At 68.9% G+C, this 914,420-nt stretch carries 865 protein-coding genes, 9 tRNA genes, 5 pseudogenes and 4 riboswitches (2 of these 883 only partly in view); of the genes and pseudogenes, 471 read left to right on the top strand and 408 right to left on the bottom strand.

Going from position 1 to position 914,420, the window contains the following annotated elements:
• The 3 genes in view from J4E04_RS17300 to J4E04_RS17290 are tightly spaced (at most 25 nt apart) and all read right to left on the bottom strand, a layout consistent with a single transcriptional unit that may run on beyond the window.
• On the bottom strand, positions 1-866 hold the 5' portion of the coding sequence (locus J4E04_RS17300; protein WP_490149107.1) for an FAD-dependent monooxygenase. 916 nt of this gene lie to the left of the window's left edge; only the first 866 of its 1,782 coding nucleotides appear in the window; the start codon lies at positions 864-866; its stop codon lies off the left edge, out of view.
• Positions 863-1,789 (bottom strand): fumarylacetoacetate hydrolase family protein, encoded by a 927-nt coding sequence (locus J4E04_RS17295; RefSeq protein ID WP_490149106.1) that lies wholly within the window; start codon positions 1,787-1,789, stop codon positions 863-865. Before J4E04_RS17295 ends, J4E04_RS17300 begins: the two co-directional genes overlap by 4 nt.
• Before the next feature lie 25 nt (positions 1,790-1,814).
• Complete coding sequence (locus J4E04_RS17290; RefSeq protein ID WP_051613004.1) at positions 1,815-2,453, bottom strand: VOC family protein; 639 nt, start codon at positions 2,451-2,453, stop codon at positions 1,815-1,817.
• Between the two features lie 111 nt (positions 2,454-2,564).
• On the opposite strand from J4E04_RS17290, the gene J4E04_RS17285 reads away from it, so the two are divergent.
• The 6 genes from J4E04_RS17285 (at position 2,565) to J4E04_RS17260 (ending at position 9,116) form a co-directional block, all read left to right on the top strand.
• Positions 2,565-3,152 carry a TetR/AcrR family transcriptional regulator gene (locus J4E04_RS17285; protein WP_490149105.1) on the top strand — a complete coding sequence of 196 codons (588 nt, stop codon included), beginning with the start codon at positions 2,565-2,567 and terminating at the stop codon, positions 3,150-3,152.
• 140 nt (positions 3,153-3,292) lie between these two features.
• Positions 3,293-3,817: a thioesterase family protein gene (locus J4E04_RS17280; protein ID WP_307097579.1), complete on the top strand. Its 525-nt coding sequence runs from the start codon at positions 3,293-3,295 to the stop codon at positions 3,815-3,817.
• The gene (locus J4E04_RS17275; RefSeq protein ID WP_490149104.1) at positions 3,817-5,307 is read left to right on the top strand and encodes a flavin-containing monooxygenase; all 1,491 of its coding nucleotides are present in this window, start codon (positions 3,817-3,819) and stop codon (positions 5,305-5,307) included. Before J4E04_RS17280 ends, J4E04_RS17275 begins: the two co-directional genes overlap by 1 nt.
• The gene (locus tag J4E04_RS17270) at positions 5,304-7,070 is read left to right on the top strand and encodes an alpha/beta fold hydrolase (protein ID WP_490149103.1); all 1,767 of its coding nucleotides are present in this window, start codon (positions 5,304-5,306) and stop codon (positions 7,068-7,070) included. The genes J4E04_RS17275 and J4E04_RS17270 overlap by 4 nt, the downstream gene beginning before the upstream one ends.
• On the top strand, positions 7,064-7,897 hold the full coding sequence (locus J4E04_RS17265; protein ID WP_222627996.1) for an SDR family NAD(P)-dependent oxidoreductase: 834 nt from the start codon (positions 7,064-7,066) through the stop codon (positions 7,895-7,897). Before J4E04_RS17270 ends, J4E04_RS17265 begins: the two co-directional genes overlap by 7 nt.
• 34 nt (positions 7,898-7,931) lie before the next feature.
• Positions 7,932-9,116, top strand: coding sequence for a PucR family transcriptional regulator (locus J4E04_RS17260; protein WP_490149102.1), 1,185 nt, complete (start codon positions 7,932-7,934; stop codon positions 9,114-9,116).
• Here the strand turns inward: J4E04_RS17260 and J4E04_RS17255 are convergent.
• A complete protein-coding gene (locus J4E04_RS17255; protein ID WP_490149101.1) occupies positions 9,060-9,926 on the bottom strand; it encodes a short-chain dehydrogenase/reductase in 867 nt (288 codons plus the stop codon). The genes J4E04_RS17260 and J4E04_RS17255 overlap by 57 nt on opposite strands.
• Positions 9,927-10,112: 186 nt before the next feature.
• Between J4E04_RS17255 and J4E04_RS17250 the strand changes: the two genes are divergently transcribed.
• The 3 genes from J4E04_RS17250 to J4E04_RS17240 all read left to right on the top strand — a co-directional run bounded on the left by J4E04_RS17250 (position 10,113) and on the right by J4E04_RS17240 (position 12,501).
• Complete coding sequence (locus J4E04_RS17250; protein ID WP_490149100.1) at positions 10,113-11,078, top strand: acyl-CoA dehydrogenase; 966 nt, start codon at positions 10,113-10,115, stop codon at positions 11,076-11,078.
• Positions 11,075-11,827: a PIG-L deacetylase family protein gene (locus J4E04_RS17245; protein ID WP_490149099.1), complete on the top strand. Its 753-nt coding sequence runs from the start codon at positions 11,075-11,077 to the stop codon at positions 11,825-11,827. The genes J4E04_RS17250 and J4E04_RS17245 overlap by 4 nt, the downstream gene beginning before the upstream one ends.
• 131 nt (positions 11,828-11,958) lie before the next feature.
• Positions 11,959-12,501, top strand: a complete 543-nt coding sequence (locus J4E04_RS17240) for a class I SAM-dependent methyltransferase (RefSeq protein WP_222646667.1) — start codon at positions 11,959-11,961, stop codon at positions 12,499-12,501.
• Here the strand turns inward: J4E04_RS17240 and J4E04_RS17235 are convergent, their stop codons facing one another.
• From J4E04_RS17235 to J4E04_RS17225, 3 genes are read right to left on the bottom strand one after another with little or no spacing between them, the layout of a single operon-like run.
• The gene (locus tag J4E04_RS17235; RefSeq protein ID WP_490149098.1) at positions 12,502-13,218 is read right to left on the bottom strand and encodes a glycosyltransferase family 2 protein; all 717 of its coding nucleotides are present in this window, start codon (positions 13,216-13,218) and stop codon (positions 12,502-12,504) included.
• 37 nt (positions 13,219-13,255) lie between these two features.
• A complete protein-coding gene (locus tag J4E04_RS17230) occupies positions 13,256-15,643 on the bottom strand; it encodes an HAD-IC family P-type ATPase (protein WP_490149097.1) in 2,388 nt (795 codons plus the stop codon).
• A gap of 36 nt (positions 15,644-15,679) precedes the next feature.
• Positions 15,680-16,402, bottom strand: coding sequence for an ANTAR domain-containing protein (locus tag J4E04_RS17225; protein WP_307095682.1), 723 nt, complete (start codon positions 16,400-16,402; stop codon positions 15,680-15,682).
• Positions 16,403-16,716: 314 nt separating this feature from the next.
• On the opposite strand from J4E04_RS17225, the gene J4E04_RS17220 reads away from it, so the two are divergent.
• Entirely contained in the window at positions 16,717-19,071 is a 2,355-nt protein-coding gene (locus J4E04_RS17220) for a transketolase-like TK C-terminal-containing protein (protein ID WP_490149096.1), read from the top strand.
• 13 nt (positions 19,072-19,084) lie between these two features.
• Here J4E04_RS17220 and J4E04_RS17215 read toward each other — a convergent pair whose 3' ends face one another.
• The 3 genes from J4E04_RS17215 to J4E04_RS17205 are packed head-to-tail and all read right to left on the bottom strand — an operon-like array spanning position 19,085 to position 20,061.
• Positions 19,085-19,411, bottom strand: coding sequence for a DMT family transporter (locus J4E04_RS17215; RefSeq protein ID WP_027504356.1), 327 nt, complete (start codon positions 19,409-19,411; stop codon positions 19,085-19,087).
• Positions 19,411-19,743, bottom strand: a complete 333-nt coding sequence (locus J4E04_RS17210; RefSeq protein ID WP_490149095.1) for a DMT family transporter — start codon at positions 19,741-19,743, stop codon at positions 19,411-19,413. The genes J4E04_RS17215 and J4E04_RS17210 overlap by 1 nt, the downstream gene beginning before the upstream one ends.
• 24 nt (positions 19,744-19,767) lie before the next feature.
• Positions 19,768-20,061, bottom strand: a complete 294-nt coding sequence (locus J4E04_RS17205) for a chorismate mutase (RefSeq protein WP_222627980.1) — start codon at positions 20,059-20,061, stop codon at positions 19,768-19,770.
• A gap of 175 nt (positions 20,062-20,236) precedes the next feature.
• Between J4E04_RS17205 and J4E04_RS17200 the strand changes: the two genes are divergently transcribed.
• The 4 genes from J4E04_RS17200 (at position 20,237) to J4E04_RS17185 (ending at position 24,215) form a co-directional block, all read left to right on the top strand.
• A complete protein-coding gene (locus J4E04_RS17200) occupies positions 20,237-21,217 on the top strand; it encodes an iron-siderophore ABC transporter substrate-binding protein (RefSeq protein WP_490149094.1) in 981 nt (326 codons plus the stop codon).
• 283 nt (positions 21,218-21,500) lie between these two features.
• Positions 21,501-22,022 (top strand): MarR family winged helix-turn-helix transcriptional regulator, encoded by a 522-nt coding sequence (locus J4E04_RS17195; protein ID WP_056446583.1) that lies wholly within the window; start codon positions 21,501-21,503, stop codon positions 22,020-22,022.
• Positions 22,023-22,035: 13 nt separating this feature from the next.
• On the top strand, positions 22,036-23,232 hold the full coding sequence (locus tag J4E04_RS17190; RefSeq protein ID WP_222639630.1) for a CaiB/BaiF CoA transferase family protein: 1,197 nt from the start codon (positions 22,036-22,038) through the stop codon (positions 23,230-23,232).
• Positions 23,229-24,215, top strand: coding sequence for a 2-hydroxyacid dehydrogenase (locus tag J4E04_RS17185; RefSeq protein ID WP_490149093.1), 987 nt, complete (start codon positions 23,229-23,231; stop codon positions 24,213-24,215). The genes J4E04_RS17190 and J4E04_RS17185 overlap by 4 nt, the downstream gene beginning before the upstream one ends.
• A 3-nt stretch (positions 24,216-24,218) precedes the next feature.
• Here the strand turns inward: J4E04_RS17185 and J4E04_RS17180 are convergent, their stop codons facing one another.
• The 6 genes from J4E04_RS17180 to J4E04_RS17155 form a co-directional block, all read right to left on the bottom strand.
• A complete protein-coding gene (locus J4E04_RS17180) occupies positions 24,219-24,572 on the bottom strand; it encodes a hypothetical protein (RefSeq protein ID WP_056446591.1) in 354 nt (117 codons plus the stop codon).
• Positions 24,569-24,922: a TetR/AcrR family transcriptional regulator gene (locus J4E04_RS17175; protein WP_490149092.1), complete on the bottom strand. Its 354-nt coding sequence runs from the start codon at positions 24,920-24,922 to the stop codon at positions 24,569-24,571. The genes J4E04_RS17180 and J4E04_RS17175 overlap by 4 nt, the downstream gene beginning before the upstream one ends.
• An 18-nt stretch (positions 24,923-24,940) precedes the next feature.
• Complete coding sequence (locus J4E04_RS17170) at positions 24,941-26,002, bottom strand: threonine aldolase family protein (protein WP_056446597.1); 1,062 nt, start codon at positions 26,000-26,002, stop codon at positions 24,941-24,943.
• A gap of 28 nt (positions 26,003-26,030) precedes the next feature.
• A complete protein-coding gene (locus J4E04_RS17165) occupies positions 26,031-27,101 on the bottom strand; it encodes an amidohydrolase family protein (protein WP_490149091.1) in 1,071 nt (356 codons plus the stop codon).
• A gap of 99 nt (positions 27,102-27,200) precedes the next feature.
• Positions 27,201-28,262, bottom strand: a complete 1,062-nt coding sequence (locus J4E04_RS17160) for a hypothetical protein (RefSeq protein WP_490149090.1) — start codon at positions 28,260-28,262, stop codon at positions 27,201-27,203.
• Between the two features lie 92 nt (positions 28,263-28,354).
• Positions 28,355-29,050 (bottom strand): FadR/GntR family transcriptional regulator, encoded by a 696-nt coding sequence (locus J4E04_RS17155; protein WP_222627962.1) that lies wholly within the window; start codon positions 29,048-29,050, stop codon positions 28,355-28,357.
• Between the two features lie 208 nt (positions 29,051-29,258).
• On the opposite strand from J4E04_RS17155, the gene J4E04_RS17150 reads away from it, so the two are divergent.
• From J4E04_RS17150 to J4E04_RS17140, 3 genes are all read left to right on the top strand, one after another.
• Positions 29,259-30,632 carry an SLC13 family permease gene (locus J4E04_RS17150; RefSeq protein WP_222627960.1) on the top strand — a complete coding sequence of 458 codons (1,374 nt, stop codon included), beginning with the start codon at positions 29,259-29,261 and terminating at the stop codon, positions 30,630-30,632.
• A gap of 112 nt (positions 30,633-30,744) precedes the next feature.
• Positions 30,745-31,953, top strand: a complete 1,209-nt coding sequence (locus J4E04_RS17145; RefSeq protein ID WP_222627958.1) for a CaiB/BaiF CoA transferase family protein — start codon at positions 30,745-30,747, stop codon at positions 31,951-31,953.
• Positions 31,953-33,455, top strand: coding sequence for a carboxyl transferase domain-containing protein (locus tag J4E04_RS17140; protein ID WP_490150566.1), 1,503 nt, complete (start codon positions 31,953-31,955; stop codon positions 33,453-33,455). The genes J4E04_RS17145 and J4E04_RS17140 overlap by 1 nt, the downstream gene beginning before the upstream one ends.
• 12 nt (positions 33,456-33,467) lie before the next feature.
• Here J4E04_RS17140 and J4E04_RS17135 read toward each other — a convergent pair whose 3' ends face one another.
• The 8 genes from J4E04_RS17135 to J4E04_RS17100 form a co-directional block, all read right to left on the bottom strand.
• On the bottom strand, positions 33,468-34,028 hold the full coding sequence (locus J4E04_RS17135) for a hypothetical protein (RefSeq protein WP_490149089.1): 561 nt from the start codon (positions 34,026-34,028) through the stop codon (positions 33,468-33,470).
• Positions 34,029-34,039: 11 nt separating this feature from the next.
• Complete coding sequence (locus J4E04_RS17130) at positions 34,040-35,188, bottom strand: zinc-dependent alcohol dehydrogenase (RefSeq protein WP_222627954.1); 1,149 nt, start codon at positions 35,186-35,188, stop codon at positions 34,040-34,042.
• Positions 35,189-35,266: 78 nt separating this feature from the next.
• A complete protein-coding gene (locus J4E04_RS17125) occupies positions 35,267-35,476 on the bottom strand; it encodes a dodecin (protein ID WP_027504346.1) in 210 nt (69 codons plus the stop codon).
• Positions 35,477-35,765: 289 nt separating this feature from the next.
• Positions 35,766-36,326 (bottom strand): pentapeptide repeat-containing protein, encoded by a 561-nt coding sequence (locus J4E04_RS17120; RefSeq protein WP_231476201.1) that lies wholly within the window; start codon positions 36,324-36,326, stop codon positions 35,766-35,768.
• A 158-nt stretch (positions 36,327-36,484) separates the two neighbouring features.
• Complete coding sequence (locus tag J4E04_RS17115; RefSeq protein WP_051612996.1) at positions 36,485-37,099, bottom strand: FAS1-like dehydratase domain-containing protein; 615 nt, start codon at positions 37,097-37,099, stop codon at positions 36,485-36,487.
• Positions 37,100-37,351: 252 nt separating this feature from the next.
• Positions 37,352-38,029: a phosphodiesterase gene (locus J4E04_RS17110; RefSeq protein ID WP_490149088.1), complete on the bottom strand. Its 678-nt coding sequence runs from the start codon at positions 38,027-38,029 to the stop codon at positions 37,352-37,354.
• Between the two features lie 43 nt (positions 38,030-38,072).
• The gene (locus J4E04_RS17105; RefSeq protein ID WP_027504343.1) at positions 38,073-38,549 is read right to left on the bottom strand and encodes a VOC family protein; all 477 of its coding nucleotides are present in this window, start codon (positions 38,547-38,549) and stop codon (positions 38,073-38,075) included.
• 75 nt (positions 38,550-38,624) lie between these two features.
• Positions 38,625-39,197 carry a TetR/AcrR family transcriptional regulator gene (locus J4E04_RS17100; RefSeq protein ID WP_056447480.1) on the bottom strand — a complete coding sequence of 191 codons (573 nt, stop codon included), beginning with the start codon at positions 39,195-39,197 and terminating at the stop codon, positions 38,625-38,627.
• 106 nt (positions 39,198-39,303) lie between these two features.
• Between J4E04_RS17100 and J4E04_RS17095 the strand changes: the two genes are divergently transcribed.
• Together J4E04_RS17095 and J4E04_RS17090 are read left to right on the top strand one after the other, a co-directional pair.
• The gene (locus J4E04_RS17095) at positions 39,304-40,440 is read left to right on the top strand and encodes an acyl-CoA dehydrogenase family protein (RefSeq protein WP_222646569.1); all 1,137 of its coding nucleotides are present in this window, start codon (positions 39,304-39,306) and stop codon (positions 40,438-40,440) included.
• Between the two features lie 64 nt (positions 40,441-40,504).
• Positions 40,505-41,137 carry a DUF2461 domain-containing protein gene (locus J4E04_RS17090; protein ID WP_056446613.1) on the top strand — a complete coding sequence of 211 codons (633 nt, stop codon included), beginning with the start codon at positions 40,505-40,507 and terminating at the stop codon, positions 41,135-41,137.
• Here the strand turns inward: J4E04_RS17090 and J4E04_RS17085 are convergent.
• Positions 41,122-42,804 carry a PucR family transcriptional regulator gene (locus tag J4E04_RS17085; protein WP_037184496.1) on the bottom strand — a complete coding sequence of 561 codons (1,683 nt, stop codon included), beginning with the start codon at positions 42,802-42,804 and terminating at the stop codon, positions 41,122-41,124. The genes J4E04_RS17090 and J4E04_RS17085 overlap by 16 nt on opposite strands.
• A gap of 140 nt (positions 42,805-42,944) precedes the next feature.
• Between J4E04_RS17085 and pruA the strand changes: the two genes are divergently transcribed.
• Together pruA and J4E04_RS17075 are read left to right on the top strand one after the other, a co-directional pair.
• The gene (gene pruA / locus J4E04_RS17080) at positions 42,945-44,582 is read left to right on the top strand and encodes an L-glutamate gamma-semialdehyde dehydrogenase (RefSeq protein ID WP_490149087.1); all 1,638 of its coding nucleotides are present in this window, start codon (positions 42,945-42,947) and stop codon (positions 44,580-44,582) included.
• A 3-nt stretch (positions 44,583-44,585) separates the two neighbouring features.
• Positions 44,586-45,659: a proline dehydrogenase family protein gene (locus J4E04_RS17075; RefSeq protein WP_490149086.1), complete on the top strand. Its 1,074-nt coding sequence runs from the start codon at positions 44,586-44,588 to the stop codon at positions 45,657-45,659.
• 378 nt (positions 45,660-46,037) lie between these two features.
• On the opposite strand, the gene J4E04_RS17070 is transcribed toward J4E04_RS17075, so the two are convergent.
• The gene (locus tag J4E04_RS17070; RefSeq protein ID WP_051612994.1) at positions 46,038-46,772 is read right to left on the bottom strand and encodes an anti-sigma factor; all 735 of its coding nucleotides are present in this window, start codon (positions 46,770-46,772) and stop codon (positions 46,038-46,040) included.
• Positions 46,773-46,910: 138 nt separating this feature from the next.
• Complete coding sequence (locus J4E04_RS17065) at positions 46,911-47,441, bottom strand: Lrp/AsnC family transcriptional regulator (RefSeq protein ID WP_027504334.1); 531 nt, start codon at positions 47,439-47,441, stop codon at positions 46,911-46,913.
• A gap of 104 nt (positions 47,442-47,545) precedes the next feature.
• On the opposite strand from J4E04_RS17065, the gene ald reads away from it, so the two are divergent.
• Together ald and J4E04_RS17055 are read left to right on the top strand one after the other, a co-directional pair.
• Positions 47,546-48,631, top strand: a complete 1,086-nt coding sequence (gene ald, locus J4E04_RS17060; protein WP_027504333.1) for an alanine dehydrogenase — start codon at positions 47,546-47,548, stop codon at positions 48,629-48,631.
• Positions 48,632-48,642: 11 nt separating this feature from the next.
• Complete coding sequence (locus J4E04_RS17055) at positions 48,643-49,347, top strand: dienelactone hydrolase family protein (RefSeq protein WP_307095650.1); 705 nt, start codon at positions 48,643-48,645, stop codon at positions 49,345-49,347.
• Positions 49,348-49,359: 12 nt separating this feature from the next.
• Here J4E04_RS17055 and J4E04_RS17050 read toward each other — a convergent pair whose 3' ends face one another.
• Both J4E04_RS17050 and J4E04_RS17045 read right to left on the bottom strand, forming a co-directional pair.
• Entirely contained in the window at positions 49,360-50,232 is an 873-nt protein-coding gene (locus J4E04_RS17050) for a hypothetical protein (protein ID WP_051612993.1), read from the bottom strand.
• Positions 50,233-50,305: 73 nt separating this feature from the next.
• On the bottom strand, positions 50,306-50,620 hold the full coding sequence (locus J4E04_RS17045) for a DMT family transporter (RefSeq protein WP_222650942.1): 315 nt from the start codon (positions 50,618-50,620) through the stop codon (positions 50,306-50,308).
• Positions 50,621-50,635: 15 nt separating this feature from the next.
• Positions 50,636-50,699, bottom strand: a riboswitch (guanidine-III (ykkC-III) riboswitch).
• 118 nt (positions 50,700-50,817) lie between these two features.
• Between J4E04_RS17045 and J4E04_RS17040 the strand changes: the two genes are divergently transcribed.
• Positions 50,818-51,534, top strand: a complete 717-nt coding sequence (locus tag J4E04_RS17040) for a response regulator transcription factor (protein ID WP_027504330.1) — start codon at positions 50,818-50,820, stop codon at positions 51,532-51,534.
• Positions 51,531-53,171 carry a sensor histidine kinase gene (locus J4E04_RS17035; RefSeq protein WP_328813344.1) on the top strand — a complete coding sequence of 547 codons (1,641 nt, stop codon included), beginning with the start codon at positions 51,531-51,533 and terminating at the stop codon, positions 53,169-53,171. Before J4E04_RS17040 ends, J4E04_RS17035 begins: the two co-directional genes overlap by 4 nt.
• Here the strand turns inward: J4E04_RS17035 and J4E04_RS17030 are convergent.
• Positions 53,061-53,594, bottom strand: a pseudogene (locus J4E04_RS17030) (LysE/ArgO family amino acid transporter); the annotation flags it as partial. The gene J4E04_RS17035 and the pseudogene J4E04_RS17030 overlap by 111 nt on opposite strands.
• Positions 53,595-53,670: 76 nt before the next feature.
• Between J4E04_RS17030 and J4E04_RS17025 the strand changes: the two are divergent.
• Complete coding sequence (locus tag J4E04_RS17025) at positions 53,671-54,570, top strand: LysR family transcriptional regulator ArgP (protein WP_027504328.1); 900 nt, start codon at positions 53,671-53,673, stop codon at positions 54,568-54,570.
• On the opposite strand, the gene J4E04_RS17020 is transcribed toward J4E04_RS17025, so the two are convergent.
• Positions 54,530-54,958, bottom strand: coding sequence for an HIT family protein (locus J4E04_RS17020; protein ID WP_490149085.1), 429 nt, complete (start codon positions 54,956-54,958; stop codon positions 54,530-54,532). The two genes, J4E04_RS17025 and J4E04_RS17020, sit on opposite strands and share 41 nt — an antisense overlap.
• A gap of 94 nt (positions 54,959-55,052) precedes the next feature.
• Between J4E04_RS17020 and J4E04_RS17015 the strand changes: the two genes are divergently transcribed.
• Together J4E04_RS17015 and J4E04_RS17010 are read left to right on the top strand one after the other, a co-directional pair.
• Entirely contained in the window at positions 55,053-56,426 is a 1,374-nt protein-coding gene (locus J4E04_RS17015) for a bifunctional glycosyltransferase family 2/GtrA family protein (RefSeq protein WP_490149084.1), read from the top strand.
• Positions 56,423-58,408: a glycosyltransferase family 39 protein gene (locus tag J4E04_RS17010; RefSeq protein WP_490149083.1), complete on the top strand. Its 1,986-nt coding sequence runs from the start codon at positions 56,423-56,425 to the stop codon at positions 58,406-58,408. Before J4E04_RS17015 ends, J4E04_RS17010 begins: the two co-directional genes overlap by 4 nt.
• Before the next feature lie 56 nt (positions 58,409-58,464).
• Here J4E04_RS17010 and J4E04_RS17005 read toward each other — a convergent pair whose 3' ends face one another.
• Positions 58,465-58,920, bottom strand: coding sequence for an ArsR/SmtB family transcription factor (locus J4E04_RS17005; RefSeq protein ID WP_056446646.1), 456 nt, complete (start codon positions 58,918-58,920; stop codon positions 58,465-58,467).
• Complete coding sequence (locus J4E04_RS17000; protein WP_490149082.1) at positions 58,917-60,014, bottom strand: serine hydrolase; 1,098 nt, start codon at positions 60,012-60,014, stop codon at positions 58,917-58,919. Before J4E04_RS17000 ends, J4E04_RS17005 begins: the two co-directional genes overlap by 4 nt.
• 103 nt (positions 60,015-60,117) lie before the next feature.
• On the opposite strand from J4E04_RS17000, the gene purD reads away from it, so the two are divergent.
• From purD to J4E04_RS16950, 10 genes are all read left to right on the top strand, one after another.
• Entirely contained in the window at positions 60,118-61,377 is a 1,260-nt protein-coding gene (purD, locus tag J4E04_RS16995; protein WP_490149081.1) for a phosphoribosylamine--glycine ligase, read from the top strand.
• A 2-nt stretch (positions 61,378-61,379) separates the two neighbouring features.
• A complete protein-coding gene (locus tag J4E04_RS16990) occupies positions 61,380-62,534 on the top strand; it encodes a pyridoxal phosphate-dependent aminotransferase (RefSeq protein ID WP_490149080.1) in 1,155 nt (384 codons plus the stop codon).
• An 87-nt stretch (positions 62,535-62,621) separates the two neighbouring features.
• A complete protein-coding gene (locus J4E04_RS16985; RefSeq protein WP_307095636.1) occupies positions 62,622-63,266 on the top strand; it encodes a TetR/AcrR family transcriptional regulator in 645 nt (214 codons plus the stop codon).
• A gap of 53 nt (positions 63,267-63,319) precedes the next feature.
• Entirely contained in the window at positions 63,320-64,741 is a 1,422-nt protein-coding gene (gene purB, locus J4E04_RS16980) for an adenylosuccinate lyase (RefSeq protein ID WP_027504320.1), read from the top strand.
• Between the two features lie 67 nt (positions 64,742-64,808).
• Positions 64,809-66,131: a UDP-glucose dehydrogenase family protein gene (locus J4E04_RS16975; protein WP_490149079.1), complete on the top strand. Its 1,323-nt coding sequence runs from the start codon at positions 64,809-64,811 to the stop codon at positions 66,129-66,131.
• 565 nt (positions 66,132-66,696) lie between these two features.
• Positions 66,697-68,013 carry a DUF4012 domain-containing protein gene (locus tag J4E04_RS16970; RefSeq protein ID WP_490149078.1) on the top strand — a complete coding sequence of 439 codons (1,317 nt, stop codon included), beginning with the start codon at positions 66,697-66,699 and terminating at the stop codon, positions 68,011-68,013.
• 16 nt (positions 68,014-68,029) lie between these two features.
• A complete protein-coding gene (locus J4E04_RS16965) occupies positions 68,030-69,064 on the top strand; it encodes a glycosyltransferase (RefSeq protein WP_307109302.1) in 1,035 nt (344 codons plus the stop codon).
• Positions 69,061-70,242: a glycosyltransferase gene (locus tag J4E04_RS16960; RefSeq protein WP_490149077.1), complete on the top strand. Its 1,182-nt coding sequence runs from the start codon at positions 69,061-69,063 to the stop codon at positions 70,240-70,242. The genes J4E04_RS16965 and J4E04_RS16960 overlap by 4 nt, the downstream gene beginning before the upstream one ends.
• Positions 70,239-71,612 (top strand): O-antigen ligase family protein, encoded by a 1,374-nt coding sequence (locus J4E04_RS16955; protein ID WP_490149076.1) that lies wholly within the window; start codon positions 70,239-70,241, stop codon positions 71,610-71,612. The genes J4E04_RS16960 and J4E04_RS16955 overlap by 4 nt, the downstream gene beginning before the upstream one ends.
• Positions 71,609-73,090 carry a lipopolysaccharide biosynthesis protein gene (locus J4E04_RS16950; protein ID WP_490149075.1) on the top strand — a complete coding sequence of 494 codons (1,482 nt, stop codon included), beginning with the start codon at positions 71,609-71,611 and terminating at the stop codon, positions 73,088-73,090. The genes J4E04_RS16955 and J4E04_RS16950 overlap by 4 nt, the downstream gene beginning before the upstream one ends.
• Before the next feature lie 28 nt (positions 73,091-73,118).
• On the opposite strand, the gene J4E04_RS16945 is transcribed toward J4E04_RS16950, so the two are convergent.
• Positions 73,119-73,904, bottom strand: a complete 786-nt coding sequence (locus J4E04_RS16945; protein WP_307109298.1) for a WecB/TagA/CpsF family glycosyltransferase — start codon at positions 73,902-73,904, stop codon at positions 73,119-73,121.
• A 614-nt stretch (positions 73,905-74,518) separates the two neighbouring features.
• Here J4E04_RS16945 and J4E04_RS16940 point away from each other — a divergent pair.
• Complete coding sequence (locus tag J4E04_RS16940; protein WP_056446669.1) at positions 74,519-75,436, top strand: siderophore-interacting protein; 918 nt, start codon at positions 74,519-74,521, stop codon at positions 75,434-75,436.
• Here the strand turns inward: J4E04_RS16940 and J4E04_RS16935 are convergent.
• Positions 75,433-76,848, bottom strand: a complete 1,416-nt coding sequence (locus J4E04_RS16935) for an MDR family MFS transporter (protein WP_027504317.1) — start codon at positions 76,846-76,848, stop codon at positions 75,433-75,435. The two genes, J4E04_RS16940 and J4E04_RS16935, sit on opposite strands and share 4 nt — an antisense overlap.
• A gap of 99 nt (positions 76,849-76,947) precedes the next feature.
• Here J4E04_RS16935 and J4E04_RS16930 point away from each other — a divergent pair, with 99 nt between their 5' ends.
• The 3 genes from J4E04_RS16930 to J4E04_RS16920 are packed head-to-tail and all read left to right on the top strand — an operon-like array spanning position 76,948 to position 80,946.
• A complete protein-coding gene (locus J4E04_RS16930) occupies positions 76,948-77,832 on the top strand; it encodes a phosphoribosylaminoimidazolesuccinocarboxamide synthase (RefSeq protein WP_490149074.1) in 885 nt (294 codons plus the stop codon).
• Between the two features lie 5 nt (positions 77,833-77,837).
• Complete coding sequence (locus J4E04_RS16925) at positions 77,838-80,003, top strand: S9 family peptidase (RefSeq protein ID WP_056447493.1); 2,166 nt, start codon at positions 77,838-77,840, stop codon at positions 80,001-80,003.
• Between the two features lie 49 nt (positions 80,004-80,052).
• Positions 80,053-80,946 (top strand): alpha/beta hydrolase, encoded by an 894-nt coding sequence (locus J4E04_RS16920; protein WP_490149073.1) that lies wholly within the window; start codon positions 80,053-80,055, stop codon positions 80,944-80,946.
• Between the two features lies 1 nt (position 80,947).
• Here the strand turns inward: J4E04_RS16920 and J4E04_RS16915 are convergent, their stop codons facing one another.
• Both J4E04_RS16915 and J4E04_RS16910 read right to left on the bottom strand, forming a co-directional pair.
• The gene (locus J4E04_RS16915; protein ID WP_037184018.1) at positions 80,948-81,667 is read right to left on the bottom strand and encodes a response regulator; all 720 of its coding nucleotides are present in this window, start codon (positions 81,665-81,667) and stop codon (positions 80,948-80,950) included.
• The gene (locus tag J4E04_RS16910; RefSeq protein ID WP_027504311.1) at positions 81,660-83,213 is read right to left on the bottom strand and encodes a sensor histidine kinase; all 1,554 of its coding nucleotides are present in this window, start codon (positions 83,211-83,213) and stop codon (positions 81,660-81,662) included. Before J4E04_RS16910 ends, J4E04_RS16915 begins: the two co-directional genes overlap by 8 nt.
• A gap of 157 nt (positions 83,214-83,370) precedes the next feature.
• Between J4E04_RS16910 and J4E04_RS16905 the strand changes: the two genes are divergently transcribed.
• From J4E04_RS16905 to J4E04_RS16895, 3 genes are all read left to right on the top strand, one after another.
• Entirely contained in the window at positions 83,371-84,756 is a 1,386-nt protein-coding gene (locus tag J4E04_RS16905; RefSeq protein WP_222627095.1) for a cation:dicarboxylate symporter family transporter, read from the top strand.
• Positions 84,757-84,851: 95 nt separating this feature from the next.
• On the top strand, positions 84,852-85,352 hold the full coding sequence (locus J4E04_RS16900; protein ID WP_027504309.1) for a glutathione peroxidase: 501 nt from the start codon (positions 84,852-84,854) through the stop codon (positions 85,350-85,352).
• A gap of 61 nt (positions 85,353-85,413) precedes the next feature.
• A complete protein-coding gene (locus J4E04_RS16895; protein ID WP_027504308.1) occupies positions 85,414-86,151 on the top strand; it encodes a DUF2334 domain-containing protein in 738 nt (245 codons plus the stop codon).
• On the opposite strand, the gene hglS is transcribed toward J4E04_RS16895, so the two are convergent.
• Positions 86,131-87,399 (bottom strand): 2-oxoadipate dioxygenase/decarboxylase, encoded by a 1,269-nt coding sequence (gene hglS / locus J4E04_RS16890; protein WP_490149072.1) that lies wholly within the window; start codon positions 87,397-87,399, stop codon positions 86,131-86,133. The genes J4E04_RS16895 and hglS overlap by 21 nt on opposite strands.
• Positions 87,400-87,408: 9 nt before the next feature.
• Positions 87,409-88,971, bottom strand: coding sequence for an FAD-dependent oxidoreductase (locus J4E04_RS16885; protein WP_490149071.1), 1,563 nt, complete (start codon positions 88,969-88,971; stop codon positions 87,409-87,411).
• Between the two features lie 65 nt (positions 88,972-89,036).
• On the opposite strand from J4E04_RS16885, the gene J4E04_RS16880 reads away from it, so the two are divergent.
• Positions 89,037-89,618 carry a helix-turn-helix domain-containing protein gene (locus tag J4E04_RS16880; RefSeq protein ID WP_222627893.1) on the top strand — a complete coding sequence of 194 codons (582 nt, stop codon included), beginning with the start codon at positions 89,037-89,039 and terminating at the stop codon, positions 89,616-89,618.
• Between the two features lie 12 nt (positions 89,619-89,630).
• On the opposite strand, the gene J4E04_RS16875 is transcribed toward J4E04_RS16880, so the two are convergent.
• On the bottom strand, positions 89,631-90,236 hold the full coding sequence (locus tag J4E04_RS16875; protein WP_222641095.1) for a TetR/AcrR family transcriptional regulator: 606 nt from the start codon (positions 90,234-90,236) through the stop codon (positions 89,631-89,633).
• Between J4E04_RS16875 and J4E04_RS16870 the strand changes: the two genes are divergently transcribed.
• Positions 90,229-91,959, top strand: a complete 1,731-nt coding sequence (locus J4E04_RS16870; protein WP_490149070.1) for an FAD-binding dehydrogenase — start codon at positions 90,229-90,231, stop codon at positions 91,957-91,959. The two genes, J4E04_RS16875 and J4E04_RS16870, sit on opposite strands and share 8 nt — an antisense overlap.
• Positions 91,960-91,978: 19 nt before the next feature.
• Here the strand turns inward: J4E04_RS16870 and J4E04_RS16865 are convergent, their stop codons facing one another.
• Both J4E04_RS16865 and J4E04_RS16860 read right to left on the bottom strand, forming a co-directional pair.
• Positions 91,979-92,713 (bottom strand): SIMPL domain-containing protein, encoded by a 735-nt coding sequence (locus J4E04_RS16865; RefSeq protein ID WP_490149069.1) that lies wholly within the window; start codon positions 92,711-92,713, stop codon positions 91,979-91,981.
• Positions 92,714-92,744: 31 nt separating this feature from the next.
• A complete protein-coding gene (locus tag J4E04_RS16860) occupies positions 92,745-93,389 on the bottom strand; it encodes an MBL fold metallo-hydrolase (RefSeq protein ID WP_490149068.1) in 645 nt (214 codons plus the stop codon).
• An 89-nt stretch (positions 93,390-93,478) separates the two neighbouring features.
• On the opposite strand from J4E04_RS16860, the gene purS reads away from it, so the two are divergent.
• Positions 93,479-93,712: a phosphoribosylformylglycinamidine synthase subunit PurS gene (gene purS, locus J4E04_RS16855; protein WP_027504302.1), complete on the top strand. Its 234-nt coding sequence runs from the start codon at positions 93,479-93,481 to the stop codon at positions 93,710-93,712.
• A complete protein-coding gene (purQ, locus tag J4E04_RS16850) occupies positions 93,709-94,386 on the top strand; it encodes a phosphoribosylformylglycinamidine synthase subunit PurQ (RefSeq protein WP_490149067.1) in 678 nt (225 codons plus the stop codon). The genes purS and purQ overlap by 4 nt, the downstream gene beginning before the upstream one ends.
• On the opposite strand, the gene J4E04_RS16845 is transcribed toward purQ, so the two are convergent.
• Positions 94,376-95,638 carry an alpha-amylase family protein gene (locus J4E04_RS16845; RefSeq protein ID WP_222646592.1) on the bottom strand — a complete coding sequence of 421 codons (1,263 nt, stop codon included), beginning with the start codon at positions 95,636-95,638 and terminating at the stop codon, positions 94,376-94,378. The two genes, purQ and J4E04_RS16845, sit on opposite strands and share 11 nt — an antisense overlap.
• A 729-nt stretch (positions 95,639-96,367) precedes the next feature.
• Between J4E04_RS16845 and J4E04_RS16840 the strand changes: the two genes are divergently transcribed.
• The 6 genes from J4E04_RS16840 (at position 96,368) to J4E04_RS16815 (ending at position 103,340) form a co-directional block, all read left to right on the top strand.
• Entirely contained in the window at positions 96,368-97,642 is a 1,275-nt protein-coding gene (locus J4E04_RS16840; protein WP_328813326.1) for a M18 family aminopeptidase, read from the top strand.
• A 216-nt stretch (positions 97,643-97,858) separates the two neighbouring features.
• Positions 97,859-98,080 carry a hypothetical protein gene (locus J4E04_RS16835; protein WP_490149066.1) on the top strand — a complete coding sequence of 74 codons (222 nt, stop codon included), beginning with the start codon at positions 97,859-97,861 and terminating at the stop codon, positions 98,078-98,080.
• An 85-nt stretch (positions 98,081-98,165) separates the two neighbouring features.
• Complete coding sequence (locus J4E04_RS16830; protein ID WP_490149065.1) at positions 98,166-98,708, top strand: dihydrofolate reductase family protein; 543 nt, start codon at positions 98,166-98,168, stop codon at positions 98,706-98,708.
• A 153-nt stretch (positions 98,709-98,861) separates the two neighbouring features.
• Complete coding sequence (gene purL / locus J4E04_RS16825) at positions 98,862-101,171, top strand: phosphoribosylformylglycinamidine synthase subunit PurL (RefSeq protein ID WP_222627879.1); 2,310 nt, start codon at positions 98,862-98,864, stop codon at positions 101,169-101,171.
• Positions 101,172-101,199: 28 nt separating this feature from the next.
• Positions 101,200-102,993, top strand: coding sequence for an alpha/beta hydrolase (locus J4E04_RS16820; RefSeq protein WP_222641131.1), 1,794 nt, complete (start codon positions 101,200-101,202; stop codon positions 102,991-102,993).
• Positions 102,990-103,340, top strand: a complete 351-nt coding sequence (locus tag J4E04_RS16815) for a CPBP family intramembrane glutamic endopeptidase (RefSeq protein WP_051612986.1) — start codon at positions 102,990-102,992, stop codon at positions 103,338-103,340. The genes J4E04_RS16820 and J4E04_RS16815 overlap by 4 nt, the downstream gene beginning before the upstream one ends.
• A 93-nt stretch (positions 103,341-103,433) precedes the next feature.
• On the opposite strand, the gene J4E04_RS16810 is transcribed toward J4E04_RS16815, so the two are convergent.
• The 6 genes from J4E04_RS16810 to J4E04_RS16785 are packed head-to-tail and all read right to left on the bottom strand — an operon-like array spanning position 103,434 to position 110,138.
• The gene (locus tag J4E04_RS16810) at positions 103,434-104,555 is read right to left on the bottom strand and encodes an NADH:flavin oxidoreductase/NADH oxidase (protein ID WP_490149064.1); all 1,122 of its coding nucleotides are present in this window, start codon (positions 104,553-104,555) and stop codon (positions 103,434-103,436) included.
• Positions 104,552-105,562 (bottom strand): amidohydrolase family protein, encoded by a 1,011-nt coding sequence (locus J4E04_RS16805; protein ID WP_490149063.1) that lies wholly within the window; start codon positions 105,560-105,562, stop codon positions 104,552-104,554. Before J4E04_RS16805 ends, J4E04_RS16810 begins: the two co-directional genes overlap by 4 nt.
• Entirely contained in the window at positions 105,559-105,993 is a 435-nt protein-coding gene (locus tag J4E04_RS16800; protein ID WP_490149062.1) for a cupin domain-containing protein, read from the bottom strand. Before J4E04_RS16800 ends, J4E04_RS16805 begins: the two co-directional genes overlap by 4 nt.
• Before the next feature lie 31 nt (positions 105,994-106,024).
• A complete protein-coding gene (locus J4E04_RS16795; RefSeq protein ID WP_490149061.1) occupies positions 106,025-107,215 on the bottom strand; it encodes an FAD binding domain-containing protein in 1,191 nt (396 codons plus the stop codon).
• Positions 107,212-108,597, bottom strand: coding sequence for an MFS transporter (locus tag J4E04_RS16790; protein WP_308014264.1), 1,386 nt, complete (start codon positions 108,595-108,597; stop codon positions 107,212-107,214). The genes J4E04_RS16795 and J4E04_RS16790 overlap by 4 nt, the downstream gene beginning before the upstream one ends.
• Before the next feature lie 47 nt (positions 108,598-108,644).
• Positions 108,645-110,138, bottom strand: coding sequence for an aldehyde dehydrogenase (locus J4E04_RS16785; protein WP_222646600.1), 1,494 nt, complete (start codon positions 110,136-110,138; stop codon positions 108,645-108,647).
• 127 nt (positions 110,139-110,265) lie between these two features.
• Between J4E04_RS16785 and J4E04_RS16780 the strand changes: the two genes are divergently transcribed.
• A complete protein-coding gene (locus J4E04_RS16780; RefSeq protein WP_490149060.1) occupies positions 110,266-111,972 on the top strand; it encodes a helix-turn-helix domain-containing protein in 1,707 nt (568 codons plus the stop codon).
• Between the two features lie 50 nt (positions 111,973-112,022).
• Positions 112,023-112,409: a sterol carrier family protein gene (locus J4E04_RS16775; RefSeq protein WP_027504295.1), complete on the top strand. Its 387-nt coding sequence runs from the start codon at positions 112,023-112,025 to the stop codon at positions 112,407-112,409.
• A gap of 3 nt (positions 112,410-112,412) precedes the next feature.
• Here the strand turns inward: J4E04_RS16775 and J4E04_RS16770 are convergent, their stop codons facing one another.
• Both J4E04_RS16770 and J4E04_RS16765 read right to left on the bottom strand, forming a co-directional pair.
• The gene (locus J4E04_RS16770; protein ID WP_056446715.1) at positions 112,413-112,736 is read right to left on the bottom strand and encodes a hypothetical protein; all 324 of its coding nucleotides are present in this window, start codon (positions 112,734-112,736) and stop codon (positions 112,413-112,415) included.
• On the bottom strand, positions 112,736-113,251 hold the full coding sequence (locus J4E04_RS16765) for a DUF427 domain-containing protein (protein WP_490149059.1): 516 nt from the start codon (positions 113,249-113,251) through the stop codon (positions 112,736-112,738). Before J4E04_RS16765 ends, J4E04_RS16770 begins: the two co-directional genes overlap by 1 nt.
• A 160-nt stretch (positions 113,252-113,411) precedes the next feature.
• Between J4E04_RS16765 and purF the strand changes: the two genes are divergently transcribed.
• The 8 genes from purF (at position 113,412) to J4E04_RS16725 (ending at position 123,774) form a co-directional block, all read left to right on the top strand.
• Positions 113,412-114,983: an amidophosphoribosyltransferase gene (gene purF / locus J4E04_RS16760; protein ID WP_056446723.1), complete on the top strand. Its 1,572-nt coding sequence runs from the start codon at positions 113,412-113,414 to the stop codon at positions 114,981-114,983.
• Positions 114,984-114,990: 7 nt separating this feature from the next.
• Positions 114,991-115,635, top strand: coding sequence for an ASCH domain-containing protein (locus tag J4E04_RS16755; RefSeq protein ID WP_490149058.1), 645 nt, complete (start codon positions 114,991-114,993; stop codon positions 115,633-115,635).
• A gap of 158 nt (positions 115,636-115,793) precedes the next feature.
• Entirely contained in the window at positions 115,794-117,422 is a 1,629-nt protein-coding gene (locus J4E04_RS16750) for an ABC transporter substrate-binding protein (RefSeq protein WP_056447497.1), read from the top strand.
• A gap of 3 nt (positions 117,423-117,425) precedes the next feature.
• Complete coding sequence (locus tag J4E04_RS16745) at positions 117,426-118,514, top strand: ABC transporter permease (RefSeq protein ID WP_081821062.1); 1,089 nt, start codon at positions 117,426-117,428, stop codon at positions 118,512-118,514.
• Positions 118,515-118,525: 11 nt separating this feature from the next.
• On the top strand, positions 118,526-119,473 hold the full coding sequence (locus tag J4E04_RS16740; protein ID WP_490150565.1) for an ABC transporter permease: 948 nt from the start codon (positions 118,526-118,528) through the stop codon (positions 119,471-119,473).
• Complete coding sequence (locus tag J4E04_RS16735) at positions 119,470-121,113, top strand: ABC transporter ATP-binding protein (RefSeq protein WP_490149057.1); 1,644 nt, start codon at positions 119,470-119,472, stop codon at positions 121,111-121,113. Before J4E04_RS16740 ends, J4E04_RS16735 begins: the two co-directional genes overlap by 4 nt.
• A 74-nt stretch (positions 121,114-121,187) precedes the next feature.
• Positions 121,188-122,273 (top strand): phosphoribosylformylglycinamidine cyclo-ligase, encoded by a 1,086-nt coding sequence (purM, locus tag J4E04_RS16730; RefSeq protein WP_027504286.1) that lies wholly within the window; start codon positions 121,188-121,190, stop codon positions 122,271-122,273.
• 40 nt (positions 122,274-122,313) lie between these two features.
• Positions 122,314-123,774 (top strand): aldehyde dehydrogenase family protein, encoded by a 1,461-nt coding sequence (locus tag J4E04_RS16725; protein WP_490149056.1) that lies wholly within the window; start codon positions 122,314-122,316, stop codon positions 123,772-123,774.
• A 111-nt stretch (positions 123,775-123,885) separates the two neighbouring features.
• Here J4E04_RS16725 and J4E04_RS16720 read toward each other — a convergent pair whose 3' ends face one another.
• The 3 genes from J4E04_RS16720 to ygfZ form a co-directional block, all read right to left on the bottom strand.
• Positions 123,886-124,074: a DUF3073 domain-containing protein gene (locus tag J4E04_RS16720; protein WP_081821107.1), complete on the bottom strand. Its 189-nt coding sequence runs from the start codon at positions 124,072-124,074 to the stop codon at positions 123,886-123,888.
• A gap of 122 nt (positions 124,075-124,196) precedes the next feature.
• On the bottom strand, positions 124,197-124,862 hold the full coding sequence (locus J4E04_RS16715) for an MOSC domain-containing protein (protein WP_490149055.1): 666 nt from the start codon (positions 124,860-124,862) through the stop codon (positions 124,197-124,199).
• Entirely contained in the window at positions 124,859-125,995 is a 1,137-nt protein-coding gene (ygfZ, locus tag J4E04_RS16710) for a CAF17-like 4Fe-4S cluster assembly/insertion protein YgfZ (RefSeq protein WP_490149054.1), read from the bottom strand. The genes J4E04_RS16715 and ygfZ overlap by 4 nt, the downstream gene beginning before the upstream one ends.
• Before the next feature lie 55 nt (positions 125,996-126,050).
• On the opposite strand from ygfZ, the gene J4E04_RS16705 reads away from it, so the two are divergent.
• The 6 genes from J4E04_RS16705 (at position 126,051) to J4E04_RS16680 (ending at position 133,565) form a co-directional block, all read left to right on the top strand.
• Positions 126,051-126,908, top strand: coding sequence for an aminodeoxychorismate lyase (locus tag J4E04_RS16705; RefSeq protein WP_222646610.1), 858 nt, complete (start codon positions 126,051-126,053; stop codon positions 126,906-126,908).
• Between the two features lie 112 nt (positions 126,909-127,020).
• Positions 127,021-128,487, top strand: a complete 1,467-nt coding sequence (locus J4E04_RS16700) for a cytochrome ubiquinol oxidase subunit I (RefSeq protein ID WP_490149053.1) — start codon at positions 127,021-127,023, stop codon at positions 128,485-128,487.
• 18 nt (positions 128,488-128,505) lie between these two features.
• The gene (cydB, locus tag J4E04_RS16695) at positions 128,506-129,540 is read left to right on the top strand and encodes a cytochrome d ubiquinol oxidase subunit II (protein ID WP_490149052.1); all 1,035 of its coding nucleotides are present in this window, start codon (positions 128,506-128,508) and stop codon (positions 129,538-129,540) included.
• A complete protein-coding gene (gene cydD, locus J4E04_RS16690) occupies positions 129,537-131,219 on the top strand; it encodes a thiol reductant ABC exporter subunit CydD (RefSeq protein ID WP_490149051.1) in 1,683 nt (560 codons plus the stop codon). The genes cydB and cydD overlap by 4 nt, the downstream gene beginning before the upstream one ends.
• The gene (gene cydC, locus J4E04_RS16685) at positions 131,216-133,006 is read left to right on the top strand and encodes a thiol reductant ABC exporter subunit CydC (protein WP_490149050.1); all 1,791 of its coding nucleotides are present in this window, start codon (positions 131,216-131,218) and stop codon (positions 133,004-133,006) included. Before cydD ends, cydC begins: the two co-directional genes overlap by 4 nt.
• Before the next feature lie 220 nt (positions 133,007-133,226).
• Complete coding sequence (locus J4E04_RS16680) at positions 133,227-133,565, top strand: hypothetical protein (RefSeq protein WP_490149049.1); 339 nt, start codon at positions 133,227-133,229, stop codon at positions 133,563-133,565.
• On the opposite strand, the gene J4E04_RS16675 is transcribed toward J4E04_RS16680, so the two are convergent.
• On the bottom strand, positions 133,553-134,215 hold the full coding sequence (locus J4E04_RS16675) for a heme-binding beta-barrel domain-containing protein (RefSeq protein WP_027504278.1): 663 nt from the start codon (positions 134,213-134,215) through the stop codon (positions 133,553-133,555). The two genes, J4E04_RS16680 and J4E04_RS16675, sit on opposite strands and share 13 nt — an antisense overlap.
• 269 nt (positions 134,216-134,484) lie before the next feature.
• On the opposite strand from J4E04_RS16675, the gene J4E04_RS16670 reads away from it, so the two are divergent.
• On the top strand, positions 134,485-135,987 hold the full coding sequence (locus tag J4E04_RS16670; protein WP_490149048.1) for a cutinase family protein: 1,503 nt from the start codon (positions 134,485-134,487) through the stop codon (positions 135,985-135,987).
• A gap of 90 nt (positions 135,988-136,077) precedes the next feature.
• Here J4E04_RS16670 and J4E04_RS16665 read toward each other — a convergent pair whose 3' ends face one another.
• From J4E04_RS16665 to J4E04_RS16645, 5 genes are all read right to left on the bottom strand, one after another.
• Positions 136,078-136,386 (bottom strand): DUF1416 domain-containing protein, encoded by a 309-nt coding sequence (locus J4E04_RS16665; RefSeq protein WP_027504276.1) that lies wholly within the window; start codon positions 136,384-136,386, stop codon positions 136,078-136,080.
• Between the two features lie 2 nt (positions 136,387-136,388).
• A complete protein-coding gene (locus J4E04_RS16660; RefSeq protein ID WP_027504275.1) occupies positions 136,389-137,222 on the bottom strand; it encodes a sulfurtransferase in 834 nt (277 codons plus the stop codon).
• Positions 137,223-137,262: 40 nt separating this feature from the next.
• Positions 137,263-137,721, bottom strand: a complete 459-nt coding sequence (locus J4E04_RS16655; protein WP_222627838.1) for a DUF4395 domain-containing protein — start codon at positions 137,719-137,721, stop codon at positions 137,263-137,265.
• Positions 137,722-137,991: 270 nt separating this feature from the next.
• A complete protein-coding gene (locus J4E04_RS16650; protein WP_056446758.1) occupies positions 137,992-138,441 on the bottom strand; it encodes a TlpA family protein disulfide reductase in 450 nt (149 codons plus the stop codon).
• Complete coding sequence (locus tag J4E04_RS16645; RefSeq protein WP_027504272.1) at positions 138,438-139,217, bottom strand: LmeA family phospholipid-binding protein; 780 nt, start codon at positions 139,215-139,217, stop codon at positions 138,438-138,440. Before J4E04_RS16645 ends, J4E04_RS16650 begins: the two co-directional genes overlap by 4 nt.
• A gap of 180 nt (positions 139,218-139,397) precedes the next feature.
• On the opposite strand from J4E04_RS16645, the gene J4E04_RS16640 reads away from it, so the two are divergent.
• The 6 genes from J4E04_RS16640 to pstB all read left to right on the top strand — a co-directional run bounded on the left by J4E04_RS16640 (position 139,398) and on the right by pstB (position 145,270).
• A complete protein-coding gene (locus tag J4E04_RS16640) occupies positions 139,398-140,186 on the top strand; it encodes a winged helix-turn-helix transcriptional regulator (RefSeq protein WP_056446762.1) in 789 nt (262 codons plus the stop codon).
• A 1-nt stretch (position 140,187) separates the two neighbouring features.
• Positions 140,188-141,099, top strand: a complete 912-nt coding sequence (mshD, locus tag J4E04_RS16635; protein WP_373425240.1) for a mycothiol synthase — start codon at positions 140,188-140,190, stop codon at positions 141,097-141,099.
• Positions 141,100-141,319: 220 nt separating this feature from the next.
• Complete coding sequence (pstS, locus tag J4E04_RS16630) at positions 141,320-142,417, top strand: phosphate ABC transporter substrate-binding protein PstS (RefSeq protein WP_027504269.1); 1,098 nt, start codon at positions 141,320-141,322, stop codon at positions 142,415-142,417.
• A 90-nt stretch (positions 142,418-142,507) separates the two neighbouring features.
• Positions 142,508-143,545: a phosphate ABC transporter permease subunit PstC gene (gene pstC, locus J4E04_RS16625; RefSeq protein WP_027504268.1), complete on the top strand. Its 1,038-nt coding sequence runs from the start codon at positions 142,508-142,510 to the stop codon at positions 143,543-143,545.
• A gap of 3 nt (positions 143,546-143,548) precedes the next feature.
• The gene (pstA, locus tag J4E04_RS16620) at positions 143,549-144,478 is read left to right on the top strand and encodes a phosphate ABC transporter permease PstA (protein ID WP_027504267.1); all 930 of its coding nucleotides are present in this window, start codon (positions 143,549-143,551) and stop codon (positions 144,476-144,478) included.
• 15 nt (positions 144,479-144,493) lie between these two features.
• Positions 144,494-145,270, top strand: coding sequence for a phosphate ABC transporter ATP-binding protein PstB (pstB, locus tag J4E04_RS16615; RefSeq protein ID WP_027504266.1), 777 nt, complete (start codon positions 144,494-144,496; stop codon positions 145,268-145,270).
• Positions 145,271-145,357: 87 nt separating this feature from the next.
• On the opposite strand, the gene phoU is transcribed toward pstB, so the two are convergent.
• The 4 genes from phoU to J4E04_RS16595 form a co-directional block, all read right to left on the bottom strand.
• Positions 145,358-146,035 (bottom strand): phosphate signaling complex protein PhoU, encoded by a 678-nt coding sequence (phoU, locus tag J4E04_RS16610; RefSeq protein ID WP_027504265.1) that lies wholly within the window; start codon positions 146,033-146,035, stop codon positions 145,358-145,360.
• A gap of 75 nt (positions 146,036-146,110) precedes the next feature.
• Positions 146,111-148,093: an LCP family glycopolymer transferase gene (locus tag J4E04_RS16605; protein WP_490149047.1), complete on the bottom strand. Its 1,983-nt coding sequence runs from the start codon at positions 148,091-148,093 to the stop codon at positions 146,111-146,113.
• Positions 148,094-148,156: 63 nt separating this feature from the next.
• Positions 148,157-149,296 (bottom strand): tRNA dihydrouridine synthase DusB, encoded by a 1,140-nt coding sequence (gene dusB / locus J4E04_RS16600; RefSeq protein ID WP_056446780.1) that lies wholly within the window; start codon positions 149,294-149,296, stop codon positions 148,157-148,159.
• A 127-nt stretch (positions 149,297-149,423) separates the two neighbouring features.
• On the bottom strand, positions 149,424-150,392 hold the full coding sequence (locus tag J4E04_RS16595) for an acyl-ACP desaturase (protein WP_027504262.1): 969 nt from the start codon (positions 150,390-150,392) through the stop codon (positions 149,424-149,426).
• A 353-nt stretch (positions 150,393-150,745) separates the two neighbouring features.
• Between J4E04_RS16595 and J4E04_RS16590 the strand changes: the two genes are divergently transcribed.
• The 3 genes from J4E04_RS16590 to J4E04_RS16580 are packed head-to-tail and all read left to right on the top strand — an operon-like array spanning position 150,746 to position 152,801.
• Positions 150,746-151,360 (top strand): AIM24 family protein, encoded by a 615-nt coding sequence (locus J4E04_RS16590; RefSeq protein WP_373428398.1) that lies wholly within the window; start codon positions 150,746-150,748, stop codon positions 151,358-151,360.
• Position 151,361: 1 nt separating this feature from the next.
• Positions 151,362-152,033 carry an AIM24 family protein gene (locus tag J4E04_RS16585; RefSeq protein WP_490149046.1) on the top strand — a complete coding sequence of 224 codons (672 nt, stop codon included), beginning with the start codon at positions 151,362-151,364 and terminating at the stop codon, positions 152,031-152,033.
• Between the two features lie 15 nt (positions 152,034-152,048).
• Positions 152,049-152,801: an AIM24 family protein gene (locus J4E04_RS16580; RefSeq protein ID WP_328810266.1), complete on the top strand. Its 753-nt coding sequence runs from the start codon at positions 152,049-152,051 to the stop codon at positions 152,799-152,801.
• 28 nt (positions 152,802-152,829) lie between these two features.
• Here the strand turns inward: J4E04_RS16580 and J4E04_RS16575 are convergent.
• Positions 152,830-152,902 (bottom strand) — tRNA-Lys (locus J4E04_RS16575).
• A gap of 320 nt (positions 152,903-153,222) precedes the next feature.
• Between J4E04_RS16575 and J4E04_RS16570 the strand changes: the two genes are divergently transcribed.
• The 8 genes from J4E04_RS16570 (at position 153,223) to J4E04_RS16535 (ending at position 159,004) form a co-directional block, all read left to right on the top strand.
• Positions 153,223-153,873, top strand: a complete 651-nt coding sequence (locus J4E04_RS16570) for a ScbR family autoregulator-binding transcription factor (protein WP_027504258.1) — start codon at positions 153,223-153,225, stop codon at positions 153,871-153,873.
• Between the two features lie 96 nt (positions 153,874-153,969).
• Positions 153,970-154,042, top strand: a tRNA-Glu gene (locus J4E04_RS16565).
• 92 nt (positions 154,043-154,134) lie between these two features.
• A tRNA-Asp gene (locus tag J4E04_RS16560) sits at positions 154,135-154,208 on the top strand.
• 89 nt (positions 154,209-154,297) lie between these two features.
• Positions 154,298-154,371: transfer RNA gene (locus J4E04_RS16555), tRNA-Phe, on the top strand.
• 104 nt (positions 154,372-154,475) lie between these two features.
• Positions 154,476-155,726 carry an FAD-dependent oxidoreductase gene (locus J4E04_RS16550; protein WP_490149045.1) on the top strand — a complete coding sequence of 417 codons (1,251 nt, stop codon included), beginning with the start codon at positions 154,476-154,478 and terminating at the stop codon, positions 155,724-155,726.
• Between the two features lie 92 nt (positions 155,727-155,818).
• On the top strand, positions 155,819-156,520 hold the full coding sequence (locus tag J4E04_RS16545) for a response regulator transcription factor (RefSeq protein WP_490149044.1): 702 nt from the start codon (positions 155,819-155,821) through the stop codon (positions 156,518-156,520).
• Entirely contained in the window at positions 156,517-157,479 is a 963-nt protein-coding gene (locus J4E04_RS16540; protein WP_027504255.1) for a HAMP domain-containing sensor histidine kinase, read from the top strand. Before J4E04_RS16545 ends, J4E04_RS16540 begins: the two co-directional genes overlap by 4 nt.
• A 76-nt stretch (positions 157,480-157,555) precedes the next feature.
• Positions 157,556-159,004: a DUF4153 domain-containing protein gene (locus J4E04_RS16535; RefSeq protein ID WP_490149043.1), complete on the top strand. Its 1,449-nt coding sequence runs from the start codon at positions 157,556-157,558 to the stop codon at positions 159,002-159,004.
• Here J4E04_RS16535 and J4E04_RS16530 read toward each other — a convergent pair.
• The 3 genes from J4E04_RS16530 to J4E04_RS16520 form a co-directional block, all read right to left on the bottom strand.
• Positions 158,943-159,227, bottom strand: a complete 285-nt coding sequence (locus tag J4E04_RS16530) for a protealysin inhibitor emfourin (protein ID WP_027504254.1) — start codon at positions 159,225-159,227, stop codon at positions 158,943-158,945. The two genes, J4E04_RS16535 and J4E04_RS16530, sit on opposite strands and share 62 nt — an antisense overlap.
• Position 159,228: 1 nt before the next feature.
• Complete coding sequence (locus J4E04_RS16525; protein WP_490149042.1) at positions 159,229-160,368, bottom strand: M4 family metallopeptidase; 1,140 nt, start codon at positions 160,366-160,368, stop codon at positions 159,229-159,231.
• A gap of 81 nt (positions 160,369-160,449) precedes the next feature.
• On the bottom strand, positions 160,450-160,911 hold the full coding sequence (locus J4E04_RS16520; protein ID WP_222627818.1) for a hypothetical protein: 462 nt from the start codon (positions 160,909-160,911) through the stop codon (positions 160,450-160,452).
• Between the two features lie 70 nt (positions 160,912-160,981).
• On the opposite strand from J4E04_RS16520, the gene J4E04_RS16515 reads away from it, so the two are divergent.
• Entirely contained in the window at positions 160,982-162,076 is a 1,095-nt protein-coding gene (locus J4E04_RS16515; RefSeq protein WP_490149041.1) for a hypothetical protein, read from the top strand.
• Here J4E04_RS16515 and J4E04_RS16510 read toward each other — a convergent pair.
• Complete coding sequence (locus J4E04_RS16510) at positions 162,018-162,866, bottom strand: pseudouridine synthase (RefSeq protein WP_197027734.1); 849 nt, start codon at positions 162,864-162,866, stop codon at positions 162,018-162,020. The genes J4E04_RS16515 and J4E04_RS16510 overlap by 59 nt on opposite strands.
• Before the next feature lie 132 nt (positions 162,867-162,998).
• Here J4E04_RS16510 and J4E04_RS16505 point away from each other — a divergent pair, with 132 nt between their 5' ends.
• A complete protein-coding gene (locus J4E04_RS16505) occupies positions 162,999-163,886 on the top strand; it encodes an oxidoreductase (RefSeq protein ID WP_056446802.1) in 888 nt (295 codons plus the stop codon).
• 4 nt (positions 163,887-163,890) lie between these two features.
• On the opposite strand, the gene J4E04_RS16500 is transcribed toward J4E04_RS16505, so the two are convergent.
• The 3 genes from J4E04_RS16500 to J4E04_RS16490 form a co-directional block, all read right to left on the bottom strand.
• Positions 163,891-164,313, bottom strand: a complete 423-nt coding sequence (locus tag J4E04_RS16500; RefSeq protein WP_027504250.1) for an organic hydroperoxide resistance protein — start codon at positions 164,311-164,313, stop codon at positions 163,891-163,893.
• 31 nt (positions 164,314-164,344) lie between these two features.
• A complete protein-coding gene (locus tag J4E04_RS16495) occupies positions 164,345-164,776 on the bottom strand; it encodes a MarR family winged helix-turn-helix transcriptional regulator (protein ID WP_056446805.1) in 432 nt (143 codons plus the stop codon).
• Between the two features lie 325 nt (positions 164,777-165,101).
• Positions 165,102-165,896, bottom strand: coding sequence for a DUF1206 domain-containing protein (locus J4E04_RS16490; protein ID WP_056446809.1), 795 nt, complete (start codon positions 165,894-165,896; stop codon positions 165,102-165,104).
• Positions 165,897-166,140: 244 nt separating this feature from the next.
• Between J4E04_RS16490 and J4E04_RS16485 the strand changes: the two genes are divergently transcribed.
• Entirely contained in the window at positions 166,141-167,217 is a 1,077-nt protein-coding gene (locus J4E04_RS16485) for a 3-deoxy-7-phosphoheptulonate synthase (RefSeq protein WP_037183986.1), read from the top strand.
• Here J4E04_RS16485 and J4E04_RS16480 read toward each other — a convergent pair.
• Both J4E04_RS16480 and J4E04_RS16475 read right to left on the bottom strand, forming a co-directional pair.
• On the bottom strand, positions 167,183-167,812 hold the full coding sequence (locus J4E04_RS16480) for an alpha-ketoglutarate-dependent dioxygenase AlkB (RefSeq protein ID WP_222627809.1): 630 nt from the start codon (positions 167,810-167,812) through the stop codon (positions 167,183-167,185). The two genes, J4E04_RS16485 and J4E04_RS16480, sit on opposite strands and share 35 nt — an antisense overlap.
• Before the next feature lie 50 nt (positions 167,813-167,862).
• On the bottom strand, positions 167,863-169,080 hold the full coding sequence (locus J4E04_RS16475) for a PucR family transcriptional regulator (protein ID WP_490149040.1): 1,218 nt from the start codon (positions 169,078-169,080) through the stop codon (positions 167,863-167,865).
• Positions 169,081-169,206: 126 nt separating this feature from the next.
• Here J4E04_RS16475 and J4E04_RS16470 point away from each other — a divergent pair, with 126 nt between their 5' ends.
• Both J4E04_RS16470 and J4E04_RS16465 read left to right on the top strand, forming a co-directional pair.
• Positions 169,207-170,943, top strand: a complete 1,737-nt coding sequence (locus J4E04_RS16470) for an aldehyde dehydrogenase family protein (protein ID WP_490149039.1) — start codon at positions 169,207-169,209, stop codon at positions 170,941-170,943.
• Position 170,944: 1 nt separating this feature from the next.
• Positions 170,945-172,534 carry a GMC family oxidoreductase gene (locus J4E04_RS16465; RefSeq protein WP_490149038.1) on the top strand — a complete coding sequence of 530 codons (1,590 nt, stop codon included), beginning with the start codon at positions 170,945-170,947 and terminating at the stop codon, positions 172,532-172,534.
• Here J4E04_RS16465 and J4E04_RS16460 read toward each other — a convergent pair.
• The 5 genes from J4E04_RS16460 to J4E04_RS16440 form a co-directional block, all read right to left on the bottom strand.
• Positions 172,523-173,572, bottom strand: coding sequence for an AraC family transcriptional regulator (locus J4E04_RS16460; protein WP_056446817.1), 1,050 nt, complete (start codon positions 173,570-173,572; stop codon positions 172,523-172,525). The two genes, J4E04_RS16465 and J4E04_RS16460, sit on opposite strands and share 12 nt — an antisense overlap.
• Complete coding sequence (locus J4E04_RS16455) at positions 173,569-174,852, bottom strand: pyridoxal phosphate-dependent aminotransferase (protein WP_490149037.1); 1,284 nt, start codon at positions 174,850-174,852, stop codon at positions 173,569-173,571. Before J4E04_RS16455 ends, J4E04_RS16460 begins: the two co-directional genes overlap by 4 nt.
• Positions 174,853-174,893: 41 nt before the next feature.
• Positions 174,894-175,577 (bottom strand): DUF3239 domain-containing protein, encoded by a 684-nt coding sequence (locus J4E04_RS16450; RefSeq protein ID WP_222640926.1) that lies wholly within the window; start codon positions 175,575-175,577, stop codon positions 174,894-174,896.
• A gap of 1 nt (position 175,578) precedes the next feature.
• Complete coding sequence (locus J4E04_RS16445) at positions 175,579-177,234, bottom strand: DNA repair helicase XPB (protein ID WP_222627798.1); 1,656 nt, start codon at positions 177,232-177,234, stop codon at positions 175,579-175,581.
• A 76-nt stretch (positions 177,235-177,310) separates the two neighbouring features.
• Positions 177,311-179,596, bottom strand: a complete 2,286-nt coding sequence (locus J4E04_RS16440; RefSeq protein WP_490149036.1) for a helicase-associated domain-containing protein — start codon at positions 179,594-179,596, stop codon at positions 177,311-177,313.
• A gap of 72 nt (positions 179,597-179,668) precedes the next feature.
• Between J4E04_RS16440 and J4E04_RS16435 the strand changes: the two genes are divergently transcribed.
• Positions 179,669-179,860 carry a hypothetical protein gene (locus J4E04_RS16435; protein WP_027504238.1) on the top strand — a complete coding sequence of 64 codons (192 nt, stop codon included), beginning with the start codon at positions 179,669-179,671 and terminating at the stop codon, positions 179,858-179,860.
• Positions 179,861-179,918: 58 nt separating this feature from the next.
• Here the strand turns inward: J4E04_RS16435 and J4E04_RS16430 are convergent, their stop codons facing one another.
• The 4 genes from J4E04_RS16430 to J4E04_RS16415 form a co-directional block, all read right to left on the bottom strand.
• Complete coding sequence (locus J4E04_RS16430; RefSeq protein WP_027504237.1) at positions 179,919-180,506, bottom strand: transglycosylase family protein; 588 nt, start codon at positions 180,504-180,506, stop codon at positions 179,919-179,921.
• Positions 180,507-180,514: 8 nt separating this feature from the next.
• Positions 180,515-180,721, bottom strand: a riboswitch (cyclic di-AMP (ydaO/yuaA leader).
• Between the two features lie 166 nt (positions 180,722-180,887).
• Positions 180,888-182,174, bottom strand: a complete 1,287-nt coding sequence (locus J4E04_RS16425; protein WP_490149035.1) for a glycosyltransferase 87 family protein — start codon at positions 182,172-182,174, stop codon at positions 180,888-180,890.
• An 89-nt stretch (positions 182,175-182,263) separates the two neighbouring features.
• Positions 182,264-182,662: a YccF domain-containing protein gene (locus tag J4E04_RS16420; protein WP_222650989.1), complete on the bottom strand. Its 399-nt coding sequence runs from the start codon at positions 182,660-182,662 to the stop codon at positions 182,264-182,266.
• 27 nt (positions 182,663-182,689) lie between these two features.
• Positions 182,690-182,908 (bottom strand): hypothetical protein, encoded by a 219-nt coding sequence (locus J4E04_RS16415; protein WP_490149034.1) that lies wholly within the window; start codon positions 182,906-182,908, stop codon positions 182,690-182,692.
• A gap of 205 nt (positions 182,909-183,113) precedes the next feature.
• Here J4E04_RS16415 and J4E04_RS16410 point away from each other — a divergent pair, with 205 nt between their 5' ends.
• Positions 183,114-183,533 (top strand): cold-shock protein, encoded by a 420-nt coding sequence (locus J4E04_RS16410; protein ID WP_027504234.1) that lies wholly within the window; start codon positions 183,114-183,116, stop codon positions 183,531-183,533.
• Between the two features lie 9 nt (positions 183,534-183,542).
• On the opposite strand, the gene J4E04_RS16405 is transcribed toward J4E04_RS16410, so the two are convergent.
• The 4 genes from J4E04_RS16405 to J4E04_RS16390 all read right to left on the bottom strand — a co-directional run bounded on the left by J4E04_RS16405 (position 183,543) and on the right by J4E04_RS16390 (position 187,146).
• The gene (locus J4E04_RS16405) at positions 183,543-184,010 is read right to left on the bottom strand and encodes a hypothetical protein (RefSeq protein WP_222640920.1); all 468 of its coding nucleotides are present in this window, start codon (positions 184,008-184,010) and stop codon (positions 183,543-183,545) included.
• Positions 184,011-184,057: 47 nt separating this feature from the next.
• Complete coding sequence (locus tag J4E04_RS16400) at positions 184,058-184,567, bottom strand: DUF2771 domain-containing protein (RefSeq protein ID WP_490149033.1); 510 nt, start codon at positions 184,565-184,567, stop codon at positions 184,058-184,060.
• A complete protein-coding gene (locus J4E04_RS16395; RefSeq protein WP_285187861.1) occupies positions 184,564-186,243 on the bottom strand; it encodes an MFS transporter in 1,680 nt (559 codons plus the stop codon). Before J4E04_RS16395 ends, J4E04_RS16400 begins: the two co-directional genes overlap by 4 nt.
• 69 nt (positions 186,244-186,312) lie before the next feature.
• Positions 186,313-187,146 (bottom strand): glutaminyl-peptide cyclotransferase, encoded by an 834-nt coding sequence (locus J4E04_RS16390; RefSeq protein WP_056446841.1) that lies wholly within the window; start codon positions 187,144-187,146, stop codon positions 186,313-186,315.
• Between the two features lie 52 nt (positions 187,147-187,198).
• On the opposite strand from J4E04_RS16390, the gene J4E04_RS16385 reads away from it, so the two are divergent.
• From J4E04_RS16385 to J4E04_RS16375, 3 genes are all read left to right on the top strand, one after another.
• Positions 187,199-188,026: a DUF3027 domain-containing protein gene (locus tag J4E04_RS16385; RefSeq protein ID WP_490150564.1), complete on the top strand. Its 828-nt coding sequence runs from the start codon at positions 187,199-187,201 to the stop codon at positions 188,024-188,026.
• Positions 188,027-188,151: 125 nt separating this feature from the next.
• Positions 188,152-190,743: a sacsin N-terminal ATP-binding-like domain-containing protein gene (locus J4E04_RS16380; RefSeq protein WP_490149032.1), complete on the top strand. Its 2,592-nt coding sequence runs from the start codon at positions 188,152-188,154 to the stop codon at positions 190,741-190,743.
• A complete protein-coding gene (locus J4E04_RS16375; RefSeq protein WP_490149031.1) occupies positions 190,740-191,291 on the top strand; it encodes a phosphatase PAP2 family protein in 552 nt (183 codons plus the stop codon). The genes J4E04_RS16380 and J4E04_RS16375 overlap by 4 nt, the downstream gene beginning before the upstream one ends.
• Here the strand turns inward: J4E04_RS16375 and J4E04_RS16370 are convergent.
• On the bottom strand, positions 191,269-191,403 hold the full coding sequence (locus tag J4E04_RS16370) for a hypothetical protein (RefSeq protein ID WP_261769702.1): 135 nt from the start codon (positions 191,401-191,403) through the stop codon (positions 191,269-191,271). The two genes, J4E04_RS16375 and J4E04_RS16370, sit on opposite strands and share 23 nt — an antisense overlap.
• A 139-nt stretch (positions 191,404-191,542) precedes the next feature.
• Positions 191,543-191,806, bottom strand: coding sequence for a DUF2530 domain-containing protein (locus tag J4E04_RS16365; protein WP_307095482.1), 264 nt, complete (start codon positions 191,804-191,806; stop codon positions 191,543-191,545).
• Between the two features lie 52 nt (positions 191,807-191,858).
• On the opposite strand from J4E04_RS16365, the gene J4E04_RS16360 reads away from it, so the two are divergent.
• The 3 genes from J4E04_RS16360 to J4E04_RS16350 all read left to right on the top strand — a co-directional run bounded on the left by J4E04_RS16360 (position 191,859) and on the right by J4E04_RS16350 (position 195,150).
• Entirely contained in the window at positions 191,859-193,313 is a 1,455-nt protein-coding gene (locus J4E04_RS16360; RefSeq protein ID WP_027504226.1) for an NCS2 family permease, read from the top strand.
• A gap of 62 nt (positions 193,314-193,375) precedes the next feature.
• Entirely contained in the window at positions 193,376-193,804 is a 429-nt protein-coding gene (locus J4E04_RS16355; RefSeq protein WP_056447507.1) for a MarR family winged helix-turn-helix transcriptional regulator, read from the top strand.
• 104 nt (positions 193,805-193,908) lie between these two features.
• Positions 193,909-195,150 (top strand): MFS transporter, encoded by a 1,242-nt coding sequence (locus J4E04_RS16350; protein ID WP_490150563.1) that lies wholly within the window; start codon positions 193,909-193,911, stop codon positions 195,148-195,150.
• Here J4E04_RS16350 and J4E04_RS16345 read toward each other — a convergent pair.
• Positions 195,147-196,361 (bottom strand): GNAT family N-acetyltransferase, encoded by a 1,215-nt coding sequence (locus J4E04_RS16345; RefSeq protein WP_490149030.1) that lies wholly within the window; start codon positions 196,359-196,361, stop codon positions 195,147-195,149. The two genes, J4E04_RS16350 and J4E04_RS16345, sit on opposite strands and share 4 nt — an antisense overlap.
• 62 nt (positions 196,362-196,423) lie before the next feature.
• On the opposite strand from J4E04_RS16345, the gene J4E04_RS16340 reads away from it, so the two are divergent.
• Positions 196,424-197,227, top strand: a complete 804-nt coding sequence (locus J4E04_RS16340; RefSeq protein ID WP_027504223.1) for a TrmH family RNA methyltransferase — start codon at positions 196,424-196,426, stop codon at positions 197,225-197,227.
• On the top strand, positions 197,224-197,499 hold the full coding sequence (locus J4E04_RS16335; RefSeq protein ID WP_222627779.1) for a DUF2537 domain-containing protein: 276 nt from the start codon (positions 197,224-197,226) through the stop codon (positions 197,497-197,499). Before J4E04_RS16340 ends, J4E04_RS16335 begins: the two co-directional genes overlap by 4 nt.
• On the opposite strand, the gene J4E04_RS16330 is transcribed toward J4E04_RS16335, so the two are convergent.
• From J4E04_RS16330 to J4E04_RS16310, 5 genes are all read right to left on the bottom strand, one after another.
• Positions 197,496-198,212: a DUF6928 family protein gene (locus J4E04_RS16330; RefSeq protein WP_056446855.1), complete on the bottom strand. Its 717-nt coding sequence runs from the start codon at positions 198,210-198,212 to the stop codon at positions 197,496-197,498. The genes J4E04_RS16335 and J4E04_RS16330 overlap by 4 nt on opposite strands.
• Positions 198,213-198,294: 82 nt before the next feature.
• Complete coding sequence (sepH, locus tag J4E04_RS16325; protein ID WP_222640911.1) at positions 198,295-199,155, bottom strand: septation protein SepH; 861 nt, start codon at positions 199,153-199,155, stop codon at positions 198,295-198,297.
• Between the two features lie 129 nt (positions 199,156-199,284).
• The gene (gene serC, locus J4E04_RS16320) at positions 199,285-200,406 is read right to left on the bottom strand and encodes a phosphoserine transaminase (RefSeq protein ID WP_490149029.1); all 1,122 of its coding nucleotides are present in this window, start codon (positions 200,404-200,406) and stop codon (positions 199,285-199,287) included.
• Positions 200,407-200,604: 198 nt separating this feature from the next.
• Entirely contained in the window at positions 200,605-201,555 is a 951-nt protein-coding gene (locus J4E04_RS16315) for a hypothetical protein (protein ID WP_490149028.1), read from the bottom strand.
• Positions 201,556-201,749: 194 nt separating this feature from the next.
• Positions 201,750-202,871: a citrate synthase 2 gene (locus tag J4E04_RS16310; RefSeq protein ID WP_490149027.1), complete on the bottom strand. Its 1,122-nt coding sequence runs from the start codon at positions 202,869-202,871 to the stop codon at positions 201,750-201,752.
• A 141-nt stretch (positions 202,872-203,012) separates the two neighbouring features.
• On the opposite strand from J4E04_RS16310, the gene pdxH reads away from it, so the two are divergent.
• Entirely contained in the window at positions 203,013-203,624 is a 612-nt protein-coding gene (gene pdxH, locus J4E04_RS16305) for a pyridoxamine 5'-phosphate oxidase (protein ID WP_490150562.1), read from the top strand.
• Complete coding sequence (locus J4E04_RS16300; RefSeq protein WP_490149026.1) at positions 203,621-204,883, top strand: MFS transporter; 1,263 nt, start codon at positions 203,621-203,623, stop codon at positions 204,881-204,883. The genes pdxH and J4E04_RS16300 overlap by 4 nt, the downstream gene beginning before the upstream one ends.
• On the opposite strand, the gene J4E04_RS16295 is transcribed toward J4E04_RS16300, so the two are convergent.
• A complete protein-coding gene (locus J4E04_RS16295; RefSeq protein WP_490149025.1) occupies positions 204,874-205,791 on the bottom strand; it encodes an NAD-dependent epimerase/dehydratase family protein in 918 nt (305 codons plus the stop codon). The two genes, J4E04_RS16300 and J4E04_RS16295, sit on opposite strands and share 10 nt — an antisense overlap.
• 98 nt (positions 205,792-205,889) lie before the next feature.
• On the opposite strand from J4E04_RS16295, the gene J4E04_RS16290 reads away from it, so the two are divergent.
• Positions 205,890-206,588: a TetR/AcrR family transcriptional regulator gene (locus tag J4E04_RS16290; RefSeq protein WP_490149024.1), complete on the top strand. Its 699-nt coding sequence runs from the start codon at positions 205,890-205,892 to the stop codon at positions 206,586-206,588.
• On the opposite strand, the gene J4E04_RS16285 is transcribed toward J4E04_RS16290, so the two are convergent.
• Entirely contained in the window at positions 206,575-207,321 is a 747-nt protein-coding gene (locus tag J4E04_RS16285; RefSeq protein ID WP_490149023.1) for a CPBP family intramembrane glutamic endopeptidase, read from the bottom strand. The genes J4E04_RS16290 and J4E04_RS16285 overlap by 14 nt on opposite strands.
• A gap of 53 nt (positions 207,322-207,374) precedes the next feature.
• Here J4E04_RS16285 and J4E04_RS16280 point away from each other — a divergent pair, with 53 nt between their 5' ends.
• The 3 genes from J4E04_RS16280 to J4E04_RS16270 are packed head-to-tail and all read left to right on the top strand — an operon-like array spanning position 207,375 to position 210,632.
• On the top strand, positions 207,375-208,349 hold the full coding sequence (locus J4E04_RS16280; protein ID WP_490149022.1) for an aldose 1-epimerase family protein: 975 nt from the start codon (positions 207,375-207,377) through the stop codon (positions 208,347-208,349).
• The gene (locus J4E04_RS16275; protein WP_490149021.1) at positions 208,346-209,272 is read left to right on the top strand and encodes a carbohydrate kinase family protein; all 927 of its coding nucleotides are present in this window, start codon (positions 208,346-208,348) and stop codon (positions 209,270-209,272) included. Before J4E04_RS16280 ends, J4E04_RS16275 begins: the two co-directional genes overlap by 4 nt.
• Before the next feature lie 52 nt (positions 209,273-209,324).
• On the top strand, positions 209,325-210,632 hold the full coding sequence (locus J4E04_RS16270; protein WP_037183979.1) for a citrate synthase: 1,308 nt from the start codon (positions 209,325-209,327) through the stop codon (positions 210,630-210,632).
• Positions 210,633-210,669: 37 nt separating this feature from the next.
• Here J4E04_RS16270 and J4E04_RS16265 read toward each other — a convergent pair whose 3' ends face one another.
• Positions 210,670-211,467 carry a carbon-nitrogen hydrolase family protein gene (locus J4E04_RS16265; RefSeq protein WP_027504210.1) on the bottom strand — a complete coding sequence of 266 codons (798 nt, stop codon included), beginning with the start codon at positions 211,465-211,467 and terminating at the stop codon, positions 210,670-210,672.
• 59 nt (positions 211,468-211,526) lie between these two features.
• Between J4E04_RS16265 and J4E04_RS16260 the strand changes: the two genes are divergently transcribed.
• A complete protein-coding gene (locus J4E04_RS16260) occupies positions 211,527-212,168 on the top strand; it encodes a GntR family transcriptional regulator (RefSeq protein WP_027504209.1) in 642 nt (213 codons plus the stop codon).
• Here J4E04_RS16260 and J4E04_RS16255 read toward each other — a convergent pair.
• Positions 212,165-213,526, bottom strand: a complete 1,362-nt coding sequence (locus J4E04_RS16255) for an MFS transporter (RefSeq protein ID WP_328813276.1) — start codon at positions 213,524-213,526, stop codon at positions 212,165-212,167. The genes J4E04_RS16260 and J4E04_RS16255 overlap by 4 nt on opposite strands.
• A gap of 101 nt (positions 213,527-213,627) precedes the next feature.
• On the opposite strand from J4E04_RS16255, the gene J4E04_RS16250 reads away from it, so the two are divergent.
• Entirely contained in the window at positions 213,628-214,314 is a 687-nt protein-coding gene (locus J4E04_RS16250; RefSeq protein WP_056447514.1) for a DUF2848 domain-containing protein, read from the top strand.
• Between the two features lie 70 nt (positions 214,315-214,384).
• A complete protein-coding gene (locus J4E04_RS16245) occupies positions 214,385-214,741 on the top strand; it encodes an FKBP-type peptidyl-prolyl cis-trans isomerase (RefSeq protein WP_027504206.1) in 357 nt (118 codons plus the stop codon).
• Between the two features lie 25 nt (positions 214,742-214,766).
• Here J4E04_RS16245 and J4E04_RS16240 read toward each other — a convergent pair whose 3' ends face one another.
• Entirely contained in the window at positions 214,767-216,086 is a 1,320-nt protein-coding gene (locus J4E04_RS16240) for a sensor histidine kinase (RefSeq protein ID WP_490149020.1), read from the bottom strand.
• A gap of 53 nt (positions 216,087-216,139) precedes the next feature.
• Positions 216,140-216,847 (bottom strand): response regulator transcription factor, encoded by a 708-nt coding sequence (locus tag J4E04_RS16235; protein ID WP_027504204.1) that lies wholly within the window; start codon positions 216,845-216,847, stop codon positions 216,140-216,142.
• Positions 216,848-217,079: 232 nt separating this feature from the next.
• Here J4E04_RS16235 and J4E04_RS16230 point away from each other — a divergent pair, with 232 nt between their 5' ends.
• The 3 genes from J4E04_RS16230 (at position 217,080) to J4E04_RS16220 (ending at position 221,738) form a co-directional block, all read left to right on the top strand.
• Positions 217,080-219,257, top strand: a complete 2,178-nt coding sequence (locus J4E04_RS16230; protein WP_490149019.1) for a glutamine synthetase III family protein — start codon at positions 217,080-217,082, stop codon at positions 219,255-219,257.
• Between the two features lie 151 nt (positions 219,258-219,408).
• Positions 219,409-220,344: an esterase/lipase family protein gene (locus J4E04_RS16225; protein WP_285187914.1), complete on the top strand. Its 936-nt coding sequence runs from the start codon at positions 219,409-219,411 to the stop codon at positions 220,342-220,344.
• Between the two features lie 38 nt (positions 220,345-220,382).
• Positions 220,383-221,738: a cryptochrome/photolyase family protein gene (locus J4E04_RS16220; protein WP_027504202.1), complete on the top strand. Its 1,356-nt coding sequence runs from the start codon at positions 220,383-220,385 to the stop codon at positions 221,736-221,738.
• A 13-nt stretch (positions 221,739-221,751) separates the two neighbouring features.
• On the opposite strand, the gene J4E04_RS16215 is transcribed toward J4E04_RS16220, so the two are convergent.
• The gene (locus tag J4E04_RS16215) at positions 221,752-223,635 is read right to left on the bottom strand and encodes a propionyl-CoA synthetase (RefSeq protein ID WP_490149018.1); all 1,884 of its coding nucleotides are present in this window, start codon (positions 223,633-223,635) and stop codon (positions 221,752-221,754) included.
• A gap of 42 nt (positions 223,636-223,677) precedes the next feature.
• Between J4E04_RS16215 and J4E04_RS16210 the strand changes: the two genes are divergently transcribed.
• Positions 223,678-224,358 (top strand): GOLPH3/VPS74 family protein, encoded by a 681-nt coding sequence (locus tag J4E04_RS16210; protein WP_307109213.1) that lies wholly within the window; start codon positions 223,678-223,680, stop codon positions 224,356-224,358.
• Positions 224,359-224,523: 165 nt separating this feature from the next.
• A complete protein-coding gene (locus tag J4E04_RS16205; RefSeq protein ID WP_027504199.1) occupies positions 224,524-225,054 on the top strand; it encodes a CGNR zinc finger domain-containing protein in 531 nt (176 codons plus the stop codon).
• Here J4E04_RS16205 and J4E04_RS16200 read toward each other — a convergent pair.
• From J4E04_RS16200 to J4E04_RS16170, 7 genes are all read right to left on the bottom strand, one after another.
• Positions 225,035-226,522, bottom strand: coding sequence for a carboxyl transferase domain-containing protein (locus J4E04_RS16200; RefSeq protein ID WP_490149017.1), 1,488 nt, complete (start codon positions 226,520-226,522; stop codon positions 225,035-225,037). The two genes, J4E04_RS16205 and J4E04_RS16200, sit on opposite strands and share 20 nt — an antisense overlap.
• A gap of 20 nt (positions 226,523-226,542) precedes the next feature.
• On the bottom strand, positions 226,543-227,763 hold the full coding sequence (locus tag J4E04_RS16195) for an ABC transporter permease (RefSeq protein WP_490149016.1): 1,221 nt from the start codon (positions 227,761-227,763) through the stop codon (positions 226,543-226,545).
• Entirely contained in the window at positions 227,760-228,656 is an 897-nt protein-coding gene (locus J4E04_RS16190; RefSeq protein WP_027504196.1) for an ABC transporter ATP-binding protein, read from the bottom strand. Before J4E04_RS16190 ends, J4E04_RS16195 begins: the two co-directional genes overlap by 4 nt.
• Positions 228,653-229,219: a hypothetical protein gene (locus tag J4E04_RS16185; protein WP_037183974.1), complete on the bottom strand. Its 567-nt coding sequence runs from the start codon at positions 229,217-229,219 to the stop codon at positions 228,653-228,655. The genes J4E04_RS16190 and J4E04_RS16185 overlap by 4 nt, the downstream gene beginning before the upstream one ends.
• Complete coding sequence (locus J4E04_RS16180) at positions 229,216-229,503, bottom strand: helix-turn-helix transcriptional regulator (RefSeq protein WP_027504195.1); 288 nt, start codon at positions 229,501-229,503, stop codon at positions 229,216-229,218. The genes J4E04_RS16185 and J4E04_RS16180 overlap by 4 nt, the downstream gene beginning before the upstream one ends.
• A gap of 136 nt (positions 229,504-229,639) precedes the next feature.
• On the bottom strand, positions 229,640-231,280 hold the full coding sequence (locus tag J4E04_RS16175; protein WP_490149015.1) for an ABC-F family ATP-binding cassette domain-containing protein: 1,641 nt from the start codon (positions 231,278-231,280) through the stop codon (positions 229,640-229,642).
• Entirely contained in the window at positions 231,277-232,362 is a 1,086-nt protein-coding gene (locus J4E04_RS16170; protein WP_307109210.1) for an NAD(P)-binding domain-containing protein, read from the bottom strand. Before J4E04_RS16170 ends, J4E04_RS16175 begins: the two co-directional genes overlap by 4 nt.
• A 93-nt stretch (positions 232,363-232,455) precedes the next feature.
• Between J4E04_RS16170 and J4E04_RS16165 the strand changes: the two genes are divergently transcribed.
• The 13 genes from J4E04_RS16165 (at position 232,456) to J4E04_RS16105 (ending at position 246,124) form a co-directional block, all read left to right on the top strand.
• The gene (locus J4E04_RS16165; protein ID WP_027504192.1) at positions 232,456-233,190 is read left to right on the top strand and encodes an enoyl-CoA hydratase; all 735 of its coding nucleotides are present in this window, start codon (positions 232,456-232,458) and stop codon (positions 233,188-233,190) included.
• Positions 233,191-233,350: 160 nt separating this feature from the next.
• A complete protein-coding gene (locus J4E04_RS16160) occupies positions 233,351-235,033 on the top strand; it encodes a purine-cytosine permease family protein (RefSeq protein ID WP_051612977.1) in 1,683 nt (560 codons plus the stop codon).
• Positions 235,034-235,084: 51 nt separating this feature from the next.
• Entirely contained in the window at positions 235,085-236,206 is a 1,122-nt protein-coding gene (locus tag J4E04_RS16155; protein ID WP_235578801.1) for an MBL fold metallo-hydrolase, read from the top strand.
• A 5-nt stretch (positions 236,207-236,211) separates the two neighbouring features.
• Positions 236,212-236,400, top strand: coding sequence for an antitoxin (locus J4E04_RS16150; RefSeq protein WP_042575922.1), 189 nt, complete (start codon positions 236,212-236,214; stop codon positions 236,398-236,400).
• 24 nt (positions 236,401-236,424) lie between these two features.
• Positions 236,425-238,056 carry a Na+/H+ antiporter gene (locus tag J4E04_RS16145; RefSeq protein ID WP_490149014.1) on the top strand — a complete coding sequence of 544 codons (1,632 nt, stop codon included), beginning with the start codon at positions 236,425-236,427 and terminating at the stop codon, positions 238,054-238,056.
• Between the two features lie 77 nt (positions 238,057-238,133).
• Positions 238,134-239,312 (top strand): lipase family protein, encoded by a 1,179-nt coding sequence (locus tag J4E04_RS16140; protein WP_490150561.1) that lies wholly within the window; start codon positions 238,134-238,136, stop codon positions 239,310-239,312.
• A gap of 29 nt (positions 239,313-239,341) precedes the next feature.
• Positions 239,342-240,481 carry a sensor histidine kinase gene (locus J4E04_RS16135; RefSeq protein ID WP_037184426.1) on the top strand — a complete coding sequence of 380 codons (1,140 nt, stop codon included), beginning with the start codon at positions 239,342-239,344 and terminating at the stop codon, positions 240,479-240,481.
• 33 nt (positions 240,482-240,514) lie between these two features.
• A complete protein-coding gene (locus J4E04_RS16130) occupies positions 240,515-241,339 on the top strand; it encodes a LytR/AlgR family response regulator transcription factor (RefSeq protein WP_222627733.1) in 825 nt (274 codons plus the stop codon).
• A 1-nt stretch (position 241,340) separates the two neighbouring features.
• Entirely contained in the window at positions 241,341-241,697 is a 357-nt protein-coding gene (locus J4E04_RS16125; RefSeq protein ID WP_222627731.1) for a hypothetical protein, read from the top strand.
• 31 nt (positions 241,698-241,728) lie between these two features.
• Positions 241,729-243,462, top strand: a complete 1,734-nt coding sequence (locus J4E04_RS16120) for a sodium/solute symporter (RefSeq protein WP_056446914.1) — start codon at positions 241,729-241,731, stop codon at positions 243,460-243,462.
• A 141-nt stretch (positions 243,463-243,603) separates the two neighbouring features.
• Positions 243,604-243,966 (top strand): DUF485 domain-containing protein, encoded by a 363-nt coding sequence (locus J4E04_RS16115; protein WP_027504182.1) that lies wholly within the window; start codon positions 243,604-243,606, stop codon positions 243,964-243,966.
• Positions 243,963-245,624, top strand: a complete 1,662-nt coding sequence (locus J4E04_RS16110; RefSeq protein ID WP_231476145.1) for a solute symporter family protein — start codon at positions 243,963-243,965, stop codon at positions 245,622-245,624. The genes J4E04_RS16115 and J4E04_RS16110 overlap by 4 nt, the downstream gene beginning before the upstream one ends.
• A gap of 68 nt (positions 245,625-245,692) precedes the next feature.
• Positions 245,693-246,124, top strand: a complete 432-nt coding sequence (locus tag J4E04_RS16105; RefSeq protein WP_027504180.1) for a type II toxin-antitoxin system Rv0910 family toxin — start codon at positions 245,693-245,695, stop codon at positions 246,122-246,124.
• A gap of 3 nt (positions 246,125-246,127) precedes the next feature.
• Here the strand turns inward: J4E04_RS16105 and J4E04_RS16100 are convergent, their stop codons facing one another.
• Together J4E04_RS16100 and J4E04_RS16095 are read right to left on the bottom strand one after the other, a co-directional pair.
• Entirely contained in the window at positions 246,128-246,859 is a 732-nt protein-coding gene (locus J4E04_RS16100; RefSeq protein ID WP_490149013.1) for an energy-coupling factor transporter transmembrane component T family protein, read from the bottom strand.
• Positions 246,856-248,844 carry an ATP-binding cassette domain-containing protein gene (locus tag J4E04_RS16095; protein WP_490149012.1) on the bottom strand — a complete coding sequence of 663 codons (1,989 nt, stop codon included), beginning with the start codon at positions 248,842-248,844 and terminating at the stop codon, positions 246,856-246,858. Before J4E04_RS16095 ends, J4E04_RS16100 begins: the two co-directional genes overlap by 4 nt.
• Before the next feature lie 141 nt (positions 248,845-248,985).
• On the opposite strand from J4E04_RS16095, the gene J4E04_RS16090 reads away from it, so the two are divergent.
• On the top strand, positions 248,986-250,269 hold the full coding sequence (locus J4E04_RS16090; protein WP_490149011.1) for an MFS transporter: 1,284 nt from the start codon (positions 248,986-248,988) through the stop codon (positions 250,267-250,269).
• Here the strand turns inward: J4E04_RS16090 and J4E04_RS16085 are convergent.
• From J4E04_RS16085 to J4E04_RS16070, 4 genes are all read right to left on the bottom strand, one after another.
• Positions 250,249-251,586, bottom strand: a complete 1,338-nt coding sequence (locus tag J4E04_RS16085; protein WP_222627727.1) for a DEAD/DEAH box helicase — start codon at positions 251,584-251,586, stop codon at positions 250,249-250,251. The two genes, J4E04_RS16090 and J4E04_RS16085, sit on opposite strands and share 21 nt — an antisense overlap.
• A gap of 507 nt (positions 251,587-252,093) precedes the next feature.
• Entirely contained in the window at positions 252,094-252,990 is an 897-nt protein-coding gene (locus J4E04_RS16080; protein ID WP_490149010.1) for a DUF3089 domain-containing protein, read from the bottom strand.
• Positions 252,991-253,015: 25 nt separating this feature from the next.
• Positions 253,016-253,088: transfer RNA gene (locus tag J4E04_RS16075), tRNA-Arg, on the bottom strand.
• Between the two features lie 54 nt (positions 253,089-253,142).
• Positions 253,143-254,384 (bottom strand): PucR family transcriptional regulator, encoded by a 1,242-nt coding sequence (locus tag J4E04_RS16070; protein ID WP_307095423.1) that lies wholly within the window; start codon positions 254,382-254,384, stop codon positions 253,143-253,145.
• Positions 254,385-254,705: 321 nt separating this feature from the next.
• On the opposite strand from J4E04_RS16070, the gene J4E04_RS16065 reads away from it, so the two are divergent.
• Positions 254,706-255,659, top strand: a complete 954-nt coding sequence (locus J4E04_RS16065) for an acyl-ACP desaturase (protein ID WP_027504174.1) — start codon at positions 254,706-254,708, stop codon at positions 255,657-255,659.
• A gap of 54 nt (positions 255,660-255,713) precedes the next feature.
• Here the strand turns inward: J4E04_RS16065 and J4E04_RS16060 are convergent, their stop codons facing one another.
• The 3 genes from J4E04_RS16060 to J4E04_RS16050 are packed head-to-tail and all read right to left on the bottom strand — an operon-like array spanning position 255,714 to position 257,354.
• Positions 255,714-256,040, bottom strand: coding sequence for a cupin domain-containing protein (locus tag J4E04_RS16060; protein WP_027504173.1), 327 nt, complete (start codon positions 256,038-256,040; stop codon positions 255,714-255,716).
• A gap of 40 nt (positions 256,041-256,080) precedes the next feature.
• Positions 256,081-256,560, bottom strand: a complete 480-nt coding sequence (locus J4E04_RS16055; RefSeq protein WP_027504172.1) for a dihydrofolate reductase — start codon at positions 256,558-256,560, stop codon at positions 256,081-256,083.
• Complete coding sequence (locus tag J4E04_RS16050) at positions 256,557-257,354, bottom strand: thymidylate synthase (protein WP_490149009.1); 798 nt, start codon at positions 257,352-257,354, stop codon at positions 256,557-256,559. The genes J4E04_RS16055 and J4E04_RS16050 overlap by 4 nt, the downstream gene beginning before the upstream one ends.
• Before the next feature lie 23 nt (positions 257,355-257,377).
• On the opposite strand from J4E04_RS16050, the gene cobF reads away from it, so the two are divergent.
• Positions 257,378-258,124, top strand: a complete 747-nt coding sequence (cobF, locus tag J4E04_RS16045) for a precorrin-6A synthase (deacetylating) (RefSeq protein ID WP_027504170.1) — start codon at positions 257,378-257,380, stop codon at positions 258,122-258,124.
• Between the two features lie 20 nt (positions 258,125-258,144).
• Positions 258,145-259,011 carry an Fpg/Nei family DNA glycosylase gene (locus J4E04_RS16040; protein WP_222641579.1) on the top strand — a complete coding sequence of 289 codons (867 nt, stop codon included), beginning with the start codon at positions 258,145-258,147 and terminating at the stop codon, positions 259,009-259,011.
• Between the two features lie 4 nt (positions 259,012-259,015).
• Here J4E04_RS16040 and J4E04_RS16035 read toward each other — a convergent pair whose 3' ends face one another.
• Positions 259,016-260,584 (bottom strand): carboxylesterase/lipase family protein, encoded by a 1,569-nt coding sequence (locus J4E04_RS16035; protein WP_490149008.1) that lies wholly within the window; start codon positions 260,582-260,584, stop codon positions 259,016-259,018.
• A 41-nt stretch (positions 260,585-260,625) separates the two neighbouring features.
• Here J4E04_RS16035 and J4E04_RS16030 point away from each other — a divergent pair, with 41 nt between their 5' ends.
• The gene (locus J4E04_RS16030) at positions 260,626-261,219 is read left to right on the top strand and encodes a hypothetical protein (RefSeq protein WP_027504168.1); all 594 of its coding nucleotides are present in this window, start codon (positions 260,626-260,628) and stop codon (positions 261,217-261,219) included.
• On the opposite strand, the gene J4E04_RS16025 is transcribed toward J4E04_RS16030, so the two are convergent.
• Positions 261,216-262,655, bottom strand: coding sequence for a dihydrolipoyl dehydrogenase family protein (locus J4E04_RS16025; RefSeq protein WP_490149007.1), 1,440 nt, complete (start codon positions 262,653-262,655; stop codon positions 261,216-261,218). The two genes, J4E04_RS16030 and J4E04_RS16025, sit on opposite strands and share 4 nt — an antisense overlap.
• 47 nt (positions 262,656-262,702) lie before the next feature.
• Here J4E04_RS16025 and J4E04_RS16020 point away from each other — a divergent pair, with 47 nt between their 5' ends.
• Positions 262,703-263,455, top strand: a complete 753-nt coding sequence (locus J4E04_RS16020) for an SDR family oxidoreductase (protein ID WP_222641571.1) — start codon at positions 262,703-262,705, stop codon at positions 263,453-263,455.
• On the opposite strand, the gene J4E04_RS16015 is transcribed toward J4E04_RS16020, so the two are convergent.
• The 4 genes from J4E04_RS16015 to pgi form a co-directional block, all read right to left on the bottom strand.
• Positions 263,456-263,701: a DUF2630 family protein gene (locus tag J4E04_RS16015; RefSeq protein WP_222641569.1), complete on the bottom strand. Its 246-nt coding sequence runs from the start codon at positions 263,699-263,701 to the stop codon at positions 263,456-263,458.
• Between the two features lie 41 nt (positions 263,702-263,742).
• Positions 263,743-265,023 carry a hypothetical protein gene (locus J4E04_RS16010; RefSeq protein WP_490149006.1) on the bottom strand — a complete coding sequence of 427 codons (1,281 nt, stop codon included), beginning with the start codon at positions 265,021-265,023 and terminating at the stop codon, positions 263,743-263,745.
• Positions 265,020-265,781: a crotonase/enoyl-CoA hydratase family protein gene (locus J4E04_RS16005; protein WP_222641565.1), complete on the bottom strand. Its 762-nt coding sequence runs from the start codon at positions 265,779-265,781 to the stop codon at positions 265,020-265,022. Before J4E04_RS16005 ends, J4E04_RS16010 begins: the two co-directional genes overlap by 4 nt.
• 165 nt (positions 265,782-265,946) lie before the next feature.
• Entirely contained in the window at positions 265,947-267,590 is a 1,644-nt protein-coding gene (gene pgi / locus J4E04_RS16000) for a glucose-6-phosphate isomerase (protein ID WP_056446956.1), read from the bottom strand.
• A 143-nt stretch (positions 267,591-267,733) separates the two neighbouring features.
• Here pgi and J4E04_RS15995 point away from each other — a divergent pair, with 143 nt between their 5' ends.
• On the top strand, positions 267,734-269,215 hold the full coding sequence (locus J4E04_RS15995) for an NAD-dependent succinate-semialdehyde dehydrogenase (RefSeq protein ID WP_222647891.1): 1,482 nt from the start codon (positions 267,734-267,736) through the stop codon (positions 269,213-269,215).
• Between the two features lie 66 nt (positions 269,216-269,281).
• Here the strand turns inward: J4E04_RS15995 and J4E04_RS15990 are convergent, their stop codons facing one another.
• On the bottom strand, positions 269,282-269,608 hold the full coding sequence (locus J4E04_RS15990; RefSeq protein ID WP_027504161.1) for a chorismate mutase: 327 nt from the start codon (positions 269,606-269,608) through the stop codon (positions 269,282-269,284).
• A gap of 299 nt (positions 269,609-269,907) precedes the next feature.
• On the opposite strand from J4E04_RS15990, the gene pcrA reads away from it, so the two are divergent.
• The gene (gene pcrA, locus J4E04_RS15985; protein ID WP_490149005.1) at positions 269,908-272,367 is read left to right on the top strand and encodes a DNA helicase PcrA; all 2,460 of its coding nucleotides are present in this window, start codon (positions 269,908-269,910) and stop codon (positions 272,365-272,367) included.
• A gap of 79 nt (positions 272,368-272,446) precedes the next feature.
• Here the strand turns inward: pcrA and J4E04_RS15980 are convergent, their stop codons facing one another.
• A complete protein-coding gene (locus tag J4E04_RS15980) occupies positions 272,447-273,655 on the bottom strand; it encodes a M23 family metallopeptidase (RefSeq protein ID WP_490149004.1) in 1,209 nt (402 codons plus the stop codon).
• 245 nt (positions 273,656-273,900) lie between these two features.
• Between J4E04_RS15980 and J4E04_RS15975 the strand changes: the two genes are divergently transcribed.
• The 5 genes from J4E04_RS15975 (at position 273,901) to J4E04_RS15955 (ending at position 280,476) form a co-directional block, all read left to right on the top strand.
• Positions 273,901-275,622 (top strand): hypothetical protein, encoded by a 1,722-nt coding sequence (locus J4E04_RS15975; protein WP_490149003.1) that lies wholly within the window; start codon positions 273,901-273,903, stop codon positions 275,620-275,622.
• Positions 275,623-275,759: 137 nt separating this feature from the next.
• Entirely contained in the window at positions 275,760-276,923 is a 1,164-nt protein-coding gene (sucC, locus tag J4E04_RS15970) for an ADP-forming succinate--CoA ligase subunit beta (protein WP_056446972.1), read from the top strand.
• A gap of 14 nt (positions 276,924-276,937) precedes the next feature.
• Complete coding sequence (gene sucD, locus J4E04_RS15965; protein WP_027504157.1) at positions 276,938-277,840, top strand: succinate--CoA ligase subunit alpha; 903 nt, start codon at positions 276,938-276,940, stop codon at positions 277,838-277,840.
• 90 nt (positions 277,841-277,930) lie between these two features.
• Positions 277,931-278,923: a zinc-binding alcohol dehydrogenase family protein gene (locus J4E04_RS15960; protein ID WP_490149002.1), complete on the top strand. Its 993-nt coding sequence runs from the start codon at positions 277,931-277,933 to the stop codon at positions 278,921-278,923.
• Positions 278,924-279,018: 95 nt separating this feature from the next.
• Positions 279,019-280,476, top strand: coding sequence for an HNH endonuclease signature motif containing protein (locus J4E04_RS15955; protein WP_490149001.1), 1,458 nt, complete (start codon positions 279,019-279,021; stop codon positions 280,474-280,476).
• Positions 280,477-280,489: 13 nt separating this feature from the next.
• Here the strand turns inward: J4E04_RS15955 and J4E04_RS15950 are convergent, their stop codons facing one another.
• Complete coding sequence (locus J4E04_RS15950; protein ID WP_490149000.1) at positions 280,490-280,666, bottom strand: hypothetical protein; 177 nt, start codon at positions 280,664-280,666, stop codon at positions 280,490-280,492.
• On the opposite strand from J4E04_RS15950, the gene J4E04_RS15945 reads away from it, so the two are divergent.
• Complete coding sequence (locus J4E04_RS15945; protein ID WP_490148999.1) at positions 280,665-280,922, top strand: hypothetical protein; 258 nt, start codon at positions 280,665-280,667, stop codon at positions 280,920-280,922. The genes J4E04_RS15950 and J4E04_RS15945 overlap by 2 nt on opposite strands.
• A 465-nt stretch (positions 280,923-281,387) precedes the next feature.
• Here J4E04_RS15945 and J4E04_RS15940 read toward each other — a convergent pair whose 3' ends face one another.
• Both J4E04_RS15940 and J4E04_RS15935 read right to left on the bottom strand, forming a co-directional pair.
• The gene (locus J4E04_RS15940) at positions 281,388-282,410 is read right to left on the bottom strand and encodes a hypothetical protein (protein WP_490148998.1); all 1,023 of its coding nucleotides are present in this window, start codon (positions 282,408-282,410) and stop codon (positions 281,388-281,390) included.
• Positions 282,403-282,924 carry a WxL domain-containing protein gene (locus J4E04_RS15935; protein WP_490148997.1) on the bottom strand — a complete coding sequence of 174 codons (522 nt, stop codon included), beginning with the start codon at positions 282,922-282,924 and terminating at the stop codon, positions 282,403-282,405. Before J4E04_RS15935 ends, J4E04_RS15940 begins: the two co-directional genes overlap by 8 nt.
• Positions 282,925-283,131: 207 nt before the next feature.
• On the opposite strand from J4E04_RS15935, the gene J4E04_RS15930 reads away from it, so the two are divergent.
• From J4E04_RS15930 to purH, 6 genes are all read left to right on the top strand, one after another.
• Complete coding sequence (locus J4E04_RS15930; protein ID WP_490148996.1) at positions 283,132-284,367, top strand: acyl-CoA dehydrogenase family protein; 1,236 nt, start codon at positions 283,132-283,134, stop codon at positions 284,365-284,367.
• A 38-nt stretch (positions 284,368-284,405) separates the two neighbouring features.
• Positions 284,406-285,530 carry a dimethylsulfone monooxygenase SfnG gene (gene sfnG, locus J4E04_RS15925; protein ID WP_490148995.1) on the top strand — a complete coding sequence of 375 codons (1,125 nt, stop codon included), beginning with the start codon at positions 284,406-284,408 and terminating at the stop codon, positions 285,528-285,530.
• A gap of 99 nt (positions 285,531-285,629) precedes the next feature.
• Positions 285,630-286,883, top strand: coding sequence for a DUF5336 domain-containing protein (locus tag J4E04_RS15920; protein ID WP_490148994.1), 1,254 nt, complete (start codon positions 285,630-285,632; stop codon positions 286,881-286,883).
• 59 nt (positions 286,884-286,942) lie between these two features.
• Positions 286,943-288,391 (top strand): cell division protein PerM, encoded by a 1,449-nt coding sequence (locus J4E04_RS15915; RefSeq protein ID WP_490148993.1) that lies wholly within the window; start codon positions 286,943-286,945, stop codon positions 288,389-288,391.
• Positions 288,392-288,497: 106 nt separating this feature from the next.
• On the top strand, positions 288,498-289,142 hold the full coding sequence (gene purN, locus J4E04_RS15910; RefSeq protein ID WP_222629067.1) for a phosphoribosylglycinamide formyltransferase: 645 nt from the start codon (positions 288,498-288,500) through the stop codon (positions 289,140-289,142).
• Positions 289,111-290,712, top strand: coding sequence for a bifunctional phosphoribosylaminoimidazolecarboxamide formyltransferase/IMP cyclohydrolase (gene purH, locus J4E04_RS15905; protein WP_222627691.1), 1,602 nt, complete (start codon positions 289,111-289,113; stop codon positions 290,710-290,712). Before purN ends, purH begins: the two co-directional genes overlap by 32 nt.
• Positions 290,713-290,770: 58 nt before the next feature.
• Here the strand turns inward: purH and J4E04_RS15900 are convergent, their stop codons facing one another.
• Positions 290,771-291,262 carry a glutathione peroxidase gene (locus tag J4E04_RS15900; protein WP_204866400.1) on the bottom strand — a complete coding sequence of 164 codons (492 nt, stop codon included), beginning with the start codon at positions 291,260-291,262 and terminating at the stop codon, positions 290,771-290,773.
• Between the two features lie 67 nt (positions 291,263-291,329).
• Between J4E04_RS15900 and J4E04_RS15895 the strand changes: the two genes are divergently transcribed.
• Genes J4E04_RS15895 through J4E04_RS15885 form a run of 3 tightly spaced genes read left to right on the top strand, consistent with a single transcriptional unit; the run spans position 291,330 to position 295,081 of the window.
• Positions 291,330-291,665, top strand: a complete 336-nt coding sequence (locus tag J4E04_RS15895; protein ID WP_081821049.1) for a hypothetical protein — start codon at positions 291,330-291,332, stop codon at positions 291,663-291,665.
• A 48-nt stretch (positions 291,666-291,713) separates the two neighbouring features.
• A complete protein-coding gene (locus J4E04_RS15890) occupies positions 291,714-293,117 on the top strand; it encodes a sigma 54-interacting transcriptional regulator (RefSeq protein WP_222627689.1) in 1,404 nt (467 codons plus the stop codon).
• A complete protein-coding gene (locus tag J4E04_RS15885) occupies positions 293,117-295,081 on the top strand; it encodes a hypothetical protein (RefSeq protein WP_490148992.1) in 1,965 nt (654 codons plus the stop codon). Before J4E04_RS15890 ends, J4E04_RS15885 begins: the two co-directional genes overlap by 1 nt.
• 6 nt (positions 295,082-295,087) lie before the next feature.
• On the opposite strand, the gene J4E04_RS15880 is transcribed toward J4E04_RS15885, so the two are convergent.
• Genes J4E04_RS15880 through rpmB form a run of 6 tightly spaced genes read right to left on the bottom strand, consistent with a single transcriptional unit; the run spans position 295,088 to position 297,541 of the window.
• Positions 295,088-295,549: a hypothetical protein gene (locus J4E04_RS15880; protein ID WP_027504144.1), complete on the bottom strand. Its 462-nt coding sequence runs from the start codon at positions 295,547-295,549 to the stop codon at positions 295,088-295,090.
• Between the two features lie 53 nt (positions 295,550-295,602).
• Entirely contained in the window at positions 295,603-296,529 is a 927-nt protein-coding gene (locus tag J4E04_RS15875; protein WP_490148991.1) for an AEC family transporter, read from the bottom strand.
• 31 nt (positions 296,530-296,560) lie between these two features.
• Positions 296,561-296,815, bottom strand: a complete 255-nt coding sequence (gene rpsR / locus J4E04_RS15870; protein WP_027504142.1) for a 30S ribosomal protein S18 — start codon at positions 296,813-296,815, stop codon at positions 296,561-296,563.
• A gap of 12 nt (positions 296,816-296,827) precedes the next feature.
• Positions 296,828-297,133, bottom strand: a complete 306-nt coding sequence (gene rpsN, locus J4E04_RS15865; protein WP_027504141.1) for a 30S ribosomal protein S14 — start codon at positions 297,131-297,133, stop codon at positions 296,828-296,830.
• Positions 297,133-297,303, bottom strand: a complete 171-nt coding sequence (gene rpmG, locus J4E04_RS15860; RefSeq protein ID WP_027504140.1) for a 50S ribosomal protein L33 — start codon at positions 297,301-297,303, stop codon at positions 297,133-297,135. Before rpmG ends, rpsN begins: the two co-directional genes overlap by 1 nt.
• A 1-nt stretch (position 297,304) precedes the next feature.
• Entirely contained in the window at positions 297,305-297,541 is a 237-nt protein-coding gene (gene rpmB, locus J4E04_RS15855) for a 50S ribosomal protein L28 (RefSeq protein ID WP_027504139.1), read from the bottom strand.
• 148 nt (positions 297,542-297,689) lie between these two features.
• On the opposite strand from rpmB, the gene mrf reads away from it, so the two are divergent.
• Genes mrf through J4E04_RS15830 form a run of 5 tightly spaced genes read left to right on the top strand, consistent with a single transcriptional unit; the run spans position 297,690 to position 301,098 of the window.
• The gene (gene mrf / locus J4E04_RS15850; protein WP_027504138.1) at positions 297,690-298,988 is read left to right on the top strand and encodes a ribosome hibernation factor-recruiting GTPase MRF; all 1,299 of its coding nucleotides are present in this window, start codon (positions 297,690-297,692) and stop codon (positions 298,986-298,988) included.
• Positions 298,985-299,242 carry a type B 50S ribosomal protein L31 gene (locus J4E04_RS15845; protein ID WP_027504137.1) on the top strand — a complete coding sequence of 86 codons (258 nt, stop codon included), beginning with the start codon at positions 298,985-298,987 and terminating at the stop codon, positions 299,240-299,242. Before mrf ends, J4E04_RS15845 begins: the two co-directional genes overlap by 4 nt.
• A gap of 3 nt (positions 299,243-299,245) precedes the next feature.
• Entirely contained in the window at positions 299,246-299,422 is a 177-nt protein-coding gene (rpmF, locus tag J4E04_RS15840; RefSeq protein ID WP_056447007.1) for a 50S ribosomal protein L32, read from the top strand.
• 17 nt (positions 299,423-299,439) lie between these two features.
• Positions 299,440-299,919 carry a cation:proton antiporter regulatory subunit gene (locus J4E04_RS15835; RefSeq protein WP_027504135.1) on the top strand — a complete coding sequence of 160 codons (480 nt, stop codon included), beginning with the start codon at positions 299,440-299,442 and terminating at the stop codon, positions 299,917-299,919.
• A gap of 3 nt (positions 299,920-299,922) precedes the next feature.
• Positions 299,923-301,098: a cation:proton antiporter gene (locus J4E04_RS15830; RefSeq protein WP_027504134.1), complete on the top strand. Its 1,176-nt coding sequence runs from the start codon at positions 299,923-299,925 to the stop codon at positions 301,096-301,098.
• On the opposite strand, the gene J4E04_RS15825 is transcribed toward J4E04_RS15830, so the two are convergent.
• The 3 genes from J4E04_RS15825 to J4E04_RS15815 form a co-directional block, all read right to left on the bottom strand.
• The gene (locus J4E04_RS15825; RefSeq protein WP_027504133.1) at positions 301,013-301,546 is read right to left on the bottom strand and encodes a DnaJ family domain-containing protein; all 534 of its coding nucleotides are present in this window, start codon (positions 301,544-301,546) and stop codon (positions 301,013-301,015) included. The genes J4E04_RS15830 and J4E04_RS15825 overlap by 86 nt on opposite strands.
• 27 nt (positions 301,547-301,573) lie before the next feature.
• Positions 301,574-303,958 (bottom strand): ATP-binding protein, encoded by a 2,385-nt coding sequence (locus tag J4E04_RS15820; protein ID WP_490148990.1) that lies wholly within the window; start codon positions 303,956-303,958, stop codon positions 301,574-301,576.
• Between the two features lie 136 nt (positions 303,959-304,094).
• The gene (locus J4E04_RS15815; RefSeq protein ID WP_027504131.1) at positions 304,095-305,345 is read right to left on the bottom strand and encodes a L,D-transpeptidase; all 1,251 of its coding nucleotides are present in this window, start codon (positions 305,343-305,345) and stop codon (positions 304,095-304,097) included.
• 124 nt (positions 305,346-305,469) lie between these two features.
• Here J4E04_RS15815 and zwf point away from each other — a divergent pair, with 124 nt between their 5' ends.
• Entirely contained in the window at positions 305,470-306,927 is a 1,458-nt protein-coding gene (gene zwf, locus J4E04_RS15810; RefSeq protein ID WP_056447015.1) for a glucose-6-phosphate dehydrogenase, read from the top strand.
• Between the two features lies 1 nt (position 306,928).
• Here zwf and J4E04_RS15805 read toward each other — a convergent pair whose 3' ends face one another.
• The 10 genes from J4E04_RS15805 to J4E04_RS15760 form a co-directional block, all read right to left on the bottom strand.
• A complete protein-coding gene (locus tag J4E04_RS15805) occupies positions 306,929-308,137 on the bottom strand; it encodes a lipase family protein (RefSeq protein ID WP_490148989.1) in 1,209 nt (402 codons plus the stop codon).
• A 6-nt stretch (positions 308,138-308,143) separates the two neighbouring features.
• Positions 308,144-309,436 (bottom strand): hypothetical protein, encoded by a 1,293-nt coding sequence (locus tag J4E04_RS15800; RefSeq protein WP_490148988.1) that lies wholly within the window; start codon positions 309,434-309,436, stop codon positions 308,144-308,146.
• Positions 309,423-310,535 (bottom strand): glycosyltransferase, encoded by a 1,113-nt coding sequence (locus J4E04_RS15795; RefSeq protein WP_490148987.1) that lies wholly within the window; start codon positions 310,533-310,535, stop codon positions 309,423-309,425. The genes J4E04_RS15800 and J4E04_RS15795 overlap by 14 nt, the downstream gene beginning before the upstream one ends.
• Positions 310,522-311,787 (bottom strand): YveK family protein, encoded by a 1,266-nt coding sequence (locus J4E04_RS15790; RefSeq protein ID WP_490148986.1) that lies wholly within the window; start codon positions 311,785-311,787, stop codon positions 310,522-310,524. The genes J4E04_RS15795 and J4E04_RS15790 overlap by 14 nt, the downstream gene beginning before the upstream one ends.
• A 277-nt stretch (positions 311,788-312,064) precedes the next feature.
• Positions 312,065-313,150 carry a glycosyltransferase family 4 protein gene (locus tag J4E04_RS15785; RefSeq protein ID WP_490148985.1) on the bottom strand — a complete coding sequence of 362 codons (1,086 nt, stop codon included), beginning with the start codon at positions 313,148-313,150 and terminating at the stop codon, positions 312,065-312,067.
• Positions 313,147-314,682 carry a flippase gene (locus J4E04_RS15780; RefSeq protein ID WP_490148984.1) on the bottom strand — a complete coding sequence of 512 codons (1,536 nt, stop codon included), beginning with the start codon at positions 314,680-314,682 and terminating at the stop codon, positions 313,147-313,149. Before J4E04_RS15780 ends, J4E04_RS15785 begins: the two co-directional genes overlap by 4 nt.
• On the bottom strand, positions 314,682-315,734 hold the full coding sequence (locus J4E04_RS15775) for a glycosyltransferase family 4 protein (protein ID WP_056447022.1): 1,053 nt from the start codon (positions 315,732-315,734) through the stop codon (positions 314,682-314,684). Before J4E04_RS15775 ends, J4E04_RS15780 begins: the two co-directional genes overlap by 1 nt.
• A complete protein-coding gene (locus tag J4E04_RS15770; protein ID WP_285188042.1) occupies positions 315,644-317,017 on the bottom strand; it encodes an O-antigen ligase family protein in 1,374 nt (457 codons plus the stop codon). Before J4E04_RS15770 ends, J4E04_RS15775 begins: the two co-directional genes overlap by 91 nt.
• A gap of 19 nt (positions 317,018-317,036) precedes the next feature.
• A complete protein-coding gene (locus J4E04_RS15765) occupies positions 317,037-318,407 on the bottom strand; it encodes a sugar transferase (protein WP_081821047.1) in 1,371 nt (456 codons plus the stop codon).
• Between the two features lie 271 nt (positions 318,408-318,678).
• On the bottom strand, positions 318,679-319,398 hold the full coding sequence (locus tag J4E04_RS15760) for a GAF domain-containing protein (RefSeq protein ID WP_490148983.1): 720 nt from the start codon (positions 319,396-319,398) through the stop codon (positions 318,679-318,681).
• Between the two features lie 202 nt (positions 319,399-319,600).
• Between J4E04_RS15760 and J4E04_RS15755 the strand changes: the two genes are divergently transcribed.
• Positions 319,601-320,668 (top strand): cellulase family glycosylhydrolase, encoded by a 1,068-nt coding sequence (locus J4E04_RS15755; protein WP_328810203.1) that lies wholly within the window; start codon positions 319,601-319,603, stop codon positions 320,666-320,668.
• A gap of 62 nt (positions 320,669-320,730) precedes the next feature.
• Here J4E04_RS15755 and J4E04_RS15750 read toward each other — a convergent pair whose 3' ends face one another.
• On the bottom strand, positions 320,731-322,284 hold the full coding sequence (locus J4E04_RS15750) for an HNH endonuclease signature motif containing protein (RefSeq protein WP_490148982.1): 1,554 nt from the start codon (positions 322,282-322,284) through the stop codon (positions 320,731-320,733).
• 407 nt (positions 322,285-322,691) lie between these two features.
• The gene (locus J4E04_RS15745) at positions 322,692-322,931 is read right to left on the bottom strand and encodes a hypothetical protein (protein WP_027504121.1); all 240 of its coding nucleotides are present in this window, start codon (positions 322,929-322,931) and stop codon (positions 322,692-322,694) included.
• 73 nt (positions 322,932-323,004) lie between these two features.
• On the opposite strand from J4E04_RS15745, the gene J4E04_RS15740 reads away from it, so the two are divergent.
• From J4E04_RS15740 to J4E04_RS15710, 7 genes are all read left to right on the top strand, one after another.
• A complete protein-coding gene (locus tag J4E04_RS15740) occupies positions 323,005-324,150 on the top strand; it encodes a lipase family protein (protein ID WP_490148981.1) in 1,146 nt (381 codons plus the stop codon).
• Between the two features lie 59 nt (positions 324,151-324,209).
• Entirely contained in the window at positions 324,210-324,896 is a 687-nt protein-coding gene (locus tag J4E04_RS15735) for a response regulator transcription factor (protein ID WP_027504120.1), read from the top strand.
• Between the two features lie 71 nt (positions 324,897-324,967).
• Complete coding sequence (locus J4E04_RS15730; protein WP_231476140.1) at positions 324,968-326,440, top strand: HAMP domain-containing sensor histidine kinase; 1,473 nt, start codon at positions 324,968-324,970, stop codon at positions 326,438-326,440.
• 41 nt (positions 326,441-326,481) lie between these two features.
• Entirely contained in the window at positions 326,482-327,858 is a 1,377-nt protein-coding gene (locus J4E04_RS15725; RefSeq protein ID WP_490148980.1) for a S1C family serine protease, read from the top strand.
• 95 nt (positions 327,859-327,953) lie between these two features.
• Positions 327,954-328,448: a MogA/MoaB family molybdenum cofactor biosynthesis protein gene (locus tag J4E04_RS15720; protein WP_197027709.1), complete on the top strand. Its 495-nt coding sequence runs from the start codon at positions 327,954-327,956 to the stop codon at positions 328,446-328,448.
• An 803-nt stretch (positions 328,449-329,251) separates the two neighbouring features.
• Positions 329,252-329,893: an MspA family porin gene (locus J4E04_RS15715; protein WP_490148979.1), complete on the top strand. Its 642-nt coding sequence runs from the start codon at positions 329,252-329,254 to the stop codon at positions 329,891-329,893.
• Between the two features lie 247 nt (positions 329,894-330,140).
• A complete protein-coding gene (locus J4E04_RS15710) occupies positions 330,141-330,563 on the top strand; it encodes a hypothetical protein (RefSeq protein ID WP_056447534.1) in 423 nt (140 codons plus the stop codon).
• An 80-nt stretch (positions 330,564-330,643) separates the two neighbouring features.
• On the opposite strand, the gene mscL is transcribed toward J4E04_RS15710, so the two are convergent.
• From mscL to J4E04_RS15690, 4 genes are all read right to left on the bottom strand, one after another.
• Positions 330,644-331,090, bottom strand: a complete 447-nt coding sequence (gene mscL / locus J4E04_RS15705; RefSeq protein WP_037183963.1) for a large-conductance mechanosensitive channel protein MscL — start codon at positions 331,088-331,090, stop codon at positions 330,644-330,646.
• A gap of 101 nt (positions 331,091-331,191) precedes the next feature.
• Complete coding sequence (locus tag J4E04_RS15700) at positions 331,192-331,848, bottom strand: SAF domain-containing protein (RefSeq protein ID WP_490148978.1); 657 nt, start codon at positions 331,846-331,848, stop codon at positions 331,192-331,194.
• Positions 331,849-331,937: 89 nt separating this feature from the next.
• The gene (locus J4E04_RS15695) at positions 331,938-332,273 is read right to left on the bottom strand and encodes an FmdB family zinc ribbon protein (protein ID WP_490148977.1); all 336 of its coding nucleotides are present in this window, start codon (positions 332,271-332,273) and stop codon (positions 331,938-331,940) included.
• Positions 332,274-332,366: 93 nt separating this feature from the next.
• A complete protein-coding gene (locus J4E04_RS15690; protein ID WP_373428394.1) occupies positions 332,367-332,966 on the bottom strand; it encodes a 5-formyltetrahydrofolate cyclo-ligase in 600 nt (199 codons plus the stop codon).
• A gap of 63 nt (positions 332,967-333,029) precedes the next feature.
• Here J4E04_RS15690 and J4E04_RS15685 point away from each other — a divergent pair, with 63 nt between their 5' ends.
• The 5 genes from J4E04_RS15685 to J4E04_RS15665 all read left to right on the top strand — a co-directional run bounded on the left by J4E04_RS15685 (position 333,030) and on the right by J4E04_RS15665 (position 337,068).
• Positions 333,030-333,986 carry a UTP--glucose-1-phosphate uridylyltransferase gene (locus J4E04_RS15685; RefSeq protein WP_051612960.1) on the top strand — a complete coding sequence of 319 codons (957 nt, stop codon included), beginning with the start codon at positions 333,030-333,032 and terminating at the stop codon, positions 333,984-333,986.
• A gap of 32 nt (positions 333,987-334,018) precedes the next feature.
• Complete coding sequence (gene glp / locus J4E04_RS15680; RefSeq protein ID WP_490148976.1) at positions 334,019-335,275, top strand: molybdotransferase-like divisome protein Glp; 1,257 nt, start codon at positions 334,019-334,021, stop codon at positions 335,273-335,275.
• A 31-nt stretch (positions 335,276-335,306) separates the two neighbouring features.
• Positions 335,307-335,957: a GNAT family N-acetyltransferase gene (locus J4E04_RS15675; RefSeq protein WP_027504111.1), complete on the top strand. Its 651-nt coding sequence runs from the start codon at positions 335,307-335,309 to the stop codon at positions 335,955-335,957.
• Positions 335,958-336,165: 208 nt separating this feature from the next.
• On the top strand, positions 336,166-336,930 hold the full coding sequence (gene sepX / locus J4E04_RS15670; RefSeq protein ID WP_204866441.1) for a divisome protein SepX/GlpR: 765 nt from the start codon (positions 336,166-336,168) through the stop codon (positions 336,928-336,930).
• A gap of 62 nt (positions 336,931-336,992) precedes the next feature.
• Positions 336,993-337,068 (top strand) — tRNA-Ala (locus tag J4E04_RS15665).
• 13 nt (positions 337,069-337,081) lie between these two features.
• On the opposite strand, the gene J4E04_RS15660 is transcribed toward J4E04_RS15665, so the two are convergent.
• Positions 337,082-337,831 carry an 8-oxoguanine DNA glycosylase OGG fold protein gene (locus J4E04_RS15660; protein ID WP_156380407.1) on the bottom strand — a complete coding sequence of 250 codons (750 nt, stop codon included), beginning with the start codon at positions 337,829-337,831 and terminating at the stop codon, positions 337,082-337,084.
• Between the two features lie 149 nt (positions 337,832-337,980).
• Here J4E04_RS15660 and J4E04_RS15655 point away from each other — a divergent pair, with 149 nt between their 5' ends.
• From J4E04_RS15655 to J4E04_RS15645, 3 genes are read left to right on the top strand one after another with little or no spacing between them, the layout of a single operon-like run.
• Complete coding sequence (locus tag J4E04_RS15655) at positions 337,981-339,312, top strand: MFS transporter (protein WP_222627659.1); 1,332 nt, start codon at positions 337,981-337,983, stop codon at positions 339,310-339,312.
• A gap of 44 nt (positions 339,313-339,356) precedes the next feature.
• A complete protein-coding gene (locus J4E04_RS15650; protein ID WP_490148975.1) occupies positions 339,357-340,031 on the top strand; it encodes a response regulator transcription factor in 675 nt (224 codons plus the stop codon).
• Positions 340,028-341,413: a sensor histidine kinase gene (locus tag J4E04_RS15645; protein WP_490148974.1), complete on the top strand. Its 1,386-nt coding sequence runs from the start codon at positions 340,028-340,030 to the stop codon at positions 341,411-341,413. The genes J4E04_RS15650 and J4E04_RS15645 overlap by 4 nt, the downstream gene beginning before the upstream one ends.
• Here the strand turns inward: J4E04_RS15645 and J4E04_RS15640 are convergent.
• The 5 genes from J4E04_RS15640 to J4E04_RS15620 form a co-directional block, all read right to left on the bottom strand.
• Entirely contained in the window at positions 341,340-342,314 is a 975-nt protein-coding gene (locus J4E04_RS15640) for a TAXI family TRAP transporter solute-binding subunit (RefSeq protein WP_490148973.1), read from the bottom strand. The two genes, J4E04_RS15645 and J4E04_RS15640, sit on opposite strands and share 74 nt — an antisense overlap.
• 28 nt (positions 342,315-342,342) lie before the next feature.
• Positions 342,343-342,837 (bottom strand): type II toxin-antitoxin system RatA family toxin, encoded by a 495-nt coding sequence (locus tag J4E04_RS15635; protein ID WP_051612957.1) that lies wholly within the window; start codon positions 342,835-342,837, stop codon positions 342,343-342,345.
• 26 nt (positions 342,838-342,863) lie between these two features.
• On the bottom strand, positions 342,864-343,898 hold the full coding sequence (locus tag J4E04_RS15630) for an SDR family oxidoreductase (RefSeq protein WP_490148972.1): 1,035 nt from the start codon (positions 343,896-343,898) through the stop codon (positions 342,864-342,866).
• Positions 343,895-345,139, bottom strand: a complete 1,245-nt coding sequence (locus J4E04_RS15625) for an aspartate aminotransferase family protein (protein ID WP_307095328.1) — start codon at positions 345,137-345,139, stop codon at positions 343,895-343,897. The genes J4E04_RS15630 and J4E04_RS15625 overlap by 4 nt, the downstream gene beginning before the upstream one ends.
• Before the next feature lie 248 nt (positions 345,140-345,387).
• On the bottom strand, positions 345,388-345,930 hold the full coding sequence (locus J4E04_RS15620; RefSeq protein WP_027504105.1) for a CGNR zinc finger domain-containing protein: 543 nt from the start codon (positions 345,928-345,930) through the stop codon (positions 345,388-345,390).
• 59 nt (positions 345,931-345,989) lie between these two features.
• Between J4E04_RS15620 and J4E04_RS15615 the strand changes: the two genes are divergently transcribed.
• The 5 genes from J4E04_RS15615 (at position 345,990) to J4E04_RS15595 (ending at position 349,279) form a co-directional block, all read left to right on the top strand.
• Positions 345,990-347,012 carry an EamA family transporter gene (locus tag J4E04_RS15615; RefSeq protein ID WP_082544602.1) on the top strand — a complete coding sequence of 341 codons (1,023 nt, stop codon included), beginning with the start codon at positions 345,990-345,992 and terminating at the stop codon, positions 347,010-347,012.
• Positions 347,013-347,147: 135 nt separating this feature from the next.
• Positions 347,148-347,615, top strand: a complete 468-nt coding sequence (locus tag J4E04_RS15610) for an effector binding domain-containing protein (protein ID WP_027504104.1) — start codon at positions 347,148-347,150, stop codon at positions 347,613-347,615.
• Positions 347,612-348,049: an effector binding domain-containing protein gene (locus J4E04_RS15605; protein WP_027504103.1), complete on the top strand. Its 438-nt coding sequence runs from the start codon at positions 347,612-347,614 to the stop codon at positions 348,047-348,049. The genes J4E04_RS15610 and J4E04_RS15605 overlap by 4 nt, the downstream gene beginning before the upstream one ends.
• 267 nt (positions 348,050-348,316) lie before the next feature.
• A complete protein-coding gene (locus tag J4E04_RS15600) occupies positions 348,317-349,012 on the top strand; it encodes a TetR/AcrR family transcriptional regulator (RefSeq protein WP_051612955.1) in 696 nt (231 codons plus the stop codon).
• An 84-nt stretch (positions 349,013-349,096) separates the two neighbouring features.
• Positions 349,097-349,279 carry a hypothetical protein gene (locus J4E04_RS15595; protein ID WP_056447066.1) on the top strand — a complete coding sequence of 61 codons (183 nt, stop codon included), beginning with the start codon at positions 349,097-349,099 and terminating at the stop codon, positions 349,277-349,279.
• 23 nt (positions 349,280-349,302) lie between these two features.
• Here J4E04_RS15595 and J4E04_RS15590 read toward each other — a convergent pair whose 3' ends face one another.
• Together J4E04_RS15590 and J4E04_RS15585 are read right to left on the bottom strand one after the other, a co-directional pair.
• Positions 349,303-350,073, bottom strand: coding sequence for a ferredoxin reductase (locus J4E04_RS15590; RefSeq protein WP_056447069.1), 771 nt, complete (start codon positions 350,071-350,073; stop codon positions 349,303-349,305).
• 1 nt (position 350,074) lies between these two features.
• Positions 350,075-350,674 carry a sulfite oxidase-like oxidoreductase gene (locus tag J4E04_RS15585; protein ID WP_056447072.1) on the bottom strand — a complete coding sequence of 200 codons (600 nt, stop codon included), beginning with the start codon at positions 350,672-350,674 and terminating at the stop codon, positions 350,075-350,077.
• Between the two features lie 108 nt (positions 350,675-350,782).
• Here J4E04_RS15585 and J4E04_RS15580 point away from each other — a divergent pair, with 108 nt between their 5' ends.
• Entirely contained in the window at positions 350,783-351,661 is an 879-nt protein-coding gene (locus tag J4E04_RS15580) for an SDR family oxidoreductase (protein WP_490148971.1), read from the top strand.
• A gap of 62 nt (positions 351,662-351,723) precedes the next feature.
• A complete protein-coding gene (gene arcA, locus J4E04_RS15575) occupies positions 351,724-352,938 on the top strand; it encodes an arginine deiminase (RefSeq protein ID WP_027504489.1) in 1,215 nt (404 codons plus the stop codon).
• 60 nt (positions 352,939-352,998) lie between these two features.
• Here arcA and arsC read toward each other — a convergent pair whose 3' ends face one another.
• Positions 352,999-353,340 (bottom strand): arsenate reductase (glutaredoxin), encoded by a 342-nt coding sequence (arsC, locus tag J4E04_RS15570; protein ID WP_027504100.1) that lies wholly within the window; start codon positions 353,338-353,340, stop codon positions 352,999-353,001.
• A gap of 27 nt (positions 353,341-353,367) precedes the next feature.
• Here arsC and J4E04_RS15565 point away from each other — a divergent pair, with 27 nt between their 5' ends.
• The 3 genes from J4E04_RS15565 to J4E04_RS15555 all read left to right on the top strand — a co-directional run bounded on the left by J4E04_RS15565 (position 353,368) and on the right by J4E04_RS15555 (position 355,986).
• The gene (locus tag J4E04_RS15565; RefSeq protein ID WP_222627638.1) at positions 353,368-353,727 is read left to right on the top strand and encodes a GntR family transcriptional regulator; all 360 of its coding nucleotides are present in this window, start codon (positions 353,368-353,370) and stop codon (positions 353,725-353,727) included.
• A gap of 76 nt (positions 353,728-353,803) precedes the next feature.
• On the top strand, positions 353,804-354,238 hold the full coding sequence (locus J4E04_RS15560; protein WP_490148970.1) for a DoxX family protein: 435 nt from the start codon (positions 353,804-353,806) through the stop codon (positions 354,236-354,238).
• A gap of 59 nt (positions 354,239-354,297) precedes the next feature.
• Positions 354,298-355,986, top strand: a complete 1,689-nt coding sequence (locus J4E04_RS15555; RefSeq protein ID WP_490148969.1) for a BCCT family transporter — start codon at positions 354,298-354,300, stop codon at positions 355,984-355,986.
• 4 nt (positions 355,987-355,990) lie between these two features.
• On the opposite strand, the gene J4E04_RS15550 is transcribed toward J4E04_RS15555, so the two are convergent.
• A complete protein-coding gene (locus J4E04_RS15550; protein ID WP_490150560.1) occupies positions 355,991-357,457 on the bottom strand; it encodes a dolichyl-phosphate-mannose--protein mannosyltransferase in 1,467 nt (488 codons plus the stop codon).
• A gap of 176 nt (positions 357,458-357,633) precedes the next feature.
• On the opposite strand from J4E04_RS15550, the gene rsmI reads away from it, so the two are divergent.
• On the top strand, positions 357,634-358,461 hold the full coding sequence (gene rsmI / locus J4E04_RS15545) for a 16S rRNA (cytidine(1402)-2'-O)-methyltransferase (RefSeq protein ID WP_027504096.1): 828 nt from the start codon (positions 357,634-357,636) through the stop codon (positions 358,459-358,461).
• Between the two features lie 16 nt (positions 358,462-358,477).
• Here rsmI and J4E04_RS15540 read toward each other — a convergent pair whose 3' ends face one another.
• Positions 358,478-358,906, bottom strand: coding sequence for an SRPBCC family protein (locus tag J4E04_RS15540; RefSeq protein WP_027504095.1), 429 nt, complete (start codon positions 358,904-358,906; stop codon positions 358,478-358,480).
• Positions 358,907-358,962: 56 nt separating this feature from the next.
• On the bottom strand, positions 358,963-359,958 hold the full coding sequence (locus J4E04_RS15535) for an alpha/beta hydrolase (RefSeq protein WP_155956926.1): 996 nt from the start codon (positions 359,956-359,958) through the stop codon (positions 358,963-358,965).
• 336 nt (positions 359,959-360,294) lie between these two features.
• Here J4E04_RS15535 and J4E04_RS15530 point away from each other — a divergent pair, with 336 nt between their 5' ends.
• On the top strand, positions 360,295-361,686 hold the full coding sequence (locus J4E04_RS15530; RefSeq protein WP_490148968.1) for a WS/DGAT/MGAT family O-acyltransferase: 1,392 nt from the start codon (positions 360,295-360,297) through the stop codon (positions 361,684-361,686).
• Positions 361,683-362,852, top strand: coding sequence for a low temperature requirement protein A (locus J4E04_RS15525; protein WP_490148967.1), 1,170 nt, complete (start codon positions 361,683-361,685; stop codon positions 362,850-362,852). The genes J4E04_RS15530 and J4E04_RS15525 overlap by 4 nt, the downstream gene beginning before the upstream one ends.
• Here the strand turns inward: J4E04_RS15525 and metG are convergent.
• Positions 362,831-364,384: a methionine--tRNA ligase gene (gene metG / locus J4E04_RS15520; protein WP_490148966.1), complete on the bottom strand. Its 1,554-nt coding sequence runs from the start codon at positions 364,382-364,384 to the stop codon at positions 362,831-362,833. The genes J4E04_RS15525 and metG overlap by 22 nt on opposite strands.
• Before the next feature lie 21 nt (positions 364,385-364,405).
• On the opposite strand from metG, the gene J4E04_RS15515 reads away from it, so the two are divergent.
• Positions 364,406-365,233, top strand: coding sequence for a TatD family hydrolase (locus J4E04_RS15515; protein ID WP_490148965.1), 828 nt, complete (start codon positions 364,406-364,408; stop codon positions 365,231-365,233).
• Here J4E04_RS15515 and J4E04_RS15510 read toward each other — a convergent pair.
• The 4 genes from J4E04_RS15510 to J4E04_RS15495 all read right to left on the bottom strand — a co-directional run bounded on the left by J4E04_RS15510 (position 365,230) and on the right by J4E04_RS15495 (position 368,444).
• Positions 365,230-365,868 carry an LppP/LprE family lipoprotein gene (locus tag J4E04_RS15510; RefSeq protein ID WP_490148964.1) on the bottom strand — a complete coding sequence of 213 codons (639 nt, stop codon included), beginning with the start codon at positions 365,866-365,868 and terminating at the stop codon, positions 365,230-365,232. The two genes, J4E04_RS15515 and J4E04_RS15510, sit on opposite strands and share 4 nt — an antisense overlap.
• A 113-nt stretch (positions 365,869-365,981) precedes the next feature.
• Positions 365,982-366,242 carry a hypothetical protein gene (locus J4E04_RS15505; protein ID WP_027504090.1) on the bottom strand — a complete coding sequence of 87 codons (261 nt, stop codon included), beginning with the start codon at positions 366,240-366,242 and terminating at the stop codon, positions 365,982-365,984.
• A gap of 49 nt (positions 366,243-366,291) precedes the next feature.
• Entirely contained in the window at positions 366,292-367,059 is a 768-nt protein-coding gene (locus tag J4E04_RS15500; RefSeq protein ID WP_081821039.1) for an amino acid ABC transporter ATP-binding protein, read from the bottom strand.
• Entirely contained in the window at positions 367,056-368,444 is a 1,389-nt protein-coding gene (locus J4E04_RS15495; protein ID WP_373425295.1) for an amino acid ABC transporter substrate-binding protein/permease, read from the bottom strand. Before J4E04_RS15495 ends, J4E04_RS15500 begins: the two co-directional genes overlap by 4 nt.
• A 379-nt stretch (positions 368,445-368,823) precedes the next feature.
• Here J4E04_RS15495 and J4E04_RS15490 point away from each other — a divergent pair, with 379 nt between their 5' ends.
• Positions 368,824-369,951, top strand: a complete 1,128-nt coding sequence (locus J4E04_RS15490; protein ID WP_222629006.1) for a resuscitation-promoting factor — start codon at positions 368,824-368,826, stop codon at positions 369,949-369,951.
• A gap of 107 nt (positions 369,952-370,058) precedes the next feature.
• The gene (gene rsmA, locus J4E04_RS15485) at positions 370,059-370,916 is read left to right on the top strand and encodes a 16S rRNA (adenine(1518)-N(6)/adenine(1519)-N(6))-dimethyltransferase RsmA (protein ID WP_261782163.1); all 858 of its coding nucleotides are present in this window, start codon (positions 370,059-370,061) and stop codon (positions 370,914-370,916) included.
• On the opposite strand, the gene J4E04_RS15480 is transcribed toward rsmA, so the two are convergent.
• On the bottom strand, positions 370,904-371,902 hold the full coding sequence (locus J4E04_RS15480; RefSeq protein WP_490148963.1) for a helix-turn-helix transcriptional regulator: 999 nt from the start codon (positions 371,900-371,902) through the stop codon (positions 370,904-370,906). The two genes, rsmA and J4E04_RS15480, sit on opposite strands and share 13 nt — an antisense overlap.
• A gap of 85 nt (positions 371,903-371,987) precedes the next feature.
• Here J4E04_RS15480 and J4E04_RS15475 point away from each other — a divergent pair, with 85 nt between their 5' ends.
• The 4 genes from J4E04_RS15475 to J4E04_RS15460 all read left to right on the top strand — a co-directional run bounded on the left by J4E04_RS15475 (position 371,988) and on the right by J4E04_RS15460 (position 376,302).
• Positions 371,988-372,938: a 4-(cytidine 5'-diphospho)-2-C-methyl-D-erythritol kinase gene (locus tag J4E04_RS15475; protein WP_490148962.1), complete on the top strand. Its 951-nt coding sequence runs from the start codon at positions 371,988-371,990 to the stop codon at positions 372,936-372,938.
• A complete protein-coding gene (locus J4E04_RS15470; protein WP_490148961.1) occupies positions 372,938-374,722 on the top strand; it encodes an ABC-F family ATP-binding cassette domain-containing protein in 1,785 nt (594 codons plus the stop codon). The genes J4E04_RS15475 and J4E04_RS15470 overlap by 1 nt, the downstream gene beginning before the upstream one ends.
• Positions 374,723-374,783: 61 nt before the next feature.
• The gene (locus J4E04_RS15465; protein WP_027504082.1) at positions 374,784-375,458 is read left to right on the top strand and encodes a DUF4166 domain-containing protein; all 675 of its coding nucleotides are present in this window, start codon (positions 374,784-374,786) and stop codon (positions 375,456-375,458) included.
• Positions 375,459-375,621: 163 nt separating this feature from the next.
• Positions 375,622-376,302, top strand: coding sequence for a fasciclin domain-containing protein (locus J4E04_RS15460; RefSeq protein WP_027504081.1), 681 nt, complete (start codon positions 375,622-375,624; stop codon positions 376,300-376,302).
• 194 nt (positions 376,303-376,496) lie between these two features.
• Here the strand turns inward: J4E04_RS15460 and J4E04_RS15455 are convergent, their stop codons facing one another.
• Both J4E04_RS15455 and J4E04_RS15450 read right to left on the bottom strand, forming a co-directional pair.
• Positions 376,497-376,841: a hypothetical protein gene (locus J4E04_RS15455; protein WP_231476131.1), complete on the bottom strand. Its 345-nt coding sequence runs from the start codon at positions 376,839-376,841 to the stop codon at positions 376,497-376,499.
• 290 nt (positions 376,842-377,131) lie between these two features.
• The gene (locus J4E04_RS15450; RefSeq protein WP_490148960.1) at positions 377,132-378,772 is read right to left on the bottom strand and encodes a peptide chain release factor 3; all 1,641 of its coding nucleotides are present in this window, start codon (positions 378,770-378,772) and stop codon (positions 377,132-377,134) included.
• A 164-nt stretch (positions 378,773-378,936) separates the two neighbouring features.
• Here J4E04_RS15450 and J4E04_RS15445 point away from each other — a divergent pair, with 164 nt between their 5' ends.
• Positions 378,937-380,571: a fatty acyl-AMP ligase gene (locus J4E04_RS15445; RefSeq protein WP_222627617.1), complete on the top strand. Its 1,635-nt coding sequence runs from the start codon at positions 378,937-378,939 to the stop codon at positions 380,569-380,571.
• A gap of 10 nt (positions 380,572-380,581) precedes the next feature.
• On the opposite strand, the gene pth is transcribed toward J4E04_RS15445, so the two are convergent.
• The 3 genes from pth to J4E04_RS15430 form a co-directional block, all read right to left on the bottom strand.
• On the bottom strand, positions 380,582-381,160 hold the full coding sequence (pth, locus tag J4E04_RS15440) for an aminoacyl-tRNA hydrolase (RefSeq protein ID WP_285188140.1): 579 nt from the start codon (positions 381,158-381,160) through the stop codon (positions 380,582-380,584).
• Positions 381,161-381,266: 106 nt separating this feature from the next.
• Positions 381,267-381,926, bottom strand: coding sequence for a 50S ribosomal protein L25/general stress protein Ctc (locus J4E04_RS15435; RefSeq protein WP_056447089.1), 660 nt, complete (start codon positions 381,924-381,926; stop codon positions 381,267-381,269).
• A 246-nt stretch (positions 381,927-382,172) separates the two neighbouring features.
• Positions 382,173-383,378 (bottom strand): aminotransferase class V-fold PLP-dependent enzyme, encoded by a 1,206-nt coding sequence (locus J4E04_RS15430; protein ID WP_328813215.1) that lies wholly within the window; start codon positions 383,376-383,378, stop codon positions 382,173-382,175.
• Positions 383,379-383,530: 152 nt separating this feature from the next.
• Here J4E04_RS15430 and egtA point away from each other — a divergent pair, with 152 nt between their 5' ends.
• Genes egtA through egtD form a run of 4 tightly spaced genes read left to right on the top strand, consistent with a single transcriptional unit; the run spans position 383,531 to position 387,880 of the window.
• Positions 383,531-384,784: an ergothioneine biosynthesis glutamate--cysteine ligase EgtA gene (gene egtA, locus J4E04_RS15425; protein ID WP_490148959.1), complete on the top strand. Its 1,254-nt coding sequence runs from the start codon at positions 383,531-383,533 to the stop codon at positions 384,782-384,784.
• Positions 384,781-386,109 carry an ergothioneine biosynthesis protein EgtB gene (egtB, locus tag J4E04_RS15420; RefSeq protein WP_490148958.1) on the top strand — a complete coding sequence of 443 codons (1,329 nt, stop codon included), beginning with the start codon at positions 384,781-384,783 and terminating at the stop codon, positions 386,107-386,109. Before egtA ends, egtB begins: the two co-directional genes overlap by 4 nt.
• A 3-nt stretch (positions 386,110-386,112) precedes the next feature.
• Positions 386,113-386,844, top strand: coding sequence for an ergothioneine biosynthesis protein EgtC (gene egtC / locus J4E04_RS15415; RefSeq protein ID WP_490148957.1), 732 nt, complete (start codon positions 386,113-386,115; stop codon positions 386,842-386,844).
• Between the two features lie 49 nt (positions 386,845-386,893).
• On the top strand, positions 386,894-387,880 hold the full coding sequence (gene egtD, locus J4E04_RS15410) for an L-histidine N(alpha)-methyltransferase (protein ID WP_490148956.1): 987 nt from the start codon (positions 386,894-386,896) through the stop codon (positions 387,878-387,880).
• 66 nt (positions 387,881-387,946) lie between these two features.
• Here the strand turns inward: egtD and J4E04_RS15405 are convergent, their stop codons facing one another.
• The 3 genes from J4E04_RS15405 to J4E04_RS15395 form a co-directional block, all read right to left on the bottom strand.
• On the bottom strand, positions 387,947-388,930 hold the full coding sequence (locus J4E04_RS15405) for a ribose-phosphate diphosphokinase (protein WP_490148955.1): 984 nt from the start codon (positions 388,928-388,930) through the stop codon (positions 387,947-387,949).
• A gap of 4 nt (positions 388,931-388,934) precedes the next feature.
• Entirely contained in the window at positions 388,935-390,413 is a 1,479-nt protein-coding gene (gene glmU, locus J4E04_RS15400) for a bifunctional UDP-N-acetylglucosamine diphosphorylase/glucosamine-1-phosphate N-acetyltransferase GlmU (RefSeq protein ID WP_027504069.1), read from the bottom strand.
• A gap of 107 nt (positions 390,414-390,520) precedes the next feature.
• Positions 390,521-390,591 (bottom strand) — tRNA-Gln (locus J4E04_RS15395).
• 206 nt (positions 390,592-390,797) lie between these two features.
• Here J4E04_RS15395 and J4E04_RS15390 point away from each other — a divergent pair.
• The 4 genes from J4E04_RS15390 (at position 390,798) to J4E04_RS15375 (ending at position 397,066) form a co-directional block, all read left to right on the top strand.
• Positions 390,798-391,388 (top strand): TetR/AcrR family transcriptional regulator, encoded by a 591-nt coding sequence (locus J4E04_RS15390; RefSeq protein WP_027504068.1) that lies wholly within the window; start codon positions 390,798-390,800, stop codon positions 391,386-391,388.
• Positions 391,389-391,550: 162 nt separating this feature from the next.
• Positions 391,551-392,195: a ScbR family autoregulator-binding transcription factor gene (locus J4E04_RS15385; protein WP_490148954.1), complete on the top strand. Its 645-nt coding sequence runs from the start codon at positions 391,551-391,553 to the stop codon at positions 392,193-392,195.
• Positions 392,196-392,361: 166 nt separating this feature from the next.
• A complete protein-coding gene (gene mfd / locus J4E04_RS15380) occupies positions 392,362-396,051 on the top strand; it encodes a transcription-repair coupling factor (protein WP_490148953.1) in 3,690 nt (1,229 codons plus the stop codon).
• Positions 396,052-396,058: 7 nt separating this feature from the next.
• Positions 396,059-397,066: a nucleoside triphosphate pyrophosphohydrolase gene (locus tag J4E04_RS15375; RefSeq protein WP_490148952.1), complete on the top strand. Its 1,008-nt coding sequence runs from the start codon at positions 396,059-396,061 to the stop codon at positions 397,064-397,066.
• 4 nt (positions 397,067-397,070) lie between these two features.
• On the opposite strand, the gene efeB is transcribed toward J4E04_RS15375, so the two are convergent.
• From efeB to efeU, 3 genes are all read right to left on the bottom strand, one after another.
• Positions 397,071-398,351: an iron uptake transporter deferrochelatase/peroxidase subunit gene (gene efeB / locus J4E04_RS15370; RefSeq protein ID WP_490148951.1), complete on the bottom strand. Its 1,281-nt coding sequence runs from the start codon at positions 398,349-398,351 to the stop codon at positions 397,071-397,073.
• Complete coding sequence (efeO, locus tag J4E04_RS15365) at positions 398,332-399,471, bottom strand: iron uptake system protein EfeO (protein WP_222646147.1); 1,140 nt, start codon at positions 399,469-399,471, stop codon at positions 398,332-398,334. The genes efeB and efeO overlap by 20 nt, the downstream gene beginning before the upstream one ends.
• Positions 399,472-399,559: 88 nt before the next feature.
• Complete coding sequence (gene efeU, locus J4E04_RS15360) at positions 399,560-400,402, bottom strand: iron uptake transporter permease EfeU (protein WP_222638355.1); 843 nt, start codon at positions 400,400-400,402, stop codon at positions 399,560-399,562.
• A gap of 207 nt (positions 400,403-400,609) precedes the next feature.
• On the opposite strand from efeU, the gene J4E04_RS15355 reads away from it, so the two are divergent.
• From J4E04_RS15355 to J4E04_RS15335, 5 genes are all read left to right on the top strand, one after another.
• Entirely contained in the window at positions 400,610-401,365 is a 756-nt protein-coding gene (locus tag J4E04_RS15355; protein WP_222646146.1) for a lytic transglycosylase domain-containing protein, read from the top strand.
• Positions 401,366-401,551: 186 nt separating this feature from the next.
• Complete coding sequence (eno, locus tag J4E04_RS15350; RefSeq protein WP_027504061.1) at positions 401,552-402,847, top strand: phosphopyruvate hydratase; 1,296 nt, start codon at positions 401,552-401,554, stop codon at positions 402,845-402,847.
• A gap of 8 nt (positions 402,848-402,855) precedes the next feature.
• A complete protein-coding gene (locus J4E04_RS15345) occupies positions 402,856-403,437 on the top strand; it encodes an FtsB family cell division protein (protein ID WP_328810176.1) in 582 nt (193 codons plus the stop codon).
• 48 nt (positions 403,438-403,485) lie between these two features.
• Positions 403,486-404,001 (top strand): DUF501 domain-containing protein, encoded by a 516-nt coding sequence (locus tag J4E04_RS15340; protein ID WP_027504060.1) that lies wholly within the window; start codon positions 403,486-403,488, stop codon positions 403,999-404,001.
• Positions 403,998-404,945 (top strand): Ppx/GppA phosphatase family protein, encoded by a 948-nt coding sequence (locus J4E04_RS15335; protein ID WP_490148950.1) that lies wholly within the window; start codon positions 403,998-404,000, stop codon positions 404,943-404,945. Before J4E04_RS15340 ends, J4E04_RS15335 begins: the two co-directional genes overlap by 4 nt.
• On the opposite strand, the gene J4E04_RS15330 is transcribed toward J4E04_RS15335, so the two are convergent.
• Positions 404,946-405,290 (bottom strand): MmcQ/YjbR family DNA-binding protein, encoded by a 345-nt coding sequence (locus J4E04_RS15330; protein ID WP_222638284.1) that lies wholly within the window; start codon positions 405,288-405,290, stop codon positions 404,946-404,948.
• A gap of 146 nt (positions 405,291-405,436) precedes the next feature.
• On the opposite strand from J4E04_RS15330, the gene J4E04_RS15325 reads away from it, so the two are divergent.
• The 7 genes from J4E04_RS15325 to J4E04_RS15295 all read left to right on the top strand — a co-directional run bounded on the left by J4E04_RS15325 (position 405,437) and on the right by J4E04_RS15295 (position 410,086).
• Positions 405,437-406,870, top strand: coding sequence for a short-chain fatty acid transporter (locus tag J4E04_RS15325; RefSeq protein ID WP_490148949.1), 1,434 nt, complete (start codon positions 405,437-405,439; stop codon positions 406,868-406,870).
• Positions 406,871-406,912: 42 nt separating this feature from the next.
• Entirely contained in the window at positions 406,913-407,752 is an 840-nt protein-coding gene (locus tag J4E04_RS15320) for a sulfurtransferase (RefSeq protein ID WP_490148948.1), read from the top strand.
• Positions 407,753-407,781: 29 nt separating this feature from the next.
• A tRNA-Leu gene (locus tag J4E04_RS15315) sits at positions 407,782-407,855 on the top strand.
• Between the two features lie 199 nt (positions 407,856-408,054).
• Entirely contained in the window at positions 408,055-408,252 is a 198-nt protein-coding gene (locus J4E04_RS15310) for a hypothetical protein (protein ID WP_222627594.1), read from the top strand.
• Entirely contained in the window at positions 408,249-408,500 is a 252-nt protein-coding gene (locus J4E04_RS15305) for a hypothetical protein (RefSeq protein WP_222627592.1), read from the top strand. The genes J4E04_RS15310 and J4E04_RS15305 overlap by 4 nt, the downstream gene beginning before the upstream one ends.
• A 50-nt stretch (positions 408,501-408,550) precedes the next feature.
• Entirely contained in the window at positions 408,551-409,345 is a 795-nt protein-coding gene (locus J4E04_RS15300) for a GAF and ANTAR domain-containing protein (protein WP_490148947.1), read from the top strand.
• 60 nt (positions 409,346-409,405) lie between these two features.
• Positions 409,406-410,086, top strand: a complete 681-nt coding sequence (locus J4E04_RS15295) for a haloacid dehalogenase type II (RefSeq protein ID WP_222638282.1) — start codon at positions 409,406-409,408, stop codon at positions 410,084-410,086.
• A gap of 139 nt (positions 410,087-410,225) precedes the next feature.
• On the opposite strand, the gene J4E04_RS15290 is transcribed toward J4E04_RS15295, so the two are convergent.
• From J4E04_RS15290 to J4E04_RS15280, 3 genes are all read right to left on the bottom strand, one after another.
• Positions 410,226-410,894, bottom strand: coding sequence for a VOC family protein (locus J4E04_RS15290; RefSeq protein ID WP_490148946.1), 669 nt, complete (start codon positions 410,892-410,894; stop codon positions 410,226-410,228).
• Between the two features lie 100 nt (positions 410,895-410,994).
• Positions 410,995-411,921: an aldo/keto reductase gene (locus tag J4E04_RS15285; protein WP_490148945.1), complete on the bottom strand. Its 927-nt coding sequence runs from the start codon at positions 411,919-411,921 to the stop codon at positions 410,995-410,997.
• 48 nt (positions 411,922-411,969) lie between these two features.
• Positions 411,970-413,199, bottom strand: a complete 1,230-nt coding sequence (locus tag J4E04_RS15280) for a DUF3500 domain-containing protein (protein WP_490148944.1) — start codon at positions 413,197-413,199, stop codon at positions 411,970-411,972.
• 176 nt (positions 413,200-413,375) lie between these two features.
• On the opposite strand from J4E04_RS15280, the gene J4E04_RS15275 reads away from it, so the two are divergent.
• Both J4E04_RS15275 and J4E04_RS15270 read left to right on the top strand, forming a co-directional pair.
• Positions 413,376-414,305 (top strand): glycoside hydrolase family 43 protein, encoded by a 930-nt coding sequence (locus J4E04_RS15275; RefSeq protein WP_490150559.1) that lies wholly within the window; start codon positions 413,376-413,378, stop codon positions 414,303-414,305.
• 24 nt (positions 414,306-414,329) lie between these two features.
• Entirely contained in the window at positions 414,330-414,746 is a 417-nt protein-coding gene (locus tag J4E04_RS15270; RefSeq protein ID WP_490148943.1) for a hypothetical protein, read from the top strand.
• A 22-nt stretch (positions 414,747-414,768) separates the two neighbouring features.
• Here the strand turns inward: J4E04_RS15270 and J4E04_RS15265 are convergent, their stop codons facing one another.
• Positions 414,769-415,107: a DUF8129 domain-containing protein gene (locus tag J4E04_RS15265; RefSeq protein WP_490148942.1), complete on the bottom strand. Its 339-nt coding sequence runs from the start codon at positions 415,105-415,107 to the stop codon at positions 414,769-414,771.
• Between the two features lie 46 nt (positions 415,108-415,153).
• On the bottom strand, positions 415,154-416,434 hold the full coding sequence (locus J4E04_RS15260; RefSeq protein ID WP_490148941.1) for a serine/threonine-protein kinase: 1,281 nt from the start codon (positions 416,432-416,434) through the stop codon (positions 415,154-415,156).
• Between the two features lie 158 nt (positions 416,435-416,592).
• On the opposite strand from J4E04_RS15260, the gene J4E04_RS15255 reads away from it, so the two are divergent.
• Complete coding sequence (locus tag J4E04_RS15255; RefSeq protein ID WP_490148940.1) at positions 416,593-417,807, top strand: EAL domain-containing protein; 1,215 nt, start codon at positions 416,593-416,595, stop codon at positions 417,805-417,807.
• Between the two features lie 12 nt (positions 417,808-417,819).
• On the opposite strand, the gene J4E04_RS15250 is transcribed toward J4E04_RS15255, so the two are convergent.
• From J4E04_RS15250 to J4E04_RS15240, 3 genes are read right to left on the bottom strand one after another with little or no spacing between them, the layout of a single operon-like run.
• On the bottom strand, positions 417,820-419,412 hold the full coding sequence (locus J4E04_RS15250) for an ABC-F family ATP-binding cassette domain-containing protein (RefSeq protein WP_027504048.1): 1,593 nt from the start codon (positions 419,410-419,412) through the stop codon (positions 417,820-417,822).
• Between the two features lie 30 nt (positions 419,413-419,442).
• Positions 419,443-420,441: an NADP-dependent oxidoreductase gene (locus tag J4E04_RS15245; protein WP_490148939.1), complete on the bottom strand. Its 999-nt coding sequence runs from the start codon at positions 420,439-420,441 to the stop codon at positions 419,443-419,445.
• A 34-nt stretch (positions 420,442-420,475) separates the two neighbouring features.
• Entirely contained in the window at positions 420,476-421,189 is a 714-nt protein-coding gene (locus J4E04_RS15240; RefSeq protein WP_490148938.1) for an SDR family oxidoreductase, read from the bottom strand.
• Positions 421,190-421,342: 153 nt separating this feature from the next.
• On the opposite strand from J4E04_RS15240, the gene J4E04_RS15235 reads away from it, so the two are divergent.
• Complete coding sequence (locus tag J4E04_RS15235) at positions 421,343-421,576, top strand: hypothetical protein (protein WP_155956902.1); 234 nt, start codon at positions 421,343-421,345, stop codon at positions 421,574-421,576.
• A gap of 10 nt (positions 421,577-421,586) precedes the next feature.
• Here the strand turns inward: J4E04_RS15235 and J4E04_RS15230 are convergent, their stop codons facing one another.
• The gene (locus J4E04_RS15230; RefSeq protein WP_027504044.1) at positions 421,587-422,483 is read right to left on the bottom strand and encodes an alpha/beta hydrolase fold domain-containing protein; all 897 of its coding nucleotides are present in this window, start codon (positions 422,481-422,483) and stop codon (positions 421,587-421,589) included.
• A 58-nt stretch (positions 422,484-422,541) separates the two neighbouring features.
• Between J4E04_RS15230 and J4E04_RS15225 the strand changes: the two genes are divergently transcribed.
• The 4 genes from J4E04_RS15225 to J4E04_RS15210 all read left to right on the top strand — a co-directional run bounded on the left by J4E04_RS15225 (position 422,542) and on the right by J4E04_RS15210 (position 426,298).
• Positions 422,542-423,390 carry an SDR family oxidoreductase gene (locus J4E04_RS15225; RefSeq protein ID WP_490148937.1) on the top strand — a complete coding sequence of 283 codons (849 nt, stop codon included), beginning with the start codon at positions 422,542-422,544 and terminating at the stop codon, positions 423,388-423,390.
• A 48-nt stretch (positions 423,391-423,438) separates the two neighbouring features.
• A complete protein-coding gene (locus tag J4E04_RS15220) occupies positions 423,439-424,023 on the top strand; it encodes a TetR/AcrR family transcriptional regulator (RefSeq protein WP_027504042.1) in 585 nt (194 codons plus the stop codon).
• Between the two features lie 40 nt (positions 424,024-424,063).
• Entirely contained in the window at positions 424,064-425,605 is a 1,542-nt protein-coding gene (locus tag J4E04_RS15215; RefSeq protein WP_490148936.1) for an AMP-binding protein, read from the top strand.
• Positions 425,606-425,686: 81 nt separating this feature from the next.
• The gene (locus tag J4E04_RS15210; protein WP_082544607.1) at positions 425,687-426,298 is read left to right on the top strand and encodes a vitamin K epoxide reductase family protein; all 612 of its coding nucleotides are present in this window, start codon (positions 425,687-425,689) and stop codon (positions 426,296-426,298) included.
• A 37-nt stretch (positions 426,299-426,335) separates the two neighbouring features.
• Here J4E04_RS15210 and J4E04_RS15205 read toward each other — a convergent pair whose 3' ends face one another.
• Together J4E04_RS15205 and J4E04_RS15200 are read right to left on the bottom strand one after the other, a co-directional pair.
• Positions 426,336-427,088, bottom strand: coding sequence for a GAF and ANTAR domain-containing protein (locus J4E04_RS15205; RefSeq protein WP_056447162.1), 753 nt, complete (start codon positions 427,086-427,088; stop codon positions 426,336-426,338).
• 48 nt (positions 427,089-427,136) lie between these two features.
• A complete protein-coding gene (locus tag J4E04_RS15200; protein WP_222638272.1) occupies positions 427,137-428,591 on the bottom strand; it encodes an MDR family MFS transporter in 1,455 nt (484 codons plus the stop codon).
• Between the two features lie 112 nt (positions 428,592-428,703).
• Between J4E04_RS15200 and J4E04_RS15195 the strand changes: the two genes are divergently transcribed.
• On the top strand, positions 428,704-429,360 hold the full coding sequence (locus J4E04_RS15195; RefSeq protein WP_235578814.1) for a TetR/AcrR family transcriptional regulator: 657 nt from the start codon (positions 428,704-428,706) through the stop codon (positions 429,358-429,360).
• Here J4E04_RS15195 and J4E04_RS15190 read toward each other — a convergent pair.
• Positions 429,350-430,327 carry a LacI family DNA-binding transcriptional regulator gene (locus J4E04_RS15190; protein WP_056447165.1) on the bottom strand — a complete coding sequence of 326 codons (978 nt, stop codon included), beginning with the start codon at positions 430,325-430,327 and terminating at the stop codon, positions 429,350-429,352. The genes J4E04_RS15195 and J4E04_RS15190 overlap by 11 nt on opposite strands.
• 126 nt (positions 430,328-430,453) lie before the next feature.
• On the opposite strand from J4E04_RS15190, the gene J4E04_RS15185 reads away from it, so the two are divergent.
• Both J4E04_RS15185 and J4E04_RS15180 read left to right on the top strand, forming a co-directional pair.
• Positions 430,454-431,500 (top strand): Gfo/Idh/MocA family oxidoreductase, encoded by a 1,047-nt coding sequence (locus J4E04_RS15185; RefSeq protein WP_222638271.1) that lies wholly within the window; start codon positions 430,454-430,456, stop codon positions 431,498-431,500.
• A complete protein-coding gene (locus tag J4E04_RS15180; RefSeq protein ID WP_490148935.1) occupies positions 431,497-432,276 on the top strand; it encodes a TIM barrel protein in 780 nt (259 codons plus the stop codon). The genes J4E04_RS15185 and J4E04_RS15180 overlap by 4 nt, the downstream gene beginning before the upstream one ends.
• A 7-nt stretch (positions 432,277-432,283) precedes the next feature.
• Here the strand turns inward: J4E04_RS15180 and J4E04_RS15175 are convergent, their stop codons facing one another.
• Both J4E04_RS15175 and J4E04_RS15170 read right to left on the bottom strand, forming a co-directional pair.
• Positions 432,284-433,051 (bottom strand): ANTAR domain-containing protein, encoded by a 768-nt coding sequence (locus J4E04_RS15175; RefSeq protein ID WP_490148934.1) that lies wholly within the window; start codon positions 433,049-433,051, stop codon positions 432,284-432,286.
• A gap of 59 nt (positions 433,052-433,110) precedes the next feature.
• Positions 433,111-434,574, bottom strand: a complete 1,464-nt coding sequence (locus tag J4E04_RS15170) for a helix-turn-helix domain-containing protein (protein WP_307095238.1) — start codon at positions 434,572-434,574, stop codon at positions 433,111-433,113.
• A 168-nt stretch (positions 434,575-434,742) separates the two neighbouring features.
• On the opposite strand from J4E04_RS15170, the gene J4E04_RS15165 reads away from it, so the two are divergent.
• From J4E04_RS15165 to J4E04_RS15155, 3 genes are read left to right on the top strand one after another with little or no spacing between them, the layout of a single operon-like run.
• Positions 434,743-435,795, top strand: coding sequence for an amidohydrolase family protein (locus J4E04_RS15165; RefSeq protein WP_056447174.1), 1,053 nt, complete (start codon positions 434,743-434,745; stop codon positions 435,793-435,795).
• A 1-nt stretch (position 435,796) separates the two neighbouring features.
• Entirely contained in the window at positions 435,797-436,501 is a 705-nt protein-coding gene (locus J4E04_RS15160) for an iron-sulfur cluster assembly protein (RefSeq protein ID WP_490148933.1), read from the top strand.
• A 37-nt stretch (positions 436,502-436,538) separates the two neighbouring features.
• A complete protein-coding gene (locus J4E04_RS15155) occupies positions 436,539-437,564 on the top strand; it encodes an NAD(P)-dependent alcohol dehydrogenase (RefSeq protein WP_204870263.1) in 1,026 nt (341 codons plus the stop codon).
• Positions 437,565-437,581: 17 nt separating this feature from the next.
• Here the strand turns inward: J4E04_RS15155 and J4E04_RS15150 are convergent, their stop codons facing one another.
• Both J4E04_RS15150 and J4E04_RS15145 read right to left on the bottom strand, forming a co-directional pair.
• Positions 437,582-438,247, bottom strand: coding sequence for a 3-oxoacid CoA-transferase subunit B (locus J4E04_RS15150; protein ID WP_027504030.1), 666 nt, complete (start codon positions 438,245-438,247; stop codon positions 437,582-437,584).
• Positions 438,244-439,008: a CoA transferase subunit A gene (locus tag J4E04_RS15145; RefSeq protein ID WP_056447180.1), complete on the bottom strand. Its 765-nt coding sequence runs from the start codon at positions 439,006-439,008 to the stop codon at positions 438,244-438,246. The genes J4E04_RS15150 and J4E04_RS15145 overlap by 4 nt, the downstream gene beginning before the upstream one ends.
• A gap of 193 nt (positions 439,009-439,201) precedes the next feature.
• Here J4E04_RS15145 and J4E04_RS15140 point away from each other — a divergent pair, with 193 nt between their 5' ends.
• The 3 genes from J4E04_RS15140 to J4E04_RS15130 all read left to right on the top strand — a co-directional run bounded on the left by J4E04_RS15140 (position 439,202) and on the right by J4E04_RS15130 (position 442,296).
• Entirely contained in the window at positions 439,202-439,954 is a 753-nt protein-coding gene (locus J4E04_RS15140) for an IclR family transcriptional regulator (RefSeq protein WP_490148932.1), read from the top strand.
• A 445-nt stretch (positions 439,955-440,399) separates the two neighbouring features.
• The gene (locus J4E04_RS15135; protein ID WP_490148931.1) at positions 440,400-441,665 is read left to right on the top strand and encodes an ice-binding family protein; all 1,266 of its coding nucleotides are present in this window, start codon (positions 440,400-440,402) and stop codon (positions 441,663-441,665) included.
• Position 441,666: 1 nt separating this feature from the next.
• Positions 441,667-442,296, top strand: a complete 630-nt coding sequence (locus J4E04_RS15130) for a class F sortase (RefSeq protein WP_490148930.1) — start codon at positions 441,667-441,669, stop codon at positions 442,294-442,296.
• Here J4E04_RS15130 and J4E04_RS15125 read toward each other — a convergent pair.
• Positions 442,289-443,299: a Gfo/Idh/MocA family protein gene (locus tag J4E04_RS15125; protein ID WP_490148929.1), complete on the bottom strand. Its 1,011-nt coding sequence runs from the start codon at positions 443,297-443,299 to the stop codon at positions 442,289-442,291. The two genes, J4E04_RS15130 and J4E04_RS15125, sit on opposite strands and share 8 nt — an antisense overlap.
• Positions 443,300-443,361: 62 nt before the next feature.
• On the opposite strand from J4E04_RS15125, the gene J4E04_RS15120 reads away from it, so the two are divergent.
• Both J4E04_RS15120 and J4E04_RS15115 read left to right on the top strand, forming a co-directional pair.
• On the top strand, positions 443,362-444,339 hold the full coding sequence (locus tag J4E04_RS15120) for a Gfo/Idh/MocA family oxidoreductase (RefSeq protein WP_056447194.1): 978 nt from the start codon (positions 443,362-443,364) through the stop codon (positions 444,337-444,339).
• Between the two features lie 45 nt (positions 444,340-444,384).
• The gene (locus J4E04_RS15115) at positions 444,385-445,026 is read left to right on the top strand and encodes an ANTAR domain-containing protein (protein ID WP_490148928.1); all 642 of its coding nucleotides are present in this window, start codon (positions 444,385-444,387) and stop codon (positions 445,024-445,026) included.
• Positions 445,027-445,044: 18 nt separating this feature from the next.
• On the opposite strand, the gene J4E04_RS15110 is transcribed toward J4E04_RS15115, so the two are convergent.
• Positions 445,045-446,643, bottom strand: a complete 1,599-nt coding sequence (locus J4E04_RS15110; protein WP_328810149.1) for a GMC oxidoreductase — start codon at positions 446,641-446,643, stop codon at positions 445,045-445,047.
• Between the two features lie 142 nt (positions 446,644-446,785).
• Between J4E04_RS15110 and J4E04_RS15105 the strand changes: the two genes are divergently transcribed.
• Complete coding sequence (locus J4E04_RS15105) at positions 446,786-447,868, top strand: tartrate dehydrogenase (RefSeq protein ID WP_056447200.1); 1,083 nt, start codon at positions 446,786-446,788, stop codon at positions 447,866-447,868.
• A 310-nt stretch (positions 447,869-448,178) separates the two neighbouring features.
• Here J4E04_RS15105 and J4E04_RS15100 read toward each other — a convergent pair whose 3' ends face one another.
• Positions 448,179-449,258 (bottom strand): SDR family oxidoreductase, encoded by a 1,080-nt coding sequence (locus tag J4E04_RS15100; RefSeq protein WP_490148927.1) that lies wholly within the window; start codon positions 449,256-449,258, stop codon positions 448,179-448,181.
• 350 nt (positions 449,259-449,608) lie between these two features.
• On the opposite strand from J4E04_RS15100, the gene J4E04_RS15095 reads away from it, so the two are divergent.
• Positions 449,609-451,231, top strand: a complete 1,623-nt coding sequence (locus tag J4E04_RS15095) for a GMC oxidoreductase (protein WP_490148926.1) — start codon at positions 449,609-449,611, stop codon at positions 451,229-451,231.
• Positions 451,232-451,239: 8 nt separating this feature from the next.
• On the opposite strand, the gene J4E04_RS15090 is transcribed toward J4E04_RS15095, so the two are convergent.
• Together J4E04_RS15090 and J4E04_RS15085 are read right to left on the bottom strand one after the other, a co-directional pair.
• Positions 451,240-451,310 (bottom strand) — tRNA-Cys (locus tag J4E04_RS15090).
• Between the two features lie 38 nt (positions 451,311-451,348).
• Positions 451,349-452,902, bottom strand: a complete 1,554-nt coding sequence (locus J4E04_RS15085; RefSeq protein WP_490148925.1) for a GGDEF domain-containing protein — start codon at positions 452,900-452,902, stop codon at positions 451,349-451,351.
• A gap of 254 nt (positions 452,903-453,156) precedes the next feature.
• A riboswitch (SAM riboswitch) is annotated at positions 453,157-453,253 on the top strand.
• Positions 453,254-453,422: 169 nt separating this feature from the next.
• Here J4E04_RS15085 and J4E04_RS15080 point away from each other — a divergent pair.
• The 8 genes and pseudogenes from J4E04_RS15080 (at position 453,423) to J4E04_RS15045 (ending at position 461,839) form a co-directional block, all read left to right on the top strand.
• Positions 453,423-454,379, top strand: coding sequence for an amino acid ABC transporter permease (locus tag J4E04_RS15080; RefSeq protein ID WP_490148924.1), 957 nt, complete (start codon positions 453,423-453,425; stop codon positions 454,377-454,379).
• Positions 454,376-455,158: an amino acid ABC transporter ATP-binding protein gene (locus J4E04_RS15075; RefSeq protein ID WP_490148923.1), complete on the top strand. Its 783-nt coding sequence runs from the start codon at positions 454,376-454,378 to the stop codon at positions 455,156-455,158. Before J4E04_RS15080 ends, J4E04_RS15075 begins: the two co-directional genes overlap by 4 nt.
• A 36-nt stretch (positions 455,159-455,194) precedes the next feature.
• Positions 455,195-456,163 (top strand): ABC transporter substrate-binding protein, encoded by a 969-nt coding sequence (locus J4E04_RS15070; RefSeq protein ID WP_027504017.1) that lies wholly within the window; start codon positions 455,195-455,197, stop codon positions 456,161-456,163.
• Between the two features lie 149 nt (positions 456,164-456,312).
• Positions 456,313-456,600: pseudogene (locus J4E04_RS15065) on the top strand (GNAT family N-acetyltransferase); the annotation flags it as partial.
• A 138-nt stretch (positions 456,601-456,738) separates the two neighbouring features.
• Positions 456,739-458,364 carry an ABC transporter substrate-binding protein gene (locus J4E04_RS15060; protein WP_490150558.1) on the top strand — a complete coding sequence of 542 codons (1,626 nt, stop codon included), beginning with the start codon at positions 456,739-456,741 and terminating at the stop codon, positions 458,362-458,364.
• Position 458,365: 1 nt separating this feature from the next.
• Positions 458,366-459,337, top strand: a complete 972-nt coding sequence (locus tag J4E04_RS15055) for an ABC transporter permease (RefSeq protein WP_222638255.1) — start codon at positions 458,366-458,368, stop codon at positions 459,335-459,337.
• On the top strand, positions 459,330-460,214 hold the full coding sequence (locus J4E04_RS15050) for an ABC transporter permease (RefSeq protein WP_056447219.1): 885 nt from the start codon (positions 459,330-459,332) through the stop codon (positions 460,212-460,214). Before J4E04_RS15055 ends, J4E04_RS15050 begins: the two co-directional genes overlap by 8 nt.
• Positions 460,211-461,839: a dipeptide ABC transporter ATP-binding protein gene (locus J4E04_RS15045; protein WP_490148922.1), complete on the top strand. Its 1,629-nt coding sequence runs from the start codon at positions 460,211-460,213 to the stop codon at positions 461,837-461,839. Before J4E04_RS15050 ends, J4E04_RS15045 begins: the two co-directional genes overlap by 4 nt.
• Positions 461,840-462,024: 185 nt before the next feature.
• Here the strand turns inward: J4E04_RS15045 and J4E04_RS15040 are convergent, their stop codons facing one another.
• Positions 462,025-463,398, bottom strand: a complete 1,374-nt coding sequence (locus J4E04_RS15040) for an MFS transporter (RefSeq protein ID WP_490148921.1) — start codon at positions 463,396-463,398, stop codon at positions 462,025-462,027.
• Between the two features lie 80 nt (positions 463,399-463,478).
• On the opposite strand from J4E04_RS15040, the gene J4E04_RS15035 reads away from it, so the two are divergent.
• From J4E04_RS15035 to msrA, 3 genes are all read left to right on the top strand, one after another.
• Positions 463,479-463,994, top strand: coding sequence for a winged helix-turn-helix transcriptional regulator (locus J4E04_RS15035; RefSeq protein ID WP_490148920.1), 516 nt, complete (start codon positions 463,479-463,481; stop codon positions 463,992-463,994).
• Between the two features lie 108 nt (positions 463,995-464,102).
• Positions 464,103-464,903 carry a GAF and ANTAR domain-containing protein gene (locus tag J4E04_RS15030; protein ID WP_261775855.1) on the top strand — a complete coding sequence of 267 codons (801 nt, stop codon included), beginning with the start codon at positions 464,103-464,105 and terminating at the stop codon, positions 464,901-464,903.
• Positions 464,904-464,988: 85 nt separating this feature from the next.
• A complete protein-coding gene (gene msrA / locus J4E04_RS15025; protein WP_056447231.1) occupies positions 464,989-465,525 on the top strand; it encodes a peptide-methionine (S)-S-oxide reductase MsrA in 537 nt (178 codons plus the stop codon).
• Positions 465,526-465,555: 30 nt separating this feature from the next.
• Here msrA and J4E04_RS15020 read toward each other — a convergent pair whose 3' ends face one another.
• Together J4E04_RS15020 and J4E04_RS15015 are read right to left on the bottom strand one after the other, a co-directional pair.
• Entirely contained in the window at positions 465,556-466,356 is an 801-nt protein-coding gene (locus tag J4E04_RS15020; RefSeq protein ID WP_222646116.1) for a HugZ family pyridoxamine 5'-phosphate oxidase, read from the bottom strand.
• Between the two features lie 220 nt (positions 466,357-466,576).
• Complete coding sequence (locus tag J4E04_RS15015; RefSeq protein ID WP_027504008.1) at positions 466,577-467,305, bottom strand: pirin family protein; 729 nt, start codon at positions 467,303-467,305, stop codon at positions 466,577-466,579.
• 85 nt (positions 467,306-467,390) lie between these two features.
• Here J4E04_RS15015 and J4E04_RS15010 point away from each other — a divergent pair, with 85 nt between their 5' ends.
• On the top strand, positions 467,391-468,197 hold the full coding sequence (locus tag J4E04_RS15010) for an SDR family NAD(P)-dependent oxidoreductase (protein WP_490148919.1): 807 nt from the start codon (positions 467,391-467,393) through the stop codon (positions 468,195-468,197).
• Here J4E04_RS15010 and J4E04_RS15005 read toward each other — a convergent pair.
• Entirely contained in the window at positions 468,185-469,411 is a 1,227-nt protein-coding gene (locus tag J4E04_RS15005) for an MFS transporter (protein ID WP_222638250.1), read from the bottom strand. The genes J4E04_RS15010 and J4E04_RS15005 overlap by 13 nt on opposite strands.
• Positions 469,412-469,496: 85 nt before the next feature.
• Between J4E04_RS15005 and J4E04_RS15000 the strand changes: the two are divergent.
• Positions 469,497-470,276, top strand: a pseudogene (locus J4E04_RS15000) (LysR family transcriptional regulator); the annotation flags it as partial.
• A gap of 137 nt (positions 470,277-470,413) precedes the next feature.
• Here the strand turns inward: J4E04_RS15000 and J4E04_RS14995 are convergent.
• From J4E04_RS14995 to J4E04_RS14970, 6 genes are all read right to left on the bottom strand, one after another.
• A complete protein-coding gene (locus J4E04_RS14995) occupies positions 470,414-471,196 on the bottom strand; it encodes a TauD/TfdA dioxygenase family protein (protein ID WP_490148918.1) in 783 nt (260 codons plus the stop codon).
• Positions 471,193-472,278: an ATP-binding protein gene (locus J4E04_RS14990; protein ID WP_308123844.1), complete on the bottom strand. Its 1,086-nt coding sequence runs from the start codon at positions 472,276-472,278 to the stop codon at positions 471,193-471,195. Before J4E04_RS14990 ends, J4E04_RS14995 begins: the two co-directional genes overlap by 4 nt.
• Positions 472,271-473,563, bottom strand: a complete 1,293-nt coding sequence (locus tag J4E04_RS14985) for an ATP-grasp domain-containing protein (RefSeq protein WP_490148917.1) — start codon at positions 473,561-473,563, stop codon at positions 472,271-472,273. The genes J4E04_RS14990 and J4E04_RS14985 overlap by 8 nt, the downstream gene beginning before the upstream one ends.
• On the bottom strand, positions 473,560-474,354 hold the full coding sequence (locus tag J4E04_RS14980) for an O-methyltransferase (RefSeq protein WP_490148916.1): 795 nt from the start codon (positions 474,352-474,354) through the stop codon (positions 473,560-473,562). Before J4E04_RS14980 ends, J4E04_RS14985 begins: the two co-directional genes overlap by 4 nt.
• Positions 474,347-475,588: a sedoheptulose 7-phosphate cyclase gene (locus J4E04_RS14975; protein ID WP_490148915.1), complete on the bottom strand. Its 1,242-nt coding sequence runs from the start codon at positions 475,586-475,588 to the stop codon at positions 474,347-474,349. Before J4E04_RS14975 ends, J4E04_RS14980 begins: the two co-directional genes overlap by 8 nt.
• A gap of 103 nt (positions 475,589-475,691) precedes the next feature.
• On the bottom strand, positions 475,692-476,363 hold the full coding sequence (locus J4E04_RS14970; protein ID WP_027504000.1) for an HAD-IA family hydrolase: 672 nt from the start codon (positions 476,361-476,363) through the stop codon (positions 475,692-475,694).
• Between the two features lie 253 nt (positions 476,364-476,616).
• Between J4E04_RS14970 and J4E04_RS14965 the strand changes: the two genes are divergently transcribed.
• A complete protein-coding gene (locus J4E04_RS14965) occupies positions 476,617-477,228 on the top strand; it encodes a TetR/AcrR family transcriptional regulator (RefSeq protein ID WP_222646112.1) in 612 nt (203 codons plus the stop codon).
• A 1-nt stretch (position 477,229) separates the two neighbouring features.
• Here the strand turns inward: J4E04_RS14965 and J4E04_RS14960 are convergent, their stop codons facing one another.
• From J4E04_RS14960 to J4E04_RS14940, 5 genes are all read right to left on the bottom strand, one after another.
• On the bottom strand, positions 477,230-477,448 hold the full coding sequence (locus J4E04_RS14960; RefSeq protein WP_027503999.1) for a hypothetical protein: 219 nt from the start codon (positions 477,446-477,448) through the stop codon (positions 477,230-477,232).
• Between the two features lie 68 nt (positions 477,449-477,516).
• Complete coding sequence (locus tag J4E04_RS14955) at positions 477,517-478,155, bottom strand: TetR/AcrR family transcriptional regulator (protein ID WP_051612942.1); 639 nt, start codon at positions 478,153-478,155, stop codon at positions 477,517-477,519.
• Positions 478,156-478,163: 8 nt separating this feature from the next.
• On the bottom strand, positions 478,164-479,315 hold the full coding sequence (locus J4E04_RS14950; protein WP_222638245.1) for a GGDEF domain-containing protein: 1,152 nt from the start codon (positions 479,313-479,315) through the stop codon (positions 478,164-478,166).
• Between the two features lie 81 nt (positions 479,316-479,396).
• Positions 479,397-480,275 carry an SDR family NAD(P)-dependent oxidoreductase gene (locus J4E04_RS14945; RefSeq protein ID WP_490148914.1) on the bottom strand — a complete coding sequence of 293 codons (879 nt, stop codon included), beginning with the start codon at positions 480,273-480,275 and terminating at the stop codon, positions 479,397-479,399.
• The gene (locus tag J4E04_RS14940) at positions 480,272-481,756 is read right to left on the bottom strand and encodes a flavin-containing monooxygenase (protein WP_490148913.1); all 1,485 of its coding nucleotides are present in this window, start codon (positions 481,754-481,756) and stop codon (positions 480,272-480,274) included. The genes J4E04_RS14945 and J4E04_RS14940 overlap by 4 nt, the downstream gene beginning before the upstream one ends.
• A gap of 126 nt (positions 481,757-481,882) precedes the next feature.
• On the opposite strand from J4E04_RS14940, the gene J4E04_RS14935 reads away from it, so the two are divergent.
• Complete coding sequence (locus tag J4E04_RS14935; RefSeq protein WP_222638243.1) at positions 481,883-483,238, top strand: NADH:flavin oxidoreductase/NADH oxidase family protein; 1,356 nt, start codon at positions 481,883-481,885, stop codon at positions 483,236-483,238.
• Between the two features lie 7 nt (positions 483,239-483,245).
• Here the strand turns inward: J4E04_RS14935 and car are convergent, their stop codons facing one another.
• Positions 483,246-486,797, bottom strand: a complete 3,552-nt coding sequence (car, locus tag J4E04_RS14930) for a carboxylic acid reductase (protein ID WP_490148912.1) — start codon at positions 486,795-486,797, stop codon at positions 483,246-483,248.
• 200 nt (positions 486,798-486,997) lie between these two features.
• Between car and J4E04_RS14925 the strand changes: the two genes are divergently transcribed.
• The 9 genes from J4E04_RS14925 (at position 486,998) to J4E04_RS14885 (ending at position 497,429) form a co-directional block, all read left to right on the top strand.
• Positions 486,998-488,374, top strand: a complete 1,377-nt coding sequence (locus J4E04_RS14925) for an ABC1 kinase family protein (protein WP_027503994.1) — start codon at positions 486,998-487,000, stop codon at positions 488,372-488,374.
• Complete coding sequence (locus J4E04_RS14920) at positions 488,353-488,922, top strand: TetR/AcrR family transcriptional regulator (protein WP_056447269.1); 570 nt, start codon at positions 488,353-488,355, stop codon at positions 488,920-488,922. The genes J4E04_RS14925 and J4E04_RS14920 overlap by 22 nt, the downstream gene beginning before the upstream one ends.
• A gap of 152 nt (positions 488,923-489,074) precedes the next feature.
• Entirely contained in the window at positions 489,075-490,802 is a 1,728-nt protein-coding gene (locus J4E04_RS14915; RefSeq protein WP_490148911.1) for a cholesterol oxidase substrate-binding domain-containing protein, read from the top strand.
• A 104-nt stretch (positions 490,803-490,906) separates the two neighbouring features.
• A complete protein-coding gene (locus J4E04_RS14910) occupies positions 490,907-492,382 on the top strand; it encodes an MFS transporter (protein WP_490148910.1) in 1,476 nt (491 codons plus the stop codon).
• The gene (locus J4E04_RS14905) at positions 492,379-493,032 is read left to right on the top strand and encodes a TetR/AcrR family transcriptional regulator (RefSeq protein ID WP_222638239.1); all 654 of its coding nucleotides are present in this window, start codon (positions 492,379-492,381) and stop codon (positions 493,030-493,032) included. Before J4E04_RS14910 ends, J4E04_RS14905 begins: the two co-directional genes overlap by 4 nt.
• Before the next feature lie 68 nt (positions 493,033-493,100).
• Positions 493,101-493,733, top strand: coding sequence for a TetR/AcrR family transcriptional regulator (locus tag J4E04_RS14900; RefSeq protein ID WP_056447278.1), 633 nt, complete (start codon positions 493,101-493,103; stop codon positions 493,731-493,733).
• 109 nt (positions 493,734-493,842) lie between these two features.
• Positions 493,843-494,751 carry an AurF N-oxygenase family protein gene (locus J4E04_RS14895; RefSeq protein ID WP_027503990.1) on the top strand — a complete coding sequence of 303 codons (909 nt, stop codon included), beginning with the start codon at positions 493,843-493,845 and terminating at the stop codon, positions 494,749-494,751.
• A gap of 7 nt (positions 494,752-494,758) precedes the next feature.
• Complete coding sequence (locus tag J4E04_RS14890) at positions 494,759-496,243, top strand: 4Fe-4S binding protein (protein ID WP_490148909.1); 1,485 nt, start codon at positions 494,759-494,761, stop codon at positions 496,241-496,243.
• Positions 496,244-496,799: 556 nt separating this feature from the next.
• On the top strand, positions 496,800-497,429 hold the full coding sequence (locus J4E04_RS14885) for a hypothetical protein (protein ID WP_037183902.1): 630 nt from the start codon (positions 496,800-496,802) through the stop codon (positions 497,427-497,429).
• Here J4E04_RS14885 and J4E04_RS14880 read toward each other — a convergent pair.
• From J4E04_RS14880 to J4E04_RS14860, 5 genes are read right to left on the bottom strand one after another with little or no spacing between them, the layout of a single operon-like run.
• The gene (locus J4E04_RS14880) at positions 497,377-498,630 is read right to left on the bottom strand and encodes an MFS transporter (RefSeq protein ID WP_490148908.1); all 1,254 of its coding nucleotides are present in this window, start codon (positions 498,628-498,630) and stop codon (positions 497,377-497,379) included. The two genes, J4E04_RS14885 and J4E04_RS14880, sit on opposite strands and share 53 nt — an antisense overlap.
• 59 nt (positions 498,631-498,689) lie before the next feature.
• A complete protein-coding gene (locus tag J4E04_RS14875; RefSeq protein ID WP_490148907.1) occupies positions 498,690-500,468 on the bottom strand; it encodes an ABC transporter permease subunit in 1,779 nt (592 codons plus the stop codon).
• A complete protein-coding gene (locus J4E04_RS14870; protein ID WP_490148906.1) occupies positions 500,465-501,958 on the bottom strand; it encodes an ABC transporter substrate-binding protein in 1,494 nt (497 codons plus the stop codon). The genes J4E04_RS14875 and J4E04_RS14870 overlap by 4 nt, the downstream gene beginning before the upstream one ends.
• A 35-nt stretch (positions 501,959-501,993) precedes the next feature.
• Positions 501,994-502,770: an ABC transporter ATP-binding protein gene (locus J4E04_RS14865; RefSeq protein WP_490148905.1), complete on the bottom strand. Its 777-nt coding sequence runs from the start codon at positions 502,768-502,770 to the stop codon at positions 501,994-501,996.
• The gene (locus J4E04_RS14860; protein ID WP_490148904.1) at positions 502,767-503,552 is read right to left on the bottom strand and encodes an ATP-binding cassette domain-containing protein; all 786 of its coding nucleotides are present in this window, start codon (positions 503,550-503,552) and stop codon (positions 502,767-502,769) included. The genes J4E04_RS14865 and J4E04_RS14860 overlap by 4 nt, the downstream gene beginning before the upstream one ends.
• A gap of 210 nt (positions 503,553-503,762) precedes the next feature.
• Between J4E04_RS14860 and J4E04_RS14855 the strand changes: the two genes are divergently transcribed.
• The 3 genes from J4E04_RS14855 (at position 503,763) to J4E04_RS14845 (ending at position 507,464) form a co-directional block, all read left to right on the top strand.
• The gene (locus J4E04_RS14855; RefSeq protein WP_056447595.1) at positions 503,763-504,044 is read left to right on the top strand and encodes a DUF1490 family protein; all 282 of its coding nucleotides are present in this window, start codon (positions 503,763-503,765) and stop codon (positions 504,042-504,044) included.
• A gap of 101 nt (positions 504,045-504,145) precedes the next feature.
• Positions 504,146-506,260 (top strand): heavy metal translocating P-type ATPase, encoded by a 2,115-nt coding sequence (locus J4E04_RS14850; RefSeq protein ID WP_490150557.1) that lies wholly within the window; start codon positions 504,146-504,148, stop codon positions 506,258-506,260.
• Positions 506,261-506,270: 10 nt separating this feature from the next.
• Positions 506,271-507,464: an acyl-CoA dehydrogenase family protein gene (locus J4E04_RS14845; protein ID WP_027503983.1), complete on the top strand. Its 1,194-nt coding sequence runs from the start codon at positions 506,271-506,273 to the stop codon at positions 507,462-507,464.
• A 4-nt stretch (positions 507,465-507,468) separates the two neighbouring features.
• Here the strand turns inward: J4E04_RS14845 and J4E04_RS14840 are convergent, their stop codons facing one another.
• The 10 genes from J4E04_RS14840 to J4E04_RS14795 all read right to left on the bottom strand — a co-directional run bounded on the left by J4E04_RS14840 (position 507,469) and on the right by J4E04_RS14795 (position 517,978).
• On the bottom strand, positions 507,469-507,888 hold the full coding sequence (locus J4E04_RS14840) for a ChaB family protein (protein ID WP_222638235.1): 420 nt from the start codon (positions 507,886-507,888) through the stop codon (positions 507,469-507,471).
• Positions 507,889-507,974: 86 nt separating this feature from the next.
• A complete protein-coding gene (locus J4E04_RS14835; protein ID WP_490148903.1) occupies positions 507,975-508,802 on the bottom strand; it encodes an MBL fold metallo-hydrolase in 828 nt (275 codons plus the stop codon).
• Positions 508,803-508,844: 42 nt separating this feature from the next.
• Positions 508,845-509,705: a cyclopropane mycolic acid synthase family methyltransferase gene (locus tag J4E04_RS14830; protein WP_027503980.1), complete on the bottom strand. Its 861-nt coding sequence runs from the start codon at positions 509,703-509,705 to the stop codon at positions 508,845-508,847.
• A gap of 221 nt (positions 509,706-509,926) precedes the next feature.
• A complete protein-coding gene (locus J4E04_RS14825) occupies positions 509,927-511,720 on the bottom strand; it encodes a RecQ family ATP-dependent DNA helicase (RefSeq protein ID WP_490148902.1) in 1,794 nt (597 codons plus the stop codon).
• A 51-nt stretch (positions 511,721-511,771) separates the two neighbouring features.
• Positions 511,772-513,430 carry a phospholipase D family protein gene (locus tag J4E04_RS14820; protein ID WP_490150556.1) on the bottom strand — a complete coding sequence of 553 codons (1,659 nt, stop codon included), beginning with the start codon at positions 513,428-513,430 and terminating at the stop codon, positions 511,772-511,774.
• A gap of 59 nt (positions 513,431-513,489) precedes the next feature.
• A complete protein-coding gene (idi, locus tag J4E04_RS14815; protein WP_027503978.1) occupies positions 513,490-514,071 on the bottom strand; it encodes an isopentenyl-diphosphate Delta-isomerase in 582 nt (193 codons plus the stop codon).
• Between the two features lie 51 nt (positions 514,072-514,122).
• Positions 514,123-515,025, bottom strand: a complete 903-nt coding sequence (locus J4E04_RS14810; RefSeq protein ID WP_222627494.1) for a ferredoxin family protein — start codon at positions 515,023-515,025, stop codon at positions 514,123-514,125.
• A gap of 8 nt (positions 515,026-515,033) precedes the next feature.
• On the bottom strand, positions 515,034-516,293 hold the full coding sequence (locus J4E04_RS14805) for a cupin domain-containing protein (RefSeq protein ID WP_490148901.1): 1,260 nt from the start codon (positions 516,291-516,293) through the stop codon (positions 515,034-515,036).
• Positions 516,290-516,547, bottom strand: coding sequence for a hypothetical protein (locus J4E04_RS14800; RefSeq protein WP_027503975.1), 258 nt, complete (start codon positions 516,545-516,547; stop codon positions 516,290-516,292). The genes J4E04_RS14805 and J4E04_RS14800 overlap by 4 nt, the downstream gene beginning before the upstream one ends.
• An 84-nt stretch (positions 516,548-516,631) precedes the next feature.
• Positions 516,632-517,978 carry an APC family permease gene (locus J4E04_RS14795; protein ID WP_222638229.1) on the bottom strand — a complete coding sequence of 449 codons (1,347 nt, stop codon included), beginning with the start codon at positions 517,976-517,978 and terminating at the stop codon, positions 516,632-516,634.
• Positions 517,979-518,109: 131 nt separating this feature from the next.
• Here J4E04_RS14795 and J4E04_RS14790 point away from each other — a divergent pair, with 131 nt between their 5' ends.
• Positions 518,110-519,021 (top strand): manganese catalase, encoded by a 912-nt coding sequence (locus J4E04_RS14790; RefSeq protein WP_027503974.1) that lies wholly within the window; start codon positions 518,110-518,112, stop codon positions 519,019-519,021.
• Between the two features lie 253 nt (positions 519,022-519,274).
• Here the strand turns inward: J4E04_RS14790 and J4E04_RS14785 are convergent, their stop codons facing one another.
• On the bottom strand, positions 519,275-520,933 hold the full coding sequence (locus tag J4E04_RS14785; protein ID WP_490148900.1) for a catalase: 1,659 nt from the start codon (positions 520,931-520,933) through the stop codon (positions 519,275-519,277).
• A gap of 98 nt (positions 520,934-521,031) precedes the next feature.
• On the opposite strand from J4E04_RS14785, the gene J4E04_RS14780 reads away from it, so the two are divergent.
• Positions 521,032-521,499 (top strand): NUDIX hydrolase, encoded by a 468-nt coding sequence (locus J4E04_RS14780; RefSeq protein ID WP_490148899.1) that lies wholly within the window; start codon positions 521,032-521,034, stop codon positions 521,497-521,499.
• Between the two features lie 130 nt (positions 521,500-521,629).
• Here J4E04_RS14780 and J4E04_RS14775 read toward each other — a convergent pair whose 3' ends face one another.
• Positions 521,630-521,884, bottom strand: a complete 255-nt coding sequence (locus J4E04_RS14775; RefSeq protein ID WP_490148898.1) for a hypothetical protein — start codon at positions 521,882-521,884, stop codon at positions 521,630-521,632.
• A 154-nt stretch (positions 521,885-522,038) separates the two neighbouring features.
• On the opposite strand from J4E04_RS14775, the gene J4E04_RS14770 reads away from it, so the two are divergent.
• A complete protein-coding gene (locus tag J4E04_RS14770; RefSeq protein ID WP_490148897.1) occupies positions 522,039-523,013 on the top strand; it encodes a ferritin-like domain-containing protein in 975 nt (324 codons plus the stop codon).
• A gap of 342 nt (positions 523,014-523,355) precedes the next feature.
• Here J4E04_RS14770 and nadE read toward each other — a convergent pair whose 3' ends face one another.
• Positions 523,356-524,180, bottom strand: coding sequence for an NAD(+) synthase (nadE, locus tag J4E04_RS14765; protein ID WP_027503969.1), 825 nt, complete (start codon positions 524,178-524,180; stop codon positions 523,356-523,358).
• Between the two features lie 108 nt (positions 524,181-524,288).
• Between nadE and J4E04_RS14760 the strand changes: the two genes are divergently transcribed.
• On the top strand, positions 524,289-524,840 hold the full coding sequence (locus J4E04_RS14760) for a CinA family protein (protein WP_490148896.1): 552 nt from the start codon (positions 524,289-524,291) through the stop codon (positions 524,838-524,840).
• Here J4E04_RS14760 and J4E04_RS14755 read toward each other — a convergent pair.
• The 3 genes from J4E04_RS14755 to J4E04_RS14745 all read right to left on the bottom strand — a co-directional run bounded on the left by J4E04_RS14755 (position 524,820) and on the right by J4E04_RS14745 (position 527,157).
• Positions 524,820-526,169: a PP2C family protein-serine/threonine phosphatase gene (locus J4E04_RS14755; protein ID WP_307109085.1), complete on the bottom strand. Its 1,350-nt coding sequence runs from the start codon at positions 526,167-526,169 to the stop codon at positions 524,820-524,822. The genes J4E04_RS14760 and J4E04_RS14755 overlap by 21 nt on opposite strands.
• Before the next feature lie 89 nt (positions 526,170-526,258).
• Positions 526,259-526,768 carry an ATP-binding protein gene (locus J4E04_RS14750; RefSeq protein WP_204866650.1) on the bottom strand — a complete coding sequence of 170 codons (510 nt, stop codon included), beginning with the start codon at positions 526,766-526,768 and terminating at the stop codon, positions 526,259-526,261.
• Positions 526,765-527,157, bottom strand: coding sequence for an STAS domain-containing protein (locus J4E04_RS14745; protein ID WP_051612937.1), 393 nt, complete (start codon positions 527,155-527,157; stop codon positions 526,765-526,767). The genes J4E04_RS14750 and J4E04_RS14745 overlap by 4 nt, the downstream gene beginning before the upstream one ends.
• A 127-nt stretch (positions 527,158-527,284) precedes the next feature.
• On the opposite strand from J4E04_RS14745, the gene J4E04_RS14740 reads away from it, so the two are divergent.
• The gene (locus J4E04_RS14740) at positions 527,285-528,244 is read left to right on the top strand and encodes a polysaccharide pyruvyl transferase family protein (RefSeq protein ID WP_490148895.1); all 960 of its coding nucleotides are present in this window, start codon (positions 527,285-527,287) and stop codon (positions 528,242-528,244) included.
• Between the two features lie 28 nt (positions 528,245-528,272).
• Complete coding sequence (locus J4E04_RS14735) at positions 528,273-529,091, top strand: SDR family NAD(P)-dependent oxidoreductase (RefSeq protein ID WP_490148894.1); 819 nt, start codon at positions 528,273-528,275, stop codon at positions 529,089-529,091.
• Positions 529,092-529,103: 12 nt separating this feature from the next.
• Here J4E04_RS14735 and J4E04_RS14730 read toward each other — a convergent pair whose 3' ends face one another.
• The 8 genes from J4E04_RS14730 to J4E04_RS14695 are packed head-to-tail and all read right to left on the bottom strand — an operon-like array spanning position 529,104 to position 538,042.
• Complete coding sequence (locus J4E04_RS14730; protein WP_490148893.1) at positions 529,104-529,976, bottom strand: glycosyltransferase family 9 protein; 873 nt, start codon at positions 529,974-529,976, stop codon at positions 529,104-529,106.
• 56 nt (positions 529,977-530,032) lie between these two features.
• Entirely contained in the window at positions 530,033-530,722 is a 690-nt protein-coding gene (locus tag J4E04_RS14725; protein ID WP_490148892.1) for an SDR family oxidoreductase, read from the bottom strand.
• Positions 530,723-530,756: 34 nt separating this feature from the next.
• Positions 530,757-532,151 carry a PfkB family carbohydrate kinase gene (locus tag J4E04_RS14720; RefSeq protein ID WP_490148891.1) on the bottom strand — a complete coding sequence of 465 codons (1,395 nt, stop codon included), beginning with the start codon at positions 532,149-532,151 and terminating at the stop codon, positions 530,757-530,759.
• On the bottom strand, positions 532,148-532,711 hold the full coding sequence (locus J4E04_RS14715) for a D-sedoheptulose-7-phosphate isomerase (protein ID WP_490148890.1): 564 nt from the start codon (positions 532,709-532,711) through the stop codon (positions 532,148-532,150). Before J4E04_RS14715 ends, J4E04_RS14720 begins: the two co-directional genes overlap by 4 nt.
• On the bottom strand, positions 532,708-533,748 hold the full coding sequence (locus J4E04_RS14710; protein WP_490148889.1) for a glycosyltransferase family 9 protein: 1,041 nt from the start codon (positions 533,746-533,748) through the stop codon (positions 532,708-532,710). The genes J4E04_RS14715 and J4E04_RS14710 overlap by 4 nt, the downstream gene beginning before the upstream one ends.
• Positions 533,749-533,780: 32 nt before the next feature.
• Positions 533,781-535,313, bottom strand: a complete 1,533-nt coding sequence (locus J4E04_RS14705; protein ID WP_490148888.1) for an HAD-IIIA family hydrolase — start codon at positions 535,311-535,313, stop codon at positions 533,781-533,783.
• Positions 535,310-536,956 carry a carbamoyltransferase family protein gene (locus tag J4E04_RS14700; protein WP_490148887.1) on the bottom strand — a complete coding sequence of 549 codons (1,647 nt, stop codon included), beginning with the start codon at positions 536,954-536,956 and terminating at the stop codon, positions 535,310-535,312. Before J4E04_RS14700 ends, J4E04_RS14705 begins: the two co-directional genes overlap by 4 nt.
• Before the next feature lie 54 nt (positions 536,957-537,010).
• Positions 537,011-538,042 (bottom strand): GDP-mannose 4,6-dehydratase, encoded by a 1,032-nt coding sequence (locus J4E04_RS14695; protein ID WP_222638218.1) that lies wholly within the window; start codon positions 538,040-538,042, stop codon positions 537,011-537,013.
• Positions 538,043-538,113: 71 nt separating this feature from the next.
• Between J4E04_RS14695 and J4E04_RS14690 the strand changes: the two genes are divergently transcribed.
• Together J4E04_RS14690 and J4E04_RS14685 are read left to right on the top strand one after the other, a co-directional pair.
• On the top strand, positions 538,114-539,064 hold the full coding sequence (locus J4E04_RS14690; protein WP_490148886.1) for a glycosyltransferase family 2 protein: 951 nt from the start codon (positions 538,114-538,116) through the stop codon (positions 539,062-539,064).
• Positions 539,061-539,963: a glycosyltransferase family 2 protein gene (locus J4E04_RS14685; RefSeq protein ID WP_490148885.1), complete on the top strand. Its 903-nt coding sequence runs from the start codon at positions 539,061-539,063 to the stop codon at positions 539,961-539,963. Before J4E04_RS14690 ends, J4E04_RS14685 begins: the two co-directional genes overlap by 4 nt.
• Positions 539,964-540,048: 85 nt before the next feature.
• Here the strand turns inward: J4E04_RS14685 and J4E04_RS14680 are convergent, their stop codons facing one another.
• The 3 genes from J4E04_RS14680 to J4E04_RS14670 all read right to left on the bottom strand — a co-directional run bounded on the left by J4E04_RS14680 (position 540,049) and on the right by J4E04_RS14670 (position 542,786).
• Positions 540,049-541,287, bottom strand: a complete 1,239-nt coding sequence (locus tag J4E04_RS14680; RefSeq protein WP_490148884.1) for a glycosyltransferase — start codon at positions 541,285-541,287, stop codon at positions 540,049-540,051.
• Between the two features lie 116 nt (positions 541,288-541,403).
• Positions 541,404-542,366, bottom strand: a complete 963-nt coding sequence (locus tag J4E04_RS14675) for a glycosyltransferase (protein WP_490148883.1) — start codon at positions 542,364-542,366, stop codon at positions 541,404-541,406.
• A gap of 84 nt (positions 542,367-542,450) precedes the next feature.
• Positions 542,451-542,786, bottom strand: coding sequence for a DUF3140 domain-containing protein (locus J4E04_RS14670; protein ID WP_222627801.1), 336 nt, complete (start codon positions 542,784-542,786; stop codon positions 542,451-542,453).
• Between the two features lie 119 nt (positions 542,787-542,905).
• On the opposite strand from J4E04_RS14670, the gene J4E04_RS14665 reads away from it, so the two are divergent.
• Genes J4E04_RS14665 through J4E04_RS14645 form a run of 5 tightly spaced genes read left to right on the top strand, consistent with a single transcriptional unit; the run spans position 542,906 to position 548,572 of the window.
• Positions 542,906-544,003: an Rv2629 family ribosome hibernation factor gene (locus tag J4E04_RS14665; protein ID WP_222638213.1), complete on the top strand. Its 1,098-nt coding sequence runs from the start codon at positions 542,906-542,908 to the stop codon at positions 544,001-544,003.
• A 57-nt stretch (positions 544,004-544,060) separates the two neighbouring features.
• On the top strand, positions 544,061-544,858 hold the full coding sequence (locus tag J4E04_RS14660) for a PIG-L family deacetylase (protein ID WP_222638212.1): 798 nt from the start codon (positions 544,061-544,063) through the stop codon (positions 544,856-544,858).
• Positions 544,859-544,908: 50 nt separating this feature from the next.
• Entirely contained in the window at positions 544,909-545,466 is a 558-nt protein-coding gene (locus J4E04_RS14655) for a 2Fe-2S iron-sulfur cluster-binding protein (RefSeq protein ID WP_328810094.1), read from the top strand.
• Positions 545,463-546,482 carry an FAD binding domain-containing protein gene (locus J4E04_RS14650; protein WP_490148882.1) on the top strand — a complete coding sequence of 340 codons (1,020 nt, stop codon included), beginning with the start codon at positions 545,463-545,465 and terminating at the stop codon, positions 546,480-546,482. Before J4E04_RS14655 ends, J4E04_RS14650 begins: the two co-directional genes overlap by 4 nt.
• Positions 546,479-548,572 carry a xanthine dehydrogenase family protein molybdopterin-binding subunit gene (locus tag J4E04_RS14645; RefSeq protein WP_490148881.1) on the top strand — a complete coding sequence of 698 codons (2,094 nt, stop codon included), beginning with the start codon at positions 546,479-546,481 and terminating at the stop codon, positions 548,570-548,572. The genes J4E04_RS14650 and J4E04_RS14645 overlap by 4 nt, the downstream gene beginning before the upstream one ends.
• Positions 548,573-548,580: 8 nt before the next feature.
• On the opposite strand, the gene J4E04_RS14640 is transcribed toward J4E04_RS14645, so the two are convergent.
• Positions 548,581-549,060 (bottom strand): SRPBCC family protein, encoded by a 480-nt coding sequence (locus J4E04_RS14640; protein WP_285188370.1) that lies wholly within the window; start codon positions 549,058-549,060, stop codon positions 548,581-548,583.
• 173 nt (positions 549,061-549,233) lie between these two features.
• On the opposite strand from J4E04_RS14640, the gene J4E04_RS14635 reads away from it, so the two are divergent.
• From J4E04_RS14635 to J4E04_RS14625, 3 genes are read left to right on the top strand one after another with little or no spacing between them, the layout of a single operon-like run.
• Positions 549,234-550,481 carry a glycosyltransferase family 4 protein gene (locus J4E04_RS14635; RefSeq protein WP_056447340.1) on the top strand — a complete coding sequence of 416 codons (1,248 nt, stop codon included), beginning with the start codon at positions 549,234-549,236 and terminating at the stop codon, positions 550,479-550,481.
• Positions 550,475-551,227: a class I SAM-dependent methyltransferase gene (locus J4E04_RS14630; RefSeq protein WP_490148880.1), complete on the top strand. Its 753-nt coding sequence runs from the start codon at positions 550,475-550,477 to the stop codon at positions 551,225-551,227. Before J4E04_RS14635 ends, J4E04_RS14630 begins: the two co-directional genes overlap by 7 nt.
• A gap of 4 nt (positions 551,228-551,231) precedes the next feature.
• Positions 551,232-552,311 (top strand): prenyltransferase, encoded by a 1,080-nt coding sequence (locus tag J4E04_RS14625; protein ID WP_490148879.1) that lies wholly within the window; start codon positions 551,232-551,234, stop codon positions 552,309-552,311.
• Here J4E04_RS14625 and J4E04_RS14620 read toward each other — a convergent pair.
• Positions 552,287-552,931, bottom strand: coding sequence for a class I SAM-dependent methyltransferase (locus J4E04_RS14620; protein WP_222628841.1), 645 nt, complete (start codon positions 552,929-552,931; stop codon positions 552,287-552,289). The genes J4E04_RS14625 and J4E04_RS14620 overlap by 25 nt on opposite strands.
• Positions 552,932-552,954: 23 nt before the next feature.
• Complete coding sequence (locus tag J4E04_RS14615) at positions 552,955-554,340, bottom strand: FAD-binding oxidoreductase (protein WP_490148878.1); 1,386 nt, start codon at positions 554,338-554,340, stop codon at positions 552,955-552,957.
• A 138-nt stretch (positions 554,341-554,478) separates the two neighbouring features.
• On the opposite strand from J4E04_RS14615, the gene J4E04_RS14610 reads away from it, so the two are divergent.
• Positions 554,479-555,831 (top strand): MFS transporter, encoded by a 1,353-nt coding sequence (locus tag J4E04_RS14610; RefSeq protein ID WP_490148877.1) that lies wholly within the window; start codon positions 554,479-554,481, stop codon positions 555,829-555,831.
• Positions 555,832-555,911: 80 nt separating this feature from the next.
• On the opposite strand, the gene J4E04_RS14605 is transcribed toward J4E04_RS14610, so the two are convergent.
• From J4E04_RS14605 to J4E04_RS14575, 7 genes are all read right to left on the bottom strand, one after another.
• The gene (locus J4E04_RS14605; RefSeq protein ID WP_027503955.1) at positions 555,912-556,919 is read right to left on the bottom strand and encodes a substrate-binding domain-containing protein; all 1,008 of its coding nucleotides are present in this window, start codon (positions 556,917-556,919) and stop codon (positions 555,912-555,914) included.
• Between the two features lie 170 nt (positions 556,920-557,089).
• Positions 557,090-558,499, bottom strand: a complete 1,410-nt coding sequence (locus tag J4E04_RS14600; protein WP_490148876.1) for a class I adenylate-forming enzyme family protein — start codon at positions 558,497-558,499, stop codon at positions 557,090-557,092.
• A complete protein-coding gene (locus tag J4E04_RS14595; protein WP_222627477.1) occupies positions 558,496-559,113 on the bottom strand; it encodes an energy-coupling factor transporter transmembrane component T family protein in 618 nt (205 codons plus the stop codon). Before J4E04_RS14595 ends, J4E04_RS14600 begins: the two co-directional genes overlap by 4 nt.
• The gene (locus J4E04_RS14590; protein WP_027503952.1) at positions 559,110-559,790 is read right to left on the bottom strand and encodes an energy-coupling factor ABC transporter ATP-binding protein; all 681 of its coding nucleotides are present in this window, start codon (positions 559,788-559,790) and stop codon (positions 559,110-559,112) included. The genes J4E04_RS14595 and J4E04_RS14590 overlap by 4 nt, the downstream gene beginning before the upstream one ends.
• Positions 559,787-560,917, bottom strand: a complete 1,131-nt coding sequence (locus J4E04_RS14585; RefSeq protein ID WP_490148875.1) for a thiolase family protein — start codon at positions 560,915-560,917, stop codon at positions 559,787-559,789. The genes J4E04_RS14590 and J4E04_RS14585 overlap by 4 nt, the downstream gene beginning before the upstream one ends.
• 1 nt (position 560,918) lies before the next feature.
• Complete coding sequence (locus J4E04_RS14580) at positions 560,919-561,506, bottom strand: biotin transporter BioY (protein WP_037183888.1); 588 nt, start codon at positions 561,504-561,506, stop codon at positions 560,919-560,921.
• A 106-nt stretch (positions 561,507-561,612) separates the two neighbouring features.
• Positions 561,613-562,596, bottom strand: coding sequence for an NAD-dependent epimerase/dehydratase family protein (locus tag J4E04_RS14575; protein ID WP_222627471.1), 984 nt, complete (start codon positions 562,594-562,596; stop codon positions 561,613-561,615).
• Positions 562,597-562,661: 65 nt separating this feature from the next.
• On the opposite strand from J4E04_RS14575, the gene J4E04_RS14570 reads away from it, so the two are divergent.
• A complete protein-coding gene (locus tag J4E04_RS14570; RefSeq protein ID WP_490148874.1) occupies positions 562,662-563,783 on the top strand; it encodes a class I SAM-dependent methyltransferase in 1,122 nt (373 codons plus the stop codon).
• Positions 563,784-563,822: 39 nt separating this feature from the next.
• Here the strand turns inward: J4E04_RS14570 and J4E04_RS14565 are convergent, their stop codons facing one another.
• Positions 563,823-564,278 carry a hypothetical protein gene (locus tag J4E04_RS14565; protein WP_056447352.1) on the bottom strand — a complete coding sequence of 152 codons (456 nt, stop codon included), beginning with the start codon at positions 564,276-564,278 and terminating at the stop codon, positions 563,823-563,825.
• A 200-nt stretch (positions 564,279-564,478) separates the two neighbouring features.
• On the opposite strand from J4E04_RS14565, the gene J4E04_RS14560 reads away from it, so the two are divergent.
• Entirely contained in the window at positions 564,479-565,327 is an 849-nt protein-coding gene (locus J4E04_RS14560; RefSeq protein WP_490148873.1) for a Bax inhibitor-1/YccA family protein, read from the top strand.
• 79 nt (positions 565,328-565,406) lie between these two features.
• Here the strand turns inward: J4E04_RS14560 and J4E04_RS14555 are convergent, their stop codons facing one another.
• The gene (locus J4E04_RS14555; RefSeq protein ID WP_490148872.1) at positions 565,407-566,624 is read right to left on the bottom strand and encodes an acetyl-CoA C-acetyltransferase; all 1,218 of its coding nucleotides are present in this window, start codon (positions 566,622-566,624) and stop codon (positions 565,407-565,409) included.
• A 64-nt stretch (positions 566,625-566,688) separates the two neighbouring features.
• Positions 566,689-567,663 (bottom strand): SGNH/GDSL hydrolase family protein, encoded by a 975-nt coding sequence (locus tag J4E04_RS14550; RefSeq protein ID WP_051613045.1) that lies wholly within the window; start codon positions 567,661-567,663, stop codon positions 566,689-566,691.
• Between the two features lie 118 nt (positions 567,664-567,781).
• On the opposite strand from J4E04_RS14550, the gene J4E04_RS14545 reads away from it, so the two are divergent.
• From J4E04_RS14545 to ilvA, 3 genes are all read left to right on the top strand, one after another.
• Entirely contained in the window at positions 567,782-569,167 is a 1,386-nt protein-coding gene (locus J4E04_RS14545) for a cystathionine beta-synthase (RefSeq protein ID WP_027503945.1), read from the top strand.
• Positions 569,168-569,230: 63 nt separating this feature from the next.
• The gene (locus tag J4E04_RS14540) at positions 569,231-570,403 is read left to right on the top strand and encodes a cystathionine gamma-synthase (protein WP_056447615.1); all 1,173 of its coding nucleotides are present in this window, start codon (positions 569,231-569,233) and stop codon (positions 570,401-570,403) included.
• 37 nt (positions 570,404-570,440) lie between these two features.
• On the top strand, positions 570,441-571,658 hold the full coding sequence (ilvA, locus tag J4E04_RS14535) for a threonine ammonia-lyase (RefSeq protein WP_027503943.1): 1,218 nt from the start codon (positions 570,441-570,443) through the stop codon (positions 571,656-571,658).
• 19 nt (positions 571,659-571,677) lie between these two features.
• On the opposite strand, the gene J4E04_RS14530 is transcribed toward ilvA, so the two are convergent.
• The 3 genes from J4E04_RS14530 to J4E04_RS14520 form a co-directional block, all read right to left on the bottom strand.
• Positions 571,678-572,400 carry an FAD:protein FMN transferase gene (locus J4E04_RS14530; RefSeq protein WP_222638199.1) on the bottom strand — a complete coding sequence of 241 codons (723 nt, stop codon included), beginning with the start codon at positions 572,398-572,400 and terminating at the stop codon, positions 571,678-571,680.
• 144 nt (positions 572,401-572,544) lie between these two features.
• Positions 572,545-573,039: a transcription elongation factor GreA gene (greA, locus tag J4E04_RS14525; protein WP_027503942.1), complete on the bottom strand. Its 495-nt coding sequence runs from the start codon at positions 573,037-573,039 to the stop codon at positions 572,545-572,547.
• A 288-nt stretch (positions 573,040-573,327) separates the two neighbouring features.
• Positions 573,328-573,759, bottom strand: a complete 432-nt coding sequence (locus J4E04_RS14520) for a DUF4307 domain-containing protein (RefSeq protein WP_027503941.1) — start codon at positions 573,757-573,759, stop codon at positions 573,328-573,330.
• 136 nt (positions 573,760-573,895) lie between these two features.
• On the opposite strand from J4E04_RS14520, the gene mca reads away from it, so the two are divergent.
• The 3 genes from mca to J4E04_RS14505 are packed head-to-tail and all read left to right on the top strand — an operon-like array spanning position 573,896 to position 577,049.
• Complete coding sequence (gene mca, locus J4E04_RS14515; protein ID WP_037184227.1) at positions 573,896-574,744, top strand: mycothiol conjugate amidase Mca; 849 nt, start codon at positions 573,896-573,898, stop codon at positions 574,742-574,744.
• A complete protein-coding gene (locus J4E04_RS14510; RefSeq protein WP_027503939.1) occupies positions 574,745-574,984 on the top strand; it encodes a hypothetical protein in 240 nt (79 codons plus the stop codon).
• Between the two features lie 55 nt (positions 574,985-575,039).
• A complete protein-coding gene (locus tag J4E04_RS14505; RefSeq protein WP_490148871.1) occupies positions 575,040-577,049 on the top strand; it encodes a thioredoxin domain-containing protein in 2,010 nt (669 codons plus the stop codon).
• A 7-nt stretch (positions 577,050-577,056) separates the two neighbouring features.
• On the opposite strand, the gene trhA is transcribed toward J4E04_RS14505, so the two are convergent.
• From trhA to J4E04_RS14490, 3 genes are read right to left on the bottom strand one after another with little or no spacing between them, the layout of a single operon-like run.
• On the bottom strand, positions 577,057-577,725 hold the full coding sequence (gene trhA, locus J4E04_RS14500) for a PAQR family membrane homeostasis protein TrhA (protein WP_490148870.1): 669 nt from the start codon (positions 577,723-577,725) through the stop codon (positions 577,057-577,059).
• A 42-nt stretch (positions 577,726-577,767) separates the two neighbouring features.
• Positions 577,768-579,369 (bottom strand): phytoene desaturase family protein, encoded by a 1,602-nt coding sequence (locus tag J4E04_RS14495; protein WP_490148869.1) that lies wholly within the window; start codon positions 579,367-579,369, stop codon positions 577,768-577,770.
• Positions 579,366-579,806 (bottom strand): SRPBCC family protein, encoded by a 441-nt coding sequence (locus J4E04_RS14490; RefSeq protein WP_307109075.1) that lies wholly within the window; start codon positions 579,804-579,806, stop codon positions 579,366-579,368. Before J4E04_RS14490 ends, J4E04_RS14495 begins: the two co-directional genes overlap by 4 nt.
• A gap of 156 nt (positions 579,807-579,962) precedes the next feature.
• Between J4E04_RS14490 and J4E04_RS14485 the strand changes: the two genes are divergently transcribed.
• Positions 579,963-580,730 carry an isoprenyl transferase gene (locus J4E04_RS14485; RefSeq protein WP_027503934.1) on the top strand — a complete coding sequence of 256 codons (768 nt, stop codon included), beginning with the start codon at positions 579,963-579,965 and terminating at the stop codon, positions 580,728-580,730.
• 30 nt (positions 580,731-580,760) lie between these two features.
• On the opposite strand, the gene coaA is transcribed toward J4E04_RS14485, so the two are convergent.
• Positions 580,761-581,693 (bottom strand): type I pantothenate kinase, encoded by a 933-nt coding sequence (coaA, locus tag J4E04_RS14480; protein ID WP_027503933.1) that lies wholly within the window; start codon positions 581,691-581,693, stop codon positions 580,761-580,763.
• Between the two features lie 78 nt (positions 581,694-581,771).
• Here coaA and J4E04_RS14475 point away from each other — a divergent pair, with 78 nt between their 5' ends.
• Genes J4E04_RS14475 through J4E04_RS14465 form a run of 3 tightly spaced genes read left to right on the top strand, consistent with a single transcriptional unit; the run spans position 581,772 to position 585,103 of the window.
• Positions 581,772-582,965 (top strand): DUF885 domain-containing protein, encoded by a 1,194-nt coding sequence (locus J4E04_RS14475; protein WP_222646078.1) that lies wholly within the window; start codon positions 581,772-581,774, stop codon positions 582,963-582,965.
• Positions 582,966-582,988: 23 nt separating this feature from the next.
• On the top strand, positions 582,989-584,293 hold the full coding sequence (gene glyA / locus J4E04_RS14470) for a serine hydroxymethyltransferase (RefSeq protein ID WP_027503931.1): 1,305 nt from the start codon (positions 582,989-582,991) through the stop codon (positions 584,291-584,293).
• Between the two features lie 6 nt (positions 584,294-584,299).
• Complete coding sequence (locus J4E04_RS14465; protein WP_490148868.1) at positions 584,300-585,103, top strand: carbon-nitrogen hydrolase family protein; 804 nt, start codon at positions 584,300-584,302, stop codon at positions 585,101-585,103.
• Here the strand turns inward: J4E04_RS14465 and J4E04_RS14460 are convergent.
• Complete coding sequence (locus J4E04_RS14460) at positions 585,090-585,914, bottom strand: alpha/beta hydrolase (RefSeq protein ID WP_328813122.1); 825 nt, start codon at positions 585,912-585,914, stop codon at positions 585,090-585,092. The genes J4E04_RS14465 and J4E04_RS14460 overlap by 14 nt on opposite strands.
• A 304-nt stretch (positions 585,915-586,218) precedes the next feature.
• Between J4E04_RS14460 and phoH2 the strand changes: the two genes are divergently transcribed.
• Together phoH2 and J4E04_RS14450 are read left to right on the top strand one after the other, a co-directional pair.
• The gene (gene phoH2 / locus J4E04_RS14455; protein WP_490148867.1) at positions 586,219-587,535 is read left to right on the top strand and encodes an RNA 5'-3' helicase PhoH2; all 1,317 of its coding nucleotides are present in this window, start codon (positions 586,219-586,221) and stop codon (positions 587,533-587,535) included.
• Between the two features lie 146 nt (positions 587,536-587,681).
• On the top strand, positions 587,682-588,548 hold the full coding sequence (locus tag J4E04_RS14450; RefSeq protein ID WP_027503927.1) for an acyl-ACP desaturase: 867 nt from the start codon (positions 587,682-587,684) through the stop codon (positions 588,546-588,548).
• Here the strand turns inward: J4E04_RS14450 and J4E04_RS14445 are convergent, their stop codons facing one another.
• The 3 genes from J4E04_RS14445 to glpX all read right to left on the bottom strand — a co-directional run bounded on the left by J4E04_RS14445 (position 588,549) and on the right by glpX (position 591,516).
• Positions 588,549-588,959, bottom strand: a complete 411-nt coding sequence (locus tag J4E04_RS14445) for a hypothetical protein (protein ID WP_222638193.1) — start codon at positions 588,957-588,959, stop codon at positions 588,549-588,551.
• Between the two features lie 71 nt (positions 588,960-589,030).
• Complete coding sequence (locus J4E04_RS14440; RefSeq protein WP_490148866.1) at positions 589,031-590,431, bottom strand: class II fumarate hydratase; 1,401 nt, start codon at positions 590,429-590,431, stop codon at positions 589,031-589,033.
• A 44-nt stretch (positions 590,432-590,475) separates the two neighbouring features.
• Positions 590,476-591,516: a class II fructose-bisphosphatase gene (gene glpX / locus J4E04_RS14435; RefSeq protein ID WP_027503924.1), complete on the bottom strand. Its 1,041-nt coding sequence runs from the start codon at positions 591,514-591,516 to the stop codon at positions 590,476-590,478.
• A 193-nt stretch (positions 591,517-591,709) separates the two neighbouring features.
• Here glpX and J4E04_RS14430 point away from each other — a divergent pair, with 193 nt between their 5' ends.
• Positions 591,710-592,282 carry a DUF4245 domain-containing protein gene (locus tag J4E04_RS14430; RefSeq protein ID WP_027503923.1) on the top strand — a complete coding sequence of 191 codons (573 nt, stop codon included), beginning with the start codon at positions 591,710-591,712 and terminating at the stop codon, positions 592,280-592,282.
• A gap of 9 nt (positions 592,283-592,291) precedes the next feature.
• Here J4E04_RS14430 and J4E04_RS14425 read toward each other — a convergent pair whose 3' ends face one another.
• Genes J4E04_RS14425 through J4E04_RS14415 form a run of 3 tightly spaced genes read right to left on the bottom strand, consistent with a single transcriptional unit; the run spans position 592,292 to position 594,419 of the window.
• A complete protein-coding gene (locus J4E04_RS14425) occupies positions 592,292-592,501 on the bottom strand; it encodes an exodeoxyribonuclease VII small subunit (RefSeq protein WP_027503922.1) in 210 nt (69 codons plus the stop codon).
• Positions 592,502-592,540: 39 nt separating this feature from the next.
• Positions 592,541-593,782 carry an exodeoxyribonuclease VII large subunit gene (xseA, locus tag J4E04_RS14420; protein ID WP_490148865.1) on the bottom strand — a complete coding sequence of 414 codons (1,242 nt, stop codon included), beginning with the start codon at positions 593,780-593,782 and terminating at the stop codon, positions 592,541-592,543.
• Between the two features lie 13 nt (positions 593,783-593,795).
• The gene (locus J4E04_RS14415) at positions 593,796-594,419 is read right to left on the bottom strand and encodes a lipid droplet-associated protein (RefSeq protein WP_222638191.1); all 624 of its coding nucleotides are present in this window, start codon (positions 594,417-594,419) and stop codon (positions 593,796-593,798) included.
• Positions 594,420-594,506: 87 nt separating this feature from the next.
• Here J4E04_RS14415 and J4E04_RS14410 point away from each other — a divergent pair, with 87 nt between their 5' ends.
• Positions 594,507-595,553, top strand: coding sequence for a 4-hydroxy-3-methylbut-2-enyl diphosphate reductase (locus J4E04_RS14410; protein ID WP_490148864.1), 1,047 nt, complete (start codon positions 594,507-594,509; stop codon positions 595,551-595,553).
• Between the two features lie 19 nt (positions 595,554-595,572).
• On the opposite strand, the gene J4E04_RS14405 is transcribed toward J4E04_RS14410, so the two are convergent.
• On the bottom strand, positions 595,573-596,436 hold the full coding sequence (locus tag J4E04_RS14405; protein WP_490148863.1) for a DUF6542 domain-containing protein: 864 nt from the start codon (positions 596,434-596,436) through the stop codon (positions 595,573-595,575).
• Positions 596,437-596,456: 20 nt separating this feature from the next.
• Positions 596,457-597,635, bottom strand: a complete 1,179-nt coding sequence (locus J4E04_RS14400) for a DNA recombination protein RmuC (RefSeq protein WP_027503918.1) — start codon at positions 597,633-597,635, stop codon at positions 596,457-596,459.
• Between the two features lie 79 nt (positions 597,636-597,714).
• Between J4E04_RS14400 and J4E04_RS14395 the strand changes: the two genes are divergently transcribed.
• Both J4E04_RS14395 and J4E04_RS14390 read left to right on the top strand, forming a co-directional pair.
• The gene (locus J4E04_RS14395) at positions 597,715-598,899 is read left to right on the top strand and encodes an exonuclease SbcCD subunit D (protein ID WP_051612932.1); all 1,185 of its coding nucleotides are present in this window, start codon (positions 597,715-597,717) and stop codon (positions 598,897-598,899) included.
• Positions 598,896-601,877, top strand: coding sequence for an AAA family ATPase (locus J4E04_RS14390; protein WP_490148862.1), 2,982 nt, complete (start codon positions 598,896-598,898; stop codon positions 601,875-601,877). Before J4E04_RS14395 ends, J4E04_RS14390 begins: the two co-directional genes overlap by 4 nt.
• A gap of 4 nt (positions 601,878-601,881) precedes the next feature.
• Here the strand turns inward: J4E04_RS14390 and J4E04_RS14385 are convergent, their stop codons facing one another.
• The 4 genes from J4E04_RS14385 to J4E04_RS14370 form a co-directional block, all read right to left on the bottom strand.
• Positions 601,882-603,177, bottom strand: coding sequence for an AI-2E family transporter (locus tag J4E04_RS14385; RefSeq protein ID WP_082544615.1), 1,296 nt, complete (start codon positions 603,175-603,177; stop codon positions 601,882-601,884).
• Positions 603,178-603,275: 98 nt separating this feature from the next.
• Positions 603,276-604,187 carry a DNA-3-methyladenine glycosylase family protein gene (locus tag J4E04_RS14380; protein WP_490148861.1) on the bottom strand — a complete coding sequence of 304 codons (912 nt, stop codon included), beginning with the start codon at positions 604,185-604,187 and terminating at the stop codon, positions 603,276-603,278.
• Positions 604,188-604,199: 12 nt separating this feature from the next.
• Positions 604,200-604,391, bottom strand: coding sequence for a YbdD/YjiX family protein (locus J4E04_RS14375; RefSeq protein ID WP_051612930.1), 192 nt, complete (start codon positions 604,389-604,391; stop codon positions 604,200-604,202).
• A gap of 1 nt (position 604,392) precedes the next feature.
• A complete protein-coding gene (locus tag J4E04_RS14370) occupies positions 604,393-606,666 on the bottom strand; it encodes a carbon starvation CstA family protein (protein ID WP_490148860.1) in 2,274 nt (757 codons plus the stop codon).
• 199 nt (positions 606,667-606,865) lie between these two features.
• On the opposite strand from J4E04_RS14370, the gene J4E04_RS14365 reads away from it, so the two are divergent.
• Together J4E04_RS14365 and ychF are read left to right on the top strand one after the other, a co-directional pair.
• Positions 606,866-607,294, top strand: a complete 429-nt coding sequence (locus tag J4E04_RS14365) for a CD225/dispanin family protein (protein WP_490148859.1) — start codon at positions 606,866-606,868, stop codon at positions 607,292-607,294.
• A 37-nt stretch (positions 607,295-607,331) separates the two neighbouring features.
• Positions 607,332-608,411 carry a redox-regulated ATPase YchF gene (ychF, locus tag J4E04_RS14360; protein ID WP_056447386.1) on the top strand — a complete coding sequence of 360 codons (1,080 nt, stop codon included), beginning with the start codon at positions 607,332-607,334 and terminating at the stop codon, positions 608,409-608,411.
• Between the two features lie 7 nt (positions 608,412-608,418).
• On the opposite strand, the gene J4E04_RS14355 is transcribed toward ychF, so the two are convergent.
• On the bottom strand, positions 608,419-609,438 hold the full coding sequence (locus J4E04_RS14355; RefSeq protein WP_222646067.1) for an LLM class flavin-dependent oxidoreductase: 1,020 nt from the start codon (positions 609,436-609,438) through the stop codon (positions 608,419-608,421).
• Between the two features lie 71 nt (positions 609,439-609,509).
• On the opposite strand from J4E04_RS14355, the gene J4E04_RS14350 reads away from it, so the two are divergent.
• Positions 609,510-609,944, top strand: a complete 435-nt coding sequence (locus tag J4E04_RS14350; protein ID WP_490148858.1) for a VOC family protein — start codon at positions 609,510-609,512, stop codon at positions 609,942-609,944.
• Between the two features lie 7 nt (positions 609,945-609,951).
• Here the strand turns inward: J4E04_RS14350 and J4E04_RS14345 are convergent, their stop codons facing one another.
• Entirely contained in the window at positions 609,952-611,454 is a 1,503-nt protein-coding gene (locus J4E04_RS14345; RefSeq protein ID WP_490148857.1) for a DUF222 domain-containing protein, read from the bottom strand.
• A 60-nt stretch (positions 611,455-611,514) separates the two neighbouring features.
• On the opposite strand from J4E04_RS14345, the gene J4E04_RS14340 reads away from it, so the two are divergent.
• A complete protein-coding gene (locus tag J4E04_RS14340) occupies positions 611,515-611,868 on the top strand; it encodes a VOC family protein (RefSeq protein ID WP_222638182.1) in 354 nt (117 codons plus the stop codon).
• Between the two features lie 182 nt (positions 611,869-612,050).
• On the opposite strand, the gene J4E04_RS14335 is transcribed toward J4E04_RS14340, so the two are convergent.
• Complete coding sequence (locus J4E04_RS14335; protein WP_490148856.1) at positions 612,051-613,016, bottom strand: SDR family NAD(P)-dependent oxidoreductase; 966 nt, start codon at positions 613,014-613,016, stop codon at positions 612,051-612,053.
• Positions 613,017-613,024: 8 nt separating this feature from the next.
• Positions 613,025-613,219, bottom strand: coding sequence for an antitoxin (locus J4E04_RS14330; RefSeq protein WP_037183861.1), 195 nt, complete (start codon positions 613,217-613,219; stop codon positions 613,025-613,027).
• 73 nt (positions 613,220-613,292) lie between these two features.
• On the opposite strand from J4E04_RS14330, the gene J4E04_RS14325 reads away from it, so the two are divergent.
• A complete protein-coding gene (locus J4E04_RS14325) occupies positions 613,293-615,203 on the top strand; it encodes an alpha-amylase family protein (RefSeq protein ID WP_490148855.1) in 1,911 nt (636 codons plus the stop codon).
• Here J4E04_RS14325 and J4E04_RS14320 read toward each other — a convergent pair.
• Positions 615,200-616,366 (bottom strand): lipase family protein, encoded by a 1,167-nt coding sequence (locus J4E04_RS14320; protein WP_082544616.1) that lies wholly within the window; start codon positions 616,364-616,366, stop codon positions 615,200-615,202. The genes J4E04_RS14325 and J4E04_RS14320 overlap by 4 nt on opposite strands.
• A 108-nt stretch (positions 616,367-616,474) precedes the next feature.
• On the opposite strand from J4E04_RS14320, the gene J4E04_RS14315 reads away from it, so the two are divergent.
• The 8 genes from J4E04_RS14315 (at position 616,475) to J4E04_RS14280 (ending at position 622,509) form a co-directional block, all read left to right on the top strand.
• A complete protein-coding gene (locus J4E04_RS14315; RefSeq protein ID WP_490148854.1) occupies positions 616,475-617,713 on the top strand; it encodes an acyl-CoA dehydrogenase family protein in 1,239 nt (412 codons plus the stop codon).
• A gap of 10 nt (positions 617,714-617,723) precedes the next feature.
• Positions 617,724-618,014, top strand: a complete 291-nt coding sequence (locus J4E04_RS14310; RefSeq protein ID WP_204866744.1) for a hypothetical protein — start codon at positions 617,724-617,726, stop codon at positions 618,012-618,014.
• Positions 618,011-618,625 (top strand): class I SAM-dependent methyltransferase, encoded by a 615-nt coding sequence (locus J4E04_RS14305; protein ID WP_285188406.1) that lies wholly within the window; start codon positions 618,011-618,013, stop codon positions 618,623-618,625. The genes J4E04_RS14310 and J4E04_RS14305 overlap by 4 nt, the downstream gene beginning before the upstream one ends.
• 9 nt (positions 618,626-618,634) lie before the next feature.
• Entirely contained in the window at positions 618,635-619,000 is a 366-nt protein-coding gene (locus tag J4E04_RS14300; protein ID WP_490148853.1) for a VOC family protein, read from the top strand.
• A gap of 23 nt (positions 619,001-619,023) precedes the next feature.
• Positions 619,024-619,503 carry an SRPBCC family protein gene (locus tag J4E04_RS14295; RefSeq protein ID WP_490148852.1) on the top strand — a complete coding sequence of 160 codons (480 nt, stop codon included), beginning with the start codon at positions 619,024-619,026 and terminating at the stop codon, positions 619,501-619,503.
• A gap of 1 nt (position 619,504) precedes the next feature.
• Complete coding sequence (locus J4E04_RS14290) at positions 619,505-620,839, top strand: wax ester/triacylglycerol synthase domain-containing protein (protein WP_490148851.1); 1,335 nt, start codon at positions 619,505-619,507, stop codon at positions 620,837-620,839.
• An 18-nt stretch (positions 620,840-620,857) separates the two neighbouring features.
• Complete coding sequence (locus J4E04_RS14285) at positions 620,858-621,631, top strand: site-2 protease family protein (RefSeq protein WP_490148850.1); 774 nt, start codon at positions 620,858-620,860, stop codon at positions 621,629-621,631.
• Positions 621,632-621,771: 140 nt separating this feature from the next.
• Positions 621,772-622,509, top strand: coding sequence for a DUF1906 domain-containing protein (locus tag J4E04_RS14280; protein ID WP_222627421.1), 738 nt, complete (start codon positions 621,772-621,774; stop codon positions 622,507-622,509).
• A 158-nt stretch (positions 622,510-622,667) separates the two neighbouring features.
• On the opposite strand, the gene J4E04_RS14275 is transcribed toward J4E04_RS14280, so the two are convergent.
• The gene (locus J4E04_RS14275) at positions 622,668-623,435 is read right to left on the bottom strand and encodes an Rv1157c family protein (protein WP_490148849.1); all 768 of its coding nucleotides are present in this window, start codon (positions 623,433-623,435) and stop codon (positions 622,668-622,670) included.
• 350 nt (positions 623,436-623,785) lie between these two features.
• Between J4E04_RS14275 and J4E04_RS14270 the strand changes: the two genes are divergently transcribed.
• Positions 623,786-625,015 (top strand): mannosyltransferase, encoded by a 1,230-nt coding sequence (locus J4E04_RS14270; protein WP_051612927.1) that lies wholly within the window; start codon positions 623,786-623,788, stop codon positions 625,013-625,015.
• Here the strand turns inward: J4E04_RS14270 and J4E04_RS14265 are convergent.
• Positions 624,963-625,247, bottom strand: a complete 285-nt coding sequence (locus J4E04_RS14265) for a 4a-hydroxytetrahydrobiopterin dehydratase (protein ID WP_490148848.1) — start codon at positions 625,245-625,247, stop codon at positions 624,963-624,965. The two genes, J4E04_RS14270 and J4E04_RS14265, sit on opposite strands and share 53 nt — an antisense overlap.
• Positions 625,248-625,253: 6 nt before the next feature.
• On the opposite strand from J4E04_RS14265, the gene J4E04_RS14260 reads away from it, so the two are divergent.
• Positions 625,254-625,649 carry a (deoxy)nucleoside triphosphate pyrophosphohydrolase gene (locus J4E04_RS14260; protein ID WP_027503887.1) on the top strand — a complete coding sequence of 132 codons (396 nt, stop codon included), beginning with the start codon at positions 625,254-625,256 and terminating at the stop codon, positions 625,647-625,649.
• On the opposite strand, the gene J4E04_RS14255 is transcribed toward J4E04_RS14260, so the two are convergent.
• On the bottom strand, positions 625,650-625,820 hold the full coding sequence (locus J4E04_RS14255; RefSeq protein ID WP_204866762.1) for a hypothetical protein: 171 nt from the start codon (positions 625,818-625,820) through the stop codon (positions 625,650-625,652).
• A gap of 178 nt (positions 625,821-625,998) precedes the next feature.
• Between J4E04_RS14255 and typA the strand changes: the two genes are divergently transcribed.
• From typA to J4E04_RS14230, 5 genes are all read left to right on the top strand, one after another.
• Positions 625,999-627,930, top strand: a complete 1,932-nt coding sequence (gene typA / locus J4E04_RS14250; RefSeq protein WP_037183854.1) for a translational GTPase TypA — start codon at positions 625,999-626,001, stop codon at positions 627,928-627,930.
• Positions 627,931-627,932: 2 nt separating this feature from the next.
• The gene (locus tag J4E04_RS14245) at positions 627,933-629,687 is read left to right on the top strand and encodes an ABC transporter family substrate-binding protein (RefSeq protein ID WP_490148847.1); all 1,755 of its coding nucleotides are present in this window, start codon (positions 627,933-627,935) and stop codon (positions 629,685-629,687) included.
• A complete protein-coding gene (gene mshB / locus J4E04_RS14240; protein WP_490148846.1) occupies positions 629,684-630,565 on the top strand; it encodes an N-acetyl-1-D-myo-inositol-2-amino-2-deoxy-alpha-D-glucopyranoside deacetylase in 882 nt (293 codons plus the stop codon). The genes J4E04_RS14245 and mshB overlap by 4 nt, the downstream gene beginning before the upstream one ends.
• Before the next feature lie 129 nt (positions 630,566-630,694).
• Positions 630,695-630,847, top strand: a complete 153-nt coding sequence (locus J4E04_RS14235; protein WP_162246780.1) for a glycoside hydrolase family 6 protein — start codon at positions 630,695-630,697, stop codon at positions 630,845-630,847.
• A 28-nt stretch (positions 630,848-630,875) separates the two neighbouring features.
• Positions 630,876-631,277 (top strand): hypothetical protein, encoded by a 402-nt coding sequence (locus J4E04_RS14230; RefSeq protein WP_490148845.1) that lies wholly within the window; start codon positions 630,876-630,878, stop codon positions 631,275-631,277.
• Here J4E04_RS14230 and J4E04_RS14225 read toward each other — a convergent pair.
• Genes J4E04_RS14225 through J4E04_RS14215 form a run of 3 tightly spaced genes read right to left on the bottom strand, consistent with a single transcriptional unit; the run spans position 631,250 to position 634,034 of the window.
• Complete coding sequence (locus tag J4E04_RS14225) at positions 631,250-632,008, bottom strand: uracil-DNA glycosylase (protein ID WP_056447629.1); 759 nt, start codon at positions 632,006-632,008, stop codon at positions 631,250-631,252. The genes J4E04_RS14230 and J4E04_RS14225 overlap by 28 nt on opposite strands.
• On the bottom strand, positions 632,005-633,519 hold the full coding sequence (locus J4E04_RS14220) for a PH domain-containing protein (protein ID WP_490148844.1): 1,515 nt from the start codon (positions 633,517-633,519) through the stop codon (positions 632,005-632,007). Before J4E04_RS14220 ends, J4E04_RS14225 begins: the two co-directional genes overlap by 4 nt.
• Positions 633,516-634,034 carry a PH domain-containing protein gene (locus J4E04_RS14215; RefSeq protein WP_027503881.1) on the bottom strand — a complete coding sequence of 173 codons (519 nt, stop codon included), beginning with the start codon at positions 634,032-634,034 and terminating at the stop codon, positions 633,516-633,518. Before J4E04_RS14215 ends, J4E04_RS14220 begins: the two co-directional genes overlap by 4 nt.
• 60 nt (positions 634,035-634,094) lie before the next feature.
• Here J4E04_RS14215 and J4E04_RS14210 point away from each other — a divergent pair, with 60 nt between their 5' ends.
• From J4E04_RS14210 to J4E04_RS14170, 9 genes are read left to right on the top strand one after another with little or no spacing between them, the layout of a single operon-like run.
• A complete protein-coding gene (locus tag J4E04_RS14210; RefSeq protein ID WP_222638331.1) occupies positions 634,095-636,662 on the top strand; it encodes a bifunctional FO biosynthesis protein CofGH in 2,568 nt (855 codons plus the stop codon).
• On the top strand, positions 636,659-637,486 hold the full coding sequence (locus tag J4E04_RS14205; RefSeq protein ID WP_155956891.1) for a hypothetical protein: 828 nt from the start codon (positions 636,659-636,661) through the stop codon (positions 637,484-637,486). Before J4E04_RS14210 ends, J4E04_RS14205 begins: the two co-directional genes overlap by 4 nt.
• An 11-nt stretch (positions 637,487-637,497) precedes the next feature.
• On the top strand, positions 637,498-637,821 hold the full coding sequence (fdxA, locus tag J4E04_RS14200; protein ID WP_027503879.1) for a ferredoxin: 324 nt from the start codon (positions 637,498-637,500) through the stop codon (positions 637,819-637,821).
• Between the two features lie 53 nt (positions 637,822-637,874).
• Positions 637,875-638,963: a succinyldiaminopimelate transaminase gene (dapC, locus tag J4E04_RS14195; protein ID WP_490150555.1), complete on the top strand. Its 1,089-nt coding sequence runs from the start codon at positions 637,875-637,877 to the stop codon at positions 638,961-638,963.
• Between the two features lie 8 nt (positions 638,964-638,971).
• Positions 638,972-639,511: a DUF6584 family protein gene (locus J4E04_RS14190; protein ID WP_056447428.1), complete on the top strand. Its 540-nt coding sequence runs from the start codon at positions 638,972-638,974 to the stop codon at positions 639,509-639,511.
• 56 nt (positions 639,512-639,567) lie between these two features.
• Positions 639,568-639,780, top strand: coding sequence for a hypothetical protein (locus J4E04_RS14185; RefSeq protein ID WP_056447430.1), 213 nt, complete (start codon positions 639,568-639,570; stop codon positions 639,778-639,780).
• 13 nt (positions 639,781-639,793) lie between these two features.
• Complete coding sequence (locus tag J4E04_RS14180; RefSeq protein WP_056447432.1) at positions 639,794-641,191, top strand: acyl-CoA synthetase; 1,398 nt, start codon at positions 639,794-639,796, stop codon at positions 641,189-641,191.
• Between the two features lie 11 nt (positions 641,192-641,202).
• Positions 641,203-642,219, top strand: coding sequence for an NADP-dependent oxidoreductase (locus tag J4E04_RS14175; RefSeq protein WP_027503874.1), 1,017 nt, complete (start codon positions 641,203-641,205; stop codon positions 642,217-642,219).
• A 16-nt stretch (positions 642,220-642,235) separates the two neighbouring features.
• Positions 642,236-643,420, top strand: coding sequence for a lipase family alpha/beta hydrolase (locus tag J4E04_RS14170; RefSeq protein ID WP_056447435.1), 1,185 nt, complete (start codon positions 642,236-642,238; stop codon positions 643,418-643,420).
• Between the two features lie 15 nt (positions 643,421-643,435).
• On the opposite strand, the gene J4E04_RS14165 is transcribed toward J4E04_RS14170, so the two are convergent.
• The 7 genes from J4E04_RS14165 to dapD all read right to left on the bottom strand — a co-directional run bounded on the left by J4E04_RS14165 (position 643,436) and on the right by dapD (position 651,992).
• The gene (locus J4E04_RS14165) at positions 643,436-645,247 is read right to left on the bottom strand and encodes an ABC transporter ATP-binding protein (protein WP_056447436.1); all 1,812 of its coding nucleotides are present in this window, start codon (positions 645,245-645,247) and stop codon (positions 643,436-643,438) included.
• Positions 645,240-647,045 carry an ABC transporter ATP-binding protein gene (locus tag J4E04_RS14160; protein WP_222638165.1) on the bottom strand — a complete coding sequence of 602 codons (1,806 nt, stop codon included), beginning with the start codon at positions 647,043-647,045 and terminating at the stop codon, positions 645,240-645,242. Before J4E04_RS14160 ends, J4E04_RS14165 begins: the two co-directional genes overlap by 8 nt.
• 91 nt (positions 647,046-647,136) lie before the next feature.
• Entirely contained in the window at positions 647,137-648,123 is a 987-nt protein-coding gene (locus J4E04_RS14155; RefSeq protein ID WP_308115386.1) for a crotonase/enoyl-CoA hydratase family protein, read from the bottom strand.
• Positions 648,120-649,757, bottom strand: coding sequence for an acyl-CoA dehydrogenase family protein (locus J4E04_RS14150; protein WP_490148843.1), 1,638 nt, complete (start codon positions 649,755-649,757; stop codon positions 648,120-648,122). Before J4E04_RS14150 ends, J4E04_RS14155 begins: the two co-directional genes overlap by 4 nt.
• Positions 649,754-650,377 (bottom strand): TetR/AcrR family transcriptional regulator, encoded by a 624-nt coding sequence (locus J4E04_RS14145; protein ID WP_222646052.1) that lies wholly within the window; start codon positions 650,375-650,377, stop codon positions 649,754-649,756. Before J4E04_RS14145 ends, J4E04_RS14150 begins: the two co-directional genes overlap by 4 nt.
• A 73-nt stretch (positions 650,378-650,450) precedes the next feature.
• Complete coding sequence (locus J4E04_RS14140) at positions 650,451-651,008, bottom strand: GNAT family N-acetyltransferase (protein WP_051612925.1); 558 nt, start codon at positions 651,006-651,008, stop codon at positions 650,451-650,453.
• Between the two features lie 33 nt (positions 651,009-651,041).
• Positions 651,042-651,992, bottom strand: coding sequence for a 2,3,4,5-tetrahydropyridine-2,6-dicarboxylate N-succinyltransferase (gene dapD, locus J4E04_RS14135; protein ID WP_082544618.1), 951 nt, complete (start codon positions 651,990-651,992; stop codon positions 651,042-651,044).
• Between the two features lie 54 nt (positions 651,993-652,046).
• Here dapD and dapE point away from each other — a divergent pair, with 54 nt between their 5' ends.
• The 10 genes from dapE (at position 652,047) to J4E04_RS14085 (ending at position 660,518) form a co-directional block, all read left to right on the top strand.
• The gene (gene dapE, locus J4E04_RS14130; protein WP_222638161.1) at positions 652,047-653,159 is read left to right on the top strand and encodes a succinyl-diaminopimelate desuccinylase; all 1,113 of its coding nucleotides are present in this window, start codon (positions 652,047-652,049) and stop codon (positions 653,157-653,159) included.
• Positions 653,160-653,169: 10 nt separating this feature from the next.
• On the top strand, positions 653,170-653,967 hold the full coding sequence (locus J4E04_RS14125; protein WP_490148842.1) for an LOG family protein: 798 nt from the start codon (positions 653,170-653,172) through the stop codon (positions 653,965-653,967).
• On the top strand, positions 653,964-654,542 hold the full coding sequence (locus J4E04_RS14120) for an LOG family protein (RefSeq protein ID WP_056447448.1): 579 nt from the start codon (positions 653,964-653,966) through the stop codon (positions 654,540-654,542). The genes J4E04_RS14125 and J4E04_RS14120 overlap by 4 nt, the downstream gene beginning before the upstream one ends.
• Before the next feature lie 57 nt (positions 654,543-654,599).
• Positions 654,600-656,372: a long-chain-acyl-CoA synthetase gene (locus J4E04_RS14115; RefSeq protein ID WP_027503865.1), complete on the top strand. Its 1,773-nt coding sequence runs from the start codon at positions 654,600-654,602 to the stop codon at positions 656,370-656,372.
• A 106-nt stretch (positions 656,373-656,478) separates the two neighbouring features.
• The gene (folP, locus tag J4E04_RS14110) at positions 656,479-657,291 is read left to right on the top strand and encodes a dihydropteroate synthase (protein WP_222646202.1); all 813 of its coding nucleotides are present in this window, start codon (positions 656,479-656,481) and stop codon (positions 657,289-657,291) included.
• An 11-nt stretch (positions 657,292-657,302) separates the two neighbouring features.
• The gene (locus J4E04_RS14105) at positions 657,303-658,250 is read left to right on the top strand and encodes a glucosyl-3-phosphoglycerate synthase (RefSeq protein WP_222628707.1); all 948 of its coding nucleotides are present in this window, start codon (positions 657,303-657,305) and stop codon (positions 658,248-658,250) included.
• 85 nt (positions 658,251-658,335) lie between these two features.
• A complete protein-coding gene (locus J4E04_RS14100) occupies positions 658,336-658,659 on the top strand; it encodes a DivIVA domain-containing protein (protein ID WP_222638160.1) in 324 nt (107 codons plus the stop codon).
• Between the two features lie 13 nt (positions 658,660-658,672).
• Positions 658,673-659,236, top strand: a complete 564-nt coding sequence (locus J4E04_RS14095; RefSeq protein ID WP_027503863.1) for a DNA-3-methyladenine glycosylase I — start codon at positions 658,673-658,675, stop codon at positions 659,234-659,236.
• A 157-nt stretch (positions 659,237-659,393) separates the two neighbouring features.
• Positions 659,394-659,561, top strand: coding sequence for a DUF3117 domain-containing protein (locus tag J4E04_RS14090; protein ID WP_003406247.1), 168 nt, complete (start codon positions 659,394-659,396; stop codon positions 659,559-659,561).
• 108 nt (positions 659,562-659,669) lie between these two features.
• Positions 659,670-660,518, top strand: a complete 849-nt coding sequence (locus tag J4E04_RS14085; protein ID WP_328813096.1) for a methyltransferase domain-containing protein — start codon at positions 659,670-659,672, stop codon at positions 660,516-660,518.
• On the opposite strand, the gene glgA is transcribed toward J4E04_RS14085, so the two are convergent.
• Positions 660,497-661,663: a glycogen synthase gene (gene glgA / locus J4E04_RS14080; RefSeq protein WP_056442603.1), complete on the bottom strand. Its 1,167-nt coding sequence runs from the start codon at positions 661,661-661,663 to the stop codon at positions 660,497-660,499. The genes J4E04_RS14085 and glgA overlap by 22 nt on opposite strands.
• A 77-nt stretch (positions 661,664-661,740) precedes the next feature.
• Between glgA and glgC the strand changes: the two genes are divergently transcribed.
• Complete coding sequence (glgC, locus tag J4E04_RS14075) at positions 661,741-662,955, top strand: glucose-1-phosphate adenylyltransferase (RefSeq protein ID WP_027503860.1); 1,215 nt, start codon at positions 661,741-661,743, stop codon at positions 662,953-662,955.
• Position 662,956: 1 nt separating this feature from the next.
• On the opposite strand, the gene J4E04_RS14070 is transcribed toward glgC, so the two are convergent.
• Positions 662,957-663,574, bottom strand: a complete 618-nt coding sequence (locus J4E04_RS14070) for an O-methyltransferase (protein ID WP_027503859.1) — start codon at positions 663,572-663,574, stop codon at positions 662,957-662,959.
• A gap of 239 nt (positions 663,575-663,813) precedes the next feature.
• Between J4E04_RS14070 and sigE the strand changes: the two genes are divergently transcribed.
• The 4 genes from sigE to tatB all read left to right on the top strand — a co-directional run bounded on the left by sigE (position 663,814) and on the right by tatB (position 666,873).
• Positions 663,814-664,476, top strand: coding sequence for an RNA polymerase sigma factor SigE (gene sigE / locus J4E04_RS14065; protein ID WP_204866810.1), 663 nt, complete (start codon positions 663,814-663,816; stop codon positions 664,474-664,476).
• Between the two features lie 117 nt (positions 664,477-664,593).
• Entirely contained in the window at positions 664,594-664,938 is a 345-nt protein-coding gene (locus J4E04_RS14060; RefSeq protein ID WP_056442598.1) for an anti-sigma factor, read from the top strand.
• A gap of 9 nt (positions 664,939-664,947) precedes the next feature.
• Positions 664,948-666,444: a S1C family serine protease gene (locus tag J4E04_RS14055; RefSeq protein ID WP_490148841.1), complete on the top strand. Its 1,497-nt coding sequence runs from the start codon at positions 664,948-664,950 to the stop codon at positions 666,442-666,444.
• Positions 666,445-666,453: 9 nt separating this feature from the next.
• Positions 666,454-666,873: a Sec-independent protein translocase protein TatB gene (gene tatB, locus J4E04_RS14050; protein ID WP_490148840.1), complete on the top strand. Its 420-nt coding sequence runs from the start codon at positions 666,454-666,456 to the stop codon at positions 666,871-666,873.
• A 13-nt stretch (positions 666,874-666,886) separates the two neighbouring features.
• Here the strand turns inward: tatB and J4E04_RS14045 are convergent, their stop codons facing one another.
• The 5 genes from J4E04_RS14045 to J4E04_RS14025 all read right to left on the bottom strand — a co-directional run bounded on the left by J4E04_RS14045 (position 666,887) and on the right by J4E04_RS14025 (position 672,121).
• Positions 666,887-668,023, bottom strand: coding sequence for an Mrp/NBP35 family ATP-binding protein (locus J4E04_RS14045; protein WP_027503855.1), 1,137 nt, complete (start codon positions 668,021-668,023; stop codon positions 666,887-666,889).
• Positions 668,024-668,047: 24 nt separating this feature from the next.
• Positions 668,048-668,896 carry a lytic transglycosylase domain-containing protein gene (locus J4E04_RS14040; RefSeq protein WP_490148839.1) on the bottom strand — a complete coding sequence of 283 codons (849 nt, stop codon included), beginning with the start codon at positions 668,894-668,896 and terminating at the stop codon, positions 668,048-668,050.
• Between the two features lie 150 nt (positions 668,897-669,046).
• Positions 669,047-670,168 (bottom strand): lytic transglycosylase domain-containing protein, encoded by a 1,122-nt coding sequence (locus J4E04_RS14035; protein ID WP_490148838.1) that lies wholly within the window; start codon positions 670,166-670,168, stop codon positions 669,047-669,049.
• A gap of 65 nt (positions 670,169-670,233) precedes the next feature.
• Positions 670,234-670,851: a DUF1003 domain-containing protein gene (locus J4E04_RS14030; protein ID WP_081821023.1), complete on the bottom strand. Its 618-nt coding sequence runs from the start codon at positions 670,849-670,851 to the stop codon at positions 670,234-670,236.
• A complete protein-coding gene (locus J4E04_RS14025; protein ID WP_027503853.1) occupies positions 670,844-672,121 on the bottom strand; it encodes a magnesium transporter MgtE N-terminal domain-containing protein in 1,278 nt (425 codons plus the stop codon). The genes J4E04_RS14030 and J4E04_RS14025 overlap by 8 nt, the downstream gene beginning before the upstream one ends.
• A gap of 55 nt (positions 672,122-672,176) precedes the next feature.
• Between J4E04_RS14025 and J4E04_RS14020 the strand changes: the two genes are divergently transcribed.
• The 6 genes from J4E04_RS14020 (at position 672,177) to J4E04_RS13995 (ending at position 678,146) form a co-directional block, all read left to right on the top strand.
• Positions 672,177-673,178: an HpcH/HpaI aldolase/citrate lyase family protein gene (locus J4E04_RS14020; protein WP_307109044.1), complete on the top strand. Its 1,002-nt coding sequence runs from the start codon at positions 672,177-672,179 to the stop codon at positions 673,176-673,178.
• Positions 673,175-673,666, top strand: coding sequence for a YflT domain-containing protein (locus J4E04_RS14015; RefSeq protein ID WP_027503852.1), 492 nt, complete (start codon positions 673,175-673,177; stop codon positions 673,664-673,666). Before J4E04_RS14020 ends, J4E04_RS14015 begins: the two co-directional genes overlap by 4 nt.
• Before the next feature lie 172 nt (positions 673,667-673,838).
• Positions 673,839-675,212 carry an extracellular solute-binding protein gene (locus J4E04_RS14010; protein ID WP_231476097.1) on the top strand — a complete coding sequence of 458 codons (1,374 nt, stop codon included), beginning with the start codon at positions 673,839-673,841 and terminating at the stop codon, positions 675,210-675,212.
• Positions 675,209-676,147, top strand: a complete 939-nt coding sequence (locus tag J4E04_RS14005) for a carbohydrate ABC transporter permease (RefSeq protein WP_027503850.1) — start codon at positions 675,209-675,211, stop codon at positions 676,145-676,147. The genes J4E04_RS14010 and J4E04_RS14005 overlap by 4 nt, the downstream gene beginning before the upstream one ends.
• A gap of 3 nt (positions 676,148-676,150) precedes the next feature.
• Entirely contained in the window at positions 676,151-676,981 is an 831-nt protein-coding gene (locus tag J4E04_RS14000; protein WP_027503849.1) for a carbohydrate ABC transporter permease, read from the top strand.
• A gap of 4 nt (positions 676,982-676,985) precedes the next feature.
• Positions 676,986-678,146 (top strand): ABC transporter ATP-binding protein, encoded by a 1,161-nt coding sequence (locus J4E04_RS13995; protein ID WP_056442586.1) that lies wholly within the window; start codon positions 676,986-676,988, stop codon positions 678,144-678,146.
• A 67-nt stretch (positions 678,147-678,213) separates the two neighbouring features.
• Here J4E04_RS13995 and J4E04_RS13990 read toward each other — a convergent pair whose 3' ends face one another.
• Positions 678,214-679,062 carry a hypothetical protein gene (locus J4E04_RS13990; RefSeq protein WP_027503847.1) on the bottom strand — a complete coding sequence of 283 codons (849 nt, stop codon included), beginning with the start codon at positions 679,060-679,062 and terminating at the stop codon, positions 678,214-678,216.
• A complete protein-coding gene (locus J4E04_RS13985) occupies positions 679,052-679,762 on the bottom strand; it encodes a metallophosphoesterase family protein (protein ID WP_027503846.1) in 711 nt (236 codons plus the stop codon). The genes J4E04_RS13990 and J4E04_RS13985 overlap by 11 nt, the downstream gene beginning before the upstream one ends.
• Positions 679,763-679,822: 60 nt before the next feature.
• Here J4E04_RS13985 and J4E04_RS13980 point away from each other — a divergent pair, with 60 nt between their 5' ends.
• The 4 genes from J4E04_RS13980 (at position 679,823) to J4E04_RS13965 (ending at position 683,094) form a co-directional block, all read left to right on the top strand.
• On the top strand, positions 679,823-680,437 hold the full coding sequence (locus J4E04_RS13980; protein ID WP_222627377.1) for a suppressor of fused domain protein: 615 nt from the start codon (positions 679,823-679,825) through the stop codon (positions 680,435-680,437).
• Between the two features lie 28 nt (positions 680,438-680,465).
• Positions 680,466-681,344: a PHP domain-containing protein gene (locus tag J4E04_RS13975; protein ID WP_222646045.1), complete on the top strand. Its 879-nt coding sequence runs from the start codon at positions 680,466-680,468 to the stop codon at positions 681,342-681,344.
• Positions 681,341-681,598, top strand: coding sequence for a hypothetical protein (locus tag J4E04_RS13970; RefSeq protein WP_027503843.1), 258 nt, complete (start codon positions 681,341-681,343; stop codon positions 681,596-681,598). The genes J4E04_RS13975 and J4E04_RS13970 overlap by 4 nt, the downstream gene beginning before the upstream one ends.
• A 263-nt stretch (positions 681,599-681,861) precedes the next feature.
• The gene (locus J4E04_RS13965) at positions 681,862-683,094 is read left to right on the top strand and encodes an NAD(P)-dependent malic enzyme (RefSeq protein ID WP_081821089.1); all 1,233 of its coding nucleotides are present in this window, start codon (positions 681,862-681,864) and stop codon (positions 683,092-683,094) included.
• A 6-nt stretch (positions 683,095-683,100) separates the two neighbouring features.
• On the opposite strand, the gene J4E04_RS13960 is transcribed toward J4E04_RS13965, so the two are convergent.
• From J4E04_RS13960 to J4E04_RS13945, 4 genes are read right to left on the bottom strand one after another with little or no spacing between them, the layout of a single operon-like run.
• Positions 683,101-683,781, bottom strand: a complete 681-nt coding sequence (locus J4E04_RS13960) for an ABC transporter permease (RefSeq protein ID WP_027503841.1) — start codon at positions 683,779-683,781, stop codon at positions 683,101-683,103.
• The gene (locus tag J4E04_RS13955; RefSeq protein ID WP_056442575.1) at positions 683,778-684,455 is read right to left on the bottom strand and encodes an ABC transporter permease; all 678 of its coding nucleotides are present in this window, start codon (positions 684,453-684,455) and stop codon (positions 683,778-683,780) included. Before J4E04_RS13955 ends, J4E04_RS13960 begins: the two co-directional genes overlap by 4 nt.
• Positions 684,455-685,591 carry an ABC transporter ATP-binding protein gene (locus tag J4E04_RS13950; RefSeq protein WP_222650287.1) on the bottom strand — a complete coding sequence of 379 codons (1,137 nt, stop codon included), beginning with the start codon at positions 685,589-685,591 and terminating at the stop codon, positions 684,455-684,457. Before J4E04_RS13950 ends, J4E04_RS13955 begins: the two co-directional genes overlap by 1 nt.
• Positions 685,588-686,559: an ABC transporter substrate-binding protein gene (locus J4E04_RS13945; RefSeq protein ID WP_027503838.1), complete on the bottom strand. Its 972-nt coding sequence runs from the start codon at positions 686,557-686,559 to the stop codon at positions 685,588-685,590. The genes J4E04_RS13950 and J4E04_RS13945 overlap by 4 nt, the downstream gene beginning before the upstream one ends.
• An 80-nt stretch (positions 686,560-686,639) precedes the next feature.
• Here J4E04_RS13945 and J4E04_RS13940 point away from each other — a divergent pair, with 80 nt between their 5' ends.
• Entirely contained in the window at positions 686,640-687,479 is an 840-nt protein-coding gene (locus tag J4E04_RS13940; protein ID WP_490148837.1) for a type 2 periplasmic-binding domain-containing protein, read from the top strand.
• Here J4E04_RS13940 and J4E04_RS13935 read toward each other — a convergent pair.
• Genes J4E04_RS13935 through J4E04_RS13925 form a run of 3 tightly spaced genes read right to left on the bottom strand, consistent with a single transcriptional unit; the run spans position 687,459 to position 690,811 of the window.
• Positions 687,459-688,370 (bottom strand): alpha/beta hydrolase, encoded by a 912-nt coding sequence (locus J4E04_RS13935; RefSeq protein ID WP_490148836.1) that lies wholly within the window; start codon positions 688,368-688,370, stop codon positions 687,459-687,461. The two genes, J4E04_RS13940 and J4E04_RS13935, sit on opposite strands and share 21 nt — an antisense overlap.
• 21 nt (positions 688,371-688,391) lie before the next feature.
• A complete protein-coding gene (locus J4E04_RS13930; protein WP_056442564.1) occupies positions 688,392-689,231 on the bottom strand; it encodes an SDR family NAD(P)-dependent oxidoreductase in 840 nt (279 codons plus the stop codon).
• Positions 689,228-690,811, bottom strand: a complete 1,584-nt coding sequence (locus J4E04_RS13925; protein ID WP_490148835.1) for a flavin-containing monooxygenase — start codon at positions 690,809-690,811, stop codon at positions 689,228-689,230. The genes J4E04_RS13930 and J4E04_RS13925 overlap by 4 nt, the downstream gene beginning before the upstream one ends.
• 69 nt (positions 690,812-690,880) lie before the next feature.
• On the opposite strand from J4E04_RS13925, the gene J4E04_RS13920 reads away from it, so the two are divergent.
• The gene (locus J4E04_RS13920; protein ID WP_307109038.1) at positions 690,881-691,507 is read left to right on the top strand and encodes a TetR/AcrR family transcriptional regulator; all 627 of its coding nucleotides are present in this window, start codon (positions 690,881-690,883) and stop codon (positions 691,505-691,507) included.
• Positions 691,508-691,610: 103 nt separating this feature from the next.
• Entirely contained in the window at positions 691,611-692,642 is a 1,032-nt protein-coding gene (locus J4E04_RS13915; protein ID WP_027503832.1) for a beta-ketoacyl-ACP synthase III, read from the top strand.
• A gap of 5 nt (positions 692,643-692,647) precedes the next feature.
• On the opposite strand, the gene J4E04_RS13910 is transcribed toward J4E04_RS13915, so the two are convergent.
• From J4E04_RS13910 to J4E04_RS13885, 6 genes are read right to left on the bottom strand one after another with little or no spacing between them, the layout of a single operon-like run.
• Entirely contained in the window at positions 692,648-693,358 is a 711-nt protein-coding gene (locus J4E04_RS13910; protein WP_490148834.1) for an AAA family ATPase, read from the bottom strand.
• Between the two features lie 10 nt (positions 693,359-693,368).
• Positions 693,369-697,163 carry a multifunctional oxoglutarate decarboxylase/oxoglutarate dehydrogenase thiamine pyrophosphate-binding subunit/dihydrolipoyllysine-residue succinyltransferase subunit gene (locus J4E04_RS13905; RefSeq protein ID WP_490148833.1) on the bottom strand — a complete coding sequence of 1,265 codons (3,795 nt, stop codon included), beginning with the start codon at positions 697,161-697,163 and terminating at the stop codon, positions 693,369-693,371.
• Positions 697,164-697,199: 36 nt separating this feature from the next.
• Positions 697,200-701,060: an ABC transporter ATP-binding protein gene (locus J4E04_RS13900; RefSeq protein WP_490148832.1), complete on the bottom strand. Its 3,861-nt coding sequence runs from the start codon at positions 701,058-701,060 to the stop codon at positions 697,200-697,202.
• Positions 701,057-701,836, bottom strand: a complete 780-nt coding sequence (locus J4E04_RS13895) for an ABC transporter permease (protein WP_037183839.1) — start codon at positions 701,834-701,836, stop codon at positions 701,057-701,059. Before J4E04_RS13895 ends, J4E04_RS13900 begins: the two co-directional genes overlap by 4 nt.
• The gene (locus J4E04_RS13890) at positions 701,833-702,783 is read right to left on the bottom strand and encodes an ATP-binding cassette domain-containing protein (protein ID WP_490148831.1); all 951 of its coding nucleotides are present in this window, start codon (positions 702,781-702,783) and stop codon (positions 701,833-701,835) included. Before J4E04_RS13890 ends, J4E04_RS13895 begins: the two co-directional genes overlap by 4 nt.
• 3 nt (positions 702,784-702,786) lie before the next feature.
• Positions 702,787-703,473, bottom strand: a complete 687-nt coding sequence (locus J4E04_RS13885) for a hypothetical protein (RefSeq protein WP_056442559.1) — start codon at positions 703,471-703,473, stop codon at positions 702,787-702,789.
• A gap of 74 nt (positions 703,474-703,547) precedes the next feature.
• On the opposite strand from J4E04_RS13885, the gene J4E04_RS13880 reads away from it, so the two are divergent.
• The 11 genes from J4E04_RS13880 to J4E04_RS13830 all read left to right on the top strand — a co-directional run bounded on the left by J4E04_RS13880 (position 703,548) and on the right by J4E04_RS13830 (position 710,234).
• Positions 703,548-704,396 (top strand): helix-turn-helix domain-containing protein, encoded by an 849-nt coding sequence (locus J4E04_RS13880; protein WP_490148830.1) that lies wholly within the window; start codon positions 703,548-703,550, stop codon positions 704,394-704,396.
• Positions 704,393-704,812 (top strand): VOC family protein, encoded by a 420-nt coding sequence (locus tag J4E04_RS13875; protein ID WP_490148829.1) that lies wholly within the window; start codon positions 704,393-704,395, stop codon positions 704,810-704,812. The genes J4E04_RS13880 and J4E04_RS13875 overlap by 4 nt, the downstream gene beginning before the upstream one ends.
• A 141-nt stretch (positions 704,813-704,953) precedes the next feature.
• Positions 704,954-705,175 (top strand): translation initiation factor IF-1, encoded by a 222-nt coding sequence (infA, locus tag J4E04_RS13870; protein ID WP_005140011.1) that lies wholly within the window; start codon positions 704,954-704,956, stop codon positions 705,173-705,175.
• 99 nt (positions 705,176-705,274) lie between these two features.
• Positions 705,275-705,388: a 50S ribosomal protein L36 gene (gene rpmJ, locus J4E04_RS13865; RefSeq protein ID WP_009679193.1), complete on the top strand. Its 114-nt coding sequence runs from the start codon at positions 705,275-705,277 to the stop codon at positions 705,386-705,388.
• A gap of 173 nt (positions 705,389-705,561) precedes the next feature.
• Entirely contained in the window at positions 705,562-705,936 is a 375-nt protein-coding gene (rpsM, locus tag J4E04_RS13860; protein WP_027503825.1) for a 30S ribosomal protein S13, read from the top strand.
• Complete coding sequence (rpsK, locus tag J4E04_RS13855; RefSeq protein WP_027503824.1) at positions 705,936-706,349, top strand: 30S ribosomal protein S11; 414 nt, start codon at positions 705,936-705,938, stop codon at positions 706,347-706,349. The genes rpsM and rpsK overlap by 1 nt, the downstream gene beginning before the upstream one ends.
• A gap of 20 nt (positions 706,350-706,369) precedes the next feature.
• The gene (gene rpsD / locus J4E04_RS13850; protein ID WP_027503823.1) at positions 706,370-706,975 is read left to right on the top strand and encodes a 30S ribosomal protein S4; all 606 of its coding nucleotides are present in this window, start codon (positions 706,370-706,372) and stop codon (positions 706,973-706,975) included.
• Between the two features lie 114 nt (positions 706,976-707,089).
• Complete coding sequence (locus tag J4E04_RS13845) at positions 707,090-708,151, top strand: DNA-directed RNA polymerase subunit alpha (protein ID WP_027503822.1); 1,062 nt, start codon at positions 707,090-707,092, stop codon at positions 708,149-708,151.
• 39 nt (positions 708,152-708,190) lie between these two features.
• A complete protein-coding gene (rplQ, locus tag J4E04_RS13840) occupies positions 708,191-708,778 on the top strand; it encodes a 50S ribosomal protein L17 (protein WP_027503821.1) in 588 nt (195 codons plus the stop codon).
• Between the two features lie 62 nt (positions 708,779-708,840).
• A complete protein-coding gene (truA, locus tag J4E04_RS13835; protein ID WP_222628666.1) occupies positions 708,841-709,680 on the top strand; it encodes a tRNA pseudouridine(38-40) synthase TruA in 840 nt (279 codons plus the stop codon).
• Between the two features lie 11 nt (positions 709,681-709,691).
• Positions 709,692-710,234, top strand: coding sequence for an NADPH-dependent FMN reductase (locus J4E04_RS13830; protein ID WP_222650297.1), 543 nt, complete (start codon positions 709,692-709,694; stop codon positions 710,232-710,234).
• Here J4E04_RS13830 and J4E04_RS13825 read toward each other — a convergent pair.
• On the bottom strand, positions 710,199-711,839 hold the full coding sequence (locus J4E04_RS13825) for a type VII secretion protein EccE (RefSeq protein WP_490148828.1): 1,641 nt from the start codon (positions 711,837-711,839) through the stop codon (positions 710,199-710,201). The genes J4E04_RS13830 and J4E04_RS13825 overlap by 36 nt on opposite strands.
• A gap of 116 nt (positions 711,840-711,955) precedes the next feature.
• On the opposite strand from J4E04_RS13825, the gene eccB reads away from it, so the two are divergent.
• Positions 711,956-713,344, top strand: coding sequence for a type VII secretion protein EccB (gene eccB, locus J4E04_RS13820; protein ID WP_490148827.1), 1,389 nt, complete (start codon positions 711,956-711,958; stop codon positions 713,342-713,344).
• Here eccB and mycP read toward each other — a convergent pair.
• Together mycP and eccD are read right to left on the bottom strand one after the other, a co-directional pair.
• Positions 713,329-714,648 carry a type VII secretion-associated serine protease mycosin gene (gene mycP / locus J4E04_RS13815; RefSeq protein ID WP_490148826.1) on the bottom strand — a complete coding sequence of 440 codons (1,320 nt, stop codon included), beginning with the start codon at positions 714,646-714,648 and terminating at the stop codon, positions 713,329-713,331. The two genes, eccB and mycP, sit on opposite strands and share 16 nt — an antisense overlap.
• A gap of 44 nt (positions 714,649-714,692) precedes the next feature.
• Positions 714,693-716,171 carry a type VII secretion integral membrane protein EccD gene (gene eccD / locus J4E04_RS13810; protein WP_490148825.1) on the bottom strand — a complete coding sequence of 493 codons (1,479 nt, stop codon included), beginning with the start codon at positions 716,169-716,171 and terminating at the stop codon, positions 714,693-714,695.
• Positions 716,172-716,484: 313 nt separating this feature from the next.
• On the opposite strand from eccD, the gene eccCa reads away from it, so the two are divergent.
• The 8 genes from eccCa (at position 716,485) to glmM (ending at position 725,683) form a co-directional block, all read left to right on the top strand.
• Complete coding sequence (eccCa, locus tag J4E04_RS13805; RefSeq protein WP_490150554.1) at positions 716,485-720,399, top strand: type VII secretion protein EccCa; 3,915 nt, start codon at positions 716,485-716,487, stop codon at positions 720,397-720,399.
• Positions 720,396-721,832 carry a type VII secretion-associated protein gene (locus J4E04_RS13800; protein ID WP_490148824.1) on the top strand — a complete coding sequence of 479 codons (1,437 nt, stop codon included), beginning with the start codon at positions 720,396-720,398 and terminating at the stop codon, positions 721,830-721,832. Before eccCa ends, J4E04_RS13800 begins: the two co-directional genes overlap by 4 nt.
• Positions 721,833-721,946: 114 nt before the next feature.
• Positions 721,947-722,249 (top strand): WXG100 family type VII secretion target, encoded by a 303-nt coding sequence (locus J4E04_RS13795; RefSeq protein ID WP_162246747.1) that lies wholly within the window; start codon positions 721,947-721,949, stop codon positions 722,247-722,249.
• Between the two features lie 51 nt (positions 722,250-722,300).
• Positions 722,301-722,579 carry a WXG100 family type VII secretion target gene (locus J4E04_RS13790; RefSeq protein WP_490148823.1) on the top strand — a complete coding sequence of 93 codons (279 nt, stop codon included), beginning with the start codon at positions 722,301-722,303 and terminating at the stop codon, positions 722,577-722,579.
• Positions 722,580-722,681: 102 nt separating this feature from the next.
• On the top strand, positions 722,682-723,080 hold the full coding sequence (locus J4E04_RS13785; protein WP_222650302.1) for a TraR/DksA family transcriptional regulator: 399 nt from the start codon (positions 722,682-722,684) through the stop codon (positions 723,078-723,080).
• Positions 723,081-723,252: 172 nt separating this feature from the next.
• On the top strand, positions 723,253-723,696 hold the full coding sequence (gene rplM, locus J4E04_RS13780; protein WP_027503810.1) for a 50S ribosomal protein L13: 444 nt from the start codon (positions 723,253-723,255) through the stop codon (positions 723,694-723,696).
• Between the two features lie 50 nt (positions 723,697-723,746).
• Positions 723,747-724,232: a 30S ribosomal protein S9 gene (rpsI, locus tag J4E04_RS13775; protein ID WP_371831715.1), complete on the top strand. Its 486-nt coding sequence runs from the start codon at positions 723,747-723,749 to the stop codon at positions 724,230-724,232.
• Between the two features lie 113 nt (positions 724,233-724,345).
• The gene (gene glmM, locus J4E04_RS13770) at positions 724,346-725,683 is read left to right on the top strand and encodes a phosphoglucosamine mutase (protein WP_328812690.1); all 1,338 of its coding nucleotides are present in this window, start codon (positions 724,346-724,348) and stop codon (positions 725,681-725,683) included.
• A 12-nt stretch (positions 725,684-725,695) separates the two neighbouring features.
• On the opposite strand, the gene J4E04_RS13765 is transcribed toward glmM, so the two are convergent.
• A complete protein-coding gene (locus J4E04_RS13765; protein WP_056442530.1) occupies positions 725,696-726,736 on the bottom strand; it encodes an LLM class F420-dependent oxidoreductase in 1,041 nt (346 codons plus the stop codon).
• A gap of 168 nt (positions 726,737-726,904) precedes the next feature.
• Between J4E04_RS13765 and J4E04_RS13760 the strand changes: the two genes are divergently transcribed.
• From J4E04_RS13760 to J4E04_RS13750, 3 genes are read left to right on the top strand one after another with little or no spacing between them, the layout of a single operon-like run.
• Positions 726,905-727,249 carry a hypothetical protein gene (locus J4E04_RS13760; RefSeq protein ID WP_490148822.1) on the top strand — a complete coding sequence of 115 codons (345 nt, stop codon included), beginning with the start codon at positions 726,905-726,907 and terminating at the stop codon, positions 727,247-727,249.
• Positions 727,246-728,826, top strand: coding sequence for a hypothetical protein (locus J4E04_RS13755; protein ID WP_490148821.1), 1,581 nt, complete (start codon positions 727,246-727,248; stop codon positions 728,824-728,826). Before J4E04_RS13760 ends, J4E04_RS13755 begins: the two co-directional genes overlap by 4 nt.
• Entirely contained in the window at positions 728,823-729,059 is a 237-nt protein-coding gene (locus tag J4E04_RS13750; protein WP_056442520.1) for a hypothetical protein, read from the top strand. The genes J4E04_RS13755 and J4E04_RS13750 overlap by 4 nt, the downstream gene beginning before the upstream one ends.
• Here the strand turns inward: J4E04_RS13750 and J4E04_RS13745 are convergent.
• The gene (locus J4E04_RS13745; protein WP_490148820.1) at positions 729,032-729,898 is read right to left on the bottom strand and encodes a dienelactone hydrolase family protein; all 867 of its coding nucleotides are present in this window, start codon (positions 729,896-729,898) and stop codon (positions 729,032-729,034) included. The genes J4E04_RS13750 and J4E04_RS13745 overlap by 28 nt on opposite strands.
• A gap of 90 nt (positions 729,899-729,988) precedes the next feature.
• Between J4E04_RS13745 and glmS the strand changes: the two genes are divergently transcribed.
• Positions 729,989-731,851 (top strand): glutamine--fructose-6-phosphate transaminase (isomerizing), encoded by a 1,863-nt coding sequence (gene glmS / locus J4E04_RS13740; RefSeq protein WP_490148819.1) that lies wholly within the window; start codon positions 729,989-729,991, stop codon positions 731,849-731,851.
• On the opposite strand, the gene J4E04_RS13735 is transcribed toward glmS, so the two are convergent.
• Positions 731,852-732,220, bottom strand: coding sequence for a plastocyanin/azurin family copper-binding protein (locus J4E04_RS13735; RefSeq protein ID WP_490148818.1), 369 nt, complete (start codon positions 732,218-732,220; stop codon positions 731,852-731,854). It lies immediately after the preceding gene.
• Positions 732,221-732,276: 56 nt separating this feature from the next.
• Here J4E04_RS13735 and J4E04_RS13730 point away from each other — a divergent pair, with 56 nt between their 5' ends.
• From J4E04_RS13730 to tsaD, 7 genes are read left to right on the top strand one after another with little or no spacing between them, the layout of a single operon-like run.
• Entirely contained in the window at positions 732,277-733,707 is a 1,431-nt protein-coding gene (locus tag J4E04_RS13730) for a bifunctional ADP-dependent NAD(P)H-hydrate dehydratase/NAD(P)H-hydrate epimerase (protein ID WP_056442627.1), read from the top strand.
• 40 nt (positions 733,708-733,747) lie between these two features.
• Positions 733,748-734,938 carry an alanine racemase gene (alr, locus tag J4E04_RS13725; RefSeq protein WP_056442515.1) on the top strand — a complete coding sequence of 397 codons (1,191 nt, stop codon included), beginning with the start codon at positions 733,748-733,750 and terminating at the stop codon, positions 734,936-734,938.
• Between the two features lie 20 nt (positions 734,939-734,958).
• Entirely contained in the window at positions 734,959-736,008 is a 1,050-nt protein-coding gene (locus J4E04_RS13720; protein WP_027503799.1) for an alpha/beta fold hydrolase, read from the top strand.
• Between the two features lie 4 nt (positions 736,009-736,012).
• Positions 736,013-736,471 (top strand): tRNA (adenosine(37)-N6)-threonylcarbamoyltransferase complex ATPase subunit type 1 TsaE, encoded by a 459-nt coding sequence (gene tsaE / locus J4E04_RS13715; protein ID WP_027503798.1) that lies wholly within the window; start codon positions 736,013-736,015, stop codon positions 736,469-736,471.
• Positions 736,472-736,492: 21 nt separating this feature from the next.
• The gene (gene tsaB / locus J4E04_RS13710; protein ID WP_285188593.1) at positions 736,493-737,149 is read left to right on the top strand and encodes a tRNA (adenosine(37)-N6)-threonylcarbamoyltransferase complex dimerization subunit type 1 TsaB; all 657 of its coding nucleotides are present in this window, start codon (positions 736,493-736,495) and stop codon (positions 737,147-737,149) included.
• Positions 737,146-737,628, top strand: coding sequence for a ribosomal protein S18-alanine N-acetyltransferase (gene rimI, locus J4E04_RS13705; RefSeq protein WP_027503796.1), 483 nt, complete (start codon positions 737,146-737,148; stop codon positions 737,626-737,628). Before tsaB ends, rimI begins: the two co-directional genes overlap by 4 nt.
• Complete coding sequence (gene tsaD, locus J4E04_RS13700) at positions 737,625-738,671, top strand: tRNA (adenosine(37)-N6)-threonylcarbamoyltransferase complex transferase subunit TsaD (RefSeq protein ID WP_056442507.1); 1,047 nt, start codon at positions 737,625-737,627, stop codon at positions 738,669-738,671. The genes rimI and tsaD overlap by 4 nt, the downstream gene beginning before the upstream one ends.
• Positions 738,672-738,678: 7 nt before the next feature.
• On the opposite strand, the gene J4E04_RS13695 is transcribed toward tsaD, so the two are convergent.
• Entirely contained in the window at positions 738,679-740,244 is a 1,566-nt protein-coding gene (locus J4E04_RS13695) for an Hsp70 family protein (protein ID WP_222627316.1), read from the bottom strand.
• Between the two features lie 242 nt (positions 740,245-740,486).
• On the opposite strand from J4E04_RS13695, the pseudogene J4E04_RS13690 reads away from it, so the two are divergent.
• The 3 genes and pseudogenes from J4E04_RS13690 to groL all read left to right on the top strand — a co-directional run.
• Positions 740,487-740,660, top strand: a pseudogene (locus J4E04_RS13690) (LLM class flavin-dependent oxidoreductase); the annotation flags it as partial.
• A gap of 316 nt (positions 740,661-740,976) precedes the next feature.
• A complete protein-coding gene (gene groES, locus J4E04_RS13685) occupies positions 740,977-741,276 on the top strand; it encodes a co-chaperone GroES (RefSeq protein ID WP_027503792.1) in 300 nt (99 codons plus the stop codon).
• A gap of 87 nt (positions 741,277-741,363) precedes the next feature.
• Positions 741,364-742,980 (top strand): chaperonin GroEL, encoded by a 1,617-nt coding sequence (gene groL / locus J4E04_RS13680; protein ID WP_027503791.1) that lies wholly within the window; start codon positions 741,364-741,366, stop codon positions 742,978-742,980.
• A 64-nt stretch (positions 742,981-743,044) separates the two neighbouring features.
• On the opposite strand, the gene J4E04_RS13675 is transcribed toward groL, so the two are convergent.
• Positions 743,045-743,338: a WhiB family transcriptional regulator gene (locus tag J4E04_RS13675; RefSeq protein WP_037183820.1), complete on the bottom strand. Its 294-nt coding sequence runs from the start codon at positions 743,336-743,338 to the stop codon at positions 743,045-743,047.
• Positions 743,339-743,636: 298 nt separating this feature from the next.
• Here J4E04_RS13675 and J4E04_RS13670 point away from each other — a divergent pair, with 298 nt between their 5' ends.
• The 3 genes from J4E04_RS13670 to J4E04_RS13660 all read left to right on the top strand — a co-directional run bounded on the left by J4E04_RS13670 (position 743,637) and on the right by J4E04_RS13660 (position 746,122).
• Positions 743,637-744,392, top strand: coding sequence for a hypothetical protein (locus J4E04_RS13670; RefSeq protein WP_490148817.1), 756 nt, complete (start codon positions 743,637-743,639; stop codon positions 744,390-744,392).
• Between the two features lie 136 nt (positions 744,393-744,528).
• The gene (locus tag J4E04_RS13665; protein ID WP_490148816.1) at positions 744,529-745,107 is read left to right on the top strand and encodes a sigma-70 family RNA polymerase sigma factor; all 579 of its coding nucleotides are present in this window, start codon (positions 744,529-744,531) and stop codon (positions 745,105-745,107) included.
• Positions 745,100-746,122 (top strand): anti-sigma-D factor RsdA, encoded by a 1,023-nt coding sequence (locus J4E04_RS13660; RefSeq protein ID WP_051612918.1) that lies wholly within the window; start codon positions 745,100-745,102, stop codon positions 746,120-746,122. Before J4E04_RS13665 ends, J4E04_RS13660 begins: the two co-directional genes overlap by 8 nt.
• Positions 746,123-746,209: 87 nt before the next feature.
• On the opposite strand, the gene J4E04_RS13655 is transcribed toward J4E04_RS13660, so the two are convergent.
• Positions 746,210-746,614, bottom strand: a complete 405-nt coding sequence (locus J4E04_RS13655) for a DUF5319 domain-containing protein (protein WP_027503788.1) — start codon at positions 746,612-746,614, stop codon at positions 746,210-746,212.
• Between the two features lie 287 nt (positions 746,615-746,901).
• Between J4E04_RS13655 and guaB the strand changes: the two genes are divergently transcribed.
• The 4 genes from guaB to guaA all read left to right on the top strand — a co-directional run bounded on the left by guaB (position 746,902) and on the right by guaA (position 753,078).
• Positions 746,902-748,368: an IMP dehydrogenase gene (gene guaB / locus J4E04_RS13650; RefSeq protein WP_027503787.1), complete on the top strand. Its 1,467-nt coding sequence runs from the start codon at positions 746,902-746,904 to the stop codon at positions 748,366-748,368.
• A 69-nt stretch (positions 748,369-748,437) separates the two neighbouring features.
• Positions 748,438-749,580: a GuaB3 family IMP dehydrogenase-related protein gene (locus J4E04_RS13645; RefSeq protein ID WP_490148815.1), complete on the top strand. Its 1,143-nt coding sequence runs from the start codon at positions 748,438-748,440 to the stop codon at positions 749,578-749,580.
• A gap of 80 nt (positions 749,581-749,660) precedes the next feature.
• The gene (locus J4E04_RS13640) at positions 749,661-751,451 is read left to right on the top strand and encodes an FAD-dependent oxidoreductase (RefSeq protein WP_285188612.1); all 1,791 of its coding nucleotides are present in this window, start codon (positions 749,661-749,663) and stop codon (positions 751,449-751,451) included.
• Positions 751,452-751,479: 28 nt separating this feature from the next.
• Positions 751,480-753,078, top strand: a complete 1,599-nt coding sequence (gene guaA / locus J4E04_RS13635; RefSeq protein WP_056442621.1) for a glutamine-hydrolyzing GMP synthase — start codon at positions 751,480-751,482, stop codon at positions 753,076-753,078.
• Between the two features lie 39 nt (positions 753,079-753,117).
• Here the strand turns inward: guaA and J4E04_RS13630 are convergent, their stop codons facing one another.
• Positions 753,118-753,354, bottom strand: coding sequence for a hypothetical protein (locus J4E04_RS13630; protein ID WP_056442488.1), 237 nt, complete (start codon positions 753,352-753,354; stop codon positions 753,118-753,120).
• Positions 753,344-754,615, bottom strand: coding sequence for a PspC domain-containing protein (locus J4E04_RS13625; RefSeq protein ID WP_490148814.1), 1,272 nt, complete (start codon positions 754,613-754,615; stop codon positions 753,344-753,346). Before J4E04_RS13625 ends, J4E04_RS13630 begins: the two co-directional genes overlap by 11 nt.
• A 140-nt stretch (positions 754,616-754,755) precedes the next feature.
• Here J4E04_RS13625 and J4E04_RS13620 point away from each other — a divergent pair, with 140 nt between their 5' ends.
• The 3 genes from J4E04_RS13620 to J4E04_RS13610 are packed head-to-tail and all read left to right on the top strand — an operon-like array spanning position 754,756 to position 757,663.
• The gene (locus J4E04_RS13620) at positions 754,756-756,072 is read left to right on the top strand and encodes a sensor histidine kinase (protein WP_442973075.1); all 1,317 of its coding nucleotides are present in this window, start codon (positions 754,756-754,758) and stop codon (positions 756,070-756,072) included.
• A 2-nt stretch (positions 756,073-756,074) separates the two neighbouring features.
• Entirely contained in the window at positions 756,075-756,710 is a 636-nt protein-coding gene (locus tag J4E04_RS13615) for a response regulator (RefSeq protein WP_037184132.1), read from the top strand.
• Positions 756,707-757,663 carry an endonuclease/exonuclease/phosphatase family protein gene (locus tag J4E04_RS13610; RefSeq protein ID WP_490148813.1) on the top strand — a complete coding sequence of 319 codons (957 nt, stop codon included), beginning with the start codon at positions 756,707-756,709 and terminating at the stop codon, positions 757,661-757,663. Before J4E04_RS13615 ends, J4E04_RS13610 begins: the two co-directional genes overlap by 4 nt.
• 118 nt (positions 757,664-757,781) lie before the next feature.
• On the opposite strand, the gene J4E04_RS13605 is transcribed toward J4E04_RS13610, so the two are convergent.
• Positions 757,782-759,032 (bottom strand): serine/threonine-protein kinase, encoded by a 1,251-nt coding sequence (locus tag J4E04_RS13605; RefSeq protein WP_231476091.1) that lies wholly within the window; start codon positions 759,030-759,032, stop codon positions 757,782-757,784.
• A 186-nt stretch (positions 759,033-759,218) separates the two neighbouring features.
• On the opposite strand from J4E04_RS13605, the gene J4E04_RS13600 reads away from it, so the two are divergent.
• From J4E04_RS13600 to J4E04_RS13575, 6 genes are all read left to right on the top strand, one after another.
• The gene (locus tag J4E04_RS13600; RefSeq protein WP_222638771.1) at positions 759,219-760,025 is read left to right on the top strand and encodes a hypothetical protein; all 807 of its coding nucleotides are present in this window, start codon (positions 759,219-759,221) and stop codon (positions 760,023-760,025) included.
• Positions 760,022-761,599, top strand: coding sequence for a DNA polymerase Y family protein (locus tag J4E04_RS13595; protein ID WP_027503778.1), 1,578 nt, complete (start codon positions 760,022-760,024; stop codon positions 761,597-761,599). The genes J4E04_RS13600 and J4E04_RS13595 overlap by 4 nt, the downstream gene beginning before the upstream one ends.
• Positions 761,596-762,831 carry a DNA polymerase IV gene (dinB, locus tag J4E04_RS13590; RefSeq protein WP_490148812.1) on the top strand — a complete coding sequence of 412 codons (1,236 nt, stop codon included), beginning with the start codon at positions 761,596-761,598 and terminating at the stop codon, positions 762,829-762,831. The genes J4E04_RS13595 and dinB overlap by 4 nt, the downstream gene beginning before the upstream one ends.
• A gap of 28 nt (positions 762,832-762,859) precedes the next feature.
• Entirely contained in the window at positions 762,860-763,639 is a 780-nt protein-coding gene (locus tag J4E04_RS13585; protein ID WP_027503776.1) for an alpha/beta fold hydrolase, read from the top strand.
• Positions 763,640-763,700: 61 nt separating this feature from the next.
• A complete protein-coding gene (locus J4E04_RS13580) occupies positions 763,701-764,249 on the top strand; it encodes a hypothetical protein (protein ID WP_051612916.1) in 549 nt (182 codons plus the stop codon).
• A gap of 42 nt (positions 764,250-764,291) precedes the next feature.
• On the top strand, positions 764,292-765,248 hold the full coding sequence (locus J4E04_RS13575; protein WP_027503775.1) for a sensor histidine kinase: 957 nt from the start codon (positions 764,292-764,294) through the stop codon (positions 765,246-765,248).
• Between the two features lies 1 nt (position 765,249).
• Here J4E04_RS13575 and J4E04_RS13570 read toward each other — a convergent pair whose 3' ends face one another.
• Positions 765,250-766,074, bottom strand: a complete 825-nt coding sequence (locus tag J4E04_RS13570) for a DUF6597 domain-containing transcriptional factor (protein WP_308115703.1) — start codon at positions 766,072-766,074, stop codon at positions 765,250-765,252.
• Positions 766,075-766,146: 72 nt separating this feature from the next.
• Between J4E04_RS13570 and J4E04_RS13565 the strand changes: the two genes are divergently transcribed.
• From J4E04_RS13565 to J4E04_RS13555, 3 genes are read left to right on the top strand one after another with little or no spacing between them, the layout of a single operon-like run.
• Positions 766,147-766,524 carry a VOC family protein gene (locus tag J4E04_RS13565; RefSeq protein WP_222638768.1) on the top strand — a complete coding sequence of 126 codons (378 nt, stop codon included), beginning with the start codon at positions 766,147-766,149 and terminating at the stop codon, positions 766,522-766,524.
• A gap of 54 nt (positions 766,525-766,578) precedes the next feature.
• Positions 766,579-766,869, top strand: coding sequence for a putative quinol monooxygenase (locus tag J4E04_RS13560; protein WP_027503772.1), 291 nt, complete (start codon positions 766,579-766,581; stop codon positions 766,867-766,869).
• Entirely contained in the window at positions 766,866-767,306 is a 441-nt protein-coding gene (locus J4E04_RS13555) for a 6,7-dimethyl-8-ribityllumazine synthase (protein ID WP_027503771.1), read from the top strand. The genes J4E04_RS13560 and J4E04_RS13555 overlap by 4 nt, the downstream gene beginning before the upstream one ends.
• On the opposite strand, the gene sigJ is transcribed toward J4E04_RS13555, so the two are convergent.
• The 6 genes from sigJ to J4E04_RS13525 all read right to left on the bottom strand — a co-directional run bounded on the left by sigJ (position 767,303) and on the right by J4E04_RS13525 (position 775,094).
• A complete protein-coding gene (gene sigJ, locus J4E04_RS13550; protein WP_490148811.1) occupies positions 767,303-768,196 on the bottom strand; it encodes an RNA polymerase sigma factor SigJ in 894 nt (297 codons plus the stop codon). The genes J4E04_RS13555 and sigJ overlap by 4 nt on opposite strands.
• Positions 768,193-768,948 (bottom strand): SDR family oxidoreductase, encoded by a 756-nt coding sequence (locus J4E04_RS13545; RefSeq protein WP_490148810.1) that lies wholly within the window; start codon positions 768,946-768,948, stop codon positions 768,193-768,195. Before J4E04_RS13545 ends, sigJ begins: the two co-directional genes overlap by 4 nt.
• Positions 768,949-769,026: 78 nt before the next feature.
• Positions 769,027-771,033, bottom strand: a complete 2,007-nt coding sequence (locus J4E04_RS13540) for an SDR family oxidoreductase (protein WP_490148809.1) — start codon at positions 771,031-771,033, stop codon at positions 769,027-769,029.
• 36 nt (positions 771,034-771,069) lie between these two features.
• On the bottom strand, positions 771,070-773,184 hold the full coding sequence (locus tag J4E04_RS13535) for an MMPL family transporter (protein WP_490148808.1): 2,115 nt from the start codon (positions 773,182-773,184) through the stop codon (positions 771,070-771,072).
• A 132-nt stretch (positions 773,185-773,316) separates the two neighbouring features.
• Entirely contained in the window at positions 773,317-774,123 is an 807-nt protein-coding gene (gene surE, locus J4E04_RS13530) for a 5'/3'-nucleotidase SurE (RefSeq protein WP_222627282.1), read from the bottom strand.
• Between the two features lie 29 nt (positions 774,124-774,152).
• Entirely contained in the window at positions 774,153-775,094 is a 942-nt protein-coding gene (locus tag J4E04_RS13525; protein WP_490148807.1) for a 1-phosphofructokinase family hexose kinase, read from the bottom strand.
• 235 nt (positions 775,095-775,329) lie between these two features.
• Here J4E04_RS13525 and J4E04_RS13520 point away from each other — a divergent pair, with 235 nt between their 5' ends.
• From J4E04_RS13520 to J4E04_RS13500, 5 genes are read left to right on the top strand one after another with little or no spacing between them, the layout of a single operon-like run.
• Complete coding sequence (locus J4E04_RS13520) at positions 775,330-776,463, top strand: ATP/GTP-binding protein (protein ID WP_490148806.1); 1,134 nt, start codon at positions 775,330-775,332, stop codon at positions 776,461-776,463.
• A complete protein-coding gene (locus J4E04_RS13515; protein ID WP_490148805.1) occupies positions 776,460-776,768 on the top strand; it encodes a transposase in 309 nt (102 codons plus the stop codon). The genes J4E04_RS13520 and J4E04_RS13515 overlap by 4 nt, the downstream gene beginning before the upstream one ends.
• A complete protein-coding gene (locus tag J4E04_RS13510; RefSeq protein ID WP_490148804.1) occupies positions 776,765-778,765 on the top strand; it encodes a type IV secretory system conjugative DNA transfer family protein in 2,001 nt (666 codons plus the stop codon). Before J4E04_RS13515 ends, J4E04_RS13510 begins: the two co-directional genes overlap by 4 nt.
• The gene (locus J4E04_RS13505; protein WP_490148803.1) at positions 778,762-779,274 is read left to right on the top strand and encodes a DUF4913 domain-containing protein; all 513 of its coding nucleotides are present in this window, start codon (positions 778,762-778,764) and stop codon (positions 779,272-779,274) included. The genes J4E04_RS13510 and J4E04_RS13505 overlap by 4 nt, the downstream gene beginning before the upstream one ends.
• 53 nt (positions 779,275-779,327) lie before the next feature.
• Complete coding sequence (locus J4E04_RS13500; protein ID WP_490148802.1) at positions 779,328-780,080, top strand: hypothetical protein; 753 nt, start codon at positions 779,328-779,330, stop codon at positions 780,078-780,080.
• Between the two features lie 209 nt (positions 780,081-780,289).
• On the opposite strand, the gene J4E04_RS13495 is transcribed toward J4E04_RS13500, so the two are convergent.
• Both J4E04_RS13495 and J4E04_RS13490 read right to left on the bottom strand, forming a co-directional pair.
• On the bottom strand, positions 780,290-780,571 hold the full coding sequence (locus J4E04_RS13495; RefSeq protein WP_490148801.1) for a hypothetical protein: 282 nt from the start codon (positions 780,569-780,571) through the stop codon (positions 780,290-780,292).
• A gap of 517 nt (positions 780,572-781,088) precedes the next feature.
• The gene (locus J4E04_RS13490; RefSeq protein WP_490148800.1) at positions 781,089-782,030 is read right to left on the bottom strand and encodes a hypothetical protein; all 942 of its coding nucleotides are present in this window, start codon (positions 782,028-782,030) and stop codon (positions 781,089-781,091) included.
• Between the two features lie 424 nt (positions 782,031-782,454).
• Here J4E04_RS13490 and J4E04_RS13485 point away from each other — a divergent pair, with 424 nt between their 5' ends.
• The 6 genes from J4E04_RS13485 to J4E04_RS13460 all read left to right on the top strand — a co-directional run bounded on the left by J4E04_RS13485 (position 782,455) and on the right by J4E04_RS13460 (position 787,958).
• Positions 782,455-783,195 (top strand): hypothetical protein, encoded by a 741-nt coding sequence (locus tag J4E04_RS13485; protein WP_490148799.1) that lies wholly within the window; start codon positions 782,455-782,457, stop codon positions 783,193-783,195.
• A gap of 475 nt (positions 783,196-783,670) precedes the next feature.
• Positions 783,671-784,399: a hypothetical protein gene (locus J4E04_RS13480; protein WP_490148798.1), complete on the top strand. Its 729-nt coding sequence runs from the start codon at positions 783,671-783,673 to the stop codon at positions 784,397-784,399.
• On the top strand, positions 784,396-785,544 hold the full coding sequence (locus J4E04_RS13475) for a hypothetical protein (protein ID WP_490148797.1): 1,149 nt from the start codon (positions 784,396-784,398) through the stop codon (positions 785,542-785,544). The genes J4E04_RS13480 and J4E04_RS13475 overlap by 4 nt, the downstream gene beginning before the upstream one ends.
• A gap of 82 nt (positions 785,545-785,626) precedes the next feature.
• Positions 785,627-786,805 (top strand): hypothetical protein, encoded by a 1,179-nt coding sequence (locus tag J4E04_RS13470; RefSeq protein WP_490148796.1) that lies wholly within the window; start codon positions 785,627-785,629, stop codon positions 786,803-786,805.
• Between the two features lie 457 nt (positions 786,806-787,262).
• The gene (locus J4E04_RS13465) at positions 787,263-787,511 is read left to right on the top strand and encodes a DUF3892 domain-containing protein (RefSeq protein WP_490150553.1); all 249 of its coding nucleotides are present in this window, start codon (positions 787,263-787,265) and stop codon (positions 787,509-787,511) included.
• A 270-nt stretch (positions 787,512-787,781) separates the two neighbouring features.
• Positions 787,782-787,958 (top strand): hypothetical protein, encoded by a 177-nt coding sequence (locus J4E04_RS13460; RefSeq protein WP_490148795.1) that lies wholly within the window; start codon positions 787,782-787,784, stop codon positions 787,956-787,958.
• Positions 787,959-788,000: 42 nt separating this feature from the next.
• Here J4E04_RS13460 and J4E04_RS13455 read toward each other — a convergent pair whose 3' ends face one another.
• Together J4E04_RS13455 and J4E04_RS13450 are read right to left on the bottom strand one after the other, a co-directional pair.
• Positions 788,001-788,534, bottom strand: coding sequence for a hypothetical protein (locus tag J4E04_RS13455; RefSeq protein WP_490148794.1), 534 nt, complete (start codon positions 788,532-788,534; stop codon positions 788,001-788,003).
• Between the two features lie 39 nt (positions 788,535-788,573).
• On the bottom strand, positions 788,574-788,927 hold the full coding sequence (locus J4E04_RS13450; RefSeq protein WP_490148793.1) for an LGFP repeat-containing protein: 354 nt from the start codon (positions 788,925-788,927) through the stop codon (positions 788,574-788,576).
• Positions 788,928-789,323: 396 nt separating this feature from the next.
• Here J4E04_RS13450 and J4E04_RS13445 point away from each other — a divergent pair, with 396 nt between their 5' ends.
• The 3 genes from J4E04_RS13445 to J4E04_RS13435 all read left to right on the top strand — a co-directional run bounded on the left by J4E04_RS13445 (position 789,324) and on the right by J4E04_RS13435 (position 792,305).
• A complete protein-coding gene (locus tag J4E04_RS13445; protein WP_490148792.1) occupies positions 789,324-790,682 on the top strand; it encodes an LGFP repeat-containing protein in 1,359 nt (452 codons plus the stop codon).
• Between the two features lie 260 nt (positions 790,683-790,942).
• Positions 790,943-791,884 (top strand): NucA/NucB deoxyribonuclease domain-containing protein, encoded by a 942-nt coding sequence (locus J4E04_RS13440; RefSeq protein ID WP_490148791.1) that lies wholly within the window; start codon positions 790,943-790,945, stop codon positions 791,882-791,884.
• Between the two features lie 28 nt (positions 791,885-791,912).
• Entirely contained in the window at positions 791,913-792,305 is a 393-nt protein-coding gene (locus J4E04_RS13435; RefSeq protein ID WP_490148790.1) for a hypothetical protein, read from the top strand.
• A gap of 23 nt (positions 792,306-792,328) precedes the next feature.
• Here the strand turns inward: J4E04_RS13435 and J4E04_RS13430 are convergent, their stop codons facing one another.
• The 4 genes from J4E04_RS13430 to J4E04_RS13415 all read right to left on the bottom strand — a co-directional run bounded on the left by J4E04_RS13430 (position 792,329) and on the right by J4E04_RS13415 (position 795,278).
• Complete coding sequence (locus J4E04_RS13430) at positions 792,329-792,940, bottom strand: hypothetical protein (protein WP_490148789.1); 612 nt, start codon at positions 792,938-792,940, stop codon at positions 792,329-792,331.
• Between the two features lie 474 nt (positions 792,941-793,414).
• On the bottom strand, positions 793,415-794,038 hold the full coding sequence (locus J4E04_RS13425; RefSeq protein ID WP_490148788.1) for a S1 family peptidase: 624 nt from the start codon (positions 794,036-794,038) through the stop codon (positions 793,415-793,417).
• Positions 794,039-794,139: 101 nt separating this feature from the next.
• Positions 794,140-794,406, bottom strand: coding sequence for a hypothetical protein (locus tag J4E04_RS13420; protein WP_490148787.1), 267 nt, complete (start codon positions 794,404-794,406; stop codon positions 794,140-794,142).
• A gap of 26 nt (positions 794,407-794,432) precedes the next feature.
• Positions 794,433-795,278: a hypothetical protein gene (locus J4E04_RS13415; protein ID WP_490148786.1), complete on the bottom strand. Its 846-nt coding sequence runs from the start codon at positions 795,276-795,278 to the stop codon at positions 794,433-794,435.
• Between the two features lie 426 nt (positions 795,279-795,704).
• Between J4E04_RS13415 and J4E04_RS13410 the strand changes: the two genes are divergently transcribed.
• The 3 genes from J4E04_RS13410 to J4E04_RS13400 all read left to right on the top strand — a co-directional run bounded on the left by J4E04_RS13410 (position 795,705) and on the right by J4E04_RS13400 (position 797,033).
• Positions 795,705-796,025, top strand: coding sequence for a hypothetical protein (locus tag J4E04_RS13410; protein ID WP_490148785.1), 321 nt, complete (start codon positions 795,705-795,707; stop codon positions 796,023-796,025).
• Positions 796,022-796,267: a hypothetical protein gene (locus J4E04_RS13405; RefSeq protein WP_490148784.1), complete on the top strand. Its 246-nt coding sequence runs from the start codon at positions 796,022-796,024 to the stop codon at positions 796,265-796,267. Before J4E04_RS13410 ends, J4E04_RS13405 begins: the two co-directional genes overlap by 4 nt.
• Before the next feature lie 289 nt (positions 796,268-796,556).
• Positions 796,557-797,033: a hypothetical protein gene (locus J4E04_RS13400; protein WP_490148783.1), complete on the top strand. Its 477-nt coding sequence runs from the start codon at positions 796,557-796,559 to the stop codon at positions 797,031-797,033.
• Positions 797,034-797,272: 239 nt separating this feature from the next.
• Here J4E04_RS13400 and J4E04_RS13395 read toward each other — a convergent pair whose 3' ends face one another.
• Complete coding sequence (locus J4E04_RS13395; protein WP_490148782.1) at positions 797,273-797,752, bottom strand: hypothetical protein; 480 nt, start codon at positions 797,750-797,752, stop codon at positions 797,273-797,275.
• A gap of 200 nt (positions 797,753-797,952) precedes the next feature.
• Here J4E04_RS13395 and J4E04_RS13390 point away from each other — a divergent pair, with 200 nt between their 5' ends.
• Together J4E04_RS13390 and J4E04_RS13385 are read left to right on the top strand one after the other, a co-directional pair.
• Positions 797,953-798,858: a hypothetical protein gene (locus tag J4E04_RS13390; protein ID WP_490148781.1), complete on the top strand. Its 906-nt coding sequence runs from the start codon at positions 797,953-797,955 to the stop codon at positions 798,856-798,858.
• 212 nt (positions 798,859-799,070) lie between these two features.
• Entirely contained in the window at positions 799,071-801,233 is a 2,163-nt protein-coding gene (locus J4E04_RS13385) for an LGFP repeat-containing protein (protein ID WP_490148780.1), read from the top strand.
• Positions 801,234-802,308: 1,075 nt separating this feature from the next.
• Here the strand turns inward: J4E04_RS13385 and J4E04_RS13380 are convergent.
• Positions 802,309-802,443 (bottom strand): hypothetical protein, encoded by a 135-nt coding sequence (locus tag J4E04_RS13380; RefSeq protein ID WP_490148779.1) that lies wholly within the window; start codon positions 802,441-802,443, stop codon positions 802,309-802,311.
• 211 nt (positions 802,444-802,654) lie between these two features.
• On the opposite strand from J4E04_RS13380, the gene J4E04_RS13375 reads away from it, so the two are divergent.
• On the top strand, positions 802,655-805,966 hold the full coding sequence (locus tag J4E04_RS13375) for an error-prone DNA polymerase (RefSeq protein ID WP_490148778.1): 3,312 nt from the start codon (positions 802,655-802,657) through the stop codon (positions 805,964-805,966).
• Between the two features lie 21 nt (positions 805,967-805,987).
• On the opposite strand, the gene J4E04_RS13370 is transcribed toward J4E04_RS13375, so the two are convergent.
• On the bottom strand, positions 805,988-806,452 hold the full coding sequence (locus J4E04_RS13370; protein WP_222646008.1) for a tRNA (cytidine(34)-2'-O)-methyltransferase: 465 nt from the start codon (positions 806,450-806,452) through the stop codon (positions 805,988-805,990).
• A 54-nt stretch (positions 806,453-806,506) separates the two neighbouring features.
• Between J4E04_RS13370 and J4E04_RS13365 the strand changes: the two genes are divergently transcribed.
• Both J4E04_RS13365 and J4E04_RS13360 read left to right on the top strand, forming a co-directional pair.
• Positions 806,507-807,379 carry a bifunctional methylenetetrahydrofolate dehydrogenase/methenyltetrahydrofolate cyclohydrolase gene (locus J4E04_RS13365; protein ID WP_490148777.1) on the top strand — a complete coding sequence of 291 codons (873 nt, stop codon included), beginning with the start codon at positions 806,507-806,509 and terminating at the stop codon, positions 807,377-807,379.
• Between the two features lie 62 nt (positions 807,380-807,441).
• Positions 807,442-807,708 carry a DUF3017 domain-containing protein gene (locus J4E04_RS13360; protein WP_027503762.1) on the top strand — a complete coding sequence of 89 codons (267 nt, stop codon included), beginning with the start codon at positions 807,442-807,444 and terminating at the stop codon, positions 807,706-807,708.
• Here the strand turns inward: J4E04_RS13360 and J4E04_RS13355 are convergent.
• The 5 genes from J4E04_RS13355 to J4E04_RS13335 form a co-directional block, all read right to left on the bottom strand.
• On the bottom strand, positions 807,705-808,544 hold the full coding sequence (locus tag J4E04_RS13355) for an ABC transporter permease (protein ID WP_056447645.1): 840 nt from the start codon (positions 808,542-808,544) through the stop codon (positions 807,705-807,707). The genes J4E04_RS13360 and J4E04_RS13355 overlap by 4 nt on opposite strands.
• Positions 808,541-809,545: an ATP-binding cassette domain-containing protein gene (locus tag J4E04_RS13350; protein WP_056447647.1), complete on the bottom strand. Its 1,005-nt coding sequence runs from the start codon at positions 809,543-809,545 to the stop codon at positions 808,541-808,543. The genes J4E04_RS13355 and J4E04_RS13350 overlap by 4 nt, the downstream gene beginning before the upstream one ends.
• The gene (locus J4E04_RS13345) at positions 809,542-820,047 is read right to left on the bottom strand and encodes an amino acid adenylation domain-containing protein (protein WP_490148776.1); all 10,506 of its coding nucleotides are present in this window, start codon (positions 820,045-820,047) and stop codon (positions 809,542-809,544) included. The genes J4E04_RS13350 and J4E04_RS13345 overlap by 4 nt, the downstream gene beginning before the upstream one ends.
• Before the next feature lie 177 nt (positions 820,048-820,224).
• Positions 820,225-821,376, bottom strand: coding sequence for a homoserine O-acetyltransferase MetX (gene metX / locus J4E04_RS13340; RefSeq protein WP_261769652.1), 1,152 nt, complete (start codon positions 821,374-821,376; stop codon positions 820,225-820,227).
• Positions 821,373-822,728, bottom strand: a complete 1,356-nt coding sequence (locus tag J4E04_RS13335; protein WP_490148775.1) for a bifunctional o-acetylhomoserine/o-acetylserine sulfhydrylase — start codon at positions 822,726-822,728, stop codon at positions 821,373-821,375. Before J4E04_RS13335 ends, metX begins: the two co-directional genes overlap by 4 nt.
• Positions 822,729-822,955: 227 nt before the next feature.
• A riboswitch (SAM riboswitch) is annotated at positions 822,956-823,074 on the bottom strand.
• Between the two features lie 296 nt (positions 823,075-823,370).
• Here J4E04_RS13335 and J4E04_RS13330 point away from each other — a divergent pair.
• Together J4E04_RS13330 and J4E04_RS13325 are read left to right on the top strand one after the other, a co-directional pair.
• A complete protein-coding gene (locus tag J4E04_RS13330; RefSeq protein WP_490150552.1) occupies positions 823,371-824,522 on the top strand; it encodes an MFS transporter in 1,152 nt (383 codons plus the stop codon).
• 94 nt (positions 824,523-824,616) lie between these two features.
• Positions 824,617-825,369 (top strand): exodeoxyribonuclease III, encoded by a 753-nt coding sequence (locus tag J4E04_RS13325; RefSeq protein WP_261782277.1) that lies wholly within the window; start codon positions 824,617-824,619, stop codon positions 825,367-825,369.
• Positions 825,370-825,378: 9 nt separating this feature from the next.
• Here the strand turns inward: J4E04_RS13325 and araA are convergent, their stop codons facing one another.
• The 9 genes from araA to J4E04_RS13280 form a co-directional block, all read right to left on the bottom strand.
• A complete protein-coding gene (araA, locus tag J4E04_RS13320; RefSeq protein ID WP_222646005.1) occupies positions 825,379-826,923 on the bottom strand; it encodes an L-arabinose isomerase in 1,545 nt (514 codons plus the stop codon).
• Positions 826,924-827,002: 79 nt separating this feature from the next.
• The gene (locus tag J4E04_RS13315; protein ID WP_222627238.1) at positions 827,003-827,680 is read right to left on the bottom strand and encodes an L-ribulose-5-phosphate 4-epimerase; all 678 of its coding nucleotides are present in this window, start codon (positions 827,678-827,680) and stop codon (positions 827,003-827,005) included.
• Positions 827,677-829,359, bottom strand: coding sequence for a ribulokinase (araB, locus tag J4E04_RS13310; RefSeq protein ID WP_490148774.1), 1,683 nt, complete (start codon positions 829,357-829,359; stop codon positions 827,677-827,679). The genes J4E04_RS13315 and araB overlap by 4 nt, the downstream gene beginning before the upstream one ends.
• Positions 829,356-830,384: a LacI family DNA-binding transcriptional regulator gene (locus tag J4E04_RS13305; protein WP_027503751.1), complete on the bottom strand. Its 1,029-nt coding sequence runs from the start codon at positions 830,382-830,384 to the stop codon at positions 829,356-829,358. Before J4E04_RS13305 ends, araB begins: the two co-directional genes overlap by 4 nt.
• Positions 830,381-831,424: a galactofuranose ABC transporter, permease protein YjfF gene (gene yjfF, locus J4E04_RS13300; RefSeq protein ID WP_037183810.1), complete on the bottom strand. Its 1,044-nt coding sequence runs from the start codon at positions 831,422-831,424 to the stop codon at positions 830,381-830,383. Before yjfF ends, J4E04_RS13305 begins: the two co-directional genes overlap by 4 nt.
• Positions 831,421-832,527, bottom strand: a complete 1,107-nt coding sequence (locus J4E04_RS13295) for an ABC transporter permease (RefSeq protein ID WP_285188664.1) — start codon at positions 832,525-832,527, stop codon at positions 831,421-831,423. Before J4E04_RS13295 ends, yjfF begins: the two co-directional genes overlap by 4 nt.
• A complete protein-coding gene (locus tag J4E04_RS13290) occupies positions 832,524-834,149 on the bottom strand; it encodes a sugar ABC transporter ATP-binding protein (RefSeq protein WP_490148773.1) in 1,626 nt (541 codons plus the stop codon). Before J4E04_RS13290 ends, J4E04_RS13295 begins: the two co-directional genes overlap by 4 nt.
• 1 nt (position 834,150) lies before the next feature.
• Positions 834,151-835,140: an ABC transporter substrate-binding protein gene (locus J4E04_RS13285; protein WP_056447659.1), complete on the bottom strand. Its 990-nt coding sequence runs from the start codon at positions 835,138-835,140 to the stop codon at positions 834,151-834,153.
• Positions 835,141-835,331: 191 nt separating this feature from the next.
• The gene (locus J4E04_RS13280) at positions 835,332-836,348 is read right to left on the bottom strand and encodes an aldose epimerase family protein (protein WP_490148772.1); all 1,017 of its coding nucleotides are present in this window, start codon (positions 836,346-836,348) and stop codon (positions 835,332-835,334) included.
• Positions 836,349-836,435: 87 nt separating this feature from the next.
• Between J4E04_RS13280 and trpS the strand changes: the two genes are divergently transcribed.
• Entirely contained in the window at positions 836,436-837,479 is a 1,044-nt protein-coding gene (trpS, locus tag J4E04_RS13275) for a tryptophan--tRNA ligase (RefSeq protein ID WP_056447663.1), read from the top strand.
• 5 nt (positions 837,480-837,484) lie between these two features.
• Positions 837,485-838,507, top strand: coding sequence for an inner membrane protein YhjD (gene yhjD, locus J4E04_RS13270; RefSeq protein ID WP_490148771.1), 1,023 nt, complete (start codon positions 837,485-837,487; stop codon positions 838,505-838,507).
• 12 nt (positions 838,508-838,519) lie between these two features.
• Here the strand turns inward: yhjD and J4E04_RS13265 are convergent, their stop codons facing one another.
• From J4E04_RS13265 to iolC, 5 genes are all read right to left on the bottom strand, one after another.
• On the bottom strand, positions 838,520-839,896 hold the full coding sequence (locus J4E04_RS13265; RefSeq protein WP_490148770.1) for a D-alanyl-D-alanine carboxypeptidase family protein: 1,377 nt from the start codon (positions 839,894-839,896) through the stop codon (positions 838,520-838,522).
• A 69-nt stretch (positions 839,897-839,965) separates the two neighbouring features.
• The gene (iolD, locus tag J4E04_RS13260; protein WP_222638737.1) at positions 839,966-841,918 is read right to left on the bottom strand and encodes a 3D-(3,5/4)-trihydroxycyclohexane-1,2-dione acylhydrolase (decyclizing); all 1,953 of its coding nucleotides are present in this window, start codon (positions 841,916-841,918) and stop codon (positions 839,966-839,968) included.
• Positions 841,919-841,920: 2 nt separating this feature from the next.
• Positions 841,921-842,814, bottom strand: a complete 894-nt coding sequence (iolB, locus tag J4E04_RS13255; protein WP_222645999.1) for a 5-deoxy-glucuronate isomerase — start codon at positions 842,812-842,814, stop codon at positions 841,921-841,923.
• Entirely contained in the window at positions 842,811-843,719 is a 909-nt protein-coding gene (locus tag J4E04_RS13250) for a Cgl0159 family (beta/alpha)8-fold protein (protein WP_490148769.1), read from the bottom strand. Before J4E04_RS13250 ends, iolB begins: the two co-directional genes overlap by 4 nt.
• Positions 843,712-844,746: a 5-dehydro-2-deoxygluconokinase gene (iolC, locus tag J4E04_RS13245; RefSeq protein WP_051612912.1), complete on the bottom strand. Its 1,035-nt coding sequence runs from the start codon at positions 844,744-844,746 to the stop codon at positions 843,712-843,714. Before iolC ends, J4E04_RS13250 begins: the two co-directional genes overlap by 8 nt.
• A 173-nt stretch (positions 844,747-844,919) precedes the next feature.
• On the opposite strand from iolC, the gene J4E04_RS13240 reads away from it, so the two are divergent.
• Positions 844,920-845,657, top strand: a complete 738-nt coding sequence (locus J4E04_RS13240; RefSeq protein WP_027503738.1) for a GntR family transcriptional regulator — start codon at positions 844,920-844,922, stop codon at positions 845,655-845,657.
• A gap of 10 nt (positions 845,658-845,667) precedes the next feature.
• Here the strand turns inward: J4E04_RS13240 and J4E04_RS13235 are convergent, their stop codons facing one another.
• Positions 845,668-846,666, bottom strand: a complete 999-nt coding sequence (locus J4E04_RS13235; RefSeq protein WP_490148768.1) for an ABC transporter substrate-binding protein — start codon at positions 846,664-846,666, stop codon at positions 845,668-845,670.
• An 82-nt stretch (positions 846,667-846,748) separates the two neighbouring features.
• Positions 846,749-847,768: a LacI family DNA-binding transcriptional regulator gene (locus J4E04_RS13230; RefSeq protein WP_490148767.1), complete on the bottom strand. Its 1,020-nt coding sequence runs from the start codon at positions 847,766-847,768 to the stop codon at positions 846,749-846,751.
• 172 nt (positions 847,769-847,940) lie between these two features.
• Here J4E04_RS13230 and J4E04_RS13225 point away from each other — a divergent pair, with 172 nt between their 5' ends.
• The 3 genes from J4E04_RS13225 to J4E04_RS13215 all read left to right on the top strand — a co-directional run bounded on the left by J4E04_RS13225 (position 847,941) and on the right by J4E04_RS13215 (position 851,171).
• Positions 847,941-849,122: a Gfo/Idh/MocA family protein gene (locus J4E04_RS13225; protein WP_490148766.1), complete on the top strand. Its 1,182-nt coding sequence runs from the start codon at positions 847,941-847,943 to the stop codon at positions 849,120-849,122.
• Positions 849,123-849,291: 169 nt separating this feature from the next.
• Positions 849,292-850,350 carry an ABC transporter permease gene (locus J4E04_RS13220; RefSeq protein WP_027503734.1) on the top strand — a complete coding sequence of 353 codons (1,059 nt, stop codon included), beginning with the start codon at positions 849,292-849,294 and terminating at the stop codon, positions 850,348-850,350.
• Positions 850,351-850,358: 8 nt separating this feature from the next.
• Positions 850,359-851,171 (top strand): ATP-binding cassette domain-containing protein, encoded by an 813-nt coding sequence (locus J4E04_RS13215; RefSeq protein WP_027503733.1) that lies wholly within the window; start codon positions 850,359-850,361, stop codon positions 851,169-851,171.
• 161 nt (positions 851,172-851,332) lie between these two features.
• On the opposite strand, the gene J4E04_RS13210 is transcribed toward J4E04_RS13215, so the two are convergent.
• Genes J4E04_RS13210 through J4E04_RS13195 form a run of 4 tightly spaced genes read right to left on the bottom strand, consistent with a single transcriptional unit; the run spans position 851,333 to position 855,025 of the window.
• Positions 851,333-852,316 (bottom strand): Gfo/Idh/MocA family protein, encoded by a 984-nt coding sequence (locus tag J4E04_RS13210; protein ID WP_490148765.1) that lies wholly within the window; start codon positions 852,314-852,316, stop codon positions 851,333-851,335.
• Positions 852,313-853,209: a sugar phosphate isomerase/epimerase family protein gene (locus J4E04_RS13205; RefSeq protein WP_490148764.1), complete on the bottom strand. Its 897-nt coding sequence runs from the start codon at positions 853,207-853,209 to the stop codon at positions 852,313-852,315. Before J4E04_RS13205 ends, J4E04_RS13210 begins: the two co-directional genes overlap by 4 nt.
• A complete protein-coding gene (locus J4E04_RS13200) occupies positions 853,206-854,246 on the bottom strand; it encodes a Gfo/Idh/MocA family protein (protein ID WP_307108999.1) in 1,041 nt (346 codons plus the stop codon). The genes J4E04_RS13205 and J4E04_RS13200 overlap by 4 nt, the downstream gene beginning before the upstream one ends.
• Entirely contained in the window at positions 854,246-855,025 is a 780-nt protein-coding gene (locus J4E04_RS13195) for an SDR family oxidoreductase (RefSeq protein WP_490148763.1), read from the bottom strand. Before J4E04_RS13195 ends, J4E04_RS13200 begins: the two co-directional genes overlap by 1 nt.
• A gap of 76 nt (positions 855,026-855,101) precedes the next feature.
• Between J4E04_RS13195 and J4E04_RS13190 the strand changes: the two genes are divergently transcribed.
• Positions 855,102-856,124: a LacI family DNA-binding transcriptional regulator gene (locus tag J4E04_RS13190; protein WP_027503728.1), complete on the top strand. Its 1,023-nt coding sequence runs from the start codon at positions 855,102-855,104 to the stop codon at positions 856,122-856,124.
• On the opposite strand, the gene J4E04_RS13185 is transcribed toward J4E04_RS13190, so the two are convergent.
• Positions 856,083-857,324, bottom strand: a complete 1,242-nt coding sequence (locus J4E04_RS13185; RefSeq protein WP_307108998.1) for an MFS transporter — start codon at positions 857,322-857,324, stop codon at positions 856,083-856,085. The genes J4E04_RS13190 and J4E04_RS13185 overlap by 42 nt on opposite strands.
• 182 nt (positions 857,325-857,506) lie before the next feature.
• Between J4E04_RS13185 and J4E04_RS13180 the strand changes: the two genes are divergently transcribed.
• On the top strand, positions 857,507-858,724 hold the full coding sequence (locus J4E04_RS13180) for an acyl-CoA dehydrogenase family protein (RefSeq protein WP_222638730.1): 1,218 nt from the start codon (positions 857,507-857,509) through the stop codon (positions 858,722-858,724).
• A gap of 72 nt (positions 858,725-858,796) precedes the next feature.
• Here the strand turns inward: J4E04_RS13180 and J4E04_RS13175 are convergent, their stop codons facing one another.
• From J4E04_RS13175 to sdhC, 4 genes are read right to left on the bottom strand one after another with little or no spacing between them, the layout of a single operon-like run.
• Positions 858,797-859,579, bottom strand: a complete 783-nt coding sequence (locus J4E04_RS13175) for a succinate dehydrogenase iron-sulfur subunit (RefSeq protein WP_027503726.1) — start codon at positions 859,577-859,579, stop codon at positions 858,797-858,799.
• Entirely contained in the window at positions 859,579-861,330 is a 1,752-nt protein-coding gene (sdhA, locus tag J4E04_RS13170; RefSeq protein ID WP_027503725.1) for a succinate dehydrogenase flavoprotein subunit, read from the bottom strand. The genes J4E04_RS13175 and sdhA overlap by 1 nt, the downstream gene beginning before the upstream one ends.
• A gap of 12 nt (positions 861,331-861,342) precedes the next feature.
• A complete protein-coding gene (locus tag J4E04_RS13165; RefSeq protein ID WP_027503724.1) occupies positions 861,343-861,804 on the bottom strand; it encodes a succinate dehydrogenase hydrophobic membrane anchor subunit in 462 nt (153 codons plus the stop codon).
• 3 nt (positions 861,805-861,807) lie between these two features.
• On the bottom strand, positions 861,808-862,215 hold the full coding sequence (gene sdhC, locus J4E04_RS13160) for a succinate dehydrogenase, cytochrome b556 subunit (protein WP_081821085.1): 408 nt from the start codon (positions 862,213-862,215) through the stop codon (positions 861,808-861,810).
• 252 nt (positions 862,216-862,467) lie between these two features.
• On the opposite strand from sdhC, the gene J4E04_RS13155 reads away from it, so the two are divergent.
• The 10 genes and pseudogenes from J4E04_RS13155 to J4E04_RS13110 all read left to right on the top strand — a co-directional run bounded on the left by J4E04_RS13155 (position 862,468) and on the right by J4E04_RS13110 (position 871,251).
• Positions 862,468-862,902, top strand: coding sequence for a cytidine deaminase (locus J4E04_RS13155; protein ID WP_490148762.1), 435 nt, complete (start codon positions 862,468-862,470; stop codon positions 862,900-862,902).
• Positions 862,895-864,178, top strand: a complete 1,284-nt coding sequence (locus J4E04_RS13150; protein WP_490148761.1) for a thymidine phosphorylase — start codon at positions 862,895-862,897, stop codon at positions 864,176-864,178. Before J4E04_RS13155 ends, J4E04_RS13150 begins: the two co-directional genes overlap by 8 nt.
• A 43-nt stretch (positions 864,179-864,221) precedes the next feature.
• Positions 864,222-865,679 (top strand): ABC transporter permease subunit, encoded by a 1,458-nt coding sequence (locus J4E04_RS13145; protein ID WP_222628573.1) that lies wholly within the window; start codon positions 864,222-864,224, stop codon positions 865,677-865,679.
• Entirely contained in the window at positions 865,676-866,452 is a 777-nt protein-coding gene (locus J4E04_RS13140; protein ID WP_056447689.1) for an amino acid ABC transporter ATP-binding protein, read from the top strand. Before J4E04_RS13145 ends, J4E04_RS13140 begins: the two co-directional genes overlap by 4 nt.
• Positions 866,453-866,560: 108 nt before the next feature.
• Positions 866,561-867,631, top strand: a complete 1,071-nt coding sequence (locus J4E04_RS13135; RefSeq protein ID WP_037184105.1) for an adenosine deaminase — start codon at positions 866,561-866,563, stop codon at positions 867,629-867,631.
• A gap of 122 nt (positions 867,632-867,753) precedes the next feature.
• Positions 867,754-868,151: pseudogene (locus J4E04_RS13130) on the top strand (tyrosine-type recombinase/integrase); the annotation flags it as partial.
• A gap of 239 nt (positions 868,152-868,390) precedes the next feature.
• Complete coding sequence (locus J4E04_RS13125; RefSeq protein WP_490148760.1) at positions 868,391-869,065, top strand: hypothetical protein; 675 nt, start codon at positions 868,391-868,393, stop codon at positions 869,063-869,065.
• Positions 869,062-870,162, top strand: a complete 1,101-nt coding sequence (locus tag J4E04_RS13120) for a helix-turn-helix domain-containing protein (protein ID WP_490148759.1) — start codon at positions 869,062-869,064, stop codon at positions 870,160-870,162. The genes J4E04_RS13125 and J4E04_RS13120 overlap by 4 nt, the downstream gene beginning before the upstream one ends.
• Before the next feature lie 312 nt (positions 870,163-870,474).
• The gene (locus J4E04_RS13115; protein ID WP_490148758.1) at positions 870,475-870,663 is read left to right on the top strand and encodes a helix-turn-helix domain-containing protein; all 189 of its coding nucleotides are present in this window, start codon (positions 870,475-870,477) and stop codon (positions 870,661-870,663) included.
• Positions 870,664-870,909: 246 nt separating this feature from the next.
• Positions 870,910-871,251 (top strand): DUF2200 domain-containing protein, encoded by a 342-nt coding sequence (locus J4E04_RS13110; RefSeq protein ID WP_490148757.1) that lies wholly within the window; start codon positions 870,910-870,912, stop codon positions 871,249-871,251.
• 15 nt (positions 871,252-871,266) lie between these two features.
• On the opposite strand, the gene J4E04_RS13105 is transcribed toward J4E04_RS13110, so the two are convergent.
• From J4E04_RS13105 to J4E04_RS13090, 4 genes are read right to left on the bottom strand one after another with little or no spacing between them, the layout of a single operon-like run.
• On the bottom strand, positions 871,267-872,544 hold the full coding sequence (locus J4E04_RS13105; protein WP_490148756.1) for a primosomal protein: 1,278 nt from the start codon (positions 872,542-872,544) through the stop codon (positions 871,267-871,269).
• 10 nt (positions 872,545-872,554) lie between these two features.
• Complete coding sequence (locus tag J4E04_RS13100; protein WP_222647906.1) at positions 872,555-873,070, bottom strand: hypothetical protein; 516 nt, start codon at positions 873,068-873,070, stop codon at positions 872,555-872,557.
• Positions 873,067-874,062, bottom strand: a complete 996-nt coding sequence (locus J4E04_RS13095) for a C40 family peptidase (RefSeq protein WP_490148755.1) — start codon at positions 874,060-874,062, stop codon at positions 873,067-873,069. The genes J4E04_RS13100 and J4E04_RS13095 overlap by 4 nt, the downstream gene beginning before the upstream one ends.
• Entirely contained in the window at positions 874,059-874,382 is a 324-nt protein-coding gene (locus J4E04_RS13090; protein WP_490148754.1) for a hypothetical protein, read from the bottom strand. Before J4E04_RS13090 ends, J4E04_RS13095 begins: the two co-directional genes overlap by 4 nt.
• Positions 874,383-874,530: 148 nt before the next feature.
• Between J4E04_RS13090 and upp the strand changes: the two genes are divergently transcribed.
• The gene (gene upp / locus J4E04_RS13085) at positions 874,531-875,154 is read left to right on the top strand and encodes a uracil phosphoribosyltransferase (RefSeq protein ID WP_490150551.1); all 624 of its coding nucleotides are present in this window, start codon (positions 874,531-874,533) and stop codon (positions 875,152-875,154) included.
• On the opposite strand, the gene J4E04_RS13080 is transcribed toward upp, so the two are convergent.
• The 3 genes from J4E04_RS13080 to J4E04_RS13070 are packed head-to-tail and all read right to left on the bottom strand — an operon-like array spanning position 875,151 to position 877,808.
• Positions 875,151-876,755, bottom strand: coding sequence for a phospho-sugar mutase (locus J4E04_RS13080; RefSeq protein ID WP_490148753.1), 1,605 nt, complete (start codon positions 876,753-876,755; stop codon positions 875,151-875,153). The genes upp and J4E04_RS13080 overlap by 4 nt on opposite strands.
• Positions 876,752-877,639 carry a purine-nucleoside phosphorylase gene (locus J4E04_RS13075; protein WP_373428392.1) on the bottom strand — a complete coding sequence of 296 codons (888 nt, stop codon included), beginning with the start codon at positions 877,637-877,639 and terminating at the stop codon, positions 876,752-876,754. Before J4E04_RS13075 ends, J4E04_RS13080 begins: the two co-directional genes overlap by 4 nt.
• 16 nt (positions 877,640-877,655) lie before the next feature.
• A complete protein-coding gene (locus J4E04_RS13070; RefSeq protein ID WP_490148752.1) occupies positions 877,656-877,808 on the bottom strand; it encodes a hypothetical protein in 153 nt (50 codons plus the stop codon).
• An 89-nt stretch (positions 877,809-877,897) separates the two neighbouring features.
• On the opposite strand from J4E04_RS13070, the gene J4E04_RS13065 reads away from it, so the two are divergent.
• From J4E04_RS13065 to J4E04_RS13055, 3 genes are read left to right on the top strand one after another with little or no spacing between them, the layout of a single operon-like run.
• Positions 877,898-878,599: an enoyl-CoA hydratase/isomerase family protein gene (locus J4E04_RS13065; protein WP_222627188.1), complete on the top strand. Its 702-nt coding sequence runs from the start codon at positions 877,898-877,900 to the stop codon at positions 878,597-878,599.
• 13 nt (positions 878,600-878,612) lie between these two features.
• Entirely contained in the window at positions 878,613-879,785 is a 1,173-nt protein-coding gene (locus J4E04_RS13060; protein WP_222627186.1) for a M20 family metallopeptidase, read from the top strand.
• Positions 879,782-880,948, top strand: coding sequence for a M20 family metallopeptidase (locus tag J4E04_RS13055; protein WP_490148751.1), 1,167 nt, complete (start codon positions 879,782-879,784; stop codon positions 880,946-880,948). Before J4E04_RS13060 ends, J4E04_RS13055 begins: the two co-directional genes overlap by 4 nt.
• A 37-nt stretch (positions 880,949-880,985) precedes the next feature.
• Here the strand turns inward: J4E04_RS13055 and J4E04_RS13050 are convergent, their stop codons facing one another.
• A complete protein-coding gene (locus tag J4E04_RS13050) occupies positions 880,986-881,453 on the bottom strand; it encodes a gamma-glutamylcyclotransferase family protein (protein ID WP_027503702.1) in 468 nt (155 codons plus the stop codon).
• Positions 881,454-881,614: 161 nt separating this feature from the next.
• Between J4E04_RS13050 and J4E04_RS13045 the strand changes: the two genes are divergently transcribed.
• From J4E04_RS13045 to J4E04_RS13035, 3 genes are all read left to right on the top strand, one after another.
• Complete coding sequence (locus J4E04_RS13045) at positions 881,615-883,018, top strand: NAD(P)H-quinone dehydrogenase (RefSeq protein WP_027503701.1); 1,404 nt, start codon at positions 881,615-881,617, stop codon at positions 883,016-883,018.
• 175 nt (positions 883,019-883,193) lie between these two features.
• Positions 883,194-884,381 (top strand): aminotransferase-like domain-containing protein, encoded by a 1,188-nt coding sequence (locus tag J4E04_RS13040; protein ID WP_490148750.1) that lies wholly within the window; start codon positions 883,194-883,196, stop codon positions 884,379-884,381.
• Between the two features lie 46 nt (positions 884,382-884,427).
• Positions 884,428-885,396 carry a GGDEF domain-containing protein gene (locus tag J4E04_RS13035; protein WP_490148749.1) on the top strand — a complete coding sequence of 323 codons (969 nt, stop codon included), beginning with the start codon at positions 884,428-884,430 and terminating at the stop codon, positions 885,394-885,396.
• 5 nt (positions 885,397-885,401) lie between these two features.
• Here J4E04_RS13035 and J4E04_RS13030 read toward each other — a convergent pair whose 3' ends face one another.
• Complete coding sequence (locus J4E04_RS13030) at positions 885,402-885,617, bottom strand: hypervirulence associated TUDOR domain-containing protein (RefSeq protein ID WP_222627182.1); 216 nt, start codon at positions 885,615-885,617, stop codon at positions 885,402-885,404.
• 184 nt (positions 885,618-885,801) lie between these two features.
• Here J4E04_RS13030 and J4E04_RS13025 point away from each other — a divergent pair, with 184 nt between their 5' ends.
• Genes J4E04_RS13025 through J4E04_RS13005 form a run of 5 tightly spaced genes read left to right on the top strand, consistent with a single transcriptional unit; the run spans position 885,802 to position 892,225 of the window.
• Positions 885,802-887,385 (top strand): serine hydrolase, encoded by a 1,584-nt coding sequence (locus J4E04_RS13025; RefSeq protein ID WP_490148748.1) that lies wholly within the window; start codon positions 885,802-885,804, stop codon positions 887,383-887,385.
• Positions 887,382-888,689: a serine hydrolase domain-containing protein gene (locus J4E04_RS13020; protein WP_490148747.1), complete on the top strand. Its 1,308-nt coding sequence runs from the start codon at positions 887,382-887,384 to the stop codon at positions 888,687-888,689. Before J4E04_RS13025 ends, J4E04_RS13020 begins: the two co-directional genes overlap by 4 nt.
• A gap of 36 nt (positions 888,690-888,725) precedes the next feature.
• Positions 888,726-889,379: a PadR family transcriptional regulator gene (locus tag J4E04_RS13015; protein ID WP_490148746.1), complete on the top strand. Its 654-nt coding sequence runs from the start codon at positions 888,726-888,728 to the stop codon at positions 889,377-889,379.
• Between the two features lie 54 nt (positions 889,380-889,433).
• Positions 889,434-891,761 carry a molybdopterin oxidoreductase family protein gene (locus J4E04_RS13010; protein WP_490148745.1) on the top strand — a complete coding sequence of 776 codons (2,328 nt, stop codon included), beginning with the start codon at positions 889,434-889,436 and terminating at the stop codon, positions 891,759-891,761.
• Entirely contained in the window at positions 891,758-892,225 is a 468-nt protein-coding gene (locus tag J4E04_RS13005) for a hypothetical protein (RefSeq protein ID WP_490148744.1), read from the top strand. Before J4E04_RS13010 ends, J4E04_RS13005 begins: the two co-directional genes overlap by 4 nt.
• Here J4E04_RS13005 and J4E04_RS13000 read toward each other — a convergent pair.
• From J4E04_RS13000 to J4E04_RS12990, 3 genes are all read right to left on the bottom strand, one after another.
• On the bottom strand, positions 892,214-893,008 hold the full coding sequence (locus J4E04_RS13000) for a DNA-formamidopyrimidine glycosylase family protein (RefSeq protein WP_490148743.1): 795 nt from the start codon (positions 893,006-893,008) through the stop codon (positions 892,214-892,216). The genes J4E04_RS13005 and J4E04_RS13000 overlap by 12 nt on opposite strands.
• A 3-nt stretch (positions 893,009-893,011) precedes the next feature.
• Positions 893,012-897,571 carry an ATP-dependent helicase gene (locus J4E04_RS12995; RefSeq protein ID WP_490148742.1) on the bottom strand — a complete coding sequence of 1,520 codons (4,560 nt, stop codon included), beginning with the start codon at positions 897,569-897,571 and terminating at the stop codon, positions 893,012-893,014.
• 136 nt (positions 897,572-897,707) lie between these two features.
• Positions 897,708-898,310: a hypothetical protein gene (locus J4E04_RS12990; RefSeq protein WP_082544656.1), complete on the bottom strand. Its 603-nt coding sequence runs from the start codon at positions 898,308-898,310 to the stop codon at positions 897,708-897,710.
• Between the two features lie 71 nt (positions 898,311-898,381).
• Between J4E04_RS12990 and J4E04_RS12985 the strand changes: the two genes are divergently transcribed.
• From J4E04_RS12985 to J4E04_RS12975, 3 genes are all read left to right on the top strand, one after another.
• Positions 898,382-899,536, top strand: a complete 1,155-nt coding sequence (locus tag J4E04_RS12985; RefSeq protein ID WP_490148741.1) for an NAD(P)H-binding protein — start codon at positions 898,382-898,384, stop codon at positions 899,534-899,536.
• Between the two features lie 69 nt (positions 899,537-899,605).
• Positions 899,606-900,316 (top strand): CPBP family intramembrane glutamic endopeptidase, encoded by a 711-nt coding sequence (locus tag J4E04_RS12980; protein ID WP_056447710.1) that lies wholly within the window; start codon positions 899,606-899,608, stop codon positions 900,314-900,316.
• A 34-nt stretch (positions 900,317-900,350) separates the two neighbouring features.
• Positions 900,351-900,815 carry an Lrp/AsnC family transcriptional regulator gene (locus tag J4E04_RS12975; RefSeq protein ID WP_027503691.1) on the top strand — a complete coding sequence of 155 codons (465 nt, stop codon included), beginning with the start codon at positions 900,351-900,353 and terminating at the stop codon, positions 900,813-900,815.
• On the opposite strand, the gene J4E04_RS12970 is transcribed toward J4E04_RS12975, so the two are convergent.
• Genes J4E04_RS12970 through J4E04_RS12960 form a run of 3 tightly spaced genes read right to left on the bottom strand, consistent with a single transcriptional unit; the run spans position 900,803 to position 905,716 of the window.
• The gene (locus J4E04_RS12970) at positions 900,803-903,505 is read right to left on the bottom strand and encodes a molybdopterin-dependent oxidoreductase (RefSeq protein ID WP_490148740.1); all 2,703 of its coding nucleotides are present in this window, start codon (positions 903,503-903,505) and stop codon (positions 900,803-900,805) included. The genes J4E04_RS12975 and J4E04_RS12970 overlap by 13 nt on opposite strands.
• On the bottom strand, positions 903,502-904,314 hold the full coding sequence (locus J4E04_RS12965) for an FAD binding domain-containing protein (RefSeq protein ID WP_490148739.1): 813 nt from the start codon (positions 904,312-904,314) through the stop codon (positions 903,502-903,504). The genes J4E04_RS12970 and J4E04_RS12965 overlap by 4 nt, the downstream gene beginning before the upstream one ends.
• A gap of 4 nt (positions 904,315-904,318) precedes the next feature.
• Positions 904,319-905,716, bottom strand: a complete 1,398-nt coding sequence (locus J4E04_RS12960; RefSeq protein WP_231476080.1) for an 8-oxoguanine deaminase — start codon at positions 905,714-905,716, stop codon at positions 904,319-904,321.
• 113 nt (positions 905,717-905,829) lie between these two features.
• Between J4E04_RS12960 and J4E04_RS12955 the strand changes: the two genes are divergently transcribed.
• On the top strand, positions 905,830-907,383 hold the full coding sequence (locus J4E04_RS12955; RefSeq protein WP_490148738.1) for a PucR family transcriptional regulator: 1,554 nt from the start codon (positions 905,830-905,832) through the stop codon (positions 907,381-907,383).
• Here J4E04_RS12955 and pucL read toward each other — a convergent pair.
• From pucL to J4E04_RS12935, 4 genes are read right to left on the bottom strand one after another with little or no spacing between them, the layout of a single operon-like run.
• Positions 907,365-908,285, bottom strand: coding sequence for a factor-independent urate hydroxylase (gene pucL / locus J4E04_RS12950; RefSeq protein WP_490148737.1), 921 nt, complete (start codon positions 908,283-908,285; stop codon positions 907,365-907,367). The genes J4E04_RS12955 and pucL overlap by 19 nt on opposite strands.
• Before the next feature lie 4 nt (positions 908,286-908,289).
• Positions 908,290-908,613, bottom strand: coding sequence for a hydroxyisourate hydrolase (gene uraH, locus J4E04_RS12945; protein ID WP_027503685.1), 324 nt, complete (start codon positions 908,611-908,613; stop codon positions 908,290-908,292).
• Complete coding sequence (gene uraD, locus J4E04_RS12940; protein WP_222638783.1) at positions 908,610-909,119, bottom strand: 2-oxo-4-hydroxy-4-carboxy-5-ureidoimidazoline decarboxylase; 510 nt, start codon at positions 909,117-909,119, stop codon at positions 908,610-908,612. The genes uraH and uraD overlap by 4 nt, the downstream gene beginning before the upstream one ends.
• Before the next feature lie 30 nt (positions 909,120-909,149).
• Positions 909,150-911,054, bottom strand: coding sequence for a solute carrier family 23 protein (locus tag J4E04_RS12935; RefSeq protein WP_490148736.1), 1,905 nt, complete (start codon positions 911,052-911,054; stop codon positions 909,150-909,152).
• 202 nt (positions 911,055-911,256) lie between these two features.
• Between J4E04_RS12935 and J4E04_RS12930 the strand changes: the two genes are divergently transcribed.
• From J4E04_RS12930 to J4E04_RS12920, 3 genes are all read left to right on the top strand, one after another.
• Positions 911,257-911,898 (top strand): pyridoxamine 5'-phosphate oxidase family protein, encoded by a 642-nt coding sequence (locus J4E04_RS12930; RefSeq protein WP_490148735.1) that lies wholly within the window; start codon positions 911,257-911,259, stop codon positions 911,896-911,898.
• A 294-nt stretch (positions 911,899-912,192) separates the two neighbouring features.
• Positions 912,193-912,732 carry a nucleotidyltransferase family protein gene (locus tag J4E04_RS12925; protein ID WP_490148734.1) on the top strand — a complete coding sequence of 180 codons (540 nt, stop codon included), beginning with the start codon at positions 912,193-912,195 and terminating at the stop codon, positions 912,730-912,732.
• Between the two features lie 42 nt (positions 912,733-912,774).
• Positions 912,775-913,287, top strand: coding sequence for a class I SAM-dependent methyltransferase (locus J4E04_RS12920; RefSeq protein WP_285188776.1), 513 nt, complete (start codon positions 912,775-912,777; stop codon positions 913,285-913,287).
• On the opposite strand, the gene J4E04_RS12915 is transcribed toward J4E04_RS12920, so the two are convergent.
• On the bottom strand, positions 913,266-913,991 hold the full coding sequence (locus tag J4E04_RS12915) for a haloacid dehalogenase type II (RefSeq protein WP_490148733.1): 726 nt from the start codon (positions 913,989-913,991) through the stop codon (positions 913,266-913,268). The two genes, J4E04_RS12920 and J4E04_RS12915, sit on opposite strands and share 22 nt — an antisense overlap.
• A gap of 115 nt (positions 913,992-914,106) precedes the next feature.
• On the bottom strand, positions 914,107-914,420 hold the 3' portion of the coding sequence (locus tag J4E04_RS12910; RefSeq protein WP_490148732.1) for an acetyl/propionyl/methylcrotonyl-CoA carboxylase subunit alpha. Its footprint extends 1,480 nt past the window's final position; only the last 314 of its 1,794 coding nucleotides appear in the window; its start codon lies off the right edge, out of view; the stop codon is at positions 914,107-914,109.

Raw genomic sequence — 914,420 nt, 5'->3', positions numbered from 1 at the left:
CGGCGGAACGAGTCCGCGGTCTGCGAGGTCATCACCCAGGTGCCGGTCGACTCCAGCTCGAAGTCTTTGTCACCGAGCACCTTCGGCAACATGTCGGCCCAGAACTGGCGGCTGTTCGCGGCGATCTCCTGGGCCGGGTGCAGGTAGGCCGTCATGAGGATGTACCGGTGATCGGCGTGCGAGATCAGGACGCCGCACAGATCCGGCGTGTAGATCCAGCTCAGAAGTGGACGAGCGTCCTCCGGGAACAGCGTGTGCGAGGTGAAGAACGCGCTGCCCATGTTTGCCAGGACCGGCCCGTCGAGGTCGATTCCACTGGCATCGCGAACAGGGCTGTTGGCCCCGTCGCACCCCAACACGTATCGAGCGGTCAGCTCTCCGTCGTCATCTCCACTGCGCGTCCGCAGTCGGGCGACCTCGGGTGTGGACTCGACATCCAGAACCGTGACGCCGCGGCGGAAGTCGATGAGCGGGTCCTCGTCCAGCGCGTTCCACAGCACGGGCATGAGCAGGTGCTGTCCGATGTGCGAGACCATGTACGGGCTCTGGCTCTCGACGACTGCTTTCCGCTCGGGATCGGACAGCAGGTCGATGGACCCGATGGGGCCGTCGCCGATGCCGCCGAACCAACTGATGAGGTTCACCTCGTCGTGCGGAGGCGACATCGACGCGATGGCCGACGCGAGATCGGGGCTGTACTCGTGCCAGATCTCGAGCGTGCGGGCATTGATCACGTGTGCGGCCGGATGGAAGAGCGGCGTGGCTCGACGCTCCAGGACAACGGTGCGGATACCCCTGCGAGCCAACAGCAGTGCGGCTGTGGCGCCTGCCGGACCCGCGCCGACGATCACCACCGGAGTCGTCATCGGACGACGGTCCGCTGAGTGCCGAGATCGATGGTGCCGTCGGCCGTGCGGATGGTGGCGGTCACGACGTCGTCGACGGAGAGATAATGGGGATTTCGCGCCTGTCGAGCGAAGAAGATCTTCCACTTGACCGCCGGCGGAAGGAGTTCGCCGATCTTCTGCACGATCTTCGGTGGGGCGGAGATGGCGGTTCCGACGGGCGTGCCCGTCAGGAGAACGTCTCCCGCGGAGAGGGATTGGAAACGAGACAGGCGGGTGAGTGCCTCGGCGGGTGGCGTGATCAGGTCATCGCCGATGGTCTGATCCTGACGGACGTCGCCGTTGACGGACAGGGTCATGTGCAACTCGGGGAGCCGCGCCCAGTCCGCTGCGTCGAACAGGACGAGTCGCGGGCCGAGTGGCGTGAAGGTGGGATAGGACTTGCTCTCGTAGACCTGGACGCGGGTCAGCTGGATCTCCCGTGCCGACACGTCGTCGGCCACGACCACCCCCGCGGCGTAGTGCGGCAGGGTGTCCTGCGTGACCGTGGTCCCGACAGGGACGTCCGCCCCGATGACGATGCCCAGCTCGATCTCGTGATCCAGCAGGGCGACCTCGGCGGGTTGGCGGATCGGATCGTTGGGGCCGCTGATGGAGGCCGACGATTTCCGGAAGAACGTGGGGTGCAGCGTTGCCGGGTCGGCTCCGATGTCCAGCGCGTGCGACCGGTAGTTGAGCAACTGAGCCACGACGCGGCACGGTGCGGTGATCGGCGAGAGGACGTCGAGATCCGCCACGACGGCGTCCTCGCCGTGTGCGCTCTCGACGGCCGCACGATCGGCGAGCAGATCACGGGTGGTGTCGGCCGTGGTGTCGATCCGGGCCGCGGTCTCACCGTGCAGGCGCCACCATCCCTCGGCAGTGCGAACAATGTTCACGGGCATGGTGATTCGCTTTCTCGAGAAGGGATCACAAGGTACGGAACGAGATGGTCTTCTTGTTCGCCACGACCGGCCGGCCCGGCCTGGTCCCGGCCTCCCGCCGCCGCAGCTCCTTCGGCGACTCGCCGTTGCGCAGTCGGCTCAGCAGGTAGTCGGGATCGACGTTCACGCCGATCGGATTGCGGGCGAACTCGTCGCTGTAGAAGAACGCCGCGGTGTGATCCGGGTCGAAGTTCTCCACCTGGAACTCGAGTCGGATGCCGTCGGGATCCTCGTAGTAGAGGGAGATGGTCGGGCCGTGGTTGATGGACCAGACCGGGCGGATGCCCTGGCGCTTCAACCGCACGTAGTTCTCGAGCAGCCGTTCGAGGGACGTGAAGGTCAGCGCGATGTGGTCGATGCCGTAGACCTTGCGCTTGAGCCTCGCGAGCGGGAAGAGAAGCCGCAGAACCGGGGGCACGGCGATGATCGCCAGGCGGTGCGACTCGTCGTCCCAGGTCAGGAACGTGATCTCGTCGTCCTGATACGCGACCTGCGCCCCGAAGACGGTGCCGTACCACCGCACCATCTCGTCGGTGCGAGTCGATTTCACCACCCAGTGGGCGATGCGATCCGGTCCGTGCCTGCCGAGACCGGCCGAGCCGGTGTGGTCACCCGTCGCGTTCATCGTCGCCTCTCGTCGTGGGGAAGTGACCGCGACGCTACGAGCACTTTGACTGTCAGTCAAGAAGTTGACTCGTGCTCGAGGTGCGGGGCGGGGTGCACTACCCTCGGTGCCATGTCCGCGAACCCTTCCGACGGCGCGCGTCGTCCGCGACGGGATCGTCGACAGGCACTCATCGATGCGGCCATCGCCCTCATGAGCGAGGGCGGCGACGCGGACATCAGCGCGGCCGCCATCTCCCGGCGGGCCGATGTGGCCCACGGGTTGCTGTTCTACTACTTCACCGACAAGCAGGGCCTGGTGGCCGCGGCGCTCGCAGACGTGTTGTCGCGCTTGGTGCATCACCAGAGCCCGAGGGTGGACGAGCAGACTCCGGAGCAACGCCTCGACGGTTTCGTCCGACGGCACATCGAGTTCCTGGAGAACCATCGGACGCTGTACGTCCGCGTCGTCGTCGAGGGCGTGCTGGGCGATCCGGCCGTCGAACGGGCGCTCCGCGAGGCACGTGCGGCAGGCGCGCGTCAGGTGGCGGACATCGTCGGACTGGGGCAGCCCCTGACTCCGGTGATGCAGACGGCGGTCGTCGCCTGGACGGGATTCCTCGACCGGGCGGCCGACGAGTACGTCGAGCGCGACGACCTGTCGCTCGACGACGTCGTGGACCTCGTGGTGAGAGCCTTCGGCGTGGTCACCGGGCACTGACGCCGCGCATCCCTCGTGGCGGTGGGCACGTGCACAACGCATCGTGCGGCGCCGTGTCGCGACAGCCATCGTGCGCGACGCTCCCGAAGGCCACACTCGAGTGATCGATACCGTCGTCCGGCGAGGAGTGGCCCGTGATCATGATGCTGCGCTGGGTCCTCCGCATGCACTCGTTCGGACGGACGGCGCGAGTGGGTGATCCTCTCGAGACACGGTTCCGCGTACTCCCGGCGGATCTCGACATCCTGATGCACATGACCAACGGCCGGTACCTGTCCGTTCTGGACGCGGCCCGCATCGCGTACTACGCGAGAACCGGTCTGTGGCACCAATTCCGCGTGCGGGGCTGGAGTCCCGTCGTCACGGCGCAGAGCATCACCTACCGGCGCTCGCTGACCTTCCCGCGTGCGTATCGCGTGCGGACCCGTCTGATCGGTACCGATGCCAAGAACCTGTACTTCGAGCAGGTCTTCCACATTCGCGACGTCGACCATGCCACCGCGGTGGTGTCCGTCCGACTGACCGATCGGGGCGGCGGGTCGGTGCCGCCGGCGCGGATCCTCGCTCTCGACGGCACGTTCGTGCTGCCCGACCGCATCCCGACAGCAATCGCGGAATGGTCGGAGTTCGCCCGTCACCACCACGCAGGGAAAGAGGGTCAGTGATGACATCGTCCGGGACCACCACGAGTTCCGACCACCACACGCTGGCGGTCATCGGCTCGGGTTTCGCGGGAGTCGGAGCAGCGATCGGGCTGGCACCGTTGCACCAGGGGAGCGTCGTCATCTTCGAGCGCGCGGCGACGCTCGGCGGGGTGTGGCGCGACAACGACTATCCGGGTGCTGCGTGCGACGTCCAGAGCCTCCTCTATTCGTTCTCGTTCGCTCCCAGCCACCGGTGGCGTCACACCTACGCACGGCAGCCCGAGATCCGCGAGTACCTCGACCGGGTGGCGCGGGACCACGGGTTGCTCCCGCGACTCCGGACGCAGTGCCCGGTCACGTCCCTCACCTGGGACGCGAGCGCGGCGCGATGGACTCTCGAGACGCCGCGCGGGACGTCGACCGCGGATCACGTCGTTCTCGCCACGGGGTCCCTCGCCGACCCCTCTCTCCCCGCCGTCGACGGCATCGAGTCCTTCGCGGGTCCGATGTTCCACTCGTCGCAGTGGGACCACGACACGGATCTGACGGGTATGCGCGTCGCCGTCGTCGGTACCGGTGCCTCCGCGATCCAGTTCGTCCCGAGAATCCAACCGCTGGTGGAGTCCCTGACCCTGTTCCAGCGCACGGCACCGTGGGTGATGCCGCGCGACGACAAGCCCATCTCCGCACGCACGCGGACCCTGCTGAAGTCGGTTCCCGGATACCAGCGTGCTGCGCGCGCGGCCATCTACCTCGAGCGGGAGGTGAAGCTCCTGGCCTTCCGGCACCCTGCGTTGATGGCGATCGGGGAGCGCGAGGGTCGTGCGCACCTCGCACATGCCGTGAGCGATCCTGTTCTGCGGCAGAAACTCACACCGGACTATCGGATGGGCTGCAAGCGGATCCTGTTGTCCGACGAGTACTACCCGGCCCTGGCGCAACCCAACGTGTCCGTCGAGACGGCGGGCGTGGCGACGGTGACTCCCACCGGAGTGATCGACACGAACGGCACCGCGCACGAGGTGGACGCCGTCATCTTCGGCACCGGGTTCGACACCAGTCGACTTCCGCTGACGGACAGTGTCTTCGACGGGTCGGGTCGATCGATGGCGGACACGTGGGGCGACAGTCCGCGGGCCTACCTGGGAACGACCGTCGCGGGATTCCCGAATCTCTATCTGATGCACGGACCGAACATCGCACTCGGCCACACGTCGGTGATCCTGATGTTCGAGTCTCAGATCGCATACATCGAGAAGGCGATGCGTCGTGCGATGACCGCACGCGGTTCCATCGAGCCGACCGCCCGGGCGCAGGCCGAGTACTCGACCGACATCGACGACCTCACCGACGGGACGGTGTGGACGAGCGGTGGGTGCTCGAGTTGGTACCTCGACCCCGCCGGCCGCAACAGCAACCTCTGGCCGGGCAGCATCCTCGGGTATCGACGCCGTGCCGCGCGATTCGACGAGAAGCACCACGCGGTCCACACGAACGCGGTGCCGCGATGAGCGAGCCCGTCGTCCTCCTGCACGGACTCGGCGGGTCGCCTGCGATCTGGAATCGCGTTCGACCGCTGCTCACCGGTACGGTGCTCGCGCCCGAGATCGCGGGTACCGCGTCGATCGAGCAGGACGCCCTCGACATCGCCCGGGCGGTTCGGGCCGCCGGCATCGGTCCCGCTGTCGTGGTGGGGCACTCGCGCGGCGGACTCGTCGCCACGTCCCTGGCGGAGCAGTTCCCGGGCCTCGTGACCCGTCTGGTGCTGGTCGCGACTCCGCCGACCACGGCGAGTCGGCTGACGGCCAGAGGTGTCTCCGAGATGGTTCTCGGTGTGCCGGTCCTCGGCGCCGCGGTGTGGACGATGCTGCCCGAGCGCAGGCTCCGGTCCGGTCTCGCGTCGGCGTTCGCTCCCGGTGGTCCGGTTCCCGAGTTCGCGGTGCGGGACCTCGTCGCGACGGGACTGCGTCGGTTCCGCGCGTCCTCGACGGCGATCGACCACTACGTGACCGAAGCGCCGCTGAGAGAACGACTGTCGAGACTGTCCGTCCCGGTCTCACTGGTGTACGGCCTGAACGACCGACGTGTGGATCCGGCCGCGATGGCCGACAGTGCAGGCGGCCCGCGCACCACCGCGTATCCGCTGCGGCGCGAGGGGCACGGTGCCCCGTGGAGTTCGGCCGGTGCCGTGGCCGCCGTGATCGCCGGCGACGCGCACCCGAGCGAGGCCGTTCGACCCACTTCCACGGTGGCTCCGCGACTACGCCCGGTCCGGTGGACTCCACCGAGCGCGCCGGCCCGAGCACGGCAGGTGACGAGCAGGGAGCCGGTGGCGTCGATCCGGCGTCTCGAACTACCGGGCCGCGGGCCGGAGGACGTCAGGCTGGACTCGCGGGGGCGGGTACTCACCGGCCTGGAGGACGGGCGCATCGTCCGGGTCACCATCGACGACACCGGTCACGGCGTCGAGACTCTCGCGCACACGGGAGGTCGACCGCTCGGCATCACCGTCGTCGACGACGCCACGTTGCTGGTGTGCGATGCCGAACGAGGTGTTCTCCGCGTGGATCTCGGCACCGGGGTGGTCGACGTCCTTCTCGACCGACTCGACGGCGAACCGATCACCTTCGCGTCGAACATCGTCCAGGGGCGGTCGGGAAACATCTACTTCACGGTGTCCACCCGGCGGTTCGGGTTCCACGACTTCCTCGCCGATCTCCTCGAGCACTCCGGCACGGGCCGGCTGGCGGTGGTGTCGCCCGACGGCGCCGCGCGCACGCTCGTCGACGGTGTCCAGTTCGCCAACGGGCTGGCGGTCTCGCACGACGAGGATTCCGTCACCGTGATCTCGACAGGCGACTTCGCCGTACTGCGGTACCCCCTCGTCGACGGTCACGCCGGACCGCCGCATGTCGTCGCCGACAACCTGCCCGCCTTCCCCGACAACGTCTCGGTCGACGGTGACCTTCTGTGGGTGGCCCTGGCGACGCCGCGCAGCACACTGCACGATCGGGTCGCGCAGCTCCCCGGCATCGTCCGGAGGTTCGCGTACCGCCTCCCCGAGAGTGTGCGACAGGGCGAGTCCACGACGTGGGTGATCGCTCTCGACTCCGGCGGCACGGTCGTGCACGACCTGCAGTCGGCATCTCCCGAGTACTCGATGGTGACCAGCGTGGTCCGACGCGGCACGCAGCTGATTCTCGGAAGCATCACCGAATCCGCGCTGGCGGTCGTCGACCTCCCGCCCACGTCACAGGGGAGAGTCGAATGGTGAGCAGCCTCGACGGCCAGGTCCTCGTCGTCACGGGCGCGGCCGGAGGCATCGGTTCCGCAACGGCGCGGCGGTGCTCGGACCTCGGTGCGATCGTCGTCCTGCTCGACGTGGACGAGGGCGGTCTGACCCGCACCGCGCGGTCGCTGACGGGCCCGTGCGACACCCACGTGCTCGACGTCCGGGACGCCGATGCCTGCCGCCGTGTGATCGACACCGTCGTCGCCGAGCGGGGGCGGGTCGACATCGTGTGGGCCAATGCCGGTGTGTCGGAGTACGGTCCGCTCGACCTTCTGCCCGACGGAGCGTGGAAGCGCATGATCGACATCAACCTGGTCGGTGCCCACAACATCGTGCGGGCCGCGCTCCCGGCTGTCCTGGTCTCGCGCGGCCACATCGCCTTCACGTGTTCCTGGGCGTCCTTCGCTCATCAGCCCGGCCACTCGGGCTACGCCGCGGCGAAGGCCGGGCTGGAAGCGTTCGCGAACGCCCTGCGACTGGAACTCAGCGGCACCGGAGTGCGCGTCGGATCCCTGCACCCGGGATGGATCGACACGTCGATGGTCACGGGAAAGATGGCGCAGCCCGCGTTCGCGGCCCTGCTCGCCGCCCTTCCCGGCCCGTTCGGTGCGGTCAGCCCCGTCGACGACATCGTTCCGCACATCGTCCGCGCGCTGGAGCGGCGGTCGTCGCGCATGGTGTACCCGAGAGCCGGCCGCGTCCTCCTCGTTCTCCGTGCCGCGCTCCCGACGGCACCGTTCACTGCCCGGAGTCGAGCAGCAGCTCCGCGGATTCGTGCGCTCGCTGCTCGGGATGTGCGACGCTCGTGAACCGGACAGGCAGGGTGGTGGAAGAGGAGGCGCGATGAGCGACCGGACGGGTACTCCGCGGGAGCGGGAGATCGCCGCGCGCATCGCCTCCCTCGTCACCGACGCCGAGCAGGAACTCGATGCCGTCGCGTCGGACCTGACGTCGTTGTACCGCAGAAGCATTCCGGTGTACGACTCGGTGGCGCACGAGGAGGTGCAGCGCAACACGCGTGCCGTCCTGGACATCGTTCTGTGGCGAGTGCGTAGCGATGCACCTGCCGTGAACGAGCGGGACGTCGCCGACCTGGTCCGGCGGTGGGCCGATCAGCGGATCCCCCTCGAACTCGTCGCACACAGCATCCAGCTCGGTGCCCGCGAGCTGTTCAAGATGATTCGGCGCAACGCCGTCGAGCAGCAGTTGTCGACCGATGTCATCGACGACATGCAGGACATGATGTGGGAGTGGGCCACGTCGTACTCGGCCGCCGTGAACACGGTGATGCAGGAACAAGCGGTCACGGGTGCCACCCGGCGTGCAGATCTCATCCGGCAGCTCGTCGACGGGTCGTACGTGCCCGCGTCCGTCGAGCGGGACGCCCGTGAGCACGGTATCGCCCTCGATCATCACTACAGCGTCGCCTGTGTGACCTGGAACGACTCGTCGATCGTGTCGGACATCCGGTCGATGCTGCGACTACGTTGCGGCACCGACGATCTCGGCGTGGTGGACGCTGTCATCGACGGCTGTCTCGTCGCCCTGCTGCCCGTGGTTCCGGACCGCCTCGCGGCCTCGGTGGCGGTCGGTCTGGGCAACGCTCGACCGGCCGCGGACGCGCGCGCGTCGTACGGGCAGGCCCGGCAGGCACTCGACCTCGCCACCCGCTTCGCGAGGACGGGAATGGTCGACCTGGCCGCACTCGGACCGCTGCCACTCCTCGCGATGGGGGAGGAGGCCGCGGATCGACTCGCGTCCGCGCATCTGACCACGGTGGCCGAACGCGGCGAGGCGGGTCGCGAGATCCTGGACACCGTCGCGGCGTACCTCGACCACGATCGGCGCGTCGACGACACCGCCGCCGCCCTCTTCGTGCATCGCAACACCGTGCGCAACAGGGTGGCACGTTTCGGTGATCTGACGGGCCTCGACATCGACCGGACAGCCGATCTCGTCCTCGCCTGGTGGCTACTGACGCGTGAGCGCAGCGCGCGCTCGGCTCTCCAGGATCCCCCGCTCCAGTAGCGGAACCGTCTTCCGCATCTTCGGACGGAGAATCGCGTCCCACAACGAGCCGGTGAACACACCGCGGATCTTGTCGACGCCGCGCAGAGCGCCCGGCACGTACACCTTCCGGCGGCGCCGGACGATGGCGTCGACGAACGCGTCGGCGCAGTCCTCGACGTCGGTGACGACATCGAACGGCCAGGGCAGTTCCTCGATGCTCGCCCGCACCGACTCGATGCTGTGCTGCGACTCGAACATCGGAGTCCGGACGAATGCGGGATGCGCGACCCCGACGCCGACGCCCTTGTGTGCTACCTCGAGGCGCAGTCCGCCGCCGAATGCCTCGACACCCGTCTTGGCGGCCGCGTAGGCGGACTGGCCCGGCACGGTCTTCAGGGCGGCCGCGGACGAGACCAACAGATAGAAGCCGCGCTGTGCGGTCACGGCGGGCAACGTGGCGTGCACGGTGCGGATGACGCCGTTCAGATTGATGTCGACGATGCGGGTCAGTGTCTCGACGTCGCTGATGGCGACGGTGCCGGCCTCCGCGATGCCCGCATTGGCCACCACCACGTCGAGGCACCCGTACTCCGAGAGAATTTGTGCGACAGCTGATTCGAGCGACGCGGTGTGCGTGACGTCGGCAGTCACGGCCAGGTGCCGGCCGTGAGCGCTGGTGTCCAGGCTCCCGATCACCGATGCGGGTATGTCGGATCGGTCCACGAGCACCACGTGCGCGCCCCGCGACGCGAGTCGGCGTCCGGTTTCCAGACCGATCCCGGACGCACCGCCGGTGATGAGTACGACCCTGCCTGCCATCGATGCCATGCGCTGTCCTTCACGGGTCGTCGTTCGCGGTCCCCTCAGCGTCGCCCGGCGAGCAGCCCCGCGACAGGTGCGTGACTCCACGTCGGGTCGGCCTGCGCTGTGCAGCCGCACAGCGAGCGATCGACTGGTCTGCGTAGGTCTGACGCCGATCGGGTACCCCGCGGAACGACGACAGGAGCAACTCACGTGAGTACGGACGATCTCGACCCCGGTGTCGCCGCGGCCGTACGGTCCCGCATCGCGTCCGCTGGTGAGATCCCGCTGCCGGGGTCCGGTGCGACCAGGCGACGCTGGGATCTGCTGACCGCGTGGTGCCGCAACGACGCGGTGGTCGGCCGGTTGCTCGAAGCCCACTTCGACGCCGTCGCCATCTGCGCGGAGCTGGGTGGTCCCGCGACCTCGTCCGAGCAGATGTGGGGAGTGTGGGCCGCAGAGACGCCGCCGCCGGTGGACGCGGTCTCCGACGCGCACGGTTCCTGGTCGCTGACCGGCCGGAAGATGTGGTGCTCGGGCGCCCACAGTTGCTCGCACGCGCTGGTGACCGCACGGGCGGGGGAGGACTCCGCCTTGTTCGCCGTGGCGCTGGACAGCGGCACCGTGACCCCTGAGCCGAACACGTGGCACGCGACGGGAATGCGCGAGAGCGATTCCGGCGCAGTGTCTCTCGCGGGAACGTCCGCGGTCGCGGTGGGGCAACCGGGTGACTACACCGCGCGTGCCGGATTCTGGCACGGTGCGATCGGGGTGGCCGCCTGCTGGTTCGGGGTGGCACTCGCCGTCGCCGACCCGCTCTACCGCCGGGCCGCTGCGGACCGGGCCGGACCGCATGCGCTCGCGCACCTCGGAGCAGTGGACGCGGCACTGACGGCCTGTGTCAACACCTTCGACGTCGCTGCCGACGAGGTGGACCGAGACCCACTGGCTCTGGACGAGGCGAGAGTCCGCGCCATGCGGGTTCGCGCCATCGTGGAGCGGGCTTGCACCGAAGTTCTCGACCGGGTCGGCCGCGCGCTGGGTGCGGCACCCCTCGGTCTGGACGCGGAGCACTCCCGCCGGGTGGCAGACCTGACGACGTATCTTCGCCAGAGCCACGCCGAGGTCGATCTGGAGAACCTGGGCCGGGCGGTCGCGGCGTCGGGTTCTGCATCGTGAGTGTGGACAGGTTCGCGGAACGCCCGGTGGCACAGCGTGGAACGCCGGAGTCCGTGTGGCGCGAGAATGGTCCGACGTACCCCGACCTGGTCCACGACGGGCTGGCGCATCTGGTCCTCGTCGCTCCGCACCCTGACGACGAAGTCCTCGGTCTGGGCGGCTGGGCATCGATGCTGGCCGCATCCGGTGTTCCGGTGACGGTGGTCGCCGTCACCGACGGGGGCGCGTCTCACACCCCCACGCCCGCGCGGTCGCGCGCCGACCTGGAAGCGGTGCGCAGAGCCGAGAGTGCCTCGGCGCTGGTGGATCTCGGTATCGTCGACATCCGTCGGCTGAGCTTGCCCGACGGACAGGTGGCCGAGTACGAGCGCGCCCTCGTCGCTGCTCTCGTCGACGTGCTCGACACCGTGGGGCGCGGTACGACGGTGTGGTGCGCGACGACGCTGCGCGGCGACGGCCACCCCGATCACGAAGCGGTCGGGCGCGCGTCGGCCGCGGCGGCGCGCCGGAACGGGTGCACGCTCGTCGAGTACCCGGTGTGGATGTGGCACTGGGCAGAACCGGGGGACGAGGCCGTGGACTGGGAGTCGGCCCGCACGATCACGCTCGACGCGGACGCGATCGCGCGCAAGGAGGTAGCGGTGAGCAGATTCGTCAGCCAGACGACTCGGGACGGGAACGAGGACGAGATCCTCCCGCCGTGGGTTCTTGAGCGGCTTCTGCGTTCTCACGAGACGGTGTTCGTGTGAGCGGGCAGGCCGGAGGCCGGTCGGGATCGGGCGGGCAGGCCGGAGGCCGGTCGGAATCGGGCGGGCAGGCCGGAGGCCGGTCGGAAACGGGCGGGCAGGCCGGAGGTGTCCCGGCGAGTTATTTCGAGCGCATGTACGAGGCCGATCCGGACCCGTGGGGGTTCGAGAGCCGGTGGTACGAGCGACGCAAGTACGCCCTCACGATGGCAATGCTTCCGAACGAGCGGTACCGGTCGGCCTTCGAGCCGGGGTGTTCCGTCGGAGTTCTGTCCGAACTCATCGCGGGCCGAGCCGATCGCCTGCTCTCCACGGACATCGCGGAGGCACCGTTGCGTCGCGCGCGGGAGCGTGGGATTCCGAACGTGGAGTTCCGCCGAGAGTCGCTGCACGACGGGTGGCCGGACGAGCAGTTCGATCTCGTCGTGCTGAGCGAGATGTGTTACTACGTCCATCCGACGGAGCTCGACGCTCTGGTGTCGAAGGCGGTCGACGCGGCAGAGCCCGGCGGAACCGTGTGCGTCGCACACTGGCGCCACGACGTTCCGGAGTACCCGAGCACTGCGGCCGAGGTGCACACCGCGTTCCGCGCGTCTCCGCACCTGCTCCTCCGGGCGGAGTACCGCGACGACGACGTTCTCGTCGACGTCTTCACGCGGGGTACCGGCGCACTCTGATCAGGCGGTGACGGGAATCGCCATCTCGTCGAGGAACGTGGCGAAACCACCTGTGGTGCGCGTACTGGTGCGGGCCGACGTGGTCACGCACGGAGCGCCGGTGCGGCGTATGCGGTACCCCCGGCGTCCGAGTCGCTCGACCAGATCGACGTCCTCGTGGACGGCGAGCGCGCGGAAGCCGCCGACCGCACGGTAGGCGTCGGCGCGCACCGCGAGGTTGGCTCCGTGGACCTGCAGGAGACCGCGTCGTTCACGGTCCGCGTAGTCGCGCCGGAATCGCCGGAGCACGACGGGATCGCGCAGGCCCTCGTCGACGCGCACCGGTCCGGGGACGACGTGTGCCTGCGCAGCGCACGCCACGATCGATCGGAAGTGGCCGGGGTCGACGAGTGAATCGGCGTCGGTGTTGACGTACCAGGTGGACGATCCGGCGCTCGACGTCTCGGACCGGAACCCCAGGGCCCGTGCAGCTCCCACGTTCGCGACGTCCGTCGTGACGCACCGGACGCCCCCACCCACCACCTCCGCGGTGCGGTCACTGCAGGCGTCCAGCACCACCACCAGTCGGACGGGGACCGGCGACAGCGTGCGAGCGGTGCGCAGGGCATCGAGGCACGCAGACAGCGACGCGTCCTCGTTGTGGGCGGGCACCACTGCGACGATGCGCTCGACCCGGGCCGGCGTGAAATGCACACCTGTGAAATGCCCGATTCCCATCGTCGCCAATCATGCGCGGCGCGCGGTGCTGTGCGCGCTACGCCGTGCGGTGCGCGCGGCGCCGCATGGCGGGGCGTACCGCCTCCAGGACCGCGATACCCACTGCCGCGGAGACGAAGGCGAGCACGGTGTACGACACGTTGCCCGCATCGAGCTCGAAGAAGCGGGCGAGCGGCGGCACGGTGAAGATGACCGCGTAGGCCGCCACGGACACGGTCAGCAGCGTCACCTTCCACCACTGCATGGGCCGGGCCACCGTCCCGAGGACCCACATCGCGACGACGATCAGCGTGATGAGCGCCGAGGTGCTCGACTGGATCCGGTCCGCCCGCGAGGCATCGGGTCCGTCGTAGGTGGCGAGGTAGGTCGCGAACGTGGCGACACCCACCACCAGTCCGGCGGGGACCGCCTTGCGCAGCACCCGAGGGACGAAGCCGGAGCGGGCCCGTTCGTTGTTCGGCGCCAGCGACAGCAGGAACGCGGGAATGCCGATGGTGAACCACGCCGCGATGGTGACGTGGCGGGGAAGAAACGGGTAGGGCAGCGGGTCGACGTTCACGACCAGGGACAGCAGACCGGACAGCCCGACGAGGACCGCGAGCACCACCGAGTAGACCGTCTTGGTGAGGAACAGCGTGGAGACCCGTTCGATGTTGCCGATGACTCGTCGACCCTCGGCCACCACGTGGGGCAGCGTCGAGAAGGCGTTGTCCAGCAACACGATCTGCGCCACGGACCGCGCCGCGGGACTTCCCGCGCCCATGGCGACACCGATGTCGGCCTTCTTCAGTGCGAGAACGTCGTTGACGCCGTCACCCGTCATGGCCACCGTGTGACCACGGCTCTGCAAGGCGGTGACCATGTCCCGCTTCTGTTCCGGGCGTACCCGTCCGAACACGGCATGACGCTCCATGGTGTCCGCGAGATCGTCCGTGTTCGACGGGAGACTGCGAGCGTCGACCGCATCGCCCGACGGCAGCGCGTCGAGCGACCCGGCCACCGCGCCCACGGACACCGCGTTGTCGCCGGAGATGATCTTGACCTGGACGGCCTGATCCGCGAAGTAGTTCAGTGTGTCGCCGGCGTCCGCCCGGATCTTCTGCTCGAGCACGACGAGGGCTCGGGGCGTCACGACACCCGGCGCGTCGGCGTGATCCATCGGGAGGTCGCTGGTGGCGAAGAGCAGCACCCTCTTTCCGGCCGCACCCAGCTCGGTGGCGCGTGCGGAGGCCTCCGATACCGGATCCAGCAGCACGTCCGGAGCACCGATCAGGAAGTTGCCCGCGTCGGGGAAGGAGACTCCGCTCCACTTCTTCTCCGACGAGAACGGAGCCCGCGCGGACGCCGTCCGGGCAGGCGCGGTCGGAAGCGCGTCGGCGACGGCGATCATGCTGGCGTTCGGTCGATCGTCGTCGGCGACGACGGCGGACAGGTCGCGCCGGACGTCCTCGTCGGACTCGGCCGACAGCACGAGGAGGTCCGACATGACCATCGCGTTCTCGGTCAGCGTTCCGGTCTTGTCGGCGCACACCACGTCGATACGGGCCAGCCCCTCGACCGCCGGAAGCTCCTGCACGAGGCACTGTCGACGTCCGAGGCGGACCACGCCGACGGCGAGGGCCAGTGAGGTGAGCAGGACCAGTCCTTCCGGCACCATCGGGACCAGCGCCGCCACCATGCCGTTGAGCGCGTGGCCGAGCGGCTGGCCCGTGACGACGAGCTGGTTGACGACGATGACGATGCCGGCCGGGACCATCACCCGGGTGATGTGGCGGAGGATGCGGTCGATACCTGACCGGAGTTCGGAGTCGATGAGCGTGAACTTGCCTGCCTCCTCGGCCAACTGGGCCGCGTACGCTTCCCTCCCCACCTTGGTGACGCGGTAGGCTCCGCGGCCGGCGACGACGAACGACCCGGAGAACACGGAGTCGCTCGGGGTCTTGGTCATCGAGTCGGACTCACCCGTCAGCAGTGATTCGTCGACGTCGAGCGAGTCCGCCTCGATCACGTCGCCGTCGACGATGATCTGATCGCCCGGACCGAGTTCCACGACGTCGCCGAGCACCACCTCGTGGGGAGCGAGGTCCCGTGCACGGCCGTCTCGTCGCACGAGGGGCCGACTCTGGCCCACGATGGCGAGCGCGTCGAGGGTGCGCTTCGCGCGCAGTTCCTGGATGACGCCGATCCCGCTGTTGGCGACGATGAGCAGACCGAACATCGCGTCGATGATCGATCCGGTCGACAGCACGATGACGAGAAGTACCGCCAGAATCGCGTTGATGCGCGTGAAGATGTTGCCGCGCAGGATGTCTGCGACCGACCTCGAGGAGCGGGCCGGCACGTCGTTGGACCGACCCTGCGATGCGAGGGTCTCCGCTTCCGCTGTGGTGAGTCCGACTGCGGTGGGGACGTCGCTCGACAGCATGAAGGGGAGCCTAGTGGGTGTCGGCGACGACGGTCGTCAGCCTCGTTGGTCGTCCAGCACCTGTCGAGCCTGCTCGGTGACCGTGGTCCCAGCGCTGTAGGCCTGTGCTCGCAGCAGTGCCGACGCGGCCTGGACGCCGAGGTGGTGCCGAGCGACCACCACGCCGATCGCCAGGTGCACGGTCGACAGGTCGAAGCCGTGGTCGGGCCCGCCGTCGACGGCCGTGAGGACAGTGTCTCCGTCCAGGTCGTCGCACAGGGGAACTCGCGGCGCCAGCAACTCCGGGCGACGTTCCACGAGCGCTGCGATGGCGGCGTCGGAGTGCGTGCTGCTGCGGCGTCGACCACGCCAGTACATCTGGAGCGTTCCCAGGGGGGTGGCGGGTGTACCGATGGGGAACGTCGCGACCTCGACGACTCCGAGGGTCGCCAATTCGTCGACGAGAGTGGTCCAGCGGACGCCGTGGTCAGGGTCCTCGACATCGAGTCGGCTGTGTCCCGCTCCCGCCATCGACTCGGTGTGCGGTCCGCAGCCGAGCAGGTACTGGAGGTCGGCCAGCCGCTCCGCCAGGTCGTCCGTCGCGTACGTGACGAGCCGGACGTCGGCATCGGCCGCCGATTCCGCCACCACGGCGGCTCCGTCCGCCCGGCACCACTGCACGCATGCGGCCAGCCATGTCTCCGCAGTGCGTCCGGACCGCAGGGCGCCCGTGACGCGTTCGTCGGGTGGATGGGGCTCGCGGGCCGAGTTCGATGCCATGGGGCGTCCTTCGCTGCGTTCGTGTAACCGGTTCGTGGACCGCAGCTGAGGGTGTGTCTCGCCGTTCACCGTGTACCCGTCCGTCGGCTCCGCACACCACATCCGGCCGGTGTCCTCGAACACGGGCGCCCACTCACCGGGTGTCGGCGGTCACCCGAGTGGTCGACACGCTCGGAAGACCCACGACGACATGCGGTGCTGTGCGCAGAATGCTCGGTCGCGGAGCCGGATCTTGCGCAGTCGGCAAGACCGTGGTCACCTGGGGATCTCCGCGAAGCATCGAGCCGGAGATGACGTCCTGAGGGGGCAGCGCCATGACCAGCAACGAGCATGTCGACGATCGAGCGCCACAGACGGTGGAGACCCTGGAGGAGATCGCACAGCGTGTGTTGTGGCTGTCGACCTCGATGATCCACCACGCCAATCGAATTCGGCCCAACCCCAGCGGACTCAAAGTCGGAGGCCATCAAGCCTCGTGCGCGTCGATGGTGTCGATCATGACCTCCCTGTGGTTCGAACAGTTGCAGCCCGGGGACCGGGTGTCGGTCAAGCCGCACGCGTCTCCGGTGCTGCACGCGATCAACTACCTCCTCGGTGAGTTGGACGAGAAGTACCTGACGACGCTGCGGTCCTACGGCGGTCTGCAGTCCTACCCCTCGCGTGCCAAGGACCCCGACACCGTCGACTACTCCACCGGGTCCGTGGGAATCGGAGCGACCGCACCGATCTGGGGTGCGATGTCGCGCCGCTACGTCGACGCCGCCTTCGGTGACGCGCACGACGACGCCCGGACAGCGACCGGATTCCGGGGGCGGCAGTACTCGCTCGTCGGCGACGCCGAACTGGACGAGGGCGCGGTGTGGGAAGCGGTGATCGACCCGGGAATCGCCGACCTCGGCGAGATCGTGTGGATCGTCGACCTGAACCGCCAATCGCTGGATCGAGTGGTGCCGAACTTCGCTGCGCGGCGGCTGGAGAAGATGTTCGACGCCGCCGGCTGGCAGGTCGTCACGGTCTCGTTCGGCACCCTTCTCGACGCATTGTTCGCCCGTCCCGGCGGCGAGGCCCTGCGCGAACGCATCGTCGACATGCCGAACCCGGAGTACCAACGCCTCCTGCGCTGCACGGCGGACGAACTGCGCACCCGACTGCCCGGCGCCGGGCCCGGTGCCGAACGGATTCGTGCCCTCGTCGCCGATCTGGACGATGCCGCTCTGACGGAGGCCGTCCGCAACCTGGGCGGACACGACCTCGCCGCACTGCGCGCCGCGTTCGCCCGTATCGACGACACCCGTCCCACCGTGATCATCGCGTACACCGTCAAGGGCTTCGGGTTGCCGACGCAGGGTCATCCGCAGAATCACTCGTCGTTGCTGACGGTCGAGGAGTACGCCGCACTCGCCGGCACGCTGGGCACCGACCCCGACGCGCCCTGGGCACGATTCTCGGACGACAGTCCGGCCGGGCGGGTGTGCGCGGACACCGCGGACCGGCTGCGCCGGGAACCGATACACACGGCCGAGCCTCCCTCGGTGCCCACCGACATCGGGCGCACGCCCAAGGGAACGGCGACGACGCAGGCCGCGCTCGGTCGCGTCCTGCTCGACCTGACCAGAGCGGCGCCGGACGCCGCCCGACGTGTGGTGACCGTCAGCCCGGACGTCAGCTCCACCACCAACCTGGGCGGCTGGGTGAACAAGGTCGGAGTGTGGTCGTCCTCGGAGCGCCACGACTGGTTCGGTGACGACGCCGAGACGATCATGCACTGGCGCGAGAGCCCCACGGGGCAACACATGGAACTGGGCATCGCCGAGACCAACCTCGTCGGACTGATGGGCGAGCTCGGTGCGACGTGGAGCCGGTGGGGAGAGCCGCTGTTCCCGATCGGAGTCATGTACGACCCGTTCGTCGAGCGCGCGCTCGAGCCGTGGTCGTACGGCATCTACGCAGGCGGACAGTCCATCCTCGTCGGCACCCCCTCGGGAGTGACCCTGGCGGCGGAAGGTGGTGCGCACCAGTCGATCAAGACCCCGTCGATCGGTCTGGAGCAGCCCGGGTGCGTGAGCTGGGAACCGGCGTTCGCGATCGACGTCGAGTGGACGCTGCTGGCGGCGATCGGACGGTTGGGGCGCCCGGGCGGCACGTCGGCGTATCTGCGCCTGTCGACCAGGCCGGTCGATCAGTCGCTGGCGAACGTTCCGGCGGATCCGGCGGCGCGGGAGCGCCGACGGCGGCAGGTGGTCGCCGGGGGATACCCGCTGGTGCGGCGGGACGGTGCGGTGGTGACCATCGCGGCGATGGGCGCGATGGTCACCGAGGCCCTCGACGCGGCGGAGCGGCTCGAACAGATCGGGCTCGCTGCCGACGTCCTGTGCGTCACGAGTCCGGGGGAGCTGTATCGGGCGGTGCAGGCACGGCAGGGGCATCTCGAGGCGGAGTCGTGGATTCTCGATCATCTGCTGCCGGCAGAGCGGGCGACGCCGATGGTGACGGTCCTCGACGGTCATCCCCACACGCTCGCGTTCCTGGCGACGGTGAATCGGGTACCGTCCACGTCTCTCGGGGTGAGTGAGTTCGGTCAGGTCGGCGCACTCGACGAGGTGTACCGCCACCATCAGATCGACACCGACTCGATCGTCCGGGCCGCACTCGACGTCACCGGTCACTGACTGCTCGGCAGGTTCATCGAGCGGCCGCGGCACCGAGTTCGATGAGCAGGACGCCGACGACGATGCATGCGATCCCGCCGAGCATGCGGCGGGTCAGGGGTTCTCGAAAGAGGTACCGGGAGGCCACGGCGGTGAGGGCGACTCCGCACGCGGCCCAGATGCCGTAGGCCACTCCCAGGGCCAGACCCGAACGGAGCGCACCGAGCAGGGCGACGAACGCGAGGAGATAGCCGAGAGCGACGACCCCGTAGAACGCGGGGCGTCCGGTGGCCGCCACGCGGAGCGACAGCGTGGCCGACACCTCGAGGAGGATGGCGCCGAGGAGGAAGAGGTACTGCATCACGGTTCCCGCTCTGCGGGGTGGGACCCGGTCTCGACGAGGAGTACACCGACGATGACCAGTCCGACTCCGAGACCCATCACGATGGTCAGCGGTTCACCGAAGAGCGCTGACGCGAGAAGGGCGGTGAGAGCGACACCGCTTGCTCCCCAGATACCGTAGGCGACACCGAGGGCCATACCGCGGCGCAGTACGGACGCGAGTCCGACGAAGGCCAGCAGATAACCGATGATCACCACGACGTAGAGGACGGGACGGGTCTCGGAACCCTTGAGCGACAGGGTGGCGGACACTTCGGCCACCACGGCCGCCGCCAGAACGAACCACACCATGCGGTAGTTCTACCGCGGGCGGGACTAGCGAGCGATCTGTCCGCGGCCCATGCGCAGGAGGAGCATGCCGAGGGTGCGGCCCTCGCGGCCGAGATCACCGAAGTGCTGGAGCACCGACATCTCGCGTGCGGACGATGCGGCCGAGCGGGGCTCCATCATGCCGACAGTGCGAGTGAGCTCGGTGCGTCGTGCCACTGCGGTCAGGATCTGGGCGTCGAGACGCTCGATCTCGTCGTGCATGGAGTCGATGTCGTGGGCGGTGTCGGCACCGTGGTTGCGCGTGACGTCTGCGGTGGCGAAGTCGGTTGCAATGCTCATGTCTACTGAATCGCGCCCATCCCGAATTTCATTACCGATCTGCCGAGATATTTTTCGGCGACCAGTCGAGAACGGGTCTCACCTGCGGTGATGCAGATTGTGAGCTGGATCGCAGTGCGCCCGTGAGCCTCAGGTGAGGTTAGGCTACGCAATGTTTCTCACCGTGTGTGCGCCCGTGAGGCGACTGATCCCTGTACTCGTCGCGACGGTGGCCCTCACCGTGTCGTGCTCGTCGGCCGCCACCGAGGACGGCCGCGACGCGGCGCAGACAGCGGCCGGCGGCGTCTATCCCGCGACGGTCGACACCGCGTTCGGCGCCGTCGACCTCGAATCGGCGCCGACGCGCGTCGTGGCGCTGGGGTGGGGGGACGCGGAGACGGCATTGGCCCTCGGGGTCCAGCCGGTCGGTGCCAGCGACTGGCTCGACTTCGGCGGAGAGGGCGTCGGTCCGTGGGCGGAGGGTCTCTACGACACACCACCCGAGATCATCGGAACCCTGGAACCGTCCTACGAAGCAGTGGCGGCACTCGAGCCGGATCTGATCCTCGACACCAAGAGCTCGGGCGACGTCGGCCGGCACGACCGGCTGGCGGCCATCGCCCCGACCGTCGGCATCCCGGAGGGTGCGGAGAACTACACGACGTCCTACGAGGATCAGGTCACCATGGTGGCCGCGGCGCTCGGTGTGCCCGAGAAGGGCGCCGAGCTGATCGCCGGGCTGGACGACGGCTTCCGCACGGCCGCCGCGGACCATCCGGAGTTCGCAGAGAAGACCGTGACGGTGGGCGCCCTCAGCGGAACCGGCTACGGCGCCTACATAGAGGACAGCGAGCGGGTGCAGTTCCTGATGCGGCTCGGGTTCCGGCAGAACCCGACCATCGCATCGATGACCCCGGTGCGGTTCTCCGTACCGATCGCGGACGAGCAGCTGGGTCTGCTCGACGCGGATCTCGTCGTCATGTTTCCGATCGGCAAGACTGCGCAGGGCATCGAGCAGAACCCGCTGTTCCGCAGCATCCCGGCCGTGGCGCAGGGGCATGCGATCGTGTTCGACGACCCGGCGGTGGCGAAGTCCTACTCCACCAACTCGGCGCTCTCGCTGCAGTACGCACTCGACACCGTGGTGCCCATGCTGGCGGAGGCGCTCCGGTCGTGATGCCCGGAGGCGATCGCTCACGCGTGCCTTCACCAGCGGCGCGACCTCGGTGCCGAGCAACTCGATGCCCCGCAGCATGGTCCGTCCAAGAGATGCGCCACCCGCTCGCGAGCGGTGACGCGGTGGCCGGTGTCGTACTCGACGACGGCCGACACGAAGTTGCCGATCCCGATGTGCATTGGTGCCGTTCTGCCGATGTAGTGAAGTGTCAACACTCTGTGGTGTCGTCGAGTTGAACCTTCAAGTGAGGGTAGCGAAGGTTCACGACACCTAGGCTGGGTGCGTGAACGACGACGTCGAGTGGCTGCGACCCGACGAGGTACGCGCGTGGCTCGCGGTCGCAGGCCTCCTCGAGGCGCTCCCCGCAGTACTGAACTCGCAATTGAAGAACGACGCGGGGGTCAACCACTTCGAATACATGCTTCTGGCCGGTCTGTCCGAGTCGCCTGGTCGGAGTTCGCCGACGAGTGAGATCGCTGCCTTCGCCGCAGGATCACTTTCTCGGGTCTCCCACGCACTCACGCGTATGGAGTCGCGGGGGTGGGTCGAACGGGGGCCACGCGGAGGCCCCGGTGGGCAGACCGCGGTGACGTTGACCGACGAGGGCATGGAGATCGTTCGTCGCGCGGCTCCCGGTCACGTCGCGCAGGTGCGAGAACTGGTTGTCGACCGCCTCGGTCGTGAGGACGCACTCGAGCTCGGGCGACTCGCGGGCCGGGTGCTCGAGGGTGCGAACCCGGCGGTCCACAGGATGCTGATGGACCGGTATCCCGAGCAGGACGTGCGCCCGGACGACCGGGACTGACGGAGAGGACCCCATGTCGCTACCGCTGACCGGCATTCGAGTGCTGGAGCTCGGCAACTACATCGCCGCGCCGACCGCGGGACGCATGCTCGCGGACTTCGGCGCGGAGGTGATCAAGGTCGAGCGACCCGGCACCGGCGACGAGATCCGGAACTGGCGTCTCTATTCCGGTACCACGTCGATGTTGTACCGGACGATCAACCGCAACAAGAAGTCGATCGTGCTCGATCTGCGCACCGAGCAGGGGCGGCAGGACGTGCTGGATCTCGCCGCGCAGTGCGACATCGTGCTCGAGAACTTTCGGCCCGGCACTCTCGAGAAATGGGGACTCTCGCCGGAGCGGTTGAGCGAGAGGAACCCCGATCTCATCATCACCCGCATCTCCGCTTTCGGGCAGACCGGTCCGATGGCCGAGCGTCCGGGCTTCGCCGCCGTCGCCGAGGCCTACGGGGGATTTCGCAACCTCGTCGGCGACCCCGACCGACCACCGGTTCGCGTCGGAGTGTCGATCGGTGACTCCATCGCCGGCCTCTACGCCGCCTTCGGTTGTGTCATGGCTCTGTTCCGACGCCAGACCGCGTCGAGCGAGCTCTCGCTCGAGCAACGCTCGATCGACGTCGCGCTCAACGAGTCGATTCTGTCGATGATGGAATCGCTGGTACCCGACTACCTCGCCTACGGAGTGGAACGCGAGCGCACCGGTGGGCGGATGGAAGGCATCGCGCCCTCGAATGCGTACCCGTGCAATGACGGTCACTCGATCATCATCGCCGGCAACGGCGACGCCATCTTCCAGCGCTACATGGAGACGATCGGTCGGCCGGATCTCGGCGCGGATCCCGAGCTGTCCGCCAACGCCGGCCGCTGGCGACGTCGGGACGAACTGGACGCGGCCATCTCCGCCTGGACCATGCTGCACTCCCGCGACGAGGCGTTGGCGGTGCTCGATCGGGCCGGTGTGCCGTCGGGGCCCATCTACACGGCCGCCGACATCGTGCGGGATCCACAGTACCGAGCGCGCAACATGATTCAGACGTTCCCCGTGGACGTCGGTGGTGAGACTCCGGTGGACGTGGGTTTCGTCGGTGTGGTGCCCGTCATCGGCGACGCGTCCGTTCCCATCCGATCGCTCGGACCGGACCTCGGCGAGCACACCGCCGAAGTACTGCGGGAACTGTTGGGACGCACCGAGAGCGAGCACGACGCATGACACGGATTCTGGTCACCCTGCCGATTCCCGAACCAGGTATGGAGATTCTGCGCCGCGCCGCCGACGTCGACGTGATCGCGCTCGATCACGTCGCGCTGGCGGAGCGATGCGCCTCCGGCGACTACGACGTGGTGGTGGCCCAGCTCCGGGACCGGTTCGACAGCGCACTGCTCGCCGGTGCGCGGCTGCGTGGGATCTCCAACTACGCGGTGGGTGTCGACAACATCGACGTCGGCGCCGCCACCGTCCGAGGCATCGTCGTCGGGAACACTCCGGGCGTCCTGACGGACTCCACGGCGGACATCGCTCTCCTGCTGATGCTGGCCACCGCGCGTCGGGCGCTCGAGGCGGACCGGACGGTACGCGCCGGTGAGTTCACCGGATGGGCACCGGACCTGATGCTCGGCACGGACGTGTCCGGACGGGTGCTGGGACTGGCCGGATTCGGGCGCATCGCTCGCGCGACGGCGCGGCGCGCTCTCGGATTCGGTATGACGGTGCGGTTCTGCCCACGGCCCCCGTCCGACAGGCCCGTCGACGATGCGGAGCTCGACGAGTTCGGCGGTCGCGTCGAGCACGTCTCGTGGGACGAGTTGGTGGCGACGAGCGACTTCCTGTCCCTGCACGTTCCGCTGACCGAGACGACGTACCACCTCGTCGATGCTCGGGTTCTCGGCGCGATGAAGACCTCCGCGATTCTGGTGAACACCGCGCGCGGGCCGGTGGTCGACGAGTCCGCTCTGGTGGAGGCGTTGCGGGACGGCGTGATCGCCGGTGCGGGGCTCGACGTCTACGAGGACGAACCGGCCACGGCACCCGGCCTGTCGGAGCTGGCCAACACCGTGCTGCTGCCGCACGTCGGGAGCGCGACGGTGTCGGTGCGGAGCGAGATGGCGCGTCTGTGCGCGGAGAACGCCGTCGCGATGGCCGCCGGCACGATGCCGCCCCACGCCGTCAATCCGGAGGCATGGGCGGACCTGTGAGAACTAGGTCGCGAGTGCGGCGTTGACCGCGTTCTCCGTTCGGGTCGGATCGTCCACCGTCAGGACGAGTCGATCGAACCGTCCGGTGCCGTCGAGCTCGATCACAATGTTGCGCACCGGGTCCCCGACGTTCCAGAACACTTTCTCGCCGTCACGATGGAAGGTGCCGGCGTACTTTCCCGGTATCGAGAGGCCCGGAGCCCTGATGCCCCTGGGCTCACGCCGTACACCGGTGTCGACGGTGGCGCCCTTCACCTCGGACAGCGGAATGTCGAGTCGGCGCGTGAAGCTCCAGAGCTTGTCGAGGCCGCGTGGTTCGACGACCAGTCGGCCGTCGACGATGGTCACGGTGTTCATGCTGTGCCCTTTCTCTCGATGCAGGCGCGCGTGAGTATCGCGTCGCCCAGTGCCCGTGCGTCGATGTTCTCGGCAACCAACTTCTCGCGGATCTCCTGCCTCACCGAGGGATCGGAGGGGGCCAGATCCATGAGAGCGACGAGAAGCAGAGGCATCGTGGAGTGCGTCGAGCGCAGTGCGGTGAGGAACAGTCCGCGCTTGCTTCCGAACGCGTTGTAGAGGCTCGCCCGTCGGATGCCGACGGCGTCGAGGATCTGATCGACGGACGCGCCGGTGTAACCGTGACGGGCGAACGTCTCGACCGCGGCCGCGAGCACAGTGTCCGTGTCGAACTCGCGCGGTCTCGGCATGCACCCATTCTAGACTGATCAGTCAATAATGGCGAGTGCCCGCACGGCATCGACGAACGCGTCCACGTCGCGCGCAGTGTGCGCGAACGACGTCACGAGACGCACGACCCCCGGCTCCCACCGGTCGTCGTAGAACGTGAATCCGCGGTCGTGCAGTGCCTGTGTCAGAGCAGCGGGGAAGCGGAAGTAGGACATGTTCGCCGACGCGTCGCCCACGACCTCGATGCCCCCGATCTGTCGGAGCCCGTCTCGGAGCCGCGCGGCCATCGCGTTGGCGTTCCGCGCATGACGCATCCAGAGGTCGTTCTCCAGGTACGCGACCAGTTGCGCGCTCTGGAACCGCATCTTGGACGTCAGCTGGCCACCGCGCTTGTGTCGGAATGCCAGTTCGGTGGACAACGACGGATCGAACGACACGATGGCCTCGGCGGTCATCGTGCCGTTCTTCGTCGCGCCGAAGGACAGGATGTCCACGCCTGCTCGCCAGGTCATCTCGGCCGGCGTGCACTCGAGGGCCACGAGCGCGTTGGCGAACCGGGCGCCGTCCATGTGCACGCGGAGTCCGGCATCGTGCGCGATGGTCGACACCTCACGCACCTCGTCGAGGGTGTGGACACTGCCCGTCTCGGTGACCTGCGTGAGGCTCACCACCGACGGCTGGACACTGTGGACGTCGCCGCGTCGTCGCACGACCGCGGCGCGCAGTGCGGTGGGATCCATCGTCGAACGGGGGCCGTCCACGAGGACGATCTTGGCGCCGTCGGTGAAGAACTCCGGAGCGCCGGCCTCGTCGTTGGTGATGTGGCCGTCGGGATGAGTGAGGATGCTGCCCCACGGCGGTGTACACGCGGCCAGCGCCAGTCCGTTGGCCGCCGAACCGGTTCCGACGACGAACACGTCGACGGGACGCTCGAAGACGTCGGCCATCAGCGTCGTGAGACGAGCGGACGTCGGATCGTTGCCGTACGGGGCCGCGAGCCCGGTCGATGCCTCCGCCATGGCCGCGAGGATCTCCGGGGCGGTGCCCGCAGCGTTGTCGCTGAGATATCCGGTGAGTGGGGCAGTGGTGCTCGTGGCCATACCCCCATGGTGGCAGAACCTCGACCGGCTACCGCAGCTCCGCCGCCAGCCGAGGGAGCAGCGCGAGGGGATTGGTGCGTTCCACCCGTGCCCGGCCGTCGCCGTCGAACACGTCGGACAGGCCGGGGGCCGGGTCGTCCGTGTCCGAGGCGGAGTAGGTGAGTCCGCTGAAGGGCCAGTCGGTTCCGAAGACGATGTGGTCGACGTCGGTCACTTCGAGCACCGATCGCAGCGACGACGCCGAGGCGGACAGTGCGGTGTCGTAATGGAAGCGTCGCAGTGCACCCTCGAGGCCGAGCAGCGACACGGACGGGATCTGATCCGGTGCGACGGCGCGGGGCGCGTTCAGCCGCGTGGCGAGGTACGGCAGGCAACCACCCGCGTGAGCGAGGACGAAGCGGATGTTCGGATACCGGTCGAGGGTGCCGGCCGCGATCATCTCGACCGCGGTCCGTGTGGTCTCGAAGGGGAACTCCAGGAGGAAGCTCGGAAGCGGCAGTGGGGGAGCCGAACCCGCGGGGAGCTCGCCGGGGTGCACGAAGACGAGGGCGGACCGCGCGTCGAGCAACGCCATGATCGGCTCGAAGCGTGGGTCACCGAGGTAGATGCCGTCGTACGACGACAGCAGTGCCACCCCGTCCATTCCCAGCACGTCCAGGCCGTACGCGATCTCGGCGAGGGACGCCGGCACGTCCGGAAGTGGCAGGGTGACCAGGGAGCCGAAACGAGTGGGATGCAGTCGAACCTGGTCGGCCGCGTAGTCGTTGCAGGAGCGCGCGAGGCGCACCGCCTCGAGGCCGCGCACGAACCGCACTCCGGGGTCGGAGATCGAGAGCACCTGGGCCGCGATGCCGAATTCGTCCATGAACGCGAGAGCCGACTCCGGCGACCACGCGGGCAGCGGTAGGCCGCCCGGAACGAGAAGCCCGGCGCGCAGCACGGCCTCCCGATACATCGGCGGGATCATGTGCGCGTGCAGGTCCACTCGATACGCACCCACGGGCGCGGCCGAGGCCGTCGGTCCCGTGGCCGCGAGCAGGCCCGCGCCGAGCATGCCTCCGCCGATCAGTGTCTGCAGAGCTTGTCGTCGTGTCGCCATCGTCGTTCCCCCGTGTCTGGACGCCGTCCCCCCGGCTCTGCGGCAACATAACAGGGTCGGATGCCAGTGCTGATGATTCGATCGGAACTTCGGGACGGGTCACGAGTCGACGTGGTCCCGCGTGTCGTCCAGTCGGCCGGCCGCCGCGCGTCGACGCAGGACCTCGCGGTGTCCGAACGTCGCCCCGAGAATCTGCTCCTGGTCGGCCACGGTGCTGCCGACAGCGCCCGCCACGGTGCCCAGCGATGCCGAGAGCCACGCCAGGCGCACGTAGTCGGAGACGTTCGCCGAACGCCCGATCTGTTCGGACAGGAACGACGGAGAGATCACCACTGCGGCCGCTGCGCCGACCACCAGGAACAGGACCGCGTACATGGTGACGACTCCGGCGGTGACCGTGCCGAGGGTGGCGAGGTTGTACATCGTGCGGTCGATCGCTCGCGCTCGCCGAGTGTGCCTCTCCCACAATCCGTTCGGAAAGATGAGCCAGGCCGTCACGGCCAACAGGGCGGTGGCGGACACCGCCGTCAGGCGCATGATCGACATCGACGCCGCCATCTGCCAGATGCTCGAGTAGAAGAGGCCGAACGCCGAGGTCGCGGTCGCCGCGGCCAGTGCGCCCGACAGTGTCGGTATCAACCGCCACGGTCGGTTGGTGCGGATCATGCCCGCGACCACCCGCGCACGCCCCAGCAGGGCGGGCGCCACCAGGGCGTCGTGGCCGGACACGGTGGACCAGTGCGCCAGACCGGTGGCGGGATCGGGTCGGTCGACACCGGTGGTGTCGCGCAGCGCGTGCAGAGCGGCCAGCGTGACGGCGCGCGCACGTCGCGCGACCCGGTGGGTGCCGAACGACGGGACGTAGACGACCACCATCGACGGCCGGACCATCTCGGCGAGGACGGGGCGCGACCGCACACGGCGCGGTATCTCGGACACGCACACGGTGAGCGTGTCCTCGCTGCCTCCGGTGTTGCTGAGCAGGGACGCCCACGTGTCGAGATCGGGGCTGCCGCTCTGCACCGGTGGCAGCGGGATCGTGATTCTCTCGACGCCGAGCACGTCCCCGTCGCGCGTGGCCGACCCGTCGAGGCCCACGACCACGGAATCGGCGACGGTGGCGGCGAAGCCGGGATCGGACGCGACTCTGACGACGGGCATCCTGGTCGGCTACCCGTGTCGGTCGTTCGGAAACGGCGCGGCGGCGACTCCAGCCCTTGCGTCGCGGCCTCTCTCGCGCGAGACCGCGCTCGCTAGCGTTCGGCCCGAAGTAGTTCCACGTCGGAGACCAGGCGGATGTGATCGGCCATCGCACGTCCGGCTTCCACGGTGTCCTCGCGCCGGATGGCCTCGGCGATACGCCGATGACCTTCGAGAGACGATCGTGGGCGATCCGATTGCGACAGCGACTCGATGCGGGTCTCGCGAATCAGTTCGGCGATCTCGCCCATCAACCGGGCGAGGAGCGGGGAATGCGCCGCGGCCGTCACGGCCCGGTGGAACAGTTCGTCCCCCGACACTCCTCGCTCACCGCCGGAGATCTCCGCCTCCATGACGTCCAGGGCGTGGTCGATGGCGCGCATCTCGTCGTCACTGCGCCGGGCCGCGGCCAGTTCGGCCAGTTTGACCTCGAGTGCCTCACGCGCCTCGATGACCTCGGGAAGGCGATCGGCGTGCTCGCGGAGCGCCCGAATGGCCATGTCGCCCACCGGTCTACGAACCAGTACTGCTCCGTCGCCGTGCCGCACGGACAGGATGCCCTGCACCTCGAGTGCCACCAGGGCCTGGCTGAGGGACGCGCGACTGACGCCGAGCTGGCCGGCGAGTTCGCGCTCGGCCGGCAATCGTTCGCCGACCTGCATGTCGCGCGCCGCGATGTGGTCGCACAACTGCTCGACGATCACCTCGTACAACCGCGGGCGGTTCACCGGACGGATCTGGTCGGCCACTGGGTCACCCGTTCTCTGCGTCACTCGTGCTCTGCTCCACTCACCCACAGAGTAGCGCCACCACGGCGTCGTTACTCCGCCCACAGTGAGGGTTGACAGTGACTCAGTTCACTGCCAGAGTCATCGGTGTCTCAGTGGCTAGTCCACTTCGCCACTGACGCTCTCGGGCAGACGCCCGCGAGACACTCACACGGACCGGAGACCATCGATGTCGACCGAGTTGATACCCATTCTCGCGCTGGTCGTCATGTTCCTCGCAGCCACGGTGCTGCCGGTGAACATGGGCGCCCTGGGCTTCGTCGCAGCGTTCCTCGTCGGCACGCTCGCCGTCGGCATGGACACGGACCAGATCATCGGGGGATTCCCGAGCAGTCTCTTCCTCACCCTCGTCGGCATCACGTATCTCTTCGCGATCGCCCAGAACAACGGCACCGTCGACCTCCTGGTCCGTGGCGCCGTACGACTCGTCGGGGGGAGGGTCGCGCTCATTCCGTGGGTGATGTTCGGTATCACCGGCGTTCTCACGGCGATCGGGGCACTGGGCCCCGCCGCTGTGGCGATCGTGGCACCCATCGCCCTCGGCTTCGCGGCGCGCTACAAGATCAATGCGCTGCTCATGGGCATGATGGTCATCCACGGTGCCCAGGCGGGCGGGTTCTCGCCGATCAGCATCTACGGCGTCACCGTCAACCGCATCGCGGCCGACGCCGGGCTCACCAACAGTCCGCTGACTCTGTTCCTCGGAAGTCTGCTGTTCAACGCGGCCATCGGCGCACTGCTCTTCACGTTCCTGGGCGGACGGTCGCTCATCGGGCGCAGCGTCCACGACGACGACGGTCTCAGGCCGGACGGCGATCCGGGTTCCGTGGGCGGCGGCACCACGCGGACGACCGTGATGCGCGGTTTCGGTGCGACGACGACCAAGCGTCCGTCCCAGACTGTCACCGTGGAGAACGCGCCTCCGCTGGCCACGGCGGTCAAGGCGATCACGCCCGATCAGATTCTCACCCTCGTGGGACTCGTGTCGCTGGCAGTCCTGTCGCTGATCCTCGATCTCGACGTGGGCTTCGTGTCCATGACGGTCGCGGTGGTGCTGGCACTGGCGTCGCCGAAGGCGCAGAAGGGTGCGATCAACCAGATCAGTTGGTCCACCGTCCTTCTGATCGGAGGAATTCTGACCTTCGTCGGGGTGCTGCAGGAAGCGGGCACGGTCGAGTACGTCGGTAACGCCGTCGCCGGCATCGGCATCCCGCTGCTCGTCGCCGTCCTGCTCTGCTACATCGGTGCGATCGTGTCCGCCTTCGCATCCTCCACCGCGATCCTGGGCGTCACCATTCCGCTGGCAGTGCCGTTCTTGCTGGCAGGTGAGGTGGGTGCCGTCGGCGTGATCGTCGCGCTCGCCATCTCGTCCACCATCGTCGACGTCAGCCCGTTCTCGACGAACGGCGCGTTGGTGCTCGCCAACGCGCAGGGCGTCGATCGCGACGTCTTCTACCGGCAGATTCTGAAGTACAGCGCGCTGGTCGTGGCCATCGGACCACTGGTGGCCTGGGCCGTGCTCGTCGTCCCCGGCTGGATGTAACCGCTCCGCCGACGCTCCGTTGACATCACGTGGGCGTCGTGGTCTCCTTAATTGGCTAGGCCACTAGGTCACCGAACCAAAGCCACGCTCTCCGACAGGATCGAGAAACGCCATGCCTCTCAACACCACGGGCAGGACCGGCCCCCTCGACGGCACCGTCGTCGTCGATCTCACCCGCGCCCTCGCAGGACCGCACGCCGCGATGATGCTCGGCGATCTCGGTGCGGACGTCATCAAGATCGAATCGCCCAAGGGTGGTGACGACACCCGCGTGTGGGGCCCGCCCTTCGTCACACCGGAGCCGGGTGACGGTCACGCCGACCGCGAATCGACCTACTTCCTCTCCGCCAATCGGAACAAGCGGTCGATCGCCCTCGACCTCAAGACGGACGACGGTCGCGACGCCCTCGAGGCGATGATCGCCAAGGCCGACGTCCTGCTCGAGAACTTCCGCACCGGTGTTCTCGACCGGTTGGGATTCACGACCGAGCGACTGGCCGAGCTCAATCCCGGCCTGGTCGTGTTGTCCATCAGCGGTTTCGGCCACGACGGTCCGGAGGGCGGCCGCTCCGGCTACGACCAGATCGCACAGGGGGAGGCCGGCCTCATGTCCTTCACGGGCTCCGGGCCGGACGACGTCCAACGCGTGGGCGTTCCCATCGCCGACCTCCTGGCGGGCATGTACGGAGCTTTCGGAGTGCTCGCCGCACTTCGGGAACGAGATCGCACGGGGCGCGGAAAGGTGGTGCGCACCTCGCTTCTCGCGAGCGTCGTGGGAGTGCACGCCTTCCAGGGCACGAAGTGGACCGTCGCGGGGGAGATCGGACAGGCGCAGGGCAATCACCACCCCTCCATCTGCCCGTACGGGCTGTTCCCGACCTCCGACGGCGCGGTGCAGATCTCGGTGGGCAGCGAGGGTCTGTGGCATCGCTTCTGCGACGGCTTCGGCATCGATCCGGATCTCGAGGGCATGGCCACCAACCCGCAGCGCGTCGGTAGCCGGGACGACGTCGTCGAGCTGGTGTCGAAGATCTTCCGCACGTACGAGACCGAGCCGCTGCTCGCTCTTCTCGACGAGATCGGCGTCCCGGCCGGCAAGGTGCGCAACGTCCAGGAAGTCTACGAATGGGAGCAGACCCGGTCGCAGGGTCTTCTCGTCGATGTCGAGCACGAGACGCTCGGGAAGGTGACACTCCCCGGACCGCCGTTGCGCTTCTTCGACGCCGACGGAGCGGAGACCACCGAGACCCGGCACCTCGCTCCGCCCGTTCTGGGCGCCGACGAGGATCTGGTCCGCGCATGGTTGGCGGAGAGCGTCTGATGGCCGGCATCGGTGCGCTCGCTCTGCTCGACATCGTGGTCGACGCGGGAAGTTTCGAGTCGTGGGACTCCACCCCGCACGATCATCCGGTCGACGAGGCGTACACCGCGGAACTCGCGGCGGCGCGGGAGAAGACCGGACTCGACGAGTCGGTGATCACCGGTGTCGCCACCATCTCCGGTCGGCGGGTGGCGATCCTGTTGTGCGAGTTCCGTTTCCTCGGCGGTTCCATCGGGGTCGCGGCCGGGGAACGTCTGACGACGGCAGTACGCCGGGCGACCGCCGAGCGCCTTCCGCTGTTGGCGCTCCCGACGTCGGGCGGCACGCGAATGCAGGAGGGCACGGTGGCGTTCCTGCAGATGGTCAAGATCACGGCTGCGGTCACCGACCACAAAGCGGCACATCTTCCGTACATCGTCTATCTCCGGCACCCCACCACGGGCGGAGTGTTCGCGTCCTGGGGATCGCTCGGTCACGTCACCATCGCCGAACCCGGTGCGCTCGTGGGGTTCCTCGGCCCGCGGGTGTACGAGGCACTCTACGACACGCCGTTCCCGACGGGGGTGCAGACATCGGAGAACCTGCAGGCGCACGGACTCGTGGACGCGGTGAAGCGACCGGATCAACTCGGCGAGGTGGTGGATCGCGCTCTGCGCATCATGACGCTTCCGGCGGGGACACGCCCGCGGCCGGCGCCGGCGCCGGAGTGGTCGATCGACGACGTCCCGGCCTGGGACTCCATCGTGGCGTCCCGGCGGGCCGACCGCCCGGGTGTCCGCGAGCTGCTCTACAACGCGGCCTCGGACGTGCTGCCGCTCAACGGGACCGGGCAGGGTGAGACGGACCCCGGACTGATTCTCGCGCTGGTGCGTTTCGGCGACATGCCCTGTGTGCTGCTGGGGCAGGATCGCCGGGGCCAGACGCCGTTGACCCCGCTGGGTCCGGCAGCACTGCGTGAGGCGAGGCGGGGAATGCGCCTGGCTGCGGAACTACGACTGCCGTTGGTGACCGTGATCGACACCGCGGGCGCCGCGCTGTCGAAGGAGGCCGAGGAAGGTGGGCTCGGCGCGGAGATCGCGCGCTCCATCGCGGACATGGTCGATCTGGACACGCCGACCATCTCGGTACTGCTCGGCCAGGGCACCGGTGGTGGCGCCCTCGCGCTGGTTCCGGCGGACCGCGTCCTGGCTGCACAGCACGCGTGGCTCTCTCCGTTGCCACCCGAAGGTGCGAGCGCCATCGTGCATCGCGACACCGCTCATGCCCCCGACATGGCTGTGCGCCAGGGTGTCCGGTCGCTCGACCTCCGTGGCGCCGGCATCGTGGATCTGATCGTGCCGGAGTACCCCGACGCCGCCGACGAGGTCCAGCCGTTCTGCGATCGCGTGGGTTCGGTGCTGCACCGGGAGCTGGCCGATCTGCTGGCAGAAGATCCGGACATGCGCAGGATCGCCCGGGAGAAGCGCTTCGACCGGATCGGTTCCGCCATGACGGCGGTGTGACGAGGAACCCTGTCAGCGCCTCCGGAGGGAGCGCACGATCGTGGTGGCCGCCACGCCCGCCAGAACCCACGGACCGCCGACGATGATCGGATCGATCCACGCGTGGTGCATGTCGACGCGGGTGGTTCCCCGCCTCGACCGCACCCCGTGGTGGGTGATCTCGGTGCGGATCCCGGTCTGCGTGATCGGGTTGTCGGGGTGCACGGTGGTCAGCGAACGCAGGTGGGATTCGACGGCGTCCACGCGGTCGCCCGCCAGGAGTAGCAGCCAGTGCGCCGCCCGGCCCTCGCTGTAGCGATAAGCGAACCGGCGCACGGCGCCGGACACCCCGCGCAGAGGTGCCGTCGTGCCGAAGACCGGCGGAAGAGTTCCGTGTTCGATGGATCGTTCGCGGGGACGCAGTTCGGGTTGACGCTCCGGGAAGTCCCAGTGCGCACCGGTCGCGCCGGGGTCGAATCGTTCTCGCGGCACGGACGGACGGTCTGCGGGATCGAGGTCGACACCCCATCCGGGAATTCGTGAGCGCAAGTCGTCGTGGTCGGGTACGGGTGGGTGATCGGCACGGTAGACCATGGGTGGTCCTCTCAGCTCGCGTTCGGCAGCACGATCGGCTTGATGCAGCCGTCGAGCTTGGACGAGAAGATGTGGTAACCGTCGGCGATGTGCTCCAACGGAATTCGATGGGTGATGATCTCGCTGGGCTTGATGTAGCCGTTACGAATGTGCGAGAACAAGCGTGGCCATTGGCGCTTGACGGGGCACTGGTTCATGCGCAGGGTCAGCCCCTTGTTCATCGCGTCGCCGAACTTGACCGCACTGAACATGGGCCCGTACGCGCCCACGACCGAGACCGTCCCGCCCTTGCGGACACTGTCGATGGCCCAATTGAGGGCGATGGGGGACCCGCCCTGGAGTGTGAACTTCGCGGCGGTGACGTGCTGGAGGAAGTTCCCGTCGGCTTCGGCGCCCACCGCGTCGATCACGCGGTCCGCACCGAGATGGTCGGTGGCCCTCTTCATGGTCACCACGAGGTCGTCGTGCTCCGCGAAGTTGATCGTCTCGGCGTGGGCGAAGGTGCGGGCCTTGGCGAGACGGTTCTCGAGGTGGTCGACGACGATCACCCTGCCGGCGCCCATCAGCCACGCAGACGTGGCGGCGAACAGCCCGACGGGACCGGCTCCGAACACCGCCACGGTGTCACCCTCGACGATGTCCGCGAGCTGCGCGCCGAAGTATCCGGTGGCGAGGGCATCGGTGCACAGGAGCGCGTCCTCGTCGTCCATCCAGTCCGGGATGATCGAGGGCCCGACGTCGGCGAACGGTACCCGGACGTACTGTGCCTGACCTCCGTCGTACCCGCCGCACGTGTGGGAGTACCCGTAGATGCCGCCGACGGCCGTCGCATTCGGATTGACGTTGTGGCAGTTGGAGTACAGGCCGCGTGCGCAGAAGAAACACGACCCGCAGTACACGTTGAACGGCACCATGACCCGATCGCCCGGTGTCAGGTTCCGGACCGACGGCCCGACCTCCTCGACCACGCCGATGAACTCGTGACCGAACGTCGTCCCGACCCTGGTGTCCGGCATCATGCCGTGATACAGGTGGAGATCGGATCCACAGATGGCCGCCATCTCGACCCGGACGACGGCGTCGTTCGGATGCTCGATGGTCGGCATGTCCTTGTTCTGCACTCGGACCTTGTACGGGCCTCGATAAGTCATGGCTTTCACGCGGTGCGATCTACCCGGCCCGCGTGCGGGGAAACACCGAACAGGTGGGTGAATCTCGATTCGGTGCCCGCCGATCACTCAGTCGTCGAGTTTGAAGCCGACCTTCAGCGTCACCTGGAAGTGCGCGACCGCGCCGTTCTCGATGTGTCCGCGGGTCTCGGTGACCTCGAACCAGTCGAGCTCCCGCAGTGTGCTGCTCGCGCGGGAGATGGCCTTGCGGATGGCGTCGTCGACACCCTCCGTCGAGGTTCCGACGATCTCGGTGACGCGGTAGACGTTGTCGCTCATGGTGTGCCCTTCACTCGGTGACAGTTCCCCGTCATCGTGCGTCCTCGGGTGTCGTCCGGTCCAGGGTTCCGATCATCGCGGTTCGACGCGGTCGAGCACCTGTGTCCGTTTCGGAAGTGGGTGGCTCGGGTAGAAGACGTGCGGCGGCAGCGGCGGCGCGTGCGTCGGCGTGGACGCCCGGTGAGGTTGAGACCACAGCCTGCCGATGGAACGGCCTTCCCGCACGGACCACGCGGGCGGGGAGGCCGTGTCCGTCTTCTATTCGGAGTCGGGCGGAGGTCGGATCTACTCAGTCCGAGACGGTGAGACCGTGCGCGTGCACGTAGGCGAGTGCCTGGACCGTGTCGATGCGGGCTCCGTCGAGCACGGCCGACGTCCAGAACGTGGCATCGGCGATGCTGCCCCGCAGATCCGCATCGTTCAACCGGAGCCCGGAGGTGCGGGCACCGCCGAAGTCGACACCGCGCAGAGTGGCCTTGCGGAGATCGGTCCCGACGAGGTTGGCGTCACGCAGGCGCGCCCCGGTGAGGTCGAGTCCGCGGAGGTCGAGACCGCCGAGCGAGGTGAGCATGAGGTCGACCTCGTCGAAGACCGCGGGCGTGATGCGCGAGTCCGCGATGGCGGAACCGAGAAACGATGTGCTGCGAAAAGTGCTGTGCCACAATCGGCTCCGCCGGAACTCGCAGTTGCGGAAGGCCGACCCGATGTGCGTCGAGTCCGTCAGATCCACGCCGGAGAAGTCGCAGTCGGTGAAGACGACACCGTGGGTGGTCAGACCGCCGAGGTCCGCGTCGATGAAGCTGCAGGACGTGTACGAACGCCTGTCCCACCGCTGGCCGTGTGCGTCGATCTCGTTGTAGTTCTCGTCCTCGAACGACCGGTCGGCGAATTCGTCCTCCACACGGGGGACTCTAGCGGGAAGGCCGGAGGCCGGTCGGGGTGTGGCGGGAAGGCCGGAGGCCGGTCGGGGTGTGGCGGGAAGGCCGGGGTCGGTCGGAATGCAGGCGGTCAGGCGGTCGGGCGGGCGGTGGGGCCCATCCGCGGCACGCTGGCGGGGAGCACGGCGTCGACGAGAGCCGCCGCTCGCGGGTCCACGTCGGCATCGGTCCGCGCGATGAACGTCGTGGTGCTGGTGCACACGTCCTCGCCGTGCGACGTCAGATGGTTCTGGACCACCAGGATGTCGTTGCCCGCGAACTGGCGGATCGACAGCACCTGGAGAGTGGACACCAGCTGATCTCCCTGCATGACCGGGCGATGCAGAACGAAGCTCTGATCGGTCTGCATGACTGCCGTGATCTCGTACTCCACGAGGATGTGCGCGAAGAGATAGTCGATGGCGATGGATCCGACGACGCTCACGAAGGTCGCGGGCGCGACGAGTCCCTCGTATCCCAACTCGGCCGCAGCGGCCTCCTTGTGGTGCGCCGGATGTTCGTTCTGGATGGCGCGGGAGAGTTCGCGGATCTTCTCGCGGCCGACCTCGTAGTAGTCGGGGATGACGTAGGCGTGTCCGACCAGGCGGGAGCTGCGTTCGAACCGGTGATCGGGCTCGTGCGGAACGAGCGGGCGAGTCTCGTGAGCACCTGTCACGGAGTCGTCGGTCACCGAATTGCTGGTCACGTGGAGCCTTCCCCTGGGACGCGCCCACCCCCATCGGCACACGCGTATGTGAACAAATCCTACTTCGCGTGTGAATATCCACAAATGCGGCAGTCGAACCCCGTCGGTCGGGTGCGCGGGTGCGTGGTCGCCGCCGGCGTGCACGGGTTTCGTGAGGGGCACACCCTGTGCCGCGTGTCGACAGGGGTGTGGCGCGCTGAGTGGGGTGTGGGCGCGAGATCGGTCAGGGAACCTGAGTCGGTCGCATTCCGGTCAGGTGTCGGACCGGCCGCGTCGACTGTCGAGGTAGGCCCTCGCCCTGAGGGACCGCAGCCATTCCGGACCGGGCCGGACACTGTCGGGAGTGCGCCGGATCGGGTCGAACGACAGGTCGCCACCGGACTGGTCGACCGAGCCGAGCGTCAGTTCGGCCAGCGGGACGTACGCCCCGGTGCCCTCGGCCTGCTCGAACTCGAAGACCAGCGGCCTCGCACGTACAGCGTCGACGATGGAGTCCAGGGTGGGCAGCGGCGGCGCGGCGACGGCCCGCGCGCGGACCCACCACTGACCACCCTCGAACTGCAGCGGCATCAGCGTCGAGAAGGAGGCCGTCTCGAACGCGAGCACCGGGAGCGGAACGCACCGCGTCACGACGTCCCGCCCGGCGCTGGCAAGGAGGATGTCCCAGGCACCGTCGGCCCGGTCGGTCTGCGGAAGACGCAACGCGAGACCCGCGACGTCGGGAACTCGTCGGGGCAGCCCGAGCGCGGTGGACAGGCGCACCGTCACCTCGCACGTGCCCACGGGCAGTCCGGCGTCGCCCTCGGCGGTACGGCGCAGTGTGCCCGTCAGAACCTTCCCGTTGGGATGGAACAGCTTGGCGTGGCGCAGCGCCGACCCCAGCCCGAACGGCAGGGCGAGCACGCGCACGGGCATCGACGTCTCGTTCACGCTCGGGGATTGCCCGGTGTGTGACGTGAGGAAACGTCGCCGCTCAGGCTCCGTCGTGGGCCTTCTGCAGGTCGGCGACCACGATCTTCGACATCGACAGCATGGCCTGCACGACGCGCTGGGACGCCGCCGGATCCGGGGTGCTCATCAGCTGCATCAGCTGAACCGGGACGATCTGCCAGGAGACCCCGAACTTGTCCTTGCACCAGGCGCACCGGCCCTCGGATCCACCGTCGGACGTGAGCGCGTTCCAGTAGCGGTCGACCTCTTCCTGCCCGTCGCAGCTGACAGCCATGGAGATGGCCTCGGTGAACGGGAACTGTGGTCCCCCGTTCAGGGCGTTGAATCGCTGACCGAAGAGCTCGAAGTCGACCATCATCGCGCGGCCCGGGGCGCCGGGTCCACCGTCGCCGTAGCGGCTGACGTTCAGTATCGCTCCCGTGCCGAACGTCGAGAGGTAGAACTCCGCGGCCTCCTCGGCCCGGTCGTCGAACCACAGTGTGGGGGTGATCTTCTGCATCGTGAGGTCCTTCGTCTTCGGATGGCGGAGCGAACTCGACCCGTCAGCCGTGTCGACTCCGGCCGACGGCGAAAGTCATCGCGCGATGCCGGCAGTCAGCAGTGTGGCCAGCTCCCGGTAGGCGGCGGCGTCGTCCAGACCCGTGCGACGGGCGAGGGCACGGCTCTGGATCGAGACCATCACCGACGCGGCGACGTCGGCGACGAACGCGGCGTGGACGTCCCGCACGTCGCCGGCGCGGACCCCGTCGTCGATGATGCCGCGGACTCGCTCGGCCGCGATGGCGGTGTTGCGTTCGTAGACGAGCCTCGACGGCTCGAAGTCGGCGAGGTCGGTCATGAACCGTTCCGACGCCGGCGCGAGTGCTTCACCGACCGCGCCCAGATACGCCGCGAGGCGCTCGCGGGTGCCCGTCGCGGCGTCGGAGGCCGCGTCCACGCGGACCGCTGCCGAGGTGAAGAAGTGCACCGCGGCGGAGCGGACGAGGTCGTCCTTGCTCGCGGCGAGGGTGTACAGCGTGCTCTTCGAGCACCGAAGGCGGGCGGCGATGTCGTCGAGAGTGAGGTGCGCGAAGCCTTCGGCCAGGAACAGGGCCACCACGGAATCGAAGAGCTGCGCGCGCCGCGCCGTCGCGTGAGCTGCTGTCATGGTGAGCGACAGTACTGCAGAACGCCATGCAGTACTGTCGTAGTACTGAGGGGCCCGCTGCAGTACTGGTGCCGCCTCATCCGATCCGCGACCGAGACGAGGACCCATGGCTGTCGAACGACTGCTGCCGAACGACGACGCACGTGACCTTCTCCAGTTGACCCGCGACATCGCGGACAAGGTCCTCGACCCCATCGTCGACGAACACGAGAAGGCCGAGACCTATCCCGACGGCGTCTTCGCCACGCTCGGCGAGGCGGGGCTGCTCAGCCTGCCGTATCCGGAGGAGTGGGGCGGCGGCGGTCAGTCCTACGAGGTCTATCTGCAGGTGCTCGAGGAACTGGCGTCGCGCTGGGCCGCGGTGGCCGTCGCCGTGAGCGTGCACGGGCTCTCGTGCCACCCGCTGATGTCCTTCGGGTCGGAGGACCAGAAGTCGCGGTGGCTGCCGGACATGCTCGGTGGGCGCACGATCGGCGCCTACAGCCTCTCGGAGCCACAGGCCGGCAGCGACGCGGCCGCCCTCTCCTGCAAGGCCGTGGCCGGTCCGGAGGGGTACACCGTCACCGGGTCGAAGGCCTGGATCACGCACGGCGGCAAGGCGGACTTCTACACGCTCTTCGCGCGCACCGGCGAGGGCTCGCGGGGCATCTCCTGCTTCCTCGTGCCCGCCGACCTCGAGGGGCTCTCCTTCGGAGCTCCGGAGGAGAAGATGGGGCTGCACGCGATACCCACGACGGCCGCCCACTACGACGGCGCGGTGCTGTCGGCCGATCGCCGCATCGGCGAGGAGGGGCAGGGGCTCGGCATCGCGTTCAGTGCCCTCGACGCCGGGAGGCTGGGCATCGCCGCCGTCGCCGTCGGCATCGCCCAGGCCGCGCTCGACGATGCCGTGGCCTATGCGCAGGAGCGGACGACGTTCGGCCGCAAGATCATCGATCATCAAGGGCTCGGGTTCGTGCTGGCCGACATGGCAGCGGCGGTGGACTCGGCCCGGGCGACGTACATCGACGCGGCACGCCGCAAGGATGCCGGACTGCCGTTCTCACGTCAGGCCTCCGTGGCCAAGCTCGTGGCGACGGACGCGGCGATGAAGGTGACGACCGACGGCGTGCAGGTGTTCGGAGGCTACGGGTACACCCGAGACTTCCGGGTCGAGCGGTACATGCGCGACGCCAAGATCACGCAGATCTTCGAGGGCACCAACCAGATCCAGCGTCTGGTGATCAGCCGGTCGCTGGCCTGACCCCCGTACGCACTATGCGCATCCAGCGGTACGCACAGGGCGCACGGGGCGATAGCCTCCCGCTATGAGCTCGTTCACCGGAATCCCGGAGGCCGCCCTCGATTTCTACGAGGATCTCGAGGTCGACAACAGCAAGACCTGGTGGGCCGAACACAAGCACGTCTACGACGAATCGGTCCGCGCGCCCATGACCGCGCTCACGGAGTTACTGGCCGAGGAGTTCGGGACGGCCAAGCTCTTCCGGCCGCACCGCGACGTCCGCTTCTCCAAGGACAAGGTGCCGTACAAGACGCACCAGGGTGCCTACGTGCAGGTGGCCCCGTCCACGGGGTGGTACGTGCAGGTCGACGCCTCCGGCCTCATGGTCGCCGGCGGGTTCTACGCGTCCACGTCCGACTCCATCGCCCAGTTCCGCGCCGTCGTCGACGACGAGGTCCGCGGGTCGGAGCTCGCGCGAATCGTGGCCGATCTCGAGAGCCGCGGCTACGACCGCGGCGGTGACCGGCTGAAGACCTCGCCGCGCGGCTACGACGCGGATCATCCCCGCATCGATCTGCTGCGCCACAAGTCCCTGACGGCAGGACGGTCCTTCGGCTGCCCGCCGTGGCTCGACACAGCAGAGTGCGCCGATCACATCCGTGGCGCCTGGCGTGATCTCACACCACTTCTCGAATGGTGCCGTCAGGTACTGGCCTGACGTGCCAGCACGGCCAACTGGAGTTCCATCAGCAGTCGCGCGGCGGGATCCGACAGGTCCGTCCCGGTGATCTCCTCGGCCCGTCGGACCCGATAGCGCAACGTGTTCGGGTGCACGTGCAGGTCGGCCGCGGCCCGGCGCACGTCGGACGGGTGCCGCAGATACGTCGCGATGCTCTCGCGTAGCGACGAGGACGTGCGTGCGTCGTACTCGACGAGCGCCGCCATGCGCGGATCGTGCAGCGAGGGGTGCGCGAGGAGCAGATCGACGATCTCACCGAGCAGCACGGACGTCCGCGAATCGGCGAGTGTGGTCACCCTGTCGTCTGCTCCGGCGGTCCCGTCCAGGACGCGATCGACCTCGCGGCGAGCGGCGGCGACCTCGGACAGGGCGGCCACCGGCGATGCCACCGCGGCCCGCAACCGGATCCCCGTGCGTGCCTCGATGCCCTCGAGCAACCGGCGAGTCCACGACGGCACCGAGGTCTCCGCGCGGGTCCGTGGGACGAGGACGTAGATGCGGTCGCCGAGAGTGGTGACCAGGGACAGTCGGTGAAAGGAACTGGCGTGCAGTCGGATCGCGCCGGACAGATCGGCCATCGTGGCCGACGAGGGGGCATCGGGCGCGGCGCCGTCCAGCGCGGCGAGACCGATCACCGCCGCCGGCCCGTCCGTCGGGATGGACAGCGCCGCGGCGAGTGAGGGCACATCGACCCCACCGCCACGAGCGCCGAGCAGTCGCTGGATCTGCACCGCCTCGTTGGTGGGTGCCTCGAGGATGCGCGTGATCAACCGTGCCGCCACCGCGGCCGCCCCCTGCAGCACGCTCGGAGCATCGTCGGTGAGCGGGCGACGACCTTCCTGGATCCACAGCGTGCCGACCAGTCGTGGTGTGCCCGAACCATCTTGCGTGGCAGTCGTTCTGATACCGGCGACCAGTCGCCGTCGGATACCCAGATCGGAGTGCGCCGGCACCTCGACGACCTCGTCGGAACGGCGGACCGCGTCGTACACACCCCACTGCTCGAGTCGCCGGAGATACTCCGCGGGGCCTTCTCGTCCGAGAATGGACAGGGTCCGCAGCTCGTCCGCCTGATCGTCCGACGCCGAGTACGCCAACACGTGCGACCGCTGGTCCTCGATGCTCACCATCCCGCGCGTGAGCACCGCGACGGTGTGCGCCAGCCCGAAGAGATCGGTGTCCGCGCCCACCAGTCCCGCCAGTTCGGACGGTTCCGCGGACGACGGTGGAGGTGTGGTGATCGACGGCGAGGAATGGTCGAGCACGCCGCGCACCATCGACAGGAGGCGGTCCCAGCGGGTCTGCGTGTGCACCGCGACGAGAGCGACGCCGGCCGTGCGAGCCGCGTGCTGCATCAGCGTGGACGAGGCGGCGATCTTCGACATCACCGCGGTGGGTCGAAGGTCGCTGCTCCGCGTCGCCAGGTCGTCGAACCACGCCACGGCGTCCGCTTCCCGCACACCCGCCAGCAGATAGAGGTCCGCCGCGGCGGCGGTCGTGTAGAGCTCGGCGGCCAGATCGTCGGCGTCGACGAGCGTCACCGACCCGATCGGCACGTCCGACCCTGCCGGTGCCACGAGCACCTCGACGAAGGCGGAGTGCAGCGCACGCACGATCGAGTCGAGGGTCGACGAGGTGCGGGTCATGCCGTGCACTCTAAATGTCCTTCGTCCGATCGGACAGGGGTCGGTGTGTTTCTTTGGACGCTGGGCCGAATATCGAGGATGCCGCGTCCGCTTGGCTGAACCCACCGACCCGGCACGAAGACCCGACACCGAGGACCGACATGGACGCCGTCACCGCAGTACCCACCCCCCTGAACGAGCCGGTGCACACGTACGCACCCGGCAGCGCCGAGCGAGCGCGGCTCACGCACCATCTGGACCGACTCGCCGCCACGCCCACCGAGATCACCCAGGTCATCGGCGGAAACCACCGCGACGCGACGGGCTCACGCGAGAACGTCGTGCAACCGCACCGGCACGCGTCCGTCATCGGATCGTTCGCGAATGCCACCCACCAGGACGTGCGCGACGCCATCGACGCGGCGACCGCCGCCGCACCTGCGTGGCGATCGCTGCCCTTCGACGAGCGCGCCGCAGTCTTCCTCCGCGCCGCCGATCTCCTCGCCGGGCCGTGGCGCGAGACCATCGCGGCTGCCACCATGCTGGGGCAGTCGAAGAGCGCGTACCAGGCCGAGATCGACGCACCCTGCGAGCTGATCGACTTCTGGCGCTTCAACGTCTCGTTCGCCCGACAGATCATGGCCGAACAACCGATCTCCGCGCCCGGCGTCTGGAACCGCGTCGAATACCGCCCCCTCGAGGGCTTCGTCTACGCCATCACCCCGTTCAACTTCACCGCCATCGCGGGAAACCTCCCCACGGCGCCGGCACTCATGGGCAACACCGTGCTGTGGAAGCCGTCGCCCACCCAGGCCGTCGCCGCGTACCTGACGATGCAGCTTCTCGAGGCCGCCGGACTGCCCCCCGGCGTCATCAACCTCGTGCTCGGTGACGGACCCCTCGTCTCCGAGGTCGCCCTCGCCGATCGTCGTCTCGCCGGCATCCACTTCACCGGCTCCACACCGACGTTCCAGCGGCTGTGGCGCGAGGTGGGCGAGAACATCGCCGGCTACGACACCTACCCGCGACTGGTCGGTGAGACCGGTGGCAAGGACTTCGTCGTCGCCCACAGTTCCGCCGACCCGGACGTGCTCACCACGGCGCTGATCCGCGGTGCCTTCGACTTCCAGGGTCAGAAGTGCTCCGCGGCGTCGAGGGCCTTCGTGCCGTCGTCGGTGTGGAAGAGGATGGGGGACACGCTCGTCGACACCGCGTCGTCGCTGCGTTACGGCGACGTCACCGATCTGTCGAACTTCGGTGGGGCGGTCATCGACCGGAAGGCCTTCGACCGCAACGCGGCTGCACTCGAGCGCGCGAAGTCCACCCCGGGCATCACCATCGCCGCCGGCGGCACCTGCGACGATTCCGTCGGCTACTTCGTGGACCCGACGATCCTGCTCGGTGACGACGCGGGCGACGAGGCGTTCCACACCGAGTACTTCGGCCCGATCCTCGCCGTGCACGTCTACGACGACTCGAAGCCCGGTGCGTTCGAGAACACGCTCGCCATGGTCGACAGCGGGTCGAAGTACGCCCTGACCGGATCGATCATCGCCGACGATCGCGCCGCCGTCACGCAGGCCACCGAGGCCCTGCGCTTCGCCGCCGGCAACTTCTACGTCAACGACAAACCGACCGGCGCCGTCGTCGGGCAGCAGCCGTTCGGCGGTGCTCGCGCGTCGGGCACCAACGACAAGGCCGGATCACCGCAGAACCTGCTCCGGTGGGCCTCCGCGCGCACCATCAAGGAGACCTTCGTGCCGGCCGTGGACCACACCTACCCTCACCAGGAAGTCTGACCGATGGCCACCAACCCGCTCCGCCCCGTCCTGCTCGCCGCCGGGCGATCGCGCCACCTCGAACGCGTCGTCGCGCGGTCCGTCCTGACCAGGTCGCTCGTCGAACGCTTCATCGCCGGGAGCACCGAACCGGAGGTGGTCGGTGCCGTCGCCGACCTGCTCGGGTCCGGCCGCGTCGTCAGCGTCGATCACCTGGGTGAGGACACCACCGACGCGGCGCAGGCCACCGCGACCGTCGACGCGTATCTGTCCCTACTGCAGGCATACTCACGCCTCCACACCCCACAGCCTCCGGCTTCCCCGTCCAATTCCGGCCGGCCTCCGGCCTTCCCGCCCACCTCCGGCCGGCCTCCGGCCTTCCCGTCCAATTCCGGCCGGCCTCCGGCCTTCCCGCCCACCTCCGGCCGGCCTCCGGCCTTCCCGCTGGAGATCTCGCTGAAGCTCTCGGCGCTCGGACAGTCGCTCCCCGACGACGGCCACGCCGTGGCCCTCGCCAACGCCCACAAGGTGTGCGCCGCCGCGGACGCCGCGGGAGTGTGGGTCACCGTCGACGCCGAGGACCACACCACCACCGACTCGACTCTCGCGATCGTGCGGGAGCTCCGCAAGGACTTCCCGACTCTCGGCACCGTCCTGCAGGCGTACCTGCACCGCACCGAACAGGACTGCCGCGAGCTCTCCGGTCCCGGATCACGAATCCGGTTGTGCAAGGGCGCATATCGCGAACCGGCCAGTGTGGCCTTCCAGAAGAAGGCGGACGTGGACGCCTCGTACGAGCGGTGCCTGCGGGTGCTCATGGAGGGGGAGGGCTACCCCATGGTGGCGTCCCACGATCCCCGCATGATCGAGGCGGCGCGACGAGACGCGGCCGAACTGGGACGTGGACCGGACGACATGGAGTACCAGATGCTCTACGGCATCCGCGACGGTGAGCAGACACGCCTGGTGTCGGAGGGGTACCGCGTCCGCGTGTACGTGCCCTTCGGTACGCAGTGGTACGGGTACTTCATGCGGCGGTTGGCGGAGCGTCCGGCGAACCTGACGTTCTTCCTCCGGTCACTGCTGACCCGCTCCTGACCCCTCGCCGCGCGCGCGATTCGCGCGTCCGTCGAAGCTCCCGTCCCGGCACCCCTCGCCGAGGGCGGGAGTGAAGACGGTGTCACCGCAGGTGCGGCAGTGGTGCGTGCGATGGTGACCGATGCCGCACGAGCACGACCTGGCTCCCACGAGAACCGAACGCGCTTGCAGCACATGACCATTGCCGCAGGTGGCCGGCGCCTCCTCGTGCCAGACACCGTTCATCAGGTGCAGTCGGCGCCGACGGTTCATCACGGACGTCTCCTCGGGAATCACACGTCACGAGGGAAGGTCTGACGTCGGGTGGTGCAGTGTCACCCACCCTACACGGTTGTCGAACACATGTTCGACTCCGGGTGGATCCGATCCGGAACGGAATCAGACGAGCGCGACGCGCGCCACGGCGCCCGAGGTGGGGAACGGTGATCCGCCCGCGGGTTCCACGGTCACTGACAGTGCGGTGGCGCCGTCGACGGGCACGGATGCCGGCTGGGAGAGGTCGTCGGCATCCATCGTCCCGACGGACACGGGCGAGCCCTCGATGAGCCAGACCTGGTAGACCGATCCGGCGGGAGGCGCTGCGACATCCGTCATGCGGAGCACGGCGCGCTCGTCACCGGGGGTGTACTGCACGCTCATGGTGCCGCCTCCGGCCACCGGGGATTCGAGCGGTGCCGCGACGGTCGCGGTGGGAGCCGACGGAGTCGCGTTCTGCTGCACGGCCACCGCCCCGCCCACACCGACGACCACCGCAGCGGCGGCCGCCATCGCGGCGATGCGCCATCCGCGTCGGCGGCTGGGACGAAGGGGGAGGACTGTCGCGCCGTCGGGGTCGACCTGCGCCGTGTCCTCCACGGCCCCCAGGATGCGGACCCGGAGATCGGCGGGGGCGGGAGTGCGTGTCGCGTCCGACGTCACGGCCATCGTCTCGCGGACGTCACGCACGATCGCGTCGAACCTCCGCCTGGTGTGGGCGTCCGTGTCGTCGAGGCGAGTCATGGTCTCGTACTGCTCCGAGGCTGCCATGGCGTCGAGGGCACACAGGTACGCGAGCTCGAGAAGGTCCCGATCCGGCAGCTGCACGGGTCGTTCGGGCGAACCGTGATCGCTCATCTCGGGCTGCCTCCATGCGTGTGGTCGGTGGGTCAGTAAGAGTGGGCGAAAAGTACCCCCGTCACATCCACGGCCGTGCTCTCCTGGCTGATACACCGGGTATTCGGTGCGCTCGCCGCACCGGATGGGCGGAGGGCGTCAGCTCGGTCCGCCCTCGTCGACCAGTCGCGGCCGCAGGTGCTCGAAGATCAGTGTGGTCTCGGTCGCGGCCACCGACGGATGAGCACTGAGGTTCTGGACGACGAAGTCCCTCAGGTGCGCAGAGTCCGTCATCGCGACGTGGATCAGGTAGTCGTCGGCACCGGCGATGAAGTAGACGTCGAGCACCTCGGGGAACGTCGTGAAGGACTCCGCGAACTCGCCCAGGTGGCGCCGGGCACCCGCCAGCAGCCGCACCGCGATCATGGCCTGCAGGCCCTGCCCCAGTGCCGCCGGATCGATGTCGGCGTGGAAACCGCGGACGACCCCGCGCTCGACCAGTGAACGGACGCGTCCCAGACACGTCGACGGGGCGATCCCGGCGCGGGCGGCCAGGGTGTTGTTGGGGATGCGGGCGTCGTTCGCCAGTTCACGCAGGATGACGCGATCGATGCGGTCCAGAGATGCCGCCCGAAGATTGTTCGGTCGCACCGGGGCGGACAGACCTGTGTTCGACGATTCGATGTCCATGAGGCCAGTCTACGAAATTATCGTCACTTCGATTGCGGCTCGGTCGAACGAAGTTCACGATTATCGGACATGACGAGTCATCCGGTAGAGGCGAAGGGCGCACCATGAGAATCGGCATACCTCGGGAACTGAAGAATCACGAGTACCGGGTGGCGGCGAGCCCGGCGGGAGTGCACGACATGGTCGTGCACGGTCATCGCGTCGTCGTCGAGACCGAGGCGGGCGCGGGATCGTCGTTCTCGGACAACGACTTCAAGGCTGCCGGCGCGGAGATCTCGAACTCGGCCGACGAGGTGTGGGCGCGGGCCGAGTTGCTGCTCAAGGTGAAGGAGCCGATCGAGGCCGAATACCACCGGCTGCGGTCGGGCCAGGTCCTGTTCACCTATCTCCATCTCGCCGCGTCGGCCGCATGCACCGATGCCCTCGTCGCGTCCGGCACCACGGCGATCGCCTACGAGACGGTGACCGGCGCGGGCGGCAGTCTGCCGTTGCTCGCACCGATGAGCGAGGTCGCCGGCCGGCTCGCGACCCAGGCCGGGGCGTATCACCTGATGGCGCAGACGGGCGGCCGCGGCGTGCTGATGGGCGGCGTTCCGGGAGTGAGTCCGGCCAAGGTGGTGGTGATCGGCGGTGGGGTGTCGGGATCCAACGCCGTGGCGATGGCACACGGGCTCGGTGCGGACGTGACGGTGTTCGACCTCGACATCGCCAAGCTGCGAACCATCGACGCGCAGTACCGCGGCCAGGTCAAGACCGTGGTGTCGAACAGGTGGGAGCTCGAGCAGGCCGTCGTGGCCGCCGACCTCGTCATCGGGGCGGTCCTCGTCCCGGGTGCCAAGGCCCCGACGGTGGTGTCCAACGCACTGGTCGCACGGATGAAGGCGGGGTCCGTGCTCGTCGACATCGCCATCGATCAGGGCGGGTGTTTCGAGGACTCGCGTCCCACCACGCACGACGATCCCACCTTCCCGGTGCACGATTCGATCTTCTACTGCGTGGCCAACATGCCGGGCTCGGTTCCCCGCACGTCGACGCAGGCGCTGACCAACGCGACGCTCCCGTTCGTTCTCGCTCTCGCCGACCAGGGCTGGGAGCAGGCGTGCGCCACCGTTCCCGGGCTCGCAGACGGTCTCAGCGTGCACGCCGGCAACCTGCTGTCGGACACCGTGAGAACGGCGCTGGGTCGCTAGAGTCGGCCGGTATGACTGTCATCGAGGTCGACACCGGAACAGATCGCATCGAGGCGACACTCGAGATCCCCTCAGGGGAGGGGCCCTGGCCCGCCGTCGTGATCGTGCACGACGTGTTCGGCATGACCGACGACATCAGGTCCATCGCCCGGCGCTTCGCCGACCAGGGCTACGTCGCGTTGGTGCCGGATCTCTACGCCCGCGGTGGTCGCGCCAAGTGTGTGACAGGAGTGTTCCGGTCGCTTCTCGCGCGCTCGGGCCGGGCGGTGGACGACCTGCTGGCGTGCCGCGACACCCTCACCGCGCGCGCCGACACCACCGGCGCGGTGGGCATCGTCGGGTTCTGCATGGGTGGAGGTTTCGCTCTGGCGCTGGCGCCCCGGGGGTTCGAGGCGAGCGCGCCGTTCTACGGCATCCTGCCCCGTCACATCGAGTCGGCCCTCGAGGGCACGTGCCCGATGGTCGCGAGTTTCGGCAAGCGCGATCCGATGCTGCCGGGCGCGGGCCCGAAGCTCGAGAAGGTGTTGCAGGACAAGGGCGTTGCCCACGACGTCGTGACCTATCCCGGTGCCGGCCACAGTTTCGCGAACGACTTCGGATCGGGTCCGGGTGCACTGGTCATGCGCGTCACCGGATTCGGCTATCAGCACGAGCAGGCCGAGGACGCCTTCGCTCGGGTCTTCACCTTCTTCGGCGAGCACGTCCGGTCGCGCTGACGCCCACGAGGCTCAACGGCCGACGGCCGGACCCTGCAGCGCCCCGCGCACCTCGCCCGTCTTGGGCTCGACCGCGCCGCGACTCTTGACCCAGCGGCTCGGCAGCTTGCCCACCAGCTCGCCGAGCGGGTTCACCGCAGCGGCGAGGACGTCCACGGTGTCCTGCAGAATCTCCACGCTGACGCTCATGCGCTCGAGGTTGGGCGCCAGCGAACTCAGCGACTCGGCGACGGTCACAAGCTGATCCAGCGGACCGTTGCGTGCCGTCAGCCGCTGGATCGCGCCTTCCTCACCGAGCAGCGTCTCGACGAGCCCGCCCTTGGCGAGGGCGTTGTCGATGACCCCGTTCTCACGGGTCAGCGCCTCGATCACGCCGCCCTCCTTGGTCAGGAGTTCGACAGGGCCGTCCTTCGCGGTGAGGCGCTCGATGGGTCCGTCGACGGCCGTGAGTCGATCGAGCAGACCGCCCTCGGCGAGGAGGCGATCCAGCGCACCGTCCTCCGCGAGGACTCGGGTGAGGGGGCCGTCGTCCGCCAGGATGCGTTCGAGAGGACCGCCGGGCTCGAGCAGTCGATCGAGGGTGCCGCCCTTGCTCGTCAACCTGTCGACGGCGCCACCGGGCTCGAGCAGTCGGTCCAGCGGGCCACCGGGCCGCAGCGCGTGACCCAGTGCGCGGTCGTCGGAGGTGAGCTCGGCCAACTGTCCGAGAAGCTGCAGCGGGCCGCTCCGAGGATTGGCCAGGGTGATGGCGTCGAGTGACCCGGAAGCGCCTGCGGCCAGCGCCATCCGGGTGGTCGCGACGGCCGACTCGGCCACCCCGACCGCCGACTCGGCGACAGCCAATCCGACACGCACCGGCAGTGTGACCGCGGACACCCAGTTCATGGGGTCACTCTAACCCGCGGCGGGAAGGCCGGAGGCCGGTCGGGATGGGACGGCGGGACGGCCGGGGGCGCGGTCAGTGGGCGAGCTTGAGTCCGATGACGCACCCGACGAGCCCTGCGATGAGGGCGACGCGGATCGGCGTCGCGGACTCGGTGCCGGACACCATCGCGTAGACGACGGTGAGCGAGGCGCCGATGCCCACCCACACCGCGTAGGCGGTGCCGGTCGGGATGGTCCGCATGGCGAAGGCGAGACCGCCCATGCTGACGACGAGCGCCGTACCGAAGACGATGGTGGCGACGGGCTTCGTGAAGCCCTCGGACTTGCCGAGTGCGGTGGCCCAGACGGCCTCGAACACGCCCGACAACACCAGAATGATCCATGCCATGAGTAGTCGACTCTCCCGGCACCGTCTTGTCGCTGGCCGGGTACGGTGCGCTCGTCCGGGTCTGTGTCGCAGTCTGTCCTCCACGGTAGCAAAGCGGACACGACGCCGGATCGGGGCTCACAGGAACCTCACAGCGACACCCCGGGCAGGAACCAGCAACGCCGGACACCATGGCACTCGTGAGCGAGAATTCCGTCATGACGACTCCCCGACCGCAGACCACCGCCGAGGCGAAGGTACTGGTGGTCGACGACGAGCCGACCATCGTCGAACTGCTGTCGGTCAGTCTGAAGTTCCAGGGTTTCGAGGTCCGCACGGCGCTGGGTGGGCCCGCGGCTCTGGACGTCGCCCGGACCTTCCGGCCGGACGCGTTGATCCTGGACGTGATGATGCCCGACATGGACGGCTTCGGGCTGCTCCGCCGACTGCGCGCCGACGGTATCGACGCGCCCGCACTGTTCCTCACGGCACGGGACTCGGTGGAGGACAAGGTGACCGGTCTGACCATGGGTGCGGACGACTACGTCACCAAGCCGTTCAGCCTCGAGGAGGTGGTGGCGCGCCTGCGCGTGATCCTGCGCCGGTCGGTGCGCGGTCCGGAGGCGCAGCCGTCACGCCTGACGTTCGCCGACATCGAGCTCGACGACGACACCCACGAGGTGTGGAAGGCGGGCGAACCCGTCTCGTTGTCCCCGACGGAGTTCACGCTCCTGCGCTACCTCATGGTCAATTCCGGGACGGTGCTGTCCAAGCCCCGGATCCTGGACCACGTGTGGCACTACGACTTCGGGGGTGAGGTCGGTGTCGTGGAGTCCTACGTGTCGTACCTGCGCAGGAAGGTCGACACGACGGAACCCCGGCTGATCCACACACTGCGAGGCGTCGGCTACGTCCTGCGGGAACCGCGACGGTGAAGCGGCACCTACGTGCCGTCCCGCTCCGCGTCACCCTGGTGTCGGTGCTGCTGCTTCTCGTCGCCCTCGGTCTCGTCGGTTCGGGTGTGGCCGTGACCTCGGCACTGCAGAACACGCTGACCCAACGTGTCGACGAACAGCTCATGGAGGCGGCGTCCGGCTGGGCCAGGCCTCGTGGGGAGCGGTTCCTCGGACCGCCCCCGGAGGAGGCGAACCCGCAGCGTCCGCCCACGGCGTTCTACGTCCGCTCGGTGGCGGCGGACGGCACCGTGCGTACTCCCGTGAACGATGTCGGGGACGATCAGCCCGATCTGACCGGCGTCCTGACCGCCACGCCGACCACTGTCGGATCGGTCGGCGATCCCGACGAGTCGTGGCGCACGGTGACCGTCTCGAACGAGGACGGCCAGACGACGGTCGCGATTCCGCTGGCGGGCAACGAGGCCATCGTCTCCAGGCTCGTGACTCTGCAACTGTCCATCGGTCTCGCAGTGCTGGTGGTGCTGGGTGTCGCCGCGTACTTCCTGGTGCGCCGGAGCCTGCGGCCGCTGCAGGAAGTGGAGGTGACGGCCGCGGCCATCGCGTCCGGGGATCTGCATCGACGCGTTCCCGAGTGGAACGAACGCACCGAGGTGGGGCGACTGTCCGCGGCACTCAACGGAATGCTCGCCCAGATCCAGCACGCCTTCGCTGCGACGGAGGCGTCCGAGAACGCGGCGCGCGAGTCCGAGAACGCGGCACGTGCGTCGGAGGACCGGATGCGCCGTTTCGTGGCCGACGCCTCCCACGAGCTCCGGACCCCGCTGACGACGATCCGCGGCTTCGCCGAGCTCTACCGGCAGGGGGCCATGACCGACACCGAGTTGCTGATGACCCGTATCGGGGGAGAGTCGGCGCGGATGGGTCTGCTCGTCGAAGATCTGCTGATGTTGGCGCGGCTGGACGCCCAGCGTCCGCTCGATCGGAGCCCCGTGGACCTCCTCGTGATCGCAGCGGACGCGGTGCACGATGCGGCCGCCACGGCTCCGGAACGAGCCGTGAGTCTGCAGGTGCTCGAGGGCAGCGGCGTGCCGGAGGTGCTGGGGGACGATGCGCGTCTGCGCCAGGTTCTCGGCAACCTGGTGGGCAACGCGCTCCGGCACACCCCGCCGACGGCGTCGATCACCGTGGCGGTCGGAACCGTCCGTGAGACAGCTGTTCTGGAGGTTCGTGACACCGGGCCGGGACTCACCGAGGACGATGCCGAGCGCGTCTTCGAGCGGTTCTATCGGGCGGATCGTTCGCGCACGAGAGAGAGCGGCGGGAGTGGTCTGGGTCTGTCGATCGTGTCCGCGCTGGTCGCGGCCCACAGCGGTCGGGTCTCGGTGGCGAGCGCGCCCGGCCGGGGTGCGACGTTCCGCGTGGAGCTGCCCCTGGCGGGCCGGCGTCCGGGTGGACGGGTGGAGTCAGCCGGAGACGAGCCCCTCGACCAGGACGACGGCGATGAGGAGCATGACCACACCGATCAGGACGTCGAGCACACGCCACGCGACGGGTCTGGCGAAGATCGGCGTCATGAATCGCGCGCCGAATCCGAGGGCCGTGAACCAGACGATGCTGCCCAGCGTCGCGCCGAGGGCGAACCACCAGCGCGCTGACCCGGTCTCGCGATTGGCGACGGAGCCGAGGAAGACGACGGTGTCCAGATAGACGTGCGGGTTGAGCCACGTCAGTGCCAGGCAGGTGAGGACCGCGGACCGCAGCGACACACTCGCTCCGTTCCCGCCGACGGTCAGACTCGTCGGGCGCAGTGCCCGTCGGAAGGCCATGAGTCCGTACACGGTGAGGAAGACGGCGCCGGCGACCGTGACGACGGTGACAGCCGTGGGGTAGGTCTCGACGACCACGCCGATGCCCGAGACTCCCGCGAGGATGAGGACCGCGTCGGACAGAGCGCACACCAGGACGACGGCGAGCACGTGCTGTCGTGCTATGCCCTGACGGAGAACGAAGGCGTTCTGTGCGCCGATCGCGACGATGAGGGAGAGGCCGACACCGAAGCCGACGAACAGGGAGGACATGACCGGAACGCTAGGTCGAACCCGACGATGTAGTCCAGCTCATGTTTTTCAGGACTGATGAGCGTAGCTTCACATCATGCAGTCGGACCAGCTCGAGGCCCTGCGTGCCGTCGTCGACGACGGCACGTTCGAAGCGGCTGCGCGGTCGCTGCACATCACACCGTCGGCGGTGAGTCAGCGCATCAAAGCGCTGGAACTGCGGGTCGGTGCCGTTCTCGTCTCGCGCACGAAGCCCGTGATGCCGACCGAGTCCGGCGTCGTGCTGCTCCGGCTCGCCCGGCAGATCCAGACTCTGACCGACGGCGCCGTGCGGGAGTTGCGCGCCGCGGACGACGTCGCTCGGGTGTCGCTGGCCGTCAACTCGGATTCCCTGGCCACGTGGGTGTTGCCGGCGCTCGCGCCACTGGCGGGCTCCGTGATCCTCGACATCCATCGAGAGGATCAGGACCACACCGCCGAACTGCTCCGCGGTGGAACGGTGACGGCGGCGATCACGTCCGTGGACACACCTGTCCGCGGCTGTACCTCGACCAGGCTCGGCTCGATGCGGTACCGCCCCTGCGCGTCTCCGTCGTTCGTGACTCGATTCCTGGACGACGGCGTCACTCCGGACGCCCTGGCCCGAGCCCACGTCGTGGTGTTCGACGAGAAGGACGCGCTGCAGGATCGCTACCTCTCGCGACACGGCGTGTCCGCGTCGGTGCCGCCGCGACACCTGGTGCCGTCGTCCACCGAGTACGCGCGTGCCGTGCATCTGGGCTTCGGCTGGGGCATGCTGCCGGACCAGCAGCGCGGCGGACTCGACGTCGTCGAACTCGACGACACCGTGATCGACGTGGCGCTTCACTGGCAGCAATGGACGCTGTCGTCGCCGGCGCTCGACACGGTGGCCGCGGCGATCGTCGGAGCCGCGCGGGCGGTTCTCGGACGACCGATCAGCGACGGGGGACGTGCTGCCCGTGGCCGAGTGCCGTGAGCGCTGCGGTGATCTTCTCCTGCGCCTCGTCCAGCGACTCGGGCGACGGGGAGGTGTCGGCGCCGGAGATGTCGAAGTCCGCCATGTCGAAGGCCGGGAACACGTGCAGATGCAGGTGCGGCACCTCGAGACCGGCGATCAGCAGACCCGCCCGAGGGGCGTCGAACGCCGACAGGACGGCCTTGCCGACGGTCTGAGCGACAGACGTGAGCGAGCCAAAGGTCGTGGGATCGACGTCCTGCCACTGATCGATCTCGGCTCGCGGGACGATCAGGGTGTGACCCTGCGTGACCGGGGCGATGGTGAGGAACCCGACGACGTCGTCGTCCTCCCACACGAAGCGGCCCGGGATGTCGCCGGCGATGATTGCGCTGAACACGGATGCCATGGGCCGACTCTATTCGTCGGCTCCGCATCGGCTCCCGGGTACTTCCCGGGTTCGCCCCGGGTCGGTCCCGGGGCGGCGCACGAGTGTTCGGTGCATGACAACCAACTCAGTGGTGGAGCGGGAAGGCCGGAGGCCGGCCGGTGACGGGCGGGAAGGCCGGAGGCCGGCCGGTGACGGGCGGGAAGGCCGTGGGCCCGGGCGCGGGCGGGAGCCGGGGCCGGGTGGGGGTGCGGCGCGGACGGTGACCGTCGAGCTCGTGGTGCCCGTGTACAACGAGGAGGCCGCGCTCGAAGCCTGTGTCCGCAGGCTGCACGCCTTCCTGCGGGCCGACGTTCCCTGGTCGACGGTGATCACCGTCGCCGACAACGCGAGCACGGACGCGACACGGTCGATCGCCGAGCGCCTCGCCCGGGAGCTCGACGGTGTTTCGGTGCGACATCTGGACGACAAGGGTCGCGGCCGCGCGCTCAAGGCGGTGTGGACGGAGTCGGAGGCCGACATCGTCGCGTACATGGACGTCGACCTGTCGACGGATCTCGGTGCACTCGTGCCCCTCCTGGCTCCGCTGGCATCGGGCCATTCCGATCTCGCGATCGGGTCCCGGCTCGCCTCGTCCTCGCGGGTGGTGCGAGGGGCGAGGCGAGAGTTCATCTCCCGCACCTACAACGTCCTCCTTCGCACGGGTCTGCGGACCAGATTCTCCGACGCTCAGTGCGGGTTCAAGGCCGCGCGCACCGAGATCGTCCGGGAACTGCTTCCGCTGATCGAGGACACCGGGTGGTTCTTCGACACCGAACTGCTCGTCCTCGCGGAGCGGGTCGGTCTCCGCATTCACGAGGTGCCCGTCGACTGGGTCGACGATCCCGACTCGAGCGTGGACATCGTCGACACCGCACTGGCCGATCTGAAGGGCTGCTGGCGCGTCGGGCGTGCGCTCGCGACCGGCGCCCTCCCGATCGCGGACCTGCGTCTCAGCCTGGGTCGTGGACCCCTGTCGTCCACCGCCTCCACCACCGAGGTCTCCGAACTGAGGGGAGTGCCCGTCGGCATGATCGGTCAACTGGTGCGGTTCGCGCTCGTCGGCGTCGCCAGCACTGTCGCCTACGCGGTGCTGTACCTGATCCTGCACACGATCCTCGGCGCGCAGGGCGCCAACTTCGTCGCGCTCCTCGTCACCGCAGTGCTGAACACCGCCGCCAACAGAGCCTTCACATTCGGGGTCCGAGGCTCCGACGGGGCTGCGGCGCATCATCTTCAGGGTCTCGCGGTGTTCGCCTTCGGGTGGCTCGTCACCGCCGGTTCTCTCGTCGCCCTGCACGAGTGGGCTCCGGGTGCGTCCAAGCACGTCGAGCTCCTCGTTCTCGTTCTCGCCAACCTGGTCGCCACCGTGACGCGCTTTGTCGCGCTGCGCTGGGTCTTCCGGGCCGCATCCTCCGCCCGCACTCGTCAGATGGAGTCCACCTCGTGACCACCCTCCTCACCGCCCCGGAAGATCGCATGCACGACGGGGCTCCGCGCCCGGTCCGTACTCGTTGGGAACCATGGGCCGCTGCGGCCCTGATCCTGGGAACTGCTGTCGCCTACCTCGTGAACCTGAGCAGCAACGGATGGGCCAACTCCTTCTACTCCGCTGCGGTGCAGGCGGGTTCGCAGTCCTGGGAGGCGTTCTTCTTCGGCTCCTCCGATGCCGCGAACTCCATCACCGTCGACAAGCCGCCGATGTCGCTGTGGCTCATGGAACTGTCCGTCCGGGTGTTCGGGCTGAACTCGTGGGCGATCCTCGTGCCTCAGGTCCTGCTGGGTGTCGCCTCCGTGACGCTGCTGTGGCGCACCGTACGGCGACAGTGGGGACCGGCCACCGGACTGCTCGCAGGACTGGTTCTCGCGCTGACTCCCGTGGCGGCACTGATGTTCCGTTTCAACAACCCCGATGCGCTGCTGGTGCTGCTCATGATCGCGGCGGTGTGGGCGATGATGCGGGCTGTCGAGACCGGTCGCACCCGGTGGCTCGTGGTCGTCGGCACGATGGTCGGACTCGGCTTCCTGACCAAGCAGCTGCAGGTCATGCTGGTGGTTCCCCCTCTGGCGCTGACGTACCTCCTGGCCGGGCCTGTGTCGCTGCGACGGCGCATCCTGCAGTTGTGTGCCGCGCTGGGCGCGATGATCGTGTCGGCCGGATGGTGGATCGCCGTCGTGGAACTCTGGCCGGCGTCGTCGCGGCCGTGGATCGGTGGGTCGCAGAACAACTCGATCCTCGAACTGACGCTGGGATACAACGGTCTCGGTCGGCTCAACGGTGAGGAGACCGGTTCGGTCACGCCCGGCGGCGGCGGTGGTGGCGGCGGAATGTGGGGGGAGACGGGCATCCTGCGGATGTTCGACGCCTCGCAGGGCGGTCAGATCGCCTGGCTCGTTCCCGCTGCGCTGATTCTGGGAATCGCGGCGATCGTGCTGCGCGGCAGGGCTCCTCGTACCGACCAGCGGCGCGCTGCGCTGATCGTCTGGGGACTGTGGCTCCTGGTCACCGGGCTGACGTTCAGCTTCATGGCCGGCATCTTCCACTCGTACTACACCGTGGCGCTGGCGCCGGCGGTCGCGGCGCTGGTGGGCATGGGCAGCGTGGCGCTCTGGCGGGCCCGCGAGCGCCTCGTCGCACGCATCGTTCTCGCCGCGACGGTGGTCGCGACCGTGGTGACGTCCTGGATCCTGTTGTCCCGCAGCGCATCCTTCGTTCCGTGGCTGAAGGTCGTCGTCGTGCTGGTCGGTGTGCTCGCGGTCGTGGGGCTGCTCGTTCCGCGGCTGACTCGCGGTAGGCTCGCCGCGGTCACGGTTCTGGCGGCGGTGATCGCGGGTCTCGCAGGACCGACCGCCTACGCCGCGAACACCATCGCGACACCGCATCAGGGCTCCATCGTCACGGCCGGGCCGAACACCGGTGGCGGCTTCGGGCGTGGCGGCATGGACGGCGGGCGCGGCATGCGCGACGGCGGTGCCGGCCGGATGCCCGCCGGGGGACAGGCGCCGACGGGTGCGCCCGGTCAGCTCCCGGGTGGCGCCGCGCAGATGCCGGGTGGCGCGGACGGTGGCGGCGGCATGGGCGGGTTGCTCGATGGCAGTAGTCCGAGCGCCGAGATGGTCGCCCTGCTCGAGGAGAACTCGGACTCGTACACCTGGGTCGCCGCGGCGATCGGGTCCAATGCCGCGTCGGGCTACCAGTTGGCGACCGAGGACCCGGTCATGCCGATCGGTGGTTTCAACGGCAGCGATCCCTCCCCGACGCTGGCCGAGTTCCAGCAGCACGTCGCCGACGGTGAGATCCACTGGTTCATCGCGGGCGGCGGTATGGGAGGCGGTGCGTCCGGTACCTCGGCGGAGATCAGCGAGTGGGTCACCGCGACCTTCACCGCCCAGACCGTGGACGGCGTGACGCTGTACGACCTCACCGCCTGACCCGGATCCGGTGCAGTGAACCGTGCTGACCACGGTTCACTGCACCGGATCTCACATCAGCGAAGTTCTCCGGCGATGTCGGCTGAGGCGAGCATCAGCACCAGCGCGGGCACGACGGTGCGTGCGGCGAGCCGGTAGTCGCCCCGGCCGTGCTGCTCGACGATCCGCGCCGACGTGAGGGTCTTCAGATGGTGATAGAGCTGACCGACGGACGACAGTCCCACCGCCGCCTGGAGATCGGCGGCGACTGCTGGACCGCGCAACAGTGCGCGGACCACGGCGAGCCTCACGGGGTGGCCGAGCGCCGCCAGCACCTCGACCGCCCGGTCGGGGGGAAGATCGAGCACGGCGTCGGGCACGTACTCGATGGACCAGGTGACGTCGCCGGCCAGATGGACGTCACCCGAGTAGGACACGAGGCCCCCGGTGGACGCCGCCGTCTGTCGGGGGTCCCCCTCGAGCGCCGCGACCCGAGCCTCCAGGGCTGCGACGCGTGCCTCCAGCTCGCTCACGAGATGCAGGCTAGCCGCCCCACTGTCGCCGGATCCGCCGCGGCCTCGAGGAGCAGCGTCTGATGCTGGGTCAGGTTCGTCGTCGCGGACTCGTACTCGGCTGCGGTCAGACCATGGTTCAGCCACACCACCACGGCGGGGGCGCCGTCCGCGCGGCGGAACTCGAAGCCGTGCGTGAGAACTCCGGGCAGATTTCCGCCCTTGAACCCCATGGCCACGAACCCGGCGTCCGCAGGCGGGTCCTGCCATTCGAGGTGGCGCCTGACGGTGTCGACCCCCGAGCCGTAGGAACCGTCGGCGACGGCGGTGTGGAATCGCGCGAGCTCGGCGGCCGTCCCGGTCGGGCCGAACCGATCGAGGTACGTGAGGAGTTCCGTCTCGTCGCGCGGTCGCGCGGTCGTTCCGTACGTCGCGCGGAAGTCGGCGTCGAAGGCGAACCGCTGTGCGAGCGACCACAGATCGTCCGTGTCGACGGTCGCGTCGAGGGCGCCGAGCGTGACGCCGACGAGGGTGGGTGGTGTGAAGTCGCTCCACCCGCCCGCTGCGGCGGCGTCCCGCAACGCGTCGTCGCCCAGGCGGTACCGGAGGTAGTCGGGCACTCCGTTGTCGCTCTCACGCACCATCGCGGTGACCATGTCGTCGAGCCGCACCGTCGCGGCCGGATCCGTCGGCGATGTTCCGTCGTTCGCGATGCCGAGGCGATTCAGAGCAGCGATGTGGGCACCGCCGTCCGTGCCGGGTGCGTACCACCGCTGCCAGTCGGCGACAGGGATGCGTTCGTCCGGGTCCAGCGTGCCGTCGGCCACGGCGCGGGCGTAGGCACCGAGGTGTACGACCTTCACGGCGGAGGCGAGGGGGTGCGGCGTGTCCGCGTCGTGCTCGGCGGTGTGTCCGAGCCCGTCGTCCACCGCGAAGGACACCGATTCGGGGTGCTCGGCGGCGAAGCTGATCCAGCCGTCGGGTGTGGTCATGTCCGCAACGGGGGCCGGTGCGCACGTCGTGGTGGACGTCGGCTCGGCCGTGCTCGGCGGTGCGGACGAGCACCCGGCCAGCAGAATCGACGCCGCGGTCACGGCGGTGAGAGTGCGCATCATCGGTTCTCCTCGAGTCGCATCGTTCGGCTATTCCGTAATTCCGGAATTACCATAGCGCGAACGGGTGCGCTGGTCTAGAGGTCGTGGCCAGTACGCTGCTCTCGTGCGAGTACTCGTCATCGGTTCCGGAGCCCGTGAACATGCCCTGCTGATCGCCCTGGCGGCGGACCCCGAGGTGAGCGCGGTGATGTGCGCACCCGGCAACGCCGGCATCGAGACCGTCGCCCAGACGTACCCCGTCGACGTCGCCTCCGGGGAGGCCGTCGTGTCGCTCGCTCGCGAGCGCGGCGCCGATCTGGTCGTCATCGGCCCCGAGGTACCGCTGGTGCTCGGCGTCGCCGACGCGGTGCGCGAGGCCGGGATCGCCTGCTTCGGTCCGTCCGCCGCCGCCGCCCGGATCGAGGGTTCCAAGGCGTTCGCGAAGGACGTCATGGCGTCGGCCGGGGTCCGCACCGCGACCAGCGAGGTGGTGGACACGCCGGCACTGCTCGATGCCGCCCTCAACCGCTTCGGGCCGACGTGGGTGGTGAAGGACGACGGACTGGCCGCGGGCAAGGGAGTCGTCGTCACGCAGGACCGCCTCACCGCGCGCGCTCACGCCGCCGAGCTCCTCGAACTCGGCCATCCCGTGTTGCTCGAATCGTTCCTGTCCGGCCCGGAGGTGTCGCTGTTCTGTCTCGTCGACGGCGAGACCGTGGTGCCGCTGCTGCCCGCTCAGGACCACAAGCGCGTCGGAGACGGCGACACCGGGCCCAACACCGGCGGGATGGGCGCCTACACACCGTTGCCATGGTTGCCCGACTCGATGGTCCAGCGCATCGTCGACGAGGTGGTCGCGCCCGTGGCAGCGGAGATGGTGGCACGGGGTTGCCCGTTCACCGGCCTGCTCTATGCGGGCCTCGCGGTGGACGGTGAGGGCCCCGCGGTCATCGAATTCAACTGTCGCTTCGGTGATCCCGAGACCCAGGCCGTGCTCGCACTGCTCGACTCACCGCTCGGTGCGGCGCTGTACGCGGCATCCACCGGAACATTGGCGGACCTGCCGCCGCTGCAGTGGAAGCAGGGTTCGGCGGTCACCGTCGTGCTCGCCGCCGAGAACTATCCCGGCCGACCGCGCACCGGAGACGCCATCACCGGCGCCGAGAACCCCGGCGTGCTGCACGCGGGGACGGCGCACGGCAGGAACGGTGGCCTCGTGTCGGCCGGGGGCCGCGTGCTCAGCGTCGTCGGCACCGGGGCGGATCTCGCCGCCGCCCGCACCGAGGCGTACGACGTCATGGCGCGAGTGTCGTTGACCGGCGGCCACTTCCGCACCGACATCGGACTCTCGGCCGTCGAGGGCCGGATCTCGATCCCCTCCTGACGATGGTCGAGGAATCCGCACGCTCGCGCATCGAGCCGTTCCGCGTCATGGACGTGTTCGCCGCTGCGGCGCGCCGCCAGGAGACTCACGGCGACGTCGTGTCCCTCGCGGCCGGACAGCCGTCCACGCGCGCGCCCGGGCCGGTCCTCGCTGCCATGCGCACGGCGCTCGACGACGACGTGATCGGCTACTCCGAGACGTTGGGTACCGCGCGGCTGAGGGCGACGATCGCCGCCTACCTGTCGAGGCGATCGAAGGTCGTCATCGAGGCCGAGGACGTCGTGGTGACCACCGGGTCGTCGGGTGCGTTCACGTTGCTGTTCCTCGCGGCGTTCGACGCCGGCGACACCGTGGTGATGGCGCGACCCGGTTATCCCGCGTATCGCAACACGTTGTCCGCGTTGGGGTGTCGCGTGATCGAGCTGGACTGCGGCGAGGACGCTCGCTTCCAGCCGACGGTCGCGATGCTCGATGCGCTCCCCGAACCTCCGAAGGGACTGATCATCGCCAGTCCGGCCAATCCGACCGGCACGATCATCGATCCCGACGAGTTGGCCGCGCTCGCGCGATGGTGCGACGAGCACGGCACGCTGCTGATCTCCGACGAGATCTACCACGGCATCTCCTACGGCGACGTCGAGTGCCGGAGCGCTCGGGAGTTCTCGGACGGCGCCGTCTCGATCGGGTCGGTCTCGAAGTACTTCTCCATGACCGGCTGGCGTCTCGGCTGGATGGTGCTCCCGCGTTCGCTCACCCGAGCGGTCCAGCGGCTGGCCTCGAACATGACGGTGTGTCCGCCGACCGTCTCGCAGCTCGCCGCGGTCGCCGCCTTCACGGACGAGTCCCTCGCCGAGTTGGACGGTCACGTGCGGCGGTACGCCCGCAACCGCGAGGAACTGCTCGGCGGTCTCCGTGATGCCGGCGTCACCCGGCTCGCTCCCGCGGACGGCGCCTTCTACGCGTACGCCGACATCGGGCACCTGACGGACGATTCGTTCCGATGGTGCGCCGACACCCTGAACGAGACCGGCGTGGCCGTCGTCCCGGGTGCGGACTTCGACACGGTGCACGGTCACCACACGGTGCGCTTCTCCTTCGCCGGTGCGACCGAGGACATCACCGAGGCGCTGTGTCGGCTCACCCCGCGACTGCGGTAGTGGGCTGCGCCCCCGTGCGCCCTTTGCGCATCCAGGGATACGCAAAAGGCGCACGGGGGAGAAGCGCCGGTGGCAGCATGTGTACGCATGTCGACCGGCTCCGCTCCCCGCTCGACGCCCAAGGGTCGGCGTCGGCGCGAGGCCCTCATCTCGGCCGCAGCTGACCTTCTGCTGGCCGGGGGGTACGACGCCGTGCGGCACCGGAGCGTCGCGGCGAGGGCCAGGCTTCCGCTGGCGTCGACGACCTACTACTTCGACTCCCTGGACGACCTCGTCACGCACGCCGCGGAACTGAACGGGGTCCGCGAGATCGCGATGATCCGCGACCGGATGACCGCATTCGCGCCGGTTGCGTTGGACACCGCGGACACGGTGGACCTGGTGGTGGACCTGCTCGTGGGTCCGGACGACGGCGATGAGGTCCGGCGGGACCTGATGGTGGCGCGCTACGAGCGGGTGCTGGCCGCGGCGCGGCATCCGCAGCTGCAGGAACTGCACTGCCGGCTGCGTGGTGAGCTGGAGGACATGCTGTCCGACGTGCTGTCCGCCGCGGGTCGGCCCACCGACCGTGACCACGTCCGCCCGCTCCTGGCCCTCGTCGACGGTGTCGTGATGGGCGCGTTGGGTGAGAATGGGGCGGACCTGCGGTCACGCGTGCGGGACGTCCTGCTGGATGCGGTGGACCGTCACGCGCCGTTGTCGCGGGAAGTCCGGAGGACGGTCGCGCAGTAGAGGCGCAGTCCGGAGGACGGTCGCGCAGTGGAGGGACCGTAAACTGGCCGCTCGTGAGCCGTATCCCGAATGTCCTCGCCCACCGTTACGCCAGTCCCGACATGGCCCGTCTGTGGTCACCCGAGCACAAGATCGTGCTCGAGCGTCAGCTGTGGATCGCCGTGCTGCGAGCGCAGGCCGATCTCGGTGTCGACGTCCCGGCGGAGGCCATCGCGGACTACGAGCGCGTGGCCGACCGGGTCGATCTCGAGTCGATCGCGGATCGCGAGCGGGTCACTCGTCACGACGTGAAGGCGCGGATCGAGGAGTTCAACGCCCTCGCCGGCCACGAGCACGTGCACAAGGGTCTGACCAGCCGCGATCTGACGGAGAACGTCGAGCAGCTGCAGATCCTGCGGTCGATGGAACACGTGTACGGGCACGGCGTGGCTGTCGCGGCGCGTCTGGCCGAGCGCGCGGCCGAGTACACCGAGGTGGTCATGGCCGGCCGCAGCCACAACGTCGCGGCGCAGGCCACGACGCTGGGCAAGCGGTTCGCGTCGGCTGCCGACGAGCTGATGGTGGCGTTGACCCGGCTCCGGGAGCTGATCGACCGGTACCCGCTGCGCGGCATCAAGGGTCCGATGGGGACGGCCCAGGACATGCTCGATCTGCTCGGCGGCGATGCCGACAAGCTCGAGACCCTCGAACGCGCAGTGGCGCAGCATCTCGGTTTCGCCCACGTCTTCACGAGTGTCGGCCAGGTCTACCCTCGTTCCCTCGACCACGACGTGGTGTCGGCGCTGGTGCAGGTGGGTGCGGCGCAGTCCTCCTTCGCCCACACGGTGCGCCTGATGGCCGGACACGAGCTGGTGACCGAGGGTTTCCAGCCGGGTCAGGTGGGCTCGTCGGCCATGCCGCACAAGATGAACACCCGGTCCTGCGAACGCGTCAACGGCCTGCAGGTGATTCTGCGCGGCTACGGGTCCATGGCCGCGGAGCTGGCCGGCGCACAGTGGAACGAGGGCGACGTCTTCTGTTCCGTCGTGCGTCGTGTCGCGCTGCCGGACGCATTCTTCGCCATCGACGGGATGATGGAGACCTTCCTGACCGTGCTCGCAGAGTTCGGTGCCTATCCCGCAGTGATCGCCCGCGAGCTCGATCGCTATCTGCCCTTCCTGGCGACGACCAAGGTGCTCATGGCCGCCGTCCGCGCAGGCGTCGGTCGGGAGACCGCCCACGAAGCCATCAAGGAGCATGCCGTGGCCGTCGCTCTCGCGATGCGGGAGCAGGGGAGGGAACCGGACCTCCTCGACCGACTCGCGGCCGACGAGCGGTTGCCGCTCGACCGCGCGGCACTCGACACGGCGCTGGCGGATCGGTCGGCGTTCATCGGCGCCGCGCACGCGCAGGTCGCTGCGGTCGTCGCCGCGGTGCAGACACTGGTCGACGCGAACCCGGAGGCGGCTCGGTACACACCGGCTCCCATTCTGTGATGTGAACCGTGACGACGGGGCGGTCTCCCGGTGGAAGTGACGGCCGTCAGACCCTACGGTTCGTCATGTGAGCAAAGTTGTCGTCATCGGAACGGGTTACCTGGGCGCCACGCACGCTGCGTGCATGGCCGAGATCGGACACGACGTCCTCGGGGTCGATGTCGACCCGAGCAAGCTGGCCAAGCTCGAGGCGGGGGAGGTGCCCTTCTGGGAGCCCGGGCTCGAGGACGTGTTGCAGCGCAACATCGCAGCGGGCCGCCTGCGCTTCACCGCGTCGTACGCGGACGCTGCAGCGTTCGGCGACATCTTCTTCCTCGCGGTGGGCACGCCGCAGAAGAAGGGCGAGTACGCCGCTGACGTGACGTACGTGAACTCGGTGGTGGAGAACCTCGCACCGCTGATCACCGGACCCGCTGTCCTCTTCGGCAAGTCCACGGTCCCCGTGGGCACGGCGGAGCGACTCGGCACGATGGCCCACGCGCTCTCGCCGGCAGGCGAGGACCTCGAGGTGGCCTGGAACCCGGAGTTCCTGCGCGAGGGTCACGCCGTGGAGGACACGCTGCACCCGGACCGGCTGGTGCTCGGGGTCGACCGGAACCGTCCTCGGCGCGCGGAGGAGGTCGCCCGCGAGGTCTACGCGCCCCTGCTCGCCGAGGGGATCCCCTTCATCGTGACCGATCTGGCCACCGCCGAATTGGTCAAGACCTCGGCCAACGCATTTCTCGCGACGAAGATCTCTTTCATCAATGCTATTTCCGAGGTCTGTGACGCGGCAGGCGCCGATATCACCGTTCTGGCCGACGCAATCGGTCACGACGATCGAATCGGGCGCAAGTTTCTGAACGCCGGGATCGGTTTCGGCGGCGGTTGCCTACCGAAGGACATCCGCGCATTCATGGCTCGTGCCGGTGAGCTGGGAGCCGATCAGGCGCTGACGTTCCTGCGCGAGGTCGACAACATCAACATGCGTCGCCGCACCGGCATGGTCGAGGTCGTGCGCGACACCGTGGGAACTCTGCTGGGAGCTCAGGTCGCGGTGCTGGGTGCAGCCTTCAAGCCCGACTCCGACGACGTCCGCGATTCACCGGCACTCAATGTCGCTGGCCAACTGCAACTTCAGGGTGCCGGTGTGACCGTGTACGACCCGAAGGCCAACGACAACTCACGCGCGCTGTTCCCCACGCTGGGGTACGCGAGCTCTGCGCTGGAGGCGTGCGCGAAGGCCGACGTGGTACTCGTGCTCACCGAATGGCGTGAATTCCGCGAGCTGGTTCCCGCCGATCTGGAGGGCGTGGTGCGAGAACGCAGAATCATCGACGGACGCAATTGCCTCGACGTGAATGTGTGGCGATCCGCGGGATGGCTGTATCGGGGACTCGGCAGGCCGTGACTTGGTGAATGCGCGACGCCACGCGTGCCCGTAAAACGATTGATACACTTCTGCCCGAATCCCGATCCATGAACGAGCAGAGGAATTTCGTGTGTCGACTGAGCTCGAGGGAACCACGGCAGTGCGAAGACGGCGACGTGTACCGATCTGGGTATGGGTTGTCGTCATCGTGCTACTCGGGCTCGTCGCATGGTTCGGATGGACCGTCTTCACTGCGTACAAGGGACTGAGCTCGGCGCGCGACGACGCGCTCGCGGCGCGGTCGGCGATCCTGGCCGGCAACGCGGACGAAGGCCGCGAGCACGTCGCGGACGCCACCGCGGCGTCGTCGGATGCGCTGGACGCCACCAAGTCGCCCATCTGGAAAGCCGTCGCTGCTATCCCTGGCGTCGGCTCCCCACTCGAAGTCGTGGGGCCCCTCACCGGGCTCGTCCACGACCTCACGACCGAGGTCCTGCAGCCCGCCGTCGAAGTCGGTGCCGTCCTGAACCCGAGTGAACTGCGCGCGGACGACGGCACGATCGACCTGGGTGCCCTCCGCGATGCATCGCCGACGCTGGAGCAGGTGTCGGTGTCGGCCGGCGAGTTGAACGATCGTGCCGAGTCCATCGACACCGAGAGCTACCTGCCCCAGGTCACCGAGGCCGGCGACTCGTTGAAAGCACAGCTGGACGACCTGTCAGGACTCCTGACCAATACCAGTCTCGCATCGAAGATCCTCCCGGACATGCTCGGCGAGAATGCGCCCAAGAGTTACTTCTTGGCCTTTCAGACGAACGCGGAATCGCGCGGCACCGGCGGACTGATGGGTGGGTTCGCCATCATCGACGCCGATCGGGGAAAGATCGGGCTGGACGAATTGGCGAAGAACAATGAATTGCGTCGCGATTACGACCCCATCGATCTCGGTCCCGATTTCGCCCGGAATTACGACAATCAATACAACGCGACGTCGAATTGGCAAAACGCCAATGTCAGCCCGCATTTTCCGTACACCGGTGAAATACTCCGATCCATCTGGCAGCAGGAATCCGGCCAGTCCGTGGACGGTGTGTTGGCCACCGACCCCGTCGCGCTCAGCTACATCCTCGGTGTGGTCGGCCCCGTGACACTCGCGGACGGCGAGCAGATCACCGCAGACAACGTCGTGAATCTGACTCAGTCCGAGGCGTACTTCCGCTTCGCCGAAGACAACACGGCGCGTAAGGACTATCTCCAGCAGATCGCCGCTCGCGTGTTCTCGAAGGTGGAGGGGAAGATCAGCGACCCAGCGAAGCTGCTGGATGCGATCGGTCGAGGCGTGAGCGAAGGGCACACCGCCGTGTGGAGCGCAGATCCCGAAATCCAGAGTGTGCTGTCGGGCACCAAGATCGCGCACGAGGTTCCCGACGACGCAGCCCCGTTCGCGTCGGCGATAGTCAACAACGGCGCAGGCGGAAAGTTGGATTACTACCTGAGGCGCGACATCGCCTACACGGCCTCGGCATGCGAGGGAGACACGAGGACCTCGCAGATCACTGTGTCGGTGACGAACACTGCGCCCGCACAGGATTACCCGAAGTACATCGCCGGCAGGCAGAACGAGACCACGGCATACGAGGGGCCGCCGGGGACGAATCGCTCGGTGGTGTCGGTGTTCACCACCACGGGATCTGCACTCTCGAAGGCGACCATCGACGGACAGCAAGTGTTCTTGCTGACGACCCAGGAGCGAAATCACCCGGTCTTCTACACCCCGCTGGTGGTGGAACCGGGTCAGACGAAGACAATCGTCCTCGACCTGGTGGAGCCGACGGTAGCCGGTGCACCGCGGACTCCGATTCAGCCGGCAACCCTCGCCGGTACCGCGACGGTCGACGTGCCCGAGTGTGCAGGATCGTGAGCCGGCGGCTACACGAATGACTGAGCTCACGGTCCTGCATGCTCTCAGCAGGTCGGGCGGCACGACCGGTTTCTACGAACTGTTGGAAGAGTCGACAGCGCCCGGCGTCCGCATTCACCCGTTCTCGTGGCGTCACGCCTTGATCGGTTCGTACGACATTCTTCACGTCCACTGGCCCGAGAATTTCGTCCGAGGCAGCACGCGGGGTCGCACTCTTCTCAAATTCGTCGCGACGACGCTGCTTCTCTTTCGGCTCGAACTGTTCCGCACGCCGGTGGTCAGAACAGTGCACAACGTGAGGCCACACGAAGGGGCGACTCGCCTCGAAAGAGTGATCCTGTCCGGTCTGGACAGGCGAACGAGAGCGGCAGTCGTTCTGAACCCGGTGACACCCGTGCCTCCCGACCGCCCGACTTCGCTCATTCCCCACGGGCATTACTGCGACGTTCGATCGTTCCAGTGCCTCGAACCGCGTCCGAAGACACCGAACTCGCTTCTCTACTTCGGACAGATACGCCTCTACAAGGGCTTGGACGACCTGATGACGGCCTACGGCGAACTGGACAGCGCATCAGTCTCGTTGCAGATCGTCGGTGAGCCACAGAACGCCGATCTCGTCGCGCGTCTGACTTCCTTCGCAGAGGGTCGTCGACGCGTACGCCTGTGTCTACGTCACGTTGCTGACATCACGCTGTCTCGAGCGATCACCGAATCATCCGTGGTCGTCCTTCCCTATCGTCAGATGCACAATTCAGGTGCCCTCATTCTGGCGCTGAGTTTGGGTGCCGTCGTACTGGCGCCACAGACACCTACGACGCTCCTCGTGCAGGAAGAAGTGGGGGCAGAGTGGGTTCAGTTGTTCTCAGGGGAGCACATCACGGCAGCTGACCTCGTGGATGCTCTCGAAGCGGCCGCGACCGTCGATGTCGCCCGCAGACCGCGCTTTCGTGATCGCGATCCATCGGTAGTCGCCGAGCGGCACCTCCAGGTCTATCGGTCCGTACTCGGAACGCAGGATCTTCCTGCCGTCGGAAAGGACTGCATCACATGATCGACTATCTGGTCGGCGGCGTACGAATCTCGCTGGATGCGTCGTCGCACACGCCCGGCCCGCGCACGCACATCACCAAGTTCGTCGACGCCGCTCGAACGTGCGGGCATCAGACCGACGTGCACCTCGCATCCGACATGCCGCTCATGGGACGGTTCGCCAGGGTGAGCGACGCCGGCTACAAAGACCTCGGCACGTCGCGGATCCTTGCCGTCGACCTGCTGCGCGTGGCCATCATGGTGTGGTGTGGGTTCTGGGTCGCGGTCCGGTCGTTCCGACGTCCGGCGCCGGAGATCATCTACGAGCGGTCCGCGGTGTTCCAATCCCTGACTTCGTTCCATCGGTACAAGAAGCGCGCGATCCGCGTGGTCGAGGCAAACGGCATCTTCTCCCGTGAAACGGCACGCGACCGCAACATATCGAGGGCGGTGTGGCTTTCCGCCCTCGTCGAGCGACACGTTCTCCGTCGCGCGGATCTCGTTGTAGTGGTGAGCGACGCATTGGCGCGCGAAATCGAGCACTTCGCGGGAGTGGACAGAACTCGCATGTTGGTGGTTCCGAATGGAATCGACCCCGCTCTTCTGGAGGTCGAAAGAACGAAATCGGACAAGTTCACTTTCGGCTTCGTCGGTGCGGTCGTGGAGTGGCAGGACCTCGGCTCCATCATTCCTGCTGTGTGTCGCCGGTTGGGGGAACCGGGTGTACTCGTGGATGGACGAGCTGTCGCGATCGACATCGTCGGTGACGGCTCGGCGCTCGACGGCCTTCGGGATGTGGTGACGCGACATTCGTGGGGGCGGTACGTCACCTTCCACGGTCAGGTTCCATCGGACCGAGCCCGGTCATTGATGTCGACCTGGGACGTCGGAATTGCGGGTCATCGAGCGACATCCAGCATGTCGATGTACCACAGCCCGTTGAAATTGTACGAGTATGCCGGAATGGGTCTCGACATCCTGTGCACACCGTCCGAGGACGCGCGTCGTCTAGCCGAATCGGGCGCTGCCGTTCATGTTTTCGACAGTCTGGATCAACTCGACACAATCCTTTCACAACCTGACCTCCTCGTTCGCGACAGTGGAGCAGTGGAGAAAGCGCGACGATCGGTCATCGACGATCATTCGTGGGACAGCAGAGTTCGAGAGATAGTCGAGACTGCGAGAGGAGTGCGCGTGTGAGGAACTTCCCGGCCGCGGTCGGTGTGGCACTCGGGGTCGCTTCTGCGGTCGTCGGCATTCCAGAGGTGCTACCTTTCCTCCCACTGCGCCCCTGGCATGTGGCGATGGGTGCAGCCCTTGTCATAGCGCTGGCGGCAGTTCGAGCCCGCCGAGCGGTCTGGCCGCGACCACTCGTGATGGATTGGCTCTTTCTCGCTTTCATCGCATTGTCGATCGTGGTCGGATTCTTCAACAGCAGGGATCTCGGCGAACCCTTCGGGTTGTCGGCGGCGGTGTTCCCCGTCTACCCGTTGGTCGGTTACGTCGCGGTCAGAATGACGATCCGGCACCGGACCGATGCGCTCGTACTTCTGAAATGGTTCACCGTTCCTGTGATCCCGAGCGCTGCTGTGGCACTCGTGCAGCAGGTCTCGAGCGGTGCGAGCCTGACGATCCTGTCCATTTCGCCGTCCGAAGATCTATCGAGACGGATTGCCGACGGCGAGACGAGTCGAGCAACTGCACTCGTCGGTAACTGGATCGGCGCCGGAATGTACTTCAATGCCGTTCTGGCGGCCGCATGTTGCATTGTGATCGGTACTTCTCGGAATCGGCGTATCGGTCGGTTGACGTGGGTGTCGGCCGGACTGGCGATCGCAGGAGCCGCAGCTACCGCGACCATCTCGGTGATCGCCACGTCTGCAGTGCTCGTTGCGGTCACGGTGGCGGTCGAGCGTAGAAGATCCCTCCCGTACCTGGGAAGCGCCACAGTCGTGGCGGGCGTGGTCACTGTGCTGTTCAGCAGAGGCGCTCTCCAGTCGAGAGTCGAGCAGCAGAGAACACCGAACGTTCCCGCCGCAGGAGTGGCCGACGGCGCAGTGGGAGGAGCAGCCGACGGCGCAGTGGGAGGAGCAGCCGATCCGGGTGTTCCGGCGCTCGCGGAATCCAGCAAGTTGCCCAGTACCCTGGCGTATCGGATCGAAGTGTGGTCGGAGCAGACTTTCCCCGCGATACGCGAACGACCCTGGACGGGGTGGGGTGCTGATGTCGTCAACTCGGCAAACAGGCCGACGACGTTGATCTGGGACTCTGCCGAGTCGCAGTGGTTCGGCGTCGCATTGTGGTTCGGTATCCCGATCGCGATCTTTTACTGTGCAGTCATCGCAGTCATCGGCATCACGATGTGGTGCGCGCGAACAAAGATGACGTCGCCGATCGTGGCGTTCTTCGCGTTGAGCGTGGTCAATGCCTTCATCGTTCCTGCCTTCAGCAATCGCGGTCTCCCGGTGCCGCTGTGGGCACTGATGGGGATCGTCGTGGCACTGGCGCATCACCGTTCCGCGACATCGTCGAGGCGAGCCGACCAGACGAGCGTTCGGTCGTCTCCGTGACAGACAGCCTTTCGGCGAAGGGACCTCTGGGACGCATCGCCGCTCGCGGTGCAGCCTTCTCTTTTGCCGGTCAGGCTGCGAAGATCGTTGTGCAGCTTCTGGGTCTGGTGATCCTCTCGAGGCTTCTGGGGCCGGAGGAATACGGCCTGCTGGCGATGGTGGTGGCGGTCGTCGGAATAGGTGAGTTACTCCGGGACTTCGGCCTGTCGGCCGCCGCCGTGCAGACCAAAACGTTGTCTGAGGGTCAACAATCGAATTTGTTCTGGATCAACACCAGTATCGGGTTCGCGTTCTGTCTCCTCGTGATCGCCACCTCGTCACTTCTTGCCGACTTCTACGATCGGCCGGCGCTGAAACTGATCGCCATATGCTTGTCGGTGACGTTCCTCGCGAGCGGCTTTTCCACACAGTTCAGAGTCAAGCTGAACAGGGATCTACGTTTCGGTGCACTGGCAGTGATCGATGTGGGCGCTCATGTCCTGGGAATTGCGGCCGCTGCCATCGCTGCAATTGCAGGATTGGGGGTTCAGGCGCTGGTGCTGCAACTCATCGTTCAGACAGTGTCCGTGTCGGTGCTCATTCCATTCGTTGCACGCTGGTGGCCGGGCAGACCGCGACGCGGTGAGCACATGAGCGATCTGCTCAAGTTCGGGGCAAACGTTGCAGCCACGCAGCTCGTGGCGTACTTGAGTCGAAACGTCGATTCGGTAGTCATCGGAGTGCGGTTCGGATCTGTGAGTCTGGGGCTGTACGACCGTGCGTTTCAGGTCTTCACGTCGCCGCTCAATCAGATCCAGGCACCGGCCACGAATGTCGCCCTGCCTGTGCTGGCGCGAACGGAAGACGACGACGAGCGATACTCCGCTTTCCTGCTGCGTGGCCAGCTCGTGCTCATGCACGTGTTGTTGGCCGCATTCGCGGTCGCGTGGGCGAATGCCTTGTGGTTGATGAATCTGGTTTTCGGCGAGCAGTGGACACCGGCTGTGCCGTACCTTCAAATTCTGCTCATCGCGGGTGCAGCACAAGTGGCCTCGTATGCGACGTACTGGGTGTTCTTGTCCAAGGGGCTTCCCGGCGCGAACCTCAGGTTCACGATCGTGAGCAGGCTTCTCACCGTGGCGCTGATTCTGGTCGGCTCACTGTGGTCGCCGATCGCCGTGGCCTGGGGGTTCGCCTTGGGAACCCTGATCTCTTGGCCACTCGGACTGTGGTGGATCTCCCGCCTGACAACTGCCCCTGTACGGGCGATGTTCTGGTCTGGTGTCCGCGCGTGCTGCGTTTACGGAACATCGGCAGCGATCGCATACCTGGTCCCCGTGGAGAATGTCGTCGGCGATGGCATCATGGCGTTCTTCGCCCGAGTTTCGCTCATGGCGGTAGGAATTGCCGTGTGGTTCATCGCGGTGAGCAGGGTACGGACGGATCTGACGACACTGGTCCACACCGCCGGCCTGTTGCGCCGGAGAAAGGCAGACTGAGGACGAGTGTGATCAGGTCACGACAGGGTCAGTCAGCAGTGCCAGAAGCGGATCGCAACGCTCGTCTCACCACGTGACGTGACAGCAACACGGGTTCGGCGACATATCGGTAGCAGAGCCGCCGTGGCGCTTGAACGAGGCGGTACAGCCACTCCAGCCCGTAGCGTCCCAACCAGCGGGGAGCTTCTCGTTGCACACCCGACAAATAGTCGAGACACCCTCCGACATTGGCAACGACCTTGCCCCGCAGCATGTCCGCATTCTCTGTGATCCAACGCTCCTGATGCGGCATACCCATTCCGACCAGTACGATGTCCGCCTCGGCCACGGCACGGCGGAGTGTCATTCTTTCTCGTGAATCATCGCGCTGAGCGAAGTGGTAGCCGTCGTAAGCATTCCATGTCACGTCGGCATCACCGGCGGCGATGACCTCGGCGCCACGCCTACTCGACTCAGGAGTGGCGCCGACCGCGACGATGCGCAGCCCCGACGAACGTGCGAGAAGCAGCCGTAGCCAGTCCGAGCTTCCCACTCGGTATTCTGCGCCGAACCGCCGGCGGCAGACCAGTGACGTGGCGGCGAGGACCGGCCACCCGTCGATCACGTTGATGTGTGCCGCGTTCACGGCGTCGCGATAATCCGGGTCGATTTGATAGAGATAGACCCCGTGCAGATTGAAGTTCGACAGCCACAGGGTTTCTCGTGACTCGACCGTGTCGAGGACGAGGCGAACGATGTCCTCGCTGTCTAGGGGATGGACAGTGATGTCGAACCACGGAAGGTACCGTGCTGCTTTTTCCGCGACCCGTTGCACCTGCCGAGTATGACGCGTGGAAACCGAACTGCCCGAGGCGACAGCGGGGCGACGAGACATCAGCAGCCCTGTCCTGATTGCTCGCAACGAGGGGTCGACGACCCGCTCTCACCCGCAGAACGAGGGTGGCGGTTCGAACTCACGGAGACAGTCACGGGGTTTCACTCCTCGAAACGCGCGGAATTGGCCTGACAGCCGCGCCCCGACACACGGATAAAATGGTCGTATCCGCAGCATGCATTCCCCGAAATCGCTGCTCGACTCGAATCGAAGATAGGCGAGGGGCGACATGCCTGACAAGTCGCTCGAGTGCAGCAGGATTGCGCGGTGTGTCTGTCTGGGTGTTTTCGACGGACCGCAACTGCTCTGGTCAAAGCTTTCGCCTTTCATTCGGTTTGTTTGACGAGGCAATGGCGTACGGGGGGTCGGCCCGTGGCGGCGCATGGGGCTTAAAGACGGCGAAGGAGGCGAAACGAAACGACAAGTCTTTTCCCGTGCGGGGGTGTGAAGTGCAACGAGAACGCCCGGCCCCATTGCACTCCGCCGCCAGGCATGGTTAGGCTCGCCTTACAGTCGCTCGATTTCCCCGAGCGTGCCGCAGGCGAGGAGGTCCGATGTCGACAGCGTTCGAACTCGACGCCGCGACGCTCGATGCGGAACCCGGCTTCTATCCGGCGTCGGTGCTGTCCACGACGGCGATCTCACCCAGCATGGTGCGCATCGTTCTCGGCGGCCCGTGGGTGGAACGGTACGTCGGCGTCGAGGCACCGGACGAGTGCGTGACCGTGTACTTCCCGCCCGCCGTCGACGACGTCCTGCCGCCGATGACCTGCTGTAAGGGCGTGTGGGGCTACCACGACGCGGCGACGCGGCCGGAGTGCCGCAACTACACCGTCCGCATGCGCGACGACGACACGCTGACCATCGACTTCGTCCTGCACGAGAGCGGCGTCGCGTCTGACTGGGCGCGGCTGGCGCGCCCGGGCCACAGCGTCGTCCTCTCGCGCCCCCGCTCCTGGTACCGGTGTCCCGAGGACGCCGCGTGGCAACTGCTCGTGGCGGACCAGACGGGTCTGCCGGCCATCGCCCGAGCACTCGAGCAGGCACCTGCCGGGCTGCGGACCCACGTCGTGCTCGAGGTCCTCGACCCCGCCGACATCCAGTCGTTCGACACGGCGGCGGACGTCACCGTCGACTGGCGCGTGGGTACCGGCAACGGTGTGATGCCGAGCGTTCTCCCCGATGCGGTCGCGTCGTACGAGCGTCCCGCGGGCTCCGGATACGTGTGGTTCGCCGGTGAGGCGGGCGCGTCCCGCGCGGTGCGCTCCCACGTGCGCAAGCAGTGGGGCATGAGCACCCGTGAGTGCTCGGTCATCGGATACTGGCGCGAGCGCGCCGAGGAGTGGCTGGCCTCCTACAAGCGGTACGAGGCGATGGCGCTCGCGGGCTACAAGCGCGCTCTGCGCGAGGGCAAGTCGGAAGCGCAGGCGCAGGACGAGTTCGAGGCACTCCTCGAGCGCGTCGGCCTCTAGCTCTTCTCGGGATCGGCGATACGGCCACCGGGCATCGCGAGCGCGGCGATCAGCAGCAGGACCGCTCCGCCGATCACCGTGTAGAACACGATGTGCAGACCGTCGCCGAGTTCGGTCGGCGATGCGTCGTCTCCGACGGTGGCATTGACGATGGCCCCGCACACCGCGATGCCGACGGCGCTGCCGAGGTTGCGGGCGAACGTGTTGGTGGAGGTGACCACTCCGCGCTCGGACCAGTCGACACTCGACTGCGCCGCGATGAGCGCGGGGCCCGCGATCAGCCCCATCCCGGCTCCGATCACGAGGCACCCGACGCAGATCTCCCACACCGACGACGTCGTGGTCCATCCCAGTGTGAGCAGCGAACCGGCCGTGACGATCGACCCACCGATGACCGCGGTGCGCCGGAACCCGATGCGCAGATACACCCGACCCGACTGTGACGACATCAGCGGCCACGACAGCAGGAGCGGTGCGAGGGTGAAGCCGCCCGCCAGTGCGCTCAGCCCCAGTACGCCCTGGACGAACGTCGGGACGTACGTGGTGAGCGTGAGCACGACGGCGCCGATGACGGCGCCCACGGCGCTCGTGGCGACCAGGACGCGACGCGTCAGCACCCACAGTGGCAGCACGGGGGACGCGACGCGTCTCTCGACGAGCACGAAGGCGGCGAGCCCGGCCACTCCGACGGCGAATACCGCGACACTCGCTCCCGACGTCCACGCCCACGATTGACCACCCTCGAGCAGCCCGAGGATGAGGGCGCCCGCGCCGACGGTGAGCAGCGCGGCGCCGACGTAGTCGATGCTCTGCCGCGTCGACGGCCTCGCCGTCTCGTCGAACTTGCGGATCAGCATCACCGCCGCGACCAGGCACAGCGGGATGTTGACGAAGAAGATCCAGCGCCACGAGAGGAACTCGGAGAAGATGCCGCCGAGACTGGGACCCACGATGGACGACATCGCCCACACGCTGGCCAGATAGCCCTGCGCCTTCGCGCGCTCGCGCACGGTGTAGATGTCGCCGGCGATCGTCTGCACCATCGGTTGGATCGCGCCCGCGCCGATGCCCTGGATCGCCCGGGCGACGATGAGGGCGGGCATGCTCCAGGCGATCCCGCACAGCACCGAGCCGATCGCGAAGACGGCGATGCCGAACAGGACGAGACGCTTGCGGCCGAAGAGATCCGCCAGCTTGCCGTAGACCGGCACGGTGACGGCCTGTGCGAGCAGGTAGATCGAGAAGAGCCACGGGAACTGGGAGAAGCCGCCCAAATCGTCGACGATGGTGAGGACGGACGTGGCGATGATCGTCGAGTCGAGGGCGACGAGCGAGTTGCAGAGCATCAGCGCCGCCAGGATCGGGCCTCGTTCGGACCGGAATCCGACCTGCACCCTGTCCGTCGTCGTCACCCGCCACGCTCCTTCGTTCGCCTCGGTACCGAGGGTCCCTCCGAACACTGCCAGACACCGCCACCACCGCGATGCGCGGCACGACTACGCTCGAACGTCGTGCGCCCCTCTCTCTCGCAGTATCCCCATCTGGCGGCCGGCAAGGTCCGCGACCTGTATCGCATCGACGACGACCATCTGCTACTGGTGGCGAGCGACCGCATCTCCGCGTACGACCACGTGCTGTCGACGCCCATTCCTGACAAGGGTCGCGTGCTCACCGCGATGAGCGTGTTCTTCTTCGACACTCTCGGCGTGCGAGATCACCTCGCCGGAGACGCGGAGGATCCGCGGATCCCGCAGGAGGTGCTCGGCCGCGCGCTGGTGGTGCGCGCGCTGCGCATGGCACCGGTCGAGTGTGTCGCCCGTGGCTACCTCACCGGGTCCGGGCTGCTCGACTATCGGGAGACGGGTGCGGTGTGCGGCGTTCCGCTCCCGGACGGTCTCACCGAGGCGAGCAAGCTCCCGGAGCCGATCTTCACCCCCGCCAGCAAGGCGGCGATCGGCGATCACGACGAGAACATCGACTTCGATTCCGTGGTCGCCCTGGTCGGAGCCGACACGGCGGACAAGCTGCGCTCGGCCACGCTCGACATCTACGCGCGCGCCGCGGAGTTCGCCGCCAGACGCGGAATCATCCTCGCCGACACCAAGTTCGAGTTCGGTGTCGACGACGACGGCGAGGTGGTCCTCGCCGACGAGGTGCTGACTCCCGACTCGTCCCGGTACTGGCCGCTCGACGGCTACACCGAGGGGCAGGCGCAGCCGAGTTTCGACAAGCAGTTCGTCCGGGACTGGCTGACCGGTGAGTCCGGATGGGACCGCCACGGCGACGCACCGCCCCCGCCGCTGCCCGACGACATCGCCGACCGCACCCGGTCGCGTTACGTCGAGGCGTACGAACGACTCTCGGGTCTCTCCTTCGACGATTGGGTACGACCGTGACCGACATGCAGACGCACGACGCACAGCAGACGACACCACCGATCGCCAAGACCGTTCCGCACACGCGCACCCACCACGGTGACGTCGTCGTCGACCCGTACGAGTGGTTGCGGGAGAAGTCGGATCCCGAGGTCGTCGCGTACCTCGAGGCGGAGAACGCCTACACCGAGGCACAGACGGCCCACCTGGAGCCGCTGCGCACGGCGATCTTCGACGAGATCAAGTCGCGCACACAGGAGACCGATCTGTCGGTGCCCACGCGCCGCGGACTCTGGTGGTACTACGGGCGCACGCTGGAGGGCAAGAGTTACGGCATGCAGTGCCGCTGCCCGGTCGCCTCGGTGGACGACTGGACGCCGCCCGCGCTCGAACCGGGTGTCGAGGTCCCCGGCGAGGAGATCGTCCTCGACGCCAACGTGCTGGCAGAAGGACACGATTTCTTCTCGCTCGGCGCATTCTCCCTGAGCGACGACGGACACCTGCTCGCGTACTCCGTCGACACCGCCGGCGACGAGCGGTACACCTTGCGCATCAAGGATCTTCGTACCGGAGAGCTGTTCCCGGACGAGATCGAGCAGACCGCTCCCGGAGCGACCTGGTCCGCCGATCAGCAGTACCTCTTCTATCAGACCGTGGACGACTCGTGGCGTCCGGACAAGGTGTGGCGACACCGGATCGGGTCGCCCACGTCCGAGGACGTGGTGGTCTTCCACGAGCCGGACGAGTCCTACTGGGTCAGTTTCGGATCCACGCGCAGCGAGAAGTACCTCGTGATCTGGGTGGGGTCGAAGGTCACCACCGAGGGCTGGTACCTCGACGCGCAGGATCCGACGGGCGAGTTCCACGTGATCCTGCCGCGCAGGGACGGCGTCGAGTACAGCGCGGAGCACGCCGTGGTCGCGGGCCGCGACCGGTTCCTGATCCTGCACAACGACGTCGTCGACGGAGTGAAGGCGGAGAACTTCGTCCTGGCCGACGCGCCGGTGGAGGACCCGTCGGACATGACGATTCTCCTGGAGCACGCCGACGACGTGCGGCTCGAGGACGTCGACGCGTTCGCGCACCACCTGGTGCTGTCGTACCGCCGGGAAGCCGTGCCGCGCATGGCCTTGTGGCCACTGCTCGACAGCGGCTACGGCGAGCGTCACGAGCTCGAGTTCGACGAGGAACTGTTCTCGGTGGGTCTCGGCTCAAATCCGGAGTGGGACGCACCGCTGCTGCGTTTCGGTTACACCTCGTTCATCACGCCCTCGCGTGTCTACGACTATGACCTGGCGTCCGGCGAGCGCATCCTGCGCAAGTCGCAGCCGGTGCTCGGCGATTTCGACCCGACGCGGTACACCCAGACCAGGGAGTGGGCGACGGCGGAGGACGGCACCCGGGTACCGCTCTCGGTGATCAAGCGCGTCGACGTCGAGGTGTCCGAGGGCGGCGCGCCGACGCTGCTGTACGGGTACGGCTCGTACGAGGCGAGCATGGACCCGGGCTTCTCGGTGTCGAGACTGTCCCTGCTCGATCGGGGCATCGTGTTCGTCATCGCGCACGTGCGCGGCGGCGGGGAGATGGGTCGCCTCTGGTACGAGGACGGCAAGATGCTGCACAAGAAGAACACGTTCACCGACTTCGTCTCGTGCGCACGGCATCTGATCGACACCGGGGTGACGTCTCCCGATCGTCTGGTGGCCGACGGCGGCAGCGCGGGCGGCCTCCTCATGGGAGCGGTGGCCAACCTCGCACCCGAACTGTTCGCGGGCATCCTCGCCAACGTGCCGTTCGTGGATCCGCTCACGTCCATTCTCGACCCGTCGCTGCCGCTCACGGTGATCGAGTGGGACGAATGGGGAAACCCGTTGGAGGACAAGGACGTCTACGACTACATGAAGTCGTACAGCCCGTACGAGAACGTGGCGGAGAAGGACTACCCGGCCGTCCTGGCCATCACCTCGATCAACGACACGCGCGTGCTCTACGTCGAACCCGCGAAGTGGATCGCCGCTCTGCGGGTGAAGAACACCGGCAGCGAGCCGATTCTGCTGAAGACCGAGATGAGTGCCGGGCACGGCGGGGTCAGCGGGCGATACGAGAAGTGGAAGGAGATCGCCTTCGAGTACGCGTGGGTGATCGAACGCACGGGTGCGATTGCCACGGGTGGCCGCGATACGGCAAGCTGACGGCGTTCGCCGGGGGGTGGACTGCAGCGAATGACGGTCGGGGGCCGCAGTGAGTGAACGTCGTGATGTCGAGTTCGTGTCCGGGGACGCCACCTGCGCGGCGTGGCTCTACCGTCCGGACACACCGAGTGAGCGGCAACCGATCATCGTCCTGGCCCACGGTCTGGGCGGTGTCCGCGAGATGCGGCTCGACGCGTACGCCGAGCGGTTCACCGCTGCCGGCTACGCGTGCCTGGTGTTCGACTACCGCCATTTCGGTGCCAGCGGCGGCGAGCCACGTCAACTTCTCGACATCGGGCGCCAGCTCGAGGACTGGGCGGCGGCCATCGCGCACGCCCGCAACGACGACGGTGTCGACCCCACTCGAGTGGTGGTGTGGGGATCCTCGTTCGGTGGGGGCCATGTTCTCGAGGCCGCAGCTCGGGACGGTCGGGTCGCCGCGGTGATCTCCCAGTGCCCGTTCACCGACGGGCTCGCGTCGGCCCTGGCCACGCCGCTGAGCACGACGCTCAGGATCACCCCGCTCGCCGTCCGGGACATCGTCGGATCGCTCCGGGGCAAGTCTCCCGTGATGGTGCCGCTCGCCGCGGAACACCGTGGTGTCGCACTGATGGCCAGCACCGATGCGCTCGACGGATACCTCGGTCTGCAGCCGCCCGGTTCCGCCTTCTCCAACGAGGTGGCGGCTCGCTTCGCACTCGCCATCACCCGGTACTTCCCTGGCCGGGCGGCGAAGAAGATCACCGCGCCGGTGCTGTTCTGCGTGTGCGATCCGGACACCGTCGCACCGACGAAGGCGACCCTGCGCCATGCGGCGAAGGCGCCTCGCGGTCAGATCGAGGTGTACCCGTACGGCCATTTCGAGATCTATGTCGGCGACCCGTTCGAGCACGTGGTGGCCGATCAGATCGCGTTCCTGGAGCGCACGGTCCCGCTGGGCTGACTCACCGCCAGCGGTACCGCACCTGGGGTCGTCCGGCCCTGCCGTACTCGGTGTGCCGCTCGACGAGCCCGTCGTCGGCGAGCCGTTCGAGATAGCGCCACGCCGTCACCCGGGAGACGCCGACGGCCTTGGCTGCCTCGGAGGCCCCGAGTCCCTCGGGCTGTGCCCGCACGCTGTTCGAGATCTCGGTGAGTGTCGCCGGAGCGATGCCCTTGGGGGAGGCGGCGCGCTCGTCCGCGGTGCGCAGAGAGGCCATGGCGCGGTCGATGTCGCGTTGACTCACCGCCGACTCGCCGTCGCGCAGGGCGCTGCGAAACTCGCCGTACCGTTCCAGCTTGTCCCGGAACGCCGCGAAGGTGAAGGGCTTGAGCAGGTACAGCACCACCCCGTGCGCGACGGCGTTGCGCACGACGGCGAGGTCGCGCTCGGAGGTGATGGCGATGACGTCGGGTCCGGGGCGCAGTCCACCGAGTGCGGCGGCGACGTCGATGCCGTTGGCGTCCGGCAGCCCGATGTCGAGCAGGACCAGATCGAACGGCGACCCGTCGGCGATGGCCTTGGACGCCGCGCGCATGGCGCCCGACGCGGTGTGCACCATCGCACCCACGGTGAAGCCGGGGACACGACCGACGTAGCTCGAATGGGCTTCCGCGATCAGGGGTTCGTCCTCGACGATCAGCACGCGGATGGTGGTGTCGTCGGGACCGGGTGCCTCACTCATGCGGGATGCTCGCGGTGACGACCGATCCGTAGGTCGTCTCCGACGTCAGGGTCCCGTGATGGCGTTCGACCACCTGGGTGACCAGCGCGAGACCGAGGCCCCGCGAGCCGGACTTGGTGGAGTAACCGCGGGTCCGTGCTCTCGCCAGGGCGTCCGCGTCCATTCCCGGTCCACTGTCCGCCACCTGGATCACGAGGTCCGTCTCGCTCTCGCGCACGGTCACCTCCACCCACGGCTCGTCCGACTGCTTCGCTGCATCGATCGCATTGTCTATCAAATTTCCGGCGAGAGTGACCAATTCGCGTCGGTCGAAGGACTCGGTGTCGGTGAGGGCGGTGTCCTCGGTGACCGTGAGCTCGACGCCCTGCTCGGCGGCCTGGCTCACCTTGCCCAGCAACAGTGCTGCGACCGCGGGTTCCTGCACCGTGCTCATGAGCCGGTCGATGAGGTTCTGCGACAGCTCGAGTTCCTGGGTGGCGAACTCGACCGCCTGCTCGGTGCGGCCGAGTTCGACCATCGTGATGACGGTGTGGAGACGGTTCGCCGACTCGTGCGCTTGCGAGCGCAGCGACTCGGCGAAGGACGTCATCGAGTCGAGTTCGCCCATGACACGCTGCAATTCGGTGTGATCGCGCAGCACGGTCACCGTGCCGAGCCGGCGGGACCCGTGCAGGACGGGGTCCTGGGTCACCACGAGGACACGCGTCGTCGTCAGGTGCATCTCGTCGCGAACGGCGGTGTCGCCCAGTCCGCGCAGCGATTCCGGAAGGCGCTCGCGCGTCACGGGACCCTCGGGCAGGTCCAGCAGCCGCCGCGCCTCGTCGTTGACCAGCTCCGCCTCCGAGTCGTCGCCCCACACCACCAGCCCCTCGCCGATGGAGTGCAGGACGGCGTCGTGGTGCTCGTACATGCTGCGCAGCTCGTCGGGCGCGAGCCCGAGGGTCTGACGACTGAGCCGCCGATTGAGTAGATACGACGCCGCGAGGGCCACGCCGAGTGCCGCCGCGATGATGCCGAGGACTGCCGGGAGCCCGGCGACGAACTGACTGGAGATCTTCTGGCGGGTGACCCCGGCGGAGACGAGCCCCACGACGCGGCCGTCGTCGAGCACGGGCGTGACGGCGCGGATCGACGGTCCCAGAGATCCGCGGTACGTCTCGGTGAACGTCTCGCCGGCGAGCGCCCGGTCGATCGTGCCCGTGAACTGCCCGCCGATCAGCTCGGTGGTGGTGTGGGTGAAACGCGTGCGGTCGGGCGACATGACGACGATGAAGTCCATCCCCGTCGCGATGCGCACGCGCTCGGTCACCGGTTGCAGCGCGGCTGTGGGATCCGCACTCGCGAGTGCGGTCACCGTGGACGGGGCAGTCGCGATCGAGACGGCGATGTCGACGACCTCCCGGCGGATGCTCTCGTCGCTGTCCCGGCGGGCGTCGACGAGGGCGAGAGCGCCGCCGAGCGTCACGAGGAGCACCACGACCGCGAGCTGGCCGACGAGGAGCTGCCGCGCCACACTGCGGCGACGCCGGGTGTTCGTGCTGCTCACGGGGTTCCTCCGGGTTCGACTGTTCTGCTCACGACGTGCGCGTGACCGCTGTACACATGAACGAAATGAACTCATTGGTGACTCGGGTCACGCTCATGGACCACCATTCCATTCAGACAAGCGTGATCCACCTCACGCCACGATCGTAAGGACAACCATGACCGCCAGCATCGACGCCGAACCGTACGACGCGACCCCGCCGCCCAAGAAGAAGCGGGACAAGACCCACTGGCTCTACATCGCCGTGATCATCGCCGTGATCGGCGGTGTCATCGTCGGTCTCGTCGCACCCGAGGTCGGGTCGAGCCTCGGCGTGCTGGGCACCATGTTCGTCGATCTGATCAAGATGATGATCAGCCCGGTCATCTTCTGCACCATCGTGCTCGGCATCGGGTCGGTCAAGGCCGCGGCCAGCGTCGGCAAGGTCGGCGGCCTCGCCCTCGGTTACTTCATCACGATGTCCACCTTCGCCCTCGCCATCGGCATGGTGGTCGGCAACCTGATCCAGCCGGGAACCGGCCTGAACATCGAGCCGAACTCCGGCGCTGTCGGCAAGCTCGTCGAGACCGCGGAAGGTGCCGGCGGCACGCTCGACTTCATCCAGGGAATCATCCCGACGTCGCTGCTGTCGTCGCTCACCGAGGGCAGCGTGCTGCAGACCCTCTTCGTCGCGCTGCTCGTCGGCTTCGGCCTGCAGGCCATGGGCAAGCAGGGTGAGGGCATCCTCCGCGGCATCGGCTCGATCCAGAAGCTCGTCTTCCGCATCCTGGCCGGCATCCTGTGGCTCGCCCCGATCGGTGCCTTCGGCGCCATCGCCAAGGTCGTCGGTGACACCGGCTTCGAGGCCGTGGTCCAGCTGGCCACCCTCATGCTGGCCTTCTACCTGACCTGCACCATCTTCGTCTTCGGCATCCTCGGCACGATCCTGCGCTTCGTCTCCGGCGTCTCGATCTTCAAGCTGGTCAAGTACCTGGCCCGTGAGTACCTGCTCATCGTCGCCACCTCGTCCTCCGAGTCGGCCCTGCCGCGCCTCATCGCCAAGATGGAGCACGTCGGAGTGCAGCGCACCACGGTCGGCGTCGTCGTCCCCACCGGCTACTCCTTCAACCTCGACGGCACCGCGATCTACCTGACGATGGCCTCGATCTTCATCGCCGACGCCATGGGCAACCCGCTCGGACTCGGCGAGCAGATCTCGCTGCTCGTCTTCATGATCATCGCCAGCAAGGGCGCGGCCGGCGTCTCCGGCGCCGGACTCGCCACGCTCGCCGGTGGTCTGCAGAGCCACCGCCCCGAGCTGCTCGACGGCATCGGCCTCATCGTCGGCATCGACCGGTTCATGTCCGAGGCTCGCGCCGTCACCAACTTCTCGGGTAACGCCGTCGCCACGATGCTGGTCGGCACCTGGACGAAGACCATCGACAACGAGCGCGTCAAGGACGTCCTCGGTGGCAAGCTCCCGTTCGACGAGACCACGATGGTGGACGACGGACACGGAGAGGCCCGCGATCCGGAAGCCAAGCCCGACCTCGTGAAGAACTAGCACCGCACGCACCGACCGAGAGCGGGCGCATCCTCCACACAGGGAGGGTGCGCCCGCTCTCGTGCTCACGGGTTACCGGCCGGTACTGTGAGCCCATGACAGAACTGCAGAACGTCGGCATCAGCACTCTCGGCGGCGCTCCCACCTCGCTCGAGGAGTACAGCGGCCGCGCGGTGCTCGTGGTCAACGTCGCCTCGAAGTGTGGCCTGACCCCGCAGTACACGACGCTGGAGAAGCTGGCCCGCGAGTACGCGGACCGCGGACTCTCGGTCGTGGGCGTTCCCTGCAACCAGTTCGGTGGCCAGGAGCCCGGCTCGGCCGAGGAGATCGAGACGTTCTGCTCCACGACGTACGACGTCACCTTCCCGCTGATGGAGAAGGTCGACGTCAACGGCGAGAACAGGCACCCGCTCTACGAGATCCTGACGCAGACCGCGGACTCCGAGGGGAACGCGGGAGACGTGCAGTGGAACTTCGAGAAGTTCCTCGTCTCGCCGGACGGCGAGGTCGTGGGCCGATTCCGCCCCCGCACCGAACCGGACGCCCCCGAGGTTCTCGCGGCGATCGACAAGGTGCTGCCCGTTCCGACTCTCTGACGTCGCCCGGCGTTCACGCGGGACGAGACCGTCGTACACCTCGGTGTGCGACGGTTTCTTCATGAGTGCACGTCTGATCGTGTCCGTGTCCGGTATCCGCGACGAGACCCGCGACGCCGCCGCCGAGTTCGCCGCGGAGATGGATCGCCGCGACATCGAGTTGTCGCTTCTCGTGGCCCCGCGGTTGAAGGACAAGTACCGCCTCACGCGCGACACCGAGACGCAGGACTGGCTGCGCATGCGCCGCGATCACGGAGACGCACTGGTCTTGCACGGATACGACCAGGCGGCCACCAAGCGGCGTCGCGCCGAGTTCGCGACCCTCCCCGCTCACGAGGCGCAGCTGCGGTTGCGCGCCGCGGACCGGGTCATGGAGGAGATCGGCATGCGCACCCGCGTGTTCGCACCGCCCCGCTGGGTCGCCTCACCGGGTGCGGTGTCCGCCCTTCCCACGGTCGGGTTCCGCGTCTTCGCCGGGCTCGCCGGCATCCAGGACCTCGAGCGGGGAACCACGGTGCGCGGTCGGGTCCACGGTATCGGTGAGGGCTTCGGCACCGGATCCGGTGGCTACGTCTGGGAGCCCGGGTCCACGGAACCGTGGTGGTGCCGCGCGCTCGTCATGGGTGCCGGCCGTACGGCTCGCCGCGGCGGCGTGGTGCGACTGTCGGTGAGCGCCAAGCAGCTCGGCCGTCCGGGCCCCCGTGCCGCCATGCTCGACGCGGTGGACCTGGCGCGCTTCCACGGTGCGACGTCGGCCCGCTACGAGTGGGTTCCGCGCTCACGCACCGCTGTCGCCTGACCCGGCCGCGACCTGCGCGTCGTACAGGTCGTAGGGATCCGCGATCGGCATCCCGAGGGCCTCGGACAGGGACTCCGCCGACCAGCTCGTTCCCTCGGCATCGGTGTCCACGGCGCCGTCCGAGGTGAGGTTCGACCGGAAGATGCCCGCGGCGGACGCGGGCAGGAAGTCCTCGTAGACAACGGGTTCGAGCCCGTCCGGCGTGCGAAGGTAGTAGGCCAGTCCGCGCTCCGCCATCTCCTGATCGGTGCCGGGGAAGTGCTGCGCCCACTCCCGGGCAGCGGCCTCGTCGGAGAGGCCGTCCACCCGCGCCATAGCGGTGTCGTACACCTCCCGGCCGCGGCGGGTGAGGGCGACGCCCCGTGCCTCCACCTCACCGAAGCGCACGCGGAGCCGATCGGAGAACGTGGCACCGGACGCGTCGCGAAAGAGTCGAGGTTCGGCGAGAGCTCGGAACGACGTCTGGCGCAACAGCACCGGCGGTCCGGCCCACCGAGGGGGTCCCTGGATCCTGTCGATCATCTCGATACCGCGCTCGGCCATGCGGCGGTACAGGTCGTCGATGTCGAGCACCCGCGGCGTCAGGTGGTTGATGTGCGTCGACGACACCCCGCCGATGTCCGCGGCCACCGACGACACGGCTTCGAGCTCGTCGTACCAGGCGCGATCGACGGGCTCCGTGCCGAGTTCGAAAACGGCGACGGCGCCGTCGACGAGCGTGGTGGCCTCCGGTTCCGGTAACCCGCCGTCCTCGGCGGCACGGACCGCGAGGCGCACCAGGTCGGGCGGGACGAGCGTGCGCGCCTCGAGTGCGGTCGAGAGTCGCTGCTCCAGATCGGCGGTGAAGAATCTGCGGTCGTCGACGACGAGCATGGAGCAGAACACCCGGAACGGGTTGCGGGCCAGCTCGATCGAGTCCACGGGCCGGAACGCCGTGGACACCACCGGTATCGGGGTGGCGGCGTCACGCAGATCGTAGAAGCCGACGGGGTGCATGCCGAACCCCCCGAACAGTCGTGCCACGTCGCGCAACTCGGCAACGGTCCCCACCCGGACGGCTCCGTGCCGTTCCGCCGTGACGCGGTGGAGGGTGCCGAGGCGCTCGGCCTCGGCACCCTCGCGAGCCACCACGTCCGCGTTCACCGCGGTCGCCACCTCCACCAGCGTCGTGTACGCCGGGACCTCACGGCCGTACATCGCCGAGAGGGCGACTGCGAAACGAGCGCGGAGATCGGACGCCGGGATCATGCGACGACGCTATCGCTGTCCGACCCGTTCCGGCACCCGGACGGCCACCAGGATGTCGTCGGAGACGTGGGGGGTTCCGGGTGCTGCCTCCACCAGTCGTGGACGTGTCTCGTCGACCGTGACGGTCCACTCGGCGGGGTCGAGGGACTCGGCGACGGAGCGGGGGCTGTGGAAGTCCGACGGATGGAATCCGGCCCATCGATGGCCCGGCGACGGGGTGTGGCCGACCATGAGCAGCGTCCCGCCGGGAGCGACGGTGTCGACGAGGCGCGCGAGCCCGTCCGCCGGCCCGGACCGCAGGATGCCGAAGTAGTGCAGCGTCAGCAGATCCGTGGAGTGCGGCGGCAGCGGGTCGGTCAGCAGGTCCCTGGCCAGCCACGTCACACCGTCGTGCAGTCCGCGTGCCCGCTCGACGGCCACCTCGGAGATGTCGACGCCGGTGACGGTCCAGCCGCGTTCCGCCAGCCACACGGCGTCGGCGCCCTCACCCGATCCGACGTCGACGGCGCGCCCGGGGGAGAGGTGCTCCGCGTACTGGACCAGTGTCGGGTTGGGATTGCCGCTCCACCGCTTGTCCGACTCCCGGTACAACTCGTCCCAGAAGTGCCCGTCCAGTGTCGGCCGGGGGCGCCCTGCCTGGACCGCCTGGTCGAACTCCTCGGCGACGAGGTTCGCGTTGACGTGAGCGCCGGCGAGGGCTCCCTGCGCGGTGGAGGCGATGACCGTGGCCGACGGGTCGGTGACGTTGCCCGCCGCCCACACTCCCGCCACGGTGGTGGCTCCGAAGGAATCGACCTCGACGACGTCGCCGAGTCCGGTCGCGTGCGGCACTGTGGTGAGGCCGAGCGATCCGAGAAGTTCACTGCGAGCGGTGAAGCGCAGTCCCACGGCGAGAGCGTCGACCGCGACCTCGGTCCCGTCGGCCAGCCCGACAGCACGGAGGCGATCCTCCCCGGTGAGCACCGAGGTGACCTTCTGCTCGACGATCTCGATGCCGCGCGCGGTGAATTTCTCGCGATCATCGTCCGCCAGAGGTCCGCCGTCGGTGAAGAAGGTCAGGTTCTCAGTCCACTGCCGCCACATCGAGGCGTGATGGATGCTGAACGGCCCGGTGCTCAGGACGCCGATGCGGTGATCCTGGATCTCCCACCCGTCGCAGTAGGGGCACTGCACGACGTCCCGACCCCAGCGTTCCGCCAGACCGTCGACGGGCGGGAGCAGATCGGTGAGTCCGGTCGTCACCACGATGCGCCGCGCCGAGAAGGCGCGTCCGTCGTCCGTGGTCGCGGAGAAGTGCCCGACGTGACCGCCGAGTGCGGTGACCGTGGCGTCGACGATCGTGACGTCGTATCGCTCGAGGTCGGCTCGGCCGTTCTTCAGGTAGTCGAGCGGCGAGGTGTGGTCCCGACCCAGCACGCCGTGCATGTGCGAGGCAGGTGCGTTGCGAGGAGTTCCGTTGTCCAGAACCAGGACTCGCCTACGGGCACGGCCGAGCATGAGTGCGGCGGACAGTCCGGCGGACCCGCCGCCGAGGACGATGACGTCGGCGTCGACGTGGTGGTGTGAGGTCATGCGGACACTGTGCGCCCGAGTCTGCGGATTTGACAAACATATTTGCCGAAACTGCAATATGGGGTATGGACGACTTCGACGGTGTGATCAGTGCGATCGGTCCGCGCCTGCGCGCTCTCCGCGTCGCGGCGGACGTGACCCTGGCCGCGGTGTCCGAACGCACGGGCATCCCGGTGAGCACGCTCTCCCGGCTCGAATCGGGGCAACGCAAGCCCAGCCTCGAGCTGTTGCTGCCGTTGGCCAAGGTGTACGACGTTCCCCTGGACGACATCGTCGACGCCCCCGAGACCGGAGATCCGCGGGTGCAGTTCACGCCGGTCACGACGAACGGCGTCACCGTCGTCCCGCTGACGCGCCGGGCGGGCGGGTTGCAGGCGTTCAAGCAGATCGTCCCCGGAGATCGCTACGAGGAGAACCCGCGGTTGGGGTCTCACGAGGGTTATCACTGGATCTACGTGCTGAACGGGAAGCTACGACTCATTCTGGGCGACAAGGACCTGGTGCTGGGTCCGGGTGAGGTGGCCGAATTCGACACTCACCTTCCGCACTGGTTCGGCAGCGCCGACCGCCGGCCCGTCGAGTACCTGGGAATCTTCGGACCGCAGGGCGAACGGATGCATGTGAAGGCGACGTATTCGGGGCGCTGAGGACCTTCTTGGTCAGGGGATGTGCAGGAGGCGCCCGACGACCTCGCCCATCAGTTGCGGGGGCACGATGCCCGGCTGGGCGAGTTCCTCGACGGCCAGACCGTTGCTGAGCGCCAGGATGACGAACGTGACCCACTCCGCGGGAACGTGCAACGTCGCTCCGGAGCTCTCGGTGACGCTGACGACGGCGTCGGTGACCGCCGCCCGGAGCTGCGCCCTGTGCTCGGCGAAGCGGGCACCCACCTCGGGGTCGCGCAGGGCCCTCGACCAGTAGTCCATGAACAGCAGATGCCAGTCGCGATTGTTCGAGATCGCCTCCGTGAGACGGGTACTCAGCACCCGCTGGGCTTCCCGCAGGTCGGAGGGGAGCTCGGCGAGCAGGTCGACCGACATCCGCGCCCGACCGAGCACCTGCCGGTCCATCAGCTCGTAGAACAGCCCCTCCTTGGAACCGAAATTCGAGTAGACCGCGCCCTTGGTGAACCCGGCCTGCTCGGCGATGGCATCGAGGGTGGCGTCGGCGTACCCGCGTCGACCGAACTCTGTCATCGCGGACGCGATGATCCGCTCGCGAACCTCGCTGCGAGGGGGGCGCGTGGTCGGCTCGGTGATGTTCACTCGGGAAGAGTACCGCTCGATACCGACGGTATCGAAAACTCGGATCGCCGTATACGGTGAGGTCATGGGGATACGAGAGTGCGATGTCGTCGTGGTCGGTGCGGGTCTCGCAGGACTGGTCGCGACAGCGGAACTGGTCGAGGCGGGCAAGCGCGTGATCCTGCTCGATCAGGAGAACGAGGCGAACCTCGGCGGCCAGGCGTTCTGGTCGTTCGGCGGGCTGTTCCTCGTGGACAGCCCGGAGCAGCGTCGTCTCGGCGTCAAGGACTCCTACGAACTCGCCCTGCAGGACTGGATGGGATCAGCCGGCTTCGACCGTCCCGAGGACGAGTGGCCTCGCCAGTGGGCCGAGGCCTACGTCGCGTTCGCGGCGGGGGAGAAGCGCTCCTGGTTGCGCGAGCGCGGCTGGAAGATCTTCCCGGTCGTCGGGTGGGCCGAACGCGGCGGCTACGGCCCCACCGGCCACGGCAACTCCGTGCCGCGGTTCCATCTCACCTGGGGTACCGGGCCGGGACTGGTGGAGATCTTCGAACGCATCGTGCGAGACGGTATCGACCGCGGCAGCGTGATCCCCGCCTTCCGGCACCGGGTCGACGAGGTGGTGGTGACCGACGGTGTCGCGACCGGTGTACGCGGCGCCGTCCTGGAGCCGACCGGCGTCGCCCGCGGCGTGACGTCGTCCCGCACCGTGGTGGGGGACTTCGAGATCCGGGCCGGCGCGGTGCTGGTGACCTCCGGCGGCATCGGCGGCAACTGGGATCTGGTGCAGAAGAACTGGCCGAAGCGCATAGGCCGCACCCCTTCTCACATGCTCTCGGGCGTACCGGCGCACGTCGACGGTCGGATGCTGGAGATCTCGCGTGCCGCGGGCGGGAACATCATCAACGAGGACCGCATGTGGCACTACACGGAGGGCATCACCAACTGGGACTCCGTGTGGCCGAACCACGGCATCCGCATCCTGCCGGGTCCGTCGTCGCTGTGGCTCGACGCGTCGGGTCAGCAGCTACCGGCGCCGCTGTTCCCCGGCTTCGACACGCTCGGCACTCTCGAACACATCGTGTCGACGGGACACGACTACACGTGGTTCCTCCTCGATCAGAAGATCATCGAGAAGGAGTTCGGACTCTCCGGTCAGGAGCAGAATCCGGATCTCACCGGCCGCGATCTGCGCAAGCTTCTCGAGCGAGTCCGTCCCGGCGCACCCGGCCCCGTCGAGGCCTTCAAACAGAAGGGCGTCGACTTCGTCGTCGCCGACACGGTGGCCGAACTGGTCGCCGGTATGAACAAGATCGGTGACGTCACGCTCGACGCCGCCGACGTGGAGAAGTTGGTCGTCGCGCGAGATCGTGAGATGGACAACGACTTCAGCAAGGACCTCTCGGTCTCGGCGATCCACGCGGCGCGCAACTACCGAGGCGATCGCCTGGCGCGCATCGCCACACCGCACAAGCTGCTCGACGAGACCGGGCGTGCCGCAGCGGGTCCGCTGATCGCCGTCAAGCTGCACCTTCTGACGCGAAAGTCGCTGGGCGGGTTGCAGACCGACCTGAACTCCCGGGTGCTCCGAGCTGACGGCACGCCGTTCCCGGGGCTCTACGCGGCCGGCGAGGTCGCCGGCTTCGGTGGCGGCGGTGTGCACGGGTACCGCTCGCTCGAAGGCACATTCCTCGGGGGGTGCATCTTCTCCGGACGTGCCGCGGGACGCGCCCTGCGGCGCTAGGTGTACTGCAGCCGGGGAGTCATCCCAGCGCCCACTGCACGTTCACCGAGACGCTGACGGTCTGCTGCCCCGGCTCGATCGGCACCGCGGACGAGGCCGAGCTTCTGTCGAAGCTGGGCGCCGACTCCTGGCCGGTGATGTTCTCGGTGATCGACAGGACCTTGCCGAGATCGCTTCCCGCCAGGGACGCGTACTGCTCGGCTCGGTCGCGAGCGTCCGCGAATGCCCGTGACCGAGCGTCGGCGATGAGGTCGGAATCGTCGTCGATGCGGAAGGACACGCCGGACACTCGTGTGGCGTTCCCACCTGCGCGGGTGGCGTCGCCCAGCACCGCCGACGCTCGCGACAGGTCGCGCACGGTCACACCGAGGATGTTCGACGCCCGGTAGCCGGAGATCGTGGAGGTTCCGCCCCCGAACCCGTCGGCATACTGCGGGTCGATGGACACCTGGCGGGTCTGGATGTCCGCGCGGTCCACTGCGGCAGCGGCGATCGCCTCGGTCACCGCAGTCACCGCGGTGTTCGCCTCGTCGATCGCCGTCGTCACGTCGTCCGCCGTCGTCTCGACACCGATCTGAGCGGTGAGAGTGTCCGGGGTGCCCTGGATCTCGCCGACCCCGGACACGGAGATCCCCGGCGGTGTGTCGGTGGCCGACGCACCGGACTCCCCGGTCCCGCATGCCGCGGTCGCCGCCACGACGGCCAGCAGGGCGGCAGATCCGATGACCTTCGAGGTACTCCTGGTCCACGTCATCGGGTCAGTGTCCACGACGGTCCGGGAATGTCTAGAGCGACGTGCCCGTCTCCTCCTCCAGGGCGCGGAACTCCGTCCCCTCGCCCGCGAGGCCCGACAGCATGCCGTAGTAGATGCCGCGCGCGTCCGGCGCGACGATGGCCTGGTGGATGGGAACGGCCAGTCGCGGAGAGACGGCGCGGAGGAAGTCGATGCCCTCGCCGATCTTCATCCACGGGGCCGCTGCCGGAAGTGCCAGCACGTCGATCTCCACGTCGGGAACGAACAGTGAGTCGCCGGGATGCATCAGCTGCCCGGGCTGATCCGGCGTGCCGAGGAGATACGCGATGTTGTCGATCAGCGGGATGTCCGGGTGGATCGTCGCGTGCGTGCCGCCCGCACCCGTCACCTGCACGCCCCCGATGGAGAAGACGTCTCCCGCGTTCACGGCGGTCCACCGATCTCCGAGCTGGTCGGCCGTCTGCGGGTCCGCGTACAGCGCCGCGTCGGGGTTGGCCTCGAGGAGCGCCGGCAACCGATCGGTGTCGACGTGGTCAGCATGCTGGTGCGTGATCAGGATGGCGTCGAGACCGGTGATGCCCTCGAACCCGTGAGAGAAGGCGCCGGGGTCGAACAGTACCGTCGATCCCGCCATCGACACCTGAATGCACGAATGTCCGAAGTGAGTCAGCTCCATGGTTCCCCAGTATGCGCCGGATTCGTGGAGTGGTTCGGGACTGGGTAAAGTGCCTGCTGGATCTGCCCTCTTAGCTCAGGAGCTCTCACGTGGCCCGTGTGGTTGTCGACGTCATGCCCAAAGCAGAAATTCTCGACCCCCAGGGACAGGCCATCGTCGGGGCGCTGCCGCGACTCGGTTTCGCCGGTGTCTCCGACGTCCGTCAGGGCAAGCGGTTCGAGCTCGAGGTCGGCGACGACGTCGACGATGCGACTCTCGACCAGATCGCCGAGACCTTCCTGGCCAACACCGTCATCGAGGAATGGAAAGTGACCCGGCTGTGAGCGCGAGAATCGGAGTCATCACCTTTCCCGGCACGCTCGACGACATCGATGCGTCGCGTGCTGTCACGCTCGCCGGCGCGGAAGCCGTCGCCCTGTGGCACGGCGATGCCGACCTGAAGGGTGTCGACGCGATCGTCGTTCCCGGTGGGTTCTCCTACGGCGACTACCTGCGCGCCGGCGCCATCGCACGATTCGCGCCCGTGATGGGCGAAGTCATCGATGCTGCCAAGGGTGGAATGCCGGTACTGGGCATCTGCAACGGCTTCCAGGTGCTGTGCGAGGCGGGACTTCTTCCCGGTGCGCTCACTCGGAATGCCAACCTGCACTTCACCTGTCGGGACCAGTGGCTGAAGGTCGAGAGCACCTCGTCCGCATGGTCGTCCCGCTACGAGGCCGGTGCCGAGATCCTCGTGCCGCTCAAGTCCGGCGAAGGTCGCTTCCAGGCGTCCGAGGCCGTGCTCGACGAGCTCGAGGGCGAAGGCCGAGTCGTGTTCCGCTACTCGGGTGACAACCCGAACGGTTCGCAGCGGTCCATCGCGGGCATCTCGTCCGCCGACGGGCGCATCGTGGGACTCATGCCGCACCCCGAGCATGCCACCGAGGCCCTCACGGGCCCCAGCGACGACGGCCTCGGCATCTTCTACTCTGCGCTGGACGCGATCGTCACGGCCTGACGGTCACCGCCCAGGAGTGCGGCCGCAGGTCGTTCTCCACTCCGTCGGCTGCTGCCACGATGTCTCCGGCCGGTCGAGGCACGGGTGCGTCGCCGATGTTCGCCGACAGCACCAGCGTCGTCGTGCCGTCCGTCGCGGTGAGGGTGACCGCGGTGTTCTCCAGTCCGGACACCTCGGCGTGCGCTCGGTGCAGCCACGGGAACCGTCGCCGCATCGCGATCAGGGCCTGGTGGCGCCGGTAGTGCGGCCATCCGTACGGCGCCAGATCGTCGGGTGTCGCCGGGAACTCGGGTCGGATGGCGTCGTCGCCACCCACCCGCTCCTCCTTGATCCCGCGGAATCCCTGCTCGTCGCCGTAGTACACCGTCGGCGTTCCCGCCACGAAGAACAGCAGTGCGGCGGCGATGTCGGCATCGTCGTCGTCGAGGGTGGACGCGATCCGGGTGACGTCGTGGTTGCCGACGAACGTCGCCGGAACGAACGTGGGCAGCAACTCGTCGTGGCGCCCCAGCGCGTGGGCGAACTCGAAGAAGTTCGCGTCCTTCAGGGCGCTCCACGTCGCCTTCCACAGCTCGTACTGCGTGATCGAGTCGAGTCCGGACTCCCGCACGTACGACGCGTAGTCCCCGTGGATCATCTCGCCGACGATCCAGGCGTCGGGATGTGCCTCTCGCACACGGGGGAGCACCGCCGCCCAGAAGGCCGGTGAGACCGCGTACGCCGCGTCGAGCCGCCATCCGTCGACACCGCGGTCGAGCCAGTGCGTCATGACCTGTGCGACGTGCTCCTGCACCGCCGGCTCGTCGTGGTTCAACTCGACCAGCAGATCGTGGCCCTCGAACGTGCGCGGCCGACCGTCCTTCCAGCGGAACCACCGCCCCGCGTCCGAGTCGGGCCCGTCCTGCTCCGCACGAACGAACTGCGGGTGGCTCCTGCCCACGTGGTTGAAGACGCCGTCGAGCAGAACTCGGATGCCCTTGGCGCGTGCCGCACCGATGAGCGCGTCCATGTCGCTGTCGGTTCCCAGACGGGAATCGATGCGGAGATGGTCGACGGTGTCGTAGCCGTGGGTCTCCGACGCGAACACCGGGCCGAGTGCGAGGCCGTTGCACCCGAGCTCGAGGAGGTAGTCGAACCAGCCCTCGATCCGGTCGAGTCGGTGTTCGGTGCGGTCCACTGCCTCGGCCTCGGCGCCGACGAACCCGAGGGGGTACACCTGCCACCAGATGACGTGATCGACCCAGTCCTGCATCGCATTTCCCCCTTTTTCCCGGTCTCGGCGAGGGTTCGCCGAGCGACGGTCTGCTTGTCGGATCGCACAATTCGATTCCGGTTGTGTAGTGACTGTCACTATGAGTAACTGACGTCGGCGGACGACCGTTCGTCACCACCGTGCCAAGGGAGTCACCATGTCCTCCGACCTCACCGATCTGCTCGAACTCTTCCAGAACCTGTCCGGGATCGTCGACGCGCTCGGATCGATTCTCGACGGACTGTCCTTCTTCAGCTGACCCGATCATCCCTGTGGGGCGAACTCGGCCGAGTCCGCCCCACAGGTGTGCCCGGCGTGGAATGGCAGGAGTCGGCGTCGGATCGGGTCGGAGTCCACGCGTGGTGACAACGCTGGTGACAATGGCTCACCCGTGGCACGGCGTTGCAGGTGGTGCACAGATCGACCCGTGAGTCGATTCTCGTCACCGAATCGCGACAATTTTCGGGTTGCGAGCCATTCTTTTGTGTGGATTACTTAGCAAGCGGGCAACAAGCCCACCAACCTCACAAAGGGAGCTCCTCATGACCGACCTCGCCAGCTTCGTCGACCTTCTCGGTGCACTGTCCGACATCTTCGGTGGCGCCGGAAGCTTCCTCGACGGCCTGAGCTTCTTCAGCTGAACCCTTCTCGACTCGTGATGCCGGGTCCACCCTTGTGGTGGGCCCGGCATCGCTGTCTCCGCACCCCGTCTCTCTACGATCGGTGACCATGGCGTCCCTCACCTCCGCGACCGCGGCCGGCCTCTGTTCCTTCGTCGACGCGTCACCGTCGCCGTTCCACGTCGTCGAGACGGTGGCATCGGAACTGGCGGCGCACGGGTTCACCGCCGTGGCCGAGACGGACGCGTGGCCCTCCGAGCCCGGCCGGTACCTCGTCGTCCGCGGTGGTTCGATCATCGCTTGGTCCACCGAACGCGCGCCCGACGCGGCGTTCCGCATCGTGGGCGGGCACACCGACAGTCCGAACCTCCGCGTCAAGCAGAACCCCGATCTCGACGTCGCCGGGTGGCAGATGGTCGCCCTGGAGCCGTACGGCGGCGCGTGGCTCAACTCCTGGCTCGACCGCGATCTCGGCATCTCCGGCCGTCTCGGTGTGCGTGACGGCGGCTCGGTGCGAGACGTCCTCGTGCGCGTCGACCGTCCCATCCTGCGGGTGCCCCAGCTGGCGATCCACCTGTCGGAGGATCGCAAGGGAGTGCACCTCGATCCGCAGAACGACGTGAACGCGATCTGGGGCGTCGGGCGATCACCCCACTCGTTCATCGGGTTCCTCGCCGACGAGGTCGGGGTGGATCCCGGCGACGTGCTCGGGTGGGAACTGATGACCCACGACCTCAATCCTGCTGCAGTGGTGGGACTCTCGGACGACCTCGTCAGTTCGCCGCGACTGGACAACCAGGGCACCTGCTACGCCGGAACCGAGGCGCTGGTCGTCGCGGCCGCGCAAGCCGACGACTGCATCCCCGTCCTCGCACTCTTCGATCACGAGGAAGTGGGCAGCATGTCGGACCGTGGCGCGTTCTCGGATCTGATGAACACCGTCCTCGAGCGCATCGTGCTCTCGCGTGGCGGCGGCCGCGAGGAATTCCTGCGCGCGATGGCCGGGTCGATCCACGCCTCGGGCGACATGGCGCACGCGACCCACCCCAACTACGTCTCGCGGCACGAGCCCGCGCACCGCATCGAGGTCAACGGTGGCCCGGTGCTCAAGGTCAACCAGAATCTGCGCTACGCCACCGACGCCGCCGGTGCCGCGGCCTTCGCCTTGGCGTGCGAGCGAGCCGACGTCCCACTGCAGCGGTACGTCCACCGGGCCGATCTGCCGTGCGGCTCCACCATCGGCCCCATCACCGCCTCCCGCACCGGTCTGTCCACCGTCGACGTGGGTGCCGCGCAGCTCGCCATGCACTCCGCGCGCGAGGTGATGGGCGCACATGACGTCGACATGTACGCCGACGCCTTGGCTGCGTTCCTGGGGGCGTAGCGCTGGGTCGGGCTGCGCTGAGTGCCGGTTGCTTCCTGCTGTTGGGCCGCCTGGCGATCCGATGCCGCCGGGCGGTGCGCGCCGTGGTCAGCGCACGCTACGGGATGCTTGCTGCGCCGGGCGGTGCGCACGGGCCGCGCGGTGGGTACGGGAACCCTGTCGACGCGGCCGACGAATCCTGCTGCCGTACAGGGCCCGGCGGGGGAGACTGGCGGGATGGAGATCGCGCAGTGGTGGCCGGCCGTGACGGCGGAGACTCGGGACTGGCTGGTCGAGCACAACGGTGAGCCGCTCCCGTCCGCCGTGAGGGACGACGTGCTGCGCGTGAACGGCGGTCTCACCGACCCGTCGTGGTGGGCCGGTGAGTCCGTCGACGGGTCGTCCGAGCTGACGGACGCGGCGACGGACTGGATCGAGTCCGCGGCGAACGACGGGTGATGAGTTCCGGCGTCCGGCATGGTCTGTCCCGCAGTGATCGGCGATCGGCGCCGGTTCTTCACGAGGGCGGTACACGATGCGTGCGGTGACGGCAGGGCTCTTCCACTCGGTGGACGGTGTGGTCGAGGCCCCCGACCAGTGGCAGTTCGACAGTTTCGACGACGAACTCGGCCAGTCCATGGGCGGGTTCATGAGCAGGACCACCACCGCCGTCATGGGTCGGGTCGCCTACGAGTCGTGGTCGGATCACTTCGGCAACGCGGGGGCGGACGACCCCTTCGCCGGCTTCATCAATCCGGTGGAGAAGTTCGTCGCCTCACGCACGCTCACCGGAGATCTCGCGTGGCAGAACTCGACGCTCATCGACGGCGATCCGGTGGAGTTCGTGCGTCGACTCAAGCAGACCGACGGTGGCGACATCGCGCTGGTGGGCGGAGTCTCTCTGGTCCGCCAGCTCTTCCTGGCCGGTGTGCTCGACACCCTGACCCTGATGACGCACCCCGTCGTCGTGGGCAAGGGCCAGCACCTGTTCGAGCCGGGGGATCCGCTCACTCGTCTCGTCCTGACCGACTCCCTCGTCACGAGCAAGGGCAACGTGGTCGTCGACTACGCCGTCAAGGGGGACTAGCGGGCAGGCCGGAGGCCGGTCGGGGCTGACGAGCGGGCAGGCCGGAGGCCGTCCTGAGCCGACGAACGGGCAGGCCGGAGGCCGGTCGGACGGTGTCGGGTCCTGCACATAGAATGACCTCGACATTCTGCCGAGGGAAGGACCCCATCCACCGTGTCTGTCGAGTCCACTCCTCAGGTCGACGCCCTCCCCACCCCTCCGGTCGACACCGTCTCCGCTGCGGCCGGGTCGCCCGACGTCGCTCAGCCGTGGGCGGAGTTGGGTCTGAAGGAGGACGAGTACGCCCGCATCCGGGAGATCCTCGGCCGCCGTCCGACGGACGCCGAGTTGGCGATGTACTCGGTGATGTGGAGCGAGCACTGCTCGTACAAGTCGTCGAAGGTGCACCTCAAGTACTTCGGCGAGACGACGACGGACGAGATGCGGTCGGGAATGCTCGCCGGAATCGGTGAGAACGCGGGCGTGGTCGACGTCGGCGACGGGTGGGCTGTCACCTTCAAGGTGGAGAGCCACAACCATCCGTCGTACATCGAGCCGTACCAGGGTGCGGCCACCGGCGTCGGCGGCATCGTGCGCGACATCATGGCCATGGGTGCTCGTCCGATCGCGGTGATGGACCAGTTGCGTTTCGGTGCGGCTGATGCTCCGGACACGCGCCGGGTGCTCGAGGGCATCGTGCGCGGCGTCGGCGGTTACGGAAACTCACTCGGGCTCCCGAACGTGGGCGGCGAGACGGTGTTCGACGCGTCCTACGCCGGCAACCCGTTGCTCAACGCGCTGTGCGCCGGAGTGATGCGTACCGAGGATCTGCACCTGGCGTTCGCGTCGGGCTCGGGCAACAAGATCATCCTGTTCGGTGCGCGCACGGGCCTCGACGGGATCGGCGGCGTGTCGGTGCTGGCGTCCGAGACGTTCGACGAGAAGCAGGGCCGACGCAAGCTCCCCGCGGTGCAGGTGGGCGACCCGTTCACCGAGAAGGTGCTCATCGAGTGCTGCCTCGAGCTCTACCAGCAGAAGCTCGTGGTCGGTATCCAGGACCTCGGCGGTGCCGGATTGTCCTGTGCCACCTCCGAGCTCGCTTCGGCGGGTGACGGCGGTATGCACATCGCCCTGGATCGGGTTCCGCTGCGTGCGACCGGAATGACGCCGGCGGAGGTGCTGTCCAGCGAGTCGCAGGAACGCATGTGCGCCGTGGTGGCACCGGAGAACGTCGACGCCTTCATGGCGGTGTGCGCCAAGTGGGACGTGCTGGCGACCGATATCGGCGAGGTCACGGACGGTGAGCATCTCGAGATCACCTGGCACGGCGACGTCGTCGTCGACGTGCCGCCCAAGACGGTGGCCCACGACGGTCCCGTCTACGAGCGTCCCGTGCAGCGGCCCGCGAGCCAGGATGCCCTGGTGGCGAACACCACCGAGGGTCTGCCCCGTCCGGCCACAGGTGTGGAACTGCGCGAGACCCTGCTGCAGATGATCTCCTCCCCCCAGCTCTGCAGTCGGCGGCTCATCACCGAGCAGTACGACCGGTACGTCCGCGGCAACACCGTGCTCGCCGAGCACGCCGATGCCGGTGTGGTGCGCATCGACGAGAAGACCGGCCGCGGAATCGCTCTCGCGACCGATGCGTCCGGCCGGTACACCGCGCTGGATCCGTACCGTGGTGCGCAGCTGGCGCTGGCCGAGGCGTTCCGCAACGTCGCGACGACGGGCGCCACGCCGAAAGCCGTCACCAACTGCCTGAACTTCGGGTCGCCCGAGGATCCGGGTGTCATGTGGCAGTTCCAGCAGGCGGTACGCGGCCTGGCGGACGGCTGTGTGCAACTGGGCATTCCGGTCACCGGCGGAAACGTCAGTTTCTACAACCAGACCGGGTCGACGCCGATCCTGCCGACCCCGGTGGTGGGTGTGCTGGGTGTCCTCGACGACGTCCACCGCCGCATCCCCACGGGCATCGGCCTGGAGCCGGGCGAGACCCTGATCCTGTTGGGTGACACGCACGACGAACTGGACGGCTCGATCTGGGCCCAGGTCGTCCACGACCATCTCGGTGGTGTTCCGCCGCAGGTGGATCTGGCTCGCGAGCAGTTGCTGGCCGACATCCTCACGGCGTCGAGCCGCGACGGTCTGGTCACCGCAGCGCACGACCTCTCCGAGGGCGGGCTCGCGCAGACCGTCGTCGAGGTCGCGCTCGCCGGCGAGACCGGGTGCCGCATTCTGCCGCCCGAAGGAACAGATCCTTTCGTCACCTTGTTCTCGGAATCGTCCGGGCGGGTACTCGTTGCTGTCCCTCGGACCGAGGAGACCAGGTTCACGGGGATGTGCAGCGCGAGGGGGATGCCATGGACGCGTATCGGGGTGGCCGACGAAGGGTCGGACGAGGTGGAGTTCCAGGGACTGTTCAGTGTCCCGTTGACCGAACTCCGCGAGGCGTACGAGGGGACGCTTCCGGCGCTCTTCGGCTGACCGACCTTCCCGGCACCGGCACCGTCCGATGACCGACACCGATACTCGGTCGTCGGACGAACTGCAGCGCCCCCACAGTTTCGAGGAACTGCCGGCGTACGTCCTGAGCTCGGCGACCCGCACGGTGCGCAAGCACCCCGCGTGGATCTGGGCGTGGGGTCTGCTGCGGCTCGACGTCACCGGCATCGCGTTCGGCGCCCTGTTCTTCTGCTGGTCGCTGACGCCGTCACTGCTGCCACGCGGCTGGCTGTTCCAGGGCATCGTCAGCGGCATCACCGCGGCCATCGGGTACGGGGTGGGCGTCGCTGTCGGCTGGATTCTCCTGCGCACGGTGCTTCGTCAGCAGCCGTGGTGGCCGCTGCCGATCCGCGTGGAGCGCGCACTCCTGGTCGCTGTCCCGGTGATCGCGACCGTCGCCGGAGCGGTCATGCTCTACGCCTCTGCGGACTGGCAGCGTCAGCTCGCCGCGCTCATGGGCGCCGAGGGGCTCACGTCCACGGGGTTCATCCGCACCGGCATCATCAGTTTCGCGGTGTGCGCCGCGCTCATCGGACTGTGGCGGGTCATCCGGGACATCCGCCGCTTCGTCGTGCGCTCGATCCTGCGTCTGATCCGACTCCCGCAGTGGGTTGCCAACCTCGTGGGGTTCCTCCTCGTCGTGACGGTGCTCGTCACACTGGTGCAGGGTGTGCTGTTGCGCGGCACCATGACCGTCGCCAACTCGGTCTTCAGCACTCAGAACAGCAACACGCGTGAGGGTGCCGAACAGCCGACGGTGCCCGAGCGTTCCGGTGGTACCGGTTCGCTCGTGGACTGGGACACACTGGGATTCGAGGGCCGGAACTTCGTCTCGGGTGGGTTGTCGGCCGACGAGATGACCCGAGCGACCGGCCGCACGGGCATGGAGGCGATCCGCGCGTACGTGGGACTCGAGAGCGCGGAGACGGACGAGGAGCGCATGAATCTCCTGGTACGCGAACTCGATCGAACCGATGCGTTCTCCCGCAAGGCCATCGTCGTCATCCCGACCACGGGAACCGGGTGGGTCAATCCCACCGCAGCTCGGGCCGTGGAACTGATGTACGACGGGGACGTCGCGCTCGTGGCGTCCCAGTACTCGTACCTTCCGAGTTGGATCTCCTTCCTCGCCGATCGCGAGAAGGCGGCGGCCGCGGGGAAGTTGCTCATCGACACCGTGCACCAGCGATGGGAGCAGGAGCCCGAGGCGACCAGGCCCAAGTTCTACGTCTACGGAGAGAGTCTCGGAACCCAGGCCGGCGAAGGCGCGTTCGCGGACATCGCCGACATCCGGGACACCGTCGACGGAGTGCTGTGGGTGGGCCCGCCGAACTCCAATCGCATCTGGGACACCTACGTCAGCCGACGCGATCCGGGAACCACCGAGGTGGAACCCGTCTACGCCGGCGGACTGCTGATGCGGTTCGCCGACAGCACCCGTGACGTCGAGGCACTGAGCGGGGACTGGCCCTACCCGCGCGTGCTGTACATCCAGCACCCGTCCGACCCCATCGTGTGGTGGACGCCGGATCTGATCTTCCAGCGTCCGGATTGGCTCGCCGAGCCGCCCGGGTATGACCGACTGCCCAGCATGCGGTGGTTCCCGTTCGTCACCTTCTGGCAGGTGAGTGCCGACCTCACGAACGCGGCCGGCGTGCCGGACGGGCACGGCCACAACTACGGGACGACGGTGCTCGACGGCTTCGCCGCTGTGGCCGCCCCCGACGGGTGGACGCAGGCCGACACCGAACGCATCCGCGTCGTCATGAACGAGTACGCCGACGCCGACGGTCCCGAGAAGTGACCGGACTGGCCCGATGGGTGCTGTTCGACATCCCCATCGGGACAGTGCTACCCGAGGAATTCCTGTTCCGCGGCGTCGTCGACACCGTGGCCACCGCCGTGGTGGGTCCGCGTGCCGCACTCGTGGTCGGCTCCACGGCATTCGGGGTCTGGCACTGGTACGACTCGGGTAGGTCGGTGCCCGTGGTCCTGTTCACCGGGGCGGCCGGCGCACTGTTCGTCGAGTCGAAGCGGCGAACCGGAACCATTCTCACGCCCATGGCACTGCACTGGGCCGCCAACTCGGTCGGTGCGATCGCATCGACGTGGTGGCGCTCTACTCGAGGTGACAGACCACCTCGAGGTTGAGGCCGTGCCTCAGTATCCACAACTCTCACGAATCGACGGGATCCCGTCGATCAGAGCGTCCTGTGGACGGTGAGGCACGGCCTGCGGGCCGTATCAGCGACGCACTGCCGACCGCCCGGTGAACGCGCGCGTGTACTGAGGCGGGTAGGGCACGGGATCGCCGAGTTCGGCCGCCGCGCGCTGCGCCCACACCGGATTGCGCAGCAACTCCCGTGCGAGGAACACCGCGTCGGCGCGACCCGACGACACCAGGAGATCGGCGTCGGCGGGATCGGTCACGAGCCCGACCGTCGCCGTCGGGATGCCGGTCTCGCGCACTCGCTGCGAGAACGGCACCTGGTAGCCGGGGCCCACGGGGATCGGTGCGTCGGCGGCGATGCCGCCGGTCGACACGTCGATCAGGTCCACGCCCCGATCTCGGAGCAGCGGGGCGAGCCGCACGCTGTCCTCGAGCGTCCAGCCGGGTCGGGGGTCGTCCGTGTCGCCGGCGAGCCAGTCCGTCGCCGAGAGCCGGAAGAACAGCGGCCGGTCCTCCGGCCACGCGGCGCGCACCGCGTCCACCACCTCGAGGGCGAAGCGAGCTCGCGCGTCGAAGTCTCCGCCGTACTCGTCGGTCCGCGTGTTGGCGTGCGGGGACAGGAACTGGTGGATCAGATAGCCGTGTGCACCGTGCAGTTCGAGGACGTCCACACCCGCTCGTGCAGCGCGTGCGGCGGCTGCCGCGAAGTCCGCGACCACCTCGGCGATCTCCGTGGTGCTCAGCGACGAGGGGAGAGGGAGGGTTCCGAACGATTTCGGACTGGGACCGACTCGATCCCACAGGGTCTCGACGTGGTGGGTGCCGTCCCACGACGGCCCCGACCACGGCCTGCCGGTGGCGGCCTTGCGTCCGGCATGCACCAGTTGGACACCCAGTGCGGCGCCGTTGCCGCGGGCGAACCGCACGATGCGCTCGAGCGCGTGCTCCTGCGCCGACGTCCACAGGCCCAGATCGAACTCGCTGCTCCGCCCGTCGGGAGAGACGGCGGTGGCCTCCATCATGGCCAGACCCACGCCACCGACGATGCGGGCGGCGAGGTGCTGGAAGTGCCAATCGGTGGCCGCGCCGACGGCGGGACCGGACGGTTCGGCGGCGAACTGCATCATCGGCGACATCCAGATCCGGTTGCGCATCGTTCTCCCGCGCAGGGTCAGCGGCTCGAACAGTGCGCTCACGACGACACCGCAACCGAGGCTGCAGCCGGCTGGTCGGTGCTGCGACGCGATCCGCCCAGGAACGCGAGTCCGTTGTCGTGCAGCGCGCGACGGTCCACACCGGCCGACTCGAGGAAGGCCGAGGGCGCCGACTCCGCCATGTCGAACGGGTAGTCGGTACCGCACAGGACGTGATCGCTCGACGCGTGTTCTCGCAGCAGCGTCAAGGCGGCCACGTCGTGAGTCACGGTGTCGAACCAGCACTGACGGAACGCGTCCCGAGGGTGCGTGTCCGTGTGGTGGACGTCCGGCCGCGCTCCCCACGCATGACTCCAGCGTCCCAGGAGCGCCGGCGCGCACCCGCCGCCGTGCACGAAACACACTCGCAGCGACGGCAGTTCGTCCAGGACACCACCCAGCACGGCACCGGCGACGGCGGTCGCCGTCTCGACGGGGTTGCCGATGAGGTTGGCCAGGTAGAGCGAACTCCATTCGGGGCGGGGCAGCTGCATCGGGTGCACCAGAACAGCAAGGTCGAGTCGCGCCGCGGAGCGCAGGATGTCGCGCAGGACACCGATGTCGAGCGAGGTGCTGCCCACCAGCGGCGGGATCGCGACCCCGGATACCACGCCCTCGGAGGCGAGGCGTGTCATCTCCTTCGTCGCCGCGTCCGCATCGTCGAGACGCACGAGGCCCAGGCCGGCGAGTCGCCCACCGGAGTTCGCGACCAAGCCCGCGAGTTCGACGTTGAAGCTGCCGATGTAGTCGTCCGCACCCGAGTCGGACGTCGTCGGGAAGGCGAACGGCGGGGGTGACAACGCGCGGACCCCGATGCCCTGCGCATCCATGTCGGCGTACACGGCATCGACGTCGCTCATGGCCTCGGTGGCGATCGACAGCGGGAGATCTCCGAGATGCAGACGCCCCTCCCGATCCTGCATCGGTGCGAACGGCGATCCGGGCGGTAGGCCGAAGTGCGAGGCGGGCAGCCAGTGCGCGTGGACGTCCACGAGGTCGACGCCGGTCACGAGGTCACCGGCAGAGCGTCGTTAGCGGAGTCGAGGTGCTCGACCGTGGTGAAGACGAGCGGTGTGTCGCCGACGTTCTCGATGTCGTGCAGCAGGTATTCGCCCGGTCCGAAGGTGAAGTGGCGCGTCTCGCCGGCGTCGTAGGAGACGTCCCGAGTGGTTCCGTCGAACGTGTGTTGGCGAGAGGTGCCAGCGTTCACGGCCGTCCAGAAGTAGTCGAGAACGTGGCGGTGCGCGTGCCACCGCTCACCCGGTGCGAGCCTGATCTCCCAGACCCGCACGCGGTCGGTGCTGCTCAGCAGGCGCGACCCCACGGCGCCGTCGAAGGCGTGAGACTCGAACTCCGCGCGGAGTTCCGGAGACCAGCCGTCGAAGTCGGTGCCGACGACGGTGCCGGCGAGAGGGAGGTCCTGGAGGAACGTGTCGGACATGACCGTGCCTTTCGTGTCGTGTGGGAGGGGACTAGCGGCCGGGGCCGTACAGGCCGAAGCGGAGGTCCGGATCCCCGGGCGTCCACGTGTTGCTGAACTGGGAACGTTCGCCCATCGACTGGACTCGTGCGAGCAGGGCGCTGCTCAGTTCGAGCTGCCCCGGTTCCCACTTCTCCAGTGCCTCCGCGATGTTGCCGGCCGCGGAGGTGAGTGCGTCGGCGAGCGCCCACGAATCGGCAGCGGCCTTGGCGGTTCCGGCGGCGGCGTGGGGGCGTGCGGCACAGGCCGCGTCGCCGATGAGGGCGACGCGTCCGGACGCCATCCGGTTCACCCGCGAGTCCCACACCACCTGGATGAACGGCTCCTCGGTCGCGGTGACGACCTCGGCGGCGGCCGGCGACAGACTGCGCCGCGCGGTCTCGCGCATCTCGTCGACGTAGCGGTCCTGCACCTGGCCGGGATGCACGGACACCTTGCCGACGAATCCGCGCTTGTCGGTGAGCATCTCGGTGAGATCCGGGCCCTCCGCCACGTTGCGGTACCAGACATAGTTCATGAGGCGGTCGCCCACCTGAGAGCCCCGCGCGCTCGGGATCGGATACATCGTGATCTGCGAGTGCGGGATCACGTCGTACGTGATCGCGTCGTGGAGCAGGTCCGCGGTGCGGCTGGACAGCACCCGCTCGTCGACGGTGCCGCGCCACCCGATGTACCCCGAGTACTCCATCGTCACGTCGGGGTCGATCCGCAGACGGTTCGCCGAGGTGACTCCGTCGGCGATGACGACGAGGTCGGCTCGTTCGCGCCGGCCGCTGACGAACCGCACGTCGACATGATCGTCGGTCTGGTCGAAGCCACAGGCGAATTCACCGAGATGGTAGTGCTCGCGGCCGAAGTCCGAGAGCAGTGCGCGGTAGAACGTGCCCCACGAGGTGTGGGACCACGTTCGCTCGTCCCGGTGCACGATCTCGTCGTCGGATCCGAGGTACTGGACCCAGCGAGTTGTGGTGCTGACGTCCTCGGGGCGCTGGGTGCTGCGCTCGCGGAACCACCGCAGGGTGTCGGGCTGGAGGACGATGCCACCGCCGCGCCCGTCGAGGTCCGAGGGGGTGCGCTCGAAGACGTCGACCTCGAACCCGAGGTCGCGCAACAGGAGTGCGGAGGTGAGGCCCCCGATGGAGCCGCCGATGACGACGGCGCGGGCTCCCTGGTAGTGGTTCATGCGGACGTTCCCTTCATGATCGGTGCGGAGGTCGCCTCGGGGGCGGACTCGGTCGGTGTGTCGGTGGGGAGTGCGGCGCCACGGGTCTCGGGTGCGAACCACAGGCCGACGAGGGCGATGACACCCGTCGCGGCGAGGACGGCCGTTGCTGTTCCGAGGTCTCCGCCGAACCAGGAGGTGGCGATGACGCCGGCCACGAGTGGGCCGGCCGCGGTGATGTAGCGACCGATGCTGTTGGCCAACGCGATTCCCGATGCACGCATGCTGGGCGAGAACATCTCGGGTCCGTAGACGAAGTTGCCGGAGAGGGCTCCGAACAGTCCGAATCCGACGAGGGGGATGACGAGCAGGTAGGTCGTGTAGCTGTGCTCGAACGGGAAGAGGTAGGCGATGCTCACGGCGGAGCACACGAAGCTCACCATGAATGCCTTGCGACGGCCGATGGCGTCCGCCAGGAATCCCCAGGTCGCGTAGCCGATGATGCCGCCGGCGTTGAACAGCATGGAGGTGATGGCGACTCGGTGGTTGGCGACGTCGGCCGACAGCGACTCGGCGGTGGCCATCGTGCGGATGATCTGCGGGTACCACGTCGAGACGCTCCAGAAGGCGAGCAGCGACCCGGTGGCCAGCGCGGTGCAGATGAGCGTGGCGCGCAGGTGCGGCGGGGAGAGGAGCCGCTTCAGCACGAACTGGTCCTCCGGGCGGGTGGACGATTGCCGCTTGCGCTCCTTGCGGGTGGCGATGACGGTGGTGATCTCCTCGGGTTCCGGGACGTAGCGACGCAGGAACCACACGAGGAAGGCGGGGACGACGGCCAGAACGAGCATGAACCGCCAGCCGTGGGTGCCGAGAAGTCCGTACGCGAGTGCCGCGATGAAGAACCCGCCGGCGTAGCCGGACATCATCACGCCGCAGGCGCGAGCCCGGTACTTGTTCCGCCACACTTCCGCGACCAGCGCGGCACCCACGGGAGCTTCGACGCCCGATCCGAGGCCGGCGATGAAGCGCAGGACGCCGAGTTGCCACCACGTGTCGGCGAAGGCTGCCAGGGCGGTGAAGACGGCGTAGGTGACGATGCCGATGGACAGCACCCGCACCCGGCCGAAGTAGTCGGCCAGGACGCCGAACAGGATGCCGCCGGTGGCCCATCCCGCCAGGAAGAGTGCGACGGTGAGACCGCCGTAGAGTCCGATGTGATCGGCGTCGACCGTCAGTCCCGAGTTCGGGAGCAGTTCGGTCATCGCCGGTCCGAGCACCAACGCGTAGAGGCTGCCGGCGAAGCCGTCCAGCGCCCATCCCATCGTGGTGCCCAGCAGTACGAGCCACTGGACACGCGTGATCTGCGTTCTCCAGCCCGGCTCCGTGGCAGTGGTGTCGTGCACGGTGTGTTCTCCTCTGTGCGTGGGGTTGTGGTCGACCGGCGGGGTACTCAATTGAGACGTCCGGGGGTGTCGGAGCCGTACCAGTCGACGTCGGACTCGGCGATGCGGACCACGACGGTCTTGATCCAGGTGAAGTCGTCGAAGGACTCGGTGCCGGCGTCCTTGCCGGTGCCCGACTCCTTGGTGCCGCCCCAGGGCAGGGACGGCTCGAGGCGGTGGTGGTCGTTGATCCAGACCATGCCCGATTCGAGTGCGTCCGCGACGCGGTGCGCGCGGGCGAGGTCGCGGGTCCAGACGGCTGCTCCGAGCCCGAACCTGTTGTCGTTCGCCATCTCCACGGCCTGCGCCTCGGTGTCGAAGGGCACCACCACCGCCACCGGCCCGAAGATCTCCTCCTGCGAGACCCGCATGGAGTTGGTCGCGTCGGCGAAGACGGTGGGGCGAAGGAAAAACCCGCCCTGCAGTGCGTCCGGCAGCTCCGGCACGCCGCCTCCCGCGACCAGTCGGGCGCCGTCCTGGTGTCCGATGTCGATGTAGGACAACACCTTCTGACGCTGCACGGCGCTGATCAGGGGACCCATCTGGGTGCTGGTGTCAGCCGGATCGCCCAGCCGGATCGCGTCGGCGCGAGCCGCGAGTGCCTCGACGAACCGGTCGTACACTCCTCGCTGGACGAGGAACCGGGCGCCGGCGACGCACGACTGACCGGATGCGACGAAGGCGGCGAACGCTGCGCCCTCCGCGGCGACGACGGGGTCCTGGTCGTCGAACACGACGACGGGGGTCTTGCCACCCAGTTCCGCTGTGATGCGGGCGAATCGGCCCGCTGTCGCGACGGCCGCGGACCGGCCGGCCTCCGTGCCACCGGTCAGGGTGATCTTCGCGACGTCGGGATGCTGGGTGAGCCGGATGCCGGCCTCGCGTCCGCCGGTGACGACATTGACGACGCCGTCCGGCACGCCGGCCTCGGAGACGATCCGCGCGATGGCGAGCGTGGTGAGCGGAGTGAGTTCCGACGGCTTGATCACGACGGTGTTGCCGGTGGCGAGAGCCGCCGAGAGGCTACGCGCGAGGATGAGCGCCGGGTGGTTGAAGGGAGTGATGATGCCGCACACGCCGAGCGGAGTGCGTCGCTGATAGGTGAGATAGGGGCCGTCGCTCGGCAGCACTCCGTCGCGCTGGGCGGCGAGCAGGCCCGCGTTGTAGCGGAACCACTCCGGCACGCGGGACAGCTGGGCGCGCGTCTCGGTGATGGGCCGGCCGTTGTTGCGGGTCTCGAGCGTGAACAGCTCTTCGGACGCGGCCTCGATGGCATCCGCGGCGCGCAGCAGGATGCGAGCGCGCTCCGTGCGGGTGGTCCGCCGCCAGGGACCGTTCTCGAACGCGGTGCGCGCCGCGGCGACCGCGCGATCCACGTCGACCGCGTCGCCGTCGGGAACCTCGGCGAAGGACGCGCCGGTGGCCGGATCGACCACGGCGAGAGTGTCGCCGGACTCGGACGGCATCGACTTGCCGTCGATGAACATCAGATGCTCTGTCATGTCTTCTCGCTTCTCGTCGTGATGCAGTGCCTCGATGGAAGAAGTCTGCGATCTGCGTCACGTTCGCGATATGTTCGTGAAGACACAAAGGGCGCCGCGCGCTGTGGCGCGGGACATGGAGGGCCGCATGACCGAGCTGTCGGAGCTTCGACGGTGGATGGCCGGCATCCACGACGTCACCGCGGCCGTCGCGTCCGACGACCCACCGTCCGTCGTGCTGGACACCATCGCCGGGATCGCGGTCGCCCTGATGGACTACGACTTCTGCGGCGTCTTCCTGTCCGACGACGTCGGCAGCATGTTGACCATCGAGGGATCGCACGGGTTGTCTGCCGAGTACATCGCCCGGATCAACGCGGACCGTCCGGTGCGACTCGATCTGGACCCCTCCGTCGAGGCGCCGTCGAGCAGGGCGTTCCGGACGGGTGAGCCCGTCGCGATCGACGACATCGTCGCCGCACCGAACTTCGGGCCGTGGGGCGGCGTGGCGCGGGAGCAGGGATACCGCTCGATGGTGTCGGTCCCGCTCCTCGGATCGACGGGAGCGGCGATCGGAACCCTGAACTGCTACCGGCGCGGCGTACACGTGTTCGACGACAACGAGATTCAGCTCCTCAGTATGCTCGCGACCCAGGCATCCATCTCCGTCACGATCACGCGCCTGCGCGCCGAGGAGGCGCAGCGCACCTCCGACCTGAGGACGCTCAACGCCGAACTGCAGCGTCGGCGGACCCTGCTCGAGAAGTCCGAGGAGATCCACCGGCGCCTGACCACCATCGCGTCACGAGGTGGTGGGGTCGACGGCATCGCGACGGCACTCTCGCTGCTGGTCGGCCGATCGGTCACCATCGAGGACGTGCACGGCGGGGTGCTCGCACAATCCTCGCGCGGGCCGACGTCGACGTCAGCGCATCGGGAGGACGTTCTGTTGTCGGGGGAGCGGGTGGCATGCCTCGTCGTGCAGGGGGATCCGGCCACCCTGTCGACGCTCGATCGCCGCGCCGTCGAGCACACCGCCGTCGTCGCCGCACTGGAGTTGCTCCGTGCGCGGACCGCCGAGGACGTGCAGTGGCGACTGCAGGGCGAGGTGGTCGGTGACCTGCTCGGTGACGACCCGGTGGCGGCCGCGGCCGCCGTCGAGCGTGCGGACCGGCTGGGCCACGACCTGACGGCGCCGCACGTCGTCGCGGTGATCGACCTGCCGTCGACCGGTGACGTCGACGCGTCGCTGTCGCGCGCGGTGCGATCGATCGCGGCCCGCGCGGGAACCGGTCCGCTGGTGGCCGCGCATCAGCATCGCGCTGTCGTGCTGTGGCCGGTGAGTGCGGGAACGCCGATGGACGCGGTGGTCGCCGAGATCGACCGCGTGCGCGCCGGCACGGTCGCCGAGGGCCCGGTCACCGCAGTGGTGGGGTCACCGTGCACGGACGTCGCCGACTACCGGGCGGCCCACCGCGCGGTGCGAGGAGCCGTGCGGCTGATGATCCTGTGGGACCGTACCGGCGCCACCGTGTCACTCGACCAGCTCGGCGTTCCGGGGTTGCTGCTGCAGTTGAACGACCCCGACCAGGTGGCGCGCTACGCGGACCGCACGCTGGGTCCGGTGCGCGAGCACGACGCGTCGCGCGGCACCGACCTCGTCGGAACGCTCCGCGCGTATCTCGGCCATCGGCAGCACGTCGGGGACACCGCGGCGGCCCTACACGTGCACCCCAACACTGTCGGCCAGCGCCTCCGTCGCGTCCAGGCGCTGACGGGGCTCGACCTGGCGAGACCGGACCACGCCATGGACGTCGCCATGGCGCTGACCCTCCGCGACATCGCCGCGCCGTGACCGTGAGGCACGGCTCGGGGCCCGCCGCGCTCGGTGGGACACTGAACGGCGTGGCACCCTCGAAACCCGTCGACCCGGCCGAGCTACGGAGCGCACTGCAGACCGTGTCTCCGTGGCTCGACGATCCCGACCTCCCGAAGCCGCCGCGCGCCGATCTCGCCGCCGCGGTGCGGCTCAGTGCGCGCACCATCGAGCAGACGGCACCGGGCTCGAGTGTCGAGGTGCGCGTGCCGCCGTTCGTCGCGGTGCAATGCATCGTCGGGCCCCGCCACACCCGGGGTACGCCCCCCAACGTCGTCGAATGCGACCCGCGGACATGGCTGTTGATGGTGACGGGGCGCGTGGCGTTCGAGGACGCCGTCCGTGGTGCGGGCGTCACGGCCTCGGGTGGCCGCGCCGGCGAGGTGGCGCATTGGCTCCCACTCGTCCGGATCTGACCCTCACCGCCAGGGCTGTACCGGCGGCTTCACCCACAGAATCTTCTCGTCGGCGTGTGCCCGGCGGACCGCGTCGTGATCGGGGTGATCGAGCGCCCACTCGGCCTTCTCGCGCAGGAGAGTCGACACCACCGTCCACGTCTCGTCGGAACTGGGTGGATTGATGTCCGCGGCGCGGGCCACCTTGCGTCGGACGTCCGCAGCCATCGCCGCGAGGTCGTCCGCGGAGATGTCGCGATCCCACAGGTACCGAGCGAGAGCGACGGCCTTGTCGCGGCGGGACTTCTCGGCCGCGTCGGAGTGGCTGTAGAAGTTCTTCTCGGCCACTACCAGCCCCAACTCCCGGCGATGCCCTTGAAGGGTCCGACGACGTCGCGGGTGATCCAGCCGGCGTAGAAGCCGCCCTCCTGCGCACGTGCGACCTCGCCGTCGAGCTCGCACGTCAGGGAGACGGGGGAGAAGGAGAGCGCGCCGGAGATGGGGACGAACGACGGAGTGGGGTTCTCGTAGCTCCATCCGCCCGCCTCCAGAACGGCGCCGTCCTCGCCGAGGATGTCCCAGTACGTCGCCGAGCCCTTCCATTCGCACATGGTGGATCGGGCGCCGGATCGGCGGAGTCGGCTCTCGTCGATGTCGGCGCGAGGGATGTACCAGGTGGGCGGGTGGCTGGTCTCGAGCACCCGGTACGCGGACGTGCTGTCGGCGACGACCACGTCTCCGAACCGGACGACGAGTCGCTTGTCCGACGCTTCGAGCGCGGGCGGACGCGGGTAGTCCCACACCGATTCCTGCCCCTCGCCGGGCTGTTCGGGGGTGACGCCGTACGGAAGTCTGCTGACCATGTCTCCATCATGGCACCGCGCCGCGAGTCGTGGATCACAGCTCACCGCGGTATCGGTGCCTGCCGACGGCTTGTTGATCGCGGGGTTGCCCGTAGACTCCCCGAGTGTGCGTGCAGCGTGGCCTGCACCCCACCCCTCCCGGCTTCTAGGAGAGCGCGTCGTGACTCGTGACCCCTCGGTCCACAGCCCGAATCTGCTCGATGACACATCCGGTCCGGAACTGGACATCAACGAGAACGAGCCGCGGGAGGAATGCGGCGTCTTCGGTGTGTGGGCCCCCGGCGAGGACGTCGCGAAGATGACGTACTACGGCCTCTACGCGCTGCAGCACCGCGGTCAGGAGGCCGCCGGCATCGCCGTGGCCGACGGGTCCCAGGTGCTGGTGTTCAAGGACCTCGGTCTGGTGAGCCAGGTGTTCGACGAGCAGACTCTCGGCGCCATGAGCGGCCACATCGCCATCGGGCACTGCCGGTACTCCACCACCGGATCGACGACGTGGGAGAACGCGCAGCCCATCTTCCGCACCACCGCGGCCGGCAGCGGCATCGCCCTGGGCCACAACGGCAACCTCGTGAACACGGCCGAGTTGTCGGAGCGGGCGCGCGACGCCGGCATCATGGGCCGCCCGCGCGGGACCGGTGCCACCTCCGACTCGGACATCGTGGGCGCACTGCTGGCGCACGGCGCCGCGGACAGCACCATCGAGCAGGCGGCCATGGAACTGCTGCCGACGCTGAAGGGTGCCTTCTGCCTCACGTTCATGGACGAGCACACCCTCTACGCGGCGCGTGACCCCCACGGTGTGCGTCCGTTGTCCCTGGGCCGTCTCGACCGCGGCTGGGTCGTGGCCTCGGAGACCGCCGCCCTCGACATCGTCGGCGCCTCGTTCGTCCGCGACATCGAGCCGGGCGAGCTGCTCGCCATCGACGCGGACGGTGTGCGATCCTCCCGCTTCGCCGCGCCCGAGCCCAAGGGCTGCATCTTCGAGTACGTCTATCTCGCGCGCCCCGACAGCGTCATCGGTGGCCGGTCGGTCCACTCGACCCGCGTCGAGATCGGCCGCCGCCTGGCCGAGGAGCACCCCGCCGAGGGCGATCTGGTGATCCCTGTCCCGGAATCGGGAACGCCCGCCGCCGTCGGCTACGCGCAGGGTTCCGGCATCCCGTACGGCCAGGGCCTGATGAAGAACGCGTACGTCGGACGCACGTTCATCCAGCCGTCGCAGACCATCCGTCAGCTGGGCATCCGGCTGAAGCTCAACCCTCTCCGCGAGGTCATCCGGGGCAAGCGCCTCATCGTGGTGGACGACTCGATCGTCCGCGGCAACACCCAGCGGGCCCTGGTACGCATGCTGCGCGAGGCGGGCGCGCTCGAGATCCACGTGCGCATCGCGTCGCCGCCGGTCCGCTGGCCCTGCTTCTACGGCATCGACTTCGCCTCGCCCGCGGAACTGATCGCCAACGGCATGGACTCCGAGGACGGCATGCTCGAGGGTGTGCGGCAGGCCATCGGCGCCGATTCGCTGGGCTACATCTCGATCGAGGGCATGATCGCCGCCTCGGAGCAGCCCGCGACGCGGCTGTGCTCCGCCTGCTTCGACGGCAAGTACCCCATCGAGCTCCCCAAGGAGACCGCCATGGGCAAGAACGTCCTCGAGGGCATGTTGGCGACCGCAGCGGGCATCGCGATGCCCGCTGCCGTCGACAACGTGAGCGCTCTCTCGCGCCCCTGACACCCAGATGCTGATCCGGCTCGCGATCGCCGAGGCGATCGCGACGGGAACGATTCGGGTGCAGTACCGGCGCTGGGCGAAGCGGCGCGTCAAGGCGGGTACGTGGATCCACACGCCGGCCGGTGTCGTCGTCGTGGACTCGATCACCGAGTGCGACCCCGAGTCGCTCACGGACGACGATGCCCGCGCGGCGGGGGAGCCCTCGATCTCGGCCTTGCGCAAGGGGTTTCGGGGCGCTGACGGTGATCCCGTCTGGCGGGTCGAGGTGTCGTTCGGTGGCGGGGAGGCCGGAGGCCGGCCGGATCGGGGCGGGAAGGCCGGAGGCCGGCCGGATGGGGGCGAGGACCCGCGAGTGGGGCTGCGTGCGGACGACGATCTGTCCGACGACGACGTCGCCATGGTGACCACGAAGCTCGATCGCATGGACGAGCGTGCCGACGCGCCGTGGGCCTGGCGCACCCTCGAGCTGATCCGGGAGCGCCCGGCGGTGCTGGCGGCGGACCTCGGCGCCGTGCTGGGACTCGAACGCGACGTGTTCAAGCCGAGGGTGCGCCGGCTGAAGGCGCTGGGTCTGACCGAGAGTCTGAAGGTGGGATATCGGCTGTCTCCGCGAGGCGAAAAGCTGTTGGACATCAGGCGGTCGGACAGGTAAGTACCGGTCATGTTAAAAATTTCGTGTGGTTCGACACATGAACGACATGCGCACTCGGTAACGTGCCGTTCACCGAACCACCGGAACGACCCGGCCGGACGGGACGCGACGCGCGCTTCCGACACCGCGGGCCCAGACTCACGAAGGACATCCACACCATGAGCGTGCCCTCCCGAGGACGCACGGCGCGGCGCACCGCAGCCGTGTCCATCCTGTCCGTCGCGGCTCTCACCGCGGCAGCGTGCGGCTCCGGCCGCACCGACGACGGCGGCGGCGCAGGCGGTGAGGGCGGCGGCGAGGCGCTCGTCGTCGGCACCACCGACCAGGTCTACTCGCTCGATCCTGCCGCCTCGTACGACAACGGCTCGTTCACGATCATGAACCAGGTCTATCCGTTCCTGATGAACTACGCCCCCGGCAGCGACGAACTGCAGCCCGACGCCGCCGAGAGCTGCGAGTTCAGTCAGCCGACGGTCTACACCTGCACGCTGAAGGACGACCTGACCTTCGCCAACGGCCACGCGCTGACCAGCGAGGACGTCAAGTTCTCGTTCGATCGCATCGTGTCCATCAACGATCCCAACGGCCCGTCCTCGCTGCTGGCCAACCTGGACTCGGTGGCCGCGCCGGACGACAAGACCGTCGAGTTCACGCTGAAGGCCGCGAACGACCAGACCTTCCCCCAGGTTCTCGCCACCAACACCGGGCCCATCATCGACTCCGAGGTCTTCCCGGCCGACTCGATCATGGACGACAACGCGGTCGTGGCGGCCAAGCCCTTCGCCGGCCCCTACTCGATCGACAGCTACGAGAAGAACTCCCTCGTCAGCTTCTCCGCCGCGGCGGACTACAAGGGCGTGCTGGGCGAGCCCAAGACCGGATCGGTCACCCTGCGCACCTACACCAGCGCGGACAACCTCAAGCTCGACATGCAGAACAAGTCCATCGATGTCGCGTGGCGTTCGCTGACCCCGACCGACATCGAGTCGCTCGACCAGGTGGACGGCCTCACCGTCCACGAGGGCCCCGGCGGCGAGCTCCGCTACATCGTCTTCAACCAGAACACGATGCCCGGCGGCACACCCGAGCAGAAGCTCGCGATCCGCAAGGCCATGGCCGCCTCGGTGGACCGTGACGCACTGTCGGAGAACGTCTACAAGGGCACGTTCACGCCCGCGTGGTCCGTGGTGCCCAGTGGCCTCGAGGGCGCGAACACCGCGTTCAAGGACGTCTACGGCGAGGCCCCGAACAAGGACGAGGCAGCGAAGTTCCTGTCCGACGCCGGTGTGCAGACCCCGGTCGCGGTCAATCTGCAGTACAACCCCGATCACTACGGTTCCTCGTCGTCGGAGGAGTACGCGGCGGTCAAGGCGCAGCTCGAGAGCTCGGGCCTGTTCACGGTGAACCTGCAGTCCACCGAGTGGAACACCTACAACAAGGAACGCGTCGCGGACACGTACCCCGTCTATCAGCTCGGCTGGTTCCCGGACTTCCCGGATGCGGACAACTACCTGACGCCGTTCTTCGCACCGGACAACTTCCTGCAGAACCACTTCGAGAACCCCGAGATCACGGCGCTGATCGACTCCGAGCGGACCGAGACCGACCCGGCTCGCCGCTCCGAGATCATCGGTGAGATCCAGACGCGGATGGCGCAGGACTTCGTGTCCACGCTGCCGCTCCTCGAGGGCAAGCAGATCGCGATCTCGACGGACGAGGTCCAGGGTGTCGACGAGACTCTCGACGCCTCGTTCAAGTTCCGCTTCACCCCGCTCACGAAGGGCTGATCCATGGTCACCACCACGCCCGACGAGGCGTCGGTGGGGAAGCAGTCACGGGCGAGCGCGTCGTCACGCTACGGCGCGCTCGCCCGTTATCTCGTGATCCGGTTCCTGCTGATCATTCCCACGGCATGGATCCTGGTCACGGTCGTCTTCTTCCTCATGCGCGTTCTCGGCGATCCCATCAGTGCTGCCCTCGGTGGACGACTGCCCGCCGACCAGATCGCCGAACGACGCGCCGCGGCCGGCTACGACCGGCCGATCCTGGTGCAGTACTGGGAGTACCTTTCCGGACTGCTGCGGGGAGACTTCGGTCGCTCCGCGACCAGCAACCAGGAGATCAGCGGTGTGCTGATCACCAACGGCGCGGCGACGCTGGAACTCGCGTTCTGGGCGTTGCTCGTCGCGTTCGCCGTCGGCATCCCCCTCGGCTTCTACGCCGCGACCCGCCGCGACTCGATCTCCGACGGCACCCTGCGCATCCTGGCGATCCTGTTCTACGCGGCGCCGGTGTTCTTCGTCGGCATGCTGCTCAAGCTGGTCTTCGCCGTGAAGCTCGGGTGGCTGCCGGTGGCGGGCCGGGCGAGCACCAACGTCGAACTGGCACTGCAGAACGTGTCACCGAAGACCAACATCCTGCTGATCGACTCGATTCTCTACGGGGAGCCGAGCTACACCGTCGACGTGCTGAAGCACGCCGTGCTCCCCGCGGTCGCGCTCGGACTTCTCACCGCCGGCGTGTTCCTGCGCCTGGTGCGGGTGAACCTTCTGCAGACCCTGCAGTCCGGCTACGTGGAAGCTGCGCGCGCACGCGGACTCTCGGCGCGCGTCGTCGCCCGGCGGCACGCCTTCCGCAACGCGCTCATCCCGGTCGTCACCGTGATGGGGCTGCAGATCGCCATGCTGCTGGGCGGCGCGGTGCTCACCGAGACGACGTTCGAGTGGCAGGGACTGGGCTATCAGCTCGCTCGCTACCTGCAGGCGCGCGACTTCATCGCCGTCCAGGGCATCGTCACGTTCCTGGCTATCGTCGTCGCGGTCGTCAGCTTCCTCACCGACGCCATCGTGGCGATCGTCGATCCACGAGTGAGGTTCTGATGAGTATCGAGATGAGCGTCGGCTCGATCGAGGCGCCGAAGCGACGTCGGGGTGTACCCGGCCTGTCGATCATCCGCTCGAGTGCCGGACTGCAGAAGGCCACCATCGTCATCGGGCTCGTGCTGGTGGTGCTGTTCGTGATCATGGCGGTCTTCGCTCCGCTCATCGCGCCGTACACCTTCTCCCAGACGTCCGCCGACGGCGTGGAGTTCGCGCGCCAGGCGGCGCCGAGTGCGGACCACATCTTCGGGACGTCGGTGCGCGGAGAGGACGTGTTCTCCCGCGTCGTCTACGGCGCACGGACCGCCCTGCTCGTCATCGTCACGTCGCTGGTGCTGTCGATCGTGGTCGGCGTTCCCCTCGGACTGCTCTCCGGCTACGTCGGCCGGTGGGTGGACCGGGTGTTGGTCCTCTTCATGGACGCGATGTACGCGTTCCCGAGTCTGCTTCTCGCCGTGGTGGTCTCGATCGTCGTCGCCGGAGGCCAGTCCAGCAGTTTCGGTGGTGTCCTCTCGGCCGCGATCGCCATCACCGCCGTCTTCGTGCCGCAGTACTTCCGCGTGGTGCGCAACGCGACGGTCTCGGTGAAGACCGAGCCCTACGTGGACGCGGCGCGGGTCACCGGCGCCGGCCCGGTGCGGATCATGTTCCGCCACATCCTCGCCAACGTCACGCAGACACTGCCGGTGATCCTCACGCTCAACGGCGCCGAGGCCATCCTGACTCTGGCGGGTCTCGGCTTCCTCGGGTTCGGCATCGAGCCGACGTCCGCGTCCGAGTGGGGATACGACCTCAACAAGGCGCTGCCGGACATCTCCAACGGCATCTGGTGGACGTCGATCTTCCCCGGCACGGCCATCGTCCTGGTCGTGCTCGGTATGACCATGGTGGGCGAATCCGTCAGCGAGACACTCAATCCCGTTCTGAGAACCAGACGCAAGCAGAAAGATCCCTCATGACGGCCTCAGCGTCCACCCCGCAGGCGGCTCTGACCCTCGAGGCACTGTCGGTCAGCTTCGCCACCGACGCGGGGCCCGTCGACGCCGTCAAGAAGGTGAGTTTCGAGGTCTTCCCGGGCGAGGTCCTGGCCGTCGTCGGCGAATCGGGCTCCGGGAAGTCGGTCAGCGTCCGCTCCGCCATCGGGCTGCTCCCGGACACCGCCCGCGTACGCGGAACCGTCACCGTGGGGTCCCGCGAGGTGACGTCGCTGTCGGACAAGCAGTGGGCCGATCTCCGCGGCAACGCCGTGGCGATGGTGTTCCAGGAACCCGGCAGCGCCCTCGACCCGCTGTTCACCGTCGGTTTCCAGATCGTCGAGGCCCTGCGAGCTCACGCCGGACCGGACGGGAAGGTGCTGGACAAGAAGTCCGCCCGCGTCCGGGCGATCGAGTTGCTCACCATGGTGGGTCTGCCCGACCCGGAGCGGCGATTCGGCTACTTCCCGCACGAGTTGTCCGGTGGCCAGAAGCAGCGTGTGATGATCGCGATCGCCATCTCGTGCGAGGCGAAGGTGATCATCGCGGACGAGCCGACGACGGCACTCGACGTGACCGTGCAGGCCGAGATCCTCGACCTGCTGCGCGACCTCAAGGACCGTCTGGGTTGCGCGATCGTGCTGATCACGCACAGCATGGGCGTGGTGGCGGACATCGCCGATCGGGTCGTCGTCATGAAGGACGGCGAGGTGGTCGAGGAGGCACTCGTCCACGATCTCTTCGCTGCGCCGAAGGCCGACTACACGAAGACGTTGCTGGCGGCGGTCCCGACGCTCGATCCCGTGGTCACCGATCGCACCGTCTCGGACGAGGTGGTGCTGTCGGTGCGCGATCTCGTCGTGCAGTTCCCCGGCGGCATCGGTCAGCCCGTCTTCCGGGCCGTCGACTCGGTGACCTTCGATCTGCACCGCGGCGAGACCCTCGGTCTGGTGGGGGAGTCCGGTTCGGGCAAGTCCACCATCGGCCGTTGCGTGGCCGCACTGCAGAAGCCGACGTCCGGCTCGGTGGACGTCCTCGGTCAGGACGTGGGCAGGCTGCGGGGGTCCGCGCTGAAGAGTCTGCGCAAGCGTTTCGGATTCGTGTTCCAGGATCCGTCCACGTCGCTCAACCCCCGACTGACCGTCGGCCAGTGCATCGCCGAGCCGATGATCGTGCACAAGGCCGGGTCGAAGGCGGACATCGCGCGCACGGTCGTGGAGTGGCTCGATGCGGTCCAGCTCCCGAAGGGCACGGAGAAGCGGTACCCGCACGAGCTGTCGGGGGGTCAGCGTCAGCGGGCATCGCTGGCGCGGGCACTCGTCCTGAAGCCGGATCTGCTGGTCGCCGACGAACCGACCAGCGCGCTGGACGTCTCGGTGCAGGCCGCGGTTCTCGACCTCTTCGAGGAACTGCAGACCGAACTGCACTTCGCGTGCCTGTTCATCAGTCACGACCTCGCCGTGGTCGACCGCCTCGCGCATCGGGTGGCGGTGCTGCGGGGCGGCGCCGTCGTCGAGCTCGGGACGCCCGGACGGATCCTCCGGGATCCGGCGGAGGAGTACACCAAGCGCCTGATCGCGGCCATTCCCAGGCCCGAGGTGACACGAGACCGGAAGGACCGATAGGCCTCCGGTACCGTTAGGGCCGCATCCGACCCTCCCGGGTACTCACACACAGATCAGGCTGGAGCAGTACACCCATGACCGATGACACCCACCAGCCCGGCGCAGGAGCCTCGTACGCAGCGGCAGGAGTGGACATCGAAGCCGGTGATCGTGCCGTCGAGCTGTTCGCGCCCCTCGCCAAGCGGGCGTCGCGACCGGAGGTCATGGGCGGTCTCGGTGGGTTCGCCGGCCTGTTCGCGCTGAAGGGCGGATACCGCGAGCCGCTGCTCGCCGCGTCCACCGACGGTGTGGGCACCAAGATCGCGGTAGCGCAGGCTCTGGACAAGCACGACACGGTGGGACTCGACCTGGTCGCGATGGTCGTGGACGACCTCGTCGTCTGCGGCGCCGAGCCGTTGTTCCTGCAGGACTACATCGCGGTGGGGCGCGTGGTGCCCGAGCACGTCGCGCAGTTGGTCAAGGGCATCGCCGACGGCTGCATCCTGGCCGGATGCGCACTGCTGGGCGGCGAGACCGCCGAGCACCCCGGCATGATGGCGGACGGCGAGTACGACCTGTCCGCGACGGGTGTCGGCGTCGTCGAGGCCGACCAGGTACTGGGCCCGGACCGGGTGCGTCCCGGCGACGTGGTCCTCGCGATGGGGTCCTCGGGACTGCACTCCAACGGCTACTCCCTCGCTCGCAAGGTTCTGCTCGACATCAGCCGCATGTCGCTCACCGGTCATGTCGAGGAGTTCGGCCGCACGCTCGGCGAGGAGATGCTCGAACCCACCCGCATCTACGCCAAGGACTGCCTCGCCCTCGCGGCGGAGACGGACGTGCGGACGTTCTGCCACGTCACCGGTGGTGGCCTGGCTGCCAACCTCGCTCGCGTCATGCCGAAGGGCCTCGTCGCCGAGCTCGATCGCGGAACGTGGAGCCCGGCTCCGATCTTCGCGATGATCGCGCAGCGCGGACGCGTGGAGCGCGAGGAGATGGACCGCACGTTCAACATGGGCGTCGGCATGGTCGCGATCGTGGCACCCGAGGACGTCGACCGCGCCCTCGCCGTGCTCACTGCTCGCCACATCGACTGCTGGACGCTGGGGACGGTCAAGAAGTCCGCCGACAGCGGAACCGACGAGCGCGCCGTGCTGACGGGTAATCACCCGCGTTTCTAGGTTCTCGTTTGTCGCAGGACTGGTCGGGCACCCGACCGGCATGACGACGTACGACGGATTCGACACCCTCCCGATCGCCGGTCAGTGGCGAGTGGGCCGAGACGGCCGCACCGCCGACGACGTGAACCCGTACTCGGGCGACGTCCTGACCACCCTCCCGCTGGCCGATGCGGCCGACGTCGACGCAGCGTTCACGGCGGCGAGCATCGCGCAGCGGGACTGGGAGTCCACGCTCCCGACCGAGCGTGCGGACGTGTTCCACCGCGCAGCGCGCATCATGGAGGAGCGCAAGGACGAGATCGTGGACTGGCTCGTCGCGGAGGTCGGCGCCATCCGCCCCCGCGCCGAGTGGGAATGGCTGGCCGTCCGCGCGGTGATGCTCGAATCGGCGAGCTACCCCACTCGATCGGCCGGGCGCATCCTCTCTGCCGCCCTGATCGACGGCAAGGAGAACCGCGTGTACCGGCGGCCCCTCGGCGTGGTCACGGTGATCAGTCCGTGGAATTTCCCGATGCAACTGTCCGCCCGCTCGGTGGCGCCCGCGCTGGCGCTCGGCAACGCAGTGGTGCTGAAGCCCGCGAGCGACACCCCCGTCACCGGCGGACTCCTGCTGGCCAGAATCCTCGAGGATGCCGGGTTGCCCGCCGGCCTGCTGTCCGTCGTCGTCGGCAAGAGCAGCGAGATCGGTGACGCCGTGACCTCGCATCCCCTCACACGGCTCGTGTCGTTCACGGGTTCGACGCCCGTGGGGTCGGGCATCGCGGCGTCGGCGCCGCTCACCAGGATGTCCCTCGAACTCGGGGGCAACGGGCCTCTGGTCGTGCTGGAGGACGCGGACGTCGAGGCAGCCGTGAACGCGGCGGTCTTCGGGTCGTTCTTCCACCAGGGTCAGGTGTGTATGGCGACCAACCGGGTGATCGCGGTCGATGCGGTGCACGACGAGGTGGTGGACCGGCTCACCGAGCGGGTCCGGTCACTGCGCACCGGCGACCCCGCCGATCCCGACACACAGATCGGCCCGATCATCAACGACGCGCAGGTGGAGTCAATTCTCGACCGGATCTCTCGCGCGGAGTCGGACGGCGCGGAGATTCGCGTGCGCGGAGAGCGTTCGGGACCGGCCGGGCGGGTGCTGGGCCCACATCTCGTGCTGGGAACGAACGGCGTCGCGACCGCCGCCGAGGAGGTGTTCGGACCCGTCGCCACGGTGATCCGCGCAGACGGGGAGGACGACGCCGTCCGGATCGCGAACGACACCGAGTACGGGCTCTCCAGCGCGGTGTTCTCGCGAGACGTCGAGCGTGCGGCCCGGGTGGCGACGAGACTCGACGCCGGAATGACACACGTGAACGACACCACGATCAACGACGAGCCCAACACCGCGTTCGGCGGCGAGAAGAACTCGGGCATCGGTCGTTTCGGCGGCGAGTGGGCCATCGACGAGTTCACCACCGACCACTGGATCAGCGTCCAGCACACGCCGCGACAGTATGCGATCTGACCTGCGCGTGAAGAACCTCGCACACACGACCGTGCGGGGCGTCCCTGAGTCGGAACGCCCCGCACGGTCGTGTGTGCGATGTGAGAATTCCCCCCGTGTCAGGGGATGCGGTCAGCGCCGCCAGTCGTCGTAGTCGTCATCGTCGTGTCGGGACGGCTCCCGATCGGCGATGCCGTTGCGGTGCGAGTCGGGGGAACCTGTGAGCTCTCGTTGGAGACTCTCGAAGTCCGTGGACGGTGAGCTGTACTTGAGCTCACGTGCAACTTTGGTCTGCTTTGCCTTAGCCCGGCCGCGGCCCATGGCTAACCCCCTCGCGAGTAGCGGGGCGGCCTGGGATTTTTTGGCGGCCCCGTCTGATTGTGTGTTCTTCCTGCCCACACTCTAGCGTGCGAATCGGGTCTGCGCTTCCACCGGCGCCGGTGTCACACCGACGGTGCGCGCCGCGCCGCCCGGGCCGCCATGTCGCGGGCCTCGCGGTAGACCTTGGGCGCCAGATCGGGGGTGTTCAGAAGGATCTGCATCGCCTCCGCCGACACCCCGGTGAAGAGGTCCCGCACGGTGACTCCGTGGTCGGGAACGGACACGATCTCGATGTCGTCGCCCGCCGAGAGCGCGCCGACTCGCACGACGCGCATGTACGCCCCGACATCGCCCCGCGCGGTGAAACGCTTGACCCAGGTCTTCTCGCCCGTCCACCGCGCGAAGGCGGCACACGGGCGCCGCGGAATGGTCACCTCGAGCTCGGCGGTGCCCACCGACCAGCGCGTTCCGACGACCGCATCGGTGACGGGCAGTCCGCTCACGCGCAGGTTCTCACCGAACCACCCCGCGGGAACCTCCCGGCCGAGTTCCTCGGCCCACCTGTCGGCCTCGGCCTCGTCGTACGCGTAGACCGCCTGGTCCGCGCCGCCGTGGAAGGTGACGTCGCAGGAGCGATCACCGTGCAGACCGAGCTCGGTGACGTCGACCGGTCCGGACACCGCTCGCTTGTCGATGGCGGAGTCGACCACCGCCGGCCGAGAGATGGGGTGGATGGTGTGCACGACGCACACCGACAGCACGCGTCCCGACGGGGCCGGCTGCGTCACCGGCCGCGCAGCCGATCCACCGCGGCGCGGCCCGCCTGGACCGCGGTGTCCAGGACGTAGGAGTCGGGATCGATCGAGGCGGCACACGGCCCGGCGTCGAGCGTGGTCTCCACCGGCACCGCGCGCTTGATCTGTGCGAGCGCGATCGGTCCGAGCTCGAAGTGATCGACGACGGTGCCGATGCGGCCCACGGATCGGCCGCCGACGGTGACGTCGTCGCCCGTCTCCGGTCGACCGTCCGCGGAGCCGTCGAGGTGCAGCAGGACCAGTCGGCGCGGAGGCTTGCCCAGATTGTGGACGCGCGCCACCGTCTCCTGTCCGCGGTAGCACCCCTTCTCGAGGTGGACGGCCCCGAACTCGGTGACCCCGCCGATCCAGCCGACCTCGTGGGGAATCGTGCGGTCGTCGGTGTCGAGACCGAGGCGTGGTCGACCGGACTCGACGCGCAGCGCCTCGAACGCCCAGCTGCCCGCCTCACGCGCACCCGCGACGACGAACTTCGCCCACCACTCGTCGAGACGGTCGGCGGGGACCAGGACGTCGAAGGAATCGGTGCGGGTCGGCCACGGCATCCGGCGGACGAGACCGGCGTCGGGGTTCGCGGCGTCGAGCGGAAGGGCGTCGTACGGCATCGCGGGCACCTCGGCGCCCACCGCTCGCAGGATGGAGCCTGCCTTCGGGCCGAGCAACGACACGACGACCCGTTCGCTGCCGCGACGCGGCGCGGCCTTCGACCAGAACACCATCTTCGACAGGAAGGCGAGAAGGTCCGGTCCGCGGTCCGCCTCGGTGTCGATCCAGGTGGTGCCGCCCAGGTCGGTCATGACCATGTGGTGTTCGACGCGCCCGTTGACGTCCAGGCTCAGGTTCTCCGCGGAGGCTCCGTCGGCAAGCGTCGCGACGTGCTGGCTGGAGATGGTGTGCAACCAGGTCAGTCGCTCCTCGCCGGTGATCGCGATGACGAACCGGTTCGACCGATCGACGACCGCGGCGGTCGTGACGGCGGCGCGCTGCTCACCCAACGGATCCCCGTAGTGCCAGGCGGTTCCACGATCGGGACCGTCCTGGGGTGCGGCCACCGCGCCGGGGCGGGCCAGAACGGGGGAGGAGTACAGGCCAGGGGTCTCGGACACCCCACCAGTCTAGGAGCGGACTGCCCGGTCCGGCCACGGCACTACCCTCGGGGCCATGACTTCACGCGTGGTGGTGACCCTGGACGGTGCCGTGCTCGATCCGACCGAGCCTGTTCTGCATGCCGACGACCTGGCGGCGGTGCGCGGGGACGGCATCTTCGAGACCGTGCTGATCCGCGAGGGTCGGGCGTGCCGACTCGACGCTCACCTCGCCCGCCTCACCCGGTCGGCGGCCATGCTCGACCTCGCGGAACCGGACGTCGACGCATGGCGGCGCGCGGTGGACGTGGCACTCGCGCAGTGGGAGAAGACCGGTGGCGGCGAGGGTGCGATGCGGCTGCTGCTGAGCCGGGGGCGCGAGGGCGCGGACGGTGCCGAGACGGCGCTCGTCATGGTCTCCGCCGTCGCCGATCGCGTCACCCAGGCGCGCGCGGAGGGCGTGTCGGCCCTGACCCTGAACCGGGGTTTCTCCATCGACGCGACACAGCAGTCGCCCTGGGCCCTGCTCGGTGCGAAGACTCTGTCCTACGCCACCAACATGGCGGCCCTGCGCCACGCGGCACGAGAGGGCTTCGACGAGGTCGTGTTCCGCAGTATCGAGGGGCAGGTGCTCGAGGGTCCACGGTCGAGCGTGCTGGCCGTGGTGGATCGCCGCATGGTCACGCCTCCGGTGGAGCACGGGGTGCTGCGCGGCACCACGGTGGACGCTCTCTTCGAGGTCGCGGGCGACGCCGGCTTCGACTGTGCGCACGAGCCGTTGCGGGTGGCCGATCTGATCCTGGCCGACAGTGTCTGGCTGATCTCCTCCGTCACGCTGGCCGCGCGCGTGCACACGCTCGACACCACGCACCTCAAGGAGATGCCGTCGGACCGCGTCGTGCGCGAACTGGTGGACACCGCCGTCGCGCGTTGACGCGCGCCACAGGTAACGGTGGACACAGTCCATCGCCTACTACTACGCGTAGTAGTAGCGTCGGCCCCGTAGGCAGGATCCCCGCCTCGCAGCCGACGACAAGAAGCTGGTCATGGACGCACTCGATGTCTCACGATGGCAGTTCGGAATCACCACCGTCTATCACTTCCTGCTCGTCCCGCTGACCATCGGACTCGCTCCGATCGTCGCCGCGATGCAGACCATGTGGGTGATCACCGGCAAGGACTCCTGGTACCGGCTCACCAAGTTCTTCGGCAAGCTCTTCCTCGTCAACTTCGCACTCGGCGTCGCCACCGGCATCGTCCAGGAGTTCCAGTTCGGCATGAACTGGTCCGAGTACTCGCGGTTCGTGGGCGACGTCTTCGGTGCGCCGCTCGCGCTCGAGGGCCTCGTCGCGTTCTTCCTCGAGTCCACGTTCCTCGGGCTGTGGATCTTCGGGTGGCAACGGCTGCCGAAAGTCGTTCACCTGGCGACGATTTGGCTGGTGGCCATCGGGGTCAACGCCTCCGCCTACTTCATCATCGCCGCGAACTCGTGGATGCAGCATCCGGTGGGGGCCGTCTACGACCCGGACACGGGGCGTGCCGAGCTCGTCGACTTCTGGGCCATGCTCACCAACAACACGGCGCTCGCGGCGTTCCCGCACGCGGTGGCCGGATCCTTCCTCACCGCAGCGACATTCGTCGCCGGCATCGCCGGGTGGTGGATGGTGCGCAGCGCACGTCGCGGCGACGTCGGCCCCTCGTCGGAGGCCCGCTCCATGTTCCGCCCCGCGGCCCGGCTGGCATTCGTCGTCATGATCGCCTCCGGCGCTGCACTCGCGATCACCGGAGACGTGCAGGGCAAGCTGATGTTCGAGCAGCAGCCCATGAAGATGGCATCGGCAGAGTCGCTGTGTCACACCGAGACCGGCGCCTCGTTCTCGATCCTCACCATCGGCACCCACAACAACTGCGACAGCGTCCAGCACATCGTCGCGATCCCCGGCCTGACGTCGTTCCTCGCGAAGAGCGACGTCGACGCGACCGTCCAGGGGGTCACCGAGCTGCAGCAGCAGTACGAGGAGCAGTACGGACCGGGTAACTATCGGCCCAACCTCTTCGTGACCTACTGGGCCTTCCGGATGATGATCGGCCTCGCCGCCGGGTCCGCCGTGCTCGCGCTCGCCGGCCTGTGGGTCACTCGAGGTGGCCGAGTTCCGGACCAGCGCTGGTTCTCCCGGCTCTCACTGCTCGCGATCCCGACACCCTTCCTGGCGAACAGTGCGGGCTGGATCTTCACCGAGATGGGCCGCCAACCCTGGATCGTCGCGCCCAACCCCAGCGGAGTCGACATGATCCGCCTGACGGTCGACCAGGGCGTGTCCGACCACCCCGTCGCTCTGGTGGCGGCGTCCCTCGCGACGTTCACCGTCCTCTATGCCGGGCTCGCTGCCGTCTGGTTCCTGCTCATGCGTCGCTACGTGCAGGCAGGTCCGCTCGAGCACGACAGGCACCCCCACGACGACGACGGTGGCGACACCGACGCCGACGCCCGCCCGCTCTCGTTCGCCTACTGACCCGCCGGAGACATGATCATGGGAACGCCCGAATTCTGGTTCGCCGTCGTCACCGCATTGTTCGTCGGATACTTCGTTCTCGAGGGGTTCGACTTCGGGGTCGGCATGCTCATGCCCGTGCTCGGTCGATCCGGCCGGGACGACGCCGAGACCCGACGTCGCGTCGTGCTCAACACGATCGGTCCGGTGTGGGACGGCAACGAGGTGTGGCTCATCACGGCGGGAGGAGTGCTCTTCGCGGCCTTCCCCGAGTGGTACGCGACGCTCTTCTCCGGCTTCTATCTGCCGCTGCTGCTGATCCTCGTGGCGCTCATCCTGCGTATCTGTGCCATCGAGTACCGCGGCAAGATCGACGACCCCGTGTGGCGGCGTCGGTGCGACCTCGGTATCGGGATCGGTTCCTGGGTGCCCGCGGTGCTGTGGGGCGTCGCCTTCGCGAACATCGTGCGCGGTGTCGCCATCGACGCGGACAAGAAGGTCACCTCGGGACTGCTCGACCTTCTCACTCCCTATGCGCTGCTGGGTGGTGCGACCACGGCGATGCTCTTCGCGTTCCACGGTGCCGTGTTCATCGCCCTCAAGACGGCCGGCGAGGTTCGAGCGGACGCATCGAGACTCGCTGCGGCACTGATCGTTCCGACCGTGGTGGGCGCCGGGGTGTTCGCGCTGTGGACTCAGCTCGCGCACGGGAAGGGCTGGACCTGGTGGATCGTCGCCGCTGCCGTGGCAGGGCTGGCGACGGCAGCGCTGGCCGTGCTGCGCGGGCGAGACGGATGGGCCTTCGTCGGCACCACCGTGACCATCGGCGGAGCCGTGCTGTTGCTCTTCTGCTCACTGTTCCCGGACGTGATGCCCTCGACCATCGACGCCGCGTTCTCGCTGACCGTCGACAACGCGTCGTCCTCCGCGTACACGTTGCGCATCATGGCGTGGCTGTCGGCGATCGTGGCACCTGTGGTCCTGGCCTACCAGGGCTGGACCTACTGGGTCTTCCGTCGGCGCATCTCGACGACGCAGATCCCGGCGTCCATCGGCCTGGCGAGCACCCGATGACCGCGACGAGGCGGCCCCGGGGACCGATCGACCCCCGGTTGTGGCACCGGTCGGTGCCCGTCCGTCGTCACCTCGTGGGGTCGGTGGCGCTCTCCCTGGTGACGACCGCGTGCGTCGTCGTCATCGCCGTCGTCGTCGGGACCGTGCTGGGCGGCGCGGTCACCGACCCGACCCGTCGGACGGTCGGAGCCTGGACCACCGAGCTGACGGTCCTGGCTGCCGCCGTACTGGTCCGCGTCCTCGCGTCGTGGGCGCGGTCGAGGTATGCGCACCGCTCGGCGGTCCGAGTCGTGCGCGGGTTGCGCGCGGACATGCTGGACGCGGCCACGACGACGCGCTCGCGCGGCGGGGAGGATCGGGGCGAGTGGTCGACGGTGGTCACGCGTGGTCTCGACGGACTGGCGCCCTACCTCACCGACTACGTCCCGGCCCTCGTCCTGGCGGCGACCGTCACGCCGATCGTGACCCTGGTGATCGCGTTCGTCGATCCGCTCTCCGCGGTGATCGTGGCGGTCACACTCCCGACGATCCCGGTGTTCATGATGCTGATCGGTCTGATGACCCGCGGGCGGTCCCGACGAACCCTCGACGCGATGACGCGACTGTCCTCTCAGCTGATGGACCTGCTCGCCGGAATCCCGACACTGCGCGCACTCGGCCGGCAGGACGGGCCGGCCGCGCGGGTCGGCGAACTCGGGGACGAGCACCGCCGCCGGACGATGGCCGCACTGCGCGTCGCCTTCCTCTCGTCCATGGTGCTCGAACTGCTGGCCACGCTCGGCGTCGCACTCGTCGCGGTGTCGATCGGTCTACGCCTCGTGTACGGCGACATGGAACTGGCACCCGGCATCACCGCGCTCATTCTGGCGCCCGAGGTCTACCTGCCGCTGCGCGCACTCGGTGCCGCCTTCCACGCGTCCGAGGACGGTGCGGAGGCCGCGGGACGTGCCTTCGCTCTGCTTGAGAGCGCCGAGTCGCAGGCGCCGCGTGACCAGCGGACGGCCGCACCGCCCACCGGTCCGGTCACCGTCGTCCTGACGAACCTGTCGGTCCGCGGGCGGGACGGGTGGGCACCCCGCCACCTCGACGCGACGTTCCGGGCGGGACGGGTGACGGTGCTGACCGGCGCCAACGGGACCGGGAAGTCGACGGTCCTGGCGTCCGTTCTCGGGCTCGTCGATCCCGACGAGGGGTCCGTCTCCCTCGTGGGCTCCGACGGGGTTCGGGTCGACCTGTCGACCGTCGACCTCGACCGGTGGTGGCGCCGTGTGACCTGGCAGCCGCAGCGTCCGGCCGTCGTCGCCGGATCCGTCGCCGACAACCTCGACCTCGGGGCGCGTGGTGACGTGGCCGAAGCTGCTCGCGCCACGGGGTTCTCGTCCGTCCTGGCGTCCCTGCCCCGCGGAGCCGCGACGATGCTCGGCGCCGGGGGAGTGGGACTGTCCGTCGGAGAAGCCCAGCGGTTGGCCCTGACGCGCACTCTCGCCGCGACGGAATCCGTCGTGCTCCTGGACGAACCGACCGCCCACCTCGACCCGGAATCGGCGCGTCGGGTGCTCGGGTCCCTGCGGGCCGCGGCCGACGGCGGCCGCACCGTCGTCATCGTGGGGCACACGCCCGAGGTGCTCGCCGCCGCGGACACTGTCGTGCACGTGGACCGAGCGGCGGTGTCGGCATGAGCGATCTGACGCGGGCACTGCGGCTGCTCGACCTGCCGCCGGGGCGCGTCGCGCAAGCCGTGGCGGCGGGAGTCGCGACGCTGGGCAGTGCACTCGCGCTGTCCGCGCTCTCGGCCTGGCTCATCACGCGGGCATGGCAGATGCCGCCGGTGTTGCACCTCTCGGTGGCCGTGGTCGCGGTGCGCGCGCTCGGCATCACGCGCGGCGTGTGTCGGTATCTGGAACGACTGGCCACTCACGACGTCGCACTGCGCGGGACCGTCCGTGCGCGGTCCACCCTGTACCGCGAACTTTCGCAGGGTGATTCGGCCACGGCGGTGACGACGCGGCGAGGGGATCTCCTCGTGCGGACCGGCGCCGACGTGGACGCCGTCGGCGACGTGGTGGTGCGCGCCCTCGTTCCCGTCGCCGTCGCCGCGGTGGTCTCGGCCCTCGCGGTCGGACTCGTCGCCGTGTGGTCCCCTGCCGCGGCAATCGTCCTGGCGGTCGCGCTGCTCGTCTCCGGGGTCGTGGCGCCCTGGTCGAGCGCCAGGGCCGAGCGGGCCGTCGCCGAGGATCTCGTCGCTGCGCGAGCCGACTTCGCCGCCCATGCCGTCACCGCGATCGACCACGCCGCCGAACTCCGGGTGTCCGGGCGACTGGCAGACGTGCGACGCCGCGCCGACGAGGCCGACCGCGCCGTCGGTGCCGCGCAGGACCGCGCCGCCGGGTGGTCCGCCCTGTCCGCCGCGGCGACCCCGCTGTCGATGGGAGTCGCGGTGCTGGGCGCCCTCGCCGTCGGCATCTCGGCGTACGGCACCGCATCGGGGTTCGCGGGCGGCACCGACCCCACCGGGCTCGCCGTCGTGGTGCTGGTTCCGCTCGCCGCGTTCGAGGCGACGGGTGCGATACCCGCCGCCGCGGTGGCGTGGGTGCGCGGATCCGCGGCGGCTCGGCGGATCATGGCTCTCGTGGACGAGGCCCGCTCCGGGCCGGCGGTGACGCCGAAGGACGACCAGTCGCCGTCGCCGTCGGTGCGCCTCGAGGTGTGCGACGTCGTCGCAGGCCGCGGCGGATCGCGGACCGCGCCGGTATCTCTGGTGGTGGAACCCGGTGCGCGCCTGGCGATCAGCGGACCCAGCGGCGTCGGCAAGTCCACGCTCGCCATGACGATCGCGGGGCTCGTCGCCCCCGCCGCGGGCGCCGTGCTCGTCGACGGCAGGTCCGTCGGCGAACTGTCCGAGGACGCGGTGCGCCGGACGGTGTCCTACGTCGCCGAGGACGCCCATGTCTTCCGGACCACCGTTCTGGAGAACCTCCGTGTGGTGCGCGGTGACGTGACCGAGACGGAGGCGACGGCGGCACTCGACCGGGTCGGGCTCGGCGACTGGGTGCGCGCACTGCCCGACGGTGTGCACACGGACCTCGATGGCGGCGCGGAGGTGCTGTCCGGCGGACAGCGTCGCCGACTGCTGCTGGCCCGCGCGACGCTCTCGCGGGCGGCGGTGATCATCGTCGACGAGCCCACCGAACACGTGGACGACGTGTCCTCCGCCGCGTTGCTCGCCGCGATGCTCGATCCCGACGGTGGACTGTTCGATCGGGCGACGACCGTTCTGGTCGTGACGCATCGACCGGTGCCGACGGGCGTTCGAGTGGTGACCGTGAGCGGTGAACGTCAGGTGTGTTCGCTCACGGAAAAAGACGTTGCCGACCGGGCTGATCCACGCGTAGCGTCGTCTGTACACGAGAGAGGAGGTGGTCTGGAATTGTATGACTCTTGGACGCGTGAGGTGGCTGCCCGCTAGCCGCAACCGCTGACGGTTCTTCTCTCACCGCGCGAGCGGCGGGCGAATACCAGGCAGCTACCCGACCCCCGAGCCCTCGGTCCGTCCAGACCGAGACCCGTACTCCTGCAACGGTGTACCGGTAGGGCTCGGGGGTCGTCCCATGTCCGGACCAGGCCCGCGCGCCTGGTCTTTCCCGTTCTGCCGAGCAGACCCCCTCGCCTGTGTCACTGTGGGGGACATGACGAGTGACGAGCAGCCCGACACGACGAACACCGACGACACGTCCTCCGACACCGGTTTGGCGAACGAGGAGACCGTGGGCCCCGAGCTGACGCAGGAGGACCTCGATCGCGCCGGCGAGAAGATGGACGGCCTCAATGCGCGGTACGAGACCGGTGCGCGCGAGACTGTGACGCTGCCCGGCACCGGCGGCACAGTGTCCGGTACCGCGTTCGCGGACTTCGACGAGGACGGTGCCTCCGAAAAATCCGACACCGAGAAATCCGACACCGACAAGGCCGACACCGGTTCCGGGAAGGATGCGGAGAGCGAGAAGGGCGAGCGTCAGCCCACGTAGCGTTCGAGGCGGGCGGACAGCCGGGGCTCGAGATCGCCGTCCGGTCCGACCCGCTCCTCGACGTACGCGAGATCGCCACCCTCGACGATGCCGTAGAGACGCTTCGCGCCCCCGACCAGCGCCGCCGACGTGCTTCTGATGACCACGTCGGTGGCCAGCTCCCAGGACGACTGCGTCAGTGCGCGGCCGTAGTACAGCTCGATGAGCCCGCTCGCGTGGGTCAGTAGGAGCTCGAGAGTCTCCTCGCCGTCGTCACCGGGCTCACCGGTTCCGCTCACCCGCCAGAAGCCGGACTCGCGCAGGTCGCGACCGGCGTAGGCGCCGTTCTCGTCGACGCGCCAGGTGCGGGACTCCCACGACAGGTAGGGACCGCCGTCGTGGCTCACGACGATCTGCTGTCCCAGTGTGTAGTCGCCCTCGGCGTCGTGTCCCTCACCGGTGCCGCGCCACACGCCGACCAGCGGCAGCAGTGCCAGCATGGAGTGCGAGATGTCGGGACCCTGCCGCAGATTGGCGGTGTCACCGTCACCGGGCAGATCGGGGAGCAGCGGGATGTTGCGCCCGGCCGTCTCCTTGGCCCGTTCCTCCGCACGCGCGACCGCGGCGTCACCGCTCAGGCGGGGCGCCGGGGTGCCGAACTCGTCGGTCACGACTCGTCGGTGACCAGGCGATAGACGACGTACAGCGAGAACCAGGCGATGAGGATCGACGCCAGGATTAGGAGTGCTTCGAAGAATAGGACCACGCACCGATTGTAGACCGGCGGTGTCGTGGATCTGCCACGGGCCGCCGTCGCGATCGGTCGACGCAGGCGGTCCGCAGACTGTGTGACGGATGACAACCTGTGCCGGGTCCGGTGACGCGATTCATTGTTTAAGGTCGTGAGGTTCTGGAACCGAGAGACGAGGGTGATCCATCCATGCTTCGTGTGACCGGGCTCGACCCGACCGACCGTCGGCGGACCGGGCCGACGAGGATCGTGCTGCGCGCGGCGACCGCTGCCCTCGCGACACTGCTGTTGTGCGCGATCCCTGGAGGACTGGCGGGGGCGGCACCGATCACCCCCTCCGATCCGCTCGGTCTGGGCGACGACCCCGTCGAGTCGGTGCTCGACACGTTCGGGCTGGGCACGAAGGTCGATCAGGATCCGAACAACTACGCGTACGACTGCCCCGACGTACTCATCGTCGCCATCACGGGCGCGACGGACTCGGAGTCGGACCGGAACCCCGTCGACGAGGTGGACCGGCTGCCGTGGTCCAACTGGGTCGGCAACGTGACCGTGCCCGCGGGGGAGGCCTCGGCGTCCACGCCCGGACGAGTCGGTTGGGTGTACGTGCCGTACGCGTCGGAGTACGGCGTGGCCGTGGCCGAGCCGGTGCCCACCTATCAGGAATCCGTCGCCGAGGGCCTCGCGACCATGGGCCGGATGATCGACGCCAACAAGACCGCGTGCGGCACGTCGACGAAGTACGTGCTGCTCGGCTACAGCGTGGGTGCCGAGGTGGTCGAGCGCCTCGCCGTCGACATCGGGTCCCGACCGTCCACGGCGCACGTGACGTCCGACGACATCGCCGGGGTCGCCCTCGTCGGAGATCCGTACCGCCCTGCCGGCACTGCGTCTCTGGACAAGCCCGGTCCGCCGGGTGGTGGCTTCATGTCGTCCGAGCCGAAGGACTACGGAACCCTCACGAACAAGATCCGGTGGGCGTGCCGTCCGATGGACATCGCCTGTGACGCACCGGAGAACCTCGGCGTCCTGCCGTTGGCGCTCAACGTCTTCGGGCGGATGCACTTCACCCTGCTCGATCCGGGCCGCACCGTCACCGAGTTCGTCGCGGTCTCGTCCGACGTCGCGGCTCGCACCATCGCGCACGTCTTCAGCGACCCGGACTTCGCCACGTCGGACGAGTCGCTGCTCGACGTGATGCTCCGGGTGTCGGACCGCACCCAGCCACTGCCGGACGAGAGGTCGCCGACGCCGCGCGAGATGTTCGACGCAGTGACGTGGGCGCTCGGTCCCGGCCGCCCCGTCGTCGAGGCCAAGCTGCAGGCGGAGGCCGTGGGGTTCGGCGAGGACAACGCCGACATCCCGCAGCTGTTCGAGAAGCCCTACGTCGAACTGGGGTTTCTGCAGCACCTCTACTACTGGGACAACTTCCCGGACAACGGCCGCGACTGGGAGAGCGAGAAGATGATCCGCTGGATCACCGACCTCGCTCGCGAGCAGAGCGAGGCCCGTCCGGTCGACGAGCCGGCCGCTCCTCCTGCGGGAGACACGACGGCGCCCGCCGAGCCCCGCGTGATTCCCCCGGTGAATCCCGGCTATCTCGCGCCGCCGGCGCAGCCCGTGGAGGCGGTGCCGTCGACGTGGGAGGAAGTGCTGAAGTCCCTCGGCCTCCCGCCGGAGCCCGGCAAGTAGTTCCCGCGGTCGGATCGCACACCCTCCACGACGCGAACACCCTCCCCAGCACGCTGGGGAGGGTGTTCGGCTGAAACGAGAGGTGTTCGGTCAGGCGCCGATCGAGATCTCGGCCTCGTGGAGGCCGGCGGACTCGGGCGAGATGGTCACGTCGCCGTTGCCGGACGCGGACAGCGCGCGCAGCGTCCAGGTGCCGGGGGCCGCGAAGAAGCGGAAGTCGCCGGTTCCGGACGCGACGACCTCGGCGGTGAACTCACCCGTGCTGTCGAGCAGGCGCACGTACGCACCGCCGACGGGCTGACCGTCCGACGCGGCCAGGACACGGCCCGTGATGACCGTCTCCTTCTCCACGTCGACGCCGGCGGGAAGGGTCTGTCCCTGAGCAGGTGCTCCACACATGATTACGCTCCCAACTCGATAGGTGCTCCCACGAGGGAGCCGTACTCGGTCCAGCTGCCGTCGTAGTTCTTGACGTTCTCGTAGCCCAGCAGCTGCGTCAGTGCGAACCAGCTGTGCGACGAGCGCTCGCCGATGCGGCAGTACGCGATCGTGCCCTTGCTCGGATCGATGCCGACACCGTCGTAGAGCTCCTTCAGTTCCTCGTCGGACTTGAAGGTGCCGTCCTCGTTCGCTGCCTTGCTCCACGGCACGTTGACGGCGCCGGGGATGTGGCCGGGACGCTGGCTCTGCTCCTGCGGGAGGTGCGCCGGCGCCAGGATCTTGCCCGAGTACTCGTCGGGGGAGCGGATGTCGAGGAGGTTCTTGGTGCCGATGGCGGCGATGACCTCGTCGCGGAACGCGCGGATCGACAGGTCGGGAGCCTCGGCCCTGTAGGACGTTCCCTCGCGGGAGACGGCGTCGGTGCTCAGCGGACGACCGTCCAGTTCCCACTTCTTGCGGCCGCCGTCGAGCAGACGGACGTCCTTGTGGCCGTACAGCTTGAAGTACCAGTAGGCGTAGGCCGCGAACCAGTTGTTGTTGCCGCCGTAGAGGATCACCGTGTCGTCGTTGGCGATGCCGCGCGTCGACAGCAGGTCCGAGAACTGCTCCTGGTTCAGGAAGTCACGAAGGACCGGATCCTGGAGGTCGGACTTCCAGTCGAGCTTGACGGCACCCTCGATGTGGCCGGTGTCGTAGGCGCTGGTGTCCTCGTCGACCTCGACGAACACGGTCTTGGGAGCATGCAGGTTCTGCTCGGCCCAGTCGGCAGTGACCAGGACGTCGGAGCGAGCCATGTGGTTCCTTTCGATTCTTCTCTGACAGGTGGTGGGTGGTTCAGGTGGTGGCATGTCGAGCCGGCAGGAGCCGACTCGCGAGTGGGTAGATCTTGCAGCCCAGGCAGATTCCGAACGCCGCGTTCAGCACCGCGGCGAACAGGGCCAGACCCGTGGCGACGGTGCCGACGGTCGTCGAGGACAGCGCGAACCCGAGGGTTCCCACGATCGAGAAGGCGAATCCCAGTCCCTGCGCGAACCGCAGGGGGGTCGTCGGTTCGGTCTCCGACACCGGGCCCAGGCGCGGTGCGACGACGGCGCGGAACACGCGTCCGTAAGGATGCGCTGCAGGCCCGGCAGCAGCGCCGTACGCGAAGACCAGCGTCTGCAGGCCCAGGAGCACCGCTGCAGCGGTGAGCGACACCGTCGACACGAGCAGCGTCACGACGAGGACGCCGGTGGTCACCCAGGCGACGAAGCGGGGACCACGAACGTCGACCTGCGGGGGAATGGATGACATCGAGATGCTCCTGGAGTGGAGGAAGGGGGACCGAGCGGATGCGCGTGGTCTCCGGCGATCGTCGAGCGGTCCGAGGTCGGTACAGCACGGCTGTACCCGGGCGGACGGATCGACGAGGGGAGGACCGTCGTCAGCGGCAACGGCAGCAACAGCCACCGAGGCGGCACAGGTCCACTGTGCGGCGTCGGGTGAGCAGAAGCTCGTGGCTGGCGGTCACGTCGGCCATGGTACCCACGCCGGTCCCGATCCAGAAGTTCCGGGTGTCGCTCGTCACTCCGACGAGGGTGAATCGGACGCCGAGAGCACGGCGGCCCGCAGGTCCTTCGACGACGGCACACCCGACGCGCGCGATCGTTCCCGCATCGCCCCGTCGAGCACGAAGGTGGTCGGGAGAGACATCACGCCGAAGTCGCGGGCGAGCTGCGGGTTCTCGTCCATGTCCACCTCGACGTCGGACACGCGGTGCCCCGCCGACTCGAGGTCGGTCACCACGGCGGACACGACGCGTCGCACCGCCGCGCACGGGCCGCACCAGGTGGCGGAGAAGTGGAGCACGGTCACCGCGCCGTCGGTGGCGCCGGCGGCGCGCAGAGCGTGAGCTCGCGAGCCCGACGCGCCGCCGCGATCCGACGTGCGGACGGCGCCCTCGCGGCGGCGGACCCACAGGCCCACCACGGCGGCGAGCGCCAGGGCGACGAGAAGGACGACGACGGCGCTCACGGCGTACGGATCTCGTCGAGTTCGATGGTGACGTCCTCGGCGCTGCCCTCGATGACGATCTGCCCGCCCTCCGCGTAGACCGACGTGGGGAGGATGCCGAACGGCAGCTGCTGCTCGTCGATCGTGCGGGTGAACAGGCCCAGGACCGCGGGCTTCAGGAAGTCGGGGATGGTGAAGTCGGCCTGGCCCTCGGGCCCGAAGTAGAGGTCCGACGCGACGATGGACACGGTTCCACCGTCGAGCCGGAGCTCGGCGGTGACGCTGACCGCGGTGTCCAGGGGACCGACGGGCACGGTGCCCGTGAGGACCACGGCCCCGGCGGTGGTCTCGCCGGAACCGCCCGAACCGCCCGTGCCGTCGGAGCGGTCGGCGGGGGGAGTGGAGACCTGGAGGTCGGGGATCTCGAGGAACCGGCCGAGGTCGGTGGCGTCGATACGGACGCGCGCGTCGAGTTGATCCATGGGCACCGTGCGCACCGATCCGTCGAGCAGGTCGGATGCCGGAATACGCACGCCGCGCAACGTCGCCTCGATGGTCGTCTTCTCGACGTAGTCGGTGGGGACGTCCTGCGCTCGGATCTCCACGCGGCCGTACCTGCCGTCGGCCGCCTGGGTCAGGAACGGGAAGCCGTGGATGGTCACCTGCGGATCGGACACCAGATCTCCGCCGTCCCGCAGTGCCCGCGAGACGCGGTACTCCGAGTAGGCGGCGGTGCCGAAATCGGCGGCCAGAGCGAGCGCCAGGACGAAGACGAGCCCGACGATCAGTTTTCGCACGGAGTTCCTCTCGGGCGGTTCGGTGTCCTGCGGGCGGGTCCCGAGGCGGGCGGTGGCGGCTCGCAGCCGACTGTCCTGCCTTCCGACAGGTTAGTCTGTGACCGAAGAACAACCGGAAGTGCCGGTCGCGGACCCGCTGGTGGGCTCGTCCGGCCGGAGAAGAGTGGACGAGGAGGCCCTGTGGAGTTGCTGCTGCTGACCTCCGATCCGGATCCGGAGTCCGTGCTCCCGTCCCTCGCGCTCCTGGCGCACACGGTGCGTCCCGCACCGACCGAGGTCTCGTCGTTGCTCGAGGCCGGGAGCGCGGACATCGCGCTCGTCGACGCCCGCACCGATCTGGCCGCCGCGCGCGGACTGTGTCGACTGCTCGGCAGCGCCGGCTCGTCGGTACCCGTGGTGGCGGTGCTCACCGAGGGCGGTCTGGTCGCCGTCAACGCGGAGTGGGGCCTCGACGACATCCTGTTGCCCACCACCGGACCCGCGGAGCTCGATGCCCGGTTGCGTCTGCTCGTGGGCCGCCACGGAGGCGTCAGCAGTCCCGAGGCCTCGGGGAAGATCACTCTCGGCGAGCTCGTCATCGACGAGGGCACCTACACCGCCCGTCTGCGCGGGCGACCGCTCGACCTCACCTACAAGGAGTTCGAACTCCTCAAGTACCTCGCCCAGCACGCGGGCCGCGTCTTCACCCGGGCGCAGCTGCTGCAGGAGGTGTGGGGGTACGACTTCTTCGGCGGTACCCGCACTGTGGACGTGCACGTCCGGCGTCTGCGCGCGAAGCTCGGAACGGAGTACGAGTCGCTCATCGGCACCGTGCGCAACGTGGGATACAAGGCCGTGAGACCGAGCCGGGCAGGTAAGGGCGCGGCGGGCAGCGACGACGCGGTCGACCTGCCGTCGGACGGCGACCTGGACATCGAGAACGACACGGCGACACCCTCGTTCGCCCCAGCTGATCGGACGGCCTTCTGACGTGAGCGACGCGATTCGACTCGAGGCACGGCGACCGGTCGGCGACGAGGCCCGACGCGTCCGCGACGCGATCGAAGCCGCCACGACCGCCGACGGGACACCGCCGCTGTCGGAGCAGGCCGAGCGCGCCGTGGACTCTCCGCGGGACGACGAGCATCTGCTGGCACTGGACGGCGAACACCTCGTGGGGTACGCGACGCTCTCGTCCGCGCGCGGTGACGCGCCGGTCATGGTGGAGGCCGTCGTGCACCCCGATCACCGGGGCCGCGGCGTCGGCACCGCGCTGGTCGACCGCGCTCTCGCAGCACCGGGGGCGCGCGTGTGGGCCCACGGGCGGCTGCCCGCCGCCGATCGCGTCGCCGAGAAAGTCGGTCTCGAGGTGGTCCGCGAACTGCTGCAGATGCGCCGCCCGCTCGGTGGCCCCGACGCGGCGCCCCTGCCCGAACTCACCGTCCCGGACGGCATCACCGTGCGGACCTACCGGGAGTCCGACGACGCCGAGATCCTGCGGGTGAACAACGCCGCGTTCTCCTGGCACCCCGAGCAGGGTGGCTGGACGCAGGCGGAGATCGACGAGCGCCGCGCGGAGTCCTGGTTCGACCCCGCGGGGCTGTTCGTGGCGACGTCGACGGACGACCCGGACACGGTGCTGGGGTTCCACTGGACCAAGGTGCACCCGCCGACCGGAGACGATCCCGAACTGGGTGAGGTCTACGTCGTCGGCATCGATCCGGCGGCCCAGGGCAGGGGGCTCGGCCGGACCCTCACGCTCGCCGGCCTGCGGTATCTGGCCGATCGCGGCCTCGCCGGCGTGCTGCTGTACGTCGAGTCGGACAACACGGCCGCCGTGCACACGTACGACCGGCTCGGCTTCGCCACCTTCCACGTCGACGCGGCGTTCGCGCGCGTCTGACGCGGGACCGGTGCGGTCCCTGAGACGCGCATCGCATCCCGATCCGGGTTTTCGGTCTGTCTGTTCACCCTCCGTTCACAAAGGCGCGGTGAACCGTCCACCACCGGCGCTTACGTTCTCCCACGGGTAGCGCACGCTGCCCGTTGCGGTACGACGTCACCGCATCTTTTCTCGCCCGCCGACCGATCGGTCGCCGACGGGCTGTTTCTGGAGGAGACAGGTGAAGCTCGAGCGCAGCATTGCCCTCATGGGTGTACTGGCTGTCGGCGGATTGACGCTGGCTGCATGTGGTTCCGACGCGAACGTCGAGGCCACCGGCAGTGGTGACTCCGCCGCGACGTGCGAGGGCAAGAGCCCCATCACCGGCGAAGGATCGTCGGCGCAGCAGAACGCGATGTCCAACTTCACGTCCGTCTACTCGGGTGTGTGCTCCGGCAAGGCCGTGGAGTACACCGTGAGCGGTTCCGGCAACGGCCGGACCCAGTTCGTCGCCGGTCTCGTGGACTTCGCGGGCTCGGACTCGTCCATCAAGGAAGAGCAGGCCGACGCGGCCGCCACGCGCTGCGCAGGCAACCCGGCGTGGAACCTTCCCCTCGTGTTCGGTCCGGTCGCCGTGGCCTACACGCTCGACGGTGTCGACGACCTGGTCCTGACGCCCGACGTCATCGCCCAGATCTTCACCGGCAAGATCACCACCTGGAACGATCCGGCCATCGCCGCGCTGAACGAGGGCGCGTCGCTCCCGACCACCGCCATCACGCCGATCTACCGCTCGGATTCCTCGGGCACCAGCGACAACTTCCAGCGCTTCCTGTCCGACGCCGCACCGCAGTCCTGGACGCTGGACCACAGCTCCGACTGGGCCGGTGGAGTGGGCGAGGGCGCCAACGGTTCGTCGGGCGTCGCTCAGGCCGCTGCCGCCACCCCGGGCGCCATCACGTACGTCGAGAAGGGCTTCGCCGATCAGGAGAACCTGACCGCGGCGCAGATCGACTTCGGCGCTGGTGCCGTCGAGCTCACCACCGAGACCGCCGCCAAGGCGATCGACACGGTCACCTTCTCCGGTGACGGAAACGACCTCGCGCTCGATACCGACGCACTGTTCGCCAGCAAGGAAGCCGATTCCTACCCGCTGGTGCTGTCGACCTACGAGATCGTCTGCTCCAAGGGCTACGACGCGGAGACCGCCGCGGGCGTCAAGTCGTTCCTGCTCAGCGCTGCCAACGAGGGCCAGGAAGGCCTCGAGGCTGCCGGTTACGTGCCGCTCCCGGACAGCTTCAAGGAGCGTCTGGTGACGGCGATCAACGCCATTTCCTGACACACTGGTTCTCGCCTGCATCACCCCCGAAGACCATTCACCGGGTGATGCAGGCGATGCCGTACCACCCCACACGAGACAGTGAGCGGTATGAGCGACACCCATTCGATCAGCGACGTCACGCCGGCCACCACATCGGCCGTGAGCGCCGCTCGCAAGACGGAAGCGCCGACACCAGTGCCCGACAAGAAAGCCTCAGGTACGGTCACCCGCCCGGGTGACCGCATCTTCTCGACGCTCGCCACCGGTTCCGGTGTCTTCGTCATCGTCCTGATCGCGGCGATCGGTGGGTTCCTCCTGTGGCGGGCGATCCCCGCGCTGCAGAACAACACCGTGAACTTCTTCACGTACAACGGGCAGTGGAGCACGTCGGACACGTCCGCCATGCTCTTCGGTGTCCGTGACCTGTTCCTGGTCACGGCCACGGTGTCGGTGGTGGCTCTGCTGATCGCCATGCCGGTGGCACTGGGCATCGCGATCTACCTGACGAACTACGCCCCGAAGCGTCTGGCGGGCCCGCTGGGCTACGTCATCGACCTGCTGGCCGCCGTGCCGTCCATCGTCTTCGGACTCTGGGGCCTGTACGTTCTCGCGCCGGTCATCTCGCCCGTCGCCGAGTGGCTCAACACGAACCTCGCGTGGTTCCCGCTCTTCGCCACCGGTTCCGTCTCCATCGCCGGCGGCGGCACCATCTTCACCGGTGCGATCGTGCTCGCCGTCATGATCCTGCCGATCATCGCCGCGGTCACCCGCGAGGTGTTCGTCCAGACGCCCCGTGGCCAGATCGAGGCTGCTCTCGCCCTCGGCGCCACTCGGTGGGAGGTCGTGCGCACCACGGTCATCCCGTTCGGCAAGTCCGGCTTCGTCAGCGGCTCGATGCTGGGCCTTGGCCGCGCGCTCGGCGAGACCATCGCGCTCTACATCATCATCCGCAGCACCCAGGAGACGTTCGGCTGGACGCTGTTCGACGGCGGCAACACCTTCGCGACGAAGATCGCACTGGCCGCGGGTGAGTTCAACAACCAGCTGCAGGCCGGTGCCTACATCGCCGCGGGCCTGGTGCTGTTCGTCCTCACCTTCGTCGTCAACGCCGGCGCCCGCGCCGCCATCGCTGGAAAGAAGGACTGACCCATGGCCGACACCACGTCCGGTGGAACCGCCACCATGGATCGCCCCGTCAAGGAGCCGACCTTCCAGGGTGTCAGTGCCCGTCGCAAGGCCTCCGACTCGATCGCGACGGTCCTCGTGTCCCTCGCGGTGCTCATTGCGCTCGTCCCACTGATCTGGGTTCTCTACACCGTCGTATCCCGCGGTATCGGCGCCGTCGCGTCGGCCGACTGGTGGCAGTACTCGCAGGCGGGTGTCACCCCCTTCAAGGAAGGCGGCGGCGCGTACCACGCGATCGTCGGAACGCTGCTCCAGGGACTCTTCTGCGCGGTCATCTCCATCCCGATCGGCATCTTCGTCGCCATCTACCTCGTCGAGTACGGCGTGGGCACGCGGCTCGCGAAGGCCACGACGTTCATGGTCGACATCCTCACCGGTGTCCCGTCCATCGTCGCGGCGCTGTTCATCTACTCGCTGTGGATCGCGACGTTCGGCTTCGACCGGTCGGGTCTGGCTGTCTCGCTCGCCCTGGTCCTGCTCATGATCCCCGTGATCGTGCGCTCGGCGGAGGAGATGCTGCGCATCGTTCCCCAGGACCTGCGCGAGGCGTCGTACGCGCTGGGTGTGCCGAAGTGGAAGACCATCGCCAAGATCGTCGTCCCGACGGCGCTCTCGGGCATCGTCACGGGCATCATGCTCGCTCTCGCCCGCGTCATGGGTGAGACGGCGCCGGTGCTGATCCTGGTCGGGTCCGCGACGGCCATCAACTTCAACCTGTTCGCCGGTCCGCAGACGTCGCTGCCGCTCATGATGGTCGACCTCCAGAAGGCCGGAACCGCTGCCCTCACCAGCGAGCGGATGTGGGGTGCCGCCCTCACCCTCATCCTCATCGTTGCGGTGCTGAACATCGGCGCGAAGCTGGTCTCCCGCTTCTTCGCTCCCAAGAACTTCTGACAGAAGGATCTCGACATGGCAAAACGACTCGATCTCAAGGACGTCAACATCTTCTACGGCAAGTTCCACGCCGTGTCGAACGTGACGCTCTCCGTTCCTCCTCGTAGCGTCACGGCCTTCATCGGACCGTCCGGCTGCGGCAAGTCCACGGTGCTCCGCTCGCTGAACCGCATGCACGAGGTCACCCCGGGTGCCCGCGTCGAGGGCTCGGTGCTGCTCGACGGCGAGGACATCTACGGTTCCGGCGTCGACCCGGTCGGCGTTCGCCGCACCATCGGCATGGTCTTCCAGCGTCCGAACCCGTTCCCCACCATGTCCATCCGTGACAACGTCGTGGCCGGCCTGAAGCTGCAGGGTGGCCGCAGCAAGAAGCAGCTGGACGAGGTCGCGGAGGAGTCGCTCAAGGGCGCGAACCTGTGGAACGAGGTCAAGGACCGCCTCGACAAGCCGGGCGGCGGTCTGTCCGGTGGTCAGCAGCAGCGTCTGTGCATCGCCCGTGCGATCGCGGTGCAGCCCGACGTCCTGCTCATGGACGAGCCCTGCTCGGCTCTCGACCCGATCTCGACGCTGGCGATCGAGGACCTGATCGGTGAGCTGAAGAAGGACTTCACCATCGTCATCGTCACGCACAACATGCAGCAGGCTGCACGTGTGAGCGACCAGACCGGCTTCTTCAACCTCGAGGCCACCGGCAAGCCCGGCAACCTGATCGAGATCGACGACACCGAGAAGATCTTCTCCAACCCGTCGCAGAAGGCCACCGAGGACTACATCTCCGGTCGCTTCGGCTAGACCGCAGCTCGCGCGTCCACACACGGAAAGGGCGCCCTCCCCGCGGGGAGGGCGCCCTTTCGTGCGTCCGGGTACCGAGTGGAAGAACTAGGACACGTGCTGCGCGGGAGGCGTCGGCAGGTCGCTGGGCAAGCTGCCGGTGACCAGGAAGATGACTCGGCGGCCCACCTCGACGGCGTGGTCGGCGAAGCGCTCGTAGAAGCGACCCAGCAGGGTCACGTCGACGGCTGCGGCGACGCCGTGCTTCCACTCCTTGTCCATGAGGACGCTGAACAGGTGGCGGTGCAGGTCGTCCATCGCCTCGTCCTCCTCACGGAGCTTCGCGGCGCGCTCGGGGTCGCGGGTCTCGAGCACCTCACGTGCGGAGGAGCCGAGAGCGACGGCGATGCGTCCCATCTCGGCGAAGTAACCGTTGACCTCCTCCGGCAGTGCGTGCTGGGGGTGGCGACGACGCGCGATCTTGGCGACGTGCAGGGCGAGAGCGCCCATCCGGTCGATGTCGGCGACGATCTGGATGCCGGAGACCACCGAGCGGAGGTCGCCGGCGACGGGTGCCTGGAGAGCCAGCAACGCGAAGGCGCGCTCCTCTGCCTGGGCACTGAGGTCGGTGATCTTGTCGTGCTCGCCGATCACCTGCTCGGCGATCCGGAGATCCGCCTGCAGCAGGGACTGCGTGGCGCGCTCCATCGCACTACCGGCCAGGGCGGCCATCTCGCCGAGCAGGTCGGCGAGTTCTGTCATCTGTTCGTTGTAAGCCACGCGCATGGCCCGATTTTACTCGGCCGTACGTGGGTACAGGGCATGCAGGCGGTGAACGGGCGGTGAATGCGGAGCAGCGATTCACACACAGGACTCGTCGGCCCCGTTCGTGACCGTCAGATCGCTGGGGAGAGCGACCTCCGTGGACGCTCCGGAGACCCCCGTCGCGAAGGTCGGAAGCAGGTCTCCGACGACGGTCGGCGGCGTCAGGAAGCCCTGGAAATCAGTCCCCAGGACGACCTCGACGATGCCGCCCAGAGTCGGCGTCTCCTCGAGAACCGCTCCCGGAATGGTGCTGGCCACCGTCGACGCGTCCGCGATCGACCCGGCGCCGTACCGCACGACGGTCGCCGCGGCACCGGTGGTCTCGGCGTTGCCGGTCCCGACGACCTGGAAGCCGTAGGCCGCCAGTTCGTCCGCGGTGGTGGCGGCCAGTCCGCTGGTCTCCGAGGCGTTGGAGATCTGGACCGACACCAGCGAGGGGTCGACCGCGACCTGCGGTTCGGTGGTGACCGGCGGCGCGACCTCGGGGGTGGTCTCGGGTGCGCGTTCCTCACCGGGGAGCGGCTGGTCGTCGATGATCGCCTGGAAGATCGCCTTGATGTCGTCGGTGCGCGGGATCTCGTTGCCGTAGTCGGTGGTACCCGCGGTGGGGACGGTGAGGAACGTGACCGCGCCCGCCTCGACGCCGCGCAGCGACTTGCCGAGCGTCAGCAGATCCGACGTCTTCACGTTCTCGACGAACGTGTCGCGGGTGAACGCCGTGACGAAACCGTTGAGGGCGCCCGGGTCGAACAGCACGCGGTTGCTCAGCACGGAGCGCAGGAGCGAGGACAGGAAGAGTTGCTGACGTTTGATGCGTCCGTAGTCACCGGTGCCCTCGGCGTCCACCTTGCGGGCGCGCACGTAGTTGAGCGCGGTGCGTCCGTCGATGCGCTGTTCGCCCGCGGTGGCCAGGACCGTTCCCAGCTCCTCGTCGACCAGCGGAACCGGGGAACACACGTCCACCCCGCCGACCTCGTCGACCATCGACTCGAAGCCGGCGAAGTCGATACCCACGAAGTGGCCGATCCGCAGTCCGGAGATCTTCTGAATGATCTTGACCAGGCACTTGGGTCCACCGAGCGCGTAGGTCGCGTTGAGCTTGTCGCCGTCCGCGGCGGGATACATCTCGCCCGTGTAGTCACCGGTGGTGCTGTCCCAGCCCTCGCACTCGGGGCGTTCGACGTCGAGGTCGCGGGGGAACGACACGGCGACCACGCGACTGCGGTCGGCCGGGATGTTGATGAGCATGACGGTGTCGGACCGTGCACCCTCGGCATCGGCCACCGTGCCGGCGCCGATCTCACCACTGGCTCCGGCTCGGGTGTCCGTCCCGACGATGAGGTAGGTCTCGTCGCCGTACTGGCCGGGCGCGTCGACCACGTCGGTGGACTCGGTGTCCAGGGCCGCGACCTGCTCGAACCCGCGGTCGGTCGCCCGGAGATATCCCCACACGACACCGGTGATGACCAGGGCCAGGATCGAGACCATCGAGACGCCGACACGGCCGGCGACCCGCATCCGCTTGCGCTTGCGTGCCCTGCTGAGGGCGAGCCGCGTGAGCGTCGGGGGTGCGACGGGGCCGACCGCCTCGGGCGCCGGACGCTCTGCGGTGCGTCGCTCGTCCACGACGGGGGCGATCACCTCGGTGGGCGGCTCGGGATCCTCGCGAGGTGGAACCGGCGGGGACGGTGGAGGGCTCGACGTGACCGCTCGATCGTCCGCGCCGGAGGTCGGCGAGTCGTCGCGACCCGCTGCGCGTCCCCGGTTGGAACCGATGCGGGAGATCCGATCCACGACCTCGGCCACCGAGAGCCGTCGATCCTGGTCGTCGGACGAGGACGGCGGGGTCTGCTCGGGCTCGGGTCGATCCGCTGGCGGGCGCTGTTCCGGCGCGGGCTGCTCGGACGGGGGAGACGGTGTCTCGGGGTCGCGATCGGAGCGCGGCACTCGCGAGATGGGACGCTCCCAGGGGGCGCGTCGTCCGGGTGTGGGCGACCCCGGTTCGTTCTCGTCACCCACTGGTCGTTCCGTCTTTCTCTCGGGCGTCGAACAGTGGTCGACGGATCGACGCCATAGTACTGATCATCCGCCCGAGTGCATCAGATCGGCGCCCGCCGGCACCGCACAGTCGTCGGGATCGTCGAGCCAGCCGTCGGGCAGCGACACGGCGCCGGGGGAACCCTGGCGACCGCGGGGGCCCTCGGCGTCGGCCGGGAAGGGAACGGTCGGATCCAGGCGAGCCAGCAGCTCGTCGAGCTCCGCGAGTGTCGAGACGGTGGCCATGCGTACCCGCAGGTCCGAGCCTGCCGGGAAGCCGCGCATGTACCAGGCGACGTGCTTGCGCATCTCCCGGAGCCCGCGGCCCTCGCCGTGGTGGTCGGACAGCAGTTCCGCGTGCCGACGCATGATGACGGCGACCTCGCCCAGCGTGGGCGGCGTCGGCGCAGTGGTGCCGCGCAGAGCGGCGGACAGTTCGGCGAACAGCCAGGGGCGTCCCAGGCAGCCGCGGCCGACGACCACGCCGTCGCAGCCGGTCTCGGCCATCATGCGGGCGGCGTCGGACGCGTCGAAGATGTCGCCGTTGCCCAGGACGGGGACGTCGCGAACGTGATCCTTGAGGCGCGCGATCTCGGACCAGTCGGCCGTACCGGAGTAACGCTGCGCCGCGGTGCGCGCATGGAGCGCGACGGCCGCAGCACCCTCGCCGGCGGCGATCCGTCCTGCGTCGAGGTGCGTGTGATGCTCGTCGTCGATGCCGATCCGAAACTTGACGGTCACCGGGATGTCCGTCCCCTCGGTGGCCTTCACCGCCGCGGCGACGATGCGTCCGAAGAGCGATCGCTTGTACGGCAGGGCGGCGCCGCCGCCCTTGCGCGTCACCTTGGGCACGGGGCAGCCGAAGTTCATGTCGATGTGGTCGGCCATGTTCTCGTCGACGATCATCTTCGCGGCGTCGTACGTCGTGTCCGGGTCCACGGTGTAGAGCTGCAACGAGCGAGGCGTCTCGGTCGGGCCGAACGTGGTCATGTGCAACGTGGCGGGCTGCCGCTCGACGAGGGCACGCGCGGTGACCATCTCGCAGACGTAGAGCCCGGAGGTGCTGCCCGTCAGCGTCTCCTCGAGCTCCCGACACAGCGTGCGGAACGCCACGTTGGTGACACCGGCCATCGGCGCGAGGACGACGGGACTACGCAGGGCGAGGGAACCGATCTGCAGAGTCATGGTTGATCACACACCAGACATGGTCGACGGGAAACAGCGATGTGCCCGGCATCCGCGGAACGGGTGCCGGGCACATCGAGGGTATCCGTCGGAACTGGCACTCGGCCACTCCGTGGTGCGGTGCGGGTCAGGATGCCTGCGCGGCCTGCCGCTTGGCAGCCTCGCGGGACAGCATGCGGTCGCGCTGCTCCTCGAACTTGAGAACGTCCTTCTCCAGCTTCTCGAGGAAGGCGGCGAGCTCCTCACGCGTCTGCTCGCCCTCGGCGGTGAAGTCGGTGCGATCGAAGATGTTCCACTTGCGCAGCACCGGCATGACGACGTCCTCGAGGTGCTGACGCAGATCGTAGATCCCGTGCTTGGCCATCAGCACGCCGTTGCGGCGGAAGTTGGGCATGCCGGCGCCGGGCATCTGGAAGTTCTGCACGATGTCGGCGATGGCACGCAGCGCCTGGTCGGGCGAGATGTCGAGCGCCGCACCGCACAGGTTGCGGTAGAAGATCATGTGCAGGTTCTCGTCGGCCGCGATGCGCTGGAGCATGCGGTCGGCGATGGGGTCGTTGCAGACCTTGCCCGTGTTGCGGTGGCTGACTCGCGTGGCCAGCTCCTGGAACGTCACGTACGAGACGGAGTGCAGGAAGCCCATCTGATCGTGGCCACCGGCAGCGGCCGAGGAGAAGCCGTTGGTCATGTGCTCGATGCGGGCCTGCTCGAGGGCGACGGGATCCACTCCGCGCGTGACCACCAGGTAGTCGCGCATGACGATGCCGTGGCGGTTCTCCTCGGCGGTCCACCGGCCCACCCAGGTGCCCCAGGCGCCGTCCTGCGAGAAGTTCTCCGCGATCTCGCGGTGGTACGACGGCAGGTTGTCCTCGGTGAGGAGGTTGGTGATCATGGCGGCCTTGGCCACCTCGTCGAGCCGAGACTGCTCGGGCGACCAGTCCTCGCCACCGAGCGCGGCGAAGTTACGCCCCTCGTCCCAGGGGACGTAGTCGTGGGGGTGCCACTCCTTCGCCATGGAGAGATGCCGGTTCAGATTCTCTTCCGCAACCGGCTGCAGCTCTCCGAGCAGCTCCAGTTGGGTCAGATCCCGTGCCATGCGTGTCCTCCAGAATGGTGTTCGGCTCACTGCTTCCGCGCGATGACCGCGCTGCCTCGTACTGTGAGGGCAGCCTACGGCACCGTAACTTCGATGTGAATTGCTTCGACGAGCCGCCGCGAGGGGTGCGTACCGTCCGGTAGACGTTCATCGAGCGGGGCGACAGTTCGTTACGCCCGCCCGCCGTCGACCTCGTCCAGTATATGCCGCGGGGTACGGGGTACAGGTGTTGTGACTTCTGCGAGAAACGAACTCGATGTACTGTGCGTCACTCGGAGTCGCTGGCAGGGGACAGATCACCGGAGCCACTGTGGCGACGACCGTTGTCTGCCATTCTGTCTGCCGTGGCGCAACTGAGAACCGAGGGACACCGCGTTCTGGTCGTCGACCTGCACGGGGACAGCGTGCGGGCGGTCACCGGATCGATGATCGCGTACGAGGGCCAGGTGACCTTCCGGAACGCCGGGATGGGCGGTGGCGGTGGACTGCGCGCCGCTCTCAAGCAGAAGGTCACCGGCGAGTCGCTGTCCCTGATGGAGATGGCGGGGCAGGGAACGGTGCGGCTCGCGGTCGACGCGCAGCACGTCGTCGTCGTGCCGTTGGCGGGTGACGCACTCCACGTCGAATCGTCGCAGTTGCTCGCTCTGTCCGGCGGGCTGCGGTCCGATGTGGCCTTCGCCGGGCTCCGCGGCGCCTCGTCCGGGCAGGGCCTGTTCACGACGGTCGTCAGTGGACAGGGCGAGGTGGGGCTGCTGTCCGCGGGCGGACCGCTCATCGCGCTCGAGGTGTCACCGCAGTACCCGTTGGTGGTCGATCCGGACGCCTTCGTCGCGCACCGAGGTCAGGTGACACAGAGCTTCGTCACCGACGTCACGTGGCGGTCGGCCGTCGGCGGCGGGAGCGGCGAGGCCTTCTCCCTCCGCTTCGACGGCACCGGTGTCGTCTACATCCAGCCGCAGGAGCGCTGACATGTTGGAACTCGTCAACAGCAAGGTCGTGAAGTCGACCGTCGCCCCGGGCTCGCCCACGCTCGCGCGCCGTGGATCCATGTTGTTCCACCAGGGCGACGTCCGCTTCGTCCCGCACACGATCGGCGGCGCGGGCGGCATGCCGGGGATGGGTGCAGTCGCGGGTATGGCCGGCCGGATGATGTCGGGCGAGCACGTCGCCATGATGGCCGCCGAGGGGTCCGGCACCGTGCACTACGGCCACGCCGGGCTGCACGTGTCCGTCATCGATCTCGACGGGACCGGTGTCCTCTCGGTCGAGGCGTCACGGTTGCTCGCACACAGTGGCGCACTCTCGACATCGGTCCTACCCCTGACGCAGCAGGGAGGGGTCCGCGGCGCGGTGCGCGGGGCGATGACTGGGCAGGGCATGTTCACGACACAGGTCGCCGGACGTGGGCAGGTGGCCGTGCTGTCCCACGGTGGGACGGTCGAGATCGAGGTGGGTCCGCACCGGCCGCAGGTGGTGGTCGATCCGCAGGCGTACGTGTGCCACCGCGGCACTCTCACCGTCGACATCTCGACGAACGTCGGGTGGCGTGACGCCGTCGGCCGCGGTTCGGGTGAAGCCGTGCAACTCGCGATCGGCGGCGCAGGGACCGTGTGGGTCCAGGCGTCCGAGCAGAAGTTCTGACGAGAGGGATCGGACATGACCGACGTCGTGCACAACCCCCACACCCTGCCGGTGAACGACAACGTGCCGGGAAACGACTACGCCTTCTGCATCGAACTCGCGGGACAGCCGTGGTTCACGGCGAAGGGCGCGATGATCGCCTACTACGGGTCGGTGCAGTTCGAGCCTCTCGGGCGGACGTCGATGGTGGCCGTCGTGGCCTCACGCTTCTCGTCGCCGCTGTACGCGAACGACTGGGTGCTCGCGAGCGGACACGGCAAGGTGCTGCTCGGCGATCGCGGCTTCGACATCAACTCGTTCGATCTCGACGACGGCAACCTGACCATCCGGGCGTCGAACCTGCTGGCCTTCGAACCCGGCCTCGAGCTGAAGCAGTCCATCGTGCCCGGTTTTCTCACGCTGCTCGGCACCGGGAAGTTCCTCGCCTCGTCCAACGGTGCGGTCGTGTTCGCCGAACCGCCCGTTCGAGTGGATCCGCAGGCACTCGTCGGCTGGGCCGACTGCCCCGCTCCGTCCCACCACTTCGACGCGCAGTGGATGCAGAGCTTCCTGGGGGCGGCGCAGGGGATGCTCCTCGGAGCACAGACGGGGGAGGAGCGGCAGTTCGACTTCACCGGTGCGGGAACGGTTCTGATCCAGTCGTCCGAGAAGGTGGTGAGCGACGCTCATCTGCTCCGCCACATCGAGTCGGAGACCGTGGCGCTGGGTCAGAACGCGTTGCGCTCACTCCATCAGAGCATCGGGGCCCGGCTGAGCCAGAATTCCTGAGCGTCGACGGGTGTGGGGAAAGACGTTGTGCCCCCAGTAGGGCTCGAACCTACGACCTGCGGATTAAAAGTCCGTAGCTCTACCAACTGAGCTATAGGGGCAGTGCTCGACGAGTGTAATGGACCCCGGGCGGTCGCTCTCGACCTGGCCTCGCGTCGGGAGTGACGCATTCACCATTCACCTATTCGCTATGAATCATCACCATTCTCGCCGGTCGACATTCGGACGCGGGCCGGGCATATATCCGACAAACCGGTCATCGGAACGCACGACACGCTGGTGGGGCCGTCCGAACACGCCGGACGAACCCGCTCGAGCTCGATGTTTGCGGCCACGTCCGAGGGGATTCTCAGGTTTGTCGGCTACCCTTCACTCAGTATCAGGGCCCTTCAGGGTGTTCAATTTCGGAGGCAGCAGCGCAATGGCACAGCAGGAACGTGCTCGACGCACCCGGGCCGCGATCGTCGAGGCAGCCGCGTACGAGTTCAGCAAGCGTGGGTACACCGCGGCGTCGGTCAACACGATTCTCGAGGGATCACGCGCCACCAAGGGTGCGATGTACTTCCACTTCAGCTCCAAGGAAGAACTGGCTCGCGCCGTTCTGCAGACCGCGATGGAGAAGTACGTCGCGATCATGGACGTGGAGCGCCCGGACGGCGTCGACGCCCTCGAGTGGCTGCACAACCTCATCTTCCAGCTCGCCCGGTCCTTCGACGAGAACGTCGTCGTGCGTGCGGAGTTCCGTCTCGTGGTCGAGCCCGAGTTCCACGCGAGCATCCGCGAGGGAGCGGGCGCCGTGTGGGGTCGCACCGCCCACAAGCTCGCGGCCGAGGCGCACGAGACCGGTCTGCTGCGCCCCGACATCGATCCGCGCATGTTCACCCGCGTGCTGGTGACCTCGCTCGCCGGCCAGCGGTACATGGCCGATCTGACCGCCGAGGACACCGACCTGGTGGTGCTGTTCGAGGAGTCCCTCGAGGTTCTCCTGATGGCGATGGCGTCGCGGGAATGGCTCGACAAGTGGCGCGTCAACGGGTGGCCCCGAGTCGACGCCGTGAGCGTCGAAACGTAGCCTCACCTGCGGATTTGTGAAATTCCGAAGCGGTGTCCTAAGCTATCCAAGCTCCCAACGGAACGCCGTTGGGGTACGGTCGGAGCGATTCGACGGGCCCCCTTCGTTTAGCGGCCTAGGACGCCGCCCTTTCAAGGCGGTAGCGCGGGTTCGAATCCCGTAGGGGGTACGTTTCAGCGAGTGACAACGCTGGAGCGGGAGTGGTGAGAAGTAGGACGAAGATGCAGTAGGGTCTTCCACGCAGTACATGCTTCACAGCATGGCCCTGTGGCGCAGTTGGTTAGCGCGCCGCCCTGTCACGGCGGAGGTCGCGGGTTCGAGTCCCGTCAGGGTCGCAACACCTCAGAGGTCGCAATACCTCAGTGATGCGATGATCGTCAGCACCGAGTAGTACAGCATCACCGGTACCCGCGAGGGTGCCCACGGCCAGGTAGCTCAGTCGGTACGAGCGTCCGCCTGAAAAGCGGAAGGTCGCCGGTTCGATCCCGGCTCTGGCCACCGAGAATGAACACAGACTGGAACCACCTGCCCGCGCAGGTGGTTCTTCTCGTTTCCGGACCCGTCGTCCGAGGTCGCCGAGGCCCGGGTGGTATCGATAGGGCATGACTGACATCGATGCTGACGTGATCGTGGTGGGGGCGGGTATCGCCGGTCTACGGTGCGCCGGAGCGCTGCGCCGGCGTGGATTCACGGTGCGGGTCGTGGAGGCGGGCGACGCCCCTGGGGGACGGATCCGCACCGACGTCGTGGACGGCTTCCGCTGTGATCGAGGCTTCCAGCTCCTCAACCCCTCCTACCCGGCCGTGAAGCGTCATGTCGACGTGTCCGCGCTCGATCTGCGGGTCGCCGGTCGCGGTGTGCGGATCGTCGACGACTCGGGGCGAGCGCACACGATCGCCGACCCGACACGGCACCCGGGCCTGCTGCTCGGGACGGTGCGGTCCGCGGCTCGCCTCGGCCTGCTGCACCCGGGCGCCGTCGTCGGTGCCGCGCGGTGGGCGTTGCCCGCTGTCGGACCGGTGCGCCGCCTGGCCGCGTCCCCCGACGCTGCACTCGCCGACGACTGGGACCGCGTCGGCCTCCGCGGTCCGCTGCGCTCCGCACTGCTGGCTCCGTTTCTCAGCGGGGTCCTCGCCGACGGCGTGGGAGACACGTCGGACCGCTACGTCCGGCTCGTGCTCCGCAGCTTTCTTCTCGCGACACCCGGTGTGCCGAACCGCGGAATGCAGGCGTTCCCCGAGCAGCTCGCCCGCGATGCCGGGGTCGACATCGCGTATTCCTCGCGCGTCGAGCAGGTCACCGACGGCGCGGCACCCGCCGTGCGGATCGCCGACGGGTCGGTGCTGCAGGCCCGCGCGGTGGTGGTGGCGACGGACGCGCGAGGCGCGACCGAGCTGACGGACACCCGGACCTCTCCCATGCGCGGGTTGTCGACGTGGTGGTTCGAGGCCGACGCCGCGGAATCCGACGAGTTCCTCCGCATCTCGGGGACGGGCGGCGTGGTGGTCAACACCGCCGAGATGAGCTCCATCGCACCGGGATACGCGCCGACCGGGAAGACCCTGGTGCAGGCGACCACGCTGCTGGACGACGCCGGTCCCGCCGAGTCGTCCGTCGTGCGCGCCGTTCTCGATCGGCTGTGGGGTCGGTCCACCGCGTCGTGGCGGGTGATCGTGCGTCACGACGTGCGGCGTGCGCTCCCGGTCCAGGCACCCGGGACGTCGCTCCGGCGATCGCTGCAGGTCGGTGACCGCGTGCTGCTCGCCGGCGACCATCGCGACACCCCGTCGATCCAGGGTGCTCTGGTGTCGGGTGGTCGCGCGGCCGCCGAGGTGGCGCGGCTGCTCGGCTGACGCGGCGTCCGTTTCGTGGGCCGGAGCGATCTCCACGGAATCTTCACAACGTGTCCCCGAGACCCGCACATGATGCCGTTACGGTCTGTTTCATGGATCGACGACGAATTCTGGTGGTCGAGGACGAACGGGCTCTGGCCGACGCGATCGCGGCACGGCTGCGGTCCGAGGGCTTCGACGTCGACCTCGCGTCTACCGGACCGGCCGCCGTGGAGACGGTGGCCCGCACGAACCCCGACCTGGTGGTCCTCGACGTGATGCTGCCCGGGTTCGACGGTCTCGAGGTGTGCCGACGCATCCAGTCCCGCCCCGAGGGCGCCGTCGCCGTCCTCATGCTCACGGCGCGGTCGGACGAGACGGACCAGCTGGTGGGCCTCGGGGTGGGTGCGGACGACTACATGTCCAAGCCGTTCTCGATGCGCACCCTGGTGGCCCGCGTGCACGCACTGCTGCGCCGGGTGGAACGCCATCCCGCGCCGTCGCCGACCGTCGTGCACGAGTTCGACGACGTCCGGGTCGACGAGCGCGCGCGGCGGGTCTTCCGTGACGGCGACGAGGTCCACCTGACACGCACGGAGTTCGATCTCCTGCTGTTCCTCGCTCGGCGGCCGGGCGCGGCCTACGCGCGAGATCGACTGCTGTCGGACGTGTGGGGGTGGTCGCGCGACGACTCCATGACGTTTGTGCCGTCCCGCACGGTCGACAGCCACGTCAAGGCGTTGCGGCGCAAGCTGGGGTCCGACGTCGTGCGCACCGTCCACGGCGTCGGGTACGCGTTCCGGGCACGCGGATGATCCGCCCTCTCGACTCGCTGCGCTCGTTCAAGGTCAAGACCGGCCTGGTGGTGGTGATCGCGCTGTTCGCGGCGTCGGGCACCTTCTGGCTCGCGGCGCAGCAGCCGTTCCGGTACGCGCTGCTGCTCGCACTCGTCGTGGCTCTGGTGGTCACGCAGATCGTCGCGCACGGGATGACCTCGCCGCTGCGCGAGATGACCGCAGCGTCGCGAGCGATGGCGAACGGGGACTACACGCACCGGGTTCGTGCCACGTCGCGGGACGAGATCGGCCAGTTGGCCGTCGCGTTCAACACGATGTCGGCAGACCTCGCAGAGGCCGACCGCTACCGTCGGGAGCTGATCGGCAACGTCTCGCACGAACTCCGGACACCGATCGCGTCGCTGCAGGCCGTGCTCGAGAACATCGCCGACGGGGTGCAGGAGGCGACCCCGGCGACGGTGGGAGTCGCCCTCGAGCAGACCGAACGTCTGGCTCGGCTCGTCGACGACCTCCTGGATCTCTCGAAGCTCGAGGGTGGCGCACTCGGTCTGTCGCGCAGCACGTTCGACCTCCGTCAGTTCCTGACCAGCGTGGTCACCCAGAGCACGGCGACCCGGTTCTCGGTGTCGGTCGAGCCTCCCGGTGCGACGGTGACCGCCGACGAGGAACGCGTACGGCAGGTGATGGCCAATCTGGTCGAGAACGCCGTGCGCCATGGTCCGCCCGACGGTGCAGTGGCCGTGTCGGCCGTGGTGGGTGACGACACGGTGCGCATCGACGTGGTCGACGAGGGCGACGGGATCGCGCCGGCCGATCGCGCTCGGGTGTTCGACCGGTTCGTCCGCGGCGGGTCGACCGACGGCGGCACCGGCATCGGGCTCGCCATCGCTCGATGGGCCGCCGAGTTGCACGGCGGCACACTCGATGTGGTCGACGTCGGCGCCGGGTGTTGCTTCCGGCTCACTCTTCCCGTCTGACCCCCACCGTCCGCACTCGGCACGTGACACCGCATCCGGTGCTCGCGCGATCACCCCTGCCCGAAAGAGGTTCACGATGACCACCGACCTTCTTCCCGATCCGGCGGCGCAGTCGCCGGTCCGCACCGTCACCGAGTCTCCGCGTCGCTGGGCCGTGGGTTCCGCCGCAGCGGTCGGGGTGGTCGCCGGCGCGATACTGACCGACCGGCCGTCGGTGGCCTACCTCGCCGTCGGCGTCGCTGCCGTCCTCGCCGCTCGACTGCCGGACCGGTCGCGCTGGTCCGTGGCATGGATCGGCGCCGCGTTCACGCTGCTGGTGGTCCCGTTCGTCCGCGATTCGGAATGGCTCGCAGCGTCGTCCGTCGGACTGGCCGTGTGGTGTGTGGCTCTGTCGACCACGAGATCGACGACGTTCACCGCCACGGTGCTCGCGCCGATCGTGCCCGTCGTGGTGCAGGGAGCCGTGCTCCGCTCGCTCGGAACCGGTGCCGCACAGGTGACGCTCCCGTCTCGGGGGTCCGCGGTACGCACGCTGCGCGTCGTGGTGAGCACGGCCCTGCTGGTCACCGTGTTCACGCTGCTGTTCGCGGGTGCCGACGATCGCTTCGCCTCGCTCGTCGACGCGGTGATCCCGACCGTGTCCGTCGACGTCGACCCGCTGGGGCCGGTCGTGGCTCTGTGCGTCGCGCTGTGGATTCTGGGTGTCGCCCACGCGAAGCGTCACGCGATGGCACTCGATGCGCTCGCTCCCGGCGCTGGTCGACGACGACCGGTGTGGGAGTGGGCGGTGCCGGTCTGCGCGCTCGTCGTCGTGTTCGCTGCGTTCGTGGTGGTGCAGGCAGCCACGTTGTTCGGCGGACACGACCACGTGATGACGACGGACGACCTGACGTTCGCGGACCACGCCCGATCGGGATTCTGGCAGCTGATCACGGTGACAGTCGGCGTGCTCGTCGTGGTCGCCGTGCAGGTACGCAAGGTCGACGCCGAGGTGCGGCGCGACCGGGTGCTCGCGCGCATCGCCTTCGGGTCGCTGTGTGTGCTGACGCTGGTGGTCGTCTGGTCGGCGGTGTACCGAATGTCGTTGTACGAGCAGCAGTTCGGTCTCACTCGGCTGCGAGTCGGGGTCATGGTCGTCGAGGTGTGGTTGGGCGTCGTCGTGCTCGCCGTCATCGTCGCCGGTGCGCGCTGGTCCGCGCGCCTACTGCCCGCGGTGATCGTCGGCACGGCGGCGCTGGGCGTGCTGGTGATGGCGGTGGTGAACGTCGATGCGCTGGTCGCGGAGCGGGCAGTCGAGCGCTACGAGCGGACCGGACTGATCGACGTCGACTATCTCGGCACGCTGTCGGCGGACGCGGTGCCCGCCGTGTCGACCCTGCCGCCCACGCTGCGCGACTGCATCGTCGACGAGCCCGGGAGCGACCCGTGGTGGAACGCGAACCTCGCACGCCGTGAGGCCGCCGTCATCGCGGCGAGCGACCCTCTCGCAGAGTGCGCTCTGCCAGCTCGCGAAGCGGGCCGGTGAGTGCCGAATCGCCGGTCTCGCACGAGTGCTCGCCGATCTCGAGTCGCCACCGGAAGGTGTCGCGAGCGAGGGACGACGACTCGGGCAGGCCGTTCAACAGGGGGAGCGCGCGAGTGACCAGCTGCTCCCACTCGGGTGCCGTGTCGCCGAGGGCCGTGGTGTCGACGCTGCCGCGGCGGGTCATCCCGGCCACGCCGCCGCTGCGTACCACCACGATGACCATGTCACGTCCTCTTGCTCGCCTCGTCCGCCGCATCGGACGCGGATCCCGTCCCGGCCGGCTCGAGGCCCACGGTAGTCCACCCGCCGACCACGGCGCGGTGAACGTCGGACCCGGTTCCGTACCGCGCCGATGCGGCCGCGACCGTCGCCGCGGAGAAGGCGGCGAAATCGGCGGTCGGCGTCAGGCTGCCGGACGTGAGAGCGTCGAACCAGACCTGTCCGAGACGATCCCAGGCCGGCCCGCCGAGCGCGACGGCGGCCTCGGCGAACGCGCGGTTGGGGATGCCGGAGTTTATGTGCACCCCGCCGTTGTCCTCGGTGGTCTCGACGTATCCCGCCATGTCGGCGGGCTGGGGGTCCTTACCCAGGACGTCGTCGTCGTACGCGGTACCGGGTGCCAGCATCGAGCGGAGGGCGCTGCCCTGCACGTCGGGGAGGAAGAGCCCCTCTCCGACGAGCCAGGACGCGTCCTCGGCGTTCTGCCCACGCGAGCGCTGTTCTGCGAGGACGCCGAACACGTCGGACACCGACTCGTTGAGGGCGCCGGACTGTCCGGCGTACTCGAGCTGTGAGGTGTACTGCGTGAAACCGTGAGCCAACTCGTGCGCGATGACGGACAGCGACACGGTGAAGCGGGTGAACACCTCGCCGTCACCGTCGCCGAACACCATGCGGGTGCCGTCCCAGAACGCGTTGTCGTACTGCTCGCCGTAGTGCACCGTGGCGTCGAGCTGCAGCCCCTGCCCATCGAGGCTGGACCATCCGTAGACCTCGGCGAACAGGGCGTGGGTGACGCCGAGGCCGTCGTAGCTCTCGTCCGCCGCCGGATCGCCGACAGGTTCGCCGCCCTCGGTACGCACGACGTCGCCGGGCAGAGTCTGCGTGTTCTTCGCGTCGGCGATGGTGCGCTGCAGCCGATCCGCGACGGCGCCGCGGGGAGCGGTGGGCGACACGGTGGACCGCGTCGAGTCGCGTCGGCGCCGCATCTCGTCGTCGAGTTCCAGCGTGCGGCTCGCGACGGACGGGGCGGTGTCCAGGCGGGCACTGCGTTCCGCGGGGGCCGACGCGAGGCGCTGCAGAAGGTAGGGAGGAACGACGCCCTGGCAGCAGGGCGTGGTGCGCGAGAGGTCGGGGGTGGCCACGATGAGATCCTTCCGAAGGGGAACGATCGCCACGCTAACCCCGATCACCGACAGCCCGCGCACCTCGCGGAGCTCGTGCGGTCAGGGGCAGGCGACCTTCGCCTGGTCGTAGATGCGACCGGCCTCGTCGACACCGGGCTCGTTGCCGTTGTTGGTGGCCTGCGACCGGATGTCGGTGACCACGGCGTCCTTTTCCTTGCCGTCGGTGATCTGCTGGCAGATGCTGCCGAGCAGCGATTCGATGTCCTCGTCGGACTTTCCCTCGGAGAGCGCGGAGAACTGCGCCTTGTAGGCGGCGACGAAGGTCGCGCGCTTGGCGTCGTCGAACACGTTGCCGGCATCGTCGGCCAGGCTGCCGGCGCTCGACTGGATGCCGGGTGCGGCCGACTGTGCAGAGCTGAGTGCGCCCTGAGCTGCGTCGCCCACCGATTCCGCGGCGTTGTTCGCGGTGTCCTGTGCGGACTGCTGATCCTCGGAGCTGCATCCACCCAGGATCAGGGCGAGGGTGGCGGCAGCGGCGAGCGTGGCGGGAAGGAGTCTCATCGGACGAACTTTACCGGGCGTACCGTCGCATTCCACCGCGAAAGAGGCCTGTGAATGACCATGATCGACGATGGCCATCATGCAGCGGGGTGCGGGTGCGCGGCGGGTGCGGACGCCGATCGTGCGCAGTGCCGACGGGACGTCGTCCGTGGAGTCGTTCGTCATCGCCGCGGTCGCGACCATCCTGCTCACCCGCGCCTACCTCGAACTCACCGACTATCCGCAGGTGGGCGGTGGAAGCCTGCACATCGCCCACGCACTGTGGGGCGGTGCGCTGATGATGACGGCGCTCGTCGTCGGATGGCTGTTCCTCGGCTTCGGAGCGCGCTCGTCGGCCGTGCTGCTGGGCGGCGTCGGCTTCGGTCTGTTCCTGGACGAGGTCGGGAAGTTCGTGACGAAGGACAACGACTACTTCTACGGCCCGTCCGCCGAGATCATGTACGTGACGGTGGTTCTGGTCCTGGTGGTCGGACGAACCGTCCGCGACGTCCGCGAACCGACGCCACGGGAATGCCTCGCGAACGCTGCCGCCATCGCGTCGGAAGGACTCGTCGGTGGGGTACCGGGATCGCGCCGGGAGCTGGCCCGCGAACTGCTCGACCGAGCGCGGACGACGGGAGCCGATCCCGAGCTCGTCGCGAGCATCGACACCCTGCTGAGTCGGTGCGTTCCGGCACCGTCCCGGCCGACGAGTCGGCGGGCGTGGTTCTCGCGCGCCGTCCCGTCGTTCGTGACCAGTACGCGCTGGGCGATCGCGTTGTCCTGGCTCATGGTGGTCACCGCGTCCGCGACGGTCGTGGCGGGCATCGCGCAACTGGCCACGGGCGGTCTGGTCATCGAGCGCGACGACCTCGATGTCACCCTCGACCGGATGACCATCTCGGGCGGCATCCTGTGGGTGACGGCGTGCGTCACGGTCGCCCTCGGGCTCCCGTCGCTGATCGCACGGCGGCGCACCGCGTCCCTCTGGCCTCTGCACCGACTCCGGTCGGCGGCCCTGATCTACGCGTTGCTCGGTGCGCTCGTCGACTTCGCCGAGACGGGCTTCGCCGCCCTGACCAACCTCGCGATCGGACTGTTGACGCTCGCCGCGATCTCGCACCGGATCACGGTGGAGACAGCGCGAGGGTCCGCTGCGACGCGAAGTGCCGCGGTGCGCCTGTGAGCGGGTCGGTGAACTCGATGCTCCGCGCCAGCAGTCGCAGTGGATCCCGGTAGTCGTCGACGGCGACCTCGCGCGGCACGGGATACAGCGAGTCGCCGACTATGGGCAGGCCGAGAGAGGCCATGTGCACGCGTAGTTGATGGGTCTTGCCCGTGCGCGGATGCAGGCGGTAGAGCGCCAGGTCGCCCACCGTGCGCACCTTCTCGATCACGGTCTCGCTGTTCGGCTCACCCGGCACCTCGGTCGCCTGCAGTGATCCACGGTCCTTGACGATGCGGCTGATCACGGTGTGCGGGAACGAGATCGGCGAGTCGGGGGCCACCGCTTCGTAGACCTTGACCATGCTGCGCTCCCGGAACATCTCCTGATATGCGCGGCGGACGTCCTGTCGTGCGGTGAAGACGAGCACGCCCGCGGTGAGGCGATCGAGGCGGTGCGCCGGGGACAGTGCGTCGTTTCCCAGTTCGCGTCGCAGCCGGGTCAGGGCGGTCTGCACGACGAAGCGCCCCCGTGGTGTCGTAGCCAGGAAGTGCGGCTTGTCCACCACCACGATCGCATCGTCTCGGTACAGGATCGGGGCGGTGAACGGCACCTCGGGTTCCACGGGCGGATCCCGGTACAGGTAGACGTCGGCGCGGGGGACCAGGGGAGTGTCGACCAGCACGGGCCGTCCTGCGGCATCGACGACCTCGCCGTCCGTCACCTTCGCGCGCAGGGCCTCCGCATCGCGCGGAAAGCGTGCGACGAGGTACTCGACTATGGTCCTGTGCTCTGCCGGCGCGTCCGGCATGCGGATCCGCGTCGGATTGAGACCGTCTCGGATCGGCAGCGGTGCGGGCACCGGATCGAGCGTAGTGCGCCGGTACCCTCGAACGCGGTCGGCCGCGGCGAGCGGCCGAGAGAAGTCTCAGGGGGGAAGCGCATGGCACAGAAGTCTGCACACAAGTGGGTCGAGACCGACGTACCGGATCAGTCCGGCCGGACCTTCGTGGTCACGGGAGCCAACAGCGGGCTCGGCGCCGAGGCCGCGAAGGCACTCGGTCGCGCGGGCGCGACGGTGGTGCTGGCCTGCCGGACCGTGGAGAAGGCGAAGCCGATCGCGGACGAGATCGGTGAGCGCGCCGAGGTGCGTCGACTCGACCTCGCGGATCTGAGCTCGGTGCGGGAGTTCGCCGACGACACGCCCACCGTGGACGTACTGATCAACAACGCCGGCGTCATGGCACTGCCGCTGAAGCGGACCGCCGACGGATTCGAGATGCAGTTCGGCACGAACCATCTCGGGCATTTCGCGCTGACCGGCCTCCTGCTGGACAGGATCACCGACCGCGTGGTCACCATGTCGAGTTTCATGCACCAGGTACCGGGACTGAAGCTGTCGGATCTCAACTACGAGAAGCGTCGCTACAGCCGGTGGGGTGCCTACGGGCAGTCGAAGCTGTCGAACCTGCTGTTCGCGTACGAGCTGGATCGCCGACTGCGTGCGGCGGGGTCACCCGTGCTCTCGCTGGCGGCGCATCCCGGTTACTCGAGTACCGAGTTGATGGGGCGGACGGAGAGTGTGCAGGACGCGTTCATGTCACTCGGCCGGGTCTTCGCCCAGTCGGCCTACATGGGAAGCCTGCCGGAGCTCTACGCCGCGACGGCACCGGGGCTGCAGTCCGGCGGCTACTTCGGACCGGACGGGTTCCAGGAGCTGAGCGGGCACCCGAAGAAGGTCGGATCGAACAAGGCCTCGCGTGACGAGGCGAAAGCCCGTGAGCTCTGGACCAGGTCGGTCGAGCTCACGGGCGTCACCTACCCGATCTGAACGGTCAGTCGTCGCTGACGGTGATCTGCACGTCGATGTTGCCGCGGGTCGCGTTGCTGTAGGGGCAGACCTCGTGGGCCTTGTCCGCGAGGGCCTGCGCCGTGTCGTGATCGAGGTTGGGGAGGGTCACCTCGAGGACCACGGCGAGCTCGAAGCCGCCGGCGTCGTTCGGGCCGATGCTGACCTTCGCGCCGACGGAGGAGTCGGTGACGTCGGCCTTCTGCTGGCCGGCGACGAGGCGCAGAGCGGAGTGGTAGCACGCGGCGTAGCCGACGGCGAAGAGCTGCTCCGGGTTGGTTCCGTTGCCGCTGCCGCCCATCTCGGTGGGGGCGGCGAGGTCGACGTCGACCTTGCCGTCGGTGGTGCGGCCGTGGCCGTTGCGTCCGTCGCCGGTGGCCAGTGCCTCTGCGGTGTACAGCGTCTTCATGGGTGAACCTCTCGTGGTGGGGATGGACGGGTCAGGCGGAACGAAGCGACGCGGTGGTCTTGCGGACGAGCGCGATCAGCGTGGTCGCCTCGTCTTCGGTGAGGCCGGTCGCGGTGAAGATGCACTCGGGAACGTGCGCGGCCGCGGAACGCAGGGCGCGGCCCGTGTCCGTCAGCCGGATCTCGACGCGTCGTTCGTCCTCCGCTGACCGTTCGCGGGTGACGAGCGACAGTGTCTCGATGCGCTTGAGCAGGGGGGACAGTGTTCCGGAATCCAGGCCGAGTCGATCGCCCAGTTCCGAGACGCTGAGTCCGTCCCGCTCCCACAGCACGAGCATCACCAGGTACTGCGGGTAGGTGATGCCCAGGTCGTCCAGCAGGGGCCGGTAGACCGCGGTGGTGGCCCGCGACGCCGAGTACAGGGCGAAGCAGAGTTGCTTGTCCAGTGTCGGCGCGTCGTTCACAAGACCGAACGTAGCGCACAATTGAATTGTGCACAACCTTTTGCTCCAGACAAAAGTCCATCGCAGCGATCGAGGCGGACGTCAGCGTGCGAACAGGAACATCGCGAGGGTGCGGAGAACGCCGGGGTAGGCGTCGTCACGCGGCTGCGAGGCGGCGGGCGCGGGTCGGAGCGGCGTCATGGGCACCGATGGGTACTGACCGTCGGTAACGGGTGCAATGGTGGTTTCGGCGGAATGGTCCAGACTCATACCCCGTATTGTGCACCACCCGTCTGCGAAAAGGCTGTGAACAGCCCGTGCGGTTCGTGGCGTGTCCGACGGGACGTCACATCCGGGCGTGCCGGGCCATCACGACGGCGTAGACGCCGTAGAGGGCGATGCCGACTCCGGCGAGGACGAGCAGGATCTGTCCGAACGGCTGCGCCCCCAGGGTCTTGACGGCTCCGTCGAGACCCGTCGCCTTGCCGGGATCCGCGGTCAGCACGGCGGCGGCCACCAGGACACCGACACCGACGAGGGCGAGGCCCTTGGCGGTGTATCCGACCACGCCGATGACCCGGACCGGACGCCCGACGTGACCCTCGAGGTCCTTCTCGAACTTCGTGGAGATGCCCTTGTACACGTGATAAGCGCCGACGCCGATGATGACGGCCGCGGCCACGACGAGAACGACCTTGCCGATCGTCGACTCCATGAGGCGGGCGGTGAGCCCGGCGTTCTGCTGACCCGTCGACTGCCCGGCACCGCGAGCGAAGTTCAGCGCGGACCAGGCGAATGCGAGGTACACGACGGCGAGTGCACCGGCCTTGAGTCGATCGGTCGCACTGCCGGAATCGGCCTCGGTCTTCTTGCCCACCACCGCCTCGAGAATGCGCCACGCGGCGAGGGCCAGGAAGGCGACGACGGCGATCCACAGCATGACGGCACCGCCGGGCTTGGAGGCCAGCTCGCCCAGCGCGCCGGACTGGTCGGCGTTGCCGCCCTGTCCGAAGGCGAGCCGCACCGCGATGTATCCGATCAGGAGGTGCAGCACTCCGCTCACGAGATGCCCTGCGCGGGCGGCTCTCTCGAACGCCGTGCTGTTCTGGATGCGGTCCCCGCGAGAGGTGTCGATCGCCATCGGACCATGGTCCCACGTCAAGGGAGAAGAATGTCCGCTTCCGCCGCCCGGGTGCGTCGGTACGGCCGTGCGCTACAGTGCCTGTGTGCAGCGAGCATATTTTTGGTTCAGCAGGCCGGCCCTCGGTGGTCCGGTCAGCGGAACCATGCGCTGACCCACTCCACCCGACGAGCCGGCAGGACCGGCTCGCGTGGAATGCGTGTCCCGGTCGTGACGTCTCACCCGACCGCCCCGAGGACTCATCGTGACTCTCGCACTCGACACTCTTCCCGACCTGTCGCGGACAGGTCCGCTCGTCTCGCCGCGTGCGCTGCGGGACGCGGAACCCGCATCCGCCGACGCGGCTCTCCGCGTCGCCGACAGCCGTGACGCCCTGCGCGCCATCCTGACCGGAGCCGACGACCGCGTGGCCGTCGTGGTGGGCCCGTGCTCCGTGCACGACCCGATCGCGGCACTGGACTACGCCCGCCGGCTGGCCGTCCTGGCCGACGAGGTGGGGGATCGACTCCAGGTGATCATGCGGGTCTACTTCGAGAAGCCGCGGACATCGGTGGGCTGGAAGGGTCTGCTCAGCGACCCCGGCCTCGACGGCTCGGACGATCTCGACGCCGGGCTCCGGGCGGCGCGGCGCATTCTGGCCGCCATCGTCGACGGCGGCCTGCCCACGGCGACGGAGTTCCTCGATCCTGCTCTGTCCGGCCATCTCTCGGACCTGGTGACGTACGGGGCGATCGGTGCCCGCACCGCGTCGTCGCAGGTTCACCGCCAGATGGTCAGCGGTCTGCCGATGCCGGTGGGCATCAAGAACGGAACGGACGGCGACGTGCAGGTGGCCGTCGACGGGGTGCGCTCGGCGAGGTCGCCGCACGTGTACGCCGGGGTCGACGACGACGGCCGACTGGCCGCCGTGCGCACGACGGGCAACGAGGACGCCCACGTCATCCTCCGGGGTGGGTCCTCCGGCCCGAACTACGACGCGGCTTCGGTGACCGACGCTGGGGAGCGGCTCCGGCGCTCGGGCGCGGACCCGCGGGTGGTGGTGGACGTCAGCCACGGCAACAGTGCCAAGAACCACCGACGCCAGCTCGACGTGCTGGGCGACCTCGCCGACCGGATCGCCGGCGGCGACCGCGGCGTCGTGGGGGTGATGGTGGAGAGCTTCCTCGTCGAGGGCCGTCAGGACCTCGGCACGTTGGGGGAGCCGCTCACCTACGGCCAGTCGATCACCGATGCCTGCCTCGGGTGGGCCGACACCGAACGCGCCGTGCGTGCGCTGGCCGACGCCGTCAGCGCACGCCGTGCGGTCGGAACTGGACGCTGATCCGGGGCCCCGTGGCGCGCGTGCTCTTGGGCACGCAGTGCTCCCAGGTCCGCTGACAGGACCCGCCCATGACGATCAGATCACCGTGTCCCAGAGTGTGTCTCACCGAGGGACCGCCGCCGCGCGGTCGCAGCAACAGCGGCCGTGCGGCGCCGAGGGACACGATGGCGACCATGGTGTCCTCGCGCGCTCCGCGTCCGAGGTCGTCGCCGTGCCAGGCGACGCTGTCCTTGCCGTCGCGGTAGAAGCAGAGTCCGGCCGTGGCGAAGTCCTCGCCCAGTTCGGCTCGGTAGTGCTCGCTCAGCTGTCGACCGGCATCGACCAGGACGGGGGCGGGCAGCCGCTCGGGATCGGGGAAGAAGGAGACCAGGCGCGGGACGTCGACGACGCGGTCGTACATCGGTCGGCGTTCCGACCGCCACGGAACCTCCTCCACCAGCCGGTCGAAGACGGAGTCCGAGCCGCTCACCCAGTTCGGCAGCACGTCGATCCACGCGCCGTCGGTCAACACCGTCCGGCGGACGGACGTGAGGGAGCCGAGCGACGGTCCGTCCGCGCCGTCGTCGAACAGGGACGCCTGGAGTGCGTAGGTCACGGGGCCATCGTAGCGCGGTCGTTCGAACGTATGTTCCTACACGGCTGTCGTCACCGAACGCGGGCCAGCTCCGCTGCGCGCAGACCGACGTACAGTTCGGCGGCGTCCGCCGGGTTCGTGTGATCACGGCCCGTGAGGTCGTGGATACGGCGGAGCCGGTAGAGCACGGTGTTGCGGTGGTAGTGCAAGCGGTCGGCCGCCGCGGTGGTGGAACCGGCGGCCGCGAACCACGCGTCGAGCGTCTCGAGCAGGCTGTCCCGGTCCGCGAGGCGGTGCGAGCCCTCGGCCACGGCGAGCGGACCCAGGATCTGTCGGGCGGCCCGCGCGGCGGCGTCGGGAGTCGAGACCAGCAGCAGCGGAACCGGACACGCGTCGTAGCGACTGATGCGCGCGCTCCCCGGCGGTGCGCAGCGACGAGCCGTCCGGGCCTGCGCCACCGCCGTCGGGGTGGACAGCGACCGCTCGTAGTACGTGCCGACACCCAGTCGGGTGCCGTAGAGCCGGCCCAGGGTGTCCACCGCGTCGTCGAGCACCGCCGGCGCCGAGGCGACCAGCAGTCCCAGGTGACCGTCCGCATCGGTGTCCCACACCGACTCGACACCGAGCGGCAGGATGCTCTCGCGCGCGCTGCCCGGAGTGGCACCCCGGTCGACGGTGGTCTCGGCGGACACGACGGCGAAGTGGCCCGCGTCCGGGATGCGGAAGGCTCGCAGGGCGTCCTGCACGGCAGCGGGGTCAGAGGCGGTCTCGTCGAACAGAGCGCGGAGCACCATGCGGCGCGCATCGGCGTCGTCGAGGGCGAGCCGGTCCGCGGCGTCGCGATACGCCTCCGCGGCCGCGTCGGAGTAGGTGTCCACCAGTGCCCACACCTCGGTGGCCATCGCGAGCAGCACCTCCGGAGCCCGGCCCGCGGCCGCCGCGGTGAGCTCGGCCCAGATCAGACGACCACCGAGGCGGAATGCGTGCAGCAACGCCGCCAGCGGCACCGCGTTCTCGGCCTTGATCCGGCCGGCCGCGCGTGCGGGTTCCAGGTCGCCGCTCGCGCCCGTGGTCAGAGCGTCGAGCATGGACCGAAGATTGCCGGTGCACACCGTGGCGAGCTCGTCCCGCGTGAGCGACGTGGCCTCGAGGTACGACTGTTCGGCGACCAGGATGTCGAGGACGAGTCGCTCGCTGAGCTCGCCGACGTGCTCTCCCAGCAGCGCGGCGAGACCCTGCGAGGTGAGCGGTTCCGGTGCGGAGCGGCGGACGGCCACGGGCGTCGACATCACTCCACCGTACGGCTGTCCGGTGACGGACGCCACAGGGCGGCTGTGCCTCGGCACAAACCGGGCGCGTGAGCTGCCGACGTCCGCCTATGGCCACCCGATGTAGTACAGGTCACAATCAACGGTATGACCACAGGCGAACTCACCCCGAGTACCACCGGCGCATCCGCCTTTCCCGAGGTCGACGCGGCTCTCCGCGACCTCGAACAGGGCGAGGCCGCATGGGCACGTGCCTCGCTCGGCGACCGCGCGGACCTTCTCGACCGGGTCGCGGCCCTCACGGCGTCGAAGGCGCAGGAGTGGGTCGACGCGGCCGCTCGATTCAAGAAGCTGCCCGCGGCCTCCGCACTCCTCGGTGAGGAATGGCTCTCCGGGCCGTACTCCGTCGTCACCGCGTGCCACGTGCTCGCGCAGAGTCTGCGGCAGCTCGCCGTCGGGAATAGCCCGCTCGCGGACGCCCGGATCGGCTCGGGTCCGGGCGGGCGCACCACCGTGCAGGTGCTGCCGTCGAACATCTTCGACACGCTGCTGCTCAACGGGTTCTCCGCCGAGGTGTGGCTCGAACCGGGTGTCGACGCGGACACCGCGCGCCGTGACGCCGGACTCGCGCAACGGAACCCGACCGAGACCGGGGGCATCGGTGCGGTGCTCGGCGCCGGCAACATCACGTCCATCGCCCCGCTCGACACGCTCTACGAACTGGTCGCGCACAACCGCGTCGTCGCGCTGAAGCTCAACCCGGTGACGGATCCGATGGAACCGGTGCTCCGCGCCGTCTTCGCTCCCTTGGTCGAGCTGGGCGCGGTGCGCATCCTCACCGGTGGCCCGGACGTCGGCTCGTACCTCGTGCACCACGACGCCGTGGCGCACGTGCACATGACGGGCAGCTCGATCACGCACGACGCCATCGTCTTCGGCACCGGCGAGGAGGGTGCCGAGCGCAGGAAGGCCAACACCCCGTTGCTCGACGTGCCCATCTCGAGCGAACTCGGCGGCGTCTCGCCGGTCATCGTGATCCCGGGTGAGTGGTCCGACGCGGACATCCGGTTCCAGGCCGAGCACGTGGTGACCCAGCGGCTGCACAACGGCGGCTACAACTGCGTCGCCGCGCAGGTCGTGGTGATCTCCTCCGAGTGGCCGCAGCGCGACGCGTTCCTGGCGGCACTGCGCACGGCACTCCACGAGGCGCCGGACCGCGAGCCGTACTACCCCGGCAGCGCCACCCGCGTCGCCGGTGCCCGAGCGGACTACCCGGGCGCGGAGTCGCTCGGCCCGTCCGGCGGCCGCACCCTCGTGAGCGACCTCGATCCGGACAGCTACCGCGCTCTGCTCACCACCGAGTACTTCGCACCGGTGCTCGGTGTCATCGAAATCCCCTACACCGGGCAACGTTTCGTGGACGAGGCCGTCCGCATGTCGAACGAGGAGTTCGTCGGCACGCTCGGCGTCAACGTGATCGCGCATCCCGACACGCTGTCGTCGCTCGGCACCGCCGTCGACGAGATGCTCGAGGACCTGCGCTACGGCACCATCGCGCTCAACGCGTGGACCGGCGTCGGCTTCCTCACGGCGGCGGCGACCTGGGGTGCGTTCCCGGGCCACACGCTCGACGACGTCCAGAGCGGAATCGGCGTCGTGCACAATGCACTGCTGATCGACCGACCCGAGCGCACCATCGTCCGCGGGCCCTTCCGACCCGCGCCGCGCTCGATCCTGAAGGGCGAGTTCACCCTGTCGCCGAAGCCGCCGTGGTTCGTCACCAACCGCACCGCGGCCACCACCGCGAAGCGGTTCACCGCGTTCGCCGCGGCTCCGTCCTGGAAAGCCCTGCCCGCCATCTTCGCGTCCGCTCTGAGAGGTTGACATGACCGAGACTTCCACCGACTACGTCGTCGTCGGCGCAGGATCCGCAGGATGCGTCGTCGCGAATCGGCTCAGTGCCGCGTCGAACACCGACGTCGTCGTCCTCGAGGCGGGCCCGGAGGACAAGGACAAGTTCGTCCACATTCCCGCCGGGTTCTCGAAGCTCTTCCGTTCGGAACTGGACTGGGACTATGACACCGAGCCGCAGGCCGAACTCGCCGGCCGACGGATCTTCTGGCCCCGTGGGCGCATGCTCGGCGGCTCCTCGTCGATGAACGCCATGATGTGGGTGCGCGGGTTCGCAGCCGACTACGACGACTGGGCGGAGGCAGCGGGACCCGGGTGGTCGTTCGACAGCGTGGTGGACACCTTCCGCCGTATCGAGAACATCGAGGGTGCCACCGAGTCCGACGAGGGCAGCGGCGGACCGCTGCACGTGTCGAAGCAGCGCAGTCCCCGGTCGATCACCGGCGCGTACCTCGACTCGGCCGCGGCACTGGGCTTGTCGACGGAGCGCGCCAATCTCCCCACGCCCAAGGGCATGACCGAGACGATGGTCAACCAGAAGCGCGGCGCCCGGTGGAGCTGCGCCGACGCGTACCTGCGGCCGGCCATGTCACGGCCCAACCTCACCGTGGTGACGGAGGCGCAGGCCACGCGCGTGCTCTTCGAGGGAACCCGCGCAGTGGGTGTCGAGTACTCGAAGGACGGTGCGCTGCACACGGTTCGGGCCTCGAAGGAGGTCATCCTGTCCGGCGGTGCCATCAACACTCCGCAGTTGCTGATGCTGTCGGGGATCGGTGCGCCGGAGCATCTCGCCGAGCACGGCATCGACGTGGTGCACGCCGCCCCCGAGGTGGGCGAGAACCTCATGGACCACCTGGTGTCCGCCCTCGGATACGGGGTGCAGTCCGACACGCTGTTCACCGCGGAGAAGATTCCGGAGCTGATCAACTACCTCGCGCGTCGACGCGGCATGCTGACCTCCAACGTCGCGGAGGCGTACGGCTTCGTCCGCAGCCGCGACTCGCTCGACCTCCCGGACATCGAACTGCTCTTCGCGCCGGCGCCCTTCTTCGACGAGGGTCTCATCCCGGCGGACTCGCATGCGGCCATCCTGGCCTCGATCCTGCTCAAGCCGGAGAGCCGCGGACGCATCTCGTTGCGGTCGTCCGCACCGTTGGACAAGGCGATCGTGGATCCGCGCTACCTGTCCGACCCGGGCGGTGTGGACCGCGCGGCGATGCTCAGCGGGCTGCGCTACTGCGCCGACATCGCGCAGACGGAGCCGCTGAAATCGCGACTGGGGGAGATGGTGCGCCCGGTACTGCGCAACAGCGAGGCACTCGACGAAGCGCTGAGCGAGTCGCTGGAGACCATGTCTCACACCCTCTACCACCCGGTGGGCACCGCCCGGATGGGCTCGGACGCGGTATCGGTGGTGGATCCGGAGCTGCGGGTGCGCGGGGTGGAGGGGCTGCGCGTGGCCGACGCGTCCGTGATGCCGACGATCATCCGCGGCCACACTCACGCACCGTCGGTGCTCATCGGGGAGAAGCTGTCGGAGTTCGTGCTCGCCTCACGCGTGTGAGCGGTACGACCCCGGCGTCATCCCGGTCCACCGTTTGAAGGCGCGGCGGAAGGCGCTGGGTTCGGAGAAGCCGAGACGCGAGGAGATCTCCTCGGCCGTCTCGCCTCGTTCGAGCCCGGCGACCGCCGCGTCGCGCAGCACCTCGTCGCGCAGCTGACCCAGTGACGTGCCCTCCTGGCGCAGCAACCGGCGCAGGTGCGGCACGCTGATGGACAACATCGTCGCGATGTCGGTGGTGGTCGAGGCGCGGCCCATCGCGCCCAGTGCGAGGGCGCGCCGCACCACACTCGCCGCGCTGGAGCCGTAGTCCCGCTCCGAGAACAGGCGATTGGGCGACTCGCGGAGGTACTCCTCGAGGCTCTCCTCCGTCTGCACGAGCGGTGACGCCATGATCGCGTCGTCGAATTCCAGTGCCGCGACGTCGGATCCGAACGTCACGTGCACCCCGAAGATGTCGTCGTACACCCGCGGCGACGGATGCTGCGGTTCGGGGAAGGGCACCTGGACGGACAGCAGTTTCACGCGCCGCCCGATGAGCCACGCCGAGAAGCGGTGCCAGAGGATGAGCAGGAACTCGATGCGGATGCGCTGCGCCGCCTCGGCCGCCTCCGGGGAGAGCTGATCGGCGATCATCGTCGGGGAGTCGACGAGTTCGAGCCGGGCGCGTCCCCCGCCGCGCATCAGCACACCGCGCGGGACGCCGGGAAAGGCGCGACCGACGTCCACCATCCGCTCGAGCGCGCTCCCCAGATCGGGGCGGTGGATCATCGTCAGACTGAGTGCCCGAAAGGTGCCGCGGCGCACCGGAGCCGATCCGAGACCCATCAGCTCGTCGCCCGTCATCTGCCACAGCGCGCGAGTGAGGCGCGTGACCTGGTCGGTGGTGAGGCGGGCGCCGGGTCGAGTGAGGACGTGCGGGTCGATGTCGGCCTCGCGCAGGCAGGCGGACAGGTCCACACCCGTCTCCCGCGCGAGGGTCACCGCCGTGCGGACGAACTCCACCGAGATGGTCGGCGGCGCCGCAGTGTCGATCGTCATGGGGTGGCGGACAATCGGGCCAAGCGCGACGCCGCGTCGGCGAGCACGTGATCCTGTTTGCAGAAGGCGAAGCGCACCAGGGTGTCCCAGCCCTCGCGGTGATCGACGAACGCGTCCACCGGTACGCCGACGACGCCGATGCGTTCGGGCAACGCACGGCAGAAACTGTCGGCGTCGGACTCGCCCAGTGGAGCGATGTCGGCGCAGACGAAGTACGTGCCCTCACTGCGCTTGACGTCCAGCCCGGCATGCGACAGCGCGGCGGACAGCGTGTCCCGCTTGGCCTGCAGTCCCGTTCGCAGGGCGTCCACCCAGGCGCTCTCGTGGTCGAGGGCGTGGGCCACCGCCGGCTGGAAGGGGGCGCCGCCGACGAAGGTCATGAACTGCTTGGCCGCCTTCACCGCGGCGATGAGGTCGGCGGGTCCGCAGGCCCACCCCGTCTTCCACCCGGTGGCGTTGAACGTCTTCGCCGCGCTCGACACCGTGATGGTGCGCTCGGCCATGCCGGGGAGCGTGGCGATGGGGGTGTGGACGGCGTCGTCGAACACCAGTCGCTCGTAGACCTCGTCGGTGAGGACCAGGAGGTCGTGCTCGCACGCGACCTCGGCGATCGCGGCCAGCTCCGATGCGGTGAACACGGTTCCGGTGGGATTGTGCGGGGAGTTGACGACGATCATGCGGGTGCGCGGGCCGACGGCGGAGCGCAGGGCATCGACGTCGAGGGCGAACCGATCGCCGTCGACGACGAGGGGGACCGTGCGCCGCTGCGCACCCGCGAGCGCGACGGCGGCCGCGTAGGAGTCGTAGTACGGCTCGACGAGCAGCACCTCGTCACCGCTCTCGACGAGGCCGAGCATCGCGGCGCTGATCGCCTCGGTGGCCCCGACGGTGACCAGGATCTCCGCGTCCGGGTCGTACTCGGTGCCGTAGCGGCCGGCCCGGTCCCGAGCGACGGCGTCGCGCAACACCGCCATGCCCGGCCCGGGCGGGTACTGGTTGAGGCCGGACGCGATGGCCTCGCGCGCCACCTCCAGCATGCGCGCGGGGCCGTCGGTGTCCGGGAAACCCTGTCCGAGATTGACGGCGTCGTGCGTGGCCGCCAGCGCGGTCATCTCCGCGAAGATGGTGGACGCGAAGGGGCGCAGCCGGGCGACGGTGCGGGAAGGCCGGAGGCCGGCCGGATTCGATTCGCGGGAGGAAGGCCGGAGGCCGGCCGGTTCGGAGTCGGAAGGCCGGAGGCCGGCCGGACTCGATGCGCGGTCGTTCGACGTCACAGCCATGAGGGGGAGCCTAGCGTTCGAGTCACGAGTCCCTCGACGCGTCAGTCCGCGCGCTTCTGCAGCAGTTCCTCGGGCAGGTCGTGGGGGTCGATGAGGAGCTGATCGTTCTCGGCCTGCCGCACGGTCTCCGACACGGACAGGTTCTTGCGCAGCAGCTTCCACTCGACCGGATCGATGGCCTCGATGGCCGTCCGCAGCACGGTCCGGTCCCGCGTACCCCAGGCGACGGGCATGGGGCTGACCATCTGCCACGTCTCCGAGATGGATTTGGCGCTCCGGTCGGACAGCACGGCCACGGAGGGGACGCGCTCGCCCTCGGTCATCGTGTGTCCTGGCAGCGCCCGCACGTTCCGGACGACGAGTGCGTAGTGCGGGACGGTGGTCTCCGGCTTGGCGATGTCGATCAGCGCGAGGATCGTGGCTCCACGCGGTCGCGTCTCCGACACCATGGCCGGCACCAACGCGCTCGAGGCGTACAGCTCGTCGATGGACCCGACCTTGCGGGGCGCCCACACGGATACCCACAGCGACATCAGGGCGGCCACGGCCAGCACCGCACACAGGATGTAGGACCACGCGTGGTCGAGGACGTACAGCCAGGCCGCGCCGCCCGCGAGGAGCACGGCGAAGACGACGGACGAGATGCGCAACCGCCGCACGTCGCCGAGGGTCTCGTTCACCGACCGGGCGTGCGCGCGGTCCACGGGGAAGTCGAAGGTGCGCACGTCAGATCGCCGGTCCCAGGAGGTCGTCGGCGTCGGTGATGCGATACGCGTAGCCCTGCTCGGCGAGGAAGCGCTGGCGGTGAGCCGCGTACTCCGCGTCGAGGGTGTCGCGCGAGACGACCGAGTAGAAGTGCGCCTGCCCACCGTCGTGCTTGGGGCGCAGCAGTCGGCCCAGTCGCTGGGCCTCCTCCTGCCGGGATCCGAAGGTGCCCGAGACCTGCACGGCCACCGAGGCTTCGGGGAGGTCGATGGAGAAGTTGGCGACCTTGCTCACCACGAGGGTCTTGATCTCGCCGCGGCGGAACGCGTCGAAGAGCAGTTCGCGTTCCTTGTTCTTGGTCGAGCCCTGGATCACGGGAGCATCCAGGGCCGCACCCAGCTCGTCGAGCTGGTCGAGGTACGCGCCGATGACGAGCGTCGGTGAGTCCTCGTGCCGCGCCAGGATCGACTTCACCACGGCGATCTTCGTGTGCGCCGTGGAGCACAGCTTGTAACGCTCCTCCGGCTCCGCCACGGCGTACGACATGCGTTCCGCGTCGGTCAGAGTGACGCGCACCTCGATGCACTCGGCCGGCGCGATCCAGCCCTGTGCCTCGATGTCCTTCCACGGTGCGTCGTAACGCTTGGGGCCGATGAGCGAGAACACGTCGCCCTCGCGGCCGTCCTCGCGCACCAGCGTCGCGGTGAGTCCGAGTCGGCGTCGCGACTGCAGGTCGGCTGTCATGCGGAACACGGGAGCGGGGAGGAGGTGCACCTCGTCGTAGATCACCAGGCCCCAGTCGCGGGAGTCGAAGAGCTCGAGGTGCTTGTACTCACCCTTGGTGCGGCGCGTGATCACCTGGTAGGTCGCGATGGTGACCGGGCGGATCTCCTTGCGCTCGCCGGAGTACTCGCCGATCTCCTCCTCGGTCAGAGAGGTTCGGGCGATGAGCTCGCGCTTCCACTGCCGACCGGCGACGGTGTTGGTGACGAGGATCAGTGTGGTCGCGCGGGCCTTGGCCATGGCCGCGGCGCCCACCATCGTCTTGCCGGCACCACAGGGGAGGACGACCACACCGGATCCGCCGGCCCAGAACGAGTCGGTCGCCATCTGCTGGTAGTCGCGTAGCTCCCAGTGGCCACCGGAGAAGTCCAGATCGATGGGATGCGCCTCGCCGTCGACGTATCCGGCCAGATCCTCGGCCGGCCAGCCGACCTTGAGGAGCATCTGCTTGAGGCGCCCGCGCTCACTGGGGTGGACGAGCACGGTGTCGTCGTCGACCTGCGCGCCGAGCATCGGGGCGATCTTCTTGTGCCGCATGATCTCGGTGAGCACGGCGCGGTCGAGGCTCACCAGGGACAGCCCGTGCACGGGCGACTTGACCAGCTGGAGCCGGCCGTAGCGGGCCATGGTGTCGACGATGTCGACGAGCAGGGGCTGCGGAACCGCGTAGCGGGAGAAGGTCACGAGGGCGTCGACCACCTGCTCGGCATCGTGGCCCGCGGCGCGCGCGTTCCACAGCGCGAGCGGGGTGATGCGGTAGGTGTGGACGTGCTCGGGTGCGCGTTCCAGCTCGGCGAACGGAGCGATGGCCGAGCGGGCCTGCCCGGCGAGCTCGTGGTCGACCTCGAGCAACAGGGTCTTGTCGGACTGGACGATCAACGGTCCGTCGGTCACGGTCTCTCCTTCACGCGCCCCGCATGGACGAACCGGGGCGCAACCAGTCCATTGTGCCTTGCACCGGCGCGGCAGTTCAGGCGAGCAGGGCCACCGACGTGATGCGGTGCAACGTGAAGTGACGCATGACACCGGCGTCGGGGTCCCACGCGTCGAGTTGGCCGCCGCCGACGGTCACCGGTTCGACGACACGGTTGCTCGAGACACCGGCAGCGTCCACGTAACCGATGCTGATCGGTGAGCGGGACAACGCGGCGCGCTGGAGAAGCGCGATCGTCGCGGCGCCGGACGCACGGGTGCCGTCGGACCGCACCCGTTCACGCTCGGTCCGGCGCACCTCTCCGGCTCGGGTGCCGGCCCGCATCTCCGAGACGAGGCGCCCCAGTTGCTCGTCCGTGGGGACGGCGGGCGTGCGGTAGGGCGAGCGACCGCGACGGGGGACGACGCGCGCACCGCGATCGCGGACGTCGACGATGGTGCCGGAGGAGTCCTCGCCCGCGGGTGCGAACCCGGCGGCGCGCAGCCCGGCCAGCACGTCGGCCAGCGGCGCCTGCGAGATCGCGACGGTCGGGGCCAGTGCCCGCAACGCGAGGGCCTCGGCGGCGGGGGAGGAGAGCACCTCCGCGAGCAGTGCGGGGTCCTCGCAGCGGACGAAGGACGACGCCATCCCGGCACGCAGGCGTCCGTGGCGCCGGGCGACGTCGTCGATGAGGTAGGTCAGCGACTGCGGGACGGGCGTCCGAGAGTGGGTGGCGAAGAGGGCATGGAGCTCCGCGGCGGTGGTGCCGCCGTCCAGAGCACGTCGAAGCGTCCGCTCGTCGATGCGGTACATCGTCGCGGCGCCCGCCGACTCGATGTCCGCGACCGTCGCCATCCGCTGCGCGAGCTCGGGAGTCAACGGCCCGGGGGCGACGACGGTCAGGTCGGCCTGGACCAGAACGTGGTCGATGGGGTCGGGCAGGACGCGGTGCATCGCCGCCGCGGCCGAGGACGGATCACCGATCAGTGCGCGTCCGGGGGTGGACAGTGCTCCGCGGCCGACGACCCCGAGAGCGCCGGCCTCGGCCAGGTAGCGGGAGACCGGGCCGACGCCCAGGCGAGCGGCGAGGCGTGGCCTGCGCCAGGTGGCGATGCGGACGACGTCCTCGGTGGCGAGGGCCTTTCCCGAGGCGAGATCGGCGATCACGCCCAGCACGATCCGCCGGTCTCGGGGCGCGGCGGCCGAGCGGGCCTCGTCGGACAGTGCGGCGATCGGCTTGTCGTTGGCGTCGCGCATGCCGATCAACCACGGCACCCTGGGCAGATCCAGCCAGGCTCCGGCCAGGGTGGCCCAGCGCTGTGCCGGCGATGCGGTGACCCACGCGTCGACCGCGGGGGTGGGCGTCCACATGTCGTCGATGTCGGTGAGCGGTCCCGGATCGGGCAGCCCCACCGCGATGAGTCCGGCGCCCGCCAGGACCTCGACCAGCAGGCCGACCCGCGCCTCGTCGAGATCGGCTGCCTTTGCGATGCGTCGGATCTCCCGGACGCCGAGTCCCCCCGCCTTGAGTGCGGGCGCGGGCGTGCGGGAGAGCGAGTCGACGATGTCCTCGCAGTGCCGCAGCAGCTCGAGGGCCTCCCCGGCGGCGGCCGCGTCGACGTCCGCCACCCCGACAGCGGTGGTCGACGCCGCCGGTGGGGCCAGCGACACCGGATCGGTGACGGGCTCGCCGCGGAGTACCTGCGAGACCTGCGGCGGCAGTTCGACCGTGTTGTCGTCGAGCCAGGTGAGCAGCCCGGCGGCGAGCAGGCGCTGGACGGGCCGATCCGCGGGCGTACCGGGTGCGGCGTCGCGCGTCCGGCCGATCGACGACGAGCGGGTCAGCGTGGTGAGCAGCTCACGGCTGCGGTCGTCGATCTCCGCGAGCTTCGCACCGACCACCTCGGCGGTGAGCGAGGCGTCGACGTCGAAGAACCGTCCGACCCGCCACGGCACGGCGTCGCGTGCGGCCGCGACCAGGGTGAGCGACGTCGTGCCGCGCACCAGCGCACGCGCACGCAGCACCGACAGTGCCGCGTCGACCGCCTTCTTCGTCGCTCGGCGGCCGACGATCTCGTCGAGTCGGGCGCGGGCGACCGGGGCGGTGTCGGCGCCCTCGTGCGCGAGCAGCTCCACGACGGTCAGGCACGTGGTGTCCAGGTCCTCGGCCGCGCGCAGTACCGAGGCGCGTTGCTCGGACCGGCCCGCCAGAACCTCGAGTGTGGGCGGCGGCGGGATGGTCAGGTCGGGGCGGAGCCGCAGCAGTTCGGCCAGTTCGTCGTCGCTGCGCGCGGACAACCACTCGGTGAGTGTGTCCGCCGGCGTGCCCTCGTTGTCGGTCATCGAGGTCAAGCGTAGAGACCGGTCCAGGGACCTGGACTGGCAGAGGCGCTACTCCGAATGGTGAAATGAACCATGGCGAACTCAGAGAAGAAGCGATATGTCGACCCGGGCTGGCCGCACAGTGCAGACGACGACGATCATCCCGTCACCGAACTGATGTCGGCGCGCGCCGGAAACCTGTCCCCGTTCGGTGAGGAGACGGAGTTCCCGCTGCCGGTGGACTCGCTGCCCTACGCGCATCCCCACACGGTCATCAACCGCTGACGCGCGAGACACGAGAAAGGCCCCCACCAGTCGGTGGGGGCCTTTCTCGTGGAGTGGGTCAGCGGGGCAGGAGATCCTGGTTCGCTGCGATGAAGCTCGCCACCTGCGGATCCGCGGTGGCGGCCTGGACGAAGCCCAGGATCGCCGGATCGTTGGTGAAGTTCTGGACGACCTGGGTGAGTCCCTGCACGGCCTGCTCGGTCGACGGGATGCTCGTCAGATCGGGGAGTGCCGGTGCGGTGGGCGCCGTGGTCGCCGGTGCGTCGCGCTGCGTCGGGCCGCTGCTCAGTCCGAGCTGCGAGGAGCAGGACGGCCAGGCGCCCCAGCCCTGCGACTCGAGCACGCGCTCGGCGACGACGATCTGCTCTTCACGGCTGGCCTGGTTCGCGGTGGCCGCGAACTCTCCGCCGCCGTGTCCGGTCCAGGTGCTCGGCGAGAACTGCAGGCCGCCCTGGAAACCGTTGCCGGTGTTGATGCCCCAGTTGCCGCCGGCCTCGCACTGCGAGAGACGGTCCCAGTCGGAATCGGGGGCTGCGTTGGCCGTGCCGCTGAATGCGAGACCTGCGGTGCCGACCAGTGCGCCGGTGACGGCGACCTTGGCGACGGTCTTGCCCGTGGTGCTCGGCTTGCGATGACGTCCGCTCATAAGGGTAGAAATCCTCTCCACACGCGCCTGCGAGGTCAGCTGTCGGATTCGGGCTGAGAGGTAGCCCGGCCTCGGTGCGCTCCTGGCTGGAGCGGAGAGGCTTCACCCCTAGGTCGACTGCTCGGTGCCCGGTGGGGCGCCGCGAGGGCCGGCCGGATATCTACGAAGGACGTGTGGGTCCCCCGCCCTCGTCCCTGATCATGTCTGTGAGGGATGTCCGGTACCCGCGGGACGAGGTTTGGCGCGGCGGGCCGGACGTCGGCCGAACTTCCGGCCGTGATGGACAGTATTACGAAACGGGCACACATGTCACTGTTCGATAACTTCCCCTGGTGCGCGCGTCGCGCCGCCGTTGTGAGGTGTTCGAACGGGTCGTCGCAGCTAGGACGGCGAAGACGTGCTGACCACCGTCTCGTCACCCGTTCGTGACCGCTTCGTTATGTGTCCGACGTCACATGTGCGCAGGATCACAGCCACGACGACGAGCACCAGGACACCCGTGGTCGGGTAGACGGTCTGCAGCGCCACACCCTCGAGTCGGTTCGACGGCGGGAGCATGAAGGTGCCGATCGCGTAGACGTCACCGGGCGCCACCCAGAACCAGGCGATCTGAGGCAGGCTCGCGACGAGCGGCAGGATCCAGGCGAGCGGGCTCGAGGCACGCAGTGCGACGTCCATGCAGACGATGACCAGCGGCAGGAGCCATACCCAGTGGTGACCCCAGGAGAACGGGGACACCAGAGGCGCTGTCAGGCCGATGACGATCAGGCCGAGGAGCGGCAACCCCCGGCGGTGCGCCGCGGCGCCCACGAGAAGGCCGGCCACGCAGACGGCTCCGGCGATGACGATCCAGAGCAGCGTCGGCGCCTCGGTCATGCCGAACCACCTCGGTATCGACGCGCGTAGCGACTGGTTCGCGCCGGACGAGATGTCGCCGATGCGGGACGAGTCGGAGATGGCGCCGAACCAGTAGGTGACCGCGTCGGAGAAGAGCACGACGAAGCCGAGCACCACGGTCGCCGCGGCGGTGACGACGCCGACGACCAGTGCCCGCCACTGCCGTGTCAGCGCTAGGTGGACGAGGAACAGTCCGGGAGTCATCTTGATGCCGGTGGCGATGCCGACCCCGATGCCGCGGAGCCGGCTGCCCTCGGGCCGCGACAGGTCCCACAGCACCAGCGCCAGGAGAACGAGATTGATCTGACCGAGCCAGATGGTCATGCGCACCGGTTCGAGCCACGTGAAGACGATGGACAGTGCGGCGCTGACGATGCGGAGACTGCGGTCGTCGCGGAAGCCCAGGACCATCCAGCAGGACCGGACGATCAGATAGAGCAGCGCGATGTTCCCGAGCCAGAAGACGATGTTGGTCGTCGCGGTGGACATCGCCCCGAGAGGTGCGAACACCAGCGCGGCGAACGGGGGATACGTGAAGGGGAGTTCGCCGACCAGATCGTGGGCGTACAGCGGGGACGAGTCGAGCACCGTCGCTCCGCCGGCGCGGTACACGAGAGCGTCGATGCCGAACCGGAACAACCCGAACTTGGGGACGTCGAACGGGATGAGCCGATCGTGCGCGACGAGCGCCACGGCGGCACCGATCACGGTGAGGGCGACGAAGATCCTGTGTGATCCGAAGGTGCGGTCATCGGATTTCTTCAGTATCACGCACAGGATGGTAGACCGATCCGACGTGTATCACCCCTCGGGCCACGCCGATAAGGAACCGTTCGTTCTGTTGAGTGCGCGCCCCGACGTCAGTAGCGCGTGGCCACGAACGGTGCGTCCGAGTCGACGATGTCCTTGCCCAGCGGCATGAGCGACACCGGGATCAGCTTGAGGTTCGCCAACGCCAGCGGGATCCCGATGATGGTGATCGCCATGGCGATCGCGGTGAGGACGTGCCCGATGGCCAGCCAGATCCCTGCCACGACGATCCAGATCACGTTGCCGATCACCGAGGCGACACCAGCCGTGGGCTTGTCCACCACGGTCCGGCCGAAGGGCCACAGGGCGTACACCCCGATGCGGAAGGCCGCGATACCGAACGGGATGGTGACGATGAGAATGCAGCAGACGATGCCGGCCACGAAGTAGCCGAGAGCGAGCCACAGGCCGCCGAAGATCAACCAGATGACGTTCAGCAGCAGGCGCATGCGACCAGTATGCCCGGTTCCGCCGTGTCAGCGACGGGCTCGGCGGCCCGACCGCAGCGCGTGGATCATACCGAGCAGGAACCCCAGCGGGCACAGCATCGCCGAGAGATAGATCCACAGTCCGGGCGGATCGTCCCAGACGATCAGCGTCACAAACATGACGACGATCGCCAGCAGGCCCAGCCCGAAACAGACGAGGGCGGCGACCAGGAGCGCCGGGGTTCCGGTACGGGGGGAGTCGGTCACGAGACAGCACACTATCCCGCCGTCCTGACGACCCGACCGGCCTCCGGCCTACCCGGCGCCTGCCCCGCGATATCGAGGTGCTCGTCGTTCGCGCAGCGGAGTACCATCGACTCATCGCGTCCCGAGCGCCAGGGCCCGTCATGGGCGGCGGCAACGGGCGCGATTATTCATGTGACGCGATCAACGAGACGAATGGGTGAGATCGGTGCCGACCGGCAAGGTGAAGTGGTACGACGTCGACAAGGGTTTCGGCTTCCTCTCGCAGGACGAGGGTGAGGACGTGTACGTCCGGTCGTCCGCGCTCCCGCAGGGAGTCGAGGGCCTGAAGGCCGGCCAGCGCGTCGAGTTCGGCATGGCCGCCGGACGCCGCGGACCCCAGGCGTTGTCGCTGAAGGTTCTCGACCCGGCGCCCTCACTGCGTCAGGCGGGTGCCGCCGCCCGCCGCGATCAGCCGACCGCTCGCAAGCACACGCCCGACGAGTTGCACGGCATGGTCGAGGACATGATCACGCTTCTCGAGGCCACCGTGCAGCCAGAGTTGCGCAAGGGCAAGTACCCCGACCGCAAGACCGCCCAGAAGATCTCCGAGGTGGTCCGGGCCGTCGCCCGCGAACTGGACAGCTGACCCGGGCGGTCACTCCCAGCGGCCGTGCGTGCGCCAGTGCTCGAACTGCGCGACGAGAGCGTCCACCTCGCGTCGATGTGCGTCGGACAAGTACTTCCTGACGCCGTCTCGCCATCGCTTCTGCACGGCATGCCCGGTTCCCTCGAGCATCGTCCGTCGTCCGTACACATCGACCACGCCGACGACGGGTCCTCCCTCGTCGTCGGGCTTCCCGCGGAACGACTCGATCGCGTCCCGGGGAATCACGGACGTGACGCCCTTGCGCCGATGAACCTCGAGTCGGTCCGGGTACACGACGGTCCGTCGGTGCGGGGCGTCCCGCCCCGTCCACACGAACACCGCGGCGAACGCGAGGACAGCCGGAGTCCACCACACCGACGTCCAGTTCCACGCCGTGTTGGTGACGACGAATATCACCGTTGCCACGACGACGACCATGGAGACGTCCCGTTGCTTCAGGGAGTCCAGGGGGGTCATGACGAACTCGGTCAGTGCTTCCTCCACCACCACCCGAGCCCCGAGTCCTAGAGGGCCGTCGTGGTGGCGATCGACCAGATGGCGTGGCTGACGATCTCCTCCTGGTCGGTGTCGACGTCGATGACACCGGACGGCAGGCGCACCTCGACGCCGATGAGCACGAGTCCGTCCTCGTTCACCGGCGGCACGGTGAGCGTGTTCCGCGTCCCGGGGGCGAAGTACTCGTCTGCTTCCACGACGTCGCCGGAGTCCGGGTCTCCGTAGACGCTGGCGAAGCCCCACGGGTTCTCCGAGATGGCGCCCGGCAGGGACAACTGCAGCGGATGGCCCTCGCGCACGGGCATCGTCGCGGTCGTGCCCTCGTAGTCGCAGAGCGGCTCCTGCACCGGGCAGTACCGGAACGGTTTCACTTCCTCGTACCGGCCGTCGGCGTACGCGGACACCCGCGGGGACTCCTCGGGGGCGTCGAGGATCGCCTTGCCGACCACCAGCACGAAGGCGACGCCGACGACGGCGACCAGTGCGGACAGTCCGTACAGGATCTTGCGTGTCGTCATCGGGGAGCGTCCTCGCCCGCGGGTGCGCGGCCCGCGTCCTGATCCACTCGGGGGATTCGGCCGGTGGCGTGGCGCAGTTCGCTGCCCGCCACCTCCTGGTCCGCTCGTACCGGTCTCTTACCGCCGAAGCCGGGAAGCAGCGAGCCGCCCCGGTGGGTCACGAATGTCTGCACCAGGCCGATCGTAAGGACCACCGACACCACGGTGAAACCCAGCCAGTACTCGGTGGGGAGCAGCACGCCGAACGTGCCGCCGATGACCCAGCTCAGCTGAAGCACCGTCTCGCTGCGCCCGAAGCCGGACGCGATCGACTCGGGAGGCAGGTCGTTCTGCAACGACGCGTCGAGCGACACCTTCGCCAGCGCGCTCGCGCCCGAGGCGACGAGAGCCGCGAGCGCGGCAGTCAGCAGGCTGTTCGTCAGAGCCGCGACGATCGCGACCGCAGTGACGGCCGCGGTGCAGCGCACCACCAGCACCGACGGGCGACCGAGCTTCACCCGGGCGCCGGCGGCGTTGCCGCCGAAGTTGCCGAGTCCGGCCGCCGCGCCCACCAACGCCAACATGAGTGCCTGCTGGAGTGGCTCGTGCTCGGTGCGGGACTTCGCCACGAACGCGACGTACAGCGTGAGGAAGCCGGTGAGCACACGAATGGTGCCGTTGCCCCACAGTCCGGTGAGGACGTCGCGGCCGAGGGGCTGCCTGCGTTTGCTGGGCGCCGGGACGATGCCGATCGCGCCGGTGGTCGCCTCGGCGTGGTACCCGAGCGTCGCGGGCACCTCACCCTCGGTGACCTCCACCCAGGACGGGATGCGCATGGAGAGATACGCGCCGAACACCGTCACGGCGAACGTGAACCACAGTGCCCCGGCGGAACCCAGTGCGAACGCGATGGCACCCGCGACCGCTCCCGCCGAGATGGTGCCGCCCAGCAACCCGAACACGGTCAGGCGGGAGTTCACCCGGACGAGGTCGATGTCCGGTGGCAGCACCCGAGGGGTGACGGCCGACTTGAGCACCGAGAACGACTTGCTCAGCACCATCATCCCGAGCGCGGCGGGATAGAGGAGCCAGGTGTCGAAATTGAAGACCAGCACCACGGCGAGGACGGCGCGCAGGACGAACGAGGTGGCCAGCGCGATGCGGCGACCCTGCTGCAGGCGGTCGAGCATGGGGCCGATCAGGGGCGCGATGATCGCGAACGGGGCGATGGTGATGAGCAGATACAGGGCGACCTTGGTCTTGTCCTCGCCCGTCGCGGCGGAGAAGAACAGCGTGTTGGCCAGCGCCACCGCCATCGCCGCGTCCGAGGCGAAGTTGGCCATCGTCGCGTAGGTGAGCGCCGTGAGACCGGACTTGTCGGCTCCGTCGGCGGTGGCGGCGCGTCGGAACGTCGCGATGCCCTTGCCCGTGATCTCGCGACCACGCATCGCCGCGACGCGGGTGACCGTCAGTTTGCGCGGTACGCGGGGACGGCGGGGACCGGTGTCCTGGTTCGGCATGCGTGTCGTCGGGTCGGGCGCCGTGGTCGGGTCGCCCGGGATCGTCTCGCCCGGTCCGGCCGTCGGTGGATGCAGCGGAGGCAGCGGCGATCGACGGGGTGGGAGTCGCTCGGACGGCGAGTAGTTGTCCCATCCCGGATGTCGCGAACCGGGGCGCGGATCGTCGGGACCTGTCACCCCGTCATTGTCCCCCACCTCGGGTCGGGGAGTGTGGGCGACTCGCTCGGCGGGGGCGGCGTCCCTCGGTCACCGTGGTCGGAACTCGACCTCGAACAGAGTGGGCCACAATTTGCCGGTCACGAGGAAGCGGGACGTGCCGGGGACGGCCGCGATGCCGTTGAGGACGTCGATTCCGGACGTGTCCTCGAGTGCGGCACGCAACGGCGAGGCGTCGACGATCGCCGTCACGGCGCCGGTCGACGGATCGATCCGCACGATGTCGTCGGTCTTCCAGATGTTGGCGTAGATCCCGTCCGCGGTGCACTCCAGCTCGTTGATCGACGTCACCGGCCGCTCGCCCCGAGTCACGCGCACGCTGCCGGTGGGCTCGAAGGTGACCGGATCTCGGAAGGTGAGGGTGTCGGTGCCGTCGCTCATCACGAGGCGGCCGCTCGATCCCGCACTCGACTCGTCGAGGCACAGACCCCAGCCCTCGCCGTCGTAGTCGACGCGTCGCCGCTCCAGCAGAGTCTCGCGATCTCGGGCCACCGCGATCCCGTCCTGCCAGGTCAGCTGCCACACCGTGTCGCCGGCGACAGTGAGGCCCTCGCCGAACAGCGGTGCGGGAAGGTCCACCTCCGCGAGCACGTCGCCGGTCTCCCGATCGGACGCCGTGACGCGGGAGCGGCCCTCGCGGCCCGTCCCCTCGAGCAATCGGTCACCGTCGATCTCGAGACCCTGGGTGAAGGCGTCGGTGTCGTGCGGCGACGTGCCGACGATCTCGACGCCGAAGCGGGGCACGTCCGCGGCCGGCGGTGCGGGGTCCGGCGCGCATCCACCGAGCACCACCGCGGCGGCGACGGTTCCGGACCCGATCGCGCGGCCGACTCCCGAACCTGAACGCAAGAGACCCGAACGCATACGGCCATCCTGTCAGGCCCGGTGGGCGCACGACGCGAGCCGATGCTGCAAAATAGGGGGTGTGAGTGCCCCTGTCGTGACCGAGATCCCCCCGCTCCTCGCCGACGCCGTGTCCGTGGCGCAGGCCGCCGTCGTGGAGTCGGGCGAAGGCCCGGTCGGAGCCCACCTCGGGGTCGAGGCCGTCGATCAGGCCTCTGCGATCCACCGCTTCGCGGCCGACCTGCCCGGATACGGCGGCTGGCAGTGGGCGGTCGTCGTCGCAGCGCCCCCCGGCTCCGAGACCGTCACCGTCAGCGAACTCGCCCTGCTTCCCGGTCCGGACGCCCTGGTGGCGCCGACGTGGGTTCCGTGGGACGAGCGCATCCGTCCCGGCGATCTGGCTCCGGGTGACCTGCTGCCGCCGCGCCACGAGGACGTCCGACTGGTGCCGGGGTACCTGGCCACCGGCGATCCCGCCGTCGACGACGTCGCCCTCGAACTCGGTCTCGGTCGCAAGCAGGTCATGAGCCGCGAGGGTCGGCTCGAGGCCGCCGAGCGGTGGGCCGACAGCGACTTCGGTCCCGATTCCCCGATGGCCAAGGCGGCGCCGGGCACGTGCGTCACGTGCGGTTTCTATCTCGCTCTGCAGGGTTCGCTGAGCGCTGCGTTCGGCGTGTGCGGAAACGAGTTGGCCGCGGACGGACACGTAGTGCACGCGGCATACGGCTGCGGTGCGCACTCGGACACCGAGGGACCGACCGGCGCCGGATCGCCCGCGTACGCGGCCTACGACGACGGTGCCCTGGAGACCACGCCGACCGAGAACACCGAGCCCCGGAACACCGAGCCCCGGGACACCGAGGCGGTCACCGACATCACGGAGTCGTCGTCGACCCTCTGACCGACCCCTTCGGGACGGAGGCACTGCGCGAGTCCGTTCTCGCGGCCTGGTCGTCGTCGCCCACCCGACTGCGGGAGGATGCGGCCACGGAGGCCGATCTGGTGGTGGGGGGCTACCGCGATCGCGTGATCACGGAGCTGGCGCAGAACGCCGCCGACGCCGCCTCCCGCGCCGACGTTCCCGGTCGCCTGGCGGTGTGGTCCGTCGGCGACGCGCTGCACGTCGCGAATGTCGGTGTGCCGCTGTCGATCACCGGGGTGCAGGCGCTGTCCGCGCTGCGAGCGTCCGACAAGACTTCCGAGCACGCCACGTCCGTCGGGCGATACGGAGTCGGGTTCACCGCCGTCCGTGCGGTGTCCCAGCGTATCGAGATCCGATCCACGTCGGGCTCGATCGTGTTCGACGGATCGAGGACGCGCCGAGCGATCGCCGCGCGTGGGCTCAGTGAGCCGGAGCAGGGCGTTCCCGTCCTCCGGTTGCCGTGGGCGTCGGACGACGTGCCGACCCCGGGTTGGGACACCGAGGTCGTGCTGCACGGCGTCGTGGACGTCGCCGAAGTGCTGACCGCGGCCGCCCGTGAGTCGATCGATCTGATGCTCGAACTCGATGCGCTGCAGTCGATCTCCGTTGACGGGACCGAACTCGTGCGTGAGGTGTCGTCGGGCCCGGGAGCGTGGACGGACGTGCGGGTCGGCGGCCGACGATGGTGGCGCGGCGACGCGGCGGCCGCACGCTGGTTTCTGCCGCTCGAGGACGACGGTCTCACGCCGGACTCGCCCGCGCCACTGACGCGGGACGTGCTGCGTGCGCCCACCAGATCCGATGAGGTGCTGACTATTCCGCTGCTCCTGATCGCGGACGTCCCCCTCCAGCCCGACCGTCGACGGGTCCTTCCGGGCGCCGACCTCTCGGTCGTGGCGACCGGATACGCGGCACTGGTCGCCGACCTGCCGGCGTCTCATCGGGCCGCCGCGGTACCGCGTCCGGGACTGCCGGCGTCCGAGGTCGACGAGGCGGTCCGCGCGGCGCTCGTCCGCGACCTGGAGTCGACCGCGTGGGTCCCGACGGCGGCGGGCCGGGCGGTACGTCCCGCGAATGCCGCGGTGGTGGACTCGATCTCGGCCGAATTGGCCGAACTCCTCGTGGACGTCGTGCCGGGTCTGGTGGCACCCAAGGCATCGGATCGCGCGTCGGCGACGGCTCTGGCGGCGGTCGGTGTGCGTCGGCTCGGGCTCGCGGGCATCGTCGAGAGCCTGTCGGGGGTGTCGCGACCGCCGATCTGGTGGCACCGCCTGTACGACGCACTGACCGACATCGTGCACGACTCGGCGGACGTCGACGAGTGTGCGGCGCTGCCGGTTCCGCTGACGGACGGCCGCACCGTCACGGGTCCCCGCACGGTGGTGCTGGTGGACGGCGACCGTCTCGGCTCGGTCGGGTGGGCTCGTGTGGTGCACCCGGACGCCGCCCATCCGTTGCTCCGCCGCGCGGGAGCGCAGACCGCTCGCCCGGCCGACCTGCTCGCCGACCCCGCGTTGGCAGCGATGCTCGAGGATCCGGACGACGTGCCGGAGGAACTGGTGCACGACGTGCTGACCCTCGCGGCAGCCGTCGGCGGCGAGACGAGGATCGGCTCCGTCGGGTCGTTGCCGTTGCTCTCGTCGGATGGCGAGATGCGGGCGGCGGACGAACTGCTGTTGCCGGACTCGCCGTTACGGCGAGTGTTGCAGCGGGACAGCCCGTTCGGCGTGGTGGATCGGTCCGTCGTCGACCGGTACGGCGTGGACGCCCTGCGGGTGGTGGGCGTGGGTCACGGCTTCGGCGTCGTGGTGGACGAGACCCCCGCGGGTCCCGATCACGATCTCGACGACGAGGAGGCGTGGTGGGACAGTCTCTCCGGTGAGCCCGGCACCCTGGTCGCCGTGCGTGATCTCGATCTGGTGGACGAGGCGCGCTGGGCGGACGCGCTCACCCAGATCGTCGACGATCCGGTGACGGCCGCGGCGGTGCGGGACCGGACCGGCTACACCGCCTGGTGGCTGCGTCGTCACGCGCGGGTGAACGAGACACCGCTGGGGTTGCTCCGTCTGCTCGGCGACGACTCCCTGCGTGGACTGCTGGACCCCGTCGACCATCCCCGCGCCGCCGAGTTCGCCGCGGCGCTGGCGGGTCCCGCGATCGACGACGCCGACACGGCGGCCGATCTGCTCGCCGCGGCGGCCGATCCCGATCGTGTGGTGTCTCCCGCGGTGGCGATCCGGGTCCACACGCTCCTCGCCGAGGCGGTGGACGCCGGGCGGGTGGATCTACGCGACATCGATCCGCCCGTGGCGGTACGCACTCTCGCCGGCAGCGTGGCCGATCCCGCCGCGGTGGTCGTCCTCGATCACCCGCGGTGGATCGCCCTGCTACCCGCCGACCGAGTCGTGCTCGGGTCGACGGCGTCCGCCGACACCCTCGCGGATCTCCTCGACGTGGAGACGGCGTCGACGGCGCTGAGCGTCGAGATCGTGTCGGTGGGGGAGCGGGCGACGGTGGACACCCATCCCGCCCTCGCGGCCGCACGCGCGATCTCGTCGTGGCCGGTCCCGGACGTCGTCGTCCTGCACGACGACCTGGTGGTGCGGTGTCGCGGCACCGTGCGAGTGGAGCGAGCGGTGCCCTTCTGGGTCACCGACGACGGCGAGACGCACGTGTCACGGACGGTGCTGCCGTGAGCGCGGACCGTGATGTCCTCGACTGGATGGTGGATCACCGGAGCGCGGCCCTGACGGACGCCATGACCGTGATCACCACGGTGGGCAACACCGCGGGCGTCGCACTCGTGACGGTGGTGGTCGCGCTGATCCTGGTGCGCCGGGGGCACCGCCATCTCGGGCCGGGCCTCGTGGCCACGGCGTTCACCGGATGGCTCGTCATGAACGCTCTCAAGTACGCGATCCGCCGGACCCGGCCGCCGGTGCCCGAGCGCCTCGTCGACATCTCGACCTACTCGTTCCCGTCCGGTCACGCCATGGTGTCGGCGACCTTCGCGGCGGCGGTGATCACGCTGCTGGTCGCGCTCGGCGCGTTCGACAGTGCCCGGAAACGAACGAGAGCAGCGGCCGCCGTGGTCACGGCGGCAACGCTGCTCATCGGGTTCTCCCGCGTCTACCTCGGGGCGCACTGGCTCAGCGACGTCGTCGTCGGCTGGCTCCTGGGGGCCCTGGTCGGTGTCGCGGGTATCGCGGTGGTGTCGCGACTCAGCGGTCGCGCTGGGCGATGACGAGAAGCTCGTCACGCATCGCGGGGCTGCCCACGTTGTTCGCGCGTGCGTAGAGATCACGCAGTGCCCGAACGTGGCGGCGGCGGTTGAGGAAACTTTCGACGTACTTCACTTCTATCTCTCCGGACGTTGCTCGAGTAGCTGAACTGACATAACCGATTGTCCACGTTACGTCCGTGTTACTCAACCTCGACGAGGGTGAGTTCCAGCACGTCAGAGGGGGTTTTCGCGCCCGGAACCTGTCGCCCGGGTCACACCTCGGGCGGGTGCACGAGCCCCTTCTGGGCCGTGCGTCGGCCGCGGCGAGCAGCTCGGCGTTGCAGTGCGAACAGTCCGAACCCCAACGCGCCCAGAGCGGTTCCCGTCCAGCAGACCGCGACTGCGCCCGAGAAGGAGTCGACCACCGAGCACACGACGGCGGCGACGAGGAACAGCAGCGTCCCGGCAGCGAGCACCGGAGCGGGATCGGTCACGCGCGGTGGCAGTCCGGGCGGGGTGGCGGGGGTGGGGCGCACGGCGCCGACGCTACCCGCGCCCCTCACCGGGTCATGGCCTAGTCTCCACTTCATGTCTCGCGCGACGTCTCTCCTCGACTCGTACTTCAAGATCACCGATCGCGGATCGACCATGTCCGCCGAGGTGCGGGGAGGCGTCGTCACGTTCGTCGCCATGGCCTACATCGTGGTGCTGAATCCGCTGATCCTCGGCAGCTTCTCGCCCGACGACGCGGCGGCCAAGACCGACGTGCTGGGCGACATCCTCCCGGTGCCCCAGGTCGCCGCCGTCACGGCGCTCGTGGCCGGCGTCATGAGCATTCTCTTCGGTGTCATCGCAAATTACCCGTTCGCCATCGCGGCGGGACTCGGCATCAACACGCTGCTCGCCGTCACCATCGCCCCGCAGGTCACCTGGGCCGAGGCCATGGGGCTGGTCGTCATCGACGGCATCATCATCGTGGTGTTGGCGCTCACCGGATTCCGCACCGCCGTGTTCGAGGCCATCCCCAGCGAACTCAAGGCCGCCATCGCGGCGGGCATCGGCGCCTTCATCGCGCTCATCGGTCTCGTCGACGCAGGCTTCGTGCGTCGTGTGCCGGACATCGCCGGCACCACCGTTCCGGTCGGCCTGGGCATCGACGGGTCCATCGCGTCGTGGCCGACGGTGACCTTCGTCTTCGGTCTGCTTCTCATGGGCATCCTCGTGGCGCGAAAGGTGCGGGGCGGGTTGCTGATCGGCATCGTCGTCACCACCGTGGTGGCCGCGATCATCGAGGCGATCACCGACACCGGTGCCTCCGCGGGAGTGAACCCGAAGGGCTGGAACCTCAGCGTGCCGGCGCTGCCCGACGTCGTCGTCGACCTCCCCGACCTGTCACTCGTGGGCAACGTCGATCTGTTCGGCGCCTTCACCCGCATCGGCGTCCTGGCGGCCAGCCTGCTGGTGTTCACGCTGGTGCTGGCCAACTTCTTCGACGCCATGGGCACCATGACCGGGCTCGGCAAGGAGGCCGGGCTCGCGAGCAAGGACGGCACGCTGCCGGGCGTCGGCAAGGCGCTCGTCGTCGAGGGTGTCGGCGCGGTCGCGGGCGGCGCGGGTTCGGCGTCGTCGAACACGGTCTTCGTCGAGTCGGCGTCGGGAATCGCCGAGGGTGCGCGCACCGGCCTCGCCAACGTGGTGACGGGCGTGCTGTTCCTCGCCGCGATGTTCCTGACACCGCTGTACTCGGTGGTCCCCATCGAGGCGGCCGCACCGGCCCTCGTCGTGGTGGGGGCGTTGATGATCGGGCAGGTCGCCGACATCGACTTCACCAAATTCCATGTGGCGCTGCCCGCGTTCCTCACCATCGTGGTCATGCCGTTCACCTACTCCATCGCGAACGGCATCGGCGTCGGATTCATCACCTGGGTCGTCCTCGCCGTCGGTCGCGGCAAGATCCGCAGCGTCCACCCACTTCTCGGCATCGTGGCCCTGCTCTTCGTCGCGTACTTCGCCCTCGGGCCCATCACGGACGCGCTCACGTAGTCGGCGCAGATCCGCTGCTCGCGCGGGTCGTTCAGCACCCGCACGTGCCGTATCCTGTGGCGATGCCTCAGGAACTGCGTGCGTTGGCCGGCGACCTCTCCCTCGCTGTCGTCCGTATGACGCGGCACCTGCGAGGCCGCCGCACCAGCCAGGTGACGCTCACGCAGCTCTCCGCTCTCGCGACCCTCGCACGCGAAGGCGCGATGACTCCGGGCACCCTGGCAGCGCGCGAGCGCGTACAGCCGCCGTCCATGACGCGCGTCGTCGCGTCCCTGGGCGATCTCGGGTACGTGGACCGGATGCCCCACCCCACCGACGGCCGTCAGATCATCGTGTCGCTGTCCGACGCGGGCCGTCAGGTCATCGAGGACGAGGTCAACGCCCGCGAGGCGTGGTTGACCGAACAGTTGCGCGGGCTCGACGCGGACCAGCTCGTGGCGATGCGTACCGCGGTCGACATCATGTCGGCCATCGTCAACGAGTCGGAGTGACGCTCCCCGCCTGACCTCGGGCCGAGGTCTCCGCCACCGGAGTAGATTGGTACTTCGTGCAACTACTTCATCGGCGGACGGACGGGTCCGCGGCCCGGCCCTCTCTGTTCGACGCGTTGCACTCGCGCAACTACAGACTGTGGGCGTCGGGTCAGATCGTCTCGCTCATCGGCACCTGGATGCAGCGCATCGCCCAGGACTGGCTGGTTCTCGAACTGTCCGGGGGCAACGGGCTCGCCGTCGGCATCGTCATGGCACTGCAGTTCGGTCCCACGCTGGTGCTGTCCGTGTGGGGCGGGGTGCTCGCGGATCGGTACGACAAGAGACGTCTCCTCATGGCCACTCAGGCCGCTGCCGCCGTGTTCGGGCTCGTGCTCGGGCTGCTCGACGTCGGCGGTGTCGTGGCGCTGTGGCACGTCTACGTCCTGGCGCTGCTCCTCGGCTGTTCGTCGGCGATCGACGCGCCCGTCCGGCAGTCGTTCACCATCGAGATGGTCGGTCCCGCACGGCTTCCCAACGCCATCGGCCTCAACTCGATGACGTTCAACCTCGCCCGCATCGTCGGCCCCGCGATCGCCGGCGTGGGCATCACGCTGGTCGGCACCGGCTGGGTCTTCCTCGTCAACGCAGCCTCGTTCGCCGCGGTGTTCGGCGCCCTCGCCGCCATGCGGCCCGCCGAACTGTTCACCGTCGAGCGTGCACCGCGTCGGAAAGGGCAGGTGCGGGAGGGATTCCGCTACGTCGCGGGGCGGCCGGATCTCTGCGTGCTCCTGGCGACCGTGTTCGTCGTGTCGACGTTCGGCATCAACTTCCCGCTGAGCCTGTCGGTGATCGCGCGCAACACCTTCGACGAGGGTGCGGACGCGTACGGATTCCTGTCCACGGTGCTCGCGGTGGGCACCTTGATCGGCGCGACTCTCGCCGCCCGGAGACGCGGCACCCCCGGGATCCGTCTCTTCGTGCTGTCCGCGGTGGTGTTCGGCATCTTCGAGACTCTGGCCGGAGTGATGCCCGCGTTCTGGGCCGTCGCAGTCATGCTGATCCCGGCCGGCGCAGTCCAGCTCACGTTCAGCACCATCGCGATGAACATCCTGCAGGCGTCGGTCCCGTCGGACATGCGCGGCCGGGTCATGGGCATCTACATGCTGTGCTTCCTCGGCGGAACCCCGCTGGGCAGCCCGTTGCTCGGCTGGGTGGCCGACGTCGTCGATCCTCGCGCACCGCTGGTGCTCGGCGGGATCGTCTCCCTGATCGCGGGCCTGGGCGCGGCGCTGGTCGTGCGCCGCACCCATGTCGCCGACATCGCGATGCCCGACGTCGGGGTCGACGAACCCCGACCCGCCTAGAAGAACCAGCCGATCTGGGGCTGGCTCGGGGTGCCGAAAGCCAGATCGAACTCGTGCAACGCCTTCTCCGACGTCGACGCCACTCGGCCGGCGGCCGCGAACTGGCGAGCGCGGTGCGCGCCGAGGTAGAGGCTGCCGAGGACGGACGAGGACACCGTCACGTCGGGGTCGTCGTCACTGCGGGTGACCTCGGCGTGCCCGTCGCGGGTGACGAAGCGATAGGCGCCGCCGGCATGCAGGAACGGATCCGCCACGCCGATCACGAGATCGGTGTCGATGGCGTACGTCCGCGCCGACAGCGCGGCCGGGACGTCCATCAACCGCACCCACAGGCCGTCCTTGACGCCGGTGACCTGCGGAACACGACGATCGGTCAGCAGTGTCAGCAGCGGATCCCCGACGGGAAGCGTCACCTCGATCGTCTCCACGAGATCGATGCCGCACATCACCTGCCAGAGATCGGAGCGTGCCTCGTCCGTCGCGGCGATGATGTCGACGATGCGCGCCTCCTGCGCCCCCGCTGTCCCGACGCGGTAGCCGCGGCGGAACGCGATGTATCCGTCGGGGTGGACGATGAAGAAGAGCTTGGAGAAACCACCGCGGGAGTTCTTGCGATCGGCGAAGAAGCGATGCCACCGGGTCTGGGGCATCGGCTGGGCGCCGGCGGTCTGTCGCTGCCACCGTCCGTAAATCTCCGGCAGCAGTTCACGAGCCTCCGCGGACGTCACCAGACGGGCGCCCCGGGGCGGCGGCAGATCCTTGCGGAACGCGGTGAAGCGCCGGTCGATGGTGTAGTTGACACCCTGCGTGGCGGCGCCGTACCCGAACCGCTCGTAGATGGTCGCCTCGCTCGCCGTGAGCACCGACAGGGGCTTGCCCGCCTCCTCGAAGCGCTCGTGCTGCGCGGTGAACATCCGGCGCAGGATGCCGCGTCGGCGATGCGTGGGAGCGACCGACACCCACGACACCCCCGTCGCGGGCAGGGTGCGGCCACCGGGGACGGTGACGTCCATCGGGAAGTGCATCGTGACACCGACCGGCAGGTCACCGTCGCACGCCAGGAAGATCTCGGACGAGGCCGTGAGGATCTTGGTCTCCTCCATGTCCTCGCTGTTCTGGTGCTCACCGAAAGCGTGGGCGTCGAGGAGCGCGATGGCGTCCCAGTCGTCCTCGGTGGCGGTACGGATGGTGATCGTGTCGTCGGTAGTCATCGCAGACGACCTTATCGGCCGCGCCGATGCACCGCCGGAACACGTCCTGAGAAGATGGGTCCGTGGTACACGTCGTCGACATCACCGACCCAGCCGATCCTCGCCTCGACGACTTCCGGGACCTCAACTCCTCGGACCGCCGCCCCGACCTGCCCGAGGGCAAGGGGCTGGTGATCGCGGAGGGTGTTCTGGTGGTCCAGCGCCTCGTCGCGTCACGTTTCGAGCCCCTCTCGCTGCTGGGCGTCGAGCGGCGGCTCGGTGAGCTCGCGGACGATCTCGTGGACGTCGACGTGCCGTTCTACCGCACCACGGCGGACGTCATGGCGGAGGCCGTCGGGTTCCACCTCAACCGCGGTGTGCTCGCGGCCGCCCGGCGCCCCGCACCGCTGGACCTCGCGGACGTCGTCGCCGACGCGCGGACCGTGGCGATTCTCGAAGGCGTCAACGACCACGAGAACCTCGGCTCCATGTTCCGCAATGCCGCCGGCCTCGGTGCCGACGCCGTCCTCTTCGGCGGCGCCTGCGCCGACCCGCTGTACCGACGGTCGGTGCGTGTCTCGATGGGCCACGTGCTGCGCGTGCCGTTCGCCACTGTCCCCGACTGGCCGCGCGGGCTGTCCGTGCTGCGCGACAACGGGTTCCAGCTCGTCTCGCTGACTCCGAATCCGACCGCCGTTCCGCTGGCCGAGGCGATGACGGGGGAGAAGGTCGCGCTGCTGCTCGGCGCCGAGGGGCCCGGACTCACCGAACACGCGATGCGCGCCACCGACGTCCGGGCGCGGATCCCGATGGCACCGGGCACCGACTCGCTCAACGTCGCCACCGCGGCCGCCATGGCGTTCTACGAGCGGGTGCGCACGGGATGAGGGATCCGGACGAACCGACACCGTGGGGCCCGGGAATTGCGTGCGCCGTCGCCGCGGCACTCGTCACCGCCGCCGCGGTGATCTCGCTGGGCCTCACCCTGCTCCGGGTCAGCAGCCTCTTCGCTGTCCTGGTGATGGCCGTGATGGTGGGCGGCGCTGCGCCGTCGGTCGCCCGCCGGCGTGCAGATCCGGTGTGGCGCTTCGTCGTTCCGGGCATCGCCGCCGGCGCGGCCGTGGGTGTGCTGGCGTTCGCCGTCGACGCGTCGGTCTAGCGGCGCCGGAACAGGCCGCGCTTGCGCTGCGGCTCCGGAGTCTCCGGTCGCGGCGGTTCGGGCGGAGGGGTCGCCGCCGGATCGCGCATCGCGAAGTCGCACAACAGCACCGACCCGGGGTCGGTGTCCCCGTCGCGGGCACCGCCGATCATGCGAACGCCGAGCCAGTGGGCGCTCGCCGCGTCGGCGAACTCTTGGGGGTGGAACGGCAGCGCCTGGGGATCGGGAAACTTCTCGCCGTCGAACTGCAGCGGATGGTCGCCCGACCAGAAGGGCCGTTCCCACGGGAAGGGAAGACCCTCGTCCTCGTGGATGTAGGTGGGGCCGGCGCTGAACGAGCGCTTCAGGGTGCCGGAGTCCCATTGCGCGAAGGCGCCCCACGCGTGCTCGCGTTCGGAGGCGACGAGAAAGGTGTGCGTGGACGGCAGCAACGACGTCCACGACTCCTCGAGAGTCGACGGACGCACCGCGGCGGGCTCGGACGCGCAGACGACGGTGATGCCCGGGTAGCAGCCGACCAGCACGCGGTTCGGCTCCGACGCCACGGCGAACGCCGTCAGGGGAGCCATGCCGACGAGGGTGGGCTCGAGACCGGGGTGGAGCTTCCGTGCGACGGCCGCGGCCGCATCGGTGTCGGACTGCACTCCGGACCGCAGTACCGCGATCGGATCAGGTGCGTCGACGAACCACAACGCTGCTGTTCCCAGCCCCACCGGGCGCCCCCTTGTCGTCGTCCGGTCTCAGACGGTCACTTTCTCGGCCGTGAAGATCGCTCTGCCGTGAACACTGCTCGGCTCAGCGGCCGTTGCTGCGCACTCCCAGCAAGACATCCTCCCACGACGGCATGGCCGGCTTTCCCCGTTTGTCCTTCGCGTTCGCATGGCCCGGCGCCGGCTTGGGTTGCGTCGGTTCGGGCTCGGGCTCGGCCTGCACTGCGGGTGTCTCCGCGGGTTCGGGCTGCTCCGCCGTGGTCTCCGTGTCCGAGTCCGCGTCGACCCCGTAGTAGTCGTCGAGGGTCTGCTGCGACGGCGAGTCCTCCTCGGCGGCGACGACGGGGGCCAGCCCTCGGAGCTGGCGGCCGAAATCGGGGTCGATCAGCTCGGACGCCGCGTCGTCGAGGGGCGTGACACTGCCGCCGTGGGCATCCGGCTGGAAACGCCAGTGCGCGGTGTTGGTGGTGCGTCCCGCGGGCCACGTCAGCTGAGCGATCCAGTGATTGTCCTCGTCGCGCCACGCGTCCCACTCGGCCTGGTCCATCGAATGCCCGCGGCCGCGGAACGCGAGTCCCACGATCTCCACGAGGGTGAGCACGGCGGGCCCGTCGGCACGCAGGGGGTGGCCCAGCTGGGCGAGTTCGGCAGCGCGGGAGCGTTCCAGCAGAACGGGGTGCGCGTAGCGCTCCACCTTGCTCGCCGGCATACCCGACTCCTTGGCCACCTGCTCGATGGAGGCGCCGGACCGGATGCGCGCCTGGATCTCGCGCGGTCGCATCAGAGAATCCATCTCGATCTCGATCTGTCCGAGTCGCGCGGCGTCACCACGGGCGGCGGCACGCAACTTCTCGTCGGCCGGCAGACGGAACTTCTCACCGGAGGAATCGGCACAGACGATGTGCTTGCCGTCCGACGCCAGGCCGATCACGTGGATCTCTCGCACGATCACTCCTTTGCGTCGCGACGGCCCCTGCCCCTCGGCTGCTCGCTGTCCGAGCACGGGGCCGGGTTCGGTGCCTCCCCCGACTGTAATGCACCACAGTGCAGCAGTCGGGGGGACACGCAGTGCGGGTCAGGCGAGGTGTTCGACCACATGGTCGATGCATGCCGTCAGTGCCGTGACGTCGTCGGGCTCCACGGCGGGGAACATGCCGACGCGCAGCTGGTTGCGGCCCAGCTTGCGGTACGGCTCGGTGTCGACGATGCCGTTGGCGCGCAACGTCTTCGCGACGGCCGCAGCGTCGACCTTCTCGTCGAAGTCGATGGTGCCGACCACCTGCGAGCGGTGCTTCGGATCGGTGACGAACGGCGTCGCAAACTCCGACTTCTCGGCCCAGTCGTACAGCCGCGACGAGGAGTCGGCGGTCCGTGACGTCGCCCAGTCCAGGCCGCCCTTGCCGTTCAGCCACTCGATCTGGTCGGCGAACAGGAGCAGCGTCGCCACCGCGGGGGTGTTGTACGTCTGGTTCTTGGTGCTGTTGTCGATGGCGATGGGCAGCGACAGGAAGTCGGGGACCCAGCGCTTGCTCGCCGCGATCTCGTCGACGCGGGCCAGTGCCGCGGGGCTCATCAGCGCAACCCACAGTCCGCCGTCGGCAGCGAAGTTCTTCTGCGGAGCGAAGTAGTAGACATCCGAATCGGCCACGTTCACGGGCAGTCCGCCGGCGCCCGAGGTCGCGTCGATCGCGATGAGGGCGTCTTCCGAGTCCGCGGGACGCGACACGGGAATGGCCACACCGGTCGAGGTCTCGTTGTGCGCCCACCCGATCAGGTCGACCGACGGGTCCGACGTGGGCTCCGGAGCACTGCCCGGCTCCGCGGAGACGACGATCGGGTCACCGATGAACGGGTTGGCCTTGGCCACCGAGGCGAACTTCGAGCTGAACTCACCGTTGGTGAGGTGCAGCGACTTCTCCTTGATCAGGCCGAACGCCGCGGCGTCCCAGAACGCGGTGGTGCCGCCGTTGCCCAGCACGACCTCGTAGCCCTCGGGGATCGAGAACAGCTCGCGCAGACCGTCGCGCACCCGACCCACCACGTCCTTCACCGGCTTCTGGCGGTGGCTGGTGCCGAACACCGATGCGCCCACGTCCACCAGGGACTGGAGCTGCTCGGGCCGGACCTTCGACGGACCGCACCCGAAGCGTCCGTCGCCGGGCTTGAGGTCGGAAGGAATGGTCAGGTTCTCGGCCATACGGGGTTCGCGTCCTTAGTTTCGGTGTGGGCGGTACCGGCGAGATCAGGGTAGTGCAGCCGTGACAGGGGTCGTGCACCCCGCTGGGCGTCTCGGTGCTGGTTGCCCGGTGCTGGTGGGCCGGCGGGCGCACCGCGCGGTGCCCTGCGCAGGATGCGGCGTGCGCTCGTCGACGGGCGCTGCGCGTGGAGGGCGCGGTCACCCCACCCGAGTGGTGCGCGGCCGTGCGCCCCCGCACCCTGCGGCCAACACCCGACACAGTTCGCGGCCGAGTTGCGGCGACGTCAGATCAGCCCACGTCCAGCGCACCACCGTCCATCCGTGTGCGCGGAGCAGGTCCTCGCGACGCTTCTCCCGCACCAGGACGTCGGCGGGTGACTCGCCGGGGCGTGCGAGAGCCGAGTACTTCGAGACACCGTCGAACTCGCCGATCACACCCTCGTCCTCCCACAAGAAATCGGGGCGGAAGGTGGTGCGGCGGTCCGAGAGCATCAGCGTGACCTGCAGTTCCGGGCACGGAACGCCGAGATGGTGCAGATACACGCGGCTCCGCGACTCCCCGACGCTCTCGCTTCGCCCGTCCAGGAAGCCGAGTACACACTCGGCGGCGGTGCGTCTGCGATGGGACGGCGTACGGCTCAGCGACTCGCCCACCGACTCCGGCGTCACGAGATGTCGGTTCAGTGCGGAGTCACCGGCGCAGACCGCATCCTCGAACGGGAGGGTCCGCGCGAGGTCGGCGACGGTGCGCGCAGCGGACGTGCAGCGCAGGCCGTCGATGACGTCGACGTCCCGCTCGGTCAGACCGTCGGCATGCACGTGGCGATGCCGACCGACGTGGCCACCCGACGATCGCGGGATGCCGAGATGCACCCGTTCCGGGACTCGCCACAACGACATCCCGTGCACCAAGGCTGCGGAACCGTGTGCGGCGGCCGCCGCGGGGGCGCTCGCCAGCAGCGTCGCGCGCACCTCGAGCAGGTGCCGGCCGGTGGCGTCGAGTGATTCGAGGACCGCAGCCGGAACGTAGATGCCGCGCCGGACGACGGCGATCTCGCGACGCGCCAGTGCAGCCTTGATCTCGGCGTCGGTGGCGCCGCGTGCCAGTGCGTCACGACGGCTGAGCAGGTGTTCCCCGTAGAAGTTCACGGCCGCAGTGTGCGCACGAGTCGGTCGACCGCGCTGCGGCCGTCCACAGTCGGCCGTCATCCCCGGGTTCGAGCGCCCGCCCCTTGCCCCGCGCGCACCGCTCGGCTACGCGCGCAGGACGAGAAGTGCGCGAAACACCGTGCGGTGCGCGCGGCGGAAACCCGGGCACCCAGCAACTGGGCACCCCGCCTACCTCACGCGATGGTGCCCCACCCCTCGACGCTCTCGGGGGAGCGCGGTGCGGGGCCGGTGTAGATGGCGGCGGGGCGCACGAGCTTGCCGAGGCGTTTCTGTTCGAGGATGTGGGCGCACCAGCCGGCGGTGCGGCCGCAGGTGAACATGGCGGGCATCATGTGCGCGGGTACTTCGGCGAAGTCGAGGATGACGGCGGCCCAGAACTCGACGTTGGTCTCGATGGCGCGATCGGGGCGACGTTCGCGGAGCTCGGTCAGTGCGGCCTGTTCGAGGGCGGCAGCGACCTCGAAGCGCGGTGCGTTCAGGCGCTGGGCGGTGGCGCGCAGGACGCGGGCGCGGGGATCCTCGGCGCGGTACACGCGGTGCCCGAAGCCCATCAGCTTCTCTTTCCGGTCGAGGATGCCCTTGACCAGTGCCCGTGCGTCGCCGGACTTCTCGACCTCCTCGATCATGGGGAGGACGCGGGCGGGGGCGCCGCCGTGCAGGGGGCCGGACATGGCGCCGATGGCTCCGGAGAGTGCTGCGGCGACGTCGGCTCCGGTGGAGGCGATGACGCGGGCGGTGAAGGTGGAGGCGTTCATGCCGTGTTCGGCGGCGGAGACCCAGTAGGCGTCGATGGCCTCGGTGTGGGCCGGGTCCGGGTCGCCCTTCCATCGGGTCATGAATCGTTCTGTGACAGTGGAACACTGGTCGATCCGCGCCTGGGGGACGGCCGGTTGGTAGATCCCTCGCGCGGACTGGGCGACGTAGGACAGTGCCATGACGGAGGCGCGTGCGAGGTGTTCGCGGGCGGTGTCGTCGTCGATGTCGAGAAGCGGCTCGTATCCCCAGATGGGGGCGAGCATCGCGAGTCCGGCTTGGACGTCGACGCGGACGTCGCCGGTGTGGATGGGGAGAGGGAACGGTTCGGCCGGGGGTAGACCGGGGCCGAAGCGTCCGTCGACGAGCAGTGCCCACACGTTGCCGAAGGTGACGCCCTTGCCGACGAGGTCTTCGATGTCGACGCCGCGGTAGCGCAGGGCGCCGCCGTCCTTGTCGGGTTCGGCGATGTCGGTGGTGAACGCGACAACCCCTTCGAGCCCGGCGACGAAGCCCTCCGGTACGACGGTGTTCTGGGCCATCTGATCCCTCGTTCCCTGTGTCCGCGCGGTCCTCGTCCATGGCCGGACCGGCATGTCATCGCACCATAGTGGGTACGGGTGGCACCCGGAAAACTCGGGAGTAGCGTCTGCGCGGTGACCGAGAACATCGACCTGGCGGATATGCGGGTGGCGTATGGCGGGGACGACGATCTCGAGGAGAGCGACCTCGCCGGCGGCTGGCTCGCGCTCGCCCGCGTGTGGTTGCAGCAGGCGATCGACGCGCGTCTGCCGGAACCGAATGCCCTCACGCTCGGCACCGTCGACGCGCAGGGGCGACCGGCCACTCGAACGGTGCTCTGCAAGGAGATCTCGACCGACGGCGTCGTCTTCTTCACCAATTACGGATCCGCGAAAGCCCGCCACCTCGAGTCGACGCCGTTCGCCTCCGCGACGTTCCCGTGGATCGGTATCCAGCGCCAACTCACGGTGCGCGGACCGGTCACGCGAGTGGGCGCCGACGAGACGGCTGCCTACTGGGCCACCCGGCCGCGGGGGTCGCAGCTCGGTGCGTGGGCGTCGCAGCAGTCGAGCCCCATCGGATCGCGCCAGGATCTGGAACAGCAACTTGCCGACGTGACGGACAGGTTCGAGAACAAGGACGTGCCGGTGCCTCCGAACTGGGGCGGCCTCCGCATCGCACCCGAGTCCGTCGAGTTCTGGCAGGGCCGGAACAACCGTCTGCACAACAGGCTGGTGGTCACGGCGTCCGGCGTCGAACGTCTGCAACCGTGAAACTCCTCGCCGACACCACTCCTCTCCAGAATCCCGATTATCGACGCCTGTGGGCGTCGGGCGTCGTCACGGTCATCGGTGCCCAGCTCTCGGTCGTCGCTGTGCCGCAACAGATCTTCCAGATCACGTCGAGCTCGGCGTACGTGGGACTCGCGGGTGCTTTCGCGTTGGTTCCTCTCGTCGTGTTCGGGCTGTGGGGCGGGGCGTTGGCCGACGTGATGGACCGGCGCACCTTGCTGATGATCACCACGGTGGGGATCGGCGCGACGTCGTTCATGCTGTGGCTGCAGGCGCACCTCGGGCTGAACAACGTGTGGATCGTGTTGGTGCTGCTCGCCGTGCAGCAGGGCTTCTTCGCGGTGAATCAGCCGACGCGCAGCGCCATCATTCCACGCCTGATTCCGTTGCGGCAGTTGCCCGCTGCGAATTCGCTGAACATGACGGTTTTCAATTTCGGTGCCATCGCGGGCCCGATGCTCGCCGGCGCATTGATTCCCGCTTTCGGTTTGCCGACGCTGTATCTGCTCGACACCATCGCGCTGTCGGTCACGCTGTGGGCAGTCGCGCGACTGCCGAAAATTCCGCCGACGGGGGAGTCCCGACGCGCGGGTCTGCGAGAAGTCTTCCAAGGGTTCGCCTACCTTGCGACGCAGAAGGTGTTGCTGGCCTCATTCGTCGTCGACATCATCGCGATGGTGTTCGGAATGCCGCGGGCCCTGTTCCCTGAGGTGGCCACCGAAACGTTCGGCGACCCGGCCGAGGGTGGACTCGTCCTCGGTCTGCTGTTCGCGTCGCTGTCGGCGGGCGCGGTGCTGGGAGGCGTGTTCTCGGGCTGGTTGCCGCGAGTGCGACGTCAGGGTGTCGCCGTGATCGCGTGCATCGTGGTGTGGGGCGGCTCGATGATCGGGTTCGGTATCTCCGTGGCGCTCGCGACCGTCGGCCAGCGGGGGTGGGCGCTGTACATGGCGTTGGGCTTCCTGGCGATCGGCGGCGGCGCCGACATGATCTCCGCCGCGTTCCGGAGCTCGATGCTGCAGTCCGTCGCCACCGACGACATGCGGGGCAGGTTGCAGGGCGTCTTCATCGTGGTGGTCGCGGGCGGTCCGCGAGTCGGCGACGTCCTGCACGGTGCCGCCGCGTTCATGGTGGGCACCGCAGCGGCAGCAGCGGGCGGTGGCGTGCTGGTGATCGTCGGGGTGATGATCGCAGCCCTCGCGATCCCGGCGTTCGTGAAATACCGCGTCACCGCTCAGACCTGAGCGGTGCGGCGGCACACCTCCGCCCAGGGCGTGGGCTCGATACCCAGCATCTGCTGTGACCGCGTCGAGTCGAGGACGTAGGGCGCGGTGCGTTGGTAGGACAGCTGGTTCAGCTCCCGCAGCATCGGTACGGCGAGACCCGCAGCCCGCGTGATCAGCCGGGGTACGACGCGTACTGGCACCGGGGGTCTGCCCACGGCCTCGAGTGTGTCGGTGATCGCTTGTCGCAGTGTCACAGCGGGATTGGTCGGCGCGTGCCACACCTGTCCCCACGATTCGGGGGTGTCGACGGCGGCGATCAGCGCTCGCGCCTCGTCGAGGACGTCGGTGAACGAGTGAGGCACGTCGGCTGCATCGATCGCCCAGACGGCCTTGCCGTCGAGTGCCGCGGGGAGGAGGCGCGTGACGTGGCCGTTCGCACCCACTCCCGTTCCCATGTAGTCCGAACCGCGCACCTCGACTGCCCGCAGAGTTCCGGCGCGGTGCGCGTCGGCGAGGTCGCGCCACATCTGCGCCCGCAGCATTCCCTTGTGGTCGGTGGCCGCGTCGGGCATTCCCTCGCGCATGACACCGTCGGCGACGGGCCCGTACGGGTACAGCGTGCCGGTGACCGCCAGGACGGCGCCCGTCCGCTCGGCGGCGGTGCGCAGCGACCGCGCCAACGGCGGCCACACCTGATGCCACTGCGTGTAGTCGCTCGGGTTGGCGCAGTTGTACAGCGCACGGGCGCCTTCGGTGAGCGCGCTGAGAGCGTCGGCGTCGGAAGCATCCGCGGCGGCGGCTGTGACACCCGGGACGGCGGTGCCGCGGCGGGAGACGAGGACGACCTCGGAGCCGCGGTCGGCGAGGAGGCGGGCGACATGGGTACCGACGGGGCCGGCCCCGACGACGACGTGACGATCGGACATGGGAAACACCTTCCGTAGTGGAGAGCACCGCTCTCGGGATAACTATGAGAGCACCGCTCTCGAAAGTCAAGAGCGGTGCTCTCGGTTACTGTGGAGGCATGCCCACGCCCCGCGAAACCGCACGCACGGAGACGATGGCCGCGATCCTGAGCGCCGCACGGACACAGCTCGCCGAGGTCGGTCCCGCGTCGCTGTCGCTGCGGGCGGTGGCGCGGGAGATCGGTATGGTGTCCTCGGCCGTCTACCGCTACGTGGCGAGCCGGGACGACCTGCTCACCGCGTTGATCGTGCAGTGCTATGACGAGGTCGGCGCCGCTCTCGAAGACGCGGATCCGCGGGGTGGGAAGCCTGTCGACCGCTGGGTGGCGGTGTGTGACGCATTGCGGTCCTGGGCCGCGGCGCACCCCCACGAGTACGCGCTGCTGTACGGCTCACCCGTGCCCGGCTACCGCGCTCCCCGGACGACGGTGGTTCCCGCGACCCGGCCCACCCTCGTGATGGTGAGCATCGTCGTCGATGCTTACCGGTCGGAGCCGCCGACGCTCATCGAGCCCGGCCTCTACTCGCCGGCGCGCGACTTCGTCGTGCAGCACTTCCGCGAGACCCGCGGGGAGGACGTGAGTGGCGTGATGACGGACGACCTGGTGGCCCGCACCTTGTCCGCGTGGATCACCGTGTTCGGCGCGGTGTCGTTCGAGCGCTTCGGCCACCTGGTCGGCGTCACCGCGGACACCGGCGCGTTCTACGCCGACATCGTGCGGGATCTGGCGGCGTCGCTCGGTCTCAGTGAAAGGTGAGGTGCCACACCGCGAGTGCGGCCAGCGCGCCGGCGCCGTTGAGCGCCCAGTGCAGCCCGATGGGGGCGATGATGCTGCCGCCACGATGGCGTAGCCAGGTGAAGACGAAGCCGGCCAGGGTGGTCCCGGCGACGGCGCCGCACACGCCGATGATCTGACCGAAGAGGCCGGTTCCCAGCACGGCGGAGAAGCCGTCGTTGCCCGCCGTCAGGCCGAGTGACGACGCTACGTGCCACAGGCCGAAGAGCAGCGAACCGATGACGGCGACCGCACGAATGCCGAAGCGCCGCGACAATTTCGCGTGCAGGACGCCGCGGAACGCGAGCTCCTCGGGAACGACCGTCTGGAGCGGAATGATGACCAGGGCCGCGAACAGTGTGGCGCCGACGTTGACGCCGTACCGCTCGTTGAGGAAGGCGCTCTGCGTCAGCGGTATCGACGCGGCGATGGCGACGACGAGAAGCGTGATGCCCGCCGCGGCGGCGCCGTGACGGGCTCCGCGTCCGACGTTGCTCAGTCCCAAGTCGCTCCACTGGAGGCCGCGCGCACGGGCGAAGGCGAGCAGCAGCAGGGCGCCGACCGGCACCGCGGCGACCGCGATGGGGGTCGGCGCGAAGTGCGCGGTCAGGTTGAAGACCACCAGGGCCGCGACGACCACGACGATGTCGACGAGGGTCCTGTCGAACCAACGGCGGGATGTCACCGGTTCGGTGGCGACGACGACTGTGGACACCCGATCCACCGTACAGAGAACGGCGCGTCACATCAGGGCGGTAGCGTGCTGCCATGGTCGACGACGCGCCATCCGCCCTGTCCCATTCGCTGCGCCACGGTGCGTACAGAGCCGACGTCGCCGCCACCGGTGCGGGACTGCGTGCCCTCGAGCACTCCGGGCGCCGGTTGACCGAGACGTGGGGCGCGGGCAGGCCGGAGGCCGGTCGGGATCGGGTCGCCGCCAAACCCCCGTTGTCGGCGGGGCTTGTTCTCGCACCGTGGCCCAACCGCACGCGCGACGGCCGGTTCACGTTCGACGGTGAGACACATCAGCTCGAGATCACCGAACCGGCCCGGAACAACGCGAGTCACGGACTCGTCCGTCGACGGGAATGGGACGTCGCGGAGCGGTCCGACTCGTCGATCACTCACACCATCGACATCGGTGGCGAGCAGGGATGGCCCTTCGCGCTGCGGCTGACCGCTCGGCACAGCCTCGATGACGACGGTCTGACCGTGACCCACACGGCGACGAACGTCGGGGATCGCACGGCGCCGTTCGGCATGGGCGTTCACTCGTTCGTCCGCGCAGGCGATGCGCCCCTGGACGAGTGCACGCTCCGACTCTCGGCGGGTGTGCGTCTCCCGCTCGACGGCGAGCGCAACCTGCCCAGCGGCGGCCCCGTGCCCGTGCAGGACACGGACCTCGACTTCGCTGCGGCGCGGAGCCTCGCCGGAGTCTGGCTCGACACCCCGTTCAGTGCCCTCGTCCCGGACGCGGACGGCATCGCACGGCAGTACCTGACGCCGCCGGACAGCGCGGCCACCGTGCTGTGGACCGACGCGAACTTCCCGTGGGTGCAGGTGTTCACGGCGGATCCGGCGCACGATCAGGCCTACCCGGACCGCGGCCGCGCCCTGGCGATCGAACCGATGACGTGCCCACCGGACGCGCTGAACTCAGGGGTGGGGCTGATCGTGCTGGAGCCGGGGGAGACCTGGACCGGGAGCTGGGGCATCCGGGCGGACGACGGGAGCGCCTCGTGACGATCCTCGTGTGCGGCGAGGCGCTGGTCGATCTGGTGCCGGATCGCCGGGGCGGTGGTCCCGCGTTGACGCCGAAGCTGGGCGGCGGCCCGTTCAACGTCGCCGTCGCGCTCGGCCGCCTCGGTGCGGACGTGCAGTTCCTCTCCCGCATCTCCCGCGACCCGTTCGGCCGCGACCTGGTGGCGTGGCTGGAGGCGTCGAAGGTGGGACTCGACCTGCTCCAGCGTGGGCCGGAGCTGACCACGCTCGCCCTGACCGTGCTCGACGCGCACGGCGCCGCCGAGTACTCGTTCTATGCCGACGGCACCGCGGACCGACTCGTCGAGGCGCCCGCGACCATCCCCGAGTCGGTGACCGCGGCGTCGTTCGGCACGCTGTCGCTGCTCTACGAGCCGGGCGCGAGCGTGTACGCGGCGTTGCTCGCGAGGGTGCACGACGCCGGGGTCCTGACGATGCTCGATCCGAACATCCGCCCGGCCGCGATGACGGACGGCGACGGTTACCGCGCCCGGTTCCGTACCTGGCTTCCGTCGATCGACATCCTCAAGGTGTCGGTCGAGGACGCGGGTTGGCTGGGGGAGGGGCCGCAGGGCACCACCGTCCGAGACTGGTTGGACGCGGGCGTGACGGCCGTCGTCGTCACGCGCGGCGGGGACGGACTGTCGGTGGTCACCACGGCCGGCGAGACAGTCGTTCCCGGTGTGTCGGTGCAGGTCGCGGACACCATCGGTGCGGGCGACACCGTCCACGGAGCGATGCTCCACCACCTGACGGAGCACGGCGTGCGCTCGTCGGCGGACCTTCTGCGACTCGATTCACACGCCTGGACGGCGGCTCTCACGTTCGCCGCGAAGGCAGCCGCCATCACCGTGTCACGACCGGGGGCGGACCCTCCCTGGGCGGACGAGGTCGGCGACGACTAGTTTTATCGAGACACCACAAGTTCCGTTACACCGAGCTCGAGAGGGACCCTTCGTGCCCGCTGAGAATGCCGACAACGCCGCCACCGCCAAGCTGATCTATCCCGGCGGCGAACACGAGATGACCATTGCGAGAGCGACCGAAGGCAACGACGGTATCGAGCTGGGCAAACTGCTCGCGAACACCGGGTACACGACGCTGGACGGTGGGTTCGTCAACACGGCCTCCACCAAGTCCGCCATCACGTACATCGACGGTGCCGAGGGCATCCTGCGCTACCGCGGATACCCGATCGACCAGCTCGCCGAGAAGTCGTCGTTTCTCGAGGTCAGCTACCTGCTGATCTACGGGGAGCTGCCCACCACCGTCGAGTTGGAGAACTTCACCGACCGCATCCGTCGGCACACCCTGCTGCACGAGGACCTCAAGCGCTTCTTCGACGGCTTCCCGCGCAACGCCCACCCGATGCCCGTCGTCTCGTCCGCGGTCAACGCGCTGTCCGCGTACTACCAGGACTCGCTCGACCCGAACGATCCCGAGCAGGTCGAGCTCTCGACGATCCGTCTGCTGGCCAAGCTGCCGACCATCGCCGCGTACGCGTACAAGAAGTCGGTGGGCCAGCCGTTCCTGTACCCGGACAACTCGAAGAGCTACGTCGAGAACTTCCTGCGCATGACCTTCGGTTTCCCGGCCGAGCCCTACGAGGCCGATCCCGAGATGGTCAAGGCGCTCGACATGCTGCTCATCCTGCACGCCGATCACGAGCAGAACTGCTCGACGTCGACGGTGCGCCTGGTCGGCTCGTCCGACGCCAACCTCTTCACGTCCATCTCCGGCGGCATCAACGCTCTGTGGGGTCCGCTGCACGGCGGCGCCAACCAGGCCGTCCTCGAGATGCTGTACCGCATCCAGAGCGAGGGCGGCGACAGTGCGGACTTCCTGAAGCGGGTCAAGAACAAGGAGGACGGTGTCAAGCTCATGGGCTTCGGACACCGTGTCTACAAGAACTACGACCCGCGCGCGGCCATCGTGCGCAAGACGGCGCACTCGATTCTCGAGAAGCTCGGCACCAACGACGAGCTGCTCGACATCGCGATGAAGCTCGAAGAGGTCGCCCTGTCCGACGACTACTTCGTCGAGCGCAAGCTGTACCCGAACGTCGACTTCTACACGGGCCTCATCTACCGCGCCATGGGCTTCCCCGAGCGCATGTTCACGGTGCTGTTCGCGCTCGGCCGCCTGCCCGGGTGGATCGCGCACTGGCAGGAGATGCACCAGGACCCGAACGCCAAGATCGGCCGCCCCCGTCAGATCTACACGGGCTACACCGAGCGCGGCTACGAGGGCATCGACGGCCGCTGATCGGCCCTGCCCCTCGCGACACCCCCGACGCGGTGCGTCAGAACTTCCGGTTGGCCAACACCGGCAAGTTCTGGCGCACCGCGTCGATCTCGTTCGGGTCGATGTCGAGCGTGAGCAGACCGGGCGCCGCGCCGAGCTGGTCGAGCACATGGCCGGTGGGGGACACCACCATCGAGTTGCCGACGCCCACGGGTGCCGAGCCCGAGATCTCGATACCCGACTCGGCGGGGTCCGCCTGCCCGCAGGCCGCGAGGAACGTCGTGGAGTCCAGTGCACGGGCGCGGGCGAGCAGTGTCCACTGATCCACCTTGCCGGGGCCGCGGCCCCACGACGCGGCGACGACGGTGAGCAGGGCGCCGCGGTCCGCGAGGGTCTGGAAGAGGCCGGGGAAGCGAATGTCGTAGCACGTCGCGAAGCCGACACCCACGCCGTCGATGTCGACGACCACCGGCTCGGTTCCCGGTGCGACGGTGTCGGACTCGGCGAAACCGAACGCGTCGAACAGGTGGATCTTGTCGTACGACGCCTCGACGCCCCCGCCGGTGATCAGCAGGGTGTTGCGCACCCGCTCGTCACCGCCGACGGCCGGGGTGAACATGCCGGCCGCGACGGTGATGCCCGCGTCGTCGGCGATCTCGCGCACCGCGGTGGCCCAGGGGCCGTCGAGCGGCTCGGCGACGTCGGCGATCGATCCGCCGAATCGGCGCATCGTTGCCTCGGGAAGGACGCACAGCCGGGCGCCCGCGTCCACGGCGTCACGGACGGACGAGCGCACCAGGTCGAGGTTCTCGTTCGGATCGCGGGACGCGGTGATCTGGGCGAGGCTGATTCTCATGCGGTGCTCCTGACGTCGGCGTGCGGGGTGTCGAGGGTCGTGACTGGTATACACACAGTATGCAAGAACAGTCCGGTCGCGAGCGTGCCTATGTCTATCTCCGCGACCGCGTGCTGTCCGAACCGGCGTTCACGGGCACGTTCCTGAACGAGGGTGAGCTGGCGTCGCAGATCGGGGTGTCGCGCACCCCGGTCCGAGAAGCGTTGCTGCTGTTGGTGTCCGAGGGTCTCATCGAGATGGTGCGAGGCCGGGGCGCGTACGTGCCGCCGATGTCCGGGCGCCAGATCGGTGAACTGATGGACCTGCGCGGCGTGCTCGAACGGCACGCCGCGGAGAAGGCGATCGACGCTGGGAACGTACCCATCGCGGCGATGACGGCCACTCTGGAGTCGCAGGAGGCCCTGGCTGCCGGTGCCGCCGAGGATCACGCCCGAACCTTCATCGACCTCGACGGGACGTTCCACCAGGAACTGATCGACTCTGCAGGCAGCGAGTTGCTGTCCCGGACGTACGCCGGGCTGCGGGCGCGGCAGTTGCGTGCCGGGTTGTCCGCGCTGTTCGGCGCTCCCGACCGCAAGCGCCAGGTGTGCACCGAGCATCGCGCGATCGTCGACGCGTTGGCCTCGGGGGATCTGGCCGCGGCGTCCGCGCAGATCGATGCACACCTGGACGTCACCATGCGAATCCTGCTGCGCGGCTAGCTCTCCCGTGCCGAGAGCTGCTCGGCGCCGAGGTTCTGCGCGACGTAGCTCTCCTCCTCCGCGGGATCGGGACCACGGCCGAGTGCCAGGCCGAGGACGGTGAGCACACCCATCGCCATGATGTAGACGAAGACGGGCACCCAGCTGTCGGTGCGGTCGAGCAGGAACGTGAACATGAGCGGAGCGATCGCGCCGCCGAAGACGCCGGCGATCGTGTACGCCAGCGAGGCACCGGTGGAGCGCAGGCGCAGCGAGAACTGCTCCGTCACGAACGCGGCCTGCGGCCCGTACATGAACGAGTGGAACGTCAGTCCGACGACGACGCCCAGGACGAGCATGCCGAACGAGCTGCCGCCGATGAGGAGGAAGAAGACGGCCACCCACGCGACGCCGCCCACGGCGGCGACGGCGTAGAGCAGTCGCCGGTTCACGATGTCGGACAGTGCGCCCGCCAGCGGGATGGTGGCCAGCTGGAACGCCGAGCCGATGAGGATGGCCGTGAGCACCTCGCTGCGCACGAAGCCGAGCTTCTGCACGCCGTAGGTGATGGAGAAGACGGTGAAGAGGGCGTAGATGACGTCGGGTGCGATGCGCGAGAGGATCGCGGCGATCAGGGGGCGGCGCTGCTCGCGGAAGACCTCGGTGATCGGTGCCGCGGGTCGGTCGCCGCTCTCCTGCAGCGCCTTGAACACCGGGGTGTCCTCGAGCTTCAGGCGGATCCACAGTCCGAAGCCGACCAGAACGGCCGACAGCAGGAATGCCACGCGCCAGCCCCACGACTCGAACTGTTCCTCGGTGAGGGCGAAGGTCAGGGCCGCGAGAGCGCCGTTGGCCATCAGGTTGCCGGCGGGCGGGCCGATCTGCGCCGCGGACGACCAGAATCCACGCTTGCGCGGATTGCCGTACTCGCTCGAGAGCAGGACGGCACCGCCCCACTCGCCACCGACGGCGACGCCCTGCGCGAAGCGCAACGCCACCAGGATGATCGGCGCCGCGACGCCGATGGTCGCGTAGCCCGGCAGCAGTCCGATGAGGAACGTCGTGACGCCGATGAGCAACAACGTGATGACGAGCAGCTGTTTGCGTCCGATGACGTCGCCGAGGCGGCCGAAGACGAACCCGCCGATCGGCCGCGCGACGTATCCCACGGCGTAGGTCGAGAACGCGAGCAGCGTTCCCGTCAACGGGTCGCTCTCCGGGAAGAAGATGATGGGGAAGATCAGTGCGGCCGACGCGGAGTAGACCGCGAAGTCGTACCACTCCAGTGCCGTACCGGTCAGGCTGGCAGCGAAAGCCTTGGTCAGCGCAGTCCGGTCGGGACGCACCGCCCCTCGGCCGTCGGGTGTCGTGCCGTCCATGGGATGTCCTTTCGGGTGTCGTGGTTCATATACTTGCTGTATACAAGACGTATGCGCAACCCCTCGAGCGCTCCCGAAACAGAGAAGTAACAGGAGAAATGATGACGACACTGACCTTCGAACTTCCCGACGGTTCCACCGAGTCGGTCACCGTGACCACACTCCTGAACGCCGGGTACGCGGGCCGTGACCAGGCCGAGGTCGCGTCCCACATCGCCGAACTGGCCGAGCTCGGCGTTCCCGCACCGACCACCATTCCGGCGATGTACCCCATCTCGCCCTACCTGGCACAGCAGACCTCCGAGGTGCACGTCCAGCACGGACACACCTCGGGCGAGGCGGAGTGGGCACTGGTGATCACGGGTCCCACCCGCGACGACGTGCTGCTGACCGTCGCGTGCGACCACACCGATCGCGATCTCGAGGTGCACAGCGTCGCGTGGAGCAAGAACGCCTCACCCGACGTGCTCGGCACCGGGGCCTGGCGGCTCGCGGAGGTGGCCGACCGCCTCGACGACATCACGCTGCGCGCCCGGGTCGGAGACGACGAGACCCTCATCCAGGACGGCACTCTGGGCGATCTGCTCTCGCCCGATCACTGGCTCGACGTCCTCACCGAGCGGGGGCTCTTCCGGGCGGGCACGGTGCTGATGTCCGGCACGGTGTCGATGGTTCCGGGGGTGGACCAGTTCGCGAGCGCGTGGAAGGTCGAGCTGCGCGACCCGGCGACCGATCGGACTCTGACCTGCGCTTACCGCACCGTCGCCATGCCGTCCCCGATAGGCTGAGCGCAGTCACGTTACAGTCGATCGGTACAGGACATCGTCGTTCGGTATCAGTCGACTACAGGAGTTCATCGTGACCAAGCCCGAGATCGAGTTCCAGGCCGGCCCCCCTCCTACCGACCTCGTGGTCCAGGACATCACGGTCGGTGACGGCGCGGAAGCCGTTCCCGGCGGCACCGTCGAGGTCCACTACGTGGGCGTCGAGTTCGAGAGCGGCGAGGAGTTCGACTCGTCCTGGAACCGCGGCGAGTCCATCACCTTCCCGCTGCGCGGCCTCATCCAGGGCTGGCAGGACGGCATTCCCGGCATGAAGGTCGGCGGACGCCGTCAGCTCACCATCCCGCCGGAGCTCGCCTACGGCCCCGCAGGCGCCGGACATCGGCTGTCCGGCAAGACCCTCGTCTTCGTCATCGATCTGCTGAACGCCTGATCTCTGCTCCGCAGATTCGACGGGCTCACGCCACGTCGAGCACCAACCTCGCACCGCCCAGCGGGCTCGCCTCCAGATGCACAGTTCCACCGTGCAGGTGAGCCTGCTGGGCGACCAGTGCGAGCCCGAGTCCGGATCCGCCCGCCGCGGCTCGTGATCCGCGCTCGAAGCGTCCGAAGACACGTTCCCGCTCCTCCTCCGGGACGCCGGACCCGTTGTCGTCCACGCTGATTCGCGCACCCTCCGCCGTGCGCGCCACGCTGATCACCACGGTCGTCGCGCCGCCGTGACGCACGGCATTGAGCACGGCGTTGTCGAGCGCCAACCGTAGTCCCGTGGGATGACCCAGGGCGGACACCGGCCCGTCGGCCTCCACCCGCACCCGCGTCTCCGGCAACGTCCGCGCGGCGTCCCGTGCGACGAGGTCGGCGACCTCCACGACGTCCACGCTCACCCGGTCCGCGTCGGTGGTCAGCTCTCCGGTGGCCAGCCGTTCCAGCGCGGCGAGAGTCGATTCCACCCGGCCCTGCGTGCGCTGAAGGTCGTCGAGGATCTCCTGCCGCTGCTCGGCGGAGAGATCGAGCGTGCGCAGCACCTCGATGTCGGTACGCATGGCGGTCAGCGGCGTCCGCAGCTCGTGCGCCGACACGGCGGCGAAGTCGCGGGCCGTCTCGAGGGCGCTCTCGGTGCGCGCCTGGGCGTCCGACACTCGCTGCAGCATGTCGCCGACGGCGGCCGCGAGGGCGTCCGCCTCCCGCACACCCGTCGACTTGCGGGGTGGTGTCGGCGGGTCCTTCGCGACGTCGTGCGTGAGCCTCATCAACGGGCGCACGGCCCGTCCGCCGAGGATCCAGCCGAGTGCCGTCGACGCGCCGACCGCCAGAGCGCCGGCCTGCAGCACCTGCCGCTGCTGGTCGTCCGTGATGTCCTGCGCCTCCGACAACGGCACCGCGATGGACACGGTGACGTCCGTCCGGTCCGGCACCGCGGCGGTATAGACGCGGAACGGGGTGCCGTCGACGTCGGCGGTCGCCGAACCGAGCGGCATCGCGGGGAGCTGCGGCTGAGTACTGGCCCGCACCTGATCGGTCTGCCTGATCGTGATGGCGAAGGCCTCGGACCTGCTCAGGCTCCCGAGGAACATCTCGAATGTCTGCGCACGCGGTACCACCACCTCCGACGCTGTCTCGAGCCGACGGTCGAGCTGCAGGATGTTGTTGCGGGAGATGGCCGCTGCGACGTACCAACCGACGAGCGAGACGATGATGAGGGCGCCCAGGGCGGTGGCGGCGGCCACGCGGGCGCGCAGCGAGAAGACCCGGGAAGGCCGGAGGCCGGTCGTCATGCGCCGGGAAGGCCGGAGGCCGGTCGTCATGCGCCGGGAGGGCCGGAGAAGCGTCATGAAGCCGTGCGCAGGACGAAGCCGACGCCGCGGACGGTGTGCAGGATCCGTGGCACCCCACCGCTCTCCATCTTCCGCCGCAGGTACCCGACGAAGACGTCGACGACGTTGGTGTCGGCCACGAAGTCGTACCCCCACACCAGTTCCAGGAGCCGCTCCCGGCTGAGCACCACTCCGGCGTTGTGCGCGAGGACGGCGAGGAGTTCGAACTCGCGCTTCGTGAGGTCGAGGGGCCGCCCGTCGATGGTGGCGCGGTGGCCCGGCTCGTCGAGGCTCAGAGGCCCGACCACCACGGCGGCAGTGGCCGGGACGCTGGTACCGATGGTGCCGCGGCGGCGCAGCATCGCGTTGATGCGTGCCACCAGTTCGGCGAGGACGAACGGCTTGGTCAGGTAGTCGTCGGCGCCGGACTCGAGGCCCGCGATGCGGTCGTCGACGGAACTGCGCGCGCTCAGGACGCACACCGGGACGTCGTTGCCGCGGGCGCGCAACGCGGTGACCACGCCGTTGCCGTCGAGGACGGGCATGTTCATGTCCAGGACCACGACGTCCGGATCCTGCGCACCGACGAGGTCGAGAGCGGCGGCGCCGTCGCGAGCGGTGAGCACGGTGAACCCGGACAGCCGCAGTCCGCGCTCGATCGAGGCCAGCACGTCGACGTCGTCGTCCACCACGAGGACGGTGGGCTGGTCCGGAGCGGTCATCCGTCGATTGTGCCGGAACGACCGTGGTGTGCGGATGCGCCCCGCGCCACGTGAGTCGACCTGTGTGCAGTGATCCGCGCTCACCGCGGATCAGCGCACACAACCGGCCGGGCCGGGAACGATCGCGGTGGTCACGTCTGCGCAATCTTCCCGGAACAGAGCGTCTCTATCGTCTCTCGAAGCCGTCGGTGCATCCAGCGCGGTCGGGGTCGAGCATGCAAGGGGTATCACGATGAGCGCGAACACGGTCCGTCTCCAGGCTCTGCGAGCGGTCGAGGCGTACCAGCCTCCCGCCGTCAGCTACACCGACACGGAGACTCCGGGTCAGGTCTTCGGCGAGAACGTGTTCAACCGTGTGGTGATGCAGAAGCGCCTGCCGAAGTCGGTCTACAAGTCGGTGATGAAGACGATCGAGCACGGTGCGCCGCTCGATCCGATGGTGGCCGACGCGGTGGCGTCCGCGATGAAGGACTGGGCCATCGAGAAGGGTGCGACGCACTACGCGCACGTGTTCTACCCGCTGACGGGTCTGACGGCGGAGAAGCATGACAGTTTCCTCGAGCCGGTGTCGGACGGTTCCGCGTTGGCGGAGTTCGCCGGCAAGACGCTGATCCAGGGCGAACCCGACGCGTCGAGTTTCCCGAACGGCGGTCTGCGCAACACCTTCGAGGCGCGTGGTTACACGGGGTGGGACGTCACCAGCCCGGCGTACGTCCTCGAGAATCCGAACGGCAACACGCTGTGCATCCCGACGGTGTTCGTGTCGATGACCGGTGAGGCACTGGACCACAAGACGGGTCTGCTGCGCTCCCAGCAGGCGATGGGCCGGCACGCCGAGCGCATCCTGACGCTCTTCGGACACGAGGATCCCGAGCACGTCGTGTCCTTCTGCGGACCGGAGCAGGAGTACTTCCTCGTCGACCGGCACTTCTTCCTGGCGCGTCCGGATCTGCTCAACGCGGGGCGCACCCTGTTCGGTGCGAAGCCGCCCAAGGGCCAGGAGTTCGACGACCACTATTTCGGCGCGATTCCCGAACGCGTCCTGGGCTTCATGATGGACACTGAGCGCGAACTGTTCAAGCTCGGCATCCCGGCCAAGACCCGGCACAACGAGGTGGCGCCCGGACAGTTCGAGATCGCGCCGATGTTCGAGCGCGGCAACATCGCCGCGGATCACCAGCAACTGCTCATGACGACGTTCAAGACCATCGCCAAGAAGCACGGCATGGAGATCCTGTTCCACGAGAAGCCGTTCGAGGGCGTCAACGGGTCGGGTAAGCACGTCAACTTCTCGTTGGGCAACTCGGAGCTCGGCAGCCTCCTGGTCCCGGGGGACACCCCGCACGACAACGCACAGTTCCTCGTCTTCTGTGCCGCGGTGATCCGCGCGGTGCACAAGTACGCCGGGCTGCTGCGCGCATCGGTGGCGTCGGCCACGAACGATCACCGACTCGGCGCGAACGAGGCTCCGCCGGCCATCATCTCGATCTTCCTGGGTGACCAGCTCGCCGACGTCTTCGACCAGATCGCCAAGGGCGCGGCGACGTCTTCGAAGGGCAAGGGCACCATGATGATCGGGGCGGACACGCTGCCCGTGCTGCCCACCGATCCGGGCGACCGCAACCGTACGAGCCCGTTCGCGTTCACCGGCAACCGATTCGAGTTCCGCGCTCCGGGGTCGATGCAGACGGTGAACGAGCCGATGGTCGTCATCAACACGATCATGGCCGAGTCGCTCGACCACATGGCCACCGAGCTCGAGACGGCCGTCGCGGACGGCGTCGACTTCGACACTGCGGTCCAGAATCTGTTGACGCAGATCATCACCGACCACGGCGCCGTCGTCTTCAACGGTGACGGGTACTCGGAGAACTGGCCCATCGAGGCGGAGGCGCGGGGTCTCGCCAACCTGCGCACGACGCTGGACGCATTGCCGGAGCTCATCACCGACGAGGCGCTGGCCCTCTTCTCGAAGTACGACGTGTTCAACTCGCGAGAGATGCACAGCCGTTACGAGATCGGGCTCGAGCAGTACGCACTCACCATCGGTGTGGAGGCTCGGTTGACGCTCGAGATGGGCACCACCATCGTGCTGCCGGCAGCAGTGCGGTACCAGACGGAGGTCGCCCAGAACCTGGCCGCGCTGCAGGCGGTGGGCGTGGAGATCGACAGGGCGCCGCTGGACACCGTGTCCGTGCCGCTCGCGGCTCTGCGGGCCGGGCTGGCGACGCTGAAGGGCGCGCTGGACGCCGACACCGGGCACGACGCGCTCGGCGAGGCCAGCCACGCCAGAGACGCGCTCCTTCCGGCCATGGCGGAAGTGCGGGCGGCGGCCGATCAGCTCGAGGACATCGTCGCCGACGACCTGTGGCCGCTGCCGACCTACCAGGAGATGTTGTTCGTCCTGTGATGCACGCGGCGCGCTGGTGACATTCACTCGAGGCGGGTCGAATGTCCGTTTTCCGTGCGGCACCACCTCCGGCGGGCGGTAGCTTCCCCGTCGGGGGTGATGCGGCATGGGGTCGTCGGGATCAGGATCGTCAGGGTGGAATGCAGGGTCGTTGTTCGCGCTACCGGTGCGAGTCGGGTTGGTCCTGACCGCGGTGGCGGCGACGGTGGTGGTCAGCGCCGTCACGGCGGTCGCAGCGCCCGCCGACCCGGCCGTCGGCTCCACCTACGCGTGCAGCGGCGACGTCGCGGGTGCGGCGGAGGACCCTGTGGTGTTGGTGCACGGCACCTGGACGAACAGTGTCGAGGACTTCGGCGCGGTGCTCGAACCGTGGCTCACGCAGACCGGTCGACCGTTCTGCACGGTGGAACTGCCTCGGCGCGCGACGGTCGACGTGCAGATCAGCACCCGCTTCGTCGTGGACGCCGTGCTGCGCACCGCGAACACCCGCGGTGGCCCGGTCGATCTGGTCGGCCACAGCCAGGGCGGAACTCTCGCGGCGTGGGCGGTGAAGTCCGATCCCGAGGTCGCCGCGGTGGTGGACGACGTGGTCGGGCTCGCTCCGGTGGGTGCTCCGCAGGACACCGATGCGGTGTGCGCGGCGCTGGGCGGCTGTGCGGCGCCCATCTGGCAGTTCTCGGAGGGTTCCGACTTCATGGCCGCACTGACGTCGACGCCGTTCCCGGCGGGCACGTCGGCCACCACGATCTCGACGGCGTTCGACGAGCTGGTGCGACCGGCCCCGGCCGCCGGCGCGATGGCCGGGGCGTCGAACCTGGTGATCCAGGACGTCTGCCCCCTGAAGTACGTCTCCCACGTCCTGCTTCCGTCGGACGCCACGGCGATCGCGATGCTGGCCGACGCGTTGGACAACGACGGCCCGGCCGTCGAGTCGAGGGTGGGCACGCAGAGTTGTCTCCAGCTCACCCCGCCCGGAACCGATCCGCTGGGCCCGCTGCGTACCGCGCCCACCGCCATCGCCGGCCTGGTGGACGCGCAGATCCAGACGCAGGTGCTTCCGGCCGAGCCGGCCTACACCGGACCCTGACGTTCGGCCGGGGCGCGGAACGGGTACGAACGTCTGTCATGAGCTCTTCTGCACCCTCCGTCCTGTGGTTCCGCCGCGACCTGCGCCTCGGTGACCACCCGGCACTGGCCCACGCCGCCGAGGACGGCCGGGACGTGCTGGCGCTGTTCGTGCTCGACGATCACCTCCTCGGCCCGTCGGGTGCCGCGCGCCGCGACGTGCTGTTCCGGTCGTTGACAGCGCTGGACGATCAGCTCGGCGGCCGCCTGATGGTGGTGAAGGGCGATCCGGTGGCCGCGGTTCCGGCCGTGGCGAAGGCCGTGGGAGCGGGCGCCGTGCACGTGAGCGAGGACTATGGTCCGTACGGTCGACGCCGCGACGACGCCGTCGCCGAGAAGGTCGACCTGGTGCGGACGGGGTCGCCGTACGCGGTGTCGCCCGGCCGCATCGTCAAGGACGACGGCGAGGGTTTCAAGGTCTTCACGCCGTTCTACCGCCGCTGGCAGGACCACGGCTGGCGCGGCCCCGCCGACACCTCCGCGTCGTCGGCGTCGTGGATCGATCCGGACGACGTGTCGGGCGGCCGCAAGCGAGTGACCATTCCGACGGAGAAGACCCGTGCGGACGTCGAGGCCGGCGAGCAGGCGGCGCTGTCCTCGTGGGCGGACTTCCGCGACGACCGTGCGACCGGGTACGACGACGAGCGCAACCGTCCGGACAAGGACAGCACCAGCCGGATGTCGGTGCACCTGAAGTACGGGACCATCCATCCGCGCACCATGCTGGCCGATCTGGCCTCACTGAAGAACGACGGCTCGGAGGCGTACCGACGCGAGTTGTGCTTCCGAGACTTCTACGCCGACATCCTCTTTCGCCGACCGGACAGCGCTCGGGAGAACTACGACAAGAGGTTCGACAAGATCGAGCTCGACTCCGGGCCGCACGCGGACGAGCTCTTCCAGGCGTGGTGCGACGGCACGACGGGCTTCCCCATCGTCGACGCGGGCATGCGCCAACTGGTCTCGGAGAACTGGATGCACAACAGGGTGCGGATGATCGTCGCATCCTTCCTGGTGAAGGACCTGCACCTGCCGTGGTGGCGGGGTGCACGCTTCTTCCTGCAGCACCTGATGGACGGCGACATCGCCAGCAACCAGCACGGGTGGCAGTGGACCGCGGGCACGGGAACCGATGCGTCGCCGTACTTCCGGGTGTTCAACCCCACGACGCAGGGCGAGAAGTTCGACCCGAACGGCGACTACGTGCGTCGCTGGGTTCCCGAGCTCCGCGGTGTCGAGGGTAAAGCCGTGCACGCTCTGAAGAACGGACGGCCGGAGGACTATCCCGAGCCGATCGTCGACCACAAGCACGAGCGGGAGGAAGCGCTCCGACGCTTCGGCGCGCTCAAGTCCTGACTGTGCGGTCCGTTCAGGGCCTGAAGAGGGCCGCCAGGGCGTCGAGCACGGACGCGTCCTCGATGGTCGACGGCACCACCACCTCGTCGCCGTCGACCATCTGGCGCATCGTCTTGCGCAGGATCTTGCCCGAGCGTGTCTTGGGCAACGCCTGTACGACGGTCACGTCACGGAACGTGGCAACGGCGCCGATGTCCTCGCGAACGGCCGCGACGAGTTCGGAGCGCAGGGTGTCGTCGTCGATGTCCACGCCGGTCTTGAGCACGACGTAGGCGCTGGGGCGTTGACCCTTCGTCTCGTCGTGGATGCCGATCACGGCGCACTCGGCGACGGCAGGGTGGGCGCCGACGACGGCTTCGATACTGCCCGTGGACAATCGGTGCCCCGCGACGTTGATGACGTCGTCGGTGCGCCCCAGGACGTAGACGTAGCCGTCCTCGTCGACGTAGCCCGAATCGCCGGTGAGGTAGTACCCGTCGAACGCGGCGAGATACGACGACAGGAACCGGTCGTCGTCCTGCCAGAGTCCGGCGAGTGTGCCGGGCGGCAGGGGAAGTTCGAGCACGATGTTGCCCTCGGTGCCGGCGGGTACCTCGGCCCCCGAACCGTCGACGATGCCGACGTGGAACCCGGGCACCGGCACCGTCGGTGAGCCCGACTTCAGCGGCATCGGTTCCAGCCCGCGGAGATTCGCGCAGATAGCCCACCCCGTCTCGGTCTGCCACCAGTGGTCGACCACCGGTCGGTCCAGGATGCGGGACGCCCACGCGAAGGTGTCCGGATCCAGGCGCTCGCCGGCGACGAACAGGGTTTCCAGGGACGACACGTCGTGATCGCGCAGCAGCGCGGCCTCCGGATCGACCTTGCGTACGGCGCGCAGTGCCGTGGGCGCCGTGAACAGCGCACGCACCCCGTACTCCTCGATCACTCGCCAGAACGCGCCCGCGTCGGGGGTGCCGACGGGCTTGCCCTCGTACAGCACCGTCGTCGCTCCGGCCAGCAACGGGCCGTAGACGATGTAGCTGTGGCCGACCACCCAGCCCACGTCCGAGGCGGTCCACATGACCTGGCCGGGTCCGACGTCGTAGATGTTGGTCATCGACCAGCGCAGCGCGACGGCGTGTCCGCCGTTGTCCCGGACGACGCCCTTCGGCTTCCCGGTGGTGCCCGACGTGTAGAGGATGTAGAGCGGATCGGTCGCCGCGACCGACACGGGATCCGCGGGGGTCGCGGCGTCGAGTTCCCGGTGGAAGTCCAGCCAGTCGCCCGGTGCCTCGATGTCGATCTCCGGTCGGCGCGTGAGGAAGACCGCACGCGGGGACGACGTCGACATGGCGAGGGCCGCGGCGACGGGTGTCACGTAGTCGACGGTGCGTCCGGGTTCGAGACCACCCGTGGCGGTCACGATCGCGACGGGATCCGCGTCGTCGATGCGCGCGGCCAGTTCCTTAGCGGCGAACCCGCCGAACACCACCGAGTGGACCGCACCGAGGCGCGCACAGGCGAGCATCGCGACGACGGCCTCCGGAATCATCGGCATGTAGAGCACGACGCGATCACCCGCACCGACGCCGCGAGCGGCGAGCGCCCCCGCGAAACGGGACACCCGGTCGAGGAGTTCGGAGTAGGTGAACGACACGCGAGCGCCCGTCATGGCGGAATCGTGGATCAGCGCGGTCCGATCGCCGGCACCGGCCGCGACGTGGCGGTCGAGCGCGTTGACGCACGTGTTCAGTCGACCGTCCGGGAACCAGCGGTGGAAGGGTGCGTTCGACGAGTCCAGGGCGATGGTCGGCGCGACGTCCCAGTCGATCGCTTGCGCCGCCTCGAGCCAGAAGGCGTCGGGGTCGGCGGCAGCGGCGTCGTAGGCCTGGCGGTAGGCGCCCGATTCGGTCATGAGCCGACTGTAATCTCGGCCGCACTTCCGTAAGGTCGAGACATGACCCTGATTGCCGAGGATCTGCTGCTTCTTCTGCTGGACGACGGAACGGGCAAGCCCGTCGTCGACAGCACCAAGCTGCCGCGGGTGCTCGCCGGCGCGGTGATCCTCGAGCTCGCGATGGACGGCACCGTGTCGGTGGCCGGCGACAACGAGACGACGAAGAAGGGCCGGCTCGCGGTGTCCGGCGCTCGAACTGTGTCGGATCCGATACTCGAGCGGGCCGTGGAGGCGATCGAGACGGCCAAACGTCCGATGACGCCGAAGTCGGCCGTCGAAAAGTTGCACAAGGACATTCGCGAGCAGGTGGTCGCCCGCGTCGTCGAGCGGGGGTTCGTCGGCGAGGAGAAGGGCACGGTCCTGGGGCTGTTCCCCACCACCACGTGGCCGACGCTCGATTCGTCGCACGAGGACCGGGTCCGCGAGACGCTGCACTCCGTCCTGATCGACGGTCTCGATCCGGATGCGCGGACGTCCGCGGTGGTGGCGTTGCTGTCGGCGATCGACGCGACGCACAAGGTCTTTCCCGATGCGGACAAGCGCGCGGTGAAGAACCGTGCCAAGGACATCGCGCAGGGAGAGTGGGCGAGCGATGCCGTGCGCAAGGCGGTGCAGGACGTCTACACCGCGGTCACCGTGGCGGTGATGGTTCCCGTCATGGCCGGTACGTCGGGGAGCTGATCCCGACCGCTTCCTGGACCGGGGTCTCCCGGGTGACGCGGTGCCGTCCGCAGTGGCACCGGTGATAGACGACGGTGCCCTCGCTGGTGCGGTGGCGGGACTCGACCGTCCATCGATGCAGACATTCCACGGTGCTCATGACGACGAGTCTGCTGTAATGGTCATGTGCACCTCAACCCTTACGGAGAATATGCGGTCCGGCTGGCCGTCGACATCGTGAACTCGCCCCCGACCGATGCGGTGGAGTTCGAGAGCCGGTGCCTCGAGGCGGGCATGTCCGACGACACGGTGGCCATGCACACCGATCTGGCCCGCGCGGAGGTGTTCTTCGAGGAGTGGCTCGGCGTGGTCGACGCGCCGACGCACGAGCAACGGGCGCTCGCACTGAACGCGTTGCTCGCGCAGACCTCGGCATACCCGAGGTTGACGAACCACGCCGACGACGGCTGGCACCTGCACTACCGGGATCCGGATCTGCCGCTCGCGGACGTCGTGCGCGCGCTGGTGAGCGTCGGTACCGCGCTGCATCTGGTGGGCCGCGGCATGCACCGTCTCGGTCGGTGTTCGGCGGACGACTGCGACCGTGTCTACGCCGACTTCTCCCGTACCGGTCGCCAACGGTACTGCGGCACGGCCTGTTCCAACCGCGACGCGGTCCGGCGGCACCGCGCGAAGGCTACTGCCCCAGCGTCCTGAACCGACGCAGTCGCTCGGACTGCCGGACGCTCGGGTCGAGGGCGGTGACGGTGTCGAGTTCGCGGGCGATCGCGGTCCCCAGGCGACCCATGAACCGGTGCGGTTCGTCGGCGGCATCCGGGTCCTCGGGCACGATGGTGTCGACGATCCGGGCCGCCCGGAGGTCGACGGGCCGGATGCCCTGCGCCTCGGCCATCGCGGGCGCGTGTGCGGTGTCGCGGTGCACGATGGCACTCGCCCCTTCCGGCGGGAGCGGCGCCAGCCACGCGTGCTGCGCGGCCACGACGCGGTCGGCAGGCAGCAGTGCGAGCGCGCCGCCGCCGGTGCCCTGCCCCAGCAGGACCGACACGGTGGGGGTGCGCAGGGTGATCAGCGTCGAGATGCAGCGCGCGATTCCTGGAGCCAACCCGTGCTCCTCGGCCTCGCGTGACAGCGATGCGCCGAGCGTGTCGATCACCAGGACCAGCGGCAGGCCCAGTTGCTCCGCGAGGCGCATGCCGCGCAACGCTTCTCGGAGAGCGCCCGGACCCATGGTGTTCTCCGGCGTCTGCCCGGTGCGATCCTGCCCGAACAGGACGCACGATCGTCCGCGGAATCGGGTGAGGGACAGGGTCACGGTGGAGTCGAAGTCGCCGCGCCCCGTGCCGCTCAGCGGGATGTGATGAGAGACGTTCGCCGCCAGCAGCTCTCGCACACCGGGGCGGTCGTCGCGCCGACTCAGCAGGACCGAGTGCCATGCCGACACGGAGGTGTCCGCACCCTCGTCGGACGGTTCCGCGTACTCGGGGGTCGCCTCCGGCTCGTCCTGCAGAACCACCAGGGCCCGTTCGAGGACGCCGCGGATATCGGCGAGAGGGACGACCGCGTCGATGACGCCGCAGCGGAACAGGTTCTCGGCCGTCTGCACGCCCTCGGGGAAGTCCTGGCCGTAGAGGGCCTGGTAGACCCGCGGTCCGAGGAACCCGATGAGGGCACCGGGTTCGGCGAACGTGACGTGGCCGAGCGATCCCCACGACGCGAACACGCCGCCCGTCGTGGGGTGCCGGAGATGGACGAGGTAGGGCAGGCCGACGTCCTTGTGCAGGGTCACCGCCGCGGCGATCTTCACCATCTGCACGAACGCCGCGGTGCCCTCCTGCATGCGCGTGCCGCCGGAAGTGGGGGACGCGATCAGCGGAAGCCGCTCCGCCGTGGCGCGTTCCACGGCCAGGGTGATGCGCTCCGCCGCGGCCACACCGATGGATCCGGCGAGGAACGCGAACTCGCACACCACCACGGCGACGCGCCGCCCGCCGACGGTGCCCGCACCCGTCAGGACCGCCTCGTCCACTCCGCTCCGGGTTCGTGCGCGCTCGAGGTCGGCGAGGTACTGCTCGTCCGCCGCGACGACGAGCGGTGCCCGATCCCACGAGAGGAAAGTCCCGGGATCGAGCACCGCGTCGAGGAACTGCTGCGCCGTGGTCGTCATGCGCTCAGTATGGCGTGCGATCAGGCGCGCCCGAGCGCCTCCTTCCAGGACACCGTGCGGCCGATGCGCAGGATGGAGCGCTGGTAGATCTTGGCCGCGACGACGGCGAGAACCAGGGTGGCGACGATCATCAGCACGATGGTGCCGACGATCTGGATCGGGTCCGCGACGCCCGCCGCGATGCGCAGCGGCATGAGGATGGCGGAGAACGGGGGAATCCACGACAGGACGGTCGGCAGTGTCGCTCCCGGGTCGTCGATGGACGAGAACGCCGCGAAGAACATCGCCAGGATCACGATCAGCAGCGGCATGGTCGTCGAGTTGACGTCCTCCTGCCGCGACACCATGGAGCCGCCGGCGGCGTAGAGCACCGCGAAGAACGCGAAGCCCAGCACGAACCAGCCGATGGTGGAGACGAAGACGCTGACGGCGGTACCGGTGACCGTGAGCGTGCCGGTGGCCGTGCCCGCGATGAGGCCGGCGGCGCCGTACGCGGTGAGCTGCACCAGTCCGACCACGCCGATGCCGATCACCTTGCCCCACAGCAACTGCAGCGGGCGTACGGTGGAGAGCAGCAGTTCGACGACCCGGGACGACTTCTCCTCCACGACACCCATCGCAACGTACATGCCGAAAGTGATGATCTGGGCATACAGCAGGATGACGGCGATGAAACTCAGCGCGAGTCGCTGACCCTGTGCGGGATCGGGTGGATCGACGGCCTCGACCGTGACCGTGGCGGCGCTCGTCGCCGAGGTGACGGTGGCGGGATCGACTCCCAGCCCGGTGAGCGCGTCGTTCTGCGCCTGCGCAGCGACCGCGCTGTCGATGACGGCCTTCAGGGTGCCGTCGACGGTGTCCTCGGTGACGGCCGTGTACGCGCCGCCGGTCCCGGGGACGAGCGCCACGTCCACGTCGCCGTCGGAGACCTGTGTGCGAGCCTCGTCCGCCGAGCCGATCTCGCGGACCTCGACGGGAGCGCCGAGTTGATCGCCCACCGCGGTGAGGGTCTGGGACAGGCCTTGGTCACCGACCAGCCCGAGGGGCGTCCGGTCCTCGGAATCGCTGCCGCCGGAGAAGATCGAGAACGCGACGATGCCGCCGACGATGACCAGCAGCACGATGGCGTTGGAGATCAGGAAGCTCTTCTTCCGGACCTGGACGTCGAACTCGCGCCGGGCGACGAGCGCGATGGCTCGTCCCGCCGAGAGCGGTGATCGGGTGGTCGACTTCTCGCTCATGCCACTACCTCTCGGTACAGGTCGGTCAGGGACGGTGTGCTGCGGGCGAACTCGTGCACGGGTCCGGTGGCGAGCGCTGCGGCGAGCACCGCCTGGTCGTCCGCCTCGGGCGCCAACGACAGGCTGGTGCGCCCGTCGGAGTGCGACACGGTGGTGACCCCGGTCAGCGCGTCGGCCCAGCCGGCGGGAGCGGCCGGGGCGTGCACCTCGAGGGTGGTGCCGGACTTGCCGCGCAGTTCGTCGACGTTGCCCACGGCCTTCATCCGGCCGGAACCGATGATGCCGACCCGATCGCACAGGCGCTGCACCAGATCGAGCTGGTGGCTCGAGAACAGCACGGGGACACCGGTTCGGGCCTTCTCGAGAAGCACCTCGCTCATGGTGTCGACTGCCACGGGGTCGAGACCCGAGAAGGGTTCGTCCAGCACCAGGACGGCGGGATCGTGAATCAGGGCTGCGGCCAACTGGACTCGCTGCTGGTTTCCCAGTGACAGTGAATCGACCGTGTCGTTAACCCGCCCGTCGATGCCGAGGCGCTCGGTCCAGGTCGCGACCGCGGCGGAGGCGTCGGACGTGGACAGCCCGTGCAGCTCGGCCAGGTACTTCAGCTGCGCCCCCACCTTCATCTTCGGGTACAGCCCACGCTCCTCCGGCATGTACCCGATGGTGCGGCGCACGTTCAGGTCGATGGGCTGCCCGTTCAGGCGTGCCTCTCCCGAATCGGCTCCCAGCACGCCGAGGGTGATGCGCATCGTCGTGGTCTTGCCGGCACCGTTGCTGCCGACGAACCCGAACACCTCGCCGGGATTCACGGTGAACCCGACGCCGTCGAGTGCGACGGTCTCGCCGTATCTCTTGTGCAGGTCGTCGATCTCGAGAGTCGAGCCGCTCATGCTGATCCTTTCTCGGGGGAGTGTGGTGTGGGAGTGGGGAATTCGTCCGGTTCGTCGACCGGCGCCGTCCAGGCGAGGATGATGCCGGGAGAGCAGATCCCGACAAGTAGACCACTCAGTATGATGAATCCGCCACCGAGTGCCAGTCGGGGATCGTCGGTGAAGGTGGTCGCCCACACCAGTGCGAGCGCCGGAACCGTCACCGCGCCCTGGGTGATCGCGAACCCGATCGAGCGAGCCGCGTTGCGACGTTCCAGGTCCCACTCGTCGAGCGCATCGGCGGGAGCATCGCTGCGGCGGCCGGTGACGATCTGCAGCGTCGTCCACGACACGCTCATGAGGATCGCGCCGGGAAGCCAGGTGAGCGGCGCCCACTCGGGCCCGACGAGAATGAAGATCGACGATGCCGCGAGCGCGACGAGCGAGGCGACGAGAATCCACACCAGCAGCCGGCGCCGTGACCTGGTGCGCCAGCCGGGGAGGTAGTGCGCGTACCGCGCCTCGTTCTGCAGGTATCGACGGGTGCGGAACGCCTGATAGCGGTCCAGAACGGTGTCACTCATCGTGGTGTCCCTTCCTCGGGCTGGGTGCGTCGGTAGACCTCCGTGGACAGCGGCGCGAACTCGGTACGCGAGAACACCGCCTCGACCGGCAGCCCGAACACGTCGCAGATGCGCATCGCGAGATCGAGGCTCGGGTAGTGGTCGCCGCGTTCGAGTGCGCCGACCGTCTGCGGGTTGACCTCGACGAGTTCCGCGAGCTGGGCGCGGGTCATCCGACGCTCGGCGCGCAGCACACCGATGCGGTTGTGGATGGGGAGCGTGGTCCCGCGTTTGACCGGACTCATATATCGAAGTGTTGTATAAACCCAACGATGTGTCAATACCGTAGGCAGCGCTGTTCGGGCGAGCGCGCGCTGAACCACACGATCGTGCGTGATCCTGCCGATCGGCAGGAACTGCGACGATCGGGTGGGGAAATCCTCAGTCCTGCTGCAGAACGCCCTGCGCGACGGTCCACCGGCGCGTGCTGCGCACCGAGTCGAGCATCCGCCGGTCGTGGGTGACCAGGAGCATCGTTCCCTCGTAGGTCTCCAGTGCCGATTCGAGCTGCTCGATGGCGGGGACGTCGAGGTGGTTGGTGGGCTCGTCGAGCACGAGCAGGTTCACCCCGCGGGCCTGCAGCAGCGCGAGTCCCGCTCGGGTGCGCTCGCCGGGGGACAGGGATGCCGACGGCCGCAGGGCGGCCTGTCCGCGGAGACCGAACTTCGCCAGGAGTGTGCGGACGTCGGCGTCCGGCCAGTCCGGAACGGAGGCTGCCAGCGCGTCGGCGACCGAGTCGGGTCCGTCGAAAGCCGAACGCGCCTGGTCCATCTCGCCGATCTCGACTCCGGAGCCGATGCTCACGGATCCACTGGTCGGCGCGATGCGGCCCAGCAGCAGGTGCAGCAGGGTGGTCTTGCCCGAGCCGTTGGCGCCGGTGACGACGATGCGGTCCCCGGCGTCGATCTGTGCCGTCACCGGCCCGAGCCGGAACGCCCCCCGCTCCACGACGGCGGAGTTCACGGAGACCACGACGCTGCCGCTGCGGGGCGCCGCCGCGATCTCCATGCGCAGTTCCCACTCCTTGCGCGGCTCCTCGACGACGTCGAGCCGTTCGATGCGTCGCTGGGTCTGGCGCGCCTTCGCGGCTTGCTTCTCCGTCGATTCGGCGCGGACCTTCCGGCTCGCCTTGTCGTTGTCCTTGCTCTTGCGTCGAGCGTTCCGCACGCCGTGCTCGAGCCAGTTCCGTTGCATCCGAGCGCGATCCTCGAGCCCGGACCTGGTGTCGGCGTACTGCTCGAACTCTTCCCGTGCGTGACGACGCGCCACGTCGCGCTCGACGAGGTAGGCCTCGTACCCGCCGTCGTAGACCGCTATCTGCTGCTGCGCCAGGTCCAGCTCGACGATGCCGGTGACGGTGCGCGCCAGGAACTCACGATCGTGACTGACGATCATCACGGCGCACTGGGTACTCGTCACGAAGTTCTCGAGCTGGTCCAGTCCCGCGAGATCCAGATCGTTGGTGGGCTCGTCGAGAAGCAGGACGTCGTAGCGCGCCAACAGGATTCCCGCGAGTGACGCGCGGGCCGCCTGCCCACCGGACAGGGCGGACATCTCGGTGTCGAGCGCCGCGTCCAGGCCCAGGCCGGCGAGCACCGACTCGGCTCGCTCGGGCAGATCGGCGCCGCCGAGCGCCAACCACCGCTCCAGTGCCGGTGTGTAGAGATCGTCCGACGCGCTCGCGTCGCCGAGCGTCTCCGCCGCCGCGTTCATCGCGTCCTCGGCCGCGCGCACTCCGGTGCGGCGCTGCAGGAACATCTCGACGGTCTCACCGGGAACGCGGGAGACCTCCTGCGCCAGGTGGCCGACGGTGGCGTCCGACGGGGTGAGCGTGACCGTGCCGTCGTGGTCGACCCCGGTCGCCGTGCCCGCCAGCAGGCCGAGCAGCGTCGACTTGCCGGCGCCGTTCGCGCCGACCAGCCCGACGACGTCGCCGGGTCCGACGGTGAGGTCGAGACCGTCGAACAGCGTGCGCTCGCCGCGATAGGCGGACAGGTCGTCGACACGGACCACGGCACTCACGTCTCGCCCAGCTCCTGAAGTAGTTCCCGCACGGCCGTGCGTCCCGCACGGTTGGCGCCGATGGTGCTGGCCGACGGACCGTATCCGATCAGATGGACGGTGGGCCGCGCGGCCACTCGAGTGGCCGACGCGCCGGTCATCGTGATGCCGCCGCCCGGCCCGCGCAGTCGGAGCGGCGCGAGGTGATCGAGCGCGCTGCGAAACCCGGTGGCCCACAGGATGACGTCCGCCCGGGTGGCGGTGCCGTCGTCCCACCGCACTCCGTCGGGTGTGACCTCCGCGAACATGGGCTGCCGTACCAGGACGCCGCGATCGCGGGCCTCGCGCAAGCTGGGGGTGAGGATCAGACCGGTCACCGACACCACCGATCCCGGCGGCAGTCCGCGGCGCACCCGATCCTCGACCTGCGCGACGGCAGCGCGGCCCACCTCGGGTGTGAAGTCCCGCTCGAGGAAGACGGGCTCGCGGCGGGTCACCCACGTCGTGGTGGTCACGCGCGAGATCTCGTCGAGCAACTGCACCGCGGAGATCCCGCCTCCGACGACGACGACGTGCTCGCCGCGGAACTCCTCCGCCGAGGTGTAGTCGCGCGTGTGCAGTTGGCGCCCCGTGAACGTCTCCATGCCGGGGTAGCGCGGGACGAACGGGTGCTCCCAGGTGCCGGTGCAGTTGATCAAGCCCCGTGCGTGGACGTCGCCCTGCTCGGCCTCCACCCGGTACCGCATCGTCGTCTCGTCCCGGTCGCAGACGACCGACACCCGTCCCGGCCGCCGCACGGGCAGCGCGAAGTGCTTCTCGTACGCCGCGTAGTACTCGGGCACCGCCGACGACGCGGGCACGTGCGCGGGGTCGACGTCGGGGGCCAGCGTGTCCGCGAACGCCATGCCCGGAAGGTCGTGCACCCCGTTGACGGTCTCGAGGGTCAGGGAGGGCCAGCGGAACTGCCACGCCCCACCGGGAGCCGGCGCACCGTCGAGCACGACATAGTCGTCCCATGCCCGCAGCCCCGCTCGCTGCAGGAAATAGGCCGCGGACAGACCGGCCTGCCCGGCACCGATCACTGCGACGTCGACGTGTTGCACCCGTCCAGTACACCAGTCAGGGCTCCGCACCCGGTAAATTCGCGTAAGGGGGTCTCACAGAACACTTCGTTCCACGCAGAGAGAAGACACAACGTGACCATTGGTATCACCAGGAACGGCGCGGTTCTCACCGTGGAACTGCAGCGACCGGAGCGCCGCAACGCTCTGAACACGGCTCTGTGCACCGAAGTGCGTGAGGCGGTGGAGGGTGCCGAGGCGGACGGCACCCGCGTCGTCGTGATCACCGGTGAGGGCACGAGCTTCTGCGCGGGCGCCGATCTGTCGGGCGAAGCCATCGCCGACGAGTTCCCCGAGGCGCTGCTGTCGATGAACCGCGCGCTCCAGACCGTGTCGGTCCCGGTCATCGCCGCCGTGAACGGGCCTGCTGTGGGTGCGGGTACGCAGTTGGCCATCGCCGCAGACCTGCGGGTGGTCGACTCGGGCGCCTTCTTCGCCATTCCCTCCACCCGGTTGGCCATCGCCGTGGACAACTGGACCGTCAAGCGGCTGGTGTCGCTGGCCGGCGGCGGTCCCGCCCGGACGGTGCTCCTGGGTGCCGAGCAGTTGTCCGCCGAGCAGGCGCTGGCGTGCGGACTGGCCAACAAACTCGGCGATCTCGACGTCGCGCACGCGTGGGCCGAGGAGATCGCGCAGCTGGCGCCACTGTCGCTGCGTCACCTCAAACTCGTCTTCAACGACGACGGCACACGTGACGAGGCGAACGCCACGCAGCTCGACGCGTTCGCGGCCGCCTGGGCGAGCAACGACGCCGTGGAGGCGCGGATCGCGCGCAAGGAGAAGCGACGCCCGGTCTTCCAGGGCCAGTGACGACATCGGGGTCGCTGACCTGCCGATTCGGACAAAGGCGACACCCCGGCACCACGTAACGCACTCGACACAGAGTGCGTACAGTCCGGCAACACAGCGTTCCTACGGTCATCTCGCATCGCGCCGCCACGGCGTGCGACACGACCGGAGGCACCCGACCATGACCGCTCTCGGAGACGTTCCACCCGACTCCACGCTCACGTCCGACAGTCAGAAGCAGTCGGCGGCACTGAAGGAGACGCTCGAGGACTACACGCTGCGCTTCGCCCCGCGCAGCTACCGCAAGTGGGGGACCGGCGTCGTGGCGACGTCGGCTCTCGGCGGAATCGCGTACCTCGCGGACTTCGCCATCGGCGCCAACATCGGCATCTCCTACGGCACCGGCAACGCGCTGTGGGGAATCCTGGTGTTCGCCGTCGTCATCTTCCTGACGGGTCTGCCGCTCGCCTACTACGCGGCGCGCTACAACATCGACCTCGATCTGATCACGCGCGGAAGCGGATTCGGCTACTACGGGTCGGTGGTCACCAACGTCATCTTCGCGACGTTCACGTTCATCTTCTTCGCGCTCGAAGGGTCGATCATGGCCCAGGGCCTCGAACTGGGGCTGAACATCCCGCTGCCCATCGGGTACGCGGTGTCCACCCTGATGGTCATCCCGTTGGTCATCTACGGCATGAAGGCGCTCGCCACACTGCAGGTGTGGACGACCCCGCTGTGGCTGATCCTCATGGTGCTGCCGTTCGTCTATCTCGTGGTGAGCAACCCCGACTCCATCGGTCAGTTCATGGCCTACGGGGGTGCCGACGGTGCCGCCGGCACCGGTGTGAACCTCGGATCCGTCATGCTGGCCGCGGGTGTCTGCCTCTCGTTGATCGCTCAGATCGCGGAGCAGATCGACTACCTGCGCTTCATGCCGCCCAAGACGCCGGAGAACTCGCGTCGCTGGTGGACGGCCGTCCTGCTCGCGGGGCCGGGCTGGGTCATCTTCGGTGCGCTCAAGCAGATCGTCGGACTCTTCCTCGCCGTGTACCTCATCGCGAACGTGGTCGACGGATCGTCGATCGCCAACGAGCCGGTGCACCAGTTCCTCGAGATCTACGAGAACTTCATGCCGGGCTGGCTCGCCATGACCCTCGCCGTGGTGCTCGTCGTCATCTCGCAGATCAAGATCAACGTGACCAACGCGTACTCGGGCTCCCTGGCGTGGACCAACTCGTACACCCGCGTCACCAAGTCCTACCCCGGACGCCTGGTCTTCGTGCTGTTCAACCTCGCGATCGCGTTGATCCTGATGGAAGCCAACATGTTCGACTTCCTCAACAACATCCTGGGGTTCTACGCGAACTGCGGTATCGCCTGGATCGCGGTGGTCGCCTCCGACATCGTGTTCAACAAGTACCTGCTGAAGCTGTCCCCGAAGGTGCCGGAGTTCCGCAGGGGGATGCTCTACGCGGTGAACCCCGTCGGTTTCGGATCCATGGCGGTGTCCGCGATCCTGTCCATCCTCGTGTTCTTCGGGGCGTTCGGGCCGGCGATCAAGCCGTACTCGCCCATCGTGGCGCTGGTACTGGCGATCGTGCTGCCGCCCGTGCTGGCGATCGCGACCAAGGGCAAGTACTACCTGCGGCGCACCGACGACGGCATCGACCTGCCGATGTTCGACGAGTACGGCAACCCGTCCGACGCGACGCTGCTGTGCTCGGTGTCGGGAATGGAGTTCGAGCGGCCGGACATGATCGCGTCGGCCAAGAAGGGGCCGAACGGGGAGACGCTCTACATCTCGTCGCTGTCGCTGAGCACCGACAAGACGGGGGAGCACATCCTGCCGGAACAGACGTGAGCCGATACTTGTGAAGTCGGTACACATCAACCGTGGACTAGTGTCGGAGGCGTGAAACCAGCCACCGCAGCAGTGTCCATCGGGCTCGCCGCCGCAGGGTTGTCCTGGCTCGCGCGCGCGGCGTGGGGTGTGCCGTCCGCCGTCGGCGCCGGACGCGGTGCCATCCGTCCGTACGCCGCCGCGTCCTCGCACTACCGGGACCGCAAGTTCCACAACACACGCAGCAGCTCGCCGGTCGCGGCGGGGGAGCAGGCGAGCATCGGAGCCGCGATGCTCACGCGCGGCCGCTCGGGACGACCCGAGCGCGCCGTGCCGTTGGCCACCCCGCTCGCGCCGGCGGAGGCCGGGGACCTGGCCGTCACCTGGTTCGGGCACTCCTCGGTGGTCGTCGAGATCGACGGTCACCGCGTGCTCACCGATCCGGTCTGGAGCCGGCGGGTCTCACCGTCGCGGGTTCTCGGACCGGCCAGGTTGCACCCGGTACCCGTTGCGGCCGAGGCGCTTCCGCAGGTCGACGCCATCGTCATCTCGCACGATCACTACGACCACCTCGACCGTGACACGGTGGCCACGCTGCTCACGTCGCAGTCGGCGCCGTTCCTGGTGCCGCTGGGGGTGGGCGCCCATCTGCGCCGCTGGAAGGTCCCCGAGGACCGGATCGTCGAGCTCGACTGGAACGACGACGTCCGCATCGGATCGCTCACCGTCACGTGCCTGGAGGCACGACACTTCTCGGGCCGGTCCCTGGTGCGCGACACCACGCAGTGGGCGTCGTGGTCGGTGGTGGGTCCGGAGCACCGGGCCTTCTTCGGCGGCGACACCGGCTACACCGAGGCGTTCGCGGACATCGGCGCGCGGCTCGGCCCGTTCGACGTGACCCTGCTTCCCGTCGGCGCCTACGACGACCGGTGGCCGGACATCCACATGAACCCCGAGGAGGCGGCGCGGTCGCACGGTGACCTGCAACAGGGCACCCCGTCCTCCGGCATCGTCGTGCCCGTCCACTGGGCGACCTTCAACCTCGCGTTCCACCCGTGGTCCGAACCCGTGGAGCGGCTGCTGACGGCCGCCGAGGCAGAGCGGATCTCGGTGGTGGTGCCGATGCCGGGCCAGCGTGTCGATCTCGCGCGTCCTCTCCCGCACCGGCGTTGGTGGTCCGGCGCGGTATCGTGACGACCATGGCACTCGTGGACAACCTCAAGAAGCTGATCGGCCAGGGCAAGAAGGCCGCCGCTCAGAACAGTGACAAGATCGAGAAGGCCGTGGACAAGGCAGCGGACTTCGCCGACAAGAAGACGCAGGGCAAGTACGCCGACAAGATCGACAAGGTCCAGGACGCCGCCAAGAAGGCGATCCCCGAGAAGTAGCAGACCCGCGCGGTAGTCGAGTCGATGGACGGGTGGCTCCTGCTTCTGGTGATCGTCGGGGCCGTCGTCATCGCCGGCTTCGCCAAGCGCCTCGATCTGCAGGTGCCCCTCGTTCTCGTCGCCGTCGGGTCGGTCGCCTCGTTCGTCCCCGGGCTGCCGCGTCCCGCTCTCGAACCCGAACTCCTTCTGGGCGTGATCCTTCCGCCCCTGCTGTACTCGACAGCGTTGAACTTCTCGTTCCGCTCCTTCGCGCACAACTTCCGCTCCATCGTCCGGCTCGGCGTCGGTCTCGTCGTCATCACGACCGTCTCGGTGGGGTACTTCTCGTACTGGCTCGTCCCGGAGCTGACACTGGGCGCCGCCCTGGTCCTCGGCGCCGTGGTCGCGCCGCCGGACGCCGTCGCGGCGGTCGCCGTGGGGCGCAAGCTGGGTCTGCCCGCGCGCATGATGGCGATCCTCACCGGCGAATCACTCGTCAACGACGCGGCGGCGCTGACCCTGTTCACCATCACCGTCGCCTCCGTGACGGGAAGCCGGGTCGGCATCGACTCGCCGCTGCTGTTCTTCATCTACGAGGTCGTGGGCGGCGTCGCCGTGGGATACGTGCTCAGCCGACTCGTGCGCTTCGTCCGCAGCCGCATGGCGGACAGCGCGCTGGAGACCGTACTGGGCATCCTCGTTCCCTTCACCGCCTACCTCGCCGCGGAGCAGATCCACGCCTCGGGTGTGCTCGCCGTCGTCACCGCCGGATTCGTGCTCGGTTCGGCGCGCAGCGGCGACGCGATCCCGACGCGCATCCAGGAGCGGCACGTCTGGCCGACGCTCGATCTGCTCCTCGAGACCTTCGTCTTCGCCTACATGGGCCTGCAGCTCAAGTTCGTCATCGACGACATCAGCCGCGAGGGGCTGCCCGTCCACCACATCTTCCTGTACGGACTGCTGGTCCTCGCGCTCGTCATGGCGGTGCGTCCGGTGATGCTGTTCGCCGGCTCGGCGCTGCGACGCGTCTACCACCGGGCTCGATCGACCGAGGACGCGGAACTGACCTGGCGCCAGAACGTCGTCCTGTCCTGGGCCGGGATGCGCGGAGTGGTGACCCTCGCGGCGGCCGCCGGTGTCCCCTTCACCACCCTCGTGGGGGACGACTTCCCGGGGCGTGGAGTCATCCAGGCCATCGCCTTCACCGTGGCCGTCGGAACCCTGCTGATCCAGGGGGTGACATTGCCGCTGGTGATCCGACGGCTGGACATCTCCGACCCGGACGAGGCCCGGCATCTCGACGAGCAGCGCGCACTCGCTCGGCAGATCGCCCGCCGTGCGGTCGAGGAGTCGCTCGACGAGGCGATGACGAAGGTCGAGGGAACCGAGGCCGCCGAGGTCGTCGATCGGGTGCGCCGCGTGATGCTGGGCCGACTCCGCACGGAGCAGGACGAGGACGATCAGGAGAGGGCCGCGCGGGCGCGGTCCTCCGGCGCGGTGTTCGATCGGTGGCGGCGCACCGCACTGCGGCGACAGCGCGAGGCGTTGCTCGCCGCACGCGACGCGGGGGACCTCGACGACGAGGTTCTCGCCGCGGTTCTGGACGGGCTCGACATCGAGCAGGCCGCCACCGAGACACGGTTGCAGCGATTCATGGCGGAAAGAGGTCGAGAGTGAACGTGTGCAGGATCGGTTCGAGACCAGGACTGCGCGGCAGGGTCCCGGTCCTGCTGGGATCGGCACTGGCGGCGTCGATGCTGATGCTGTCGGGATGTGCGTCGTCGGATCCCGCGCCCAGCCCGGGGAACGACGCGACCACCGACGCGGCACCCCGCTCTCCTGCCCCCACGGGCGGCGAGCGCGGCTCCCTGGTCGCCGACGTGCTCCTCGGTCAGGTCGACCAGGCGGTCACCAATCTCGGCGCCACGGCGCACCGCATCACGTACCGCTCGACGTCCGGGGTGGACGGCGGCGGTGTCGACGTCACGGGCACGGTGTTCGTCCCGGCCGGCGCACCGCCCGAGGGGGGATGGCCGGTCGTGTCCGTCGGGCACGGCACGACGGGTGTGACCGACGAGTGCGCACCGTCCCTCTATCCCAATCTGCTCGGCTCCATCGGCCTGGTCACGCCGATGCTCGAACGCGGCGCCGTCGTCGCGGTGACGGACTACGAGGGCCTGGGAACCGACGATCCGCATCCGTACCTGAACGCCCCGTCGGCCGGCCACGACATCATCGACGCTGTCCGCGCAGCGCGGAACGTGGCGCCGGGCAGCGGGACTCGCTGGGCGGCGCTGGGCGTGTCGCAGGGTGGGCAGGCCACCTGGGCCGCCGCCGAGATGGCCGCGGAGTACGGCGACGGGCTCGAGTTCCTGGGATCGGCCAACCTGTCCCCGGCCGCGGACATCAGCCCGATCGCCCCGGAGTCCGGACTGGGGCAGCTCACGTTGCCGCAGAAGGCGATCATGCCGTTCGTCGTCGAGGGCTTCCTGGTGGACCATCCGGAGTACACCGACGCGGACTTCCTCAGCGGCGGACTGCTGGAGAACAAGGACGTCCTCTTGGCCTGCACGGGACCCCTGGCCGCCGGGAAGTTGACGGCCGCGGGATCCATCGGACCGGACGACGTGCGCCCCAGCTCGCCGGAGGCGTACGCCGCCATTCGAGAGTGGTTGTCGGACAACGCCCTACCGCAGGGGCGGGCCGCGGCGCCGATGATGGTGCTGGTCGGCTCGCGAGACGATCTCATCCTGCCGCAGTGGACCGAGGACGCGTCCCGCCGAGCGTGCGCGCAGGGCGACGTCATCGACTACCGGGTCCGGGCGGACCAGGGCCACGCCGACTCGGCCGCCAACATCGAGGGCATCGACTGGATCACCCAGCGGTTCGCGGGAACCGGACAACCGACGAACACGTGTGATCAGGTGCCGTGACAGCCACCACGGCGGTCGTCCTGTTGGTGATGGCCGCGGTCGTCGCCGGTGCGGTCGTCGTCATCACGCGCCGGGGGACGCGCCCGCTGACCACGCCCACCGAACGCGCGGTGCACGCCGCGCTGCACACCGCATCGCTCGCGGCACGCCCGTTGCGGCGGGGCCTCGACGCCGCGTCCGCGTCGGAGGCGGCGCCGCACCTGCGCACACTGACCGGCGCCGCCGCCGTCGTCCTGGCGGGACCGGACGGGACGGTGTTGGGCCACGACGGTCCCGTCGACGGGACCCTGGACGAGTTCCCCGTGGTCGCCCGCCGCGCCGTCGACACCGAGCGTCGGGTGCTGCTGCGCACCGCCGCGACCGCAGACGCCCCGGCACGTTCGGTGGTGGTGCAGCCGGTCCTCACCGAGGGCGCCGGCGTGGTCTGCGTGCTGGGCGTGGTCACGCTGGAGGAACCCGGTCCCGGTCTTCTCGGGGCCTGCACCGAGGTCGCGCGGTACGTCGGCGAGCAGGTCGAGCTGGCCGAACTCGACGCGAGCAGAGCACGCCTCGACCGGGCCGAGGTCCGGGCGCTGCGCGCCCAGATCAGCCCGCACTTCATCTACAACGCCCTGACGACCATCGCGTCGTTCGTGCGGACCGATCCCGATCGTGCGCGCGAGTTGGTCCTCGAGTTCGCCGACTTCACGCGCTACTCGTTCCGCACGGCGGGGGAGTTCACGGTGCTCTCCGACGAGCTCCGCAACATCGACCGGTACCTCACGCTCGAGCGCGCGCGTTTCGGTGACTCCCTCGACGTGACGGTGCAGATCGCTCCCGAGGTACTCGGAGTGGTGTTGCCGTTCCTGGCGCTGCAGCCCCTCGTCGAGAACGCGGTGCGCCACGGCGTCGCAGGCCGGGGCCGCGGCCGTATCACCGTGATCGCGGCGGACGCGGGTACGGACGCGGCCATCAGCATCGAGGACGACGGTGTCGGCATGGATCCGGAACTGCTGCGCTCCGGCGACCTGGGATCGGAAGAGGGGGTGCACGTCGGACTCGCCAACGTCGACGACCGGTTGCGCGCCGCCTTCGGCAACGACTACGGCCTGGTGGTGGAGACCGCGCCGGACGCCGGCACCAAGGTGAGTATGCGGATCCCGAAATTTCGGGCAGGCATCCGGCCCTGACGTGCGCGCGCGACATGGCACGATGAAGACGCCATGAGCCCCACCCATGCCACCGAGGCGACCACGCCCCCCGCTGCCGACCGGCCCCTGCGGCTGCTCGCCGTGGACGACGAGCGGCCGGCCCTGGACGAACTCGTCTACCTGCTGCGCCGCCACCCGGCGGTCGGATCGGTCGAGGGAGCGAGCGACGCCACCACGGCGCTGCGCATCCTGCGCGACGCGCCGGTCGACGGTGTCTTTCTCGACATCGACATGCCCGGACTCGACGGCATGGAACTGGCCGGAGTGCTGAGCAACTTCGCCTCACCGCCGGCGGTCGTCTTCGTGACGGCCCACGACGATCGCGCCGTCGCCGCCTTCGAGATCGGGGCCGTCGACTACCTCCTCAAGCCGATCCGTGACCAGCGCCTGTCCGACGCTGTCCGCCGCGTCGTCGACAAGAGGTCCGGCGCGGTACCGGGTCCCGCGGGGCGCAGCGACCAGGACGACGTGATCCCGGTGGAGCTCGGCGGTGTGACGACGATGGTGCCGCGATCCACTGTCGTCTGGGTGGAGGCCGAGGGCGACTACGCCCGGCTGCACACGACGACCGGCACCCACCTGGTGCGGATCGCCCTCTCGACGCTGGAGTCCCGCTGGGCCGACCACGGATTCCTGCGCGTCCATCGGTCGTACCTCGTGTCCGTCGGCCAGGTCGGGGGGACCCGCACCGTCGGGTCCGGACTGGTGGTCTGCCTGCGCGGCACGGGTGCCTGCCCACCCGTCGAGCTCCCGGTGAGCCGTCGCCACACCCGCGAACTCCGCGATCGGCTCGTCCGCGGCCCACGAGCGGCACTCGCCGGACAGCACCGTTCCTGAGATGGCGGCGCAGCGAGAGAAGGTGGTGTTGGCCCAGCGCCGCGGCGCACGCATCGTGCGCACCCGGGTGGAGGTCCAGGAGCAGACCGAGGTGGGCGAGGCCATGATCAACGGCCTGGTCCGCGCACAGTTGGCGCTCGCGTTGCGCACCGCGGCCGTCGTGGTCCTGATCCTCGGCATCGTCCCGCTGGTGTGGGTGTTCGCGCCGGCCGCGGGTACCGCACGCATCGCCGGCATCGGGGTCCCGTGGTGGTCGCTCGCCGTCGCCGCGTACCCGGTCCTGCTGGTCGCCGGGTACCTCTTCGTCCGTTCGGCCGAGCGCAACGAGCAGGAGTTCACCGAACTGGTGGAGGACTGATGGCCGGCGCTCTCACGTCCGGCACGCGCTGATGGTGTCCGTCCCCACGGTGCTCGCCGTCATCTTCTCGGCGGTGGCCACGGTCGCGGTGGGCGCGTACGGAGTCCGGTTGGCGCGCACCACCTCCGACTTCCTCGTCGCCTCCCGTAGCGTGGGTCCGCGGTGGAACGCCGCGGCCGTGTCCGGTGAGTACCTCTCGGCCGCATCGTTTCTCGGGGTCGCGGGCCTGATCGCCAAGTACGGTGCCGACGCACTGTGGTACCCGGTGGGCTTCACGGCCGGGTATCTCGGGCTGTTGCTGTTCGTCTCGGCGCCGCTGCGACGGTCCGGTGCGTACACGGTGCCGGACTTCGCCGAGTTCCGCCTCGGTTCGGCGCGGCTCCGCACGTTGGCCATGCTGGTGGTCGCCGGGGTGTGCGCGCTGTACCTCGTCCCGCAGCTGCAGGGCGCCGGGCTCACCCTCAACATCCTTCTCGGCGTTCCCAGTTGGGTCGGCGCGGCTGTCATCGGAGTGATCGTGATCCTCAACGTGGTCGGCGGCGGCATGCGCTCCATCACGTTCGTCCAGGCGTTCCAGTACTGGCTCAAGCTGACGGCCGTCGCGGTACCGGCGCTGGTGCTCGCGGTGCATTTCGCGGCCGATCCGCGCGAGATGGGCACCCCCGCACCGCCGTCCGTGGACACCGCCACGACTGTCGACATCAGTACCGACGTCGTCGTGCAGGTGCAGGAGAACCTCGACGTCGTGGTCCGCGGCACCGTCGACGGCGCCGCGGTGGACGGACCGACGACACTCGACGCGGGCGACCACACGCTGCAGTCGGGCACGGTGCTCGAACTCGAGGCCGGATCGCCGGTCCCCGTGGTGGCGGGCGCACCGGTCGAGGGCTCCGACTGGCTCTCGCCCGGCAACGGTTTCGGTGGTCCCTTCCCGCTGTACCAGGTGTACTCGCTGATCCTCGCCACGTTCCTCGGCACGATGGGGTTGCCCCACGTCCTCGTGCGCTTCTACACCAACCCGGACGGGCCGGCGGCTCGCTGGACGGCGCTGACCGTGGTGGGTCTGCTGTCGGTGTTCTACCTGTTCCCGACGGTGCTGGGTGTGTTCGCACGCCTGTACGTTCCCCAGTTGCTGATCACCGGAGCATCCGACGCGGCCGTGCTCCTGCTGCCGTCGGCGGCCATCGACGGGGTGCCGGGGCTGCTGCTCGCCGCACTCGTCGCCGCGGGCGCGATGGCGGCGTTCCTGTCTACGTCGTCGGGACTGCTGGTGACCATCGCCGGAGTGCTCAGCACCGACGTCCTGCGCGGACGGGTGCGCGACTTCCGGATCGCCGCGATCGTGGCCGGTACCGGTCCGCTGCTGCTGTCGGTCGGATTGGTCACGCTCGACCTCTCCCGCACCGTGGGGCTCGTGTTCGCCGTCGCGGCGTCGACGCTGTGTCCGCTGCTGGTGCTCGGCATCTGGTGGCGCGGTCTCACCGCCGCCGGGGCCGCCGCGGGGCTGATCGTCGGCGGCGGGGTCTCCACGGCCGCCGCATCCCTCGCCGTGCTCGGCGGGGTGTCCGATCAGCTCCTGGGTGGGTGGGCCGCAGCGATCGTCGGCTACCCGGCGGCGGTCAGCGTGCCCCTCGCCTTCGCCGTCATGGTGACGGTGTCGCTGGCGACTCGGTCCTCGATACCGCTGGACATCGGCCGCATCATGTCGGCCATGCACGCACCCGAACGCCTCGGTCTGGGCGTGGAGCGACTGCGCAAGCAGTGAGCGGCACGACCGTTCGTCCCGCCCGGCAGACCGTTCGGCGCACCGGCGCGCTGCTCGGCGTGTGATCGGCGCCACGCCGTATCGGTGTGATGGTGGTCTCACTACCGTCATCCGAGTATCTCCCGACACGTAGGAGCACCCGTGACCACCGCACAACCCCATTCGGGCGCACACCCCGAACCCCGGACCCCGTCCCCCCAGGACTTCGTCGACATGCAGGCCACGCCCGAGTTCCAGGAACTCAAGAAGCGCCTGCGCGGCTTCGTCTTCCCGATGGCCGCCTTCTTCCTCATCTGGTACACGACGTACGTGCTCCTCGGGGCGTACGCACACGACTTCATGGCCACCCGCGTCTTCGGCAACATCAACGTCGGACTGCTGCTCGGACTCGGACAGTTCGTGACGACGTTCGCCATCACCGGCATCTACGTGAAGTTCGCGAACCGTGAGCTCGACCCCCGTGCCGCGAAGATCCGCGACGAACTCGAAGGACCCCTCCAGTGACCACCTACTCTGCCGCGCAGCAGTTCCTGGCCCAGCAGACGATCGAGGCCGAGACCGTCGGCAGCCCGCTCGTCAACATCTCGATCTTCGCGGTCTTCGTCATCGTGACCATGGCCGTGGTGATCAAGGCCAGCAAGAAGAACGCCACCTCCGCGGAGTTCTTCACCGCGGGCGGCGGCTTCTCCGGACCACAGAACGGTGTCGCCATCGCCGGTGACTACCTCTCTGCGGCGAGCTTCCTCGGCATCGCGGGCGCCATCGCCGTCTACGGTTACGACGGCTTCCTGTACTCCATCGGCTTCCTCGTCGCGTGGCTCGTCGCCCTGCTTCTCGTCGCCGAGATGTTGCGCAACACCGGCAAGTTCACGATGGCCGACGTGCTGAGCTTCCGCCTCAAGCAGGGCCCGGTGCGTACCGCCGCCGCGTTGTCGACACTCACGGTGTCGTTCTTCTACCTGCTCGCGCAGATGGCCGGAGCCGGCGGCCTCGTCGCACTGCTCCTCGACATCTCGGATCGCACGGGACAGTCCATCGTCATCGCGGTCGTCGGCGTCCTGATGATCGTCTACGTCCTCGTCGGCGGTATGAAGGGCACCACCTGGGTGCAGATCATCAAGGCCGCGCTGCTCATCGCCGGTGCCGGTCTCATGACGGTGATGGTGCTGGCCAAGTTCGGCTTCAACCTGTCCGAGATCCTCGGCAGCGCGCAGACCATGGTCGGCGACTCGGTCTCCGAGACCGTCGCCGCGCGTGACGTTCTCGCCCCCGGCGCCCAGTACGGCGGCTCGGCCACGTCGCAGCTGAACTTCGTCTCGCTCGGTATCGCCCTGGTGCTCGGCACCGCCGGCCTGCCGCACGTGCTCATGCGCTTCTACACGGTGCCCACCGCCAAGGAAGCCCGTCGCAGCGTCGTCTGGGCGATCGCGCTGATCGGTGCGTTCTACCTCTTCACGCTGGTGCTCGGCTACGGCGCCGCCGCCATCGTCGGACCGGACCGCATCCTCGCCGCGGCCGGCGGACAGAACGCTGCCGCACCGCTTCTCGCGTTCGAACTCGGCGGGGTGATCCTGCTGGGCGTCATCTCGGCGGTCGCCTTCGCGACGATCCTCGCGGTCGTCGCCGGCCTCACCATCACCGCGTCCGCGTCCTTCGCTCACGACATCTACGCCGGTGTCATCAAGAAGGGCAAGGTCGACGACAAGAAGCAGGTCCAGGTCTCTCGCATCACCGCCGTCGTCATCGGCATCCTCGCCATCGGTGGCGGCATCCTGGCCAACGGACAGAACATCGCCTTCCTCGTGGCGCTGGCCTTCGCGGTCGCCGCGGCGGCCAACCTGCCGACCATCCTGTACTCGCTCTTCTGGCGACGCTTCACCACGCGCGGCGCGCTGTGGAGCATGTACGGCGGTCTGATCTCCACCATCGTGCTCATCATCTTCTCCCCGGCCGTGTCCGGCTCGGCGACGGCGATGATCAAGGGCTCGGACTTCGCCTGGTTCCCCCTGTCGAACCCGGGCATCGTCTCGATCCCGCTCGCCTTCATCCTCGGCATCGTGGGAACGCTGACGAGCAAGGACAACGAGAGCACCGACAAGGCGGCGGAGATGGAGGTGCGATCCCTCACCGGCGTCGGCGCCGAGAAGCCGGTCGCTCACTAGAATTCGTCCTGGAAGTTCGGACACGATGCGGGCCACCGCGGGTGTCGTCACGCGCTAGTGTTCACGGCGTGGCGAAACTCGAGGTGGTCCGCATCGTTCCTCTGTCCGCGGAGGATGCCTGGAACGGCGCATCCGATCTGACGCGGTACGAGGAATGGCTCAGCATTCACGACGGGTGGCGCGGCGACCTGCCCGCCGAACTGTCCGAGGGCACGCAGATGGCGTCCGTGGTGTCGGTCAAGGGCATGCGGAACCGGGTGCAGTGGACCGTGAAGAAGTACTCCCCGCCGCGCGAGCTCGAACTGAAGGGCGCGGGCAAGGGCGGGGTCAAGGTCTCGCTGAAGCTCACCGTCGCGGAGAAGAAGGACGGCTCCGAGCTGAAGATGACGATCGATCTCGGCGGCGCGCCCCTGTTCGGTCCCGTGGGATCCGGTGTGGCGCGGGCGCTCAAGGGCGACATCGAGAAGTCCGTCGACACGTTCGTCACCGTCTTCTCCTGAGCGTCAGGACAGTACGACCCCCGTCGCGCACGCGGCGATCACCAGCACCAGGGCGACCGCGTCGGATCCGTGCGGGCGACGTCGGCCCGACGTGATGCTGCCGCTGCCGCCGCGCACCGCGATCGCCTCGCCCATGTCGGCCGACCGCCGGATGGCCACCGACATGATGGCGGCCATGATGTCGATGAGGAATGTGTCCTGCGTCTTGCCGCTGCGCGTGCTCTTGCGGGGTCGGAGCTTGCGTGCGGCCACCAGCGTGTAGACGTCGTCGACCAACATCGGCAGCGACCGCAGCAGCAGAGCCATCGAGACGGCCCACTCGTCCACGGGCGCACCGACTCTGCGCAGGGGCGACAACAGAGTGGCGATGGCCGGTGCGATGTCCGCCATCGACGTCGTCCAGGCCACGGTGAGCGTCGCCCACAGCAGCACGACGCCGAACAGGATGCCGCGGAAGTAGATCCACACGGCGTCGACGCCGACCACCACGTTCACCGCGGCACCGAACGCGGCCAGTCCCCAGAGCCACCACGGCGGAACGGGGATCGCGAACACCGGGACCCGCGCGGCGATCGCCGCGAGCAGCAGGACGACGGACACCGCGGCGAGCATCGGCCAGGTCGGGTAGACCACCAGCGACCCGCCCAGCAGCGTGACCGCCACGAGTTTCGTTCCCGCCCAGAGTCGGTGGACCGACGTCTCCCGCGGAAGTTCGCGGAGCAGTGTGCCTCTCACCGGGTCGCTCCTCGTTCGATGGTGTCGTTCGTGGACTCGGGCGCCACGGTGCCGTGGTCGAGCACGACGGTGCGCGAGCGGACGGACGCCAGGGTGTCGACGTCGTGCGAGATGATGACGAGGGTGAGCCCCGTGCGGCGCAGATGGGTGAGCAGGGCGGTGATCTCCCGTCGACCCGGCGGATCGAGTCCGGCGAGCGGTTCGTCGAGCACCAGGACGTCCGGCTTGCCCACCAGAAGTCCGGCCAGCGCGACGCGCCGCATCTGCCCGCCACTCAGTTCGTCGACACGCGCGCCCGCGATGCGGCGATCGAGTCCCACCTGATCGAGAACACGGCTGACGTCGATGGTGCCCACGTCGGTTCCTCCCGCGGCCTCGATGTCCTCGGACACGGTGCGGCGCTGCAGTTGCAATCGAGCGTGCTGGAACGAGAGCGCGACGGTGCCGACGGACGACGACGTGGCCTTGCCCGAGAGCTCGCACGTGCCCTCGGAGGGCTTCGTCAGGCCGGCCATGATCCAGGCCAGCGTGGATTTGCCGGAGCCGTTGCCGCCGATGACGAGCAACCCCTCGCCGCGATGCACCGTGAGGTCGATTCCCTCGAGCGCGCGGGTGGCCCACGGACCGCGTCGGTCGTACACGTGACCGACGCCGCGCAGCACCAGTAACGGTGGTCCGGGCGGCGGCAGCGGATCCGTCCGCAGCGGAGTCGACGACATCCAGTTCGGGTCGTGCATCACCCGGCGGCCGCGGTGCAGCCGTACGACGTCGTCGGCCAGCGCTGCCTCGGTCGCGCGATGGGTGATGAGGACGACGGCCATGCCGTGGCGACGGGGGAGCCGGGCGAGCAGTTCGACGAGATCGCGCTGACCCTCCGGGTCGATCATCGCGGTGGCCTCGTCGGCGACCAGCAGCCGTGGTTCGCGAGCCAGCGCCGCGGCGACGGCGAGGCGCTGCAGTTCGCCACCGGACAGGCTGCCGGTGTCGCGCAGCCCGTACCCGGCCAGGCCCACTTCGGCGAGCAGGGCCTCGACACGGTCCGGTGTCGGCCGCGCCGCCGCCGGCAGGCCCCACACGACGTCGTCGGCCACGCGGGTACCGAGGATCTGGGACTCGGGATGCTGCAGAATCATCGCGGTTCCGCCGATCAGGCCGAGCCCGGTGGAACCCGTCCGGTCGATCCGGCCGCCCGTCGGCTCGGTGCCCACCAGGATGCGAGCGAGCGTGGACTTGCCGGATCCGTTGGCGCCGACGACGGCCACGAAACGGCCGGGCACGATCTCGAGATCGAGTGGGCCCAGCGCATCGTCGTGACCGCCCCGGTAGCGGTAGGTCACGCCCGTCAACCGCACGGGCACGGGGTGCGGTGTGGCCGCGTCGGCGGGGGTGATCACGACGTCGGGCAACTCGCCCCGCGACTCCAGCTCGCCGAGGCGGGACAGGGTGGCGCGCAGCACCCACCACGCGACGACGCCGCTGACGGCCGTCGACATCAGCGCCGAGACGAAGACGAGCACCCACCAGTACCCCAGGGCGAAGGAGGCGTAGTCGGCCACGGCGGTGGCGACGTCCTCGGCGGGTGCGATCCTGCCGACGATGTCCGCGCTGCCGCGGATCGAGTTGTCGAGGACGGTGAGGAACAGCTCGCGCAGTCCGCTGAGGATCAGCAGCATCAGCACGGAGAGGGCGCCCACCACGGCGCCGGTGAGCAGCGAGAGGGTGAGCACCGACGTGAACCCACGTCCGCGTCGGACGCTCACTCCCACGATGCCGGCCAGCACTCCGGAGATCGTCATGGTCAGCGCGGTGCCGAACCCGCCCGCGACGAACGACACGAGCATGCCGGCGGTACCGGCGACGGCCAGTGCCCGCAGGCGGTGGCGGTGGGCGATGACGGCCAACGGGACGATGGCGACGATCTGCAGCGCACCCGCCACGGGAATGAGGGCGCCGATCACCGAGAACGCGACGGCGAGGGCGGTCATCACCGATCCGGTCGCGAGTTCGTCCGGGTGTAGCGTCTTCGTACCGCGACCTGTGGCCGTCCTGGATCTCACCCCTCGAGTGTGCCACCGGCGTGTCCGGTTCCCGTTCCGACGGAGACCCGCGGAACGAGAAAGTGAGCCATGACGTCCGACTCCGACACCGCCGTGCAGATCACGCGCCCGAGACGCGTGCACCGGGCCTGGATCGTCGCCGCCGTGGCGTTCCTCGCACTCCTCGGGGCCGCCGGGTTCCGCGCCGCTCCGTCGGTGCTGATGGTGCCGATCACCGACGAGTTCGGCTGGTCGCGCGGCGTGCTGTCCGCGGCGGTGGGTGTCAACCTGCTGCTCTTCGGGCTGACCGCACCGTTTGCGGCGGCACTGATGGACCGCTTCGGCATCCGGACGGTGACGTCCGTCGCCCTCACCGTCGTGGCCCTGGGCAGCGCCCTCACCGTGTTCGTCACCGCGCCGTGGCAGATCCTGCTGACGTGGGGACTGCTCATCGGCCTGGGTACCGGATCGATGGCACTCGTCTTCGCCGCCATGGTCACCGACCGCTGGTTCGTGCGGCGGCGCGGGCTCGTGTCCGGCATCCTCACGGCCGGGTCCGCGACCGGTCAGCTCATCTTCCTGCCCGTGGTCGCCGCGCTCGCCGACAGCTCGGGATGGCGGACGGCGTCACTCGTCGTGGCGGGCGGTGCGCTGGCCGTGGTGCCGTTCGTCCTGCTGTTCCTGCGGAACTCCCCGGAGGAGGTGGGGGAGCTGCCGTACGGGGCGACCGAGCAGCCCGCCCCGGTGCTCGTCACGGGGAATCCCGCGATGCGGGCGATCCGAGCACTGCGGGACGCGTCGTCCGTGCGGACGTTCTGGGCGTTGATGGTGGGCTTCGCGATCTGCGGCGCCACCACGAACGGGCTGGTCGGGGTGCACTTCATCCCGTCCGCGCACGACCACGGCATGCCGCAGACCACGGCCGCGGGACTACTGGCCGTGGTGGGGATCTTCGACATCGTGGGCACCATCGCGTCGGGCTGGCTCACCGACCGGGTGGATCCGAGACTGCTGCTGGGCGCGTACTACGCCTTCCGAGGCGTCGCCCTGCTGTTCCTGCCGGCGCTGCTGTCCGACGCCCTGCACCCGTCGATCGTGGTGTTCATCGTCGTGTACGGCCTCGACTGGGTCGCCACGGTGCCGCCCACCATCGCTCTGTGCCGCGAGGTGTTCGGCACGCAGGGGCCGCTGGTTTTCGGCTGGGTGTTCGCCTCGCACCAGGTGGGCGCGGGCATCGCGTCCGTGGTGGCGGGGGTCGTGCGCGATGCCACCGGTGAGTACACCGCCGCCTGGTTCGGCGCAGCTGGTCTCTGCGTCGTGGCGGCGGTGCTCAGCGTCGGGATCGCTCGGCGATCAGCCCCGGTAACCGGCTGATTCGCTGCGCGCGGTGGTGGGGCGACGACGTCGACCCGAACCCCCGTTGGAGTTGCCGGCATGACCGCCGCGGGTGGAGCGTCCGCGTCCGGGCTGCTGCTGCTTCGGAGCCGGTGCGGCCTCCTTGGGAGCGGGCTTGACGTAGGCCGCGACGTCGCCGACCAGCTCCTGGACGGCCGGTGAGTCGACGGTCACGCGCTGCGGCGCCGCGTCGATCTTGGCCTTGCGCATCAGGACCGACAGGTCTCGACGCTGCTCCGGCAGGACGACGGTGACGACGTCGCCGGCGCTGCCCGCACGGGCCGTACGGCCACTGCGGTGCAGGTAGGCCTTGTGCTCGGCGGGCGGATCGACGTGGACGACCAGCTCGACGTTGTCGACGTGCACACCGCGCGCCGCGACGTCCGTGGCCACGAGCACGCGCGCATCGCCGTTGGAGAACGCAGCGAGGTTGCGGTCACGCGCAGCCTGCGACAGGTTGCCGTGCAGGTCGACGGACGGGATGCCGGCCTCGGTGAGTTGACGCGCCAGCTTGCGAGCCTGGTGCTTGGTGCGCATGAAGAGGATGCGGCGACCCTCACCGGAGGCGAGACGCTGGACCAGCGCCTTCTTGCCGTCGACACCGCCCACCTCGAAGATGTGGTGGGTCATCGCGGCGACGGGGGAGTTCTCCTCGTCGACCGAGTGCTGCACCGGGTCGGTGAGGAACTGCTTGACCAGCTTGTCGACGCCGTTGTCCAGCGTCGCCGAGAACAGCATGCGCTGTCCGTGCGAGGGTGTGGCCTTCATGATGCGCGTGACGCCGGGCAGGAAGCCCAGGTCCGCCATGTGGTCGGCCTCGTCGAGCACGGTGATCTCGATGTCGTCCAGCGTCACCAGACGCTGCTTCATCAGATCCTCGAGGCGACCGGGGCAGGCGACGACGATGTCGACGCCGCGGCTGAGCGCGGTGACCTGGCGTGCCTGCGAGACGCCACCGAAGATCGTGGTGACGCGCAGGTTCGACGCCATGGTGAGCGGCTCGAGGGCGGCAGCGATCTGGGTGGCCAGCTCACGGGTGGGGGCGAGGATCAGACCACGCGGGCGGTTGGGCTTGCGGACGCCCGAGAACGTCTCGCCGAGGCGGGACACCATGGGGATGGAGAACGCGAGAGTCTTTCCGCTGCCGGTCTTTCCGCGTCCGAGGACGTCGCGACCCTTCAGCGTGTCGGGCAGGGTGTCCGCCTGGATGGGGAACGGTGACGCGATGCCGGCAGCTGTGAGAGCGCGGACGAGACGGTCACTGACGCCGAGGTCGGCGAAGGAGGGAGAAGTCATGAAGAGTTCGAGTGCCTTTCGGGCATCTGAGCACTCCTGTGGCGGAGCGCAGAATGGCGAGACTGCCGGTGGGCAGTTCCGATCGCCGTAAGAAAAATTCGTGCTGATTCCACGACGTACGCCGCGCACAGTGGCGCAGCAGCGAGACCCAGTGTAGCCGGTCAATCGCTGTGACCGCCGTCTCGCAGCGCGTGGGGCCGGCGCCGTGCACGCTCTGCCGGGTGGAGTTGTTGTGGCGGAACGGGATCGGCAGTGCGTGCACACCATTTCTGGTGGGCGTACACCCCTCCCAGCAGGCCGCAGCGGGTGTGCGCTTCACGGAATCGGTGTGCGCTTCGGCGTGCGGGTCTGGTTCGCGTGTGCGCACCCCGTGTGACCAGCGCGCACGGGGCTGCGGTGGGTGCGCGGGAGATGCTGGCCCGGTAGGGGTGTGCACCCCCCTCTGGTGGGCGCACACCCCTATCAACAGGCCGCAGCGGGTGTGCGCCTCACGGAATCGGTGTGCGATCAGGCAGTGAACGCCGCGCTCTGCGACCGCACCAGATCGACCAGTGTCTGTTGCGGAATCGTCAAGTCCAGCAGGTGCAGCCCCCAGGTCGCGTTCGGCAGCGTGGGCAGGGCCGAGGCTCCGGGGCCGTCGATCATGAGCACGTTGTCACCGTCGCACTGCGCCGTGAGGTTCGGCAACGGCCCCAGCACCGGCGTCCTCGCATTCGCCCCGAGCGACGCCGGGTTGGTGCAGAGGATGCCGTCGCCGCGGTAGCGGGAGTCGGGCGGGGGAGTGCGCGAGAAAGTGGAATACGCGACGACGCAACCGGTCTCGCTCGCATCCGCGCACGGGGCGACGGTGGTGAAGTCCGACGTCCGCACCGAGATGCCGGGAATGATGGCGGACACCAACAGCGCTCGCGTCGCGGGATCCGGTTCGATGCGGTTCTGCAGGAGCGTCCGCAGCATGCGAGACCCCTGCGAGTGGCCGAGCAGCACGACACCACGGTTGGAGTCCCGCTGCGCGAGGTAATCGGTCCAGGCTCGATCAATGTCCACGTAGGCCTCGGCGAGTGCGGCGTCCCGTGCGGGACCGTCGGCCGTGGCGAGGCTCAGCAGCGTGGCCTGACGGTAGACCGGAGCCCAGACGTTGCAGACGGAGCCGAACGGGCGAGCCTGTGCCGCCGCGGTGAAGGTGAGTTCGGGGGACGCGTCGAGGTTCGCCGACTGCGCCGCTTGCAGAGAGGCGGTGGGGTAGACGTAGAAGCAGTCGACCGGGGCGTCGGTGCCACCACCACACGGATCCGCGGTGCCGGGCCGGCAGAGCCAGGTTGTCGACGGTGCTGCCGACGCGGCCGGCACCGACAGGAAGAGTGAGCCGAACAGGGCTGCCACCAGGAGGAGCGCGCGCGTCATGGCTGGACTGTAGCGGGGCTTTCGGTGCCCTCGGCAGGATTCGAACCTGCGACCTACCCTTTAGGAGAGGGTTGCTCTATCCCCTGAGCTACGAGGGCCGACCCGGCGAGAGCCGGGCTGACGCTCAGCACTCTACCGGGTCGACATGTCTGTCAGGCGCTGGGCGAGATGGCCTCCAGCTTGCGTGCCACCAGTGCGGCCTGCAGGTGCCGCATTCCGGACGGGCGCGTGGGATCGAACCCCGTGAGGTGCGCGATCCGCTTGAGGCGATAGTCGACCGTGTTGGTGTGCAGGTGCAGCTGACGCGCCGAGCGCTGACGGTTGAGGTCGTGGTTGATGTGGATCTCGAGGGTCTCGAGCAGCTCGGGCGAGTTGTCCAACGGGACGAGAACGCGTGACAGGTACGCCCGGCCGGGGCCGGGGCGGGTGAGCTGGTACTCGAGAACAAGGTCGGTCATGCGGTAGACACCGGCGGGTCGACGAAGCTGCTGGGCGAGGTCGAGAAGCTCGTGCACCTGATCCGAGGCGGCCGGCACGTCGTTGACGGAACTGGTGGCGACGGTGGCGGTGACCGCGGTCTCGGCGGCGACGGACATGCGCTCCACGAGAGTGGCGACCCATTCGTCGTCGCGCTCGCCGGGAACGAGAATGGTGCCGCCCTCGGCGGACAGCATCGACAGGGGGGAGCGGTCGCACACGAGGGCCAGCTCGGCCTGCACGCGGCGCAGCTTGCGACGGGCGGTGACCGCGCGCGGCAGGGCGGGGTTGGACTCGTCGGGATGCGCGGCGATGGAGACGGCCAGCACGGTGAACGAGTCGGCGAGCTCGATGCCCGACTGGCGGGCCACCGAACGCGCGTTGTGGCCACTGAGCAGTGCGGTGACGACGGTGTGCGCGGCGGTGTGGTGCTCGCTCGCGACGGCCTGCAGTTCGTCGACGTAGCTGGCCGACGCGGCCGTCGAGATGCGCTCCGACAGGGCGACGAACGCCTTGGCGACAGCCTTGAGATTGCCCGTCGCGCGCTCGGACACCAGGTCCCAGCCCATCTGGATGCCCTCGTGGTAGACGCCGAGGACGGCGCGGAGCGGAACACCCTCGCGGGCCCACTGCGCCGCGCGGCCACCGAGCTCGGCGATGTCCTCGTCCGAGGTGGTGGGTGCGTCGCCGACGCCGACGGCCATGGACAGGCAGGACACCGTCAGTTCCGTGACGTCAGCCCGGAGGGTCGCGCCGAGTGTCGACGTGCGGGTGGCCGCAGCCGGCTGACCCACCGTCCGACGAGCGACGTTCTCGAGGTCGCGTGGCGGCACGCCGGTGCGGCCTGCCACCATGAGTCCGGTGGTGCTCTTCTCCACCGCAGCCGCCTGGGACGACTGCGTGTTCTCGACACTCACGTAACTAGTTCCTTCCGGTCGGCGAGCCGTACGTCCACTCTGTGTCACGTGGCGGTTTCCCTCCACGTCGACGGTCGACTGGCTCGTCACTCGCACAAAAACGGGGCGCAAGTTCAGATTGTAGGGCAATAAAAGTTCATATGTGTAGTTTCGTCCCGCGTTTCCTCGCGGCGCTGTGACCCGAGCCAGGCAGAATCGGACCGTCCTGCGACTCGTCCCAACATCGACGCAAGGCGGCGGTGGCCCGATCGGACCCGTCCTAGCGTCACCTCTCGTCGGCCGGCCAGGTCGACGGAACACGACGCGTCACGGGGGAACCTCATGCCACAGGTGCTGTCACAGATCGAGCTGCTGCGCGAACTGCAGCCGGTAGCGGAAACCAATCTCGAACGCCATCTGACGCTGGCCAAGCCGTGGAACCCCCACGACTACATCCCGTGGAGCGACGGCAAGAACTTCGCGATGCTGGGCGGCCAGGACTGGTCGCCGGAGCAGTCGTCGCTGTCGAAGGTCGCCAAGGCGGCCATGGTCACGAACCTGCTGACCGAGGACAATCTGCCCTCCTACCACCGCGGGCTCGCCGAGAACTTCTCGATGGACGGGGCCTGGGGAACCTGGGTCGGTCGCTGGACCGCGGAGGAGAACCGCCACGGCATCGCGATGCGCGACTATCTCGTCGTCACCCGGAGCGTCGATCCCGTCGCGCTCGAGCAGGCGCGGATGGAGCACATGACGGTCGGTATCGACTCGCCGATGGAGGGCGCCAACCTGCTGCACGGCGTCGCCTACGTGACGTTCCAGGAGCTGGCCACCCGGGTGTCGCACCGCAACACCGGCAAGGCCTGCAACGATCCGATCGCCGACGCACTGCTCGCCCGCATCGCGGCCGACGAGAACCTGCACATGATCTTCTACCGCAACATGTGCTCGGCGGCCATCGAGCTCGCGCCGGACCAGACGATGAAGGCGATCGCCGACGTCGTCATGAACTTCCAGATGCCGGGGCTCAACCAGCCGGACTTCCGTCGCAACGCCGTCCTCATCGCGAAGTACGGCATCTACGACCTGCGCCAGCACCTCGACGAGGTCATCATGCCGGTGCTGCGCAAGTGGGACATCTTCGAGCGCACCGACTTCGGACCCGAGGGCGAGAAGCTGCGCGAGATGGTGGCCGACTACCTGGCCGACCTCGAGAAGCAGGCGGTGCGCTTCGAGGAGTCACGCGACCGAGCACTCGCCCGCGACCGCGAACGCGGCGAAGCCATCGCCGTCTGACAGATCTGACGACCGTCTTCGATCGACCGGCCTCCGGCCTCCGGCCTGCCCGTCCTACATCGCGACGGTCAGCAGGAACGCGACGTCCTCGACGGCCTCCACACTGTGGCGGGCGTCGGGGACGACGAGGAGATCGCCCGCGGAACCTTTCCAGGATCGCTCACCGCTCACCAGTTGCAACTGGCCGCTGAGGACCAGGACCGTGGACTCCCCGTTCAGATCGTGCTCGGCCAGCGAGTTGCCCGCGGCCAGGCCGACGACGGTCTGCCGCAGGCTGCGCTGATGTCCGCCGTAGACGGTGTGCGAACTCCGCCCGCTGGACGCGGTCTTCGCCAGCTTCAGCTGTTGCCGAGCGAGCGCGGTCAGCGATTTCTTGTCCATGCGTCGTATTGTCCCGCTCAGCGGGCCCCGGCGCGGCGAATCAGCGCGTGTAGCGCACGAATCGATAGCGAACATCGGATGCGCTGCTCGTCTGCCAGGCGCCCTCGGTCCGGGTGAACGATGCCGGTACCTCGGGGGCGACCGTGTCGCCGCCGGGGACGTCCAGATCGATCTCGGTCATCTCGACGACATCGGCGTGCGGCAGGGCGAGCCGGTAGATGTCCGCGCCGCCGATGATCCAGGTGTCGTGTCCGCCGAGCAGCGCCTCGTCCATCGTGGCGGCACGTGCGGCACCCTCCGCGGACCAGGACGCGTCACGGCTGAGCACGATGTTCGTCCGGCCCGGCAGAGGGCGGAACCGTGCGGGCAACGAGTCCCAGGTACGCCGTCCCATGACGACGCGGCTGGATCCCGTGACCTCACGGAAGTGCGCCATGTCCTCGGGCACCCGCCACGGAATCGTGCCGTCCTTGCCGATGACGCCGCCGTGCGCCTGCGCCCACACCAACCCGATCGTCATACCGCGACGGGTGCCTTGATCGCGGGATGGTGCTGGTAGTCGACGATCTCGATGTCGTCGAAGGTGTAGTCGAAGATCGAGTCACGTGGAGCGAGTCGGAGCGTGGGGGCGGGGAACGCGTCTCGCGTCAACTGCTCGCGCACCTGGTGGAAGTGATTGTCGTAGATGTGGCAGTCGCCGCCGGTCCACACGAAGTCGCCCACCTCGAGGCCGGTCTGCGCGGCGACCATGTGCGTGAGCAGGGCGTAGCTCGCGATGTTGAACGGCACGCCGAGAAACATGTCGGCGCTGCGCTGGTACAGCTGGCACGACAGCTTTCCGTCGGCGACGTAGAACTGGAAGAAGGCGTGGCACGGAGCCAGCGCCATGTCGGGGATCTCCGCGACGTTCCAGGCCGAGACGATCATGCGTCGGGAATCGGGGTCGCGGCGGATGGTGTCGATCACCTGCGAGATCTGATCGATGTGGTCGCCCGACGGTGTGGGCCACGAGCGCCACTGCACTCCGTAGACCGGCCCCAGGTCGCCCTTCTCGTCGGCCCACTCGTCCCAGATGGTGACGCCGTTCTCGCGCAGGTAGGCGACGTTGGACTCGCCTCGCAGGAACCACAGCAGCTCGTGCACGATCGACTTGAGATGCACGCGCTTGGTGGTCACCAGCGGGAATCCCTCGGACAGGTCGAACCGCATCTGGTGGCCGAACAGGCTGGTGGTGCCGGTCCCGGTGCGGTCGGACTTGGGCGTGCCCTCCGCGAGCACGCGGCGGAGCAGATCCTCGTAGGGCGTCGCGACCATGGCTACACCTTAGGCTCAGGCAGATGAGGACCATGCACGTGATCGGTATCGGCGCGGGGGATCCCGACCAGGTGACCGTCGCGGCGATCAAGGCGATGAACACCGTCGACGTCTTCTTCGTCATCGACAAGGGCGCGCAGAAGCAGGAGTTGGTCGACGTCCGCACCCGCATCCTGCGCGAGCACGTGCCGACCGACCATCGCGTGGTCGAGTTCACCGATCCGCCGCGCGACCGCGCGCCGTCGGACTACGACGACGCCGTCGACACCTGGCACGACCTCCGCGCCCGGATGCTCGCCGACCTCGTGGACGCGGAGCCGTCCGAGTCGGTCGGCGCGATGCTGGTGTGGGGCGACCCGTCGCTCTACGACAGCACGTTGCGCGTGGTGGAGCGGGTGCGCGCGGTGCTCGACAGCCCGTTCGAGGTCTCGGTGATCCCGGGTGTCACCAGTCCGTCGGCGCTCGCGGCCGCGCACCGCATCGTGATGAACCGAGTGGGGGAGCCGGTCCTCACCACCACCGGTCGCCGGCTTCGTGACGAGGGCCTGCCCGACGGCGTCACGGCGGCCGTGGTGATGCTCGACTCGGACTGCAGCTTCCGGTCGCTGCCCGGGTGGAACGTGTGGTGGGGTGCGAACCTGGGCACGCCCGGCGAGGTGACCCTGGCGGGCCCCGTCGACGACATCGGGGACGAGATCGTCGCGCGCCGGGCGGCTCTGCGGGCCGAGGCCGGCTGGGTGATGGACACCTATCTCGTCCATCGACCGTGACTTCCGATTAGGGTCGAGGTGTGCCGGAATTACCCGAGGTCGAGGCTCTCGCGGGCTTCCTCCGTGAGCATGCGCTGGGAGCGGTGATCGGGCGCATCGACGTGGCCGCGTTGAGCGTTCTCAAGACCTTCGATCCGCCGGTCACCGATCTGCAGGGCAAGGACATCACGGGCGCGGCCCGGTGGGGCAAGCACCTCGGCATCGAGGCCGGCGGGCTCTGGCTCGTCACGCATCTGTCGCGCGGTGGCTGGCTGCGGTGGACGGACAATCCGTCGTCGGCGCCGCCCAAGCCGGGCAAGGGGCCGCTCGCACTCCGCGTCCATCTCTTCACACCCGAGGGGCTCACCCCCGCGTTCGACCTCACCGAGGCGGGGACGCGCAAGCGGCTCGCCGTGTGGGTCGTGCGCGATCCGCAGGAGGTGCCCGGCATCGCCCGCCTGGGCCCGGACGCCCTCGCGGTGACGGAGCCGGAGTTCGCGGAACTACTCGCCCGCAGGAGTTCTCGGCTCAAGACCGCATTGGTGGATCAGCAACTGCTCGCCGGGATCGGCAATGCCTACAGCGACGAGATCCTGCACACCGCGAAGCTCTCGCCGTTCGCCACCACCGCCTCGCTCACCCCCGAGTCGGTGACCCTGCTGTGGACCACGATGCGCTCGGTCCTGCTCGACGCCGTCGCGCGGTCCGAGGGTCAGGACGCGGCACGGCTCAAGGGCGAGAAGCGGTCCGGTATGCGGGTGCACGCGCGGACGGGCATGCCCTGCCCGGTCTGCGGTGACACCGTGCGCGAGGTCTCCTACGTCGACCGGTCGTTCCAGTACTGCCCCACGTGCCAGACCGGCGGCCGGATTCTCGCCGACCGCCGTCTGTCCCGTCTCGTGAAGTAGCCGATCAGCGGAAGTCCTGCGACGACTCGTTCTCCGTACCGGCCGAGGATCCGGTCGGTGTGTCGTAGCCGCTGAAGCCCTCCCACGCAGCGCGGCGGGATCCGAGCGGATCGTTCTCCATCCGCGTCGCGCTGTCGAAGATCCGAGTGGCGCGCCCGGGCACCTCGTACTGAGTCCAGTCCGCTTCGGGCGCACCGGTTCTCGCGAAGGCGAGCCACTGCTTCTGCACCTCGTCGGTGACAGCCACCGAGCTGCCCCAGTCGCCCAGGATCGCGAAGAACTTCCCGACGCGGGCGCGGTAGACGCCGAACACGGCGAACAGTTCGGAACCGTGCGTCGAGTACAGCTTCAGCAGGTCGAACAACCGCGGTGAGTAGTCGTAGCGGTACACGTAGGTGGGCGCGTGCTCGGTGTGCGCGTCCGCGATCTCCAGCGACGGTCGCCAGAAGGTGATGTCGCCGCCGAAGTCGATGGCGGACAGGCCCTCCGGGTATCCGGGGTACTCGGCGAGAATGCGATCCCTGGCCGACGGGTCGGTGTTCGCGAACAGGCGGTCGATGCGCTCGGCATTCGTGGGAAGGGCGTCGAGCCACTTGGGGAACAGGGTGCCCTCGTGCTCGTTGCTGCCGATGATCATCGGGACGGGATGCGCACGGCCCGATCGGTACGCCTCGAGCGGCGCCTCCGGCACGTAGTCCCCGTCGACGCTGGGGCCGAACGGAATGAGCCCCGGAGTCTCCTTCAGGCTCTTCGAACCCAGCCGGTGAGCCGCCTTCAGCAGGTCGGCCACGTCGGCTCCCGCGAGCGTGTCGGCGGCGGTGTCCGGAGTGGCACCGAGCAACTCGACGAAGTCGCGTCCCCACTTCTCGCTACGGTCGGACGTGGCGACCATGCCCGGCGCCGAGCTCTGCGAGATGGCCTTGTGGAAGAGGCCCTTCGTGGCGGGCACGGTCGTCAACGTGGTGACGGCGTTGCCGCCGGCCGATTCGCCGAAGATGGTGACGTTGTCCGGATCGCCGCCGAATGCGGCGATGTTGCGCTGGACCCACTGCAGCGCGGCGACCTGGTCCCGCAGCCCGAGATTGCTGTCGAAGGTCCGGTCGGGCGTCGAGAACTGTCGGAAGTCGAGGTACCCGAGGGCGCCGAGCCGGTAGTTGAGCGAGACGTAGACGATGTCGCCGCGGCGGACCAGCGACGTGCCCGAGTACATGGAGGTGGCCGACGTTCCCAGCGTGTAGGCGCCGCCGTGGATGAACACCATGACGGGGCGGGGGCCGGCGGGCGTGGTGGCCGGCGCGCTGACGTTCAGTGTCAGGCAGTCCTCACTGGTGCCCTGTCCCTTGATGGGACCGATGGGGGAGCGGCCCGAGTCCTGGACCGCCGCGTCACCCCAGCGGGTGGCGTCCCGGACGCCCTCCCACGCCGTCGGCGGCTGCGGTGCGCGCAACCGCAGCGGTCCGACCGGCGGCTGCGCGTACGGGATGCCCCGCCACTGCGCGATACCGCGCGCGACGAATCCGCGGACCCGCCCCTCGCTCGTGGTGATCTCTGTCGGAAAGTCTCCCTGCCCCATCCGGCTGACTATACGGAGAGCCGAGTGAGCACACTCGGGGTATGACGTTCACCTGTCCCATCGAGATCGTGCAGCTTCTCGTGTCTCCGTCACATGCCTACTTCGGTCGCAGCAAGGACGGACCCGCCGCCGACGTACGCACGCAGCTGCCGTCGTCCGTCGAGGTGGTGACCGGGAAGGGCATCCGGGGCGACCGGTTCTTCGGCGTCCAGGCGCACACCGAGGCGGCGATCACGTTCCTGGCCGTCGAGGCGTGGGAGACGGCGGTCGCCGAGGCGAACGCCCTGCACCCGGACGACGAGCCGTGGGACGGGGACGTGAGCGTGGCCCGCCGCAACATCGTCGTGCGTGGTCTCGAACTCGACCCGCTCCGGGGCGAGGACTTCGTCATTGACACCGGTGACGGCCCGGTGCTCCTGCGTGGGGGGCGTCCCGCGCACCCGTGCGCGTGGATGGACAGCATGGTGGTGGACGGCACCCGCAAGGCGTTGATCGGACGCGGTGGTCTGCGCACCGCGCCGATCAGCTCGGGCACGCTGCGAGTCGGACACGGCGTCGTGATCTCCCCGGTCCCACTCGACCCCGAGCGAGCAGCACTGTCCGTACGGCGCGCCCAGCCGCTGCCGCGCGGCTAGCTTCCGCTGCGAGCGGCCTCGAGCAGGCGCAACCACACCTCGCTCATCGTCGGGTAGGACGGGACCGCGTGCCACAGGGTCTCCAGCGGGATGCGGCCGACCACCGCGATGGTGGCCGCGTGCAGGAGTTCCGCGACGCCCTGGCCGACCAGCGTGAATCCGACGATCACGTCGCTCGACGTGTCGATCACCATCGACGCGTGTCCGGCGAAGTCGTCCTGGCGCAGGGAGCTTCCCGCGACGGCGATGTCCATCTCGACCACCCGCACCGGCAGACCGGCGGCCCGCGCCTTCTTCTCGGTGAGGCCCACCGACGCCACCTCGGGGGTGGTGAAGACGACCTGGGGCACCTGGCCGTGGTCGGCACTCGCCCGGAACCTGCTGCCGTCGATCGATCGACCGTCGGCGCGCGCGGCGATGACGTCGCCGCACACGCGTCCCTGGTACTTGCCCATGTGGGTGAGCAGGGCGCGACCGTTGACGTCGCCCACCGCGTAGAGCCACTCGTCCTTCGCCGTCAGATGGTCGTCGACGGCGATCGAGTCCCCGGTGGGGAGGCCCACCGCGTCGAGTCCCAGGTCCTTGGTGGCCGGCCTTCGGCCGGCGGCGACCAGGATCTCGTCGACCTCGAGTGTGTCGTCGCCGATCGTCACCGAGGCGGGCCCACCGTGGAGGTGGCCGTACCCGGTGTCCTGCGCGTCGGGCCGCGACACCGTGGCGACCTGCGACTCGAACAGGATGCGCGCACCCGCGGCGGTCAGAGCGTCGGCCACCGCCGCCCCGGCGAACGGTTCCGATCCGGCCAGCAGCGAGGTTCCGCGCACGATCATCGTGACCTCGGCGCCGAGGGCCAGCAACCATGTCGCCGACTCGCAGGCGACCACGCCCCCGCCGATCACGATGATCCGCTCCGGCACCTCGTGCAGGTTGGTCGAATCGCGGGACGTCCACGGAAGTGCTTCGCGCAGTCCGGGAATCGGCGGCACCGTGGCCGTGGTGCCGGTCGCGAGGACCACCGCGTGCCGAGCGCGCAGGACCCGATCGCCCACTGTCACCTCGCGCTCGCCGGACACCCGGCCGTGACCGCGCACGACGTGGATGTTCGCGCCCTCGGCCCACGACACCTGGGAGGAGTCGTCGAGCCCGTGGGTGAAGCTCTCGCGGCGGGCGAACACCGCGTCGGCGTCGAGTCGTGCGTCGCCGACGATCTCGCGGACCCCGGGCATCGCCCGGGCCTGGTTCAGCACGGAGGCGGGCAGGAGCAACGCCTTGCTGGGCATGCAGGCCCAGTACGAGCACTCACCGCCCACCAGTTCGTGCTCGACGATGGCGGCGGTGCGATCACTGCCCGCGATCGCGTACTGCGCCGCGTTCTCGCCGACGGGCCCTCCGCCGATCACGATGACGTCGTACTCGTCGGTGCTGCTGTCGCTCACTGATCCTCCAGAGTTCTGAGTGGGTCGTGGTGGCTAGTGTGTGCCCGATGGGGAGACAGAAGATCGTGATCACCGGGGCCAGTTCGGGTCTGGGCGAGGAGATGGCGCGGCGGTTCGCGGCGATGGGCCGCGACGTGGGGCTGTGTGCCCGGCGGGTGGACCGGCTCGAGGCTCTGCGCGCCGAGCTCACCGCCCGGCATCCGGACATCACCGTGGCGGTCGCCGCGATGGACGTGACGGATCACGAGTCGGTGGTGTCGGGGATCGACGCGCTGCGGGAGACACTCGGCGGGCTCGACCGCGTGATCGTGAACGCCGGTCTCGGAAAGGGCGCGAGGCTCGGCACCGGCCGCGCGGACGCCAACCTCGAGACCGCACGCACCAACTTCGTCGGAGTGGTGTCCCAGGTCGAGGCAGCGCTGGTGGTGTTCCGTGAGCAGAATGCCGGTCACCTCGTCCTCGTGTCGTCGGTGAGTGCCGATCGCGGACTACCCGGATCCAAGGCTGTGTACTCCGCGTCGAAGGCAGGAGTCTCGGCACTCGGCGAGGCGCTGGTCGCCGAACTCCGCCGCACACCCATCGCGGTCACCACGGTTCTGCCCGGATATGTCGCCACCGACATGTCCTCCCGCGCCGGAGACGCCGGTCGATTGATGTCCTCACTCGACGACGGCGTCTCCGCGATGGTCGCGGCCATCGAGAAGGAGGTCACGCGCTCCGCGCTGCCGGGCCTCACCTGGAAGGCGATCGACGTCGTGTTGCGCGTGCTCCCTCGTCGACTCACGGACGGGCTCGTCTAGCTACTGCAGGTAGTTCTCGACCTGTGAGACGGACTGCGTCTCGGCGTCGTCGGGGGAGAGTCCGGCGTCCTTCTTGGCGCGCCGCTGACGCAGCAGGTCCCAGCACTGGTCGAGTGCCTTCTCGAGCTGGTCGAGCTGCGCCCGCTCCTCGCTCGGATCGAGCTCGCCTGCTTCGGTGCGCGAACGCAACTCGTGCTCGGTGTCGACCAGGTCCTTGATCTTCGCGTAGATGTCGGTCTCACTCATGAACGCACTCACCTCTCTGAAGTCGGTGATGTTCACCGTACTCACCAGAAGTCGGGTGTGAGGTGGTGATGCCCGAGTGCCGTCGCGATCGCGTCGCGAACCTGCTCCACCGAGTGCGCCGCCCCAGGATCGGTGACCACCACCGACAGCGTGTAGGCGTGATCGTGGCGGCAGAGATAGGCCGACAGGATGGTCGGCGACGCGGCGGACTGCTCGTGTCGGAGTCCCGGGTGGATCGCCCGCGCGGCGACGCGCACCGCGGGGCGGCCGCCGATGGTGCGCACCGCCTCGGGAAGCGGGCCGATGTTGGAGCACAGAGCATCTCGCCGGCCCGTCGACGGCGCGAGGAGCGCGGCGGCGCGTTCGGGGACCACGTGCAGCAACTCGTCGGGGAAGCCCGCGGGACCGGTCAGCGGGCTTCGGTACGCCGTCTTCGCGCGTCGACGGATGTCGGCCAGTGAGTCGGATTCCGTGATGCGGACCGCCGTCACCGAGATCGCGTTGGCGCCGCCGGCCTCGACCTTCATCGGGACGCCGAGCAGGACGGACCCGTCGGTGTCGCCGGACGTGCCCGAACATCTCAGCGTCGCGACGACGGCCGCGACGACGGACAGGAACACCACGTTCGGAGTGCCCGCTCCCTCGGCGGCGACCCGATCCCACTGCGTCGCTTCGACATCGGTGCTCACGGACAGCACTTCCCACGCGTCGGGACGGGCCGGCGCAGGAGTTCCGGTCCTCGACGCCTGCAGGTACTGCATCAGTTCGGCGCGCCGGGCGCGACTGACGGCGAGCGCGGAGACGGCCACGGCGGTGCGGCCGACGACGGTCGACAGTGTGGCCAGTGCATCGGCGGTGTCGGTGGTGCCGTCGTCCGGGGCGATCGGGTCCGGGACGCCGGACAGCGCCGCCGCTGCTGCGTCGATGAGTCCGCGCGCGTCGGCGATGACGTGGGAGCACACCAACGAGACGGCGGTTCCGTTCCCGCAGGGCGCCGCGGTCAGACGCCAGCCCGGTCCGTACTCGGGGTCGAGCGAGACGTCGGCGCCCGACTCGGCCCAGCGGACCGGGTCGTCGGTCGGCTCCGTCCACCGGACGCCGGGGCGCCCCGATGCCCGGACCCAGCGCCGACGCGCGCCGGGCAGACGCGAGCTGACGATCCGCACACCCAGACGACCCTCGGCGAGCCGGGCGTCGATCAGGTCGAGAGCGCCGCGGGTGATGGGCTCCTCGGTGACCCAGAGGCCCTGCATCGCAACGGGTATGCCGAAGCCTCGATGTGTGCGGAGGAAGATCTCGTCGACGACGGAGAGGCGAGTCACTCGAGCGGTGCTCCGTGTCGACCGGCGCCGGACGCGAACTTCTGTGCACCGTCGAACGCGTCGACGAGCGAGGTGGCACCGTGCCGGAACTCGTTCGCCATCGCCGCGCGGTGGTCCAGGCCCTCCTGCTCGAGCGCCGACAGTCGGTCGCCGCGCAGGCACGCCTGCGGGAACTCGGCCAGGGACGCGGCGAGTTCCTCCGCGGCAGCGCGGCAGGTGCCCGTGGGGACGACCCGGTTGGCGAGTCCGAACGTCAGCGCTTCCTGCGCGTCGACGGCACGCCCGGTGAGGATCATGTCCATCGCGCGCGACGTACCGATCGCCCGCGGCAATCGCACCGTTCCGCCGTCGATCAGCGGCACACCCCAGCGCCGACAGAACACACCGAACACGGCGTCTTCGTCGGCGACGCGCAGGTCGCACCACAGCGCGAGTTCGAGACCGCCGGCGACCGCATGGCCGGACACCGCGGCGATGACAGGCTTGGACAGTTCCATGCGTGTGGGCCCCATCGGCCCGTCACCGTGCTCGGTCGCCACGTTCGAGCGCTCGGTGCCCAGTGCCTTGAGGTCGGCACCGGCGCAGAAGGTTCCGCCGTCTCCCCACAGCACCGCGACCGATGCCGTCGGATCCGCGTCGAACTCCTCGAAGGCCTCCACCAGAGCGGCCGCCGTCGGACCGTCCACGGCATTGCGTGCCTCGGGTCGGTGGAGGATCACCGTGACCACCGGACCTCGGCGTTCGATCCGCACGTTCATGGTTCGACCGTACCGCTGCCACGCCCGGTTGTGGTTGTTCACGAGGCCGCCGAAGAAAGTTCGCCCGATGTGTAACGCCCGGACGGGTGGCGGCGACATGGTGTGTGAGACCGTGCCGGTCCGTCAGACCCCCGACCCGACGGACCGGCGCGGTCTCGCTGTACGTCAGCGTCCGCGTTCGCTGCGGTACCAGTCGATCAGCGCACTCGTCGACGAATCGAGGTCCGCGCCCGGGCCGTCCGCATCGGTCAGCACCGGCGTCAGCTCCTGCGCCTGGGTCTTGCCCAGCTCGACTCCCCACTGGTCGAACGAGTCGATGCCGAAGATGACGCCCTCGACGAAGACCTGATGTTCGTAGAGGGCGATGAGCTGACCCACCACCGATGGCGTGAGTTTCGGCGCGAGGATCGACGTCGACGGGCGGTTGCCCGGCATCACCTTGTGCGGCACGATGTCCGCGTCCGTGCCCTCGGCAGCGATCTCCTCCGCCGTCTTGCCGAAGGCCAACACCTTGGTCTGGGCGAAGTAGTTGCTCATGAGCAGGTCGTGCATGCTGCCCGTGCCGTCCGCGGTGGGAAGATCGTCCGTCGGCTCGGCGAAGCCGATGAAGTCCGCCGGCACGAGTCGTGTTCCCTGGTGCAGCAATTGGTAGAAGGCGTGCTGGCCGTTGGTTCCGGGCTCGCCCCAGAAGATCTCGCCGGTGTCCGTCGTGACGGGCGTTCCGTCGGCCCTCACCGACTTGCCGTTCGACTCCATGGTGAGCTGCTGCAGGTAGGCGGCGAACCGGTTCAGATCGTTCGAGTACGGCAGCACCGCCCGGGACTGCGCGCCGAAGAAGCTGGAGTACCAGACGCCCAGCGTGCCCAGCAGGATCGGCGCGTTGGACTCGAGCGGCGCCTCGCGGAAGTGCTGGTCGATCAGGTGGAAGCCCTCGAGGAAGTCCGCGAACGCCTCGCGGCCGACGGCGAGCATCACCGACAGACCGATGGCGGAATCGACCGAGTAGCGGCCGCCGACCCAGTCCCAGAAGCCGAACATGTTCGCGGTGTCGATGCCGAAGTTCGACACCTTCTCCGCATTGGTGGACACCGCGACGAAGTGCTGGGCGACGGCGTCGTCACCGAGTGCGGCCGTGAGCCATCGCCGGGCGGCCGTGGCGTTGGTCAGCGTCTCGAGTGTGCCGAAGGTCTTGGAGGCGACGATGAACAGCGTCGACGCCGGGTCCAGGTCGGCGAGGGTGCCGACGAGATCGGCCGGGTCGACGTTCGAGACGAAGCGCGCCGAGATGCCCGCGTCGGCGTAGTGCCGCAGAGCCTGGTAGACCATCACCGGACCCAGGTCGGAGCCGCCGATCCCGATGTTGACGACGGTGCGGATCCGCTCACCGGTGGCGCCGGTCCATGCGCCGGATCGCACTCGATCGCTGAAATCGCCCATCCGCGTGAGGACCTCGTGCACGTCGGCCACCACGTCCTGGCCGTCGACCTCGAGTGACGCGTCCGACGGCAGACGCAGCGCGGTGTGCAGCACGGCCCGGTTCTCGGAGGTGTTGATGTGCTCGCCCGCGAACATGGCGTCCCGACGCCCGGTGACGTCCGCTGCGCGTGCGAGGTCGAGCAGCAGTTCGAGCGTCTGCCGCTCGACCCGGTGCTTGCTGTAGTCGATGTACAGGTCGCCCGCGGTGACGGTCAGCTCGCTCCCACGCGACGGATCGTCGGCGAAGAAGTCACGGAGGTGGCGATCGGCCACGGCCTCGTGATGCGAGACGAGCTCGGTCCAGGCTTCGGTGCTCGTGATGTCGGCGCTCATGAGCCCTGACCCTAATCGCTGGGCACCCGAGCCGCTGGGACTCGTGATCGTCGTGCGGGAGTGCGTGACGAGTCCCGCCCCACGGGGTAGACAGTCGGTACCACCGGGCGACCCGGCGAGCAGCGACGAGGAGTGCGAGAGACGTGAGCGAAGGAACGAGCAGCGCAGCGACGACCCGGGAGAAGGACCTGATCGCGTCCGTCCCCACGAAGTTGTGGATCGGAGGCAAGCAGGTCGACGCGGAGAACGGCGCCACGTTCCCGGTTCGGGATCCCTCGACCGGGGAGGTGCTCACCGAGGTCTCGGATGCGAGTCCCGCCGACGCCGCACGCGCGCTCGACGAGGCCGTCGCGGTGCAGAAGTCCTGGGCCGCCACCCCGGCGCGACAGCGCGGCGAGATCCTGCGGGCGGTCTTCGAGTCGATCACCGAGCACGCCGACGACATCGCACTGCTCATGACGCTGGAGATGGGCAAGGCCTTCGCCGAGAGTCAGGCCGAGGTGAAGTACGGCGGAGAGTTCTTCCGCTGGTTCTCCGAGGAGGCGGTCCGCATCGCGGGGCGGTACACGCCGGCGCCCGCGGGCAACGGCCGGATTCTGGTGACCAAGCAGCCCGTCGGCCCGGTGCTGGCGATCACGCCGTGGAACTTCCCGCTGGCGATGGGCACCCGCAAGATCGGGCCCGCACTCGCGGCGGGATGCACGATCCTGGTGAAGCCCGCCTCGGAGACTCCGCTGACGATGCTCTACCTGGCGAAGCTCATCTCCGAGGCCGGGCTGCCCGAGGGCGTGCTGTCGGTACTGCCGACGTCGAAGTCCAGCGCTGTCACCGGGCCGCTGATCGACGATCCTCGACTGCGCAAGTTGACCTTCACCGGCTCCACCGAGGTGGGGCGGATGCTCGTGGAGAAGTCGTCGAAGAATCTGCTGCGGACGTCGATGGAGCTGGGCGGCAATGCGCCCTTCGTCGTGTTCGACGACGCGGACATCGACGCCGCCGTCGAGGGGGCGATGCTCGCCAAGATGCGCAACGGAGGCGAGGCCTGCACGGCCGCGAATCGGTTCCACGTGCAGAACTCGGTCAAGGACGAGTTCGTCGCCAAGGTGACCGAGAAGATGCGCGCCATGACCGTCGGGCGGGGCAGTGATCCGGACACGAAGCTCGGACCGCTGATCAACGAGGAGCAGCGTGACACGGTGGCCGAACTCGTCGACGACGCGGCGTCCAAGGGCGCGACCGTCGCACTCGGCGGCACTGCGGAGGACGGGCCGGGCTGGTTCTACCCCGCCACCGTGCTGACCGACGTGCCCGGTGACGCCCGAATTCTGAGCGAGGAAGTCTTCGGACCGGTGCTCGCGGTGCGCGGCTTCGAGACCGAGGAGGACGGCATCGCTGCGGCGAACGACACCGAGTTCGGCCTGGCCGCGTACATCTTCACGCGGGATCTGGACCGGGCGCTGCGCGTGGCGGAGGCCGTGGAGACCGGCATGGTGGGTGTCAATCGCGGGGTGATCTCCGACGCGGCCGCACCGTTCGGTGGGATCAAGGCGTCGGGATTCGGTCGCGAGGGCGGAAGCGAGGGGATCGAGGAGTACCTCGAGACCAAGTACATCGCCCTGCAGTGATGCGGTGAGGCACGGGAACCGCCCGTCGTCTGGGCGGTTCCCGGTCGAGCTCTACGAGCGGTGGACTCAGTGTCCGAGGCGGCCGCGGCCCAGGCGGAGCAGGAGCATGGCCAGCGTGTGACCCTCCTGGCCGAGGTCGCTGAAGCGCTGGAGGACCTTCATCTCGCGGCTGTGGACGAGGCGGGGTCCGCCCTGTGCCATCCGCGTCTGACCGATGGTGCGGGAGACCTCGGAGCGGCGCTTCACGGCGGCGAGGATCTCGGCATCGAGGCGGTCGATCTCCTTACGGAGCTCGTCGATCTCGGCTTCGGACGTCGGCAGGTTCGCGTCGTCGGCGTGATCGTTCGACTCGGACGACGCCGATGCTGCGGTGGTGTGAATCGCTGTGCTCATATCAACTCCTCGTGTCAGAACGTGTGTCGCTCTGCTCTCACGTTCTGTTACGCGATTTCCACGAATTTCCGCGGAAGTCACGAAACGCCTGGTCACTACGGTCGGGTGCAGTCGGTGTGATGCCGTTCGCCGGTCGAGCCCGGGCAAGAGTATGCCCGTGTCACTCCCCACGTAAAGAAGGAGCAATTGCAGATCGGCGTGATACGGCGAGCGGCAGAACTCCGACACGACAGGGATTCGGCGCCCACGGCCCGAGTGATGGTGTCGGTGTCGGTGACCGCCGGTAATCTGGACGGACGATGAACACACAGTCACCCGCACGTGCCACCAGGTCCTCGGACCAGCTCCTCGAGGGCCTCAATCCCCAGCAGCGCGAGGCAGTGATGCACTCGGGGGGACCGTTGCTCATCGTGGCGGGCGCCGGTTCGGGCAAGACCGCGGTGTTGACCCGTCGCATCGCGTATCTCCTGGCGGAGAGAGATGTCACACCCGGCCAGGTCCTCGCGATCACGTTCACCAACAAGGCCGCGGCCGAGATGCGGGAGCGCGTCGTCCAGTTGGTCGGGCCGCGGGCCAACTTCATGTGGGTGAGCACGTTCCACTCGAGCTGCGTGCGGATCCTCCGGAGCCAGGCGGCGCTGCTCCCCGGCCTCAACTCGAACTTCTCCATCTACGACGCGGACGATTCGCGTCGGCTCCTCGCGATGATCGGCAAGGATCTGCAGCTCGATCCGAAGAAGTTCTCGTCGCGTCTGCTGGCGACGCAGATCTCCAATCTGAAGAACGAGCTGATCGATCCGGACCAGGCCGTCGCCGACGCGGAGAAGGAGCCGGCCGAGCTGCCGGCCGTCATCGCGAAGGTCTACGGCCACTACCAGCAGCGTCTGCGGGCGGCCAACGCGTTCGACTTCGACGATCTCATCGGCGAGACGGTGGCACTGCTGCAGAGCCATCCGGACGTCGCCGAGTACTACCGGCGCCGCTTCCGCCACGTCCTCGTCGACGAGTACCAGGACACCAACCACGCGCAGTACATGCTGGTGCGCGAGTTGGTGGGTACCGGAACGACGGCGGAGGGCGACGTCGCGGCGGTTCCCCCGAGCGAACTGTGCGTGGTGGGTGACGCGGACCAGTCGATCTACGCGTTCCGCGGCGCGACCATCCGCAACATCGAGGAGTTCGAGCGCGACTATCCGGACGCGCGGACCATCCTGCTCGAGCAGAACTACCGGTCCACCCAGACCATCCTGGCGGCCGCCAACGCCGTCATCGCGCGCAACACCAACCGCCGTGACAAGCGGCTGTGGACGGACACCGGCGACGGCGATCCGATCATCGGCTACGTGGCGGACAACGAGCACGACGAGGCCAAGTTCGTGGCGTCGGAGATCGATCGGCTGGTCGACGGCACCGACTACAAGTACTCCGACGTCGCGGTGTTCTACCGGACCAACAACTCCTCGCGCGCGCTCGAGGAGATCTTCATCCGCCTCGGTCTGCCCTACAAGGTGGTGGGCGGTGTGCGCTTCTACGAGCGCAAGGAGGTACGCGACGTGGTCGCGTACCTCCGCGTGCTGGCCAATCCGGACGACACGGTGAGCATGCGGCGCATCCTCAACACCCCGCGCCGCGGCATCGGCGATCGTGCCGAGGCCTGTGTCGCCGTGCACGCCGAGCGGAAGAACATCAGCTTCAACGCCGCGCTCCTCGATGCCGCGGCCGGCTCCGTGGCGCTGCTCAACACGCGCGCGCAGAACGCCATCGCGTCGTTCATGGAGATGATCGGCGAGCTGCGGGCCACCATGAACGCGACCGATGCCGACGGAAACGACGTCGCGGACATCGGCGACATCGTCGAGGCGGTGCTCGACCGCACGCGGTATCGCGCCGAACTCGAGGCCAGCTCGGATCCTCAGGACGGCGCTCGCCTCGACAACCTCAACGAACTGGTCAGCGTGGCCCGCGAGTTCAGTGCCGACGCACGCAACCTTCAGGGCATCGAGGATCTCGAGGTGGGGGTCGACATCAACGCGGACCTCGACGTCGCGTCCGCAGAACCAGAGGACACCGACGGTGTGGCCGAGCCGGGTTCGCTCGCCGCCTTCCTCGAGCGGGTCTCGCTGGTGGCCGACACCGACCAGATCCCGGACAACGGCGACGGTGTCGTCACGCTCATGACGCTGCACACGGCCAAGGGGCTCGAGTTCCCGGTCGTGTTCGTCACCGGGTGGGAGGACGGCCAGTTCCCGCACATGCGAGCGCTCGGTGATCCTGCGGAGTTGTCCGAGGAGCGTCGACTCGCCTACGTGGGCATCACGCGTGCGCGGCACCGGCTCTACCTCACTCGCGCGATCATGCGCTCGGCGTGGGGGCAGCCCATCAACAACCCCGAATCGCGCTTCCTGCAAGAGGTTCCGCAGCATCTCATCGACTGGAAACGGGAGGATCCCGGCGTCGGCAGCGGGTTCGGTTCCAGTGGTGGCTCGGGGCGCCAGCGCGACTGGACGTCGAATCCCCGTGGTGGATGGTCCGGTGGGTCGTCGCCGTCGGCCACCCCGACGCCCAGCTTCGGCAAGGCCGGGTCCAACAACACCCTGACGCTCGCCGTGGGTGATCGCGTGAGCCACGACAAGTACGGTCTCGGGACCGTCGTCGAGTCCGAGGGATCAGGTCAGCGTGCGATGGTGCTGATCGACTTCGGCACGTCCGGTCGCGTGAAGATGATGCTCATCGGCGGAGTGCCGATGACCAAGCTGTGAGAGGGCACGGAAGAAAGGTCCGGCGCCACCGTGCATGACGGTGACGCCGGACCTTCGACGTGTGTGGAGGTGTGGGAACTCAGTCGCGCTCGGGGCCGAGAGCGATACCGCGGGACGCCAACCAGGGGAGCGGGTCGATCTTGTTGTCGCCCGTGAGGTGGACCTCGAAGTGGAGGTGCGGGCCGGTGGACTGGCCGCGGTTGCCCATCTTGGCGATCTCGTCTCCGGCCATGACCGTCTGGCCCACCTGGACCTCGGACGAATCGATGTGGCCGTACACGGTGATGGTGCCGTCGGCGTGCTGCAACCGGACCCACAGTCCGAAGCCGGCCGCGGGGCCCGAGTCGATGACGGTGCCGTCGGCCACGGCGTACACCGGCGTGCCGATTGCGTTGGCGATGTCCACGCCGGCGTGCAGCGTGCCCCACCGCGAGCCGAAGCCGGAGGTGTAGGTGCCGAGCGCGGGCAGTGCGAAGAGGGGACGCCGTGCAGCGGCCTCGCGAGCCTCGCGCTCCTCGCTGAAGCGCTGGCCCTTCGCCAGGAGCTCCGAGAACTGGCCCAGGTCGACCGGTGCGGCGATGTTGAGGATCTGCGGTGCCGCGGACGTGGAGGGGGCCGTGACGGGCGCTCCGGTCGACGTGGCGGTGGGCACCGAGTCGACGTGCGCGGCCGGCTGGTCCGCGACGATGCCGGCGGCGGTGGAGCTGTCGACGATTCCTGCGGACGTGGCAGCTGCCGGGGCCTGGCCGGCGGCCAGCGCGTACTCGGAGGTCTCGGTGCGCTCGGCGGGCTGCGCGTTGTCGATCGCGGCCTGGCCGGCAGCGACGACCGCACCTGCGGCCACGGCGACGACAGCGACGCGTCCCTTGAGGGCGGACGGCGGAGCGGGGATGCGGTGGGCGCCGCTGCGCTTGACTGCGATCTCGTCCGCGATGGCAGCCGAGGTCACCGACGGTGCTGCTCCGGCCGGAGGGGTGACGAGGAAGGACGTCGCCGGTACCGAGCGGCGGCGGCGCGTGGGCGCATCGCCGAGGGGGGCCGGGGTGTACGCGGGCGCGGACGCCACGTAGTCGCTGGACTCGTGCGCACGGTCCCAGGGGGACGATGCTGCATCGGTCGAGAGGGCTTCGAGGGGGCCGGTGTCGGTCAGATGACCGTCCGCCGGCGTGAACACGGTGGTGTCGTGCTCGAACTGCTGGGCCTCGTACTGCTGGGAATCGAACCGACTGTCGTCGGTGGCGTCCGAGACGAAGCGTGAGCGTGTGAACGGAGTTCGGTGGTGCTGCAAGACCTGCCGTCCTCCTGATTCGTGACCTACCCGTGATGTGGAACCTCGTGGACGGTAACGAAATGGTCGCGGCGGGCGCAAGCCAAACGGCTTCTCGGGTCACATATGTGAGGTGGCTCACAAGGTGTCCTGGGTTTACTCGAGGACGAGTCCCGACGCCGATCAGGCACATCGGTGATCTTCCTGTGATCGAGGCGAGCGGCATCACGATCGGCGGACACGAGGACCGGATACCGTTCGTCATCGTGACACAGCCGACATCCGCGGGCCGTCGTACCTCTGGTTCCGCGTCCGACCCCGTCCGGCTCGGTGCCCGCGCACTCGGAGTCGTCGGAGCGCTGGCGGTGGCGGCCGCTCCGTACGTTCCCGTCGTCGGCGGCGCCGACGTGGGCCTCCCGGTGCGGGGCGCGGCCGCCGTCTCGTCGGCGCTCTGGGCAGCGATCGCTCTGCTGCTCCTGGTGCGCGCGATCCGGCCGATTGTCTTCCCCGTGCTCGCGACGCTGGGCGCCGTCGCACTGGGATCGATCGTGGCCGATCTCCAGTTGTTCGTCGGAGCGATCGACGCCGACCGGCTGGAGCTGTTCCGTCCGATCTCGGCCGGCGCGCTGAAGGCGGGCCCGGGAGCCGTGGTGGTGACGCTCGGGCACGCGCTCGTCGTCGTCGCCGGGGCGCTGGCGGCACTCGCGCTGGCGCGGACGGTCGAGTGGGACGACGTCGACGAGGATCCTGTCGCTCGTCGATCGGCATCGGTCGTGGTCGCCGTGGGGGTCGCGGGCGCTCTCGCACTCGCCGCCTCGTTCCTCCTGCCCGCGTACGTGAGCACCGATGCCGTCGTCCTCGCTCCCGCTCCGGTCGCCGGACCCGTCGCGTCGGCTCTCGGAGGTGGACTGTCCGCGGTCGCGGTGCTGGTGGGTGTGGCCTACGCGTTCTCGTCGACCAGCAGGTCCGCGGCGGTCGGCGCACTGACCGGTGTGGTCGCGGCATCGGCGACCGTCGTCGGCGTCCGCCTGGCTGCCGCGCTCGGGGCGGGCGACCGCATCGACCTCGGCGCGGGCACGGTAGTCGGAGTCGGCGGGCTCCTCGTCCTCGGCGTGGCCACGGTGGCGACGGCGCGCGCGACCTCCGGACCCACGACCTCCGTGCCCCGGCTCGCACGGTCCGCCGCTCCCTCGAACTCGACGCGGCGGCACGTCGTCGCGGGCGCGGTGACCGTCCTGACGGGCATCGCTCTCGGCGTCGGCGCCGTCCTGCCGCTTCTCGACGTCTCGACCGGCTCCGTCCCGACGGTGGTGGGGGACCGGGCGGTGGCCGCGTACGCCGTCGTGACCGTCGTCGGCGGCGTGCTGTTGCTCTTCTCGGAGTTCGCCGCCGCGGTGCGGGCTGCCGTGCCGATGATCGTCACGGGCCATCTGGCGCTCGCGGCCGCGGTGCTGCAGGCGCTCGTCCTGGGCGTCGGTATCGACGGCGTGTCCGTCGGTGCGGGCGGCTGGCTGCTGGTCGTCGGCACGCTGCTCGGTCTGCTCACGCTCGCGCTCGTCGCCGCGGCGGGCGCCTCGGAGCGGGACGGCGTCGACACCAGCGATCTGGACGGGGCCTCGCGCCCCCTCGCAGCCGCGCTGGCCGTCGCGGCCGGGGTCGCCGCACTGGGGCTGCTCCTGCCGCAGTACGACGTGGGCGGGGAGACCGGCGGCTGGATCGGGGCGCTGCCGTGGGGGTGGGACGTGTGGGGGCGGCTGGTGCTCGTGGCCGCCGTCCTGATCGGCGCCGCCGTCGCGGCTCGCGCTCGGTCGTCGCGCGCCGCGGCGCTCCAGATCGGTTCCGCGGTGGCTCTGGCGGGTGTCGCGCTGAGCCCGATCCTCGGCGGCGCGGGCCCCGGCGTGACGGCGTCGTCGGGGGCCTTCGTGACCGCTGTCGGCGCTGCGGCATCGGCGCTGGTGGCGGCAGGATTTTTTCGTACTGGTGAGTAGATGTCGGCGCAGGTCGGTGATCTGAACCACAAGTTCGACGGGCTGTCGATCAGGCCTCTCGTCGGAAAGTTACAGTCGCAAGTCGGACCCGCTCCTACCCCTCGAGCGGGCGTCAACGCAGACGAGATGGTGAGCTGATGGATCTCTTCGAATACCAGGCGAAGGAACTCTTCGCCAAGCACGAGGTTCCGACGTCGGCAGGTCGTGTCACCGACACGGTCGCCGGTGCACGACAGATCGCCGAAGAAATCGGCAAGCCTGTCATGGTCAAGGCCCAGGTGAAGGTCGGCGGCCGCGGCAAGGCCGGCGGCGTGAAGTACTCCAAGGACGTCGCCGAGGCCGAGGCGAACGCGGAAGCGATCCTCGGACTCGACATCAAGGGCCACGTCGTCAAGAAGCTCCTCGTCGCCGAGGCCAGCGACATCGCGGAGGAGTACTACATCTCCTTCCTGCTCGACCGCACGAACCGCACGTACCTCGCGATGTGTTCCGTCGAGGGTGGTGTCGAGATCGAGGTCACCGCCGAGGAGAACCCCGACGCGCTCGCCCGCATCCCCGTCGACGCCGTCAAGGGTGTCGACCTCGCCTTCGCGCGTGAGATCGCCGAGGCCGGCAAGCTTCCCGCCGAGGTGCTCGACGCCGCGGCCAACACGATCCAGAAGCTGTGGGACGTCTTCATCAAGGAAGACGCGCTGCTCGTCGAGGTCAACCCCCTCGTGCGCACGCCGGACGACCAGATCCTCGCCCTCGACGGCAAGGTCACCCTGGACGCCAACGCGGACTTCCGTCAGAAGGGCCACGCCGAGTTCGAGGACGCCGACGCGGCGGACCCACTCGAGGCGAAGGCCAAGGAGAACGACCTCAACTACGTCAAGCTCGACGGACAGGTCGGCATCATCGGAAACGGTGCCGGACTGGTCATGTCGACCCTCGACGTCGTCGCGTACGCCGGTGAGGCGCACGGTGGCGTCAAGCCCGCCAACTTCCTCGACATCGGCGGCGGCGCCTCGGCAGAGGTCATGGCCGCAGGCCTCGACGTCATCCTCGGCGACTCGCAGGTCAAGAGCGTGTTCGTCAACGTCTTCGGCGGCATCACCTCGTGCGACGCGGTTGCCAACGGCATCGTCGGCGCTCTGAAGACGCTGGGCGACACCGCCTCCAAGCCGCTGGTCGTCCGCCTGGACGGCAACAAGGTCGAAGAAGGCCGGAAGATTCTCGCCGATGCTGCGCACCCGTTGGTGACACTGGCCGAGACCATGGACGAAGGCGCCGACAAGGCCGCCGAGCTGGCTGCGAAGTAGAGGGCACCGAAACTATGTCTATTTTCCTGAACAAGAACAACAAGGTCATCGTCCAGGGCATCACCGGCGGCGAGGGCACCAAGCACACCGCCCTGATGCTCAAGGCCGGCACGCAGGTCGTCGGCGGCGTCAACGCTCGCAAGGCCGGGACCACGGTCAAGCACACCGCAGCCGACGGTTCCGACGTCGAGCTGCCCGTGTTCGCCAGCGTTGCCGAGGCCATGGAGAAGACCGGAGCCGACGTGTCCATCGCGTTCGTGCCGCCGGCATTCTCCAAGGACGCCATCGTCGAGGCCATTGACGCGGAGATCCCGCTGCTCGTCGTCATCACCGAGGGAATCCCGGTGCAGGACAGCGCGTACGCGTGGGCCTACAACGTCGAAAAGGGCAAGAAGACCCGCATCATCGGGCCGAACTGCCCCGGCATCATCACCCCCGGCGAGGCACTGGTCGGCATCACGCCCGCCAACATCGCCGGCAAGGGCCCCATCGGCCTCGTCTCGAAGTCGGGCACCCTGACCTACCAGATGATGTTCGAGCTCCGTGACTTCGGCTTCTCCACCGCCATCGGCATCGGCGGCGACCCGGTCATCGGCACCACGCACATCGACGCCATCGAGGCGTTCGAGAACGATCCCGACACCGAGATCATCGTCATGATCGGCGAGATCGGTGGCGACGCCGAGGAGCGTGCAGCCGACTACATCAAGGCGCACGTCACCAAGCCCGTCGTCGGTTACGTCGCCGGCTTCACCGCTCCCGAGGGCAAGACCATGGGCCACGCCGGCGCCATCGTCTCCGGCTCGCTGGGAACGGCTCAGGCCAAGAAGGACGCCCTCGAGGCGGCCGGCGTGAAGGTCGGCAAGACGCCGTCCGAGACCGCTGCCCTCGCGCGCGAGATCCTCGAGAAGAAGTAGTCACTCTTTCTTCTCTCACACGAGGGAGGCCGGTTTCCCGCTCGGGAAGCTTGCCTCCCTCGTGTCGTTCCGGGGGACTACCGTCGAGGTATGAGCATTCCCGCGACTCACTCCGCCATCGTCTCCGTCGAACCCGACTCGCCGTTCGTGCAGATCGAGCGAGAGACTCCGTCGCCCACCGGATTCGACGTTCTCGTACGTGTCGACGCGGTGTCCGTCAATCCGGTGGACACGAAGGTTCGCTCGTCCTTCGATCCGTCCGACGGCCCGAAGGTCCTCGGTTTCGACGCCGTCGGTGAGGTCGTCGCGGTGGGTTCCGACGCCCGAATCTTCGAGCCCGGCGATCGAGTCTTCTATGCGGGATCCATAGCTCGGGACGGCAGCAACGCCCAGTACCAACTCGTCGACGAGCGGATCGTCGGCCATGCGCCGTCGTCACTGTCCGCCGAGGACGCCGCGGCCGTGCCGCTGACCGCCATCACCGCCTGGGAATCGCTGTTCGTCCGGCTCGGACTCGGGAAAGACAGCACCGGCACACTTCTCGTGATGGGGGCCGCCGGCGGTACCGGGTCGATGATCATCCAGCTCGCCCGGGCACTGACCTCGCTCACCGTTGTTGCCGCGGCATCGCGCGGCGAATCCCGCGACTGGGCAATGGAGATGGGCGCCCATCACGTGGTGGATCGGCACTCCCTCGTGGACGAGGTCGGTGCCCTGGCACCGGACGGCGTCGAGTACGTGTTCTCCCCGTTCTCCGAGGGCAATGTCGACGCCTACGCCGCGGTGATGGCAGTGCACGGTCAGGTCGTGGCGATCGACGATCCGGTCGGCCTGGACCTGATGCCGCTGAAGGCCAAGAGCCAGACCTGGCACTGGGAACTGATGTTCACAGTGCCGTTGTCGGTGCCGGAGAGCACTTCTCAGCACACCATCCTCGACGAGGTCTCGCGACTCATCGACAACGGAACTCTGCGGAGCACCCGCACCACGACTCTGTCACCGTTCGACGTGGACACCCTGCAGGACGCGCACCGGCGGGTGGAAAGTGGCGGCACCATCGGCAAGGTGGTCGTCGTTCGGTAGGAAAATCGTGCCCGAGTTCTTGTCGGTGGGGTGGGTTACTGTCTGGTCAGGTCGTCGGGGGCGGCCTGATCGGGGCATCACCGGGGAGTGAATTCGTGTACGACGCACCAGTTTCCGTCGATGTGTTGGTGTCGGCGAAGGTCGACGCTCAGGCCTCGTTCGCCCGGTCCGTGTCGGCGTCGTGTGCGTACGTGCAGGAGTCGTCGCGTCGGCCGTCGGTGCTCGGTCCGGGTGGGGTGTTCGACGCGGAAGCTGCTGAGACCTGTGCGGTGGCGGAGGTCGCGGCGGCGTTGGCGGTCTCGACGCGCACTGTCACGGAGTGGCTGTTTCTGATTCGCACCGCCCGTCCGGCGGTGCAGGAAGCGTTCGATGCGGGCCGGTTGGCGTACGCGGCGTTCCGCACGGTCTGCCGATCCCTGGCCGGGGTTCCGAAGGCCACCGAAGCGCTGCTGCAGCGGGTGATCGCTGCCGCGTTGAGGTGCACTCCGGGTGCGGTGGCAGCGGCGGTCGACCGGATCGTCGCGGAGTTCGACGCGCAGTGGCACCGGGAAGCGCGTGAACGGGCGACGCGGGAGCGGTCGGCAACGGTGCGGAAGCTCCCGCGCGGTCAGGCGGAGCTGACGATTCGTGGTCCGGCGGAGCAGGTCGCGGCGATGTGGCGGGCGATCGTGTCGGCGGCGCGTGGGGTGTGCGCGACGGATCCGCGGCCGCTACCGGCGCGGTTGTTCGATGCGGCTCATGCGGTGCTTGCCGGCGGAGCTGTCTCGTGTGAGTGTGCTGAGCAGGACTGCGCACGGTCGGTGCCGGTCGCCCGTCCGGAGACCACTGCGGTGATCGTGCTCGATGCGGCCACGGCGGCGGGGTTGGCGGGGGAGCCGGGGCATCTCGTCGGGTGGGGTCCGGTTCCGGCCGATGTGGCCCGGAGAATTGCCGGGGATGCGACGTGGCAGGCGATGATCACCGCGGCGAAGGTCCCCGAACCGCGGGCGGCGTGCAGCTGCCGCTGCCCACAACACGACCCACCGACCGACTCCGAACCACCGGGCCCGCCGGTGCCCGCCGCCGGGCGGGAAGTCCGCCGAACTCGCCGCATGCCGGCAGGCTGGACACCGACCGCGGGGAAACTGGGCAGCACGAAAAACCGAAAAGCCAAGGAGCAGGTCGAGTACCTCCGCACGCTCCCACCATCAGCACTCGACCGTGCCGTCGAGAACCCCGACGGCCACGGGGGCTTCGCCGTACCCCCGGCCGGGGCGTTGACGTACCGGCCGTCCGAGGCGATCGCGTCGCTGGTGACAGCGCTGTATCCGACATGCATCCATCCGGGATGTGCTGTGCCCAGCGAGGACTGCGACCTCGACCATGTCGTCCCGTTCGACCACACCGACCCGGAGAGAGGCGGATGGACCGTCACCGGCAACCTCGCGCCGCTGTGCCGTCGGCACCACGGCCTGAAGACCCGGCGGCAGTGGCACCACCGCATGCTCCGGGACGGGATCGTCCATGTCCGCGACTCGCACGGCACCGACTACTTCACCGCACCCGGCGAGTGAGCGATGGCGTGTATCAAGCGACCGAATGAGTCAGCGTTCCGGTGTATTTGCCGGACAGTAGCGTGGACGGCAGGGGTAGAGACACGGTGTAGTTCCAGTTGGTGAGACACGCCAGCGTCGGAAGCAGACCTGTCGGAGACTTCTTCACTTCTCGGGGCGTCGAGTCGAGCGCGACAGTGGTGGCAGGCATGGGGCTCAACCCGATCAAGCAGCTCGATTGGTCCGCGCTGTACGAGCCACCGCTGACGGTGACTGTGGAACTTGCCGGTTGCGTGACCGTCAAAGGACTGAGAGACACCGATGCAACCCAGGAACCGATGCCACTCGTGATCGACGCGTTCCCGGCGCCGACCCAGGTAGTGCCGGGCGAAGGAGTCTCCGGACCGACCAGAGTCACGGTGCCGAGAGTGATTCCGATACCGGCCGCTGACACTGCTGCTCGTTGACGCGGAGCAGTTGTGGTGGGGGTGGCGGAGGTCGCCGGGGTCAGATCGACGGTCGTGACCGAGTCCGTGGTGGTCGGCGAGACCTGTGTTGTCGACAGAAGCGTCGTGGGGGACACCGTTGTCGTCGGCACAACAGTGGTCGTGATCGGCACAGCAGTGGGCGTGATCGGCACAGCAGTGGTCGTGATCGGCACAGCAGTGGTCGTGATCGGCACAGCAGTGGTCGTCGGTGCAGCAGCAGTGGTGGTGATCGGCACAGCAGTGGTCGTCGTGACGGACGGGTCGGTCGTGACCGGGAGGCACGTCGGCGCGGGTGTGGTCGTGACGACATCGGTCGGGGGCGCTTCGGTTGTCGTCGTGACGACCGAGCAGGGATCGATGTCCTGTGCCCCGGCCGTCGGTGCAGCGATCGACGTTGCCACAGCGAGGATCATGACGGCTACAAGTGTCGGTGCGTACCGCATGTCAGGTGCTCGTCCGCGCCCTGCTTCGCAGGACGACAGCCAGCGCGACAGCGAGAGCAATGACCACGGCCGCCACCACGATCCAGATCCACACCGGTGTGCCGCTGCTCGATGCCGACAGCTGTTGTGTGTCAGCGGTGCCGGACTCGGGGAACGTCACCTGGCCGCTTCCGTCGCGGCTCACGCGGCCGCTCGTGACGGTGACGTCGGCGGTCCACGGACCCGCGGGAAGCGCGGTATCGAGCGCAACGGTGACCGTCCCGCTCGTACCTGGCGCGATGGACGCTCCGGATCCGGTCGCCGGGGCAGCGCTGACGCCGCCCGGGCCGCCGGACAGTGTCACCGATGCGGAGGGGTCGAGCGCACGCCCACCGGTGTTGTCGACGCCGATGGTGACTTCCGGCGCACCTGCTGTCGATCGACCGGCAGTCACGGTGGTCACCGCGAAGTCTTCCGGCGGGCCGTTCCCGGCGCCGACCGAGAGGTAGGTGCGGATGCCCACCCGAGAGACGGTGGAGATACCCCCGGAGCCCGACGCGCCGTTCACCTCGGCCCACACGACTGCGTACCGTTCGGCCTCGGTCGCGTCCGACGGGACCGAGATGGTCACGAGTCCTTCGGTGGAGCCCCCCGACGGTACGACCACCTCGGATGGCGACACCGTCATCCAGGACGTCAGTTCGTTCGGTGCGGCACCGTCCGCGAAGGTGAAGCCGTCGTCGGTCGTGATGTCGGCCGCGCCGGCGTACATGCGGACGGACGCCTCCGCACCGGTGTCGTTGGTGACCTCGAACCGTCGGTCGATCAGGGTGCCCGGTGCGAGGTTGTCCACGATGTACGACAAGGCACGGGGGTCGCCCTCCAGCGCGACGGGCGCTTCGAGCAACCGGATCCCGATGCCCGGCGACCCGTCCGGCGCCGGCTGAGCGACGGCGGTGGGCCCGGCGAGGACGGAGGCGAACGACAGAAGCGTCAGCACCGCCAGGCGCGGACGAGCCGGTGTCCGGATCAGGCCGTCACGCAAGGGAATGCGTGATGACGCCCGAGTACGAGCCCGACGTGCGGTTGGTGGGCAGTGCCACGGACAGCGTCGGTGACCAGGTGGCGGTGTTGGATCCCACCACCGCTGTGGCGACCTGGGCATTGCGTGCCGTGGCCAGCGTTCCCGGAAGGCCCGGGGTCACGACGGCGATACCTGTGGGCGTCGCGAGAAGAGCGGTGTATGTCACCTGGTCGGCGGCGATCGACGTCGTTCCCGTGCCCGTTCCATTCGTGAACGCCGAACTCGACGCGGTGGCGGTCCACCCGCTGATTCCGCGCCGGTCGTCTGTCACCTTGACTCCGGTGATCGACCCGGTGGCGGTGTCGAGCAGCGGGTTCTCGGTCAGTGACGCAGTACCCGGCGCGGTGATCGAGATGGCTCCGGCCGCGATCGTGAACGTCACGGTCGTGTCCGCGGCGGATGCCGTTCCGGGAAGGACGACGGCGGCGAGGGTGACACCGGCGGCTGCTGCACCGGCGAGGACGGACTTCTTCATGAGGTGTCCTAAGAAAGGGCGGGCCCGCCGCCACCATTGGGACCGTCAATGTACCGCCGCGTTGTGATCAATTACAGAAAAATGGCAGAAAAGGTTTGAGACAGAAAAACCAGTCACAACCTGCGGCGTCGCGTCGGGCAGGAACCGTTCGAATCACCCAGAGCGCAACGGTGGTTCCGCATCGACCCGGGCGATGTACTTCCGGGCATGACGATCACCGACACCCGCCCCGCCGGCGCCGCCACCGAACCGCGCTGGACCACCGCTCCCACGACGTCCGCGGAATGGATCGACCGTGCCCACGAGGTGGCCGCGATCCTCGCCGTCGACGCCGTCGCCCGTGATCGCGCCACCGAGGCGCCGCACGAGGAGGTGACGTTGTTGAAGGAGTCCGGTCTGGTCACGATCCTCGGGCCGATCGAGTTCGGTGGTGGCGGGCAGACCTGGGAGACCGCCTACCAGGTGATCCGCGCCGTGGCCGCCGCCGACGGGTCGATCGGACAGCTGCTCGGCTACCACCTGCTGTGGTTCTGGGCGGCACGTCTGGTCGGGACGAAGGAGCAGATCGCTGCCGTCGAACAAGCCGCCACCGAGAACACCTGGTTCTTCGGCGGCGCGGTCAACCCGCGCGACAACGACGTCGAGATCACCGACGAGGGCGACACGATCGTCTACAACGGTGCCAAGACGTTCTCCACGGGCAGTCGTGTCTCCGACGTGACCGTGCTCGAGGGGGTGCTCGCCGGTACCGACACCCACGTCTTCGCCATCGTTCCGTCGAACTCCGAGGGCCTGACGTTCCACGACGACTGGGACAACATCGGTCAGCGTCGCACCGAGAGTGGCAGTGTCACCATCGATCACGTCCGCACCGACTGGAGCTCGGCCGCCGGATTCGCGAACAAGGCGTTCGAGCCGCGGGTCTACAACACCCTCAACGTCCCGATCATCCAGCTGGTGTTCGTCAACTTCTACCTCGGCATCGCACGCGGAGCCCTCGAGACCGCTGCCGACTACACGCGTACCACCACGCGAGCGTGGCTGCACAGCACCGTGGACAACGCGCTCGACGAGCCCTACATCATCGACCTGTACGGAGACTTGACCGGAAAGCTCTGGGCCGCAGAGGCTCTCGCGGACGCCGTGGCCGCGGAGCAGCAGCGGATCCACGAGAACGCCTGGACCGTCACCGAGCACGAGCGCGGCGAGCACGAGGTGCGCGTCGCCGCGGCGAAGGCACGCGCCACGGAGGTCGCCCTGGAGATCACGTCGGGCATCTTCGAGGGGCTCGGCGCCCGCGCCACCGCGTCGAGTCACGGATTCGACCGTTTCTGGCGCAACGTGCGCACGCACACGTTGCACGATCCGGTGGCCTACAAGCGCCGTGAGGTCGGCCGCCACGTGCTCACCGGCGAGTTGCCGCAACCCACCTGGTACTCCTGAAATCATCTGTCGCGCACTATTATCGAACCGAGGACTGCATGAGTACAGAGAAGATCGCCGACGAAGTGAAGTTCGCCTACTGGGTGCCCAACGTCAGTGGTGGCCTCGTCACCAGCGACATCGAGCAACGCACCAGCTGGGAGTTCGAGTACAACAAGAAGCTCGCGCAGACGGCGGAGAACAACGGGTTCGAGTACGCGCTGAGCCAGGTCCGGTACGAGGCCAGCTACGGAGCCGAGTTTCAACACGAGTCCACGAGCTTCAGCCTGGGACTGCTCCTCGCGACCGAGCGCCTCAAGGTCATCGCCGCCGTGCATCCCGGGCTTTGGCAACCGGCCGTGCTCGCGAAACTCGGTGCGACAGCAGACCATCTGTCCAACGGACGCTTCGCCGTCAATGTGGTGAGTGGATGGTTCAAAGACGAGTTCACGCATCTCGGTGAGCCCTGGCTCGAACACGACGAGCGCTACCGACGCAGCGCCGAATTCCTGCAGGTGCTGCGCAAGATCTGGACCGAGGACGACGTCGATTTCCGCGGCGACTTCTACCGCATCCACGACTTCACACTCAAGCCGAAACCGCTCAACACGCCCGCGCGTCCCAATCCTGAACTGTTTCAGGGTGGTAATTCGTCGGCGGCACGGGAGAACGCAGGTCGGTACTCCGACTGGTACTTCTCCAACGGCAAGGACTTCGACGGCATCACCGAGCAGATCGACGACGTGCGGCGCGTCGCACAGGCCCATCAGCGTGAAGTGAAGTTCGGTCTCAACGGCTTCATCATCGCCCGCGACACCGAGAAGGAGGCGAGGGACACCCTCCGCGAGATCATCGAGAAGGCGAACAAGCCGGCAGTCGAGGGGTTCCGCGGTGCCGTGCAGCAGGCCGGCAGTTCGACGTCGGACAAGAAGGGCATGTGGGCCGACTCGAGCTTCGAGGACCTCGTGCAGTACAACGACGGCTTCAAGACCCAGCTGATCGGTACGCCCGAACAGGTGGCGACGCGCATCGTCGACTACCGCGACCGCGGCGTGGACCTCATCCTCGGCGGTTTCCTGCACTTCCAGGAGGAGATCGAGTACTTCGGAGCGAAGATTCTGCCGCTGGTGCGGGAGATCGAGGCCGCGCGGGCGAGAGACCGCGAACCCGTCGGCGTCGCCTGAGCGAGGAGCCACTCACCGCGGGTCCGTAGTGTTGGTGAGCGGCGCGGCCGCCGCAGTCGGCGGCCGACCGACGACCAGCACCGAGGAAGAGGAATCGAGATGACCTTCTCACCAGGGGGACCCGACCACGACCACGGCCGGACGGACCCGCGGACGACCACCTTCGGAGACCCGTCCACGGAGACCGGGCAGGTCGACGACCGTTCAGCGTCGATCGACCGCACTGACGGCGCTGCGACCCCGTCCGTCGACGCGGACGCGACCGGCGCCGACGACAACACGACCGAGCAGATCGCGGCGCGCACGACGCAGGTCGCCCGTATCGCGTCGTACGTCGTCATCGGCACCGGTGTCCTCGCGTTCCTGCTCGGTCTGTCCGCGCAGTTCGCGCTCGGCGGTGAGTCCTCCAACTTCTTCGAACGCGAGCTGGGCGACCCGACGTCCGTGGCGCTGCTCCTCCTCGCTGCGCTCGTCACGGCCGCGGGCCTCCTGCCGCGGCAGACGACGTCGCGGGGACTGGTCGCGGCGCTGTCCGTCACCGCGTTGCTCACGCTGATCTTCCAGCTGGTGAACCGCGGGGCGGCGTTCACCGCCTTCGGTGAGACCGTCCGCGTCGGTATCGGCATCGGGTCGATCCTGGTACTGATCCTGGCCATCGTGCAGGTGGCCGCGGCCGTCGGTGCGCTTCTCGTCGACTCGGGAGTCGTGACGGTTCCGGCGCCGCGTCCGAAGCAGCAGCAGTTCGGCCAGCCGGGTGGCCCGGGACAGCAGGGTCCCGGCCAGCAGAACTACGGGCAGCAGGCATATGGCCAACAGGCATACGGCCAGCAGGGCGCCTACGGCCAGCAGGGTTACGGGCAGCCGCAGAGCTATGGCCAGCCGCAGGGGTACGGCCAGCCGGGTGCCTACGGGCAGCCGCAGGGTTACGGGCAGCCGCAGGGATACGGGCAGCCCCAGGGATACGGACAGCCCCAGGGTTACGGCCAGCCGGGTGCCTACGGGCAGCCGCAGGGATACGGCCAGCAGGGTCAGGCGCAGCCCGGCGCCTACGGTCAGCAGGGGTACGGCCAGCCGCAGGGCTACGGATCGCCCTACAGCGCCCCGACCGAGCGCTACGGGCAGCCGGTCGGCCAGACCGCCGCGGACACCGCCCCCGCGCACGCCGCATCGGCGGAGTCCGCGACACCTCCCACCGGTGAGCAGTCGTCCGCGCAGCAGCCGAGCACGGAGGGGCACGCACCCGAGCAACAGGCACCCGAGCAACAGGCACCCGAGCAGCAGGCGCCCGAGCAGCAGGCACCGGAAGCCACCCGCGCACTCGACTTCGGCGATCGGTCGGACGACCGCCGCTGAACCACGTCGTCGGCGCGCCTAGGTTCTCCACCGCGCCGACGGTGAGAACCTGATCGGTGATGACCTCACTACTCGATCGCGAACCGCACACGCGGGGCCGTTTCGGTCCGAGTCCCGACGAGGCTCGAATGCTGCTCACCGTGGCGTTCCGGCCCGTCGGGCTACTCCTGGCCGTCGTCACGGCCGTGGTGCTGGTGACGCTCGTCTCCGCGAACAGCGACCTGACGGGGACGTTCGGCGCGTTGGCCGCCACGTGGCTGGCCGTGCATCAGGTGCCGCTGGGCATCGCCGGTGCGACGTTGTCGATCCTTCCGCTGCTGCCCACTCTCGTGCTGGTGCACGCGGTGTCGTCGGCGGTCGCGCGGCCACTGACCGACGCCTCCACCCGTCGCGACATCGGATGGGTCGTCGGCGCGGCGATCGCGGGTCCGCTCGCGATGGCGGCGGTGATGCTCGCGATGATTCACGACGCGTCCACCGTCATCGCCCTGAGCACGCCCAACGCACTCGCCACCTTCGGGTGGGTCATCCTCGTGCACGGCATCGGTGCGGCGATCGGCTGCATCCGCGGTACCTGGCCCTCACTCATGCGCACGGTGGTCCTGCCGCCGTGGCTCGCAGCGTCCTTCGCTCCGGCGGCGCGTGCCGGCGCGGTGCTGCTCGCCGGTGGCGCCGTCGTCGTCGCCACCTCTCTCGTGCTGTCCTTCTCCACGCTCGGCACGCTGCTCGAGTCCGGCGGCGGGATCGGCGGAGCGCTGGGTCTGACCGCGATCTCGGTGCTGTATCTGCCCAACATCGTGGTGGCGGCGTCGTCGGTCGTCACCGGGTCGACCGCCCACGTGGGCGCGGCGATGGTCTCCGTCACCGAGACCACCGGCGGTCAGCTTCCTGCCGTCCCGGTGCTGGCAGTCATGCCCGAATCGTCGGCCCAGGTGTGGTGGCCGGTCATGCTCGTCGTCCCCGCACTCGCCGCCGTGGTGCTCGGGCGTGCGTGTGCTCGTGCGACGACGTCCCTGGTGGACGCGGTGCGCAGTGCCGCCGCCGCCGCGGTCTGCGTGAGCGTGGCGGCCGTCCTGATCGGCGTCGTCGCCGGTGGCTCGGTGGGAACGTTCGGCCATCTCGGTGTCGATGCGCCGCTCCTCGGCGTCACCACCTTCGCGTGGTGCCTCGTGGTGGGCGCGCTCACCGCGGCCGTCACCGCCTGGTCGATGCGGCGCCACGACATCCACGGATGGCACGAGGACAACGACGCCGAGGAGAGCGAATCCGACGACTCCGCGGGCACATCGATGCTCGGTGAGCCGGCCGCCCTCCCCGCAGCCCCGGACGCCGCGCCGACGGACACGGACATCGTGGAGGCCGAGACCGAAGCCGAGACCACCGACACCGACACCGTCGAGACCGAAGACGATGCCGTGGAGGCGGACGTCGTCGACGCCGAGATCGTCGACCTGCCGGACGAGTCGGCCGAGCCCGAGAAGCCCGGCGGCACCGACACCGCTCCCTGACGCGCGTCTTCCCCGAGCGAGGCCGATCGAGGAGGCGAACGGCGGCCGTCTAGGCTTCCAGTCGGCGTGATCCCACGCCGACAGAGCACCTGACCCGCCCGAGCAGCTGAGGAGAAGCACGCTGTCTGCCCCGCGTTCGACACCCGGGCGGGACCTCCCGGCCCGCGTCGTCGTCCTCGCCTCGGGGGTCGGATCACTGCTCGGATCGTTGGTCGAGGCCGCGTCCGCTCCCGAGTTCCCGGCCGAGGTCGTCGCCGTGGTGGTGGATCGCCCGTGCGGCGCCGAGAGCGCAGGGCTGCCGTCCCGGCGAGTGGCCGTGTCGGACCACGGTTCGCGTGCGGAGTGGGATGCCGCCCTCACCGAGGTCGTGGACTCCTGGTCACCGGATCTCGTCGTGAGCGCGGGATTCATGCGGATCCTCGGGCCGGTGTTCCTCGCACGCTTCGGTGGCCGCATCGTCAACACCCACCCCGCACTGCTGCCGTCGTTCCCGGGCGCGCACGCGGTGGCCGATGCCCTCGCCCACGGTGTGAAGGTCAGCGGGTCCACCGTCCACCTGGTGGACGACGGTGTGGACACCGGGCCCATCGTGGCGCAGGAAGCTGTTCCGGTGCTCGACGGCGACACCGAGGAGTCGCTGCACGAGCGCATCAAGATCGTCGAACGACGGCTGCTGATCGACGTGGTCGCCGCCGTCGCCACACGCGGAGTCATCACCGATGGACGAAAGGCCCAGATCCCCAGTGACTAACCCAGAGAACACGCGCGCCGTCTCGCGCGCACTCGTCAGCGTCTACGACAAGACCGGTCTGGACGAGCTGGCCGTGGGCCTTCACGCCGCCGGGGTGGAGATCGTGTCCACCGGATCGACCGCCGGGCGCATCGCCGCGGCGGGCGTACCGGTGACTCGGGTCGAAGACCTCACCGGCTTCCCCGAGACCCTGGACGGCCGCGTGAAGACGCTGCATCCGCGCGTGCACGCCGGCGTCCTGGCGGACACGCGCAAGCCGGAACACCTCGCGCAGCTCGACGAGTTGGGCGTCGCTCCGTTCGAGCTCGTCATCGTCAACCTCTACCCGTTCACCGAGACGGTGGCGTCCGGTGCGAGTTCGGACGAGTGCGTGGAGCAGATCGACATCGGTGGCCCGTCTATGGTCCGCGCCGCGGCGAAGAACCATCCGTCGGTGGCGGTCGTGGTGGATCCCGCTCGCTACGCCGACGTGCTGACCGCGGTGCAGGGTGGCGGCTTCACGCTCGAGCAGCGAATCGCGCTGGCCGCCACGGCGTTCCAGCACACCGCAGCATACGACGTCGCGGTGGCGTCCTGGATGACCGACGTCCTCGTCGCCGGCGGTTCCGACGAGTCCGAGCACTTCCCGGCATGGATGGGCGCGACCTACGAGCGCGCCTCGGTTCTGCGCTACGGCGAGAATCCGCACCAGGCCGGCGCTCTGTACGTCGACCCGTCCGCTCCCGCCGGCATCGCGCAGGCGGAGCAGGTGCACGGCAAGGAGATGTCGTACAACAACTACACCGACGGTGACGCCGCCTGGCGTGCCGCGTTCGACCACGATCTCCCGTGCGTGGCGATCATCAAGCACGCCAACCCGTGTGGCATCGCGGTGTCGGCGTCCGGCTCCATCGCCGAGGCGCATCGCAAGGCGCACGCCTGCGATCCGGTGAGCGCGTACGGCGGCGTCATCGCGTCCAACCGCGAGATCACCGTCGAGATGGCCGAGCAGGTCGCCGAGATCTTCACCGAGGTCATCATCGCCCCGTCCTACGCCGACGGCGCGCTGGGAGTGCTGCAGCGCAAGAAGAACATCCGCGTCCTCGTGTGCGAGCCGCCGACGGCGGTGCCGGAGATCAAGCAGATCTCGGGCGGCCTGCTGCTGCAGGACCGTGACCGTCTCGACGCCGCGGGCGACGATCCGTCGGGGTGGACCCTGGCCGTGGGCGAGCCCGCCGACGAGGCAGTGCTGGCCGACCTCGAGTTCGCCTGGAAGGCGTGCCGCGCCGTCAAGTCCAACGCCATCCTCATCGCCGCGGACGGTGCGTCGGTGGGAGTGGGCATGGGACAGGTCAATCGGGTCGATTCCGCCGAACTTGCCGTGCGCCGCGCCGGCGACCGCACCACGGGCGCCGTGGCCGCGTCGGACGCCTTCTTCCCGTTCCCCGACGGCTTCCAGATCCTCGCCGCAGCGGGGGTGGCGGCGGTGGTGCAGCCCGGCGGATCGATCCGCGACACCGAGGTCGTGGAGGCAGCGCGCGAGGCGGGCGTGACCATGTACCTGACCGGGTCACGCCACTTCGCACACTGACCTCTCACGAGCTTCGACCCCCCGAACTTCGACCCCCCCGAACTTCGACCCCCCGGGCTCAGCCCTTCGCGAGAACCTTCTCGATGGGCTTCGCGAGCTTCTCCGGCTTGGTGGTCGGCCCGAAACGGTCGACCACCTTGCCGTCGGCGTCGATGAGGAATTTGGTGAAGTTCCACTTGATCCGGCTGCCCAGCACGCCCGACTTCTGGTCGCGCAGCCACTTGTAGAGAGGGTGCGCGCCGTCGCCGTTCACCTCGATCTTCTCGTGCATCGGGAACGTGACGTCGTACCGCAGCGAGCAGAAGTTCTTGATCTCGTCGGCGTCGCCGGGCTCCTGATGCCCGAACTGATCGCACGGGAAGCCGAGAACCACCAGCCCCTGCGGCCCGTACGTCTTGTTCAGCACCTCGAGGCCCTCGTACTGCGGCGTGAATCCGCACTGCGAGGCGGTGTTGACGATGAGGAGCGGCTTGCCCTTGTAGGCGGCGAGGTCGACGGGCTCGCCGTCGATGGTGGTGGCGGTGAAATCGTATGCACTGGTCTCGGTCACCGCTCGACGCTACCGGCAGGAGGCCACATCGTGTTTGGTCTGTTCTCGGCGAGGGTAGACGCGGGCCATGACTCAGGACCACCGTGACGGCGACCCGGACGGCGGAATGAAGGAGGGCAGCTCGGAGCGCGAGCCTCGCGACGACGAGCGAACCTTCCGCGCGCACGCCGGCGAGGCCATCGCCGATGCCCGGAACTGGCCCGGCTACTTCCTCATCGCACTGGGCCTCGGGGCCATGGGTCTCGGGCTCACTGCCGCGGGAGGCGGTTTCGAGGGGTGGGTGATGATCCTGTTCCCGGCCACCGTGATCCTCTGGGCCGCCGGTCTGACGGTGATCCTGCTCGAACGCAAGCGCGTCAAGAACGCCGAGGGCAAGGACCTGACGGACCCGTCGGGGCACTGATCGAGCTGTGCACGTGCCGAAACGGCTCGACGCTCGTACGTTGGAAGGGTGACCCAGTCTCCCAGTAGTCGAGATCCACACCCGCGCGCGACCACCCTCGGTGAACTCCGCGCGTCGGGACACGTCCAGAAGACAGTCAAGAACGAACTCCGTGACAACCTGCTCGACGCCCTGCGCGAGGGCCGCGACGCATGGCCCGGCATTCTCGGATTCGAGAACACCGTCCTTCCGCAGATCGAACGCGCACTCCTCGCCCAGCACGACGTCGTTCTCCTCGGCGAGCGCGGGCAGGGCAAGACCCGCCTGCTCCGTACCCTCGCCACGCTGCTCGACGAGTGGACGCCCGTCATCGACGGCTCCGAGCTCGGTGAGCATCCCTACGACCCCATCACCCCCGCCTCGATCCGCCGGGCAGCCGAACTCGGCGACGATCTGCCGGTGTCCTGGCGCCATCGCTCCGAGCGGTACTCGGAGAAGCTGGCGACCCCGGACACGTCGGTGGCCGACCTCGTCGGCGACGTCGACCCCGTGAAGGTCGCCGAGGGCCGCAGCCTGGGCGATCCGGAGACAATCCACTTCGGCCTCGTGCCGCGTACCCACCGCGGAATCGTGGCGATCAACGAGCTGCCCGACCTCGCCGAGCGCATCCAGGTGTCGTTGCTCAACGTGATGGAGGAGCGCGACATCCAGATCCGTGGCTACACGGTGCGGTTGCCCCTCGACGTGCTCCTCGTCGCGAGTGCGAACCCGGAGGACTACACCAACCGCGGTCGGATCATCACTCCGCTGAAGGACCGGTTCGGCGCCGAGATCCGCACCCACTATCCGATCCTGCTGACCGACGAGATCGCGGTCATCGAGCAGGAGGCCGACCTCACCGCAGTCGTGCCGCCGCACGTGCTCGAGGTGCTGGCGCGGTTCACCCGGCTGCTGCGTGAATCGCCGTCGGTCGACCAGCGTTCCGGCGTCTCGGCTCGGTTCGCCGTCGCCGCCGCCGAGACCGTCGGCGCGGCCGCCGTGCACCGTGCCGCCGTGCTGGGCGAGTCCGATCCGGTGGCTCGACCCGTCGACACCCAGACGATCGTCGACGTCCTGCGGGGCAAGGTGGAGTTCGAGTCGGGCGAGGAGGGACGGGAGATCGAGGTTCTGAACCACCTGCTGCGGCGGGCCACAGCCGACACCGCACGGGACTCGCTCGGCGGTATCGACCTGGGCCCTCTCGTCACGGCCGTCGAGCAGGGTGAGCCCGTGATCACCGGTGATCGAGTCACCGCGAAGGTGCTGCTGAACGAGTTGCCGGATCTTCCTGTCATCGACGAGATCGCCGAGCGTCTGGGCGCGACCTCCGACGGTGAGCGCGCCGCGGCTGTCGAGCTCGCGCTCGAGGGTCTCTACCTCGCACGTCGCATCGGCAAGGACACCGGCGACGACGGGCAGACGGTGTACAGCTGATGGCGGGCCAAAACTCCCGGTACGGGCCGTACGTCGACGGTCCGGATCCGCTGGCGCCACCCGTCGATCTGCGGGAGGCGCTCGACGCGATCGGTCAGGACGTTCTCGAAGGTGCGTCGCCGCGCCGCGCGATGCAGGAGATGTTGCGTCGCGGGACGAAGAACATGCGCGGCCTGGACGATCTCGCCGCGCGGGCGAACCGTCGTCGGCGGGAACTGCTGAAGAACAAGAATCTCGACGGCACCCTGCAGGAGGTGCGCGAGCTGTTGGACGAGGCGGTCCTCGAGGAGCGCAAGACCCTGGCCCGTGCGCTGGACGACGACGCCCGCTTCCAGGAGATGCAGATCGCCGAACTGCCTCCGTCGACGGCGCAGGCCGTGCAGGAGCTCGCCGACTACGACTGGCGCAGCAGCGAGGCGCGGGAGAACTACGAGAAGATCAAGGATCTGCTCGGCCGCGAGGTGCTCGATCAACGCTTCAAGGGCATGAAGCAGGCACTCGAGGGGGCCACCGAGGAGGACCGTGCTCGGGTCGCCGAGATGCTGTCCGATCTCAACGACATGCTCGACGCCCATGCGCGCGGGGAGAACACCGACGAGCAGTTCGAGAAGTTCATGCGCGATCACGGTGAGTTCTTCCCCGAGAATCCCGAGACCATCGACGACCTGATCGATGCTCTCGCGGAGCGGTCCGCGGCAGCGCAGAGGCTGCGGAACTCGCTCTCCGCGGAGCAGCGTTCCGAGCTGGACGCGTTGGCGCAGCAGGCCTTCGGCAGCCAGGACCTGATGGACCAGCTGTCGCGACTCGACGCGAATCTGCAGTCGGCCCGGCCGGGGGAGGACTGGGACTCCGCCCAGAAGTTCCGCGGTCAGGAGGGCATGGGACTCGGCGACGGGACCGGTGTGCTGCAGGACATCGCCGAACTCGAGGAGCTGGGGGACCAGCTCTCGCAGCAGTACAACGGTGCGGCGCTCGACGACATCGACGCCGATGCGTTGCTGCGCCAACTGGGTCCGGAGGCGGCCGCGGACGCGCGGACGTTGGCGGACCTGGAGAAGGCGTTGCAGCAGGAGGGTTTCCTCGACAAGGGGGCCGACGGACAGTGGCGCCTGTCCCCGAAGGCCATGCGGCAGTTGGGGCAATCGGCTCTGAAGGACGTCGCGGGCGGCATGGCATCGCGCCGCGGTGAGCGTGACACCCGCCGAGCGGGCGCGATGGGCGAGCCCACCGGTGCGTCGCGCGCCTGGGAGTTCGGCGACACCGAGCCGTGGGACGTCGTCCGGACGGTGACCAACGCCGTCCTGCGCACCGCGACGGAACCTCGCGGAGACGGCGAGACCGGAGTGCGTCTGGCCGTCACCGACGTCGAGATCAGCGAGACCGAGCTACGGTCACAGGCCGTGGTGGCCCTGCTGGTGGACACGTCGTTCTCCATGGTGATGGAGGGTCGCTGGGTTCCGATGAAGCGGACGGCGCTGGCGTTGAATCACCTCGTCAGCACGCGGTTCCGCGGCGACGATCTGACGATGATCGGTTTCGGACGACACGCGCAGACGCTCACACCGTCGGAACTGGCGGGGCTCGACGGCGCGTGGGACCAGGGCACCAACCTGCACCACGCGCTGATGCTGGCCACGGCGCACCTGCGGCGCAATCCCAACGCCCAACCCGTGGTGCTCATCGTCACGGACGGCGAGCCGACCGCCCATCTCGAACCGGACGGCCACGCCTTCTTCGATTATCCGCCGCATCCGCGGACCCTCGGGTTGACGGTCAGGGAGCTCGACACCCTGGCGAAGATCGGTGCGCAGGTGACGATCTTCCGGCTGGGAGACGATCCCGGTCTGGCCCGCGTCGTGGACCGGATGGCCCAGCGCGTGGGCGGGCGGGTCGTCGCACCCGATCTGGACGGACTCGGTGCCGCGGTGGTGAGCGACTATCTGAGCGCCCGCAGGAAGCGCTGAGCCGGCTCAGGTCCCGTTGAGCACCGTGCGGGTGCCCACCGGGGCCGCGAGCTGCAGCTCCATGGTCCCGTACACGGCGATCATGATGCAGGACTTGTCCTTCGCGGATTCGAGGGTGCCGGTCCGGACGGTGACCACCACCGTCTCCTCGGTCTCCTCCACGGTCGCGTCGGCGCCGTAGCACTCGGGAGTGCCGGTGACGAAGTGCACCGCGATCCGGTTGCCCGGCAGCGCGGTCCACGCCTCGAACGGTGTGGACTGCGCCATCACCAGCGACGCGCCGGGTGTGAACTCGGTGCCCACCTGGTCCGCGGCCACCTCGTGGGGAACCGGCGGTGAGCCGGGGACGGGCACGAGGTCGGTGGGGGACGCCGCGCCGGTCTCGAGGTCGCCGGCGTCGCCGGGGTCGGAGGAGCCGCATCCGCCGAGTGCGACACACAACAGCAGCCCCAGGGCGAACGACCTCATGACCTCCACGGTAGCGCGGCCGCGCGCGGGCCCGGCCGAGCTCGCTCCCACGGTCACGCGAGCAGCGCGGCGACGAGGGCGATGACGGGAACGGACACCAGCGTCGTGACGAACGCGGTGTCGCGTGCCAGCACGGTTCCGCGGCCGTAGCGGGTGGCGTAGATGAACACGTTCTGCGCGGTGGGAAGCGCTGCGATGACCACCACGGCGAAGAGGTCGTGGCCGTCGATGCGCCACACCCACCGCGCCAGGACGTAGGTGAGGACGGGCAGCACGGCCATCTTGAGAAAGGTCGCCAGCGCGACGTCGCGGCGCGGTCCGGCTCCCCGCTCGAGCACGCGTACCCCCTGCAACGACATGCCGAAGGCGAGCAGGGCGCCGGGAACGCTGGCGCCGCCGAGCAGTGCGAACGGCTGCATCACGGGGTCGGGCAGGCTCAGACCCGTCACGGCGAGCGCCAGTCCGGCGAGGCCGGCGAGGACGATCGGGTTGGTGAACGGGGCTGCCACGACACCGACCAGCGAGGTGCCGCGCGACGACGTCGAGACGTCCAGGATCGTCAGGGCCAGCGGCGAGTAGATCATGATCTGGAAGAGCAGCAGCGGCGCGACGAACGAGGCGTCGCCCAGGACGTACACGGCGATGGGGATGCCGAGGTTGGCCGCGTTGACGTAGGACGCGGCGAGTGCCCCGATGGTGGCCTCGGGGACCGTGCGTTTCGTGATCGCCAGGGCGATCACCAGATACAGGGCTCCGACCAGCAGAGCCCCCACGGCCGTGATGGCGAGTGTGGGGGAGAAGATCACCGACAGGTCGGCGCGGGCGAGGGTGTCGAACAGCAGCGCCGGAGTGGCGACGAAGAACACCATCCGCCCCAGAACGAGTCCGCCGGACTCACCGAGTACGCCCGTACGGGCGACGACGTAGCCGATGAAGACGACCACGAAGATGACGGTGAATCCGGCGAGAACTCCTGACACGGGGGGCCTGTCAGCCCCTACCGGTCGACACTCAGCGGGTGGTGAACGGAAGGAGCGCCATCTCGCGTGCGTTGCGCACGGCGGTGGCGACCTGACGCTGCTGCTGGGGGGTCAGCCCGGTGACACGGCGGCTGCGGATCTTGCCGCGATCGGAGATGAACTGACGCAGCAGGTTCACGTCCTTGTAGTCGACCTCGGTGATGCCCGCCGCGATGAGCGGGTTCTTCTTGGGCTTGCGATCCTTCTCGACCCGATCCTTCTTGGACGGGCCCCTCTTCACTGCCATGAGTTCTCCATCTCACCAACTGCTCTTGTGGACGCCGGGAAGTTCCCCGCGATGTGCTCTCTCTCGAACGCCGATGCGGGAGAGTCCGAATTTTCGGAGGTACCCGCGCGGGCGACCGTCCGCAGCGTCTCGATTGCGCAATCTTACCGGACTCGCATCGCGCGGTAGACGCTGGAGAGCCCGCTGCGCCGCGAACCGGTCCTCGTCGCTCGTCGAGGGCCTCCGGATCAGCTCTTTCAGCTCGTGGCGACGTGCCGCGTGGCGGGCGACGATCTCGGCCCGCTGGGTGTTGCGGGCGATCTTCGACTTCTTGGCCATCAGCGTTCCTCCCGGAAATCGACGTGTCGACGCACGACGGGGTCGTACTTGCGCAGGACCAGTCGGTCGGGATCGTTGCGCCGGTTCTTCCGGGTGACGTACGTGTGGCCGGTGCCGGCGGTCGACGTCAGTTTCACGATCGGCCGGACGTCGGTGCTCTTGCTCGCCATGTCAGAACTTCTTTCCGGCCGCGACGAGCCGCGTGACGACGGAGTCGATGCCGTCGCGGTCGATGGTCTTGATCCCCTTCGCCGAGACCGTCAGCCGCACTCGTCGGCCGAGGCTCGGTACGAAGTAGGTCTTGTGCTGCACGTTGGGGTTCCACCTCCGACTCGTGCGGTGGTGGGAGTGCGAGACGGACTTCCCGAAGCTCGGGACCCGTCCTGTGACGTCGCAGTGCGCGGACATCGCGAACCCTTCCTCTCTGTCGACTGGTGACCGGTGACTTTATCGACAACAGTTGTCGACAAGCGCTGTATCGGAACTGTACGCTCGGACGCCGGTAACTGACAATCGTTGTCGACAACTCGAAGAACCGAAAGGACGTGCAGTGCCGATGGAGAACCTCGAGGCGCCCGACAGGAGAACGCCCCTGGTCGTGGTGTGCGGGCCGGAGGATCTCGGCGCCGCGGTGAGCGCGACGTTCCAGGAGCCGGGCACGATCGTCCTGCACCACGACCTCTCCGACGCCACCGTCGGTGTCGTGCGGCGGCGGACGGTCCGGATGGACGACGACGGCACGCCGACCACCCGGGTCGTCGACCTGGCGGGTCTCGGGTGCTGCGTCTCCTGCCTGCTGCGGGAGGATCTGCTGCCCCTGCTGCGATCGGTCTCCGCGGACTCGTCCGTGCGACGCATCGTCGTCCGGGTCGATCCCTCGCTGGAGGTCGAGGCGATCTGCTGGGCGATCGAGAACACCGTCGTCACCGGCATGGTCGGCCGGGTGGACGCCACGGCGTCGCGAGACGTGCGCATCGAGGCGGTCGTCGGCTGCGTCGACGGCGCGACCTGGCTGTCCGACGCCACCGGCGACGAGCTCGTCGGCGAACGGGCGTTCCCGCCCGGGCCCGACGGCGGTCAGGTCGTGGATCTTCTCGACGACCGCACCGTCGCGCAGGTCGCCGTCGGCACCGTTCGAGGATCCGATCTGCTGGTCGTCGCGGACACCGGAGTCGATCGGTGGGACGCCGCGCGCCTCGATGCGGTACTGGCGCGGCTCGCACCACGCGCGCCGCGGGTCTGGATCCTGCCGGGCGAACGTCCGCGAGACCTGCTGGCCCGCGTTCCGGCGACGGCGCGGCGAGGACTCGTCGACGACGCCCACGCGCCACTGCTCGACGGGCAGCCGCCGCTGTCGGCGGAGTGCGGCGTCACCCTGGTCGAGTTCACGGACCGACGGCCGTTCCACCCGGGCCGGCTGCACGACGCGATCGATGTTCTCCTCGACGGTGTCGTCGCCACCCGCGGTCGGCTGTGGGTGGCCACGCAACCCGACGCCGTGCTGTGGCTCGAGTCCGCCGGCGGTGGGCTCCGGGTTGCCTCCGCGGGCTCGTGGCTCGCGGCCATGGCACCGGACGACTACGAGGAGGCGCCCACCGCCCGCCGCGCTCTCGCCGCACTCGCATGGGACGAGGAGTACGGGGACCGCGCGCAGTCGCTGGTGGTGCTGGTGCACGAGGCAGATCCCGAGCACGTGTACGCGGCGCTGTCCGACGCGCTGCTCACGCCGGACGAGCTCGAGACTCCCGAGCTCTGGGCCGAGTGGGCCGACCCTTTCGGGCAGTACCACGAAGATCCCTGCGAGACAGACAGTTCCGCCGTCGGGGCGGACGACGACAGAAGGGCTGCACAGTGAAGAAGAACGTACATCCGGACTACCATCCGGTCGTATTCCAGGACTCCGGGACGGGATCGATGTTCCTGACGAGGTCGACCGTCACCAGCGATCGCACCGTCGAGTACTCGGACGGTCGCACATATCCGCTGGTGGTCGTCGACGTCACCAACGAGTCGCACCCGTTCTGGACCGGCGCGGCGCGGGTGATGGACACGCAGGGACGCGTCGAGAAGTTCGAGCGTCGCTACGGCACCCGCACGAGAAAGGCCTGACCCGTGGCTGTTCCCAAGAGGAAGATGTCCCGCTCGAACACGCGCAGTCGACGCTCGCAGTGGAAGGCGACGCCGCCGGATCTGGTGTCCGTCACCGTCGGCGGCGTGACGCACCGGGTGCCGCGTCGGCTGGTGAAGGCGGTGCAGACGGGACTGTTGGACCCGTCACGACTGACCTGAGGGGCTAGCATCGCCGCATGAACGTCGACGTCACCCTGCTTCCCGGCATCGGGGTACGCAAGGATTTCGCGTTGTCCACGGGGCGACGCATCGGGGTCATCACGCGCAAGGACGGCACGAACGAGCTGATCGTGTCGAAGAAGGAGGACCCGGACTCGACGCAGGCGTCGATCACGCTGACGAACGAGGAGGCGGCGGCGCTCGGCAACCTGCTGGGCACGCCGCAACTCGTCGCGCAGCTGGGGGAGGAGCACCGCGACCTCCCCGGTATCCGGACCCGGCAGTTGCCGATCCACGAGGGATCCCGCTTCGACGGCCGACTTCTCGGCGACACCGCCATGCGGACCAAGACCGGGGTGTCCATCGTGGCGGTCATGCGGGCGGGGCAGGTCCAGCCGTCGCCGCCGCCGAACTTCACCCTCGTCTCGGGCGACCTGCTCGTCGTCGTCGGAACGAGCGACGGTCTCGATCACGCAGCGAAGATCCTCGGTAGCTGACGGGTGGGAGAGACTGCGCTCGGACTGACCGAGCTGGGCGCTGTCTTCTTCGCGCTGGGGTTGCTCGCCAGGCTCGCGTCGCGGATCGGCATGTCCCCCATCCCGTTCTATCTGCTCGCCGGGTTGTTCTTCGGCAACGGCGGCATCGTCGAGCTCGACGGCATCGACGACTTCACCCATCTCGCGAGCGAGATCGGCGTGGTGCTGCTGCTCCTGCTCCTCGGACTCGAGTACACCGCGAACGAACTGGTCACCGGGCTGCAACGGTCGTGGACCGCGGGCCTGGTCGACCTGGTGCTGAACTTCGTGCCCGGTGCGGTGACAGCGCTGATTCTCGGCTGGGGACCGATCGGCGCCCTGGTGCTCGGCGGTGTCACCTACATCTCGTCGTCCGGCATCGTCGCCAAGGTGCTCGGTGACCTGGGCCGACTGGGCAACCGCGAGACGCCCGTCGTGCTGTCCATCCTGGTGTTCGAGGACCTCATGATGGCGCTCTATCTGCCGATCCTCACCGCGGTGCTCGGCGGCGTCAGCATTCTCGGCGGCGCCGAGGCCGTGGGGATCTCCCTGTTGGTCGTCGCCGTCGTGCTGGTCGTCGCACTGCGGTACGGGTGGGTGGTGTCGAAGGTGGTCGCCAGCCGGGACCGAGAGGTGGTGCTGCTGAAAGTCTTCGGGCTCGCCCTCCTGGTGGCCGGAATCGCGTCGGCGATGCAGGTGTCCGCGGCCGTGGGGGCGTTCCTGCTCGGGATCGCCATCTCGGGATCCACCGCCCAGGCCGCCACCCGGGTGCTCGAGCCCTTGCGTGACCTGTTCGCGGCCATCTTCTTCGTCGTGTTCGGGTTCAACACCGACCCGCGCTCGATCCCGCCCGTCCTCGGGTACGCGGTGCTGCTCGCGGTCATCACCGCGGTGACCAAGGTGGCCACCGGCGCGTGGGCCGCGAAGCAGATCGGCGTGGGACAGCTGGGCCGGATGCGTGCCGGGGCAGCACTGATCGCGCGCGGCGAGTTCTCCATCGTCATCGCGGGTCTGGCCGTCGCGGCCGGCGCCGTGGAGAGCGAGCTGGCCGCACTCGCCACGGCCTACGTGCTGATCATGGCCGTCGCCGGACCCATCGCAGCCAGGGTCGTCGAGCCCGTGACGCTGCGCGTGCTGGCGGCGCGGGGTCCGACGTCATGAGACCGGCCTGTTGCAGCGATGCCTTCTTCGCCGCGAGCGCTGCCCGAGCCGCTGACCGGTCCCGGGTCCACTGCGCGACCACCTCGTCGGCGTCGACGCGGCCGATGGGTACCTGAGGTCCCACGGGCGCCCGCAGCCAGTCCATGATGCGCGCGTTCAGATCCTTGACGATCGCACGGACCGCGTCCTCGGACCGTACGTCCCGCAGCGCCTCCGGGAGACGCTCGACCTCCTTGCGCAGGCGGAGCGGCGTCGGCAGAAGAGCATCGCCCGAGAGGTTCTCGCGCTTCAGATACCCCCGCACCCAGGACAACTCGTCGGTGCTCGACGGCGGGATCGGCTTGCCGAGGCCCGGCAGGTTCTCGAAGGCGCCGTTCTCCTGAGCGGACGCGATCTGCCGGTCCACCCACGTCTGGACACTGATGTCCGACGGCTTGCGTTCCGTCATGCGACGAGACCTCCTGCGCTGCTGTGCCTATCCGACGGGGTCGGACCCGAGCTCCTCCACGAAGTCGCGGACCAGTTGCTCCGCGATCACCCGAGCCTTGACGTTGGCGGCCTGACTCATCGTCGCGATGTGGTCGAAGGCCGCCTCCGGCGACATCCGCTGCGTGACCATCAGCAGGCCCACTGCCTGACTCAGGACACTGCGGCTGTCGAGCGCCGTGCGCAGCGAGGACACCTCGCGTTGCGCGCTGCCGAGCAGCTGCTCCCGCAACCGGGCGAGCTCGAGGTGCACCCGGACACGTGCGACGAGCTCCGCCGGCTGGAACGGCTTGGTCACGTAGTCGTCCGCACCGAGGCGGAGGCCTTCGACGACCGACTCGGATCCCGCACGTGCACTGAGCAACACGATCGGGACGCGCACCAGCCGGCCGTCGGACCTCGCCTCGTCGACGAGCGAGAGACCGGAGCGTCCCGGCAGCATGATGTCGCTGAGGATGACGTCCGGCGGGTGGGCGCGGGCGTGCGCCATCGCGGAGTCGACATCGGCGAACATGGTCACGTGCCAGTTCTGTTCGAGGAGCAGTCCGACGAGGTAGTCGCGCATGTCGGCGTTGTCCTCGACGAGCACCACCTGGCGCTGATCGGGTGTCGGATCGGTCCGGACGCCGTCCAGCGGTCGCCAGGTGTCGGCTTCACCGATGTACCCGGCGCCCAACGCTTCCGCGACCTCCTGTGTGGTGGCGTCGGAGGCGGGCGGCGCGGACGCCACCGTGCGGGGAAGCGTCACGGTGAACGTGGATCCCGTGCCGTCCGGGCCGTCGCTCACGTCGATGGTGCCGTGCAGGGCGGCCACGAGGTCGCGCACCAGGGAGAGTCCGACGCCGGACCCCTCGCGGCTGCGACCGGCGGCGGCCGCGACCTGATAGAACCGGTCGAAGATCTTCGCTCGGTCGGCCTCGGGGACACCCGGTCCCGTGTCCGTGACCGTCAACGTCACCGTGTCCGCGTCGTCTCGCAGGCTCACGGTCACCGATCCCGCCGTCGTGAACTTGACCGCGTTGGACACCAGGTTCATCACCACGTGAGTCCACATCGTGCGGTCCATCTCGGCGAAGCGGTGGGTGACGCCGTCGAGTGCGAGGTGCAGTTCCACGCCGGCCCGCGCCGTCGCGTCGCGGAACATCGAGGCGCAGTCCGTGGTGAGCGAGACGATGTCGGTCGGTTCGAGAGACACGACGAATCCGTCGGCATCGCCGCGGGCGACGTCGAGCAGGGTGTCCACCAGTCGCTGCAGTCGCAGTGCCGCGCGCCGCGCGGTCTGCAGCGATCGCACCCGGTGCGGCGGCAGTGGGTTCTCCTGGTCGTCCACCACGTCGCCCAACGGACCCAGGAGCAGTGTCAGCGGGGTGCGGAACTCGTGGCTGACGTTCTCGAAGAACCGGGTCTTGGCAGCATCCAGCTCTTCCAGGTCGCGAGCCCGGCGGCGTTCTGCCGCATACGAGTACGCATCCGTCAGCGCCGTCGAGATGCGTCCGGCCACCAGATCGAGGAACACGCGGTACGGCTCGTCGAAGCGCCGCAACGCGCTGATGCCGGCCACGAGAACGCCGACGGGTCGGCCCGACGACGCGTGCAGGGGGAGCACGACGGCGGTCGTGCCCACGATCTCGCCGACACCGCTCGTGCTGACGCGATCGATCACGCCGCGATCGACGGTCGTGGCGGTGTGCGGCCGACCGGGGAGCGTCGCGGACGTCGAGGCGACGGGACGGATCTCGCCGAGTTCCGCGTCGTGGGTGGTGCGGAGGTGGATGGACGCGAACGGCACGTCGGCCTCGTTGCCGGCGAGCAGGTCCAGTGACGCCCGGCAGACGTCGTCGATGTCGCGGGAGGCCACGGAGATCGAGCCCAGCTCGTGCAGCACCGACATGCGGCGCTCCGCCAGCACCTGCTGGGTCACGTCGGTGGTGGCGACGAAGACCCCGTTCACCGTGTCGCCGGAACCGAGGATCGGGCTGTAGGAGAACGTGAAGAACGTCTCCTCGAGGTAGCCGAAGCGGTCGAGCAGCAGCCTCTGCTCCGCCCGATGGACCGCCGTGCCGCGCAGAGCGTCGTGCGCCAACGGGCCGAGCTGCTCCCAGCCGACGCGCCAGCAGTCCGCGGCGCGCTGGCCCACGGCCTCGGGAAACAGGTCGCCGGCCATCGGGGTGTAGGCGTGGTTGAAGAGCTGAACCAGATCCTCGCCCCACCACAGGAGCTGTCCCACCTCGGACGGGAACAGCGTGCGGATGGCGGTCACCAGTGCGTCCGGCCAGTTCTCGACCGGTCCGAGTGACGTCGTCGACCAGTCGAACTCGCGATGGGCGGTCGAGGTGGCGTCCGTACCGGGGAACAGCTCGTCGCGGGTCGTCACGCGACCACGTGCATCATGCGAGCACACCCGTCATGCGCTGTGTGCTGTCGTCGTCCCCGGCATTCCTGATGAACCTTCCTCGCGCGTCTCCGTACAGTGTAAAGGTGCGCGCGGGGTGGTGACGACCGCGAGCGGATCAGGCCAGCGCACTCCCGGCGAGCCACTCGGACCACGGGACGCTCCAGTCACCGTTCTGCCACTGCTGCAGCGGTGCACCGCCGGTGTCGCGCACCTCGACGACGTCGCCGGGCACCGAGAAGTCGTAGAACCAGGACGCGTTGGCCCGGCTCAGGTTGAGGCAGCCGTGCGAGACATTGGTGTTGCCCTGCGCCCACACGGTGTCCTCGAGTTCGTGCAGGTAGATGCCGTCGTTGCTGATGCGCGTCGCGTAGTTGATCGACTCCTTGTACCCGAGGCGCGAGTTCACCGGCAGCCCGTACGTCGAGGAGTCCATGATCACCGGGTTCGCCTTGTCCAGCACGGTGTAGACGCCGGGCTGAGTCCAGAACGTCAACGTCTGGCCACCGACGGTCTCGCTGCCTCCCATGCCCATCGACGTGGGCATGGTGCGCACGAGCGTGCCGTTCTCGTACACCTCTACCTGCTTGGTGTCGTCGTCGGCGACGGAGACGTGCGAGTCGCCGATGGTGAACGACGTGGTGACGTCCTCCTGTCCGAAGAGGCCCTCACCGACCTCGACGCCGTACACCTTCGCGGAGATGGTCACCGCGGTTCCGGGCGTGTAGTAGTTCTCCGGCCGCCAGTGGACGTTCTGGTCGTCGGCCCAGTACCAGGATCCGGTCACGGCGGGCGTGGTCTGGACGGACAGCGTGCGCTCGGCGGCGGCGCGGTCACCGATGGGCTCGTCGAAGTGCACCACCGCGACGATGCCGACGCCGAAGGTGCCCCCGTCCGTGAGCAGGTTGCCGCCCGACGTCACGAAGGACGGCAGCGTGTAGTTGTCCGGCTCCACGGTCGTGAACGTGCTCGTCTGCTCGTGCGCGGCGCCGTCGGTCGCCTCGGTGTCGATCTCCAGTGAGTACTGCTTCCCGTAGCCGAGCGTGGTGGCCGGCTTCCAGGTGGATCCGTCGGGTGTCACGACCCCGTCGACGACGACACCGTCCGCGTTCGTCATCCGCACCGCGGTGATGGTGCCGTTCGACGCCGTCACGCTCACCGGCGCGAGCGGGTTGACGTCGGCCGCGCCGTCCGGCGGGTCGAGGGTGAGGGTCGGCGCGGGTGCGGCCTGCGTCGTCTCCGGCGCGCCGCCGGAATCACCTCCCGAGCCGCCGTCACTCGATCCGATGGTGCAGGCCGAGGCCAGCAGCATCACGAACGCGAGGCACGCCAGGAGAACGGTGCGGAGAAGGGCAGGACGGGACGACATGCGGGTGCTCCGTAAGGTGCGGAATCGGGTAGCGCGACGACACGGCGCTGACCACCACGGTAGCGCGTGCGCGGCGCTCACCCCCGCCGAGCGGGAGTGCGGGTTCGATGGAAGCATCGCGGGCATGACCACGACTCGCCGCCGATCCTCCGTCCCGGACGCGTTGCCGCCCCAGGTGGTCGTCCTCTTCGGTGCCACCGGAGACCTGGCCAAACGCAAGCTGCTCTCGGGGATGATGCACCTCGTCCTGTCCGAACTGGCGCCGCGGATGCGCGTCGTCGGTACGTCGTTGCAGGAGATGACGTCGGACGAGTTCCGAGCGATGGCGAAGGAGGCGATCGAGCAGTTCTCCACGCGCACACCGACGGAGGACGAGTGGGACCGCTTCGCGACTCGCCTGACCTACGTGCCCCAGACCGCCGGCCCGCAGGCGTTGTCGGACGCGGTGGCAGCGGCGGAGAAGGAACTCGGGGACGGCGTGCAGCGGCTGCACTATCTGTCGGTACCGCCGTCCGCGGCGCTCGCCGTCATCGACATGCTCTCCGAGGCGACGCTCGTCGAGCGGGCCCGCATCATCATGGAGAAGCCGTTCGGCACCGATCTCGCCAGCGCCGTCGCGCTCAACGCGGCTGTGCACGAGACCTTCGCCGAGGAGCAGATCTTTCGCATCGACCACTTCCTCGGCAAGGAGCCGGCGCAGAACATCCTCGCGTTCCGCTTCGCCAACGGTCTCTTCGAGCCGATCTGGAACCGCACGTTCATCCAACACGTGCAGATCGACGTGCCCGAGACTCTGGGACTGGACGGCCGCGCCGGCTTCTACGAGTCGACGGGTGCCTTCAAGGACATGGTGGTGACCCACCTGTTCCAGGTACTGGCCTTCACGGCCATGGAACCGCCCACCGCGCTGGAACCCGAGGCGATCAAGGAGGAGAAGAACAAGGTCTTCCGCTCCATGCTTCCCCTCGATCCGCGGAACGTCGTGCGCGGCCAGTACTCCGGCTACCGCAGCGAGAAGGACATCGCCCCCGACTCGGACACCGACACCTTCGTCGCCCTGAAGTGCCACATCGACAACTGGCGGTGGGCGGGTGTGCCGTTCTATCTCCGGACCGGCAAGAAGCTGGCCGAGGGGCAGCGCATCATCTCGATCGCGTTCCGGGAGCCGCCCAAGTCGATGTTCCCGGCGGGCTCCGGCGTCGGCGCCCAGGGGCCGGACCACCTGACCTTCGACCTCACCGACTCGTCGAAGGTGTCGCTCTCCTTCTACGGTAAGCGGCCGGGCCCGGGCATGCGCCTGGACAAGCTCAGCATGCAGTTCGCGCTGCACGAGACGGAGAGTGCCGCAGATGTTCTGGAGGCGTACGAGCGGCTGATCCTCGATGCGATGCACGGGGATCACACGCTGTTCACCACGTCCGAGGGCATCGAGCGGCTGTGGGAGGTCTCGGCACCGCTGCTCGAGGACCCGCCGCCCGTCCGGTCCTACGCGCCGGGATCGTGGGGTCCCAACGCGATCCACAGTCTGGTCGCGCCCGACGCGTGGCGGCTGCCGTTCGAGCGCGAGTGGCGCGGGGAGTGACCTAGTTGCAGGTACTCGGCGCCGGTGTCCCGGCGAACCGGCCGTCCAGCCATTCCGCCGGCGCACTTCCGAGGTTCAGGATGCCGTGGCCCTGTCCCGGTGCCTCGCGGAGCTCGATGGTGTCGCCGAGTGCGCACGCTCGCTGCACCGCGGCCACCGTCCACTCCGGGAGTGCGAGTCGATCCAGTTCGCCGTAGCCGACGAACATGGGCGCGGTCGCCGCGGCGCCCGGCACTCCGGCCTCGCTGAGCCACGCGCGCAGACGATCTGCGGCGGCCTCGTCCACCGGTGCGTAGTCCGACGGTGTGACAGACTCGGCGATCGCGCTCTCGAGACCGTCGTTCTCGCCCTCGCAGGCGGCGAAGACGTCCCGACGTTCGTACAGCACACCGCGGAGGTAGTCGGTCACCTGGAGGTCGGGGTGCGCGACGGACAGCCCTGTCAGGACCGACGGCACCAGCGCGACCTGTTCGGCGGTGAGTGTTCCGGCCACCATCGCGTCGACGAGCGGGCTCAGGTCGGTCGCGGGGGACATGCTGATGGTGCCGACGAGGCGGAGTCCCTCGCCGTAGTCGGCGGCCCGTTCGTTGGCGGCCCACACCGCCTGCCCGCCCTGGGAGACGCCGTAGCCGATCCAGGAGTCGGACGCCGTCGGTTCCACCTCGCGCGCTGCGCGCACCGCGTCGATCACGTTGTTGCCGGCCGTGGCGGCATCGAGGTACGGGTGCGGACCCGGGGTGCCCAGGCCCTCGTAGTCGGTCATGGCGACCACGTAACCGTTGGCGAGGAAGGGGATCACGGTGGTGAGCGCCCCCAGCAGCCCGATGTGGGTGGACGGCGCGCACCGACTGTCGGTACCGGTGGTCGCGTGGCCGACGGCGACGACCGGCCACCCACCCGCCGGTGGGTCGCCGCGAGGAACGAGGACCAGCCCGCTCACCTCGGTGGCGGAGCCGTCGATGCCGGAGGTCGAACGGTAGAGCACCGTCTTCGACACCGCCGTCAAGGTGGCGAGCGCGGGATAGCCCGCGAAGTCACGGGGGGTGCCCAGCAGTGAGCCCGCGGCGACGTCGGTGAGAGAGTCGACGGCCGTCTCCGGGGCCGACTCTCCCGGCAGCCCAGCGCAACTCGCGCAGAGGACGGCCAGCACCGACAGCCAGGTCAGCGCGACCTGGCGGCGCGCGGTCGTCGTCCCGATGATCGCGGCCACCGCACGTCACTCCCCGTCGGAGCGCAGGTCGGCCGTGTTCCGGCTCAGCAAACCGACAGGATCGGCACACGCGCGGGCGAGGGCACGGTCGACCGTCTCGGTCTCGATCATGCCGCTGCAGAACGACGCCGAGTACGAACGTCCGCCCTGGACCTGCGAGACGAGGATCGAGATGCCGTCCGGGCCGTCTGGTTCGAGAGAAGCCGTCATCTGCCGGGGCCGACCGTCGTCGAGCCAGGGAAGGTGGTCGTAGATCGAGAGGGTGCCCAGGTCGCTCACCGCGAGTCGCGGTCGGTCGGGCACCGTGACGACGTCCTCGCTCGGCGCCGGTGCCGGGGCTGTCCGGTGACCCTTGAGAGTTGCTCGGGCATCGGCCATTCCGAGCACGGCGATGGGCCAGCCGGAGTCGATGACCTGCTTCATGACACCGGCGACGTCACCCGGCGTCGGCAGCACGGGCAGGCGGACCGGGATACCGATCGCGAAGTTGCCGTGTTCCGCGCGGTGCTTCTCGTCGAGGTACCGGCGGCAGTTGAAGAGGATCATGACGTGCTCGTCGAGGGGGACACCCTCGGAGCGCAGAGCGGCGACGAGCAGAGCGACCGACACCGACGCGCCGGTGGCGCCCGGCGCGTTCGCCTTCGACCACGATCGCAGTTCCGCCACCTGCTCGGGACGCATGTAGGCCGCGCGCGTGGTCTTCGACGATTCCCAGTGCTCGATACGGCGCGTCGGCGCCCCGTCGGCCGTCGCGTCACGCCGTTTGTGGACGGCGCGCAGGCGCCGGAAGTCCTGCAGGGCACGAGGGTTGGATCTGTAGTGCCGCCGCAGAGCACTCCACGTGGCGTTTCTCGGCAGCGACGGCGCCAGGCTGCGTGCGATCGCGAAGCCGGGGTCGCTCGCGGCGGCGCCGACCAGCAGTACACCGAGCTGACCGTCGCCCACGCCGTGGGAGTAGTGGACCACGGCGTAGTCACCGCACAGCACGATCTCCACGGGGGCGCGTACACCGTCGCGGGTGCGCACCCGGTCCATCAGCTCACCGAGGTCGTCGGTGGCCAGATCCGGCCTGCTGGTGACGGCAGTGCCGGCGCCGATGTCGGTGCGGTACGCCCAGTTCCGACTGTCCGAGCGGGGATCGAGCCGGATGCGGGAGGTGGGAGACGCGTTCTCCGCCGCGGCGAGCATCGCCCGCGCAGCGTCGACGTCGAGACCCGCCGTCGGCCCGACGACGGCGAGGGTCTGCGCGGACGCGAAGGTGCGGTCCAGTTCGGTCGACGGGTACTCAGACTGCGGCATCGATCACCTCCTGCATCCGCGAGCGGAAGTTGGCTCGCGAGAAGCCTTCCGCCCAGACGCGGATCTGCGCTCGATCGAACTGGGCCGGGTCGAACGACGTCATGGCGTCGGCGAAACCGGTGACGATCTCGTCGTCGGTACCGGACTGCACGTGCAATCCGGTGGTGCCGTGGATGACCGAGTCGACGGCACCACCCTCACCGAGCGCGATGACCGGGGTACCGGTGGCCATCGACTCGACGGGAACGATGCCGAAGTCCTCGATGCCGGGCATCAGCAGTGCACGCGTGGAGCGGTGGAGCTCGAGCAGCTTCTCGTGCGAGACGCGGCCGAGGAACACCGTCTTCGGTCCGGCGAGGGCGCGGCACTGCTCCATCGCGCGGCCGTCGCCGGCGACGATGAGCGGTACGTCCGCCAGGGCTGCCGCACGGATCGCGATGTCGGGACGCTTGTACGGCACCAGGCGACCGGCGAGCAGGAAGAAGTCCTCACGCTCCACCGTCGGATCGGGAGTGAAGCCCTCGGTGTCGACGGGTGGGTGCACCACCACGGCGTCGTCTCGTCCCCACCAGCGCGAGATGCGGTCCGCGACGGCGGTCGAATTGGCGACGACGGTGGTCAGACGCGGCGCGGCTCCTGTCTCGCAGCGCCGTGCGACGGCCGACAGTGCCGTGAGGATCGCGGCACCTGCGCGGCCGCCGCCCTCACCCGCCCGCAGTTCCGGATCCCACGCCCAACGCGCCGGGCTGTGCACGTAGGCGATGACGGGAGCGTCGGTCGCGTGCACGGCCTGCGTCGCGAAGGCGTGGTGGCTCACGACGACGGCCTCGGCGTCGCGCAACGGCAGACGACGGAACGCCGTCGGCATCAGCGGCAGGACCGGGGCGTAGGACCGCTGACCGATGCCGTTGTAGATCGAGTTGAGCCACGTGGTGTTCGGCGGCGTGGTCAGCCCGGCGGGAGTTCCCTCGGGACGGGCGATGGGTACGTACACGCGCGCGCCCGGCCACTGCAGAGCGAGCTGTTCGACGACGTGCTCGGATCCGGCGATCTCGGTGAAGCGCTCGTGGACGATCGCGATCTTGTCAGTGTCTGGCATTGTGTCCGACCTGTTCCTCGGGGCGCTGGGAGGCCGTGCGTCCACCCGGAGCGGGATCGGACCGGCGCTTGCGGCCGGACGGTTGCACGACGAGGTGAGTGTGGATGCCGAACGTCCGCAGCTGCTTCAGCACTCCCTCGGCAGCTCGGCGGTCGCGTCCACCGGACGACAGTAGTACCACCGCGGTCTCGACGTCGTGCACGTCGACGAAGGTCCACCACTCGCTCGTGAGGTCGGCCCCGACGAGTGCGTCCGGGTGGCGTGGCTGCCCGCCCGTGGAGTGGGAGGTGGGAGCCGGATACACGGCGTCGTCACCGACGAGTACCAGCACGTTCTGCTCGATGCGGCCGTGGGCGGCGTGCCGAGCGCCGGCCGATCGGGTGCCGTTGCCGTTGCTGCCGTTCCCGTTGGACGACGACGCGCCCCGGTCCGACGCGGCCACCGTCGCGGCGACGATGGGCGGCAGGCCCGTGGTCACCTTCGGATCGAAGTCGGCCTGGTACTTGCGAGCGACGCGGCGGGCCCACGCGGGCCGCGGACGACGCCCGAGTCGACTGCGCAGCAACACGATCAGCTCGGCGGCGACGATGAACGCCACCAGACCCGCGACGGAGGCCTCCGAGGCCGGCATCGGTGAGACGGGGGCGGTGCTCTGCTCGGGCACGGCGAGCACCACCAGCTGGTTCCCGCCGCCCGTGCTCTGGAGCTGTGTCAGCTGGTCGCGGAGGTCGGCGAGCGACTGGTCCGATGCGGAGCGGGCGGGGTCGCCCGGGATGAGCTGGGAGTTGCGGGCTTCCTCGGCCGCGATCGAGGCTTGAACCTGCTCGAGCTGCCCCTGTGCGTTGCGGGCGGCGTTGGCCGACGACGCCTGCGACACCGTGGTCACCGTGGTGCGGGCGACCTCGAGGGCGAGCTCGGGGGAGTCCGCGGTGACGGTGAAGGTGAGCAGCGCCGGCGACGTTCCCGGGGCGAGCTCGAGGTGGGAGGCGAGCTCACCGGCGTCCCAGCCTGTGTCGACCTGCGACAGCACCTGATCGAGCACGTCGTTGTCCGCGGCCAGCCCGATGAACGGGGCGCGCAGCTGCTCGATGAACGCGTCGCCGGGGATCACCTCGCCGGTCGCCCGGATCTCCGTCACGACGGATGCCGCGTACTGCTTCTCGGTGCCGTACTCGCGGAGGGCGAAGACGCCGGCGCCGACGATCAGCGCGATGATCAGAGCGGGAAGGAACGCGCGTCCCAGTTCCCGCATGTGCCCGGCGAGATCTATCGGCGGAGGTACGTCTCCGCGGTGCACGGGGTCGTCTACGGGCGCCAACCGAATCTCCTCGAGTTGCTGGTGCGCGTGCGGTCATGCCCGGTCGACGGCATGTCCCATTCGATACTACGCAGGGACGGAGACCATTCCTGCGTAGGCGATTTGCCGTGTGTCACCGTTCGGGAGATCGGTTCGCGGGCCGTCGTGAAACCGACGCGGTACCCATTCTGGGCGCGTGAGGAATGGCTGATGGCTCTTTCTGTCGTGGCATTCATGCGGTCAATTCCGTCAACAGTCGGGGGAGGGTGATCGAGATGTCGTGACGCGTCGCGACGGTGTCCCGCGCGCGTGCTCCCATGTCCGCGCGCGCCGCGTCGTCGCCGAGCACCCTTCGCAAAGCGTCGGCCAGTGCCGCCGCGTCACCCGGCGGGACCAGCACGCCCTCCCCGCGAGCGAGGAACTCGGCGGGACCGCCGTGATCGGTGGCCACCACCGGCACCCCGTGGGACATGGCCTCGAGGACGGACAGGGGCCCCGCCTCGGGGAGAACGCTGGCCGACACCACGACGTCCCACCGGCGCAGCGCGCTGACGGGATCGACGTGCCCGAGGAAGCGGACACGTCCCGCGAGATCGGGACGTGCTGCCCGCGTGTGCAGTTCGTCGACGTACGCCTGATCGCCGGAGAAGCTGCCGCCCGCAAGTTCGACCATCACGTCGTCGAGCGTCGCGACCGCGTCGAGCAGGACGAGGTGCCCCTTCCACGGAGTGAGGAGCGCGAGCATGCCCACGACGGGCGGCCAGTGCGTGGGGGCGGCGAAATCCTCCACGGGCCACGGCACGCCGTAGGGCACGATCTCCACCTCGATGCCGAGGTCGCGTACCGGTGCCGCCGCGGCGGACGTGCACGCGACCGCGCGGCGGACGGCACCTCGACTCGCCGATGCCACGGCGCGCTGGCGTCCCGCCGCGATCGCATCGTGCACCAGCCAGGCGACACCGTGCGGTGGCCGGGCGAGTCGCGCTGCGGGCAGGGCGAACAGCGAGTTGACGACGGTGTGGGTCGCCGGCCGTCGCGTCACCGCACGCAGCGTCCGTGCCGCCGACACCCACCGCGCCGCCATCCTCGCCGCGGCGCCGATGCGGGCGACTCCCTGCTCTCCGCCCAGGCCCAGCTCGGGGATCGCGACGTGCACCGCGGCGTCGGGCAGCGCCTCGGACAGCGCCCCGACGGGACAGACGACGGTGACGCCGCCCGGCCCCCGCAGTGCCTCGGACACCAGCGACAGCAGCATCTTCTCGGCACCCGAGATGTTCGCGGTGTGCGCGACGAACACGGTGGTGCGATCCGGAGTCACGAGGCGACATTCGGGGCAGGAGAGTTGCTGCGCGAGTCACGCTTGGTCAGGAGGAACCCGCACGCGGCGACCAGGAGCGCCGCGACGACCGAGATCAGGAACCACAGGGACGGTGCCGCGTCGACGAGCAGTGTCGCCCCGACCGTCACCGCGGCCGTGACGGCGGCGAGCACGAGGATCGGCGACACGGCGAGCAGCCCCGACATGGGCATGCTGCGCTCGATCACGACCCACAGCATGATCACCGTGACACCGAACGTGACGACGGTGGCGATGGCGGATCCGTTGTAGGACACCCTCGGAATGAGCGCGACGTTGAGGCCGATGTTGAGAGCGAGGCCGAACAGCGCGACGAGCGGGTAGTGCCGCTGCATCCCCGCGGAGGCGAGCAGGAAGATGCCGAGCAGGATGAGCGACATGATCGCGGCACCGAGGACGAGGAGCCGTGCCGCGTCGGAACCGGGAGCGAAGCGCTCGCCGTAGAGCAGGCGGATGAGCGGCTCGGCAGAGGGCCAGAAGCCGGCGACGGCGACGGCGCCGAAGGTCGCGAAGTACAGTCCCGCGGAACGGGATCGGGCGCGGAACGTGGCCGTCTCGCTCGGCCAGGCCGCCACGAGGAGGGTGCTCACCGGCGCCACGGCGGCCAGCGCGATGGTGTCCATCATGTCGGAGAACTTGTAGCCGATGGAGTACAGGCCGACCGCGTCGAAGGTGTCGAGAAGGCTCAGCATCAGGACGTCGATCTTCAGCATCGCGATGGTCAGCGCGAAGCCGATCGCGAGGGGAATCGCCTCGCGGAGGTAGGCACCCCACCGGTGGACGTCGATGTGACGAGACGGGCGCAAGCCCACCGACCGCCGCCGCACCGCGAGACCCTTGCCGACCGCGCGGAACGCCTCGTTGAGCACGGCCGGCAGCACGAAGATCAGCAGCACCGGCGCGAAGACGGCGGCGAGGATCGTGAGCACCAACTGCAGGCCCTGGCCCAGGCTCTCGATGACCGCGACCAGCAACAGTCGATGGCGAGCCTGGAACAGCACGGAGAGTGCGTGGGACGGCGTCGCGAACACCACGACGAGGCCGCCCAGAGCGGTCGCCGCGATGACCTCACCCGGGTACTGCAGCACCACGACGTAGCCGACGGCGAGCACGTACCCCACGAGTCCGAGCACGGTGCGCAGTGCGAGGAACGACGAGGCGGTGCGGCCGATCTCCTCGGCGTCGTCGTCCATCAGTCGGGCCAGGACGACGCGGCCGACGCCGAGGTCGGTGACGACGGACATGAGTCCGAGCAGCGCGAAGACGAAGCTGAACTGACCCCACCCCTCGGGGCTCAGCGAGCGGGCCACGATGACGCTGCCTACCCAGCCGAGTCCCGCCACGATCACGCGGGAGATCAGCACCGCCGCGGTCGCCCGCGCCGCCGCCTTCGGATCGGCGGCGAGCGCGCGATAGTCGGGTGCCGTGGTCTCAGGTGCCGTGGTTTCAGGTTCGGGGGTGACGGCACCCTCGACGGTGATGTCGTCGTCCATCAGAGCAGGCCTGCGTCCCGATAGGCGTCCGCGGTGCGCTCGGCGGTCCGGGCCCACGTCAGGTCGGCCATCGCGTGCAGGGCCTCGGTCACCAGGTCCGCGCGCGCCGTCTCGTCGAACATCAACGGGCTCAGTGCCTCCGCCCAGTCGTCGACCCGCTCGTTGTCGAGCAGCACGGCGCCCTTGCCGACCACCTCGGGCAGGGCGCCCACCGCGCTCGCGACCACGGCGCCGCCGCACGCCATCGCTTCGACCGGGGGCAGCCCGAAGCCCTCGTAACGCGACGCGTACGCGGTGACGGTCGCCGCCGCGTACAGTGCGGGCAGGTCCTCCACGTCGACGTAGCCGAGCCCGTTCGCGTAGCGGGGTGCGTCCGGGCCCGTGGACCCCGCGCCCGCCAGGAAGAAGGGCACGCCCAGCTTCTCCGCGGCGTCGGCGACCAACTGCACGTTCTTGCGCGGCTCCACGGTGCCCACCTGCATGACGAAGCGTTCGGGCAGACCGTACTTCGCGCGCACCGTCTCCACCGCGCCGTCCTCCGGGGGCACGGCCCAGGCTGCCGGGGCGAGTTCGACGACCGCGGCGTCGCGGCCGCTGACGGCCTTGATGCGGTCGGCGGTGAACTGCGAGACGGCGATGAGCAGGTCGGCCTTGCGCAGCGACCGTCGCACGAGGCGCTGTTCGCCGGCGGCGCGGAAGCGACTCGACGCGGACGGCATGTCGATGACCGAGATGTCGTGCACCGTGGCGACGGTGGCGCCCCGGCCGACGAGGGGGAGATCGACGTCGAGCCCGTGGACCACGTCGTGCGATCCGACCGGGAGCGCACCGAGCACCGCGCGGACGGCACCGCCGGACACCGGCCGGGGGAGCGCGTCGACGCCCGTCGGCAACTCGCCGATCGCGTCCTTCTGAACGACGGCGGCGAGGTCCGTTCCGGGGAGACGGCCGGGCAGCTCCCTCAGGAGCTCACGGATGTACGTCTGGACGCCGCTGCCGCCGGGACGGAGGGCGAGGGCCCCGAAAACGATTCGTGTTGTGCTGCTGCGCATCCCACAACTCCTAACAAGAGCCAGAAATAGACGTCGATAGGGAAGATCTCGAAATAGGTGGCCACCAGCGACGCGAACATCGCCGCGACGATGGAGGCGCCGACACCGAGTGTCAGCGCGCCGTCCTGACCGGGGAGGGTGCGGGAGAGTCGCGTGCACCAGATCAGGGCGGTCACCAGGAGCGCGAGGACGGCCCACAGTCCGATCGGACCGAGTTCGAGAGCCGTCTTCACGTAGTAGTTGTCGGGCTGGTAGTTGGTGGACAGCCCGAGCGACCCGGTGATGTTCTCACCCTGCGCCGACGAGATCCGGTCCGCTGCCGCACCACTCGACCCGAGCCCCTCGCCGAGCCAGTGGGTGCGCACCTTCTCGATGACCTCGTTCCATCGACCGCCACGTTCGTTCAGGCTGCTCGACGAGAAGAAGACCGACGTGATCTTGGGGACGAACGGCAGGATCGCGCCGACGAGCGCCGCCATGATCACGAGCAGACCGCCGAGTGCGCGGAACCGGATGATGGTCATGTAGATCAGCCCGACCGCGAGTCCGAGCAGCGCCGCTCGCACGATGGCACTCGACATGGCGACCACCATGAACGGGCTCGCGCACAGGAACAGCAAGTTGCGCCGGCGCATGGGGTTCGCGAGCGCCACGGCTCCGCCGACGAGCAGCGACAGCATCACGTAGAGCCCGAACGGGAAGGGCAGGTTGAACGTGCTGAACGTGCGGAGCAGCCCGCCCGACGTCCGGACCTGGGTGCCGTACTCGTACCCGATCGCCACGAGCGCCGCCGGTCCCGCGAGCAACTGAGCGATGCCGACCAGGGACGTGAACGCGCCCATGCCCATGAGGATGCTGACGAGGTGGTCCCGGTCGCGGGCGTCGAACGGCGCGAGCCACAGGATCGCCACCAGCAGCAGGTAGAAGAACGTCACCTTGATGCCGACGAAGCCGATGATCCCGAACGACAGCAGTGCCGACGCGGTCCCGAACACCACGAACAGGGCTGCGGCCGGCCACCAGGGCATCAGCAGTGTCGGACGACGCGGGCCCAGCGCTCGACTGCGCCGGATCCAGGCGCTGCCGAGCGTGAAGATCACCAGGCCCTCCTTCCAGCCGGCGACGAAGCCGGGCAGCGGAAGGATGGCGAGGAGACCGTTCAGCGGGACGAACGCGGCCAGCAGCAGCACCCCGAGCTGCGGTCGGTGAAAGACCGCGCGTGCCACCAGGAACGCGACGACCAGCACGACGACCGCGGCGAGACCCTCGAGGACGATCAGCATGACGGGACCGCCGACACGGTCAGTCTTCCGCCTTTTTCAGGACCGCGGCGATGGTGAGGAACAGGATCTTGATGTCGAGGGACAGCGACCAGTTCTCGATGTAGTAGTTGTCCCACTCGGCGCGGTCGGCGATGGACGTCTGTCCGCGCAGTCCGTGCACCTGCGCCCACCCGGTGACACCGGCCTTCACCCGGTGGCGCTCACCGTAGCGGCGGATCTGCATCTCGAACAGATCCACGTATGCGGGGCGCTCCGGTCGGGGACCCACGAGGCTCATGTCGCCGCGAACGACGTTGAGGAGCTGGGGCAGCTCGTCCAGCGACGTCTGGCGCATGATCTTGCCGATACGGGTCCGGCGATCGACGCCCTCGACGCCGCCCGGAGCGGCGCCCTCGACGCGAGTGAACTCGGCGTCCGAGGCACGCGGCGGACGCATCGACCGGAACTTGAGGCAGCCGAACGGTTTTCCGTCACGGCCGATGCGCTCCTGGGAGAAGAAGATGGGTCCGGGGGAGCTCGTCTTGACCAGCAGCGCGAGCACCAGGAAGACGGGGGAGAGGACCAGCACGCCCAGTCCGGCCAGGGTGCGGTCCATGACGCCCTTGACGACGAACTGCCAGCCCTTGGGGTCGGTGTGCGGCAGCACCATCAGGGGCAACCCGCCGAGATGCTCGACGCGGGTCCGCACGCCGACGGTGTCGAACAGGCGCGGTACCAACCACACTCGCATTCCGTTCGAGTGGGCGGTGCGGATGGCCTTGACCAGACTCTCGGTCGGAACGTCCGAGAACCCGATGACGAGCTCCTCGGCGCCGGTCTGCTCGATGGCTTGCGCGAGCTGGGACGGTGTGCCCATGTAGGGGACGGTCAGTGCCTCGGGAGTGTCAGGCTGCGGATCGACCGCGGGTGCCTTGTCGAGCACGCCCACGGGGTCGAGGCCGTACTCGGGGAACTGGTGCATGCGCGACGCCAGCTGGTGGGCGATCGGACCGCCGCCGATGATGAGCGTCGGAGCCGCCGACTTGTGGTTCACCCGCAGGTACCGCTGAATCGCGGTGCGCAGGAACCGCGCCACCGCCACCAGGATCGCCGCGGCGATCCACACCCGGACCATGAAGAGGCCGGGCCGGTACTCCGTGCCGATGACCAGCAAGATCGTCAGCACCAACAGAGTGGCGAGCGCGACGGACGTCTCGACGGGACCGATCTCGTCGAGGAAGTTCCGGCGGAGTCCGCGTCGGTAGAGCGAGCGGGACGCCAGGATGAGCAGAACCAGCGGCACGAACAACCACGGCACCCAGCCGTAGTCGATGCCGCCCGTTCCCGGCCAGAACCTCGCCACGGCAACAGCCACGATCGCTGCCGTCGCGTCTGCCGCGATGGTGACCATCGTGTGTGCGGGATCGACGCGAAGACGGTCCGCTATTCCACGTTCATTGGACACCCTCGTGGCAGGGGCGTTGCGTAGCAACGTATCTCGCGATTCCAGTGTTTCGGACACAGGATTCACTCCGTACGGACCTAGTGGTTGACCGACCGAGGTCAACACTAGACCATTCTTTGGAGTTGTCTTCTCAGAATGGTCACGGCGCCATTACGGAAAAGCGACCGATGGACAGACTAACGAGGCGAAAATGTAGATCACGCCCGGAATGGTTCGCTCACTCGAAAATTCGCTCGCGAACCATCCACGCGATGTCCTTGAGTACCTGTACGTGCCCCGTCGTCCACTGACGTGGTTCGGCGTCCCAGACGCACAGCGTGCCCACCGCGTGACCGCCGTCGTCCACCAGAGGGATGCCGAGGTACGAGACGAAGGTGTGGTCCAGCACGCCGGGATGGTTCATGAACTTCTCGTCGAGGCGGGCGTCCTCCACCAGCAGGGGCTCACCCAGGGCCACCGTGTGGCGGCACATCCCGGCCTCGAGGGGAATCTCCCGAGGGCGTTCCTCTTCCGGTCCGAATCCAAGGGCGCTCTTGATGAACTGTCGGTCCTTGTCGATCAGGGTGATTGCCGAGCCGGGTACCGACAGCGCGTCCGCGGCCATGGCCACGATGCGGTCGTAGGCCGGTTCGGACGGGGTGTCGAGAAGCCCGGTGGCCTCGACTGCGCGCACGCGATCGGGATCGGTGACGATCGCGGGCATGTCGGATGCCGCCGGCGGTGTGGACGCAGGTGTGTCGGGCACCGGATCCGCCGTCGACTCGAGGCGCTTGAGCAGATGGCCGAGATCGGTGTCGTCCGCCTCGGCAAGTTCCTTCACGAGGCGTGTCACGACGGCGCGCCGAACATAAGCGGGCACCGTCTCGCCCACCCTCACGGCCTGCTGTTCCAGAACCTCGTTGAGGCGGGCGTCGAAGCCGTCGTTTCCCGTCGTCATTTCGCCGATACTAATGCAGGCTTGTACGGGATCGAGCGATGTGGAGAATCATCGCAGCCGGAGCCTCGCCGGTGTCCGTTTTCGCTGGTACGCCCCGCGCGGCCGCCGCTGTTAGCCTGGGCCGGTGCTCACCGATCGGTCTGTTTCGCGTTCGAGGCCGACTCGGCGCGGAGCCGGTGCCGGGTTTCTCCGGCGATGCAGCGTGTCTGGTGCCGCTGTCCTTCTCGTTCTCGTCGGTGTGCCGGCACCGGCATCCGGCGCTCCGTCGGGCGAGGTACCGCGGTGCGTCGCGGAGTCCGACGGCGTCCGGGTGGGCGGATCACCCGGCGGCTCCTTCGGATTCCTGTCGGACGAGGACCTCGGACGCGAACTCGACATCGCGAAGAATGCGGGCATGTTCTCGGTCCGCATCGACATCGACTGGTCGGTGGTGGAGCCGCAGCCCGGTCGGCGCGACTGGTCGTCGACGGACAGAGTGGTCGACGCCATCGTCGCTCGGGGTATGTGCCCGTACGCCATCGTGACCTACGCACCTGCCTGGGCGCGTGTGGCGACGGCTCGGGATCAGCCCTACGCCCGGCCGGCGAGTCCGGACGCGTTCGCGGCCTTCGCGGCACTCGCCGCGGAGCGGTACCGCGACCGAATCGTGTTGTGGGAGGTGTGGAACGAGCCGAACATCACCACCTACTTCACGCCGCTGCCCGACCCGACGGTGTACGCGCTGATGCTGCGCGCGACGTACCGCGCCATCAAGAAGGTGCAACCGGAGGCGCTGGTGCTCGCCGGCGGTATGGCGCCCGCGGTGAACAACGGCACCAACATCTCGCCGACCGCTTTCCTCTCGTCGCTCTACACCCTCGGAGCGAATCGTTATTTCGATGCCTTCAACGTCCACCCGTACACGTGGCCGTTCCTTCCGAACGATCTGTCGACGGCGCCGTGGAACACGGCGATGGCGATGTGGTCGATGCACGATGTCATGAGCGCCGAGGGTGACGGCGACAAGCAGATCTGGATCACCGAGATGGGCGCACCCACGGGAACGAACGCGAATGCCATGAGCGAGGAGGGGCAGGCCGAGTCCATCGGCATCATGCTCAATGCCCTTCTCGGCAATTCCTGGCTCGGGCCCGCGTACGTCTACAGCATGCGTGACTCGGGCAGCGACGAGTCCGACACGGAGCAGAATTTCGGAATGGTGCGCCGCGATTTCTCGCCCAAGCCTGCGCTCGCCGAGATCACGGAATTCACGGCGGAACATTCCGGCTGACGGTGCCAGGCCGGCGCAGTGTCGAACCTGAGGTCGCCCTCGGCTCACCGTCTCGGATTCGATCAGTCGTCCGGGGGCGGCGCGAGGTGCCGTTCCGGGAAGTTCAGGTGGTTCGGGATGCCGTGCCGACCCTCGTCGATGACGGCAGGCGGATGCCACAGCACTGTGCCCGGGTACGGATGACTCGGGGGAGCGGTGCTGGTGGCCCACTGGCCGGCACGTTCGCCGACGAGCGGATGGTGGACGTCGCACGCCAGCGCGAGGTCGTCGATGTCGGTCAGGCCGCCCGCCGCCCAGTCGTCGACATGGTGGGCCTCGCACCGTGACGCGGGGGCCGAGCATCCCGGCCCGGTGCAGCCGCGGTCGCGGGCGAACAGGGCGAGCCGCTGGTCGGTGCTCGCGCACCGGCGGGCTCGGGCGAAGTGCAGCGTGCTGCCGGTGGCCCCGTCGAAGACGCGGAGGTAGTGGTGCGCCTCGGCCGCGAGCCTGACGACATCGGCCACCGGGACCGTGGATCCGGTGGCGGTGAGTCCAAGACCTGCTGCGGCGGTGAGCTGGTCGAGTGACACCGACACGACCACGGACAGGGGCAGCCCACGATGCTGTCCGTGTCGACCCGAGGCCAGCACGTCCTTCAGGAGGTAGGTCAGTGCATCGTGATTGCGCTGGCCGGGGGTGCGGTGGTCCCACTGGGCCTCGCGGTCGTCCGACCCTTCCGCGCTGTCGGCCGGTTGTCCTGCGTCGCCGGACGGGACAGCGTCGGTGGGGGTCGTGTCATCGTTCGGGGGCGGGGCGTCGAGATCGACTGAACCGTCGGGAGCGTTCGTTCCGGGTGCCGCGAACTTGGCGAGGAACGCGTCGAGCAGGGCGCGCAGCACCGGGTCGACGCAGAAGCGGCCGGTCGACATCGAATCGGGACCCTGGGGGTCGATCTCGAAGAAGCGCTTCCTGGCGCGGTCGCGATCGTCGGGCTCCGCTCCGTCGGGATCGAGGTATTCGGTGAGGCGCGTCGCGATGGCCGTGAGCTCCTCCGGTCCGACCGTGCGCGCAAGGTCGGCGAGAGTCTGCTCGGCGGCGTCGCGCGTCTCGGCATCGACGGCGTGAGGGAGCTTCTTCAGGAACGAGCGGATGATCGAGACGTGTGCGTCGGCCAGCGCGCCGTCCCGCGCTGCCGCGGCCGTGTGGGTCAACGGCGGATCGAGCGTCTCACCCGTCATGGTCGTTCCGGTGCCGAGATCGCGTGCCACGGCAAGGCGGGATGCCGCGGCAGCCGTGGTGATGCGCAGCATGTGCGCCAGTGCGTGCGGAACACCGCTCGCGCCGATCGCACCGAGCACTGAGTCGAATCCCGAGCCGGCCACCAGGCCGTTGAGCCAGGTGTGTGACGCGCCGGTGAGCAGGCGCCGGGTGTTCTCGGCCCCGCAGACCAGCGCCAGTCGGTCCTCGCTGGTGAGCGTCGACGCGTCGAGCATGGCGATGCCCTCGACCGCGGAGCCGAGCTGGGCGAGTAGCGCGCACACGCGGGGATCGTCGACAGGTGCGGCCACAGCAGGCAGCGCGCCGACACGTCGGCCCATCTGCACCTGCCAGGCCGACCCTGGATCCCCCGATTCCATGACTTCAGACTACATGGATTAGAACATATGTTCGATAGTAGATGTCACCGAATACGGACAGAGAACTGCCCACCGTTCACAGGTGAACGGTGGGCAGTCGTCGATGTGCGTCGGTGTCAGCGCGAACGGTAGCTGTGCGACATCTGGCGTCCCCGGAAGTCCAGGTCGCGTCCGCCGGACAACAGTGCGACCGCGAGTGCTGCCGCGCCGACGAGTGTCAGTGTGATCATCATGTGTTTCCTCCGATCGTGCTGAGGTCGGTTCCCCTGACCGGCCCCGGCGGGAGCGTGTCCCGCCGTGCTCCATGATTGCCCGCTGCGAGGTGGTTTCCACCGGAATGAGGGGCACCCCACGTGGTGCCGATCGGGGCGACGGCGGTCACAACTGAGTGTGACGCGAGGTCACGGCTACTCGCGTAGGCCGTCCGCCAGCTCGAAGACCCGGCCCACGTAGCGGGAGACGAAGACGTCGAGCGCGTGGTCGGACAACTCCAGGCACCCCACCCGTCGGAACCAGTGTTCGAGGTCCACCAGCTTGTCGCCGAGGGCCACCCGGTGGTCGTCGAGCGCCCGGAGCTCGTCCGCGACCGCGCGCAGCTCGAGCACCTTGTCATTCACCGAACTCTGCGTCGCACCCACCTCGTCCATGACTGAAGAGCGTAGCCGTGATCGAACGTATGTTCTAGTCCGGAATCCGGTGCCGGAGCGGTACGGTGACGCCGTGCCGAACCGCTCCCGCCGCCTGCTGCGCGCCTTGGTGACCCTGACCGCCACGACGTCCGTCGCGCTGACCCTCACGGGTGTGGCGCAGGCGCAGGACCGTGATCCGGGCACTTTCGTCGGATCGACAGCGTCACCGGCCCCGATTCCGGGAAGTGTCGACGCCCGGCGCATCACCTACTGGTCGGTGGGCTCGCAGAACGAGCCGGCCCTGAGTACCGGTGGCGTCTATCTGCCGCCCGGCGAGGCGCCCCAAGGTGGCTGGCCTGTCATCGCGTGGGCCCACGGCACGTCCGGGCTCGGCGACGACTGCGCTCCGTCGGTCGTCGGCCCCACGTTGCCGGACCGCGACTTCCCGTACCTCCAGACGTGGCTGAACCGCGGCTACGCGATCGTCGCCACGGACTACGTGGGACTCGGTACCCCCGGAGTGATGCCGTACCTGGACGGCAAGGTGCAGGCGCACAGCGTCGTCGACAGTGTCGCTGCTGCAAGGGAACTGGAGCCGACGCTGTCGAATCGCTGGGTCGCGATCGGCCAGTCCCAGGGCGGCGGCGCCGCGGTGACCACCGCGCGGTACGCCACCGAGTACGGCGGCGACGGCCTGGACTACCTCGGCGCCGTCGGGACCGGCGTGCCCGCCAACATCGAACTCGTTCTGCTTCCGCTCGGGCCCGGAGTCCCGCCCGTCGCGATTCCGGACGGTCTGACGTCGTACGTCTTCTACATCCTGGCGGGGTTGCGTGCCGCCCATCCGGAGATCGATCTGAACTCCTACCTGACTCCGCTCGGCCGGCAGTGGGTGGACACCGCCGAGACGCAGTGCGCGAACCCGTTCCACGATGCGGTGTCCGGGTTGCGACTGGGCGACATGTTCTCGCGGCCGTTGGCGCAGATCCCGAACGTGTACGGACTGCTGAACGACTACATGGGTGTGCCCACCTCCGGGTACGACCGTCCCGTCTTCATCGGCCAGGGTCTGCGGGACGTCGATGTGCCGGCACCGTCCGCCCTGTCGCTCGCGGCGGCCATGACGGCCAACGGCGAACCGCTGACCTTCCGGACCTACCCGGGCGACCACAGTCAGACGTTCCGTGACTCGCAGCCCGATGCGATCGCGTTCGTCGACCGGCTGTTCGGGCGCTGACACCGGCCGCCCCTGTGTCCTCTCAGCAGCGTCTCAGTCGTCGGGGCGACACTGTTCCCATGCGTGTACTGGTGACCGACGACGATCGTGCCGTCCGAGAATCGCTGCGACGGTCGCTGACGTTCAACGGGTACACCGTGGACCTGGCCACCGACGGTCTCGACGCGCTCGAGAAGGTCGCGGCCGAGCGACCGGACGCGCTGGTCCTCGACGTGATGATGCCCCGGCTCGACGGGCTCGAGGTGTGCCGTCGCCTGCGCAGCACGGGAGACGACCTGCCGATCCTGGTCCTGACGGCTCGTGACTCCGTGTCCGAGCGGGTGGCGGGTCTCGATGCCGGGGCGGACGACTACCTGCCCAAACCGTTCGCGCTCGAGGAGCTGCTGGCACGGCTGCGCGCACTCTTGCGACGCACCGGTGGGGAACTGGGTCCGGACAGCGAGGCCATGACGTTCGCCGATCTGTCACTCGACCCCGTCACGCGCGAGGTGCGACGGGGCGAACGGCCCATCAGCCTGACCCGCACCGAGTTCTCGTTGCTCGAGATGCTGCTCGCCAACCCCCGACGGGTGCTCAGCCGGAGCCGCATCCTCGAGGAGGTGTGGGGCTACGACTTCCCGACGTCGGGCAACGCCCTCGAGGTGTACGTCGGGTATCTGCGGCGCAAGACCGAGGCCGACGGCGAGACTCGTCTCATCCACACCGTCCGCGGTGTGGGTTACGTGCTGCGGGAAACGCCTCCGTGATGGTTGCTCCCTTCGGCCGTCGGCGGGGCGAGGTCGGGACCGACAAGGGGCGCGCGGCACAGGACGGACTCATGCGTCCTCCGATGCCCCTCACTCGCTCGGTGTCCCTGCGGTGGCGTGTCACGCTGCTCGCGGCGTCCGTGGTGGCCATCGCGGTCGCCGTCATGGCGATCGCCGCGTACGCGGTGGTGTCCCGCGCGCTGTACGGCGACGTCGACAACCAGCTGCGTACCCGGGCTAGTGCGCTGATCGAGACCAACCTCGTCGCCTTCGATCCCCGGTACGTCGCGGGCGCCACGCTCTACAGCACCGATGTCAGTGTCGCGCTGATCTTTCCGGACCTGACGAAGTACATCCCGCCGGGTTCGATCGTGCCCATCGGTGACCCGGAGATGGACGTCGCGCTGGGACAGTCGACCTCGTCGCTGCGCACCACCTCGGGAGCTCGCGTTCTCGCGGAGCGCACGCAGACCGGGAGCACGCTGGTGATCGCACAGCGGCTCGCTCCCACCGGCCAGGTCCTGGATCGACTGGCCTGGGTGCTGTTCGTCGTGGGCGGCTGTGGCGTCGTCCTCGCGGCGGTGGCCGGCACGGCGGTGGGACGCACCGGTCTGCGACCCATCGGACGGCTGACGGCGGCGGCCGAGCGTGTCGCCCGAACCGACGACCTGACGCCCATTCCGGTGACGGGCAACGACGAACTCGCCCGCCTCACCGACAGTTTCAACACGATGCTGCGGGCGCTCGCCGAGTCGCGGGCGCGGCAGAGTCGACTCGTGGCGGACGCGGGTCACGAACTACGGACCCCGCTGACGTCGTTGCGCACCAACATGGAACTGCTGATCGCGTCGAGTCGGCCGGGTGCGCCGCGCATCCCGGAGCAGGACATGGCGGAGCTGCGTCTCGACGTGGTGGCGCAGATCGAGGAACTGTCCACGCTCGTCGGCGATCTGGTCGACCTGGCACGTGAGGACGCCCCGGAGAACGTCTTCGAACGTGTCGACATGGCCGATGTCGTCGAGCGCAGCCTGGAGCGAGTTCGGAGGCGTCGCAACGAGATCGACTTCGACTCGATGACCACACCGTGGATCCTGTACGGCGACCAGGCAGGTCTGTCCCGCGCCGTCCTCAACGTGCTCGACAACGCGGCCAAGTGGAGTCCGTCGGGCGCCACCGTGCACGTGGCGATGATCGCCCGGCCCGACGGCCTGCTCGAACTCACCGTGTCCGACGCGGGTCCGGGTATCGCGCCCGAGGAACGAGAGCTGGTGTTCGAACGCTTCTACCGGTCCACCGCGTCGCGGTCGATGCCCGGATCGGGACTGGGTCTGGCGATCGTGCGCCAGGTGGTGCTCAAGCACGGCGGAACCATCGCGGTCGAGGACTCGGTCACCGGCGGCACCCTGATTCGAATCGTTCTCCCGGGGGAATCCGCCGGTCCGCAGGATCTGCTGGGAACAGGATCGCAGGACCCACAGGCCACTGACACGATGATCTCAGCGCCCTCTCAGTCCGGCGGAGCATCGTCGATCAGGACGACGTGAGGTGACCGGTGCGAGCCGGTCATGGAGATGGAGCGAAACGCATGAACGAGGACCGCACCACTGGTGACACCGGCAGCGACGGCGCATCGGAGCCCACCGCGCAGCAGCCCGCGTACGGGGGACAGACACAGCCCCAGTACACAGGGTGGGACGGTCGACAGTCGGGTCAACACCAGGCCGGTCAACACCAGGCGGGTCAACACCAGCAGCCCCACAACCCGTATCAGCAGCCTCATCAGCAGGGACAGAACCCCTACCAGCAGAACCCGTACCAGCAGCCGCAGTACTACGGCGGGACGGCGCCGGCGACCACGTCGCGGAAGCCGGGGCGTGCAGCCCTCGTCGCAGGCGCCATCGCCCTGGCCCTGGTGAGCGGTGGAGTCGGCGGCGCGGTCGGCGCCATCGCCGCGGACGGCGGCAACGGTGGCGTGACCAACGCCCTCAATCAGCCCGTCACGCAGGCGAACCCGGCCGCCAACGCCCCCGACGGTTCGGTGCAGGCCGTGGCCGGCAAGGTGCTCCCCAGCGTGGTCCAGATCCAGGTGGCGGGCCGCACCGCCGAGGGTGAGGGGTCCGGCGTGATCCTCTCCTCCGACGGCCTCATCCTGACGAACAACCACGTCGTGTCCGGCGCGGGTGCGAACGCCCAGCTGACCGTCTCCTTCAACGACGGATCCACGTCGTCGGCGACGGTGGTCGGTGCGGACGCGTCCTCGGACATCGCGGTGATCAAGGCGCAGGGTCGCAGCAACCTGACGCCCATCGAGCTCGGCACCTCGGACGGTCTGCAGGTGGGTCAGGGTGTCGTGGCCGTCGGATCGCCGCTCGGCCTCGCCGGCACGGTGACCTCCGGCATCATCTCGTCGCTCAACCGCCCGGTCGCGACCAGTGGCGAGTCGACGGACCAGACCACGGTGATCGACGCGATCCAGACCGACGCGGCCATCAACCCCGGCAACTCGGGCGGCGCGCTCGTGGACATGAACGGCAAGCTGGTCGGCGTCAACAGCGCCATCGCGACGTTGGGAGCGGGCGCCAGCTCGTCCGAGTCGCAGAGCGGGTCCATCGGCCTCGGCTTCGCCATCCCCGTCGACCAGGCGCGCCGCATCGCCGACGAGCTGGTACAGACCGGCAAGGCGACGCAGGCGATCATCGGCATCAGCGTCCCGAGCCGCGACGACGCCAACGGAGCCACGGTCATGGCCGTCACCGACGGCGGGCCGGCCGCGCAGGCGGGCATCCCGACCGGTGCAGTGGTCACCAAGGTCGACGACCGCGTCATCGCCAGCGGCGACGCACTCATCGCGGCGGTCCGCTCGCACGCCCCCGGCGACCAGGTCTCGGTGACCTACACACAGGGTGGCAACGAGCAGACCGTGCAGGTCACGCTCGGGACGGCCCCGAGCGGAGGCAACTGATGAAGCGACCCCGGATCGTCCGTGACCGTGGGCACCTCACGCCCATCGTCGGGCACATCGAGTCTCCGTCGGGCCCGGGCATTACGGTGAGCGACATGACTATGGATGCAGCCGTGGCCGGACGTGCGCTCGTCGTGATCGTCGACGACCGCACGGCTCACGGAGATGCCGACTCGACCGGACCTCTGGTCAACGAACTGCTGACCGAGGCGGGCTTCCTCGTGGACGGTGTCGTCGTGGTCAGCAACGACGAGGTGGACGTGCGCAACGCACTGAACACCGCGGTCATCGGCGGCGTCGACCTGGTGGTCTCCGTCGGCGGCACCGGCACGTCGCCACGCGACGTCACCCCGGACGCGACGGCCGAGGTGCTCGACCGTGAACTCCTCGGCATCAGTGAGGCGCTCCGCTCCTCCGGACTTGCGGCGGGGTCGCTCGACGCCGGCCTGTCCCGCGGGCTCGCCGGAGTGTCCGGCAGCACGCTGGTGGTCAACTTGGCCGGGAGCCGCGCGGCCGTCCGCGACGGAATGGCGACGCTGACGCCCCTCGCCGCCCATGTCATCGGTGAGTTGTCCAGCCTTGACGGCTGACGACCCCCAGAAGAACAACCCTCGAGCCGGCGACGCAACACCTGTCGATCCGGACTCCGAGGACACTGCGAGCCGGGCCCGTGCACGACGGGCCCGGCTCGCTCGTGTGTTCGGCGATGTTCTTCCCGAGTCGACTCGAGACGACGGAACGTCGGGCGAACCACATCGAGGTGATTCGTCCTCGGGCTCGGAGGAGTGGTTGAGGAGCCAGAGGCCTCCGCATTACGAATAGTTTTGTGTGATCCACATCACTGGGAGTTACCACAGTGCGAACCCGGTGTTGCCTGTCTGTTAACCGCGAATTCGTCTGAATTCGGACGACCTCCCCGAGAGTTACCGAAGGGTAGATGTGACTGGTGTGACTGGCAACCCCCGTCGAGCAGTGGTTCCGCTCGGGGTCGAGTCGAATAACGCCCACGTCACGGGCACCCGGGTACCCGATTAGCACAGTCCGACGACGTTTCGCGCCATTGGAGCTGCGGCGCGTCGTGCGGCCAAAACGCTTGTGACGCACGTTCACACGCACGAAACGTGGACGGCGGTTTTCGGACGCAACGCCGCGAACGTAGGGATTGTCACGGTCCGAATCACCCTCTAAGGTTTCGCTCAGGTTCAACGGTGGATGCTGAATCGATACGAGGACGCGTCCAACTTGTGTTCCTGCACTGCCCGACGCGTAAGCCATGAGCTTGCAGTCGCCGCCTGATACGGTTCGCTCGCACGCGAACCGCTCGGGAGGACGTCAGAGCCCGACAGCGCACCCGAGGCGAACACGCCGCGGGACGAACATGATGAGGAAGTACATGACCGTAATTCAGAAGCCGCGGCGCAGCCGGGGGCTCAAGTCCATGCGTACCGCAGTGGTCGCCAGTGCCGCAGTCGTCGGCCTGGTCGTCGGTGGCGGCTCGGCATCTGCAGCAGTCGACGATTCGAACTCCGTCGTCGACGGTGGTGGCAACACCATCACGGTCTCGCAGGCCGACACCTTCATCAACAGCGTCTTCCCGCTCGACGGAAGCCCCCTCACCCGTGAGTGGTTCCACAACGGTCGCGCCATCGTCGAGGTCACCGGCCCCGACGCTGCCGACTTCGAGGGTGACATCACCCTCGGCTACCAGTTCGGCTACCCGGCTTCGCTGGGTGGAGAACTGACCTTCAGCTACAGCACCCCGCAGCTCGAGCTGGGCCTCGACGGAACCGGCACCGTCTCGGACATCCTCCCGCAGGTCGGCACCACGGTCACCCTCGAGCCGGGCCCCGGCATCGAGGACGTCGAGGTCGGCACCGGCTCGGCTTCGGGCGAGCGCACCGAGATCCAGATCTCGAACGTGCACGGCACCGCGACCAACATCGCCGGCAACGTCTCGGTTCGCCCGTACGTGAAGGTCGTCTCCAGCAATGGCGACACCGCAGTCACCTACGGCAAGCCGTGGCGCTTCAACTGATCCTGGCCCAGCCAGTATCAGTTGCCTGCTGATCGGTAGTCCGCTGCCACAGCAGATCTGATCACAGACGAAGCCCCATCCGGGCCATCCGGGTGGGGCTTCGTCATGTTCGTGAGGCGTGACAATTGCGTGCGACAGGGGTCGGTGGCATGTCACGAGCATCCGAAGGTGCACCGCCCCACTGCGTTCCGACGTCCACGCATCCTGTTGAATGGTCGGCATGAACTCCGGTACCGCGACTCGTGTGATGACTGCAGCTTTCGCCCTCACGGCCCTGGTGGGCCTGTCCGCCTGCAGCAGCGGGGATTCCGGGACGTCCGACGACTCGTCCGAGAACGCCACCGCCTGCACTGATTTCGAGACCACGTACGACCAGTTCACCGCCCTCGTCAAGGCCGGCCCGGCCGACACGGACGTCCAGACCTGGACCGACGCGAAGACCGCCGAGATGCAGAAGTTCCAGCCTCTCGCGGACACCGCCACCGGTGATGTCGAGTCCTCGCTCAGCACGCTCATCGGTGCGCTACCCGCCGATTCCCTCGAACTCACCGAGCCGGACAGCTCGTCCGGTCAGGCGTTCGTCGACAACTCGACGGCAGTGGTCGACGCCTGCTCCGCGGCCGGCACCGCGATCACCCTCGACGAGTTCCCGCTGGTCAAGTTCAACTGATCCCGCTCGTTCGAACAGACGACGAAGGGCTCGTCCTCACCGCACGGTGAGGACGAGCCCTTCGTCGTGTCTGCGGGTGACTACGTGGTGGTGGTGCCCGGCGTCGTGTTGCCGGTGATGCCGTCCGAGGTGGTCTTGACGCCGTCGGACCGGCCCTCCGCCAGAAGGTCCCGGATCTGGATCAGGATGTCCTGATCGCTCAGAGCCTTCTCCTTCTTCGTCGCGAAGCGGTTCTTCGCGGTGTTCACCGGGAGGATGAGCACGAAGTAGACGACCGCCGCGATGATGACGAAGTTGATCACCGCGGTGATGACGGCCCCGATGTTCACGAATGTCGCGTCGTTGCCGGAGCGGATCAGGAAGCCCCAGCCCAGCTCGTTGCTCGCCCCGATGGACGAGATCAACGGGTTCACGATGTTGGTGGTGAATGCGGTGACGATGGCCGTGAAGGCCGCACCGATGACCACTGCGACCGCGAGGTCGACCACGTTCCCGCGCAGCAGGAAGTCCTTGAAGCCCTTCAACATGCGATCCGCCCCTACTCTCGTCGATCATGGATTGAGCCACGACGAGAGTAACCGACCAGCGCGTCTCGATGGGCGCGGCGAAGCCCGGGACCCGGCAACGGTCACCGCAGCAGGACCGTCAGTGCATCGGAAAGCGACGCAGCGGCGACGGCCGACGCGTCGTCCGCGCGCAGGGCGACCAGAACGAGCTGGTCGCGTCGAGACACGCCCGAGCCCGGGGCGGAGACCATCACCACGGTGGCGCTCTCGGCGATCACCCCGGACGGGGACGTGTCGTCCGGCGCCGCCCGCACGACGTCGACCACGTCGCCGGCTCGAAGCAGTTGCGCCAGCTCGGGATCCGCGAGGCGGATCGGCACGATGCGGGCGTCACCGGACGGCAGGGTGGCGGACGCCAGCCGAGGCCCCAGCAGTCGGACATCGGTGAGCGCCTCGCCGGATCGGACGGGTCCGGCGACAGTCCGTCCCACCGCGTCGTCCACCGACCGCAGCGTTCCGTCCGCGAGCAGGGACGAATCGACGCGGGTCACCGTGACGTCGGCGGCCGTGAGTGAGGTGCCGGGAGCGACGTCCGTGGCGGTCACGACGACCGGGACCTCGGTCCGCGACGGATCGGTTCGATAGGCCGAGACGACAGCGAGCCCCACGAGAGCAGCGGCGAGGATGCGTCGAGCGGCAGATGACCGCAGACGCGGCGGGAGAGGCGGGATACGGTCGAACAGGCGCGCGCTCAGCGGGTGATCGACCGTGGGAGACATGACGCGACCGTAGAACGCGGGCGACGCAGGACGCCGCCAGGTTTCACGGTGCCCGGGGACAGCGGTTCGACGCTCCCCGGGTCGGACGATCAGCTTGCGGCGGCGGGGGTGGAGGTGCTGCTCGACTTCTTTTCACTCGAGGTGGTCGAGGTCGAGTCGGACTTCGTGTCGCTCTTCTTCTCGCTCGAGCTCTTGCTGTCCGAGGAGCTGCCGGAGTCGGACGAGCCCGACTCGCTGCTGCTCGAACTGCCGCGGCTGTCGTTGCGGTAGAAGCCGCTGCCCTTGAAGACGATGCCCACGGTGTTGAACAGCTTGCGAAGCTTGCCGGAGCACGCGGGGCAGACCGTCAACGAGTCGTCCGTGAACTTCTGGACGATGTCGAACCGGTTGTCACACTCGGTGCACGCATAAGAGTAGGTAGGCACGTTTCCTCCGCTGTCGGTCCCTGACTGGCACTCTACAGTCGACAGTGCCAGCGTCGGCAATCGAGGCAACGTCCGTGCAGGTGGCGCTATTCCTCAGCCGCGGCTGTCGTGGCCGAGCCGCTGCAGCCCCGACAGCGGCGTCAACACGTGGGTCATGCGCACGTCGTGCGTCTCGGTGGGCAGCGCGTCGACCAGGTCGTCGTCGTACACCACGCCCACCAGCCACGCGTCGGGCCGGACGGCATCGAGTGTGCGGTCGTAGAAGCCGGCGCCTCGGCCGAGGCGACCGCCGCTGCGATCGACGGCGAGTGCGGGTACCAACACGATCGACGCGTCCGCGACGGTCTCGGGAGGAAGCGTCGGGCCGGACGGTTCGCGCAAGCCGTACGCGGCCGCGACGAGCGAGTCGGGTCCGCGGTACTCGGCCCAGGACAGCGGCCCCGGTTCACGCGCGACGGGCAGCAGCACTCGCAGTCCGGCGGCCAGTGCGGAGTCGAGCATGCTCGCATCACCGGGCTCGCTACCCACCGGTACGTAGGCGGCGAGAGTGTCGCCGCCGCGCTCCCGCGCATCGGAGGCCAAAACCGACACGGCGTGAGAGAGTGCCTCTGATGCCCGCTCTCGTGCGTGGACGTCTCGCTGCTTGCGGGCAGTGAGTATGCGTGTCCTCCACTCGAGTTTGTCGTCACTGATCACGGGGGAAACCCCAGTGTCTCGCGAAGGACGATTCGCGGTCTACATGGATAGGGTGTGCGCATGAGCTCAGCAAACAGTGAGTCCGTGGCCGGTGGCAAGAAGCCGTCGTTCCGTACGGCCGTCGTACCCGCTGCAGGCATGGGAACACGTTTCCTCCCCGCCACGAAAACGGTACCGAAAGAGCTACTGCCGGTGGTCGATACGCCCGGAATCGAGCTCGTCGCCGGAGAAGCTGCCGATTCCGGCGCGCAGCGCCTCGTCATCGTCACCTCGCCCGGCAAGGACGGTGTGGTCGCCCACTTCGTCGAGGATCTGGTGCTGGAGAACAAGCTCGAGGCGAGCGGCAAGCTCGAGATGCTCGAGAAGGTCCGTGTCGCGCCCGGTCTTCTCGACGTCCAGTCAGTGATCCAGGCGGAGCCATTGGGTCTCGGACACGCCGTCGCGTGCGCCGAGGAGGTGCTCGACGACGACGAGGACGCGATCGCAGTGCTGCTCCCGGACGACCTGGTGATGCCGCGGGGTGTGCTCGACGTGATGTCGCGGGTGCGTGCCAAGCGCGGCGGAACGGTGTTGTGCGCCATCGAGGTTCCCGAGGACGCGGTGTCCGCGTACGGAGTGTTCGACACCGAGATCGTGCCCGACGCAGTGAACCCCAACGTGCTCAAGGTCAACGGCATGGTGGAGAAGCCCAAGAAGGAGGACGCGCCGTCGAACTACGCGGCGGCCGGCCGATACCTTCTGGACCGGGCCATCTTCGATGCGTTGCGACGCATCCAGCCCGGCGCCGGTGGCGAGTTGCAGCTCACCGACGCCATCGCTCTCCTCATCGAGGAGGGTCATCCGGTACATGTGGTGGTGCACCGCGGAGTGAGACACGACCTCGGAAATCCCGGGGGTTACCTCCGCGCTGCGGTTGACTTCGCACTGGAACGCGAAGATTACGGTCCGGCATTGCGCGAGTGGCTCCAGGAGCGCTTGAGCGACAGCTGGGCACCGGAGCTCACGACCTACGAGTGACGCCCGGTCGACACGGATGACGGAAGGTGCGGATGCGCTCGGTTGAGGAGCAGCAGTCGAGAGTGACGGCTGCAGCGGTTGCCCCCCGGCCGGTGCGAGTCGCCATCTCCGAGGCGCAGGGTCTGCTGTGCGCGGAGGAAGTGGTGACCGAGCGCCCGCTGCCCGGGTTCGATCAGGCAGCCATCGACGGCTACGCGGTCCGCAGTGTGGACATCGCTGCCGCGGGGTCGGCCACCGACGACGACGGCGCGCCCGTCGACATCTCGCTGCCCGTGGTGGGCGAGGTCTCGGCGGGGTCGCGTCAGCCCATCCGTCTGCAGCCGCGGCAGGCGGTGCGCGTCGACACGGGTGCACCGCTGCCCACCCTCGCGGATGCCGTTCTGCCCGTGGATCGAGCGAAGTTCGCGCGCGGCCGCATCGAGGTGCTCGCACCCGTGCGTTCCGGAGAGTACGTGCGCCGCATCGGTGACGACGTGCAGCCCGGCGACGTCGCCGTGCGGTCCGGGACCATCATCGGCGCAGCGCAGGTCGGGCTCCTCGCAGCCGTGGGCCGCGACAAGGTCCTGGTGCATCCCCGTCCCCGCCTCTCGGTCATCTCGATCGGCGGCGAACTCGTCGACATCGAACGCACACCGGGCCAGGGCCAGGTGTACGACGTGAACAGCTACGCCCTCGCTGCCGCGGCGCGGGACGCGGGCGCGGACGTCAACCGCATCGGCATCGTCAGCGGTGACGCGAAGCGGCTGCGCGAGGTGGTGGAAGGGCAGCTCATCCGCTCCGAGATCGTCGTCATCGCCGGAGCCGTCGGCGGCAGCGCGTCCGAGGAGATCCGCGAGGCGCTGGAGGACTTCGGCGACATCGAGGTCGGCCGCGTGGCCATGCACCCCGGATCGGTGCAGGGCTTCGGCCAGCTCGGTCGCGACGAGGTACCCACCTTCCTGTTGCCGTCCAACCCGGTGAGTGCGCTCGTCGTCTTCGAGGTGATGGTGCGGCCGCTCGTGCGCATCGCGCTCGGTCGACGCCAGCCCATGCGCCGCATCGTCACGGCCCGCACCGTCGGACCCATCACGTCCATCGCCGGGCGCCGCGCCTACCTGCGCGGCCAGCTCATGCGGGACGAGGGCACGGGGGAGTACCTCGTGCAGGCACTCGGCGGTGCTCCCGGCAGCTCGTCGCACCTGCTGGCGACGCTGGCGGAGGCCAACTGCCTGGTCATGGTCGACCCCGAGGTGACCGAGGTGCGGACCGGCGAAGAGGTCGACGTCGCATTCCTCGCGCAGCGCGGCTGACGCTCCGTCCTCTTCGCTAAGGTTTCGAAGTATGCCGCGATCGTGGTCGAGCCATCCCGGATGGCCGGCGAAGCTGGGACCTCTCGTGGTTCCCGCGGGCGAGGTGACGGTCCGACCGGTACGTCTGCGTGACGCCGCGGTGTGGTCGCGGACCCGCATCGACAACCGCGCGCACCTCGAACCCTGGGAGCCCACCGGTGAGGCGCCGTGGGACATGCGGCACGCGATGTCGTCGTGGCCGCCCCTGTTCTCGAGCCTCAAGGCCGAGGCCCGGCGCGGGATGATGCTGCCCTTCGCCATCGAACTGAACGGCACCTTCGTCGGGCAGCTGACTGTCGGCAACATCGTCCGCGGAGCCCTTCGATCGGCGTGGATCGGCTACTGGGTGGCCAAGGACGTCGGCGGGCAGGGGGTTGCCACGGCAGCACTCGCACTCGGCGTCGACCACTGCTTCTCGTCGGCCGGGCTGCACCGGCTCGAAGCCACCGTGCGGCCGGAAAACGCTGCCAGCCAAGCGGTTCTGCGCAACGTCGGGTTCCGCCAGGAGGGCCTGCTGCAGAGGTACCTCGACGTGGACGGTGCGTGGCGCGACCACATCCTCGTCGCCATGACGGTGGGGGAGACGCCCGGAACGGTGGCGGACGTGCTGGTGCGCAGTGGTCGGGCGGCGTGGGCTCGGTAGTCGCCTTGCGATTCCCGTAGGGCTTCCGTGTTCCCGCGCGTGCTGCAGTGTCCGCGGGAACACGCAAGCACTACGGGAAGCGCGGGCCTGTGACTGGAGTGACATGAGTGCACTCGTGTTCGGCGCGTCGTCGTCGGCGGTTCACCGCTCCCCACTACGCTGACGTGCAAGCTCACATGAATGTGATTCACGTCAGGAGGTGGTGGGTGTGCCCAATTCGGTGATCTGGATCGGCCTCGTCGCCATCTGGCTGTTCGTGCTCGTGCCGATGGTGGTGAAATCGCGCCCGCGCATCCGCCGCACCACCGACGTCGCGCTCGCGACACGGGTCCTGCACCGGGGCGGAGCGCGGCTCCGCGTCGATCCCGGTCCCGCGGCAGGGCACCGCAGCGACCCCGACTGGCGCCCGTCCGACGACGACCTGCACTCGACCGACTCGCTTTCGGAGGATCCGATGGAGACCCAGCACGGCCACGAGAGCGACGAGCACGTCGACGAGTACTTCTCGGAGGACTTCGTGCCGCAGCGACGCGGCCGCGGCGGCTTCGATCCCGAGGCCGACGCCATCGCCCGCGCCGCCCGCTACGCGTTCCGTCAGCGCACGGTGCTCGGCTCCGTGTTCGTCATCGCGATGTCTGCAGCGCTGGGATTCCTTGCGAGCCCGATCTTCTGGTGGGTCTTCGCCGTCACCATCGTCGGGCTGTCGTCCTACCTGTTCTACCTCCGCCGCCAGGTGCGCATCGAGGAGGACATCCGTCGTCGTCGTATGCAGCGTCTGCAGCGCTCGCGCCTCGGTGTCGAGTCCAGCACCGACCCGGAGCTCAAGCTCACTCCCGAGCGCCTGCGTCGTCCTGGCGCCGTGGTGCTCGAGGTGGACGACGAGGACCCGGCGTTCGACCATCTCGAGCACTACGACGAGCACGTCGGCGACTCCCACCTCGACGTCCGCATGCGCCGCGCAGCGGGGGAGTGACCGGATTTCTGGCAGTCCCGCGGGGCTGCTAGAGTTCGAGACGATCCTGGTTCGCCGGGTCAGGGGCTGTGGCGCAGTTGGTAGCGCGTCTCGTTCGCATCGAGAAGGTCAGGGGTTCGATTCCCCTCAGCTCCACCACGTTCGACTCTGGTCACAGCGCATCGCGGAACTCGTCCAGGAACGGCGACGGCGTCTCCCGTCGGATCCGCCACGACCGCACCAGCCACATCTCGACGAGCTCGGGCCGTACGCGGCCCAGTCTCGCCCACTCGTCGAGCACCTCGCAGTAGTCGAGGTAGCGCCGCACGGTCATGGCCGACACCGAGGGATTGTCCACCCACCCCAGGTGCACGAGTTCCGACAGCGCCTGCTGGTCGAGGAGTTGCGGGCGGTGCAGCATGTTCTCCGACCCGATCGCCCACACGTACAGGGACATCGGAACGCGCCCGAATCCCGTGGCCCTCGGCCAGCCCGACCAGTCCCGGTGCGGACCGACGTCGATGAGCGCCGGCGCGCGGCGGCACTCGTCCAGTGCCTGCCGAACACCGTGCAGCCGACGGTCGCCGGCCGGCTCCTCGAGGTCCCGCGCATCGGGGAAGCGGCGAGCGCGGTCTCGGTCTCGATGACCGACGAGCCATGCGGCGCAGTGGTAGACGGTGGTCAGATCGCACCCGCTCCCGATGGTCTGCAGATCGCCGCGCCGCAGGAACCCGGTGCCGGTCTCGACGACATCTCCGTCCAGACCTCGGGCGCGGACCCGCACCGGGATGCGCGCGCTCGTGAGCCGACTGTTCCACCAGTCGAGGTCGATCTCCGCGAGATCACCCAGCACGTCGTATTCGTACGAACGGGTGCTGCACCACGCGAGGCACGCTTCGGGGAGCGCCGGCGTCGTCGTCATGTCGGCGATGGTGGCAGGTCCCACCGACAGCCTCGGTCGGGTTTGCAAAGTGTCTGTAAAGACTGCCCGCAGCCGTGCCTCGTATGGCACCGGTCACACCTAGTGTTCGTTCGGTGCATCCCCTGCACCGGACCGAAAGGTGACCATCCATGGCCACGACAGCCATCCCCGCGGGGCCTCCCTCGACGAAGCGGGCGGTGTTCAACACCATCCGTGGATCACTCGGCAACCTCGTCGAGTGGTACGACGTGTACGTCTACACGGTCTTCGCGTCGTACCTGCAGTCGAGCTTCTTCGCCGACGGTGAGCCCAACGCGGGCATCTACACGATGGGCATCTTCGCGATCACCTTCGTGATGCGCCCGATCGGGTCGTGGTTCTTCGGTCGGTACGCGGACCGGCACGGGCGTCGTCCCGCGCTGGTGTTCAGCATCTCGCTCATGGCGGGCTCGTCCCTGCTCATCGCGCTGACCCCGACGGCCGCGTCCATCGGGTCGGCCGCCGTGGTCATGCTCGTCCTCTGCCGCCTGCTGCAGGGCTTCGCGACGGGTGGCGAGTACGGCACGTCGGCGACGTACATGTCCGAGGCGGCGACGCCGGGGCTGCGCGGATTCTTCTCCTCGTTCCAGTACGTCACCCTGGTGGGCGGTCACGTCCTCGCCCAGGTCACACTGCTGATTCAGCAGAGCGTCCTGACCGACGAACAGATCGCCTCCTTCGGCTGGCGCATCGCGTTCGGTATCGGCGCCCTCGGCGCCGTGGTCGTGCTGTTCCTGCGTCGGAGCATGGACGAATCCCTGCAGACCGAGGTCGACGGCAAGCGCAGCGGCTCGATGACCGAACTGTTCACCGCGTATCCGAAGCAGCTGCTCATCTGCTTCCTCGTCACCCTCGGCGGCACCGTCGCGTTCTACACCTACAGCGTCAACGGGCCGCTCATCGTCAAGAGCACCTACGCCGATCAGGGCATGACGGCGACGTGGATCAACCTCGCGGCGCTGGTGCTGCTCATGGTGATCCAGCCACTCGGCGGACTGCTGAGCGACAAGATCGGGCGCAAGCCGCTGCTCGTCGGGTTCGGCATCGCGGGTGTGCTGTGGTCGTGGACCTTCCTGAACCTGCTGCCGCGCGTCGAGACGCCGATGGTGTCCTTCCTGCTGCTCGCCGGCACCTACGTCATCCTCACCGGCTACACCTCGATCAACGCGATCGTGAAGGCGGAACTGTTCCCGGCGCACGTGCGCGCTCTGGGGCTGGGACTCGGCTACGCACTGGCCAATTCGATGTTCGGTGGCACGGCTCCGGTGATTTACGAGGCCGCCAAGGAGAACGATGCGCTCGACGCCTTCGGCATCTACGTCACCATCGCCATCGGTGTCTCGCTCGTCGTGTACGTCTTCGTCCTGAAGAACCGCGCACCGACCTTCCTGGACGCCGAGCAGGCACGCCGAGCGGACAGGAACGAGGCGGCAGTGTCCTGAGGTCCGTGCGTTAGGCTTTCCGCGCCGGACGGGAGGGCCTGACGATGCAGATTCTCGTCGTCGAGGACGACCTCGGAGTCGCCGACGCACTCACACAGTCGCTGCGTCGGCAGGGCTGGGCGGTGCGGCACGCCGCGACCGGGACCGCGGCGCTCGACATGGTGGACGACGCCGATCTCGTCCTGCTCGACATGGGGCTCCCGGATCACGACGGCCTGTGGGTCTGCCGCCGGATCCGGGAGCACTCGTCCGTTCCCATCGTGGCGCTCACGGCGCGGCGCACCGAGGATTCCGTGATCGGCGCTCTGCGTGCGGGTGTCGACGACTACGTCACCAAGCCCTACAGCTTCGCGGTGCTGCTCGCACGGCTGGACGCGGTCGTGCGGCGCAGCGTCGGACGCGTCGCCACCGAGCCGGCCGTCGATCTCGGCTTCGACCTCGCTCGGGACACCCGCCAGGTCACCGCACCCGACGGCTCCGTGCGCACGCTCACCGCGAAGGAATGCGAACTGCTCGTGGCACTCTCCCGCACACCGGACCGCCCCGTGAGCCGCGCCGCGCTCATGGAGGAGGTGTGGGACACGACGTGGGTGGGTGCGTCGCGCACACTCGACGTCCACGTCGCGTCACTGCGGAACAAGCTGAAGGACGTCGCCCGGATCGAGTCGGTGCGCGGTGTCGGCTATCGACTGGTCGCTCCCGCCGAGCCCGACGCGTGAGGAGACGGCTGCTCGCACTGGCGATCACGTTGACGGCCGCCGTGCTGGCGGCTCTCGTCGCGCCGCTCGTGGCCGCCCACGCGGAGGAACGGGCGATCACCATCCACGAACGGCGTCTGGCCGCCGCGACCCGGTTCGCCACCCTGGCCGACAGCGTCGGTGACGCGAGCTCACTGGGACCCGATCTGATGCGGTACGGCGAGGTCACGGAGAGCACCCGCACGTGGATCGTCGACATCGACGGATCGGTGCTCGCACCTGCCGGCTCGGATCTGCCGGCCGACGTGCCGGGTCTGGCGGGCGCGGTACGCGACGCGCTCGCGGGAACACCGACCTCCGCTCCGACTGCGCTGTGGCCGTGGCAGACCGAGCCGTTGATCGTCGCGACGCCCATCGGCCGGGACGCGCAGATCCTCGGTGCCGTCGTCATGCTGGAGGACACATCGGCCGCGCGGGACAACGTGCAGCGAGCGATGGTGCTCGCCGCGGCGGGCGGCGCCGTCGTCCTCGCGCTCGTCGCCTGGCTCGTGGGAGTGCCACTCGTCGGCTGGGTGGTGCGGCCGGTCGACGATCTGACCACCCGCGTCGAGCAGCTGTCCCGTGGCCGCACTCCGACCGAGGGACGCCACGTCGGGCCTCCCGAACTCCGGCGGCTCGCGGAGTCGTTCGACGACATGGCGGCGAACGTGGAGCACTCCCGGCAGCAGCAGCGCGAACTGGTCGCGGACGTGTCGCATCAGTTGGCCAATCCGCTGACGGCACTGCGGCTCCGGCTCGAGAACCTGGCCGTGGACGATCCGGCCGTCGAACCGGTGCTCGCCGAGACCGAACGCATGGCGCGCTCACTCGACGCGGTGATCGAGATCAGCCGCGCGGGAGGCTTCGACCGACGCTCCTCCGAGGTGGACGTCGCCCGGCAGCTTCGCGAGCGGGTCGCGCTGTGGGCGCCGTTGTTCGGGGATCTGCTGACCGTCCGGGTCGACGTCGACACCGCCCCGGCGTTCCTGGAGGAGGACCTCGTCCCCACGGTCCTCGACGTCCTGCTGGACAACGCCCTGAAGTACGCGGAGGGTCGGTCCGTCGACGTCTCGCTGGAGCAGGCCGGCGACGCGTGGCGAGTGACGGTGCGCGATCACGGTGACGGCGTCAGTGCCGCCGAAGCCGCCGAGCTGGGGCGGCGCTTCCATCGACTCGACCGGCACGCCGGCGTCGAGGGCACCGGACTGGGTCTCGCGATCGTCGTCCTCCGCATCCGCGACGCCGACGGGGACGTGGTCTTCGACCCCGCCGATCCCGGCCTGCGGACGGTCATCTCACTTCCCGCGCGTCTCGATCGCGGAACCACCGCAGCGCCCCCGGATGCAGCGGGACCGGCTGGGTGAACATCCCGGCGGCGACGGTCGGCTGCCGGACGTCGGGGACGGTTCGTGCGATCGCGTCCTGACGGTCGAAGACGACGGACGTGAACCCGTAGGCCGTGTCCTCGCGGAGCGTCGGCGTCGCGATGAGGTAGGTCTTCACGCTGACAGTCTGGACGGCGGCGGGCAGACGGTACGGCCCGGCCGGCAGCGGACCGGTGACGTACTGCGGACCCCACGTCGACACGAGTCCCTCGACCAGTCCACCGAGATCCAGCGCGCGGACCGGTGTGCGCGCGCCCAGCTCGACCAGTGCCCGCACCGGGAACCCGCTGACGAAGGCCAGCGCGTCGACGCGTCCGGTGCTCAGCGCCGCCGTCGCCTCGCCGAGCGGTTGCGCGACGAAGTCGACGTCCGCCGTGTCCACTCCTGCTGCGGCCAGGCACCTCTCGGTCACCGACCGGGTACCCGAGTCGGTCTGGCCCGCGCTCAGGCGCACGCCCGTCAGATCCTGGATGCCCGTGACCGGGGAATCCACCGGGACGAGGATCTGCAGGAAGCTGTCGTAGAGCCGGGCCAGCGCGGTCAGGGGGACCGGGGAGTCGAAGGCTCCCTCGCCGCGCACCGCGTCGAGCGCCGTGTCGCCGAGACAGAACGCGACGTCCGCGGTGCCCGACGAGAGGTCGAGCACGTTTCCCACGGAGCCGCCGGTCACGACGACCTCCGAGCGCACACCCGGCAGCACCTGCGTGGCCTCTGTGCGCAGAGCCGCGCCGTACTCGTCGAACACCGCACCCACGTTGCCGGTGGCGATGCGCAGTCGGCCGGAAGCGTCCTGCCACCACGTGTCTCGGGAACACCCCGCCAGGGCGCCGGCGGCCGCAGCCGCGCCGGCCCCGCGGAGGAACTGCCGTCGGCCGAGCACGCGTTCAGCATAGGCCGGGGCCGGTCCGTCAGCGCTGAGTGAGCCGCGACCCGGTCTCGACGGAGACGACGCCCGAGCCGAAGAGCCCGTCGACGATCTGGTGCACGCCGGTGGCCAGTTCCTGTGCGGCGACCGGATTGAGCATGTCGGCCATCGACGGGATGCCGATGTCGACGGCGGCGTCGAAGGCCATCTCGACGGCGCCGTCGCCGGTCTCCCGCACCGCCCACCGGCCGTCGAACGATCCCAGATCGCCGCTCGACTGCTCGAAGGTGACGGTGCGGCCGGGCACGTCGACGGTGTCCGTCTCGACCCACTGCAGCAGACCGCCGCGGAAGTGGGTCGACCACGACGACGATCGGACGTACCCGGCCGCGTCCCGCGACTCGGGATCCGTCACGGTGATGCGGTCGACCATGGGTACGTGATCGCCGAATGAGGCGAAGTCGCTGACCCGATCGAACACGTCGTCCGGAGTGACGCCGGTGAGGGTGGCGATCACACTGATGATGCTGGGGGACATGAGAACTCCTCGAATGGAATCGACGGTCAGGCGGACTGCAGGACGGGATAGGCGCCGGGGGAGCGCTCCACCAGATGTCGGGCGGTGAGGCGGGCGGAGCGTTCGATGGTGCCCGCCGTCTGCGCGGGAGGGAGGGGTCCGGACCCGAGCGACGTGGGAAACGGGCTGGTGTTGAACAGGTTCGCGACGGAGGCGAGGAGATTGGCGAACTTCGTCTGCGACGCGGGGTCGAGCAGGTCGAAGAAGGCCGGCTTCCACAGGCGCTGGAACACGTCCGGGTGCAGCCGGCGAGGCGCGTCCACCGCGATCCCGAGGCGGGTCGCCTCGTCGACCAGCACGGCGACGAGCGAGTCGATGTCCAGTGCCGCGGCCCCGCTGGTGACCCACACGTGCTCGCGGTCGTACTGCCGCGGGTGGTTCACCACCGTCGCGATCGACCGTGCGACGACGTCGCGCGGCACGAAGTCGTACTGCAGCGCGTCCTCGCACAGGACGACCGGCAACGTCCCGCGCAGGAAGGCGCGCACGAGGGTGTGCAGCCCCTGCAACTCGGAGATCTCACCGGTCTCGGAATCGCCGCACACGATGGACGGGCGGACGATGGTCCAGTCGAGGCCGCTGCTCCGCACGAGATCCTCGCCGTCCCTCTTGCTGGCGATGTACGCACCGGGGTGCATGGTGGCGAGTCCGCCGGTGACGTCCGGGATCACGGGTTGGCCGACGAAGGCGGTGCTGACGTGCACCAGGCGTGCCGACGCGTCCCGGGAGAGCTCCACGATGTGGCGGACTCCGTCGACGTTGACGGCCCGGGTGGACGCGTCGTCGATCCCGAAGTCCACGACGCCGGCGCAGTGCACGACGGTGTCCACGTCGCGGGTGAGGGCGGACCACGTCCGGTCGTCGAGTCCGAGGTGTGGCGCGCGGAGGTCGCCGCGGACAGTGATCCCCGAGTGCTGCACGGCCCGTCGACCTTCCAGCACGACGACGTCGTGGTCCTCGGTGAGGGCGCGGAGCGTCGGCAGTCCGACGACGCCGGAGGCTCCGGTCAGCAGAATCGTCATCGGTGTCCTTTCGAGAACGTCTCGCGCAGTGCGTCGCCGACGGCGGTGAGCATCCAGTCGACATCAGCCTCGGTCATCGTGGCCGGGGGAGTGAAACGCACGACTGGACTGGCGTTCAGGGAGTGGTTGGCCACGACGCGCCGGTCGAGCAGCGCGAGCAGGAAGCGGCCGGCGGTGCCGGCGTCGCCGAAGTCCAGCCCGATGAGCAACCCTCGACCGCGGACCTCCACGGTTCCGAGATCCGCTGTGAGTATGCGCAACTCGTCGAGCAGTCGTCCGCCCGTCCGTGCGGATCGCGCCACCAGCTTCTCGTCGTCGATGACCTCGAGCGCGGCGCACGCGGCCGCCATCCCCAGCGGCGCACCGGAGAAGGTCGACGTGTGGATGCCGAAGTCGATGTCGAAGGCACGGAAGGCGCGCGGTGTCGCGACGGCGGCCGACACGGGAATCACGCCGCCGCCCAGACTCTTTCCCACGAGGACGATGTCGGCGTCGACGGCGTCCCGCTCGCTCTCCCACATCAGGCCGGTGCGTCCGAGGCCGGTCATGATCTCGTCGATCACGAGGAGGGCTCCGCGTTCACGGCACAGTGCCGAGGCGACCGCGAGGTAGTTGCGGGGCGGCAGCACGACCCCGCCCTCGCCCTGCACGGGTTCGAGGACCACGCAGGCGTCTGAGGCGTCGTCGCCGAGTGCGTCCGACAGTGCCTGGACGTCGCCGTACGGAACTGTGGTCGCCGCGGTGAACAGTCGACGGAACGGGTTCTGATACGACGGATTCGCCGTGAGGGCGAGCGCGCCGAGGGTCTTGCCGTGGTAGCCGCGGCTCGCCCCGATCAGGCGATGGTGGCCGGCGCTACAGGCCATCTTGACGGCGGCTTCGGTGGCCTCGGTTCCGGAGGCGCCGAAGTAGACCTTCGACAGCGGGTCCGGCAGGCGGGCCGCCAGTGCCGCCGCGGCCTCGGCCACCCGAGGTTCGAGCAGGGTGCGGGTGGAGACGGGATGGCGTCCGAGCTGGGCGATCACCGCGTCGACGACGCGGGGATGCCGGGCGCCGAGCAGGAGGGTCCCGTACCCGCCGCAGTTGAGGTACTCGACGTCGTCGGTCGACCACAGTCTGGCTCCGAGCGAGCGGTCCTCGACGATGTCGCCCAGCATGGAGGCCACGCGTGCACGAGACTCGGACAGATGCGCGCGGGTGTGGCTCTGCACCCGCCCGTCGAGGGACGTCGAGATCGACATGGTGTGGCTCCCGAGACGAGGAGAAGCGATGAGGCGTGCGGCCCGGCGGGCCGCCGCGATCACCGACGGTAACCCCGGCTGCAGGTGGCGTCAAAGCCACCGATGAGTCGTATGATGTTGCGCCACAACCGATGGAGCGAACCACCGTTATCCTGTGGGGCAGCTCCGAGTGGCTGGTCCGGTGACCACGGAGTGAATCCGGATCATCAGAAATTGTGCGAATATCGGTTCACCGGGACCGGCCGTCGTCAGATCTTCTTGCGGGCCCGGTACGCGGCGACGTTGGCGCGGTTGCCGCAGTTTCCGGTGTCGCAGTACCGCCTCGATCGGTTGCGGGACAGGTCGACGAGCACCGCGTCGCAGTCCGGTGCGTCGCACAGGCGGAGCCGCTCGAGCTCGTCCGACCGCACCATGTCGGCGAGGGCGACGGCGGTCTCGGCCGTCATGCGATCGGCGAGGGGCGCGTCGTCGTCGCTGACGTGCATGTGCCAGCCCCAGTCGCCGTGGCGGGTGAGGTACGGCCGGGCGTCGGATGCGGCCAGCATCGCGTTGACGACGGGTACGACGGCGTCGGGTTCGCCCGTCTCCCACAGCGCCCGCCAGGCCGGGCGCAGGGCCCGCACGGCGTCGAGTTCCTCCTGTGTGCCGTCGCGGCGCCCCGTCCACTCGTGCTCGTCGAGCATCGACGACAGGGTGCTCACGTCAGGGAGGTGGTCCTCGCCGTTCGCGGCGGTGTTGATCAGCGCCGCCGCCCAGACGAGGGCGGTGCGTGTGTCATGAGCAAAAAGCATTTGACTCCTGACCTTCCGGGTCTCTAGTGTCATGACCAATCTACAGTTACGGTCATGACATGACGGGCGACGTACCCGACGGTGTGGCCGGATCCTCGAAAGGGCCGCTCATGGTGTCCTCCCGTTCCGGTGTCGCGTTCGCCGTGACCTCCGCGATCGCGTTCGGAATGTCGGGCCCGTTCGCGAAGGCGCTCACCGACACCGGGTGGTCGCCCGAGTCCGCGGTGCTCGCTCGCATCGTGGGCGGTGCGGTGATCCTCCTGCCCGTCGTCGTCCTGCTGCGCCGCGGCGCACTCCGCGGGGTGCTCTCGGCTCCCGTCACCGTCGTCGCGTACGGCGTCGTCGCGGTGGCAGGAGCCCAGGTCTGCTTCTTCAATGCGATCCAACACCTCTCGGTGGGTGTCGCACTCATGCTCGAGTACCTCGGGCCGGTCCTGGTGATCGGCTGGATCTGGATCACCACCCGGCGGCGCCCCCGCCCGACGACGATGGCGGGTGTCGCACTCGCGCTCGGTGGTGCGCTCGTCGTGCTCGACGTGTTCGACGGCGCCGTGTTCGATCCTGTCGGCGTGCTCTGGGGACTGTCCGCCGCCGTGTGTCTCGCGTTCTACTTCGTGGTGTCCGCGAAACAGGGTGACGCCGTCGATCCGTTGGTTCTCTCGGCCGCCGGACTGGCGGTGGGCGCCATTGTGGTCGGCGTCGCCGGAATGCTGGGAATGGTTCCGTTGCAGGTGTCGACGAACGACGTCGCTCTCGACGGCCGGGCGTGGCCGTGGTGGACTGCCGTCGCAGTGCTCGCCCTGGTCTCCGCAGCCGTCGCGTACGTTTTCGGGATCATGGCGTCCCGCGCCCTCGGGGCATCGACCGCATCGGTGATCGCGCTGGTCGAGGTGCTGTGCGCGGTGGTTGCGGCGTGGCTCCTGCTCGGCGAGACGGTGTCTCTCACTCAAATCGCAGGTGGTGCAGCAATTCTGACGGGAGCCGCCGTGGTGCAGTGGCGGTCCGATGCACCGCCGCCCGTGGAGGCGTTGCCGGCCTCGGCAGGAATGGACGGATCTCACGGGGTATCCGTTCTCCCCTGACGCGGCACTGTATGGTGAGGGCGCGTCGTGGTATTCGGCGGGTGGGCACTTCTCCGGGCGGGGTCGCGAGTGCCGGTCCGCCGGAATGTCAGTGACCACCACGCGGACATCGAAGCCGTTGCACGGGAGCCCGTCATGACCATCGAATTCGTCGACCTCGCGGAAACGTGGGTTGCGGGTCTCCCTGTGCGTAGCCCGAAACGGGCGTTGGGCTCTCTCTACGACACCAATCTCGAACGTGCGTGGTCCGGAATCCTGAACCAGGACATCGGTGAACCGCTCGGGTCGATCTACACCGACTTCGTTCCCGCGATCGGGTCCTACAGCACGCAGATCGTCGGGTACCGCGTCGCGGACGGTGACGTGCGCCGCGGGCACATCGTGGCGCGTGTGCCGGCGGGGCGCTATGCGAAATTCTCCGCGGTCGGCAATTTTCCGCAGGTCCTGACGACGCTGTGGAACGAGATCACCCACGCGGAGGAGATGGGGTCCTTCACTCGCGCCTTCACCGGTGAGTTCGAGGTGTATCCCCACGCATACAAGATCGAGATGTACGTTCCGGTCGCGACGCCCGGCTCGCGGGGCGTCGGCGGTGCGGGATGACGTTCCGTCTCGTGGCTCGTCCGAGCATGGTGTTCGGCGGACTGGTCGTGCCCGGTGTCGATCCCGGACCCGAGGGCAGCGCCAGCGATCTCGTCGTGTTCCTGCGAGAGCGTATCCGCGAACGTGAACCGGAGGACGCCGACGTCTACACCGTCTACGTCCCGGATCAGCGTGGTGTCTGCAACGTCGTCGTCGGCGTACCTCGTGGGAACGTCGACGACGTGCCGATCGGCGACGTCTTCGTCACGGTTCCGTCGGGAGCGTTCGCGGTCTTCACCCCCTCGATGACGCTGCCCGACCGGGCGGAGGATGCGTGGGCGCAGGCCGAGGAGGCCATCGCCGACGGCTCGATCGTGCGCGCCGGCGGGGTGGAGTTCGAGTGCCTCTCAGCCGACGGGAACGTCGAGATCTTCGTCGCCGTCTCGCTGCAATGACGTGCGCCGACGTCCGGCGACGACGGACGAGAAGTCGGCTCTCGCCGAGATAAAGAACCTACCGACGAGTAGAAGCAGTCGGAGCGGTGCCTGGACTCGCTCGAGCGCTGGTCGTCATTGTGATTTTGTCTCGAGTGCATTTCTGTGGCGGTGTTCGAGTCCAACCTGTGCCTATCATGATCACGCGCAGTAGAAGGGTGTGACACGGGATTCACACCGGCGGTTCGGAGCACCGGTCCGAACGCGCGTGACTAGTGGGGAGTAACAATGGTCAGGCAATTACGTGCAGAGGCAACGCGGTCCGCGGCCCTGCGGGCTGCCGCCGATCTGTTCCTGCGGGTCGGCCACGCCACGGCGACCCTGAGCCAGGTCTCGGCGGAGTCGGGTGTGACCAAGGGCGCGCTGTACTTCCACTTCGCCTCCAAGGAAGAGCTGGCGCGCGCGCTCGTCGACGAGGGGCGTGAGCGTGTCGCGGCCGCCTGCACCGGAATGGTCGACAGCCGTTCTCCCGCACTGGAATCCGTCATCGGGATCACGTATTCCGTTCTCGACCTTGCCAATACCGACAACCTGGTGCGCATCATGTACCGCCTGCAGCTCGAGGTGGACGCACCGGACCCCACGCGGGGGAGCGTCTTCGGTACGTGGCAGAACATCTTCTCGCACCTCTTCGAGCGTGCCATCGAGCACGGTGACGTCATCGACTCGCTGGACGCCGAGACCGCGTCCTGCCTGGTCTCGGAGATGCTCAGTGGCGTGCTGATGGTCGCCGAGGGCACTGCGCGCCTCGACGGTGCCGCCGTGCGCATGGAGCAGGTCTGGCACACCATCCTGCCCTCGCTCGTGCCGCCGGCGAAGCTCCCGTACTTCCGCGAGTTCGCCTCGCGAAGCCTCTCCAGCTTCGTACGCGATCGCTCGGGTGCCGACGCCACCAGCGACACCGGCGTCTCCAGCAACCACTAGCGTTCGGCGCTCTCCCGGCGCACACTGTGACGTGAGACACACGGCATCGTGTGTCGACCGCACGAGTGACGTCGGGAGAGACCCATGGAAGACATCGCCACGCGCGAACGCACCGACCGCCGCATGTCCGACAACGAGCTGCGCAAGGCCATCCGCGTGCTGCAGTCACGCGCGGACGACGCTCGGAAACGCGGTGACGCCGACGATGCCGCACGCATCGAACGCACTGTCCGCGACTACCAGGACGAGATGACCACCCGCCTCTGAACTCGGCCGGGCGGGGACGGTTGTCAGCTGGGTCCGAAGCGCTCCGTGCGGATGTTCGCCGGTGCATGTCCTCGCTCGACCAGCATGTCCGCGACCGTGTCGACGAAGCTCGTGGGCCCGCAGATGTAGCACCGCGGCTCGAACTCGGCGGGCCACCCGTGCGCGTCGAGATCCTCGATCGTGATGCGGCCGAGCGGCCTGCGGGAGCCGGTGGGAGCGCGCCGCGTGTAGAGCGTGGTGACGTCGACTCCCGCGGGCGGATGCGCCCACTCGTCGGCGAAGTACACCTCCGCCGGTTCACGGACCGAGTAGAGCACGCGGAACGGCACCCGGCCGCCGCTCGATCCCGCCGCGGCCTGCGCGCGGACCATCGCGCGGAGCGGAACGATGCCCGAGCCGCCGCCCACCAGCAGGACAGGCGGTGACGGGGTCTCGGTGGGTGCCGACGGCCGCCAGACGAACCACCGGCCGACGGGTCCGCGGATCTCGAACCGGTCGCCCACCTCGACGGCGCCGACGAGGTAGGGGGACACCTCGCCGTCGGAGACGTTCTGCACGGCGATCTCGATGCGCGACGTGCCGTCCGGTGCGGAGGCGAGGGAGTAGCTGCGCTGCGCGCTGTACCCGTCCTCGGCGGTCAGCTTCACGTCCACGTGCTGTCCGGCGAGATGTCCCGGCCAGCCGTCGACGTCGAGCACCAGCGTCGAGGCGGTCGGTGTCTCGCGCCGCACCTCGAGCACCCTCGCGACGAGCCAGGGCCGGGCCCCGACCCCGGCGGTGGCTCCGGTGGTCACGTCAGTCGCCTTGGTATCGCTGCTCGCGCCACGGGTCGCCGTAGTCGTGATAGCCGCCGCGCTCCCAGAATCCCTGTTCGTTCTCCTCGGTGAGTTCGATGCGCGAGACCCACTTCGCCGACTTCCAGAAGTACAGGTGCGGCACGAGAAGCCGTGCGGGACCGCCGTGTTCGCGTGCGAGCGGCTCTCCGTCGAACTCGGTGACCAGCCAGGCCTTTCCGTCTCGCAGGTCCTCGAGGGGCAGATTGGTGGTGTATCCGTCGAAGCCGTGTACGACGACGTACCCCGCCTCGGTGTCGAGACCGTCCAGCAGCACGTCGAGACTCACGCCGTTCCAGTTGGTGTCGAGCTTCGACCACTTGGTGACGCAGTGGATGTCGACCGTCGGGGTCTCGTGCGGCAGCGCGGCCACCTCGTCCCACGTCCAGGTCCGGGTCTCACCGGTCTCGGACGTGATGGAGAACGACCACGTGTCGGTCGCGACCACGGGCGCGGGCCCGATGGCGAGAACCGGGAAATCGTTGGTCAGGTACTGGCCGGGGGGAGTCCGACCGTCGTCGCCGCGCCGGCGGCCCACGAAGCCCTTCGAGATCAACGCCATGGTGGCAGATTCTGCGCCGGTCGTCGGGCCTCTGACAAGTCGGAGCGCGCACACTCGACCGGTAGTGTCGGGCACCACAGCAGGCCGGCGAGGGGGGAGTGCGACGCGATGGTGCAGAGCAGGCTGAGAGGGAGACGTCCGCGACGGTCGTGGACCGACCTGCGCGGGGCGATCGTGCTGGTCACCGGCGCCGCCAGCGGCATCGGTCGCGCCACGGCGATCGAGGCCGCGCGGCGTGGGGCGCGGCTGGTCGTCACGGACATCGCGGAGGCGGGACTGGCCGCCACGGCCGCCACCATCGCCGAGAACGGCGGCAGCGTCGTCGCCTCGCGTGCGCTCGACGTCTCCGACCACGACGCCGTCGCCTCGTTCGCGGACGCCGTGCACGCCGAGGTGGGGAGCGTCGACGTCGTCATGAACGTGGCCGGGATCTCCGCGTGGGGCACCGTCGAGAACATGGCCCACGAGACGTGGAAGGCGCTGATCGACATCAACCTGATGGGCCCGATCCACGTCACCCAGTGCTTCGTTCCCCCGATGATCGCGGCGGGTCGCGGTGGGTACCTGGTCAACGTGTCGTCGTCGGCCGGCCTGCTCGCGTATCCGTGGCACGCGGCGTACAGCGCCAGCAAGTTCGGCGTGCGCGGCATGTCCGAGGTGTTGCGCTACGACCTCGCCCGGCACGGCATCGACGTCTCGCTCGTGGTCCCCGGGGCGGTGCGGACACCGCTCGTCGAGACGGTGGACATCGCCGGCGTGGATCGCGACGACCCACGCGTGAGAAAGCTGACCGCACGCTTCGAGGCCCACGCCGTGTCGCCCGAGGTAGTCGCGGAGAAGATCCTGACCGGGATGGCGAAGCGGCACTTCCTCGTCTACTCGAGCAACGACATCCGGGTGGGGTACTGGGTGTCGCGCAAGTTCGCGCGCCCCTACGAGATGACCATGCAGGCGGCCAACGACTACTTCTCCCGACTGCTGCGCTGACCTCACGCGCGTGTCGCGGCGGAGCGCGTGCCGAGTCGGCGCTCACGCACTACCGTTCTGGCATGGACGCGACGGCTCCGCTGGGAGCGGATTCCGAGGTGGGAACGCTCCGGACGGTCATGCTGCACCGCCCTGGCGACGAGCTGCGCCGACTCACCCCCCGCAACAACGATCAGCTGCTGTTCGACGGGCTGCCGTGGGTGGACCGCGCTCGCGACGAGCACGACGCCTTCGCCGACCTGCTGCGAGGACGCGGTGTCGAGGTCCTCCTGCTCGGTGATCTGCTGACCGAGACCCTGGCCCTCAGCGGTGCCGCACGCGTGCAGGGGGTCGCCGCTGCGGTGGAACCCCGCCGGCTCGGACACGTGCTCGCCCGGGATCTGGCGACCTACCTCCGCGGCCTGCCCGCACCCGAACTGGCGACCGTGCTGATGGCGGGCATGACCTTCGACGAACTGCCGGTAGCGGACGACTCGGGTGTCTCGCTGGTCCGGCGCATGCACCACGGCGGCGACTTCGTCATCGAGCCGCTCCCGAACCTGCTGTTCACCCGCGACTCGTCGTTCTGGATCCAGCAACGCGTCGCGATCACGTCACTGGCGCTGCGGGCCCGCGCTCGGGAGACGTCGCTGACGGATCTGATCTACGCCTTCCATCCACGATTCCTCGGTGTGCGCCGGGCCTACGAGTCGCACACCGCGCCGGTGGAGGGCGGCGACGTGCTGCTGATGGCGCCCGGCGTCGTCGCCGTGGGAGTCGGTGAACGCACCACGCCCGCCGGTGCCGAAGCGCTCGCGCGCAGCCTCTTCGACGACGACCTCGCGCACACCGTGCTCGTGGTGCCCATCGCGCAGGAACGGGCGTCGATGCACCTGGACACCGTGTGCACGATGGTCGACACCGACGCGGTGGTGATGTACCCGATCATCCAGGACACGCTGTCCGCGTTCACGATTCGCCGCGAGGACACCGGTGTGACCATCACCGGCGCGGGCCCGTTCCTCGACGCCGCGGCCGACGCCATGGGTATCGGCAAACTGCGGGTCATCGACACCGGGCTCGACAACGTCACCGCCGAACGTGAGCAGTGGGACGACGGGAACAACACGCTCGCACTGGCTCCCGGCGTCGTCGTCGCGTACGAACGCAACGTCGAGACCAACGCGCGCCTCGAGGCGTCGGGCATCGAGGTGCTGCGCATCTCGGGATCGGAACTGGGGTCGGGCCGCGGCGGACCCCGCTGCATGTCCTGCCCCGTCGCCCGCGATCCCGTCTGACCTCCGGCCTTCCCGCTGATGTCCGGCCGGCCTCCGGCCTTCCCGCTGATGTCCGGCCGGCTAGAGGACCGTGCTCACCGTGGCCGCCGGGCGCGCCAGGACGGTGCCCTTCTCGCCGACCACGAAGGGCCGCTCGATGAGTACCGGATGCGTCAGCATGGCGCGCAGGACCGTCTCGTCGTCGGCATTCGCGAGATCGAGTTCCTTGTACAGTGTCTCGCGCTTGCGCACAGCGGTGCGCGGGGTGAGGCCGGCATCGGAGATGAGGGCTCGCAACGTCGCCTCGTCCGGCGGGGTGGTCAGGTAGGGCACGATGGTCGGCTCCACCCCCGCGTCGCGGATGGCCGCGAGTACGTTGCGGGACGTCGAGCACCGGGGGTTGTGATAGATCGTGACGGACATGGAGCAAGTATGGCGGGAGTGGGACCGATGAGGTTCACGATCGACGGTGCGTCGGGGACGGCGCCGTTCGACCAGGTGCGGTCGCAGATCGTGGCCGCGGTGCGGTCGGGGCAGCTCATCGCGGGATCGAAACTGCCGACGGTGCGAGCTCTCGCGGCGACGCTGGACCTCGCTCCCAACACGGTGGCGAAGGCGTACCGCGAACTCGAGAAGGACGGCGTGATCGAGACCCGGGGGCGGTCGGGCACCTTCGTGGCGGCCGGCGGCGATCCTTCGGCCGGGGCAGTGCAACTCGCGGCCACGGAGTACGTCCGCGCGGCGCGTCGCGCCGGCATCGACGACGAGGTGGCTCTGCGCTACGTGCGGACGGCGCTCGCGGACTCCTGACACCACTTAGGTTGACGCTTCAACCTAAGTGTGTCATCGTGATCCCGAATCCACCCCGACCCATCAGAGGATCACTGTGAAGACACCTGTCGTCGTTCGAGACATCGCCGCACTCGTCGCGCGCATCGCCCTGGGCGTCGTGTTCGTCGCCCACGGGTGGCAGAAACTGCGTACCAACGGGCTCGATGCCACCACCGCCGGCTTCGAGGGCATGGGCATTCCGGCCCCGCAGATGTCGGCGTACTTCGCCACATTCGTCGAGCTCATCGGTGGAGCCGCTCTGATCCTGGGCGTGCTGACGTCCGTCGCGGCTCTGCTGCTGGTCGTCGACATGGTCGGCGCGCTCGTCTTCGTGCACCTCGACAAGGGCGTGTTCGTCGGCGAGGGCGGCTGGGAACTGGTCGTCGCACTCGGCGCCGGAGCGCTTCTCCTCGCGGCAGTCGGCTCGGGCACGTACAGTGTCGACCGCGCATTCCGCCGTCCGAAGTCACGTGCACGCGTATCGTCCTGACCTGCAAAAACAGTCTGTGAACTTGCACCGGGGCGTCGAGGCGAGCAACGTGACGTCTCATGACATCGCGTATGGACACGGACACAGGACCGGCTGACACCCCACGCGATGATGCCGCGGACGTTCCCTCGTCCGCGGCATCTGCCGTGCTGCCCACCTCCGCGCACCCCGATGCGCAGGACCCCGGGTCGCAGGAACCGGCGCCGCGGCGCGCCACCCTCGACCCCGTGGTGTTCGGCGTCGCGGCAGCCGTCGTCACGGGCATCATCGTCTGGGGACTGGCCGGACCGACGAGCCTCGAGAACGTGACGTCCTCGATGCTGGACTGGCTCGTCACCAACATGGGCTGGCTGTTCATCATCTCCGCCACCGGTTTCGTGCTCTTCTGCATCTACCTGGCGATGTCGAAGTACGGACGTATCCCGCTCGGCAAGGACGGGGAGAAGCCGGAGTTCAAGACCGTCAGCTGGATCGCCATGATGTTCAGCGCCGGCATGGGCATCGGGTTGATGTTCTACGGCGTCTCCGAGCCGCTGACGCACTTCGTCACGCCGCCGCCCGGCACCGACAGCAGTGTCGGAACGGCCATGGCCACCACGATGTTCCACTGGAGCCTGCATCCGTGGTCCATCTACGCCGTCATGGGTCTCGCCGTCGCGTACAGCACCTACCGCCGCGGCCGTCGTCAGCTCATCAGCTCCGCCTTCCTCCCGCTCCTCGGTCGCCGCGCCGAGGGCCCGATCGGCAAGGTCATCGACATCCTCGCCATCTTCGCGACGCTGTTCGGTACCGCCGCCTCCCTCGGACTCGGTGCGCTGCAAATCGGTTCGGGTGTCGAGGTCATCGGCTGGCTCGGTCAGGCCGGCACGCTCCTGCTCGTCGCCATCGTCGCGCTGTTGACCCTCGCCTTCGTCGCGTCCGCGGTCTCCGGCGTCGCCAAGGGCATCCAGTGGCTGTCCAACATCAACATGGTGCTGGCACTCGTCCTCGCACTCTTCGTGTTCGTGCTGGGCCCGACGGTGTTGATCCTCAACCTGATTCCCACCACCATCGGCGACTACGCGAGCCAGCTGTTCCACATGTCGGCTCGCTCGGCGGCGTCGTCCGATCCGGAGACCGCGTCGTGGCTGTCGTCGTGGACGATCTTCTACTGGGCCTGGTGGGTCTCCTGGACCCCCTTCGTCGGCATGTTCCTCGCCCGCATCAGCCGTGGCCGCACCGTTCGTGAGTTCATCATCGGTGTCATCGTGATCCCGAGTGCCGTGAGCCTGGTGTGGTTCTCGATCTTCGGCGGCGCCGGTATCGGCGAACAGCGCGACGGCATCGACCTGGCCGCGCGCGCCAGCAGCGAGTCTCAGCTGTTCGGCATGCTCGAGAACCTGCCGCTCTTCGGGCTGTCGACGGTCGTCGTGATGATTCTCGTGGCCGTCTTCTTCGTCTCCGGTGCCGACGCGGCGTCCATGGTCATGGGCACCCTCAGTCAGCGCGGAACCCTCGAGCCCAGCCGCTGGGTCGTCGTGTTCTGGGGAGCCATCACCGGTGGCACCGCCGCGATCATCCTGTGGACGGGCGGCGCGGACGCGCTCAACGGCTTGCAGACCATGACAATCATCGCCGCGGCGCCGTTCGTGCTGGTCATGATCGGGCTGTCGGTGTCGCTCTACCGCGACCTGTCGCACGATCCACTGGTGCTCACGCAACGTCGTCGACGTCTCCGGCTGACGAAGGCCGGGCGCACCGAGCTCTGAGCGGTCAGCGCCAGCTCGGCAACCAGAGCTGCTGCTGCCACGTCTCCTGACTGATGGGCAGACCCGTGAGGATCGGCCAGAGCCACACGAAGTTGGCGATCACCACGGCGACGTACAGCGAGACCAGCAGCAGACCGAGCGTGCGGCGCTCGCGACCCTGCCCACCGCGGAGTCCTCGCCCGAGGATGTCGCCGAGGACCAGGGTGACGCCCATGACGAGGAAGGGCGCGAGCGCCGCGGCGTAGAAGAAGTACATCTGACGGTCGAGGGTCAGGAACCACGGCAGGATGCCGGCGCCGTAGCCGACGAGCACGGCGGCGTAGCGCCAGTCGCGGCGGGCCACGGTGCTCCACAGCGCCCAGCCGAGCATCGGGAACGCGACCCACCACAGAGCAGGCGTGCCGATGAGCATGACGGCCTTGACGCAGTTGCCGCCCGTCGAACAACCGGTGATCTGCTGCCCGTCGGCGAAGTAGTAGAGCATCGGCCGCAGACCCATCGGCCACGTCCACGGCTTGGACTCCCACGGGTGGCGGTTACCGGCCGAGTTGGTCAGTCCGGCGTGGAAGTCGAGGACGTTGCCGCTGTAGTACCAGAGCGAGCGCAGAGCGGCGGGCACGAACGAGAACGGTCCGCCCGTCCCGATGTCGGTACCCACGGCGTTCCGGTCGACGCCGGTCTCACTCGCGAACCAGCCGGCGTAGGTGGCCAGATAGACGACGAGCGGAATCGCTACCAGCGCGTACAGCGCGGGTCCGACGTCGCGCACGGCGGTGCCGACCCACGGCCGGGTGACCCCGTACTGGCGACGCGCCGCGACGTCGAAGGCGACGCTGAGCAGTCCGAAGAACGCGACGAAGTAGATACCCGACCACTTCGTTCCGCACGCCAGACCGAGCAGGAGTCCGCCGCCGAACCGCCACCAGCGGACGCCGAGACGCGGGCCCCACGTGGTCATCTCCATGCGGCCCTCGACGGCGACCCGGTGCAACCGCTCCCGGACGTCGTCCCGGTCGCGGACCAGAGCGCCGAACGCGGCGACGACGAACACCACCATGAAGATGTCGAGCATGCCGACTCGGGACGTCACGAACGTGACGCCGTCCACGATCATGAGGATCCCGGCGATCGCGCCCAGCAGCGTCGAGCGCGTCATGCGGCGCACGATGCGGACGACGAGGAGAACGAGGATCACACCGAAGACGGCCGACGACAGCCGCCAACCCCATCCGGTGTAGCCGAACAGTGCCTCGCCGACGGCGATCAGCTGCTTGCCGACGGGCGGGTGGACGACGAGGCCGTAGGCCGGGTTGTCCTCGACGCCGCCGCCGGTGAGCACCTGGTAGCCCTGCGGGGCGTAGTGCTTCTCGTCGAACACCGGGGTGCCGGCGTCGGTCGGATAGCCGAGCATCGTGAAGCGGGTGACGGCCGCGAGGACCATGAGGACCGCGGTGACGATCCATCCGCGCATGCGGTCGGTGGGCCCGAATACTGCGGGCGGGAGAGCGGGGCGCGGCGCGGTGAGGTACTCGTCGGAACCGTCGCGACCGGTGGGGATACGCGCGGTCACGAGGGTCACGATTCGATCGTAGGCTAGATGCCGACGGCGACCGCGGTCGTGACCGACGAGCGAGATGAGGACGACGCGTGCTGGTACTCGGTGCGACACCGATGGGGGACCCCGCAGACGCGTCGCCCCGACTGCGCGACGCACTGGCCACGGCCGATGTCGTCGCGGCGGAGGACACGCGTCGCACGAAGTCCTTGGCCACGGCACTCGGGGTGCAGATCACCGGTCGCGTCGTCAGTTTCTACGACCAGGTCGAGGTCGATCGGGTTCCCCTGCTGCTCGCCGAGATGCGCGAGGGGCGGCGGGTCCTGCTGGTCACCGACGCCGGTATGCCCTCCGTGAGCGACCCGGGTTACCGACTGGTGGCCGCGTGCGCAGAGGCGGGGATCGGCGTGACCTGCCTGCCCGGGCCGTCCGCCGTGACCACCGCACTGGCCCTGTCGGGGTTGCCGGTGGAGCGCTTTTGCTTCGACGGATTCGCCCCTCGCAAGCGTGGTCCCCGGCAGGCGTGGATGCGCACGCTGACGACGGAGAGCCGCGCCGTCGTGTTCTTCGAGGCCCCGCACCGCATCGCGGACTGCCTCGCCGACGCGTCCGAGGTACTCGGCCCCGATCGGCGCGCCGCGGTGTGCCGGGAATTGACCAAGACCTACGAGGAAGTGAAGCGAGGGACGCTGGGGGAGTTGGCCGCGTGGGCCGCCGACGGCGTGCGCGGCGAGATCACGGTGGTCCTGGCCGGAGCCGAGCCCGTCAGTGCGGATCCCGCCGACCTCGTCGCGGAGGTGGAGGATCTCGTGTCCGCCGGACTCGGCCTCAAGGACGCGTGCGCACGGGTGGCCACCACGACGGCGGCGGACGTGTCCAAGCGTGCGCTCTACGAAGCGGTGCTGGCCGCGCGCGGCTGACGCCGACGCCGCGACGTCAGCCGACGACCTGCTGGCGCAGTCCGTCGGTCGCCGTCTCGAGGACGGACTTGGTCCCGCGCTTGACGATGAATCCCGGCACGGGGATCTTCGGGTCGAGCGTGATCTCGAACTCGAGGTGGGTGCCCTTGTCGGTCTCGCTGAGGCGGTACTCCGCGTGCTGCGACTTCTGCTGGGTGCTCTCGACGACGTCCCACGCCACCGACATGTCGGACCACGTGAAGCGCAGCACCTGCTCGTCGGTGAATCCCATGACGGCGACGGTCATCTCGGCGAGGACGGGACGACCCTGATCGTCACGCTCGCGCACCGAGACCTTCTTGTGGATCGACGACCAGGCCGGCAGACCCTCGAGGTCCGCGATGACCGCGAGCACGTCGGCCGGTGGTGCCTCGATCTCGACTTCTCTGTTTCCGCTGACAGCCATGGCGTGAATGTAACCGACCGTCCACACCTACAGGGCGGTTTGGGTCGGTGTCGTGATCATGTCCCGGTGCCGGCCAGGGGAACTGTGCCGCGGCGGACCTGCTCGTCGACGAAGACGGCGATCTCCGAGATCGCACGCGCCGACTCGGGAACGAAGTCCGCGGCGTGGAACACGTGCACCTGGTCCTGCCACACCTGGAGACGGCACTCGATTCCGGCGTCAGCCAGGCGCTCCGCCATCAGTTCCGAGTCGGCGTAGACCATCTCGGTGGACCCGACCTGGATCAGGACCGGCGGGAGGGCGGACAGGTCCGCGTCGACGGGACAGACGCGGGGACCACGCTTGCCGTCCACGACGATGCGGGCCTCGACCTCGTCCGCCAGCTCGGTGAGCGCCGGCACGGCGCCCTTGGGGAAGACCGAGCACAGGGACGCGTTGGGATGCAACATCTTCCGCGTCGGATCGAGATCGGTGAGCGGAGACAGGGCGATGATGCCGCCCGCGGGCGGCAGACCCTGGCTCTGCAGGGCGAGCGCCACCATGAAGGCCAGGTAACCGCCGGCGGAGTCACCGGCGATGAAGATCTGTTCGGGCAGGTACCCCGCGTCGAGCAGGTAGCGGAAGCCGTCGACCCCGTCCTCCACCGCGTGCGAGATGGGGTTGCGCGGCATCATCCGGTAGTCGACCGACAGCACGTCGGCACCGGTGGACTGGGCGATGCGCGAGACGAGCCGGCGGTGGCTGTTGAGGCCACACACCACGAACGCGCCGCCGTGGAGATACAGGATCACGCGATCGCGGTCCGCGCGGCGGGTCGGTCGCTCGGACCTGCCGTCGGCACCGACACGACGCGGGCTGTCCGTGCGGACCCACTCGGCCCGGCACTCGTCGAGCCGCACGGGCGCGACGGTGGTGTCACCCACGGGTGGGAGGAGTCGGCCGGCCTGGTCGACCATCGACATGGGCCACGGCAGGCTGTGGGTCCGGGCCCACACGCCCAGGAAGGGACGGACCGTGCGGCGCAGGTACGCGGCGAGAAGCTTGGACTGCATGCTGCCGCCCTCGAACTCCTGGCGGTCCACGGCGGTGCCGACGCCGAGGGCGCGTCGCACCCGGCGACTGGCGGACGTGCGTGTCAGCGACGACGGTGCGGTCATCTCGGCCGAGGCGATGCTCATGGGTGGCCCTCCACTTCCTTGCTCGTACTGGGAATCGCACGATAGGGCCGAAACGAAACACTTCTCGAGGAATAGTTGTTGCCGGGGTCACACCGTGACCCCACGTTGTCGCAATAGTTGTGGGTTCGTTACTTCCGGGTAGCACAGTGAACCTGCAGGTGAGCCGCACCGTGACCACGCGGTTCCGCAGTTCGAGAGAGGTCCGCCCCCATGCCCTTCATGCCGGTCACAGAGTCGATGTTCCTACTGGCCGAGACGCGCGAGCACCCCATGCACGTCGGGGGACTGCAGCTGTTCGTGCCCCCGGAGGACGCCGGCGACGACTTCGGGATGCAGCTCTACGAGACGTTCCAGGCCGCCACCGACGTCTACAAACTGTTCCGCAAGCGGCCGGCTCCGCCGGTGAACTTCATGGGCACCGTGCGCTGGATCTACGACGAGGAGCTCGACTTCGAGCATCACGTCCGGCGCATCATGCTGCCGCGGCCGGGCCGCATCCGCGAGCTGCTGCGCTACATCTCCGCCGAGCACAGTGCGCCGCTCGATCGGCATCGCCCGATGTGGGAGCTGCACATCATCGAGGGGCTGGCCGACGGCCGCGTCGCGCTCTACAGCAAGATCCACCACTCGCTGGTCGACGGCGTCTCGGCGCTCAAGTTGTTCGAGCGCACCCTGACGACCGATCCCGAGGCCCGTGACTGCGGCCCGATCTGGGACCCGGCGCTGTTCGAGCGGCCGAAGAAGAAGAGCACCGAGGTGGCGAAGGTAGACGACGGTGGCGTCCTGTCGCTGCTGTCCACGGGCGTCAAGGCGGCCGGTGAGCTCGCCGGGGTCGGACCCGCCGCGGCCCGGATCGGTCTGAACAAGCTGCGCGGCAACGAGATGGTGCTGCCTCTGACCGCGCCGCGGACGATGCTCAACGTGCCGATCGGCGGGGCACGCCGCTTCGCCTCGCAGCAGTGGTCCAAGTCGAGGATGAAGGACATCGCGGCAGCGCTGGGGGTCACGTTGAACGACGTGGTGCTGACGATGTGCTCCGGGGCGCTGCGGTCCTATCTCATCGACCGCAACGCACTGCCCGACCAGCCGCTGATCGCGATGGTGCCGGTGTCCATGCGGGAGGCCGGTGCCGACGCGGACGGTGGCAACGCCGTCACCACCGTGCTGTGCAACCTCGGCACGGATCAGCCCGACCCGGAACGCCGTCTCGCCGCCGTCGTCTCGTCGATGAACGAGTCGAAGGCGATGATGCGCAACTTGTCTCCGCTGCAGGCGCTGAGCTACGGTGCCGCCGTGATGGCCCCTCTGTTGCTCACTCCCGTACCGGGATTCGTCCGCAACACCCCGCCCCCGTTCAACGTGATCATCTCGAACGTGCCCGGTCCGAAGACCGAGATGTACTGGAACGGTGCGCGACTGGACGGGGTGTATCCGGCGTCGATCGTCCTCGACGGTCAGGCGCTGAACATCACGTTGGCCACCAACGCCGACAACGTCAACTTCGGGCTCGTCGGAGATCGGCGTAGCGTGCCGTCGCTGCAGCGCATGCTCACGCATCTCGACACCGCGCTCGAGGAACTCGAGAAGCTGGCCGACGGGTGAGTTTCGCGCTGCGGCCGATGGTTCCGCGGGACCCGAACGAGGAACATCGAGCGGCGAGTTCGCTGGAACTGTTCTTCGACCTGGTCTTCGTCGTCGCGGTGTCGTTCGCCTCCGTGGAACTCGCCCATCTGCTGGAGGAGGACCACATCGCGTCGGGCATCGGTGCCTACGCGATGGTGTTCTTCGCCATCTGGTGGGCGTGGATGAACTTCACATGGTTCGCCACGTCGTTCGACACCGACGACTGGCTGTACCGCGTGACCACCATCGTGCAGATGGCCGGCGTACTGATCCTGGCCAGCGGTGTCTCCGACGCGATGATCGACTACGACTTCACGCTGGTGACCATCGGCTATGTCGTGATGCGACTGGCGATGGTGAGTCAGTGGATACGGGCGGGGCTGCGCAACAACGAGTTCCGCGGTACTGCGATGCGATACGCGGTGGGCATCACCGTCGTGCAGGTGTTGTGGGTCGCCCGACTCGCGCTTCCCGACAGCGTCGCCGTGCTCGGGTTCGTCGCGCTGGTGGCCGCGGAGCTCGCCGTCCCGGTGCTGGCGGAGCGCGCGGGACGGACGCCGCTGCACGGCGAGCACATCGCCGAGCGCTACGGTCTCTTCACCCTCATCCTGCTCGGTGAGTCGTTGCTGGCCTCGGCGACGGCCATTGTCGGCGGCATCAACGAACACGATCACACGGTCGAACTCGTCGGCCTCGCGATGGCCACGCTCGTCGTCGTCGCCGGCATGTGGTGGCTGTACTTCTCGGTGTCGCAGGAGGATTCGGTCGGGGCGAGACTCGGCCGCTCCTTGAGTTTCGGCTACACGCACTACTTCGTGTTCGCGGCGGCGGGCGCGGTGTCGGCGGGCATCGAGGTGGCCGTCGCGCACATCGAGGGTGACGGAGTGCTGTCGGACCGTCAGTCCTCCGCCGCGATCACGATTCCGGTGGCGGTCTTCGTCCTGGGGTTCTGGATGGTGGCGATGCGCCGCCGGTCGTCACGGCTGGTGAACATCGTGACGCCGGTCGGCGGTGTCGCTGTGCTCGCGGCCACGGCCGTACCCGGATCGGCCGTCGTCAGTGCGGCCGTGACGGCCCTGATCCTGCTCGTCGTCGTCGGAACGACGGTCGCCGATCGGTCCGCTCACTCCTCCGGTTCGACGTAGCGGGGGAACACGCCCGCAGGCTTGGGCAATGCCACACCCGGCGTGAGACGCGTTGTCAGCGAATCGAATTCGCGCTGCGTCACCCCGAGCAGGTCGAGCAGCTTCGCCGTGCTGTCGGGCATGAACGGCTGGGTCAGCAGGACGGTCACGCGGAGCACCTCGAGGGTCACGTACAGCACCGTCGCCATGCGGGCCGGATCCGTCTTGCGCAGAACCCACGGTTCCTGCGACGAGAAGTAGCGGTTGGTCTCCGCGAGTACCGACCAGATCGCGTCGAGCGCCAGGTGCATCTCGACGGCGTCCATGTGGCCGCGCACCACGGCGTGAAGGGCATCGACGCGATCGAGCATCGCCTCGTCGTCGGCGGTGAACTCGCCGGGTGTCGGCACCTGCGCATCGCAGTTCTTGGCCACCATGGACAGCGACCGCTGAGCCAGGTTCCCCAGTTCGTTGGCCAGGTCGGCGTTGATCCTGGTGACGATCGCCTCGTGGCTGTAGCTGCCGTCCTGTCCGAACGACACCTCGCGCAGGAGGAAGAAGCGCAACGAGTCCAGGCCGTACTCCTCGATCAAGGCCGCCGGACTGACGACGTTGCCCACCGACTTGGACATCTTCTCGCCCTTGTTGGTCAGGAAGCCGTGCGCGAACACGCGTTTCGGCAATTCGACACCTGCCGACATCAGGAACGCCGGCCAGAACACGGCGTGGAATCGCACGATGTCCTTGCCGATCATGTGGACGTCGGCCGGCCAGAACTTCCGGAACGACTCGCTGTCGGTGTCGGGGTAGCCGACGCCGGTGAGGTAGTTCGTCAACGCGTCGACCCACACGTACATGACGTGGTCGGGATCGCCGGGAACCTGGACACCCCAGTCGAAGGTGGACCGTGAGATCGACAGGTCCTTGAGACCGGACTTCACGAAGCTCGCCACCTCGTTGCGGCGACCCGCCGGGAGAATGAACTCGGGACGCTCCTCGTACAGCGCGAGCAGCTTGTCCTGGTACGCGGACAGCCGGAAGAAGTACGTCGACTCCTCCGTCCACTCCACCGGGGTGCCCGACTCGGTCGCGATGCGGGAACCGTCGTCTTGCAGCGTGGTCTCGCCCTCGGCGTAGTACGCCTCGTCCCGCACCGAGTACCACCCGCTGTACGAGTCGAGGTAGATGTCGCCGTTGTCGGTCATCTTCTGCCACAGGTCGCGGCTGGCCTCGAGGTGGTCGGCGTCCGTGGTGCGGATGAACCGGTCGAACGTGATCTTCAGCGACTCCTGCATGGCCTGGAACGCGTCCGAGTTTCGGCGCGCCAGATCGGCGGTGGAGATGCCCTCCTTCGACGCCGTCTGTGCCATCTTCAGACCGTGCTCGTCCGTTCCCGTCAGGAACCGCACGTCGAACCCGTCGAGCCGCTTGAACCGAGCGAGGACATCGGTGGAGATGTACTCGTACGCGTGGCCGATGTGGGGATCACCGTTCGGGTAGGCGATAGCGGTCGTGATGTAGAACGCAGGCTTGGTCGAACCGGTCTCAGTCATGGTGCGCCTACTCTATCTTTCGTGCCGAGAGACCGTCCCGCCCCCGACTTGCCCACTCCGCTCGCACCGCTCGTGGACGCGCACACGCACCTCGACGCGTGCGGGGCCACCGATGCAGCGTCGGTCGCGGCGATCCTCGATCGTTCCGAGTCGGTGGGTGTCGGACGCGTCGTCACCGTCGCGGACGACTTGGACGCGGCCCGTTTCGCCGTCGCTGCGGCGCACTGGGATCCGCGCGTCTACGCGGCCACCGCGATCCACCCGACGCGGGCGAACGTGCTCACCGACGAGGTCCGCGCGGAGATCGACCGTCTCGCCCGCGACCCGCGCACGGTGGCGGTGGGGGAGACCGGTCTCGACTACTACTGGCCGGGGAAGCTCGACGGCTGCGCCGCAGTGGAGGAGCAGGTCGAGGGCTTCCGCTGGCACATCGATCTGGCGAAGCGCGTCGGGAAGCCGCTCATGATCCACAATCGCGACGCCGACCACGACGTTCTCGCGGTGCTCCTCGACGAGGGCGCGCCGGAGACGGTGATCTTCCACTGCTTCTCGTCCGGTCCCGAGATGGCGCAGGTGTGCGTCGACGCCGGCTACGTGCTCAGCTTCTCCGGGACGGTGAGCTTCAAGAATTCCCACGAGTTGCGGGAAGCGGCCCAGTTGGTGCCGGACGGGCAGTACCTGCTCGAGACCGATGCGCCGTTCCTGACACCGCACCCGTTCCGCGGTGCTCCGAACGAGCCGTATTGCCTGCCCTACACGGCCCGTGCGCTGGCCGAGGCGACCGGCAGAACTGCTGATGACGTCGCGGCGTCGGCGACCGCCACGGCGGAGCGGGTCTACAGGCTCTAGTTCGGGGGCGGGAACTCGCCGTACGGGGTGATGGTGTTCCCGGTGAGGTCGAACTCGACGAACGAGGTGTTCGACGGGCAGCAGAACGCGTCGTCGGGGTTCAGCCACCGGTAGCGCACCGTGACCGTGCTGTCGGTCGCACCGACCACCGAGGTGTAGCTGTACGCATCCGACGTGGCGGTCCCGAGGTAGTCACCCGAGTTGGTGAAGAACAGGACGTGCGACTGCACGGTGCCGTTCCGGATGCCGGTCCCCGTCGCCCGCGCCCATTCGAGCGTCGGACATCCGTCCGCGCTGGTGCCGGGCGTGTGATCGTCGATCACGAAGGCCCCGCCCTGCGAGTCGGTGCCCAGGTTCGCGACGGCGGTGCGCACGTTCAGCGAACTCGGATCGACGCACGGCACCACCTGCGCCGGCTGCGCCGGTGCGGGTGCGGGCACGGTGACCGTCTCGGTCTGCGTCTCCACCCTCGTCTCCGGCGCGGGTGCCGGTGCGGGCGCCGGGGCGGACGACGAGGGTGCCGGGTCGTCGGCGGGGAGCGCCGTACCGGTCGTACCGGCGGAACCGCACGACACGGCGGCGGCGGCGAAGGCCGCCACGGCGAGAACGGCCATCGAACGCGGGAGAGTGGTCACCGAGCCTCCAGGGTGTCCGTACCGAGCGTTCTGCTCGGCGGTCGAAGGGTGTGTCGGCGACCACCCCCCGATCGTTACCGATGCTCAGGTCACGATCGGGTCGCGGCGACGGATCAGTCGTCGTCTCCGTACGTCTCCACCAGTCGATCGAACTCGGCACGGTCGATCACGCTGGGCTCGTTGATGGCCAGAGCCTGCGCGTACTTGCCCGCGAGGTGGTAGTCGCGGCCCAGGGGACCGCGCTCACCGTCCTCGTCGTCGTCCTGCGTGCTCGCTCCGGGCGGCACCTCGTTCTGCAGACCGTTCGTCTGCGCACCCAACCGAGCGTCGATCTTCGCCGTGATCTTCTGCATGATCTCTTGGTCGTCGCTCACTGTCGTGCCTCTCGTCGGTGTAGCGGCTTCTCGGTGCGGGGCCCGCGTCTCACAGGACCTTGTCGAGGAAGTCCTTCGTTCGCTCGTGCTGCGGGTTGCCGAACAGGTCGTCCGGCGAACCCTCCTCGACGATGTACCCCTCCGCCATGAAGATCACACGGTCGGACACCTCGCGGGCGAAGCCCATCTCGTGCGTGACGACGACCATCGTCATGCCGCCCTTCGCCAGATCGCGGAGGACCTGCAGGACCTCGCCGACCATCTCGGGGTCCAGCGCACTCGTGGCCTCGTCGAACAGCATGATGTCCGGGTCCATCGCCAGTGCACGTGCGATGGCGACGCGCTGCTTCTGCCCACCGGACAACTGCGCCGGCTTCGCGTTCTCCTTGTCGGCGAGGCCCACCTGGGCCAGCAGACGAACGGCGTTCTCGCGCGCCTTCGACTTGTCCGACTTCTTCGTCTCCACGGGCGCGAGCATCACGTTCTCGATGACGCTCATGTGGGGGAAGAGGTTGAAGTGCTGGAACACCATGCCGATGTGCTGGCGCACGGAGTCGAGGTTCACCTTCGGATCGGTCAGGTCGAAACCGTCGACCACGACCGTGCCGCCCGTGATGTCCTCGAGCTTGTTGAGGCACCGGAGGAAGGTGCTCTTGCCGGAACCGGACGGGCCGATGACACACACCACCTCGCCCGAGTGGACGTCGACGTCGAGGCCCTTGAGCACCTCGAGATCGCCGAACGACTTCTTCAGTCCGATGGCGCGGATCTTGACCTCGGCCGCAGCGGCGTCGGGCGCGGTGGTCTCGGTGCTCACTTGTTGATCCTCTTCTCGAGACGGTTCGACAGCATCGTCAACGCCATGATGATGACGAAGTACATGACGCCGATGATCAGCCACATGTTGAACGACTGGAAGTTGCGGGCGATGATGATCCGCCCCGACTGGGTGAGTTCGGCGAGGCCGATCACCGACAGGATCGAGGTGTCCTTCAGCGTGATGACGAACTGATTGATGTACGACGGGATCATCGTCCGGATCGCCTGTGGCATCACGACCTTGCGCATGGACGTCAGGTAGCTGATGCCGAGACTGCGCGAGGCCTCCATCTGGCCCTTGTCCACCGACAGGATGCCGCCGCGGACGATCTCCGCCATGTACGCACCGGCGTTGAGCGACAGCGTGATGATGCCGGCGGTGAACGCCGACATCTGGAAGCTGAGCGCGGCGGGAATGCCGAAGTAGATGAAGAAGGCCTGCACCAGCAGTGGCGTGCCGCGGAAGATGGCCACATAGGTGGCGCCGATCCCGCGCAGCCACGCCTTCGTCGACACCCGGAAGAGTCCGAAGACGGCGCCGAGGATCAGGGCCAGCACGATGGAGATGACCGTCAGGACGATGGTGAGCCAGAGGCCCTTCAGCAGTTCCTTGTACTCGCTCTTGATCAGTCCGGGGATCGAGTTGTCCGTCTCGTCCGCCGCGGCGCCGATGTAGGTACCGAGGATCTCGTCGTACTGGCCGGACGACCGCAGGTTGGCCAGTCCGGTGTCGAACGCGGCGAGCAGCTCGGGGTTCGCGCCCTTGTTCACGGCGAAGCCGTAGTTGCTCGGCGACTCCTTCTCCGTGACCGTCTTCAGACCGTTCCCCTGGGTGATGCCGTACTGCAACACCGGGTAGTCGTCGAACACGGCGACCGAGTTCCCGGTGCGCACCTCGTCGTACATGCTCGCGGAGTCGGCGAAGTACCGCGTCGTGAAGCCGTACTGCGCCTTGATGCTCTCCGCGAAGTCGGCGCCCTCGGTGCCGTTCTTGACCGCGACCTGCTGCCCGGAGAGATCGTCGTACGAGGTGATCGACGAGTTCTCGAGCACGGCCATCTGCACGCCGGACTCGAAGTAGGGCTCGGAGAAGTCGAACACGGCCTCGCGTGCCGGCGTGATCGTCATGCCGGCGATGACGCCGTCGGCCTGGTTCGCCTGCACTGCCTGCAACGCCGCGTCGAACCCGAGGGGCCGGATGTCGACCTGGAAACCCTGGTCCTCCGCGATCGCTCGGATCAGGTCCATGTCGATGCCGACGAACTGGCCGTCGGAGTTCTGGAACTCGAACGGTGCGAAGGTCACGTCGGTGGCGATGGCGAACGTGCGACCTTCCACCGGGCTCGGGGGCGCCGGCTGGGCCTGCGCTGCGGGTGCGAGCACCAACGCGACGAGTGCCACGACGGCGGTGATCGCCGGGAGGCGGCGCAGTCGGTGCCACCGTCCGCGTTCGGATCGCGGTGGGGAGGTCGGATTCACGAAGAGCCTTCCGTTCTGGTGCAGGTGAACAGTCGGCTCGGACCCTATCGGCCGGGGGGCTCGCGACGACCCTTACCGGAAGGTAGGAACGGTCGACGGGCTGCTCGAGGCCGTGAAGTTGCCGAACCTGTGCCCGCTCGTTACCGTATCGTGATCGTATGACCCCGATGCGAGCCTCTCGGCCTCGTGATCGTCTCGACCCGGCAAGGAAATCGAAGTTGCGTTATTCGTCCGTGATGTCCGTTCGACCAGTCGTGTCCACCGGGGCGGGAGCGCGGTGACGATGTCGCACGTCGCCAGACTCAACTCCGCCCGGTCCCGCCTGCTGTACGTCGTGGTGGCCGCGCTTCTCGCCACACTCGTCGTGGGAGCGAGCGTCGCCGTGGCCCGCCACAAGACCGTCACGATCGACGTCGACGGGCAGCAGGTCCAGCTCTCCACGATGACCACCGACGTCCGCAGCGCCCTCGAGGCCGCCGGATATCAGCCCACCGAGCGGGACGAGGTCGCGCCCGCCGCGGACGCGACCCTCGCCGACGGAGAGACCGTCACACTCAAGCGGGCCCGCGAGGTGACTCTCACCGTGGACGGTGCGCCGACGACGGTGTGGACCACCGCCTCCACCGTCGCCGAGGCCAAGGATCAGTTGGGCATCGCTCCCGACGTCCACATCGACGAGTCGGAGTCCGACCCGCTGCCGCTCGACGGTGCCTCCGTCAACGTCGTGCTGCCGAAGTCCGTGACCCTCGCCGACGGGGCCGCGTCGCCCGCACCGATGCGGCTCGCCGCACCCACCGTCGGCGAGTTCCTCGCCGCGGCCGGTGCGCCTCTCGAACAGAACGACACGGTCGCCCCCGCGGCGGACGAGCCGCTCGTCGAGGGCGCCGTGGTCACGGTGACCCGCGATCGGACGGAGACCGTCAGCGTCACCGAACCCGTCGTCGCGCCGGATCAGCGCATCGAGGATCCGACGATGAACATGAGCAAGACGATCGAGGAGTCCGCCGGCGCTCCGGGCGAGCAGAACGCGACCTACTCGGTGAACAAGGTCAACGGTGTCGAGGTCTCCCGCACGCTCGTGAAGGCCGACGTCACGACACCGCCGGTCGCCAAGACCGTGCGCGTCGGTGCCAAGCCCGGCACCGAGGTGCCGCCGGTCGAGAACGGCGCCGTCTGGGACGCCCTCGCGCAGTGCGAGGCCACCGGGAACTGGGCCATCAACACGGGCAACGGCTTCTTCGGCGGCGTGCAGTTCGACCAGAACACCTGGGAGCGGCAGGGCGGGCTCAAGTACGCGGCGCGCGCCGACCTGGCCACCCGCGAGGAGCAGATCGCGATCGCGTCGCAGACCCAGCGCACCCAGGGCTGGGGCGCCTGGCCCTCCTGCACCAGCAGGCTAGGGCTGCGCTGACATACGCTCCACCCGTGTCCGAACCTCCCGTCTCCCCGCCGACGTCCGATTCGCCGACGTCCGATTCGCCGGCGTCCGATTCCGCAGCCGGTCCGGCACGCGTCCGCCTGCTGGGGCCCGCGGAGGTGCGCACCCTCGCAGCCGAGCTGGGCGTCCGGCCCACCAAGACCCTCGGCCAGAACTTCGTCCACGACGCGAACACGGTGCGGCGCATCGTGACCGCGGCCGGAGTCGGTCCGGACGACACGGTGCTCGAGGTGGGGCCGGGACTCGGATCGCTGACCCTGGCGTTGCTCGACGTCGTGCACGACGTGGTCGCCGTCGAGATCGACCCCGTACTGGCGCAGCGTCTTCCGCAGACCGTCGCCGAGCGCGCCGAGTCGCGAGTCGACCGGTTGGCGGTGGTCGGTGCGGACGCTCTGCGCGTGCGCCGCGACGAGATTCCCGGCGCGCCGACAGCACTGGTCGCCAACCTCCCGTACAACGTGGCGGTGCCGGTGCTGCTGCACCTGCTCGCCCTGATCCCCACCCTGCGCACCGCGCTGGTGATGGTGCAGTCGGAGGTGGCGGACCGGCTGGCGGCTCCTCCCGGCAGCAAGACCTACGGGGTGCCGAGTGTGAAGGCCGCGTACTTCGGCGACGTCCGCCGCGCGGGCGCCGTGGGCCGTTCGGTGTTCTGGCCGGTGCCGCAGGTGGAGTCGGGTCTGGTGCGCGTCGATCGGCACGAGAATCCGCAGTGGCCGATGGAGGAGACGTTCCGCCGCACTCTGTTCGCCGTCGTGGACGCGGCATTCGCGCAGCGGCGCAAGACGTTACGTGCGGCTCTGGCGGGGTGGGCCGGATCGGCGGCCATGGCGGAGACGCGGCTCGTCGAGGCGGGGATCGACCCGTCGGCGCGCGGGGAGACGCTCGACGCCGCCGCGTTCGTCCGACTGGCGCAGACCACCGGTGGTCACGAGTCCTGACGCGCGCTGTGCTCGTCGCGGGCACGGGCGTATCGGGCGGCGACACGGTCGAGTCGCCGTGACTCGACCTCGCAGGCGTCGATCAACTCCTGTGGGCCGCACACCGTGAAGTCCTCGTCGAAGGCGGCGAGCCACCGCGCCATCGACGGGTAGGTGTCCGCGGTGATCGAGACCTCGCACCGCTCGTCGTCGAGCCGGGCGAGGGTGCCCCACTGCGGATCGACGCGGTCCTCGATCCGTTCGAACGGCACGTGCAGCACGACACGTCCGCGGGCGGCCGAGAACGCCTGATCGATGCCCCTCGACACGAACTCCGCGGCGCCGCCCTCGGGCAGGGCCCGAGGAGTGAAGCGAGGCCCCGTCGGCACCTTCGGATCGAGGCGGTCGACGCGGAACGACCGCCAGTCCTCACGGGCGAGGTCCCAGCCCACGAGGTACCACCGCAACCCCGACCGCACGAGCCGGTACGGCTCCACCTCACGCCGCATGGTGTCCCCGCCGTGGGTGCGGTAGTCGAACCGCAGGCGTTCGTGGTTCTGGCACACGGTCGCCAGTGCCGTCAGTACCGACGCGTCGACGCTCGACTGCACCGGACGTGACTGCACGACGTCGATCTGCAGTGCGTCGAGTCGGTGACGCAACCGTGACGGCATCACCTGCCGCAGCTTGGTGAGGGCCCCGATCGACGACTCCGCGGTGCCGGTGACGGACGCGGACGCACCGCTCTGCAGCCCGAGCGCCACGGCGATCACCTCGTCGTCCGTCAGCAGCAGGGGTGGCATCTCCGCGCCGGCACCCAGCCGATACCCGCCGCCGACGCCGACCGTTCCGTCCACCGGATAGCCCAGTGACCGCAGCCGGTCGACGTCACGGCGCACGGTGCGCGGGGTGATCTGGAGCCGTTCGGCCAGATCGGCCCCGGACCAGTCGCGCCGGGTCTGCAGCAACGACAGCAGAGCCAGCAGTCGGGCGGACGTCTCGCGCATGTCGACATGATGCACCCGACTGCGGACAGTTCGGGTCCTCGATCCGGTTCGGTACTCGGGCGTACGCCGACTACAGTGGTGAGACGTGCTCACAGTCGTTCCGCGGCCGGTCTCGGTCCGCGCTCCCGCCAAGGTCAATCTGCACCTTGCCGTGGGTGACCTGCGCCCCGACGGCTACCACGAACTCACCACCGTCTTCCACGCGCTCTCCCTCGTCGACGACGTCTCCGTCGTGGCCGCGGAGACACTGTCCGTCAGCGTGTACGGGGACGATGCGGGCATCGTTCCCACCGACCACACCAACCTGGCGTGGAAGGCGGCCGAACTCGTCGCCGCCCATGCCGGTCGTCGGCCGGCCGTCGCCATCAGCATCGACAAGGGCATTCCCGTCGCGGGGGGCATGGCCGGGGGCAGCGCCGACGCGGCCGCGACCGTCGTCGCGCTGGACGCGCTCTGGAACCTCGGCCTGTCCCGCGAGAAGATCATGGACTTCGCGGCGCAGCTCGGCAGCGACGTCCCGTTCTCCGTCGCCGGTGGCACGGCCGTCGGCACGGGTCGCGGCGAGAAGCTGCTGCCGGTGCTCTCACGCAACTCCTTCCACTGGGTGCTCGCTCTCGCGAAGGGCGGTCTCTCGACTCCCGCGGTCTACGGCGAACTCGACCGGCTGCGCGAACGGGGAGCGCCGCCGCGCCTCGGCGCACCCGACGAACTGATGCAGGCCCTGGCGTCGGGCGATCCGGCGCGGGTCGGGCCGCTCCTGGGCAACGACCTCCAGGCCGCGGCGCTGTCCCTCGAACCAGGCCTTCGCCGCACCCTGCGCGCCGGCACCGAGGCGGGTGCCATCGCCGGCATCGTCTCCGGGTCCGGACCCACCTGCGCCTTCCTCTGTGCCTCCGCCGACCACGCGGTCGAGGTCGGCGCGGAACTGTCCGGCGCCGGCGTCTGCCGCACGGTACGTGTGGCACGTGGACCGGTGAGCGGAGCGCGAGTGCGCACCGAACGCGACCAGAACGATACGAACCGGGGACAACACTGATGGCCAACCTGATCAACCTGGAGCAGGTCTCCAAATCCTTCGGCGTGAAGCCGCTACTCGACGGAGTCTCGCTCGGTGTCCAGGAGAACGAGCGCATCGGCGTCGTGGGCCTGAACGGCAACGGCAAGACCACCATGCTCGAGGTGCTCGCGGGCGTCGAGCAGCCCGACTCGGGCCGGGTGAGTCGCGTGGGCGGCCTCCGGATGGCCGTCGTGACGCAGCGTGGTGTCCTGCCGCCCGGGTCCACCATCGGGGACATCGTCCTCGCACCGCTCGGCGTCGCCGAGCACGAGTGGGCCGGTGACGCCCGGATCCGCAGCGTTCTGGACGGCATCGGCATCACCGGTCTCGGGCTCGACGCACCGGTCGAGCAGTTGTCGGGAGGTGAGCGCCGACGCACGGCGCTCGCCGCCGCGCTGGTGCAGGACCTCGACTTGCTCGTGCTCGACGAGCCGACCAACCATCTCGACGTCGAGGGCGTCCAGTGGCTGGCGGAGCATCTGGTGAACCGGCGGTCCGCACTGGTCGTCGTCACCCACGATCGGTGGTTCCTCGACACCGTCGCCACCCGCACCTGGGAAGTGGTGAACGGTCAGGTCGAGACGTACGAGGGCGGCTACGCCGACTGGATCTTCGCTCGCGCGGAGCGCTCTCGCCAGGCCGATGCCGCGGAGGATCGTCGCCGCAACCTCGCCCGCAAGGAGCTGGCCTGGCTGCGCCGCGGACCGCCGGCTCGTACCTCGAAGCCGCGCTACCGCATCGAGGCCGCTGAGGCCCTCATCTCGGACGTGCCGCCGCCGCGCGACTCGGTCGCGTTGTCGAAGTTCGCGCAGACCCGGCTGGGCCGCATCGTCATCGAGCTCGAGGACGCCACGCTGGCGACCCCGGACGGCCGCGTACTGGTGGAGGACTTCACGTGGCGCCTCGCGCCGGGGGAGCGCATCGGTCTCGTCGGCGTCAACGGCTCCGGCAAGACGACGTTGCTCCGCACCATCGCGGGCGAGCTCGAACCCGCGAAGGGCCGCCGCATCGAGGGCAAGACGGTGCGCATCGGCTGGCTCCGCCAGGAACTCGACGACCTGCCCGTCGGGATGCGCGTGCTCGAGGCGGTCCAGGACGTCGCGGAACGAATTCAGTTGGGCGACAGGGAGATCTCTGCCGGACAGCTCGCCGAGCGACTGGGCTTCACGCCTGCACGGCAGCGCACGCCCGTCGGTGACCTGTCCGGTGGCGAGCGCCGTCGACTGCAGCTGACACGCGTGCTGATGTCCGAGCCGAACGTCCTGCTCCTCGACGAGCCGACCAACGACCTCGACATCGACACGCTGCAGCAGCTCGAGGATCTGCTCGACGGCTGGGCCGGCACCATGATCGTCATCAGTCACGACCGGTACCTCATCGAGCGCGTCTGCGACTCGACGTGGGCTCTGTTCGGCGACGGCAAGCTCACCAACCTGCCGGGTGGCATCGAGGAGTACCTGCGGCGTCGCGCGCGAATCGCCGCAGCCGACGACGCGGCTCCGGGGATGACGTCGGGCGGGGGAGCGAAGCCGGCGGCGGCCAAGGGCGGTGCCGACGAGCGCGCCGCTCGCAAGGAACTCTCGAAGCTCGAGCGCTCCCTGGTCAAGCTCGACGATCGGGTGCGCGCACTGCACGTCTCGCTGGCCGAGGCGGCGACGGAACCGGCGACGTTGCAGTCGCTGAACGCCGAGTTGCTCACCGTCGTCGCGGAGAAGGACTCCGTCGAGGAGCGCTGGATGGAGCTGGCCGAGGAACTGGGCTGACACGGTCTACCCTCGCGTTCAGGCGGTCGATCGGCGACCGCGTTCTGCGCGAGGAGTGACGATGACATCCGTCGTGTCCGAGGTCATGGGCTCGGAGTTCGAGAAGCTTCACCCGAAGGTGCAGTGGCGCTTCGGTTTCGGTGCGGACGATCATGTGGCGCAGTTCGGCACCGGTGTCATGGAGACCATCACGCACTCTCCGCTGCTGCCGCCGCCGGCCCTGTGGCTCGGTGGCAAGCGGCGGATGGTCCCCTCCGACTCGGGCGAGAACATCCCCTTCACCATCGCCAACTACGCGTACACGGACGAGCTGGGCAGGCCCACGCTGGCGTTCGTCCGACGGTTCCAGTTCCCCGGCCACGAGGTGGCACTCGACTCGGTGATGGTCGTGGGATCGCGCGGCGCACTCGACTACATCGGTGCCGGCCCCGACATGGTGGTGCACACCCAGTGCTCCGCGGACGCCGACGGTGGCCTGCGGCTCGACAGCGGTCTGCCCCGGTTCCTCGCTCCGCGTGGGTCGATCAAGCCGCCGGGTCTCCTGTCGGCGGAGACCATCGGCCGCGAGTGGTGGGACGAGGAGCAGCAGCGCCACCGCATCGACATCGAGGTGCGTGGCCGCACGCTCGGGCGGTTGTTCCGCTACACCGGATGGTTCACGGCCACACAGGAAACCTGCCTTCCGACCGATCTGCCCGCCGAATTGGGGCCGGGGCGTACCGATCCCAGGGAGTGATCCCTGGTCGGACCCCGAAGTGACTGGTGGGGAATTTTTCTCACAACCGTCACCAATCCCCCATGGGACCCGGATCCGAATGGTGGATGACACAACCGACAGCGGCCGGTGATCATCACCGGCGGTGAGCGGCTATCAGATCCGTACAAGAAGGGTTCTCGCCATGAGCGTCACCAAGAGCAAGAGTGCAGTAGCAGTCGGCTTCGCAGCAGTTGCACTCCTCGGACTGTCCGCATGTTCGTCCGACGACAGCAGCAGCACCACCGAGACCACCGCGAGCAGCAGCATGGAGTCGATGACCTCGTCGGCCATGTCCTCCTCCACCGCGATGAACTCGAGTGCCGATCCGGCCTCCAACCTCGTCGGCTCGGGCTGCGCCGCCTACGCCGAGCAGGTCCCGGACGGTGCCGGCTCCGTGAGCGGAATGGCTGCCGATCCGGTCGCCGTCGCCGCCTCCAACAACCCGATCCTCACCACCCTGACCGCAGCGGTCTCCGGTGGCCTGAACCCGGGCGTCAACCTGGTCGACACGCTGAACGGCTCCGAGTTCACCGTCATCGCCCCGACCGACGACGCGTTCGCGAAGATCGACCCGGCCACCATCGAGACGCTGAAGACCGATTCCGCGCTGCTCACCAAGATCCTCACGTACCACGTGATCCCCGGCCAGATCGCTCCCGACGCGATCGCCGGCGAGCAGACCTCGGTCGAGGGCCAGGCAGTCAACGTCACCGGTGAGGGCGACACGCTGAAGTTCAACGACTCGAACCTGGTCTGCGGTGGCGTCAAGACCGCCAACGCGACCGTCTACCTGGTCGACTCGGTCATGATGCCCCCCGCCTGATCCTTTTCCACAGGGATCATGAGGACGAACACTCTCTTCGCGGCGGTCGTCCCCCGACTGTGTCCGTCGTGAAGTAGTACGAGGCGACCCGAGATTCTTCTCGGGTCGCCTTCGTGCGTCACGGGGACGGATGACGACAGCACGAGAATGGCCCCCGGCGATGCCGGGGGCCATTCTCGTGTGTCAGGGGAGGATCAGCGGAAGCCCTTGGCGGGGTTCTGCAGATCGAGCACCACCGTCGTGCCGTTGGAACGCACGTGCAGCTCGGGGCTCGCGAGCCCACCGGAGGTGAGGTACTCACCGAGGAGCTGCAGCAGCTCGTCGGGTCCGGTGGAGGAATCCATCGGGCGCGTGTCGCGGCTGGTGATCTCGTTCTGGGTCAGCCGTCCCGCGATGCGGATGGACGCGATGCCCATGGCCGTGCGGCGATCGGGGCTCGGGTGACGACCCGAGGCGAAGCTGCTGCCGTTCGACGATCCGTTGGTGGACGTGCTGCCGCCAGGCAACGCGTGTTCGGAAATCTGATCACTGGTTGTCATGTCGACCTCACTTTTGCTCGGAGTGACGCTCGAAGGTGTCCCGTTGGATCGGTGGGCTGGTGCCTTGCCGATCTTGATCCCCGTGAGGGGCCCACTTGATCCATCGCTCATTACTCGGACTGCTCCTCGATCGTCTCGGTACGTGACTCGAGTACTTCCGAAGAACAAACCAGAAGTACGTTCGAACAGAGAAAAAGTACCACGGGAAGGAAACAGCGAACAGTTTTGACCCTATGGATTGGAGATGACACCAATCTTGGGGTGAGGTGGTGTGGAGATGTCCCAGAGAATCAGTCGGCCGCGGCGACCAGCGGCTCGAGCAGCAGGTCCGGCAGCTCCTTCTGGATGTACTGCAGCCGCCACTTGTCACTGACCAGCGCCAATATCACGCCGTCCGTGCGGGTGAACACCTCGACGCCGCGCTGGCGACCGAGCTCCCCGGCGGACGCCGCGTCGGTGCGTCGAGCGATCGAGTAGCCCAGGGGCTCCATGCGCGCCTCGACGCCGAACTCCGACTTCATGCGCGCGGACACCACCTCGAACTGCATCGGCCCCACGGCGGCGAGGACGGGTGACGCGTCTCCGCGGATGTCGTTGCGGAGGATCTGGACGACACCCTCCTGATCCATCTGGTCCACGGCGCGACGGAACTGCTTGTACTTGCTCGCGCTCTCCGCGCGGAGGACGGCGAAGTGCTCGGGAGCGAAGGACGGGATCGGCGGGAACTCGACCTTGCGATCCGCGTACAACGTGTGGCCGGGAGCGAGCGCGGTGGCGTTGACCAGCCCGACGACGTCGCCGGGGTAGGCGTTCTCCACCGTGGTGCGCTCGCGGCCGAACACCGTCAGCGCGTACTTCGTCGTGAACGGTTTGCCCGTCTGGGCATGGGTGACCACCATGCCGCGCTCGAAGACTCCGGAGACCACGCGCATGAAGGCGAGGCGGTCGCGGTGTGCGGTGTCCATGCCGGCCTGCACCTTGAACACGACCGCGCTGAAGGGGTCGGTGACCTCGCGCTCACCACCGGCCACATCGGGACGGGGGCCCGGGGCCGGAGCGAACGAGACGAGGGTGTCGAGGATCTGGTGCACGCCGAAGTTCAGCATCGCCGACGCGAAGATCACCGGAGACGTCCGGCCCGCGAGGAACTCGTCCTCGTCGTGGCGCTGCCCGCTCTCGACGAGCAACTCGCTCTCCTCGACGGCGGTGGTCCAGTCGTCGCCCTCACGGGACTGCGCCGCCTCGGAGTCCATGAACTCCTCGGGTGCGATGGTCGCGCCACCGGCCGTGCGGGTGAAGTGGATGTACTGGTGCTCCGACACGTCGAGCAGTCCGCGGAAGTCACCCGCGATACCGACGGGCCAGTACAGCGGGGTCGGCGTCAGACCGATGCGCTCCTCGATCTCGTCGAGCAGCTCGAGGGGGGAGCGGCCCGGCCGGTCCCACTTGTTGACCACGGTGATGACCGGGATGCCGCGGTGCCGACACACCTGGAACAGCTTCAGCGTCTGCGGTTCCAGACCCTTCGCCGCGTCGATCAGCATCACGGCGGCGTCCACCGCGGTCAGCACGCGGTAGGTGTCCTCCGAGAAGTCGGCGTGACCCGGGGTGTCCACCAGGTTGATGGTGTGATCGGCGTAGTCGAACTGCAGCGCCGTCGAACTGACGGAGATACCGCGCGCCTTCTCCATCTCCATCCAGTCGGAGACGGTCGAGCGGCGACCCGACTTCCCGTGGATCGCACCGGCCTCGGAGATCTTCCGCGCGTGCAGAGCCAGGGCCTCGGTGAGCGTCGACTTGCCCGCGTCGGGATGCGAGATCACCGCGAAGGTGCGACGACGCTCCACCTCGCGCCGGAGGTTCTTCGGCGGGGTGGTGCCGGCGGCGGTGACCGCGGTGGTGGTGTCGGTGTCGACGGACGGGGTGCTCACGAAGGCCTTTCTTCGGTGACCGCAGCTGTGCGGATCACTGGTCGGAACGTACCCAGGGTACTCGGCCGACACGCCGAGCCCGTCCGTCCGTAACAGCGGTCACCGTCGTCCGGATGTAACAGTGGTGCGCGCACCCGGCACGCACCACCGACGAGGGAGTGACGTTGAGCAGGTTCACCGAGGAGATGTACGCGACCGCGGCCACGACCGAGCGGGGTCTCGTCACCGGTGAGCCCGACGCACCGTTGCGGCAGACGTGGGGCGACATCCATGCGGTCGCGCGCCGGATGGCCGGCGGGCTCGCCGCGGCAGGGGTCTCCCGCGGGGACGCGATCGGCATCCTGGCCGGTCAGCCGGTGGACATCGCGCCGTCGTGCCAGGCGGCGTGGATGCGCGGCGCGTCCGTGACCATGCTGCATCAGCCGACGCCGCGCACCGATCTCGCCGTGTGGGGTGCCGACACCGAGACCGTCATCCGGATGATCGACGCCGCCGCGGTGGTGCTCGGTGCGCCGTTCGACGCCGCGGCGCCCATCCTGGAGGAACGCGGGATCACCGTGCTGACGATCGACGACCTGCGCGGCGGTGAGGACACCGATCCCGTGCCCACCGACGAGTCCGACATCGCGCTGCAGCAGCTCACGTCCGGGTCCACCGGATCTCCCAAGGCCGTGCGCATCACCCACGAGAACTTCTACGTCAACGCCTACGCGATGATCGATCGGATCGAGTACTCGCTCGAGGACGACGTGATGGTCAGCTGGCTCCCGCTGTTCCACGACATGGGGATGGTCGGGTTCCTGTCGGTGCCGATGCAGGTCGGAGCCGAGGTCGTCAGCATCACGCCGATCGACTTCCTGCGCTCTCCGCTGCTGTGGGCCCAGCTGATCGACAAGTACCGCGGCACCGTCACCGCCGCTCCCAATTTCGCGTACTCGTTGCTCGCGCGCAGGCTGAAGCAGGCGTCCGCCGACACGGCCCTCGATCTGTCGTCGTTGCGCTACGCGTGGAACGGTGCCGAGCCGGTGGATCCCGACACGATGCTCGCCCTCGCAGAGGCGGGCGCCCGGTTCGGGCTCGCCCCGACCGCTCTCGCACCCGTCTACGGGATGGCGGAGACCACGCTCGCGGTGTCGATCCCGGTCCGTGATCAGGGCCAGGTGCTCGACGTGGTCGACGCGGATTTGCTCGAGGTGATGGGCCGCGCCGTTCCGTCGACCAAGGGCAACGTCCGTCGTCTCGCGACGCTCGGGCGGATGGTGCCGAATCTCGAGGGGCGCGTCGTCGACGCCGAGGGCCAGGTGCTCCCGAGTCGCGGCGTCGGTGTCATCCACGTGCGGGGGCCGGCGGTGACGCCCGGATACATCACGGTGGAGGGCTCGGTGTCCGCGCAGGACGACGACGGGTGGCTCGACACCGGAGACATCGGGTACTTCACGGAGGAAGGCCTGGTCGTCGTCTGCGGGCGCATCAAGGACGTCATCATCATGGGCGGCCGCAACATCTATCCGACCGACATCGAACGTGCCGTGGGCACCGTCGCGGGCGTCCGGCCGGGCAATGCCGTCGCGATCCGTCTCGACGCGGGGCAGAAGCGGGAGAGCTTCGCGGTCGCGGCGGAGACCAACGAGATCGCCGACCCGGATGCGGTCAAGCGCATCGAGCACGACATCGTGCACGCAGTGTTCTCGGAAGTGGGGGTTCGTCCTCGCACGGTCGCGGTGCTCGGTCCCGGCACCATTCCGAAGACGTCCTCGGGCAAGCTCCGCCGCGCGAACTCGGCGTCGCTCCTCGGCTGAGCTCAGCGCATCAGGGTCGGTGGATGCGGTTCTGCGCGTCCTCGAGGCTGCCCTTCAGGAGCAGCTCCACTGCGTCCGCGGCCTCCTCCAGCACGACCGCCACCTCGTCGCGCTCGGACGCGGCGAACGGCTTGAGCACGTACGACGCCGGATCCATCCGGCCGGGCGGGCGCCCCACCCCGACCCGGACACGGAGGTAGTCCTTGGTGGACAACGACTTCGAGATCGAGCGCAGCCCGTTGTGCCCGCCCTCGCCGCCGCCGATCTTGAGCCGCACCCGACCCAGATCGACGTCGAGTTCGTCGTGCACGACGATGATGTCCGCCGGCGCCACGGAGAAGAACCGGGCCAGGTTGGCGACCGGGCCGCCGGACTCGTTCATGTACGACCGCGGCTTCCCCAGCACGACCGGGCGAGTCCCGAGCCGTGCCTGGAGCACGTCGGAGTTGCTGCGCTTGTGCGACGAGAACGACCCTCGCATCCGCTCCGCCAGGGTGTCGACGACGACGGCGCCGACGTTGTGTCGGGTGCGCTCGTACTGCGGCCCGGGATTGCCCAGGCCGATGACGAGAGCAGGGCGATCGGTCATGTGCGGCAGTCGCTTTCAGCTCGTGGCGTGCGGGGTCGTGCGGAGGGGGGAACGAGAAACGGCGCGCCCCCGGTGAGGGAGGCGCGCCGCGGTGGTGCTCGGTGGATCAGTTCTCGTCTGCTGCTGCGGCCTCGTCGGCGGCGGAGCTGTCCTCGACAGCCTCCTCTTCCTCGGCGGCGACGTTGCTGGCGAGATCGCCCGCGCCCTCGGCCTCGAGTGCAGCCTCGCTGGGCGCCTCGACGACGTTGACGAGGAGGAGCTCGGGATCGGAGATCAGCGTCGCGCCGGACGGCAGCTCGATCGACGAGGCGAGGATCTGGGTGCCGATCTCGGCGTCCTCGACGGAGACCTCGAACTGCTCGGGGATCTGGGTCGCGTCGACCTCGATCTCGATGACGTTGGCATCGGTGGTGACGAGGGCGCCGGGCGCCGCGTCGCCGGTGACGACGACGTTGATCTCGACGGTGACCTTCTCGCCGCGACGGATGACGAGGAGGTCGGCGTGCTCGATGTAGTTACGGATCGGGTGGACCACGACCGACTTGGTGAGGGCGAGGTGCTTCTCGCCGTCGACCTGGAGCTCGATGACGGCGTTGGTGCCGTCGGCGCGGAGCACGGCGGCGAACTCGCGAGACGGGAGCGAGAGGTGCTTGGGCTCGGTGGCGTGTCCGTACAGGACGGCGGGGACGAGACCGTCGCGGCGGGTGCGGCGGGCTGCGCCCTTGCCGAATTCGGTGCGGACGGTGGCGTTGAGAACGTTGGCCATGGGACGGGGCTCCTCGGAAGATCTGGTGTGACTGCGGTCTGAAACGGCTGCGGTCCGGTGTGACTGCTGCGGGTACTACTCGCTCGGCGTGGACACGAACGAGGACGGCTGCGAGACCGCGCCTGCGTCGATCACGGTGACGTACGCACTGCGCACTCGTCACCCTCGCCGAGACAACGGCGTGAACACTACCCGAACGCGCCGATCGGCCGCGAATCGCCCCTGCTCGTCACCGTTGGCGGCGGGTCACCGCTGCGACGTCAGAGCCCGGCACTCGTCCACGGCGTGATCGATCTGATCGAGGGTCAGGAAGTAGTGGGGAGACGCCCGGACGACGGAGTCCAGTCCGCGGGCCGTCATGTCGAGCAGAGTCGACGACGCCGGGCTGACGGAGACGGTGATGTCGCGCTCCGCCAGTGCGTCCTTCACCGCGGCGGGCGCGACGCCCTCGACGGTGAAGGTCACGATGCCGGTGTGGTGGTCGCCCAGGTCGTGCACCGCGATGCCGTGCACCTCGGCGAGGGCGTTCCGCAGCCGCTCGGCCCGCACACGCACCGCGGCCTCCACCGCGCTCGGCCCGAGTTCGAGCAGGAGATCGACGGCGGCGCCGAGACCGAGCCGGGCCGCGACGTCGTGTTCCCACGTCTCGAACCGGCGCGCGTCGTCGGCGACGGTGTAGGAGTCGGGGCCGGTCCAGGACGCACTGTGCAGATCCAGGGATCGCGGCTCCAGGGTGTCGAGCACCGACGGGGCGACGTGAAGGAAACCGGTGCCGCGCGGTCCTCGCAGCCACTTGCGTCCCGTCGCGGAGAGAGCGTCCACACCGAGCTCCGCCACGTCGAGGGCGATCTGGCCCACCGACTGACAGGCGTCCAGCAGCACGAGGGCCCCGTGACGGTGGGCCAGGTCGACGATCTCCCGGACCGGGTTCAGCAGGCCGCCGTTGGTCGGCGCGTGCACGAGCGAGACCAGCGCGACGCGGTCGTCCATCATCCGCTCGAGAGCCTCGAGATCGATGCGTCCGGACGGGTCCACGGGAATGGTGTCGACCACCGCGCCGGTAGCCCGCGCCCGCTGCAGTGCGGCGATCGCGTTGGTGGCGTACTCGACGGTGGAGACCAGGATGCGGTCACCGGGGGAGAGCGGTACCGCGTAGAAGAAGTCGCACCAGGCCCGCGTGGCGCTGTCGGACAGTGCCACGGTGCCGGTCGGGGCTCCGATCAGCATCTCCACGGACGTGCGCACCGCGGCGAGATCCTCCGAGCGTTCACGCGCTGCGCGGTATCCGCCCACCTCGGCCTCACGGCGCAGGTGCTCGACGACCGTCTCGACGACGCGCTGTGGCGGCAGCGACGAGCCGGCGCTGTCGAGGAACACCCCGTGCTCGGCGGCAGGGGTGTCGGCGCGGGCGGCGAGCACGTCGACGGTGTCCGTCTCGGGGGTGGCGTTCACAGTGACGCCGACACTACCGGCGACCGCGCGCGGGAGCGATTAGTCTGTGAAGGGCGGGGGTAGACGTCATCCGGACACGCAGTGTCCGTTCCTCTTCCCGTACGCAGTGCCCGTTCCACTTCACGCTCCACCGTCACCCCGCGGAGGCATCCATGACGGCCGTTTCCGGCACTCTCAGTTCGCGGCCCGCCGCCGAGGCATACCTCGCGCGGGTCTGTTTCAAGGTGGGCCCGCCGACTCTGATCGGCGCAGAACTCGAATGGTTCACCCGGACCCCGTCCGGTGCACGTCCCACTCTCGACTCGCTCGCCGAGGCACTGGGTGCCCACACCCCGCAGTCTCTTCGGCCCGAGTCCCCCGCACTCGCCCTCCGCTCCGGAAGTGTCGTCTCCGTCGAGCCCGGTGGTCAGATCGAATTGTCGTCCTCGCCCGCCACGTCCCTCGCCTCCGTCGTCGAGGCGTTGCGCGACGACGAGCGGACGTTGACCCGCCTGCTCGAGTCGCACGGGATCTCCCTCGCCGGAGGCGGCGCGGACACGCTGCGACCTCCCGACCGCCTGCTCACGCTGCCGCGCTACTGCGCGATGGAGCAGCGCTTCGAGCAGTACGGCCCGTACGGCAAGCTCATGATGTGCAACACGGCCGCGGTCCAGGTCAGTGTGGACGCCGGCGGCGACGACGAGCAGATCCGACGGCGCTGGGCCACAGTGCATGCCGTGGGTCCGGCGTTACTGGCGGCGTTCGCGACCACGCCCGCTCTGTACGGCGTTCCCGACGGTCGGTGGGCCTCGCAGCGCATGCGCACCTGGTTCGAACTGGACCGCACCCGCACGCGTGTTCCGCTCGGGGTCGATCCCGTCCGCGACTACGCACGCTGGGTGATGGACGTCCCGCTCCTGTGTGTGCGACGCGACGGGCGCCTCGCCTCGCCGCCGCGCGAGGCCACGTTCGCCCAGTGGCTCGAGGGTGACCTGGACGACGACATGGGTCGGCGCCCCACGACGGCCGACCTGGACTACCACCTGACGACGGTGTTTCCCCTCGTGCGTGCGAGCGGCCACCTCGAGATCCGGTACCTCGACGGCCAACCCGACGGGACGTGGGAGGTGCCGATGTACGCGGTGGACGCCCTGCTGTCCTCCGACTCGGTGGCCGATCAGGCGCTGGACCTGGCGGAACCCACCCTGAACAGGTGGGAGGACGCGGCGCGGGACGGACTTGCCGACCAGGCGCTGCGGCGAGCTGCGGTGGAGCTGCTGACACTCGCGGCCGACTCCAGCCACGGCGAGGCGCGTGAAGCCCTGGGCCGCGCGGCGACGCGCTGCTCCGCCGCCCAGCCGCCGACGGCACCAGGGACAGCGGCGACACCACCACGAGGCGATGCTCGGAAGGAGTTCTCACGATGACGGCGAACACGACGGTCGACGCGGTGGCGCTGCGCGGCCGGCTCGAATCGATGCTGGTGCGTAGCCGCGCCCGGACCCTGGCGCTCACCCGGTGCCTCGACGAGGACGGGCTGCGCGAGCAGGTGTCGCCGTTGATGAGCCCACTGGTCTGGGATCTCGCCCACATCGGCAACCAGGAAGAGCTGTGGCTGGTCCGCGGCGTGGGCGGCCGCGACGCGGTGCACCCGGAGATCGACGACCTCTACGACGCGTTCCGCCACGCACGGTCCGTCCGGCCGGGGCTGGATCTGCTGTCGCCCGACGAGGCGCGTGCCTACGTCGACACCGTGCGCGCCCTGTCACTGGATGCGCTGCAGCGCTGCACCTTCGACGAGAGTCGGCTGGTGGAGAACGGCTTCGTCTTCGCGATGGTCGCGCAGCACGAACAGCAGCACGACGAGACGATGCTGGCGACACATCAGCTGCGCACCGGCGACGCCGTGCTGGAGGCACCCGACGCTCCCCGCGCCCAGCTGCCGCCCGCCCACGACGTCGAGGTCATCGTCCCCGGTGGCGCCTTCGAGATGGGCACCGGCGACGATCCGTGGGCCCTCGACAACGAGCGGCCCGCGCACACTGTCGAGGTGCCCACCTTCGCGATCGACGCGGCTCCGGTGACCAACGGCGAGTACCTCCAGTTCATCGCCGACGGTGGCTACGACCGCGAGGAGCTGTGGACCGAACGCGGCTGGGCACACCGCACCGAGGCCGGTCTCACCGCGCCGCAGTTCTGGTCGCAGGACGACGACGGTGTGTGGTGGCGTCGAGTCTTCGGACGTGCGAAGCAGATTCGAGCAGCGCAGCCCGTGGTTCACGTCAGCTGGTTCGAAGCCGACGCCTACGCCCGCTGGGCCGGCAAGCGCCTGCCGACCGAGGCGGAATGGGAGAAGGCGGCACGCTTCGACCCCGCGTCCGGGCTCTCCCGGCGCAACCCCTGGGGCGACGACGACGCCGACGACCGGCACGCGAATCTCGGTCAACGCCACCTCGAACCCGCCGACGTCGGCGCGTATCCCGAGGGAGCCTCGCCGCTCGGCGTCGAGCAGCTGATGGGGGACGTCTGGGAGTGGACGTCGTCCGACTTCGAGCCGTACCCCGGGTTCGAGATGTTCCCCTACCCGGAGTACTCCGAGGTGTTCTTCGGCGGCGACTACAAGGTGTTGCGCGGCGGCTCGTTCGGCACCGACCAGACGGCGGTCCGCGCGACGTTCCGCAACTGGGACCACCCGATCCGGCGCCAGATCTTCGCCGGCTTCCGGTGCGCCCGCGACGTGGGACACCGGTAGCGGATGTGCCGACACGTCGGTTATCTCGGACCCGCGCGCACCGTCGGAGACGTGCTCACCGCGGGCCCGACATCGCTGCTCACCCAGTCGTACGCACCCCGCGAGATGCGCGGCGGCGGCACGATCAACGCGGACGGCTTCGGTGCGGCCTGGTGGTCGAACGGCACCGCGTCGTCGTATCGGAGCGCGATGCCGATGTGGGGTGACCCGGCCGTCACCGACACGCTCACCCACATCCGCTCGGTGGCGGTGATGGGGGCCGTGCGGTCAGCCACCGTCGGCATGCCCGTCGAGCGGTCGGCGTGCGCGCCCTTCGTCGAGGGTCGATGGGCGTTCAGCCACAACGGTGTCGTGCGCGGGTGGCCGCAGTCGGTCTCCGCGCTCGCCGAGAAGGTGCCCGTCGAGTCGCTGCTGCGGTTGGCGGCACCCACGGATTCCGCTGTGCTGTGGGCGATTCTGCAGCAGCGGCTACTGGACCGCGATCCGGCGGACGCACTCGCCGGTCTGCTGGCGGACGTCGACGCCGCCGCTCCGGACTCGCGCGTCAACCTGCTGCTCGGCGATGGCGAGTCGCTCTGGGCGACGACGCTCCACCACTCGCTCTCCGTCCGGTACGACGAGGACAGCGTCATCCTCGCGTCCGAACCGCTCGACGATCTGCCCGGATGGCAGCAGGTGCCCGATCGGTGCCTCGTCTCCGCCCGACCGGGATCCGTGGACATCACCACCTTCTGACCGCTCCACCCCTGCACCTTCCATGCTCGTCAGCACCGAGGAGTTCGTCATGACAGCGCCGTCACTGGACATCCACATCACCGAGGGTGATCTACAGGAATCGCTGCGGGAAGATGCCCGCCGCGGGCTCACCGCGACGCCGAAATGGTTGCCGCCGAAGTACTTCTACGATGCCGTGGGCAGCGAACTGTTCGAGCGCATCACCGAGTTGGACGAGTACTACCCGACGCGCACCGAGCGCGCCCTGCTGACCGAACGGGCCGCGGAGATCGCCCGCGTGACGGGAGTGGAGGTGCTGGTCGAGTTGGGCTCCGGATCGTCGGACAAGACCCGGGTGCTGCTGTCCGCGGGTCTGGAACACGGCACCCTGCGTCGCTACGTCCCGCAGGACGTGTCGCCGTCGGCGTTGACCGGTGCGATGGAGGAGTTGTCGCGCCAGTACCCGGACCTCGAGATCCACGGTGTGGTGAGTGATTTCACGAGCACCGGCGGCCCGGACAGTGGTTTGTTCTGGGTCCCCACCGGCGGGCGCAGGACGTTGGCGTTCCTGGGCGGCACGCTGGGGAACCTCGTGCCGCAGGAGCGCGCCGAGTTCCTCTCCGCCATCTCGAACACCCTCGACACGGGGGAGTTCCTGTTGCTCGGGGTCGGGCTGGTCATCGACCCCGCGGTTCTGGTGCCCGCGTACGACGACGCGCAGGGAGTGACGGCGCAGTTCGACCTGAATGTGCTCTCCGTGTTGAACGGGCAGCTGAACGCCGACTTCGACGTGGACGACTTCGAGCACGTCGCCGTGTGGGACGAGCGCAACGAGTGGATCGAGATGCGGCTGCGCGCACGTCGCGACCACACGGTGCGCGTCGCGGACCTCGACCTGGACGTGCAGTTCGCGGCGGGCGAGGAGATGCGGACCGAGATCTCCGCCAAGTTCCGGCGCGAGTCGATCACCGGCGAACTGGCCGCGGCGGGGCTGACGGTCGACGAGTTCTGGACCGATGCCGACGAGCGCTTCGCCCTGGTGCTGGCCCGGAAGTAGGGCGCCCGACGACGACACTCCCCGCGGACGAGGTCCGCGGGGAGTGTCGGTCGGTGACGTCGTTTCTCAGGCGTTACCGTTGAACAGGCTGGTGACGGACCCGTTCTCGAAGACCTCACGGATGGTCTTGCCGAGCAGGGGTGCGATGGAGAGCACGGTCAGCGACGGGAACATCTTGTCGTCACTGATGGGCAGCGTGTTGGTCACGACGACCTCCTTGGCGCCGCACGACGCGAGGCGCTCGGCGGCCGGGTGGCTCAGCACGCCGTGCGTGGCGGCGATGACGACGTCGCCCGCGCCGGCTTCCTCGAGCACCTTCACCGCGCCGGCGATGGTGCCACCGGTGTCGATCATGTCGTCGATCAGGATGCAGGTGCGCCCCTCGACGTCACCGACGACTCGGTTCGACTTGACCTGGTTGGGCACCAGGGGATCTCGCGTCTTGTGAATGAACGCCAGCGGCGCCCCGCCGAGCGAGTCGGCCCACTTCTCCGCGACGCGCACGCGGCCGGAGTCGGGGGAGACCACGGTGATGTGCTCGAGGTTGTAGCCCTCACGGATGTGGTCGGCGAGCTGGCTGTGCGCGTGCATGTGGTCGACCGGGCCGTCGAAGAAGCCCTGGATCTGGTCGGTGTGGAGATCGACCGTGATGATGCGGTCGGCACCGGCCGTCTTGAGCAGATCGGCGACCAGGCGCGCGGAGATCGGCTCGCGGCCGCGGTGCTTCTTGTCCTGGCGGGCGTAGGGGTAGAACGGCAGGATCGCGGTGATGCGCTTCGCGGATCCGCGCTTGAGCGCGTCGATCATGATGAGCTGTTCCATGAGCCACGTGTTCAACGGGAACGGGTGGCTCTGGAGCACGAAGGCGTCGGAGCCGCGGACGGACTCCTCGAAGCGGACGAAGATCTCGCCGTTCGCGAAGTCGCGGGCGGTCTGCGGGGTGACCTCGATCCCGAGTTCCTTCGCCACCTGCTCGGCGAGCTCGGGATGAGCGCGACCGGAGAAGAGCATCAAGTTCTTCTGGTTGTCGATCCAGTTGGCTGTGGTCACTGCTCTACTCGCCGTCCTTCGGTTCGTGCACGTGTGATTCCTCGGTCGAACGGGCGCGTTCGGCGGCCTCTGCCGCCGGCGTTCCCGGACGCTTCTTCTGCACCCAGCCCTCGATGATCCGTTGCGGACCACCGGAGACGGCGAGCGCTCCCGCCGGTACATCATGGCGTAGGACGGTTCCGGCGCCCGTGTAGGCCCCGTCGCCCACGCGCACCGGCGCGATGAACATGGTGTCGGAACCGGTGCGCACGTGCGAACCGATCTCGGTCCGGCTCTTGCCGACGCCGTCGTAGTTGACGAAGACGCTGGACGCACCGATGTTGGAGTGCTCGCCGATGCTGGCGTCGCCGACGTAGGTCAGGTGCGGCACCTTGGAGTGCGCTCCGATGGTCGCGTTCTTGGTCTCCACGAAGGCGCCGAGCTTGCCGTGGTCGCCGAGGTCGCTGTTCGGCCGCAGGTAGGTGAAGGGCCCGACCGTCGCTCCGGCACCGATCACCGAGTCGGATCCGTGCGAGCGGACCACCGTCGCGCCCTCGCCGACCGACACGTCGGTGAGTGTCGTGTCGGGCCCGATGATCGCGTCCTCGCCGATGACGGTGCGTCCGTGCAACTGCGTGCCGGGGTGCAGCACGGCGTCGCGTCCGACGGCGACCTCGATGTCCACCCACGTCGACGACGGGTCGATCACGGTCACGCCGGCGCGCATGTGGCGGGCGAGGATGTGCTCGTTGAGGATGCGGGTGACCTCGGACAGCTGCACTCGGTCGTTCACACCGCGCACCAGCGACGGGTCGGTGAGCTGGGTGCTGAACACCGGCAGGCCGCGTCGGCGCGAGATCTTCAGGACGTCGGTCAGGTACAGCTCGTGCTGCGCGTTGTCGGTGCCGAGCGAGTCGAGAGCCACCCGCAGCGACTGCGCGTCGAAGGCGTAGACACCCGAGTTCACCTCGGTGATGGTCAGCTGATCGGGAGTCGCGTCGGCGTGCTCGACGATCTCCTGGACCTGGCCGGACCCGTCGCGGACGATGCGGCCGTAGCCGTTCGCGTCGTCGGGGACGAAGGTGAGCACCGACACCGCGACGGGCTCCGCGGAGGAGTGGTGATCGTGCAGCAGTGCCTGCAGAGTGTGGGCGTCGAGCAGTGGCACGTCCCCCGCGGTGACCACCACGGTGCCGTCGAAGTCGGCGGGCAGCGACGCGAGGCCGCACTGCACCGCGTGACCGGTGCCGTGCTGTTCGGCCTGCACCGCGATGTCGATGGTGCGACCCAACGTCTCGGCCAGATCGGCGACGGCGGCCGAGACCTTCTCGCGGTCGTGCCCGACGACGGTGACGAGGTGATCGGGGTCCACCCCGTCGGCCGCGTGCAGAGCGTGCGCGAGCATGGACCGACCGGCCAGTTCGTGCAGAACCTTCGGAGTCTTCGATCGCATTCGGGTTCCCGCCCCCGCGGCGAGCACGACTACAGCGACCTTCGACGTCATGAATCTCCTCGACCGACTTCGGATGTGCCCCGGGCGGGGGACCCGCCACACTCGTCGCCACGGCTCCGCCGCCCTACGACAGCAGCTCCGCCGCTGTGGCGTCACGGCTCCGCCGCCAGGATTCGAACCTGAACTATCTGAACCAAAATCAGAGGTGCTGCCATTACACCACGGCGGATCACAGCCTCGGCTGGCGTGCGCCGAGCGCGTCGATCCTCGCACGAGTGCACCCGCTCCGTAAAACGCTCCGCAGGCCTCACTCGCCGCGCAGTGCTCGCGTGTCACAGTGATTCCATGACCTCGACGCCCGACGCGCCCCGCGAGCCCGATCAGCCGCGTGCACCCGGTGACGCCGCCCTACCGGAACGTGCGCCCCGCGTCCGGATGACGGGGACCGCGCGCCGGGCCCAGTTGATCGAGATCGGCCGCACGCTGTTCGCCGAGCGTGGCTACGAGGCCACGTCCATCGAGGAGATCGCGCAACGCGCGCAGGTGAGCAAGCCGGTCGTGTACGAGCACTTCGGCGGCAAGGAGGGTCTCTACGCCGTGGTGGTGGACCGCGAGATGTCCACGCTGCTGTCCATGATCACGTCGTCGCTGACCGAGAACCGGTCCCGGATCCGGGTCGAACGGGTGGCGCTGGCCCTGCTGACCTACGTCGAGGAGCGCAGCGACGGGTTCCGCATCCTCGTGCGCGACTCCCCGGTCGCCGCGGCCGAGGGAACGTACTCGAGCCTGCTGAACGACGCCGTCGGCCAGGTGGGGCACATCCTGGCGGGTGACTTCTCCCGCCGCGACATCGACCCGGCCAATGCCCAGCTGTACGCCCAGGCATTGGTCGGAATGGTGTCGATGACGGCGCAATGGTGGCTGGACGAACGGTCTCCCTCGAAAGAGGTGGTGGCCGCGCACATCGTGAACCTGTGCTGGAACGGGCTCACGAATCTGGAGCCCGATCCCCGGTTGGGGAGCTGAAAGCGCGAGTGTCACCGGAGGTGGTCACGGTGGACCACCTCGTCGGTCGTGACGACACGACGCTCGGACTCCGGGACGAGTGCTCGTGCTGTGTAGTGGTCCAGTGGTACCGTTCTCGCGTTGTTCACGGATTGAATGCCCCAAACTTTCGAGGCGGATCGCATGGTCAGACAGGCACGCGCCGAGATCACCAGAGACACGGTGCTCGCGGGGGCCGCCCATGTCTTTCTACGGCTCGGGTACGCCAATGCCAGCCTCAGCGAGATCATTTCGCAGTCGCAGGTCACCAAGGGAGCTCTCTACTTCCACTTCGGGTCGAAGGAGGAGCTGGCTCGCGCCGTCATCGACGAGGGCGTGCGGCGGCTCACCACGGCGTGCCGCGCCCTGGACGACGGCCGGATCCCCGCTCTCGAGGCCGAGATCGGTGTCTCGTACATCACGGTCGATCTGGCGATCACGGATCCGATGGTCGCCGCGATGTTCCGGCTCAAGCATCAGATCGGCGACTACCGCGGTACCGGTGAGAACGTCATGGAGGGCTGGACCGAGTACCACACCGGCCTGGCGCGTCGGGCGATCGACGAGGGCGACCTCGAGGCCGACCTCGACCCCGTGACCACCGGAATGCTGTTCCTGGAGGTCATCGTCGGCGCCCACATGGTCGCGGTGGCCACCGACAGCACCAAGGAGTTGTCGGCGCGCATGGAGCGGCTGTGGCACTACCTGCTCCCGTCGCTGGTCCCCGGTCGCAAGCTCGACTACTTCCGTGAGTTCGCCGCCCGCCGGGTCCTGCGCTACGGCGCCTGACGACGAGCGGCCGCGTCGCGGTCGCCTCGGTCGGCCCACGGTCGTTTCTGTCGACGACTGCTCCTAGAATCGATACCGAGTCGTCGCCGACCGATCGATCTCCGTGAGGGGTGTCGGGCCGTTGCGGGTGCACGACCGTGTCGTCTTTCCGTCAGGAGTTCTGCTGGTGTCCTCGCCGTCCGTCCATGTTTCCCCCGCGCAGACCCCGGACGACGGTGCGGGCCGGATGTCGGGCCTGCTGGAATTCGCACTGCGTGACGCGTCGCTGGCGCAGATCGTCGATCTGTCCGGCCGCCGCGAGGCCACCCTGGTGGCACCCACTCCGGCACGGGCGTTCATCGCTGCGGCCATGTCCCGCACCACACCGGTCCTGCTCGTCACCGCGACGGGCCGCGAGGCCGACGATCTGACGGCCGAGCTCACGGAGATGGTGGGCGGCGCCGTGGCGCAGTTCCCGTCCTGGGAGACGCTGCCGCACGAGCGTCTGTCTCCCGGAGCGGACACCGTCGGTCGTCGTATCGAGGTGCTGCGGCGCCTCGCCCGGCCGGAGGACGCCGACTACGGCGTCCCGCTGAAGATCATCGTCACCACGGTGCGCTCGGTGCTCCAGCCGATGGCGCGTGGACTGGGCGAGATCGAGCCCGTCGGCCTGCGCGTGGGGGCGGAGTTCGACTTCGAGGAGTTGCAGAAGCGACTGGTCGAGCTGGCCTACACGCGTGTCGACATGGTGGGCAAACGCGGTGAGTTCGCGGTGCGCGGCGGCATCCTCGACCTGTTCTCGCCGACGGCGGATCACCCCGTCCGTGTCGAGTTCTGGGGTGACGAGGTCACGGACCTGCGCGCCTTCTCGGTCGCGGACCAGCGCTCCATCCCCGACGTGGAGGTCGACACGGTCATCGCGCCGCCGTGCCGGGAGATGATTCTCGACGAGGCCGTACGGGAGCGCGCGGCGCGTCTCGCCGCCGACAACACCGGCGACCCGATCCTGGTGGAGATGCTCGAGAAGATCTCCGCCGGCGTTCCGGTCGAGGGCATGGAGGCGTTGCTGCCGGTGCTGAAGGCCGGCGGCCTCGAACTGCTGACCGACGCGCTGCCCGACGGCGCGCACGTGCTGGTCTGCGATCCGGAGAAGGTGCGTACGCGCGCGACGGATCTGGTGCGGTCCGGCAAGGAGTTCCTCGAGGCGTCGTGGACGGCCGCGAGCATCGGTGCGGCCGCACCGCTCGACACCGCAGCGCTGGACACCAGCAGCGTGACGGACGAGAGCGCCGTCCTCGACCTCGATCTCAGCGCGTCCGCGTACCGGTCGCTGCGGCAGGTCCGAGAGTCTGCGGAGGCGGCCGGTCGGCCGTGGTGGACCGTGGGCCCGCTCGCCTCGGGCAGTGACGAGGAGATCGTGCTCGACGTCGACGCGGCGCCGGACGTGCGCGGCTCCGAGGAGGCACTCGCGACGCTCTTCCAGATGTTCACGGCGCACCTCGCGTCCGGCGGCCGCGTGGCCGTCGTCGTCGCGGGCGCGGGAACGGCGCAGCGCACGGTCGAACGCCTGCGGGAGGCCGGTGTGCCGGCGCTCCCTCTCGATGCCGGTGCCGAGCCCGGCTCCGACGTCGTCGGCGTGATGTGCGGGTCGTTGCACTCGGGTCTCGTCCTGCGTGACGCCGGCCTGGTGGTGGTGACGGAGGCCGATCTCACCGGCAACCGGGTCGCGGCGGCCGGCGACGGCAAACGGTTGCCCGCGAAGCGTCGCAACCAGGTCGATCCGCTCGCGTTGACGGCCGGCGACATGGTGGTCCACGACCAGCACGGCATCGGCCGCTTCGTCGAGATGGTCGAGCGGACCATCGGCGGGGCACGCCGTGAGTACCTCGTCGTCGAGTACGCGCCCAGCAAGCGTGGCCACCCGGGCGACCGCCTCTTCGTTCCCATGGAGTCGCTCGACCAGTTGTCCCGCTACGTCGGCGGGGAGATGCCGAGCCTGAGCAAGCTGGGCGGATCCGACTGGACCAACACCAAGCGCAAGGCCCGCAAGGCCGTCCGCGAGATCGCAGGGGAGCTCGTCCAGCTCTACGCGGCGCGGCAGGCGGCGCCCGGTCACGCGTACGGGCCGGACACCCCGTGGCAGAAGGAGATGGAGGACGCCTTCGCGTTCACCGAGACCGTCGACCAGATGACCGTCATCGACGAGGTCAAGGCGGACATGGAGAAGCCCGTCCCGATGGACCGAGTGGTCATCGGCGACGTCGGTTACGGCAAGACCGAGGTCGGCGTCCGGGCGGCGTTCAAGGCCGTCCAGGACGGCAAGCAGGTAGCGGTGCTCGTTCCCACCACCCTGCTGGCCCAGCAGCATCTGCAGACCTTCACCGAGCGGATGGCCAACTTCCCGGTGACGGTCAAGGGGCTGTCCCGGTTCTCCGACGCCGCCGAGTCACGGGAGACGTTCGCCGGCCTCGCGGACGGCACGGTGGACATCGTCGTGGGCACGCACCGATTGCTGCAGACCGGTGTGCAGTGGAAGGACCTCGGGCTGGTCATCGTCGACGAGGAGCAGCGCTTCGGCGTCGAGCACAAGGAGCACATCAAGGCGCTGCGCACGCACGTCGACGTCCTGACGATGTCGGCGACACCGATTCCGCGCACGCTCGAGATGAGCATGGCGGGCATCCGCGAGATGTCGACCATCCTGACGCCGCCCGAGGAGCGTCACCCCGTCCTGACCTACGTCGGTGCCTATCAGGAGAAGCAGGTGGCGGCGGCGATCCGCCGTGAGCTGCTCCGTGACGGCCAGGTCTTCTACGTTCACAACCGCGTGAGCAGCATCGACAAGGCCGCCGCGAACATCCGACGGCTGGTGCCGGAAGCGCGCGTCGTGGTCGCACACGGCCAGATGAACGAGGACGCGCTCGAGAAGACGGTGCAGGGGTTCTGGGAGCGTGAGTTCGACATCCTGGTCTGCACCACCATCATCGAGACGGGCCTCGACATCTCCAATGCGAACACGCTGATCGTCGAGCGAGCCGATTCGTTGGGTCTGTCCCAGCTCCACCAGTTGCGTGGGCGTGTGGGTCGCAGCCGGGACCGTGGCTATGCCTACTTCCTCTACCCGCCGGAGAAGCCGCTCACCGAGACGGCGTACGACCGGTTGGCCACCATCTCGCAGAACTCCGACCTGGGCGCCGGTATGGCGGTGGCGATGAAGGACCTCGAGATCCGCGGCGCGGGCAACGTGCTGGGCGCGGAGCAGTCCGGCCACGTCGCCGGTGTGGGATTCGACCTGTACGTCCGACTGGTCGGCGAGGCGGTGGAGGCCTACCGCGCCGTGGCCGACGGCCGCCCCGTCACCACCGACGAGGCGCCCAAGGAGGTACGCATCGACCTCCCCGTCGATGCCCACATCCCGCCGGACTACGTCACCAGCGACAGGCTCCGACTCGAGGCGTACCGCAAGCTGGCCGCGGCGCAGAACGACGCCGAGATCCGTGCGGTCATCGACGAGCTGACCGACCGCTACGGGCCGGTGCCGGCCGAGGTCGCCCGGCTCGTGGCCGTCGCCGTCCTGCGCATCCTGTGCCGTTCCTACGGCATCGTGGACGTGCAGATGGCGGGGACCATGGTGAAGTTGGCGCCGATGGACCTACCCGACTCCAAGCAGATACGGTTGAAGCGGCTCTACCCCAGCGCACAGTATCGGGCGACCACCGGCACGGTGCAGATCCCGATTCCGCGTGTGGCAGGTGGTGGAGTCGGTTCGGCCCGTGTCCGCGACGAGGAACTTCTGCAGTTCGTCGCCGACGTGCTGCTCGCGATGGACGGGCAGCCCGCGGGCTCCGTACGAGTCGAGCAACCGATCGGGGTGTGAGCGCGCGATGACGATTCTGCTGCTGGATCCCCTGCGGCCCACCATGGTGCCGGTGCAGGCCGTGACGTTGCTGGACAAGCCCGTGGGCTTCACCGAAGAGGTGCCGGTCTCCATCCGCTGGCGCCTCACGGGGTTCACCTCCGCGGGCGACGACGAGCCCGAGGTGCTCATCAGCACCAGCCGCGACAACCCCGACGTCCAGGAACGCATCACGCGCGGCGAGGACGTCATCGAGGTGCCGGTACCCCGCGGCGGCAACCTCGCCGAGGCCGTCTTCGTCATCGACAAACTGCGCTCACTCGGCGGATGGGAGGCGCAGCAGACGCACGAGTCGCTGCGCGGGTACCTCCTCGAGGAGACCTACGAACTGCTCGATGCCATCGAGACCGGCGATGCGGACTCCATCCGGGAGGAGCTCGGCGATCTGCTGCTGCAGGTCATCTTCCACGCGCGCATCGCCAAGGACGCGGGCGCCGAGGCGTTCGACATCGACGACGTGGCGTCCACCCTGGTGGCCAAGTTGACCCACCGCAGCCCGCACCTGGCCGACACGTCCGGCGCACCGATCGACATCGGTGCGCAGGAGAAGGCCTGGGAGGAGCGCAAGGCCGCGGAGAAGGTACGCGCGTCGTGTCTGGACGGCATCGCCATGGCGCAGCCGTCGCTCGCGCTCGCCCAGCAGGTCATCACCCGAGCGGTCAAGGCCGGGCTCCCCCAGGACTTCGTCCCGGAGTCCATGCTCTCGGTGCGCATCGACATCTCGGGTGATCACGGCACCACCAGCGCCGAGGACTCGCTGCGCCGCACCGTCAACGAGTTCGTGGCCGACGTACGGGCCGCGGAGCGCGGCGCCGCCATGGACGGAGTCCGATCGGCCGAGATGGACGCACGAGCGTGGTCCAAGTACTGGCCGGGAACCGACATGTTCGGCCGACCGCTCGCGGCGACGGGGACGGACGACGCACGCGTCGCCGCGTCCCACCATCGGCCGCAGGCGGACGAGAAGAACCGCTGACCGTCTAGCCGAAGAGCGTCGAGCCCCAGTAGTCCTCGGTGCCTTCCGGAACTCCCGGTGGGCAGGCGAAGACCGCCGAGCCGACGTGGGAGATGTACTCGTTCAGGGCATCTCGTCGCGCGAGCGCTTGCTGCATCGGCACGAACTGGGTCTGTGGATCGCTGCAGAAAGCGACGAAGAAGAGCCCCGCGTCGAGGTGGCCGAAGCCGTCGGAGCCGTCGGTGAAGTTGTACCCGCGGCGAAGAATCTTGATGCCGCCCAACGACTCCGACGACGCCAGTCGTACGTGCGCGTCCTTCGCGATGGTCGAGGAGCCGAGATCGACGGTATCGAACTCGGCCGTACCGCCCAGTGGCGCGCCGGTGGCCTTGGACCGACCGATGACGCGTTCCTGTTCGCCGAGCACCGCGCGGTCCCACGGTTCGATCTTCATCCGGATGCGCCGCGCCACGAGGTAGGTGCCGCCCGTCATCCAGTCGGACTCGCCGCCGTTCACCCACACGTGCTCGTCGACGGTCGCCGCTTCCTCGGCCTTGATGTTGTTCGTGCCGTCCTTGAAGCCGAAGAGGTTGCGCGGTGTCGCCTGGGCGGTCGACGTCGACGCGGTGCGACCGAAGCCGAGCTGCGACCACCGCACCGACGCGGTGCCGAACGCGATGCGCGCGAGATTGCGGATGGCGTGCACCGCCACCTGCGGATCGTCGGCGCAGGCCTGCACCGCGATGTCGCCACCGCTCCGCGCCGGGTCGAGGTCGTCACCGGGGAATCGCGGAAGATCTTGCAGTGCAGCCGGTCTGCGGTCACCCAAGTCGAGCTTGTCGAAGAATGACGGGCCGAAGCCGATGGTCAGCGTGAGGTTGGACGGCATCAGACCGTAGGCCTCGCCGGTGTCACCGGGCGGCTCGTACTGTCCGCCGCCGACCACGCCACCGGGCACCGACTCGGCGCCGACGGTGAGACGTTCGGCCATTGCCGTCCACTTCGTGAGCATCGCGACGATCTCGTCGCGCGAGGTGGTCGTCACGTCGAAGGTGACGAAGTGCATGCGGTCCTGTGCGGGCGTGACGATGCCCGCCTGGTGGACGCCGCGGAACGGCACCACGGCCTCGGCCGCGTCGGCGACCACGGGTTCGGGTGCGGTCGACCGGCCCAGCGCGGCACCGGCGCCGACCGCGAGTGCGCCGGCTCCCACGCCACCGAAGAGCGCGCGGCGCGAGAGGCGTCGACTCGGCGGGGTGGTGGCGGCGTCCGTGTCGGACGTCCGCTCAGGCGCCTGCGACGACACCCTGGACCTGGCTCACCGACGCGGACAGGGCGTCGATCTTCTTCGACAGGTCCTGGCGCTGCGGCTCGGTGACCGTGTCGTAGGAGACGAAGCCGTCACCCTGGCGGTACTTCGCGAGCTCGGTGTCGAGTTCGGCGAAGCGCTGCTCGATGGTGGCCGCGAGTTCCGGGTTCCGCTCGGACAGCACCGGAGCGAGAGCCGCCACCGCTGCCTGCGATCCGTCGACGTTCGCCTGGAAGTCGTACAGGTCGGTGTGGGAGAAGAAGTCCTCCTCACCGGTGATCTTCGTCTGGGCGACCTCGTCGAGGAGGCCCTGTGCGCCGCCCGCCACCGTGATCGGGTCGATCACGAAGTCGGGGGACTGCACGCCCGCGACCAGTTCGTCGACGTCCGCCTTCAACTGCGCGGCGATCGCGTTCGTGTCCGGCTGGAGCCCCTGTGCCCACAGGTCCTTCTCCAAGCGGTGGAACCCGGTCCACTCGGCACCCGGCTCGACGTCCGGCTCGCGCAGGTCGATGCGGGGGTCGAGATCGTCGGGGAAGCTCTCCGCGACGGGTTCGATGCGCTCGTAGTAGGTGCGGACGAGCGGGAACTGGGCCTTGGCGCCCTCGACGTCGCCGGACGTGACCGCGGTGACGAACGACGCCGTCGTCTCCTGCAACGCCGTGACCTGGCTGACGACGTAGCGCTTGTAGCCGTCGGCCGCCTCGGCGAGCGTCCCGTCGGCGTCGGACTCCTTGGCGTCACCCGTGACGACGAAGTCGCCGCGGAGGCCGTCGCCGACCATGCCCGGCTTGCACGCGGTCTGGTACGTGGCGGGCTCGGGCAGCGCGACGATGAGCTGGCGGGAGACGCCGGGCCCGATGTTCTCGATCTCACCCATGACGCGGTCGCCCTCGCCGTAGACGTAGAACTCGGTGACCTTGGAGCCGTTGTTGGTCACCTGGAAGGTGGAGCTGCCCGTCTGTGCACTCGTCGTACCGACGTCGCACGAGCTGTCGGTCGCGTCGACCACGATGTCGCCGCCCTCGGCCGAGGTCGTGGCCTCCTTCTCGGTGCAGGCCGTGAGTGCCAGCGGCAGCGCGGCGGCGCAGAAGAGGAGGCGGGTGGTGGTGCGCATTTCAGTGGTGCCCTTTCGGGAGCGGGAAGGCCGGAGGCCGGTCGGTAGTGGAGCGGGAAGGCCGGAGGTTCTGGAGCAGATGTGTGGGTCAGGACGCGGCGGGTTGTGGCTGCGGTGCGGTGACTCGTGGCACGGCCTTCGGCCGCCGGAGGAACAGGGGCAGGACGACGACGAGGTAGAGCACCCAGGCCGCGACCTGCAGAACGGTCGGCTCGGGGCGGAAGTTGAAGATGCCGGCGACGACGGTGCCGTACCAACTGCCCGCGTCCCAGGTGTCGCTGATGTCGAACGCGGTCGCGCTGCCACCGGGGAGAATTCCGCCGATCTGCAGAGCCCGCAGTCCGTACGCCAGGATTCCGGCGGCGACGAACACGAGGAAGACGCCCGTCCAGCGGAAGAACCGGGCGAAGTCGATGCGTACTGCTCCGAAGTACAGGAGGACGGTGAGGAATGCAGCGACGGCGATTCCGGCCAGCAGACCCAGCAGCGGCCAGAAACTGCCGTTGGTGTTCTCCGCGTAGCCGACCATGAGGAGCGCCGTCTCGATTCCTTCGCGCCCGACCGCCAGGAAGGCGAGCGATGTGACGGCCACCGGCCCGACGTCGAGCGCGCGGGCCATGCCGGCCTTCAACGTGCCGGAGATGGAGGCGGCGGCCGACCGCATCCACAACACCATGCCGGTGACGATCGCGACGGCGATAAGCGAGGCGATGCCGGCGATGATCTCGGCGGTGAGGCCCGTGACCGTCGAGGTGCCGAGGTGGATGACGGCGAACACGACGGCGACCATGCCCACGGCGGCCGAGACACCCGTCCACACCCACTTCAGCGCGTCGCGGCGGTCGGACTTCACGAGGAACGCGACCAGGATCATCACGACGATGCCGGTCTCGAGTCCCTCCCGCACCCCGATCAGTCCGCTGCCGACCATCTGCGTCACGACGGACGGCGCGGACGCGACGACGGCGACTGTGGACACGGCGGGATCTCCCGGGTTCGAGTGGAGTGGGGCGTCTTAGGCAAGGCGACCCTCATACGAAAGGTGAACATACACCGGCTTCGGGGTGCGAAACAGCCGCCGACCAGGACTTTTGAAGACCTTTACCCTTCTATTACTTTGACTCGGGATGATGGAGGCATGCTCCCACCGCGCTCCCGGCGCCTCCGCGTCGTCGCGGCTGCGCTCGCCACGGCCGCCGTCGTCTCCGGCTGCGGCGCCCTCGATCTGGATCCGGGCAGACCCGCGGTGGAGATCCCGGAGGGAATCCCGCCGGGGCCCGGAGCGCCCCTGCCGCCGATCGACGTGGACGCGCCCGGTCGCTCGGCCGACCTGCTCGCCGGCTGGGCGGAACCGCTGGTCGACCCCACCGGAATCGGTCGCACGGCGCTCGAGGCCTACGGCCACGCGGCCGCGGTCATGGCCCGCTCGTCACCGGGGTGCGGTCTGGCCTGGACCACTCTCGCCGGGATCGGCCGAATCGAGAGTCGTCACGGCACCTTCGGTGGATCGTCCGTCGGTCCCGACGGCACCGCGACCCCGCCCATCCGCGGAGTGCCCCTCGACGGTACCGCCGGCAACGCGGAGATCGCCGACACCGACGGCGGAGAACTGGACGGCGACACCGTCTTCGACCGCGCCATGGGACCGATGCAGTTCATCCCCGAGACCTGGCGCAAGTGGGGCGTGGACGCCAACGGGGACGGCCGCGCCGACCCCGACAACCTCGACGACGCCGCGCTCACCGCGGGGCGTTACCTCTGCGCCCGTGGGGGAGACCTCACCGCAGCGGAGGGATGGCAGGCCGCCCTCATGGCCTACAACCTGTCGGGGGTCTACCTGAGGGACGTCCGCGACGCGGCCTCCGCCTACTCCGTCGGTGCCCGGCCGTCCTGACGTCGACCTCCTCCGGCCTGCCCGCCTGACTACCGACCGGCCTCCGGCCTGCCCGCGTGCGCGCCTGCGCGTCGAATATCGAGCGCGGCGGCTGCGACGGCTAGTCTGTCTTCGAGCCGCGCCCGACCACGGGTGACCGGTTCGCGCCCGAAGCTGTGTGTTCAACGCCTGACTAGGAGTTCATTCGTGGCCATCATCGAACAGGTCGGAGCTCGCGAGATCCTCGACTCACGTGGCAACCCCACGGTCGAGGTCGAGGTCGCGCTCGACGACGGCACGCTGACCCGTGCAGCGGTGCCCTCGGGCGCCTCCACCGGTGAGCACGAGGCCGTCGAGCTCCGCGACGGCGGCGATCGCTACGGCGGCAAGGGTGTCGAGAAGGCCGTCAACGCCGTGCTCGACGAGATCGCGCCGGCCGTCATCGGCCTCGACGCCATCGAGCAGCGCACGGTCGACCAGGCACTGCTCGACCTCGACGGCACCGCCGACAAGTCGCGCCTCGGCGCGAACGCCCTGCTCGGTGTCTCGCTCGCCGTGGCCAAGGGTGCCGCGGAGTCCGCCGGACTGGAGCTCTTCCGTTACCTGGGTGGACCCAACGCCCACATCCTGCCGGTACCGATGATGAACATCATCAACGGTGGCGCCCACGCCGACAGCGGCGTCGACGTGCAGGAATTCATGATCGCCCCCATCGGTGCGCCGACCTTCAAGGAGGCCCTGCGCTGGGGCGCCGAGGTCTACCACGCACTGAAGTCGGTCCTCAAGGCCAAGGGCCTGTCGACCGGGCTCGGCGACGAGGGCGGTTTCGCCCCCGACCTCGCGGGCACCAAGGCCGCACTCGACCTCATCTCGGAGGCCGTCGGCAAGACCGGCCTCACGCTGGGCTCCGACATCGCTCTCGCGCTCGATGTCGCCGCCACCGAGTTCTTCACCGCCGGAACGGGATACGCCTTCGAGGGCAACACCCGCACCGCGGAGGAGATGTCGGCGTTCTACGCGGACCTGCTGAACCAGTACCCGCTCGTCTCCATCGAGGATCCGCTCGACGAGAACGACTGGGACGGCTGGGTCGCCCTCACCGACAGCATCGGTGACCGGGTACAGATCGTCGGCGACGATCTGTTCGTCACCAACCCGGAGCGCCTCGAGGAGGGCATCGTCAAGGGAGCCGCCAACGCTCTCCTGGTGAAGGTCAACCAGATCGGCACGCTGACCGAGACCCTCGACGCCGTCGATCTCGCGCACCGCAGTGGCTACCGCACGATGATGAGCCACCGCAGCGGCGAGACCGAGGACACCACCATCGCCGATCTCGCCGTCGCCGTGGGCAGCGGACAGATCAAGACCGGTGCCCCGGCTCGCAGCGAGCGTGTCGCCAAGTACAACCAGCTGCTGCGCATCGAGGAGGCACTCGGCGACGCCGCGCGCTACTCGGGCGAGCTGGCGTTCCCGCGGCTCGACTTCACCTCGAAGGACAGCTGAGCTCACCGATGGCGGACCGGGACTCTCGACGCAGTGCGGCACGGCCGGGTGGCCGTTCGCCGCGCCGTGACGCGCGTCCCGGTCGATCCACGCGCCGCGACGGGTCCGGGTCCTCGCAGCCCCGGACCGTCGCCGGCGCGGTCAACGACGTCGTCACCGAGGGTGCCGCACTGGTCGGTCGGCGCGGACGCCGCCGCGGCGGCGAGAAGAAGGAGCGCACGTTCCTCGGCCTGTCGACGGGCAAGGCCGTCGTTCTCGCCGTGGTGATCTGCGCTCTCGCCCTGACTCTCGCAGTTCCGTTGCGGACGTACATCTCCCAGCGCGGGGACGCCGCCCAGGTGGCCGCCGAGCGAGTGGCCTTGGAACAGCGCGTGGCCGAGCTCCAGATCCGCAAGGACCAGACAGAAGATCCGGCCTACATCACCGCACAGGCACGCGAGCGCCTCGGTTACGTCATGCCCGGCGAGACCCCCTATCAAGTCCAGTTGCCCGGCGCGCGTGCACGATCGGACATCGAGAACGATCCGCCGCCGCCCCCGCCCGGACCCTGGTACAGCGACCTGTGGTCCACGGCGACCACCCCACGGTGACGCCTCGGCGCACGCCGATCCACCCGATCCGGAAATGAGTCAGACCCAGTGAGCGACGTGTCGCGCGAAGACCTCGACGCCGTGTCCGCCCAGCTCGGACGAGAGCCGCGCGGCGTGCTCGAGATCGCCTACCGCACCCCGGACGGCCGTCCCGCCGTCGTCAGGACGGCGCCGAAGCTGCCCGACGGAACGCCGTTCCCCACCCTCTTCTACCTCACGGATCCGCGTCTGACGGCCGAGGCGAGCCGCCAGGAATCCGCCGGTGTCATGCGCGAGATGACCGAGCGGCTGCAGCAGGACGAGGAGCTCGCCGCGGCCTACCTGCGTGCCCACGAGGCGTATCTGGCCGAGCGCAACGAGATCGAGTCGCTCGGAACCGATTTCACCGGCGGCGGGATGCCGGACCGGGTCAAGTGTCTGCACGTGTTGATGGCGCACTCGCTGGCCAAGGGGCCGGGTGCCAATCCGCTGGGCGACGAGTCGGTGGCGCTGGCCGCCGAGGGGCCCCTGCGTGGCACGGCCCTGCCCGCGGACTGGCCCACCATCGAGGAGCTCCGAGCATGAGGGTCGCTGCGATCGACTGCGGAACCAACTCCATCCGCCTGCTCGTGGCCGACGTGGACGACGACGGTCTTCGCGATCTCGCGCGTGAGATGCGTGTGGTCCGGCTGGGGCAGGGTGTCGACGCGACCGGGTCGTTCGCACCCGAGGCGATCGACCGCACCGAGGCAGCGCTGCTCGAGTACGTCGACATCATCACCGCTCTGGGCGGTGTCGACGCGGTGCGCATGGTCGCGACGTCGGCCACGCGCGACGCCGACAATCGTGATCTCTTCTTCGACATGACGCGCCGGACCCTCGCCTCCGTCGCGGACGGTGCAGTGGCCGAGGTCATCTCGGGCGACGAGGAGGCTCGTCTGTCCTTCGCCGGGGCGGTCGGCGATCTGGATCCGGACGAGGGGCCGTTCCTGGTGGTCGATCTCGGCGGCGGCTCCACCGAGCTGGTGCTCGGAGATGCCGACGGCGTGCGCGCCGCCTTCTCCGCCGACATCGGATGTGTTCGGCTCACCGAGCGGTGCCTGCGCACCGATCCACCCACCGAGGCCGAGCGCAGGGCAGGGCAGGCCTTCACCTCGGAGCGCCTCCAGCCGGCGTTCGACGCGGTACCCGTGAAAGATGCCCGCACCTGGGTCGGGGTTGCCGGGACCATGACCACCCTCTCGGCCGTGGCACAGAATCTTCCCGCCTACGATCCGGACGCGATCCACTTGTCGCGCATCCCGTTCACCGATCTGCGCGACGTCTGTGATCGTCTGCTCGGCATGACGAGAGCGGACCGTGCCGTGCTCGGCCCGATGCATCCCGGTCGCGTCGACGTCATCGGCGGAGGATCCCTCGTCGCGGCCACACTCGCCGAACACATCGGTGCCGAAGCCGGAATCGACAGCCTGGTCGTGAGCGAGCACGACATCCTCGACGGGATCGCTCTCAGCGTCGCCGGGCGATGATCACTCCGGTCTCGGCCCGAGCTTCCTGACGGTCACCGGAGCGCGGCACTCCCACGCTTCCTCGATCAGTTCACGAAGCTCGTCGACGTCCACCTCGGGTAGTCGCACGAGCACCGACGCGTGACCCTCGTAGTGATCAGTGGTGAAGAACGCTGCCGGGTTCGAGCTGATGAGGGCCTCGCGGTCCTCGACGCTCGGTCTGCGGAGCAGCAGAACGTCGGGCATCTCGTGGACCCGTGCGAACAGTCGGTCCTTCACGCGGAAGCCGGGAGTGCCGTACGACGGCTTCTCCGTCACCTCGCGCAGCGCGAGTGCGATACGTCGGACGTCGTCCTCTGTCGCCATGGACGCAGTGTGCCACCTGCAGTCCTGCATCGCCGCAGATCGAGGGTGCAGTGATGCCTCTTGCCTTCGGGCGGACGCACGGGAAGGGTCGATCGAGGCCGTTGTGGTCCCCGACACACCGATCGCTCGACGACCAGGAGGTCACCATGGCAGTCCGCGACACCGACGCACCCGCGGAGAAGGGGCTGGCGCGAACAGCCCAGGCACTGGCCCGCGGCACCGAGAAGTGGTTCCCCGACGCCTACATCTTCGCGCTGGTCGGCGTGCTCGTGGTGGCGATCGCCGCGTTCGCGAACGGATCGTCGCCGCAGAACGTGGTCGACGCGTTCGGCAACGGATTCTGGGACCTGACGGCGTTCACTCTGCAGATGGCCATGGTCGTGCTCACCGGGTACGTCGTGGCCACGTCGCCACCCGTGGCGCGGCTGATCACGAGACTGGCCGCGCTGCCGAACAATCCACGCACGGCGGTCAGCTTCGTCGCGCTCATGTCGTGCTCGGTGTCGTTCCTGAACTGGGGTCTCAGCCTCGTCTTCGGTGGACTGCTCGCTCGTGCCATCGCCCGGCGACGCGATCTGAGCGTCGACTACCGCGCGCTCGGCGCCGCGGCGTTCATGGGCCTGGGCGCGGTGTGGGCACTGGGCATGTCGTCGTCCGCGGCGCAGCTCCAGGCCACCGCGAGCTCGCTCCCGTCGGCCCTGCTCCGCATCACCGGAGTCCTGGACTTCGGCACCACCATCTTCACGTGGCAGTCACTGGTCATGTGCGTGATCATCATCGTGCTGACGGTGATCATCGCGCACCTCTCCGCTCCCACCGGTGCGGCGATCAAGACCGCCGAGGCCATGGACGTGAATCTCGACGACACCATCGCCGAGCCGCCGACGCGCACCCGTCCGGGCGAGTGGCTCGAGTACAGCCGCATCCTCCCGATCCTCGCCGGGGCGATGACGCTGGGATGGCTGGTGTCGCAACTGCTCTCGAAGCCCGTGCTGTCGGTGGTGAGCAGCCTCAACGGCTACCTGCTGGTGTTCCTGATGCTGGGACTCGTGCTGCACGGCACACCGCGACGGTTCCTCGATGCCGTCGCCAAGGCCGTACCCGCCACGGCGGGGATCCTGGTGCAGTTCCCGCTGTACGCCGCGATGGCCGCGATTCTGACCACATCCGAAGGGCGGGGCGGAGTCACGGTGTCCGAGCACCTGGCCACGTTCTTCACCGAGGTCGGCGGTGGCGGAGCCTTCGCTGTGGTCATCGCCGTCTACACCGTGATCCTGGGACTCTTCGTCCCGTCGGGCGGAGGCAAGTGGTTGGTCGAGGCGCCGTACGTCATGCAGTCCGCCACCGACGTGCAGATGAACCTCGGCTGGACCGTGCAGATCTACAACGTGGCCGAGGCGCTACCCAACCTGATCAACCCGTTCTTCATGCTGCCGTTGCTCGCCGTCCTGGGTCTGCGAGCGCGCGATCTCATCGGATTCACGTTCCTGCAGTTCCTCTTCCACTTCCCGGTGGTGCTGCTGCTCGTCTGGCTGCTCGGGACGACGTTCACCTTCGAGCCGCCCGTGATCCCTGCCTGACCGAGCGGTGCGCGCGGCACACCGAGTCGTACTCTGATCGCCATGTCGGAGATCCTGGTGACCGTGTCGGAGTTGTCCGCAGCGCTGACGTCGCCGCGTCCGCCCGTGCTGCTCGACGTGAGATGGGCACTCGGTGATCCCGCCAACCACCAGCACTATCTCGACGCGCACATCCCCGGCGCCGTCTTCGTCGACCTGGGCTCGGAACTCGCCGGCCACGGGGAGCCCACCGAAGGGCGGCACCCTTTGCCCCGACTCGACGATCTGCAGATGTATGCGCGGCGATGGGGCATCGACGCCGACTCGTCCGTCGTCGTCTACGACGCCACCGGCAACATGGCTGCGGCTCGGGCGTGGTGGCTGCTGCGCTGGGCGGGCGTCGAGACCGTGCGCATGCTCGACGGTGGACTCGGCGCGTGGCAGGCGGCCGAACTACCCACGCGGTCGGGCGAGGAGACCGCGCCGCGGGCTGGAGACGTGACGCTGTCCGAGGGCCATCTGCCGACGGTCACGGCAGACGCTGCCGCCACATTCCCCGGTCGTCTTCTCGACGCACGTGCGGGGGAGCGGTACCGCGGGGAGGTCGAGCCCGTCGATTCCCGTGCCGGCCACATTCCCGGCGCTCTCAGCGCGCCGACGTCGGACAACGTGACCGTCGACGGGACCTTCGCTGCGCCTGCTGTCCTGCGAGATCGGTTCACGACCATGGGTATTCGACCCGGTGACGAGGTGGCCGTCTACTGCGGTTCCGGTGTGACCGCGGCGCACGAGATCGCAGCGCTCGCACTCGCCGGTATCGATGCGGCCTTGTTCCCGGGATCCTGGTCCGCGTGGTCGTCGGATCCCGCGCGACCGGTCGAGACGGGACCAGGCGTCTCCTGAACGGCCCACGATAGGCTGGCCTCGAGCAGGCCCCTATAGCCCAATTGGCAGAGGCAGAGGACTTAAAATCCTTGTGTTCCGGGTTCGAGTCCCGGTGGGGGCACCGACACCGTCCTTCCGTCCTCTCGGCACGCCACGTCGATACGTTCGTGGTGTTTACAGGAACTCCCTACGGGTATCGACCTGACCCAGCGCGGTCGACGCTCCGAGCCGCGCGCTCGTTCCCGGCCGGGCGACGGCCGGAGACCAGGCATCGGCCCGACTGTTCCACGACTCGTCCGGTGTCGGAAAGGGAGAACGCCATGGTGTCGAGAGCAGACGACATGGACCGGACGGCCGACGTCGACGACGTGGTGGCGATCGTGCAGAGACGACGCGCTGCCGTACGAGAGAACGCCCCCGCAGAAGAGGTGTTCAGATTGATGGCACTCGAGCGACTGCTCGCCGAGCGTCGTCGAACGGGCGGCGGGCTGCCCGCGACGCTGAGCGATGCGTCATGACCGGGGACATCGGCGTCGAGGTGGACCAGGTGTTCGAGGCCCGGCCGTCACGGGGATCGATGTACATCCCGGTCGACCTCATCCCGTTGCTCAGCGCCCACTTCGCATCGCACCGCGACAGGTTGCTCGAGTGCGGTGACACCTGGCGCGCCGCGCGAGCGGAGCGAGTGCTCGACGAGTTGGCGAATGCCTTCACCGTGGGCGTGGCCCGATCGGACACCGGAGACGCGGCAACCGACGAGCCCTGAAAGGACTCGGTGATCTCATGCTCGAGAAGCACTGTGAGGACGCACGGCACATGGCTCGGAGCCCCTCGGATGCGGCTCTGACCTCCGTCGCCGAGGTGGTCGGGAAGATGACCTCGTTCCTCGAATCCATCGGAGACGTGGACGCGACGCTGGAGCAGATGTGCGACAACCTCGTCGACGCCGTACCCGGAGCCGACGCGGCAGGCGTGACAGTCATTCGACGGGGAAGACCGGTGACGATCGTGGTCACCGACGGGTGCGTCCGAGCTGTCGACCGTGCTCAGTACGACGCCGACGAGGGCCCGTGCCTGGAGGCCGCGGCGACCCGGACGCCGGTCCGTGTGACGAGCGGGGTTGCCGCGCAGAGGTATCCCGAGTTCTGGACACGGAACGCGGACACGGGAATGCGGAGCTTCCTGTCCACACCGGTGTCGGTGGGCGATGAGCGCTACGGGGCTCTCAACCTCTACAGCCGGAGCGATCACGGGTTCGAGTACGCGGACGCGGACACGTCGACGATCTGTGTCACCGTGGTGGAGTCGTTGCTCGCGATCGCCCGGCGAGCCGACGACGCCCAACGTCAGGTGGACGGTCTTCGAGCGGCGCTCGAGTCACGCGCGGTCATCGATCAGTGCAAGGGCATCGTCATGGTCGTCCTCGACATCACGGACGATCAGGCTTTCGCACTGATCAGGTGGCGGTCGCAGGAGACGAATACTCCAGTTCGGCTGTTGTGCAGACAGATCCTCGCCGATCTCAGTGCTGAACCACTGGGCGAGGGACTCGAGTCCATTGTGGGAACCGTCCTCATGACCGCGCACACCCGGGTGGCGGCGGGCGGGTGACAGTCGGCGACACGGATGGGCTCGGGGTTGGCGTCTCCCCGCGTCGGGTACGCCGGTGGCATGGCAGAACCCGTTGCTCCTGATGTCGTCGTGTTCGATGTGGTCGGCACACTCGCCGATCTCGACATCGTCCGCGACAGGTTCATCTCGGTGGCGCCGCCGTCGTCGTCGTTCGACGGATGGTTCGCGCACCTGTTGCGTGACGGCATGGCGCTGACCCTGTCCGGTGCGTACGAGCCGTTCGCCGTCGTGGCATCGTCCGCTCTGCGGGCGTACACCCGTGGGTTCGTCTCCGACGCCGACATCGAGCACGTCGTCGGAGGGTTCGCCGAGACGACACCGCACCCGGACGTCGTCGCGGCACTCGACGCCGCTGTCGCCAGTGGTGCGCGAGTGTTCACCCTGTCCAACGGAAGCGCGGACTCGACAGCAGGGTTCCTCGACCGGGCGGGTGTGTCCGATCGGGTCGAACGAGTGCTCAGCATCGACGACGTCCGCGCGTGGAAGCCGGCAGCGGCGCCGTACGAGCTGGCGGTGTCGAGCGCCGGAGTCACAGCGGACCGGTGCGCGATGGTGGCGGTGCACTCCTGGGATCTCCAGGGCGCAGGACGCGCGGGAATGCGCACCGGATGGTGCCGCCGCGAGGAGAAGGTGCCCAGTGCCGCCTTCGGCGAGGCCGACGTCTCGTCGCAGACGCTCGACGGTGTGGTGCGTGCACTGTTCGACTCGACCGACGAGTGAGCAGCCACTGCCAATCGACGACGAACAACGGCACGCCGGCCGCGCAGAGCGAATTCGGTGCACTGAACCGCGTACAGCGCGGACTGGTGCACCGGATTCCACCGCCCGATCGAGCGCTGGGGCCACCGCGCCGGACTCGTCATCGGTCGGACCACACCATCGTCGTGATGCAGAAGGGATGTCCGGCCGGATCGAGGAGAACAGCCCACCGAGAATCGACCTGTGACTCGGACTGTCGCGCGCCACAGGATTCTGCGTACCGGACTGCACCGGCCAGGTCGTAGCCCGCGTCGATGTCCAGATGCATCACGGCGGTTCCGGGCCACTCGGGAGGTGTGTACTCCTCGACCTTCTGCGCCACCAGGACGAGCCCCTCATCGGTGCGCATCCCGGACGCCTGGTCGTCACCCCAGAGTCGACGACCACCGAGGAGGGCCAGATAGAACCGAACGAGTTCCTCCGGATCGGCGCAATCCAGAGAGATGCCTGCGGTGCGTAATGGCCCCCTCGTCGTCGGGGCGACGTCGCGCTCGCGCTCCACGACGTACCGCCGTTCGATGCCCGCCGTCCGTCCGCCCCACTCACTCGACGAGACTCGCTCCTGATGTCGTGCGAAGGCGGCGTCGTCGGTGAAGTACTCGTCCACCTGCCACACGAGGGGGTCGTCGCTCTGCTGGACGTCGAAGGACACGCAACCGGGCTCGGCCCGCGTCAGCTCGACATGGCGGGGCAGACACTCCGACACGACGGCCGACTCGGCATCGTCCCGACAGATCAGCTGACCGCTGAGGTGGACGTGCGTGCGCATGCGCTGCTCCTCGTCGATGTGCTGCTGAGGGGTGTTCGACGACGATTCTCTCCTGCGGGCGCGGGAATCCCGGTGTTCGGGAGTGCATGGTTCACCGGGGTCACGGCAACGTGTGCCCTGCAGCGCGGAAGAGGCGGTACCACTGCTCCCGGCTCAGAACCACGTCCGAACCGGCGGCAGCTTCCCGCACGCGGCCGGGGTTGGTGGTTCCGAGCACCACTTGAATGTTCGCCGGGTGCCGGGTGATCCAACCGGTGGCGATCGCGGTGGGCGTGGTTCCGAACTGGGAGGCGAGCTCGCGGAGCGCGTCGTCCAGTTCGGGGTAGTTCTCGCGATCACCGAGGAACACGCCGTCCGACGTCCCCTTCTGGAACGGTGACCACGCCTGCAGAGTGACGCCGTTCAGTCGCGCGTGATCGAGCAGACCGTTGTCGCGGTCGACCGACTGCTCGAGCCCGGCGATGTTCGCCGCGAGACCGGCCGCCACGAGCGGTGCATGCGTGATGCTCAGCTGGACCTGGTTCACGATCAGAGGCTGTCGCACCTCGGTCTTCAGCACCTCGATCTGTCCGGGAGTGTGGTTCGAGACTCCGAAATGCCGCACCTTGCCCGCCGTGTGCAGCGTGTCGAAGGCCGCCGCGACTTCGGCCGGCTCCACGAGGGTGTCCGGCCGGTGCAGCAACAGGACGTCGAGGTGATCGGTACGCAAGGCGGCGAGAGACTCGTCGACGGTGGTCAGGATGTGCTCGGACGAGAAGTCGTAGAACCCTTCTCGGATGCCCACCTTGCTCTGGACGATGACGTCGTCTCGATCCGACGCGAACGACACGGCGTCGCCGAACCTGCGCTCGCAGGCGTGACGATCGCTGCCGTAGATGTCCGCGTGGTCGAAGACCGACACTCCCGCATCACGCGCGGTGCCGACGAGTGTTCGGATCTCCTCGTCGCTCAGCGTCTCGATGCGCATGAGGCCGAGCACGACGCTGGACGCGCGAAGATCGGTGCCGGGTAGCTCGTAGGTCTTCATCTGCACCTGACTACCCGCCGCGAACCGCCCGGCGCAACCGTGGAATCGTCAGAAGCCCCCACCCGGCATCGCGCCGCCGCCCATTCCGGTCGACTCCTGTTGCGTGACACTGTTCGCGTAGTCGTTGCTCGGGTCGCGGTAGGTGGTGTGGACGTGGCCCCACCCCGAGGTGGTGACGCCCGCGACGTCCGCCCCGGCCGAACCCTGCTGTGCTGCGAACTCGACGTAGACGTCCGGTCCGCTGATCTGGAAGTGGATTCCGTCGCCCTGGCTCATGTCGTAGGTGGTCGCGCCGGACCAGTTCACGTAGGTCGTGTCGAGCGTCGCCTCGATGGTCGCGAGCGCGTCGGCGGTGGTCTCCTCGTCGGCCATGCCGGCCCAGTTCGCGATGACCTGGAGGAGCAGTTGCTTCTGCTCGTCGGTGAGGTCGGCGCCGGAAAGTCCGGTGCCGGTAGGGAAGTCGCAGGTGCTGCCGGGCGCGCACACCATGGCCGCGACGTCCGATCCCTGGTACAGGGTGGTCTTCTGCTCGTCGGTGAGGCTGTCGTAGAAGGCGAAGGCGTCGGTGTAGATGCCGTCGAACGGCTGCACGTCGGTGCCGTCGGCAGTGGTGTACTCGGCGGGTTGGACGCCGAGGTGGGTGGGGGCGAAGGTGACGGCGTCGGCGGCGCCGTCGAGGGTGGCGTTGATGCCGAGGTGGTGTCCGCCGAACTGGATCTCCCAGGCGCTGGTGTCGGACGGGTCGCCGAAGAAGGCGATGTAGTACTGGCCGAGTGAGTCCTCGGTGGAGGTGCTGTTCTCGTGCAGGTACTCGTCGCCGCCCATGATGCCGGTGACGGTCGAGTAGGCGTCGTCGCCGAGCATCGACTCGAGCACGGTCATGGCGGCGGCGCGCTGCTCGTCGGTGAGGTCGGCGAGGTTCAGGCCGGCGCGGTCGACGAACGTGACGGGGAAGTTGGACCAGGACGTCGTCTTGGTCTCGTCGTCGTAGGCATAGGTGACCTGCTCGCGCTGCGCGTCGGTGAGCGTCGCCAGGAAGGCCTCGGCGGCCGTGGCGCTGTCGCTGATCGTGGCCGCGGTGGTGGTCGCGCCCTCGGTGACGGAGGCGGTGGACACGGCGGCCTCCTGGCTCGTGGTGGCGGAGGCCGGTGTCGCCGCGTTCTCGGTGGCGGCGCTGCAGCCGCCGAGCAGCAGACTGCCGGCCACGAGAACAGAGGCGAGGGCCGTGCGGCCGCCTCGCGGGAAGCCGGCGGGTGTGGGGGTTCTGTAGAACATCATGGGTCGGACGTTACGAATGCTTCCTGCACCCGCGGTGCGAGGACGCTGGACGTTTCCTGTGAACGACCTGCGTAACGATCCCGCACCGATGTGAATCATGGTGCAGATGAGACAGATGGGACTGGGAGACTGCATCGGTGACGACCCTCCGACGCAGGCGACTGTCCGGCCTACCGATGGTGCTTCTCGCCGTGGCGAGCCTGCTCGTCGCCGCCCCGGCGAGCAGTGCTGCCGCTCCAGCGGAATGGACCTACACGATGGTCGCGTTCAGCAATGCCAGCGACCGTGACCTCGACGTGTATCGGTCGTCGGACGGGACCACGTTCACGCCGGAGCGTACGTCCGCGTTCCGACCGCCGTCGGGACTGATGCGGGACCCCAGCATCTTTCGCCACACCGACGGGTCGTACCGCCTCACCTACACGACGGCCGACGGTGCGAACATCGGCTTCGCTCGCAGCCCGGACCGGGTGAACTGGACGTTCACAGGTACCCAGCCGGTGCCGTTCTGTTGCGCGTTCATGCCCGGCACCGGAGACGGCAAGGGCCCACCCATCCCGTTCTTCTCCGAGTCGGCAGGCTTCGCCGACGGCCCGTCGCTGTCGCCGTTCGTCACCAAGGCCTGGGCTCCGGAATGGTTCGTCGACGGTGACCGGGTGCACGTCATCCTGTCGTTGTCGACCGGCGGCGGATTCGTGCCGTACCTGATGACGGCGCTCGACGCGTCCCTGAGTTCGTGGAGCCTCCCGGTGCCGCTCGACGGGATCGGAGCCGACCACATCGACACGACGATCGTGAAGGTCGGATCCACGTACCACGCGTTCACCAAGAACGAGACGAAGAAGTTCGTCGAGCATGCCGTCGCGCCGACCGTGCTCGGGCCCTACCGCTTCGTCGCCCCCGGCGCGTGGGGTTCCATGGTCGAGGGTCCGGCTCTGGTCCAGCTGCCGAACGACGTGTGGCGCATCTACCTCGATGCCTACATCGACGGGAAGTACCTGTACTCCGACAGCACGGACGGTCTCGCCACATGGTCCCCGGTGCAGGAGCTGCCCGGGGTGTCCGGAACCGCGCGGCACTTCGGTGTGATGCGAGAACCCGCGTGATCCGCACCGGACGTCGCTGACGACGTGGGACGAGTCGTCGCCGCGGGACTCACCGGTGTCCTGCTCGGTCTGCTGCCCGGGCTGCTGTGGATCGTGTCCGCCTTCGTCGGTCTGCCGCCCGACGCGTCCGTGGCGTTCCCCGTGGACGGGTTGCTCGTCCTCTACGTGGGGAGCGTCGCGGCGGCATACGTTCTCGCGCTGCTCGCCGTGTTCCTGACGCTGAGGCTGACCTCCGATCCTCTGGTCCGGCGCACGACGACGGCGGTGGCAGTGGCGCTTCCCCTCGGCGCGGTGGTCGCGACGGCGGCCGCACTGGGAGCAGGCCTGCTGTTCTCCTTCGACGCGTCCGTGACCATGTGGTCCGCCCTGACGATCGTCGTCGTGCTCGTCCTCGCGAGCACCTTCGCCGGCGCACGACGCTGGGCGCACACCGACCGGTGAACGCCGCGCGGACCCAGCGTCGTCAGGGCTTGCCGCGTGCCGGGGTCTGGTACGCGACGCCGTGCCGGAGCGGCGTGTGGTCGGTGGGGGAGTGCTCCGGACCGACGTTCGACTGCCGCGGGGTGTCCGACACTCCGGGAGCGGCGGACGGGTCCCCTCCGGAGGGTTCGGCTCCGGCGCGCAGTTCGCCGAGACGAGCAGTGAGAATCTGAAGCACCTGAGGGCGGTTCGCCGCATCGCGCTCGTGAGCGATCAGCCGCTCCATCTGATCCTGATCGAGCGATCGGCAACGGTGCTGAATGGTCCCCACCGTGAGCTGGTCGTAGTCGGGTAGTGGTGTGGTCGCGTCGTCTGCAGTCATGGGTGCGGCCTACCCGAGCTGTCACGCCACAAACGAGGGTGATCAGTCAGCGATTGCCATTACCGTTCCCGGAGTTACCGTTGCCGTTCCCGGGATTGCCGTTCCCGGAGTTACCGTTGCCGTTCCCGGAATTGCCGTTGCCAGAGTTGCCGTTCCCGGAGTTGCCGTTGCCGGGTGCTGCGGGTTGCGGAACGACGGGTGCGGGAGCGACCGTCGTCGTCTCGACGACTGGTGGCGCGACCTCCGGGACCGTCTCGGGAACCGGGACAGGGGTGGCCGTCGGCTCCGACGTCGTCTCGACCACCACGGACGTGCTCGGCAGCGGCGGCTCCGTCGTCGGTTCACCGTCCGACCCCGCTCCGCGGATCGCGAGCACCGTGACGAGCGCCGCGCAGATTCCCAGCGCGGCGAGTACCCACGGCACGGCGGATCGACGGCCCGACACGACGGCGGCCGGCGTCGCCATCGGGGTCGCGAGGACCGCGGTGTCGGTGTCCTCGGTGAGGGTGTGCAGCCGGTGAGCCACGTCGGCGGCGGTCGGGCGCGCCGTCGGCGTCCGGGAGGTCATGTCGGTCAGCAGCGACACCCACGTAGGCCCGAGTTCGACGGGGATCACCGGGTCGCGATGCAGACGGGCTATCGCGGCGGCGATCGCGCTGCCCTCGAACACCATTCGTCCCGTGAGGCACTCGGTCAGGACCAGGCCCAGCGAGTAGACGTCGGAGGCCGGCCCCGTCGCCTCGCCGGTCGCCTGCTCCGGGCTGAGGTAGTGCGCCGTCCCGACGGCGGTGCCGTGCTCGGTCATCGGGTCGGAGTCGACGATGCGCGCGATACCGAAGTCGGTGAGCTTCGCTCGCAGTCCCGCGTCGTCGTCGCGGGTGATCAGGATGTTGGCAGGCTTGACGTCGCGGTGGACGATGCCCGACGCGTGGATGTGTGCCAGTGCCTGCGCCACCTGGTGGCCGATCTGCCGGACCACCTCGGGCGGCAGGGCGCCGCCCGCGCGGAATGTGGACAGCGTGGTGCCGTCCACGAACTCCATCACCAGGTAGGGCCCGTCGTAGCCGACGACGTCGGACTCGGAGCCGGCGTCGTGGAGCGTGACCAGGCCGGGGTGGGTCAGCGACGCGAGGGTGCGCATCTCGCTGTCGATGCGTCGACGGTCGTGCGGCGTGTGGTCGTCGCTGCGGAACAACTTCACCGCCACGGCCCGGCCCAGCGTCCGATCGGTCGCCCGGAACACGTCCGAGACGCCACCGCGGCCCAGGACAGGTCCGAGGAGGTAGCGACCGGCGACGATGCGGGGTGCGGCCACCTGCTCAGCCATTCATCGCACCTGTCGACCGGTTCACCATGGGCATTGATCCTAGGGCGGGTCGGCCATTGGTCACGCAGAGCCGCGATGTCCGACTCGAACGGAACTCGAGGCACACTGTGTGGCCGGGTGGGGACGTCGGAGCAGTTGTGGATCGGAAAGGGCATGTGGTGGACGCACCCCCTCTTCTTCCCGGACCGATCGACACCGTCTATCAGCCCATCGTCGATCTGAGGAATCGCTCGATCGTCGGCTACGAGGCTTTGACCAGGCCGGCGTCCGGCGGCTCACCCGAGGACTTGTTCGCCGAGGCCGAGCGCCGGGGTGTGACCGCCGAGTTCGATTGGCTCTGCCGCGTGTCCGCAGTGCGTGGCGCAGCGGAAGCGGGACTCCCGAGTGAACTGGCGTTGTTCGTGAATTCCGAACCCGCCGCCCTGGACGCCCCACCGCCGGATTTTGCACGCGGTGCGCTCGTGGACGCCGCCGACCAGTCCATCGTCGTGGAGATCACCGAGCGTGACCTGATGGCGGATCCGGCCGGAATACTGCGTGCGGTCGCGCACGCCCGAGACCTGGGGTGGCGTATCGCCGTCGACGACGTGGGGGCGGACTCGTCGAGCCTCGCGCTGCTGGCGTTGCTGCGACCGGACGTCGTCAAGCTGGAGATGCGCCTGGTCCAGCAACCGTCCACGCCGGAGACGATCGCGCTCCTTGCCGCGGTGGCCGCGGAGACCGTGCGAACGGGCTCCGTCGTCGTCGCCGAGGGAATCGAGAATGCTGCGCACGAGGCCCGCGCCCTCGAGCTCGGTGCCTCGTGGGGGCAGGGCTGGTACTTCGGCGCACCCGGCCCGCTACCGCGTTTCGACGCCGTGCCGCGTCGACCGCATCCAGGGCTGGCCGGCCCCGCTGTGACGGTGCGTGCCCCGGTGGCCGTGACACCCTTCGGGCTCACTCACGGCCGCGGGTCCGCGGTGCGGACCACCCCGGCCGCGCTGGCCGACCTGGAGGCGGATCTGCTCCGTCGTGCCCTGGGGTGTGGGCCGACATCGTTGGTGCTCGTCACGGTCCCGGAGCCGGAGACGATGATCGGGACTCGGCGGCAGCTGCTCGATCAGCTGTCCGAGCGAAGTGCTCTGACCGTGCTGTTCACCGCGGGAGACGCGCGATCGCTGGCCGGCCACCATCGAATCGTCGTGATCGGACAGAGCGAGCCGCTGGCGAGAGAACACTCGATCGTGGTGGTGGACCCGGAATTCGCCGCGGCGCTGACCGCGGTGCCGTGCACCGCGGACGGGGAGCCGTGTGTGGAGTATCGACTCACCCGCGACCGTGATCAGGTGCTCGACGCGGCCACGCTGCTTCTGCACCGGGTGCCGCCGCGCTGAGCGAACCCCGGGCTACATCTGCACGCCGGCGATCTTCTGCACTCCGCCCCGGCCGTCGAAGGCGAGTTGGCGGAAGGCCACCTTCTCGATGAAGAAGCGGTCGTGGCTCACCACCACGACGGCCCCGGGGAACGCCGTCAGCGCTCGCTCGAGGACGTGCGCGCTCGGGAGGTCGAGATGGTTCGTCGGCTCGTCCAGCACGATGACGCCGGCTCCGAACAGGAGACACTGGGCCAACGCGACGCGTGCCTGTTGACCTCCGGACAGCGTTCCGATGCGCTGCTTCTGTTCGGCCTCGGAGAACTGCAGCAGAGCGAGGAAGCGTGCCACGTCCTTCCGGGTCGCGGTCAGTGCCAGACTGTCCGGCATCGCGTTGACCGCGTGCGTGACGGTGTCGTCCGGATCGAGGTTCGCGAGCACCGTGTTGTAGTGAATGAACGCGGGCGCCTTGACCTTCCACTTCACCGTTCCGGAGTCGGCGGGTGCGAGCCCGGTCAGCACGTCGAGGAGCGTGGACTTCCCGCAGCCGTTGGGGCCGGTGATCGCGATGCGGTCGCCCCGATGGATCTCGAAGGAGAGATCCGCGAACAGTGGATCGCCGCCGTGCCCCTTCGTGACGCCGTCGACGACGCAGAGGTCGTCGTGCACGTGCAGTCCGCTGTAGATCGACGTGATGATCTGATCGACCGGTCGAGGGGTCTTGCTCTTCTTGATCGACGCCAGTCGCCGCTTCAGCACGCCGCTCGGATTCTTCGCGGCTTCCTTCCGGTCGGTGATCGCGTCCTGCTCGTAGGCCAGGAGTTGCTGCTCGGTGCTGAACTCCTTCTCGAGGTTCTTCAGTCGGAACTGCTTCTGCTGCACGTACTCCGAGTAGCTCCCGTCGTAGGTGTGCAACCGGTTGTTCTCGATCTCGACGATGGTGGTCACCACCTGCTCGAGAAAATGGCGATCGTGGGAGACGAGGAGCAGTGCGCCGCGGAAGTCACGGAGCCACCGCTCGAGCCACGTGATCCCGGCGACGTCGAGGAAGTTGGTCGGCTCGTCCAGAAGGAGGACGTCGGGCGATTCCAGGACGATGCGGGCCAGCGCGGCTCGGTTGCGCCATCCACCGGACAGCTTGTCCACCGGCAGTTCTCGACGCTCGGCGTCGAAACCCAGCATCGACAGGGCGGTGTCGATCTGCTGGTGGTACGTCCATCCACCGCCGACCTCCATCTGCTCGAGCAGCTCGGCCTGGCGGTCGACGAGGCGGTACATCTCCTTCTCGTCGATGTCGCCTCCGAGCGCCGTCTCGACCTCGGCCAGTTCGGTCTCCACCGCCCTGATGTCCCCGAAGAGCGACTCGAGTTCGGCGGTGATGCTGCGATCGCCGTCGAGCTCGGAGAACTGGGAGAAGTAGCCGATCCGAGCACCCTCGGTGACGTCCACCGTGCCGGAGTCCGGCGCGACGCGACCCAGGAGCAGCTGCAGGAGCGTGGTCTTGCCCGACCCGTTACGGCCGGTGAGGCCCACCCTGTCTCCGTCGGAGAGACGGAAGAACACCTCGCGGAGAACGACTTTCTGCTCGTACCCGGCGGTGACGTCGTTCATGCGAATCCAGCTCATCGCGACGACGCTACCGGGAGCCGCCGTCGGTCAGGTGACGGGAAGGGTGGCCACGATCTTTCCACGGTTCCCGCCGGCGGACATCGTCGACAGCGCCTCGGGGATCTCGTCGAAGGTGATGGTGCGGCCGACGACGGGACGGAGCGCCCCGTTCTCGATCAGGGCGGCGATCTCCCGTAGCTGACCGCCGTCCGCGTGCATGAACAGGAATTCGTACGACACATCGGCTTTCGCCGCCTGTCGACGAATCTTCCGGCTGATCACCGCGATGGCCGTGCGGACGACGATGTTCAGGCCTGCGTCGGAGGCGAAGGCGGGGTCCGGCGGGCCGGTGATCCCGATGGCCTTGCCACCTCGCTTCAGCACGCGGAGCGAGGTCTCGAGTGTCTCACCGCCGACGCTGTCGAGCACGAGGTCGACGCCGGACAGGGTGTCGAGATCGTCGGTGTGGTAATCGATCACGACGTCGGCGCCCAGTTCCCGCAGGAAGTCGGCGTTGCGCGCACTGGCCGTGGTCACCACGGTCGCTCCCAGATGTTTCGCGAGCTGGACGGCGATGGTGCCCACACCACCGGCCCCCGCATGGATCAGCACCGTCTGACCTGCCTGCAGGCCGCCTCGCTCGACCAACGCCTGCCACGCGGTGAGCGCGACGAGGGGCAGCGACCCGGCCTCGGCCATGCTGATGCCGGCCGGTTTCGGTGCCACGTCGGACTCGGGAACGGCGACGCGCTCGGCGAAGGTGCCGATCTGATCGGTCGGTGGCCGCGACCAGACCTCGTCCCCCGGTGCGAAGGACCGCACCGCCGAGCCGACTGCGAGAACGGTGCCGGCGACGTCGTGACCGAGTGTGCGGGGAAGAGTGTACGGAAGTATCTGCGTGAACTCGCCGAGACGGATCTTCTCGTCGAGCACGTTGAGACCGGCCGCCTCCACTCTGATCAGGACGTCGTAATCACCGACGATCGGCTCCGGAACATCCCGTTCGACGAGAGGGTGCTTGTAGCGGGTGAGAACGAGTGCGCGCATCGTGAGCCTCCTGAGTTCTCTTCGGCCGGTCGAATCAGACTGTGGTGGGGCGGGATCCGGGGTACAGGGCGTCGAGTGGTCCGGCCAGTGCGGCCTTGGTGCCGACGGTCAGCTCGTCGGCGAGCACCTCCGTCTCACCTGCCTCGACTCCGTCCAGAACGGCCGCGACGAGCTGCTCGGTCGTCAACTTCGGCCCGTCGGCGCCCGCCGCCATCGCGGTGTCGACGTACCCCATGTGCACACCGGTGACGAGCACGCCGTGGGGCGCCAGTTCGAGACGCAGGGAATTGGTGGCCGCCCAGAGGGCCGCCTTGGACGCGCTGTACGCGCCACCGAAGTGGTACCAGCTGGCGACCGAGTGCACGTCGATCAGCACGCCCGCGCCGTGAGCTATCAGTGCCGGCGCGAAAGCTCGCGCCACGAGCAGGGGACCGAAGAAGTTCACCTCCATGGTGGCGCGGATGTCGGCGACCTCGACGTCGAGCAGGCTGGCGCCGGGCGGAAGTGCGCCCGCGTTGTTGATCAGCACCGTGACGTCCGCGGCCTGTGCGGCGGCGGCCTCGACGGACGCGGGGTCGGTCACGTCCAGGGTGACGGGAACGATGCGGTCGTCGTCCCAGTCGCGCGGCGTCCGGGCGCTGGCGTACACCTTGGCGGCGCCGCGGGCGAGGGCATCGTGGACGAACTGCGTACCGATGCCACCGTTGGCTCCGGTGACAAGGACGACGGATCCGGCGAGAGTGGTCATGACGAGCTCGATTCTGTGAGGTTATATGACTGTACTCAGAACCGAGCATGGTCATGTTTTGTTCCGCGCTGCGGCACCGTCGTCGTTCCCGCGTGACGAGACTCGCACCCCCCTCGGGGGTAGTCCGCGCCCGGTGCGGGGTACACCCCGCTGGTGACGAGACGAGTGACGTTCAAGCGATCCGTCGCGCAGGCGATGGCCTTGTTCGCGGTGCTGGGCCTGTTCTGGGCGCTCGTCGGTGCACGCCTCGACCAGGATCATCCGTTGCGCACCATGGTCGTGGTCGGCTGCAGTGTGATCGGCGCCGGGTGGTTGTTGCTCGCCGTGGTCGTCGTCGTTCGTCTTCGGCGTCTCCGCGCGCGTCGTGATGCGGTGAGCGACACCTGACGCAGCGACGTCAGGGCGCGGTCGTGAGATCGCGTATCAGGGCGTCGACGATGCTGCGCCGCGCGCTCGCCCCCTCGGGTGTGGGAAGCAGGGGGTAGACGTGGATCGCCCCGGGACACTCGGTGCTGCGGATGTCGACGCCCGCTGCGCGCGCCTCGTCCACGAACGCCCGGACGTCGGGCAGGAACAGATCTCTATCCCCGATCAGGACGTGAACGGGCGGTAGTCCGCGCGTGGGCCCGCGCAGTGGACTGACCACGGGATCGTCGAGGTCTCGACCGTTCGACCACGTCCGCGCCACATGTCGCAGGCCGACGCTCGACAACCACGGGTCGCGCGCCTCGACATCGGGGATCGCCGGGTTCGTCAGCGCGAGATCGAGCCACGGGGAGATCAGGCAGAGATGAGACCCCGGTCTGCCGGCTGCCGCGAGCCGTTGCGCGAGCCCGAGGGCGAGGGTGCCGCCGGCGGAATCGCCCATGATCGCGGTGTGGTCGATCCCGTGCTCGGACACCATCCGTTCGTGGACCGACGTCAGGAGGGGGTAGGCGTCGTCCACGGTGTGATCCGGAGCCAGACCGTAGTGCGGTACCGCGACAGCGAGCCCCGCCTCGGTGAGCTGATCGACGAGCGACCAGTGCTGAGCGGCGATCTCGCTGACGAACGCTCCGCCGTGGAGATGCAGGACGCCGCCGACGCAGGGTCGGTCGCGCGGACGCACCACGTCGACGGGCCGTCCCGCGACCTCGAACCGCTCGATGTCGTGCCGTCCCGCCATGCGCGCCGGCGGAGTCGGAGAGTCCTTCGGCCGCCGCATCCGGCGGTCGGCACGAGCCTCGGACGCCATCGTCCGCTTCGCCGTCGCCCGCATGTACAGCGCCACCGCGCGCATCTGCCACGTCGCCATGAAAAAGTCTCCTGGTCGGTGATCGTCCGGCGGCCATCGTGTCACGAGAGGAAATCCCATGAACGTCACCCGAACTCCCGTCGCGGTCACCGGATCGACCGGCGCACTCGGCGGCGCCGTCGCCGCGTCGCTCGCCGCTGCGGGCGCGTCGCAGCGTCTGCTGGTGCGGAACGCCGGTCGCGCGCCGTCACACCCGGGTGCCGACGTCGCGCAGTGTTCCTACGCGGACGCGACCGCCGCGGTGCAGGCACTCGCCGGGATCGAGGTCCTGTTCATGGTCTCGGCCTCCGAGAGCGCCGATCGTGTCGACCAGCAGAGGACGTTCGTCGACTCGGCGGTCGCCGCCGGCGTGCGCCACATCGTCTACACGTCGTTCGTCGGCGCCGCGCCGGACGCCGTCTTCACCCTGGCCCGAGATCACCACGCCACGGAGAGTCACATCCGGTCCACGGGTATCGGGTTCACGTTCCTCCGGGACAACTTCTACCTCGACGTCATGGAGCACTTCGTGGGGGAGGACGGTGTTCTGCGCGGACCGGCGGGGGAGGGGCGTGCCGCGCTCGTCGCCCGCGTCGACGTAGCGCGCACCGTTGCGGCGGTGCTGAGCGACCCTGCCCGTCACATCGGCCGGACCTACGATCTGACCGGGCCCGAGGCGCTGTCGATGACGGAGGTGGCCGCCACACTGTCCGACGTCCGGGGAGTCGACGTGCGGTTTCACGACGAGACGGTGGCGGAGGCCTACGAGTCGAGGGCACGGTGGGCGGCACCCGCCTGGCAGAACGACGCGTGGGTGTCGACCTACACGGCCATCGCCTCGGGAGCTCTCGCCGACGTCTCGGGTGACGTGGAGGAGATCACCGGACGCCGACCGCTCTCGTTCCGGGAGTTTCTCACCGTCGGCTGAGCACGAGCACGGTCGGTATAGTGCACTGCATAGAACGAGAGGAATCCCATGCCCAGGCAGAGCACCGCCCGTACCGACATGTTGCGCAGCGCGGCGCTGCTGTTCCGGGAGAAGGGTGTCGAGGCCACCTCGGTGGCCGACGTCATCGAGCATGCCCATGCGCCGCGCGGATCGATCTACCACCACTTTCCCGGAGGGCGCCCGCAGCTCGTCGAGGAAGCGACACGGGGCGCGGGTGACTTCATGGGATCGATGATCTCGGCGGGTCTCGCGTCGCGGGGACCCGAGCACACCATGGCCTCCATCGTCGGGTCGTTCCGTGACCAACTCGTCGCGACGGATCACGTCGCGGGGTGTCCCGTCGGTGCGGCGGCCGTCGAGGGGCCCAACACCCCGGGTGCCCGCGACGCGGCAGGTGCGGCCTTCACGTCGTGGGAGAAGATCATCGCGGACTCTCTGTGCGAGCGCGGTGTCGCTCGTGACGACGCGGAACGCGGTGCGACCCTTGCCCTGTCGGCCATCGAGGGCGCCCTCCTCATGTGCAAGGCGCAACGGAGCACGCGGCCGCTCGACGTCGTCGAGGAGTGGCTCGTCGGCATGATGGCCGACCTGCTGGGCACCGCCTCTCGGTGAACTGCGCCGCACGGCGCGGAGCCTTGTTAGTGTCGGTCGAATGTTCGTCCCGTTCAGTGTCACCGACTTCCTCGACCGCGCCGCCGCCGTGTACGGAGACCGGGTCGGGTTCGTCGACGAGCCCGATCAGCCCGCTCCGAGCCTCGGATCGCCGACCTATGCCGAGATGGCGGACCTCGCCCGGCGGCAGGCCGCGAAACTCGACGATCTGGGTATCGAGCGTGGCGATCGAGTGGCGATCGTCAGCCACAACGCGGGCCGTCTGCTCACGTCGTTCTACGGAATCAGTGGCTGGGGCCGCGTCATCGTTCCCGTCAATTTTAGACTCCGGCCGGACGAGGTGCGGTACATCATCGAGGACTCCGGTGCGCGCGTGCTCTACATCGATCCGGAGCTGAAGGACTCGCTCGGCGACGTCGAGTGCGAACACGTCGTCGTTCTCGGTGACGACCAGAATCTGTACGCTCCGCCGGGATCCACTCCGGCACCGTGGGATCCGGACGAGAACGCAACCGTTGCCATCAATTACACGTCGGGGACCACGGCTCGCCCCAAGGGTGTCCAGATCACGCACCGCAACATCTGGGTCAACGCGGTCACCTTCGGCATGCACGTCGGCGTCAGCGATCGCGACGTCTACCTCCACACCCTGCCCATGTTCCACGCGAACGGCTGGGGACAGCCGTTCGCGATGACGGGAGTCGGTGCGCAGCACATCGTCCTGCGCAAGGTCGACGGCGCCGAGATCCTGCGCCGCGTGCGCGATCACGGCGTGACGGTGATGTGTGCGGCCCCCGCCGTCGCGGCAGCCGTGCTCGATGCCGCGCAGTCGTGGGAGGGCGAGATCCCCGGCCGGGATCGGGTGCGCATCATCATGGCCGGTGCGCCGCCACCGACGAAGACCGTTGCGCGCGTGGAGCGTGAACTGGGGTGGGAGTTCATCCAGATCTACGGGCTCACCGAGACGTCCCCTCTGCTGACCGTCAACCGCACTCGCCAGGAGTGGGACGATCTGGAACCCGAGGAGCGTGCCGCGAAGCTCACTCGGGCCGGCGCCCCCGCACTGGGTGTCCGACTCGACGTCGACCCGACCGGCGAGGTGTTGGCGCGATCCAACGTCGTCATGGAGGGCTACTGGGGGCGGCCCGAGGAGAGCGCCAGAACGCTGGACGGCGGCTGGTTCCACACCGGTGACGGCGGCCTCATCGGCGACGACGGCTATCTCACCATCGCCGACCGCAAGAAGGACGTGATCATCACCGGCGGCGAGAACGTCTCGTCCATCGAGGTCGAGGACTGCCTCTTCTCCCATCCCTCGGTGAGCGAGGTCGCCGTCATCGGGGTGCCGAGCGAGAAGTGGGGCGAGACGATCAAGGCCTTGGTGGTGCTCGCGCCGGACGTGGACGCCGGCCCGGAGACGGAGGTCGACCTCATCGCGTGGTGCAAGCAGCGACTGGCCGGGTACAAGGCGCCGACCACCGTTGAGTTCCGGGACGAGTTGGCGCGCACGGCCACCGGCAAGCTGCAGAAGTTCAAGTTGCGCACGCCCTACTGGGACGGGATGGACCGCGAGGTCAACTGACTCGCCGGAGCCGATCTCTCAGGGAGGCTGTTTACACTCGGGGACTCGACCACTCTCCGACTCTCCGACGGGATCTCACCGATGACGATGTCCTCGCTGTCCGACGACGACGTCGACGTGGACCGTCCGTCTCGCGGAACCCCGGCGCGCGTGCTGCCGTGGGTCCTGCTGATCGGCGGGGTCGTCGGATTCGCGGCCGCCTGTGTGCTGACCTACGAGAAGATACGACTGACGGCGGACCCGTCGTACGCGCCGACGTGCAACCTCAACGCCGTGGTCAACTGCGGCTCGGTCATGGCATCACGCCAGGCGGCCGTCCTCGGATTCCCCAACTCCTTCATGGGGGTGGGCGGCTTCGCCATCGTCGCCATGGTGGGCGTCGCCCTGCTGATGCGCACGCGTCTCGATCGGTGGTTCTGGGCAGGGCTGCAGGTGGGGGTCACCGCGGCCGTCGCCTTCGTGCACTGGCTCATCGTGCAGAGCCTGTACGAGATCGGTGCGCTCTGCCCGTACTGCATGGTGGTGTGGGCCGTCACGGTGCCCGTCTTCTGGTACGTGACGGTGGTGAACGTGTCGGCTCTGGCGGGACCGGGCCGGACGAGAGACCTGCTGACGCGGTACCACGCCGTCCCCCTCGTCCTCTGGTATCTCGTGCTGGCAGGACTCGTCGTGCAGAGGTTCGTGCTCGGCTGACCACGCCCTCCGGCTCCGGCTGACCGCACCCCGTGCGTCAGGCGGGGCGCGCGCCGGTCATCTCGGCCGGCGCGACGTCCGTCACCGACGACACGAATTCGCGGGCGATGTCCCGCAGTCGGCGGTTGGTGCGCTGCGACTCGGTCGAGAGCACCTCGAACGCCGCGGCGTCGTCGATGCCGCGCAGGGCCATGAGGATGCCCTTGGCCTGCTCGATGGGTGCGCGGTGGGCCATGGCATCGCGGAGGCCGTCGACGGTGGTCGAGAGGTCGCGGTGCTGGTCATCGCGCTCCAGCGCGTCCGAGACGGCGCCGACCAGCGTGCTGAGAACCTGACGGTCCAGGTCGTCGAACGAGTGCGGGGTGTGGGCGAAGAGGGTGAGCGAACCGATGGTGCGGTCACCCACCCGCACCGGGGTGCACATCATCGCGGCGATCCCCGCGGCGCGCGCAGTGGTGCCGAATTCCGGCCACCGGGCGTCTCCCGCCTCGCAGTCGACCAGCACCGTCTCGCCCTCGCGAGCGGCGTGCAGGCACGGACCGCTGTCCGCGTCGTACTGCTCGAGGTCGATGGCGGAGACGGTGGCCGACGACGTCGCGGCCGCGAAGGGTGCGCCGTTCAGCTCGACGGTGACTCCGCACATGTCCGTGTCGGGGATGCACGCGCAGGCGGCGTCGACCAGCCGGTGCATCAACTCCGCAGCATGGTCGTCGTCGGTGCCCGCCGCGCTCAACGAGCGGACGGCGTTACCGATCACGACCGCGAGCGGCAAAGAGTCAGAGGAGTTCACGGCACCATTGCACCACGACGGGGCGACAACCTTCCGGCAACGACCAGGTCACCCCCGGTCGGCCGCAGGCGTACGGATGAAGAACGAGGCGGCCACTGCCAGCAGGGACACGGCACCGCCGCACAGGAACGCGGTGTGGATCCCCGACTGCTGCGCCGCCACGTCGCCCACGCCACCGGCCAGTCGGGAGGCCGCAGCGGTGGACATCACGGTCACGAACAGCGCGGTGCCGGCCGCTCCCGCCAACTGCTGCACGGTGTTGAAGATCGCGCTGCCGTGCGAGTACAACTGCGGCGGAACCGAACCCAGTGAGGAGGTCATCAGCGGAGTCATGATCAGAGCGAGTCCGACGCTGAGCAGCGAGTGGATCGCGACGACCACGGGGAGGGCGGTGTCGGCCGTGAGGATCGTCATCGACCACAGTGCGGCGCTGACGACGACGGCGCCCGGGACCACCAGTGGGCGGGGGCCGACCCGGTCGAAGACCCGTCCGACGACGGGAGCGAGACCGCCCATGATCAGACCGCCGGGAAGGAGCATCAGGCCCGTGGTCAACGTGTCCAGCCCGCGGACGTTCTGCAGATACATCGGCAGCAGGATGAGGGCACCGAACAGCGCCATCATGCTGATGGAGAGCATGCCCAGGCCGATGCTGAACGTGGGGGTGCGCAGCGGACGCAGGTCGAGCAGGGCCCGGCCCGAGTCCTGACGAGCGATCTGCCGGAGGACGAACACGACCAGTGCGACGACGCCGACACCCAACGGGATCCACACGGGGACCGCGGTGCCCTCGGCGGCGTGACCCAGGCTGCCGAGTCCGTACACGATGCCGCCGAACGCCAGCGCGGACAGCACCACCGAGACGGCGTCGAACGGGGCCACCGTGCTCGCCGCGGTGGCGTTCTCCACCAGGCGGGATCCGATCGCGAAGGCCAACAACGCGATCGGGAGCACGAGCCAGAACATCCACCGCCAGTCGAGCGCACTGAGGATGACACCCGAGATGGTCGGCCCCACGGCCGGAGCCACGGCGATGACGATGGAGATGACGCCCATCATGCGGCCGCGCCGATCGGCGGGAACCAGTCGCAGCACGGTCGTCATCAGCAGGGGAAGCATGATCGCCGTGCCGCCTGCCTGGACGACTCGACCGGTGAGCAGCAGCGGGAAGCCGGGCGCCGACGCGGCGAGAACGGTGCCCACGGAGAACAGCGACATCGCCGCGAAGAAGACCTGGCGGAGAGTGAAGCGCTGGAAGAGGAAGCCCGTGGTCGGGATGACGATGGCCATGGTCAGGAGGAAGCCGGTGGTGAGCCACTGCGCGGTGCCGGCGTCGATGGCGAGATCGACCATCAGGGTGGGCAGCGCGACGCTCATGATCGTCTCGTTGAGGATCATGACGAATGCCGACACCACGAGCACCGCGATCAACAGCCGACTGCTCCGTGGCAGAGGCCCGTCCGTGACGCGCGGCGCGTCCACCTCTGTCTGCTGAACCTGCATCGTCGTGGGGCCTCTCTGTCGTTCGGTGTGGTAACAGTGTCTTCCTGCATGACAGTCACTGTCAAACTGGTTGTTGATGTAGGGTGACGGCCATTCGGAGAGGAGTGATGTCGTGAGTGGAGACGGCTCGACCGAGGTAGCGGCGACACCGGTGCCCGATCTGCGGGAACGTCGGCGTCGCGACATGTGTTCCGAGATCTCACTGGCGGCGCTGGAACTCTTCGAGCGTCAGGGATTCGCGTCCACCACCGTCGGCGACATCGCTCGCGACGCGGGCATCTCGCAGAGCACGTACTTCCGTCACTTCCCCACGAAGGAGCAGTCCGTCGTCGGCTTCGATGCCGGGCTCGAGCGCGAGATCCTGGCGTGGGTGACCGAGGCCGACCTCGCGGGTGTCGGTCTGGCCGGCATCGAGGACATCGTGGAGCGGTTCCTCCGGCGCATGAGTGCGGCGAACACGGCGTCGTCCGACCGCGTGATGCGCATCCGTCGGCTGATCGTGTCGGATGCGCACCTACGGTCCGCGGCGATCGCCCTCGACGAAGTGGTCATCGCTCGCCTGGCCGACGCGCTGGCGGCGCGAGTTCCGCGATCGCCCTCCCGCCTGACCGCCGAGACGGCGATCATGACCGTCCGGGTTGCGTTCGACTCGTGGGCGGCGCGCGTGGACGACGGGGATCAGGACGCCGACCTGGCGGAGATCTATCGCGTCGCGTGCCGTGATCTGCGGACCGTCGTGACCGGTGCCGCCCCGGACGTCACGACGTAGCCCTCGGTGCGCCGGTGGTCGACCGTGACACCAGGCTGGGCGTCAGCACGATGCTCGGCGCACTGTCGTCGACGGTGAGGGTGAGTGCGGCGTCCACCGCCGCGTCGGCCAGGCTCTCGGCGTCCTGGGACACCGTGGTGAGTGCGACGTGGTCCAGTCCGGCGACGCGCGAGTCGTCGTACCCGATCACCGACATGTCCCGCGGCACGGCGAGTCCGCGAGCGACCAGTGCGGCGAGAACGCCTGTGGCGCACCGGTCGTTGAAGGCGATCACGGCGGTGGGAGGGTGCTCTGTGTCGAGGAGTCCCTCGACTGCTCGCGCTCCGTCGTCCTCCGTGAGGCCGCCCCGCACCACCTCGGCTCGGGCGTCGTCGATGTGGGACAGTGCGTCCAGGAAACCGGCGGATCGGTCCTCGCTGCCCGGTGCGCCGTCGCCGTCGACGAAGGCGATGCGCCGATGGCCGAGCTCCTCGAGATGCCGTACCGCCAGCGTGATGCCGGCGACGTCGTCGCTGCGCACCGTCACCGTGTCCGGGGTGTCGACACGGCGAGCGACGACGACGGTGGGAACGGTGCGGGCGAGCGCGGCCAGCTCGTCCTCCGGCAGTCGGCTGCCGAGGAGGATCGTTGCCTCGCAGCGATCGTGACGAAGGGAGTCGATGGCCGCTGTCTCACCTCTGCTGGGTGCGACGGCGCTGAGAGCCACCTCGTAGCCCCGTCGAGCCGCGGCGGAATAGACGTGTTCGACCAGATCCCCGTGGAACGGTTGTTGCAGCTCGAAGACGACCCCGAGAAGCCGGGAGTGCGACTGCCGCAGACTGCTCGCCCGTCGATCGCGGACGTATCCCAGTTCGTCGGCGATCTCGCGTACCCGTGCGCGGGTCGCGTCGCTGGCACCGGGGGAGTCGCGGAAGACGATGGACACCAGGGCGGTCGAGACTCCCGCCGCCCGTGCCACGTCGGTCATCGTGACGGGACGCTTGGTTCGTCTCCTGGTGGTCACGCACCGATCGTACGGGGGTGTTGACGCCGGCGTCTAGTACGTTCTAGCCTCTGCGAACAGGCAAACTAGAACGTACTAGTAGGAGGCGTCATGGCAGTCGATCGTTCGGAGGTGGTGGGCATCGCGGTGCTCGGTGCGGGCAGGATCGGCGCCAACCACGCCGAGATCGTCGCGCGCCGGGTACCGGGTGCCGCACTGCGAGCAGTGGCGGATCCGGTGCCCGGCGCCGCCGACAGGCTCGCCGGGGAACTCGGTGCACCGACGGCGTCCACCGACATCCACGAGACCCTGCGGCGTGACGACGTCGACGCGGTCGTGATCTCCGCCCCCGCGCGGAGTCACACCGAACTCGTCGTCGCGGCCGCGGAGGCCGGGAAGCACGTGTTCGTCGAGAAGCCGATGGCCGTGACCCTCGAGGACGCGGACCGTGCCATCGCCGCCGCACGGGCCGCGGGAGTGACACTCCAGGTGGGCTTCAACCGACGCTTCGCACCGGGATTCGCGGCGGCACGTCGGGCCGTCGACGAGGGCAGGATCGGTACGCCCCAGCTGCTGCGGTCGCTCACCCGTGATCCCGGCCCGTGGGGTGGAGATCCGAGCCGCGTTCCAGCGTGGACCATCTTCCTGGAGACGCTGATCCACGACTTCGACACGCTGTGTTTCCTCAACCCGGGAGCCGCTCCGGTGCGCGTGCACGCCATGGCCGACGCGTTGATCCGGCCCGAGGCCAGGGACGACGGCTTCCTCGACACCGCCGTCGTCACCATCGCGTTCGACAACGGCGCCCTCGCGACGGCCGAGGCCAACTTCTCCGCGCTGTACGGCTACGACGTCCGCGGAGAGGTGTTCGGATCCGGCGGCATGATCACTGCCGGCACCGCGGCGTCGAGCGACATGACCCTGTACGACGCTCGCGGGATCACCGTGGACACCGCCCGTCGCGACACCGATCTGCTGCGCGAGGCCTACATCGGAGAATTCACCGCGTTCGTGTCCTCGGTCCGCGACTCGACGCCCGCGGTCGTCGGTGGAGCCGACGCACGGGTAGCCCTGTCGATCGCGCTCGCCGCGATCGAGAGCGTGCGGTCCGGCGCCGCGGTCACCGTCGCGGATCTCGACTCGGACGGTGTCCGATGACGTACACGCTGGCGGCCAGCGCCGAGATGCTCCACCTCGATCTGCCGTTCGTCGATCGGGTCCGACGGATCGCGGACCGCGGCCTGCAGGTCGAGATCTGGAACTGGTCGACGAAGAACATCGACGATCTGCGGGCCACGGGTGCCCGGTTCTCCTCGATGACCGGGTACCTGAGCGGAAGCCTCACCGACCCGGACGGCATCGACGAGTTGCTCCGCACCGCCGCGGAGTCGCTGCGCGTGGCCGATCGGCTCGACTGCCCGCGCCTGAATCTGCACGGCACAGGTCTCGATTCCGAGGGGTTGCCGGTCCACCCCGAGCACACGGTGACCCCCGACATGTGGCTCCGGGCGGCCGACACACTGCGCCGGGTCGCGGAGCTGGGCGAGCGTGCCGGTCGCGTGTTCACCCTCGAGAACCTCAACACCGCGGTCGATCACCCCGGTACACCGTTCGCCACCGCGGCGGACACGCTCGCACTCGTGTCTGCGGTGGACAGTGCGGCGCTGCGCCTGAATCTGGACCTGTACCACGCTCAGATCGGCGAGGGGAACCTCATCGAGACGGTGCGGCGCTCGCTTCCCTGGATCGGCGAGATCCAGGTGGCCGACGTTCCGGGGCGCTGCGAACCGGGCACCGGGGAGATCGCCTACCCGGTCGTCGCCGCCGCACTGCGCGAGATGGGGTACGACGGTGTCGTCGGTCTCGAGGGGTGGGCACGCGCCGATGCCGACGAGGCACTCGACGCTTTCGAGGCGGCGTTCACGGCGCGGTGATCGTCGGTCAGCTGTCCTCTGTGATCCGGCGGGCCACGTCGACTAGTGGTAGTTCTGCTGCGGCAGCGGCTTTCTCGAGTAGTGCTCGGGCCTCGCCCATGTCGATATCGTCCCGCACCATGAGGATGCCGACCGCGATGCCGACGACCCGGCGGTCCGCCATGGCCGCACCGATCCGTCGGACTCCGGCGTCGAGGTCGCGCCCGCGGCCGTAGGACCACAGGGCGGTGTCGAGGTGGTCCACGAGGACGCACACCAGATCGTCCTCGGCCTCGACCTGCGCGGAGGACAGGGGAGGCCCCGCGGCGTACAGGTTGACCGATCCGGCGGCCGCCCCGTCGACGGTCAGCGCGCACGCGTGCACCCGGTCCACGCCTGCCCTCGCCGCGAGGGCGGCCAGGGGCGGCCAGAGTCGGGCCACCTCGTCGTGGGAGAAGTGCAGCGACGAGTGTGTCCGCAGCGCGCGCAGGCAGGGTCCGTCGTCGAGGTCGTACTGCTGGGCGTCGAGCGCGAACACGACGGCGTCGGTGGGGGACACGGTGAAGGGGTGGCCGTCCACGGTGGCGGTGATGCCGGCGTGCGCCACGCTGTCGAGTGATCGGACCGCCGCCGCCGCGCCCTGCTCGAGCACGACGAGCAGAGCGGCATCGTCGTCCACCGAGCCGGTCAGAAAATCGGAGACCGTGGTCGTCGCCGTCGAGTCCCGTTCGCGGGCCCGACGGAAGTGGGGGAGGTCGCGCAGTGCGAACAGACGTCGCGTGAGTTCGTCGTCCATGTCCGCGCCCCTCCCGTGAGATCGAGTCGTCCGGGACGAGACTACGCGGCCGACGTGCGTCAGCCGGGGTTCCGCGGATCGATCTTGTAGTAGGCCGTCTTGCGGTAGAGCGTGGCGCGGCTCATCCCCAGCTGACGGGCCGCCTGGCTCATCGTGACCTTGCCCGACGCGAGGACCCGCACTATCTCCCCGTGCTCGAACGCCTCGATGCTCGACAACCGGCGCGTCCGGCCCGCCAGCAGTTCGGCGGGGAGCATCGCGACGTCGACGACGTCCGCACGCGACGCGACTCGCGTGACGAGTTCGCGGAGCTCCGCCGCGCCCTGCGGCCAGTCGTGGTGCTGCAGAGCGCGTTCCGCCGCGGGGGTGATGTGCACGTCGCGTCCGCGCACCGCGCGCGCGAACTCGTGAGCCAACGGCACGACGTCGTCCGGTCGGTCCGACAGTGGGGGCAGCGACACGACCGATGCGACCGCGGAGGCGAGTGCGGCCGGGATGTCGTGCAGTCGTTCGGCGGTGACCGCGAAGGGCATCCGGGTCTCGGCGGACCGCAGCAGGTCGACGAGTGACTGCGCGGCGAAGTCGGGGAGCGTGTCGACGTCGCGCAGGACGACGACCGTGTCGGTGCGATCCGCCTCGTACGTCCACAGGTCGAGCCACGTGTCGACGTCGTCGGGTGCGGGGGCCGCTGCCGAGAGAATGCGGTGGCGCGGGAAGGCGCGCCGCGCAGCGTGCGTCACCAGCGACGAGCGGCCGGAGCCGGGGCGGCCGATCACCGCGACGGTCGATCCCGCGGCCATCGCGGAGTGGGCGTCCGCCTCCAGTCGTGACCACTCCGCGCCGAGTCGAACGCCTGTGCCGGTGGACCCGTGCTCGATACGGAAGAGGCTGCGACGCACCGTCGGTCGCTCTCGTCGACCGGTTGATCGGGACGACATCGACAGCGAGATGGTGCTCGCGGCCGACCGTGCGAGTGTGAGTAGGAGGTCGCTCGACGTCCGGGACCAGGTGGTGAGATTGACGGCACCCTGCAGACGACCCGTCGCGGGATCCAGCACCGGGGCGGCTGCGCAGGTGAAGCCGGTGAGGCTGTGGGAGTAGTGCTGTTCCGCTCGGACCAGGGTGGGTGCCAGGTCTGCCAGCGCGAGACCCAGACCGTTGGTCCCCACCTCCCGTTCCGAGTAGCCGAAACCGGGCGCGAGGTGAACGTCGTCGAGCGCGCGGAGCAACGTGTGGTCCCCGCTCAGGCGGGACAGAACGAGGCCGTCGGCGTCGGTGAGCATGAGGCCCACCGGCTCGGCGGTGAGCGTCCGCTGCAGGTCGGCGAGCACTTCGTCACCGCACTGCCGAAAGAGCGACTCCTGCCGTTCCGTCCCGGCGAAGACCGGCTCGACATGATCGACCGGGATGCCGTAGCGCCGACTCCGAAGCCAGGAGGCGCGGAGCCGAGGGGGTACCGCACCGGCGACCGCGTCCACCTCGCGGCCGGAGCCGGTCCGGTGTTCGGGGAGCTGTGCTGGCACGCGGGCGTCCTGGTGGGTCGAAGCGGGTCGGGTTGTGATCCAGGTTACAGCGCCCGAGGGGTGGTCGACCGTCTCAGATTGAGACGCCGGGGACGCCCGCTTCCCGTCCGTCGCGCCCTAGCGTCGAGCCAGTGAAGGTGACGCCAGTCACACGACGAAGGGATCTCGATGTACACCAAGGGCGACAACAGCTTCTTCATCGTCGACGCGCACGTCGCGCTGTGGGACGCGCGGCCCGAGAACCAGCGCAACATCCACGGCAAGCAGTTCATCGACTGCTTCTACGACTACCACCGCAACCTGTCGCCCGAGAGCGAGCTGTGGCCGTACGACGAGTACCTCTACCAGGGCGGCGACCGCCTGATGAAGGACCTCTTCGAGGACGGGTACGTCGATCATGCGATCTTCCAGCCGGCCCACCTCGGGGAGTTCTACGTGAACGGGTTCGGGCAGACGGAGGAGGCATGGGCCCTCACGGCGCAGAATCCCGACAAGCTCACCTACAACCACCACTTCGATCCGCGCAACGGCGAGCGTGGGCTCGATCAGCTCCGCGCCGATGCCGAACGGTTCGGACTGAAGGGCGTCAAGCTCTACACGGCGGAGTGGCACGGAGACTCTCGCGGCTACAAGCTCGACGACGACTGGACCCGGCGTTACCTCGAGGTCTGCCGCGAACTCGGGATCACCAACATCCACGTCCACAAGGGACCGACCATCAGGCCGCTCGATCGCGATGCCTTCGACGTGGCGGACGTCGATCATGTCGCCACCGACTTCACCGATCTGAACTTCGTCGTCGAGCACTGCGGTCTCCCGCGGCTCGAGGACTTCTGCTGGATCGCCACCCAGGAGCCGAACGTGCATGCCGGGCTCGCCGTCGCGATGCCGTTCATCCACTCCCGGCCGAAGTACTTCGGCCAGATCATGGGCGAGTTGCTCTACTGGCTCGGTGAGGACCGGATCCAGTTCTCGTCCGACTACGCCCTCTGGACACCGCGCTGGCTGATCGAGTCGTTCGTCGACTTCCAGATCCCGGCGGAGCTGAGCGAGTACCCGGAGATCACGATGGACCAGAAGCGCAAGGTGCTGGGCCTGAACGCCGCGAAGATGTACGACATCCCGGTTCCGGCGGAGCTGCAGATCGCCGATGCCGACGAGACGGCCACCGGCCCGCGCGGCGCCGACCGGGCGGCCGACGACGTTCTCGTGGGAGCGTGAGATGACCACCCGTGCCGACTCGGCGATGCGGGCTCTGGACGTGGTGATCGATCCCGAGCTCGACGAGCCGATCACCGACCTCGACTTCGTGCAGTCGCTCACCGTCTCCGAGGACTGTGACGTCGTGGTGCACCTGCGCTTGCCGACGTCCTTCTGCGCGCCGAACTTCGCCTACCTCATGGCCTCCGACGCGAAGGACGTGCTCACCGGCCTGCCCTGGACGCGGAACGTGACGGTGGAACTCGACGACCACCACGATTCACCGATCATCAACGCGGGACTCGCCGCGGACGTGGGGTACCGGGGCACCTTCGCGCACGAGGCGGAGAACGATCTGGAGGAGCTCCGGACGACGTTCCAGCGCAAGGCTCACGTCGCGGCGATGGAGCGGTGCCTGACCGCGCTGCTGAAGCGGGATCCGTCCCGGCGCATGGAGGACATGGGAACTGTTGTGCTGGGCGATCTCCCGGACGACGACACCACCAGGGCACTGCGGTCGCGGCGACGGTCCCTCGGCCTGGACGACGTGCCCGACAGCATCGTCATGGTCGATCACACCGGAGCCGGCTACACGCAGCTCGACGTGCCGCTCGCACTGCGTCGGGCTCGATCGACCCGCATCTCGATCGACGGCAACGCCCACTTCTGCCGGGGACTGCTCCGTACCCGCTACGACGACCCGGACCGCACGACGGTCGACGCCTGACCTTCCCGAGAAGCCGAGGAGACACATCATGAGCACCATGCGCGCAGTCCAGGTCGTGGGGTACCACGAGAAACTCCGAATGACCGAGGTGCCCGTTCCCACTCCCACGGGGCCGTTCGACGTGGTCGTCCGGATCGGTGGAGCGGGGGTGTGCCGTACCGATCTGCACATCCTCGAGGGGCAGTGGGCCGAGAAGTCGAACGTGACCCTGCCGTACACGATCGGTCACGAGAACGCCGGCTGGGTCCACGCCGTCGGTTCCGCCGTGACGAACGTGCAGGAGGGTGACAAGGTCATCGTCCACCCGCTCATCACGTGCGGGCTCTGCCGCGCCTGCCGATCCGGCGACGACGTGCACTGCGAGATCAACCAGTTCCCCGGCATCGACACGAACGGTGGCTACGCGGAGTATCTCAAGACGTCGGCACGCAGTGTGGTGAAGCTGGACGACTCGCTGGAGCCGGCGGACGTGGCTGCCCTCGCCGATGCAGGGCTGACGGCCTATCACGCCGCGGCGAAGGCTTCCCGGCATCTGACTCCGCGCGACCGCGTCGTGGTCATCGGTGCAGGTGGGCTGGGGCACATCGGGATTCAGGTGCTGAAGGCGCTGACCGCGGCCGAGATCGTGGTCGTCGACCGTAACGCCGACGCGGTGAAGCTGGCCCTGTCCATCGGGGCGGATCATGGCGTCGTCGCCGACGGCACCCACATCGAGCAGGTGCTCGAGCTCACCGGTGGGCAGGGCGGCGAAGCGGTCATCGATTTCGTCGGTGAAGGCGGCGCGACGGCGGAGGGCATCGCGATGTTGCGGCAGGCGGGCAATTACCACGTCGTCGGATACGGCGAGAACATCGACGTCCCCACCATCGACATCGTGTCGTCAGAGATCAACGTCATCGGCAACCTGGTCGGGTCCTACAACGACCTGTGCGACCTCATGGCTCTCGCGGCACGCGGGTCCGTCGTTCTGCACACCGCGAAGTACGCACTCGACGACTTCCAGAGCGCCATCGACGATCTGGACGCGGGCACGGTGCGAGGGCGGGCCATCCTCACGCCGTGAGAACGGCCCGCCGCCGGTCAGTGCGTGACGAGGTCGTCGGCGTCGGTGAGGGTGGCGCCGGTGGCGTCGTGCACCTGCGCGGCCGTGACACCGGGCGCGGTCTCCCGCAGGACCAGGGTGCCGTCGCCGACGACGTCGATGACGGCGTAGTCGGTGATGACACGGTCGACGACGGCCTGACCGGTGAGGGGGAGCGTGCACGTGTCGACGATCTTGGGGTTGCCGTCCCGATCGGTGTGCTCCATGACGACGATGACGCGCGCGGCGCCGTGGACGAGGTCCATGGCGCCGCCCATGCCCTTGACCATCTTTCCCGGGACCATCCAGTTGGCGAGGTCGCCGGTCGCCGAGACCTGCATGCCGCCGAGGACGGCGGTGTCGATGTGGCTGCCGCGGATCATGCCGAAGGACAGCGCGGAGTCGAAGAACGCCGCGCCGGGCAGGGTGGTGACGGTTTCCTTGCCGGCGTTGATGAGATTGGCGTCGACCTCGTCCTCGGTGGGGTAGGGGCCGGTGCCGAGGATGCCGTTCTCGGAGTGCAGCGTGACGCGGATCGCGGGATCGAGGAAGCCGGGAATCAGTGTGGGCAGCCCGATGCCGAGGTTCACGTAGTCACCGTCGCGCAGTTCGGCCGCCGCGCGCCGAGCCATGTTCTCGCGGGTCCATCCGGTGTCGGTGCTCATCGTGCGTCTCCTGCGGGTCGGGTGGTGCGCTTCTCGATGCGGGGTGTCTGTGGGCCGGTCTCCACGATGCGCTGGACGAACACGCCGGGCAGGTGCACGTGCGCCGGGTCGATCTCGCCCGGCTGCACGAGATGCTCGACCTGAGCGACGGTGATGCGGCCGGCCATGGCGGCGAGCGGGTTGAAGTTCATGGCTGCCTTGTCGAAGACGAGGTTTCCGTCGGTGTCACCCAGGTGCGCGTGCACGAGCGCGAAGTCGGCGCGGATGCCCTCCTCGAGGACGTACCGCTTGTCGCCGAAGACGCGGGTCTCCTTCGGGGGGGATGCGAGTGCGACGGATCCGTCGGCGGCGTAGCGCCACGGGAGCCCGCCGTCGGCGATGGGGCTGCCGACACCGGCCGGGGTGAAGAACGCCGGGATGCCCGCGCCCCCGGCGCGTAGTCGTTCGGCGAGAGTGCCCTGGGGAGTGAGCTCGACCTCGAGCTCGCCGGACAGGTACTGCCGGGCGAATTCCTTGTTCTCGCCGACGTAGGACGCGGTGACGCGACGGATCCGGTGCGCTGCGAGCAGGATGCCGAGGCCGTGGTCGTCCACTCCGCAGTTGTTGGAGAAGACCTCCAGATCGGTGACGTCGGTGGCGGCGAGGGCGTCGATCAGTGCGTCCGGGATGCCGCAGAGTCCGAAGCCGCCGACGGCCAGGGTGGCGCCGTCCGTGACGCCGCGTATCGCGTCGGCGGGGGTGGACAGGACTTCGGTGGCCACGAGTTCCTCCTGAGATCGAGTACTGATCAGATGTACGGTCCGGTGAGTGGACGTGCGCACTCTCTGCATTCGATCAGGACCGCAGCGTCTTCGCAGGCGATACGGGTTCCGGACGGCGAACTGCTCGACTCGTGGAACGATCGGCGGCACGGTGTTCACTGAGTGGACACCCCGCGAGCCCTAGACTGTGGTGATGGCGGAGGCAGCGAGGTCGGTCATCGCGCGAGTCGCGGCCGTGATGCGTGCCATCGGTGATCACGAGCCGGACGGCGCGTCGACCACCGACATCGCCAGGACCGCCGGGTTGGCGCGGCCCACCGTGCACCGGATGGTCACCGCGTTGGCGGCGGAGGGCTTCGTCGATCGGCACGAGTCGGGCCGGTGGGCGCTGGGGCCCGAGACCTTCCTTCTCGGATCGATGGCAGCGGAGCGGTACGACATCACGTCGAGCGCGGGAGACATCCTGCGCGATCTGGCCCGAACGACGGGGGAGAGCGCCTTCCTGTCGGCACGTCGGGGCGACGAGACGGTCTGCATCGCGAGCGAGGAGGGCAGTTTCCCGCTGCGCTCGCACGTCCTGCACGTCGGCCTGCGCATGCCCCTCGGAGTCGCGTCCGCCGGGTTGGTCATCCTCGCGCACCTGCCCGAACGTGAGCGGGTGGAGTACCTCGACCGTGCAAGGCTCGGCGGCTGGGGAGAACGTCACGCGCCGCGCGAGATCGCCGAACGGGTGGAACAAGTTCTGGTGCAGGGATACTCGGTGAATCCCGGGTTGTTGGTGGAAGGTAGCTGGGGTCTCGGGGCCGCGGTGTTCGATCGCCGCGACGCCCCGGCGTGGGCGCTGAGTCTGACGGGCGTCGCCGGCCGTTTCGACGATGTCCGGCGCCCTGTTCTCGGCGAACAGCTGCTGCGGGCCGCACACGCGTTGACCTCGCGTCTGCGGTGATCGGAGGTCGATGCGGCCGGTCGGACAGAACTGAGGCGGTACATCCAAGTTATTCACCCGTTATATCGTGAATGCATGCCCGATATCGTATCGATGTCGACATCAGAGTCCGAGAATCGTTGTCGCACAGAGATTTCAGTCGTCCATCACGTGATTGTCCGGACTCGACAGAATGTCGCAATTCCGGCATGCATTGACATTACCGTTATCGTCCTGTTCACTCTCATTTATGCCGTAAATCTACGTCGCATTCGACGGAGTCGGCTCGATCTCACACCTGCCCCCGCCACATCTCGGCGCCGTGGTCGTCTTCTCGGACGGTCATCGACGCGCCGACGTCGCCGGGGCGTCATCGCACCGCTCTGCGTCGTCGGGGACAGAGTCTGCGCACCACATGTGCTGCATCAGGGATGCGGCACATTCACCACATCGCGCAAGGAACCGCATGATCAGGACACACCTCGACCGCTCTCCCTTCGACGCCGCGAAGCGAGGCCGCCTCCCCGCACTGGGTACCGTCGCCGTCGCCACGGCGGCTCTGATGATCGTCGGCGCGAGCACCGCCGACGCCGCCACTCCGGTGGGACTCGGCACCGCTGCCAGTTACGCGGTCCTGGCCGGTGCGGGCGTGACCAACACCGGCCCGTCGGTCATCTCGGGTGACCTCGGAACCAGTCCGACCGCGGCCGTCACGGGGTTCCCTCCCGGTCTCGTGAACAACGGCACGATCCATGCCGCCGACGCGGTTGCGCTGCAGGCGCAGTCGGACCTCACCACGGCATACGACCAGGCGAGTGCGGAGCCGATCTCGGCGAACGTCGCTGCCGACATCACCGGCAGCACCCTCGCCCCGGGGGTCTACAAGGCTTCCAGCGCACTGGCCCTGAACGGCACCGTCACGTTGGACGGTGGATCGGATCCCGACGCCGTCTTCGTCTTTCAGGCACCGTCCACATTGATCACGGGGTCCGGCAGCAGAGTGGCACTGATCAACGTGAATCCCTGCAACGTCTTCTGGCAGGTGGGCAGCTCGGCGACCATCGGTACCTCCACGACGTTCGTCGGAACGGTACTGGCGCTCACCTCGATCAGCGTCCAGAACGGTGCGACCGTCTCCGGACGTGTGTTGGCGCGCAACGGCGCGGTCACCCTGGACGACAACGTGATCACGGCGAACGACTGCTCCCCGCGGACGACCACCACCCCGGTCGGCGACGGGGGAGTCGTGGTGCCTCCCATCGTGATTCCGATCCCGTCGATCCCGGGACTGCCGTCGATCCCCGGTGTCCCGCCCGTGATCACCATCCCGGGTCTTCCGGGGTTGCCGGGTACACCGCCCACCTCGTCGGTGCCCACCGCACCGGCGGTCCCGCCCACCTCGGACACTCCCGGTACGCCGGGAACCCCGAACACGCCGGGAATTCCGAACACTCCCGGAACCCCGAACACGCCCGGAACCCCGAACACTCCCGGAACCCCGAACACGCCCGGAACCCCGAACACGCCGGGAACCCCCGGTGTCCCCACGGGTCCGGACGCGCCGGGCCGGTACTCGCCGGGCAGCCAGATCACTCAGGTCCCGGGTGGTGGCGTCGACACGGGTGACGGCAGCACCGTCCGGTCGGCCGACCACTGGCGGCCCGCGTCGATCGGCCTCGCGGCCGCGGCGATCATCGGGTCGGCCCTGGCGCTGCGTCGTCGAAAGAGCTGACATGGCATCACGTTCCGTCACCACCGCGGCGCGCTCACTGTGCGCTGCGGTGCTGCTCGCGCTGGCGCTGATCTCCGGATGCTCCACTGCTGCCGGCACCGCCCCGCCGGCGCCGGCCGCGACCGAGTCGGCGGACGTCGGCGTGGTCGACGAGGGCACCACCGGTGTCCCTGATGCCGTGGCCCTCTCGTCGCCGCCGGTCCGCATCGACGTTCCCGCGATCTCCGTGAGTTCCGACCTCATGGGCCTGGGTCTGCAGCAGGACGGGACGATGGAGGTACCACCCGGCGCGTTTCCGGCCGGGTGGTACAGGGGTTCACCGATTCCCGGCGCGATGGGGCCGTCCGTGATCGCCGGTCACGTGGACTGGGACGGTGCGCCGGGTGTGTTCTCCCGGCTCGGTGACCTCGTCCCGGACGACGACGTGATCGTCACTCTGCAGGACGGCACCACGTCGCGCTTCCGGGTCACGGAGGTCGATCAGTACCCGAAGGCCGAGTTCCCGACGACCACGGTGTACGGCGACATCGACCACCCGGGACTCCGGCTGATCACGTGTGGCGGTCGATTCGACAGCGACGCAGCCAGTTACGACGACAATATCGTGGTCTACGCTGATCTGATCAGCTGATCCGTTCGCGGATCCGGTCGATGATCTCCAGGGTCGCGACCGCGTCGGCGAGGGGATGGACGGCGGACTCGACCTCGCCGACGGAAATCCTTCTCGCAGCCTCCACCGCGGCGAGATGCAGTCCGTCGACCTGGAGGCCGGGGGTCTCGTCGTAGGCAAGGGTGATGCCGTCGCGGAGTGCGACGGTGAACGGCCCCGGCATGAAGAAGGGCCCGGCGATGGTGAGCGTGCCGTCCCGGCCGCACACGACCGCCGTCGTCGGCGTGTTCGTCAGGATCGTGGTGTTGAGCACCGCATGTCCGGACTCGCCGGTGAGAAGGGCCGAGATCTGACCGTCGATCTGGTCATTGGCAGGTCGACTCCGAGCATCCACCGTCTCCGGTGCACCGAGAACCGAGTAGGCGAAGGACGCGACGTACGTTCCCAGATCCAGGAGCGGGCCACCGGCCAGCGCCGGATCGTAGATGCGGTGATCGGTGGTGAAGAACTCGCCGTGATCCGCGAGCACCGTGTGGATCGGTCCGAGGACGCCGCTGCGGAGCACCTGCTCTATCACGTCGAACTTCGGCAGGAATCTCGTCCACATCGCTTCTCCCGCGAACACTCCTGCCGACCGTGCGGCCTCCGCGATACGGGCCGCGCCGACCGCGTCGACGGCGAGCGGCTTCTCGACGAGCACGTGCTTGCCCGCGGCGATGGCGTCGAGGGCGTTCGCGAGGTGCTCGGTGTGCGGCGTGGCGATGTACACGATGTCGACGTCGTCGTCGGCGAAGACGGCCTCGTAGGTGCCGTGCGCGCGGTCGACGCCGTGCTCGTCGGCGAAGGCGCGTGCGCGCTCCGGTGAGCGCGATCCCACCGCGACGACGGTCTGGGTCGTGTGCCGGTGCAGTGACTCGACGAACCGGTGCGCGATCCAGCCCGGCCCGAGGACTGCCCATCGGAGCACGGGCGCGTCACGGGGATCGGGAACTCGTGACAGGGGGAGGGAGGCGCTTCGCGTCATGCGGCAGAGCCAATCAGACGAAAGCATATTTGTCAGGACATTAAGATGTAATACTTTCGATCATGACTGTGCGGGTTGGAATCATCGGTGTCGGCGTCATGGGAGCGGACCATGCCCTGTCCCTCGATCGGCGGGTGTCGGGCGCGGCGGTGACCGCTGTCGCCGACTTCGACGCAGCACGGGCGAGTGCAGTCGCCTCCACCCTGCGCGGCGCCACCGTCGCGGCGGACGGCCCGGCGCTGATCGAGCGCGACGACGTCGACGCCGTCGTCATCGCCTCGCACGATTCGACCCACGCCGAACTGGTGCACCTGGCGCTGGCCGCGGGCAAGCCGGTGCTGTGCGAGAAGCCGCTCGCGCCCACGGCGGCGGAGTGCCGCGAGATCATCGCCGCGCAGGGCGAACGCACCTTGATCACGGTCGGCTTCATGCGTCGGTTCGATCCGGCCTACGTGGAACTGAAGCGCGTGGTGTCCTCCGGTGAACTGGGTGAACCCCTCGTCGCCCACTGCGTGAGTCGCACCGTCGAGGCCTACCCCGGCGGCACGTCCGCGTCGACCATCACCAACTCCGCGATTCACGAACTCGACATCGTGCCGTGGTTGCTGTCGTCGCCGATCACGGAGGTGAGTTGGCACGCGGGTCGTACGTCCGCGCACTCCGGAACGCGCCAGGATCCGCAGATCATGCTGTTGCGGACCGAGTCCGACGTTCTGGTGACGGTCGAGATCTTCCTCAACGCCCGCTACGGATACGACACGAGGTGCGAGGTGGTGGGCGATATCGGAGCGTCTGCGCTCGTGCTGCCCACTCACGTGGTCACCGACCGCGACCGCCGGCGGTCCGTGGCCTACCCGGCCGACTGGGTTCCCCGCTATGCGGACGCGTATCGCCTGCAACTCCAGGAGTGGGTCGATTCCCTCGAGGCCGGCCGGGTCTCGGAGCTCGCCGACGCGGACGCGGGGCTGCGTGCAGGTCTCGTCGCCGACGCTCTCGTCGCCTCGATGAACGAGGGCGGCCGAACCGTCGTCGTGGAGTGATCTCGGCGGTACGTTTATCCATGTCCGACTCGGGCACCAGAATCCATGGATTCCTTCGACGCCACCCGCGCCGTGGTGGAGCGGTACGCGCCGTCGCTGGGTGTGGACGGGATCGCGGTGGCAGTCATCGTGACCGCGGCGATCCGCGACCTCGTCTACAGCAGCGACGACGTCGCGACCCGCATCGACGAACTGCAGTTCACGCTGGGAACCGGGCCCTGCCTCGATGCCTTCCGGAGTGAACAGACGATGATCAGCATGGTCGGTACCGACGAGGGCTCGCCGTGGCCGCTGTTCGACGACGCCGTTCGAGCTCTCGACGTGGGTGCCGTGTTCGCGCTTCCGGTGGGCACGGAGCCGACGGTGGGCGTGCTCGAGCTCTATCGCCGCGACGCGCATCCGTGGTCGCCGGTGACCGCGGCGCGTGCCGCGCGGTGCGCCGGGGAACTCGCGTCCGCGGTGCGCCGCGACGTCGCCGGAGTGGGGGACGACGCCGCGGACGATCCGCTGTCCCGCGCCTCCGTGCACGTGGCTGCCGGCATGATGGCAGCACGGTTCCGGATCACCGCCGACGAGGCCGTGGCTCGGCTCCGGTCCCTCGCCTACGCAGACGGGATACGCGTCACCCAGCTCGCGGACGACATCGTCGCGCGGCGGGTCGAGCTGACCGATGCCCTGCTGGACTGACGCCGGCCGCGGACCGGCTCAGATGACGGTGCCGACGTCGGTGGCCACGATGCTGTCGAGAGCGTGCTCCGCGACTGCGGCGATGGTCATCGACGGATTGCAGGCGGCGCAGTTGCCCGGAATCAGGGCGCCGTCGAGAACGTAGAGGCCGCGCTGTCCCTGGACTCGACCCTCCAGATCACAGACCGTTCCCATGTTGGCCCCGCCGAGCGGGTGCCAGGTGGACGGGAACACCGCGTTGGTGTCCACGACGAGGCTGTTCGGTCCGGCGATCGCGCGCACGCGCGGGTCGATGTGACTCTGGATGGCCGCATCCCCCTCGTGCGGCCACCGCAGGATCGCATCGTCCCGCGCACCGTCGTAGACGAAACGCCCACGGGCGTCGCTGACGCCGTAGCCGACCAGAACGGTGGTTCGGGCATCCACCCCGAGAGGGGGGAACGACGCCTGGATGACCGTCATCGCGCGGGACGGGTCCGCCCAGTCGAGACTGCCGAAGACCACCGGGCCGCCCTGTGCGGGTCCGAAGTCCTGGTCGAACGTCGTCCACGAGTAGATCCTGTCCGCGTTGGTGCCCCAGCCGTCGCCGAGCGCGTCCGGCATGTCCGGGATCCGGCCGGACGCTGCCGCCCGCATCAGCAGTCGCGTGGTGTTCATGCTGCCCGCAGCCATGATCAGGGTCGGCGTGGTGAGGATCTTGTTCTCCACGACCGCCCCCGAGGTGTCGATGCGGTCGACGTAGACCGTCCACCGGCCGTCGGACGCCCGTTCGACGTCGGTGACCTGGTGCAGGGTCTGTACCGTCGCCAGCCCGGTCGCCTCCGCCTCGGCGATGTACGTGACGTCCACGGAGAACTTGCCGCCGTTGTTGACGCCGATGGCGCCGTCGCCGTTGGTGTAGGACGGGGCCATCTCGCCACGAAGTTCGTCGAGCGCGAAGTTCCAGTCGATGGGCATCGGGATCTTCGACACGGGGAGTCCGAGTCGTCGTGCACTGTCCCGGAATGCTCGTGGTGCAGCGTAATTGGGGCTGTCGACCAACTCGTCGGGCGCGACCGCGAGGTGCAGCATCCGGGCGACCCGCGGGTAATGGACGCGATCGAGCAGGCCCCAGTCCAGTGCGCCGGGGAACTGCGACGCGAACACCGCCTCGGCCGGCTGCAGCGTCATCCCCTGATAGACGAGGGACCCGCCGCCGACCCCGGCCGCACACAGCGCGGTCATGTTCTCGCCGGGAACCGCCTCGACGAGGCCGGTGTACGCCGGGACGTCGATCGGACGTCCGAACACGTTCTTCGCGGATCCGTACCAGAGGAAACGACCGTCGGGTGAGCGAGCGTGCGGAAAGGTCTCGGCGTTCGGACCGGTCGGCCATCGCAGACCGCGCTCGAGCACGGTCACCGGAACGCCTGCCTGTGCGAGGCGCAGTGCGGCGACGCCGCCGCCGAACCCGGAGCCGACGATCACCACGCGGTGATCCTCGCGGGAGAGCGGAACTCGTTGTGTGCGTGCGGCGATGCCGTGAGCAGAGGCGCGGGCGGCATGGTTGCCGGCGATCAGCGCACCGCCGGCCGCGGCGGCGCCGGAGAGGAACGTGCGGCGAGTGAACGGTGACATGCGGCTTCCCCCGGATCGTTCGTGGAGTCCGCCGATACCTGTGGGCACCCCCCGGCGAACACCCGATCTCGATGCCGGGTGCTCAGAACCTAGACAGTTCTGTCCGCGAGTGTCAAGGTTTCGCCCCGACTAGGCTCGAACGATGGCTACCAGACGCATCGCAGTGATCCCGGGTGACGGCATCGGCAAGGAGGTGGTTCCCGCCGGTATCGAAGTACTGGACGCCGCGGCGGCGGCGTTCGACCTCGACCTCGAGTACGAGTACTTCGACTACGCCAGCGCCGACTACTACGTCGAGCACGGAAAGATGCTTCCCGACGGCTGGTTCGAGGAGCTCCGACCGTTCGACGCGATCTTCTTCGGAGCGGTGGGCTGGCCGGAGGTGGTGCCGGACCACATCTCGTTGTGGGGCAGTCTGCTCCAGTTCCGACGTCACTTCGACCAGTACGTGAATCTGCGGCCCATCCGGCTCATGCCGGGCGTCACCAGCCCGCTTGCGGGACGCGAGGTCGGCGACATCGACTTCTACGTGGTGCGGGAGAACACCGAGGGGGAGTACACCGATCTCGGCGGCCGGATGTTCGCGGGAACTGAGCGTGAGACGGTGATCCAGGAGACGGTCATGTCGCGCATCGGCGTCGACCGAATCCTGAAGTACGCCTTCGAACTCGCCGAGACCAGGCCGAAACGCCACCTGACGTCCGCGACCAAGAGCAACGGCATCTCCATCTCGATGCCGTACTGGGACGAGCGGGTCGCCGCCATGGCGTCGCATCACCCCACGGTGGACGTCGACAGCTATCACATCGACATCCTCACGGCGAACTTCGTGCTGCACCCGGACTGGTTCGACGTGGTCGTCGCGAGCAATCTGTTCGGGGACATCCTGTCCGATCTCGGACCGGCGATCGCGGGCACCATCGGCATCGCCCCGAGTGGAAACATCAACCCGGAGGGGCTCTTTCCCAGTCTGTTCGAGCCGGTGCACGGATCGGCACCGGGTATCGCGGGCAAGAACGTCGCCAATCCGATCGGACAGATCTGGAGCGGCAGCATGATGCTCGATCACCTCGGCGAACCCGATGCCGCGCGCACGGTCCTGACCGCGGTCGAGAACGTGTTGGCACGGGGCGGCGCCGCGCTCACCGCGGACATGGGCGGAACGTCGGGGACCGACGAGTTGGGGCGCATCATCGCGGACGAGGTGACCGCTCTCGCTCGCTGATGATGTTCTCGAAATTGACACCGTTTCGGGGCGTTGTCTGTGAGCACGACCAAGTCAGTGACAGGTCACCACACCGTTCATCGTCGTCCGTGACGACGGGTCCTTCATGATCTGTGTGCGCGAAACAATCGCGACATCACTCACTCGGGAGACATCATGCTCAGCATTCTCAACGGCCTCAGCTTCCTCAATTTCTCGTTCGGAGATCTGCTGCCTCTGACCGATTTCCTGAACATTCTGAAGAGCCTCTCGATCGCGTCCTGACGCCGACGGCCGGGCGGGTCCACCCGCCCGGCCGTTGCGTCCGACGTCAGCGAGGAATGATCCGCGCGTCCCGGTACCGAGCGAGGTTCTCCGCGAAACTCTCACTGGTCGAGCGGAATCCGAGGAACCCCGCCTTGCGGCTCTTCGTCATGTCGGTCAGGCACTCCATGTCGCGGCCGAGGTCGCCGTCGGTGTGCCACCACGATGCGAGTCGAGTCACGTCCGACTCGACGAGGTCGTACTTCTCGGCGATGCGCCGCCACGCGTCGGGTGCATCGTCCATTCGCGTCTCCAACGGTCGCGGTTCGGTGTCGAAACCGACGGGTTCGACACCGAAATGGTCGGCGATGCGCGGCCACAGCCATCGCCAACGGAACACGTCGCCGTTCGCGACATTGAATGGCTCGTCGGCGCCGTTCTCGTTCGTTGCGGCCCAGATCATCTGCTCGGCGAGCAGATCGGCATCGGTGACATCGGTCAGACCGTTCCACTGGGTCTCCGAACCGGGGAAGACGAACGGTTCGCCGGTCTCCTTGCAGAGAGTGGCGTACACCGACAGGGTGAGTGCCATGTTCATGGCGTTGCCCACGGCGAACCCGAAGATGGTGTGTGCCCGGTGCACGCTCCAGGTGAAGCCCAGTCGGTCTGCGCCCGAAAACAACTCGTCCTCCTGGGCGTAGTAGAAGTTCGGTGTGTCGAGGCGCTCCTCGCTCTCGTGGAACGGGGTCTCCGCCGTCACCGCGGCGCCGTAGGCGTCGAACGGGCCGAGGTAGTGCTTCAGACCCGTCATGAGAGCGACGTGCTCCACCGAGTTCTCCGGTGCCAGCGCGTCGAACGTGTTCCGGAGGGTGGCGGTGTTCACCTCGATGTTCTCCGCCTCCGAGTCCTGCATCATCCACGCCGTGAAGAACACGAGGTCGGGCGCCGTTCCGCGCAGTGCCTCACTCAGAGCATCGGCGTCGAGAAGGTCGGCCGTCACGGGTGTCACGCCGTCGACCGGCAACTCGGTCTTGCGCGACAACCCGTAGGTGCGCCACCCCGCGTCGACGAGTCGTCGACAGATGGTCTGCCCCGAGATGCCGGTGGCTCCGACGACGAGCGCCGTGCCCGGACTTCGTGCTGCCATGTGTGTGATGCCTCCGATCGGTGATCGTGTCTCGATCCAGCATGGGCTACCCGTAGGGGCAACGGAGCAACCAGTGGGGCCGAGTGGCGCGGCGCACTGGTCCGCTACGTGGCGCCGAGCGCACCGCCCGGTGCCGAGCGCGCGCTGCACCGTGCGCGGAACGCCGTGCGCAGCGCGCGGGCGTCGGAACAGCCCGAGTGGTGCGGCGCACTCGTCGACGTCACGGCCGATCGCCTCTCATCGAGCCGGGCGAAGTGGACAACTTACCGGCGAGTAAGGAAGCTTCAGCGCATCCGCTGCCCGTCCGCGACACCCGCGATCACCTGCACCGGGTGGAGAGAAGCGTCGACATGCAGTGGTCGAGAAGACAGTTCCTGGGCGCGATGGGCGTCGCGGGCCTGATCGGGTCGACGGGACCGGGAGCGGTGTCCCGCGCGGCTCCGATACTCGACGGTCTGTACCGGTCGGCGGTGCCCGAGCTCTACGCACCGATCGATCCGGCGCCGGCGCATTCGGAGGCCGTGGTGGTCGGATCGGGCTTCGGTGCCGCGGTCACCGCGCGGCGCCTCGCCGAGGCCGGCGTTCGCGTCACCGTCCTGGAGCGCGGGTCGCAGTGGCCCACGGATCCGCGTCGACAGATCTTCGCCAACGACTTCCTGCCGGACGGGCGCGCGTTCTGGCGTCGCGGTGGCACTGCTCCGCTGACCGGACTGCCCACGGTTCCCACCGACCGCTTCGGCGGCATCTTCGACGTGAGCGAACACGGCACCATCGACGTGTGGTCCGGAGCCGCGGTCGGCGGTGGTTCGTTGGTGTTCACCGGCGTGATGATCGCCCCCGAACGACGGTTCTTCGACCAGCTCTTCACCGGGCTCGTCTCGTACGACGAGATGCAGGCTCTGCACTACCCGCTCGTCCGTTCCGAGCTGCGGCTCGCACCGATGCCGGAGGACGTCTATCAGTCGCTGCCGTTCACGCATTCACGGGTGTGGGATCACCAGGTCCGCCGCGCCGGGTACACACCACAGCGCATCGACGGTATCTGGGACTGGGACGTGGTGCGCGGAGAGATGGCCGGTCGGTCCCGTCCGTCCGCGATCATCGGGGAGTCGAACCTCGGCAACTCCAACGGCGCCAAGTTCGACCTCAACCGCAACTATCTGGCCGCTGCTCGCGCCACTGGCCGGTGCACGATCCATGCGCGTCACGAGGTCACCGCCGTGACCAGGGAGGCGGACGGTCGCTACGCGCTGACCGTGGATCTGCTCGACCCGTCCGCCGAGGTCCTCTCCACCCGCACGGTGACCTGCGACGACCTGTTCCTGGGAGCCGGGTCGATGGGAACGTCGCGGCTTCTCGTGCATGCCCGCGACACCGGACTGCTCCCCGACCTGAACGAACACGTCGGTGAGGGATGGGGCACCAACGGTGACGCGGCACTCGTCCGGGGCATGAGCCCGGAGGGCAACGGCATCGTGCAGGCGTCGCCCTCGGCGTCGAGGATCTCCGACGACTCGGGCGCCCCGCTCACCCTCGAGAACTGGTTCGTCCCCGGATCGCCCGTCGATCTGACGCTGATCGGCTCGTTGGGCATGGTCATGGACCCGACGAGAGGGCGGTTCGTGTGGGACGAGTCGACGCGGTCGGTACGGCTCGACTGGCCGGAGGCCGGCAACATCGCCGTCTCGGACGCCCTGCGACCGGTGCACGACCGCATCGCGGAGCGCTCCGGAATCGGTGTGGGGTATCCGCCCCTGCGGGTTCCGGACGTGAACACCTCGTTCACGGCGCACCCGTTGGGAGGGGTGGTGCTGGGCCGAGCCACGGACGCGCACGGCCGCGTCCTCGGCCACGACCGGTTGCACGTCGTCGACGGAGCGCTGATCCCGGGCAGCACCGGCAGAGTCAATCCGTCGCTCACCATCGCGGCGCTCGCCGAACGCAACATCGCGACGGTGATCGCCGATCGCTGAGCGCCCCGTGGAGCGAATGACGGGAATCGAACCCGTGTGCACGGCTGTGCAGGCCGTTGCCTCACCACTCGGCCATCCCACGTCAGGAAACCCGGACCTGTCGGGACAGGGTTGCGCTCACGGTGATTCTCGGGCTGTCGCGGTGAGATACCTCGCGGCCGCCGCCGGGTTCTCGTCCGCCAGTGACGCCAGCGCTCGACACAGTGCGCCGAGTGAGGTTCCCTCGGCGTGCGCGGCCGACTGCAGGAGTGCCGCCGCGGTGTCCCGGTTCACCGCGAGGTGTTCCATCGCCATGCCGATGCTCTGATCGAGCGCGGCCGCGGAGCGCAGTGCCGCGGAGTATCGATCCGAACGGGACGTCGTCGCCACGTCGATCTCCGTCTCGAGGCGCCGAGACAGCATCGCGAGTCGGACGGCCGTGTGTTCCGGCCCGTGTCCGCGGGTCTGCAGCGCGACGAGGGTGGCAGCGACCGCCGCGGCGGCCTCGGTGCGCGCGCGTCTCTGCACAGCCTGCCGTCGACGGGACCGGAGGTGGTCAGACGACCGTGCTCGCAGCAGTGACGGCGGGTGGAACCGGGTCGTGTCGCCGTGCTCGACGCGGTCACGACCGAGACGCTTCGCCCGGTACATCGCATCGTCCGCGCAGGAGATGAAGGAGTCGAGCGTCGACTCCACGTCGCCGAGGGCGAGCGCGGCGCCGTCGGGAGCCGTGGCCACGGCCGTCGTGGTGCCGATGCTCACCGTCACCGAGCACCGTGTGCGCACCGATCGCAGGACACGGTCCGCGAGATCGGCCGTACGCGCACCGCGGGCGACGACCAGGAACTCCTCGCCGCCGAGACGGGAGACGACGGCGCCCGCCGGAGTCGCCAGCACCACCGCTCGCGCGACGGACTGCAGCGTCCGATCACCGTGGGTGTGTCCGTGGGTGTCGTTGACGGCCTTGAAGTTGTCGATGTCGATGACGAGGGTGGTGACCGATTCGTGCCGCGACGCCGCGGCACCCAGCAGTTCCGTCAGACGGGGGAGTACGCCCCGGCGGTTCAACAGGCCGGTCAGGACGTCCGTGCGTGCGAGCACGTCGAATCGGTGACTCACCCGCACCATCGACCGCCGCAGGCCCCACACCAACACGACGGGGACGACGACGATGGTCAGGGACGCGCCGGCACTGATGAACGCGATGGCCGCAGATCCTGCCGAGGCGAACGACACCACGACGGCGGCTCCACCGGCAGCCACGGTGAACGACCACGCGATCGCGGGCGGCGACGCGGCCGCGGAGAGCACCGGGACGATGGTGAGCAGCGCGGCGATCGCGAGGGAACCCGCCGGATCGGTCACCGCCACCGCGGAGAACGTCGTACCGCACAGCATCACCATGCCCATGGCGACGAACTGGCGTTCGGTCAGCCGCCCCGAGCGCCAGATGATGCCGGCTCCCACCACGGCCGCAGCGACGGCGAGAGCGGTGGCGAGCATCGGGGCGATGCCGGGGAAGAACAGACCGGGCACCACCCAGCCCGCTCCCAGTGACAGGGCGGAACCGGTGATCGCCGTTCCCATCGCGATCGACCGGATGTCGAGCACCTGCCGTGCGGGTGTCTCGAGAGGTGACTCGGTGGGCGACGTCCGCGCGCCGCGGTGCGCTCTGTCGATGTGTGGCGTCACGCGAGCACCCCGGTCCCCGTCACCGGTGATCCGTCGTCGGCTGACCTCCACCGTGTACCCCGTGAATGTACCGACCGGGACGGTTCCGTCGCGGCGATCCGGCGCACGTCTGGCCGTGAGACCTCGGGCTCGTGACCACCGCGAACACGCGGTCGGTGCGGTTGTCACCCTTTCCGGTCATCATGATTCGAACTCGACGGATCTGAAAACTGTTGTGCGATTTGACGTCTCGAGACGTCGGCGCTACATTTTCCTCACCATCCAGAGCGACCGAGAGACCTGGCTCGTCGACGTCGCAGCAACCCGCCTCGAGTTCGAGTGTGTGGGTGCTACCGCCAGGACCGATGGAGGAGATCCGCCGATGAACACTGTGACGACCCGACGCCCGCACGTCCTGCGCCTGCACCTCGAGTGGTGTCGAGAGTGCTGCTGCGCCTGTACGCGGCGCTGACCAGGTCCCTCACTTCGTCCTCTCGAAAGGCACAGCGATGTTCGCTGCCCTCACGCACCGGTGCAGCCGGTGACTCAACTCCACGATCGACCGGTCGCCACCGACGCCGATGACGTCTCGGATCACGACCTCGTCGTCGCACGCACGGTGCACCCGTGGCGGTGGATCATCGCCGTCGCGACCCTGGTCCTTCTCGCACAGTTCGTCCACGGGCTGGTGACCAACGCCGGCTGGGACTGGGGCACCTTCGCTCAGTACTTCACGGCGCGGTCCGTCTTCACTGCTCTGTGGCTCACGATCCAGCTGACCTTCTGGGGCACCCTCATCGGGTTCGCACTCGGCATCGCTCTCGCGGCGGCGCGGTTGTCGCAGAACCCGGTCCTGCAGATCATCTCCTGGTTCTACATCTGGGCGTTCCGGTCGATCCCGCTGATCGTGCAACTGCTGTTCTGGTTCAACATCGCCTACCTGTATCAGCGTTTGTCCCTGGGCATTCCGTTCGGACCGAGCTTCGTCGAGTTCGACGTCAACAGTGTCATCAGCGGGTCCACTGCGGCGATCATCGGTCTGGCCCTGCATCAGGCGGCGTACTCGGCGGAGATCGTGCGCGCCGGCATCATCTCGGTCGATCAGGGGCAGCTCGAAGCCGCTGCGGCGCTGGGGATCCCGAAGCGACGCGAATTCTTCGCGATCGTGCTGCCGCAGGCCATGAGGGGAATCCTCCCCAACGCGGCCAACGAGGTGATCAGTCTCTTCAAGGGCACCTCGATCGTCTCGGTCATGGCCATCGCCGAGCTGTTCTATCAGGTCCAGGTGATCTACGGACGGACCGGCCGTGTCGTCCCGATGCTCATGGTCGCGACGGTCTGGTACGTGATTCTGACGTCCGTCCTGTCCGTGGTGCAGTTCTACGTCGAGCGGCACTACTCCAAGGGTGCACTGCGCACGGTGCCGCTCACGCCGATCCAGAAGTTGCGTTCGCGCATCGCCGCGCTGCCGCTGTCACCGAGGGGAGCAACTCGATGACCGCCGAGATCGAGACTGCGCGGTATGCGGTCGAGGTACGGGGAGTGCACAAGTCCTACGGTGCCCTCGAGGTCCTGAAAGGCGTGGACCTGGCCGTGCGGCCGGGGGAGGTCACGGCCATTCTCGGACCCTCCGGGTCGGGCAAGTCCACTCTGCTGCGCACGGTGAACCACCTCGAGAAGGTCGACGCCGGATCCGTCCGAGTGGACGGTGCCCTCGTGGGATACCGCCGCAGAGGCCGGAAACTGCACGAACTGACACAGAAGGAGATCCGGCGCCAGCGCTCGCAGATCGGCTTCGTCTTCCAGAACTTCACCCTGTTCCCGCACCTCACGGTGCTCGAGAACGTGGTCGAGGCACCCGTGTCCGCACAGCGACGTCCGCGGTCGGAGGTGGAACCCGAGGCTCTCGCACTCCTGTCGCGGGTCGGTGTCGCTGACAAGGCGCACGACTACCCGCGGCGGTTGTCCGGCGGACAACAGCAACGCGTCGCGATCGCCCGGGCGCTGGCGCTGCGCCCGAAGGTGATCCTGTTCGACGAACCCACGTCGGCACTCGATCCCGAGCTGGTGGGCGAGGTGCTCGATGTCATCCGCGGTCTCGCCGCAGACGGCGCGACGCTCGTCATCGTCACGCACGAGGTCGGCTTCGCACGCGAGGTCGCCGACACCGTGGTGTTCATGGACGGCGGCGTCGTCCTCGAACAGGGTTCTCCTGTAGAGGTGTTCGACACCCCGACCCACAGTCGCACTCGAGAATTCCTCTCCCGGGTTCTCTGATTCCCACGCACACCTCTCCCGAAAGTGACCTCTCCCATGTCTCGATCGTCCCGTCGCCTCGCGTCGGTCCTGTCCTCCGTCGCCGTCCTCGCGCTCGTCGCGTCCGCGTGCGGCGAACCCGCAGCCGAGAACACCGTGGTGTCCGAAGCCGGTGTCTCCTATGATCTCTCGCCCGAGCAGTCCGGGCGCATCCACACCGAGAAGGTGGACGACATCGCGGCGAAGGTGCCGCAGGCAATCCGTGATCGCGGAACCCTCGTCGTCACCGGAACAGCGGGTGCCACTCCGCCTCTCGGCTTCTATGCCACCGACGACACCACCGTCGTCGGATCCGAGATCGATCTCGCGAGCCTCTTCGCCGACGTCCTCGGTCTCTCGGTCGACCGCCGGACCGCGGACTGGGCCCAGAACTTCGTCAAGATCGATTCGGGCGAGAACGACGCCTTCATCTCGAACGTGACGGTCACGGAGGAGCGCAAGGAGAAGTACGACTTCGCCACCTACCGCCTCGACAACGTCGCCCTCGAGGTTCCGACGGACTCCGACTGGACGTTCACCGACCGCAAGGACATCGCCGGCAAGAAGATCGGTGTCTCGTCCGGTACCAACCAGGAACAACTGCTCGTCGACTGGAACACGCAGAACGGGGCGGAGGGCATTGCGCCCGCCGAGATCGTCTACTACCAGAACGCCGCCGACTACTACCTCGCCCTGTCCTCGAAGCGCATCGACGGGTACCTCGGACCCAATCCGTCCGCGCAGTACCACTCGTCGAGCACAGGGGAGTCGAAGATCATCGGCACCTTCTCCGGTGCGGGCGAGGCGCTCCAGGGTGAGATCGCCGTCCTGGTTAAAAAGGACAGCGGGCTCGCCGAGGCGTTCGCGGACGCCATCGATCACACCATCGAGAACGGGACCTACCAGCAGGTGCTGGACAAGTGGGGGCTCGGCGGCGAGGCCGTGTCGGCCTCGGAGATCAATCCACCCGGGCTCCCGAAGAAGTGACCTCGGTCCGACAAGGAGCCCCCGTGGCCGGCAGCGATCGCCCGCAGCTCGAGGTCGCGCGAGTCGACCAGGGCGATCCGCTGGCACGACCCCTGCTCGCGGCGCTGGCGATCGAGTACAGCACCCGCTACGGCGGGACCGCCGACCAGATGTACTCGGCTCTGTCCACCCATCCGGCAGAGGAGTTCGCGCCGCCGCACGGCGGGCTGATCATGCTCCTCGAGAACGGTGAACCTGTTGCCGGCGGCGTGTTTCGGCGTCACGACGAGCAGACCGCCGAACTGAAGCGCATCTGGACGTCCGCATCGCACTGCCGACGAGGACTCGCTCGGCGCGTTCTCGCCGAACTGGAATCGGAGATCGCGGCCCGAGGCTACGAGAGCATCCACCTCACCACCGGGTGGCGCCGACCGGAGGCTGTCGGCCTGTATCTGGCGGCGGGGTACACACCGCTGTTCGACCCGGCGGCCCCGCCGGCCGAGGGCGTGCCCCGTGCGTTCCGGAAGACGACTCGACCCACCGACCGACCCACGTTCTTCCTCCCTGCACACACACATTATGGAGTTGACCCAGTGATCGACCGCCATCAACGGACACCCGCCGTCAGGGCCGCGATCGGCCTCGTCGCCCTGACCACGGCACTCACCGCCTGCGGCGGCGCTGCTGGTTCGGCGGGCGCCGACGCCGGCCCCGCTCAGCCGGGAGGCACCCTGAACTACGGACTCTCCACAGCGCCGACGTGCTCGGATCCCGCGCAGGCAGGGACCAACCAGACGATCTACGTCACGCGCGCCGTGGTCGATTCACTCACCGATCAGGATCCCGACACTGGCGAGATCGTGCCGTGGCTCGCCGAGAAGTGGGAGACCGACGCGGATGCGACGTCGTTCACGTTCACACTGAAGGACGGGGTGTCGTTCAGCGACGGCACACCGGTCACCGCGCAGTCGGTCAAGAACAACTTCGACGCCATCGTGGGCACGCTCGGGGCGGCGAAGGCGCCGCTCGCCGCCAGCTATCTCGCGGGATACGTCGGGACGACCGTGGTCGACCCGCGGACCGCGCAGGTGACCTTCTCGTCGCCCAATGCGCAGTTCCTGCAGGCATCGGCGACCTCACAGCTGGGACTGCAGGCCGATGCCACCACGTCGCTGTCCGCCGAGGAGCGCTGCCAGGGCGGAAACATCGGCAGTGGCGCGTTCACGTACACCGACTACCAGCAGGATCGATCGGTGAGTGTGGCCAGGCGAGCCGGCTACTCCTGGGGTTCGCCGGCGTTCGGTCACACCGGTGAGGCCTACCTGGACGGCATCGAGTTCACGGTGGTGCCGGAATCGGGCGTCCGGACCGGAAGCCTGTCGTCGGGTCAGCTCGACGCCGTCAGCGACGCGCTCCCGCAGGACGCACCGACCATCGAGGCGACCGGCGGTCGAGTGCTGACGACGTCGAATCCCGGAACACCCTTCGGTATCGCGCCCAATGTCTCGCGAGGCGTACTGGCCGACCCGGACGTGCGCCGCGCACTCGTCCCCGCGATCGACCGTCAGCAGTTGGTCGACACCGTCCTCGGCCCGAACTTCCTGCCGGCGACCAGCACTCTCGCGAGCAGGACGCCCGGCTACGTGTCGTTGCCCGACGTGACCTTCGACGCCGACGCGGCGCGGACCGTGCTCGACCGTGCGGGTTGGGTACCGGCCGCGGACGGGATCCGCGAGAAGGACGGTCAGCGGCTCAGCTTCTCGATCCTGTTCAGCGCCGTGTTGGCGGGCAACCAGGCAATTCTCGAGTTGCTGCAGCAGCAGTTGCGGGACGTCGGTGTCGATGCCCGGCTCGAGCTGACGTCCGTGCCCGAGTCGATCGCACGACAGAACGCCGGTGACTTCGACGCGACGTACTACAACAGCACGCGTGCCGACGGCGACATCCTGCGGACGTCGTTCGCGGCGGACGGCCGAAATCTCAACCAGCGTGGCCCGATCGCCGATCTGGATGCCTCGTTGACCGATCAGCTGCGCACGACGGACACGACGCAGCGCGGCGAGTACCTGGCGAACGCACAGCAGCAGGTGCTCGACAACGGACTGTGGATCCCGACCGTCGAACTGTCGCAGGCGGTCGGCGCGAGCTCGGCGGTGCAGGACCAGAGGTTCGACGCGTCTGCTCGGCTGCAGTTCTTCGACACCTGGTTGAGCAGGAGCTGACATGCTTCGCTACCTCGGCCTGCGCGTCCTGCAGGCGATCGGTGTCCTGTGGGCCGCGTTCACCATCTCCTTCGTGGTGCTGTTCCTGCTGCCCTCCGATCCGGTGAGCATCGCGGTCGATTCCGGCGGCGGCAGTGGCACCCCGGTGGACGCGGCCGCGGTCGCCGAGCTGCAGGCCCGGTACGGACTGGACAAGCCTGTCCTCGAGCAGTACTGGACATCGCTCACCAGCGCGATCCGCGGTGACTTCGGCACGTCCATCTCCACGGGTCAGCCGGTGACCACCGCGATCCTGGGCGCCGTTCCGAGCACCCTCGCCCTGGCCGGTCTCGCGCTGATGCTCGCCGTCGGTGTCGGTGGGGGGCTCGCCTTCCTCGCTACCTACACCCGCGCACGATGGTTGCGTACCGCGCTGCTCTCCCTCCCTCCGCTGGGCGTCGCGGTGCCGACGTTCTGGGTGGGACTTCTGCTCCTGCAGGTGTTCTCGTTCGGGCTGCCGATCTTCCCGGCGTTCGGCGACCGCGGGTTCGGATCGCTGGTGCTGCCGGCGATCACGCTGGCGGTACCGACCGGGGCCGTCATCGCGCAGGTGCTCGCGACCAGCCTGACCACGACGTGGCGGCAACCGTTCACCACCGCGGCCGAGGCGAAGGGTGCGTCCCGGTGGCGGATCCAGACTCGCCACGTGCTGCGCCTGGCCAGCGTGCCGGCGTTCACCATCGCCGGCGTCCTCGTCGGCGAACTGTTGGCCGGTTCGGTGGTCGTCGAGACCGTGTTCTCCCGGGCCGGCGTGGGCCGACTGACGCAGACATCGGTTCTCGCGCAGGACATCCCGGTGGTGCAGGGAATCGTGGTCCTCACGTCGCTGGTGTTCGTGGTCGTCACGCTGGCCGTGGACATCGTGTACCCCCTGATCGATCCCCGGATCGTCCAGCGCACCACCCGACCCACGAAGGAGCCGGCCCATGTCTGACGTCCTGGTACGAGAGACGGTCCACGCGAACGTCTCGCCCGAGCCGACGTCCCGTCGACGGCGAGTGACCCCGCGGGCCGTCGGCGGCAGGATCGGCGTGGCGGTGTCGGTGGCCGTCCTGATCGTCGCCGTCGGGTTCGCCGTCGTCCCGTCTCTGTTCGCCAGTGGGGATCCCTTGCGCGGCGTCCCGGCGGAGAAGTTGCAGGGACCCAGCGCCGCTCACTGGTTCGGCACCGACAACATCGGCCGCGACGTCTGGACCCGGGTCGTGCACGGTGCCGGGTTGTCGCTCAGCGCGACGCTGATGGCCGTGGCCATCGCGCTCGTGGCGGGATCGATTCTCGGCCTGATCGGAGGCGCTGTCGGCGGAACCGTCGACGCGGTGCTCATGCGTCTCGTCGACGTGCTGTTGTCCATCCCGACTCTGCTGCTGGCCCTGGCCCTGGTCACCGCTCTCGGTTTCGGAACCGTGAACGTCGCGATCGCGGTCGGTGTCACCCTCGTCGCGAGCTTCGCGCGCGTGATGCGGTCCGAGGTGCTGCGCGTAAGGCGGTCGCTGTACGTGGAGGCCGCCTTCGCGTCGGGTTCGCGATGGCACACCGTGCTGTGGACCCACATTCTCCGGAACGCGTACCCACCCGTGATCGCCCTGGCGGCAGTGCAGTTCGGCATGGCCGTGCTCGCGGTGTCGTCGCTCAGTTTCCTCGGTTTCGGAGCGGTACCGCCCACACCGGAGTGGGGTTCGCTCGTGTCGGAGGGGCGCAACTTCCTCGCCACCTCCTGGTGGCTCACCACGCTGCCCGGTCTCGTCATCGTGGCGGTCGTGCTGTCGGCGCACAGAGTGGGCCACGCGCTGGATCGGGGTGATCGAGCATGAGCAGCAGGAGTGGAGCCGGCGGAACGACCCGGACGAGCCTGCTCAGGGTCGACGGTCTGCGCGTGTCGTACGGGGCGACAGAGGCAGTGCGGGGTGTCGACTTCGAGATCGCGCGGGGTGAGGTGCTCGCCCTGGTCGGCGAGTCCGGCAGCGGCAAGACGACCACGGCCCAGGCGATCATCGGTCTCCTCGCCGGATCGGGCACCGTCACCGGGGGCACCGTCACGTTCGACGGTGACCGTGTCGACGACGCGGGACACCGTCGGTGGGAGAAGCTTCGCGGTGCGCACATCGGTCTGGTGCCGCAGGACCCGACCACGTCGCTCAATCCCGTGAAGCGAGTGGGGGAGCAGGTCGCAGAGGTGCTCCGCATCCACGGCCGGGCCGACCGGCGCAGCGCCGCGGCGGCGGCCGTGCAGATACTCGACGAGGCGGGGATCGACAATCCGGAGCTCCGTGCTCGGCAGTATCCGCAAGACCTGTCCGGCGGGCAGCGTCAGCGCGTGCTCATCGGTGTCGCGCTGGCGTGCGAGCCGGAGCTGGTGATCGCCGACGAGCCGACCAGCGCTCTGGACGTGACCGTGCAGCGCCGCATTCTCGACCACCTCGCGGATCGGATCGCCGAGCACGGCACCTCGGTACTGCTGATCACGCACGACCTCGGGGTCGCGGCCGACCGCGCCGATCGGATCGCCGTCATGCGTGACGGTGAGATCGTCGAGATCGGGCCGGCGCGAGAGGTGTTGGAGAACCCGACCGCCGACTACACGAGAAGCCTGATCGCGTCCGCGCCGTCTCTGACGTCGGTACGGCTGCCGCGTGCGACGCGCGAGGCGCAGCCGGTCCTGTTGTCGCTGAGACACGTGTCCAAGACGTTCCGCATCGGTCGTGGGCAGAACCTGACGGCGGTGGACGGGGTGTCGCTCGACGTCGAGCGCGGACGGACGGTGTCGATCGTCGGGGAGAGCGGCTCGGGAAAGTCCACCACCGCTCGCATCGCCCTACGGCTCGAGAACCCGTCGGCGGGGTCGGTCGTCTTTGACGGCGACGACATCACGTCCGCACGCGGCAGGGAGTTGCGCACCCTCAGGCGACGCTTCCAGATCGTGTATCAGAATCCGTACGCATCGCTGAATCCCGCACTGCGCGTGCGGGACATCGTGGCGGAACCGCTCGTCGCGTTCGGGCTCGGATCACGCTCCACGCGTCCCGCCCGGGTGGCCGAACTGCTCGAGCAGGTCGCCCTGGCGCCGGAGTACCTCGACAGGCGCCCCGCCGAGCTGTCCGGTGGGCAGCGCCAGCGGGTCGCCATCGCCCGCGCGCTGGCTCTCCACCCGGAGCTGCTCGTGCTCGACGAACCGGTGTCCGCACTGGACGTCTCGGTGCAGGCGCAGATTCTCGAACTCCTCACTCGGCTGCAGGACGAGCTGGATCTGAGCTATCTGTTCATCTCCCACGATCTCGCGGTCGTGCGGCAGATCAGCGACACGGTGCTGGTGATGCGCAACGGGCGAGTGGTCGAGTCCGGGTCGGCGGAGGACGTGTTCGATCGACCGCAGCACGAGTACACCAGGGAACTGCGCAACGCCGTTCCGGGAACGGGAGTCGACGCACGACCGTCGTGACCTTTCCGATCACGCCGAGCAGAACTGTGTCTCCGCGCGCCGCGCGGCTCTAGCGTCGGGCCATGACCTGGAACTCGATCATCGATTCGATCCGTCACTGGGTGTCCGACTGGAGCGACGAGTCTGCCGCCGGCTGCGTCGAGGCCGCGGTGCGCACCTCGTTCTGAGGGCGCGCGACGACGCGGTCAGCGTACGGCTCTCGGCCGGGTCGCCGCGACGACCGCGGCCCCCAGCGCGGTGATCGCGATGACGACGATCACGGCGTGGTTCCAGCCGTCGAACACCGCGGACGGCGCGGTGCCGGCCGACAGGACCACCACCGACACCACGGTCACGCCGATCGCCGAGCCGAGGTAGCGCGCGGTGTTGTTCGCCCCGCTTCCCATGGCGGCGCGCCCGGCAGGGACGCTCGCGACGGCCTCGCGGCCGAGGGCGGCGTTGACTATTCCTGTCGCGGCACCGGCCAGGACGAGACCCGGCACGAGGCGCAGGGGCGACGACGTCTCGGACAGTCCGAGTAACAGCCCCGTCCCGACGGCGACACCGACGAGGCCCAGGGCCAGTTGCGTTCGGCCGGAGACGGACGCGGGTATGCGCCGCGCGAGCAGGGCGGTGGTCACGCTCGTCGCGGACCAGCCGAAGAGCAGGAGGGCGCTGTGGAGTGCGTCCAGACCGAATGCGGCGCCGACGAATCCGGCCATGTACGACATCAGCGCGATCACCCCGGCTCCGGTGGCGAGTGCGGCGACGGTGGCGGCGAGGAAGGCGGGTTGGCGCAGCAGCGTGAGATCGAGCATGGGCGAGGCGGTCCGGCGTTCGTGCAGAACGAAACCCGCGAGCAACAGCGCGGCCACGGCGAGCAGGACGAGGGGTAGGGGTCGCGTCCACCCGGCACGGCCCTCGACGAGCGCGGCGAGGAGGGCCGACAGACCCCCGGACAGGGCGACGGCGCCGATCAGGTCCAGCCCGCGCGGTGTCTCCGTGCGGGATTCGGCGAGGAGGCGCCCTGCGACGACCGCGGCGACGAGTGTCAGCGCGGTGAGCAGCCAGTACCCCTCGCGCCACGTGGCGAGACGATCCGAGGTCGCGGACAGCAGGGGCCCGAGGGTGATGCCCGCGCCGACGGCCGCGCCCCAGATGCCGCTGGCACGGGCGCGCAGCGGGCCGGGTTCGAAGGCGTGCGCGATGACGCCGAGACTCGACGCCAGCACCGCGCCCGCCCCGACGCCCTGGACCACGCGGGCGAGGACGAACACGAGCGTGGACGGAGCGGCCGCGCACACAGCGGACGCGAGGGCGAGGACGACGAGACCGAGAACGAAGGTGCGCCGACGGCCGATGTCGTCGGCGAGTGCGCCGGACACCAGCAACGCGGCACTGAGGCCGATGCTCATCGAGCTCAGGATCCAGGTTCTGCCCGACGCGTCGCTCCCGAGCGTCGCGGCGGTGCTGCCGATGGTCGCCAGGGGAAACGTGAACGCAGCCAGGGCGAGGAGGGTCCCGAACGCCGCGACGGGCAGGGGACGGGCGAGAGGTGGTGCGGATCGCTGCTGAGTCATGCCCGTCCTTCGGTTCGGTGAGCGAACCGTAACCCGCCGATATGGTTCGGTCAACAGACCGTTCGAGGTAGGCTCGGGCCATGGCGATGGGAACGGATTACGCCGCGCAGGACTGCTCGCTCGCTCGCGCCCTGGAGATCGTGGGGGAGCGGTGGACACTGCTCGTCGTGCGGGACTCCCTGTTCGGTGTACGCCGGTTCTCCGACTTCCAGCACCACCTCGGCATGTCGAAGGCAGTGCTGTCGCAGCGCCTGTCGGCCATGGTGGACCACGGGTTGCTGAGCAGGGAACGTGTCGGTGGGCGTGAGGAATATCGTCCCACCGAGATCCTCGTCGACCTGTGGCCCGCGCTGCACGCGCTGACGGTGTGGGGTGAACGAGCAGTGCCCGCGCAGGACGGCCCCCGTCGGGTGTTCCGACACGAACCGTGCGGCGGTGAGCTCGACGATCACGGCAGCTGCCCGCAGTGCGGGACCGTGCCCGCTGCCGGTCGGGTCGTCATGTCGCCGGGGCCGGGTGTGACCGCGACCCCGCGGCCGAACACCGTGTCCCGCGCGCTCCGCGCACCTCGTCGGTTGCTCGAGCCGATCAGGTGACGGCGACACCCGGCGCGAGGTGAAGGGGGGCGGTCGCGCGACGGCCCCCTGGCCTCGCTCTATTCTGGACCGGGTCGGAAACACAGGTCCGCGACACGGTCGGTTGTCATGGGCGTCGAGAGTGGGGAACACATGACGGTGCCGTACGGCGATCGCGGCGATCTCGTCCGCACCATCGACGAGGACACCTCCGTCGATCAGCAGGCGTCTGCGCTCGGCAGCATCGCCGAGATGGCCCGCACTCTCCGCGGAACCCGTCGATCGGTGGACGACACGCTGACAGCCCTGGTGCGGTCGGCCACGCAGCTCATGCCCGGCGTCGACCATGCGTGCGTCACCGTGATGACCGGTGCGCGGCGCACCATCCACGCCCGCACCGACGACGTCGCCGCCGATCTCTGCCGTGTGCAGTTCGAACTGGGTGAGGGGCCCACCGAGAACGAGATCTGGCAGATCGACACCGTCGTGGCCGAGAATCTCGGCAGCGAGCGGCGGTGGCCCTCCTTCGCCGCGGCCGCACGCGACAGGGGAATCGAGTCGATGGCGGCGTTCCGCCTCTACACCGATCCGTCGGCGCGTGATCTCGGCGTGTTGCTGCTGTTCAGCAGGACTGCCGACGCCTTCGACGCCGATGCTCAGATGGTCGGATCCGCGCTCGCCGCCCACGGCGCGGTGGCGCTGCTCAGTGCCCGCGACGACCAGAACTTCCGGGACGGCCTCGCGAGTCGCGACATCATCGGCCAGGCCAAGGGGATCCTCATGGAGCGATTCGACGTCGATGCCGTGCAGGCCTTCACGATGCTTGCCCACATCTCCCAGTCCGAGAACCGCCCGCTGCGGGAGGTCGCGCTGTCTCTGATCGAGGAGTCGCATCCCACGAGGTCCGTCGAGGTTCCGCCCGTCGCGTGACGGCCCGCCGGAACTGCCCGTCGGAACAACGCGGTGCGCGCGGACGTTGTCGGAACAGAGTGTTACTGCGACAAGAGGAGACACCATGGCGGACAGCACACAGGCAGGTTCCACGACCGAGACGGCCATCCTGGCGGGTGGATGCTTCTGGGGTGTCGAGGAACTGATCCGCAAGCAGCCAGGCGTGCTCTCCACGCGCGTCGGGTACTCGGGCGGAGACGTGCCGAACGCGACGTACCGGAACCACGGCACGCACGCCGAGGCGGTCGAGATCGTGTTCGACCCGACCCGGACGACCTACCGCGACATCCTGGAGTTCTTCTTCCAGATTCACGACCCGTCGACGAAGAACCGTCAGGGCAACGACCGCGGAGTGAGCTACCGCTCGGCGATCTTCTACACCTCCGACGAGCAGAAGCGCGTCGCGCTGGACACGATCGCCGACGTCGACGCGTCCGGTATCTGGCCCGGAAAGGTGGTCACCGAGGTCACCGCGGCGAGCGAGTTCTGGGAGGCCGAGCCCGAACATCAGGACTACCTGCAGCGGATCCCCAACGGATACACCTGCCACTGGGTCCGCCCCGACTGGAAGTTGCCGCGCCGGAACGCTGCGGTCAGCTGAGCCGTTCGACAGTCGACGCCCGTCGTCCCCTCAGGGGCGGCGGGCGTTTCTCGTCAGCTCGATCGTCGCGGCACGGAGATCGTCGAGTGACGCCAACGGCGACGTGTAGCCGACTCGCGTGTAGGACACGCCTCTCGGAGTGGTGACCGTGATGTCGAGTCCGTAGCGGTCGGCGCCGGTGCACACAGCGGACGTCGCATCGGGGAATCCGCCGAATGCCGCGGTCATCGCGGTGAGTGCGTCCGCGTGGTCGTCGTTCAGGTGCTCCACCGCGGGCCCGCTCACCGGCCGTACCGGATCCGGTACGGCGGCTGCGTAGTCCGCCGCCGTGGCCGAGTCCATGCGGCCGTAGCCGCCCACCCATCTGACTCGGTCCACCGACAGGATCCAGACGGTGAAGTCGCTGTAGTCGATGTAGTACCGCGCCGCCGGGACGGCCGTCAGGTGCGCCTCCCGTGCAGCCTCGACGTCCGAGCCCGACGGCCGAAGCACGGTGCCCGCCAGCGTGATACGTCCGCTCGCGAGCGGATCACTGTTCTCGCCCGGAGCGACGACGGACAGACTCACCCGTGGATCCGCCGCGAGATTGCGACCGTGCTCCGCCATGTGGGAGACACAGAGCACGGGGTTCCCGCCCAGGAGGCCGTACGTCACGTAGGACGCCCACGGATGTCCGTCGGCCGAGAGGCTCGCGAGCGTGGCCGTGTTGGTCGACGCGGCCACCGTGCGCGCCTCCTCGGCCGCGGACGGCCGGCGAGGGTGGGTGACGGGAGCGATGGGCGTCGGCATCGACGGGGCGTCGCCGGGGTCGCCGTGATCGAGAGTGGCCATGGGCGAACACTACCGGCGCCCGGCGCCGACCGGTGGCGCCGGAATGCCCTAGCGGACGGGCGGTCGCAGCAGGAGGGCAGCGCCCGAACCGACACCGACCACCATGAACATCAGCAGCATGACGACGTTGGCCATCTCGTTCTCCGTCTTCCGGGCGGGTACGTCCACATCGCGACCCGTGTGGACAGATCTCTACCCCCGGCCGTGTGGCCGCAAACACTCACGCATGAGCGTGCATCTCCCACACCAGGATCTCGGCCGACGACGTCGTGTGGACGACATGTCCGCCGGTGTCGGTACCGCGGAGCGCGTCACCGGGACCGAGTGTTCCGATGCCGTCGATCTCGACGGTGCCGCGCGCGACGAAGAGGTGGAGGAACGGCGCGGTGGGGAGGGTGACGGGCGTGCCCGGCCGCAGCCGCGCCACGTGGAGCGCCGCCTTGCTCTGGCCCAGTCCGACGGCCGTGCCACCGCGGTCACGGTCGAGTCCCGACGCGACCGTGACCAGGCGGCCGGAGGCCAGTTCGCCTGCCGCCGCGTACTCCTCGTACCCGGGCGGCCGCCCGTTCTCGTCCGGCGGAAGCCACATCTGGACGACCCGCAGCGGTGTCCCGGCGGAATATCCGGCCCCGTTCCGCTCGGAGTGGACGACGCCGGAGCCCGCACTCATCCGCTGCGCCAACCCGGGCGTGATGGTCCCCTCGTTCCCGAGCGAGTCACGGTGCACCAGTGATCCGTCCAGCACCCAGGTCACGATCTCGACGTCGGCGTGCTGGTGGCTGTCGAATCCCTCGCCCGCGTCGACGGTGTCGTCGTTGTGGACGAGCAGCAACCCGTGCGCATTCGCGGCGAGATCGAAGTTGCCCGCCACGGGGAAGGACTGCCAGGAGTCCAGCCACTCGTTGCGCCAGTGGATTCGATCGGCAGCGGGTACGACGACGTCGGGCATGACACGCACAGTACCCGGGCACATCGACACTCCGACGCGATGTGATGACAGCTATCATCAGATGATGGTGGGACGACGGAGACCGTTGGCGGACCTCGCAGGCAAGGTGGTGGTGATCACCGGAGCCGGATCCGGCATGGGCCGCGGGTACGCGGCGGCCTACGCCGCACGCGGGGCGGTCCTCGCGCTCGGCGACATCGACGGCAACGCCCTCGCGGAGACGGTGACGAGCCTGCCCTCTGGCGGCACGGTGCTCACCGAGGTGTACGACGTGGCCGATCGCGACGCCGTCGCGGCCTTCGCCGCCCGCGTCGCCCGGGAGGTGGGCCCGGCGACCGTCGTCGTCAACAACGCCGGCATCGAGGGCGGTTTCCGGCCCGCCTGGCATCTCGACGACGCGTCCTACGACCGGGTGATGGCGGTCAATCTCGGTGGGGTGGTGCACGGGACGCGCGCCTTCCTGCCGCAGCTGATGTCGCGGCCGGCGGCTGCGCTGGTGAACGTGTCCTCCATCTTCGGACTGCAGGGGACGCCGAACCACACCGACTACTGCGCCAGCAAGTTCGCGGTGCGGGGATTCACCGAGGCCCTCGCGACCGAACTCGCCGGGTCCACCGTCTCGGTCCACCTGGTCCATCCGGGCGGCGTGGCGACCAACATCTCGCGGGCCGAGGGATCCCAGCAGTTCGCAGCGAAGTACTACGCCACCTCGCCCGAGGCGGTGGCCGAGCGCGTGGTGCGGGACGTCGAGTCCGGACGGATGCGCATCGTCACCGGACACCGGTCGCGCCAGGTCGCCTTCGGGGCCCGGTTCCTGCCGCTCCCGCTCATGGTCCGGCTCGTCCGTCGCGACATGAACGACATCCTGGACCCCGGCGACTACGCCGACTGAGCCTCGGCGCCGGGCGACCGCAGGACCAGTGCCCACAGAGCGGCGACGACGGCCAGTGCGATGACGAACGCGGCCATGGCCGACCAGCCGTAGGCCTGATACACGACGCCGCCCGTCCAGCCGACGATGCTCGAACCGCCGTAGTAGAACAGGTTGTAGAGCGACGCCGCCTGAGCGCGACCGTCCGTCGCGCGATGCCCGGTCCATCCGGACGCGATGGCGTGCGCGGCGAAGAATCCCATCGTGAACACCACCAGGCCGAGGAGTACGACGATCAGCGAGTGCGCGATCGTCAGGGCGACCCCGGCGATCATGACGCCCGTCGACCCGGCGAGCACCGCGGAGCGTCCGAACCGGCCGGCCAGCTGTCCGGCGACGCGAGACGAGACGGTTCCGCTGAGATAGGCGATGAAGATGAGGCTGATCAGCGACTGGGGGAGTCCGAACGGGGCTGCCTCGAGGCGGAAGCCCAGATAGTTGTAGACGGTGACGAAGCCGCCCATGAGCAGGAACGCCTGCCCGAACAGCGCGCGCATGCCGGGGTCCCGGAGGTGTGTGGTGACGCGTTTCCCCAGCCCCGGGCCGCCATCCCGCGCAGGGAGCGCGCGCCGCGGTGCGGGGGCGAGGCGCAGGAAGGCGATCGCGGCCACGGCGGCGATGATCGAGACCGTCAGTGTTCCGATGCGCCAGTTCGTGTACTCGGCGACGGGTCCGGCGACGATGCGGCCGAGCAGCCCGCCCAGCGTGGTGCCCGAGACGTAGGTGGCCGCGGCCACCGCGGTGTTCCGGCGGTGCACCTCCTCGCTGAGGTAGGCGATCGCGATGGCCGGCAGCCCGCCGAGGGCGGCGCCCTCCACGAACCGCACCGTCAGCAGCATCGGCAACGACGTGGAGAGCGGGACGACGAGGCCCAGGACGGTGGCCGTGACGATCGAGATGCTCATGGCACGCACCCGGCCGACGCGGTCGGCCACCACGGACCACGGCAGTACGGCGACCGCGACGCCGACCGTGGCGCAGCCCACCGCGAGCGAGGACTGCGACGGCGTGATCGAGAGGTTCGAGGCGATGAGCGGGAGGATGCCCTGGACGGAGTACAGCTGGGCGAAAGTGGCGACACCGGCGAGAAGCAGCCCGGCGACGAGCCTGCGGTACTCGCGGGACCCACGGGTGTGTCCGTCCCAGTCGGTGTCGGTCGCCTCGTCGATGGTCACGGGATCCGACGGTAGGCCGGACGCGACCTATTCGTCCAATGCATTGCATCTCGCACAGTCATGATCGTGACGTATCGTTCGATTCATGCGTGAGGAAGCCGAGGCACTCCTGCCTCTGATCCCGACACTGCTCGCCGTGGCGGAGACCGAACACATCACCGAGGCGGCGCACGTCCTCGGCCTCCCGCAGCCGACGGTGAGCCGGCAACTCGCCCGCGCCTCGGCCGCGTTGGGAGTGGCGGTCGTCGAGCGTCGTGGTCGGGGCATCGCCCTCACGCCTGCGGGACGTGCACTGATGCCCTTCCTCGACCGGGCGGTCCGCGAACTCGAGGCCGGGCTCGACGCCATGACCGAGCAGGACGCCCGCACTCGTGGCCGCATCTCGGTCAGCTTCCAGAACACGGTGGGCGAGGGCGTGCTCCCGCTGCTCATCAAGCGCTTCCTCGCCGATCATCCCGCCGTCACGTTCACCCTCGACCAGGGCGCGCGGGCCCGGTGCCTCGACAGACTGGAGGACGGGAGCGCGGACCTCGCATTCGTGGCGCTCGGCACCGAACACGGCACCGACACGTCCTTCGGGCTGTACGACGAGAGGCTCGTGTTGGTCGTCCCGTCCGATCACCGACTGGCGGGCCGCCGATCGGTGGACCTCGTGGAAACGGCGGACGACCCGTACGTGGCGATGGAACACGGGTACGGCATGCGTTCTCTCTGCGAGACACTGTGGGCCGCTGCGGGAATGGCCCCGACCATCGCCTTCGAGGGGCAGGACATCCACACCGTGCGCGGGCTGGTCGGGGCGGGCCTCGGCGTCAGCGTCCTCCCTCGCACGACCACTCCCGCCGGCCCGCTGCCCACGGTCGACATCGCGGTGAACGACCCCGCGGCGCGGCGGCGCATCGGCGTGGTGTGGCCCGCACGCACCTGCCGGCGCAGGCCCTCGCCTTCCGCGACATGGTGGTGCGGCGAGGGGCCGCTGTCCTGGCGCGCTGACGATCGGCCTCAGGAGCGAGCGCGACCGTCGGTTGCCATCCCGCGGTGCATCACCCGGTCGCCCACCACTCCGCTGTGGTCGGCCCGGTGCATGACGCACCGGTTGTCCCACAAGACGACGTCGCCCGGCTGCCACGTGTGCCGGTGCACGTTGTCCTCGGCGGTGGAGTGGTCGTAGAGGAACCGGACGGTCTCGGCGGTCTCGTCGGGCGACATTCCGCTGATCGACGCGCATCGCGCGGGAGTCGACAGGTAGAGCGAGCGCCGTCCGCTGATCGGATGGGTCGTCACGAGCGGATGCACTGCGGACGACTCGGCATCGTCGGCGAGATCGAGACCGGTCACGACGTGCGTGAGCGTGCGGTCGACGAGCTCGTCGCGAAGGTCGTCGGGCAGTGTGTGCCACGCGCGGTACTGGTTGCTGAAGACGGTCTGTCCTCCCTCCGACGGCACGGTGACCGCACGGAGCGAGGTGTACGCCGGTGGGTGTGCCACATAGCTCGTGTCCACGTGGAAGGTGGAGCGCGGCGTCGTCGTCCGGCCGACATTGCTGATGACGTTGAGATCCGGGTGTCCGGGGACCGGTGTCTCGCCCTCGGTGAACACGAGGTCGCCGAACGCACGGAGGAACTCGGTGAAACGGTCGTCGTCGAGCGACTGCCCCCGGAAGACGACGACGCCGTGATCTGCTGCGAGGCGGCGTGTCTCGTCGATTCCCGCCGCGTCGAGGTCCTCCACCCGGACGTCCTCGACGTGTGCGCCGACGGGTTCGAGGGTGGTGTGTCGCATCATCGTGCTCCTTCGATCGAGAGTTCGCGCAGTCCTGCGGCGAACAGGTCCTCGAGACTGATTCCCGCGGCCGCAGCCATCACCGCGACCACGCTGCCCCGCGCGTAGGAGCAGTACAGGCCTGCCTCGAGAAACCACGGTCGACCGTCGGGGTCCACCCGGAAGTCGAAGAGGCTGTAGTGCCGACACCCCAGCGCTCGGTGGCACTCGAGGGCCACCGCGTGGATCCGCTCGGTGATCGGATCGTCCTCGGGGACGATCCACGCCTTCGTGGCGTTCTTGGCCACCAGGTACAGCGCCCCGTCCTCGTCGCGGGACAACTTGTCCTCGCGTGTGCGGATCGGACGATCGTCCGCGTCCACGGCGTACTCCTCGAGCGGCAGGCACACCGGTTCACCGTCCACCACGACGATGCCGCAGCGCACCTCACGTCCCAACTCGACGTAGCGCTCCACCAGCACCCGGCGGGAGAACCGCGCAGCGTCCGCGAGCGCGTCGGTGTACTCGTCAGGAGTGCGCGCGAGCGACACCCCCACCGAGTTGTCGGAGTCCACCGGCTTGACGACCACTGGTAACGGGACGGGCGACCGCGTGCCTGACCGTGGTGCGTCCGGGGGCACGACGACGACGTGGCCCTCCGGCACCGGAACGCCCGCCGCAGCGACCACCGCTCGGGTCAGCGCCTTGTCCGCCGCGAGTGCCATCACGTCGGCGGTGTTGCCCAGCAGAGCGAGACCCACGACGTCGACCAGCGCCCGGTAGGACGTCATGCCGGGCAGGCAGAACATCTGCGGCACGACGACGTCGACACCCAGAGCCTCGATGTGACGCAGCGCGTCCGCGAGCGACAGAGGCGGAGCCCCCGCCACCGCGTCGTCGGTGAGATCGACCGGGAAGCGCCACGTGCGGTCGGGCGAGACCAGTGCGACGTGGAACTCGTACCGTGCGGGATCGGCGAGCGCGGACAGCGCGTCCGAGGCGTACACCCGCGACAGGTCCGAGTGGAACTCGTCCTCGGCGGACCCCGCGAGGTGCAGCACGGTCACCCGTGCGGTCGGGTGGACGAAAGCCGTGTCGTCAGTCACCGCCGGCCTCCACGAGTTTGCCGATGTTGAAGTCGATGCGGCTCCACGAGCGACCGGCGCGAAGGTTCGCCCAGATCAGCGACGGCATGTGGAGGTGGTGAAGCATGAAGTAGGGCAACGGATCCCACCGCGTGAACACCGCGTCCTTCCCGGTGGCGATGGTGCGTGCGCGGGCGAGGCGGCCAGGCTGGGTGAGCAGCCGCCAGATCTCGTGGTAGATCCAGTAGGTCGGCCGGGCGGACGGGAGCGGCGTGATGACGGGGTGCCCGTCGTCGAGGTACGCAGCCGCCACGTCCGGGTGATCGTGGAACATGGTGATGGCCGAATGCGTTCGCGGATTGCACTCGATGGCGTAGGCGTGGCCGTCCGCCGCCTCGATGAAGTCGAAGGACACCTGGCCCGTGAGCCCGAGCTCGCCGACGAAATGCTCCACCCACGACCGGATCTCGGGCTTGTCCACCATGGCGTAGTTGATCTGGAACGCCGACGACTCGCAGCACCCGTACACCTGCACGCGCCCGTTGCGGACAGTCGAGTGGGTGCAGTACTCCTGACCGGTGACGAACTCCTGCATGATCCACGGATCCTCGTCCGAGATGTCGAGCCCGGAGACGAACGCGGCATTCGCCGCGCGGTCCCGTCCCGTCAACGGCGTGAGGTCCATACGACCCACCGGGTTGTACGCGATGCGCTTGAGGATGTAGGTACGGCCGTCGGGGAAGTCGAAGTCCTCGACCTGCCGACGGTCGGTGACGAGGTGTGATTCCGGCACGCGCAGACCGAGCGACTCCGCGACCTTCGAGAACTGCACCTTGTCGTCGAGCATGCGCACGGTGGCCGAGTCGACGTGGACGACGTCGCACCGCCCGTCGAGCAGACGACCGACCTCGGCGTCCGGCACGCTGGACGCCGGACTCGACACCGGCACGAACACGTCCGCTCTCTCGCTCAGCACGATGTCGGCGATCGCGCGCGCATATCCGGGTTCCGACGCCTCGGGGACGGTGTGGAACACGTCCACCGCTCGGGAGAACCGATGCGCGGTGTACCGGTATTTGGCCGATTCGACCAGTACCACCCGGTGGCCGGCGCCGTGGAACGATCTCGCGAGTTGCAGCGACTTGGTCATCTTGCCGCCGTTGATCACGACCGTCCTACGCTGTGCGGCAGGCGAACCGGGTGCCGTGCGCGGTCGGGCGAGCGCCGCCAGGACGGGCACGAGGTCGAGCGGGGCGGTGACGAGCGAGCCGGCGAGGACCGCCACGGACCGGCCGACGCTCGTCACGACGCGCTCGATCGACGGATGAGCGTCAGTCCGTCCCGCAGCGGGACCAGGACCTGCTCGACGCGGGAGTCCGCCGCCACGGCGCGATTGAACTCCGCGATGGCGGAACCGTTGTCCGACATGGCCGTACCGAGGTACGGCTCGGCCTGCAGAAGTGTGTTGTCGACGGCAACCAACGCGTCCGGCGTCAGCAGCTCGGAGTCGAGAAGCGCCGTCAGGTATCCGAGGTACCCGGCCTTGTCGGCGTCGATGAACACCAGGTCGAACCGGCGTCCCTCGTCGGCGAGACGGGTGAGGGACTCCGCCGCAGGACCGACGAGAATCTCGATCGCGTCGCCTGCCGGCGACGCGTCGAAGCACTGTCGGGCGAACGCCGCGACGGGTTCGTCCAGTTCACAGGCGACGATGCTTCCGCCGGGTGGAAGTGCCTCGGCCATGGCGAGAGCGGAGTACCCCGTGAACATGCCGATCTCGAGGACCGACGTGGCGCGGGTCATCCGCACGAGGAAGTCGAGGAAACGTCCCTCGACGTGGCCGGACAGCATCTCCTGCTCGAGCGCGCTGCCGGACCATTCCGCGGATCGGGTGCGTGCGGCCAGATCCGCGAGAGCGGGTGATTCCGGGGTGGTGCACTCGTCCAGGTACGGGTCGAGGCCCGCGATCACGTCACGCGCACGCCGAGCGCGGCCGAGAACGGCTGCCGGGACCCCGAGGTCGTCGAGGTCCCGGCACAGCTCCGTCAGCTCGGCCGCGGCGATGGTGGTCGGTGTGACCGGCCGTGCATCACTCATCGTGGGACGAACCGACCGCGACCTCCGGTTGCGGCGCGGTGAACATATCCACGCCGTCGCCGTCGCGGTCGTGCTCGAGGCAGATCTTCTTGTGCAGGGTGAGCGTGTCCGACAGCTCGTCGACGGTCACGTCGTTCAGGAACTCGCAGGACCCGATGGGCGCCGGCACCGCCGCGCGGAGAATCCCGTCTCGGGTCTTGAGGATGGACGACGTGGCCTCGGCGAGCAGCTCGGCCGTCAGGTACGAGCTGTCGAGCGCGAGCCCGATCCCGCTCATGACGCCGAGCACGCGGTCGCGGTCGTCGGCCGTGATGTGGCCGCGCTGCTCCGCGAGGGTGGTGGACAGCGCCATGTCGATGTTGATGGCGTGTCCGTGAAAGAACGGCGCGGGCGGGGTGAGCTCGAGCGTCGGACTCCAGGTGTGGCCGAAAGCGATCACGCGATCGAGGTCGATCTCGTGGAGGTTGGGCGCTTCCAGGTCCAGCATGGTCGCGATCGCCTTGTAGGTGAGGCGGTCGGCGATCTCGCGCAGTTCTGCGGTGCCGTCGAGGTGACCGAATCGCGTCGCCAGCAGCTCCGGGCCGTGCTTCTCGAGCATCTCGAAGATCTCGAGATTGCCCACGACGGAGATCTTGATGAGTTCCGCCATGCCGTTGCGGACCTGGTCCTCCGGCAGGGTGCCCAGGAAACTGAAGTCCAGCAACACCTTCTGCGAGGCGTGGTACGCGCCCAGACGGTTCTTGTGCTTGCCGTAGTTGACGGCGACCTTGATGCTGACGCTGGCGTCGATGAGACCGATCAGCGTCGTGGGGATGCGGATGTACGGCGTGTTCCGGCGGTAGCTGGCGCACGCGAAGCCGGCGACGTCCGTCGTGAGTCCGCCGCCGACGACCAGGACGGGCTCGGTGCGCACCAGGCCGAAGCGATCGAACTCGCCCACGATCCGCTCGAAGGTCTCGATCGACTTCGCCGTCTCGCGGATCTGCACCGGGACGATGGTCAGCGCGATGTCGTGATGGCGGAAATAGGTGTGGATCGCGTCGCCGTACAGCGCGAGGACGCTGTCGTCCACCACCATCAGGCAGCGGCCGTACGGCCGGTAGCTGTCCGCGAGCTCGGTGTTCGCGGTGTCGAAGACGCCGTCGACGTACACGAGGTCGTACTCGATCTTCTCGTATCCCTCGACGTGGAAGGTGCGATCGTCTGCGGTGACACGTGCCTGGAGGTTGCTCACTACTTCTCTCCCGAGGAAAACGGTTCGCGAGCATCGCGCTCGACGGGTGAACCGGGGTTGGCGTGGATGTGACTCGACAGGGTGTGGAGTCGACCGGTGAAGGTCACTGTCGAGCCGTCACCAGAGATTCGATGCGAGCGGGGTCGAGGGATTCGACCGTCTCCGATGCCGAGGAGAAGTCGCTGCCGGCCGTGTTCTCGTTCGGGAACGCGACGCAGGTGATGTCGGCTGCGGCTGCGGCGGCCACACCACCGGCGTTGTCCTCGATCGCGACGCAAGCGGAGGGCTGTTCGCCCAGCTTGTCGAGGGCGAAGGCGTAGGACGCGGGGTCGGGCTTGCCCTGCTCGACGTCGTCCGCGTCGACGAGGACGTCGAAGGAGTCGCGAGTGACCTCGGGGGACAGCGCCTCGAGCACGGCGTCGACGTTCTCCTTCGACGTGGTCGTGACGAAGCCGAGCTTGGCGCCCGACTTCTTCGCCGCGGCGATGGTGTCCACGACGCCGGGTCGCGGGCTCACACCGGCCGAGGAGAGGAGGGACCGGAAGATCTCCGACTTGGTCGCGTGCACCGCGGAGGCGTCGACCTCGACGCCCTCGGACGCCGCGAAGTCCTCGATCCGGTTCGCGCCGCCGTTGGAACCGAGCATGGACCGGTAGTCGTCGCGTGACCAGTTCCAGTCGAGCCCGTGCGAGGAGAACGCCTCGTTGAAGGCGCGTCGCTGGAGCTCGGACGTGTCGGCGAGAGTGCTGATGGAGCCGAAGAGGATGGCAGACATCGGTGTCCTTCCGTGGACCGGCCCGACGCTGTGCTGCGCCGAGGCCCGAGGCGACGGATGACCCGTCGCGAATGATGGTGGGGGAGTTCGCGGTCGAAATGCCGTGCACGAAGCTGGTTCAACAGTACAGTAATGAACATTTAGTTCAATAGGTCTGCACCCGACATTCGCGTAACTTCAACCCTCGAACTTCGATGCCAGAATTTCGAAGCCCGAATTTCGAAGCACAGCGACCGAGGAGGTGAGTGACGCGATGAGTGATACCCCGTCGGACGAGAACGGAATCGGAACAGAGCCCGACGCCGTGGCAGAGGACGCCCGCGTCGCTCGCACACGCGCGGACGTCTCGCGCGCCGCGCTCGAGGTGCTGACAGGCGAGGGGTGGGAGGCGGTGACCCACGCGCACGTCGCACGGGTGGCCGGTTACTCCAAGACCACGCTGTACACGCACTGGCCGTCCCGTTCCGACCTGCTCACCATGGCTCTCGAGGCGATCGGCGACATGCCGCATCACGACCTGGTCGGCGACGTCCGCACGGACCTGATCGGTGAGCTGCGGATGCTCCGCGACGCCATCGCCACGCAGCGCCTCGATCGCGTGCTCATGGCCATGGCGCAGTGGGGGGCCACCGTCGCCGAGATCGGCCGGGTGCGCCGCCGCATCGTCGACGACGGCGAGAAGCACACTCGGCAGATGCTCGGTGCGGTGATCCAGGGCCCGGAGCTCGAGGCGGCGGTGTCCATGCTGTCCGGCTCCGTGGTCTGCCCGACGCTGATGTACGGGACGCTGCCCGACGACGCCACCATCGAGGCCGCCGTCGACATCCTCCTTCGGGGCATCGAACTTCGGGGCAACGAACGCTGACTCAGCGGCTGCTGTGCACCAGGTCGGCCAGGGACTGCCGCGACTGCGCGGACTCGGCCAGTGCCGCCGTCAGTTCCTCCCATGCGCGCTGGACGCGGAGTTCGTCGTGGGCGAGGCGTGCGCGGGCGCGAGCCACGCGCCGGTGCTCGGCGTCGCGGGTGAAGGTCGCGTGTTCCTGCCGTCGGACGAGCAGGAACACGTCGGGATCGGTCGGATACATGCGTGCGTCCTCGAGTCGTGGTCGGTTCGCACCACTGAAACACCCGAGGGGGGACCGCGTCGACCGAATTACTCGGGCTCGGCCGCACCGACCACCGCGGCGAGGAACCGGGCGGTCCCGTGAACGAGATCGGTTCTGTCCGCTCGGTACCCGTCCATGAGCCAGGTCATGGCGGTGTGGCTGATGCCGCCGACAGCGGCGGTGGCCAATCTGTCGAGGGAACTACCGACGGCAATGTCCGGCGTGTGGCGGCCGAGGAGCCCCACCATCAGCTCACCGAATCCGTGCATCGTGTCGAGATACGTGCGGTCCACCCGTGGGCTCACCCCGAGCACCTCGAGCCACACGATCCGTGCGAGCTCACGGTCCTCCACGGCGCGGAAGAAGCCGTCGAGGCCGTGACGTGAGAGCGTCAGCGGGTCCGTCCCGGCGGGCAGGTCGTCGACCGCCGCCGTGGTGGATCGGGTCAGTGTGGCGATGCACTCGCGGTACACCTCGACCAGGAGGTCCTCGAGAGTGGGGAACAGCTCGTAGAAGTAGCGATCGGCGACATGCGCGTCACGACAGATGCCGCGCACCGTCGACGCTCGGAAACCCACCGATCCGAAGGACGCGCGCCCCGCGTCGAGCAGTTGGCGCCGGCGACGAGCCGTGCGCTCCTCGGCGCTCTCCCCGCCGTAGGTACGTGCGGGCGATGGATCGGTCACGCCACCATTCAACCGGTCGACGCGAGACCGCGCGCCGTTCCCCCGTCCACGGCGACGCAGTGCCCACCCGATCGCTTCGCCCGGTACATCGCGGTGTCGCCCCGATCGACGAGTTCGGTGAGAGTGGCCGACAGGCGCCGGCGATCGTGCAGCAGGGCGGTCGTGCTCGCCATCGCGAGCCCGACACTGGCGGTGACCGCCGGCCCCGGGATCCTCTCCGCCACCGCGTCGCGGACGGCGCGGGCGGCCCGCAACGCCGCGAGCGCGTCGTCGTACAGATCGAAGACGAGGAACTCCTCGCCGCCGTGGCGTGTGACCACGGCGGTGGGTCCCGCTGCGCGCACCAGGCTGTGTCCGACGCGCACCAGCACCTCGTCGCCGACGTTGTGCCCGAGTTCGTCGTTGATCGCCTTGAACTTGTCGAGGTCGAGCACGATCACGGCAGCCACCGGGTGGGCAGCGGCGGCGCGGGTGGTCGTGGAACGCATGTCGTCGGCGAGGAGCATCAGTCGGGACTCGAGCCCCCGGCGGTTGCTGAGGCCTGTGAGCGGATCGGTCAACGACTTGTCCGCGTCGACGCGGATGAGATGGACACCCAGCTCGATCACGAGGGGGACCACCACGCCGACGACGGTCAGCATGATCGCCTTCGCGACGGCGATGGTGAGGTCGTACTCGGGATCGAGCGCGACCTTCACGGCGAGGACCGTGATGGAGAACGCGCACCACAGGACGTGCACGAGTAACACTCGTGGCCCCAGCAGGAAGGTCGCGTAGGTCCCGAGGAGCACCAGGAGTCCGGCGCCGCTCAGACCCGCGAGCGAACTCGAGTCGAGGAAGCAGACCACGGCGATGGCGATGTCGGCGTAGGCGAAGAAGACGACGGACTCGCGGAAGGACGGCCAGTGCGCGACGTTCCAGCGCACGGCCCAGCCGATTCCGCCCACGATGGTCACGACGACGACCGCGCGGTCGACGAGACCCTGCGCCCCGGACGGCGATCCGAGCGACAGGATCGCGATGGCCGTGACGACGAGGGTGAGGCAGGAGATCAGACCGCGCATCCATCGCGCGAGACCGCGCGACTCCACGAACAGCCGCAACTGCTGCGTGTCACGCTGGGCGGTCCAGCATTCCCGGAGCAGCGCGGCGAGCGTCATGCGTCGGAACGATACCCGTGACAACGGACACTGGTGGTGCTGATGACCAGTGTGGGGGTCACAAACGGGGAAATAGCCGAATCAGGGCTCTCGACGTTCGAGCCGCGCGACGAGCGTCCGGATCGTCCGGTCCTTCTCCAGCACGAGATCGGACAGCGGGTTCGCCATCCCGCGCATCGCCGAATAGGCCCGCCACCGTCCCGGAAGCTGGATCCGTGCTGCTCGTCGCTCGATACCGTCCACCGCTCCCGCCGCGAGAGCCTCGGGGGAGATGGGCGTGAGAAGGGGTGCGGGGAAGGCTCGCGCCACCAGAGCGGTCGCGATGTCGTCGGCGCCGAAGGCCACGTCAGCGATGGGGGTCGCGACCCACCCCGGGTACAGGATCCCCGCGGTCGCGCCCGTGTGAGCGAGCTCTGCACGCAGGGCGCGACCGATCTGCTCCACCGCGGCCTTGGTCGCGGCGTACGGAGCGTTCGCCAGGCCGTTGAGATAGGCGTAGGTCGACGATGTGATCAGCACGTGGCCGCGGGCGGCGACGATGTCCGGCAGTGTCGCCCGGATCGTGTTCCACACGCCGTTCAGGTTGACCGAGACGACACGTTCGAAGACACCGTCGGGAACGGTAGCCACGGTGTACGCGGTGTCGCCGCTCGAGATGCCCGCGTTGGCGTGCACCACGTCGATCCCGCCGAACCGGTCGTGGACGGTGGCGACGGCCGCACGAAGTTCGTCGGGAGACGTCACGTCCACGCGGAGGGCGATCGCCCGGTCGCCCAGGGCACGAGCGACGTCGTCGACGGACGGAGCGACGTCGAGCAGCGCGACCGCGGCGCCGCGGGAGACGAGTTCGCGCGCGACGGCGGATCCGATGCCGCCGCCGGCCCCCGTCACGACGGCCACGCGCCCGTCGAGGCGGAGCCGCGGGGATCTCCGGAACATGCCCGGGGTGCCGGAGATCATGACGCTGCCGCTCTCTCGGTGTCGGTCGACGCGGGCCGCAGGACGTGGTCGTCGTCCCGGAACGAGCCGGCCAGTCTGCGGTAGGTGAAGCTGAAGCCGGGGAACATGGCGATCACGCGTCCGGACGCGGACTTGTACCAGCTCGTGCAGCCACCGTTCTGCCACACCGTGCGTGTCATCTCGTCGTGGATCATCGCGGTGTAGCGCTCCTCGGCGGCGCGGGTGACCTCCACCGTGCGCGACGACGTCCGCCGAGCGTGCTCGATGGCCGACATGATGTACCGCATCTGGGCCTCGATGACGAAGATGGCGCTCGTGTGGCCGATCCCGGTGTTCGGTCCGGTGACGATGAACAAGTTGGGGAAGTCGGGGACGGTCGTGCCCAGATAGGCCCTCGGGTAGTCGGACCACACGTCGCGGAGCGCGGTGCCGTTCCGGCCGATGACCGGGTAGGAGATAACGCCGTCGGTGGCGTCGTATCCGGTGGACCACACGATCACGTCGAGGGGGATCTCGCGCCCCGTCGCGGTGGTGATGCCGGTGGGGGTGACTTCGGCGATGCCGTCGTCACGGTCGTGGAGCGTCGTGTTCGCGGAGCTGATGGCGGGATACAGCGTGTTGGACAGGATGATCCGCTTGCACCCGATCGTGTAGTCCGGTGTCAGCCTGGCCCGGAGATCGGGGTCCGCCACCTGGTCGCGGAGCAGATTCCGTGCGTGACGCTCGGCGAACAGCCAGAGGCCGACCTTCGAGTACTTGAAGCCGATGATCCGGGCCTCGAGCTTCCAGTAGATGGCCGCGCGCAGTGCTCGACGCACGAAGCCCACCCGCAGGGCACGGCGTTCCCAGGGTCGAAACTTCCGATCGGGTCGGGGCATCACCCAGTGCGGGGACCGCTGGAAGACGTGGAGCTCACCCACCTCGGGCTGAACGGCCGGGATGATCTGCGCCGCGCTCGCACCACTGCCGACGATGGCGACACGCGCGCCGGCGAGGGGGACGTCGTGGTCCCACGCGTTGGTGTGGAACTGGGCGCCCGCGAAACTCTCGCGACCCGGGAAGGGCGGAACGACAGGCGTGCTGAGCGGCCCGGTCGCGTTGACCACGAACTGCGCACGATAGTCACCCGCTGTGGTCGTGACGTGCCAGGAGTCGTCGACCCACTCGATGCGCTGCACCTCGGCGCCGAGCACGGTGAGATCGTCGAGACCGTGCTTGTCCACGACGTGGCGGGTGTAGTCCTCGAGCTCGCTCTGCACCGCGAACATCTGCGACCAGTCGTACGGCTCGGACGCGATCGAGTAGAGCGGGCTCTGCACGTCGACGGCCGCTCCGGGGTAGGAGTTCTGCCGCCAGGTTCCGCCGGCGAACTCGCGTCGTTCCAGGACGACGATGTCGTCGATGCCGCGACGCAGCAGTTCGATGGCGGCGCACTGCCCACCGAACCCGCTGCCGATGATGACGACCGTGACGCTGCGCATCGCGCTCCCGAGTGGTGGGGCGCCCGTTCACGGACACCGCGGCAAGTGATGACAGCTATCATCACACCACATCTGGTGTACTCCGGGGAACGGATCCACCCACCCATTCACCCGACGAGGGGTTCCATGCCTGACGTGTCGCTGTCCGCACCGCTGACGTTGCCCAACGGACAGGTCCTGCCGAACCGGATCATGAAGTCCGCGCTCAGCGAAGCGCTGGGTACCCGTGACAACGCCCCGGACGAGAGACTGTCGCGTCTCTACCGCCGCTGGGGCGATGGTGGCTACGGGCTCCTCGTCACCGGGAACGTCATGGTCGACCACCGGCATCTGGGCGAGCCCGGCAACGTCGCGGTTGCGGACGGACGCGACCTGGACGCCCTCTCCCGCTGGGCGAAGACGGCGCAGGACGGTGGCAGTCCGATCTGGATGCAGATCAACCACCCCGGCCGTCAGGGCAACCCGGTGACGACGGTCGGCGGCACCCTGGCGCCGTCCGCGGTGGGCCTGGACATCCCCGGGATCCCGGCGCCCCGCGCGGCCAGCGGCGCGGAGATCGAGGACATCCTGTCGCGGTTCGCGACGACGGCCGCGGTGGCCGAGGAGGCGGGGTTCGACGGAGTGCAGATCCACGCCGCCCACGGTTACCTCGTCAGCCAGTTCCTCTCGCCCCTGACGAACCTGCGGACCGACGAGTGGGGCGGCGACATCGAGGGCCGCGCGCGTTTCCTGCTCGAGGTGGTGCGACGAGTACGGGCCGCCGTCTCCCCGGGCTTCGCCGTCGGCATCAAACTCAACTCGGCGGACTTCCAGCGCGGCGGTTTCAGCGAGGACGAGTCCCGTGAGGTGGTCTCGATGATCGGTGATCTGCCGGTCGATCTCATCGAGATCAGCGGCGGCAGCTACGAGTCGCCCGCGATGATGGGCACCGCGGTGTCGGCCAGTACGGCGTCGCGCGAGGCGTACTTCCTCGACTACGCCGTCACGGTGCGCGACCTCGCTCCCCACATCCCGCTCGCCGTGACCGGTGGGTTCCGCACGCGCGACGGAATGTCGGACGCGGTGCGGTCCGGTGCGTGTCAGATGGTGGGACTCGGCCGCCCGACCGCCGTCCTGCCCGGAGCGGCACGGGACGTTCTCGACGGCACCGTCAGCACACTGCCCAGCCCGTCCATCTCCGTTCCGGTGCCGGCCCGCTTCGCGACCCACCGCTCGGTCCGGTCGCTGGGGGGACTGCTCGATCTGCAGTGGCACACCGATCAGTTGCATCTGATGGGTGCCGGCAAGGATCCGGATCCGGCTCGGCCCGTGGCGAAGACGATGCTGTCGTCGTTGCAGCGCAACGGGATCGACGCTTTCACCGCGGCGCGGCGAGGATCCGGTGGCGGTGCGAGCTCCCCCGTGGGGACAGTGTTCGCGCTCGCACGCCATCGGATCCTCGATCCCGCCGTCCGGCTCGTTCGGTCACGCACCGGACGCTGATCGGCTGTCAAACCGTCGGGATCAACCCCAGCGCCTCGAGATCACGCACGTACTTCGCGACGAGATCGCGCGACAGGTGCGGGATGTCGTCGATGTCCGCCAGTGCCGACCCCGGTGTCGACGTGTCGCGGACCGCGGCACGGAACACCTCGGCCGGCAGGGGTGACCCGGCGGTCGGCAGGTCCGGCCGCGCGTAGGCGTGCCGCAGCGGCAGCACCGAGGCGGACCGCTGCGCCGACGGCAGGGACTCGAGCGCGTCGGAGAACTCGGCGAACCACGTGTCGTAGTCGGCGATGCGCCGAATCGTTCTGCCGGACTGAATGATCCAGTCGACGACGGTGTCGAGAGAGATGCCGTCGTCGTGCGGATTGAGCACGTCGAAAGTCCGGTGTCCCGACGTCGCGCTGCCACCGAGCTCGGTGATCGCCGCTGCGGTGAAATCGGCGGGGAGTCCGTCGTAGTGTGCGCGCGGCCGCCCTGCATCGTCGACGGGTGCGCCCGTGTCCTGCCGGTAGAACGTCTCCGGGGCGATTCCGGTGGCGATCAGCGACAGCACCGTGCGGGTGAAGATGTCCGGGACGTTGAGCTGACCGGTCCACCGGGGATGCGCCAGGATCATGTCCGAACGGAAGACGGTCACGGGGAGTCCGAAGGCGTCGGAGGCGTTGCGCAGCACCACTTCACCCGCCCACTTGGAGGTGCCGTATCCGTTGGCGTACGACTCGTCGAGGGCGCGGACCGGACTGATCTCGCGGATGTCGCCGTCCTCGGAGAAGGCCTCGACGCCCGCCGCGACGGCCACGGTGGACAGGTAGGTCACCGGCTTGAGGTGATGCGTCAGGGCGAGCCGGGCGATCTCGGCGGTGCCGATCACGTTGGGGCCGAACAACTGCTCGTACGGCAGCGCGTGATTGACGAGCGCCGCGGGATGCACGATGCGGTCGACCCGCTCGGCCAGCGACGCGTACTCCTCGTCGCTCACGCCCAGGTTCGCCTCGCCCACGTCGCCGACGACGACCTCGAGCGCGGTGTCGGCCAGCGTCGTCCACCGCGACAACAGGGCCGGGTCGCCGGTGTCGAACGCGGTGTCGAGACGGGCACGAGCGTCCGCCGCGGTGCGTCCGCGCACGAGGCACACGACGGTGCCGCCGACCGCGGCCTGGCGTTCGAGCCACTCCAGGCACAGGAAGCGCCCGAGGTATCCGTTGGCGCCCGTGAGCAACACGGTCCGGGTGTCGGTGCGCACCGGTCCCACGTCAGCCGCGGACGAGAGGAACTCGTCGCCGAGGACGGCGCTCAGCGTCAGCTGATCGGCACGGGCCTGCGTCGCGTGCGCTCCGTGCACCGAGGCGAAGGTCGCGGCTCCCGTGGCATCCGCGTCGCCGCGTCGCCGCTCGATGTGGGTCGCGATCGCCGCGAGGTCGGACGACGGCGCGATGACGACCGTGACGGGGACGTCCACCTCGAAGATGTCCTGCAGCAGGGTGGCGAACGTCAACGCGGACAACGAGTCACCGCCGAGGTCGGTGAAGTGCGCATCGGGTGAGACCTCCGTGCCGGCGCATCCCAGCAACGCCGCGGCGGCCTCGCCGACGGTCTCCAGGACGGGTGCGTCGGCGCCGCGGCGGCGTAGTTCGCTCATCTTCGCCGTCTGGCCCTCGTCGATCTCGCGGTACCTGTCCTCGAGCGCCTCGCCGTAGCGCGCCGTCAGAGCGGGACGCAGCTGCTTGTTCGCTCCCGAGAGCAGACCGTTCTCCTGCGTGAAGGGCTCCGCGGCCAGGACGATGTCGCGCGGAACCTCGTAGGACTCGAGCTGCTCCTCGCGCGCGAGGGCCTGCAGGGAGTCGAGCACGGTGGCGGTGTCGGCTCCGTCGGCGGGCACGACCACGGCGAGGAGGTAGGACCGCTCGCCGCTGCCGTGCAGATGGATCTGGTCGACGGCGTCGGCGGACGCGTAGATCGACTCCAGGCGCGAGAGGGCGACGAACTCGCCCTGCGCCAGTTTCAGCACGTTCTTGCGGCGATCGACGTACACGAGATGGTCCGGCTCCGTCTCCGCGACCACGTCCCCGGTGCGGTAGAAGCCGTCCGCACTGAACATCTCGGCCGTCACGTCCGGCCGCTTGTAGTAGCCGGGCACGAGGGAATCGGTCTTGAGGAGAAGCTCACCGCGCGGGTAGGGGCGGTCGGTCACCGCGTACCCGAGCTCCGGAACGTCGTCGAGGCGGTACTCGAGCACCGGCGGCCGCTGGACGACGCCGTCGAACAACACCATGCCGGCCTCGGTGGAGCCGTAATTGTTCTGCACCGTCGTGTCCAGGAGTTCGGAGACGAAGTCGATGACCTCGGGGGAGGTCGGCGCGGTACCCACCACTGCGGAGAGGATGCGGCCACCGAGAGTGGTGGATCGCATGTCCTCGAGGACCTCGGCGCGGACGGCGTCCGCGCTCTCGCCGGTGCGGTGCGCCCGGGTCTCGATGCGTCCGAGGGCTGTCTGACGCAGTAGATCGCACACGCGGGGAACCAGCATGGCCACGGTCGGCCGGGCGAGTGCGTAGTCGTCGAGAAGCGTGGACAGATCGCTCGAACTCGCGAAGTACACGATGCCGCCGGCTGCCAGGGTCGTGAACACCACCGCGCGCCCGGCGAGATGGCTCATGGGCAGGTAGTCCAGCGTGATCGCACCGGGTCGCCCGGCCTCGTCGGACTCCGCGCTCTGGTCGTACCAGTGGGACGTCGACCACAGGCGCGAGACGATGCGCTGGGTGTGGATGGCGCCCTTCGGGGTCCCGGTACTGCCGGAGGTGTAGATCAACGTGGCGATCCGGTCGGGATCGACGGCCTCGGGGCCGGCGAGCCGGGGGAGAGTGCGACCGCGTGCGATCGCCTCCCGCAGCGTCTCGATCGCGAGCACCGTGCCCGGTGCGGATCGTCGAGCCTCGGCGAGGCGGTCCTCGTCGTCGTCCACACGGTCGTCGTGGTCGAGGACGACGATGCGGCGGATGCTCGGGCACGCGGCGGCCACAGCCGTGGCGGTGGACAACTGTTCGTTGTCGACGACGAGTGCGACAGGCTCGACCTCGGCGGCGATGTCGGCGAGGCGTCCGGGAGCGGCGCCGGACTGAAGGGGAACGGCGACGGCACCGGTCCGGACCGTCGCCAGTTCGGCGACGACGTAGTCGGCACCGGCGAACCCCAGGGTCGCGACGAAGGTGTCCGGAGTGGCGACGTCGCCGAGTGCGGTCGCGAGATCGAGGGCATCGGACCACAGCGATCCATAGGTGATGGTGTCCATGCGCTGCTGGAGCCGACGCACCCGGCGACCGTCGTCCGCGGGCTCGACGTCGTACGCCCGGCGACCCAGCGCGGGCCGGTCTGCGTAGCGGTCCATGACCACCTCGACCATGGCGTGCAGATCGGGCGTCAGGTCCGCCACCTGTGCCGACACCGCGGGATCGGCGGCCGCGGCGCGCACCTCGGCGTCGGTGTCGAACAGGTGTGCCGCGCGGGCGGCGACAGCGTCGGTCCGTGTGTCTCCTGATGTGATGGTGCTGGTCATGCTGTGTTTCCCCCTCTGATCGACGTCGCGCGGTCCCCGTCGCGCGGTATATCGTTACTCGAAGTAAGAGTAAGCCCTCGCGGACCTCCGGAAACGTGATGTGCGACATAGCGTGCCCGAGATGTCCGGTGCGCCAGAAACTTCCGGGTCCGCGGTGCCGCGATCGATCGAGCGCAGGCACGGTGCGGGATACTGGGGAAGTGCCGGAGAAGATGCCGACGTCCAGGGTGGCCCGGGGCGCCGAGGTGGGTCGCCTCGTCGCGGGTCGCACGGCGCGTAACGCCACCATGCGAGTACGCATGGCGGGTCGCACCGAGGAACTGCGTGCCGCCCTCACGGCGAAGGAGGCGGTCCGCTCGGCCGAACGGCTGGTGACCGTCCTGGGCGGTCTCCGCGGAGCGGCGATGAAGCTGGGCCAGATGCTGTCGATGCTGGACCTGTCGTTCGTCCCCGACGAGCACCGCGACGAGTTCCACCGCAAGCTCGCCGAGTTGCAGAGCCGCGCACCCACCGTCTCGTTCGACGACGTGCGCACTGTGATCGAGGCGGATCTGGGCGAGTCGATCGAGTCGCTCTACGCCGAGTTCGACGAGAGCCCGTTCGCCGCCGCGTCGATCGGTCAGGTGCATCGTGCCCGCTTGCACGACGGCCGGGAGGTGGCCGTCAAGGTGAAGTACCCCGGTATCGACGACGCGGTGCGGGCCGACCTGAAGAATCTGTCGTTCTACGTCAAGCTGTTGCCGGCGTCGATCCCGATGCTGTCCTCCCGTGCCGTCGTCGACGAGTTGCGCCGAAACCTCGAGGCGGAACTCGACTACCCGGCGGAGGAGCGGACGCAGCGCCGCGTCGCGGCACTGTATCGGGAGCACCCGCACTTCTTCATCCCGGACACCGTGCCGGAGCGGTGCGGCGCGGCGGTCCTGACGACCGAGTTCGTCGACGCGGTGCCGTTCGACGAGATCCGTGCGATGTCGGCGGAGGTGCGAGACCGGGTGGGTGAGACGGTGTTCCGCTTCTACATCGGGTCTCTGCACACGCTCGGCGAGTTCTGCGGTGACCCCCATCCGGGCAATGTCCTGCTGGCTCGGGACGGGCGCGTCACCTTCGTCGACTTCGGTCTGTACCTGCGGATGAGTCCGGCGGACGTCCGTTTCGAGAGAGAGTGCCTGCGAGCGGCGATCGAGGGGCGCGGAGACGATCTGCTCATCGCCATGTCCGCGCGGGGGATTCTCGACCCCGGCGCCGCCGTGACGGCGAGCGATTGTCTCGACTACGTCTGCGCAGCAGCGGAACTCAGTCTGAACGACGGGTCGGTCACCGTGACGCCAGAGATGGCGGGGGCGTGTTTCGTCCTCGCCGTCGACCCGCGATCGGGCAGTTTCGGCACCATGACCAAGCAGTGGTTGCCGCCCGAGCACGTCTTCTCCCGTCGCGCGGACTTCCTGACGTTCGGCATCCTCGGGCAACTTCGTGCCACCGCGAACTGGGGGCGGATCGCGCGCGAGTGGTTGTACGACGAACCGCCGAGCACCGCCATGGGTGTGGACATCGCCGCATGGCAGCCACCGCCCGCGTGAGGGAACGCATCCTCGCGGCGGCGGTGCGACGCCTCGAGCTCGGTGGTTTCGACGGCGTGACCATCAGTTCCGTGGCCGACGAGGCCGGTGTCTCCCGCCCGACGGTGTACGCGCACTTCGGTACCCGCGACGCCCTGGTGTCGGACGCGTTGCAGGACGTGAGTTCGCGTGTCATCGGGTCCGTCGTGTCCGCGGTCGGCGAGCGGGAGTCGGTGTCCGAGTTCGTCGTCGAGGCCATGGTCGCCGCGCGTGCGGCGTTCCGGTCGTCGCCGGCGTTGGCGCCGCTGGTGCATCCCGGCCGTGGAACGGTGATCTACGACGGATCCGCCTTCGGGATCGACGCGCTGAGCCTGACGCGGTCCTTCCTCACGCCTCTGGTGGGAGCGCCCGCCGAGGCCGGCGGCGACCTCGACGAAGTCGCCGACCTCTGCATCCGCATGTTCCTGTCCGTGGTGCAGTTCGACAGCGAGGCGACCCGCTCCGACGACGCGCTCCGGGGCTATCTGCGCCGCCGCCTCGTGCCGGTCCTCGACCTGCCCGGTGCGTGACCCACCCGGCCGAGACCCTCCTGGACTTGACAATCTTTACGGGTATGTCAAAGGTGTAAACCCTCCGGGGGGACAAGCAGATCCGGACTGCCCAGCAGTGCGCTCACGAGGCGTGGGGCTCACATCATCCGCATCTCGCGCATCGGGGACTCATGCCATCGTTCGACCGTCGATCCTTCCTGTCCGCATCCGCCGCCTCGGCCGTGGCCGCCACGCTCGCGGGGCTGTGCCGGCCCGTGCCGGCGGGAGCCGTTCCGGCGGGTGTCGGGGAAGGCGTCGCCGCGCCACCCGACTTCCCACCGGGAATCCCGCTGTTCCGGCAGCGGTACCAGAACTGGTCGAAGGAGATCGTGGTCGACGCGGTGTGGACGTGTTCGCCGCGATCCGCCGACGACGTGGTGACGCTCGCGGACTGGGCTCACGCCTCCGGTCACCGGCTGCGGCCGCGCGGCGCGATGCACGGGTGGACCCCGTTCACCATCGAGAACGGCGAGAACCTGGACCGGGTCGTGCTCGTGGACACCATGACCGGGCTGACCGGTGTCACGGTGGACACCGCGTCGTCCACCGTCACCGCCGGTGCCGGCGCGACTCTGTCCGACGTCCTCCAGGCGCTGGAGGACCACGGTCTCGGATGGTCGAGTGTGCCCGCGCCGGGGGTTCTGTCCATCGCGGGCGCTCTGGCTGTCGGGGCGCACGGTGCCGTGGTACGCGCAGTGGGAGAACAGGTTCCGATCGGTTCGTCGTCGGGATCGTTGAGCAATCTGGTGACCTCGATGACGGTGGTCGCGTGGAACGGGACCGGGTACGCACTGCGGACCGTCGCCCGGTCGGAGGCCGACGCGCCGGATCTCGCGGTCCATCTCGGCCGAGCGTTCGTCACCGAGGTGACGATGCAGGCGCATCCGGCGACTCCTCTGCGATGCGAGAGCATCACCGACATCGGCTGGGCGGAGTTGTTCGGAGCGCCGGGGGCACCGGGGCGTACGTACGTCGATTTCCTGGACCGGTCCGGCCGCGCGGAGGCGATCTGGTACCCGTTCACCGACACTCCGTGGCTCAAGGTGTGGACGCCGACTCCCGTCCGACCGCCGTCCTCCCGCGAGGTCGACGGACCGTACAACTACACGTTCTCCGACACCCTCCCGGAAGCGGTGTCCGACGCGATCGGTGCTGTCGTGTCCGGGCGGACGGAACTGACGCCCGCGTTGGGTCAGGTGTTCCTCGCGACGACGGTGGCGGGGCTCGCGGCCACGGGGTCGTCGGACATCTGGGGAGCGCCGAAGAACACGCAGTTCTACATCCGTCCGAGCACACTGCTCCTGACGGAGGGCGGCGGTGCGGTGATCACGGCTCGCGCGAACGTGGCTGCGGTCCTGCACGACTTCACCCGCTGGTTCCGAGAGCGCACCGAGCACTACGCGTCCCTGGGGCAGTTCCCGATCAACGGCCCAGTCGAGATCCGGTGCTGTGGTCTCGACCAGGGCTCGGACGTCCTCGTCGACTCGGCCGGCCCGCCGACGATCTCGGCCATGCGTCCGGTACCCGATCGTCCCGAGTGGGACACGGCGGTGTGGCTCAACGTGCTGGGCATTCCGGGAACGCCCGGGATGTTCGCGTTCTATCGCGAGATGGAGCAGTGGATGCGAGAACGTTTCGACGGTGCCGATGCGGTGTTCCGGCCGGAGTGGTCCAAGGGGTGGGCGTTCGACGAGGACCGCCCCTACCGAGACGTGCAGGCGCTCACGGCCACCATCCCCGACTCGTTCCGCGACGGGTACTCGGGCGAGCGGGACTGGGACTCCGTCGTCGGCACCGTCGACCGACTGGACCCGCACCGCGTGTTCGGCAATGCCTTCCTCGACCGATTCGTCCGGTGACGTGGTGATGCGGGCCACAGGAGCGGCGAGAACGTTGACGTGGGTAAGGATCGGTGCCTAATTTAAAACAGCTGTTTCAAACTAGCTGAGAAGAGACTCGACCCATGTCCTCACCCATCGCTGCCACGGCCGAGACGGAGGAGACCGGAACCGGACGCATCGTCGCGGTACTGGCCTTCGCCGGCATCACGGTCGCCCTGATGCAGACACTGATCATCCCGCTGGTTCCCCAGCTCCCCGCTCTGGTGAACGCCTCGGCCGCGAACACCGCGTGGGCCATCACGGCCACCCTGCTGGCGGGTGCGGTCGCCGTTCCCGTGACCGGCCGACTCGGCGACATGGTGGGCAAGCGGCGCATGCTGCTGGTCAGCCTGGCGCTGCTCGTCGCCGGATCGGTGGTCGGTGCCCTCGCGAACAGCCTCGTGCCCCTCGTCGTGGGGCGGGCACTGCAGGGTCTCGCCGCCGGTGTGATTCCCCTCGGCATCAGCGTGATGCGGGACGTGTTGCCTCGCCACAAGCTTCCCGGTTCGATCGCGCTGATGAGTGCGTCGCTCGGAGTGGGCGGCGCCCTGGGTCTTCCGGCCGCGGCGATCATCGCCGAGTACGCGGACTGGCATTTCCTGTTCTGGACGGCGGCTGCGCTCGGCGCACTGGTGGCGGTCGTCGTGGTCGTCGTCGTTCCCGAGTCGACGGTGCGCACCGGCGGCACGTTCGACATCGGTGGAGCGCTCACGCTGTCGGTCGCCCTGGTGACCCTGCTGCTCGGGATCTCGAAGGGTTCCGACTGGGGGTGGAGCAGCGCGTCGATCCTCGGCCTGCTGCTGGTGTCCGTCCTCGCGTTCGCGGCGTGGATCGTGTGGGAACTGCGCACTCCCCAGCCACTGGTGGACCTGCGGGTCTCGCTGCGGCGGCAGGTGCTGTTCACCAACGCCGCGTCGATCATGCTCGGTTTCGCGATGTTCGCACTCAGTCTCGTTCTGCCGCAGATCCTTCAGTTGCCCGCCGCGACCGGTGTCGGCCTGGGACAGTCGATCCTCGTCGCGGGCCTGGTGATGGCGCCGTCCGGACTGATCATGATGGCCGTCGCGCCGGTGTCCTCGCGCATCACCACCACGCGCGGACCGAAGATCACGCTCATGGCCGGCGCGGCGACGGTTGCCGTCGGCTACCTGCTGGGCATCGTGATGATGGGCGCGGTGTGGCAGCTGATCGTGGTCTCGCTCGTCATCGGTGCGGGCATCGGACTGGCGTACGGAGCGATGCCCGCCCTGATCATGTCGGCGGTGCCCGCCTCCGAGACAGCGGCCGCCAACAGCTTCAACACGCTGATGCGGTCCCTCGGAACGTCGTTCGCCAGTGCGGTCGCGGGGGTCGTTCTCGCGTCGATGACCGTGTCGTTCGGATCCACCGCGGTGCCGTCCGAGGCCGCCTTCCGGATCACCATGGCCATCGCCGCCGGCGCGGCGATCCTCTCGGTCGTACTCGCCTCCTTCCTTCCGCGTCACCAGGACGGCGAGAACGAGGCGTCGGAGGTCGTCGGAGGTGCCGTCACCGACCGGGCCACCGAGACGGTGGAATGAGCCAGGCCCGGTCGACGCGAGCCCCGTCCGCGCGCTCCGAGGCGACGCGCGAGGCGATTCTGGGTGCCGCTGAGCGGCTGTACGCGGAGAACGGTGTCGTGTCGGTGTCGAACCGTCAGGTCGGCGACGCGGCGGGGCAGAGCAACAGCGCCGTGGTCGGTTACCACTTCGGCAGCAAGGAGGATCTCGTCCGCGCGATCGTCGTCCGCCGGACGGGCGACGTCGAACGGATCCGCTCCGGCCACGTCGCGGCGATCGGAGAGGGTGCCGACCTGCGAGCGTGGGTGTCGGCACTGGTCCTGCCGTCGACGCAGTACTTCGCCGAGCTCGGCGCCCCCACCTGGTACGCGCGCTTCGCCTCCCAGGTCATGACGGACCCGGTGCTGCGGCCGATCCTGGTGGACGAGGCACTGTCCTCGGCGACGCTGCGAGAGACGGTGGCCGGCGTCATCTCGTGTCTGCCCCCGATTCCTGCCGACGTCCGCTCGGCCAGAGGGGCCATGGCGCGCACTCTGCTGACGCACGTGATGGCCGAACGAGAGGCGGAGTTCGCCGCGTCGGGCGCCGATCCGACGGCGTACTGGACCGCGTGCGGCATCGACCTCGTCGACGCCATCGTGGGGATCTGGTCCGCTCCTGTCTCCCGCTGACGTCGCGACGCGTCGTCAGCGGGCTCGCCGCGCCGACGACCGGGCACCCGTCGACCTAGACTTTCCGGATGCAGACTGCCGGGAACAGGCTCGAGCGACGGAAGGCGCGCACGCGCCAGGCTCTCGTGGACGCCGCGCGCGAGATGATCGCCGACGGGCGTTCCTCTACCGCGAGCATCGCCGACATCACGGCCGCCGCCGACGTCGGGTTCGGGAGCTTCTACAACCACTTCGAGGACAAGCCCGCACTTTTCGCCGCTGCCGTGGAGCAGGTTCTCGAGCAGATGGGGGAGACGCTCGACGGAGTCTCGCCGCGCTCGGACGATCCGGTGCAGATCTTCTGCGACGCCGTCAGGCGGACCGGTCGTGCCGCCGTATCGCATCGTCAGGCCGCGGAGATCGTCGACAGGTCGGGGTTCGCGTTGCTCGACGCGCCCGGTGGTCTCGGGCCGCGGGCCCGCCGGGATCTCGCGGCGGCGGTGGACGCCGGACGACTCGAGATCGAGGACCTGTCTCTCGCGACGGCGATGACGGCGGGTGTGCTGTTCGCCCTGGTGCACCGGTGGCTCGAGGACCCGGGCTCCGTCGACGATCGCCGGATCGACGACGCAGCGGAGCGGCTGCTGGTGATGCTCGGAACGGACCCCGACACCGCTCGGGCAGTGGCGCACACGGACCTGGAGATGCCACAGATCTCCTGACGATTCGGGACCGTCCCGACCCTGCGACGTCTTCCCGTGACGGCGAGTACCTGATAACCTCTGTCACAGTTAGTCACGGAGATGTACCCGCCCACGGAAGGACGACGCCATGACCAGCACACTCGACCCGGAACTCACCGTCTCGGACGCCGAGGACGTGTCTGCTCGGCTGCTCGATTCCGTCGCAGCGCTCTCGTACGACCCCATGCAGGAGGTCGACTGGGAGGCTCCCCTCGACCCGGAGCAGTTCGGCCTCAATCCTGAGTGGAGCACCCTCTACGGCACCGATCTGTGGAAGGAGATGACGCCCGAACAGCGCGTCACCCTCACCCGCCACGAGGTCTGCTCGATCATGAGCACCGGCATCTGGTTCGAGATGATCCTGCAGCAGATGGTCCTGCGTGATCAGTACTGCAGCGACTCGTCGTCCTCGGACTTCCAGTTCGCGCTCACCGAGATCGCCGACGAGTGCCGCCACTCCCTGATGTTCGCCAAGGCGTGCCGCACCATGGGCATCAAGGCGTATGTCCCGCGCCGGCTCAGCATCGAGCTCGGTCGTGGCTTCAAGACCCTCGCCGTGTCCGAGGCCGCCTACGGCGGCATCCTCGTCGCCGAGGAGGTGCTCGACGTCATGCAGCGCGACTGGATGCGCGGCGAGAACGTGCTCCCGTTGGTGCGCACCACCAGCAAGATCCACGTCGTCGAGGAGTCGCGGCACATGACGTTCGCGCGTCAGCAGATGCGCGAGAACATGGCGGGAATCTCCGCCGCCCGCCGTAAGTCCGCGGCCCTGCTCATCGCCATCGCCGCCCGAGTCATCGTGTCCAACATGGTGAACAAGGACGTCTACGCCGCGGCCGGTCTCGACCGGGACCGCGCCGTGCGCGAGGCGAAGAACAACACGCACCACCACGTCATGATGCGCACGAGCAGCCAGCACCTGATGGCGTTCCTCAGCGACTGTGGACTGCTGACCAAGCCCGCTGCGGCCGTCTACCGCACCATCCACATGGTCTGACGCTCCCATGGCCTTCGCGATCACCCAGAACTGTTGCAACGACGCATCGTGTCTGTCGGTCTGTCCGGTCAACTGCATCCACCCGACGCCGGACGAGCCGGACTTCGGCAAGACCGACCTGCTGTACATCGATCCGCGGTCCTGCATCGACTGCGGCGCCTGCGCGGACGCGTGCCCGGTGGACGCGATCACGCGGGTGTCGCGGCTGTCGCCGTCGCAGGCGATCTACGCGGAACTGAACGCCGACTACTACCGGGACCGGCCGGTCGATCATGTATGGGGCGCACCGACGTTCCCGCCCGCAGACATCGGTTCCGTGTCGCTGAAGCGGGTCGCCGTGGTGGGAACCGGGCCGGCCGCCTGCTACACCGCGACGGCGCTCCTGCGTCAGACCGATGCCGCGGTGACCTTCTTCGACAAGCTGCCCGTGCCGGGTGGTCTCGCGAGATACGGTGTGGCACCGGATCATACGAGTACCCGGCGCATCGGTGAACACTTTCGGTCGCTGTTCGTGCACTCGCGCGTGACGATGCGCCTCGGCGTCGAGGTCGGGGTCGACGTCACGGTGGAGGAACTCTCGCGGACCTTCGACGCGGTGGTCTACGCGGTGGGTGCCGATCAGGACAGGCAGCTTCCCCTCGAGTCCGAGGTCGTCCCGATGAGTGCCCGCACCCTCGTCGGCTGGTACACCGGTCACCCCGACGTCCCCGCCGACGCCGTGGATCTGCGCGGCGTGACGCGCGTCGTCGTGATCGGCAACGGGAACGTGGCGCTCGACGCGGCGCGAATTCTGACAGCTCCCGTCGAGGACCTCGTGGGCACGGACATCTCGGCCCACGCGCTCGCGGCGCTACGGGACAGTGCGGTGCGGGAGGTCACCGTGCTCGGTCGACGCGGTCCCGAGGTCGCCGCCTTCACCCGGTCCGAGTGCCAGGCGCTCGTCGATCGCACATCGGTGCCCGTTCTGGTCGCGGGCGACGACGATCTCTCCTCGGTCCTGGCGGCGCTGCCGCTGTCCGCGTCCGCTGCACCGCTCGCCGCCGCACCGCGCGCCGACGAGGCCGAGACGGGTGACGGCGCGCCGCGCATCGTCTTCTCGTTCGGGCGCGCACCGGTGGCGGTACGCCCGGGAGCGCTCGACGTCCGCGGATCCGGCACGTCCGACGCGGGGATCGCGAGCTCGATTCCCGCCGATCTGGTGCTGCAGGCGACCGGGTATCGCGGGTCCGCCCTGCCCGGACTTCCCTTCGACGTGGACCGCGGAACCGTGCGCAACGTCGAGGGTCGCGTCGTGGACTCCGAGGACCGCCCGGTGGCCGGGGCCTACGTCGTGGGGTGGGCCAAGCGTGGCGCCACGGGGGGTATCGGCGACAACAAGCTCGATGCCGAGCGCACCGTCGAGCTGATGCTCGCGGACTCCCTCTCCGCAGCCACGTCGTCGCGTCGCGAGACGGCCGGCAGACGACCATTGTTCGGCCGCGCCGGCCGATAGGCGAGCCGTTCCCGCGCTCCACTCCCGGGTCTCCAGCAGCCCCGGACCGTACCTCTCGGGAGGTGTGGTCCGGGGCTGACTGCGTTCCGAGGTGTCGGTGTGGCGCTGTGAGAGCGCCCGAGTGGCCGTCGTGGAGCGCGAATTCGCCACGAATCGCCGACCCGCCGTTCGTGGCTTTTCACGAAATTCAGTCTGCTTCGTCGGTGCAGTTCTACGAGGAGTCACCAAAGCGACCCGGAATACGAACGGGTAACTCGGATATAGGTTGTCGTAACGGGTCAATGACCTGCGGTTCGTTCTCGGGCCTCGAAAAGGGCACATCCGTCGCACGTCACCGATTTCGGGGCGGAATCCACTTTTTGCTCGGGAAGCGGGACAATAAGTGTGTGGATTCGTCGTCCGGCGAGTCCGTGGTCTGTTGGTCGGGGCGCCGGACGGCGATCCGACAACTCTGTCCGAGAGGTGTCCGATGTCGACGACTCTGCTCGCCCCCACCCGCCTGATCACACAAGGGAGCACGCGCCTTGCAGATCGTGATAGTGGGACCGTTCTGGTGATGAGTTCCCCGTCCGCCGATCGTGGGCTCTGGGACGAGTACCTCGCCTGCGCCACGCGGTCCTACGAGCGCCACGGAGTGGGCGTCGCGCTCGACGTCGAGCGCGTCGCCGACGGTGCGGACACCGCTGTGTTCTACGCGGCCGTGGACCGTGCGGGGCAGGTCGTCGCCGGCGTCCGCGGCCAGGGCCCGTACCTCAGCGTGGACCAGTCGCACGCTCTGGTGGAGTGGGAGGGCAACGCCGCTCGGCCCGACGTCGCGGAACTCATCCACGGTCGACTGCCCGCCGGTGTCGTGGAGATGAAGACCGCGTTCGTCTCCGCGGACGCCGAGCATCCCGGTGCGCTCTCCGCACTGCTGTCCCGTACGGCGCTGCCCACCATGGTCTTCACGGGCGCCCGGTACGTCATGGCCACGGCGGCCGATCACGTGCTGCGACGGTGGGAGTCCGGCGGCGGCCGCGTGGCCGAGAACATCGCCCCGGCCGCGTACCCCGACGAGCGCTACCGGACCCGCATGATGTGGTGGGACCGGTTCTCGATCATGGACGACGTGACCGAGGACGTGTGGGCACGCATCACTCGCGAGACGGAGGTGCTGACGGGCCGCGATCTGGTTCTGGCGGCGTGATCGCCGGGGTCACCGGTACCAGTCGGCGAGCCACCGAGCGCAACGTCACTGCCGCCGCGAGCGGCAGGACCGCCGCGGCCGCCCACGGAACCGCCTCGCCTGCAGGCGTGTCCGGCATCGCGTCGATGATCGCGCCGAGCGCGACCGACCCCACGAGCACCCCGACCCCGCCCAGCGAGGCCAGCAGACCGTAGTACGAGCCCGTGCTGCGCTCCCGCGCCATCCGCGGGACCAGGTCGCGCGCGAACGGCATGGCGATCATCTGACCTACCGTCAGCAGCACGACGAACGCGGCGGGCCCCACGAGCCCTGCGGCACCCTCGGTGCCGAGCAGTGCGGCCACGGCCGCCGCGGCGAACGCGGTCGCCATGACGGCGAAACCCAGTGGGAGCACACGTACCAGCGGGAACCGGCGCAGTGCTCGGGTCACGCTCATCTGCCCGGCGACGACGAGTGCCGACGCCGCGGCGAAGAACCATCCCAGTGGTGCCTGCGATCCCCACACCTGCTCGACCCGCAGCGGCAGCAGGAGATAGAGCTGGTTGTACGCGACGAGCTGCGTGCTCATCGCGGCGGCGAAGACGAGGAACAGACGGTTGCGGGCGATCTCCCGCCAGTCGTCGAGCCAGGAGTCCGTGGTCGACTCGGCGCGTCGAGCGGGCAGCAGCACCACGTGCGCGAGCGTGATGACGAGAAAGACCCCGGCCGCGACGAGGCAGGTCAGTCGGAAGTCCACCGCGAGCAGCGCGGAGCCCAGCAGCGGACCGGTGAACGCGCCGATCTGGCCGAACACGGTGAACAACGCGAACGCGTCCAGGCGGGACTGGCCACCCGCTCTTTCACCCTCGCCCGCCTCCAGCGCCACCGCGCTCTCGACGGCCGGCGAGAACAGCGCCGCGGCCACGCCGGTGAGCGCCGTGGCTGCGAGGACGGCCGGAAGGCTCTGGGCCAGAGCCAGTCCCACGAATCCGAGGACGCGCAGGACGCAGCCCGTCAGCACCACCGGTTTGACGCCGAGGCGGTCCGCCAGCGTTCCGCCGACGACGAAGAGTCCCTGCTGCGAGAACGTGCGGACTCCGAGCACGACACCGACCAGCGCGGCGCCGAGACCGAGGTCGGACGTCAGGTGCACGGACAGGTACGGCAGCACCATGAAGAAGCCGATGTTGAAGGCCATCTGCGTGAGGACGAGCAGTCTCACGGTGGGCGTGGCCGCACGGAGGTCGTGCCAGGGGAGCACTCGACCGCGGCGAGACGCCCTCAGCACGCGGAGACCGGGGTGGGACGGTCGGCCTGCGCGGCGGGACCGTCGGTGGACCGGCGCCCACGGCGGGACCGGACGGCACTCGACAGCGAGACCGCCGTGACCGACAGCAGCACGAGGCTCACCAGGGGCGCGAGGGCCACCCAGGGCGCCCGCTCCACCGTGGACACCCCGTCGGCCAGCACGAGACCCCAGTCGGGACTGGGTGGTTGCGGTCCGAGTCCCAGGAAGCCCAGGGCGGCGAGTGCCAGGGCGATACCCGGCAGCCGCACCACCCCGTGACGCAGAACGGCGGGACCGACCGCCGGCAGCACCGACCCGAACAGCACGCGCAGTCGACCCGCGCCGAGGGTGGGCAGGACGGCGACGTACGGCCTGGCCGCGACCTCGGCCGACAGCGCTGCAGTGTGCGCGGCCAGGGGTGCCCACGAGACCAGCAGGACAGCCACGGCTGCCGCCGCGGCGCCGGGGCCCACGACGGAGGCGACGATCACGCCGGCGATGACCGGTGGCGCGGCGTTGGTCACCTCGATCGGACCGGTGAACACCGATGCCGCCGAACCGAGAATCAGACCCACCAGCACACATCCCAGTGCGACCGTCGCGGACACGGTGACGGTGTGCGCCGCACCGTGAGCGACGCGGGCGAGCACGTCGCGTCCCGACGCGTCGGTGCCGAAGGGATGCGCGATGGACGGTGGCAGGAACTTGCCTCGCGTGGTGGCGAACGGGTCGCGGGGCAGGCCGACGAGCACCATGGTGCCCAACGCACTCGCGGCGACGGCGGGCACGACGAACGGGAACCGACCCGCGGCGACTCGAGCGGTGGGTACCGGGACGGCGTGATCGTGCACCGACCGGCCGAGCAGTGCCCGGTGGGCGGCCTGCGCGGCCACACCGATGAACACGCTGACCCCCATGAGCAGCAGGATGTCGGCCTGCAGCGCCGGAAGGTCCTGCGACTGAGCGTGTCCGAGCATCGATCGTCCGATCCCGGGGATGGCGAAGACGCGTTCGACCGCGACAGCTCCACCGAGCAGACCCACCATCACGAGGGCGATCTGGGACGTGAGCGACGAGGCCGCGCGACGCAGCACCGCACGGGCGAGCGTGCCACGGTCCACGTCGGCGACCGTCCACGTGGTCACCCATGCCTCGGTGAACGACACCGACACGGCATCGGCGAGCAGACGGCCGAGCAGCCCGCCGGCCGGGAGACCGAGTGCGAGAGCCGGGAGGATCGCCGAGGTCGGGCCGGTCCAGCCGTAGGACGGGAGCGACAGCCACACACTGCCGACGATCACCGCGACGGACGCCAGCAGAAACTCCGGCACCGAGGTGAGAACCGAGGCGCCGACACCCGACGAGCGGGTGGGCCGCCCCCGTAGCCCGGCGCGCAGTGCCGGAGCCACGATCACCGTCGCCACCGCACAGGCCACCGCGAGGGCGAACCCCATCAGGGTCGTCGAGACGGCGAGCGCGTCGAGGGCGCCGGGAAGGACGGGCCTGCCGGTGTTCCACGACGTGCCGAGATCGCCCCGCAGAACTCCGCCGAACCACCTGCGCAGCAGTGTGGTCGGACCCACATCGAGTCCCAGATCGGCGCGGATCGCGGCGAGTGCGGCGGGTGTCGGCTCCTGGTCCGCGGAGCGCGCACGCAGGATCGACAACGCCGGGTCGCGGCCCGACAGCCACGGCAGCAGTGCGACCACCACGATCACGCCCGCGACGGACAGCAGCCGAGAGGCGGAGACGAGGACGCGGCCGGACGTCATCCGACCGTGGTCTCGGTGGTGACCAACATCCGTTCCCGCGGATCGCGCGCCGCACCCGACACCGACGCGGCCTCACCCTGCACGACGCGCTCGTGCAGCATCGGCACCACCGCATCGCGCTCGAGTATCAGCCGCTCCGCCTCGAGGACGGCGGCTCGGCGCGCTGCTCCCGGCTCGGTCGCCGAGGCGGTGGACAGAGCGGCGTCGACGGCGGGGTCGCAGAACTGCGCGATGGTGAAGGAACCGGCGCAGGCGAAGTCGGAGTACATGTAGGCGACGGGGTCACCCGAGTCGAGCACGGTCGCCCGCGACAGGACGAACGCGTCGAACGCGCCGGCGAGAGCATCGGCCTCGATGAACTGGTACTCCCGGACCACCTGCTCCACCTCGAAACCGCGGGCCTCGAGCTCCTGCTGCAACAACACCGCCACCTCGGGCAGTTCCGCGCGATCGGTGAAGGTGCCCAGGGTGATCCGTCGCCCCGCGGGATCGCCGGCCGGGGCGGTCGTGCGTGCGGGCCGGTCCGCCGTCCACGACAGGGCGGGACCCAGCAGTCCGCGGGCCACGTCGGCGCGGTTCTCGTAGACCTGGTCGACGAGTCGATCGGTGTCGACGGCCTCCCGCGCTGCGGCGCGCATCGACGGGTCGGCGAAGGCGCCCGTCCTGTTGTTCAGGTAGAGGGTGTTGGTGCGCGGCATGGGCACCTCGTGCACGAGAGCCGGATCGACCAGCGCCGCCTGCGACACCGGCACCGCCTCGACGATGTCGGCGGTACCGTTCCGCAGCGCCGCGGCCCGGGCCGTGCCGTCGGGGACGAAACTCACGTCGATGCCCGAGGCCTTCGCCGGACCACCCCAGTAGTCGTCGTTGCGATCGAGTGTCGCCGTGGACGTGCCGTCGACGGCGGTGAGCACGAACGCACCGGTGCCGTGTCCGACGGGATCGACGGGACCACCGCCCGCGTACGCGACCGGCGAGAGGATGGCCAGCTGTGGGCTCGACAGTCGTTGTGGTACCAGCGGATCCACCGTCGCGGTGCGCACCGTCACGGTGTCCGTGCCGTCCGCCTCGACGGTCATGTCGACACCGTCGAGAATGCGGGGCTTCGGCGAGGCGGTGGTGGCCGCGGTGAGTGCGGTGACCACCGCGGCGGCGTCGAGCGGCGTCCCGTCGTGGAACCGGACGTCGGGCCGCAGGTCGATGCTCCAGGTCGTGTCGTCCACGCGAGTCCATGCGGTGGCGAGGGCAGGCTGTGCTTCGCCGAGATCGTCCAGTACGACGAGGGTCTCGGCCGTCGACCATCGGGACAACTTGAAGGCGTCGTCGCTCAGCGGGGTCAGCCCGGAGCGCGGCGGCTGCAGCATCGCCACACGCACTCGGCCGCTCCCGTCGTCGGCGGACGGTGATGCCGCGAAACAGCCGGACAGCGCGAGCACCGACACGGTGAGAACGGCGGAGAGGGGCAGCATTCGGCGGGGGGACCGCATCATGGGCATTCTTTCGAGGGAAGGTCGGACGGAACGAACTACAGGTGCGCGCGGACGGGAAGACGCGGTACCGCATCGACCAGGGCGCGGGTGTGGGTGTGCTGCGGGGACCCGAGAACCGTGGTGGTGCAGCCAGTCTCGACGATCACGCCGTCGGTCATGACCAGAAGACGGTCACTCGTGCGGGCGGCGACGGCGAGATCGTGCGTCACCAGCAGCGACGCGGTGCCGTCGCGGTCGCACACGGTCTCGAGGACATCCAGGACGAGATCTCGCAGGGGCAGGTCGAGTCCACTGACCGGTTCGTCGGCGACGAGGTAGCGGGGTCGGCACGCGAGGGCGCGAGCGATGGCCACCCGTTGTCTCTGGCCGCCCGAGAGCTCACCGGTGCGGGCGCCGACCATCGACGCGGCCACCTCCACCGAGTCCAGAGCCGCGAGGGCGCGAGCGCGGTGATCGCCCTCGCACCGCAGCCACCGCAGCGGTGCGGCGACCGAGTCGAGCACGGTGCGACGCGGGTCCAGTGAGGAACCGGGATCCTGCGGAACGTACTGCACCTCGCGGCGGAACCAGCGGGTCGAGCGGGCCGTTCCCGGCCGGATCGCGGCGCCGTCGAGTGTCACCTCGCCGGAGTCGGGTGTCTCCATTGCCAGCAGCATCCGGAGCAGGGTCGACTTGCCCGAGCCGGAGGCGCCGACGAGTGCGATTCGCTCCGAGGGCGCGACGGAGACGGTGACGTCGTCGACCGCGAGCGTGTGTCCGTCGTACCGGCGCGTCAGTGCGCGGCCGTGCAGACCGGGAGATCCCGACGTCACGATGCGACCGGGGCGGAGTGCAGCGCCGCGTCGGCGGACCGTGCGCGCGAGACGAGCCTCGCCGTGACGGGATGGCGCGGTGCTGCGAGAATGTCTGTGACGGTGCCTGTCTCGATGATCGTTCCCCGGTCGGCGACCACGACGCGGTCGCAGAGAGCGGCGGCGACGGCCAGATCGTGCGTGACGAACAGCAGGGCGGGTCCTCGATCGCCGCCGGTCGCGGCGCCGAGAGTCGCGACGACGGTGCTCTGGCTGACCACGTCGAGTGCCGTGGTGGGCTCGTCGGCCACGATCACCGGGGCATTCGAGGCCAGAGCCATCGCAATGCAGACACGCTGACGCTGCCCGCCGGAGAGCTGGGCCGGACGCGCTGCCGCGATGCGCTCGGGATCGGTGAAAGCCATGCCCCGCAACAGTTCCTCTCGATCGGCACGTCGCCGACTCGCCTCGCCGCGATGGCGCAGTGCGAGATCGAGCTGCCGTCCGACGGTGCGGAAGGGGGCGAGTGCGGACGACGCGTCCTGGAAGACCATCGCCGTCCGGGCGTCACGGGGGCGGCGGGGGACGGGCGTGCCCGCCACGTCGTGACCACCGATGCGCACGTGACCGGCGACGACCAGGTCGGGAGGGGTGACGCCGACGACGGCGGACGCGATCACGGATTTCCCGGAGCCGGACGCGCCGACCAGTGCGACACGGTGTCCCGCAACGACATCGAACGTGATGCCGGTCACGAGCGTGGTGACGCCGACCCGGACGGTCAGGTCCTCGACCTCGAGCACGGTGGTGTTCCTCCGCCTTCTGTCGATACTGATAATCGTTGTCGTCGAGACAGTAGGGGTTCGTGACGATGGGGGCAAACCGGCCGACGTCGCCCGTCCGATCCGACAACGGTTGTCGGTAACGCTATGATCGCTGCACGTCGTCCTCGCAGGCGATCCACCGTCACCGATCCGCAGCTGCTCGCAGCGCGGTGCAGAGGGAGTCCCACCATGATGTTTCCCGTCATCGCCAAGGCGGCGTCCACCGTCGTGACCGGGGTCGTGGGCGTCGCGGCCTACAACGGTGTGAAGAAGGTCGTCGAGCGTGCACCGCTGCGCGAGGCTGCCGTCCGGGTCACCGAGGTGAGCCTGCGGGGGGTGCGCAAGGCGGAGGTCAAGGCCGAGTCCGCCCGTCTCGCGGTCTCCGACGTGGTCGCCGAGGCGAAGGATCGCATGGGTGAGGAGGTGCGGCCCCCGGCGGCGTCCGACGTCGGTCACGGCCACGACCACTGAGCGCCGACGTGAGCACCGCGGTCGCCGCTCGCACGGACACCGATCCCGCCGAGACGCCGACACCCGCAGCACCCGAGGTCCTGTCCCACGGCGCCGGCAGGATGCGCGTCCGACTCGACTGGATCGCCGGCAGTGACGTCCGCGCGGTCGCGGTCGAGGACTTTCTCGACGCCGTTCCCGGTGTCCGCGCCGTGCACGCCTTCCCTCGGACGGCGTCCGTCGTCGTCTGGTACTCCCGCTCCCGTACCGACGCCGCGTCGGTGCTGGCCGCGCTGACGGCCGTACCCGCGGCGACCGCGCTCACGCCGGGCCATGCCGCGGTGCGCACACCACGGTCGGCAGACGTCGGTACCGGCGAGCTGCTGCGCATGACGGTGGGCGGAGCGGCCCTGGTCCTGCTGGGCCTGCGCCGGTACGCGCTGCGCCGACCTCCCGTGCTGGGCCCTACCAGTCGGCTCGTCGCCACCGGGGTCACCGTCTTCACCGGCTATCCCTTCCTGAAGGGCGCCGTGCGGTCCCTCACGGGAGGCCGCGCGGCCGGAACGGACGCCCTGGTGTCCGCGGCGACGGTCGCGAGCCTCGTCCTGCGTGAGAACGTCGTCGCCCTCACCGTGCTGTGGCTGCTGAACATCGGCGAGTACCTCCAGGAGTTGACGCTGCGCCGCACCAGGCGTGCCATCTCGGATCTGCTCAGCGGCACCCACGACACCGCGTGGATCCGGACCGGTGACGGTGCCGAGGTCTCCGTGGACATCGACTCGCTCGAGGTCGGCGACGAGGTCGTGGTGCACGATCACGTCGGAGTCCCGGTCGACGGCACCGTGATCGAGGGCGACGCCGTCGTCGACCAGTCCGCCATCACCGGCGAGACGCTGCCGGTCACTGTGACCGTGGGGACCCGGCTGTCGGCCGGATCCGTCGTGTTGCGCGGCCGCGTCGTCGTCCGCGCGTCGGCCGTGGGTCGCGACACGGCGATCGGCCGCATCATCGCCCGGGTCGAAGAGGCGCAGGAGGATCGCGCGCCCATCCAGACGGTGGGCGACAACTTCTCCCGTCGCTTCGTGCCCGCGTCGTTCCTGCTCTCGGCCGCCACGCTGCTCGTCACCCGTGACGTCCGCCGGGCCATGACCATGCTGCTCGTCGCGTGCCCGTGCGCGGTCGGTCTGTCCACCCCCACCGCCATCAGCGCTGCCATCGGCAACGGTGCCCGGCGCGGAATCCTCATCAAGGGCGGGTCCCACCTCGAACAGGCAGGCCGTGTCGACGCCGTCGTCTTCGACAAGACGGGAACGCTGACTGTCGGGCGCCCGGTGGTGACCAACGTGATCGCGTTCCACGACGCGTGGGAGCCGGAGCAGGTGCTCGCCTATGCGGCAAGCTCCGAGATCCACTCTCGGCATCCGTTGGCGGAAGCCGTGATTCGCAGTACCGAGGAACGTCGCATCGAGATTCCACCGCACGAGGAGTGCGAGGTGCTCGTCGGGTTGGGCATGCGGACCGTCTCGGACGGGCGGACACTGCTGCTGGGCAGTGCGTCGCTGCTGCGCAGAGAGAACGTCGAGGTCTCCGAGGAGGCGTCCGACTGGGTGTCCCGTCTGCAGCACCGTGCCGAGACGCCTCTGCTCCTCGCGGTCGACGGCGTGTTGGTCGGGCTGGTCAGTCTGCGCGACGAGATCCGCCACAACGCCGCCGAGGTACTGCGCGCGTTGCGGGCCGACGGTGTGCACCGCATCGTGATGCTCACCGGGGACAACCCGGCCACGGCCGCCGCCGTCGCGGCCGAGCTCGGTATCGACGAGTGGCGCGCCGAGGTCATGCCCGAGGACAAGCTCGACGTCGTCCGCGCCCTGCAGGCCGAGGGCCACATCGTCGCGGTCGTCGGCGACGGCACCAACGACGCGCCGGCGCTCGCGGCCGCGGACATCGGCATCGCGATGGGCGCCGCCGGGACCGACGTGGCGGTGGAGACCGCGGACGTCGCTCTCGCCGGGGACGATCTGGCACGACTGCTCGACGTGCGCGCGCTGGGGCGGCGCTCGGTGGCCGTCATCCGCCAGAACTACGCCATGTCGATCGCGGTCAACGCGATCGGGCTGGCCGTGAGTGCCGGCGGAGCGCTGTCACCGGTACTCGCGGCGATCCTGCACAACGCGTCGTCCGTCATCGTCGTCGGAAACAGCGCGAGACTCATCGAGTACAGGCCCGGATCCGGGTAGGTTCGACAGGATGACGACCACCGCACCGCGCACCACCGCAGCACCCGTCGGACCACTCGATCTCTTCGCCGCCGACTCCCTGCTCGACGAGGACGAGCGGGACATCGCGGCCACGGTCCGCGCGTTCGTCGACAAGCGGCTCAAGCCCGAGGTGGGGGACTGGTTCGAGGCCGGCACGCTGCCGCGGGAGATCGCTCGCGAGTTCGGCGGCATGGGTCTGATGGGCATGCACCTCGAGGGGTACGGCTGCGCCGGGACCAACGCGGTGAGCTACGGCCTCGCGTGCATGGAACTCGAGGCGGGTGACAGCGGGTTCCGGAGTTTCGTCTCCGTGCAGGGCTCGCTGTCCATGTTCTCGATCCACCGGTACGGGTCGGAGGAGCAGAAGCAGGAATGGCTCCCACGTCTCGCCACCGGGGAGGCCATCGGGTGTTTCGGACTGACCGAGGCCGACTTCGGTTCCAACCCGTCCGGGATGCGCACCCGTGCGCGACGGGACGGCGACGACTGGATCCTCTCCGGCTCCAAGATGTGGATCACCAACGGCACCCTGGCCGACGTGGCGACGGTGTGGGCGCGGACCGACGAGGGCTTCCGTGGGTTCGTCGTGCCCACGGACGCACCGGGATTCGCCGCGCACGCCATCGGTAAGAAGCTGTCGCTGCGCGCCTCGGTGACAGCGGAACTCGTCTTCGACGACATCCGGCTCCCGTCGTCGGCGATGCTGCCCGGTGCCACCAGTCTCGGAGCTCCGCTCTCCTGCCTCAACGAGGCGCGGTTCGGCATCGTGTTCGGCGCTCTCGGCGCAGCGCGGGACAGCCTCGAGACCGCCATCGCGTACGCGAATTCTCGCGAGGTGTTCGACCGGCCGCTCGCGAGTTTCCAGCTGACGCAACAGAAGCTGGCCGACATGACACTCGAGCTCGGCAAGGGGTTCCTTCTCGCCGTCCACCTCGGCAGGATCAAGGACCGCGGTGAGATCACGCCGGATCAGGTGAGTCTGGGCAAGCTCAACAACGTCCGCGAGGCCATCGCCATAGCCCGCGAGTGCCGCACGATCCTGGGCGGTAGCGGCATCACTCTGGAGTACTCACCTCTGCGGCACGCCAACAACCTGGAGTCCGTGCTCACGTACGAGGGGACCAGCGAGATGCACATGCTGTCCATCGGTAAGGCGCTGACGGGACAACAGGCGTTCCGCTGACCTGTCACCGCTTCTTCGCGGTCTGCTTCCTGTTCTCCTTGTCGATGGCGTCGACCAACTCGTCCTTGGTCATCGTCGAGCGGCCGTGAACGTCGAGGTCGCGAGCGACCTCCTCGAGATGCTTCTTCGACGCGTTCGCGTCGACGCCGCCCGCGCTGCGGCCCTTCGGATTCGGGCCGCCGCTCTCGGCGCGCTCGTCGGAGGGGCCTTTCTCGTCCTTCGGCTCCCAGTGGTCGCCCACCTTCTCGTAGCTGTGCTTCAGCGAGGAGTAGGCGACTCGGTGCGCCCGCTGCTCGTCGTCGTATTCCTCCTCCGCGGAGTCGAGTGTCTTCGCGAAGGTGCGCTGCGCCTTCTCGTCCGATTTCTGCAGGGTGGAGGGCAGCTCCGACTCGATGGGCTTGCCGTCGTCGTTCGTGGTGGGCACGACTGCCTCCTTCTCTCGGGTCCTGACGTCGGGTCTCGTGTCCAGGTGGCCTACCCGCGTCCCGAGACGCGAAAACCCTGCCGACGTCACCGTCTCAGCGGCACCGTCTCGCCGCGCCCGACGTAGGTGATGCGGTCACCGAGACCTCGCGCGCGCATCTCGCGGGAGAAGTCGGACAGGGGAGAGGCGAAGACACCGTAGTCGTCGACATGCACGGGCAGTACCTGCGCCGGGTCGACGAGCTGCATGGCGTCGGTGCCCTGGCGGCCGTCCATCGTCACCATCGCTCCCCAGCGCGGGTTCTGCCCGAACGGCAGGGTGGTGCCACCGAGGTGCACGACACCGGTGTCGATGTCCGGATAGCGCGTGGGGATCTCCCGGAGCTCGTCGACCATCAGGGTGTCGCCGGAGACGTACACGCGCAGGTCGACGGTGTCGGACTCCGCGGATCCGAACTCGAGCATCGTGCCCATCACCGGCGGAAGCACCCGCAGACGCTGTGCCCAGACGGGGCCGTGCCGACCGGGCATCGCCGTGATCGTCACGACCTGCTCTCCGACTCGCAGGCGTCGTGATTCCCACGTCGACAGTCCGGTCGCCGCCTCGAAGCCGCGACGGGTCAGTTTCGAGGCAGCGTGACCCGTGGTGAACACCGGCAGCGCCTGGTCGAGCCCGCTCTGTGCGCGCCGGTCCCAGTGGTCTCCGTGCATGTGCGACAACACGATCGCGGACAGCGGTGGCAACTCGTCGATCGAGACGGCCGGATCGAGACGGCGTGTGGAGAACAGACCGTGACCGAGATAGGCACGCTCGCCGGCGTGCAGGAAGTTCGGATCGGTGAGCAGCGTGATGTCGCCGTAGCTCACCAACCCGGTCGCGTTACCGACGAACGTGTAGCTGCCGTGGGAGACCATGCCGGCGGCTTCCCCGCCGACATGGTCCCAAACGACCTGGTTCTACTTGGACAGCGTGAACTGCATGATGTCGATGGTTCCGCGGCGGAACTGCTTCGCACATCCGCCGAGGTACTTGATGTAGCGCTCGTAGACCTCGTCGCCGGCGATCGCGATGGCCTCGTCCTTGCGGGCCTCGAGGTTCTCCGTCCAGATCTCCAGCGTGCGGGCGTAGTGCTGCTGCAACGAGTGCACCCGGTCGACCGAGAACCCGACGGACGTCGCGCGTTCCTGGATGGTGCCCGGGCGCTCGAGCTCCCCGCCGGGGAAGATCTCCCGGAGGATGAAGCGCATGAAGACGGCGTCGCGCTTGTCGACGGCGACACCCTTCTCCGCCAGATCGTCCAGTCCGTAGCCGACGATGGTGTGCAGCAACATGACTCCGTCGGAGGGGAGCAGCGAGTGCGCCTTCTCGAAGAACGGGACGTGGCGCGCGCGACGGAAGTGCTCGAAGGCGCCGATGCTGACGATCCGATCGACCGGCTCGTCGAACTCCTCCCAGCCCTGCAGGCGTACCTCGGCCTTGCGGTCGCCCGTGAGGTCGTCCAGACGGGACTGGACGCGTCCGAACTGGTGCTCGCTGAGCGTCAGGCCGACCACGTCCACATCGAACCGCTCGCGGGCGCGGATCATCGCGGTTCCCCATCCGCAGCCGACGTCGAGCAGGCGCATGCCCGACTCGAGGCCCAACTTGTCCAGGGCCAGATCGATCTTCGCGAGCTGTGCCTCCTCGAGCGTCATGTCCTCGCGCTCGAAGTACGCACAGCTGTACGTCCACGTGGGGTCGAGGAAGAGCGCGAAGAAGTCGTCGGACAGGTCGTAGTGCGACTGAACGTTCTTGAAGAAGGGCTTCAGGTCTGTCATGTGGTCTAGCAACCTCACACTCGACGGGCAGGAAGGAGCGACGGCACACCCTCCCCCGGGGATGTCTGTCATGCGCGAATCTACGGTCTTCCCAGTCGATCCGCGCTCGGAACCGCCAGGTCGACGCGCTAAACGAACCTGCGGTCCGAGTCTCGCGCGTCCGTCGTGGTCGGTCCCGGTTCTCGGCTCCCGCAGGTCGTCGAAGGTCCGTTTCGAGGCTGTCACTCGGTGATGTCGCGCTCCTCCAGGATCGTGGTCGCCAGAGTGCGGTAACCGTGTTCGGGAAAGTGCACGGTGACGCGGTCCGCCTCGGCCGACACCACGTTCCCCGCGCCCCAGTCGCGGTGATGCAGCGTGTCGCCGGGCTGGTAGCTCGTGTCACCGCCGTTGACGTCGGACTCGGCCGCGGTGCCGGACTCGCAGGTGTCGCACCGACCACAGAGTTGCTCCGTCACCTCGCCGAGGTACTCGAGGAGCACCTGTCGTCGGCATCGCCGTGTCTCGGCGTAGGTCCGCACCATCTCCACCCGCGATCGCGCCGCCGTCTCCTGCCGGCGAGCCGCCTCCAGTGCACGCTCGACGGCCTCGGTCGTCGAGAGGCTGCCGGGCACCCACCCGGCGTCCGTGTGGTGCACGGCGTCGACGTGATCGAGCAGCTCCAGGGCGGTCTCCACAGCGCGCGGTGACAGGCCGGGCAACCCCGTGAGCGACTCGGTCGACATCGGTTCCGTGGCTGACCGCAGCGCCCCCTGCACCGCCTCGAGCGCATCTCGGCGCGGTCGGCGGGTGGCGAAGAACGACGGCAGCCCCAGGTCCTCGGCGCGAAAGTTCAGGACGGCAGCGGCGTCCGCACCGTCGCGACCAGCGCGGCCGAACTCCTGGTAGTACCGCTCCAGCGAATCGGGCGGTGCAGTGTGGACGACGAACCGGACATCGGGCTTGTCGATGCCCATCCCGAACGCCGACGTGGCCGCGACGACGTCGACCGTCCCGGCCGCGAACGCCTCGTGCGCCTCGTCGCGCGCGGACCGTGCGAGACCGGCGTGATACGCGAGCGCTCGGAGGCCGCGCTCCGCCAGCAGAGCCGCGAACTCCTCCGCCTGCGCGCGAGTGGCGGTGTACACGAGACCGGTTCCAGCCTGCCCGTTTGATTCCGACCGGCCTCCGGCCTGCCCGCCTGATTCCGACCGGCCTCCGGCCTGCCCGCCGGACTCCGACCGGCCTCCGGCCTGCCCGCCTGATTCCGACCGGCCTCCGGCCTGCCCGCCGGACTCCGACCGGCCTCCGGCCTGCCCGCCGGACTCCGAGCGCCGGACGACATCGTCCACGGCCGCCCGGAGTGCCATGTCCGCGTCGTGGTGCCGGACGACGGACAGCCGGATCTCGGGCCGATCGAAGGAGCCGACCACCGTCAACGGATCGAGCATGCCGAGGCGCGTCGTGATCTCGTCACGGATCGGCGGGGGAGCTGTCGCGGTGACGGCGATGATCGGCGGGCGTCCGATCGCCTCGGCCACGTGACCGAGACGAAGGTAGGCCGGACGGAAATCGTGGCCCCAGGCGGCGATGCAGTGGGCCTCGTCGACGGCGATGCACGCGACGCCGAGTGCGCGCAGCCGATCCTGCACCTCGTCCCGCGAGGCTGATTCCGGCGTCAGGTAGACGATGGTCGCCTCACCGCGAGCGAGGGACTCCCACGAACGCTCGTTCTCGGTGTCGCTCTGCTCGGAGTGCACCGCGACCGCCCGCACGTGTGTCGACCGACGACGCAGACCGTCCACCTGATCGCGTTGCAACGCGATGAGCGGGCTCAGGACGACGGTCGGCCCGTCGAGCAGCGACGCGGCGACCTGATAGATGGCCGACTTGCCGAAACCGCTCGCCAGCAGTGCCAGCACGTCTCGTCCGGACACGACGGCATCGATCGAGTCACGTTGTCGCGGATGCAGTTCGGCATGACCGAGCGCCCGCGCGGCCGCATCGATGTCGGGCGGTGGGACGGTGTCGGGGCTCACGAACGCCCAGGTACCCGCGAGTGGGCGTGCGAATCCTGCGCGGCCGCACCGTCAGAAGCGGCGCGTCAACCGCAGCCGCAGTGGTCGGCCGTCGGGGTCGACCACCAGCCGGTAGAGGAGCGAGAACACCCGCTGCTTCCACAGCGGCGGCACCTCGATGGCATGCATGCGCAACCGTCCCCGCGGGCGATCACCGTCGCGGCCCCCGTCGTGCCACGCGTCGAGCTCACTGACCTGATCTGCGACCGCGTCGAAGCAGTCGTCCGGGTCGAGGAGGTCGGCGACGTCGGCGTCCGCGCCGCTCCCACGGGACAGGTGTTCGGCGAGGAGCTCGAGTCGGAGATCTCGGGCGAACACCCGCGCACCGTCACCCAGGCCACCGGGATCGACGGGCTCGCGCGCATCCCGCTCCTCGTCGACCACGGCCGCCGTGAGTTCCGAATCGTGCGTCCAGGAGCGGCGATTGAAGTTGTCGCTACCGACGGCCGCCCACACGTCGTCGACGATGCAGACCTTGGAGTGCACGTAGACCGGCACGCTGTCGTCGTTTTCCACGTCGAGGACGAGCACCCGGTCGGCGCCCGCGTCACGTAGTAGATCCAACGCGGCGGCGTGACCCAGGAGCGACGGCGGGATGGTCATCGCACTGTCGTCGTCGAGGTGCCGGGGTACCACGATGATCATGCGGAGCCGGGGCGAGCGCCGCAGCGCACGCGCGAAGACCCGCGCGACGTCCACGGACCACAGGTACTGGTCCTCGATGTAGATCAGGCGCTCGGCGCGACCGAGGGCTTTGGCGTACGCACGGGCCGCGCTGCGCTCGCCGTCCTGCGCGAACGGGTAGGACGGTCGGCGACGCGGGTAGGTGCGGAGCAACTGCACCGAGCACGTTCCCGTCGCCTCCGGGTCGGGGAGGGCAGTGGGCAGCTCGGACGGCTCGCGCCGGTGCCGGCGGACGACGTCGCTCACCACGTGCCACGGCAGCCGCGACAGCGCCGCCGGATCCTCCCAGCGCTCCCGGAAGGTGTCCTCGACGTCGCGCACGGCCGGACCGCGCATCTCGAGCTGCAGGTCGTGCCAGGCGGGGGTCTCCCCGTACTCCGGCGGAAACGGTCGGCTCAGGGCATCGCCGTGATGGTGCGCATCGTCGCGTCGCGACCGGGCCAGATCGATCCCGCCCACGAAGGCGACGTTGCCGCCGGGCCGCGACGCGGAGCGCATCACCACGAGCTTCTGATGATGGGACCCGAAGGCCAGAACGCGCTGATCGAGAACGCACTCACCGCCCGCGTCCTCGAGCGCGGTCGCGAGGGCACTGTTCTTGCCGCCGGTGTATCCGAGGCCCTCCGCGTGCGAGCGCCACAGCAGACCTCGGACGACGACACCGCGCGAAGCGGCACCGGTCAGCGCGTCCTCGACCGTCGGACCGCGGTCGGTGAGCACCTGCTCCGGGTCGCCGCGCCAATCGGTGAACAACACCAGATCGTCCGGTTTCGCGTCGGCCAGGTGCTCGTTCAGCACGCGGAAGTAGGTGTCGCCGTGCACGAGAGCGACGCAACGGTTGCCCTCCGTCCAGGCGCGGATGCGAGTGTCCGGGTTGGCGCGCTCCTCCGCGGACAGGAACCAGGGATGCGTCTCGTCGTCGAAGTCGATGTCGGCGAAGATCGACGACCGACCCAGAGCGTTCGAGATGCGGTCGACCGCCGTCATCAGCACGTTGCCGCGCGGTGGTGCACCCGTCTCGACCGCGCGTCGTCCCGACCCGTGCGTCACGCGACGCGTGCCGCGGGTGGGAGGGACTCGGTGCCGCCGGTGGGCCACGCCAGAGGGTCGGAACCCAGGGCGTGCAGCTGACGGACCTGGTCCTGACACCACGGCGACAGATCGCTCTCGCCCGCCAACACGGTCGCGACGAACTCGTTCCACGGTTCCCAGCGGTAGTCGGCCACCTCGTCCGGTCGCGGATCGACGGTCCTGTCGTCGTGCAGGACGAGGAACACCGGGCAGATCTCGTACTCGACCACGCCGTTGTCCATCACGGCGCGGTACCGGAACGACGGGAGCACCGGAGCCGCGCTGTCCGCACCGATACCCAGTTCGTGATCGAGGCGCCGCAGAACCGCGGAGTCGAGACGCTCACCCGGCGCGGGGTGTCCGCAGCACGTGTTGGTCCAGATTCCGGGCCAGGTGCGCTTGTCGTGCGCCCGCTGTGTCACCAGGACCTCGCGCTCGCGGTTGATCACGTAGCTCGAGAACGCCAGGTGCAGCGGTGTGGCGTCGTGATGCACAGTGGCCTTGTCGTGGGTGCCGATGGCACGGCCGTCCTCATCGAGCAGTACTACGAGTTCCACACGTGTCCCTTCCGGATGTACGACCGGCCTCCGGTCCAGAGTAGTGGTCGCTCAGCGGGGCCGAGACGGGCGGACGGACACCACCTCGTGGGTGCGCACCGGCCCGGCGACGCGGGCGTGGCACGTGGTGAGGATCGGCGCCGACCGAGACTCCTGGAGGACCACCTCGACGGTGTCCCCGTGGTGGTCGAGGAGGACGTGTCGCCGACCGTCCGGGCCGGGAGCCTCCGACAGGGGATGCAGGGTGTCGATGGCGAAGTCCTGCAGGACGGTTCGTGCGGCGTGCTGGGCCACCTGCACGGCCCCCGAGAGCGCACTGCGGCCGCGCAGGAACTCCGGGGTGACGAGTCCGTCGTGGTGGCGGCGCAGGATGCGGACGACGTCCGCGTCGTCGACGTTGCCGTAGTAGAGACCGTGCGGCAGGACGATCATCGTGCCGGCGAACCGGTCGCCACCGAGGTGCGAGCACTCCCACACCTCGCCGGGGTACGCCGACACGGCCGGCCCGAGGATCGTGCGACCGCGGACGGCGCAACAGCGGTCGTGCCTGCCGTGGGTGCACACGGCCACGATGGTCTCCGTCGACGCGGTACCCGACGATCCGTCGAGCGGGACGTCGAGCAGTTCGGCCGCGTCGGACACCTCGCCCCGGTGCACGCTCTCGTGCCCCGGCCGTGCGTCCACCGACGCCCACCGCCACCGGCCGCGGCCTCGGCGACGGCCGGGCTCCCGGACGGCGAGGGGGCGGAATCCGGCACTCTCGATGCGGCGCACGAGCGCTCCACCCAGTACGGGATCGAGGACGGACGGGGAATCGAGGAACGCCGACGGGCCCCAACTTCCCGCGACCTCGACGAGGAACCATCGTTCTCCGCGAGAACCGCTTCCCGCCAACGTGTCTCCCCGATCACGAGCATTGTCGCTGCACGGGCGCCACGCCGCGGTGGTGCTCACCGGCGTCGTCACGATCGGGCGACGACGAGACCCTCGCGGAGCAGGCGACGCACCACGACGATCGCGTCCTGATCGTCGAGACCCGTGAGGTCGCCGACCGCGCAGTCTTTCCCGCTGTGCAGCTGCCGAACGGCGTCCGCCGCGATCGAGGGCAGCGTGATCGTCTTGGTCCGCGTCGTCACGGCGACCGACTCGGGCGACTGCGTCACCCGCGCGGCGAGCCCGGATCGCCACGTCACCACGGTGGCCGCGGACAGGCCGGCCATCGTGCGCACGGTCTCGAGAGGACGCACCGGGGCCGGCCGCGTGACCTCGACGAAGCGACGGCCGACACGCTCTGCCGCCGTCCGCGCTCGACCGTCGCGACCGTCGGTGTCGGCGAGGGTCGCGGTCAGATCTGCGATCAGCGCGCGCACGTGCGGTACGACGGCGTCCGGATCGGTCAGATCGAGCCCCACGGGCAGCGGGGCCCGGAAGCTCGCGTCGTCCGCGAGGGTGCCCAGCACGTGATGCAGGAGGTCGTGCCGGGTGAAGGCCGACATTCCGACGGTCAGATGGATCGAGGTGTCACCCAGGGCCTCGGCGGAATGGATCCAGCCCCTCGGAACGTACAGCGAATCACCTTCGCGCAGAACGACGTCGAGGGTCGGGTCCGTGCGCGACATGGCGGCGACGGCGTCCCTGCGGTCCGACCACGGCTGGTTCGACAGCGGGTGCTCGTGCACCGGGGGGTGCAGGATCCACCGCTTCTCGCCGGCGATCTGGAGGACGAAGACGTCGTGCACGTCGTAGTGGGGATCGAATCCGCGCGACGACGCGGGGGTGATGTACGAGTTGACCTGCACCGGGTGGCCGAGATCGGCGACCAGGTCGCCGGTGAAGTGGATGAGGGGAGGCCACAGTCGATGGAGTCCCTGCAGGACCAGGGTGTGGCCGTCCGCGAAGGCCGCCAGGATTCCGGCGGAGTCGAGCTGATCGGTCACCTCGGCCCCGAAGCCACCCGAATCGGTGAACTGCCCGCGGTCGGTCAGCGCGCCGTTCCTGGCCATCCGGGCGAAGGGTGTGCGCACGCCGCGTTCGGACACCAGCTCGTCGACGGCGTCCGTCGACAGCAGATCGGTGAACGGAGCGGGAAGGTCGGCCGCACGCGTCAGGAGCGGCGCGCGTCCCCAGTGGTCCTCGGCGAAGGCGCGGGGCTCGATGCTCAGAAGACGACGCAGCGCGGACCGGTCTCCCGGTCCGCGCTCGTCATCGGTCGGTCGGCTCAAGCCGTACCGTCCGCACCGCCGTCGTGGCCGTCGGGGTTCGAGCCGCCGTCGGCCGGGCCCTCGCCGCTGGCCGCGGAGCCGTCCGCGCCGCCGTCGTGTCCACCCGGGTTCGAGCCGCCGTCGGCGGGGCCCTCCGTGCTGGACGCGGTGCCGTCGGCGCCGCCGTCGTGACCGTTCGGGTTGGAGCCGCCGTCGGCGGGGCCTTCGCCGCCTGCTGCTCCGGAAGTGGTGATGTCGTCGTCGTTGATAGCCATCGTCTACCTTTCAGTCGTCACGACCGGACGCCGGAATTCCGGCGTCGGACACACATCGAACGTCCCCGTTCTACAGGAGACAGGTCACGTGTTGACGATTTCGGGACTTCTCAAACTCCGTGTCCACCGCATCGCCGCGTAGAGCACGCCGCCGACCAGGAGCAGCACGCCGGCACGCAGCCATGTCTGCGCGGTCTGCTGCGTCGCGAGCACGCCGCAGCTGATCAGAGCGAGCACCGGAAGGATCACCGGGGTGCGGAAGTGCGGGTGGTCCACCTGGTCCTTGCGCAGCACCAGCACGGCGAGGTTGGTGCTGACGAACACGATCAGGAGCAGCAGGACGACGGTCTCCGCGAGCGCTGCGACGGTCCCGGTGGCCGCGAGAATCATCGCCACCACCGTGGTCGCGACGATGGCCACCCAGGGAGTCTGCCGACGTGGCAACACCCGGCCCGCGACGGCGGGCAGCAGTCGTTGTCCGGCCATCCCGTAGGTGAGTCGGCTGGCCATGATCATGGTCAGCAGGGCGCCGTTGGCCACGGCGATCAACGCCACGAGTCCGAAGAGCCTGTCGGGGACACCGACGTCGGCCGCCGAGACGACGGCGAGCAGGGGCGCCGACGTGTCCGCGAGGTCGCTCGCGGGCACCACCGCGCTCACCGCGAGTCCGACCGCGACGTAGACCGCACCGGCCGTCGCCAGCGAGAGGAAGAGCGCGCGAGGGTAGACGCGGTGCACGTCCCGGACCTCCTCCGCCATGTTGGCCGAGGTCTCGAACCCCACGAACGAGTAGAAGGCGAGCAGTGCCGCCGCGAGGACCGCCACGGCAGGGTTCACGGCATCGGTGAACTCGAGGGTGCGGCCGAGATCGCCGTCGCCGCGACCGAGCACGATGCAGGCGAGGACGACGACGAGGACGAGTCCGCTGACCTCGACGACGGTCATGACCACGTTCGCCCGCATCGACTCCTTGATGCCACGCGCGTTCAGGAGAGCGACGACGGCGAGGAACACCAGCGCGGCAGGAACCGTCGGGACGTCGAGGAAGGCGCCCAGATAGTCACCGGCGAAGGCGACGGACAGCCCGGCCGCGCTCGTCACACCCGCCGCCAGCATCGAGAACCCGACGAGGAACGACACCACCGGCCGTCCGAAGGCTCGCTCGGCGAACACGGCGGCACCACCTGCGCGCGGGTACTTGGTCACCAGCTCGGCGTACGAGGCCGCGGTGAGCATGGCCATCGCGAGTGCCACCAGCAGCGGCACCCAGACGGCACCGCCGACCTCGCCGGCGATCTCGCCCACGAGTGCGTAGATGCCCGCTCCGAGAACATCACCCAGGATGAAGACGAACAGGAGTTTGCCGGTGACGGCGCGACGCAGACCGGGGGAGTCGCCCGGCTCCGCAGGGTCGTTCAGGTCAGTGCTCATCGCACCGGGTTACCCGTTCGCGGGGCCGTTACCCACGCGCACGACCCGGCGATCCGGGTCGTTTGTCGGGTCCGCCTCCGGGTAGCCGGGGCGCGACAAGAGCACGACCCCGAGCGCTGTCAGGAGCCTTCATGTTCCGTCATACCGACCACCTCCAGTTCGACGTGAAGCCGGAGAAGCCGGATCCCGTCTACGCCCGCAAGCTGCAAGAGTTGATCGGCGGCGCGTACGGCGAGATGACCGTCACGATGCAGTACCTGTTCCAGGGATGGAACTGTCGCATGAAAGGCAAGTACAAGGACCTCATCATGGACATCGCGACCGAGGAGATCGGTCACGTGGAGATGATCGCGACCATGGTCGCGCGGCTCCTCGAGGGCGCACCGGCCACCGAGTCCACCAAGAACGCTGCCGCCGATCCCGTCGTCGCCGCGGTGCTGGGCGGGATGGATCCGCAGCAGGCCATCGTGTCCGGTGGCGGACCCACCCTCGCCGACAGCAACGGTGTCCCGTGGAACGGGCGCTTCATCGTCGCCAGCGGCAACCTGCTGGCGGACTTCCGCGCCAACGTCGCGGCGGAGGCGCAGGGCCGCGTGCAGACCGCACGCCTGTGGCACATGACCGACGATCCCGGTGTCAAGAACATGCTCAAGTTCAACCTCGCCCGCGACACGTATCACCAGAACATGTGGCTCGCGGCCATCGAGGAGCTGCAGGCGGACGGTCTGGAGGGTGTGGTGGCGCCGAACGACCTGTTCGACGAGGAGTACGACGAGCACGCGAGCACGCTGTGGCATCTGTCGGACGGCACCGAGTCCGACAAGGGCCGGTGGGCGCACGGCACCGCACCCGACGGCCGCCACGAGAACAGGTTCCTCGCCGATCCGCAGCCGCTGGGCAACAAGCAGAGTGGACCGCCGCCGGACCCGAAGCTCTACGCCACCTACGACGGTGGACTCGGCGAACCGTCGAACGCGGCTCTCGGCACGGAGAAGGGCGTCATGGGCAAGATCAAGGAGACGTTGGACCCCGACGCCGGCTGATCGGCCGACCCGAACGACGAAGAACCCCGGCGCCGATACGGCGCCGGGGTTCTGTCAGGTTGATGTGGATGGTGCGAGTCGATCCGGAGAACAGGCTCCGCGTGATCGTCCTCGCGTCGGAATGAACACGTGTCTTGTCGTCACCGTGTTGATACGCACCACCTGCCTCGAGTTCGTCCTACGACCTGTTCGGCTTGCGTCTCCGACGATAACCCCGCGGAGTGACGCTGTCCACACCTGCGTCATGGCGACGTCATCCGGCAGTCGTCGCGCGTTCGTTCGGGACGCAGTGCGTCATCTGCAGGTCGGCGACGTCGCGGGGGCCGTTCTTCCCGAGATTCGCGCGCCGCCGGTCCTCCTCCTCCGACAGGGTCTGCGATGCGAGCGGTTCGAGTCCGCGGACGTCGTCGGCCGAGATGCCCAGCCCCTCTCCCACGCGGGCGCCGAGTTCGTCGTCGGCCATGAAGAAGTGCCAGACCATCCGCTCCTGCACCTCGCGCGTCGCCTCCGAGATGTTCGCGACGAGATTCGCCACGAGGTCGTCCTTCTCCCACTGGTCCATCAGCTGGTACCGCTGACCGGCCTGCTCGTAGTCGTTGGTGCGATCGATCCGCTTGCGGGTGAGGCGGCCGTGGATCTCCGGACCCTGCTCGTCGTGCGTCGGGTACTCGGCCTCACGGAGACCGCCCGTGATGGAGGGCTCGTAGTTCACGTGCGGATTGCTGCCGGTGTTGTCCACCGAGTACTGCATCTGGCCGCCCTGCTGGTTCGTGGACACCCGCGCGTTCTTCGCCTGGTTGACGGGCAGCTGCAGGTAGTTCGGCCCCACGCGGTAGCGCTGGGTGTCCGAGTACGAGAAGGTCCGGCCGACCAGCATCTTGTCGTCGGAGAAGTCCAGGCCGTCGACGAGCACACCGGTGCCGAACGAGATCTGCTCGTTCTCGGCAAAGTGGTTCGAGACGTTGCGGTTCAGCACCATGCGGCCCACCACCTTCGGCGGGAACTCGTTCTCCGGCCACACCTTCGTGTCGTCGAGCGGGTCGAAGTTCAGCTCGGGATGCTCGTCGTCACTCATCACCTGCACGCGCAGTTCCCATTCGGGGAAATCGCCGCGCTCGATGTGCTCGTACAGATCCTTGCTCGCATGGCCCAGATCGTTCGCCTGGATCGCGGCGGCGTCCGCCTCGGTGAGCGACGCGACTCCCGCCTTCGGGATCCAGTGGTACTTCACCAGGTGAGTCTCGCCCTCGGCGTCGACCCACTTGTAGGTGTTCACTCCGAAACCCTGCTGCGTCCGGTAATTGGCCGGAATCCCGCGGGGGGAGAACAGGTTCACGAGCATGTGGGTCGCCTCGGGCGTCTGCGACATGAAGTCGAAGATGCGCGCGGGCTCCTGCCGGAACGTCACCGGATCCGGCTTGAGCGAGTGGATGACGTCGGGGAACTTGATGGCGTCACGGATGAAGAAGACGCCCAGGTTGTTTCCGACGAGGTCCCAGTTGCCGTCCTCGGTGTAGAACTTGATCGCGAAGCCGCGGGGGTCACGCGCGGCCTCGGACGAATCGCGCCCGCCGATCACCGTCGAGAACCTGACGGCAAGGTCCGTGCGCTTGCCGGCCTCGGCGAACAGCTTCGCGCGGGTGTACCGCTCGATGGGTTCGTCGCCCCACTTCCCGGTGGCCTCGAAATAGCCGTAGGCGACGGCTCCGCGGGCGTGGACGACGCGCTCCGGGATGCGCTCGCGATCGAAATGGCTGACCTTCTCGAGGAACTGGTAGTTCTCGAGGGTGGCCGGACCGCGTGAGCCCACGGTGCGCTGGTTCTGGTTGTCGTAGACGGGATGCCCTTGACGATTGGTGAGGATGTCCCGGTCGTCTGCCGGTGTCGACCCTTGCGACGCGACGTCTGTCATGTGTCGGCTCCTTGACTGCTCTGTGGAACGGAGGCTTCGTGCAGCGGACCGCGTACCCGACACGATCGCGAGAAAACGTGATCGGACAGAATCCCGGAATGAGGACGAGTGCCGGTGTGCTGCTGTTCCGCGGGGGTGGGGGCGAGCTGGAGGTGCTGCTGGCTCATCCCGGCGGACCCTTCTGGGCGCGCAAGGACGCCGGCGCCTGGTCCATACCGAAGGGCGAGTACGACGCCGACACCGAGGATGCGCGCACAGCGGCGGCCAGAGAGTTCGTGGAGGAACTCGGGTCCCCGGTGCCCGACGGGGACTGGATCGATCTCGGCACGGTCGCGCAGTCCAGAGCCAAGTCGGTTCGTGCGTTCGCCGTGCGCGGCGAACTCGACCCCTCGACCGCCGTGAGCAACAGTGTGGAGATGGAGTGGCCACCCAGATCGGGGCGGCGCCTGGTGTTTCCCGAGGTCGACCGCGTGGAGTGGTGTGATCGGACGTCCGCGCGGCGTCGGCTGCTGAGCGGGCAGGTTCCGCTACTCGACGCCCTCGACCGCCACCTCGAGCAGCTCTGAGGCGCACGTCGCGCGGGCGGAGAACCTGTGTGCAGAGATCCGCGGTGAACGCGGATCTCTGCACACAGACCGTCGACGCATCGCGGAGCGGACTGGTCGCCGACGTGATGAGACGGATCGCTCAGCCCACTCAGGCGGCGCCCTGACCTCCGCCGCCGCCCTCGGTCATGCCCTCGTCACGGTCACCCTCGGCGTTGCGGAACTCGTCGAGTGTCGCCTCCGCCGCGTCGCCGGTCTGTTCGGCGGCACCGTCGGAGGAATCGTGGAGATCGTCCTGATCCGGCCCGCCCTCACGCCGCTCGGGGATGTCTCCCGCCGCCTGCTTGGCCTCGTCGATCTTCTCCTGCACGGAGTCGAGCATCGTCTCGTCCAGTTCGTCGGCCATGAGAACTCCTTCGATCGCGGGGAATGTGCCTCGTCACACTGCGTTTTCCCCGTTGTACCGGCGGGTAACCACGATCTGTCACCGAATGACACGGGGCGGTCGTTCCGGCTGCTCTTGCACCGAGACTCAACTTCCATCACAGGGGGCACATCACATGGTCAGCACCACCGCACACACCGAACGGGCGACGCTCGTCGCCCAGCTTCGCGCTCTGCTCGCGCTCACCAACACCGAGGTTCAGGTGGCCGAGACCCGCGTCGCACAGGCTCGGACGGAAGCTGTCCGCGAGGAACTGCTGCAGAACGCGTCGAACGGACGCGATCGCGCTGCTCGCATCGATGCCGCCATTCGTGAACTCGGCGGCTTCCCCGGCGTCGTCGCACCCGTCGTCGGGCGCCTCACCGCGCTGCTCAAGGCCATCGGCGAGCAGGCGCAGCCGTTCGACGAGGCCCTTCTCGGCGATCTCGCGCTGGAGCACCAGCTGCTCGACCGCGCCCGTTACGTCAAGGCTCTCGCCACGACCGCGTCCACGCCGGGCGTCGTGTCGCTCGCAGACGATCTCGTGACCGCCCACACCGCGACCGTCGAGTGGCTCACCACCGTCCTCGCCGAGGACGCCCTCGGTGGACCGGCCGCACTGCGCCGCACCCCGATCCAGGCCGCCACCGGTGCTGCCGTGCGTCTCATCAACACGCCGGTCACCTGGTCGTCGCGAGGTGTCGACCGCGTCGTCGGCACGGCGAAGGACGTTCCCGCGAAGGTGTCCACCCTCATCGGCCGCGGCCAGCGCGCGACCGAACTGGCCGTCGACACCGTCACCGCGAGCCGCGACGCGGCACTCGAGACGGCCGAGGAGGTCACTCGTGACGGCGGCGCGACCGGTGTCGCCGACGCGATCCACTGCACCCGTGCGGCCGGCGGGACGCTCGAGGAGCACGAACTTCCCATCGCCGACTACGACGGTCTGAACGTCGCCGCAGCAGTCGCCGAGATCAAGGAACTGACCGATCCGGCAGATCTGCGCACCGTGGTCGCCTACGAGGAGCGCAACAAGAACCGCCACTCGGTGGTCTCCGCCGCGCAGACTCGTCTGGCAGCGCTGGCGAAGGACATCGTCGGCATCTCCTGATCCACTCACCCGGAAGCCCCCGAGGATCATCGATCCTCGGGGGCTTCGTCTGTCGTCGGTCCGGTCAGCCCGCACGCCTGGTCGGGGTGTCGGCATGCTCCGGTCGTTCTCGGCGGGAGGGTGCCGAGTCGAGGGGAACCGGTCGTGCAGTCTCCGCTCCGCACCGTGCCATCACGGCCTCCCACCATTCCTGCCGCGGACCGGTCTCGGTCCAGACCACCGTGTCGTTATCCATCTGTTCATCTCCTGTCGAAACACCGGAATGCGTCGACGCCTCACTTCTCGAGCGCTGTGAGGGGGATTACCCGTTCGGAGCAGGATCACACCGACCGACCGAGACGGTCAGCGCCACCACGTCTCACTGGGGGTGACCGGAGTGGTGCGCTTGTGCCGGGTCTTGACGAACCAGTTCTCGATGGTGGCGGCGGCCTCGTCGGGCACGTCCTCGCCTTCGAGGTAGGCGTCGATCTGGGCGTACGTCACACCCAGTGCCTCCTCGTCGGGCAGCGCCGGCCGGTCGTCCTCGAGATCGGCCGTGGGTACCTTCTTCCACGTGCTCTCCGGGGCACCGAGTTCGCGCAGCAGGGCCGCACCCTGGCGCTTGGTCAGGCCGGTCAGCGGCGTGAGGTCCACACCGCCGTCGCCGTACTTGGTGAAGAACCCCGTCACGGCCTCGGCAGCGTGATCGGTACCGACGACGAGCAGGTTCCGCTCGCCCGCGAGCGCGTACTGGGCGACCATCCGCTCGCGTGCCTTGATGTTGCCGCGAACGAAGTCGCGCAGTCGATCGACTCCGAGGGCCGTGGCAGCTGCCACGCCTGCGCCGTCCGCGGACGGCTTGATGTCCACCGTCACCGTGGTGTCGGGGCGGATGAAATCGAGCGCGATCGCCGCGTCGGCCTCGTCCGCCTGCTCACCGTAGGGGAGTCGTACAGCCATGAACGTCGCGTCGCCGCCGCCGGCGCGAACGCGTTCCGCGGCGAGCTGGCACAGGCGTCCCACGAGTGTGCTGTCCTGTCCGCCACTGATGCCGAGTACGAAGCCGGCAGTTCGGGTGGCGACGGCGTAGTCGGCGAGAAAGCCCACCCGCGTGTCGATCTCCGCTGCGGGATCGATGGTCGGACGGACCTCGAGTTCGGTTCGAATGGTGTCGCGAAGGCTTGGCATGACTCAACGCTAGCGCCGATCCTCCGCGCGTGCCGGGGATGTTTGTCACCGGACGGAGCGGGAAGGACTACCGGTCCGTGCAGCACTGAGAGAGGAAACGGAAGACACATGTCTCACCACGTCGAGACCGAGGAACTCATCGAGGGCGAGGCGGCCGAACCGGAGCAGCGCGTCGACACCGACGAGGATCTCGCCGAGCTCTGTTCGGAGATCGCGGAACTTGCTCTCGAACGCGACCTCCGTATAGGCACCGCCGAGTCGCTCACCGCCGGGAACATCGCTGCCAACCTGGGCCGCGCGTCGTCGTCCGGAACGTGGTTCCGCGGGTCGATCGTCGCCTACGCCAGCGAGGTGAAGTACTCGCTGTTGCAGGTACCCCGCGGCCCCGTGGTGAGCGAGGAGGCCGCCACGGCCATGGCGAGCGGAGCGGCGTCGGCGCTCGGCGCGGATCTCGCCGTGGCCGTCACCGGTGAGGCGGGACCGGAGACGAACGAGGACGTGGAACCCGGAACGGTCTGGTTCGGCATCGCCGACCACGGGACGACCAGCGCGGAGCGCGTGGTCTTCGAGGGCGACCCGAAGGACGTCCTGGCCGCGACCATCGAACGCGCGCTACGCCTGCTGCGCGACCACGCTCGGTCAGGCGCCCAGCGCGAGTAGGGCGATGTCGTCGATCGGAGAGAGGTCGGGGATGAGGGCGACCAGATCCTCGACCATCTTCGTCGTGGACAGTCCGAGGCGGGCCTGCGTGAACTGCGCGAGACCGTCCTCGCCGAACATGGTGCGCCCGTCGGGACGTGCCTCGGTGATGCCGTCCGTGTAGAGCAGCAGTGTCTGCCCCTCCTGCAACCGGAAACTGCACGCACTGAAGGTCGCGTTCGGCAGAGCGCCGACGAACATGCCTGTACTGGAACGGATCTCGTGCACCTCGCCGCGAGCGGGATCGAGGAGCAGGGCGGGCGGGTGCCCGCCCGTCGCCAGTGTGACGCGGAAACCGCCGCGAGGATCCGGGGTGATCACACCGAACAGCACGGTGCAGAAACGCTGATGCGAGGTGTCCATCAACAACAGTCGATTGAGCTCGGCGAGCCCCTCCGTCGGATCGTCGTGGTGCAGCGCCGCGGCCCGCAGGGTGTAGCGGACCAGCGAGGTGACGGCCGCGGCGCCGGCGCCGTGGCCCTGGACGTCGCCGAGGAAGAACGCCCACCGGTCCTTGCCCAGCGCGAAGACGTCGTAGAAGTCGCCGCCGACCTGCAGCGGTGACGAGGCGTGGTAGTGCGACGCGAGCGTCAGACCCTCGATGGTGGGAAGGGAGGGTGGGAGCAGCGTGCGCTGCAGCACGGCGGCGTAGTCACCGATGATCGCGGAGTCCGCCTCGGCGCGCGTGCGGAGTTCCCGCTCGGCGCGCACGGTGGTCGCGGCCGACAGTCGCAACTCGAACTCGTCCATCGCGATGTCGGCCAGTTCCATCAGGATGTCCGCGCGATCGTCGGACACCGTGCGCGGCACCACGTCGTAGACGTTGACCGTGCCGAGCCGGAAGCCGTCGGCGGTCACGATGGGGGCGCCGGCGTAGAAGCGGATGCCGAGATCGCCGCGGACGAAGGCACTACCGGCGGTGGCCGGGTTCGCCAGGGTGTCCGACGCGACGAAAGGCCCGTCGTGCGTCATCGCCATCGTGCACAGGGCGTCGTGACGTTCGGTGTGGTCCGGGAGCCCGTCGCCGTAGGTGGCGGTGAACCGCACCAGGTCGGCATCGATGATGGACACGGACGCGTACGGCGCGTCGAACCAGCGGGCCGCGAGGCGGGCGATGCGGTCGAAGGCGCCGTCGGCGGCGGTGTGCTCGACGTCGTACCGGGCCAACGCGGCCAGGCGTGCCGCCTCGGCGGCCTGCGCGAGGTCGGGACCGAGATCGAGGGCATCGATCGCCGTTCTCGACGTGGCACGGCGCGGGGAGTCGAACGCGTGGGACGAGAGTGCAGTCACGAAGCCTCCGGTGAGACGAGAGCGGTAATGCTCTCCCCGGGGCTGGAGGAGGAGAGACTCACGGGGAGCCTCAGCAATCGCGTACGAGTCTACGAGACCTGATCGTCGGTGTCGATGCCGGATGTCGGTGCCACGTCCCATGCCATGGTCACGGTGGTGCCCGAGTCGGCGGACGACAGCGTGACGTCGTCCGACAGGGTCTCGATCAGCGGCAGACCGCGGCCACGGAGGGGCCCCGGCGACGAGTCGGACCACGTCCCGTGATCACGGACGGCAACCTCGAGCCGCGCGGAGTCGTAGGTGGCCTGGAGGTCGAAGACGCGTCGACCGGTGGTGGCGGCATAGGCGTGCTCGACGACGTTGGCCATCGCCTCGTAGACGGCGAGCACGATGTCGTACGTCCGCGCCGTGTCGAAGGGCGTGTGCGTCAACCACGCACCGAAGCGGACGCGAGCGTCGGTGATGCGCTGCGGTTCGGCGTCGAGATCGGTGAGGGACAACTGGGTGGGGGGCTGGTGGTGCTCAGTCGTCGCGTCGTCGATCACGAGGGGAGGAGTACCCCACGCGTGCCCGGTCCTCACACCGGGAGCGCTGCTCATGCGAGGTCGTCGACGGGCGAACCGGACGTGGTGACGGCCGCGAGCGCCGCCTCGCGGGTGTCGAGCACGGGGAACGTCTCGTCGAGACCGACCAACTGCAGGGGGCGAGCGGTGGCCGCACCGCGGGCGACGACGGCGAAGGCGACGTCGTCGCCCACCGCCTGATGCGAGGTCACCAGCACGGTCATACCGGCCGACGCGAGAAAATCGACACCCGTCAGATCGATGATCAGCGCGCTCGACGCCGTGGTCCGTACGGCGTCCACCGCATCCTGAAGAATCGGCGCGGTGGCCAGATCGAGTTCGCCCACGACTGTCAGGATCGCTGCGTCGTCGTGCCATTCGGTGTCGACACGGAATGCGTCCGTGGTGTTCTCGGCGATCGACATCGGATGTCCTGCCTTTCGGTGTTCGGTCCAGAAAGGCCATTCAAGCAGCCGAGTCCGACCGATGCCACACCGGCTCCGAGCGCCGGGTGGGGAGTTTGACGGGGTTTTTCCAGGGTATCGAGCCCCGATGAGCAGCATCGGTACGGGCGGCCGACGCGTTCTCGTCGTGGGCTGGTCGAGTGTCGAGAACGGCGAGTGCACGGCCGGGGACCAGAAGGCCATGTGGGCTGTCGCGGACGCGGTGGCCGCGGCCGGGCACCGGGTGGACATCGCCTGGAGCACGGCCATGAGCCGCGCCCCGCTCGGCTCCCGAGCCGGCCGTGACGTCCCTCTCGCCGACGTCGACCCGAGCGAGTACACCCATCTGCTGTGGGTGTGCGGGCCGGTGAGCGGGAGCGAGATCGAGGCGCTGCACCGCAGATTCGCGCACTGCCGCCGTTACGCGGTGGGAGTCAGCGTCGTCGACGTCGCCGGTGCGGCGTACACGGGGTTCGACGAGGTCTTTCCCCGCGACGTCCCGGCCGGCGAGTCGGGTGGGGCGAGGTGCCACGCCCCACCCGTTCCGGACCTGGCTGCCGCGGCGGCACCCGGAGCCGTGCCCGTCGTCGGGGTGTTCACGACGTCCGGTCAGCGCGAGTACGGGACGCGTCGCCGACACGGGGCGGTCGCTGCCGTTCTCGACGACTGGCTCGCCTCCCGGCACGATCTGGCGGTGCTGGATCTCGACACCCGGCTCGATCCGCGGTCGTGGCGATCACCGTCGACGTCGGCTGCGGTCGAGTCGGTGGTGCGCCGCCTCGACGTCGTCGTCACGATGCGCCTGCACGGACTGGTGCTCGCGCTGTCCGACGGCATTCCCGCTCTCGCGATCGACCCGGTGGCCGGGGGAGCGAAGGTGACCTCGCAGGCCACGGCGTGGGGGTGGCCGGCGGTGCTCGCCGCCGACGACGTGGACGCAGCGTCGCTGTCCCGATGGACGGCGTGGTGTCTGTCCGACTCCGGTCGCACGGAGGCGGCGCAGGCGGCTGCGCGGGTGCGCCCGGTGGTGGCGGATCTGCTCGTCGATGTCGTGCGGGCACTCGCATAGTCGCGTGGTCGGTGGGTAGTCGACCGACATGACCGATACCTCGTCCACCCCCGGCGACACCCGACCTCTGGCGCTCGTGACCGGTGCCTCCAGCGGCATCGGGCGCGAGCTGGCCCGACTCTTCGCGCGCGACGGTCACGACCTCGTCGTCGTGGCGGAATCCGACGGCCTCGACGTGGTCGCGACCGAACTGAGCGCGACCGGCGTGTCGGTGACCCCCGTGACCGCGGACCTGGCGACGCCGGACGGTGTGGCGCGCGTCGCCGACGCGCTGCGGGCGCAGGGCCGCCCCCTCGTGGCCGCGGCTCTCAACGCCGGTATCGGTCGCGGCGGCGCGTTCACCGAGGTGCCGCTCGACGACAGTCTCGCCGTCGTCGACCTGAACGTCCGTTCGACGGTGCATCTCGCGAAGGTGGTGCTGGACGGCATGATTCGCGCCGGTGAGGGCCGTGTGCTCATCACCTCGTCGGTGGCCTCGACCATGCCCGGCCCGTACCAGGCCGTCTACAACGCGTCCAAGTCGTTCCTGCAGTCGTTCGCCGAGGGGATCCAGGGCGAACTCAGTGAGTCACCTGTGACCGTCACGTCGCTGATGCCCGGACCCGTCGAGACCAACTTCTTCCACCGCGCGCGCATGGACGACACCGCCATGGGCCGGTCGAGGAAGGATGACCCGGCGGACGTCGCGCGTGCGGGATACGACGCCATGCAGGCCGGCTCGCGCAGGGTGGTGGCGGCGTCGGTGATGTCGAAGGCGATGGCCGCGGTCGACGCGGTCCTGCCCGACGTGGTCAAGGCGACCGGCCACAAGGTACTGGCCAAGCCGCGAGAAGCCCTGCGCCGGTGATGCTTCGAGCCGTCAGAGTCGGTCGCGCACGGCGGTGAGCACGTCGGACACCGAGATGTCGAGCAGGCCGGGATCCGCCGTGTCCGCGTGCGGATCGCCGGTGCGTCCGCTCCACAGCACCGTGTGCGGCCCGTCCGACGGCGGCCCCCACCAGCGCGGCGGGGTGGGACCGAACAGTACGACGGACGGCGTCCGGTAGGCGCTCGCGAGATGCGCCACACCGGTGTCTCCGCACACCACCAGGTCGGCATCGCACACCAGCGCTGCCAGGTGCACGAGGTCCAGCTCTCCGGCCAGGACCGCGTCCGCGCCCAGTCCCGCCTGGTCCGCGATCGCCCGACAGAGACCCCTCTCCTCGGCCACTCCGGTGAGCACCACCCGGTGGCCCTGTCGGTCGAGTCGTGCTGCCACGCGGGCGAACCGGTCGGGAGGCCATCGGCGTGAGAGCGACGCCGCGCCGGGGTGCACGACCACGGACCGCGTCACGGGCACGTCGGCGGGCCGAGCGATCAGTCGATCCCGCCGGTCCGCCGACGCGCCGCCGTACTCCGTCAGGCGGCACCATCGGTCGACCTCGTGGAGCTCCTGCATCCACGGTGGGCCCGCGAGTCCCCGATCGGGGTGGGCGTGGGTCAGGATCGACGGTGCGCCGGTGGCGACGCACACGTCGATGCTCTGCGGTCCTCGCCCGTGGAGGTTGATCGCGAGGTCCGGGGTCGGACCCGGAGGCGGTCCCGTGAGGCCGCGGGTGTCGATCACCTCGTCCACGCACGCGGTACCGTCCGCGCCGTGCGCCAGGGCGATGAGGTCGGCATACCGGTCCGGCATCGCCAGGGCGAGGTGCGCGTCCGGGTACTGCGCGCGCACGGCTCGGAGCGCCGGCACCGCGGTGAGCAGATCGCCGAGACCGAGCGCGCGCAGGACGAGGATGCGGGAGAGGTTCAGGGCCAGGACGATTCGGTGGAGGAGGTGACCACCAGCTCGCGGATCTCGCAGCCCGCCGGCTGTGAGAGAGCGAAGATCACCGACGCGGCGGTGTCCTCCGGCCGGTTCAACTTGGCGTCGGCCGGCGGCTTGTACTGCTCGGTGCGGCCGTCGAAGAATGCGGTGTGCATCCCGCCGGGGATCAGCAGCGTCACGCCGATCTCGCCGGCGGTCTCGGCGGCGAGGGCTCGGGTGAAGCCCACGACGCCGAACTTGGAGGCGCAGTAGGCGGTGGCGTCACCCACGGCCTTGATGCCGAGCGTGGACGCGCACGTGACGACGCGTCCGTGCGACTCGGTCAGCGCGGGGAGGGCGGCGCGCACGACGGCGACGGTGCCGAGCAGATTGACGTGCACCACCCGTTCCCAGTCCTTCGTGGACACCGAGCCCAGGGGACCGCACGAATCGACGCCGGCGGCGGTGAACACCCCGTCGAGACGGCCGGCGCGGGAGACGAGCTCCAGGGTGGCGGCTTCCGCGGCCGCCGAGTCGGCGAGGTCGGCGACCACGTGCTCGACACCGGATTCCGGTGCGACGCGGTCGATGACCAGCGGTGTGCCACCGGCGTCGAGGACGGCGTCGACGACGGCGGCGCCGAGGCCGGATGCACCACCGGTGACGAGAACGGTTCCGAGAGTGGGGGTCATGAGAGTTCCTTCCATAGTCGATCGTGTGGACGGGTCAGGCAGGGCGTGCACGTGCCGCGTCGACGAGCCGAGTGGTCGAGTACCCGCCGACCACGGGGACGAGCACGATGTCGCCGCCGTGACGACGGACGGTCTCCGCCTCCGGCAACGTCGCCTCCGCGTAGTCGGATCCCTTGACCCAGACGTCGGGTCGTAGGCGGTCGAGGACGGCGGTGGGGGTGTCCTCGTCGAACACCACCACGGCGTCGACGCTGCCGAGTTCGAGCAGCACGCGCGCTCGATCTCGTTGCGAGACCACCGGTCTCGCAGGTCCCTTGGCGCGGGCGACGGAGGCATCGGAGTTCAGGCACACCACCAGGGCGTCGCCCATCAGTCGGGCCTGACGCAGCAACGAGACGTGGCCGGTGTGCAGGAGGTCGAAGCACCCGCCGGTCGCGACGATCCGACCGCCGGCACGTCGGACGCGGTCGATCGTCGTCTCGGCGTCCTCGGGAACGGTCGTGAGCGCGGCAGCGGGGATCTCGCCCTCGCATCGGGAGAAGCCGACGGCGCCGCCGGACACGACGAAGCGGGCCGCCGCGTCGACGGCCGCCCGGGTGGCGGCGAGCAGGGTGGCACCGCCCAGCAGCGCGGCTGCGGCCGCGGTCGCGAACCGGTCACCGGCGCCGCACGTGTCGGCGCCCCGCCCTGCGGCGCCGACGTCCGCGCCGATGGGTACCTCGGTGCGATCGTCGCCCTCCACGAGGACTGCGCCACGTGAACCGGTGGTGACGGCGACACCGGCGGCGTGCAGAGCCGCGGCCACCCGGTCCAGCACCGCCTCCTGGTCCTGCGCGCCCGTGACTCGCCGAGCCTCGTCCAGGTTGGGGGTCGCGAGCATGGTGCCGCGCACCGGCGCGGGCCCTCGAGGATGGGGGTCCCACACCACGGGAACGCGCTCGGCCGCTGCGTCCAGACATGCCCGTAGTGACGGGTTGGCCGCCACGCCGCGGCCGTAATCGGACACGAGAACGGCTCCCGCGGAGGCGATCGCGTCGGACACCCGGGTCGGCACGTCGGCGCGGGACGCCCGCCCGTCGCCGGAATCCAGGCGCAGCAGGGGCTGTCCGGACGCCTGCACACGGGTCTTGCGCACCGTCGTACCGTCGAGCGGCATCGTCACCACCTCGACGTCGCGCTCCAGCAGGTCCAGCACGGTGTCCGCACCGGCGTCGACTCCCACCGCGGTGACGAGCACCGTGGGCACGCCGTAGCGGGCCGAGATCAGCGCGGCGAGCCCGGCACCACCCGGGCGACACCAGCTCCGGGCGACGTCGACGACGGGAACGGGCGCCTCGGGGCTGAGCCGCTCCGCGACACCCTCGACGTCGACGTCGAGCAACGTGTCGCCCACGATCACCAGCGGACCGGGATCAGGCGCCGCACTCACGTCCGCACTCCCAGTGCCGTGTCGAGCGCCAGACACAGCCCGTGCACCAGTGCCAGGTGGATCTCCTGGACCGTCGCGACGGTGGGTGCCTCGACGGCGATCGCGTCGTCCGCCGTGGCGGCGAGTTCGTTGGGAGGAGGGCCCGTCAGAGCCCACACGGTGACGCCGATCTCCTGCGCAGCCTTCGCCGCTGCGAGCACGTTCCGGCTCGAGCCACTGGTGGACAGTGCGACGAGGACGTCCCCCGGGCGGCCGTGGGCACGGACCTGGCGCGCGAAGACCTCCTCCTCGCCGTAGTCGTTGACGATGGCGGTGGTGGCCGAGGTGTCGGCGTGCAGGGCGATGGCGGACAGCGGGTGTCGATCGTGCCGGAAGCGGCCGACGAGTTCGCCCGTGAGGTGCTGCGCCTCCGCGGCGCTCCCGCCGTTGCCGCACGCGAGGAGCCGACCACCGCCGTCGAACACGGTGGTGAGGTGGGCCGCCCACCGGGACAGGACCGGGGCCGCGCCCGACGCCTGCCGGGCCGCGGTCTGCAGGGCTGCGAAGTGTTCCTCGATCATCGTCCGCCTCCGGGTGTGGGAATGGGTGTGGGATCTGGTGCGGGAACGGCTGTGCGCCGGGTGGTGAAGCGATGCACGGCCTCGACCACGTCGCCAGGGTCGATGCCGTCCAGGCAGGGGTGCCCCGGCACCGGACAGCGCCGCGCTCGCGTACCCCGGCACGCCGCAGTCTGATCGCCGAGAACGACGCGAGGCACCCCGTGGGGCGCCCACCGGACGGACGACACCACGGGCGCGAAGAGAGAGACCACCGGGGTGCCGACGGCCGCCGCGAGATGGGCCGGCCCGGTGTTGGGGGCGACCACGACGTCGGCGCGGTCGAGGACGTCCGCGAGTTCGGCGAGGTCGACGCGTCCGGCCAGATTCGCCGCGTCCTCGTCGGCCACGTGGGCTGCGAGCCGGGCCTCCTCCGCGGCTCCCGTCACCACCACGCGATGACCCTCCGCGACGAGCGCGGACACGATGGCCCGGCTGTGGTCCGGTCCCGGCCGACGGGCCGCCACGGCGGCGCCGGGATGCACGACGACGTAGCTCTCGGGACCGGTCAGGTGCGAGGTGTCCGGCAGTGGGCGCCGCACCGACAGGGCGCTGCCACCGGACTCGTACCCGGCCGCGCGCACCAGGGACATGGCACGCTCCGCTTCCGGAACGTCCTCGTCGGGTGCTCGGTGACGCAGATCGAGCAACGAGCCGGGGTAGTCCTCGCAGTGCGCGCCGATCCACGGGATCCCGGCGAGTCGGCCGAGCAGCGCGAGCGGGAGCGGCGACTGGTGGAACGAGCCGAAGACGAGCAGCCGGTCGAACGCTCCGTCGGCGAGTCTCGAGACCAGCGCATCTATCTCGGCGCGGTCGACGGCCGGCGGATCGAGAACGATCCACGGTGCGGTGAACGTGATCACCTCCTGCACGCCCGGAAGGAGTTCCGCCGCAGCGCGCCCGCCGGGACCCACGAGCATGGTCACCGAGTCCTCCCGCGCGATCGCACGCACCGCGGGGCCGGTCAGCAGGACGTCGCCCATGCTGTCCAGGCGAGCCACGAGCACCCGTCTGCCTTCCGAACGTCGCCCACTCACACGGCACCTGCGATCACGGCCGACACGGCGGCCGCCACGGTGGGCGCCACCGCGGCGTGACGGCGAGCATGGTCCACCTCGTCCGCACGGGTGCGGGGCGTGGGCACGAGGATCGCGCGTGCACCCGCAGCCTGTGCTGCGCCGATGTCCGCGCCGATGTCCCCGATGAGGACGCAGTCGGCTGGGGACAGGCCCAGTTCCCGTGCGGCGGCATCGACCATGCCGGGGCGGGGCTTGCGGCACCCGCACCCGTCGCCCTCGCCGTGGGGACACACCTGCCACGTGTCGAACGGACCCAGCAACGTCTCGACGCGTGCATTCACCGCGTCCAGTTGCTCGGGTGCCACCAGACCGCGGGCCACGCCGGACTGATTGCTCACCACGCCGACCTTGATACCGTTGTCGCGCAACAGGTCCAGGGCCTCGCGCGCCCCGTCGACGGGTGTCACCCCGTCGGGATCGGCCAGATAGGGGACGTCCACGATGATGGTGTCGTCGCGGTCGAACAGCACGGCCCGCGCCGGACCCGTGGACGCGTCCGACCGGACGAGACGATGACGCAGCTCCCCGCGTGCCCGGTACGCCACGGCGAGTGGCGGGATCAGCACCGACGTGACGGCCATCGAGACGCACTCCCGTGACGAGCGAGGTCCCGCGGCGATGCGGCGCGCCGCGAACTCCGCGGTGAGTGTCGCCCAGGCCGACGCGGCGGCGGCGGCGGCGATCCTTCGCCGGCCCCTCGACACGGATCGCACGGTGACGGCGGCCGTCAGCGTCGTGACGACGTGGCGGGGCATCATGCCCGGACCCTCACCGATCTCGGAGCGCCAGTCGCGGCCGTACTTCAGGCGCATCAGCGCGTTGTCCTCGTTGCCACGTTGCGCGCGCAGACTCGCCCACGGGTCCGCGCTCACGGCGGGCGGGTGTGTGGTGATCCTGGTGCCGGTGACGATCTCGTACCCGGCGCGGCGAACGCGGACCGCCAGGTCCGAGTCCTCGCGGTACGCCCGTGGGAACCGCTCGTCGAAGCCGTCCACCGTGCGCAACGCCGTGCGTCGATACGCCATGTCGGCAGTGATCCACCGCGCCGTGGACAGCGCCGCGGTGCGGCGTTCGTCGTCGGTGGGCCGACGGTCCGTCGGCAGTGGCACGTCGATCACGGCCTGCGACGCCCCCACGGACGACGGCAGTCCGCGCAGGTCGCGCACGAGGTGGTCCCGCCACGTCGACGCGACCGTCACGTCGTCGTCGAGGAACGCGACCCACTCGCTGCTCGTGTGGCGCCAGCCGACGTTGCGTGCAGCGGCTGGTCCACGCCCGCCACAGCGGACCGGTCGGACGGTGAGATCGAGTGCGGGGAGGTCGAGGGGCTCGGTCGCACTGCGCGGCCTGTCGTCGACCACCACCACGACGTCCGGTGTCGGACCCGTTCCCGAGTCGAGTGCACGCAGCAGTGTGGCCAGGCCGGGCCGACCGATCGTCGGGATCACGACGGACCACGTCGGCTCGCTGTGGGCCGGCGCGCTCATCGGCTTCGCCGGACGAGGAACGGTCCGATGGCCAACGCGTCGACGGGAGAGGATCCGAACAGCTCGAGGGCGTCGTGCGGGCTGTCCACCATGGGTCGGCCCGCGGTGTTGAGGCTCGTGTTGACGACGACCGGGATGCCGGTCCGGCGATCGAACTCGCGCAGCATCGCCGCGGTCGGCCCCGAACCGTCCTCCACGGTCTGGATGCGCGCGGTGCCGTCGACGTGGGTCACGGCCGGGAGCCGATCGCGCCACGCCGGGTCGACGTCGTGCACGAACAGCATGTAGGGGCTGGGAAGCGGACCGCGGGAGAACAGTTCGGGAGCGCGATGCGCGAGCACCATGGGTGCCACGGGCCGGAACTGCTCGCGCCCCTTCACGTCGTTGAGGCGCTCGACGTTTCCGGCATGACCGGGGTGGGCCAGCAGCGAGCGGTGGCCGAGCGCGCGGGGACCGAATTCGGACGGGCCCTGGAACCACGCGACGATTCCGTTGTCCGCCAACACCTCCGCCGCGGCGGAGGCGATGTCGACGGGCCGCTCGAACGGCACCTTGGCCACGGTGAGCTGGGCGGCGATCTCGTCGTCGCTCCATCGGCGACCGAGAGCCGCCGTCGTCATGGGCGCGATGGTGTCACCGGCCTCGGCGGCCACCGTCGCTGCTGCGCCCCAAGCGGTTCCGCTGTCACCGGCGGCCGGCTGGACCCAGATGTCGTCGAACGGACCCTCGGCGAGCACACGGGTGTTGGCCACACAGTTGAGTGCGGTTCCGCCGGCCATGGCCAACCGGTGTTCGCCGGTCCTGTCGGCGAGTTCGCGGGTCAGGGCGAGCAGCACCTCCTCCACGACGGCCTGCACACTGCAGGCCAGATCCGCGTGGCGCTCGTCGAACCGCGCGTCGGGGGCACGGCGGGGCACCAGCTGCTCCCAGTCGATCCACTCGGTGCGGAAGCCGCCGTCGTCGGTGACGTGGACGAACCGACGCAGCAGAGGGAGGTGCCGGGGCCGTCCGTACGAGGCCAGTGCCATCACCTTGTACTCGTCACTCGAGCGAGCGAACCCCAGGTGTTCGGTGAGGTCCTCGTACAGCAGTCCGAGGGAGTGCGGAAGGCTCTGCGTGGCATGCACTTCGAGCTTGGAGTCGAGGTAGCGGCCGGACAGCATCGAGGTGCTCTCGCCCCGGCCGTCGGACACCAGTACCGCGCAGGACCCGCCGAACGGAGCCAGCAGCCCCGCCGACGCGGCGTGCGCGACGTGGTGCCGCACATGGTGGAACGACCCCACGGGTGCCCCGCCGAGAACGGTGGACAGGAAGTGCGGAGCGCGCTCGGCATAGGTCGTACGCAGCTCCTCCCACCGTGGATCGAGGCCACCGTGGCGATCTCCGTGCACGGCGTCGTGGTCCACCAGGGCGGGGTCGTACGAGTACGCGACGGCATCGATGTCCGACGCGTCGAGGCCGGCGTGATCGAGGCACCAGCGAATCGCCGCCTCGGGAAGCTCCCACGCGGAGAACGGAACCGGCCGCTTCCCGTGCTTGCGTCGGGAGAAGCGCTCCTCCTCCGCCGCGGCCACCGTGCGGCCGTCGACCATGACCACGGCGGCCGAATCGTGGAACACCGCGTTGATCCCGAGCACGCGCATGTCTCACCTCCTCTTCGTCCGATCGATCCTCCGGCCGCGCCGGTGAGGCCCGATCTACCCGCCGGCCGCGCCGGTAAACACCGTGTTCGGATTCGGTCGTGATGACGGAGCGGTGTCGGCGAACCACCGGACCGTGCGGGTGAGACCGTCCGCCAGGTCGACGGTCGGGCTCCATCCGAGAGCAGTGCGCGCGACGGTGATGTCGGGGCAGCGGCGCTGGGGGTCGTCCTCGACCGGCGGGCACGGTGCCACGGTGAGGTCGCACCCCACGACCTCGGCCACGGCGCGCGCGATCTCGAGCACCGTCCGTTCGTCCGGGTTGCCGATGTTGACGGGCCCGGGATGCGCCGACCGGACCAGTGCGAGCAGCCCGGCCACGGTGTCGTCCACGTGGCAGACCGACCGGGTCTGCAGACCGGAGCCGGTGACGGTCAGCGAGCGGCCCTCCAGGGCCTGGCACACGAAGTTCGGAATCATCCGCCCGTCGTCGCGGCGCATGCGCGGGCCGTACGTGTTGAAGATGCGGGCGATCGCCGTGTCGACGCCGTGCGTGCGCCGGTAGGCCGCGGTGAGCGCCTCGGCGTAGCGCTTCGCCTCGTCGTAGACGCTGCGCGGACCGGTGGGGTTGACGTTCCCGTGGTACGACTCGGACTGCGGGCTGACCAGCGGATCGCCGTACACCTCACTCGTCGACGCCAGCAGGAACCGGGCACGGTGCTCGCGGGCGAGCTCGAGAGCCCGCTCGGTTCCGACGGCACCCGCGTGCAACGTCTCGAGAGGCAGCCGGTGATAGTCGTCGGGGGAGGCCGCGGACGCGAGATGGAAGACCTGTCCCGGGTCGGCACGGGTGATCGACCGGGGCAGCGGTTCCGTGATGTCGTGCTCGACGACACGGAACCGCGCCTCGCGGTGGAGGTGCTCGATGTTGTCGAGCGACCCCGTGACGAGGTTGTCCACACAGACCACCGCGGTGCCGTCGGCGAGAAGAGCCTCGCAGAGATGTGATCCCACGAATCCCGCGCCGCCGAACACGACCGCGCTTCTCGACGACCTGCCAGTTCGATTCGATCCAGCTCCCTTGGACATGGCGCGGCAGATACCCGTGAGTGCACCCGGCAAACGCGTTTGTCCGGACCCGTTCCGGGTAGACCGGGCGCGTGTCGGGCAGTGAGACGAGCGGTTCCGGGGAGAGGTCGCGCACCACGGTGGTGGTGGCGACACGCAACCGTGCGGACGAACTGGCCACCACGCTGCACCACCTGACGCGGCTGCGGCCGCGACCGCCGGTGATCGTCGTGGACAACGCCTCCTCGGACGGCACCGCGGACGTGGTACGGCGGGCAGCCGAAGAGGGTGCGGACGTGCGCTCGATTCCACTGTCGCGCAACGAGGGTGCCGCGGCACGCAATCGGGGCGTCTGGGCCGCCGAGACCGAGTTCGTCGCCTTCGCGGACGACGACTCGTGGTGGGAGCGTGCGGCGCTGACGACCGCGGAACGAATTTTCGACGTCCATCCGGACATCGCCCTCGTCGCAGCGCGGACGGTGGTCGGCCCCGAGTGTCGGGACGACCCCGTCAATGCGGCCCTGCACGTCAGCCCTCTGGCGTCCGGCAGTGCCGACGTCGACGACCCCGGTCCGCCGGTGCTGGGATTTCTCGCGTGCGCTGCGATCGTGCGGCGCAGAGCCTTCCTGGCCGTCGGCGGCTTCTCTCCGGTCCTGCAGTTCGGCGGTGAGGAGACCCTGCTCGCCTTCGATCTGGTGGCGGCGGGTCATCGGGTGGTGCACGTGTGCGACGTGATCGCACACCACCACCCGTCGACCCGACGCATGGCGACGATCGCCCGACGGAACCTGGAGTCGCGCAATGCAGTTCTCACGGCTCTGATGCGCCGACCGGTGGGGGAATGCGTCCGGTCGGTGACGACGCTGGTGGCGCGCGCACTCGTCGATCCTCGCGTGACGCCGGCTCTCGTGGGCGCGGCGCTCCGTGCCCCGACCGCACTGTGGCACCGACAGACCCTGCCCCCGGACGTCGAGCGGGCCGCTCGCGCTCTCGAGACCACACCGGCGGCGTCCGGGCGCCCCGACGAGGAGGTTCGAGCATGACCGAGACAGCCGATCGTGTCACCGTCGTGATGATCACTCACGACCGACGGGACGAGCTTCACCGCACGCTGAAACACATGACGTCGATCTCGGACGCGGCCCCGATCATCCTGGTGGACAACGCCTCCACGGACGGTACGGCGGACATGGTGCGGGAACTGTTCCCCGAGGTACGGCTTCTCGCCCTGTCGGAGAACCTGGGCGGGGTGGCCCGGAACCGTGCGGTGGATCTCGTGACGACGCCGTACGTCGCTTTCTGCGACGACGACACGCGCTGGCAGGAGGGCGCACTGACACTGGGGGCGGTGCGACTCGACGCCTATCCGGCCCTGGCGACGGTCACGGGCCGCTGTCTGGTCGCGCCGTCGCTGGTCGAGGATCCGATCACTCCCGAGTTCCGGGAGAGCCCGATCGAGGGTCCCGCCTGGCTTCCCGGTCCTGCTCTTCTCGGGATCATGGCGGGTCTGACGATGATTCGCGTGTCGGCGTTCCGGAGAGTGGGCGGATTCTGCGAGAAGATGTGGCTCGGCGGCGAGGAGGAACTGTTGGCCCTCGACCTCGCCGCGGCCGGCTGGTGGATGGTCTGGGAGGAGGGCATGGTCATCGAGCACGAACCGTCGGTGAGCCGCGACTCCACCCGCCGTCGTCAGCTCGGGATCCGGAACACTCTGTGGACGCTGTGGTTACGCCGGCCGGTGCGCAGCGCACTCCGCCGTACCGTCGCGGTGGTGCGGTCCGCCCCCCGGGACCGCGCGACGGCGTCGGCGGTGTGGGAGGCGATGCGGTCCGCCGGATGGGTGGCACGCGAGCGGACAGTGGTGCCGCCGTCCGTCGAATGGGGGCTCGTACTCCTCGAGGAGCCGCAGTCGCGGTCGGTGGCGCGGCGCTACGTGGGGTGACAAATTCGGGGGGTGACAAGTTCGGGGGGTGACAAGTTCGGGGGGTGACAAGTTCGGGGGGTGACGAGATCGGGGTCGACCGGCCTCACACCCGGTCCAGCTGGTCGTCCCCCGATCCGTCCGCGGTGTCGGCGGCGGCCGGCTCCGGAAGCAGTGACCGGTAGACCCGATCGGTGTCGACGGCGATCTGCTCCCACGAGTACCGCGCACGAGCGCGATCGGCGGCCGACATGCCGTAGCCGGTCCGCCGACCCTCGTCGTTCAGCAGGCGACGGACGGCGTCGGCGACGGCGGCAGGCGTGCGTCGGTGGACGAGAACTCCGGTGACACCGTCGATCACGGTGTCGAGGAAGCCACCGACCGCGGTGGCCACCACCGGGATCCCGCACGCCATCGCTTCGAGCGGCACGATCCCGAACGGCTCGTACGTGGGAGTGCAGACCACGATGTCGGCGGAGCGGAGAAGGTCGGGCATCGTCTCGTGAGAGACCTGTCCGACCAGGCGGACGCGGTCGGCCACACCGTGGGCGACGGCGATCTGCTTCAGGCGTCGAGCCTCGTCGTCGTCCGAGACGTCGCTGCGCTCGCCGCCGGCGATGATGAGGTCGGTGTCCGGAATCGACGCGAGGGCCGCGATCGCCAGGTCGAATCCTTTGCGAGGCACCAGTCGGCCGACGGCGACCAGCCGCCGCCGGCGCGCGGGGTCGGGAGAGCTGACCGGCGCCGGCTGGAACTTCTCGAGGTCCACGCCGCACGGCACCACCGACACCCGCCGGCGCGGTATGCCCATCCGGACCAGTTCGGTGACCTCGTCCGAGCACGTCGCGACGACGTGATCGGCTCCGCGTGCGATGAGCCGCTCGATCTTCGGTCGGCTCGGCGGCGACGTGTCGCGGGTGCCCTGGTGCCGACGCTTGACCACACCGAGTGCGTGGAAGGTCACGACCGTGGGAATCACGAGCGGACGCGCCGCGAGCTGGGTCGCGAGCCCCGACATCCAGAAGTGGGCGTGGACCACGTCGGGTCGGTCTCGCGTCCAGTGCTCGGCCAGGTGCGAGGCGAAGTCGCCCATGTGGGGCAGTAGTTCGTCCTTCGGTACCGGCTCCGGCGGACCTGCGGGAACGTGCACGACGCGGTAGCCGTGATCGACGGTGACCTCGTCGGGGAGGTCGCGGGAGTCGCGCCGGGTGAAGACCGACACCTCGTGGCCGCGGTCGACCAGGGCCGCGGCCAGCGCCGCGACGTGGACGTTCTGGCCCCCCGCGTCGATTCCGCCGAGCGCGGCGAGCGGGCTTGCGTGTTCTGACACCATGGCGATGCGCATGAGGAATCCGTCCCTCGGATCGTGCGTTCCGAGACGTCGCTGGTGACTGAACGACGTCCCTCTCGGTCGGTGGAGCGGGTGGAGCGGGTGGAGATGGTCTGGTCGGGTGAGCGGCTTCAGGGGAGGACGGCGGCGAGCGCGCTGTCCCATCGGTCGAGGAAGGTCGGGAGGTCGTGTCGTGCGGAGACGAAGCTGCGTGCCGCCTTGCCGGCGAGCTCGGCTGCGATCGGCTCGTGGACGAGTTCGCTGATTCCGGCGCGGAGGACGTCGACGTCGTTGGAGAGGACGCCGACCTCGGGCGGCACGGTGGCCGCGACCTCGGTCGTCGCCACCGCCACGACGGGCATGCCCAGGTACATCGCCTCGAGCAGTGACAGTCCCAGCGACGTCCATCGTGCGGTGTGCACGTAGACGCGGCGTCGAGCGATCTCGCGGTGCAGCTCGTGGCCCTGCACGTCGCCGAGGCCGCGGACGTTCGCGGTCGGCTCGTCCAGTTCGCGGGTTCTCATCCCGAACACGTCGAGCGGTGCGGCGCCGGCCAGCGGGCCGAGGAGGTCGGTTCCCACCACGCGTCCGCGTCGGACCGGGTCGTTGATCATGGTGACGGCTCGGGGCAGCGAGCCCGTGTAGAGCGGACCGGGGTCGGCGATGCCGTGCGGGATCACCGTCGTCGGCGCGACGCCGGTGTCCCACATGAGGCGATTGAACTCGGTCACGTGCACGACAGGGATGTCGCTCCGATCCGCCAGCGGGTGGACGGAGTGCACGGGACTCGGTCGTGGCGCGTTGTGCTCGACGTAGATCGCCGGGACGTCGCGGCCGGGTCGTCGACCCAGAATCGCTTCCGCCAGCTCGAGCTCCTGCGGGCGTTGCAGCACGACGACGTCGACATCCTGCGCGGGCGCACGATCGACCGGTACGTCGATCACGGAATCCGACCAGGGTCGCCCACACCGTCCGCGCCCCCACTCGTCACCGGTGTCGCTCACCGGGAGCAGGTACCGGTGTCGACCCGCGACGAAGGCGGACGTCCACGATCCGTGCACGTGCCACAGCAACACCGAACAGGACTGGGACATACCGCTCGGATAACCCGGATCGAAGGAAAAAAACATCCGGACGGCGTTCAGCTCCGAATACTTCTCCCACATCTCACGCCGAGGTCACTTCATCGGATCGTTTCCCCAGTTCATCAGCGAGTAGCGCCACCGCGAGTGCTCCACGTCCTTCGAGGGGCCCTGGGCGCGATGTCGGTGCACGTATCCGACGACCTTGCGCATCGCGGCGACGTCGTCGTCCGTGAGATCGGATTTCTTCGTGTCCAGGATCGAGGTGATGCGCCGCCCCATCTCGTGCCCCGTCGACTCACCGTCCTTCGAGTCACCGACGGAGCGGGACTCGTCGGTCGTCAGCCAGTCCTCGAGCTCCTTCCTGGTCATGTTGACCGCGTCCTTCCAGTCGTCCCACACGTCGTCCACCGTCTCGTTCTTCTCCGTCATGACGCATCGCGTTCCCCGGAAGCGAGGGCGGCAATCCCGGTCGTTTGACGTCCGTCCTGACGGGCAGACCTCCGGACGAGACGACCGAACACCCGTCGGACACACCGTGGGAGGAACCGATGCATCCGAACTCACTCCGTGCGTTGACCGAGTCCACCGGACCTTTCGTGTCCGTGTACTTCGAGGATTCGCACGACACCGAGGACGCGCGAACGCGCCTCGAGCTCAGCTGGCGCGGGATCGAGGAGGAGTTGCGGGAGCGGTCCGCACCGGACGAGGCCGTGGAGGCCCTCCGGTCCGCGGTGCTGGACGCACCGCCCGCCGTCGGTCGCAGCGGGCGCGCTCTCATCGCTGCCGGGGCGACGGTGCTCGTCGACGAGCGCCTCCTCGGCCCGCCCGTCCGGACGGAGGTGCGGGTGTCGGAGTTGCCCTACCTCGTTCCCCTCGTCGACCACGGCCCCGTGGACCTGACCTACCTGGTGGCGTGGGTCGATCACGCGGGAGCCGACATCACCGTGCACGGACCCGGCGGAGTGCACGAGGAGACCGTCGACGCCGTGTCCGGACCCGTTCACCAGGCAGCCGGGGCGGAGTCCGCCGGCTACGGCACCCCGCAGCGCCGTACGGACGACGCCGCGCGCCGCAACGTGAGCGCCGTGGCCGACCGGGTGACGCACCTGATCGACGAGCGACGGCTCGACGTCGCGTTCGTCGCCGGGGAGGTGCGCTCGCGAACCGATCTGCGCGGCGCGCTCCCGGAACGCACGGCGGACGTCGTGGTCGAGCTCGACATCGGGGCACGCGGAAGTGGGGACCACGACGAGGAACTGGCGCACGCGATCGAGGAGGAGGTCGAGCGTCGACGACTCGCCGCGATGGACGACGCCGCCCGGAGGTGGTCGGCCGAGACGGGCCGGGGGTCCGGGCTCGCGATCGACGGTCTCGACGACGTCTGCGCAGCGGTGCGCGACGGCAGCCTGGAGACGCTGCTCGTCGGGGATCTCCCGGAGGTCACCGTGGTCGCGGACTCGTCGCCCACCATGATCGCACCGGACCCCGACGCGCTCTCGGTGTTCGGTGTCTCTCCCGCCCGCACGCTGCGGGCCGACGAGGCCGTCCCGTTCGGTGCGCTCCACCTCGACGCCGAGGTGCTGCGCGTCGACGAGCGGATCGATCCCCGCGACGGCATCGCCGCGCTGCGCAGGTACGCGACGTGAGGGGTCGACACCCGACGTGATCGAGCCCGCGCACCGCGCCCGTGCGACCATCTGCCGATGAGTGTGTTGGTGTGCTTCCATGCCCATCCCGACGACGAGGTGTTCGGCACCGGCGGGATCATGCGGTCGGCAGCCGACGCCGGCCACCGAGTGGTGCTGGTGACGGCGACCGACGGTGCGCTCGGTGAGGTGCCCGACGGCCTGTTGACCGAGGGCGAGTCGCTGCACGATCGGCGGCAACGTGAACTGGAGCGCTCGGCCGAGGTGCTGGGGGCACAGCGCGTGGTCGTGCTGGGATACGCGGACTCGGGGATGGCCGGGACCGAGGGCAACACGAACCCGCACGCCTTCGCCAACGTGGATGTCGAGGAGGCCGCTCGGCGGCTCGCGGACGTTCTCGTCGAGGAGCAGGCCCGTGTCCTGACGGTCTACGACTCGCACGGTGGTTACGGCCATCCCGACCACGTGCAGGTGCACCACGTGGGGGTGCGCGCCGCGGTCATCGCCGAGGTGCCGTTCGTCTACGAGGCGACGATGAACCGTGACCGCATGCGCGAGATGATGACGGCGAACCCCAACTGGGATCCGGGCGAGAACGAGGACGCCTCGCAGCTCGACATCGAGGCGTTCGGCCTGCCCGAGTCGGAACTCACCACCGCGGTGGACGTGTCCGGTGTCCTGGCCGCCAAGCGTGCGGCGATGGTGGTGCACGAGTCGCAGATCGGTGACTTCGGCCCGTTCATCCCCATGTCGGACGAGGATCTCGCGTCCGCGTTCGGCACCGAGTGGTTCCGACGCATCGTGCCCCCGGTCGACGCGCCCGGCGCCGTGCGCGAGACCGCACTGCCTCTGTAAGTCCGGCACCGGGGGCGGTTTGGTGGCGGGAGCGCAGGGTAGCCCGGAGCATGAGCCTCGTCACAGGAGATGTCGGAGTACGCCTCACGGTCAACGGCGAGGAGCACCGGATCGAGTGCGACGTCCGGACGACCCTCCTCGACGCGCTGCGTGAGAGGCTCGGGCTGACCGGGTCCAAGAAGGGGTGCGACCGCGGTCAGTGCGGATCGTGCACGGTGCTGTCCGGTGGTCGGCGCGTGGTCAGCTGCCTGACGCTGGCCGTCGCGGCACAGGACGACGACATCACCACCGTCGAGGGGCTCGCCGACGGCGAGGACCTGCATCCCGTGCAGGCGTCGTTCCTCGCGCACGACGCATTCCAGTGCGGCTACTGCACCCCCGGTCAGATCTGCTCTGCCGTCGCCGTGCTCGACGAGGTGAAGAACGGATGGCCCAGCGCCGTCACCGAGGACCTCGACGGCGTGCCGACGGCCTCGGACGCGGACATCCGAGAACGGATGAGCGGCAACATCTGTCGGTGCGGCGCCTACCCCAACATCGTCGATGCCGTGCGAGAGAACATCGACGGCATATCTGCAACGACGACGGAGACGGGCGCGGACCGGTGAAAACATTCGCGTACGACCGTGCCGCCGACGCGTCGACCATCGCGTCCGCACTCGCCGAGGGGTCCACCCGCGTGCTGGCCGGCGGAACCAACCTCGTCGATCTGATGAAGCTGGGAATCGAGACCCCGGACCGGCTCGGCGACATCACGGGTCTGGCCCTGGCGGACATCGAGTGGAACGACGGCAGTGGCGGCGGGGTGCCGGGTCTTCGTGTCGGGGCCCTGGTCCGCAACAGCGATCTGGCCGCCGACCCCGTCGTGCGTTCGCGGTTTCCCGTCCTGTCGCGCGCCGTGCTCTCGGGTGCGTCCGGTCAACTGCGGAACATGGCGACCACGGGCGGGAACCTGTTCCAGCGCACCCGCTGTCCGTACTTCATGAACGTCGACACAGCGTGCAACAAGCGTGAACCGGGCTCGGGCTGTTCGGCCCTGGACGGCGATCGGCGCAACGCCGCGGTGCTGGGCGCATCGCAGCACTGCATCGCCACCCATCCCTCGGACATGGCCGTGGGCCTCGCGGTGCTCGATCCCACTGTCACCGTCGTCGGCACCGACGGAGTACGCGAGATCCGGTTCGCCGATCTGCATCGGCTTCCCGAGTCCGCACCCGAACGCGATTCGACTCTGCGGCAGGACGAGTGGGTGACGCACCTCGACATACCGCCGCTTCCACCCGGTGCGCGCTCGACCTATCGGAAGGTGCGGGACCGTGCGTCCTACGCCTTCGCGAGGGTGTCCGTCGCCGCCGTCGTGGTCGTGGAGAACGGGGTGTTCACCACGGCGCGCATCGCGCTGGGCGGAGCCGCTCACAAGCCGTGGCGGGCCACGGTCGCCGAGTCCGAGCTGCTCGGGGCGATCCCGTCCCGGAGCGGCGTGATCGCTGCGATGGAGCGCGAGCTCGCCGCGGCACACACGTTCCCCGACAACGACTACAAGTTGTCACTCCTCGCGTCGACGGTGGCCTCCACCGTGATGTCCCTCGCCGACGCGGCCGCGGACGAGGCGGCCACCCGATGAGCGTCACGGGAACACCGGTCGAGCGGCTCGAGGGCCGCGACAAGGTCACCGGAGCCGCCCGGTACGCGGCGGAGTACCGGGACGTCGGTGGAGAACCAGCGCACGTGGCGATCGTCGGCGCCGCCGTTCCGGCGGGGCGTGTGCTGGACGTGGATCGTGCCTCGGCGCTGACGCTTCCGGGTGTCCTCGCCGTGCTGTGGCACGGCAACGCCCCGACGCTCGGGTCCGCCGGGGACGGCGAGTTGCAGGTGCTCCAGTCCGATGTCGTCGCCTACCGCGGGCAGATCGTCGCCGTGGTCGTGGCGGAGACGTCGGAGCAGGCGACGTGTGCGGCCTCCGTTCTGGACGTCACGTACGAGAGTCGCCAGTGCGACAACGAATTACGGGAGCATCACCCGGGCATCTACGCACCCGAGCAGGTGAACGCGGGCTTCGACACCGATGTCGTCACCGGGGAACCGGAGCGGCGCTTCGAGGAGTCCGCGGTGCGCGTCGACGTCCGCTACACGACGCCGCCCGAACACAATGCGCCCATGGAGCCGCACGCGTCGATCGCCGCGTGGAGCGAGGACCGGTCGACCCTCACGGTCTGGGACTCTACGCAGGCGCCGTCCGGCGTGGCCGGAGATCTCGCCGAGCTCTTCGGCGTCGACTCGGACGCCGTGCGCGTCATCGCCCGGCACGTGGGCGGCGGCTTCGGATCGAAAGGGAGCACGCGACCGAACGCGGTCGTCGCGGCCATGGCGTCGTCCGTCGTGGGTCGACCGGTCTCGTTTCCGGTTCCACGCCGGTCGACCTTCGACTTCGTCGGCTACCGGACGCCGACGATCCAGCGGGTCCGACTGTCGGCGGACGCGGACGGCTCGATGACGGCGTTGCTGCACGATTCGCTCCAGCAGACCTCCACCGTGATGGAGTTCGTGGAGCAGACGTCCGAGGGCAGTCGCCACGTGTACGACATCGACGACGTCTCGACCACGCATCGCGCGGTCGCGCTGGACGTCGGGACACCGCGCTGGATGCGCGCTCCCGGTGAGGCGCCCGGCATGTTCGCTCTGGAGTGCGCGGTGGACGAACTGGCCCACGCGCTCGGAACGGACCCCGTCGAGTTGCGGCTGCGGAACGAGCCGTCGGTCGATCCCGCGGACGGGCAGACCTACAGCTCACGTACCGTCCGCGCCGTCTTCGAGGAGGGCGCGCGGCGCTTCGGTTGGGCCGGTCGTGACCCGCGGCCCGCGATACGCCGAGAAGGACGCACCCTCGTCGGGACCGGTGTCGCGATGGCGACCTACCCCGCGATGACGTCGCCGAGCACGGCGCGGGCGACCGTCCGTGACGACGGGACGGTCGACGTGTCCGTCGCCGCGTCGGACATCGGTACCGGCGCACGAACGGTGCTCGCCCAGATCGCCGCCGACGCGCTCGAGGTCGCGCTGGACCGGGTCCACATCCACGTCGGGGACAGTGCGCTGCCCACGGCGCCCGGCGCAGGCGGGTCCTCGGGTACCTCGTCGTGGGGCTGGGCGGTGACCAAGGCCTGTCGTGCGCTGCGCGCGGACGGAGACCTCGCACCGGGTGCGACGGCCACCGCGGACACCACCGACGACCTCGAGGAGCGTGCGGCGCTGGCGCGGCAGGCGTTCGGCGCCCATTTCGCCGAGGTGCACGTCGACGTCGACACGGGGGAGGTCCGCGTGACGCGGATGCTGGGCGTCTTCTCCGTGGGCCGTGTGCTGAACCCTCGGTTGGCTCGGTCACAGCTCCTGGGCGGCATGGTGTTCGGTATCGGCATGGCACTCATGGAGGAGGGCATCGTGGATCGACGACACGGCGGCTTCCTCAACGCCGACCTCGCGGAGTACCACGTCCCGGTGGACGCCGACGTCGCCGACATCGAGGCGATCTGGGTCGAGGAGCACGACGACGATCTGAACCCGATGGGCAGCAAGGGGATCGGCGAGATCGGCATCGTGGGGTCGCCTGCTGCCATCGCCAACGCGGTGTTCCACGCGTGCGGTGTCCGGGTGCGAGACCTGCCCATCACTCTCGACACCCTGATCGAGCGGATGGACCCCGCGCTGCGCCTGTGACCACCCGGTCAGCCCAGCAGATCGTCCAGGCGCTCGTAGCCCTCCCGCATGCCCTTCTCCATGCCGCTCGCTGCCATCGAGTCCCGCGCCTCCAGTGTCGGGTACACCGAGTGGCCCTCCAGCCGGCAGCGGTCACCCAGGTCGACGAACGTGAGGAACTCGATGCTCACCACGTCGGGGAAGCCCTCGTACTCGAAGGTCTGCACGGCGAACTCGTTCGTCCGCACCGTGTGGAACATGCCGTGGAACGCGTACTCCGCACCGCCGGGATCACGGTGGACGTAGCGGTACCGGCCACCGCCGCGGAAGTCGTACTCCTCGACCGACATCTCGTAGCCGGCGGGACCGAGCCAGCGGGACACCAGTTCGGGCTCCGCGTGCGCCCGGAAGACCGCGGACACGGGTGCGTCGAACTCGCGCCGGACATCGATGAACGGCAGACCCGCCGGTGAGTGGATGTGCAGCGCCCTGTCGCCGGTTCCGGTCATCGTCGTCTCCTCGATCTCGGGTGGCGGGGAGGTCCAGTGTGAATCAGTGCTGGTCGTCGGTCGTGTGGATTCGAGAAGAACGGAAGGTGGTAGACACATCGGGACATGATCGCCGGTTCCACCGCGGCGAGGGTGTCTGCCATCACACTGCCGCGACAGCTCGGGGGACCCACGTGCGTATCGCTCTGCTGTCCTACCGGAGCAAGCCCCACGTCGGCGGTCAGGGTGTCTACGTCGCGCGTCTGAGTCGAGCGCTGGTGGACGAGGGGCACGAGGTCGAGGTGTTCTCGGGTCAGCCCTATCCCGATCTCGACCCGCGGGTGCGGCTCACGCGAGTACCGAGCCTCGACCTCTATCGAGACGACGATCCGTTCCGCACCCCGCGGCCCTCCGAGATCCGAGACCTGGTCGACGTGTCCGAGGTGCTGACCATGTGGACGGCCGGGTTCCCGGAGCCCCGCACGTTCGGGGCACGCGCCGCTCGTCTGCTGCGCGCGCGAGCCGACGAGTTCGACGTGGTGCACGACAACCAGTCGCTGAGCTACGGATTGCTGCGCATCCCGTTGCCGCTCGTGGCCACCATTCATCACCCCATCACCCGCGACCGTGCCCTCGACCTCGCGGCGGCGCCGTGGCGACGACGGATCACCGTGCGGCGCTGGTACGGCTTCCTCACCATGCAGCGGCGGGTGGCGCGCCGGATCCCGCGGTTGCTGACCGTGTCCCGCTCGTCCGCGGTGGACATCGTGGACGCGTTCGGGGTCGCTCCGGGTGCGGTGACGGTGGTCCCGCTCGGGGTCGACACCACCGTGTTCACCCCCGGCGCGGCGCCGCGAGTTCCCGGCCGCATCGTCGCCGTCGCGAGTGCCGACGTCGCCCTCAAGGGTGTGCGGCACCTACTCGAGGCGGTCGCGAAGATGCGCACCGAGCGGGATGTCGAACTCGAACTGGTGTCGAAGGTGGACCCCGCAGGGCCGACCCGGACGTTGATCGACGATCTCGGTATCGACGACATCGTGCGGACGCGGAGCGGTCTCGACGACGCCGAACTGGCGCGCGTGCTGGCGTCGGCCGACGTGGCCTGCGTGCCGTCGCTGTACGAGGGCTTCTCGCTCCCGACCATCGAGGCCATGGCCTGCGCGACCCCCCTCGTGGTGAGCCGCACCGGGGCGATCCCCGAGGTCGTGGGGCCCGACGGGCTCTGCGCCGATCTGGTGCCTCCCGGTGACAGCGACGCCCTGGCGCGGGCCCTGATGCGCGCGCTGGACGACGAGCCCCGCCGACGCGCCATGGGCGAGCGCGGGCGGGAACGGGCCACGCAGACCTACGGCTGGCCGGCGGTGGCCGCCGCGACCGTCGCGGAGTACGAGAAGGCGATCGCCGATCGCCGTGGACGAGGGAATCGAGAGACGACATGCTGACGATGGACTTCGACCGGCTCGGCTTCGGTGCGGGCGATCGCGTCATCGACATCGGGTGCGGCCAGGGGCGCCACTCCTACGAGTTGTACCGCCGCGGGGCCCATGTCACCGCCTTCGACCAGAACGCGGACGAACTCGACGAGGTCAAGGTCATGTTCGGCGCGATGGCCGAGGAGAAGCAGGTACCGGAGTCCGCCACGGCGGAGACGGTCGTCGGCGACGCGTTGTCCCTGCCGTTCCCGGACGAGTGGTTCGACGGGGTGATCGTGTCCGAGATGCTCGAGCACGTGCCGGACGACGCGTCGGCCATCGCCGAGATCGCGCGCGTGGTGCGCCCCGGCGGCACGGTGGCGGTGAGTGTCCCGCGCTGGTTGCCCGAGCGGGTCTGCTGGTCCCTCTCCGACGAGTACCACGCGAACGAGGGTGGCCACGTTCGGATCTACCGTGGGAGTGAGTTGGCGGCGTCGCTCACCGCGGCGGGCCTCGAGGTCACGCACACCCACCACGCGCACGCACTGCACGCTCCGTACTGGTGGCTCAAGTGCGCGGTCGGGGTGCGGAACGACGATCACCCGCTGGTGCGCGGCTATCACTCGATGCTGGTGTGGGACATGATGAAGGCCCCGCGCACCACCCGAGTGCTCGAGCAGGTCCTGAATCCCGTCATCGGCAAGTCCGTGGTGATCTACCTGCGCAAGCCGGAGACCGGGATCGGCGGACCGGGGGCCGGACGTGGCGCTTACTGATCACGTGACCCCGTCGGTTCCCGGAATCCTGTCCGCCGAGCAGTGTCTCGCCAGTGCGCGCAGCATCGCCGCCGTCCAGGTCCGGTCCGGGGCGATTCCGTGGTCCGAGGGCGGGCACCTCGACCCGTGGGACCACGTCGAATCGGCCATGGCGCTCAGCGCCGCGGGCCTCGTCGAGGAGGCCGACGCCGCGTACGAGTGGTCGCGGCGCACGCAGCGCAGCGACGGCACCTGGCCGATCCGGCTGCGCGGCGACGTCGTGGAGGACGCCGGCGCCGACACCAACTTCTGCGCATACATCGCGGTGGGGGTGTGGCACCACTTCCTCGTCACCGGCGACGACAACTTCGCCCTGGCCCTGTGGCCCACCGTGCGCCGCGCCGTCGACTTCGTCCTCGGTCTGCAGACCGACCGCGGCGAGATCGCCTGGGCCGCAGGGCCGAACGGATCGCGTGCCGAGGCCCTGCTCACCGGGAACGCCAGCATCCACCACAGTCTGCGGTGCGCGCTGGCGCTCGCGGCGTACATCGGCGACCCGCAGCCGGACTGGGAGGTCGCCGTCGGCCGGCTGGGTCACGTTCTGCGGCATCACCTCTCGGCTTTCACGCCGAAACCGTCGTACTCCATGGACTGGTACTACCCGATCCTGGGCGGCGCCGTGCGCGGACGGGCGGCCGGGCGGCGCATCGACGACCGGTGGTCGGACTTCGTCGTGGAGGGGCTCGGCATCCGCTGTGTCGACGACCGACCGTGGGTCACCGGTGCCGAAACGTGTGAGCTGGTTCTGACTCTCGACGCGATGGACCGGGTCGACGTGGCGACGGACCTGCTCGGAAGCATGCAGCACCTGCGGGAGGACGACGGGTCGTACTGGACCGGGCTGGTCTACGCGGACGGCAAGCGGTGGCCCGTCGAGAGGACGACGTGGACCACCGGAGCCATGATTCTGGCGGCCGACGCCCTGTCCCGGTCCAGTGCCGGATCCGGCATCTTCCGGGGGGGCGATCTGCCCGTCGGGCTCTCCGGCGCGCATCGCAGCTGCGGCTGCGCGGGGGAGTTCTACCCGGCGAGCGTGCCCGGCTGACCCGAGGTCCGCACCAGCACTCGCAGTGAGCCGACCACGCGGTTCTCGGTGAACATGCCGCTGTCGAGGGCACGCCGGTAGATGCGGTACGGGGCCTGCCCGCCGTCCGCCGGATCCGGGAACACGTCGTGGATGAGCAGGGCGCCTCCGACCGCGACCCACGGCGCCCACCCCTGGAAATCGACCGTGGCCGCCTCGTCGGTGTGGCCGCCGTCGATGAACAGCACGTCGACGGGATGCTTCCACAGCGCGGCGACGTCGCCGGAACGGCCGACGACGGCGACGACGACGTCCTCGAGGCCCGCCCCCGCCAGGGTGCGGCGGAATCGTCCGAGAGTGTCCAGCGCACCGGTGGCCGGGTCGACGAGCGTGGTGTCGTGGTACTCCCAGCCGACCTGGTGCTCCTCGGATCCGTGGTGGTGGTCGACGGTGACCACACGGCCGCCCGTGGCGCGCGCCGCGGCGCCGAGGTACACGGTCGACTTGCCGCAGTAGGTGCCTATCTCCACCACCACGCCGTCGCCCAGGAACTCGGCGGTGGCGTCGAAGAGCGCGAGTCCCTCGTCGGCGGGCATGAATCCTGTTGCTGCCTCAGCGAACTCGCGCAGGTCGTCGGGCATGACGGGACGTGCGGGGGTGTCGGTCACACGGGCGAGCCTAGCTGGTCGAACACCTTGCCCGGGTTGAGGATGCCCTGCGGATCGAGTGCGTCCTTGACCGCGCGGTGCATCGCGAGGACCACCGGATCGAGTTCCTGGACGAGTCCGTGCATCTTGAGCAGGCCGACGCCGTGCTCGCCGGTGACGGTGCCGCCGAGGGCGAGTGCGGCGTCGATGATCTCGTCGAACGCCGCCTGCGAGCGTGCTCGGGCGGCGTCGTCTCCCGGGGGTGTGATGAGCAGTGGGTGCAGGTTGCCGTCGCCGGCGTGGGCGATGTTGGCGATGACGACGTCGTGGGCGATGCCGATCTTCTCGATCCGCGACAGCATTTCCGGCACATGCCGTTTGGGGACGCACACGTCCTCGGTGAGCACCGGGCCCAATCGTTCCATGGCCGGGTAGGCCAGGCGCCGCGCCGCGAAGAGCGCGTCCGCCTCCTCCTGATCGGTGGACACCGCCGACCAGGTGGCGCCGCCCTCGTCGAAGCAGGCGAGCATTTTCTCCGCCTCCTGGTCACCGATCTGCCCGGGGGTGTCCACGCGGCCGAGCAGCACCACTTCGGCGTCGACGGACAGTCCCATGTTCTTCCACGCGTCCACCGCGAGGAGGCACTGCTTGTCCACCAGTTCCAGAGCGGAGGGGGTGAGCCCGGCGGCGGCGACGGCGGCGACCGCTCGGCCCGCGTCGACGATCGAGTCGAAGTAGCCGGCGACGGTGCGTTGCGGGTCCTGGAGGGGGCGCAGTTTGACGGTGATCTCGGTGATGACGCCGAGTGTTCCTTCCGAGCCGACCATCAGTCCGGCGAGGTCGTACCCCGCGACGCCCTTCGCGGTGCGTCGGCCGAGTCGGACCTTCTCACCGGTGCCCGTGACCACCTCCATGCCCATGACGTAGTCGCGGGTCACGCCGTACTTCACGCAGCACAGGCCGCCGGCGTTGGTGGCGACGTTGCCGCCGATGGTCGACCACGGCGAACTCGCCGGATCCGGTGGGTACCAGAGGCCGACCTCCGCGACGGCAGCGCGCAGATCGTCGTTGATCACGCCCGGTTGCACGACGGCGTACCGCTCGAGGTGATCGATCTCGGTGATCGCGGTCATGCGGTCGAGCGCGAGGACGATGCACCCCGCGGTGGCGTTCGCGCCGCCGGAGAGCCCTGTCCCGGCGCCGCGGGTCACCACGGCGGTGCCGTGGTCGAGGCACGCCCGTACCGTCGCCTGGACCTCGTCGGCCGTGGCCGGACGCACCACCGCGAGAGGGGTCGCGGACGGCGCCCACTCGGCCTCGTCGTGCTGGTAGGACGCCATGACGTCGGGATCGACCACCACCCGATCGGCGGGGAGTACGGCGAGCAGGGCATCGACGATCATCGGTCGAGCGTAGCGCCGGGCGACCGCCCGCCCGCCGGATCCCGCCCCCCTCTTCGGAGGGTGGTGGGAGTGGTTCAGGTCACATACGTTCCTCCCGAGTCCGACGATTCGGACGATCCTCACCTCGGATGGAGAACCATGACCACAGTTTCGCCGGACGACGCGACGGCGCGCGCCACCTCGGCACCACCCGTCGCGGCACCGCCCGCCACGAGCGTCCGCAAGGTGGCCGTCGCCAGCGGCATCGGAACGACCATCGAGTTCTACGACTTCTTCATCTACGGCACCGCGGCCGCGCTGGTCTTCCCGACGGTGTTCTTCCCGGCACTGGGATCGACGGCCGGCACCGTCGCCTCGTTCGCCACCTTCGCTGTCGCCTTCGTCGCGCGTCCCGCGGGAGCTGTGTTGTTCGGTCACTTCGGCGACCGCATCGGCCGCAAGAAGACGCTGATCTCGACGCTGCTGTTGATGGGTGTCTCCACCTTCGTCATCGGGCTGCTCCCCGGTGCCGCGACCATCGGCGTCGCCGCACCGATCATCCTGGTGGTGCTGCGGTTCGGGCAGGGGTTCGCCGTCGGCGGTGAATGGGCGGGAGCGACGCTGCTGACCGCCGAGTACGCACCGGCGAAGCGGCGCGGCTTCTACGGCATGTTCCCGCAGCTCGGTCCGGCCGCCGCCTTCATCCTCTCCAGCGCGACGTTCCTGGTGACCGGCGCCGTGTTCGGCGACACCAACGACACGTTCCTGAACTACGGGTGGCGGATCCCGTTCCTCTTCAGCGCCGTGCTGGTGCTGATCGGTCTCTACATGCGCCTCGCGATCGAGGAGACGCCGGTGTTCAAGGCCGATCAGGCCGCCGCCGCGACCACGCCGTCCGCTCCCACCCGGCTCCCGGTGCTCGAAGCGTGGCACGTGCAGAAGCGCGAGGTGCTGCTCGCGGCCGGTGCGCTGGCGTCGCTGTTCTCGCTGTTCTACATGGGCACCGCGTATCTCACGAGCTACGGCACGAAGACCCTCGGCTTCGACCGGCCGTTCGTGCTGTGGACCGGCATCGTCGGTGCGGTGATCTTCGGCATCACCATCGCGCTGTCGGCGACGTTCTCGGATCGGGTGGGTCGGCGCCGCGTCATCATGGTGTCCTGCGCGGCGGCCGTTCCCTGGTCGCTCGCCCTGTTCCCGATCCTCGACACGGGATCGAGTACGGCGTACGTGATCGCGATGTGCGTGACCCTGTCCATCTTCGGTATCGCCTACGGCCCCACCGGTGCGCTGCTCCCGGAGCTGTTCCGGACCCGGTTCCGCTACACCGGTGCCGGTCTCGGCTACAACCTGGCGGGCGTGCTCGGCGGTGCGATCCCACCGCTGCTGGCGGCTCCGTTGACGGCGCAGTTCGGCAGCATCGCCGTGGGCGTCATGCTGGCGCTCCTGTCGGTGCTCAGTCTGAGCTGCACGCGAGCACTGGTGGAGACGAAGAACAACGACCTGACCTGACCTGACCCCACGACGACGAATCCGGTGCAGAGATCCGCGGTGAACGCGGATCTCTGCACCGGATCTCGTGTGCGTGGAGGCTAGCGAGTGCCGCCCTTGGCGTACTCGGCGATCGCGTCGATGTTCGTCGAGTCGATGAAGGCCGGGCCGGTCAGAACGGGCGTGCCGCCACCGATGGTGTTGCCGTTGTTCAGGTACAGCCACAGCGAGTCGACGGCCAGGTAGCCCTGGAGGTACGGCTGCTGATCGACGGCCCACGCGACGTCGCCGCTCTGGATGGCCTCGACGAGTGCGGCGTTGGTGTCGAAGGTGACCACCGTGGCCTCGGAGTTGGCGTTCGCCTTGGACTGCACCGCGGTCAGCGCGATGGGGGCGCCCAGGGCGACGATGTGGTCGATGGTCGGATCCTGCTGCAGCTTGGCCGTGATGGTGGCCTCGACGGACGGCATGTCCTTGCTGTTGACGTTCAGGATCTCGGTGGAACCGCCGGTGAAGCCCTGTGTCACACCCGCGCAACGGGATTCGAGGGCGACCTGGCCCTGCTCCTGGATGATGCAGAGGGTCTTCTTCGCACCCTCGGTGGTCAGACGCGCACCGACGGCCTGGCCGGCGATGGTCTCGTCCTGGCCGAAGTACTGCTGGACGCCCTGGTCCTTCCACGCGTCGTAACCGGAGTTGAAGGCGACGACCGGGATGCCGGCGGCCGTGGCGGCCTCGACGGCGGGTGCCATGGCGTCGGGCTTGGCCAGTGTGACCGCGATGCCGTCGACGTCGGAGTCGATGGCGCTCTGCACCAGGTTGGCCTGGTTCGGCGCCTCGGGATCGGCCGAGTAGCGCAGCTCGATGTTGTCCTTGGCCGCAGCCGCCTCGGCGCCCTTGCGGATGAGGTCCCAGAACGTGTCACCGGGAACCTCGTGCGTGATCATCGCGATCGTGGCGCGCGGGGTGTCGGCCGTGCCGGCGTTGCCGCCGCCGTCACCGGAGGACTCCGGTGCGCCGCCCGAACTGGAGCAGCCCGCTGCCAGGCTGACGCTCAGTGCCACGCCGAGAGCGACAGCAGTGCCCCGACGGGTGAAATGACGTGTCATTCGGTCTCTTTCTCGAACGCCGACGAGAGAACAACGCGGCGACATACTGGGTACGACTGGAATGGATCGAGCCGGTGACCTGTTCGGTCGCGGCCCGACATATGTGTAATCCACATCACAAGGGAAGTCAATAGTTTGTTCGGACAATACGTCCGCAGCACAGCGAGCCGTCAGGCTCCAGGCCCGGTCGCGATCATCGCCAGGACGGCAGGGCGGTCGAGCTTGCCGCGGGCCGTGCGGGGGAGCGCGGGCACCGTGACCACGCGAGTGGGCATCGCCGGTGCCTCGAGGTGCGCCCGCAGATGACGCCGCAGAGCGGTGCGGTCGACCGGCTCCGAGACCGTGATCGCCGCGACCGGGACGTGCCCCATCCTCGGATCCGGCTCGCCCACACACGCCGCGTCGAGCACGCCGGGAAACCCCCGCAGGGCGGTCTCCACATCGAGTGGCTCCACCTTGAGGCCGCCGCGCACGATGGTGTCGGAACTGCGGCCCGCGAGAAACAGCCACCCGCCGCGGATCTCGCCTCGATCGCCTACGCTCGTCCACCCGTTCACGGGCCCGTCGGACGGTTCCGCGTGATCGGGGTGGGTCAGGTATCCGTCGAACAGCATGTCGCTGTGCACGCTGACGACGCCGTCCACAGTTCTCGTGCGGACACCCGAGACGAGCCGCCCGGCGGAGCCGTCGGGAACCGGTTCGGTGGAGGAGTCCACGGCCACCAATGACAGTTCCGAGGCGCCGTAGAAGTGGACGAACCGAGCGCCGGGAACGCGAGCGGACAGGGCGTCGCGACCGGAGCGCGGCCAGAAAGCACCCGAGGACAACACTTCTCGGACCTGCGCCAGCCCAGGTCGGCTGGACACGGCGATGTCGTGTGCGAGGGTGGGCACGGTGTAGACGTGCGTCGGGTCGACGTCTCCCGCGGAGGACCACGACTCGAGGGGCCGTAGGTCCACGGCAGCACCTCGCGTGAGCGCGTGCACCAGTCCGTAGAGGAAGTGGGTGTGGTCCAGGACGCCCGGTGCGGCCACCCGGGAGTGCCGGTCCACGGTGAACTCCTCGTCGGACCGATCGAGCGTGCGCGACCACGATCGCCGCGAGCGGACGAAGAGCTTGGGAGTGCCCGACGTGCCGGAGGTCAACCCCGCCAACAGTTCTCCGGCCTCGTCCGGTGCCGGGAGGGGGACCGCGGGTGCGGCGGCGAGGTCGTCGGGCGAGGTGAGCGTGCCGGTGACGCCGAGTCGACGCAGCCGGGTCCGCCCGCGCTCCGTGGCGATCACCGCAGCGGGGCGACCGATCTCGAGAACCGATGCGAGGTGGTCGGGAAGCAGGTGGCGGTGCAGGAGCACGAGCGAGCAACCTGCACGGATCGCGCCGAGAACCGTGACGACGGAACCGAGATCGGACGCCGGGAGGACGGCCACTCGCTTCGCACCGAGCAGGCGTGCGGCGACGCGTCCCGACCGATCCCACATCTCACGATAGGTGAGACTGCCGTCCGCGGCGACGACCGCGAGCGAGTCCGGACGGTCCCGGGCGCGACGACCGATGCGCTCGTCGATCGAGTCCGCGATCACGCGTCATCGTCCCGGTCGTCGTCCACGCCGCGGGCGACGAGACTGTCTCCCAGCGCATCCGCGGTCCGCAGCGCGCGGACCACCACGGGTGTCGCCAGCGCGGTCATCGACCACTGCAGTCCGCGGGCCTTCCGTGCGTCGGAGACCTCGTGCACGATGCCGGTGAGGACGGGGACGAGCCGGATCGTCAGTGCCAGCAGCAGTCCGATGCGGTCGGGGTCGACGCCGAAGCGCCGCAACGGTTCCAGGACCCTGCCGCACACGTCGAGCATCGCGGTCACCCGGGTGGTGAGGGTGACCAGACTCGCCGCGGCCACCGTGACGACGAGAATCCCGCACACGACCACGGCGCGGGCCGGGGTCGTGATGATCACCTGGAACACCGCGATGATCGCGATCATCCAGAAGAGCGGCCGGATCTGCGCGAGTGCGGTCCGCGGGCCGATGCCCCCGATCCCGAAGAGAACGGCGACCACGCCGGCAGCGACCGCGACGTCGACCGGTCGGCGAACGAGGGCGATGACCGCGATGACGCCGACCATGAGCAGCAGAAGCTTCCACCCGGCCGGAAGTCGGTGCAGGAGCGAGTGACCGGGTCGGTAGAGGCCGATCATTCGAGCAGCGCCTCGTACGCGGGCAGGGCGTCGGCGGGCCGTCCGTCGTGGGCGACCCGAGCGTCGTGGATCACGATGACGCGATCGAAGTTCGTCAGGAGATCGAGGTGATGTGTCACCACGACGACCTGCTGCTCGAGAGTGTCGAACACCGCGCCGACCTTGCGGGAGTTGCGGAGATCGAGAAGCGTGGTGGGTTCGTCGGCCACCAGGACCTCGGGTCGGCGGATCAGCACTGCGCCGATCGCCAGCATCTGTTTCTGTCCGCCGGACAACAGGTGCGCGGGATGATCGGCGTGACCGGCCAGCCCGAAACGGTCGAGCATGTCGGCGACGCGGTCCGCCACCTCGTCCTTCGACGCTCCGGTGCGGCGCAGCGAGAACGCCAGATCTTCGGCGACGGTCGGCATCACGATCTGGTTGTCCGGGTCCGTGAACACGAACCCGACCTTCCGTCGCACCTGGCCACCCTTGCGCGCGACGTTCAGACCGTCGACGGTGACGGTGCCGGAACTCGGCGACACCAGACCGTTGATCATGCGGGCCAGGGTCGACTTCCCGGAGCCGTTGGATCCGACGATGCCGACGCGGTGTTCGGTGATCTCGAGATCGATGTCGCGCAGCACGGGCCGATCGCCGTATCCGTGCGAGACGTGATCGAACCGGATCACGCTCATGCTCCGACTCGTTCCACGAGCATGGCGATGCCCTGACCACCGCCGATGGCGCACACCGCAAGACCGAGAGCGGGGGAGTCGGTCGTGGCCATCTGCTCAGCCAACCGGACGAGGAGAAGCGCTCCGGAGGCGCCCCACGGGTGTCCGAGCGCGATGGCCCCTCCGTGCGGGCACACGATGTCCGGATCGATGCCCAGCCGGTCGACGGCCGCCAGGGCCACCGAGGCGAAGGCCTCGGTGATCTCGACGATCCCGACGTCGGACAGGTCCACTCCGCAGCGGTCGAGGACGGCGCGGACCGCGGGCACGGGGGACAGTCCGGGGAGCGCGGGATCCGTCCCGGCGACGGCCCAGCCGAGTACCCGCAGGGCAGGGCCGTCGGCCCGGTCCGCGGTCGTCACGGCGAGCACGGCCGCGCCGTCGGAGATGCCGCACGAGTTGCCCGCGGTGGCGGTGCCGTCGGGGGAGAACGCCGGACGCAGCCTGCTCAGACGCGCCGTGGTGAGTCCGCTGCGCACCCGCTCGTCCCGATCGATCCCGGCGACGGTGACGATCTCCGCCGAGAAGTCCGTCTGCGAGGCGAGTCGGTGCGAGCGTTCGGCGTACGCGTCCTGTCGCTCCCGGTCGATGCCGAGCGTGCGGGCGAGATCGTCCGCGGCCGTGCCCATGTCGGGGTCGGGGTGACCGCGCGGGGTGAACGGTGCGCGCGTGTACCGCTGCGGACCCCCGTCGTCGACCGGGGCGTGGAAACGCCACGGCGCCGTGCTCGCCGATTCGACTCCCCCCGCGAGAATCAGGGCGTCGTCACCCGCGCGGACACGGGACGAGGCCAGGGCCACGGCGTCGAGGCCCGAGCCGCACTGGCGGTCGACCGTCACGCCAGGGACGTGGTGACCGAGACCGGCCTGCAGCGCGGCGACCCGAGCGAGGTCGCCGCCGGGACCGAGGCAGTTGCCCAGGACGACGTCGTCGATGCGGCCGAGATGGTGCACCCGGCGAGCGACGTCGGCGAGGACGGGTGCCGCGAGGTCGGCGGCCGTCAGGTCGGCGAACGCATGCCCCGCCGTGCCGATCGCCGTCCGCCGTCCCACCAGCAGGATCGGATCGCGCGGGGACGAGCGCACCATGTCAGGCGGCGGACCCGACGGTCGCGCGACGCCGCGGCGCGACGAGACCGGGGTAGGCGCGGTGCACGCCCTTCGCGACGACGGTCGCGACGACGACCTTGACCGCGTCGCCGGGAACGTAGGCGCCCGTGGACGCGATGGCCGCCCCTACGCCGAGGTCGGTGCGCAGCAGCAGGCCGAGGACGCCGAAGACGTAGATGACGGCGATGCCGCCCACGGCGTTGACGAGCAGACCGGCCCACAGCGGGTAGGACGGGACGATCAGCCGCGTGAGCGCGCCGATGACGAAGGCGCCCACGACCCATCCGACGAGGTACCCGACGCTGGGGGCCGCGAAGACGCCGAGACCGCCGCGTCCGCCGGCGAGCAACGGCAGGCCGATCGCGACGAGTGCGAGCAGGACCAGTACCGCGGCCGCACCCTTGCGGGCGCCGAGAACCGCGCCCGCGGCGATGACGCCGAGGGTCTGCAGGGTGATGGGCACACCGCTGATGCCGACCGTGATGGAGCCGGGAAGGCCGAGTGCCGCGATCAGTGCCGCGAAGACGGCGACCTGAGCGAGGTCACGAGCCGAGAAACGAGGGGACACGGTCGGGACTCCTGTGCGTGGCGTGAGCGAGAACCACTTGAACGGTGTTCAAGTGCGCGGAGTCACGCTAGTGGGGTGCTCGTACCCGGTGCAACTCCCCGTCGTGTCACAGCGACGCGACGAGGGCGTTCAGAGTGGCGGAGCTGCTGTGCGCGGGATGCCACCCGAGGTCGCGCTTGGCCTTCGAGGTGTCCATGACGACGGACGTCCGTCCCACGTGCACCCACTCCACCATCGACGGGACGAACGGGAGGGTGCGGATCACCGCCGACGCCGCAGACCCGAGGAGGGACGGCACCCGCACCGGGAAGGCGCCCAGCGCGGCCGCCACCTGCGACAGGGACACCACCCCGTCGCCCGCGATGTTGTACGGGCCGGGAGGTGCGTCCGTGGTCGCGGCGAGCGCGATGGCCGTCGCCACGTCGTCGTGGTGCACCAGTTGCAGCGGGTGTCCCGGGTCGGGGAATACCGGACGCACCGCGCCGACCACGGCCCCCAGTGGTGCGGGGAGCTGGGCGGCGATCGAGCGCCACGGCATGGAGTCGGCCAGGGCGGGCGCTTTCGGGCCGGCGACGATGCACGGCCGCAGGACGTACACCTCGAGGTCCGATCCCGCGGTGACCTCGTCGAGGACCTCCTCGAGTTCGGCCTTCTGCTCGGAGTAGTAGTGCTCCTTCGATCCGCGCGTCGGCGTGTCCTCGGTCAGCGGCACCCGGTTGTCCGAGTGATAGCCGTACGCGGCGACGGACGAGGTGTAGACGAGCCGTGTCGGCCGCGCGGCGGCCACCGTCGCCTCGAAGACGGTGCGAGTCCCGGCCAGGTTGATCCGTGAACTCTCGGCACGCGATCCCATGATGAGGAAGGCGAGGTGCACCACGACATCCGCCTCGGCGACGAAGGCGTCCACCGCCTCACGATCGAGTATGTCGCCCTGCCGGTACTCCGTCTTGGTCCAGCCGTGCTCGTCCACGTCGAACGGTCGTCGCGCCATGCCGAGGATGCGGTCCACGGCCGGATCGCGCTCGAGCGCGTCCACCGCCGACATGCCGATCTCGCCGGTCGGACCGGTCACTGCCACTGTGAGTCCCATGGGTCGATGATGCCCGCTGACGTCGGGATTCAAGCAAGGTTCGGTGGGAGTGAGAGACTGCGACGATGCAGGATCCGGACCATGTTCTCGGCGCGCTCCGTCGCTCACCCGATGTCGAGGCGCCCAATCTCCACGCCGTCGATGCCTCCGACCGGTTGATCCTGGCCGAGGCCGCGGAGTCGACCTCCACCGCCGAGCCCGGGTCGGTCGCGGTGATCGGCGACCGGTACGGCGCGCTGACCCTCGGGACCGCCGCCGCGCACGGCCTCACCGGCATTCGCGTGCACCAGGATCCCCTCACCTCCGAGCTCGCGCTGGCCCGCAACGCCGGCGCGCTCGGCCTCGGCGACGTCTACACGAACCACGCGTTGGATCGAGAGTTGCTCGACGGTGCGACCGTGGTGCTGCTGCAGCTTCCCCGCGCCCTCGCCGAGCTCACCGAGATCGCCGAAGCCGTTGCCCGCTGGGCGGATCCGTCGGTCCGCGTCATCTCGGCGGGTCGACTCAAACACATGAGTCGGTCGATGAACGACGTGCTCGCCGCGAACTTCACCGACGTGGCGGCCACCCGCGCGGCGCGGAAGTCCCGCGGGTTGGTGGCGACCGGGCCGCTGCCTCGCGAGAGCGCGACGTACCCCGTGTCGACCGTCCTCGCCGATCTGGACCTCACCGTGGTCGCCCACGGTGCCGTCTTCTCCGGGGACCGGCTGGACATCGGCACCCGGTACCTGTGCACGTTCCTCGACCGGATGTCGCCCGACGCGCGCCGCATCGTCGATCTGGGGTGCGGGACCGGCATTCTCGCGGTCCTCGCCGCGCGCCTGCGGCCGGACGCGGAGGTGGTCGCCACAGACCGCTCGGCCGCGGCGGTGGCCTCGGCGGCGGCCACGGCGGAGGCGTCCGGCGTGCGGGTCACGGCGCGTCGGGACGACGCCATGGCGTCGGAGGCGCCCGCGACCGCCGACGTGATCCTGTGCAATCCACCGTTCCACGAGAACGCGGCCGTGCACACCGGGGGAGCGGAGAAACTGTTCGCGGCCGCGCGGACCGTCCTGCGCCCCGGCGGCGAACTGTGGGCGGTGCACAACTCACACCTGCGGTTCCGCTCCATGCTCGCGCGCATGGTCGGGCCGACGGAGGTAATGGGCCGCAACGACAAATTCACCGTCACCCGGTCGATCAGGTGACGGTGAATGTGTCGGCCGCACAAGTCAGGCGGACGTGACTCAGTCGAAGTAGGAGCCCGCGTCCTCGGGGGTACCGTCGATCTGGCCGCGGTGCGTCGCAGAGTTCTCCACCACGACTCCGTCCACCACGTCCGCGTCCTTCACGGCGGCGCCGTCGGTGCCGTCGTCCTCCGTGGCGTCCGCGATGTAGTCGTTCTCGTCGTCGCTGTCGACGACTCGGTCCACCAGTTCCTCGGTCAGATCGTCGTCTGGTGTCGCCGCCACGGGGACGTCGAGTTCCTCCTCCAGCGGGACGTCCGGCACTTCCTCGGCCAGCTTCTGGTCGAGGCTCTCACCCTCACGCGCCTCGCGTTCGGTGGTGCCGAACTTGTCGGCCTCGGTCCACGAGTCCGGCGGGGTGACCACGTCGTCGACGTCGTCCGTGCCTCGGATCTCGTCCGAGTCGAGACTCTCACTCTGGTCCAGCGTATCTCCGGGTCCGTCTTCGATGCTCATGAGGGAGAAGGTGCCCGGATCGCCCGAGCGACAAACGTGAGCGGACAAACGTGCGCCGACCGTGTGTACTGATGCGGTACTGCGCTGGGGGAACGGCGACGTCCGCCCGGTACAGTCCGTTTTGTCCGATGGGAACTTTTCCGTCGCATCCGAACGTTGAGAGATACACAGGCTCCACCACACGAAAGGGATGAGACACGGTGCGCACTTCCAGCAACCCGGTGTTCCGCAATCTGCCCAAGCAGGCGGGAGGCGGATATGCCTCCTTCGGTTCGGCCGCCGCCGGTGCCGGTGCGGTCACCCAGCAGTACGGCTCCCCGCAGGGACAGCCGCAGCCGTACCAGACCGGTCCGCAGCAGCGTGCGATGACGATCGACGACGTCGTCACCAAGACGGCCACCACCCTCGGTGTCCTGACGGTGTTCGCCATCGCGTCCTACGTGCTCGCGAGCAACAACCCCGGCCTGGCCCCGATGTTCGTCATCGGCGGCGGACTCATCGGCTTCGTCCTCGTCCTCGTGGCGACGTTCGGCCGCAAGATGGACAGCGCGCCCCTGGTGCTCGCGTACGCGGCCTTCGAGGGCGTGTTCCTCGGTGCCCTGTCGCTCCTCTTCACCGGTCCGATGTTCGGCGTGAGCAACGGCAGCTCGCTCATCGTGCAGGCCGTGCTCGGTACGTTCGGCGTGTTCTTCGGCATGCTGATCGTCTACAAGACCGGCGCGATCCGCGTGACTCCTCGCTTGACCCGCATGATCGTCGGCGCCCTCATCGGCGTGGTCGTACTGATGCTCGGCAACCTGGTCGCCAGCTTCTTCATGGACGGCGGTTTCGGTCTGCGCGACGGCGGACCGATCGCCATCATCTTCAGCCTCGTCTGCATCGGCCTCGCCGCGTTCAGCTTCCTGCTGGACTTCGACCAGGCCGACCAGCTGATCCGTGCCCAGGCGCCGGAGAAGGCTGCCTGGGGCGTCGCGCTCGGTCTGACCATCACCCTGGTCTGGCTGTACGTCGAGATCCTGCGACTGCTGAGCTACTTCAACAACGACTAGTTCCAGCGGTAGTCGTCACAGCCGACAGCCCCCGTCCTCCTCTCGGAAGGCGGGGGCTGTTCGCTGTGTGCGGGACGACTCAGCTGAGGCGCTCGAGCACCATGGCCATGCCCTGTCCGCCGCCGACGCACATGGTCTCGAGACCGAACTGCTTGTCGTGGGCGCGCAGGTTGTTGAGCAGGGTCGCGGTGATGCGGGCACCGGTCATGCCGAAGGGGTGTCCGAGGGCGATGGCGCCGCCGGAGACGTTCAGCTTGTCCTCGTCGATCTTCAGTTCCCGTGCGGAGCCGATCACCTGGACGGCGAAGGCTTCGTTGATCTCGACCAGGTCGATGTCGTCGATGGTCTTGCCGGCGAGCGCGAGCGCCTTCTTCGAGGCCTCGATGGGGCCGAGGCCCATGATCTCGGGCGAGAGGCCCGAGACGCCGGTGGACACGACGCGGGCGAGCGGGGTCAGCCCGAGTTCCTTGGCCTTGGTGTCGGACATGATCACCAGGGCCGCGGCGCCGTCGTTCAGCGGGCAGGCGTTGCCGGCGGTGATGGTGCCGTCCGGGCGGAAGACCGGCTTGAGCTGCGAGATCTTCTCGTAGGTGGTGCCGGCGCGGGGGCCGTCGTCGGTGCTGACGACGGTGCCGTCGGGCAGCGTGACCGGGGTGATCTCGTTCTCGAAGTGTCCCTTGGCGATGGCTTCCTCGGCGCGGTTCTGGCTGCGGACGCCCCAGTGGTCCTGCTCCTCACGGCTGATGCCGGTGAGCTGGGCGACGTTCTCCGCGGTCTGGCCCATCGCGATGTAGGCGTCGGGGAGGTTGCCCTCTTCGCGGGGGTCGGACCAGGTCTGGCCGCCCTCGGCGATCTTCTCGGTGCGGGCCTGCGCGTCGGCGTAGATGGGGTTCTGGGTGTCCGGGTAGGAGTCGGAGTTGCCCTTGACGAAGCGGGAGACGGTCTCGACGCCGGCGGAGATGAACACGTCGCCCTCGCCGGCCTTGATGGCGTGCAGGGCCATGCGGGTGGTCTGCAGCGACGAGGAGCAGTAGCGGGTGATGGTGGTGCCGGGGAGGAAGTCGTAGCCGAGCTGGATGGCGACGTTGCGGCCGATGTTGAAGCCCTGCTCGCCGCCGGGCAGACCGCAGCCCATGAGGAGGTCGTCGATCATGGTGGGGTCGAGGGCGGGCACCTTGTCGAGGGCTGCCTTGACCATCTGCGCTGCGAGGTCGTCGGGACGCATGCTGACGAGCGACCCCTTCATCGCGCGCCCGATGGGCGAACGGGCCACGGACACGATCACTGCTTCTGGCATGGGAGGACTCCTGGGGTTGGCGACGATATGACTGGAGGGTAACTCTCGTCCGGTCTGCCCCCGGTCACTGCAGGGCGTCTCGCGGCCGTAGCCGCGACACGTGGCGGTTGGCCGAGGCGGTGAGGCGGGAGACGAGGCGACGCTGCTCGGCGACGTCCGACACCGTGGGCAGCGTCGGCAGGGGGCCGCCCGCCCATTCGCCCAGCGCGGCCGCCAGCACGGGCAGGATCTGCTGGGCAGCGAGTTCGTATCCGGCCGCGGACGGATGGAAACGGTCGGCCGAGAACATCCGCTCCGGTGCCGCGAGGAACTCCGGGGCGAGCAGATCCGCCAGCGCGACGGGGTGGCCGCCGGCGGCGAGAGTCGCCGACGTCTGAGCCCGCGCGAGTCGGTGGCCCCACGTCCGCACGACAGCGCGGAGCGGCTGCGGGATGGCGGTGACGACACCGAGATCCGGGCACGTTCCGACGACCACGACGGTGCCCTCCGCCCGCAGGCGACGCACCGCGGTACGCAGACGCTCGGCCGAGGCCGCCACCGCATGCTTCTTGGTGACGTCGTTGGCGCCGATGAAGACGACCGCAGCGTCGGGCCGGTCGTGGTGGGCGACCAGCATCGCATCGACCTGACCCTCGAGTCCCTTGGATGTCGCTCCGGGAATGGCCTTGGTGCTCAACCGGATCCGCTTCCCGCTCTCGTCGGCGAGACCCCGCGCGATCAGCACGCCCGGCACCTCGTCCGCGACGACGCAGCCCATGCCGGCCGCCGTCGAGTCGCCGAAGATCATCAGGTGCAGGTCGGACTGCACGCCGGGGCGCCACCGCTGCGGGACGCGCGCACCCGGGGCGTACACACCGTCGGCCTCGGGCGGCCGGTCCGTGCTGCGGCCGATCACGGTCCGGGCAGCGGCCGCCTGCGCCAGCAGGTGCCGGTACGCGGCCCAGGACAGCGTTCCCGCGCCGGATCCCGCGACGACGGTGGCGGCTCCCGCCACCGCTGCCTGTCGCCACCCACCGCGACCCGAGCCGCCCTGCTGCATCGCACCTCCGTTCACCTGTCCGATTCTAGGTGCGCCGACGGTGGTGCCGTGCAGTGCGATCGCCGCAGCGCGACGAGGCTCGGTGGGTGTCCGGCCGGACATCTGGGAGGATGGACGCATGCGCATTGCAAACAGCGTCGTCGACCTCATCGGCAACACCCCGCTGGTGAAGCTGAACACCGTCGTCGCCCCCGGGTCCGCACTCCTCGCCGCCAAGGTGGAGTACCTCAATCCCGGTGGCAGTTCGAAGGACCGCATCGCCGTCAAGATGATCGAGGCGGCCGAGGCGTCCGGTGAACTGAAGCCCGGCGGCACCATCGTCGAGCCCACCTCCGGCAACACCGGAGTCGGCCTGGCCCTCGTCGCACAGCAGCGCGGCTACAAGTGCGTCTTCGTGTGCCCCGACAAGGTCGGCGAGGACAAGCGCAACGTCCTACGTGCCTACGGTGCGCAGGTCGTCGTGTGCCCCACCGCTGTCGCCCCCGAGGATCCGGACAGCTACTACAGCGTCTCGGACCGCCTCGTGCGCGAGATCGACGGTGCCTGGAAGCCCAACCAGTACGCCAATCCGGGTGGTCCGCAGAGCCACTACGAGACCACCGGACCCGAGATCTGGAACGACACGGACGGCAAGATCACGCACTTCGTCGCCGGCGTCGGTACCGGCGGCACCATCACCGGAACCGGTCGCTACCTCAAGGAGATGTCGGGCGGTGCGGTGAAGATCATCGGTGCCGATCCCGAGGGTTCCGTCTACTCGGGCGGGACCGGCCGGCCGTACCTCGTCGAGGGCGTGGGCGAGGACTTCTGGCCCAGCGCGTACGACCCGTCGATCCCGGACGAGATCATCGCCGTGTCCGACGCCGACTCGTTCGAGATGACGCGTCGCCTGGCCCGCGAGGAGGGCCTGCTGGTCGGCGGATCCTGCGGTATGGCCATGGTCGCCGCGCTGCAGGTGGCCGAGCGCGAGGGCCCGGACGCCCTCGTCGTCGTCCTGCTGCCCGACGGTGGTCGCGGCTACCTCGGCAAGATCTTCAACGACAAGTGGATGAGCTCCTACGGCTTCCTGCGCACCCGGCTCGACGGCGGCACCGCCGAGCCCACCGTCGGTGACGTGCTGCGCGGCAAGTCCGGCGCACTGCCCGACCTCGTGCACACGCACCCGTCCGAGACGCTGCGCGACGCCATCGAGATCCTGCGCGAGTACGGCGTCTCCCAGATGCCGGTCGTCGGCGCCGAGCCGCCGGTCATGGCGGGCGAGGTCGCGGGCAGTGTCAGCGAGCGCGATCTGCTCAGTGCCGTGTTCGAGGGCCGGGCGAACCTGTCCGACGCCGTGAAGACGCACATGAGTGCGCCGTTCCCGCTCATCGGTGCCGGTGAGCCGGTCTCGGCCGCGACGAAGACGCTCGGCGACACCGACGCCGTCATGGTCGTCGACGACGGCAAGCCGGTCGGCGTCATCACCCGCCACGATCTCCTCGGATTCGTCACCACCGCGTCCTGACACACGGAACCACTGACCCATCCCGACCGGCCTCCGGCCTGCCCGCTCGTTAGGCTGGTGCGCATGAGTGAGCAGCGCAGCAAGTCCGACACGACGTCCTGGCAGGGGTTCTCCACTCGCGCGGTGCACGCCGGGTACGAGCCCGACCCGCTGACCGGTGCGGTCAACGTCCCGATCTACGCGAGCTCCACCTTCGCCCAGGACGGCGTGGGTGGTATGCGCAGCGGGTTCGAGTACGCCCGCACCGGCAACCCGACCCGGCGTCCGCTCGAGGCCAACCTGGCAGCCCTCGAGAACGGCCACTACGGTCGCGCGTTCTCCTCGGGCATGGCCGCTACGGACGCCCTCCTGCGGGCGTCGCTGCGCCCGGGCGACCACCTCGTGATCCCGAACGACGCGTACGGCGGCACCTTCCGGCTCATCGACAAGGTGTTCACCCAGTGGGGCATCGAGTACTCGGTGGCCGCGGTGTCGGACGTCGACGCCGTGCGCGAGGCCATTCGCCCCAACACGAAGCTGGTCTGGGTCGAGACGCCCACCAATCCGCTGCTCAACGTCGGCGACATCGAGGCCCTGTCGGGCGTCGCACACGAGGCGGGCGCGAAGATCGTCGTCGACAACACGTTCGCGTCGCCGTACCTGCAGCAGCCCCTCACGCTCGGCGCCGACGTGGTGCTGCACTCGACGACCAAGTACATCGGTGGACACTCCGACGTCGTCGGCGGCGCCCTCGTGTGCAACGACGAGGAACTGGACGCGTCGTTCGCCTTCCTGCAGAACGGCGCCGGCGGTGTTCCCGGACCGTTCGACGCGTTCCTGACACTGCGCGGCATCAAGACGCTCGCCCTGCGCATGGAGCGGCACAGCGACAACGCCGAGAAGATCGTCGAGCTGCTGACGGGTCACCCCGCCGTCTCCTCGGTCATCTACCCGGGATCCGAGAGCCACCCGTCCCACGCCGTCGCCGCCAAGCAGATGCGTCGGTTCGGCGGCATGGTGTCGGTCCGTCTGAAGGGTGGCCGCCAGGCGGCGCTCGACCTCTGCGCGCGCACCGAGATCTTCACTCTCGCCGAGTCGTTGGGCGGCGTCGAGTCGTTGATCGAGCATCCCGGCGCCATGACCCACGCCTCCACCGCCGGCTCGCTGCTCGAGGTGCCGGACGACCTGGTGCGCCTGTCCGTCGGCATCGAGGACGCCGCCGACCTGGTGGGCGACATCGAACAGGCGCTCGCCTGACGCTCGCCTAGGAGCATTCGGGTTTAGGGTTCCAGCCATGGATCTCCTCACCGCCGACCGGCTGGACCGCGCCACCGCGCTGCTCGCCCCGGTCATGCGCCGCACACCCCTCGTGGCGTCCCGTGTCCTGTCCGATCGCACCGACCGCCAGGTGTGGCTCAAGTGCGAGAACCTGCAGCGCACCGGATCGTTCAAGCCGCGGGGTGCGTACAACCGGATCGCGGGTCTGACCGACGAGGAGCGCGCTCGTGGGGTGGTCGCGGCCAGTGCCGGCAATCACGCGCAGGGCGTCGCGTGGGCGGCGTCGGAACTCGGGGCCGCGTCGACGGTGTTCATGCCGAACGGTGCGCCGCTGCCGAAGTTGGTGGCCACCAAGGCGTACGGGGCCACCATTCACCAGGTGGGCACCACCATCGACGAGGCTCTCCTGGCGGCCATGGCCTTCGCCGACGAGACCGGCGCCGTGCTGATCCACCCGTTCGATCACATCGACGTGGTCGCTGGCCAGGCCACGGTCGGCGTCGAGATTCTCGACCAGATGCCCGATGTGGGCACCATCGTGGTGCCGACCGGCGGCGGCGGTCTCGTCGCCGGCATCGCCGCTGCCGTCGCGTTGAGCGGCAAGGACATTCGCATCGTCGGGGTGCAGGCGGAACAGGCAGCCGCGTGGCCCGGGTCGCTCGAGGCCGGTATGCCGATCTCTGCCGAACGGATGTCGACGATGGCCGACGGTATCGCCGTGGGGCGTCCCGGGGCGGTCCCCTTCGCGCACGTCACCGAAATGGTGGACCGCGTGATCACCGTCAGCGAGGATGCGCTGTCGCGGGCACTGCTGCTGTGTATGGAGCGCGCCAAACTCATCGTCGAAGCCGCCGGAGCGGCAGCCGTCGCTGCGCTCATGGACCATCCCGAACAGTTCCACGGTGACGGCCCGATCGTCGCTGTCCTGTCCGGCGGCAACATCGATCCGCTCCTGCTGACACACGTCGTCGCGCACGGGTTGCGAGCGGCGGGTCGCTATCTGACGGTGCGCATCGTCATCCCCGACCGCCCGGGTGGCCTGGTGGGGGTGCTCGGCGTGGCACGCGACACGGCCGCGAGTGTGGTCGACGTGGTGCACGCGCGCACGGCAGGGCGGCTGGCGATGGACGAGGTCGAGATCATGATGACCCTGGAGACCCGGGGCCCGGATCACCGCGCCGCCGTGCTGTCGGGTCTCGCGGCCGCCGGATACGAGGCCGAAGTTCAGGAGTGATCAGACAGTTCAGGAGTGATCAGGCGGCGATGAAGACCGCGGCGGAGGCGTGGTCGGCGGCGCGATCGACCAGCGCGTCGGCGCCCGCTGCCGCGGCGCGCGACAGCGCGGCTGCCACCACGGGGGAGGACGCGGCCACCGTGGCCGTGGTGGTGCCCGTGGTGGTCACCATCGTGGTTCCCGAGGCGATCGGAACGAGGCGTTCCGCCGAGCCGTCGATCACCGAGATCTGCCATCCACGAACGGGTTCCGGCCCGGCGACGGCAATGTCGGTGTCGGTCGAGTTCGCACCCGACACCGACACCAGTGCCCCGCAGGCGAAGCGGCGTGCGATCGTCGCGGCGATGCGCTCCACGACCACGGCGAGCGCTGTCGCGTCCAGATCGACTGTGGCCCAGCCGGGAAGGCGCACGCCGAGACCGTCGACCTCGATGGCCTCGTGAGTGTCCGTGCCCGAGCTGCGGAGCGGATCGACGGCGCCGGCCGTCAGGTCCGCGGCGGCGAGGGCGTGTCGCACCTGGTCCGCCAGAGCAGGGGAGACGCGCACGGTCCGGCCGAAGGAGCGGTTCAGTCGCTGCAGTTCGGAGTCCGCACGGGTGAGCGAGACGATGTCGAGCCACGTGTCCAGGGCGGTGCGCGCCGCGGCTGCCGCATCGGTGATCACGGCCGCGTCGGTGACGACCACCCGCACGTGGCGGTCGTCGATGTCGAACCCTGCGAATGCCTTCGTGGCGAGACTCATCTGGTGGCACCTCCATGGCGTTCATCGCTCGGCGAGCGCGTGCCTGTTACACCAGGGCTTCGAGCCCGGCGGCCACACGGATGGGAAACGGAGTTCGGCCCCGTACGCGAACGTGCGGGGCCGAACGACATGCGTCGTGCGAGATCAGTTGTGGTACGGCTCCGCGCTCGCGAGCGTGACCTTCATGGTCTTGCCGTTGGGCAGCGAGTACTCGCGCGTGTCGCCGACCTTGGCGTCGATCAATGCGCCGCCGAGGGGCGAGTTGGGGGAGTAGACCTCGAGCTTGCCGTCCCGTGCGCCCTCCTCACGCGTGGCGATGAGGAACGTCTCGGAATCGGACTCGTCACCGTCGTAGTAGACCTTGACGACCGACCCGGGGAGCGCGACGCCCGACTGGGTGGGAGCCTCGCCGACCTTGGCGTTGTTCAGCAGCTCCTGCAGCTGGCGGATACGCGCCTCCTGCTGACCCTGCTCCTCGCGGGCGGCGTGGTATCCACCGTTCTCCTTGAGGTCGCCCTCTTCCCGTCGCTCGTTGATCTCCGCGGCGATGACGGGTCGGTTGGCGATGAGCTGGTCGAGTTCGCCCTTGAGCCTGTCGTGCGACTCCTGGGTCAGCCAGGTCACCTGGGTCTCGCTCATCTCGATCACTCCCTCGTGTTCTTCAGAGCCGTTCGGCTCCGGTATTCGTAGGCGGCGTGCGGTGGTGTCACCGAGCCCACACGTGAAAGAGAGCCCGCGCTGGTGCGCGAGCTCCGTCACGAGCAGGGCGTTCCGCCGGGGCGGAACGCGGTCGATGCGAACGGCCCTTGGCTCGAGTGCTCGCGTTACGCCCGTCAATGCAGCAATACACGGCCCCACTGGGTGAGCCGTGTACGAATCGATTTTACCACGAAAGAACTTCGTGGTTTCTTGGTCGGCACCCGACGGTCACCGAGGTGTGAGATGTTCCGGCACGTCCAGGCTGCATCCGTAGAGGTCGGCGAGGCCCGGCGCGGCCGAGGTGATCACGAAGCTGCGGACGTCCTCGGTGCCGTTCTCGGACGCCGGGATCAGTACTTCGCGTCGCCCGGTCTCGGTTCCGTCGCGCGATCGCGATCGGATGATGCAGACCGCGGGCTGGGACGGGTCGTCCCTGGTCACGTTCAGGCGTACGTCGACGCGGTCCTCGCCGACGATGTCGAACGACACCATGGTCCCGTCGACGTCGGGGGTGGTGAACTTGGTGTATCCGAGGTAGGCGACGGCCACGCCCAGCGCGATGACCAGCAGCGTCAGAGCCACGGCGAGGACACGGGACGGGGCGATTCCCCGACTGGTGGGGTAGCGACCCTCGGGGAGACTCTGCGGCGTGGTGGACATCGACGTCGAACTTACCCGCGGACCCGGTACCGCCTCGGCGGGGTACCGGACGAAGTGGAACTATTGGAGGTGCCCGGACCGGAACCGGAGCACCACCGATAGTTGAAGTGAGGCACACGTGAGCGGACTGCGACTGATGGCAGTGCACGCCCATCCCGACGACGAGTCCTCCAAGGGCGCTGCCACCATGGCGCGTTACGCGGCCGAGGGCAACGAGGTGCTGGTGGTCACGCTCACCGGCGGTGAGCGCGGCGACATCCTCAACCCGGCCATGGACATCCCCGGTGTGCGCGAGCGCATGTCCGAGGTGCGCAAGGAGGAGATGGCCGCTGCCGCAGCCATTCTCGGGGTGCAGCAGACGTGGCTGGGGTTCGTGGACTCCGGTCTGCCGGAGGGAGATCCGCTGCCGCCGCTTCCCGAGGGATGCTTCGCGCTGGTGCCGCTCGAGGAGTCGACCGAGGCTCTGGTGCGCGTGGTGCGCGACTTCAAGCCGCACGTCATGACGACCTACGACGAGAAGGGTGGCTACCCCCACCCCGACCACATCCGCTGCCACGAGGTGTCGGTCGCCGCGTACGAGGCGGCCGGCGATCCCGAGCAGTTCCCCGGAACGGGCGAGGCGTGGGAGGTCTCGAAGCTCTACTACTCCCACGGCTTCATCCGCCAGCGCATGCAGTTGTTCGACGACGAGATGATCGCCTCCGGTCAGGAGGGGCCGTTCACGGAATGGCTCGCGCAGTGGCCGAAGGATCGCGGCGAGATCATGGAGCGCGTCACCACCCAGGTGGAGTGCGCGGACTACTTCCAGCAGCGCGACGACGCACTGCGTGCGCACCGCACCCAGATCGATCCGAACGGCCGCTTCTTCGCGGTCCCGGTCGACGTGCAGAAGAAGCTGTGGCCGACCGAGGAGTACGAGCTCGCGCGGACCCGCGTGCGCACGTCGCTGCCCGAGACCGACCTGTTCGCCGGGATCGAGTCTTAGATGACCGTGCTCAGCGCGTCGATCATACTGGCGCAGAACAACACCGGGCCCGAGTTCGGTAAGGCGTCACCCGTCGGCCTCGTCATCATCGTGCTGTTGCTCATCGGTACCGCCCTGTTGGTGCGGTCGATGAACGCGCACTTCAAGAAGCTTCCGGCGTCCTTCGAGCCGGAGGATCCGACGCCGGACCAGGCGGCGGACGAGGGCACGGACCGCGGAGGCTTCCGACCCGAGCGGTGAGGGGTTTGCGACCCGAGCGGTGATTGCGCCGGGTGTCACGGGGGACACTGCAGGGGTGGCCACCCGTGAGCGCAACACCCTGTCCGACTCGACGAGCCCCTACCTGCGTCAGCACGCCGACAATCCCGTGCACTGGCAGCAGTGGGGTGACGACGCCCTGGCGTGGGCTCGCGAACGAGACGTCCCGGTCCTGCTGTCGGTGGGCTACTCGGCGTGTCACTGGTGTCACGTGATGGCACACGAGTCGTTCGAGAACGACGCCATCGCGGAGATCATGAACGCGAACTTCGTGTGCATCAAGGTCGATCGCGAGGAACGTCCCGACATCGACGCCGTCTACATGAACGCGACGGTCGCGATGACGGGTCAGGGCGGTTGGCCGATGACGGCGTTCCTCACCCCCGACGCGGAACCGTTCTACTGCGGCACCTACTTCCCGCCCACACCTCGGCAGGGGATGCCGTCGTTCACGCAGCTGCTCGAAGCCATCTCCGAGACGTGGCGCACCCGTCGTGACGAGGTGCAGCAGGCGTCGGCCTCGGTGGTCGCGGAACTGCGCAGGACCGCCGCGGGCATCCCGGAGGGCGACCGAGTCGTCGACGCCGCCCTGCTCGACGAGGCGGTGGCGCGCGTTCTGGCGGACGAGGACGTGCCGCGCGGCGGCTTCGGCGGAGCACCGAAGTTCCCACCGTCGTCTCTCGTGGAGGGGCTGCTCCGCCACGTCGAGCGCACCGGGTCGGAGCCTGCCCGCGCTGCGGTGGGCCGTACCGCCGACGCCATGGCCCGCGGCGGGATGTACGACCAGCTCGGGGGCGGTTTCGCCCGGTACTCCGTCGATGCGGACTGGGTGGTGCCGCACTTCGAGAAGATGCTCTACGACAACGCGTTGCTGCTGCGCTTCTACGCTCACCTGGCGCGCCGCGGCGATGCGTTCGCTCATCGTGTGGCCGTCGACACCGCCGACTTCCTCCTGCGCGATCTCGGCACGGACGACGGGTGCTTCGCCTCCGCCCTGGACGCCGACACCGACGGGGTGGAGGGTCTGACCTACGCGTGGACACCCGCGCAGCTGGTCGAGGTGCTGGGCGACGAGGACGGGGCTCGGGCCGCACAGGTGTTCGGGGTGACCGACACGGGCACGTTCGAGGAGGGGGCGTCCGTGTTGCAGCTGCGGGCCGAACCGACGGACCCCGAGCGTTTCGCACGCATGCGCGCAGCACTGGCCGCGTCGCGTGCCACGCGTCCTCAGCCGGGGCGCGACGACAAGGTGGTGACCGCCTGGAACGGCTTCGCGATCACGGCGCTGGCCGAGGGCGGCGCCGCGCTGGGGTACCGGAACTGGGTCGATGCGGCAGCACGCTGCGCGGACCGCATCCTGGACCTGCACCGCGTCGACGGCCGACTACGGCGTGCGTCCCTGGGCGGTGTCGTGGGCGATGCGGCGGCTATCGCGGAGGATCACGGCGCACTCGCCGTCGCTCTCGCCGCGCTGCACCAGGCGACCGGGGAGGCACGCTGGCTGACGGCGGCGGAGGAGGTACTCGACGTCGCGCTCGACCACTTCGCCGATCCTGAGCAGCCGGGCAGCTGGTTCGACACCGCCGACGACGCGGAGACGCTCGTGACCCGGCCTCGCGATCCACTCGACAACGCGACCCCGTCCGGAGCGGCACTGATCACCGAGGCTCTGCTGACGGTGGCCGCGTCCAGCGAGAACTCCTCGCGCTTCGGTGCGGCGGCGGACAGGTCGCTTGCGCGAGCGTCGATCCTGCTCGAGCGGGCACCCCGGTCGGCCGGCCACTGGTTGACCGTCGCGGAAGCCGCGGTGGCGGGACCGGTGCAGGTGGCGATCGCCACGGAATCGGTCGACGACGACCTCGTACGCACCGCCCGCCGCGTCGCCGCCGGCGGCACGGTGGTGGTCGCGGGTCCGCCCGACTCGGTCCCGCTGCTCGCGGATCGCCCGCTGGTGAGCGGCGAGTCGGCCGCGTACGTGTGTCACGGCTTCGTGTGCGACCGACCGGTCACCGACCCCGAGGACCTGACCGCACTCCTGGTCGGGTGACGCCGGATCAGGTGAAGAGCACCAGCCACACGGCGATGTAGTGGCACACCGCGGCGACGACCGTCGCGGCGTGGAAGAACTCGTGATGGCCGAACGTGGTGGGCCACGGGTTGGGCCACTTCGTTGCGTAGAGAATCGCGCCGATGCTGTAGAACACGCCGCCCGCCACCAGCAGTGCCATCGGTCCGACGCCCACACGATGGGTGAGTTCGCCCGCGACCGGCACGATGGCCCAGCCCAGCACGAGATACAGGGGCACGCCCAGCCAGCGAGGGGCCGTGGGCCACAGCATCTTCAGCGTCACTCCGGCCAGCGCACCGGCCCACACCACGATCAGCACGATGGTGCCGGTGCGGCTCGGCAGCCCGAGCACCGCGAACGGCGTGTAACTGCCGGCGATGAACAGGAAGATCATCGAGTGATCGGCGCGCTTCATCCACGTCCGGCTGCGCACGGTCTGCCAGTGGACGCGGTGGTATGTCGCGCTCACTCCGAAGAGACCGCACGTCGCGACGGCGTAGACAGTGATCGCGAGACCGGCCCGGACGGACACCGCCGAGTAGGCGAGCACCACGAGCACGACTCCGCAGACCACCGACACCCCGAAGGCGTACAGGTGGATCCATCCGCGCATGCGCGGCTTCACCGGCAGTTCGTCGAGCCCGAAGACAGTCACGAACCTACGGTACCGTAGGTTCGCGCTCCGACCGTGGCCGAACTAGCGGTCACCGAGTGTCAGATCCATCAGGGCACTGATCGTCGTGCGGTGAACCCATCCGCGCACACCGTCGCTCGCCAACGCGGCCCTCGCCGCAGCCAGTCCTGGTGCCCCGTGCACGCCGCCGCCCGGATGGGCGGACGCGCTTCCGAGGAACAACCGACCGACGGGAGTCTCCGTACGTCCGAGTCCGGGAACGGGCCGGAACACCAACTGCTGCTGCAGTTGCGACGTTCCGCCGTTCACCGCGCCACCGAACAGGTTGGCGTCGTCCGCTGTCAGGTCGCCCGGCCGCTGGACGTGCTTGCCGACGATCGACGCCGCGAACCCGGGCGCGTACTCCTCGAGGACGGTGTCGACCCGCTCGGCGAGCAGGTCGCCCGAGGCGTCGTCCGTCACACCGCGGGGGAGGTGTGTGTACGCCCATGCGCTCTCCGTCCCGGCCGGGGAGCGGGTGGCGTCCGCGGTCGTCATCTGACCGAACAGCATGAACGGCCGCTCCGGGATGCGGCCTGTCACCAGGTCGGCGTTCCATCGCACCAGACCGTCGTCGTCTGCGCCGACGTGCACCGTGCCCGCCTGGTTCAGACTCTTCGAGCGCCACGGGATCGGGGAGTCGAGCGCGTAGTTGATCTTCACCACCGGGGTGTCCCACTCGAACTTCTCGAGATCGCTGTGCACCCGCGCGGGAACCGCGTCCCGCGGCAACAGCGAGCCGTACAGCGCGGGAGCGGACACGTCTGCGACGACGGCTCGCCGTGCGACGTACGTGTCGCCGCCTGCCGTCCGCACGCCGCGGGCGACACCGCCGGAGACGTCGATCGAGGTCACCTCGGTTCCGCAGACGACCCGCGCCCCGGCGCTCTCGGCACGGCGCACGAGCGCGCTGGTCAGCTCCTGCGCACCGCCGACCGGGACGGGGTAGCCGACATCCTGCGCGAGCATCGTCAGCAGGTAGCCCATGATGCCGCTCGCGGGTGCGTCGGTGGGGACGTCGGCGTGCATGGCGTTGCCGAGCAGCAGGCATCGCGCCGCCTCGCTGTGGAACAACTCGTGCGCCATCGCCCGGGCCGGGAGTACTGCGAAGCGCAGGAATCGCAGTGTCTCCGCGGTCCCGAGGCGCCGGAAGAGCGTCGCGGCACCCTTGACAGGCGGGAAGGAGCTGCCGAACAGCGAGTGCAGCAGAGGGTCGCGGATCCGGTTCCACTGATCCACCACGTACATCCACGCCTCGCCGTCGCGTGGATCGTGCTCCGCCAGCATGGCGGCGGTGTCCTCGGGATCGTGGTGGACCACCGGGGCGTCCTCGTCGTCGGGCGAGCGCGGGTGACCGAAGACGACGGGTGAGTGGGTCCAGCGGAGTCCGTGGCGGTCGAGCTCGAGCGCCGTGAATGCCGGGGACGACGCACCGAGGGGATAGAAGGCACTGAACAGGTCGCTCACGTATCCCGGGGTGAGCTCGGCGCTGCGGACCGCGCCGCCGGGCACCGGGGCGGACTCCAGGACGACGACGTCCCATCCTGCGTCGGCGAGCACGGACGCCGCGACGAGTCCGTTGTGGCCCGCTCCGATCACGACGGCGTCCACCGTCGTGGTCGTCATCGGGGAACCGCGGAACGCTCGGCCAGCAGCGCGAGTCGCCGTGTCGCCTCGGTGTTGCGGGGATACACGAGTGCGTGCTGGACCGACTCGGGAACGAGCGAGAACGGGAGGGTCCGAGCGTGCTCGATCATCTCGATCCGGCACCCCGAGCCTCGCGGCGTCAGGCGCAGGACGATCGTCGCCTTGCCTGCCGGCATCCCGCGCGCTTCGAGTGTCACCTCGCGTCCCTCCGTCATGCTCAGTACCCGCGTCTCGTCGTTCAGCACGGCGGGCCACAGCCCGACCGAATGGTGGATCCGCGAGCCGGGCGCGGGGAACTCGGGGTCGACGGCGCGGATGCGCGAGGCGCCCACCACCCACGTCGCGTAGCTCCACCCGTCGGAGAGCACGTTCCACACGGCATCGACGCTCGCCGTGGTGTCCCGGACAACAGTCATGACTGCTCCTGTTCTCTCGTGTGCGGTCGGAGCCGGGTACCCCGTACGCCACGGAACCATCATGCGGCGCGGTGACGAGTCGGTCACGCCGATCGCGTCGTACTGCGGGCGTAGGGTGATCACCTGCTGAACAATTCTGTCGAAGTGGGGAGCTGGGTGAAGGCTCGCGGTCTGCTGTACACGCTCTACGAGAGGCGCCTGCTGCGTCAGCTCGAGGGCGCTCAGCACCCTCGGCACGTCGCCGTGATGTGCGACGGCAATCGTCGCTGGGCCCGGGAGAACGGCTTCACCGACGTCAGCCACGGGCACCGGATGGGCGCGCTCAAGATCGCGGAGCTGCTCACGTGGTGTGACATGGCCGGCGTCGAGATGGCCACCATCTACCTGTTGTCCACCGAGAACCTGCGCCGGTCACCGGACGAGCTCGACTCGCTGCTCGAGATCATCACCGACGTCGTCGAGGAGATCAGCGGACCGGGAAAGAACTGGTCCGTGAAGATCGTCGGCACGATGGATCTGCTTCCCGCCGAATCCGCCCGCCGCCTCAAGGAGGCCGCCGCCGGCACGGCCGGCCGCTCGGGAACGCACGTCAACGTCGCGGTCGGGTACGGCGGCCGTCAGGAGATCGCCGACGCCGTGCAGTCGCTCATCGCGGAACGGCTGTCCGACGGTGCCGACGGGGACGAGTTGCTCCGCTCGGTCACCGTCGAGGGCATCGACTCGCACCTCTACACGTCGGGCCAGCCGGATCCGGATCTGGTGATCCGCACGTCGGGGGAGCAGCGGTTGTCCGGGTTCCTGCTGTGGCAGAGCGCGTACTCGGAGATCTGGTTCACCGAGGCCTACTGGCCCGAGTTCCGCCGCGTCGACTTCCTGCGCGCGCTGCGCGACTTCGCCGCGCGGCACCGGAGATTCGGTACCTGAGCCGGAGCCGGGCAGGCCGGAGGCCGGTCGTCACAATTTGCGCAGGCGCAGCCGGTTGATGGTGTGGTCGGCGTCCTTGCGCAGCACCAGGGTGGCGCGGGGGCGCGTCGGCAGGATGTTCTCCACCAGGTTGGGCCGGTTGATCGACTGCCAGATGTCCGCGGCCGCGATCCTGGCGTGCTCGTCGGAGAGTCCCGAGTAGTGGTGGAAGTGCGAGGCCGGGTCGGCGAACGACGTGGAGCGCAGGGCGAGAAAGCGGTCGACGTACCACTTCTCGATGTCCTCGATGCGGGCGTCGACGTAGATGGAGAAGTCGAAGAGGTCCGAGACCATGAGGCGCGGACCGGTCTGCAGGACGTTGAGTCCCTCGATGACGAGGATGTCCGGCTGTCGCACCTCGGTGTACTTGCCCGGCACGATGTCGTACGAGACGTGCGAGTACACGGGTGCGCGTGCGGATTCGGCGCCGGATTTCACCTCGGTGACGAAGCGCAGAAGCTTGCGCCGGTCGTAGCTCTCGGGAAAACCCTTGCGGTGCATGATTCCTCGACGCACCAGCTCGGCCGACGAGTAGAGGAACCCGTCCGTCGTCACCAGGTCCACGCGCGGGTGGTGCTCCCATCGCGCCAGCAGTGCCTGGAGCACGCGCGCGGTCGTGGACTTGCCGACGGCGACGCTGCCGGCGATGCCGATGACGAACGGGACCTGGCGGTCCGGCGTCTTCTCCCCGAGGAACGTGGCCGTCGCCGCGAACAGGCGTTGGCGGGCGGCCACCTGGAGATGGATGAGTCGAGCGAGGGGGAGGTAGACCTCCGCGACCTCGTCGAGGTCGATCTGTTCGCCCAGGCCGCGCAGGCCGGTGAGCTCGTCCTCGGTCAGGACCAGGGGTGTCGCGTTCCGGAGAGTGCGCCACTGTCGACGGTCGAATTCGACGTACGGACTCGACTCGCTCACTCGGGACACGCTGCCTCCATGACTGAATTGTGCTGGGTGGCTCCGGCGAACCGACAGCCGGGTGGTGCGTGACTAGAGTCGAGCGTCATGCACGCCGACACTCTCGTCCACGACTACCTCGTGCTGGGGTTGTCCTTCGATCGCCTCGAGGAGGGGTTCGTCGACGCCTACACCGGAGACCCCGCTCTGCGACGCCAGGTCGAGAACGCGCCCCCGCCCGAACCCCGCGCGCTGGCGCGGCGGGCGACGGAACTGCGGACCGAACTGCCCTCGTCGGGGCTCTCCGAGGACCGCGCCGCGTTCCTCGACGTCCACCTGCGCGCGCTCGAGACGTCGGCACGGAAGTTGGCCGGTGACGAGATCGGATTCGTCGACGAGGTGCACGACTACTTCGACGTCGCGATCGCACCGGGCGACACCGACGACTACCGCGAGGCACATCGCCTGATGGACGAGGTGCTGGCCGGGGCGGGGCCACTGGGGGAGCGGGTGCGCGCTCACCGCGTGGCCGACGAGATCCCGCCCGAGCGGCTCGCCGAGTGCGTCGAGGCGTTCTCCAGTGCGTTGCGCGACAAGGTGCGCGGCCGGTACCCGCTGCCCGACACCGAGAAGGTCACCTACGAGGTGGTGGGCGACAAGCCGTGGTCCGGGTTCAACTACTACCTGGGCGACTACCGGTCCACCGTCGCGATCAACTCGGACCTCAAGCAGCACATGGCGCATCTGCCCCATCTCATCGCACACGAGTCGTACCCGGGCCACCACACCGAGCACTGCCGCAAGGAGGCCGGGCTCGTGCGCGGTGCCGGGCAGGCGGAGCAGACGCTCTTCGTCGTCAACACTCCGCAGTGCCTGATGGCCGAGGGCCTCGCGGACCTGGCGCTCGAGTCTATCGTCGGGCCGGGCTGGGGAGTGTGGGCGCAGGAGATCTACGCCGACCTCGGCCTGCGATTCGACGGGGAACGCGCCGAGGCGCTGCAGACCGCGTCGGCGAAGCTGCTGGGGGTGCGTCAGGACGCCGCGCTGCTGCTGCACGACGAGCACCGCAGCCAGGACGACGTGGCCGCGTTCCTGGGGCAGTGGTCGCTCGCGACACCGGAACGCGCCCGTCAGATGTTGCGATTCCTGTCCTCACCGCTCTGGCGTGCCTACACCAGCACCTATGTCGAGGGGTATCGCCTGCTGCACTCGTGGCTGCACCGGGCCGACTCGGCGGACGGCCGAGCCGACCGCTTCGAGCGGCTGCTCGACGAACCCCTCATCCCGTCTCAACTGCGCTGATCACGGGCATTAGACTCGGCGGCATGACTGCTGCGCCCGTCTCTGCCACCAACATCGACACCGCCTCCCTCGCCGAGGTGGATCCCGAGGTCGCCGCGGCGATGGCCGGCGAGCTGGGACGCCAGCGCGACACCCTGGAGATGATCGCGTCGGAGAACTTCGTTCCCCGCGCGGTGCTCCAGGCGCAGGGCAGCGTCCTCACCAACAAGTACGCCGAGGGTTACCCCGGTCGTCGGTACTACGGCGGGTGTGAGCACGTCGACATCGTCGAGGATCTGGCTCGGACCAGGGCGAAGGAGCTGTTCGGTGCCGAGTTCGCCAACGTGCAGCCGCACGCGGGCGCCCAGGCCAACGCCGCCGTTCTCATGGCTCTGATCAACCCGGGCGACAAGATCATGGGTCTGGACCTGGCGCACGGCGGCCACCTGACGCACGGCATGAAGCTGAACTTCTCGGGCAAGCTCTACGAGGTCGAGTCCTACGGTGTGAGCAAGGAAGACCACCGCATCGACATGGACGAGGTGCGCAAGCAGGCGCTGCACGCACGCCCACAGGTGCTCATCGCCGGATGGTCGGCCTACCCGCGGCACCAGGACTTCGCCGCGTTCCGCTCCATCGCCGACGAGGTCGGTGCGCTTCTGTGGGTCGACATGGCGCACTTCGCCGGGCTCGTCGCCGCCGGTGTGCACCCGTCTCCGGTGCCCTACGCGGACGTCGTGTCCTCCACCGTCCACAAGACCCTCGGTGGGCCCCGCTCGGGCATCATCCTCGCCAAGAAGGAGTGGGCGAAGAAGCTCAACTCCGCGGTGTTCCCCGGCCAGCAGGGCGGTCCGCTCATGCACGCGATCGCGGCCAAGGCCGTCGCCTTCAAGATCGCCGGCACTCCCGAGTTCCGGGAGCGTCAGGAACGCACCCTGCTCGGTGCGTCGCTGCTCGCGGAGCGGCTGACCGGCGCCGACGTCTCCGACAAGGGTGTCTCGGTGCTGACGGGCGGAACCGACGTCCACCTCGCGCTGGTGGACCTGCGCAACTCGCAGCTCGACGGCCAGCAGGCCGAGGATCTGCTGCACGAGGTCGGCATCACCGTGAACCGCAACGCGGTGCCGTTCGATCCGCGCCCGCCGATGGTCACCTCCGGTCTGCGTATCGGTACCGCGGCGCTCGCGACCCGTGGGTTCGGCGAGGCCGAGTTCACCGAGGTCGCCGACATCATCGCGACGGCGCTCGCCACCGGCGAGGCCACCGACGACCTGCGTGGTCGCGTCAGCACGCTCGCCCACGACTTCCCGCTGTACGAGGGACTCGAGGGCTGGGGACTGCTGGGCTGATCCGACATGCGGCTCACCGTGGCGGGTCTGCAGACGGCGGGGTCACCGGGTGACGTCGAAGCCAACCTCGCGGAACTCGACGGAGCCGCGGGGGCGGCTCTGGCGCGCGGAGCCGACCTCCTGGTCACGCCGGAGATGTTCGTGACCGGGTACGACATCGGTGACCGCCTCGCCGAGCTGACGTCACGGGAGCTTCTCTCCGAGGTGTGCGCACTGGCGCGCCGCCGCGGCATCGCGCTGCTCGTGGGTCTGCCGCAGACCGAGGCGGGAGCGGTGTACAACACGGTCGCACTCGTCGATGCGGACGGCAGTGTGATCGCGCAGCACCGCAAGTCGCACCTCTACGGTGAGCTCGACCGGGAGTGGTACTCGCCCGGGCTCGACTCGGTGACGGTCGTCGACTTCCGCGGGGTGCGGCTCGGTCTGATGATCTGTTACGACGTCGAGTTCCCCGAGAACGTCCGAGCCGCGGCCCTCGCGGGCGCGCACGCCCTGCTCGTTCCCACCGCGCAGATGGTGCCGTTCACATTCGTGGCCGACGTCGTCATCCGCACGCGCGCATGGGAGAACCAGCTCTACGTCGCGTACGTCAACCACGTCGGAACCGAGCGCGCCACCACCTACGTCGGCCGTAGCAGCATCGTCGGCCCCGACGCCGAGGTGATCGACCGACTCGACGACGAGACCGGCCTGATTCTCGGCACGGTGGACACCGAGGTCGTGGCGGCGGCCCATCGAGACAACCCCTACCTGGTGGACCGCCGCCCCGGCCTCTACTCGTCGATCGTCCGCGACCTCAGTCGCGAGTGAGCGGCAGGCCGGCGCGGCCCAGGAAGTCGAGGATGTCCGACTCGACCTCGCTGCGGTTGGTCTCGTTCAGGATCTCGTGCCGCGCACCGGGGTAGACCTTCTCCTCGAACGACGGGCCGCGCAGTGAGCGCATCGCCTCGGTCGTCGGCTCCAGCGGCACCAGCTGATCGTCGCCGCCGTGCAGCCACAACGTCGGCTGGTCGCCGAGAGTGCCGGAGGACGCCACCGTCTCCACCGCGGCCGTGAAGGTCTCGAGGGTGACGCGTGCGAAGGGGCCGTGGAAGACCAGCGGGTCCGCCTGGTAGGCGGCGCCGACCTCGGGGTCGCGGGACAGTACGGACGGGTCGATCGGGATCTCGGGGATCTCGTCCATCGACAGCAGCATCGAGAAGGCCGGGTTCTGCCCGACCAGCGGACCGGACAGCACGAGTGCCGCCAGCTCGCCGGGGTGGGTCTGCGCGTAGCGCGTGGCGATGAGACCGCCCATCGAGTGGCCCAGCAGCATCACCGGTAGATCGGGGTGCTCGCCGCGGGCGATGTCCGCGATCGAGTGCAGATCGGCGACGATGCCGTCCACGTCCGTGATCTCGGCGGGCGTCCCGTCCGACTGCCCGTGCCCGTGATGGTCGGGGGCGTACACCGCCGCTCCGGCCGACGTCAGGGTCGACGCCAGGTGGCCGTAGCGACCCGAGTGTTCGCCGTACCCGTGCGCGAGCAGCGCGACGAATCCCGGCGTGGTGGACGGCCAGGAACGGTAGGCGACGGTGCCGTGGGTTCCCCTGAGCTGCTGCATTTCCTGCGCGTTCTGCATCGGCCGAAGTTAACACCGTGGCCTTCGGCCCCGTGCGCCTTTTGCGTACTCCTGGATGCGCGAAAGGCGCACGGGCGTGTAACGCAGAGTTCACCCACACGTCCCCACGTGTCGCCGAGCCTGCGCCCCCGATCCGGTCTAGCGTCAGCAGTGCGGGTGGCGGGGAAGCCGTCCGTACGGGAGGTCCTCACACATGACTGAGTCATTCGGTCGGGAGGGGCCGGCCCCGGTCCCTGCGGTGTCGGGATCGACCGGTCCAGCGATCGACGGATGCGCGGTGACCGCGCGTCCTTAGGAGCCCCACGTGACTGCAGCTCGCTCCGGTTCTTCCGTCCGCACCTACGTGCTGGACACCTCGGTTCTGCTCTCGGACCCCTGGGCCGTGACTCGGTTCGCCGAGCACGCGATCGTCCTTCCACTCGTCGTCATCAGTGAGCTCGAGGGCAAGCGGCATCATCACGAACTGGGGTGGTTCGCGCGCGAGTCGTTGCGGATGCTCGACGACCTGCGGATCCGCCACGGGCGCCTCGATCAGCCCGTGCCCATCGGCACCGAGAACGGCACCCTGCAGGTCGAGCTCAATCACACCGACCCCGCTGTGCTTCCCGTCGGCTTCCGGACCGACTCCAACGACTCGCGGATCCTCGCGTGCGCACTGAACCTCGCCGCCGAGGGCAAGGACGTGGTGCTGGTCAGCAAGGACATCCCGCTGCGCGTCAAGGCCGGTGCGGTGGGTCTGCCGGCCGACGAGTACCACGCTCACGACGTCGTCCCGTCGGGATGGACGGGCATGGCCGAGATCGAGGCGTCGCGCGCGACCATCGACGGCCTGTTCGCCGAGGGATTCGCCGACATCGACGAAGCGCGAGAGTTGCCGTGCCACACCGGTGTTCGACTGCTCGGCGTTACGTCCAGCGCGTTGGGTCGGGTGACGGCGAACAAGCAGGTGCAGCTGGTGCGCGGCGAGCGTGAGGCGTTCGGCCTGCACGGCCGGTCCGCCGAGCAGCGCGTCGCCCTGGATCTGCTGCTCGACGAGAGCATCGGCATCGTCTCGCTCGGCGGGAAGGCCGGCACCGGTAAGTCCGCGCTCGCGCTCACCGCGGGCCTCGACGCGGTGCTCGAACGACGGACCCATCGCAAGGTCGTCGTGTTCCGGCCGCTGTACGCGGTCGGCGGCCAGGAGCTCGGCTACCTCCCCGGCAGCGAGAGCGACAAGATGGGCCCGTGGGCGCAAGCGGTGTTCGACACGCTCGACGGTCTCGCGAGTCCGGAGGTCATCGAGGAGGTCACCGCACGCGGCATGCTCGAGGTGCTGCCGCTCACGCACATCCGCGGACGGTCGCTGCACGACTCGTTCGTCATCGTCGACGAGGCGCAGTCGCTGGAACGCAACGTCCTGCTGACGGTGCTCTCGCGGCTCGGCACGGGATCACGCGTGGTGCTCACGCACGACGTGGCGCAGCGCGACAACCTGCGGGTCGGACGCCACGACGGTGTCGCCGCCGTGATCGAGAAGTTGAAGGGGCACCCTCTCTTCGCCCACATCACGCTGACCCGTTCGGAGCGCTCGCCCATCGCCGCACTGGTCACCGAGATGCTCGAGGAGTTCGGGCCGGCCTGAGTCACCGTTCGCGCCGGGCGGCACGGACCGCCCGGCGCGGTGTGACGCCGAACTATCACCGACCTCTTTGTCAGGGAGATCACCGGAATCCGCGTCGCGCGGTCCGAAGGTTCGGAGTGGACACCTACGGCCGTTATGCTGCTGTGATGCCGAAGAGTGACCAGGACCTGTTGAGCGAGCTCGAAGCCGATGCCGCGCACCTGCTGCAGAAGCACATCGACGCTGCTCGGGACTGGCAGCCCCACGACTACGTTCCGTGGGACTCGGGTCGCAACTTCGCGTTCCTCGGCGGCGAGGACTGGTCTCCGGAGCAGGTGACGCTCGGTGACGCCGAGGTCGTCGGTGCCACCGTCAGCGTGCTGGTCGCCGACAACCTGCCCGAGTACCACCGCGACCTGGCGTTCGCTCTCCGGAGCAGCGACGTCTGGTGGAAGCTGATCGGCCGGTGGACCGCGGAGGAGAACCGGCACGCCATCGTGCTGCGCAACTACCTCATGACGACTCGCGCGGTCGACCCGGTGGATCTCGAGCGTGTGCGCATCGAGCACATGACCACCGGCTACTCCGCACCGTCTCTGCACGTGCTGCACATCCTCGCCAAGTTCGCCCTCGACGAGCGCGCAGCGGCCGTGCGCCACCGTCGCGCCTCCGCGTCGTCGCAGGACGCTCTCCTGTCGAGCATCCTCGACCGCATCGCCGAGGACGACGAGCTGCAGACCACGCTCTTCACCGACCTGGTCTCCGCCGCGATCCGCGTCGATGCCGACGGCGCCGTCCGCGCCATCGCCGACACCGTCGCGTCCTTCTCGGTCCCCACCGTCGATCTCCCCGGCCGCGGTGGCAGCGCCGAACTGCTCGCCGGCATCGGGCTCTACGACCGCACCATCGAGACCGAAGAGGTGATCAAGCCCCTGCTCGAGGCGTGGAACGTGTTCACCCTCGACGGCCTCGGCGAGGACGGCCTCGCGGCCCGCGCGGAGCTCGAGAGCGCACTCGCCACTGCCGCGTCCTGATCAGCGCGTGATCGCGAACCCGCCCACCACCACCGGCTGACCGGCACCGACGAAGTACACGGTGCCGTTCCAACGGTTCGGGTTCACGGCGTCGCGCGTCATCTCGTCGTGGAAGACGGCTCCGAAGGCGGGGGACAGGCGCGAGTAGTCGACGTGGACCACGTCGGCCCCGGTCGCGATGCTCGGGGCGCGGTAGACGTCGCCCGGGATCGCGTTCACGCCGAGAAGTCGGTTGACCGTCGTGTCGCCGGTGATGGTCTTGCCGTCCCACAGCGGGACGGGAGCGCCCTCGGGCGTGGTGCCGACGTAGACGCCGTCGGGAACGGGTCCGGCGGACGCCAGCGTGGGGGCGGCCAGCGCCGCGCCGATCGCGGCGGCGCCGCCGAGGAGTGCCACTGCAGTTCGTGTCATGACACGTCACACTTCTCCTGATCGCCCCGCACCACAGCGTTTCGCCGTGATGCGGGGCGGGGAGTGCTGGGTCAGTCCTGGACCTTGGCCATCGCCAGGACGTCGAGGCGCTTGTCGAGTTCTTGTTCCGACAACTTCTCGGGGACGAGTCCACGCTCGAGGACGACCTCGCGAATGGTCTTCTTGTCCTTCAAGGCCTGCTTGGCGACGGCCGCAGCTTCCTCGTAGCCGATCGCACTGTTGAGAGGTGTCACGATGGACGGCGACGACTCGGCGAGCTGCTTGAGGTGCTCCTCGTTGGCGACGAGGCCGTCGACACACTTGTCGGCGAACAGGCGGGAGACGTTGGCGAGCAACGTGAACGACTCGAGCAGGTTGCGCGCCATCATGGGGATGTAGACGTTGAGTTCGAAGGCTCCGGCTGCGCCGCCCCAGGCGATCGCCGCGTCGTTGCCGACGATCTGCGCCGCCACCTGGGTGGCCGCCTCGGGGAGAACCGGGTTGACCTTGCCGGGCATGATCGAGCTGCCGGGCTGCAGGTCGGGGAGCCGGATCTCGCCGAGACCGGTGAGCGGGCCCGACCCCATCCAGCGGATGTCGTTGGCGATCTTGGTCAACGAGACGGCGATGGTGCGCAGCGCGCCCGACGCCTCGACCAGACCGTCACGAGCCGCCTGGGCCTCGAACGAGTTCTTCGCCGCGGTGAGGGCGTCGACACCGGTCGACTTCACCAGCTCGGTCACGACCTTCGGGCCGAAGCCGTCGGGGGCGTTGAGACCCGTGCCGACGGCGGTGCCGCCGATGGGGAGTTCGCCGAGGCGGGGGAGCGTGGACTGCACGCGCTCGATGCCGGCCTCGATCTGACGTGCGTAGCCGCCGAACTCCTGGCCGAGCGTGACGGGCACCGCGTCCATGAGGTGGGTGCGGCCCGACTTCACGACGGTCTTCCACTCGGTCGCCTTGGCCGCCAGAGCGGTGTGCAGGTACTCGAGGGCCGGGATCAGGCTGGTGACCGCGGCCTCGGTCGCGGCGACGTGCGTCGCGGTGGGGAACGTGTCGTTGGACGACTGCGACATGTTGACGTGGTCGTTGGGGTGCACCTCGACGCCCGCGTTCTTCGCGATGCTCGCGATGACCTCGTTCGCGTTCATGTTGGAGCTGGTGCCCGAGCCGGTCTGGAACACGTCGATGGGGAACTGATCGTCGTGTTTGCCGTCCGCGATCTCGCCGGCCGCCGCGATGATGGCGTCGGCCTTGTCCGCATCGAGCAGACCCAGGTCCTTGTTGACCTGTGCACATGCGGCCTTGAGCAGCCCCATCGCGCGGATCTGGGTGCGCTCGAGGGGGCGGCCCGAGATGGGGAAGTTCTCGACGGCGCGCTGTGTCTGCGCACGCCACAGCGCGTCGACGGGTACGCGAACCTCTCCCATCGTGTCGTGCTCGATGCGGAACTGCTGATCGTTGTCTGTCATGTACCTCGTGCCTCGGTAGATGGGTCGGGAAGTCGGAGTGCGCGTCAGAAGGACGGGACGGCGCCGGAGGTGTCCCCGTCGAAGTCCACGGACGAATACTCCCGCAGTTTGTTCAGCTGGTGGTACGCGTCGATCATCCGCACGGTGCCCGACTTGGAGCGCATGACGATGGACTGCGTGTGGGCACCGCCGCCGGAGTAGCGCACTCCGCGCAGCAGATCACCGTCGGTGACGCCGGTCGCGGTGAAGAAGACGTTCTCCCCGGCGACCAGATCATTGGTGTTCAGGATGCGATCGAGATCGTGGCCTGCGTCGACGGCCTTCTGGCGCTCGTCGTCGTCCGTCGGGGCGAGCCGGCCCTGCAGTGCTCCCCCCATGCAGCGCATGGCCGCCGCGGCGATGATGCCCTCGGGCGTGCCGCCGGTGCCGATCAGGATGTCGGTGCCCGAATCGGGGCGGGCGGCCGCGATGGCGCCGGCGACGTCACCGTCCGAGATCAACCGGATGCGGGCACCGGTGTCGCGGATCTGCTGCATCAGCTCGGTGTGGCGGGGACGGTCGAGCACACACACGGTGACGTCCGAGGACGACCCCTTCTTGATCTTCGCGATCCGGGCGATGTTCTCGGCGACCGGAGCGGTGATGTCGATGGCATCGGCGTAGTCGGGGCCGACGGCGATCTTCTCCATGTAGAACACGGCCGACGGATCGAACATCGCACCGCGCTCGGCCACCGCGAGCACGGAGATCGCATTGGGCATGCCCTTGGCCATCAGCGTCGTGCCGTCGACGGGATCGACGGCGAAGTCGACCTCGGGACCGTTGCCGTTGCCCACCTGCTCGCCGTTGTAGAGCATGGGCGCCTCGTCCTTCTCGCCCTCTCCGATGACCACGACGCCGCGCATCGACACCGAGCTCACCAGCTGGCGCATGGCGTCCACGGCAGCGCCGTCGCCACCCTCCTTGTCGCCGCGGCCGACCCAACGCCCGGACGCGAGCGCCCCGGCCTCGGTGACGCGGACGAGTTCGAGCGCGAGGTTTCGATCCGGCGCCATCTGCGTGGGAACGTCGGTGTTGGCCGTCATGGGGCTGTGCCTCCTTGCACATGGCGCGGTTCGCAGCCCGACTGACGGGCGTCGTCCGCACGGAATGAACATCGACTCGGGCGAAAAAGACTCGGCGTGATTGTCGCACTAGTCGCACGGCCCCGGCCTGCCGGGGGAAGCGCGGAGCTGCGCGGATGGCGAGCCCCCGCGCGCTCGGTGCGATACTGGAGAGGTGGCCGACAAGAAACCCAGGTACCTGCAGAACAACAAGGACATGGCCTGGTCCCTGATCCCGCTTCTTCTCGCATGCCTGGTGATCGCGGCCATCGCCGGTCAGTGTTCGTTGCGTGTGGGCGGCCCCGAGGCGGGTGAGGTTCCTCGCATCGATCTGGGGGCGTCCCTGCAGGCGGACGCGAATGCGCTGACCTTCCCGGTGCGCAGTCCCGACGTGCCCGATCAGTGGATCCCGAACTCGGCGAACCGTGGCCCTGTCTCGGGCTCGGAGTTTCAGTCCAGCACCGTCGGCTTCGTCACCGAGAACGGCAATTTCCTCTCGCTCACCCAGAGCGACGCCTCCGAGGACGAGCTGGTCCGCTCGAAGACCGAGGGATCACGGGTGTCCGCCGGCGGCGCGGAGGCCATCGCCGGGCTGAACTGGGTGGTCTACGGCAACGACGACACGGAACCGTACTGGGTGGCCGATCTCGGCGACACCCGCGCGATGCTCACCGGTTCCGGGTCGCAGGAGGAGTTCGTCGCGCTGGCATCCGCCACGGCGACGGCTCCGGTACTCGACAAGCGCTGACGCGCTCCTTCACTCCTCGTCGCGGGCCAGCGCCTTCTCGATGCGCGTGCGCGCGCCGGCCAGGTGCTGCTCGCAGTGCGTCGCCAGTGCTTCGCCGCGCTCCCACAGCGCCAGTGAGGCATCGAGATCCAGGCCGCCCTGCTCGAGCAGCTTGACCACGTCGACCAACTCGTCGCGCGCGTCCTCGTAGCCCAGCTCGGCGATCGGTGTCTCGTTCATGAGTCCCCATGCTGCCTCGAGAGTCCGACAGCGGACGAGTCAGGTGGCGGAACTGCGACCCATCGTGACGGCCGTGACCACGCCGTCCGCGACGCGGACCCGGAGCTGCGTACCCGGCGCGGCGTCGTCGACCGACCGGAGCACCTCGGGGTCGGATCCGGGGACTATGCGCTGCACCACCGAGTAGCCCCTCGCCAGAGTCGCCGCCGGTCCGAGCGTGGTCAGACGCGCGCGCATGTGCTCCACCGTCGTCGCCTCTCGCGACACCGCGCGCTCCACGTCGCGGCGGACGACGCGGCGCATCTCGGCGATCTCCTCCTCGCGGCGGGCGACCGCGGAGAGGGGATCGGCCAGCACGGGCCGGTGCCGCAGGGCGTCCAGTGCGCGCGCCTCGCGCTGCACCCAACTGCGGAGCGCTGCGGCGCTGCGGCTCCGCAGCTCGGCGACCAGTTCCCGTTCGGCCACGGCGTCGGGCACGACGAGCTTGGCGGCATCGGTGGGGGTGGCGGCACGAAGATCCGCCACGTGATCGCTGAGCGGACTGTCCGGTTCGTGTCCGATGGCGCTCACGATCGGCGTCGTGGCACGGGAGATCGCGCGGCAGAGCGCCTCGTCGGAGAACGGCAGCAGATCCTCGACACTGCCGCCGCCGCGGGCGAGTATCACCACGTCGACCGTGGGATCCTCGTCCAGCTCGGCCAGCGCCCGCAGGATGCCGGGCACCGCCGACGGGCCCTGCACGGGAGTGTTGCGTACCTCGAAGCGCACCGCCGGCCACCGCCGTTCCGCGACGCTGAGCACGTCGCGTTCGGCAGCACTGGCGCGTGCGGTGACGAGCCCGACGACGCGGGGCAGGAAGGGGAGCGGCCGCTTGAGTCGCGGATCGAAGAGTCCCTCGGCCGCGAGAAGACCGCGCAGACGCTCGATGCGGGCGAGCAGCTCGCCGACTCCCACCGCTCGAATCTCCGTGGCGCGCAACGACAGTGTGCCGCGACCGGTGAAGAAACTGAGCTTGCCGTAGAGGATGACGCGAGCGCCCTCGGTCAACGGCACGGGAGAGTTCTGGATGAGCATCGGTGAGCACGTCACCGACAGCGACATGTCGGCGGACGGGTCGCGGAGCGTCAGGAACGCCGTGCGCGTTCCCGCACGCACCGAGATCTGCGTGATCTGGCCCTCGACCCACACGCTGCCGAGGCGATCGATCCACCCGGCGACCTTCGTCGCGACCGTGCGGACGGGGAGCGGGTTCTCGGCGGTGCTGGTGGCGGCCGTGGTCATCGTGGTCCGAGAATCACTTCGCTCGGGCGGTGGTGATGCGGTTCTCGAGCATGGTCCGGTACGGCGCGCGATCCGCGGCCGACGTCTCGTACTCGAGAAGTGACGTGAGGTCCTCGACCGACAGCGACCGCAGACGGGCACGCAACTGAGCCAGCGTCAGGGCGTCGTAGTCGAGGTACTCCACGATCTCGGGAGTCGCGGTCGGCGCGGTCGCGAGAGCCGGGGCCGGAACGGGTTCGGTCGTCTCGATCTCCGACGGCGGGGTCGAGTACAGGGCGAACCGCCCTGCGGGCGCACCGGGCTCCGGCACGTCGATCTCTCCGGCCGGGTCACCGACCGGCTCGGGCTCGGTGGACAGCGGCACCTGCGTGTACCGCGCGGGTGCGACGTCCGCGTCGTCGTCGAAGGTCGCCCACTCCGCGGTCTCGACCGGGCGGGAGCCGATCAGGGAGAACACCTGGTCGCCCTTGATGGCCAGCTCGGTGACGGTCTGTTGCAGACGCATCGCGGTCTGGAGGACCTCGCTCACGGCGGTCATCGGCAGGGAGATGGCGGTGGTGGGGAGACGCCGAGCCTCCTCGACGACGGTCACGGCGATTCCGAGCGCGACGCGGGCGGCGAAGGGTGGACGGATCATGTCTCACAGAGTGCCCCACGTCGCGCATTTTTCCCAGTCGACGTGCGCGGGAAGCGACGCCCACCCGACTACCCGTATCCTCGTGGTATGTCTTCGGCTCTTCCGGTGTCCTCGTCCTCCACCACCTCCTCCGCCATCCCGCTCGAGCTGGGTATCGCCCGGCCGGCGGTCACAGGTGAGGTCTACGACGGCCCGCTGCGCGTTCTGCTCGCCGAGCCGCGCGGGTACTGCGCCGGTGTGGATCGAGCGGTGGAGACGGTCGAGAAGGCGCTCGAGAAGCACGGCGCCCCGATCTACGTGCGCAAGGAGATCGTGCACAACCGCCACGTGGTGGAGACGCTGTCCGATCAGGGCGTCATCTTCGTGGACGAGACCGACGAGGTGCCGGACGGGGCACTGCTCGTGTTCTCCGCGCACGGTGTCTCACCGGCGGTCCACGAGTCCGCGGCCGCCAAGAACCTGCGCACCATCGACGCGACGTGCCCACTGGTGACGAAGGTGCACCAGGAGGCCAAGCGGTTCGCTCGCGACGACTTCGACATCCTGCTCATCGGCCACGAGGGTCACGAGGAGGTCGAGGGCACCGCGGGCGAGGCCCCGGACCACGTGCAGGTCGTGGACGGGCCGGATTCCGTCGACGCCGTCACCGTCCGGGACGAGAACCGCGTCATCTGGTTGTCGCAGACCACGTTGAGTGTCGACGAGACCATGACGACTGTCGCGCGACTGCGGGAGAAGTTCCCCAACCTGCAGGATCCGCCCAGCGACGACATCTGCTACGCCACCCAGAACCGTCAGGTCGCCGTCAAGGCGATGGCGCCCGAATGCGATCTCGTGATCGTGGTCGGGTCGACGAACTCGTCGAACTCCGTCCGTCTGGTCGAGGTCGCGCTCGCCGCGGGCGCGCGCGCGAGCTACCTGGTCGACTACGCCAAGGACATCGATCTCGCCTGGCTCGAGGGCGTCCGCACGGTGGGCATCACGTCCGGCGCATCCGTGCCGGAGGTGCTGGTGCGTGGAGTGCTGGACCTGCTCGAGGCACATGGCTTCGGCGACGTGAAGTCGGTGACGACGGCCAACGAGACGCTGGTCTTCGCGCTTCCTCGCGAGCTGCGGACCACCAGCCGGGTGTGAGCCGACCGCGGCCGGGAGATCAGTCCCGGTCGCGGTAGCGCACCCGTGGTGCGGGGTACGGCGACAGATTCTCCGCACCGGTGCGCCGGGGTTCGTACGGCGTGGGTTCGTACGGCGTGGGTTCGTACGGCGTGGGTTCGTACCGGGGGCGAGCTTCCCGTGGGCGACCGTTGTCGGAAGCCGTGACCTGGCCCTCGTAGGCGCGCGGGGCGGGCCGAGCAGCGCGTGACTCCTCGCGCGGTTGCGGTGCGGCGGGCCGTGCACGCCGGGTGCGGTCGTGTCGAGCGTCGGGTGCGTCCGTCCGCGGTTCCTGGCGGGTCCTGCGCCGTTCCTCCGCCCGTCCCGCCGTCTCGCGAGTGGCGGGACGTTCGGAGCGCGACCGTCGGGGTGCGGCGTCACGCGCTGCCGCGGCCGGTCGCGCTGCGCGCGCCGGCTTCCGGACCGGAGTGGGGCGACGATCGAGCGCAAGCCGGGCGCCACCGACGCCGAGGACCAACAGCGTGGTCAGCGCCATCAGCGGGAAGCGATCGACGAGCGGCACGGCGACGGTCAGGACGATGTCCTTGATCGAGGTGCCCGCTCCGTCGGTGAGGATCTGGTATGCGATGGGGACGCCGAGGAACATGATGAGCGGCGGCTGCACCATGGCGGTGAAGAGTCCACGATGGCGGACCGCGACCACGGCGATGAGTGCACCGAGCACGTACAGGACGGCGAACGTCGATCCCAGCTCGTCGCCACGCATGGCATCGACGAGAAAGCCCAGGACGGCTGCGCCCACTGCCACCGCGACGGCGCCCCATGCGGGGATTCCGGGTACCGACGGCACAGCGGAGCGCTGGTCGAGAGGCACTCCCGAGCGTGCGCGTTGGGGGGAAGACACACAGCGAGGTTAGCGTTGATTCAACGACTTGCGTCGTCGGCATGCCCGCGACACGTCGACGAGGTGCCCTCCATCGCAGTCGCGGTCATGGTTCGTGGCCGCTGGTCCACACTCGTGACCTGCGGCGGTTCGCCGTCGAAGAGGGACATCTCGTGCAGCTTGCGTGCTGTGACGAAGACGCGAGCGTCCAACGATCCCGCCGCCGCGTTGAACGAGTCCACGGCCTTGCCCAGCTGTGATCCCAAGCGATCCACGTGGGCTCCGACCGTGCCGAGGCGCTCGTACAGCTCACGGCCCAGCACACGCACGCGAGCGGCGTCCTCGGCCAGTGCGTCCTGTTTCCACGTGTAGGCGACGGTCCGCAGCAGGGCGATGAGAGTGGTCGGGGTGGCGAGCACCACGTTGCGGGAGAAGGCGTGTTCGAGCAGGCCGCGGTCGCGCGTCAGCGCGGCATCGAGGAACGGATCGCCCGGAACGAAGAGGACGACGAATTCCGGCGACGGGTCGAACGCGTGCCAGTACTTCTTGTCGGCGAGCTGGTCGACGTGTGTGCGCAGGTGCTTGGCGTGGCGTTCGAGATGCCGATCGATGGTCTCGGGATCCTGCTCGGCGCTCGCGTCGAGGAAGGCGACCAGCGGAACCTTGGCGTCGACGACGATGCGCTTGCCACCGGCGAGCTTGACCACCAGATCGGGGCGCACGCCGGGTGCGGCGACCTGGGTGTCGAAGTCGCAGTGGCGCGTCATGCCGGCCAGCTCCACGACCCGCTCGAGCTGGATCTCGCCCCACCGGCCACGAATCTGTGGCGCCCGCAGCGCGGTGACGAGCTGGTCCGTCTGCGACGCCAACTGCCGCGAGGCGCGGTGCATCCCGGCGACCTGCTCGGTCAGTCCCGCGTATGCGTGAACACGGTCGCGCTCGACGAGCCGTACGTGTTCCTCGAGTGCGTCGACCGCCTCCCGCAGCGGGTCGACCAGGTGGGAGACCTGTTGACCGATGGCGCCGGAGTGGCGCCGCGCGGAGTCCTCGTTGAGCAGCGACAACGACCGCCGCAGCGTCTCCTCGTTGTCCGCGGAGACCGCGAGCCGCTCACCCGCACGGGCGAGTTCGACGTCGCCGCGTGCGGCCCGCAACCACCAGCCCAACCCCAGGCCGACGAGAAGGGTGACGAGAGTGGTCACGGCAGTGAGGGCGGTCATGAGGCTCACTATGAACCGGGGTACCGACACACCTTCGGCCCGAGCGTCTTTGTCGTAGGTCTCCGTTAGCGTCGGCGACATGAGAATCCTGCACACCTCGGACTGGCACATCGGGCGCACCTTTCACGGTGTCGACCTGCTGGCCGATCAGCGTCGTGCTCTGGAGGCTCTCGCCACCGTCGTCCGAGAACAGAGTGTGGACGTCGTCGTGGTCCCCGGGGACATCTACGACCGTGCGGTGCCCAATGCGGATGCGGTCCGGCTGTGCAACAAGGCATTCGAGGCCATCCGTGACGCGGGGGCCGTCATCGTCGCCACGTCGGGCAATCACGACTCGCCCGCCCGGCTCGGTGCCGGGTCGGCGTTCTCCGCTGCCGGCGGTCTGCATCTGTTCACCACCGTCGACGCCGTCGACCGACCGGTCGTGCTGGCGGACGAGCACGGTGACGTGGCGTTCTACGGCATTCCGTACCTCGAGCCGGACGCCACCCGCGCCGAGCTCGGGGTACCCGGCGCTCGTTCGCACGCCGCGGTGTTGCAGGCGGCGATGGGCCGCATCGCGGCCGATCTGGCGACGCGGCACTCGTCGGTCCGCTCGGTGGTGCTGGCCCACGCCTTCGTGATCGGCGGCGAGGGTACGGGTTCCGAGCGTTCGATCTCCGTCGGTGGCGTCGAGACCGTGCCGGCTTCGATCTTCGGCGGTATCGACTACGTCGCGCTGGGCCACCTGCACTCTCCGCAGACCATCGACGACCACATCCGGTACTCGGGATCGCCGCTGCCGTACTCGTTCGGCGAGCGTTCGCATCGCAAGGCTGCGTGGCTCGTCGACATCGACGGCTCGGGTGGCCGCGTCGTCACGCGCGTCGATCTGCCGGTGGTGCGGGGCCTGTCCGTCCTGGAGGGAACGCTCGAGGAGCTCTGCACGGAGAACCGGTTCGATTCCGCGACAGAGCATTACGTCTCCGCTGTGCTCACCGATGCGGTGCGGCCCGTCGACGCGATGCGCCGTCTGCAGGAGCGTTTCCCGCACGCGGTGCACCTCGAGTGGAAGCGCCCGGCCGGTGTCGATTCCGGGAGCTACCGCGAGAAGGTGCAGGGTAGGTCGGACCGTGAGGTGCTCAGCAGCTTCCTCGCGGACGTGCGCAGCGCGCCCTCGTCGTCCGAGGTCGAGCTGCTCGATCGTGCGGTCGAGAACGTCACGGGTCAGCGGGATTCGACGTCCGCATCGCCCGTCGAGCACGAGTGGGTGCGCTCGGCGTGAGACTGCATGCGTTGTCGGTCACCGCGTTCGGGCCGTTCGGCGGCACGGTCGACGTCGACTTCGACGATCTCGGGGCCGACGGCCTCTTCCTCCTGCACGGCCCCACCGGAGCGGGAAAGACGTCCGTTCTCGATGCCATCGCCTTCGCTCTCTACGGCGTTCTCCCCGGCTCGCGCCGAGAGAGTCGACGCCTGTTGTCGGATCACGCTGCGCCGGGTGTGGTTCCGCGCGTCGAACTCGACGCGACGTTGGGTGGCCGCCGCCTCACCATCGTCCGGCAGCCGGAGTTCCTGCGCCCCAAGCGGCGCGGGGTGGGAACCACGAAACAGAACGCCAAGGCGACGCTGACGTGGCACGACGGCCGGGGCGAGAACCTGACGCGCATCGACGAGATCGCGCTCGAGGTCGAGCGCCTGCTTGGCATGCGGGTGGACCAGTTCTTCCAGGTCGTCCTGCTGCCGCAGGGGGACTTCGCGCGGTTCCTGCGGGCGCGCAACGAGGAACGGGGTGCGCTGCTCGAGCAGTTGTTCGACACCGATCGGTTCCGCGACATCGAGACGTGGTTCCAGGATCAGCGTCGCGCCAGCGCGGAGCGTCTCGCCGGGCGATCGGAGTCCGTCGACAGACTGGCTGCCCAGGTGGCCACCGCCGCCGGCGTGGACCTCTTCACGGGCACCGACGTGGTGGAGTGGGGGACCGATCTTCTGGGCGGTGCCCGAGAGCTGGCCCGTGGGCGCACAGAGCATCTGCGGACAGCGCGCGCCGAACATGCAGCGTCTCGTGAGACCGCTCGGATCGCGCACCGCCGCCGGGAGGCACGCGAACGGGGGGCCGCGGCAGCAGCGCGACTCACGGTGCTGGCGGGCGGCGACGCCGAGCGCGCGCAGCAGATCGCTGAGCTGGACCGTGCGCGTCGGGCGCTGCCGGTGCGCGATCGCGCCGTCACCCTCGACCAGCACCGTCAGCGCGCGACCGCCGCCGCCGCGACGATGCGGCGCCGGGAGCGGGCGGCTGCCGAGACCGAGGCCTCCGTGCTGGTCGGGACGTTGTCGTGGCCGCCCCGTCCTGCCGATGCGGAGGTGCTCGATGCCGCGGTGCACCGGTGGAGCGGCGAGTGCGCGGTGCTGGACAGTGTCGCCGGCGACGAGTCCGATCGAAGGACGGCGGTGGCCGATCGGGAACGCGCCGTCGGCCGGGTGCGCGGTCTGGAGACGGACCTGCGGGCGGTACGGGTACGTCTCGACGCGGTACCTGCGGAGCGCGCGGCACTGGACGCCGAGCATCGAGTAGCCGTCGCGGCTCGTGCGGGTCTCGCCGGCCTGGAGGCGCGGCATCACGGCGCCGAGGACGCGGCACGCGCACACGTCGAGTGGGCCCGCGAGTCCGAGCGCCTTGCTGCGGCCGTCACGACGGCCGAGCGTGCCCGGACCCGCTACGACGATCTGCGCACGGAATGGTTGGACCTGCGGGAACGCCGTCTCGAGGGGATGTCCGCGGAGCTCGCGGCGGGACTCGAGGACGGCGCCCCGTGCGGAGTCTGCGGCGCGACGGAACATCCGGCGCCCGCATCTCCGACCGCGGGGCGGGTGTCCCGGGACGACGAGAACCGCGCGGGACAGCGGGTCGGTGCAGCCGAGGCGGAACGCACCACGGCGGACGCCGCGGTGCAGCGCTGCCGACAGCGTGTGGACGAGCTCGCGACCCGGTGCGCGGATCGCACCGCAGCGGAACTCGCGGCCGAACTGGACGCGGCCACGACGGCACTGGCGGAGGCGCGGCGTGCCGCGGATCGTCTCGCGGCGATCGACACCTCGCTGGCGGCGCTGGACGAGGAGACCGCCGGTCTGCGGGTGCGGGCCGACGCGATCACGGCCGAACTGGGCGTCACTCGCGGGCGGACGGAGGCGCTGGAGACTCGGATCGCGGAGGCGACCGCGCGCATCACGGCCGCCGTGGGGACGACGTCCACCGTGGCGGAACGGCGTGCCGCACTCGACGCGGCCATCGCAGCCGCGGTGGCGTGGCGCGATGCGCGCCGCGACGCCGACTCGGCCGATCAGGCGGTGATGCGGCTCGAGACCGACCTGGTGGAGTGCGCGCGCGAGCACGGATTCACCGAGGTCACGGAAGCCCTGGCGGCGGTCCGTGACAGGGCCCGGTGCACGGTGCTGGAGAACGCCGTTCTCGACGCCGAGAAGCAGCGCTCCGCGGCTGCGGCCGTGCTCGCGGAGCCGGACGTGGCGGAGGCGATGGTGGGGGAGACCGTCGACACCGCTGCCGTCGATGCGGAGGAGATCCGACTGCGGGGGTTGCTGGACGAGGCCATCGCCTCGGCCGGAGACGCCGATAGTCGGCTACGCATGCTCGAGGACCTCGTCGCCCAACTGTGGGCCGCTGCGGACCGTCTGGGACCTGCCCACCTCGAGCACGCGGAACTCGAGCAGCTGGCGGAGGTGGTGGCCGGCAAGGGCGCCAACGCGCGCCGGATGTCGCTGCGGTCCTACGTGCTGGCCGCGAGGCTCGAGGACGTCGCCACCGCGGCATCCGTGCGCTTCCGGTTGATGTCGCAGGGCCGGTTCGAGTTCGTGCACTCCGACGACGTGGGCCCCCGAGGCACCCGCGGCGGGCTGGGTCTCGACGTACGCGACGACTACACCGGGGTGGTCCGGTCGGCGGGCACCCTGTCGGGCGGCGAGGCATTCTGTGCGTCGCTCGCGCTGGCGTTGGGTCTCGCCGACGTCGTCGCGGCCGAGGCGGGCGGCATCACCCTGGACACGATGTTCATCGACGAGGGGTTCGGAAGTCTCGACTCGGGATCACTGGACGCCGTCATGGGAGTCCTCGACGAACTCCGGTCCGGTGGGCGCACGGTGGGCATCGTCAGTCACGTCGACGAGATCCGTGACCGGGTCCCCTCACGCCTCGAGGTGATCCGCGAACGTCACGGATCCACGGTACGAGTGCACGCGGGAGTGTGACCGCTCAGTCGTCCTTCTTCTCGTCGTCCTCGTGCGTGTCCACGTCGATCGGAGTCGGTGCCACGTCGTCGGACTGGTCCGAGGGCGCCGGCGCGTATCGGGTCTTCTCGTCGTGGACGACGACGGGCGCGTCGTCACCGGGTGTGCCGAGATCGTCGTGGATGCGTTCGGCGATGTCGTTCGCGCCGGGATCCTCGTCGGACCGAAGTTCGATCTGCTCGTTGATGTAGCGCAGCAGCACCGCGGTGGCCGCAGCGACCGGGACCGCGAGGAACGCCCCGATGATGCCGAAGATGGAACCGCCGGCGGTGACGGCCAGCAGCACGATCGCGGCATGCAGGTTCATCGACTTGCTCTGCAGGATCGGCTGCAGGACATTGCCTTCGATCTGCTGCACGGCCAGGATGATCGCCAGGACGATGACCGCGGTGGTGAACCCGTTGGCCACCAGCGCGACCAGGACGGCGAGGGCACCGGCGACGAAGGCACCCACGATGGGGATGAAGCCACCGAGGAAGGTGAGCGTCATCAGCACCGGGGTCAGCGGCACGCCGAGGATCACCAGGCCGATGCCGATGAAGATCGCGTCGATCGCGCTGACGATGGCCTGGGTACGGATGAAGCCACCCAGGGTGTCCCACACCCGTCGGAGTACCTCGGCGAGATGACCACCGGCCTTGCGTCCGGCCAGTCCGTGCAGCCAGGGGAGGAAGCGCGGGCCGTCCTTGATGAAGAAGAAGCTCAGGACGAGCACCAGACCGAGCGTGACCAGGATCGACCCGGCGGTGGCGACGCCGGCGAAGACGCCCGAGGCGATCGCCGTGCCGCTGTCCTGCAGCTGCGTGACGATGGCTTCGACGGCGCTGTCGATCTGCTCGTCGTCCAGATTGATGGGCGGGCCCTCGAGCCACTCCTGGACCTGCGAGACGCCGAGGGTGGCGCTGTCTGCGAGATCGGGAGCCTGGCTGATGACGGAGGGGACGATGAACGCGACCACACCGGCGAGTACCGCGAGGAAGCCGAGGAGTGTGGTCAACGCGGCGAGCGCGGGCGGAAAGCCGATGCGGCGCAGCAGCCTGGTGGGCGGCCAGAGCACCGTCGCGACCACCAGTGCCAGCAGGACCGGGAGCATGATCACCCACAGCTGGCCGACCAGCCAGCCGGCGATCCACAGCGCTGCCGAGACGACGAGGAGCACGGCCGACCACTTGGCCAGCCAGAGTCCACCGGCGCCGAACAGGTCGCTGCGATCACGGCCCGACGCGGAGCCTGCGGAAGTGGTGGGCGCGTTCTCGCTCACGTGTGTCCTCTCGTCTGACGATGATGCGGCGAACGCAGAGTCGAACGCGCTGTGACTGTACCCGGGAAGCCGATTCCGCACGCATGGCGACGGAGGGACTACCCGATGGTGAGCCCGCGGGCGAGAAGGGCAGTACGCCACAGGTGCATGGAGGCGTAGGACCGCCACGGTGACCAGTGGGCGGTGTCCGACAGATCGATGTCGAGGAGGGCCGCGCCCTGCCGGACCACCAGGTCGGTGTCGAGCAGCACGTCGGGGTCGCCCAGCAACCGCATCGACACGTAGCGGGCGGTCCACGGGCCGACACCGCGCAGCGCCAGCAGTGCACGCTCCTGGGTGGCCGCGTCGCCGTCGTGGCGCACGTCCACGGCGCCCGATGCCAGAGCGTCGGCCGTCGACGCGATCGCGGCGACCCGCCGCGCCGGACCGGTGAGGATCTCGGTGCCGCGTGTGGCCACGGCCTCGGGAGTGGGGAACAGGCGAGTGATGCCGTGGTCGGCTTCGCCCTCGTCGTCGCCCACAGGATCTCCGAGGGCCGCGACGAGCCGGGCGGTGTGCGTGGCCGCGGCACCGAGCGAGATCTGCTGACCGATCATCGTGCGAAGGAGCACCTCCGCGGCATCGAACGCCCCGGGAACGCGGATCCCCGGGGCCGCGGCCACCGACGCGGCGAGCGCAGGATCTGCCGCGAGCGCAGCGTCGACGGGAGCCGCGTCGACGTCCAGGGCCAGTACCTGCCGCACTCGGGACAGCGCGGTGGGGACGTCCGACGCGTCCCGGGCTCGCGTCTCCACCCGGACGACTCCCGCGCCGCCGTCACCCGGGACGAACCGGCACGTGACGACGGCGGGGCCGTGATCGAGGCGCAGAGCCCGGCGGTAGACGCCGTCCGTGAAGGTCTCCATGCCCGGAACCGCGTGACCCGCCAGGAACCACCGCATCCACCCCGTGTCGTACGGAGCGGAGTACGGCAGCTCGGAGGTGTCGAGGGTCCAGCGCGGCGACGTCACCCCGTCATGATCTCAGCAGCAGCGTGCGCCCGGATTCGCGTCCGCCTCCGCATGACGTGCCTTCCAGTACTCGCGCTCGGACGGCACCGGATGCCCGGGATGGACCCGGTTCCGGTGCTCGACGAAACGCTCGTAGTCGTGATCACCCATGACGGAGGTGATCCACCACGTCGCGGCGCGAACGGACTTCAGGACGGCGTTCATGTCAGTGGCCCGTTCCCGGCCGACGGACCGTGCCGCTGGCGATGAGGACGTCCCATTCCGCCTGCACCGACTTCTCCGCCTCGGTGGGGAGGAAACCGCTGGGCGCGAACAGCTTCGACGGTACGTCCGCCTCCTCGCTGCTGGGCAGTCCACCGGCGCGGATCGCCTTGAAGCAGACGGCGAATCCGGCGAGCGCGACGATGAGGACGAGCACCGCGAAGACGATGGACAGCGTGCCCTGGATGAAGGTGTTGCGGATGACGGCGTCGATGGCCTCCGGTGTGGCGGCGGACCGGAACTCGGTGAGGCCCTGCGACTTCGCTTCCTTGAAGTCGCTGTGCTGCGCCCAGTAGCCGATGGCCGGAACGTCGGAGAAGATCTTCTGGTACGACGCCGTCATGGTGACCACGAGGTCGAAGGCCAGCGGCAGCGCGGGGATCCAGGCCCACTTCAGCAGACCCTTCTTCACCACGACGGTCAGGACGACCGTGAGCGCGATGGCGGCCAGCAACTGGTTCGCGATGCCGAACAGCGGGAAGAGCGTGTTGATGCCGCCCAGCGGATCGGTGACGCCCATGAGCAGGATGGCGCCCCAGGCCGCGACGACGATGACCGAGCAGATCCAGGCACCGACGCGCCACGACGGATCGCGGAACTTCTTCGCGCCGCCACCGAGATTGCCGAGCGAGTCCGACAGCATGAAGCGGGCGACACGCGTGCCTGCGTCGACGGTGGTGAGAATGAACAGCGCCTCGAACATGATCGCGAAGTGATACCAGAACGACTTCAGGCTCTCGCCGCCGAAGACCTGGTGCAGCACCTCGGACATGCCGAACGCGAGCGTGGGGGCGCCGCCGGTGCGCGAGATGATCGACTCCTCACCGACGTCCGTCGCGGCCTGCGACAGCTCGGCCGCGCTGACGTCCCCGCCTGACAGTCCGAGCCCGTTGACGTACGCCGCGGCGGTCTCGGGTGTTCCGCCGGTGAGTGCGGTCGGTGCGTTGAGCGCGAAGTAGATGTGCTGATCGAGAATGCAGGCGGTGACCAGAGCCATGATGGCGACGAAGGACTCGGTGAGCATGCCGCCGTAGCCGATCATCCGCATCTGCTTCTCCTTCTCGAGAAGCTTCGGCGTGGTGCCCGAGGAGATCAGCGCGTGGAAACCGGAGAGCGCGCCGCAGGCGATGGTGATGAAGAGGAACGGGAAGAGCGATCCGGAGAACGCGGGTCCGTTGCCCTCGCTGGCGAACGACGTCATGTCCGGCATCTGCAGGACGGGTCGAGCGATGAGGATGCCGACGGCGAGCAGCACGATGGTGCCGATCTTCATGAACGTCGACAGGTAGTCACGCGGGGCGAGCAGCAGCCACACGGGGAGGATCGACGCGGCGAGACCGTAGGCGATGAGCAACCACGCGACGGTGACCTTGGACAGCGTGAACCAGTCGGCGCCCCATTCGGTCTCGGCGACCCAGCCGCCCGAGATGATGGCGAGCAGCAGCAGGACGACGCCGATGAGGGAGACCTCGGAGACCTTGCCCGGGCGCAGGTACCGCAGGTAGACGCCCATGAAGAGGGCGATGGGAATGGTCAGTGCGATGGAGAAGACGCCCCACGGGCTCTCGGCGAGTGCGTTCACGACGACGAGTGCGAGCACCGCGATGATGATGATCATGATGACGAAAACGCCGATGAGGGCGGCGATACCGCCGACCACGCCGAGCTCCTCGCGGGCCATCTGACCGAGGCTGCGGCCACGACGGCGGGTCGAGATCCAGAGCACCAGGAAGTCCTGCACCGCGCCGGCGAAGACGACGCCGATGATGATCCACATGGTGCCGGGCAGATATCCCATCTGCGCGGCGAGGACGGGACCGACGAGGGGACCGGCGCCCGCGATGGCGGCGAAGTGGTGGCCGAACAGCACCCGACGGTCCGTCGGCATGTAGTCCTTGCCGTTCTCCAGGATCTCGGCGGGTGTGGCCCGATCGTCCCGTGGATGGACGATGCGGTTCTCGATGAGGCGTGCGTAGAACCGGAACGCGAAGATGTAGGTGCAGACCGCCGCGACGACGAACCACACCGCGTTGACCTGCTCGCCGCGGATCACGGCGATGACGGTCCAGGCGACGGCGCCCAGCAGACCGATGATGACGAAGACGATGCGTTTGGGCACCGTCATCGGTGAGCGGTCGACGACGCCCACGGGGGGAAGGTCGTCGTCGGTCTTGAGGAACTCGACGTGCGAGTTCCCCCTGTCGGACACGGCAGTCATCTGCGGGCTCCTGGCATGCGGTGGAGGGGCGGCGATCATCGTGTGATCGCAGTCACTGTAAGCAGACCGACCGACATTTGGTGCGGTTGTGAGCCTGGTGTGTGCGGATCGTTGCGCCGAGCGGTCCGGGACCGTCGCCGAACGTCACGACATGACAACGAGATCCCACTCGCGCGCCCCGACTGCCTACGATGCTCGTGTGTCAGACCACCCCGAGTACCCGCAGCAGCCGTACACCGGTTCGTCGTACGAGCCCGACCTGACGAAGGGGCCGACGGACACCGGAGTGTTCCCGACCACCGGAGCCTTCCCGCAGCAGCAGCCGAGTTATCCCCAGCAGCAGTACGGCCCGCCGCCGCTGCCGCCGACCAACGCCGGCTGGGCCGCCGCCGCGCTGATCTTCTTCTGGCCGTTGGCGTTCTCGGCGTTCAACCACTCGAGCTCGGTGTTCCCGCGGTGGTCGCTGGGCGACTATCAGGGTGCGCACTACGCGTCGGAACGCACGAAGCAGCTGGGCAAGTACTCGCTCTACATCTTCGTGGGGCTCTTCGCGCTGTTCATCCTCTTCTACGTGCTGCTCATCGCCTTCGCGATCTCGGCGGGATCGGGCACCGACTACACGTACTGACAGGGCGGTCGGGGGCGGCACGTAGACTCTCCTCCCTGTGAGCCTCACCCTCGGAATCGTCGGACTGCCCAACGTCGGCAAGTCCACCCTCTTCAACGCGCTGACCAACAACGACGTGCTGGCGGCGAACTATCCGTTCGCCACCATCGAGCCGAACGAGGGCGTCGTACCGTTGCCGGATCCGCGGCTGAACGAGCTGGCCAAGATCTTCGGTTCCGAGAAGATCCTTCCGGCGCCTGTCACGTTCGTCGACATCGCCGGCATCGTGAAGGGCGCGTCCGAGGGCGCCGGCCTGGGCAACAAGTTCCTCGCGAACATTCGTGAGGCCGACGCCATCTGCCAGGTCGTGCGCGTGTTCGCCGACGACGACGTGGTGCACGTCGACGGCAAGGTCGATCCGGCCGCCGACATCGAGGTCATCGAGACCGAGCTGATCATCGCGGACATGCAGACCCTCGAGAAGGCGATCCCGCGTCTCGAGAAGGAAGTTCGCACGCAGAAGGATCGCGCGCCGATGGTAGCCGCGGCCAAGGAAGCGCAGACGATTCTCGACAGCGGCACGACGCTGTACTCGGTGAAGGACACGTTCGACGCGTCGTCACTGCGTGAGCTCAATCTGCTCACCACCAAGCCGTTCCTCTACGTCTTCAACGCAGACGAGTCGGTGCTCACCGACGACGCGAAGGTTGCCGAGTTGAAGGCCGCTGTCGCTCCCGCCGACGCCGTCTTCCTCGACGCCAAGATCGAGTCGGAGCTCGTCGAACTCGACGACGAGTCGGCGATGGAACTGCTCGAGAGCATCGGCCAGTCGGAGCCCGGCCTGCACGCTCTGGCGCGCGCCGGCTTCCACACCCTCGGGCTGCAGACGTACCTCACCGCAGGCCCGAAAGAGTCCCGCGCGTGGACCATTCACCAGGGCGACACCGCACCGCAGGCAGCGGGCGTCATCCACACCGACTTCGAGAAGGGCTTCATCAAGGCCGAGGTCGTGTCCTACGACGACCTCGTCGCCGCCGGATCCATGGCCGCCGCCAAGTCGGCCGGCAAGGTCCGCATCGAGGGCAAGGAATACGTCATGGCCGACGGCGACGTGGTGGAGTTCCGCTTCAACGTGTGATTGCGGCTCAGCGCCAGCCCAGCTCAGGTGCCACGTGCGTCAGCACCGACTCGATGAGGTGTGCGCAGTACTCGACGCCGAGCTGGTTGGGCACGGTCAGGAGCAGTGTGTCGGCCGCGGCGACGGCTTCGTCCTTCGCCAGCTCCGCGATGAGCTTGTCGGGTGAGCCGGCGTAGGTCTTGCCGAAACGAGCGATGCCGCCGTCGATGTAGCCGACCTGATCGCCGCTGCCGCCCTCACGGCCGAAGTACGCACGATCCACGTCGTCGACGATCGGGAAGATGCTGCGGCTCACGGATACTCGCGGTTCGAACGAGTGGCCGACGTCGGACCACGTCTTGCGGAAGCGCTCGATCTGTTCGGCCTGCAGTTCGTGGAACGGCACGCCGGTGTCTTCGCTGAGCAGAGTCGAGCTCATGAGGTTCATGCCCTGCTGCGCCGTCCACTCGGCGGTCGCACGAGTACCTGCACCCCACCAGATGCGCTCACGCAACCCGTCGGAGTGCGGCTCGAGGCGCAACAGGCCGGGCGGGTTGGGAAACATGGGGGAGGGGTTCGGCTCCGCGAAGCCCTTGCCCTCCAACAGGTCCAGGAAGATGCGCGTGTGCTCACGGGCCATGTCTCCGCTGTCGGTGCCCTCGGCCGGGGCGTAGCCGAAGTAGCGGAAGCCGTCGATGACCTGCTCGGGCGATCCCCGGCTCACTCCGAGCTGCAGCCGCCCGCCGGAGATCAGGTCGGCGGACCCGGCGTCCTCGGCCATGTAGAACGGGTTCTCGTAGCGCATGTCGATGACGCCGGTGCCGATCTCGATGCGACTGGTCTTGGCACCGACGGCCGCGAGCAGAGGGAACGGCGACGCGAGCTGGTTCGCGAAGTGGTGAACGCGGAAGTACGCGCCGTCTGCACCGAGTTCCTCTGCGGCGACCGCGAGGTCGATCGACTGCAGCAACACGTCCGATGCGGAGCGCGTCTGCGAGTGCGGCGACGGTGACCAGTGCCCGAACGACAGGAACCCGATGTTCTTCATGCACCGGAGAACGCTGACGGCGCCCGAATATTTCCCTTCCGACGGCCGCCACTGTCGCCTAGCGTGGATCCATGGCTCAGGTGAGACAGGTGCAGGTCACCTTCGATTGCGCGGACCCCGAGCGAGTCGCCCGATTCTGGTGCGAGGTTCTCGGATACGTGGTGCCGCCGGCGCCCGCGGGCTTCGCCGACTGGGCGGAGTTCGACCGTTCGCTCCCCGCCGAGAAACAGGGGTCGGCCTTCGCATGCGTGGACCCGAACGGGGTGGGCCCACGGCTGTACTTCCAACGCGTACCCGAGGCGAAGACCGTCAAGAACCGCGTCCACCTCGACGTCCGTGTGGGCATCGGCATGGTCGGTGACGAGCGCCTCGGGGCTCTGGAAGCGGAATGCGCACGCCTCGTCGACCTCGGAGCCACGCGAGTGCGGCTCCTGCCCGCGGGCGACGGAGAAGAGTCCTGCATGGTGATGCAGGACGTCGAGGGCAACGAATTCTGCCTGGACTGACGTTCCGTCAGAACGGTGGTGGGTCGTCGTTGTCGGCGAACTCTCGTCTACGTCGGTTTCGGGAGCGTTCGGACCGCCGCCGCGCATGCTTGTCCGCCAGGCGGGTTCTTCGCCTGGTCGGTGATGTGCGCGGGGCATCCGGTGGGGCCTGCGCCGGCTGTTCGAAGGTGATGTCGGCGAGTCCGGGGTACAGGTCGTACCCGTTGTGCGCCGGGCCCGGAATTACGCGTCCCTCGGGTGTGGCGATGGTGGAGACGACTCGTCCGGTGTCTCCGTCGAGGTACTGGTCGTCGACGAAGTCGCCGAACGTCTTCAGGTTGTGGTGAAAGCGGCACTTGGCGCCGAGGTTGACGTCGGTCGTCTGTCCACCGGCCGCGGGATCGTCGTGGTCGTACTCGGTGATGTGGTCGAGGTCGCCGGTCCAGACGGCGTTGCTGCAGCCGGGCCAGGTGCAGTACTGATCGCGGATGCGCACGAACGTGTCGAGGGCACTGGACGGGCGGTAGGGATCCGCGGGTTGCGAGGCGGGGTTGGTGGCGGCGACCGGCCTCAAAACCGCGTCGGGGCGCGCAGCGAGGTCGGCGACGTGGTCGGCGGAGATGACGCCGTGGCCCGCGAGGAAACCCGGGTTGCCCTGCTGCGCGGAGGCGGTGTCCCCGTTCACGGTGGCGGCGTCGGCGACGACGTGCACGATGACGGTGGTCAGGAGACCGTCCTCGCCGGTCCAGCCGGGAGCGTCGCAGTTGTCACGGTCACACTGGCATTCGAAGGGGGTGCGCGTGGCGAGGGCGAAGAGGGCGTCGCTGCGTCGGGCGCCGGCGCTGCGCGGGTCTTTCGGGCAGACGCGTCCGGCGAGGTCGTTGACGGCAGCGGCGACGAGGACGGCGTTCTCGGCGGGCATGGTGGCGCACTGATAAGCCATGCCGTCGGGTGCGGGGTCGATCCAGAAGCCGCGGTCGTCCTTCGCGCGAGTGCGACGCTCGCGGACGGCGTCGGGGTCGTGGCGGTAGACGATGCGGTCGACCATGTCGCGCATCCGGGCCACTGACCAGGAGCCGCGTCGCCGTAGTGCCGCCGCGATCTCGGCATCGACCAGGTGGGCATGGTCGGTGCCGTCGACGAGGTCGGTGCGGGCGATGATGGTGTGGATGTACTTCGGGGTCACGAGGCCGTCGCGGAGGCAGGCGGCAACGTCGGGCAGACGATCTCGCAGGGCCACGGCACGGGTGAGTATGCCCTCGCCTGCGCCCTGGGTGATCGACAGGACTGCGGCGATGCGAGCGGCGCAGTGGGTGGTCGCGTCGAAGCGGCGGCGGTCGGCGGTGTCCAGTGGTGCGACCAGTCGGGTGTGCAGTTCCGCCGCGGCCCGGTAGCGGGTCCATTCGAGGTATGCGGCGCCGGCGGTGGCGTGGGTGAGTGCGCCGAGGACGCCGTCGACCGTGACATCGGCGAGGTGTCCGGGTAGGCCCATGGCCTCCGGATCGCGCGTCGCCCACCCCTGTTCGAACATGTGTGCGAAGGTAGCAGCGGGCACCGACACGAACAGGCCGAGAGGGGCAGAATGCGCACCATGCGAGTCGAGCGCATCACCACCAACCTGCCGGTCGAGGACATCGCCGAGGCGAAGTCGTTCTACACCGATTTCCTGGGACTCGCGGTCGAGGAGTTCGATCTCGGTTGGGTCGCCCGCTTCACGTCACCGGAGACCGGTGCGCACGTACAACTGGTGACGCGAGATGCGACGAGTCCGGTGGAGTCGGCGATGTCGGTTCACGTCGACGACGTCGATGCGGCGTACGAGGAGGCCGTCCGTCGCGGTCACGAGATCGTGCATCCGCTCACCACGGAGGAGTGGGGAGTCCGACGATTCCTCGTGCGCGCTCCTGACGGAAACGTCGTGAATGTCGTGATGCACCGAGCGTGACAGTGACTCGTCACCGACATCCGCCGTCCGAGGTGCACGCCTGCAACGACGCGTCTTGACTGTCGGGGACAGATGTTCCCTGCAGTGAGGACTACCGCCATGCTTTCGCTCTGGATCTGGAATCAACCGTGGGTCTGGTCCTCGATCGTGTCGAACCTGACCGATCTCCTCTGACGGAGACGTCAGCCGAGGTCGATACCCGTGGCCTCCACGACCGCGCCCCACAGTGCGTCCCGTGCCTCCGGCGAGTCCCGCCGCCAGGACGGGTAGTGCGTGGGGCGCGGTCGTCTGTCGTGCCAGAACATCCCCGTGGATGCGAGTGGCTGATCGGCGGCCGCGAGCCACACGATGGTGTCGGCTCCGTCGTCGGCGGTGCGGAGGATGGGTTTCATCACCGAGCCGAACATCGGAATGGAGTCCGTGACACCGGGTGTGGCCGCCCACCCCGGGTGCATGCTGTGCACGACGGGATCGTCGGGCCCGGTGAGGCGCTCCGCCAGTTGCTCGGTGATCACCACCTGCATGCGCTTGGTGCGGGCGTAGGCGGTGAGGCCCGAGTAGTCGCCGTGAGCGAACTCGACGTCGGTGGTCTGCAGCGGCACCGGATACATGCCGCCGCTGGAGACAAACACCACGCGGGACCCCGCGTCGAACAGCTCGCGTAGCCCGACCGTGAGCGCGACGGGCCCGAGCACGTGGGTCGCAAAGGCGATCTCGTGCTTCTGTGCCGTCTCGGTGCGCTCGGGCGGCATGACGCCGGCGCAGTGCACCACCGCGTGGATCGACGTCAGCTGAGCGGTCAGTGTGGTGACCAGCGCAGCCACGGCATCGAGGTCGCTCATGTCGCACTCGTGCGCGACGAGCTCGGCGCCGGGCACGGTGTGGCGGATCTCGGTCGCGGAGGCGTCGAGCCGACGCGCCGAACGCCCGACCAGGTGCACCCGCGCACCGAGGACGGCCAGTTGTCGGGCGGCAGCTGCGCCGAGACCCGAGCTGCCGCCGGTGACGATCACGTCGATGGGGGCGAGGAACGGGACCGGATCGGCCGCCCAGAATCGACGACGGACGGCCGACCCGATACGGGAGTAGCCGGGCACGACCGTCCGGTCGAGCGCCTCGTCCAGCACTCCTGTCAGAAAGTTCCCCACCGCGACCACTAGGCGGGAGGACCGTCGGTGCGGTCGCTGTTCTTCTCGCCGATGGCGTCCTTGGCCTTGTCCAGCGCGCCGTCGATCTGGGAGTCGTGCCCGGCGAACTTCTTCTTGGCCGCGTCGCCCGCTTTGTCCAGTGCCTGTTCGACCTTCTCCTCGTTCTGGTCGAGCTTGCGCTTGATCTCGCCGAAGTTCACCATCGGTCGTCCTCTCGTTGATCGTGTGAGCTGCAGTTCGAGGCTACCCACTACCGGGCGTGGAAGAATCCCGACCATGCCGCGCACCGCCGTACCCGACGCGATCCACGACATCATCGGTGCGGCACTCGCCCCGCTCCCGCCGCACCGGCGGGACACCTTCACTCTCCGTGTCGAGCGCTGGTGGCCCGATCTCCACGAGGCCGTCACCGCCCTGTACGCGGAGCCCGATGCGGTGGCGCGCACCCTCGTCGAGCGCGCGGCACACGCGTTCGCGGACCGGCCCGACGAGCTGCACCGGCTCGACGAGCGGCGTCTGCTGGAGCCCGACTGGTTCCAGCAGCCCACCATGTTCGGGTACGCCTGTTACGTCGACCGTTTCGGTGACACTCTGTCCGGTCTGGCGGATCGGCTGGACCACCTGACGGATCTCGGTGTCACCTACCTGCACCTGATGCCGCTGCTCACGCCGCGTCCGGGCGACAACGACGGCGGGTACGCGGTCATGGATTACCGCACGGTGCGGGAGGACCTCGGGACGGTCGACGATCTGCGGGCGCTCGCCACCACCCTGCGCGAGCGCGGGATCAGTCCCGTGATCGACCTGGTCCTCAATCACGTTGCTCGCGAACATGAGTGGGCGGAACTGGCGCAACAGGGCGACGCAGTCCACCGCGACTACTTCCACATCCATCCCGACAGGTCGACGCCCGACGCCTACGAGCGCACGCTGCCCGAGGTGTTCCCCGACTTCGCACCGGGGAACTTCACGTGGGAGGACGGCGTCGACGGCTGGGTCTGGACGACCTTCAACGAGTGGCAGTGGGATCTGAACTGGGCCAATCCCGCGGTGCTGGTCGAGTTCGTCGACATCGTCGCCGCTCTCGCGAACCTGGGCATCGAGGTGGTCCGTCTCGACGCCATCGCCTTCCTGTGGAAGCGGCTGGGAACCAACTGTCAGAATCAGCCCGAGGTGCACGCGATCACGCAGATCCTGCGGGCGACGGCGCGCATGGCCTCGCCTGCGCTGTTGTTCAAGGCCGAGGCGATCGTCGGACCACGAGATCTGTTGCCCTACTTGGGAACCGGATCGCACACCGGTCGGGTGTCCGACATCGCTTACCACAACAGCCTCATGGTCCAGGTGTGGTCGATGCTGGCCTCGGGCAGCACCGAGCTGGCGCGCCACGCCCTGTCGACACTGCCACCGACTCCGCCGGGCGGGACGTGGGTGACGTACGTGCGGTGCCACGACGACATCGGATGGGCGATCGACGACGGCGACGCGGCCGCGATGGGTCTGTCCGGCGCCGGCCACCGACACTTCCTCGCCGACTGGTATTCCGGAGAGTTCCCGCAGTCGTGGGCGGAAGGTCTGGTGTTCCAACACAATCCGGACACCGGCGACCGTCGGATCAGCGGGACGGCGGCGGCGCTCTCGGGCCTCGGTGCGGAGCGACGGGATCCGGACGGCGCGTTCGCCCGGCTGTTCCTCGCCCACGCCCTCGTCGCGGTCTGGGGCGGGATCCCCGTGGTGTGGAGCGGGGACGAGATCGGCTCGCCGGGTGATCCCGACTGGGCGGCGGAACCCGGCCACGAGGACGACAACCGGTGGGTGCACCGACCGCGCGTGACCGACGCCGACAGGGCGCGACGCCACGAGCAGGGCTCCGACGCGCAGCGGGTGTTCGACGGCATCGCGCACATCGCCCGCGTGCGGTCGGATCTGCCCATGCTGCATGCCGAGGCGCCGGTCGACGTTCTGGGCGATCTGGACGACGGAGTGCTGGGTGTCCGCCGTCGGCACCCGAGCGGCACACTCGTCGCCCTGTTCAACGTGAGCAACACACACCGCCCGGTGGCGGTGTCCGTCCTCGGCCGCTCGGGAATCGTCGCTCCGCGGGAGGTGCTGACGGGCGTCGGGTCGGTCGACGACGACACCGTCTGGCTCCCGCCGTACGCCGCCTGGTGGGTGGTGGACGGCTAGCCGTCCCGGAACCTCGCGTCGATCCACCGCATCGCGAACGGCAGACCGGACAGCGCGCCCACGAAGTGGTCGCCGAACACGGGCCGGTACTCCACGTCCGCGCCGCGTCCGCGCCACGCGTCGACCAGGTTCAGGACGCCCTGCTCGGGGATCCACCGATCGGCGAACCGGGGCACCGCAGCACCGTGATAGAACGCCACGGGTACGACGGGCGCGTCCGCCCCCGGAGTGTTCGCCTCGATGACGGCGCGCGCGGTGGCGGACTCGAACACGCCCGGGTCCACGGACAGCCGTTCCAGTCGCAACCGCGCCAGCCCGGACAAGGCCAGCGGGACGACGGACAGGTCCTTGATCATCGACGCGAGAACGATGCCGGTGGGGCTGAACTGCTCGACCAGGGCTGGGTGTTCGCGAGCCATGCCGATGATCGCCGCCCCGAAGAGGCCGGCTCCGAGAGTGCCGTTCATGGTCCCGCGCAGCAAGCCGACGTCGACCGGTGATCCTCCGGCCACGGCGCCGCGCAGGACGAGCTCGGGGGCGTAGGAGGGGTGCAGTTGCGCGGCCCAGGCCGTCGCGATGGCACCGCCGCTGTAGCCGTAGAGGGCGGTCGGGCTCGTCGCGTAGGACGGGTCGAGCGCGACGAGTCCGCGGATGCTGTCGAGCACGGCGTGCCCTGCCATGGTCCCCTCGGCGTAGGCCATACGCGGTCCCTGATGGTCCGGGATCAGCACCGCGTACCCGCGCTGAAGCCAGAGCGGAACCACCGTGGGGAAGTCCTGGCCGACGCCGTGGACGATGCGATACGACGGTGTCGACCGGGTGCCGAGCGAGTCGATCGCGACGTTGTGCACGACCACGGGCCGGGTACCCGACCCGCGCCACGGCCTCCTCGGTTCCATCAGCGTGGCGGTGACGGGCACCGAACGACCGAGAGCGTCGGTGGAGCCGACCATGAACTGGCGCAGGCGGGTTCGTGGTCGCGGGAACCATCCCGTCGCATCGCGGTGGCGCACGAGGACACCCGGTGACAGGTCGTGATCAGGCGTGTCGAAGAAGGAGTCGTCGGCGATGGGGGTCGGCAGGATGGCGGCGTGCGGATCCGCCGCCATCTCTGGTGTGATCCGCCCCGCGATCAGTCGATTCATGCTGCGCGACAGCGCCATGGTTCCCCCCGTTCGGGTCACCGTACTGCCTCGGGCAGCGGGCGTGGCAAGAATCTCCTCGAGTCCAACGGTGTCGGCCGACGGCGCCGACGAGCAGTCTCGTCTCCCGTGACGACGACACACGACCGAGTGACCGACGGCCCGGCGACCGACGAGGCCCTCCGCGCCCGCTTCCAGCCCGTCTTCGACCGCATCGCCGAGGGCGCGGTGGCCCGCGAGAAGGACAGACGGCTCGCCCACGACGAGATCGCGCTGCTGCGCGAGGCCGGCTTCGGCGCACTGCGCGTGCCGGTCGAGCACGGTGGCTCCGGCGCCTCGGTGACGCAGTTGTTCTCGCTGCTGGTCGATCTCGCGGCCGCCGAGTCGAATCTGCCGCAGGCGCTGCGCGTGCACTGGAGCTTCGTCGAGGACCAGGTGGCGGCAGAACCGGGACGCGATCGCGACGCGTGGCTGCGGGCGATCGCCGACGGCACACTCGTCGGTAACGCGATCACCGAGCCGGGTGTCGGGGCGGTGGACCACTACCGCACGACGGTCACGCGCGGCCCGGACGGTCTGCGTCTGAACGGCGAGAAGTTCTACAGCACCGGCAGTCTCTACTCCGACCACATCCTGGTCGCTGCCGACCTCGACGGCGAGCGGGTGTCCGTGCTCGTCGACGCGGACGCTCCCGGCGTCGTGCAGCGTGACGACTGGGACGGCTTCGGGCAGCGGCTCACCGTCAGCGGCACCACCACGTTCACCGACGTCGCCGTCGACGAGTCGCGCCTGCTCGGACCGGGGTACGGCGCACCCGGACGCACGTACGCGACGTCGTACCTGCAGCTTGTCCAGCTCGCGGTCCTGGCCGGCATCGCGCGCCGCGCCGCCGACGACGTCACCGCGTGGGTCCGCGCCCGCACCCGCAGCTACACCCACGCCGCCGCCGACCTGCCGCGACACGATCCGGTGGTGCAGCAGCTCATCGGGCGGCTCGAAGCTGCCGCCTGGTCCTCCCGCGCCCTGGTCCTGTCGGCGGCCGCGGACGTCGAGAGCGCCGTCGAGGTGGGCGACGACGCATCGCTCGACCGGGCCGAGCTGAGCACGTCGCACGCCCAGGCCGTGGTCGTCGACCTCGTGCTGGACGCGACGACGCAGTTGTTCGAGGTCGGCGGAGCATCGATCGTGTCGGAGACCCTCGCCCTCGATCGGCACTGGCGCAACGCGCGCACCATCTCCGTGCACAACCCGGTGCTCTACAAATTGCGCTCGGTGGGTGCTCACGTGCTCAACGGCGATGACCTGCCCTACGCCTGGTCGGCGGGGAACAAGACGAGCGTCGCGGCGCCCGCTACCGGCAGGGGATAGCGTCACGGGCATGACACACGCCGGTGGCACCGACCCGAAGCCCTACTCCACGGGGGAGCGGGTGTTCGGTCCGCCCAACGGCACGTTCGACGCGGACTGGGCGGCGACGGCCCTGCGCTCGAACCGGCCGGAACTCGATCACGCGACGTCGGTACGTCTGGTGGAGAAGGCCTGGGACCTGCTGCGCTCGCAGGGGCTGCGCGGCGGCGAACTCGCCGATGCCCTGGATCTCGAGCCCGGGCTGGCGTCCGCGGTGTCCGACGTGGCGACCGAGACCGCGCGCTTCTACCTCGACCGGTGACCGCTACCCGGTGGTCGGCCGAGCGCAGCGCCGAGGACTCGCACGCCTACGTCGCGCGCTTCCGGGAACTGGAGGCGTCGGGCGCGGACATGCACGGGGAGGCCCGCTTCGTCGACGCCGTGCTGCCCCGGGCCGCGCGTGTCCTCGACGCAGGATGCGGAACCGGACGACTGGGCGCGGAACTCGCGCGGCGCGGACACACGGTGACCGCCGTGGATCTCGACTCGGTCCTGGTCGAGGAGGCGCGTCGACAGCACGGCATCACGGTGGTGGAGGGCGACCTGGCGACCATGGATCTGGAGCCGCAGTCGTTCGACGCGATCGTGGCTGCCGGCAACGTCATGGTCTTCCTCGCCCCGGGCACCGAGTCGACGGTGCTCCGGCGCTGGCACGACGCGGTGGTCCCGGGCGGGGTGGTGATCCTGGGGTTCGCGACGGACCGCGAGTACACCGCCGACCGGGCCGAACGAGACGTCCGGGAGGCCGGCTTCACGGCCGTGCAGCGCTTCTCCACCTGGTCGGTGGCACCGTGGCGCGAGGGTGCGGAATGGGTTGTCCTGACCGGGTACCGACAAGCGGGAAGTCTCTCGGGCATCGGCACGCCTGGCTAGAATTCGGACATGACACGACCCACGATCGACATGGACTACACGGTTCTCGACTGTCCCGATCCGGTGGCGCTCGGGCGTTTCTACACCGCTCTGCTGGGGTGGAAGGTGGTGCAGGACGATCCCGACTGGATCGTGATCGAGGGCACCGGCGGCTCGCGTCTGGCCTTCCAGAAGGCGCCCGACTTCGTCCCGCTGTACTGGCCCCGGGAGGGCATCCGCATCCACCTCGATCTCGTGGTCGACGACATGGAGGCGGCGCAGGCCTTCGCTGTGGAGCAGGGTGCCCGCGTGCTGGACGACGACGGCGAACACCCGGGTTTCCGCGTGTTGCAGGATCCCGTCGGTCACCTCTTCTGCCTGTGCAGGCGCGACTGACTGCTGCGCCCTACCATCACCCCATGACCACCGACAGGGTCCACGAGTTCGTGATCGAACGTTCCGTCCTCGTCGACGCTCCGGCGTCGACCGTGCACGGTTTCCTCGACGATCTGCACCGGTGGACGTCCTGGTCGCCGTGGGAGGGCAGCGACCCCGATCTGTCCCGCACCTACAGCGGCTCGGAGTCCGGGGTCGGGGCGTCCTACGCCTGGTCGGGTAATCGCAAGGCCGGTGCCGGGTCGATGACCATCGTGGATTCGACGGACGATCGTGTCGTGCTCGATCTGCTGTTCACGAAACCGTTCAAGGCCACGAACGTGACCACGTTCCTGCTGTCGCCGGCAGGAAGCGGCACCGAGGTGACGTGGCGAATGACGGGACAGCAGAACCTCGTCGCGCGTCTCGTCGGCAGGATCGTGCCGATGGACAGGTTCATCGGCAGGGACTTCGAGAAGGGACTCGCCGCGCTGAAGTTGCAGGCGGAGCAGCAGGACCGTTGACGTGACCGGTCGGCTCACGGCCACCGACGCCCGCATGTACTGGCTGTCGCGGCGCCTGCCGAGCGACCAGTTCCTGCTCTACGCGTTCGACGGTGTGCTCGACGACCCGGACGCCGTCGCCACGGCACTCGTGCGTCGGGCGCGTGTGGTGGACGGGCTGTCGGTCCGTCTTCGCGAGACGCGGTGGACGGCCGACTACCCCTACTGGGTGCCCACGGGGGTGACCCGCGACCGGGTCCGCGTCCACGCCGGCGGGACGTGGCAGGACTGCCTCGACCGGGTGGCGGAGACCTTCGGGGATCAGGTCGAGCCGCGCCGCGAGCCGTGGCGCGTGCATCTGTACCCGTGCGTCCACGGGGTGCCCGGCACGACGGGGTCGGCGACGGTGCTCGTCCTGCAGATCGCGCACGCACTCGGGGACGGCGGGCGGGTGTCGGCGCTGGCTCGCGCGTTGCTGTCGGACGAGCCGTCAGCGGCGGTGCGCACGGTGGTGGTGCCGGCGCCCCTCGCGGTCGCGCGTGGTGCCGTCGAGCTTCCCGCACGGGTGATCGGCATGGTGCGTCGGGCACGTGAGGCGGTGGTGGCCGATCGTCGGCGCACGGCCGACACGGCGGCCGGCGTCATCCCCGGCCCGCCGCTTCCCCGAGCGCCGACGCTGCTGTCCCGCCCGGCAGGCGGAACCACCCGCATCCGGTGCGTGGTGTGCCCGGCGTCGGACCTCCGCACCGACACCGTCAGTGTCACCGTGGCCGCGCTCGTCGTGGTGTCGGACGCGATGAGTCGGCATCTCGCGTCCCTGGGCGAGCCGGTTCCGGACGACCTCGGGGCCGAGGTCATGATCGCCATACCGGGGGATAGTCGAACCACCGCTGCTGCCAACGCTTTTCACAACGCGGGGGTGGATCTGCACCCGTCCGTGCAGGATCTCCGCGCTCGGGCACGGGCGATCGACGACTCCCTGCGAGATCGGCGAAGACGGCTGGAACACCCCGCATTCGGGGTCGGCGATCGTGCGACGGAGACCGTTCCCGCGGTGATCGTCCGGCGCGACGTCGACCGCGCCGACCTGTCGGTGGCGCCGACGACGGTGGCGGGTCACACGGTGGTCTCCAGTGTGAACCGAGGCGTCGCCGACCTCACGCTGAGCGGTCGGCCCGTCGTGCTGAGCGCCGGGTTCCCGGCCCTCTCGCCGACGGTCGGCGTCACGCACGGAGTGCACGGCATCGGCGACGTGGTGACCCTCTCGATCGTGACGAGCGACGACGTCATGGACGCCGACGCGTACACCGACTGCCTGCGGGAGGCCGTCTATCGAGTGCGGGAAGCGCTCAGGTGACCCGCCTACGCTGCTGACATGGCACTGTCCACGTCGGTACGACCCAGCCCCGTCTTCCTCGCGGTCGTCGCCGTCGCCGTGATCGGCGGTGTTCTGGCCTGGAACTCGACCAGGCCGGGCGACGTCCTGTCGTACGCCGGTGTCTTCGTCCTCGTCATCGGTGGATGGGTGGTGTCCCTGTGTCTCCACGAGTTCGCCCACGCGGTGACGGCCTGGCGCTTCGGTGATCACGACACCGCCGCGCGCGGCTATCTCACGCTGAACCCCCTGAAGTACACGGTGCCCGGTCTGTCGATCGTGCTGCCGCTGATCTTCGTCGCGCTGGGCGGGATCGGTCTGCCGGGCGGCGCCGTGTGGCTGAACACCAGCGGTATGACCAGGCGGCAGCGGACGACGGTGTCCCTGGCCGGCCCGTTCGCCAATCTCGTTCTCGCGGTGATCCTTCTGACGATCGTCGCGGTGTGGGCACCGGGCAGCGAGCACGCGGCATTCTGGTTCGGCACGAGTTTCCTGGCGTTCCTTCAGGTGGTCGCGGTGGTCCTCAACCTGATCCCGATGCCCGGCCTGGACGGGTTCGGCGCGATCGAGCCGTATCTGTCGACCGGGGCGCGGCGGTCGTTCGCGCAGATCGGGCCCTACGGGGTTCTCATCGTGGTGGCCCTGTTGTTCGTGCCGCAGGTCAACCGCGTCTTCTTCGACGCGGTGTACTCCCTGTACGAGCTGTCCGGCGTCCCCGCGGGGTGGGCCCAGAGCGGCGGCGTGCTCACGCGGTTCTGGACGCAGTGGTACTGATCGCTGGGGACGAGGGGACTCACGGGACTAGCGGGGTCCCTGAGGTCTGTGGTGCAATAGCGCCGGAAATCGTGAGAAGTTACCAGCCCGGGCCGTCATGTCGAGGAAGGCGCGCCGGGCGAATCGAGAGGTAGACCCCAGTGCACGTGTCGCGTCGTCAATTGTTCCGCTATGCCGCCGCCGGTTCCGTCGCGGTCGGGGTCACCGGTGTCGCCGCTCGTGGCGTCGCCTCTGCCGCGCCCGCAGCACCCGCAGCGTTGGGCACGATCGTCGACTACGCCGGGGGAGTGCCGTCTGCCTCCGCCATCGCCGCCGCCGGCCATCTGGGCGCCATCCGCTACGTCTCGGACCGTCGACCCGGTGCCGCCTGGATGACGGGCAAGCCGATGACCGCCGCCGAGGCGGACGAGCTCACCGCGGCCGGTCTCCAGGTGGTGTCGTGCTACCAGTTCGGCAAGGGGGCGACGGCCGACTGGCGTGGCGGATTCGCCGCCGGCGTGAAGCACGCGACGCGCGGCCTCGAATTGCACACGGAGGCAGGCGGACCGGCGGACCGGCCCATCTACGCGTCGATCGACGACAACCCGACCGCGGTCGAGTTCGCCGCGATGATCGCGCCGTACCTGCTCGGCTGGCAGTCGGTGGTCGGGGCCGAGAACACGGGCGTGTACGCCAACTCGCCGACCATCGACCTCGCGGCGGCAGCGGGACTCGGTGCCTGGTACTGGCAGCACAACTGGGGGACGCCGAAGGGCTACGTGAACCCGGCTGCCCACCTGCATCAGATCGAGATCGACAAGCGAGCGATCGACGGAGTGGGTGTGGACGTCAACACCGTGCTGCGCGAGGACTACGGGCAGTGGAGCCTGTCCGCGTAACGCGGCGGCGACCTCGCACGACACACCTGTCACAGCAGTCACACCTACGGAGAGGCACCACCATGGAGCTCATCGACTACCTGTACGCGATCGCCGGAGCGATCTACACCCAGATCTCGACCGCGTTCGGTTCCTGAACACCGTTCTCGTCCCGATCGTCAGACGACGAAGGCACCGATGGTCGGCAGGAAGCTGCACGTGATGCCGGCCTCGGTGCTGATCGACCCGGAGACGGCGGCCAGGACGCGACCGGTCCCGGTGTCCGCGAGTGCGGAGAGCGTGGCCGGGCCGTCGGGGTTGATCCCCGCGGCACCCGTGAGCACGGTCGCTCCGGTGCGACCCGTGTCGACGTTGACCCAGTTCGCCGTCAGCGGCGCTGCCTGCACGTCGGCGAGCGGTGCGGTGCCGAGTGCCGTGAAGACGAAGCCGGCCTGACCGGCTGCGGGTCCGGGCGGCGGCAACTGTGCCGGGCCGGGTACCGCGAGCGCGCTCGCGACGGAGTCGGCCGTGGCCGAGATGCAGCCCTTGCCGACGGTGGGGTAGAAGAACTGCGAGATGACCGGGCCGTTCTGGGGGATCTCGGGGCCGCCACCACCGCTGCCGTCGAGGAACGTGATGATGCTGGTGAGGATGCGCTTCGCCTGGTCCGACAGCGGGGCCGTGGCCAGCAGCGCCTTCGCGCGCACCAACAGATCGCTCTGCGGCGACGCTGCGTCGCGCTCCGCGGCGTCGAGCAGGGTGGGGGCCAGGGCGGCCAGTGCCTCGTAGCCCGGCATCACCGAAACCTCGGCGGGCAGCGGCAGGACTGGGGCGGGTGCTGCGCCCGCCGCAGCGGGTGCGACGAAGGCGCAGGCGGCGGCGACGGCCACTCCGCTCAGAACACGTCGCGCTGCGACGCGCGTTCCCGTTGTCCCGATGTCCCGCATGATGTCCCCGTTTCTCCTCCGGCCGCCTCGAACCGTTCCGAGGCGACCCACGATGCACTATCTGCCCGTCACCGCCGTGCGAGGCAGTCGGGCGCGGGGTCACTCTATGTACACGGAGTGACGGTTGTACAGCAGCTCACCGGTCGATCGACCCGTGTCGCTCGCTCCGATTCGAACGGTAGTCTGTTAATAGAGTGTCTGGTGTTGCCAGAGTGAACAGTGATGTGATCGTTACTGCTGTGAGCCGTGTCGCGTGACAACGCGGCGGCCCCGTGGTGCAGAAGAGTCACGTCGCACGGTGCGGATAGGCTGCGCTCTGGCTTCGACCCCCGTCGATCGGAAGAGCACTCGTGAGTGAAGTACGGCGATCGGCCGGGCGCACGTTGCTGGCAGCAGCACCGGCCCTGTTCGTGATCTCGCTGATCCTGCGTGTGGTGTGGACCGTCGCCACCCCCAACGGCAGCAACTGGGTCGATCTCCACGTGTACGTCGACGGTTCGGCCCGCCTGTTCAGCGGCGACCTCTACGACTTCACCTACTCGGAGGAGACTCCCGACTTCCCCCTGCCCTTCACGTACCCACCGTTCGCCGCGCTCGTGTTCTATCCGCTGCATTTCCTGCCGTTCCCGGTGGTGGGCGCTGCCTGGATGATCGCCACGATCGCCGCGCTGTACGCGGTGGTCCGGCTCGCACAGGGCATGGTCGGGTCGGGCCTCTGGTCCGGACACCGGGCGGCGTTGCTCTGGACGACGGTGGGCCTGTGGACCGAGTCGATGCGCACCACCCTGGACTACGGCCAGGTCAACGTGTTCCTGGTTCTGCTGGCGATGCTCGCGGCCCGCAGCGCCCGCTGGTGGCTGTCGGGTGCCCTGGTCGGCGTCGCGGCAGGCGTCAAGCTCACCCCCGCCATCACCGGCCTCTACTTCCTGGCGCAGCGTCGGTGGGCGGCCGCCGCGTTCTCCGCCGTCGCGTTCGCGGCGACGGTCGCGATCAGCTTCCTGCTCGTGGGGTCCGCCGCGACGACGTACTTCACCACCCTGCTGGGCGACGCGGACCGGATCGGTCCCGTCGGCTCGGTGTGGAACCAGTCCCTGCGCGGAGCGCTGTCACGCGTGGCCGGGCAGGACGTCGGCCAGGGGCCGGTGTGGCTGGTCGCGGCGGCCGTGGTGCTGGCCGCGGCATTCCTGGCCTGGCGGACGCTGGCACGCGACGATCGCCTGGGGACGCTCGTCGTCGTCTCGTTCGTGGGCCTGATGATCTCGCCGATCTCCTGGTCCCACCACTGGGTCTGGGTGGTGCCCATGTCGATCTGGCTGATGCACGGTCCGTTGTCGGGTGCGCCGGGAGCGCGCGTGCTCGCGGGGTACTGGCTCGTGGTCACCCTGATCGGCGTGCCGTGGATCCTCAGCTTCGAACAACCGTCCATCTGGGACATCTCGCGCCCGTGGCCACTCGCTCTGGCGGGATCGGTCTACGCCGTCGGCACCCTGGCACTGTTCGTCTGGATCGCGGTGGTGGGCCGCCGCGTCACCTCGCCAGGCGGTCGATCGCGGCCGCGAGCAGGACGTCCTTCCCGGTGAGTCCACCCGCGGAGTGCGTCGACAGCCGGTAGGTCACCGACCGCCATCGGATGTCGATGTCCGGATGATGGTCCGCCGATTCTGCCTCCTCCGCGACGCGCCGGACGAGGTCGATCGCCTCGAGGAAGCTCGCCGACTCGACGGTGCGGACCAGGGTGTTCTCGTCGTGCTGCCAGTCGGTCAGGCGGGTGAGTGCGTCGTCGATCTCCGTGTCGTTCAGCAAGTCGGCCATACTGCGATGGTGCCAGTTCCCGAGCCCGCGCTGGTGGTCGCGGGCGCCCTCGTCGAGAACGGGCGCCTGCTGCTCGCGCGTCGCGCCTTCCCACCGGAACTGGCGGGACTCTGGGAACTGCCCGGCGGCAAGGTCGACCCCGGCGAGACCCCCGAAGACGCACTGGTCCGGGAACTGCGCGAGGAACTGGGTATCGAGGTGACCGTCGGCGAGCCCGTCGGTGTCGACGTCGCACTCTCGGCGTCGCTGACACTGCGCGCCTACGCGGTCACACGGTTCTCCGGGACGGCGACGGCGCTCGAGCACGAAGCCCTCCGCTGGGTCGACGCGGCGGATCTGCACGGAGTCGATCTGGTGCCGGCGGACGCCGCGTGGCTGCCGGATCTCGCGGCGCTGCTGTAGTCAGGCCGCGCGGGCTTTCTTCAGACCCTTCTTCAGGTCCTTGCCCGTGACACCTGCTTGTTCCAGTTTCTTCATCCGCATGATCACCACCGGACACGTCAGACAGCGAGTCTTGCTGCGGCAGCACTTCTTCTTGGCCTTGCCGCGAGCGACCTTCGATGCCGAGGACATCGGGTGAGGGTAACCTGAGGTGGAGCCCGTGCCGACCGTCCCGGCCTGCGTGACCGCCGTCACCCGAGCCGACCGAGTAAACTGATCCGGTCGCGCTTCTCGTCGGCGACGCAGCGCGCTCTCTGGGAGAGGAAGCCGCTCGCTCTTCACCCCGCATTCGACCCAGGAGATTTCACGCGTGACCAGCCCCACCGCCAGTCAGACCGTACCCACCACCTTCCGCAACGTCGCCATCGTCGCGCACGTCGACCACGGCAAGACCACGCTCGTCGACGCGATGCTGCGCCAGTCCGGTGCCTTCGAGGAACGCGCCGAGGCCATCGACCGCGTGATGGACTCGGGTGACCTGGAGAAGGAGAAGGGCATCACGATCCTGGCCAAGAACACGGCCGTGCACAAGCGCAACGCCGACGGCAGCACCACCGTCATCAACGTGATCGACACCCCCGGCCACGCCGACTTCGGTGGCGAGGTCGAGCGCGGCCTGTCCATGGTCGACGGTGTCGTGCTGCTCGTCGACGCCTCCGAGGGCCCGCTGCCGCAGACGCGCTTCGTGCTCCGCAAGGCGCTCGCCGCGTCGCTGCCCGTCATTCTCGTGGTCAACAAGACCGACCGTCCCGACGCGCGCATCGAGGAGGTCGTCTCCGAGAGCCACGACCTGCTCCTCGACCTGGCGTCGGACCTCGACGACGAAGCCTCCGAAGCTGCCGAGCTGGCCCTCGACCTCCCCGTCCTGTACGCCTCCGGCCGTGAGGGCAAGGCGTCGACGAAGCAGCCGGAGAACGGACACGCTCCCGACGCGGAGAACCTCGACGAGCTGTTCGAGATCCTGCTCAGCTACATCCCGGCACCGAAGGGCAACGTCGAGGCGCCGCTGCAGGCTCACGTCACCAACCTCGACGCCTCCGCCTTCCTGGGCCGTCTCGCCCTGGTCCGCATCCACAACGGTGAGCTCAACAAGGGCCAGACCGTGAGCTGGATGCGCGAGGTCGACGGCGAGCCCGTCGTCCAGAAGGCCAAGATCACCGAGTTGCTCACCACCATCGGTGTCGAGCGCGTTCCCGGTCAGAAGGGCGTCGCCGGTGACATCGTCGCCGTCGCCGGCTTCCCGGACATCATGATCGGTGACACGCTGGCCGACCTCGAGAACCCGGTCGCCCTGCCGCGCATCACCGTCGATCAGCCGGCCATCTCGGTGACCATCGGTACCAACACGAGCCCCCTGGTGGGACGCGTGAGCGGCCACAAGCTGACCGCCCGCATGGTCAAGTCGCGTCTGGACCAGGAGCTCATCGGCAACGTCTCGCTCAAGGTCCTCGACATCGGTCGCCCCGATGCGTGGGAGGTCCAGGGTCGTGGCGAGCTCGCGCTCGCCATCCTCGTCGAGCAGATGCGCCGCGAAGGCTTCGAGCTCACCGTCGGCAAGCCGCAGGTGGTCACCCGCCAGGTCGACGGCAAGCTGCACGAGCCCTTCGAGGAGCTCACCATCGACACTCCCGAGGAGTACCTCGGCGGCGTCACGCAGCTGCTCGCCGCCCGTAAGGGAAAGATGGTCCAGATGACGAACCACGGCGCAGGCTGGGTTCGTATGGAGTTCATCGTCCCCTCGCGCGGTCTCATCGGCTTCCGCACGGACTTCCTCACCGACACGCGCGGCACCGGCATCGCCAACGCCGTCTTCCACGGTTACGCACCGTGGGCCGGCGAGATCCGCGCGCGCCACACCGGCTCGCTCGTCTCGGACCGTCAGGGCAGCGTCACCCCGTTCGCCATGATCCAGCTGGCCGACCGCGGCACGTTCTTCGTCGAGCCCGGTGCGGACACCTACGAGGGCATGGTCGTGGGCATCAACCCCCGCCAGGAGGACCTCGACATCAACGTCACCCGCGAGAAGAAGCTGACCAACATGCGTCAGTCCTCCGCCGACGTGATGGAGACCCTCGCCAAGCCGAAGAAGCTCGACCTCGAGATGGCGATGGAGTTCTGTGCCGGCGACGAGTGCGTCGAGGTCACGCCGGAGGTCGTCCGCGTGCGCAAGGTGCACCTCGACTCCAACGAGCGTGCGCGCGAGCGTTCGCGCAGCAAGTCGCGTGACAAGGCTGCTCTGTAATCATGTCGGTGGCGCGGGTGGGTGCGGCGCTGGCCGCTGCCCTGCTCGCGCTGTCCGCGTGCACGGCCGATCCACCGCCGCCGATCCAGAGCACCGAGACGGCCACGACGACGCCTCCCGCAGCGCCGGCGGCCACGGGCAATCCGGTCGTGGTGGCCATCGACGACGTCGGTACGGGATTCAACCCGCACCTGTTGGCCGACCAGTCGCCCGCGAACACCGCGGTGTCCACACTGGTGTTCCCCAGCCCCTTCCGCCCCGCGTCGGTGGGGACAGGAGTCGAGTGGCTGCCCGACGCGTCGCTGGTGCTGTCGGCCGAGGTGACGTCACAGGCCCCGTTCACCATCACCTACCGGCTGCGCAACGAGTCGCAGTGGTCGGACGGTGCGCCCATCGCGGCCGAGGACTTCCGCTACCTGTGGCAACAGATGATCGACGCGCCCGGCGTGGTGGATCCCGCAGGCTACGAGGCGATCGACGACATCGCGTCCTCGGACGGCGGCAAGACCGTCACCGTCACGATGGCGACGCCGTACCCTGCGTGGCGCGAGCTGTTCGAGAATCTGTTGCCCTCCCATCTGCTCAAGGACTCGCTGGGCGGCTTCGAGCGCGGACTGCGCGACAACGTGTCCGTCTCCGGCGGACACTTCCGCATCGAGTCGATCGATCGTGGCCGCGACGAGATCCTGCTCGAGCGCAACGACCGCTACTGGGGGTCACCCTCCACGCCCGATCAGATCCTCCTCCGACGCGGGGGCAGCGACGCCCAGCTCGCCGACTCGATGCGCTCCGGTGACGCCCAGATCGCCGAGGTGCGTGGCGGTTCGGCGACACTGGCGCAACTGGGCGCCATCCCCAACGTCCGTACGGACACCCGGTTCCGTTCGCGGACCCTCGAACTGACGTTGAACGGCCGGGTGCCGGAGCTCGCGGACGCCGACGTGCGCCGCGGCGTCATGGGTCTGCTGGACGTGGACCTGCTGTCCACCGTCGCGTCGGGCACCGGCACGGCCGCGAACACCGTTCGCGCGCAGGTTCTCTCGCCGTCCCAGCCCGGCTACGTCCCCACGGCTCCGCAGTCTCTCCCGCGGGACGAGGCACTGCAACTGCTCGCCGACGCGGGATTCGTGCCGGTGCCGCTGCCGCCGGCCCTGGCTCCCACCTCGGGCCAACCCACCGCGACGACGACGCCGGTGCCGGGTACCACGCGCGCGCTGACCGTCGTGATCGGCGCTCCCGAGAACGACGCGGTCGCGGTCGCGGTGGCCAACACGGCCGCCGATCAACTCCGCGACGCGGGCGTCGACGCCAGCGTCGCTCCCACCGATCCGGAGGAGTTGTACGGCACCGCGCTGCTCGAGGGCACGGTCGACGCCGTCGTCGGGTGGAGCCACGTGGGTACCGATGTGGCCACCGCCTGGTCGTCGCGCTACGGATGTGCAGCAACCGATCTCGCGACGTCGACGACGACGGCACCCGATTCCGACGCCGACCCGGTGGCGGCGAGCAACCTGTCCGGAGTCTGCGATCCGTCGCTCGAGCCGGTGATGGACCAGAGCCTGAGAGGCGACGTGAACCCGACCGAGGCCGTCATCGCGGCGCAGCCGCAGCTGTGGAACCTGCACACCGTGCTCCCCATCGCGCAGGACAGTTCCGTCGTCGCCGTCGGTCCCGGCGTGAGCGGCGCGACGCTCGCGGGGCCCGTCGAACTCGGTGTCTTCGGGGACGCGGACGACTGGATGCGGGTGACGCCGTGACGGAGCGGCCCCGGATGCTGGTCGTCCATGCGCACCCCGACGACGAGACCATCACCACCGGCGGCACCATCGCCCGCGCCGTGCGGGCGGGCGTGGACGTGACGGTCCTGACCTGCTCGCTCGGCGAGGAGGGTGAGGTGATCGGGGAGACGTGGGCCGGACTGGTCGCGGATCGCGCGGATCAGTTGGGCGGGTACCGCATCCACGAGCTGACCGTGGCGCTCGAGGCGCTCGGATGCCGGCCGCCGCGGTTTCTCGGCGGTGCCGGGCACTGGCGCGACTCGGGCATGGCCGGAACCCCCGCGGCACGCCACCCGCGTGCCTTCGTCAACGCCGACCCGGACGAGGCCGTCGGCGCGATGGTCGAGGTCATCCGTGACGTTCGCCCGCAGGTCCTCGTGGCCTACGACCCCGAGGGCGGCTACGGCCACCCGGACCACATGCAGGTGCACCGGCTGGCTGGACTGGCCGTCGAGGCGGCGGAGGACCCTGCCCGGTTCGCCGAGACGGGGCCGGCCTGGTCGGTGGACAAGATGTACTGGACGGTCACCGGTCTGCATCAGTTGACCGCAGGCCTGAGCGACCTCGGCGACGTCCCCCAGCAGTGGCGCATGCCTGTCGAGGGCGAGCTGCCGAGCGTGCCCGACGACACGATCACCACGTCCGTCGACGTCCGCCCGGTGCTCGATCTCAAACGACTCGCGTTGTGTGCGCACCGAACTCAGGTCACCGTCGCGGAGTCCGGTCGGGTCTACGCCCTGTCGAACGACATCGCGCAGCCAGTCCTCGAGGACGAGCAGTACATCCTCGTCCGCGGCGATCTCGGACCGGTCGACTCGTCGGGGCGCGAGACCGACCTGTTCGCGGGGATCGTGTGACGGCCCCCAGTGTCTGCCCGGGGACGGTGTGCGGGTCCGAACCGGGCTCGGTGCCGGGTTATGCTGTGAGCGGCATCACCGGACGGGGTCGGACGTACCCGGTGAGTTCGACTCGAAGGAGCTCTTCCCATGAATTTCGATCTTCAGTACGCCATCGTGGCGTTCGTGGATTCCCTGCGACCCACAGCCGATCTGCAGCGCGAGATCTACCTGAACTCCGTGGGCGGCTTCGCGACGTTCGTGAGCAACTACCTCACGTCGATCGGGTTCCCTCCTCGCTGACGTTCACGGCGCCGACAGGATCGGCGCGATGACGGGCCACGCCGGGGAGGGCGTGGTGTCCGGCATCAAGGCGTCGATCGTCGGCGCATTGGTGCTCGACGGGTTCCTGTGCGCCGTGACCGCAGTGCTGTTCCTCCCGCTGTATCTCGGAAGCACTCCGTTCCCCGTCAGTGGTGTCCTCGCCGGCATCGTCAACGTGATCCTCGTGCGGGTCGCGTTCTCGATGACGCACAACGTCTCCCGCGCCGCTCTCCCGGTCGCGGGATTCTTCGTGGGTCTCGTGCTGGCCATGCTGGGGGGACCGGGTGGAGACGTGCTCGTCGTGGCCGACTGGCGCACCCTGGTCCTCGTGGCAGGCGGGTTGCTTCCCGCTGTGGTGCAACTGTTCGCGTTGCGCATGGGTCAGTTCGCCGAACTCGGACGCGGCTGACTCCTGTCGATTCCGGCGGCGTCGGCCGCCGCGGCGAGCACCTGCTCCACCATGGCCGGCGTGAGCCGTCCGGTGAAGGTGTTCTGCTGGCTGACGTGGAAGCACCCGAACAGATGCAGGTCCGGCAACTCCTTCTCCGGTGACGTCAGCACGACGTGCGCACCGTGGCCGAACTTCGGGCGCGGTCGGGGGATCGTCCACCCCGCGCCGTCGAGGACCGGAAGCAGTGCCTGCCAGCCGAACCCGCCCAGGACCATCACTGCCCGAACGGTCGGCGCCAGGATGTGCAGTTCCGTCTCCAACCAGTGACGGCACCGGTCGCGCTCCTCCGGTGTCGGCTTGTTGGCCGGGGGAGCGCAGTGCACCGGCGACGTGATGCGCGTGCCGATCAACTCGAGGCCGTCGGCGATGTGGGTCGCCGTGGGCTGCGTGGCGAGGCCGACGGCGTGCATGGCCGCGTAGAGAACGTCGCCGCTGCGGTCGCCCGTGAACATCCGCCCGGTGCGATTCGCGCCGTGAGCCGCCGGCGCCAGGCCGACGATCAGCAGCCGAGCGTCCACGGGGCCGAAACCCGGAACCGGTCGGCCCCAGTAGGTCTCGTCACGGAACGCGGCACGCTTCTCGCGCGCCACCAGCTCACGCCACTCCACCAGGCGCGGACACGCGCGGCACTCCGACACCGCCACATCGAGTTCGGGGATGCTCCGGGGTGTACCGGAGGCGGGTGTCACGGGCGCTCCACCCACACGTCGCCGGCACCGGGCTGAGCGCTCTCGACGATCGACCACGCGTGGTCGGCGGGTACGTCGAGGACCGTGTAGCGGCCCGTGCCGGCCGCGGTGGCGGCGACGATGGTCGCGACACCGGCCCGTCGCTGGAAGAAGGTCTGCCGGACACCCCAGGCGACCACGCCGTCGGTGTCGAGGACCACGCGTCGCCGGTCGAGGCTGCCGTGCTCGGTGATCAGAACTCCCGGGTGGGCACGGTGGCCCAGGGCGGCGTACCGATCGAGCGCCAGGGCGACGGCGGCCACCACGAGGAGCGCGACGCCGATCCACGCGGCGATCGGGACGTCCCGGCCGGTCGACCGGACCACGAGGAGTGCGACAGCGACCAGCAGGACCGGCCCGACGGCGCGGGTGAGCCTGCGCCGCAAAGCCGCCGGTCCGTGCTTCTGCAGTGTCACCGTGGCCGGCGCGCTCTCCGGCAGACCCGCCAGCACGTCGTCCATCGTGTGGCGGGCGGCCGGCAGGGGAGCGGGTGGCAGGAGCAGCGACGACTCCTTCTCCGAAGCGGACACCCCGGTCATGACGGCATCCAGGCGTGCTCCGCGCGCCCACCGCAGGACCAGCGGTCGACGCAGCGTCGCGCCGCGGAGGCGGTCGCGGTCCAGCGTCGTGTGCCGCGTCGACAGCAGTCCGTGGCCGACGCGGAGCCTGGTGCCGTCGTCGGTCACGGAGAGGTTGCCGTAGACGACCAGGTAGCGCACCACGGAGACGATGCTCGACACGACGAGCAGCAGGGCCGCGGCGACGACCACCGCGACCACGATGCCGAGGCGCAGAACGGCCTGATAGGTGTCGTCGAGGGCCGGCGAAGAGGCGATGTCACCGGCGAACCCGGACTGGAACACGAGCCCGAATCCCGCACCGACGACGACGATGCCCGTGGCCGTGAAGGGGGCGAATCGAACCCAGCCGGTGCGGAAGTGGGCGATCTCACGTTCGGGCGTCACGGCGGGTTCGGTCACTGCGACCGGATCCACTCCCACCGTCCGGCCGGTGCCCGCCAGCAACTCCTCACGCAGGGCGGGGACCAGGTTCGAGGCGAGGGCGTTCAGCTCGAACGAGTCGGCCTTGTCCGACTTCTGCTGACCGGTGCCCACGGTGAGGATCGACAGTCCCAGCAGTCGGTGCAGCGGCCCGGCTCGCACGTCCACACTGCGGATTCGACCACGCGGAATGGAGAGCACCTTCTTCTGGAAGAGCCCGCGGCGCAGCTGGACGTCGTCCGAGCCGATGCGGTACCCGGTGGTGAACCAGCGCAGGATCGCCGCGCCCACGAGGAGGACCACGACGATCAGGCCCCAGACGTGCGTGCCGCTCTGCGATCCGAGGACGAGGGACACCAGGAGCACCGGCAGCAGGCGGACCAGCTCGGTGACCGGGTGGATCAGGAGCATGCGCGTGTCGAGTCGCAGCCACGGCAACTCGTCGACGCGCAGGCCGGCGTCCTGCGTCACGTGGCGTCGCCTCGTGAGCGTGCGGCCGCCGCGGTGATGGCGGCGACGGTGCGATCGGCGGTCGCGAGGTCGAGCCCCGCGATCTCCAGAGCTCCCGCGGAGGACGCGGTCGTCACCGTCACGGTGGCCAGTCCGAGTGCCCGGTCGAGCGGCCCGCGCTCGGTGTCGACGGTCTGCACTCGGGACAGGGGAGCGATGCGCCGTTCCTGAGTCACCCAGCCGGTGCGCGTGTGGACGGCGGTGTCGCTCAGTTCCCAGCGGTGCACCCGATAGCGCCACTGCGGCGCGATGGTCACGTGCGCTCCCGCGAGGACCACCACGGCGACGGCAGCGGCCACCACGGGCGTCCAGGACGGGCGCTCGACGTTCACCGCGAGCACCACGGCCCACACGATTACGGCGACGACCACCGGGAGCCACAGCAGGGCGGCTGCCACGGCCCACAGAATCTTCGCCCGCGGATCGGGGCGATGCGCGGGATCGGTGAGGACCACACCGGGACTGTTGTCGGACACGTCGCATCACCCCTGCTGTGGCACGCCTCCGGCCGGAGGGCGCATGATCGAACGGTGACGATGTTGCCCGATCCGAGTACTCCCGCGCGCGCCGACACCCGAGTGACGCCTCCCGACAGCCCGGCACCGACCGCATCGGCGCTGCGGCGTGCGCTGCGCCGTGCCCGCGACGGTGTGGTGATCAGTGTCGACGAGGCGACCACGCTGCTGCACGCCCGCGGCGACGACCTGACCGATCTGTGCGCGTCCGCGGCGCGGGTGCGGGACGCGGGACTGCTCGCCGAGAACCGCCCCGGCACGGTGACCTACTCGCGCAAGGTGTTCATTCCCCTCACCCGGCTGTGCCGGGACACGTGCCACTACTGCACGTTCGTGACGGTCCCCGGCAAGCTGCGCGCCGAGGGGCACGGGATGTTCCTCGAGGCCGACGAGGTGCTCGACATCGCGCGGCGCGGTGCCGAACTGGGATGCAAGGAAGCGTTGTTCACGCTCGGCGACCGCCCCGAGGCTCGCTGGCCCGAGGCGCAGGAGTGGTTGGACGCGCGCGGCTACGACTCGACGCTGGACTACCTGCGGGCGATGTCGATCCGCGTGCTCGAGGAGACGGGTCTGCTCCCGCACCTCAATCCCGGAGTGATGAGCTGGGAGGAGATGTCGCGCCTCAAGCCGGTCGCACCGTCGATGGGCATGATGCTCGAGACCACCTCGCGTCGACTGTTCGAGGAGAAGGGGCAGGCCCACTACGGCAGCCCCGACAAGGACCCCGAGGTGCGTCTGCGCGTGCTCACCGACGCCGGTCGTCTCACCGTTCCGTTCACCACCGGCATCCTCGTGGGCATCGGCGAGACGATCCGTGACCGCGCCGAGTCGATCATGGCGATCCGGAAGTCGCACAAGGCATTCGGTCACGTGCAGGAAGTGATCGTGCAGAACTTCCTGGCCAAGGACGACACCGCGATGCGGTCCGCACCCGACGCCGGCCTGGAGGAGTTCCTCGCCACCATCGCCGTGTCCCGCATCCTTCTCGGCCCGGCCATGCGCATCCAGGCGCCGCCGAATCTGGTGTCCGCGCAGGAGTGCGCGGCGTTGCTCGCCGCGGGCGTCGACGACTGGGGCGGTGTCTCGCCGCTCACCCCCGATCACGTCAATCCCGAGCGGCCGTGGCCGAACCTCGACACTCTCGCGCAGCTGTCCGCGGACGCCGGCTTCACGCTGACCGAACGCACGGCGGTGCAGCCGCGGTACGTCCTGGCGGGCTCACCGTGGATCGATCCGCGGATCTCGGCGCACGTGCGTGCGCTCGCCGACGACGCGACCGGGCTGGCGGTGCCCGAGACGATCCCGTCCGGTCTGCCGTGGCAGGAACCCGACGAGGTGTGGGAGTCCACCGGCCGCGTCGACCTCAACACCGGCATCGACACCGAGGGTCGCAACACCGAGACGCGCAGCGACATGGGCAGCGCGTTCGGCGACTGGGAGTCCATCCGCGAGCAGGTGGCGCACCTCGCGACCCTGGACAGCGTCGACCGCGACGTGGTCGCCGCCCTCCGCGCCGCGGAGAAGGATCCCGGCAACTGCACCGACGAGGAGTACCTGGCGCTGGCCACCGCCGAGGGTGCGGCGCTCGACGCGGTGACCGCCTTCGCCGATCAGCTGCGCCGTGACGTCGTCGGTGACGACGTCACGTACGTCGTGAACCGGAACATCAACTTCACCAACATCTGCTATACCGGGTGCCGCTTCTGCGCCTTCGCCCAACGCAAGGGCGATGCCGACGCGTTCTCGCTGTCGACCAGCGAGGTCGCCGACCGGGCCTGGGAGGCGCACGTCCTCGGCGCCACCGAGGTCTGCATGCAGGGCGGCATCGATCCGGAGCTGCCCGTGACCGGATACGCAGACCTGGTGCGCGCGGTGAAGGCGCGGGTGCCGTCGATGCACGTGCACGCCTTCTCGCCCATGGAGATCGTCAACGGGGCCTCGCGCGGTGGCCAGTCGGTGCGCGACTGGCTGACCGAACTGCGGGAGGCCGGGCTGGACACCATCCCCGGTACGGCGGCGGAGATCCTCGACGACGAGGTCCGCTGGGTGCTCACCAAGGGCAAGCTGCCCGCCCAGACGTGGATCGACGTCGTCACCACGGCGCACGAGGTGGGACTGCGGTCGAGCTCGACGATGATGTACGGCCACGTCGACAACCCCTCGCACTGGGTGGGACACCTGAACGTGCTCAAGCGGATCCAGGACCGCACCGGTGGTTTCACCGAGTTCGTGCCGCTGCCGTTCGTGCACCAGAGTTCGCCGCTGTACCTGGCGGGGGCGTCACGACCCGGACCGACGCAGCGCGACAACCGGGCCGTCCACGCACTGGCGCGGATCATGCTGCACGGCCGCATCGACAACATCCAGACGAGCTGGGTGAAACTCGGCGTGACGGGAACTCGGGTGATGCTGAACGGCGGCGCCAACGACCTGGGTGGCACGCTGATGGAGGAGACGATCTCGCGGATGGCGGGATCGCAGCACGGATCGGAGAAGACCGTCGAGGAACTACACGCGATCGCCGAGGGAATCGGACGACGCGCAGTCGAGCGCACCACCGCCTACGCAGACCGGACGGAAGCAGCATGAGCGCTGATCGATTGGGCGACGAGCGCGTCGCCGGAGTTCTCAAGGCCGCGGTGCGCGTGATCGTGCCGGTCCTCGAACTGCTCGCGGACCGTGACCCGCTCGGCCTCAAGAAGCGCACGTTCCGCGAGCAGGCGGACGCGAGCGGCACGAAGGTCGACGCGGCGCTGAACGCCGTCGCGTCGGTGTTCGACGCCGCCGACACACCGGGAACCAAGGCGTGGGAGTCGATGACCGTCGACCAGCGCGTCTCGTGGTGGGTCGGCCGCGTCGGCGGGATCGGCACCGTGGCGGTGGCGTTCCCCGGCATCTTCGGTGTACTCGCTCGCCGACTCCCGCTCGGCGACGTCCTCGGGTTCGCGAACCAGGCCATCGTCCTGGTGGCCGTCGCCCGCGAGTACGGCATCACCGAGCAGGACGAGCAGGTCCGCCTGCTGGCATCGGTGCTGTGCAACCGCGAGCTGCCGAAGGGTGCCAGCATCCACGCGCCCGAACCCGACGTCGACGGCGTCACGGACGACAGCCGTGTCACCGAGCCGTCCGGTCGCTTGTCCCGGTCCCCGTTCGCGTTGCTGTCGACCTTGTGGTCGGTCACCAAGATCCTCAAGGCCGTCACCGACGAATTGGACAAGCGGCCCCGCAGCCGTACCGTTTACAGATGGCTCGGTAACCTGCCCGTGGTCGGTGCGGTCGCCGGGTACTTCGGCGAGCGCGGCGCACTGTCCCGAGCTGCGAAGCTGGGGCGCCGGTGGGTCGAGCAGAACAGCACGTCCGCGTCGAACGCGTCCCCGCGGGGCCGCGACACGCTCAGAGTTCGGAAAGGCTAAGGAGAACCTCAGTGCCGTACACGATTGCTGAACCGTGCGTCGATGTCCTCGACAAGGCATGCATCGAGGAATGCCCTGTCGACTGCATCTACGAGGGTGGACGCATGCTCTACATCCAGCCCGACGAGTGCGTGGACTGCGGTGCCTGCGAGCCGGTGTGCCCCGTCGAGGCGATCTTCTACGAGGACGACGTCCCCGAGCAGTGGTCCGCCTACGTCAGCGCCAACGTCGACTTCTTCGACGAACTGGGCTCACCCGGTGGCGCGGCCAAGGTCGGCAAGACCGACTACGACCCGCCGTTCATCAAGGCTCTGCCCCCCATGGGTGAGAACTGAGCGTGACGGACGCACCCGTCGTCTCGCGTCGGTCGCCCGCTGTTCGTCGATCCGTGGCGAGCCTGTTGCCCGAGTTCCCGTGGGACACGCTGGCCGACGTCACCGCGCTGGCGCGGTCGCATCCGCACGGCATCGTGAACCTGTCCGTCGGTACGCCGGTGGACCCGGTCGCCGACGTCGTCCGTGACGCTCTCGCGGCGGCCTCCGCGCAGCCGGGGTACCCCACGACAGTGGGCACACCCGAGCTGCGGGCGGCCGCCGTCAGTGCGCTCGCACGCCGCTACGGCATCGGTGGGTTGGACGAACGCTCGATCCTGCCGGTGATCGGAACCAAGGAAGTCATCGCCTGGTTGCCGACCCTGCTCGCGCTCGGCCCGGACGATCTCGTCGTCATCCCGGAACTGGCGTACCCCACCTACGAGGTCGGGGCGCTGCTCGCGGGATGCCGCACACTGCGCGCGGACGGGGTGTCGCGTCTCGGTCCCGAACGCGCGTCGCTGATGTTCGTCAACTCGCCGTCCAATCCCAGTGGCCGGGTGCTCGGTGTCGCTCACCTGCGCAAGGTGGTCGAGTGGGCCCGCGAACGCGGCACGATCGTCGTGTCGGACGAGTGCTACCTCGGACTCACCTGGGAGGGACGCGCCGTCTCGATCCTCGACGACGAGGTGTGCGGCGGGGACACCACCGGCCTGCTGGCCGTGCACTCGCTGTCCAAGACGTCGAACCTCGCGAGCTACCGCGCCGGCTTCGTGGCCGGCGATCCCGCCCTGGTCGCGGAACTGCTCGCGGTCCGCAAGCACGCGGGCATGATGGTTCCCCTTCCGGTGCAGGCGGCCATGACCGCGGCGCTGAGCGACGACGAGCACGAGAACGTGCAACGCGAGCGTTACCGCGATCGTCGGACCGCGCTCGCCGCCGCCGTGGTGGCGGCCGGATTCACCATCGATCACTCCGAGGCCGGCCTGTACCTGTGGGCCACGCGCGGTGAACCGTGCCGGGACACCGTGCGCTGGTTCGCCGAACGCGGCATCCTCGTCGCTCCGGGGGAGTTCTACGGTCCCGACGGCAGCACCCACGTCCGCATCGCGCTGACGGCGACCGACGAGCGCATCGCCGCTGCCGTCGCCCGTCTCTCGGTCTGAGCCCGGCCGTGGGAGCGCTCGACCGCGCGCAGGAGGATCTGGCCCGCGGGGAACCATGGAGTGCGCGCAAGCGCCTGACAGCGCTGCTGGATCAGGACGCCGCCTCGCAACCCGCGCTCGACCTCCTCGGCTACGCGTGCCTGGCGATGGACGACCCGGCCGGTGCCGGTGCGGCCTGGTTCCTCACCGATCGAGACGACGCCGACCCGCTGGTGCGGCACGCGCTCGACTCGTTCGTCGCCGCGTGCCCGACACCGCTGGTGCTCGCGCGCCGACTGCCCATCAACGCGCCGTCGCGGGCCTATCCGCCCCGCGTTCGCGAGCGGCTGGCCGTGCTCGAGTCGCGGGTGCGTGCCAGCGGCGAGGAGTGGGAGCCGCCCGGCGAGGTGCACTACTTCGCGCAGGAGGGCGTCGACGTCGAGGCGTTCGACGAGTGGTCGGACGCTCCCGCCGCGTCCCGCTCCGGTGTGAAGATGGTCGCCGCCGTCCTCGTGGTCGCCATGATCGGCACCGCGTCCATCGCGACCGTTCTCACCGTCTTCTTCTGACGACGCGCCGCCGCGAGGCCGAGGACGTGTCGGGGGCCGGTGGTACAGATGGAGTCATGAAGGATTCGCTGACCGGATGCGTCGAGTGTCTCGGCGCTCTCGACCACTGTCACGGCACGCTCGTCGTCCACCTGCACGGTGCGGTCGAGTGCACCGACGACGCCTGTGTTCTGCTGCACGCCGTCCGGCACACCCTCGTCGTCGACTGTTCCGCGGTCGCCGGGGGCTGCACGTGCATCGAGGTCACGGAGCAGCTGCGGGCGTCGTGAGAGACTGCTCGGTGTGCTGCTCCGGTCTCTGAACTCGTACGCGATCACCCATGGCGGCGACGCCGACGACGCGGTCACCGTCGGTGACGTCGTCCTCTCTCGAAGCGATCTGCTCGGGGCCGCCACGTCGGTGGCCGAGCGCATCATGGGCGTCGACCGGGTGGCCGTCCTCGCCGAACCGACCGCCCGCACCGTCGTCGCCGTGGTCGGTGCGCTCATCGCCGGAGTGGCCGTGGTGCCGGTGCCCCCGGACTCCGGGCCGACCGAACTCGACCACATCCTCGCGGACTCCGGTGCCCGCGGGTGGCTGGGTGTCGCGCCCGAGCACGACGGCGGTCTGCCCGTCGTCCCGGTCCGCATGCACGCACGGTCCTGGCACAGCTACGCGGAGCCGTCGGACGACGCGACCGGTCTCGTGCTCTACACCTCGGGAACCACGGGCCCTCCGAAGGGCGTGATCCTCAGCCGCGGTGCGCTCGCCGCCGGCATCGACGCGCTCGCCGAGGCGTGGGGGTGGACGGCGAACGACACTCTGGTGCACGGACTCCCGCTCTATCACGTGCACGGGCTCGTGCTGGGAGTCCTGGGTCCGCTGCGACTCGGCAGTCGAGTGATCCACACCGTCAAGCCCTCCGCGGAGCGGTACGCCGCGGCGCGGGGAACGATGTACTTCGGGGTTCCCACCGTGTGGTCGCGAGTGGCGGCCGACCCGGAGTCCGCCGCGGCGCTGTCGCACGCTCGGTTGTTGATCTCGGGCAGTGCCCCGCTGCCGGTGCCGGTGTTCGAGAAGATCGCCGCTCTCACGGGTCTCGAGCCGATCGAGCGCTACGGCATGAGCGAGACCCTCATCACGCTGAGTACGCGCGCCGACGGTGAGCGACGACCCGGTTGGGTCGGAGTTCCGGTGCGCGGCATCGAGACTCGGCTGCGCGGTGAGGACGGGTCGGAGGTCCCACGCGACGGGGAGTCCATCGGTTCGTTGGAGGTGCGCGGCCGGTTCTTCGACGGTTACCTGAACAAGCCGGAGGCCACCGCGGCCTGCTGGACGGACGACGGGTGGTTCCGGACGGGAGACGTCGCGGCGATCGACCCGGCGGGCTTCCATCGGATCGTCGGCCGGGAGTCGACGGACCTGATCAAGACCGGTGGGTACCGCGTCGGCGCGGGCGAGGTGGAGACGGCGATCCTCGGTGTTCCCGGAGTGCGTGAGGTGGCGGTCGTGGGACTGCCCGACGACGATCTCGGCCAGCGCATCGTGGCGTTCGTCGTGGGTGACGAGGTGGAGCCGCGAGCAGTCGTCGACTCTGTGGCACAACAGCTCTCGGTGCACAAGCGGCCGCGTGAGGTACGCGTGGTGGACTCGTTGCCGCGGAACGGGATGGGCAAGGTCCGCAAGAACCTGTTGGAGTAGCGTCGGGAGACATGACCTCCTCCACTCGCATCGTCCTGGCCTCTCGTCCCACCGGCGCACCCACTGCCGAGAACTTCCGGACCGAGACGGTCGATCTCCCCGAGGTCGGTGACGGTCAGGTCTCGCTGAAGACCCTGTACCTGTCGCTGGACCCGTACATGCGCGGCCGGATGAGCGACGCCGAGTCGTACGCGGAGCCCGTCGAGGTGGGCGACACGATGGTGGGCGCCACGGTCTCCGAGGTGATCGAGTCTCGAAGCGACGCCGTGTCGGTCGGCGCCGTGGTGCTCGGCTACACGGGGTGGCAGTCGCACGCGGTGGTCGATGCGTCGTCCGTGCGAGTGCTGGATCCGGAGAAGGCGCCCGTGTCCACCGCGCTGGGCGTGCTGGGGATGCCGGGCTTCACCGCGTACTCCGGCATGACGAAGATCGGGCAGCCGAAGGCGGGGGAGACCGTCGTGGTCGCGGCGGCCAGTGGGCCCGTCGGCTCGGCCGTCGGCCAGTTCGCGAAGATCAAGGGTGCGCGCGCCGTCGGCATCGCCGGCGGTCCCGAGAAGTGTGCGTACCTGATCGACGAGCTCGGCTTCGACGCCGCCGTCGATCACCGCGCCCCGGACTTCGAGGATCAGTTGAAGGCCGCGACTCCGGACGGCATCGACGTCTACTTCGAGAACGTGGGCGGCGCCGTCGCGAAGGCGGTGCTCCCGCGGCTCAACCTCTACGCACGCGTGCCGGTGTGCGGTCTCATCGCGCAGTACAACGACACGCAGGCACCGGAGGGTCCGGATCGGCTGCCCGGCTTCTTCACGCGCGTGCTGACGAAGAGCCTGACAATCCGCGGCTTCATTCAGAGCGAATTCGTCCCGGAGCTCTACAAGGACTTCCTGCGCGAGGTCGCCGAGTGGATCGACAACGGATCGTTCCGCTACCGGGAGGACGTGGTCGAGGGTCTCGAGAACGCTCCCGACGCGTTCTTCGGGCTGCTCGAGGGCAAGAACTTCGGCAAGCTCGTCGTCAAGGTGGCGTGACGGTTAGAGTACACGTGTGCACTCGAATCGCGATCGGAACGAAGTAGCGGGCGCTGCCGACGTCGTGGCCACGGCCATCGACATCCTCAGCCGCCCTGTCCAGGGGACCCACCGCGCGATCAACGACGTGGTGTTCGGGGTGCTGGGCCGTTCCGCGGCACCCGTGCGCATCCTGAACGAGGGCATCGCCGACCTGGTCTACGAGGCCGTGCGCGGGGGCGGTGTGGCGGCCGCCGAGGCTGTCACCGCGGTGTCCCGGCTGTTGCCCGAGGACCGCGTGTCCCACGCGGTCACGTCCACCGCGGCCGGATCGGTCGTGGTCGGCGCCGTCAACGGTCTGCTGGGCGACCGGCTCGCCGCCGAGGGCAACGACCTGACGGTGGAACTCGGGCCGCATCACGAGCGCCGCATCGTCGGGAACGACACCGCGATGCTGACCACCGCGTATCCGAAGGCCACGGGTCACGTCGCCGTGCTCGTGCACGGGCTGGGGGAGACCGAGCAGGCCTGGTACTACCGCCACGACGGGCGGGGCAGCTACGGCGAGGCGCTGGCCGCGCACGGCATCAGCGCGGTCTGTCTGCGGTACAACACGGGCGCCGGGATCGAGGACAACGGGGCGGCACTGGCCGGCCTCCTCGACGAGCTGATCGCGGTCTGGCCCGTCCCCGTCGAGCGGATCGACCTCGTCGGGCACTCGATGGGCGGGCTCGTGGTGCGGCGTGCCTGTGCGGTCGAGGCGAGCAGGGCGACCTGGCTGCCGCTGGTGCGCACGGCCTGCTACCTGGGCACCCCGCACGAGGGCGCACCGCTCGCGACGGGCGTGTACCACCTCTCCCGTGCTCTGCGGAAGGTGCGGCAGACGGCGGTGTGGGCGGACCTGCTCGACGTCCGCAGCCGCGGCGTGGACGACCTGAGACTGGCCACGGACGTGGCGCTCGCCCCCGGGATCCGGCACGTCGCGGTCGCCGCCACCCTGGCCGCCGACGACACGGCCTGGTGGGCCGACGCCGTGGGAGACGGACTGGTGACGCTGCGCAGCGCACGGGGGCCGATGACGGAGTTGCACACGCTCGTCGGCACCGGGCACCTCGCGCTGCTGTCGGATCCGCGGGTGCTCGACGTCCTCACCGAACTCATGGCGGACGCGACACCGGCAGAGATCGACGACGTCACCGAGCCGGACGAGACGGTGGCCTGAGACCACCGTCCCGCGTCAGACCAGGCTCTCCTGCCACGCCGTGTTCAGGTGCGCGAACCTGCCGTCGCCGGCGACGAGGGCCTCCGGGGTGCCGTCCTCGACGATCCGTCCGTCGGCCATGACGAGAACGCGGTCCGCGATCGCGACCGTCGACAGGCGGTGCGCGATGATCAGTGCGGTCCGACCGTGCAGGATCGTCTCGAGGGCGCGCTGGACCAGGCGCTCGCCGGGGATGTCGAGGCTGGACGTGGCCTCGTCGAGCACGATCACCGACGGTGCGGCGAGGAACACCCGCGCGAAGGCCACCAGCTGTCGCTGTCCGGAGGACAGACGTCCACCGCGCTTGCGCACGTCGGTGTCGATGCCTCGCGGCAGTGCGGCCAGGAACGGGGTGAGGCCCACGGCGTCGGCGGCCGCCCGCACCTCGTCGTCGGTCGCGGACGGTCGGCCGAGGCGGATGTTGTCCGCGATCGATCCGGAGAACAGGAACGATTCCTGCGTCACCATGACGACGTTGCGACGCAGGTCGTCGTCGGCCAGGTCGCGGAGATCGATGCCGTCGAGACGGATCCGGCCGTCCGTGGGGTCGTAGAACCGCGCGAGGAGCTTGGCCACCGTCGACTTGCCGGCACCGGTGGCGCCGACCATGGCGACCACCTGTCCGGCCGGCACGTGCAGCGAGAAGGGCTGCAGCACCAGCGCGTCCGCGGCGTAGCCGAACGAGACCCGGTCGAACTCCACGTCGCCGGCCGCGATTCCGATCGGCACCGGGGTGGTGGGAGGCGCCACCGTCGGTTCCTCCTCGAGCACGCCCGAGATCTTCTCGAGCGCCGCCGCGGCCGACTGGTACGCGTTGAACACCTGCGCGAGTTCGTCGAGCGGCCCGTAGAAGCGGCGGAGGTACAGCACGTAGGCGGCGAGCACGCCGATGTCGAGGGCACCGCCGATGACCCGCATGCTGCCCACGACCACGATGACGGCGAGGGTGGCGTTGCCGATCCAGCGCACGATGCCGGTGTAGCTCGCCATTCCGCGCAGCGCAGTGGTGGTGGCGTCCCGGTACTCGGTGTCCTCCGCGAGCAGGATCGCGTCGTTGCGGCGCTCGCGGCGGAACACCTGGACGGCGCGGATGCCGACCATCGACTCGACGAAGTGCACCACGACGCGCGCGATGGACACCCGGGTGCGTCGGTAGGCGCGGCGCTGGCGGCGCTGCGACCAGCGTGTGATCAGTAGCAGCGGAACGAATCCCGCGAGCACGACGAGGGCCAGCGGAACGTCGAGCCAGAACAGGATGATCGCGATCGAGACCATCGACAGGATCGCGGTCAACGCATCGTTGAGCGCGCTCTCGAGAAGCGTCTGCAGCGATTCGACGTCGCTGGTCAGTCGCGAGATCACCTTGCCGGACGTGTACTTCTCGTGGAAGGACAGCGACAGTGCCTGCGCGTGGCGGAACACCCGCTCGCGCAGATCGAACAGGATGTCCTGGCTCAGGCGGCCCGAGACCATGAGGAACGCGTACGTCGTGGCGGCGCCGAGGAACCCGACCACGACGTATCCCGCCACGGTCCACACCAGCGGCGCCCAGCGTCCGTCGACGGCAGCGGCGACGCCCGTGTCGAGAGCGTGGGCGATGAACAGCGGTCCGGCGACGAACGCCAGGTTGTCCAGGAAGATGATCGCCATCGCGAGGACCGTGCGGCGGCGGTGCGGGCGCAGCAGCGAGAGGAGCAGTCGACGTGAACGACCGGCCAGGACGAGGTTGCCTGCCCGGTCCACGTCGGTGTCCTCACCGCCGACGCCGCGCCAGTCGGTGTCAGCCATGATCTCGCTCCGCTCCCGACATCGAGCCCATCACGTCGCGGTACGCCGCCGAGGTGGCGAGCAGGTGCTCGTGCGTCCCGGTCTCCATCACCGTGCCGTGGCCGAGGTGCACGACGCGATCCGCGAGCGCGGCGGTCGAGGGGCGGTGTGCCACCAGCACGGTCGTGGAGTGCGCGAGCACGGTGCGCAGCCTGCGCTGAACCGTCGCCTCGGTGTCCACGTCGAGTGCGGAGAGCGGATCGTCCAGCACGAGCACGCGGGGCCGGCCGAGCACCGCCCGCGCCAGCGCCAGACGCTGGCGTTGACCGCCGGACAGGCTCAGTCCCTGCTCGCCGATCCGGGTGTCGAGGCCCCACGGCAGCTTCTCGACGAAATCCGTCGCGTGCGCGATCTCGAGTGCCTCCGCGACGTCTTCGTCCGTCGCGTCGGGGCGGCCCAGCGCGACGTTCTCGCGCACACTGGCCGAGAACAGCACCGGCTCCTCGAAGGCGACCGAGACCACCGAGCGCAGATCCGCCAGCCGCATAGACCGGACGTCGACACCGTCGAGAGTGATCGCGCCACCGTCGACGTCGAAGAGCCGAGGAATCAGCGTCGTCAGGACGGACTTCCCCGTTCCGGTGTTGCCGACGAGAGCCACCGTCTCGCCCGGACGCACCTCGAACGTGACGTCGTGCAGGAGGTGGTCGGATGCGTCCGGGAATGCGAAGGAGACGTGGTCGACGCGGATGTGCCCCCGCACCGGGTCGGGCAGGGGAACGGGGGAGACCGGATCCACGATGGTGTCCGGGGTGTCCATGATCTCCCAGTACCGATCCGCCGCCGTCCGCGCGTTGTTCAGCTCGGCGAGCAGGAAACCGAAGGACTCGATGGGCCACAGCAGGAAAGCGACGATGGCCATGGTCGCCACCAGAGTTCCGGCCGTCAGGGTCCCCGTCACGATGGCGTACGTCCCGTAGGCGAGCATGCCGCCGACGGCCACTGGTGGCAGTCCGACGATGACGGTCCACAGGATCGCCAGGTATCGGACCTTGGTGAGCTCGGTCGTGCGGAGCGTCGCGGCCTGCGCGAGGAAGCGGCGTCCCAGGTGGGCGCTGCGGCCGAACGCCTTGAGCACCCGGATGCCGTGGATGGACTCCTCGACGGTGGTGGTGACGTCGCCGGCCTGGTCCTGGGCGTCGCGTGCGACGACGCGATAGAGCTCCTCGAACCGGACGCACGCCCACACCAGCGGAATCGCCACGACGAGCATGATGACGCCGAACTGCCATGCGCGGGAGAGCAGGACACCGAGACCCACGACGAGGGTCACCGCGTTGATGATGATGAACGGTCCGATGAAGGCGACGAAGCGGCGCAGCGCGGAGAGGTCGGAGATGGCGCGGGAGAGCAGTTGGCCCGATTCCCAGCTGTCGTGCGCGGCCACCGACACGTGCTGCAGCTTCGCGAACACGTGCGCGCGGGCCGTGATCTCGAACTGACTCGACGGCCCCGACACCAGGTAGCGACGGATCCAGATGCCGGCGGCATCGATCGTTCCCAGCAGCAGCACCAGCGCCGCAGGCCACCACACGCCGGCGACGTCGCCGCGGGTGATCGGGCCGTCGATGATGCTCTGGATGACGAGCGGGATCACCAGGCCGGTGAGCGTGGCGATCAGCGAGACCACGATGGACCCGACGAAGTACCAGCGATACGGCGCCAGGAACGGGGCGAAGCGGCGGAGCGACGAGGTCACCGTCGCGGAGGACGCCTCGACCGCACGTCTCGTTCCGCGATCGAGCACTCCGGTGGACACACACGACTCCTCACGTACCGCTCGACTGTCTCATCGAGCCGTACTCGGAGCCAACCGATTTATCGCGGGGCCTGTTCCCCCCGTTCTCACGTCACCTCCGCTTCGCGTCACCGAACGGTTCGTCGCGTTCCTGGACGGCCTGCCGGAATCCGACGGTGGCAGCGCGGGTCTGGAACGCGAAGCCCTCCCGGGTGTGCCGGGCGACGCCGTCGAAGACCGTGCTGATCATCGTGGAGGTGTGCACGCCGGAGCTGATCAACGCGCTGTTGAGCGCCAGCTTGACCATCATCAGCTGGTTGATCGGCATGCGCGCGATCCGTGCGACCAGTTCCTCGGTGCGGGCGTCGAGCTGATCCGCGGGCACCGATTCGACGGCGAGACCCCACTCCGCCGCCTGCGCCCCGGTGAGACAGTCACCGGTCAGCAGCAGTCGTTTGGCGCGCTGGTCGCCGAGGCGGTGTGCCCACATCCCGGCGGCGGGAACGCCCCAGACGCGGGTCGGCGGGTAGCCGATCCGCGTGTCGTCCGCACAGATGATCTGGTCGGCGTACAGCGCGATGTCGGTACCGCCGGCCACGGCGAAACCGTGCAGCTTGGCCACCACCGGCTTGTTCGCGTGCAGCAGGCTGGCGAATCCGCGGTTGAATCGGCTCATCATCGCGTAGTCGATCATCGGGTCCCACTGGCCCGACGGATCGTGGTTGCGGGCCTGGACGACGGGGTCGAGAACCGTCCCCGTCGTGTCCACGGCCCCGCTGTCGCCCCGATCGAGATTCTCGGCGTAGATCGACAGGTCGTAGCCGCCGCAGAACCCCTTGCCGCGACCGGACAGCAGCACGACGTGTACTCGCGGATCGAGATCCGCCCGCTCGACGGCCGCCGCCAGTTCGACGGGGGTGTCCGCGGTGATGGCGTTGCCGTGCTCCGGTCGATCGAAGGTGATCCGGGCGACCCGCCCGTCGACCTCGTAGGTGAGCGTCCGGAACGTCGGGGAGTCCTGCTGTGGAGTCCGGCCGGTGAAGGGGGAGTCGGCTCCCTCGTCCCACCCCTCCCGCCACGGGGCGGGTGCGTCGGTCACGCCGGAACCTTCGGCGTCGATCGCTCGATGATGGCGGCCGTGTCCACCCCGGTCGGCAGGGTGCCGTACACGCTGCCCCAGTCGCCGCCGAGTCGGCTCGTCGTGAACGCGTCGGCGACCGCGGGGTGGCCGTGCCGCACGAGCAGCGAGCCCTGCAGTGCCAGTGCCATCTCGCCGACCACGCGGCGTGCCCGCTGTTCGAGGGTGGCGATGTCGGTGAAGGAGTCCTTCAGCGACCGCACCGCGGCGTCGAGCGCCGCATCGGCTCCGCGGCAGCCGTCGAGCTCGTCGAAGAACACGGCGAGCGTCTCCGGCTGTCGTGCCACGGCGCGCAGGGTGTCGAGCGCCGCGACGTTGCCCGAACCCTCCCACACCGACAGCAGTGGAGCCTCCCGGTAGAGCCGCGGCATCCTCGACTCCTCCGCATACCCGTTGCCGCCCAGGCATTCCAGGGCCTCCGCCGCATGCGCCGGGCCGCGCTTGCACACCAGGTACTTGCTGACGGAGAGGCTGATGCGCCGTAGTGCGGCGGCACGCTCGTCGCCCGCAGCTGCCTGATCGGTGAGCGCGGCGAGCCACAGGGCGACGGTCGTCGACGCCTCGGACTCGATCGCGAGATCGGCCAGGACGTTCCGCATGAGCGGCTGGTCGACGAGGTTCTTCCCGAACGCCTGCCGGTGCACCGCATGATGCACGGCCTGAGCGGTGCCCGCCCGCATTCCCGTGGCCGACCCCAGGGTGCAGTCGAGCCTCGTCATGTTGACCATCTCGATGATGGTCCGCACGCCGCGACCCTCGTCGCCGACGAGCCAGGCGGTCGCGTCGTCGTACTCCACCTCGCTCGAGGCGTTGGAATGGTTGCCCAGCTTGTCCTTCAGGCGCTGGATCGCCATGGCGTTGCGAGTGCCGTCCGGGAGGACGCGGGGCAGGAAGAAGCACGACAGGCCGCCGGGCGCCTGCGCGAGGACCAGCAGGACGTCCGACATCGGCGCCGACGTGAACCACTTGTGGCCGGTGATCCGGTACGAGCCGTCCGGCTGCGGCACGGCCGTCGTGCGGTTCGCCCGGACGTCGGAACCGCCCTGCTTCTCGGTCATGGACATGCCCGCGATCAGACCCGTCTTGGTCGCGGGAGGACGGTGCGAGGGGTCGTACGTCGACGAGGTGAGCAGCGGTTCGTACAGCGCGGACAGTTCCGCGTTCGCTCGGAGTGCGGGAACGACGGCGTACGTCATGGAGATCGGGCACCCGTGCCCCGCGTCCACCGCGCCCCACACGCTGAACTTCGCGGCACGGATCAGATGCGCGTGCGGTGACGGGTCGCGCCACGGCGCCCCGTGCATGCCGAATTCGACTGCCGTGCGCATCAACTCGTGGTAAGCCGGGTCGTAGACCACCTCGTCGATGCGGTTCCCGTAGCGGTCGTGCGTGTGCAGGACGGGCGGATGCTCCTCGGCGAGATCGCCCCAGCGCTGCGCCTGCTCGCTCCCGGCCAGCCGACCGAGCCGGTGCAGCTCGTCGAGCGCGTCGTCGGCGCCCTCGCGGTGCAGGGCCTCCAGGACGACCGGGTGGTCGGCGACGTCGTGGCCGATGAGCGGCGGAACCTGATTGGTGACGGTGTGCGTGGGGGTCATGACGCTCTCCTGTCGGTCGGGGCGCCGAGGGCGCGGAGTGTGAAGGTCTCGAGTGCGGCGAGAACGCGAGCGTCGGCCTCGCCGCGGGCGAGTGGGACGACCAGTGCCTCGCCGATGGCGCCGACGATGCACGCCGCCGTCAGGGGCGCGTCCTGGTCCGGGAGTTCACCGGCCTCGACGGCGGCACGGATGGCGGCGGCGAACGCGTCCGCGAACGACTGCCGGAAGGCGAGACGCTCGGTGTCGACGAGGGCGTCGATGGGCTCGGCCAGCAGCGCGTACGCGAGAGTCGGTGCGCGACAGGCGCGATCGCAGAAGGTGCGGACCGAGGCGAGCAGGCTGTCGGTGTGGGTGCCGGTCGCGGCGGCGCGCACACCCGCCGCTGTCGCGGCGGCCACCTCGCGGCTGCAGGCGTCGCGGAAGACCTCGGCGAACAGTTCGCCCTTGCCGGGGAAGTAGCGGTAGACGGTGCCCACACCGATGCCGGCGCGGGCGGCCACGTCGGCCATCGAACATGCGGCGTACCCCCGCTCGGCCACGAGAGACAGTGCAGCGGTGACGATTCGAGATCGGGCGGCATCGAGCCGCTCCTGGACCGCAGCGGTCCGTCGGTACACCATGGCAAGAAGTGAACGCCCGTTCCGCACTGGTGTCAAGGACGGAACGGTGATTCATATGTTCGGGAGGGCAGGACTACCAGCGCGACCCGACGCGATTGTTGACCAGCAGCGTGCCGTCCGGATCGAGACGGGACTCGGGACGGAACACCATGACGGCGTCGTCCTCGTCGGGCGGTGTCGGCTCCTCCGTGTTGCCGATGCCGCCGAGCAGTCCGCGCCACAGCACCCAACCGCGCCGCTCGTAGAACCCGACGGCGTCGGGAAGGGAATTGAGCACGCCGACCACGTCGTCCGACTCGATCTGCTCCTCGATCGCGGCCATGAGCCGCGCACCCAGCCCGGTGCCCCGGAACTCCGGGTCCAGGGCGACGGCCTCGACGAAGCCGCCGTCGAACTCGTCGCCGCCGTGGTGGAGAAGGCGCGGCACCACGGCGGCATGGCCGATGATGCGGTCGCCGTCGCGGAGGATCACGTGGGTACCGCCCAGGGCGTGCTGCCAGTCGTGCGGGGTGAAGCGCTCGCCGAAGGCGCCGCGCACCAGCCCCTCGCACGTGTGGGCGTCCGCGTCACCCAGATCGTCGGTGATCACCGACTCGAGTCGCGGTTCCTGCTGTATCGCTTCCTGGCTCACGGTCCCCCCGGACGCAGCCTGCCGCCGAATCGCTCAGTCGTTGGCGTGCAGGATCGAGTTGAGCTCGACGCCCGTACCCTTCCACGGCACGACCTCGACGGCACCGGAAACGGAGTTACGACGGAAGAGCATGTTCGACTGCCCACTGAGATCGGCCGCCTTGACGACGGTGCCGTCCGGGCCGGTGACCTTGGTGCCCGCGGTGATGTAGAGGCCCGCCTCGACGACGCAGTCGTCGCCGAGGGAGATGCCGAGGCCCGCGTTGGCGCCGAGCAGGCAACGCTGTCCCACCGAGATGACGGCCTTGCCGCCGCCGGACAGAGTGCCCATGATCGAGGCGCCGCCGCCCACATCGGAGCCGTCGTCGACGACGACGCCGGCGGAGATGCGGCCCTCGACCATGGACGAGCCGAGCGTGCCGGCATTGAAGTTCACGAAACCCTCGTGCATGACCGTCGTGCCGGACGCGAGGTGGGCGCCGAGGCGCACGCGACCGGCGTCGCCGATGCGGACACCGGTGGGGAGCACGTAGTCGACGAGTCGCGGGAACTTGTCGACACTGAAGACGGTGACGGCGCCCCGTGCACGGAGACGGGCGCGCGTCGCCTCGAAGCCGTCGACGGCCGCCGGGCCGTGGTTGGTCCACACCACGTTGGACAGCAGGCCGAACTGGCCGTCCAGGTTGAGGCCGTGCGGCCGGACGAGGCGATGCGAGAGCAGGTGCAGGCGCAGGTAGACGTCGTGCGCGTCGACCGGGGCGTCGTCGAGGGAGGAGATGGTGGTGCGCACCGCGACGATGTCGAGGTCGCGGGCGTCGTCGTGTCCGACCAGCGCGGCCAGTTCCGGGGGAACGTCCGCCGCGTCGAGTCGTGCGGTGCCGGTCTCGGCCACCTCGGCGAGCTCGGGAGAGGGGAACCAGGTGTCCAGCACCGTTCCCGACGGGGTGATGTGTGCGATGCCGACTGCCGATGCTCCTGTGGTCACGGGGACCGAGCCTAGAGGACGACCGGACGGCCGGGCGAACGTAAGGTCGGCTGCGTGAGCGCACCGATCTCCCTGGACCTGCATGCCGATCCCGTCGACCTCACGGCGGCGCTGGTGGACGTTCCCAGCGTCTCGCGAGACGAGGCCACGCTGGCCGACGCGGTGGAGCGGGCGCTGCGCGAGCAGACCACGGGATTCGAGATCGTGCGCTCGGGCGACGCCGTGCTGGCCAGGACGAACCGGGGGCTCCCGACGCGGGTGATCCTCGCGGGTCACCTGGACACGGTCCCCATCGCCGACAACGTGCCGAGTCGTCGCGAGCGCGGGCACGCCGAGGGCGACGTCCTCCACGGATGCGGAACCGTCGACATGAAGTCGGGGGACGCGGTGTTCCTGCACCTGGCGGCGACGGTCGCTGAGCCCACCGCGGACCTGACGCTGATCTTCTACGACTGCGAGGAGATCGAGGCGTCGGCCAACGGTCTGGGTCGCATCGAGCGGGAGATGCCCGAGTGGCTGCGCGGAGATGTCGCGATTCTCGGTGAGCCGTCGGGTGGCTACATCGAGGCGGGGTGCCAGGGGACGCTCCGCATGCGGTTCACCGCGACGGGGACGCGCGCCCACTCGGCCCGATCGTGGCTGGGGGACAACGCGATCCACAAGTTGGGCCCGCTGTTCGACCGGCTCGCCGCGTACACGCCGCGCAGCGTGGACATCGACGGCTGCGTGTACCGGGAGGGACTGCAGGCGGTCCGTGTCAGCGGCGGCGTCGCCGGGAACGTGGTCCCCGACGAGGCATTCGTCGACGTCAACTTCCGCTTCGCCCCCGACCGCAGTGTGGAGCAGGCGATCGAGCACGTGCGCGAGGCGACCGACGCGGAGCATCTCGATCTCACCGTCGAGGTGACCGACAGGTCGCCGGGCGCGCTGCCGGGTCTGGCCGCACCCGCGGCGGCGGCGCTGGTCACGGCGGCGGGGGGAGAGTTCCGCGCCAAGTACGGCTGGACCGACGTCTCCCGGTTCTCCGCGCTGGGCATCCCGGCGGTGAACTACGGTCCCGGCGATCCCAACCTCGCGCACAAGCGCGACGAGCGTGTACCGGTGCAGCAGATCACCGATGTCGCCGACGTCCTGCGCCGGTATCTGACCGCCACCGACGCCCACTAGCCTCTCCGTCATGGGAGCGCACGAGAGCCGGGAGAACGCCGGCGAGAGGTCCACGAACTACCGCGGGCCCGTCATGGACCGACGGGAGTTCGGTGGGTCCACCACCGATCAGCGGCTCCTCGACTCGCGGGGCTCCGCCGACTGGCTGCACACCGATCCGTGGCGGGTGCTGCGGATCCAGAGCGAGTTCGTCGAGGGCTTCGGCGCACTGGCGGAACTGCCTCGGGCCGTCACGGTGTTCGGGTCGGCACGGACGTCGCGCGAGTCCGCGGAGTACGCGCTCGGCGTCGAGCTGGGCACCGCGTTGGCCGGCGCCGGCTACGCCGTGGTGACGGGCGGGGGACCGGGCGCGATGGAGGCCGCCAACAAGGGGGCCTGCGAATCGGGCGGGTTCTCGGTCGGCCTCGGTATCGAGCTGCCCTTCGAGCAGTCGCTCAACGAGTGGGTGGACCTCGGCGTGAACTTCCGCTACTTCTTCGTCCGCAAGACGATGTTCGTCAAGTACTCGCAGGCCTTCGTCTGCATGCCGGGCGGATTCGGCACGCTCGACGAGTTGTTCGAGGCACTCACGCTGGTGCAGACCCGCAAGGTCACCCGGTTCCCCATCATCCTGTTCGGCACGCAGTTCTGGGGCGGGCTGCTCGACTGGATCCGCACCACGCTGGTGGCCGCCGGCACGGTGTCCGAGGCGGATCTCGAGCTGATCCGCTGCACGGACAGTGTCGCGGAGGTGGTCCGCTGGGTCGACGAGAGCCGGGCGGCCGAGATCGCGGCGGACGAGTCGCGGGCGAGCGAGACCGAGCAGTGACCGGGTCGATCGCGGTGTGCGTCTACTGCGCGTCCGGCCCGGTGGAGCAGCATCACCTCGATCTGGCCGCCGCCGTGGGCACCGAGATCGGACGTCGCGGCGGCACGTTGGTGTCCGGGGGCGGCAACGTCTCCATGATGGGCGCCGTCGCGGCGGCCGCACGCGCCGCGGGGGCATTCACGGTGGGAGTCATCCCGCAGGCCCTGGTGCACCGCGAGGTGGCGGACATCGATGCCGACGAGCTGGTGGTCACCGAGACGATGCGCGAGCGCAAACGCATCATGGACGACCGGGCGGACGCGTTCATCACGCTCCCGGGCGGGATCGGCACGCTCGAGGAACTGTTCGAGACCTGGACCGCCGGATATCTGGGAATGCACGACAAACCGGTCGTAGTCTTGGATCCCGTGAACCACTTCACACCGCTGTTCGACTGGATGCGCTCGCTCGTCGGGACGGGATTCGTCTCCGAGCGCTCGCTCGATCGCCTGGTCGTCACGGCGGACGTGGACACGGCTCTGACGGCGTGTGGGCTCGTGCAGGGCACGCGCACCGTGAACATTACCAATCAGTAAGGTAAGCGTCGTCACAGCCGGAGACGCAGCCGGCTCGCCAGGGGAGGGAACCACAGCATGGGTGCCGAGGCTCGTCACAAGGTCGGATTGCTCGACATCGCCGCCACACTTCCGAAGATGACGGCGGCGCTGCCCAGTGTCCTCCGGGGTGTGCCCGGGTTCCTGCGCAAGCCCGACGACAAGGAGTCGATCGGCCACATCTTCCAGCGCGTCGCGGCGAAGACGCCGGACCACCCGTTCGTACGTTTCGAGGGCGACACCCTCACGTACGGCCAGGCCAACGATCTGGTGAACCGGTACGCGAGCGTGCTCACGGACCGCGGCGTCCGGCGCGGTGACGTCGTCGGTGTGCTGGCCAAGAACTCGATGCGCACGCTGCTGGTGGCCCTGGCCACCGTCAAGCTCGGCGCCACGGCCGGAATGCTGAACTTCAATCAGCGCGGCGACGTGCTCGAGCACAGTCTCGGCATCCTCGACGCGCGCGTCCTCGTCGTGGACGGCGACTGCGTCGAGGCCCTCGAGTCCCTCGACGAGGCGCTCCCGGAGAAGGTCATCCTGCACGCGGACGAGCTGGACGAGAAGGCGGCGTCGGCGAGCGCGGAGAACCCTGCCACCACGGCCGAGGTCCAGGCCAAGGAGAAGGCGTTCTACATCTTCACCTCCGGCACCACGGGCATGCCCAAGGCCAGCCTGATGAGCCACTTCCGCTGGATGAAGTCCATGTCCGGTCTCGGCAGCATGGGCGTGCGTCTGGACAAGAACGACGTCCTCTACTGCTGCCTCCCGCTCTATCACAACAACGCGCTGACGGTGTCCCTGTCGTCCGTGCTGGCGTCCGGCGCCACCATCGCCATCGGCAAGCAGTTCTCGGTGTCCAACTTCTGGAAGGACGTACGCGAGAACGAGGCCACCGCGTTCACCTACATCGGTGAGCTGTGCCGCTACCTGCTGACGCAGGACGAGACCCCGCAGGACTCCGACAACACGATCAAGCTGATCGTGGGCAACGGGCTGCGCCCGGAGATCTGGGAGGAGTTCACCACCCGCTTCGGCATCGAGCGCGTGGCGGAGTTCTACGGCGCCAGCGAGTGCAACATCGCGTTCATCAACGCCTTCAACATCGACCGCACCGCAGGCTTCTGCCCGTTGCCGTACGCCGTCGTCGAGTACGACGACGAGACGGGCAAGGCCAAGCGGGACGACAACGGTCGGCTGCGCAAGGTGGGGTCCGGCGGCGTGGGCCTGCTGCTGTCGAAGATCACCGACCGCGCGCCGTTCGACGGGTACTCCGACGAGGAGGCCACGAACAAGAAGCTCCTCAAGGACGGGTTCAAGGACGGCGACTGCTGGTTCGACACCGGAGACCTGGTGCGTCAGCAGGGCTTCCGGCACGTGGCGTTCGTCGACCGTCTCGGCGACACCTTCCGGTGGAAGGGCGAGAACGTCGCCACGACCCAGGTGGAGGGCGCGCTCAACTCGCACCCCGACGTCGATCAGGCCGTGGTCTTCGGTGTCGACGTTCCCGGTACCGACGGCAAGGCGGGCATGGCGGCGGTGACCCTGCGCCACGACAAGAGCTTCGACGGCGCGAGCTTCGCCGAGCACGCCTACAAGAACCTGCCCGGCTACGCCGTGCCGCTGTTCATCCGCGTCGTGGACTCGCTCGAGGCCACGTCCACGTTCAAGAGCAAGAAGGTCGAGCTCCGCAAGGTGGGCTACGGCGACGGCGACGGCGACCTGTTCGTCCTGAAGGGCAAGTCCGGCGGTTACGTCGAGAGCTACGACGAGTACGTCGACGAGGTCGGTGCCGGCAAGCTGCCCAAGGGCTGAGGTGGCCCCCGGGGACGGGCATCATGGTGGTGTGAGCGCACCCGAGACGTCCGTCCCCGCCGACACCCTGTGCGGTAGACCGGTCGTGACCGACCGTGCGCTGGTCATGGCCATCGTCAACCGCACCCCCGACAGCTTCTACGACCGCGGCGCGACGTTCGAGGACGACGCCGCGATGGACGCGGTCCGCCGTGCGGTGGACGAGGGTGCCGACCTCGTCGACATCGGCGGTGTGAAGGCCGGACCCGGCGCCACCGTCGACGCCGCCGAGGAGACCCGACGGGTCGTGCCGTTCGTCGCCGCCATTCGCGCCGCGTACCCGGATCTGGTGATCAGCGTGGACACCTGGCGGGCCGAGGTCGCTCGGCTCGCGTGCGCCGAGGGCGCCGATCTGATCAACGACACGTGGGCCGGCACGGATCCCGAGCTCGTGCACGTCGCCGCCGAGGTCGGTGCCGGCATCGTCTGTTCGCACACCGGCGGAGCCGTTCCCCGGACCCGGCCGCACCGCGTTCGCTACCCCGACGTGGTCGCCGACGTGCTCTCCGAGGTGACTCGATCGGCCGAGAACGCTCTGGCCGCGGGCGTGCGAGCGGACGGGATCATCATCGATCCGACCCACGATTTCGGCAAGAACACCTATCACGGGCTCGAACTGTTGCGTCGGATCGACAGTCTTGTAAACACCGGATGGCCTGTCCTGATGGCACTGAGCAACAAGGATTTCATCGGGGAGACTCTGGGTGTAGGACTTGCCGAACGGTTGGAGGGAACATTGGCCGCGACAGCTTTGACGGCATCACAGGGTGCTCGGATGTTCCGGGTGCACGAGGTGGCAGCGACGAGACGGGTGGTCGACATGGTGGCAGCGATAGCAGGCACCAGGGCTCCCGCCCGGACGGTACGGGGTCTGGCATGACACTCGCAGGCATGCTCACCCCCGCGACCGACTGGGATCGCGAGAACAGCTGGGAATCACCCTCCTGGACCCTCGAGGAGCTCGAGGCGGCGAAGGGTGACCGGACCGTCTCGGTCGTGCTTCCCGCACTGAACGAGGAGGAGACCGTCGCCGGTGTCCTCGACACCATCTCGCCGCTCCTCGGGCGACTGGTCGACGAGTTGGTGGTGCTGGACTCCGGGTCGACCGACCGGACCGCCGTGCGTGCGACGGCCGCCGGTGCCACCGTCGTCTCCCGGGAGGAGGCGGTTCCCGAACTCGCCCCCGCTCCCGGCAAGGGGGAGGTGTTGTGGCGCGCGATCGCGGCCACGACGGGCGACATCATCGCGTTCGTGGACTCCGACCTGATCGATCCCGACCCGCAGTTCGTGCCCAAGCTCCTCGGGCCGTTGCTCATGGGGGACGGCATTCATCTGGTCAAGGGCTACTACCGCCGGCCGCTGAGCGGGTCGACCGAAGCACACGGTGGTGGGCGCGTGACCGAACTGGTGGCCAGACCGCTGTTGGCCGCGCTGCGTCCCGAGCTCGGAAGGGTCATCCAGCCGCTGGGCGGGGAGTACGCGGGCACCCGCGAACTGCTGTCCTCGGTGCCCTTCGCGCCCGGGTACGGCGTGGAGATCGGTCTGCTGATGGACACGTACGACCGGTTGGGCATGGACGCGATCGGGCAGGTGAACCTCGGAGTCCGGCGCCACCGCAACCGGCCGCTCGTGGAGCTGGGGGCCATGAGCCGTCAGATCGTCGGAACCATGCTGGCGCGCGCCGGCATCGCCGACTCGGGAGCCGGTCTCACGCAGTTCGTCCTCGACGGGGAGACCTTCGTGCCCTCGATCACCGACGTCTCGCTGGCCGACCGGCCGCCCATGCGCACGGTGCGGCCGTGGGCGGGCAAGTCGGGAGTCGAGAAGTCGGGGGGCTGAGAAGTCGGGGGGCTGAGAAGTCCAGGCCGGCAGAGGCGCACCACCGCCGCGGATCCTGTCGCCTCGTCGTGACAGGATTCGCGTCATGGTGACGATCCTGCTGTACGTCGTCGTGATCGCGGTCGTGGCCGCGGCCCTGTTCCTCCTCGCGTCCGTCGTCTTCGGCCGTGGGGAGGAGATGGAACCGTTGCCGGAGGGGACCACGGCCACCGCGCTGCCCGCTCGTGGCATCTCCGGGCGTGACGTGCGCGCGCTGCGCTTCTCCCTCACGCTGCGCGGGTACGACGCCCGCGAGGTCGACTGGGCCCTCGATCGACTCGCGGTCGAGATCGACAGCTTGCGGCTACGCCTGCGCGAGGCCGAGCCGTCGGAAGCCGTCGTGGAGGACGCGCCCGGTGACGACGTCTGAGTCCGGTCTCCGGATCGGTTCGGACGGACGGGCCCGCTGCCTCTGGGCCGGTGACCCGACGACCGATCCGCTGTACGCCCGGTACCACGACGAGGAATGGGGCGTCATCGTCCACGGCCGCGACGCGCTCTACGAGCGGATCACCCTCGAGGCGTTCCAGTCGGGGCTCTCGTGGATCACGATTCTGCGCAAGCGGGACGCCTTTCGAGCGGCGTTCGCGCACTTCGATCCGACCGTCGTCGCACGGTGGGGAGACGACGACGTCGAACGCCTCATGGGTGACGCGGGAATCGTCCGCAACCGCGCGAAAATCGTTGCAGCGGTGCGCAATGCGCGGGCCATCGTCGATCAGGACCTCGATCTCGACGCGCTCCTGTGGTCGTTCGCACCGCCGCGCCGCGGTCGCCCCACGAGCCTGCAGGACGTTCCCGCGGTGACACCCGAGTCCACCGCTCTCGCGCGCACTCTCAAGAAGTCCGGCTTCGCGTTCGTCGGTCCCACCACGGCGTACGCGCTGATGCAGGCGACCGGAATGGTCGACGATCACCTCGCCGGATGCTGGGTTCCCGCGCGCTAGTACACACCCGTGTCCCGCTCGTTCGAGGGTGTCCGTTGCCCACGGATCCGGAGGATAGGGAACAATAAGTGCACGAGCCTCGTCGGACCCCGGCGAGGCGCGACCGAATTGATGCAGCGCGCGATGCAGGGCAGCGCAGATCTGGAGGGAGCAGAGAATGGCGGCCATGAAGCCCCGGACCGGGGACGGTCCGCTCGAGGCGACCAAAGAGGGACGAGGAATCGTCATGAGGGTTCCACTCGAAGGCGGAGGACGCTTGGTCGTCGAACTGACTCCCGACGAGGCAGCCGCTCTGGGCGACGAGCTCAAGGGCGTCACCAGCTGACACCACTCCTGTCATCACCGTGAGAACAGCCCCACCGGCCGACCCTGACCGGTGGGGCTGTTCTCGTCCCGACCGAACGAGCGACCCACCACGACGAGCGGAGGAACCGTGAACGACGATGCGGTGGCCCTGCTCGCGTGCCCACACTGCGGGTCGGACCTCGAGGCCGACGATCCGGACTCGGGATCTGCCGCGCTGCTGTGCGACCGCGGGCACACGTTCGACGTCGCGCGCCAGGGATACGTCAGCCTGCTCTCCGGGTCCGGCGGCAAGATCGTCGGCGACTCCACCGAGATGGTCGCTGCGCGCGCCGAGTTCCTCGACCGCGGGCACTACGACCCGCTGATGGACGCCGTGGCCGACGCCGTGGGGGACCGGCGCCGCGTGCTCGACGTCGGAGTGGGCACCGGGCACTACCTCGCCCGCGTGCTGGACGCGGGCGTCCCCGATGCCGTCGGCGTCGGTCTCGACGTGTCCAAGGCGGCTGCGCGCCGCGCCGCACGATCGCACCCTCGGGCCTCCGCGGTGGTCGCCGACGTCTGGCAGAGCATCCCGGTCCGCTCCGGCGTGATCGACGCGGCCCTGTCGGTGTTCTCGCCGCGCAACGCCGAGGAACTCGCGCGCGTGCTCGCACCGGCCGGGGTGCTGGTGGTGCTCACCCCCACCGAGCGCCATCTCGTCGAGTTGGTCGACGATCTGGGTCTCGTCCGGGTGGACGAGAACAAGACGCAGAGGTTGGGCGACACGCTCGGCGGCCGGTTCGAGCGGGTGCGCCGGGTCCCGATCACCTACTCGACCACGCTCACGCGGGACGAGATCGTCGACGTCGTGAGCATGGGGCCGTCGGCGCGCCACATCCCGGCGGCGGATCTGCGCGCGCGGGTCGACGAGATGCCGCCCGCGCGCGAGGTCACCGTGTCGGTGACCCTCGGTGTCTACGCGCGGGCCGCGGCGTAGACCTCCATCGTCTGCTGCGCGATCGACTCCCAGGAGAACTCGGCGACGGCGCGCTCGCGACCGGCGACACCCTGCCGCGCTGCTCGACTCTCGTCGGCGACGAGGTCGTTGACCGCGGCGGCCAGGTCCGCCTCGAACGTGGCGGTGTCCGCGGCGTCGTAGTGCACGAGAGCCCCGGTACGGCCGTCGGCCACGACCTCGGGGATGCCGCCCACGTCGGACGCGACGACGGCCGTCTCGCAGGCCATCGCCTCCAGGTTGACGATGCCGAGGGGCTCGTACACCGACGGGCACACGAACACGGCGGCCGCCGAGAGGATCTGGCGGATCTGCTCGGTCGGCAGCATCTCGCGGACCCAGAACACGTTGCCGCGGCTCTCGGACAGGGCGGTGACGGCGCGCTCGGTCTCGACCGCGATCTCCGGGGTGTCGGGCGCACCCGCGCACAGCACCAGCTGAATGGACGGATCGAACGAGTGGGCCGCGGCGATGAGGTGCCCCACGCCCTTCTGCCGGGTGATGCGGCCGACGAACGCGACGATGGGGGCGTCGGTGCGCACGCCGATCGCCTCGAGCGCGGACGGCGCGCCGTCCGCGGGGCCGCCGGCGTGCCACACCTCGGTGTCGATGCCGTTGCGCACCACGTGAACTCGGTCCGGATCGATGCGTGGGTAGCAGTCCAGCACGTCGGCCTTCATGCCGTCGCTGACCGCGACGACGGCGTCGGCGTACTCCATGGCGTTGCGCTCGGACCACGACGAGATGCGGTAGCCGCCGCCCAGCTGCTCGGCCTTCCAGGGGCGGCGCGGTTCCAGCGAGTGCGCGGTGAGCACGTGCGGAATCCCGTACAGCTCGGCCGCGAGGTGGCCGGCGAGGCCGGTGTACCAGGTGTGCGAGTGCACCACGTCGGCGCCGCCGGCGGCGTTCGCCATCCGCAGTCCCGTGGAGAGCGTGGTCAAGGCCGGGTTCGCGTCGACCAGGGCCGGGTCCGGCGAGTGCACGACGGCGGTCTCGCGCGGCGCGCCGATGCAGTGCACGTCGACCTCGCACAGTGCGCGGAGACGGTCGACCAGCTGCGTCACGTGAACGCCCGCGCCGCCGTAGATCTCGGGGGGATATTCCTTCGTCATCATCGCCACTCGCATGAGAGGAACGTAACGCGTCGGTGTGCATTCGGCCTATACGTAGCGATTGCTCGTCACAACCGGATAGGTTGGCTGTTGTGAGGACCCAGCCGCATGTACTCGGAATCGTGCTCGCCGGAGGTGAGGGCAAACGCCTGTATCCGATGACAGCCGATCGCGCGAAGCCCGCGGTCCCGTTCGGTGGTGCGTACCGCCTGATCGACTTCGTGCTGAGCAATCTCGTCAACGCCGGCTATCTGCGGTTGTGCGTTCTGACCCAGTACAAGTCGCACTCGCTCGACCGGCACATCTCCCAGACCTGGCGGCTGTCGGGTTTCGCGGGTGAGTACATCACCCCCGTGCCCGCGCAGCAGCGGCTCGGGCCCCGCTGGTACACCGGCAGTGCCGACGCCATCTTCCAGTCCATGAACCTCGTGTACGACGAGGATCCCGAGTACATCGTCGTGTTCGGAGCGGACCACGTGTACCGCATGGACCCCGAGCAGATGGTGCAGCAGCACATCGATTCCGGTGCCGGTGTCACGGTGGCCGGCATCCGCGTACCGCGCGCCGAGGCAACGGCATTCGGCTGCATCGACAGCGACGCCTCGGGCAACATCACCGAGTTCCTCGAGAAGCCGTCGGACCCGCCCGGAACGCCGGACGACCCCACCATGACGTTCGCGTCGATGGGCAACTACGTCTTCACCACCAAGGTGCTCGTCGATGCCATCCGTGCCGACGCCGAGGACTCGGATTCCGATCACGACATGGGCGGCAACATCATTCCCGCGCTCGTCGCGGCCGGGAAGGCATCGGTCTACGACTTCAAGGACAACGTCGTCCCGGGTGCGACCGAGCGGGACAAGGGCTACTGGCGCGACGTCGGCACCCTGGACGCGTTCTACGACGCGCACATGGACCTGGTGTCGGTCCACCCGATCTTCAACCTCTACAACAAGCGGTGGCCGATCCGCGGCGCCGCGGACAACCTGCCGCCCGCCAAGTTCGTGCAGGGCGGTCTGGCTCAGGAGTCGATCGTCGGAGCGGGATCGATCCTGTCCGGCGCGACGGTGCGCAACTCGGTGCTGAGCTCGTCGGTGATCATCGACGCGGGCGCCACCGTGGAGGGCAGCGTCATCATGCCCGGAGTGCGCATCGGTCGTAATGCGGTCGTCCGCAACGCCATCCTGGACAAGAACGTGGTGGTGAACGACGGCGAGATCATCGGCGTGGACCGCGAGCGGGACAGCGAGCGGTTCAACGTGAGCGCCAACGGCGTGGTCGCCGTCGGCAAGGGTGTCTGGATCTAGGTCACTCCGGCACGCGCGAGGCGCACAGCAGGCCGTCGCCGAGGGGAAGGACGACCGCTGTCAGGCTGTCGTTCTCCGCGATGGCGCGGGCGGCCGCGCGGACGGCGACGGTGGCCTCGTCGCGTGACGAGGCGTCCGCGACGCGTCCACCCAGCAACGCGTTGTGCAGGATCAGGGCGCCACCGGGGCGCAGCATCCGCACGCCCTCCGTCACGAATCCGACGTGGTCCCGCGGCGTCGCGTCGACGAACACCAGGTCGTAGGACGCGTCGGCCAGGCGGGGGAGCACGTCGAGGGCGCGGCCGTTGATCAACCGGGTCCGCGATGCCCCGATGCCGCCGGAACGGAACGCCTCCTTGGCGGCGCGCTGATGCTCCGGTTCGGTGTCGATGGTGGTGAGGACCCCGTCGGGCCGCATCCCGTCCAGCAGCCACAGCCCGCTGACGCCGGCGCCGGTTCCGACCTCCACCACCGTGCGCGCTCCGGACAACTGCGCGACCATGCTGAGCACGGCACCGACGGACGCCGGTATCGGCGCGGCGCCCAGATCCACGGCGCGCTCGCGCGCGGCCTGCAGGATCTCGTCCTCCACGACGGAGGCTTCGGCGTAGTGCAGCATCTTGGCGGCGTCGGCAGTCACGAAGGGACCCTAACCCGCCCACGAACTCCTCGCGTCCAGACTCTCAGCCCACACTCAGCCTTCTCACACGGGTCGCACACCTGCCCGCGACATAGTTTCCCTACGCGGGTTCGTCGGATCGTCCTCACGCTTCGGTCGCGCCGAACACGGGTAACACCACATCGCACGTCGACACCACGCCGCGATGATCGCCCGAGTAGGAGGATTGAACGATCCACATGATCACCAGCCCGCGCGAACACGCTGCCCTCACGTCCCCGACCTCCCGCCCCGCCGCCGAGTCCGAGCAGACCGTCGACGGTCCGGAGGAGCTGTCCGGCACCGCGGTGTTCGACGCAACCGGAGACGCGACGTCGATGCCGTCCTGGGACGAACTCGTCCGCGAGCACGGTGACCGCGTCTACCGCCTCGCCTACCGGCTGTCCGGCAACGCGCAGGATGCCGAGGACCTCACGCAGGACACCTTCATCCGCGTGTTCCGCTCGCTGCAGAACTACCAGCCCGGCACCTTCGAGGGCTGGCTGCACCGCATCACGACGAACCTGTTCCTGGACATGGTGCGTCGCCGCAACCGCATCCGCATGGAGGCGCTGCCGGAGGACTACGACCGGGTGCCGTCCGACACCCCCGATCCCGAGCAGATCTACCACGACGCCCGGCTCGACCCGGATCTGCAGGCGGCGCTCGACTCGCTCGCTCCCGAGTTCCGTGCAGCCATCGTGCTGTGCGACATCGAGGGTCTGTCCTACGAGGAGATCGGCGCGACCCTGGGGGTCAAGCTCGGCACCGTCCGTAGCCGTATCCACCGTGGCCGCCAGGCGCTGCGCGACCACCTCGCCGCCAGTCGGCGTACCCGCGAGTCGCTGACCTCGGCCGAGTAGCCGCCGGCGCGAGTACCGTTCTGTGGGGAACGGATGCGGGCGGGGAACTTCCGGCCGGTGCCGTGCGTTTCACTCCGGGACGATCCGCACATCGGCACGGCATGAAGTGGAGGCAGCATGACTCGGTTTCGTGATCCTCGGCAGTTCAGCCCCACCGACCACCTCGCCAGTGAGGCGGTGGCCGCCTACGTCGACGGCGAACTGCGCATGAACGCCTACCTGCGCGCCGCGCGGCATGTGTCGGAATGCGCTTCCTGTGCCGACGAGGTCCAGGCGCAGCAACAGGCCCGTGTCGCCCTCCAGGGCTCGCCGGAGATGTCCATGCCGTCCTCACTCCTGGGTCTCCTGCACCAGATCCCGCACTGCACGTCTCCCGAGCCCGGCCGATCCGAACCCGGCATCGGCTCCGGCCTGCGTCATGGCCTGGGGTCGGTCGTCGGGTCACGTTTCCGGCGCCGGTAGCGTGCAGAGGTGACTCCAGCCGACGAGTACCGACCGGACCCCACGGCTTCTTCGGCGGACGGGGGAGCACCCGACGACGATGCGCCGCGGCTTCCTCCGCGTCCGCTCTACCGGCCCACCATCGACGCGCACGTGGTGCGGGCGTTCGGTCGCCCCCACGGCATCCGCGATTCCTTCGGTGATGCGCAGACTCGACGACGGGACAGTTCGTCGATCCGCGTCGCGGCGCCCGATCCCGTCCTCAGCGAGGCCTTCGGTCGGCCGCCCGGTGTCACCGAATCCCTGGTGCGCGAGCCCGAGGCTCCCGAGGTCGAGCAGGAACCCGAACCTCAGAACCCGTGGCGCGTGCCCTCGTCGGCTGTCACGACGGTCTCGCCCGCGCTCGACGAACCGGAACCCGCGCCGCTGACGCCCGGCACGAGACTGGGTGCGCGGGACGTACTGTTCGGCCGCCGAGTCTCCGCCGGCGCTCTCGCCTCGCTCGCGGGCGTCGCACTGGTCATCGGTCTGCTCGGCGGCGTCGTCGGTAGTGTCGCGGCCGATCTGGGCGGCTCGCTGACCAGCTCGCGCGTGACCCTGGAACAGGGCGGCAGCGAACTCCCGCAGGGCCAGGTGGCCAGGGTCGCCGAGGCCGTCCTGCCGTCCGTGGTGTCGGTCCAGGAGACGTTCGGCGGCAACGCCGGTACCGGCTCGGGAGTCGTCATCGACGGAGCCGGCTACATCGTCACCAACAACCACGTCATCTCGATGGCTGCGACCAACCCGGGCGCGACGCTCAACGTGACGTTCTCCGACGGCACCAAGGTGCCCGCGCAGATCGTCGGCCGTGACACCAAAACCGATCTGGCCGTTCTGAAGACGGACGTCGCGGACCTCAGCGTCGCCCGACTGGGCCGCTCGTCGGACGTGGCGGTCGGCGACGACGTCGTCGCCGTCGGATCTCCACTGGGACTGAGCAAGACGGTCACCCGCGGCATCGTCAGTGCGCTCGATCGTCCCGTGCGACTGTCCGGGGAGGGCACGGACACCGACGCCGTCATCGACGCGGTCCAGACCGACGCGGCGATCAACCCCGGTAACTCCGGCGGTCCCCTGATCGACGCCGAGGGTCGCGTCATCGGCATCAACTCCGCGATCCGCAGTGAGAGCGGGGGATCGGTGGGACTGGGCTTCGCCATCCCCATCGACGACGTCACCGAGGTCGCGCAGTCCCTCATCCGGACCGGCGCGATGAATCATCCCGACATCGGCGTCAACGCGCGGTCCGTCGTCAACGACGCGCTCAGCGGTGCGCAGATCGCCAACGTCACCGCCGGTGGCCCCGCTCAGCAGGCGGGTATCGCGGAGGGCGACGTGATCGTCCGCGTCGGCGACCGCACCGTCTCCGGTGCCGACGAGCTGACGGTCGCCGTCCAGGAGCAGGAGATCGGTACGCCGGTGCAGGTGCAACTCGTCCGCTCGGGGCGGACCGTCGACGTGACGGTCACTCCGGTGTCGGATGCGTAAGGTGTAGACGTGTTCTCGAACATCGGCTGGGGCGAGATGATGGTTCTTCTCGTCGCCGCACTCGTCATCCTCGGTCCCGAGCGTCTGCCCGGCGCCATCACGTGGACCACCCGGTCGCTCCGGCAGGTCCGTGACTATGCCAGTGGGGCCAGCCAACAACTCAAGGACGAGCTGGGGACGGACTTCGACGATCTTCGCAAGCCCCTGGCCGACCTGAACCAACTCCGCGGCATGACCCCGCGCGCGGTCATCACCAAGCACCTGCTCGACGGCGACGACTCGATCTTCACCGGGAAGTTCGACGAGAAGCCGCAGTCCGGGACACAGTCGCTGACCCCGCAGTCCGGGACGCCGAACATGACGAAGTCCAGCGGGTCGGCGCCGTTGCCGACCGGGGACCGTCCCCCGATCGACCCCGACGCGACCTAGGTCCTTCCGGCCGTCAGAGGTGCCGGGTGGTGTCGATACCCAGGCTCATGCCCGCGAGGCCGCGACTGCGGACCGACAGCTTCTCGGCCACCTCGATCATGGCCTTGGCCGCGGGCGACTCCGGATCGCTGAGCACGATCGGAACGCCCGAGTCGCCGCCCTCGCGCACCGCGGTGTCGAGCGGGATCTGGCCCAGCAGCGGGACCTTCGCGCCGACCGCGGTGGTGAGTCGCTCCGACACGGCCTGGCCGCCGCCGGAACCGAAGATGTCCATCCGCGATCCGTCGGGCAGCTCGAGCCACGACATGTTCTCCACCACCCCGACGACTCGCTGACGCGTCTGCAGGGCGATGGCTCCGGCACGTTCCGCGACCTCGGCTGCGGCCTGCTGCGGGGTGGTCACGACGAGGATCTCGGCGCCGGGGATGAGCTGGGCCACCGAGATGGCGACGTCGCCGGTGCCCGGCGGCAGGTCCAGCAGAAGAATGTCCAGGTCGCCCCAGAACACGTCGGCGAGGAACTGCTGCAGGGCGCGGTGCAGCATGGGACCGCGCCAGACGACGGGCGTGTTGCCCTGCGTGAACTGCGCGATCGAGATCATCTTCACGTCGTGCGCCACGGGCGGCATGATCATGCGCTCGACCTGTGTGGGGCGAGCGTCGGTACCGAGCATGCGGGGCACCGAGTGGCCGTAGATGTCGGCGTCGAGGACGCCCACCGACAGTCCCTTGGCGGCCATCGCGGCGGCCAGGTTGACGGTGACGGACGACTTGCCGACACCGCCCTTCCCCGACGCCACCGCGTACACGCGGGTGAGGGAGCCGGGCTGAGCGAACGGGATGACCGGCTCGGCGGAATCTCCCCGCAACGACTTGCGCAGTTCGGTGCGCTGCTCGTCGTTCATGACGTCGAGCTCGACGCGGATCTCACCGACACCGGCGACGTCGGCCACGGCCTTGCGTACCCGGTCGGAGATCTCCGTCTTCATCGGGCACCCGGCGGTGGTCAGATAGATGCCGACGTCCACGGATCCGTCGTTACCGAGCGCGACACTCTTGACCATGCCGAGTTCGGTGATGGGCTTGCGAATCTCGGGATCGTTCACGCGCGCGAGGGCGCTGCGAACGTCCGATTCGGTGGCTACGGGCATCTCTCCATGGTATGCGGTACCGCGTCAGTGAATTCGGGGCAGGTCCGCTTCGGAGGGGGCGATGCCGGTGGAGTAGGCGACCGACCACGCGACCACGTTGGCCACGTAGGCCATCGAGTTGTTGTAGCGCAGGATCGCCTGTGTGGCCTGGATCGGATCCGCCATGTTCAGGCCGCCGTCGCACAGGTACTTCCCGGTGGTGGCGGCGCTGTCGAACAGGTTCTGCGGGTCGGCCCTGCCGTCCCCGTTCCCGTCCGTGGCGTAGTGCTTCCACGTCGCCGGCAGGAACTGCATCGGCCCCACGGCGCGGTCGTACGAGGCGTTGCCGTCGAGCTCGCCGCCGTCGGTGTCCATGATCACGTTGTTGCCGGCGAGGCTGCCGTCCAGGACCGGTCCGAGGATCGGCTCGAACAGCGTTCCGTCGGCACCCGCCTTGCCGTCGTTCGCGTGGGTGGACTCGACCCGGCCGATACCGGCGAGGAGGGCCCAGTTCATCGAGCAGCCGGGGGTGGTCTGCGCCAGGAGGGTCTCGGCGCTCCTGTAGGCGGCGACGTTGATGCCCGGGACGCCGAGCGGGCCGGCCGCGAGGGACTCGGGCAGCGCGGGGGCGGGAGCGGGCTCCGGCGCGGGCGGTGCCACGGGCTCGGGCGCGGACTGCGTGGTGGGTGCGGGCGCGACGTCCACTGCCGGGGCCACGTCGGTGGGCTCGAGGGCGGACTCGCTGGCCGTGGTGTGCGTGCGGAGGAACGGGATGTCGGCGCTGGCGCCGTAGCCACTGGCCACGGTGATCGCTCCCGCGGGGATCAGACCGGTCAGCGCGATGACCGTGTTCCGTCGCAGAGTGGAAGACGATCGTTTGCGGTGCCGACCCACGGATACACAACCTCCTCGCCCCCGCGAGACTCGTGATCCGCGACGACTGTTCCCGCCCCGTTCCGGGGCGCTTCCGACCTTTGCTGTCGGAGCGAGGCTACCTGATCCGTTGCCGATCCGTTACCGGCCCGTGATGTGAGCCACGACCAGTCACGGTGTCGTGACGGACGTGTCCTGCTCAGGTGGGGCGGGTGGTGCCACTGGTGCAGGAGGGCACAGGAGACACGGGATCGTGGGGAGCTCGATGACCGGGAGCGGCGGCAGTCCGGGGATGCCGAACGCCGGCGGTGGTGTCACCGGAGTGAGCGAGGTGTCCGGCATCGCGGTGGTCGTGGCGGTGGTCGTCGGGGCCGCGGTCGTGGGATCCGTGACCTCGCCGCCGGCGGCGGCCGCCGCGGCGACGGCCAGCGCGTCCGCGGGGGAGGGCGCCGCCCCGCCGATCCGTCCGACGACAGGGGTGCCGCCGCCGGAGTACGCGGCGGACCAGGCCAGCACGTTGGCGGTGTACGCGGCGGAGTTGTTGTATCGCATGACGGCGGTGGTCGCCTGCGCCGGATTCGTCATGTCCAGGCCGCCCGAGCACAGGTACTTGCCCGCGGCGAGAGCCGCGTCGAAGACGTTGTTCGGATCGCTCCGACCGTCGCCGTTGCCGTCCGAGGCGTAGCCGGCCCAGGTGGCGGGGATGAACTGCATCGGCCCGACCGCACGGTCGTGCCCCGCGTCCCCGTCGAGCGCGCCGCCGTCGGTGTCGGTGATGACTGCGTCCGCGGCCGATCGACCGTCGAGCACCGGGCCCAGCACGGACGTGATCGTGGTGCCGGCGGCATCGGTGCGGCCGCCGCCCGCGTGGCCGGACTCGATGCGCCCGATGGCGGCGAGCAGGTGCCACGGCAGGTGACAGCCCGGTGTCGAGGTGGCGAGCTGGGCCTCGGCGGAGCGGTAGGCCTGCAGGACGAGTTCGGGAATGCCGAGTGCGCCGACGAGCACGGCGGACAGCGGCGCCGCAGCAGCGGCCGGGGCGCCCGCGGGCGCGGCGACGGCTGGTTTCGGGGACCGGAACGCGACCGGTTGCCGATCGGCGGGCTCGACCAGGCCGACAGCGCGCTCCCGTGGTGGGAGTGTGGGCGCCGCAACCGATTCGGCGGCCGCCATCGCGACGGAACCGTGCGCGGAACTCGGCGTCACCGAGCCGGCGGCCAGCGTGACCGCGCTGAGAAGAAGAATCGAGGCACTCAGTGCACCTCCGAGTCGAGAGTCTCGACCGACGCGCATACGACAAACCCCCACGAACACTCGGCTGCGCACTCACCGAGACCCGACGCGCAGTGTGACCGAGGTTACCGTCGCGTGTCCTCGCTGTGGTCGAAACGAGTTGTTTCCTCGACGGAAGGGGCGGCGGCGAACGAGGTGGAGTCCTCGTCGACCGACTTCTTGCGAGACTTCTTGCGCGCCTTCTGTTCCTCGGCCGCCGCCTGCGCGGGATCGAGCAGCGCCGCGCGCAGGTCGTCGAGTTCGCGGCGGAGGTAGTCGCGCGTGGCGACCTCGCCGACCGCGATCCGGAGCGCAGCGAGCTCACGAGCGAGGAACTCGGTGTCCGCCTTGGTCTGCGCGGCGCGCGAGCGATCCTCCTCGAGCGACACCCGGTCGCGGTCGTCCTGCCGGTTCTGAGCGAGCAGGATCAGCGGGGCCGCGTAGGCGGCCTGCGTCGAGAACGCCAGATTGAGCAGGATGAAGGGGTAGGGGTCCCACTGCAGGCTCACCGCGAAGACGTTGAGCAGGATCCACACGATGACGATCCCCGTCTGGATCGCCAGGTATCGCCCCGTACCGAGGAATCGCGCGACGTTCTCGCCGGTCCGGCCGACCGAGTCGACGTCGATGTCGAGCTTGAACCGTCGGGATCCGCGTGGAGTGTCGAGGCGCTGTCTGGCGGTCGCCGCCGACTTCTCACTCATGTCCCACGTGCTCCTGTTCGCGCCAGTCGTCGGGAAGAAGGTGGTCCAGGACGTCGTCCACGGTCACGGCGCCGATGAGATGCTCCTCGGCGTCCACGACCGGTCCGCAGACCAGGTTGTACGCCGCGAAGTATCGCGTGACGGCGGCGAGACTGTCGTCCGGGGAGAGCGTCGACAGTGTCGTGTCGATCACGCCGCCGACCAGACTGGCCGGCGGTTCGCGCAGCAACTGCTGGAGATGGACGCAGCCGAGGTAGCGGCCCGTGGGCGTGGCCGTCGGCGGTCGCACGACGAAGACCAGCGACGCGAGGGCGGGCGTGAGGTCGGGGTTGCGCGCACGAGCGAGCGCCTCGGCGACCGTCGCGGACGCGCTCAGCACCACCGGTTCCGGTGTCATCAGACCACCCGCCGTGTCGGGGGAGTGCTCGAGGAGACGTCGCACCGGCTCGGAGTCCTGCGGATCCATCAGGCGCAGCAGCGATTCGGCCTCCGGCTCCGGCAACTCGCCGAGCAGGTCGGCTGCGTCGTCGGGGTCCATGGCCTCGAGCACGTCGGCGGCACGGGCGGGGGCGAGCGCCTGCACCAGGTCGATCTGATCGTCGTCGGGCATCTCCTGGATGACGTCCGCGAGGCGCTGGTCGTCCAGGGCGAAGGCGACCTCGAGTCGCCGCTTCTCGGGGAGGTCGCGGATCGCGTCGGCCACGTCGGCGGGCCGGAGTCCCTCGAACTGGGCGAGAAGCTGTGACACACCCTGACCCGGCAGGGACAGATCGGACCAGGTGAGGCCCTGCACGTTCTGCCAGTCGAGCACGTGGATGCTGCCGCGGCGACCCAGCCGAGTGCGGTGGGGGCGCACGGCGACGCGCGCGATGACCCAGTCCCGCGTGCGGGTCTGCTCGATGCCGAGGTCGACGACGACGCAGTCCACGCCGTGCAGGTCCTCGGCGTCCGGATCGTCGGTCCGCACCCGTGAGTCCAGGACCTGGGCCAGGGCCAGTACCTCGCCCGGTCGCTGGACGAAGCGGCGCATACTGACGTTGCCGGTGGTCAGCGTCACCGACGTCGGTTCGACGGCCGTCACGCGCAGCATCGGAACGAAGATCTTGCGCCTCGTGGCCAGATCGACCACGAGGCCGAGGACGCGGGGTTGCTGGCGACCGACGCGCACGGTCACGACGATGTCGCGGACGCGGCCGATGCTCTCACCGTCGGGTCCGAGCACCACGAGGCCCGCGAGCCTGGCGGCGAACACCTTGTTCACTGCTGCCATGGGCGCAACAGTAGACGGGGGCCTCGCACGCGGTGCGGGCCGATAGTGTGCCGTGGTGACCACCACAGTGCCGCGCGCCCGCCTCCGACGCTCCGTGCTCGCCGTGCCGGGCAGCAGTCCGAAGATGATGCGCAAGGCTCTGAGCCTGCCCGCCGACGCCGTCTTCCTGGATCTCGAGGACGCGGTCGCGCCGGCCGCCAAGGCGCAGGCGCGCATCGACGTCGCCGACGCGCTCGGATGGGCCGGGTGGGGCACGCAGCTCCGGCTCGTGCGGGTCAACGACTGGACGACGGAGGCCACGTTCCGCGACGTGCTCGAGGTGGTCGGACGGGCGGGTGCCCACCTCGACGCCCTCGTCCTGCCCAAGGTGCGCTCGGCCGGTGAGGTGCAGGCGCTCGATCTGCTTCTGACACAACTCGAACGCGAGTCGGACCTACCCGTCGGCCGCATCGGGATCGAGCCGCAGATCGAGGACGCCGTGGGTCTGCTCCACATCGACGCCGTCGCGACGGCCTCGCCGCGGGTGCAGACCCTGGTGTTCGGGCCGGGTGACTTCATGGCCGACGTCGGCATGCGCACCCTCACGGTGGGGGAGCAGCCGCCCGGCTACGAGCGCGGCGACGCCTACCACCACGTGCTGATGACGATCCTGCTGTCGGCGCGGGCCCACGGGCTCCAGGCCATCGACGGACCCTGGGTGCAGGTCCGCGACACCGACGGGTTCACCCGCGCCGCCCGGCATTCCGCGGCTCTGGGCTACGACGGCAAGTGGGTGCTGCACCCCTCGCAGATCGACATCGCCAACGAGACGTTCTCGCCGCGCCAGGCCGACGTCGACCGCGCCCACGACATCGTCGAGACCTACCGTCGGTACCTCTCCGTCGACGGGGGAGCGCGCGGGGCCGTCATGGTGGGGGACGAGATGGTCGACGAGGCGGGTCATCGAATGGCTCGGGCCCTCGTCGAGGCCGCCGACGCGGCCGGCATGGTGCGCAGCGGTGCGCGGCCCGCACCGGACCCCACGACCGACCCGCCAGCAGGCACAATGGAGTCATGACGAACCCCATGTCGCAGTCCGGCCGCCCCGGACAGGGCCTCCCCACCCCGCCGTCGGGCTGGCCCATCGGTTCCTATCCCACCTACGCCGAGGCGCAGCGCGCGGTCGACTACCTCTCCGATCAGGAGTTCTCGGTCCAGGACGTCACCATCGTGGGTGTCGACCTCATGCAGGTCGAGCGTGTCATCGGTCGCCTCACCTGGGCCAAAGTGATTGGCGGCGGCATCATCTCGGGCGCCTGGCTCGGTGTCTTCCTCGGACTCGTTCTCGGAATCATCACGAACACCAACTACCTGAGCGCGCTCCTCGTCGGTGTGCTGGGCGGCATCGTCTTCGGACTGATCTCGGCCACCATTCCCTACGCGGCGACCAAGGGGCAGCGCGACTTCGCGTCGACGATGCAGTTGGTCGCGGGGCGGTACGACGTGCTGTGCGAGCCGAAGACGGCCGAGAAGGCGCGCGATCTGCTGGCGCGTCTCGCCATCTGACCTCTCACCACCGACCCGTCGGTACCGAAAGCATCACGGGATTGCAACAAGCCACCGTTTTCCTCTCAGCTTTCGACTAGGTTCCACTTCGCAGGGAATGCGTGTCCAACGAAGCACACGCTGCGGAGTCGGGCCGACTGTGGCGCCTTCTCTTGCGGCAGAGGAGGCGGTCGTGCCGAAGAGGTACAGGGCGAGGAAACTCGCAGCGACAGGGGCCGCCGCGGTGGTGGCCGGAAGTCTGTTGGCGGGGTGTGGATCCTCCGACGACGGAATCGTGTTGAGCTTCTACACCGCCGCCGACGGCGCGGAGCAGTACGCGGCGGCGGCGCAGGCGTGCACCGAGCAGTCGGGCGGCGCGTACCGGGTGGAGCAGCGCACGCTCCCCAAGAGCGCGAACGATCAGCGCCTGCAGCTCGCTCGCCGTCTGGCGGGCAACGACCGCACGCTCGATCTGATGACACTCGACGTCGTCTGGACCGCCGAGTTCGCCGAAGCCGGTTGGGCACTTCCGGTTCCGGACGATCTCGAGGCGAAGCTGCGTGACGGATCGGTGCTCGAGGGCCCGCTCGCCACCGCCGAGTGGCTCGACCCCGAGACGGAGCAGAAGGACAAGCTGTACGCGGTCCCGCTGAACTCCAACACCCAGTTGCTCTGGTACCGCCCGGACATGGTGCCGAACGGCCAGCCCCCGGCGACGTGGGACGACCTCATCGCCACCGCCGGCGAGAACGCCGCCTCCGGCAAGCCCGCGGCCATCGGTGTGCAGGCGAAGCAGTACGAGGGCTTCATGGTCTGGTTCAACACCCTCCTCGAGAGTGCCGGCGGATCCGTCGTCGGCGAGGACGGCACCACCGTCACACTGAACGACACCCCCGAGCACCGCGCGGCCACCGAGAAGGCTCTCTCGATCATCAAGAGCGTCGCGACCGCTCCCGGCGCCGACCCCTCGGTCTCCCAGAGTGACGAGGGCACAGCACGTCTCGGCGTCGAGGCGGGCACCATGTTCGCCGAGGTGAACTACCCGTTCGTGCTCCCCGGACTCAAGGAGAACGCCGCCGCGGGCGGCGTGTCCTTCCTCGACCTGTCCACCGTTCCCGCCGACCAGCAGGACGCGGCGGTGAACGAGGTGTTCCGCAGCGCGCCGTACCCCTCGGTGAACCCCGGTGAGCCCGCCAAGGTCACCATCGGCGGGTTCAACATCGGTGTCGCCAAGACCACCGAGCATCCCGACGAGGCGTGGGCCGCCGTCGCGTGCCTGACCGACGAGCAGAACCAGCGCAACAACGCCGTCGACGGCGGTGTGCCGCCGGTGATCCGCTCGCTCTACGACGATCCCGAGTTCCAGGCCGCCTACCCGGCATGGGAGGGCGTTCTCGGCTCGATCGAGAGTGCCGCGGTCCGGCCGGTGTCGCCCGCGTACCAGTCCATCTCGATCCTCCTGACCGACGCGCTCAACCCCCCGCAGGACATCGATCCCGTGGGAGACGTCGACAGGCTCGCCGATCTGGTCCGCCAGGCCGTGAACTCCGAAGGGCTGATCCCATGACCGTCACCGACGAGCCCCGACGCCCGCAGAAGCACGCCAAGGCGGCCGAGGCGGTGTCCGAGGGCAAGAAGGCGGAGCGCCGACTGGGGCTCCTGCTGGTCGCTCCCGCCGCGATCCTGATGATCGCCGTCACCGCGTATCCCATCATCTACGCCTTCTGGCTGAGTCTGCAGAAGTACAACCTGGCATTCCCGGACGACAAGGAATTCGTCGGCCTGTCCAACTACGTCTCCGTCCTCACCGACGGCTACTGGTGGACGGCGTTCGCGGTGACCGTGGGCATCACCGTCATCTCGGTGATCATCGAGTTCGTCCTCGGCCTCGCGGTCGCGTTGGTCATGCACCGCACCATCTTCGGGCGCGGCGTCGTTCGCACCGTCGTGCTGATCCCGTACGGCATCGTCACCGTCGCCGCCGCGTACAGCTGGTACTACGCGTGGACACCGCAGACCGGCTACCTGGCCAACCTGCTTCCCGAGGGCAGTGCGCCTCTGACGCAGCAGCTTCCGTCGCTCGCCATCGTCGTGCTCGCCGAGGTGTGGAAGACGACGCCGTTCATGGCACTGCTGCTGCTCGCCGGTCTCGCGCTCGTTCCCGACGATCTGCTCAAGGCGGCCCAGGTGGACGGCGCCGGCGCGTGGACCCGACTGATCCGCATCATCATCCCGTTGATGAAGCCGGCCATCCTCGTGGCGCTGCTGTTCCGCACGCTCGACGCGTTCCGCATCTTCGACAACATCTACGTTCTGACGAAGGGCAGCAACAGCACCGGTTCGGTGTCGATCCTCGGGTACGACAACCTCTTCGGGGCGTTCAACCTCGGTATCGGGTCGGCCATCAGCGTGCTGATCTTCTTCTGCGTGGCCATCATCGCCTTCGTCTTCATCAAACTGTTCGGGGCCTCCGCACCCGGCTCCGACGCGGAAGGACGCTGACCCATGGCAGCCACCACGAAGACGAAGGCCGGCTGGTCCATCGTCAACCTTCTCGTCCTGCTGTACGCACTGATCCCGCTCGTGTGGATCATCAGCCTGTCGTTCAAGCCGGTGGCGAACATCGCCGACGGCAAGTTCATCCCGACGACGTGGACGTTGGACAACTACAAGGGCATCTTCCAGACGTCCCAGTTCACCAGCGCCCTGATCAACTCCATCGGCATCGGTCTCATCACCACGCTCATCGCGGTGGTCATCGGCACGATGGCGGCCTACGCCGTCGCTCGTCTCGACTTCCCCGGCAAGAAGCTCCTCGTCGGCGCCGCGCTGCTCATCGCGATGTTCCCCCAGATCTCGCTCGTCACACCGCTGTTCGACATCGAGCGTGCGCTGGGCCTGTTCGACACCTGGCCGGGCCTGATCATCCCGTACATCACGTTCGCGCTCCCGCTCGCCATCTACACGCTGTCGGCGTTCTTCCGTGAGATCCCCTGGGAGCTGGAGAAGGCCGCCAAGATGGACGGTGCCACCCCGGGACAGGCGTTCCGCAAGGTCATCGCACCGCTCGCGGCACCGGGCATCGTCACCGCGGCGATCCTCGTCTTCATCTTCGCGTGGAACGACCTGCTGCTCGCCATCTCGTTGACGGCCACCGAGCGTTCGGTCACGGTGCCGGCAGCGATCTCACAGTTCACCGGTAGTTCGCAGTTCGAGGAACCGACAGGCTCGATCGCGGCTGCGGCCGTGGTCATCACCATCCCGATCATCATCTTCGTCCTGTTCTTCCAACGTCGTATCGTGGCGGGCCTGACGTCCGGCGCAGTGAAGGGATAAGTCCATGGCCGAAATCGTTCTCGACAAAGTGACCAAGCTGTACCCGGACGGTGCCGCGGCGGTGAGCGACGTCGACATCACCATCGCCGACGGCGAGTTCATCATCCTGGTCGGACCCTCCGGCTGCGGAAAGTCCACCACGCTCAACATGATCGCCGGCCTCGAGGACATCTCGAGCGGCGAGCTGCGCATCGCCGGTGAGCGCGTGAACGAGCGGGCACCGAAGGATCGCGACATCGCGATGGTGTTCCAGTCGTACGCGCTCTACCCCCACATGACGGTGCGCGACAACATCGCCTTCCCCCTCACACTCGCCAAGATGAGCAAGGAGGACATCGCGAAGAAGGTCGACGACGCCGCCCGCATCCTCGACCTGGGCCAGCACCTCGACCGCAAGCCGTCCAACCTCTCCGGTGGTCAGCGTCAGCGCGTCGCGATGGGACGCGCGATCGTCCGCAGCCCCAAGGCGTTCCTCATGGACGAGCCGCTGTCGAACCTCGACGCCAAGCTGCGCGTGCAGATGCGGACCGAGATCGCCCAGCTGCAGAAGCGTCTCGAGACCACCACGGTGTACGTGACGCACGACCAGACCGAGGCCATGACGCTCGGCGACCGCGTCGTCGTGCTCCGCGGCGGACTGGTGCAGCAGATCGGCTCGCCGCAGGAGCTCTACGATCACCCGCGAAACCTGTTCGTGGCGGGCTTCATCGGGTCGCCGTCCATGAACTTCGTGTCGGGTCGTCTGACGGACGGCGGGGTCACCACCTCGCTCGGCGAGATCCGGTTGAGCGACGAGGCGCGGCAGAAGATCGCCTCGAAGAACGCGAAGGGGGACGTCGTCGTCGGCATCCGCCCCGAGCATCTCGAGGACGCCTCGCTCGTCGAGTCGTACCAGAAGATCAACGGCAGCACGTTCTCGGCGCGAGTCGAGGTGCTGGAGTCGATGGGGTCGGACAAGTACATCTACTTCTCCGCCGAGGGCCCCAAGGTCACCTCGCGCGAACTCGACGAGCTGGCCGCGGACTCCGGCGCGGACGGCGGCCAGTTGGTCGCTCGACTCTCGGCCGAGTCCGCCGCTCGCATGGGTGAGTCCATCGAGCTGTGGTTCGACCAGAAGCGCGTGTCGGTGTTCGACGTCGAGTCGGGTGCCAACCTGACGCTCTGACCGCTCGAACGCGACGACGGCCCCCACCGCACGGTGGGGGCCGTCGCCGTCTCGGTCGGCGCCCGTCTCAGTTCGGCGCGGCCTCCTTGAGCTGCGCGATGATCTCGTCGTTCCAGATGTGGCTGCGCACCAGGCGGTAACGCTCGCGCGCCACCCACATGTAGGCCTCGGCGTCGGTGTGGCGGGTCAACATGCCCCCGACGGACCGCACCATCCGGACGACCGGCAGGAACTCCTCACCGAACCAGCGGCGGGCGACGGTGCGCCGGTCGACGAACTCGCCGAGCTCCTGCATCAGCCGGAAACCCCAGGCCTCCACCGCATCCGAGAGTTCGGCGTACTGCCACGGATCCGTGAACTCGATCGCCTCGCGCGACTTCCCGGTGAGGGGGACGCGGCTGAGGAAGATGCGCCGGTGATCCTTCACGAGGAGATCGCCCCTCGTGGAGATGCCGTCGGGGGAGATGCGGGTGATGATCTCGGTGACGTAGGCCTCGATGGTGAGACTGTGCATCGCGCAGGCGATGGACACGCGATGGTGCCCGTCGATGACGAAGTGCATGCCGCCGACGCGATACACCTCGATGGGCGGCATCGGTTCGCCGCGGCGCCAGGCGGTGGCGAGGCGCTGCCAGCGTTCGCGTGTCCGCGTCGACGTCGGGCGGAAGTACCGGTCGAAGTCGCGGGTGCGATCCACGCTGCCCACGATCGAGTCGACCCGGATGACCTCGAGTCCGACGCGGCGCTCCCGCACCTTGCCCAGGGCGGCGACCACCTCGTCGAACGGCAGGATCGTGTTGATGTCGTCCGGTTGACGGCGCAGCCAGCCGACCAGCCGCGCCACGTCCGCGCGCCGGCGCTGGCGGGAGAAGTCGTTCTGCGCGTCGGCAGCGGGGAATCCGGTGTCACGAGCCATGACGTCGCCTCTCGATGATGGGCGCGGTGTCGCCGCCCGGGGTGATGTCGATCAGGGCGTAGCCGACGGTGTTGATCACCGTGGCTCCGTGCAGCTGTCGGTCGGCCGGCCTCGTGCCGTGCGGGTGGATGTGTCCGTGGACGAGGAGCTGAGGCCGCAACCGCTCGGTGAGCGGATCGAGACACCGGAAACCGCGGTGTGGTGCGTCCTCGGCGTCGCCGACACCGAACGGTGGGCTGTGGGTCAGCAGGACGTCGACCCCGTGTGCGTCCGCTCCGCGTCGCAGCAGCGGGTGCCAGGTGTGGGTCCGGATCAGGGAGCCGGAGCGCCGCTTCTGCTGCCGTTCCGTCCACTGGTTGGGTCCGTCGCGGTAGCGGATGGACCCGCCCAGCCCCGCGATCCGCAGACCGGCGGCGCTGACGATCCGTCGATCGGCGTTGACGGCGCCGTCCGGACCGGGCCAGCTCGACGGCAGCCCGGCACGCATCCAGCCGGCTCGACCGGCCGAGTACCCGGTGAGGTCGGCGTCGTGGTTGCCGGGGACGAAGACGCACGGGGCGTCGGCGGCCTCGGCGAGGTGCTCGAGGTACTCGAACGGCAGGTCGCCCGCACCGAGGACCAGGTCGACGTCGAACGGGAGTGTGCGGGCGTTCCACAGGCCTTCGACCACCTCGTCGGACACGGTCAGCACAGTCACCACACGCAGGACCGTACCGGCACGCCGGTCCCGTCGGAGCCGGTACGGACGTCGTGGGGTTGGATGGACGGTGTGAGTGGGAGCGACGTGACAGCGCAGGTGCGAACCCATCTGCAGACGGTGCTCGGTCAGGACGACCCGTCCAGCGCGTCCGTGACCTTCCTGGGCCTCGAGCCGCTGGAGGTGTTGCTGTTCGCTGCCGACGTCGAGGGAGTCGTGCGGTTCACCACTCTCGGGTGCTCGCGGCATCCGATGGCCGACCCGTCCGACATGGTCACCGACTCGCAGCGAGGCCCGCGCGCCGAGCTGATCCTGGCCCTGCGCGGAGTCGACGAGTCCGTCGCCGAGGTCTGGCGCACGCTCGCCGTCTTCGCCGCGTCGCCCGCGGTGGAGGGCATCGTGCTGGTGCCCGACGCCCTGCTGGACGCCGGCGAGCCTCTCTGGCCCGGCGCTCCGTTCACGGCGGTGCTGCTGACGGCCGAGTCCGGGGTGGCCGACCTCGAGCTGCCCGAACCGTACGATCCGGTGCGGTTCCTGCGGGCAGTCCCGATCACCGGCACCGAGGCCGCGTGGGTGCGCCTGCGCGGAGCCGATGCGTTGCGCGACGCGTGGACCGAGGCGGGCATCGACATCGCCGACCCGCGGCGCTCGGCGGCGTCGCTGCGCCCGCCCACCTGAGCGCTCGCGCACCTGACAGACTGGGCGCGTGCTGATCGATCTCCACACCCATTCCACGTCGTCGGACGGAACCGAGACGCCCACCGAGCTGATCGCCACGGCGACCGCCGCGGGCCTCGACGTGATCGCGTTGACCGACCACGACACCACTCACGGCTGGGACGAGGCCGTGGCCGCGGTGACCGCGACGCCCGGTGCGCCCACCCTCGTCCGTGGCATGGAGATGTCGTGCCAGGGCCGCGGAGCCGACGGTGACCCGGTCACGGTGCACTTGCTCGCGTACCTCTTCGACCCCGGGCACGTCGCCTTCGCCGAGGAGCGCAGCCGGTTACGTGGGGAGCGGGAAGTGCGTCTGCGCAGCATGATCGACCGTATGGCGGCCGACGGCTACGACGTCGACGCCGACACCATCCTCGCCGCGGCAGGTCCGTCGGCGGGCCGCCCGCACCTCGCCCGTGCACTCGTCGCCGCCGGAGTCGTCGAGACCGTGAACGACGCGTTCACCGACCTGCTGCGGACCGGTGGGACGTACTACGTCGAGAAGGCGGACACCCCACTCGACCTCGCCGTCGAGTTGATCGCCGACGCCGGGGGAGTGCCCGTCATCGCCCACGCCCGCGCGCGCACGCGAGGTCGGCTCCTGCACACCGACCACATTCTCGAGCTCGCCGCCGGTGGGCGACTCGGCGGACTCGAGGTCGATCACCCCGACCACAGCCCCGAGGACGCGGACGTCCTGCGCGACATCGCGCGCGAGCACGATCTCGTCGTGACCGGATCCTCCGACTACCACGGCACCAACAAGACGACGCCGATCGCGGCCCGCACCACCGCCGAGGACCAGTTCGACGCGTTGGTGAGCCGGGCGACGGGCGTGCCGCTCGTCGTACCCGGAGGCCGCCGGTGAAGGCGCTCAGCGGATCGATCACCGCGGGTCTCGTCGTCCTCACGGCGCTCGTCATCGCCGCCGCCGTCGTCGGCGGTGATCGGGGATTCCCCGGCCCCGGCACCGCGTCCATCGCGTGGCACGTCGCCGCCGTCGTCGCGGCGCTCCTGCTCCAGCGGATCGCCGACCATCGCTCGCGTGGGGTGTCGTTCCTCGGCTCACTGGGCGTGCTGGTGGTCGCGGGAGCCCTGCTGTGGACGCAATGGTGGGGCTGACGAGCCAGGGGTGGGGCTGACGAGACAGTGGTGGGGCTGACCGGCACCTGTTTGCTCCCGAGGAACCGGCGGTGGCACACTGGCTCCACTCGCGATCACCGCCACCCCGTGGTGATCGACCCCGGTCACCGCTCGTCGGTGGCGCGCGAAGTCGGCTCACCCGCCGCGCACGCATCGAGATGTCGCCTGCCCTCGGTTCTCATCCCCCGGGCGCGCATCCCGACTTCCCCTCACGCCTGTGATCCGCACCCTTCGTGCGGACGATGAAGGAGCGCCCAGTGACCGCCGCAACAGATCCGACCGAACACACGACCGGCCTCCGGCCTGCCCGCGACGACCTCACGACCATCACGGACGACGAGATCTTCCTCAGCCACGTGGGCGGCAAGCTGTCCGTCGAGCTCACCGCGCCGCTCGAGACCAAGCGCGACCTCTCCATCGCGTACACCCCCGGGGTGGCCAAGGTGAGCAGTGCGATCGCCGCCGATCAGGAGCTGGTGAACAAGTACACCTGGACCGAGCGACTCGTGGTGGTGGTCAGCGACGGCTCCGCGGTATTGGGTCTGGGCGACATCGGCCCGCGCGCCTCGCTGCCCGTCATGGAGGGTAAGGCGGCACTGTTCAAGAAGTTCGCCGGCCTCAACTCGATCCCGCTGGTGCTCGACACCAACGACGTCGACGAGATCGTCGAGACGCTGATCCGCCTGCGCCCCAGCTTCGGAGCCGTGAACCTCGAGGACATCTCGGCACCCCGGTGCTTCGAGATCGAGAAGCGCGTCGTCGAGGCACTCGACTGCCCGGTCATGCACGACGACCAGCACGGCACGGCCATCGTCGTCCTGGCTGCGCTGAAAGGCGCTGTGGCAGTGCAGAAGCGCGAGCTCGCAGGTCTGCGTGTCGTCATCTCCGGTGCGGGAGCCGCGGGCGTCGCGTGCGCGAACATCCTACTCGCCGCGGGCATCTCGGACGTGGTGGTGCTCGACTCGAAGGGCATCGTCGGTGCGGATCGCGCCGACCTCAATCCCGTGAAGGTCGACCTCGCCTCGCGTACCAACCCGCGCGGCCTCTCCGGGACGGCCGCCGACGCCCTGACCGATGCGGACGTGTTCCTCGGGGTCTCCGCGGGGAAGATCGGGCACGAACTCATCGCCTCGATGGCAGACGACAGCATCGTCTTCGCCCTCTCCAACCCGAACCCGGAGATCCATCCGGAGGACGCGAAGAAGTACGCCGGCATCGTCGCCACCGGACGCAGCGACTTCGCCAATCAGATCAACAACGTGCTCGCGTTCCCCGGTGTGTTCCGCGGTGCTCTCGATGCGGGCGCGCGGCGCATCACCGAGAACATGAAGCTCGCCGCCGCGGACGCGATCCTGTCCGTGGTCGGCGACGATCTGAGCGTCGACATGATCGTGCCCAGCCCACTCGACCCGCGGGTCGCTCCGGCCGTCGCGGCGGCAGTGGCCGCGGCTGCGAAGGCGGACGGCGTCGCCTGAGAGGTCTCAGAGACGGGGCGCGCGGCGCAGCCGCCCCGTCCCGGGCGCCGAGACCCACACGGCGAGGGCCAGCAGGCCGTCCGCCACGAGAGCCAGCACGGCCACCAGGATCGCGCCGACCACCACTCGGTCGTAGCTGTAGAGCGCCAGACCGTCGAAGATGTACCGCCCGAAGCCGCCCAGGTTGACGAAGGCGGCGACGGTGGCGGTGGCGATGACCTGCAGGGTGGCGTTGCGGATGCCCCCGAGCAGCAGCGGCAGCGCATTGGGAATCTCCACCCGCAGCAGCACCTGGCGTTCGGTCATGCCCATCGCCCGTGCCGCGTCCACGACGGTGGCGTCGACATTGGCCACACCCGCATACGTCCCGGCGAGGATGGGCGGAATGCCCAGGAGCACGAGGGCGATCAGTGGTGGCACCAGGCCCAGCCCGAGCAGCAGGACGAGGAACGTCAGCACGCCGAGCGTCGGTAGCGAGCGCAGACTGTTCACCAGGCCGACCAGGGCCACCTCGCCGCGGCGCAGGTGCCCGATCAGCAGTCCCAGCGGAACCGCCACGACGACGGAGAACAGTACGGCGAGGAAGCTGTACCAGACGTGCTCGGTGAGACGCGTCGCGATGCCGGTGCCGCCGGACCAGTTGGCGCCGTCGAGGATGTAGCCGATCGCGTCGGAGAAGATGCTCATGCGCGGGCCTCCGTCACTCGTCGCCGGCGCGTCGAGGGCGCACCGGCGCGGGTCCACGGCGTCAACGCACGCCCGAGCAGGAACAGCAGCGCGTCGAAGACCAGGGCCAACACGACGATCGCGATGATGCCCGCCAGGATCTGGTCGGGGTAGTCGCGCTGGTAGCCCTGGGTGAAGAGCTGTCCGAGACCACCGATGCCGATGACCGACCCGACCGACACCATCGAGATGTTGGTGACCGCGACGACGCGGACGTTCGCGACGAGCACGGGAAGTGCCAGCGGCAGTTCGACGGTCGCGGCGCGGCGGAACCGTCCGAAGCCGACCGCGGTGGCCGCGTCGACGACGGCGGGGGACACCGAGTCGAGTGCCTCGGGCACTGCGCGAACGAGCAGCGCCGTGGAGTACACCGTGAGCGCGATGACCACGTTCAACGGATCGAGGACACGCAGTCCCGCGATGAGCGGGATGGTGACGAACAGTGCGAGCGAGGGGATCGTGAACGCGACGCTCGCCACCACCAGGGTCAGACGCCGCAGCCAGCCGACCGTGCGCACGGCCGCGCCCACGGGCACCGCGACGACCAGTCCGACGAGCAGCGGCACCAGCGACAGGTACAGGTGGGTCCGCGTCAGCTCGAGGACGATGTCGATGTTGTCGATCAGCCAGCGCATCAGGGCTTCTCGAAGTACTGGCGGCCGCGCTCGCGGTCCTCGGCTCGACGCTGGTCCGCCAGCAACGCCACCACCTCGGTGGCGTCGATACCGCCCAGGACGGCGCCGTTCGCGTCGACCGCCACGCCGACGCCGGACGGCGACGAGATGGCCGCGTCGAGCGCCTGTCGCAGATCGCCCGACGGCGGGTACAGCGAACCGCCCGCGGAGGTGCTGTCCGCGATGCTCGCGCCGGACTTGAGCGCCTCGAGGCCGGTGACGTCCATCCAGCCTCGCGGTCGGCCCTCGGCGGAGACGACGAGAAGCCACTGGCCCTGGTCGAGACGGACCGACGCCGCGTCCTGTTCCGACGCCGTCGTGATGGGATGCAGGGACACCCCGTCACCGTGGCGGAACGACAGTCCACGGTAGCCGCGGTCCCGACCGACGAAGGACGCGACGAAGTCGGTCGCGGGAGCCGACAGCACCACGTCCGGGGTGTCGTACTGCTGCAACGTTCCGCCGGTGCCGAACACGGCGATGCGATCGCCGAGTTTGATGGCCTCGTCGATGTCGTGCGTGACGAAGACGATGGTCTTCTTCAGATCGGCCTGCAGCCTGAGCATCTCGGTCTGCAGGTCTTCGCGCACCACCGGATCGACGGCGCTGAACGGCTCGTCCATCAGCAGGATCGGAGGATCTGCCGCCAGGGCACGCGCGACCCCGACGCGCTGCTGCTGACCGCCCGACAGCTGAGCGGGGTACCGGGTGGCCAGCGACAGATCGAGGCCGACGCGCTCGAGGACCTCCATCGCGTCGCGACGGGCCTCCTTGCGTGAACGACCCGTCAGCACCGGAACGGTGGCGACGTTGTCGACGACGGTGCGGTGAGGCAGCAGGCCGGCGCTCTGGATGACGTAACCGATGCCCAGCCGGAGTTTGACGGCGTCGACGGTCGAGATGTCTCGACCGTCGACGCTGATCGTGCCCGACGTGGGCTCGATCATCCGGTTGATCATCCGCATCGAGGTCGTCTTGCCGCAGCCCGACGGGCCGACGAAGACGGTGAACGACCGGTCCTCGATCCGGAGATCGAGAGAGTCGACCGCGAGCGTTCCGTCCGGGTACTGCTTGGTGACTCCCTCGAACGAGATCACGAGACCGGCTTGTCCAGACCCTGCTCGACGACCCAGGCGTTCGCGGCGGCGGCGGGCTCGGTCTTCGCGTCGCCCGACACCTCCTGGTTCAGCGCCAGCAACTCGACCGTCGTGAGCTTGGCCGACACGGCGTCCAGGACGGCGGTGAGCTTGTCCGACTTCTTCGACGAGTTGTAGACCGGGACCACGTTCTGCGCCGGGAAGTTGTTGTCCGGGTCGCCCAGTGCCACGAAGTCGTTCTCGACGATCGCGGGCGTGGTGGTGAACAGGTTCGCCGCGGTGATGTCTCCCGCAGCGAGGGCGGCCACGGTGGCCGGGCCGCCGCCGTCGGAGATCGGGACGAAGTTGGCGGCCGGGATGTCGACGCCGTACTTGTCGCGCAGGCCGGGCAGGCCGACGGGACGCTCGGCGAACTCGGGCGGCCCACCGAACTTGACCTCACCCGCGTACGGCGCGAGATCGGCGATGTTGGTCAGGTTCCAGCGCGTCGCGGTGTCCCGCGTGACGACGACGGCGTCCTTGTCCTCGCCGGGGGCCGGCGTGGATGCCAGAAGATCGTCGCTCAGTGCCGCCGTGAGGGCGGTGTTCACCTCGTCGGGCGCCGTGGCCGTGGCCTCGGGGTCCAAGTACAGCAACAGGTTTCCGGTGTAGTCCGGGATGAGGTCGATGGAGCCGTCGCGCACGGCCGGGATGTAGGCCTCACGGCTGCCGATGGACAGGCGCGTGCTGGCGTCGAAGCCGTTGGCCTTCAACGCGTCGGCGTAGATGTTGGCGATGATCTCGGACTCGGTGAAGTTCGCGGAACCGACGACGATGGTGTTCGGATCGCCTCCGCTACCACCCTCACCGCCGCTGCTCAGTGGATCGGAGTCGCCGCCGCAGGCGGACAGGGTGAGTGCTGCAGCGGCCACCAGAGCGGTGGCGGCGACGCGCACGGAACGTGAGGTGGTGCGACGTGTCGTGTTCACTGTTCGAGTGTAACGATAGGCCCCGACACCGGCCCGCTTTCGGCGCCGGAACGCCGGTACCGGGTTCGAGAGGATGGTCGATGCGGGTCTGCAGGTCGGCCGTCGCGGCGCTGCTCGCGGCCTCGGTGGTGGCCGGGTGTTCGAGTACCGGCGGCCCCGAGTGGACGACGCGCTCGCAGCCGCTGGTGGTCGCCGACACCGGAACTCCGGTGCAGACGGTGCTGGCGCACCTGTACGCCGACGCGCTGTCACGCGGGGGAGCGGCTGCTCGGGTGGACACGGTCGACGGTCTCCCCGGCGCGCTCGCCGGCCTCGACGACGCCTCGGTCGCGCTCGTCCCCGGCTTCACCGGATCGTTTCTGGCGCAACTGGATCCGTCGTCCGCCGCGCGGGCGCCGGAGGACGTCTACGCCGATCTGGCGCGTGCACTGCCGGAGTGGCTGGCGGTCACCGACCAGGGTCTCGCCGAGAACGGGCCGACGGTGTCCGTCACCGCGGCCGCGGGATCGGCTCTCCCCGAAGCCACTCTGTCGGCTCTGTCTCCGCAGTGTTCCCGCCTGTCCGCCGCCGTCGACCCGGCCGTCGATGCGTCCGCGGTGACACGGGCCCTCGCCGAGAGTTACGACTGTGCGTTCGCTCCTGCCGGCCCCACCGAGGTGACGATCGTCCGGGCCACGGACCGGGTCGCCGTGGTCGATGCAACCGACGTGGTGCTCGCCGACGATCGAGACGGCCTCACCGCCGACGTCCTCGTCCCCCTCGTCCGCAAGGGCTCCGTGGACGAGACACTGGACCGTCCGCTGCAGATCATCGCCGGCGAACTCACCACCGCGGATCTCGCGGAGATGGTCGACCGTGTCCGCGGCGGCGAGGATCCGGGCGCGGTCGCCGCGAGTTGGCTAGGGACGCAGTCGTTCTGAGTGGGCGGTCGCGTCGCGGACGAAGGCGCCGATCTCCCGGACCGCTGTCGCCGCCTCGGCCAGCAGGGTGGCCTGCAGGTGGGCGACGTGCCACAGATCCGTGGGTTCGGTGCACCGCACGGAGACACCGGCCTCGGTCAATGCGTCGACGAAGCGAAGGATCTGGGGCCGCAGGATCTCGTCGGCGGAGTACTGGATCAACGTCGAGGGGAAGCCGGTCAACGTGCCACGCACGGGGGCGTAGCGCGGATCGGTCGGGTCGCCGTCGCCCAGATACTGCCGCGCCGAGTTCCGCAACCAGCGAGCGTCGAGCAGGAAGTCGCGCGGCGCCGGGAAGTCCTGGTCCGCCGGATCGGCCCACGGGGAGATCATCGCGACGCACGACGGTGGTGTGCCACGGTCGACGAGCGCCTGTGTCGTCGCCGCGGCCAGACCGCCGCCGGCCGAATCGCCGACCACGGCAATGTGATCGGCCGCGACACCGTCGGCGACCAGCCCGTCGAACACGGCCAGTGCGTCCTCGAGCGCGGCCGGGCAGGGATGCTCCGGAGCCAGACGGTAGTGCGCCGCCACCACGACGGCGCCACTGTCGCGGGCGAGCGACGACGTGACGACGCGGTGCGTCAGCGGCGACCCCAGCGTGTACGCGCCGCCGTGCAGATACAGCACGGCGGTGCGTCGGACGGTGGCACCGACGGTGACCCGTTCGACCGGGACACCGCCCACGGTCTCGCTGCGGATCACCGTGCCCTCCGGCAGCGGTAGCGACCGGGCCGCGACCTCGAGCAGTGTGCGCTGCACCGGAACCGGGAGGCGCGGGTTCAGAATCACCCGGAACACAGGCTTCAGAACTCGGGACACCACGGGCAACGGCAGAGTCATCGGTCGCATCGCCCGAACCTACCGTCAGCCCTACCGCTGGGTGGTCGTCCGCGGCAGGACGCGCGAGGACAGCCTGACGATGATGTCCTGGTACCGCGATCCCGTGATGCGGGCGAGGGCGTCGAGCGCGCGGGCGTCGTTGCCGATGAGCACGCGGGCCTTGTTCTTCTCCACTCCGCGCAGGATCACCAGGGCGGCCTGCTCCGGGGTGGTCTTCGCGAGGCGACGGTCGAAGAACTCGGCCACCGACTTCTGGTCCTGGCCCTCGGCGACGGTCGCGTTGCGGGCGATCGCCGTCTTGATGCCGCCCGGGTGGACACACGTGACGTGCACCGGGTGGCGGGCGATCAGCATCTCCTGGCGCAACGCCTCGGTGAAGCCGCGCACGGCGAACTTGGCTGCGTTGTACGCGGACTGGGACGGGATCGACAGGAGGCCGAACAGGCTGGACACGTTGACCACGTGACCGTCTCCCGACTCGACGAGATGCGGGAGGAATGCCTTCGTACCGTTGACGACGCCCCAGAAGTCGACGTCGATCACGCGCTCGAGATCCTTGAACTCGGTCTTCTCGACGTCGCCGTGGAAGGCGATGCCGGCGTTGTTGTAGACCTGGTTCACCACACCGAAGTGCCGACGCACGGTCTCCGCGTAGTCGAGTACGCTGCCGCGTTCGCTGACGTCCAGGTGGTCGCTGCGGACCTCTCCGCCGCGCTGCTCCACGGCCGCCACGGTGGCGGCCAGGCCGACCGAGTCGACGTCGGACAGCGCGAGTCGTGCTCCGCGCGAAGCCAGTTCGAGAGCCAGCGCACGGCCGATCCCCGATCCGGCTCCGGTCACCACGGCCACTCGTCCACGGAACTCGCTCATCGGGAGATCGCCTTCTCGTCGTCGTTGTCGGTCGTCGCAGGGGTGGGGGTGCCGTCGACGGCGCTCACAGGCCTCGTGACGTCGCCGGCCGCGAGGGCGTCGTATGCCTCGAGGTCGAAGTTGCGGGTGATGCGGCGGAACTCGAAGGTGAAGTCCGGCCACAGCGTCGTGTTGTTGCCGTGCTTGTCGAGGTACCAGCTCGCGCACCCGCCGTTGAGCCACACCGTCTTGTTCAGCTTGGTCTGCAGGTCGGCGTTGAACTCGTCCTGCACCTCGCGGCGCACCTCGACCACACCGAGATCGTGCTTGTCGATCGTGTTGAGCGCGTCGATCACGTAGTTCAGCTGCGACTCGATCATGAACACCATCGAGGTGTGCCCCAGGCCCGTGTTGGGTCCGACCAGGAAGAACAGGTTGGGGAAGCCCGCGACCGTGGCGCCCTTGTATCCCTGCTGTCCGCGCTCGTCGAAGACCTCGGCGAGCGAGCGCCCGTCCTTGCCGAAGATGCCCTGGAAGGTGGGGGAGTCGGTCACGTGGAATCCGGTGGCGACCACCAGGGCGTCGATCTCGCGCTCGGTTCCGTCGGCCGTCACGATGGAGTGCGCCCGCACCTCACGGATACCGTCGGTCACCAGGTCGACGTTCGGTCGATCCAGTGCCGGGTAGTAGTTGTTGGAAATAAGCATGCGCTTGCAGCCGATGCGGAAGTTCGGCGTCACCTTGCGACGCAGCTCGGTGTCGCGGATGCCCTTCGCGATCTGTCGACGCGCGATGAACTCGAACGCCTTCATGAGCTTGGGGACGCGGGTGAGGCCGACGACCTGGGTCTCACGCGCGGCGTAGATGCCGGTGCGTGACAGACGCTGGTAGCCGGGGAGGTACTTGAACGCCAGCTTCTCGATGCGGGTGTACTCGCGGTCGAAGCGCGGGAGGACCCACGGGGCGGTGCGCTGGTAGACGTCGAGATGGGCGACCGTCGGCGCGATGGCCGGGACGATCTGGATCGCGGAGGCGCCGGTACCGATGACGGCGACGCGCTTGTCCTCGAGGCTCGCGTCGTGGTTCCAGCGGGCCGAGTGGAAGATCTCGCCCTGGAAATCAGTGATGCCGGCGATGTCCGGGAGGTTCGGCTCGCACAGGGCGCCGACGGCGGACACGACCTTCTTGGCCGTGAAGTTCCCCCGGGTGGTCACGATGTCCCACTGCGAGGTGGCGGTGTTCCAGCGGGCCGACTCGACGTGGCAGTCGAAGACGTGGCGGTCGTACACGCGGTACTGCCGCGCGACGCTCTCGATGTACTTCTGGATCTCCGGCTGGCGGGAGAACGAGCGGGTCCAGTCCGGATTCAGCGCGAACGAGTACGAGTAGAGGTGCGAGGGCACGTCGCAGGCAGCGCCGGGGTAGGTGTTGTCGCGCCACGTGCCACCGACGTCGCTGCCGCGCTCGAGGACCAGGAAGTCGGTGCTTCCCTGCTGGCTCAGCTTGATCGCGGCGCCCAGTCCTGCGAAACCGCTGCCGATGATGATGGTGTCGACGTAGCGTGCAGCGACAGCGTCGGTATCTGTGACTGGAAGACTCATGAACCCAGACTAGGTCCTTATTGAGCGCAGGTCAACAGTTACTGACGAACGTTCAGTAGTATGGAGCGCATGGACAGCGTGAAGCGAACGCGGCTCAGTCCGGAACAGCGGCGGGCCCAGCTCATCGACCTGGGGGTCGAGATGCTCTCGGAGCGCACGCTGGACGCCATCTCGGTCGAGGACATCGCCGACCAGGCGGGCGTGTCGCGTGGGCTGCTCTTCCACTATTTCTCGTCCAAGCACGACTTCCACGTCGCGATCGTCGAGCACACCAGCCGGCAGATGCTCGACGCCACCGAGCCGCCCGTCGGGCTCGACCCGTTGACGACGCTCGCCGTGGCACTCGCGTCCTACGTCGACTACGTCACCGAGCACCGCTCCAGCTACGTCTCGCTGCTGCGCGGCACCGCGAGCGGGGATCCCGACATGCGGGCCGTCTTCGAGCGCACCCGCGACGTCATGGTCGAACGGACGGTGTCGCAGCTCCCGCTGCTCGGTGTCGAGCGCACCCCGCGGATCGCACTGGCCGTCCGCGGCTGGGTGGCGTTCTGCGAGGAGGTCACCATCACCTGGCTGAACCAGGAGGACCTCAGCCGGGACGAGCTGATCGAACTGCTGGTGCACGCGCTGCCTGCCGTGGCGCTGCCGACGGCGGACACGACCGAGTTGTCGTGGGCGAGTGCCGACGCGGGATGACACGTCGAGCGACACCCCCTTCGATCGACGGGTCCGCACCAGTAACGTGAGGGCGTACACCGGCGCACGAGCGGCGGTCGGCAGCACGAGAGGACGGCCTTCGATGGGCGCGCAGATCAGTATCCCGACCGAGACGCGACACTCGGGAATCCTGGGTATCGGGGCTTACCGGCCCGAGCGTGTCGTCACCAACGAGGAGATCTGCAAGACCATCGACTCGAGCGACGAGTGGATCCGTACCCGTACGGGCATCGAGTCCCGCCGTTTCGCCGGGGAGAACGAGAACGTGGTCTCCATGTCGATCGAGGCCGGACGCCGCGCCCTCGAGAACTCCGGCGTGGATGCCGCCGAGATCGGCTGCGTCATCATCGCGACGTCCACTCACCTGCTACTCACACCGCCCGCCGCGTCGATCATCGCGGACGCACTCGGCACCGGTGGCCCCGGCGCCTTCGACCTCGGCGCGGGCTGCGCGGGCTTCTGCTACGGCCTTGCACTCGCCTCGGACATGGTCCGCGCGGGCACGTCGGACAAGGTGTTGGTCATCGGCACCGAGCACCTGAGCGTCACGACGCGACCCGACGATCGCGGCACGCGCATGATCTTCGGCGACGGTGCCGGCGCGATGGTCGTCGGCCGCACCGAGGAGCCCGGCATCGGACCGGTCGTCTGGGGTTCGGACGGCTCGCAGGCCGACGCCATCAAGCAGGACAAGGACTGGCTGCAGTACTTCGCGGACCTGAAGGAGGATCCGAACGCCGATCGTCCGTGGATCGCGATGACCGGTATCGCGGTCTTCCGCTGGGCGGCGTTCGAGATGGCCAAGGTGGCGCGCGAGGCCCTCGACAAGGCGGGCGTCAAGGCCTCCGAGCTGGACGTCTTCGTGCCGCACCAGGCGAACTCCCGCATCACCGATCTGCTGGCGAAGAGCCTCGAGCTCGCCGAGGACATCCCGGTGGCACACGACATCGCCGAGGCCGGCAACACCTCGGCCGCCTCGATCCCGCTCGCGGTGGAAGAGGTGCTGCGCACCGGCAAGGCGAAGAAGGGCGACACCGCCCTGCTGCTCGGTTTCGGTGCCGGCCTGTCGTTCGCCGGCCAGGTCGTCACGTTGCCGGAGGCCCCGACCGCCTAGTCGTGTCAGAGGTGGCGCAGGAACCGGTCGGGGGCGTCGAAGAACGCCGACCAGTCCCGGACGACCTGCGCCTCCTCCCACGTCGTGGACGACAGACCGTCCTCGCCGAGTTCGAGCAGGCGTGCACCCGGCATGGCCGCGAGCACCGGCGAGTGCGTCGCCATCACGATCTGTGAGCCCTCCTCGACCAGTTCCTTCATCACCGAGATCAACGCCAGACACGACTGGAACGACAAGGCCGCCTCGGGCTCGTCCATCAACCAGAGTCCGACTGCGACAGGGCGATTCGCGACATAGGGCAGAAACGACTGTCCGTGGGACAGCGCGTTGTAGACGACGTCGGTGTCGCGGACTCGCCGTGCGTCCGCGGACTCGAACAATCCGTGCATCGTCTCGGCGCGCAGGAAACACCCGCCCTGCGGCCGCGGTCGGGCACCGTGGCACGTCAGGTGCTTGTGCAGGTCGGTGTCCTGCGCCCCGCCGCCGGGTGACCACATCGCGTCGGCCGCACCGAGACCGAAGGCCCAGCACGCGGCCAGCGCCTCCATCAGCGTCGACTTCCCGGTTCCGTTCTCCCCGACGATCACGGTCACGGGACTGTCGAAGTCGAGCCCGGTGCGCGCGATCTCGGCGACCACGGGTACCTGCAGATACCACGAAGCCGGGTCGAATCCCCTCCGTGGAGTGAACTCGACCCGGCTCAGTGGCAGCGTCACAGGTGAACGGTCACCCGTTGAAGGCCGTGTCGATGATCTCGGCCTGCTCGACCGCGTGGACCTTGCTCGAACCCGACGACGGTGCGGACATCGGACGCCGCGAGACGCGCTTGATGCCGGACAGACGCTCGGGCAGCAGATCCGGGAACGCGAGACCGAACGTCGGCCACGCACCCTGGTTGGCCGGCTCCTCCTGGACCCACCGGTACTCGGTGGCGTTGGGGTAGCCGTCCAGCGCCTCCGCGATGCGGCGGCTCGGGATCGGGTAGAGCTGCTCGACCCGCACGATGGCGACGTCGTCCCGCTTGTTCTTCTGCTTGAAGGCGAGCAGCTCGTAGTACAGCTTGCCGCTGACCATGAGCACCCGCTCGACCTTCTTGCGGTCACCGTCGCCCGAGTCGTAGGTGGGCTCGTCGAAGACGGAGTGGAACTTGCCGTCGGTGAAGTCCTCGATGTTGCTGACCGCAGCCTTGTTGCGCAGCATCGACTTCGGGGTGAACACGACCAGGGGCCGCTGGATGCCGTCACGTGCGTGACGACGCAGCAGGTGGAAGTAGTTCGCCGGCGTGGACGGCACCGCGACCGTCATCGATCCCTCGGCGCACAGCTGCAGGAACCGCTCGATGCGTCCCGAGGTGTGGTCGGGGCCCTGGCCCTCGTGGCCGTGCGGCAGCAGCAACACGACGTCGGAGAGCTGTCCCCACTTGGCCTCACCGGACGAGATGAACTCGTCGATGATGGACTGGGCACCGTTGACGAAGTCGCCGAACTGCGCCTCCCACAGCACCAGCGCGTCCGGGTTGCCCACGGAGTAGCCGTACTCGAAGCCGACCGCCGCGTACTCGCTCAGCGCGGAGTCGTAGACCAGGAACTTGCCCGGATCGTCGCTGCCGAGGTTGTGCAGCGGCGTGTACTCCTCACCGGTCTTGCGATCGATGATGACCGAGTGCCGCTGCGTGAACGTGCCGCGACGGGTGTCCTGCCCGGACATGCGCACGAGCTTGCCCTCGTCGATCAGCGTGCCGAGTGCGAGCAGCTCGCCGAACGCCCAGTCGACCTTGCCCTCGTAGGCCATCTCGCGACGCTTGTCGAGGACGGGCTGCACGCGCGGGTGCACGGTGAAACCGTCCGGGACGTTGACGAACGCGTCGCCGATACGGTGCAGAACCGACTTGTCGACCGCGGTGGTGAGCTTGGCGGGCAGCTGCTGGTCGAGCTCGACGGACTCGCTCGGCTCCGGGGTGTACTTCTCGAGTTCGCGCACCTCGTTGAAGACGCGTTCGAGCTGGCCCTGGTAGTCGCGGAGTGCGTCCTCGGCCTCCTTGAGGCTGATGTCGCCACGACCGATGAGCGACTCGGTGTAGCTCTTGCGGACGCTGCGCTTGGTGTCGATCACGTCGTACATCGCCGGCTGCGTCATCGAGGGATCGTCACCCTCGTTGTGGCCGCGACGGCGGTAGCAGATCATGTCGATGACGACGTCCTTGTGGAACTTCTGACGGAAGTCGACCGCCAGTCGAGCCACCCAGGCGCACGCCTCCGGGTCGTCGCCGTTCACGTGGAAGATCGGTGCGCCGATCATCTTCGCGACGTCGGTGCAGTACTCGCTGGAGCGCGAGTGCTCCGGCGCCGTCGTGAAGCCGACCTGGTTGTTGACGACGATGTGCACGGTGCCGCCGGTGCGGTACCCGCGCAGCAGCGCGAGGTTCAGCGTCTCCGCCACCACGCCCTGGCCCGCGAAGGCCGCGTCGCCGTGCAGCATGAGCGGCAGGACGGAGAAGCCGTCGGACGAGTCGCCCTTGTTCAGCATGTCCTGCTTGGCGCGGACCAGGCCCTCGAGGACCGGGTCGACCGCCTCGAGGTGCGAGGGGTTGGCCGTGAGCGACACCTTGATGTCGTTCTCGCCGAACATCTGGATGTAGTTGCCCTCGGCACCGAGGTGGTACTTCACGTCGCCCGACCCGTGTGCGGCGGCCGGGTTCATGTTGCCCTCGAACTCGGTGAAGATCTTCGAGTACGGCTTGCCGACGATGTTGGCGAGCACGTTCAGGCGTCCACGGTGCGGCATGCCGATGACGACCTCGTCGAGGGCGTGCTCGGCGGACTGGTCGATGACCGAGTCCATCATCGGGATGACGGACTCCGCGCCCTCGAGCGAGAAGCGCTTCTGTCCGACGTACTTCGTCTGCAGGAACGTCTCGAACGCCTCGGCCGCGTTGAGCTTGCTCAGGATGTACTTCTGCTGAGCGACCGTCGGCTTGACGTGCTTGGCCTCGACGCGCTCCTGGAGCCACGCCACCTGGTCGGTCTCGAGGATGTGCGTGTACTCGATGGCGGCGTGCCGGCAGTAGGAGTCGCGCAGCACGCTGAGCACGTCGCGCAGCTTCATCTTGTCCTGGCCGTGGAAGCCGCCGACCTGGAACTCGCGGTCGAGGTCCCACAACGTCAGGTCGTGGCTGATCACGTCGAGGTCCGGGTGCATCCGGAACTTGTCCTTGGTGAACATCAACGGATCCGTGTCGGCCATGAGGTGGCCACGGTTCCGGTAGGCCGCGATGAGCTCGAGGACGCGCGTGTTCTTGTCGACGCCGCCGGCGGGCAGGTCACGACGCCAGCGGATCGGCTCGTACGGGATGGCCAGACCGTGGAAGATCTGGTCGTAGAACTCGTCGCTGATCAGCAGGTTGTGGATCGTGCGAAGGAAGTCGCCCGACTCCGCACCCTGGATGAGGCGGTGGTCGTACGTCGAGGTGAGCGTCATCAGCTTGCCGACGCCCATCTCGGCGATGCGCTCCTCGCTGGAGCCCTGGAACTCGGCGGGGTACTCCATGGCGCCGGCGCCGATGATGGTGCCCTGGCCGTTCATCAGACGTGGAACCGAGTGCACGGTGCCGATGGTGCCCGGGTTGGTCAGCGAGATCGTGACGCCGCTGAAGTCGGCGGCGGTGAGCTTGCCGTCGCGCGCACGACGGACGATGTCCTCGTAGGCAGTGTGGAACTGGTTGAACGTGAACTCCTCGCACCCCTTGATCGCGGCGACGACGAGTGACCGCGAACCGTCCTTGCCCGGCAGGTCGATGGCGAGGCCGAGGTTGGTGTGCGCGGGGGTGACCGCGTTGGGCTTGCCGTCGATCTCGGCGAAGTGCCGGTTCATGTTGGGGAACGACTTGACCGCCTGCACGATGGCGTAGCCGAGCAGGTGAGTGAACGAGATCTTGCCACCGCGGGTGCGCGCGAGGTGGTTGTTGATCACGAGACGGTTGTCGATCATCAGCTTCGCGGGGATGGCGCGCACGCTGGTGGCCGTCGGGATCTGCAACGAGGCGGCCATGTTCTTGGCGACCGCGGCCGAGGCGCCGCGGAGCACCTTGGTCGTGTCCTCCTTCGGCGCGTCCGACTCCGGCTGTGCGGGCGGCACGGCCGCGGACTTCTTCTCTGCCGGCCCGGCGGCGGCGGTCGACTTCGCGGGGGCAGCTGTGGTCACGGGCTTGGTCTCCGCCTTCGGTGCCGGCTTGTCGGTCTTCGCGGCTGCCGGCTTGTCGGCCTTCGGCGCGGCAGGCTTCTCCGCCTTCGGCGCAGCAGGCTTGTCCGCCTTCGGCGCAGCTGCCTTCGCGGAAGCGGGTGCGGCTGTGGTGGTCTCGGTGTCGGTGGCGGGATCGCCGCTACCGTTCTGCTCGGGCGTGTAGTCGGCGAGGAACTCGTGCCAGCTCTCGTCGACCGACGACGGATCGGTCTTGAAACGCTGGTACATTTCGTCGACCAACCACTGATTCTGTCCGAACTGTGTTGTAGAGCTGCTGCTCACGGCAGGTGTTCGCCTCGTTTCCTTCTTCGTTCTCGCTCAGCGCACGGCACGATCAAGGTTAGACCTTTCGGTCCGCGGCCGTGTGTCCGGATCACCCTTGTGATCGGCTTCACCGGTGTGTGGCGTGGTCGTGCCGTCGCCGGGTGCGTGACCCGCGCCACTCGCAGCCGTGGTACGTCCCTCGGTGGTTTCCCAGAGTTCGGCGTAGAAACCGTCCGAGCGCACCAGGTTCTCGTGGGTTCCGCTCTCCACGATGCGCCCGTCGTCGACCACCACGACGAGATCGGCCCGCGCGGCGGTCGCGAGGCGGTGCGCCACGATCACCGATGTCCGACGGGTGGTCACGGTGCGGCCGGCGTCCAGGACGGCTCGTTCCGTCGCCGGGTCCAGGGTCGCCGTCGCCTCGTCGAGCAACAGGATGTCGGGATCGACCAGCTCGGCGCGCGCCAGCGCCAGTAATTGCCGGGTTCCCGCCGCGAGGCCGCGGCCACGTTCTCCGACGGGCGTCGCCATGCCGAGAGGGAGTGTGGCGATGGCGGGCAGTGCCCCCACGGCGCGGGCCGCGCTCTCGATGTCGGCGCGCGTCGCGTCCGGACGCCCGAAAGCGATGTTGGAAGCGATGGTGCCGCTGAAGAGATGCGCCTCCTGCGGAACGACTCCCAGACGTCGGCGGTAGTCGCCGAGCGGGTACGACCGCACGGGCACGTCGTCCACGACGACGTCCCCGGTGGTCGGGTCGTAGAACCGCGCCATCAACTTCACGATGGTCGACTTGCCGGCGCCGGTGCGACCCACCAGTGCCACCGTCGATCCCGCCGGAACGTGCAGGTCGACCGACGTCAGCGCATCCCGCGGAGCCCCGGCGTAGCGGAAGGTGACGTCCTTCAGCGCGATGTCGCCGCGCAGTCGCGGTGGGACCGCGACCGGCGTCGACGACCCGGCCTGCTCGATCGAGCTGCGGGTGCGCAACAGGTCACCGATGCGAGTGAGACCCACGGACGCCTGCTGATAGCCGTCGAACACCTGGGACAACTGTTGGATGGGGCCGAAGAGCAGACCCAGGTACAGCACGAAGGCGACGAGGGCGCCGGCCGAGGTGCGCCCGTCGGCCACGCGGTACGCACCGACGAGGACCACGGCGGCGAGGGCGAGGTCCGACAGGAACGCGATGAACGGGAAGAACACCGAGATGGCCCGCTGCGACCGCATCCGGCTGCGGCGGTACGACTCGGAGCGGGCGAGGAACGAGCGTGCCGCAGCCGTCTGATGCCGGTACGCCTGCGTGACCCGTAGTCCGGTGACGTTCTCCTGGAACTCCGCGTTGACGGCCGAGATGCGCTCGCGTGACGTCGAGTACGCGCGAGCGGAGATGCGGCGGAACACCAGCGTCGCCACCACCAGGATCGGGACGACCGACAGGGCCACCGCGGCGAGGACGCCGTCGGTGAGGATCAAGGCGGCCGACACGCCGACGATCGTCAGGAGGCTGACGACGGCCGTCGAGAGACCCGTCTGCATGAACGCCGACAACGCGTCCACGTCGGTCGTCATGCGGGTCATGATCCGGCCGGACAGTTCTCGCTCGTAGTAGTCGAGGCCGAGACGCTGCAGGTGCGCGTAGCTGCGGACGCGGAGCCCGAAGAGCACGCGCTCACCGGCCCGCGCGGTCACCACCGTCATGGTGCGGACCACGAGCCAGTCGACGATCACCAGCGCCAGCGCGATGCCCGACACCGCCGCGAGGATTCCGGTGGACCTCTCGGCGACACCGTGGTCGACGGCGAACCGCACGATCGACGGGAAGGCGATGGTGACGGCCGAGTCGAACGCCAGGCAGACCATGACCACCGCGAGCAGTCCGGCGACGGGGGCGAGGGTGCGCCGCAGGGTGAACGTCGACTCGTCCCGCCGAGCCGTCGCGGTGTCGACGCGCGGGTCCTCGTCGGCCGGGGCGAGTCGGGTCAGGATCTCGGTCATGGCCTCGGTGGGCACGGCGCCGCCGAGTGACGACGCCATGTGACCGCCCGGGCCGGGAGGGCCGCCGGCAGCCGCGCCGTCCGCGCTCGCGCGGGAGGCGGGTGAGGACGCGAACTCGGTGGAGTCGCCGTCGTCCGGCCACAGCGAGTCGGCGGACACGTCGTCCTGCGCCGGCTCGGACTTCTCGCCTGCGCCGGACATCAGCGCGCGGAACAGGGGGCAACGCTCGTCGAGTTCGGCCTCGGTGCCGATGTCGACGATGCGCCCCCGGTCCAGGACGGCGACGCGATCGGCCAGCGCGAGCGTCGACCGGCGGTGCGCGAGCACCACCGTCGTCCGGCGTGGACCGGAACGCAGCCGGTCGAAGATCGCTGCCTCCGTGCGGGCATCGACGGCCGAGGTGGCGTCGTCGAGGACCAGGACGCGCGGGGAGGACAGCAGGACCCGCGCGAGCGCGATGCGTTGGCGTTGGCCACCGGACAGCGAGAGCCCCCGCTCACCCACCGTGGTGTCGTAACCGTCGGACAGGTCGCGGACGAAGTCGTCGGCCATGGCGCGCGTGGCCGCGTCGCGGACACTCGCCTCCGACGCGTCGGGGGCACCGAGGGCGATGTTGCGCGCGACGCTGGAGGAGAACAGGAACGGATCGTCGAACGCGACCGACACCGCCGCGCGGAGGTCGTCGGCGGACAGGTCGGCGATGTCGACGTCGCCGTTCTCGGACGTGAGCACGATGCTGCCCGACGACGGTCGGTAGAACCGCGGCAGCAGCATGGACAGGGTCGACTTGCCGCTGCCGGAGGGGCCCACCACCGCCACCGTCTCGCCCGGCGCGACCGTGAGGTCCAGTCCGTCGAGCACGGGGGCGTCGGGGTCGAAACCGAATCGGACGTCGCGCAGACGCAGCCCCAGCGGTCCGTCCGGGATCGGTACCGGATTCTCGGGTTCCTCGTGCGCCGGCCGGGTGTCGATGACGCCGTACACCCGTTCGACCGCGGCACGGGACAGCTGGGCCATGACCACGACGGACGTGAGTGTCCGGGTCACGGCGGCCATCGTGGCGACGTAACTCGCGAAGGCCAGGAACGTGCCGACGGTGATGGAACCGGACAGAGCCAACCACCCACCCAGGGCCACCACACCCACCAGACCGAGCTGCGGCAGCGCCGCCATGCCGGGGGCGAATCGGGAGTTCACGACGGCGGCGCGCAGGCGCTCGGCGTACAGCCGCCGGCCGATGCGCTCCAGCGTGTCCACGGCACGCGATTCCTGGCCGAAGCCCTTGACCACGCGCACACCGGTGACCGTCTCCTCCACGTGCCCGGCCAGTTCCGCGGCCTGCTGCTGGGCCGACCAGGTGGCCGCGTACAGCGTGGGGCGCATGCGGACGACCAGCACGCTGATGGCCGGTACGACGGCGAGCGCCACCAGGGTGAGCAGCGGCGACAGGTACGCCATCACGCCGAGAGCCAGGACGAACTGCAGCAGGGCGCCCGCCGACAACGGGACCATGGCGAGCAGACCCTGCACCAGCTGCAGGTCGGTGATCGAGCGCGACACCACCTGACCGACCTGCACCTCGTCCTGCCGCTCGCCGTCGAGGCGGTGCAGCGACGCGAGCAGGCGTTGGCGCAGTCCGTGTTGCACGTCGATTGACAGGGCGCCGGCGAGGAGGCGCCGCCCGAACTGGCACGCGAAGCGGACGACGGCCAGTCCGGCGATGGCCGCGGCGATGGTGGCGATGTGGTCGGTGCGGCTGGCCGACGCGCCGTCGACGGCGGCGCGGGTGAGGAGGGGGAACATGATGTCGATGGCAGCGGCCACGAAGGTCACCGCGAGTGCGCCCACCGCGACGCGGCGATGAGCGAAGCAGTCCGACGCCAGCCTGCGGATCCACCCTCGCGAATCGGGAGTGCTCACGTCACGTCTCGGCGAGTGGTGCGCAGCCACCCGGCTCCGGCGATGCCGATGGTCCACAGCAGCAGTCCGATGACGGCAGCGGAGAACGGAAGCAGCATGTCGCCGTCCGTCCCCTTGTCCGCCGCCATGATCGCGACGGTGGTGGCTCCGGGGAGCAGGGCGGCGACCGCCTCCGCGCCGATGCCGCTGAGCACCGCGATCACGACGAGCTCTCCGATCGGTAGCCACGCGACCACGACGATCGCCGCGATGGCAGGGGAGCCGGTGAGCAGCCCGAGGCCGCAGCCGAGGACACACCACAGCGCGGAGACGACGATGCCGAGAAGACAGACCGCGATCACCAGTCCGTCGTCCACCACTGTGTTGCCCCCGAACAGTGCGAGCGACGCCACGCTGACGAGGACGGACACCACGGCGTACGCGGCACCGACGGCGGCCGAGACGAGAATCCTGGCGGCCACCACCTGACCGCGACGCGGCGCGGCGAGGAAGGTCGTGGACGCGGCGCCGTGGCGCAGGTCGGTCGCGGCGTGCACCGCGCCGAACACGGCGGCGAACAGCACCGACACGCCCACGGTGACGTACAACCCGATGAGAGCGGCGACGCGATTGGCGTCGTCGACGCCGGTGAGCGCGTCCGACGACGCGATGGCGGCGTACACGGCGCTGGCGAATCCGCCGATCAGCACGGGCGGTAGACCCAGTGCCCACCACGACCGCAAGGATCCGACCCGGCGGATCTCCGCTCGGAGCAGACCGCCTGCCGTGGGGCTCATCGCCGAGCTCCGGTGAGGGCTGGATGCGGACCGACCGGGGTCGTGAGGGACAGGTAGATCTGCTCGAGGTCCACGGCGGACACCACGGTTCCGTGGACGGTCACCCCGGACGCGTGCGCCGTCGACCGGATCACGGCCTCGCCGACACCGGTGACCACGAGTCGGCCGTCGGGACCCAGCACGGCGTCGGTGTGGCCGGACGCGGCGAGGCCCAGTGCCAGGGCGGCGGGGTTCGAACTGTGCACCAGGATGCGGGCGGGACGGGTACCGCGGAGCTCACCGATACTGCCGTGGAAGACGACCGAGCCGCGGTCGAGGATCACGACGTGGTCGACGACCGCCTCGAGCTCGCGAACGACGTGGCCGGACACCAGAACGGAGCCGCCCGCACGAGCGAATCCGAGCAGGAAGTCGCGGAGCCACACGATGCCGCCGGGGTCGAGACCGTCGGTCGGCTCGTCCAGCACGAGGATGGGAGGTGTGCCGAGCAGTGCCGCCGCGAGCGCGAGGCGCTGCCGCATCCCGAGAGAGAACTCGCCGACGCGGCGACCGGCGACGTCGTGCAGACCGACGAGTGCGAGCACCTCCTCCACACGGGAGTCGGCGACACCGAGGACGGGCGCGAGGGTGCGCAGGTGTGCGCGCGCCGTGCGGCGGGGGTGCGCGCCGCCGCCGCCGAGCACGGCACCGACGGTGCGGCCCGGCTCGACGAGTGCCGCGTACGGCAGGCCCTCCACCAGCGCCGCACCCTCGTCGGGCTGCACGAGCCCGAGGAGCATTCGCAGCGTGGTCGACGTGCCGGAACCGACGGGTCCGAACAACCCGGTCACCGATCCGCGCGGTACGACGAACCCGATCCGCGCGGCGGCGACCGCTGTTCCGTACGTCTTGGTGAGGTCACGCGCCTCGAGCGCGTGTCCGGGGCTCGTCTCGGTGGTGACGTGCACGCGTCAGGCGTCCGGCTCGACGACGCCCGGTGCGTCCTGCCACCGCGCCGGCGGCGGCCCGAAGGCGTCGCGTGCATTGGTGACGACGCCTTTGCCCAAGGCGCGGTTGCCGGCTCCGCCGATGACGGCTCCGATGCCCGCGGGCAGCAGCGTGCCGAGCATGACCGCCCCTCGCTTCGCGGCGTACTTGGCGACGAACTTGCGGACGAGCCGCTTGTTCAGACTGCCGAGGTTCGCGCCGGGGATCCCGGCGGTGAGCACGCGGCCCACGTTGCCGCGGCCCAGTGTCCTGCCGACGATCTCCCGGCCGGACTCACCGAGAGCGACCGCCAGCACCAGCGCACGCCGCTGTTCGTGGTCGTGCACGGCGATGCCGTGGACAGCGGCCACCGACAGGGTGAGCAGTGCGGAGGCCTCGACGAAGAAGGCCGTCTCGGTGCCGACGGCAGCGACCGACGCGACGGTGCCGATGCCGGGCACCGCGGCGGTGGCCCCGGCAGCCCCGCCGCTTCCCGTCACGGCGTTCAGAAACGTCTTCTCCAGGCGACCGATGATCTGCGCCGGCGACTCGGTGGGATGCGCGCGGCGAATTCGCCAGACGTACTTCTCGACGGCGGGGCCCTGCAGTCGGCTCCCGTTGTCGAGGATCGACACCAACGCCTTCTCGACGCGTCCTGGATCCTCGGCCATCGATCGGTCCTCCTCGTCCGCAGCGTGTGCACGAATGCCGTGCGGCCTCGCTCGTACCGTTCTACCGTGTGCCCATGACAGCCGTGTCGGACGGCGCGACCGCGGTGCCGTCGCGGGCCCTCCGCGGCCTCGTGCGTCGCTACGATGGGTACCGCCTCTCCGGCTTCGCGCCGGGCTCGCACGTCGGCATGCCGTCCGTCGACCTGACGATCATTCTGCCGATCGGGCCACCGCTCACGATCTCCCGCACCGCGATGGCGGATCAGCGGCCGGGGGAGTTCGGTGCCCTCGCGTCGGGTCTGGGGACCGAACCCGTCGTGATCGAGCACGACGGCGAGCAGCGCGGTGTCCAGATCACGGTGACGCCGGCGGGGTGCCGCGCGCTGCTCCACGTCCCGCCCGCCGAGTTGCGCCAGTACATCGTGCCGTTGGAGGACCTGTTCGGGCGCGATGCCGCTCGGCTTCTCGACGGCGTGCACGCAGCGACCGGATGGCGTGAGGCATTCGCGCTGCTGGACCGCACGCTGTGCGCGCGACTGGGCCGGGCCCCGCAACCGGATGCCCGGCTGGAGCGGGCGTGGGCGCGGACCACCGGTCCCACCGCGATGTCGGTGGAGCAGGTCGCCGCGGAGGTCGGATGGAGCCGTCGACGCCTCGAGACCGCGTTCGCCTCCGAGTACGCCGTCACGCCGCGGGACGCGGTCCGGCTGGGGCGGTTCGCCCGAGCGCACGCGATGCTGCGGGTGGCCGAACCGCCTCGGCTCGCCGAGGTGGCGTCGGTCTGCGGCTACTTCGACCAGGCACACATGGCACGGGACTGGCGCGCGCTGGCGGGATCGGCGCCCTCGGTGTGGCGTGCGAACGAGGTGTTCGCATCCGTACAAGACGAGCGCACCTCCGCGGCGACAGGATCGACGGCATGACCGAGACACAGCACACCGAGACCACCCCGACCGTCGTCTGGCCCGCACTCCGCTACGACGACGCGCGTGCCGCGATCGCCTTCCTCGTCGACGTCCTCGGCTTCACCGAGGCCGCCGTGTACGGCGAGGGGGAGCGCGTCGACCACGCCGAGCTCGTCCGCGCCGGCGGCGGAGCCGTCATGCTCGGCTCGGCGCGACCGGACAGCACCATCGCGGGCCTGCCGCCCGGAGTCGGCGCCGTCTACGTTGCCGTGGGACAGGACGAACTGACGCGACTGCACGATCGCGCGCGCGAGGCCGGCGCCCGTATCGTGGAACCCCAGCGCGACGAGGACTACGGCGGCCAGGGTTTCACCTGCCTCGATCCCGAGGGAGTGCACTGGTCCTTCGGCACCTATCGGGGCCATTCGGGCTGAGGGTGCTCCGCGCCTGTGGACGGCTGGTTTGGCCTGCTCGCTCCGACCCGGTAACATGGAACGTCGGTGCGTTCACGCGTGCCTGCACGAAGTGTGGTTACGAGACGTCAATCAGGTGTGCAAACCAGGATCGCGGAGGATATGGCAAAGAAGGACGGCGCAATCGAGGTCGAGGGCCGAGTAGTCGAACCCCTGCCCAATGCGATGTTTCGCATCGAGCTGGAGAACGGTCACAAGGTGCTCGCTCACATCAGCGGCAAGATGCGGCAGCACTACATCCGCATCCTCCCCGAGGATCGCGTCGTGGTCGAGCTGTCTCCCTACGACCTGACACGCGGGCGGATCGTCTACCGCTACAAGTAGTCAAGAGTCCCCGGTTCCTCGCGAGCCGGGGATCAACCATGTCCGAGGTTCGACGCGTTCGCGCGTGATCCTCGGACGCGACCAGGAGATCGAACAGACGTGAAGGTCAAGCCGAGCGTCAAGCCGATCTGCGAGAAGTGCAAAGTGATCCGCCGTAACGGCCGGGTCATGGTGATCTGCGACAACCTGCGCCACAAGCAGCGTCAGGGCTGATCAACCCCCCTCTCGAAGATCTACTTGGCTCCACATGCCAGAAGAAGACCTCCCAGCACCAGCTGCCCACACGCGGGTAGTACACCCCCGGCCGCGGAGGCCGGGGCCCCGAGCACCACATGTATGGGGACGGACTGGGAGCAGACCTCCGCACGAATGAAGGAAAACGCCACATGGCACGTCTAGCCGGTGTGGATCTTCCGCGCGAGAAGCGCATGGAGATCGCACTCACCTACATCTACGGCATCGGCCGTACCCGTTCGCAGGAGATTCTCTCCGCCACGGGCGTCAGCCCCGATCTCCGGAGCAAGGACCTCACCGACGAGGACCTGACCAAGCTCCGCGAGTACATCGAGGAGTCGCTCAAGGTCGAGGGCGACCTGCGCCGCGAGGTGCAGGCCGACATCCGTCGCAAGATCGAGATCGGCTGCTACCAGGGCCTTCGCCACCGTCGTGGTCTGCCCGTCCGTGGACAGCGCACGAAGACCAATGCGCGCACCCGTAAGGGACCGAAGCGCACCATTGCCGGCAAGAAGAAGGCGAAGTAATGCCCCCGAAGTCACGCACCTCCGGTCCGAAGAAGACCCAGAAGACGCGCCGCAGGGACAAGAAGAACGTCCCGCACGGCAGCGCTCACATCAAGAGCACGTTCAACAACACGATCGTGTCGATCACCGACCCGTCGGGCAACGTCATCTCGTGGGCGTCCTCGGGCCACGTGGGCTTCAAGGGCTCGCGCAAGTCGACTCCGTTCGCCGCTCAGCTCGCTGCCGAGAGTGCCGCGCGCAAGGCGCAGGAGCACGGCGTCAAGAAGGTCGACGTCTTCGTGAAGGGTCCCGGCTCCGGCCGCGAGACCGCGATCCGTTCGCTCCAGGCGGCAGGCCTCGAGGTCGGCACCATCTCCGATGTCACCCCCCAGCCGCACAACGGCTGCCGTCCGCCCAAGCGCCGTCGCGTCTAGCGGGAAGGAAGTAACAGAACATGGCTCGTTATACCGGACCCATCACCCGCAAGTCGCGTCGACTGCGCGTCGACCTCGTCGGAGGCGACCAGGCCTTCGAGCGTCGCCCGTACCCGCCCGGCCAGCACGGCCGCGCGCGTATCAAGGAGAGCGAGTACCTGCTCCAGCTGCAGGAGAAGCAGAAGGCACGCTTCACCTACGGCGTCATGGAGAAGCAGTTCTCGCTGTACTACAAGGAAGCGAACCGCCTCAAGGGCAAGACGGGTGAGAACCTGCTCCGCATCCTCGAGACGCGTCTCGACAACGTCGTCTACCGTGCGGGCCTCGCTCGCACGCGTCGTCAGGCACGCCAGTTGGTCACGCACGGCCACTTCTTGGTCAACAACAAGAAGGTCGACATCCCCAGCTACCGCGTCTCGCAGTACGACATCATCGACGTCCGCGAGAAGTCGCTGAGCACGCTGCCTTTCCAGATCGCCCGTGAGACCTACGGCGATCGTCCCGTTGCCGGTTGGCTGCAGGTCGTTCCGAACCGTCTCCGCATCCTGGTCCACCAGGAGCCGGAGCGTTCGCAGATCGACATCCCGCTGACCGAGCAGCTCATCGTCGAGTACTACTCGAAGTAGGGCGCTTCGCGCCCCGTGCGCCTTTTGCGTATCTCCGGATACGCACAAGGCGCACGGGGCCGTAGGCCACATCCCGAGCGTCAAATAGCGGACGCTCTTCCCAGGAGGACATCAATGCTCATTTCTCAGCGACCCACGCTGACCGAAGAGGTCATCGCTGACAACCGCTCGAAGTTCGTCATCGAGCCCCTCGAGCCTGGCTTCGGGTACACCCTCGGCAACTCGCTTCGCCGCACGCTTCTCTCGTCGATCCCCGGCGCTGCTGTCACCAGCATCCGTATCGACGGCGTTCTGCACGAATTCACCACGGTCCCCGGCGTGAAGGAGGATGTCACTGACATCATCCTGAACCTCAAGGGTCTCGTCGTGTCCTCGGAAGAGGACGAGCCGGTCACCATGTACGTCCGCAAGCAGGGCCCCGGCACTGTCACTGCAGGCGACATCGTTCCTCCGGCCGGCGTCACCGTGAACAACCCGGATCTGCACATCGCGACCCTGAACGACAAGGGCAAGCTCGAGATCGAGCTCGTCGTCGAGCGTGGCCGCGGATACGTTCCGGCTGTTCAGAACAAGGCGTCGGGCGCCGAGATCGGCCGTATCCCGGTCGACTCGATCTACTCGCCCGTGCTGAAGGTGACCTACAAGGTGGAGGCCACCCGCGTCGAGCAGCGCACCGACTTCGATCGGCTCGTTCTCGACGTGGAGACCAAGAACTCCATCACCGCGCGGGACGCGCTCGCCTCGGCGGGCAAGACCCTGGTCGAGCTGTTCGGGCTTGCCCGTGAGCTCAACGTCGAAGCAGAAGGCATCGAGATCGGACCCTCGCCCGCCGAGGCCGATCACATCGCATCCTTCGGTCTGCCGATCGAGGATCTGGACCTCACCGTCCGGTCCTACAACTGCCTCAAGCGCGAGGGTGTTCACACCGTCGGCGAGCTGGTCGGCCGTACCGAGTCGGATCTGCTGGACATCCGTAACTTCGGACAGAAGTCCATCGACGAGGTCAAGGTCAAGCTGCACTCGCTCGGCCTCTCGCTCAAGGACAGCCCCGCGACGTTCGATCCGAGCACTGTCGCCGGATACGACGCCGCCACCGGTACCTGGAGCGACACCGACACCGCCGTGAGCGATGCCGACGGCGCCGAGCAGGACTACGCCGAGACCGAACAGCTCTGACGCACTCGCGTCCCGAGCTCTTGATCAGGAGAGATTGACATGCCCAAGCCCACCAAGGGTCGCCGTCTCGGCGGATCGGCGTCGCACCAGAAGGCGATTCTCGCCAACCTGGCCACGGCGTTGTTCGAGCACGGACGGATCACCACCACGGAGTCGAAGGCCAAGCGCCTCCGCCCCTACGCCGAGAAGATCATCACGCACGCGAAGGCCGGCTCGCTGGCTCACCGTCGTGAGGTCATGAAGGACATCCGCAACAAGGACGTCGTTCACACTCTGTTCGCAGAGATCGGCCCGCACTTCGCCGAGCGCGCAGGCGGCTACACCCGCATCATCAAGACCGTCCCCCGCAAGGGTGACAACGCTCCTCAGGCCATCATCGAGCTCGTTCGCGAGCAGACGGTGTCCAACGAGGCGGACCGTGCTCGTCGTGTCCAGGCATCGCAGGCCGCGCCTGCCGCCACGAACGACGAGACCGCCGCTGACGAGGCTGCATCCGATCAGAACGTCGTCGAGGCCGTCGAGGCCGAGGCAACCGACGCTCAGGTCGAGAATGCAGACGCTGTCATCGAGGGTGTCGAGGCAGAGGACGCTCACGCGGCCAACGCCGATGAGGCAGACAAGAAGTAAGAGTGTCCTCGGACTCTCTGGGCGAGCCCGTCACCCCTTCCGGGGGTGGCGGGCTCGCCCGTTTGCGTCTCGATGTCGCCTACGACGGCACTGCCTTCGCCGGCTGGGCTCGACAACGCGACCAACGGACCGTGTGCGGTGTGCTCGAGCAGCGACTGTCCGCCATCTTCGGTACCCCACTCGAGCTCACCGTGGCCGGGCGGACGGATGCCGGCGTGCACGCCGAGGGCCAGGTCGCCCACGTCGACGTGCCGCGAACCGCGTTGGCCCGCATCGATCCTCGCGATCCCGACCGCGCACCCGACCCGTCGTTGCTGGTGCGGCGACTCGCGCGTTTCCTGCCGACGGACGTCCGCGTCCTGCGTGTGACGTTCGTGTCCGACGATTTCGACGCCCGGTTCTCCGCACTGCGGCGGCACTACGAGTATCGATTGTCCACCGCGCCCTACGGAACTCCGCCCCTCCGAGCGGGTTTCGTGGTGCCGTGGACCCGCACACTCGACGTGGCGGCGATGCAGGAGGCGTCGTCGACCCTCGTCGGCCTCCACGATTTCGTCGCCTTCTGCAAGCGCCGTGACGGTGCCACCACCGTGCGGGAGCTGCAGCGCTTCGACTGGGTGCGGGACGGAGACGATCTCACCGCGCACGTGAGCGCGGACGCGTTCTGCTGGTCGATGGTGCGTTCCCTGGTCGGGGCGATGCTGGCTGTGGGCGAAGGACGCCGTGACCTGACGTGGGTACGCGGCCTGCTGGGAGCCGGTGCGAGGTCGAGTTCGATCACCGTGGCCCCGGCGCACGGCCTGTCGCTGGTGCGTGTCGACTACCCGGTCGATGCGGAGCTGGCCGATCGCAGTCGCACGACCCGGGCCACGCGATCGTTGCCCGGTGCCTGCTGCGGCTAGCCTCTTCAGGCATGGCTCCTGTTCTCGGCGTGATCATCGGCTCGGTCCGGACGGGGCGTGTCGGCCCCACAGTGGCTCAGTGGTTCGTGCGCCGCGCCTCGGCGGACGGGCGATTCGAGGTCCGGGTACTCGACCTCGCGGATGTCGTTCTGCCGATGGATCTCTCGGGTGGCCCCGGTGTCGACGAGCTGACGCGCTGGGTGGACGTCTGCGATGCCTTCGTGCTCGTCACTCCCGAGTACAACCACGGTTACCCGGCATCGCTGAAGCTGGCACTGGACTCGGTGAAGCTCGAATGGCGAGGTAAGCCGGTGGGTTTCGTCTCCTACGGCGGCACGGCCGGGGGAGTGCGCGCTGTGGAGCAGCTGCGCCAGGTGGTCGCGGAGCTGCACATGGCATCCGTGCGCGACGCCGTGCTGTTCCCCCGAGTGAAGAAGGCGTTCGACGCGCACGGTGAGACGTCCGACGGTGCCGCGATCGATGGCGCACAGCGGATGATCGATCAGTTGCTGTGGTGGTCAGAGGGCGCAGGTCAGCCCTACCCGCGCGGCTGAGCCCGGTCGTGGGAGACCCCGCGGTCGACCGATGGCCTCGGTCTCGGCCGCGGTGGTGACGAGCCGCAGGGTGATGCTCTGCGACGCCATCGTCAGGGACACCTCGTCGGTGACGTCCGGGGACTGGTCGATCACGATGTCGGTCCCGCCGGTCGACGAGGCAGGGTTCACCCGCAGCACCGTTCCCGGTACCGGAGTCGGTCTGTCTCCGGCATGATCGGCGACCACCAGATCCACCGCGGTGCCGGACTCGACGTCCGACACGGGAGTCACCACCGAGAGGGTGCCCGAATCCGCCACCGCGACGGCGAGATGGCGCCATGCATGGGGTCGGTCGGTCATCACCAGGACCACCGCACCGACGGCCACGGCGCGGAAGACGATCTGGTGGACCACGTACAGCTCGCCGTGGACGTCGACGGTGTCGACGTCCTTCCCGAACACACGTGCGGTGACGGTGGTTCCGTCGGAGTCGACACCGACGACCTGACCGCATCCCGCGACCGGCAGCACGAGGGTGCTCCACTGCGCTCCCTCGACGGGGTGCGTGGGCGTCGCCGGCCGGGCGGTCGACACGAGGACGTCCTCCAGGCCCTGTCGATGCAGGCCGTCGAGCGTGCTGGATCCCGCGACCCGGATCGATCGGCGCTGCGGCGATTCGGCCGACAGGTAGCCGTAGGTCGCCGTCGCTTCGGTGGTGGTCGAGAGGGCCGCCCGGACGGCGAGACTCGTGACGTCCGCGTCGTGATCGCCGATCGAGTCGACCGCCGCCGCGGTCCAGGCGGACGGTGCGAGCCGCCGTGAGCGCCAGGTCGATCCGCCGAGCCGGGCGAAGCGCCACTGCGGACGGACGTGACGGAGGGGAACCCCACTCGTCACCAGAAGATCCGCCGCACGGATCTGATCGGAGGTGAGAAGGCTGCCCACGAGACCGTGGGTGCGCAGGACGTGCTGCAGTCGGGCCATGGTCGTGGCGAGCATCTGCACCGACCCAGCAGCAGTTCCGCCCCGACGCGCCGCGGCCGTCTCACCCTCGTGGACGTCGGTCGAGAGGGAGAGGAAGGTTCGCCGCCGCGCCACCGACGCGAGCGGTCCGGCCATGGACAGGTAGCAGTCCGCGGCGCGGCGACCCCGTGCCGGACGCGTGCCGACGGAGGTGACACCCAGGTGGGTGGGCGTGTCCGTGCCCTGCGACAGTCGGTCGACGAGGTCGCGGAGCGGCACCACGGCGTCGGGTGTCGCACCGCGTGAGCCGACCGTCGACCATCCGGCCGCAGCCGGTTCGACGTGGAGTTCCGCGACGATCGTCAGGTCGGATCCGTTCCACACCACACCGATCGGACCGCCGGGACGATCGAACGACAGCACCGTGCGCGCGGGTACCGGTCGATGCGCGAGAAGCCGTGGCCACGCCGAGAGGTGACCCACGACAGGACGCCCGTCCCGGGGGAGGCAGAGTCCGATCACGACGACCACTGCGGCCGTGATCGCCCATCGTGCAGGCACTCCCGACGTCGTGAGCGCGACGGCCACGCCGAGCGCCACTGCCTGCGACACCACGACGTCGCGTGCGGCCGTCATCCCCGGGCGAGTCTCGGACACCATGGCTCCTTCTCTGCGGTCGATGTACTGTGCCCTCACGCGGGACCCCTCCATCGGGTTCGGCGTGTCCGGCGGGGGGCCGGGCCGCGTCGCCGCGGCACCGAGGGCAGGGGATATCGATGGCAGGAACACCGACCACGCGATGGCAGATCGGTGCGCATCGGTTCTCTGTGAGACGGCTCGATCACGCACTGGTCCTGGGCGACACGTCGATGCGGCACGAACCGCTGCGATCGACGGCGCGGGCCTCCGCGGTCGGCGTCGTCGTGGCGGTCCTGATCCTCGCCGGTTGCGCCGCGCTCGCCTTCGTCCGACCGGCCGCACGTATCGGTGATGCCGTGATCGTGCTGGACGACGAGAGTGGCGCTCTGTACGTCTTCGAGGACGACACGCTCCACCCCGCGTCCGATCTGGCGTCCGCCCGGTTGTTCGTCGGTCGGCCGGACGAGCCCACCGCGGTCGGTCCGGACGAGATCGCTCGACGCGCCCGAGGCGCCGCGATCGGTATCGGCGGTGCGCCGCAGGCGCTTCCGGTCACGACCGGTGCGATGGTCTGGTCCGTGTGCGAGGAGTCGGACAACGGCACGACCGATGTGACCGTCGAACCGGTGGGGACGCAGTCCGTCGCACCGCGTCGCGCACTCGACCCCGACGACGCGCTGGTGTGGCGTCGGGACGGCGTCGACTACCTGGTGCACGGACAGGTGCGCGCGCGGGTGGACCTGCAGAACACCGCCGTGACCCGAGCCCTCGGCCTGGAGGACGCGGTACCCACTCCGGTGTCGGCGGGGCTCTTCGACGCGGTGCCCGAAGCGCCGGAGATCGTGACCCCCGCAGTGATCGGGTCGGGCGCTGCTGCCCCGTACCCGATCGGGGGTCGGCCCGTCGGATCCGTGGTGACAGTCGATCTCGGGGATCGCAGCGAGCACTACGTCGTTCTGCAGGACGGCGTGCAGGCGATCGGAGCGGCCACCGCGCAGTTGCTGCGCTTCTCCGATTCGGCCGGCCGGGTGGGTGTCGACGCCGTCCCGCCCGATGTGATCGCTCGGGCTCCGAGAACCGCTGCACCTCTGGCGGTCGACACGTTTCCGGAGCGACCACCGATCATCGTGACGGGCGGCGACGCCACCTGCGTGGAGTGGGTCGGGCCGGACGAGTCGACGGGGCGCGGGGCGCAGACGAGGATGACGATCGGTGCGACTGCCGACTCGCGCGCCGTGGCGCTGGCCGGGGCGGACGGTGCAGGGGATGGGCTGGACACCTTCTTCGTGGCACCGGGGTCCGGGCTGTACGTCGCCACCACCGGGCAGGCCGCCGACGACCCGCGCCGCGATTCCGCCTTCTACGTCGCCGACACGGGAAGCCGCTTCGGCGTCCCGTTCACGCAGGACGCGGAGGCACTCGGACTCGGCGATCCGGCATTGGCGCCGTGGCCCGTCGTGGGACTGCTGCCGCCCGGTCCGGCGCTGACCGTCGATGCGGCCCGTGTGGGTCACGACGGGTCCTGACGCCGGACCACCGCGCGTACCGCCAGTGCGCCGGACACGAGCAGCATGATCCCGACGGAGGACGCCAGGGCGAGTAGTGCGTCGCGACGGTCGGTGACCGGCGGTGTCGTGCGCGGGGGCAGTCGCACGGACGCGTCGTCACCCCGTGCGACCGCGCTGCCCGTCACCGCCGCCACCGGATCCAGACTGCCGTGGCCGACAGCCGAGTCCCAGTCACCTGCCGGTGAGTGCGCCGTCGTCACGATGCGGTCGATGACATCTGCCGCGGACAGCTCCGGATGACGCGCCCGCACCAGGGCGGCCGTCGCGGAGACGAACGGTGTGGCGAAACTCGTTCCCGTGAAGGCTGTTCGGTGCCCCTCGTCGTCGAGGGTGCCGTCGGCCAGACCGGTACCCGTGGCACCGAGGGACGTGACCTCGGTACCCGGAGCCGCGACGTCGACCCACGGCCCGTTCAAGCTGAACGACGACGGCCGCCCGTCCGGGTCCAGCGACCCCACGGTGAGGACGTACTCGTCGAACCACGCCGGCGACGCGAGAGTCACCGGCAACGCCGTGTCTCGTCCGTCGATGCCGCGGGTGAGGTCGTTCTGCGTCCGGCACCGACGGCCGTCCAGATTCCCTGCAGCCGTGACGATCACGGCATCCCTGTCCACCGCGGCGTACCGCACGGCGGCTCCCAGTGCGCCGTCGCCCATCGACGATCCAGCGCTCGCACAGGCGACCTCCGAGATGTTGACGACGTCCGCGCCCGCGTCGACAGCGGTGCGGATCGCCGCGGCCATCGACTCGACGTCGCCGTACCCCGCCGAGGTGGAACCGTTCTCGTCGGCCTCCCGCTCGGAGGACGTCGCGGCGAAGGCTGCACTGGACTGACGAATCGAGAGGATCGTGGCGTCCGGCGCTCCGCCGGCGAAGCCGGATCCCGGGACCGGCCGAGCAGCGATGAGTCCGGCGACGACGGTGCCGTGTGCATCGCAGTCCTCGAGCCCGTCGCCCGTCGAGACGTAGTCGCCGCCGGCGCGCAGAGTCGGGAGGAGCGGATGTGGTGCGACCCCGGTGTCGATGACGGCGATGATCTGACCGGCGCCTCGGGTGAGGCTCCACACGTCCGAGAACCGGAGCGTCCTCTGAGCCGCGGGTACCACCGCCGTCACGGGCGCCTCGGAGACGGCCGCGCACCGGGTGCGCTGCTCGGTCGGTTCGGACGGGGCCGCGGCAGCCGGCTCGGGGAGCAGTCCGGGATCGATCAACGGTGTGTCCGCGGCTGCCGTACCCGTCGTGGGCAGGGCCAGAACGACCATTGCTGCGACGAGACATGCGGTCACCCCTGGTCGTCGCTGAGCCGTCACAGGCCGCGCGCTGCCGAGTAGGCCCCGACGACGAGACAGACGAGAGGAACGATCGAGACCACGACGGCCAGTTCGGCCAGTTCGGCCGCCCGGCGCGCGACGGGGGAGAATCGCCGACCCGGCGCGACGACACCGATCAGGATCGCGAGGACGCCGACCGCCACCGCAGCCCCGGTCCACCACGGCCACAGGTCGGCACGTGTGGACGCACCGACTGCGAGGACGACGAGGACGACCGCGACACCCGCGGTGACAGCGACGGCGCAGCGCAGACGATCGACACCCACGCGGCCCCGGCAGCACAGGACGGAGGCGATCGCGGCAGCGGCAGCGAGTCTGCCCGGATCGACGGTCGCGGCGATGTCGTGCGTGGCCACGACGATCGCCCCCATCGAGGCGAGCAGGGACAACCCCGTCGTGTAGCCGGTGAGGTACTGCTGAGCTGTGCGAGCACGTTCCGCGACGACGTCGACGTCGGCGAGAGCGGACTCGTGTGCGGCGACGAGGGCGGCTTCCGACGGCCGCGTCGGCGGTCCCTCGTGTCCCGGGTGGTCGAGACGAGCGCCGGCATCGGCGAGTGGTACCGGGCGAAGGCGTATTCCGGCTCGTGCGGCCGACAGTCGCGGGGCGCGGGTGAGCGCCAGGGTGCACACGCCGGCGGTGACCGCCGCGATCGTCACGGTGGGCACGTCGCTCAGCGCCTCGACAGCAGCGGCGACGGCGCCCACGAGGCTCACGGTCGACACCGCGGTGAACGTGGCGCGTCCCTCGCGGCCGGCGACCATCGAGGTGACGACGGACGCCGCCGCGCTCAGCGCGAATCCGAGCACTGCGTCGGCCGCGGCATCCTGGCCGGGAACGAGCATCGTGCCCGCGGCGAACGCGAGGAGACACCCGGTCGACCTGAGACCGAAGCTCAGGGCCGAGGGGACGCGCGCCGCGGTGCACACACACGCGGCCACGACGGTGAGCAGCGCGAGGACGGCGAGACTCGCTGCCGCAGGGACTCCGCTCGTTCTCGTCGCGGTCCATCCCGCGGTCGCCAGTGCCGCCGTCGACACGACGGTGGCTGCGACGACCGAGTCGGACCGGGTCCACGAGTGGCCGTTGCAGAGAACGGCCACCGCCTCCGTCAGATCGTCGAAGACCGGCGGTGAGGACTCTCGTCCGCGGTGGAGAACCAGCACGTCGCCGTCCCGAACACCGTTGTCCAGCAACGAGAGACGCGCGTCGAGCGGCACTCCCACCATCGTCGAGAGCGACCGTGGGCCCGGCGAACGATCCGAGTCCGCGCGCTCGTCGATCAGCGCCGTCAGAGCGGGCACCGTCGCGGCGACGGCGACTCCGCCGGGAACCGAGACGTCCACCTCGACGTCCCCCGTGATCACGGTGATGCGCAGCACGGCCGGCTCGATCCGGCGTACCGCGGATTCGCGCGTCGTGGACAGCGGCGCAGCGGTCGGCGCGATGGTCATCGAAAGTCCCCCCGAACTCTCTTCCCGCGGTCGCACCGCGGGTCGTGCGAGCACTATAGGTCAGTTCGGTGACATCGCCTCGCGATATGCACAGGCACGAGGGTTCGTCCACAACCCTCGTCGTCTTCCCTCCCGGTCGTCGGCGTCCGGCGCTACGGTCTGACCCGACTCGCCGAACGGGGCGGCGAGCCACTGGGGGGTGGACGTGGTGGTCGGACGTGAGGGCGAGTACACGACGGCGGTGGACACGCGGGTGGTCCATGGTCGACCGCCGCGCGAGGACGCGCCGCGGGTGCCGGGCGGCACCGTCGAGATGGAGCCGCCACCGGAGATTCCGCGGGTGGTCCCGGGGAACCCGCTCCTGAAGATGCTGCCTCTGGTCATGGTGGTCGCGATGGTCGGCATGGTTGCCCTCATGATCACGTCGGGCGCGGCCGCCAACCCGATGACGCTGCTGTTCCCGGCCATGATGGTGGTGTCCATGCTGGGGATGTTCGCCGGTGGGGGCCGCGGAGGCGGGCCACGGACGGCCGAACTCGACGAATCGCGCAAGGACTATCTGACGTACCTCGGTGCGATGCGCGAGCGGGTCCGGTCGACGGCGTCGGCGCAGCACGAGGCACTGGCCTTCTCCCATCCTGATCCGTCGACGCTGTCCTCGTTCGCCGGAACCTCACGCATGTGGGAGAGGCGGTCGACAGACGACGACTTCGTCCATCTGCGGGTGGGCGTGGGCGACCAACGACTCGCCACTCGCCTCGTCACACCCGACACGGGTCCGCCCGAGGGTCTCGAGCCGGTGTCGGCCGCCCTCCTGCGCTCGTTCGTCCGGACCCATGCCATCGTGTCGGACCTTCCCACCGCGGTCTCGTTGCGCGCGTTCTCCGTGATCGGTGTCGACGGCCCCGTCGAGGCGGCGAGAGCGCTCGTGCGCTCGATGGTGTTGCAGGCGTGCACTTTCCACAGTCCGGACGACATCAGTGTGGTGGTCGTCGTGGACGACTGCATCGCGGCGACGTGGGACTGGACGAAGTGGTTGCCGCACCACGGGGACGAGACCGCGTCGGACGGTGGCGGGCGACGGCGGCTGACCTTCGGATCGCCGGCGGAGGCAGCGCGGGACCTCGCCGTCCCGGCGGCAGACTCGTCGACCGGTGCGCGGCCCCATCGCATCGTGGTCGTGGATCGCGGTGCCGAGGACGGTGTCGAGGATGCCGAGACATGGGAGACCGTGACGAGGGGCGGGGACGTGACGGTCCTGACCGTGTCCGGTGCGGGCCGGGACGGCACCGCGGATCGCACACTCGTCCTGGTCGTCGGCGACGGCGCGGACAGGCCTGCGCTCGGCGCACGGAGCGCGGCCGGAGTCGAGATGTTCGGTACCGCGGACGGTGTGGACGTGGTCACCGCCGCCGTGGTGGCGCGGGGACTCGCTCGATTCCGGACGGGCGACACCGTCGTGCGGGCGGAGGGTGGCCCGCGCGTCCGAGCATGGGAACACCTGCCCGGCATGACGTCTCCCGACAGTCTCGACCCCGGCGTCGCCTGGTCCTCCCGTTCCGGGCGGTCGCGACTGCGCGTCCCGTTCGGACTCGACGACGACGGTCGCGTCGTCGAGCTCGACCTGAAGGAGGCCGCCGAGGGGGGTATGGGACCGCACGGACTCTGTATCGGCGCCACGGGATCGGGAAAGTCGGAACTGTTGCGGACGCTGGTGCTCGGACTCGTCGCGACGCACCCGCCCGACGTCCTGAATCTCGTCCTCGTCGACTTCAAGGGTGGGGCCACGTTTCTCGGACTGGAATCGGCGCCTCACGTCGCGGCCGTCATCACCAATCTGTCCGAGGAAGCGCAGATGGTCGAGCGGATGCGCGACGCGCTCGCGGGCGAGATGACTCGACGGCAGGAACTGCTCAGGGCCGCCGGCAATTACGCGAACGTCTCCGATTACACCCGTGCGCGCGAGGGTGGTGCCGCACTCGCGCCTCTACCGGCGCTCTTCGTCGTCGTCGACGAGTTCTCCGAACTGCTGACCCGGTTCCCGGAGTTCGCCGAGCTCTTCGTCGCGATCGGGCGACTCGGGCGCTCGCTGCACATCCATCTGTTGCTGGCGAGCCAGCGGCTCGACGAGGGTCGGCTGCGCGGACTCGACAGTCATCTCTCCTACCGCATCGGTCTGAAGACGTTCTCGGCCTCCGAATCTCGATCGGTTCTGGGTGTCGCCGACGCGCATCACGTGACCGGGGGTCCGGGAGTGGGGTTCCTCAGAACGGACTCCAGCGAGCTGGTGCGCTTCACCGCGATGTACGTCTCGGGTCCCCGTCTGCAGAGCGACGAGCCCGCAGCGCTCTCGGTCGGCGCAGGCTCGACCGGGCCCCGTCTCTTCACGGCGGCGCCGGTGCCGCTGCTCGACGAGACCGCCCTCGAACCGGCGGGCGAACCGCCGTCTCCGTCCGAGTCGTCGGACGGCGGCACCGTCCTCTCCGCCGTCGTCGCGCGAGTGCGCGGTCACGGGCGTCCCGCACACCGGGTGTGGCTACCGCCGTTGGACCGGCCCGTCACACTCGACTCGGTGTCACCGGACACGGCGCTCGGCGGTGACCGGCCCGACGCGGCGGGGTCACTGCGCGCCGTGGTCGCACTGGTCGACCGGCCTTACGACCAGCGACGCGATGCACTCGAACTCGACCTCACCGGTGCGTCCGGGCACGTGGCGATCGTCGGGGGACCGCAGTCCGGCAAGTCCACCGCGCTCTGCACGCTCGTCCTCGATCTCGCTCTGCGGTACTCCCCGCACCACGTGCAGTTCCACGTCCTGGACTTCGGCGGTGGATCCGTCGGACGGCTGGTAGGCCTTCCTCACGTCGGATCCGTCGCGGTCCGCTCGGAGGCGGACGCCGTGCGACGCATCGTCGCCGACGTGGTCGGAACCGTTCGACGCCGCGAGGAGCTGTTCCGCACCGGCGAGATCCGGTCGATGGCCGATGCGCGGCGCAGGCGAGAGTCGGGTGGAGACAGTGCACCGCCGGTGCCGGACATCGTTCTGGTCGTCGACGGGTGGAGCACGATCCGAGCCGAGTTCGAGGCCCTCGAACCGTCCCTGCACCAGCTGGTGTCGAGCGGACTCTCCTACGGGGTGCACGTCGTCCTCGCCGCGAGTCGGTGGGCCGAGCTCCGTCCCGTGGTGAAGGATGCCGTCACCACGAGAGTCGAACTGCGCATGGGTGATCCGTCGGACTCGGACATCGGCCGAGCGCGGGCGATGAACGTCCCGACGCGTCGGCCCGGTCGAGGCATCACCCCGGACGGGTTGCATCTGCTCGTCGCGCTCCCGCGTGTCGACGGCATCGCCGACACCGACGATCTCGGACACGGGACCGACCGCGCGATCGCCGAGTCGGTCCACCGGTGGCGGGGTGACGCACCGACGCCCCCAGTGCGACTGTTGCCGCGTCGACTCGAGCGCGACGACCTTCTGTCGTCCGTGTCGGCGTGGTGGCCCCCGTCCGCCTCGGGAACATTCGTCGCCACCGTGCCGGTGGGTGTCGACGAGAACGATCTCGCGCCGGTCGTTCTGGATCTGGCCGAGCATCCGCACCTTCTCGTCCTCGGCGACTCGGGCTGCGGGAAGACCAGTCTGCTGCGATCGATCTGCCGTTCGCTCGCGCAGGCCAACGACGCCACGTCGCTGAGAATCCTCGCCGTCGACTACCGACGAACCCTGCTGGGCGACATCCCGTCCGATCGGCTCGCCGGTCACGCGTCCACGGGCGAGCAGGCCACGACGATGGTCGCCGAACTCGCGACCTACCTGCGTGCCCGCCGTCCGGGACCGGACACCACTCGTCGCGAACTCGCTGCGAGATCCTGGTGGACCGGTCCCGAGATCGTCGTGGTCGTCGACGACTACGACCTCGTCGTCACGCCGCACGGAAACCCGCTGACCGAGTTGCTGGAACTGCTGTCGCAGGCGCGGGACGTCGGTCTGCATCTCGTCGTCGCACGTCGGTGCGGCGGATCCGCTCGGGCACTGTACGAACCGGTCCTCGCGAGGCTCAAGGACCTGGCATCACCGGGACTGGTCATGAGCGGGAGCCGAGAGGAGGGCGTCCTGCTCGGCTCCGTCCGTCCGTCCGAACTCCCACCCGGACGCGGTGTGCTGGTCGGGCGCGGAACGGCGACACTGGTGCAGACCGCGCTGTGCGAGACCGCGCCGGACGAGCGGTGACGTCGCCCGTCGGGCTCGTCACGACCGTGGACGCGGTGTGGTGTTCACGGTTCGGGGTGCTGTCGAGAACTCCCGCAGACGGTTCCGCGTCCGTGGACGTCCTCGGCCACATCGACGACCGCGTCGTCACTCTCGCCGACGGACGCGAGGTCGAGGTGTCGACGATGGTGTCCGAGATGTTCACCGACGCTCTGCGCGATGCGGGGGTGCACGGTGGGGACCACGACCTGGTGCTGGTGCACCCACCGCACTGGGGAGCCGTGCGCTGCAGCGTCCTCACCGCGGCCGCGCGACCCCTCGCGCGTGACGTCCTCCTCGTGTCGTCGGCGCTCGTCGCGCGGGACGCGGCGCAGTCGGCCCGGCCCTGCCCGTGCGGTGGATCACGCTGCCGAACAGTGGTTCTCGACCGCACACCGCACCGCACCACGGTCTCGACCGTGGTGAGTACGGCCATCAGCAGCGACGTCGTGGACTGTGTTCTGACCGACCCCGCGATCGGAGGGGACGACGAGCTGACGGTGTCGCGCACTCGTGCCGCGGTGGACGGAGCTCTCGCTGCCGCGCCGGCCTGCCGACTCGTCGTGCACGGCACGAGTAACACCTTGCCGCGAGCCGTACTCGACGAGATGAGCGATCTGACGGTGGTGACGGTGGACGACGAGGAGATGGCGGCAGCCGTGGTCCCGAGCGCGGGCGCGAGTTCCCTCCCGGTTCCGCCCGTCACAACGTCCGTACCGGCCGAGCTCACGCCCGGTAGGACGGGCGCCTGGCTGGCCGAACGAGCCGCCGCGGCGGCCGTGGACCGTCGGCGCACGACCCGACGGCCGGTCCTGGTGGCGGCGGTGGCGATCACGCTGGTGTGCGTCAGCACCGGCGTCGCGGCACTGACCAGCGGACAGTCGCCCGCGCCTGCGACGGAGCGACCACGAGCCGCAGAACCGTCCATGGTCCCGGCCGGGCCCACTCGACCCACCGCGCCCACCACCGAGCCGGCCGCCGCGACGACGACGAGCGCCCCCGCCGGTACCGACTTCTCGATCGCGGGAACACACCTGATCGTGCCGGTGGGGTGGCATGTCGAGCCGGGTACGGAGCGGGTCGAGATCCGTCCCGACGCACCCGCCGGCATGCGACTGGTGCTGGTGGTCCGCGAACTCGGTGTGGGCGTCGGACTCCCCGACGTGCAGGCCACCCTGTCGGCCGGGGTCGACGCCGCACCCGATCGACTCGGCGGGCTCGATCGACGGTCGGACGTATCCGATCGTCCCGCGCTCGTCTACACCGAGAAGGCGTCCGACGGCTCGACGGTGGCGTGGACGGTGATCGTGTCACCGGGGGAGCAGACGAGTCTCGGCTGTCAGAGCACCGAGGCCGCGGACCCCGTGATGGCGGAGGTCTGCACCGCGGTCCTCGCGTCCCTCGTCGTCGGGTGACGCGGTGGCGGAGACGGAACCGTTCGCCGAGTCGTCGCGTCGAAGGAGGTGCAGGGGAAGTTCCGGGTACCGGCCCGGACCACACCGAGGGGGGATCGAGAGACCATGTCGCAGATGAAGACCACCGTCGAGACGATGCACGTCACCGCAGGGAAGGTGGACCAGCTGACGCTCGAGATCAAGGCGCTGCTGGACCAGCTGCGTGGCGACGTCCAGGCCGTCGGAGGGAGTTGGGAAGGCGCGGCGGCGATCGCGTTCCAGAACGTCATGACCAGCTGGGACGGCAGCGCGAACAAGTTGCAACTCGCGCTGGGTTCGATCGGGGACGCCATCAAGTCGAGCGGGACCGCCTACGGCGCTGCCGACGACGACAACACGCGCACCGTCACCGCCGCGGGCGGTTCGCTCAACCTCTGACCCGCCGATCATCCGATCTGCCCATCACTCACGTCAGGAAGGACGTTCACCATGAGATACGTGTTCGGTGCCATCGACCAGGTCACTGCTCAGATCGACGCGAAGCAGGCCACTCTCAACAGCAAGCTCGACGAACTGCGCCAGATCATCTCGCCGCTGGTGGCGGAATGGGAAGGCGCGGCGTCGGAGTCGTACCAGGACAAGCAGCGCCAGTGGGACTCGGCGGCCCTGGAGCTCAATCAGGTTCTTGAGGCGGTCGGCAGTGCCGTCGGTCAGGGCAACGCCGACATGCAGGCACGCGAGGCGGCGAACCGGGGAATGTTCGCCTGATCACGGACGAGGTGGGCAACCGGGGCGCGGGGGGTGTCCGGTTGCCCATCTCCGACGGTCCGTACGACTCCGGTCGGCGCGGGGCGGATACTGGACGTCGTCATGACACAGCCGGATCAGCCCGTCACCGACCCGAGCGACCGCGACCACGCGGCTCGGGCGATCGCCCGCAGCCGGGTCGCGGCGGAACGTGCGCTCACCGAGGCCCGCATCGTGTCGCTCGCACGACAGCACCAGGCCATCGTCGAAGGGTCCCGGTGGACCACGGACGACGACGAGCACGATCCCGAGGGGTCGACCATCGCGTTCGAGCGCGCCGCCATCGCATCGATGTCGAGAGAGGCGCGGGAGGAACTGCGCGAACTCGACGACGCGGAGATGCGGATCGAGCGCGGCACCTACGGACAGTGCGAGGTGTGCGGCGGGGCGATCTCCGACCCCCGCCTCGAGGCGCTGCCGACTGCTCGCCGCTGCATCGAGTGCACCTCTCGTCGGCGATGACGGTCGAGGGGTTTTGACCTGCCAGTACGTGGGCCGGTAAGGTACACCGTTGGCGTTCGGTACATCGAGTCGTCATGCACGACCGATACCGGTCCCTCGGGTCTCCACTGGCCGCCGAGACGATCGACCACGCGCCTGGCCAGCACCATCAGCGATGAGACAAGGAAGTTCTGTGTCCACGTACAGCCAAAAGGCCGGGGATGTCACCCGGACCTGGCACGTGATCGACGCCACCGACGTCGTTCTCGGCCGCCTCGCAGTCCAGGCAGCAACTCTGCTGCGTGGCAAGCACAAGCCCACGTATTCCCCCAACCTCGACGGCGGAGACTTCGTCATCGTCATCAACGCTGAGAAGGTCGCGATCAGCGGCAACAAGCGGACCGACAAGTTCCACTACCACCACTCGGGCTTCCCGGGCGGTCTCCGTGCGCGCAGCATCGGTGAGGTTCTGGACAAGAACCCCGACCGCGTCGTGGAGAAGGCCATCAAGGGCATGATCCCCAAGACCAAGCTCGGCAACCAGATCGCCGGCAAGCTCAAGGTCTACGCAGGTCCCGATCACCCCCACACGGCTCAGCAGCCCGTCCCGTACGAGATCAAGCAGGTGTCCCAGTGACCGCTCCCGAAGAGAACGTCGTGACCGAGACGGCCGAAGAGACCGTCCCCATCGGTGACTCCGTCGAGATCGCCGACGAGTTCGTCTCCGTCGAGGAGCCCGAGGTCGTCGCCGACATCGAGGCCGCCGCTCGTCCCGCCATCTACATCGATCGCCCCGTCACCACGGTCGGTCGTCGTAAGGAAGCCGTCGTGCGCGTGCGCATGACCCCCGGCTCGGGCGACTTCAAGCTCAACGGCCGCACCCTCGAGGACTACTTCCCCAACAAGGTGCACCAGCAGCTCATCAAGTCCCCGTTCGTCACCGTCGAGCGTGCGGACGGCTTCGACATCGTCGCCCTCCTGCACGGTGGCGGCCCGTCCGGCCAGGCAGGCGCCCTGCGTCTCGCCATCGCCCGTGCCCTCATCGAGGTCACCCCGGACGATCGCCCCGCCCTCAAGAAGGCCGGCTTCCTCACGCGTGACCCGCGTGCCGTGGAGCGCAAGAAGTACGGCCTGAAGAAGGCTCGTAAGGCATCGCAGTACTCGAAGCGCTGATCTCAGCACTTCTGGAGAAGCAGGCGCTCCGGCTGGTCCTCGGACCGCCGCGGGCGCCTGCTTCGTGTCACGGCACCTGCATTCGCTCCACCTGCTCGGAAGAGGTAACTGTCATGGCCCGGTTGTTCGGTACCGACGGAGTTCGGGGACTGGCGAACGAGGAGGTGACGGCAGACCTCGCACTGCGACTCGGCCGTGCCGCCGCAGCGGTGCTCGGCGAGGTGGCCTCGTCGACCACCCGCCCCCTGGCCGTGGTCGGACGGGACCCGCGCGCGAGCGGCGAGATGCTCGAAGCCGCGATCGTGGCCGGACTGTCCTCCGCCGGAGTCGACGTCCTCACGGTCGGTGTCGTCCCCACCCCGGCCCTGGCCTACTTGACCGACGACTACGACGCGCAGCTCGGCGTCATGATCTCCGCATCGCACAACGCGATGCCCGACAACGGCATCAAGTTCTTCGCGGCCGGCGGCCACAAGTTGGACGACGACCAGGAAGACCGCATCGAAGCATTGCTCGACGCGCCCGCCACGGGCCCCGTCGGTGCCGCCATCGGCCGCGTGCGACAGGCCCCGGACGCTCTCGCCCGCTACGAGAGCCATCTCGCGACCATCGTCACCCGACGCCTCGACGGCATCACCGTCGTCGTGGACTGCGCTCACGGAGCCGCCTCGACCGCCGCGCCGGACGCCTACCGCGCCGCGGGAGCGACCGTGATCGCCATCAACGCAGACCCGGACGGCCTCAACATCAACGACGGATGCGGGTCCACTCACCTCGACGTGGTGCAGAAGGCCGTCGTCGAGCAGGGCGCAGACCTCGGACTCGCCCACGACGGCGACGCGGACCGTTGTCTCGCAGTGGACGCGAGCGGCGCCGTGGTCGACGGGGACGCGATCATGGCGATCCTCGCGATCGCGATGCACCAGCGCGGCGAGCTTCCCGACGACACGCTGGTCGCCACCGTCATGAGCAATCTCGGACTGCACATCGCGATGCGTGACGCCGGAATCACGGTGCGCACCACCGCTGTCGGCGATCGCTACGTTCTCGAAGAACTGCGCGCCGGCAATTACGGACTCGGCGGTGAGCAGTCGGGGCACATCGTCCTGCCCGCCTTCGGCACCACCGGTGACGGTGTGCTGACGGGCCTGCAGATCATGGCCAGGATGGCCGAGACGGGACGCACCCTCGAGGACCTCGCGTCCGTCATGCGCACGCTGCCCCAGGTGCTGATCAACGTGCCCGTGCAGGACAAGTCCGCCGCGACGTCGGCTCCGCTCGTGCAGGACGCGGTGACCCGTGCAGAGGACGAACTCGGACGAGAGGGGCGAGTGTTGTTGCGTCCCTCGGGAACCGAGCAGCTCGTCCGCGTGATGGTGGAAGCGGACACTGCAGACACCGCCCGCCGGCTCGCCGACCACATCGCGGATGTGGTCGGCGCCGTCGGCTGACGTCTCGGCCCGTCAGCCGATGAGGGCCTTGAGCTGCTCCACCTGACCCACGCGGCCAGCGGTGTCGGCTGCGATGGGGTGGATGTTCAGTGTGGTCACACCCGCGGACTCGAAGGCGGCGAGGCGCTCCTTGACGTAGCTCTCGGTGCCGATCAGCGAGATCGACCGGACCAGCTCGTCGGGAACGGCGGCCGTGGCCTCCTCCTTCTTGCCGGCCAGGTAGAGGTCCTGGATCTTCTCTGCCTCCGCCTCGTACCCGTACCGCACCGCGAGGTCGTTGTAAAAATTCTTGCCCTTGGCGCCCATGCCACCGATGTAGAGCGCGAGCTGGGGCTTGATCCACGGAAGGAACTGGTCGGCGTCGTCGCCGATGGCCACGGCGGGGCTGGCGTAGACGTCCAGCTCACCCAGAGACGGGTCGCGCTTCGCCTTACCGGCCGCGAGCGACTCGCCCCACACCGACTCGGCCTTCTCCGGATGGAAGAAGATGGGCTCCCAGCCCTGGGCCAGCTCGGCGGTGAGCGCGACGTTCTTGGGTCCGAGTGACGCGATGACGATCGGAATGTCGGCTCGCACAGGATGATTGATGAGCTTGAGGGGCTTGCCCAGACCCGTGCCCTGATCGGCGGGCAGCGGAATCTGGTAGTACTTGCCCTCGAACTGCACCTTCTCGCGGCGCCACACCTGGCGGCAGATCTCGATGATCTCGCGGGTGCGGCCGAGCGGGGCGTCGTACTTGACGCCGTGGAATCCCTCGATCACCTGGGGGCCGGACGCGCCGATACCCATCACGAATCGTCCGCCGGAGACGTAGTCGAGACCGGCGGCAGTCATCGCGAGCAGCGACGGCGTGCGGGTGTAGATCTGGAAGATGCCCGATGCCAGCTGGATCGTCGAGGTCTTCGCCGCGAGGAAGCCGATCTGGCTCACCGCGTCGAACGAGTACGCCTCGGGAATGAACGCGATGTCCATTCCCGCCTTCTCCAGGGCCCCGACCTCCTCGACCGTCTCGCTGAACCCGCCCGAGTAGTTCAATTGCATACCGATGCGCATGGGGCTCCCTGATCGCCGAAGTGTGTGTTACTCACCTGTGAATTCGGAGGTTACCGGTCCTACCGGCAGTGCCCACCGACGGCTGCCGTTTCGCGGGAACGCGGGGGAGCGGCGGTGCGTCTGATCCGTGGGGATCGCGCTCTCGAGCATCACTTCGGAAGGGACGACATGGCCAGTGGAACGTCGCGAGGCGGAACGACGCTGGACGAGGGGGCGGCCCGGGCGGCGATCGCGGCCCTCGAGGAGTCCGCGACAGCCGTACGAGTGTCCGCCGAGCGCGGGGTGGGCGGTCTGTTCGGTGTCGAGTCGGCGGGCCGGAACCACCGGGCGGAGGCGGCCGCCCTGCAGGACAGCCTCGGGCGGCTGTCGGAGGGCCTGAGGTCCTGGTCGGACGCTACCGCTGCGACCTCGGCCGCCCTGCGGGCGTCGATCGACGGCTCGGTGTCGCTCGACGATGTCACCGCCCTGCGCGTCACGGCGCCGGGTGTGCCGGCACGGCGAGGTGACCGGTGACCGCACCGGTGCCGCCGACGATCGATGGTCTGCTGGATCTCGGGAGCGAGGGCCTGACGTTCTTCGCGACGTTCCTCCCGCTGGTCGGAGCGAGCGGCGCGCCGATGACCACGACCCACGTCGCGCTCTGCGCTCGCTACGACGAGCAACGCGGACTCGACACCGAGGCTATCCGGGCTGACGCCGACCGGCTCGGCGTCGCGGCGGCCGAGGCGCGCGCGGAGATCGGGCGTCAGTCCGACGCAGCGGAGTCGTTGGGGCAGGCCTGGTCGGGAGATGCCGCCGACGCCGCGCTCGACCTCCTTCGACGGCAGTGCGCGAGGTCGGCCGGCCACGCCGATCAGCTCGAGGCGATCGGTTCAGCGATGGCCTCCGCGTCGGCGGGGTTGCACGCGATCGTCGAGGACAAGTCGATCGCCGCCTCCGCGTTCCGCACCGACCACGTGGGCGGTCGCGATGCAGCGCAGGTCGCGGCCACCATCGCCGGAGCCGGAGGTGCATCCGCACCTGACGCGCTGCGGACGCTGGCCTCGGTGTTCCCGGGCCTCGAGGCGATGCTGCTGTCCGCGTCGGATCCCGGCCGGCGGCAGGCCGAGGTCCTCGAACCGGTCGCAGCCCGATGCCGAGAGTGGTTGGACACCGTGTTCGTGCCCGCGATGACCGAGCGTGTGGCCGCATTCGAGGAACTGTGCACCTCGACGGAGACCGCCGTGTCCGAGATCTACGCGGCACTCTGCGCCGCTGCGGCGGACATCGACGGCTCGCCGTGGCCGAGTGGTCACCGGTCCGTCGAGGACGACGCGTGCGAGTGTGTGCCGGCGGACGGCACCGCGCCGGCTGCAGCGACCGCGCCGGCGTCGGTGACGGCGCCGGCCGCTGCACCAGAGCCGCCGTCGCTCGCCGTCGCGCCCTCTCCTGTGGTCGCGGAGCCGCCCACGACGCTGCCTGTCGCTCCCGTCGAGGATCGCTCACCGCTCGCCGAACTGATCGGTCGGGCGGTGCGGGACGCGGTGACCGAGGTGGTGTCGACTGCGGCGCCGTGCGACCCACCGCCCGCCGAGGCGCAGATCTCACCGGAGGCGGCGCTGACTGCGCCTGCCGAGAACGTCGAGCGCGGTCACCTCGAGGCGGAGCTCGACGGTCGCGGGGTGAGTGTCGCCCTCGGCGCGGACGGGGCCGTGGACATCCGCACCCACGACGCGGCGGGGGAGTCCCATCACTTCGCTCTCGCTGCCGGGCCTCTCGGACTGCCCGTCCTCACCGAGGTGATGGACGAGGCGGCGCCGCAATCGGAACAGCCGTCGGAGCCGTCGTCCGAGACCCCGGACACAGCGGAACGGGACGAGCCGCATCAGGAGGCAGTCGAACAGGAGGCAGCGGATCAAGGGCTCCCGGTCGTCGAGGCCCCGGTCGTCGCACCACCGGTCGTCGCGCCACCGGACTGCGTTCCCGCTGCTGCGGAATCCGGCGGTGTCACGGAACCCGGTGTGCTGCAACCGGACACGGACCCGAGCGGTGAGGTAGCGACGGTCGGCGAGCCGGCGCGACCCGAGATCGCGGAAGCCGGTCCGCTGTGAACTCGCAGAACACCGCGGACATCATCGACGCCGTCGTGCGGGAGCACCGGCGGGCGACGCGACGTGTGCGGACCCGCCTCGCGGCCATCGACGAGGAGGCTCGGAAGCGCTCGGAGGCCGCGCGGGTGGCGCCGCGTCGCGCCGGAGTGATCCTGCGATCGCCCACAGAGGCGGTGGCCGGCGACGAGGCTCCGCCGGCGGCGCCTCAGCGACCGGCGAGGTGGCTCAGCTGACGGATCGCGCTGACCTTCTTGGGGGCGTCCGCGGTCGGCGCGTTCGGGTCGACCACCTCGGTGCCCTTGACGACGGCGTCGGGATCGGAGAAGTCGGAGTACGTGTCATCGCCCGCGAGGCGGTGCAGGAGGAAGCCGGTGAGCAGTGCCTGCACCGAGCGCCGAGTTTTCGGCTGGGCGTTGCCGACGCCGAGGAAGCTGAGCAGCTTCCGGCCCTCGACCATGCCGTCACCTTCCGACTTGTCGATCACGCGGAGCAGGGTGGGGCCACCGAGCGCATCGGCGAGCGCGACGGGCTCCGCGGTGAGGGAGTTCAGTCCGGAGGGACTGCCGAGAACCAGAGCGGGCGCCGTGACCGCGTCGGCGATGCCGGGCGACAGGGCGCGCGGAGAGGTGGGCGCCGGATAGAGCGCACCGAGAGCGGCGACGTCCGATCGCTGAGCCGCGGCGATCACCGCGGCGCCCGCGCCCATGGAATGGCCCACCAGGCCGAGCTTGGCGGGGTGCACGCTGATGTCGCCGGTGCCGAGACGGATGCCGGTGCACACGTCGAGCGCGACGAGGAGATCCTGCGCCAGGGCACTGTGGGAGGGCACCGGTCCGCGTTGCGTGTTCGGCGCGACGACGACGATGCCCCACGACGCGAGGTGCCGCAGCGTGGAGTCGTAGTGCGAGGCGCCGGTCATCCAGCCGTGCGCGAAGGCGATCGCCGGCAGTCCCGTGCCCTCACTGGGCGTGTAGATCACACCGGGCAGGCCCGCGAGAGCGAGGTCACCGCGCAGCACGCGATGGGGACCCCGCTTGGTCAGGTCGGCGACCAACTTCTGCGTCTTCGGCACAGCACTGACCGTAGTCGACGCGGCAGTTCGCCATGCCGTCGACGTGCGGGCGGCCGGAGCGCCGTCCGCGCCGAAGTAGGCTGTCGTCCCATGTGCGGAATCGTCGGGTACGTCGGACATCGTCGAGCGCTACCGGTGGTGGTGGAGGCATTGCGCCGGATGGAGTACCGCGGATACGACTCGGCCGGCATCGCCGTCCTGGACGGGTCCGGGGGTATGGCCGTCGAGCGCAAGGCCGGGAAACTGGCCAACCTCGAGGCCGAACTGGACGAACTCGGGCGGGACACCTTCGTCGGCACCAGCGGGATCGGCCACACCCGGTGGGCCACCCACGGACGGCCCACCGATCGCAACGCCCACCCGCACCGCGACCGCGCCGACCGCGTCGCCGTCGTGCACAACGGCATCATCGAGAACTTCGCGCCGCTGCGCGCCGAGCTCGAGAACGCAGGCGTCGAGTTCGAGTCGGACACCGACACCGAGGTGGCCGTCCATCTGGTCGCCGCCGCCTACGACGAGGGCGCCACGGCCGGAGACTTCGTCCAGAGCGCCCTCGCGGTGCTGCAGCGCCTCGAAGGCGCCTTCACGCTCGTGTTCACCCACGTCGATCACCCCGACACCATCGTCGCGGCCCGTCGCTCCACCCCGTTGGTCGTCGGCGTCGGCGAGGGCGAGATGTTCGTCGGGTCCGATGTCGCCGCCTTCATCGAGCACACGCGCGACGCGGTCGAGCTCGGGCAGGACCAAGTCGTGGTGATCACCGCCGACGGCTACGACGTCATGAACTTCGACGGGTCCGAGGCCGAGGGGCGTCCGTTCCGCATCGACTGGGACCTCGCCGCCGCCGAGAAGGGCGGTCACGACTACTTCATGTTGAAGGAGATCCAAGAGCAGCCCGCGGCGGTCGCGGACACCCTCCTCGGACACTTCACCGACGGTCGCATCGTCCTCGACGAGCAGCGACTGTCGGATCAGGAGCTGCGCGACGTCGACAAGGTGTTCGTCGTCGCGTGCGGCAGCGCGTACCACTCGGGGCTGCTGGCGAAATACGCGATCGAACACTGGACCCGCCTCCCCGTGGAGGTGGAGCTGGCCAGCGAGTTCCGTTACCGCGACCCCGTTCTCGACCGCTCGACACTCGTGGTGGCCATCTCCCAGTCGGGCGAGACCGCCGACACGCTGGAGGCGGTCCGGCACGCGAAGGAGCAGAAGGCCCGAGTCCTGGCCGTCTGCAACACCAACGGTTCCCAGATCCCGCGCGAGGCCGACGCGGTGCTCTACACGCGGGCGGGACCGGAGATCGGTGTCGCGTCGACCAAGGCGTTCCTCGCCCAGGTGACGGCCAACTACCTGGTCGGTCTTGCGTTGGCGCAGGCTCGCGGTACCAAGTACCCGGACGAGGTCGCACGGGAGTACGCGGATCTCGAGGCCATGCCGGAGCTGGTGAGGAAGGTGCTCGAGACGGTCGAGCCCGTTCGCGCCCTGGCTCGCGAGTTGGCGTCGTCACCGACGGTGCTGTTCCTGGGTCGCCACGTCGGTTACCCGGTCGCCCTCGAAGGTGCGCTCAAGCTCAAGGAGCTCGCGTACATGCACGCCGAGGGTTTCGCCGCCGGCGAGCTCAAGCACGGTCCGATCGCCCTCATCGAGGACGACCTGCCCGTGATCATCGTGATGCCGTCGCCGAAGGGCCGAGCGGTGCTGCACTCGAAGATGCTCAGCAACATCCGTGAGATCCAGGCGCGCGGCGCCCGGACCGTCGTGATCGCCGAGGAGGGCGACGAGACGGTGCGGCCGTTCGCCGATCACCTCATCGAGATCCCGGCCGCGCCGTCACTGCTGCAGCCGCTGTTGTCGACGGTGCCGCTGCAGGTGTTCGCCGCCGAGGTCGCGCAGGCGCGCGGCTACGACGTGGACAAGCCGCGCAACCTCGCGAAGTCGGTCACCGTCGAGTGATCAGCTCTCTCGGACGATGACGGTGCCCGTCATGTTCGGGTGCACCGAGCAGAAGTACGGGTACGTGCCGGGGTCGTCGAACGTCTGACTGAACTGACCCGACGAGATCATCGGGCTGTGCAGCAGACGGGACGCCGCGTCGATGCCGATCACGTTGTGCGCGACACCGGTGTCGTCGAAGAACCACGTGACGGTGTCGCCGGGCGAGACGGTGACGCTGGCGGGGGAGTAGGCCATCGCGGCGACCGTGACGACGTTCGGCCCGGTCGGACGTTCGGCGGTGGGGGCGTCCTCGGTGCACGATGTGAGCGACAGTGCCAGTGCGGCAGTGACTCCGATCGTCGCCGCGAGTGTTGTCAGGCGAGCCATGATTCCCACGGTAGACCTGCCGTGCATCGTGGCCTGTCGGCGCTACCGTGGGACGCATGCGCCACTTCCACACCGCCGACGAGGTGCGAGCGGCGGAAGCCCCGCTGCTGGCCCGACTGCCCGAGTACGCGGCGATGCGCCGCGCGGCCCACGGACTGGCGACGGTCGTCGCTCGTGAACTCCGGGCCCGCACCGGCGGGGTGGTCGGCAGACGGGTGCTCGTTCTCGCCGGATCCGGGGACAACGGCGGCGACGCGCTGTTCGCCGGCGCCGAACTACGCCGGCGCGGCGTTGCCGTGGAGGCACTGCTGCTCCGCCCCGATCGCGCCCACCCCGCCGCACTGGCGGCGTTCCGGGCCGCCACGGGACGTGTGGTGACGCTGGCCGGCGACCCCGATCTGGTGATCGACGGCATCGTCGGCCTGTCCGCGCGGGGATCGCTCCGACCGGACGCGGCCGCGATCGTCGACGGACTCACCGCCCCCGTCGTGGCTGCGGACCTGCCGTCGGGTGTCGACCCGGACACGGGCGACGTCGACGGTCCCGCCGTCCGTGCCGCCGTGACGGTGGCGTTCGGCGCCTACAAGCCGGTGCACGTGCTCGCGAGCGCGTGGTGCGGCGAGCTGCACCTGATCGACATCGGCCTCGTTCCGGCCGCCGCGACGATCACGTCTCCCGACGACGTCGAGGTGGGCCGCGCGTGGCCGGTACCCGGACCCGCGGACGACAAGTACTCCCAGGGCGTCACCGGCATCATGGCGGGCAGCGAGAAGTATCCCGGCGCGGGCGTGCTGTGCACGGGCGCTGCGGTGGCGGCGACGTCCGGCATGGTCCGCTACGTCGGGCAGGGCGGCGCCGAGGTGGTGCACCACTACCCGGAGGTGGTCACCGCCCGTTCGGTCGACGAGGCGGGACGTGTACAGGCCTGGGTGGTAGGGCCCGGCTTCGGCACCGACGACGATGCGGCCGACCGGCTGCGCTCCGTCCTGGAGTCCGACGTCCCGGTCCTCGTCGACGCCGACGGACTGACCGTGCTGTCGCGGCGACCCGAGCTGGTGCGCGGACGGTCGTCGGCGACCGTGCTGACACCGCACGCGGGAGAGTTCGAGCGACTCACCGGGTCCGCGCCCGGACCCGATCGCGTCCGGTCCGTCCGCGCCCTCGCGGCCGACTGGAACGTGACTGTGCTGCTCAAGGGGCGAGCGACGGTGATCGCGGATCCCGACGGCACCGTCTCCGTCGACGACGCGGGGTCGTCCTGGTCCTCGACGGCCGGGTCCGGCGACGTGCTGTCCGGCATGATCGGAGCGCTCCTCGCGGCGGGCGTACCGGCCCGCACCGCCGCCGTGATGGGCGCTCGTGCGCACTCGCGGGCGGCCGCGCTCGCCGCCACCGATCGAGGTCGGCGAACCGCTGCTCCCATCTCCGCCTCACCGCTGCTCTGCGCCGTTCCGGACGCGGTCGGCGACCTCCGCGCACAGGCCTGACACCCGCCACCGCACGTCGGTGCGGGGTGTCGATGGCAGAATGACGCCGGTGAACAGCGCGCAGGAGGTGCCGACGAGTCCGGTCGCACCGGCTCCGACTTCTCGCCCGCAGGCCGAGGCGCTGATCGATCTGGACGCCGTCGCGCACAACACCCGCATCCTGATCGAGCACGCCGGCGATGCTGCGGTGATGGCCGTCGTCAAGGCGGACGGCTACAACCACGGCGGAGTGGAGGTCGCTCGGGCGGCGCTCGCGGCCGGTGCTCGCGAACTCGGTGTCGCCACGGCTGCGGAGGCGCTCGGACTGCGCACCGCGGGTCTCACGGCGCCGGTGCTGTGCTGGTTGCACGCCCCCGGCACCGACTTCACGGGACTGATCGACTCGGACGTCGAGATCGGCGTGTCCTCGCCCCGTCAGATAGCGGAGGTGGGCGACGCCGCACGCCGTGTCGGCCGTCCCGCCGTGGTGTCCCTCAAGGTCGACACCGGCATGAATCGCAACGGGGTGGGTGCGGACGAGTTCGACGCGGCCGTCGACGCCCTGGTCGCGGAGCAGCGTGGTGGCGCGCTGCGCGTGCGCGGCCTGTTCTCCCACCTGGTCGATGCGGACGTACCCGGCGATCCGATCAACGACCGGCAGAAGGAGCGCTTCGACGCCGCCGCAGACGCGATGGCCCGAGCGGGCGTGGCACCCGAGGTACGGCACATCGCCAATTCCGCCGGTGCCCTGACCCGCCCCGACCTGGCCTACGACATGGTCCGACCGGGCATCGCGCTGTACGGCCTGTCCCCGGCACCCGATCTCGGATGGTTCGGACTGCGCCCCGTGATGACGCTGCGCGCCACGGTGATCCTGCTCAAGCGGGTGGCTGCCGGCGACGGCGTCTCCTACGGCCACGAGTGGATCGCTCCCGTCGACACGACGGTGGCGTTGCTGCCCGTGGGCTACGCCGACGGCATCACGCGTGCGCTGAAGAACCGATACGAGGTGTCGATCCATGGCGTGCGGTATCCGGCGGTGGGCCGGGTGTGCATGGACCAGATCGTCGTCGACCTCGGACCCGGCCGTCCCGACGTCGCCGAGGGGGACACCGCGTACCTCTTCGGACCGGGCGACCACGGGGAGCCCACGGCCCAGGACTGGGCGGAGACGCTCGACACGATCAACTACGAGGTGGTGACCGGTATCCGCGGTCGAGTACGACGGACGTTCGCCGGAGGGGTCTCGTGATCAGCGCCCGTCTCGCCGGAATGGCCGGGGGCGCAGCGAGTATCGCGGCCGTGGCCGCCGTGGCCGGCATCACGGCGGTGCGGCGCCGGGTGGGCCCGCCGGTGCCCGACGCCGGTCGGCGCGAGGACTTCGAGTCGATGGAGTTCGATCGCGGGTGCGTCGTCGCGAGCGGAGACGGAGTGCCGCTGGCGGTGCGCGAGGTCGGTCCACTCGAGGCGCCGCTGACCGTGGTGTTCGTGCACGGGTACTGCCTGCGCATGGAGTGCTGGCACTACCAGCGCCGCGAGCTCGCCCGCCGGTGGGGCGACGACGTGCGGATGGTGTTCTACGACCAGCGCGGTCACGGCCGATCCGGTGACGTCTCGCCGGACGAGTGCGACATCGCCCGCCTCGGCATCGATCTCGCCGACGTGATCCGGGCCGTCGCACCGCGTGGACCGCTGGTGCTGGTGGGCCACTCGATGGGCGGCATGTCGGTGCTCGCGGCCACTCGCCAGTTCCCCGACGCGGTGGCCGAGCGGGTCGTCGGAGTCGCGCTGATGTCCACCACCGCAGCGGGTCTCGCGCGTACCGGTCTCGGACGGAACCTCCAGAATCCGGCCGTCGACGCGTTCCGGCTCGCGGTGCGGACCGCTCCGGGTGCGGTCCAGTTCGGCCGCGGTGTCGTGCGCGGGGTCATCGCCCCGGTGCTGCGCGCGGCGTCGTTCGGCACCGCGGTCAGTCCCGCCCTCGAGGCGTTCGCCGAGCAGATGATCCACGACACCTCGGTGGTGACGATGGTCAACTTTCTCCAGGCGCTCGAGCTGCACGACGAACTGGAGGCGCTGCCCGTCATCGCGGACACGGCGACCCTGGTGCTGTGCGGCGACGACGACTGGGTCATCCCGTTCGACAAGTCGGAGCAGCTGGCCGACGCGCTCCCGCACGCCGAAATGGTCCGGGTCCGCCGCGCCGGTCACCTGGTGCAGCTCGAGTTCCCCGACGAGGTGAACGACGCCCTGGACCGTCTGGTACAGCGTGCACGCGACGGACGGGTCCGCGCCGAACCGACGAGGCGAACCGTTGGCTGACGCGGTGCCGGTCGAGGGGGAGGCCGTCCTCTCGACGGCCGAGGACACCGAGCTCCTGGGCGAGCGCCTCGCCGCGGAGCTCGAAGCGGGCGACGTCGTGGTGCTCGACGGACCCCTCGGCGCAGGTAAGACGACGCTGACGAAGGGTCTCGCCCGCGGACTCGGCGTGCTCGGCCGCGTGAGCTCGCCGACGTTCATGATCGCGCGCACCCACCGCGCCGGCGGGGACACCGGCCCCGGGCTCGTGCACGTCGACGCCTACCGGCTGGGGCTCGGAACCGGCGCCTCGGCGATGGACGAGCTCGACGCCCTCGACCTCGACACCGAGCTGGCGGACTCCGTCGTCGTCGTGGAGTGGGGCGAGGGCATCGCGGAGGCCCTCGCCGACCGGCACCTGCTGATCCGGCTGCGGCGCGAGCCGGAGTCCGACGTCCGCACCGCCACGTGGCAGTGGATCGGGTGAGCACGGGTAATCTGGATCCCCGTGCTGATACTCGCCGTGGACACCTCCACTCCCGCCGTGACGGCCGGGGTGGTGCGGCTCGACGACACCGGCCCGCAGCCGCTCGCGACGCGCGTCACCGTCGACGCCCGTAAGCACGCCGAAGTTCTCACCCCACACATCCTCGAGTGCCTCGCCGACGCGGGCATCAGCGCGGACGACCTGTCCGCCGTCGTCGTCGGCACCGGACCGGGGCCGTTCACCGGCCTGCGCGTGGGCATGGCGACGGGAGCCGCCTTCGGTGACGCCCTCGGCATCCCGGTGCACGGTGTCGGCAGTCTCGATGCCATCGCCGCGGCCGTGCCCGGTGATCGCGAGGTCCTCGTCGTCACGGATGCGCGTCGCCGGGAGGTGTACTGGGCACGGTTCCGCGGCGCCGAGCGCGTCGCCGGACCGTTCGTCTCGCCCGCCGCGGACATCGTCGTGGGGGAGTCGACGGTGGTGGCCGGATCGGCACTGCACGTCGATCTGGTGGACCTGCCCGTGGAACCGGTCGAGAGTCCGTCCCCGGAATGCCTCGTCGCCGTGGCCGCGCAGGCGCTGCGCTCCGGCGCGGAGCCGACGTCGTTGGTGCCGCAGTATCTCCGGCGTCCCGACGCGGTCGCGACGGCCGATCGAGCGGCGAAGACCCGCGCATGATCGGCACGGTCGAACCGATGCGCGTCGAGGACGCGGACCGGTGCGCGGAGCTCGAGGCCGTGCTGTTCCCCACCGACGGGCCCTGGCCCGCATCGGCCTTCGTCGAGGAACTGCGCGGCCCGCACGTGCGGTACTTCGTCGTGCGAGAGGACGACGGTCGGGCCGTCGGGTACGCCGGGATCGCGTTGCTGGGCAAGGGCGAGGACACCGAGTCCGAGGTCCACACCATCGGCGTCGATCCCGCCGCGCAGCGTCGCGGTATCGGCAGGGCACTGCTCGACGCGTTGCTGCACGAGGCGGACCTGCACGGCGGTCCGGTGTTCCTCGAGGTGCGCACCGACAACGAGCCGGCCATCGAGTTGTACCGCCGGGCGGGCTTCGACATCGTCGGGACGCGCCGCCGCTACTACCAGCCCAGCGGTGCGGACGCGTACACCATGACCAGGCCCGCCCCGACTACGAGAGGTGGTCACCCGTGATCGTCATGGGGATCGAGAGTTCGTGCGACGAGACCGGTGTCGGCATCGTCCGCTACACCGGAGACGCGTCGGGCACCGGCACGTGCGAGATGCTCGCCGACGAGGTCGCGTCCAGTGTCGACGAGCACGCCCGCTTCGGTGGTGTCGTCCCCGAGATCGCATCGCGCGCACACCTCGAGGCCATCGTGCCCACGATGCGACGAGCGTTGGCGCAGGCGGGCATCCGTCGCCCGGACGCCGTCGCCGTCACCATCGGACCGGGCCTCGCCGGAGCGCTCCTCGTCGGTGTCGCGGCGGCGAAGGCCTACGCGGCCGCGTGGAACGTGCCGTTCTACGCGGTCAACCATCTCGGTGGTCACGTCGCGGTGGACACCCTCGAGCACGGCCCGATGCCGGAGTGTGTCGCGCTGCTGGTCTCGGGCGGACACACGCACCTGCTCGAGGTGTCCTCCCTCGCCGAACCGATCGTCGAACTGGGCAGCACCGTCGACGATGCGGCGGGAGAGGCCTTCGACAAGGTCGCCCGGCTCCTCGGACTCGGGTATCCCGGCGGTCCCGTGCTCGACGCGCTCGCCGCAGAGGGTGATCCGCGCGCCGTCGCGTTTCCTCGCGGCATGACCGGACCACGCGACTCCCGCTACGACTTCTCGTTCTCCGGCCTCAAGACCGCGGTGGCTCGCCACGTCGAGTCGGCGCAGCGCGCCGGCCGTCCGATCGTGGTGGCCGACGTGGCCGCGTCGTTCCAGGAGGCCGTCGCCGATGTCCTGACGATGAAGGCGCTGCGCGCTGTGACCGACCGGGGGATCGGCACCCTCGTCCTGGGCGGCGGTGCCACTGCGAACTCGCGTATCCGATCGCTCGCCGAGGAGCGGTGCGCCGCGGCCGGGGTGACGTTGCGCGTGCCCACTCCGCGTCGATGCACCGACAACGGCGTCATGATCGCCACGCTCGGGGCGCACATCGCTGCATCCGGAGCCGAGCCGTCACCACTGACGGCGGCGACCGATCCGGGCCTGCCCGTCTCGGTCAGCCAGGTCGTCTGACGGCCCGTCAGGCGGGTGGTGCAGTCGACGGTGTGACCGCCGGAGCGGACGTGGTCGGTACGGGAACGAGGCCCTCGGGGAGCACGGACTCCGGCACCACGGCACCGGGCGCGGGCGACACCGGTGTCGATCCGGACTCGGGCGTGCTCTCCGGCGTCGTCACCGGCGGGGTCGGCAGCACACTGGTCAGGTCCGTCCACCACGGCGGGATTCCGGGAACGTCCGGCAGGACGATGACCGGAAGATCGGGAGCCGGGCGGAGCGTCGGGGTGGTGGACGTCGGCGGCGCCACGGTCGTCGTCGCCGTGGCCGACGGTGACGACGAGCGAGTCGGGTAGGGACGCACCTCGGGGGTGTAGGTGTAGTCGGTCGTCGGCCACGGTTCCGCGGCCGTGGGCTCCGGCGCGTCGTCCTCCCAGCCACCGGTCAGAGCGGGCGGCGCCGCCTCGGGTGCCGACGCGCTGGTGGCCGTCTCCTCCGTGGTCGAGTTCGGGAGTTCCGAGGTGGCCACCGTGGTGACGGCCGGCTCGCTCGACGGGGTCAGGGCCTGGACGCCGTACGCGAGCACGACGGCCATGGCCGCGCACGCCGCGGCGAGCAGCCCGACCGTTCGCAGGCCCCCGGCGATCGAGGTGGGCGGCCGGGTGGACGCGGGCAGCACCGAGTGGCCGAGGTCGCGGGCCAGCAGGGCTGCGCCCTTGGCCACGGCGGCATCGGGTTCGGGCGTCGGCACCGCGGGCACGTCGGCGGCGTGGGTGATGGTCTCGACCACGGCGGGCACGTGGGCGCCGCCGCCGACCACGGCGGCCGCCTCGGGGCGTGCGGTCGGGCCGGCCTCGTCGAGCACCTCGAGAACCAGCTCGCGCAGCGCAGCCAACGGTGCGGCGATGGCGACGACCATCTCGGCGCGAGTCACGGTGAGCGTCTCGGCTCCGGGCAGATCCACGGTGACGGACTCGTGGAAGGACAGTTGCTCCTTGGCCGTGCGCAGACGTGCCGCGACCACCGGGCGATCCGAGGTGGTGACCGCGGGCAGCCTCTCGGCGGTCAGGGCGAGGAGGTGCGCGTCGAGGACGGCTCCGCTGACCTCGTCGGTGCGCCGGACCGCGCGCACGGTGCCGTCGACCTGATCGATCACCGTCGTGGTGGTGCCCGAGGCGCCGACGTCGACGAGCAGGACGTGGCCGTACCGCGCCACCTCGCCGGTGTGCCGGAGCCAGCACAGCAGAGCGTCGGTGTCGGTCACCAGATGGTCGTCCGTCACGTGATGACGACGGGTCGCCGACAGAATGGACCGCGACCCGAGGCCGCCGCGATGCGCCACGGCGATACGTCCGCCCGACGTGGCGGGGCGGGTGTCGTCGTCGACGAGGTGGTGGGACGCGAGATCGAGCGAGGTGGCGACCAGGTCACCGATGTCGGAGCGGGCGCCCTCGGCGGTCACGGTGCGGTAGTCGAAGGTCTCGGTACCGTCGGGAGCGGTGGTGAGGACGGCGCAGCACACCACCTCGGATCCTGCCGAGACCCCGATGGTGGGTTCGGGGACCACACTCTCCTGCTGTGTGTCCGACACGTGCATGCACCTCCTCGGGCGGTCGTTCCTACGCTGCCGTTATACGAATGTTACCGAACTCCGCCGGAAATAGTGCACATCCCGCGCTGGTTCCGGCCGCGGAGGGACACCGAACCCCTTCCTGACCAGTGCAATGACGAGACGTCACGAAAGTGAGAAAGGGGCGCGTCACCGTGTCTGCGAGCGTCGAGATCGGCATCACCACCTTCGCCGAGACCTACCCGGAGGAGGGAGTCCAGGAGGTGCGCGGCCACGGTCGACGACTGCGCGAGGTGGTCGAGGAGGCCCAGCTCGCCGACGAGGTGGGACTGGACGTGTACGGCGTCGGTGAGCATCACCGCGAGGACTTCGCCGCGTCCGCGCCCGCCGTCGTGCTCGCGGCGATCGCGGCGCGGACCGAGCGCATCCGTCTGACGCATCAGCGTCGGCACGCTGCCCCACGAGACGGTGCTGCGCTCCATCGAACTTCTGGGCCGCGAGGTCGCGCCTCTGGTCCACGAGGCGATGGCGTCCTCGACGCGACACGAGAATGTGCACTCGTGAAGGTTGAGTGCTGGCACTCGCGTGTATAGAGTGCTAGTCGACGACAGGTTCAGTGACCCGGCACCCGCGACGACGGGCCACCGCAATCGTGCGTCGTGAACCAGAGCAGTACCCAGCAGGACGAACACCAGCACAATCCGTGCCGGGGACCAGCCCCGGACCGACAATCGTGAAAGTGGAGGGCTCATCGTGGCAGGCGTGAACATCAAGCCGCTCGAGGACAAGATCCTCGTCCAGGCCGTCGAGGCCGAGACGACGACCGCCTCCGGCCTGGTCATCCCCGACACCGCCAAGGAGAAGCCCCAGGAGGGCACCGTGGTGGCCGTGGGTGAAGGCCGAGTGACCGACAAGGGAAATCGCATCCCTGTCGACGTCAAAGAGGGTGACACCGTCATCTACAGCAAGTACGGCGGCACCGAGATCAAGTACGCCGGCGAGGAGTACCTGATCCTGTCCGCACGCGACGTGCTGGCAGTCATCTCCAAGTAAGCCCCACGCCCTCCGCCCCGGTGTCCTTGTCTCGAGGACCCGGGGCGGAATGCGTCACGCCGTACTGATGAGGAGTTGGTAGGCCACATGTCCAAGCAAATCGAATTCAACGAGGTCGCACGACGCAGCCTCGAGAGGGGCGTCGACAAGCTCGCCGACGCCGTCAAGGTCACCCTCGGGCCCCGCGGCCGGCACGTGGTGCTGGCCAAGGCCTTCGGTGGTCCCACCGTCACCAACGACGGCGTGTCCATCGCCCGTGAGATCGACCTCGAGGATCCCTTCGAGAACCTCGGCGCACAGCTCGTCAAGAGCGTCGCCACCAAGACCAACGACGTCGCCGGTGACGGTACGACGACGGCGACGGTACTGGCACAGGCCCTGGTCAAGCAGGGGCTCAAGAACGTCGCCGCCGGTGCCAACCCCATCGCGCTCGGCGCCGGCATCACCAAGGCCGTCGAGCACGTGTCCGAGGCACTGCTCGCCGCCGCGGTTCCCGTGCAGGGCGAGAAGTCCATCGCGCAGGTCGCCACCGTGTCGTCCCGCGACGAGGTCATCGGCCAGATGGTCGGCGAGGCGCTCACCCGCGTCGGCGCCGACGGTGTCGTGACGGTCGAGGAGTCGAGCTCGCTCGTCTCCGAACTCGTCATCACCGAGGGCGTGCAGTTCGGCAAGGGCTACCTCTCGCCGTACTTCGTCACCGATCCGGACAGTCAGGAAGCGGTCTTCGAGGACGCGCAGATCCTGCTGTACCGCGAGAAGATCTCGTCCCTTCCCGATTTCCTGCCGCTCCTGGAGAAGATCGCGGAGTCGGGCAAACCGGTTCTCATCATCGCCGAGGACATCGAGGGCGAGGCACTGTCCACGCTCGTCGTGAACTCGATCCGCAAGACGGTCAAGGCCGTCGCGGTGAAGGCGCCGTTCTTCGGAGACCGCCGCAAGGCGTTCCTCGAGGACCTCGCCATCGTCACCGGTGCGACCGTCATCAACTCCGACATCGGCCTCAGCCTCAAGGATGCGGGCCTCGACCTGCTCGGCAGCGCACGCCGCGTCGTCGTCACCAAGGACGAGACCACCATCGTCGAGGGTGCGGGCACCGCGGAGGCCATCGCCGACCGCGTCGGACAGCTCCGTCGCGAGATCGAGGCGACCGAGTCCGACTGGGACCGCGAGAAGCTCGAGGAGCGTCTGGCGAAGCTGGCCGGCGGAGTCGCGGTCATCAAGGTCGGTGCCGCCACCGAGACCGACCTCAAGGAGCGCAAGTTCCGCGTGGAGGACGCCGTCAACGCCGCCAAGGCAGCTGTCGAGGAAGGCATCGTCTCCGGTGGAGGCGCCGCGCTCGTGCACGCCAGCCGCGGCCTGAAGGACCACCTCGGTCTGACGGGCGACGAGGCCATCGGCGTCGAGGCAGTGCGCCTCGCGCTGCGGGCCCCGATGTACTGGATCGCGAGCAACGCCGGTATCGACGGTTCCGTCGTCGTCGGCAAGCTCGTCGACGCGGACGACGGCACCGGCTTCAACGCCGCCACGCTGACGTACGGCGACCTGGTCGCCGACGGCGTCATCGACCCGGTCAAGGTCACTCGCTCGGCCGTGGTGAACGCCGCGTCCGTCGCGAAGATGATCCTCACGACCGAGTCGACCGTCGTCGACAAGCCTGAGGTCGTCGAGGACGAGGGCGGCCACGGTCACGGCCACAACCACTGACCACCCTCTCGACGAGCGAGGCCCCATCGGACACTGTCCGGTGGGGCCTCGCTCGTTCGTGGGGTCAGGAGGCCAGACGGCGACGGTTGCGCCGCGCGAAGACCTCTCGCTCGGTCTCGGACATGCCGCCCCAGATGCCGTACGGCTCGCTCACGGCGAGCGCGTGGCTCCGGCACTGGGCGAGGACGGGGCACGCGCGGCACATCTCCTTGGCCTTCATCTCGCGTTGCGCTCGCGCTCGTCCTCGTTCACCATCGGGATGGAAGAACATCGACGAGTCCTCGCCGCGGCACGATCCGTGCATCTGCCAATCCCAGATATCGGCATTGGGTCCGGGAAGGTGATTGGGCTGGGGCATTGTGTACTCCTAGGACTCTCACGCACGGTCGTGAATTCTTCTGGTGCAGTTCACGATCTGTCGCAACCGTAGAGCCGGGCGAGTTTCACCGTCAACAGTCTCGATCGTGGTGATCTGCATACTCCGAGCAGGCATTAATTAACTCGGACGACACTTTTCTCTGGTGTCGAGCCGGTAGGGGAGTCCTCGTAATGTCCCTGTCACATCGTCGACAAGACACCGACACACTGTGCCCGGAAATGTCGTGACATTTCGTGTGTAAATTCCTGGATAACGCCCGAAGACTATTCTGTTTCCCGTGCAGTCCTCGTGTCCTCCCGTGCCCGGTCCGGACTCCCTGACACGGTGGTCGGAGGCCGTCGACGCCGGGGCCCGCGGGTGGTACGCCGCCTCGCTCACCCGGGCCCGGTCGCTGCGGCGCGACGCCGATCCGGCCGTGCGGTCCCTGAGCGCGAGCCTCGAGGGGTCGCTGCTGCGCCAACTCGGCCGCCACACCGACGCCGCGGTGCGTGACGGCGCGGCGCTCGTCGACAGCGGCTTCTCCCGTGGGACAGGTCCGCGCCGGGCGATCGACGTCGACGCCGCCGTGGACGCCCTCGTCGGTCTCGCCGCCGATGCCATCGGTCCCCGCCGCCTCGCGCGGGCCGACGTCCTCCTCGCCCGGGCGGAGTCGGTGCTCGCCACCCGGCCCGGGCACCAGCGAGTGTCTCTCCGCGTGCTGTGGGTCCGTGCGGAGGTGGCGATGGCGTCGGGTGACGCGCGGCGCGCCCTCGACGCGGCGGAGGCATCCGTTCGGGCGGCACGGGAGTTCCGGTCGCCGCGGCACCTCGTCAAGTCCCGTGTGGTGCACGCCGCGGCCCTGCTGGTGGGGGGTGATCACGCGGGCGCCGCGACGGCAGCGCGCGCGGTGCGCGACGACGCCGTCGCCGCCGACCTGCTCCCGCTCGCGTGGGCCTCCGCCTGCCTGTCCGAAGCGTGCGGTGACCGCGACGCCGGCGCTGTCCGACGGGTGTTCGAGGTTGCGATCCGGTCACGCGGTGGGCAATTCTCGTGACCGAACCGTACGGTTCGGTCGAGCCGCGTCGGGCGGCGACTATCCTTGAGAGGTTCCGCACCGGGCCGTCGGGGACCGGGAGGAAGCGCGCTCGATTCCGGAGCGGGCCCGATGTGAGGTGGGAAACACTCTGACGATGATTGCCACGGGTGAGGGGCTGGACTCGGCCGTCGCCGCAGCTGCTCGCGGCGACCGAAGGGCTCTCTCCGTCGTCCTCGAAACCATCAGGCCGATCGTGGTCCGGTACTGCCGCGCGCGCGTCGGTGCAGGTGAGAGGGGTCAGCTGTCTGCTGATGACGTCGCCCAGGAGGTGTGCCTCGCGGTCATGACAGCGCTGCCGCGCTACGAGGACCAGGGCCGCCCCTTCATGGCGTTCGTGTACGGGATCGCATCGCACAAGGTCGCGGACGCCCATCGCAGCTCGTCGCGTAACAAATCCGAACCGATGGCCGATGTACCGGATGTCATGTCCATCGAGGACGGCCCCGAGCAACGGGCGCTGGATTCGGAGGCAGGACGCCGCGTGAACGAACTGCTGTCGACGCTGTCGGAGAAACACCGCGAGATCCTGGTGCTCCGGTTGGTGGTCGGGTTGTCGGCAGAGGAGACGGCCGCCGCCGTGGGTAGTACCGCAGGCGCCGTTCGTGTGGCGCAGCACCGGGCAATAGCGAAGCTGAAGAACGAAGTAGTGGGAGCAGGTGACAAGTATGGCTAGGGACTCGTGGCGCGGCAGCGCTGGAGATTCTCGGCACGGCGCCTCCGGACACGGAGCCACCGGCCGCCCCGACGCCTCCGGCGCAGGTGGCGTCGATCCCCGAGCCGTCGACGACCTCGAGTCGTCCGGCCCCGTCGACATCATGGCCGTGCGCCGTGACGACGCGCTCATCGATGCGATCGCGAGCGACGGTCCCGTCGCGACCGTCGACTCCGACGAGTATCGCCTGGCCAGTCTGCTGGCCGAATGGCGTTCCGACATCCTCGCCGACCCGCTCCCCGAGAGTCCCGATCTCGATCAGGTCGCCGCGGCGATCGATCTCGCGCTGGCCGAGGACGCGCTGCACCGTCAGCGCACGCGGAGCCGGATGCGTTTCCTGCGCCCCGTCGCCGGTGCCGCGGCCGCCGTCGCGTTCCTCGCGGGTGGTGTCACGGCGTTCTCGTACAGCGCGATGCCGGGCGATCCCCTGTGGAAGGTGAAGGAGGTCGTCTTCACCCAGCAGGCCGATTCGACGGTCGCGCAGGTCGATACCACGTCGGCGCTGCAGGAGGTCGAGGATCTGCTCGCTCGTGGTGACGCGGAGACGGCCAAGACTCGTCTGGCCGAAGCCGCACAGCGCACGGAGAGCATCCGCGACGAGGACGAGCGTGCCCAGCTGCAAATGTGGTGGACGCGCCTGTCGGACGAGTTGGCGAAGCTGACAGCGCCGGCCGCCGTTCCGCCGCCGGCGTTGCCGACCACGCCGGTCACCACGGTGCCGACCGTGCCGCAGGACATCATCCCGGAGATTCCCGTCGATCCGAGCCTGCAGCTCCCGCAGGTCCCGCTCCCGACGGAGATCCCGCAGCTGCCGACCGACATCCAGCTGCCGTTCCCGCTGCCGACGGACCTGCAATTGTTCCCGCAGGCGCCCACCACAACGGTCACCATCCCGCCGGAGATCCTGCGAGCCCCTGCGCCCGTGCCGTCGACGACGGCGGCGGTCACCCCGGACACGTCCGTGGTGCCCAACTGACCTCGAGTCACCGACCACGTGCACGACGAAGGCCCGCAGACACTGTCTGCGGGCCTTCGTCGTGAGGTGGTGTCGCGCGCCGACGTCCTAGGAGTCGTACCCGTCGCCCTGGAGCGCGTCGTTCATGGACGCATCCGCGTACCCGCGGCAGTAGTCCCACGTGACGTACGCGTCGGGAATGGGGTCGTACGCGGGCTCGTGGGGACGCACCGTGCCGTCGACGAGCAGCTGCAGCAGGTTCGCGCGCAGCATGTCCCAGTCGTGGTAGTGGTCCTGCTGGCAGTCCTCGCAGCACACGACGAGGCCTCGCACGCCGCGGTGGGCGAGCAGTGCCTCGTAGACGGCGAGATCCGCGAGATCCTCCTCGACCGCCAGGCGTTCCTGGGGATCGAGGGGCTGTCCGGGCTCGATGGCGTCGAGGGCGGCCGAGGGGTCGGCTGGATCGCCGGCGAAGGGATCCGGCGGCAGACCTGGAGGCAGTTGATCGCGCACACGTCCACGGTACGCAGCAAGTGCCGGTCTGCGCCAGCGCTACACGGCTCCGCAGGGGTCCGGCTGCCTCCGGCGCACGGGGTGACCTGCGCCGGGCGGGGGACCGATACGATGTACCGCGAGCGGACGAGGGAAGTCCCCGGCTCGCACATCGATCGACCGCAGCTCAGGAGGGCCCGATCCGTATGAGTACCCCCGACAGGCCCGTGACCGCCGCAGAGGACTCGACCGCCCGCGTCGAGGCGACCCGTGTCCGCACCGGTGGCGACGACCCGAACAAGGTTGCCATGCTGGGCCTCACCTTCGACGACGTTCTCCTCATACCCGCCGCATCGGATCTCATTCCGAGCAAGGTGGACACGTCCAGCCAGCTCACCCGCGAGATCCGGCTGCGCGTCCCCCTGGTGTCCAGCGCCATGGACACCGTCACCGAGGCACGCATGGCCATCGCCATGGCTCGCGCCGGCGGTATGGGCGTCCTGCACCGCAACCTGTCCGCGGCCGATCAGGCGGCGCAGGTCGAGGTGGTCAAGCGGTCCGAGGCCGGCATGGTCACGGATCCGGTGACGTGCTCGCCGTCGGACACGCTCGCCGAGGTCGACGCGCTGTGCGCCAAGTTCCGCATCTCCGGCCTGCCCGTCACCGACGAGCGCGGCGAACTGGTCGGCATCATCACCAACCGCGACATGCGGTTCGAGGTCGACCAGAACCGCACCGTCGCGGAGGTCATGACCAAGGCTCCGCTGGTCACCGCGCGCGAGGGTGTCACGGCCGACGCCGCGCTGGGGCTGCTGCGTCGTCACAAGATCGAGAAGCTGCCCATCGTCGACGGACACGGCCGGCTCACCGGTCTGATCACCGTCAAGGACTTCGTCAAGACCGAGCAGCACCCCTACGCCACCAAGGACCGCGACGGTCGCCTGCTGGTCGGTGCCGCCGTCGGCGTCGGCGACGACTCCTGGTCCCGCGCGATGCTTCTCGCGGAGGCAGGGTGCGACGTGCTCGTCGTCGACACGGCGCACGGGCACAACTCCCAGGTCCTCGAGATGGTCAGCAAGATCAAGGCCGAGGTGGGCGAGCGTGTCCAGGTCGTCGGCGGCAACATCGCCACCCGCTCGGGAGCGCGCGCCCTGGTCGAGGCGGGTGCGGACGCCGTGAAGGTGGGCGTGGGTCCCGGTTCCATCTGCACCACCCGCGTCGTCGCCGGCGTCGGTGCCCCGCAGATCACGGCCATCCTCGAGGCGGTCGCGGTGTGCAAGGCTGCCGGTGTGCCCGTCATCGCCGACGGCGGACTGCAGTTCTCGGGTGACATCGCCAAGGCTCTCGCCGCCGGCGCCTCCACCGCGATGCTCGGATCCCTGCTCGCGGGCACCGCCGAGTCACCCGGTGAGCTGATCCTGGTGGGCGGCAAGCAGTTCAAGAGCTACCGCGGCATGGGTTCGCTGGGCGCCATGCAGGGACGCGGCGCGACGAAGTCCTTCTCCAAGGACCGCTACTTCCAGGACGACGTGCTGGCAGAGGACAAGCTCGTGCCCGAGGGCATCGAGGGGCGCGTGCCGTTCCGAGGCCCGCTGTCCCAGGTCATCCATCAGCTCACGGGCGGACTGCGGGCCGCGATGGGCTACACGGGGTCGAACTCGGTGGAGGAGCTGCAGGAGGCGCAGTTCGTGCAGATCACCTCTGCCGGACTCAAGGAGAGCCACCCGCACGACATCACCATGACCGTCGAGGCACCGAACTACACTGCCCGCTGACTCGATTCCGGCCGGAGTCGAGCGCCACCCGACCCACGAGGTCCGGGAGGCTTACGAGAGAGGACGCGCGTGCGCGACCTGGTGGAAATTGGCATGGGCCGCACGGCTCGACGGACGTACGAGCTCGAGGACGTGGACATCGTCCCGTCCCGGCGTACCCGGTCGTCGAAGGAGGTGTCGACGGCATGGCAACTGGACGCCTACCGCTTCGACATCCCGATCGTCGCGCACCCGACCGACGCGTTGGTGTCTCCGACGTTCGCGATCGAGCTGGGCAAGCGCGGTGGCCTCGGCGTCATCAACGGTGAGGGCCTGTGGAGCCGCCACGCCGACGTGGAGTCGGTGATCGATCAGCTCGTCGAGCTCGCGGAATCGGACGTCGACGCGGACGCGCCGGTGAAGATGCTGCAGAAGCTCCACGCCGCACCCCTGCAGCCGGATCTGCTGGCCGCCGCCGTCGCGCAGGTGCGGGAGGCCGGTGTCACGGTCGCCGTGCGCGTCAGTCCCCAGAACGCACGGTCGCTGACTCCGGCACTGGTGGCCGCGGGCATCGACCTGTTGGTCGTGCAGGGCACGATCATCTCTGCGGAGCACGTGGGGCACCTGAGCGAGGAACCGCTCAACATGAAGACGTTCATCGCCGAGCTCGACGTTCCCGTCGTGGCCGGCGGCGTGAGCGACCACCGCACCGCCCTGCACCTGATGCGGACCGGCGCCGCGGGTGTCATCGTCGGCTACGGATCCACCGAGGGTGCCACCACCACGGGCGAGGTCCTCGGTATCGGTGTCCCGATGGCCACCGCGATCGCCGACGCCGCCGCCGCCCGTCGTGACTACCTGGACGAGACCGGCGGCCGGTACGTGCACGTGCTCGCCGACGGCGGGATCTCGACATCGGGTCATCTCTCGAAGGCCATCGCCTGCGGTGCGGACGCCGCCGTGCTCGGCGCACCGCTCGCCCTGGCCGACGAGGCTCCCGGCCGCGGCTGGTACTGGCCGTCGGCAGCGGCGCACCCGTCGATGCCGCGCGGTGCGTTCCTGCCCGTGTCGTTCGGCGAGGACCGTCCGTCGCTGGACCGCGTCCTGTCCGGTCCGTCGACGGACCCGTTCGGTTCGCTGGACCTGGTCGGCGGCCTGCGACGGTCGATGGCCAAGTCGGGCTACTCCGATCTCAAGGAGTTCCAGAAGGTGGGCCTCAACATCCGCGGATAGTCGCGACCAGTTCCTGTCACCCGGATTCACACGTACGGTATCGTGGTGCCGATCACGTCCGGGTCTATCAGGAGGTCTCGATGAGCGACGCAACCACGACGAGCGCCACCCCGCACTACGACGTCCTCGTCGTGGGGTCCGGCTTCGGTGGCAGTGTCACGGCGCTGCGGCTCGTCGAGAAGGGGTACTCGGTCGGCGTTCTCGAGGCCGGGCGTCGGTTCGAGGACGACGACTTCGCGGCGACCAGCTGGGACCTGAAGAAGTTCCTCTGGGCGCCGAAGCTGGGCTGCTTCGGCATCCAGCGCGTCCACCTGCTGCGTGACTGCCTCATCCTCGCCGGCGCCGGTGTCGGCGGCGGGTCGCTGAACTACGCCAACACGCTCTACCAACCGCCGCGGACGTTCTTCCAAGACCAGCAGTGGTCGCACATCACCGACTGGCACTCCGAGCTGACGCCGTTCTACGAGCAGGCGCAGAAGATGCTCGGTGTCGTGCAGAACCCGCACATGACCCCGGCGGACCACGTCATGAAGTCCGTCGCGGACGACATGGGCGTCGGCCACACCTTCATCCAGACGCCCGTCGGCGTGTTCTTCGGCGACGAGCCCGGCAAGACGGTGCCCGATCCGTACTTCGGCGGCATGGGCCCGGACCGCACCGGCTGCATCGAGTGCGGCGAGTGCATGACGGGCTGCCGCCACAACGCCAAGAACACGCTGCTCAAGAACTACCTCGGCCTCGCGGAGAAGGCCGGCGCGGACATCGTGCCAATGACCACCGTCACCGACCTGACACCGCGACCGGACGGTTCGTGGGTCGTGTCCACCGAGCGGACCGGCGCGCGCCTGCGCAAGGGCCGTGCCACCTACACCGCGGGGCACGTCGTCCTCGCCGCCGGCACGTGGGGCACCCAGCAGCTCATGCACAAGTTCCGCGACACGGGTTCACTGCCGAACCTCTCGCCCACGGTCGGGCGCCTGACGCGCACCAACTCGGAGTCCATCGTCGGCGCGGGCAAGCTGACTTACGACCCGTCGATCGACCTCACCCGCGGTGTCGCGATCACGTCGTCGTTCCACCCCAGTGCCGACACGCACATCGAACCGTGCCGCTACGGCAAGGGCTCCAACGCGATGGGCCTGCTGCAGACGCTCATGACGGACGGCGGCGGCCGCACCCCGCGGTGGCTCAAGTTCCTCGCCGAGGTGGTCAAGAATCCCGTCCGGTTCCTGCGCATGATGAACACGCGGCACTGGAGCGAGCGCACCATCATCGCGCTGGTGATGCAGAACCTCGACAACTCCATCACCACCTTCACCAAGCGTGGTCCGTTCGGGCGTCGCCACGTCAGCAGCCGGCAGGGACACGGCGAGCCGAACCCCACGTGGATCCCGATGGGCAACGAGGCCACCCGGCGCATCGCGAAGAAGATCGACGGGATCGCCGGCGGGACGTGGGGAGAAGTCTTCAACATCCCGCTCACCGCCCACTTCCTCGGCGGCTGCGTCATCTCCGAGGACGTCGAGAACGGCGTCATCGACCCGTACCACCGCGTGCACAACTACCCGACGCTGAGCATCGTCGACGGCTCGTCGGTGTCCGCCAACCTGGGCGTCAATCCCTCGCTGACCATCAGCGCGCAGGCCGAGCGGGCCGCGTCGCTGTGGCCGAACAAGGGGGAGAAGGACCTTCGGCCCGCGCAGGGACTGCCGTACGAGCGCATCGAGCCCATCGCACCTCGCAGCCCGGTGGTTCCCGCGCACGCACCGGCGGCGCTCGTGCTGCCCATCGTCGAGATCCGGACGCCGACGAGTACGCCGCCGTCCTCGACGCGGGTCGTCAGCCACGCGGGCAGCACCGGCGCGGCATGAGGGCGGACGCGCTCTCTAGACTGTGCGCGTGACCGACTCCCCGCAGCAGGATCCCGTCCCGCCCCTCGAGAACGCGAATCCGGTGCTCGTCGTCGACTTCGGCGCGCAGTACGCCCAGTTGATCGCGCGGCGCGTCCGCGAGGCACGGGTGTTCTCCGAGGTCGTGTCGCACACGATGACGGTCGACGAGATCGCGGCGAAGAAGCCCGCGGCGATCGTGCTGTCCGGTGGTCCGTCGAGCGTCTACGCCGAAGGTGCGCCGCAGCTCGATCCGGCGCTGTTCGACCTGGACGTCCCGGTCTTCGGTATCTGCTACGGCTTCCAGGCGATGGCGGGTGCGCTGGGTGGCACGGTCACCCACACGGGCACCCGCGAGTACGGGCGCACCGACATCGACGTCTCCGGCGGAACGCTGCACGACGGGCTGCCGTCGACGCAGCCCGTGTGGATGAGTCACGGCGACGCCGTCACCGAAGCTCCCGAGGGTTTCGAGGTCGTGGCGACCAGTGCCGGCGCCCCCGTCGCCGGCTTCGAGAACCGGGCGCGACGCCTCGCCGGGGTGCAGTATCACCCGGAGGTCCTGCACTCCCCGCACGGTCAGCAGGTGCTGTCCCGTTTCCTGCACGACATCGCCGGCATCGCGCCGACGTGGACGGCGGCGAACATCGCGGACGCGCTGGTCGAGCAGGTGCGCGAGCAGGTGGGCGACGGCCGGGCCATCTGTGGTCTCTCCGGCGGTGTCGACTCCGCGGTCGCCGCGGCGTTGGTGCAGCGCGCGATCGGTGACCGCCTGACGTGTGTGTTCGTCGATCACGGACTGCTGCGAGCGGGAGAGCGCGAGCAGGTCCAGCAGGACTTCGTCGCCGCCACCGGCGCCCGATTGGTGACGGTGGACGCCGTGGACACCTTCCTGCGCGAGCTCGACGGCGTCTCGGATCCGGAGACCAAGCGCAAGATCATCGGCCGCGAGTTCATCCGATCGTTCGAGGGTGCGGTGAGCGCGGAACTGGGTGACAGTGCGGCGCACGGGGAGTCGATCGACTTCCTCGTCCAGGGCACGCTCTACCCGGACGTGGTCGAGTCCGGCGGCGGGAGCGGTACCGCCAACATCAAGAGCCATCACAACGTCGGCGGTCTGCCCGAGGATCTGCAGTTCTCGCTCGTGGAGCCGCTCCGGCTGCTGTTCAAGGACGAGGTCCGCGCCGTCGGCCGGGAGCTCGGCCTGCCCGAGGAGATCGTGGCGCGGCAACCGTTCCCCGGCCCGGGTCTGGCCATCCGCATCATCGGATCCGTGACGCCCGATCGCCTGGCGACGCTGCGCCATGCCGACGCCATCGCCCGCGAGGAGCTGACGATGGCGGGTCTGGACTCCCAGATCTGGCAGTGTCCCGTGGTGCTGCTCGCCGACGTCCGCAGTGTGGGTGTGCAGGGCGACGGCCGGACCTACGGTCATCCCATCGTCCTGCGTCCGGTGTCGAGCGAGGACGCGATGACCGCGGACTGGACCCGGCTGCCGTACGACGTGCTCGAACGGATCTCCACTCGGGTCACCAACGAGGTGCGCGAGGTGAACCGGGTGGTGCTCGACGTGACGAGCAAGCCGCCGGGCACCATCGAATGGGAGTGAGCCCGGCGGCGGACCGCCTGCGGTCGAACGGCGAGAGCTCTACTGCGAGCGAGACTTCCGGCGCCTGACGGGTGCCAGGACGAGGACCACGCCGACGACGATCGCGGCGATCACCAGGGTCCAGCCCGACGCGGCGCCGGCGACGATCGCGGTGGGGTCCGCGCCGACGAGCGTCGGGATCGCCAGCAGCAGTGCCGCCACACCGGCGATCAGCAGGACCGGTGAGGGTCCGCGGCGATCGGTACCGCTCGTGTCGTGTCCGGTCTCATCGGTCACGGTGCACCTCCAGATTTCCCAGCGCAGTGCTGGCCTCGATGGTCAGGGTCGGTCCTGCCGTCCCGTCGGATCCGCCGTCGACCCCGCCGGCTCCGATGCAGTTCGCGTTGCCGACGGCGCTACTGCAGTCGGTGACGACGTTCATGGTCGGTGACAGCAGAATCTCGGTGTTGCCGACGGCCTTCTCCACGGTCACGGTGCGGTCCTCGGTGAGGTCGAGCCCGCGCAGGTCGAGGACGAAGTTCCCCACACCGGACTCGTACGTGGGCGCCAGCGCGGCCATCGACGTGGGCGCGATCGTCACGTTGCCCATGTTCGGCGACTCGACACCGCGCAGGTCCTGCACGTCGACCAGGGACGACACGAGGACGAACCCGGCGAGCGGGGCCGCGAGAACGAGCAAGCCGTAGCCGCGCCGCAGGAACGCGCCGATGATCAGTCCGATGCCGACGACGGTCAGCGCCACCGCGCCGACACGGGGAGCGGTCACGATGGCGGCGCCCGTGGCGGCGCCGATGCCGATGGTCACGGCGGACGCGATGATGGCGAGGCCGATCACCGTGGACGTCAGGTGCGACTTCCGCGCGGGTGCGGGGACCGGGAGAACGGGGCGACCAGGTTCGGGGAGGTCCCAGGCGAACGGAGCGACCCCCAGCGGATCCCAGCTCGGCGGCGGCGGAGCGGACGGTGTGTCCGGGGTGTCCTTCGAGAACGAGACGGGCGCGGTGTGTGCGGCGGCCGGTTCCGGGACGTACTGGTCGGGAAGCGTCGAGTAGGCGTTCCAGTGCTGCGCGGCCGGACCGTGCGCAGACAGGGGAGCGCCGGCGAGCTCGACCGGTGACGGCGCGTTCGGAGTCCGACGGAACAGCAGGTACAGGGCCCCCAGCATGGCGATCGTGGACACCAGCCCCGATCCCATTCCGAGTGGTCCGACCGTGAGGACCGAGATGACGAGAGCGACGGACAGCACCACGGCCGTCGTGTGGGAGTCCGACGTGCGGCCGCGGCCGAGCAGCGACTCCGCCGGCGACACGACATCGCCGCGGCGCGGAAGCACCAGCCAGGCAGCGAGATACAGGACCAGGCCGGATCCACCGAACAGGGTGGAGACGACGAACGCGACACGGACGAGAACGGGGTCGACGCGGTAGCGGTGCCCGATTCCGGCGGCGACACCGGCACCGGGGCCCTGATCGGGCAGGCGCACGGGTCGGGTTCGCCAGATCTCGGACAGCTGGGCGGACGCGGTGGCGTGGGTCATGGATACATCCTGGGCTGCCGAGGCGTCCCGGCACATCGGGGCGAACCCTGATTTCGCCGGTGTCCACGCGTCGCGCGACTCGACCGAGATGGGGGAGAACCCCGATACCGCGGAGCCGTGAGCCGTGCCAGTATCGAGGCGTGTCCACCCTGCCCGCACAGCCTCCGCACACGCGGGAGCCCCCCGGCCGTCCGCCGTTGCCGACGCCGGCGCTCCGTCGCCGTGCCGCCGGACGTGTCGTCGGCGGTGTCGCGGGCGGTGTCGCCGATCATCTGGACGTCGACGTGTTCCGGGTGCGGGTCGTCTTCGCGGTGCTGTGCGCCGCGGCCGGCGCCGGTGCCGTCGCCTACGGACTGCTGTGGATCTTCACCTCCGCGGGTACCGACGTCCGCAGGCCGGACCGCTCGGAGAAGCGTCGCGCGTACGGGCTGATCGCCCTCGGGATCGGCGGCGCCGTCGCGCTGGGGTCGGGGCTGACGGGCAGCTCGTCCACGATCATCGCCCCTGTCGTCGTCGTCGCGCTCGGCGCCGCGCTGGTGTGGCGGGAGTTCGACGCGGCCGGGACCCGGACGGCGGACACCCGGCCTCGGCACGCACGCACGTCGGTACTCGGGTGGGCGCGCATCGTCGCCGGGGTCACGCTCGTGATCATCGGGCTCTGTGTCGTGCTCGTCGCCCGCGTGGACGTGCGGGCGCTGCAGTCGTCCCTGCTCGCCGTCGTCGTGACGCTGGTCGGGGCGGTACTGCTCACCGTCCCGCTCTGGATGCGGTTGTGGCGCGCCCTCGGTGACGAGCGCGCGGCACGCATCCGGAACGACGAACGCGAGGAGATCGCGTCGCACCTGCACGACTCCGTGCTGCAGACCCTCGCCCTGATCCAGAAGCAGTCCACCGACTCCGCCGAGGTGATGCGCCTCGCGCGCAGCCAGGAACGAGAGCTGCGCAAGTGGCTGTTCGGGGGAGACCGGGACGACCACGCGTCTCTCGTCCGCGCGTTGGCCACCATCGCCGGTGAGGTCGAGGACCACTACGGTGTGACCGTGGATCCCGTGACCGTGGGCGACGTGGCTCTGGACGAGCCGGTCGAGAGTTCGGGGTTGAGCCGTGAGGTCGCCACTGCTCTGCTCGGAGCCACGCGCGAGGCACTCGTCAACGCCGCCAAGCACTCCGGGGTGACCTCCGTCGACCTGTACGCCGAGGCGGGCTGCGACACCGTCGAGGTCTTCGTCCGCGACCGCGGGTGCGGATTCGATCCGGACAGCGTGCCGCAGGATCGCCAGGGCCTGGCGCGCAGTGTGCGGGCACGCATCGAACGCCGCGGCGGCTCGGTGCGGGTGCGGTCCGCACTCGGGCAGGGTTCCGAGATCCACATCTGTGTGCCGCGGGTGCGCGGCACGGGTACCACCGGGCACGCGGACTCCGTGCCCGACACCGCGAGAGAGGAACGGTCCGCGTGACCCTGCGAGTCTTCCTGGTCGACGATCACGGAGTGTTCCGGTCGGGGGTGCGCGCGGAACTGGGGCGCGAGACCGACATCGAGGTGGTCGGTGAGGCCGGGGGCGTCGCGGACGCGGTCCGCGGTATCGACGAGATCCGTCCCGACGTCGTCCTGCTCGACGTGCACATGCCCGACGGCGGTGGGGTCGCCGTTCTACAGTCCATCGCGGAGGGCCCGGTGTGCCTGGCGCTCAGCGTGTCCGACGCCGCCGAGGACGTCATCGCCGTGATCCGCGCCGGTGCTCGGGGTTACGTCACCAAGACCATCTCGGGGTCCGATCTCGCCGACGCGGTGCGCCGCGTCGCGGGCGGTGACGCCGTGTTCGGACCGCGGTTGGCGGGGTTCGTCCTCGACTCGTTCACCGGTCGCTCCGCGGCACCGGAACCGCCGCTCGATCCGGAGCTCGACTCCCTGACGCCGCGCGAGATGGAGGTGCTGCGTCTGCTCGCCCGTGGCTACACCTACCGCGAGATCGCCGAGACGCTCTTCATCTCGATCAAGACCGTCGAGACCCATGCCTCGAACGTGTTGCGGAAGACGCAGCAGTCCAACAGGAACGCCCTCACCCGCTGGGCACACCGACGGCGCATCGAATGAGGGCACGCACGATCGCGGCCGTCGTCGTCGGTCTCGGTGGGGTGGCCGCGGGCCTGGTGGCCGTCGTCTCGTCGATGCTCGAGACCAGCAGCATGGTGGTCGTGGGTCCCGCCTCCGCGGCGCCGATCCTGTTGTGCGTGACCGTCGTCGGAGTCCTGGTGTGCCTGCTCGCGCGGCGGTGGTGGATCGCCGCGGCGTCGGCCGTTCTCCTGGGGCTGGCCGCAGTGGTCGTGGTGCCGCTGTACGTACCGGGCGCCGCGGGAGTCGCCGATGCCGCCCCCGGTGAGTCGCTGCGCGTGATGCAGGCGAATGTCATGCTGGGAGAGGCGGATCCGCAGGCACTGGTGGCGTCGGTGCGGGAGCGCGACATCGACGTCCTCACCGTGCAGGAGCTCACCGAGGAGTCGGTGGGGGCATTCGACGCCGCCGGGCTCTCCGCCGCGTTGCCCTACCGGTTCGTGGCGCCGTATCAGGGCGGTGCGGGTGCCGCGATCTACAGCCGGTTCCCGCTGTCGAACGGCCGGGAACTGCCCGGTTACCTGCTCGCGAGCGTGACGGCGGATCTCGATGTCGGTGCGGCGCAGCCCCTCCGGGTCTACGCGGTGCATCCGGTGCCGCCCTGGCCGACACCCACCCCGGTGTGGGCGTCGGAGCTCGACATGCTCGGTGAGGAGTTGGCGCAGGCGTCGCCGGGAGCGGTGATCATCGGTGGTGACTTCAATTCCACGCACGCGCACAAGCGGTTCCGCGATCTGCTCACCGGCGGATACGTGGACGCGGCGGACGCTGTCGGTGCCGGGGTCATCCCGACCTACCCGATGGACACGTGGTACCCACCGGTGGTCGGGATCGACCATGTGGTGGTGCGGGACGCGCAGGTGCGCTCACTCGAGCCCATCGACATCGTGGGATCGGACCACCGCGGGCTCGTCGCGACCGTCGACGTCCCCTGACCGCGTCTTCGCCCCGCGAGTACGTCCGAACTGTCGTCCTGTGGGGGATGTTCGCGACAGTATGGCCGTACTCGCCAGGGACGGGGCCGGGGGCCGGGGGCCAGGGGGCGGGAGCGGGTCAGAGCACCAGGAGCAGGACGATGAGCAGGAGCAGCACCGCGCCGCCGATCGCGAGGTAGAGCGGCAGCCCGGCGGGGGCGCTGAAGGATTTGGGTTCCTTCGTCTCGAACGCGGGCGGGGAGTACGTCGGGCGCGGAGCCGGTCCGGGTGCCGGCGTGGTGGACGCCGCCGTCGGACGCGGAACCCGATCCAGAGGGGTGGCGGTGTCCGCTGCCGGAAGTCCCGTCATGGTGCGGCCGTGGATGCGTTCGCCTCGGCGGGAGGTGCCCGGGACTCGGGAGCCGCGCAGCGCCCAGAACGGGACCTGACCGTCGGCCGCGCGCAGCGGGTGGTTGATCACCGATCCGGCGTTGCCGTTCTTGCCCACGGCGAGGGTGACGAAGCGGGTGCGGACCTCGGCCATGGTGGGGCGGCGCGCGGGGTCGGGTTCGAGCATGTGCAGCAACGTGGCCGTCATCGGTCCGCTCTTGCGCGGTGGGATGATGCGCCCCCCGGCGACGCGGTGCAGCAGGGCGATGGAGTCGGCGTCGATGCCGAAGGGTGGTTGTCCCTCGGTCGCGGTGTACAGCGTGGCGCCGAGCGAGAAGACGTCGCTGGCCTCGGTGGGGTCCGCGCCGCGCGCCACCTCGGGTGCGAAGTACGCGGGGGTGCCGGTGATGACGGCGCTGTTCTCCTCGTGCGTGTCCGTCTTGGCGCGCGAGATGCCGAAGTCGCTGATCTTGACCATGCCCAGCGCGCTGCCGCGATCGGCGACCAGGATGTTGCCCGGCTTGATGTCGCGGTGCACGATGCCGGCGGCGTGGGCGGCGGTGAGGGCGTCGGCGATCTGGGCACCGATCTGGATGACCTCGTCCGGGGGCAGCGACTCGGCGATGTTGAGGGCCATCGCGAGGCTGCGGGCGGGGAGGTACTCCATGATGAGCCAGGGCTCGCCGCTGTCGAGTGCGACGTCGTGCATGGCGATGGCGTGCGGGTTGTTCAGCTGGGCCGCCATCCGCCCCTCGCGCATGGCGCGTTCGCGGATCTCGCGGGCGGCCTCGGGGGTGAGGTCCACGGTCGAGGTGGCCTGTTTGACGGCCACCTTGCGGCTGAGCAACGTGTCGCTCGCGAGCCACACCGCGCCCATTCCGCCGCCGCCGAGCTTGGAGTCGAGTCGGTAGCGACCGGCGAGGAGGTAGTCGGGTCCGATGACCGGTCGCGTGCGCCCCGAGCCGGCCACCGCTCCGCTGGGCTGCTGGTGATCAGTCACGGTGTTCGAGGTTATCGGACGAGCCGATCGAGTGCCGGGCAGGGCTGTCACCAGGACGTTTCCGGGCGTCTTGACGTTCGAACGGGCAGCGGCTTTACTGGTGTGAGCGTTCGAAAGTATGTTCGAATTCTCGGTCTTCCCCCGGGTCTCCAACGCAGTCTCGACCGTCCCGACCGGGGAGTGAGTATGCCTGTTTCCGTTGATCTCGAAGGCCTCGAAGGGCTGTCCCGCACCGAGCGGATCGAGTTCCTGCGGCGTCGTATCCGGTCCTCACCTGCGCGTGTGGCCGATGCCCCCGCTCCTGCCGCACCGGTCACCCTCACGGCCACCGCGCCTGCCCCGGATCCCGCGCCGGCCCGGGTCCGCCCGGTTCTCCCGGTCCCGGAGGCGTTGTCGGCGCTGCTCCCCGAGGGTGGGTTGGCCCGCGGCACGGTGGTCTCGGTGTCCGGCGCCGGATCGTTGCTCCTCGGGATCCTGGCGTCGGTCACCGGATCGGGACGGCACGCCGCCGTCATCGGTCTGCCGCGGCTGGGACTGTTGGCAGCGTCGGAGATGGGGGCGCATCTGCAGCGGGTGGCGCTGGTCCCGGATCCCGGGCCGGACCCGGTGGAGGTCGCCGCCGTGCTGCTCGACGGCATCGATCTGGTGGTGCTGGGGCTGGGCGGCATGTCGGTGCCGCCGTCGCGAGCGCGGGCGGTGGTCGCTCGGGCGCGCAACAAGGGCGCCACGCTGATCGTCACCGACGGACGCTGGGACGGCGCCGAGCTCCGGTTGGACGCCCGCATCCGCGGGTACGGCGGGCTCGGCTCGGGGGCCCGTACGGGTCACGGCCGGGTGCGCGCCGTGCATCTGGGCGTCGAGGTGCAGGGCCGTGCCGTCCGGCCGCGGACCGGCCGGTTGACCCTGACGTCCACGGGCGACGGGGTCGAGTGGGGATCGGCCGACTCCACCGTGTCGCATCAGGATCCGGTGCTGGAAGCGCTGCCGTCGTGAGCACCGACCGCCGGAGCCGGGTGCTGGCTCTGTGGTGCCCCGACTGGCCGGCCGTGGCCGCTGCCGCCGCGGCGGAGATCCCGGCCTCGTCGCCGGTGGCGGTGGTCTCCGCCAATCGTGTCGTCGCCTGCTCCGCGACGGCACGCGCCGAGGGGGTCCGTCGCGGCGGCCGACGCCGTGAGTCGCAGGCCCGCTGTCCGGAACTGTATGTGGCGCGGGCTGATCCGGATCGTGACGCGCGGCTGTTCGAGCCGGTCGCCTCGGCGGTGGACGAGGTGGTGCCCGGTATCGAGGTGCTGCGGCCCGGCCTGTTGCTGCTGTCGGCGCGCGGTGCGGCGCGGTACTTCGGTTCGGAGGAGGCCGCGGCGGAGCGACTGGTGGACACCGTCGCGGCGGTCGGTGTCGAGTGCCAGGTGGGGATCGCCGACGAGGTGTCGACGGCCGTCGTCGCGGCTCGGCACGGCGCGATCGTGCCGCGGGGGAGCGGCGCGCAGTTCCTGGCTCCGCTCCCGGTGGCCGAGTTGTCGGCGGAACCGTCTCTCGCGGCGCCGGAGCGGGTGGACCTGGTGGATCTGCTGGTGCGGCTGGGTCTGCGCACGGTGGGGGACTTCGGGGCACTGTCACCGGTGGACGTGGCCTCCCGCTTCGGCACCGACGCGGTCCTCGCGCACCGCAGCGCGCGAGGTGAGCCGGAGCGGCCGCCCTCGGCGCGCGTGCTTCCTCCCGATCTCGAGGTCGAGTACCGCTGCGACCCTCCAATCGATCGCGTCGACGCGGCGGCGTTCGCGGGTCGAGCCCTGGCCGAGAGACTGCACGTGACGCTGTCGGCCGCGGCCGTGGCCTGCACCCGGTTGCTGGTGCAGGCCACCACGGCCAACGGTGAACACCTCTCCCGCACGTGGCGATGCGCGGAACCGCTCACTCCCGAGGGCACCGCGGATCGCGTGCGATGGCAGCTCGACGGCTGGCTCACCGGCCGCAGTGAGAACAAGCCGACCGCCGGCATCGTCCTGCTGCGTCTCGAGCCGGTGGAGGTGGTGTCGGCGGGTGCGCTGCAGCTGGGACTGTGGGGCGGAGTCGGCGACGAGGACGAGCGGGCCCGCCGTGCCCTGGTGCGGGTGCAGGGTCTGCTGGGCGGCGACGCCGTCCAGGTGGGTGTGCTCAGCGGTGGTCGGGGGCCGGGTGAGCGCGTGACGATGCTGCCGTGGGGCGACGAGCCGGTGCCCGATGCTGATCCCTCCGCTCCGTGGCCCGGCCGGTTGCCGTCCCCGTCGCCCTCGGCGCTGATGCCGACGCGTCCGGAGATCGCCGTGACCGACGAGTCGGGAGTGGCGGTGCAGGTCACCGAGCGCGGCATGTTCGATCGCGTGCCCGGCCGGGTCGACTGGGGATCGCGGAGCTGGGTGCTGCACGGCTGGGCGGGACCGTGGGCGGCGGACGAGCGGTGGTGGGATCTCGGCGCCACCTCCACGGCCCGCCAGGTGGCACGGGCGCAGGTGCTGCTGGAGGACACCCGTGCCCTGCTGGTCCTGCACGACGGTGGACGATGGTTCGTGGAAGGGATCTACGAATGACGGCGGAACGCGCACGGGAACGCACGGGCGAGGCCACGATCCTGCATGCGGACCTCGACTCCTTCTACTCCTCGGTGGAGCAGCGGGACGACCCGTCGCTGCGCGGGCGACCCGTCATCGTCGGCGGTGGTGTGGTTCTGGCGGCGAGCTACGAGGCCAAGGCCTTCGGCGTGAAGACGGCCATGGGTAGCCGGCAGGCGCGCGCTCTGTGCCCGCAGGCGGTGGTGGTGCCGCCCCGGATGGCCGCCTACTCGCAGGCGAGCAAGGACGTCTTCGAGGTGTTCGAGAACGTCACCCCGCTGGTCGAGGGCATCTCCATCGACGAGGCCTTCCTCGACGTCACCGGGTTGGCGCGGCTGTCCGGATCGCCGTCGGACATCGCTCGGGACCTGCGTCGCACGGTGGCGGAGGACGTCGGTCTCCCCATCACCGTCGGGGTGGCGCGTACCAAGTTCCTCGCCAAGATCGCCAGTGCCGTCGCCAAGCCCGACGGCCTGCTGGAGGTTCCGCCGGATCGTGAGCTCGAGTTCCTGCATCCGCTTCCGGTGGAGCGCATGTGGGGCGTCGGCAGGATCACCGCCGACAAGCTGCACGCGCAGGGCATCCGCACCATCGGTGACCTCGCCGCGCACCGCGAGGGCGCGCTGGCCGCCGTCCTCGGATCGGCCGCGGGTCGGCACCTGCACGCCCTGTCGAACGGTGTCGACGCGCGCCGGGTGAGCACCGGCACGAGCCGGCGGTCGGTGGGTGCCCAACATGCTCTGGGGCGTCGTCACAAGACCCCGGCGGACATCGACGCAGCCCTCGTCGGACTGGTCGACCGTGTCACTCACCGCATGCGGAAGGGTCACCGGGCAGGTCGCACGATCACGCTGCGCCTGCGTTTCGACGACTTCACGCGAGCGACGCGATCCACGACGCTGAGCCGTGCGACGGCCGACACCCACGTCGTGCTCACCGCGGCCCGATCGCTGCTGGGCGCATCGATGTCGACCATCACGATGCAGGGCCTCACCCTTGTCGGCGTGGCGGTGTCGAATCTCGAGGACGGCGCCGCGATGCAGCTCGAGCTGCCGTTCGAGACGCCGGAGGACGAGCATCCGACCATAGACCGGACGGCCCTGGACGAGGCGCTCGACGGAGTGCAGCGCCGGTTCGGCACCTCCGCGCTCACGCGCGGTGTGCTGCTCGGGCGAGAGGAGCAGACATCGGTGCCCATGCTCCACGAGTGAGGGTCGGCGCCTCTGGGAGGATGGCTCGATGATCATGACGGACGGTGTGGTGGACGCCGAGGGCGTGCGGCTGCACTATCGAGATTCCGGTGGTGACGACGTGCTGGGGTCGCCCGTCGTGCTGGTGCACGGCATGGGCGGCGACGGCCACACCTGGGACGCGTTCGCGCGCACACTGGTTCGGCGGGGCCGCCGTGTCGTCGTCCCGGACCTCCGCGGGCACGGCCGCAGCGGACGCGCACGGAGTTACCTGTTCGGTGAGTTCGGCGACGACCTCGAGGCGCTCCTGGATCATCTCTCGCTGACTCGCGTCGACCTCGTCGGCCACTCCCTGGGAGGCCACGCCGCGACGCTCGTCGCCCAACGCCGTCCGACGACGGTGCGCAAGCTCGTGGTCGAGGAGGCTCCACTCCCCATCCGTCCTGGTGACGAGACCCCGTCGATCACGACGAAGTTCCCGTCCGCGCGCGAACTGTTGCACGCCACGACCAGCGTGATCCGACACCCCCGCGCCGTGCTGGCCTTCGATCGGTCGATGACCTCGTCCGCGCTCACCCAGTTCCGCGCCCCCGATCCGCTGTGGTGGGAGGCGCTGGCGCACATGGAGAGTGATGTGCTGTTGGTCGTCGGTGGTCCCACCGGCATGGTCGACCGCGCGCGCCTCGAGGCGATGACGGCGCTGGTGCCGCGCAGCCGGGTCGTCGCCGTGGACAGCGGCCACAGTGTGCATCGGGATCGGTTCGCCGAGTTCGACGCCGCGGTCGGCCCGTTCCTCGCCGAGCACCAGGAAACTCCCCGCGCCCTGTGAGGCGTCCAGAACCGACGACGTCCTCGCCGTCCCTGGCGACCACAGTCGTTACCGTCGGCGCATGACGGCACCCACCCAGCAGTTCACCGTGACCCGGACCGACGGCGAACTCGCTGCTCGGGCCCTGATGTACGCCGTGTCCGAGCTCAGCCTCATCAGGGTCACCGGCCAGGGCGGGGCCGCCTACGCGCAACTGCAGGTGTGTCCGTCGGGTGCGCGCTACCGGTCGGTCGTCGACGGGATGAGTCCACGCGCCGCGCGGGAGCTGACCAACGGATACCACGCCAACTTCCACCACCCGGTGCTCTACGCGGCGGCGCTGCGGCTGGGCGCCGTGCGGCTCGCCGAGCTGGTTCCCATGTCGCGGTCGTTGCGCGCGGTGCTCGTCGCCGCCCCGGCCGTCGCGGCCACCGCGGACATCACCGAGAACGTCGTCAACCTCTACCTCCACCGCGACACCCGCCGCATCACCGACACGACCGCGACCGTGTCGAGTGCGCTCAGCATCGTCAAGTGGGGCGGGACGGTGGGACCGTTGGCCTACATGACCGTCGGCTTCCTCCCGATCTGGGGCCGAGCCGTGCGGGACCGGTTCGCACGCGGTCGATAGGACTGCACAGCCGCCGAGCGATCCGCCGGTTACCGTCGTGTCATGACCGTCACCCGGCCCCGCGCGGCGACGCTGTCGCTGCGGAGTCGCATCCGACTTCTCACGGTGAGCGTGGCGGCGCTGGCCGTCGCGATCTGCTCCTTCGTGATCTACATGGTCACCGAGGACGCTCTGCGTGCGCAGCTCGCCGATCGGGTGGGCCGGGACGCCGACAAGTTGATCGCCAGTGACTCCTCCGGACTCTCGCCCGCGGCCTTCGGTTTCGCTGCCGGACCTCGCGCGGGACGCTATCTGCAGGTGGGCATCGTCAGCGAGGACGGTGACGTGTACTCCGCGTCCGGAAGTTTCACTCCGTTCGCCTCTCCCGACGGCGTGCTGGAACCGGTGGTCGCGTCGGTGGTCGCGGGGGAGTCGGACCGCGTCGTCACCGACCTGAACGGCTACGCGGTGGCCATCGAGAAGGCGCCGAGCGGGTCGACGGTGCTGGTCGGAGAGTCCTACCGGTCGCTCGACGGGGTGATGAGTGGACTGCTCCTCATCTTCGTCACGGTGGGCGGCGCACTGGTGGTGCTGGCAGGGTTGTCGGGGTACCTGGTGGCGCGGACGGGCCTGCGCCCGGTCGGAAGACTCACCCGCGCCACGCGGCGGATCACCGAGACCGGCGACCTCAGTCCGGTGGCCGTGGTGGGTGACGACGAGCTGGCGCATCTCGCCGATCGGTTCAACGACATGCTGGCGGCCCTGCAACGCTCGCGGCTCGCACAGAACCACCTCATCGTCGACGCGGGTACCGAGCTGCTGGCGCCGCTCACCGCCTTGCGCACCAACATCGAGTTGCTCATCGAGATCGGTGACCCCGATCGTGCGCCCGCGGTGCCGCTGGATCAGGATGCGGTGGACCAACTTCGGCGCGACATCGTCGATCAGCTGGACGAGGTCGCACGCCGTATCCACCGCCTCGTCGACGAGGCGCGGGAGGCGCACACGCGGGACGGGTGAGTCAGGTGTCCGCTCGGTAGCGCGCGGGGGGACCACCCACCAGGGCGGTGAACGCCCGGATCAAATGGCTCTGATCCGCGTATCCGAGGTCGGCGGCGAGCGCCGCCCAGTCCACCGTGCCGTCGGTGTGCGCGGCACCCGCCACGTCCAGGAGTCGGCACCGCTGCACCACCCACTTGGGCCCGACGCCGACATGGTCGGCGAACTGTCTCTGCAGCGTCCGCAGGCTCACTCCCGCACGATCCGCGAGCTGCTGCGCCCGGATGACCGTCGTGTCCGTCTCGGCCAGCTCCACGAGGTCCGCGATGTCGGCGGCCACGGGGTCGGCCGTCGCGGTCCGCTCGATCAGCCACGAGGACAGTCGGTCCACACACGTGGTGACGTCCGCGTCCGGGTCGAGGAGGAGACCGGCGAGTCGGCGATCGTCGGTGCCCAGCACGTCCGCGACGGTCCCGACCCGATCGGTCATCGAGCTCACGGGCCGGCCGAGAACGGGGCGGAAACCTGCGGGACGGAACGCTGCGGCGACCGTGCGCCCGTCGCCGACGAGGGTGCGCTGGAAGCGACGTCGCATCACGCCGTGCACCAGCAGCCGCGGAGCGCCGTCCCGAGATTCCGCCGTCAGATGGACCACCGGGCGCGGGACGACCTCCTGCACGTGCGGTTCGGGGCAGTGCCACTCCACCCACCAGAAGTAGTCGACGAGGGTCGAGAGGTCGTCGGGAGGGCGGGAGCGGCCGACGGTGATCCGACCCTCCGCACGCGCGGGGTGCAGGATCGCCGACTGCGCGCGTCGGCCTGCTCGGGTCAACGGATCCTCCGTCACGGAGCGAACCGTACCGCTCGGGCTGGCGCGTTTGTTCAAGTCACGGTGCCGATCGTGAGGGAGGCTGAGGTCATGACGACGACGCGACTGGCGATGACGACCCTGGACTGTGCCGAGGTTCCTCCGGTGGCCGAATTCTGGGCGGCGTTCCTCGGTCTGACCCAGACGATGGGTGACGGCGAGAACTACGCCATGCTCTCTCCCGCGAACGGGGGCCCGGCGCTGGGCTTCGGCCGCGTGGACGGCTATCGGCCACCCGCCTGGCCGAACCCCGACGGGAGCAAGCAGTTCCACTTCGACATCGCGGTCGAGGACATCCCGGTGGCCGAGGCCCGTGCGATCGAGCTGGGGGCGACGCTCGCCGAGCCGCAGCCGGGCGAGACGTGGCGCGTTCTCCTCGATCCGGCCGGCCATCCGTTCTGCCTGACGGATGCCGCCAACTGGGGCTGACCACACGCGTGGTGAACTGGCATCGACAGCGATCCCCGACCGAACGGACGTCCCGTGGCCATCACCGCTCTGCTCGAACTGCGTCTCGATCCCGCCCGCCTCGAGGAGTCGCACCGCATCATCGACGAGACCCTCGTCGCCACCCGCGCGTTCGAGGGATGCCTCGGTGTCGAGGTGACGGCGGACGTGAAGGATCCGGCGCACGTCGTCATCGTCGAGAGCTGGGCCAGCGTCGAGGCCGACGCCGCCTACCGCGCGTTCCGGGCGACGCCCGAGGGTCGCAGTGAACTCGGTTCGATCGTCACCGCGGCGCCGGTGCTGACCGTGCTGGCGCCCGTTCGATGACGACGGACGCGACTCCCTCGGTGGCCTTCGTCCAGGCCACCTGGCATCGCGAACTGGTGGACCGGGTGCGCCAGGGTTTCGTGCGGGAGTTCGGGCGTGACGTGGACACCTTCGAGGTGCCCGGTGCGTTCGAGATCCCCCTGCACGCCAAGCGACTCGCGCTCACGGGCCGGTACTCGGCCGTCGTCGCGGCGGCGCTGGTGGTGGACGGCGGTATCTACCGGCACGACTTCGTCGAGACGGCCGTCATCGACGGACTCATGCGGGTGCAGCTCGACACCGATGTGCCCGTGTTCTCGGTGGTGCTGACCCCGCACCACTTCCACGAGCATGCCGACCACACGAGCTTCTTCGCGGAGCACCTCGAGAAGAAGGGTGTCGAGGCGGCGAGCGCGGTGGTGCGCACGCTCGCGTCCCTCGACTCGATCGGCCGCTAGCTGTCGGGTCGGTCCTGCCAGACCGAGGGGTCGACGAGCGCGAGCTTGGCTGGTGACCGGATCATGTCGATCCGCGACACCAGGCCCGTCGACGACACCTCGAACGAGACGACGCCGACCAACCCGTCGCCCGCCACGAGGGCGAGTCCCGTTCTGCCGTTCACACGGCACGGACGCACCCGCAGACCGTCTCCCGCCTTCGCCGCGATGCCGAGGAGGAATCTCGCGACGTGGTCGGCGCCGATCACGGGACGCCGTGCCGCCGAGACGACTCCGCCCCCGTCGCTGACGAGAACGACGTCGGGGTCCAACGCCGTCAGCAGATCGGCGAGCACTCCCGTACCGGCGGCACGGGTGAAGTCACGCACGGCGCCGGCATGCAGCTCGGGCGACACCGCGAAACGTGGAGCCCCCTCCGTCACGTGCCGTCGTGCACGAGACGCGAGCTGCCGCACGGCATTCGGAGTGCGGCCCACGATCCGCGCGATCTCGTCGAACGGGACGTCGAACACGTCGTGCAGGACCCATGTCGTGCGTTCGGCCGGGGACAGCGTCTCGAGCACCACCATGAGCGCGAAGCGCACGCTCTCGTCGAGCGTCACCCGGTCCGGCGGCAAGTCGGCCGGACCGACCAACGGCTCGGGCAACCACGGTCCCACGTACGTCTCTCGTCGCACGCGGGCCGACCGCAGCACGTCCAGTGCTGCGCGCGAGACAGCGACCACGGCCCACGCCTCGACGTCGAGAACGGGTGACGTCGCATCGGCCGCGACCAGTTTCGGCCAGCAGTCGGACACGACGTCCTCGGCGTCGGCGTGCGAACCGAGGACGGCGTAGGCGATGCGGACCAGCCGTGGGCGGACGCGGACGAAGTCGTCGGTGACACTCACCGGGTCGAGGCACCCACGCGCGCGAGCCACTGATCGAACGTCTCGTCACCGTGCGCAGCGTCCGGACCGGGAAGGAGCCCACCGTTCGCCATGCCGCGACCCCCGGCGCCCGGCAGCCGCAGGGGGAGGACGAGACGCTTCGATCCACGCGCGCGCAGCAGCCTCCGGGCAAGATCGGGTTGGTACTCCGGGCGCGGACCGGCGTACTCCACGACCGAGGTGAGCGGTGTCCCCACCGCCAGGTCGACGATGTGGGCGGCGACCTCGGCGGTGCTGACCGGCTGACTCCGCATCGTCGGGACCATCGCGACCGGACCCGGAGTCATCGCGAGAGCCTGATCGGTGAACTCGTGGAACTGCGTCGCACGGAGGATCGTCCATGGCAGCGTCGACTCGCGTACGAGCTTCTCCTGCAGACGTTTACCGGCGTAGTAGCCGTAGTCGACACGATCGCACCCCACGATGGACAACGCCACGTGGTGACGGATTCCCGCGCGCTCACCGGCGGCCAGCAACGTCGACGTGACGGCGCCGAAGAACTTCTCGGACGCGCGCGCCGACATCGTCGTGACGTTCGCGGCGTCGATCACCGCGTCGACGTCCGTCAGTGCCCGGTCGAGCTCCGGCGTCGGCCGCACGAGATCGATTCCGGCCGATCTCGCGAGTACCACGGGAGTGTGTCCTCGCGCCCGCACCTGCTCCACCACGTGCCGCCCCGCTGCGCCCGTTCCGCCTGCCACTGCGATCCGCATGGCGTCATCCTTCCCTCGTGCGAGTCCTCGGTGGAACCCGTTCGAGAGTAGGACGAGAGAGAGCCGGCATCTGTGACATCACCAGTGCGCGCCGGGAACCCATCGTCCGGCCCGCCGCACGACCCGGGGCATCCGGAATTCGCGTCGGTTCTTCTTCGGTGCACGGGGACCGGACGACCACGAGCTGGTGTCGGTGATTCCCTTGGCGGCGGCACTGTCCGGATACGCCTTGTAGTACGACGCCAGTACGCGGTCCTTCGAGCGAGGCATCAGCAGGTTGCCCCACTCGGCGGCGGTCCCGGTGGGAACGTCGATGCGTTTCGGCTTCTCGATCAGTGCCCGCATCACCATCGCGGCGGCCTTCTCTGGCGTCTCGACCTTGTTGACGTTCTTGTTGCCGGTCGGGGCGATCATCGGGGTGTCGACCAGCGGCATGTGCACGGTGGTGAACGAGACGCCGTCCGCCAGAGTCTCTGACGCGGCGACCGAGGTGAAGGCGTCCAGCGCGGACTTGCTCGCCACGTATGCGGCGAAGCGCGGCGGATGGCTCTGCACCGAAGCGCTGCTGATGTTGACGATGTGGCCGTACTTCCGCTCGCGCATGTGGGGGAGCAGAGCGAGGATCAGGCGGAGCGCACCGAAGTAGTTGACGGCCATGGTCCGCTCGAAGTCGTGCAGACGGTCGGTGGAGAGCGTGAGCGAGCGCCGGATCGATCGGCCCGCGTTGTTGACGAGCATGTCGACGTGGTGGTGGTCGCGCAGGATCGCGGGCACGGTCTCGGCGACGGACGCGTCGTCGGTGATGTCGCAGACGTAGCCGTGGGCGTCGCCGCCGGTTGCCCGGATCTCCTCGACCACCGCCGTCAACTTCTCCTCGTCGCGGGCGACGAGGATGACCCGAGCCCCCTTGCGCGCCGCCGCGAAGGCCGAGGCCTTGCCGATACCCGAGGAACCGCCGGTGATGACGACGTGTCGGTCGACCAGCGGACCGGCCGGATCATCGCGTCGCGCCCGGTACGGGTCGAGATGCGCACGCCAGTACGACCATAGTGCGGGGGCGTACGTGCGGAACTCCGGTACCCGGCTCCTGTTCTCGCCCATCGCTTCGTCCAGTGCAGCACGGGTGAGGGTCGAGTCGAACCGGGTGGGCAGCGTGAGGTGCTCGGCCATGACGGGCGGGATGTCGTAGTTCTCGAACACCGCGTCGCGGGCGGCCACGACATGACGATTGGTCGAGCGGAGCAGCGGCGTGACGACGGAGCCGGGAATGCTCCCCACGGCGCGGGGTGCGCCGGCCGCGTCGGCGAGAGCGGAGTAGATCTCCCGCATCGGTTGCGGACGCGGGTTGACGAGGTGGAACACGCGGCCGTCGAGATCCGGGGCGTGCAGGAGGGCGACCAGCGCGTCGGCGACGTGGTCGACCGGGACGATGTTGGTCGCGCCGAGTGCGGGCACCGTCATCGGAAGTGCCGAGGGCAACTCGGCGAGCAGGGAGATGAGCCGGAAGAGGTAGTACGGGCCGTCGATCTTGTCGATCTCCCCGGTGGTCGAATCGCCGACCACCGCTGCCGGTCGGTAGACCCGCCAGGTGAGGCCCGGAGTCGCGCGGACCAGCTTCTCCGCCTCGAACTTGGTGCGGTGGTACGGCGTCGGGAAGTTCTGACCGAGGTCGAAGTCGTTCTCGGTGAACACCCCTCGATGGTCTCCGGCCACCGCGATGGACGACACATGGTGCATCGTCGCCCCGAGCAGGACGGCGAGCGCGGCCACCGCCGCGGTGCCCTGCACGTTGGTCGCCTGCTGTTCGTCGCCTGCCGTGAGGTCGTAGACGGCGCCGAGATGCACCACGTGGCCGACGTCGGGCAGGGCCGACGCGTCGATACCGAGACCGGGTTCCTCGAGGTCGCCGACCAGCGGGCTGATCCGCTCGCCGCCTGCCGCCCCGTCCGCGAAGGCTCGCAGACGGTCGACCGAGCCCGGGCGCACGAGCACGTGCACCGTCGCACTCGCGTCCCGCTCCAGGATTCTCCGCACGACCGCCCGGCCGAGGAATCCCGTGCCGCCGGTGACCACGTAGTCGCTCATGGCGGGCACCTTACCGCGCAGTAAGAACGGGCGGTGTCAGTGACCGATACCCACCTTCGCGTGGACTTTCCGCATCCAGGCCGGTGCCCACCAGTTGGCCTCGCCCATGAGCTTGACCAGCGACGGAACCAGCAGCATACGGATGATCGTGGCGTCGATGATCAACGCCAGAATCATGCCGACACCCAGGAATCGCATGATGGACAGTCCGGACATCGAGAACGCCCCCGTCACGATGATCAGGATCAACGCCGCCGCGGTCACGATGCGTCCGGTCCGCTGGGCGCCGATCAGCACCGCCTCCTCGGTGGTGGCGCCGGCGGTGCGCGCCTCCACCATGCGGGACATCAGGAACACCTCGTAGTCGGTGGACAGCCCGAACACGACAGCGAGGATGAGGACCACGAAGGTCGCCTCCAGCGGTGCCGGTGTGACGCCGAGCAGGCCCGCCCCGTGACCCTCCTGGAAGATGAACGTCAGAGCTCCGAACGTCGCCGCCATGCTCAGTCCCGCCATCGCGACTGCCTTGATCGGCAGCACCACCGAGCCGAACGCCAGGAACAGCAGGATCAGCGTCGACACCACCATGATGGTGAGCATCACCGGCAGCCAGTTCACGATGGCGTTGTTGCCGTCGAGGACCAGGGCCGCCGCTCCGCCCACCGTCAGGTCGGTTCCGTCGGGTGCCGGAATCGCGCGGAGTTGCTGCACCACATCCTGTTGCGCTTCCTGGGACACGTCCGACGAGAACGTCGCGTTGATGACCACGAAGTCGCCGCTGGCCGTGCCGAACTGGACGTTCGCGATACCGCTCACCGCGCGAGCAGCCGTCGTGACCGCATTGATGGCGGGGCCGTCCGGCCGCGCCGACCCTCCGTCCAACACGATGGTGGCGCTGTCGCCGGTGCTGCTGAAGTCGGAGGACAGGGTCTCGAACGCGATACGCGCGGGATCGTCGGCGGGGAGCGCGGTGTAGGACACCTCGCCCAACTGAGCCTTGACCAGCGGTGCGGCGACGACCAGCAGGCCGACGATGATGAGGGTGGCGACGGTGATGGGGCGCTTCATCACCTTCGTGACAACGCCGCCCCAGAACTTGTGTGCGCGTGCATCTCCGCGATCCGAGGCGGTCCTCGACCACGTGATGGCATTGATGCGGTGACCCAGCATGGCGAGGACGGCCGGCACAGCTGTCAACGACAGCAGAGCCGCACATCCGACAGCCGCCATCGCACCGAAGCCGAGGGATCTGATGATGGCCTGCGGGAAGACGAGCATCCCTGCGAAGGCGCAGATCAGCAGCAGACCGGAGAAGACGATGGTGCGCCCGGCGGTCAGCATCGTGCGTCGTGCGGCCTCGTGGGACGTGGCTCCGCCCCTGAGTTCCTCGCGGAACCTGCTGACGATGAAGAGTCCGTAGTCGATGGCGAGGCCGAGACCCAGCAGGCTGGCGACGTTGACCGCGAACGAACTGATCTCGGTGAACGTGGTGAAGAGGCGCAGGACGGTCAGCGCGCCGGCCACCGAGAGCGCGCCCACGATGACCGGGACGGCGGCGGCCACGACGCCGCCGAAGATGATGACCAGAAGAATCAGCGTGATCGGGATCGCGATGATCTCGGCGCGGACCAGATCTTCCTGGAGCTGGGTGTTGAAGGAGACCCCCGCGACGGAGGCGCCCGCGAACTGCGTGTCGATGCCGGCGACTTCAAGCTTCGGCAGCAACTCCGAGAACGATGCGACGGTGATGCCGCTGGCGTCGCCCAGGGTGACGGTTGCGAGTCCCTTCGTGCCGTCCTTGCTCTCGAGGAACGGTTTCTGCACCGGCCCGGCCGTCCAGTAGGAGGTGATGTCGTTCGGACCCACCTCGGCCCGGAACGCGTCGAGCACCGGCGTGACGTCCGCCCCGATGTCGTCGAGCGTGCGGCCGTCGGGCGCGGAGTAGATGACGATGATGTCCGGTGCGGCGGTTCCCAGGCCCTGGATCTGTCGGGCGACCTGGACGGCCTCGCTGCCGGGATCCTCGTATCCGCCCTGGCTGAGGCTGCCGAAGACCCCGAGTCCCCACGTGGCACCTGCCAGCACGATGACGATCGCGGCGGTCAGGACCCACCGTGCCCGCGACACCACGAACGAAGCCCAGCGAGTCACAGAAAATCCCCATCTCGGTCAGGTCGAGCATCGACGGTCGTCTGTGACTGTAGTGAACTGTCATGGGGAAGCTCTGAGAGCGGGCGCGGGAGTGACGGTCGCCTCCTCCTCACTCGGACACGACGGACGCGATCACTCCAACCCGGCCAGGTCGACGTCCACCCTCGACGGGGGTCGCAGTGCAGTGGTCGTCGCCCATCCGCGGGCGACGAGGCCGGCGTCGCTGTCGTCGTCGTCCCGCGCGTGGATGGCGTCGAAGCGGACGGTGACGAACTCGTCGTCGGTGTCGCCGATCTCCGCCTGGACGGCGCCGAAGGCTGCAAGGTCGGCCGGGCGGATGCCGCGGAGCTCCGATGGCGCGACCGGGGGGATGTTGACGTTGAGAACCCAGTCCGCTGCACCGTGGTCGACGAACCAGTCGAGTGCGCGCCGGGCCACGAGGTGGGCGGTGTCCCAGCTCGGAGCGCCCGAGGCGACCTCACGGTCGATCTGGTCGTGGATGTCGCCAGGCGCGGCGAGAGACGCCGTGTCGAGGCCGGCGAGGGACAGGGCCATCGCCGGAACCCCGTGGGTGGACGCGGTGAGGGCCGCCCCCACGGTGCCGGAGTGCAGAACGGCGGAGCCGGTGTTCGGACCGTGATTGATGCCGGACAGCAGGATGTCCGGCCGCGGACCGAATGCTCCGCGCGTCGCGACGAACGCGATCATGGCGGGCGAGGCCTGTACGGCGAACGCGTCGACGTCCAGGTCGGCGACCGACGCGCGGGAGACCACGAGCTGGTCGCGGTTCTGGAGCGCCGACAGCGACGCACTCGCACCGCTGCGCTCCTCGTGCGGCGCCGCCACCACGACGTCGTGACCGGCCTCGACGGCGACCCGAGCGAGCACGGCGATCCCGTGACTGTCGATTCCGTCGTCGTTCGTGATGAGCACGCGCACGTGTGCCTCCTGCGAGTGGGTGCAGCCGGTCAGGACGAGAAGGGGCGTACCTCGACCGTCGACATGATGGTCTCGACGAGCCCCACCTGTCCTGTACCCAGTCCGCGGCGGGTCACGTTGGCGGTGCCGGCGGCGCCGCCGAGGGCGAGTGCCTCCTCGATGGACATGCCGCGGGCGAGTCCGGTGGCGATGCCGGCGCTCATGGAGTCGCCCGCACCGTGGTGGTCCGTCTGCTCCAGGTCGGGAGTGACCACCTCGAGCACCGTGCCGTCGACGAGGGCGAGCGCCGGGTCCGCCGCGCGGGAGAGAACCACGATGTCGGCACCCTCGTCGTGCAGGGCGCGCATCGCCTCGATGAGGGCGTCCGGGTCCTCCGACTCCGCGCGCCCGTCCTCGATGAGGTCTTCGTGGCTCATCTTGAGCACGGTGAGACCGCCCTGCAGAGCCGCCGTCGCGGTCGGTCCGGACAGGTCCGCGACGACGGGCTTCGACAGCGATCGCAGATCGGTCGTGAGCCGTCGGTAGAAGTCTGCGGGCACCACCGACCCGGTGTGCGGGCCCCCCAGCAGCACGATGTCGGACGAGGCTCCGGACTCGAGGGTGATCCCGTAGAGGTCGTCGAGCGCGTGCCGGGCGAGGTGCGGGGGATCGATCGTCGCCACCTCGGTGCGGTCGCCGTCCCGCCGGTCGTGAATGTAGGACCCGGACTCGTGACCGATGTCCACGGCACGCACGGTGATTCCCTCGCGGTGGATCAGATCCCGCAGTACGCCGCCGCTCTCGCCGCCGAACGCGCCGGTCAGCGTCACGTCCATGCCGAGGTTGGTGGCCATGCGGGCGATCCAGTGGCCTTGGCCGCCGGCGTGCACGTGGAGTTCGGTGTCGCCGTTCGGCGCTGCGTCCAGGGTGATGGTGAGCAGCGGGGACGGCGCGAAGACGGTGGCGGTGGGCGCGTGTTCGGCAGTCGACATCGCCGTGATGTGCCCGATTCGTCCGTTCCCCAAACCCGACGTCGAACGGTCGACAGGTCAGCTGCCGAAGGCGTCCGCGAGGTCGTCGAGCGACGGGAAAGCCGGTTCCGGTGTTGCCTCGGGCACCGTGATCACCGTCGACGCCTGCTGGACCGTGTCACGGTCCAGGGCAACACCGTGGCCATGTACTCAGCGAAACCGGGGTAGTCGGACACCCACATCGCCTGGCGCCGCGATGGTGGGCGAACGGGTCGAGTACTACGGCGGCCTGGTGATCCGGCTCGGCCACGGCGAGGGCTACCTGAACCCGCTCGCTGTCGGTGCGCTCGGCTCGATCCTCCCGCTGCTCGACGGGTTTCCTGACGTGCGGCGCAAGGTCGCCGCCCAGGTGTTGCAGCGCCGCCGGCGCTTGGTGTCGGGGCTGTGCGAGCTCGAACGCGGTGGTCCGCTCACCCAGTCCGAGTCGAACGTCCTCGCCGTGGCGTTGCGTGTCCTCGACGCCGATCCCCGGTTCACCCCGGAGCATCCGCCGCTGCTCATCGATCTGTTCACCCTCATCGAGAAGGGGTCGCCGGAGCTGACCCGTAAGACGATCAGCGTCGACGACCCGGCCAAGTACGCCGCCAAGGTCGAGGGGTTGCTCGAGACGTTGATCGGTCTCCTCGACGGCGAGCTCGGCGAGGTGTTCTCCCGCCAGACCACCACGGCGCTCGATCTTGCGGGGGAGCGGCCGCCGGTGGCGGTGTGCGTCGACGTCTCCTCCATCGGCACCGAGGACCCGACACTGGAAGCGGCGATCATGCTCGCCTGCTGGTCGGACGCGTTCGGCGCCGTCGAAGCCGCCCACGTCCTCGCCGACGTCGGACTGCGGGAGAAACGCACGTTCCTGGTGGTGCTCGACGAGCTGTGGCGGGTTCTGGCCGGAGGCTCGCAGATGGTGCTGCGCGTCGACCAGCTCACCCGCCTGACCCGCACGATGGGAACGGCGCTGCTGATGATCACCCACACCGTCGCGGACCTGGAAACACTCGCCACCGCCGTCGACATCAGCCGCGCCAAAGGGTTCATCGAACGCGCCGGGGCCGTCATCGTCGGGGGACTGCCGACGCAGGAGATGGACAAGCTCGACGGCATCATCCCGTTCACGCAACAGGACCGCGATCTCGTGTCGTCGTGGTCCACCCCGGCCGGCATCGACGACACCGGCCGCGAACTACCACCGCCCGGCCGCGGGAAGTTCCTGCTGCGCATCGGCACCGCCCGCCGACCCGGTGTGGTGCTGCAGACCGTCATCACCGCCACCGAAGCCGCCGCCGGGTACCACGACACGAACGCCCGCTTCGCCCACGTCGGCGGCGGTGACCGATGAGAGGCAAGCCGTATCCGGCGGAGATCCGGACCCGTGCGGTGCAGATGGTGACAGACCGACTTCCCACGGCCCGCTCGACGTGGGCGGCCATCGAAGCGGTCGCCGCGCACCTGTCCCTGCACCCCAACACCGTCCGGTGGTGGTATCGGCAGGCCCAGGGCGTCACCGACGAGCGGCCCCTGATGCCCAGCGAGCAGAACGGCGAAATCACCCGCCTGCGGGCAGAACTCGCCCAGGCGCAACGCCTCATCGCCGACCTCGTCGGCTCGACCCACACCCACAGGGAAGAAGGAGTCATCGCATGAGCACAGGGAGAGGCGCGAAGAACCCGAACGCCGGTGTCGACCCGATGCTGGCCCTGACCGGCGGCGCGATCATCGCCGCCGCAGTGGCGTACGGGGGCGCAGAAGCCGCACTGCGGCTGGGCGGACCACTGTCCGGAATCGACCAGCACGTTCCCGGGTCACCGTTCGCTCTGGTGACAGCGCTGGCGAATGGGTCGCTGGTGTGGCCGGTGGGGGCGACGATCATCGCCGCCGCGTTCGGCATCGTCGGCCTGGTGGTGGTGGTCGCCGGCACGGTGTGGGCGATGACGCGGCGTCGGCGGGTGACCCGCGTCGACGACGCCGGCCGGTTCCTCGGCCGCCCCCGGGAGCTGGCGCGGCTGGGGGACAAGGCCCTGCGGGCGGAGATCGCCCGGTTGGGGGACCCCGTGACCGCCGATCAGCCTGTCGCGGCTCCGCTGGGCCGGTTGGTGTTGGGTCCGAACAAGTTCGGCATCACCCTGTATACCGGGCCGGAGGACGTCGCCACCCACATCTGGGGACCGCGGATGGGCAAGACGAGCTGCGTGATCATCCCGCAGCTCCTCGCCGCCCGCGGCGCGGTGCTGACCACCTCGAACAAACGCGACGTCGTCGACGCCACCCGCGCGTATCGGGCCGAGAAGGGGCCGGTGTGGGTGTTCGACCCGCAGGGTGTGGCGCAGGAGCTGCCGCGGTGGTTCTACGACCCGCTGACCTGGGTGCGCTCTGCCCGGCCGTCCACCACGCAGGGCATCACCGACAGAGGCGAATCCGACGCTCGTCGTGCGGAGCTGGCGGAACTACTCGGTGAGGATGTGGTGACCACGATGGGTCAGTCGGCGCAGGAGACAAAGGCCGCGACCCTCGCCGGGATCTTCGCGTCGTCGTTGACGGGGGAGAATACGAAGCGGGAGCCGTTCTTCGACCCGATGGGTCAGCGGCTGGTCACCGGGTTCCTTCTCGCCGCCGCGCTGGAGCGTCTGCCGTTGCCGATCGTCTACACCTGGGCGACGACGCCGGAGAGCCAGGAACCGGTGCGGCTCCTGCGGGCGCATGGGTTCGGGCGGTGGGCGGAGTCGATGATCGCCCAGTACAACGCCCCCGACAAGCAACGAGGGGGAGTGTTCGCCACCGCGGCGAACATGCTCGGCGCCCTCGCCTACGCCGAGATCCACCCCTGGATCTCCCGGATGGGGGAGCGCGACACCCGCCCGGAGTTCGACCCCGCCGCGTTCGCCGCCGAGGACGCACCCACCCTGTACTGCCTGTCGATGGAGGACGCCGCCAACGAGTGCGGCGCCCTGGTCACCGCGCTGACCGTCGCCGTCACCGACGCCCTGGTGGACCGCGCCACCGCCACCCCCGCGGACGGGTCGCTGCCGGCGGGTCGGCTGCGGGTGCCGGCAACGTATGCGCTGGACGAGGCTGCGAATGTGGTGCGGTGGCGGCAGTTGCCGAACCTGTACAGCCACTTCGGCTCCCGCGGCATCACCGTCACCACCATCCTGCAGTCCTGGTCGCAAGGGGAGGAGTGCTTCGGTCAGGGCGGGATGAAGAAGCTGTGGGGCGCATCGACCATCCGCGTGTACGGCGGCGGCGGATCCACCGACGACGGCCGGTTCCTCGAGAACACCTCCGCCGCTCTCGGTGATCACTGGGAGATGAGTCAGACCGTCTCCGCCAACTCTTCCGGGCGGTCGAGTTCGCAGCAGCGGCAGAAGATCCGCACCCTGCCCGCGGATGCTCTCGAAGCGATGCCCGCGGGGCGGGCGATCCTGCGTGCCGCGAAATGCCCACCGGCGCTGATCGAGACGATGCCCTGGTACACCGGGCCGTTCGCCGCCGCCGTCGCCGACGCGCAGACCCGCGCCGGCCAGGACCCTACCGTGCATCTCGGCACCGACGACCCTGATCCGACGGACGCGACGTCGCTGCTCCCGTCCCCGACAAAGCATCCGGTCGCAATGCCACGGCCGGGCGCGGTGACCGTCCCATGAGCGACGAGTTCGACCCGGGCGCCGACATGGACGGCTCCTGGTCGGCTGATGCATCACCCGCCGACGACGACCCGGACGAGCTGCAGGACCGTGGCACCGACGACGAGGCCGACGGGGCGGGGGAGCAGGCCGACGCTGAGGCTCGGGGGCCGTACTACCCGAACGCGTACCGGTTCTTTGCCGACTTTCTCGCACCCGCGTACCGGCGCAAGACCATCGACCACCCGGCGATGCGGTGGTGCCCGAGCTGGTTCCTGCACCCCGAAGCCCGCGCCCGGGTCGACGCGCTGTGGCGGGCATGGGAGTACCTGCGGCTGGATCCGGCCACCGGGATGAGTGTGTGGTGGAAGGACCACGCCGATCACCACATGTCGAGACTGCTGTCCCCGGACGGCACCTTCAAGGACTGCACCCCCGACCACCGGCAGGTGCACCCACTGCCGAGCATCACCATCCCCGCCGAGCTCTTGGCGCTCCACACTGCCGATTCGCCGGTCTCACCCGCCTGACGGCGCCTGCACCTCCCAGACACTCGTACCCCCCCCTGAACCGAGGAGCACTCATGGCCGACGACGAACACGAACAGCTCTCCCGCCAGACAGGCATGGTCCTGCGCACCGCCGTCCAGGTCGCGATGCAGGTCGCCGAAGCCCTCGCCCGCCGCCGCGAGCAAAGCCTGCGCACCGCAGCCGCCGCATCCGAGGCACGCTCACGGGCCCTGGCCGGGCGGCTGAACGCCGAACAGCGCTCGGCAGAGGCGTTCCTGCGCCGCACTGGTGACCGGCAGTGGTGGGCCACAGCCGAGGATGCGCAGATCGTGGACGCCGTCCGGGTCGCCCTCACCTGGAAGGACGCATCCCCGGTCGCCGAGCGGGCAGCGGTCACCATCGAGGACCGATTGCGCACCGACAAAGGCATCGACCTCACGCCGCTACGCGACACCGTGGACACTGCAGTCGTCGCCGCTGCCGTGGAACGTGAGCTCGCAGACCGTGCCGAACACGAACGCCAGGTCGACCAGAACGACGACCGATCAAGTTACGGTGCGCCGGAAACGCGGACTACGCCGCCAGCGCAGCACCTCCCGGTGAGCACCATCGAATGGGACACCTCGCAACGCCGAGAGCAGCATCGGACTGAGCTCACCATTGCGGGCCTCGACACCGAAGCGATCGACGCCCACCTGCTCACCGACACCGCCAACGCCGCCGCACTCGACACCAGCTCCATGCGCATGCCTACAGCTACACCTACGGCCACACCGGGAGACCGAGGACGGGATCTCGATTCCAGCATGGACCGCGGCGGCAGATAGGTCTCACAATGGGAGCGAGAGCCGTAGCGCACGGGCTGAGACACCAAGGCCGGAACCGGCAAACCATTGCACTAGATGACGATGGTGTTAGAGACCGGGACCGATTCCGAAATCCGGACTCAGCGAGATTGCGTCGCCGGCGGGCAGGGTCGACGACGTGGTCAGGATTTGAAGAGGAATCAACCTTCGCCCTCGGCCCGAGGGATGCCTTACTGTCGCACTACAACCTCGTCGTGAGACTTTCCGCCGTCGGTCGTCCAGACGACGCGAGCAAGAGGTGTCCCTTCGGAGAATGCGGCGTACTGCCCTGCCGACATGAACTCCACAGCCTGCCGTGAACCGATCACTGCGTCGCCCGCCGGATCTGTGTCTACCTCCACGAGATAGCTCACAGATACGGCGAATACGCGGTCCGTCCCCGTGTATTGAAGAACGAGCCTGTCGTCGCCGTCGATTGGTTTGTGCTGCTCCATGGTTTCCCAGCTGCTCACATGGCAAGCTTACGAAACCTCACCGACAGCAGCAGGGGTGCGCACGACAAGCGGCTAGCCCCTGCCCAGCTGGCCAGGGGCTTCTCCGCGGTCGAGCCGCGGCACACGTTCCATCGATCGATGGCGATCAGCAGAGCTTCAAGGGCAGGGGCTCGGCGGCCCTGGGGCCGACTGCTAATCATTGGGTTGGCGCGCCCCACCGAAGAAAACCTGGCGGATGTCGATGCCGTCGCCGGTGGGAGATTCCGGGACCTGCGGGTACGACAAAGTGCTGGTGGATCCGGCGAGGGACTTGTAAGGGTCGAAGATCTCGCCGCATACCTGCCGGGTAGGCCAGAACGACTCGCACGTCTCCGCCGCGGTGGATGGACTGCGGGGGTGGGTGCGGGCTGGACCATGGCTTGCCCGTCACCGGTGAGAGCGAGGGTCGCGTCGCCGATCCAGCCGCGAAATAACTACCGGCCCTTCTACTAGATGCGGGGGTAAGTGCGGGTCCACCAATCCCACATATGGACACTCAACGGCGTGTCGCGTCCTGTTTCGACCGCGATGTGTAGGCAAGTGCCCAGTCGCCGAGTGCGCACGCGAATCCGTCGTCGTCGTCGGGGTCGAGCTCGGCTATCCAGTCACTGCCTCGTCGAACGTGGAGCTTGCCCCACGGGTCGGAACGCCCGGGGGTGTACGAGTGTGGTCCGTAGCGCGCGGGCCTGATGCAGAACGGTATGTCGCCGTCGCTGATGTGTCCCGGCTCGGCGACGACAACGCAGCGCGCTTCACATGCGTCGACCTCGACGTGTGCGCGGCCGCCGTGGCGTTCACAGGCGGCGACGAGTTGTTCCATGCGGCGAAGTTGTTTCGCCGCCCACCACCGGTCGCTGAAATCGAGCTGGTCGCCATAGCGGGTGCGCATGTACCCGGCTGCGCCTTCGGGGACGGGACCGGTGGCTCCGTATGCGTGCACTCGGGTGACCAGACCGGCCTGGTTGACTCTGCTGTCTTCGTCGAACTCCTCTCGGCCGGGCTCGAGGAGGTCCCGGCGTTGATCGGCGTCAGCGGCGAGTTCAGCGGCCACTGACAGACGCTGCGCCGTGGAGAGGTCATCAAGCGCGGAGATGAACCATCCCTCGGACAACTGGCGCGCGAGCGACGTTGCGGTCCACGTGTCACCGTGGCGCAGGCCTTCGTAGTCGAGGGACTGTAGGACAACAGGATTCGTGGACCGCAGTTGGGCGATCAACCCGTGGATAGCAGTGTCGATCGCGGGGTAGGTGTCGAGCCACATCGCCGCGTCCCACGCAGCCTCGGACAGAACAGTCAGTTGATTCGCCAGGTAGTGGGCCTGCCCTGGCGTAGCTACCGTGGTCACCTTGACGGAGTGTTCCTGGAAGTCAAATCCAGGCCAGGTTCCGATGATTGATGCCCGTCCTTGGGTGGCGGCTAGCACGCTATAGCTGGTCATGGTTGTTGGGGCCCTTCGTCTGGACGTGGCTCATCCCGGCCGCGGCATACGCGTTGCCAAGCGGGTACGCGAGAGCAACCACTCAGGTTGGTGTGTGAATCCGCCGGTGACTCTGTGGCACTACCACGGCGTCGCTCCGGAGAGGCATAAGTATGCCACCACATCTACCGGACGCGCGGAACAAACGACCCGGCTCGCCGCGAAACCGCGCAATCGTCCGCCGCGACCCTCCGACGCGGGACCCAGGCTCTTCAGGAGTCGGTGGAGGACAATGGTTGCTATGACGAGTTCACCGGCAGAGTCGCCAACTGCGCGTCTTCAAGAATTGAAGGCCCTCGCTACCGCGTGTCACACAGCCTTCCTCGCGGTCAGCGCCGCCAGTCACTGGAAGCCCGGCCCAGACGCCACTGACCGCGTAGACGCTATGAATCGCGTTGACCCATCCACCAGCAGCGACGGCATCATGGCCGGTGCCGCTCTTGTCTCCGAAGTGGTGGTGTCCTACCTCGAGATCGCCGCTGGCAACCTGAAGAGCATTGGCACCCTCATCGGGGGCGGTGAGCTGTTCGGACCGCCCGCTCTAGCGCGCGCGGTGATGGAGAACTGCGCCCGCGTGTTCTGGGTACTCGGCAAAGGAATTGATCCCGCCGCAGTGCTGGCCCGCGCGTATTTGGAGGAGTTCGACAGTTGTGAGCGCCAGAAATCTGCCGCTAAGCGACTCGGTGGTGGAACATCGGCACCTGAATACGGGGTTGCTCGAGCACGCTGGACTAGTGTGCGCCAGAGGGCCATCAAAGCCTTTCCAGGTGCGACCAGGGAGGCACTCGCCGAGGGTGCACCCGGCCGCACTATCGGATCTGACACCCTTCCTTCGCCCGCCGCAGGGGTCATTGCAATGTTCGAATTTCTGCGCGCCGACGCCGGCGGCACGATTACGGGCGGCGTCGCCGAAGGCATGTACGACTTCCTGTCAAGCAATGTCCATCCCTCGCTGTACCCGATCCGCCAACTCCGCCGCTATATCGACCACGGAGACCACTATGGCTCCGAACTGCATATAGGACCTCAACTTCATCGAAAAGCTTTTGATGGCAGCGCTTATCACGTTCTACAACGCACTGAGCTACACCATGAGTTTCTACGACCTTGCGCGAGCTCCCCATGATGTACTCACCGAGCAGATGGCCGCGACTTTTCCGGAGTCGTTCACGGGGAGTTAGCAACACCACCGTCCCCGTGCGCGATGCGAATGTCCCGGCTCGCGCTCTACGGCCCCATCTCCGCGCAGACGGTCATCTTCACCGTCGACCGCTACATTCACGGCGGGCGCCCGACTCAAGCTGAGCGCCGCTGCGAACTGAAGTCCTTGACACGACGCGACACGGGTCGCCGATCGCACTCGATCGGCGCGTCGCAGACAAGATACTTGTGGTCCTACCACCCCTTGGCGACGGTGACGGTTCCCCAGCTGTAGTAGTAACTGATCGGTTTTTTTGGCCGTTTTGTAAGGCTTGGTGAATTTGCGCTTCTTGTGACTTTTCATCAGGATGCACGAACGACCGGCGACTGGACCGGTCGTATTCCTCTCTGAGAGAGCAGCATCCATGACGACCCTTGTACGGCCGCCACGGCGGAAACCGATGTTCTCCTCGACGCCGCGGGCGATTCTGACCGCTGGCATGATCGCGATGCTGGTCGCCACCGGTGGGGGAGCGGTGGCCACCGCGCAACCGTCCACCGCCCCGACCAGCTCTGCGCCGGCAGCGTTGCAGCAGCAAGCCCCGGTCGCGGCCGACCCGTGTGCCACCACCACGGCACCGACGACCACGACCACCACGGCGCCTACCACCACACCGGCGCCCCCGACGTCGTGCGCCGAAGCGCCGTCACTGGCCCCGTCCACCTCGCAAACGCCCACCACAGCGTCCGAGGCGCCGGGTGTCGCTGACGTGCCGGCGCCCGCACTGTCGAGCACGACGACACCGACCACTACGACCTTGACCCCGAGCGCGGAGGCCACCGCGCCGACCGCAACAGGTGAGCGGATCCCGTACACCGGGCTGCCGACCGAGAACCCGAACAGCACCCTGATCCCGGGCAAGATGCGCTCGGACCGCGAGGAGTGGCCAGAGGGCTACACGAAGGAACAGGCCGACGAGGCCGAGATCGGGGAAGCCCGACTGCTCGCCAAACAGCGCACCTCCCGCGCCGCGGTGACCTGCCAGAGGTACTGGCCCGCCCCCCACGACGTGTGCGGCGCCATCCGCGACAAATACAACCCCTCGGCGGAACGTTCAGCTTCCTGCTGCTGCCCACCAGCGGAAACATCGTCAACCCCGGCAACACCGGCGAGCGCGTCACGTTCATGAACGGGCCGATCTACTGGTCCGCAGCGGGCGGAGCACACCCCGTCGTCAACAGCTTCCTCAACCGCTGGGGCATCCTCGGCTACGAAGGCAGCTACCTCAAGTACCCCACCAGCGACGAGATCGTCCTTCCCGACGGCGGCCGCCGCCAGGAGTTCCAGGACGGCGCCATCTACGTCGCCTTCCAGAACGCCATCGGCTCCGCCATCCAGAACGGGCCACTCCGCGACAAGTACAACAGCGTCGGCGGACTCACCCCCGGCAGCAGCCCCCTCGGCTACCTCACCGAAGATCACGTCCGCACCCTCCCCGACGGCCAAGGCCAAATGGCACGGTTCCAGAACGGGGTCATCTACTGGTCACCCGCGACGGGTGCGTGGCCAATCACCGAACCTGTACTGACACCGTGGAGCCAGTCCGGTTACGAGTCAGGCTCTTACAAGTATCCCACCGGTCAGCCGTACAGCACTGACGGTGATGTCACTATCAGGCAGGACTTCCAAGGTGGTCCGTTGATCGCACCCGGCCCCAAGGTGGAACAACTTGCCGTGCTGAACCCAGGGGCCTCAGCTCCTGATGTACTCCAGGAAGCTCAGCGGTTGTCGGCCGAACTTGGTCGCACGCTGCAGGACATTGTCGAGGCGGGTCTCACTGAAGCTGCTGAGGGCGTCGGCAATGCGAACCCCGGTGTGGATACCCTCCTGCCAACACCGCGTGGACCTGGGGACTTTTTCTTTTCTGCGAGCGCAACCGCACGAGTGAACCACGGACATAACGGCTTGTTCATCACGCTCACGCACTCGATTGAGGCCAACCAGGCCACAGACGGCGTATACATCATCGACAACACCATCGGGTCGAACGGCGGCCGCATGATGAAGAGCCCGGAAATGTTCTGGGTCAACACCTCGAGCGCAATGCGACAGCAAGCAGTCGACTTCGCGCTCACGAAGGTCGGAGCCGGTTACAATCCTCAGTTCTGGTCAAACAAGGTCGTCGATGCAGTAGCGTATAACTGCTCACAGCTCGTTTGGGCGGCATACTACGGTCCGTCTCAAGGTGCAGTCGACCTGGATGCCGGCGGTGGACTGGGGGTTTGGCCAGTCGACTTGAAGTACTCGAACTTGGCAGTGCCGTATCCGGCCTAGTTCGATCCGAAATCGGACCCTCAGCAGCTCGCGCGTATCAATCGCTGATACGCGCGAGCTGCACCCGCAACATGGAGCTTTTATGCGTCTCGTCAAATTGTTATTACCCGGGCTTCTTCTTGTTGTCATACCGACCGCATCCTGCGGTTCGCCGGCGCCCGCGCCGGCCGACCAACGCGCACTCTCTTCAACAGAACTCGACGTAATTGACCGCGACACGGTGGGAGCTGTTGTGGTTGGGCCAGCGCAGTTTCCATTCGATTCTGCAAGCGATGTAACCCGCCTTATGACGTTCGACGCGAACGGTAACCTCCTCGGCAGCATCACCGGCGGCGCACTGCTGAACGCTCAAGTCGACGGCCTCGACAATCGCTTAGTAACAGCGAATGCTGACCAACTGATCACGGTATCGAACACGCACAAAACCGCAACCCCCATCAAGAAACAGGTTGTCGAATCGTCGATTCAGGACGAGGGCAGAACGCGAACTGCAACTTGGTTCAATGATGGGCGACAAGGTAGCACCACTACGACTACATACTGGTCAACTGAACACACCGGCCAGCAGACAACAGGCACCATCCAAGGGATGGCTTTAGCATCAGCATTCTGCGGTGCTTCTATTTACGCCCTGGTGGAAGACATCGATTCTCTATCGTGGAACAAGCCGACCCAGAATTGGCTGTACCGTATCGAAACAAACGGTACCCGCACCGAAGTCGCTACTTGGGAAGCAGACCCCAGCGTTCGACCTGCCTCACGCCAGGCCGTCTGTTCAGCAGATGGAACCTCGATGACAGTTCTGTACGCGTCTCGGCAAGGCACACCCGCGGGCAGTCTGCCGACACTACAACAATGGGTGTTCAACCTGCAGGATGGCTCGATAGATAAACGCGTATTACTTGAAGCAAACGACGAATGGCGAATCCATGCAAATGGAGTTGCCTCATCGAAAGAGAGACTTTATTGGATCAATTCGAGCGGATCAGTTTACTCTATCAGCAGCTCGTCTCTGCTAGAGCCAGCCAAACTCGAATGGAAAGTACCTCATACCGGCCTCCGAACACGGCTCTCCATACACGGAGGTAGAGTTCAAGTGTTGGATTACGTAAACCAGCCAACATTGCATGAATTTGAACTTGCGTCCGGAAGAAAGACGCGAGAATCAATAAGCTTGCCGTGGCTGAGCCCAATCATAGATTCACCTACGGCCAGCGGCCAGAGTACGAATACAGTTACTGACCTCCTTGTGCAGGGATAAGCGCGCAGTGCGTATATCACAGAAACTCATGAGCAGCGAACGTGCACGCCCTCAAATTAGGATCAAATCATGAGATTTGCAATTGGCTGGATAGCAGTCGGCGCGGCAACAGCGGCATATATGATGTTGATCAGTGCTGATCCTTTGATGCAAATAACGAACTGTGAGACTTTCGCCGCGGAATTTGATTGCAATCAATCACTGCTGAGCTATTTCGGGTATCGGTTCGTCTTCCTGGTCATACTTCCAGTTGCTCTCTGCCTAACGGCGGCGCTACGCACCGATGTCCATACCGCATGCCTCGTCTCCGCAGCCCTCGTGTCAACTTGGGCAATTGGCGTTGGAGGAACTTTATTAAGTCGGTCGCCAAATATAGTGAACATATACGCTTACCTACTGCCAACCGTTGTTCTGGCTTTACTATTAACAGTCTTGCAGAAACGCTTCGCGAAACCCCCTGGGCGGTACGCAAAATGAGCACATCACGATGGTGAAGTGGCGGAGCGACGCCGACGGGAGCGTTAATTCCAGCACCAAGGCAACGATGGTCGACTGGATCGACAACAAGAACGGGTCGGCATACGTTCAGGGCCGGGTGTCGCGGTCGCAGGTGGGGACCGCGCACGAGTCCGGTGCGACTCCGTATCTCCGCACGTATGCGAACGGAGAATGGGACGACAATTTGTTGTCGTTGCCGATTCTCTGATCGGGTGTGCCGTGTCCCGTCTTCGATTCGAGTCCGAGGACGGGACACCGCACAGCGCGGCTCGTGATCGACTCGGGCCGACTTCTCGATCACATCGACCACATCGCCACCGAATTGACAGAGATGAGGGCATTCTTCGAAGAGGGTGGAGAGCATGAGCGTGAGGGACCGCGCCCCCCGGGATACGAGCAGCCCGTTTTCTCCGTTGACGACTGGCTGGACGGTCTGGGGCTCCGATTACGGCGCATCCTGTCTGTGGAGCAGACGCTGATGGACGCAGTGCGGTACCACTTCCCGGTGACCGATTCGCAACGCGCTGTCGCGGAGTCGACCGATTCGCAACAACTGTGGCAGGACGCCTACATCAGGGCCAAGGCGTTTCCGCACACGGAGATCTATCGGCGCTATGCCGACTCACCGGGATCGTGGCGAACCCGGTGGCGCTGATACCGGGCCGTCCGGAGTGAGGCGAACGGCCCGGTCTCGGCTCTAGCTGCCGAACGCGTCCGTGAGATCGCCGGTTCCGGGAAGCACCGGCTCCGGCGACGCCTGATCGATGGTGATGACGATGGACTCCTGTTGAACGGTGTACGTCGCCCACGGCACGAGGTTCTCCACGTGTTCCTTGATGCCCGGGTAGTCGGACAACCACCAGGCTTCTGTGGAGTCGAACTCGCCGAGCGTGCAGGTGGCGAGCACGACGTACGATCCGGGTGGGATGCCGGTCACCGTCTGAGTCGTGGCGGTGCCGGCCGCGATCGAACCACTCTCGTAGTACTCGTGCGTTTGTGACACCACTGTCTCGACCGGAGGGAGGACACCCTCGGGTGCCGATGCCAGGGCTGTGGTGCACAGGACGGTGTCGTCGGCCGTGTTGGTGATGGTGTTGGTGACGGTATCGCCGACGACATCGTAGGAGTACGTGATGTCGGTGGGCTCGGCAGCGGAGACGCTGCCGGGTGCCGCCAGCACCAGGGGCACCGCGATGGCTGCGACCACTGCTACGCGTCTGGGTATTCGCACGATGTGCTCCTTACTGTCCGGAGGCGATCAGAGGTCCGGCTATTCGACGAAGGCGCCGGTGGCGGGGGAGTAGTAGACGGTGCCACCGAGGAATGCCTGGCGGGTGCCGATGCCGTCACCGGCGGAAGCTTCCGGGCCCTGCGGGAACGACAGGGTGCTGCTGGGTCCGCCGAGAGAGGTGTAGAGGTCGAGGATCTCACCGCACACCGGGTACGGGGTGGGCCAGAACGACTGGCACGTCGCCGCAGCAGTGTCCTGCGGGGCGGTGGGTACGGGCTGGGCCATGGCCTGTCCGGTGCCGGCGAGAGCGAGGGCGGCGCCGAGGACGCCGACAATGGCGAGGCGGACGCGAAGTCCGGTGCTGCGGCGGGTGGAGGTGCGTGTGGTGGTCACGAGGAGGGCTCCTTTGCGGGGTGTGCGATGAGCTCACGGGTACGCCGACATCCACCACCGCTGTGAAGCGAGACCGAGGGGTCTGTGATGTCGGACTTGTCGGACGCTATCAGCGCCCACAGCTCCCTGTCGCGACAACGACTCCACTGCCGAAGCCCTTGACGTAATCCGAAACGGGCTGCAAACCAAAGGGACTCGGCGCGTCGCACGCATCTTCACCGTTCCAGACGAAAACCGAGAACAATCGTTCCGTTTTCAACCAAGTCAGCGTGACGAATGGTTCGTTTAGTGACCAGTGGGACCACAGTGGCAGTTGCGGTTCCTGAGAATCCGCTTAAGGATGCTTTGGCGACCGTCGCTCAGACCGGTCGCAATTCCTCCGAGAGAGCAGCGTCCATGACGATCCTTGCTCGGCCGCCACGGCCGAAACCGATATCCACTTCGTTGCCGCGGTCGGTGTTGACCGCCGGCTTGATCGCGGTCCTGATGGCCACCGGCGGGGGAGCTGTAGCCACTGCGCAACCGTCCACCACCCCGGCCGCACCGACCACCACAGCAGCCCCGCAGATCCTGCAGCAGCAAGCGCCGACTCCTGCCGATCCGTGCGCGACGACCACAACGCCTACCTCGACGACCACGGCGCCGACCACCACAACACCGACGGCCACGGTCCCGGCGACATGCGCCACAGTCCCGACCACCCCGTCCGCGTCGGCAGTGCCCCCTAGCGCAACACCTGCCGCACCTGCGCCGGCGACAACCGCCGCCACCGCACCTGCACCGGAGCTCGCCCCCGCGCAGCTGCCGGCTGAGCCCGCCGCTGTCGAGCCTGTCGCACCCACCGACGACGAACTGTCCTCCAAGACAGCCGAACCAGATCCTGACTACACGCCGACCGAGAACCCCAACTCCACACTCGTCCCCGGCCAGATGCGTTCGGACCGCGAGGAAATACCCGCCCCGTTCACCAAGGAGGACGCCGACCGCGCTGAGATCGCCGAAGCGCGCCTACGCACCTCGCGGGCCGCCACCGCATGCCAGGTCTACTGGCCGTCGTGGTTCAACGTGTGCGGCGAGATCAAGGCCAAATACGACTCACTCGGCGGACCAGGAAGCTTCCTGTCTTACCCGTCCAGCGGAAACATCGTCAACCCCGGCAACACCGGTGAACGAGTCACCTTCCTCAACGGGCCCATCTACTGGTCCACCGCCGGCGGAGCACACCCCGTCGTCAACAGCTTCCTCAACCGCTGGGGCATCCTCGGCTACGAAGGCAGCTACCTCAAATACCCCACCACCGACGAGATTGTCCTCCCCGACGGCGGCCGCCGCCAGGAGTTCCAGGACGGCGCGATCTACGTCTCGTTCCAGAACGCCATCGGCTCCGCCATCCAGAACGGGCCACTGCGCGACAAGTACAACAGCGTCGGCGGACTCACCCCCGGCAGCAGCTTCCTCGGCTACCTCACCGGCGATCACATTCGTGCGCTGCCCGACGGCCAAGGCCAAATGGCACGGTTCCAGAACGGCGTCATCTACTACTCACCGGCAACGGGAGCGTATCCGGTCACCGGCGATCTGCTCACCCGATGGACCTGGTCCGGTTACGAACAGGGGTCCTGGGGATACCCGACAGGAGACGCTACAACTACAGCCGGTAACTCAAGCCAGCAGTTTCAGTACGGCTTGATGAGCTGGCCCTACACCAATGCTGCCGCAGTGGTGGACGACGGGGACCTTGAGCCCATTTCGTAGATGGTCGCACACCCGTTACTGACTCAGACTTCGCGGCCGATGCCCTCGACGGGCGAGATCCAGCGGACGGTTTCATGCCCATCTCGAATGGTGGAGGATTCAGAACGCAGTGCACCACGACGACCTCGTGCATCGATGGGGATCCCGAGGAGCCCATCGTAGATGTCCCCGAGCCTTCATTGCTCACTACCGAGGAATGCCTGGCTAGCGCCAGCACCACCAACGTAGGAATCTGGCACGCCACGCGGAAGCAGGCCTGCATGATCACAGACGATGCAGGATATCGGGTCAGGCTCCTGGAAAACCCCACTGAGATAGTCGGAAACATTCCTGCGAGCGCATACTCCTCGATCACTACATCCCACCTCACCGGCAAATTCGTCCAGGAGGTGAAGATCGCTTTCGGTCCGCACAACGGCACCGTGGGTGTTGCGCGTCTGAATTATGAGGTCGCCGGAGATCGCGCGGGAGACGACGTCGTAGTCGAATCCAATTTCGAATCCGGCGATATCCTGTATTCGAACACCACTGTCACTTTTAAGATTAGCTGGAATTACAACAGCGTTCCTCAAGGGCAGATCGACAACCGCCAGAATGTTTTTCAGTACTGGATCAACAATGATGACCCGAAAATCTACAGCCCGTCCACACTGGGAATCTTTGAAGCGGACATCGTCCGGTGCGACAACACGATGCGGACCTCGGGAGGTCAGTACCGTCAGGGCTGTGTGGTTGCAGCCCATTCTCCCGCCTGGGCCATGAACGAAACCGGTAACATCCCTCAAGCCACCGGCCACGTTGCGGCCGCGCTGGCGGCAGGACTGGCAGGATCTGAGGCCTCACCCCTGCGCCGCACAACAGACGTGGTTACCCGTAACGCAAACCGGGCTCAGGCATGTCCTCGTGGGACGCCCATCTCGGCGGCTCGTCAGTTAGGCGTCACCAATCGAAGCTGTGATGAGTATCCATTCGCGAGTACCAATCAAGGTGCATCTGGCAAAACGGGCCGAACTTTCCAACCAAATTGCAATGTTGCAGATCTACCGGGCACGGCAACCGGGTACAGCGCTTGCATGATCGACAACACAGATAACCTTCGTGCCGGTGGGCTTCTTGGAGGTTTCTACGGCAAAAACCGGGTAGTCAATCAGGACAGCTTCTCGGTTAACCCACAAGGCGGCAACTTGCCACCAATACCCTGACCCACACCGTCAGGCGTATGATGCTCCCATGAGAATTCTGTCGGGAAGAGCGTCTAAACTCGCCCTTCTCGGTCTACTGGGGGCTACGGGTGTAGTAGCGGCGAGCCTCACGCTCGGCGGCGGCGCCGGAGGACAACAACCAACTGAGCCTCCTCCGGCGCCGCCGAACACCCCTGCCGTGACGGAGGTTCCGATCCAAACACAGCCCCCCAGCGACGACTTCACGGATGACCTGGACTACGTAGATCCCGAAGAAGCCGTCATCGAAGATGACCCGCCACCGGTGTCCGATGAGGAATTCGCCGAGGGAGCCCGTGACGGGCTAGCTCCGAACGAAACCTGGACCCCCCTGGAGGGGAAGGGGGGGTTCAGGCGAGTGCCCGACGAAGAAATCTGGAAGCACATCAATCCTCCACGCTGACGCACCTGGATACATCAGGTACCTCATCGAGCGGGCCGTGCCCCGAAAGCCCCGGCGACCGTGGAGACCATAAGCAGCGAAGCTTGTCCATTTCGATCCAGCGCTAGCTGTGGGTTCTCGTGTCCACGGTGAGCGCTCAGGTAGAGGCCGCCGTTGTGCTGACTGATGATCTGCGGCAGCATGACGGCGTTCTCCCACTCGGCTTCTAGCCCAGCCACATGTGCTGTCTTCTTAATCGTCGCTGCACGTGCAAACACCTGACCCCGCACAGCGTCAAGGTCGATGTCCGAGTCGAGCGAGTCAACCCACCGGGGGTAGTCGGAACCGATCAGGGCAAGGAGATCGTCGACTATCTCCACCCAGGACGGTCCGAGGTGTGCGGCCATGTCAGCTGGTCGGATCTCCATCGTCCGGAAGGTTTCAGGCATCTGGGATCCCTCTAATTCGGGAGTCCAACATCGCCGGAGCCATTCCCGCATCACTACAGCAGCTCTTACGGGGTCTGAAACGCTGTTCAACGCCGGCTCTATCAGCACGTGCGGCGGACCCCCATTTTGCATCAAGTGTGTCAACGCATCCGCCGCCGTGTGGGCTACGCCGGTCAACTCGTCCACTACTCGCTGTTCATTGCGCATAGCCCGAACGCTACCCAGCGCGCACCGTGCACGCAGCAACGCAAGTACCGAGCATGATCGAAGCACGTGACCCGAATCGTGTCGGCCGGGGTTTTGTCGACGATAACCACTGCCGATAATTTGCGTTTTGTTACCTAAAGGCCCAGCCCTTGCTTCTGCCTTGCCCAGTGCGGCGTGTCGAACTCGAGAAACGCACCCGCCTCGGCCCGGGGGACACTCGACGCCACCGCCGAGGATCCAACGAAGATCCCCGCGCAGACGCTCGGACTACCTCGCGTGTGTCTGGTCGGCCTTTGGTGGCGTCCGTGGTCTCTCTGTCGTTCGGCAGCGAGCCGAGCACTTCGTCGGTGGTCGTGCGCTATAGCCGGTCGTTCCCACATGGCAGCGAGACCCCGCACCGGTCGCCAAGTTGGTAGCTGGTCCGGTCCCGATGCATCGACAGATCTCCTCACACAGCGCCGCTGGCGGAATCAACTATTGCAGTGGGGAAAAACCAATGTCCGAGAATTTGGGGCCGCCAACTACGTCCAGCATGTCTTGGATAGGCCTATAAATAGCAAAGTTATGCGGCACAGCGCTTACCGCATCTTCACACGGGATATCAAAATCGCGGCCCAGGTCGCCTCGATCACCCACGTTTCCCAGATTCATTCCAACAAGTTTGTCGTTGAAATATACCGGAGCGCCGGAGTCTCCTGGCAGCGAACAATAGTCTGCAAGCACGTGCCGCTGCTTCTCGTCGATGCCACTAATAAAAGAACAGTCATTGCCGGTTTTAGGTGAAACTTGACACACTGTATCACCGACTGCCGGTGCCGTTACTGCTCTTGCAGACACAGAAACGGCACCGGCAGCAGGTAAGACACTGTCGTCGAACGTTACCAATCCAACATCGACTGAAAGATCGCTCGCCGACAGTGTCCCCAACACACGGCCCGGGGTCGCTGACGTGAATACGGTTGCTCCGACTTTTCCGCAATGGCCCGCAGTCAATCCCGCGAGAAGTCCGTCACTGGTTTCGCCGAGCAACGCGAGGCTACACGTTTTACCACCATCTATACGAATCTGAGCGGACGGCGCAATAAACTGCTTGCGCAAAGCGCCTTCATCGTGGTGAGTCGGCGGCAAAGACGTGCTTCCGCATCCAGCCAGCAGCAGGAGCGAGAGGAAACTGACTCGTCTCGCACGCAAAACGGACCCTACCCCTCGTTCGCGGTTTCAAGCTCGGCAATCTCGGCCCTCAGGCTGTTCTTTTCTGATGCCGAGAATCTCCTAACCTGCATTGCAAGTACGGCTCGCGCCTGAAGTTCGTCGAAACCGAACTGCGCCTTAAGTGCACGAACCGCATCGTGATCGTCGACCGAGTCGGCCACCAGGGTCATGACATGAACCGTGTTGTTCAGACACGTATCCAGGGCACGGAGTATGCCCAGTCGTTCCGACTCACGACTCTCGTTCTCGGGCACAGGATGTTCCTTCCTCTTGGCGGAGATTAAGACGCCGTCCAGTTAATCGTACGCCCGGAATCCGACGCGAAGTTCTGCGACTCATAGTTCAGGTTCTTGGGAATCTTCAATGCAGCATTGGAGTTTCCCGTTCCTGGCATCAACACAACATTGATTCTTATGTAATCGTTTGTTCGCGGCAGGTAAGAGGAGCTTGATGATTCAAGAATTTGGTAGCTAGCAGCATCCGTAAAGGTCCCACAAGAGGAGAAGAACCCAACTTGCGGATCTACGAAGTATGGAATGTCTTGATATACCTCGCAACTGTGGTTTGTTACCGTAACCTTTTTACCGCCTTGCGAAGCAATTTGGCCAGCGAGCACAAGTTCACCAGCTCGGTATCCGCTAACCCGATACTGGATTGAAACCGTATCGATAATTGTGCAAGTATCGAAACAAACTTGGAGATCTTCCGTTGTATTCAGGTTCCATTCGCGGGAGTTAATCGGCGTCCCGTCCGAGCCGCCATTGAAGTGAACAGTCAGATCAGCCGTCAACAGATTTTGGAGCTCCGCCTGGAGAGCTGGCGTGCGAGTGTTCGCGTAGCGTTGAACGTATTTCAGTGCGGCGTCGGTGTATCCCCCCATGATCGCGCTTTTCACCACTGCAGCTTCCGGACTCTCCCCGGGACTGACGTACCCTACGAAGCACTCACCCGCGAGTGACTGAGCCTCCGAGCATTCGGTAGCGGCTGGTTGCGCACCCGCACTTGGTACTGCTGCCACGGATGCAGCTAGGACCGTCAGGCCGACTGACGCGATCAACTTTTTCCAGTTTTGCATTTCGCAAACCCCTCCCATGCAAACCCGGGTTTTCCGGTCCCACAGGTCCATCGTCGACTTACAGACGGGTGTTACTCAGTTGCGCCATTTTGGCAGGACGGGAGATCCAAGCTCGCTTCATTAGATCTAGCTGTCCAGCTAGGGAATCGGACCGGGCAATCTGACCAAACATGGTGGTTCTAACCGGGCTTGTGCTCTTTTGGCGAACGCTGACATCGCTGTCCCGGCAGTTAAAGCGGGTTGCACAGCATCGGATTCCGGCGCATCGTCGATGAATGACCCGGTCGGGAGGTGAGGGCATCGACGACATGCGGGTTCTTCACGTCAAAGTGAGCTCGCTGGTCGGTTTGGGGCGGTTGGAACAGTTGCGCTTGGTTTCGGTGCCAGCAACAGGTCCGACGGGAATGCTGTCGGTGGGGTGTCATACCGTTCGGTTCGTCCACCCCGGACGCTCACCGAACGAGAGAGACCACCGCGATGCAGGATTCGGACCGCTACAACCTCACGGTGAACTATCACTACCCCGACGGGGACTCCGACCAAGCCGAGTGGGTGAAGATCCCGCCCGTTGTCGGCCAGGGCTACGTCGATGGCAACTCGAACCGTTGGCGAATCGCTGACGTGTGGCACATCCGCCCGAAGCGCGGCCCGCTGGAGCACGGCGTTCACGTGTTCCTGGAGTACACCACCGAGGGCAACGACAGGCTCCACCAGATCGACCCCGCCTACTACCGCCGCGACATCGATGTCGAGGAGTTCGTCACCATCCGCACCGTGGGAGAGGACAGCCAGGGATGAGCGCCATCGAGCCGTGGACCGTCGAGCTGGTGGGCAGCGGGAAGTGGCGCTTCACGAACGCCACCGACACCCTGGCCGAGATGATCACAATGACAGGTATCGGCAGCGTCATCGAGACCGAGGTCTCGCACGCCCTCGCACCTGGTCGGTCGTTCGATCAAAAGTTGCCAGCGGGCACAGGTATCAGAATCTTGTGGACCACCGAGCGGCGTAACCATCACACGTGGGAATTCGCAGAATGAGTGACGAGCACACGTGCGCCGTTCAGGGATGCTTAGCGCCGGCCACCCGTCAAGACGAAGCCAACGGACGGAATCTACATGTCGGTGACATCTCGATTCCTCGCGCAACCATTCACATCAGCGCGTGGTTGTGTGCGAACCACGACCTGAACGACACGGGACGTGTACACATCGACTTGTCGTGACCCCGCGGCGGTGTCGCACCCCGGATCACCACGCGCGTTGCCGACGTCGGCATAGCCCCCGACCGACGAACCTGTCAGCGCGAGATACTCGATAGCCTGGATTGATGAAGATGACGTTTCGCGAGCTGGACGTGAGTACCCGTGAGTGGATGGCGCGATGCCTCGCGATCGAGGAGTCTGGCGCAAGAAGGCCCTACCGGTCTCCGCGACTGACCGATCTCGGTGTGCGTGAGTGGCCGTCGCTGCTCCTCGAAGCCATCAACGATCCCGACGGTAACGAAGTGACCCTGGGAAGAGCCGTTGCCCGTTCGGAGTTGTGGCACACGATAGAAATGTCTACGCGACGTGGCGTGAGCCGACCGCAGCGGGTGAACATCGAACACGCGGCGAGCAGTCTGGCGCGGTCCGAATTCAACACCTGGTACGTGGCGGGGCTCGCCCGAAAGCTTTTGAACGAGGGCGAGACACAATGCACTATCTACCGCGCGGCCGAACCGAAATGGGCGGAGGCAAGCTGCACTAGACACGAGGGGGCGGTGGTGCCCCTCGCCACGATCGTCGACGGCCACCGCCGAAACTAGTGGCCCCATCCAGGAGTGCCCGGCACATTCGCGATCCCAGCGAGCCCAGGCTGCCACCACTCGATCTCTCGTGTCGACTGATCGCTGTGGACTGATTCCAACCGGAGTCAGCATCGGCCGGTCGCGATGCTCGAGAAGTCGGTGACGGTCCGTGGACGGGCCGCGCATGTGCCTGCCGAACACGCGCGATCCGCCCGACCCCACCCGCCTGACCGCGGGTGGGGTGCCGTCACGTCTGCCTAGACGCAGAAGCTGGCTCCGACCGTGTGGAAGTTCAACGTCCCGAAGTCGGACGACACGTTCGTCGATATGCAGGCTTTGCTTTGCGAGTTCCCCAGCCGCAGGTAGCGGCTCCAGGCGGTGACTCCGCCGGAACCGGTGCGCAAGTTGTGGTCCTCGGTCACCGCAGTTCGCCCCTCGGCCCTGATCTCTTGGTGGATCGTCACCGGCGATGTGTACATGTTCCCGAAGAGGATGACGCGGGACCAGTTGGCATGGCACGTCGAGGACCACCGGAGTTCGAGCGATCCGATGGTTTTTCCTGCGGTGGGTCCACGCGAACCGACGATCGGACGTGACGCGACCACGTAGGCGTTCGCACAACTACGCGGGTCACCATCGCCCCCTTGATCCCACGCCTGCGCCGGCGCTGCGCCGAGAATCGCCCCGGTGAGCACCGCCAGCGCCGTGACGAGAGCAGCCAACGTTCTACGAATCATCTTTCCTCATTTCCTCGACGGTGTGTGACATCCGACGATGTGTCGACACATGGCCACGGTCGTGCACGCCGGTTATCCGTTACCCCGACCGGTAGCCGCGGCTACATCTGAGGCAAGCACGCCAGACGTTCGTCCATACTGGTCACAGGGCTGAACGGAACACCTGAACAGCACCAACACCGGCCCTGGGGGTGTCGAGGATGAGCGCAGCGGATGCGGAACCACTCGAAGGAGGACGCGGCGCGGACGATCATGACGGGGGACTGCTCGATTCCACGCGGGACGACAACGAACTCCTGTCGGCGTTCCGGTCGGCTTTGATCGAGGTCAACCGTGGGCGGAAGACGAATGGAGAACTGTCGACTTCCGCTCGGCGCTACGGGTTCGAGCCCAACAGCCGCACCACGATGCACAACGTTCAGACGTCGACCCGGCTGCAATCGGAAGCAGCGGTGCGGGCATATGTTGCTGCGGCGACTCGTAACGACAGCATGGAGATAGAACGATTCGCCCGGTGGCGCAACGACCTCGCGAACCAAATCGGACCGCGTCCACGAGCAGACGCCACACTGCAGGAGGATCCGAAGACGGACGTCGGCGCGAGACGGTCGAGGCGGACCAGGGACCTCGTGATCGCAGGATGCACCGCGATCGTCACGGCAGGGATCACCGTGGCGGTGACCAGCACTGTCACCGGGCCCGACGACAGCGGGCCAGCAGACACCGCTGCCGCACCCGGCGACGTCTTCACTGGTGTCGACCCTCTCGAGAGTGGATGCGCCGACGGTGCGATACGCGCCAACGCAAGCGTTCCGGCACCCCCGATGAATGTGGTTGTGGTGTTCTCGCAGGCGTGCAATGCGGTGTGGGGGAAAATCGAACGGCTCGATGGTGCTGGTACCGGTGACTCGATCACTGTGGTCGTTTATCGGCTGGACGACCCCTCGGGGCCGGACACACAACGTGTGACCGAACAGAACGTCGGGAACGCGTACACCCCCGCCATTGTCCGTGTCGACGGTGGATCACCGATATGCGTCGATGGTTCGGTGACCGTAGACGACGGGGCCCGAATTATCGAAGCTGCCGAACCGCAGTGCACCTGATCGGGGGTGAGTGAGGCACTGCGACTGAAGTTCTTGACAGAAACGACACGGGTCGTTGATCGGACTCGATCGGCGCGTCGCGGTCGGAAAGCCAGTGGAAATCCCCGCTCTCGGATGCAGTGGCGGTTCCACACCCTCCTATCGACCGGATGGTCTGGATCGGTCAGTTTGCGAGTTTGGCGAAGTTGCACTTCTTGTGACTTGTGCTCAGGATGCAAGGGGCGACCGGCAATCGGACCGGTCGTATTCCTCTCCGAGAGAGCAGCATCCATGACGACCCGCTTACGGCCGCCACGGCGGAAACCGATGTTCTCCTCGACCCCGCGGTTCTCACCGCCGGCATGATCGCAGTCCTGATGGCCACCGGTGGGGGTGCGGTGGCCACCGCGCAACCGTCCACCACCCCGGCCACGGCGACCAGCTCCGCGCCCGCAGCGTTGCAGCAGCAGGCCCCCGCACCAGCCGACCCGTGCGCCACCACCACGGCACCAACCACCACGACCACGACGGCACCTTTGTCGACCACCACACCGGCGACGCCGACGTGCGCCGAAGTGCCGACACCGGGCCCGCCCACCTCTCAGACGCCCAACACAGCGTCCGAGGCACCAACTGTCGCTGACGCACCGGCGACCACGCCGTCGAGCACGACGACACCGGCCACCACCAGCCTGACCCCGAGCGCCGAGGCCACCGCACCGACCGCAACGGGCGAGCGGATCCCGTACACCGGTCTACCGACGGAGAACCCGAACAGCACCATCGTGCCCGGGAAGATGCGCTCCGACCGCGAAGAATGGCCCGAGCCCTTCACCAAGGAACAGGCCGATCGCGCCGAGGTCCGGGAGTACGAGCTGCAGCAAATTCAGCTGCGGCGCTCTGCGTCCCGCGCAATCCCCGCTCCCGGCCCCGATTGTCAGCAGTACTGGCCGTCGGAGAACTGGGTCTGTGGTGCCATCCGGGACAAATACAACTCGATGGGGGCTCAGTTCAGCTTCCTGGCCCTACCCACCTCCGAGGAGCTGGTCAACCCGGACGGATTCGGACGCCGACAGACGTTCATCAACGGCCCCATCTACTGGTCACCGCAGGGCGGCGCACACCCTGTCGTCAACCACTTTTTCGCAGCTTGGCAACGACAGGGCTGGGAGGGAGGAGTGTTGAAGTATCCAACGACAGACGAAATCGTCAACCCCGACGGCATCGGCCGCCGCCAGGAGTTCCAGGGCGCAGCAATCTACTGGCGCCTGAACGAGGCGTACGCCATTGGCGGCGCCATCCGCGACAAGTGGAACACCGTCGGTGCGGAAGCAGGGCCCCTCGGCTACCCCTCAACCGACGAAATCGGTGTCACCAAGAACAACGGCCGTTACAACAACTTCGAGAACGGCACCGTCACGTGGTCATCACAGACAGGAGCAAGACTCCTCTACGGACCGGTCAGAGACCGGTGGGCGAACACGGGACGAGAGGACGGCCCTCTCGGCGTTCCGTTGGCCGACGAGCAATCGATAGCCAACAACGCCGCACACTTCGCTGATTTCGAGAACGGTTCGTCAATCTGGTGGACCTCTCTCACCGGTGCGCATGAGATCAGCTCAGACGTACGGGCATCGTGGTTCGGGGCAGGTGGGTACGCGGGATCACTCGGCTTCCCCACCGAGGGAGCCACCACGCCGGGGGCCAACGCTGAGGGCATCACGCTGAAGCAGGTCTTCGAAGGAGGAATCATCAGCCTAATTGGGCAGGGCCGGGCCTTGATCGGAACCTATGATCCGACACCGGACTCGTTCCCTGAACCCTCCGGCAACACCCCACTGCGCGAAACGGCTCCGCAACCGCAGGCCAGAGCAATTCCCGACGGCGCCACCTGGCCGCCACCGGGAATATCAGCCAACTATGACACCGCAGCGGAGGTAGGCGGAACCGTCAACCCGCACCGCAAGAAAGACGGCGAACTGATCATTCGCCAGGGATACTGGAGCGATCAGTGGGAGGACGGATGGGGACAGGACAAGGCGGAGCACCGCCACGGCCTGCGACTCGTCGAGTCCATCGAGTTTGTTTTGGAGTCCAAGCACTGGGGACCACGCTCAGACAGCTCGCGGCCCGGCACCGACTTCTATGCATACGCCATCGACCAAGTCTGCAAAGTTGACTGGTCAGGACGCAAATGTGAAGAAGTGCAGCGGCGCGTCGTTCATGCCATCTACGACCCGACCCCGTATCCGGACGGCTACAAGTTGGCACCGGCTGGAGCGCCAGGCCCCGTCGGAGTGATCACGGCATACTGCGGCGGTGGAACGAGCCCGCTCGCAGGAACGGACGTTTGCGACCTTTGGGTCGATGCCGCCCTGTCCAACCCGATCGAATAGCGGTCAGCGTTACCGGTCACAACCGACATCGCTGGCCCGGCCGCGCACCTGATAAAGTTCATTGATGCAGGTGCGCGGCCGGGCCTCACAGCCGAAAACACTCCACAGAATCGATTGTGATGTCAACTATAAAGGTCATGGTCGATAATTGGTTGCTCCAGGATGGGTCAGTACGGCCGCTATCCATTGGTGACAAGGTCAGATTGTCACTTGCGTTCGACGAGAAAATTTCGAATTCAAAGGATCCACGCTCGTCGCAAATTACTGCCGAGGCGATCCCGTTTGACGGGGTTCGTTTGGCAGATCCTAGCCAATCATATCGGATTTGCTTGCGTTTCCCCAGTTGGGAGGCGAACTGGAGCGCGCCTCGCCCTGTCGCCGGCGAAGTGTCTCTAACGGGAGTTTTTTACGCTGACGACTCGCAACAATGCAGTCCAGTGATGGGAACCGTACGAAGGATACAGGCAGTGGATGGGACACTCAAATTCGAGAACAATGATTGGGTGTACGATTCGACAGCGCCAGTCCATCTCCATGACATGCCGTCTACAGGCTTGTTTTTCAACGAATTCTTCAGCGACAGTGCTCCAGAAATCGGGGAAACTCGGCTGAATCGAATGGGCGTTCTAATCGACCTTCAGATCTAAGCTCATACGCACCTTGTTCGTCATTTACTCTTCAACCTAACCTCGCGCCGCCGCCTGCTGGTCGGCCGCAGTATTGCACCCCCATGAGCCTGGCCGCATCCGCATCCGCGTCCGATGGCGATGCCCTGATGAACGTCCTCCGACACATCGCCGGGCCGTCCGGTACCACGAGACGGCGACAGCGGGATCGTGGCGACCATCTTTGGTCGACGAGTGGGGCTGACTCAGTTCTTCGTGTCGGCGGCAGCCCTTACATGCAACTGACGACATCAACATGCGGACTGATTCGACGATGATAATCGGTGCCGATAATCCATATTATGACATAGTTGCTGCTAGAAACGTGATCGTTGTAATCGCTCTGCCGGTGGCGGGTACCCCCCTCGCCGATCGGTCCCGAGAACGGTTCCAGCGGCGGCAGGACGCCGTCAGGTGCGGGTGCCGTCGACAGCGAACGCGTAGGTGACGTCGGTGGGTTCCGTCGCGGCAGCGAGACCGGGAGTGGCGAGGGCCAGGGGAATCACTGCTGCAGTGCCGAGAAGGGTTCGGGTGAGTTTTCGCACGGCATGTCCTCTTCGTCGTCGATGGTCGCTTCCAGGGGAAGTGTGCAACGGAAGCGGACCATTCAGCACATTTCGTACCGGGTGTCCCCGTGGGGGTGTGGTTCCGGGCGAGACCACGGTTTCCGTCGACTTGCCGCCGGAGTGGAGGTGGTGGTCCAATGGGAACATACGTTCGAACACAAGTTCTCCAGCAAGCGGACGAGGGTGCGTCATGGGATGGAACGACGGACCGCCCACGTGGACCGAGATGGAGCGGTTGCTCTCGGGCAAGCCTCGTGTCATCGATCCGCTGGCGATTGGTGACGGCGGTGACAGTCCGGCCTGGTCGCGCAAGCGTGACCCCTACGAGGGTGCGGTGGTGCGGCCGCGCGACACCGTTCCCTATGCGGAACTGCACGCCCACTCGTCCTTCAGCTTTCTCGACGGCGCCTCCCAGCCCGAGGAGATGGTCGAGGAGGCCGTACGGCTGGGTCTGGACGCCATCGCCCTGACCGATCACGACGGCATGTACGGCGTCGTGCGGTTCGCGGAGGCGGCACGCGAGTTGGAGATGAAGACCGTCTTCGGGTCCGAGTTGTCGCTCGGTGATCCAGGTATGCCGACCGAATCACGCACCGGCGCAGCCGATCCAGACGGAACGCATCTGTTGGTGCTGGCGCGCGGACAGGAGGGGTACCGGCGCCTGTCCCGCCAGATCGCCGCCGCGCATCTGGCCGGTGGGGAGAAGGGTCGCCCGCGATACGACATCGATTCGCTGGCCGAGGCGGCCGGGGGGCACTGGCAGATCCTGACGGGGTGCCGCAAGGGCAGCGTGCGTCGCGCGCTGAGCGAGGGTGGTTCCGCGGCTGCCGAGCAGGCGCTGCGCGACCTGGTGGAGCGGTTCGGCGCAGACCGTGTGACGGTGGAGCTGACGCGGCAGGGCGTCGCCGAGGACGACGATCGCAATGACGCCCTGGCGGACATCGCCGCGCGCCTCTCGCTCCCGGTCATCGCGACGACGTCGGCACACTTCGCGCGGCCGAGTCGGCGCCGGCTCGCGATGGCCATGGCCGCGGTCCGTGCGCGGCGCAGTCTCGACGATGCGTCCGGGTGGCTCCCGCCGCTCGGCGGAACCCATCTGCGCTCCGGGGCCGAGATGGCGGCGATGTTCTCCGCCTATCCCACCGCCGTGTCCCACGCCGCGGTGCTGGGGGAGGAGTGCGCGTTCGACCTGCACCTCATCGCGCCGCAGCTGCCGCCGTTCGACGTGCCGGAGGGACATACCGAGATCACGTGGCTCCACGAGTTGACGATGCGCGGTGCCGAGCGACGCTACGGTCGGCGCGAGGACGAACCCGCGGCCTACGCCCAGATCGACCGCGAACTCGCCGTCATCACCGAACTCGACTTCCCCGGGTACTTCCTGGTGGTCCACGACATCGTCGACTTCTGCAAGAGGGCCGACATCCTGTGTCAGGGAAGAGGATCCGCGGCCAACTCTGCGGTGTGCTACGCCATCGGCATCACCAACGTCGATCCGGTGCGCAACGGTCTGCTGTTCGAGCGGTTCCTGTCCGTCGAGCGCGACGGCCCACCCGACATCGACGTGGACATCGAGTCCGACCGTCGTGAAGAGGCCATCCAGCACGTCTACGCCAAGTACGGCCGCGACTACGCGGCGCAGGTGGCCAACGTCATCACCTACCGCGGGAAGTCGTCGGTACGCGACATGGCGAAGGCGCTCGGGGCGTCGCAGGGTCAGCAGGACGCATGGAGCAAGCAGATCACCCGCTGGTCGGGGGTGCCGGGGCGAGACCTGTCCGCCGAGGCCCGCGAGACCACCATCCCGCTCCCGGTGCTCGAACTCGCCGCGCAGATCGAGAACTTCCCACGGCATCTCGGCATCCACTCCGGCGGCATGGTGATCTGCGATCGGCCGATCGCCGACGTGTGCCCCGTCGAGTGGGCGCGCATGGAGAACCGCACCGTGCTGCAGTGGGACAAGGACGACTGTGCCGCAGTGGGACTGGTGAAGTTCGACATGCTGGGACTCGGCATGCTCTCGGCGCTGCACTACATGATCGACCTGGTGAAGGAGCACAAGGGACTGCACGTCGATCTCGCCGAACTCGACCTCGGCGAGGCCGCGGTGTACGAGATGCTGCAGCGCGCGGATTCGGTCGGGGTGTTCCAGGTGGAGTCACGTGCTCAGATGGCGACGCTCCCGCGACTCAAACCGCGGGAGTTCTACGACCTCGTCGTCGAGGTCGCCCTCATCAGACCCGGACCCATCCAGGGACATTCGGTGCACCCGTACGTCCGGCGCCGCAACGGACTCGAGCCCGTCACCTTCGATCACCCGTCGCTCGAGCGGGCACTCGAGCGCACTCTCGGCGTACCGCTGTTCCAGGAGCAGCTGATGCAGATGGCCGTCGACGTCGCAGGGTTCTCGGCCACCGAGGCGGACCAACTGCGTCGGGCCATGGGGTCCAAACGCAGTCCGGAGAAGATGGACCGCATGCGTCAGCGTTTCTACGACGGGATGCGCGACCTGCACGGCATCACCGGCGACAAGGCGGACCGCATCTTCGACAAGCTCTATGCCTTCGCAAATTTCGGCTTCCCCGAGAGTCATTCGCAAAGTTTCGCGTCGCTGGTCTTCTACTCGTCGTGGTTCAAGCTGCACCATCCCGCCGCGTTCTGCGCCGGTCTGCTCCGCGCGCAACCCATGGGTTTCTACTCGCCGCAGTCACTGGTGGCCGACGCCCGGCGGCACGGCGTACTCGTGCACGGTCCCGACGTGTGCGCCAGCCTTGCCCACGCCACCGTCGAGAACGACGGCCTCGAGGTGCGCCTCGGGTTGTCCGACGTCCGATCCATCGGCACCGCACTGGCCGAGCGGATCGTGGCGGAGCGGGTGTCCGGCGGACAGTTCACCTCGTTGCTCGATCTCACCGGTCGCGTCGAACTCAGCGTGACGCAGGCCGAGTCCCTTGCCACCGCAGGCGCTCTCGCCTGTTTCGGTGTGACACGCCGAGAGGCGCTGTGGGCCGCCGGGGCCGCGGCGGCCGAGCGTCCCGATCGGTTGCCCGCTCTCGGTGCGTCGACGCGCGCGCCGTCGCTCCCGGGAATGAGTGCGTGGGAGTTGGCCGCCGCGGACATCTGGGCCACCGGTGTCTCGCCCGACAGCTACCCCACCCAGTTCCTGCGCGAGCGGCTCGACGAGATGGACGTGGTCCCTGCGGACCGCCTGCTGTCGGTGGCCGACGGAGATCGGGTGCTCGTGGCCGGGGCGGTCACCCACCGTCAGCGTCCCGCCACCGCGGCAGGTGTCACGTTCATCAATCTCGAGGACGAGACCGGGATGATCAACGTGGTGTGTTCGGTGGGACTGTGGCAGAAGTACCGCTCGGCGGCGCAGTTGTCGCAGGCTCTGTTCATCCGCGGCATCGTCCAGAACGCCGAGGGGGTGGTGACGCTGGTGGCCGACAAACTCGAGACCCTCGACCTCCGCGTCCTCCTGCGTTCGCGAGACTTCCGCTGATCCTGCGGTCTGTCCCGACCGTCAGACGCTGCCCTCGAAGTCGTATTGACGCCACGCCTCGTAGACCACGACCGACGCGGCGTTGGTGATGTTCATCGACCGGCGCCCCGCCAGCATCGGGATGCGCAGGCGGTCGGTCACGTGCTCGTCGGCCAGTACCTCCGGTGCGAGGCCGGTGGGCTCGGGCCCGAACAGCAGCACGTCGCCGGGCCGGTACGACACCGACGCGTAGGACGTGGTGGCATGGGCGGTGAAGGCGTGGACCCGCTCGGGCGCGAGGGCGTCCCACGCCGCCTCGAGGTTCGGGTGCACCGTGACCGACGCCAGGTCGTGGTAGTCGAGGCCGGCGCGCCGCAGCTTGGGCTCGGACAGGTCGAAGCCGAGCGGTTCGATCAGGTGCAGCTCACACCCCGTACCGGCGACGAGGCGGATGGCGTTTCCCGTGTTCTGCGGGATACGCGGTTCGTGGAACATCAGACGGAACACCCGTTCAGCCTGCCATGTCCCACCCGCCTGCCCGAGCGTGGGAAACTGTGCGGTGTGACCGCAACGCGACTGGACGGCAAACTCACCCGCGACGAGATCTTCGTCGACCTCACCGCGCGGGTCACCGCACTGCGCGAGCGTGGGATCACCCCCGGCTTGGGGACGGTGCTGGTCGGTGACGATCCGGGCTCCGCTGCCTACGTGCGAGGCAAGCACAACGACTGCGCCAAGGTGGGCATCGCCTCCATCCGGCGCGACCTCCCGGCGGACGTGTCCAGCGACGAGCTCGACGCCGTCATCGACGGGCTGAACGCCGACCCGGCCTGCACCGGCTACATCGTGCAGCTCCCGCTGCCGAAGCGCCTGGACGAGAACCGCGCCCTCGAACGCGTGAACCCCGAGAAGGACGCCGACGGCCTGCATCCCGTCAACCTCGGCCGACTGGTCCTGGGCGAGGACTCCACCCTCCCGTGCACTCCCCGCGGCATCGTGCACCTGCTGCGTCGCTACGACGTCCCCATCGCCGGTGCTCATGTGGTCGTCGTCGGACGCGGCGTGACCGTCGGCCGGCCTCTCGGGCTCATCCTCACCCGGCGCTCCGAGAACGCCACCGTGACGCTGTGCCACACCGGTACCCGTGACCTGGCCACCGAGGTGCGGCGCGCGGACATCGTCGTCGCCGGTGCCGGCGTCGTCGGACTGATCACCCCGGACATGGTCAAGCCCGGTGCCGCGGTCATCGACGTCGGCGTCTCACGCACCGACGACGGGCTGAAGGGCGACGTGGCCGACGGTGTCGACGAGGTCGCCGGCTTCCTGTCCCCGAATCCCGGCGGCGTCGGACCCCTCACGCGCGCCTTCCTGCTGAGCAACGTCGTCGAGCGCGCGGAGCGCATGCTGGCCGCATCGGAGTCGGTCTCGTCATGAGCGGGAAGGCCGGAGGCCGGCCGTTCGTGAGAAAGCCGACGCGGCGGAGGCCGGCGCGGGACATGCTCCGGCGCAGCATTCCGGTGGTCGCCGTCGTGCTGGTGATCGTCGTCGCCGTGGTCCTGGTGCTCGCCGACCGGTGGCGCCGCGGTGCGTTCGTGTTCGGTGTCGCGACCCTGATCGCCGCCGCGTGCCGGTTGTGCCTCGGAAGTGAGCGTGTCGGGATCCTGGCCGTGCGGTCGCGCGCCTTCGACACCTTCTCCCTGGCTGCTGTGGGCAGCGCGGTGGTGTGGCTCGCCGTCTCGATCGATCCGCTCGGGACGGACTAGCCCTCGCGTGAGCGGGTCACCCGCAATGTCAACGGGACGAAGATCGCGAGGATCAGCAGCGAGACGATCACCGAGTACAGCATCGGGTGTGTCGACGCCCAGTTGATCGGTTCGCGGATCGCGACGGACGGTGCGGTGGGATTGCCGAACGACTCGCGCGTCGACCGGGCCACCGAGGTGATCGGATTCCACTGTGCGACAGCGCGGAGCGGACCCGGCAGCGTCGAGGACGGCACGAACGCGGACGAGATGAACGTGATCGGGAACAGAATGATCATGAGCGCGCTCTGGGCACTCTCGGCAGTGCTGGCGACGGATCCGACCACGGCGCCGATCCACGACATGGCGAAGCCGAAGAACATCAGCAGCAGTACGGCGCCCAGCGCGTCGAGAGCGCTCCCGCGGATACGCCACCCGACGGCGTAGCCCGCGCCTATCATCACGGCGATGCTCACCACCGACACGAGCATGTCGGAGAGAGTGCGCCCCAGCACGATGGACAGACGCGACATCGGCAGCGAGTGGAACCGGTCGACGATGCCCTCCTTGCTGTCGGTCGCGAGCCCGATGGCCGTGAACGCGGCGCTGAACACGACGGTCTGCGTGAAGATGCCGCCCATGAGGAACTCGCGGTAGGTGGCACCGCCCAGTGCTCCGCCGAAGACGTAGCTGAAGAGCAGGACGAACATGAGGGGCTGAATCGTCGCTCCGAGCAACAACTGTGGGACCCGCAGGATGGTCAGCAGGTTGCGCTGGGTCATGGTCACGCAGTCGACGAGGAAGCTCGAGGCGTTCTGCTCCCGGACTCCGCGGGGACCGACCAGTTCGGCGGTCATGCGGTGGCCGTCGCGAGGGCGGCGGCGGGGGACGCGCTACCGGTCGACTGGAAGAAGACGTCGTTGAGATCGGGCACGTTCACCCGCGCGTCGCCGACACGGATACCGGTGCCGTGCAGGCGACTCAGCACGTCGACCATGGATTCGCTGCCCCACGGCGCATCCACCGTGAACCACCCGGCGGACGCAGAGGCGCGGTGCACGCGGAAGTTCATCCGCGGAAGCAGATCCGCTGCCAGGCGCAGGTCACGAGGGTCGGCGAGGCGCACCTCGACGGACGGCGGACGGACGCGCGACTTCAGATCGGACGGGGTGCCCCTGGCCACGACGACACCGCCGTCGACGACGACGATCGCGTCGGCCAGTCGGTCGGCCTCCTCGAGATACTGGGTGGTGAGCAGCACTGCCGTTCCGTCCGCCTTGAGGTCGGTGACGATGTCCCACATGTCGTTCCGACTGCGGGGGTCGAGACCGGTGGTGGGTTCGTCGAGCACGATGAGGGGTGGCCGCGCCACCAGCGCGCCCGCCAGATCGAGACGGCGGCGCATACCGCCGGAGAATGTGGAGACCGAGCGGGTTCCCGTGTCGTCGAGGCGGAACCGGGTGAGGAGCTCGCGCGCCCGCGCGCGTGCGTCTCTGCTGCTGAGCCCGTAGAGCCGCCCGAGCATCCGGAGGTTCTCGTAGCCGGTGAGCCGACCGTCGACGGCGGCGTACTGGCCGGACAGCCCGATGAGCCCACGCACGGTGCGCGGGTCCTTCACGGCGTCCACGCCCGCGACGTGGACGGAACCCGACGTGGGCCGGATCAGCGTCGCGACGATCCGCACCGTGGTGGTCTTGCCGGCGCCGTTGGGGCCGAGTACCGCGGTGACCTGTCCCGCAGCGGCCGTGAGGTCGACGCCGTCGAGGGCCCGGTGCGTGTTACGTCGTCCCGTGTAGTCCTTGACCAACGATCGGACGTCGACGGCGAGAGTCGCTCCTCCGGAGAGTCCGGCGGTCACCGGGCACCGGCGAGCAGCGCCGGACGCACACCGCCGAGGCGACGTGCGACGGCGGCCAGCGCGTCCGGCGTGCCCATCGCGTTGTGCGGGACGTCGACGGGGTAGTCGGTGATCGACCCGGCGATGTAGCGCCGCCATGCCCACGGCGTGAGGGTGGGATCGGAATCGACGGTCGCGGAGAAGAACTGGAGATCGCCCGAGAACCGGGCCGGGGTGTGGTCGTGGCCGAGGTCGACGAACAGCTGGTAGCGCTCGTACAGCCGTCGCATCTGCCCCTCGTCGAGATGGGCGGTCGGTCCCCCCGCGCCGCGGATCATGGCGATGGCCTCGTCGAGATCGATGTCGTCGTCGACGGTCACCTCGAGAGGAAGGAACTCACGCATCAGCGACGCCACGGACATCTCGGTGCGCGGGCGGTCGCTTCCGGCGAGGGGATACGCGTCCATGACGAACAGTTCGACCTCGTCGCCGAGCTTCTCGATCTCCACGGCCATCGCGTGGGCGATGAGACCGCCGAGTGACCACCCGAGGAGTCGGTAGGGGCCGGTGGGGAACTGGGCGCGCACGGTGTTGACGTAGTCGCGCGCGATCTCCGCGACCGACGCGGGCTCGGGTGCGGGGATGCCGATGCCGCGGGCCTGCAGACCCAGCACCGGGATCGACGGATCGAGGTGTGGCAGCAGTCCGGTGTAGCTCCAGGAGAGACCGATCGCCGGATGCACGCAGATGAGGGGAGTCACACCGTCGTCGCCGGCACGCAACGGCAGCACCGCGTCGGTGCTGGTGCGGCGGACCGGCGGCTTCGGGGTGCGAGCGGACGGCTCGGCGACGGGCGGGGGTGCCGCGTGTGATCCGGTCCTCGTGGCGGTTCCGTTGGCTGCGGACCCGTTCGTGCCCGAGCCGTTCGTGGAGGAACCGTTCGCGTGGCTGCCGCCGTCGCCTCGGGTGCCGTGATTGTCGTCGAGCATGATCAGCTCCTGTAAGCGAGCGGACAACGCAGCCGGGGTGGCTGCGTCGAAGAACCAGGTGACGTCGATGGAATCGGGGTCGACGTCGGTAGCGATGTCGGCACGGAGGCGCTCACGTAGGACGTCCATGACCCGCACCGCGGCGAGGGAGTTCCCGCCGAGAGCGAAGAAGTCGTCGTCCGGGCCGACGGCGTCCACCCCGAGCACGTCGGCGAAGACGCTCCGGACGGTGTCGAGCAACGACCGGGCGGGCGCGATCGCCGTGGCGGTGGTCGGCCGGGTAGGTGCGGCGCTCAGATGATCCGGAGCCAGCGGTTCGAGCCGGCCCAGGGGGATGAGCAGTGCGCGTCGGTCGACCTTGCCGTGCGGGGTGCGCGGCAACGACGAATGCACGGTGACCGTCGCGGGGACGAGGGCACGGGGGAGCTTCTCGGCGGCGAAGCTCCGCAGGGCGGCGGAGTCGACGGTGCCGTGCACCGTGACGTGTGCCGCGAGCGCCGCGCCGACGGAGTTCTCCTCGACGACGACGGCCACCGACGTCACGGCCGGATGTGCGGCCAGCACGGCCTCCACCTCGGCGGGTTCGATGCGGACACCGCGGATCTTCCTCTGGGTGTCCGATCGGCCCGTCATCTCGACCATGCCGTCGGATGCGACCCGCACCAGGTCGCCGGTGCGGTACGTCCGGCCGCCCGGGCGTCCCGACGGGTCGGCCACGAAGCGTGCCGCCGTGAGCCCCGGGCGTCCCGGATAGCCCTGTGCCACTCCGGGTCCGGAGACGTACAGCTCACCCACGTCGCCGTCGGCGACCTCGGCAAGTGTCGTGTCGAGCACGCGCAGGGCGGTCCCGGGCACGGCGAGTCCGATGTGGGGTGCGCGGCCGGCGCGCTGGACGCCGGTCGTCGCCGCCACCGTGGTCTCGCTGGGGCCGTAGGCGTTGACCATGCGGCGACCCGGGGCCCACGCCTCGAGCAGAGCCGCGGGAAGCGCCTCGCCGCCGGTGCCCACCGACCGCACGCCCGACACGGTGTGAGGATCCAGGGTCGCCAGCGCGGCAGGCGTCAGGAACAGCACGTCCACGCGCTCACGCTCGATCAGGGCCTCGAGCGCCCTGCCGGCGTAGGCGGCGGGCGGCGCGACCACGGACGTCGATCCGCGGATCACCATCAGCAACATCTCGAGGATCGCCGCGTCGAACCCCGGTGACGCCGCGTGCAGGACGCGAGACGTCCGGTCGGTGTCGAACGCGGTTCCGAGGGCGACGGCGAGGCTCTCGATGCCGCGATGGGTGACGCCGACGGGTTTCGGGCGCCCGGTCGTTCCCGAGGTGTAGACGAGGTAGGCGACGTCGTCGAGGCTGCGCCGGACCGCGGCCGGCAGGGCCGCGTCGGGCGTGGAGGGGTGATCGGGCGTTCCGTCGGTGTCGAGGGTCCACCACCTGACGGCGTCCGGCGCGACCACGGGATCCGAGGCCGCTCGCAATGCCAGGACGGGTTCCGCGTCGTCGAGGATGTAGCTCAGACGTTCCTCGGGATAGGTCGGATCGAGAGGGAGGATCGTCGCGCCGGTCCTCGCGACGGCCCAGAACGCCGTCACCGAGGACGCGGACCGGCTCATCGCGAGCGCCACGGTGCGTCCGGGCCCGGCGCCGGCCGCGCGGAGGCGGTCGGCGAGAGCGTCTGCGGCGGTGAGGAGTTCACCGTAGGTGCGGGTGCCCTCGGGAGCGACGACGGCCACGCGCTCCGGGGAGTCGCGCGCGACACGCTCGACGAGCACGTCCAGGAGCTCCGTCTCGGACGGGAGGCGGGACGGGCCCGTGAGGCTCGCGATCGACAGTGCGGGATCGGACGTGGCGCGGTCCAAGGTGTCCACCACGGCGTCGGCCAGGTGACGAGCGGTGCTGGGCAGGAACAGGTCTCGGGCATAGGTGACCGACACGTCGGCACCACCGTCCGTCCGGGCGCGGACGGTCACGACGAGATCGAAGGCGGATCGCTCCACGGGCAGGCGGAGGGCGGAGACGGTGCGCCCGCCGAGATCGAGGTGCAGCGGCGGTGCGGCGTGGACCGAGAGCATGATCTGGACGATCGGGTGGCGTGCCGGATGACGTTCGGGCTGCAGTGTCGACACCAGCGTCTCGAACGGAACCGCGGCATGGTCGAGCGCCGCGAGATCGCGGTCCCGCACCAGCTCGACGATCTCGTCGAAGGTGGATGCCAACGACACCGGCACCCGCAGCGCGAGGGTGTTCACCGCCATGCCGACCATCGACTCGGCTCCGGCGCGGTCCGCGTAGGGGGTGCCGACGACGACGTCCGCCGTTCCGAGCAGCGGGTCGATCCCGGGGGTGTGCGCGGCCAGCACCGCGGCCAGTGCTGCGTGCACCACCATGAACTCGGTACCGCGGTGATCGGCCGCACAGGCGAGCACGCGTTCGCGGACCTGCGGACTCAGGACCGCGTCGACGACGTCGGCGCGGCCGGTGGGCCGGTCGGGGCGCGGGCTGTCCAGCGGTACCGAGTGCACGGGGGGAGCACCGTCCAGGGCGGAGCGCCAGAAGTCGACGGCGCGGGTGTGGTCGGCGCTGCCCACCGAGAGTGTGAGTGCCAGCGCGTGATCGATGTACTGCACCGGCTCCGTCGGCCACACCGGTGCGACTCCCGTGCGGCGAGCCTCGTAGGCCAGCAGCAGGTCGGTGGTGAGTGGCGCCACCGATTCGCCGTCGGCGGCGATGTGATGGACCGCGACGCCGACGACGTGGCTGTGCTCCGACAGGCGCACCACGACGGCACGGACGGGAGCCTCGGTCGCGAGATCGAACCGTCGCCGGGCGACCTCGTCGAGTGCCGCCTGCACCTCGGGCGCCGACGGATCGAGGTCGGGGTCGGAAGGTGTGACCAGCTCGACGGAGACGGGAGCGGCGTCGAGGACCACCTGCACCGGCTCGCCCGCGACCGTGGGATACACGGTGCGCAGCGATTCGTGCCGCGCGATCACGTCGTTCACGGCTGCACCGACGGCGTCGACGTCGAGCGGACCCTCCACGAGCAGTCCGGCCACGATCGTGTACGCCGTGGCGGTGCTCGCCACCTTCGACGAGAACCACATCGACAGCTGCGCCGGCGTCAGCGGGACGGGATCGGGTCGCTCCGCGGGTGTCACCGCGGCGGCCGATGGGAGGGTGCCCGGATCTGTTGTCACGTCGGCGAACTCGGGCAGTTCGGCGAGCTCGGCGACCGTCGGTCGATCGAAGATGGTGCGCACGGCGACGGGCACACCGGTGACCTCGGTGATGCGCGCGGCGTAGCGCGTCGCGGTCAGCGACGTTCCCCCGAGCGCGAAGAAGTCCGCTGTGACACCGACCCGCTCGACACCCAGGACCTGCGCGAGTACACCCGCGAGGGCTGCCTCCGCGGCGGTTCCGGGAGCGCGGTCGTCCTCGTCGACGAGGACGGACGGCATCGGCAACGCCGCACGGTCGAGCTTGCCCACCGGTGTCAGCGGAAACGCGTCCACGACGACGATCGCGGTGGGCACCATGTGACGCGGCAGCCGAGTGCGGGCGAGGCGGAGCAGATCGTTCGATCGCAGGGCGGCCGGCTCGTCGACGACGGGATGGACGAAGGAGACGAGCAGGGTCTCGCCGGTCGGTCCCGGCGTCGTCAGCGTGACGGCTCCACCGACACCCGGTGCCGACGCGAGCACGGCGTCGATCTCGCCGAGCTCGATCCGCAGACCACGGATCTTGACCTGGAAGTCGCTGCGACCGGTGATGCGGACGACCGGTTCGGTGCTGTCGGGATCGGCCGCGAAGGTCCACCGGGCCAGGTCGCCGGTGCGGTAGGTCCGGCTTCCCGGCGGGCCGAACGGGTCGGCAACGAAGCGTGTCGCCGTGAGGCCCGGCCGGTCGAGGTAACCCCGTGCGAGTTGTACTCCGGCGAGGTGCAGTTCGCCCTCGACTCCGGGCAGCACCGGTTGCAGCGAGGCGTCGAGCACGGTTGCCCGCATCCCGGCGACGGGGCGCCCGAGTGCGACGTCGTCACCCTCGTGCAGCGTCCTGGCGTGGGTGCAGATCGCGGTCTCGGTGGGCCCGTAGATGTTGATGACGGTGCGTCCGGGCGCGACCGCATCGAGCAGTTCCGAGCCGAAGTTCTCGCCGCCGACGCCGAGTGCGGACAGTAGCACCGGGTCGCCGGGGACGAGGTCGTCGGCGGAGAGCGTCGACAGGACGGAGGGGGTGAGGAAGCAGTGCGTCACGTCGTGGCGGCGCAGCAGCGTCGCCAGTTCCGTACCGCCCACGACTCCGGGGGGCACCACCACCAGCGCGCCTCCGGATCCGAAGGCGAGGCCCAGTTCCAGCATCGAGGCGTCGAAACTGGGAGAGGCGAAGGCGAGCACGCGGGCGTCGGTGTCCGCCCCGTAGGCGCGCACCAGTTCGCTGGTGATGTTCGCGTATCCCTGACGTGTGACCTGGACGCCCTTGGGGCGTCCGGTCGTTCCCGACGTGTAGGTGACGTACGCCGTGCAGCCGAGCGGAACCACCCAGCCACCGTCGTCGGGACACGTCGGGACGTTCTCCTCGGCGAACAGTGAGTCGGTCGTGGACCACAGGAAGCCGTCGCTCGGGACGTCCGAGGGATCGGAGCAGACGGCGTGCAGCGTCTTGCTGTCACGCACCATGAACGAGCGCCTGTCCGCCGGGTAGTCGGGATCGACGGGCACGATGGCACCGCCGGCGCGTGAGACGGCGAGGATCGCGGCCACCGACTCGGTCGAGCGTCGCAGCAGGCCGATCACACGCGTGTCGGCGGAGACGCCGTTGTCGACGAGGCGTGCGGCGCCGCGGGCGACGAGTGCCTCGAGCTCTGCGTAGGTGGTCCGCCGGTCGCCTTCGACCACGGCCACCGCGTCCGGAGTGGCCTCGGCGTGATGCGCCACGAGAGCGTCGAGCGCGGAGGTCGAGTCCGTCGACCGAGCTCGCGCTCGTTCCCGCATCGGTACCGTCGCCGCGCGCTCGGGAGGCAGCAGGACGTCGATGTCGGCGACGAGCGCGTCGGGGTCGGCGGCGATCGCGTCGAGCACGGCCAGCAGTCGATCGAGGACTGCCCGCGCGGTGCGCTCGTCGAACAGGTCGGTGGCATAGGTGAGATCGATGCTCGACCGCGGGCCGGCATGCCCGGGTGACTCGTCGAGCACCAGTTCCAGGTCGTATTTCGCCCGCGCGACGTCGATACCGTGGGCGGTCACCCGTGCATCGCCCACCGCGCCCGACGTGTCCGGCGTGCTGCGGGTGGTGAGCATGACGTCGAACAGCGGGTGGCGGCCCGGAGTGCGCGGTGGGTCGAGGAGATCGACGAGGGTGTCGAAGGGCATGTCCGCTCGGGCCAACGCGTCCAGGTCGGCCGCCCGCACGGCGTCGAGATGGTCGGCGACGGTCGCCGCGCCGTCGACCACGGTGCGCAGCACCACGGAATTGACGAACATGCCGACGACCCCGTCGAGGTCCGGGTGATCGCGTCCGGCGACGGCAGTGCCGATGGTGACGTCGTCGCCTGCTCCGGACCGACTCAGCACCAGGACCAGTGCGGCGTGCACGATCATGAAGTGGGACAGGCCGACTCGGCGGGCGAGGGCATCGACGTGCACTCCACGATCGCCGTCGAGGACGACGGACACCGTCGCGCCCTGTCCGGACGGTTCCGCGCGACGCGGGCGATCGGCACCGGGAGTGGGGACGTCGGGGAGATCCGCGAGCGCGTCGGCCCACCAGGCCGCGGACGTCGCGAGAGCCGACTCCGGATCGTCCGCGGACCCGAGTGCCAGCCGCTTCCATTCCGAGGCGTCGGCGTACTGCACGGGCAGCGGGGACCACGCCGGGGTGCGATCCTCGAGCCGCGCGGAGTACGCGACGACGAGGTCCGTGGCCAGCACGCCGAGCGACCACCCGTCGACACACACGTGGTGGAGGACGAGAGCCAGGACGTGATCGGCCGCCGGTCCGGACGTGCCGGCGACGCGGACGATCCGGGCGCGCAGGGGCAGGTCGACGGCGAGATCGAAGGGGCGGGACGCGACGTCCGTCAGCGCCGGGAGGACGGCGTCCGTGTCCGGCGCGTCGAGCACGTCGACATCGAACAGAGCTGTGGCCGTGTCGATGTCGAGGACACGCTGCACGGGTCCGTCGACGGCGTCGTCGCGGTCGAAGAGTGTGCGCAGGCTCTCGTGACGATCGAGGACGTCGAGAAGCGCGGCCCGCGCCGCCTCGACCGAGAACGTACCGGTGACGCGGAGAGCGAGCGGCACGTGATAGGTCGCCGACGGCCGGTACTGCTCGATCCACCACATGCTGCGCTGGGACGGCGAGGCGGGGATCGGCACGGAACGGTCGACGGGCACGGGCCCGTCCTGATCGCCGGTGGACGGGGTGCCGTCGTCCAGGTGCAGTGCGAGCGCTTCGACCACGGGATGCCGGAACACCTCGCGAACCCCGAGGGCATGGCCCCCCACCGTGGAGATCCGGGCGGCGACTCTCGTCGCGAGCAGGGAGTTGCCGCCCAGTTCGAAGAAGTCGTCGGTGGCGGCCACGTCGTCGAGGCCGAGGACGTCGGCGAGGACGCTCGCCACCAGGAGTTCGTTCTCCGATTCCGGAGCGCGCGCGGGACGGCTCTCACGGGCACGCGGTTCGGGGAGGCGTCGCCTGTCGATCTTGCCGTTCGGCGTCAACGGCATCTCGTCGAGGATCGTGAGCCGGTTCGGCACCATGTAGTGGGGGAGCAGAAGAGCGAGATCGTCGAGCAGCGTGTCGGCGACGGCGCCCGCGTGCGTCATGCGCACGTAGCCCTCGACGGTGCGGAGGGTGCCGTCACCGCGGACCACCACGGCGGCGTCCGCGACGTCGGGCAGCGCGCGCAGCGCCTCCTCGATCTCGCCGAGCTCGATCCGGAATCCGCGCACCTTCACCTGGCTGTCCCGGCGCCCGAGGTAGACCAGGGTGCCGCGGGAGGTCCACTTCACCAGATCGCCTGTGCGGTAGAGCCTGTCGGAGTGTCCGAACGGATCGGCGACGAAACGTTCGGACGTGAGGGCGGTACGGCCGAGGTACCCGCGAGCGATGCCGGTACCGCCGAGGTAGAGCTCACCCACACAGCCGGGCGGTGTCAGTGCGAGCGAGCTGTCGAGGACGAAGGCGCGGATACCCGGGAAGGGCGACCCCAGCTCCACCTCGTGTTCGGCGACCAGGGGACCGAACGTCACCGCCACCGTGCTCTCGGTCGGCCCGTACACGTTGACCATCCGGCGTCCGGGCGCCCACTCGTCCACCAGCGCGACCGGGACGACGTCCCCGCCGACTCCGATGGCACGCGGACCCGCGCCCGGCGCCACAGGAACGGTGGCGAGGGCCGAGGGCGTGATGAAACCGGCGTCGATGCGCTGGGAGTCGAGCACCTCGGCCAGCTCCTCGCCCCCGTGCACGTCGGTCGGCACGACGACCAGCGTCCCGCCGGACCCGAAGGCCAGCACCATCTCGAGGACGGAGGCGTCGAATCCCGGTGACACGAAGTGCATCACCCGCGCGCCGCGCGGCAGACGATGCGCCGAGACAGCCGCGTACGTCATCGCGGCGAAGCCCCGGTGCGTCACCGCGACGCCCTTCGGCGTCCCCGTGCTGCCGGAGGTGTAGATCACGTAGGCGAGGTCGTCCGGTCCGGGGCGCCGTGCTCCCACGAGGCCCTCGCCGGTGAGCGGTGCTCTCTCCTCGTCGACGAGGACCCACTCAACTTGCGCGGGAAGCGAATTCACCAGTGCGCTCGTCGTGATGCCGACCAGCGCGCCGCTGTCGCCGATGATGGTGGTGATCCGGTCGGCAGGCAGGGCGGGGTCGACCGGCACGTACGCGCCGCCCGCTTTCGCGATGGACCAGGCCGAGGTGACGGACGCGTGCGAGCGGGGCAGCGCGGACACGACCATGACGTCGGGACCGACACCCAGATCCAGCAATTCGCGGGCCAGGGCGTCCGAGCGGCGGTCGAGCTCGGGATAGGAAACTGCGATGTCGCCGTCGACGACGGCGGGCACCTTCTCGCCCAGCACCAGCCCGTGCGTGAGGATGTCGGCGAACGTGGCGAACGGAGGCACCAGCGGATCGAGTGCCGGCAGGACGGCGGCGCGGTCCTCGTCGGTCACGAGAGACAGCGCGCGCAGCGGTGTGTCGACGTCGGCCTCGGCGAAGTCGACGAGGAAGCGGGCGAACCGTTCGCTGTGGACGACCAGTTCGTCGGCCGTGTACAGGGCGGGGTTGCCCTCGAGGTCCACCCGCAGGCGACCCGTGGTGGTGCTCTCGTGCACCGTCACGGCCATGTCCGCGGTCGGTCCGGAGGTCAGTAGTTCGAGATCGGCCGGGATGTCGCCCAGCACCACACGTTCGCCGAACATCATGAGGTTGATGGTGGGACCGAGGGTGACGCCGGGGGCACCGAGCAGGTGGGCGATCTCCGAGGCGGGAAGCAGCTGGTGACGGAGTGATTCGCTGACGCGGTTCCCGACCTCGCGGACCACCGAGCCGATGTCGACGCCGCCGCCGCAGTGCGCGGGCACGGGTACCGCGTTGGCGGCCATGGACGCCGATTCGCGCATCCACGACGTCACGCGGGCGGCCATCGGCATCGTCAGGACGACGTCGGGTGTGTCGGTGACACGCGCGAGGAACGCGGCGAACGCGGCGGCGACGACGACCGCGACGGTGGATCCGTGACGCTCCGCCGCGTCGTGAACCGTCCGGTCCGCCGAGGTACCGAGCAGCGTGTCGCAGCGGTGGTTGAACGCGGACGGCGGCGCGACCCGCCCGGACATCGAGACCGGCTCGCCGAGGACGTCGCGCAGACCGGCCCAGTGGGCTCGATCGCGCTCGTACCGCGACGACGCCCGGTAGCGCGCCTCGGCCTCGGCGAAGGCTCGGGGATGCCGTGCTCGCGACGGCGGTGGATCCTCGCCGCGTACCAGCGCGGTGTAGATCTCGGCGGTGCGAGCGGCGGCGACCGAGGCTCCGTAGCCGTCGATGGCCACGTGATGGCCGCGGGCGTACCAGTAGTGGTGGTCCTCGGCCAGGGTGATGACGGCGGTGTAGCCCAGCGCGTCCCGATACATGTCGAGGGGACGGGTGAACTCCGTCATGATCTCGGCCGCCGCCTCCTCGGGGAACTCGTCGTCGCTGACGTCGATGCGATCGAGGTCGATGTCGAGGAGCGAGAGGTCGAGCCGCTGGCGGAGCGAGTCGGAGTCGACGCGCTCGTCCTGCGCGTCACTCGTGACGAGTCGGGTGAGCATCGAGCCGGTGTCGAGAGTGGCGAGGCGCATGGCCTGCTCGAGAAGATCGACGTCGAGCGGGCCGCGGATGTCCATGTAGTGCGCGACGGCGAAGGTGACCTCGGGGTCGAGTTCCTGCAGCAACCACATGTCCCGCTGCGCGCGGGTGAGATCGAAGACCTCCGTGTAGTCGTCCGCTCCCGCGCCCGAGCCCGGGTGATCGTCCGACATGCTGTTCCCCCGGCTCGCTCGCATCCCCACGGTGGGCCCTTCGGTCACCGCAGCGTCGAGCGCTGCGGTGCAGACCACACGATGTCGAACACTAACAAACCAGAAACTTGATTTCCCTCGTCCTCGAGGACTTCAGGTTTCTTTGTGAGAGTTGCCAAGCACAGGGGAGCGTGAGGGTCAGTCCTTCGCCGCGAGTGCGTCGGAGGCCAACGCCATGGTGGCCACGAGCATCGTGGACACCGCGTCGGGCTCGGTGAGGAAGCCGTCGTGGCCGTCGCGCGAGGAGATGATGCGCAACCCGTCGCACCCGGGGATCAGATCGGCGATCTCCTGCTGCTGCCGCAGGGGGTACAGCCGGTCGGAGTCGACGCCGCCCACGATGGTCGGCGTGCGGACCGACCCCAGGGCCGCCTCGAGCCCGCCTCGCCCGCGGCCCACGTCGTGCCGGTTCATGGCCTCCGACAGCAGCACGTAGGTCCCGGCGTCGAAGCGGTCGACGAGCTTGGTCGCCTGATGCTCGAGGTAGCTCGCGATCGCGTAGCGCCCGCCGTTCAGCGGGTCCTCGCCGATCTGGGGCTCGTTGCCGAACCGGGCGTCGAGTTCGTGCTCGGTGCGGTAGGTGAGGTGCGCGATGCGCCGAGCGACGGCGAGTCCGGCACGCGGAGCGCGACCGGAGGCGTGATAGTCACCGCCCTGCCAGTCGGGGTCGGCGGTGATGGCGGCGATCTGCGTGGTCTGGGTGCCGATCTGGTCGGCGGACGCGCGCGCACCGACGGCGAGCACCAGTGCCGAGGCGACACGGTCCGGGTAGGAGACCAGCCACTCGAGAGTGCGCATACCGCCCATGGAGCCGCCGACGACCGCCGCGAAGCGGTCGATGCCGAGGGCGTCGGCGACCATGCGCTCCGCCGCCACCTGGTCGCGGATGGAGATGGCCGGGAATCGGGATCCCCACGCGACACCGTCCGGATCGAGCGACGCGGGACCCGTGGTACCTCGGCACCCGCCGAGCACGTTCGTCGCCACCACGCACCAGCGATCGGTGTCGAGGGGTGCGCCGGGACCCACCATGCCGGTCCACCACCCGGGCGACGGGTGATCCGGTCCGGCCGGTCCGGTCACGTGCGAGTCCCCGGTGAGCGCGTGCTGGACGAGAACGACGTTGTCCCGCGCGGGCGAGACCTCGCCCCACCGCTGCACGGCGACCGTCGCGTCGGGAACCACGCGTCCGCTCTCGAGGGGAACGTCGCCGATGTGCACGGTGCCCACCTGCCCGTCCGCCGGCGGAAATGCCGACGGACGGGCTGGCGAGTGGAGATCGAGTGTCAAGATGCGGCCCGGAAACCCTTCTCCAGATCGGCCAGGATGTCGTCGATTCCCTCGATACCGACTGCGAGTCGCACCAGGCCCGGGGTGACTCCGGAGGCCAGCTGCTCCTTCGGCGTCAACTGCGAGTGCGTCGTCGACGCGGGATGGATCACCAGTGAACGCACGTCTCCGATATTAGCGACATGGCTGTGCAGCTCCAGCGCATCCACGAAACGCTTGCCCGCGTCGACACCGCCCGCGAGTTCGAACGCCACGATGGCACCCGCTCCGCGCGGGGCGAGTTCATGTCCGCGCTCGTACCACGGGGAGGACGGCAACCCGGCGTAGTTCACGCTGGTCACCTCCTTGCGCTGCTCGAGGAACTGTGCGACCGCCGTCGCGTTCTGCACGTGTCGCTCGAGGCGCAGGGACAGTGTCTCGATGCCCTGGCCGATGAGGAACGCGTTGAACGGGGAGACCGCCGCGCCGATGTCGCGCAGCAGCTGCACGCGGGCCTTGAGTGCGAAGGCCGGAGCGCCGAGATCGGCGAACACCACACCGTGGTAGCTGGGATCGGGGGTGGTGAAGTTGGTGAAGCGACCCTGTGTCCAGTCGAAGCCACCGCCGTCGACGATGACGCCGGCGATCGCGGTGCCGTGGCCGCCGAGGTACTTGGTGGCCGAGTGCACCACGATGTCCGCACCGTGCTTCAGAGGCTGGATCAGATACGGCGTCGCCACGGTGTTGTCGACGATCAACGGGATGCCGTGGCGGTGTGCCACGTCGGACACTCCGCGGATGTCGAAGATGTCGTTCTTCGGGTTGGAGATGGTCTCGCCGTAGAACGCCTTGGTCTCGGGGCGGACGGCCTTCTCCCACTGGTCGAGGTCGTCCGGATCGTCCACGAAGGACACGGTGATGCCCAGCTTGGGCAGCGTGTAGTGGAAGAGGTTGTACGTGCCGCCGTACAGACGGGGGCTGGAGACGACGTGGTCGCCGGTCTCGGCGATGTTCAGGATCGCCAGCGTCTCGGCGGCCTGGCCGGACGAGACGAGCAGTGCGGCGACGCCGCCCTCGAGCGACGCGATGCGCTGCTCGACGACGTCCTGCGTCGGGTTCATGATGCGGGTGTAGATGTTGCCCGGCTCGGCGAGCCCGAACAGCGCGGCGGCGTGGTCGGTGTTGTCGAACGTGTAGGACGTCGTCTGGTAGATCGGCAGGGCGCGCGCGTGGGTGGTGACGTCGGGAACCTGTCCGACGTGCACCTGCCGCGTCTCGAAGCTCCAGTTCAGTGCCGGATCCTCGACGGGTGCTCCGGCTGCGTCGACGACGTCGCCCTCGGTGGCACCGGTGTCGGAAGTGTGATCGGTCATGGGTGTCGTGCTCCTCGTGGGGGTGGTGCTCGAGTGGAGTGCTCGAGTGGGGTCCACGTCGGCAGCCGCCACGCCCGCAGCACGAGAGGCACCTCACCGTGTGCAGAGCGCAGTAGGCGAGCCGATCTTCGTGGAGAGAAGGGTCGGGGCCTATCGCCGGCTACAACACAGTCGGTGGGAGAACATGGGTACCTCCGAGATCGTCGGTCGGTGGGCCCGAGGAGACGGGCCCGCGCTTGCTCTCGGCCCGTGCGGGCCGAGTAACCCGGTCATCACCCGGGGCACCCCACCGCGGTTGGAGGGTTGCCGGCCAGCAAGCCGGGGCTCGATGCTGGCACTCATGACCTTGGCGGGAATGGTAGCGGGTCGGGTGTCGACGGCACGAGGGTGGCCGAACTCACGATCGTTCGATTGGCGAATGATCGTGCCGACGGTCAGACTGGTCAGGTGATCGGGCGCCTCTCGGGGCGCCCGTCGTCGTTGACCACCCGAGCGCTTCTGAATCGATCATGAACGATCGACGACGGGCGCAGACCCGAAAGTGAGCTCGTGACACCCCCCTCCGTCGCGTTCGACGTCCTTCCCGCTGCTGCCGCGGACCCCGCGGCGGATCGGCTGCGGGTGCGCCGCCGACGCGTCGCGATGCTGGCGCTCGCGCTCGGCGGTTTCGGCATCGGCACCACGGAGTTCGTCTCGATGGGCCTGCTCCCGGAGATGGCGACCACGATGGGGGTGTCCGAGCCCAGCGCCGGCCACCTCATCTCCGCCTACGCCGTCGGTGTCGTGGTGGGTGCGCCCGTCATCGCCGCGCTCGCGGCGCGGGTGCCGCGGCGGACGTTGCTTCTCGCCCTCATGGTGGCGTTCACTCTCGGCAACCTGGGCACGGTGTTCGCGCCCAGCTTCCACGAGCTGATGGCCTCCCGCTTCGTCGCCGGACTGCCGCACGGCGCGTACTTCGGTGTGGCAGCGCTGGTGGCCGCCCACCTCGCCGATCCCGGTGCGCGTGCCAAGTCGGTGGCCATGGTGATGATGGGACTGTCCGTCGCCAATGTCGTCGGTGTGCCGGCGGCCACGTGGATCGGCCAGGCGTTCGGCTGGCGCAGCGCGTTCGGCATCGTCGCCGTCATCGGTGCCCTCACCGTCACCGCCCTCGCGGTGTGGCTGCCGCGACTGGACTCGATGCCCACCACGAACCCGCGGACCGAGCTGGGCGCCTTCCGGCGCACGCAGGTGTGGATGACCCTCTTCGTGGGCATGGTGGGCTTCGGCGGCATGTTCGCCGTGTACACCTACATCGCCACGACATTGACGGACGTGGCCGGTCTGTCCAAGGCCGCGGTGCCCCTGGCGCTGATGATCTACGGCCTCGGCATGGTGGTCGGCAACATGGCCGGCGGATGGATCGCGGACCGCATGCTCGTCCCCGGGCTCTTCCTGGCGATGACGTCCGTCGCGGTGAGCCTGGCGGTGTTCGTCGCCGCGGCGCACAACCCGGTGACCGCTCTGATCGTCGTGTTCCTCATCGCCGCATCGGGATCCGCCATCGTGCCCGGACTGCAGACGCGACTGATGGACGTCGCCGCCGATGCGCAGACCCTCGCCGCCTCGCTCAACCACGCGGCGTTCAACTTCGCGAACGCGCTGGGGGCCGCCCTCGGCGGCGCCGTCATCGCCGCGGGCTTCGGCTACACGGCGCCGGCCGTGGTGGGTGCCGGTCTCGCGATCGCCGGCATCGCCGTTCTGGCCACGTCGGTGGCGATGCAGCGTCGCACCGACTCTCGTCTCGCCGCCTGACGGTCCTGTCCGCCCTGTCGGATACGGTGCTGCGGTGTCTCACACCATCACGTCGGTCAACGTCAACGGAGTGCGCGCTGCGGTGCGCAAGGGCATGCTCGAGTGGCTCGAGCAGTCCGCGGCGGACATCGTCTGCCTGCAGGAGACGCGGGCGACGGACGAGGAGCTGCTCGCCTGCCTCGCTCCCGCGCTGGGCGAGGGCTGGCATCTCGTGTCCGCCGAGCCGTCCGCGAAGGGCCGCAACGGTGTCGCCATCCTGTCGCGGGTTCCTGCGGACAGTGCCGTCGTCGGGTTCGGGAGCGCCGAGTTCGACGACGCGGGGCGCTGGATCGAGGCCTGCTTCCCGGCCGTCGGAGCAGATCCGGCCGTCACCGTCGCCAGTCTCTACCTGCCGTCCGGTGAGGTGGGCACCGAGAAGCAGGACTCCAAGGAACGGTTCATGGCCTCGTTCGAGCACCGTCTCGCGGCGCTCGCGTCCTCGGGCGAGCATCACGTGGTCTGCGGCGACTGGAACATCGCGCACACCGAACGGGATCTGAAGAACTGGAAGGGCAACCGCACCAAGTCCGGCTTCCTGGCGAGCGAGCGCGCCTGGCTCGACGCACTCGTCGGTGAGTCGGGAGCGTGGGTCGACGTGGTGCGAGCGCTCCACCCGGACGTCGACGGGCCCTACAGCTGGTGGTCGTACCGCGGTAAGGCCTTCGACAACGACGCCGGGTGGCGCATCGACTACCAGATGGCCACCCGGGACTTCGCGGACCGCGCGAAGGACGCCGTGGTCGAGCGGGCCGACACCTACGACCAGCGGTGGTCCGACCACGCACCGGTCACCGTCGTCTACCGCTGACCGGTCGGCTCACAACGCGGCGGCCAGTCGGTGGTAAGCGGCGTTCCAGCGCAACGTGCGCTGGAAGTCTCGAGTGGTGGTGCCCTCCTCGATCGTGAGCAGCTCCACCGCGATCATGTCCGAGAACGCTTCCAGTACCGGCAGATCGAGCGCGGTGCTCAGCACCGTGTGATGCGGTGCGCCGGCTGTGAGCCACGACTCCGCGGACACCGACAGCGAGGGCTGCGGTTTCCACACGGCGCAGGCCACCGGCAGGGAGGGCAGCGCCTCGTCCGGCTCGACGACCTCGATGACGTTGGCGGTGAGGCGGAACCGTTCGCCGACGTCGGAGATGCCCACGACGATGCCGGCGCCGGGATCCGCCGTGAAGCGCAGTCGTACGGGATCTTCGCGCCCGCCGATCGACAACGGATGGATCTCGAGAGTCGGGGTCGCCGTGGTGATGGACGGGCACACCTCGAGCATGTGTGCCCCCAGGATCTTCTCCTCGCCGGGCACGAGGTGGTACGTGTAGTCCTCCATGAACGACGTGCCGCCGGGCTGCCCGATGGCCATGGTCTTCATGGCGCGCAACAACATCGAGGTCTTCCAGTCGCCCTCGCCGCCGAAGCCCCATCCGTCGGCCATCAGCCTCTGGACCGCGAGTCCGGGGAGCTGACGCAGGCCGCCGAGGTCCTCGAAGTTCGTGGTGAAGGCGCCGAATCCGCCCTCGGTCAGGAACTGTCGCATTCCCGCCTCGACCCGTGCGCCGTAGCGCAGCGACTCGTGTCGATCGCCGCCCGGCCGCAACGCGGACGCGACGTCGTAGGTCTCGACGTACTCGTCGACCAGGGCGGACACCGCGGCCTCGTCCACCGCGGAGACGACCTCGACGAGATCGTTGACACCGTAGGTGTTCACCGAGACGCCGAACCGCAGCTGAGCCTCCACCTTGTCGCCCTCGGTGACGGCCACGTCGCGCATGTTGTCGCCGAAGCGCGCCAGCCGGAGCGACCGCATGTCGGCACGACCGCGCGCCGCACACGTCCACTGTTCGACGCGCCGGACGACGGCGGGATCGTCGACGTGTCCGGCGACGGTGGTCCGCAGCACACCGACGCGGGACTGAATGTGACCGAACTCCCGGTCGCCGTGCGCGGCCTGGTTGAGGTTCATGAACTCCATGTCGATGGTCGACCACGGCAGCGACATCCCAGCCTGCGTGTGCAGATGCAGGAGGGGCACGTCGAGGGCGTCGAGGCCGGCGATCCACATCTTGGCGGGGGAGAAGGTGTGCATCCAGGTGATCACCCCGATGCAGTCGTCGGTCGTGTTGGCCTCGCGCATCCGGTTCAGGATGGACGACGCGTCGAGGAGCACCGGCTTCCAGACCACCGTCACACCCAGTGCATCGTCGAGTTTCTCGGCGATCGTGCGGGACTGCACCGCCACCTGCTCGAGAGTCTCGGGACCGTACAGACTCTGGCTGCCCGTGAGGAACCAGACCTCGGGTCGGGCGACACCGGACGGTGCGGGCGAGGGGGACGGGGCGGACCTGGTTTCGACGATTGACATGGGAACCTCCTGGTCACCGCAGAGGCGGTGGAACGAGTGCGGGTGAAGACGGGTGCGGAGCGAGTGGTGCTGCGGCGGTTCAGCGTTGGCCGTACACGTTCTGGTAGCGGTCGTGCAGCGCGTCGACGGCGTCCGGCGGGATGGGCAGCGGCCGGCCGAGCTGGTGTGCGAGATGCACCGACCGTGCGACGTCCTCGCACATCACCGCTGCCTTGACGGCGGACCGCGCCGTCGGGCCCACCGCGAAGACGCCGTGGTTCTGCATCAGCACGGCGGGCGACCTGCTGCCACGCAGCGTGTCGACGATGCCGCGTCCGATCGAGTCGTCACCGATCGCGGCGAACGGTCCGACGGGGATGTCGCCGCCGAACTCGTCGGCGCACATCGTGGTGACCACCGGGATCGGTTCGCCGCGGGCGGCCCACGCCACCGCGTAGGGGGAGTGGGTGTGCACCACCGCGCCGACGTGATCGAGGTGGCGGTAGACGTAGGCCTGGGCCGCGGTGTCGGAGGACGGGGCGTGATCGCCCTCGACCACGGTGCCGTGCAGATCGCACAGCACCATGTTCTCGGGGGTGAGGTCGTCGTAGGAGACGCCGCTCGGCTTGATCACGAAGAGGTCGTGGCCGGGGACCCGAGCGGACACGTTGCCGGCGGTCCACACCACCAGTCCGTACCGCACCAGTTCGGCGTGCAGCGCGCACACCTCGGCGCGGACCGCCTCCACGGTGCCGCGAGCGCTGTCGAGAACGGTCATCGTCGAACCGCCTTCCGGTCGAGCACGTCGCCGCGGAGGGCCCGCAGGTCGCGCATGGTGGACACCTGACGTCCGAAGTGGTCGTGAAGATCGGAGTAGATGCGGAACAGAGCGTCGTAGGCCTGCGAACGGCCCTCGTCGGGTTGGTACGCGCCGCGGTGCACGCGGCCCATCGCCTTCGAGGCCACGGGCACGTCGGCGTAGCAGCCGGCCGCGACTGCCGCGTGGATCGCCGATCCCAGCGCCGGACCCTGGTCGGACCCGATGACCGAGAGCGGCATGCGCAGCACGTCGGCGTAGATCTGCATCAGCAGTGGGTTCTTCGCCAGTCCGCCGGCGACGACGAACTCCTCGACCGGAACACCGCTGGCGCGGAAGGTCTCGACGATGACCCGCGTGCCGAAGGCCGTGGCCTCGAGCAGTGCCCGATAGATGTCCTCGGGCCTGGTGGCGAGAGTCGTACCCAGCAACAGTCCCGACAGTCGGTGGTCGACCAGGACGGATCGGTTGCCGCTGTGCCAGTCGAGGGCCACCAACCCGTGTTCGCCGACCTCCTGCTCGGACGCCAGCCGGGTCAGGTACTCGTGGACCGACTCGCCGGCCTCGGCGGCGGCGTCGCGGTAGTCGGCAGGAACCCCGGTGCGCGTGAACCATCCGAAGATGTCGCCGACTCCGGACTGCCCGGCCTCGTACCCGTAGGACCCCGCGACGATGCCGCCGTCGACGACGCCGCACATCCCCGGAACCTCCCGCAGTACGTCGGCGCTCATGACGTGACAGGTGGAGGTGCCCATGATCGCCACCATGCGCCCGGGTTCCACGGCGCGGGCCGCCGGCGCCGTGACGTGCGCGTCGACGTTGCCGACGGCCACGGCGATTCCCTCGGGCAGTCCGGTCCACGCGGCCGCCTCGGCGGTCAGAGATCCTGCACGAGAACCCAGTTCGCCGATCGGCTGGTCGAGCTTGTCGGTGACGAACGCGGCGAACCCGGGTGCCAGGGCGGTGAGGAACTCGGCCGACGGGTACTCGCCGTCCTGGAGAATGCCCTTGTAGCCGGCCGTGCAGGCGTTGCGGACGTAGCGTCCGCACAGCTGCCAGACGATCCAGTCCGCCGCCTCGACCCACCGCTCCATGGCGTCGTAGACCTCGGGGTCCTCCTCGTGGATCTGCAACGCCTTGGCGAACTCCCACTCGGACGAGATCAGTCCGCCGTAGCGGGGGAGCCACGTCTCGCCGCGCTCCGCGGCGAGGGCGTTGATGCGATCGGCCTGGCCCTGTGCCGCATGGTGTTTCCACAGCTTCACGTATGCGTGCGGCCGATCGGCGAACTGCGCGACCTCGTCGAGCGGGGTGCCGTCGGCGAGTGTGGGCACCATCGTGCACGCCGTGAAGTCGGTCCCGATGCCGACCACTCGGTCGGGTGGGACACCGGCATCGCGCAGGGCGGCCGGGACGGCGGTGCGGAGCACGTCGCGGTAGTCGTCGGGAACCTGGAGTGCCCAGGCGTCGCCGAGCCGCACGGAGCCGCCGGGCAGCGTCGACTCCAGGACTCCGTGTCGGTACTCGTGCACGGCCGTGCCGAGTTCGGCGCCGTCGGAGACCCGCACGACGACGGCCCGTCCGGACAATGTGCCGAAATCGACTCCGAGGGTATAGGTCTCGTGATCGGGCGTCGTCATGGCTGTTCTCCTGTGGCTCGGGTGGTGCTCGCGCGCACGACGAGTTCCGGAGCGATCTGCGTCTCGGGACCGCCGGTCCCGTCGATCGCCGCTCGCAGGATCTCGATGGCGCGTCGGCCCACCTCGGTGAAATTCTGTCGGATCGTCGTCAGCGGAGGGATGAGATAGGCGGCTTCGGGGATGTCGTCGAAGCCCACGACGCTCACGTCCTCCGGCACCCGACGGCCGTGCTCGTGGAACGCACGCAGCAGGCCCAGCGCCATCTGATCGTTGGCGCAGAACACCGCCGTGACGTCGGGATCGGCCGCCAACCGGGAGCCGCGCTCGAACCCACTGCGCGCGGACCAGTCACCACGGAGCGGAGGCGTCCACGGCAGGCCCGCCTCGTCGAGGACCTCCCGCCACCCCTGTTCGCGCGCGCGAGCCTCGGCCCAACCCAGCGGACCCGCGAGGTGGGCGATGCGTCGATGTCCGGAATCGACGAGGTGACGGGTGGCGAGGCGGGCGCCGCCGACCTGGTCGATGCCGACCGTCCAGCGCGAGGTCAGCGGATCGCCCTCCACGACGACGACGGGCACCACCGCCTCCTCGGAGCGCGCCGCGGCCACCGCGTCGTCGGTCGCGGCGATGAGGACGATGCCCTCGACGCCCTGGTCGTGCAGGTGGTGCATCGCGTCGACGAGCTCGTCGCGCGAGAGGGTCGTGAGACTGACAGCGCTGACCGAGAAACCGGCCTCGCGGGCGGCGCTCTGGACGGTGCGGTGGGTGGTGCTCGGGCCCCAGAATCCGAGCTTGGAGCCGATGATGCCGATGGTGGCCGACCGCTTCGTCACCAGGGCGCGGGCGGCCCGGTTGGGCCGGTACCCGAGCTGGTCGATGGCACGCTGGACCCGTTCCCGAGTCTCCGGACGAAGGTTGTTCTGTCCGTTGATGACTCGGGAGACCGTCTGATGGGACACGCCGGCGAGCCGGGCGACGTCGGCCATGACGGGAGGTCGACCGTCCGTGCCGGTCGTGGTGGTCATGCTCGCCTCGGACGGAAGCGGGCCCGCGGCACCGTGGTCAGACGCTGAGCGACGACGAAGACGAGCAGCAGTGTTCCGACCGTGATCCGGGTCCACCACGAACTCAGGGTCCCGTCGAACGCGATGAACGTCTGGATGGCACCGAGGATGAGGACACCGACGACCGAGCCGAGAACGTAGCCTCGGCCACCCGTGAGCAGCGTCCCACCGATGACGACGGCGGCGATCGCGTCGAGCTCCATGCCGACCGCGTGGAGGCTGTAACCCGACAGGGCGTAGAACGCGAACAGGAGTCCGCCGAGCGCGGCGCAGAAACCGCTGATCGAGTAGACACCCACCTTCACCGCCGCCACACGCAGTCCCATCAGCACGGCCGACGCCTCGTTGCCGCCGATGCCGTAGACCGACCGGCCGAAACGGGTGCATGCGAGGACGTAGGCCGCCACCGCGACGGTCACGAGTGCGATGACGACGCTCCACGTGATGGTGTAGCCGCCCGGGAGCTCGATCACGGCGAACGCGATGGAGCTGAACGTCTCGTCGGTGATGGGGATGGACTCGACGCCGATCATGTAGCAGAGACCACGGGCGAGGAACATGCCGGCGAGCGTGGCGACGAACGGCTGGATCTGGAGGTAGTGCACCAACACGCCCATCGTGGTGCCGAGCAGCGTGCCGCACAGCAGCACGGCCGCGATGACGAGGACGGGGGACCAGCCGAGTTGCAGTGTGCGCGCTGCGATCATGGTCGACAGCGCCACGACGGAGCCGACCGAGAGATCGATACCGCCGGTCAGGATGACGAAGGTCATGCCCACAGCGAGGACGATCAGGAACGCGTTGTCGACGAACAGGGAGAGGAACAGCTGCGGGTCGGCGAAGCCGGGGTAGCGCATCTCGCCGACGCCGAACAGGCCGACGAGCAACGCGAAGGTGGCGATGACCGGCAGGAACCTGCTCGGCGGCGAATAGCGCCGGATGCGGTCCCAGCGGGACGGCGCAGTGGAGGTGGCCGGGGGGCGTGTCAGCAGATCGGTCATGACCGGGCCGCCTTTCGAGTCGTCGGTCTCCTGTGTCGAAGGCCCAGCAGTGACGCTCGGGCACGCGGTGACTGCAGGAGGCAGACGACGATGACGACCAGAGCCTTGAAGAGGTAGTTGGCCTCGGAAGGGATGCCGAGATTCGGGATGGTGCGGGTCAGGGTGCCGATGAGCAGCGCACCGACCACGGTGCCGGCGAGCGAGAAGCGTCCGCCCGTGAGTGCCGTGCCGCCGATCACCACGGCGAGGATCGCGTCGAGCTCGATCCACAGACCGAGGCTGTTGGCGTTCACCGAGTTGGTGTTGGCGGCGATGATGAGACCGGCGATGCCGGAGCATGTCGCCGCGAAGACGTAGACGGTCCACACGATCGTGCGGGCGCTCACTCCCGCGAGGCGACTGGCCTCGGGATTGATGCCGACCGCTTCGACGAGCATGCCGAGCGCGGTACGGCGGGTCAGCAGGGCGGTCACCACGACGACGGCGAGCGCGATCAGCAGTGCCACGGGGAGTCCGAGGACGATCCCCGAGGCGAGCGAGCTGAAGGCCCCGTCCTGCACGGTGGTGATCTGACCGTCCGTGATGAGCATGGCCAGGCCGCGGCCGGCCACCATGAGGACCAGGGTCGCGATGATCGGCTGAATCCCGAACACCGACACCAGCAGTCCGTTCCACAGGCCCAGCAGCACGCTGGCTCCCAGTGCCCACACGACGGCCATGACGACGGTGGTGACGGCGCCCTCGTCCGGGGCGGCCGCGATACGGGTGCAGGCCACGGCCGCCGCAATGACGGCGACGGCGCCGACCGACAGGTCGATGCCGCGGGTCGCGACCACGAGCGTCATGCCCACCGCGACGAGGATGAGCGGTGCGGAGTTCCGCGCGATGTCGACGACGTTGCCGAACAGGCCACCGTTCTCGATCCTGATGTCGAGGAAGTCCGGTGTCGCGACGACGTTGACGACGATCAGCGCGATCAGGGCGAGCAGCGGCCAGACGACCGGGTGCGACATCCATCCCGGGGTCCGGCGACCGGCCGGGGCGTCGGACGCCGGCCGTGGCGGGGGAGTCGACGTCGGTCGTACTCCCAGAGTGTCGGTCATGCCTCGGAACTCCTGTCGTCTGCGCGGGTTCCCGCCGCGATGGTCGCGAGGACGTCGTCGACGGAGACTCCTCGGTTGACGCGCTCGTCGATCAGGTGGTGATCGCGCATCACGACGACGCGGTCGCTGAGGCGCAGGATCTCCTCGAGCTCGGCCGAGATGAACACGACCGACATCCCGCGTTCGGCGAGATCGGCCACGAGAGCCTGGATCTGCGCCTTGGCGCCGATGTCGATTCCGCGGGTGGGCTCGTCCAGGATCAGGATCTCCGGTTCCGTGACGAGCCAGCGCGCGAGCAGCACTTTCTGTTGGTTGCCGCCGGAGAGGTTGCGCATCAACGCGTTCGGGTCCGCGGGGCGGATGTCGAGTGCAGTGATGTACTTCTCCACCAGGGCGGTGCGGGTGGCGCGGGGGATCGGGCGCATCCACCCACGAGTGGCCTGGAGCGCGAGCATCATGTTGTCGGCCACCGTCAGGTCGCCCACGACGCCGTCCGCCTTGCGGTCCTCGCTGGTGAGCGCGACCCGTCGATCGACCGCGTTGCGTGGTGTGCGGAAACGTCGACGGGTGGAGTGGATCTCGATGGTGCCGGAATCTGCGCGGTCCGCCCCGCCGAGCAACCTCGCCAGTTCGGTGCGGCCCGATCCCAGCAGCCCCGCGACGCCGACGACCTGCCCGGCGTACAGCCGGAGATCCGTAGCCTCGAGGGCGCCCTTGCGGCCGAGGCCGAGCACCTCCATGACGGGTTCGGTGGTGGGATCGACCACCGTGGGCTCGCGGTCGTCCAACTCGCGCAGGGTGTCGAGCTCCCGGCCGATCATCAGTTCCACCAGGGTCAGTTGCGGGGTGTCCGCCACCGACCGCTCCTCCACCAGGCGTCCGTTGCGCAGGATCGTCATGCGATCCGAGATGCGATAGACCTGGTCGAGGAAGTGGGAGACGAAGACGACGGCCGTACCCGCGTCCCGCAGCCGCTCGATGACCCCGTACAGGGTCTCCACCTCGTCCTTGTCGAGGCTGGAGGTGGGCTCGTCGAGGATGAGCACGCGGGCGTCGACGTCCACCACACGAGCGATCGCGATCAACTGCTGCACGGCGATGGGGTGATCGCCGAGCACCGACGCGGGATCGACCGCGAGGCCCAGTCGATCGAGCGTCGCACGTGCGCGGCGGTTCATCGCCCGGGTGTCGATACCGCCCACGGCGTCGAGTACGGTGCGCACCGCGCCGCCGGTGCCGCCGAGCAGTCGGTCGAGCCGCCGCGGCTCGCGCCCGAGCAGCATGTTCTCGGCCACGGTGAGGTTGGGCAGGAGGTTGACCTCCTGGTACACCGTGCTGATGCCGGCGGCCTGAGCGGCCGCCGGACTCGCGAACTCGTGCACGGTCCCGTCGACGGTGACGGTGCCGCTGTCGATCGGGTAGACGCCGGTGAGCGCCTTGATCAACGTCGACTTGCCGGCACCGTTCTCGCCCATCAGCGAGTGGACCTCGCCCGGGTAGAGCCGCAGGGAGACGCCGTCGAGGGCACGGACGGCGCCGAAGGTGATGGAGATGTCCGTCATCTCCACGATCGGTTCCGTCGCCGTCGTGGTCGGCGGGGGGACGATCATCTCGGTGCTCATGTCAGTACTGGCGGTCGGCGAGCACGGAGGCGGCCTGCTCGCGGGTGAAGGTGGTCTCCTCGGTGACCACGCGCTTGGGTACCTCTTCGCCGGCGACGACCTTCTTCGTCAGGTCCATCAGTTGCGGTCCGAGCAGCGGGTTGCACTCGACGATGTAGTCGATCTTGCCGTCGGCCAGCGCCTGCATGCCGTCCTTGACCGCGTCGACGGTGATGATCTTGATGTCCTTGCCGGGGACGAGGCCGGCCGCCTCGATGGCCTCGATGGCGCCGAGGCCCATGTCGTCGTTGTGGGCGTAGACCACGTCGATGGCCTTGTCGGAGTTCAGGAACGACTCCATGACCTGCTTGCCGCCGTCGCGGGTGAAGTCACCGGTCTGGGACTTGGAGATGGCGATGGTCGGTTGTGCGGCGATGGCCTCGCGGAAGCCCTCGGCGCGATCGATGGCCGGTGCGGCACCCGTCGTGCCCTCGAGCTCGACCACGTTGATGCGTCCGTCGGCGTTGACGTCCGACGTCGCGCTGTTCTCGACGAGCCAGTCGCCGGCCTTGACGCCCTCGGCGACGAAGTCGGATCCGAGGAACGTGGCGTACAGCGACTCGTCCGTCGTGTCGACCGAGCGGTCGGTGAGGATCACGGGGATGTTCGCGCGCTTCGCTTCCTGCAGCACCGGCTCCCAGCCCGTCTCGACGACCGGGCTGAAGGCGATCACGTCCACCTTCTGCTGGATGTAGGTGCGGATGGCCTTGATCTGGTTCTCCTGCTTCTGCTGTGCGTCGGAGAACTTGAGATCGATTCCGGCCTCGCTCGCCGCGCCCTGGATCGACGTGGTGTTGGCGGTGCGCCAGCCGCTCTCGGCTCCGACCTGCGAGAAACCCAGGACGGTCCCGCCGCCGCCGCTCGCGGAGTCGCCTCCGCCGCCGCAGGCACTCAGGATCAGCGCACTGCTCACCAGGAACGTGCTCGCTGCAACGACTCTCTTCGACGTCATCGTGGTCTCCTCTGTAGGCATCACTCCGTGTGACGCGTGACACAGAGTGTGAGCGTTAACATTCCTCTGCGTCAAAAGGTTCGCGAACATTGCCGAAACTCGATGTGAACGCTCACATCAGTGGCATCATGGGCCGGTCGTGAGGCGGCAGGGCCGGACGACCACACCGCGGGAAGGCTGGAGGTGGCCGACTATCGCGCGGCGAACCTGTACTCGATCACGCAGCGAGACGTCTCGCCCGGGCGCAGGACGGCCGACGGGAACGCCGGCCGGTTCGGGCTGTCGGGGAAGAACTGGGGCTCGAGCGCGAGTCCGTCGCCCTGACGCAGCGCGGTACCGCGTCGGGACACGGTGCTGCCGTCGAGGAAGTTGCCGGTGTAGACCTGCAGCCCGGGCCGATTCGTCCACACCTCGAGCGTCGTGTCGCTGCGATACGACGTGACACGCGCGGCGCGGCGCAACTCCCCGCCGTCCTCGGGTCCGTCGAGGACGAAGTTGTGGTCCACCCCTCGCGTGGCCGCCACATGAGGATCGTCGGACCGGACGACGTCGCCGATGCGGCGCGGGAGCCGCAGGTCGAGTGCCGTGCTATCGACCGGGACGACACCGTTCGTGGGAATTCCCGCGGAGTCCACGGGCACGAAGGAGGCCGCGTCCACCTGCAGTTCGAGGTCGTCGACACCGTGTCCGTCGAGATCGATGTACGCATGGCTGGTCAGGTTCACCACTGTCGTACGTGAGGTCTGCGCGAGGTACTCGATGCGCATCGTGTCTCCCCGGACCGAGTAGACGGCGCGTGCCCGCACCTCGCCGGGGTAGCCCTGGTCGCCGTCGGGACTCACCAGGGACAGTTCCACCTCGTCAGCGGTGACCCGCTCCACCGTCCAGGTGCGGGAGTCGAAGCCGTCGACTCCGCCGTGCAGGTGGTTGTCGCCGTCGTTGCGCGACACCTCCACCCGCTCACCGTCGAGGTCGAATCGCCCGTGCGCGATGCGATTGGCGTAGCGCCCCACGGTCGCCCCGAGGTAGTCCGTGCCCGCGCGCAACTCGGCTTCGCCGGCGACGCCGACCGACACGTCGCGGCGCACACCGTCCCCGCCCGTGACGGTCAGGCGCAGCAGGGTCGCACCGTACGGCAGCACCTCCACCTCGATCCCCGGCGCCGAGCCGATGGTCACGGCGGTGTCGGACGTCCTGTCAGTGGTCATGGCGCAGACCCTACGACGGTCATGGCGCAGACCCTGCGACGGTCATGGCGCAGACCCTGCGACCAGAGGTGATTGAATCTGTAGATCATGACGACCGACACCGCGACCGACAGCGCAGGAGTCGCACCTCGGCACCGAGTGCTCTCCGGCATCCAGCCCACGGCGGATTCCTTCCACCTGGGCAACTACCTGGGCGCGGTGCGGCAATGGGTCGAACTGCAGGACGAGTACGACGCCTTCTACTTCATTCCGGACCTGCACGCCATCACGGTGCCGCAGGATCCGAAGGAGTTGCGCGCCCGGACTCGCCGCGCCGCAGCGCAGTTGCTGGCCGTCGGCATCGACCCCGCGCGCTCCACGCTGTTCGTGCAGTCCCATGTACCCGAACACGCCCAACTCGCATGGGTTCTCAACTGCATCACCGGATTCGGCGAGGCCGGCCGCATGACGCAGTTCAAGGACAAGTCGGCACGCCAGGGCAGCGATCAGGCGAGTGTGGGCCTGTTCACCTACCCTGTGCTGCAGGCCGCGGACATCCTGCTCTACCGCCCGCAGCGAGTGCCCGTGGGGGAGGACCAGCGCCAGCACCTCGAGCTGACCCGCGATCTCGCCCAACGCTTCAACTCGCGCTACAAGAAGACGTTCGTCGTGCCGGAGGCGCACATCGTCACCGGTATCGCGAAGATCTACGACCTCCAGGAGCCGACGGCGAAGATGAGCAAGTCCGGCTCCGGCGTGTCGGGCCGGATCGACATCCTGGACGACCCCGCCGTGTCGGCCAAGAAGATTCGCTCGGCGGTCACCGACAACGAGCGTGAGATCCGCTACGACACGGCGGAGAAGCCCGGTGTCAGCAATCTGCTCACCATCCAGTCCGCCCTCACCGGCACGCCGGTCGCGACGCTCGTCGAGGGATACGTCGGAAAGGGATACGGTGATCTCAAGAGCGACACCGCGGATGCGGTGTCGGCGTTCTCCGCCCCGGTGCGCACGGCGTTCACGGAGTACATGAACGATCCGGCCGAACTCGACCGGATTCTTCGGGACGGGGCCGAGCACGCACGCTCGATCGCGTCCAGGACGCTGGCACAGGTGTACGACAGGGTCGGATTCCTTCCACCGAAAGGCTGAGCGCCATGCCGGACTTCGCGGCGATCATCGAGGAACGTCGACGGCGGTGGCCGTGGTTCGATCACCTCGCGCGGGCCGGCTCGGTGTACCAGCAGCAGAAGGGCGACTACTACGCCGCGGGTATCACCTACTTCAGCGTTCTGGCCCTCTTCCCGCTGCTGATGGTCGCGTTCGCCGTGGTGGGCTTCGTTCTGGCCTCCCGGCCGGACCTGTTGACGGAACTGCAGTCCCAGATCGCCGAGAACGTTCCCGGGAGTTTCGCGGGCACCATCAACGAACTGGTCTCGAGTGCCATCGAGTCGCGCACCAGCGTGGGCATCATCGGTCTCCTGGGTGCGCTCTACGCAGGCCTCGGATGGACGGCCAATCTGCGGGAGGCGCTCACCGCGATGTGGGAGACGCAGCACGAGGCGGGCAGCTTCCTGGCCACCAAGGCCAAGGATCTCGGAGCGCTGCTCGGTCTGGGTCTGGCCCTGGTGATCTCGCTCGGCCTGTCGGCGGTGGCCAGCGGGTCGGTGGTCCCCGCACTCCTGAAGGCCGTCGATCTGGACGATGTTCCCGGTGTCGGCGTCGCCGTGCAGATCGCGTCGTTCGCCCTGGCGATCGCCGCGACGTGGGCACTGTTCGTGTGGGTCATCGCCCGGCTGCCCCGTGAGCCCGTGACCGTGCGCAGCGCGGCACGCGCCGCGCTGTTGGCGGCCGTGGTGTTCGAGATCTTCAAGCAGGTCGGCGCGGTCTACCTCGAGAGCGTCACGTCCGGTCCGGCCGGTGCCACGTTCGGACCGATCATCGGCATCCTCGTGTTCGCCTTCACGACGTCACGCTTCCTCTTGTTCTCGACGGCGTGGGCGGCGACGGCCACGGAGAACCTGTCCCTCGCGGCACCCGCCGTGCCCGACAGTGCGGTGATCGCACCGCAGGTGGTGGTCCGCGAAGGGGTCTCACCCGCGGGCGCGGCAGCTCTCGTCGGCGCCGGCGTGCTCACCGTGCTCGGCCTGGGCGGATGGCGCGGCCGGCGCCGACGCTGACGTGCAGCGTGGTCAGGACCGTCTGCGGTGCAGCGTGCGCGCCCACAGGAGGAGCCCGATCACGACGATCAGACCCAGAACTCCCGCACCGACCCTGATCGCCACCTCGCTCTCGTCGTCCACTCCGGCATAGGCGCCGCCACTGCTCGCCTCGGTCCGCCGATCGGTCGGCGCGGTCGAGGCGGGGGTCGACGAGGTCGGCGCCGCCGCGTCCGGGCTCCCGGTCACCAGGGTGCCCACCACCGTGTCGGCAGGCTGCGTGAAGCCGTAGTCGAGCAGGCGGGCGGCCTGCTCCCAGGGCCGGATGGGCAGCACGTCGGCATTCATGAGCGACACGGCCAACCGGCGGCCACCGCGTTCGGCCGCGCCGACGAAGGTCTGGCGTGCGTCGTCGGTGTAGCCGTTCTTGCCGCCCAGTGCATCCGGGTAGTTGAACAGCAGCGCATTGTCGCTGGCGAGGGTGAAGCCCGGCCGGTCCTCGTTGAGCGGCATATCGGGGTTCACCGGCACGCCGGGCATGTCGGGCCGTGAGGGGTTGTCCGGCTTCGACGCGTCCTTGGGATAGCCCGGGAACGGAACCGATTCGGTGGCAACGAGTTCGGCGAAGGTCGGATCGTCCATCGCGGCCCGGAAGATGAGCGCCAGATCGTAGGGTGAGCAGGCCATGCCCGGTCCGTCGAGACCCGACGGCGACGCCGTGCGCGTGTCCAGGGCACCGAGCCCACGGGCCTTCGCGTTCATCTTCTCCACGGCGGTGTCGACGCCGCCGAGCTGGACGGCGAGGGCGTGCGCGGCATCGTTGCCCGACGCCATCACCAGCCCCTGCATCAGCTGGCGCACCGAGTACACGCCGCCGGTACCGATGCCCACCGCGCTGCCCTCGGCGGCCGCGTCCTCCGCGGTGGCCACCACGGTGCGATCGAGATCGAGCTCGTCGAGCGCGACGAGCGCCAGCAGGACCTTGATCGTGCTCGCCGGCCGGTACCGGCCGTGCGGATCCTTCGCCGCGATCACCGCGCCGGAGTCGAGATCGGTGAGCACCCATCCCGCCGCCGAGATGTCTGCGGGAAGAGCGGGCGCACCGGCAGCGGTGATCACACCGCACGCCGCCAGTTCCTCGCCGCCGACCGTCTCGGCCGGGACGGGTACGGGCTGCGGTTCCGCGTCGCCGGGAGCGGGGACCTCGGACGCATCGATGGCCGGTGGTGGCACGTCACGGTGGGGACAGGCGTCGGTGTCGGGCGTCCGGAACGGGGTGGACGTCGGAGGCGGTGCGGGCTGCGCCCCGGCGAGACTCGGAAGGAGTGCCGGCGTACCCACGAGCACGACCGCCGTCGCGATCGCCGCGGCTGTCCGTCGGCCGCGTCCGGTGCGGTCGTGAATGTTCATCACCGGTCACCCTAGGCGGCGCGCTCGCGCACGCCGCCCCGGGTGACCGGGTGTGTCCGGATCGAGAAGTCAGTCGGCGGACGGCCGGAGGTACGGCCGCTGGACCTTCTTCCACGCCTCGTACGTCTCGTACGCCGTCTGCGTGCTCTCGAGCGTCGAGGTGGCGCTGACCGGGACGTCCCACCAGGACTCGCTGTCCGGAGCGGCGATCAGCGGATCGGTCTCGACGTGGATGACCGTGCAGCGGTCCGCCGCCTTGGCCACCTTGACGGCGTCGGCAAACTCGCCGGCGGTGTTCACGCGGATGACGTCGGCGCCGAGACTCTGGGCGTTGGCCGCCAGATCGACGGGCAGCACACCGCCGTCGAGTCGACCGGACTCGGACCGGTAGCGGTACGCGGTGCCAAAGCGCTGGGAGCCGAGCGACTCCGACAGTGATCCGATGGAGGCGAAGCCGTGGTTCTGCACCAGCACCAGGATGACCTTCACGCCCTCCTGGACCGCGGTGACCAGCTCGGTGGCCATCATGAGGTAGCTGCCGTCGCCGACCATGACGAAGACGTCGCGATCCGGTGCCGCCATCTTGACGCCGATGCCGCCGGCCACCTCGTAGCCCATGCAGGAGAACCCGTACTCGACGTGGTAGCCCTTGGCATCGCGTGTGCGCCAGAGCTTGTGGAGGTCTCCGGGCATCGAGCCGGCGGCGCACACGACGATGTCGCGTGGGTCGGACAGCGAGTTGGTGAGACCGATGACCTGGTTCTGGTTCATGCCGAGGTTGTCGTCGTCCACGGCGTAGACCGAGGCGACCGTGCGATCCCACTCGGCGGCGAGTTCGGTGGCGCGCGCACGGTACTCGGCGCTCACCTCGTGGTCCGCGAGCGCGTCGGTCAGTGCCTCGAGCGCCTCGCGGGCGTCGGCGACCACGGAGAGACCGCCCTGCTTGACCGAGTCGATGGACGCGACGTTGATGTTGACGAACCGCACGTCGGGGTTGGAGAAGGCCGTGCGCGACGCGCTGGTGAAATCGCTGTAGCGCGTGCCGATCCCGATGACCACGTCGGCCTCGGTCGCGAGGGCGTTGGCGGCCGTGGTGCCGGTGGACCCGATCGCTCCGACCGACTGCGGGTGGTCGTACACGAGGGAGCCCTTGCCTGCCTGGCTCTGGCCGACGGGGATTCCGGTCTTCTCCGCGAACGACGCGAGCGCCTCGGTGGCACCGGAGTAGATGACGCCGCCGCCGGCGACGATCAGCGGCGCCTTCGCCGAGCGGATGATCTCGGCGGCGCGGGCGACGACGGACCGCTCGGGCAGCGGGCGGGCGACGTGCCAGGTGCGCGGCGCGAAGAACGACTCGGGCCAGTCGTGTGCCTCGGCCTGGACGTCCTGCGGGACGGCGACCGTGGCGGCGCCGGTCTCCACCGGGTCGGTGAGGACGCGCATGGCGCCGAGCAGAGCCGCGGGCAGTTGCTCGGCGCGCCACACTCGATCGAAGTAGCGCGAGAGCGGCTTGAACGCGTCGTTGACGGTGACGTCGCCGCTGGACGGGAGCTCGAGCTCCTGCAGCACCGGTGAGGAGGCGCGGGTGGCGAAGGTGTCCGCCGGGAGCAGCAGGACGGGCAACCGGTTGATGGTGGCCAACGCCGCGCCGGTGAGCATGTTGGTCGAGCCCGGTCCGACACTGGCGCTGACGGCCCAGGTCTGGAGACGGTCCTTCTGGCGGGCGAAGCCGACGGCGCTGTGCACCATGGCCTGCTCGTTGCGGCCGAGGACGTAGGGGAGCTCCGGCTCGGTGCCCGCCTCGACGGCGTCGATCTCGGCCTGCAGCAACGCCTGTCCGAGACCGGCGACGTTGCCGTGGCCGAAGATGCCGAAGCAGCCCGCGAAGAACTTGGTCCGGACCCCGTCACGCTCGACGTACTGGTTGGCGAGGAAGCGGACGATGGCCTGGGACACCGTGAGGTGCACCATCGGCTCGGCGTTCTCGGTCTTGCTCTGTGACATCGGTGCGGTGGACACCATTGTCAGGCTCCTTTTCCACGGTGCGCTGAGTCCAGCGGAGGTCGGGGGGTGAGGGGGAGGCGTGGATCGACGTCCTGGCCGTCCCACGTGCTGCGGATCCAGGTGTGGTCGGGATCGTCGACGATCTTCCAGGCGCGCTCGCTGCCCGGTCCGGCCATGACGTTGAGGTAGTACATGTGGTAGCCGGGCGCCGCGACGGACGGCCCGTGATACCCGTGCGGGACGAGGACGACGTCACCCGTGCGCACCTCTTCGAGCACCTCGATGGGACGCTCGGGTGTGCCGTACACGCGGTGGTATCCGAAACCGGCGGAACCGTCACGGCCACTGTCGATCTCGAAGTAGTAGATCTCCTCGAGTGCCGATTCGGTCTCGGTCTCCTCGTCGTGCTTGTGGCCGGGGTAGGACGACCAGTTGCCGCCGGGGGTGATGACCTCGCACGCGATGAGCGAGTCGGCCTCGAACGTGTCGGCGGTGCCGAAGTTGTGCACCTGACGGCTGCAGTTGCCCGCGCCGCGCAGTTCGACGGCGACGTCGGCGGCGGGAACGTAGCGGAACGGCAGGGCCCGCGAGGCGCGTGCGCCGCACAACGCGAAACGTCCACCCTGCTCGCTGCGGAGGGTGTAGCTGCTGTCACGGCCGACGTACGCGAAGTCGGAGGGCCCGTCGAAGACCGACGCGCGCCCCGTCAGTGCGAACGACTCCTCGCCGCACGTGACGGTCGCGGATCCCTGCAGAGGGACCACCATGATCTCGTCGTCGTCGGAGGTGAGATCGACGGACTCGCCGTGTGCGAGAAGCACTGTGCGCAGACTGGACTCGGTCCATCCCGCGCTCTCCGGGGTGACGGTGACTCCGGCGCCGGGGACGGCGGGAATGTAGAACTCGCTGTTCACTCGTCCGCCCCGCCCCGCACCATGTCGACTGCGGTCGCCACCGCGGTGGCGACGTCGCCGTCCTTCGGGTAGAGCAGTGTGCGGCCCACGATGAGGCCGCGGACGGCGGGGATCTTCAGGGCGCGTGCCCAATTGGCGAAGGTCTCGTCGGGCGCGGTCTGCGGGTCGCCGCCGAGGAGCAGCGTCGGGAGCGTGGTGGCGTCCATGACGCGCTCCATCTCGTCGACCACGGGCAGCTTCATCCAGGTGTACGCCGACGAGGCGCCGAGGCCCTGGGCGATGTGGATGGACTTGATGACGGCGTCGGCACGCAGATCGTTGACCACCTTGCCGTCGCGGCGCGACGACAGGAACGGCTCGACCATGGCCATGAGGCCCTCGGCCGCGAGTTCGTCGATGGCCTGCGCGCAGGCGGTGAGGGTGCCGAGCGTGCCGGGATCGTCGAGGTCGATGCGGGTCAGCATCTTGGCGCCGTTCATCCGCGCCTTCGCGGTGGACGCCGCGGTCGCGCCGGTCATCCGGTCGTCGAGCTCGAACGACGCGCCGGCGAGTCCGCCGCGGTTCATCGAGGAGATGACGACCTTGTCATCGAGGGCGCCGAGCAGGACGAGGTCGTCGAGAATCTCGGACGTCGCGAGGACACCGTCGACTCCCGGGTCGGCCAGCGCGGTACGCAGGCGGTCGAGCAGTTCGGTGCGACTGTTCATGGCCGTCGGGTTCGAGCCGACCGACAGGGCACCGCGGGCGGGGTGATCGGCGGCCACGATCATGAGCCGCCCGTCTCCGCGCACCGTCTCACGGGTGACGCGAGAGGCCCAGGCGCGGTCGATCGCGCCCGGGTCGTGCGCCCGGATCTCGGTGACGTCGGCGTACGTGGTGCAGGTCGCGGTGATGGTCTCAGACATGTGCTTCCTCGGAATCGGCGAGATCGGAACCCGGTGCGGTGACCGCGGACTCGGCGAGGGCGGCGACCTCGTCGGCGGTGGGCATGGCGGTGGAGCATTCGAGGCGCGACGCGACGATGGCGCCGGCCGCGTTGGCGTGGCGGAGGATCTTCTCGAGTGGCCAGCCGGACAGCAGTCCGTGGCACAGCGATCCACCGAAGCTGTCGCCGGCACCGAGTCCGTTGACGACGTCGACGAAGTTCGGTGGCACCTCCACGCGCTCGGTGCGCGTCTTGCCCAGTACGCCCTTGGGGCCCTGCTTGACGATCGCCAGTTCCACCCCCATGTCGAGCAGCGCGTCGGCGGCCCGGTCCGGCTCGGTCTCGCCGACGGCGACCTCGCACTCCTCGCGGTTGCCGACGGCCACCGTGACGTGTCGCAGTGCGCGCTGGACCTGCTCGGTCGCGGCGGCGGGGCTCTCCCAGAACATGGGCCGGTAGTCGAGGTCGAGCACCGTCAGCGGAGCGCGTCCACGCGCCTCCCAGGCGGTGAAGTGTGCACTGCGCGAGGGCTCCTCGGACAGACCGGTGACCGTCGACCAGTACAGAGCGGCGCTCCGGACGGCCTCGGTGTCGATGTCCTCGGGACGCACCTGCAGGTCCGGCGCGGTGGGCTTGCGGTAGAAGTACAGCGGGAAGTCGTCCGGCGGGAAGATCTCGCAGAACGTGACCGGGGTGGCGTACTGGCCGTCGACCACGACGTAGCGGTTGTCGACGCCGAGGCGGGCGAGCTCGGCGCGCACGAAGCGGCCGAACGGATCGTCGCCGGCGCCGGAGATCAGTGCGGTGCGGCGCCCGAGTCGCGCGGCGGCGACGGTGACGTTGGCGGCGCTGCCACCGAGGAACTTGCCGAACGTCTCGACGTCCTCGAGGCCCACACCGACCTGCAGGGGATAGATGTCGACTCCGCTGCGTCCGATGGCGAGCACGTCGAAACGTGCATCACCGGTGGGGCCGGTGTTGTTCACTGTGGTCAAGGTCTGCTCCATCGATACTCGGGGCGTGTGCGTGGGGGCCGGTATCACTGTGCTCCGCGCCACACCAACCTGTCAATAGTTTGTCCTGACATTCTAACTTGCCGTCATATTGCGCACGGTCACTTACACTCTGTTCTCGGGCAGCCCGCCCGCACACCCGCCTAGTTTCGGATCGGAGCTGGTACGTGAGTCAACCGCTCGCCGTGGAGCTCGACAGGTCGAGTCCCGTTCCGCTCTACTACCAACTCGCGCAGGCCATCGAGGGCGCGATCCTCGGCGGCAGTCTGGCCCCGGGTGACCGCTTCGAGAACGAGCTCGCCCTCGCGAAGCGCCTGAACCTGTCGAGGCCGACCACGCGTCGGGCCATCCAGGAACTGGTGGACAAGGGGCTGCTGGTGCGCAAGCGTGGCGTCGGCACACAGGTGGTGCAGAGCCCGGTGCATCGACCGGTGGAGCTCACCAGCCTCTTCGACGACCTGGCGCGCGCCGGCCAGGACCCGACGACGAAGTTGCTCGAGTACTCGGTCGGGCTGCCCACCGAGGACGTGGCGCGCGAGCTCAACATCGGGCCGGAGTCCGAGGTGGTCACCGTGCGTCGTCTGCGACTGACCAAGGGTGAACCGCTCGCGCTGATGATCAACTACATGCCCGTCGACGTGGCGCCGGAGCCCGCCGAGCTCGAGGCGCACGGCCTGTACCAGTCGCTTCGCACCAAGGGAGTCCACATCCGCCTCGCTCGCCAGCGCATCGGGGCGAAGGCGGCCGATCGCGACGAGGCGCACCTGCTGGACGAGAAGCCGAAGGCGCCGCTGCTCACCATGCACCGGACGGCGTTCGACGACTCCGGCAAGGTGGTCGAGTACGGGTCGCACGTGTACCGCGCGTCGCGGTACTACTTCGACACGACCCTCGTCGACCGCTGACCCGGAGGCGTCAGCCTGCGATCGACCGGAGTGTCGGCCGAACCTTCTCCAGCGCGTACGTCAGCGACGCCGGTGACGGTGTGTTCAGCGCGATGATGGTCGCGTAGTCCGTGATCAGCATGCCGCCCGAGCGCACCGAGGGTAGGTCAGCCCAGCCGGGCAGTGCCTCGAGATCGGCGGCGGTACCGCCGTTCACGAGGATGATCACCAGGTCGGAGTTCAGGACGTCGACGCGTTCGGGCCCGACGACGAGCCGGTTGCCGGCCGTGGCGGGCAGGTCGACGGCCGGCAGCGTCATCCCCAGTTCCTGGTAGAACGCCGAGGCGCCGTCGTCGGGATCGGCCACCACGACGAGCTGCTGGGTGGCCGGGATGTACTGCGACAGCAGCGCCGTCCTCCCCGCCAGTCCGGGCAGCTCCGCGGCGGCATCGGCGAGGGCGGTCCGCGTCCGCGCGATCACCGCGTCGGCGTCGTCCTCGCGGCCGAGCGCCGTGCCCAGCGCGCGCGTCAGCGCGTCGTAGGGCGAGACCGTGTCGCCGATGACGGGAATGGTCGGGGCCAGTGCGGTCAACTGCTCGTACTGGGTCGGTGTCGACGCGGCGAAGTCGGCGAGGATGAGATCCGGTGCGTACGAAGCGATCTCCTCGATGGGGAGGGTGCCCTCGACGGGGATGGGAATGAGCGGTACGTCCGCCGCCAGCTCCGACTGCCAGGGATAGCGGCCGTCCGGTGCCCCGGTCGTGTCCGAGGCGAAGGCCACCGGCTGCACCCCCAGGGCGAGCGCGGCGTCCACGGCCGGAGCGGTGAGGGCGACGATGCGCGGATCGGACCCGAGTTCGGCGCGGTCGATCGCGGTGGAGCCCAGTGCGTGCTCGATGGTCACGGTGCCCGTCGGGGCGTCGCTGTCGGGCACCGCGTCGGACGCCTGATCACTGGTGCACCCGGCCGCCGTGAGGAGTGTCAGAACGGCGACGGCCGTGGCGAATCGTCGTAATGTGGTGCTGCGCATGCGGTACCCCTGCTGCTCGCGATGCCTCCGGAGACCGCGGAGGTAGGGGTACCCTAAGTCACCCGGGAGGCCGCGTGGGGAGCTACGTGTCGGCCGGCGGTGCCGTGCTTCCGCGCACCTGCAGTGTCGGCGCGATGAGGTCGAGGGTGCCGGCTGCCGTCGGACGAGCGATCCGGTCGATCACCGCTGCTGCGGCCCGGCGACCGACCGACGCGCTGGCGTTGTCCACCGACGTCAGGGAGACGTGGCGCAGTTGTGCGATGGAGGTGTTGTCGTATCCGACGATCGAGATGTCCTGCGGCACGGCCAGTCCCGCTTCCTGACAGGCCGTCATGACACCGACCGCGGCGATGTCGTTCACCGCGTACACGGCGGTCGGGCGGGGGGTGCGGGCGAGGAGTCTCCGGGCGGCGTCGTATCCGCCGTCCTCGGTGAGGTCGCACGGTTCGACGAGGCCGTCGGTGTCCAGGCCGCGCGACGTCATCGCGGCGCGGTAGCTGTCGGCGCGCAGGGCGGACACGGCGCCGAACGACCCGGCCACGTGGGCGATCCGGCGGTGACCCAGTTCCGCGAGATGCGCCACCGCCAGCGCGGATCCCGCGGTGTCGTCGTTGGCCACGACGTCCGCGCGGGGGAGTTCGAGGTCGCGGCTCGCGACGATCACCGTCGGCATGGACGTCGCGGCATCGGCGACCAGGGGAGTGGGCGACCGGGTGCCGACCAGGACGAGCGCGTCGAGTCGCAGTTCGGTGAACTTGCGGACGACGGTGTCGTCCCCGCTCCGGTCGGCTCGACCGTCGCCGAGCATCATGGTCAGCCCGTGTGCCTCGAGCACCGGGGCCATGCCCTCGAGGCAGTCCACGAACCACGGGTTGCGGAGGTCGTTGATGAGGACCCCGACGATGTCCGTCCGTTGCCGGGACAGGTTGCGAGCCGACAGGTTCGGCCGGTAGCCCAGCTCGTCGATGGCGGCGTGCACGGCCGCGCGCTTCTCGTCGCTGACGTTGGGGGAGTCGTGCAGGACCAGGGAGACGAGCGACTTGGACACGCCGGCGCGTTCGGCCACGGTGCGGATCGTGGGTGGCCGCTCGATGTTCGTCACGGCTCGCTCCGTCCGGTGAGGCGGCCCCGCCGAGTTGGACCGTGCCAAACGCAGCCTAGCGGGACGGACGCGATGAACGAAAGAGCGTTGACAGCGCGATCGGGCGACGGGCAGACTGCGGACAGTCTTCTGTTTGGAACGGTCCAAAAACCCCCTCGTCTGGAGTGCACCCATGTCCGACCCTCGCCTCACCACTCTGCCTGTCGCCGTCGTCGGCTTCGGCTGGATGGGCCGCGTCCACACGCAGGCCTACAGCCGCGTGCGTCACCACTACCCCGCGCTCCGACCCCTGCCCGTTCTCGCGACCGTGGCCGACGAGGTGCCCGGCCGCGCCGCCGAGGCTGCCGAGCAGTTCGGCTTCGGCTCGTCCACCGAGTCGTGGCGCGACGTCGTGGCCGACCCGTCCATCGGTGCCGTGTCGGTGACGTCGCCGAACTTCCTGCACCGGGAGATGGGCGTCGCGGTGGCCGAGGCCGGGAAGCACCTCTGGATCGAGAAGCCCGTGGGACTGTCGGCGGACGATGCCCGCGCAGTGGCGATCGCCGCGGAGAAGGCAGGCGTGCAGACGGCAGTGGGCTTCAACTACCGCAATGCACCGGCCGTGGAGCAGGCGCGCGGCATCATCGCGTCCGGCGAACTGGGCGACGTGACACATGCACGCTTCCGGTTCTTCAGTGACTACGCGGCCCACCCGGACGGCGCACTGAGCTGGCGTTTCGAGCGTGAGCGTGGCGGTAGCGGCGTGCTCGGCGATCTGGCGTCCCACGGCGCGGATCTGATCTGGTACCTGCTCGGCGACATCGCCTCACTGGTGGCGGACACCGCCGTCTTCATCCCGCAGCGTGCCAAGTCGACGGGGGTGACCAGCGGCCACATGCGCGCCTCGGGCGGTGAGCAGGGCCCGGTGGAGAACGAGGACTTCGTGTCCGCGCAGCTGCGCATGGCGACCGGCGCCCGGTGTGTCCTCGAGGCCAGCCGCGTGGCGGTGGGTGACCAGAACTCCTACGGGTTCGAGATCCACGGGACCAAGGGCTCGGTCTCGTGGGACTTCCGTCGGATGGGGGAGCTGCAGCTGGGCCTGCGGGCGGCCGGCGAGGATCAGCCGCTGTATCAGGACCAGCCGCAGTCGACGCTCTTCGTCGGTCCGGGAGCGGGCGAGTACGGCGTCTTCCAGCCGGGGTCCGCGTCCGCGATGGGGTACGACGACCTGAAGGTGGTCGAGGCGGCGCGCTTCCTGCAGTCGATCGCCGAGAACGCCTCCGTCGGCGCGACCGTGCGGGATGCTGTCCGCAGCGCCTCGGTGCTGGACGCGATGACGGAGTCGGTGGAGTCGGGAAGGTGGGTCACGCTCTAGCGGGTATGTCCGGCTGCAGTCCTAATGTCCGAACAAAGTATTGACTTATGGCTGTGATGCGTATTACATCGACATCACACGGAACGTTCGCCGCTCGCCTCCCTCACGGGGTGTCATCCGAACGAATGCTCCGCCAGCGCAGAGAATCCCCCGTCAGGTAAGGAAGTCCATGTCCACTCAGGCAGATCTCGATCTCGCCACGCATACCGTCGTGACCGACGAGCGGGTGAAGAAGCAGAAGCCGTTCCAGCGTCTGCTGGTCCGTCCGGAGATCGGTGCCCTCTTCGGCGCCGTCATCATCTTCGTGTTCTTCGCCATCGTCGCCCCGCCGTTCCGGAGCCCCGAGGCCCTGGCCACCGTGCTGTACGCCTCGTCGACCATCGGCATCATGGCGTGCGGCGTGTCGGTCCTCATGATCGGCGGCGAGTTCGACCTGTCGACCGGTGTGGCGGTGACGTTCTCCTCGATCGCCGCGTCCATGCTGGCCTACAACCTCCACCTCAACGTGTGGATCGGCTCGGTCCTCGCCCTGGTGCTGGCACTGGGGGTGGGATTCCTCAACGGGTACCTGGTGATGAAGACGAAGATCCCGTCGTTCCTCATCACCCTGTCCTCGTTCCTGATGTTGACGGGCATCAACCTCGCGGTGACCAAGCTCGTCACCGGCCAGGTCGCGACGCAGTCCATCTCCGACATGGACGGGTTCGAGTCCGCCAAGAAGGTCTTCGCCTCGTCGTTCTCGGTCTTCGGTGTCTCGGTCCGCATCACCGTCCTGTGGTGGCTCGTCTTCACGCTCATCACCACCTACGTGCTGATGAAGACGCGCGTCGGCAACTGGATCTTCGCGGTCGGCGGCAACCAGGACTCGGCTCGCGCCATCGGTGTGCCGGTGACCAAGGTCAAGATCGGCATGTTCATGTTCGTCGGCTTCTGCGCCTGGTTCGTCGGCATGCACCTGCTCTTCGCCTTCAACACCGTCCAGTCCGGCCAGGGTGTCGGCAACGAGTTCCTCTACATCATCGCCGCGGTCATCGGTGGCTGCCTGCTCACCGGAGGTTTCGGTACCGCCATCGGTGCGGCCATCGGCGCCTTCATCTTCGGTATGACCAACCAGGGCATCGTCTACGCCGGCTGGAACCCGGACTGGTTCAAGTTCTTCCTCGGTGCGATGCTGCTCTTCGCCGTCATCGCCAACAACAGCTTCCGTTCCTACGCTGCGAAAAGGTGACACCTGACATGAGTGCAACCATCGAGACTCCCCTCGAATCGAACAGTGGCGGCAAGACCCCGCTGATCGAGCTGAAGAACGTCGGCAAGAGCTACGGCAACATCATCGCCCTCGGCGGGATCAACCTGCGCGTCGGCGCCGGCGAGGTCACCGGTGTGCTCGGCGACAACGGTGCCGGCAAGTCGACCCTCATCAAGATCATGGCCGGCCTGCACCAGCAGACCGAGGGCCAGCTGCTCGTCGACGGCGAGGAGGTCAAGTTCTCCTCACCCAAGGACGCGCTCGACAAGGGCATCGCGACGGTCTACCAGGACCTCGCCGTCGTGTCCCTGATGCCGGTGTGGCGCAACTTCTTCCTGGGCCAGGAGCTCCGGAAGAAGGGTGTCTTCCGCACCCTCGACGCCGCCGCGATGCGCGCGACGACCAAGGAGGAACTCCACAAGATGGGCATCGACCTGCCCGACGTGGACGCCCCCATCGGCTCGCTCTCCGGCGGTCAGCGCCAGTGTGTGGCCATCGCCCGCGCCATCTTCTTCGGCGCCCGTGTCCTCATCCTCGACGAGCCGACCGCCGCGCTGGGCGTCAAGCAGTCCGGCATGGTGCTGCGCTACATCTCGGCAGCCAAGGAGCAGGGCTTCGGCGTCGTGTTCATCACGCACAACCCGCACCACGCGTACATGGTCGGTGACCACTTCGTGCTGCTCAACCGTGGCCGCCAGAAGCTCGACTGCTCCTACGACGAGATCAGCCTCGACGATCTCACCAAGGAGATGGCCGGCGGCGACGAACTCGAGACGCTCACCCACGAACTGCGCCGCTGACGCTCGACTCCCGGGCCCCGCACCTCACACGAGGTGCGGGGCCCGTGTCGTGTCGGCACCCGGACCGCGCGCGCGAGTGCTCGTGAGCAGAACTGCACCGACGACGACGGCCCCGCACCCCGGGTTTTCGCTCAGGGGTGCGGGGCCGTCGTTCTCGGGGGCTAGCGGAGAGGGAGACCTGCCGCCGTGTACGCGGCATCGACGAGCTCCATGGTGGCCACCGCGTCGTCGGCGTCGAGGGGGATCGGAGCGCCGCTCTGCAGGTGCGCCGCGAAGGCCTCGAGCTGGTACTCGTACGACGGGCGGGTGCCGAGGTGCTCCACCGTCGTCCCCGACGCATCCGTGACGGAGACGCGGTCGTCGGTGTTCGGCTTGATGTGGTTGTGCGCGAACGCCGTTCCCTCGGAGAAGCTCAGCAGCACCGTGAACTCGTGCTCGGCGTGCTCCATCGAGTTCGTCACGGTGCCGGTGGCGCCGTCGGGGAACGCGAGTTCGATGGTCGACGTCGCGTCGACGCCGGGGTCACGTTCGGTGGCGACGGCGGAGACCACGCGGGGAGGCCCGCCGGCGACGTCGGCGAGCAGGCGGTGCACGTGGAGCCCGTAGCAGCCCAGGTCCATGACGGAACCGCCCGCGAGGTCGAGCGACCATCGCGGATCGTCGTCGGCGGGTGCGGGCATGGCCATGACGACCTCGACCCGCGTGAGGCGACCGAGGGTGCCGTTCGCGGCGATGTCCAGCAGCCGCCGCGTCACCGGGTGGAAGAGGTAGTGGAACCCCTCGACGATCACTGCGCCCGTCTCGCGAGCCACATCGCGCACTGCCCGCGCCTCGGCGGCGTTGCGTGCGAACGGCTTCTCCGTCAGGACGGCCTTGCCGGCGCGCAGCGCGCGCATGTTCCACTCGGCGTGCAGGGCGTTGGCGAGCGGGTTGTAGACGGCGTCCACCTCGGGATCGCCGATCACCGCGTCGTAGTCGTCGGCGACACGCTCGACGCCGTACCGCTGTGCGAAGGCCTCGGCGCGGTCGCGATTGCGTGCCGCGACCACCACCAGTCGATGACCGAGCGCGTGAGCCGGGCCGATGATCGCCTGCTCCGCGATGCGCGACGCGCCGAGGACCCCGATGCGCAGAGGTGTCGTCACACCGCGGCCGTTCGGGCGGCGACGATGTCGTGGAGATGTTGCACGCTGGCGACGACGTCTGTGACCGGGCCGCCCACCTCGCCCGGCTCCTCGGACAGGATGGTGTCCTGCTCGAGCACGAACCAGCCGGTGTATCCGGCGTCGAGGAGCGAGTCGACGACGCCGCCGATGCCCACGTCTCCGGTTCCGAGCGGCGTGTACATGCCGGCGCGGACCGCGTCGGTGTAGGTGAGCTCGCCGGCCTGGACCCGTGCTGCGAGGGCGGCGTCGACGTCCTTGAGGTGAGCGTGCGCGATGCGATCGGCTGCCGCAGTGGCCAGTTCGGCCGGATCAGTGCCGCCGATCATGAGGTGCCCGGTGTCCAGGCACAGCGGGATGGAGGAGCCGTCGAGCACGCGGTGCACCTCGTCGCGCTGCTCGATCATGGTGCCGGCGTGGGGATGCACGACGGCGAGGATTCCCCGCTCGGCGGAGGCGGCGGCGAGACGATCAAGGTTGCGCAGCAACACGGTCCACTGATCGGCGGTGAGCGTCGGACGGGCGTCGTAGCCCTCCTGGCCGGTGGACGCGGCGAGGACGATGACGTCGGCGTTCGCGGCCACGAAGCCGTCGAGCAGCGAGGCGATGGTCGGCACCGGATCGTGCGACTCCTCGTGCAGCAGAACGGGAGCGAAACCCCCGACGGAGGTCAGGTCGTGACCGGCGAGCACTGCGGCCAGGGACGCCGGATCGGCCGGGAGAAAGCCCTCGGGACCGTTCTCCGTCGCGGTGAGTCCGGCGCCGCGCATCTCGCGGAGCACGCGGTCGTTGTCCATCTGGTATCCCCAGCCGGGGACCTCGCAGACGCCCCACGAGATGGGTGCTCCGGCGATACGTACGGGTGCGGCGGTCATGAGCGGACCTCTTCCAGGGTGACGGGTGCGCCGCGGCGCAGGGATTCGGTGGCGGCCTCGGCGATCCAGGCGACCTCGAGGGCGTCCTGCGCGGTGCAGGGGGACGGGCGGGTGCCGGCGCAGACCTCCAGGAACGCGGACAGCTCGGCGCGGTAGGAGGCGGCGAACCGGTCCATGAAGAACCCGTGGGGCGTGTCCGACGGGAACAGCTCGCCGTTCGGGAAGAGCTGGGGCGCTTCCATGTTCCGGACCGGGGTGTGGGGATCCCAGCCGGCGACGACCGTGTCGTCCCGGCCGTGGACCTCGAGGCGGCAGTCGTAGCCGCGGCCGTTGTAGCGGGAGTTCGACACGACACCGACGGCGCCACCCTCGAACGTCAGGAGCACGGTGGCGGAGTCGACGTCGCCGGCGGCGGCGAACGCGGGATCGCCCTGGTTCGAGCCGGTGGCGAACACGGACACGACCTCGCGGCCGACGATCCAGCGCACGACGTCGAAGTCGTGGACGCTGCAGTCGCGGAAGATGCCGCCGGACTCCGCGATGTACGCCATCGGCGGGGGAGCGGGGTCGAGAGTGGTGGACCGCACGGTGTGCAGGAACCCGAGATCCCCACTGCGCACGGCACGTTCGGCGGCCGCGACGGCCGGATCGAACCGCCGGTTGAACCCGATCTGGACGGGCACGTCGGAGGTCGCGATGCCGTCGACCACGGCCTTGCTCTCGGTGGCGGTGAAGGCCAACGGCTTCTCGCAGAAGACGGGGATCCCGGCGTCCACCGCGGCCAGCAGCAGCGAGGCGTGCGCGGGCGTGGCCGCCGCGACGACGATGCCGTCCACGCCGGCGGTGAGCATCGCGTCGACCCCGTCGACCTTCTCCGCGCCGTACTTCGCGGCGACGGCGTCGGTGACCTCCGGCCGTCCGTCGGTGACCACGAGGCTCGAGACCCCGTCGAGTCCGGCGAGAGTCTCGGTGTGGAACGCACCGATGCGTCCCAGTCCGACGACTCCGATTCGCTGGTTCCGAACGTCGTTGCCCATCAGTCCTGCCCTCCTACTACCTGTTGATCCCATTCGATGACCGAGCCGGTGACGACGCCGCTGCGCGGCGACAGCAGGAACACCACCATGTCGGCGATCTCGTCGGGCTGTCCGAGCTTGCCCATCGGCATGCGCGCGGCCGCGTCGGCGGCCCAGTCGTCCGGCGCGTCGTGGAACGTCCTCTGCGTCACGGCTTCGCCCTCGGTCTCGGTCCAGCCGATGTCGAGTGCGTTGATGCGGATCCGGTCGAACCGGTGAGCGTGTGCCGCGTTCTTGGTCAGCCCCGACAGGCCGGCCTTCGCCGCCACGTACGGGGCGAGGTAGGACTGCCCGCCGCGGCCGCTCACGGAGCCGATGTTCACTATGGTGCCGGGAGCCGAGCGCGAGAGCATGTCGCGGACGGCGGCCTGCATGACGAAGAACGGTCCCCGCAGGTTGACGGCCATGTGCTGGTCGAACAGCTCGGGGGTGGTGTCGAGCAGTGACCCTCTGGAGGTGAGTCCGGCCGCGTTGCACACGGCATCGACGCGGCCGTAGTGCTCGACGGTGCGCTCGACGCTCGCGATCGCCTCGATGGGGTCGGCGATGTCGGCGCGCACGAAGGTCGCGTCGTGGCCGTCGGCACGCAGCTCGCGTTCGAACGCGGTGCCCACCTCGCCACGTCGGCCGCTGAAGGCCACGCGTGCGCCCGCGGCGAGGCTCGCTCGCACGACGGCGGCGCCCACACCGGACGTGCCGCCGCTGACGAGAACGACGGTGTCGTCCAGAAGAGTGCCCACACCGGGAAGTCTTGCGGTCCCGGCGCCGGTGATCAACACTCTGAACGCATCAAAAACACCTCGAGAGGACACTGCTGTGGGACATCGCTACAAAGTGCGGGAGATCGCGCAGCAGTCGGGCCTGAGCGAGGCGACCGTGGACCGGGTGCTGCACGAGCGGCCCGGTGTCCGGGAGGACACCCGAGCGGAGGTGCGCCAGGCCATCGCCGACCTCGACAAGCAGCGCACCCAGTTGCGGTTGTCGGGGCGCAAGTTCTTCGTCGACGTGGTCATGCAGGCACCCGAGCGGTTCTGTTCCCAGGTGCGGTCCGCCCTCGAGGCCGAGTTGCCGATGCTGTCACCGGCCGTGGTCCGGTCGCGGTTCCACTTCCGGGAGACGGAGTCGGTGCCCGCGATGCTCGAGACGCTCGACGGCATCCGCGCGCGCGGCTCGCACGGACTGATCGTCAAGGCGCCGGACGATCCGCAGGTGTCCGACGCGCTCGACGCCGTCGTGGCAGCCGGCATCCCGGTGGTGACCTACGTCAGCGACGTGCCGTCGAGCGCGCGCACCGCGTACGTGGGCATCGACGACGGCGCCGCGGGCGCCACCGCGGCGTACCTCGTCGATCAGTGGCTGGGGGAGTCGACGTCGAGCGTGCTGGTCACATTGAGCCACGACACGTTCCGCAACGAGGGTGAACGGGAGATCGGGTTCCGTCGGGCCCTGCGCCGCACGGCGTCCGGGGTGCCGCGGGCCGTGTTCGACATCGCCCGCAGCAGCGGACTCGACGACACGGTCGAGGACCTGGTGGTCGAGGCATTGACGCAGCACCCCGACATCGAGGCGGTCTACTCCATCGGCGGCGGCAACGTCGCCACCGTGCGGGCCTTCGAGCGGGTGGGTCGTCGGTGCCGGGTGTTCATCGCCCACGACCTCGACGCGGACAACCGTCGGCTGCTGGCCGAGCGCTCCATCTCGGCTGTGCTGCACCATGATCTGCGTGCCGACGCGCGGTCGGCGTGCCGGTTGCTCATGCAGGCCGCCGGTGCCCTGGACGGTGTTCGGGACGAGCCGTCACCCGTGCACGTGGTCACTCCGCACAACACTCCCCGATGACGCGCTCCGGCCGAGGAGCCAGATGGCGAGTGCGGCGAGGGAGATCGCTGCCCCGGTGAGGCACAGCACCGCCCACCCACCGACGGAATAGCTGACGGACGCAGCGACGGAACCGAGGACGCCGCCACCGAAGTAGCTCACCATGTACGCGGTGTTGAGACGGTTTCGCGCCGGCGGATCCAGGACGAACACGACGTTCTGATTGCTGATGTGCGCGCCCTGGGTGCCCAGGTCGAGAGCCATGATGCCGACGATCAGGACGACGACGGCCCACACGGCGGAGCTGCCCGATCCGAGGAAGAGCAGCGCCCAGCTGGCCAGCAGGATCGTCAGGCACAGCGTCGTCGCGCGCCGTCCGTGTCCCTTGTCGGTCATGCGCCCGGCGATGGGTGCCATCAACGCACCGGCGACCCCGGCGATGCCGAACAGGCCGATGACGGCGTCACCGTAGGAGAACGGCGGAGCCGCGAGCAGGAACGCGAGCCCGGTCCACAGCACCGAGAACGCGGCCATGAGGAGCGCGCCCAGAGCCATGCGCAACCGGAGCTCCCGGAGTTCGCGTACGAGCGTCAGGATGGAGCCGAGAATGCCGCGGTAGGTGTCGGTCACCACCGGGGTCGACACCGGGACGTACTTCCGCAGCACCACCGCGAGCAGGGCGATGGCCACGGCGGCCACCCCGTAGACCAACCGCCAGCCGCCCAGTTCGGACAGGAACCCACTGACGGTGCGGGCGAGCAGGATTCCGGTGAGCAGGCCGCTCATGACGGTGCCCACGGTGCGTCCGCGATCCTCCTCCGCGGCGAGGGCCGAGGCGAGCGGGACGATGACCATGGCGGCGGACGCTCCCACCCCGGCGAGGACGAGGGCGGCGGCGAGCATCGGGAAGCCGGGGGACACCACGGCGATGCCGTCCGCGACGGCGCAGATCAGGGCGGCGGTGACGATGAGGCGCCGCCGTTCGATCAGGTCGCCGAGCGGGACGAGGAACGCCAGACCGATGGCGTAGCCGATCTGCGCGGTGGTGACGAGGATGCCCGCCGTGCCCTCCTCGATGTCGAAGGAGCGAGCGATCGTGTCGAGCAGCGGTTGCGCGTAGTACAGATTCGCGACCAGGACACCGCAGGTGACGGCCAACAGGAGGACCAGCCCGCGGCCGATGGTGGGTTCGGTCGTCGAGCTGCCCCCGGGTTCTGTCACCGCTCAACTATGGCCCCACCTCGCCGAGACCGCACAGCGGGGACTCCGGATACCTCGAGAACACCTCGAGATCCGTTCGACGGGTTCGACTGATCTCGGGACAGTCGGGGTATCCGTGCAGCACGGTGACAGACACAGGCGTCACCCGACCACTCGCCGGACGACCGACACAGGAGTCGCACATGAGCAAGCACGAACCGCTGGGACCTCTCTCGAAGGGGTTCCTCGCCGCGGACATGTTCGGCTACCAGGGCATTCTGACGGACGAGGAGTCGGAGACGGTCGGGGTGGTGCGTCGCTTCCTCGAGGACGAGGTCGCCCCGCGCGCGAACGAGTTCTGGGAGAAGGCGGAGTCACCGGTCCATCTGCTCCCGCGCCTGGCCGATCTCGGGATCGTCGGTCTGGAGTACGAGTTCGACGGTCGGGCGCCCGCACGCAAGGTCTTCACCGGGTGGCTGGGCATGGAGTTCTCGCGGGTCGATCCGTCCACGGGCACCATGTTCACGGTCCACAGCGGGCTCGCGATGAGCAGCATCGCCATCCTGGGCTCGGACGAGCAGAAGGAGCGGTGGCTCCCGGCCATGCGCCGCATGGAGAAGATCGGCGCCTTCGGCCTGTCCGAGCCGCACGGCGGCTCCGACGTCGCCGGCGGGTTGGAGACCACGGCGCGGCTCGACGGCGACCACTGGATCCTCAACGGCAGCAAGCGGTGGATCGGCAACGCCACCTTCGCCGACCTGATCATCGTCTACGCGAAGGACGAGGCGGACGGTGAGGTGAAGGGCTTCGTCCTCGAGAAGGGGGACGACGGCTTCCCCGAGGGGTTTCGTGCGGAGAAGATCGAGCGCAAGTACTCGCTGCGCGCGGTCGAGAACGCAGATCTGTACTTCGAGGACTGCCGGGTGCCCACCGCGAACAAACTCGAGCACGCGAACTCGTTCGCCGACACCGCCAAGGTCCTGTCCCTCACCCGCGGCGGCGTCGCGTGGGGCGCGGTCGGAGTGATGATCGGTGCCTTCGAGAAGGCGGTGGCCTACGCACAGGAGCGCGAGCAGTTCGGGGCGCCCATCGCGTCGTTCCAGTTGATCTCGGACCTGATCGCGCGCATGGCCGGCAACATCACCGCGTGCCTCGGGATGGCACTGCGGGTGTCGCAGCTGCAGGACTCCGGGGTGCAGCACGACGAGCACGCGGCACTGTCCAAGAGCTACACCACCACGCGATTGCGTGAGGTGGTGGGCTGGGCCCGAGAGATCATGGGGGGCAACGGCATCGTGCTCGACTACGACGTGATCCGTTACTTCACCGATGCCGAGGCGCTGTACTCGTACGAGGGCACGTCGCAGATGAACAACCTCATCGTCGGCAGGGGAGTGACGGGGTATTCGGCGTTCGTCTAGTGCGGCTCCGCCGCCCGTGAGTCTTTTGCGCATCCAGGGATGCACAAAAGACTCACGGGCGCGAAGCGCACATCAGCGTGCGAAGAGCAGTGCGCGCTTGACTTCCTGGATCGCCTTCGTCACCTGAATGCCACGGGGGCACGCGTCGGTGCAGTTGAAGGTGGTGCGGCAGCGCCACACACCCTCGACGTCGTTGAGGATGTCCAGGCGCTCGGGAGCGCCCTCGTCACGGCTGTCGAAGATGAAGCGGTGTGCGTTGACGATGGCGGCGGGACCGAAGTAGCTGCCGTCGTTCCAGTACACGGGGCACGAGGTGGTGCAGCACGCGCACAGGATGCACTTGGTGGTGTCGTCGAACCGCGCGCGGTCGGCAGCCGACTGGATGCGCTCACGCGTGGGCTCGTTGCCGGACGTCATCAGGTAGGGCTTGACGGCACGGAACGCGTCGAAGAACGGCTCCATGTTCACGATGAGGTCCTTCTCCACGGGCAGACCGCGGATGGGCTCGATCGTGATGGTGAGGGACTTCGAGGAGTCCTTCGGGAGCATGTCGCGCATCAGGACCTTGCAGGCCAGACGGTTGACACCGTTGACACGGACCGCGTCGCTGCCGCACACGCCGTGCGCGCACGAGCGGCGGAACGAGAACGTGCCGTCCAGGTAGTTCTTCACGTACAGCATCAGGTTGAGAAGACGGTCGGTCGGCAGGGTGGGGACCTGGAAGCTGTCCCAGTGCGAACCCTTGTCGTCCTCCGGGTTGAAGCGAGCGATCTTCAGTGTGACCATCACTGCTTCGTCCGGAACCGCAGGCAGACCGCCCTTGTCTTCGGACTTGTCGATAGCGGGTGCGCTCATCAGTACTTACGCTCCATCGGCTCGTAGCGGGTCTGCACCACGGGCTTGTAGTCGAGGCGGATATCGGAGAGCAGACCCTCGCCCACCTTGTACGCCATGGTGTGGCGCATGAAGTTGACGTCGTCGCGCTCCGGGTAGTCCTCGCGGGCGTGTCCGCCGCGAGTCTCCTTGCGGTTGAGAGCACCGGCGACGGTGACCTCCGCCATCTCCAGCAGGAAGCCGAGCTCGACGGCCTCGAGCAGGTCGCTGTTGTAGCGCTTGCCCTTGTCCTGCACGGTGATCCGGCCGTAGCGCTCCTTCAGTCCCTGGATGTCGCTCAGGGCCTGCTTGAGGGTGTCCTCGGTACGGAAGACGGACGCGTTGTTGTCCATCGACTGCTGCAGCTCGGTGCGGATGGTCGCGACCTTCTCGTTGCCGTGATCCGAGAGGATGAGTTCGAGCCATTCCTCGACCATCTTCTGCGGAGCCTCGGGCAGCGGGGTGAAGTCGACGCTGTTGGCGTGCTCGGCGGCAGCGATGCCGGCGCGACGGCCGAACACGTTGATGTCGAGCAGCGAGTTGGTGCCGAGACGGTTGGAGCCGTGCACGGACACGCAGGCGCACTCGCCGGCGGCGAAGAGGCCGGGGACGACGTCGTCGTTGTTGCGGAGCACCTCACCGCGGATCTTGGTGGGGATGCCGCCCATGACGTAGTGGCACGTCGGGTACACGGGCACCAGCTCGGTGACCGGGTCGACGCCCAGGTACGTACGGGAGAACTCCGTGATGTCCGGGAGTTTCTCCTCGAGGACGTCGGCGCCGAGGTGGGTCACGTCGATGTAGACGTAGTCCTTGTTCGGTCCGGCACCGCGACCCTCGAGCACCTCGAGCACCATCGAACGGGCGACGATGTCGCGCGGCGCGAGGTCCTTGATGGTGGGGGCGTAGCGCTCCATGAAGCGTTCACCGTCCGCGTTGCGGAGGATTCCGCCCTCACCACGCACGGCCTCGGAGATGAGGATGCCCAGTCCGGCGAGGCCGGTCGGGTGGAACTGGTGGAACTCCATGTCCTCGAGCGGCAGGCCCTTGCGGAAGATGATGCTCATGCCGTCACCGGTGAGGGTGTGGGCGTTCGAGGTGGTCTTGTAGATACGACCCGAACCGCCGGTGGCGAACACGATCGACTTCGCGTGGAACACGTGCAGCTCGCCGGTGGCCAGCTCGTAGGCGATGACGCCGGTGGCCACGGGGCCCTCGTCGGTCTCCGTCAGCGCGATGTCCAGAGCATAGAACTCGTTGAAGAACTCCACGTCGTGCTTGACGCACTGCTGGTACAGCGTCTGGAGGATCATGTGACCGGTGCGGTCGGCGGCGTAACACGCACGGCGCACGGGCGCCTTGCCGTGGTCACGGGTGTGCCCGCCGAAGCGACGCTGGTCGATCTTGCCCTCGGGCGTGCGGTTGAACGGCAGGCCCATCTTCTCGAGGTCGAGGACCGCGTCGATGGCCTCTTTCGCCATGATCTCGGCGGCGTCCTGGTCGACCAGGTAGTCGCCGCCCTTGATCGTGTCGAAGGTGTGCCACTCCCAGTTGTCCTCCTCGACGTTGGCGAGGGCAGCACACATGCCGCCCTGCGCCGCGCCGGTGTGGCTGCGAGTGGGGTAGAGCTTCGTGAGCACCGCGGTGCGGGCGCGCGGACCGGCCTCGATCGCCGCGCGCATACCTGCACCACCGGCACCGACGATCAGTACGTCGTAACGATGTTCCTGCATGTGCACTCTCCCCTAGCTGGCGGTGATGTTGGGGTCGAACGTGAAGATGACGTACGTGCCCAGACCCATGATGAGGATCATCGAGAGCACCAGAAGCGTGGTGAGCCAGAACCGCGTGGAGTCCTTGCGCGAGTAGTCGGCGATGACGGTCCGCAGACCGTTGCCGCCGTGCAGCTGCGCCAACCAGAGCATCGTCAGGTCCCACACCTGCCAGAACGGGCTCGACCAGCGGCCGGCCACGAAGGCGAAGTTGATGCGGTGAACACCGTCGTCGAGCAGCAACATGATGGACATGTGGCCGAGGACGAGGACGACGAGCGCGAGCCCGGAGAAGCGCATGAACAGCCATGCGTAGAGCTCGAAGTTGCCACGGTTCTTCCGGCGCGGTGAGCGCGGATTGTCGAGGCTGGCGGGACGGTCGTGAGACGTTCCCAGCGTGCGTGCCTGCTTGGCACCTGCGTCGGTGGTCGCCATGGCTCAGTGCCCCCCGGTGAAGGTGTTGTAGAGGATGCGTGCCGCGCCCGGGATCATGACGACGAACCAGATGCCGAGGATGACCCACAGCATGAGGCGCTGGTACTGGGTTCCCTTCGACCAGAAGTCGACGAGCATGACTCGGATGCCGTTGAGTGCGTGGTAGAGCACCGCGGCCACCAGGCCGAGCTCCATCAGGCCGACGATCGGCGTCTTGTACGTGTCGATCACGTCGTTGTACGCCTGGGGATCGACGCGGACGAGCGCCGTGTCCAGGACGTGCACGAACAGGAAGAAGAACGTGACGACACCGGTGATCCGGTGCAGAACCCAGGACCACATGCCAGGGTCTCCGCGGTACAGAGACCGCGTGCGCTCCCGCGTCGGGGCGGCTTCGGTCGTGCTAGCCATCGAGTGCAGTGCCTCCAACATCATTGATGGACGCGACGAGCGAAGACGCCCGGAGAGATACCGGAGAAATCCAGCTCGATCGTGTGTGTGAAACGACTTCTTCGAACTCTAATCCCATGCTCGGACACGCACTAATTCGCGTTGGGCCTGGCGTTTCCCTGCCGACCGGAAGTTAGGTTTGCCTGTCCAATGACCTGGTGGGTCGCTCGGAGTTGCCTGCAGTGGCAGCCTCGACGTGACAGGATCGCCCTCATGCCGGAAGTCGACTGGAAATCCTTGCGCGACAGTGCTCGTGAGGCTATGACCCACGCCTACGCGCCCTATTCGAACTACCCCGTGGGGGCCGCTGCGACAGTGGACGACGGACGCATCGTCGCCGGATGCAATGTGGAAAATGTCTCATACGGTCTTGGGCTCTGCGCCGAGTGCGGACTGGTGTCTGCGCTGAATGCGAGCGGCGGCGGACGCCTGATCGCGTTCTCGTGCTGCGACAGTCGAGGCTCGATCCTGCTGCCGTGCGGCCGTTGTCGGCAGCTTCTGTTGGAGTTCGGCGGAGGCGATCTGCTGATCGACACGGCGTCGGGTGTGCGTCCACTGAGCGACCTCCTCCCCGAGGCGTTCGGTCCCGACGATCTCGCCGCCGGGCAGGTCTCGAGCACCGCTGAGAAGGCGGTGACCGATGCCTGATGCCGTATCGGTGATAGCCACCAAACGCGATGGCCACACCCTTTCTTCGGACCAGATCTCGTGGATGGTCGACGCGTACACCCGTGGCGACGTGGCGGACGAGCAGATGTCGGCCCTCACGATGGCCATTCTGCTGCGCGGCATGACACGCGTGGAGATCCGTCAGTGGACCGACGCGATGATCGCCTCGGGCAGCCGCATGGACTTCTCGTCCATCTCGCGTCCCACCGTCGACAAGCACTCCACGGGCGGTATCGGGGACAAGATCACGCTCCCGATCGCACCCCTCGTCGCGGCGTGCGGTGCGGCGGTGCCGCAGCTGTCGGGACGCGGTCTCGGCTACACAGGCGGCACGCTGGACAAGCTGGAGTCCATTCCGGGCTGGCGGGCCGATCTCACGGCCGACGAGATGACCCGACTCCTCGACGACCCCGCTGTCGGCGCGGTGATCTGCGCTGCGGGTGCGGATCTGGCCCCGGCGGACAAGAAGCTGTACGCCCTGCGTGACGTCACCGGCACCGTCGAGTCGATCCCGATGATCGCCGCGTCGATCATGAGCAAGAAGATCGCCGAGGGGACGGGCGCACTGGTCCTGGACGTGAAGTGCGGATCGGGTGCGTTCATGAAGTCGCTGGATCAGGCGCGCGAGCTCGCCGCGACGATGGTCGAGCTCGGCACCGATTCGGGCGTCAACACGGTCGCCGTGGTCACCGACATGTCCACCCCGCTCGGCCTCACCGCCGGCAACGCTCTCGAGGTGCAGGAATCCCTCGACGTCCTGGCCGGCGGCGGCCCCGCGGACGTCGTCGAGCTGACTCTCGCGCTGGCGCGCGAGATGGTCGCGGCCGCCGGACTCGACGGTGTCGATCCGGCCGACAAACTGCGCGACGGCACGGCCATGGACCGATGGCGGGCGATGATCGCCGGACAGGGCGGCGATCCCGATGCGCCGCTGCCCGTGGCACGACATACTCACGACGTCGTGGCCGACCGCGACGGCGTGGTCACCCGTGTGGACGCCATGGCGGTGGGTATCGCCGCCTGGCGGCTGGGTGCCGGGCGCGAGCGGCAGGGCCAGCAGGTCCAGGCAGGAGCAGGGGTGCGCATGCATGTCAGACCGGGAGAGCGGGTGTCCGCCGGGAGTTCGGTGTTCACGCTGCACACGGACACCCCGGAACGGTTCGACGGTGCGCTCGAGGCGCTGACGGACGGATGGGCCGTCGGCGACGACGCTCCTGCCGTCTCGCCGCTGATCCTGGATCGGATCGGTACGTAGCGTGACGCGCGCTCGGTGGTCCCTCGTCACGCTGGTGGGGGTGATGCTCGCGATCCTGCTGGGCGCGTGCGGGTCGTCCTCGGACGAGCCGTTGATCGACACGGTCACCGACAACGGTGTGCTCGTGGTCGGCACGGAGGGCACGTACAGCCCCTTCAGTTTCCAGGGGTCCGACGGTGACCTGACGGGGTACGACATCGACGTCGTCCGCGCGGTCGGGGAGAAACTCGGCGTACGCGTCGAGTTCGTCCAGACGCCGTTCGACTCGATCTTCGCCGGTCTCGAGTCCGGCCGGTTCGACCTCATCGCAAACCAAGTGACCGTCAACGACGAACGGCAGGCCAAGTACGACCTCTCGCGGCCGTACACCGTCTCCGACGGCGAGATCGTCGCGCGGGCGGGGGACACGTCGATCACCTCGCTGGCGGATCTGGCCGGCCGGACCACGGCGCAGTCGTCGACGAGCAACTGGGCCGAGGTGGCCACCGACGCAGGCGCTCAGGTGCAGGCCGTCGAGGGATTCGTCCAGGCGGTGACGCTGGTCAAGGACGGCCGTGTCGACGCCACCGTCAACGACTCGCTCGCCATCGCCGAGTACTTCGCGCAGACCGGGGACACGGGTGTCGCCGTCGCCGCCCAGACCGGGGACACCAGCCTGCAGGCCTTCGCCGCCCGCAAGGACAGCGGCCTGATGGAGCAGGTGAACACCGCGCTGGAGGAGCTGCAGGACGACGGCACGCTGGCGGCGGCCTCGGAGCGCTACTTCGGGTCCGACGTCGCGGTGCCGGATCCGCAGACCGCCGCGGCCACCGCCCCCACCGCCGAGGCCGGGGCCACCGAGTCGACTCAGGAACTGATCACCCGCAACCTGGTGCCGATGCTGAAGGCCACCGTCACCACGACGTTGCCGCTCACCGCGATCAGCTTCGTCATCGGTCTCGCGATCGCGCTGGCCGTGGCACTGGCCCGCATCTCCTCGATCCGACCCCTGTCGCTGCTCGCGCGCTTCTACGTCTCGATCGTCCGCGGCACGCCGTTGCTGCTGCAGCTGTTCATCGTGTTCTACGCGTTGCCGCAGTTCGGGGTGGTCATCTCGCCGTTCCCGGCGGCGGTGGTGGCGTTCAGCATCAACGTCGGTGGGTACGCGGCCGAGATCGTGCGGGCGGCCATTCTCGGCGTGCCCAAGGGCCAGTGGGAGGCGGCCGAGACCATCGGCATGGGGTACCGCACCACGCTGCAGCGCATCGTCCTGCCGCAGGCGCTGCGCACCGCGGTGCCGCCGTTGTCCAACACGTTGATCTCGTTGGTGAAGGACACATCGCTGGCGTCCACGATCCTGGTCACCGAGCTGCTCCGAGTGGCGCAGCTCGCGGCGGCCCCCACCTTCGACTTCTTCGCGCTCTACTCGGTGGCCGCGGTGTACTACTGGATCATCTGCATCGTCCTGTCCTCCGTGCAGGGCAGACTCGAGACCCGACTGGACAGGTACGTGGCGCGATGACCGAGAAGCCCTTGATCGAGGCGACGGGACTGCGGAAGTCGTTCGGCGACAACCACGTTCTGCAGGGAGTCGACTTCACCGCCGACCGCGGCACGGTCACCGTCGTCGTGGGTCCGTCGGGCTCCGGCAAGACCACGCTGCTGCGCGGGCTCAACGCGCTCGACCCGGTGGACTCCGGCACCGTGCGCATCGGCGACGTGTCCGCGGACTTCGGTGAGCTGGCGTCGGCTCCGCGTGGCCGCGTCCGGTCGGCGACGGCAGCGCTGCGTGCACAGAGCGGCATGGTGTTCCAGAGCCACAACCTGTTCCCGCACAAGACGGTGCTGCAGAACGTCGTCGAGGGTCCCGTGATCGTGCAGAAGCACCCGCGGGCGGAGGCCGAGGCGGCGGGCAGGGAACTGCTCGCGCAGGTCGGTCTCACCGGCAAGGAGGACCAGTACCCGTTCCAGCTGTCGGGTGGCCAGCAGCAACGCGTCGGGATCGCCCGTGCACTCGCCCTGGCGCCCGAGCTCATGCTGTTCGACGAGCCCACCTCGGCGCTCGATCCCGAGCTCGTCGGCGAGGTGCTGTCGGTCATGAAGAACCTCGCGAGCGAGGGCTGGACCATGGTCGTGGTCACTCACGAGATCCGGTTCGCGCAGCAGGTGGCCGACCAGGTGCTGTTCGTCGACGGGGGAGTCGTGGTCGAGAGAGGCACCCCCACCGATGTGCTGACGCACCCGGCGCAGGAGAGGACGCAACAGTTCCTCAAACGCATCCTCGACCCGCTGTAGGCGAGGGGCGCGAGGCGCGGCCGCGAACACTACAGTCGGGACATGGATGACGATCTGACGGTTGCTCCGGACAGCGCGGCACGACTGAGCGGTCCGGCACCCCTGGACATGCAGAACATCGCCCGCGCGCCGAAGGCGTTGTTGCACGACCATCTCGACGGCGGGCTCCGGCCGTCGACCGTGCTGGAACTGGCGAGCGAGTGCGGGTACGACGGGCTTCCCGCGTCGGACGCGGAGAGCCTCGGCCGGTGGTTCCGCGACGCCGCCGACAGCGGCTCCCTGGAGCTGTATCTCGAGACGTTCGCGCACACCGTCGCCGTCATGCAGACGGCCGAGGGACTGCAGCGCGTGGCGCGCGAGTGCGCCGAGGATCTGGCCGCCGACGGTGTCGTCTACGCCGAGGTGCGCTACGCGCCCGAGCAGCACCTGGAGAAGGGGCTGACACTGGACGAGGTGGTCGAGCACACCCTGGAAGGGTTCCGCCAGGGCGAGAGCGCCGCCCGTGCGGCCGGTCGGCCCATCGTCATCGGATGCCTCCTCACCGCGATGCGGCATGCCGCGCGTTCCCGCGAGATCGCCGAACTGGCGGTCCGGTACCGCGACCAGGGTGTCGCGGGCTTCGACATCGCCGGCAAGGAAGCGGGCTTCCCCCCGAGCCGGCACCTCGACGCGTTCGAGTACATGCGTGCGAACAACGCGCACTTCACCATTCACGCCGGTGAGGCGTTCGGCCTGCCTTCCATCCACGAAGCGATCGCGTTCTGTGGCACGGACCGGTTGGGCCACGGTGTGCGCATCGTCGACGACATCACCACGAACGCCGACGGCGCCCGCGAACTCGGCCAGCTCGCGAACTATGTGCGGGACAAGCGGATTCCGCTGGAACTGTGCCCCAGCTCCAACGTCCAGACGGGCGCCGTGGCCAGCATCGAGGAGCACCCCTTCGACATTCTGGCCCGCTTACGGTTCCGCGTCACCGTGAACACGGACAACCGGTTGATGAGCGACACCTCGATGAGCAAGGAGATGTACCGGCTGGCCACGGCATTCGGCTACGGGTGGTCGGACCTCGAGCGGTTCACGATCAACGCGCTCAAGTCGTCGTTCCTGCCGTTCGATCAGAGGTTGGCGTTGATCGACGACGTCGTGAAGCCGGGGTATCGGGTGTTGTTGGGGTAGCGGCTCATTGGGCGGAAGGGGGTCTCCACGCCGTCGGTTGGGGGGATGGGCGTCGATAATTTCACTAAACGCACCATGACTGCTGAAAAGTCAGTTCAGCACAGTTTCGGCTTGCGGCCGTGTCCGACGAGGGGCGCCCCTCGGTCATTCGACTGCTTCGTGGTCGCGAGCTGTTCGACGACCACGTGTGTCACAGGGGAGTGCCTCGCACATCGCGCGGGCGCCGCTGTTTCGGGCCGTTGCCAAGAACGGCAACCTCGGCACTACACCCTTGTCCGGGGCCGCGATCCACAAGGTCATTCGACGCCGCGGCGAACGCGCCGGTTACGACGACGCATTCGTCAGCCAGTTGGGCGGCCACTCACTTCGCTCCGGGTTCGTCACCCAGGCGTTCCGCAACGGTGCAGATGCACACGCCATCATGCGGCAGACCGGGCACACCGCACCGGCCATGCTCGAACGCTACGCACGCGAGCATGCCCCGCTGATCGGCAACGCCGTCACCGAAATCGGACTATAAAAGCCGCACTCCGTTAGCCAGGACGCTCGTACCGGTTCGAGTTCACTGCCCCGCTTGGGGCTAGGTGATCTCCGAGTCAGCACAAGCCGACTGCCAGGCGTCGGTCACAACGCGATTTCGGTAGGCCAACCGCCAACCCAGCAAGCACTGCGAAAGCAGTAGGCGACAAGGTCAGCCGTGTCCACTTTCGGATCCTCTTTTGTGGTACCGTAAGTGGACTACGGGAAGAAGGTTGATCGATGACTGAGGTCTTATCGCATCCCCTGTCGGGGAGCGGCCCCGACGACCAGCTGCAGCCGTTCGACCTCACGGTCTCGGAGATTCACGAACGCGTGATCCACGCTGGGCTCGCAGCTGCTCGCGACGTGAGCCCGCTGGCTCCTCGTGGGACGCAGGGCCGTCACATGAACGATACTTGCGTCGCAGCGCTTCGTAGCGTTCTGCTTTCGAAGTCCGGCTGGCAGATCGAGCAAACTGACGGGGTTTCGCGCACGGTCCATCGAGGAAAGCGATTGGCGATCGTTCCCGCCTCGGGTAACGAACACACGGGCCTTGAGTACGGAAAGAACGACCTCACTACTGCTTGGCCGAAGGGTCCAGCGGCGCATTCAAAAGCAGACCTCGCAGGCCCGGCGGGATTTGAAGCCGTCGACCCGGTCGAATCCAACTGGAAGGCAGTCGGGCGGGTCTCAGCAAGTGAGTGGGCACTATGGTACTTACTTTACTTCCGGGTTGACGGCGAAGTCCGCATCGAGCTCAGTGCTCCAAAAACTTTCGACAAGAGCGGCTTCCCCCGCGGTTGGGATGAGCGAATCATTGTCCCGCCCTATCTGTCGGGCGATCTACCTCTGGACGATGAATCCGGTGAGGAAGATAATGGTAGTCTCGTTGACGTGCCCGTCCATCCCAGATGACGAATACGGAATTTGTTCCCGCTCGGCTCGAATTCGCAAGACGGCGTCGCGGAATTCCTCGAACGAAGCTGGCTGCGCTAGTTGACGTGGCCCCGAAAACTGTCCAGCGGTGGGAGTCCGGCGCGGTAGCCCCGCCCAAGCAGAGCGTCCAAAAGCTTGCTGATGCCTTGCGTGTGTTGCCTTCTTTTTTCTATTCTCCCGAAATTGACTCTTTACCGGAAGGTGCAGTCAGTTTCCGCGCGCTAAGCAAAATGACCGCGGCCGAGCGTGATGGCGCGACGGCGGCGGGTCGACTTGGCGTTGAGTTTGTACGGTGGCTTGAGGGGAGATTCCATCTTCCATCAAATGATGTTCCAACGCTTACAGGATGGGATCCTGAGGTCGCCGCCGAGAGTGTTCGTGCTCGATGGGACCTCGGAACCGGCATGATCCGTCATCTGCTTCCATTATGTGAGTTGCATGGGGTGCGGGTGCTAAGCGTTGCGCCTGACTACCGGAGCGTTGACGCGTTCAGCTTTTATGATCATGGAACTCCGTTTATCTTCCTCGACACCAGTAAGACTGCGGAACGACTGCGGTTCGATACCGCCCATGAACTTGGACACCTAGTCATGCATGGTGAATCGGAACGCCCTCATGGAAAAGAGGCTGAAACCGAGGCTAACCGATTCGCAAGCGCCTTTTTAATGCCACGTGACAGCATTCTTGCATCGGGCCTATTTGGGGCTAATGTTGATCAAATCATTCGCGCTAAGGGTAAGTGGAATGTGGCTGCGATGGCGCTTGCCCATCGACTGAATGCACTCGGACTCTTGACAGAGTGGGGTTATCGATCCGTCTGCGTCGATCTCAGCAAGAGAGGCTTTCGGCGTTCGGAACCCGGCTCAAAGCTCGTCCAAGAATCATCGCAAATTTTGCAGAAAGCTATGACCTCTCTACGCGACGACGACTTGACGACGACAAAGATCGCCGCGCAGTTTGGGCTTCCATCGGACGAACTAGCTGCGTATTTGTTCGGTCTCGCGGTAACGTCACAGGCAGGCGGAGGCGTCGCGGGTCAAGGGTCGAAGCGGGCCCCTTTGCGCGTCGTGCGATAACGATGAATGTTTTGGATGAGTCGGTGGTCTGTCTCACGCCTAACCCGCTAATATAATCCCTTTGATAGTCGAGGTGGTCTTCTGCGCGTCGGACTATCTAGATTGGCGTAATTACCGTGCACCGGGATTAAGACGACTACGCCATCCTGCCGACCCCTCCGTGTTGTACATCGACGAAGGCTCAGAGATCGCCGGTCGACTCGCACGCTCGCTGGTCGCGCAGCCGCACCGCCACGGCGGGGAAGTCCAGTTCATCGAGGCCCCGATGCCTGCGGCCGGGTATGCCGACCCACTGGCGACCACGACGACGGGATGCTCGAACACCTCGGCGAGCCAATAACTACCACTAGTCTCGCCCGCCGAGCCGACATGGGCCCGCGCAGTTTCGTGCGGCACTTCGCCGGCTCCACTGGGCCGACCCCGCATCAGTGGCTACAACGGCATCGCAGCCTTATGGCGCAGCGACTGCTCGAGACCGGCGAGCGTCTAGGTCGTGGCTGACAGGAGCGGGATGGGGACCGCTACCAATCTGCGCAGGTACTTCCGTCATCAAGTCGGAACTAGCCCCAGTCTGTACCGAGAATGGTCTCTCTGGATAGTACTGAATCCGAAACTTGGCCAGGATGACGACGGCATCGACTCCGCATCGAGCCGGTCGAGCGGTTGCTCGGTCAGCGGGGTCGACGATCCGCAAGGCGGACGGTGCGTTAACACTGTTGAAGCGACCCCACGCTTACACTCCCACTCGTGCACCGCATCTTCACCACCCCCGTCTCGTCCGTGTATCCGCACTACGTCACCAAGGTGGAGCGCAAGGGTCGGACGAAGGACGAGCTCGACGAGGTCGTCCGCTGGCTCACGGGCTTCGACGACGCCGAGTTGGCGCAGCACCTCTCGGCGGACACGACGTTCCTCGAATTCTTCGAGGCCGCGCAGCTGAATCCGAACGCGCCGCTCATCACCGGGTCGGTGTGTGGGGTGCGGGTGGAGTCGGTGGAGGATCCACTGATGCAGAACATCCGTCGCCTCGACAAGCTCGTCGACGAGCTTGCCAAGGGGCGACCGATGGCGACGATCCTCCGCGCCTGATCCGCGCGCCGACCGTCAGGTGGTCGGACGCAACCGGGTCTCGAAGTCGCGCTCGAGGGCGCGCCACGACTCCGCCTCCGCGTCGAACGGGGCGCTCGGAGCCATGCGTCCGTCCACCGGCTCGAGGATGTAGGAGATGAGCCAGCCGAGGGGAGTGGCCGACGCCAGTGCCTCCTCGACGGACGCGTCCTTGGCGTAGTCGGCTGCGTCGGTGAACAGTTCGACGGCGAGATCGAGCTGATCGGCGTCGACGGATTCCGGTCCGCGGGCCAGGTCGTCGGCGAGCCCGGGCAGCACGTACACGTTCTCGTCGGTCACCTGCACGTCGAGAGAACCGTCGACGGCCGCGGTGCGCACGTCGTCGTACGTGCTGACCGTCGTGAGGTCGTGGTCGTGATCGTCGGCCAGGTAGCGGGCGAGCGCGCGCTCGCTGCCGAACACGAAGATCGCGCCCGAACGTCCCAGGAACAGCGGCTCGTCGTCGAGGTAGCAGCGCAGTGTGTAGTAGGTGTCCTCGGAGGTGATGATGCGCACCGGATCGATACCCACCGAGCCCCAGAAGGTCTCGTCCTCGTCCTCGTCCTCGTCATCGGTGTCGACGGGGACCACGACTACGTCGGAGTCGTCCGAGGAGGTGTCGTCGTCCGTGTCGATGTCCTCGTCGTCCAGATCCTCTGCGTCCACGATGTTCTCGGCTGCGGCCGTGATCTCCGCATCGGCCACGGCAGTCGCCTCGGCATCGACGTCGGGAGTGGTCAGGACGGTGTCGATGGCGTCGAGGACGGCGTCCCACCCCTTCGCCACGACGGCACCGATACGGTTCCACAGCTGCGAGCCCTCACGCCCGACGAAGGCGTCGGCACCGCGGGACAGCACTCCGAGAAGCGCATTGGCAGAGAAGAAGCGAGTGACGGCATCCAGTTCGCAGACCTCGCCGAGGGTGCGTGCCATCTCGAGGGAGCGGGCCAGCTCGATGATGGAGTCCTCGTCCGGATCCCCCGCGGCGAGCTCCGGAACGCCCACGAGGTCGTAGACGTGGTCGTCGTCCGGCTCGATGTGCGCTGCGGAGAGCGCGACGACGGTGCGCCACTGCGGATGGTCGACGAGGTCGTTGTCGGTGTCGGTGCGGATGAACGCCGCCATCTCGGCCACCGACGGGAACGCGTAGAGATCGTCCTCGCGACCGAGGAAGGCCTCCCACTCCTCGCCGTCCTCACGCCACTCGGGCGCCCACAGGGTGACGAGGTCGCCGGCAGTCACACCGAGTTCGATCGGGACGATGTCTCCAGCCATGGCCGCGAGCCTATCCCAGCCGCCGGGCGTCCTCACTGGACGCCGTGTCCAGCCCCAGACGCAGGGCGGCGTGGATGTCGGCACGCTCGAGAACGACGGCCAGAACGGCTGTGTTCACCGCGTGGACGATCGCCGCCTCGACCCGATGACAGCGCATCTCTCGGACGTCGTCCTCGACGGTGAGGCCGACCAGACGTCCGTGCGCGTCCACCTCGGCCCGGACGAGCGCGTCGTCCCTGTCGTTGCGACCGCGCACGCGGGCCAGGTCGTCGAGAGTCCGGTGCAGCAGGGCGGACACGCGTCGTGCCGAACCGGACGAGTCGATCTCGACGAGCTCGTCGTCGGCAGGGCCCGCCGTGGGCACCGGCGCCACCGGATGCGCGAGCCCGTGCAGCATCCGCACCGCGGCAGCCACCGCGGAACCCCCGAAGGCGAGCTCCCTACGTTCGAGCTCCAGGTCCACGATCTCGCCGGACGGCAGCACCACGATGCGTCCGGCGCGCGAGGTGGCGTGTCCGCCGGTCATGCGGTCGGCCGGTAGAAGCCGTGGAAGCTCATGCCGACGTTCGACGTCCGGACGGCACTGACGCTGACCGGGTCGCCCGCCTCCACCATCTGACCGTTCCCCACCACCATCGCGACGTGACCGTCCCACACGGCGAGGTCGCCCGGCATCAGGTCCTCGGCGCTCACCGGGCTGCCCACCGCCTGGTCGGCCGCGAGCCGCGGCAGGTCCACTCCGGCGGTGCCGTACGCGCTCTGTGTGAGTCCGCTGCAGTCCAGGCCCTGGCCGGGGGTGGTGCCGCCCCACACGTACGGCGTGCCCTGCTGGGCGAGCGCGAAGCGGACGGCTCCGGCCGCGCGCTCGTTGGGCGCCATGGCGGTGCTGCCGTCGGGAAGCGTCACGAGCGTGCCGGTCCCGTCGGCGCCGGGCGACGCCGGATCGGCCGGCTGCTCCGGAGCCGTCGGCGCGAACAGCCCGCGGAGAGCCGCGTCCGGCGACGCGGGCAGAGACGGAAGCGCGGGAACCTCCGGCACGACGAGTGCGCCGACGCGGGCGGCCAGGACATCGAGCTCTGCTCGCACCCGAGCGTGGACGGCGAGAGCATTGTCGAGGTGGTGCGTCGCGTGGGCGATGAGTGCGGTCTGTCCCGGGGGAGTGAGGGCCGCGGGCGCGAGTGCCGCTGCGCCCGTGAGGAAAGCGGCCATGATGGTCTGCAGCTCGGCGACCCCACGCGCGACGCTCCCCTGCGCCTCGGCGGCGAGTGACTGCAGCGCGCCGGCGTGCTCGATCATCGACCCGGCCGCGGCGGCGCCGCGCACGGTGAGGTCGAGAGCGGCCTCGGACGCGGGTCCGGACCACGCGTCCGAGAGAGCGGTGACTCCGTCGGTCACCTGTCGCGAGGCGTCGGACAGTGACGCGATGCCCGAGTCGAGGGAATCGGTGTCGGGGGACGGACAGCCGGTGCCGAGAGAGCGGATCAGAGTCTCGAGGGGCGCGGCCAGCAGATCGATCATCGCGGTGCACCGGTGCCGACGAGCACGTCGGACAGCGCGGTGTCGCCCTCGCCGTAGGACCGCGCTGCGGACTGCACGGACGACCCGAGGTGCTCGAACAGGTCGGACAGCGCGCCGAGGCCGTCGGCGTAGCGCGCCGCGGCACCGGCGAACGCGACTCCGAAGTCGGCTCCGACGAGGCCGAGCGTTGCCGCGGAGCCCGTTGCCGCCCGCGCCGCCGTGGACGCGTCCCGCACGAGGAATGCGGCGTCGGTCAGACGGCCGGCACCGTCGTGCAGACCGTCCACTCGGACGTCGAATGTCGTACCGCTCTCGGCCACTGCAGTCCACCGTTCACTCGCGTGCTCGCACCGTCTCGAAGTCAGACGGTGCGGAGCGGCTCGCGGTTCCCCGATCACGCGGATCCGTTCGACCGGGAGTGGGCGCCGATCGCCGACTAGGGTGATCCCGGTGAACACCACGCCCGACATGGACACCCGCGTACTCGACCACCCCCTCGCGTCCGCGCTGCTGACCCAGATGCGCGACCAGTCGACGGACAACCCCGCGTTCCGATCCGCACTGCGCCAGCTGACCCAGATGCTGGTCTACGAGGCGCTGCGCGACGCGCCCGTGGTCGAGTTCGACGTCACGACGCCGGTCGCGGTGACCACCGGGACGCGCCTGAAGTCGCCGCCGCTGCTGGTGCCGGTGTTGCGCGCGGGCCTGGGCATGGTGGAGAAGGCCAGCTCGCTGATCCCGCAGTCGCGGATGGGCTTCGTCGGCATCGCGCGCGACGAGAAGACACATCAGCCGGTGCCGTACATAGAATCGCTGCCCGACGACCTGGCCGGTTACCCGGTGTACGTCCTCGACCCGATGCTCGCCACGGGCGGGTCGATGGTCCACACCATCGAGCTGCTGGTGCAGCGCGGCGCGGACGACGTCACGTGCATCTGCGTCGTGGCCGCCCCCGAGGGAGTGCAGGCACTCGCGTCGTCGGGACTGCCCGTGCGCCTCGTCGCCGCGAGCATCGACGAGGGGCTGAACGAGAACGCGTACATCGTGCCGGGCCTCGGTGACGCCGGGGACCGCCAGTTCGGTCCTCGCTAGAGCGAGCGGGCGAAGTCGGCCAGGGACTCGAGCGTGTCGGCCGCGCGAGTCCTGGCCGGAGCCAGATCCTCCGCCGTCGCCACCGGCTCGACCACTTCGAGGTAGGCCTTCAGCTTCGGTTCGGTTCCCGACGGCCGAACGATGACGCGGAACCGTTCGCTGGTCAGTTCCACTGCATCGGTGCGGAGTTCGGCGTCGGGGGTGTTCAGGTCGCGTACGGTCACCGTCGCACCCGCCAACGTCGTCGGTGGGGCGGAACGCAGGCGCGTCATCATGTCGCCGATCTCCGAGAGGTCGGTGACGCGCCGCGACACCTGGGTGCCCACGCGCGCTCCGAACTCGCGGTCGAGATCGTCGAGGACGTCGAGGATCGTGCGTCCCTCCTCGGCCAGGTCGGCCGCGATGTGTGCGAGCAGCACGGCAGCCGAGATGCCGTCCTTGTCTCGCACCGCGTCCGGGTCGACGCAGTGTCCGATCGCCTCCTCGTAGGCGTACACCAGGCCGTCGCCGGCGCGCACGAGCCACTTGAAGCCGGTGAGCGTGCGCCGGTAGCGGGCACCGCGGGCCGGCGCGAGCGCCGAGAGCAGGCTCGACGACACGATGGTGCTGGCCACGAGTGATCCCGGCGGCGCCGACCGCAGGATGTGGTCTGCGATCACCGCTCCCGTCTCGTCGCCGGTGAGCATGCGGACACCGTTCGGTCCGCGCACGCCGATCGCGCACCGGTCCGCGTCCGGGTCCAGAGCGATGGCCAGTGCCGCGTCGACCTCGGCGGCGAGCGCCAGCACCTGGTCCGCCGCGCCCGGCTCCTCGGGGTTGGGAAAGGTCACGGTGGGAAAGTCCGGGTCGGCGTCGAACTGCGACGTCACGATGTGGACGTCGGTGACACCGCTGCGGCGCAACGCCTCCACGGCCACGGGCCCGCCGACCCCGTGCATCGGAGTGAGTGCCACACGGAGGGTGGAGTGCGACGGCCGCTCGGGAACGCGCTGTGCCACCCGGTCGAGGTACTGCTCGATCACGGGGTCCGCGGTGGGCGTGACGGCGGTGCGTGCGATCGAGGACGCACCCGGCGCCTGCCGGATGAACTCCTCGATCTCCCGGTCGGCGGGCGACACCAACTGGGCGCCGCCGTCGAGGTAGACCTTGTAGCCGTTGTCTGCCGCGGGATTGTGCGAAGCGGTGATCTGAATGCCGGCGACGGCGCCGCGTGACCTCGTGGCGAACGCGAGCACCGGGGTCGGCGCCGGGTCCGGGAGCAGGGTGACGCGGAAGCCCGCCGCGGCCAGGACCTCGGCCGCGGCGACGGCGAACTCCGCGGAGCCGTGCCGGGCGTCCCGGCCCACCACCACCTCGGAGCCGGTCGCGTGATGACGCGAGAGATACTGCGCCACACCGTGTGTGGCCCTCGTGACGACGGCGACATTCATGCCGCCGGGCCCGGCCTGCACGGGTCCGCGCAGACCCGCGGTGCCGAACGTGAGCGCACCGGCGAACCGCGAGGCCAGATCACTCGCGTCGAGATCGCGCAGTTCCGCCTGCGTCGCGGGGTCCGGATCGTCCTCGATCCACTGCCGGACGACGGCGTCGAGTTCTGTCACAGTTGCGGGACCAGCCGTCGCAGCAGAGTTCCCATCCGCTCGGCCGAGGCGGCGCCGGCGGCGATCACCTCGTCGCCGTCCAGATGCTCTCCGGTCATCCCGGCCGCGAGGTTGGTCACCAGCGAGATACCGAGGACACGGGCATCCGCACCCCGAGCCGCGATGGTCTCGTGCACCGTGGACATGCCGACGAGGTCGGCGCCCAGCGTGCGGAGCATGCGGATCTCGGCGGGCGTCTCGTAGTGCGGGCCGGGCAGTCCGGCGTAGACGCCGTCGGTCAGGCTCGGGTCGATTCCTCGGGCCACCTCGCGCAGGTCGGCCGAGTACGCGTCGACCAGATCGACGAACTGGGCGCCGATCAGCGGTGACCGCGCCGTCAGGTTGAGGTGGTCGGAGATCAGCACGGGATCGCCTACAGCCATGCCCTCACGGATGCCGCCCGCCGCGTTGGTCAGGACGATGGTGCGAGCGCCGGCGGCGGCCGCCGTGCGGACGGGATGGACCACGCGGCCGAGATGATGTCCCTCGTACGCATGGGTGCGCCCGAGCAGGATCAGGACCTGTGTGCCCTCGACGTCCACGGACCACATCGCATTGGAGTGGCCCAGCGCCTTGGGTGCGGCGAAGCCGGGCAGCGAGGACATGGGAACGATGTGCTGGGGTGTGCCGAACTGCTCCGCGGCCTTCTGCCACCCGGATCCGAGGACCACTGCCACGGGATGCTCGGCGATGCCGGTGATCCGGGCCAGGGCGGCGGCGGCCGCCTCCGCGGCTCCGGTGGGATCGGTCTCGGGATCGACGAGTGCGTTCTCCGAGTCGGCCGGTACGGGGGGAGTGCTCACACGTCCGACCCTATCGCCGCGGGCGGGTGTTCGCTGCGGCAGGCGAGACGGCGGAGTGTCAGGTGTGGGCTCGGTAGAGACGCCAGAACCACACAGACGCGGCCGAGGCGATCACGGCGCCCGATCCGAACGCGCCGACGAACAACAACATCGCGGAGAGGGCCGCGAGCAGCGCTATCACACCGAGCTGGAGGATCGCCGCGAGAGCCATGACTGCACGGTCCTCCGGAAATCGGTCCCGCGCAACCGAGCGTCGCCGGCGTCGATCGGGGTCTGGTTACCGACGAGTACCATCCGTCCATGCCTTCACTCGATCGCCACGGAGACGTCTTCGTCCTCAGCCTCGCCCACGCCGACGGCGTCAACCCGGAGAACCGCTTCCACCCGGAGTGGATCGAGCAGGTGCACACGCTCCTCGACGAGGCCGAGGCGTCGGAGGGTCCGGCCGCGTTGGTGACCGTCGGCGGCGGCAAGTTCTACTCGAACGGCCTGGACACCGACTACCTGTTCAGCCACGCGGACTCCATTCCGGAGTACCTCGACCTGGTGCACACCGTCTACACCCGGCTGCTGCGCTTCCCGATGGCCACGGTCGCCGCCGTACAGGGCCATGCCTTCGGCGCCGGCGCGATGCTCGCCCTGTGCCACGACACGTCCGTCATGCGCGCGGACCGGGGCTTCTTCTGCCTTCCCGAGGTGAACCTCGGCATGCCGTTCACCGAGGGCATGTCGACGCTGCTGGCCGAGCGCCTGCCGAGTCGGACGATGATCGACGCGATGACCACCGGCCGTCGCTACGGCGGCGCGGACGCCCTCGAGTTCGGCATCGTGCAGGCCGTCGCCGGCGAGGACGAGCTGCTGTCCACCGCGGTGGCGCAGGCGGCCGAACGGGTGTCCACCCGCGGCGCCAACCTCACGTCCATCAAGGACAGCATCCACGTGCGCACCCTCGCCGCGCTGTCCGTCCCCACGGCGGAGAGCACCTTCTCACTGGGGCAGTGACACACTGAGTCCCGTGTCCTCGACCCTCGATTCCGTTCTCGACGCCGCGACCGGCGATCTCGTCGCCCTGTCGCACGCCGTGCACGCGCGTCCGGAGCTGGCCTTCGAGGAGCACTTCGCGTCGGCGGCGACGGCCGATCTGCTCGCAGGTGGCGGATTCGAGGTGCGGCGGGGCGTCGCGGGCCTGCCGACGGCGTTCGACGCGACCTACGGTTCGGGCGAGCTGGTGGTCGCCGTGTGCGCCGAGTACGACGCACTGCCGGAGATCGGCCACGCCTGTGGACACAACATCATCGCGGCGTCGGCGGTCGGTGCGGGGCTGGCACTCGCGTCGGTCGCCGACGAGCTGGGGCTGACCGTCCGGGTGCTCGGCACCCCGGCCGAGGAGTCCGGCGGCGGCAAGGTTCTCATGCTCGACGCCGGGGTGTTCGACGACGTCTCGCTGGCGATGATGGTGCATCCCGGTCCGTTCGACATCGCCGCCGCGCGCTCACTCGCGTTGTCGGACATCGCCGTTCGATACGCAGGGCGTGAAGCGCACGCCTCCGCGGCGCCCGAGTGGGGCATCAACGCGGGCGACGCCGTCACCGTCGCGCAGGTCGGTGTCGGCCTGTTGCGCCAGCATCTGCGCCCGGGTCAGCAGATCCACGGCATCGTCGGTCACGCCGGCACCGCCCCGAACATCGTCCCCGGATCGGCGGAGATGTTTTACTACCTGCGCGCGGACACTGCGGAGGCACTCGCCGATCTCGATCGCCGCGCGCGGGGATGCTTCGAGGCCGGAGCGGTGGCCACCGGGTGCACCCACGAGATCGTCACCGTGTCCCCGACCTACACCGAACTCACTCCCGATCCTTGGCTGGTGGCCGAATACCGTCGTGTCGCAAGCACTCTCGGTCGCGCACTGGTTCCCGAGGAGTTCGAGACCTCGCGCCCGTTCGGCAGCACGGACATGGGCAACGTCACCGCGCGGATCCCGGGCATTCATCCGGTGATCGGTCTCGATTCCGGCGGCGCGGTCACTCACCAGCCAGGTTTCACCACGGCGTGCATCACCGAGTCGGCCGACCGCGCCGTCGTCGACGGGGCCCGCGCCCTCGCTCGGGTGGCCGTCGCGGCGGCCACCGACCCACAGCAACGCTCTCGACTCGTCGAGGGCACACACGAGAGGACGGTACGACGATGAATCCGGCCGACGCCTGGATCGCAGCACACGGGGCGGATCTCGTGACGTGGCGTCGACGGATCCACATGCATCCCGAGCTGGCCAGGCAGGAATTCGAGACGACCAAGTTCGTCGCCGAGACCCTCACCGCCGCGGGTCTGTCCCCGGTGGTGCTTCCCAGTGGCAGCGGCGTCATCTGCGACATCGGCCCCGCCGGTCCGCGCGTCGCTCTGCGGGCCGACATGGACGCGCTGCCCCTGACGGAGTTCACCGGCGCCGAGTACTCGTCGACGGTCCCGGGTGTGTCCCATGCGTGCGGACACGACGCCCACACGACGGTTCTGCTGGCGACCGGGTTGGCGCTGGCCTCACTCGACTCGCTGCCGCACGGCGTCCGGCTGATCTTCCAGCCCGCCGAGGAAGTCATGCCCGGGGGCGCTCTCGACATGGTGGCCGCGGGCGCGCTGGAGAGCGTGTCGCAGATCTACGCGCTGCACTGCGATCCCCGTCTCGAGGTCGGACGCGTCGGCATCCGCGTGGGCGCGATCACCTCCGCGGCGGACACCGTGGAACTGCGGTTGGACTCGGCCGGCGGACACACCTCCCGTCCGCACCTGACGTCCGACCTGGTGTACGCGCTGGGCACGGCCATCACCGGTCTGCCGGGACTGCTGAGCCGCCGCGTCGACCCGCGCACCAGCACCGTCATGGTGTGGGGCGCAGTCGTCGCAGGTCAGGCCCCGAACGCCATCCCGCAGAAGGGGATGCTCACGGGCACGGTCCGGACGGGCGACCACGAGACGTGGGCACTGCTCGAGCCGCTGGTGCAGGAGATCGTCGCCGGCGTGCTCGCGCCCACCGGTGTGAAGTACGAGGTGCACTACCGCCGCGGCGTGCCGCCGGTGGTCAACGACGAACACGCCACCCGGCGCTTCGAGGCGGCCATCCGCTCGCTGGGCCCGGATGCCCTGGCCGACACCGCACAGTCCGGCGGCGGCGAGGATTTCTCGTGGTACCTGGAGCACGTGCCGGGCGCGATGGCGCGTCTCGGCGTGTGGTCGGGCGTCGGACCCCAGCTCGACATCCATCAGCCGACGTTCGACCTGGACGAGCGTGCGCTGGCCGTCGGTGTCCGCACGATGACGGCACTGGCGCTGGGACTGGGAGACGACCCCGTCGCCTGAGAATCAGAGCTGCCCGAGAATCAGAGCTGCCCGAGGATCAGAGCGACGAGGTCCCGGGGCCGACGTTGCGGCTGTTGCGGGTGCGCAGGTCGCGCACGTAGTCGGCCGGGGCGCCGGCGATCTCCGCGGCCTCGGCCATGACGCCGAGATAGCGCGCCGAGGGCAGCCCACCCTCGTAGGCGTCGAGCACGTAGAGCCACGCCAGGACGGGTTCGTCGTCCGTCTCGACGCGGAGGCGGATCTTGCGGTGGATGCCGAGCTCGGAACCCTCCCACCGGTCGAGGCTCTCCTCGTCCTCCGGTGAGACGTCGTAGAGCACGACGAACACCTTCGAGTCGGGGTCCTCCACGACGGTCGCGAGCGCGCCCTCCCAGCCGATGTCGCCGCCGCCGAAGGTCAGACGCCACCCCGGCAACCACCCGGTTCCGGCCGCAGGGGAGTGGGGGCACCGCTCGAGCATCTGCTCGGGGTGCATGTTGGAGCCGTAAGCGGCATAGATCGGCACGGCGGTCAGCCTAAACCGTCGTACCCGATTCGCGCGGATCGAGGTGCCCACCGATATGGGCTCGGCCTGACGTGCAGCCGCGGCACCCCGTGGAATAGGTTTGATGCTGTGAGCAACCCTCACTCGCCAGGACTCTCCCGAAAACCCGCAACGGAGGACGAATGACCCGCATCGTGATCATCGGAGGCGGACCGGCCGGATACGAGGCCGCTCTGGTCGCCTCCCAGCACGGCGGGACGGTGACGCTCATCGACTCCGACGGAGTGGGCGGCGCCTGCGTCCTCTGGGACTGTGTTCCGTCCAAGACCTTCATCGCCTCGACCGGCATCCGCACCGACATGCGTCGCGCGTCCGACCTCGGTATCGAGCTCGACCCGACCTCGGCCACCATCGACCTGCCGCAGATCCACAACCGCGTGAAATCCCTTGCGCAGGCTCAATCCTCCGATATCCGCGCCCGTCTGCAGACGGTCGGCGTGACCGTGCTGTCCGGAACGGCGAAGGTGGTGGACACGCAGCCCGGCCTGGCCGCCCACCAGGTGGAGGCCACCCTGGCGGACGGGTCGACGCAGGAGATCGACGCCGAGGTCGTGCTCATCGCGACCGGTGCGAGCCCGCGCATCCTGCCCGGTGCCGAGCCCGACGGTGAGCGCATTCTGACCTGGCGTCAGCTCTACGACCTCGACTCCCTGCCCACCCACCTCATCGTGGTCGGGTCCGGCGTGACCGGAGCCGAGTTCGTCTCCGCGTACACCGAGATGGGCGTCAAGGTCACCGTCGTGTCCAGTCGCGACCGCGTCCTTCCCGGTGAGGACGCCGACGCGGCACTCGTGCTCGAGGACGTCCTGTCCGAGCGTGGTGTCACGTTGATCAAGAACGCACGCGCGGACTCGGTGACCCGCACCGCCGACGGCATAGTCGTGACGATGTCCGACGGCAAGACCGTCGAGGGTTCGCATGCGCTGATGACGGTCGGCTCCGTCCCGAACACGCAGAACCTCGGCCTCGAGAGCGTCGGCATCGAGCTCGACCGCGGCGGTTACCTTCGCGTGGACCGGGTCTCGCGTACCCGCGTGCCCGGCATCTACGCGGCGGGCGACTGCACGGGCCTGCTGCCACTGGCCTCCGTCGCCGCCATGCAGGGCCGCATCGCGATGTACCACGCGCTGGGCGAGGGCGTCAGCCCCATCAAGCTCAAGACGGTCGCCTCCGCCGTGTTCACGCGACCCGAGATCGCCACGGTGGGTGTCGGCCAGTCCGCCATCGACAACGGGGACGTCCCAGCGCGCACGGTCATGCTGCCGCTGAACACGAACCCCCGCGCCAAGATGTCCGGCCTGCGTCGCGGCTTCGTCAAGATCTTCTGCCGTCCCGCGACGGGTGTGGTCATCGGCGGAGTGGTCGTCGCTCCCACCGCGTCCGAGCTGATTCTCCCCATCGCCATCGCTGTGCAGAACAACCTGACGGTGAACGATCTCGCCGCCACCTTCTCGGTCTACCCGTCTCTCACCGGATCGATCACCGAGGCGGCGCGTCAGCTCATGCGCCACGACGATCTGGACTGACACCCTCGCTCGACTGTATCCCACACTGTGAGACAGTGGTTCCACTGTGTGAGTCACCGCGCTACGCTACGAGAACGGTGCCCCATCCGCGGCACCGTTCTCGTCACGACCGACTCCGAGCCCACCCCGGTGAGCGCGCCGCGACGCCTCGTGTCCCACGATGCTCGGAGAATCCATGTCGTCCTCTGTTCTGCCACCTCTGTCCGTCCGCGCCTCGGCGATCACCGGATCGGCGATTCGTGACCTGCTCACGCTGACCGCGCGGCCTGACATTCTGTCCCTCGCGGGGGGTCTGCCCTCGTCGGACGTCATGCCGCACAGCGTCATTCGCGAGGTCACGCATCGAATTCTGAGCGGCGACACCGCGGCCCTGCAGTACGCGGAGACCACGGGGGTGCGGCGGCTCCGAGACGTCATCGCGGCGCGGGAGTCGGCGCTCGTCCGGGACGAGGTGCCGTCCACCTCGGTGGTGGTGACGCACGGCTCCCAGCAGGCGCTCAGCCTGCTCGCGTCCGTGCTGGTCGATCCCGGCGACGTGGTCGTGGTCGATCGACCGGTGTATCCCGGTGCGCTGCAAGCGTTCCAGGCCGTCGGTGCCCGTATCGAGTCGGTCCCGGTCGATGCGGACGGCACCGACACCGATGCCCTCGAGCGACTGCTCGAGTCAGGAGTGCGCCCTCGCGCCGTGCACACCGTCAGCAACTTCCACAATCCTCGCGGGGGAGTGCTGTCGGTCGGGCGTCGCCGCGCCCTCGTCGACCTCGCGGAACGGTACGGCTTCTGGGTCGTCGACGACGATCCCTACGGCGACGTGTGGTTCGACGCACCCCCGCCGGGCCCCATCGCGTCCGATCGGGTGATCCGTCTGGGCTCGGCGTCCAAGATCCTGGCACCGTCCCTGCGCGTCGGGTGGCTCACCGCGCCCCGACCGGTGTGCGACGCCGTGGAGCGGATCAAGCAGAGCGCCGATCTGTGCGGGTCGTCGTTGACGCAGCTGGTCGCGGCGGACCTGCTCGCGGACGAGACGTGGCTGCGACAGCACCTGGACGACGTGCGTGCGGTCTACTCGGCACGGGCGGAGGTGTTGGTCGGAGCACTACGCAGCGAACTCGGTTCGGCGATCGAGGTCGATGCGGCCCGCGGCGGGATGTTCCTGTGGGTGCAGTTCACCGACGGCACGGACACGTCGGCGCTGCTGCCGGCAGCGCTGGACCGCGGCGTCGCGTACGTTCCCGGTCGCGCCTTCGATCCGGCCGATGGCGACGAACTCGGTACCGCGTTGCGCGTCTGCTTCGCGACGTCGACCGAGGCCGAGCTGCAGGAGGCCGTGCGACGCCTGGCCGCGGCGCACGACGCGCGGTAGCCCTCTCCGGTTTTCCGACTCCCGCCGAACCTGGCATCGTGTCGGCATGCGGTCCGTCGACGGCGTCCAGCCACCTGGTGTTCGGCACGGAACCGCCCAACTCCGCACCCGCCTGCTGCGCCAGTATCTGGCCGTCACGACATCGCTGTATGCAGTGGGAGTGACCGTCTCGCTGCTTCCGCACGGCGACCGGGTGACGTCACCGGTGGCGGGCGGCGTGGTGGCCGTCGTCGTCGGGGTGGCGGCGCTGCTCGTCCTGGCGGTCCGGCCGCGCGGACGCGTCGCTCTCGGTATCGCCGTGGGCGCAGCCATGATCGCGACGCCCGCTGTCATGGTCTTCCATGTGCTCACCGCATCGCAGTTCATGTGCCTGATCGCGGTGATGTTCCTGGCCATGTACATCCGCGCCTTCCACGACCGGACGGTCGCTCAGGTCCTGGTGATCGTGCTCGTGGTGGCGGTCTCCGGGGCTGCCGCCGCGTCCCCCGCCCAGCTGTATCCCATCAGCTACCTGGTCTTCGTGGTCGCGATCGTCGGAGCGGCCGAGGCGTTCGGATCGGTGACCAGGGCGCTCATCGACGCGTCCCACACGGACCCGCTCACCGGCGTACGGAACCGGGCGGGATGGGAGATGGCCGTCACCGCGGTGACGACGTCGTCGATCACCGTCGTCGCGCTGGACGTCGACGGCTTCAAAGCCATCAACGACACATCTGGTCATCCCGCGGGCGACCGATTGTTGATCTCACTTGCCCGCTCGTGGTCCGATCTGGCGCCACCGGGGACGGTGATCGCGAGACTGGGCGGCGACGAGTTCGCGGCACTCGTACACGGGGCGTCGCCGACCGTGAGCCGTGCCTTCGTCGATGCGACCGCCGCTGCCTTCCCCCACGTCAGCGTCGGGTGCGCGTCGTCCGCGTTCCCCGGCGAGCCGGCGTCGGACGTTCTCGCACGCGCCGACACCGACCTCTACCAGGTGGAACGGAGGAGAGCCGGCGTCGACGAGCAGGCGTGAGTGGGTCAGTCCTTGGGATCGAGCGCGGAGGGCTTGTGCACCGCGTCCTTGCCGGACTTGTCACTCTCCACTCGGTACTGCGGGTCGTCCTTCGACGCCTTGACCGTGCGCCCACCGGCTTCGGTCTCGGAGGTGATCTTCTCGACCACCTCGCCTTCGGTCGTGGTGCCGTGCGTCTTCCACTCGACCTTGTCGCCCTTGGTGAATTCGTCCTTCGACATGTGTCGTGTCCTTCCGTCGCGATGCGGGGCTGATACCCGGATAGTGCCGCCGGTACACCCGGCTTCTGCCGATGGTGCAAGTTGCATGGTGCACAGTGCGGTATCGGCGTAGGGTCTCGAACCGATCGGTCTCCAGCCCATGTTCGTGGGACGGGGACTCGGCACGTCGAACGGGGAAGACGAGATGGCCGCGAGAATTGCTGCGACGGTACTGACGCTGGCCTTGGTGGCAGCGGGATGCAGCTCGGAGGAGGCGTCGCCGGAGCCACTCGCGGACAGCCCGCCGGCCGTCCCAGCCGCCCAGATCGACCGCGCGGACGTCGACGCGGCCGTCGGCGATCTCGACGGGTACGTCGAGGCGATGATGGCGCGGACCGGGACGCCGGGAGTCGCAGCTGCCGTCGTGTACCAGGACGAGGTGCTGTACTCGCGGGGTTTCGGTGTCCGGAAGGTCGGCACCGACGAGCCCGTCGACACCCACACCCGGTTCCAGCTCGCGTCGGTGTCGAAGCCGGTCGCGTCCAGTGTCATCGCTGCCTCGGTCGGGGACGGAGCCGTCGACTGGGCCGATCCCGTGCGGCGGTACGAGCCGGAGTTCGCGGTGGCGGATCCGTACGTGAGCGAGCACGCGACGTTCGTCGATCTGCTCTCGCACCGATCGGGTCTGCCCGATCACGCTGGTGACGTGCTCGAGGACTTCGGTTACGACTACGACGACATCATGGGCCGACTCGACCAGCTCCCGCTGGGATCGTTCCGGGACAGCTACGCGTACACGAACTTCGGGTTCACCGCCGCCGGCAACGCCGCGGCGAAGGCGCAGGGCACCGACTGGCCTGAACTGTCTCGTCGTCGCATCTACGAGCCCCTCGGCATGGCCGACACCTCGTCGCGATTCGAGGACTGGGCGAACTCGCCCAACCATGCGGTGAACCACGTGCTCGCCGAGGGTTCGACCACCGAATGGGAAGCGAAGTACGTCCGCGAGCCCGACAACCAGTCACCTGCCGGCGGAGCGAGTTCGTCCGTCGACGACATGACGAAGTGGATCCGCACGGAACTCGGCGGGGGTGAGTTCGAGGGGCGTCGCATCGTCGACGCGGACGCACTGCAGTACACGCACACCTCGCACTCCCTGTCGGGCGCGTCCGGGACGGAGGGCGCGCGAGACTCGTTCTACGGGTTGGGATTCAATGTGGGCACGGACGACAAGGGGCGCGTCGAGCTGTCGCATTCCGGAGCGTTCGCCCTCGGGGCGAGCACCACCGTGTTCATGTTGCCGAGTGAACAGCTGGGCATCGTCGTCCTGTCCAACTCGGCACCGGTCGGGGGCTCGGAAACTGTTGCCGCGCAGTTCATGGACCAGGTGAGGAACGGTCGGCAGACCGTCGATTGGGCACCGTTGATCGCCGGGATCTTCGACGGGATCGCAGAGGAGGAGGCGTCGCCGATCGACTACGCGACACCGCCGGCCTCGGTGACCCCTGCTCGTCCCGCGACCGAGTACGTCGGAACGTTCGACAGCCCGTTCCACGGTCCGGCTCGGGTCTCGGCGGACGGTGATCGGCTCACGCTCACCGTCGGAAAAGACGGCCGGCTGACGTACCCCCTGACCCACTACGACGGTGACACCTACTGGTTCGAGACGTCCGGCGAGAACGCGGTCGGACCGACAGGAGTCACGTTCGAGATCGTGAACGGTGCTCCCGCCTCGTTCGCGGTCGAATACCTCGACAAGCAGGGACTCGGAAGGTTCACACGCTCATGACTGTTCGCACTGTCTCCCGTTCCGTCGGTATCGCGACGGCCTCTGCCTTGATCTTCGTCGCGGGTTGCTCGTCCGGCAGCGGTGAGGCGCCGGCACCGGTCACGTCGTCAGCGACCGAATCGGCTCTCCTGCCACTCGATCCCGCAGCTCTCGACGCGATGGTCGAGGACGTCGCCACGACGTCGCGGGAGATCGGCATGGTCGTGCTGATCACCACGCCGGACGGTGAGTACGTCAAGACCTGGGGTTCGGTGGCGGCCGATCGGTCGGAGGCCCCGACGCTCGACACCAAGGTGCGGATCGGGTCGAACACGAAGACGTGGACGGGCACGGTCATCCTGCAGATGGTCCAGGAGGGGTTGCTGTCCGTCGACGATCCGGTGAGCAAGTTCCGACCCGATGTGCCGAACGGCGATGCCATCACGATCGGGCAATTGCTCGACATGCGCAGTGGGCTCTACAGCTACACCCAGACCGTGGAGCTCAACGAGGCACTCGACACCGATCCCGGCCGCGTGTGGACCGCCGAGGAGCTTGTCGCACTGGGGCTGAGCAACCCGCCAAACTTCCCACCGGGAGAGGGCTACAGCTACTCGAACACCAACACGGTGCTGCTCGGACTGATCGCCGAGAAGCTCGACGGCAAGCCCATCGACCGGATTTTTCAGGACAGGCTCTTCGGTCCGCTGGCGCTGGCGGGGACGTCGTATCCCGCCACCACCGACACGAGCATTCCGGCGCCGTTCACCCGCGGGTACAGCTACAGCGGCAACGTCGAGACGCTCGGGGAGGGTAAGGAAGCGCTGTCTCCGGAGCGGATCGCTGCGATCGACGCCGGCTCGGTCCAGCCGAAGGACACCACGAACGACAACCCGTCGTGGACGAGCTCGGCCGGCCAGGGCATCTCGACGGCGAACGATCTGGCCACGTGGGTCCGGGCGCTGGTCAAGGGCGACCTGCTCGACGCGGACACCCAGACGTTGCGGATGGACAGTGTGCAGCCGACCGACCCCGACAACCCGTCCTCTGCCGGGTACGGCTACGGGCTCGCGCAGATGGGACCGATGTTCGGCCACATCGGCGAGATGCCCGGGTACAACTCCTTCATGGGGTACGACCCGGACAACGACATGACCATGGTGGTCTGGGCGAACATGGCGCCCGGGACGGACGGGAGTGCGCCGGCGGCGGCGCTGGCCGGGTCGCTGGCGAAAGCCCTGTACCCGCAGCAGTCCGGGCCGTCATCCGGCGCCGAGGACACAGCCGACGACATCGACGAGGTGGCGGAGGACACCGGCAAGTAGGCTCGCTACCGGGGGAGAAATCCAGAGGTGGAACCGGTGGCTCAGGGCGACCTCACCACGACGTCGTACGTCGTGCTCGGCATGTTGGTGTCGCGGGACCTCACCGCGTACGACATCTCGGAACTGTTCGGTCGTGGTGTCGGCGAACTGTGGCCTCGGGCGGGACGGCAGCATTACAACGCGCCGAAGAAGTTGCTCGAGCGTGGGCTCGTGACAGCGAGGGCCGATGCGGTGGGCGCGCGTCCCCGCACCGTCTACTCGATCACCGACGAGGGGCGCGCAGCCCTGACGGCATGGTTGGCGGAGAAGTCTCGCCCGTCGGCTCTCGAGTTCGAGGGCATGATGCGGGTGCTGTTCGCCGAGCAGGGTTCCATCGAGGACCTGCGCGGCAACCTACGGACGATGCGGGAACAGGCCGACGCCACCCGCCGACTCTTCGGGCGGCACGCCGTCACGCTGCGAGACACCACCGTCGCGACGTTTCCCGAGCGTCAGCACCTGATGGCTCTCGCCAATCGCTTCATGGTCGGACACTTCTCGCACATCGTCGAGTGGAGCGACTGGGCGCTGGCGGAGATCGAGGACTGGCCGGACACCACGTCTCCGGCCACCTCGCACCGGGATCGGACCGAGATGATGCTCGACACCTCGGCGCGACTGGGCGCACCGGAGGTGCACGAGGAGTTGTGAGCCGGTATCCCCGGCGAGGCGGTTCACAGCCCGTCGTGTGGGTAGGCGGTGCGGATGAGCGACGACCGCATCGCGAATCCGTGGGGTGAGCGCACCCCGTATGCCGCAGGCGACCAGTGGCCCCGGCGGGTGGACCAGCAGTTCGCGGACGGTGTCGACGCCTCCGACGTGGAGAAGTGGGTGCCGTCCGCCTCGATCCTGCACAGCAACGGCGACGCGATGGACATCGCGGTACGGGACGGCCGGATCGTCGGGGTGCGGGGTCGCGGTGACGATCGAGTGAACCGTGGCCGCCTCGGACCGAAGGACCTGTTCGGATGGCAGGCCAACGCGTCGCCGGACCGGTTGACGCGCCCGCTCGTACGAGTGAACGGCGCACTGGTGGAGTCGGACTGGGATACCGCGATGAGCAGGGTCGTGGACACGAGTCGGCGATTGCTGCAGGACCACGGGCCGCGGTCGATCGGTTTCTACACCAGCGGTCAGTTGTTCTCGGAGGAGTACTACACGCTCGGAGCCATCGCGCACGGGGCCATCGGCACCAATCACGTCGACGGCAATACTCGGCTCTGCACGGCGACCGCCGCGGAGGCGCTCAAGGAGTCGTTCGGCAGCGACGGCCAGCCCGGCAGCTACGAGGACGTCGATCACGCCGACGTGATCGCCCTCTTCGGCCACAACGTCGCCGCGACACAGACGGTGCTGTGGTCGCGCATGCTCGACCGCCTCGCGGGAACCGACCCGCCCCGGCTGCTGTGCGTCGACCCGAGGACGACGGAGGTCGCCCGAGCCGCCACGGTGCATCTCGCTCCCGTGCCGGGCACCAACGTCGCGCTCATGAACGCGTTGCTGCACCACATCGTCGACCGTGACCTGGTCGACCACGACTACGTGGACGCCCATTCGGTGGGATATGACGACCTGTGCACCGGTGTCCGGGAGTACACCCCGGAACGCGCGGCGCAGATCTGCGGTGTCGACGCCGACGACATCCGCCGCGGAGCAGAGCTGCTGGGGTCCGCGACCGGACTGCTGTCGACGGTGCTGCAGGGCTTCTATCAGTCACACCAGGCCACCGCCGCGGCCGTGCAGGTGAACAACCTCCACATCGTGCGAGGAATGCTCGGTCGACCGGGCTGCGGGGTGCTGCAGATGAACGGCCAACCGACTGCGGAGAACACGCGCGAGTGCGGTGCCGACGGCGATCTCGCAGGATTCCGTAACTGGTCGAACGACGACCACGTCGCCGACCTGTCCGCGCTGTGGAACCTCGACATGCACAGCATCCCGCACTATTCGCCGCCCACCCACGCGATGCAGATCTTCCGCTACGCGGAACAGGGGTCGATCCGGATGTTGTGGATCAGCGCGACGAATCCTGCTGTGTCCCTTCCGGAACTGCGGCGCATCCGTTCCATCCTCGGGCAGGAACGGCTCTTCGTCGTCGTCCAGGATCTCTACCGCACCGAGACGACAGACCTTGCCGACGTGGTGCTCCCTGCCGCGACGTGGGGTGAGAAGACCGGAACGTTCACCAATGCCGATCGGACAGTACATATCTCGGACAAGGCCGTCGAACCGCCCGGAGAGGCGCGCGCCGATCTCGACATCTTCCTCGACTACGCCCGGCGCATGGATTTTCGGGATCGGGACGGCGCTCCCTTCCCTCAGTGGCACGATCCTGCGTCGGCGTTCGAGGCGTGGAAGCGCTGCAGCGCGGGCCGCCCGTGCGACTACACGGGCATCACGTACGACATGTTGCGGGAGCACGGTGGAATCCAGTGGCCGTGCACGGAATCGGCGCCGTCGGGTACTGCGAGGCTCTACACCGACGGGCAGTTCTTCGCGCATCCCGACTACTGCGAGAGCTACGGCAAGGACCTGGTGACCGGGGCGCCGACGGACCCGTCGCAGTATCGAGCGACCAATCCGGACGGCAAGGCGATGATCAAGGCTGCGCCGTTCGTTCCGCCGCACGAGCCACCGAGTACGGACTATCCGTTCGCGCTCATCACCGGCCGAACGGTGTACCACTTCCACACGCGCACCAAGACCGGACGAGTACCTCGTTTGCAGGGCGCGGCACCGGACGTGTGGGTCGAGATGTGCGCGGCGGATGCCGACCGGCTGGACGTCCACGAGGGCGAATGGGTTCGCATCTGCTCCCCGCGCGGGTTCGTCCGGACACGAGTGAGAGTCACGGACAGCCGGGAAGGCGTGCTGTTCGTTCCGTTCCACTACGGCTACTGGGACCGTGACGATGCGGACGTCGACAAGCACGACCGGGCCGCGAACGAGATGACGATCACGGACTGGGATCCGGTGTCGAAGCAACCGCTGTTCAAGACCTCGGCCGCGCGCGTGGAGAAGGAGACGTCATGACGCTCGGGCTCGCGATCAGGGAACTGCACCGCTCCGAATCGTTGCTGGCACGGGCGCTGGCCGCGCTGGCCGAGAACCACGTGTCGGAGACGGAAGTTCATCACGTCGCGCTCGATGTGCGGCAGTGGTCGGTGGATCATGCCGAGCGCCTTCGCGCGGCCGGGCGTGCGCGGGGAGAACGCCTGTGGCGGTGGCCCCATGTCGTCGACCCGAGGCCGGCCCTGGTTCGCGCGACGACGCGGCGTGATCCCGCGCTGGTGTTGCTGGCCGATCTGCGGCGGCTGCACCGCGATGCGGCCGGGGTGTCGCTGGACTGGGAGTTGCTCGCTCAGGGTGCACAGGCAGTGCGAGACGTGGAATTGGTCGACCTGTGTCGACGCTGCCATCCACAGACGCTTCGGCAGATGCAGTGGACCAACGGAATGCTGAAAACTCTGTCACCGCAGGCGTTGTCAGCCAGGTGAGGGAACGACTTCAGGTTGGCACCTCGGGCACCAGTAGATCTGCCGCTCCTCGAGGGGGTTGTCCCCGAGAAGCCCCTCGCGAATGCGCGTTCCGCAGCGACGACACGGCTTGTTCTCCCGGCCGTAGACCCAGAAGTGCCGGCCCGCACGGAGATCACCGGTGAAGGTGCGCGCGTTGCGGTTCTTGTTGGCCGTGATGGTGCGGTGGGACAGGTCGATCATCTTGGCCAGATTCCCCGCCTCGGCGACGGGAGTGTGGGGATCGACGCCGCGCAGGAACAGGATCTCGTTGCGATAGACGTTCCCGAGACCGGCGATGACGCGCTGGTCGAGCAGGGCGAGGCCGATGGGTCGGTCGGGTTCCGCTTCCAGATTGGCGAGGGCCACTACCGGATCCCACAGGGGCCCGAGCAGATCCGGACCGAGGTATCCCACGGCCTCCTCGACGGTATCGAGTATCTCGACGACACCGAGTTCGAATCCGACCGCCACCCGGTCAGTCGTCCCGAGCACGATGCGCGCTTGGTAGGCGGGCCGCCGCCACGGTGTGTCCGGCTGATAGACGTGCCACGCACCCTCCATCTTCAGGTGCGAGTGGATGACCTTGCCGCCGACCTCGATGACGAGGTGCTTTCCCGCCGACAGAACCGATTCCACTGTCTCGCCGGTGAAGTCGACCGTGGCGTAGCGCGGCACGCGCACATCACATGTGGTGAGAACCTTGCCGTCGAGTGCGTCGCGCAGACTGTTGGCCGTGCGCCAGACGGTGTCGCCTTCGGGCATGGATCAGGCCCTGATCCGCAGGCCACGCGGCGTCGCCGAGAAGCCCGCCTCGGTGAGGATCGTCGCGAAGACGGAGCCGTGGATGTCGCTCCCGTCGGTGCGTTCGATCACCAACTTGTCCACAGAGCGGGTGGTGACCAGCGCGGCGAGCGCCGACGCCGCGGTGACAAGCACGTCGCGCTCCTCGGTGAAGGTGAGCACCGTCTTGCCGCCCCGCTCGACGTAGAGCACGAGTTCGCCGTCCACCATGACGACGAGAGCGCCGGCCTTGCGCCCGGGGCGGTGGCCCGACGCTGCATCCACGGGACTCTTCGGCCAGGGCAGCGCCGCGCCGTACGGATTGGCGGGGTCGGTGGCGGCGAGGGCCACGGCCCCGACGGGCCGTTCGGACTCGCTGCGCAGTCGGTCGACGACGTCCGAGGTGGAGAACTGGGCGCCGCCGAGCGAGTCGACGAAGTACCCGCGTCGCGCGCGGCCGCTGTCCTCGAAGCCGGTCAGGACTTTGTAGACCCCGCCGAAGCCGCCGGGGACGCCCTCGTTCATGACGGAACCGCGGGTCACGACGCCGTACCGCTCGAGCAGGATGTCCGAGGTGGCATGTGCCCGGATGGTGGGGTCGGACTCCGCCTCCGGGAGCAGTGCCCACCGGCCACCCGCGGAGGGCGGGCCCGTGCGAGTCGGGAGGGACGGTCGCGCGAAACGTTGGTAGGACCGTGCTCGCGGTGAGCGCCGCGCCGGGCGGTGGCTCGGCGCGGAACGGGTGGTGCCGTGCAGCAGAGCGCGCAGCGGGGCGAACGTGTCGTTGGTGAGGTGCCCGGTCCACACCAGATCCCACAGTGCTGCAACCAGAGTCGTGTCGTCGGCCGGGGCGCCGGACTCGGTCTGGTGCAGCTGCCCGACGGTGTCGGACAGCTGTCGGAAGAAGTACGCGCCGCCGCCCGAGAGCACCTGCAGCACGGTCTGCTGCAAGTCCGTCAGTTCATCGTCCTTCGCAGGCGGCAGCGTCACCGGTGCGGCGTCGGCGGGATGAAGGCAGATCCACCCATCTTTCGAGGAGATCGCGCCGTGGCCGGACCACACGACTTCGCCGGTAGCGGTCAACTCGTCGAGCATCGCGGGGGAGTAGTCCCGGACACGCTGGGGCAGGATCAGCGACTCCCAGGCCGATGCCGGAGCCGGGACACCGGCGAGCTGGTCGATGACCGTCGCCACACCGTCGAGTCCGCGAAGGGTGCCGCCGACGTGCTGCCAGCGCGGCAGGAAGCGGCCGAGGACACCGGTGGACACGGGTTCGACGTCCTGGCGTGCGGCGGCAAGCGAACGCCGGCGGAGCCTGCGCAGTACCTCGGCGTCACACCACTCACTGCCGGAACCGCCGGGCCGGAATTCGCCTTCCACCACGCGCTTCTGGGCGACGAGGCGCAGCAGAACGTCGCGGGCGACCGCCGACCCGATGCCGAAGCGGCCGGCGACGTCCGCGACCGAGAACGGACCGTGCGTGCGCGCGTAGCGGCTCACGAGATCGCCGAGCGGATCCTCGACGGGCTCGATGAACGCCGCCGGGGTGCCGATGGGCAACGGAACACCCAGCGCGTCACGGAGTCTGCTGGCGTCCTCGATGGCGACCCACCACTGCGACCCGGCGAACGAGACCTCGAGGGCGCGGCGCGCCGCGGTGAGCTCGCCCGCCCACTGCGCTGCGGAGCCGGGCGACTCGATGCGTGCCTCGACCTCCGCCGTCGTGAGCGGGCCGAGCAGGCGCAGCAGGTCTGCCACGCCCTCCGCGTCGCGGGCCTTGCGGTCGTCGACGAGGCGCTGCAGTTCGAGCTCGGTGTCGGTGACGACGTCGCCGTCGAGCAGGTCGCGCAGTTCGACGCGTCCGAGCAGCTCCGCCAGCAGCGAGGCGTCGAGAGACAGTGCGGCAGCGCGACGTTCGGCCAGCGGAGAGTCGCCCTCGTACATGAACTGGCCGACGTAGCTGAAGAGCAACGACGTGGCGAACGGTGACGGCGAGTCGGTCTCGACGTCGACGATGCGGATCTGGCGGCGCGCGATGCGGACGCACAGGTCTTCCAGTGCCGGCAGGTCGTAGACGTCCTGCAGGCACTCGCGCACCGTCTCGAGCAGGATGGGGAACGTGGGGTACTTCTTGGCCACGTCGAGAAGCTGCGCGGCGCGTTGACGCTGCTGCCAGAGCGGCGCTCGCTTTCCGGGGTTGCGGCGGGGGAGAAGCAGTGCGCGCGCGGCACATTCACGGAACCGCGATGCGAAGAGCGCGGAGCCACCGACCTGCTCGGTGACGATGTCGGTGATCTCGTCCTTCTCGAAGACGAACAGTTCGGGTCCCGGCGGCTCGTCGTCGGTGTCCGGGAGCCGCACGATGATGCCGTCGTCCGATGCCGTCGGTTGAGAGTCGATGCCGTACCGCTCGATGAGGCGGGCACCGATGGCGAGGGCCCACGGTGCGTGCACCTGCTGGCCGTAGGGGGAGTGCAGCACCAGGCGCCAGTCGCCCAGTTCGTCGCGGAACCGTTCGACGACCAACGTGCGATCGGTGGGCATGTGGCCCGTCGCCGTGCGCTGCTCGGTGAGCAGCGCGGACAGGTTGTTCACCGCGTTGACGTCGAGCCCACTCTCCTGCAGTCGGCCGCGCAGGGCGTCGTCGTCCGACGACTCGCGCAGGAACGCGCCCAGTGCCTCGCCGAGTTCGGCCGGGCGGCCGAGGCCGTCACCGTGCCAGAACGGAAGCCGGCCGGGCTGCCCGTAGGCCGGGCTGACGAGAACCCGGTCGTGCGTGATCTCCTCGATGCGCCAACTGGTGGCACCGAGGGCGAAGACGTCTCCGACGCGGGATTCGTAGACCATCTCCTCGTCGAGTTCACCGACGCGGCTGGCCTTCTCGCCGACCATGAAGACGCCGAAGAGTCCGCGGTCGGGAATGGCGCCGCCGGAGGTGACCGCCAGACGCTGGGCGCCGGGGCGACCGGTCAGCGACCCACCGTCGCGGTCCCACACCAAACGTGGTCGCAGCTCGGCGAACTCGTCCGACGGGTACTTTCCCGACAGCAGGTCCAGCGTGGACTCGTAGGCGGACCGGGGCAGCGACCCGAAATTGCCGGTGCGCCTGACCATGTCGAACCACTCGTCGGCGTCGATGGGTTCGAGGGCGCACGCCGCCACGGTGTGCTGGGCCAGGATGTCGAGGGGATTGGCCGGCACCTTCAGAGCCTCGATGTGCCCGTCTGTCATTCGCTGCACGGTGACAGCGCAGTGGATCAGGTCGGTGCGGTGCTTCGGGAACAGCACGCCGCGGGAGATCTCGCCGACCTGGTGGCCGGCGCGACCGACACGCTGCAGACCACTGGCCACGGACGGCGGCGCCTCGACCTGCACCACCAGATCGACTGCGCCCATGTCGATACCGAGTTCGAGGCTGCTGGTGGCCACGACGCAGCGGAGGCGGCCGGACTTGAGATCGTCCTCGATGAGCGCGCGCTGATCCTTGCTCACGCTGCCGTGGTGCGCCCGGGCCAGCAGCGGCTCGGCACCGTGGACGACGTCGCCGGACGCGCCGATCTGGGAGGGCGGTGCGTGATCCACGGGGGCGCCGTCACCGAGGCGTTCGGCGTAGATCTCGTTGAGGCGGGCGGTGAGTCGCTCCGAGAGCCGTCGGGAGTTGGCGAAGACGATGGACGACCGATGCTCCAGGACGAGGTCGACGATCTGCGCTTCGACATGCGGCCAGATGGACCCCTGCTGCGGGGCGGCCGACGCGGACCCCTCCTGCGGCTCGGTGGTGCCGAGTTCCGTCATGTCCTCCACCGGAACGCGCACCGAGAGGTCGAACGTCTTCGGTGACGGCGGGCACACGATGCTGATGGGTGCGGACCCGGTGAGGAAGCGTCCCACCTCCTCGTGCGGACGGACGGTGGCGGAGAGCCCGATGCGCTGAGCGGGCTTGTCCAACCTCGCGTCGAGACGCTCCAGCGACAGCGCCAGGTGCGCGCCGCGCTTGGTGCCGGCGACGGCATGCACCTCGTCGACGATGACGGTGTCGACGCGCTCGAGTGACTCTCGCGCTGCAGACGTCAGCATCAGGAACAACGACTCGGGTGTCGTGATGAGGATGTCCGGCGGCGTCTTGAGCATCAGACGACGATCGGCGGGGCTGGTGTCGCCGGAGCGCACGCCCACCGAGATCTCCGGCGGCGCGACGCCCTGCAGCTTGGCCGTCTGCGTGATGCCGACCAGGGGAGCGCGCAGGTTGCGCTCGACGTCCACCGCGAGCGCCTTCAGCGGCGAGACGTACAGCACGCGGGTGCCGGGTGCCGTGTCCTCGGGATCACGGCTGACCAGCTTGTCCAGCGCCCACAGGAACGCGGACAGGGTCTTGCCGGAGCCGGTCGGGGCGACGACGAGGGTGTGCGCGCCGCTCGAGATGGAGTCCCACGCGCCGAGCTGAGCGGCGGTGGGCGCGGGGAAGGCGCCGTCGAACCACGCCCGCGTCGGAGCCGTGAACCGCGCGAGCACGTCCTCGGGCGACGGAGCGGTGGGGTTCTTCACCTCTCCATAGTGCACGGACCCACCGACACGGTCGCCGGATGAGCGTCCCCACCCCTGCGAGTACGTCGATAAGGTCGCTGAGAAGGCCGGGATCACAGCACTCTGGACGTACTCGCGAGGTGTGGCGGCGCGACGATCAGTCGTGCAGGCGTTCCTCGCCGCGATTGCGGAAGAACTTGAACCCCGGGATTCCGATGACGGCCTTGCGCACGTCCTTGGTCACCTCGAGCAGTTCGTGGATCTCGGGGGAGACCGTGTCGAGCGTCGCGAGGATCGGCATGATGCCCTCCATCCGCTGCACCAGCTCCGGCAGCTGGTCCACGAGCTTCACCGCCGCCTCCACCTCGGCCTCGGAGAAGTTGTCCACGAAGGTGCGGCCCAGCGGGATCGCGCGCGCGGTGATGGGTTCGAGCTCGGAGATCATCGCCAGCGCCTTGGACGAGGCGGACTCCGCTCCGACGATGACGCCCTGCGCGTCCTCGGTGGTGGCCGAGACCTTGCCGATGACCGTCTGGGCCTGGTCGGTGATGCGCTCGATCGCGGCGATGACCTCGTCGACACGAACGAACAGGTCGTCGATCCGCCGGGGCAGCTGAGCGACGAACGCGACGGTGTCGAGCGACCAGAGAACGGTCCCGCGGGCGAGTCCGAGCATGTTGCCGAGTGACGGTACGGGCAGCCGGACGGTACGCACCGACAGATCGTTGTCGGGTGCTCGGTGTCGATCCACGTCGGCCATGAGCACAGTCTGCACGGTGACGCCCCTCACGCGGCGGTATGCGAGCGCACCGCACCCGTAATGTCGAGAACATGACTGCTTTCGTGACCGGGGCCAGCGGCTACATCGGTTCTCGCCTCGTCGACGCGCTCGTGTCGGCCGACGAGAGCGTCGTCGTGGGCTCGCGCACGCCGGAGAGGCTGACCGCCTTCGACTGGCACGACGACGTGCGGGCGGTGCGACTCGATGTGACCGACGCCGACTCGTGCGCCGAGGCGCTGTCCGCGGAGGACATCGACGTCGCGTACTACCTGGTGCACGCCATCGGGGAATCCGGCTACCGGGCAACCGACCTCGCGTCCGCGCGGCACTTCGCCGAGGCGGCACGCGCCGCGGGTGTCCGCCGCATCGTCTACCTCGGTGGCTTCGTCCCCGAGGGCGAGAAGCTGTCCGAGCACCTCGCGAGCCGCGCCGAGGTGGGCGAGGCGCTCACGATCGACGGCATCGAGGTGGTGTGGCTGCGCGCCGCCATCGTCATCGGCGCCGGATCGACGTCCTTCGAGATGATTCGGTACCTTGCCGACCGACTCCCGGTGTTGCCGCTCCCGAGCTGGTTGAGCAAGCCGGTTCAGCCGATCGCCGTCGACGACGTCGTGCACTATCTCCTCGCGTGCGCGTCACCCGACGTGCCCGCCGACGCGTACGACATCGCGGGCCCCGAGATCCTTCCGTACAAGGACCTCGTCTTCGCCTACGTCCGAGCCGCCGAGCTGCATCGTCTGGGTGTGCCCACCCCGGGCATCCCGACCAAGCTCGCGGCTCTCGTGATCGGCCGACTGATCCCGGTTCCCGGACTGCTCGCCGACGACCTGGTGCAGTCTCTCGTGAACTCGATGACCGCCTCGGAGAACCGCATCTCGGAGTTCGTCCCCGAGCCCGAGGGCGGTCTCACCGACGTCGACGACGCCATGCGCCGAAGCCTGCTCGGCGCGAGCGCCACCCGCGGCCTGGCCACGACGCCCGACTCGCTGCGCCTGGTGTCCTCGGACGCGGAGTGGACCGGCGGCGACGTCCGCAGCATTCGCCGCCGCGGCGCCGAACTGCTGAGCGAGGACGGGTGGAAGCTCGCCGAGGCGCTCGGCATCGGCGCGGTGCTCTACTCGTGGCCCGTCGCTCCGGTCGTCCGGACCAATCTGGACGTGGTTGCCGCGGTCTCGTCCCGGGTACGGTCTGTTCTGAAGTTCTAGTCGGTCTCTCGTTCACAGACCGCAAGTTCCGACACGACCGACAGGTTCGACGAGCCGGAGGAGTACTTCATGGTGTCCTGGCAGATGAGGGCCGAATCCATCGTGCGCAACGCGCTGGTGGACAAGGTCGACCGCGACCATCACGAGACCGATCGCGCCTTCCTACGGCGGCGCATCATCGTGGCGGTCGTGCTCGTCGTGGGCGCGACGCTGCTGGGAGTGTCGCTGTCGACCGAGCCCGGCGACCCCATGTTCTACACGCTGACCATCGCGCTGGCATTGGTGTGGATCGTCGGCGGGTTCCTGTCCGGGCCACTGCACCTCGGTCGCATCAACTTCCGCGGGACCCTGCGGCGGCCGATCATCACGCCGATCGCGATCGGTCTGGCCGCAGGTGGCGTGTTCATCCTCGGCGCACTCGTCGTGCGGGAGATCCCGCCGCTGCGGGACTTCACGGCCAACGTCCTCGATCACGCGCGCGTCGGACCGCTCGCGCTTATCGTCTTCATCACGTTGTTCAACGGGGTCGCCGAGGAGATCTTCTTCCGCGGCGCTCTGTTCTCGGCCATCGGCGTGAAGCGGCCGGTCGTCATCTCGACGATCGTCTACACCATTGCCACTCTGGCCACGGGCAACCCGATGCTCGGCTTCGCCGCCATCACCCTCGGTTTCGTGCTCGGACTCGAACGCCGGGCGTCCGGCGGCATTCTCGCGCCGATCCTGACGCACGTCGCGTGGTCGACGGTCATGGTCTTCGCCATGCCACCTCTGTTCGCCTGACGCTGCCCGATCGGGACGTGGCAGGGTAGCGCCCATGACCGGTGCACGAGGCAAGTCCGTCCGCTCGGACGATCTGGACGCCACCGATCGCGTGCTGGTGGAGGAACTGATCACCGACGGCCGCGCGACTCTCGCTCACCTCGCGGAGCGGGCGGGCCTCTCGGTCTCGGCCGTGCAGTCACGAGTGCGCAGGCTCGAGTCGTCCGGGGTGATCCTCGGATACACCGCGCGCGTCGATCGGGAGGCCATCGGCCAGCCACTGTCGGCGTTCGTGGCCATCACCCCCTTGGATCCGACGGCGCCCGACGACGCGCCCGCGCGTCTGCGGCCGCTGCCCGAGGTGCAGGCGTGCCATTCCGTGGCGGGGGAGGACAGCTATGTGCTGCTGGTCCGCGTCGCGTCACCGCGGGATCTCGAGCGACTCCTGCAGCAGATCCGGACCACTGCCAACGTGCAGACCCGCAGTACCATCATTCTGCAGACCTTCTACGACTCCTGATCGCGCTGCAGCATTCTCCAGACGCGGTCCGCCGACATCGGCAGTGCGTGCGGCCGTACGCCGACGGCGTCCGTGACGGCATTGGCCAACGCCGGTGCGACGGGGTTGTACGGAGACTCGCTCATCGACTTGGCACCCAGCGGCCCGAGCGCGTCATAGGTGTCCGCGAACAACACTCGGGTCGTCGGAACGTCGGCGAGTTGCGGGATGTGGTAGTTCCGTAGCGACGCTGTGGTCACGTGCCCCGTCTCGTCGAGCCTCATCTCCTCGTAGAGCGCTGCGCCCAGCGCTTGCGCCACACCACCTTCCACTTGCCCACGGCACTGCACCGGATTCATCACCGTGCCGGCGTCGACGGCCTGCACGGAGTCCAGGATCGCGACGCGGCCGCTCCCGGGGTCGACCGCGACCCGAAACCCGTGGACGTTGAACACCACCGAGCGAGGCGATCCGCCGTGGTACCCGTCCGCCGCCAACGGTCCGTCGTGGGCCGCGACGATCTCGTCGAGGGAGCACAGTGCGCCGTCCACCGTGACGCCCTCCGGACCGAGCACGCCCTGCGTCGGCAGCGATCCGGTCAGGCTCGATGCGGCACCGATGATGCTCTCGCGCAACGACTCCGCGGCGAGTGCGACAGCCTTGCCGGCGACCACCGTGCCCGCCGACCCGAAGGCGCCCGTGTCGTGGGAGGTGACGTCGGTGTCCGACTGTGCGATCTCGATGCGGTCGACGGTCGTGTTCAGGATCGACGCCGCGATCTGACCGTGCACCGTCGTGGTGCCGTTACCGAACTCGGCGGTGCCGACGCGCACCAGGTAGCGCGCTCCGGGCAGAGCGGTGATCGACGCGTCGGAGACGTGGCCGCGCGGCGGCACGGTGGCATTCATGCCGATGGCCACGCCGACGCCCACCTGCCATCCGTCGGGCGCCGGCGATCCGGGCTCGGTGAGTGCCTCGTCCACGAGATCGAGGCACTGGTCGAGTCCGTAACTGCCGAACAGGAGGTCGCCGTCGAGGACGTGCGCGGCGACGAACGGATCACCCGGCACGACGACGTTGCGACGCCGGAACTCGATCGGATCGATGTGCAATCGGTGCGCCAACTCGTCGAGCGCCGACTCGACGGCGAAACCGGTCTGCCCGACGCCGTATCCGCGGAACGCGCCGGACGGAATCGTGTTCGTGTACACCGCTCTCGCCTCGACGCGCTTGGCCGCGCAGCGGTAGAGGGCGATCGAGTCGGTGGAATGGTGCAGCACACCGGGACTGTGGTTGCCGTAGGCGCCGGCATCGCTCAGCACGTCGAGGGTCAGCGCGGTGAGCGTGCCGTCGGCCGTGGCGGCTGCGGTGACCGACACCTCCATGGGATGCCGACAGGGCGCGACGGTGAACTGGTCGGCACGGGAGAACTCGAGCTGTACCGGTCGACGCACCGTCAGAGCGGCGAGCGTCACGAGATCCTCGGTGAGCATCTCCTGTTTGGCGCCGAACCCGCCACCGACCCGCGTCGTGAACACCCGAACGGTGTCGGGATCGAGGTCGAAGATGTGACACAGCTCGTCCCGTACGAGGAACGGGACCTGCGAGCTCGTGCGGACGGTCAGGCGCCCGTCCTCGGCGAACCAGGCGATCGCACCGTGCGTCTCGAGGTGAGTGTGCTGCACGCGGGCGGTGCGCCACGTTCCGGTCACCACGGCGTCTGCGGCCGCCAGGCCCGCCTCGACGTCGCCGGTCGTACCGCTCACCTCGGCCACGACGTTGCGTTCGACGTCCGCGATCCTGGCCTCGGGACCCTTGCCGGCGTGGACGATCGGGGCTCCCGGTGCGAGCGCGTCCGCGGGATGCAGCACGGCGGGCAGCACCTCGTACTCGACGACGAGGCGCCGTCTGCCCTCCTCCGCGGCGGCCACCGACTCGGCGATCACCGCCGCCACCCGCTGCCCGACGTAGCGGAGCTCGCGATCCAGAACGAGTGTGTCGTCGGGATCGTCGTCCCGTGACTCGTGGCGTGCGGTGGAGAAGGCGACGGGCGGCGCGTCCTCGTGGGTGAGCACCGCGACCACGCCCTCGACGGCCAGCGCGGCCGACGTGTCGATCGAGACGATGCGCGCACGGGCGTGGGGGCTCCCCAGCACCGACAGATGCAGTAGACCCGGCATCGCGACGTCGAGCGTGTAGGGCTCCGTTCCCGTGACGACGCGAGCGCTGGCCGGTGCGGCGACGGAGCGTCCGCACGCCGGTCCCTCGGTGGACTTCTCGATGGTGCGCACACCCGTGACCGCGTCGGTGATCGCCCGATACCCCGTGCAGCGACACAGGTTTCCCTTGAGCGAGGTGTCCAGATCCTCGGTCTGCTCGTCGGTGAGGGCGGCGGCGGTGACGATCATGCCGGCCGTGCAGAAACCGCACTGGAATCCGGCGGCGTCGACGAATCGCTGCTGCATCGGATGCAGGTCGTCCGGCGTGCCCAGCCCGGCCACCGTGGTGACCTCCCGACCTTCGGCGCGGTAGGCCGGAACGATGCACGACTGGACGGCGGCACCGTCCAGCAGCACCGAGCAGGCGCCGCAGTCGCCCGCGTCGCACCCCTTCTTCACCTCGAAGCGTCCGACGTCGCGCAGGGCCGTGCGCAGGCACTGGCCCGGTCGCGGGGACATCTCCACGGTCTCCCCGTTGACTCCCACTCTCATGACAGCTCCTCGCAGATCTGCTGTGCCAGCACGGCGCTCACGTGGCGTCGCCAGTCCGGTGCTCCGTGCACGTCGTCGTACCACTGGTCGGCGGGTATCGCGGCGTCCAGCAGCGCGGCCACGTCCTCGGCGTGCGGCACTGCCTCGAGTCGCAGCTGGTGTGGGCGGCACGTCGAAGCGGTGACGGTGAGGACGCACGATCCGTCGGCGTCCCGGCGACCGATCACGACGGCGCCGGAGCGCCCGCGAGGTGCCAAGGACATTCTGCGGCAGGCGAATCGGGAGCGCAGAACGGCGTCGTCGATCTCGATGCTGCGTATCACCTCGCCCGGTGCGAGCGACGTGCGCTGGGGTCCGGTGACCAGCGCCGCGACGGGCACGCGCCGTTCGTGACCGTCGGGGGTCCAGATCACCGCGACGCCGTCGAGCGCCGAACAGAGCGAGGTCATGGATCCCGCGGGAAGTCCGAGGGCGATGTTCCCACCGACCGTGGCGAACTGCTGCACCTTGAACGACGCGAGCAACGCGTCGGAGCAGAGGGCCACCAGCGACTCGAGGTCCGGCCACCGCGGCGGCCACGACATCCGACGCAGCGTGTCCACGGTGCACGTCGCGGCGATCTCCAGCCCCTCACCGACGACGACGGGTTCCCAGCCGAGGTCCGTCAGATCGACCAGTCGGTGCACCCCCACCTGCGGTTCCGAGAAGACCCACGTCCCACCTGCCACCACGGCGGTGCCGCCGTCGATGACCGAGAGATCGCCCCGCGTACGAGCCCGGACGACCTCGCGCACGGTGTTCAGGTCCACGGAATCACCGCCCGGCCTTCGTGAGTAGCGCCGTGTGCGCCGCCGCCACGTCCCGGGCCACCGTCTCCTCGTCGACGGTCATGACCACCCCGTTCTCGACCACCACCCGCCCGTGCACGAGGAGCCGTTCGAGGGGCGGCCGGTCGCCCAGTACCAACGCGGCGACGGGGTCGGTGATGCCGGCGTGGGCGGCGCCGTCGATGCGCCACAGCGCCAGATCGGCGAGCTTGCCCACCTCCAGCGAGCCGATCTCGTTCTCGCGCCCGAGGACTCGGGCACCGCCGAGTGTCGCGAGGTCGAGGCTCTCGCGCACGGTCATGGCCCGGGGTCCGCCGCGCGCCCGTGCGAACAGTGCTGCGTGGTGCGCCTCCTCGAGCATGCTGCAGGACTCGTTGCTGGCGGCACCGTCGACGCCGAGCCCCAGGGGAACCCGAGCGTCGATCAGATCGCGCGCTCGGGCGATACCGGCGCCCAGCCGCGCGTTGGACGTGGGGCAGTGGGCCGCCCCGGTTCCGGTGGCCGCCATGGTCGCGATCGCGGCGTCGTCGAGATGCACGGCGTGCGCGTACCAGACGTCGTCGCCGACCCAGCCGACCGATTCCATGTACTGCACCGGCGTCATGCCGAAGTTGCTGCGGCAGAACTCCTCCTCGTCCAGGGTCTCGGCGAGGTGTGTGTGCAACCGGACGCCCAGCTCGCGCGCCAGCGTCGCCGATTCGCGAAGGAGGTCGCCGGTGACGGAGAACGGCGAGCACGGTGCGAGAGCGATGCGCAGCATCGATCCGAAGGACGGGTCGTGCCAGCGGTCGACCGCGGCGCTGCTCGCGGCCAGGATCGCATCGAGCGACTCCACGACGCTGTCCGGCGGCAGACCACCCTGACTGTGTCCCAGGTCCATCGATCCGCGCGTCGGGTGGAACCGCAGACCGACCGTCCTCGCGGCGTCGATCTCTGCGCCCAACACGTCGCCGCCGTCGTGGGGGAAGACGTAGAGGTGGTCGGTGGTGGTGGTGCATCCGGTCGCGGCCAACCGAGCGAGCCCACCCGTCGCCGCGACGCGGACCGAGTCGGCGTCGATGCCGGCCCACACGGGATACAGCGTCGTCAACCACTCGAAGAGCGTCGAGTCCGCGGCCAGACCGCGGGTGATCCACTGATAGAGATGGTGGTGCGTGTTCACGAGGCCGGGAGTCAGGACGCAACCGCGGCCGTCGATGACGGTGACCTCGGGACCGTCGGGACGCGGCGGCGGTGTCCCGTCGCCGAGCGCCGCGATGAGCCCGTCCTCGATCAGGACCCAGCCCGCCGCCCACTCGGAGCGGGCGGGATCCACGGTGATCACGTGGGCGCCCGTGATGAGAATGCGGTCCGGCACGTCGTACTCCTGTCCTCGCTGTGTCACCGAGTCAACACCGTGTCGGCCACCCGCGCAGGGCGCGCGCCGACGAAACGTGGCCGAAACGAGCGCCGCCTACTGTCGGATCCTCCAACGACGATGCGGGCGGGTGAACGGGTGTGCTGATCCAGGACGTGCTCGACGTACCGGAACTCGCGCTGCGGCGCCTCGTCGGCACCGACGACCAACTCGGTCGGACCGTGCGGTGGGCCTTCGCGACCGATCTGCCGGACCCGTCGCGCTACATCGTGGGCGGCGAGCTGGTCGTCACCGGCATGGTGTGGCGCCGCGCGCCGGAGGACAGCGATGCCTTCGTGGGGTCGGTCGTCGCTGCGGGCGCTGTGGCGCTCGCGGCGGGCGACGAAGTGTTCGGTTCCGTCCCCGACGACGTGGTGCGTGCGTGCGAGAAGTACTCGCTACCGCTGCTCGCGGTGCCGTCGGCGGTCGCGTTCGCGGACGTCATCGATGCCGTCACCAGCCGGGTGACCGGCGATCGGGTGGCGCGGCTCTCCGCCAGTCTGGCCCGCCAGCACCGATTGCTCACCGCGGTCACCGACGGACGCGCGCTCGCGGACCTCACGCACGAGACGGCGCGGGACACGGGCGTGACCTGCCGGATCATCACCGCGGTGGGCCGGCCCGTGGTGTCCGCCGAGCCGTTGGCCACGGAGGTGGTGGACGCTCTCGTACGGGCTGCGGCGCAGAGTCTTCCGTGCCGCCTGGTCACCGAGAACGCGGTGCGGTCCGTGCTGCCCGTCGGATCGAGTTTCGGTCACCGTGCGACTGCGTGGTACCTCGTCGTGGACGGTGACCACGAGTGCATGGACGGGCAGGTTCTCGAAGCGCTCGGTCAGCTGGCGAGCATCGCGGCCCTCGATCGCGTGCGCGTGGACGACGGCGCGCGGGTGCTGCGCACCATGGCCGACCGCGCGGCCGAACTCCTCGTCGACGGATCCGGAGAGCAGGCGCTGGAACGCATTCGACAGATCGGCGTCGACGTGACAGGAGACGTCGTCGCGCTGGCCGCCACTTCGGATATGCCTGTCGAGGTCCTGGCCGCGGTGCTCACCGACGCAGTGCGGGAGTCGGTCGACGGTGCGGTGAGTGTGGGAGTCACCGACGGGGACCTCGTAATCGGTGTCGTCGGGCTACCTCCCGGTCGGACGTCCACCCGCATGGCCGCCGATCTCGCCCTTGCACTGCGGCGACTCGAGGACACCGTGGCCGGACGGATCGCCGTGGGCGTGGGTACGGCGGTGGAGGCCGCGGCCCTCGTCGGATGTGTGCGGTCGGCGCAACACGCACGCGAGGTCGCCGCGGCGTCGGCCGACCGCATCGCGGTGCGGACCAGCGCGGACACCGGATCGGCCGCCGTCCTGCTCTCGGTGGTGCCGGACGGACTGCGCGCTGCCTATGCCCGGCGGGTGCTCGGCGCGGTACTCGACCACGACAGCCGCACCGACGCGGGACTGCTGGACACGCTGCGGGCGTACCTGCACCACGACGGTTCCTGGAGTCGCACGGCGGACGCTCTCCACGTGCACGTCAACACGGTGCGGTACCGCATCGGACGGGTGGAGGCGCTGACGGACCGAGACCTGGGGACGACGGAGGACCGCACCGACGTCTTCGTCGCGTTGGCCGTGCTCGGGCCTCAGCCGACGACGCTGTAACCCCGCCAGGCGGATCCCGCGTCGGGGGCGTCCTCGCGCTCGACGGTCGCTTGGATGAGCCCGTACGGACGGTCGTCGGCGTGGAAGACCTCGCCGTTGTTTTCGACGCCGAAACGGTCGAGGTCGTACAGGAAGTGGTGCTTGTTCGGTGCACTCATCCGGAGCTCCGCGATGAACGGGAATGCCTCCAGCGCAGCGCGTCCCATCGCGAACAGTGTCTGTTGCAACGCGAGCGACTGGAGTGTGGCGAACTGCTCGATCATCACTGCCTTGACGCCGGCATACACCTCGTCCCACGCCACGTCGGTGGTGGTGTAGCGCCACCGGGCCTCGAGCGAGGTGGCCATGACGCGATCATGAGTCGGGGCGAGCACGGTGTAGGAGTCCTCGAGGAAGCCGGCGAACTCGGAGCCCGTCGACTTCAGAATGATCAGATCCTTGAAACCCGCGGTGACCCAGGTCTTCTGCTCCGCTCCGGAGCCGCCCACGGTGACCGAGGCGACCCGCGTCTCCTGGCCCTTGCGCACCCACGTGTGATCGTGGGGGCGGCCGTCCACGGTGACGCGCTCCCACGCGTACTCCTCGAGTTCGATCCGCGCCTCCGTCACCGGCTCGACGTCGTCGACGAAATGCCGTGCCAGATCCAGGCCGTACGACTCGAGATGCAGCAGGCCCTTCTCCTTCGCGTAGGCGTACGCGGTCTGCTTCTGGGTGTCCGTCGGCAGGACCGCGCCCTGGTCACCGACGAGGTGGGCGGCGGAGAAGTCGCCCCGCACTGCCGAGGACACGGAGATGTCCCGGATCTCGTGGCGGGCGGTGTCGCGATAGATGCGCACCACCCGGTTCTCGGCCTTGCCGTACTGGTTGGCTCCCAGGACGATGTTCCCGGTCAGATCGGTCATGGGGTCAGCTTCCTCGATAGGTGGAGTACGCGAACGGGGACAGCAGCAGCGGAACATGGTGGTGCGCATCGACATCGAGGACGGTGAAGGTGATGGACACCTCGGGGTAGAAGGTCTGCGTCCCGGACTGCTCGAAGTACGCGGCGGTGTCGAACACGAGTGTGTAGACACCGGCCACCGCGTCGTCCGGGAGCAGTTCCTTGGCGCGCCCCTCCTCGTCGGTGATGCCGGTGGTGACCACGTCGCCGTGCTCGTCGACCACCGCGAGACCCACCCCCGTCGCCGGTGTCCCGTGCACCGCGTCGAGGACGTGGGTGCTGACGCTCACAGTTCGGTCCGCTCGGTCAGCATGCGGGTCAACCTGATTCGATTGATCTTCGCCAGTTCGGTTCTCATCACGCGCCTCTCCGTCTCCGGATCGTTGTCGAGCCTCTCGGTGAGGATAGCGAGAAGCTCCGTCGCAGGGCGGCCCGTCGCACACACCAGGTAGACGTGGCCGAACTTCTCCTCGTAGGTCCGATTCCCCGCCGCGAGCGCGTCCTTGACGCCCTGGTCCGCCTCGCTCACGGCCGCTTGCTCGCGCTGCGACGACGAGCCGGCGGTCACCGAGGCGCCGATACGTGGATGACCGTCGAGTGCGCGGTCGATCTCCGTCTCGGACAGTTCCTCCAACTCGCTGTCGGCGCGTTCCAGGAGGGCCTCGGCGCTGTCGAAAGGGCGACCGACGGCCACCCGGCGCGCCCAGATGGACGACGAGCAGCACTCGAACAAGGCGTGCATCGCGGCGCGATCGGACAGCCGATTGAATCCGTCGAGCCCGAGTGCTTCGTGCAGGAACACGAGCGTTCCCTTCTGTGGTGGGGATCAGGACAGGTCGTTCAGTCTGCCGAAACGCGCCGCGGCGATGGGATTCGCATCGGCGACCAGGTCGTCGAACCGGTGGTTCGCAATCTTCGCGACCTCGATCATGGCGAACGACCGCTCCGCACCCGGTGAGTTCTCCATCCGCGACCACCCGTTGGCGAGCACCCGGTCGTAGTGCTCGGTCTCGGCCGCGCAGATGACGAGGGGGAAGCCGAAGTGATCCCGGTAGGCGGTGGCCAGGTCGACCACCGAGCGGTGCTCCTCGTCGCCGAGGTGCGCGAGCGAGACGTGGTCCTTGGCGAACGCGGTGCCGGCGTCGTCCTCGCTGCCCAGATCGGGGAAGGCGCTGATCAGCTCGACCTGCTCCTCCGTGGTGCCTGCGAGCAGGGAATCCTGGAACGCCTCCCGCAGTGCATGAGCATCCGCGTAGGGCCGCTGCTCGTACGCGCGACGCACGACCCAGTCCGATCCCTGCACCACGTCGCCGAACGTCGTCGAGAACTCGTCGAGGCTCATCTCGTTGACGGCGTCGAGGGTGATCGAGTCGCCGGGGGAACCTGCCACCGTCGCCCCGCGCGAGCCGCCCACGTGGAAGAACAGGATGTTGAGCACGATCGCGGTGAACGCACCCAGCACGATGCCGCTCGAGAACAGCAGCTCGAGCCAGCTCGGGACACCCTCCGAGACGGTCGGCTGAATGGTGACCAGCAGGGCGAGGCCGAGACTGGTCGCGACGATGATGAGGTTGCGGTGATCGGTGAAGTCCACCTTCGACAGCGTCTGGATGCCCACGACCGCCACGGTGGCGAAGAGCGCCAACGCGGCGCCGCCCAGGACGGGTGACGGAATGGACGCGACCACTGCCGCCGTCTTCGGCAGCAGGCCCAGGACGATCATGATGGCACCGGCGGCGGCGACCACCCAGCGGCTGCGCACGCGAGTCAGGCGCACCAGACCCACATTCTCCGAGAAGGCCGTGTACGGGAACGAGTTGAAGGAACCGCCGATCACCGTGGCCACGCCGTCGGCACGCAGGGTAGCGGCGATGTCGTCCTTCGTGATCCGCTTGCCGACGATCTCACCCGTCGCGAAGACGCTGCCCGTCGACTCGACCGCCGTGATCATCAGCACGACGATCATCGAGATGATGGCGATGACACTGAACTTGGGCGCACCGAACAGGAACGGCTGCGTGAACCCGACCCACGAGGCCTCGGAGACACCGTCGAACGTCATGTCGCCCAACATGTATGCGGTGGCGCTGCCGATGACGAGCCCGAGCAGTACGGCGATGGTGGCGGTGAAGCCGCGGAAGAACCGCTGGATCAGCACGATGATCACCAGGGTGCCGATCGCGTAGGCCATCCAGCGGCCGTTCGTCGGATCCTGCTCGTGCGTCGCAGGATTGGTGACGGCATCGTTCACGGCCACCGGCAGCAGCGCGATACCGATGATGGCGATGACCGTGCCGGTCACCACCGGCGGGAAGAACCTCAGCAGCCTGCTGAACCACGGGGCGATGAGGAACGTGAACAGGCCCGCCACGATGACGGCGCCGTACACGTACAGCAGGCCCTCGGTTCCGCCGCCGTTCGCCATCGCGATCGCGATGACCGGGCTGACACCGGCGAAGGTGACGCCCTGCAGGAGCGGCAGCTTCACACCGATCTTCCGGAAGCCGACCGCCTGGATGATCGAGGCGATGCCACACGTGAAGAGGTCGGCGTTGATCAGGTGGATCAACTGCTCGTTGGTGAGGCCGATGGCCCCACCGATGATGATCGGGACCAGCACCGCCCCGGCGTAGAAGGCGACGACGTGCTGGAACCCGTAGGCCGCCAGCTTGTGGGCGGGGAGAACCTCGTCGACGGGGTGACGCCGCGTGACGGCGGAGCGAACAGTCATGAGTGGACCTGGTTCCAGGCGAGGGCCGAAAAGGCCTGAGGCGGTGCCCTGCGACGGTGCAGGGCGGCGAGTGACCGGAGTGCGGTGCGATCAGACTCCGCCATGCGGGGCCACCCCGCCAGTCGAGACCGCACAAAGTCGGGGCACCGGTCCGCGCTGGTCGTTGGGTGATCCGCCAACAGGTGGTGAAGAGTGAGGGGCGATGAGCAACCACTATCACCACCTGGTGTTCGGACCCTCGGCGCTGGCGCGGCAGCGCGCGAAGGGCAGCTACACGGCCTACGGTGCGCAGACGGAACGCGGCGACGACGGACCCGACGAACTCGACGGCCGCGAGAAGGTGATCATCCGCGCCGCGGACCAGTTCTACCTGTCGACGGTCACCGAGACCGGATGGCCCTACGTCCAGTACCGCAGCGGGCCGGCCGGGTTCCTGCAGGTGCTCGACGACCACACACTCGCGTTCGCCGACTTCGCCGGGAACAACCAGTACGTGACGACCGGCAATCTCGACGCGAACGACCGCGTGGCGCTGATCGTCGTGGACTACCCGCGCCGCCAGCGCGTGAAGATCTACGGGCGCGCGACGGTGGTCGAGGGAAGTGCGGACCCGGCGTTGCTCGAGCGACTCCGGCAGGTGCCCGGCGGCACCGTCGAGTCGCGGTGCGAGCGCAGCGTCGTGATCTCCGTCGAGGCGATCGACTGGAACTGCACCCGCAGCATCATCCCGCGCTACGACCAGGACTACGTGAGCCGGATGGGGGCGCTCTACGAGCGTGACGCTGCGGCGCGGGAGAAGGTGCTGCTCGACCGCATCGCCGAGCTCGAGGCGCGGCTGGAGTAGGGGGCGGGGGGTGCGCGGGGTGTTCCACTCGCGGGCGCTGGGGGCGGGTTCCCGCGCGTGGGTGCGAAAAGTGGGTCGTGGCGCCCGGGAGGTGGAGTTTCTGGTCCTCTCGGCGGCGGACGGGGCGGGATCCCGCGCCATTCGTCGTCGAGCGGAGCGTCACGTGCGCGGGGTGTTCCACTCGCGGGCGCTGGGGGCGGGTTCCCGCGCGTGGGTGCGAAAAGTGGGTCGTGGCGCCCGGGAGGTGCTCGGCGCGCACTGGCGCCGGGGACGCAGCCCGTGCAGGGTGGTCGCATGACGACGGTCGGCGTGGTGCTCGCGGCGGGTGCGGGCACCCGGTACGGCTCCCCCAAGATCCTGGCGCACGACGGGCTCTGGTTGGACCTGGCGGTGCGGGCGCTGCGCGATGGCGGGTGCGACGAGGTCCTGGTCGTCGTGGGTGCCGCGGCACCGGAGATGCCTCCCGGCGCGCAGGCCGTGGTGAACGACGAGTGGCGCACCGGCATGGGCAGCTCGGTCCGGGTGGGCCTGCAGACATGTGAGACGACCGACGCCGACCTCGCGGTGCTGCACCTGGTGGACACCCCCGACATCGGCGCCGAGGTGGTGGGGCGGGTTCTCGACCACGCCGCGAGCACTGGAATCGCGCGGGCCACCTTCGACGACACTCCCGGTCACCCCGTGGTGCTCGCGCGCCGGTGGTGGGCGGAGGTCGCGGAGGCGGCGACGGGGGATCAGGGCGCCCGCACCTTCCTCAGCGGCAACCCCGACGTGATCACCGTCGAGTGCGGGGACCTCGCGACGGGTCGCGATCACGACCGCCCGAGCCCCTGACGATTACGCCGAGGCCCGGCTGGGCACAGGACAGTCATGCCGATGAGTTCGTCCGAAGGTAAGTCCTGGACCCGCGACCGTGTCCACGCCCTGGGGTCCGAGCGACCCGTCTCCGTGCTCGACATCGGACCGGGGGTGGGGACCTACGCGAAATTGCTTGCAGGGCCGCAGCTCTCCCGCATCACCGGTGTCGAGATCTGGGAGCCGTACGTGGAGACCTACCGCCTCCACGAGTACTACGACGAGATCATCCTCGGTGACGCGCGCACGGTGGATCTGCCGACGGCGGACGTGGTGATCATCGGCGACGTGGCGGAGCACATGACCGAGGCCGACGCGGTGGCGCTGTGGGCCAAGTGCTGTGCGGTCGCGACGCGGGCGGCGTACCTGTCGATCCCGATCGTCCACTACCCGCAGCACGAGATCGAGGGCAATCCGCACGAGATCCACGTCGACGAGGACTGGAATCACGAGCGCGTGCTGTCCTCCTTCGAGGGCATCGGCGCCTGGGAACTCGGGTCCGAGGTCGGCGTCTACGAACGACTGCTCGCCTGACCGGACCGGAGAAGCCTGCCCAGTTCCTCGAGGTCGTCGACGACGAACTCCCAGTCGTCGGTGGGTTCGGACTCGGTCTGCTGCGGTCCGTGCTCGTGCGGGCGGCGCACGAAGGCGGTCTGTAGTCCGCACCCACGGGCGGCGGCGAGATCATCGTTGTGTGTCGCGACCATCAGGCACTGGCCGGGCGCGAGATCGAGCAACTCCGCCGTCCGCAGATACGACTCGGGAGTCGGCTTGTAGGCCTGCACCACCTCCGCGCCGAGGACCGCGTCCCAGGGGATGCCGGCACGCTTGGCCATGTCGAGGAGCAACGACACGTTGCCGTTGGACAGGGGTGCCACGATGACGGACTCGCGGACGGCTGCGATACCGGCGACCGAGTCCGGCCACGGCGGCAAGCGGTGCCACGCCAGAGTGAGATCGTCGACCGCCTCGGTGGGGAGCACGTACTCCGCCAGCAGTTCCACGAGACTCTCGCGGTGCAGCACGTCGAGCTTGGTGAAGGGGCGCTCACCGGTCCGGATCGGTTGCATCGAGGGCTGGTACCTCGCACGCCACAGGTCCGCGAAGTCGCCCGGATCGATGTCGTCGCGTTCGGGGGCGTACTCCTCCAGCCAGCGCCGCACCTCGTCGGCGATACCCCCGCGCCAGTCGACGACGGTGCCGAACACGTCGAAGAGAGCGGCCCGGACCTCTGTCACGACGAGTGCCCGTACGAGCCGGGAGACGGGAACGCCCGCCCTCGTCGATCGGTTCTCACGTGCGGACTGTCGTCGGCCATGAGAGGAGCGTAACGGGGGCGGGCGTCCGGCCGGCTCACTTCAGTTCTGCGAGAACAGTTCCCTGGGTGATGGCGGAGCCGGGCTCCACGGCGAGTCCGGTGACGACGCCGTCCTTGTGGGCGGTGACGGGGTTTTCCATCTTCATGGCCTCGAGGACGGCGATGAGGTCTCCGGCGACGACTTCTTGGCCCTCGGTGACGGCGACCTTGACGACGGTGCCCTGCATGGGTGCAGTGACGGCGTCACCGGACGCGGCTGCGCTGCCGGCGCCGCCACGGGTGCGCGCCTTGGGTTTGCGACGAATGACGTTGCCACCGGCAGCAGCGGTGCCGCCGAGCGAGAACTGGC

This window comes from Rhodococcus sp. NFXS4 (assembly GCF_058139645.1).
The sequence above is the reverse complement of the archived record's forward strand: the minus strand, read 5'-3'. Positions and strand labels throughout refer to the sequence as shown.

Bases quoted from the DNA above. Each gene is read 5' to 3' on its own strand.
- J4E04_RS16055 (WP_027504172.1), bottom strand. From the start codon at position 256,560: ATGACGATCGGGTTGGTGTGGGCGCAGGCGCACGGCGGCGTCATCGGC.
- J4E04_RS15825 (WP_027504133.1), bottom strand. From the start codon at position 301,546: ATGACGGAACGCAAGCCGTCGGACATCAGTGTCCAGACGTGGGTGGAC.
- J4E04_RS16360 (WP_027504226.1), top strand. From the start codon at position 191,859: ATGTCTCGCGCGACGTCTCTCCTCGACTCGTACTTCAAGATCACCGAT.
- J4E04_RS14950 (WP_222638245.1), bottom strand. From the start codon at position 479,315: ATGACGCTCGCCGCGCTGCTCCGGGAATGCTGGACCGCCCAGCGTGAC.
- J4E04_RS14245 (WP_490148847.1), top strand. From the start codon at position 627,933: ATGTCGGTGGCGCGGGTGGGTGCGGCGCTGGCCGCTGCCCTGCTCGCG.
- J4E04_RS15990 (WP_027504161.1), bottom strand. From the start codon at position 269,608: ATGAGCACAGCGATTCACACCACCGCAGCATCGGCGTCGTCCGAGTCG.
- J4E04_RS14165 (WP_056447436.1), bottom strand. From the start codon at position 645,247: ATGGCTGACACCGACTGGCGCGGCGTCGGCGGTGAGGACACCGACGTG.
- J4E04_RS13520 (WP_490148806.1), top strand. From the start codon at position 775,330: ATGGTGGGCGAACGGGTCGAGTACTACGGCGGCCTGGTGATCCGGCTC.
- J4E04_RS15295 (WP_222638282.1), top strand. From the start codon at position 409,406: ATGGCAGAACCCGTTGCTCCTGATGTCGTCGTGTTCGATGTGGTCGGC.
- J4E04_RS13995 (WP_056442586.1), top strand. From the start codon at position 676,986: ATGGCCGAAATCGTTCTCGACAAAGTGACCAAGCTGTACCCGGACGGT.
- J4E04_RS14790 (WP_027503974.1), top strand. From the start codon at position 518,110: ATGTTCCGTCATACCGACCACCTCCAGTTCGACGTGAAGCCGGAGAAG.
- J4E04_RS16595 (WP_027504262.1), bottom strand. From the start codon at position 150,392: ATGGCACGGGATCTGACCCAACTGGAGCTGCTCGGAGAGCTGCAGCCG.
- cobF (WP_027504170.1), top strand. From the start codon at position 257,378: ATGAGGACCATGCACGTGATCGGTATCGGCGCGGGGGATCCCGACCAG.
- J4E04_RS14750 (WP_204866650.1), bottom strand. From the start codon at position 526,768: ATGAGCAGCGCTCCCGGTGTGAGGACCGGGCACGCGTGGGGTACTCCT.
- J4E04_RS15710 (WP_056447534.1), top strand. From the start codon at position 330,141: ATGACTGCAGCTTTCGCCCTCACGGCCCTGGTGGGCCTGTCCGCCTGC.
- J4E04_RS14855 (WP_056447595.1), top strand. From the start codon at position 503,763: ATGATGTTTCCCGTCATCGCCAAGGCGGCGTCCACCGTCGTGACCGGG.
- J4E04_RS13225 (WP_490148766.1), top strand. From the start codon at position 847,941: ATGTCCGACCCTCGCCTCACCACTCTGCCTGTCGCCGTCGTCGGCTTC.
- J4E04_RS15250 (WP_027504048.1), bottom strand. From the start codon at position 419,412: ATGAGCTGGATTCGCATGAACGACGTCACCGCCGGGTACGAGCAGAAA.
- J4E04_RS14445 (WP_222638193.1), bottom strand. From the start codon at position 588,959: ATGACACGAACTGCAGTGGCACTCCTCGGCGGCGCCGCCGCGATCGGC.
- J4E04_RS13895 (WP_037183839.1), bottom strand. From the start codon at position 701,836: ATGAGCCCCACGGCAGGCGGTCTGCTCCGAGCGGAGATCCGCCGGGTC.
- arcA (WP_027504489.1), top strand. From the start codon at position 351,724: ATGGACGCGACGGCTCCGCTGGGAGCGGATTCCGAGGTGGGAACGCTC.
- glmM (WP_328812690.1), top strand. From the start codon at position 724,346: ATGGCCCGGTTGTTCGGTACCGACGGAGTTCGGGGACTGGCGAACGAG.
- J4E04_RS15540 (WP_027504095.1), bottom strand. From the start codon at position 358,906: ATGGCTGTCAGCGGAAACAGAGAAGTCGAGATCGAGGCACCACCGGCC.
- J4E04_RS14830 (WP_027503980.1), bottom strand. From the start codon at position 509,705: ATGACAGACCTGAAGCCCTTCTTCAAGAACGTTCAGTCGCACTACGAC.
- J4E04_RS14965 (WP_222646112.1), top strand. From the start codon at position 476,617: ATGAGTGATACCCCGTCGGACGAGAACGGAATCGGAACAGAGCCCGAC.
- J4E04_RS17025 (WP_027504328.1), top strand. From the start codon at position 53,671: ATGCAGTCGGACCAGCTCGAGGCCCTGCGTGCCGTCGTCGACGACGGC.
- J4E04_RS15285 (WP_490148945.1), bottom strand. From the start codon at position 411,921: ATGAAGACCTACGAGCTACCCGGCACCGATCTTCGCGCGTCCAGCGTC.
- J4E04_RS14820 (WP_490150556.1), bottom strand. From the start codon at position 513,430: ATGACGGCGGTCGACCGCATCTCGAACGCTCTGGGTCGGTCGTCGATC.
- J4E04_RS17160 (WP_490149090.1), bottom strand. From the start codon at position 28,262: ATGCCCGTCGTCAGAGTCGCGTCCGATCCCGGCTTCGCCGCCACCGTC.
- J4E04_RS15190 (WP_056447165.1), bottom strand. From the start codon at position 430,327: ATGACCGACGTGGCACGGGCGGCGGGAGTCTCGACCGCCCTGGTGTCC.
- J4E04_RS16200 (WP_490149017.1), bottom strand. From the start codon at position 226,522: ATGACGACCACGGCGCAGCAGTTCCTCGACGCGGTGCTCGATCCCGGG.
- J4E04_RS15480 (WP_490148963.1), bottom strand. From the start codon at position 371,902: ATGCGCGAGACGTCCGCCCGACTGCTGGCTCTGCTGTCGTTGCTGCAG.
- J4E04_RS14630 (WP_490148880.1), top strand. From the start codon at position 550,475: ATGCTGACGATGGACTTCGACCGGCTCGGCTTCGGTGCGGGCGATCGC.
- J4E04_RS16035 (WP_490149008.1), bottom strand. From the start codon at position 260,584: ATGGGGCAGGGAGACTTTCCGACAGAGATCACCACGAGCGAGGGGCGG.
- J4E04_RS13435 (WP_490148790.1), top strand. From the start codon at position 791,913: ATGAGAATTCTGTCGGGAAGAGCGTCTAAACTCGCCCTTCTCGGTCTA.
- J4E04_RS13440 (WP_490148791.1), top strand. From the start codon at position 790,943: ATGATCACAGACGATGCAGGATATCGGGTCAGGCTCCTGGAAAACCCC.
- J4E04_RS15275 (WP_490150559.1), top strand. From the start codon at position 413,376: ATGGTGCTTCTCGCCGTGGCGAGCCTGCTCGTCGCCGCCCCGGCGAGC.
- J4E04_RS17095 (WP_222646569.1), top strand. From the start codon at position 39,304: ATGGCTGTCGAACGACTGCTGCCGAACGACGACGCACGTGACCTTCTC.
- J4E04_RS14745 (WP_051612937.1), bottom strand. From the start codon at position 527,157: ATGTCGATCGCCGAGAACACCACGGACGCATTCCGTGTCGACACCGAA.
- J4E04_RS13485 (WP_490148799.1), top strand. From the start codon at position 782,455: ATGAATCGCGTTGACCCATCCACCAGCAGCGACGGCATCATGGCCGGT.
- J4E04_RS16885 (WP_490149071.1), bottom strand. From the start codon at position 88,971: ATGACCTCACACCACCACGTCGACGCCGACGTCATCGTCCTCGGCGGC.
- J4E04_RS15175 (WP_490148934.1), bottom strand. From the start codon at position 433,051: ATGGACGACGAACTCACGCGACGTCTGTTCGCACTGCGCGACCTCCCC.
- J4E04_RS14370 (WP_490148860.1), bottom strand. From the start codon at position 606,666: ATGACTGCCGTGTCCGACAGGGGGAACTCGCACGTCGAGTTCCTCAAG.
- J4E04_RS16065 (WP_027504174.1), top strand. From the start codon at position 254,706: ATGCCACAGGTGCTGTCACAGATCGAGCTGCTGCGCGAACTGCAGCCG.
- J4E04_RS14770 (WP_490148897.1), top strand. From the start codon at position 522,039: ATGGTCAGCACCACCGCACACACCGAACGGGCGACGCTCGTCGCCCAG.
- J4E04_RS16655 (WP_222627838.1), bottom strand. From the start codon at position 137,721: ATGTCATCCATTCCCCCGCAGGTCGACGTTCGTGGTCCCCGCTTCGTC.
- J4E04_RS13490 (WP_490148800.1), bottom strand. From the start codon at position 782,030: ATGACCAGCTATAGCGTGCTAGCCGCCACCCAAGGACGGGCATCAATC.
- J4E04_RS14645 (WP_490148881.1), top strand. From the start codon at position 546,479: ATGAGCGTCACGGGAACACCGGTCGAGCGGCTCGAGGGCCGCGACAAG.
- J4E04_RS15385 (WP_490148954.1), top strand. From the start codon at position 391,551: ATGGTCAGACAGGCACGCGCCGAGATCACCAGAGACACGGTGCTCGCG.
- iolC (WP_051612912.1), bottom strand. From the start codon at position 844,746: ATGGAGCAGACCTTGACCACAGTGAACAACACCGGCCCCACCGGTGAT.
- J4E04_RS14320 (WP_082544616.1), bottom strand. From the start codon at position 616,366: ATGGCGCTGTCGCGCAGCATGAATCGACTGATCGCGGGGCGGATCACA.
- J4E04_RS15550 (WP_490150560.1), bottom strand. From the start codon at position 357,457: ATGCGCGGATGGATCGTCACCGCGGTCCTCATGGTCCTCGCGGCCGTC.
- nadE (WP_027503969.1), bottom strand. From the start codon at position 524,180: ATGCCAAGCCTTCGCGACACCATTCGAACCGAACTCGAGGTCCGTCCG.
- J4E04_RS16545 (WP_490149044.1), top strand. From the start codon at position 155,819: ATGGATCGACGACGAATTCTGGTGGTCGAGGACGAACGGGCTCTGGCC.
- J4E04_RS15530 (WP_490148968.1), top strand. From the start codon at position 360,295: ATGCCCTTCATGCCGGTCACAGAGTCGATGTTCCTACTGGCCGAGACG.
- J4E04_RS15180 (WP_490148935.1), top strand. From the start codon at position 431,497: ATGACGTACACGCTGGCGGCCAGCGCCGAGATGCTCCACCTCGATCTG.
- J4E04_RS14900 (WP_056447278.1), top strand. From the start codon at position 493,101: ATGCAGACTGCCGGGAACAGGCTCGAGCGACGGAAGGCGCGCACGCGC.
- rpmG (WP_027504140.1), bottom strand. From the start codon at position 297,303: ATGGCGAGCAAGAGCACCGACGTCCGGCCGATCGTGAAACTGACGTCG.
- J4E04_RS13150 (WP_490148761.1), top strand. From the start codon at position 862,895: ATGCCTGATGCCGTATCGGTGATAGCCACCAAACGCGATGGCCACACC.
- J4E04_RS15300 (WP_490148947.1), top strand. From the start codon at position 408,551: ATGGCTCGGAGCCCCTCGGATGCGGCTCTGACCTCCGTCGCCGAGGTG.
- J4E04_RS16295 (WP_490149025.1), bottom strand. From the start codon at position 205,791: ATGTCCGATCGTCACGTCGTCGTCGGGGCCGGCCCCGTCGGTACCCAT.
- J4E04_RS14570 (WP_490148874.1), top strand. From the start codon at position 562,662: ATGCAGGATCCGGACCATGTTCTCGGCGCGCTCCGTCGCTCACCCGAT.
- J4E04_RS16050 (WP_490149009.1), bottom strand. From the start codon at position 257,354: ATGGTCGCGACGCCCTACGAGGATCTGCTCCGCCGCGTGCTCGCGGAG.
- J4E04_RS13360 (WP_027503762.1), top strand. From the start codon at position 807,442: ATGCTCCGGCGCAGCATTCCGGTGGTCGCCGTCGTGCTGGTGATCGTC.
- J4E04_RS14670 (WP_222627801.1), bottom strand. From the start codon at position 542,786: ATGACGGAGAAGAACGAGACGGTGGACGACGTGTGGGACGACTGGAAG.
- J4E04_RS16960 (WP_490149077.1), top strand. From the start codon at position 69,061: ATGATCGACTATCTGGTCGGCGGCGTACGAATCTCGCTGGATGCGTCG.
- J4E04_RS14725 (WP_490148892.1), bottom strand. From the start codon at position 530,722: ATGACCCCCACTCTCGGAACCGTTCTCGTCACCGGTGGTGCATCCGGC.
- J4E04_RS16515 (WP_490149041.1), top strand. From the start codon at position 160,982: ATGGCCATCATGCAGCGGGGTGCGGGTGCGCGGCGGGTGCGGACGCCG.
- J4E04_RS17215 (WP_027504356.1), bottom strand. From the start codon at position 19,411: ATGCAGTACCTCTTCCTCCTCGGCGCCATCCTCCTCGAGGTGTCGGCC.
- J4E04_RS14935 (WP_222638243.1), top strand. From the start codon at position 481,883: ATGCCTGACGTGTCGCTGTCCGCACCGCTGACGTTGCCCAACGGACAG.
- J4E04_RS14440 (WP_490148866.1), bottom strand. From the start codon at position 590,431: ATGACAGACAACGATCAGCAGTTCCGCATCGAGCACGACACGATGGGA.
- J4E04_RS14090 (WP_003406247.1), top strand. From the start codon at position 659,394: ATGGCGGCCATGAAGCCCCGGACCGGGGACGGTCCGCTCGAGGCGACC.
- J4E04_RS13070 (WP_490148752.1), bottom strand. From the start codon at position 877,808: ATGGCTCTCGCGGCGATCCTCCAGCTCGGTGTGATAGCGCTGCTCGCG.
- J4E04_RS14510 (WP_027503939.1), top strand. From the start codon at position 574,745: ATGACCGTGCTCAGCGCGTCGATCATACTGGCGCAGAACAACACCGGG.
- J4E04_RS17270 (WP_490149103.1), top strand. From the start codon at position 5,304: ATGAGCGAGCCCGTCGTCCTCCTGCACGGACTCGGCGGGTCGCCTGCG.
- J4E04_RS16160 (WP_051612977.1), top strand. From the start codon at position 233,351: ATGACCGCTCTCGGAGACGTTCCACCCGACTCCACGCTCACGTCCGAC.
- J4E04_RS14890 (WP_490148909.1), top strand. From the start codon at position 494,759: ATGGCCTTCGCGATCACCCAGAACTGTTGCAACGACGCATCGTGTCTG.
- J4E04_RS17265 (WP_222627996.1), top strand. From the start codon at position 7,064: ATGGTGAGCAGCCTCGACGGCCAGGTCCTCGTCGTCACGGGCGCGGCC.
- J4E04_RS15800 (WP_490148988.1), bottom strand. From the start codon at position 309,436: ATGCCGCAGTCTGAGTACCCGTCGACCGAACTGGACCGCACCTTCGCG.
- J4E04_RS13575 (WP_027503775.1), top strand. From the start codon at position 764,292: ATGACCGTCACCCGGCCCCGCGCGGCGACGCTGTCGCTGCGGAGTCGC.
- J4E04_RS13825 (WP_490148828.1), bottom strand. From the start codon at position 711,839: ATGGTGTCCGAGACTCGCCCGGGGATGACGGCCGCACGCGACGTCGTG.
- J4E04_RS14210 (WP_222638331.1), top strand. From the start codon at position 634,095: ATGTTGCCCGATCCGAGTACTCCCGCGCGCGCCGACACCCGAGTGACG.
- J4E04_RS16905 (WP_222627095.1), top strand. From the start codon at position 83,371: ATGACCGCCAGCATCGACGCCGAACCGTACGACGCGACCCCGCCGCCC.
- J4E04_RS14760 (WP_490148896.1), top strand. From the start codon at position 524,289: ATGTCTCACCACGTCGAGACCGAGGAACTCATCGAGGGCGAGGCGGCC.
- J4E04_RS17145 (WP_222627958.1), top strand. From the start codon at position 30,745: ATGCCTCTCAACACCACGGGCAGGACCGGCCCCCTCGACGGCACCGTC.
- J4E04_RS13390 (WP_490148781.1), top strand. From the start codon at position 797,953: ATGAGCGCAGCGGATGCGGAACCACTCGAAGGAGGACGCGGCGCGGAC.
- J4E04_RS16150 (WP_042575922.1), top strand. From the start codon at position 236,212: ATGGCACTCGTGGACAACCTCAAGAAGCTGATCGGCCAGGGCAAGAAG.
- J4E04_RS17170 (WP_056446597.1), bottom strand. From the start codon at position 26,002: ATGGCCACGAGCACCACTGCCCCACTCACCGGATATCTCAGCGACAAC.
- J4E04_RS14700 (WP_490148887.1), bottom strand. From the start codon at position 536,956: ATGCGCGTGCTCGGGATCAACGCGGTGTTCCACGATTCGGCCGCCGTG.
- xseA (WP_490148865.1), bottom strand. From the start codon at position 593,782: ATGACCACGGCCGCCACCAGCACCGCCGAGAACCCGCTCCCCGTCCGC.
- J4E04_RS15630 (WP_490148972.1), bottom strand. From the start codon at position 343,898: ATGACGATTCTGCTGACCGGAGCCTCCGGCGTCGTCGGACTGCCGACG.
- J4E04_RS14100 (WP_222638160.1), top strand. From the start codon at position 658,336: ATGGTGACGATCCTGCTGTACGTCGTCGTGATCGCGGTCGTGGCCGCG.
- J4E04_RS15595 (WP_056447066.1), top strand. From the start codon at position 349,097: ATGGAAGACATCGCCACGCGCGAACGCACCGACCGCCGCATGTCCGAC.
- J4E04_RS14655 (WP_328810094.1), top strand. From the start codon at position 544,909: ATGAGCCTCGTCACAGGAGATGTCGGAGTACGCCTCACGGTCAACGGC.
- J4E04_RS13565 (WP_222638768.1), top strand. From the start codon at position 766,147: ATGACGACGACGCGACTGGCGATGACGACCCTGGACTGTGCCGAGGTT.
- J4E04_RS15750 (WP_490148982.1), bottom strand. From the start codon at position 322,284: ATGGAATCGGGGGATCCAGGGTCGGCCTGGCAGGTGCAGATGGGCCGA.
- J4E04_RS16355 (WP_056447507.1), top strand. From the start codon at position 193,376: ATGCCTCAGGAACTGCGTGCGTTGGCCGGCGACCTCTCCCTCGCTGTC.
- J4E04_RS16900 (WP_027504309.1), top strand. From the start codon at position 84,852: ATGACAGAACTGCAGAACGTCGGCATCAGCACTCTCGGCGGCGCTCCC.
- J4E04_RS16265 (WP_027504210.1), bottom strand. From the start codon at position 211,467: ATGAGAATCAGCCTCGCCCAGATCACCGCGTCCCGCGATCCGAACGAG.
- J4E04_RS16725 (WP_490149056.1), top strand. From the start codon at position 122,314: ATGACGACGTACGACGGATTCGACACCCTCCCGATCGCCGGTCAGTGG.
- J4E04_RS15770 (WP_285188042.1), bottom strand. From the start codon at position 317,017: ATGCTGATCGTCCTCGAGGGTCTCGCCGCGGTCGTCGTGCTGGTCGTC.
- J4E04_RS15020 (WP_222646116.1), bottom strand. From the start codon at position 466,356: ATGGCCACTCTCGATCACGGCGACCCCGGCGACGCCCCGTCGATGCCG.
- J4E04_RS14960 (WP_027503999.1), bottom strand. From the start codon at position 477,448: ATGTATCCGACCGATCCCGACGTGTTCCTGCTCGTCCGACGGCAGGAA.
- J4E04_RS16740 (WP_490150565.1), top strand. From the start codon at position 118,526: ATGAGCGTCGGCTCGATCGAGGCGCCGAAGCGACGTCGGGGTGTACCC.
- eccD (WP_490148825.1), bottom strand. From the start codon at position 716,171: ATGACCATCGCGCCGACCGCTGCGCCGCTGTCCACGACGCGCGAATCC.
- glyA (WP_027503931.1), top strand. From the start codon at position 582,989: ATGACTGCTGCGCCCGTCTCTGCCACCAACATCGACACCGCCTCCCTC.
- J4E04_RS17235 (WP_490149098.1), bottom strand. From the start codon at position 13,218: ATGGGAATCGGGCATTTCACAGGTGTGCATTTCACGCCGGCCCGGGTC.
- J4E04_RS15215 (WP_490148936.1), top strand. From the start codon at position 424,064: ATGTTCGTCCCGTTCAGTGTCACCGACTTCCTCGACCGCGCCGCCGCC.
- J4E04_RS12970 (WP_490148740.1), bottom strand. From the start codon at position 903,505: ATGAGAGTGGGAGTCAACGGGGAGACCGTGGAGATGTCCCCGCGACCG.
- J4E04_RS14795 (WP_222638229.1), bottom strand. From the start codon at position 517,978: ATGAGCACTGACCTGAACGACCCTGCGGAGCCGGGCGACTCCCCCGGT.
- J4E04_RS17205 (WP_222627980.1), bottom strand. From the start codon at position 20,061: ATGAGCATTGCAACCGACTTCGCCACCGCAGACGTCACGCGCAACCAC.
- pucL (WP_490148737.1), bottom strand. From the start codon at position 908,285: ATGACCGATCTGACCGGGAACATCGTCCTGGGAGCCAACCAGTACGGC.
- phoU (WP_027504265.1), bottom strand. From the start codon at position 146,035: ATGCGCGTGGCTTACAACGAACAGATGACAGAACTCGCCGACCTGCTC.
- J4E04_RS14705 (WP_490148888.1), bottom strand. From the start codon at position 535,313: ATGAGCGCGCCGGCCCACAGCGAGCCGACGTGGTCCGTCGTGATCCCG.
- J4E04_RS16210 (WP_307109213.1), top strand. From the start codon at position 223,678: ATGACCCTGATTGCCGAGGATCTGCTGCTTCTTCTGCTGGACGACGGA.
- J4E04_RS16800 (WP_490149062.1), bottom strand. From the start codon at position 105,993: ATGTCCGACACGTTCCTCCAGGACCTCCCTCTCGCCGGCACCGTCGTC.
- J4E04_RS13625 (WP_490148814.1), bottom strand. From the start codon at position 754,615: ATGACCCACGCCACCGCGTCCGCCCAGCTGTCCGAGATCTGGCGAACC.
- J4E04_RS16765 (WP_490149059.1), bottom strand. From the start codon at position 113,251: ATGGTCAGCAGACTTCCGTACGGCGTCACCCCCGAACAGCCCGGCGAG.
- J4E04_RS14605 (WP_027503955.1), bottom strand. From the start codon at position 556,919: ATGACACGTCATTTCACCCGTCGGGGCACTGCTGTCGCTCTCGGCGTG.
- J4E04_RS14395 (WP_051612932.1), top strand. From the start codon at position 597,715: ATGAGAATCCTGCACACCTCGGACTGGCACATCGGGCGCACCTTTCAC.
- J4E04_RS14285 (WP_490148850.1), top strand. From the start codon at position 620,858: ATGGCACTGTCCACGTCGGTACGACCCAGCCCCGTCTTCCTCGCGGTC.
- J4E04_RS15030 (WP_261775855.1), top strand. From the start codon at position 464,103: ATGGGCGTCGAGAGTGGGGAACACATGACGGTGCCGTACGGCGATCGC.
- J4E04_RS17015 (WP_490149084.1), top strand. From the start codon at position 55,053: ATGACAACCAACTCAGTGGTGGAGCGGGAAGGCCGGAGGCCGGCCGGT.
- pstC (WP_027504268.1), top strand. From the start codon at position 142,508: ATGAGCGACACCCATTCGATCAGCGACGTCACGCCGGCCACCACATCG.
- J4E04_RS15620 (WP_027504105.1), bottom strand. From the start codon at position 345,930: ATGCTTTTTGCTCATGACACACGCACCGCCCTCGTCTGGGCGGCGGCG.
- J4E04_RS16820 (WP_222641131.1), top strand. From the start codon at position 101,200: ATGACCGACACCGATACTCGGTCGTCGGACGAACTGCAGCGCCCCCAC.
- J4E04_RS17100 (WP_056447480.1), bottom strand. From the start codon at position 39,197: ATGACAGCAGCTCACGCGACGGCGCGGCGCGCGCAGCTCTTCGATTCC.
- J4E04_RS17135 (WP_490149089.1), bottom strand. From the start codon at position 34,028: ATGGTCTACCGTGCCGATCACCCACCCGTACCCGACCACGACGACTTG.
- J4E04_RS14780 (WP_490148899.1), top strand. From the start codon at position 521,032: ATGAGGACGAGTGCCGGTGTGCTGCTGTTCCGCGGGGGTGGGGGCGAG.
- J4E04_RS16670 (WP_490149048.1), top strand. From the start codon at position 134,485: ATGCTTCGTGTGACCGGGCTCGACCCGACCGACCGTCGGCGGACCGGG.
- J4E04_RS15625 (WP_307095328.1), bottom strand. From the start codon at position 345,139: ATGTCGATCTCGACGTCCCTCGACGGGCGGGTGCAGAGCCACACCCGC.
- J4E04_RS15135 (WP_490148931.1), top strand. From the start codon at position 440,400: ATGATCAGGACACACCTCGACCGCTCTCCCTTCGACGCCGCGAAGCGA.
- J4E04_RS15435 (WP_056447089.1), bottom strand. From the start codon at position 381,926: ATGGCCAACGTTCTCAACGCCACCGTCCGCACCGAATTCGGCAAGGGC.
- J4E04_RS16965 (WP_307109302.1), top strand. From the start codon at position 68,030: ATGACTGAGCTCACGGTCCTGCATGCTCTCAGCAGGTCGGGCGGCACG.
- J4E04_RS15050 (WP_056447219.1), top strand. From the start codon at position 459,330: ATGTCTGACGTCCTGGTACGAGAGACGGTCCACGCGAACGTCTCGCCC.
- J4E04_RS15345 (WP_328810176.1), top strand. From the start codon at position 402,856: ATGGCGGACCGGGACTCTCGACGCAGTGCGGCACGGCCGGGTGGCCGT.
- J4E04_RS15935 (WP_490148997.1), bottom strand. From the start codon at position 282,924: ATGAAGAAGTCCGTCCTCGCCGGTGCAGCAGCCGCCGGTGTCACCCTC.
- J4E04_RS13665 (WP_490148816.1), top strand. From the start codon at position 744,529: ATGATTGCCACGGGTGAGGGGCTGGACTCGGCCGTCGCCGCAGCTGCT.
- J4E04_RS15055 (WP_222638255.1), top strand. From the start codon at position 458,366: ATGCTTCGCTACCTCGGCCTGCGCGTCCTGCAGGCGATCGGTGTCCTG.
- J4E04_RS15140 (WP_490148932.1), top strand. From the start codon at position 439,202: ATGGCGGAGGCAGCGAGGTCGGTCATCGCGCGAGTCGCGGCCGTGATG.
- J4E04_RS13580 (WP_051612916.1), top strand. From the start codon at position 763,701: ATGACGGCACCCACCCAGCAGTTCACCGTGACCCGGACCGACGGCGAA.
- J4E04_RS16420 (WP_222650989.1), bottom strand. From the start codon at position 182,662: ATGCGCCTGCTGCTGAACGTCATCTGGTTGATCTTCGGCGGCCTGTGG.
- J4E04_RS16140 (WP_490150561.1), top strand. From the start codon at position 238,134: ATGCTGATGCTGTCGGGATGTGCGTCGTCGGATCCCGCGCCCAGCCCG.
- J4E04_RS13640 (WP_285188612.1), top strand. From the start codon at position 749,661: ATGAGCGACGCAACCACGACGAGCGCCACCCCGCACTACGACGTCCTC.
- metG (WP_490148966.1), bottom strand. From the start codon at position 364,384: ATGACTGAGACCGGTTCGACCAAGCCTGCGTTCTACATCACGACCGCT.
- zwf (WP_056447015.1), top strand. From the start codon at position 305,470: ATGACCACGACTCGCCGCCGATCCTCCGTCCCGGACGCGTTGCCGCCC.
- J4E04_RS15675 (WP_027504111.1), top strand. From the start codon at position 335,307: ATGCCGCGATCGTGGTCGAGCCATCCCGGATGGCCGGCGAAGCTGGGA.
- J4E04_RS13930 (WP_056442564.1), bottom strand. From the start codon at position 689,231: ATGAGCGAGTTCCGTGGACGAGTGGCCGTGGTGACCGGAGCCGGATCG.
- J4E04_RS13885 (WP_056442559.1), bottom strand. From the start codon at position 703,473: ATGGCCGAGGATCCAGGACGCGTCGAGAAGGCGTTGGTGTCGATCCTC.
- J4E04_RS13315 (WP_222627238.1), bottom strand. From the start codon at position 827,680: ATGACCGTTCTCGACAGCGCTCGCGGCACCGTGGAGGCGGTCCGCGCC.
- eccCa (WP_490150554.1), top strand. From the start codon at position 716,485: ATGGAGCCGCCACCGGAGATTCCGCGGGTGGTCCCGGGGAACCCGCTC.
- J4E04_RS13125 (WP_490148760.1), top strand. From the start codon at position 868,391: ATGACTGAGGTCTTATCGCATCCCCTGTCGGGGAGCGGCCCCGACGAC.
- J4E04_RS17260 (WP_490149102.1), top strand. From the start codon at position 7,932: ATGAGCGACCGGACGGGTACTCCGCGGGAGCGGGAGATCGCCGCGCGC.
- J4E04_RS17070 (WP_051612994.1), bottom strand. From the start codon at position 46,772: ATGAGCGATCACGGTTCGCCCGAACGACCCGTGCAGCTGCCGGATCGG.
- pgi (WP_056446956.1), bottom strand. From the start codon at position 267,590: ATGAGCGCCGACATCACGAGCACCGAAGCCTGGACCGAGCTCGTCTCG.
- ald (WP_027504333.1), top strand. From the start codon at position 47,546: ATGAGAATCGGCATACCTCGGGAACTGAAGAATCACGAGTACCGGGTG.
- J4E04_RS13555 (WP_027503771.1), top strand. From the start codon at position 766,866: ATGACGACGGACGCGACTCCCTCGGTGGCCTTCGTCCAGGCCACCTGG.
- J4E04_RS15200 (WP_222638272.1), bottom strand. From the start codon at position 428,591: ATGCAGGTTCAGCAGACAGAGGTGGACGCGCCGCGCGTCACGGACGGG.
- J4E04_RS15930 (WP_490148996.1), top strand. From the start codon at position 283,132: ATGACGATCACCGACACCCGCCCCGCCGGCGCCGCCACCGAACCGCGC.
- J4E04_RS13180 (WP_222638730.1), top strand. From the start codon at position 857,507: ATGAGCAAGCACGAACCGCTGGGACCTCTCTCGAAGGGGTTCCTCGCC.
- sucD (WP_027504157.1), top strand. From the start codon at position 276,938: ATGTCTATTTTCCTGAACAAGAACAACAAGGTCATCGTCCAGGGCATC.
- J4E04_RS15210 (WP_082544607.1), top strand. From the start codon at position 425,687: ATGACGATGTCCTCGCTGTCCGACGACGACGTCGACGTGGACCGTCCG.
- J4E04_RS15260 (WP_490148941.1), bottom strand. From the start codon at position 416,434: ATGGCTGAGCAGGTGGCCGCACCCCGCATCGTCGCCGGTCGCTACCTC.
- J4E04_RS15915 (WP_490148993.1), top strand. From the start codon at position 286,943: ATGACCTCACTACTCGATCGCGAACCGCACACGCGGGGCCGTTTCGGT.
- dusB (WP_056446780.1), bottom strand. From the start codon at position 149,296: ATGACTCTGCAGATCGGTTCCCTCGCCCTGCGTAGTCCCGTCGTCCTC.
- J4E04_RS13460 (WP_490148795.1), top strand. From the start codon at position 787,782: ATGGACGCAGTGCGGTACCACTTCCCGGTGACCGATTCGCAACGCGCT.
- trpS (WP_056447663.1), top strand. From the start codon at position 836,436: ATGACGACCGACACCGCGACCGACAGCGCAGGAGTCGCACCTCGGCAC.
- egtA (WP_490148959.1), top strand. From the start codon at position 383,531: ATGACGGCCGTTTCCGGCACTCTCAGTTCGCGGCCCGCCGCCGAGGCA.
- J4E04_RS15895 (WP_081821049.1), top strand. From the start codon at position 291,330: ATGACTCAGGACCACCGTGACGGCGACCCGGACGGCGGAATGAAGGAG.
- J4E04_RS14905 (WP_222638239.1), top strand. From the start codon at position 492,379: ATGAGCCAGGCCCGGTCGACGCGAGCCCCGTCCGCGCGCTCCGAGGCG.
- J4E04_RS15225 (WP_490148937.1), top strand. From the start codon at position 422,542: ATGAACGTCACCCGAACTCCCGTCGCGGTCACCGGATCGACCGGCGCA.
- J4E04_RS14185 (WP_056447430.1), top strand. From the start codon at position 639,568: ATGAAGGATTCGCTGACCGGATGCGTCGAGTGTCTCGGCGCTCTCGAC.
- J4E04_RS15120 (WP_056447194.1), top strand. From the start codon at position 443,362: ATGACTGTGCGGGTTGGAATCATCGGTGTCGGCGTCATGGGAGCGGAC.
- J4E04_RS13280 (WP_490148772.1), bottom strand. From the start codon at position 836,348: ATGACCACTGACAGGACGTCCGACACCGCCGTGACCATCGGCTCGGCG.
- J4E04_RS15325 (WP_490148949.1), top strand. From the start codon at position 405,437: ATGGCAGTCCGCGACACCGACGCACCCGCGGAGAAGGGGCTGGCGCGA.
- J4E04_RS14775 (WP_490148898.1), bottom strand. From the start codon at position 521,884: ATGGCCGACGAACTGGACGAGACGATGCTCGACTCCGTGCAGGAGAAG.
- rpsR (WP_027504142.1), bottom strand. From the start codon at position 296,815: ATGGCAGTGAAGAGGGGCCCGTCCAAGAAGGATCGGGTCGAGAAGGAT.
- J4E04_RS13475 (WP_490148797.1), top strand. From the start codon at position 784,396: ATGAACGGGCCGATCTACTGGTCCGCAGCGGGCGGAGCACACCCCGTC.
- J4E04_RS14660 (WP_222638212.1), top strand. From the start codon at position 544,061: ATGAGTGTGTTGGTGTGCTTCCATGCCCATCCCGACGACGAGGTGTTC.
- J4E04_RS17290 (WP_051613004.1), bottom strand. From the start codon at position 2,453: ATGAACGCGACGGGTGACCACACCGGCTCGGCCGGTCTCGGCAGGCAC.
- J4E04_RS16870 (WP_490149070.1), top strand. From the start codon at position 90,229: ATGTTCACTCGGGAAGAGTACCGCTCGATACCGACGGTATCGAAAACT.
- J4E04_RS15765 (WP_081821047.1), bottom strand. From the start codon at position 318,407: ATGGTCACCATCGCGGCAGACGCGACGGCAGCGATCGTGGCTGTTGCC.
- J4E04_RS13980 (WP_222627377.1), top strand. From the start codon at position 679,823: ATGGACGGTGTGAGTGGGAGCGACGTGACAGCGCAGGTGCGAACCCAT.
- J4E04_RS15635 (WP_051612957.1), bottom strand. From the start codon at position 342,837: ATGTCCCCCAGCATCATCAGTGTGATCGCCACCCTCACCGGCGTCACT.
- guaB (WP_027503787.1), top strand. From the start codon at position 746,902: ATGCTGGGCCTCACCTTCGACGACGTTCTCCTCATACCCGCCGCATCG.
- J4E04_RS13480 (WP_490148798.1), top strand. From the start codon at position 783,671: ATGTTCTCCTCGACGCCGCGGGCGATTCTGACCGCTGGCATGATCGCG.
- J4E04_RS15320 (WP_490148948.1), top strand. From the start codon at position 406,913: ATGTCGGAGATCCTGGTGACCGTGTCGGAGTTGTCCGCAGCGCTGACG.
- J4E04_RS13395 (WP_490148782.1), bottom strand. From the start codon at position 797,752: ATGATTCGTAGAACGTTGGCTGCTCTCGTCACGGCGCTGGCGGTGCTC.
- J4E04_RS14035 (WP_490148838.1), bottom strand. From the start codon at position 670,168: ATGCGCGTCGGTCGAGACTCTCGACTCGGAGGTGCACTGAGTGCCTCG.
- J4E04_RS16530 (WP_027504254.1), bottom strand. From the start codon at position 159,227: ATGGTCATCGTGGTGGTACGCAGCGGCGGCGTGGCCGGGATGACCCGC.
- mrf (WP_027504138.1), top strand. From the start codon at position 297,690: ATGGAGAACCTCGAGGCGCCCGACAGGAGAACGCCCCTGGTCGTGGTG.
- J4E04_RS14910 (WP_490148910.1), top strand. From the start codon at position 490,907: ATGTCCTCACCCATCGCTGCCACGGCCGAGACGGAGGAGACCGGAACC.
- J4E04_RS16985 (WP_307095636.1), top strand. From the start codon at position 62,622: ATGTCGACCGGCTCCGCTCCCCGCTCGACGCCCAAGGGTCGGCGTCGG.
- J4E04_RS17125 (WP_027504346.1), bottom strand. From the start codon at position 35,476: ATGAGCGACAACGTCTACCGCGTCACCGAGATCGTCGGAACCTCGACG.
- J4E04_RS15700 (WP_490148978.1), bottom strand. From the start codon at position 331,848: ATGTCTCCCACGGTCGATCACCCGCTGAGCGCGCGCCTGTTCGACCGT.
- J4E04_RS14945 (WP_490148914.1), bottom strand. From the start codon at position 480,275: ATGATCTCCGGCACCCCGGGCATGTTCCGGAGATCCCCGCGGCTCCGC.
- sucC (WP_056446972.1), top strand. From the start codon at position 275,760: ATGGATCTCTTCGAATACCAGGCGAAGGAACTCTTCGCCAAGCACGAG.
- J4E04_RS17020 (WP_490149085.1), bottom strand. From the start codon at position 54,958: ATGGCATCCGTGTTCAGCGCAATCATCGCCGGCGACATCCCGGGCCGC.
- J4E04_RS16080 (WP_490149010.1), bottom strand. From the start codon at position 252,990: ATGACGCGCGCGCTCCTCCTGGTGGCAGCCCTGTTCGGCTCACTCTTC.
- J4E04_RS16475 (WP_490149040.1), bottom strand. From the start codon at position 169,080: ATGTCGACGCCCGTGGCCGTCCGCCGCTCCGCACCGGAACCGCTCACC.
- J4E04_RS15655 (WP_222627659.1), top strand. From the start codon at position 337,981: ATGGCCACGACAGCCATCCCCGCGGGGCCTCCCTCGACGAAGCGGGCG.
- J4E04_RS13875 (WP_490148829.1), top strand. From the start codon at position 704,393: ATGACCGAGACACAGCACACCGAGACCACCCCGACCGTCGTCTGGCCC.
- J4E04_RS16755 (WP_490149058.1), top strand. From the start codon at position 114,991: ATGCTGATCCGGCTCGCGATCGCCGAGGCGATCGCGACGGGAACGATT.
- J4E04_RS14230 (WP_490148845.1), top strand. From the start codon at position 630,876: ATGACGGGCCACGCCGGGGAGGGCGTGGTGTCCGGCATCAAGGCGTCG.
- J4E04_RS14375 (WP_051612930.1), bottom strand. From the start codon at position 604,391: ATGAACGCCGTCCTGAAGTCCGTTCGCGCCGCGACGTGGTGGATCACC.
- J4E04_RS16735 (WP_490149057.1), top strand. From the start codon at position 119,470: ATGACGGCCTCAGCGTCCACCCCGCAGGCGGCTCTGACCCTCGAGGCA.
- rpsK (WP_027503824.1), top strand. From the start codon at position 705,936: ATGCCCCCGAAGTCACGCACCTCCGGTCCGAAGAAGACCCAGAAGACG.
- J4E04_RS13175 (WP_027503726.1), bottom strand. From the start codon at position 859,579: ATGAGCGCACCCGCTATCGACAAGTCCGAAGACAAGGGCGGTCTGCCT.
- J4E04_RS16405 (WP_222640920.1), bottom strand. From the start codon at position 184,010: ATGACCCCCCTGGACTCCCTGAAGCAACGGGACGTCTCCATGGTCGTC.
- J4E04_RS15815 (WP_027504131.1), bottom strand. From the start codon at position 305,345: ATGTCGTCCCGTCCTGCCCTTCTCCGCACCGTTCTCCTGGCGTGCCTC.
- J4E04_RS14295 (WP_490148852.1), top strand. From the start codon at position 619,024: ATGACCACCGACAGGGTCCACGAGTTCGTGATCGAACGTTCCGTCCTC.
- J4E04_RS14410 (WP_490148864.1), top strand. From the start codon at position 594,507: ATGTCTTCGGCTCTTCCGGTGTCCTCGTCCTCCACCACCTCCTCCGCC.
- J4E04_RS16020 (WP_222641571.1), top strand. From the start codon at position 262,703: ATGGGGAGACAGAAGATCGTGATCACCGGGGCCAGTTCGGGTCTGGGC.
- J4E04_RS16580 (WP_328810266.1), top strand. From the start codon at position 152,049: ATGACCGACGTCGTGCACAACCCCCACACCCTGCCGGTGAACGACAAC.
- J4E04_RS16460 (WP_056446817.1), bottom strand. From the start codon at position 173,572: ATGACGATCGACACTGCGGCGCCGCCGACCATCTCGGTGGAGTTCGTC.
- rpmB (WP_027504139.1), bottom strand. From the start codon at position 297,541: ATGTCCGCGCACTGCGACGTCACAGGACGGGTCCCGAGCTTCGGGAAG.
- J4E04_RS14835 (WP_490148903.1), bottom strand. From the start codon at position 508,802: ATGGTCTCCCACGGCAGCTACACGTTCGTCGGTAACGCGACCGGGTTG.
- J4E04_RS16860 (WP_490149068.1), bottom strand. From the start codon at position 93,389: ATGGAGCTGACTCACTTCGGACATTCGTGCATTCAGGTGTCGATGGCG.
- J4E04_RS13410 (WP_490148785.1), top strand. From the start codon at position 795,705: ATGCAGGATTCGGACCGCTACAACCTCACGGTGAACTATCACTACCCC.
- serC (WP_490149029.1), bottom strand. From the start codon at position 200,406: ATGGCCGAGAACCTGACCATTCCTTCCGACCTCAAGCCCGGCGACGGA.
- J4E04_RS13305 (WP_027503751.1), bottom strand. From the start codon at position 830,384: ATGACCACCACGACCGGCACGGACGGTCGACCTCCCGTCATGGCCGAC.
- J4E04_RS14540 (WP_056447615.1), top strand. From the start codon at position 569,231: ATGAGTGAGCAGCGCAGCAAGTCCGACACGACGTCCTGGCAGGGGTTC.
- J4E04_RS13285 (WP_056447659.1), bottom strand. From the start codon at position 835,140: ATGACGTCGAAGAGAGTCGTTGCAGCGAGCACGTTCCTGGTGAGCAGT.
- pth (WP_285188140.1), bottom strand. From the start codon at position 381,160: ATGACCGATCGCCCTGCTCTCGTCATCGGCCTGGGCAATCCCGGGCCG.
- J4E04_RS13035 (WP_490148749.1), top strand. From the start codon at position 884,428: ATGCGGTCCGTCGACGGCGTCCAGCCACCTGGTGTTCGGCACGGAACC.
- J4E04_RS13915 (WP_027503832.1), top strand. From the start codon at position 691,611: ATGGGCGCGCAGATCAGTATCCCGACCGAGACGCGACACTCGGGAATC.
- J4E04_RS16500 (WP_027504250.1), bottom strand. From the start codon at position 164,313: ATGAAGACGCTGTACACCGCAGAGGCACTGGCCACCGGCGACGGACGC.
- J4E04_RS15125 (WP_490148929.1), bottom strand. From the start codon at position 443,299: ATGACGCGAAGCGCCTCCCTCCCCCTGTCACGAGTTCCCGATCCCCGT.
- J4E04_RS16780 (WP_490149060.1), top strand. From the start codon at position 110,266: ATGACCGAGCTGTCGGAGCTTCGACGGTGGATGGCCGGCATCCACGAC.
- J4E04_RS15335 (WP_490148950.1), top strand. From the start codon at position 403,998: ATGAGGGTCGCTGCGATCGACTGCGGAACCAACTCCATCCGCCTGCTC.
- rpsM (WP_027503825.1), top strand. From the start codon at position 705,562: ATGGCACGTCTAGCCGGTGTGGATCTTCCGCGCGAGAAGCGCATGGAG.
- J4E04_RS17085 (WP_037184496.1), bottom strand. From the start codon at position 42,804: ATGACCCGCACCTCGTCGACCCTCGACTCGATCGTGCGTGCGCTGCAC.
- J4E04_RS13415 (WP_490148786.1), bottom strand. From the start codon at position 795,278: ATGGACCTGTGGGACCGGAAAACCCGGGTTTGCATGGGAGGGGTTTGC.
- J4E04_RS13025 (WP_490148748.1), top strand. From the start codon at position 885,802: ATGGCCGCGAGAATTGCTGCGACGGTACTGACGCTGGCCTTGGTGGCA.
- J4E04_RS16940 (WP_056446669.1), top strand. From the start codon at position 74,519: ATGTCGACAGCGTTCGAACTCGACGCCGCGACGCTCGATGCGGAACCC.
- J4E04_RS13355 (WP_056447645.1), bottom strand. From the start codon at position 808,544: ATGACCGCCGAACTGGTCGGTCCCCGCGGAGTCCGGGAGCAGAACGCC.
- J4E04_RS13235 (WP_490148768.1), bottom strand. From the start codon at position 846,666: ATGCGCAGCACCACATTACGACGATTCGCCACGGCCGTCGCCGTTCTG.
- J4E04_RS13920 (WP_307109038.1), top strand. From the start codon at position 690,881: ATGGACAGCGTGAAGCGAACGCGGCTCAGTCCGGAACAGCGGCGGGCC.
- hglS (WP_490149072.1), bottom strand. From the start codon at position 87,399: ATGATCCCGGCGTCCGATCTCCGCGCTCGTTTCGCAGTCGCCCTCTCG.
- yjfF (WP_037183810.1), bottom strand. From the start codon at position 831,424: ATGACCGATCTGCTGACACGCCCCCCGGCCACCTCCACTGCGCCGTCC.
- J4E04_RS15835 (WP_027504135.1), top strand. From the start codon at position 299,440: ATGAACGTCGACGTCACCCTGCTTCCCGGCATCGGGGTACGCAAGGAT.
- J4E04_RS15715 (WP_490148979.1), top strand. From the start codon at position 329,252: ATGACCGTAATTCAGAAGCCGCGGCGCAGCCGGGGGCTCAAGTCCATG.
- J4E04_RS13600 (WP_222638771.1), top strand. From the start codon at position 759,219: ATGCCTGTTTCCGTTGATCTCGAAGGCCTCGAAGGGCTGTCCCGCACC.
- J4E04_RS14330 (WP_037183861.1), bottom strand. From the start codon at position 613,219: ATGGTGAACTTCGGCGAGATCAAGCGCAAGCTCGACCAGAACGAGGAG.
- J4E04_RS15920 (WP_490148994.1), top strand. From the start codon at position 285,630: ATGACCTTCTCACCAGGGGGACCCGACCACGACCACGGCCGGACGGAC.
- J4E04_RS14205 (WP_155956891.1), top strand. From the start codon at position 636,659: ATGAGCGCTGATCGATTGGGCGACGAGCGCGTCGCCGGAGTTCTCAAG.
- J4E04_RS15460 (WP_027504081.1), top strand. From the start codon at position 375,622: ATGAGCGTCACCAAGAGCAAGAGTGCAGTAGCAGTCGGCTTCGCAGCA.
- J4E04_RS13030 (WP_222627182.1), bottom strand. From the start codon at position 885,617: ATGTCGAAGGACGAATTCACCAAGGGCGACAAGGTCGAGTGGAAGACG.
- J4E04_RS15775 (WP_056447022.1), bottom strand. From the start codon at position 315,734: ATGCGCAGCAGCACAACACGAATCGTTTTCGGGGCCCTCGCCCTCCGT.
- J4E04_RS16390 (WP_056446841.1), bottom strand. From the start codon at position 187,146: ATGCGTTCGGGTCTCTTGCGTTCAGGTTCGGGAGTCGGCCGCGCGATC.
- infA (WP_005140011.1), top strand. From the start codon at position 704,954: ATGGCAAAGAAGGACGGCGCAATCGAGGTCGAGGGCCGAGTAGTCGAA.
- J4E04_RS14665 (WP_222638213.1), top strand. From the start codon at position 542,906: ATGCATCCGAACTCACTCCGTGCGTTGACCGAGTCCACCGGACCTTTC.
- J4E04_RS12920 (WP_285188776.1), top strand. From the start codon at position 912,775: ATGAGTTCGTCCGAAGGTAAGTCCTGGACCCGCGACCGTGTCCACGCC.
- J4E04_RS17230 (WP_490149097.1), bottom strand. From the start codon at position 15,643: ATGCTGTCGAGCGACGTCCCCACCGCAGTCGGACTCACCACAGCGGAA.
- J4E04_RS12980 (WP_056447710.1), top strand. From the start codon at position 899,606: ATGGTGTCCTGGCAGATGAGGGCCGAATCCATCGTGCGCAACGCGCTG.
- purM (WP_027504286.1), top strand. From the start codon at position 121,188: ATGACCGATGACACCCACCAGCCCGGCGCAGGAGCCTCGTACGCAGCG.
- J4E04_RS14545 (WP_027503945.1), top strand. From the start codon at position 567,782: ATGCGCATTGCAAACAGCGTCGTCGACCTCATCGGCAACACCCCGCTG.
- J4E04_RS16125 (WP_222627731.1), top strand. From the start codon at position 241,341: ATGGCGGCGCAGCGAGAGAAGGTGGTGTTGGCCCAGCGCCGCGGCGCA.
- J4E04_RS13105 (WP_490148756.1), bottom strand. From the start codon at position 872,544: ATGGCTGGAGACATCGTCCCGATCGAACTCGGTGTGACTGCCGGCGAC.
- J4E04_RS14030 (WP_081821023.1), bottom strand. From the start codon at position 670,851: ATGAGTGAGAAGTCGGCGGCGACCGCCAGACAGCGCCTCGACACTCCA.
- J4E04_RS13250 (WP_490148769.1), bottom strand. From the start codon at position 843,719: ATGTCTGAGACCATCACCGCGACCTGCACCACGTACGCCGACGTCACC.
- J4E04_RS15745 (WP_027504121.1), bottom strand. From the start codon at position 322,931: ATGGACGAGGTGGGTGCGACGCAGAGTTCGGTGAATGACAAGGTGCTC.
- J4E04_RS13505 (WP_490148803.1), top strand. From the start codon at position 778,762: ATGAGCGACGAGTTCGACCCGGGCGCCGACATGGACGGCTCCTGGTCG.
- J4E04_RS13005 (WP_490148744.1), top strand. From the start codon at position 891,758: ATGACGCTCGGGCTCGCGATCAGGGAACTGCACCGCTCCGAATCGTTG.
- J4E04_RS16570 (WP_027504258.1), top strand. From the start codon at position 153,223: ATGGCACAGCAGGAACGTGCTCGACGCACCCGGGCCGCGATCGTCGAG.
- J4E04_RS14995 (WP_490148918.1), bottom strand. From the start codon at position 471,196: ATGATGCGACACACCACCCTCGAACCCGTCGGCGCACACGTCGAGGAC.
- J4E04_RS15730 (WP_231476140.1), top strand. From the start codon at position 324,968: ATGCGTCCTCCGATGCCCCTCACTCGCTCGGTGTCCCTGCGGTGGCGT.
- J4E04_RS15605 (WP_027504103.1), top strand. From the start codon at position 347,612: ATGACGTTCCGTCTCGTGGCTCGTCCGAGCATGGTGTTCGGCGGACTG.
- J4E04_RS15355 (WP_222646146.1), top strand. From the start codon at position 400,610: ATGCTCCCACCGCGCTCCCGGCGCCTCCGCGTCGTCGCGGCTGCGCTC.
- J4E04_RS15160 (WP_490148933.1), top strand. From the start codon at position 435,797: ATGACCACCCGTGCCGACTCGGCGATGCGGGCTCTGGACGTGGTGATC.
- mca (WP_037184227.1), top strand. From the start codon at position 573,896: ATGGCAGTGCACGCCCATCCCGACGACGAGTCCTCCAAGGGCGCTGCC.
- J4E04_RS16220 (WP_027504202.1), top strand. From the start codon at position 220,383: ATGAGCTCTTCTGCACCCTCCGTCCTGTGGTTCCGCCGCGACCTGCGC.
- J4E04_RS14920 (WP_056447269.1), top strand. From the start codon at position 488,353: ATGGCAGCCACCGCCCGCGTGAGGGAACGCATCCTCGCGGCGGCGGTG.
- J4E04_RS15535 (WP_155956926.1), bottom strand. From the start codon at position 359,958: ATGCAGTCCAAGCTTCTCGCCGCGTACCTGCGCCGCACGGTCCGTCCC.
- J4E04_RS15075 (WP_490148923.1), top strand. From the start codon at position 454,376: ATGACCGCCGAGATCGAGACTGCGCGGTATGCGGTCGAGGTACGGGGA.
- J4E04_RS14355 (WP_222646067.1), bottom strand. From the start codon at position 609,438: ATGAAGAACATCGGGTTCCTGTCGTTCGGGCACTGGTCACCGTCGCCG.
- J4E04_RS14800 (WP_027503975.1), bottom strand. From the start codon at position 516,547: ATGGCTATCAACGACGACGACATCACCACTTCCGGAGCAGCAGGCGGC.
- J4E04_RS14275 (WP_490148849.1), bottom strand. From the start codon at position 623,435: ATGCGGGACATCGGGACAACGGGAACGCGCGTCGCAGCGCGACGTGTT.
- glmS (WP_490148819.1), top strand. From the start codon at position 729,989: ATGTGCGGAATCGTCGGGTACGTCGGACATCGTCGAGCGCTACCGGTG.
- J4E04_RS15950 (WP_490149000.1), bottom strand. From the start codon at position 280,666: ATGCCTGCCACCACTGTCGCGCTCGACTCGACGCCCCGAGAAGTGAAG.
- J4E04_RS14715 (WP_490148890.1), bottom strand. From the start codon at position 532,711: ATGATCGAGGAACACTTCGCAGCCCTGCAGACCGCGGCCCGGCAGGCG.
- J4E04_RS16430 (WP_027504237.1), bottom strand. From the start codon at position 180,506: ATGAGCGGACGTCATCGCAAGCCGAGCACCACGGGCAAGACCGTCGCC.
- J4E04_RS13155 (WP_490148762.1), top strand. From the start codon at position 862,468: ATGCCGGAAGTCGACTGGAAATCCTTGCGCGACAGTGCTCGTGAGGCT.
- J4E04_RS13055 (WP_490148751.1), top strand. From the start codon at position 879,782: ATGAATCCGGCCGACGCCTGGATCGCAGCACACGGGGCGGATCTCGTG.
- J4E04_RS14350 (WP_490148858.1), top strand. From the start codon at position 609,510: ATGGCTCAGGTGAGACAGGTGCAGGTCACCTTCGATTGCGCGGACCCC.
- J4E04_RS16240 (WP_490149020.1), bottom strand. From the start codon at position 216,086: ATGACGACCGGCCTCCGGCCTTCCCGGGTCTTCTCGCTGCGCGCCCGC.
- J4E04_RS17255 (WP_490149101.1), bottom strand. From the start codon at position 9,926: ATGGCATCGATGGCAGGCAGGGTCGTACTCATCACCGGCGGTGCGTCC.
- J4E04_RS17090 (WP_056446613.1), top strand. From the start codon at position 40,505: ATGAGCTCGTTCACCGGAATCCCGGAGGCCGCCCTCGATTTCTACGAG.
- J4E04_RS14070 (WP_027503859.1), bottom strand. From the start codon at position 663,574: ATGCTGCACTACGCCGAAGCCTCCGTCGTGGAGGACGAGATCCTGCAG.
- J4E04_RS13375 (WP_490148778.1), top strand. From the start codon at position 802,655: ATGGGATGGAACGACGGACCGCCCACGTGGACCGAGATGGAGCGGTTG.
- mscL (WP_037183963.1), bottom strand. From the start codon at position 331,090: ATGTTGAAGGGCTTCAAGGACTTCCTGCTGCGCGGGAACGTGGTCGAC.
- J4E04_RS12930 (WP_490148735.1), top strand. From the start codon at position 911,257: ATGAGCAACCACTATCACCACCTGGTGTTCGGACCCTCGGCGCTGGCG.
- J4E04_RS15330 (WP_222638284.1), bottom strand. From the start codon at position 405,290: ATGGCGACAGAGGACGACGTCCGACGTATCGCACTCGCGCTGCGCGAG.
- J4E04_RS15780 (WP_490148984.1), bottom strand. From the start codon at position 314,682: ATGGACGACGACATCACCGTCGAGGGTGCCGTCACCCCCGAACCTGAA.
- J4E04_RS13345 (WP_490148776.1), bottom strand. From the start codon at position 820,047: ATGTCGGACGATCACCCGGGCTCGGGCGCGGGAGCGGACGACTACACG.
- J4E04_RS17225 (WP_307095682.1), bottom strand. From the start codon at position 16,402: ATGGCATCGAACTCGGCCCGCGAGCCCCATCCACCCGACGAACGCGTC.
- J4E04_RS14550 (WP_051613045.1), bottom strand. From the start codon at position 567,663: ATGCAGCAGGGCGGCTCGGGTCGCGGTGGGTGGCGACAGGCAGCGGTG.
- J4E04_RS15165 (WP_056447174.1), top strand. From the start codon at position 434,743: ATGTACACCAAGGGCGACAACAGCTTCTTCATCGTCGACGCGCACGTC.
- J4E04_RS13400 (WP_490148783.1), top strand. From the start codon at position 796,557: ATGAAGATGACGTTTCGCGAGCTGGACGTGAGTACCCGTGAGTGGATG.
- eccB (WP_490148827.1), top strand. From the start codon at position 711,956: ATGGCAGGAACACCGACCACGCGATGGCAGATCGGTGCGCATCGGTTC.
- J4E04_RS14105 (WP_222628707.1), top strand. From the start codon at position 657,303: ATGCTCACCCCCGCGACCGACTGGGATCGCGAGAACAGCTGGGAATCA.
- J4E04_RS15290 (WP_490148946.1), bottom strand. From the start codon at position 410,894: ATGCGCACGCACGTCCACCTCAGCGGTCAGCTGATCTGTCGGGACGAT.
- J4E04_RS15070 (WP_027504017.1), top strand. From the start codon at position 455,195: ATGTCTCGATCGTCCCGTCGCCTCGCGTCGGTCCTGTCCTCCGTCGCC.
- J4E04_RS14325 (WP_490148855.1), top strand. From the start codon at position 613,293: ATGCCGCGCACCGCCGTACCCGACGCGATCCACGACATCATCGGTGCG.
- pruA (WP_490149087.1), top strand. From the start codon at position 42,945: ATGGACGCCGTCACCGCAGTACCCACCCCCCTGAACGAGCCGGTGCAC.
- J4E04_RS16745 (WP_081821062.1), top strand. From the start codon at position 117,426: ATGGTCACCACCACGCCCGACGAGGCGTCGGTGGGGAAGCAGTCACGG.
- J4E04_RS13265 (WP_490148770.1), bottom strand. From the start codon at position 839,896: ATGAACATTCACGACCGCACCGGACGCGGCCGACGGACAGCCGCGGCG.
- J4E04_RS16440 (WP_490149036.1), bottom strand. From the start codon at position 179,596: ATGACCGACAACGAGGGCACGCCGGCGGACACACTCACCGAGTGGTTG.
- J4E04_RS16880 (WP_222627893.1), top strand. From the start codon at position 89,037: ATGGACGACTTCGACGGTGTGATCAGTGCGATCGGTCCGCGCCTGCGC.
- J4E04_RS12975 (WP_027503691.1), top strand. From the start codon at position 900,351: ATGACCGGTGCACGAGGCAAGTCCGTCCGCTCGGACGATCTGGACGCC.
- J4E04_RS16195 (WP_490149016.1), bottom strand. From the start codon at position 227,763: ATGAGCGAGAAGTCGACCACCCGATCACCGCTCTCGGCGGGACGAGCC.
- J4E04_RS13960 (WP_027503841.1), bottom strand. From the start codon at position 683,781: ATGAGCATCTTCTCCGACGCGATCGGCTACATCCTCGACGGCGCCAAC.
- J4E04_RS15045 (WP_490148922.1), top strand. From the start codon at position 460,211: ATGAGCAGCAGGAGTGGAGCCGGCGGAACGACCCGGACGAGCCTGCTC.
- J4E04_RS16465 (WP_490149038.1), top strand. From the start codon at position 170,945: ATGACCGAGACTTCCACCGACTACGTCGTCGTCGGCGCAGGATCCGCA.
- J4E04_RS15390 (WP_027504068.1), top strand. From the start codon at position 390,798: ATGACGGGGACCGCGCGCCGGGCCCAGTTGATCGAGATCGGCCGCACG.
- J4E04_RS15685 (WP_051612960.1), top strand. From the start codon at position 333,030: ATGAGCTCAGCAAACAGTGAGTCCGTGGCCGGTGGCAAGAAGCCGTCG.
- J4E04_RS13335 (WP_490148775.1), bottom strand. From the start codon at position 822,728: ATGACCGATCACACTTCCGACACCGGTGCCACCGAGGGCGACGTCGTC.
- J4E04_RS16680 (WP_490149049.1), top strand. From the start codon at position 133,227: ATGACGAGTGACGAGCAGCCCGACACGACGAACACCGACGACACGTCC.
- J4E04_RS14475 (WP_222646078.1), top strand. From the start codon at position 581,772: ATGCACGCCGACACTCTCGTCCACGACTACCTCGTGCTGGGGTTGTCC.
- J4E04_RS13965 (WP_081821089.1), top strand. From the start codon at position 681,862: ATGAAGGAGCGCCCAGTGACCGCCGCAACAGATCCGACCGAACACACG.
- J4E04_RS13525 (WP_490148807.1), bottom strand. From the start codon at position 775,094: ATGTCGACTGCCGAACACGCGCCCACCGCCACCGTCTTCGCGCCGTCC.
- J4E04_RS16840 (WP_328813326.1), top strand. From the start codon at position 96,368: ATGGCGTCCCTCACCTCCGCGACCGCGGCCGGCCTCTGTTCCTTCGTC.
- J4E04_RS15720 (WP_197027709.1), top strand. From the start codon at position 327,954: ATGACTATGGATGCAGCCGTGGCCGGACGTGCGCTCGTCGTGATCGTC.
- J4E04_RS12990 (WP_082544656.1), bottom strand. From the start codon at position 898,310: ATGGCCGACGTGGATCGACACCGAGCACCCGACAACGATCTGTCGGTG.
- J4E04_RS15040 (WP_490148921.1), bottom strand. From the start codon at position 463,398: ATGACTCAGCAGCGATCCGCACCACCTCTCGCCCGTCCCCTGCCCGTC.
- arsC (WP_027504100.1), bottom strand. From the start codon at position 353,340: ATGTCCGTCACGATCTATCACAACCCCCGGTGCTCGACGTCCCGCAAC.
- J4E04_RS14640 (WP_285188370.1), bottom strand. From the start codon at position 549,060: ATGACCGGAACCGGCGACAGGGCGCTGCACATCCACTCACCGGCGGGT.
- J4E04_RS16255 (WP_328813276.1), bottom strand. From the start codon at position 213,526: ATGGACGGCACGACACCCGACGGCCGAGGGGCGGTGCGTCCCGACCGG.
- J4E04_RS16660 (WP_027504275.1), bottom strand. From the start codon at position 137,222: ATGGCTCGCTCCGACGTCCTGGTCACTGCCGACTGGGCCGAGCAGAAC.
- cydC (WP_490149050.1), top strand. From the start codon at position 131,216: ATGAGCGATCTGACGCGGGCACTGCGGCTGCTCGACCTGCCGCCGGGG.
- J4E04_RS14415 (WP_222638191.1), bottom strand. From the start codon at position 594,419: ATGATCCGTCCACCCTTCGCCGCCCGCGTCGCGCTCGGAATCGCCGTG.
- J4E04_RS13430 (WP_490148789.1), bottom strand. From the start codon at position 792,940: ATGCGCAATGAACAGCGAGTAGTGGACGAGTTGACCGGCGTAGCCCAC.
- J4E04_RS17175 (WP_490149092.1), bottom strand. From the start codon at position 24,922: ATGCCGAGACCGCGCGAGTTCGACACGGACACTGTGCTCGCGGCCGCG.
- J4E04_RS16135 (WP_037184426.1), top strand. From the start codon at position 239,342: ATGGCCGCGGTCGTCGCCGGTGCGGTCGTCGTCATCACGCGCCGGGGG.
- J4E04_RS13045 (WP_027503701.1), top strand. From the start codon at position 881,615: ATGACCCGCATCGTGATCATCGGAGGCGGACCGGCCGGATACGAGGCC.
- J4E04_RS16785 (WP_222646600.1), bottom strand. From the start codon at position 110,138: ATGACAGAGCATCTGATGTTCATCGACGGCAAGTCGATGCCGTCCGAG.
- pstB (WP_027504266.1), top strand. From the start codon at position 144,494: ATGGCAAAACGACTCGATCTCAAGGACGTCAACATCTTCTACGGCAAG.
- upp (WP_490150551.1), top strand. From the start codon at position 874,531: ATGGACACCCGCGTACTCGACCACCCCCTCGCGTCCGCGCTGCTGACC.
- J4E04_RS14490 (WP_307109075.1), bottom strand. From the start codon at position 579,806: ATGACTGTTGTCCGGGACACCACGGCGAGCGTCGATGCCGTGTGGAAC.
- J4E04_RS16130 (WP_222627733.1), top strand. From the start codon at position 240,515: ATGAGCCCCACCCATGCCACCGAGGCGACCACGCCCCCCGCTGCCGAC.
- J4E04_RS16845 (WP_222646592.1), bottom strand. From the start codon at position 95,638: ATGCAGGACTGGGTCGATCACGTCATCTGGTGGCAGGTGTACCCCCTC.
- J4E04_RS14555 (WP_490148872.1), bottom strand. From the start codon at position 566,624: ATGCCAGAAGCAGTGATCGTGTCCGTGGCCCGTTCGCCCATCGGGCGC.
- J4E04_RS16540 (WP_027504255.1), top strand. From the start codon at position 156,517: ATGATCCGCCCTCTCGACTCGCTGCGCTCGTTCAAGGTCAAGACCGGC.
- J4E04_RS15115 (WP_490148928.1), top strand. From the start codon at position 444,385: ATGGATTCCTTCGACGCCACCCGCGCCGTGGTGGAGCGGTACGCGCCG.
- J4E04_RS13065 (WP_222627188.1), top strand. From the start codon at position 877,898: ATGCCTTCACTCGATCGCCACGGAGACGTCTTCGTCCTCAGCCTCGCC.
- J4E04_RS15305 (WP_222627592.1), top strand. From the start codon at position 408,249: ATGACCGGGGACATCGGCGTCGAGGTGGACCAGGTGTTCGAGGCCCGG.
- J4E04_RS15265 (WP_490148942.1), bottom strand. From the start codon at position 415,107: ATGACTGCAGACGACGCGACCACACCACTACCCGACTACGACCAGCTC.
- J4E04_RS14150 (WP_490148843.1), bottom strand. From the start codon at position 649,757: ATGACCCCCACGCACACCGTCACCAATCAGGTTCCGCCGCTCATCGGC.
- J4E04_RS13100 (WP_222647906.1), bottom strand. From the start codon at position 873,070: ATGACCGGCGGACACGCCACCTCGCGCGCCGGACGCATCGTGGTGCTG.
- J4E04_RS13120 (WP_490148759.1), top strand. From the start codon at position 869,062: ATGACGAATACGGAATTTGTTCCCGCTCGGCTCGAATTCGCAAGACGG.
- J4E04_RS13515 (WP_490148805.1), top strand. From the start codon at position 776,460: ATGAGAGGCAAGCCGTATCCGGCGGAGATCCGGACCCGTGCGGTGCAG.
- J4E04_RS12935 (WP_490148736.1), bottom strand. From the start codon at position 911,054: ATGACTGTTCGCTCCGCCGTCACGCGGCGTCACCCCGTCGACGAGGTT.
- J4E04_RS15220 (WP_027504042.1), top strand. From the start codon at position 423,439: ATGCCCAGGCAGAGCACCGCCCGTACCGACATGTTGCGCAGCGCGGCG.
- J4E04_RS13940 (WP_490148837.1), top strand. From the start codon at position 686,640: ATGCGGGTCTGCAGGTCGGCCGTCGCGGCGCTGCTCGCGGCCTCGGTG.
- J4E04_RS13145 (WP_222628573.1), top strand. From the start codon at position 864,222: ATGCTCGCGATCCTGCTGGGCGCGTGCGGGTCGTCCTCGGACGAGCCG.
- J4E04_RS16520 (WP_222627818.1), bottom strand. From the start codon at position 160,911: ATGAGACTCCTTCCCGCCACGCTCGCCGCTGCCGCCACCCTCGCCCTG.
- J4E04_RS16015 (WP_222641569.1), bottom strand. From the start codon at position 263,701: ATGAGTGAGACCGACATCTACGCGAAGATCAAGGACCTGGTCGACACC.
- J4E04_RS14620 (WP_222628841.1), bottom strand. From the start codon at position 552,931: ATGCCCGACGACCTGCGCGAGTTCGCTGAGGCAGCAACAGGATTCATG.
- J4E04_RS15760 (WP_490148983.1), bottom strand. From the start codon at position 319,398: ATGACGACGGGAAACGACGGCTTCGACGCCCGCCTCAACGAGGTTCTG.
- J4E04_RS13295 (WP_285188664.1), bottom strand. From the start codon at position 832,527: ATGACCGACACTCTGGGAGTACGACCGACGTCGACTCCCCCGCCACGG.
- egtB (WP_490148958.1), top strand. From the start codon at position 384,781: ATGACGGCGAACACGACGGTCGACGCGGTGGCGCTGCGCGGCCGGCTC.
- J4E04_RS16335 (WP_222627779.1), top strand. From the start codon at position 197,224: ATGAGGGATCCGGACGAACCGACACCGTGGGGCCCGGGAATTGCGTGC.
- J4E04_RS15650 (WP_490148975.1), top strand. From the start codon at position 339,357: ATGCAGATTCTCGTCGTCGAGGACGACCTCGGAGTCGCCGACGCACTC.
- J4E04_RS14875 (WP_490148907.1), bottom strand. From the start codon at position 500,468: ATGACGTCCGGCCGCGTCCTCGTCTCCGCCTCTCGGCTGCTGTCCGTC.
- J4E04_RS14175 (WP_027503874.1), top strand. From the start codon at position 641,203: ATGACCTCCTCCACTCGCATCGTCCTGGCCTCTCGTCCCACCGGCGCA.
- J4E04_RS14425 (WP_027503922.1), bottom strand. From the start codon at position 592,501: ATGAACGAGACACCGATCGCCGAGCTGGGCTACGAGGACGCGCGCGAC.
- J4E04_RS17075 (WP_490149086.1), top strand. From the start codon at position 44,586: ATGGCCACCAACCCGCTCCGCCCCGTCCTGCTCGCCGCCGGGCGATCG.
- alr (WP_056442515.1), top strand. From the start codon at position 733,748: ATGACGCCGGTGAACAGCGCGCAGGAGGTGCCGACGAGTCCGGTCGCA.
- J4E04_RS15885 (WP_490148992.1), top strand. From the start codon at position 293,117: ATGGCGGGCCAAAACTCCCGGTACGGGCCGTACGTCGACGGTCCGGAT.
- J4E04_RS14300 (WP_490148853.1), top strand. From the start codon at position 618,635: ATGACACGACCCACGATCGACATGGACTACACGGTTCTCGACTGTCCC.
- J4E04_RS13385 (WP_490148780.1), top strand. From the start codon at position 799,071: ATGCAAGGGGCGACCGGCAATCGGACCGGTCGTATTCCTCTCCGAGAG.
- J4E04_RS15960 (WP_490149002.1), top strand. From the start codon at position 277,931: ATGAGCATTCCCGCGACTCACTCCGCCATCGTCTCCGTCGAACCCGAC.
- J4E04_RS15015 (WP_027504008.1), bottom strand. From the start codon at position 467,305: ATGCCCGACGTCGTCGTACCCGCTGCCGATCGAATCCACTGGCGCAAC.
- J4E04_RS15185 (WP_222638271.1), top strand. From the start codon at position 430,454: ATGGCAGTCGATCGTTCGGAGGTGGTGGGCATCGCGGTGCTCGGTGCG.
- J4E04_RS14025 (WP_027503853.1), bottom strand. From the start codon at position 672,121: ATGGCAGCAGTGAACAAGGTGTTCGCCGCCAGGCTCGCGGGCCTCGTG.
- J4E04_RS16700 (WP_490149053.1), top strand. From the start codon at position 127,021: ATGGACGCACTCGATGTCTCACGATGGCAGTTCGGAATCACCACCGTC.
- J4E04_RS15105 (WP_056447200.1), top strand. From the start codon at position 446,786: ATGGCTACCAGACGCATCGCAGTGATCCCGGGTGACGGCATCGGCAAG.
- J4E04_RS14735 (WP_490148894.1), top strand. From the start codon at position 528,273: ATGACCGATACCTCGTCCACCCCCGGCGACACCCGACCTCTGGCGCTC.
- J4E04_RS16535 (WP_490149043.1), top strand. From the start codon at position 157,556: ATGACCACCGACCTTCTTCCCGATCCGGCGGCGCAGTCGCCGGTCCGC.
- efeO (WP_222646147.1), bottom strand. From the start codon at position 399,471: ATGCGCACCACCACCCGCCTCCTCTTCTGCGCCGCCGCGCTGCCGCTG.
- J4E04_RS14685 (WP_490148885.1), top strand. From the start codon at position 539,061: ATGACCGAGACAGCCGATCGTGTCACCGTCGTGATGATCACTCACGAC.
- J4E04_RS13290 (WP_490148773.1), bottom strand. From the start codon at position 834,149: ATGAGCACCGAGATGATCGTCCCCCCGCCGACCACGACGGCGACGGAA.
- J4E04_RS17210 (WP_490149095.1), bottom strand. From the start codon at position 19,743: ATGGTGTGGTTCGTTCTGGCGGCGGCCGTGGTGGCCGAAGTGTCCGCC.
- J4E04_RS16455 (WP_490149037.1), bottom strand. From the start codon at position 174,852: ATGGCTGTGACGTCGAACGACCGCGCATCGAGTCCGGCCGGCCTCCGG.
- J4E04_RS15585 (WP_056447072.1), bottom strand. From the start codon at position 350,674: ATGGCGTTGATCTCGAAGGGCTTCGTGGGCCGCCGGCGCGGCGACGAC.
- J4E04_RS13785 (WP_222650302.1), top strand. From the start codon at position 722,682: ATGACACAGCCGGATCAGCCCGTCACCGACCCGAGCGACCGCGACCAC.
- J4E04_RS12985 (WP_490148741.1), top strand. From the start codon at position 898,382: ATGACTGCTTTCGTGACCGGGGCCAGCGGCTACATCGGTTCTCGCCTC.
- egtC (WP_490148957.1), top strand. From the start codon at position 386,113: ATGTGCCGACACGTCGGTTATCTCGGACCCGCGCGCACCGTCGGAGAC.
- J4E04_RS16490 (WP_056446809.1), bottom strand. From the start codon at position 165,896: ATGGCGATCGACACCTCTCGCGGGGACCGCATCCAGAACAGCACGGCG.
- J4E04_RS13470 (WP_490148796.1), top strand. From the start codon at position 785,627: ATGCGTCTCGTCAAATTGTTATTACCCGGGCTTCTTCTTGTTGTCATA.
- J4E04_RS14460 (WP_328813122.1), bottom strand. From the start codon at position 585,914: ATGCAGAACGCGCAGGAAATGCAGCAGCTCAGGGGAACCCACGGCACC.
- sdhA (WP_027503725.1), bottom strand. From the start codon at position 861,330: ATGCAGGAACATCGTTACGACGTACTGATCGTCGGTGCCGGTGGTGCA.
- J4E04_RS16310 (WP_490149027.1), bottom strand. From the start codon at position 202,871: ATGGCCCAGAACACCGTCGTACCGGAGGGCTTCGTCGCCGGGCTCGAA.
- J4E04_RS16190 (WP_027504196.1), bottom strand. From the start codon at position 228,656: ATGAGCGGCTCGACTCTCGAGATCGACGACCTGCACAAGAGATACGGC.
- J4E04_RS14495 (WP_490148869.1), bottom strand. From the start codon at position 579,369: ATGACGACCACGACGGTGGACGCCGTCGTGATCGGAGCGGGCCACAAC.
- J4E04_RS14530 (WP_222638199.1), bottom strand. From the start codon at position 572,400: ATGAGTCTCGCCACGAAGGCATTCGCAGGGTTCGACATCGACGACCGC.
- J4E04_RS15465 (WP_027504082.1), top strand. From the start codon at position 374,784: ATGACATCCGTCGTGTCCGAGGTCATGGGCTCGGAGTTCGAGAAGCTT.
- glgA (WP_056442603.1), bottom strand. From the start codon at position 661,663: ATGCGAGTGGCGATGATGACGAAGGAATATCCCCCCGAGATCTACGGC.
- J4E04_RS14915 (WP_490148911.1), top strand. From the start codon at position 489,075: ATGCCATCGTTCGACCGTCGATCCTTCCTGTCCGCATCCGCCGCCTCG.
- J4E04_RS16720 (WP_081821107.1), bottom strand. From the start codon at position 124,074: ATGGGCCGCGGCCGGGCTAAGGCAAAGCAGACCAAAGTTGCACGTGAG.
- J4E04_RS14255 (WP_204866762.1), bottom strand. From the start codon at position 625,820: ATGTCCTCGGCATCGAAGGTCGCTCGCGGCAAGGCCAAGAAGAAGTGC.
- J4E04_RS13955 (WP_056442575.1), bottom strand. From the start codon at position 684,455: ATGCGCTGGCTGATCGACAACATCGACATCGTCCTCGAGCTGACGCGG.
- pcrA (WP_490149005.1), top strand. From the start codon at position 269,908: ATGAACACACAGTCACCCGCACGTGCCACCAGGTCCTCGGACCAGCTC.
- groL (WP_027503791.1), top strand. From the start codon at position 741,364: ATGTCCAAGCAAATCGAATTCAACGAGGTCGCACGACGCAGCCTCGAG.
- J4E04_RS13040 (WP_490148750.1), top strand. From the start codon at position 883,194: ATGTCGTCCTCTGTTCTGCCACCTCTGTCCGTCCGCGCCTCGGCGATC.
- J4E04_RS15580 (WP_490148971.1), top strand. From the start codon at position 350,783: ATGGTGCAGAGCAGGCTGAGAGGGAGACGTCCGCGACGGTCGTGGACC.
- yhjD (WP_490148771.1), top strand. From the start codon at position 837,485: ATGCCGGACTTCGCGGCGATCATCGAGGAACGTCGACGGCGGTGGCCG.
- J4E04_RS16510 (WP_197027734.1), bottom strand. From the start codon at position 162,866: ATGCCGGACGCGCCGGCAGAGCACAGGACCATAGTCGAGTACCTCGTC.
- J4E04_RS16090 (WP_490149011.1), top strand. From the start codon at position 248,986: ATGACGTCCGACTCCGACACCGCCGTGCAGATCACGCGCCCGAGACGC.
- J4E04_RS13610 (WP_490148813.1), top strand. From the start codon at position 756,707: ATGAGGGCACGCACGATCGCGGCCGTCGTCGTCGGTCTCGGTGGGGTG.
- J4E04_RS16505 (WP_056446802.1), top strand. From the start codon at position 162,999: ATGGCACAGAAGTCTGCACACAAGTGGGTCGAGACCGACGTACCGGAT.
- J4E04_RS16835 (WP_490149066.1), top strand. From the start codon at position 97,859: ATGGAGATCGCGCAGTGGTGGCCGGCCGTGACGGCGGAGACTCGGGAC.
- J4E04_RS15470 (WP_490148961.1), top strand. From the start codon at position 372,938: ATGGCCAACCTGATCAACCTGGAGCAGGTCTCCAAATCCTTCGGCGTG.
- J4E04_RS15230 (WP_027504044.1), bottom strand. From the start codon at position 422,483: ATGGCGACGTGGCAGATGCGCGCGGTGGCGCTGTACATGCGGGCGACG.
- J4E04_RS16120 (WP_056446914.1), top strand. From the start codon at position 241,729: ATGGTGTCCGTCCCCACGGTGCTCGCCGTCATCTTCTCGGCGGTGGCC.
- glmU (WP_027504069.1), bottom strand. From the start codon at position 390,413: ATGACGTCGAAGGTCGCTGTAGTCGTGCTCGCCGCGGGGGCGGGAACC.
- J4E04_RS14465 (WP_490148868.1), top strand. From the start codon at position 584,300: ATGCGGCTCACCGTGGCGGGTCTGCAGACGGCGGGGTCACCGGGTGAC.
- J4E04_RS16095 (WP_490149012.1), bottom strand. From the start codon at position 248,844: ATGACCGCCCTCGCCGTCGCGTTCTCGGTGATCGGCGCCCTCATTCCC.
- J4E04_RS14520 (WP_027503941.1), bottom strand. From the start codon at position 573,759: ATGTCCACCACGCCGCAGAGTCTCCCCGAGGGTCGCTACCCCACCAGT.
- J4E04_RS15945 (WP_490148999.1), top strand. From the start codon at position 280,665: ATGGGGCTCAACCCGATCAAGCAGCTCGATTGGTCCGCGCTGTACGAG.
- J4E04_RS14115 (WP_027503865.1), top strand. From the start codon at position 654,600: ATGGGTGCCGAGGCTCGTCACAAGGTCGGATTGCTCGACATCGCCGCC.
- J4E04_RS16030 (WP_027504168.1), top strand. From the start codon at position 260,626: ATGACGTTCACCTGTCCCATCGAGATCGTGCAGCTTCTCGTGTCTCCG.
- J4E04_RS17055 (WP_307095650.1), top strand. From the start codon at position 48,643: ATGACTGTCATCGAGGTCGACACCGGAACAGATCGCATCGAGGCGACA.
- J4E04_RS16235 (WP_027504204.1), bottom strand. From the start codon at position 216,847: ATGACCGCTCCGGACCAGCCCACCGTCCTCGTGGTGGACGACGACGTC.
- J4E04_RS16705 (WP_222646610.1), top strand. From the start codon at position 126,051: ATGACTTCACGCGTGGTGGTGACCCTGGACGGTGCCGTGCTCGATCCG.
- J4E04_RS15240 (WP_490148938.1), bottom strand. From the start codon at position 421,189: ATGACCACTCTCGCCGGATCCGTCGTCCTTGTCACCGGAGCCAACGGT.
- pdxH (WP_490150562.1), top strand. From the start codon at position 203,013: ATGCGGGTGGCGTATGGCGGGGACGACGATCTCGAGGAGAGCGACCTC.
- J4E04_RS14235 (WP_162246780.1), top strand. From the start codon at position 630,695: ATGAATTTCGATCTTCAGTACGCCATCGTGGCGTTCGTGGATTCCCTG.
- J4E04_RS15490 (WP_222629006.1), top strand. From the start codon at position 368,824: ATGTCGCACGTCGCCAGACTCAACTCCGCCCGGTCCCGCCTGCTGTAC.
- J4E04_RS15795 (WP_490148987.1), bottom strand. From the start codon at position 310,535: ATGCCAGACACTGACAAGATCGCGATCGTCCACGAGCGCTTCACCGAG.
- J4E04_RS16060 (WP_027504173.1), bottom strand. From the start codon at position 256,040: ATGGACAAGAAATCGCTGACCGCGCTCGCTCGGCAACAGCTGAAGCTG.
- egtD (WP_490148956.1), top strand. From the start codon at position 386,894: ATGACAGCGCCGTCACTGGACATCCACATCACCGAGGGTGATCTACAG.
- J4E04_RS15150 (WP_027504030.1), bottom strand. From the start codon at position 438,247: ATGAGCACCGACACCGGATGGACCCGCGAGAACATGGCTCGGCGCGCG.
- J4E04_RS17280 (WP_307097579.1), top strand. From the start codon at position 3,293: ATGATGCTGCGCTGGGTCCTCCGCATGCACTCGTTCGGACGGACGGCG.
- J4E04_RS16250 (WP_056447514.1), top strand. From the start codon at position 213,628: ATGACGACACTGACCTTCGAACTTCCCGACGGTTCCACCGAGTCGGTC.
- J4E04_RS16345 (WP_490149030.1), bottom strand. From the start codon at position 196,361: ATGACTACCGACGACACGATCACCATCCGTACCGCCACCGAGGACGAC.
- ilvA (WP_027503943.1), top strand. From the start codon at position 570,441: ATGGATCTCCTCACCGCCGACCGGCTGGACCGCGCCACCGCGCTGCTC.
- J4E04_RS16925 (WP_056447493.1), top strand. From the start codon at position 77,838: ATGCAGACGCACGACGCACAGCAGACGACACCACCGATCGCCAAGACC.
- J4E04_RS16435 (WP_027504238.1), top strand. From the start codon at position 179,669: ATGGCGAACTCAGAGAAGAAGCGATATGTCGACCCGGGCTGGCCGCAC.
- J4E04_RS16795 (WP_490149061.1), bottom strand. From the start codon at position 107,215: ATGAACCACTACCAGGGAGCCCGCGCCGTCGTCATCGGCGGCTCCATC.
- rplQ (WP_027503821.1), top strand. From the start codon at position 708,191: ATGCCCAAGCCCACCAAGGGTCGCCGTCTCGGCGGATCGGCGTCGCAC.
- J4E04_RS14615 (WP_490148878.1), bottom strand. From the start codon at position 554,340: ATGATCGTCGATGCCCTGCTCGCCGTACTCCCCGCCGATCGGGTGGTG.
- J4E04_RS14400 (WP_027503918.1), bottom strand. From the start codon at position 597,635: ATGACCGCCCTCACTGCCGTGACCACTCTCGTCACCCTTCTCGTCGGC.
- J4E04_RS16550 (WP_490149045.1), top strand. From the start codon at position 154,476: ATGACTGACATCGATGCTGACGTGATCGTGGTGGGGGCGGGTATCGCC.
- J4E04_RS14675 (WP_490148883.1), bottom strand. From the start codon at position 542,366: ATGTCCCAGTCCTGTTCGGTGTTGCTGTGGCACGTGCACGGATCGTGG.
- cydB (WP_490149052.1), top strand. From the start codon at position 128,506: ATGGGAACGCCCGAATTCTGGTTCGCCGTCGTCACCGCATTGTTCGTC.
- J4E04_RS13010 (WP_490148745.1), top strand. From the start codon at position 889,434: ATGAGCGACGACCGCATCGCGAATCCGTGGGGTGAGCGCACCCCGTAT.
- J4E04_RS13140 (WP_056447689.1), top strand. From the start codon at position 865,676: ATGACCGAGAAGCCCTTGATCGAGGCGACGGGACTGCGGAAGTCGTTC.
- J4E04_RS13405 (WP_490148784.1), top strand. From the start codon at position 796,022: ATGAGCGCCATCGAGCCGTGGACCGTCGAGCTGGTGGGCAGCGGGAAG.
- J4E04_RS17105 (WP_027504343.1), bottom strand. From the start codon at position 38,549: ATGCAGAAGATCACCCCCACACTGTGGTTCGACGACCGGGCCGAGGAG.
- J4E04_RS15100 (WP_490148927.1), bottom strand. From the start codon at position 449,258: ATGGCAGCACGAAGTCCGGGCACGGCGCTCGTCGTCGGAGCCACCGGC.
- J4E04_RS14345 (WP_490148857.1), bottom strand. From the start codon at position 611,454: ATGTTCGAACAGGGGTGGGCGACGCGCGATCCGGAGGCCATGGGCCTA.
- J4E04_RS14125 (WP_490148842.1), top strand. From the start codon at position 653,170: ATGGGAGCGCACGAGAGCCGGGAGAACGCCGGCGAGAGGTCCACGAAC.
- J4E04_RS17040 (WP_027504330.1), top strand. From the start codon at position 50,818: ATGACGACTCCCCGACCGCAGACCACCGCCGAGGCGAAGGTACTGGTG.
- iolD (WP_222638737.1), bottom strand. From the start codon at position 841,918: ATGGTGTCCACCGCACCGATGTCACAGAGCAAGACCGAGAACGCCGAG.
- mycP (WP_490148826.1), bottom strand. From the start codon at position 714,648: ATGGTCGTTCTGGCCCTGCCCACGACGGGTACGGCAGCCGCGGACACA.
- J4E04_RS14015 (WP_027503852.1), top strand. From the start codon at position 673,175: ATGACGAACCCCATGTCGCAGTCCGGCCGCCCCGGACAGGGCCTCCCC.
- araB (WP_490148774.1), bottom strand. From the start codon at position 829,359: ATGACGACGCCCGATCACGAGACCTATACCCTCGGAGTCGATTTCGGC.
- J4E04_RS13730 (WP_056442627.1), top strand. From the start codon at position 732,277: ATGCGCCACTTCCACACCGCCGACGAGGTGCGAGCGGCGGAAGCCCCG.
- J4E04_RS15725 (WP_490148980.1), top strand. From the start codon at position 326,482: ATGAACGAGGACCGCACCACTGGTGACACCGGCAGCGACGGCGCATCG.
- J4E04_RS14870 (WP_490148906.1), bottom strand. From the start codon at position 501,958: ATGATGCGGTCCCCCCGCCGAATGCTGCCCCTCTCCGCCGTTCTCACC.
- J4E04_RS17050 (WP_051612993.1), bottom strand. From the start codon at position 50,232: ATGAACTGGGTGTCCGCGGTCACACTGCCGGTGCGTGTCGGATTGGCT.
- rimI (WP_027503796.1), top strand. From the start codon at position 737,146: ATGATCGGCACGGTCGAACCGATGCGCGTCGAGGACGCGGACCGGTGC.
- dinB (WP_490148812.1), top strand. From the start codon at position 761,596: ATGACGGCGGAACGCGCACGGGAACGCACGGGCGAGGCCACGATCCTG.
- J4E04_RS17285 (WP_490149105.1), top strand. From the start codon at position 2,565: ATGTCCGCGAACCCTTCCGACGGCGCGCGTCGTCCGCGACGGGATCGT.
- J4E04_RS13330 (WP_490150552.1), top strand. From the start codon at position 823,371: ATGCTGGCGCTCGCGCTCGGCGGTTTCGGCATCGGCACCACGGAGTTC.
- J4E04_RS14845 (WP_027503983.1), top strand. From the start codon at position 506,271: ATGACGACCACCGCACCGCGCACCACCGCAGCACCCGTCGGACCACTC.
- purH (WP_222627691.1), top strand. From the start codon at position 289,111: ATGGACGAAAGGCCCAGATCCCCAGTGACTAACCCAGAGAACACGCGC.
- J4E04_RS14145 (WP_222646052.1), bottom strand. From the start codon at position 650,377: ATGGTGTACCGACGGACCGCTGCGGTCCAGGAGCGGCTCGATGCCGCC.
- J4E04_RS14695 (WP_222638218.1), bottom strand. From the start codon at position 538,042: ATGTCCAAGGGAGCTGGATCGAATCGAACTGGCAGGTCGTCGAGAAGC.
- J4E04_RS16005 (WP_222641565.1), bottom strand. From the start codon at position 265,781: ATGAACGTGCGGATCGAACGCCGAGGTCCGGTGGTCACGGTGATCCTC.
- J4E04_RS13790 (WP_490148823.1), top strand. From the start codon at position 722,301: ATGAGATACGTGTTCGGTGCCATCGACCAGGTCACTGCTCAGATCGAC.
- glp (WP_490148976.1), top strand. From the start codon at position 334,019: ATGCGCTCGGTTGAGGAGCAGCAGTCGAGAGTGACGGCTGCAGCGGTT.
- J4E04_RS17295 (WP_490149106.1), bottom strand. From the start codon at position 1,789: ATGCCCGTGAACATTGTTCGCACTGCCGAGGGATGGTGGCGCCTGCAC.
- rpsD (WP_027503823.1), top strand. From the start codon at position 706,370: ATGGCTCGTTATACCGGACCCATCACCCGCAAGTCGCGTCGACTGCGC.
- J4E04_RS13215 (WP_027503733.1), top strand. From the start codon at position 850,359: ATGAGTGCAACCATCGAGACTCCCCTCGAATCGAACAGTGGCGGCAAG.
- J4E04_RS15095 (WP_490148926.1), top strand. From the start codon at position 449,609: ATGCAGTGGTCGAGAAGACAGTTCCTGGGCGCGATGGGCGTCGCGGGC.
- sdhC (WP_081821085.1), bottom strand. From the start codon at position 862,215: ATGGCTAGCACGACCGAAGCCGCCCCGACGCGGGAGCGCACGCGGTCT.
- J4E04_RS15565 (WP_222627638.1), top strand. From the start codon at position 353,368: ATGAGGTTCACGATCGACGGTGCGTCGGGGACGGCGCCGTTCGACCAG.
- J4E04_RS13880 (WP_490148830.1), top strand. From the start codon at position 703,548: ATGACAGCCGTGTCGGACGGCGCGACCGCGGTGCCGTCGCGGGCCCTC.
- J4E04_RS13735 (WP_490148818.1), bottom strand. From the start codon at position 732,220: ATGGCTCGCCTGACAACACTCGCGGCGACGATCGGAGTCACTGCCGCA.
- J4E04_RS16215 (WP_490149018.1), bottom strand. From the start codon at position 223,635: ATGACCGAATCGGGCGCCTACCGCCAGGCCTACGACGCCGCTGCCGCC.
- J4E04_RS13000 (WP_490148743.1), bottom strand. From the start codon at position 893,008: ATGCCCGAAGGCGACACCGTCTGGCGCACGGCCAACAGTCTGCGCGAC.
- J4E04_RS13720 (WP_027503799.1), top strand. From the start codon at position 734,959: ATGGCCGGGGGCGCAGCGAGTATCGCGGCCGTGGCCGCCGTGGCCGGC.
- J4E04_RS13165 (WP_027503724.1), bottom strand. From the start codon at position 861,804: ATGGCGACCACCGACGCAGGTGCCAAGCAGGCACGCACGCTGGGAACG.
- J4E04_RS14450 (WP_027503927.1), top strand. From the start codon at position 587,682: ATGCCGAAGAGTGACCAGGACCTGTTGAGCGAGCTCGAAGCCGATGCC.
- J4E04_RS16990 (WP_490149080.1), top strand. From the start codon at position 61,380: ATGGTCGAGGAATCCGCACGCTCGCGCATCGAGCCGTTCCGCGTCATG.
- J4E04_RS17240 (WP_222646667.1), top strand. From the start codon at position 11,959: ATGTACGAGGCCGATCCGGACCCGTGGGGGTTCGAGAGCCGGTGGTAC.
- J4E04_RS15155 (WP_204870263.1), top strand. From the start codon at position 436,539: ATGCGCGCAGTCCAGGTCGTGGGGTACCACGAGAAACTCCGAATGACC.
- J4E04_RS13795 (WP_162246747.1), top strand. From the start codon at position 721,947: ATGAAGACCACCGTCGAGACGATGCACGTCACCGCAGGGAAGGTGGAC.
- J4E04_RS14940 (WP_490148913.1), bottom strand. From the start codon at position 481,756: ATGCGCAGCGTCACGGTCGTCATCATCGGCAGCGGGTTCGGTGGGCAG.
- J4E04_RS16915 (WP_037184018.1), bottom strand. From the start codon at position 81,667: ATGAGTGAGGCACCCGGTCCCGACGACACCACCATCCGCGTGCTGATC.
- J4E04_RS16085 (WP_222627727.1), bottom strand. From the start codon at position 251,586: ATGACTTCTCCCTCCTTCGCCGACCTCGGCGTCAGTGACCGTCTCGTC.
- J4E04_RS15660 (WP_156380407.1), bottom strand. From the start codon at position 337,831: ATGACGACGACGCCGGCGCTCCCCGAAGCGTGCCTCGCGTGGTGCAGC.
- J4E04_RS14680 (WP_490148884.1), bottom strand. From the start codon at position 541,287: ATGCGCATCGCCATGGTGTCAGAACACGCAAGCCCGCTCGCCGCGCTC.
- J4E04_RS15310 (WP_222627594.1), top strand. From the start codon at position 408,055: ATGGTGTCGAGAGCAGACGACATGGACCGGACGGCCGACGTCGACGAC.
- J4E04_RS16290 (WP_490149024.1), top strand. From the start codon at position 205,890: ATGCCCACGCCCCGCGAAACCGCACGCACGGAGACGATGGCCGCGATC.
- J4E04_RS15110 (WP_328810149.1), bottom strand. From the start codon at position 446,643: ATGTCACCGTTCACTCGCCGCACGTTCCTCTCCGGCGCCGCCGCGGCC.
- J4E04_RS17275 (WP_490149104.1), top strand. From the start codon at position 3,817: ATGACATCGTCCGGGACCACCACGAGTTCCGACCACCACACGCTGGCG.
- J4E04_RS13990 (WP_027503847.1), bottom strand. From the start codon at position 679,062: ATGGCTCGTGACACCGGATTCCCCGCTGCCGACGCGCAGAACGACTTC.
- J4E04_RS14340 (WP_222638182.1), top strand. From the start codon at position 611,515: ATGCGAGTCGAGCGCATCACCACCAACCTGCCGGTCGAGGACATCGCC.
- J4E04_RS13115 (WP_490148758.1), top strand. From the start codon at position 870,475: ATGCTCGAACACCTCGGCGAGCCAATAACTACCACTAGTCTCGCCCGC.
- J4E04_RS14970 (WP_027504000.1), bottom strand. From the start codon at position 476,363: ATGTCTGCCATCCTCTTCGGCTCCATCAGCACTCTCGCCGACACGTCC.
- J4E04_RS14045 (WP_027503855.1), bottom strand. From the start codon at position 668,023: ATGCCCGTAGCCACCGAATCGGACGTTCGCAGCGCCCTCGCGCGCGTG.
- J4E04_RS13510 (WP_490148804.1), top strand. From the start codon at position 776,765: ATGAGCACAGGGAGAGGCGCGAAGAACCCGAACGCCGGTGTCGACCCG.
- J4E04_RS16180 (WP_027504195.1), bottom strand. From the start codon at position 229,503: ATGAGTCCGGTCAAACGCGGGACCACGCTCCCCATCCACAACCGCATC.
- J4E04_RS14850 (WP_490150557.1), top strand. From the start codon at position 504,146: ATGCGCGTCCGACTCGACTGGATCGCCGGCAGTGACGTCCGCGCGGTC.
- folP (WP_222646202.1), top strand. From the start codon at position 656,479: ATGGCCATCGTCAACCGCACCCCCGACAGCTTCTACGACCGCGGCGCG.
- sfnG (WP_490148995.1), top strand. From the start codon at position 284,406: ATGAGTACAGAGAAGATCGCCGACGAAGTGAAGTTCGCCTACTGGGTG.
- glpX (WP_027503924.1), bottom strand. From the start codon at position 591,516: ATGACGGCCAACACCGACGTTCCCACGCAGATGGCGCCGGATCGAAAC.
- J4E04_RS13500 (WP_490148802.1), top strand. From the start codon at position 779,328: ATGGCCGACGACGAACACGAACAGCTCTCCCGCCAGACAGGCATGGTC.
- J4E04_RS16895 (WP_027504308.1), top strand. From the start codon at position 85,414: ATGAGTGCACGTCTGATCGTGTCCGTGTCCGGTATCCGCGACGAGACC.
- J4E04_RS13675 (WP_037183820.1), bottom strand. From the start codon at position 743,338: ATGCCCCAGCCCAATCACCTTCCCGGACCCAATGCCGATATCTGGGAT.
- J4E04_RS13220 (WP_027503734.1), top strand. From the start codon at position 849,292: ATGTCCACTCAGGCAGATCTCGATCTCGCCACGCATACCGTCGTGACC.
- J4E04_RS15280 (WP_490148944.1), bottom strand. From the start codon at position 413,199: ATGATGTTCTACAGAACCCCCACACCCGCCGGCTTCCCGCGAGGCGGC.
- J4E04_RS13325 (WP_261782277.1), top strand. From the start codon at position 824,617: ATGCTCGAGTGGCTCGAGCAGTCCGCGGCGGACATCGTCTGCCTGCAG.
- J4E04_RS15790 (WP_490148986.1), bottom strand. From the start codon at position 311,787: ATGCGGGAACTGGGACGCGCGTTCCTTCCCGCTCTGATCATCGCGCTG.
- J4E04_RS13540 (WP_490148809.1), bottom strand. From the start codon at position 771,033: ATGAGCGACTACGTGGTCACCGGCGGCACGGGATTCCTCGGCCGGGCG.
- J4E04_RS14885 (WP_037183902.1), top strand. From the start codon at position 496,800: ATGAGTTCCCCGTCCGCCGATCGTGGGCTCTGGGACGAGTACCTCGCC.
- J4E04_RS17190 (WP_222639630.1), top strand. From the start codon at position 22,036: ATGTCGCTACCGCTGACCGGCATTCGAGTGCTGGAGCTCGGCAACTAC.
- J4E04_RS13020 (WP_490148747.1), top strand. From the start codon at position 887,382: ATGACTGTTCGCACTGTCTCCCGTTCCGTCGGTATCGCGACGGCCTCT.
- J4E04_RS13135 (WP_037184105.1), top strand. From the start codon at position 866,561: ATGCAGAACATCGCCCGCGCGCCGAAGGCGTTGTTGCACGACCATCTC.
- J4E04_RS14590 (WP_027503952.1), bottom strand. From the start codon at position 559,790: ATGAGCGTGATCCGGTTCGATCACGTCTCGCACGGATACGGCGATCGG.
- J4E04_RS13095 (WP_490148755.1), bottom strand. From the start codon at position 874,062: ATGATCGATCTGCTGGCCGCGCCCCTCGAGACTCTGATCCGCTCTCTC.
- J4E04_RS14610 (WP_490148877.1), top strand. From the start codon at position 554,479: ATGACCACAGTTTCGCCGGACGACGCGACGGCGCGCGCCACCTCGGCA.
- J4E04_RS13845 (WP_027503822.1), top strand. From the start codon at position 707,090: ATGCTCATTTCTCAGCGACCCACGCTGACCGAAGAGGTCATCGCTGAC.
- J4E04_RS17185 (WP_490149093.1), top strand. From the start codon at position 23,229: ATGACACGGATTCTGGTCACCCTGCCGATTCCCGAACCAGGTATGGAG.
- J4E04_RS15455 (WP_231476131.1), bottom strand. From the start codon at position 376,841: ATGACAACCAGTGATCAGATTTCCGAACACGCGTTGCCTGGCGGCAGC.
- J4E04_RS15130 (WP_490148930.1), top strand. From the start codon at position 441,667: ATGGCATCACGTTCCGTCACCACCGCGGCGCGCTCACTGTGCGCTGCG.
- J4E04_RS15880 (WP_027504144.1), bottom strand. From the start codon at position 295,549: ATGAGGTCGTTCGCCCTGGGGCTGCTGTTGTGTGTCGCACTCGGCGGA.
- J4E04_RS16280 (WP_490149022.1), top strand. From the start codon at position 207,375: ATGGTCGACGACGCGCCATCCGCCCTGTCCCATTCGCTGCGCCACGGT.
- J4E04_RS16750 (WP_056447497.1), top strand. From the start codon at position 115,794: ATGAGCGTGCCCTCCCGAGGACGCACGGCGCGGCGCACCGCAGCCGTG.
- J4E04_RS17065 (WP_027504334.1), bottom strand. From the start codon at position 47,441: ATGGACATCGAATCGTCGAACACAGGTCTGTCCGCCCCGGTGCGACCG.
- J4E04_RS15375 (WP_490148952.1), top strand. From the start codon at position 396,059: ATGACGATTCTGCTGCTGGATCCCCTGCGGCCCACCATGGTGCCGGTG.
- J4E04_RS16260 (WP_027504209.1), top strand. From the start codon at position 211,527: ATGCAAGAACAGTCCGGTCGCGAGCGTGCCTATGTCTATCTCCGCGAC.
- J4E04_RS14565 (WP_056447352.1), bottom strand. From the start codon at position 564,278: ATGAGCATCGAAGACGGACCCGGAGATACGCTGGACCAGAGTGAGAGT.
- J4E04_RS15610 (WP_027504104.1), top strand. From the start codon at position 347,148: ATGACCATCGAATTCGTCGACCTCGCGGAAACGTGGGTTGCGGGTCTC.
- J4E04_RS14060 (WP_056442598.1), top strand. From the start codon at position 664,594: ATGACTCGGTTTCGTGATCCTCGGCAGTTCAGCCCCACCGACCACCTC.
- J4E04_RS16585 (WP_490149046.1), top strand. From the start codon at position 151,362: ATGTTGGAACTCGTCAACAGCAAGGTCGTGAAGTCGACCGTCGCCCCG.
- J4E04_RS13830 (WP_222650297.1), top strand. From the start codon at position 709,692: ATGGCTCCTGTTCTCGGCGTGATCATCGGCTCGGTCCGGACGGGGCGT.
- J4E04_RS13445 (WP_490148792.1), top strand. From the start codon at position 789,324: ATGACGATCCTTGCTCGGCCGCCACGGCCGAAACCGATATCCACTTCG.
- msrA (WP_056447231.1), top strand. From the start codon at position 464,989: ATGGCGGACAGCACACAGGCAGGTTCCACGACCGAGACGGCCATCCTG.
- J4E04_RS14895 (WP_027503990.1), top strand. From the start codon at position 493,843: ATGACCAGCACACTCGACCCGGAACTCACCGTCTCGGACGCCGAGGAC.
- J4E04_RS17150 (WP_222627960.1), top strand. From the start codon at position 29,259: ATGTCGACCGAGTTGATACCCATTCTCGCGCTGGTCGTCATGTTCCTC.
- J4E04_RS14260 (WP_027503887.1), top strand. From the start codon at position 625,254: ATGGTGCCAGTTCCCGAGCCCGCGCTGGTGGTCGCGGGCGCCCTCGTC.
- J4E04_RS17045 (WP_222650942.1), bottom strand. From the start codon at position 50,620: ATGGCATGGATCATTCTGGTGTTGTCGGGCGTGTTCGAGGCCGTCTGG.
- J4E04_RS16865 (WP_490149069.1), bottom strand. From the start codon at position 92,713: ATGACGTGGACCAGGAGTACCTCGAAGGTCATCGGATCTGCCGCCCTG.
- J4E04_RS16230 (WP_490149019.1), top strand. From the start codon at position 217,080: ATGAGCGCGAACACGGTCCGTCTCCAGGCTCTGCGAGCGGTCGAGGCG.
- J4E04_RS15735 (WP_027504120.1), top strand. From the start codon at position 324,210: ATGCGTGTACTGGTGACCGACGACGATCGTGCCGTCCGAGAATCGCTG.
- J4E04_RS13765 (WP_056442530.1), bottom strand. From the start codon at position 726,736: ATGCGCATCGGTATGCAATTGAACTACTCGGGCGGGTTCAGCGAGACG.
- J4E04_RS15615 (WP_082544602.1), top strand. From the start codon at position 345,990: ATGACGGGCGACGTACCCGACGGTGTGGCCGGATCCTCGAAAGGGCCG.
- J4E04_RS14575 (WP_222627471.1), bottom strand. From the start codon at position 562,596: ATGGGACTCACAGTGGCAGTGACCGGTCCGACCGGCGAGATCGGCATG.
- J4E04_RS15600 (WP_051612955.1), top strand. From the start codon at position 348,317: ATGGTCAGGCAATTACGTGCAGAGGCAACGCGGTCCGCGGCCCTGCGG.
- J4E04_RS17000 (WP_490149082.1), bottom strand. From the start codon at position 60,014: ATGATGCGCACTCTCACCGCCGTGACCGCGGCGTCGATTCTGCTGGCC.
- sigE (WP_204866810.1), top strand. From the start codon at position 663,814: ATGATCACCAGCCCGCGCGAACACGCTGCCCTCACGTCCCCGACCTCC.
- greA (WP_027503942.1), bottom strand. From the start codon at position 573,039: ATGAGCGAGACCCAGGTGACCTGGCTGACCCAGGAGTCGCACGACAGG.
- J4E04_RS13205 (WP_490148764.1), bottom strand. From the start codon at position 853,209: ATGACCGCCGCACCCGTACGTATCGCCGGAGCACCCATCTCGTGGGGC.
- J4E04_RS12925 (WP_490148734.1), top strand. From the start codon at position 912,193: ATGACGACGGTCGGCGTGGTGCTCGCGGCGGGTGCGGGCACCCGGTAC.
- rpsN (WP_027504141.1), bottom strand. From the start codon at position 297,133: ATGGCCAAGAAGTCGAAGATCGCCCGCAACACCCAGCGGGCCGAGATC.
- J4E04_RS13935 (WP_490148836.1), bottom strand. From the start codon at position 688,370: ATGCGACCGATGACTCTGCCGTTGCCCGTGGTGTCCCGAGTTCTGAAG.
- J4E04_RS13200 (WP_307108999.1), bottom strand. From the start codon at position 854,246: ATGGGCAACGACGTTCGGAACCAGCGAATCGGAGTCGTCGGACTGGGA.
- J4E04_RS13585 (WP_027503776.1), top strand. From the start codon at position 762,860: ATGATCATGACGGACGGTGTGGTGGACGCCGAGGGCGTGCGGCTGCAC.
- J4E04_RS16665 (WP_027504276.1), bottom strand. From the start codon at position 136,386: ATGTGTGGAGCACCTGCTCAGGGACAGACCCTTCCCGCCGGCGTCGAC.
- J4E04_RS14310 (WP_204866744.1), top strand. From the start codon at position 617,724: ATGACACACGCCGGTGGCACCGACCCGAAGCCCTACTCCACGGGGGAG.
- J4E04_RS16185 (WP_037183974.1), bottom strand. From the start codon at position 229,219: ATGAGTGACACCGTTCTGGACCGCTATCAGGCGTTCCGCACCCGTCGA.
- J4E04_RS14005 (WP_027503850.1), top strand. From the start codon at position 675,209: ATGACCGTCACCGACGAGCCCCGACGCCCGCAGAAGCACGCCAAGGCG.
- J4E04_RS15555 (WP_490148969.1), top strand. From the start codon at position 354,298: ATGACATCGCGTATGGACACGGACACAGGACCGGCTGACACCCCACGC.
- J4E04_RS13545 (WP_490148810.1), bottom strand. From the start codon at position 768,948: ATGCGGATCGCAGTGGCAGGCGGAACGGGCGCAGCGGGGCGGCACGTG.
- J4E04_RS14585 (WP_490148875.1), bottom strand. From the start codon at position 560,917: ATGGTGCGCTCGTCCCCGCGCGATCCGATCCTGCTGGTGGGACGGCGG.
- J4E04_RS14265 (WP_490148848.1), bottom strand. From the start codon at position 625,247: ATGGCCGACTTGCTGAACGACACGGAGATCGACGACGCACTCACCCGC.
- pstA (WP_027504267.1), top strand. From the start codon at position 143,549: ATGGCCGACACCACGTCCGGTGGAACCGCCACCATGGATCGCCCCGTC.
- araA (WP_222646005.1), bottom strand. From the start codon at position 826,923: ATGTCAATCGTCGAAACCAGGTCCGCCCCGTCCCCCTCGCCCGCACCG.
- J4E04_RS14785 (WP_490148900.1), bottom strand. From the start codon at position 520,933: ATGACAGACGTCGCGTCGCAAGGGTCGACACCGGCAGACGACCGGGAC.
- J4E04_RS13925 (WP_490148835.1), bottom strand. From the start codon at position 690,811: ATGAGTCTTCCAGTCACAGATACCGACGCTGTCGCTGCACGCTACGTC.
- J4E04_RS17140 (WP_490150566.1), top strand. From the start codon at position 31,953: ATGGCCGGCATCGGTGCGCTCGCTCTGCTCGACATCGTGGTCGACGCG.
- J4E04_RS16145 (WP_490149014.1), top strand. From the start codon at position 236,425: ATGGACGGGTGGCTCCTGCTTCTGGTGATCGTCGGGGCCGTCGTCATC.
- J4E04_RS13760 (WP_490148822.1), top strand. From the start codon at position 726,905: ATGGCCAGTGGAACGTCGCGAGGCGGAACGACGCTGGACGAGGGGGCG.
- cydD (WP_490149051.1), top strand. From the start codon at position 129,537: ATGACCGCGACGAGGCGGCCCCGGGGACCGATCGACCCCCGGTTGTGG.
- J4E04_RS17180 (WP_056446591.1), bottom strand. From the start codon at position 24,572: ATGAACACCGTGACCATCGTCGACGGCCGACTGGTCGTCGAACCACGC.
- J4E04_RS14000 (WP_027503849.1), top strand. From the start codon at position 676,151: ATGGCAGCCACCACGAAGACGAAGGCCGGCTGGTCCATCGTCAACCTT.
- J4E04_RS16470 (WP_490149039.1), top strand. From the start codon at position 169,207: ATGACCACAGGCGAACTCACCCCGAGTACCACCGGCGCATCCGCCTTT.
- J4E04_RS17165 (WP_490149091.1), bottom strand. From the start codon at position 27,101: ATGGCGACACGACGACAAGCTCTGCAGACACTGATCGGCGGAGGCATG.
- J4E04_RS15035 (WP_490148920.1), top strand. From the start codon at position 463,479: ATGGCGATGGGAACGGATTACGCCGCGCAGGACTGCTCGCTCGCTCGC.
- J4E04_RS16400 (WP_490149033.1), bottom strand. From the start codon at position 184,567: ATGACGACACGCAAGATCCTGTACGGACTGTCCGCACTGGTCGCCGTC.
- J4E04_RS14980 (WP_490148916.1), bottom strand. From the start codon at position 474,354: ATGAGTGATGCACGGCCGGTCACACCGACCACCATCGCCGCGGCCGAG.
- J4E04_RS14740 (WP_490148895.1), top strand. From the start codon at position 527,285: ATGAGCAGCATCGGTACGGGCGGCCGACGCGTTCTCGTCGTGGGCTGG.
- car (WP_490148912.1), bottom strand. From the start codon at position 486,797: ATGACCAGCACCATCACATCAGGAGACACACGGACCGACGCTGTCGCC.
- efeU (WP_222638355.1), bottom strand. From the start codon at position 400,402: ATGGTCGGCAGCGGACTGATCGGGGTGCGGGAGGGACTCGAGACCGGC.
- J4E04_RS15245 (WP_490148939.1), bottom strand. From the start codon at position 420,441: ATGCGCGCACTCGTTCTCACCCGCTACAAGCACCCTCTCGTCGAACGG.
- J4E04_RS13660 (WP_051612918.1), top strand. From the start codon at position 745,100: ATGGCTAGGGACTCGTGGCGCGGCAGCGCTGGAGATTCTCGGCACGGC.
- J4E04_RS17220 (WP_490149096.1), top strand. From the start codon at position 16,717: ATGACCAGCAACGAGCATGTCGACGATCGAGCGCCACAGACGGTGGAG.
- J4E04_RS14595 (WP_222627477.1), bottom strand. From the start codon at position 559,113: ATGATCGGCCTCTACCGACCCGGTCACTCGCTCCTGCACCGACTTCCG.